Below are 904,944 nucleotides of genomic sequence, written 5' to 3'. Positions count from 1 at the left end.
CGGCAGGGCGAAGGTCACTGGCCAATGGTTGCCCAGCACGCGGTGTTCCTGCGGGGTGTCCTCGAACTCCTCGCGGTACTCGTGGTTGCCCGGCGCCGGCGCGATCGCCGTGCCCTGCAGCATCCAGTTGCCCGCTTCGAACCACTCGGCCCACTCGCTGTCGTCCTGGCCATCGCCACCGCTGACCAGGTCACCGGCAAACAACGCAAGACGCGCATCGGGCGTGGTGCGCCAGGCCTGGCGGATCACGCGCGAAACCAGGCTCAAGTTCTTGTTCTGCGTATCGCCGAAGTACAGCAGGGTCAGCGGCGTATCGGCACTGGCGGCGGTGCGGAAGTGATTCCACGCCCCCCAGGTGTCCTTGCCCTGCACGCGGTAGGCATACAACGTATCGGGCTTGAGGCCATCGACGTCCACGCGATGGTGGTGCGAGACACCGTTTTCGCTCTGCAACGGCGTGGTCGTCGCACGCAGCACGCGCGGCGTGCCGACATCGGGCGAATCGCCGGCCAACACCAGCTCCAGCACCGGCTGCGAGACGCTGGCGTCGGTGCGCCAGGCCACGGCGAACGCCGTCGCCGCATCCTGCCCCGGCGAAGCGACGATGCGGTCCGGAAATCCGGTGGCCGCATAGTGCGTGCTACCCATCGGCACCTGGGTGTTGGGCTCTGCTTTGCCTGCCTTGTCCTTGGCTGACGCGATGCCCGCGCCGGCAAAGCCGGCGACGAGCATCAGGGTGAGGGCTGTCGTCCGTGACCGTGCGGCCGCGATCAACGTTTGCACTCCGGCAGCTTCAGCGCGCTGGCGATGTCGCGCCAGTCGAACGCCGCCACGGCCTGGTCATCATGCAGCGCGTAGAACACGCCCTGCGGGAAACGCGCGTCGCCGTGCGCATCCATCCACACGCCATCGGTGTTGGCTGTGACCTTGCCGGCGAACGCGCCGACCGGCTGCAGCGTCTTGCGGTCGAACACCTGGAACACGCTGCGGTCCTTGAACTGGTCCGTGCCGATCCAGTAGCCGCTGCCATCGGTGCAGGCCAGCAGCGCGATGCCTTCGGCCTGGGCCTTGTACAGGTCCGCGCCAACATCGCGGCCGCGGTATTGACCATCGGCCAGGCCGTACTCGCGCAAACGCGTGCCGGTGGCCATGTCTTCCTCGGCCAGCATCAGGCGATCGTTGTCGGCATCGCCGTACACCGATTCGGCGATGCGGATCGCACCGGCTTCGCTGGTGTCGCCGAAGGTCTGGGCCAGCGTGGCGGTCCAGGCATCGCCCGCCTTGGTCAGCTGGTAGCGGCGGAAACGCTGGTTCAAGTCGGCCAGCGGCGGCACGGTTTCCTCATCCGCACCCAGCATGTAGTTGTCGCTGACGATGACCTCGATGCCGCCGTCCTTTTCATGCGCCCACAGGCCGTAGGGCTTCTTCAGGTCGTCGGCGCCGAACACGGCCGCGGACTTGAAGTCCGGCAGCGAGAATGCCTGCACGCGATGGTTGTCGCGCTCGACCACCAACGCGAGATTGCCCACCACCGCGATGCCATTGGGACGATCCATCTGCCCCGGCGCGGCGCCCTTGCCGCCGACCGTGCGCAGGCGCTGGCCGGTGTCGCCGTCGAACACCACCAGCTCGCCGGACTTCTTGGCGGTGGTGATGACCCAGCGCTGGCCATCGGGCGTGATCCAGCTGGCCGGCGAATCCAGGTTGTCTTCCGGCGTGGACGCGGTGACAAAGGTTTCCGCCACCACCTGATGGGCCACGTTGGACGTGGCCAGCATCGGATCGCCCTTGCCCGCCTCGTCCGGCTCGCGGTCCGCATTGGTGGCTACGGCGGCAGGTGCGGAAGGCGCAGGCGCCGGTTCGGCCGGCTTGTTGCAGCCAGCCAGGACCAGGCATGCCAACCCGAGCGCGGCGGCGCCGCGCGTCATCGGAGCGGCGCGCATTACAGCTTCACCTTGATGCCGGCGGCGTAGGTGCGGCCGTATTCCTCGTACTGCTGGGTGTGCGCGCTGTCGCCCTGGTAACGCTCCAGCGGCTTGTCCAGCAGGTTGGACGCGTCGAAGTACAGCTCGACGTTGTTGGTGATCTGGTAGCTCAGGCCGAAGTCCAGCTGGGTGTTGGGCGCCACGTAGATGTCGTAGGCCTTGCCGTCACCCAGCTCGTCCAGGTACTCGCTGCGATACACCGCCGACACGCGCACCGACAGGCCAGCCTTCTCATAGCCCAGGTAGCCGCTGTAGACGTGCTTAGAAGCACGCGGCAGGTCGAAGCTGTCGCTGGCGCGATCTTCAATGCCCGGATCGAAATCGGTATCCAGCCAGGTGCCGCTGGCGCCGACCAGCAGGCCGTTCCAGCCCGCGGGCAGGAAGTCCAGGTTCTGCTGGTAGTTGAACTCCGCGCCCATCACCTTGGCCTTGTCGCCGTTGATGGCACTGGTCACGTCGTAACCGGCGTAGTCCGGATTGTTGTTGCTCACCGTGTCGACGATGTAGCCATCGATCCACTTGCGGAACACGCCCAGCGAGACGATGCCGCTCTCACCCAGGTACTTCTCGAACGAGAAGTCCAGGTTGGTCGACTCGTAGGGATCCAGGTTCGGATTGCCCAGTTCGACTTCTTCGTCGTCATTGTTGATCGTCGCGTGCGGCGCGATCTGGCCGAAGCCCGGACGCGAGACGGTCTTGTTCAGCGCGGCGCGCAGCGCCCAGCCATCGCCGCCATCCCAGCGCACGTGCAGGCCCGGCAGGACGTTGGTGTAGCTGCTGTGCGCCTTGATCTGGGTGACGCTGAAGGTCTCGTCGTCTTCGACGTCGATGCTGTTGCCGGTGGCGGAGAAGCTGGTGTTTTCCGCACGCACGCCGGCGATCACGCGCAGCGCACCGATATCCCAGGTGCCCATCATGTACGCGGCCAGGATGTCTTCCTTGGCGGCGTAGTCCTCGGCCAGCGCGGCGATGGCATTGGTCGCGGTGTCGCCTTCATCGGCGCTGTACTCGCTGCCGAACTGGTTCCAGTAATCGCGCATGGCCGAGGAGCTCAGCGCCTGGCCCAGGCTGTTGTGGCGATGCGAAGGCGGCGACACGGTCCAGTCGGCCAGGTCGATGTCCGGGCCTTCGGACAGCTCGGTCTCGTTCTTGTCGACGTTGCGGTCGCGGAAGCGGCCCAGCAGGCCCATCTTGTAGCTGGAGTTCTCGCCGTCGAAGCGCACGTTGACCTTGGCGCTGAATTCCTTGTCGTCGGTCTTGCCCGGCGACAGCACGAACTTGTTGAACGCGTAGTTGTCGTTGGCTTCCCAGCTGTCGTTGGAGAAGTCGATGTCCGGCATGCCGGTGTTCTGGTCGATGGTCGCGGTCAGGCCGCGGCGCACGCTGCTGGCCAGCTTGAAGCGCGCTTCCATCTCGTCATTCACGCGCTCCTCGGTCTTGCTGTAGCCGACCTGGTAGTCGAGGACCGTATCGGGCAGGCGGTTCTCGCCGCCGAAGCTCACCGCCTCGGCGTTCTGCTTCTTGGTGCGATAGCGCACGCGCTTGCCCAGATCATCCACCGGCGCCGAGTAGGTGCCGTCGCCATTGGCAACCACGTCGCCGGCGTCGAAATCGATGACGGTGTTCTGCCGGGTTTCGGCGTCCTGGTAGTCGCTGTACAGCGTGCGCAGGTAGTACTTGCTGTCTTCGTTGGGATGCCAGTCGAGGTTGAGGTTGGCACCGATGCGCTTGCGCTCGACGTAATACTTGCGGCGCTGCTGCTGGATCATGAACATGTCGCCGTTGTCGAGTTCGTCGTACTCGCCTTCGGTGTTGTCCGACTCGAACTTGCGGTCCTGGTAGTTGATGCCGAAGGCCACGCCGAAGGTGTTGTCGGCGAACAGGTCGCTGTAGTTGAACGAGCCCTTCGGGCTGGTGTTGCCGCTCAGGTCCTGGTGGTTGGCTTCGACCTTGGCGCGGATGCTGCGGCCGTCGCGATCGAAGGCCGAAGCCGATTCGATCTCGATCGCGCCGCCGATGGAATCGCCCGGCATGTCCGGGGTCGGCGACTTCACGACCTTCAGACGCTCGGTCGATTCGGACGGGATCAGGTCCAGCGGCGTGGAACGGTTGTCGCTTTCCGGCGTGCCGATCGACAGGCCATCGACGGTGACGCTGTTGAGCGCCGCGTCCAGGCCGCGCACGACCACGTAGCGGCCTTCGCCCTGGTCGCGGGTGACGCTCACGCCCGGCAGGCGCGAGACCGACTCGGCCACGTTCTGGTCCGGATAGTCGCCCACGTCATCGGCGGCGACCGCATCGAGGATCGCGTTGGAATCGCGCTTCAGGTCGATCGCGCGCACCTGCGCTTCCAGCTGCGGGCGCACCACCAGCCGATCCAGCGTGGTCGCATCCGGCGCTGCCGCGGCAGCCGCTGTGGATCCTTCCGCGATGCTGACGTTGTTGGCCGCGACGTCGATGTCGGCAGCAAAGGCAGGCGAGGCAACCATCACGGCCAGTGTCATGGACACGGCAGTGGCAAGGCGGTGGCGATTCAACACGGTGCAGCTTCCCCAGACATGTAAAGAATGGGTCGGCACGGTATTTCCGGAAGGTTTCTTCCCCGTTACACATCGCTCAAACTGACAGTGCGGTCATTTTTTCGTTGCGATCCTGCGGCCAGGCTGGCGAGGACGCGTCAGATCTGCGGTTTGCGCCGCCGCCGCCCGCAGCACATCCTTGTCGATCCCCACCCGTAGATCGCACCCCCATGAAGACCGTCGAAGTCCGCCATCCCCTGGTCCGTCACAAGATCGGCCTGCTGCGCGATGCATCCCTGAGCACCAAGGGCTTCCGCGAGCTGGTGACCGAGCTGGGCACGCTGCTGGCCTACGAGGCCACCGCCGACCTGCACACCGAAACCGAGACCATGCAGGGCTGGGCCGGCCCGGTGGAGGTGCAGAAGATCGCCGGCGCCAAAATCACCCTGGTGCCGATCCTGCGCGCGGGCCTGGGCATGCTGCCCGGCGTGCTGGCGCTGATCCCGGCTGCGCGCGTGAGCGTGGTCGGCCTGCAGCGCGACGAGGAAACCCTGCAGCCGGTGCCCTACTTCGAGCGCCTGACCGGCCGCCTGGAGGAGCGCGACGCGCTGATCCTGGACCCGATGCTGGCCACCGGCGGCACCCTGATCGCCACCATCGACATGCTCAAGCGCGCCGGCGCGCGGCGAATCAAGGGCATCTTCCTGGTCGCCGCGCCCGAAGGGCTCAAGGCGCTCGAAGCCGCGCACCCGGATGTCGAGGTCTACACCGCCGCCATCGACGAGCGCCTCAACGAGAAGGGCTACATCCTGCCCGGCCTGGGCGATGCCGGCGACCGGATCTTCGGCACGCGCGTGGGCTGAAGCACTGCAGCGTTTGGCAGTGGCTGCTACCTGTGGGAGCTGTTGAATGTGGGAGCTGCTTCAGCAGCGATGAGGCCTTCCCTGTAAAGCCTCATCGCCACTGAGGGGGCTTCCCAACGGCCTCCGACGGGCGATGGGCCCCATGTCGCATCGCTGCCATGCAACGGCACTGGGCGCAGGCGTAGGATCCGCCCTGCCCCCACCCATCCGTTACGGAGCGTCCTGCCATGACCCGTTCGATCCTGATCGTCTGCCTGGTGCTGGCCAGCGTCACCAGCTTCAGCGCCGCGGCCCAGTCCAGTTCGCAGACCCGCATGGCCGAGTGTTCGGCCAAGAACAAGGGCAAGACCGGCGACGACTACAAGGCCGCGCAGAAGGCCTGCCTGAGCGCCAAGCCGGCGGCCGCCACCGCCAGCACCCCGCAGGAACGCATGAAGACCTGCAACGCCGATGCGGCCACCAAGAAGCTCAGCGGCGACGCGCGCAAGACCTTCATGTCGAGCTGCCTCAAGAAGTCCTGAGGCTTAAAGCACTTTTCTGACATCCATGTGGGAGCTGCTTCAGCAGCGATGAGGCTTGATCGACAAAGCCTCATCGCCACTGAAGCGGCTCCCACAGTTTTCTAAGCGGCCAACGGCTGCGCGACCAGCACAGCGACTTCATCCGCCGTCCCGAAGCGCCCCTTCTCATCACGCGTCACCGTCGCCAGCGCGCAGTCGGTGTCGTGGGTGAAGAACAGCCGCACCTCGCGCGCCAGCGCGTCCTCCAGGAACGCGCGCTTCTCGTCGATCAGCAGCTCGGCATTGCGGTCGTAACCCATCGTGATCGGCACGTGCACCCAGAAGCGCCCGGGAATCAGGTCGGCACAGAACGCCACGCCACCCTGCGTGGCGCCATCAGCCACTTCGACCGGCCCGACGATCTCGGCCAGCATCAGCCCGGGCGTATGGCCATCGCTGAAGGTGAAGCGCACCGCCTCGCCCAGCGCCTGCGAATGTTCGCCCTCGACGATTTCAAGCCGGCCGCTGGCTTCCAGCAGGTCCGGCAATCCGGGAATGAAACTCGCCCGATCGCGCGGATGCGGCACCTTGGCACGCGCCCAATGCTGCGCGCCGACCACAAAGGTCGCGTTGGGAAACAGCAGGCGCGGCGACTGGCCTTCGGCCCACGGCGCCAGCAGCCCGCCGGCGTGATCGAAATGCAGGTGGCTCAGCACCACCACATCGATGTCCTCGTGCGAGAAGCCGGCCTGCGCCAGCGAGTCCAGCAGCACGTGGTCGGATTCGACCACGCCGTAGCGCTCGCGCAGCTTAGGTTCGAAGAACGCGCCGATGCCGGTTTCGAACAGCACCGTCTTGCCGTTGACCGGCGTGGCCAGCAGCGCGCGGCAGGCCAGGTCGATGCGGTTCTGCGCATCCGGCGGCGCCCAGCGCGCCCACAGCGCGCGCGGCGCATTGCCGAACATCGCTCCGCCATCGAGCTTCTGCGAATTGCCGGTGATGGACCAGAGTTGCATGCGTGGCCTCCTCCCAAAGGTCAGGCCGCCATGATGCGCGCCTGCGCCGCGCAAGCCCAGCCATGAAAAAGGCGACGCAGATGCGTCGCCTTTTTCGGTGTTGCGTGGCAGCCCTGCCTTACGGCGTGCTGGGCAGCACTTCGGCCGCGCCCACTTCGTTGCGCGGGTCGCTGCCACCACTGAGCGTGTTGGTCTTCTTGTCCCATTCCACGGTCTGCAGGTTGCCCCACACGTGGCTGGAACCACGACCGCCTTCGGCCGTGTTGCCCGGTAGCTTGAGCTTGTGACCCATCTCGGCCAGGCCGCGCGCGGTGGCGTCGTCGAAGGTGCCGCTTTCGGCTTCGATCAGGTCCGGCAGCCACTGGTGGTGATAGCGCGGCAGCGCGGCAACCTGCTGCGCGGTCAGGCCATCGTCGTAGCCCAGGATGCCCAGCAGCACCATGGTGATGATGCGGCTGCCGCCCGGCGTGCCCAGCACCACGGCCTTGTCGGCGCTGTCCATGAAGGTGGGCGACATCGAGCTGAGCGGACGCTTGCCCGGCTTGGGCGCGTTGGCCTCGTAGCCCATCACGCCGAAGGAGTTAGGCGTACCCGGCTTCAGCGCGAAGTCGTCCATCTCATCGTTGAGCAACACGCCGGTGCCCTTCGGGATGAGCCCCGAGCCGTACAGCAGGTTGACCGTCTGGGTGGCGCCGACCCGATTGCCTTCGGCATCGATGATCGAGAAGTGCGTGGTCTCGTCGTCTTCCAGCGGGGTCGGATTACCCGACAGCAGGTCGCTCGGCGTGGCCTTTTCCGGGTTGATGGTCGAGCGCAGGCCCAGCGCGTAATCCTTGCTCAGCAGCACCTTCTGCGGAATGGTGGTGAAGTCAGGATCGCCCAGGAAAAAGGTGCGGTCGCGGTAGGCGCGGCGCATGGCTTCCACCACAAGGTGCGTGCGGTGCACCGGATCCATGTTCTTGAGGTCGTAGCCTTCCAGGATCTGCAGCATCTCGGCCAGCGCGATGCCACCGGAAGACGGCGGCGGCACGGTGGTGATCTTCCAGCCTTTGTAGTCGAACTCGATCGGGGCGCGTTCCTTGACCTGGTAGTTGGCCAGCTCCTCGGCGGTCCACGCACCGCCGGCGGCCTTGACGCCAGCCAGCAGCTTCTTGGCGGTGGCACCCTTGTAGAAGCCGTCGCGGCCCTTCTCAGCCAGCAGGGTCAGGGTGTGGGCCAGCTCGGGCTGCTTGAACAGGTCGCCGGTCTGGATCGGCTTGCCGTTGCGCAGGTAGACCTCGCGCGTACCCGGGTACTTCTCCATCTCGCTCGCCCGCTGGGCGTAGCCCTTGGACATGCGGTCATAGACCGGGAAGCCCTCGGTGGCGATCTTGATCGCCGGGGCCAGCGACTGCTTGAGCGGCAGCTTGCCGTGCTTGGTCGCCAGCTCCACCAGCGCGGCCGGCAGGCCGGGAATGCCGGCCGACCACGGGCCGTTGATCGACTTGGCCGGGTCCAGCTTGCCGTCCTTGTCCAGGTATTTGTCGGGCGAGGCCGATTCGGGCGCGTACTCGCGCGCGTCCAGCATCACGTCCTTGCCGGTCTTGGCATCGTGCAGCAGGAAGAACCCGCCGCCGCCCAGGCCCGAGCTGATCGGCTCGACCACGCCCAGCGTGGAGGACACCGCGACCGCGGCGTCGAACGCATTGCCGCCTTCGCGGATGATCTGCAGGCCGGCCTCGGTGGCCAGCTTGTGCCCGGAGGCGATGGCCGCGCCGGGCGGATGCGCGGCCGGGGCCGCGGTGGACGCCTGCTGCGCACTGGCAGCGGCCGGTAGAACAACCGTCAGGGCGACGGCAATCACGCTAAAAAATTTCACGCACTCTCCAAGATAAGGGCCGGGCGGCTTCAACCGCCCTGCAGGCGCTGGAGCTTGGCCAGCAGGTCCTCCCGGCTCTCAGGATACGCCGGGTCCGGGTCGATGCACTCAACTGGACAGACGACCACACATTGCGCTTCGTCATAGTGGCCGACACATTCGGTGCAACGTGCCGGATCGATGACATAAATGTCTTCGCCCATCGAGATCGCCTGGTTGGGACAGGCCGGCTCGCAGACGTCGCAGTTGACGCACAGGGAGTTGATCTTCAGCGACATGGGAACGGGAACATCGGGAAAAGTACCTGGACAGGATGGGGAACGCCGCGCGCGCAGGCAAGCCGGGCCGGTGGAACGCAAAAACCCCAGCCGGGTGATGGCTGGGGTTTTGGCTTGGCGCTACTGGCAACCGCAACGGCGCTAGATCCCCGCTTTCGCGGGGATGACGTTGCGACAAAGGCGCAGCCGCGAAGCGGCTGCGCGTCGCAGCGTCACTTGGCTTCGACGAACACGTAGTCGGCGTTGGTCGGCTCGATCGCGGCCTTGATGCGGTCGTTGTCGGCAGCGGCGCCGACGAACAGCACGCGTGCGCCCTTGAACGAACCCGGTGCGGCCTTGGCGAACGAAGCGACGATCAGGTCACCCATCTTGGCGCTGGCCGGCGAACCGAAGGCCACCATGTTGCCGGAGGTCACACCGCGCTGGACGGCGTTGCCGACCTGCTCGGCCAGACGGTCGTACTTGCCCTGGAAGTCGGCATCGGTCTCGGCCGGCAGGTAGTACATGATCGGCGCGTTGGCGATCGTGCCCATGTTGCGCGGCACGACGTCGGAGAGGTACTTCTTCCACGCGGCGTCATCGGTGCCCGTCGGCGCGGTCATGGCGGCGGCTTCGGCCGGCTGCGCGGTGGCCTCTTCCTTCTTGCAGGCGGCCAGGGACACGATGGACATGCCCAGGCAGGCGGCCAGGAGCAGGCGGTTGGTGGACTTCATGGGTGCAGCCTCCGGTTGGATCTTTCAGGTCGTTGAGTGGTGGGGGAAAACGGGAGTCAGGTCGCCGCGTCGCGCGCTTCCTGCAGCGCCTTGGCCACCGAGGCCGGCACGAAGCCGGAGACGTCGCCGCCCAGGCGCGCGATCTCGCGCACCAGGGTCGAGGAGATGAAGCCGAACTGCTCGGCCGGGGTCATGAACAGCGTTTCCACGTCGGGAATCAGGTGCCGGTTCATGCTGGCCATCTGGAATTCGTACTCGAAGTCGGACACCGCGCGCAGGCCGCGCAGCAGCACCCGGCCGCCCACCTTGTGGACGAAATCGGCCAGCAGGCTGTCAAAGCCGGTGACTTCCACGTGCTTGTGGTGGGCGACGGCCTCGCGGGCCAGGGCCACGCGCTTCTCGATCGGCAGCGCCGGGCCTTTCTTCTGGCTGGCGGCCACGCCGATGACGATGCGCTCGAACAACGGCGCGGCGCGGTCGATCAGGTCCAGGTGACCGTTGGTGATCGGATCGAAGGTGCCCGGATAGACCGCGGTCCGGATGGGCGACACGCTCATTCAGGAAGTACCGTCGAAAGTTCGCCGTTCAGTGTAGCAGCGGGCGGTGGTTGGGACGCGCGGGCCAAGGCGTAGCGCACCTCGCGGGTGCTGCCCTCGCGGTGCAGGACGAATCCCGGCGGCAGCGCCGGCGCCTGGTCGTGCGGGGATTCAATGTAGAGCCACGCGCCCGGCGCCAGCAGCCGTGGAAGCCGCGCCAGCACGGCATCCCACAGGCCGGCGGCGAACGGCGGATCGACGAAGGCGATGTCGAACGCGGCGGCCGGCTGCTGCTCCAGCCAGGCCAGTGCATCGGCCTGGGCGACCTTGGCCTGGTCGGCGGCTTTCAACCTTGTCACCACCTCGCCCAGCTGGCGGGCCAGACCGGGATCGCGCTCGACCAGCACCGCGCTGGCCGCGCCGCGCGACAGCGCCTCCAGCCCCAGCGCGCCGGTGCCGGCGAACAGGTCCAGCACGCGCGCGCCGGCCAATTCGCCGGTCAGCCAGTTGAACAGGGTCTCGCGGACCCGGTCGCTGCTGGGACGCAGGCCGGGCAACGTGGGCACGGCCAAGCGCGTGTTGCGCCAGCGGCCGCCGACGATGCGGACCTGGCCGAGTGCTGGCGGCGCCTTGCCTTTCATGCGGCGCCGATCCGGCGTGCGGCCATGTAAATCAGGCTTCGGATCGGGGCAGGACGCTGGCGCAACGGGCATTCCGGGGCAGTTCGGCGGGCCGCGATGATAGCCCGCCGCGCCCGATGATCTGCGGCGCGCGCCTTGAAAATCGCTCCCACGGCCCGCACCCGTGCTGCCGTGGCGCCACGTGCGCCGACCTTTTTCGCCTTCGACGCAGGAGTAGCAACACGATGACGACCGAAACCCACAAGGAAACGCGGGGCTTCCAGACCGAGGTCAAGCAGCTGCTGCAGCTGATGATCCACTCGCTGTATTCCAACAAGGAGATCTTCCTGCGCGAGCTGGTGTCCAACGCCGCCGACGCCGCCGACAAGCTGCGCTTCGAGGCGCTGACCGACGCCAGCCTGCTGGAAGGCGACGGCAGCGACCTGCGCATCCGCATTTCCTTCGACACCGCCGCCAGAACCGTCACCATCGACGACAACGGCATCGGCATGAGCCGCGACGAGGCCATCGCCCACCTGGGCACGATCGCCAAGTCCGGCACGGCCGACTTCCTCAAGCACCTGTCCGGCGACCAGAAAAAGGACGCGAACCTCATTGGCCAGTTCGGCGTGGGCTTCTACAGCGCCTTCATCGTCGCCGACCAGGTGGACGTGTATTCGCGCCGCGCCGGCCTGCCGGCGTCCGAGGGCGTGCACTGGTCGTCCAAGGGCGAAGGCGACTTCGAAGTGGCCACCGTCGACAAGGCCCAGCGCGGCACCACGATCGTCCTGCACCTGAAAGAGGACGAAGCCAGCTTCGCCGACGGCTGGCGCCTGCGCGGCATCGTCAAGAAGTATTCCGACCACATCGCCCTGCCCGTCGAGCTGCTGAAAGATGTGCCCGCTCCGGCCGAAGGCGAAGCGCCGGCCGCGCCCGAGTGGGAAACCGTCAACCGCGCCAGCGCGCTGTGGACCCGTTCAAAATCCGAAGTGAAGGACGAGGAATACCAGGAGTTCTACAAGCACATCGCCCATGACCACGCCGATGCGCTGGCCTGGAGCCACAACAAGGTCGAAGGCAAGCTGGAGTACACCTCGCTGCTGTACGCGCCTGCGCGTGCGCCGTTCGACCTGTACCACCGCGATGCAGCCAAGGGCCTGAAGCTGTACGTGCAGCGCGTCTACATCATGGACCAGGCTGATCAGTTCCTGCCGCTGTACCTGCGTTTCATCAAAGGCGTGGTGGATTCCTCCGACCTGCCGCTCAACGTCTCGCGCGAGATCCTGCAGAAGGGCCCGGTCATCGATTCGATGAAGTCGGCGCTGAGCAAGCGTGCGCTGGACATGCTGGAGAAGCTGGCCAAGGACAAGCCCGCCGAATACGCCACGTTCTGGAAGGAATTCGGCCAGGTGCTCAAGGAAGGCCCGTCCGAGGACTACGCCAACCGCGAGAAGATCGCCGGCCTGCTGCGCTTTGCCTCCACCACATCCGGCAGCGACGCGCAGGACGTCGGCCTGGCCGATTACGTCGCGCGCATGATCGAAGGCCAGGACAAGCTGTACTACCTCACCGGCGAGAGCTACGCGCAGGTCAAGGACAGCCCGCATCTGGAGGTGTTCCGCAAGAAGGGCATCGAGGTGCTGCTGCTCACCGACCGCATCGATGAGTGGCTGATGCAGTACCTGACCGAGTTCGACGGCAAGTCCTTCGTCGATGTGGCCCGCGGCGACCTGGACCTGGGCGCACTGGAAACCGAGGACGACAAGAAGGCGCAGACCGAAGCGGCCAAGGACAAGGAAAAGCTGGTCGCGCGCCTGAAGGATGCGCTGGGCGAGGACGTCTCCGAGGTGCGCGTGTCGCACCGCCTGACCGATTCGCCGGCGATCCTGGCCATCGGCGAAGGCGACATGGGCCTGCAGATGCGCCAGCTGCTGGAAGCCAGCGGCCAGAAGGTGCCCGACGCCAAGCCGGTGTTCGAGTTCAACCCGGCCCATCCGCTGATCGAGCGCCTGGACGCCGAGGCCGACGAGGACCGTTTCGGCGACCTCTCGCACATCCTGTTCGACCAGGCCGCGCTGGCCGCTGGCGACAGCCTCAAGGACCCGGCCGGCTACGTGCGCCGCCTCAACAAGCTGCTGCTGGATCTGGCGCGCTGAGGCCCCAAGGCTCCCCACTTCAAGGAGGAGCTGCGCTGGTTTGAGCCCCTCTCCCCCGGGAGAGGGGTTGGGGTGAGGGTTCGGCGCAGACGCTGAAGTTCCCGCCCGCGCATTACCCCAGACCTTTTAGTCCACACCGGGCGTTCCAGACCCCGGTGTTAGCATTTCCGCTCTTTTCTGCCCCCATTCCAAGGCTGCACATGGTCAGTTTTTTCCGTCGCAAGAAGCCCGAGGACGCGTCGTCCAGCCAGGACGGCAGCACCCGGCGCTACAGCGTGGAGGAGCTGGCCGCGGCCTTCCCGGACGCACGTCCGGCCGCACCGCAGGCCGACGACGCCGCTGCTGCGATCGAGCAGGCCCGCCAGGCTCTGCCGGCCGAAACCGCACCGCCGCCGCAGACGCCGGACACCCAGACCTTCGCCCCGGCCAACGACAGCCAGCCTGACTTCGTGGTCCCGGCGCCCTCACCGCAACGCGCGGAGCCGGCGCCCGTGCCGGCCACGCCGGTGGCGACCGAACCGCAGCCTGTGCCGGTCGTATCCGCACCTGCACCAACACCGCAGCCGGCGGCGGTCGCACCTGTCGTGGCCGCACCTGTCGTGGCCGCGCCTGTGGTGGCGCCCCCCGTGCAGGCTCCGGTTCCCGCCCCGGTGATCGAATCGGCGCCCGCCCCCAGCTACGCCACCACCGAGAAGCCGGCCGCGCCGGCCGGCAAGCCGGGCTGGCGCGAGCGCCTGCGCGGCAGCGTGTTCGCCAAGAGTTTCGGCGGCCTGTTCTCGCGCAACCCCAAGCTCGATGACGACCTGCTGGACGAAATCGAAACCGCGTTGATCACCGCCGATGTCGGCGTCGGCGCGACCACCGCGCTGGTCGAGTCCCTGCGCAAGCGCATGAAGGCGCGCGAGTTCGCCGATGCGCAGGCCCTGCTACAGGCGTTGCGCGCCGAGCTGATCGCCATCCTCAAGCCGGTCGCCGTGCCGCTGGTCATCGACCGCGACGCCCAGCCCTTCGTGGTGCTGACCGTGGGCGTCAACGGCGTCGGCAAGACCACCACCATCGGCAAGCTGGCCAAGCGCTTCAAGGACGACGGCTACAGCCTGATGCTGGCCGCCGGCGACACCTTCCGCGCCGCCGCCGTGGCCCAGCTGCAGGCCTGGGGCGAGCGCAACGGCGTGACCGTCGTGGCCCAGGGGCAAAACGCCGATGCGGCCTCGGTCGCCTTCGACGCGTTGCAGGCCGGCAAGGCGCGCGGCACCCAGGTCCTGATCGCTGACACTGCCGGCCGCCTGCACACCCAGACCGGCCTGATGAACGAGCTGGGCAAGATCCGCCGCGTATTGGGCAAGGTCGATGCAAGCGCCCCGCACGAGGTGCTGATGGTCATCGACGGCACCACCGGCCAGAACGCGCTCTCACAGCTGCGCCAGTTCCATGCCGCGGTCGGCGTCACCGGCCTGGTGGTGACCAAGCTGGACGGCACCGCCAAGGGCGGCGTGGTGTTCGCGCTGGCGCGTGAGTTCGGCATTCCGATCCGCTACGCCGGCATCGGCGAGCGCCCGGAAGACCTGCGCGTGTTCGACGCCGAAGCCTTTGTCGACGCGCTGCTGCCGGAAGCGCTGGGCGCCGTTTGACGCCTGGCGCCTGAAGCCCCTCTCCCCGTGGGAGAGGGGTTGGGGTGAGGGTCCGAGGCGAAGCCTCTCGTAATTCCAACCTGCACAGGGCTTCGCCCGACCTCAGCCGCAGGTATGCGGCATCGATATCCGACGCTTCGCGCCACCTTCTCCCGATGGGAGAAGGGTCAAAAAGCCAGCACGAGCCAGCCAGCCCATCGACACCTTCGCCACCAAGCTTCTGACCTGGTTCGACCAGCACGGTCGTCACGACCTGCCCTGGCAGCATCCACGCACGCCGTACCGGGTGTGGCTGTCGGAGATCATGCTGCAGCAGACCCAGGTGCGCGTGGTCATCCCGTACTTCGAGCGCTTCCTGCATGCGTTCCCGACGCTGCCGGACCTGGCCTCCGCAAGCTCGGACGAGGTGATGGCGCAGTGGGCCGGTCTTGGCTACTACGCCCGCGCACGCAACCTGCATGCCGCAGCCAAGCGCTGCGTCGAACTGCATGAGGGCGACATGCCGCGCGACTTCGATGCGCTGCACGCGCTGCCCGGCATCGGCCGCAGCACCGCAGGCGCCATCCTCTCGCAGGCCTGGAACGACCGCGCCGCGATCATGGATGGCAACGTCAAGCGCGTGCTGTCGCGCGTACACGGCATCGCCGGCTGGCCCGGCCTGCCGGCGATCGAGAAACAGCTGTGGGCGCTGGCGATCGACCACGTGCAACACGTGCCCGAAGGCCGCCTGGCCGACTACACGCAGGCGCAGATGGATTTCGGCGCAACGCTATGCACGCGGGCCAATCCGTCCTGCCTGCTGTGCCCCATCTCGACCGACTGCGTCGCCTTCCGCGACGGCCTCACCGAAGCCCTGCCCACGCCGAAGCCCGGCAAGCCGCTGCCCGAGCGCAGCGCCGTGATGCTGATGGCCTTCGACGCGCAAGGCCGCGTGCTGCTGCAACGACGCCCGCCGACCGGCATCTGGTCGGGGCTGTGGTCGCTGCCGCAGGCGGACGACACCACGGCAGCGCGCGCGTGGTTCGAGGCGCATCTGACAGGCGACTTCGACGCTGCCGACGAACTGGCCGAAACGCCGCACACCTTCACCCATTACCGCCTGCACATGCAGCCGCTGCGCTGGCGCCGCCTGTCGCCGCGCGATGCGGTAGGTGACAATGCCGATCTTCGTTGGGTTACACCCGGCGAACTCACCACGCTGGGCCTGCCTGCGCCCATCCGCAAACTCCTGGATGCCTGACATGCCCCGCACCGTGTTCTGCCAGTACGAGAAAAAAGAAACCGAAGGCCTGGACTACGTCCCCTACCCCGGCGAACTGGGCCAGCAGATTTTCGCCAACGTCGGCAAGGCCGGCTGGGCCGCGTGGCTGGCGCAGCAGACCATGCTGATCAACGAAAACCGCCTTTCGCCGCGCACGCCCAAGGACCGCGCCTTCCTCGAAGCCGAACTGCGCAAATTCCTGTTCGGCGGCGAGACCGATAAGCCGGCCGGCTACGTCGCGCCCGGCGACGAGGCCTGATCCTCCTCAGTCCGCCGCCGGCACCGCATCGCGCTCGGCGACGCGCGCTTCGCGCAACGCCTTCTCCGAGGCGCGCAGCGCCTTGGTATCCAGCTTACGGATCGTCTGGATACGGCACGCCACGTTGAAGCCGGACGGACGATTCAATACCTGCACACGGTCCAGGCCTGCAGACACTTGGCCGAGAAGATTGGTGATCAGGATGGTCGAGGCCGCGTCCAGGTCCCTGCAGCCACCGCCGCCGAACTCGAGCAGGTAGGCCTCGTTGGGCTTGGTCCACACGGCCAGCCCGTCATCACCCAGCGCGGTCCAGCCAGTGAGTTGGCGTGCGTAGCTGAAATCGCGCTGCGGCTCGCCGGCATGTTCGCGATACAGCGCCAGGCGCTGCGCGTCGTTGAGGCCGGTACCGGTCGCGCAACCCGACAAAAGCGCGATGGCAAGCGTGCCCGCCAGCGCGGGCCGGGAAAACATATGCAGCATGACGAATCTCCGTACGCGTCGATGTGTGCGAGCGATCAGATGCCGGCAGCTCGGAAAGCGCCGTGACGATCCCGATCAGTGATTTGTCGGCGCCGCTGCGCCCGCCTGACGCTCGGCCGCCTTGGCCTCACGCAGCGACTTCTGCGCTTGTCGCAACGCCTTGACGTCCAGCGGACGGATCGTGTCGATCCGACAAGGCATGCGGAAGCTGTTGTGCAGCCCGCCCAGCACCAGCACGTCATCGAACTTCGCGTAGACCCGGCTGCCCTGGTTGGTCACGGTGATGGCGGGTGCGGTGTCCAGGTCCACGCAGCGTCCCGGCAGCTCCAGCAGGTAGGCCTCGCTGGGCTTGGTCCACACCGCCAGCGCGGTATCGCCCAGCGGCGCCCAGCCGTTGAGCTGGCCGAAGAAGGTAAAGCTCTTGACCGGCTCGCCGGCGTGGGCGCGGTACAGGTCCAACTCCTGCGCATCGGTCAGCCCGTTGGTGGCGCAACCGGCGCCGAGCAGCGCCAACGCGGCCGCGGCGGCAAGGGAAACGAATCGGGTCGTACGGGTCATGACGGCGACTTCCGGCAGCTGAAACAAGGGATACGCCGATGATGCCGCCCCGGTTGCACGCCGGGCGAAACCGGAAAAACAACATTCATCTCACAGGTGGCTTGCCGGAATCGATCTTCGTCCGTATCATGCCGCCCTCGCTTCGGCTCGGCCGCAAGTGCAGCAACGGCCGGGTAGCTCAGTCGGTAGAGCAAGGGATTGAAAATCCCTGTGTCGGGGGTTCGATTCCCTCCCCGGCCACCACTTTGGTGGCGTAGTTGAAAGCGGTACGCGGAAAAGGCTTGCAGCGATGCAGGCCTTTTTGCTGTCTGGCGGTCAGAGCAGCCGCGCGAAGGCGCACATCCGGCCTGACCCAAACCCATCGCGACACCGGCAACGCCCGCGCCGGCTTACCTCACATCACACCGGAAACGAGTGCACATGACTGTCGTGTCCGATGACACGCAATGTCGCATCGCCACGGCATACTGATGCCTTCTTCCGGTAGCCATCACGGGGCACCCTTGGAACGCAGGATCGGGGAGTTCGAGGTGGTCACGTCCTATCTGGTCGACGTGCCGAACAAGTGCATGCGCGGGGTGCTGATGGTCTACGGGCCTGACGGTGCGCTGCTGCGCACGATTCCCGCGACCGGCCCTTCCATGTCCAAGAGCGACATGGAGGAGCGGATGCGCCGCACGGTGGAGTCCATCGAACACATCGCGCCCGATGGCACACCCACTTACCGCTGACCGCGCAACTCGCGATCAGGCGCGCAGGCGATAGCCGCTGCCGGCACTGAGCCCGGCGCCCTTGCGTGACGCGCTGGCCCAGTCGTTGCAGTAGTCGACCAGGGCATCGGTGTTGACCCGGCGATTGCGCTGCTGGCAGAACGCCTTGAGGTCCGAGGTGCGCACCGGCACCTGCACCACGCTCATGCCCTGGCGCTCCAGTCGCGAGCGCGCCTCGGGCGCCGCCTGCTTCCACTCGCGGTAGTTGCGATGCCACTGCCGCTCGGGCAGCAGCGCGCGAAACGCATCGAAATCGTCCTCGTAGAACCATGGCAATGCGATGGCATGCAGTTCCTTGTCCATGACGCCGTCCTCCTCCAGAAGTGTGTGACTGTCACAGTTGCACCATCGACGCAGTGCATGGGTGCAAATGGCAGCCAGGACAGCGAGTCTGTGCAGCGGCCCTGAGCGAAACCGCGCTTTTTGCTGCATGACGGGGCGGATGCATGCAAAAGGCGCTCCACGACAGCGGGATGCCACTGCCCGTAAGCTGCGCTGGCCGACCGTTCCATGGAATCGAACATGCGCCCGATCCCCTTCCTCATAAGCCTGCTGATGCTGACCGGCCTGAGCATCCCGGCTTTCGCCGCCCAACCGGTAACCTCGGTGCCGGCGCTGGACATCTCGCGCTACGCCGGCCAATGGCACGAGATCGCCCACCTGCCCAACCGCTTCCAGGAAGACTGCGCCGGCGACATCACCGCCGGCTATACGCTGCGCGGCGATGGCCATGTCGGGGTGCGCAACGCCTGCACGGACAAGACCGGCGCCCAGATCGTGGCCGAGGGCGAGGCGCGCCCGGTCAAGGGCCATCCCGGCCAGCTGGAAGTGCGTTTCGCGCCCAAGTGGCTGGCCTGGCTGCCACTGGTGTGGGCCGACTACTGGGTGATCGACCTGGACCCGGACTACACCTGGGCCGTGGTCGGCGAACCGGGCCGGGAATACTTCTGGATCCTCTCGCGCGAGCCGAGCATGGACCGCACGCTGTTCGAGGCGATCAAGCTGCGCGCAGCCCAGCTGGGTTACGACCTGTCGGACCTGGCGGTGACCGGGACACTGCGCTGAAGGCGCGCAACGACCGCGTTGTATCCTCGCCCGCTCCTCGCCAACACCGGAACCCTGCGTATGCCGCGTCGCCTGTTGCTGCTCCTGTTGTGCACCGTGTTGCTGGTGGCCTGCAACCGCGGAAACATCAAGCGCGTGTCCGCGCCCGCCGTCAGCCTGCAGCAGGTGAGCGTCGGCACCGATGGCCACTGGAAGGTGGAGCTGCGCTTGCAGAACTACAGCACCATGTCGATGGTGTACGACACGGTCGACCTCCAGGTCACCGTCGATGGCCAGCCGGCCGGCACGCTGTCCAGCAAGCCCGCGTTCTCCATTGGCCCCAGCTTTGCCGACGTGGTGACCCTGGACCTGGCGCCCTCGCCCACCGCACGCATGGCCGTGGCCAATGCGCTGGCCGGCAACGGGATGCTGGCTTACACGCTCAAGGGCAAGATCGCGGTCACGCCGCTGGATGAAAGCCCGCGCAGCTTCGACGTGGACATGCACAGCACGCTCAGCCCGGCGCCCGGCCTGGCTGGCGTCCTGCGCTGAGTCACCTGTCGCCCTGAACCAGCACCTGACCCGGTGTGCGTCCGCCATTTGGCTCGGGCTGCCGGATTAAGCGACAGCTCCATACGCAATAGTATGCTTGTCACCTGGAGCGGGCCGGGAGGCGGCCTGCGCGTACAAAGAGCATCCGCATGAGCAGCTACCGCGCCCCGCTGAAAGACATCCGCTTTGCCCTGTACGACGTGTTGGACGTCGAGCCCCTGTTCGCCCGCCTGGGCTTTGCCGACGCCAGCCAGGAGCTGGTCGATGCGGTACTGGAAGAAGCCGGCCGCTTCACCACCACCGTGTTGGCCCCGCTCAACCGCGTCGGCGACGAGGTCGGCTGCACGCTGGACACCGCCACGGCCGAGGTCACCACACCGCCGGGCTTCAAGGAGGCCTACACCCAGTTTGCCGAAGGCGGCTGGACCGGCCTGACCGCCGCGCCCGAGTTCGGCGGCCAGGGCCTGCCGCACACCGTCGGCGTGCCGCTGGGCGAGATGATCAACGCCGCCAACCTGGCCTGGGGCAACTTCCCGCTGCTGTCGCATGGCGCCATCGAAGCGCTCAAATTCCACGGCCAGCCGTGGCAGCAGGAGGTCTTCCTCAAGCCGCTGGTCGAGGGCCGCTGGACCGGCACCATGTGCCTGACCGAACCGCACTGCGGCACCGACCTGGGCCTGCTGCGCACCCGCGCCGAACCCTTCGGCGAGGACACCTACGCCATCACCGGCACCAAGATCTTCATCACCGCCGGCGAGCACAACTTCACCGACAACATCGTGCATCTGGTGCTGGCCAAGCTGCCCGACGCACCGGCCGGGCCGAAGGGCATCTCGTTGTTCGTGGTGCCCAAGTTCCAGGTCGCGCGCGATGGCACTGTGGGCGCGCGCAACGCGCTGCGCTGCGGCTCGATCGAACACAAGATGGGCATCAAGGGTTCGGTCACCTGCGTGATGAACTTCGACGGCGCACTCGGCTATCTCGTCGGTGCGCCGCACAAGGGCCTGCAGGCGATGTTTACGATGATGAACACCGCGCGTCTGGGTGTGGGTCTGCAGGGCATCGGCCTGTCCGAGCGTGCCTACCAGAATGCGCTCGCCTATGCGCGCGAACGTCTGCAGACGCGTTCGCTGTCCGGCGCCAAATTCCCGGAAAAACCCGCCGATCCGATCCTCGTCCACCCCGACGTGCGCCGCATGCTGCTGTCGATCAAATCGCTGACCGAAGGCGCGCGCCTGCTCGCCTTGCACGCCGGCACCCTGATCGACATCGCCCATCACGCCGACGATGCCGCCGAGCGCGAGCAGGCCGACACGCTGGTCGGTTTCCTCACCCCAATCTCGAAGGCCTGCCAGACCGAGTGGAGCATCGAGAACACCTACAACGCGCTGCAGTGCTTCGGTGGTCACGGCTACATCCACGAACACGGCATGGAGCAGCTGGCCCGCGATGCCCGCATCACCACGCTTTACGAAGGCACCACCGGCATCCAGTCGCTGGACCTGATCGGCCGCAAGACCGCCGCCAGCGGTGCGGCCGGATTGAAGCTGTTCCTGGGCCTGATCGAGCAGTTCACCCGTGCGCATGAAGGTGATGCGGCCGCGGCCGAATTCATCGCGCCACTACGCGAAAAGGCCGCCGAATGGGGCGCGCTGACCCAGGACGTGCTGCAGCGCGCAGCCAGCAATCCGGAAGAACTCGGCGCGGCCAGCACCGATTACCTGTTCTATTCCGGCTACGTGGTGCTGGCCTACTGGTGGGCACGCAGCGTGGTCGCCGCGCAGGCGTCGAACCAGGATGCCGCGTTCAAGCAGGCCAAACTGGAGACCGCGCGGTTCTACTTCGCTCGCATCCTGCCGCGCACCCTGGCCCACGCCGCGGCGATCCGCGCGGGCGCCGAGTCCCTGATGGCGATGGACGACGCGCGCTTCGACGCCTGAACCGGCTCGGCGGCCCGGCGCGGTTGATCGCACCGGGCTGCGCGCATGGGAACCGAAACCCACGCGTTCCCGGCGTTTCTCGTAATCAAGAGGACGAAATCCACCTGCAGCCGCCGAAACACGGAACGCAGTACACAATTCGTCATCCATCAGGTATAACCTGTTTCCCCGATGGAAGCAGACAACGCTCAGCTTCATACGGATGACTCCGAGACCCCGGCACTGTTCGACAGTGCTTCGGCAGGCGACGGACTCGCGTCTCCCGCCATCGTCACTTCACTCTCTCCCCTGATCCGCGCCGCCAGCGTCCGCGTGCTGTCGCTCGATGCGCATGGCCGCGTGCTGGACTGGATCAACTGGCAGGACGCGACCTGCCTGTATGCCCGCGATGCCGTGGCCTGGACCCTGGGCGATCCCTGCCTGACCGTGCGCGGCGGGACCAACCGCCTGACCGGCCAGCAGAGCTTCATCGACCTGCACCCGATCGTGGCCTCGCGCGGCCATGCGCGCGCGGCCGGGCTATCGCCGACGCCGTCGCTGACCAACCAGGCGCTGTTCGCCCGCGACGACCACCTGTGCCTGTACTGCGGCCAGCAGTTCTCGCGCCAGCTGCTGACCCGCGACCACGTGCTGCCGGTGTCCAAGGGCGGCCGCGATATCTGGGAAAACGTGGTCAGCGCGTGCTTTCACTGCAACTCGCGCAAGGCCAACCGCACCCCGCAGCAGGCACATATGCCGCTGCTGGCCGTGCCGTACAGGCCCAGTTGGATCGAGCACCTGATCCTGTCCAACCGCAACATCCTGGCCGACCAGATGGCCTTCCTGAAGACCCATCTGCCCAAGCGATCGCGCCTGTCGGCCTGAGCCGGCGAGGCTGGGTTTCACGCCACCCCGACCGCGGGTGATCCCAGACTGAACCCCCTTGCTTGCCCCTCCCTGTCTACGGGGGGAAAATGCGCAGCTGCATTGCCGACCGCCACGATGATCGACGCTACCCGCTATCCCCGCCTTTCAAGGATCGAAACGCCAGCCGACCTGCGCCGCTTCGACGAGGCCGAACTGACCGCCATCGCCGATGAACTGCGGGCCTACCTGATCGAATCGGTCGGCCGCAGTGGCGGCCATTTCGCCGCTGGCCTAGGCGTGATCGAACTCACCGTGGCCCTGCACTACCTCTACGACACGCCCAACGACCGCCTGGTCTGGGACGTCGGCCACCAGACCTACCCGCACAAGATCCTCACCGGCCGCCGCGACGAGATCCATACCGTCAAGCAGGCCGACGGCGTGGCGCCGTTCCCCAAGCGCGAAGAGTCCGAATACGACACCTTCGGCGTCGGCCATTCTTCGACCTCGATTTCCGCGGCGCTGGGCATGGCGATCGCTAATGCGCAGCTGGGCAACGGCCGGCGCTCGGTCGCGGTGATCGGCGATGGCGCGATGACCGCCGGCATGGCGTTCGAAGCGCTAAACCACGCCGGCGGCATGGAAGACGAGCCCGATGTACTGGTTGTGCTCAACGACAACCAGATGTCGATCTCGGAGAACGTCGGCGCGTTGACCCAGCTGCTGGGCCGCATGAGCTCGTCCAAGACGCTCAACGCGTTGCGCGAAGGCGGCAAGAAGCTGTTGGGCGACAAGCGCAAGCCGCCGGCGCGTTTCATGCGCCGCTGGGAAGAACACTGGAAGGGCATGTTCGTGCCGTCCACGCTGTTCGAGCAGATGGGCTTCCACTACACCGGTCCGATCGACGGCCACGACGTGCCGGCGCTGGTTGGCGCACTGAAGACCATCAAGACCCTCAAGGGCCCGCAGCTGCTGCACGTCATCACGACCAAGGGCAAGGGCTACGAGCGCGCCGAAGGCGACCAGATCGGCTATCACGCCGTCGGTCCGTTCGACCCGCTCAAGGGCCTGCCGGCCAAGGCCGTCGCCACGGTCAAGAAGCCCACCTACACCGATGTCTTCAGCGATTGGCTGTGCGACATGGCCGCGGCCGATCCGTTGCTGCTGGGCATCACCCCGGCGATGCGCGAAGGTTCGGGCCTGGTGCGGTTCTCGCGCGAGTTCCCCAAGCGCTATTTCGACGTGGCCATCGCCGAGCAGCACGCAGTGACGCTCGCCGCGGGCATGGCCTGCGACGGCGCCAAGCCGGTCGTAGCGATCTACTCGACCTTCCTGCAGCGCGCCTACGACCAGCTGGTGCATGACGTGGCGATCCAGGACCTGGACGTGCTGTTAGCGATCGATCGCGGCGGCGTGGTCGGCCCGGATGGCGCCACGCACGCGGGCAACCTGGACCTGAGCTTCCTGCGCTGCGTGCCGAACATGGTGGTGATGGCGCCGGCCGATGAAAACGAATGTCGGCAGATGCTGTCCACCGGCTTCGGCCATACCGGCCCGGCCGCGGTGCGTTATCCGCGCGGCACCGGCCCCGGCGTGGCGGTCGATCCGTCGCTGGACACCTTGCCGATCGGCAAGGCGCAGCTGCGCCAGCGTGGCCAGCAGGTCGCCTTGCTTGCCTTCGGCGCGATCCTGCCTGCTGCCGAACAGGTCGCGCGCGAGCTTGGCCTGACCGTGGTCAACATGCGCTTCGTCAAACCGCTGGACCGCGAGCTGCTGCTGGAACTGGCCCGCAGCCACGCTGGCTTGGTGACGCTGGAAGACAACGTGGTCGCCGGCGGCGCGGGTTCGGGCGTGGCAGAACTGCTCAACGCCGAAGGCGCGCACCTGCCGATCCTGCACCTGGGCCTGCCCGATGCCTTCCAGCACCACGCCAGCCGCGAACAGCTGCTGACCGAGGCGGGCCTGGATGCCGCCGGTATCCGCAAGGCGGTGCTGGCGCGCTGGCCGCAGCTGGGCAGCGGTACGCCGCCACTGAGCGCGATCGGCTGAGTACGCCGTACCTGCGAATCGCACTGATGCGATTCGCAGGCGATGAGTTTCAGTATTCGCCCGGTGCTTCGACGGTGTAGCCGCGCGCCTTGAGGTCTTCCATCAGGTTGTCGCGACCGAGCACCAGCCCGATCGGCAGCAGGCCGACCGTGCTGACATTCGTGGACAGCGCCGCATCGGCTTTCTGCAGCCATAGGTCCAGTGACTGCTTGCGCAGGTTGCCGATGCCGAACTTGCGCGCAATCGCGCTCTCGCTGATCGCGGCCTGGCATGCAGCGTACTGGCTGGTCTGCGGACTGTTGCGCAGCACCTCGACATCGCCCACCGCCCAGGCGTTGGCCTGCTCGCGCATGGCGTCGATTTCGCGGTCGATCACTTCCAGCGTGCGCACGAAACAGGTCTGGTCCTGCAAGCCCGTGCGCTGGAATTCCTTGATCGCCGCCTTGGGGTCGTCCAGCTTGGCGGTGCTGGTGACGTCGGTGATCTTCAGTTTCTGGCGCTTGGCCAGCTTCTCCACTTCGCCGCGCACCACGTTGTCCATGGTCAGGCCGGAGCGCTTCATCGCGGCCATGTACAGCTCGGTTGCCGCGAAGATCGGGCGCCACTGCTCAACCCCGCGATCGCTGCCGATATAGCGCGCCTTGAGCGTGCTCCAGCGTGCGTACTGATCCGCCGGAAGCACCTCCTGCAAGGTCTGTCCGTCCGGATTCTTGCGCGCCTTCAGCAGCGCCGGGATCAGGAACAGGCTGCGGAACATCCCGCGACCGGTATCCAGCGACAGCGTCGGCGGCAACAGCAACTCCTGCGACTGGGCGATCGCTTGTTCCACCTCCTGCGAGCGCCACTCCATCCGCTTGGGCAGCGGCGACAAAGTGCCGAGCACCCACAGCGTGTGCGCGCCATGGCTCACCTTCCACAAACCCGGACCTGGCTGAACGCCAGAGACCGTCATCGGCGCCAGATCGGTGATCGATGCGTCTGCTTGCGACGGTGTCGGCGGTGCGCTGACGAGAGGCGTTGCGTGCTCCTGTGCCACTGCCATCAGGGGCAGCAGCATGAAAGCCAGCGCCGCGCGCCCTGCCCGTCTTTTCCATGGAATCTGTGTTGAAGCCTTTCGCACGTGCCGCGTCCTGCCGCTGTCTGCCAGCGGGCACTGTAACGACGGGGATCGCTGACCGCACGAGGCGATTTCAGAGCGCGTGGCGCGCCTTCAGCTTGGCGGCGATCTCGGGCGCGGCATCGATCAGGGCAAAGCCCTCCCACTCGAATCCGGGCGTGACCACGCAGCTCACCAGGCTCCATGGCGAGGCGGTCCAGGCCCGCTGCCACCAGCCCGCGGGCACGGCGTGGAACGCGACCAGCGCTGCGTCCTCCGGTTCTGGCGTTGCGAGCATATTGCCCAGGATGACCTCCTGCAGCTGCTCGGTCGCCGGCTCGAACACCTGCAATCGCAGCGGACCGCCCGCGCGCCAAAGCCAGGCCTCGTCAGCATCCACGCGATGCCACTCGCTGCACTGTCCGTCGCGCAGCAGGAAGTCGATGGCGGTCGACGCCGGCCGACGCCGCTGTCCGCATTGCACTTGCAGCGCGGACGCATGGATCCGTCGGTAGTAGCCGCCCTCGGGATGCGGCGCCAATTGCAGGCTCCGGATCAGGTCATCGGCAGTGACGTGGGGAGCTGGTTCGGTCATGTCCCAGCATGGCCGTCGCGCTGACCGCGTTCAAGCCATGCGGGTTTCACGCGCCCGGATGCAGACCCCGAAGAACGTAAACAGATCGATGGTGTAACGCTTGCACAAACGCCGTGGCTCCAGCAGCAGGCGGAACGCCCACTCCATGTGGATACGCTGCACCCATGCAGGCGCCCGCTTTGCATTGCCGGACAGGAAATCCAGCAACGCACCCACACCGAATGCGAGCGGCACTTCCAACTGCTCGCTGTGCTCCAGGATCCAGCACTCCTGGATCGGGTTGCCCAACGCCACTAGCAGCACGTCAGGCTGCGCGCGATTGATCGTGCGCACCAGCTCATCGCCCTGCTCGCGCATCTGGCCGTAACCGTCGCAGATGCCGACCACGTCCTGCCCGTACACGCCTTCCAGCGTGGCCGCAGCGGCCGCTGCGATGCCAGGCTTTGCACCCAGCAGGAAAAAACGTAGCGGACGCTTGCTCCGCGCACATAGGTTTGGGATCAGATCGGTGCCGTTGAGATTTTCCAGGAAGCGCTGACGATGGATCAGCATTGCGGCCAGATCCAAGCCAATTCCGTCGTTTACGATGACGGTCGATGGGCGCTGCAGCGCGGCGCGCTCACTGCGACATTCCACGATGAAGTTCGTGTTCGCGAAGAAAACCTGCCTACGACCGCCTTGTTCAATTTCTCTCAGCAGCGCCCCAACGAATGGCTCTAGGCGCGTCCTCAGGATCGGGTAACCACCCAACCAGACAACATCCTCTCGCACATCATCATCAACGAGTCCACCAGCGACTATCGACATAAAAGAAATCAATCCAGACTCAGGTTTTCGACACTTCAAAGAACGATAAAAGCAGCTATCAGGGACAGACGCTGCCTGAGGCCCTTCTTCCGCTAGCCTCTCATGAAACTAAATGGGTTTCCGGATACCGCTCCGGCTGCAGCAGGCGGTCGGTGGTTTCGCGCCAGTCCAGGCATTCCCGATAGCGCACATGCGGCGCTTCAAGGGCCAACTGGATGGCATCGCGAATGGAGTCGGCATCGCCCGGCGTATAGCCGAAGCGCGAGGCGTACGTACCCACCACGGCATGCGGACACACGGCCGGCAGACCGAAGAAGTCGTACTGCAGCAGTTTCATCGAGCTGTCGGCCAGGTAAGCCGGCACCTGCTCGGACGAATACGGCGCGATGCCGATATTGGCGTGCTTGATGTAGCGCACCACATCGGCGTGCTTCATCTCGCCATACACCACCACGTTGTCGCCATAACCCGGTATCGCACCGCGACCGGAACCGATCACGTGGAAAGTCACCTCGGGGAAGGCCTGGCTGGCCTGCACGAAGAACTCCGGGTCGAACAGCATCGAACCCACCGCCACCGCATGGATGCCGGTCTCGGGATAGGGACGCGGATCGCCCATCTCTTCCAGGCCCGGATCGACACCGTGTCCGACGTGATAGACGTTGTGCTGGCTGTTGATTTCATCCGCCATTACCGGCGAGACCAGCGCGATCGCATCGAGCGAAGCACACACATCATCGAACTCGCGCGCAATGAATTCGGCCACTTCGATCGTGCTCAATCCATCGGAAGCACGATAGACCAGGCGCGCCTTCGGATTCAGCTGCTGCGCCAAACGGATGAACGCCACCGCCGTGCCGCTCTCGAACACAATCACATCGGATTCGCGGATCCAGCGCTTGAGGATGTCGGGCGGGTTGCGCGCGTACATGCGGAACATCGTGTTCTCGACCGGCCGCAACCACTGCCGCCGTGTATTGAACGGATGCACGAGCGTGCGCCACAGATAGCACTCCACGCCCTTGTGCTTGACCACGGTGTTGGCGGTCTCGTCCAGCGGCAGGCGCATATCGTGCTTCATGCGCGAAAGCCGGCTATAGCGCAGAGAGAAGAACCGCGTCGTACCGCGCTTAGCCAATTCATCGGTGATGAAATGGATATTGGCGCGGCGCGGCGTGCGGTAATCGTGCGCCGACAACACTAGGTAGCGCGGCTTTTTCTTTTCGCCTGCAGGCTTGGGAGGCAATGCTGCGGGTGATTCGATTTCGGCGACTGTGGGGGAGTCAGGGGCCGACATGGGGCGTCCTCGTCAGGAGCGGGTCGCGACCATGCGACCCGGCACAACCGGAGTGAAATCCACCACCACAGGATGCAGTCACCGGCCCCAAAGGCAGGTGCATTTAAAGAGCAAGACGAACTGCAAAAGCCCGGGGGATGGCTGCAACGGCAGCCATCGATCACACTGATGACTACACGGTCCCAGAGTGCTTGTTTTCTCGGGAGCGGAGCGTGACCGGGCTCACCTAAATGACTGCACGCATGAACTTGGATCGGGCTCTATTCATGAACATGCCGATGATGTGTTCAGCCGCGGCGGCGCAATAACTCTTTGCTTTGCAGGATCGTGCGCACGTCGTTACGAAATGCAGGCCACACAAGGCACACGACGCCATAAGCCACCAGGATCGCTACCACGCCGATCACCAGCTCCATCACCGGGGTCTGCGCCCAGTGTGTTGCCGCGAACCACGACACCAGCGCGCAGACGCCATAACCCACGATCGCGCGCAGGCCGTTGTTGAACATCGCCCAGCCCGGTGCATTGCCGACGCGCGCCACCCAGATGGTGGACAGCGGCCACGTCAAGGCCAGTCCCAGCGAATACCCCGCTGCCACGCCGAGCGCACCCCAGTACGCACCTCCGAAGATGCACGCGATGATCAGCAGGCGCGCGATCACCGCATACACCAACTGCGAGCCCGCGAGCCCCTTCGACAGAAAGACCCAATACGAGGCGTAAGCGACCACCTGGAAGATGCCGCCGACCGCAAGCACTTGGAAGATGATCACCGCCGGCTGCCACTTCTCGCCCAGGAAAATCGTGATCAGCGGTGAGGCCTGCGCGCAGGCGAAGGCAAAGATCGCCACCACCACGTGCACCAGCACCGTCTGTCCGCGCAGCAAGAAAATATCGTAGCGGCCCGGTTCGTCCTGCAGCTTGGATAACACCGGCAGCGCCACCGTGGTCGCCGGCGCATTGATCTGGTTGAGCGGCATCATCAGCAGCTGGAACGCGCGGTTGTAGAGGCCCAGCGCCTCGGCGCCGGTGCGATAACCGATCACAACCTGGCCGATGTTCTGGCTCACATAGCCCAGCATCTGCGCGGCCATGAGGTTGGTGCCGTAAGTGAGGAAGTCGCGCATCGGCACGCCGCGATGCGGCCGTCCCGGCAACCAGCGCGAGGCAATGGCGGAAATGATCAGGCCCACGGCGCCTCCCACCACCTGCTGGATTGCCAGCGCCCAGTAACCCCAGCCCGCCAGTGCGGCCAACACGCCGGAGATTAGGCCCAGCGTCTGCCCGCCCACGTCGCTCATCGCGAGCCGGCCGAACTGCAGGCCACGGCTCAAGTGCGCGCGGTACTGCGTGTTCATGCCGCTCAGCAGGAAGGTCACCGACATGACCTGCGCCACGGCGACCAGGCGCGGCTCGTGATAGAAATCCGCGATCAGACCGGCGCCAGCGAAGACAGTCAGCCCCAATCCCAACCCGATCGCACTGTTGACCCAGAAGAGATTGTCGCGCTGCGCATTCGAGAGCGACTTGGCCTGGATCGCCGCCGAGGACAGGCCGAAGTCGCGCAGAATTTCGCAGATGCCCACCAGCGCGGTGACCATGGCCATCAGGCCGTAGTCTTCCGGGCTCAGCAGGCGCGCCAGCAGGATGATCCCGCCGAACTGCACCACCATGCGCGCGCCCTGCCCCGCCATGGTCTTGGCGGCGCCCGCAGCGGCGCGCGAGCCCAAGTTGGAAGTGGATCCGGGCGGTGTTGCAGGCGAACTCACGGACATGCCTTCATCGGCTCCTGCCAGTGGTGGCCTTCGCGCCCGAGGCGGCACGCGCGACGGAACGACGCCCCAGGCGCTGGCGGATCGCCGCCGCATAGCTGCGATAGTGGCGCTCGCCCGCGCGCGCCCAATCGCGTTGGGACAGATCGGAATGCCGGCGGCGCGGCAGGCTGCGTGCACGTCGCAGGCCGTCCTCCAGGACTTCCGCGGTCAACTCGCCGTCGTACATCAGCACCCAACCATCGCCGACCTCTTCGGCCACGGCGGCATTGTTCTCGGTGTGCGGCACGAGCACCGGACGATCCAGCGACAGGCTCAGCAGCAACGTGCCGGAGTTGTGCATCTCGCGATACGGCAGCACCACCAGCTCGGCTTCGGACACCTCGCGTGCCAGCGTGGGATCGTCGACGTACTGCAGCAGCGCGCTGATCCGCGCGTCTTCTTCGCAGGCATGCTCGACCACCGTGCGCATCGCGTCACTGGCCGGATTGCCGACGATCCGCAGCCTGCAGCCCGGCGTACGCAATCCGGACATCGCCGCCATCAGCACTTCCACGCCCTTGTACGGACGGATCAGGCCAAAATGCAGCAAGCGCCCAGCCTTGGACTGCGGCCGCTCCATCTGCGCGTACCAGTCACGGTAATGGCCGTGCAGCGCAGTATCGGTGCCAGGATCACGCAGCTCGGTGGTCGCATTGATGCGGATCCAGCGTGTGGTCAGACGATCCATCCAGCCCAGCAGCGCACGTTCGAAGCGGCCGCCGCCTTCATGTGGCGCCAGGTTGTGCAGCGTCCTCACCACCGGCGTCCGTAGCAGCGTCCAGCGCATCAGCAGCACCGCCACCGCACACTGGCGCAACAGGCGTCCTACAACCGAGTGGTGGCGCATCATGTATTCGGGCCAGTGCAGGTGCACCACGTCGTAACGGGACAGCAGCGCGGTGCGCAGCGACCAGTAGCGGATGTGCACCAGCGGCGTCAGCGCGCCGAATAGCTGCACGAGATAGGGATTGGTCTTGGGCGTGGGCGCGTTGACCTGCTGCAGCACGGTCAAGCTCGGCCGCAATCCCAGGCCTTCGGTGTGATCGTTCGATGTTGTGTGCTTCATGACGCACCCTCCATTCCAAGTGCAGCGTGGTACTCGGCGACATAGCGCCCGACGACGTGCTTCCAGTCATAGCGGGCCACGTAGGCCATGGCCCGCGTCCGGCGTGCGGTGTATTCCTGCTCGGACACCGTCGCCTGTTGCTCGGCCGCCTCGGCACCGGCAGCGGGATTGCGGGGATCCACGATGACGCCCAGGTCAGACTCTCGGTGCAACCGCATGAACGGCGGGATCTGGCTGAGTACGGGCACCAGCCCGGCGCTCATCGCCTCAACCGGCGCGATGCCAAATCCCTCGTGACGCGACAGGCAAACGAAGTACTGCGCCTTGCCCAGCAGCGTTCCCAGCTCGGTTTCGCTCGGCGACACGACGATCTCGACCGCGCCTTGCAGGCCACGTGCCGCGATCTCGCGCTCCAGGTCGGCGCGGGTCAGGTCGTACTCGCGGCCCGCGACGATCAGCTGCCAGGACGCATTGCGCTCACGCAGGGCGGCAAAGAGATCCAGTGTTTCCAGCAGGCCCTTGTTGACCGACCAGCGCCCGAAATAGATCAGCGTCCGTCCGTTAGTCGGGCTGCCCTTGTCCGCAAATTTGGTGACATCGACGCCGTTCTCGATCACGCGCAAGCGCTGCGGGGAAACAACCTGCGAGAACATGTCACCGTCGTTTTCGCTCGTTGCCACCACACGCTTGTATGCCAGCGCCGAGGCGCGCGTAAGCGTGTTGAACCACAACTTCTTCAGCTTGGACGCGTAGGCCGTATGAAAGAAGCCGCCGTGCGTGGACACGATCATCGGCTTGCGATGCAGCAGCGTCGTCAACGCAAGATAGTCGTAGAAGAAATCGATACCGTGCACGTGCACCACATCGGCGCTGGAGATCGCACGCAGCACGGCGGGCGTCAGCGGGTAACGCGATGAGCCACGCCACGACAGCCGGCGCACCGGCAGCGTTCCGTGCTGGGCCGTGGAGGCTAGCCGCAGTTCCGGCTGCGAGAACACCCGGTCGAGCGTGACCACTTCCACCTCGTCATTGCCGGCGGCCTGGTGGTGGCGCGCCACGTTGAGCACGACCTCCTCCATCCCACCGACGGAAGGATGGAACTGGCGCACGACATGCACCACTTTCATACGGACACCTTGTTGCAGAAAACGGGAGACATACGCATCACACCTTGCGCCGCAGTCCGATCGACCAGGGCGCCATGCGCGCCAAGATCCACCGCAACGGCACGGAGGCAGCAAGCGCGAAGATGGAAATGAAAACAGCCCATGCCGGGCCCGGCTGCGCGTCGCCGCGGAACATCCCGGCCAGCGACGCCACGCCAGACAGCACGAAGAAGATCAGGATGTGCGTGCACAGGATCACCAGCGTGTTCTGCCCGATCCAGCGCAGCGGCCCAATGCCTTCGAACAGACGCGCCAGGCACAGCACGATCAAGGTGCCCAGGCACGCATTGACGAAGAACAGCACAACACTGCCGCCGAACAGCATGGCGTTGATGTCCACGCGTCCGTTGTAAAACGCGAGGACCGCCCAAGGCGCGATCAGCATCAGCGCCATCAGCGCGTTGCCGCGCACCGATGCCGGGAGCACCTTGCGCTGCGCCAACCAGCCGCCCAGCGCATAGAACACCAGCGCGATCGGCAAGACGTCCAGCCCGAACGGAAGCCGCACGCTGAGCGAGGGAAAGACTGCTGTCCAGACCAAGCCCACCACCAGCGCGACCGATACCAAGATGCCGACCGGCACACGACGCAGCAGGAAGGCCGCGAGCGTGGTCACGAACAGCACCGGCAAGAACCAGAGCACCGGGTTGACGTACAGATCCGGGCCGATGCCCGTTACCAACCCCTGCACCGGATCCCACCAGGGCAAGCTGCCCCAGCGCGCCGCCTTTTCGCCCATGTGTCGGGTCAACAGCCAATACACATAGCCGGTGAAGAAGAAGAGCAGATACGGCAGCAGCAGGCTGCGCACCAATCGCACCAAGGTTTCGCCGAATCCGCGCTCGGTGCCGTGCGCGCGCGCGACCCATCCGGACAACAGGAAGAACAGTGGCACGTGGAAGCTGTAGACCAGGATGGTGAACGCGTGCGGGATGCCGCGCGCATGCCCCAGCACGACCAGGATGATCGCCAGCGCCTTGGCCGCGTCGATCCGAAAATCGCGCGCCTGTCCCACGGATGACACCGTTCAAGGTGCTCCCGTCGAGACGCCGTCCGGCTCGGCTGTCCGACGGTTGACGGCCCATGCTTCCAATGCGGGGACATGCGAGAACCACTGGCCTTTCGGCAACTGCCACATCACGCCCAGGACAAACCACCAAAGCGCGGCGGACTTCACCGAGAACAAGCTGTTGGACACCAGCAAGCCCAGTGCGAACGCCAACATGAAGAAATTCTTGAAAGCCTGGCCATCCTCGGTCGGCATCTCCAGCCCGAAGGCGAAAGCCAACAGGAAAGCGCCGACGATCATGATCGACTGTGAGGCGATGAAATACGCCACGCCGCTATCGGCGTACAGATACGGCACATCGAAATCCAGGCCCAGCCAGGCTTCGGCCGTCATTTCCTGCAGTGCATGCACCGTCAGGTAGACGCGTCCCATCGTGGTGTCTTCGTAGGCGTTGACCCGCATCAGCCACACCATCGCGGCCGCGCCTACGATCACCAACGGCAACATCAGGAAGGAGAACCGCTGGTCCAGCTTGCGCAGGAACGGCGCGCCGAGTATCAGCAGCAAACTCGTCCCAGCCGCGAGTCGGCCGTCGGATGCCACGATCAGGAACAGCAACAACCCGACCGAAAAGATGATCCGTTTTGGCCCCATCGAGCGCCAGAACACGAGCAGGATCGCGCAGAAGAACACCAGGTAGTTACCCGTGGTCACCGGCTCCACGAAGATCGAGGACGCGCGCGGTAGATTGCTTCCCGCGAGGAAGTTGCGTTCGCCCGGACGGGTCGCACTGACGAACAGATTGCTGTCTTGGTTCCAGAAGCCGCCAGCGTCGAGGCCGCGCGTGTTGACGTAATAGCTCTTCGGATTGACCACGTCACCGTAAAGATTCGGTGCGACCAGTTCGACGACCGCGACGAGCGCCACGATCACGGTCATGCGCAGGAACAACCGCGGCAGCGAGCCACCATAGGCCGCGCCCAGCACGAGAAAGGCGAACGGAATGATCGCGTCGCGGATGAACTTCGCATCCACGCGCCACTCCAGGACATAGCGAAGCAGCATGATCGCGCCGATCAAGCCGATGCCCACGAGCAGCGCGACGATCTTTTCGCGTTGCAGGGTCCAGATGCCCAGGCCGAAGCAGCCCGCATAGATCACCAGCTCCGCGACGTAGGTCAGGGCCGGGGACACCGTGAAGAACTGCGCATTCACGATCGCAAGCAGGAAGTTGTAGCCCACCGCGAAGAGCAGCAGCAGCTCGATCAGCAGATCGCGCCCACGATGGTCAGCCTGGGCTTGTTCAACATCCGCAGCGCGTGGCAGCAAAGACGGGTCTGTTACAGCGGACATGGGATCAGTACGCAGTCTTCTGGCCAAGCACGCGGAACGCGGTCAGCACGATGATCTTGCAGTCCAGCCACAGCGACCAGCGACGGATGTAGTCCAGATCGTATTGCACGCGCTTTTTCATCGTCCGCAGCTCTGGCGTCTCACCGCGGAAACCGTTGACCTGCGCCCAGCCGGTGATGCCCGGCTTGACGTAGTGGCGCTGCATATAGTGATTGATCAGCTTCTCGTAGTGGCTGTTGTGCTGGGCGGCATGAGGACGCGGCCCGACGATCGACATGCTGCCGCCTAGGACATTCAGGATCTGCGGCAATTCATCCATGCTGGTACGACGCAGGAAACCACCGAAGCGGGTAATGCGCGAATCTCCGCGGGTGGCCTGCTTCACTTCCGCGCGACCTTCCTGATGCACGACCATCGAGCGGAACTTGAGCATGTAGAACTCGCGCCCGCCCAAGCCATGGCGCTTCTGGCGGAAGAACACCGGACCCGGCGAGCTGAGCTTCACGCCCGCCGCGATGGCCAGCAGCAGCGGCCACAGCACCAGCAGCGCGCCCACCGCCACAATTTTGTCCTGGACCGCCTTGGCCACGACAAAGTAGTTGTCGCGATCCACGCCGCCCTGGCGCAGGTTGATCACCGGAACGCTGCCGATCTGCTCGCCCTGCTGATTGAGCATGCCGAAGTCGAATAGGTCCGGCACCAGCTTGACCGTGATCGGGAAGCGATCCAGCACCTGCAGCAGTGCCTTGATGCGATCACGATCGCCCAGCGGCATGGAAATCCAAACCTGCTCGATCGTGTTTTCCTGCAGATACCGCTCAAGCTCTTCCGGCGCCGAAATGCCCAGGCACGGCAGCTGACTCGACGCGGCGCTGGGCACCATGTCGTAACGGCTCTGGAAATAGCCGACCATCTGCAGGCCGACCCAACTGTTGCGCGACAGATACTTCTGCAGCTTGAACACGGGGGTCCGCAAGCCGATCACCACGACGCGCTGGACGTCCAAACCTGTGCTACGCAGCGCGTTCAAGCCGTTCCGCAGCAGGGTGCGCGAGACCACCAATGCCGCAAAACCGGTGACATACCAGGTTCCCAGCCAGGCCCGCGAGACGAACTGGCCCATCTGTACGACCAGCGCATGCACGGCGAACAGCGCGAAGACGCCGCTCCATGCCATGCCCAGGACCATCACCTCGCGCCCAAGGCCGCGGCCGCGCCAACTGCGATACAGCGGGAACGCGGTGAAGCAGATCACCGCATAGAGCAGCGTGGTCCCGATCACGGCGCGATAGCCGACTGCTGGCAACCAGGTGTCGAACCGCAGGCGATAGGCGATCAGCGCTGCGGCAATCACCACGGCGATATCGGAAACTCGCAGGATGACGTCGGCCGCCGCCGAATATTTGGACAATAGGCGCGGCGACGAGGTGGTCGAAGCACCGCCACTTAGATCAGCCAACAGCATGGCTTTCTCCGAATCAGACCCGGGATGGATAAAGCGCGGGGGATCGCCTTATCGGATCGGGCCAGAAAATCATCCGCGACTCGACCGCTGCAATGCTCTCCTCGGCATTGGCCCCATGGTCGGAAGCGGTGCATTTTGAATGTCACGCATTGCATTGCATCGAATCATTCCTTGCCCGAATGGAACTCGAACAAGCCACCTGTTGCAGCGCAACACTCTCACGAAAAACGGTGGGATTCTGTGCACCAACGCACGTTCGCAATCCGGGTTCACGCCCTGGTAGAGGGCGTGAACCTTTGAATCACGCCCGCTGCGCGCGACGGATGGAGCCGACCAGATGCAGCATCAGTGCAAGCACTAAGCCCAGGAAGAACCCAAACACGACACCGAGCGCGAGATTGACCGGCAGGCGTGGCGAGTAAGGGGAACCCGGAATTTCCGCAGCATCGATCACCGACACGTTGTTCGCACCGACATTGCCCGCGACACCAATTTCCTTGAAGCGCTGCAACAACGCGTCGTACAGCTGGCGATTGGTATCCACGTCACGCTTGAGCATGTTGTAACGGATGCTTCGCTCTTCCAGATCCAGCTGGTCGTGCTTGAGCGAGCCGATACGCTGCTCGGTCAGCTGTTCCTGCTGTGCGGCGGCATCGTATTGCGACTTCAGTGACGCCCTGATGACCCCGACCTCGCGCTGGATCTGGGCGTTGCCAGCATCAATGCGGCTCTTGAGACGCATCATTTCCGGATAGTCGGGCTTGTAGGTCGCGAGTTTCTGGTTGTACTCGGCTTCCATCTGCGACTGTGCTTCGCGCAGGTTCTGCACCAGCGGGCTCGACACCACCTGCGGCAGATTCAGTCCATTGCCCCCACGTGCCTCGTTCCAGGCTGCTTCCGCCGTGATCTTGGCGCTTTGTGCCGTGGCCAGCAGGCCGTTGAGCTCGGTCAGGTTCTGGGCAGGCAGCGAGGGCGCGTTCTCACCCACCGACACGATCTGCTGATCGCCGGAATAGTCGACCAGGGCCCGCTCCGATTCTTCGACCTTGGCACGAAGCTGTTCGAGACGTTCGGACAGATACTTCACCGCAAAAGTGGAGGCATCCAGTTGACGCTGCAGGTTGTCCGAAATGAAGGTGCTGGCATACGCATTGGCGACTTGCGCCGACAACGCAGGATCGGGCGAGCTGAAATGCACCTTGGCCAGACGCGAATTACGCACGGGCTCGATCTCCAGCCCCGCGATCACATCCGCCGTCAATGCGCGTTCTACCGCGTCCTGCTGGCGCTTCTGCACGGCGACCTTGTCACCCTCGGCGCCCGCTTCGGCCTGCGAAGCCGCCTTTTCGGCAATGTCTTTGTAGGCGGGATGCTCGGCCAGATGGGTCTTGCGGATTACTTCCTGCGCCAGCGAACGGCTGCGAAGCAGCTCGTACTGGGTTTCGTAGAAGTCGCGATCCATCGGCGACTCTGCAGGCATCAGGTTCTCGATGTTGACGACGTTCATCGCATCGCGATTGATCTGCAGAGTCGTCGTCGCGCGGAACTGTGGCGTGGTCAGCAAGGTGCCAACCAGCACGATGGCCGTCACCAGGATGGTGATGCCGGCAATCATCCAGCGGCGCGAGGTAAGGGCCTGCCAGTATTCGAGCAGGCTCACGTCCTGCAGCCTGGTGTGCGCGTGCCCTGGGCGGTGATCGACCGTACTCATCGGTAAGCCCTGAAGACCATGACGAAGGGAGTCAGCTCCAACACTGTCTTGAGGAGCAGGCGTGCGTCAGAGCGATAAACCACAACGATGTCGCCTCCGTAGATTTCCGGATCGGGCGCCGAGCCCGTCTCGATTTGGGTCAGGTCAAAGCGCGCGATCATCTTCTGCCCGCCGATGGTGCGGAAGACGACCACATTCTTGCGGCTGGCCAGATCGCTCACGCCCTGCGCTTCGGCCAAGGCCTGCTGCAGCGTGAGCTGGGTGGCGCCTTCCAGGGGGTAGTTGCCCGGCTTGGACACCGCCCCAGAGACCGTGATGCGCTGGCTGGTGAATTCCTGGATCAGCACCGACACCTGCGGGTCCTGCAGGAACTTGCTCCCGTAGGCCTGCGTGATGCTGTTCTCAAGCTCGGTGCGGGTCAGGCCAGCGGCCTTGAAATTGCCGATCAACGGCAGCGAGATCATGCCTTCGTTGTCCACGCGCACCTGACGCTCGAGGTCTTCGATCTGAAAGACCTGGATCTGGATCAGGTCGCCAGCACCGATGCGGTACTCGGGCGTTTCTTTCAGCTCGCCCAGCGGATCGGGTGCAGGCAGCGAGGAGGCCATGTCGCGGGTGGAACTGCAGCTGGAGAGAAATACCAGGCAGGCCAGTGCGAACAGCAGGAATGGACTTCGAGGGGACGGGGCGGTCGGTGCCATGAACGGTGGTATTACCTTTGGGTTGGGGGAAAAGCCCGCGGGTGCCAATCCAGTAGACCCGGATCGACGATCACTTTTGTTTGGATTAATGCGGATAAACAAGAGGAGCGATCCTTGCCCACAAGCCGAATGTGAATACGACTTGCGATCGACTATGGCACAGCGGCCTGCCAATCGGCATACCCAAGCACGAGACCGGAAAAGAGACCAAGTTCACACATGAATGGGCGATTCCGAGAAGTGAATACAAGGTGTTTCATGCGCAAAGCCTTGCCAGATGCTGCTTCGCACAACATTGAGAACGCGAGCAGGAGTCCAACCCGGACACCAATCTGTGACGGAGGATTCTTTTTCGTTCAACGCTGCCGGTTACGTATCGGTCAGCTAACTCAAAGTCACCTTCACGGGAAAGGACGCGCCAGGTAAAAACGGCGTCAATTTCATTCCCGATCCCGGAAACGAAAAACGCCCGGAAGACCGGGCGTTTTCAATAACAACATTTCATGATTGGTCGGGACGGCCGGATTTGAACCGACGACCCTCTGCCCCCCAGGCAGATGCGCTACCAGGCTGCGCTACGCCCCGACTACATAAAAACTCCCGCCTCTCAGCGGGCCGCGCATCATACCGGATTCATGCGCGGGCTGGCACCCCGCGTTGGCTCAGACGATGCGATTGCTGCGCGCGCAGGCCTCAGCGGCGCAGCAGCTGCAGGACTTCTTCCAGCTCCAGGCGCACCTGACGGACGATCTGGTTGCTCAGGGCCGATTCCTGCTTGGCGCCTTCGCCTTCCAGGCGCAGGCGCGCGCCGCCGATGGTGTAGCCCTGCTCGTAAAGCAGGCCGCGGATCTGGCGAACCATCAGCACGTCGTGGCGCTGGTAGTAGCGGCGGTTGCCGCGACGCTTGACCGGCTCCAGGCTCGGAAACTCCGTCTCCCAGTAACGCAACACATGCGGCTTGACGTCGCACAGCTCGCTGACTTCACCGATGGTGAAGTAGCGCTTGGCCGGGATCGGCGGGAGTTCCTTGTTGCTGCCGGGATCAAGCATTCGGGTTGCCTCCTGCGTAGGCCTCGACACGTTCCTTCAGCTTCTGACCGGGGCGGAAGGTCACCACGGTCCGGGCGGAGATCGGAATCTCTTCCCCGGTCTTCGGATTGCGACCGGGCCGCTGGTTCTTGCGGCGCAGATCGAAATTGCCGAAGCCGGACAGCTTGACCTGGCGCCCCTGTTCCAGGGCGTCACGCAGCACGTCGAAATACGCGTCGACGAATTCCTTGGCCTCGCGCTTGTTCAGACCCACTTCGTCGAACAGGCGCTCGGCCATCTCTGCTTTGGTCAATGCCATCGATGTCCCCTGAGACTCAACCGCGGATGCGGGCGCCGTGATCGCGCGCCAGTGCAGCGACCGTTTCGGCCACCACCGTTTCCACATCGCGGTCGTTCAATGTGCGCGTGTTGTCCTGCAAAATCAAGCCCATAGCGAGGCTCTTTTGCCCTGTTTCGACCCCTGCGCCGACGTAGCGATCGAACAGCAGCACCTGCCGCAGGAGCGGGCCGGCGGTGTCGCGCACGGTCTGCTCGATCGCGGCGAACGGCACCGATTCGGCCAGGGTGAAGGCCAGATCTCGGCGCACCGAGGGGAAGCGCGACAGCTCGCTCGCTCTGGGCAGTGCCCGCTCGACCAGCGCCGCCAGATCGACTTCGAAGCCGATGACCGGGGCGTCCAGGTCCAGCGCACGCTGCAGGCGCGGATGCAGCTGGCCGATCCAGCCGATGCACTGGCCGTCGCGGAACACATCCGCCGAGCGACCCGGGTGACCGAAACCACGCGTGGACGGCTGGAACACCAGTTGCGCGCCCGAGGCGGCGGCCAGGCTCTGCAGGTCGCCCTTCAGGTCATGGAAATCGACCGGACGCGCCGGCACGCCCCACTGTTCGGCCGCGGCATCGCCACTGACCGCGGCGGCCACGCGCAGGGTTTCCACCGGCGCCGCGCCCTGCTCGCCCGCAGCAGCGAACACGTTGCCGAGCTCGAACAGGCGGATGCGCCCAGCCTGGCGCGCGGCGTTGCGCTGCAGGGTGGCGATCAGGCCGGGCAGCAAGCCGGTGCGCATCACGCCCAACTCGCTGCTGAGCGGATTGGCCAGCGGCACCGCGCCTTCGGTCAAGCCCCAGCTGTCCAGCAGCTGCGCATCGACGAAGGCGAAGTTGACCGTCTCCAGCAGTTCGCGCGCGGCGAGCTGGCGGCGCACGGTGGCCGCATCCAGGCGGGTTTCAGTGCCTGCGGCAATCCGGCTCGCGCCGCCCGGCAGCGTCGTCGGGATGCGGTCGTAGCCGTGGATGCGGGCCAGCTCTTCGATCAGGTCTTCTTCGATGGCGATATCGAAGCGGCGGCTCGGCGCGACCACCGACCAACCTTCGGCCGTCTTGGTCACATCCATGCCCAGCGCGCGCAGGATGCGGGCGATGTCGGCATCGGCGATGTCCATCCCGAGCACGCGGGTGACGCGGGCGCGGCGCAGCGCGATCGGTGCCGGCGCAGACAGGTATTCGGCCAAGGCAGTTTCCACCACCGGGCCGGGACTGCCGCCGGCCAGCTCGATGACCAGGCGCGTGGCGACTTCGATCGCCTGCGGGGCCAGCGCCGGGTCCACGCCACGCTCGTAACGATGCGAGGCATCGGTGTGCAGGCCGAGGCGACGGCCGCGACCGATGATCACCGACGGTGCGAAGAACGCCGACTCCAGGAAGATGTTGCGGGTGGCGTCGGTCACCTTGGTGTCCTGGCCGCCCATGATGCCGGCCAGCGCGACCGGACGATCGGCATCGGTGATCACCAGGAAGCCGTCATCCAGCGCCGCGGTGCGGCCGTCGAGCAGCTGCACTGATTCACCGGCGCGGCCCTTGCGCACGCCGATCGGGCCGGCGAGCAGGGCGCGATCGAACGCATGCATCGGCTGGCCCAGCTCCAGCATCACGTACTGGGTGATATCCACCAGCAGCGACACCGGACGCACGCCGCTGCGGCGCAGGCGCTCGGCCAACCAGGCCGGCGTCTTGGCCGTAGCATCGACGCCTTCGATGATGCGGCCGCAATAGCGCGGCGCATCGGCGCCGGCATCAAGCGTCACCTCGAGCGCGCGGTCATGCTGGGCAGCAATCGGGGTGGCGTCGAACGGCACCACTTCGCTGCCGAACGCAGCAGCCACGTCGAAGGCGATGCCGCGCACGCTGAAGCAATCGGCGCGATTGGGCGTCAGCTTGATCTCGATGCTGGCATCGGGCAGGCCCAGGTAATCGGCGATCGGCGTGCCGACCGGCGCGTCGTCGGGCAGTTCCAGCAAGCCCGAGGCATCGGCATCCACGCCGAGTTCCTTGGCCGAGCACAGCATGCCGTTGGACTCGACGCCGCGCAGCTTGGCGGCCTTGATCGAGATCCCACCGACGTTGGCGCCGACCATCGCCAACGGCGCGACCAGGCCCGGACGCGCGTTGGGCGCGCCGCACACGATCTGCAGGCGCTCGCCGCTGCCGGCCTCGACCTGGCAGACCTGCAGGCGGTCGGCTTCCGGGTGCTTGGCGCATTCGACGATGCGCGCAACCACAACCTTGTCCAGGCCTTCGCCCAGCGCGGTGACGTCCTCCACTTCCAGGCCGATCGCGGTCAGCGTGGCCGAGAGCTCATCGCGCGTGGCGCTGGTGGGGACGTGGCTGCGCAGCCAGTTTTCAGAGAATTTCATCGTGGTTGTTCTTCCGTAGCGCGGGCCGCACGCGGCACCGCCATCAACGCGGGAATCGAGTGGTCAGCGATCAGGCGAACTGGCGCAGGAAGCGCACGTCGTTCTCGAAGAACGCACGCAGATCGCTCACGCCGTAGCGGAGCATCGCGAAACGCTCCACGCCCATGCCGAAGGCAAAGCCGGTGTAGCGCTCGGGATCGATGCCCACGCTGCGCAGCACGTTCGGATGGACCATGCCGCAGCCCAGCACTTCCAGCCAGCGCGTACTGCCGTCGGGCTGCTGCCAGGCGATGTCCACTTCCGCGCCGGGTTCGACGAAGGGGAAGTAGCTGGGACGGAAGCGCATCTCGAAATCGCGCTCGAAGAACGCGCGTACGAATTCGGCCAGCGTGCCCTTCAGGTCGGCGAAGGTGGAATGCTCGTCGACCAGCAGGCCTTCGACCTGATGGAACATCGGCGAATGGGTCTGGTCGCTGTCGGAGCGATACACCTTGCCCGCGGCGATCATGCGCAGCGGCGGCTGATGCTCGCCCATGTAGCGCACCTGCACACCGGAGGTGTGCGTGCGCAGCAGGCGGCCATCGCCGAAATAGAAGGTGTCGTGCATCGCGCGCGCCGGATGGTGCGGCGGGAAGTTCAGCGCTTCGAAGTTGTGCCAGTCGTCCTCGATCTCCGGGCCATCGGACAGCTCGTAGCCCAGGCGACCGAAGATATCGGCGATGCGCTCCAGCGTCCGGGTGATCGGATGCAGGCCACCGCGCGCACCATCGCGGCCGGGCAGCGTCACATCGATGGATTCACCGGCCAGGCGCGCGTCGAGCGCGGCGTCTTCCAGCACGGCCTTGCGCTCGGCCAAGGCCTGCGAAATCGCATCGCGCGCGCGGTTGATGGATTCGCCAGCGGCCTTGCGCTGGTCGTGCGGCAACGCGCCGAGCGCCTTGAGCTGGGCGGTGACCTGGCCACTCTTGCCCAGCAGCGACACGCGCAGGGCTTCAACCGTGTCAGGGGCCTGCGCGGCGGCGATGTCAGCCAGCGCCTGCGCGGTAAGGGATTCGATTTCGCTCATCGGTCCTTGGATCCGTGGAGTCCCAATGCGCCGACCGGAAAATCCGGGGACGCAGAAAACAAAATGGGGAAGGACTCGCGCCCTTCCCCATGCATTCAATGTTGTCTCCGCCGAAGCGCCGCCCTGCTGGGCGACGACTTCGATGGATCGACACTTATGCCGCGAGCGCGCTCTTCGCCTTTTCGGCAAGCGCCGTAAAGCCAGCGGCATCGTGCACGGCGATATCAGCCAGCACCTTGCGGTCCAGGGTGATGTTCGCCTTCAGCAGGCCGTTCATGAAGCGGCTGTAGCTCAGGCCGTTCAGACGGGCAGCGGCGTTGATGCGGGTGATCCACAGCGAGCGGAAGTTACGCTTCTTCTGCTTGCGGCCGATGTACGCGTACTGGCCAGCCTTGATGACGGCCTGCTTGGCAACGCGGTAAACCTTGCGACGGGCGTTGTAATAACCCTTCGCGCGGCTCAGAACTTTCTTGTGACGACGACGTGCGGTCACGCCACGCTTGACTCGTGCCATGATCTATATCCTCAGAGGTAGGGCAGCATGCGGTTCAGACGGCCGGAATCTTCGGCACGAATGATGTTGGTTGCGCGAAGGCCGCGCTTCCGCTTGGTCGACTTCTTCGTGAGGATGTGGCTACGGTTGGCGTGGCCAGCCTTGAACTTGCCGGATGCGGTCTTGCGAAAACGCTTCGCAGCCGCCCGGTGGGTCTTGATCTTGGGCATTGCTAGATCCTTGTGGAGTTTCGATAACTGGTGTGGGCGGTGGCGATTGCCACGCTTTCCGTCCTGCCCCATCCGGCTTGTAAGTCGTTGATCCAAAAGGATCAAGACGGGTTCCATATGGCCTTGCGGCCGTCCCGGTACAGGACCGGGCCGCGCATCATACATGGGCCTGGTTTCCCTTGCAAATCAGCAGCTTTGCGCGGAGCCCTGAACGCACGAAGCCGGGCGTGGCCCGGCTTGCGTGTCCAACCGTCGCGCCGCGAGGGCGCAGACGGACGGGGTTACTGCTTCTTCTTCGGCGCGATCATCATGACCATCTGACGCCCTTCCAGGCGCGGACGGGACTCAATGATGATGTCGTCGCCCAGGTCGTTCTCGATGCGCGTGGCCATCTCGCGACCCAGTTCCTGGTGGCTCATCTCGCGGCCACGGAAACGGATGTTGACCTTGACCTTGTCGCCCTCTTCCAGGAAGCGGCGCATGTTGCGCAGCTTGATCTGGTAGTCGCCTTCGTCGGTGACCGGGCGGAACTTGAGTTCCTTGATCTCGACCTGCTTGGTCTTCTTCTTGGCCTCGTTGGCCTTTTTCTGGGCTTCGAACTTGAACTTGCCGAAGTCCATGATCTTGCACACCGGCGGGTCGGCCTGCGGCTGGATCTCGACCAGGTCCAGGCCTTCATCCTCGGCCTTGGCCAGCGCTTCGTCACGCGAAAGCACGCCGATCATCTCGCCGTCGCTGCCGATCACACGGACACGCGGAACGCGGATTTCCTGGTTCTTGCGGTTTTGCTTGTTGTCAGGGGTGCTGATGTTGCAGTCTCCGTTATTGGATGGGCCGGCGCCCCTCCGGCGCCGGTTCCGTAATCAGGCCGCTTGCTCAGCGCGAAGGCGCTCGGCGAAAGCCTGGATGCTCATTGTGCCCAAATCTTCGCCCGAGCGTGTGCGCACGGCGATGGCGCCATTTTCCTTCTCGCGATCGCCGATCACCAGCAGGTACGGCACCCGTTGCAGGGTGTGCTCGCGGATCTTATAGCCGATCTTCTCGTTCCGCAAATCCGAAACCACGCGGAAGCCTTGATTCGAAAGGGTTTTCTGGACCTGTTCGACATAATCGGCCTGGGCGTCGGTGATGTTGGCCACCACCACCTGGACCGGTGCCAGCCAGGCCGGATAGGCGCCGGCATGGTGCTCGATCAGGATGCCGATGAAGCGCTCCATCGAGCCGACGATGGCCCGGTGCAGCATGACCGGGTGCTTTTTCTGGCTGTTTTCGTCCACGTACTCGGCACCGAGGCGGCCGGGCATCATGAAATCGACCTGCATCGTGCCCAGCTGCCAGGTGCGGCCGATGGCGTCCTTGAGGTGGTACTCGATCTTGGGACCGTAGAAGGCACCCTCGCCCGGCAGCTCCTGCCATTTCACGCCCGAAGCGCGCAGGGCCGAACGCAGCGCGTCCTCGGCCTTGTCCCAGGTGGCGTCGTCGCCGAGGCGGTTTTCCGGGCGCAGCGCGATCTTGATCTGGATATCGTCGAAGCCGAAATCGCCGTAGACCTTCAGCGCCTGCTCGTGGAAGTCACGGACCTCGGCCTCGATCTGGCTCTCGGTGCAGAACACGTGGCCGTCGTCCTGGGTGAAGCCGCGCACGCGCAGGATGCCGTGCAGCGCGCCGGAGGCTTCGTTGCGATGGCAGGAACCGAATTCGCCATAGCGGATCGGCAGGTCGCGGTAGCTGTGCAGGCCCTGCTTGAAGATCTGAATGTGGCCCGGGCAGTTCATCGGCTTGACCGCGTACGTGCGCTTCTCCGACTCGGTGAAGAACATGTTGTCCTGGTAGTTGTCCCAGTGGCCGGACTGCTTCCACAGCGACACGTCCAGGATCTGCGGGCAGCGCACTTCGCCGTAGCCGGTGTCGCGGTAGACGCGGCGCATGTACTGCTCGACCACCTGCCAGATCGCCCAGCCCTTGGGATGCCAGAACACCAGGCCCGGCGCCTCTTCCTGCAGGTGGAACAGGTTCTGCTGCTTGCCGATCTTGCGATGGTCGCGCTTGTCGGCTTCCTCCATGCGCAGGATGTAGGCGTCGAGCTGCTTCTTGTCCGCCCAGGCGGTGCCGTAGATGCGCTGCAGCTGCTCGTTCTTGGCATCGCCGCGCCAGTAGGCGCCGGAAATACGCGTGAGCTTGAACGCCTTGAGGAAGCGCGTGTTGGGCACGTGCGGGCCTCGGCACATGTCCACGTATTCCTGGTGGTAATACAGGCCCATCGCCTGGATGTCGTCGGACATGTCCTCGATCAGGCGCAGCTTGTACTCCTCGCCACGGGCCTTGAACGTCTCGATCACCTCCGCGCGCGGGGTCACCTTCTTGATCACGTCGTAGTCCTGCGCGATCAGCTCCTGCATGCGCGCCTGGATGGCATCCATGTCCTCGGGCGTGAACGGGCGATCGGACTGGATGTCGTAATAGAAGCCTTCGGCGATCACCGGGCCGATCACCATCTTCACGTCCGGGTACAGCTGCTTGACCGCGTGGCCAACCAGGTGCGCGCAGGAGTGACGGATGATCTCCACGCCCTCCTCGTCCTTGGGCGTGATGATGCGCAGGGAGGCGTCATGGTCGATGACGTCGCTGGCATCGACCAGCACGCCATCGACCGCACCGGCGACGGTGGCCTTGGCCAGGCCGGCGCCGATCGACTGGGCGACCTGCAGGACGGAAACGGGGGCTTCGAATTCGCGGCGGCTGCCGTCGGGGAGCGTGATCGTGATCATGGGTCTTGGAAGGTCTTGGGCCGCAACGGCCACGGGCCGGTCGGCGGGAAAAGCGGAAGGCGGATCGCCAGAAACACAAAAGGCGCCACATGGGCGCCCTTGCAGGTGGCCATGGGGAACGTCAGCGCTGGGCGGTGGTAGTGCTCATGTCGCACGCTCGGCCGGCGCGAAGGCGCGGGCCACCTGTTTCCTGATCGAAAATGCAGGCCCGCATGGTAGCGCAAAGCCTGCACCGGCATGCAACGGCGCCGGCCGCCACGACCGGGCCGGCCGGGCCGCCACCGCTATACTCGGCGGCCTGTCCGCTGCCGCCATCGCCCGCCCGTGCCTGCCGAACCCGTCGTCGCCGAACTCATCGATCTGCTCGCCCTGGAGCGGCTGGAAGAGAACCTTTTCCGTGGCCAGAGTCGCGACATCGGCACCAAGTACGTGTTCGGCGGCCAGGTCCTGGGCCAGGCGCTGTCGGCCGCGCAGGCCACGGTCGATCCGGCCGCCCAGCGCCGCGCACATTCGCTGCATGCCTATTTCCTGCGTGCCGGCGACGTGGAAGCGCCGATCGTCTATGACGTGGACCGCACCCGCGACGGCGGCAGTTTCTCGGTACGTCGGGTCACGGCGATCCAGCACGGCAAGGTGATCTTCTTCTGCGCGGCGTCCTTCCAGGGCGACGAGGCCGGGGTCGAACACCAGCCGCAGATGCCCGAGGTGCCGGCGCCGGAAGCCATCGCCGAACAACCGGCGGTCTCGCCCGAGGTGATGGCCACCCTGCCGCCCAAGGTGCAGCGCTGGCTCAACCGGCTGGGGCCGTTCGAGTTCCGCCACGTGCAGAGCCGCAGCGAGCTGGAACCGCAGCGCCTGCCGCCGCAGCAGCAGTTCTGGTTCCGCCTGACCCAGAAGGTCGGCGACTCGCCCGAGCTGCATCGCACGCTGCTGGCTTACGCCTCGGACTACCAGCTGCTGGGCACGGCCAACTTCCCGCATGGCATCAGCTACTACCAGCCGAACGTGCAGATGGCCTCGCTGGATCACGCGATCTGGTTCCACCGCCCGTTCCGCGCCGACGACTGGCTGCTGTACGCGATCGACAGTCCGACCGCGCAGAATTCGCGCGGCATGGCGCGCGGGCTGATCTTCGACCGCGCCGGCCGCCTGGTGGCCAGCACCGCGCAGGAGGGCCTGATCCGCGTGGTCCCCACCGCCGGTGACGCGGCCCACGTGCCGGCCAAGGAGTAAGCGATGCGCCAGATCTTCACCAGCCAGCGCGTCGAGACCGTCGAGGGCGTGGCCCAGCTGCTCGAACAGGCCGGCATCGACACCTACATCAGCAACGGCCGCTCTTACCAAGGCAAGCGCGGCAGCCAGTTCAGCTACTCCGATCCGATCGCCAAGGCCAAGCAGCCGGCGGTATGGGTGCGCCGTGCCGACGACCAGCCCAAGGCCCGCGAAATCCTGCGCGAGCACGGGCTGCTGGAAAGCACCCGCCCCGACCTCCCGCGCCCGCTGATATCCGGCGCAGCCGATGAAGACGCCGGCACGCGTCCGCGTTGGGCGCTGCGGCTCCGGCTGGTGCTGCTGTCGCTGATCGTGGCCGCGGCGGCCTTTACCTTCCTGCGCCATCGCGCGATGCAGGACGAAGCCAAGCGTGCCGCAGCAGCAGCCGCTGCGGCCGCCCAGCAGCAGGCGGCACCGCCGGACACGGGCCTGAAGGACGACGAGGAGCGGGTGCGCATCCCGACCCTGCCGCCAGCCGCGCCGCCGCGCTGATCGGCCGGTCACATCGGTCCGCGCCGCGCGTCATGGAAGGCAACTTTCGCAAGGAATCGCCGCGATGCACGCCCCGACCCTCGACGCGCTGCTGCACCAGGAACTGCCTGCCGCCCGACGCGGCGACACCGCCGCCTACGGCCGGATCGTCACCGGCTGCCAGAACACGGTCACCGCGATCGCGCTGGCCATCACCCGCGACGTGGCCGCCAGCGAGGACATCGCCCAGGACGCCTTCCTGCGCGCCTGGCAGCAGCTGGACCGGCTGAAAAACCACGACAGCTTCCTGCCGTGGCTGCGCCAGATCACCCGCAACCTGGCCCGCGATCACCTGCGCGCGCGACGCCATGGCGCGATGACCGGCCAGGATGCCGAACTGGCCATCGCGATCGCCGCAGATCCCGCGCCGGAGCCGGGCGAGCGCCTGCTGATCACCGAGCAGGAAACCGTCGCCACCGAGATCATCGCCGCCCTGCCCGAGGACAGCCGCGAGACGCTGCTGCTGTATTACCGCGAAGGCCAAAGTTCGCAGCAGGTCGCCGCGCTGCTGGGCCTGTCCGATGCGGCCGTGCGCAAGCGCCTGTCGCGCGCCCGCGAAACGGTGCGGGGCGAGCTGCTGGCGCGCTTCGGCGAGTTCGCGCGGGGGACCGCGCCGTCGGCTGGCTTTGCATTGGTGGTGACCAGCGCCCTGACCCTGGCCAGCCCACCCGCCACGGCAGCCGCCCTGGTTGGGCTGGGCGGCGCGGCGGCAGGCAAAAGCGCATTGCAGGTGTTGGTGGGCGCGCTGGGCAGCGCCGGCTTCGGCATGGCCGGCGCTGCAGCCGGCATCTGGTGGGGCTTGCGCCGCAACCTGCGTGGCGCGCTGGACGCACGTGAACGCGCCGAACTCAAACGCAGCGCAGCCATCAACGCCTGCGCCAGCCTGGCCTTCGTGCTGGTGGTCAGTCTGTGCGCCGTGCTGCACATCGGCTGGGTGCCGCTGGTGGCGCTGACTGCCGTGTTCTTCGGTGTGATCTTCTGGCAGTCGGCTGTTGTCGAGCCGCGCATCAAGGCACGACGCCACGCGCATGAAGCGCTCCAAGATCCGGCCGGCGCCGCGCGCCAACGCAAGCGCGAACGCAGGCTGTGCTGGCTCGGCATCATCGTCGGCCTGGGCTGTGGCGGCGGCGGACTGGCCTATGCCGTGATCCGCACCGGGTTGCCGGCGTTCTGAGCGCTGCGCATCGCGCGTACACGCTACGGATACGAAAAAGCCCGCGCCAATCCGGCGCGGGCTTTTCCTTTCAACATTCGCCAATCGACGATGGCTCAGCTCTTGGCCGGCGCCTCGCCATCCTGCGGCGGCGGCATGCCCGGGCCGCCACGGCGGTCGTGCTTGCCATCCCAGCCACCGGGGCCGTGCATCGGACGATCCGGCTTGGCCGCATCAAACTCGGCCTTGCTCAGCTGGCCGTCCTTGTTGGTGTCGGCCTTGGTAAACCACTCATCCCGATGCTGCTTCATCTTCAGGGCGAAATCGGCCTTGTCGACGAAGCCATCCTTGTTGACGTCCAGCTGGGCAAAGCGCGCGGCAAATTTCGGATCGGCCTTGGCTTCCTCTGCGCTGATCTTGCCATCCTTGTTGGTGTCCAGCTTGGCCATGTGGTCATCGCGACCCGGGCCGTGGCGACGGTCACCGTGCGGCGGGCGCGGCAGTTCGTCGCGCGACAGGACGCCGTCCTTGTTCTTGTCCAGCGTGTCGAACTGCTTGGCCAGTTCGGGCGAGGCCGCGGCCTCTTTCTTGTCGATCTTGCCGTCGCCATTGACGTCCAGCTTCTTCGGCGGCGGGGGCGGTGTGGTGGCGTCCTGCGGGGCGGCGAACGCCGCACCTGCGGCCAGCGCAGCGACGATGGAGAACGCGATCAGGGTCTTGCGCATCATGGAAGTTCCTTCAGGTCTGTGGCGGTTGCCACTGACAGGGAAAACGCCGCGCCACGCGCGCCGTTGACCTGCCCGCCGGCCGCGTTAAGACAGCGGTTAGCGGCGTCAAGAAATCGCGCCAAAGCATGTCAATGCGGTCATGCGGACGCCGCACCGGCGCACGCCCCGATGACGCAAGTCACCGCCGGCCATGCGCCCGCGCGCGGCGCGTCTCATGCAGCAAGACCGCGGTCGCGCAGTATGCTGCGGACATGGCCGCCTGCCCGCCCCTGCTGCACGCCCGTTCCGCGCCCTGCCGCGGCGCGGCGTGGCGCCTGGCATGGCGCTATACGGGATATCGCTGAATGGGGACCGACGCCATCGCGCCGCGCGAGGACGTCCGCCTGTTCCACACCGGCGAACATCCTTGCGGCTACTGGCCCGAACGCACCGCGCGCGACCTGGTGCTGGACCCACGCGACCCGCGCCTGCCGATGTTCTATCCCACCGCGCTGTCCTGGGGCTTCCGCCGCTCCGGCGACCTGGTCTATCGCCCGCATTGCCAGGGCTGCCGCGCCTGCGTGCCGGTGCGCATCCCGGCGAGCCGGTTCGTGCCCGATCGCAGCCAGCGCCGCTGCGCCGCGCGCAATGCACAGGTGGAAGCGCGCGTGGTCCGCGCCGAACGCAGCGAGGAGCATCTGGCGCTCTACCAGCGCTATCTCACCAGTCGCCACATCGGCGGCGGCATGGACGATCACGGCGCCAACGAATTCGAGCAGTTCCTGATCGGGCGCTGGTCGGAGAGCCGCTTCCTGGAGTTGCGCGAAGACGGCCGGCTGATCGCGGTAGCCGTGACCGACCTGGTGCCCAACGCGCTCTCGGCCGTGTACACCTTCTTCGACCCGGACATGGCCGCGCGCAGCCTGGGCACGCTGGCGATCCTGCGCCAGCTGGAATGGGCCCAGCGCGACCGCCGCCAGTACCTGTACCTGGGCTACTGGATCAACGGCCACCGCAAGATGGACTACAAGCGCCGTTTCATGCCGCTGGAAGCGTTCGACGGGCGCAGCTGGGACGACATCGAGGACGTCGTGGGCTAAGCGCGCGCGGGCCTGTCATTGGCGCGCTTTAGAATCACGCCATGCGCTCACTCCTTGCCCCCTTGTGCCTGATGGCCGCCATCGCGACTTCGTCCTGCAGCACCACGCCTGCACCCACCGCTATCGCGCCGCTGCGCGTGGCCACCTACAACACCTCGCTGTATTCGGACCGGGCCGGCGGCCTGATTGCCGAGCTGGAAGGCGACAGCGCGCACGCGCGCAAGATTGCCGCCGTGCTGCAGGACGCGCGCCCGGACCTGGTGCTGCTCAACGAGTTCGACTTCGATCCGGCGCATCGCGCGGCCGACCTGTTCCAGCACAAGTACCTGGAAACGCCGCAGCCTGGCGGTGGTGAAGCGCTGCGCTACCCGTATCGCTATCTGGCCGAGGTCAACACCGGCGTGCCCAGCGGCCTGGACCTGGACAACAACGGCCGCATCGGCGGCGCGGCGCGCGACTACGGCAACGATGCGTGGGGTTACGGCCTGCACCCGGGGCAGTACGGCATGCTGGTGCTGTCGAAGTATCCGATCGACGACGCGGCGGTGCGCGCGTTCCGCTTGCTGAAATGGTCGACCGTGCCGGGCGCGGTGAATCCGATCGATCCGCGCACCCGCAAGCCCTGGTATTCGCCCGAGGCGTGGGCGCAGCTGCGGCTGTCGTCCAAATCGCATTGGGACGTGCCGGTGCGCACACCTGGCGGCGTGGTGCATTTCCTCGTGTCGCATCCGACGCCACCGGTGTTCGACGGCCCGGAGGACCGCAACGGCCACCGCAACGCGCAGGAAATCGGTCTGTGGCGCCACTACCTGGACAACACGCCCGATGCGGCGTGGCTGTGCGATGACGCCGGCCGCTGCGGCGGGCTGGAGGCTGGCGCGCGTTTCGTCATCGCCGGCGACCTCAACAACGATCCCATCGACGGCGACGGCCACCACGACGCCATCGTCGAACTGATGGAGCACGCCCGCGTGCTGCGGCATCCCACGCCCACCAGCGCCGGCGGCGCCGAGACCGCACGCGCCTATGCCGCCAAGGGCCTGCTGCGCAAGGGCGCGCCCGAGCAGGTCACCGGCGACTTCGGCCCGAAATCCGGCGCGATGCGCCTGGATTACGTGATGCCTTCAGTGGGTTTTTCCTATCTGGGCGGCGGCGTGTTCTGGCCAGCCAAGACCGACCCGCGCGCCGCGATCGCCGATGGCAGCGACCACCACCTGGTGTGGGCGGATTTGCAGTTCTAAGTTCCGCACGGGCTTGGCCAGCATGAATCATTGTGGGAGCCGATTCAGCGGCGATTGGGCTTTCCTGGGAAGGCCGCATCGCCACTGAAGTGGCTCCCACAAAAGCAGGTCGCCCGCGCTACCGACTTATTCCAGCGTGACCTGGATCACTGCCGCCGCGTCGCGCGCCGTGGCGCGGGCTTCGTCGACATCGGCACCGCGTGCGAGGGTGACGCCGACGCGGCGCTGGCCTTCCACGCGCGGCTTGCCGAACAGGCGCAGCGCGGTGGTTGGTGCGACCAGGGCGGCTTCGACGTTCGCGAACGTCGGCACACCATGGCCCTGCGCCAGCATCGCGCAGGAGGCGGAAGGGGCGATGGCGGCGATCAGTTCGCCATCGGCCGCGCCGACCGGCAGGCCGAGGATGGCGCGCGCGTGCAGCGCGAATTCGCTCAGGTCCTGCGAGACCAGGGTCACCAGGCCGGTGTCGTGCGGGCGCGGCGAGACTTCCGAAAACCACACGTCGTCGCCCTTCACGAACAGCTCCACGCCGAACAGGCCGCGCCCGCCCAGGTCGTGGGTCACGGCCTTGGCGATTTGCTTGGCACGTTCCAGCGCAGTGTCGCTCATCGGCTGCGGCTGCCAGCTTTCGCGGTAGTCGCCGTCCTTCTGCCAGTGGCCGATGGGCGCGCAGAAGCTGGTGCCGCTGGCGTGGCGCACGGTCAGCAGGGTGATCTCGTAATCGAAGTCGATGAAGCCTTCGACGATACAGCGGCCGGCGCCGGCGCGGCCGCCGGTCTGGGCGTAATCCCAGGCCGGACCGATGTCGGCCTCGCTGCGCAGCGTGCTCTGGCCCTTGCCCGAGGAGGACATCAACGGCTTGACCACGCACGGCAGGCCGACGGCCTTGACCGCGGCTTCGTACTCGTCGCGGTTGTCGACGAAGCGATACGGCGAGGTCGGCAGGCCCAGCGTCTCGGCGGCCAGGCGGCGGATGCCTTCGCGGTCCATGGTCAGGCGCGCGGCGCGCGCGGTCGGGATGACCTGCAGGCCGTCGGCCTCCAGTTCGACCAGGGTCGGGGTGTGGATGGCCTCGATCTCCGGCACCACCAAGTGCGGCTGCTCGGCGGCGATCAGCGCGCGCAGGGCGGCTGGATCGAGCATGTCCAGCACGTGGCTGCGGTGGGCGACCTGCATGGCCGGGGCGTCGGCGTAACGGTCGGCCGCGATGACTTCCACGCCGAAGCGCTGCAGTTCGATGGCCACTTCCTTGCCCAATTCGCCTGAGCCGAGCAGCAGGACACGAAGGGCGGAAGGCGAGCGCGGCGTGCCGAGCGTGGTCATGGGGGGGAGGTTCCAGCAGGCGAAAGGGGCGCCAATTCTAGCGAGACCGGGTTCCCCGGCTGCCAGACGAACGGCACTTGCCACCTGATATCAATTTGATATCTTAATTTCCAACATCTCAAGGACGCCTGCCATGAAAGAGAAAACCCTCGGTTCCGTCGCCGGCATTCCGGTCGTGCTGGCTGTCATCGTGGCGTTCCTGCTGGCCACCTGGGGGATCGTCGGCCCGGTGATCGGCCAGCTCCCCGGCTGGACCCTGGTGCCAGCCATCGTGGTGATCGCCGTCGGCATCTTCGTGTTGTGCGGCGTGTACATGGTCGAGCCCAACCAGGCCGCGGTGCTGAGCCTGTTCGGCAAGTACGCCGGCACGGTCAAGGACAACGGCCTGCGCTGGAACAACCCCTTCTACGCCAAGAAGAAGATCTCGCTACGCGTGCGCAACTTCGAAAGCGGCCGGCTGAAGGTCAACGAGCTGGATGGCTCGCCGATCGAGATCGCCGCGGTGATAGTCTGGCAGGTCAACGATGCGTCCGAGGCGGTCTACAACGTCGACGACTACGAGAGCTTCGTCCACATCCAGTCCGAGGCCGCGCTGCGCGCCATGGCCACCAGCCATCCCTACGACCAGCACGAGGACGACCAGATCTCGCTGCGCAGCCATCCGGCCGAAATCAGCGAGCAGCTCAAGCGTCACCTCGACGAACGCCTCACCCAGGCTGGCGTGGACGTGATCGAAGCACGCATCAGTCACCTGGCCTATGCACCGGAAATCGCCCAGGCGATGCTGCAGCGCCAGCAGGCCAACGCGGTGATCGCCGCACGCACGCGCATCGTCTCCGGCGCGGTGGGCATGGTCGAGATGGCGCTGACCGAGCTGGAAAAGAACGGCACGGTCAAGCTGGACGAAGAGCGTCGCGCGGCGATGGTCAGCAATCTGCTGGTGGTGCTGTGCGGCGATCGCGGCACCCAGCCGATCGTCAACGCCGGCAGCCTGTACTGAGGCACGCGCGATGTTCACGCCCCTCTTCTGCGGCCTGTTCGTCCTGCTGGTCATCGTGATCGGCGCGGCGCGGCGCACGCGCAAGCCGCGTAAGGACGACTGAGCGCGCATGGCAGACAAGAAGGCCTACCCGCTGCGCATCAGCGCCGAAGTCCTCAATGCCGCCCAGAAGTGGGCGGACGACGACCTGCGCTCACTCAACGCGCAGATCGAATACCTGCTGCGCGACGCGCTACGCAAGGCGGGACGCCTGCCCAAACCTGCATCCCCCGACATCAAGGAAGAGGACCCATGAAAAGCAAACTGCTCAAGGTCGTCGTCGCGCAGCTTGCCCTGGCCATCGCACTGTCAACGCCACCTGTCTTTGCTGCCGAACATCAGGACCCGAAGGCAGCGGCAAACACGCTACTGGATGATCTGCAGGCAAACCGCTTCGAGGCCGTCAGCGATACGTTCACTCCGGAGATGGCGCGCGCAGTGCCCACCGACAAGCTCGCCGCGCTCTGGAGCGCCCTGCCTGGCCAGATCGGCGCTTTGAAAAATCGCGGCGAGCCGGTGCAGTCCACCGCCGGCGCGCACACGCTGGTGACGGTCCCGCTGCACTTCGAGCGGGGCGAACTTGTCGCACTGATCAGCGTGGACGCAGAGGGCCGCGTCGCGGGACTGCTACTGAAGCCCGCGTCGGCACCGGCCGCGCCACCACCGCCAGCCGATGCCGCCTTCAGCGAGCGCACGATGGAAGTCGCCGGGCTGCCTGCCCTGCTGGCGCTTCCCAAGGGCAAGGGCCCGTTCCCCGCCGTCGTCCTGGTGCCCGGCTCCGGCCCGCAGGACCTCAACGAAACCATCGGCCCCAACCGCCCGTTCCTGGATGTCGCCCGCGGACTGGCGGCTCAGGGCATCGCGGTGCTGCGCTACGACGAGCGCACCCATGCACGCCCGCAGGACTTCACGAAGGGCGACTACGGCGTCGACGCCGAAACCACGGACGACGCCATCGCTGCGCTCACCTTGCTTGCAAGCACGCCGGGGATCGACACGCGTCACCGCTATGTCATGGGCCACAGCCAGGGCGGGCAGCTCGCACCGCGTATCGCCGCGCGCGCCGGCAAGGACATCGGCGTGATCCTGTGGGCGGCGCCGGCACGTCCGCTGCTGGACCTGTTGCCGGAGCAGAACCGCTACCTGCTCGGCCTGGATGGCACCTCCGCAGACGACAACCACAAGGTCGCCGAGCTTGAACGCCAGATCCGCGCGATCCGCACCCAACAGGCACCTGATCCTCGACTGATGGGCGTCCCCGCGACCTACTGGCGCGACACCGACAAGGTCGATGCAATCGCTGACCTGTCCGCGCTTTCTTCGCGCGTGTTGTGGCTGCAGGGCGGTCGGGATTTCCAGGTCACCGCACCAGACTGGGCGCTGTGGAAGAAAGCGCTGGCTAGCAACAAACAGGCCGAGCAGCACTTCTATCCCACGCTCAATCATCTGGGCATGGCCGCAGACGCCGACGCACGCGGCCTGGCCGAGTACCAGCAGCCTGGCCATGTCGATGCGCAGCTGATCGACGATGTCGCGGAGTGGATCAAGCAGCAATGACCATGCCCAATAAGCCTCAAGCACCCGAAGGAGACCCGACATGAGCACCGATCGCCGCTGGAGTTACCAGACCGTGGAAGTGAAGCCGACCCTGATGGGCGGACTGAAGACCGAACTCATCCAGGAGGAGCTGACCAGGCACGGCAACCTTGGCTGGGAGCTGGTCAACGTGATCGCAGCGGCGCCGATGACGCCCGTGGTCCTGATCTTCAAGCGTCCGCAGTGAGCGTCATGCGGCAGCGGCTTTCGCCACGCCATCCGACCGCTGCGCACCCGCTGACGCCACCATCGGCTAGCGCGCGGCGGTGGCTACTGGTGCTGGTCGTGGGATTGCCACTGGTGATCAGCGCGCTGTCGGTCGGACTGGCGCCGCTGAGCCACGATGCGCAACCGCTGGTGGGCGGCAGCGCGGCTTCGACGGCGGCAGTGACGCTGGCTTCGGTCGCGGCGCTGACGTTGCTGCTGTGGGCGGCGCTCGGCTTCTGCCTGCGGCGGCAGTCGCTGCAGATCGATGCGCAGGGCCTCCGTGTGCAGAGCACCTTCTTCAGCACGCAGGTGGCGATCGCCCAGCTGCAACTGGACCAGGCGCGCGTCGTCGACCTGGAAGAACACACCGAGCTGCGCCCCTTCCTGAAGACGCGCGGCTACGGGCTGCCGGGCTTCCGCAGCGGCTGGTACCGACTGCGCAACAAGCGCAAGGCCTTCGTCGCCACCGCCGATAGTCGCTTCGTGCTGTGGCTGCCCAGCACCGCCGGCCACGGCCTGCTGCTGGACGTGCGCGACCCCAACGGCCTGCTGCGCCAGTTGCGTGAACTGGCCGCACACACCCGCCCTCGGTAGCATGCAGGCGATGCCTGCGCGCCTGTCCCTGCCCGTTACCAACACCCTGCTCAACACCGACCACATCGAACTGTGGCCGGCCCCGCTGCTGCGCGCACGCAGCAACACTGATGCCCGGGTGATGGCACGCGCCAGCCGCGTCCTGCGGCGCAAGGACGATGGCCGCTACCTGGCCGCGGTGGTGCCCGAAGGCCTGGTCGGCCTGCTCTCGGGCTGGAGCCGCACGCCCGGCATCGACGAGGCGCTGGATCGGTTGGAAGACGCCGAGACCCGCACCGTCCACGGCGACGCGGACCTGGCCGGCGCCCTGCCCCTCAACGGCCTGCGCCGTCGCCTGAATGTGCTTGGCCTGGATGCCGACGAGTACGCCACGCGCACCGGCCTGGCGCTGGTGGCCGAACCGGCGGCACTGACCCTGGCCGGCTTCGATCGTTATCGCCGCCCGCTGTGGCTGACCGGCGCTGCCGGCCGCGCCTGGCAGGCGATGCGCGTCGCGGCCGCCGCAGACCACATCGCGCTGGAGGCGGTGTCCGGCTATCGCAGCCACGCCTACCAGCTCGGGATCTTCGAACGGAAACGGGCCCGCGGCCAGAGCGTGGCGCAGATCCTCACCGTCAATGCCGCGCCCGGCTACAGCGAGCACCACGGCGGCACCGCGCTGGATATCGGCACGCCTGGCGAACCGCCCGCCGAAGAATCTTTCGAAGCGACCGAGGCCTTCGCCTGGCTCAGCGCCAACGCCGCGCGGTTCGGCTTCCACATGAGCTATCCGCGCGACAACCCGCACGGCATCGTCTACGAACCCTGGCACTGGCGGCATGCGCCCCTGCTGGCTGGCTGAACCCGCCAGCGCGGTTTCCTGCTAAATGCCCGCGGCAGGCGTACCATCTGCGCCCCGCCGACGCACCCCTTGCGCCGGCTCGCCACGCCGAGACGCTTTTGGAACCGACACAACCCCTGCTCGACGCCCTGCACGGCATCACCTGGCTGCTGGTCTTCATCAGCGCCTGCGGTCTGGTGCTGTCGGTGTGCTTCGTGATCCTGGTCGTCAACGTGGTCAGCGTGATGAAGGAAAACCGCAACAGCCGCCGCGGCGACCTGAAGGAAGTCGAGCTGGAAGACCTGCTGGCCTCGGGCCAGAGCAAGGCGGCCAAGTTCGCCGCGACCGAGTGGATCTCGCTGGAGCCACGCCGCCCCGAGGCGCACTGGGCGCTGGCCAAGGCGCATTACCAGCTCGGTGAGCTGGCGGAGGCCAAGCAGGTGCTCAACGGTCTGATGAAGATCGCGCCGGAAGAGGATTACCGGGTCGATGCCTGGCTGGAACTGGTGGAAACCGAGTTCACAGAACGCCGCCCCAAGCCGGTCAACTAAGCGACTGCTTCAATCCTGCGAGCGGTTGGTCGGCACGGTCGCCGCGCTGTCGAAATCGGCGATCCGCCACAGGTACAGGCTGGCATAGGTGCGATACGGGCCCCAGCGCTCGCCGCGTTCGGCCAGCGCTTTCGGCGTCGGCATGAGGGCCTGCTTGTCGACCAGGCCCGCGCCCTTGCGGATGCCCAAGTCGTCGATCGGGAGGATGTCGGGCCGGCCCAGGCGGAACATCAGCATCATCTCCACCGTCCAGCGGCCGATGCCGCGGATCGGCACCAGCGCCTCGACGATCTGGTCGTGGTGCATGTGCTGCATCTGCCGCAGCGTGGGGATTTCGCCGCGCTGTTCACGCGCGGCCAAGTCGCGCAGCGCCAGGCCCTTGTTGCCCGACACGCCACAGGCCCGCAGCGCGACATCGTCGATGCGACCCAGCGTGTCGTAATGCAGGCGCGTGCTGCCGATGGCCGCTTCGACCCGGCCGACGATCGTCGCCGCGGCCTTGCCCGAGAGCTGCTGGAACAGGATCGCGCGGGCCAGCGCATCGACCGGATCGAAGGACTTGCGCCAGCGCGGCTCGGCCTCGATCACGCCGATGCGCTTCATCCAGGTGCCGAGCTTGCGGTCGCGTTTGGTCAGGTGATCCCAGGCGGCCTGGGTATCGAAGCCACGAGGGTGCCTGGGCATCGAACGTCCCTCCTCAGCGACGCAGGGCGCTGACCGCCCATAGCAGCCAGGCGAGCATCATCGTCACGCCCCCGGCCGGCGCCACGCCGGTCGCGATTCCCGCCAGGTGATGCAGCGCGATGCTGCCCGAAAACAGCAGCGTGCCGAGCAGCAGCAACCGCAGCGCCCACAGCGCCAGCGCCTGGCGTGCGCGTGGCGCCAAGGCCGCCAGCGCGATGCCGTGCCCGAACGCATACAGACAGGCGTTCTGCAGCGCAGCCTGGGCCTTGGGATCGCTCACGCCATGCGCGGCATAGGCGGCCAGCCCGATCGACACCGCACACAGCACCGCGCCGACCGCGGCCAGGGGAGAAACGGGAGGATGGCGTCCTTCAAGCATCGCAGGCGACCTGTCGCAAACGGCCCACGCGAAGTTGCGCCGGCCACAAATGAAAACGCCGCGCCTTCGATGATGCGAAGGCGCGGCGCGGAAACATCAACTGCTCGCCCGGTGGGCGTGGCGGATCAGTACTTGATCGCCCAGTAGACGTTGTAGGTGGAGCTTTCGTCGGCGAAGGACTTGTCCACGCCGCTGTTCCAAGACTCGTACGGACGGTCGTTCATGGCGTGGCCGTTGGTCATCGCCCAGGCGCGCAGGCCGTTGCGGGCCACTTCCAGCTCGGACATGTAACCGGCGTACTTGGCGGTGGCCGCCTGGTGCGCTTCGGTGTGCACGTAGGTCACCGGGGTACCTGCGACCTTGACCTGCAGCTCGGCGGCGTCGCCGACCGGTGCAGCTTCCGGCGCCGGTGCCGGCTCAGCCGCAGCAGTGGCGTCGGCCTTGTCGTCGGTCTTCTTGGCGTCGTCAGCCTTCGGCGCATCGGTCTTCGGACCGGTGCCCTTCTTGCGGACCGGCTGGGCCACGTCGAAGGTGTAGGTCTGGGTGGCCAGTTCGGTGGTGATGATGCGGAACGGACCAGCCGGCTCCAGATCGTTGGAATCCATCACGCGCTTGATCCACTCCAAGTCGGAGTTGATCGCCTTCTTGATCGCGTCGTTGCTGCGCTCGATGCTGCCGGCATTGACGGTCAGCAGGTTCTCGGCCGGCACGTCGGAGATCTTCAGGTCGGTCAGCTTGCTGCCTTCGATGCGGTAGTCGAAGTTCGGGATGGTGGCCAGGTTGGTGCCCAGCTTGGCCAGGCCCGCGTCCATGCCGTCGCCGATCTGGCTCTTGACGTACATGCCCAGGAAGCGGCCGTAGATGTTCCAGCCGTAGTCGACGTCATAGGTCTGGGTGACGCGCACGTTGCGGCCGCCCTTGCCGGTCGGGGCCAGCGAGATCTCGCTGACCTTGTTCTTGCCGGGCGCGCCGTCGGTGATCGCGTAGGTCACCTTGCCGCCGTTGCCGGACGCGTCAGGCGCCTGGGCGTCGGTGATTTCCCAGCTGCCCTGCTTCCACGCGGTCACGACCGGCGAGGTGAAGTCGACCTTGGCGCCCTTGCCGGTGTTGCCGTCGGCACCGCCGGAATAGGTCAGCAGCGCCGGATCGCCCGGCAGCATCACGCTCCAGTCCTTCAGGCGACGCACGTTGCTCACCGTGTCGTACACGATGGTCATCTTGCGGTTGCTTTCCACGCTTCCTTCGAGGTGCCGATGCGACGGCAGGACCACGCCGATGATCAGAAACAGCGCCAATACCAGCGCCAGGGCGATCAGGAACTCGAGCAAACGGGTCATTCAGCGGTCTCCGGGGGCCGGTGATAGGCCAAGGTTAAGGATGAGCAAGTTCCCAATCGTAGCAGGCTTGGAACAGCAAGGTCAGCCGAAAACTGCGCTCGAATGTTTGCATTCCACGTCATCAAACGAAGTCTTAACAGACCAATGCAACGCCAGTCCCGCCAGCGCGCGGCCTGCCCTGTTCATCCGGGCAATCGAAAGCCGGCCACCTCCCGCTGGCGTTACACCAGCTGCAGCTCAAAGGCCTTGAGCACGGCGCGGGTCCGGTCACGCACGCCCAGCTTGGACAGGATGTTGGAGACGTGGTTCTTGATGGTGCCTTCGGCCACGCCCAGGGAATTGGCGATTTCCTTGTTGGAAAAGCCGCTGGCCATCAACCGCAGGATCTCGGTCTCGCGGTCGGTCAGCGGATCAGGGCGATCCAGGCTGACGAACTCATTGCGCATGTGCTCCAGCCCGGACAGCAGGCGCTGGGTTACTGCCGGCTGCACCAGCGACCCCCCCTCGGCCACAGCGCGGATCGCGCCGACCAGTTGCTCCAGCGACACGTCCTTGAGCAGGTAACCCTTGGCGCCGGCCTTGAGTCCGGCCAGCACCAGCTGGTCGTCGTCGAAGGTGGTCAGGATGATGCTCGGCGGCAGCTGGCCGGCGCGGGCCAACGCCTGCAGCGCCTCCAGCCCGGACATCACCGGCATGCGCATGTCCATCAGCACCACGTCGGGCTTGAGCTGTGGGATCAGCTCCACGGCCTGGCGGCCGTCGGCGGCCTCGCCCACCACTTCGATGCCATCGTCCAGGGCCAGCAGCGAGCGGATGCCCTGGCGGACAAGGTTCTGGTCGTCGACCAGGCAGACGCGGATCATGCGGGTTCTCCGGGAGATGGGGTCACTGCCGCCGAGACGACAGTGCTGGACAGCAGGGGGTCGTCGCTGGCCGCGGGCAGGCGCAGATGCAGGTGGAAGCCACTGCCTTCTGCCGTTTCAAGCTGCATCTGGCCGCCGTACTGGCGCAGGCGCTCGCGCATGCCGCGCAGGCCGTTGCCGGCGACCAGTTCGCCGGCGCCGCGGCCATCGTCGCGCGCGTCCATCAGCAGGTCCGCCCCTTCGCGCCGGCAGCTGATCCACAGGTTGCGCGCGCCGGCGTGGCGCACGGCATTGGTGATGATTTCCTGGGCGCAGCGCAGCAGCACGTGGGCGCGCTCGGGGTCTTCCAGGGTCAGCGGCTCGTGCAGGTCCAGGTGGATGTCCAACGATGGCACGTGTTCGGCCAGCGGCCACAACGCCGCGGCAAGATCGATGGAGCCGGACTCGCGCAGCTGGCTGACGGCTTCGCGCACGTCGGTCAGCAGCAGACGCGCAAGGGTATGCGCCTGGCGCACGTGTTCCTGCGCGCGACCTTCGGTGACGTGGCCGGCCACTTCCAGGTTGAGGCTCAGCGCGGTGAGGTGATGGCCGAGCAGGTCGTGCAGCTCGCGCGAGATGCGCGTGCGCTCGTTGACCCGGGCGCTTTCGGTCAGCAGCACGCGGGTGGCGCGCAGTTCGGCATTGAGGCGGCGCTGTTCCTCGCGCGCCTGCGCCTGCTGCCGCGCCACGTACGCGGTGACCAGCACGAAGGCGGCAAAGCCCACGTAGAAGGACGACTGGAACACCGACTCCCAGAAGTTGAAGTCGTCGCGCGCCATGAACGAGGGCACCAGCGGCACGTGGGCGAACATCAGCCACAGCACCGCCCAGCGCAGCTCCAGCATCCACGGCAGCACGCCGGCCACCACCACCAGCAGCAGCGCGCCCAGGCCAGTCTGGGTATAGAAGCCCACCGCCACCGCCGAGGAGATCATCACCAGCAGCAACGCCACGCTGCCCAGGCTGGGATGGCGCGGCGGACGCTCGTGCAGCGTGCGCGTGGCCAGCCAATAGCAGATGCCGAAGGCCAGGTAGGCACCGAGCGACATCGGCACGTTCAGGCCAGCGCCTTCTGCCCCGCGCGAAGGCGGCAGGAACCACACGTTCAGGACGATGGGAATGCCCACCAGCGCCCACGTGTAGAGCCCGGCGGCACGCAACAGGCGGGTATGGGCGATTCGTCCGAGCATGGCCGCATCTTACGTGGCGCCGCAGCAGCGCGGCCTGAGCCTGAAGTCATGCCTGCACGGCCTGCCTTGGGCCGCGCGGCACCCGCAGGCGGGGCGGCCCATGCGATAATCGGGCAGGCCCCGGCGTTGTTGGGGCGCGGTTTTATGGAGCAGCCCCCGATGTCGATCGTCATCCGCGATGTGCGCGAGCACGAGCTGGATTCCGTCCTGGCCCTGAACAACAACGCCGGCCTGGCGATCCTGCCGCTGGACAGCGCCCGCGTGCACGACTTTTTTGAACGTGCCGAGTATTTCCGTGTCGCCGAGCGCGACGGCAACCTGGCCGGCTTCCTGGTCGGCTTCGGCTCCGGCGTGGGCCACGACAGCAGCAACTACGCCTGGTTCCAGGAGCGTTACCCGCAGTTCTTCTATATCGACCGCATCGTGGTGGCCAGCCGCCGCCGCGGCGGTGGCGTGGGCCGCGCGTTCTACGCCGATGTGCAGAGTTACGCCGAGTTGCGTTACCCGCAGCTGGCCTGCGAAGTGTTCCTGGACCACGGCGCCGACCCGGCGCTGCTGTTCCATGGCAGCTTCGGCTTCCGCGAGATCGGCCAGCACGTCATGCCCGACGTGCAGGTCCGCGCCAGCATGCTGATGAAGGAACTCTGCAGCTACCCGTGGGTGCTGGAAACCTACGGCGGCAAGCTGCCCGAGGCCCCCTGGACGCGCACGCGCCCGTACACTCCGGCCGGCATCCAGAGGCCGACCGGAACATGAGCACCCCTTCCCCGACCCCCAGCTACGAGCAGGCAGGCGAACTCAAGATCGGCCAGGTGGGCGTGGCCAACCTGCGCGTGCGCACCTTGGACGTCGACGCCCTGGTGCGCGAGATGCGCGAGCGCGTCGAGCGCGCGCCCAAGCTGTTCGGCCGCGCCGCGGTGATCATCGATTTCGGCGGTCTGATCCGCACGCCAGATGTGGACACCGCCCGCGCCCTGGTTGATGGCCTGCGCGATGCCGGCGTGTTGCCGGTGGCGCTGGCCTACGGCACCTCCGAGATCGAAGCCTTGTCCGAGCAGCTCGGCCTGCCGTTGCTGGCCAAGTTCCGCGCCCAGTACGAGCGCAGCGAATCGGCGCCTGCACCGGCCCCGCCGCCGCCCGCCCCGGTTGCCGCGCCCGAGCCGGCCAAGCCCAAGGCTGCGCCCTCGCAGCCGGGCATGGTGCTCAAGGCCACCGTGCGCTCGGGCCAGCAGATCTACGCCGAACAGCGCGACCTCACCGTGCTGACCTCGGTCGGCGCCGGCGCGGAAGTGATTTCCGATGGCTCCATCCACATCTACGGCCCGTTGCGCGGACGCGCATTGGCCGGTGCCCAGGGCAACGAGGACGCGCGTATCTTCTGCAGCGCCTTCCACGCCGAGCTGGTCGCCATCGCGGGGCATTACAAGGTCTTGGACGATGTCCCCCGTGCGCTGCACGGCAAGGCCGTCCAGGTCTGGCTGGAAGATGGACAACTGAACATCGCCGCGCAGGATTGAGCGCACGGCACACCGCGATGACTCCCCCGGCATCGCACCGCAAGACCGCAACCCAACGCATCCCTTTTTTGGAGAACACCATTGGCTGAGATCATCGTCGTCACGTCCGGCAAGGGCGGCGTAGGCAAGACCACCACCAGCGCCAGCATCGCCTGCGGCCTGGCACGTCGCGGCAAGAAGGTCGCCGTCATCGACTTCGACGTCGGCCTGCGCAACCTCGACCTGATCATGGGCTGCGAGCGCCGCGTGGTGTACGACTTCATCAACGTCACCCAGGGCGAAGCCACGCTCAAGCAGGCGCTGATCAAGGACAAGCGCTTCGACACGCTGTTCGTGCTGGCCGCCTCGCAGACCCGCGACAAGGACGCGCTGACCAAGGAAGGCGTTGAAAAGGTCCTCAAGGACCTGGACGCCGATGGCTTCGACTTCATCGTCTGCGACTCGCCGGCCGGCATTGAGAAGGGCGCCTTCCTGGCCATGTACTACGCCGACAAGGCGATCGTGGTGGTCAATCCGGAAGTGTCCTCGGTGCGCGACTCCGACCGCATCCTGGGCCTGCTCGACTCCAAGACCCGCCGCGCCGAGGAAGGCAAGACGCTGGTCCCCAACCTGCTGCTGACCCGCTACAACCCCGGTCGCGTGGAAACCGGCGAGATGCTGTCGATCAAGGACGTCGAGGAAGTGCTGGGCCTGAAGACGCTCGGCATCATTCCCGAGTCCGGCGACGTGCTCAACGCGTCGAACAAGGGCGAACCGGTGATCCTGGATCTGGAATCGCCGGCCGGCCAGGCCTATGACGACGCCGTGGCGCGCCTGTTGGGCGAAGACCGTCCGATGCGCTTCACTTCGATCGAAAAGAAAGGCTTCTTCAGCAAGCTATTCGGAGGTTGAGCATGGGTATGTTCGATTTCCTCAAGGCGAAGAAGAACACCGCCGAGACCGCCAAGAACCGCCTGCAGATCATCATCGCGCAGGAGCGCAACCAGCGCGGTGCGCCCGATTACCTGCCGCTGCTGCAGCGCGAGCTGCTGGAAGTGATCAAGAAGTACGTCAACATCGACGCCGATGCGGTGAAGGTGGACCTGCTCAAGGAAGGCGACCACGACGTGCTGGATATCTCCGTGGCCCTGCCCGACGGCAAGGCCTGATCCACCGGCGCGGGCCCCACGCCCGCGCCTGACCGTCTTTCGCATCGCGCATCGCCATGTCTACGCAGACCGCCCTGTCCTTCGCCACTCCCATCCCGCCGCCGGTCCCCGGCAGCGACGCCGCCGAGCAGACGGTGCTGCGCGTGCGCGACCTGGACTTCGGCGTGATGGCCGCGCTGCTGGCGCGCTTCGACCTGGTGCTGCACACGGTGCCCGATGGCGTGCCGATCCCCGGCAGCTTCTGGGGCGATCCGGAGGCCGGCGTGATTGCGCACAACGTCTACGTGCGCAGCGATACGCCGGTGCATTCGATGCTGCACGAAGCCTGCCACCTGATCGTGCTCACGCCCGAGGCACGCGCCCTGGTGCACACCGACGCGACCGACTCGGACATCGAGGAAGACGCCACCTGCTACCTGCAGGTCGTGTTGTCCGATGAGCTGCCCGGCGTGGGCCGCGCGCGGCTGATGGCCGACATGGATGCCTGGGGCTATTCGTTCCGTATGGGGACGACCGAGGCCTGGATGACGCACGATGCGCAGGACGCGCGCGACTGGCTGGCCCAGCGCGGCCTGCCGCACTGACGCGCCGCGGCTTCGACACTGACATCCGCGTGAGGGGACGCGCATGACCACCATTCCCGGACCACGGCCTGGCGAAGACTGGAACCACATGACTGTGATCGGCCGTGGTGCCAATCGCGTCTGCGTGGTCGATCGTCGCGATACGCGCCAGTGCCTGAAATTCATGCTGCCAGCCAGCCAGCGCACGCGCGTGGGCCTGCGCCAGCGGATGCAGCGCTGGCGGGCCACGCGCAAGCCTGCGCGTGATGAAAACCACGCCGAGCTGCGCGCCTGGCTGCAGCTGTCCGCGCGCCTGCCGGCCGAAGACCTCAAGGATCACCTGGCCACGGTGCTGGGCATCTTCCGCACGATCTACGGGCAGGCGCTGTGCTGCGAGCGCGTGACCCTGGCCGACGGCGCGGCCGCGCCCAGCCTGTACGCCCTGCTGTTCGACCAGCCGCAGTACCCGGCACCGATGCTGTGCGCAGCGGTCACCGAGTTCGAACAGTGGCTGCTGCGCCACCGCATTCCGCTGTTCGACCTCAACGCCGGCAACCTGCTGGTGCTGCCCCATGGCGATGGCGTGCGCCTGGTCTGCGTGGATGCCAAGTCGGTGGTGTCGGGCAAGGAACTGGTGCCGCTGTCGCGCTGGTTCAACGTACTGGCACGGCGCAAGATCCGGCGCCGCGCCCAGCGCCTGCGCGAGCGCATCCGCGCCGCCCTGCCCGCTTCGAGCTGATCCACGCCGCAACCCTTGCGGGGCGCAGGCTGCACCTCTAGCCTGCGGGCTGCACACCAGCCAGGGAAGCGTTCGTGAAGCCACGTCATCTTGTGTTCGCCATTGCCGCGGGCCTGTCGCTTGCGGCGCTTTCCGGTTGCGGCAGCGATGACGAGGCGCCCAAGGACGGCATCGCCCAGGCACCGAAGGACGAGACGGCGGACGCCTTCGTCAAGCGCGTCAACGACGAACTGCGCGAGCAGTCGCCCGAGGTCAATGCCGCGCAGTGGCTGTCCTCGACCTACATCAACGACGACAGCCAGCGCATCGCCGCCAAGGCCAACGAGCGCGCACTGACCCAGCTCAACGCCTGGATCACCCAGTCGCGGCGGTTCGAAGGCAAGCAGATGGCGCCTGAAACGGCACGCGCGATCCACCTGCTCAAGCTGATGACCGCGATGCCGGCGCCGCAGGACCCGAAGAAGCTCGCCGAGCTGACCCGCATCGCCACCCAGCTCGAAGGCATGTACGGCGCCGGCAGCTACTGCACGGGCGAAGGCGAGGCCCGCACCTGCCGCCAGCTGGGCGCGCTGGAAGACGTGCTCGCCCACAGCCGCGATTACGACGCGCAGCTCGACGCCTGGCAGGGCTGGCATTCCATCGCCCCGCCGATGCGCGCCGGCTATACGCGCTTCGCCACGCTGGTGAACGAAGGCGCGCACGACATGGGCTTTGCCGATGCCGGCGAGCTGTGGCGCAGTGGCTACGACATGGCGCCGGGCGAAATCGCCGCCGAGACCGATCGTCTCTGGGGCCAGGTCAAACCGCTCTACGAACAACTGCACTGCTACACGCGCACCAAGCTGGAAGCGCGCTACGGCATGCGCGGCCAGGTCGATGGCGGCCTGCTGCCGGCGCACCTGCTGGGCAACATGTGGCAGCAGGACTGGAGCAACCTGTGGGATCTGCTGAAGCCGTATCCGCAGGCCGGCGGCCTGGACATCACCGCCGCGCTGCAGGCGCAGGACGACGCCCAGTTCGAAAAGACGCTCAAGGACGCCAGCCTGGACGTGGACGATCCGTTCGAAGGCGCGCGCGATGCCAACTACGCCGCCCAGTTGCAGGCGCTGGGCCACGCGCCGGATGATGACGAACGCGCCCGCATGAATCGCCGCGCCTACGACGAAGCCATCGCCCGCGTCGCCGACCTGCGCCATGCCGCGGACCTCGCCAGCGCCAAGGCGATGGCCGCGCGCGCGCAGGATTTCTACACCTCGCTGGGCATGCCGCCGCTGCCCAAGAGCTATTGGCAGAAGGCGCAGTTCATCAAGCCACGCGACCGCGACGTGGTCTGCCACGCCAGCGCCTGGGACCTGGACATGGCCGGCGACGTGCGCACCAAGATGTGCATCAAGCCCGACGAGGAAAACTTCATCACGATCTACCACGAGCTGGGCCATCTCTATTACGACCTGGCCTACAACGCTCAGCCGCCGGTGTTCCAGGGCGGCGCCAACGACGGTTTCCACGAAGCCATCGGCGACACCATCGTGCTCGCGATGACGCCCAAGTACCTGGCCTCGATCGGCCTGGTGAAGGCGCAGGCCGAGAGCGAAGAAGCGGTGGTCAACGCGCAGATGCGCATGGCGTTGGCCAAGGTCGCGTTCCTGCCGTTCGGCCTGATGATCGACCGCTGGCGCTGGGGCGTGTTCGACGGCTCGATCAAGCCCGACCACTACAACCAGGCGTGGTGGCAGCTGAAGGCGCAGTACCAGGGCGTGGCCCCTGCCTCGCCGCGCGGCGAGGAATACTTCGACGCCGGCGCGAAGTACCACGTGCCGGCCAACACGCCGTACACGCGCTACTTCATGGCGCACATCCTGCAGTTCCAGTTCTACAAGGCGCTGTGCGATGCCTCCGGCTACACCGGTCCGCTCAACCAGTGCAGCTTCTACGGCAACAAGGTCGCCGGCCAAAAATTCTGGGCGATGCTGGGCGAAGGCAGCAGCCAGCCGTGGCAACAAACGCTCAAGACCCTCACCGGCAGCGACAAGATGGACGCCGCCCCGATGCTCGAATACTTCCAGCCACTGCAAACCTGGTTGAAGCAGCAGAACGAAGGCAAATCCTGCGGCTGGACCGTGCCCGCCGCGAAAGACGTCACGGCGTCGCGCTAAAGCCCACTTCATCGGCCAACAGCGCCCAGCGTTCGTGGTCACGCCACTGGCCGTTGATCTTCAGGTAGCGCGGTGAATAGCCTTCCAAGCGGAAACCTGCGCCGCGCGCCAAGGCGATCGAGGGCGCGTTGTCCGGCTGGATGTTGGCTTCGATGCGATGCAAGCCGACCACGCCGAACAGGTGCGCCAGCACCTGCGGCAGCGCGGCGCGCATCAGGCCGTGGCCGGCGCATGGCTGGCAGGCGTAGTAGCCCAAGCAGGCATTGAGAAAGTTGCCGCGGCTGATCTGGCTGGCGTTGAACACGCCGGCCACCTGCCCGCTACCGCGTTCGAAGGCGATCAGGCTGACATAGTCCGCCGCATGGGTGCGGGCGAACCATGCTTCGAAGCCGGCCGGGTCCAGGCACGGCGAGACCCACGGACGATGCAGCGCGACGCTGGCCTGGTGCGCGACGATCAGTGCCGCGGCGTCCTCGCGACGCAGCGGCCGCACGTCCACGCGGACGGACGCGTCGGCATCACCCATCACGTCAATGCGGTTCGGCGGTGCCGGCCAGCGAATCGACCAGCTGCGCGCGGAACTGGTCGAAGGTCAGGCCCTGTTCGGCCGCCTCGGCTTGGGCGGCGTGCTTGAGGTCGTCCGAATAAACCAGCTTCACGTTGGTGCCGGCGCGATCGTGCAGTTCGGCGGCACGCAGGATCAGCGCCAGCACGCGGGCGGCGCTGTCCGACTCACCCGCGATGCGCCCGTCCAGGCCCAGCACCCACTGGCCGTCGCGGCGCACGATGCCGGCCAGCAGCTGCTTCTGCGCATCGCGCAGCTCGGCATGGGGCTCGATCGGCGATGGCGCGACGGCGTTGGCTTCGGCCTGGTTGCGGGCGCGTTCTTCGCGGCGTTTGCGCGCGTCGCGGCGCGACTTGGAGGTGATCGACATGGGGAAAACCGGAACCGACTGCGTGAGGCGTTAGGTTAACCGCTTCGCCGCTGCCGGTCCCGCGCCCGGTTCAGGCAGCGCGCGCGCCGGCCATGGCCTCGGCGGCGATCCGGTAGGACTTCACCCGCGCGGCATGGTCGTAGATGTTGGCCGCGATCATGATCTCGTCCGGGCGATGGCGGTCGATGAACGCATCGATCCCCGCGCGCACCGTCTCCGGCGAACCGACCACGCTGCAGGCTAGCGCGTTCTGCACGCCGATCTTCTCGTGTGGCTGCCAGAAGGCCTCGATGTCGTCGATCGGCGCCGGGATCAGCCCGGGCCGGCCGCGGCGCAGGTTGACGAAGCTCTGCTGGGCGGTGGTGAACAGGCGCTTGGCTTCTTCGTCCGTGTCGGCAGCGATCACATTCAGGGCCAGGATCGCGTAGGGGTTCTGCAGGTGGCGCGAGGCGCGGAAATCGCGGTGATAGACCGCCAGCGCCTGGTCCATCGCATCGGGCGCGAAATGCGAGGCGAAGGCGAACGGCAAGCCCAGCTGCGCGGCCAGGGTCGCGCTGAACAGGCTGGAGCCCAGCAGCCACACCGGCACGTCGATGCCGGCGCCGGGCACGGCCTGGACCAGCTGGCCCGGTTCGGCCGGGGCGAAGTAGCGCAGCAGCTCGGTCACATCGGCCGGGAACTGGTCGGCACTGTCGAAATAGCGGCGCAGCGCGCGGGCGGTGGGTTGGTCGGTGCCGGGCGCACGGCCCAGCCCCAGGTCGATGCGGCCCGGATACAGCGAAGCCAGCGTGCCGAACTGTTCGGCCACCTGCAGCGGTGCGTGGTTGGGCAGCATCACCCCGCCCGACCCGACCCGGATGGTCGAGGTGCCACCGGCCACGTGGCCGATCAGCACCGCCGTGGCGGCGCTGGCGATGCCCGGCATGTTGTGGTGTTCGGCCAGCCAGAAGCGGTTGTAGCCGAAGCTTTCCGCGTTGCGGGCCAGGTCCAGCGCGTTGGCGAAGGCCTGGGCCGGCGTGCTGCCTTCGCAGACGGGCGCCAGGTCCAGCACGGAATAGGGAATGCGGGAGTTCGATGTGCTCATGGCTTGAACATGCGGCCATCGGGGCCGCGCTTCCACCCCTGCCGGTGCGACGCTGTATTCAGCTCATCAGGTCGTACGGGCCGCCCTGCGCCAGCGCCCGCTGGTAGGCCGGCCGCGCGTGGATGCGTTCGATGAACCGCGCCAGCAGCGGATACCCCTCGAATCCGTAGCGCGCCTGCGCCGCCTCCAGCGGGAAACTCATCTGGATGTCGGCGGCCGTGAAATCCTGCCCGGCGAACCACTGGCTGCGGCCCAGCTCGGCCTCCAGGTAATCCAGGTGCAGCTTGACCTGCGGCCGCGCAAATCCTGCCAGCGCCTTGTCGGCGATGCCGCGGGCAATGGGCTTGGCGAAGAATGGCATCGGCGCGCTGCGGATCCGGTTGAACACCAGCGTGATCAGCAGCGGCGGCATCAGCGAGCCTTCGGCGTAATGCAGCCAGTAGCGATAGCGCAGGTGGACGTCGGTGCCGGGCGTGGGCGCCAGGCTGCGCGCGGCATCGTAGGTGTCCACCAAGTACTCGATGATCGCGCCGGACTCGGCGAGCAGGCGGCCGTCGTCCTCCACCACCGGCGACTTGCCCAGCGGATGGATCTTCTTCAGTTCCGGCGGCGCGAGCATGGTGCGCGGATCGCGCTGGTAGCGCAGCACGGTGTAATCCAGGCCCAGCTCCTCCAGCAGCCACAGCACCCGCTGCGAGCGGGAATTGTTGAGGTGGTGGACGGTGATCATGTCGGGCTCCGGACGAAAAAACGGCTGGCCGATCATAGCGATGTCTTCCGTGGCAACGCGTCGTCGAGATTTTTGGCTATCGTGGGCGGGTCGAATCAGGGGCGACAAGGATGCGTTGGTTGAATGGCCGGGTCGATGACCTGGCGCCGGAGCAGCGGCAGGAGCTGATTGCCCAGCAGCGTGAGCAGTCGCGTCGCTATGTCGTGGTGCTGTTCCTGTCGATGCCGATGCTGTTCCTGATCGGCGGCCTGCGCGAGCTCGTGCAGGAGCTGCCGCTGGCGTCCAAGAGCCTGCCGCTGCGCCTGGCCCTGTCGGCCCTGATGGTCGCGCTGGGCCTGGCGATCCAACGCCGCCTGCTGGGCGAGAACGTCGCCACGCTGCTGGCAATCCTGGGCATCGCCGCGATCAGCGTCGGCACGGTCTTCACCGTGCAGATCGAACCGGCGCGCATGAGCCTGGTCCACGTGGTGCTGATGCTGGTGGCGCTGCAGGTGCTGCCGCTGACCATCCGCATCCGCGACACCTTCCTGATGGCCGCAGTGCTGATCGTGCCGCTGGTCGGCCTGATGGCCTGGCACCAGGTGCCGATGGGGATCTGGGGCACTTCGCTCGGCGCGGTGACGCTGGGCGTGATCGCCGGCCTGTTCATGCGCCGCCAGCGGCTGGAGATCGCGCTGGAGCTGTTCGAACTACGCCACCAGCTGGAGATGCGCGCCGACGTGGACATGCTGACCGGCCTGCTCAATCGCGAAGGCTGGTTCCGCAATGCGCGCGAGCTGTTTACGCTGACCCGCGACACCCGCAAGCCGATGGCCGTGGCGTATCTGGACCTGGATTACTTCAAGCGCATCAACGACGAACTGGGCCACGCCGCCGGCGACCGCGCGCTTTCCCTGGTGGCCGACGTGATGCGGCGCCACACCCGGCGCCAGGACATCGTCGGCCGGCTTGGCGGCGAGGAATTCGTGCTGCTGATGCCTGGCCTGCTAGAGCAGCCTGCGCTGCGGATCGTGCAGGACCTGTGCGATGCGGTCCGCGCGATCTCGTTCCAGCGACCGATCACCTTCAGCGCCGGCCTGAGCCAGGTCCGCACCACCGAACACCTCGAAGACGCCATGCGCCGCGCTGACCAGGCCCTGCTGCAGGCCAAGCGCGACGGCCGCGACCGGATCCTGCGCGCCAGCTAAGGCTCAGGCCTCGGGTGCGATCGGCGACAGATCAGGCTTGAGCGCCACGCGCTGGTCGAAGACGAAGCAGGCACCGTCGTAGTGACGGCCGCCGACCTGTTCGAAGTAGCCCAGGATGCCGCCTTCGAGCTGCAGCACGTTGGTCATGCCGGTGTCGTGCATCCATAGCGCGGCCTTTTCGCAGCGCACGCCGCCGGTGCAGAAGCTCACCACCGTGGCGTCGGCCAGCGCGGGGCGATGTGGCGCCAGCGCGTCGGGCAGCTCGGTGAAGTCGGTGATCGGCAAGGTCAGCGCGCCGGCGAAGCTGCCGTGGCCGAATTCTTCCTCGTTGCGGGTATCCAGCAGCACGACCGGCTTGCCGGCATCGTCGTGGCCCTGGTCCAGCCAGCGCGCCAGCTCGGCCGGTGTCACCGCGGGCGCGCGTTCGCGGCCGACCGGCGCGGTGCCGTCGTGGCGGAAGGTGATGATTTCCGGCTTCATCTTGGCCTTGAGCCGGGCAAAGGGCACGGTGTCGCTGTGGCTTTCCTTGACCAGCAACGTGGCGAAGCGCGGATCGTCCTTCACCGTCGCCAGGAAGGCGTTCAAAGCGGCCGGCTCGCCAGCGAGGAACAGGTTCAGCCCTTCCGGCGCCACCAGGATGGTGCCCAGCAGCGCCGCGGCTTCGGCGCGCGCGTACAGCGCATCGGCCAGGGCGCGGGGATCGTCGATGGCGACGAAGTGGTAGGCGGCGATATTCAGGACCATGCCGCGCATTTTAGCCGTTTGCCCTGCCGGCGGCCGGGCGCCGGGCCTGTGCCGGTTGCGCGCGTGTCGACATCGGGGCAGCCTGCGCGTCACCGCTTTCCCTGGCTCCCGGCACGTCCGCCCCATGTCCGACACCTCCGCGCCGCTGCAGATCACCCTCACCCGCCATTTCGCCGCCACGCCCGAGCGCGTGTTCGACGCCTGGCTGACGCCGCGCACGCTGGGCATGTGGATGTTCGGCCACGTCGCCGGCGAGCGCGTGCTGGGGCTGGACCTGGATCCGCGCGTGGGCGGGCGGTTCTCGCTGCGGGTGGATCGCGGCGGCACCGTCATCCACCACATCGGCCAGTACCGCAGCCTCGACCGCCCGACCTTGCTGGCTTTCAGCTGGGGCGTGCAAGGCCACGGCGAGGATGCGCTGAGCGAGGTCAGCCTGGCCTTTGCCGACGATGGCGCGGGGTGTCACCTCGCCCTGACCCATGTGATCGATCCGCAGTGGGCGGCCTACCTGGAGCGCACGCGCAACGGCTGGCGCACGATGCTCGATGCGCTGGCCGAGCTGTTCCCGGGATCGCCACCGCACTGAACTCGCGTGAGATCCCGGCCTAGTGCAGCAACCACCACGGCAGCGCCAGGGTCACCACGACGATCACCACGATCACCACCAGCACGCCGCCCACATACAGCGGCCGCGCGCGCAGCTGGCTGGCGAAGGTTTCCGCCTGGCCGTCCTGACGCGCCTGCTCGGCTGAAGCGCGCGCGGCGGCACTGCGCGCAGCCTGGTAATCGGCCATCAGCGCCTTGGCGCGCGGCAGCTGCGCGTCGTCTTCCAGCCAGATGCCGCCGTGGGAAATGCCCCAGCTGCTGGGCGTGGTTTCGTAGAACGCGATCTTCTCGCGCGCCAGCCACGTACGGACCTCGTCGGCCTCGTCGTCGGGGACATTGCGCAGATTGAGCAGGAGCTTGGCCATGTGCACAGGATACCGGCCTGGACGCGTGCCATCCCTGCTAGGGTGTCGCGCTTTCAACCCGAACGAAGGAGCGCGCGATGCGCCTGTGGACTCCCCTTGCGTTGGCGCTTGCGCTGGCCGCCTGCACCCCCGCCAAGCCGCCGGTCGAACTGCACGGCAGCGTCGCCACGCTGCAGCGCAACGACACCGCCCCGGGCACCGGCGCGGTCGCCACCGCCGGCAGCAACGTGACGGTGCACTACACCGGCTGGATCTATGACGACACCAAGCCGGACAAGCACGGCGAGAAGTTCGACAGCTCGGTCGATCGCGGCGAACCCTTCACCTTCCCGCTCGGTGGCGGCACGGTCATCAAGGGCTGGGACCAGGGTGTGGAAGGCATGAAAGTCGGCGGCAAGCGCACCCTGCTGATCCCGGCCGACATGGGCTACGGCGATGCCGGCGCCGGCGGCGTGATCCCGCCGGGCGCGTCGCTGGTGTTCGACGTCGAGTTGCTGGACGTCAAGCCGCAGTAAGCGACTGTGTGTGGGAGCTGCTTCAGCAGCGATGTGGCTTTCTCGGCAAAGCTCCATCGCCACTGAAGTGGCTCCCACATGGGTTTTCAGTCTTCTTTCACCGGCTTCAACACCAGATCCTGGAAGTCGAAGCTGAAGTCGGTCAGCGGCGAGATCGGCTTGATATCGGCGCCGGTGATCTTGCCGTCGGCATCCAGATCAAACGTCAGGAACGCATCGGCGTTGAGCCAGCGCTCGCGCCAGCGCACCACGAAGGTATCGTGCTGCCACGGGGTCAGGTCGCCGACCAGCTGCGGGGTCTTGGAGAAGCGGATCACCAGCTTGCCGGCTTCCTGCGCAATCACGATGTCGCCGTACCACGCATCACGATAGGTCTGCGCGTAACGCGCCAGCGGCAGCGAAGGCTTGGACTTGGCATCGCGCGCGGCCTGGTGCTTCTTCCAGCCTTCGTCCGCATCGCCCTGCGACTTGGCCACGGCCTTGGCATAGGCGGCATTCCAGTCAGTCTTGGGGGCTTCCAGATAGGCGTCCAGCGCGCGCATTGTGACCGCATTGAACGCAGCGCCCACTTCCTGGTTGGTCAGCACGATGATGCCGAGCTTCTCCTGCGGTACCAGGGTGATGCGCGAGACCATGCCCGGCCAGCCGCCGGTGTGCCACACCAGCTTGCGGCCGCGGTAGTCGGACAGCATCCAGCCTTCGCCGTAGCCGAAGTAGTTGGGCTTGGTCGCGGCCAGTTCCGGCAACGACGGTTCGTTGACCGGGATCGGCGTGAGCATGGTCCACATGTCGGCCTGGCGCTTGGCGCTGAAGAGCCGCTTGGCGTCATCGCCCTCGCCCGAGATCACCCCGCCATTGAGCTGGGCGGCCACCCACTTGGACAGGTCGTGCACGCTGGAATAGATGCCGCCAGCGCCGCCGACATTCGACCAGGTCATGCGCGGCGCGGGCTGCAGATCCTTGAAGTCGGCCTTGGCGTGTCCCATCGCCACGTCATCGCCGGGCTTGAGGTCATCGCTGTTGTAGACGGTGTCGTCCATGCCCAGCGGCTTGAAGAAGCGCTGCTGCAGGAACTGCTTGTACGGCATCCCTGCGGCCTGTTCGATCACCAGCTGGGCCACGCCGAACAGGATGTTGTCGTAGGCGTACTGGTAGCGGAATCCGCCCTTGAGCGGCACATCCTTTAGGCGCTCGGCCACTTCCTTGTTGGTGTAGGTCGTGGTCGGCCAGTACAGCAGGTCGCCCGCGCCCAGCGACAGGCCGCTGCGATGCGCCAGCAGGTCGCGGATACGCATCTCATGGGTGACGGTCGGATCGGACATGCGGAACCACGGCAGGTGGTCGATGACGCGATCGTCCAGGCTCAGCTTGCCCTCGTCGGCCAGCATCGCGATCGAAGCCGAGGTGAACGCCTTGGTGTTCGACGCGATGGCGAACAGGGTCTTGGCATCGACCTTTTCCGGCTTGCCCAGCTCGCGCAGGCCGTAGCCGCGCTCCAGCACCACCCGCCCGTCCTTGACGATGGCCACCGCGATGCCGGGCACGTCGAAGGTCTCGCGGGTCTTGTCGACATAGGCGTCGAAGTCCTGCAGCTGCGCCGGCATCGGCGCGGCGTCCTGCGCCAGCACCGCGGGCACGGGCGCCAGCAGACCGGCCGTCAACAACGCGCCGGCAAGGGTCGGCATCACACGCATCGGATTCCCCTGTTTCAATGGAAGAAGGACAGGCTCGCACGATACCGGCGCGGCCGCGTGCCCGGGTCTGCCATCGGTCATGCGCGGCAGCGGCGTGCAGGCCCGATGCCATAATGGCGCGATGTCCGCAGCACCTCTCCACGCCCGTACCCTGGCCATCATCGGCGGTGGCCCGGCCGGCCTGATGGCCGCCGAAACCGCCCGCGCCGCCGGCCTTTCCGTCGATCTGTATGAAGCCAAAGGCTCGGTCGGGCGCAAGTTCCTGATCGCCGGCAAGGGCGGCATGAACCTCACCCACTCCGAGACGCGCCCCGGCTTCGACGCGCGCTACCGCGAACGTGCGGGCGAGGTCGGTGCATGGCTGGACGATTTCGATGCAGAGGCGCTGCGCGCGTGGGCCGCGGGCCTGGGCGTGGAGACCTTCGTCGGCAGCTCCGGGCGCGTGTTCCCCACCGACCTGAAGGCCGCGCCGCTGCTGCGCGGCTGGGTGCGTCGGCTGAAGGAACAAGGCGTGCGCTTTCACGTGCAGCATCGCTGGACCGGCTGGGCCGACGATGGCGCGCTGCGCTTCGACACCCCCGATGGCGCGCTGCACATCGAGCCTGACGCGACCGTGCTGGCCCTGGGCGGCGCGAGCTGGCCGCAGCTGGGCTCCGATGGCGCGTGGCAACCGTGGCTGGCCGCGCGCGGCGTAGAGGTCGCTCCATTGAAGCCAGCCAACTGCGGCTTCGATATCGCCTTCAGCGCGCACATGGCCAAGCACGCTGGCGCGCCGCTCAAGCCCGTTGTTGCGCATTGGCGCGATGCGCAAGGCAATGCCCATGCGCAACAGGGCGAATGCGTGCTGACTGAAACCGGGATCGAAGGCAGCGTGATCTACGCGATCGCGCCGGACCTGCGCGAGGCCATCGAACGCGACGGCAGTGCACGGCTGGAACTGGACCTGGCACCCGGCCGCGATCTGGACCGGCTGATGACCGAGCTGTCACGCCCACGCAAGGGGCGTTCGATCGGCGACCACCTGCGTCGCGCCGCCGGCATCGAAGGGCCCAAGGCTGCGCTGGTGTTCGAAGTCACCGATGCCGCAGCGCGCAACGATCCTGCGCAGCTGGCCGCAGCCATCCATCGCCTGCCGCTGACCCTGCAACGCGCACGCCCGGTGGCCGAAACCATCAGCAGCGCTGGCGGCGTACGGCTTGAAGCGCTGGACGCTGTGTTGATGCTTGCGGGCCTGCCAGGCACGTTCTGCGCTGGCGAGATGCTGGACTGGGAGGCCCCGACCGGCGGCTATCTGCTGACCGCGTGTTTTGCGAGCGGCCGCCGCGCCGCGAAGGGCGCGACGGCCTGGCTGCAAGGCCTGTAAACCAGCTGTTTCAAGGCCGAATTGGTCGTCCGCACGGGCCGGTCAGGAGCTGGACTCCAACCCCGGCGGGAGCGGACGTGGGCGCATCTTGGAGATGCCGATGTTCAAGCCGGGTGAGGCGCCGGCTTAACCTGGATGACAGCGTTCAGAAAAACCAGGGCAACCCCAGCAACGACGAGGCAAACCAGTAAATGCCGACGATCACCAGCACCCAGAACACGCCCTTCAGCAGCACCGCAGCCACCTTGAAGGCCAGGTAGCCGAACACCACCACCATCACCAGGCCCAGCCAGCTCACTGGCCACCGTCCTTGGCCTGGCGCGCCACGTACATGTTGTCGACCAGGTTGGGATAACGACGCCCGGCTGCTTCGGCGCGGGCCTTGGCCTGCGCCTTCTGCGCGTCGGTCAGGGTCACGCGCGCGGCCGGCTTGACCGGATTTTTCTTCTTCCACGGGGGCGATGCGGACGAACTGGCCATGGCGGCCTCCTGTGCGTTGACGGCGCCGATGCTTGCGCGATGACGGTCAATACGGCGCGAAATGCCCACTTCAGCTCGCTATAGTGCGGCCAGGGCGGGACACGCAGTACGACGTGCACAAGGATGCAGGACAACGATGCCGAACACCCCGAGGTTGACCGCTGACGGACACCGTCGCCGCCGGCAGAGCCAACGCCTGCTGGCCTGCCTGCTGGTCGCCCTGGCCAGCTGCATCGGCTTGATCCTCGGCGGCCTGATCGGCTGGTCGATCGTGCTGGGCGTGGCCAAGCAGCAGCTCTCCGCCGATACCGCGCGCCTGCTCGGTGCCAGCGAAGTACTGGAGCAGGAGTCGAAAGAAGTCCTGACCACCTTCGATGCCTCACCCGCCACGTTCTGCACCGACGACGAACTGGACCGGATGCGTGAGCTGGTCTTCCGCACCCGCTATATCAAGGACATCGGCCGGCTGCGCGACGGCCGGCTGCAGTGCAGCGCGGCGCTATGGCGCATCGCCCAACCGCCGCCGGTGCCCGCACCGGACATGGTGACCAGCGATGGCGTCGGGGTGATCGCGTCCACGCCGCTGCTGCTGGCCAAATCCGTGCAGGCGCCGCTGGTCAGTACGGCCCAGACAAACGTGGTGCTGGATCGCGAGGCCTTCCCCAGCGACGCCGCCGGTGGCATGCGTTACATGGTCGCCGCCAGCGACGGCCGCCGCCTGCTACGCATCTACGGCGACCCGCTGCAGGCCGATGCGACGCGCGTCCTCGCAGGCCAGCCTTTCCATCAGGACGGCAGCCTGATCGTGCCCCGATGCAGCGCCAGCACCCGCGTCTGCGTGGCCACCAGCGAAACCCTCAGCGCGCTGTGGAAAGTGCAGTGGCCGCTGCTCGCACTGTGCGCCGCGCTGGGCGCGATTGCCGGCTGCAGCCTGTCGCTGGCGATCCTGCTGGCGCGCAGCCAGCGCCAGACCTTCGTCGCGCGGCTGCGCACGGCGATCGAAACCGGCGCGCTGCACGTGGATTACCAGCCTATCGTCGACCTGGCCGATGGCCGCACCGTCGGCGCCGAAGCGCTGGTGCGCTGGCGCGACCGCGACGGCAGCCTGGTCTCGCCGGTGCGCTTCATCCCCGTCGCCGAACAGCGCGGCTGGGTCACCCAGATCACCGCGCTGGTGCTGCGCCAGATCGTCGAGGACTTCGGCGACCTGCTGGCCGGCGAAGGTGATTTTTCCATCAACCTCAACATCTCCGCCAAGGACCTGGACGACAGCCGCTTTCTGGCCGAGATGGACGCGCTGCTGCGCCAGCACGGCATCGCGCCGCTGCGCATCGGCATCGAGCTGACCGAGCATTCCACCGCCGCGCGCGAGGTCGCCATCGCCGGCACCCAGCGCTTCTCGCTGGCCGGCCATCGCGTGTACGTGGACGACTTCGGCACCGGCTATTCCAGCCTGGCTTACCTCAACGAACTGCCGGTCTATGCGATCAAGGTGGACCGCTCGTTCACCGCGCGCGTGGACACCGAGTCGGTGACCTCCTCGGTGGTGCCGCAAATCCTGGACATGGCCCGCGCCCTGCACCTGTCGGTGGTGGTCGAAGGCGTGGAAACCCAGGCCCAGGCCGACTGGTTCCGCGCAGCCGGCGCCGAGCGCGCGCAGGGCTGGCTGTTCGGCCGACCAAGTACGCCCGAGGCCTTGCGCCAGCGCCTGGCCGAAGAACAAGGCCGGCGCGCATCCTGATCGCGCGGCGCGTGATCGCCGCCCTCGCCTAGAACGGCCACCAGCGATTGCGCGTGACGCGACGCAGGTTTTCGCGCGCGGCCAGGTCCAGGCGTTCGTGGAAGAAATCGCTCAGGTAGATCCGTTCGCGCGCGAGCAGACCGCGCAGGAACTGCCGACGCTTGCGGCGGAAGATCCAGCCGGGCACGACGGCGCGGTATTCCTGCGCGATACCGCGGTCGTAGGCGTCGAATACTTCCGGCGGCGCCGCAAGGATCGCCATGTCGCAGTCCAGGAACAGGGCCGCCTCGGCATCGACCTGCTCCGGCGACAGGCCGCCGTGACGCGCGGTGAGATCGATCAGCTGCATCACACGGGCCACATCGATGGCGGCGTCCGGCTGCCAGCGGGCGATCTGTTCGCGCGCCAGCTGCGCGGACTGCGCTTCGTTGTCGCTGCGCCCGGCCACGTAGATCGCATCGTGGTAGAGCGCGGCCAGCTGCACTTCGCGCGGCTGCTGCCAACCGGGGCCTTCGGCCACGGTGTCGACATGCCGCAGCACTTCCAGCACGTGCTGGAAGTTGTGGTAGGGGCGCGGCGGCGTGGCATAGGCCGCCTCCAGTGCGGCGCGCTGGGCCTCGGGCAGGGACTGGATGGCGGCGTGCATGGCGGGCTCCTGGGCGTGCGCGCGCAGCCTACAACGCCACGCTGATCGGCGGGCCGCATGCCTGTTTAGCTGGCCTTGTGCGATGTAATCGTTTCCCAGCCGAAACGCCTGAAATCATGGGCTTCCAGGCCATTTCCTCTCATGTGGCATTCATCCTGAAATGCAATAAATGGACACATTCCCACTGGGTCGACAGTCGACCAGGACGACGACGATGTCCCCGCTCCGCTCACTGGCGCCGCGTGCGCTCACCACCACCCTTGCCGGCGTGCTGCTGTTGACCAGCGTCGCGCCGCTGCAAGCCCAGGACAAACCGGAAGGACGTGGCGCGATGATGCGCGCCGCGGCCGAACAGGCGCGCCAGAAGCAGGATGACAACCGCGCCCAGCATCAGGAACAGCGGCAACAGCAGCAAGAGCGCCAGAACGAACAGCGGGCCCAGGCCCAGCAGCAGGCCGAGCAGCGCAACCAGCAGCGTGCCGAGGCGATGCGTGCCCAGCAGGACCAGCGCCAGCAGCAACAGGAGCGCCAGAACGAACAACGCGCCCAGGCGCAGCAGCGCGCGGACCAGATGCGCCAGCAGGCCGAGCAGCGCGACCAGCAACGTGGCGACCAGATGCGTCAACTGCGCGAGCGCAACGAACAACAGCAGGCCCAGCGCCAGCAACTGGCCGACCAGGATCGGCGACGCCAGGCCGACCAGCGCAACCAGCTCCTTCAGCAGCGCCGCGACCAGCAGCAACAAGAGCAACAGGAGCAACAACAGCGCGACGCCAACCGTGAGCAGTCACAGCGTCAGCAGCGGTTCGCCGATCAGCAGCGTCGCCAGCAGCAGCGCGATGGCACCGATCAACGCGTGCGCGACCTGCAGGTGCGCAACGAGAACGACGCGCTGCGCCAGCGCCTGGACCAGCAGCGCCAGGCCAACCAGCGACAGGACCAAGACCGCCGCGACCGCGGACGCAACGAAGGCCCGCTGCCGCTCGGCATGGGCGATCCGGTGCCGCGCGACGGTGGCCGTCCGCCGATCGCCGACCGCGGCGACCGCACGGGCCGCGACGATCGCCAGCCGCTGCCGCCGGATCGTCGCGGCGGCCCGGCGATTCCGCCGCGCGATCGCGGAGACCGTGGCGATGACCGCGATGGTCGCCGCAACGACGAGCTGCAGCGCCTGAGCCGCGAGCAACAGGAACGTCGCATCCGCGACGAGCGCCAGCGCGCCGAGCAGTACCGCCGCAATCAGGACGAACGCCGCCGCCTGGCCGAGCAGCGCACCCGCGACCTGGAGCGCCAGCGCCGCTACGCCCAGTACCGCTACCAGCAGGACTATTACCGTCGCCTCTACGCACAGCAGGCGCGCTGGCAGGCACGCGGCTACGACTACAACCGCGATCCCTACTACTACACGCCGGCAAGCTATCGCTATGGCTGGGGCGGCGTGTCGTACGAGACCAACCGCTACGGCGCCGACCTGCTGCGCCAGGCGGTGAACTACGGCTACAGCGAGGGCTTCGAAGCCGGCCGGGCCGACCGCCAGGATGGCTGGGGCTTCAGCTACGACACGCCTTACGCCTACCAGGACGCCAACTACGGCTACTACGGCTATTACGTCAGCCAGGGCACGTACAACCACTACTTCCGCGAAGGCTTCCGCCGCGGCTATGAGGACGGCTACTACAGCCGCTACCGCTACGGCACGCGTGAAAGCAACGGCAGCTACGTGGTGCTGGGTGCCGTGCTGGGGACGATCCTGGGGCTGAGCCTGCTCAACAACTGACGCGCTTCAGCCGACGATCCGGCTCAGGCCGGATCGTCTTTCGAAGGTGATTCAACGGGGTTGGCATCGCCGCGCGGCACACCGGCGGTGGCGCTGATGAGGCGCACGTCCTGCGGCGTGGCCAGCGCGATGTGCTCATCGGCCAATGCCTTGAGCAGGCGGAAGAACAGGTCGCTGCGCGTGCCATAGGACGCACGCGGGCTCTGCACGTAGGCGAAGCTGTTGATCGCGACCATGCCGTTGCTGATCGAGTCGATGAACACCGACGGCGCTGGCTCGGCGAGCACGCTCTCGTGCGCGGCATACAGGCCCAGCAGCAGTTCGCGCACGCGTGCCACGTCGGTGCCCAGCGGCACCGAAAACTGCATCTGCAGCCGGCCCAGCGGGCTGGCCATGGTCATGTTGCGGATGGTCTTGGTGATCAGTTCCGAGTTCGGCACGATCAGGGTCGACTTGTCGGCCACCTGGATCTCGGTCGAGCGCACGTTGATCCGCCGCACGTCGCCTTCGGCATCACCGATCCGCACCCAGTCGCCGATCTTCACCGGGCGCTCGGCCATCAGGATCAGCCCGGAGATGAAGTTCTGGGTGATCGCCTGCAAACCAAAGCCGATGCCGACCGACAGCGCGCTGGCCACGATCGCCAGCTTGGTCAGGTCCAGGCCCAGCGTCACCAGGACCCACAGCCCGACCACCAGGATGCCCAGATAGCGCATCACCGCGGCGACGGACGAGCGCGTGCTGATGTCCAGTTCGGTGCGCGGCAGGTAGGTGCGCACCAGCCAGCGCTGCGACGCCTTGACCAGCGCCATGCCCAGCACAACCACCACGATAGCCTTGAAGATCCGTAGCGGCTCCAGCGGGAAACCGCCGATCTCCCAACCCTGGCGCGCCTGGTCCAGCCAATCGGTAAGGCTGGTGAAGTTGGCGCCATAAGGCACCAGCAACGCCCCGATCACCACCATCGCCAGCCACAGCCGCAGCACGGCCGACAGCAACACCGCCGCCTGCTCCATGTGGCTGGGCCGCAACCCGATGGCGATATTGGCGGCCTTGCCGAAGCGACTGTCGGTCTTGAACAGCCAGTGCGAGATGTCGTCGGCGAACATCATCAACACCCCGCCCGCCCCGCAGACCACGACCGCCCAGATGATCTGCCCGATCGCCGCACGCGCGAAGTTGACGTAACCCAGCAACGCGCCGATCAACGCCGCGGCGACCACCAGTTGGGACAGCAGCGAAATCAGCACCACGATGCCCGAGCGGCGCGGCGCCTCGGCAGGTGCCGCTGCGGGCACGGCCGACCCGGCTTCGGGATCGTCAACGGTCTTTCCTTCGACGGACCCCCGATGAATGCGCAGCAAGCTGACCAGCATCGCGATCACCAGCGCCACGAACACCAGCGCGATCACCCCGTCCACGGCCGTGGTCGTGACAGCCGCGGTCCGGGCAGCCTTGTTGATCTCCACCAGCAGCCCGCTCAACCACACCGCGACCGAGGTCAGCCACGCGTAGCGTCCAAGCTTGACCGCCGTGGCGTCGTCGAACGGCAGCAAGCGCCACGACGGCTGGCGCGGCAACAGCAGCGCAGCACTTACCGCGCCGACAAAGGCCGAGAAGAACGTCACCCGCACCACGGCGCTGGCCAGTCCATCCAGGCCGGCAGGAATCGCATCGATCCCGCGCAGCGACTGGATCAGCACCCAGGCGGCCAGCGTCGGCATGATCGTGCCCACGGAGAGGATCCAGACGGCCAGTGCCGAACGGCGCAGTCGGCTGCCCGGCGCCCGCTGGATCACATACCGTTGGCCAAACCAGCGCAGCGCCAGTGCGCCCGGCAACAGGATCAGAAACGCGATGACCGCGCTCACCAGCGGCGCGGTACGGCCATGCTCGGCCACGCCGGCGCGCACGCCGTCGCGCAGGTCCTGGCCGACCCCGCGCAGGCGCTGCAGGTCGTCAGGCAAGGCCTCGCCCATCTGCTGCCACAGCGTCACCGACAGCGGCGACTCGACCCGGGAAAATAATTCCTCCGCCTGCAGCCGCGCGCGGGTCTTTTCCACCGCCGTGCCAAGCTGCTGGGCCTCGACCGACAGGAGCTTGGCGCGCTTGATCGCGCCATCGAGGCGGTCATGCGTGGCCTGCAGCTGCTTGCGCTCGGCGGCGATGTCGCTGGCTTCACGGGTCCCCGGCGCGACCTCGCCCAGCTGGGTGAGGCGCTCGTTGATCTCGTCCAGCTGCGGCTGCAGCGCAACCGTCTGCGCATCGGCCTGCCGTTGTGTCTCGACGATCCTGTCGCCCAGCGCGCGTAGTGGCTCGGGCTGCTGCGCGTCCTCGGCCTGCTTCTGCAGTTTCGAAAGGGCATCGTCGATCTGGTCGATCGCCGCATCTGAGCCGGGCTCGGGCGTGGCCGGCGTCTGCGCCAGCGCCTGGCCCAGGGAGAAGACCAGCAGTGCGATCAGCAGCCAGGGCCGGCGGGCAGCACGCGAGAACGGATTCAGGGACACGGTCACGACACAGGCAACGCGTGGAGTCCACGCCAGGGCGCGGATGATAAATCAGCGCCCGCAGCGGTCCGTTCAGGCCGCCGCGGGCGCTTTCACGGCCGGCTCAGGCGCCGGCCACCACGTGCGCAACCAGGGCGTCGTATTCCGGCGCGATCGGCTCGGCGTGGGCCGGGCGCTGCAGCAGGTCGTTCAGCGCCGGCGGCACGGCCACCGCGCCAACCAGCGGCTCGACCACGCTTTCGAACTTGGCCGGATGCGCGGTGGCCGCCACCGCCCAGTCGCCTTGCTCGCCGGCGTTGCGCAGGTCTTCCAGCACCTTGAGCGCGGTGGCGGTGTGCGGACAGAACACCTCGCCGAAGTGGCGATACCGGCGCGCGATCAGCAGGCGGATCGCATCGTCATCCACGCTGGCCGAGGTGAACGCCGCACGCAGCGCCGTGTCGTCGCCCTGGTACAGCCAGCGCAGGCGCTCGAAATTGCTCGGCGCGCCCACGTCCATCGCATTGGCAATCGTGGCCACGCTCGCCTGCGGCGCGTACTCACCACCATCGAAGTAATCGGGCAGCACGCGGTTGGCATTGGTCGCCAGCACGATGCGGCCGACCGGCACGCCCAGCGCACGCGCCAGGATCGCGGCCATCGCGTTACCCAGGTTGCCGGTGGGGATGACGAAGTTCAGCGCGTTGCCGGTCTGCGCCTGGTGGCGCAGCGCGGCGTGGGCGTAATAGCTCATCTGCGGCAACAGCCTCCCTAAGCTGATGCTGTTGGCCGAACTCAGCGGCGCACGCGCCTGCAGCGTCTCGTCATTGAGCGCGCGCTTGACCAGCGCCTGGCAATCGTCGAACGAGCCGGCCACGCGCAACGCGGTGATGTTGTCGCCGAAGCAACCCAGCTGGTGCGCCTGGCGCGGCGACACGCGACCGTCTGGATACAGCACGATCACGCGCAGGTTCGGCTGCTGGTGGAACGCCGCAGCCACGGCCGCGCCGGTGTCGCCGGAGGTGGCGACCAGGATCGTCAGCGGCTTGGCGTCGGCGCCGCGCAGTCGCGTCAGGCACTGCGCCAGGAAGCGCGCGCCGAAATCCTTGAACGCCGCGGTCGGGCCGTGGAACAGCTCCAGCACGTGATCGCCTGGCGTGGCCAGCGGCAGCAGCGGCGCGGGGAAATCGAACGCGGCTTCGCAGATCGCGGCGAGTTCGCCTTCCAGGCCGTCGCCGGCGAAGAACGGCTGTAGCAGCGTGGTCGCGGTCTGGGCGATGGTGTCGCCGGCGACCAGCGCGCGCGCGGCCGGCATGGTCTGCGGCACGTACAAGCCGCCGTCGGGAGCAAGGCCGGCGGCGATGGCCGCGCTCAACGATGCGGCGGGGGAAGCATTGCGGGTGGAAACGAAGTTCATGGATGGATTCCGAAAGGACTCAATGATCTCGATGAAGACTTTTGTGGGAGCCACTTCAGTGGCGATGGGGCATCACCAAGCAAGCTCCATCGCCGCTGATGGCCCGAGGTCACGTCGAGCGGCTCCCACAAACTCAAAGAACGTGCGCGCCCGGCGCGGCGATGCGCGACACCCAGGCCTGCGACGTGAACCCAGCGTCGGCAAACGCCGCCTGCACCGCCGGTGCCGCGGCTTCGGCCGAGGCGCGATCCTCGAACCAGCCGAAGATGCTTGGGCCCGCACCAGAAATGCTCGCACCCATCGCACCGCCGGCGAGCATCGCAGCCTTGGCCGCGTCGAAGCCGACGATCAGCGGCGCGCGACGCGGTTCAACCAATGCATCCTTCAGGCCCGCGCGCACCAGCGTGGCATCGCTGGCGTAGCAACCGGCCAGCACCAGGGCGAGGTTGGCGCTCTGGTGGACGAACTCTTTCAACTCGTACGCGCCCTGCAGCGCGGCGCGCGCGCGGCGGGTTTCCAGGATCGCATCGGGGTGCACCAGCAGGCTGTGCCAGCCCTCCGGGACCGGCACGCTGGCCAGGTGTTCGGCCGTGGCCAGCACCAGGCCGCCGAGCAGCATCGGCCCCAGGTTGTCGCCGTGCTTGCCGCCGCTGGCGACCGCTTCGCCGACCAGGGTGAACGGATACAGCGCCTGGACGTTGAGCGGCGCGTCGAGCAGCGCGTTGGCGGCCACGACTGCAGCCACGCACGAAGCGGCCGACCCGCCCATGCCCGAGCCGAGCGGAATGCCCTTGTCGATTTCCACCTCGAAGCCGAACGGCAGCGTCAGCGCATCGCGCATCGCGATCAGCGCCGCGCCGGCAGTGTTGGACGGCGCATCCAGCGGCAGGTCCACCGTGGTGCCGCGGATCGCGACGATGCGCACCGTGGGTTCATCGATGCGACGCACGGTGACGGTGTCGCCCGGGCCTTCGATCACATGGCCCAGGATGTCGAAGCCGACGCCGACGTTGCCGACCGAGGCCGGCGAAAATGCACGTGCTTCCCGCCTCACAGACGCGCCCCCTGCCCGGCCGCCACGCGCAGCAGGTCGGCGAACACGCCGGCGGCGGTGACTTCCGGACCGGCGCCCGGGCCCTGCACGATCATCGGGTTGTCGCTGTAGCGACGCGTGTTGAACTGCACGATGTTGTCGGTCAGGCGCAGGTTGGCGAAGGCGTGGTTGGACGGCAGCTCGACCAGGCCGACGCTGGCGCCGCCTTCGTGCAGGCGCGCGACATAACGCAGCACGTTGCCCGAGGCCTTGGCATCGGCCAGGCGCTTGGCGAACGCGGCGTCCACCTCATGCAGGCGCGCCATGAAATCCTCGACGCTGGCCTGTCGCAGGGCTTCGGGCACCAGGCTTTCCACCTGCACGTCTTCCAGCGACATCGCGCGACCGGCATCGCGCGCCAGGATCACCAGCTTGCGGGCGACATCGGTGCCGGACAGGTCATCGCGCGGATCGGGCTCGGTATAGCCCATGCCACGCGCCTGCGTGACCAGCTCGGAGAACGGCACGCTGCCGTCGAACTTGTTGAACAGCCATGCCAGCGTGCCGGAGAAGATACCCTCGATGCTGTTGACCACATCGCCGGTATCGACGATGTCGCGCAGCGTGGTGATCACCGGCAAGCCTGCGCCAACGGTGGCCTCGTAGCGGAAGCGCGCGCCGCTGGCGGCTGCCGCCTCGGTGATGGCCTGGTAGCGCGCCAGCGGGCCGGCGCCGGCCTGCTTGTTCGGCGTGACCACGTGGATGCCGGCGGCCAGCCACTGCGCGTAGCGATCGGCCACGGCCGGGCTGGCCGAACAGTCGACGATCACCGTATGCGGCAGGTGCGAGGCCAGCAGGTGCTCGGTGAAGCGATCCAGGTCGAGCGACTGGCTGGACTGTTCGAATGACTGCTTCCAGTCGCCCTCGATGCTGCGATCGGCCAGCAGCATGCGCTTGCTCGATGCCACCGCGCGCAGGCGCAGATCGACGTTGGCCTTGCCCAGCAGCTGCGGCTGTGCGGCGTGGAGTTGCTCCAGCAGCGCGCGGCCGACGTTGCCCGGCCCGATCACGCCGACCGCGAAAGTTTGCGGCGACAGCCAGAAGCCCGCGTGCGCAGCGCGCAGCGCCTTGGTCGCATCGCTGCTGGAAATGGCCACCGAGATGTTGCGCTCCGACGAACCCTGCGCGATGGCCAGGATGTTGACCTGGGCGCGGCCCAGCGACTCGAACAGGCGCGCGGCCACGCCCGGCATGCCGGCCATGCCGTCGCCGACCGCCGCCAACACGCTAACGCCATCGGTGAGCTGCACGCGCTGGATCTGACCGATCGCCAGCTCATGGGCGAAGGCGCCCAGCAGCGCGTTGCGCGCACGGTTGGCGTCGGCGGATTTCACCACGCAGCAGATCGAGTGTTCCGACGAGCCCTGCGAGATCATCACCACCGACACGCGCTCGGCGCGCAGCGCGGAGAACACGCGCTCCGCCGTGCCCGGCACGCCGATCAGGCCAGTGCCTTCCAGGTTGATCACGGCAAGATCCGGCGACAGGGTCAAGCCTTTGACCGGGCCGGCTGCGTCCTTGCGCGCGGTGATGCGCGTGCCCGGATGCTCGGGCTGGAAGGTGTTGCGGATGATGATCGGCAGGCCGCGCTCGATCGCCGGCGACATGGTCTGCGGATGCACGACCTTGGCGCCGAAGTAGGCCAGTTCGCAGGCTTCGTCGTAGCTCAGCGATTCCAGCTGCACGGCCTCGGGCACCACGCGCGGATCGGCCGAGAGCACGCCGTCCACGTCGGTCCAGATGTGCAGTTCCACCGCATTGAACAGCGCGGCAAAAATCGCGCCGGAGTAATCGCTGCCGTTGCGGCCCAGGGTGGTGATGCGGTTGGCGCGATCGCGCGCGACGAAACCGGTGACCACCACGCGCTTGGCCGGGTGGGCGGCGCGCCACTGCGCCAGGCGCTGCGCGCTGGTGTCCCAGTCCACGTCCACGCCCAGGTCGCCGCGATCCACCACCAGCACGTCGCGCGCGTCCAGCACTGCGCAGTCTTCGCCGCGGCTGCGCAGGTGATCGCCGAGCAGCTTGGCCGAATACACCTCGCCCAGGCCCTGCACGCGCTCCAGCACTTCGGCCGGCAGACCGCCGATCACCGACAGCGCCTGCATCATCTCGGCCAGCGCATCGAACTGGCCATCCAGCCATTCCACGGTCGCACCGGAATCCTCGCCCAGCAGCGCCACGGCCGCGCCGCGATGGCGCGCGCGCAGCTCGTGCCAGCGTTCGCGCCAGTCACTCTGGTTGTCGGCCGCGCGCGTGGCCAGGTCGATCAGGCCATCGGTGACGCCCTTCATCGCCGAGACCACGGTGATCTGCTCGTCCTCGTCGCGGGCCAGCAGCAGATCGGCCACGTGGCGGTAACGGGTGGCATCGGCCACGGAGGTACCGCCGAACTTGTGCGCGACGGTTTTCAGCGAGGGGGACTGTGCAGATGCAACGGGCGACGACATGGGGACCTCAGGGTTGAAGGAGGCCTCGCGCGCATCAGGATGTGGGGCTCCCGCATCCTGATCCGGGTGCGGGGCGGTGGTAGCGGAAAACTTACGCTTGCACGGCCATCCACACCCGGAAGCCCCGGGTGGTGGTAATGGTCGTGGTGCCGGTCACGCACGCGCCAGGCGCCGCAAGGCATGCGGTCGAGGCGTTGGCGGTGGTGGGCAGGTGCGTCATGGGCGGCTATGGAAACCCATGCGTGAAAGTCCTGTCAAGCGTTGTGGAACAAGCCGCGCAGCGCTTGTCAAGATCGTTTCACGAGCAACTTCAAATCACTACTCCAGACGGGAGAAATTTCGCCACAGGCATGCCGAGACGTCTCTCGCTAAAGGAGCAATCCCATTCGTCAAAGACTCAGGATTTCGATAGAAGGATGCGCTCGCGCACAACCATCAGTGCAAATCCCAGCAGGTTGAGACCCTGCCAAGTGTGCGGTGACGAAGCCTCCGGTGCGTCTGCAGCCAACCCGATCCCCCAGATCGCATCGACGGGGCTCGCCTCGACCAGCACCTTGTTGCCCGTCACGCGCAGGAACTCCGCGAGGCGAGGGTCCTGACTGAACTTGGCGAAGTTACCTCGGACCACGATGTCGAATCTGGCGTCGTTCCAGGCCACATCGTCGAATCCCGTGACCTCGCGGCCAAACGCCTTGGCCGCCCCTGGATTTCTGGCGACCAGGATGCGCTCGCGCGTTGCTTCATCGCTGAACAATCGGGCCTTCTCGGCCATCATGAAGTGCTCGGCCGTCGGGTAAATGATGCCGTCGAGTTCGAATGGCGCTGCATACCACTGGCTGAAGCAGCTATTGGAAGGCGCGCCATCTGGGCGTGGACGATGCCCCCAGAAATACAGGTAGGAGAACGCCTCGCCTGCTTCGACACGCGCGCATAGATCCTGCAAGGAGCTTGGTATGGACATGTCGACGGGCCTGCTAGCTAGAGCGTCGGCTCATTAAGCCCGCGGCTGCGCGGACTGGTGACCCCGGCCCGATTCGAACGGGCGACCTTCCCCTTAGGAGGGGGACGCTCTATCCAGCTGAGCTACGGGGCCATGCAGGGCGCGATTGTAGCCGCTGCGGTGCTTGCACGGCAGTGACAGCCACGCGCCGGCGGCCCGAGGACGCACCGGTATCTCAGCGTTACGGGGCGTCCCCCTGCCAAGGGGACGTCCCCCTGCGCAGCGCGTGCTACCTTGGCTGCCGTCGGGCCTGGGCCCGGCATCGGGGGTTGGATCGGGGGAAATCGCGGCACCGGGCAACACCGTCCGATGACCGCGTCGCGGCGGAGCTTTCCGCGTCAACTCAACCCGTTTCCCGCAGGAGTCAGAAAGCAGTCATGTGTCCGAGCAAGGTCGCCGAAGGTGGCGAAAGAGGCTGGATCGTTCCCATCGGCGGCGCCGAGAACAAGGGCGAGAGCCCGCGCATCCTCAAGCGTTTCCTCTCCGTCGGCGGCGGCAGCGATGCCGAGATCGTCGTCATCCCCACCGCCAGCCAGCTGCGCGATACCGGGCCGCGCTATGAGCGCCTGTTCGGCGATCTGGGCGCCAAACGCGTGGATGTGCTGGATTTCGATACGCGCAAGGATTGCCAGGAAACCAGCCGCCTGGACCGCATCGAACGCGCCAGCGCGATCTTCTTTACCGGCGGCAACCAGCTGCGCCTGTCTACCATCCTGGGCGGTACGCCTGCCGCGCAGATGATCCGTGCGCGCAACGCCGCCGGCGTCACCGTGGGCGGCACCAGCGCCGGCGCCAGCATCCTGTCTGAACACATGATCGCCTTCGGCAAGGAAGGCTCTTCGCCGCAGGCCGACTCAGTGCGCCTGGCGCCCGGCCTGGGCCTGACCAACCGCTTCGTGATCGACCAGCATTTCCGCCAGCGCGATCGCCTGGGCCGGCTGATCGCGGCCCTGGCCTACAACCCGTTCGCCATCGGCATTGGCCTGGACGAGGACACCGCGGCCTTCATTGGCCCGGACAACACGCTGGAAGTCGAGGGCTCCGGTTCGGTCACCGTCGTCGATGCCGGCGACCTCACGTTCTCCTCGATGGCCGATGCCAGCGAGAACCAGCCGGTGTGCATGCTGGGCATGACGATGCACATCCTGCTGGCCGGTGCCACCTTCAACCTGGCCACGCGCAAGGCGTCGGCGGGCTCGCTCTCCCCTTCCAAGACATGAGGTAATGCATGCGCATCCTTGAGCGTTCGGTTTACGTCGGTCCTTCGCTGTACGCGCACTTCCCGGTCATCAAGCTGGAGCTTGACCTGGAGGCACTGGAAGACTGGCCCACCGGAAAGCTGGGGAGCGCATTCGTCGATGGCCTGGTCGCGGCCCTGCCCGGCCTGGCCGAGCACGGCTGCTCGTACCGCGAGCCCGGCGGCTTCATCCGCCGCATGCGCGAAGGCGAAGGCACCTGGCTGGGCCACGTGCTGGAGCACGTGGCGATCGAGCTGCAGAACATCGCCGGCGAAGACGTCACCTTCGGCAAGACCCGCAGCGTCAGCGACGCACGGCGTGGCGTCTACACCGTGGTCTACGAATACGTGCAGCGCGAGGAAGGCATCGCCGCAGGCGAGCTGGCCTTGCGCCTGCTGACCTCGCTGGTGCCGGCCGACCTGCGCGGCAGCGAGAAGCTGTCCGAAGACTGGGACTGGGACACCGCGCGGGTGGAGTTCATCCGCTACGCGCAGCGGCGTGCGCTGGGCCCGTCCACCGCCTCGCTGGTCAAGGCGGCCGAGGATCGCGGGATTCCGTGGTTCCGCCTCAACAACCAGTCGCTGGTGCAGTTCGGCCACGGCAAGTACCAGCAGCGCATCCAGGCCACGGTGACCGGCAAGACGCCGCATATCGCCGTCGAGCTGGCCAGCGACAAGGAAGAAACCAACAACATCCTCGGCGGACTCGGCCTGCCGGTGCCGCGCCAGATGCTGGTCAGTGATTCGGCCGGTGCGGTACGCGCGGCCAAGCGTCTGGGCGGCACGGTGGTCACCAAGCCGTACAACGGCAACCACGGCCGCGGCATCACCATCAACATTTCCACCGACGACGAGGTGCGCGGCGGGTTCGAATCCGCGCGCGAGCATTCGCGCTCGGTGATCGTGGAAACCTACATCGCCGGCGACGACCATCGCCTGCTGGTGGTCAACGGCGAACTCATTGCCGCCACCCGGCGCACGCCCGGCCATGTGGTCGGCGACGGCATCGCCGACATCGCCGAGCTGGTCGATCGCGTCAACGCCGATCCACGCCGCGGCATCGGCCACGAGAAAGTCCTGACCCAACTGGAACTGGACGAACAGGCCGACCTGATGCTCGGCCGCGTCGGCTACGACCATTTCTCGGTGCCGGCGCAAGGTGAGATCGTGTTCCTGCGCTCCACCGCCAACCTGTCCACCGGCGGCACCGCGACCGATGTCACCGACATCATCCATCCGGACAACCGCGATATGGCCGTGCGCGCCGTGCGCGCGATCGGCCTGGACGTGGGCGGCGTGGACTTCATCAGTCCCAACATCGCCGAAAGCTACAAGACCATCGGCGGCGCGATCTGCGAGGTCAACGCCGCGCCGGGCTTCCGCATGCACGTGGCGCCCAGTGAAGGCACGCCGCGCGACGCCGCCGGCCCGGTGATCGACATGCTGTTCCCGCCGGGCACGCCGGCGCGCGTGCCGATCGCCGCCATCACCGGCACCAACGGCAAGACCACCACCTCGCGCATGCTGGCGCACATCACCAAGATGGCCGGCTACACGCCGGGCCTGACCACCACCGACGGCGTCTACATCGACGGCCAGCGCACGGTGGAGGGCGACATGACCGGGCCGGTCTCGGCGCGCATGGTGCTGGGCGATCCGCAGATCGACATCGCGATCCTGGAAACTGCACGCGGCGGCCTGCTGCGCGCCGGCATGGGCGTGCCCGAGGTCAACGTCGGCGCGGTGCTCAACGTCGCCTCCGACCACCTGGGATTGAAGGGCATCGACACGCTCGAGCAGCTGGCCGAGGTCAAGCGCATCGTGGTGGAAGTGGCGCGCGACTGCGCCGTGCTCAACGCCGACGACGCCAACGTGATGAAGATGTCCGCGTACACCGACGCGCGCACGATCTGCTACGTCACCACCAATCCCTCGCATCCGCTGGTGCGCGAGCACATTCGCGCCGGTGGCCGCGCCTGCGCGCTGGAAGGCGGCGTCAACGGCCAGATGATCACGCTCTACGACAAGGGCAGCCACATCCCGCTGATGTGGACGCACCTGATCCCCGCGACGCTGGAAGGCCGCGCCCTGCACAACGTGCAGAACGCGATGTTCGCCGCATCGATGGCGTTCTCGCTGGGGCTCAAGCTGGAAGCGATCCGCCAGGGCCTGCGCACCTTCGACACCACCTTCTACCAGGCGCCGGGGCGGATGAACCTGTTCGCCGAGCATCCGTTCAAGGTGCTGATGGACTACGCCCACAACGCGCACGCGGTGGGCGTGATGGCCGACCTGGCCCAGCGCATGGACGTGCCCGGTCGACGCATCGTGGTGGTGACCGGCCCGGGCGATCGTCGTGACGAAGACCTGGTCGAAATCGCGCACGCGGTGGCCGGGCGCTTCGATCACTACGTGGTGCGCCGCGACGACGGTCTGCGCGGCCGCGATGGCGACGAAGTGCCACGCATCATCGCCACCGCGCTGCGTGCGGCCGGCGTCGCTGACGAGGCGATCACCGTGATCCCCGACGAACAGCAAGCGGTCGATGCCGCGCTGCACCTGGGCCAGCAAGGCGACCTGCTGCTGGTGTTCGCCGATGCGCTGGCGCGCACCTGGAAGCAGATCACCAAGTTCAAGCCGGCCGGCGACACCGCGCGCGCCGCGGCACCCGTGGTCGAAACACCGGCCGCGCAGGACGACACGCCCGACGAAGCGCTGACCGCGATGCTCGAAGGCATGGTCCGCGACGAGCGCGGTTTGGTGTTCGAACGCGTGGACGAGCAGAGCGATTGATGCAACAGCGCGCGCCCCACCAGACCACCGTCATTTCCGCGAACGCGGGAACCCAGGGACTTTCGCTTCTGGACGGAACGACGCTGGATCCCCGCCTCCGCGGGGATGACGCCGGAGTGTTCATACGCGCAGCATCGGAAGCAGGCCGCTGCCTTGGTGCGCAAAAGGATTTGCATGCTTGCTGAGCCGTTCCAGGATTCGCGCCGGCTGACCGGCTGCAATGTGTATTTCGCCGGCACCGGCGCGGCGCTGGAATCGGCCGAAGGCCAGTCCTTCGATGCGATCGCGCCCAAGCGCTGGCGCGGACTGGTGCGGCAGATGCGCCGTGCGCTGGGCTGGCCCGATGACGCCGTCCACCAGCGCGTGCATGCCAGCGGCGTGAGCCTGGCGTTCGAGGCGCCGCTGGACCAGCTCTACACCGCCACCGAGGTCAACGAATGGGCCTGGTGGCAGGCCTCGGGCAGCGCTGCCGAGCGTTACCACGCGCCCGGCTTTGCCGCGGTGTGGGATGCCGAATCGGCGCTGCGCACATTGCGCGCGGTGGCCGCGGCCGAAGCGCTGCCGCCACTGGCCACGTTGCAGGCCGAGGCCGACGCGCATGACCTGCCGTTCCTGCTGGACGAGGACGAACTGACCCTGGGCAGCGGCACCGGCGCGCGCAGCTGGTTCCTCGATGAACTGCCCGATGTCGCCGACGTGCCGTGGGCGCGCCTGCATGGCATCCCCACCGCACTGGTCACCGGCTCCAACGGCAAGACCACCACCGTGCGCCTGCTGGCTGCGCTGTGCGCCGCGCATGGCTGGCGCACCGCGCATAGCTGCACCGATGGCGTGTTCTTCGACGGCCAGCCGCTGGAAACCGGCGATTTTTCCGGGCCTTCCGGCGCGCGCACCGCGCTGCGCCAGGGCCAGGCGCAGGCCGCCGTGCTGGAAACCGCGCGCGGCGGCATGTTGCGCCGCGGCCTGGCGATCGCCCACGCCAACGTGGCGGTGGTGACGAACGTGGCCGCCGACCATTTCGGCGAATACGGCGTGCACGGCCTGGACGATCTGGCCGCAGTGAAGCTCACCGTGGCCCGCGCGATCGGCGTGGGCGGTCGACTGGTGCTCAACGCCGACGATGCGCTGCTGCGCGCGCAGGCCACGGCGCTGTCGTGTCCGCTGGCCTGGCATTCACAGGATTTCCAGCATCCGCTGCTGGTGGCCCAGCGCACGGCCGGGCAACCGGTCTGCGGCGTGCGCGATGGCCATTTGTGGCTGTCGCTGGCCGGCGTCGACCACGATCTGGGCGCCACCCGCGACATGCCGCTGAGCCTGGGCGACCGCGCCGGCTACAACATCGAAAATCTCGCTGGCGCCGCACTGGCCGCCAGCGCGCTGGGCATCACCCCGGACACCATCGCGCAGGTGTTGGCCCGCTTCGGCCACGATCCACACGACAACCCGGGACGCCTGCAGCACTGGGCCTTCGGCGACGTGCACGTGTACCTGGATTACGCCCACAACCCCGATGGCCTGCGCGGCCTGCTCGATGCGGTCGGTGCCGGCGAACGCGCCGGACGCATGGCGATCGTGCTCGGCCACGCCGGCAATCGCGAGGATGCCGACCTGCGCGCGATCGCGGCCACGGCGGCGGCGTTCCGCCCCGAGCTGGTCGTGCTCAAGGACATCGCCGGCTACGAACGCGGCCGCGACAGCGGCGAGGTCGCCGGAATCATGCGCGCCCAGCTGCTGGCCGACGGCATCGCCCCGGCCACGATCGCGGTGCGCCTGGACGAAGTCGAAGCCGCGCGTGTGCCGCTGACCTGGGCCCGTGCCGGCGATCTGCTGGTGCTGCCCGTGCATGAACTCGACGCACGCGAGCGCGTGGTCGCCCTGCTCGATGCCATGCAGGCCGCTGGCTGGCGTGCCGGCCAGCCGGTGCCCGCGCCACCGCAGGCGCAGGACTGAAACACCTGCCCGCGCGCCGCCGGCCAGGCGGCAAGCCCTGTTAAAATCTCTGGTCATGCCGCGTCCCCCGTCTGCGGCATCCCGGTTGCCCCGCCCTGCCGCGCGCCTTCGCGCGCCACGGAGGCGCGCCGCGGGACGCAATACGAGGAGCCGGACATGGCGCTGAACTCCACCGAACGCTTCACTTCGCGCGTGGCCGATTACGTGCGCTATCGCCCGGACTATCCGGTCGCGCTGGTGGAATGGCTGCAGCGCGAGCTGCACGTGCCCGCCCACGCTACGGTGGCCGACATCGGCGCCGGAACCGGCATCTCCTGCAAATTATTTCTGGACGCCGGCCATCCGGTGATCGCGGTCGAACCCAACGCCGCCATGCGCACCGCCGCGGAAGACTGGCTGGGCGACGACGAGCGCTTCGCCGCCGTGGCTGGCACGGCCGAAGCCACCACCCTGCCCGACGCCAGCGTTGACCTGGTGACCTGCGCGCAGGCCTTCCACTGGTTCGACCAGCAGGCGATCAAGCCTGAGTGGCGCCGGGTCCTGCGCCCGGGCGGACTGGCGGTGGTGTTCTGGAATTCACGCCGGCTCACCGGCACGCCGTTCCTGGAAGGCTACGAACAGCTGCTGCTCGATTACGGCCTGGACTATTCCAGCGTGGCCGAGCGCTACAACGACGATGCCTCGATGGCGGCCTGGTTCGACGGCGGCCTGCGCGGCAGCGCGCGCTTCGACCACACCCAGCCGCTGGACTTCGATGCGCTGCGTGGTCGGCTGCTCTCGTCCTCCTATGCCCCGCAGGAAGGCCACCCGCAGCACGCGCCGATGCTGGCCGCGCTGCGCACGCTGTTCGACACCACCTCGGTCGACGGCACGGTCGGCTTCGACTACGACACCCGCGTCTTTGCCGGTACCCTTGGGACCGGGGACATCACAGGAACGCACGCATGAACGCCATCGCACGTCCTACCAGCAGCCTGGCCGTGGTGGCCTTGGTGTTCGGCATCCTCGGCTGGACTTTCCTGCCGGCCATCGGCGCGATCGTCGCGGTGATCACCGGCCACATGGCCCGCGCGGAAATCCGCCGCAGCGGCGGCCAGATGGAGGGCGACGGCATGGCGGTCGCCGGGCTGGTGTTGGGCTGGCTGGCGATCGGCCTGGCCATCGCCGGCATCGCGGCCTTCATCCTCTTCTTCGGCGGCATCGCCGCCATCGCTGCGCTGAGCCACTGATCGCATGTACGGACTCGCCCGCCCCTTTCTTTTCACCATGGATGCCGAGCGCGCCCACGGCGCCGGCCTGCGTGCGCTGGAGGCGGCCTATCGCACCGGCACCTCCGGCCTGCTGACCCGCAAGCCCAAGCCGATGCCAACCAAGGTCTTCGGCCTGGACTTCCCCAATCCGGTCGGCCTGGCCGCGGGCCTGGACAAGAACGGCGCCCACATTGATGCGCTGCTGGCGCTGGGCTTCGGCTTTGTCGAAGTGGGCACCATCACGCCACGCCCGCAGGCCGGCAACCCGCAGCCGCGCATGTTCCGCCTGCCGCAGCACAAGGCGGTGATCAACCGCCTGGGCTTCAACAACCAGGGCGTGGACGTGCTGGTGCGCAACGTGCAGCGCGCGCGCCGCAAGGGCGGCCTGCTGGGCATCAACATCGGCAAGAACAAGGACACGCCCAACGAGTCGGCGGCCGACGATTACCTGTTCTGCCTGGAGCGCGTGTATCCGCTGGCCGACTACATCACGGTCAACATCTCCTCGCCCAACACCGCCGGCCTGCGCGAGCTGCAGGAAGAACAAGCCCTGCGCCAGCTGATCGGCACCCTGCGCGAGGCGCAGGAAAAACTCGGCGCCCAGCACGGCAAGCGCGTGCCGATGCTGGTCAAGGTCGCGCCCGACCTGTCCGACGAGGACATCGATGCGGTCTGCCGGGTGCTGAGCGACCTGTCGGTCGATGGCGTGATCGCCACCAACACCACGGTGGATCGCAGCCTGGTCCATGCCCATCGCCATGCCGCGCAGGCCGGTGGCCTGTCCGGCGCGCCGCTGATGGCGCAATCGACCATGGTCCTGCGCCGGATGCGCGCGCGCCTGCCCGATGGCATCCCGATCATCGGCGTGGGCGGCATCACTTCCGGCGCCGATGCGGTGGCCAAGATGTCCGCTGGCGCGGCGCTGACCCAGATCTATTCCGGCCTGGTCTACCAGGGCCCGTCGCTGGTCTATGACTGCGTGGAAGCCATCCGCCGCCGCCGCGAGCAACCCAGCCGCGGCGCGGTCGCCCCGGTATGAGCGCCGCCTGGCGCCTGACGGAACACGCCCCGCTCCGCACCCGCAACACCCTCGGCGTTGACGCGTCCGCGCGTTGGCTGCTGGAACTCACCGACATCGCCGCACTGCCCGCCGCGCTCGCACTGCCGCAGCTGCGGGCGCTGCCGTGGCTGCCGCTGGGCGCGGGCAGCAACCTGCTGCTGGCCGGCGATCTTGAAGGCGTGGCGCTGTCCTTCGACGCGCGCGCCGTGGCTATCGTCGGCGAGGACGGCGACCGCGTCCTGGTCCGCGCCGAAGCCGGCCTAGCCTGGCATGAGCTGGTGCTGTGGACGCTCGATCAAGACCTGTGCGGGATGGAAAACCTCGCGCTGATCCCCGGCACCGCCGGCGCCTGCCCGATCCAGAACATCGGCGCGTACGGCGTGGAAGTGGGCGAGCTGATCGACAGCGTCGACGCTTTCGATACGCACACCGGCACGGCGGTGCGGCTGGACCGCGCGGCCTGCGGGTTCGGCTATCGCGACAGCGTGTTCAAGCAGCAGCCAGGGCGCTGGATCATCACCGCGGTGACCTTCGCCCTGTCGCGCACGCCGTCGCTGCGCCTGGACTACGCCGGCCTGCGCCACGAGCTGGCCGACATGGGCATCGAACACCCCGGCGCGCGCGACGTGGCCAATGCGGTGATCCGCGTGCGCAGCCGCAAGCTGCCCGACCCGGCCGTGCTGGGCAACGCCGGCAGTTTCTTCAAGAACCCGATCGTGGCCGCGTCGCTGGCCGATCGCCTGGAATCGGAACTCCCCGGACTGCCGGTCTTCAGTGGCGATGCCGCCGACACCCGCAAGCTCTCGGCCGCGTGGTTGATCGAACGCGCCGGCTGGAAGGGCCATCGCAACGGCGACGCCGGCGTGTCACCCGAGCACGCCCTGGTGCTGGTCAACCACGGCCACGCCAGCGGCGCGCAGGTGCTGGCGCTGGCGCGCGAGATCGCCGCTTCGGTGCAGGCGCGCTTTGGCGTGGCGATCGAGCCCGAGCCGCGCATCGTCGGAGACCACTGGTGATCGCAGCCCCGCCGGCCCCGCTGCGTGCGGCCCTGCTGATGCTGGCCAGCACCGTGTCCTTCGGCCTGATGGCGATCAACATCCGCCTGGCCAGCCAGTCGCTGGAAACCACCGAGGTCGCGTTCTTCCGCAATGCCTTCGGCCTGTTGGCGCTGCTGCCGCTGGTGCTGCGCCCGGGCAAGCCGCTGCCGCGCACCCAGCACCTGCCGCGCTACCTGATCCGCACGGTGATCGGGTTGGCCTCGATGCTGTGCGGCTTCTGGGCGATCGGCCACCTGCCGCTGTCGCAGGCGATCTCGCTGTCCTATTCCACGCCGCTGTTCGTCACCATCGCCGCCGTGTTCTGGCTGGGCGAGAAGGTCCACATGCGCCGCTGGCTGGCGGTGGCCGCCGGCTTCATCGGCGTGCTGGTGATCCTGCGGCCGGGCTCGTCGCAGTTCTCGCCCGGATTGCTGGTGGCGGTGGCGGCGGCGGTGATCAGCGCGATCGTGGCGATCCAGATCAAGCAGCTCTCGCGCCTGGATGCGCCGGACACGGTGGTGTTCTACACCTACCTGTTCTGGGTGCCGATGTCGCTGGTGCCGGCGCTGTTCCAGTGGCACTGGCCGCAGGGCATCACCTGGCTGTGGCTGGTCTGCACGGGCGTGTTCGGCACCGGCGGCCAGCTGCTGTGGACGCGCGCGCTCAAGCTGGGCGAAGTCTCGGCGCTGCAGCCGATCAGCTTCATGCAGCTGCCGCTGGTGATCGTGATGGGCTGGTGGCTGTTCGGCGAGCGCCTGGATGGCTGGACCGCGCTGGGCGCCGGCATCATCCTCGGTTCCACCGCCTACATTGCCCACCGCGAAGCCACCCTGGCCCGGCGCGCGGCCACCAATGCCCCCGTCGAAGGCGCCAAGCCCGGCGAATAACTGCGAGGACACGCGATGCAGACCATCGGCCTGATCGGCGGCATGAGCTGGGAATCCACCCTGCCCTACTACCGCATCCTCAACGAAACCGTGCGCGACGCCCTTGGCGGCCTGCACTCGGCCAAGGTGCTGCTGCACAGCGTGGACTTCCACGAGATCGAAACCCTGCAGCACGCCGGCGACTGGGACGCGGCCGGTGAGGCGATGGCCGCCGCGGCGCGCTCGCTGCACGCTGGCGGCGCCGACTTCATCGTGTTGTGCACCAACACCATGCACAAGGTCGCCGATGCGATCACCGCCGCTACGCCGCTGCCGCTGCTGCACATCGCCGACGGCACCGCCGACGCGCTGGCCGCCGCCGGCATCACTCGCGTCGGCCTGCTCGGCACCCGCTTCACGATGGAACAGGATTTCTACCGCAAGCGACTGGAGGCACGCGGTGTCGAGGTGGTGATTCCAGACGCGGACGACCGCGACCACGTGCACCGCATCATCTACGACGAACTCTGCCAGGGCGTGATCCGCGATCCGTCGCGCGATCTCTATCGCCACGTCATGGCACGCCTGGCCGAAGCCGGCGCGCACGGCATCATCCTGGGCTGCACCGAAATCTCGCTCCTGGTCGATCAATCCGATGCCAGCGTACCGCTGTTCGACACCACTGCCCTGCATGCGCGGGCGGCGGCATTGCGGTCAATCGAAGGTTGAATCAGCGCGCCGCGGGCTCGACCTGCAGCGTCTTCCACGGCCGCCGCGCACCGCGGAAGACCGCCGCGTAGATACCCACGACCCAGGCAATCGACGCGGCCCAGCCACCGAGGATGTCGGACGGATAATGCACGCCCAGGTAGATGCGTGAGACGCCGACCGCCAACGCGAAAGCGCCGGCCAGCAGCAGCACCGGCCAACGCCAGCGCGACCCCCACGCCAGCAGGACGAGCACCACGACGAAGGTCATCGAGCCCATCGCATGGCCGCTGGGGAAGCTGAAGGTGTCCTGCGGCGAGATCGATTCCCACAGCGTCGGGCGCGCGCGGGCAAACAGCTGCTTGGTGGTGAGGTTGAGCAGCGCCGAACCCAGTAGCGCGACACCGGCGAAGGTCGCCTCGCGCCAGCGGCGGCGCGCCAGCAGCACGCCCACCAGCACCACGTCGAGGATGATCACGCCCTGGTAGCCGGCCCAGCTGATCGCCAGGAAGGCGTGATCCAGCCACGGGCCGGAAGCGGCTTTGGCGCGCAGCAGGATCGGTTCGTCGAAGACGAAGCTCTCGGCTTCGTGAACCTCTTCACCCAGCTCGGCGAAGCCCCACAGCGGCAGCAGGATCGCCGCGAACAGCAGGCCCATGCGCCAGCCGATCCGCTCCAGGACGCGGCCGATGACGCCCGCGCCGGCGCGCGCCTCAGGCGGCACTGCGCGCGTAGTTTTTGTCGACGTATTCGTCGATCAGGGCGACGAATTCATAGGCGATGTTCTCGCCGCGCAGGGTGATCGCCTTTTCGCCATCGATGAATACCGGCGCCGAAGGCGCTTCGCCCGTGCCCGGCAGCGAGATGCCGATGTTGGCGTGGCGCGATTCGCCGGGGCCGTTGACCACGCAGCCCATCACCGCCAGCGTCATGTGCTCGGCGCCGGGGCGGGTGATCTTCCACTCCGGCATCTTGCCGCGCACATGTTCCTGCACGACCTTGGCCAGCTCCTGGAAGAACTCGCTGGTGGTGCGGCCACAGCCCGGACAGGCGGTGACCATCGGCGTGAACGCACGCAGGCCGGTGGTCTGCAGCAGCTCCTGGGCGACGATGACTTCCTGCGTGCGCGAGGTGCCGGGCTCGGGCGTGAGCGAGATGCGGATGGTGTCGCCGATGCCTTCCTGCAGCAGCACGGCCAGCGCCGCCGACGAGGCGACGATGCCTTTGCTGCCGATGCCGGCTTCGGTCAGGCCCAGGTGCAGGGCAAAGTCGCTGCGGCGGGCCAGGTCGCGATAGACCGCGATCAATTCCTGCACGCCGGAAACCTTGGCCGACAGCACGATGCGATCGGCCGGCAGGCCGATTTCCACCGCACGATGCGCCGAATCCAGCGCCGAGCGGATCAGCGCCTCGCGCAGCACCGCCGTGGCGTCCCACGGCTGGGCGCGCTGGGCGTTTTCGTCCATCAGCGCGGCGGCCAGCGACTGGTCCAGCGAGCCCCAGTTGGCGCCGATGCGCACCGGCTTGTTGTACTGGATCGCAAACTCGATCAGCTGCGCGAACTGTGTGTCCTTCTTCTTGCCGAAGCCGACGTTGCCCGGGTTGATGCGGTACTTGGCCAGCGCCTCGGCGCAAGCCGGTTCACCCGCCAGCAGCTGGTGGCCGTTGTAGTGGAAGTCGCCGATCAGCGGGACCTCGATCCCCATCATCGCCAGCTTGTCGACGATGCGCGGGATGGCCGCGGCAGACTCGGCGTTGTTGACGGTCAGGCGCACCATTTCCGAGCCGGCGCGCCACAGTTCGGCCACCTGCTTGACGCTGCTGGCGATGTCGGCGGTGTCGGTATTGGTCATCGACTGCACCACCACCGGCGCGCCGCCGCCCAGGATCACCTTACCGACCTGCACCCCGTGGGTGATGCGGCGTGGCTGGCCGCCAGCGGCGACGGGCGTGGAGTCGGGGAGCGGCAACGGCGTGGGAATGGCATTCATGTCGCCCATTTTACCGGGCACGGGTGACCGGGAGGCGACTGGCGCACGTGATCGCGTGGACCAATGTGTCCCCGTTCCAGGTTGCCCCCCGGCAAGGCTGGAACAGGGACGTGTTGCCGATCGGCGCCCTCGCCGCCAGCCCCCGTCTCCACGGGCGCCGCGGCGAACCAGGACGCAGGCCGGTCTGCGGCAGCCCCCTGTCATCAGCGCTGCCTGCGTCCTGCCTGGGGTTACGCGTTGTTCGCGCAGGCGGATGCAGCAGGAAAGCGCGCGACCGCCCGTGCCGACGAACGGTCATGCGGGCAGGCCGGGCTTGCAGCGTGCGGTAGGGTATTCGGATGGAAGCCCCCGCCCGCGACGTCCTCACCCCCACCCAGCTCAACACCCTGGCCCGCGACCTGCTGGAAGGCAGTTTCCCCGCGATCTGGGTCGAGGCCGAGCTGGGCAACGTGACCCGTCCGGCATCCGGGCACCTGTATTTCACGCTCAAGGACGCGCGCGCGCAGATCCGCTGCGCCATGTTCAAGCCCAAGAGCACCTGGCTGAAATTCGCCCCGCGCGAAGGCCTGCGCGTGCTGGCCCGCGGCCGCCTGACGCTGTATGAGGCGCGCGGCGACTACCAGCTGGTGCTGGACCACATGGAGGAAGCCGGCGAAGGCGCCCTGCGCCGGGCCTTCGAACAGCTCAAGGCGCGGCTGCAGGCCGAAGGGTTGTTCGACCCGGAGACCAAGCGGCCGCTGCCCGAATTCCCGCAGCGCCTGGCGGTGATTACCTCGCCCAGCGGCGCGGCGGTGCGCGATGTGATCAGCGTGCTGGGGCGGCGTTTTCCGCTGCTGCAGGTCGACGTGCTGCCCACGCAGGTCCAGGGCGCCACGGCCGCCGCGCAGATCGCCGCGCTGGTGCGCGCCGCAGGTGACAGCGGCCGCTACGACGCAGTGCTGGTAACGCGCGGCGGCGGTTCGATCGAAGACCTGTGGGCCTTCAACGAGGAAATCCTGGTCCGCGCGGTCGCCGAATGCGCCGTGCCGGTGGTCTCGGCGGTGGGCCACGAAACCGACTTCACCCTGTGCGACTTCGCCGCCGACCTGCGCGCGCCCACGCCGTCGGCCGCAGCCGAACTGCTGGTACCGTCGCTGACCGATCTGGCCACGCGCCTGCGCGGCCTGGGCCGGCGCCTGCACACGCTGCACGCCCATCGCATGGACCGCACGATGCAGCGCGTCGATCGCGCCTGGTTGCGCCTGCAGGCGCAAGGCCCGCAGGCCCGCGTCGAACTGATGCGCCGTCGCCACACCGACGCGCTGCGCAGGTTGCAGGCGCAGTGGCAGGTGCAGCTGGACGCGCGCCGCGCGCGCCTGCGCCATGCCGAGAGCGTGCTGCGCGCGCATTCGCCTCAGCGCCGGCTGGCCGTGCTGGCCGAACGCCTCGCCGCGCTCAAGCCACGCCCGCAGGCCGCCATCGCCCGCCAGCTACAGCGCGATGCATTGCGACTGCGCGGCCTGGTGCGCTCGCTGGAAGCGGTCAGCCCGCTGGCCACCGTCGCGCGTGGCTACGCACTGGTGACCCGCGAGGACGATGGCACGCTAGTGCGCTCGACCACCCAGGTCGCCGAAGGCGATCGCTTGAACGCGCGCTTGGCCGACGGCCAGCTCAGGGTGCAGGTGCTGCCGCCGCGGGACTGAGTTCGGACGCCGTCGCGGCGACCATCGCCGGCTGCCAGTGATCGGTGATCAGGCCGGTGAGTTCCTCGGAGGTGCCGAAATGGTGGCCGCCCGGCGTCATGCGCACTGCGATGCCACTGGCGCGCAGGGACGGGCACAGGCTGTCCTCTTCTTCCTCGCCGTAGACGCAGAGCAGCTTGTCCGTCGGGATCGCCTGCAGCTGCGGCGCCACCGGATGCGTGTCGCCCCCGCTCCAGCCCAGCCAGCCGCCGATGCGCACGGTGAACCCCGTGCCCGACGAAAGGCCCAGCAGCGACACGGTCCGGACCTGCGCCTGCTGATCTGCGGGCAGCCGCGCATAAAGGAACGGCATGACATCAGCGCCGAACGAATACCCCACCAGGTCCACGCGCGTCACGTGCCAGCGCTGCCGGTATTCGGCGATCACTGCCGATAGATCCGCAGCGGCGCGCTCGGGGGATTTTTCCGACCAGAAGTAGCGCAGGCTGTTCCAGCCCAGCACCGAATAGCCCTGCCGGTGCAGCTGCTCGGCCACGTCCTTGTCCAGCGCGGCCCAGCCGCCATCGCCGCTCATCAGGATCACCAAACGGTCCGAGCCTGCGTGCGGCAGCTCGATCAACGGCAGGCCACGGAACTGCGGCACCGCCGGCGGAAACCGCTGCACGGCCGTCGCCACCCAATCCTTGGCGGGCAACCGGGAGACAGTCGCCGCCTGCACCGGCTTGCCCTCGCACGTCGCGGCAGTCACCGCGTCTTCGCCGACGATCGTCGCGCCCGGCCATGCGGCGGCAGATGACGCCAGCGCCTGCCGGACCAGCGTGCCGCCGTTGCCCATGCCGACCAGCATCGGCGCCAGGTACTGATCCACGCCGGCGCCACGCAGCACGCGCAGGCCGAGCCATTTCAATTCGTTGGAAGCCGCTTCGCACTGGTCCGGATGGTGCGCGAGATAACGCGTGGCATCGACGATGCCCACCACCGCACCGTCCTTCGCCAGCGCTTGCGCAGCTTGATCGAGGTCAGGCGAGCGCGCCTGCCCGAGCAGCAATACCAGCGCGCGCGGCTCGCCGTGCGGACGCACCACCAGCACGTTGCCGAAGGCGCCGCCGACACGCCGCTGCTGCAGCCAGTGATTGCCCAGGAAGCCGGCCACGACCAGTCCCGCGACCACCACCAGCATCGTCATTCCCTGCTTGCCGGAAAGCCTCACCGCCATTGCGCCATCGCCCCTGTCACGCACGGCGGAAGCCCGCCCGTGCAGGCAGTAACGGGCGAAACGCGCTTGTTGGGCCAACGCGAAGTTCCAAGACCGCATCCGGGTCCTGCGCGCGTGCGTTGCGGATTAGGAAGACAGGCCAAGCCCGTCGCTTCGACGCCCCCTCGGCATTCGCCTAAAAAAAGACAGCGCGGCCAACCCCGCTGACACAACTGGCGCGTTTGCAGCTCCTGTCCATCAAGGGAGTCACCGCCATGTCGCACCTGCCTCGCCCTTACCTGACCCTGCTTGCCGTTGCCCTGCTTGCCGCCTGCTCCACCGCGCCCGCGCCGCAGGCGGTGGCGCCACCACCGCCGGAAGCTCCGCGCGTGCAGATGGCCGACGCCTCTCTGGCCAAAGCCAGCGCCAACTCCGCACACATGTCGCTCCGGGCCGAGCAGCGCGCGAAGACCTACACCCCACCGGCCCCGCCGGCGCCGCCCGCCCCGATGGCGGACGTGGCGGCTTTCGCCTTGGCCCCGCCCGGCATCATTCCAATGCCGTCGCAGATTCCCGCCCCCGCCAATACCGAGCGCTACGCCCACAACGACGACAACCCGGTCCAGCGCACCGCCGAGCAGCCGGTGTCGACCTTTTCCATCGACGTGGATACCGGCAGCTACAGCAACATGCGGCGCATGGTCAGCCAGGGCCAGCGGCCGCCGGCCGACGCGGTGCGCGCCGAGGAGTTCATCAACTACTTCGACTATCACCACCCGGCACCGGCCGATCAGCAGACGCCATTCCGCGTCACCACAGAGTTGGCGCCCGCACCGTGGAATGCCCAGCGCCAGCTGCTGATGATCGGCATCAAGGGTTACGAGCTGCCCAAGCGCGCACTGCCCGCCTCCAACCTGGTGTTCCTGCTGGATACCTCTGGCTCGATGAATTCGGCCGACAAGCTGCCGCTGCTCAAGCAGTCGCTGGCGATGCTGGTGCCGCAATTGCGCGCGCAGGATCGCGTGTCGATCGTGGTCTACGCCGGCTCGGCCGGACTGGTACTACCGCCGACGCCGGGCGATCAGCATCGCAAGATCCTCGCCGCGCTGGACCAGTTGGAAGCTGGCGGCAGCACCAACGGCGGCGACGGCATCCGCCTGGCCTATGCGATGGCGCGGCAGGCCTTCATCAAGGGCGGTAGCAACCGCGTGATCCTGGCCACAGATGGCGATTTCAACGTCGGCACGGTCAGCCAGGACGCGCTGGAAACCCTGGTCGGCGACGCGCGCAAGTCCGGCATCGCACTGACCACGCTGGGCTTCGGCCAGGGCAACTACAACGATGAACTTGCCGAGCGCCTGGCCGATGTCGGCGACGGCAACCATGCCTACATCGACTCGGACAAGGAAGCGCGCAAGGTGCTGGTCCAGCAGATGCAGGGCACGCTGCTGACCATCGCCCGCGACGTGAAGATCCAGGTCGAGTTCAACCCGGCCGCCGTGGCCGAGTACCGGCTGATCGGCTACGAGAACCGCGCCCTGCGCCGCGAGGACTTCGCCAACGACAAGGTCGATGCCGGCGACATCGGCGCCGGGCACGAAGTCACCGCTCTGTACGAACTGACCCCGACCGGTTCGGAGGCCGCGCGCCTGCAGGCCCTGCGCTACGGCGAAAAATCCTCAGGCAACGGCGATGCGCGCGAAGTGGCCGACCTGCGCCTGCGCTACAAGCGCCTGGACAGCGACACCAGCACCTTGATCGACACGCCGATCCTGGCCGCGTCCCTGCGCCCGCAGCCCAGCGACACGCTGCGCTTCGCCAGCGCGGTGGCCGGCTACGCCGACCTGCTGCGCGGTGGCAGCCGCTTCGACGGCTGGGGCTGGGAGCAGGTGCTGGCCACCGCGCGCGACGCCCGGGGCGAGGACCGCGACGGCCTGCGCGCGGAGTTCGCCACCCTGGTCGACCAGGCCCACCGCCTGGTCACGCCAGGCGATGAGGTCGCGGTCGCGCCCGCAAGCCGCTGATGGCTATGGACGCCCCCGGCGCGCTTAAGCCGCCGGGGGCGTCTTGCTGAATACGGGGTTCGTCCCGGCCGGCGGAACAGCCGGGGCCTTGCGACCAAAGAAACGACCGGACGTGAGGATCACTGTACATATGTGCGGATAACATACGCTCAGCACAGTTCGCCATCTTCTGACATGTCCCGCACCACCCCGCGCCTGCTCCTGATCGTTGCCCTCCTGCTTGCGGCCGTCGCCGCGCCTGCGATGGCTGATGAAGGCAACAGCCAGGCCGCCATGGCAGTGAGGCTGAAGGTGGTGCCGACCTGCACGATCACCCACGACACCGCGGTGAACGTCAGTTGCTCGCCCGAAACGCCGGCTCCGACGGCCGTGCATGCGACCAGCGCTCCGGCCGCCCTGTGGACGGCCACGTCGCAGGCCGACACGCAGGCCGATGTGGAACGGATCGATATCGTCTTCTGATCCAGCGGGCCGGATGGCCCGATCAGGCGCCGGTCACAGCACCCGTTCGCCCAGCACCGGGCCCGGACGCCCCAGGAAATACCCCTGCGCATAGCTGCAGCCCAGGCCCTGCAGGGCTTCCATCTGCGCCTGCGTTTCCACGCCTTCGGCGATCGTTTCGATGCCCAGCGTGCCGGCCAGCGCCAGGATCGCGCGGACCAGGCCGACGCTCTCCGGGCGGCTCGCGCTGGAGATGCCGGAAATGAAGCTGCGGTCGATCTTCAATGCCGAAATCGGGAACCGATGCAGGTAGGACAGCGCCGAGAAGCCTGTGCCGAAATCGTCCAGCTGGGCCAGCACGCCGTTCTCGCGCAGCAGCTGCAGCATGCGCAGCGTGCGCGGCGCATCGTCCAGCAGCGCCATCTCGGTCAGTTCGACGCGCAGCTGCGCCGGGTTGGCGCCTACGCCACGCAACAGCGCCAGCAGGCGTTCGGCGAAGTCCGGCGAGCGGAAATGCCGCGGCGACACGTTCACCGAGATGTAGCCGTCCACGCCGCTGGCGATGCGCTGGGCGACCTGCTCGTACAGCAGCCAGTCGACCTGTTCGATCAGGCCGCTGTCTTCGCCCAGGGCGATGAACTCGGCCGGCAGCAGCAGGCCGCGGCGCTCGTGGTGCCAGCGCAGGAGGGCTTCGTGGCCGATCGCCTGGCCGTCCTGCAGGCGCACGATCGGCTGGTAGAACGGGCTGAAATCGCGGCCGTTGATGGCACGACGCAGGTCGGCTTCCAGGTCCAGGCTGCGCATCGCGGCCTCGCGCATGGCCTCGTCGAACACCGCGCTGCGATCACGGCCCTGCGCCTTGGCGCGGTACATCGCGGCGTCGGCGTCGCGCAGGAGTTCTTCGCCACTCTGGTAGCGCGGATGCCAGGCCGCGATGCCGATGCTGGCCGCGGGGAACAGCTCGCGCCCGGCCACCCACATCGGCTGGTTGAGTGCCTCAAGCAGGCGCGAGGCGAAGTCGACCACTTCGCGCGCATCGGCGTGGTAGTGGATGACCATCGCGAACTCGTCGCCGCCCAGGCGCGCGACCAGGTCGCCATCGCGGACCTGCGCGGTGATCCGGCGGGCCACTTCGATCAGCAGCTCGTCGCCGGCCGCGTGGCCGATGGAATCGTTGACCAGTTTGAAGCGGTCCAGGTCCATGAACAGCACGGCGAAATCGCTGCCCTGCCCCAGCCGTGCCCGCGCAATCGCCGCGGCCAGGCTGTCCAGCAGGAACGCGCGGTTGGGCAGTCCCGTCAGCGCATCGTGCGTGGCCTGGTAGGTCAGGCGCTGCTCGGCGCGCAGGCGTTCGCCCATCTGCGCCATCAGCTTGGCATTGGCCTCGGCCAGCTCGAAAGTGCGCTCCTCGACCCGGCGCTCCAGCTCAAAGTGCGCGGTGCGGAGCGACTCGCGCGCACGCTGGCGCGACAGACCATTGCCGATGTGGTGGGCCACGAAACTCAGCAGGTTCTGGTCGTGTGCGGTGTAGCGCACTTCAGGCGAATAGCTCTGCACCACCACGCAGCCGCGCGTCTCGCCGCCCTGCAGCAGTGGCACGCCCAGCCAGCTGTGCGCCGGCGGGCCGTGCTGTACCAGCTGGCCTTCGTCGGTCAGCGTGGCCACCACATTGGGATCGGCCAGCAGCGGCTTGCTGGTGTCGATCACGAACTCGGTCAGGCCCTGGCTGACCCGGCGCGACTTGCGCACCGGATCGCGCTCATCGATCGAGTACGGGAAATGCAGCGATTGGCCATCTTCGCCCAGTAGCGCGATGTAGAAATTGCGCGCGACGATCAGCTCATCCACCACGCCGTGCACGGCCGAATAGAAATGCTCCAGCGTCGCCGAGGTGTTGGCCAGGTCCGTGATGCGGAACAGCGCGCCCTGCAGCTTCTCGGCACGCTTGCGTTCGATGATCTCGGCCTGCAGCTCGCGGTTGGCCAGCTGCAGTTCGCGGGTGCGCTCCTGGATGCGGCCTTCCAGCTCCTCATGCGCATGGCGACGATCCATCGCGGTGAGGATGTGCTGGGCCACGTAGGCCAGCAGCGCGCGGTCCTCGTCGGTGTAGCTGGCCGGAGTGTCGTAGCTCTGCACCACGATCGCGCCGCAGACACGGTCGTCGCGGCGCATCGGCACGCCCAGCCAGTCCAGACTGTCCGGGCCGTGGCTGACGTCGGGCACCACGCCCAGACGCTGGCGCACGACCGTCGATGGTCCACGCAGCGGCTGGCCATGCTGCAGCAGCCCCATGGTCATGCTGTTGTGCATTTCCTCCTCGCTGAACTCACGGTCCGGCTCGGCCACGTACGGGTCGATCAGATCGGCGAAATAGAGGAAGCGCACCGTGCGCCGGACATCGTCGTACAGCACGATGTAGCAGTTCTCCGCATACATCAGCGTGCCGATCACGACGTGGATCCGGCGCAGCATTTCGTGCATTTCGAGATCGGCGCTGGCCACGTCGGCGATCTCGTATAGCGCCTGCTGCAGGCGCTTGGATTTTTCCAGCGACACCACGCGGGCTTGGGCGCGCTCGGCTTCCAGCGTGGCGCCGATCAACGCCCGCGCCGCATCCTGCCAGGCCTGTGCCTGGGCCGCCGGCAGCGGCGCCGGCACGCTGGCGGCCACCGACATGCGCGCGTTGCCTTCCTGGTTGGACCAGGCCAGCAGCAGCATCGTCGGGTCCTGCGACGGCGCAGGCTGGCTGTCCCACAGGGCTTGTTCGGCCTGCCGCTTGAGGAAGCCCGGCACCTCGGCCGTGGCCGCGCCGCCCGCGCCGATCGCCCAGTCGCGCCAGCACGCCACCACATGCCCACCTACCGGCAGCAGGCCGCACAGCACCTGCGCCACGGCGTCAGTCGCCACAGCGTGGGCACCGGTCTGCACGTTGGCAGGAGCGGTCTGGCCAGACATTTGGTTTCCCCCTTTCAACAGGCACGCCCTTCGCGGCCGCAGATGTCGATGCGCGCCAGCTCTGAACGGCCCGGCTGCGGGATCGACCCCGGAGTGGGCAGGTGTGCGTTTCCATAGGCATGGCACACGTCACATCTCCCACGTTGCAAGTATACGCAACCGGTTATCACGGAAGCGCCACGGCGGCAACTCGTCATCGGGCTCGCTCCTGCTTTGAGACCGCGGCCACACAACGTAGGCTTGCGCCCGTGAACGACGCGGCAGAGCCCACCGATGACGTGCTGATGCTGGCCTACGCCGCCGGCGACGTGCGCGCGTTCGAGCAGCTCTATGGTCGCCATCGCGGACCGCTGTATCGGTTCCTGATGCGCCAGCTGCGCAACACCGCGCTGGCCGACGAGCTGTTCCAGGATGTCTGGCAGCGGGTGATCGCCGCGCGCGACAGCTGGCAGCCGGACGCGGCGTTTTCCACGTGGCTGTTCCGGATCGCCCACAACCGGCTGAACGACCATTGGCGTGCGCAGAAGCACCGCCCCGCCGCGCCCGAGGATGCCGATGCGCGCACCGCGCAGGTGCCCGACCCTGAAACCCCCGAGCGGCAGCTGTCCGAGTTCGAGCAGCGCCGCGACCTGCAGCGCGCCCTGGACGCGCTGCCGGAAGAACAACGCGAGGTCCTGATTTTGCGACTGGAGCAGGAACTGACCCTGGAGGAGATCGGGCAGATCACCGGTGTCGGCCGGGAAACCGTGAAATCACGGCTGCGATACGCCATGGACAAGCTGCGCGCGGGGATCGGCGCATGACCACGCCGCGCGAGCCCCTGAGCCCGGAAGAACGCGCCCTGGCCCAGCGCCTGGGTCGCGGTGCCGGCCCGGCCGAACCGGGTCCATCGCTGGACGCGCGCATCCTGGCGATGGCGCAAGCGGCCGTGGACGCCGATCGCACCAGTGAAACGCCCGTGTCATCAGCCCCCCCTTTGGTCGCTTCCGCACCGGCCACGGCTTCGACACCCGAAGCGGTTGCGGCGCCAACCCGGCCGGCCGTGATGCCGTCCCGCCGTCGCCCGGCTCAACGGCGCTGGACGCTCGGCCTGGGCGTGGCCGCCTCGGTCCTGCTGGCGGTGACGATCAGCTGGCAGCTGCGCCCGCAGCGCACGACCGAGCGCGTCTACGAGACCGGCGCGGCCAGCGATGCCGCGCCGGCCCCGCTGCTTCAAAACGAAAGCCCCGCGCCCGCCGCGCCGATGGCCAAGGTCGACGCCGCCGCCGAAGCTGCGGCACGTCCGCGCGCGTCGGTGCCACCGGCACCGAAGGCCATGCCGCTGCCGCCCCCGCCCGAAGCCCCCGAGATTCGCGAGGTTCCGCCGCCTGCCCCGGAACCACCGCCTGCACCGGCCCCGGCCGCGCCGGAAGCAGCGGCACCTGCGCCCGCGATGACTTACAGCCCGCCTGCGCCGCCCTCCCCGCCCGCACCACGGGCGTCGCGGGTCACTGATACGGAAGACGCTTTTGCTCCGCCACCGCCACCGCCACCGCCGGTTGTAGCCACCGAGTCCGATCAACTTGAGGCACGGGCCGCTGCCGCGACGCTCGCTCAGTCCGTGCAGCTCAAGCGCGAGCAGGCGCAGAAAAGTGCGCCAGGCGCCGTTGAGCAACTGCGCGCCGCCCAGCAGGCTGCTTCGGCAAATTACGCTCTCCCCGCCGTGCCCCCGCAGATCCCGAGACCGGCCGCCGATCGCGCGGTTGCCGTCAGTCCGGCAGCCAACGTGCGCCGGCAGGTCGCGGAGGACCGCCAACTCTCCGCCGACCAATGGCTGCAGGCCATCCGCCGGCACCGCTTCGAGGGCGACAGCGCGCTGGCACGGGCCAGCCTGCAGGCCTTCGTGCAGCAGCACCCGGACGTGGCGATCCCCGAGGACCTGCGTCCGCTGCTGCCATGAGCGACACGCTGGCCGGCCCGCTCCGGCAGGAAACCGGAATCAAGCACAGCCGCTTCATCGTCCACGCCGGGCCGGCCGCGTCGGCCGACGCGGCGATGGCCTTCATCGCCAGTGCGAGCGAAATCGGCGCCACCCACAACTGCTGGGCCTGGCGCGTGGGTGAGGCGTTCCGCTCCAGCGACGATGGCGAACCCGGCGGCAGCGCGGGCCGGCCGATCCTGGCCGCCATCGACGGCGCCGGCTTCGACCAGATCGCCGTGGTGGTCACGCGCTGGTACGGCGGCATCAAGCTGGGCGTCGGCGGCCTGGTCCGCGCCTACGGCGGCTGCACCGCCAGCGCCCTGCGCGAGGCACCGCGCCTGCCGCTGCTGCAACTGATCGAACTTGAGATCGCCTGCAGCTTCGACGACCTGGGCCACGTGCACGCTGCGCTGGCGGCCTTCGGCGCGGAGAAGCGCGACGAGGCCTTCGACGCGCAGGGCGCGCGCCTGACCCTGCGCCTGCCCGCCGACCAGGCCGACACCTTGAAAAACCACCTGCGCGACGCCACCCGTGATCGGGTGCGATGGCCTGGCCCGGCCGACGCCGTATCCACGGCCGCGGGCTGATGCTGGCCGCGCGGGTTCCCGCCTCGGGAACCTCCGTAGCGGGCGGCGGTCGATGGCTGCGCCGCATTGCACCTCCTTTTTTGCCGGAACCTCCATGACGTCTCCCCAGGCCTCCACGCTCCCCGCCGCCGGCACGACCGAACACAGCACCAAATCCAAGCCCAAGCTCGGCAGCCTGCGGGCGCTGTGGCCGTTCGTGCGCCAGCACCTGGGGCTGTTCATCGCGTGGCTGGTGGCGCTGGCGGTGGCCTCGGCGGCGACGCTGAGCCTGCCCAACGCGGTCAAGCAGATGATCGACCACGGCTTCAGCAGTGGCGCCAACATCGACAAGGCGTTCCTGGGGCTGTTCGGCGTGGCGGTGGTGCTGGCGCTGGCCAGTGCGGCGCGCTTCTACTTCGTGTCGCTGCTGGGCGAACGCGTGGTCGCCGACCTGCGCCGCCAGCTCTACGCACACTTGCTGGGCCTGGACGCGCAGTTCCACGACCGCAACCGCAGCGGCGAACTGGTCTCGCGGCTTTCAGCCGACAGCGAACTGCTGCGCAGCGTGGTCGGCAGTGCGATGTCGGTGGCGGTGCGCAGCTCGGTCACGGTGATCGGCTCGGTGGTGATGATGTTCATCGCCAGCCCGCGCCTGGCTGCGTTCGCGCTGGTCGGCATCCCGCTGGCGGTGGTGCCGATCATCCTGGGCGCGCGCAAGCTGGGCAAAATCTCCCGCGCCAGCCAGGACCGCGTCGCCGATGCCAACACCCTGGCCGGCGAATCGCTGGGCGCGGTGCGCACGGTGCAGGCGCACGCGCGCGAGCCTTACGAGCGCGGCCGCTTCGAATCGGCCGTGGCGATCTCGGTGGAAACCGCGCGCAAGCGCATCCGCGCCCAGTCCTACGTCACCGCCGGCGCGATCACGCTGGTGTTCGGCGCGATCGTGCTGGTGCTGTGGTCGGGCGCGCATGACGTGATCGCCGGCAACATGAGTGCCGGCACGCTCGGTCAGTTCGTGCTGTATGCGTTGATCGGTGGTGGCTCGGTCGGCTCGCTGGCCGAAGTGTGGAACGAGCTGCAGCGCGCGGCCGGCGGCATGGGCCGCATCGGCGAACTGCTCGACGAAACCCCGCAGGTGCAGGCGCCCGCGCAGACCTTGGCGCTGCCGCTGCCGGTGCGCGGGCAGATCCGGTTCGACCACGTGGCCTTCCGCTACCCCACGCGTCCGGACATGCCGGCGCTGGACGATTTCACTTTGACCATCGAGCCGGGCGAGACCGTCGCGCTAGTCGGCCCGTCGGGCGCCGGCAAGAGCACGGTGCTGTCGATGCTGCTGCGCTTCCACGATGTGCAGGCCGGCGCGATCCGCGTCGATGGGCTGGACCTGCGCCAGCTGGACATGGCCGCACTGCGCGAACAGATCGCGCTGGTGCCGCAGGCGCCCACGATCTTCGCCGCCAGCGCCGCCGAGAACATCCGCTACGGCAAGCTCGACGCCACCGAAGAGCAATTGCACCAGGCTGCGATCGCGGCTGAGGCCGACGGCTTCCTGCGCGAGCTGCCGGAAGGCTACGACAGCCAGCTGGGTGAACGCGGCGCGCGCCTGTCCGGTGGCCAGCAGCAGCGCATCGCCATCGCGCGTGCGCTGCTCAAGGATGCGCCGATCCTGCTGCTGGACGAAGCCACCAGCGCGCTGGACGCGCAAAGCGAGCGGGCGGTGCAAAGCGCGCTGGAACGCCTGATGGCCGGCCGCACCACGCTGGTCATCGCCCATCGCCTGGCCACCGTGCTCAAGGCCGATCGAATCGTGGTCATGGACCGCGGCCGCATCGTCGCCCAGGGCACGCATGAGGCGCTGATGACCGAGGGTGGCCTGTACGCGGAACTGGCGCGCCTGCAGTTCATCGACTGACGTTGCCGCCGCGCGTGCGGACGCGCATCGACGGCTCACGCGGCTTTACGCCAGGCTTTCGCAGGCTGGCCGCTCGCTTGAACGCACGAGGCCGCCATGAGCAACGCCAACGCATCCCGGATCCCGAAGGACATCGCCAAGGTCGAGCTGACCGAGGAGTGGGAGCTGGCCTACTGGACCCAGCACTTCAACACCAACGAGCAGGACCTGCGCGCGGCCTTGCAAGAAGCGGGCAACGCGACCGAACAGGTCAAGCGCCACCTGGAATCACGCCAGCAGGGATAAGTCGACGCGCTGCTTCACAGCGATGCGCATGATCGGCAACGTGTTCGTGCGGACACTGTTGGCAGGCGTTTGCCTGCTGTCGCTGGCGGGCTGTGCGTCGACTGGCTCGAAGACCACATCTGCGTCGGCAGGCACCCACTTTATTCTCGTTCCGCACGCGGAAGTCGAGCCCGGCGATTTGGACGATCCTCATTTGTCTGCTGCAGGCCAGCACCGCGCGCAAGCGTTGGCCACGCTGCTCGCCGACGTATCGCTCACTACCCTCTATCACGATGAATTCCGCCGCACGCGTGAGACCGCGACGCCAACACTGGCGATGCACCCGAGTGCGATGGCGAATCAATATTTCTCACGCGGCCCGCTGGACGAAACCGCACGCCAATGGCGGCAGCAGCCCACGGGCGGCACCGTGCTGGTGATTGGCGAAGCCGACACGCTGGCGCCGCTGGCGCGTGGCCTGTGCGCCTGCCCGGTGACGCCGCTGCGCGCCGGCGAGTCGGATCGCCTGATCCGCATCGACATTAACGCTGCCGGCCATGCAAGTCTGCGCGACAACCACGACGGCGCACCTTCGCCATGACGTTCGACGCTTTCGCCGGCTGGGATGGCAGCATCGCCGGCGCCCGCACGCTGCAATCGCAGCTGGCCACGCAGCTCCGCCTGGTCGATGAGGCGCCCGCTGCGCCGCGCACGATCGCCGGGTTCGACGTGGGATTCGAAGACGACGGCGCGACCACGCGCGCGGCCGCGGTGCTGCTGGATGGCCATACGCTGCAGCCGCTGGCCACCGTCGTCGAACGCCTGCCGACGGCGATGCCGTACGTGCCCGGCCTGCTGAGCTTCCGCGAACTGCCAGCGCTGCTGCGTGCGTTGGAGGCATTGCCGCAGATTCCCGAGCTGGTCATCGTCGACGGACAAGGCATCGCCCATCCGCGTCGGTTGGGCATTGCCGCGCATTTCGGCGTGGTGACCGGCCTGCCAACCATCGGCGTGGCCAAGCAGGTGCTGTGCGGCCGCTTCGAGCCACCCGGCCCGCTGCCCGGCGATCGCACGCCCCTGCTCCATCGCGGCGAACAGATCGCCTGGATGCTGCGCAGCAAGTTGCGCTGCAATCCGCTAATCGTCTCGCCGGGCCATCGCGTCTCGATGGACGGCGCAGTCGAACGCGTCGTCGGCCTGCTGCGCGGTTATCGCCTGCCCGAACCCACGCGTCTGGCCGACCGGCTGGCCTCGCGTCGTGGCCCGATGCCGCAGATGGGCGGCGACCTGCTGTCGCCCTGAGCCGCTGCAACGATCCGTTGTGCGAAGCGCAGGCGATCGCGCGCGGAGCCCGTGCGATCCTGCGCGCCTTCGTCACAGCAGGAGGTTGGCCATGACCACCGTGATCGCGCCGCGCGTGCATGACCTGGGCGGTTTCCAGGTGCGCCGCGCCGTGCCCAGCATCCAGGCCCGCAGCGTCGGGCCGTTCGTGTTCGTCGACCACATGGGACCGGCAGATTTCGCTGCCGGCCAGGGCGTGGACGTGCGTCCGCATCCGCATATCGGCCTGGCAACGGTGACCTTCCTGTGGGCCGGCGCGATCGGCCACCGCGATACGCTGGGCTCGGACACGATCATCCGCCCGGGCGACGTGAACTGGATGACCGCCGGCCGCGGCATCGCCCATTCCGAACGCACGCCGACCCTGGAACGCGTGGATCACGCGCCGCTGCACGGCATGCAGACCTGGGTCGCCCTGCCCAGGCCAGATGAGGAAACCGCGCCGGAGTTCCACCACCACGCCGCCGAGACCTTGCCGCACTGGCAACAGGGCGGCGCGACGCTGCGGGTGATCGCCGGCCGCGCCTGGGGCCACGAATCGCCGGTGCGGGTGTTCTCCGACACCTTCAACGTCGCGCTCGACCTGCAGCCCGAAGCCGAACTGGCCATCGACGATGGCGCGGTGGAGCGCGCGCTCTACATCCTGGAAGGCGAGGCCCAGCTGGACAGCGCCGACATTCCCAATCGCCACCTGATCGTGCTGGATCGCGGCACCCGCCCGGTGCTGCGCGCCAAGACGCCGCTCAAGGCGATGCTGCTGGGCGGCGAGCCGCTGGATGGCCCGCGCCACCTGTGGTGGAACTTCGTCTCCAGCTCCAAGGATCGGCTGGAGCAGGCCAAGCAGGACTGGCTGGAAGGGCGTTTCGGCACGATCGAGGGCGACCCGGAGTTCATTCCGCTGCCCGAACATTGAAGTAGCGCACAGTCTGAAAGATCGGGCTGTCGCGGAATTGTCACCCTTGTCTGGTTTGGCTTATGGTGCGGCGCGGGGCGATTGTGACGTGGTGACACATCACGGCGCCGCGCCCAAGCATCACGCGTCGACCGGAATGACGCGCAAGCGCCTGCAGGGGAACGGGGAAGCAGGCAATCCCGGTCGTTGCGTCCACATCACTTCGCCGCGCCGGCATGCCGGTGCTGCACGACTGGGGACCGTTCGATGAAAGCCTGCCTTGTTTCCGCCGCTGGCCTGCTGCTGTCACTGGCCGCGCCCCTTTGTGCGGCCCAGTCCGTCAGTGGCTGCCCAACCCTGCCGACCGGCACCGACCTGCACTGGGAACAGAGCGGCACGTCGAGCCTGGTGATCTGCAAGGCCTTCGACGCGCAGGGCACGCAGGCCTTCGGCGTGATGCTGACCAGCAAGGAACCGGACAAGCCCAGCGGCGCACGTGAGGAAAAGGGCAAGATCGATGGCCACAAGGTGCGCTGGTACCGCTCCTCGATCGCCAATCGCCCCGATGCCAAGACCCGCATGGCCGTGGTCGACCTGGACGACGACCGCTACGCGCAGATCTGGATCGATGCGCCCTCGGATGCGGCCCTGGAAGCCACCATCGCCGTCACCAGCAGCCTGCAGTTCGATGCCAACCGGCCGGTGGCCGACAACCGCAGCGCCAACTGATCGACGTAAAAAAGGCCGCTCGATGAGCGGCCTTTTCATTTGGTCGTATTGCCCGCAGGACCTAGAAGCGCCCTTCCTGGAAATCGGTGAAGGCCTGCATCAGCTCCTGCTTGGTGTTCATCACGAACGGCCCGTAGCGCATCACCGGCTCGCGCAGCGGACGGCCCGCGACCAGGATCATGCGCGTGCCGGCAGTGCCAGCCCGCAGCTGCAGCAGCTCACCGCCACCCAGCACCGCCAGGGTCTGGGTTTCCAGCGCACGCGCCTCATCGCCCTCGCCCACCGTCACCGCGCCTTCGTAGGCATAGGCGAACACGTTGTGGCCATCGGGCAACGCATAGTCCCAGCTGGCGCCGGCATCGAGTGCGATGTCCAGGTACAGCGGATCGGTGGCCGGCTGCACGATCGGGCCGACCACCTCGCCCACGGCGCCGGCGATCACCTTGACCGTCACCCCGCGCGCCGGCGTCGCGACCGGGATGTGGTCCGGCGCGAATTCCTGGTACTTCGGGTCGGTCATCTTGTCCTTGGCCGGCAGGTTCACCCACAGCTGGAAGCCGCGCATGCGGCCAGACTCCTGCTCGGGCATCTCCGAATGCACCAGGCCGCGGCCGGCGGTCATCCACTGCACGCTGCCCGGCGTGAGCAGGCCTTCGTTGCCGTGGTTGTCGCGATGGCGCATGCGCCCGTCGAGCATGTAGGTGACCGTTTCGAACCCGCGATGCGGATGATCCGGGAACCCGGCCAGGTAATCCTCGGCCTTGTCGGTGCCGAACTCATCGAGCATCAGGAACGGATCCAGGTCCGGCAGCTGCTGGGTGCCGATCACGCGCGTGAGTTTAACCCCGGCCCCATCGGAGGTCGGCTGGCCGCGCACAGTGCGCAGGATGCGGGCGGAAGTGGCTTGGGCGTTCATGGGCTTGCTCCTTCGGATGCCATCAAGGTGGCGTGCGCGGCCCCCGAACGGTAGCCCGGATCGCCGCAACCATCTGTTCCACCAGCATGCAGGCGTCCGAGAAAGCTGACTCACCCTCCGCGACGTCAGGTTTCGCCCGATGACGGTGTGCGGCTAGGAAACAAAAAAGGCCCCGGCAATGCCGGGGCCTGGATACTGCAGGTCGCGAAACGCTCCTGCTTCCGCAGGAGCGCGTTAATGCTGATCAGCTTCGATCAGAAGTCATACGACGCCGACAGGCGGACGTAGCGCGGCTGGGTGTAGTACGTGCCGATGCCGTAGGTGTTAGACACCGTGTAGGGATCGGTTTCGTACGTGGCGTCGATCTGCACCGGCTTGCGCTGGTTGAGGGCATTGAACACCTGCAGGCCGAAGGCCAGCTTGTGGTCGGCAAAGGCCGGACGGTAGGTCAGGCCCAGGTCGACGATCGTCGTCCACGGCAGGCGACCCGCGTCACCCGGACGCGACGGGCTGCCACCACAGTAGTGGTAGGACGAGCCGTAGCTGATCGGATCCGACTCATCGGTGCCGAAGTAGCCCAGGCAGGACTTCGGCATGCCCGAAGCGACCTTCAGCGTGGCCGAGGCCATCCACTCAGGCGTGAACTGGTACGCGCCGAACGCCTTCAGCTGATGGCGACGATCGTTGGCCAGGTCACCGCCCGCGTAGTACATCAGCGCGGCCGCATCCCAGTCCTGGGTCTTGGACACGTCGGTCTGGCCGATGTCCGACTTCACCTGACCTTCGGTGTTGCCGTAGCTGTGCGACCAGGTGTAATCGACGCGCGCATACCAGTTGTTGTCGAACGGATGCTCCAGGAACAGGTCCACGCCCACGTAGCTGCGCTTTGCACCGTCGCTGGAGAAACCCCAGTCAGCGGCCGACATCTTCACCGTGGTGTAGCCACTGCCATCCAGGTTAGCCAGGTTGTAGGTGTTGGTCTTGCCCGGGTTGAACATCACGCAGCCGGGGATGTCCACGTTCGACGAATCGCCGCCGTTCGCATCGATCTTGTCGGCCAGCTTGTCGGTATCGCAGACGTCGTCAATCGCCGACTGCAGCTTGCGGTAGGTGAACTTGGCACCCGAGTTCCATTTGTCGCCAATGGTCTTCTCGAAGCCGAAGATCAGCTCATCCTGATACTGCGACTGCAGGTCGGTCGGCGCGAACGAGTTCGGATCCGGCGCGGTGCCGTATTCGCCGTTGCTCGACACCGGGCCCGGGCCCAGTGCGGTCAGGCCGGTCGGCTCGCCGTTGGCGTCGATACCGGTGTAGGTGAAGTATTCACGGGTATAAGTGGAGGCCGAAGCACCGCGAATCGCCACGCTGTTGGGCAGCGCCAGGTAGTAACGACCCAGGTTGGCGAATACCTTGAACGACGAATCACCAAACACATCCCAACTGGCGCCCAGACGCGGAGCCCACTGGTCACCACTGTCGACATAGGCGACGTGATCGCTGTTGAAGTTGGTGAATTTGTCGTTGCGCAGACCGATGCTCAACAGCCAGTTGTCGCTGACCTGCCAGCGGTCTTCCAGATAGAACGCCTTCTGCTCGACCGCCATGCTGGTGGTGGTCTGGAAGATGTACTTCTGCACGTAGTAGCCGTCGCCGCCTGCCGCACCAACGCCCAAGTTGGGCGAGATCGCGGCGGTCGGATCGGACGCCTTGCTGTAGATCCAAAGGTAGCCCGGACCACTGGTGCTGACGCCCTCGTCGTAGGCGTTGTAGTACATGTTGTCGATGCCGGCGGTCAGGTCGTGGTCGCCGACGTGGTAGTTCAACTCGACGCGCAGGCCACGGGTCTTGCTGCTGGCGTTGGCATCCTTGATCTGGGTGCTGGTCTGATCGTTGGTGATCGAGGTGCCACCGGTGATCGACGGATCCTGGTTGGTCACGCCGCTGATGTACGGCAGGTCCGAAGCGAGCGGATTCTTTTGGTAGTCCTGCTCGGTGCTGCGTCCGTAGGTCGCGCTCAAGGTCAAGTCATCGGTGATGTAACCGGTGTACTTGAAGATGTCGTAGGTGTCCTTGAGCTTGTAGGTATCCGGATAGGTCCCGGTGCGATCGCCTTCGCTCTGCGTGTCGTAGTCGTACGAGGTGTAGTAACCGGCACGACGGTCCGTGTTCTGGATACGCGTGTATTCCAGCACGTTGTTGTCGTTGATGTTCCAGTCGATCTTGCCGTAGAACTTCGGCGAGCTGTAATCGTAGTGGTTCCGCGCCTGGACGCTGCTCTCGCTGGAGTTGGTCGATACGCCGTCGGTCTTGTCCGACTCACCCGCCAAGAAGATGAAGAGCTTGTCTTTGATCAGTGGACCACCCACGTACGCGCTGTAGGTGGTGTTGGTCTGGGTGTCGCCACTGCGGCTGCGATACATCGTGCCCGGCAGGCTCTCATTTTCGTAGCCGTAGCCATCTGCCAGCGAAGCGCTGGGGTACCAGATGTCGCCCGGCGAGCTCGCCAGCGAGTCCGGCGCCCAGGTGGTCTGGAAACCGTAATGCCATTCGTTGGTGCCGCTCTTGCCGACCTGGCTGATCACGCCGCCGGTGGAACGACCGTACTTGGCACTGTAGCCGCCCGTGTAGGTTTCCTGCTGGTCGATCGCGCCGTAGGGCAGGCTCACACCGCCCAGGTTGCTCAGCGGATTGCTCGCGTTGTAGCCGTTGATGTAGTAAGCGTTCTCGGTCACGCCGGAGCCGCCGAAGGACACGACCGAGCGCGAACCATTGCCAAATGCACCGCTACCGGCGACGGAGCCAGGCGCCAGCAGGGCGATGGATTCGGCGCTGCGGCCCAGCGGCAGCACATCCAGCTGCTCGGAGGTGATCACCGAACGCGAGCTGGTCGAGGTGACGTCGATGGACGGCACATTGGCCGCAGTCACGGTCACTGCGCCAAGATCGGTCGCATCGGAGGCACCGGCAGCGCCGAAGCTCACTTCGGTGCTGCTGCCCACGCGCAGCGCCACGTTCTCGCGCGTGTCGACGACCTTGTCGCCCTGTCGAAGTTCAACCTTGTACGTGCCGACCGGCAACGCAGCGAGCGAATAGCGGCCATTGGCATCGACCGACACGGTGCGGGTCAGGCCGGTCTGGCTGGTGACCACCACGGTCGTGCCAGCCGGTACGGTGCCGTAGACGGTACCGGTGGTGGACTGTGCGTAAAGCGTCGACGGGACCACTGCCGCACCCAGCAGGATGGACACGACTGCGCGGCTCAGCATCTTCTTGCGCAAGCTTTGTTTGTTCTTCATCAACTTATTCCCCGAATCGTTGCGTTCCCGCCTTGCGACAGGACGTGTATGAGATCGCCGCGGTTTAACGCCTCCCAACCAACGGCTTAACGGGAAATTAGCGAGCCCATATCTCCAGCGTTCAACGCAACGCGACGACATACGACACACGTCGACATCGCGACGCATCATTCGTTGCGGTTACATCGACTTCACTGCGAGACGACTCGTACCGGAGTTCGTTCGCCGGCAACTTCGAACTGCATACGCACCTCAAACGAAGCGACATTGCCCAGCAAAGCGACATGGCAGCACCAATCTTCTGGCGACCTAGCTCAAATCGCGCGCAATAAAAAACCCCGCCGAAGCGGGGTTCAAGAAAATCTGTTTCGTTCGGCTTGTTCAGGCGGCCGGGACGATGTTGGACGCCTGTGCGCCCTTCGGGCCCTGCGTCACTTCATAGCTCACGCGCTGACCTTCCTGCAGGGTGCGGAAGCCCTTGGCGTTGATGGCGGTGTGATGTGCAAAGACATCGGCGCTGCCATCTTCCGGCGCGATGAATCCGAAGCCCTTCGCATCGTTGAACCACTTGACGGTACCGTACGGCATAGCTCTTTGTTTCCCCAGATTGGATCGATTGGTGGTGGCACGGCTGGGCAGCCGTACTTCCCGAGTATGCAAAACATACGACCGCGTTGACAATCACCCGCGTGCGAGTTCGCCCACCAGCTCGGCCATGCCGGCCGAAGCGGCCTCCACATTGGCCAGCACTTCGGCCATGGTGATCTCCTCGCCGGTGCCGCAGCCGGCGGCCCAGTTGGCGACGATGGCCAGGCAGGCGTAGTCCAGGCCCAGCTCGCGGGCCAGGCCGGTTTCGGGCATGCCGGTCATGCCGACCAGGTCGCAGCCGTCGCGCTTCATGCGGGCGATTTCGGCCTTGGTTTCCAGGCGCGGGCCCTGGGTGGCGCCGTAGCAGCCGCCGTCCACGACGGTGACGCCGGTGACGCGCGCGGCGGCGAGGATCTTGTGGCGGAGCATCGGCGTGTAAGGATCGCCGAAGTCCACGTGCAGCACGTCGCCGCCTTCCTCGCACAGCGTGGAGATGCGGCCCCAGGTGTAGTCGATCACCTGGTCCGGGCAGGCCAGCGCGCGCGGGCCGTACGCTTCCGTGATGCCGCCGACGGTGTTGAGCGCCAGCACGCGGGTGGCGCCGAGCTGCTTGAGCGCGGCCAGGTTGGCGCGGTAGTTCACCTTGTGAGGGGGCAGCGAATGGCCTTCGCCATGGCGCGCCAGGAAGGCCACGCGCTTGCCCAGCACGGTGCCGACCCGGACCGGGCCGGACGGCGCGCCGTAGGGCGTCTCGACGTGGCGGGTCTCGACATCGTCCAGCGTGGCCAGCTTGTAGACGCCGGTCCCGCCGATGACAGCCAGGTCGATGTGCTGGCTCACTTGGGTTCCTTCATCGCATAGATCGCCGGCAGGTTGCGCAGGAGCTCGTGCACGTCCATGCCAAAGCCGAACACGTAGCGGTCCGGCACGGTCACGCCGACGTAGTCGGCCTTGATGCCCGGCACGCAGCGGTCGTGGTCCTTGACCGTCATCGCCGCGATGCGCACGTCGGTGGCGCCCTGCTCCAGGCACCACTGGCGCACGTTGAGCAGGGTGTGGCCCTCGTCAAGAATGTCATCGACCAGCAGCACGCGGCGGCCGTATAGCGCGGTGGCCGGGCGGTGCTTCCAGACCAGCTCGCCGCCTTCGGTCTCGCCGCGGTAGCGGGTGGCGTGCAGATAGTCGTACTGCAGATCCAGCGCGCGCGCGCCCAGCTCCAGCGAGAGCTGGCCGGCGAACGGCAGGCCGCCGTGCATGATGGTCAGGAACACCGGCACTTCGCCGGCGTAGTCGGCGGCGATGGCGTCGGCCATTTTGGCGATGGCCGCGTCCAGCGTGGGGCGGTCCACCAGCAGGTCGGCGTTGGCCAGGGCCTGGCGGATGGTGGGGGCGGTGTCGGACATCAGGCGGTTCCCTTGGAAGATGGCAGGCGCGAAAGCGCGGATTCGTAGCGCGTATCGGCCAGCAGGCCTTCCCACGCGCGGGGCCCGCGGCCGATCAGTCCGATCAGCGCGGCGGTATTGAGGGCGCGGCCTTCGACCGCACGCAAGGCGTCTTCGACCACGTCCGGCTGGCAGGCCAGCACGACATCGCAGCCGGCATCCAGGTGCAGCGCGACGCGCTGGGCGACGCCACCGGCCGAATGGGCGGCGGCCATCGAGATATCGTCGGAGAACACCACCCCGCGGAACCCCATTTCCTGCCGCAACAGCTCGATCCAGCGCGGCGAATAGCCCGCAGGCTCCGGCGCGACGGCCGGATACACCACGTGCGCCAGCATCACCGCATCGGCGCCGGCGTCGATGCCGGCGCCGAACGGCACCAGGTCCTCGGCCTGCAGCACGGCCAGCGGACGCGGGTCAGTGGCGTTGTCGAAATGCGTGTCTTCGGCAACCGTGCCGTGGCCGGGAAAGTGTTTGAGCGTGGCCGCCATGTCGGCGTCATGCATGCCGCGCACATAGGCGCGGGTGAATTCGGCCACCACGTGCGGATCGGCGTGGAAGGCGCGGCTGCCGATCGCCTTGTTGCCGCGACCCAGGTCCACCACCGGCGCGAAGCTCAGGTCCACGCCGCTGGCGCGCACCTCGCTGGCCATCAGCCAGGCGTGGTCGTGGGCCTGTTCGAGTGCACCTTTCGGGTCGGTGGCGTACTGCGCGCCGAACACCTCCAGCGGCGGCAGCGCGGCGTAACCGTCGCGGAAGCGCTGCACGCGGCCGCCTTCCTGGTCGACGCAGATCAGCAGCGGACGCGCCGTGGCGGCGCGGATCGCCGCGCACAGCTGGGTCACCTGCTGGCGCGAGGCGAAATTGCGCGCGAACAGCACCACCCCGGCCACGGCGTCGTGCTGCAGCCAGTGGTGCTCGTGGGTGGCCAGTTCGGTGCCGGCGATGCCGATTGCAAGCATGTAAAGCGGTCCTTATCCGACGTCGGCCGCGGTGCGCTCGTCCTCGCTCCACTGCGAAAACGGGCGATCGGCCAGGGCCAGATTGTAATAGCGCAGGCTGTCGGTCACCTGCCGGCCCAGCCAGGCCGGGCATTCGAAGGCCTCATCGGCGTGGTCCAGCTCGATCTCGGCCACCACCAGCCCGGCGTTGTCACCGGCGAATTCATCGATTTCCCACAGGTGCGCGCCGACCTGCACCAGGTGCCGGGTCTTCTCGACCAGACCGCCCACGCACAGCTTGAGCAGCGCCTGCGCGTCGGCGACGGGAATCGAATACTCGAATTCCTGGCGGGTGTGGCCGGTCTCGCGGGATTTGAGGTTGAGCGCGGCGGTCTCGCCTTCGATGCGCACGCGCACCGAGGCCTTCTGCGCGCCGCCGGCGACCACCGACAGATCGTTGAGATAGCCCTGCGCCATCGGGATCGCCCGGTGCGCCGCGGCGCGCCAGCCGTCGTCGGCCAACAGGAACTTGCGTTCGATTTCCAGACCCATGTGCGGCACCAGATGAAGAAAGGCCCGGCAACGCCGGGCCGATAGCCTAGACCAGCGCCCGTTACCGGAACGCTAGCCAAGCGGCGGGTTTCAGCGCTCGAACAGCGCGATCGATTCCACGTGCGCGGTATGCGGGAACATGTCCATCACCCCGGCGCTGACCAGCCGGAAGCCGCACTCGTTGACCAGGTAGCCGGCATCACGCGCAAGCGAGCCCGGATGGCAGCTGACGTAGACGATGCGGTTGAACTTTTTCAGCGGCAGCTGCTTGAGCACGTCGATCGCGCCCGAGCGCGGCGGGTCCAGCAGCAGCTTGTCGAAGCCCTGCTTCATCCACGGCGCGTTGCGCTGGTCCTGGGTCAGGTCGGCGGCGAAGAACTGCGCGTTGGCCAGGCCGTTGCGGGTGGCGTTTTCCTGCGCACGCGCGACCAGGCCGGCCTCGCCTTCCACGCCGACGACTTCGCCCACCAGCCGCGCCAGCGGCAGGGTGAAATTGCCCAGGCCGCAGAACAGGTCCAGCACGCGCTCGCCCGGCTGCGGATCCAGCAGGCTGAAGGCGTGGGCGATCATCTTCTCGTTGAGCTTGGCGTTGACCTGGATGAAGTCCAGCGGCCGGAACGCCAGTTCCACGTCCCACGGCGCCAGGCGAAACGACAGCGGCACCTCGTGCGGCCACAGCGGATGCACGGTGTGGTTGCCGCCGGGCTGCAGGAAGATCGCGAAGTTCTGTTCCTTCGCGAAGGCGGTGAGCTTGTCCAGGTCCGCGGCGTTGAGCGGATTGAGGTGGCGCACGACGAAGGCGATGGCGTCATCGCCGGCGATGAACTCGATCTGCGGGATGTCGGCGCGTCCGTCCAGGCTGTCGACCAGCTGGCCGAGCGCCTCGATCTTGAAGCCGATCTCTGGGATCACGGTGTGGCACTCGCGCAGGTCGGCGACGAAGCGCGGGTCCTGCTCGCGGAAGCCGACCAGCGTCTTGTCCTTCTTCTCGACCCGGCGCACCGAGAAGCGGCCCTTGCGGCGATAGCCCCAGCTGCCTTCGCACAGCGCCGGCAGCACCGATTCGGGCGTGACGTGGCCGATGCGCTCCAGGTTTTCCATCAGCGTGTGCTGCTTGGCGGCGATCTGCTTGGTCTCGTCCAGGTGCTGCAGCACGCAGCCGCCGCAGGTGCCGAAGTGCGGGCAACGCGGGGTGACGCGATCGGGCGAGGCCTCCAGCACCTCCAGCGTGCGCGCTTCGTCGAAGTGGCGGCTGCGGGCGGTCTGTTCGACCAGCACGCGCTCGCCTGGCAGGGCGCCGGCGACGAACACGGCCTTGCCGGATTCGCCTTCCACGGCCGAGGGGCGACGGGCCACGCCGCGGCCGTCGTGGCTCAGGTCGTGGATGGCGAGTTCAAACGGGGTCTTGTCGATGCGCGGGGAACGGGCCACGTGGCGGTCTGGCTGCGTGCAGGGAATCGCGTATTGTCGCAGATGCGCCGGGGGCGGCGACCGGCGTGGGCGCCCACTGGCCAGGCCGTGAGCTTTCAGGGAGGATTTTTCGGACATGACACCCCGCATCCTGCTGGTCGAGGACGACCCCACCACCACCGAATTCATGCGCGTGGCGCTGGAGGCCCTGCCCGCCACGGTCGCCTGCGCCCGCAGCCAAGCTGAAGCCCTGGGCCTGGCCGAGGCCTTCGACCTGTGCCTGATCGACGCCAACCTGCCAGACGGCCGCGGCGAAGACCTCCTGCAGCGCCTGCGCCAACGCCAGCCCACCCTGCCGGCGCTGGCCCATACCGCCGACCATTCGCCCGCGCTGCATGCCGCCCTGTGCGCGGCTGGGTTCGCCGCCGTGGTGGTCAAGCCGGTCACTGCCGCGGCGCTGCGCCAGGCGGTGCTGGGCGTGCTGGAGATCGACATCCCCCTGCCCGCCGCGGCCGTGCGCGCCTGCAGCAATGACTTACCCGTGTGGGACGACGCCACCGCGCTGAACGCGCTGGGCGGCAACGCCACCCATCTGCAGACGCTGCGCGGACTGTTCCTTCAGGAGCTGGACGCGCAGGCGACCGCGATCCATGCGGCGCTTTCCGAAGGCGACTGGGCCGCCGCGCACCAGCAGCTGCACCGGCTGCGCGCCAGCACCGGCTTCGTCGGGGCCGCGCGCCTGCAGGCGGCCGCGCAGGTACTGGATGCGAGCCTTCCCGATCTGGCGGGCCAGGCCGAATTCGACGATGCCTGGCAGCAGACGCGGCAGTAGGCCTGAACCCAATGTGGGAGCTGCTCTACGTGGCCTCGGGCCATCAGCAGCGGTGGGGCTTTGTCGCAGAACCTATCGCCGCTGAAGCGGCACCACAAAGATGCGGCGCTAGGTTTCGCTGGAACCGGAAGCAACCGGCTTGGGCGCACGCGGCAAGGTCGCCAGCATTTCCCAGGATTTCAGGCCGCGCGGCCCCAGGTAATGTGACAGCAGCTGGCGCATCGCGCGGCGCAGATCGGCCAGATCCGAGGGCGAGGGCAGCGTGTCGGCGGCCAGCGCCAGCAGCGCCTGTCCGGTCGGTGCGGACTGGCGCTCGCCGGCACGCTCGCTGAGCAACCGGCGTGCCCCGTATTCCGGATCGAAGCGATAGCGCGCGGCAGGATCGATCGGCATGCCGTCGCCATCCAGGTCCAGCGCGATGCCAAAGCCCAGCGCGTCCAGCAGATCGCGTTCGAACCGGCGCAGCGTCCAGGCCAGCGCATCGCCATGCGCCAGCCGCGCCCGCACCTTGGCGTAGGCCAGATAGAGATCGGGCAAGGGATCCTGGCGCGGCACCAGCCGCAGGATCAGCTCGTTGACGTAGAAGGCGGCCAACATCGCCTCGCCTTCCAGCCGCGGCGCCGCGTCCAGCGCCTCGGCCGACACCAGCCGACCCAGCTCACCGCGCAGCTGCGCCTCCAGACGGATGGACTGCAACGGCTGCAGGGCCGCACGCAGCACCTGCTTCTTCGGCCCCTGCACGCCGCGCGCGACCAGACCCATCCGTCCGTGCTCAGCCGTCAGCACCTCGACCAGCAGGCTGGTCTCGCGCCAAGGGCGCGTGTGCAGGACGAAGGCGGTGGTGTCGAATTGCATCGGAAGCCCGGCGGAAGCGCCCTTCGATGATGCCAGCAAGCAGCGGCGTTACAGCTTTCGCTGTGAAGCCTTTTGCGGGCAGCGCGCTGGACTTATTCGTAACCGAACGCCTTCAGCGCGGTCTCGTCGTCCGACCAGCCTTCGCGCACGCGCACCCAGGTTTCCAGGAACACCTTGCGGTCGAACAGGTGCTCCATCTGCTGGCGCGCCTTGCTGCCGATATCCTTGAGCCGCGCGCCGCCCTTGCCGATCACGATCGCCTTCTGGCTTTCGCGCTCGACCCAGATCACCGCGCCGATGCGCAGCATGTTGCCGTCGACGGTGAAGCTCTCGATCTCGGTGGTGGTCGCATACGGCAGTTCGGCACCGAGCTGGCGCATCAGCTGCTCGCGCACCAGTTCGCCGGCCAGGAAGCGCTCGCTGCGGTCGGTGATCTCGTCCTCGCCGAACATCGGCGGCGCTTCTGGCAGCTGCGCCAGCACGTCGCGCACCAGCGCGTCCAGGCCGTTCTTCTTCAGCGCCGAGATCGGATGCACGGCAGCGAAGGTGCGGCCCTCGCTGACCTGCGCCAGGAACGGCAGCAGCTCGGATTTTTCCTTGAGCCGGTCGACCTTGTTGATCACCAGGATCACCGGGATCCCGGTGTCGCTGAGCACGTTGTAGGCCAGGGTGTCGGTCTCGTCCCAGCGGCCGGCCTCGATCACCAGCAGGCCTGCATCGACGCCTTCCAGCGCGCCGCGCGCCGCGCGGTTCATGACCCGGCTCATGGCCGAGGCCGAATACTTGCCCTGCTGCTTGTGCAGCCCGGGCGTGTCAACCAGCGCAACCTGCCCGGCCGGGAAGGTCGCGATGCCCAGCAACCGGTGGCGCGTGGTCTGCGGACGGCTGGAGGTGATCGACACCTTGGCGCCGACCAGCGCGTTGGTCAGTGTGGACTTGCCGACGTTGGGACGGCCGATGACCGCAACGCTGCCGCTGCGGTGGGAGGTGGACTCATTCATGGGGACAACTTTACCTGCGTGGCAGCTGGCTGATGACACCGGCCGCAGCGGCCTGTTCAGCGACCCTGCGCGAATTGCCTTCGCCTTCGGCGGAGAGGATGGGGTCGCTGGTACTGCAGCGGACCTGGAAATGGCGGGCGTGTTCCTCGCCCGATTCGCAGACCAGCTCGTAGGTGGGCAGCGGCTTCTGCTTGCCTTGCAGCCACTCCTGGAGACGGGTCTTGGGGTCTTTCTCGGGCTTGCCGACCGGCAATGCGGCCAGCGCGGATTCGAACCACGGCAGCACGCGGCTGCGGCAGGTCTCGAAGCCAGCATCGAGATAGATCGCAGCCACGATGGCCTCAACGGCATCGGCCAGGATCGAATCGCGGCGATGGCCGCCGGACTTCATTTCGCCCGGACCCATGGTCAGGCGGGCGCCGAGGTCGAGCTCGCGTGCGATGGTGGCCAGTGAGGCTTCGCGGACCAGCTCGGCGCGGGCGCGGGTGAGCGCGCCCTCATCCGCCTTGGGCCAGCGCTGGAACAGCACTTCGGCAATCAGCAGGTTGACGATGCCGTCGCCGAGGAATTCCAGCCGCTCGTTATGCGGCGTGCCGGCGCTGCGATGGGTCAGCGCCTGCGCCAGCAGCTGCGGATCGGCGAAACGATGGCCGATCCGGTCACTGCCGGCGGTCGGTTCAGCCTTCGCCACCGCCGCCCTTCGTGATGTCCTGGGAGACTTCAAACTTGCCGACCACATCGAGGTTGCCCACCAGCGGCTTACGCACCTCGTACTGGACGTGCATGTTCCAACCGGCATCGATGCGCTTGAACTTCACGTCCTGCGGCTTGACGCTTTCCGAGTAGTTGATGTCCAGGCGACGGAACAGCAGATCCTGCAATTTGGCCGGATCCATGCTGGCCGAGCCGGGCTCGTCTGCCAGGCCCTTGGCCGCCATCTTCAGCGAGTAATACTCCTCATACATCGGGAACAGCTTCATCCCCACATACGCGGCAAATCCAACCACGGACAATACGATCAAGAACCCGATCAGCGTGATGCCACTCTGCTTGTGCTTCATGTTGTTCCCCATCCCCTTGTGGATCACCAGATCACTCGATGCCGTGCCCGATGCGGGACGGATCGAACCCGTTCTTGCAGAACCAGCCTTCGCAATTGAGCCAGATCAGGAACGCCTTGCCCCTGAGATTCTCTTCCGGCAGGAAGTGCGTGTCCGTCCACAGACGGCCGTCCTCGCTATTATCACGATTGTCGCCCATCACGAAATAGTGGCCGGCCGGCACCGTCCAGGTGCCCTCGCCGGTGTAACGACCCAGGTCTTCGTAGAGGGTGTGGGTGCGGCCGGGCAGGTCTTCCTGCAGCAGGGTCACCCGGTCACTGCCCGGCGGCAGGCCGCGGCCTTCGTAGGTGCCCAGCGGCTTGTAGGTCACCGGGGTGCCGTTCACCGACAAGGTGTTGCCGGTGAAGCTGATGGTGTCGCCCGGCAGGCCAACGATGCGCTTGACCCAGTTGTTTTCCGGGTCCATCGGCGGCTTGAACACCACCACGTCGCCGCGCTTGGGCTCGCCCAGCGGCACGAACTTGGTGTTGGTGATCGGCAGGCGCAGGCCGTAGGAGAACTTGTTGACCAGGATGAAATCGCCGATCAGCAGGTTGGGCATCATCGAGGCCGACGGAATCTTGTACGGCTCGGCGACGAAGCTGCGCAGGATCAGCACGATCGCCAGCACCGGGAAGAAGGCCTTGGAGTAGTCCACCAGCACCGGCTCCTCTTCCAGCAGCCCGGCCTTGGCAGCGCGGCGCTTGGCCAGGAACAGCTTGTCGGCCAGCCAGATCACACCGGTCAGCAGGGTGAGCACCACCAGGATTGTTTCAAACCAGACCATCGTTTTTCCTAGAACTGGAGAACCGGGACTGCCCGGCGATCACATTGCGAACCAGGCCAGCGCATCTCGCGCGGGCCGCTTCGCCTCGCTTACTTGCTGTCCACCTGCAGCACGGCCAGGAAGGCTTCCTGCGGAATCTCCACGCGGCCGACCTGCTTCATGCGCTTCTTGCCTTCCTTCTGCTTTTCCAAGAGTTTCTTCTTGCGGCTGATGTCGCCGCCGTAGCACTTGGCCAGCACGTTCTTGCGCATCGCCTTGACCGTCGAGCGGGCGATGATCTGCGCGCCGACCGCGGCCTGGATGGCCACGTCGAACATCTGCCGTGGGATCAGCTCGCGCATCTTCTCGGTCAGTTCGCGGCCGCGGCGGTCGGCGTGGCTGCGGTGCACGATCAGGCTCAACGCATCGACCTTGTCGCCGTTGATCAGCGTATCCAGGCGCACGAACGGACCCGCCTGGAAACGCAGGAACGAGTAATCCAGCGACGCATAACCGCGCGATACGGACTTGAGCTTGTCGAAGAAATCCAGCACCACTTCGGCCATCGGCAGCTCGTAGCTGATCTGCACCTGGCTGGCCAGGTACTGGATGCCGATCTGCACGCCGCGCTTTTCCTCGCACAGCTTGATGATCGCGCCGATGTAGGCCTCGGGCGTGAGGATGTTGGCGCGGATGATGGGCTCGCGCACTTCCTCGATCAGGTTGGACTGCGGCAGCTTGGACGGGTTATCCAACGAGAGGATGCTGCCATCGGTCTTGAGCACTTCGTAGACCACCGTCGGCGCAGTGCCGATCAGGTCCAGGTCGTACTCGCGCTCCAGGCGCTCCTGCACGATCTCCATGTGCAGCATGCCGAGGAAGCCGCAGCGGAAACCGAAGCCCATCGCCTCTGAGCTTTCCGGCTCGAAGCGCAGGGCCGCGTCGTTCAGGCGCAGCTTGTCCAGCGCCTCGCGCAGGGACGGATAGTCCTCGGCATTGACCGGGAACAGGCCGGAGAACACGCGTGGCTGCATCTCCTGGAAACCCGGCAGTGGCGCGGGCGCCGGATCGCTGGCCAGGGTCAGGGTGTCGCCGACCGGCGCGCCGTGCACGTCCTTGATCGAGGCGGTGATCCAGCCCACTTCGCCGGCACCGAGCTTGGGCAGCTCCTTGCGCTTGGGCGTGAACACGCCGACCTTGTCCACTTCATGCGTGCGGCCGGTGGACATCACCAGCAGCTTGGTGCGCGGGCCGATCTCGCCCTGCATCACGCGCACCAGCGAGACCACGCCCAGGTAGTTGTCGAACCACGAGTCGATGATCAGTGCCTGCAGCTTGTCGGTGTCGCGTGGCACCGGCGGCGGGATGCGCTGGACGATCGCCTCCAGCACCAGATCCACGTTCAGGCCGGTCTTGGCGCTGACGGGCACCGCGTCGTCAGCATCGATGCCGATCACCGCCTCGATCTCGGCCTTGGCCTTGTCGATGTCGGCGGTGGGCAGGTCGATCTTGTTGAGCACCGGCACCACTTCCAGGCCCTGCTCCACCGCGGTGTAGCAGTTGGCCACCGACTGGGCTTCCACGCCCTGGGCGGCATCGACCACCAGCAGCGCGCCTTCGCAGGCGGCCAGCGAGCGGCTGACTTCATAGGAGAAGTCGACGTGGCCGGGGGTGTCGATGAAATTCAGCTGGTAGGTCTGCCCGTCCTTGGCCGTATACGGCAGGGACACGGACTGGGCCTTGATGGTGATGCCGCGCTCGCGCTCGATCGGATTCGAGTCGAGCACCTGCGCCTCCATCTCACGGGCCTGCAGACCACCGCACAGCTGGATGATGCGGTCGGCCAGCGTGGACTTGCCGTGGTCGACATGGGCGATGATCGAGAAATTGCGGATGTTCCGCATCGAGGCGGGTGATTCAGGCGGCATGGGGGCGGCGGCTCGTGGCCGTCGTAGGACAAACGAGGATTATCGCATGGCCGCATCCGGGCCGCCCGTTTGGGCGACCCGGGCCTGCGCCGGACGTTGGCCCGGCGCCGGACGTCTCGGTCAGCCTTCGCCGCCGACGGTGATGGCCACGAACTGCTTGACGCCGCGCGGGCTCTGGATGAGCAGCATCAGCACCTCGCCCTTCTTGACCCCGGCCACGGCCTTGTTGAAGTCGGCCACGCTGGCGACCGCGCTGCGGTTGACCTGCAGCACCACCAACCCGGGCGCCAGGCCGGTGTCTTCGGCCACGCTGCGGCTGACGCCGGAAATCACCACGCCGCCCTCTGCCAGGCCCATGCGCTGGCGCTGGGCATCGGGCAGCGCCTGGACCGAGAAGCCCAGTTCCTTCGGCGTCGCGGCCGGCGACTTGCCGCCCGACTTGTCGGCATCTTGATCACCGCCCATGCCGCTGGCGGCTTCAAAGGCCTTCTGATCCAGCGCCGTCAGGGTCACGTCGACCTTGCGCGGCTTGCCGTCACGAATCACGGTCAGGGTGACCTTGGTGCCTGGCGGCAGCGGGGCCACGCGCGAGGGCAGATCCGAGTAGTCGCTGACCTTTTCGCCATTGAACTCGGTGATCACGTCCATCGGCTTGAGGCCCGCCTTGTCCGCGCCGCTGCCCGGCTGCACGGTGGTGACCATGACGCCGTTGGTGTCGGGCAGGCCGAGCTTCTTGGCCATGCCCTCGCTGATTTCCTGGTTCATCGACACGCCGAGCATCGCGCGACTGACCTTGCCGGTCTTCTTCAGCTGGTCGGCGGCGCTGATGGCCAGGTCGATCGGGATCGCGAAGCTGATGCCCATGTAGCCGCCGGACTGGGAAAAGATCTGCGAGTTGATGCCGACCACTTCACCGGAGGTATTGAGCAGCGGGCCACCGGAATTGCCCTGGTTGATCGCCACGTCGGTCTGGATGAAGCGCACGTAGTTGGTGCCGCCCATGCCAGCCTGGGTGCGGCCGGTGGCGCTGACCACGCCGGCAGTGACCGAGTGGTCCAGGCCGAACGGCGAGCCGATCGCCACCACCCACTGACCGGCCTTGAGGTTGTTGGACTCGCCCATACGCAGCGAGGGCAGGTTCTTGGCTTCGATCTTCAGCAGAGCCACGTCGTAGCCCTTGTCGGTGCCGACCACCTTGGCCTTGAACGAGCGACCGTCGGACAGCTTCACCTTGACGTTGCCCGAGCCATCGACCACGTGGTTGTTGGTCATGATGTAGCCGTCGGGCGAGATGATGAAGCCCGAGCCCATCGACTCACCGCGCGGACGCGCGTTGCCGCGACCGCCGCCCTGCCCCGGCATCTGCATGCCTGGGCCGAAGATCTGGCGGAAGATCTCGGGGATCTGCGACTGGTCCATGCCGTCCTGGCCATCGCCTTCGTCATCGGACTGCATGTCCTCGGCGCTGGCGTCATCGCTGGCACCGCCGATGGTGGCGTCGATGTTCACCACGCCTGGCGCGACCTGCTCCACCAGGCGGGTGAAGTCCGGCAGGCCGGTGACGATCTGCGGGGCGCTGCTCTGCGCGATGGTCGGCGCGATCGCGGCGGCGCTGCCGCTGTTGCTGCCCTGCTGGGCGCAGGCGGCCAGCGGCAGGGTGAGGGAAACCAGGCCGATCAGGCCAAGACGGACATGTGCATTCATCGACTGCTTGCCTCTGCGTCGGAAAAGGAAGGAAGCGACTGGCCGGCGGCATGCGTGGGCATGCCGCGCGGAGTCAGGGTTGCGGCGTGGAAGCCGGCGGCGTGGCGCTGGCCGGCGACTCGCTCAGGCGCGGCTGGAACGGGTAGTACGGCGCCTGCTCGCCCGGCGCGTAGCCGGCGCTGTAGGCCCCGCCCGCGCGGAACTGCGGCAGGTTCGCCCGCGGCCACGGCCGCGCGGCCGCCTGACCCAGGTGGGCACCGGCGAACGGATCCTGCGTGGCAGCCACTTCAGCAGAAGCTGCACGGGCCGGCGGCGCGTTGACCGCGGCCAGCGCCTGCTGGGTGATGCTGGCGGTGGCGCGCGCGGCCTGCTGGTTGCGCGTGGCGCTGCCGCGCCGGCTGTCGTCGGCCCGGCGCGGCAGGCTGGCCACGGCGACTGCGGTGCCGGCCAGTGCAGCGCCGGCATCGGCAGCGGGCGTTTGCACCGGCGCAACCGGGGTTGCCGGCGGCGTCCCACTGTTCAAAACAGGCGCCACGCTGGCCAGTTCGGAAGCCGGCGCGCTCGCCTGCGGCTTGGTCTGCTGGCCGGCCATGAACAAGGCCACCAGCGCCACGGATGCGGCAATCGCCCCACCGCCCCAACGCAACAGGCGGTTGCGCGGACGACGGAACTCCTGGTTGGCGGCCGGCTGTACGGACTGCGCGGCGATGGCCGCGGCGACGCGCTCGGCAAAGCCCTGCGGCGCCGGTGCCTGGGCGCGGCCGCGCAGCACGTCACCGCACAGCTGCCAGCGTTCCCAGGTGTCGTTGAGCTCCGAGTCCTCGGCCATGCGCCGCATCAGGAAGCGCGCCTGGTCCGGTGCCAGCTCGCCGTCCATCAACGCGGACATCTGCTGGCGGTAATGCTGCTGGAATTTATCGTCGATCATCGCGCGCGCTCCCGGGTGGCGCTGTCGGTGTCGAGCAGCGGCCGCAATTCCACGTCGATCGCATCGCGCGCACGGAAGATGCGCGAGCGCACCGTGCCGATCGGGCAGCCCATCCTGGCGGCGATCTCGTCGTAGCTCAGCCCTTCGACCTCGCGTAGGGTGATGGCCATGCGCAGTTCTTCGGGCAGCGCGGCGACGGCCTTCATCACGGTCTGTTCGAGCTGTTGGCGCATGAGCTCACGCTCGGGCGTGTCGGTGTCGCGCAGGCGCGCGCCAGAGTCGTATTGCTCGGCGTCGGACGCATCGACATCGTCGGTGGGCGGGCGGCGGTTGTGGGCAACCAGATGGTTCTTGGCAGTGTTCACGGCGATCCTGTGCAGCCAGGTATAGAACTGCGCGTCTCCACGGAAACTCCCGATGGCGCGGTAAGCGCGCATGAAAGTGTCCTGTGCCACGTCCTGGCATTCGCTCCAGTCATGTACGTAGCGGCCGATCAGCGCCAGGATCCGGTGCTGGTACTTGCGCACCAGCAGGTCGAACGCGGCGCTGTCCCCGCGCTGTACGCGCTTGACCAGCTCGAAATCCAGCTCGATCGGTGGATCAGCTTCAGCCATGCCGGGCCGCACACCTGTGGGCGCCGTCATGGTCCGCATCCTGTGACCGCGGCGGCGGCGGAAAGTTCACCGTCGGCATGAAGGTCCTGCTGCAAGGGGATTCGAACCGGAAAGTAGCGCATCGCGCGTGGACTGCCTGTCAGGTGCCTGCGTTTGAGGTGGGGATTTGACGCAGGCCAAACAACCTCACGATCATAACTGGCTCCCCGTACCGTAACGGATGGTCCACTCCATGACAGCCAGCTTCGATGGGCTCCGATTCAGTCACTGGCGCACGGAGACCCGTCCGGACGGCGTGGTCGTCGTGTCCTTCGACCGCGAGAACGCCTCGGTCAACGCCTTCTCCCAGGACGTGCTGATCGAACTGGGCACGTTGATCGAACGCCTGGCCATCGACCCGCCCAAGGGTGTGGTGATCGCCTCGGCCAAGAAGGCCTTCGCCGCCGGCGCGGACCTGAAGGAGTTCCAGGAGTTCGACCGCAAGGGCACGGTCAACGACGCGATCCGTCGCGGCCAGGCCACCTTCCAGAAGCTGGCCGAACTGCCCTGCCCGACCGTCGCGGCGATCCACGGCTTCTGCATGGGCGGCGGCACCGAGATCTCGCTGGCCTGCCGCTATCGCGTGGCGTCCAAGGACGCCTCGACCCGCATCGGCCTGCCGGAAACCAAGCTGGGCATCTTCCCCGGCTGGGGCGGCAGCGCACGCCTGCCGCGCCTGATCGGCGCGCCGGCGGCGATGGACCTGATGCTGACCGGCCGCACCGTCTCGGCCAGCGCCGCGCGCGCGATGGGCCTGGTCGACAAAGTCGTGGACCAGGCTGTCCTGATCGACACCGCGGCCACGCTGGCGCTGAAGGGCACCACGCGACCGTTCAAGCAGCGCGCGTTGGGCTGGGTCACCAATACGCTTCCCGCGCGCAAACTGCTGGCTCCGCAGATGGCCAAGCAGGTCGCGCGCAAGGCACGCAAGGACCAGTACCCGGCGCCGTATGCGCTGATCAACACGTGGGAGCGTTTCGGCGGCAAGGCCATCAACGCGCGCCTGGATGCCGAGCGTCGCGCGGTGGTCAAGCTGGCCAGCACGCCGACCGCGCGCAACCTGGTGCGGATCTTCTTCCTGACCGAACGCCTGAAGGGCCTGGGCGGCAAGGATCATGGGATCAAGCACGTGCACGTGATCGGCGCCGGCGTGATGGGCGGCGATATCGCCGCGTGGTCAGCCTACAAGGGCTTCGAGGTGACGCTGCAGGATCGCGAGCAGCGCTACATCGATCCGGCCATGACCCGGGCGCAGGCGCTGTTCGAGAAGAAGGTCAAGGACGAGAGCAAGCGTCCGGCCGTCGCCGCACGCCTGAAATCCGACCTGGTCGGCGCAGGCGTGGCCAGCGCCGATCTGGTGATCGAAGCCATCATCGAGAATCCCGAAGCCAAGCGCGCGCTCTACCAGAGCGTCGAGCCGCAGCTGAAAGCCGATGCGCTGCTGACAACCAACACTTCATCGATCCCGTTGGTGGAGTTGCGCGACCACATCGCCAGGCCCGCGCAGTTCGGCGGCCTGCACTACTTCAATCCGGTGTCGATGATGCCGCTGGTGGAAATCGTCCATCACGACGGCATGTCGGCCGAGACCGGGCAACGCCTGGCGGCGTTCTGCAAGGCGCTGGACAAGTTCCCGGTGCCGGTCGCGGGCACGCCGGGCTTCCTGGTCAACCGCGTGCTGTTCCCGTACATGCTCGAAGCGGCGACCGCCTACGCCGAAGGCATTCCCGGTGCGGTGATCGACAAGGCCGCGGTGAAATTCGGCATGCCGATGGGCCCGATCGAACTGATCGACACCGTGGGCCTGGATGTTGCCGCCGGCGTGGGCAAGGAGCTTTCACCCTTTCTCGGCCTGCAGGTGCCGGCGGCGCTGGCCACGGTCGAACCGGACAAGCGCGGCAAGAAGGACGGCCAGGGCCTGTACAAGTGGGAGAACGGACGCGCGGTCAAACCCGAGGTGCCCAAGGACTACCAGGCGCCGGACGACCTGGAAGACCGCCTGATCCTGCCGCTGCTCAACGAGGCCGTGGCCTGCCTGAATGACGACGTGGTAGCCGATGCGGATCTGCTCGATGCCGGCGTGATCTTCGGCACCGGCTTCGCGCCGTTCCGCGGCGGCCCGATCCAGCACATCCGCGCCACCGGCGCCGATGCCCTGGTCGAACGCCTGCGCACGCTGCAGGCGCGCCATGGCGACCGCTTTGCGCCGCGTCCGGGCTGGGATAACCCGGCCTTGCGCGAGCCGATCGCCTGATCGTCGATCCAACGCGCCGACCGCCGCCGGCTGCAAGCCGCGCGGCGGATCGGGCATCATGATCCGCCTTCGAACCACGACGACCTGACCTGCATGTTCAATCTGTCTGCGCCGAGTGCCGGCACCTATTTCCTGTCGCTGCTGCTCGGCGGCCTGGGCGTCGCCGCCAGGCTGCACTACATCCCGGCGCTGGTGCCATATGCGTTCTGGCTGCTCTGCGCCGGCCTGGTCGTGCTGCTGCTGGGCAACCTGCTCAAGAGCCTGTAAGCGCAAGCCACGACGCCGCGCGCGTCAGCACCCCATCTCGATCGACACATCGAACTGGGTGACTTCCACCCAGCGCAGGCCATCCCACCGCTCCAGCTTCATCCGCAGCAGGCTGGGCGCCACGTAGGACGCACCTTCGCCGGCGCGTGGCACGCCTTCGGCGATGCGCTCCCAAGACGGGTTGCTGCCTTCCTGCGCACGCACCGCGGCCAGCAGTTCGGCCTTGCTGAAGGCGGGAAAGCATTCCGCCTGTTCGGGCGTGGGTTCGGGAATCTGAAAGCGGCCGTCGCCCGGATCGGCGATGGTCTGCCAGGACGACGTGCAGTGCTTCCAGTCGATCAGATCCAGATGCGGACCTTCGCCACTGATCGCCAGGCTGGTCTGATGCTGGATACGCACCCGCAACGTGTCGCGCGGCCTGGCCGGATCCTGCTCGATCGTCATCAGGCGAACGCCATCACCCAGTCCCGGCTGCAGCGTGTAGTGCAACTGCAGCGGTGACGATTGCGACAGCAATGGCTGGGACTCCTGCCCGGCCCACACTTGCACGAGGCGGATGTCTGCGTGGCCCGGAAACGACATCGCCAGCGCCCCATACAGGACACTGGCGATCAGGAAGCGACGCGGCCGCATGTGCAGTGCGCCTGGTTACATCGTGTGCGTGGGCTTGTCGGCGTTGAGCGTGCCGGCCAGCAGGGTTTCGATGCGGTTGCGCACCGTGTCGCCCTCGCCGCCTTCGGTGAACTGCACGCCGATGCCGGCCGTGCGGGCACCCTGTGCGCCGACCGGCGTCACCCAGATGACCTTGCCGGCCACCGGCAGGCGCTCGCTGGATTCGGGCAGGGTCACCAGCACGAAGACCTCATCGCCCAGGAAGTAGCGCTTGGGCGTGGGCACGAAGATGCCGCCGTTCTTCACGAAGGGGATGTACGCGCTGTAGAGCTGCGCCTTGTCTTTCACTGTCAGCGACAGGATGCCGCCCTTTGTTGCATTCATCCCCGAGCTCCAAGAACCGGCCCGCGCGAGCCATCGCGCCAGGCCAGCAGCAGATCCACCATTGCCAAATCGGCGCGCACCGTCGTGCGCAAGAGGTCGCGCGTGCGGTTGGCCGCGTCGAACCATGTAGCCAGCTTGTTCAATCGTGCCGGATCGGTCAAGGCCGGATCGGCCGCCTGGGCCAGCACCAGATCCGCGGCGAAGCGCAGGCGCAACGCCGCGTGCTCGTCGTTGGCCCAGCGCTGGGCGGTTTCGACCACCGCCAGTTGGCCGCGTTCGAGCTTGCCCAGATCGCCGGCCACTTCACGCCGCAGCGCCATGCCGCCCTCGCTCATCCACGACAGCGCCAGGCCGGGGTGGCCCTGCGCGGCGTCCAGCGCTTCGGCACAGGCACCTGGCGGAAAGCCGTGCCCGGCCAGCCAGGCCATCGCCTCGGCGTGCGTGGGCAGGCGCACTTCCAGCTTCTGGCAGCGGCTGCGGATGGTCGCCGGCAGGCGCATCGGATTGGCGCTGAGCAGCCACAGGTAGCGACCGGGCTGCGGTTCTTCCAGGGTCTTGAGCAGCGCGTTCCAGGCGGCGTTGTTGACCGCATCGGCCGGATCGATCACCGCCACCTGTGCCCGCCCGTACTGCGGGGTCAGGTTGAGCTTCTGCGACAGTTCGCGGATCTGCTCGATGATGATCTCGGTGCGCAGTTTGGTGCCATCGCGCGTGGGAATGAACGACACCTGCTGCAGGTCCGGATGCGTGCCTGCATCGATCAGCTGCGTGTCGCGGTTGTTGCCATCGGGCGCCCCGCCGCTCAGCACGTGCCGCGCCAGGCGATCGGCGATGGCCCGCTTACCCAGCCCGGCCGGGCCGCACAGCAGCAGCGCATGGCCCAGGCGGCCGGCCTGCAAGGCATCGATGGCCTGGTCGTAGGCGCGCTGCTGCCAGGGCGCGAAGGCGGCGCTCATGCCTGCGCCTCCAGCCAGCCGCGCACCGCGGCGGCGACATCGCCGGCCACGGCCTGTGGCGACTGCGAGGCGTCGATCACGCGGAAGCGCTGCGGAAAGGCCTGCGCACGCCGGCGGTAGCCTTCGCGCACGCGTTCGAAGAAATCGTCCTGCTCGCTTTCAATCCGATCCGGCCACAGGTCGCGACCGGCGGTGCGGGCGCGCCCTTCACGCACGTCCAGATCCAGCAGCAGGGTCATCGCCGGGGCCACATGCACCACGCGGCGCTCGAGCTCCTCCACCAGGCTGCGGTCCAGGCCGCGGCCGTGCACCTGGTAGGCGTAGCTGGAATCGGTGAAGCGATCGCTCACCACGAACGCGCCACGCGCCAGGGCCGGCACGATCACGCGCTGCACGTGCTGCGCGCGCGAGGCGAACATCAGCAGCAGCTCGGCTTCCGGCGCCAGCGCTTCATCGCCTGGCTCCAACAGGATGCCGCGCATGCGCTCGGCCAGCGGCGTGCCGCCCGGCTCGCGCGTCAGCACGACCTCAAAGCCGGCGGCCTGCAGCGTGTCGCGGATCGCGCCCAGCGCGCTGGTCTTGCCCGCGCCTTCGCCGCCTTCCAGGCTGAGGAAGCGCGGATGTTCCACCGATTGCGGGCTCACGGCTGCTTGGCCTTGGCGTCGGGCGCCGGCGTGGCCTGCGCATCGGCCGGCGGCAACGCGGCTTCTTCTTCCGGCAGCGGCGGGCGGCGCATGCGATCCAGGTACTGACGTACGGCGGCGTTGTGCTGGGCCAGCGTGGCCGAGAACACGTGTCGGCCGCTGCCATCACCCAGTGCGACGAAATACAGCGCATCGCCCGCTGCCGGATGCGTGGCGGCCTGCAGCGCATCGCGCCCGGGCATGGCGATCGGCGTCGGCGTCAGGCCCACGCGCGTGTAGGTGTTGTACGGCGTGTCGGTGGTCAGGTCGCGGCGGCGGATGTTGCCGTCGTAGGCGCTGCCGATGCCGTAGATCACGGTCGGATCGGTCTGCAGCTTCATGCCCATCGCCAGGCGCCGTGCAAACACGCCGGCGATCTGCGCGCGCTCCTCGGCGATGCCGGTTTCCTTCTCCACGATCGAGGCCAGGATCAGCGCCTGGTCGGGCGTGGTCAGCGGCAGGTCCTCGGCGCGCTGCGCCCACGCGGCGGCCAGCGTCTTTTCCATGTCGTCATGGGCGCGCTTGAGCACGTCGATGTCGCGGTCGCCGCGCGAGTACACGTAGGTCTCGGGCAGGAAGCGGCCTTCCGGATGCTCGCCGGCGTGGCCGATCGCGGTCATCAGCGCGGCATCGTCGAGCGTGGCGGTCTCGTGCAGCAGCGGCATGGCGGCGTTGAGCGCGGCGCGCAACTGGCGGAAATTCCAGCCTTCCACGATCGTCACGCGGTATTGGATGATGTGGCCGGCGCGCATGTTCTGCAGCAGCGTGCGCGGCGTGGTGCCCGGCTCCAGCGCGTACTCGCCGACCTTGAGCTTGCCGGCGGCATCGAGCTGGCGGGCCAGCACCTGCCATTCCAGGTCGGTGCCTACGGTGATTCCCTGCCCGCGCAAGCGCGCCAGCACGCCACGGAAGGAATCGCCCTGCTTCACCTGCGCGATCTGACCGGCCTGCAGGCCCGGCAACGGCGCGGACTGGAAACTTTGATAGCGCTGCCAGCCCCACAGCGCGACGGCCGCAACCGCCAGCGCAAGCAGGACCACAACAAGGAGGATGGCGCGGAGGGCGCGCCTGCAACCTGATGCCACGGCGATCAGTCAGCGGTGAGAACGGTCGCGCAGGATACCAGCCGCCCGTGGTGAAGGCCGTTCAGGCGCCACCGACCGGGCTGAGCGCGGCCAGCATGCCGCGCGCCTTGGCACGGGTTTCTTCCAGCTCGGCGCCGGGCTGAGAATCGACCACGATGCCGGCGCCGGTGCGGAAGCGCAGCGTGCTGCCGCCCTCGGCGTCCACCAGCTGCGCGCTGCGGATCAGGATGTTCAGGTCCAGGTCGCCATCACGGCCGAGCCAGCCGAACGCGCCGGTGTAGGCACCGCGCGGGGTCTGCTCCAGCTCGGCGATGATCTGCATGCAGCGCACCTTGGGACAGCCGGTGATCGTGCCGCCGGGAAACGTCGCGGCGATCACCTGCCCCGGCGTGACCTCGGCGCGCAGCTGGCCGCGCACGTTGCTGACGATGTGGTGCACGTGCGCGTAACTCTCCACCGTCATCAGCTCGTCCACCTCGACGCTGCCCGGCGTGCACACGCGGCCCAGGTCGTTGCGCTCCAGGTCGATCAGCATCACGTGCTCGGCGCGCTCCTTGGGATGGCCGACCAGCTCGCGGATGCGCGCGGCATCGTCGTCGCCTTCGAACCGCGCGCGCGTGCCGGCGATCGGGCGCGTTTCGGCGATGCCGCCGCGCACCGACACCAGCCGCTCCGGCGAGGCACTGACTACGGCCACACCGTCATGCCGGAACAAGCCAGCAAACGGCGCCGGATTGCAGTCACGCAGTCGCGCATACAGCGCCGCCGGATCCAGCGGCGTATCGAACCGCGCCTGCCAGCCACGCGAGAGGTTCACCTGGAAGATGTCGCCTGCCGCAAGGTAATCGAGGATGCGGCCGACACCATCGAGGAACGCCTGCGGCGCATCTTCGACCAGCGCGGACGGCGGTTGCCAGTGCGGTGCATCCAGGCGCGAGGCGGCTTCAAGATCCACCGCAATCGTATCGAGCAAGGCAGCATGTTCGGGCTCGGCGACGGCGATGCATTCACCGGTCGCGCGATCGCGCAGCACCGCCGCTGGACAGCGCAATGCCAGCGCGGTCGCCATGCCGTCGTCATCAACAGGCAGCTGCAGCACCGGCTCAACCTGGCCGGCCAGCTCATACCCGAGCATCAAGGCCCAGCCGCCGTGGAACGGCCAGCGCGGCTCATCGCGCAAGGCGCGCAGTGGCTGCCATTGCGCGTCGAGCAGATCCAGAAACGCACCGTCCAACACTTCGCCCTGCAGCGTGCGCGTCACGCCTTGCGCATCCAGGCGCAGGCCTTGCCCGTTGCCGGCCAGCAGCAGATCCCAGCGCCCATGCGCCGTGCCCGAGGCCACCGACTCCATCAGCAGCGGATAGCGCGACGGCGCCACCCGCTGCAGCGACAGCAGGTCGAAGTGATCAGGCAGCGGGCGGGTCAGCAGCATGCAGTGTCCTTCTCAAACGCACATCGGGAGCGGATTGCGCCGCTCCCGATGGAGGTGTTACCGGTGCGATCGCGTGAATCAGAGGCGCTTGAACACCAGCGTGCCGTTGGTACCGCCGAAGCCGAAGCCATTGGACATGGCCACGTCGATCTTCTTGTCGCGCGCGACGTTGGGCACGTAGTCGAGGTCGCACCCTTCGCCCGGATTGTCCAGGTTGATGGTCGGCGGGATCACGTTGTCGTGCAGCGCCATCACGGTGAAGATCGCTTCCACGCCGCCCGCGGCACCCAGCAGGTGGCCGGTCATCGACTTGGTCGAGCTGACCATCATCTTGTAGGCGTGGTCGCCCATCGCACGCTTCATCGCCAGCGTCTCGGCCAGGTCGCCCAGCGGCGTGGAGGTGCCGTGCGCGTTGAGGTATTCGACCTGCTCCGGAGTAACGCCGGCGTCCTTCATGGCCATGGTCATGCAACGCGCCGGACCATCGCCGTTCTCGCTGGGCGCGGTCATGTGCCAGGCGTCCTGGCTGGCGCCGAAGCCGGCCAGCTCGCAGTAGATGCGCGCGCCGCGGGCCTTGGCGTGTTCGTATTCTTCGATCACCAGGATGCCGGCGCCATCGCCCATGACGAAGCCGTCGCGATCGGCGTCCCACGGGCGCGAGGCGCGCGTCGGATCGTCGTTGCGGGTGGACATGGCCTTCATCGAGCAGAAGCCGGCCATCGAGGTCGGCGACGAACCGCGCTCGGCGCCGCCGGCGACCATCACGTCGGCATCGCCGTACTGGATGGTGCGCATGGCCATGCCGATCGAGTGGTTGGCGGTCGCACACGCCGACACCGCGGAGAAACCCGGGCCCTTGAGGCCCTTCATGATGCTCAGGTGGCCCGGCAGCATGTTGATGATGGTGCTGGGGATATAGAACGGCGAGACCTTGCGGACGCCGCCCTCGACGAATTTTTCGGTCTGCTGCTCGATGCCCAGAATGCCGCCGATGCCAGAACCGACCATCGCGCCGATGCGCTCGGCATTGGCTTCGGTCACTTCGATGCCCGAATCGTCCAGCGCCATCAGCGAGGCGGCGACGCCGTAATGGATGAAGGCATCCATCTTCTTGGCATCCTTCGGGTTGATGAAGCGGGTGATCTCCAGATCACGCACTTCACCGCAGATGCGGGTGGGGAAAGTCGAGGCATCGAACGAGGTCAGCGGGCCGATGCCCGAACGACCATTCCTGATGCCGTCCCAACTGCTGGCCAGGTCATTGCCCAACGGCGAGACCATGCCCATGCCGGTAACGACGACGCGACGTCGGCTCATAACGTTCTACTCCGCAATGCTGCTGGCCGGCCGCTGCCGGCGTTGACTGGGAACTTACGGCGCCGTGGCGCCAGATGCGCGCGGGGCCGCAATCGCGGCCCCGGCGTGACTTGCTTCCATCAGGCCGGATCAGGCCTTGACGTGGGCCTTGACGTAGTCGATGGCCTGCTGGACGGAGGTGATCTTCTCGGCCTCTTCGTCCGGAATTTCGCACTCGAACTCTTCTTCCAGCGCCATGACCAGCTCGACGGTGTCCAGGGAGTCGGCGCCCAGATCGTCCACGAACGATGCGCTGGTGGTGACTTCTTCTTCTTTGACGCCAAGCTGTTCAACAACAATCTTCTTGACGCGTTCTTCAATGCTGCTCATGGATTCGCTCCAGCCGGAGATGGGTAAACACGGGATAGTGTAAGGGAAAGCAGGCGTTGCGGACACGATGCCGCAAGCCTCGGTGAATCAGCCACTTAGGGCCGAATTCTGTGTCACGGCATGTACATGCCGCCATTGACGTGCAAGGTTTCGCCAGTGATGTACTTGGCCGACGGGCTGGCCAGGAAGGCCACCGCGTTGGCGATATCGGCCGGCTCGCCCAGATGCCCCAGGGCAATCTGGCCCTGCAGCGCGGTCTTGGCGTCCTCGGGCAGCGACTTGGTCATGTCGGTATCGATGAAGCCCGGTGCCACCACATTGACGGTGACGCCGCGCGAACCGATTTCCTTGGCCAGCGACTTGGAGAAGGCAATGATGCCGGCCTTGGCGGCCGCGTAGTTGGTCTGGCCGGGGTTGCCGGTCACGCCGACCACCGAGGCGATGTTGATGATGCGGCCCTTGCGCGCCTTCATCATGCCGCGCATCACGGCCTTGGACGTGCGGAACACGCTGGACAGGTTGGTGTCCAGGATCGCGTTCCAGTCCTCGTCCTTCATTCGCATCAGCAGGTTGTCGCGGGTGATGCCGGCGTTGTTGACCAGGATCGAGATCGGGCCGAATTCCTTCGCCGTCGCCTCGATCAGGGCATCGACCGCTGCGGCGTCGGTGACGTCCAGCGTGCGGCCGTGGCCACCGATGCTTTCCATGCGCTGGGCGATGGCCTGCGCACCGTTGTCGGTGGTCGCCGTGCCGATCACGATCGCGCCCTGCGCGGCCAGCAGGTCGGCGATGGCCGCGCCGATGCCGCGGCTTGCGCCGGTGACCAGGGCGATCTCGCCTTCCAGGGGACGTGCTGCGTTCATGCGGTTTTCCATGTGTCGAGGGCGCCCTGGAAATCAGCCGGCGTAGACAGCGCGCGGCCGTCGATGGACTTGTCGATGCGCTTGATCAGGCCGGTCAGCACCTTGCCCGGGCCGCATTCGGCGATGCGGGTCGCGCCGGCGGCAGACAGCGCCTGCACGCATTCGGTCCAGCGCACCGGCAGGTACAGCTGGCGCACCAGCGCCTCGCCGATGGCCTCGATCGTGTCGTGCACCTGGGCGTCGACGTTCTGCACCACCGGCAGTGCCGGCAGGTGCCAGGCGGTGCCCTTGATGGTTTCGGCCAGGCGGTTGGCGACTTCGCGCATCAGCGGCGTATGCGAGGGCACGCTGACGGCCAGCTTCACCGTCTTGCGCACGCCGCGTGCATTGAGTTCGGCGATCGCCGCATCGACGGCCTCGGCGTCACCGCCGATCACAATCTGGCCGGGCGAGTTGTAGTTGGCCGGGACCACGACCTTGGTGCCGGAAACCTGCTCGCAGACTTCGACGACCATCGCGTCTTCGGCGCCAAGCACGGCCGCCATCGCGCCGACACCCGCCGGTGCGGCTTCCTGCATCAGTTGGCCGCGGATGCGCACCAGGTGCGCGCCATCGTGCAGCGACAGCGCGCCAGCAGCGACCAGCGCGGTGTACTCGCCGAGGCTGTGGCCGGACAGCAGCGCCGGCGTCGGGCCGCCTTCCTTGCGCCACAGGCGCCACACGGCGATGCCGGCGGCCAGCAGCGCAGGCTGGGTGTATTCGGTGCGGTTGAGCATTTCTTCCGGGCCGCCCTGCGAGAGCGCCCACAGGTCTGCGCCTGCGCCGTCGGAAGCTTCACTGAAGGTATCGCGCACCTGCGGGTGCAGCTCGGCCAGTTCGGCCAGCATGCCCAGCGATTGCGAGCCCTGACCCGGGAAAACGAAGGCGAGTGTGGAATCTGTCACGCGCGGGAATGCCCTGGTGCGAAAAAACGAGCGGGGATGATACGGGTGAAACCGCTCGCGCGTCTGTACTGGGGCGTATTGCCGCGCTCAGCCCACCAGCAGGCGCAGCACATCCAGGTCGCCATCGCTGAACCAGTCGATCGCCAGCGTGCCGATCACCAGCACGCTCAGCGTGGTGGCCGAATGCAGCACCAGCACCGCGTGCGACAGCCTGCGTGCCCGGCGCCCCAGTCGATTGCACACCGCGGCCAGGCGCTGCAGACGACCCGTCACCTGATGGGTCTGTGCGTTCACATCGCGCGTTTCACCCGACATCGCTTCCTGCATCAACGCCTGCAGCGCCTCGGGACGCTGTTCGTAATAACGGGCCACGCCGTAGCCGAACATCAGCCAGTCGCGCGCCTGCGCCTGCGCCAAATCCATCACCTCCAGCGGGTCCTCCTCGAAATCGATGAAGCCGATCCGGCGACCGTCGAAGGTCATGTTGCGCGGCAAGGGCTGGCCGAAATACGCACCGGTCGCATGCGCCTGCCCGATCGCCTGCAGCGCCAGGCGCACAAGGCGGTCGCAGCCTTCTTCGTCGCGCGCATCGCGCAACCAGCCCGCGAGCGAGCGTCCGTTGTCACTGAGCACCAGCGAATCCTTGCCGCGACCGAGCACCTGCGGCACGTGTACGTGCTGGGCGGCGAGTTCGCCCAGGCGACGCGCCTCGGTATCGAGTGCCTCGCCGCCCACGCGATGCGGCGGTGGCCGCAGCGGCCCCATGCCCATGCGTTGCGCAATGAAATCCAGTGCGCCCAGCGACAGCGCGCGGCTACCGCCGTCGCCGTAGCGCTTGAGCCAAGCCTGGCGGCCTTCCATCTGGATCAGTTCAACCATGGGGGGTCTCCGTCATTCCATGACAGCGCGTCATGTCGGAAACATGTTAAACGCCCGGCGTTAACGCAAATGAAACACGCGCGTCGCAACCCGCAACGCAGCGCTCGCGAACGCATGGAAGCCCGATGCGACGGCGCCGTACTTTTGCAGTGATCTATTCACATCGCACGCACAGCTGATGCGCGTGCTCGGCAGCGCGCATGGGACAAGGCCGCATCCGCTCATCAAGCGATGCCGAAAGTTTGAGCCGTCGAAGGCAGACACGCGCACAACCATCGCGCGCCGATGCATTGCGCATGCGCAGCGACGCGAATCAAGCAAAGGAATTACAACAGACCATCAAACGCCACGGCCAAGCCAGTGGCGCCAGCAAAGACTCAGTAGCGAATCAGCGCCGAGCCCCAGGTGAAACCGCCACCAAAGGCTTCCAGCAGCAGCAGCTGGCCACGCTGGATGCGGCCATCGCGCACGGCTTCGTCCAGGGCCAGCGGCACCGACGCAGACGACGTATTGCCGTGCTTGTCGACGGTCACCACGACCTGGTCCATCGACATATCCAGGCGCTTGGCCGTGGCTTCGATGATGCGTAGGTTGGCCTGGTGCGGGACCAGCCAGTTGAGGTCGCTCTTGTCGAGCTGGTTGGCGTGCAACGCCTCGTCCACGACCGAGTCCAGCGCCTTGACGGCGTACTTGAACACGTCGTTGCCCTTCATCAGGATCCGCGAGCCGTTGTTGACCTCGTCGGTGTTGAAGCCGGCCGAGATGCCGACCGGATTCCACAGCAGCTCCTTCTTGCTGCCATCGGCATGCAGATGGGTGCTGAGGATGCCGGTCTCGCCGTCGGCCTTGAGCACGACCGCGCCTGCGCCGTCGCCGAACAGCACGCAGGTGGTGCGGTCGGTCCAGTCGGTGATGCGGGTCAGCGTCTCGGCGCCGACCACCAGCACGGTCTTGGCATCGCCGGTGCGGATGAACTTGTCCGCCACCGTCAACGCATAGATGAAACCCGAACAGGCCGCGTTGACGTCCAGCGCCATGCAGCCTTCGGCACCCAGCCGTGCCTGGATCAGGCAGGCGGTGGAGGGAAACACGATGTCCGGCGTGGTGGTGCCCACCACGATCATGTCGATGTCCGACGGCGCGACACCCGCCGCTTCAAGCGCACGCAGCGAGGCCTGGTAACCCAGGTCGCTACTGTTCTCGCCTTCGGCGGCGATGTGACGCTCACGGATGCCAGTGCGGCTGCGGATCCACTCGTCGCTGGTCTCGACGATCTTGGACAGATCGTCGTTGGTCAGGACTTTTTCCGGCAGAAAGCTGCCGGTGCCTGCGATACGCGAGTAGATACGACCGTTCGTCACCGGCTGGCTCATCATGATTCCCGTTGCGCGACCCGCAAGACGGGCCTGAAGTATGAAACCGTCAGGCGCGCATCAACGCGCGCCGGCGGGGATCACTCTTCGCTGACAGCCGACGACTTGGTCGCGATGACCTTCTTGCCACGGTAGTAACCGTCAGCGGTCACGTGGTGACGGATGTGGGTCTCGCCCGTAGTCGGGTCGGTCGACAGCTGCTTGGCGGTGAGGGCGTCGTGCGAACGGCGCTGGCCGCGACGGGACGGGGTGACGCGGGATTTCTGAACTGCCATGGTCTTGCTCCAAACGAGTCTTTATTAAACCGCCAGGCGGCGGTCAGTTCTTCTTGAGCGAAGCCAGCGCCGCGAACGGGCTGGCCTTCGCCAGTTCTTCCTGCCGCGGGGAGACATCAAGCTCCACTGCGGGCAACTCCGGATTCATCGGTACTGCAGGCACGGCCAGCACCAGTTCGTCCTCGATCAGATCCAGCGTCCGCAGCATGCCGTCTTCGGGCACCAGCAGCGCTTCGACATCTTCCGGCAACGCCGCTTCGTCGGCCTCGTCCTTGATCAGGCCGAGTTTCTGCACCATCGACACCGGAAACAGGAACCGCTGCAGGCTGCGCTGGCATTCCAGCGGCAGCGCCGTCTCGATCTTCAGTTCCACGTAAGGCACCTGCAGCGCATCGCGATCGAACTGCAGCGCGAACGTCACCTCACCCTCGGCATCGGTCAGCAGACCTTCCAGCCGGCGCAATGCCGCCAGCGGCACCTTGCCTTCGAAGCTACGCCGTGCCGCGACCATGCGCCAAGCATCTAGGATTTCGGGCACGTGCGCGGACATAAGCCGCAAAATGGTAGAGAGCCGCCGCGGCCGTGTCAAATCGGGGTGATCCCGGCGTTGCAGCCCGGCGTTCGGCGAGGCCACACTGCCCGCCCCTCTCCCGCCGGGCTTTCCCGCATGTCGCTGATCCTGGCGTCCACCTCAGTGTACCGCCGCGAGTTGCTGGAACGCCTGCGCCTGCCGTTCCAGGCCGCCCGTCCGGACGTGGACGAGACGCCGCTGCCCGGCGAAACCCCGCGTGCCCTGGCCGAACGACTGGCCCAGGCCAAGGCCCAGGCCATCGCCCGACAGCTTCCGGAAAGCTGGGTGATCGGCTCGGACCAGGCCGCCGACCTGGACGGCCAGCCGCTGGGCAAGCCGGGCCAGCGCGACGCGGCGATCGCCCAGCTGACGGCGATGTCCGGGCGCCAGGTCCAGTTTCACACCGCGGTCTGCGTCAGTCATGGCGAGCGGAACCTGGCCGCCCTGGACACCACCACCGTCACCCTGCGCCGACTGACCCACGACGAGATCGCGCGCTATGTAGATGCCGAACAGCCTTTCGACTGCGCTGGCAGCTTCAAGTGCGAAGGCTTGGGCGTCACGCTGTTCGAGGCCATCGAAACGCGCGATCCGACCGCCCTGATCGGACTACCACTGATTGCGACGGCCACATTGCTGCGGCAGGCCGGCTTTACCCTGCCCTGATCACTGCTGGCCGGACAGCATCACCGGCTGCTCGGACCAGTCTTCGACCGAACCATCCGCGGCATGCAGCCGCAGGCCAAGCCAGTGCCGCCCGACCTTGAAGGCGCGCGCATCGACCCGGGCACGGAAGCCGACGTTCGGATGCTGGGGATCGTTGGAGATCTTCCAGTAGGCCGCCACGCCCGGATTGGGCAGGCCGTAGTCGGCCTTTGACACGACCTTGCCGTCGATCAACACCTCGACCGCCTTGAGGCCGACGCCATCCTTGAAGGCCCAGCCGCTGATCTCGAACTGGCCAGGCACGGTTGCACTGTCGACCGGCGTATCGATCCAGGCCAGCGCCGGTGCCGTGCAGGCCGCCGCATCGGGCAAAGGCGCATCTGCATCGCGCTTGGGCAGATAGAACAGCATGAAGCGCTGGCGCCCGTGATCGACGTTGATGACCCGCGGTGACGGCAGCGGCCCGACCCGCGCGCACAGCGCGTGGTACTGCACGAGCAATCCTTTGTACTGCACCTCGCTGGCACCGACGACCAGCAGCTGCGCGGTCGAACTGGCGCCATCACTCTGCAGGTTCCACAGGCGCAGCTGCGGTGCACGACCGTGCTTGACGTTGAGCGGGTGGTCGAGCACCGGGATCGCGTCATCGCCCAGCGCAAAGCCCAGTTCGGAGCCCAGCTTGAAGTTGTCGGCCAGCAGGCCGGTCTGACCCGGATGGCGCGCCAACTCCTCGCGCACTGCCCGCGCCAGCACATCCCAGCCGGCGAAGTTGTAGGGATAGAACTTGCTCGACGCCAGGTCGGCCCGCCAGCGTGGCACCGAGGCCACCAGGTAATAGCCCAGCACCACCGCCAGGCCAGCGCCACACATGGCCCAGGTCAGGCGCCGCAACCAGCGCGGCCAGGCGCGCAGCAACGCGGGTACCGCCAGCAGCAGCGGCAGGTAGCCAGGCAAGGTCCAGTGGAAGCTGACACGTTCGACATCGGCGAAGAAACCCAGCACGAAGAAGCCCAGCGTCGACAGCCCGCCCAGCAGGCCGAAGTAGCGCCACTGCGACGGCATCCCGCTGGCCTTGCCGAAGGCGCGCGTCAGCACCTGCAGCAAGGCATAGAACAGCAGCGGCGTAACCAGCGCGGCCTGGATCACCAGGAACAGCAATCCACCCCACTGGAAGGTCCACGGATGCCGATCAACCAGCTGGAAGCGCAGGCCTGCATCGGCGTTCTCGATGTTCCAAGCAATCAACGGCGCCCACGCCGCGATGCCCAATGCCAGTGCGACCCACACGCGCACGTCGCGCAGCACCTTGCGCCCCTCAGGCAACAACAGCAGCGCAATGCAGCCCACGCCGATCACGCCGACGAAGCGGTAATGACTCAATGCACCAATCACCAGGCCGAGTGCGAGTTCGGCGGCGGCCGCCGCATCGATCTCGCGCAGCAGGCGCGCGCCGGCATTCAGGCATAACACCGTGGCGAAGGCCATCGGCACATCGGGCACGGCCATGATGCCGAGGCTTCCTGACAACGGCATCAGCAACACCAGCATGCCCGCACGCCAGCCTGCGACGGCACCGAACCAGCGCGAGCCGATTCCCGCAAGAAACCACGGCAACAACGCCGACAACAGCAGGAACGGCATGCGGATCGCCAGCACGTGCTGACCGCCGATCGCCGTGCCCAATCGCGTCATCCACGCGGTCAATCCGGGCAGGTCCGAATACGCCGCAGCGAGGTGCCGACCTTCCTGCCAATAGAAGGCCTCATCGACAAACAAGGGCAAGCGCGCCGCGATCAGGATCTTGATCACAGTCAGGCACACCCACAGCGTCAGGAACGTGCGCTGTGCGCGCGCTTCTTCATTCATATTGCCGCTACACTCGATTGGAATCAGCGAAACCGGAAGTCCTATGCAGGCCAGTCCCGCAGCACCGACGATGCTAACCGATGACTTGTTCAAGGCATTGCAGCAGGCACAAGCCCAGGTAAACGCACTGGTACTCGGCAAGCCGCTGCAGGTACGACTGGCCTTCGTCGCCCTGCTTGCCGATGGTCATCTACTGATCGAAGACCTGCCCGGCCTGGGCAAAACCACGCTGGCCCACGCGCTGGCCGCGACCTTGGGCTTGGGCTTCCAGCGCGTGCAGTTCACCTCGGACCTGTTGCCGGGGGACGTGCTCGGTGTATCAATCTACGACGCACAGGCGCGACAGTTCCAGTTCCATCCTGGCCCGGTGTTCACCAACGTACTGCTGGCCGATGAGATCAATCGCGCGCCGCCGCGCACGCAGAGCGCGTTGCTGGAAGCCATGGCCGAACACCAGGTCACGCTCGACGGCACCACGCACGTGCTTGACGAGCCGTTCTTCGTGATCGCCACGCAGAATCCGGTGGATCTGTCGGGCACGTATCCGTTGCCTGATTCGCAGCTGGATCGCTTCCTGTTGCGCATGGGCCTGGGCTATCCGGATGCGAAAGACGAGCGCGCCCTGCTGGCCGGCAGTGACCGCCGCGAACTGATTGCCCAGGTCCATCCGCTGCTCGGCATCCAGGACATCCTGGCGCTGCGCAGCGCGGTGGCACGCGTGCATGCCAGCGATGCACTGATCGATTACGTGCAGGCGCTGCTCACGCGCAGCCGCCAGCATCCCGGTGTGCGCGTGGGCCTGTCGCCGCGTGCCGGCCTGGCGCTACTCAAGGGCGCACGCGCGCATGCGCTGTTGCTGGGCCGCGACCACGTGTTGCCCGAGGACGTCCAGGCACTGTTCTCGGCCGTGGCCTCGCATCGCCTGGTGCCGGATGCGGAAGGCGCCTCGGCCACTGAACTCTCCCACGCCATCCTGCGTGCGGTGGCGGTGGACTGAACCATGGCGGCGGCCTTCGTGCAGCGCTTGCGTGCGAGGTTGGCGCTGCTGGCACGGCCGCGTTCGCCGGAAAGCCTGCCGGTCACGCTTGATCGGCGTCGCGTGTACGTGCTGCCCACCGCGTTCGGCATGTTCGCCGGCGTGCTGGTTGCGACCATGCTGCTGGGCGCGCTGAACTACAACAACAATCCGGCCCTGCTGCTCGCGCTGCTGTTGGCGGCGACCTTCATGGCCAGCCTGATGGCTTCGCATTTGCAGTTGTCCGGCCTGCGCATGACGTCGGTGACCGCCGAGCCGGTCCATGCCGGCACGCCCCTGCAGTTACAGATCGCGCTGGCCGCGCACGACCGGCGCCCGCGCATCGGCTTGCGCCTGCGCGCGGGCACGCACGATGTGCTGGTGCCACCGATCACCGATGCCGCCGTCGTCGCAAGCGTCGCCTGCCCGACCACGCGCCGCGGCTGGCTCCAGCCCGAGCGACTGCGCCTGTCCACGACCCAGCCACTGGGCGTGGCGCTCGCCTGGTCGTGGCTGTGGCCCGAGACGCCGCTACTGGTTTATCCGGCGGTGGAGATCGACGGACCACCACTACCCGAACCGGCCGGCACCTCGCGCCAGACGCGCGTCGATGCCGCAGGCGAAGAACTGCACCACCTGCGCGCATATCGTCCCGGCGATCCGCAGCACACCATCGCCTGGAAGCCCAGCGCAAGGCGCGATGTGCTGCTGGTACGCGAGTACGAACAGCCCGTCGGCATCGAAGTCACCCTGGACTGGACGTTGCTTGCGCCGTTGACCCACGAAGCCCGCATCCGCCGCCTGACCCACTGGATCGAGCTGGCCGAGCGCCAGGCGCGGCGCTATCGCCTGCGCCTGCCCGGCCACGCACCGATCGGCCCTGCGCTGGGCCCGGCCCATCGTCACCAGTGCCTGCGTGCATTGGCGCTGCTGCCGCAGGGGCGCACGTGATCGGGACGCGGAGCATGTCGCGCTCACCCGCGCTGGATGCGCGCAGCCGGATGTGGGCACTGGCCTCGGCCGCGTTCGGCCTGCTGCCACTGTTGCTGCAGCTGCCGGGCACGACCGCCATGGCCGTCGGCCTGATCGGCGTGTTGAGCGCCTCGGTGTCGTGGCGACGACCGATCCCGCTGGTGCTGCGCATCCTGTTGGCGATCGCCGCGCTGGCCGCCGTGCTGTGGGCGGCGGGCCCGCGCTTCGGCCGCGATACCGGCTGCGCGTTGCTGGCGGCGATGCTGGCGATCAAGCCGACCGAAACGGTCTCGCTGCGCGATGGCCGCAGCCTGGTCGGGTTCGCGCTGTTCGCGCCGTTTGCCGCATTCCTGCTCGACCAGGGGCCGATGACGATGGCACTGGGCCTGCTGTCGGTGCTATGCGCGCTGGTGGCGATACTGCGCCTGGCGGCACTGGAATCGGGCCTGCTGGCGGCCGATGGCATCAGTGCCGGACGCACCAATCACTGGCAGATCGGCCGCCTGGTGCTGATGGGCCTGCCGCTGGTGCTGCTGACCTTCTGGCTGTTTCCGCGACTGGGCAGTCCGCTGTGGGGATTACCCGACCGCGCGGTCGGGCGCCCCGGCCTTTCAGACACGATGAGCCCCGGCGAATGGGTCGACCTGCTCGCCGATGACACCCCGGCCGCGCGCGTGACCTTCTTTGGCCCGACGCCGCGGCCGTCGCAGATGTACTGGCGCGGCCCGGTCATGAGCGAGTTCGACGGACGCACGTGGCGCCAGGGCTGGAGTGGCGGTCGGCCGCCGGCACCGACGACACGCCAGGGCACGCGTTACGACTACCAGCTCGACTACGAACCGACCGACCGCCGCCAGCTGGTCGCACTCGACCTGGCAACCGCTGCGCCGGATGGCACCCGCCTGTCCGGCGATTACGAACTCAGCGCGCAGCGACCGCTGTCTTCGCTGACCCGCTGGCGCCTGCAATCGCAGGCCGTCGCCACCTTCGATGCGCAGCGCGCGCCACAGCAGCTGCGCCAGGACTTGCAGCTCCCGGGCGGCTTCAATCCCCGCACGGTGGCGCTGGGCAGGCAGTGGCGGGCCGAAGCCGGTCCCAATGGCGATGCCGCCATCGTCGCGCGCGCGATGGCGATGATCCGCAAGGACTTCGCCTACACGCTGGACGTGCCGCTGCCGGGCCGCGACATCGCCGATGAGTTCCTGTTCCAGACCAAGCAGGGCTTCTGCGAACACTTCAGCTCGTCGTTCGTGATCCTGATGCGCGCCGCCGGCATCCCGGCACGGGTGGTCACCGGCTATGTCGGCGGCGTGCGCAATCCCATGGGCGGCGGTTACTGGATCCTGCGTCGCCAGGATGCCCACGCCTGGGCCGAAGTCTGGTTGCCGCAGCGCGGCTGGGTGCGCGTCGATCCCACCGCCGCGGTGGCGCCCGAGCGCATCTACGACACGCTGGACGATCGTGCACAGGCCGGCGGCGATGGCGGCCCCGACAGCCTGTTCAACATGAGCCGCTATGCCCAGGTCAGCGACTGGCTGCGCAGCAACTGGAACGACCTGGTCCTGGGTTTCAATGCCGAGCGCCAGAGCCAACTGCTCAAGCCCTTCGGCGTGGACCAGCTGGACGAAGGCAAGCTTGGCCTGCTGTTCGCGCTGGCCGGCGGCGCGACCTTGTTGGGCATGGCCTGGCTGCTCGCCCGCGGCGAACGCGAAGCCGATCCGCTGCTGCGCCAGTGGCATCGCCTTGGCCGGCGCTATCGGCGCCTGGGCCTGCAGCCCGAGCCATCCGAACCCGCCTTGGCCTGGGCCCAGCGCGTGCGCCTGGCGCGAAGTGACAAAGCCGCCACAAACGAGAACCTCATCTCACTCAGCCAGCGTTTCGCACAAGCGCGCTACGCTTCCACTCACGCGGACGTCCGGGCGCTGATACGCGATCTTCGCCGGCACCGTCCGTGACTACTGCGAGGCCTGTATGAACACCACGTCTTCCGTTCGCCTGCTGGCTGTTGGCGCCATGGCGATCCTCCTTGGCGCCTGCGCCACGGCTCCCAAGCCCCTGCAGGGCGAATTCCCCGGCGTGACGCCGCGCGACGCGGTGACTGGCGCCCAGGTTGGCGCGCAGGTTCGCTGGGGCGGCCGCATCGTCGAGACCCGTCCGGGTGCCGACAGCACCTGCTTCGAGATGATCTCCGCACCGCTGAGCGCCACGGGCCGTCCGCAGAGCAACTCGCCTGATGCCACCGATGGCCGCTTCATCGCCTGCCGCGCCGGCTTCTACGATCCGGCGATCTTCGCCAAGGATCGCGAAGTGACCTTCATCGGTCGCGTCGAAGGCACCGGCACCACCCGCATCGGCGACTACGACTATCGCCTACCGAAGGTCAACGCAGACGTGGTCTACCTGTGGCCGGAAGTGCGCGAGGTGCAGGTGCGCCCGTATCCGTCGCCGTACTTCTACGATCCGTTCTGGGGTCCGGGCTGGGGCCCGCGCTGGGGCTGGTGGTAATCCAGGCCTGAGGGCTTGAGATGGAAAGGGCCGGATTTTCCGGCCCTTTTTCTTTGCGCGATCCGCGGTGGAATCAGCCTGCGGCGCCGAAGTAACCCAGCGCAGCGCCGGCCAGCAGGTGCAGATGGATGTGGTAGACCGTCTGGCCCGCATCCTCGCGACAGTTCATCACCACCCGATAGCCGTTCTCGGCGAAGCCTTCCTGGCGCGCGTATTCGGCCGCGGCCAGCACCAGCTTGCCGACCAGCGCGGCCTGGTCCGGCTTGAGATCGTCCAGGGTCGGCACGTGCACCTGCTTGGGAATGAAGAGCACGTGCACCGGCGCCTGCGGCGCGATGTCCTTGAAGGCCAGCACGTCCTCGTCTTCGTAGACGATCTGGGCCGGAATCTCGCGACGGATGATCTTGCCGAAGATGGTGTCGTTCATGGACCTGCCGGAATGCGTTGCGGATGAAGCCGCAAGCTTAGCCTGCATGCGCCGGGCGCTTCAGCCCATCTCGCTGCGCGAGCCGAACGCATGCGACAGCGTGCCGCGATCCACGTACTCCAGCTCCCCGCCCAGCGGCACGCCGTGGGCCAGCCGCATCGGCCGCACGTTGGCTTGGCGCGCAAGCTGCGCCAGGTAGTGCGCGGTGGCTTCGCCTTCCACGGTGGGATTGGTGGCGATGATCAGCTCGCTGACTTCGCCTTCGGCCAGGCGCTTGGACAGGCGCTCCAGACCCAGCTCGCGCGGGCCGATGCCATCCAGCGGCGACAGTCGTCCCTGCAGGATGAAGTACAGGCCGCGATAGCCGGTGGCCTGCTCGATCGCCAGGCGATCGGCCGGCGACTCCACCGCGCACAGCTGGTGTCGATCACGACTTGGACTCGCACAGATCGCGCACAGCTCGCCCTCGGTGAAATCACGGCACTGCGCGCAGTGGCCGATGTGCTCCATCGCCTGCGCCAGGGCACCGGACAGGCGCCGACCGCCTTCGCGGTCGCGCTCCAGCAATTGATAGGCCATTCGCTGGGCGCTCTTGCTGCCCACGCCGGGCAGCACGCGCAGCGCATCGATGAGCTGTTCGAGCAGCGAAGCGCTCATGCAATGACAGTGCGCGCGATATGCACCGGCATTGGACCGGCGCGAAGCGAGGACAGGCTCAGAACGGCAGCTTCATGCCCGGCGGCAGCTGCATGCCGGCGGTGGCCGAACCCATGCGCGCCTTGGACTCGGCGTCGATCTTGTTGGAGGCATCGTTGAACGCCGCAGCGATCAAGTCTTCCAGCATCTCCGCATCGGAGAGCAGGGTCGGATCGATACGGACCTTGCGGCATTCCTTGCCGCCGGTAAGGGTGACGCTGACCATGTTGCCGCCGGCGTTGCCGGTGACTTCCAGCTTGGCCAGTTCTTCCTGCGCCTTCTGCAGGTTTTCCTGCATCTTCTGCGCCTGCTGCATCATCTGGGCGATATTTCCGCGCATCTTGGTTTACTCGTCGAAAGGTCGGATGGAATCGGGGACTACGCGCGCGCCCTGCTGCTGGATCAGGCGCTGCACGTCGGGATGGTTCATGAAGTTGTCTTCGGCCGAGGACTTGCGTTCGTCCCGTGCACGCAGGTCGCGCTGGGCCAGGGTCTCGCCGTGGTCGGCCACGGCCTCGAACACGATCTTCGGCGCATGTCCCAGCGCCGACGACAGCGCCTGGGCCAGATCGCCGATCGAGCGATCGGTGCGCAGGTAATCGAAGCCCGGCGCCAGCGACAGCCGCAGCACCGCATCGCCATAGCTGGCAAACGCCGCGTTGGCCGCCAGCTGCTTGGACGGGCCGGTCAGCTGCGCCGAGGCGACCAAGGCTAGCCAGTGATCGGCATCGGCGATGTGGGCACCGTCCGCGCCACGCGATGCATGCACCGGCGCGTGATCCAGCTCAGCGGCGTGCACGGGCGGCGTGCTGACCACGACCTGCTGCGCCGGGACCTCCCACGGCGGGACGTCGTCGACCATGGCTGCGACGGGCGCTGCGGAAGCAGGCGGTACAACTGCGGTCACAGCGGTGAATTCGGGTGCGGGCTGCACGCGTGCGGGTGTTGGCGCTGAAACGTCCCACGGCGGCGTGTTGTTTTCTTCTGGCGCCTGCACATGCGGCGCGCGTGCCACCGACGGTGCGTCAGGCGCGGCTCTGGGTTCAGCGAAGGCGCGCGGCGCAGTCGCAGCTTCCGGCGCCACCGGCGCTGCAACGACGGCTGGCGCGGCTGCCGCGACCTGGCCGCCGACGGCGCCCGCGTTGCCACTGGCAGAAGACGCACGGTTCGGCGCAGCGCCCGCCGGCGCCATATCACCGACCGACGCCGGGCGGAACGCCAGCATCCGCAGCACGCTCATCTCGAAACCCGCGCGCGGGCTCGGCGCCAGGTACAGATCACGGCGTCCATTGAGCGCCATCTGGTACCAGAGCTGCACCACTTCCGGTCGCAGCCGCTGGGCGAACACGGTCGCGTCGAAGCCATCGGCTTCCACCGCGACGCCCGGCACCAGCTGGCGGACCTGGATGCGATGCAGCGCCTCGGCGAACGCCTCCAGCACCCCGCTCCAGTCCGGCGAAAATTCCGCCACCGCGCTCACCGTGGCCATCAACCGCGCGCCATCGCCATCGGCCAGCGCCTCCAGCAGCGCACCAACCTGGGTGCGATCAACGCTGCCCAGCATGGTGCGCACGCCGGCATCGCCTAGCTCGCCGCCGGTATAGGCGATGGCCTGGTCCAGCAGGGAAAGGCCATCGCGCAGCGATCCATCGGCCGCCTTGGCGATCTGGCGCACCGCGCCGTCTTCGGAGGGGATTTCCTCGGCCGCCAGGATCTTGGTGATCTGGCCGCCGATCTGCTCCTCGTCCAGGCGCTTGAGGTTGAACTGCAGGCAGCGACTGAGCACGGTCACCGGCAGCTTCTGCGGATCGGTGGTGGCCAGCAGGAACTTCACGTGCTCCGGCGGCTCTTCCAGCGTCTTCAGCAGCGCGTTGAACGCCGCCTTGGAGAGCATGTGCACTTCGTCGATCAGGTAGACCTTGTACTTGCCGCGCGAGGGCATGTACTGGGCGTTCTCGATCACCTCGCGCACATCGTCCACGCCGGTATTGGACGCGGCGTCGATTTCCAGCAGGTCGATGTAGCGGCCAGCGTCGATATCCAGGCAGGCCGGGCACTTGCCGCACGGGTCGGCGCTGGTGCCGGTCTCGCAGTTCAGCGACTTGGCGAAGATGCGCGCGATCGTGGTCTTGCCCACGCCGCGGGTGCCGGTGAACAGGAAGGCGTGGTGGATGCGGCCGCTATCCAGGGCATTGGAGAGCGCGCGGACCACGTGTTCCTGGCCGACCAGTTCGGCGAAACGCTTCGGGCGCCACTTACGGGCCAGGACGAGATAGGACATGGCGTCATTGTGCCGCGCCGGGGCATGCGTTCCAAGGACGGCGTCCGGCCTGGCGCAACGGCGCCGGGCGGCGGTCGCGCGGAACGCGTCATTGGGGCTCGCTTTAAATCCCGGGCGCGGCTAGAATCTGCGCCCCTGAGTGCGGCCAGCGGTCGCATTCAGGATCCGGAGAGGTGTCCGAGCGGTTGAAGGAGCACGCCTGGAAAGTGTGTAAGCGTCTAAACCGCGCTTCGGGGGTTCGAATCCCCCTCTCTCCGCCAGTTTTGTCATTGCTTCCAACAATGATCGCAGCAAACCCGGGCCGCGCCTCATGCGCGGCCCGCGTCTATGGTGGCCCCGTCGGCCCCTCGCGACGCTAGGTCGAAAACTCCGCCAGGGCCGGAAGGCAGCAACGGTATCGACTGATGCGGGCGCCGAGGTCAGCCGGCGGGGCCGCCACCTTTTTGGGAATTTGGATTGGCTGGCGACGATCGTTGTTTCGTCCGCATACGCATTCATCTGCCTGTCATCGACTTATCTGGAAGCAAGAGCTTTCGCGGCACTTCGTGCCACGACCTCCTTTCTTTGCTTGTGCAAAGAAAGCTAGGCAAAGAAAGCGCACTCCGGGCGGCACGCTCGCTTCGCGAGTTCGCTACGGGGCGAGGGATTTTTCAAAGGGACATCCTGTCCCTGCGAAAAACGCCGCACATCCTTGTGCGGCGCCCCGCGGGGCTTATCCTCGCCCCTTCGCCGTGCCTGACGGAGGGTTTGAGAGCACAGGCAAGAGCAGAAGCGAAAAGCTGCCAAGCCAACAGCCTCGTAAGCCACAGAAATCTGCATGACCTAGAACCGAGCTTGCTCTAGCTCTGGCTTTGACTTCTGCTGTTGCTGTTGCTGTTGCTGTTGCTCAGATATTGATCTTCAGCGCCTTCAAAGCGAGCCGAGCACCGCAGGCGGAAACGGCCGAAGAGGCGCGGGTGTCTGAGCGCAGCGAGTTCCCGCGCCGTGCCGTTTCCGGCGAGGAGCACAGGGCACCGATGCAAAGCATCGGCGAGTGTCAGGCGATGGCGGTTTTGGCTACTTTTGCCAAGACAAAAGTGGCTCGCGCCGCGAAGCGGCGTGAAAGCTCTCGCTCTTCAACAAGGCAGCCTGAAATAGGGAAATCGCCAGCAACGCACACTCTTCAGCGGCAACAGAAGCAAACAAGTTGACTACTCAGCTGCAGCCACCGTCGGATGCAGCCAAGCCTCCACCCCACTCACATACCGCTCCTGCTTCCAGATCGGCACGCGCAGCTTCGTCTCGTCGATGATCCATCGGCACGCCGCAAACGCCGCATCGCGATGGCCGGCGGACACGCCGACCCACACCGCCATCTCGCCGATCGACAGTTCGCCCACGCGATGCACACAGCGCGCATCGACGATATCGAACAAGGCCAGCGCCTCGTCGAGGAGTTTCTCGCCTTCGGCGAGGGCCAGCTCGGCATAGGCCTGGTAATGCAGGCCCGAGACCGACTGACCTTCGTTGTGGTCGCGCACCCAGCCTTCGAAACTGGCGAACGCGCCAGCGCGCGCGTCGAGCAACTGACCGCGCAGTGGTGCGGTCTCGATCGCCTCGGCGGTAATGGAAAAACGCGACATCCTCAGCCTCCGCTGACCGGTGGAATGAAGGCGATCTGTGCGCCCTCGGCCGGCGCATCCTCCCAGCGCGCGAACGCGCCGTCCACCGCCACGCGCAGATGCGCGCTGTCCCAGGCGAATCCGTGGCGCGTGCGCAGCTCGGCGTACAGCCCGGCCAGGTCGCTCGCGGCGGTCTGCACCGCTTCGCCTTCCACGCCCGCGGCTTGGCGCAGGCTGGCGAAATACAACACCTGCACGCCCGTCATGCGCCCACTCCGAAATCGCGCTTGCCGCCCTGCTTGCCCAGCAGCTGCGCCGGGCCGAGCACGATGGCGTGCGAGAGCGCCTTGCACATGTCGTAGACCGTTAGCGCAGCCACGGTCGCACCGGTCATGGCTTCCATTTCCACGCCGGTGCGATGGGTGGTGCGCACCGTGCATTCGATGCGCAGCGCGTCGCCACCATGCCAGTCGATCGACAGCTTGCAGCCGTCGATCGGCAGTGGATGGCAGAACGGGATCAGCTCATGCGTGCGTTTGACGGCCATCGTGCCGGCGATCACCGCCGTATCGACGATGCCGCCCTTCGCGCTGCGCAGCGCATCGCGCCGCAGCTGCGCCGCGACTTCGGGCGGAAACACCACCAGGCATTCGGCCGTCGCCTGCCGCGCGGTCACGGCCTTGCCCGACACATCGACCATCGCCGGTTGCCCGGCGGCATCCAGATGCGTCAGTCCATCGACCAGGCGCGGTGTTTCGACGCTCAACTCAACCTCCAATCAGGAACATTTCCACGCGCTTGCGCGGTGGCTGCGCGGCATGGCCGCGGACTTCGCTGTAACGGTCGTCGCGTCGCGACCACAGGCCTGCGACACGTTCGGCCAGGCCGGTTTCGCCCTGCGCCAATGCAGGCCGCAAGTCGGCGCCACTTCCGGAAAACAGGCAGGTGTAGAGGTGCCCGTCGGCCGACACACGCGCACGATGGCAATCGCCGCAGAACGGCGCGGTCACCGACGACACGAAGCCGATTTCGCCAGCGCCATCGTTGAAGGCATGGCGCTCGGCGACTTCGCCGCGGTACTGCGCGTCCAGCGCGTGCAGCGGCCAGCGCGCATGGATGCGATCGTGCAGCGTGCGCGAGGGCACCACCTGGCCCGACTGCCAGTCGTTGCACGTGCCCACGTCCATGAATTCGATGAAGCGCAGCACATGGCCGCTGCCGCGGAAGTGCTCGACCAGCGGCAGCACCTGATCCTCGTTGACGCCGCGCTGGACCACGCAGTTGAGCTTGAGCGAGGAAAATCCCGCGCGCTCGGCCGCAGCAATCCCCTCCAGCACGCGCGCGATGTCGCCACGCCCGCCGGACATCGCATGGAAGCGCTCAGGCGCCAGCGCATCCAGGCTGACGGTGATCCGGCGCAGGCCTGCATCGCGCAGCGCCTGCGCATGGCGCGCCAAGAGCGAGCCGTTCGTGGTCATGGCCAGGTCGTCCAGCCCGGGAATCCGCGCCAGCCGCTCGACCAGCTGCGGCAGGCCCTTGCGCAACAAGGGCTCGCCACCGGTCAGGCGCAGCTTGTTCACCCCGACCCGCACGAAGCCACGCACCAGCGTCTCGATCTGGTCGAAAGACAGACGCGAGGACGCATCCAGCCCGTAATCGTCCGGCACCCGATCGGCCGGCATGCAGTAGCCGCAGCGAAAATTGCAGGCATCGATGACCGAAAGGCGCAGATCGCGCAGCGGCCGGCCGCGCTGATCCAGCGGCAGTTCGGGCGTGCGCAGGATGGCGTTCATGTCAGTCTGAAATGGGGACCGGCCTAGGATTGGACAAGGCTAGCACCTGCCCCGGCAACGCCACGTGGTGGCCGCGTGCGGCCAGTGCGCGCGCCTCGTCGGCGCTGGCGTGGTGGTAGAGCACGCAGCGCGCTAGCAGCGCGGGCGCGTATTCACGTTCCAGGTCCTCGATGCCGCTGTGCGAGGGATTGCCGTGCAGCGCGCAGTCGTGGGCGATGACCTCATCGTCATCGGCGTAGCGCGCCAGCATTTCCGGGATGGGCCGGGTGTCGCCGGTCCACACCACCGCCCCCGGCAGGCGCAGGCCGAAGGCGGTCTGCGGCCAGTGGTGGCGCACCGGGAAGACCTCCAGCCGCACCCCGTCGTGCCAGAACGCCTCGCCCACCGGCACCAGGCGGAAGGCATCCCAGAAGTTCGCCCCGCCCTCGGCCAGCACGTTGGGATACTCGGCCACGCGCTGGTGCAGCAGCGGCACGATCGGCGCCGGCACGTACAGCACCACCTGGCCGCGCCGCGCCGGATTGAAGTACGCCGTGCCGAACAGGCGCTCGAACCCGCCCACGTGATCAAGGTGCGTGTGGGTCACGAACAATGCCGACGGCGCATGCCCGTAATGGGCGATGAAAGCGTCCAACCCTTCGCTGCCGCAATCGATGGTCAGCCAGGGCGCACCCTCGCGTTCGAGCGTGGCCATGGCCGAGCCAAGTTCCACTGCCGAAGCGTTGCCCACGCCCTGGAACCGCAAGGCCCAGCCCATGCCTAGAAGCCCCGCTCCCAGGAACGGTCGTACGCCGCGCGCAGGCGGACGAAGTCGGCCTCCACCTGCTCGGGCGTGCGCGCACCACGCAGCTTCAGCAGCGAGCGCTTGAGCCGGGCCAGGTTGGCCTCGCGCCAGCGCGTGGCCGGAATGCGCAGCACGCCTCGATCGAAATCGATCAGCCAGCCCTCGCCCCGCGTGTTGAACAGGATGTTGTGCGCGTTGAGATCCGCGTGATCCAGGCCACCACGATGGAAGCGCGCGATCATCTGCCCGGCCGCTTCCAGCGGCGCCTCGCTGCCCGCTTCCAGATAGCGATCAGCCAGCGAACGGACATCAGGCAGGCGCTCCATGAGGATCGCCGCGCGATACGTCAGGCCTTCATGCACGTAGCTGGCCACCAGCGGCCGCGGCACCGGCAGGCCCTTGGCCAGCAGCACGCGGGTCAGGCGGAACTCGGCAAAGCTGCGGGTCCGGTTGGCACCGCGCCACAGATAACGATCGGTGCTGATGTTGGCGGCCATGCCGCCGCGCTTGTACTGGCGCAGCAGGCTTGGCCCGAACGGGGCATCGATGAACCAGGCGCCGCCGCGACCGCCGCTGTCGACCGGACGCGCGCGTTCGCCCCAGCTACTGGGGTCCATCCAGTGCGCCTCGGCTTGCCGAAGGCGCTCGCGGTCGAACAGAATCGCGCCGTAGCCGCGTCCTTCGCGGTACGGCACCAGTACTTCCGTCGCGTCAAAAGCGGCCATCGCGCGAGTCTAGCAACTTTGTCCAACGCTCCTGAGTCCTTGTGCCTACTGCGCCTCTCCGCGCTGGGCGATGTCACCCACGTCGTGCCGCTGGTGCGCACGCTGCAGCGCGCGTGGCCGCAGCTCACGCTGGACTGGATCATCGATGGCGGCGGCCACAAGTTGCTCGAAGGCCTGCCCGGCGTGCGCTTCCACACCTATGACAAGAAGACCGGCGTGGCCGGCATGCGCGCCCTGCGCCAGCGCCTGCCGACGCGCTTCGACGTGCTGCTGCAGATGCAGGTCGCCCTGCGCGCGAACGTGCTGTCGGCGTTCGTGCCCGCGCGGCGCCGGATCGGCTACGACCGCAGCCGCTCGAAGGACCTGCATGGGCTTTTCATCAATGCGCGCATCGCCGACCGGCCCGGCATCCACGTGCTCGATGCGATCGGCAGCTTCTGCGAACCGCTGGGCCTGAAACAGGACACCGTGACCTGGGATCTGCCGGTGCCGCAGGCAGCCTTCGACTGGGCCGCCGCGCAATGGCCCGACGATGGCCAGCCAGTGCTGATGATCTCGCCCTGCTCCAGCCACGTGCGCCGCAACTGGTATCCCGATCGCTACGCCGCCTTGGCCGACCATGCCACTGCGCAAGGCTGGCGCGTGGTGTTATGCGGCGGACGCAGCGCCCTGGAGCGCGAAACCGCCGATGCCATCGCCGCGCAGATGCGCGCGCCGGTGCTGGACCTAGTCGGCAAGGACACGCTCAAGCAACTGCCCGCACTGCTGGCGCGCGCCGATCTGGTAGTGACGCCGGATTCGGGCCCGATGCATATCGCCAACGCGATGGGCACCAAGGTGCTTGGCCTGCATGCCGCCAGCAATCCGCGCCGCAGCGGGCCATATTCGGACGTGCGCTATTGCGTGGACCGCTACGACGATGCGGCGCGCAAATTCCTGTCCAAGCCGGCCGACGCGCTCAAGTGGGGCACCAAGATCGAGTTCGATGACGTGATGCAGCTGGTCACCACCGACGACGCCATCGCCGCGTTCGAGCGCTATCGCAGCGATCATCCGCGCTGAGGGCGTTCGCCCCAACCTGCAGACACGAAAAGGGCCGCAATCGCGGCCCTTTCCTGTTGCGACATGGCGCAGCGCTTACGGCGCTGCCGCGCCGGAGCTGTAGTCCTCGTAGGACTTCTCTTCCACGTAGGCCGAACCCAGCGCCAGGTTGATGTCCTTCTTGATCCGCGCGCGGGTGTCGTTCTCGAAGTACACGCTGCGCGCCAGGCGGATGAATTCGGCGTCGAACGTTTGTGCCTTTTCCTGGATCCGGATGTCGTCCTCGATCACCCACAGGCGCTCGTTGACGGCTTTGAGGTCGGCGCGCAGCTTGGCGATGTCCTGGACCGCAGCCGGATGCGCCATCCAGGTCTGCTCCAGTGCGGACAGCTCCTTGCGCACGTTGGCCAGCTTGGCCTCGTCGTGCATGCGCTCGGACTTGATCTGCAGGATGGAAATCTTGTCCAGCAGCTCGCCAAAGGACACGGGAGTCAGGATTTCGGACATGGTGCGCACCGCCAATGAAGAGACGCCCAGTTTAACGGCCCGGGCATGACGCTCGCCCGACCCGTAGGCGCCGCGTTCGAAAGACGAACGCACAAAAACAGACGGCCCCTTGCGGGGCCGTCTGCGGAATTGGCGGAGAGGGTGGGATTCGAACCCACGGTACGCTTACACGTACGCCTGATTTCGAGTCAGGTACATTCGACCACTCTGCCACCTCTCCGGGTGTCGCACCGCCGTTGAAGGCGATCCCCGGTGGTCGTTCCGGGGCTGCGCATGATACGGGGCGGATCGATCGCCCACAAGCACCCTCGCATACGCGCCGTTTGCCGGGCCGCGCGTCTGCTGCCAAACACAAACCCGGTCACACCTTGCCGGGCCAGGCGATTCATGACGCAGCACGGCTTGTGACCTGTCCGCTTCGACGCGATCATGGCGTTCCTAGAAGACGAAAACAGGCTACGCAGGGTTGCCATGATCGAGTTTGGACACCTCAGCCATGTTGGTCTGCGGCGCGCCCTTAATGAAGACACCTATTACGGCGACAGCGACCTGGGCTTGTGGTTGGTCGCCGACGGCATGGGCGGTCACGCCTGCGGTGAAGTCGCCAGTGCGCTGGCGCGCGAAACCATCGTGCGCGAGATCCGCGACGGCAAGACCCTGGGCCAGGCCATCCGCGTGGCCGATGAGGAAATCATCCGCACTTCCCGACGCCGCAACGATTCGCTGCCGATGGGCACCACCGTGGTCGCGGCGCGCGTGCAGGGCAATCGCTTCGAAGTGGCGTGGGTCGGCGACAGCCGCGCCTATCTGTGGCGCGATGGCCAGCTGGCTCAGCTCAGCCAGGATCACAGCTACGTGCAGGAGCTGATCGCCCAGGGCGCACTGACCAGCGAGCAGGCGCGTTCGCATCCGCACCGCAACGTAGTGACCCAGGCGCTGGGCGTGACCGATCCGGCCCAGCTCAACGTGGAAACCCTCACCGGCGACCTGCGCCCGGGTATGCAGCTGCTGTTGTGCAGCGATGGCCTGACCGAGGAAGTGGACGACCGCGGCATCGCCGAAGCCCTGCGCCAGGATGATTGCAGCGCGCAGGAACTGGTCGATACGCTGATCGCCGCCGCACTGGATGGCGGCGGCTCGGACAACGTCACCGCGATCCTGGTCCGCTGCAGCTAGGTAGCGGATTCGCCCCCGCGACGCGTCAGGCGCTCGCGGTGGTGACTTCCATCGGTGCCGGCGGCGTCTCGATCAGATCCCACAGGCAACTCCCGCCGCCCTTGCTGCGCAGCTTGTCCAGGCGCTTGGCGTGGGCTTCCAGCTCGCCGGCGGTCGGGGCGACCTGCGCGCGCAGGCCGACGTTGCTGGCATCGAAGGCGTGGCGCACGACGGCCACCTGCCCGCCGTCTTCATCCAGCGAGCCGAAACCGATCTCCTCCTGGCCCGAGGTCAGGGCGATATAGACATCGGCCAGGATCTGCGCGTCGAGCAGGCCGCCGTGCAGGTGGCGATGGGTGTTGTCCACGCCCAGGCGCTTGCACAGCGCATCGAGCGAATTGCGCTGGCCCGGGAAGCGCGCGCGCGCCATCGCCAGGGTATCGACCACCGTGCAGTGATCGGCGAAACGGCCGAACCGATCGCCGAAGCGCGACAGCTCGCTATCCAGGAAGCCCACGTCGAAGGACGCGTTGTGGATGATGACCTCGGCGCCTTCGATGTACGCCAGGAACTCCTCGACGATCTCTTCGAACGCAGGCTTGTCGGCCAGGAATTCCAGGGTCAGGCCTGTGACTTCCTGCGCGCCCTGCTCGAACTCGCAATCGGGCTTGAGGTACTTGTGGAAATTGCGGCCGCTGGGACGGCGCTCGACCAATTCCACGCAGCCGATTTCGACGACGCGGTTGCCCTTCTTCCACTCAAGGCCGGTGGTTTCGGTGTCCAGGATGATCTGGCGCATGGCCTAGGGGTCCTTCTGCAAATCGATGGAATACAGCTGCAGGGCTTTGTCGGTGCCCGGCAGCTGCGTCATTGTCTCAAACCCGAAGCCGAGCTTGCCCAGCACCGCCTGCGACGGCGCATTGGCCGGGGACACGATCGCCAGCAGGCACGGCAACGCCAACACGCGGCGCGCGTAATCCAGCACCGCGCGCCCGGCCTCCACCGCGTAGCCCTGCCCGCGCCCCATCGGCAGGAAGCCGTAGCCCAGGTCCGCACCCGGAAGCCAATCGCGGGTGACGATGCCGATCTGGCCGAGGTCGCGATCGGTGCCGGTCTCGGTCACCCGGCACATCCCGAGGCCGTTGGCCTGGCGATAGACCATCGGCCCGGTGCGCACGGCAGCGCGGGCTTGTTCCAGATCGCGCACGCCGCTGTCGCGGACGTGGTGGACGAAATCGGGGTCGTTGAGTACGGCCAGCATCAGCGCCGCATCGCGATCGCTTTCTGTCAGCGGATGCAGTTCCAGTCGTGGCGTGCGCAGGACCAGCGCGTTCGGTTTCGGTGCGTGCTCGGCGTGACTCATGCGCTCGGCAGCGGCACGCCATCGCGGATGGCGATGGCTTGGTCGCGCGCCAGCGTGTCCACGCGTTCGTTGTCGGGATCGCCCGAATGTCCTTTCACCCAGCGCCAGTCGATCTTGTGGCGCAGCGTGGCCGCCTGCAGGCGCTCCCACAGCTCGCGGTTCTTGACCGCGCCGCCGCCGGCGGTCTTCCAGTTCTTGCGGATCCAGCCGGGCATCCATTCGGTGATGCCCTGGCGCACGTACTGCGAGTCGGTGACCAGGGTGACCTGGCAGGACTCGGTGAGGGCTTCCAGCGCCATGATGGCGGCCATCAGCTCCATCTGGTTGTTGGTGGTGTGGGCCTGGCCGCCGGAAAGCTCGCGCTCGATCGTGCCGAAGCGCAGCAGCGCAGCCCAGCCGCCGGGACCCGGATTGCCCAGGCAGGAGCCATCGGCGTTGATGGTGATCTGTTTCATGGAGTCTCGTGCGTCATGCAGGCACCGCCCCGCCCTGCCAGCGGGTCGGGCGTGCGGGGGTGAGGATGAGGTCGGCGCCGCGCTTGTCGGCCTGCAGCAGGCACACCGCGCGCATCAGCTCGGGCGAACGGGTGCCGTTGCGCCAGGCCGGGCCGAGCCACTGCGGCGTGTGCGCGCTGCAGTCCAGGCCGCTGGCCTGCAGGTAACGGCGCCAGCGCCCGGGGCCACGGATCGACAGCCCGGTGCGGCGCCAGCGCAGCCGGTACGGGCTGACCGGGTTGAGGGTGAACAGCCATAGCCGGCCGCCCGGTTCCAGCACGCGCGCGCATTCGTCCAACAGCGCACGGGCGCCGTTTTCCGGCACGTGCTGCAGGACCACCGCGCTGAAGCTGTCCGAGGCCAGCGGCAGCGCCGCGCCACAGCGCAGCGGGCCGTCGAAGCCGATGCCGCTGGCCCGCAGCGACAGCCCGGCCGGCACCACCGACACCCCGGCCGTGCTGCCTGGATGCAGCCAAAGCGTCGGCGTGGCGGCCTTGGCGGCCAGGATCGGCGCGATGGCCTGCTGCTCGGCCGCCAGCAGGCGCTGGCCGTCGGGCGTACCGAACCACGCCAGTGGCTCGGGTTGACGGTGGGAGGCAGCGGCAGGCATGGTCGGGGATTGTAGAGGACGCCCCCGCGTCTGCCGACCGAGCCCCATGCCAAGTCTTTCCGCGCTGACCGCCTTCGACGACAACTACATCTGGGTACTGACCAGCGACGAAGGAGGCGCGGTGATCGTGGATCCGGGCGATGCCGCCCCGGTCCTGGCCGCCGCGCAGCAGGGCTTGAAGCCCGCCGCAGTGCTGCTGACCCATCATCACGACGACCACATCGGCGGTGTCGCTGGCCTGCTCGAAAAGTGGCCGGACCTGCCGGTGATCGCCGCCGACGATGAACGCATCACCACCGCGACCCACAAGGTGGCCGATGGCGAAGTGTTCGAAGCGGCCGGCATGACCTTCAAGGCGATCTTCGTGCCGGGCCACACGCGCACCCATGTCGCGTTCCATCGGCAGGCGCCGGGCGGCGAGCTGTTTTCAGGCGACACCTTGTTCAGCCTGGGCTGCGGACGCCTGTTCGAAGGCACGCCGGCGCAGATGCTGGCCTCGCTGGAGACGCTGGCCGCCCTGCCCGACGACACCCCGATCTGCTGCGGCCACGAGTACACCCAGTCCAACGCGGCCTTCGCGCTGGCGGTGGAACCCGGCAACGCAGCCTTGCAAGCGCGTGCCGCAGAGGTGCGCACGCTGCGCGCCGGCGGCCACTCGACCCTGCCGGTCAGCCTGGCGACCGAGCGGGCAACCAACCCGTTCCTGCGCGTGGACGTACCCGAAGTCGCCCAGTCGGTGGATACCTGGCTGCAGGCCACTGCAGCCGATCGGATCGACACCTTTGCCGGCCTGCGCCGGTGGAAGGACGGCTTCCGCGCATGAGGCGCCTGCGCCGGGCCCTGTGCCTGCTGGCGTTGGCCGGCAGCACGCCCACCGCGTGGGCGCAGGCCGAGGTCGCCGGCGCCATCGCGCCCACGCCCGATGCGCCGCAAAGTACCGACGACAGCACTGCGGCATCGCCCAACGGGCTGCTCGCGCCGGTCTTGCCGCCGGACATGCTCGATGGCGCGCTGATCTACCGGCAGTTCCGCGACGGCCTGGCCGATCCCGACTGCCAGCCGCAATCGACCGACGCCAAGTGGCAGCGCCACTTCAGCCACGCGCCCGAGCGCCTGGCCGATCGCGAGGACGACATCCTGCCGCTGTTCGGCTACGTGGTCGGCGTGATGCGCGATGCCGACCTGCCGACCGAGTTCGCCCTGATCCCATTCGTCGAAAGCGGCTACCACCCTGGCGTCAGCAGCAGCGCCGGCCCGGCCGGGCTGTGGCAGTTCGTCTCGCTGACCGCGCGCAACCACGGCGTGCGCATGCGCCGCGGCTACGACGGCCGCCTGTCGCCTGTGGATTCCACCCAGGCGGCGGTGCGCTACCTCAAGACCTTGCACGGCATGTTCGGCGGCGACTGGCGCCTGGCGGTGATGGCCTACAACGCGGGCGAGAACCGCGTGCTGCAGGCGATGCAGCGCGCAGGCGTCAGCGCCGGCAACGCACACCCGACGCAGCTGCGCGGCCTGTCCAAGACCACGACCGCCTACGTGGAAAAACTCCACGCCTTGGCCTGCAGCCTGGAACAGGCCGGCGATCAGCCGTCCTGGCTCACCGCCCTGCAACGTCCGGTGCCGCGCCTGCAGCCGCTGGAACTGCCGTCGGACTTCGGCAGCCTTTCGGCCTGGGCGCAGCGCGAAGGCCACGATGCCGACCAGCTCGCCGGCCTCAATCCCGCGCTCTCGCGCATGCGCAGCGCACCGGCTGGCGGATCGCTGTGGGTGCTGGCGCCCGCGCCCAACGGCGCATCGCCGAGGATTTCCGCTTCGGACCTGATCGGTGGGCAGGACGACGGCCCCAACAACGGCGATGCCGACGCGCCCTTCCTTACCCGGCGCGCGGCCGACGACACCGATGCTTCACACAAAGTGGTGCGTGGCGACACGCTCTCCACCATCGCGCGGCGCTATGGCGTGCGCACCCAGCAATTACTGAAATGGAACAAGCTCAAGGCGCGCGCGATCATCAAACCCGGCATGGTCTTGATCGTGTCCGATCCATCGCGCTGAGACGGCGTGGCCACCCGCATCTGAAGGCGGATGGCACACTAGGGACCGTGTGTTCCTGCGAGTAGGTGCAATGGGTTTCCTGCAAGGCAAGCGCGTGCTGATCACCGGCATCGCCTCGGATCGGTCCATCGCCTGGGGCATCGCAGAAGCGATGTACCGCGAAGGCGCGGAGCTGGCATTCACTTATCAGAACGACAAGTTCAAGCCGCGCGTGGAGCAGGCCGCGGCGCGCTTCGCCAGCCAGATCGTGCTGCCGCTGGACGTGGCCGACGATGCGCAGATCAGCGCCTGCTTCGACGCGCTGGCCGAGCATTGGGATGGGCTGGATGTCCTGGTCCACGCGATTGCCTATGCCCAGCGCGAAGCCATCGCCGGCGAGTTCCTCGACGGGCTCACGCGCGAGAACTTCATCCAGGCCCACGACATCTCCGCTTATTCGCTGGCCGCGCTGTCCCAGGCCGCGCGACCGCTGATGCAGGACCAGCACGGCGCCATCCTCACGCTCAGCTATCTCGGCGCCACGCGCGCCCTGCGCAACTACAACGTAATGGGCGTGGCCAAGGCCAGCCTGGAAGCCACGGTGCGCTACCTGGCGCTCAACCTCGGCCCGGAAGGCACGCGCGTCAACGCGATCTCCGCCGGCCCGATCAAGACCCCGGCCGCCTCGGGCATTGCCGGCTTCCGCAAGACCTTGAGCTATGTCGAGGAACACGCGCCCCTGCGGCGCAATGTCTCGATCGAAGACGTCGGCAACACCGCGGCCTTCCTCTGCTCGGACCTGGCCGCCGGCATTACCGGCGAAGTCACCTACGTTGATGCCGGCTACAACATCCTTGGGATGAGTGGCATCGACGGCGATTGATCCGCGGCTGGCATGCGCACAAAGAAAAACCGCGCCGTTGAGGCGCGGTTTTTTGTTTCGCGAGGTGCGGGCTTACAGCCGGTCTTCGTGCACTTCGATCTTGAACTGCTTGCGCGTGGCGGTGACGAAATCCTGCACGTCGGCGCCGGCGTAGAGCTGGGTGATCTGCTGGAGCAGCTGGTCACGCTGCGCGTCCTGCATCTTGCTGGCGTCGCCCGGATTGACCTTGTCGATCGTGAAGACCACAAAGCTGCCGTTTTCCAGCTTCACCTTGCCGGCCGAGACCTTGCCTTCTGCCGGCGCAGGCGCGGCGAACAGCGCCTCGTTGCCCTTCTGCGAGGGAATCGGCGCGCCGCGCGGCATCGCCGGAATCTGGCCCGACTGGAACTTCTCCGCATCGGCGATCGCCTTGAGCGCCTCGCCCTTGTTGACGCGTGCCAGCACAGCATCGGCCTGCGCAGCGGCCGCCTTGCTGGCACGGTCGGCACGCACCGCGGCGATGACCTGTTCCTTGACCTTGTCCAGCGGCTGATCGGCAGCCGGGCTGTGATCGGTCACGCGCACGACCAGGCTGTGCGTGTCGTCGACCTTGATCAACTGGCTGGCGGTGCGATCGGCGATCTGCTGTTCGTCGAACACATTGCGCAGCACCGCGGCGTTGGACAGCAGGCCTGGCGCATCGGCGGCCGAGAACGGACCGGCCTTCTGCACTTGCAGGCCCGCAGCCTGCGCGCCGGCGTTGAGCGAATCGGGATTATCCAGCGTCGCGCTGACCAGTTTGCCGGCGATATCGTTGTAATGGCGGGTCGCCGCTTCCTTGTTGGCCTCGGTGGCCAGCTGGTCGCGCACTTCCTCGAACGGCTTGCCGGCTTCGCCCTTGACCTGCGCCAGCTTGATCACGTGATAGCCGAACTCGGTCTTGATCGGGCCGACCACATCGCCCGGCTTGGCGATGGCGAACAGCGCTTCTTCGAACGGCGCCACCATCATGCCGCGGCTCACCCAGCCCAGGTCACCGCCGTTTTCGGCCGAACCCGGATCCTGCGAATTGGCCTTGGCCAGTGCAGCGAAGTCGGCACCCGGCGCCTTGGCTTCGGCCGCCAGCTTGGTCGCCTTGTCCTCGGCCGCCTTCTGCGTGGCCGCATCGGCACCGGCCGGCACGGCGATCAGGATGTGCGAGGCCATGCGCTGCTCGCTGGAGAAGCGCGTCTTGTCCGCGTCGTAGCGCTTGCGCAGTTCGGCTTCGTCTACCGCCGGTGCGGGCGGCAGCTTGTCGGCGTCGACTTCGACGAACTCCACGCTCACCTGCTCGGGCTTGCGGAAAGAAGTGCGATGCGCGTCGTACCACTGCTTGGCCTGGTCATCGCTGACCGGCGCGGTGTCCGGCGCGGCGGGCGGCAGCGAAGCCAGCGTCACGTCGCGCGTTTCGCCCAGCATCGCGAACACCTGGTCCATCTGCTTGTCGGTGACGAAGCCCGACTGCGCCAGCGCCTGCGGCACCAGCGAGATCGTCATGTCGTCGCGCGCCTGCTGCTGGTAGGTCGTCGGCGTGAGGCCCTGCTGCGCCAGCAGCGCGGCATAGGTGGCGCTGTCGAACTTGCCGCTCACCTGGAAATTCGGATCGGCTGCAATCGCCTCGCGCAGCGCGGCATCGCTGATCGCCACACCGTTGCGCTTGGCGGACAGCTCCACCACCTTGCGATCAACCAGGCCGTCGAGAATCTTGCGCTTGTTGTCGACCGAATCGAACTCGCGCGCATCGAAGGCTTCGCCCTGCTGCGCCTGCTGACGCTGACGCTCGTTGCGCAGCGCCATCTGGAAATCCTGCACGCTGACATCGGCATGCTGCCAGGCCATCGACACCGGCCACCATGCCGGTGCGGACGACCACCACGACGGCGGCGCCTTGACCGTGGCCACGGCCGTATCCGGACCGCTGCCCATGTATTCGTTCACGCCGACGAAGGCGAACGGAATGATCAGCAAGCCCATCACCACGGTGGCGATCCAGCCTGAGGTCTTTTCGCGAAGTGTCTGCAGCATCGTGTCGTTACGTCTGGTGAGGCAAGCCGCGCAGTTTAGCGTGGTTCCACGCGCAGTTCGACGCCGCGGCCTGCGTATCGGTCATAACGGTCAGCCAAAAGAAAACGCCCGCCGGGATTACCGACGGGCGTTTTTTGTAACTGGCGGAGTGGACGGGACTCGAACCCGCGACCTCCGGCGTGACAGGCCAGCATTCTAACCAACTGAACTACCACTCCGCGCTTTGAAGCTTGGAGACAACACCCAGTTGTCACCCTGGGAAAACAAAGCCCCCAATCGCTCGGGGGCTTTTTGTAACTGGCGGAGTGGACGGGACTCGAACCCGCGACCTCCGGCGTGACAGGCCAGCATTCTAACCAACTGAACTACCACTCCGCACTTGAAATCTTGCTCTGGTGCTTGGTGGGTGCTGAGGGTTTCGAACCCCCGACCCTCTCCGTGTAAAGGAGACGCTCTACCGCTGAGCTAAGCACCCTGGCGAGCTGAGCGGATTAGTTTACCGCGTCCTTCAGAGCCTTACCAGCCTTGAATGCAGGATTTTTCGAAGCGGCGATTTCGATGTTCTCGCCGGTCTTCGGATTGCGGCCCGTACGGGCAGCGCGACCACGGACCTGGAAGGTGCCGAAGCCAACGATGGTGACCGAGTCGCCGCCCTTCAGGGCTTCGGTGATGCTGGCGACGACGGCGTCGACGGCGCGGGTGGAATCGGCCTTGCTCAGTTCGCAACGACCGGCAACGGCCTCGATCAATTCGGCTTTGTTCATTGATTACTCCATGTGCGGTAGGGAACCGCTGAATGAGTGACCGGCCCGGGGCTTGCGCCGCAGCGGGCCGGCTGGATCCCTGTCCGGAGGCCTTGGGCAGGCCCCCGCGGGGTGCGGCTTTTATACCAGCGACACCCCGGTATCGCAACCAAAAAACCCAATAACGGCGCGGGTTTCAGCGCGTTTTAGGGTACATGAACCGCATCAAGTCAATGCTTGACATCGGGTTGCGTGGTGGGCTTGGCGCCCTTGGGAACAGCTACTTTCTTGCCACCGTCGTTGCCACCGACAGGGCCGACCGGACGCTCCAGCGCCAGGTCGAGCACTTCGTCGATCCACTTCACCGGCACGATCTTCATGCCCTTGGTGACGGCTTCGGGGATGTCGGCCAGATCCTTGCGGTTCTCTTCGGGAATGATCACGGTGGTGATGCCACCGCGCATCGCGGCGAGCAGCTTTTCCTTCAGGCCGCCGATCGCCGAGACGCGACCACGCAGGGTGATCTCGCCGGTCATGGCCACTTCGGCCTTGACCGGGTTGCGCGTAAGCGTCGACACCAGCGCGGTGACCATCGCAATGCCGGCGCTTGGACCATCCTTCGGCGTGGCGCCATCGGGCACGTGCAGATGCACGTCCTGCTTCTGCAGGAAGTCGGTATCGATGCCCAGACTTTCGGCGCGCGCACGCACCACCGACAACGCAGCCGATGCGGATTCCTTCATCACGTCGCCGAGCTGGCCGGTCAGCGTCATGCCGCCCTTACCCGGCACCAGCTGGACTTCGATCTGCAGCAGGTCGCCGCCGACCTCGGTCCACGCAAGGCCCGTCACCAAACCGATCTCGTTGGCTTCCTCGGCGCGGCCGTAATCGAAGCGACGCACGCCCTGGTACTTCTCCAGATTCTTCTCGCTGACGGTGATGCGCGCCGCGCCCTTCTTGGTCTTCTTCTTTTCCGGCTGCGGGCCGGCCAGCGCGATTTCCTTGACCACCTTGCGGCAGATCTTGGCGATCTCACGCTCCAGGTTGCGCACGCCCGATTCGCGCGTGTAATAGCGCACGATGTCGCGCACCGCGCTTTCCTCGATCTTCAGCTCATCGGCCTTCAGGCCGTTGGCCTTGAGCTGCTTGGGCACCAGGTAACGCTGGGCGATGTTGAGCTTCTCTTCCTCGGTATAGCCGGGGATGCGGATCACTTCCATGCGGTCCAGCAGCGGACCGGGAATGTTGAGCGAGTTGGACGTCGCCACGAACATCACGTCCGACAGGTCCAGGTCCACTTCCAGGTAGTGATCGTTGAAGGTGTGGTTTTGCTCGGGGTCGAGCACTTCCAGCAGCGCCGAGGACGGATCGCCACGGAAGTCCATCGACATCTTGTCGATCTCGTCCAGCACGAACAGCGGGTTCTTGGTCCCGGTCTTGTTGAGGTTCTGCACGATGCGGCCCGGCATCGAACCGACATAAGTGCGGCGATGGCCACGGATCTCGGCCTCGTCGCGCACGCCGCCCAGCGCCATGCGCACGAACTTGCGATTGGTCGCCTTGGCGATCGACTGGCCGAGCGAGGTCTTGCCCACGCCGGGCGGACCAACCAGGCACAGGATCGGGCCCTTCATCTGCTTCACGCGCGACTGCACCGCCAGGTATTCAAGGATGCGTTCCTTGACCTTCTCCAGACCGTAGTGATCGGCGTCCAGGGTTTCCTGCGCGACCTTCAGATCCTTGCGGACCTTGCTGCGCTTCTTCCACGGCACGCCCAGGATCCAGTCCAGGTAGTTGCGCACCACGGCGGCTTCGGCCGACATCGGCGACATCTGCTTGAGCTTGTTGAGCTCGCTGCGCGCCTTGGTCTCCACCGGCTTGGGCATGCCCGCCTCGGCGATCTTGCGGGCCAGGTCTTCCAGCTCGTTGGGCGCGTCGTCCAGCTCGCCTAACTCCTTCTGGATCGCCTTCATCTGCTCGTTGAGGTAGTACTCGCGCTGGCTCTTTTCCATCTGCGACTTCACGCGGCCGCGGATGCGCTTTTCCAGCTGCTGCACATCGATCTCGCCATCGACGAAACCGACCAGCAGCTCCAGGCGCTCGCCCACGGCGATGGTCTCCAGCAGCTTCTGCTTGTCGCTCAGGCGCACACCCAGGTGCGCGGCGATGGTGTCGGCCAGGCGACCCGGCTCATCGATGCCGGCCAGCGTCTGCAGCAGCTCCGGCGGCAGCTTGCGATTGGTCTTGACGTACTGCTCGAACAGGCTCATCAGCGAGCGGGCCACGGCCTCGATCTCGCGCGACTCGGCGGCTTCGTCGACGTCGATCTCCTCGCCCTGGCCATACAGCGCGTTGTCGCGATCGACGATGTCGGTGACGTTGACGCGCGACACGCCTTCGACCAGCACCTTGATGGTGCCGTCGGGCAGCTTCAGCAGCTGCAGCACCTGGGCCAGCGTGCCGATCTGATACAGGTCTGCGGCGCCCGGGTCATCGGTCTCGGCCGACTTCTGCGCGACCAGCAGGATGCGCTTGTCGGCAGCCATCGCCTGTTCGAGCGCGTGCATGGATTTGTCGCGACCGACGAACAGCGGGATGACCATGTGCGGGAACACCACCACGTCGCGCAACGGCAGGACGGGCAGGTCCAGGATCTGGGGTTCGGAACGGGCCATGGGGGCTCCAGAAAGAGGTCAGGGGGCAATCGGCGACAACGAAAACCGGTACCGCAAATATGCCAATGGCCCCGTTATGGGGCCATTGTTGAAGCGTTGCAAGCGGGAATCTGAACCCCCTGCCCGATCAGGAACTTAGCCTTATTCGGCCGAGGCGACCTTGGGCGGTGCGGGCGGGTTCTGGTAGATCAGGTAGGGCTCGGATTTGTGCTCGATCACCGATTCGTCCACGACCACCTTGCCGACGTTTTCCAGCGACGGCAGGTCGTACATGGTGTCCAGCAGTACCGACTCGACAATGGTGCGCAGGCCACGGGCGCCGGTCTTGCGCTTGAGCGCCTTCTTGGCGATGGCCGACAGCGCGTCGGGACGGAACTCCAGTTCCACGCCTTCCATGTCGAACAGGCGCTTGAACTGCTTGGTGATGGCGTTCTTGGGCTCGGTCAGGATCTTGATCAGCGCCGGCTCGTCCAGCTCTTCCAGCGTGGCCACGACCGGCAGACGGCCGACGAACTCGGGGATCAGGCCGAACTTGATCAGGTCCTCCGGCTCGACTTCCGACAGCACCTTGCCCACTTCCGGCTTCTTCTCCGAGGACTTCACCTTGGCGCCGAAGCCGATGCCGCTGGCTTCGGTCGAACGCGCCTGGATGATCTTGTCCAGGCCGGCGAACGCGCCGCCGCAGATGAACAGGATGTTCTTGGTGTCCACCTGCAGGAATTCCTGCTGCGGGTGCTTGCGGCCGCCCTGCGGCGGGACGCTGGCCACGGTGCCTTCGATCAGCTTCAGCAGCGCCTGCTGCACGCCTTCGCCGGACACGTCGCGGGTGATCGACGGGTTCTCGCTCTTGCGCGAGATCTTGTCGATTTCGTCGATATAGACGATGCCCTGCTGTGCCTTGTCGACGTCGTAGTCGCACTTCTGCAGCAGCTTCTGGATGATGTTTTCCACGTCCTCGCCCACGTAACCGGCTTCGGTCAGCGTGGTGGCATCGGCAATGGTGAACGGCACGTTGAGCAGGCGCGCCAGCGTCTCGGCCAGCAGCGTCTTGCCCGAACCGGTCGGGCCGGCCAGCAGGATGTTGGACTTGGCCAGTTCGACCTCGTCGCTCTTCTGGCGGCTCTCGATGCGCTTGTAATGGTTGTAGACGGCCACGGCGAGCGTGCGCTTGGCGCGCTGCTGGCCGATCACGTACTGGTCGAGCACTTCGAGGATTTCGCGCGGCTTGGGCAGCGAGCTGCGGGCCGACTGGGCCTTTTCCTCAAGCTCCTCGCGGATGATGTCGTTGCACAGCTCCACGCATTCATCGCAGATGAACACGCTCGGGCCCGCGATCAGCTTGCGGACCTCGTGCTGGCTTTTGCCGCAGAACGAGCAGTACAGGATCTTGTTGCTGTCGCCGGAACGGCCTTGGCGGTCTTCGCTCATGCTTGTTTTACCCACTCACTGCGGCCCCCGCGGGGGCATTCGAATTCGAGAATAGCACCGGTTCGGCGCCGGTGGCGCCCGGTGTTCCCAGCCATGGAAGCTGCTTGCGGAACGCAGAAATCCGCATGCAATTCCCGGGCCGAAGAGGAAAAGCCGGCCTGCCAGCGCCGGAAACACCGCGCGCCGGCACGTTGCCGGCCGGCGCGCAGGTACCCGGTCAGGGCGCGGGAAGCAACCCTGTTCAGGCGGACTGGATCAGCTCGTCCGGGCGACGCTCCAGGACCTCATCGACCAGGCCATAGGCCTTGGCGTCGTAGGCACTCTTGAAGTTGTCGCGCTCGGTGTCGCGGGCCACGGTCTCCAGCGACTGGCCGGTGTGCTTGGCCATGATCTCGTTGAGCTTGTGGCGCAGGGTCAGGATTTCACGGGCATGGATGTCGATGTCCGTGGCCTGGCCCTGGAAGCCGCCCAGCGGCTGGTGGATCATCACGCGCGAGTTGGGCAGCGCATAGCGTTTGCCGGCGGCACCGGCAGTCAGCAGCAGCGCGCCCATGCTGGCGGCCTGGCCCAGGCAGATCGTGCTCACGTCCGGCTTGATGTACTGCATGGTGTCGTAGATGGCCATGCCGGCCGTCACCACGCCGCCGGGCGAGTTGATGTAGAGGCTGATGTCCTTCTCGGGGTTTTCCGCTTCGAGGAACAGCATCTGCGCCACGATGACGTTGGCCACATGGTCGTCCACGCCGCCCACCAGGAAGATCACCCGCTCCTTCAACAGGCGCGAATAGATGTCGTAGGCGCGTTCGCCGCGGCTGGTCTGCTCGACCACCATCGGCACGAGATTCAAGGCCTTGGTCAGGTTATCCATGGGGTGAGGCACCTTTCATTGTTGGATCTGCACCGAAGTGCGTGGAATGGCTCCGATCCCGCCTCATTGAACCGGCCCGGCCCTCCTTGCGGGGCCGGACCTTCGGCGAAACCAGGCGCCGTTACTGCCGGATGGCGTCCTGGAACGACAGTGCCTGCTCGGTGTGCTGGGCGCGCTCGGCGATCCAGTCGATCACCTGCTCTTCCATCACGCGGGACTGCAGCCCGGACATCATCTGGGGATCGTTGCGGTACAACTCAATGACCTGCTCGGGCTCTTCGTAGGTCGAGGCGATCAGGCGCATGGTTTCCTGCACGCGCTTGGGGTCCAGGCGCAGGTCGTTGCGGCGGGCGACTTCGCCGACCAGCAGGCCGACCAGCACGCGCTTGCGCGCCGCGTCCATGAACCCTTCGTGCGCGCCTTCCGGCGGCTGCACGTTCTGGCCCTGGCGGCGGGCCTGCTCGACCTGCTGGCCCAGCATGGCGCGGGCTTCGTTTTCGACCAGGCGCTCGGGCATCTCGACCGAGGCGTAGGCGGCGATCAGCTGCTCGCCCACTTCGCGACGCAGGCGGTTGGCCAGCGCGCCCTTGAGCTCGCGCTCCAGGTTGGTGCGGATGTCGGCGCGGAACTGGGTCTCGTCGCCGGCCTTGACGCCGAAGCTCTTGATGAACTCCTTGTCCACCGGCGGCAGCACCGATTCGGAGACGTCGGTGACCTTCAGGTGCACCTGGACGCTCTTGCCGGCCAGCTGCGGCACGCGCCAGGCGGCCGGGAAGTTGACCGTGATTTCCTTTTCGTCGCCCTTGGCCATGCCGACCAGGGCCTGCTCGATGTCGGCGAACATCACGCCCGAACCGATCAGGGTGGCACCGGTCTCGACGCCTTCGGTGGGCAGGCGCTCGTCACCGGCCTGCGACCAGGTTTCCAGGGCCACGCGATCGCCTTCGGCGGCGGCGCGCTCGACCGGCTGGAAGGTGCGGCGCTGCAGACGCAGGTTTTCGATCATCTGGTCGATATCGGCGTCGGTCACTTCCGAGGTGTGGCGGATGACGCTGAGCTTGGCCACGTCGATGTCGCCGAAGTCCGGCACCACTTCAAAGGTGGCGACCCACTCCAGCTCGCCCTCGCCCGCCGGCTCCAGGCGCGGGTTGCCGGCCAGCTGCAGCGACTGATCGCGCACGGCCGAATCAAAGGTCTCGCGCAGCAGGCCATCGAGGGCTTCGGCGCGGACCTGCTTGCCGAAACGCTGCTCGATCACCTTCGGCGGCACCTTGCCCGGGCGGAAACCCTTGATGCGCACGGTGCGGCTGAGCTCGCGCAGGCGGCCACCGATATGGGTGTCCAGGCGCTCGGCCGGCAGAGTGAAACTCATGCGGCGCCCAAGGCTGCCGGTCGATTCGACGGAAACGGTCATGTCACTGGCTCCTGCAACCGTAGCTTCGAAGGCCACGGGTCATCGTTGAGAAAGGGATTGGCTTGCGTGCGGAGTGCCCAATGAGCACTTTCACCCTTGCCGAACGCGCTAGTTTCGCTGATCAAACGCGGTTTGACCACTGAAGCTACGGTTTTCGTTGACAGGTGCGCTTTCGATCCAGACAATACGCGTCCTTTCCGGCGACCCGTCGCTGGCAAGGACCGGCAAGTTGCCGGCCCGCTTGAGTGTTTCCGGGGTATAGCGCAGCCTGGTAGCGCGCCTGCTTTGGGAGCAGGATGTCGAGAGTTCGAATCCCTCTACCCCGACCATCCAAGCCAGTGGGCCATGCAAAACAAGTCCGGGTGCAATTCCAGCCGGGCGCCCGTAGCTCAACTGGATAGAGCACCGGCCTTCTAAGCCGGCGGTTACAGGTTCGATTCCTGTCGGGCGCGCCATTCCATCGGCGACTGGACAGGCGTGGTAATGCGGTACATGTGGTGGCTGTAGCTCAGTTGGTTAGAGTACTGGATTGTGATTCCAGATGTCGGGGGTTCGAGTCCCCTCAGCCACCCCACTTCCGCAGGATTTCTCCCCGCAAGGGTGTTGCAGATCCGAATTCATCGCGTATACTGCGCGACCAGTTTTCGGGGCCGTTAGCTCAGTTGGTAGAGCAGTTGACTCTTAATCAATAGGTCCAAGGTTCGAATCCTTGACGGCCCACCAATAAGAAGAAAGAAGCACTTGGACGCACATCCAGGTGCTTTTTTCTTTGTGCGTTTATCGCTCCGCAATGCAATGCGAATCCGGGCTCAAAGCACTGCACCCTGCGTGCGCCCGTGCTGCGTCGATCGATCGTAATCGGCGTGCGCTCGCTTCAATGCATCCATCGCCTCATCGCGCAGCGACTTTGCGCGCGCCTCCAGCGCAGGACAACTTGGCGCGGACAGCCCCTCCACCTGCGTCCCCAGGCGATCAGCAGCCTGGCGGGCAATGCTGATATGCCCGTCTTCGTGCGTCTGCAGCGCAGACAGGTAGCGATCCCAGGTGGTCGCCAGCGCGGACGGTGCCTTCCATCGCTCCCGCCAGACAGGCGTCGTCAGCAACACCTGCAGCAGGACGCGGACATCGGCGACACCACAGCTCCCGGCCTGCTCGCGAAAGCGATAGGTGTAGCCCAGGCCAGTCGTCGCCGTGCCGTTGTAGAACTGACCCGCATCGTCGGTAACACCCTTGGCATCCAGGTCAGCGCGCAACTGCTCGATCGTGCCGCCCGTGACCGTGTATTGACGGTCGTTGCGCTCGATCTGAAGTTCGTGACCCAGGCCAGCCGGGACATACACCAGCACCATGCCGACCGCGACGCCGAGAAAACACTGCAGAACCCGCATGAAGGCAACCCGCAACGAGAATGACTCGGCACCTTATCCGACAGATGCCCGACGAGGTCCAGCGTAGATCCGCGAGTGTTTCCCTGCGGCCCGTCCCAACAAACTGCTCCTCAAACCGGCCGCAGCGACCTGTTGCGGGTTTCGCGCAGCAGCTGCGCCCACACCCGCCCGAACAGCACGCGGTGCTGGATGGCGATCTTGTCACTCTCGGCGACGGCGGCCGAGTCCAGGTACAGCGCCAGCGCCGTATCGGCAGTCAGCAGCGGCCAACGCAGGAACAATGCGTAGATCACCTGGATGCGCGGCCAGTAGGTATGTTCGAAATCATCCCCGGCCCGGCAGCACGGAAAGTCCCGATAGGCGTCGCGCCATGTCATCTCGGCGCGCGCGATCAGGCACTCAGCCACCATCGCCTCTGACGACGCAGATCCTTGCACGTTCATGCCTGCCTCCAAAGCCTGGGCCCACGCTCGCACAGTCACAGCATGCGCACTGTGTTCGACTGGCCGCCGCGCCCGCAGTTCCGCAGGGATGCACAATTTCGCAATGGACAGGCGCCGCGGGCCCGGCCCGCAGGTAGAATGCGCGCGACCTTGCGAAAGTGGCGGAATTGGTAGACGCACTGGATTTAGGTTCCAGCGGGTAACCCCCGTGGGGGTTCGAGTCCCCCCTTTCGCACCAAATCAACGATCCATGGATGGATGGCAGCCCAGGAGGCGCAATGATCCGTAGCGGCAACCCGGCTCTGAAAGAGTCCACGTTCCTCGACCTGGGCACCGGCGCGGTCGTCACCCGCGACGGCGGCGCGATGACCTTGAACGGCACGGTCAACAAGACCGGCTTCCTCCTGCTGCTCAGCCTGATCACCGCGGCGTTCGCGTGGAGCCAGTCCACCGTCACCCTGCCCAACGGCACGCTGGCGCCGTCGGCCGGCGTGATCGGCTACATGCTGGGCGGCGCAATCGGCGGCCTGATCCTGGCGCTGGTGACCGCCTTCAAAAAGGAATGGTCGCCAGTCACCGCGCCGCTGTACGCGCTGGTGGAAGGCTTCTTCCTGGGCTCGATTTCGGCGATGTACGAGCTGAAATTCCACGGTATCGTGTTCTAGGCCGTGCTGCTGACCTTCGGCACGCTGTTCGCGCTGCTGATGGCCTACCGCAGCGGCCTGATCAAGGCGACCGAGAACTTCAAGCTGGGCGTGTTCGCCGCCACCGGCGGCATCGCGCTGGTGTATCTGGTCACGATGGTCATGCAGCTGTTCGGCATGAATGTGTCCTACATCCACGGCTCGGGCGTGATCGGCATCGGCTTCAGCCTGTTCGTGGTGGTGATCGCCCCGCTGAACCTGGTCCTGGATTTCGACTTCATCGAGTCGGGCGTCGAACAGGGCGCGCCGAAATACATGGAGTGGTACGGCGCGTTCGGCCTGATGGTCACGCTGGTGTGGCTGTACGTCGAGTTCCTGCGCCTGCTGTCCAAGCTGCAGTCGCGCAACTGATCCACCACCTCCCGCCTCGCGCGGGAGCGGATATAAGAAAGGCGCCTTGCGGCGCCTTTCCTGTTTTCAGCTGATGCTTGCCTCGATCAGACGCGCGAGGCGATCGCCTTGGCAAAGCCCATCGTGTTGCCGGTGCCGCCCAGGTCCGGGGTGACCGAATCCTTGGCTTCCAGCGTGGCCACGATGGCCTTGCGCAGACGCGTGGCGTTCTCGGGCTGGCCGATGTGGTCGAGCATCTGCGCGGCGGCGAGCAGCAGCGCACACGGATTGGCCTTGCCCTGCCCGGCGATGTCCGGCGCCGAGCCGTGGACGGCCTCGAAGATCGCCGCTTCGGTGCCGATGTTCGCACCCGGGGCCAGGCCCAGGCCGCCGACCAGACCGGCACACAGGTCGGAGAGGATGTCGCCGAACAGGTTGGTGGTCACGATGATGTCGAACTGCTCCGGGCGCATCACCAGCTGCATGCAGGCGTTGTCCACGATCATCTCGTTGCACTCGATGTCCGGGTACTGCGCGGCCACTTCGCGGCCGACTTTGAGGAACAGGCCCGAGGTCGACTTGATGATGTTGGCCTTGTGGACCAGGGTGACCTTCTTGCGGCCGGTGGCGCGGGCCAGGTCGAAGGCGTAGCGCACGATGCGCTCGGAGCCCTTGCGGGTCACGCGGGTCATCGACACGGCGGTCTCGCCGTCGGCCGACACTTCCTGGCCTTCGCTCAGGTAGGCGCCTTCGGTATTCTCACGGACCGTGATCAGGTCGACGCCGCTGCCGAAGCGCGACTTGGTATTCGGGAAAGAGATCGCCGGACGCACGTTGGCGTACAGGTCGAAGTGGCGACGCATGGTCACGTTGATCGAGGTGAAGCCCTCTCCGACCGGCGTGGTCAGCGGGCTCTTCAGGGCGATCTTGTTCTTCTTGATCGATTCCAGGGTCTGCGCCGGCAGCAGCTCGCCGTGCTTTTCCAGCGCGACCAGGCCCGCGTCGGCGTCTTCGAAGGACAGGCCGGTCTTGAGGGCGTCCAGGACGAACAGCGTCGCGTCCATGATTTCCGGGCCGATGCCGTCGCCGCGGATGACCGTAATCGTTTGCGTCATGAGAGTTTCCGAACGTGAGGGCGCCACGCCGCGATGGCGGGCGCGAAGGAGATGTCGTGCGGCCAGTATGCCCGAACCGACGAGATCCCCCCAAATGACCTCAGCGACCAGAAAACGCTAAAAGCCGCGAAATCCAGTGAAAAATCAGGATTCCGCAGCCTTTTTGTTATCAAAATAAAGTACGCGCATTCAGGTATGTATTGCGAATGCATACCTGGCGCCCGGCCGATCTGCGCGGATCAGCCGTGGTCATGGGCCGCCGGAGCGGCTGCGCCGCCTTCCAGCTGATCCAGGAAATCCACCGCCCGGCGCAGGTGCGGGATCACGATCGAGCCGCCGACCACCAGGCCGACCGAAAAGGTCTCGAAGAACTCCTCGCGGGTCACGCCGACCTCCTTGCACTGGGCCACGTGGTAGCTGATGCAGTCGTCGCAGCGCAGCACCATCGAGGCAACCAGGCCCAGCAGTTCCTTGGTTTTCACGTCCAATGCGCCGGCCTGGTAGGTCTGCGTATCCAGTGCGAAGAAACGGCGCACGACCTGGTTGGGCTCGCCCAGGATCCGCTGGTTCATGCGCTGGCGGAATTCGGTGAAGGCCGCGACGCGGTCCTGCTCGGTTTCGCCGGCCTGGCTCATGCCGCGCCCCCGGCCAGCAGCGGTTCCAGCCCGCCGGCACGATGCAGGGCCATCATGTCGTCGTAGCCGCCGACGTGGGTCTCGCCGATGAAGATCTGCGGCACGCTGGTGCGGCGGGTCTTGGCCATCATCTTTTCGCGCTCGACCGGGTCGGTATCGATGCGCACTTCGGTCCAGGTCTGGCCCTTGGACTTGAGGAAGTTCTTGGCGGCCACGCAGTACGGGCACACCGCGGTGGAATAGATGGTGATCTCGGGGGCGCTCATGGGGAATTCTCCGCACGGTGAATGGTCTGAATGCATCATGGTGGCATGAGTGCCCCAAACCAGGCCTTAGGCATGCAACGCTGCGGATTAACCACGGATTCACCCGAACGGCGCCGGTGCCGGCCATCCTGCGCCGCGATGCACCCTGCCCCGGATGGAAGCCCTGCGTGCGCCTGACCCTACTGTCCGCCGCCTTGACCCTGCTGGTCGCCGCGCCCTTGGCCCGCGCCCAGGTCGATCGCCTGCCCGATATCGGTTCGTCGGCCGGCGAACTGCTCACGCCCGCGCGCCAGCAGATGTATGGCGCGATGACCCTGCGCGAGCTGCGCAACTACGGCTATCTGCTGGACGATCCACTGGTGGACGACTGGCTGGACAAGGTCGGCGAACGCCTGGCCGCCAACAGCGACCGGCCGAGCCAGCCGTTTACTTTCTTCATGCTGCGCGACCGCCAGATCAACGCTTTCGCCACGCTGGGCGGCTATATCGCGGTCAACTCTGGTCTGGTGCTGACCGCCGAGCGCGAGGATGAAGTGGCCGCGGTGCTGTCTCACGAGATCGCGCACGTCACCCAGCAGCACGTGTTGCGCGGAGTTGAGCGCGCCCAGCGCGACCAGATGCCGATCCTGCTCGGCATCCTGGGCGCGATCGTGGCGGCGCAGGCGGCCGGCGGCAGTTCCAGCGGCGATGCGACCCAGGCCGCGCTGGTCAGCGGCCTGGGGCTGATGCAGCAGCGCCAGATCGACTACACCCGCGCCAACGAGAGCGAAGCCGACCGGATCGGCATTTACACCCTGCAGCGCGCCGGCTACGACCCGGATGCGATGGCGGACTTCTTCAACCGCATGGACCAGGTGATGCGCGCCAACCGCGGCGGCGAACGCGAGCGCACGCCCGATTACCTGCAGACCCATCCGGTGACCACCTCGCGCATCAGCGAGGCGCACGACCGCGCCGAGCGGCTCAAGCGCGAGAAGAACGTCATCACCACCGTGACCACGCCCGGCGGCAAGGTCACCGAATCCAGCCCGCGCGAAGGCAACTACGCCGCCGGCGTACGCAGCACCAATCCGCTGCTGCCGTTCGCGGTGACGCTACCGGCCTCGGGCCTGGATAGCGGTGCGACCGGCTTGTTTCCGTGGGCGCGCGAACGCCTGCGCGTGCTCAGCGCCAACACGCCCGGCGAAGCTATCCGCGAGTACGAAAGCATCCGCCGCAGCACCGGAGAGATCACCGCGCCGCAGCGCTACGGCCTGGCCCTGGCCCAGCTGCGCAACAACCAGCCCGCCGCGGCCGCCACCGCCTTCGCCCAGCTGGTGCAGGAGCTGCCGGCCAATCCGTGGCTGGGCATCGCCCTGGCCGAAGCCCAGTCCAAGATCGGCGACATGGCCGATGCCAAGGCCCGCTTCCGCGACCTGCTCAAGACCACGCCCAACAGCCGGCCGATTGCGCTGAGCTACGCCCAGGTGCTCAACGGCCAGGGCGACAAATCCGGCGGCGAGCAAGCCCGCGCGGTGCTGCAGCCGTTATTGGATGCCAGCAGCGACGACCCGGTGTTCCAGGCCACCTTCGCCCGCGCCTGCGAGCTGGCTGGCGACACCATCAAGGCCGGCGAAGCCTACGCCCAGACCGCTTATCTGAACGGGCGGCCGGAACAGGCCCTGACCCAGCTCCAGAACCTGAAAAAGCGCGAGAACCTCGATTACTACGCCCGTGCCCGGGTCGAGGCACGGATCACCGCGATCACCCCGGAAGTGCTGGAACTGCGCGATGCCGGGGTGCGCGACCCGGACGTGGACGGCAATCGCTGAGGCGCTGGGCGCGCCTTTCGGCGAGTGTCACAATCAAGTCACAAAATTGTCGTCTACTGTCGCCGTTCCCATCTTCCGGCGCAAAACCCGTGCAGAAACGCATCCTCATCGTCGATGACGAGCCCGCCATTCGTGACATGGTTGCCTTCGCCCTGCGCAAGGGTGAATTCGAGCCGGTCCATGCCGGCGACGCGCGCGAGGCCCAGGGCGCCATCGCCGACAAGGTGCCCGACCTGATCCTGCTGGACTGGATGCTGCCCGGCACCAGCGGCCTGGAGCTGGCCCGCCGCTGGCGCAAGGACGCCCTGACCCGCGAAGTGCCGATCATCATGCTCACCGCCCGCGGCGAAGAGAACGACCGCGTCGGCGGCCTGGAAGCGGGCGTCGACGATTACGTGGTCAAGCCCTTTTCCTCGCGCGAACTGCTGGCCCGCATCCGCGCGGTCATGCGCCGCACCCGTGAAGACGAAGAAGACGGCAGCATCTCGCTGGGTGCGCTGCGCATCGACGGTGCTGCGCATCGCGTGTTCGCCGAAGACGCACCGGTGCCGATCGGCCCGACCGAATACCGCCTGCTGCATTTCTTCATGACCCACCCCGAGCGCGTCTACAGCCGCACCCAGCTGCTGGACCACGTATGGGGCGGCAGCGTGTACGTGGAAGAGCGCACGGTGGACGTGCATATCCGCCGCTTGCGCAAGACGCTGGAGCCGCACAACGTGGACAACATGGTCCAGACCGTGCGCGGCTCGGGTTACCGGTTCTCGGTGTCGACCTGAGCGTCATCAACCCCTCGCACCGCCTGCACGCGCTTCCGTCCCGCAGCACGCATGTCATGCGCGCGTCGCGGGACGGTCGTTTTTCCGCCGCCTGCCTGCCACGGCCCACGCCGTACGCTGGCCGGCAACAGCTCTGACACAATCGCCTCATGCCCAAGCACCTGCGCTCGGCCTGGAACCGCACCCTGTTCCGCCTCGCCACCCTGCTCGTCATCGCCGCGGTGGGCGGCTGGCTGGCAGGTGCGTTCTGGGAAGTGCTGGCGATCGGCTCGCTATGCGTAGTGGTGTGGCAATTCTGGCGCCTGCGCGCGGTCCTGCGCCGCCTGACCGCACGCGAGCGCCTGCAGCCGGCCGATGGCGACGGCGTCTGGAACGAGCTGGACCGCCTGCTGCATCGCGGCCAGATGGACATGCGCACCCGCAAGCGCCGGCTGCTGGCGATGCTGCGCGCCTATCGCGCCGCTGCGGCCGCCCTGCCCGACGCGGTGGTGGTGATCGATCGCAACACCCAGCGCGCGCAATGGTTCAACAAGGCCGCGACCTCGCTGCTGGGCCTGCGCCATCCGATCGACCTCAATGCGCCGGTGGGCGAACGCTTGCAGCCGCTGCCGATGTCGCACTGGCTCAGCGCCGGACGCAATGCCGAGCCGATGCTCGATGCGGTCTCGCCGATCAACCCGGACCTGCGCCTCAACCTGCGCCTGATTCCGTACTCGGACCAGTACTGGCTGCTGGTCGCGCGCGACGTGAGCAAGCTGCTGCGGCTGGAAGAGATGCGCCGCGATTTCGTCGCCAATGTCTCGCACGAACTGCGCACGCCGCTGACCGTGGTCCACGGCTACCTGGACATGCTGGACGCGGACGAATTCCCGGAGTGGAAGCCGATCCTGGACGAGATGCAGAAGCAGTCCGCGCGCATGACCCAGCTAGTCGAAGACCTGCTGACGCTCTCGCGTCTGGAGGTGCAGGACAGCCTCACCGACGAATCCATCGCGATGGGCTCGATGCTGGCCACGCTGCGCCGCGAGGCCGAAGCATTGAGCCGCCAGCGCCAGACCATCGTGATCGAGGACTGCGGCGACATCGACCTGTGGGGCTCCAACAAGGAGCTGCACAGCGCGTTCTCGAATCTGGTCAGCAACGCGGTGCGCTACACACCGGTTGGCGGCACGATCACCGTGAGCTTCGTGCGCGAAGGCGACGGCGCCATGCTCAGCGTGCGCGACACCGGCTACGGCATCCCTGCTGCCCATTTGCCGCGCATCACCGAGCGCTTCTATCGCGTCTCCACCAGCCGCTCGCGCGAGAGCGGTGGCACCGGGCTTGGCCTGTCCATCGTCAAGCACGTGCTCAACCTGCATCAGGCCCGACTTGAGATCGAAAGCGCCGTCGGCCACGGCAGCACCTTCTCGATCCACTTCGGCCCCGCGCGCGTCCATCCGCGCGAATCCGCCCTTCCGTATCCGCAGAGCCAGATCGCATGAACGCCGCCATTGACCTGACCCCCGACGCCGTCGATCCGTTGCGTGACAGCGGGCTGTACTTCAACCGCGAACTCTCGCAGCTGGATTTCAACTTCCGCGTGCTGGCCCAGGCGCAGGACCCGTCGGTGCCGCTACTGGAGCGCCTGCGCTTCCTGTGCATCAGCTGCACCAACCTCGACGAATTCTTCGAGATCCGCACCGCCACCGTGCGCCACGCGCAGGATTTCGGCCTGCCGCCCAGTCCCGATGGCATGACGCCTTCGCAGGTGCTCAACCGCATCCACGACCGCGCCGCCGAGCTGGTCGATGCGCAATACAAATGCTGGAACCAGGTGCTGCGCCCGGCGATGGATGCCGCCGGTGTCCGCGTGCTCAGCCAGACAGTGTGGAACGCGCGCCAGAAGCGCTGGCTGCGCGCCTACTTCCGCAACGAGATCATGCCGGTGCTCTCGCCGCTGGGCCTGGATCCGTCGCATCCGTTCCCCAAGATCCTCAACAAGTCGCTCAACATCGTGGTGGTGCTGAAGGGCAAGGATGCGTTCGGTCGCGCCGGCCACATGGCGATCGTGCGCGCGCCGCGTTCGCTGTCACGCATCATCCACCTGCCCCAGCGCGTGTCCGGCGGCGAGAACGACTTCGTGCTGCTGTCCAGCGTGCTGTCGGCCTTCGTCGATGATCTGTTCCCGGGCATGGAGGTCAAGGGCGCCTACCAGTTCCGCGTGACCCGCAACTCTGAGCTGGTGGTGGACGAGGAAGAAGTGGAAAACCTCGCCCTGGCGTTGCGCGACGAGCTGGCCGGCCGCGGCTATCGCCCGGCGGTGCGCCTGGAGATCGCGCAGGACTGTCCCAAGCCGATCGTTACCACGCTGCTGGAAAATTTCGACCTGCCCGACAATGCGGTGTATCGCATCGATGGCGCGGTCAACCTCAACCGCGTCAGCCAGGTCTATGACCTGGTCCAGCGCCCGGAGCTGAAGTACCCGCCGTTCACCCCGCGCGCCCTGCGCGATGGCGACACGATGTTCGAGACGGTGGCCGATGGCGACGTGCTGCTCAGCCATCCCTTCGACGCCTTCACCCCGGTGCTGGAACTGCTCAAGCAGGCCGCGACCGACCCCAACGTGCTGGCGATCAAGCAGACGCTGTACCGCACCGGCAAGGACTCGGCGATCGTCGATGCGCTGGTGCTGGCCGCGCGCAACGGCAAGGACGTCACCGTGGTGGTCGAACTGCGCGCGCGCTTCGACGAAGAAGCCAACCTGGGCCAGGCCGACCGCCTGCAGGCGGCCGGCGTGCAGGTGGTGTACGGCGTGGTGGGCTTCAAGACCCACGCCAAGATGCTGCTGATCGTGCGCCGCGAGGGCAAGAAGCTGCGCCGCTACGTGCACCTGGGCACCGGCAACTACCACGCCGGCACCGCCCGCGTGTACACCGACCTGGGCCTGATCACCGCCAACCAGGACATCGGCAACGACGTGCACCTGCTGTTCCAGCAGCTCTCCGGCCTAGCCCCGACCACCAAGCTCAAGTGCCTGCTGCAGTCGCCCTTCACCCTGCACCCGGGCGTGATCAAGAAGATCGAGCGCGAAGCGCGCTTCGCCCGTGCCGGCCGTCCGGCGCGGATCATCATCAAGGTCAACGCCATCAATGAGGCGCGCGTGATCCGGGCGCTGTACGCGGCCTCGCAGGATGGCGTGCAGATCGACCTGATCGTGCGCGGCGCCTGCACCGTGCGCCCGGGCGTGCCCGGCGTGTCGGAGAACATCCGCGTGCGCTCGATCGTCGGCCGCTTCCTGGAGCACAGCCGCGTGTACTGGTTCGGCAACGACGGCGACCCGGAGCTGTATTGCGCCAGCGCCGACTGGCTGGAGCGCAACCTGCTGCATCGCGTGGAAACCTGTTTCCCAGTGCTGGACGAAAAGCTGGCCGCCCGCGTGTTCCGCGACCACCTGCAGAACTACCTGGACGACAACGTCAATGCCTGGGAGCTGGATGCCGAAGGCGTGTACCACAAGCTCTCGCCCGGCCCGGAAGAGGCCGCGCATTCGGCCCAGGGCACACTGCTGGCCAAGGTCTGAGCTTGCCCACGCCTGGGTGCCGATGGCTGACATTCACTGAATGCGCCATCGGCTAACATTGCGCGCCATGTCATTCGCCCTCCCCCAGACCTACTCCCTGCCGCTGCGGGACAACGATCAACTGGCGGCCGTGGACCTGGGGTCCAACAGCTTCCACATGATCGTGGCCCGCTACACCATGGGCCAGCTGCGCGTGATCGATCGCCTGCGCGAAACCGTGCGCATGGCCGACGGCCTGGACGCCCGCGGCGGCCTCTCGGCCGAAGCGCATGCGCGCGCCATCGAATGCCTGTCGCGGTTCGGCCAGCGCATCCGCGACCTGCCCGATTCGCGGGTGCGTGCCCTGGCCACCAACACGGTGCGCCGGCTGGCCTTGCCGCAGAGCTTCCTGGTGCCGGCCGAAGCCGCGCTGGGCCACGGCATCGAAGTGGTTGCCGGCCGCGAGGAAGCGCGCCTGATCTATCTCGGCGTGGCCCATGCGCAGCCGCCCAAGGCCGGCACGCGCCGGCTGGTGATCGACATCGGCGGCGGCTCGACCGAATTCATCATCGGCAGCGGCATGCAGACGCTGGAGCGCGAGAGCATCCAGGTCGGCTGCATCGCCAGCACGCGGCGGTTCTTCCCCGGCGGCAAGCTGTCCAAGAAGCGCTGGAACTCGGCACTGACCGAAATCACCGCCGAGCTGCAGCAGTTCGCCCAGCAGTACCGGGCGCTGGGCTGGCAGGAGGCGATCGGCTCGTCCGGCACGGCCAAGGCCATCGGCGACATCTGCGCGGCGATGAAGCTCACCAAGGGCTCTGTCACCGCCGATGCACTGCCGCAGGTCCGCGAGCGCCTGCTGCAGGCCGAGAAGATCGAAGACATCGACCTGCCCGGATTGAGCAAGGATCGCCAGCCGATCATTGCCGGCGGCGTGCTGGTGATGGAGGCCGCCTTCCAGGCGCTGGGCATCGAACGACTGCTGGTGAGCAAAGCCGCCATGCGCGAAGGCATCCTCTACGACATGCTGGGCCGCCGTGGCGGCGACGATCCGCGCGAGCAGTCCGTCGCCAACATGATGCAGCGCTACGGCGTGGACCCGGCCCAGGCTGAACGCGTCGCGGCCACCGCGCAGCGGCTGTTCGACCAGGTCGCCGAGGCCTGGCATCTGGAGAGCGACGACGCGCACGTGCTGTCCTGGGCCGCGCGCCTGCACGAGATCGGCCTGACCGTCGCGCACAGCCAGTACCACGTGCACGGCGCCTACCTGCTGGAACACTCGGACATCGCCGGCTTCTCGCGCCAGGAGCAGCTGCTGCTGGCCGCGCTGGTGCGCACCCATCGCCGCGGCATTCCCAAGACCGCCTTCGATGCGCTGCCCGATCGCCGCATCCCGGCCGCCAAGCGCATCGCCGCGCTGCTGCGCCTGGCCGTGCTGCTGCATCGCGCCCACGATGTCGAGCCGATCCCCACGCTCGAACTCAGCGCCTCCGACGCCGAGCTGCGCCTGGTGCTGGACAAGGACTGGATCGATGCACGCCCGCTGCTGCGCGCCGACCTGATCGGCGAGGCGGACGACCTGCCGGGCCTTGGCATCGCGTTCAAGCCGTTCGTCACCTGACAGGGGCGCACTGCGTCACAGGTCATCGCGCGTTCGCCGGCCCGTGTACAGCAGAACTGACCACTGTGAAGCTGACCCGGCGAAGTCGTCCCTTCGCCGGTGCTAACGTCGTGAACAAATGAACAGGAGGAGCTGGCCTGTTGGTGCATGGCGAGGTCCTTGACGGAACAGGCGGCGCCGCAGGGGGGCATCCATGATCCGAAGAAATTCAGACGAACTCATCCAGCGGGTGATGACCCAGGTCGGTACCGCCTCGTCGGCGATCGACAAGAACATCGAGCAGATCCTGCGTGCGGTGCACGACCACCTGCAGATGGACGTGTCGTTTGTCAGCGAATTCGGCACGCGCGATCGCGTGTTCCGGCAGGTCATCAACGATGGTGGCCGCATCGCGCTCAAGGCCGGCGACACCATGCCGATGGACGCCGGCTACTGCCAGCGCGTGGTCCAGGGCCGCATTCCGCAGCTGATTCCCGATACCTCGCGCGTCCCGGCTGCGGCCGAGATCCCCGAGACGGCGTCGATTCCGATCGGCGCGCACCTGAGCGTGCCGATCGTGCTCACCGATGGCCGCGTGTACGGCACCTTCTGCTGCTTCAGCTTCGAGCCCAACCTGAGCCTGGACGAGCGCGACCTGCACATGATGCGCGCCTTCGCCCAGCTGCTCGCGCACCAGGTGGAAGGCAACTTGGAAGCCGTGCGCGACCACGGCGCCAAGGTCGAGCGCATCAGCAGCGTGCTGGAGATGGGCCAGCCGCGGATCGTCTACCAGCCGATCTATCGCCTGGCCGACCAGCGCATCATCGGCCTGGAGTGCCTGTCGCGCTTCGACATGGATCCGCGCCGCCCGCCCGATGCCTGGTTCAACGAAGCCAACGAGATTGGCCTGGGCATGCGCCTGGAACTCAATGCCATTTTGACCGCGCTGGATGGCCTGCGCGGCGTGCCGGGGGATTTCTACGTGTCGGTCAACGTCTCGCCGCAGACCCTGATCAACAGCGATGTCCTGGAATACCTGGACGTGGTGCAGGCCAACCGCATCGTCATGGAGATCACCGAACACGCGTTGGTGGACGACTACCTGCCGCTGCAGGAAACCGTGGAGCGCCTGCGCGCGGCCGGCGTGCGCTTTGCGGTGGACGATGCCGGCGCCGGCTACTCCAACATGCGCCACATCCTCACGCTGCATCCAGAGATCATCAAGATGGATATCAGCCTGACCCGCAACATCGACACCGACACGCCGCGCAAGGCGTTGGCGGCGGCGATGATCGGATTCAGCAGGCAGACCGGCAGCCACGTGGTGGCCGAGGGCGTGGAAACCCAGCGCGAGCTGGAAGCACTGGAAGCGCTCGGCGTGCAGGAAGCGCAGGGCTATCACCTCTCGCATCCGCTCTCGCGCGATGCACTACTGTCCGTGTTGCGCGACGGCCGCCGCCTGAACTGAACGCAGGCCCCGGACGCGGCCGCCTGCCCGTCCGGTTTCATCAAACTGCCATCGCAATGACATGTCGGCTGCATGGCCGGCGCCCACGCTATCGCAAACGTGGGAGAACGCCATGCGCTATGCCATCGTCACCGAGACCTATCCGCCTGAAATCAACGGCGTCGCCCTGACCGTCCAGGGCCTGGAAGAAGGCCTGCGCCAACGCGGCCATGAAGTCACGGTGGTGCGTCCGCGCCAGGCCAGCGACGACGAGGCTCCCGCACGACACGACACCCTGCTGGTGCGCGGCGCAGGCCTGCCGCGCTATCCGGGATTGCGCTTCGGCATGCCGGCACCGCTGGCGCTGCGCGAGCACTTCCGCCACTTCACGCCCGATGCGATCTACGTCGCCACCGAAGGCCCGCTGGGCTGGTCGGCGCTGCATGCGGCGCGGCGCATGGGCATCCCGGCGGCGACCGGTTTCCACACCCGCTTCGACCACTACATGAGTGACTACGGCATGCCGTGGCTGCAACCGGTGGCGCTGCGCTGGATGCGTCGCTTCCACAACGGTGGCGATGCCACCCTGGTGCCGACGCACGAGCTGGCGCAGTGGCTGGAGGACCAGCGCTTCGCCAAGGTCCAGCGCCTGGCGCGCGCGGTGGATACCAGCCAGTTCCATCCCGAGTTCCGCGATGCCGAACTGCGCGCGCAGTGGAACGCAGGCGAAGACACGCCGGTGCTGTTGTCGGTAGGCCGCATCGCCGCCGAGAAGAACCTTAGCCTGGCCGTGAATGCCTTCCGCACCCTGCAGCAGCGTTGCCCGCACGCACGCATGGTGTGGGTCGGCGATGGCCCGGAGCGCGCTGCACTGCAGGCGGCCAACCCGGACTTCATCTTCTGCGGCATGCAGCGCGGCCAAGACCTGACACGCCATTACGCCAGCGCCGATCTGTTCGTGTTCCCCAGCCGCAGCGAGACCTTCGGCAACGTGACGCTTGAGGCGATGGCCAGCGGCCTGGCCACGGTGGCGTTCGACTCCGGCGCTGCGCGCGAACACCTGCGCACCGGGCTGCATGGCGCCGCGGTCGAACACGACGATGCCTTCGTCGAAGCCGTGGTCGACCTGGGCTGCAACACGCTGCGCCGCCGCGCGATGGGCGCCGCCGCGCACGCGGCCGTGCAGGCCCTGCAGCCGGCACAGGTCGCGGCCGATTTCGATGTCCTGCTGTCCCGCCTGGCCCGTCAACGTAAGGAGCATGCCCATGCCGTCCCCGCGTGAGATGAACCTGCCCCGCGAATCGGGCGTCTGCCTGTTCGCCAACCGTTTCGGCCGTCGCCACGACGTGCGTCGCTTCTTCGCGGTGATCAGCCGCCTGGGCGATGGCGTGTTCTGGTACGTGCTGATGGCGGCGTTGATCGTGTTCGACGGCTGGCACGGCCTGGCCGCGGCTGCGCATCTGGCAGCGACCGGCGCGATCGCGCTGCTGCTCTACAAAGGGTTGAAGCGTTGGACGCGACGTCCGCGGCCCTTCGCCTCGGACGTGCGCATCCAGGCCTGGGTTGCGCCGCTGGACGAATTCTCCTTCCCCTCTGGCCACACGCTGCACGCGGTGGCTTTCACCCTGGTCGCGCTCGCGCACTATCCCGCGCTGGCGCCGCTGCTGCTGCCGTTCACCGCATGCGTGGCGACTTCGCGCGTGGTGCTGGGGCTGCACTATCCGAGTGATGTGCTGGCAGCGACGGCGATCGGGTGTGGGTTGGCGGCGTTGGCGATTTGGCCGGTGCCGGGGGTCAGTTTGTTGGGGTGATGCTTTCTGCTGGTTTGATCGCTGATCGGCTTGCAAGCAAAAGCAACGGCTTTCGTGCGGCTTCGCCGCCCGAGCTACTTTTGTCTTGGCAAAAGGTAGCCAAAACCGCCAGCGCCTGACACTCGCCGCCGCGTTGCGGCGGTGCCCTGTGCTCCTCGTCTGATCGGGCACGGCGCCCAAACTCGCTTCGCTCAAACAGGGCGCCTCTTCGGCCCGATCAGCCTGCGGTGCTCGGCTCGCTTTGAAGGCGCTGAAGATCAAGAGCAGAGCAAAAGCGGAACCGCGCGCGATCGCGCTCCTGCTCGCGCTTTCAGATCTCCGTGAGGCACGGCGAAGGGGCGAGGCAAAGACCCGCAGGGCGGCGCACAAGGATGTGCGGCGTTTTTGGAAGGGACAGGGATGTCCCTTCCAAAAATCCCTCGTCGCGTAGCGAACTCGCGAAGCGAGCGTGCCGCCCGGAGTGTGTTTCTTTGCCTAGCTTTCTTTGCACAAGCAAAGAAAGTAGGTCGGGTCGCGAAGCGACACGAAAGCTCTGCAATTGATCTTTAAGATGAATTGAAACCCAAACTAAGAAGGGCCGGCAAAGCCGGCCCTTTTCAGTCATACGACTCCTGCGTAGACGCAGGAAATCAATCCTGCAGCACATCCTTCCGCGGCAGCTTCTCTTCCCGCATGGCCGCCTGGTAGGCGAACGCCGCGATGATCGCCGCCGCCTGCTTCAAATCATCCGGCGACGCGTGGTCATAAGTATCCAGGTCGCTGTGATGCACCTGCGTGCCGTAGTCCAGGCGATCCTGCACGAACTGGAAGCCCGGCAGGCCCACGCGGTCGAACGGGATGTGGTCGGTGCTGCCGGTGTTGCGGCTGGTGACGATGGTCGCGCCCAGGTCGTTGAATGGCGCCAGCCAGGCCTTGAAGATCGGCATCGCCGCCTGGTTTTCCTGGGCGTAGATGCCGCGGATCTTGCCCGAGCCGTTGTCCAGGTTGAAGTACGCGGAGAACTTGCCGTAGTCCTTGGTTTTCTGCAGCGGACCGGTGGGATCGCGCAGCTCCGGTCGCAGTTCCTTCTGCGCCGGATCGGTCGGCTCGGGATAGCTGGCGAAGTGACGCGCAACGTAATCGGTCGAGCCGATCAGACCCTGCTCCTCGCCGCTCCACAGCGCCACGCGGATGGTGCGCTTGGGCTTGGCGCCGACGGCCTTGAGGATGCGCATGGCTTCCATCATCACCGCCACGCCCGCGCCGTTGTCCGAGGCGCCGGTGCCGGCGTGCCACGAGTCCATGTGCGCGCCCAGCATCACCACTTCATCGGCCTTGCTGCTGCCCTTGAGCTCGGCGATGGTGTTGTAGCCGGGGTCGTTGGTCTGGGTGGTGAAGCGTGCATCGGAGTTGAGGCGCAGGCGCACGGTTTCCTTGCGCTCCAGCGCGCGCAGCAGCGGGTTGTAGTGCTCGGCCGCCACGACCAGCTCGGGCACGCCGACCGATTCGCCGGCCTTGCGCGAACCGCCGCCGCCCACGCGCAGGATGCCGTCGTCCCAGCCGCTGATGCTCAGCGCTGCGGCGGCCCCTTCGCTGACCAGGAATTCGTTGGTCGCCTTCACCAGCTCGATGCGCTCGCGGTATTCCTTGATGCGCTTGGCCTTGGCCTCGGCGCCGCCGGCGGCGGGCATCGAGAAGTTGAGCAGGTCGTTGAGGCCGGCTTCGTCATAGCGCTTGGACGCCGGCTCGGTGCCGGGCTTGTATTCGCGCGCCTCGCTCAGCAGCACGATCTTGCCGCGCAGCTTGCCCTTGTACTTGTCCAGGTCGGCCTTGGTCTTGAGCGTGAGCGCGATGGCCTCGCCTTCGACCGGGCCGTTGGTGCCCGGCGTCCAGGCCTTGGGCACGGCGTGCAGTGGCGCGGTGCGCGGGGCCAGCAGCTCCAGGCTGGCGCTGCTGAATTCCCAGCCGCGGCCGAAGTCTGCGAAGGCCTCGTCGTGCACGTTGGCCAGGCCCCACTCGGTGAACTTGCCCTTGGTCCAGGCGTTGGCCTTGGCCATGTTGGGCGAATTGGTCAGGCGCGGACCGATCTGCTCGGTCAGGTGCTGCAGGGTGTCGGCCACCTGCGAACGGTGGAACGCTTCCTGGCGGATCTTGCCCACCATCTCCAGGTCGACCGATTCCTCCGCACCGGCCGACAGCGCCAATCCCAGGCACGCCGCCATGACACCCCACTTGATCACCTTCATTCCACGCATCCCCGGTTGGTTGGTCAAACCCCCGAGTCTAGCCAGACCAGCGCGGCCCATCGCCCCGCCATCGGTCATGGGTGCGGATGACAAATCCGTCAGGCGAAGGGCGCCAATCGAGCGCGGCGCAGCGCCGGCGCGTCCTGGCCGATCCAGTCGCGATCGTTGGCGACCTGCGCATGCTGGCGGCTGGCCTCCAGCGCCTCGAAGTCCAGCTCGCCAATCGCCCACACCTGCTGGCCGCTGGTCTGCGCGATCACGCCATCGGCCGGCAGCCCGACATCCATCGGTGCGTACAGCGCGGCCTCGCCGGTGTTCTTGTCCAGCGCCGGGCTCCAGCGCGCGATGCCGGCGGTGACCGACTGGGCGACGAAGATGCGGTTCTCCAGCGCGCGCGCCAGGCAGCCCACGCGCACGCGGGTGGCGCCGGCGTCGGTATCGGTGCAGCTGGGCACGGCCAGCAGCCGCGCGCCGGCCTGTTGCTGGGCGCGCACAGGCAGCGGGAACTCGGCGTCGTAGCAGATGCTGATGCCGGCGCGCAGGCCATCGGCGTCGAACACGCGCAGCGCGTCGCCGCCTTCGATCACCTGCGTGTGTTTCTCGAAGCCGGTCAACTGCAGCTTGTCCTGCCAGCCGCTGCGCCCATCCGGCGTGAACCAATGGCTGCGATTGCGATAGCGCCCGTTGCCCACCGCCGTGAGGAAGCTGCCGGCGACCACGTGCAGGCCCATGCGCTGGGCCAGCGTGGCGTAGAGATGCTGGAAGTCTTCGACGTAGGCCTGCGTCGCCTCCAGCGAGGCGATCAGGTCTGCGCTGATCGCGACGGGAAAGGTCGCCGCCAGTTCCAGCGACAGGTATTCGGGCAGCACCGCGATGCGCGCGCCGGCATCGGCCGCCTGCTGCAGCAGATGGGTCTGTTTTTCGGCGAACGCGTCGAAGTCACGCGGCTGGCCGACCGGATATTTGGCAACGGCGACTTTCATGTCGAAGGCTCCAGGGCGCGGGTCCAGAACGTGAGGGTATGCATGGCCTCGCCGCGGCCCGGCTCCTTCCACGGCAGCGTGACCGCCAGGCCGTCGCGGCGCGCGTAGCCGCGCTTGTGCCAGAACGCGTCGTTGTCGCGATGGCCGGCGGGACGACGCGGATCGTCCGCCTCGCGATCCACCGCGCAGAACGCCGTGGTCTCGAAGCCCCCCAACGCGCGCGCATGGGCTTCGCGCGCATCGAAGAACGCATGGCCGATGCCGCGTCCGCGCCAGGCGGGCAGCAGCACCGATTCGCCGAAATAGAACACCTTGCCGGCATCGATGCCCTGCGCCACCAAGGGGGCGGAGAACGCGTCGGTGTCGTCCAGCAGCGGCAGGCCGGTCGAAGCACCGACCACGGCCTCGCCATCGAATGCCAGCACGAACACGCTGCGCGGCGAACGCGCGTAGGCAGCCAGGTAGTCGCGCTCGTAACCGGCGCTGCCGTCATAGAGATACGGCCAGTCGGCGAATACCGCGATGCGCAGGCGCGCGACGTCGTCCAGGTACGGCGCGACATCGGCGCCGCGCAGTACGGCGATGCGATGCATGGCAGAAGCGGGATCAGGCGAAATCATGCCGCCAATTTACCGCACGCCGCCCGCGCCACAGGTAGACCGCCACGCCTTCGTCGGGCGCCACCACCAGCCAGGCGGATCGCTCCCGCTGCGCGCTGAGCCACAGCAGGCCGTAGCGGGCGGAGTGCAGCGCGCGCCACGGCCGATAGCCCGCGGCATCCTGCGCGCGCGGCGACGGCGCTTCGCCCAGCAGCTCGCGTGGCCGCTCGCGCAGGGCGCGCACGGTCGCCGCCGCCAGCTGGAACACCACCGCGCCCGAACATCCGCGTCGCAGCGGCAGCAGGAGCGGCAACAGGCCCGATCCCTCGCGCAGCCCTTCCACCGCCAGCCCCTGCGGCAATCGCCGCGCGGCATGGCGCACCGCGCGACCCTGCAGCAGCATCAGCGCAGCTCCGCCGACAGCGCGTACCAGTCCACGCGCCGGGTCACCCACATGATCACCGCCAGGATGCCGAACAGCAGCAGCGAGCCCATCAGCAGCGCGTTGTCCTCGGAGATCAGCAGGCCGTAGAGCGCGCCATACAGCGCGGTCAGTCCGGTGGCGAAGCCCGCCGCCCGCACCCAGCTGCGCAGCACGCCGGACAGGTACACGAACTGCACGCCGATGCACGCCAGCGCGGACACCACGTAGGCGATCCAGAACGCGACGTGCTCGCTCAGGCTGATCAGCAGCAGGAAGAACATTGCCAGCGCCAGCCCGACCAGCAGGTACTGCATCGGATGGATCGGCAGGCGCTTGATCAATTCGAACAGGCCGAAGCCGACGAAGGTCAGCACCACGAACAGGACCCCGTACTTGCTCGCACGATCGGCCAGCGTGTAGGCGTCCACCGGGTCGATCAGTTCGACCCGCAACGCATCCAAGTCGGTCTCAGTGGTCTTCAACAGCTGCAGCTGGGTCTGCGCCTGGCTGGCCAGCGACGACACCGCCCACTGCGCAGTGAAGCCGCTGGCCTGCACCGTGCGCTTCACCGGCAGGAAGTCGCCGGTGAAGGTCGGATGCGGCCAAGCCGAGCTGATCCGCACCTGGGTGTCGTCAGCCACCGGCACCACGTCCAATCCCTGCGTGCCGGCCAGGGTGAAGTTCAGACGCACCTCGCGGCCGGGCAGCGTGTTGCCGGTGATCGGCGCAAGCGAGGCGCTGACGCCCGCCAATCGCTCGTTGAAGGCGCGCGTACCCGGCCCGAAACGCAACGCAACGCCATCAACCGTCAGCTGCGGCGCACCGAGCAGGCCGCGCACGTCGGTCAGGCCCAGCACCAGGTACGGCGTGCCGTAGCTGCGGGTTTCGCCCGCGGGCACCGGCGGCAGCGCGGTGCCGAACTGCGCGGCCAGCCTGGCTTCCCACTTGTAAGTGGGCACTTCGAACAAGCCGACCTTTCGCGTCTCCGGGATCAGCTGGCCCTGCACGTCCAGGCTCAGCGGCGGCTGCAACAGCACGCCTTCATTGCGGACGACGCGGGTGCGGGACACGCCCTTGTCGTCGGTCCAAGTTTCCTGCCGCACATCGGTGTACGGCACCGCGCGCAGCGGGCCGACCAGGCGTTGCGCGCCGGCGGTGCTGCGCGAGATGCGCTGCACGGCCTGTTCGCGGAATTCGGTGCGCTCGGCGATCTTGCTGCGGATCATGGCCAGCGGAATCAGCAGCGCCAGCGCCAGCACGCCGACGATCGCAAAACGCAACAACAGCTTCAGGGATTTCATGCACGGCTCCAACGCAGGGTGATGGCGTGCAGCCTGCGCGGCCTGCGTGGACAGGGTTTGAGCGCTGTTTGAAGTCTGTGTGAAGTGGCCGATGCCGTGTGCGTGGCCGCCCCATGCCGGCGGCTTCGCAGGCCCCGCGTTAGGCTTGCGCGCATGACTGATCCCGCACCGCTGACTGGCACGCCCACCGATCCCCGCCGTTTGCGCCTGCGCCGCATGAAGCTGGGCGCGTTCGGCCTGTTGCTGCTGATGCTGGCCGGCTTCGCGCTGAGCCATGCAATGGGCCTGCGCGGCGGCTGGGCGTGGCTGGCGGCGTTCTGCGAAGCGGCAGCCGTGGGCGCGATGGCGGACTGGTTCGCGGTGGTGGCGCTGTTCCGCCGGCCGCTGGGCCTGCCGATCCCGCATACGGCGATCGTCCCGCGCAGCAAGGACCGGCTGGCCGACAGCCTGGCGGTGTTCGTGCGCGATCACTTCCTGGCGCCGGCATCGCTGCTGGAGAAGCTGCGCGTGTTCGACCCGGCCACGCGCCTGGGCCAGTGGCTGTCCGAGCCTTCGCAATCGAAGATGCTCGCCGGCATGGCGCGCGGCTGGGCGCTGCAGGCGCTGGACCTGCTGGACGAGGCCGCCGTGCGCGTGGCGATCCAGAAGTTCGTCGTCGGCCGCCTGCGCAGCTGGAACGCCGCCGGCACCGCCGGCGAAGTACTCGGCATCCTCACCGCCGATGGTCGCCACCAGGAGTTGCTGGACGAAGCGCTCAAGCGCATCGGCCGCTGGCTCGACGATCCAGCGCTCAAGGCCCGCGCCTCGGCCTTGATCGTCCGCTATGCACGGCGCGAGTGGCCCAAGCTGATGGGCACGGTCGACCTGATCAAGCCGGTGGAAGAGATCGGCGACTCGCTCGCCCAGCGCATGGCCGCCGCGGCGCTGGAAGAACTGCAGATGGTGCTGTCCACGCCCGGCCATCCGCTGCGCCAGGACTACGAGTCATGGCTTTCCGGCTACGTCGTGCGCCTGCGCAGCGATCCCGAACTGGCGCGGCGTGTCGAGGAGATCAAGCAGAACCTCATCGACCACCCGGCCGTGCAGGACTACGTGCGCGGACTGTGGGACCAGGTGCACGCCGCGCTGCGTGCGGACCTGGAGAAAGCCGACTCCACCCTCGGCCAGCACCTGGAGCGCTCGCTGCAGGCGCTTGGCGAATCGCTGGTGCGCGATCAGGCCCTGCGCGATGCGCTCAACACCCACCTGACCAGCGCCGCCGAAAGCCTCACCACGCGCCTGCGCAACGGCGTCACCGACCACATCGCCCAGACCATGAAGAGCTGGGACGAGCGCCAGCTGGTCGACGTGCTGGAACTGGCCGTCGGCCGCGACCTGCAGTACATCCGCTACAACGGCACCCTGGTCGGCGGCCTGATCGGACTGGTGCTGCACGCGATCGTGGTGTTTTCCGGGTTCTAGCCCCGCTGGCACGCCGCCGCCGGACCATGCCTTGTGGCACTGGCCCGGCGCGCGGCCGGGCAGGCACGGTGGCCGGTCTCTTTTCGCCACCCGGAGCTTCCCGATGCCCCGTCTTGCCCGTCCGCTGCTGACCCTGGCGCTGGCCGCCTGCTGCGCCAGCGCCTTTGCCGCCGAAGAAACCCCGACCGGTCGCCTGCCCACCTGGGCCCAGCCGCAGGATTACGCGCTGGACCTGAAGATCGACCCGTCGCAGGACAAGTTCAGCGGCACCACGACCATCCGGGTCAAGCTGACCCAGGCCAGCGACCACCTGTGGATCGACGGCAAGGAACTGAGCGTCGACAAGGTCACCGTGACCGCGGCCGGCGGCAAGCCCAAGCCGGCCAAGTACGTGCAGGCCGACGCGCAGACCGGCGTGGCGCGGATCGAGTTCGGCAGCACCCTGCAGCCGCAGGAGCTGACCCTGACCATCGCCTACACGGCGCCGTTCAATGGCGAGCTGGAAGGCCTGTACAAGGTCACCTACGAAGGCAAGCCGTATGCGATGACGCAGATGGAGCCGGTCAGCGCGCGCTTTGCCTTCCCCAGCTTCGACGAGCCGGCGTTCAAGACCCCCTACGACATCAAGCTGACCATTCCGTCGGACCTGCAGGGCGTGGCCAATACGGCCCAGGTCAAGGAAACCGCGGCCGGCAAGGGCTGGAAGACGCTGACCTTCTCGCGCACGCTGCCGCTGCCGACCTATCTGATCGCCTTCGCCGTGGGCCCGTGGGACGTGGTCGATGGCCCGGGCATCACCGCCACGCCGCAGCGCACAGGCACCTTGCCGCTGCGCGGCGTCGCCCCCCATGGCAAGGGGCCGCGCATGAAGATCGCGCTGGATTCCACGCCGGTGATCATCCACACGCTGGAGGATTACTACGGCTTCGGTTATCCGTGGGACAAGCTGGACCAGCTGGCCGCGCCGGACTTCTCGGCCGGTGCGATGGAAAACGCCGGCCTGGTGACCTATCGCGACTTCCTGCTGCTGCTGGATGAAAATTCGGCCACCCGCTACAAGCGCTCCTCGTTCAACGTCATCGCCCACGAGCTGGCCCACCAGTGGACCGGCGACACGGTGACCATGGCCTGGTGGAACGACCTGTGGCTCAACGAGTCCTTCGCCACCTGGATGCAGCAGAAGGTGACGATGAAGGTGCACCCGGAATACCGCGCCGACCTGGACCGCGTGCTGGGCGCGCAGGGCGCGATGTCCGGCGACGGCCTGGTCGCCACGCGCAAGATGCGCCAGGAGATCACCGGCAACGGCGACATCGAGAACGCCTTCGACGGCATCACCTACCAGAAGGGCGCCTCGGTGCTGGGCATGTTCGAGTCCTACGTGGGCGAAGACACCTTCCAGAAGGGCATGCGCCAGTACATCCAGACCCACAAGTTCGCCAATGCCACCGCCGATGACTTGGTCAGCGCAATCGCCACGGCGGCCGGCAAGGGCGCGGACTTCACCGCCGCGTTCAACAGCTTCCTCGACCAGCCCGGCGTGCCGTACGTGCACACCGAGGTGACCGATGCCAAGGGCCAGGTCGTGCTCAAGCTGACCCAGAAGCGCTACCTGCCGTTGGGCAGCACCGGCGATTCGGCCAAGACCTGGGGCGTGCCGGTGTGCGTGCGATACCAGACCGCCGGCGGCAGCGACAAAACCTGCACCCTGCTGTCGGCCGCCAGCGGCACGCTGGCCCTGCCGGGCGCCAAGAAGGGTGGCTGGGTGATGCCCAACGCCGGCGCTGCCGGCTACTACCGCATCGGCCTGGATGCCAAGGCGCTCAAGACCCTGACCGCCAGCGTGCCCCAGCTCAGCGACACCGAGCAGCTGGCCTACGGCGACGGCCTGGATGCGTCCTTCAGCCTGGGCGAGCTCAACCCCGCCCAGCTGCTGGCCGCGCTCAAGCCGCTGACCCTGTCCAAGGTGCCGGAAGTCTCCGGCGTGCCGACCGACAGCCTGAGCTGGCTCTACAGCCGCCTGGCCAAGACCGATGCCCAGCGCGCGGCCCTGACCACCTGGGCACAGGACGCCTACCTGCCGCGCCTGCAGCAGCTGGGCTACGTGCGCAAGACCGGCGAAGAAGGCACCGACACCTTGCAGCGCGCGCAGCTGGCCGGCTTCCTGGGCATGACGATGAAGGTCCCGGCCGCCCGTGCCGAGCTGCTCAAGCAGGGCGACGCGGTGCTGGCCGGTGGCAAGACGCTGGCCTTCGACCAGGCCAACCCGGACCTGTTGCAGACCGCGCTGAGCGTGAGCGTGCAGGAACACGGCGCCGCGGCTGTCGACCAGCTGATGGCCGCCCTGCCCGGCATCATCGACCCGGCCCACCGCAATGCCCTGCTGGGCGCGCTGGCCAGCACCGAGGACCCTACCCTGGCCTCCAAGGTGCGCAGCTTCGGCCTGAGCAAGGACGTCAAGGTCGGCGAGATGCGCATCGTGCTGACCGCCGGCAAGCACGCCACCGTCGCCGACCGCGATGCCCAGTGGACCTGGTTCACCCAGAACTACCAGGCCATTCACGACCGCGTCGGCGCCTTCGCCGGTGGCTCGCTGCCGCGCACCGCCTCGGCTGGCGCCTGCACCCCGGCCGAGTCCGACCGCCTGCAGGCGTTCTTCGAGCCGCGCCTGAAGGACCTGCCGGGCGCCATCCGTGGCCTGCAGCAAGCCCGCGAGAGCATCGGCCTGTGCAGCGCCATCACCGCCAAGCAGGACCCGGCCACGCTGGTGAAGTGATCCGCCTCGCCTGATGCGTGACCCGAACGCCGCCGCAGGTTTCTGCGGCGGCGTTTCTATTCCACTGGAAGCGATTCTCGGCCGGCAGGTTGTTACTCTGGATTAGGCGCAGATCATTCAGCCAAGACAAGCATCCAAGGATCGGACGACATGCACTGGAAACGAATCCCAAGGACTTCGGCCCTGCTGGCGATTTTTTTCATCGCCGCCGTCTTCACCATCCCGGCCGCTCACTGGATGAAGACCAAGCTCGATCTCTCAGCTGAGCGTCCTGATCCGATCACTGCCTCACCACGGGAGACGATCGCCATCCTGAGTACCGTACTTGAGCGAGAACAATTTTCCGGTCTCCCACCACCGCCTCCCGTTCCTGGCGAGCATTCACCCCCAACCGCAAACCAGCCGCTCATTCTTGTTGATCGCTCACTATGCCTTGGAGAAAAGCCAGACGGCGTATGCGGATCAGTTCGAACGGATAGCGTGCTGATCCCGGAATTTGACGCGTTTGCTTCCCGAAAGTTCAGAACAGAACTGATGCTCGCCAACCGCGCAGCTCAAAAACTCGATCTGCGTGGCATCCCCAATACGACCATCAGTTCACACAAAGTCATCGAGCGAATTTTCGACGGGTCGGCCTCCGGACCTGACGACGCTTGGTTAAGCTTTTATCGCACCTTTCCGCATAGCGCAGGATTCGCTGTGGTCAGCAATCCAGTCATTTCGGTTAATGGAAGACAAGCGCTGATTTATGTCATCCATTACTGTGGGCCGCTATGCGGCTCTGGAACACTTCATCTCTTGATCCGCTCGGGGACAAGTTGGCGCATAGAGAAGAAAGAAGTGTTGTGGGTGAGCTGATGCTCCGTCGTACCCGACCATCAGGCTGACGTTTTCCACACATTGGCCTCATCCGACGGGCTGCTGCGATGGGTTTGCCGGTGAGGTCCCGAAGCCTCAAATTGATCACCCTCTGGTCTCCAGCGAAATGTCGTGATCTCAAGGAACTGCCGGGCGCGATCCGCGGTCTGCAGCAGGCCCGCGAGAGCAAAAGGCCTCACCACCCAAGGAAATCCACATATCCGCCCCGACCGACGCCCAGATCGCGCTGCTGCGCGCCCCCTATGTGGCTTTCAATACCCGCAACATCGATGCGGCGCTGGCGCTGATGACGGCCGATGTCGCCTGGCCGCGTGCGTTCAAGGGCGGCTTCGTGCGCGGCCACGACGAAGTCCGCGCCTACTGGACCGAGCAGTGGAGCGAGATCGATCCGCACGTCGAGCCCGTCGCATTTGTGCTGGAGGACGGCGGCACGATCGAGGTGACCGTGCATCAGGTCGTGCGGGATCTGACCGGCACGGTGCTGGCCGATGACCAGGTCGGCCATCGCTTCACCCTAGAGCAGGACCTGATCCAGAAGATGGACGTGGTCTAGCGGGGCGATCCCGAGCGAGCGGTCGACCGGGCATCTCGACCACCGTTTTCACAACGCAACGCCGGCGCACGTCGACGGCTCCACGGCGAAGGAAGACAACGCCGCTGCTCGGTGCCGGCCGGCTGAACGCGCGCCGCCGCAGGCGCTCCCACCCGATCAACGCGGCCAGGACGGCCCGGATCGTGGGATTCCAGCGCAGGCGCCGCCTTGCTCGGCCTCTCCAAGGGGCGAATAATTCACCGTGCTGCGGTGCGGCATCCTGCGCGCACCTCCCCTGCTCGCGCCTGGCCCCCCGTTCGTGCCCCTGTCCCGGCACGCGGCCAGGGCAAGGACCCGAAACACCGTGACTGCTGCCCCACAGGCGCTGGCCGATCTCCCGGCCTCGCCCGCGCCGAAGAAAAAGATGCCGGACTACCGGCTGGTGTCGCTGATCATCGCCTGCGCGATCTTCATGGAGCAGCTGGATGCCACCGTGCTGGCGACCGCACTGCCGGCCATGGCCCGCGATTTCGGCGCCAGCGCGCCGGAGATGAGCATCGCCATGACCAGCTACCTGCTGGCGCTGGCGATCGGCATCCCGGCTTCGGGCGCGATGGCCGACCGCTACGGTGCACGCCGGGTGTTCAGCGCCTCGATCGTGGTGTTCATCGCCGGCTCGGTGCTGTGCTCACTGGCCAACAGCCTGCCGATGATGGTGTTCGCGCGGCTGCTGCAGGGCGCCGGTGGCTCGATGATGGCGCCGCTGGGCCGGCTGATCCTGCTGCGCGTGGTCGAGCGCAAGAACCTGGTCTCGGCCATGTCCTGGACCCTGGTGCCGGCCTTCCTGGGTCCGCTGTTGGGCCCGCCGCTGGGCGGCCTGCTGGTGACCTACTGGACCTGGCACTGGATCTTCTACATCAACATCCCGATCGGGCTGATGGGCTTCGTGCTGGTGCGCAGGTACATCCCCTACATCGAGGCGGCCGACCACCCGACCCCGTTCGACCTGCTGGGCTTCGTGCTGTGCGGGCTGTGCCTGGGGTGCGGGCTGTTCGGCCTGGAGATGGTCAGCCAGCACGACGGGCTGGCCACGGCGGTGGCGCTGATGGGCGTCAGCCTGGCGGCGGCGTTCGGCTATGTGTGGCATGCGCGCCGGCATCCGGCGCCGCTGCTGGACCTGAGCCTGATGAAGATCGATTCGTTCCGGCTGTCGGTGATGGGCGGCTCGGTGATGCGCGTCACCCAGGGCGCGCATCCGTTCCTGCTGCCGCTGCTGTTCCAGCTGGGCTTCGGCTACAGCGCCGCGCATGCCGGCCGGCTGGTATTGGCGACCGCGCTCGGCGCGCTGCTGATGCGCCTGATGACGCCGTTCCTGCTGCGCCGGGTCGGCTATCGCCGCGGGCTCATCGGCAACGGCGTGCTGGCCAGCCTGGGCTATGCGGTGTGCGCGTTCTTCCGGCCGGGCTGGCCGGACGCGCTGATGTTCGTGCTGCTGGTGTGCTGCGGGGCGTTCATGTCGTTCCAGTTCGCCGCCTACAACACGGTGGCCTACGAGGCCGTGCCGACCCGCCGCATGAGCAACGCCTCCAGCCTCTACACCACGCTGCAGCAGCTGATGCTGTCAGTGGGCGTGTGCGTGGGCGCGCTGGTGCTGAAGGCGGCGATCTCCTTCGGCGACGATCCGACGCCGCAGCTGGGCGACTTCTCTGTGGCCTTCATCGTGGTCACGCTGGTGTCGCTGTCCTCGACCTGGTGGCACCTGAAGTTCACCCACGACGTGGGCGCCGAACTCTCCGGGCATCGCCGGGTCAAGGCGGCCTGATTCACTCGGCCGCGGGGCGCTTCCACAGGTAGATCGCCAGGCCGACGTTGACCAGCGCCACCACCGCCACGTAATGCGCCGGCGCCATCGCGCCCACCCGCGCGGCCAGGTACGCGATCAGCGGCGGCGTCAGCGCACCGGCAATCGCATAGGCGGCGTTGTAACCCAGCGCCAGCCCGGTGAAGCGCACCGGCGCCGGAAACGCCGCGGTCATCACGCCCGGCGCCACGCCCGACACGCCAGCGGTGAACCCGGCCAGCGCGTAGAGCGGCAGGAAATACCGGCCGCCGTTGGCCAGGTCGAGGTACAGCAGGTAGACGCCGACCATCAGCGCCAGCGAAGACACCAGCAGCGCCGGCGCGCGGCCGATCCGGTCGGAGAGCATGCCGGTCCACAGGCAGCCGGCGATCAGGCAGATCGAGGCCAACACGCTACCTTCGCTGGCCAGCGCCGGCGCGATGCCGAACGAGGACTGCACCAGCGTCGGCGTCATCAGGATCACCACCACGATCGCCGCGGTCAGCGCCCAGGTGGCGCCCATCGACACCAGCACGCCGGCGCGGTGGTCGCGCAGCACATCGCGGATCGGCAGCGTCGCCAGCGCCTTGCGCTCGCGCATTTGGGCGAACACCGGCGTTTCGTCCAGCCAGCGGCGCAGCCACACCGAGATCAGGCCGAAGACGCCGCCGATCAGGAACGGCAGGCGCCACGCGTGATCCAGCAGCTGCGCCGGTGTGAACCAGTGCGCCATCGCCGAGGCCACCAGCGCGCCGAGCAGCAGGCCCAGGCTGAGGCCCGCCGACAGCGTGCCGATCGCAAAGCCCACCTTGTTGGCCGGCGCGTGTTCGGCCACGAACACCCAGGCGCCCGGCATCTCGCCGCCGATCGCCAGGCCCTGCGTCAGCCGCATCAGCAAGAGCAGCAGCGGCGCGGCGATGCCGATCTGCGCGTAGGTCGGCAACAGGCCGATGCACAGCGTCGGCACGGCCATCAGGAACACGCTGAAGGCGAACAGCCGCTTGCGGCCGATGCGATCGCCGAAATGCGCCATCAGCACGCCGCCGATCGGCCGCACCAGGTAACCCGCGGCGAAGATCGCAAAAGTCTGCAGCTGCTGCAGCCAGGCCGGCATGTCCGCCGGGAAGAACAGCGCGCCCAGGGTCTTGGCGAAAAACACGAAGACCACGAAGTCGTAGAACTCCAGCGCCCCGCCCAGCGCGGACAGCGACAGGACCTTGGCATCGTTGCGGAGCGGCGTTGCGGCGGTGGGCATGGCAGGAACGCGGTCAGGACAAAAGGCGGCACACGATAGCGGGCTGGCTGCCCGGATGCGCGTGCCGGTTCATTCGACTGCGGGGCGCTTCCACAGGTAGATCGCCAGGCCGGCGTTGACCAGCGCCACGGCGGCCACGTAGTGCGCCGGCGCCATTGCGCCCACGCGCGCGGCGAGATAACCGATCAGCGGCGGTGTCACCGCGCCGGCGATCGCATAGGCTAGGTTGTAGGACAGCGCCAGGCCGGTGTAGCGCACCGTCGCCGGGAACGAAGCCGTCATCACGGCCGGGGTCACGCCCGCCACGCCCGCGGTGAACCCCGCCAGCGCGTACAGCGGCAGGAAGTGGCGGCCGCCGTTGGCCAGGTCGAAGTACAGCAGGTACACGCCGACCAGCAGCGACAGCGAGGCCACCAGTAGTGCCGGCGCACGGCCGATACGATCGCTCAGGATTCCCGTCCACAGGCAGCCGATCACCAGGCACACCGCGGCCAGCACGTTGCCTTCGCTGGCCAGCGCCGGAGCGATGCCGAACGAGGTCTGGATCAGCGTCGGCGTCATCAGGATCACCACCACGATCCCGGCGGTCAGCACCCACGTCACGCACATCGACACCAGCACGCCGCCGCGGTAGTCGCGCAGGACGTCCTTGATCGGCAGGCGCGACAGCGTGCGGCGCTCGCGGATCTGGGCGAACACCGGCGTCTCGTCCAGCCAGCGCCGCAGCCACACCGAGATGAAACCGAACACCCCGCCGATCAAAAACGGAATGCGCCACGCATGGTCGACCAGCTCGGCCGGGGTGAAGAAGTGCGCCATCGCCGAGGCCATCAGCGAGCCCATCAGGGTGCCGACGTTGATGCCGGCCGACAGGCTGGCCACGGCGAAGCCGACCTTCCTGGGCGGCGCGTGCTCGGCCACGAACACCCAGGCGCCGGGCATCTCGCCACCGATCGCCAGCCCCTGCAGCAGGCGCAGGAACAGCAGCAGCAGCGGCGCCAGCACGCCGACGTGGGCGTAGGTCGGCAGCAGGCCGATGCACAGCGTCGGCAGCGCCATCAGGAACACGCTGAAGGCAAACAGGCGCTTGCGCCCGATGCGGTCGCCGAAGTGCGCCATCACCACTCCGCCGATCGGCCGTACCAGATAGCCGGCGGCGAAGATCCCGAACACCTGCAGCTGGGCCAGCCAGCCCGGGATGTCGGCCGGGAAGAACAGCGCCCCCAGGGTCTTGGCGAAGAAGACGAAGACCACGAAGTCGTAGAACTCCAGCGCACCGCCCAGCGCCGACAGGCCCAGGACCTTGGCATCGTTGCGGGTGGGGACGGCGTGGCTGGACATGGCGCGGGCAGGTTCGAAAAAACGGCCGGACACCATACCGGCCCCACCCCGCCTGTGCGCAGTCGCAGTGATGCGCCCGGCGGATGCTGTTTTCCGCCAGGGGCGGCGTCAGCGCTGCCGGGCCAGCCCGTCGGCCAGCACTTCGAAGATCCGCGGCGCACTGCACTGGGCCACGTTGAAGCGCAGGAAGTCGCCGCCCCGCTGCCCCGGGCTGAAGGCATTGCCCGGCGCCAGCACCACGCCGCGGGCCAGGCAATGCTGCGACAGCGGCGTGGCCTGCACGCCCTCGGGCAACCGGCACCAGACGAACATGCCCGCCGAAGGCACATGCCACGGCGTGATGCCCAGTGGCGCCAGCCGCTCGATCACACGGCGCATCTCGATCGCCAGTCGCGCGCGCAGGCCCTCGACATGGCGCCGATAGCCGCCATCGGTGAGCACGGCCAGCAGCACCTCCGAAGCCAGCCGTCCGCCGCCGAAGCTGGTGGCGATGCGCAGGTCGGTCAAGTCCTCGATCCAGTCGGCCCGCGCGGCGATGTAGCCGCAACGCATCGCCGCGGACAGCGTCTTGGAAAAGCTGCCGACGTGGATGACCTGCGACAGCCCGTCGAACGCGGCCAGCCGCGGCGCGGGCGTGGTCTCGAAGTCGGCGAAGATGTCGTCCTCCACGATCCGCATTCCCGCCTGCTCGGCCAACTTCAGCACCTGGTGCGCGACCCGCGGCGACAGCGTGGCGCCGGTCGGGTTGTGCAGGCCGGAATTGGTGATGTACAGCCGCGGCGCCTGGGCGCGCAGCACCTCGGCGAAGGCCTCCAGATCCGGCCCTTCCGGCGTGTATGGCACGCCGACCACCTTGACCCGATGCGCGCGCAGCAGCGCATGGAAATTGAAATAGCAGGGATCGTCGACCAGCACCGTGTCGCCCGGCTCCAGCAGGAAGCGGCAGACCAGGTCGACGGCCTGGGTGCCCGATTCGACCAGCAGCACCTGCTCGGGCTGGGCGGCAATCCCCGCGCCGGCCATGCGTCGCGCCAGCAGCACGCGCAGCGCCGACAGGCCCAGCGGACTGCCGTAATCGCACAGCGCGCTGGCATCGCCGCGCGCGATCTGGCGCAGCGCCCGGCGCATGCTGGCCTCGGGCATCCACGTCGGCGGCAGCCAGCCGCAGCCGGGCTTGAGCACCTCGGCGTCGGCTTCCAGCGATTGCCGCGACAGCCACAGCGGATCGACCTGTCGATCCAGCCGCGGCGCCAGCCCGGACAGCGCCAGAGGCGCCACCGCGCCCTGCACGTAGAAGCCCGAGCCCGCCCTCGGCTGCACCAGGCCTTCGGCCGCCAGACGTTCGTAAGCCTCAACCACCGTGGACACCGACACGCCCAGCCGACCGGCCTGCTGGCGGACTGAAGGCAACCGCGCGCCAGGCGGATGTGCGCGCGAGGCGATGCCCTGCCTCACGGCGTCGATCACCAGTTCGATCCGGGTTCCATTGCGCGTCATGCCGTCACCGTACTGGCCAATCAAGAAAACAGTTCAGCCAGATTGTATTGGGTTGTAACTAGGATGCGCAGCCCGGCGCAGGCCTACTGGCCTGCCCCTACCCAGGCAGAACAACACGATGGACAACAGCACACGCGGCTGGCTCAACGGCGGGATCGGCGTGGCGATCTTCGCCGGCTCGCTCCCGGCGACTCGCGTCGCGGTGACCGGTTTCAGCCCCGTGTTCCTGACCTGTGCCCGCGCCAGCATCGCCGCCGCGCTGGCCATCGCGCTGCTCATGCTGCTGCGCCAGCCCCGGCCAGAGCGCCGTCAGCTGGCCAGCCTGGCGGTGGTGGCGCTGGGCGTGGTGATCGGGTTTCCACTGCTGACCGCGCTGGCCCTGCAGCACGTGACCTCAGCCCATTCGACCGTGTTCGTCGGCATTCTGCCGCTGTGCACGGCCGTGTTCGGCGTCTTGCGCGGGGGCGAACGGCCGCGGCCGGGCTTCTGGGCGTGCTCGTTGCTGGGCAGCGCGCTGGTGATCGGCTACGCGGCGATGGGCGGCCTGCAGGCCTCGGCCACCGGCGACCTGCTGATGCTGGCCGCGGTGCTGGTCTGCGGGCTGGGCTATGCCGAAGGCGCGCGCCTGTCGCGCCAGCTCGGCGGCTGGCAGGTGATCAGCTGGGCGCTGGACCTGGCCCTGCCGTTGATGCTGCCCATCGCCTGGCTGTCGCGCCCGGACAGCTTCGCGCCGGTGCCTGCGGCAGCCTGGCTGGGCCTAGCCTACGTGTCGCTTTTCAGCATGCTGATCGGCTTCATCTTCTGGTACCGCGGCCTGGCCCAGGGCGGCATCGCCGCGGTCGGACAGATCCAGCTGCTGCAGCCCTTCCTCGGCCTGGCGCTGGCCGCCGGACTGCTGCACGAGCCGGTCAGCGCCACCATGCTGTGGGTCATGGCCGGCGCCGTGGCCTGCGTGGCGGGCGCGCGCAGGTTCGCGCGCTAGCCGACCATGCCCGGGTCAGCTCATGCCCGCCTAGATCACGCCCGGGTCAGGCGCCAGGCCTTGTGGATGCGCGCATTGCGTTCGAAATCCGGACCGATGGTCTGCGGGCTGATTTCCTCGCACACGGCGAATTCGGCCACGCCCTGCGCATCCAGCTTGAAGCGCCGGAAGTTGTTGGAGAAATACAGCACCCCGCCCTGCGACAGCCGCGCGATGCAGGAGCGCAGCAGGCGCACGTGGTCGCGCTGGATGTCGAAGTCGTCCGCGCGCGCCGAGTTGGAGAACGTCGGCGGGTCGCAGAAGATCAGGTCGTACTGGCCACGGTCGGCTTCCAGCCAGGCCAGCGTGTCGGCCTGCACCAGCTGGTGCTGCTGGCCGCCCAGGCCGTTCTCCTGCAGGTTGTCCTGGCACCACTGCAGATACGTGCCCGACAGATCGACGCTGGTGGTGCTGGCCGCACCGGCCACCGCCGCTTCCACGCTGGCCACGCCGGTGTAGCTGAAGAGATTGAGGAAACGCCGGCCGCGCGCCTGCGCCGCCATCTGCCCGCGTAGCGGACGATGGTCGAGGAACAGCCCGGTATCGAGGTAATCGAACAGGTTCACGCGCAAGCGCGCACCGTGCTCGCGCACCACGATCACTTCGCTGCCCGCGCCCATGCGGCCGTACTTGCTGCCGCCCTTGCCGCGCGCGCGCGACTTGATCGCCACCTGCTCGTGCGGCACGGCGAACACGCTGCGCACGGCAGCCAGCAGTTCGTTGAGACGACGCAGCGTATCGGCCTCGGGGATGCTGGCCGGCGCGGCGTATTCCTGCACGTGCAGGAAGGTGCGGCGCGCGCCTTCGGCTTCCTCGTACACATCGACTGCAGCGGCGTATTCGGGCAGGTCGGCGTCGTAGACGCGATAGCAGGCCACGTCCTCGCGCTGGCGCCAGGATTTGAACTTCTTGATGTTCTTGCGCAAACGGTTGGCCACCATCTGCGCGCCTTCGTTCAACTCGGCCGGCGCATCGGGCACCACGCGCTGCGGCGGCGCGATGGGATCGACGAAGATCAGCGCGCACTCGATCGCACCGTTGAACAGCTGGTACTTCTTCTGCGCGCGCAGGCCGGTGGCCATCGCCAGGTCCGCGCTGCCGCACAGCAGGCTGGCGCGCCAGTCCGGCACCGCGCCGCGCAGCCCATCGCCCAACGCGCGATACAGCGACGCGTCGGCGGCCAGGCGCTCGTCATACGGCGGGTTGCAGACCACCACGCCGCGACGGATCGGCGGCACCGGCAGCTTGGCGACATCGCAGACCTGCAGCGCGATCACGTGCTCGACGCCGGCTTCGCGCGCGCTCTCGCGGGCCGCTTCAATCGCACGCGGATCGATGTCGCTGCCGAAAGCGACCTGCGCCGGCAGTGCGGCACGACCCTTGGCTTCGCGCTCGCGTGCCTGCTCGCGTTGGCTGTCCCACTGCGCCGCGTCGAAGCCCAGCCAGCGTGTCGGTGGCAGGCTGCCGTGGCGCTGCAGGCCCGGCGCCACGTCGGCGGCCATCAGCACGCCCTCGATCAGCAGCGTGCCGCTGCCGCACATCGGGTCCAGCAGGCCACCGCCACCGGCGTAGGACTGGGTCCAGCCGGCGCGCATCAGCACGGCCGCGGCGAGGTTTTCCTTCAACGGCGCATCGTTGCGCACTCGGCGCCAGCCACGGCGATGCAGCGGACCGCCGCCCAGGTCGATCGAGATCGTCGCCCGTCCCTTGCGCAGGGAGAAGTTGATGCGCACGTCCGGATCGTCCACGTCCACCGACGGCCGCTCGAAGCCGGCCGTGCGCAGGTGATCGACCACCGCATCCTTGACCCGCTGCGCGGCAAAGCGCGCATGGGTGATCACCTCGCCCGAGACGTGTGCGTCCACGGCCAGGGTGTGCTCGGAGGTGAGGTGCTGCGTCCACGGCAGCGCGTAGACGCCGTCGTACAGCGCGTCCTGGTCCAGGCACTCGAACTCGCCGATCGGCCACAGCACGCGGCTGGCCAGGCGCGACCACAGCACGGCACGTTGGGCATCGTGCAGCGTGCCTTCGGCATTCACGCCCGAGACGGTGGCCGTGGCTTTCGCGGCGCCCAGCGCCAGCAGCTCATCGACCAGCAGGTACTCCAGGCCCTTGGCGCAGGAAACGTAGAACTTCACTTGAAACCTCTAGGAAATGCATCGCCTCCGCAGGTGCGGAAGCGGGAAAGACAGCGCGCGACGCCACGCGCCGCGCTGGAATTCAGAGCCCGGCCAGCAGCTGGGCAAATGCCTGGGCCGCGGCGTCGACGTGGTTGGACAGGCGATGGTCGTCGTCGACCAGCAGCAGCCGCGCGCGGCGGGCCTGCGCCCAGTCGGCCACGTTCTTGGCCGGGATCAGTTCGTCGTCCCAGCCGTGGATGATCGAGACCGGCACCTGCGCGGCGTCCAGCACCGGCATCGGCCCCAGCACCGTGGGCGGCGCCATCAGGAACAGTGCATGCACCGGCACCTGCAGCGACACCTGCGCCGAGGTGTAGGCACCCAGGCTGGAACCGACCAGCACCAGCGGGCCCTTCTTGGCCGCCGCTTCGGCCAGCGTGCGCAGGCGCACCAGGCGCGCGCCGACATCGCCCAGCTGGCCGAACTCGGTCATTGCGTCCAGGTCGGTGAAATCCGGGCGCTCGTGGGTCCAGCCGGCGGCCTCGGCGACTTCGGCCAGGGCGGTGACCTTGGTCGCGTCGGGTCCGCTTTCGAAGCCGTGCGAGAGGATGACGTGGCCGCGGATCACAGCGGCACCACCGCATCGCCGACGGCAAAGGTGCCGCCTTCGATGATCCGCGCACACAGCCCACCCATGCCACGCATGGCGTTGTAGCCACCCGGCCCCAGCGCGTCTTCCATGCGCGAGCACGGATCGCAGGGCTCGGTGCCTTCCAGCACCACGTCGCCGATGCGGAAGCGACGCTCCTTCAAGGCGATCAACGGAATGCCCGAGACCACCACGTTGCGGCGCAGGGTCGCGGCTGCGACCGCGTCCAGCCCAGCCAGCTGCGCGATCACCGGCAGGTGCTCGGCCTGGATCAGGGTCAGCCCGCGCTTGCCGCTGCCGCCCTTGTAGCGGTCGCCGGTCAGGCCGGCGCCGGCCTTGGCCTGGACCCGCTCGATCGACGTCATCGGCACGTCGCGCGCCGGGCGCACGCCGATCCATTCCACCGCACCGGCACGCGGCAGGGTGGCCATCAGCTTGGCCAGCGGGGAATCGGGATTGAAAGGCATGGGCGGCGCACACGACGACGGCGCGGGACGCCGGGGCGCGCAGTTTACCGCGCCCCGTCCGGGGGCTGCGGCGGGCACCTCGCCCGGGATGGGCGCGTGTAGCATCTGCGGCCATGTCGCATGCCCTGCCGATCACCGTGGACCCGCTGCCCTACGAGGGCCTGCTCGACACCCGCCCACTGGCGCAGGTCGACCTGGTGGTCATCCACTGCACCGAACTGCCCGACCTGGCCATGGCCCGGCGTTTCGGCGAGGAAGTGCGCTACGCCTCGGGTACCGGCAACAGCGGCCATTGGTACATCGATCGCGATGGCGCGACCGAACAATGGATCGCCCCCACCCGCACCGCCCACCACGTGCGCGGCTACAACCCGCGCAGCGTCGGCATCGAGCTGGTCAATATCGGCCGCTATCCGCACTGGCTGCACGCGGATCACCAGGCGATGTCGGTGCCGTATCCCGACGTGCAACTCGACGCGCTGGTGGCGTTGTTGTCGCACTTGCAGAAGACGCTGCCGGCGTTGCGCTGGATTGCGGGGCATGAGGACCTGGATCGTGACCAGATCGCCGCCGACGATGATCCCTCGGTGCTGGTGTCGCGGAAGCGGGATCCGGGGCCGTTGTTTCCATGGGATGTGGTGCTGGCGCGGGTTGGGTTGGAGCGGTTGGTGCCGTGATTGGGCTGATGCTCGGCTGAGTGCTTTGGCCTGAGCTTTTTTCTTGCAGCACTAATCGCCGTTTCGTCCCCGCGATTTTGGAGATGCTCTAAAGCAGAGCTTTCACGCCGCTTCGCGGCGCGCCTTCCTTTTGTCTTGGCAAAAGGAAGCAAAACCGCCAGCGCCTGACACTCGCCGGGCCTTCGGCCCGGTCCCCTGTGCTCCTCGTCTGATCGGGCACGGCGCCCAAACTCGCTTCGCTCAAACAGGGCGCCTCTTCGGCCCGATCAGCCTGCGGTGCTCGGCTCGCTTTAAAGGCGCTGAAGATCAGGAGCAGAGCAACAGCAACAGCAAAAGCGGCACCACGCGCGGTGCTGCTCTTGCCTGCGCTTTCAGGTCTCCGTGAGGCACGGCGAAGGGGCGAGGCAAAGACCCGCAGGGCGACGTGCATGGATGCACGTCGTTTTTGGACGGGACAGGATGTCCCATCCAAAAATCCTTCGTCCCCGTAGCGGACCTGCGCGTAGCGCAGGCGTGCCGTCCGGAGTGTGTTGACCAGACATGCGTCTGTGGAAAAACGCTTCTTTGCGTAGCTTTCTTTGCACACGCAAAGAAAGTAGGTCGAGCGGCGAAGCCGCACGAAAGCCTTTGCTTCAAAAGAGAAAACGAACTCTTCGCAAACGCAGCGCTCGCAATCCAGGCCACGCGAGCGAAGAAGAAGAAAAGAGCGAAAGGCTTATGCCTCCCAATGCTCCACTTCCACCGCCGGCAGCAATACCCGCAGCGCATCCCCGCCCGGCTGCGACAGCAGCTTCTCCGCGTCGGTGCGGGCCATGTCCAAGGTCAGGCGCCAGCCGGCTTCGTCAGGCTCCTCCCCCCGCACGGCGTCCAGGTCGAACAGGCGCGCGCGCAGGCGGCCCGCGGTCGGCGGCAGCAGCACCTCGCCGCGAATGCGCTGCAGGCCTAGGCGCTGGGCCAGGGCTTCCTGCAACAGGTCCAGGCCGACGCCATCACGGGCGGAAATCCACACGCGCTCGCGCGCCAGGCCCAGCGTGCCCGGCACGGTGTCGCCGTCCAGGTCGCCTTCGGGCGCGTCGTGGCGCGGTTGCGCGCCTTCGATGCGGTCGATCTTGTTGAACACCAGCAGCTGCGGGATGTCGCCGGCGTCGATCTCGTTGAGGACCAGGTCCACCTGCGCCATGCGCTCCTCGCGCAGCGGATCGGCCGCGTCGACCACGTGCAGCAGCAGGTCGGCCTCGCGCGCTTCGGACAGGGTCGAGCGGAAGGCGGCCACCAGTTCATGCGGTAGGTCGCGCACGAAGCCCACCGTATCGGCCAGCACCACGCTGCCGCCGGCCAGGTTCACCCGGCGCACGGTGGGATCGAGCGTGGCGAACAGCTGGTCGGCCGCGTAGGCCTCGGCGCCGGTGATCGCGTTGAACAGAGTCGATTTGCCGGCATTGGTGTAGCCGACCAGCGCCACGCGCGGCAGCTCGCTGCGCACGCGGGCGCGGCGCATCTGGGTGTGCTGCACCTCGACTTTTTCCAGCCGCTTCTGCAGCTGGTCCACGCGCTTCTGCAGCAGGCGGCGGTCGGTTTCCAGCTGGGTTTCACCCGGGCCGCGCAGGCCGATCGAACCACCGCGCTGGCGCTCCAGGTGGGTCCAGCCGCGGACCAGGCGCGTGGCCATGTGCCGCAGCTGGGCCAGCTCGACCTGCAGCTTGCCTTCGTGGCTGCGGGCGCGCTGGGCGAAGATGTCCAGGATCAGCCCGGTGCGGTCCAGCACGCGGCGCTCCAGGGCTTTTTCCAGGTTGCGTTCCTGGCCCGGGGTCAGCGAATGGTTGACCAGAATCAGGTCGGCGCCAGTGGCATCGGCCGCGGCCTTGACCTCTTCCAGCTTGCCGCTGCCGATGAAGGTCGACGGGCTGGGCTTGTCGGTGCGCGCGGTGACCAGCGCGGCGATGGTCGCACCGGCCGAACGCGCCAGCTCGGTGAACTCCTCGGCGGCATCCTCATCGCCGGCCACGGCGGCGCTGCCCCCGCGGACGGGCTGGATCAGCAGGGCGTGTTCGCCCTTGCGGGAACGTTCAAACAGCTCGGTCGGCATTGTTCACGGCATCAACAAGGAGGCCCCCAGCATGGTGACGGGAGGCGCCTCATTCAACCGTTACGCCTGAACCGGCCGACGTGCGGCAGGCACTGGCGGCACCGGATGACCGGTGCCACGTGCGGTTTATTCGTCGTCTTCGACGTCGTCAGGGTCGGCATCGGCACCATCGGCGCCAGGCTGCACGTAACCACCGCCCGGCCCCACGCGCACGTTGCGCGCCGGCACCACGGTGGAAATGGCGTGCTTGTAGACCATCTGGCTGACGGTATTGCGCAACAGCACCACGAACTGGTCGAACGACTCGATCGTGCCCTGCAGCTTGATGCCGTTGACCAGATAGACCGAGACCGGCACCCGCTCGCGCCGCAACGCGTTCAGGAAAGGGTCCTGCAAGGACTGCCCCTTGGACATGCGAAAAACTCCCGCCCATTCTTTGATGGGACTGTTCTTTTCTTTTAATGGGCCGGCGCAGCTACCGCATCCCCGAACCGCAACCGGTGACCGGATATTACACAAGCCCCGCCGATTGACCAGCCACGCGGTCGCGTTTCAGCGACCGAGGAACAACGCCAGCGCGTCTTCCAGCCGATCCTGCTGCGTGGCCGGGTCGAACCAGCGCAGGTCGTGCCGTCCACGCAGCCAGGTGAGCTGACGTTTGGCCAGCTGGCGGGTCGCGGCGATGGCGCGTTCGCGGAACGTCGCCGCGTCGCATTGCCCATCGAGGAATTGCCAGGCCTGGCGATAACCGACCGCGCGCACCGCCGGCAGGTCCAGCGGCGCCGGCGCGACCTGCATCTGCGGCAACGCGCGCAAGTCACGCACTTCATCGAGGAAGCCCTGGCCCAGCATCGCGTCGAAGCGGCGCTCGATGCGTCCATGCAGCACGCCACGATCGGCCGGCGCCAGCACCAGCTTGAGCATCCGCACCGGCAAGGGCGCACCGGTGGGATCACGCTGCCAGGCGCTGATGGGCCGGCCGCTGAGGCGGAACACTTCCAGCGCCCGCTGGATGCGCTGCGGATCGGTCGGCTTGATCTTCGCCGCGGCCTGCGGATCAACCTGGGCCAGGTCGGCATGCAGCGCCGGCCAGCCGCGCACCGCGGCGTCGGCAGTGATGACCGCGCGCAGCTCCGGGCTGGCTTCGGGCATGTCGGCCAGGCCTTCGGTCAGCGCTTGGAAGTACAAGCCGGTGCCGCCGGCCAGGATCGGAATGCGCCCCCGCGCGACGATCGCCTCGACCGCCGCACGCGCATCGGCGGCAAACTCGGCCGCCGAGTAGGTCTGCCACGGGTCGCGCACATCGATCAGGTGATGCGGCACCTGCGCCAATTCCGCGCGCGTCGGCTTGGCCGCACCGATGTCCAGGTGCCGGTAGACCAGCGCCGAGTCGATGCTGACGATCTCCCCGCCCAGACGCTGCGCCCAGTCCAGCGCCAGCGCGGACTTGCCCGAGGCGGTGGGACCCAGCAGGGCGATGGCAGGCGGCAGCAGCAGGTTCGACATCGCGCCAGTGTGACCGCCGCCGCCGCGGGCGCCAATCCGCAGGCAACGTCCGCGCCCTGCCCGGCCGCCGCACTCGACCATCGCAGGACATGGCCCATACGGGTCCGTCCAGTATCATGGCCGCCCTTTTGCCACGCCCCATCGCGGAGCCAGCCATGACCCCGGACGCGCTGCTGACCCAATACGGCCCACGCGAATCGATGGAGTACGACGTCGTCGTCGTTGGAGCCGGCCCGGGCGGCTTGTCCACGGCCATCCGCCTGAAGCAGCTGGCCGCTGAAGCCGGCCGCGAGCTCTCGGTCTGCGTGCTGGAAAAGGGCTCCGAGCCCGGCGCGCACATCCTCTCCGGCGCAATCATGGATCCGCGCGCGTTGACCGAGCTGTTTCCGGACTGGAAGGAAAAGGGCGCGCCGCTCAAGCAGCCGGTGACCCGCGACGAATTCCTGTTCCTCAACGAAACCGGCGCCAAGTCGACCCCGGCGTTCTTCCTGCCCGAGTGCTTCGACAACCACGGCAACTACATCATCAGCCTGGGCGCGTTCACGCGCTGGCTCAGCGCGCAGGCCGAAGGCCTGGGCGTGGAGATCTTCCCCGGTTTTGCCGCGGCCGAGATCCTCTACACCGAGGCCGGCGCGGTGCGCGGCGTCGCCACCGGCAACATGGGGCTGGGCAAGGACGGCGAGCCGACAGCCGAGTTCCAGCTGGGCATGGAGTTGCACGCCAAGTACACGATCTTCGCCGAGGGCTCGCGTGGCCAGCTGGGCCGCCAGCTGATCAGCAAGTTTTCGCTGGATGCCGGCAAGGACCCGCAGGCCTATGGCCTGGGCATCAAGGAGCTGTGGCAGATCGATCCGGCCAAGCACGAGCCCGGCCTGGTCGTGCACACCGCCGGCTGGCCGCTGGAGGACGACACCTACGGCGGCTCGTTCCTGTATCACGCCGAGGACGGCAAGGTCGCCATCGGCCTGGTCGTGGGCCTGGATTACAAGAATCCGTGGCTGAGCCCGTTCGAGGAATTCCAGCGCTTCAAGACCCATCCGGCCATCCGCAAATACCTGGAAGGCGGCAAGCGCATCGGTTACGGCGCACGATCGATCACTGCCGGTGGCCTGCTGTCACTGCCCAAGCTGGTGTTTCCGGGCGGCGCGCTGGTCGGCTGCGAAGCCGGCACGCTCAACGCCAGCCGCATCAAGGGCAGCCACGCCGCGATCAAGACCGGCATGCTCGCGGCCGAAGCCGCGTTCGCTGCACTGGGCGAAGGCCGCAGTGGCGATGAACTGAGCGCGTACCCGGCCGCGTTCGAGGCCAGCTGGCTGCACGCCGAGCTGCAGCAGTCCAAGAACTTCAAACAGTGGTTCAAGAAGGGCCGCAGCCTGGCCACGCTGATGACCGGCATCGAACAGTGGCTGCTGCCCAAGCTGGGCGTGCGCAATGCGCCGTGGACCATCCACCGCACCCAGCCCGATCATGCCTGCCTGCAGCCGGCCGACCAGCAGCCGAAGATCGCCTATCCCAAGCCCGATGGCACGCTGACCTTCGACCGGTTGAGCTCGGTGTTCCTGTCCAGTACCAATCACGACGAGGACCAGCCGGCGCACCTGACGCTGAAGGATCCTTCGGTGCCGGTGGACATCAACCTGGCCACCTACGGCGGGCCGGAGGCGCGTTACTGCCCGGCCGGCGTCTACGAATTCGTGGGCGAAGGTACTGACACGCGCCTGCAGATCAACGCGCAGAACTGCGTGCACTGCAAAACCTGCGATATCAAGGACCCGACCCAGAACATCGTCTGGGTCGCGCCGCAGGGCGGTGGTGGGCCGAACTACGCGGGAATGTAAGGCCGGGGTCGCCGCGCTGCCGGAGGCGGCGGTGGGGCGATGTCAGCACGTAAGCAATCCGGCCTCGGTATCCAGGCTCGAGACGCCAAACGCTGAAGCTTCGTCCCTGCATCGCTACAGCCCCTAACCAAATTCCGACATCGACGCCCGCCTAATGCGGGCGTTTTTTTTCCTACTCCGCCCGGTGCCCCATCCACGCCGAGCGGCCGGTTCCACACCTAGCCGCCGCTCAACCATCGCGGCCGAAACATCGGATAATGCGCGCCATGCAGAACCCAGCCCTGTCCGTCGTCGTCCCGGTCTTCAACGAGCGCGACAACGTCGCCCCTCTGATTGCCGAGATCGTGGCCGCCCTGCGCGGCGTGGTGCCCTTCGAGATCGTCTATGTCGACGACCATTCGCGCGACGACACCCTCACCATCCTGCAGTCGCTCAAGGCCAGTACGCCGGAACTGCGCGTCCTGCAGCACGTCACCCAGAGCGGCCAGAGCACGGCGGTTCGCACCGGCGTGAAAGCGGCGCGCGGCGCCTGGATCGCCACCCTGGATGGCGACGGCCAGAACGACCCGGCCGACCTGCCCAAGCTGCTCACCGCACGCGACGCGGCCGATCCGCTGGTCAAACTGTTCGCCGGCTGGCGCGTGGATCGCAAGGACAGCGGCAGCAAGCGCTGGGCGTCCAAGTACGCCAACGCCATCCGTGCCCGCATGCTCCAGGACGACACACCCGACACCGGCTGCGGCACCAAGCTGTTCGAGCGCGAGGCCTTCCTCGACCTGCCCTACTTCGACCACATGCACCGCTACCTGCCCGCGCTCATGCAGCGCGCCGGCTGGAAGACCATCAGCGTCCCGGTCAACCACCGCCCGCGCAGCACCGGCGTATCCAAGTACAACAACCTGCAGCGCGCCCTGGTCGGCATCCGCGACCTGCGCGGCGTCGCCTGGCTGATCGTGCGCAGCAAGCGCACGGCGGTGCGGGAACTCTGAGCCGTAAGCATCATTAACGCTGGATTCGCGATCTTGCTCGCAGTCGAATCTGGCGCCCGCCGTTCGCGGCCCGCATGCGCAATTCTATTCACGCAATTCTGGCGCTTGCCGCTCCGGTCTGCGCCACTCCGACCTTCGAATCGGATCGAAAGATGGTCAGCACCCGACCATGGTTGAAGCGGGAAGCCGCTATATTCATGACGCGCGTGGATCTATAAGAACGCGCGATGCCATAGCGAGCACAATCCAGCCGCAGCGCGCAGTAAGGCATGGATGTAGAACATCAAACGAAGCGCCATTCACGCGGCGCAGCAGCAAGCGCCAAGTCAATCATCAGCGAGCAGACTCGCTACGCCCTCTACTCCACATCACCTAGACACCACGCCGAATGGATATTCCCTTCCTCGACCAACCCATCACTTGGCTGTTCTGGACCGGAGTCCACATCACCGGCTGGAAACTGATCGGCTACACCGGCGCTCTGATGTTCGGCGGCCGCTGGCTCGTCCAGTTCGTCGCCTCCAAGCGCGCCGGAAAACCCGTCATCCCGCGCCTATTCTGGTACATGAGCGTCATCGGCAGCCTCATGACCCTCAGCTATTTCGTCTTCTCAGCCAAACAGGACTCCGTCGGCGTCCTGCAAAACCTCTTCCCCGCCTTCACCGCCGTTTACAGTCTCTGGCTGGACATCAAACACCGCGGCTGGAAACGTGACCTCGCAGAGCACTGAGAGCAATTTCCAAGCAAATGCCTTTCTTTCAACTCCTAAACTTCGATAAAAACCCACCTACTCATTGACACCCCTTTTCTATAAACGCTTTATCGATCCATTCAACCAACGATGACGCACGCCTCAAAATTTAATAAATATGGGCTCAGAACAGGCACTATAAAAAACCTTACACTCGCGCGCTCCACTTTCGCTGCATCCGTCGATGACGAGAGCTGATGAGGCTTCCACAGAAGATGACGCCTGAGTTACCACGCGATAATCATCAGGCGCCCTAAAACCGCCCGCCATCGCAACGCAACGATTTTCGTACGGATATATTAATTTGCATCCAACACCACCCTCTCTTTTACAATTTTCTACCGCAATCTTCCCAGCTTCTCTTTTGGTGCGCTGCCCCGTAGTTGCACCCATTACATCATTGGTCGCATTAGCGATCGCTCCCCAAGTCTTAATCCAAGTCCCTGTAGGCTGCGAAGCTCTTGCAGGCAACTCATCGTTCCCTCCAGGAACACACCCCATGACGGCGCCAAAGGCTCTGGGTGTCTGACCAGTCGGACATCCACCCTCTGCAAATGCATGAGGACACCAGAGCACGAGGAATAAAAAATTAATTCGGAATAAAATTTTAATCATTTCAATATCTCATACGGCTTTTCCAGCTCAAATCTTACCTCCCTCCACCTGGGACTGAAGGACCAATTTTTCTTTCTGCCCCCTGATGAGCAGCTTGTTTTACTGAACTAACATCCTGAGAATAGCCTCTAGAATTTAGCGCCACGTGCGGCTGCTGGCCCTTACCTACATTACTATCGGGCATAGTCCCTTGTTTCGTAGGCGAAGCGTATGTCCCTGGCGGTTGCCCACCTGCACTCGGCGTAGAAGACTGCAGGGAATTAAACGCCGAATAGTGCATGAATTGCCCAAGCGTGCCTTGGAAAAAAGCAGCTGCCATCGGCGGCGCTGAGATTAACAGCGTTGTCATTACCAGCCCGAGCCCAGCAATCTGCAACGCGGATTCTCGCAGACCAAAGGGGGTGGCAGTTGCGCCACCAAGAATGCCAGACAACACCCCTCCCAGTCCGCCTAGATCAATGCCGCCACTACCTAAAGCATCCAATCCCTTTGATGCCAAGATTGGGAGCCAGATCGCGACTCCAACGGCGGCCATAAGACGCATGACGATTCCAGACATCACATAAAGAACCGCCAACGCAAACATCGTGCCTATTCCATACAACAACCAGCGTTGAAATAACGATTTAGTCTGATCAAAAAGCAAGCAAAGTATGAAAAGTGGCCCCAAGCCCGTGAACAAAGCCATCGCGACTTCATACAGTAATATCATCGCACCGCCAGTAAGTGCGGGGCCACTAGAACCCGCCAACACCATGACCTCTAAGAACATAGAGTTGTTTTCAACCTGACCGTTACCACCCGTTCTGTGTGATGACACTTGATCCATGGCGATCATCGCGAGTGATGCGATCTGCATATTTGTTTCTATGGATTCATAAACGGAGTCTCCGCCCTCGCCTACACCTTCATGATCCAATCCATGCAATTCGTCAGTAGACACCAATCCATAGATCGCCGATTCAAGACCTTGAGTGAGAGTATTATAAACCGCATTTGCCTGCAGCCCCCAGCCCGAGGCAATCCCAACGATCAAAACGGCCTTTAAGGAATCACCAACAACTTCCATTGCTGAACCGCGCATCCGGCCAGAAACAATCTTCCAACCCTGAAAGAAAACCCACACAGTTAATACGACCAAACCAATTTTGATCATCAAACCAGTCAAGTTTCGCAACAACTGAGCCTGAAATCCGTTAATTTCATCCCGCAAAAATTCGAAGACACTGGTAAAAAATGAACCAGCACCTATAATTTCAGAAATTACATCCAAGGCATCAGCACGAATAAAATCCATCATTTCACACCCCTGATTTCGCGCAAAAATTTGCCAGCGAATAAATCAAAATTCCCGTATCTTAATCCGACCACTTGCGCGCCAGTTTAAGCGCATTTTCTACGATCAACTTATTCCGCGCGACGGAGCTCGCATACGCGACGGCATAATCCTTAATCCCAGCCTTCTCGGCACCGTTAAGGTTAACTCTCTGTATGTCTGCCAACTGCGCATTACGCGCATCAAAGTAGCGTTGGTAGCTGGACGCAGTTAAATCCATGTTCATTCGATCAATTTGCAGCTGCGTTTGCAATGCCAACAACTGATTGGTGTTGGACTCAAGCGCACCCGCTTGCCGTTTAGAGGCATCTGCGTTTTTAGTGATATCTCTACGCTCGTCAATAATTTCTTTGAGCTGAGATTGTCGATCCTTGATTAAGGCCAGCATATCAAGTAAATAATTATAGAGACGATTCTGGTGCTCGACTATATCTTTGCATACCGATTGCTCGGTTGGATCTTCACCCGCTGCAGCAGATGTACTCGATGATTTTCCACATCGGACAGAGACAAACTCATCAACAGAGAAGCTATCCAACTTGCCATCCTGCGTACCGCTAGAACCGTTACCGTACTGGAGTGATTTCGATTTATATTTATCAACATCAAAAATAGCACCATTAAGATTGTGCTGATCATAAATCTTATCCAACCTGGAATTAACATCCTCTCTGAGATTTTTAATTGCCTCCTGAGTCTTATCGTCATCCACTTGCCAGTCCGCCATCGCAGGACTAGCTACAAATGACAGGCAAACACCGATCAATACCGGAACAAATACACCATGTCGAGCTTTAGGAGTCCGCTGAAACACAGAGAAATACTTATTCATTTACTTACCCCTGAAGCCTGATCGCATGGACCAAGGTGGCCAAACTTTCAAAAAATATCGTTCATCCCGGAGAGGCACTATCATCGCAAGGAATGCATCTTCTTGCCTTCTCGCCTGCCGGACCCTTTACGGCTTTCGTAAAACAGTGCCAACCAGTCCTCTGGCGGGAGCAAATTTTGGGGGACCCCAAGTTCGATTGAACGTTGCGCCAGAACTTGATGCATGATCTCAATATTGTCCGTAGAGGCCGAGATGACGGAAAGCGCGTCATCTAGACCACGCAAATTGAGCTGACAGACAACCGAGCCATGCCCTTGCTTCACCAAGAAGCATCGTGAGCGCTCGTCTAGGCTAACGACAACCTGATACTCGGCATCTGTCAGCTTGAGCCCATCAATGTAGTCCTCACGGCTCGCATTAGGATTTGGCAGCAAAATGAGCGTCGCCGTCTGTTCTATCAGGGCTGCCGAGATATCGCTTGCCAACGCGTCTTCCGGGCTTTGTGTTGCAAATATACCGAGCCCGTTCTGCTTGCGGATCGTCTTTTGCTTGTTCTTTGCGAACTCTTTCAACCCGCCCTTGCCGTCCAGAATCTTCCAAAATTCGTCCATGACGTAAATTAGAGGACGGCCGTCGATTAGCTCCTCCAGTCTATGCAGTAGATAGTTGATGACGGGTGCGCGAACCTCCGGATTCTCGATAATATCTGTGTAATCAAAACCGATGATGTTCGCCTTCTGAAGATCAATCGTATCGACGGGGTTATCGAAGACCCAGCCCAGCGAGTTGCCTGACGTCCATTTACGTATGCGCGCGTAAAGCCCGTCATCCCCCATATTTGGGAGGCTCTTCTGGAAGTTAGTCATCGTGCGCAAACGCAGAGGCGTATCGAGAATATTCTCAACCGCGCGAAATATGTCCTCTTCTTCTCGCGCCGTATAGGCAACTTTACCTGCAAGCACTTTGATTAAATCGGCGAGGAACTGGACATTGGCTTCACTTCTCTCGCACTGGAACGGATTGAAGCCAGTGGGCTGGCCATTCTCCAACGCCAGATAGTTTCCGCCGCAAGCCCGCACGAAAATCTCTGCGCCGCGATCCTTGTCAAAGAAAAAAATGGTCGGAGACGGCTTATACTTTTGCACTTGGCTAAGAAGAAAATTTATGAGTGCCGTTTTACCAGTACCTGACTTTCCGATCACCATTGTATTAGCGATCGCTTTCTCACCGAAAGAATTCTCGGCCGGATGCGTCGCATGGAAGTTAAAGTAATAAGGCTGACCGTTAGTGGTCTGCAGCGTTGTGATGCACTCGCCCCAAGGGTTATTCTCTTTCTTGCCCGTGGCAAAATTATGCAATGGCGAAAGCCCCAGGAAATTGAGAGAACTAATATTCGCTGGACGAGTGCGAAACTTCCAGTTGGCAGGCAACTGTGAATAGAACGACGCAGTCACCGCCAAGTCTTCCTTCGCCGAAACAAAGCCTGCGTTGGAGAGCTCAGCACGAGCAGTGGCGACATTTTGCTGCAACTTCGCCTGACTGTCGGCATATAACGCCATGACGAAATGATACTCACCAAGGACGAAGTTACCTGAAGACAGTTGATCCATTGCATGGTCGAGCTCGATGATTTGACTCACAGCTTTATCACCGGAAGAAATCATCATCCCTTTCGTGCGGTCTAGCACCTTGAGCGCATCATGACGCCCCATCGGGCTGAAAGAATGACTAATCACGTACTCAAAATCGAGATACTTCAGGCCGTTAAGAATCCCGGGAAACGTACCATCCGGATACTCCTTGACGTTCAGGATGGCACCGTAATGCTTTTCACCACTCGGGGTAGCAACGATGTAATCGCCGGTTTTCGAAGAAAACAAGTGCTTACTGACCGGCAGGTATTCATTAACCGAAGCACCTAAAACTGGCACGGGCTCTGTCACTCGATTAAGGATGTAGCCAAGAAACTCGAGCGCCTCCGAAAATACAATCCCGTTCCGCGCCTCATACATCCCGAGACGGTAGGGTGAATAGTCTTTTAAGACCGCCTCAACATTACCAGCGAGTTCAAGCACCTTTTCAACCGCCTGCTCTTCCATCGCGCGCAGGCGTCCGACATTGTCGGTTTTTTCTACAAAACTTTTACCCGCCACCACAGGTCGATACAGCAAGGTCAGATACATCTCATTGCGCATGACTTTCTGACTAGAAAGGCTTTCAAAATAGTCATCAGAAAGTTGCTGATTGAAGCGATGAACGAAATTACTTCCCTGCTTGATCGTGCCGCGACGACGCACGTCGTGCACCCAAAAAGCGACGTTTACAAAGTCAGGCGCGCGCAAGGTCTGCAGCATGCGATTGAACGTGTTGTGGCGATGTTCGAGTTCCCACTCTTCTCTTCCAACAAAAGGAAGCCCTCCCAAATGCCAGGTCAACATGTAGTCACCACCCGTCGTTTTCACGACCGATTGGGACACATGGCTTGAGTAAGGTACGAACTCACTCATTGGAGAATCTGGGTTAAACATGCGGCCGTCCTTAGGTCCTGCGTTGTCCTTGCCTGCACAGAGGATGCGGGCTCGATCTTATTAGATTGCGCCTAAATTTTCTCTGCTGGCTTCTTGCGATATGGGTTCGGCGAGAAAACCCAGAGGCCGTCGTTATCCCGAACATTTCTGGTGCGCATACGGAACTGCAGCCTCAATCCGAGCAATCGAAAGATCATCTCGTCCCGCTTTGCCATCTGACGCATCACAAAAATCACGACCGGCAATGCAAGCAACCAAAACAAATTTCCGCTGTACATGGCGAAAAGGAGCGTGCCGCCTGCCCCGATAAAGAACGGAACATACGGCACGCCCATGAACATCGCCGGCCGCGTACAACCGCGGAACATGATGTTCTTATTCATAGTGATTCGATGAACTACTTGCCGAACGGTACGACAATTACGGTGGTGGGTGTACCGCCGCTAGTCGAGCATTTAGCGGAATCCTGCTCCGGCATGACCATCGATGCGATCTGACCCGCTGCACCGATGAGCAATCCGCCGATCAAAATCGGCGCGACATCGGAAATCCGCTTATGTGCGAAGGCAATCTGATATCCCGCAAAGATGACGGCAACAGTTACTACAGCAATCGAGGCCATCGTCAGCAGTCCTTGAATGCTGTCCAAGAAACCGCAAACCTTCTCATCTGCGCCACCATATTCCGTGGCAAATGCCGGCACTACCAGTAGCAGCGCGGTCATTGCTGCCGCAGTCAGAAAAAACTTACGTGTTACGTTGGCCTGCCTTTTTTTACGATTGGTTTGCATCTTCATTTCGTCTCTCCATGGCTCTAGGGTGGTGGGGGAGTGCCTCCCCGTGGATCCGTACCCGCGCCTACGCGGGCACAAAATGCTAAAAGACAAACGCGTTGTCGCCCGCCTGAGTAATTGCTGGGGCACTTCCCGAATCCGTGCCCTGTGAGATTTCTACCGAAGAAGACGGCCTGCTAATGTTTGGCCTAGTCTTTTTCTGCTCCGACGCCGATGAAGCAGGAAATATAGGCCCATTTCTCGTCAGGCGAACCACCCCCTCCGTTTCCGCCATCGATCCTAATTTCGAAGGCGCAGCATTTGCGACTTGTGGGAAAGCCACATTTTGCTCTGCATCGGAGGGCTCTGCCGCCGCAAAAATTTTCTCAGCTGCAGATACGGCAGAGATTGAAAGTTCATGCTGAGCGTTTGAACTCACGATGCGTCGAGAAGCCGAATTCAATTCGGGCGCAACAGGCGCCCGGCGGCTCGCCTGGACCGCAACACTTAGCGGGATGGCGCTGCTGGCCACGTAACTTGACTGCTGGCCTGCCATAGAAGAGAAAATCTTCTGAACATAGCCATGCTGGTAGCCAGTCGTAAAATTCCCCGAATAGTAGCAGCTGAATGCGCTTCCCCAGTCGCCTCTTGCGCGGGCATGGCACTCAGACAGAATCCGCGAGCCCGCACTCAAGTTAGTGCAGCCGTCGAAGGCTTGCGTATAAGTAGTCACGCCGTACTTACTTAAGTTGTATCGATTGACCTGAGCCAAACCGACGGAAAAATTGTATCCGCGGCTTTCAAGCATTTCCGCTGTCGCCACGGCTTCAGCCAAGCTACTGGGCTGGCGAACCAAGCGTCCCCCAACAACCCCGATCGCATAAGGATTAGCCGACGACTCAACCTGCACGATATGGTGCATGACGTCCATCGGAACCGCCAGATTTTGGCATTGCATCATGTCCACTAGGGGAAACATGAGCGCCTCCTTTGCCTACAGGTCGAAACGGAGTCGAATCCGGGATCGGCTTTGCGTCCATCAATGACGGCTTTCGCCCCATCATCAAGCAGGGTGGAAGCCGTGTCAATTCAATCAACGCCACGCTGCGCCAAGCGAAAAATTACGTAGCTCAATAATTGAAACGTGTGACGGAATCGAGTTTTAATCAGAGAAATCACGGTCAGGCGTGAAGTCGATCCCAGTAATGTAGCGCCCTCCAGCATGCGCTTTGATATGCACCACGATATCGATCGTCATCATCAGCAGGCGCTTGATCACGCCGAACTCCAGACCCGAACCTTCCGAAGAAGCCTTCACCATTAGGGCCAACTGATCCCATGTCTGGTTGATGCTACCGGCATGGCAGCTCGTGATCGAACCGGGATGTCCAGAAGCACAGTTCCGAATGAAATAGAACGATTCATCGCCACGTAGCTCGGCCAGGATGATGCGATCAGGCTTCATACGAAGACAGGCCTCCATGCAACTCTTGGCCGTGACATTACTCGTGCTCTGGCCACCCTTCGAGTACAAGAGGTGCACAACATTTGGCTGATCAATAAACAGCTCGCGCGCATCTTCAATGGTGACCAATCGTTCTTCGCGAGGAATGTGGTGAACCAACGCCTTCATGAACGTCGTTTTGCCGCTACCCGTTGCACCGGCGACCACAACGTTTTTCTTATAGAGCACGGCCTTGCGGAAAAATTCCGCATAATTGCGCTGGCGACGAAGTTCAAGCAGCTCCTCATCGTGCGCGCTGAGCGTGACAGCACCTTCTAATATCTGATCGAAAAAGCCTTCCTGCTGGTACTGATCTAACGTGCGTGTTTGATGCGAGGGCAGACGAATCGTGATCGAGACTTTTCCCGGATCACACGCAGGTGGAATAACAAACTGCGCTCGCTGCCCGGTTGGAAACGTCAGTGATACAACCGGATCGGCATCCGTGATGCGCTGACCCGTATTGCTCTCATTGACGACCGCCGTGCAGAACTGACGCGCACGCTCGAAGTTCAGTGATGGGACCTCAATGCGCTGCCAGCCTTCACGTCCTTCTAAATAAAGCTCACCTGGACGATTGATGCATATCTCTGTGACGTCATTCGACGACATGTATTCACGAATACCGAGCACCTCGTACTGATACTCAAGGAATTCATTGGATACCTGGGCCATTGGTCCATCGGTCACACTCGTGTCCATGTGGATCGCCTCAAGCATTACTGGTAGCTAGACAGTACACCGGAGAAGTCGACGTCTTTGGCGACATAAACATTGAGCACGGTACCTTGATTGATGGTGATGGTCGGAGAACGTGCCATCTGCTGACTGATCATCTGCTCAGACAGGCGCTGCATCGTCTTGGCCGTCTCACTCTCATAGGGCTCGATGTACGTCGTGCCGTTGTCGCTGATAGTCGTCCGCTGTGGCCCGTGCTTCTCGCCCTCATATTTGAAAGCATCAGCGATCAGACTAATCATCAGTGCTGAGGTAATCTTGCTAGCCCAGTGGTTATCAAGATCGCCGGGATGTCCAGCGCCACCTAGATTGTCTATCCCGGGGCTGGACATCAATACGTCAAGGCCATTCGGCGTTGTAATTCGATCCCAAATCACAGCGACACGATTCGTCCGCCCGCTGCCACCGGAGTAGCTGCCACTCACTTTCGATCCTTTTGGCAGCAGCAAGCTCTTGCCATTGACCGAGTAAACGGGCTCGGTCACGACACAGCTGGTAAATCCCGAAACATCGGTGACGATGTGAGTTTCCAGCACACATCGGATATAGGTGCCTCTCAGTAGCAGCGTATCCGGCTTCTGAAGATAGCTAGCGAACGATGTGTCTGCGAGCTGAGCCTGGATTGGCGGCTGCGCACCGGGCTCAGCCGTTCTCGCGATCTGGGCCCCGGCACCCTCGGGACCACCCATGCCGGGACCGCCCGCACCTGCGCCGAAAGTGCCACTTCCGCTATCTGAAATACGTCTATCGATCAGCGATGGACCTGTCGGACGTTGCTGTCGCCGCACATCCGCGAGACTTTCCCGGCCGTATTCTTGGGGCTCTTCCAATGGGAGCGGAGCCACTGGGACAGGCTCAGGCGCGGCGGCTGGTAACGCGGGTTCAACCTGCGGAGCATCGGGCACGATCGGCCGCTCAGCACGCGCCTGTCGCGTGTTGTTAGCCTGCTTGTCGCCAGAATTGAACATCTTGAGGAACAACGCTGCCATCACCAGGATCAACAGTAGAGTCGCTCCCAGAAACAACAGGGCACGGCGATTCAGTCTCTGGCCTTCCTCGGCACGAAGGCTCGGCGCCCCGGCATCAAGGTCATCAACCTCGGCATGCCTGGACGAAGCGAAATACGGATTGCCTCGCTCTTCTGGAATATCCCCGGAATCCGCGTTGTCCCGATGCTCTGGCGGGATCGTGTTCTGGCTCATTTCTGCTCGTTCCTCCGCAGCCCGACGACGTTCAATCCATGACGGATCACCAGATATGGATAGGTGCCGTGAACGACGATAGTGTTCTTGTCGACCGTGGTATTGACCACGAAGTCTTCGCTATGGGCTTCCTGCCTGCCATAAACGGTCGGGAAATTCCCGCTCGGAAAGCTCACGCCATCATTCATTTTGATATAGGTAAAGCGGCCGTCGTCGTACACGGTCATTGGAATCAGCCACTGCGCCTTGCTCCGCGTCGCGTAGGAGTAGTCGTAGTAGTAGCGACGCGCCTTGTCGATGCCCAAATCGAGCTGTGCCGGCGGATCACTCTTGGGAGATGAATCCGCAACTGCAGTCGTCGAGAATTGCGTGTCAGGAGAATAGATAAAGCTGATCTTGTACTGCACGCCGGCGGCCCGCGCCTGGTCCAGCGCTTTCCAGTCCGTCGCAACGACCTTTAGTTCGAAGATGTACGAATGCGTGGCCGTACGCACCATCATGTTCGTATCGACGTCCGTATTCTTCGGCTTTAGATAGAACACGTTTTCACGCCGTGACAGCTCCCATCCGCTGCTGAACCCCGTGCTGTAGTCGAGGATCTTCTCGTTAGGACTCAACTCGATCTGTGTCGTGATGCCGAGACCTGTGCGCACTTGATAAATAGCATCTGGCTTGTACTCGTAGCGATCAATCACCTGAGCAGCCACGGGAAGCGCCACTAGCAGGCTCAGCAGAAGAAGAATGGCCGGCAACACGCCGGTGGGACGCGGCGCACTCATTGCGAATTAACTCCGTTTGGTTCAATCGTTGATGGCTGTGGAGGCACGACTACCGAATCTGAGGGCAGGGCAGCAGGATCAGCGGCCTCTGCCTGAGGAGGTGATACTTGCGCCGTGCCCCCATCCGGCGGCGCGACCATGGTTTCCACAATCGGCAAACTCGCAGCATCGGCGTCGACGCGATAGGTCGTTACCTGAAATCCGAGCGGATTCAACACCCGATCCTGATCTTCAAATCTCAAATTACTCTTGTAGCCATAATCGATTGTCGCCAGCTTGTTGTCGATCGGGATGGTTGCGCCATTCTTCTTGTCATACTTGAGACGCTGGAATCGTACCGTTGCGCCGCGAAATCCTTTTCCATCGGGTGTTCTGACGAGAACCGTGCTGAGAATCCGCACGCGAACGGAGGCCAAGCGCCCAAATTGACTCAGTGGGCTGCTCGGGTTGTTTTTAGATACTTGGAGGCGATACGCAGCGGCAACATCGGGTGCAGATGTCACATGCGTTTGCCGCCAGCCACCGAGTGGCGTCCCGTGTAAATCAGGGTCGTAGGACTCCCGTGCCATTACGTAACGTTCGACGTTTGCGCGGTTGATGGCTTCGTTTGCAGTGATGGTCTTGTCCAGCACGTCAGACACCAGACGGCTAGCCTGCACGTTGCCGGTATAAGGATCCGCCATCACCAGAAAAGGCGTGCGCTCCTTGAGCGGAAGCAGCATGAAGTAGCCACCGGCGAGCACCAGCGACAACACGATGGCGCCTGTCGCGACCTGCCAAGCGCGTTTTTCGCTGCGCTTGGCCATGTCGGCGATGGTGAGCTCGTAGTTCACCGCCTTCTGGATCGCCGCTTTGACCTTGGGCGTCTCTTCTTTCTTTCTGGAAATCATGCAGGAACGCAGTGCCTGTCGAGAGTTGACGAGATCGGCGCGGATATCGGCACCGATGGCGGACGCATTACGGCGTTGAAGCTGGTGCAGATGCTGCGGCGGGCACAACCGTGATCTTGTTCCCCACCACACTCACCGCGACGCCACGCGGCGCGTACGCGCTGCTCAGCTGTGCAGCGGCGTCGTGGATATTGGTGGTGTCGATCTGAGAGACCGGGCCGAACAAAGTGAAGTCCGAGCCGAAGCGATAGTCCAGCTCCATGCCGCTGTCCTTGGCCCAGCGCGTCAGCATCGTCTTCAGCGTGCCGTCCATGGGCGAGGCCTGGAAGATGTAGGTGCTCGACAGCGGGATCTCGATCGGGGTTTCGGAGTAGTTATTGATCGGGCGCCATTTACCTCGAAAATCCGGCGCAGGCGTGGTGCCGCAGGCGGAAAGCACGAGGCTCAACAAGCCCAGCATCGAAGAGATTTTGACGACGTTCCGCTGCCTCACGCGCAACCACTCCTGAAATAGATGTCGAACAACTCGCAGGCGGGCAGCACGAAGGCCCACCATCGATATGACGGGACTTAATATTCGGGAAAGAAGCAATAAGCGCCGCGCCGGCAGGCGCGCGCATTCGAATATTTCAATTGGGCTGCGGCAGATCCTGACTCGGATACGCAACCGTTGGCACGCGGCTTATTCCGGCGTGTCTGACGAAGAAAATCCCCTGACCTCACTTGCATGCCTCCTTGCCTGCATCGACGGTTGGCGTCCTACGGCGCACAAGCCGTGATCTCCCCGGAAAGAACGCAATCCGGGCGCCCCTGTTGAGCAAAGCTAACGTGCCAGTCATGACACGGTCAAGTATTCAGCGTGGCGTCACGTAACCTTCACGTAAAAACTTGAATTACGGCGGCACAAATATGAATGCGGTCACGGTTATCACACCGAGATGCGACTGATCTCGACTTTGTCCAAGAGCCTGGCGGTGAAGTAGCGATCCTTGTAGTACTTGATCTTCTCGCACTTCACTGGATGCGCGATGCCTTCGTAGAGGAAGACTTCCTGGTCGAAGCCCATCGCCTTGAGCTCCTGCGGCAGCATCAGGGCGCGACGTTCCTCGGAGATGCTGCGGGTGACATCCCGGCCACGCGTGACATTGCGCTTCTTAAAGGTCGTATAGCCGAGCATCTCTGAGTAATCGTTAGCGTCCTGCTGCTCGCGCGGCGCGTAGATGATCTGCAGCGCGTGGTTGGTGATGATCGTGCGTGAGACATCCTTGCCGTAGGTCGCATCCAGCTGGGCCATCGACTGGATGATCGGCAGCAAGCGGATGTTGTAGCCGGCCATGTACGACACTGCTGAAGCGATGATGTCGACCTTGCCGATGGCGGTGAATTCGTCCATCAGCAGCAGACACTGGTACTTGAGTTCGGGATTGGTCTTGGGCAGCTCGCGCGTGTTGAGGTTGATGATCTGGCTGAAGAACAAGTTGATGATCAATCGGCTCTCGGCCAGCTTGTTGGGCTGGATTCCGATGTAGATGCTCATCTTCTTCTTGCGCAGATCGGTCAGCAGGAAGTCGTCCTCAGACGTGGCCGCATCCAGCACCGGATTGATCCAGGCGTTGAGCGGCTCCTTCAGCGTACCCATGATCGAGGCGAAGGTTTCATCGGCCTGCGAGAGCATGTTGGAAAAAGCCGAGCGCGCGTTGTCGCTGAGGAACTTGCGTGAGGCAAGGCCACGCAGATACGCCTTCAACTCGGTGCCATCGCCCGAGGACAGGCGATAGATGCGCCCCAGCGTCGGCGCCCCGGAGGAAAACGGAAAGCCGGTGGCGACTTCGTCATCCCGATTTTCGAACAGGAACAGGGCGAAGGCCATGAACGCATTGCGCGCCTGGCTGACCCAGAATTTCTGGTCGTCGGAGCCATCCGGATACAGCATCGCGGCAATGCTCATCAGATCCGACACGCGGAACGCGGGATCGGCCGAGACGTAAGTCAGCGGATTCCAGCGATGCGTGCGGCGGTCTTCGGCGAAGGGATTGAACAGGAAGACCTCCTGCCCCTGCGCCTTGCGCCAGCCGCTGGTGAGGTCGAAGTTTTCCTGCTTGATATCCAGCACCACGACCGATTCGGCGTACTCAAGCAGGTTGGGAATCACGATGCCCACGCCCTTGCCCGAGCGCGTCGGTGCGGCGAGGATCACGAACTGCTGGCCAGGCAACCTCACCAGCTTGCCGCCGAACTTGCCGACGATAATGCCGTTGTCGGCCGGCTTGAGCATGTTGTGCTTGTTAAGATCACCGGATGTCGCAAAGCGCGCATCGCCATGCAGTGATTTCTTCTTCGGCTTGAGCACCAGCGCCAGCAGCAGCACGTACACCACCAGCACCACGCCGAAGCCGATGTAGCCGGCCGCCTTGATCTTCTTCGCATACGGCTGGTAGCGCGGATCGCCCAGCGCCTGTACGTACTGAATGTAGGTATTCCAGTCCAGCGACGCCTTGACCTTGATCAGCGCCATCGTCGCGTATCCGGACAGGTAGAGTCCTGCCACCAGCGCTAACGCCGTCACCACGACGACGAACGCAATCTTCCCCTTGGTCAAGCGCATTCCTCCTTGAGGCCGCGCCCAGCCGGGCGCGACACGAATATCAGCGAATCAGTTTGGCGGCCTTGCGCCGCACGGACTTGCGGCGGCGCGGCCGGGCATCGTCATTGCGCGTGGGCTGCTCATCCTCCAGCAGCTGCTCCATATACAGGCGCGCCTCTTCGAGCGAAGGCTCATCGCGCAGCTTGGCACCGGAATCGGTCACCACCGCGTAGCCGATCACCTCATCCGGTGCATAGGCGGGATCGGAATCGCGGGTCAGGGCCACCACCTGGTAGCCGTGCTTCTGCAGAATCGTGTGGCGGTACTCCATACGGCGTTCCCTCACCGGTCAGACGGGCTGATCGTAAGCCAAACAGCCAACGACCGTCACCTTCAGGGATGACAGACCGACCCGCCATGCTGTTGATCAGTCAGTGCGCGCGTGCTCAAGGACGCAGCGGTGCCTCGACGCCGGAATAGGCCAGCACCTGATCGGGCAGACGCGCGCCACGCACGTCGATCGCCGCCACGCCTGCGTTCAGGGCTTGAAGCTCATCCGGCGTGAGGCGTAGGGTTGCGGCCGCCATGTTCTCCTGCAGATGCGCCATCTGCGTAGTACCGGGGATCGGCACGATCCAGGGGCGTTGGGCCAGCAACCAGGCCAGTGCGATCGCGGCCGGCGTGACCTGCTTGCGCAGTGCCCAGCCCTTCAACAACGCGACCAACGCGAGATTCGCCGGTAGATTGTCGGGGGCGAAGCGTGATTCCACCTTGCGGATATCGCCATCGGCGAAGCGCGTGTTGGCGTCAATCGCACCGGTGAGGAACCCCACACCCAGCGGGCTCCAGGGCACGAAGCCGATCTGCAGTTCCTCGCACAGCGCCAGCACCTCCTGCTCCGGTCCGCGCCACAGCATCGAATACTCGCTCTGCACCGCGCTCAACGGCAGTGCCGCATGTGCGCGTCGTAGCGTCTTGAGGCCCATTTCGCACAGCCCCCAGTGCAGCACCTTGCCCTGCGCCTTGAGATCCGCGACTGCGCCGGCGACGTCTTCGATCGGTACCTGCGGATCAACACGATGCTGGTACAGCAGGTCGATGCGATCGGTGCGCAAGCGCTTGAGCATGCCGTCCACCGCCTGTTTGATGTGCTCGGGACGACTGTTCAAGCCAGGACGGCGCGCGCCGGTTTCCAGGTCGATGTTCCAGCCAAACTTGCTGGCGATCACCATCTGGTCGCGGAACGGCGCGACGCCTTCGCCCAGGATGCGTTCGACCTCGTGCGGGCCGTAGGCTTCGGCTGCGTCGTAGAACGTGAGCCCCTGATCGAACGCGGCGCGGATGATCCTGTGCATCTCCGCACGATTGGGCACGGTGGTCTGGTAAGTGCGGCTCATGTTCTGCACGCCCAACCCCAGACTGGAGACTTCCAGCGTGCCGAGCTTGCGACGCTGGCCATCGAGCACGCGCGTGGCGTTGGCGACTTGGCCTTGCCTGCCTTCACCCATCGCACTGGGCATGAAAGGCGCCGCGGCGAGCGCGGCACCTGCCATCAGCAAGCGCCGCCGCTCGGGGTGGATCGGGGTCGTGGTTGCCGCTGGCAGGTCTTCGCGCGAGTCCGTGTCGCGCAGGTCGGGCGCCCTCATCGGCCGGTCATCTTCAAGGCGGCCTCGGGCAGACGTTCGCCTTGGATCTGGATGTTGGCGACGGCCTCAGCCATCTGGGCCAGCTCGTCCGCGTTGAGTTCCAGATCTACTGCGCCGAGGTTTTCTTCGAGGCGATACAGCTTGGTGGTGCCGGGGATCGGCACGATCCAGGACCGCTTGGTCAGCAACCAGGCAAGCGCCACCTGCGCCGGCGTGGCGCCCTTATGACTCGCCACGTCCTGAATCAGCGCAACCAATGCGGCATTGGCTTGGCGCGCCTCTACCGAAAAACGCGGCACCGCATTGCGGAAATCGCTCGGATCGAACTGCGTGCTCGCATCGATCTTACCGGTCAGAAAGCCAGCGCCCAGCGGGCTGAAAGGCACGAAGCCGATCTCCAACTCCTCCAAGACGCCCAGCAATTCGACCTCCGGCCCGCGCCAGAACAGCGAGTATTCGCTCTGCACCGCAGCCACCGGCAGCACCGCGTGCGCGCGTCGGATCGTGTGTACGCCCGCCTCGGACAGGCCGTAATGCAGCACCTTGCCAGCGTCGATCAAGTCCTTGATCGCGCCGGCCACGTCTTCAATCGGCACCGCCGGATCGACCCGATGCTGATAGAGCAAGTCGATGTGATCGGTGCGCAGACGGCGCAGGCTGCCTTCCACCGCCGCCTTGATGTGATCGGGATGGCTGTTGGTGCCACTGCCACGCTGGCCAGTTTTCGGATCGATGTCGAAGCCGAACTTGGTGGCGATGACCACCTGTTCGCGGATCGGCGCCAAGGCCTCGCCCAGCAGCGATTCGTTCTCGAATGGGCCGTAGGCTTCGGCCGTGTCGAAGAACGTTACGCCACGCTCGAACGCCGATCGCATCAGCGCGATCATCGCGTCCTTGTCTGCGGCCGGACCGTAGCCCGAACTCATGCTCATGCAGCCCAGGCCAAGGACGGAGACTTTCAGCTGGCGGCTTCCGAGGGTGCGGGACTTCATGACGTGGTGCTCCGTTGTGGGGTCAGCCAATCATTGACGCGCTCCATGGTCTGGCGCTCCTGATCGGCCTGCATCGAAAAAGGCGATCCGAACCTGGCTTGCGGGGCCAGCCTGCGTAGCACCGCCTGGCTGTCGCCCAAGCCGTAACCGCCATGGGTGATGAAGGGCACGACCTGCTTGCCGGCCAGGTCATGCGCCTTGAGGAAGCCCTTGATCACCGGCGGCGCGGTCGTGCCCCAGATCGGAAAGCCCAGGTACACCGTGTCGTAGGGGGCCAGATGGGCCACCGTCGCGCGCAACGGTCGTGCGGCATCACGATCGCGCTCCTGGCGCGCTTCCTCGACCGTGGCCAGATATTCGTCTGGATAAGCCGTGGCAGGCACGATCTCGAACAGATCGGCCTGGAACGCACGCTGCAGCAGTCCGGCGATCACCCGCGTATTGCCCGAGCGCGAGAAGTACGCGACCAGCACCTTGCTGCCTGGCGCAGCGACCGCCCGCGGCGCAGACGGACTCGCGGCGGCGCTGCCCAAGGGCAGGCTGGCCAGCGCAGCGATGACCGTACGGCGTGTCACGTCAGGGGGCATGGCGATCACCTGTTGGCGGAGGAAGGCCCGGCCCGCACCTTCGGGATCACCACGCTATCGCGCACTCGCTTATGACACTAGCTGCCATAATCGGAATTGCCTTATACCCTGGACGCATCAATGTCGGCCGAGTCGTATGACCAGCTCGCGCAGTTCTTCGTGGTGGCCAAGGAGCGTAGCTTCACCCGCGCCGCGGCCAAGCTCGGCATGTCGCAGCCGGCCCTGAGCCGCGCGATGCGCAACCTGGAGCAACGCCTGGGCGTACGCCTGCTCGCCCGTACCACGCGCAGCGTCTCGCCGACCGAAGCCGGCACGCGCCTGCTCAGCGTGGTGGCGCCCCGCTTCGAGGAGATCAATCACGAACTGGGCCTGCTCAGCGAGTTCCGCGAGCGCCCCGCCGGCAAACTGCGCATCACCGCTGGCGAGCACGCCGCCCTGACCGTGCTGCAGCCGGTGCTGGCCAAGCTGCTCCCGGATCACCCTGACCTCAGCATTGAGATCATCGTCGACTACGGCCTGACCGACATCGTCGCCGAAGGCTACGATGCCGGCATTCGCCTGGGCGAACAGGTGGCCAAGGACATGGTCGCGGTGCGCGTGGCGCCGGACATGCGCATGACCGTGGTCGCCTCGCCCGACTACTTCAAGCGCCACGGCAAGCCCACCACGCCACGCGCGCTGACCGGGCACAACTGCATCGCCGTGCGCCTACCCACTTACGGCGGTCTGTTCCCGTGGGAGTTCGAGAAGAACGGCGAGGAGCTGAAGGTCCGGGTCGAGGGTCAACTGGTCTTCAACAACATCGCCCTGCGGATGAACGCCGCGCTCAACGGCCTGGGTCTGGCCTACATGCCCGAGGATCTGGTGCGCGAGCACATCGCCGCGCGCCGCCTGGTCCGCGTGCTCGCCGACTGGTGCCCGCCCTTCGCCGGCTACCACCTCTATTACCCGAGCCGGCGGCACAGCTCGCCCGCGTTCGCCCTGCTGCGCGATGCGCTGCGGATGGATGCCTGAAGCGACGCGAACGCGAGTGGGCCCTCGGTAGAAGCGCCCCACTCCGCTGCTTGGGCTCGAACACGCAAAGGGAGCGACATCGCCATCTTGGCACGTGACCAGTGCTCGATACCCCACGCCGCAGGCCGCGCGCCCATTGATCAGAAACGCCCACAGCAAAACACCCCCGGTCAGGAGGGTGTCTTCCTCATGCTGTTCCGTGCGTTGATGTGGTCGTGGTCACGACCTGGCCTCTTTCGAAGGCCGGCCATCTGATCCTGCGAGGAACCAGATGGTGGGCGGTACAGGGTTCGAACCTGTGACCCCTACCATGTCAAGGTAGTGCTCTACCGCTGAGCTAACCGCCCGTAGCAACTTGCGTTGTCGACGCCCCGTTGCGGGGGCGCGCATCATAACACCCGGATTCGCCGACGGGAACCGATCGGCGCATCTTTTCTCACCCGTTCAGCGCCGCGCGCGCTCAGACCACCAAGCTGGCCGTCTTGAGCTTCTGGATTTCGTCGCGCAGGCGCGCGGCGTCCTCAAACTCCAGGTCGCGCGCGTGCTGGTACATCTTGGTCTCCAGCGCCTTGAGCTTGGCCGCGATCTGCGGCTGACTGAGCGCGCTGTAGTCCTCGGCCGGCTCGGCCACGCGGCGGCCCTTGCCGCGCTTGGGCGCCTCGTCATTGGCCGCATCGCGCGCGCCTTCCAGCACGTCCACGATCGGCCGCGCGACCGACTTGGGCACGATGCCGTGGGCGGTGTTGTATTCGACCTGCTTCTCGCGGCGGCGGTCGGTCTCGTCGATGGCCGCCTGCATGGAGCGGGTCATCCGATCCGCATACAGGATCGCCTTGCCGCGCAGGTTGCGCGCGGCGCGGCCGATGGTCTGGATCAGCGAGCCGGTCGAACGCAGGAAGCCTTCCTTGTCCGCGTCCAGGATCGCCACCAGCGACACCTCGGGCATGTCCAGGCCTTCGCGCAGCAGGTTGATGCCCACCAGCACGTCGAACTTGCCCAGGCGCAGGTCGCGGATGATCTCCACGCGCTCGACCGTGTCCACGTCCGAGTGCAGGTAGCGCACCTTGATGCCGTGCTCGCCCAGATATTCGGTCAGGTTCTCGGCCATGCGCTTGGTCAGCGTGGTGACCAGCACGCGGTCGCCCCAGCCGATCCGCTCGTTGATCTGCGACAGCAGGTCGTCGACCTGAGTGCCGACCGGACGGATTTCGACCACCGGATCGATCAGGCCGGTCGGGCGCACTACCAGCTCGGTGATCTCGCCATCGGACTCGCGCAGCTCGTAAGGACCGGGCGTGGCCGAGACATAGATGCTGCGCGGCGAGCGCGCTTCCCATTCCTCGAACCGCAGCGGCCGGTTGTCCAGCGCCGACGGCAGGCGGAAGCCGAATTCCACCAACGTTTCCTTGCGCGAACGGTCGCCCTTGTACATGGCGCCAATCTGCGGAATGGTCACGTGCGACTCGTCGATCACCAGCAGCGCGTCGGCCGGCAGGTAATCGAACAGGGTCGGCGGCGGCTCGCCAGCGGCCTTGCCGGTCAGATGCCGCGAGTAGTTCTCGATGCCGGAGCAGAAGCCCACCTCGGCCATCATCTCCAGGTCGAACTGGGTACGCTGCGCCAGGCGCTGCGCCTCGACCAGCTTGTTCTGCTGGTACAGCTGTTCCAGCCGCTCCTTCAGCTCGATCTTGATGGTGTCCACGGCCGAGAGCACGCGTTCGCGCGTGGTGGCGTAGTGGGTCTTGGGATAGATGGTGAAACGCGGCACCTTGCGGATGGTTTCGCCGGTCAGCGGATCGAACAGGGTCAGGTTCTCGACCTCGCCGTCGAACAGCTCGATGCGCAGGGCTTCCACGTCGTTTTCGGCCGGGTGCACGTCGATCACCTCGCCGCGCACGCGGAACGCGCCGCGCTGCAGCTCGTACTCGTTGCGCGTGTACTGCAGCTGGGTCAGGTGGCGGATCAGCTCGCGCTGGTCGATGTGCTCGCCGCGCGAGAGGATCAGGCGCAGCGACAGGTAATCCTCGGGTGCTCCCAGGCCGTAGATCGCCGAGACGGTAGCCACCACGATCGCATCGCGCCGCGACAGCAGGGTCTTGGTCGCCGCCAGGCGCATCTGCTCGATGTGCTCGTTGATCGAGCTGTCCTTCTCGATGAAGGTATCCGAAGCGGCCACGTAGGCCTCGGGCTGGTAGTAGTCGTAGTAGCTGACGAAGTACTCGACTGCGTTGTTCGGGAAGAACGACTTGAACTCGCCATACAGCTGCGCCGCAAGCGTCTTGTTGGGCGCCATGATCAGGGTCGGCTTCTGGATCCGCTCGATCACGTTGGCGATCGTGTAGGTCTTACCCGAACCGGTCACGCCCAGCAGGGTCTGCTTGGCCAGGCCGGACTCGAAATTCTCGGTCAGCTTTTCAATCGCGGCGGGCTGGTCGCCCGCGGGCGAATACGGGGAAACAAGCTGGAATTGGTCAGTCATGGGGCCTGCCTGGAGAGCGTCAAAAAGTATAGCGCCGCCTTGGATGACGGCCTGGTGCGGAGAATTCCTACAGCGCGCCGTGGCGCCTGGCGATGTTGGCGCGATCAGCAAATCTGGAAGCTGGTCACACCCCAACCGCACGGACAAAGGATTGCCCGATGGACGCCAAGCTCCCGCAGATCGCCTCGCCCGCCACGTCCCGCCGCAGGATCGCCGGTTTCAGCCTGATCGAGGCCACCGTGGTCATGGCCGTGGCCAGCATCGGGCTGGCGGTCGGCCTGCCTTCCTACAGCAGCGTGATCCAGCACCAGCGCGAGAGCGCTGCGACCAACCTGCTGAGCTCGTTCATGGCCTCCGCGCGCAGCACCGCGGTCACCTATCACATGCCCACCGTGGTGTGCCCGAACGACGGCAACAATCAATGTCGGGACGACAGTGACTGGACGCAAGGCTGGATCATGTTCTACGACGCCAACGGCAACCATCGCCCGGATGGCCCGGACGATCTGCTCCGGGTCGAAGCCGGCCCGCGCGATCCCGGCCTGCGCATCATCTCCACCAGCGGCCGGCCGCGCGTCACCTTCTTGCCCAGCGGCAGCGCCGGCGGCAGCAACCTCACCATCCGCCTGTGCCGCGATCAGCACGCCCGGGCGGCGGTGATCGTGAACCGCAGCGGCCGCACCCGCGTCGAGAAGCCGGACAATTCGGACGGCTGCCAGGCTTGAAGAGGCGCCAGCCATCTTCGCCCTTGCGGCCGGAAACGGAGAAAAGCAAAGGCCTGCATCGCTGCAGGCCTTTGCTTGTGTACTTTGGCGCCCGAAGTTGGACTCGAACCAACGACCCCCTGATTAACAGTCAAGTGCTCTAACCGGCTGAGCTATTCGGGCGGGGTGCGCATTCTAATCCGCCGCGCCTGCATTGATCAAGTGGTTTCCTGAGTCAAAAGCAATTTGGGTTGGAGGCGCCTCCAGCAGTGCGGACATTTGCTTGATTGATCGTCAAAGTACCGCAAGTGTCTCTGTTCTGGCCGCCCGCAGTCTGCGGCGTGGCAGTGATGGTGAATGTATTGGGTGTCGCTGCACTAGTGGTCAAGGTCAGGTTGTAGTAAGCGGTGGCACTGGTCTCCCTTGGCGATTTGGTAACCGGCAATGCGAAACCGAAATACGTGTTCTGCGTTGTATGAAAACGCTCAGCCAACTGCACGTACTCCACAAGATCTGCCTTGGCCTGGCCACGGCGCGATTTGCGCACCGCATCCTGATAGGACGGATAAGCGATGGCAGCTAGGATCGCCACGACCGCCACGACGATCATCAATTCGATCAAAGTGAAGCCGCCCACCTGATGCTTCAAAGAATTCATCCGCACTTCCCTTCTCCTATCGAATCTGTCGCCACGACTGCCGTCCACATGGACGTGGCAAATATAGCGGTGCAGCACCAACAGCTTTCAACACCAACGTGCACTGCTGCGCCGCCAACCCCGCATCCAGTGATGTGCCGAACACACATCCTGGGTCGCCCGATTTACACACAGTCGCGCCGCCGCTCTGTGGCACCAAGATACTTGTAGTACGCACAGGTGTACTGGACTGATCGCTCGCATTCAAGGCAATCGCACCGCAGTTAGCGGTACAGACCGAGGTACCTCCCGGTGTAAGTGTCAGTCCCGACATGTCCCCCCCGCCTGTCAACAAATCAAGACCGTAGAGCCAGTTGAACCCACCTCCACTCCCGCAATCCACCCCACCCGGAGCAAAAGTCGTGAAGAACACTTTGCCATTCTGGATACGTGGCGTACCAAAGAACCTTTCACCGTAATAATTAATCGCGGTGGCGCCCGATCCGGACACCGTTGGCAAGCTCAAGTCGACATACCATCCTCTTGCAGATGCATAGTTGACAGCGCCATTGCTCACATTGCGCGTAGTCACTCCGGTGCTGGTCGTTCCCGTAGACAGCACCTGGGCGACTAGCGAGGCACGCCCATTCGTCGCAGCTGCAGTACCGGTCGCGGTGCCGATCCGCGTGCCATCGAGCTTGTCCCAGACACCGTAAAGGCTTTGGACTGCACGACTCGCGGTATTGGCTTGCGCATTGTCGCCTTCCACAAAGTATCTTCCGGTACCGAAGTAAACACTCACGCCCCCACTGGGACCACTCGCGACTTCGATACCACCAGTGATTGGCTGGGGGATCGCGGGATTGCTTCCTGACGCTGGAATGACCGCGGTGAACAACGGCGCGCCACCGAAAGAAATCTGCCAGCTGCTTGGATTGGCGTTGGATAGGTCAAACTTCCACACGTTACCCTGCAGATCACCACCATAGACCGTATCTACCAGCCCGTTCGCGTTGACCGTCGCGATGCCCGTGGCATTCATCAGACCGTTCTGGATTGCATAAGATGCCGGCGTCGGCTTCAGCACCGCCAAACGCTGGCCGCTAGCGGCGTCGACCACGAACAGCGCCGGGAAACCACTGCTTGAGTTGGGGCCATTACCGAAGATCGCAACCCAACGTGGGCCATTGACTGCAACGCCCCCGATCGTGGCGGTCACATTGACAGGCACGATGAGCGGCTTGCCCATCACGTTACCTAGATCCGCGTTCTGCCCTGTCCCGGTGCCGCCCACCATCTCCCACAGCACGCTCGTGGCGGAAAAACCTCCCGGCTGAGTGACATCCAGCCCGAAGACCGACTTGGCACCACCACTGGACTGACCATTAGACGAACCAGCACCCGTGCTGCCGACCAAAACCGTGCGCCAAGTACCTGTCGCGGTGGTCGCGATATCCCCGACGGTCAACAGGCCGTCCACGTAGTACTCGTGACTGTAATTCGGGTCCGCCAGATCGTACATGTGCGAGCGCGAGGTTGAGGGAATAAATGCAAAACGCTCCGCACCTGTGCTGCCATTGAAGGCATGCAACATGCCATCGTTAGCTCCGACAAAAACAGTAGGCGTGGCGTAGTACGCACTCCCCTTTTTGGTATCAAGATAGGTCGAATAGCTGGCCGCCAGCGCTTGTTGGGCAGTTGAAGTTAGATTCGACCATCCACCGTAACCGTAGTCATCGCGGAATGTCACAATTTCCGGCGACGAGTTGACGATGTCACCAAGAATCGAGGTGCGGCTCCTGAGCGTGCCGCTATTGCGAATCTCGTTCGCAGCGTTTCCGCGAAGGTAAGCCACCAAGGCGTTGCCTAAAGAGCTGCCGTCGGCATCCAGATTGAGGAACGTGGCCAACTTGCTGACCCAGGTCGGAAGGCCCTGTGCACCAAAAATTATCCCACCCCAGGACGCGGTCGATGGCGCCCCAAGGTTCTGGATTCTTTCGGAAAAGTTACATGTTGATCCAGTCGTACAGAGATTTGCCCAAGAAAACTGCGCAGCAGCCGCAGCTGTGGTGACGGCGCCACCTGTTGCGTAAGCCGTCGGCGTCTTATTGAAATAAATCGAACGCGCTGCCTCGAGGGGCATCGCCGTAGTGGCATCCCACTGCTGGGCGCCTGTTGCCCCGGTAGCGGTCTGGACAGCAGACCCTCGCACTGCACCGATCCAGTCGTTGGAATTGTCCGGCACGCTGAAGGTAGTCTCGACCGACAAAGAGCTGCCTGTGATCCGCGCACCTGACGTCGCGCCCGCGGTAGGCGTCGCTGTTCCCAAAGCCCCCTGGAAGATCTGACCAAGCTGGGTCTGCAGATCGGCCGGATTGCGTGCCAAGAAATAGTTATCCGGCGTCGTACTGTCCCGCGAATTCCACTCACCATCGTCCGGAACGTTGGCAGTGCCACCATTCGCATCCACGAAGCCACCATACTTTGCCGCATACCAAAGCGGCGACTGGAGCAATCCGGTATCGCCCGCACCAGGTGTGAACTTGTACACAAGCGGACGAGTCCAGCTACCCGGGTTGCCTGTGGTCGGGTTACCAGTCGCAGTTAACACAGACCCGTCCGTGCCGCCCGGGCGCAGCGCTGCACGGTAAGTATCGTCCGTGGTCGAGCCGGTGATCGTAAAGCCGCCGAGCATGGCGTTGCCCGCGTAGGCAGACAGGGTCTCGATACGAACCAGGACCTCGCCGCTACCAACCTGGGGAGTGCCGGTTGCAGAACAGGCGGCTACAGGCGTGGAATTGCCAAGATTCGCATTCCAGCAGATGTTGTGACCACCAGTCTGATCGGAACAAGCGGCGCCGACGCAATACGTCACCATGCCCACCAGGTCGTTGTCGTGGTCATTGCCCCAGAGCGAGTCCTCCCACACAAGCGAGAAGCTGGCGGCCACCAGATTGGTACCGTTATACCTAAGATCGCGACCATAAATATTGTATGGCGAGACCTGGGAAGTCTTGGTGCCGACGCCAACCGCACCGAGCGAGCACGTACGCCAGCCCGTACCGGACGGCTGAGCGCTGCCACTGTTGTTGGCCTGGCACAACGGCGACAGGGTCATGGACGCAGCCCCAACCGGAATGCGGAAGCTCGGCAGCCCCTCAAACGCGACGCCATAGGTAGTGACGGTGTTTGTTCGACCTGAGGGCCGTCCTGTCGGCACGCTTGCGGCCCGAACATCAGACGTGTGTGCGCCGTAGGCGATACCGGCCATCAGATAACTGCCTTCTACAGACGGCGCATCCGGGCAGATACCACGCACCAGTCCTAGTTGGCTCACAGAAAAAGATTTGCAGGTGTCCTCGTGCGTATTGAGCGTGTAGTCGCCAGCAGGCGTCGCGGTCGTACGCCCGGCAAAGTAATTTGCGCCCGTTATACCCTCCAGACCTCCCACGGTATTGGTCAGCGTGGTTGGATTACCTGCCGCCGTGGTGCCAACTTCATCGCTATCGAAAGACACCGAGCCCGAGGAAAGCACGAGAATGCTGCACTTAGCGCAGTAGGAATTGCCGCCACTGGCCTTGACACGATAAGGATCCTGCCAAGCAGGCGAAGGCATCCCCAACAATTCACCAGTATTATTAAATGTCGCGCTACCGCCCGAGATATAGCGCACTGCCTCGGCATACATTTCGGCCAGCGGATTGCCCCAAGCCGAACACAATTGCCCGTTTGTAGGCGAGCCTGGATTGTTCAGGTGCTGATTGCTCTGACGATTGAGGATGCTGTAAGTATTGCAGTCAGACCAGACGCTGCCAGTCCATCCATTGATCTGGAAACGATCAATCGTATTGATGATGCCTTCGGTTCCAGAACCCTGATTACAAAGAGTGCCATTGTTGAGGTTGATCTCATCGCCTGTAGTACAAGCGGTGCCGGTGCTATTTCCTGCGATGCGACCGATGTTGCGCCTCAGGACGCCACCGCTGCGTGGACTGCTGTACGTGCCGCTCATCAGGCCAAATCGCAGCTGACCGCTCTCACCATACTGCTGAAGTAGACCAGCGGGGCGATAGTATGTATTGGTTCCGTCCGAATAACTGCGGCAAAAGCTCTCGCGATTATCTGCGCCAGTACTCGTACAAACGTTCACTCGCACGATGTAGTCGTTTGTGTTGCTGGCACTGGGCCTGTCACCACTACCCGTCGCGCACTGCGTGGTGCCGGTCGAAGCCCATTCGGTATAGGTTCCGGTTGCCACACGCATCAGAGGCGCACCGCCTACTGTTGTTGTTGCATTACAAAAGGACAGACTGGAACCTGAAGTACCTGCAAGATTGCCGATATCGCTGCCGCTGTAGGTCTTGACCCAGGCGTGCAAGTCGCTGGGAATTGTCGCGCGCTCAAGCGTGGTCGAACCATTGGCTTCTGCATATCGCTTGCCGCCATAGAGCACAAAGCGCAGCACATCCAGGCGCGACATGGTGATCCAGTTCAGGAAATTTCCGGACCATCGCGAACCGTTGCAGTAATGCTTATTGTCGCCAGTGGCGATCGCATTGTTGTTGCCTGGCATCGAAAACGTGCCGTTACTGTAGGTGTAACAACGGTTAGGATCGAAGTAACCCGAGTAGCTGAAGGCATCCTGATAGGTCGTGTCGAGCACCTGGTCGCCATTCAGGTCTGTGTAGTCGGCATACGCCTTATTGAATAGCTGCTCGTCACGCGACATCACCAGCATCATCAACGGCGGCTGAGACTGCCCCAAGTAAAGCGGCGTCTGCGCAATCGCATAATCGGCAGGCGCGCTCTTAATATTCAAGCTGGACACCACGGCCCAGATCAATATCGACAACACGGCGGAAATTTTCAGACCACGACTCAAGGACATGATGGAATCCTCCCTGGCTCAGGGAATGAAAACAGTATCAATGACGGCAGATGCGCCAGGATTGGCAGCATCGTCGATATCAAGCGAGGTAATCTCGTAGATGTTGCCTGTGTCCTCGCTCAGTTTTTCGCCGATCTTCAGGCTTGAAGCAGGGAAACAGCGATCAAGCCGGCGGGTATAGCTGGCGGTATCGGTCGCGATTCCGTCCGCCCAAGTGGCCGGATCAAAGGATGGCGAGCACACTTCCTGATTCGAGACATATGCGTTCCCAGCATTGACCGCGACCTGGATCAACGTCTCAACATTGCGGGCGCGAGCCTCTGCATTCTGGAATGCAAGATTGGTATTGCGATAGTTTCCGGACATCTTCTCCTGCAGGCTCGTGACCTGCATACCGGCGATGCCGATCATGGCAAGCAAAATCAACATAACCAGTGCCACATAGAGCACTGCACCGCGCTGTCGATCCATTGATTGCATGGTGTTCCGCATGATCAACCTCCAAACAGTCGATTGCGCAATGCAACGGTGGTCTGGTAAACAGAGCGATAGCGGCCATCCGCCGGGACCGTGACCTGAGTGCCCTGCACTACCGGCATCGCTGCCGGCGCAGCTGCGGCCGCACGATCTGGACTGACCATCAACAATCCAATCTGCACCGCGCCAACACGCTTCCAAGCGGCGGCGGCGGCAGGTGCCGCAGCATCGCTTGAAGACGGGTCTATCCCCGTACCGCCTGTCAGGCCTGCCGTCGCAACCTGATCGATGTATCCAGTCGGAGCAAGCGTTACCGTGACCTGACGATCCCTGGCAAACAGCAGCTGCATGTTCTCCACGCCATCGACAAGGTCCTCTACCGTGTAGGCCACAGCAGCACCGCCCGGCGCAACGTCGAACCGCACCCGTCGCAGAGCAGGGCGATTCGTCGCACTGCTCAAGCCTACGTAATAGATCACGCTTTCGGCACGGTAAATCATGGATTGTCCGGCCGTATAGACAGCAGGAAACGTCAGAGCATTCAGCGGTGCGCTTGCACTCGCGATAACGCCACCTGTCGTACTGTTCGCCTCGAACACCGTCGCATTCAAACAGTCCGCGACGCCGAACAAGCCTGGGTTAGTAACCCCAGTCCTCAATACGTCCCACCGGCTCGTATTGAAACTTAAAGATGGCGCGGTTCCATCTCCCGACACTGCAGTTACCGGGATGCCCTCTGGGCGCAGAAAGCGAAGCACAAGGATGTCGCTGCCTTGCACCCGATCCGCAATGGCCGTTGCAAGGGTTGTCGGCAAGCTCGGACTCCAGCCGGATCCACCAGTGGCTGGCGTTGCCGCAATGGTGATGCCGGATCCACCCGGCGCAGAGTTGGTAGCCTCATATCCTTGGATTGCGACATCAAATCGCAATGCGGGATGTACACCGGCGCCTGTTCCAAAAGCGGTTGTGTAGGTGTTGACGGAGGACAGCGCGTGCGCCTCGTCATTCACACAGCCAGAGTGTCCTGCCATGCGGATATCCCGCTGAAGGAAATCCACAGCAAAGCGGCCGTCTTCTTGCGTGCGCGCCAAACCTTCCGAAAGCTGGTACGCCGTACGTGAGGCAGAAAAGATCTGGATCAACCCCAACAGCAAAAGCAGGCCGATCGTAAGTGCAACCATGATCTCGATCAGCGTCAGGCCTTGCTGACGGCGCACATTCAAAAGCTTCCCGCGAGAGGTCATAGCCGTGTCGTCGCCTGGAATGCAGTGAGCGCACTAGGATCTGTCCAACGACTATCCCCCCATGACACCGAAACCGTCAGGATGCGGCTTGTCGTATCGAACGCAGCAACAGCGGTAGCGCCATCACCAAGTGCCGCACCAGCCCGGCACTGCCATGCACTCTTGAACGTCGTCGGGGTCAGAGTGCCTGTCAAGCCTGAGCCGTAAACGGCGGCGCACCCGCTGGTCGTCGCTGTATAGGTCCCGACATAAGACGACACGGAGACCTTGTTGGCGCGGACCTGATCCATGATCTCGTATCCCAGATTCGTTGCCTGAGTACGATAGTTAGCGCTTTCAACGAACCGGACATTCATCGCCTGTAGCATTGCAAATCCAAGCAAGCCAAAAGCGAGCACCACCAGTGCAATCAGCACTTCGATCAGCGTGAAGCCCTGTGAACTGCGTATCGTGATATTCACCGCGCGCTTCATGGACACGCTCCATTGATCTTGGTCAGTTGGCCAGTACTGTTGACCAACAGCGACCTCACAAGCTGCTGCCCACTCGGGCATGGCCTACTGGTCAGGGTGAGCGTTGCGGTACCACCAAAATTACCCCCACTACTGCCATAGGGCTGTAGACGACCGCGCGCGTCAAAAAGCAAACGAGCAGGCGTCCCTGCGCTGCCTGTTACGGCCGCGGTCATGTTGGCGGCAGTCAATGGCGAATAATTGAGTACAGCTTCGCCTGTGTTTTTGGCGCCATCACGGTTGGTGTCTTGCCACACCAGAAAGCCGCCCGTCCACGTTCCGTCTGCAGCGCAAGCAGCGCCATCAGTGCTCCCACAGATCCCTGTGGCACGCGTCGTCTTGATGGCATCGCTCCGCGCCAGCGCGATTGCAGCGATGAACTGGTTGGAGGTCGTCGCAAGCCGATTCGAACGCATCGTGGACTGGAAGCTTGGGAGCGCCAAACTCAGGAGGATGGCCGCGATTGCAATCGCGACCATCAGCTCCAGCAGCGTGAAGCCTTGCGTTGTCGAACGACGGTCCATCCCCTACCTCACCATCCCCATTGCGGCAGACGGAGCATAGGCCTGCGCCACATGCCGACACATGGCGGCACGATGGGCGGTCGGTTCAGGCGGACGAGCGCGCGATCCGGGGCTCGGAAGCAGCTTGGCCGGACGCCGCGAAGGGCGTCCGAGAGCAGCGAAGGGTCAGGTCACAACCCGATAGCAGGGCTTGTAGTCGCCGGCGATCTTCATGCGGCGCTGGGCGACGAAGGCCTGCAGCAGAGCGTCCAGGGCGGCCATGATGTCGGGGTCGCCATGGATTTCGAAGGGACCGAATTCCTCGATCCGGCGCATGCCGTCTTCCTTCACGTTGCCGGCGACGATGCCGGAGAACGCGCGGCGCAGGTCGGCGGCGATGGCGTGCGGGGCGCGGCCGTGGTGCAGGTCGAGCTGGGCCATCGCTTCGTGTGTGGGCACGAAGGGCTGCTGGAAGGCCAGCGGGATGTCGATCGACCAGTTGAAGTAATACGCATCCTTGGCTGCCTTGCGGTGCTCGCGCACCTTGGTGATGCCAGCCTTCATCGCCTGCGAGACCGCAACGGGATCGCCGATGATGATCTGGTAGCGCGAGGCGGCCGCCTCGCCCAGGGTCATGCGGATGAAGTGGTCGATCTGTTCGAAGTAAGGCGCCGCCACGACCGGACCGGTGAGGATCAGTGGGAACGGCAGTGCGGCATTCTCTTCGCGCAGCAGGATGCCGAGCAGGTAGAGGATCTCCTCGGCCGTGCCGACGCCGCCGGGGAATACGATGATGCCGTGGCCGATACGGACGAAGGCCTCCAGGCGCTTCTCGATGTCCGGCATGATCACCAGGTGGTTGACGATTGGATTGGGCGACTCGGCCGCGATGATGCCTGGCTCGGTCACGCCGATGTAGCGCACCTGCTTCTGGCGCTGCTTGGCATGCGCGATGGTCGCGCCCTTCATCGGCCCCTTCATCGCGCCCGGGCCACAGCCGGTGCAGATGTCCATGCCGCGCAGGCCCAGCTCGTAGCCGACTTCCTTGGTGTAGAGGTATTCCTCGCGCGAAATCGAATGCCCACCCCAGCACACCACCAGGTTCGGCTCTGACGGCTTGAGGATGCGCGCGTTACGCAGCTGGCCGAACACCGCATCGGTGATGCCCGGCGAGGTTTCAAGATCGGCGGCGTATTCCTCGCCCAGCTCAATAGCCATGTAAGCCAGGTCGCGGACCACGGCGAACAGCAGTTCGGCCACGCCGCGGATGATCTCGCCATCGACGAAGGCCATCGCCGGCGCATTGACCAGCTCGATGCGCACGCCGCGATCACGCTGCAGGACCTGGATGTCGAAATCGGGGTACAGGTCGCGCGCCGCGCGCGGGTCGTCCGAGGCGCTACCACTGGTCAGCACCGCCAGCGCGCAACGGCGCAGCAGATCGTGCATACCGCCAGCCGAAGCATCGCGCAGGCGCGCCACTTCAGTCCGCGACAACACGTCCAGTCCACCACGCGGGTAGATCCGCGTGCTCACCACCGGCAGCGCCCTGCTTGCCACTTCACTCATCACTTCTTTCCTGCTGATCCGTCTGTTTGACGGGTGACTGTAACGCAGCCCACGCGGCCGGGGTATGGCAGCGAACAGGCAAAAAAAAAACGGCCGGGTTGCCCCGGCCGTTTCCATATAACATCGCGCCGCTTTCAGAAATCAGAACTGGTAGCGGAAGCCCACCTGCAGCGACCACTGTGACACACCGACGTCAAAGCCATCTGCATCGGCATTGGCAACAGTCGGCTGGTCAGCCGAACGGAAGTTGTAAACGTACTTGCCGTCGTAAATACCCTGCAGCGTAGCCACACGGCTGTCGGCATAGAAGCCGTAGTCGTAGATGTGGCCCCAGTCCTTGTTGATCAGGTTGCCGACGTTCTGGATATCCAGCCAGATCTCCGATTTATGTCCCTTCATGAAGCCCGGCAGCTGCTGACTGACGCGCACGTCGAAGGTGTTGATCCAACCCGTACGGAAGCCATTGGCCGGCGCGGTCTTGCCCGCATACTTGGCCAAGTCCGGGTTCGCCTGCAGCCAGTCAAAGAACGCCTTCTCCATCTGCGGGCTCGCGGTGAACTCGCCGCCGGTGGTCAGCGTACCGAACAGCACGTCGCCCTGGCCCTTCGGCACGTAGAACAGGTCATTGGCGGTGCGGCTGTCGCCGTTGGCATCGTTGACGTAGACGTAGCTATACGGACGGCCGCTGCGGCCTTCATACACCAGACCGACGCTGGTTTCGTAGTCGCCGAAGAACTTGTGCTTCCAGTTCAAGGAGCCAGACAGGCGGTCCTTGATCTCGTAGCGCGCGGTGGTCTCGACTTCCTCGTTGGCGTTGAAGCCGTACTGGTAGCCCCAGCCCGAGCTGGCGGTGGAGCTGGTCAGCGGACCGACTTCGGTGGCGTGGGTGTAGGTGTAACCCAAGTCCCACGACCAGTCGCTGTTGGCGCTCCACGGCTTGGACAGCATCGCCGTGAACTGCTGGGTCTTGCCCTTATCGGTGTTGTCGATCAGGAAGACATTGTTGTAGTCGCGATTGCGGCCAGCACGCGCATTGCTCGACGCCCAGGCGTTGCCCTGCTTGGTCGAATCGTAGTACTGGTTGCGGCCGTAGTTGTCGACGAAGGTCGGCACCGGGCCTTCGCCCGGGACTTCGACATCACCGATGTTGAGACTCTGGTAGAAGAGGCCGTTCTTGACCTTGGTCACCAGCAATTCGGCCGATGCGACGATGCCGTACCACGGCAGCTCGTGATCGAACGCCAGGTTGGCCTTCCAGACCGACGGAAGCTCGAAGTCGTTGGCGACGAAGTTGACGTTCTGGGTGGCGGAACCGGCCACGGTCGGCACGGTCGGGTTCATGCCATCCGGATTGAAGCCGAAAGGCACGGTGCCGTTGTCGTCAACGTACTGAGTATACGAGGTGTAGTTGTACCCGGTGGTCGAGTAGCTGTTGCTGATCCACACCTGCGGGGCATCGCCCTGGAACAGGCCCACGCCACCACGCAACTGGGTCGGACGCTCGCTGTCGAAGGTGTAGTTGAAGCCAAAGCGCGGCTGAATCAGAAACTTGCTCTCGAACACCTTGCTGTTGTTGTAACCGAAGTAATCCGAGGCTGCCGCGTTATAGGCCGGCTTCGGGCTGACGCCCGGACGGTCGCCGCGCACGCCAAAGTTCAGCGTGAGGTTCGGGCTGACGTACCAGGTGTCCTGCACGAACAGGCCCAGGTTATCGTTCTTGTAGTCTGCGGCGATCGAGCCCGGAGTCACTTCCGCGCTTAAGTCGTACTGGCTCCAGATGCCTGCCTGGTAGTTATCCAGGCCGACGAAGCGATACACGCCCCATGAGTTAGCACCGTAGTAGTTATAGATGTCGTTGGTGCTGTAGTCGGCGCCGAACTTGAGGTCGTGGTCGCCGACCGTCCAGGTACCCGAAGCGGTGTAGTTCCAGGTCTTGGTCTTGAGGATGTTGTTCTGCGAGTTGGTCTCGGTGCCCAGGTACAGCACGTCGCCGGTCGGCGAGGTGATGTCGTCGCCGCCGAAGTAGATCGCCACGCTCGGCGCGGTCGTCGGGACCACGCGAATCGCCGAATAGTCGCGGAACGAAGCCTTCAACTCGGTGGAGAAGTTGTCCGACCAGTCGGAGAACAGCTGGCCGACGTAGCTTTCGACCGACTTCTCATGCTGGTACCAGTACGAGCTCAGCGAAGCCTGGCTGCTGGAGGACGCACCATTGATGCGCAGCTTGCTTTGGTCCAGCTTGCTATAGCGGACGCTGGCGCGGTGGGCATCGCTGATGTTCCAGTCCAGCTTCAGCGCGTACTCTTCCAGGTCGGTGTTGCCATTGCTGGCCAGACCGCCGGCATTGAATCCCCAGACGTCCTGCGAAATCTGCTGGGCGCGGGTCACGTCGTTCATGTCGAAATCGGCGGTCGGATCACCCAGCGCGGTGCTAGCCAGATCCACGCCCGGCGCCTGCTGCTCAAACTTCTCGTAGTTGGCGAAGAAGAACAGCTTGTCTTTGACGATCGGGCCACCGATGGTGGCGCCGTAGGTCTTTTCCTTGGTGAAGCCGTTGAACTTGTCGCCTTCCGGGTTATCACCGAACCAATCGCCGTCGCGGTAGGTGCCGTAGACCGAGCCGTGGAATTCGTTGGTACCGGACTTGGTCACCGCGTTGACGGTGGCACCGGTGGCGCCAGCGATGCTGACGTCGTAGTTGGACAGGTTGATGTCGATGGCTTCGATGGCTTCCATCGAGACCGGCTGGCGACGGGTCGCCATGTTGTTGCCTTCCAGGCCGAAGGTGTCGCTGGCCGAAATACCGTCGATGTTGATCGAGTTGAAGCGCGGGTTCTGGCCGCCGGCCGAGATCGTGCCCGAGGCGCGGTCGACGAAGGTCACGCGCGGATCCAGGCGCATGTAGTCCTGGATGTTGCCGTTGATCGACGGCAGCGCCTCGATCTTGGCCTGGTTGACGCTGGTGCCCGAGCCCATCTTGGTGGCGCTGAACACTTCCGAGCCGCCGCTGTAGCCGATGGCCTGCACCGAGCCCAGGTTGGTCACATCGCCGGTCAGGGCAGCATCGACGGTGTTGACCTTGTTGAGGTCCAGATACACGCCGTCTTCGGTCTTGGTACCTTCGCCCGGCTTGGTGACCGTGACGGTGTACGGACCGCCAACGCGCAGGCCGCGCGCGGTGTAGCGACCGGCGGCGTCGGTGGTGGCTCGGCTGACCGTTCCGGATTCCACGTGGGTGATGGTCACTTCAGCGCCAGCAACCGGCGCGCCACCAGCACCGATCACCTGACCGCCGACGCCGGCGGAGGTGGTCTGCGCCATCGCAGGCGCGGCGGCCAGGGCGGCCAGGAGCCCAAGGGCAAGTTTGGAAGTCCGGATACGGCGGTGCTGTGTCATTGCGTCTGCCTCTAAAAGGTTGGGCGGTCTAGAAAAAAATCGTGCTGTCGGCCGCGCTGTCCGGCGCGGCTCTGATGGACTTTTTGGTGTTTTTGCCCCTGGAACTCGTGCAGGCACGGCTGCTTCGAGTTAACGACAGGTTAACACGGTAAAAGTCACATGTGACCGCTTCGTGACGATTTTTTCGCAATGCAACACACTCACCACGATTCGGACAATTAATCCATGCGAATCATGGTCTTGTGGCGCATTATGACAAGCGCGAAATCGAAGGTTTCACTGACCGGAATGACGCTTTGAGGACAGCAATTGGCCGCCTCGCAGGACAGCCGCGCCATCATCGGGACAGCCCGGCAACACCGGGCAACAAAAAAGCCGCCTGGCGAACCAGGCGGCTTGGGCGAGCGAGACGGGCCGAGGCGGCCCGCGGATCAGGCGGTCAGAACGAGGCGCCGATCGTGAACATCACCGCACGCGGCTCCAGCACGTTGTAGTACGGCGTGCCGGTCCGGCTGAAGCCATCGGCGGCCACGGCCATGAGCGTGGTGCTGCTGGCCCAGGTGATGGCCTGCTTGTCGGTGAGGTTGCTGATGTTGAGCTTGAGGTACGGCTTCTTCAGTGCCCCCCAGTCGGCGAAGTTGTAGCCCGCATCCAGACCGACGGTAGTGTAGCTGCCGACCTTTTCGGTGTTCATGTAGTCACCGTAGCGGGCGCCGGAGTAGCGGCCCTTCAGGCCGGCCCAGAAGTCGCCCTGCTCGTAGTTCAGCGCCAGGGTGAACAGGTCCTTCGGCGTGTTCGGCAACTGCTTGCCATCGGTCGGATAGTCGACGCCGCCGTAGGTGTAGGGGTCCTTCATCTCCGCCTGGGTGTGGGTGTAGGAGCCGTACAGCTTGAGGCTGTCGCTGACCTTGTAGCTGGCCTCTCCATTGAAGCCGCGCATGCGCACGTTCGGAATGGTGATGTAGACGGAGTTGTCGTCTTCGTCGTAGCTGGAGATCGACTTGTTCTTGTAGTCGCTCTGGTAAACCATCAACGCAGCGCCCAGGCGATCCCCGTAGAAGCGCCAGCCAAGGTCGTAGGTCCAGGCCTCTTCGGGCTTCGGCTCCTCGGTGGTGGCGAACTGGTTGGTGTAGATCGAACTGGTCGCCGGCACACGGAAGCTCTTGGCCGCGCCGAAGAACAGCTGGTTCTGGTCGTCGACCTGATACTTCACGCCCAGCGCCGGCAGCGACTGGGTGTAGTTGCTGTCGAAGTACGCCGACTGGGTCGAGGACGTGGTACCGCCTGGATAGGCCAGATCCCAGCCCTTTCGGTTGGCCTTGAGCAGCGAAATGCCCAGGTTGACGGTCAACTGGTCGGTCGGGGTCCAGTTGTCCTGGATGAAGTACTTCTGCACCGTGGTCACGGTATAGGCGCGGTAGGTCTGCACCTGATCGTCGCCGTTGCTGTAGTACAGCTGGCAGTTGTCGTCATCGCCCCAGGTATCGCAGAGGTCACCGTTGCTCTGGTCGACGGTGACGAAGTTCTGGTGCTGGCTCTTGCGCGAGCGGTCGTACCACGCGCCGTAGACCAGGCTGTTGTTGTCGCCGATGTCCTGGAAGAACTTGGCGATCACGCCTGGCCGCACGGTCTTCGAGGCCGAATACTTGCCCGCGATGCCCGTATAGAGCGCGCCATCGGCGGTGTAGTAGCCGTTCCTGCTGGTGATGGTGGACGGGCTGCTGTTGCCGCCGCCGTCGCCCCACCACACGTAAGGCACCACCGACAGGCGCAGCGTATCGCTCAGGGTGAACTCACCATCAAGGCTGGCCAGCAAGCTGCGATACGGATTGCGGCGCAGGTTGTAGTAAGAGGTGGTGCCCGTGCCCCACGCGGTCGCGTAGTCCGCCTCGTAGTCCTGAGCGATGGCCGATTTGCTCTGCGTGTAATACGAGAAGTTGCTCTGCCGGTTGTACTGGAACGAAAAGCTCACCGAGTTGCCATCGTCGATCTGCCACAGCGACTTGCCGTCGATCTTGAGCACGTCGAAGTCGCCCAGGCCCTTCCACTTGTCGGCGGTGTTCTTGGAGATCGACACCCACGACCGCACCGGGCCGGTGTCGCCGGTGTTCACGCGCAGGAAGGTGCGCCGGTAGTCGTTGCTGCCGAAGCCCTGGTTGAAGTCCACACCGAAATCATGGGTGGGATCGACTGTCGACCAAGCGATCTGGCCGCCAGTGGCGCCCATCTCCGGCGCGTCGACATTCGGCGTGCCCTGCATCACCGTGATGTCGTTGTAGTTCTCCGCATCGCCGTACTCGGTGGCATAGATCGAGTAGCTGCCGCTGTCAGTGACCGGCGCGCCGTTGACCGTGATGCCGATCGCCGAGGAATCGAACCCGCGCAGGCTGTAGTTGCCATTGGCAAGGCCCGTCGCGTCGTCGCTGGCCGCATCCACGCCGGGGATCGAGGAGATCAGCTGGGTGAAATTGCTGCCGCCGGCGGCCTGCTGGATGGCCTCGCGGGTCACCGTGGAAATCGCCTTCGGCGCGGTCTGCACGACCATGTTGCCGCCGCCTAGGACGTAGGCGTCTTTGTTGCCGGTGACGCTGACCTTGTCGAGCTTCTGGACACGCTTGGTGTCGTAGGCTGCGGTGGTGTTGGAGGTGCTGGAAGCGGTCACGCGCTCGGACGCGGTGTCCTGCGTGGCGTCCTGTGCATGCGCGTTGAAGCTGAGGGCCGTGGCCAGCGCGAGACTGAGCACGGAGAAGCGAAGCGGATTGGGCTGCATGGTGCGTGTGGCTCTCTTCATAAAGGAAGGTCGCCGGGTCCGCCAGGCCACGCACGGGACAGCAAACCGTCCCTGGCGCAACCTCGTCTCCGCGGACACCCCGGGACTTGGCGCGCACCTTAAAAAGCGGGTTTTGCACGGCTTTGCCGTCAGGTTTTACGAAACCTTAAAGTGTTGACACCGTGCAGCAAAAAAAATGTCCGCCGCTGTCATGCAGTCGCAACATCGCGCACGCGGCGCATCACCTCGCAAGCGTTGTGGGCGCTCAGATCCCGTGCGGCGGCAGCGCACTGAGATAGGTGCCCACGCCATCGAGCAACATCTGCACCGAGATGGCCACCAGCAGCATGCCCATCAGGCGCTCGACCGCGGTCAGCGCGCGCATGCCCAGCCACTTGTAGACCAGCGTGGCCGAAAACAGGATCACCGCCGTGCCCAGCCACGCGATGCCCAGCGCCAGGCTCCAGCCGAACAGGCGCTCGGGCTCGTTGCTACCCATCAGCATCACCGCAGCCATGCCCGACGGGCCAGCGACCAACGGAATAGCCAACGGCACGATGAAAGGCTCGCCGCCGGGGATCTCGCCCATCAGGCCTTCGGGCTTGGGGAAGATCATGCGGATGCCGATCAGGAACAGCACGATGCCGCCGGCGATCTGCACCGATTCCTGGCGCAGGTGCATCCACTCCAGGAAATACTTGCCGCCCCACAGAAATGCCATCAGCACGGCCAGCGCGATGAGCAGTTCGCGCAGCAGCACGATGCGCTGGCGGCGAGGCGGCAGCGGCCGCAGCACCGACAGGAATACCGGGATGTTGCCCAGTGGATCCAGGATGAGGAACAGCAGCAGCGCTGCGGAGAGGATGGTCATGCGGTGGGATTCCAGACCTGGCCGCGCCGCGAGGTACCGGCTGGCGACAGCAGGGTGATGCAGTGCGCTGCGTAATCGCTGGCGTCGGCCAGCGTGGGATCATTGTCTTCGGCGTAGGCCCGCGCGCGCAGCGTGGTGCGCATCGGGCCCGGCTGCAGCGCGCTCACGCGCACCGGCGTGCTGGCCAGTTCGGCATGCAGCATGTGCACCAGCGCCTGCAGGCCATGCTGGGCCACGCCATAGCCGCCCCAGTACGGCGCACCGACGCGCTGCAGGTCGTCCAGCGCGAACACCAGGGCACCATCGTCGGCCGCCTTGAGCAGCGGCAGGCAGGCCTGGCTCAGCCACCACGCGGCAGTGAGGTTCACATGGATCGCGCGCGCGAACGCGGCCGGGTCGGTGTGCTCCAGCGGCGTCAGGCCGCGGAACTCGGCCGCGCAATGCAGCACGCCGTCCAGGCGCCCCAGTTCACTGCCAATGCGTTCGGCCAGCTCCGCGTAGTCGTCGGGCGCGGCACCTTCCAGGTCCAGCGGATACAGCAGCGGCTCGGGGCCGAGCTGCGCGCAGGCGTCGTAAACGCGATTGAGCTTGGCCGGACGCCGGCCCAGCAGCACGACGGTCGCACCGGCCTGCGCGCAGGCGCGTGCACTGGCTTCGCCCAGGCCGCCATGTGCACCGCTGACCAGGACCACGCGCCCGGCCAGTTCCTGTGCCCGACGCGTGGGAACCTGGAGCAGGCTCACCGCGGCAGCGCCTCGGCCACGATCCGGGCCAGCTCGCCCGATTCGTGCAGCTCCAGGGTGATGTCGCAACCGCCGATCAATTCACCATGGATGAACAACTGCGGAAACGTCGGCCAGTTGGAGAAGCGCGCCAGGTTGGCGCGGATCTCCGGCTCTTCGAGCACGTTGATCGCGCGCAGGCCGTGGGCGCCGGCATCGAGCAGCGCCTGCACCGCGCGGCTGGAGAAGCCACACATCGGATACTCCGGCGTGCCCTTCATGAAGAGCACCATCGGATGGCTGTCCAGTTCCGCCTGGATACGTTCCAGCACCGGCATGTTGCGTTCTCCTGCTTTGACGGCATGCAAACCGTCGTCGAGTAAACTTCCGGCGCTCTCCATCGCCGCCGGCAATGCGTAATTGTAAGCCTTCGCGCCTACCGCCGGCACCGCACACCACGCCAAGCCCTAAGGAATTGCCATGGCCATCGAACTGCCCGCCCTGCCCTACGACCGCACCGCCCTGGAACCGCACATTTCCGGCGAGACCATCGATTTCCACTACGGCAAGCATCACAAGACCTACGTGGACAACCTCAACAAGATGATCGAGGGCACCGAGTTCGCCGAGCTGTCGCTGGAAGAAATCATCAAGAAGTCCCAGGGCGGCATGTTCAACAACGCCGCCCAGGTGTGGAACCACACCTTCTACTGGAACTGCCTCTCGCCCAAGGGCGGCGGCGAGCCGACCGGCAAGCTGGCAGAGCTGATCAAGGCCGCCTTCGGCGACTTCGAGAAATTCAAGGAAGAGTTCACCAAGACCGCCGTTGGCACCTTCGGTGCTGGCTGGGGCTGGCTGGTGCAGAAGAAGGACGGCAGCCTGGGCCTGGTGAGCACCTCCAACGCCGCCACCCCGCTGACGGGCGAAGACACCCCGCTGCTGACCGTCGACGTGTGGGAACACGCCTATTACATCGACTACCGCAACGCCCGCCCGAAGTACGTCGAGTCCTTCTGGGCGCTGGTCAACTGGGACTTCGTGGCCAAGAACCTGGCCTGATCCATCCAGCACCAGATCCGCAGAAAAGCCGGGGAAACCCGGCTTTTTTGTTGCCTGCCAACGCCATCACCGGGCCGCGCGCAAGCAGCGACTGACAAATCGGTCATGTACCGATCAGCTAGGTGTCTGCCACCGGAACACGCCGGCACGCAGCGTCAACCGGCGACGCATCCAACCCGTTTCCGTCGGCGTGTCTTCCACACACCACGGAGTTGCGATGAACACGTTCACCCGCTGGGCCGCACCGGCCCTGCTGACTGTCCTGAGTGCCGGCGTCAGCGGCTGCGTCACCGCCAGTCCCCGCTATGTCCATGACAATCCGCCCGGCCCGGCCGGCGGCCCCGGCACCAACTGGGAGAATCCGCCCGGCTGGCGTGGCGGCCCCGGCGCATCGCCGGGATATCGCTACTGGCGACACGGCCGGGAGCGCTTCAAGTTCACCGTGGTCGAAGGCGGCTACTACTACAACGCCCGCTACGGCTACTGGCATCCGCGCTATGGCCTGTGGAACCAGGCGCGCCGCTGCTGGATGGACATCGACAACAACCCGCCGGGCCCGGCCGGTGGCCCCGGCACCAACTGGGAGAACCCGCCGGGCTGGCGTGGTGGCCCCGGCGCCTCGCCGGACCGCTTCGGCCGCTGTCGCTGAGCCTTTGGGCGTCCTGAAGTAAAAACGGAAACGGGGCCTTTCGGCCCCGTTTCTTCGCTGCGACTGAGATGCAGCCTGCAGCCTCAGCCTTCGGCCAAGCGCCCGATCACCGGCTGCACCTGCGCCTGGCGCGACAGCGCCTGGCCGGCCTTCGCGAGCGCGCCGGACAACGCAGCAGGCGTATCGGCACGCAGCGTGGCATGACCGACCTTGCGGCCCGCGCGCGGCGACTTGCCGTAGTCGTGCCAGTGACCGCCAGCCTGCGCCAGCACACCGTTGGCATCGGGCATGTCGCCCAGCCAGTTGAGCATGCAGGCGTGACCACGCATGGCCAGTGTGCCCAACGGCAGGCCGAGCACGGCACGCAGGTGCGCCTCGAACTGCGAGACCTCCGCACCTTCAATCGTCCAGTGGCCGGAGTTGTGCACGCGCGGCGCCATCTCGTTGGCCAGCAGCGTCTCGCCCTGGCAGAACAGCTCCAGCGCGAACACGCCAACGTACTCGGTCGCTTCCGCCACGAGGCGCGCGTAATCGATCGCCCGTGCCTGCATCGCTTCGGACACGCGCGTGGCCGGCGCCAGGCTGGCCGACAGCACGCCGTCGACATGCCAGTTTTCGGTCAGCGGAAACGCCTTGAATTCGCCATCGCGGCCGCGCACGGCGACCACCGAGACTTCGCGATCAAAAGCAACGAACCCTTCGACGATCAGCCCGACGGTTTGCGCCTGCGCGCCCAGTGCGTCCCACGCCGCATCGGCATCGGCCAGCGACTTGATCCGGAACTGGCCCTTGCCGTCGTAGCCGAAGCGGCGGGTCTTCATGATGCAAGGCGTGCCGACGACGGCCAGCGCGGCATCGAGTTCTGCGCGCGTGGAGACCGCCTCAAACGCCGGCACCGGAATGCCCAGCTCACGGAACAGCGACTTCTCGCTCATACGGTCCTGGGCGATGCCCAGCGCGCGCGGACCCGGATACACCGGCACGCGCTGCGCCAGCCACTGCGCGCTGGACGCCGGCACGTTCTCGAAATCGAACGTCACCACGTCCACCTTGGACGCGAATCCGGCCAGCGCGGCTTCGTCGTCGAATCCGCCGACCTGCAGCGGCGCGCACTGCCCCGCACAGGACTCGACCGAAGGATCCAGCACCAGGAAACGCAGCCCCAGCGGCACGCCCGCCAGCGCCAACATGCGGGCCAGCTGCCCGCCGCCGAGGATGCCGACCGTGGTCATACCCGCGGGTCGTCCTTGTCCATGACGTCCTGGGTCTGCCTGGCGCGGAACGCGTCCAGCGAGGCCGCGATCGCCGCATCTTCCGGACCCAGCATCGCGGCGGCGAACAGCGCGGCGTTGGCGGCGCCGGCGTTGCCGATGGCGAAGGTCGCCACCGGGATGCCGGCCGGCATCTGCACGATCGACAGCAGCGAATCCATGCCGTTGAGCGCCTTGGACTGCACCGGCACGCCCAGCACCGGCACGGCGGTCTTGGCCGCGATCATGCCCGGCAGGTGGGCCGCGCCGCCGGCGCCGGCGATGATCGCGCGCAGGCCGCGGCCCAGGGCTTCTTCGGCGTAGGAGAACAGCACGTCCGGCGTGCGATGGGCCGAGACGACTTTGACTTCGTAGGCGACGCCCAGGGCGTCAAGCTTCTGCGCGGCGTGCTGCATGGTCTCCCAATCCGAACGGGAGCCCATCACGATGCCGACGCGCGGCGCTGGGGAGTTGGCGGTCATTGGCCGTCCACGGCGACAAAACGATATTCTAGCGGTCTTGATCGCCAACGGACCTTTCATGGACCGCAAACTGCTCGACCTCCTGTGCTGCCCCGTCTCGCGCCAGCCGCTGGGACCTCTGGAGGCCCGCGGCCTGGAGTCGCTCAACCGCGCCATCGCAGCCGGCACCCTCAAGCATGTCGACGACACCGCCCAGGCGCAGCCGCTGAAGGAAGCACTGGTCACCCGCGACCGCAAGATCGTGTATCGCGTCGAGGACGGTATCCCGGTGCTGCTGCCCGAGGAAGGCATCGCCACCGTGCAGGTCGCCGACTTCCCGGCGTGAGCACGCTTTCGCCGCTGCCTGCACCGCCCGAGGCGGTGGTGCAGGACGATGTGCACCGCGCCCTGGCCGAGGACATCGGCACCGGCGATGTGAGTGCGGCCCTGCTGCCGGATGTGGCCGACAACGCCTATCTGCTGTGCAAACAGGACGCGGCGGTGTGCGGCCGGCCGTGGTTCGACGCCTGCCATCGGGCGCTTGACCCCGCAGTCGCCATCGACTGGCGCGTACACGAAGGCCAACGCGTCACCGCGGGCACCGTGCTGGCCACGCTGTCCGGCCGCGCCCGCACACTGGTCAGCGCCGAGCGCACCTCGCTCAATTTCATGCAAACCCTGAGCGGCACCGCCACGATCACCGCCGCGTTCGTGGACGCCGTGCGCGGCACCGGCACGCGCATCCTCGACACGCGCAAGACCATTCCCGGCCTGCGCCTGGCGCAGAAGTACGCGGTGCGCTGCGGCGGTGGCGACAACCATCGCATTGGCCTGTTCGACATGGTCATGCTGAAGGAAAACCACGTCCGCGCCGCCGGTGGCATCACCGCCGCGATGCAGGCCGCACGGGCGCTGCACCCTGAGCTGCCGCTGGTGGTGGAAGTGGAAACCCTGGACGAGCTACGCGATGCCCTGGCGATCGGCTGCACCCGCATCCTGATCGACGATTTCGACGCCGACATGCGCCGCGAGGCCGTGCGCATTGCCGCCGGCCAGGTACCACTGGAAGTTTCCGGCATGGTCGACCTGTCCACCGTGCGCGGCGTGGCCGAGGATGGCGTGGACTGCATTTCCATCGGCGCGCTGACCAAGCATGTGCAGGCGGTGGACCTGTCGCTGAAACTTGGCCCGCCGCCGGGCTGATTTCACGGTTCGTGGCCGCACGGGCTGCCAGGGTGCGTGTTGCCCCAAGGTCCCGACAGGAATCCCCGACCGATGCCCCACCGTTGGCTGTGCGCGCTTGCCTTGGTGCTGTCCTGCCTGGCCTCCCGGGCCCAGGCGATCGAGGTCTGCGATGCACCGCCGCGGTTTGGCCTGAGCCCGGCCGCCATCGCGATCACCCGCGCGGCCTGCGAGGAACACCGGCAGTGGATGCGGCCCTTCATCGACACACAAGGCCGCCTGGCCAGCCTGCGCGTGACCGAGGCCGAAAGCAGCTATCTGGCCGATCACGGCATCGTCGCCTGGCAGCGCGTGGCGATGTACTGGCGCGACAGCGGCACCCTGGCCCAGATCGGCGGCGAGCCCGGTGCCAGCAGTTGCCTGGTCCCGGCGGGCAACCGCGACACCGATAACGATTGCCGCGCCTTCATCGTCGATACGCCGTGGTCGGCCGCATTCGTGTCGTGGGTGATGACGCGCGCGGGCATCGCCGATTTCCGCCGTTCGCCGCGCCACATCGACTACATCCGCACAGCGTGGCGCGACGGCGCCAGCGGCGGTCCTTATCGCTACACCGACCCGGCGGTGGAAAAGCCCGCGCCGGGCGACCTACTGTGCTTCATCCGCAACCGCGACCAGGTCCTGGGCTATGCCGGCCTGACCGCCACGCTGGACCGCAAAGGCGCCGCACCCAATGAGTCGCATTGCGACATCGTGGTGGCGGCCAATGTCGGCGGCGATCGCACCCTGCACCTGATCGGCGGCAACGTGTTCAACGCTGTGACCATGCGCCAGCTGCCGCTGGACCGCAGCGGCCACGTCCTTCTGCCGGTGCCGCAGGCCGTGCCCGAGGACGGCAGCGGCGAGGCCAACGGCCCGGGCCGCGAATGCACGCCGTCGCAAGCGGACCAGTGCAACTTCAACCGCCAGGACTGGGCCGTGCTGCTGAAGCTGCAGGCGCAGACCGTGCAGCCGCCGCTACCCGCATCGCCGGCCGCGCCGATCACCGCCCCGGTGCCTGGCTTGCCGCCGGCCCCGGCGCCGGTCGCGCCCTTGCCGAACGACCCAACCCAGCCTGCGCCCGCTTTGCCCGCGACACCGTCGGCTCCCGACGCGCCCGCACCGGCCGAGCCCTTGAAATCCCCGCGTTGATCCACGCCTGCCCGCGCCGCGCGCGAGCCGCTACAGTCGCGCCATGACTCCGATCCTGCTCCTGATCTTCGGTGCCGCCGTGTTCTTCTGGTGGAATGCCGCCCGCGCCGCGGCCGAACGGGCGATCCAGGTGGGCCGCAATGCCTGCGCCGCCGCCGACGTGATCTGGCTGGACCAGAGCGTGCAGGCCACCGGCGTGCGGCTGCGTCGCAACGAGGATGGCCGCATGGCGCTGGAGCGTAGCTTCCGCTTCGACTATTCCTACGACGGCGTCGAGCGCCACACCGGCAAGCTGGTCATGCACGGCGACCGGCTGGTGTCCTTCGTCGGCCCGACCCGGCCGGACAACACGGCCGAGTTCCGCACGCTCAACTAAGTGATGGCGCCAGCGCGTTGCGCGCGCTGGCGATGCTGCATCACCCGCGCGGCGGCTCACCCTTGCGCCAGCACACCAAGATCAGCGCGAGGGTCGCCGCGGCGACCGTGCCGTAAAGCGCCAGCGCATGCAGCCGGGGCGGAAACGCTAATCCACTGACCGCCAACACTACGACGTAGAGCCCCAGCACCACCCAGCCCTGCCAGCCGCAGGGCAAGCCCCATCCCCAACCGACTTGTTTGGCGGGGAACCAGTATCGGGCTTGAGGCTTCACCATGGCGGCAGGCCTTGACTGCGTTGAAGGACTTACTTCACCACGCGCAGATGCGGGCGCTTGGACGGCGGCGGTGCCGGCTCGTCAGGCGTCGGATCATCCGGTGACGGCGGTTCGTGATCGTCCTGCGGGCCGGCGCCGGTGCCGATGTCTTCCGGCAGCGCCATGCCCTGCCCGGTTTCGCGGGCGTAGATGGCCAGAACCGCCGAGATCGGCACGTTGACCGGGTAGCTCACTCCGCCGAAACGGGCGGAAAAGCTGACCGTGAAATTGTCGATCACCAGATGCGCCACGGCGCGAGTGGCGATGTTGAGCACCACGCGGCCTTCTTTCACGGCGCTGGAAGGCACCTGCACACCGGCCTGCGTGGCATCGACCAGCAGGTGCGGGGTCATGTCGTTGTCTGCGATCCACTCGGCCAGCGCCCGCAACAGGTACGGGCGATGGCTGGTCATCTGTGCTGCATCTTCACTCATGGCGTCAGTCTAACCGGCCAGCGTGTTGGCCGGCCGTGCTTTTGCTGAAGATGCGTGCGGCCACGCGCCCTGTGCGGGCGCGATCCCGGTCAGGCGGGCAGGTCGCGGAGCTTCTTTTCCTGGTCGGTCAGGCTGCGCACGAAACCGGGATTGCGGAAGATCCGGTTGCCGTAGTCCTCGATCGACTTGCCGTCCTTGGGCAGGCCCACGTCCAGCGAGTTCAGGCGCCAGATGATCGGGGCCATGGCGCAGTCGGCCAGGCTCATTTCAGGATTCAGGAAGAATTTGCTGGCCTTGAACAACGGCACCGAGGCGGTCAGCAGTTCCTTCAGGCGCTTGCGACCCGCATCGGCCTGGGCCTTGTTGCCCAGCTGGATGGCCTGCACCTGCGGCACCCAGTCCACCTCGATCCGCAGCATCGCCAGGCGCAGGCGCGCACGCGAAAGCGGATCGACCGGCATCAGCGGCGGATGCGGGTAGCGCTCGTCCAGGTACTCACTGACCACCGAGGCGGCGTACAGCGTCAGGTCGCGCTCGACCAGGGTCGGCACGGAGTGATACGGGTTGAGGTCGATCAGGTCTTCCGGCGGGTTCTGCGGGTCAACCGGCACCAGGTCATAGCTGACGCCTTTGGCGGCGAGCACCAGCCGCACGCGGTGGCACAGCACATCGTCAACGGAAGAGAACAGCGTCAGGGTGTTTCGCATGCGGGCACTCGTCACCTTATCGGACCGATCCAGCAGCCGGGCTCCGCCGGCTGCGCCAACTAGCACAGGCGTCTTGCCTGGTCGCCGGTCCAGTCACTGAACACGGCGACGAGGATGAACATAGCAGTTGGCCGCCAATTTGCGCACCCCTGCTGGAGGTCACGTCCTTCAGTGGACGTCCTTCCAGAATTCCTTCTTCAACAGGAACGCCAGAAAGGTCAGAAACGCCAGGAACAGCACCACCCACACGCCCATGCTCTGGCGCTTCAGGGCTGCCGGCTCGCCGGCATATTCAAGGAAATTGGTGATGTCACGCACCGAGCGGTCGAACTCGGCCGGGCTCTCCGTGCCCGGCGTGACCAGCTTGAGCGCCTCGACCGGCTTTTCCTTGGTGGCCGGGTCCGGCGTGCCGTATTCGGCGTGCTGCAGGCCCTGCAATTCCCACAGCGGATTGGGCATGGACGCATTGGGGAACAGCTTGTTGTTCCAGCCCAGCGGCCGCGCCTCATCCAGGTAGAAGGACTTGAGGTAGGTATAGACCCAGTCCGGGCCGCGGACGCGCGCGATCAGGCTCAGGTCCGGCGGCATCTTGCCGAACCACTTGGTGGCCGGATCGTGCGGCATCGCCACCTGGATCTGCTCGCCGACAGCCGCACCGGTGAAGTTGAGGCTGGCCTGGACATCATCCTCGCTCAGCCCCAGATCCTCGGCCATGCGCGAATACCGCAGGTATTTGAGCGAGTGGCAGCCCGAGCAGTAACCCATGAACAACTTGGCACCACGTTGCAATGAGGCCTTGTCGCCCAGGTCGTTGCCGGCCTGCAGGGTGGCGCCACCTTCGGCCGCGCACACCGACACGCTCAGCATCAGGCCGAAGCCAAGTACCGCCAGGCGCGGGAACATCCGCTTGATCGAAGACAGGCGCTTAGTCATGCGTGCTCACCCGCTCCGGCACCGGCTTGGTGCGTTCGAATCCGAAGAACGTATAGACCCACAGGAAGATGAAGAACCCGAAGTAGCACAGCGTCAGCACGCGGCCGATGTAGGTTTCCATCTGGTCGGTGCCCGGGCCGGAGCCGATCTTGCCCAGGTAGACGAAGCTGAAGGCGAAGATGGCCAGCGCGATCTTGTAACCCAGCCCGCGGAACTTGATCGAGCGCACCTTGCCACGGTCCAGCCACGGCACCGCGAACAGGATCGCGATTGCCGAGAACATCACCAGCACGCCGCCGAGCTTGTCGGGCACCACGCGCAACATCGCGTAGTACGGCGTGTAGTACCAAACCGGCTTGATGTGCTCGGGCGTCACCAGGCGGTTGGCCTCGGTGAAGTTGTCGTGCTCCAGGAACAGGCCGCCGAAGGCCGGCGCGAAGAAGATGATGAAGGCACCGATCATCAGCAGGAAGCCGACGCCCACCAGGTCCTTGACCGTGTAGTACGGGTGGAACGGGATCGTGTCGGTCGGCGCGGTCTTGCTCCAGCGGTTGCCCTTGGGACCGTGCTTGGTGTCCACGCCTTCGGGATTGTTGGAGCCCACTTCGTGCAGCGCGCCCAGGTGCAGCACCACCAGCAGCAATAGCACCAGTGGCAGGGCGATCACGTGCAGCGCGAAGAAGCGGTTGAGCGTGGCGTCACTGGGCAGGTAGTCGCCCATGATCCATTCGGTCAGCCCCTGCCCGATCACCGGGATCGCACCGAACAACGAGATGATCACCTTGGCGCCCCAGAACGACATCTGGCCCCACGGCAGCACGTAGCCCATGAAGGCTTCGGCCATCAGCACCAGGTAGATCAGCATGCCCAGGATCCAGACCAGCTCGCGCGGCTTCTGGTAGCTGCCGTACATCAGTCCACGGAACATGTGCAGGTAGACCACGATGAAGAACAGCGAGGCGCCGGTGCTGTGCATGTATCGGATCAGCCAGCCCCACTCGACGTCGCGCATGATGTACTCGACCGAGGCGAAGGCCTCGGCCGCGCTGGTCTTGTAGTTCATCGTCAGGAAGATGCCGGTGACGATCTGGTTGACCAGAATCAACAGGGCCAGCGAGCCCATGTAGTACCAGAAGTTGAAATTCTTCGGCGCGTAGTACTCGCTCATGTGCTTGCGATACATGGGCATCAGCCCAGGCGCGCGCGCATTGAGCCAGTCGAAGGCGCCGTTGGCGGCCCGCGTGATCACGTTCGACATCAGGCAGCCCCTTCCGGATCAACGCCGATGATGATGGTGTTGTCGTCCTGGTAATGGTGCGGCGGCACCAGCAGGTTGATCGGCGCCGGCACGCCCTGGAACACGCGTCCGGACATGTCGAAGCGCGACTTGTGGCAGGGGCAGAAGTAGCCGCCCTTCCACTCCGGATCGAACGGCTCGGGTCGGATCTCGGCGATGATTTCCGGCGAGCAGCCCAGGTGGGTGCACAGGCCGACCAGCACTGAGATCTCGGGCTTGATCGCGCGCAGCTCGGGGTTGCCCTTGAGCACGTACGCCGGCTGCTGGTCCTTGTTCTCGCACTTGGGGTCGCGCAGGCGACCGTCCAGCGTGGGCAAGGCATCGAGCATCGCCTTGGAGCGCTTGACCACCCAGATGGGCTGGCCACGCCACTCGAGCACCATCCGTTGGCCTTCCTGTAATCCCGTGATATCCGCGGTCACCGGGGCACCGGCCAGTTTGGCGCGGGTGCTGGGATTCCAGGATTTGATGAACGGGACGGCCAGGAAGCCTGCACCCACGGCACCGACAACTGCGGTGGTGGCCGTCAGGAACCGGCGGCGCCCCGCATCCACGGGCATTGTGACCTCGTCATTGGCCATCCGTAACTCCGCGAGAACGACATTGGGTAGCTGTTTGGCTGCCGGATGAGGCCCGCGGACGGGCTTCATCTGTAGAGCGCGGCCGAGTCTAACTGAATAAAATTTTTCGCCACAACAAACCCTGTTCGATCAGTCACTTGCAGATCGATCATGCTGCATTTCGGGTATTGCACCGCAGCATCTGCTAGCGCGCGCCGACGGTTCCGACGTTGGCGCGGTAGCGCTCGGCCAGGACCCCGACCCGCTGCACGTAGCGCTGGGTTTCCGCGTACGGGGGCACGCCGCCATTGCGATCCACCGCCCCTTCGCCCGCGTTGTAGCCGGCCGCCGCCAGGGTCAGGTTGCCCTGGTAGCGCTTGAGCAGGAAGGCCAGGTACTGCACGCCGCCACGGATGTTCTGCGCGGCGTTGTAGGCGTCATCCACGCCGAACCGGCGCGCGGTGGCCGGCATCAGCTGCATCAGGCCCATCGCACCGGCGCGCGACAGCGCCAGCGGGTTGTACGAGGATTCGGCATGAATGATGGCGCGGACGATGGCTTCTTCTACCCCGAACTCGCGCGCGGCCGAGGCGATTTCGCTCTCGTAGGCCAGCGTGTTCAGGCGCACCGCGCCGAAGTTCATGTTGGGATTGCCGCAGGCGTAACAGGTCTCGATATAGCTGTACTTGATGGTGCGGACGCTGGCGACGTCGATGCCGCGCGGGCGGGCACTGGTGTAGTTGCGCACGCCATCCTTGATGAAGGAATAGACCTGTCCACTCACCACGCGGCGCGGCGGCGTGGCAGCGGTCGGCGCCGGCTTGGGCATGGGTGCGACAGCGGCGGGCGTGATCGCGCTGGACGGTGTCTTCTCGGCGACGGCCACGGTGGGTGCAGCCGCCGCAGGAGGCGTGATCACGGGGCGCACGGCGCGGCGCGCGGGTTCGGGCGTGTACTGGCTGACCACGCTGCAGGTGGCCCCGGCCAGGCGCTTGCTGACGTAGGCAGTGGCGCCATCGGGGCCGACGCACTTGTACAGGGTGCCCGCGCTGGCCGGCAGCGCGACCAGCGTTGCGGCGATCATCCCCAGTCGCAGCAGCCCCTTCATGCGGCGAAGTGTCCCAGCTTATCAATGACTTAACAAGACAATGACGCGGCCTTTGCAGGTCTGGAGACACCGGTCACGGAGTCCGCTCCGGCCACGCCTGCCACCCTGCCGTGAAACGGCGGTCTTCAGCATTGGAATGGCCAACGTGCGCCTCTTCGAAACGCGACAGCCCGATGGCGCCAAACGCTTGCCCTCCAAGAGGGCCGCACGCCGCACAGAGCCGGTAAACTAGCCGGCTTTCCCGCCCACCCGACTGGATTAAGCGCCATGACCGGGACGCCAGACGTCACCACGCCCGCCCCGGGCGACACCACCGTTGTGCCCCTGCCCTTCGTCGCCAAGAAGCCGACTGAAGTCCGCGGCAAGCTCTATATCAAGACCCACGGTTGCCAGATGAACGAGTACGACTCGGCCAAGATGGCCGACGTGCTGGCCGCGGCCGAAGGCCTTGAGCTGACCGACAACCCCGAAGAAGCCGACGTGGTGCTGGTCAACACCTGCTCCATCCGCGAAAAGGCGCAGGAGAAGGTCTTCAGTCAGCTCGGCCGCTGGAAGGCGCTCAAGGCCGACGGCAAGCCGGTGATCATCGGTGTCGGCGGCTGCGTGGCCTCACAGGAAGGCGAAGCCATCGTCAAGCGCGCGCCGTACGTGGACCTGGTGTTCGGCCCGCAGACCCTGCATCGCCTGCCCGAACTGATCCGCGCCCGGCGCGAATCGGGCAAGTCGCAGGTGGACATCAGCTTCCCGGAAATCGAGAAGTTCGACCGCCTGCCCGAGCCGCGCGCCGATGGCCCGTCGGCGTTCGTATCGATCATGGAAGGCTGCAGCAAGTACTGCAGCTTCTGCGTGGTGCCCTACACGCGTGGCACCGAGGTCAGCCGGCCGTTCGAGGACGTGCTGGTGGAAGTGGCCCAGCTGGCCGCGCAGGGCGTGCGCGAGATCAACCTGCTCGGCCAGAACGTCAATGCGTATCGCGGTCCGTATGGCGATGGCGAAATGGCGGACCTGGGCCTGCTGATCCGCACGATCGCGCAGATCGAGGGCGTGGGCCGGATCCGCTTCACCACCTCGCATCCGCTGGAGTTCAGCGATTCTCTGGTGGATGCCTACCGCGACGTGCCGCAGCTGGCCAACTACCTGCACCTGCCGGTGCAGGCCGGCAGCGACCGCATCCTGAGCGCGATGAAGCGCGGTTACACCGCGCTGGAATTCAAGTCCAAGATCCGCAAGCTGCGCGCGGTGCGGCCAGACATCTCGATCAGCTCGGACTTCATCGTCGGCTTCCCCGGCGAGACCGATGCGGACTTCGACAAGACGATGAAGCTGATCGAGGACGTGGGCTTCGACCAGAGCTTTTCCTTCATCTACTCGCGTCGTCCCGGCACGCCGGCGGCAGACTTGTCCGACGACACGCCCGATGCCACCAAGCACGCGCGGCTGGAGCGCCTGCAGGCGCACATCAACGCGTATTCGCAGGGCATTTCGCAGCGGATGATCGGCAGCGTGCAGACCGTGCTGGTCGAAGGCCCCTCGCGCAAGGATCCCAACGAGCTGACCGGCAAGACCGAGAACATGCGCTCGGTGAACTTCGCCGCGCCCAAGCGCCTGATCGGCCAGTTCGTCGACGTGGCGATCACCGAAGCATTCAGCAACTCGCTGCGTGGCCGCGTGGCCACCGACGCAGACAAGGCACACGCATGACCCTGCGCATCAACCGCGACACCCGCCTGTGCATGTCGCTCTCGGCACGCCCGGGCAACTTCGGCACGCGCTTCCAGAACTATCTCTACGAAGCGCTGGGCCTGGACTACGTCTACAAGGCCTTCAGCACCACCGACCTGGAAGGCGCCATCGCCGGAATCCGCGCGTTGAACATCCGCGGCTGCGCGGTCTCGATGCCGTTCAAGGAAGCCTGCATCCCGCTGCTCGATGGCCTGGAGCCGTCGGCGGCGGCGATCGCTTCGGTCAACACCATCGTCAACACCGACGGCGTGCTGCGCGGTTACAACACCGACTACAGCGCCGTGGCCAGCCTGATCGCCGCCAGCGGCCTGCCCACCGACACCCCGCTGGCCCTGCGCGGCAGCGGCGGCATGGGCAAGGCCACCGCCTGCGCGCTGCGCGACGCCGGCTTCGCCAACGGGCACGTGGTCGCGCGCAATGCCGTGGCCGGCCAGCGCCTGGCGCGCACCACGCGCTGGAACTGGTCACCGGACATGACCGGCGTGGAAGGCGGCCTGCTGGTCAACGTCACCCCGATCGGCATGGAAGGCGGCCCGGAAGCCGACACCCTGGCCTTCACCGAGGACGAAATCGCCGCGGCCAAGCTGGTCTTCGACGTGGTCGCCCTGCCGGTGGAGACGCCGCTGATCAAGCGCGCACGCGCCCTGGGCAAGCCGGTGATCACCGGTGGCCAGGTCGTGGTGCTGCAGGCGGTGGAGCAGTTCGTGCTCTACACCGGCGTGCGCCCGGAGCAGGCGCTGATCGACCAGGCCGCCGCGCACGCGCTGGGCTGAATCCGCGCTTGGCGCCAGCGCTGCCTGTGGCGGCCTGGCGCGCTACCCTAGGCGGTCTATGACGACGCCCACCCATCACGATTTCACCCTGGATCCCTACGACACCGAGCAGCTGGCCAACCTGGCCGGCCCGTTCGACGCGCACCTGCGCCAGATCGAACTCAAACTCGGCGTGGAGATCTCCAATCGCGGCAACATCTTCCGCGTCGAAGGCCCGGCGCGCGCCGCTGCGGCCACCGAACAGCTGCTGCGTGCGCTGTACGACGAAGCGGCGACCGAAGTGTTCGACGCCGATGCCATCCACCTGCGCCTCAACGAGGCCAACCTCGAGCATCTGGCCAGCGCTGGTTATACGGCGCAGGAAGTTGCGATCAAGGTCAAGCGCGGCACCGTGCGCGGCCGCGGCCCCAACCAGGCTGCGTACCTGCATGCCATCGCCACGCACGACATCAACTTCGGTATCGGCCCGGCCGGCACCGGCAAGACCTTCCTCGCCGTGGCCATGGCCGTGGAAGCCTTGAACGAGGCCCGCGTGCAGCGCCTGATCCTGGTGCGCCCGGCGGTGGAAGCCGGCGAGAAGCTGGGCTTCCTGCCCGGCGATCTGAGCCAGAAAGTCGATCCCTACCTGCGCCCGCTCTACGACGCGCTGTACGAAATGCTGGGCGTGGAAAAGGTCGCCAAGCTGCTGGAAAAGAACGTCATCGAGATCGCACCGCTGGCCTACATGCGCGGCCGCACGCTCAACGATGCGTTCGTGATCCTGGACGAGGCGCAGAACACCACCGTCGAGCAGATGAAGATGTTCCTGACCCGCATCGGCTTTGGTGCCACCGCGGTGGTCACCGGCGACATGAGCCAGACAGATCTTCCCAAGCACATCCGCTCTGGCCTGAAGGATGCGGTGGAAGTCCTGCGCGGCGTGGAAGGCGTGTCCTTCAGCTTCTTCGGCGCCCGCGACGTGGTCCGTCATCCGCTGGTGGCGCGCATCGTGCGGGCTTACGATGCGCGCGACAACACCGCCTCCGATGCCGAGCAGGCGTAGCGCGCGTGATGCACGTTGAGATGAGCTGCGTTGGCAGCCGGCGCTATAGCGCCGACCGCCAACCCGACGGGAAACGGCCCGGGACGCGCCGATCCTGCGTTGCGCGCCTCGCCCAGGCGACCTGCCTGGGCCGCGGCGCACGCCTTGTCTCGACACGTCCCAGGCCACTTCGCACTCATCGCAACGCGCACCACACGCTCTAACGAGGGCATATCGACATGACCAAAGGTCCCATCCATCTGCAGGTCGCGGTCAGCTATGCGATGCCGCGCGCCGGGCTTCCTGCGGCGGTGAGCTTCCGCAAGTGGGTCGCGGCGGCGCTCAAGGGCCGCATCCGCGAGGCCGACCTGGCCATCCGCATCGTCGATGCGAAGGAAGGCAAGGCCCTCAATCGCCATTACCGCGGCAAGGACTACGCCACCAACGTGCTGTCCTTTCCCGGCGAGCTGGACGAGACCATCAAGCTGCCCAAAGGCGTGACCATGCCGCTGCTGGGCGACCTGGTGATCTGCGCGCCGGTCGTCGCCCGTGAAGCCAAGGACCAGGACAAGGCGCTGGCCGCGCACTACGCGCACCTGACCGTGCACGGCACCTTGCACCTGCTGGGCTGGGACCACGAAGACGACAAGGAAGCCGAGGCGATGGAGCAGCTGGAACGCGAGATCCTGGCCGAACTGGGCATCGACGATCCCTACGCGGCGGAGCAGCAGGCGTGAGGCAAGTGTTGTTGCGTACGACGCTCGCACTCTCCGCACTCGCCTGCGCCACACACGCTACTGCGGCACCATCGCCGGCCGTGGACAAGGCGGCTGCCGAAGATGCATCCATCGCGCCACCGGACCTTGCCGCATTGATCGAATGCCGCAAGGAAGTCCCCGACTTCCTCGCCCTGGAGCCGGCCCTGCGCGATCCGCTCAAGGCCGTGGCGCTGGGCTGGAAGCCGTTGCCGCAGGTCAACCAGTTCATGACCGAGTTCGAGCTGGTCAAGCCGATCACCGTGTTCGGCCACGCGACCTCGCACATCGCCTTCGCCGGCGACAGCATCATGGCGATCCTGGACCTGCCCGACCCGCGTCCGCTGGCCCACCAGCTGGACCTGGAAACCGGCATCGACACACCGGAGAAAGCGATCTTCGGCAAACAGCTGCGCGAAACCGAGAAGACCGATCCGGCCAGCGGCCAGACCCTGATCCAGGCCATCATCCTCAACGTGTCCAACGTCGCCAGCCACCCGGGCAAGACCCTGGCCGGCTGCAGCTACAACCTGGACACCGAAGGCCCCGATCCGGCACCGGAAACCGCGGCACCGACGCCGCAGGCCAAGGCCGCGCCCTAGCCCCCGGGCGCCGCCACGGGAGCGCCGGAAACGTCTGCTAGACTGGCTTCCACGCCCGCATCAGCCGGGTGCCTGCACCCCCCAAATGTCAGAAGACGACAGTACAACCGCGTCAGAGCTCCCCGAAAAACGACGCAGCTGGCTAGAACGCCTGAGCCAGGCGTTCTCCGGCGAACCCGAATCCCGTGAAGACCTGGTCGCGCTGCTGCGCGACGCCCAGCACAACGGCGTGCTGGAGCCGGACACCCTCAAGATGATGGAAGGCGCCATGTCGGTCGCCGAACTCACCGTGGGCGATGTCATGGTCTCGCGCTCGCAGATGGTGTCGCTGGCGCTGGAAACGCCGTTCCTGGAGTTGATGAAGCAGGTGGTCGAATCGGGCCACTCGCGCTTCCCCGTGCACGGCGACAACAAGGACGAGATCCTCGGCATCCTGCTGGCCAAGGACCTGCTGCGCGGCGTGGTCGCCGATAACGGTCCGGGCACGGTGCGCGAGCTGCTGCGCCCGGCGGTGCTGATCCCCGAATCGAAGAAGCTCAACGTCCTGCTCAAGGAGTTCCGCCTGTCGCGCAACCACATGGCGCTGGTGGTGGACGAATACGGCGGCGTGGCCGGCCTGGTCACCATCGAGGACGTGCTGGAGCAGATCGTCGGCGAGATCGACGACGAGCACGACGATGCCGAGGACGAAGCCTCGCTGATCGCTGCGCAGGCCGATGGCCAGTACGTGGTCGATGCGCTGACCCCGATCGAGGATTTCAACGAGCGCTTTGGCGCCGACTTCCCCGACGACGAATACGACACCGTCGGCGGCCTGGTCACCGATGCGATCGGCCACCTGCCCGAGACCGGCGAGGAACTGACCCTGGGCCGCTTCGCCTTCCGCGTGGCGCGGGCCGATGGACGCCGCGTGCATGCCTTCCACGTCGGCGTGCTGTCCGACAGCTGATGCGGCGTTCTTCCGGCCTGCTGGCGCGCGCCGCGTGCGCGCTGCTGTTGCTGACGCTTGCGTGCATGGCTTCGGCCGCCCCGCGGATTGGCGTGATGACGATGCAGCCGGGAGAGGTGTTCTTCGAACGCTTCGGCCACGACGCACTGGTGGTGGCCGATGCCGACACCGGCCAGGCGACCTCGTACAACTTCGGCTTCTTCGATCCGGATGAGCCCGGTTTCATCGGCCGCTTCATCGACGGCAAGATGCTGTATTACCTGGTCGCCCTGCCCGTGCAGCAGGACCTGGAAAGCTATCGCGAGGAAGGCCGCGGCGTGTCGATCCAGTGGCTGGATCTGCCGGCCTCGCAGGCGCAGGCATTGGCCGATTCGCTGGCCTGGCGCGCGCAGCCGCAGAACGCGCGCTACCCCTACGATTACTTCAACAGCAACTGCGCCACCCAGGTGCGCGATGCACTCAACACGGTGATGGGCGGCGCGCTGAAGAAGCAGCTCGCCGGGCGCTCGCGCGGCAACACCTATCGCAGCGAGTCGGTGCGCCTGGCCTCGCCGGCCTGGTGGATGTGGATCGGCTTCGATCTCGGCTTCGGCCCGTATGCCGACCAGCAGCTTTCGCGCTGGGACGAGGCCTTCGTGCCGATGCGCCTGGCCGATGCGCTGGCGCAAGTGAAGAACACCGAAGGCCGCCCGCTGGTGCAGCAGACCCAGCAACTACTGCCGCACACCATCGCGCCGGAACCGCCGGAAGCCGCGCGTCCGTGGTGGCCGTGGCTGCTGGCCGGCGTGGCCATCGCTTTCGCCCTGGTCGCACTCGGCAAGCGCCATCCGCGCGGCGTGGCGGCACTCGCGCTGCCGTTCTGGTTGCTGTGCACGTTGGCCGGCGCGCTGATGCTGTTCATCTGGTTCGGCAGCGGCCACATCGCCGGCTGGGCCAACCGCAACCTGCTGCTGCTCAATCCGCTGTGCGTGCTGCTGCTGTGGCCGGCGATCAAGCTGCTGCGTGGCAAGCCGCTCTCGCGTTTCGCGGCCTGGGTGCTGCGCGGCGTGGCGGTGATGGCGGCGCTGGGCTGGATGCTGCACTGGTTCCCGTTCAACGTGCAGGCCAACGTCGCCTGGGTTGCGCTGCTGCTGCCGATCCATTTGGCGATTGCATACGTATTCACCGCGCAACGCGGCTTGTCGCGCTGATCCACGCGGGTGAGCATGCCGGTCCATTCCGGCCGGGCCACCCGTCATGCTGCGTCTGCTCACTGCCGTTTTCCTGATCGCCTCGCCCCTGGCCGCATGGGCTGCGCCCGTGCACATCGAGTCGCCCGGCAAGGTGTTGTCGGTGGACATCACCACCGATCCCGATGGCCGACCGAGCTACCAGGTCTCGCGCCACGGCACGCCGGTGATCGCGCCCTCGCGGCTGGGCTTCATCCTGGTCGATGCGCCCAAGTTCGAACGTAACCTGGTGCTGGGCACGCCGACCACGCGCAGCTTCGATGAGACCTGGAAACAACCCTGGGGCGAGCGTCGCGTCATCCGCAACCACTACAACGAACTGCGCGTCACCCTGACCGAAAAGATCGCGCCCAAGCGCAGCTTCGATGTGGTGTTCCGCGTGTACGACGACGGCGTCGGCTTCCGCTACGCCTTCCCGGACCAACCGCAGTTGAAGGAAGTGAAGATCAGCGAGGAACTCACCGAGTTCAACATCGCCGATGAAGCCACCGCGTGGTGGAACGACGGCTTCGGCTGGAACCGCGAGGAATACCTCTACCACCGCACGCCGATCGAGGAAGTCGGTGTCGCACAGACCCCGCTGACCCTGCGCACGCAGGCCGGGCTGCATCTCTCCATCCACGAAGCCGCGCTGATGGACTATGCGGGCATGAACCTGATGCGCACCGAAGGCCGCCGCCTGCGCGCCGCGCTGACGCCGGGCAGCGGCACCTTCGCCAAGGTCGAGCGCAGCGCGCCATTCAACACGCCGTGGCGCACGCTGCAGGTGGGCGAGCGCGCGGGCGATCTGGTCGAATCCAGCCTGATCCTCAACCTCAACGAACCCAACACGCTCGGCGATGTGTCCTGGTTCAAGCCGATGAAGTACGTCGGGGTGTGGTGGGAAATGCACCTGGACAAGAAGACCTGGGCGTCCGGCCCCAAGCACGGCGCCACCACCGCCAACGTGATGCGCCACATCGACTTCGCGGCGAAACACCATCTTGGTGGCGTGCTGGTGGAAGGCTGGAACATCGGCTGGGATGGCGACTGGTTCGGCAACGGCCAGGACTTCGATTTCACCAAGCCCTATCCCGACTATGACCTGGTCAAGCTGGCCGCCTACGCCAAGTCCAAGGGCGTGCATCTGATCGGCCATAACGAGACCTCGGCCAACGCGGCGCACTACGAAAGCCAGATGGACGCGGCATTCACGCTGTACGAAAAACTCGGTATCGATGCGATCAAGACCGGCTATGTCTCCGATGCCGGCCAAGCCAAGGTCATCAGCCGCGACGGCCAAGTTCACTACGGCTGGCACGAAGGCCAGGACATGGTGAACCACTCGCAGCGGGTGGTGGATGCCGCCGCCAAGCACCACATCGCGGTGGATGCGCACGAGCCGGTCAAGGACACGGGCTTGCGTCGCACCTATCCCAACTTCGTCTCGCGCGAAGGGTCGCGCGGCATGGAATACAACGCCTGGGGCAACCCGGGCAATCCGCCGGAGCACGAGGTCAACCTGGTGTTCACCCGCCTGCTCGCGGGGCCGATGGATTTCACCCCGGGCATCTTCAAAATGCAGACCAAGCCGGGTTCGCATGTGTCCACCACGCTGGCCAAGCAGCTGGCGCTGTACGTCACGCTCTACAGCCCGATCCAGATGGCTGCGGATTTGCTCGACCACTACGAGGCGAATCCGAAGCCGTTCAAGTTCATCGAAGACGTGGCCGTGGACTGGGAGGAAACGCACGTGCTCAACGGTGAGGTCGGCGACTTCGTGACCATCGCGCGCAAGCAGCGCGGCGCGGAAGACTGGTTCCTCGGCTCGATCACCGACGAACAGCCGCGCACGCTGGAAGCCAAGCTCGACTTCCTCACGCCCGGCAAGCGCTACACCGCGCAGATCTATCGCGATGCCGACGATGCGGACTGGGCGAAGAATCCCGAAGCCATCGCGATCGAATCGCGGGAGGTCACCAGCGCCGACACGCTGACCTTGAGGTTGGCGCCAGGTGGCGGCCAAGCGATTCGCTTCAAGGCGTTGTAAGCGGCTTCGAACGCTGGCGCGCGACGAATCGCCCGGTCAGAATCGGGCGATTCCTCTCATCCGTGAGTCGTCCATGCCTGCGCCATCCCGCCTGACTGCTGCCCGCCTGACTGCTGCCCGCCTGACCGCTGCCCTGCTGATCGCGCTGCTGCCCGCCGTGGTGGCCACCGCCGCCGATCCAGCGAAGAAGCCGTATCGCAGCGGCCAGCAGATCCTGGATGCCTCGCCGAAAGGCGATTGGCGCACGCTGGACCCGGACCGCACGCTGTACCTGGAACTGGCCACCGGCCGCGTGGTGATCGAACTCGCGCCGCAGTTCGCGCCCGCGCATGTGGGCAACATCAAGACCTTCGCCCACGAGCACTTCTGGGACGGCACCAGCATCTACCGCTCGCAGGATAATTTCGTGGTGCAGTTCGGCGATGCCGATGGCGAAGACCCGGCCAAGGCCAAGTCGCTGGGCAGCGCCAAGACGCATCTGCCGGCCGAGTTCCATCGCAGCGCGAAAGGCCTGGATTTCCAGAAGTTTCCCGACAGCGACGGCTGGGCGAAGGAGATCGGCTTCGTCGATGGCTTCCCGGCCGCGCGCGACAGCGCCAACGGCAAGGCCTGGCTGGCGCATTGCTACGGCACGCTGGGCGCGGGCCGCAACAACGCCGACGACAGCAGCATCGGCGCCGAGCTGTACGTGACCATCGGTCAATCACCGCGCCAGCTGGATGACAACATCACCGTGGTCGGCCGCGTGGTGAAGGGCATGGAGCTGCTCAGCGTGATCCCGCGCGGGCCGGACCCGATGGGCTTCTACGAAGACGCCAAGCTGCGCACGCCGATCAAGTCGATCCGCCTGGCCAGCGAAGTGCCTGCCGCCGAGCGCACGCCGCTGGAACTGTTGCGCACCGACAGCCAGACCTTCCGCGATGTGGCCGAAGCCAAGCGCAACCGCGTCGATGATTTCTACAAGCGTCCGGCCGGGCACATCGACCTGTGCAACGTGCCGCTGCCGGTGCGCACGCCCAAGGGCTGAGCGCGCCCGGATCAGCCCGCGTTGATCAACGCTTCGCGGCGCGCTGGCTGACCGCGACGCTGCCCAGGATCAGCGCGCCGGCGACCAGCATCGCACCGGTCACCGCTTCGCCCAGCAGCAGCCAGGCGAACACCGCGCCGAACAGCGGCACCAGGTAAGTCACCGTCGAGGCGGTGGCCGCGCCGACACGCTGGATCAGCCGGTAATACAACAGGAAGGCCAGGCCGGTGCAGACCACGCCCAGCGCCGTCACGCTGGCCCAGGCCGCGGCCGACACTGCATGCGTCGGCCAGTGGGTGGCCGCCCACGGCGCCAGCAGCAGCGCCGCGCTGCCCAGCGTGGCCGCGGCCGAGGCGGCCGGCGGCAGGCCCTGCATGTGCTTGCGCACCAGGTTCACGCCGACGCCGTAGAGCAGCGCGGCCGAGGCGCCGGCCAGTACCGCACCACCGACACTCGCGCCGCCGGCCTTGCCTGTGGCCAGGACGACCACACCGATGAAGCCGGTCAGCAGCGCCAGCGCGCGGCGCGTGCCGATCTTTTCGCCAAAAAAGAGGAACGCGATCAACGCGGCGAACAGCACCGTCATCGCGTTGCAGATCGCGCCGATCGCAGCCGGTGCGCGCTGCGCCGCCCAGGCGAACAACAGGAAAGGCACGGCAGAGTTGATCAGCCCGATCAAGGCCAACAGCGGCCAGCGCCGCGCCGGGAACTGCGCGCGTGCTTTCCAAAGAAACGGCGCCAGCACCAGCGCGCCCAAGGCCAGGCGCACCTCGACCAGCGCGGCCGCGCCGAACTCGCCCGCGGCGATCCGCATGAACAGGAACGAGCAACCCCAGATGGCGCCCAGCACGGTCAGTTCGACCGGCGTGCGCCAGTCGCGCGTGGCCACCAGCGGGGCGCAGGGAACGGAAGGCGAAGTCTGCATGGGGAATTCCTCGGACTGACCCGCCACAAACCAGATCGCCGGCTCACGCCCCGACGCGAAGACGCGGGGGCGGCAGGTGCAGGGGCGGTAGGCATAGCGTCGGCCTGCATGCTGCCCTGCACAAGCGCATAGTATCGACCCCTGCCACAAATCTGGCTTGTGCCTTGCCATGCAACTGCGCCCGACCCTGCTGCCTTCACTTGGCGTGTTCGCCGCTGCCGCGCGCCACCAGAACCTGGCCCACGCCGCCGAGGAGCTGCATCTCACCGCCAGCGCCGTCAGCCACCACGTGCGCAAGCTCGAAGGCCTGCTCGGCGTGAGCCTGTTCCAGCGCCATGCGCGCGGGGTCAAGCTCACGCCCGAAGGCCGCCAGCTGGCCGATGCCGCCACCGCGGCGCTGGCCGATGTCGCGGCCGTTGCTGGCGCATTACATCCGCAGGCCGATGTGGTGCCGCTGAAAGTGACCACGCTGCATTCGCTGGCCTATTGCTGGCTGCTGCCGCGGCTGCCGCGTTTCTGTGCTGCGCATCCGCAGGTGCGGGTGGAGTTCGACTCCAGCCCGGCGCTGGCGCGCTTCGACGACAACGGCCCGGACCTGGGCATCCGCTACGGCACCGGCCACTGGCCCGGCGTGACCTCGCACCACCTGATGGACGACGAGCTGTTTCCCGTCGCCTCGCCCGCGCTGGCCGGCGTGCGCGCGGTGACCACGCCGGCGCAGATCACCACCTTGCCAATGCTCGCCGACCTCGGCCCGCAGGGCTGGCGCGAATGGTTCCGCGATGCCGGCGTGCATGGCGCGCAGCTGCCGACCGCGCACGTCTTCAGCGACAGCACCGACGTCATGCGCGCCGCCGTTTACGGCCTGGGCGCCGCACTGGCGCGCAAGCACATCGCCACGCCCTACCTGCAGCGCTACGAACTGGTCCGCCTGCCCGGCCCCGCGATCCGCGCGCGCTTCGCCTACTACGCCGTGCACGCCACCCATCGCACCCTGTCGCCGGCCGGCAAGCTGTTCCTGGACTGGCTCAAGGACCAGGCCAAGGACGAACGCACGCCGATGCCGACCCTGCCCGATGAACTGCTCGGCCGCGCGCCGGCCTGAACCCACGCAGCGCGCCCGGACTGCAGCGCCTTCGGGCTGGCCTTGACTTAACGAATTAGTTAATTGCTTAATTGGATACATGGCGACCGACAAGATCTTCGAAGCACTGGCCTCACGTCCGCGACGGGAAATCCTCGCGTATCTGTCCGCCCAGGAACTCTCCGCCGGCGAGATCGCCCAACGCTTTTCTATGAGCGCACCGGCGATCTCGCGGCACCTGGCGCTGCTGCAGTCTGCCGGCCTGGTCTCCAGCGAACGCCGCGGCCAGTTTGTCGTCTACCGGCTCAACCCGGACAACCTGGTCAACACGCTGACCGGCTTCGCCTTCGAGCTCTGCCCCACCGCCGGCCCGCTGCGCCGCGAATCACGGAAGTTGGCCAAACCGTCCACCTGATCTGCCACAAGGAACCGCAGATATGCCACGCACGACGCAGACCCAAGGTTTTCCCGAGATCCGCTTGCCTTCGTCGCGCCCTGGCGGCCTTCCCGTTGAAGTCACGCTTGTGGCCCAGCTGGGTCACGGCGCCGGCGACCGCTTCCATGCCGACGCCAGTGCGCGGCAGCGCCAGCACCTCACCTTCAACGCCGATCTGGAGGAACCTTCCGCGCGGCTGGCCAGCCCGGATGTGGCAGCAGGCGAAGTGACCTCGCTGTTCTCTTTCACCGTGGGTCCGGGCGGGCATCCTTTTCACCGACACGCGGGGCATCGCATCTTTACTGCCATCGCCGGCAGCGGCGGCGCGCTGCTGCGCTTCTGCGACGTGGCCGACGCGGCGCTGGAGGCCGATCCCGCCAGCTTCATCCGCGGCCTGCGCCAGGTCGAGATTCCACCTGACGCCATGTTCACCGTGCGCTTCGGCGGTGGCATGTGGCACCAGTTCCTGCCGCTAAAAGGCGATGCGCACCCCGCGCTGTTCGCGCTGTCCTGCCATAGCAATGAACTCGGCGGTGCGCTGACGCCCGCGCTGCATCAGCAGGTCACCGAAGGTCAGGCCACGATCGCCAGCCTGACCGAACTGCTGCCCGAACCCGTGCGGACTGCACTCGAAGCGCACGCCGCGCGTGGCGCCCAGATCGAGACCGTCGCGCTGTCGCTGGGCGCGGCCGCGGGCACCTGGGCGCGCAAGCTGTGCGATGGTGTGCGGCATATGCTGGGCCGCCTGCGCGCACGCCTGGTGACCATGATCGCCATGCCGGGCTTTGTTGGCCAACGGCTGGAGCATCTGCAGGTCGAGATGCTGGATCCGGTCCACGCGCCTGCCCTGTTGGCCGGCGCATTACCGGCCGTGGATCACCGCGATCTCTATCGCGTGCGCCTGGAAGATCCAGTCCTAGCGCGCCAGGGTGCGCCAACCGTGCTCGCCAGCCTGCTGGACGCGTTCGTGACGCAACCCGCGCCTGGCGTCAGCGCGCTGATGTGGCTACGCAATGTGCTGGTGCGCCCGCTGCGCTTGCGCCGCTCACCTTTGGGCTGCCCGGTTTCGTCGCTGTTGTCGCAGGAGGCACCGGCGCGTTTCGCGGGGCGTTATCCGGTGTTCGCGCAGGCGAGCCTGCCGGGCCATCAGGACGTCGCCGTGCTGCTGGGCGCAGATGATCGGCACCTGCGCTTTCGCTCCTGCGTGGGCGTGCGCATCGTCGACCGGACCCAAGTCGAGGTGATCTTCGGCACCCAGGTGCAGTGCCTGAACCTGTTTGGCCACCTCTACCTGCGGACCATCGATGCGATGCATCGTCGCTATGTCGCGCCGACGATGCTGCGTGCTGCGGTGAACGCCGCGCGCACGCAACATGCCTTCACGGGCGACGCGAGGCTGCGGATGGTCTGAGCGCGCCAGCGCTGCGAAGCACTACTTCGACGCGCCGTCGTACGGCACCACCGTGAGCGTCGCCAGGTCCAGCGACGGCACGCAGCGCAGGTTGATGGCGACCATCGCGCTGCCGTCGGGCGCGATGCCTTCGCTGTAGGGCGCCACGCCGCAGGTGCCGCAGAAGTGGTGTTGCAGCTTGTGGGTGTGGAAGGTGTAGGTCTGCAGCGCCAGCGGGTTGAAATGCAAGGTCACGGCCGATTTCGGCGCGAACCACAGCAGGGTGCCGCGGCGGCGGCACAGCGAGCAATTGCAGTCGATGGCCTGGTCGATCTCGCCTTCGAAGGTGAAGGCGATGGCGCCGCAGTGGCAGCTGGCGGATTGGGTCATGGCGTTGTTCCTGACGATTTGGACAGCGGCGAGGCTAGGCCAACGGCACATTCGGCGATGTGACGGGATGGCCTATGCTCGGCGCCTTTCCACTGTCCGGATGTCTCCATGCGCCACAGCCTGCTTGCCGCTGCCCTGCTCGCCTCCCTGGCCGCCTGCCAACCTGCGCAGGCGCCCACCGACGCCGGCAAGGATGCGGCCGCGCCGACCATGACTGGCACCGCCAAGGCCGACGTGAAGTTCGCCGACCTGTCCAAGCGCGCGGTGGATGGCTGGATGCAGCTCTCGCCGGTGTGGGCCACCCAGGTCGGTGACCACCAGTACGACACCCAGCTGGACGACCTGTCGGCGGCTGGCCGCGAGCAGGCGCTCAAGTTCAACCAGAACCTGCTGGCCGAACTGGACACCCTCGACCCCAAGCAGCTGTCGCGCGAGAACCAGGTGGACGCGGCAATCCTGCGCAACCAGCTGCAGAGCGGCATCTGGAACGAGCAGACCCTGCAGTCCTGGGCCTGGGATCCGCAGCTCTATAACGACCTGGCCGGCGGCGCGCTGTACGGCCTGATGGTGCGCGAATTCGCGCCGCTGCCCGCACGCCTGCAGTCGGCGATCGCACGCATGGAGAAGATCCCGGCGCTGTACGCGCAGGAACGCGCCAACCTGGACGTGGCCCGAGTGCCGCTGATCCACGCGCAGACCGTGTCCAAGCAGAACAAGGGTCTGCTCGGCATCGTCGAACAGTTCATCACTCCGCACGCCAAGGAGCTGTCCGAGGCCGACCAGCAGCGCCTGGCCGCGGCCACCGACGCGCTCAAGCAGGCGATCGAACAGCAGCAGGCCTGGATCGACGGCACGCTGGTGCCGGGCGCCAAGGGCGACTTCCGCATCGGCGCGGAGATGTACGACCAGAAGCTGAAGTTCTCGCTGGTCTCGGCCCTGTCGCGCCAGGAGATCCGCCAGCGCGCCGAGACCGAAATCAAGCGCGTGCGCGCCGAGATGTACGGCATCGCCCGCACGGTGCTGAAGGACAAACCGGGTGCGCCCGCCCTGCCGGAAACGCCGAGCGACGACCAGCAGCAGGCCGGCATCGAAGCAGCGCTGGAGCTGACCTACGCCGACAAGCCGGCGCGCGACAAGGTCGTGGACACGGCCAAGGCCGCGCTGGCCGAATCGACCGAGTTCGTGCGCCAGAAGGACCTGGTCACCCTGCCCGACTCGCAGGTCAAGATCATCCTGATGCCCGAGTTCCAGCGCGGCGTGGCGGTGGCGTATTGCGATTCGCCCGGTCCGCTGGACAAGGGCCTGGACACCTTCTACGCCGTGTCGCCGATCCCGGACGACTGGAACGCCAAGCAGGTCGATTCATTCCTGCGCGAGTACAACAACCGCATGATCAAGCTGCTCTCCATCCACGAGGGCACGCCCGGCCATTACCTGGAAGGCTGGCACTCGGCCAAGTTCCCCTCCACGCTGCGCGCGGTGCTGCGCTCGGGCATGTTTGCCGAGGGCTGGGCGGTCTACACCGAGCACATGATGAGCGAGCAGGGCTACCAGGCCGACGATCCGCTGTACAAGCTCACCCAGCTCAAGTTCTACCTGCGCACCATCTCCAACGCGATCCTGGACCAGGGCGTGCACGTGGATGGCTGGAGCCACGAACAGGCCATGCACCTGATGGTCCACGACGCCTTCCAGCAGGAGCGCGAGGCCGAAGGCAAGTGGGTGCGCGTGCAGCTCACCAGCGCGCAGCTGCCGACCTACTTCGTCGGCATGCAGGAACAGCTGGATACGCGCAAGGCGGTGGAAGCCAAGCTGGGCGACACGTTCAACCTCAAGGCTTACCACGACCAGCTGCTGTCCTACGGCGCGCCGCCGGTGCGCTTCGCGCGTGAGCTGATGCTGGACCAGCCGATCGAGTGATCGGCTGGCAGGCGCCGCCTCAGGTGGCGCTGAACTGGGCCAGCGCCTCGTCTGCAGGCGCTGGCCGGCCGGGGTAATAGCCCTGGCCGATGTCGCAGCCCAGCTCGCGCAGCTTGTTCCACACGGCAGAGTCCTCGATGCCTTCGGCGACGGTCACCGCCTCCAGGCTGTGGGCCATGTTGATGATCGATTCGACCAGCCTGCACACGCGCGGGCTGTGCATCATGTCGCGCACGAAGCTGATGTCGATCTTCAGCTCATCCACGTGGAAGTGGCGGAAGTACGACAGCGACGAATAGCCGGTACCAAAGTCGTCCACGGCGATCTTCATGCCCATCTCGCGCAGGCGCGTCAGCGCTTGGCCGATCAGCTGCGGGTTGTCGACGAAGGCCGTCTCAGTCACTTCCAGCATCACCTGCTCGGGGCGCACGTCCCAGATCCGTAGCGCCGCACTCATCTGGTCGACGAACCCGGCCGCCGTCAGCGCGATCGGCGAGATGTTGATGCCGCAGTGCAGGTGCGGATGCGCCTTGAACACCGGCGCGCAGTGACGCAGCGTCGCATTGATGCTCCAGCGGGTCAGGCCATCGATCAGGCCGGTCTGCTCGGCCGCGGTGACGAACAGATCCGGCCGCACGAAGCCCAGGCGCGGATCGTGCCAGCGCGCGAGCGATTCGTAGCCGCATAACGTGCCGCTTTCCAGGGCGAACAACGGCTGCAGGTAGACCTGCAGGCGATTGCTGGTGATCGCGTGGTGCAGATCCTCGTAACCGATGCTGACCTGCGCCTGGCCATTGAAGACGGCGTGGCGCTCGGGCTGGCGCTGGGCCTGCGCGCAGGCAGCGTCGGCATTCAGGCACAGCGCCTCGGGGCTGACCTCCGCGCCGGACATGGCCACCCCGACCGAAACCACCACCCGCGAGGGCCTGCCGCCAGCATCCAGCGGCGACTGGAACGCGCGCGACACCTTGGCCGCGGCCAGCGTCGCGTGGTTGGCATCGCGCAACCCGGGCAGGACCACCGCGTAGTCGCACTCGCCGATGCGCACCGCTTCGTCCACGCCGCGCAGGCAGCCATGCAGGCGCTCGTCGAAGGCGCTGACCAGGGCATCACTGGCCTGGTAGCCAAAGACCGCCTCGAACTCGCGCATGCGCTGCATGCGCACCACCAGCAGCGCACCCTGCGGCTGCGCTGGCGGCATCAAGCGCGCGATGGCTTCAAATACGACGTCCCGATTGAGCATGGCCTGCCTCCTCCTGGGTGCGACCGTGCCACGCGCGGCGGCGTGGCGCCAGCGCGCTAGAGGTAGAGCTCCTTGGGGTCCAGACCGTAGGTACCCGGCTTGAGCCCCTTGCGGATGCTGATCTGGCGGCTGTCGTGCGTGCCCCAGGTATCGCGCAGGTCCAGTGCTTCGAAGCTGGCGCGCAACTGCTTGTCCGCGCCGGTCAGCAGCATGACCCGCGGGAACAGCCGGCGGATCGGGTTCTGCGCCAGCACGATGGCAACCTCGCCGCTGGACAGTTCCACCAGCGTGCCGGTCGGATACGCCCCCAGGCATTGCACGAACTGCTCGACCAGATCGGCCTGGTACAGCGTGCCGCGCTGCTTGTAGAGCACCTGCAGCGCCTCGTAGCGCGACAGCGGCTCACGGTATGGGCGCGCACTGGTGATCGCATCGTAGGAGTCGACGATGGCCGCGATGCGTCCGAACAGCGGGATTTCGTCGCCGACCAGATGCGCCGGATAACCCGAGCCATCTTCGCGCTCATGATGGGTCTGGATCATGTCGCGGACCTGGGGATTGGCCGCGCCGGATTCGTCGTAGAGCCGCACGCTGTGGCGCAGGTGGCTGCGCACCAGGGCGAGCTGCTCGGCATCCAGCGCCGCGCCGCTTTCCAGCAGCGGCTCGGGGATCGCGGTCTTGCCGATGTCCAGCAACAGGCCGGCGGTGGCCAGGTCGCGCAGGGCTTCATCCGGGAAACCGAGGTGGCGGCCGAACGTCGCCATGAACCCGCAGCAATTCACTGCGTGGCTGTAGGTATAGCTGTCGTGCTGGCGCAGGGTTTCCAGCCAGAAGAACGCATCGGGATTACGCACGATGCTGTCCACCACCGGCGTGACGGCTTCCTCAACCGATTCCTCGTCCAGGCGACCGCCGCCGCGCAGGGCCGACACGATCTCGTGAGCGGCGCGGTGGGCGTTTTCCAGCGCGGCACTGGCGCGCGGCACCTCGTCCTCAATCCGGGCCAGCACCGGGCGCGGGTTGGCGCCGATCGCCGACAGCTTGGGCACCGCGTACGTGGCCGCGCGCGGCGGCGCGGAAGGCTTGTGCAGGGTGCTGCGGACGAAGCTTTCGCTCTTGGCCACGTCCACCACCACCGTGGTGCAGTACTGGGCCAGCTGCTGGATGTCGTCCTGCGTCTGCACCAGGAACCCCTGCAGCAGATAGGGCGTGCCCACCCAATCGCGGTCCAGCCGGGTGACGTACATGCCCGGCCGCAATTCAGCGACCCGCAATTCGCGTTCCTCGATCAACATCAGCCCTTGGTGTCCTCTACTGCGCTTTCCGGCCCGCACGTCAGCGATGGGCCAGCCCCTTGGCGTGCATCATCCCGGAATCCGATGACGTTGCAAGGCGTGACACGTTGTTTGCTGTAACGGCAACTCCGGCCGCTTCTTGAGCGCCTCACGACACCGTATCGGCTGCAACGAAACCGCCGGTCTGGCGCTGCCACAGGCGCGCGTACAGGCCGTTGCGGGCGACTAGCTCGGTGTGCGTGCCGGTTTCCACGATCTGGCCGGCGTCCATCACCACCAAGCGGTCCATCCGGGCGATGGTGGAAAGCCGGTGGGCGATGGCGATCACCGTCTTGCCCTGCATCAGGGTGTCCAGGCTGTCCTGGATCGCCGCCTCGACTTCCGAATCCAGCGCCGAGGTCGCCTCGTCCAGCAGCAGGATCGGCGCGTCCTTCAGCAGCACCCGGGCGATGGCGATGCGCTGACGCTGGCCACCGGAAAGCTTGACCCCGCGCTCGCCGACGTGCGCGTCCAGGCCGGTGCGGCCGTCGCTGTCGACCAGGCTGTCGATGAAGCCGCCGGCCCTGGCCTGTTCGATCGCCGCGGCCACCTGCTCGACGCTGGCATCGGGCCGGCCGTAGCGGAGGTTGTCCAGGATCGAGCGGTGCAGCAGCGAGGTGTCCTGAGTGACCACGCCGATCTGGCCGCGCAGGCTGTCCTGGGTGACGCCGGCGATGTCCTGGCCATCGACCAGGATGCGCCCGGCCTCGAGGTCGTACAGGCGCAGCAGCACGTTGACCAGAGTCGACTTGCCGGCGCCGGACGGGCCGACCAGGCCGATCTTCTCGCCCGCCTGGACGGTCAGATCCAAACCCGAGATCACTCCGCCACGCTTGCCGTAATGGAAATGGATGTCCTCGAAGCGCACCTCGCCGCGGCTGACCTGCAGCGGCTTGGCATCGGGGCGATCGGTCACGGTGTGTTCGTGGGCGACGGTTTCCATGCCGTCCTGCACGGTGCCGATGTCCTCGAACAGCCCGTTGACCACCCACATGATCCAGCCGGACATGTTCTCGATGCGGATCACCAGTCCGGTGGACAGCGCGATGGCACCGACCGTGATCGAGCCGCGCTGCCACAGCCACAGGCCCAGCCCAGCGGTGCCGGCGATCATCAGGCCGTTGAGCACGGCGATGGTCACGTCCATCGCGGTGGTGGTGCGGGTCATGCGCCGCACCTTGTCCAGGTTCTCGTGCACCGCCTCGGAGACGTATTCGTCCTCGCGCTGCGGATGCGGGAACAGCTTGAGCGTGGCGATGTTGGTGTAGCCGTCGACGATGCGTCCCATCAGCCGCGACTTGGACTGCGAGGCCTGCCACGAGCGCTCGCGTACGCGCGGCACGAAGTACGCCAGCGCGGCGATGTAGCCCAGCAGCCACGCCGCCAGCGGAATCATCAGGCGCCAGTCAGCCTGCGCGAACAGGAACAGCGCGCTGCCGGTATAGACCGCCACGTACCAGAGCGCATCGACGATTTGCGTGGCCGATTCGCGCAGCGACGCGCCGGTCTGCATGATCCGGTTGGCGATGCGGCCGGCGTAATCGTTCTGGAAGAACGACAGGCTCTGCCGCACCACGTGGCGATGCTGCTGCCAGCGGATGCGCGCGGTCAGCGCCGGCGTCACCGACTGGTGCATCAACAGGTCACCCAGCGCCATCAGCAACGGGCGCAGCAAGACCGCGATCGCCGCCATACCCAGCAGCTGCGCGCCGTGGCGATCGAAGAAGCCCGCCGCATCCTCGGCCTTGGCCAGGTCCACCAGCTTGCCGAGGAAATCGAACAGCGCCACTTCCACCAGCGCCACCGCGAACCCGACCACGCACATCGCCGCCAGCACCCAGCCGCCGCGGCGCAGGTAATGCCAGTAGAACCGCGCAAGACCGTGCGGCGGCGCGCCCTGGTCGGGACGGTCGAAGACATCGATCAGGGTTTCGAACCAGCGGAAGATCATGCGGACACAACGCACAGCGGGAGCAGGCAGTATCTCATCCGGCCGTCGGCGCCATGTCCTTGGATCTTGTGGAAGCTGCTTCAGCAGCGCCAGGACTTTCCACGTTGAAACTTCGTCGCCGCCAATGGCCCCAGGCCGCGACAAGGAACTCCTACATCAAGCCGGTAGGATCAACTCGGCCTCGGCCACGATCACGCCGTTGGCATCGGCATACAGCCAGTGCCCGGGGACGAACGACACCCCCGCAAAGCGCACCGGCACGTCCACATCGCCCAGGCCGCGCTTGTCGGTCTTCATCGGCGTGGCGGCCAGCGCCTTGATGCCCAACGGCAGGTTGCCCAGCACTTCGACATCGCGCACGCCACCGTGGATCAGCACGCCGGCCCAGCCATTGGCCACGGCCTTCTCGGCCAGCATGTCGCCCAGCAGCGCATGGCGCAGCGAGCCGCCGCCGTCGACCACCAGCACCTTGCCGGTGCCCTCACCTTCGACCTGCTCGCGCACGCGCGAGTTGTCCTCCATGCAGCGGATCGTGACGATCTGGCCGCTGAAGGCGAGCTTGCCGCCGAAATCCCGGAACAGCGGCTCGGCCACGCCGACCTCGGGGAAGGCGTCGCACAGGTCCGGCGTGGTCCACTTGGTCTGCATGACGCGGCTCCCGGGAGACTTACAGGGCGTAGCTGATGGTGAAGCTGCCGAACACCGGCGGCTCGTCCTGGCCGTCGAATTCACGGGTGGAATAGTAGCGGGCCAGGGCGAACTTCCAGCGCCCCTTCATCATCGCCACGCCGAAGCCGGCATAAGCCACCACGTTGCGCTTGTCCACGCTGTGGCTGTCCTTCCAGGTGTTGCCGTCCAGGGTGATGTCGCGGCCCACCCAGCGCACGTCGGTGGTCAGGAAGCCGTGGATGCGGAACACGCTGCCCGGCTGCGATTCGCTGCGCGGCGCGGTGTTTTCGCCGGCCGGACGCAGCGGCGTGCTGCCGAAATCGTCCGGCAGGTAGCGACCGAAGCGCATTTCCGCGCCGCCGCTCAGGTAGGTCTGGTAGTTGCCCAGCGCACCGCCGTAATGGGTGATCGCGTCCCAGGTCCACTTGCCCTGGCCCCAGGCAAAGCGGTTCATGCGCTCGTGCTGCAGCATGAAGACCGGCTCGTCGCGCAGCTGGTTCTTCCAACCTTCGAACTCGTCATCGCCCAGCACCTTGTGCACGGCGTTCTGCACTTCCTCGCCACGCGCCGACGGTCCGACCCAGCCCAGCTTGAGCTGGGTGGTGCGCAGCGCATTGCCCTTGCGTGCGTTGTAGCCGAAGCCCACCAGCAGCGCCGCCGCATACGGCCGATCTTCTTCGATCAGGTCCTTGCGGCTGAAGTCCTTGGGCGTGTAGATCGCCTGGCTCAGGGTGAAGACCATGTTCTGCTGGTCGAACCCCTCCGGCTGGATCGCACCCAGGTAGCGGTTGATGAAGCGCGCCATCCGCGGCAGGCAGGGATCGTCGGTGTAGTCCTTGAGGTTGGGTGACACCAGCGAGAGCTGCACGCCGTTGGTATAGCCCTCGTCCTGGTCGGCGCCGCCGAACAGGTCGTTGTCGACGCGGAAATTAACCGTCGGCGGTAACTCGGTGCGTGTCGGGCACGCCTCGTCTTCTGCCGCTTGGGCGCTGCCGCACGCTGCGGCTGCCAGGAACAGCCATCCTGCTTTGGACATGGGATTTACCAGTGGGTGATGGTTCAGCGGAATCATGAACGCGCGAGTATTGAAATTCGCGTGAAGACAATCTTGTCGCGCTGTCGCATGGGTTGCGATCGGCCGCCCGTATCCTGACGGCCTCGCGATTGCATGGGCGCCAGGCCCGACTCGACCCGCATGGACAACACTCTGTTTCCCGAATCGGCCAAGCCCGATGGCATCCGCGTCGGCATCGGTGGCTGGGTCTACGCGCCCTGGCGCAACAACTTCTATCCGGCCGGGCTGGTCCAGCGACTGGAACTGGAACACGCCAGTCGCCACGTCACCGCGATCGAAATCAACGGCACCTATTACGGCACCCAGCAGCCGGCGACCTATGCCAAGTGGCGCGATGCCACGCCGAATGGGTTCGTGTTTTCGGCCAAGGCGCCCAAGCGCATTACCCAGTCGCGCAAGCTGGCCGGCACGCGCGCACAGGTGGAGGATTTCATCGGCGGCATCGCAGAACTGGGCGACAAGCTGGGGCCGCTGGTGTGGCAGTTCGAGTCCGGCCGCAAGCTCGAACGCGAGGACTTCACCAAGTTCCTGGAGATCCTGCCGAAGAAAGCCGGCCAGCGCGCCCTGCGCCACGTGCTGGACGTGCGCGACCCGGACTTCATCACGCCGGATTTCCTCGCCCTGGCCGCGCAGCACGGCATGGGCACGGTGTTTTCCGAATCAACCGAGTACCCCTCGTTCGCCGACCTCACCAGCGATTTCGTCTACGCCCGGCTGATGGGCAGCCGCAGCGGCGAACCCAACGGCTACCCCGATGCCGAGCTCGATGCCTGGGCGCGTCGCGCGCAGGCCCGGCGCGCTGGCGAAGATCCGGCCGAACTGCCGCATGTCGGCAAGACGCCCGCGCCGAAGCAGCCGCGCGAGGTGTTCGTGTTCTTCATTTCTGCTGCCAAGGAACGCAATCCGGCTGCGGCGATGGCCCTGCTCGAACGCCTGCAGCGCTAGTGCCGACGGCCTAGCAGCCGATCCGCGCCGACCAGCAGCGCGGCAAGCACCACGAACACCAGCGTCACCACCAGCGCGTTGCCGATGACGCCGGCAACCCCATGCAGCGCCAGGTCGAGAAACGGATACGGATACTCGTGCACCACCTGGCCGCGCGCGAACACCCACGCCACGTAGCCCAACGGAAACAGCAGCCACCACAACGCATCGCGCCAGCCCAGGCGCCCGTGCACCGCGCCCAGCCACCACCACGCCAGGTACAGCACCGGCACGACCCGATGCAGGGCATTGTCGACCCACCACTGCAGGCCCTGCGGCTGCCACAGCCCGGCCAGCACCGTGACATAGACCAGCCCGGTGACACCGATGGCCAGTGCGACGGCGCCTTGCGCCCGCGCGCTTTGCCACCACGCGCCGCGTCCTCGCGCGGCCGCCACGCAAACGGCGATCACGCCCAGGTTGCTGAGGATGGTGAAGTAGCTCAGGAAGCGCACCGTCGCCGCCAGCGCCCCTCCGTTCTCCGGTGCGATCAGGATCAGCGCGTACTGCAGGACCACGGCCAGCGCGGACAGCAGCGCCACGCCACCGGCGCCGATGCGCGCCAGGGTGGAGTCCTTTCCGCTCGTCTCGATCGGCATGCGTGCGTCTTCCCGAAGGTTCGCCGCATGGTACGTCGCGCCTGTGCCCGGCGATAATCCGCCGATGTCCACGCCCGTCCCGCTCAAAGCCCACCTGCAGGTCCACGTCTGCGTCCTGCTGTGGGGATTCACCGCCATCCTGGGCAAGCTGATCAGCCTGCCGGCACTGCCGCTGGTGTGGTGGCGCATGTTGCTGGTCGTGGTCGCGCTCGCGTTGCTGCCGCCGGTGTGGCGCGGCCTGCGCGCGATGCCGGTCCGGCATCGCTGGGCGTACGCCGGCATCGGCGCGCTGGTCGCGCTGCACTGGCTGACCTTCTACGGCGCGATCAAGCTGGCCAACGCCTCTGTGGCGGCGACCTGCATCGCGCTGGCGCCGGTGTTCACCGCGGTCATGGAGCCGTGGATCGCCAGGCGTCCGTTCGACCTGCGCGAGCTGCTGTTCGGCCTGGCCACGCTGCCCGGCGTGGCCTTGGTGGTGGGCGGCGTGCCGCACGAAATGCGCGCGGGCATCGCGGTGGGCGCGCTGTCGGCGCTGCTGGTGGCGGTGTTCGGCTCGCTCAACAAACGCATGGTCGAAGGCGGCGAGCCGCTCACCGTCACCGCGCTGGAACTCGGCGCCGGCACCTTGCTGCTGACCGCACTGGCACCGCTGATGGCGCTGGTGCCCGGCTTCGGCGGCGATCTGCTGATCGTGCCGAGCCTGCACGATGGCGCGCTGCTGCTGGTGCTGTCGCTGGCCTGCACGCTGTTGCCGTTCGCGATGGCGCTGGCCGCGCTGCGCCATGTCAGCGCCTACGGCATGCAGCTGGCGACCAATCTGGAGCCGGTCTACGCCATCGTGCTGGCGATCGCGCTGCTGGGCGAACAGCGCCAGCTCACGCCGCAGTTCTACGCGGGCGTGGCGATCATCCTGCTGGCCGTGTTCGCCCATCCGATCTTCAGCCGGCGCAAGCCGGTGGCGCACCCGGAACTGCTGGCCACCTCCGAAGCCAAGGGCATCGCCGACTGAGCCAGCGCGCGAGGCTTACGGCGCCAGCACCACCCGGTCGCGCCCGCCGCGCTTGGCTGCGTACAGCGCCTCGTCTGCGCGCTTGAAGGCCGCATCCGGCGTGTCGTCCTGGCGCCGGCATTCGGCCACGCCGATGCTCACCGTGATCGGCAGGTTGACCGGCAGCAGCGTGGCGGCGTTGCGCAAAAACTCACACTGCAGCCGCGCCTGCTCGGCAGTGCTGTCGGGAAACAGGATCACGAACTCCTCGCCGCCATAGCGCGCGGCCATGCCGCCGGCGCTGTGGCTGCGCAGCATGTCGGCCAGCGCCACCAGCACCAGGTCGCCGATCGCGTGGCCATGCACGTCGTTGATCACCTTGAAGTGGTCCACGTCCAGCAGCGCCACGCACACGCCCTCGCCGCGCCCGGCCATGTGCTTGTCCATCGCCATGCGCAGCGCCATCGCCAGCGCGCGCCGGTTGGGCAGGCCGGTCAGCGGATCGGTGCGGGTTTGGGCGGCGAGGTCGGCGTTCTGGACTTCCAGTTCTTCCTGGTAGCGCTGCAGCTGCAGTTCGTACCAATCGCGCTCGGCGATCTGTTCGGCCAGGCTGGCGCTGATCCGGCGCAGCTCCATCAGGTGCATGACCTGCCGCGACAGCGCGCGCAGCGCTTCAAGCTGGCTCTCTGACAGTTCGCGCGGCGCGTTGTCGAGTACGCACAGCGAACCCATCGCCTCGCCTTCGGGCGTCAGCAGCGGCGCGCCGGCGTAGAAGCGCACGCCCAGCTCGCCGGTCACCAGCGGGTTGTCATGGAAACGCACGTCGGCCGCCGCATCGGGCACCACGAAGGCCTGGTCCGGCTGCAGGATCGCGTGGCCGCAGAACGAGATATCGCGATGGGTCTGGTTCACCGGCAGGCCCACGCGCGCCTTGAACCACTGGCGGTCGCCATCGACCAGGCTGATCGCGGCGATGGGCGTGTTGCAGACGCCCGCGGCGATGGTCACCAGGTCGTCGTAGGCGCGCTCGTCCTCGCTATCCAGGATGCGATAGCGGGCCAGCAAAGCCTGGCGTTGCGACTCGTTGTCCGGTCGCGGCGGTCGGATCATGCGGATCTCCTTGACGCACCTTAATAGGCCGCCGCACCTTCGGGACCGCGGACGCGAAGGAGCGTGAAACCCGTCACGCGAAGTGACGGCATTCCGCTTACCAGTGCTGCATGTCCGGCAGCAGGCCGCGCAATTCGGTGTCGGTCAGGTTGCGCCAGCGGCCGGCCTTGAGCGGCCCCAGCTTGACGTTGTCGATCCGCACCCGGCGCAGCTGGGTCACGCGATAGCCGAACGCGGCCGACATCAGGCGGATCTGTCGGTTCAGGCCCTGCGTCAGCGTGATGCGGAAGCCGAACTTGGCGATGCGCGAAGCCCGGCACGGCAGCGTCATCTGGTCGTGGATGCGCACGCCCTTGGCCATGCCGCGCAGGAATTCCTCGGTGACCGGCTTGTTCACTTCGACCAGGTATTCCTTCTCGTGGCGATTCTCGGCGCGCAGGATCTGGTTGACGATGTCGCCGTTGCTGGTCAGCAGGATCAGGCCTTCTGACTCCTTGTCCAGGCGGCCGATCGGAAAGATCCGCTGCTCATGGCCGACGAAATCGACGATGTTGCCCTTGACCGTGCTCTCGGTCGTGCAGGTCACGCCGACCGGCTTGTTGAGCACGATGTACACATGGCGCCGGCCGCTGGTCTTGACCGTGGCGCGCGCGCGCAGCGGCTGGCCATCGACCAGGACCACGTCGCCCTCGCCCACCACCGCACCGGTGCCGGCGGCGTGGCCGTTGACGGTGACGCGGCGTTCGCCGATCAGGCGATCGGCCTCGCGGCGCGAACAGAAGCCGGTCTCGGCGATGTGCTTGTTGAGGCGGGTCGGGCCCGCGGTCGGTGCGTCGGTCATGGCGGCATTATCGGTGAGTCGGGTGCGGCGCGAACGAGGCGCGCTGATCGCTACCCAGGTGGCAGGCCTGCACAGGCGTGGCTGCCTTGCGCAAACGCTGCGTTGAAGACGAAACAGGCCCGCGATGCGGGCCTGTTTCTTCCGGATCGCCTACGGCGGATCAAGCCTTCGGCGGACCCTTGCGATGCGGCTTGGACGGGCCACCCCGCGGGCTGAACGGCTTGCCGCCGGCAGGACGCGGCTTGCCCGCACCCGGACGCGCGCCGGCCGGGCGATAGCCACGCGGCGCATCGTCGCCCGCCTCTTCGCCGACCTTGTGGATCCGAAGCTGCTGGCCGGAGACCCAGACCTTCTTCAGGTGGGTCAGCACGTCGCTGGGCATGCCTTCGGGCAGGTCCAGTACCGAGTAATCGTCCTGGATGTCGATGCGGCCGATGTAGCGGCTTTCCAGGCCGGCCTCGTTGGCGATGGCGCCGACGATATTGGCCGGCTTCACGCCGTGGGCGTGGCCCACTTCGATCCGGTAGCGCTCCATGCCGTGTTCGGCCTCGCCCGACGGCGGCGCCGAGCGACGCGGACGATCCGAAGGCGGCGCGAAATCGTCACCGGCATGGTCATGGCGCGGCGGACGCGGTGCGCGCTCCGGACGTGCACCGTCAGCTTCATAGCTGCGGGCCGGACGCTCGGCGCGCGGGCTGCGCTCGGGACGCTCGAAGCTCGCGCTGCGCGGCGCCGGGGCGCGATCGGCCGACAGCAGCAGCGGGGTTTTGCCCTGCAGCAGGCGCGCAAGCGCGGCGGCGATGTCGATCGCCGGCACGTTGTGCTCGCGCTCGTAGCCTTCGATCAGCGCGCGGTACTCGCCCGCTTCGCCGGTGGCCAGCGTGTCGGTGATGCGGCTGAGGAACTTGGCCACGCGCCGATCATTGACGTCGTCCACGCTGGGCAGCTGCATCTCGGTGATCGGCTGGCGCGTGGCGCGTTCGATCGCGCGCAGCATCGACTTCTCGCGCGGGGTCACGAACAGGATCGCGTCACCGGTACGGCCGGCACGGCCGGTGCGGCCGATGCGGTGCACGTAGCTTTCGGTGTCGTAGGGAATGTCATAGTTCAGCACGTGGCTGATGCGCTCCACGTCCAGGCCGCGCGCGGCCACGTCGGTGGCGACCAGGATGTCCAGCTTGCCGTCCTTGAGCTGGGCAATGGTCTTCTCGCGGGCCGCCTGCTGCATGTCGCCGTTGATGGCGGCCGCGGCCAGGCCACGGGCCTGCAGCTTCTGCGCGAGTTCTTCGGTGGCCGCCTTGGTGCGGGCGAAGATGATCATGCCGTCGAAGGGCTCGGCTTCCAGGATGCGGGTCAGCGCATCGAGCTTGTGCAGGCCCGAGACGAACCAATAGCGCTGGGTGATGTTGGCCGAGGTCGTGGTCTTGGCCGCGATGTTCACTTCGACCGGGTCTTTCAGGTAGGTCTGGGCGATGCGGCGGATGGCCGGCGGCATCGTCGCCGAGAACAGCGCCACCTGGCGCGTCTCGGGGGTCTTCTTCAGCACGGTCTCGACGTCGTCGATGAAGCCCATGCGCAGCATTTCGTCGGCTTCGTCCAGCACCAGCGTGGTCAGGCCGGACAGATCCAACGAGCCGCGCTCGAGATGGTCGATCACGCGACCCGGGGTGCCGACGACCACGTGCACGCCGCGCTTGAGCGCCTGCAGCTGCGGGTAGTAGCTCTGGCCGCCGTAGATCGGCAGGACGTGGAAGCCAGGAATCGAGGCAGCGTACTTCTGGAACGCCTCGGCGACCTGGATGGCCAGCTCGCGGGTCGGCGCCAGGACCAGCGCCTGCGGCTTGCCGGCGGTCATGTCCAGGTTGGAGAGCACCGGCAGCGCGAACGCTGCGGTCTTGCCGGTTCCGGTCTGCGCGGTGCCCAGCACGTCGCGTCCCCCGAGCAGGGCCGGGATGGTGGCGGCCTGGATGGGCGAAGGCGACTCGTAACCGACGGCGGCCAGGGCAGACTGGACCGGCGCGGACAGGCCGAGGGCGGAGAACGGCACCGCGGGTGCGGCGTTTTCGGAAGACATGATGGAGCTCTGACAGCGTAATGGCCGCCTATTGTGCGCCCAGACGGCCCTATGCGCCTTGAATGACAACCAATTCCGTCCCGAAACCCGGCATTGGCGACGCGTTTTCGTCTTCCGGCGTCGCAATCAGTGCTGCAGGTGCATCCGCAGGGCCTGTCGGAACGGCGGCACGGCCGCGGCCAGGCGCAGCGCGCCGCCTCGCAACAGGCGCGCCGCCGGGCGTTCGTTGGTGTAGAGCCGGGCCACGAGCTGGGTGGCCGCGTACAGCGGCCAGGTGGCGCGGCGATGGGCGCCGGCGAAAGCGCGCAGCGGGCCCTCCGCGCCCGGATCGGCCTGCCCGGCCAATGCCTCGACCAGCCGCTCGACGCCCGCCAGTCCGAAGTTGAACCCATGCGCGTTGACCGGATGCATGCCGATCGCCGCATCGCCGGCCAGGGCGAAGCGCGGCCCGGCCAGGCGCCGCGCATAGGTCGACAGCAGCGGATACAAGTGCCGGCTGCTGGCCGGCCGCATCGCGCCGAGCCGGCCTTCGCACAGGCGCGTGACCTCGGCAGCGAAGGCCACATCGTCCAACGCGCGCAGCGCCTCGGCCCGCTGCGGCGACAGGGTCAGCACCAGTGAAGACGTGTTGCCTACCAACGGCAGCAGCGCAACGGTCGCGCCATAGGCGAACCATTCCAGCGCAATGCCGTGGTGCGGCTTCGCATGCGCGACGTGGCAGACGAGCATGCTGCGGCCGAGATCGTGCAGTTCCGCGCCGACACCGAGTTGCCGGCGCAGCGCGGACAGGCGTCCGTCCGCTGCGATCAACAATTTCGCCTGCAGCCTGCGTCCGTCATCCAGCGTGGCCTCGACATGGTCGCGGCCGCGCTGCAGCGAAGCGATGCTGCTGCCGTCCAGCAGGGTGATGCCGGATTGCGCAGCGACCGCCTCGAACGCGGCCCGCCGGATCCGATGGTTGGCCACCAGCCAGCCCAGCGGTTCACCGTCCCTCTTGTCGGCTGCGATATTCAGGGCGAATGGCGACGCGCCGTCCTGCACGCGCGCCTGGCGCAGCGGCGACAGCGTCGCGGCGTCCAGCCTGGACCAGATGCCGAGTTGCTCCAGCAAGCGGCGCGAGGCGTGGGTCAGCGCGATCTCGCGACCGTCGAACGCCGGCTCGGCCAGTACCTGCCGCGGCTGGCGCTCGACCACGGCCACGCGGCGCCCCTGCGCGGCCAGCGCCTGCGCCAGGCACAGCCCGACCGGACCGCCGCCGCCAATCACCACGTCGAACTGCATCGCCTGCGCCTTCCAAGATGAGAACGACTCGCATCGTATCGCCGCGCCCGTGACGCGCATTGATCTGGCGCAACTGGCATCGCCATCGCGTGTGAGGAATGCCGCGCAGGCGCGAATCACCCTGGCATCGACGCACAATCGCTTTCGGACCTGTCCCATGGAAGACGCCGCAATGCCACCGGCCGCCACGCTGGATCACGATGCCCGAGCCCGCTTCCAGGCGCTGTTGGAGCGGCACCGCGGGATCGTGCTGAAGGTCGCGGCCAGCTACGCCTTCCATCCGGAAGACCGCGCCGAGCTGGCGCAGGAGATCGCCACGCAGCTGTGGCGGGCGTTTCCCGGTTTCGATGCAGGCCGCAGTTTTTCGACCTGGATGTACCGGATCGCACTGAACGTGGCGATCTCGCAGGTCCGCGGCCAGGCCCTGCGCCAGCGCCACGCCGTGCCGCTGGACGAAGACCTGCACGACCTGGCCGATCCCAATCCCGGCAACCCGGAAGCCGACCAGCAGCTGCGCCTGCTGCGACGCTTCATCGCCGCGCAGCCGCCGCTGGATCGCGCCCTGCTGGTGCTCTATCTGGAAGACCGCCCGTACCGCGAGATGGCCGAGATCCTGGGCCTGAGCGAGACCAACGTCGCCACCAAGATCAACCGCCTCAAGCAGCGCATCCGCAGCGCGCTCTGACCTCACAGGACCCAAGACCATGGAACTCGACGACATGAAGCTCGCCTGGCAGGCAATGGAAACCCGACTGGAGCGCCAGGGCGCGCTGAACCTGCAGCTGTTCACCGAGAGCCGCCTGGACAAGGCGCGCGCGCGGCTGTGGCCGCTGTTCGCCTGGCAGGTGGTGCAGGCGCTGCTGGGGATCGGCATGGCGGTGGTGTTCGCCCGGTTCTGGGTGCATCACATCGAGTCGTTGCCCGCCCTGATCAGCGGCCTGGCGCTGCACGTCTGGGGCGTGGCGCTGGTGGTGTGTTCGGCCGTGGACGTGCTGCTGCTCACCCGCCTGCACTACGCCAAGCCGGTGCTGACGGTGCAGAAGACCCTGGGCCAGCTGCGCTGGTGGCGGGTGAAGTGGCAGCCGCGCCTGGGCCTGGCCTGGTGCTTGCTGTGGCTGGCCCTGCTGGAAGTGGCGGCCAAGGCGATGACAGGCCAGGACCTGCCGACCGGCTTCCTGCTGTGGACCAGCGCGGTGAACCTGGTCCTGCTTGGCGGCAGCGTGCTGTTGCTGCGCCGGCGCCGCGACCTGTTCGACGCCGGCAGCATTGGCCGCAGCATTCCGCGGGCGCAGGCTATGCTGGACGAGATCGAGGCGTTCAAGCGCGAGGAAGGCGTGGCCAACGGCTAAACTGGCGCCATGCAGATCCTCGAATTCGATCTCGACGGCGAGTACGTCGAACTCCACATCCTGCTCAAGCTGTGCGGCCTGGTGGACAGCGGCGGCATGGGCAAGCAGGTCGTCGCCAGCGGCGTGGTGTTCGTCGATGGCGCGCAGGAATTGCGCAAGACCGCCAAGATCCGCGCCGGCCAGGTGGTGACGATCGAAGACGAGGTCGAGATCCGGGTGATGGAGCCGGCCGAAGGCTGAGTCCGGCGGCTCAGGCCAGCGGTAGATCGGAGCCCGCGCGCGTCATCGCATCGTGCAGCGCGCGCACCTGCTCGGCGCGCGGGTCCACTTTCGACACATCGCCCAGCGACTGCAGATAGTGGCAGGCCGCGAAATCGCGCGCCACGCGCTCGTAATCGGCGATCCAGGCCAGGCGTTCCGGGCGCTGCGCCTGCTCGCTGGACCACGCGGCCACGGTCGGCCGGATGCGGCGGGTGATGCCCATCCGCCACGGCTTGCCGGTCAGGCGCGCGCGGAAACAGTGCTGCACCTTGCACAGCGTCGCGTAGAGCTGGTCGGCACCCAGCGCGTGGAAGCAGTCGGCCACGGCCGCTTCATCCGGCGCGAAGGTGCGCTGCATCGCCAGCACCCGCAGCCCGGCCGGCGAGCGATACACGCGCAGGTGCCAGTCCGGATGCGCGTTCGAAAACGCTTCGATCCGCGCCAGCGCACGTGCCTGCGGCCCGCCGTCCTTGTCCCACTGCCGGCGCTTGCGCCGCAGCGCGATGAAGTTGGCGATCAGCAGCACGATGCAGGCCGCGGCGATCCCCGCCAGCCATTGCCGCTGCCAGGCGCCCAGCACGAAACCGGCCACTAGCATCACCGCACTGAAGCCCAGTGTCAGTCCGCAGCCACGCGGCGGCGTGTCGAAATCCACATCCGCGAACAGCACGTCCGGCGTGTTGAGGCATAGCGCGCCATAGCTGTTGCGCGTGATCACCACGCCGTCGTGGCGCTCGACGATCTGCTCGCGGATCGGCACCCCGTGGATGCCGTAATTGCTGCGCAGCTCACGCCGCGGCAGCTTCTCTCCGGACACGATCCGGTCGAACGCCTCCTGCACGCGCGCCTGCGCGTGGGCCTCGGCTTCCGCTTGGCCGGCATCGGACCAACCGAACCGGCGCACGGTCACGCTGCGTCCTTTATTGCGCGTGTGCAGGCGGGCCTCGGCCCAGTATTCGGGAACGATCATCGCGTCCTGCCTTCCCTGCCATGTGTCTGCGGTGGCGCGGATCATGTCACCGCGGCTGGCCTGCGTCAGCCCACCGAGACACGCCAATTCCAGGCGCACGGCCGTGCGCAAGGCCGACGATGTTGCGCCAAGCCCACCCGCGCCATGCAGGCGTCATGGCTTTCTGCCAAGCTCGGGTCACCTTGTTTGCTATCGATGTTCACCGCATGCGCCTGTCCAAGATCCGGGCGGCGTGGGGGCTCAGCCTGTTGCTGCTGACCGCCTGCGCCACCGATCACGTCGTTCCGTCCACCTCGTCCACCGTCCAGGCCCCGCCGGCGCCGGTCCTGCTGATTTCCATCGACGCGCTGCGCGCCAGCTACCTGGGACGCGGCGACACCCCGCGCCTGGATGCGCTGGCCCGCGACGGCGTGCGTGCGCAATGGATGAACCCGTCCTACCCGGCGCTGACCTTCCCCAACCACTACACGCTGGTCACCGGGTTGCGGCCGGACCACCACGGCGTGATCCACAACTCGATGCGCGACGAAGGCCTGGGCGACTTCAAGGTCTCCGACACCAGCGCCACCGGCGATGCGCGCTGGTGGAGCGAGGCGACGCCGATCTGGGTCACGGCCGAACAGCACGGCATGAAGACCGCGATCTGGGCCTGGCCGGGCAGCGCCGCGCCGATCGATGGCGTGCGCCCCGGCCAGTACCGCCTGTTCGACCCAAAGATTCCCGCTGCCGTCCGCGCCGATGAAGTCGCCGGCTGGCTCACCGGCCCGGCCGAGCAGCGCCCGCAGCTGGCCGCGCTGTACATGGAAGACGTCGACGAAGAAGGCCACAGCTACGGCCCGGATTCGCAGCAGGTGCGCGACGCGCTGCATCGCGTGGATGCCGCGGTCGGCAGCCTGCTCGACACGCTGGCCGCGCACGGCCAGCTGGACAAGATCAACATCGTGCTGGTCTCCGACCACGGCATGGCCCAGGTCACGCCCGATCGCGTGATCGCGGTCGAAGACATGGTCACGATGGAGGAAGCCACGGTGGTCTCGGTCGGCCAGGTGGTCGGCGTGGCGCCCAACGCCGGCTTCGCATCCACCGTCGCCAAGCGCCTGCTCGGCCGCCACGATCACTACACCTGCTGGCGCAAGGGCGAACTGCCCGCGCGTTGGCATTACGGCACCAATGCGCGCATCCCGCCGATCGTCTGCCAGATGGACGAAGGCTGGGACGCGCTGCCGGCCGAACAGGCCGCCAAGCGCCGGGCGCTGGGCCACGATCGCGGCTCGCATGGCTTCGATCCGGCACTGGCGTCGATGCATGCGATGTTCATCGCGCACGGCCCGGCGTTCCGCCGTGGCACGGTGCTGCCGGCGTTCGACAACGTGGATGTGTATCCGCTGCTCGCGCACCTGCTGCAGCTGCAGGCCGAGCCCAACGACGGTTCGCTCGCGCCGCTGGCGCCGGCACTGAAGGCAATTCCCACGCCCCAGCATTGATGTCCGAAAGCGGCGAGTGAGGGCGGTGGCGCGGTGCTAGCCTGCGCGGCATGTCCTCACCGTCCCTGCCCGACCACCGCACCTGCGAACAGGCCCGCCTGAGCCGCGACGCGCGCTTCGACGGCCTGTTCTTCACCGCGGTCTCCAGCACCGGCATCTATTGCCGGCCGGTGTGCCCGGCGCCGGCCCCCAAGGCCGAAAACGTCACCTACTACGCCGCGGCTTCCGCCGCCGAAGCCGCCGGCTTCCGCCCGTGCCTGCGCTGCCGTCCGGAGCTGGCCCCGGGCGATGGCGCCTGGCGGCGCGGCGATGACGTCGTGGCCCGCGCGCTGAAGCTGATCGACACCGGCCTGCTTGCCGACCAGCCGCTATCGGCGCTGGCCGCGCGCGTGGAGGTGGGCGAGCGCCAGCTGCGCCGGCTGTTCGCCGATCGCCTGGGCACCTCGCCGATCGGCGTGCATGCCACGCGCCGACTGTTGTTCGCCAAGCAGCTGCTCACCGAAACCCACCTGCCGGTCACCGACGTGGCCATGGCCGCGGGTTTCAACAGCCTGCGGCGCTTCAACACCGTGTTCAAGGACACCTACCGGATGGCGCCGCGCGACCTGCGCAAGCGCGAGCCGCGCGAAGCTGCTGGCGAAACGCTGGTGCTGCGCCTGGGCTACCGGCCGCCGTACGACTTCACCGCGATGCTCGACTTCCTGCGCGGACGTGCGCTGCCCGGCGTGGAGCATGTCGACGGGATCTCGTATGCGCGCGTGGTCGGCCCGGCTGCGACGCCGGGCTGGCTGCGCGTCAGCGCCTGGCCCAAGGGCGAACACGCGCTGCGCCTGGAGCTGCGCAACATCGCGCCCACCGGCATGCTGGCCGTGGTCGAACGCCTGCGCCGCATGTTCGACCTGGATGCCGATCCGCAGGTCATCGCAGCCGCCCTGCGCGACGATCCGCGCCTGCGCCCGCTGCTGCGCAAGCGCCCGGGGCTGCGCATCCCCAGCGGCTGGGACGGCTTCGAGATCGCGATCCGCGCGGTCATCGGCCAGCAGATCAGCGTCGCCGCGGCGCGCACCGTCACCGCGCGCCTGGCGCAGGCCTTTGGCGAAGCGATCGTCGGCCCGCTGCACAGCGCGGTGCACACGCACCTGTTCCCCACCCCGACTGCGCTGGCCGAAGCCGACCTCACCGCGATCGGCCTGACCAAGGCGCGCGCGGCCACGGTGCGCACCGTGGCCCAGGCGGTGCTGGACGGGCGCGTGGATTTCGACGCGGCCACCACGCTGGAACAGTTCGTCGAGCGCTGGACCGCACTGCCAGGCATCGGCCCGTGGACGGCGAATTACCTGGCGCTGCGCGGCCTCGGCCATCCCGATGCGTTTCCGGCCGACGACCTGGTCCTGCAGAAATCCCTGCCCAATGACGGCACCCGCCTGACCGCGAAACAGCTGTCGCTGCACGCGCAGGCCTGGCGCCCCTGGCGCGGCTACGCCGTGCTGCATCTGTGGAAGGACGCGATGCCACCTTCCAAGCCCATCGATCAAACCCCGGCGGAGCCGCGCACATGACCATCTTCCATCGCCACATCCCCAGCCCGGTCGGGCCGCTGCTGATCGCCGCCAGCGATGCGGGCCTGCATGCCGTCGAATTCCCCGAGAACCGCCATCCGGTCAAACACTGGTCGCCGTGGGAACCGGGCGACCACGCGGTGCTGCGCGAAACCCAATCGCAGCTTGACGCCTATTTCGCCGGCACGCTGAAAACCTTCGACCTGCCGCTGGCCCCGCAGGGCACCGCGTTCCAGGAACAGGTCTGGACCACGCTGGCGTCGATTCCCTATGGCAGCACGTGGAGCTACCTGGACCTGGCCAACGCACTGGGCAAGCCCAGCGCCACGCGCGCCGTCGGCGCCGCCAATGGCCGCAACCCCCTGCCGATCGTGCTGCCGTGCCACCGCGTGATCGGTGCCAACGGCGCCCTCACCGGCTTCGGCGGCGGCCTGCCGACCAAGGAATTCCTGCTGCGGCTGGAAGGCGCGTTGCCCGCGACATCCGCCGGCACACTGTTCGCCTGAAGCCGGCGCGCCGCCCGCGGCTGTCCCATCGAGGGGAACGTTGACCGCCTTCAACGGCAGGCCGCCCGGCCGCCGCATGAGACAATCGGGTCATGTTTGACAGAAATGAAGCCCGACAGGCGCTGGCACCCTTGTGGTCGCGCGATCTGTGGATGCGGCGCGTGGCGCTGTGGGGTGGCGCGGTCGCGGTGGCCGTCGTCGCGTTGATCTTCGCCAAGGCCAGCGATGCGGCCTTCGGCATCTTCCAGCGGATCATCCATCACTCGGTGTGGTGGGCGCTGCTGCTGACGCCAACGGTGTTCGCCGCGCTGGCCTGGCTGACCAATGGCGCGCTCAAGCCCACGCGCGGCTCGGGCATCCCGCAGGTGATCGCAGCGCTGCAGCTGCCGGATCGCAGCTTCCGCAAGACCAATCTGTCGCTGGGCGTGTCGGCCGGCAAGCTCACTCTGACCGTGCTGGCGCTGTTCGGTGGCGCCTCGGTCGGCCGCGAGGGGCCGACGGTCCACGTCGGCGCCAGCCTGATGTACGTGATCGGCCGGGCACTGGGCTTCAAGGACCCGCGCGAGGCCACGCACTTCCTGCTGGCCGGCGGCGCGGCCGGCATCGCCGCGGCCTTCAACACACCGCTGGCCGGTGTGGTGTTCGCCATCGAGGAGCTCTCCGGCCGCTTCGAACACAACTTCTCCGGCACGTTGCTGACCGCGGTGATCGTCGGCGGCGTGGTGTCGCTGGGCCTGCTCGGCAACTACACCTACTTCGGCACCGTCGATGCGGCGCTGCCGCTGGGCATGGGCTGGCTGGCGGTGCTTCTGTGCGGCGCGGTGGCCGGACTGCTGGGCGGCTTGTTCAGCCGCACGATCCTGGCGGCGATGGACGGCCGGCCGCGCTGGCTGGGCCGGATGCGCGGCGCCAACCCGGTGCTGTTCGCAGCCGGCTGCGGGCTGGCACTGGCGCTGCTGGGCATCATCTTCGGCGCGGGCGCATTCGGCACCGGCTACGAGCAGGCGCGCAGCCTGGTGCAGGGCCACGCGGTGGTCGGGCACGAGTTCGGCATCATGAAATTCGGCGCGAACCTGGTGTCGTACGTGGCCGGCATCCCGGGCGGCTTGTTCTCGCCGGCGTTGGCGGTCGGCGCCGGGCTTGGCCACAACCTGTCGGTGCTGCTGCCGGGCGTGGACCCATCGTCGGTCGTGCTGCTGGGCATGTGCGCCTATCTCACCGGCGTGACCCAGGCGCCGCTGACCTCGGCGGTGATTTCGCTGGAGCTGACCGACAACAGCGACATGATGCTGCCGATTCTGGCGACCGTGCTGCTGGCCCGCGCGGCGTCTGCACTGGTGTGCCGCAAGCCGGTCTACAAGGCGCTGGCCGATCGTTTGCTGGCGGCGATGCCCGCGCCCGCACCTTCGGAAACACCGGCGGATGCGCAGGAGACAGCGCAGGCGCCGTCAGTTCCCGTCGCTGGCGCCGGCGCGGAACCGGCCGATCCCCTGCCCCACGATGGCGATGTCACGCCCGCGTCAGACCCACCTCCCAGCGAACCGCCGCCGCGCCCCTAGCCCGGCGCACTGGAAGTAGCCACGCCAGGCCGTAAGATGCCGGCTCCATCGCGCGGACGCCGCTCCGCTACTGCGCGCATGCCAGTCCCCGGGCACCGCCCCGGCGCTGGCCGCTGCGTGATTCCGCTGGAGTTCCACCCATGTCCGCTGCTATTGCTCCGCTGCCGGCCGTCACATTCGGCCGGCTCGCACCGACCCTGCCGGTCACCGATATCGACCGCGCCCTGGCGTTCTATGTCGAGGTCCTGGGCTTCACCAAGACCTTCGAGAACGGCACGCCGGTCGGCTTCGTGATCCTGAAGAAAGACGCTGCCGAACTGCACCTGTCGCTGCACAAGACGCACAAGCCCAGCAACCAGAACCTCGCGCACCTGCTCGTCGACAACGCCACCGCGCTCTACGCGCACCTGGAGGCGGCCGGCATCCGCATCGTCAAGGCGCTACGCGATGCGAACTACGGGCTGCGCGGGTTTGTTTTCGCCGATCCCGATGGCAACCGCATCGATGTCGGCCAGCGGCTCTAGCCGCGATCCGCAAGACGAATCGCAGGCAATAAAAAAACGCGGCGCCTTGAAGGCGCCGCGTTTGTTCAGAGCATCGCAGTCGGCTGGATCAGCCGGCCTTGGCGACGGTCTTCTTGGCCACGGCCTTCTTGGCCGGCGCCTTGGCGACCGACTTGCTGGTCACCGGCGCGGTCACGACCGCGTTGTGCTTGCGCGAGTTGCCGTAGCTGGCGTTGTAGCGCTTGCCCTTGGCGGTCTTGCGGTCACCCTTGCCCATAACTTGACTCCTGAATGTTGGTGGCCCGCCGGTCGTGGCGGGTGCGCTGCTGGCAAGGCGCCAGCGCGCAGGGCCGGAGAGGCTATCACAGCCGCCCGGCACGTCTACAGGGAGGGCATGCCCTAGTGCGCGCAGCTGGCGTCGTGCACGTGGCCGTGGTTCAGGCGCAGGTTCAACACGTGCGCCAGGCCAACCAGCGTGCCGCCGAAGGTCATCGCCACCGCATGCGGGATCACGCTGTGGTGCAGCGGCGCGTACAGCACCGCGACCCACAGCACCGCCAATCCGGTCAGCAGCATGCCCAGCGCGCGCAGCACGCGATGGCGGCGGTAACCGCTGGCCAGGCTGAACACGCCCAGCAGTGAGGCGAACACCACGAACGCGCGTTCGAAGCCCTCGCCCAGCCAGCCCGACAGGCCCAGCGCCGGCAGCAGGGCGATCAATAGCGGCAGCACCGCGCAATGCACGGCGCAGACCAGGGAACCGGTGGCACCCAGGCGGTCCAGCCATGAACGGAAGGGAGAAGACATGGTGGAAGTATGACTTTCGGGAGGGGACTTGACGCGACTTGGATATATTATAACGTTTTGATGAACCCTGCCTCTCTCCTCCTCCCAGGATGCTCCAACCCATGAAGTCACCTGCTTTCCGCGCCGCCGGTGCGGCCGCCCTGTCCCGTGCCCCGCTTGCCGCCGCCCTCACCCTGGCGCTGTGCGCCTTCAACGTGCAGGCGCAGGAAGCGACCAGCAGCACCACCAACCCGTCCAGCGATTCGCGCCACACCACCGGCAGCGGCCTGCATGCCAAGGACCTGGATGCGGTGAAAGTGACCTCCAGCCCGTTCGGCAGCACCGCCGACCAGCTCAGCCGCCCGGTCGAAGTGCTCAGCGGCGAGAAGCTTGATGAAGTCCGCGCCGCCAGCCTGGGCGAAACCGTCGCCGGCCTGCCGGGCGTGCAGTCGTCCAACTTCGGCCCGGGCGTGGGCCGTCCGATCATCCGCGGCATGGATGGTCCGCGCGTGGCCGTGATGGCCGATGGCCTGTCCAGCGCCGACGTTTCCACCGTCAGCCAGGACCACTCGCCGGCGATCGAGCCGTTCCTGGCCGACCAGATCGAAGTGCTCAAGGGTCCCTCGACCCTGCTCTACGGCAGCGGCGCCATCGGCGGCGCGGTGAACGTGGTCGACGGCCGCATCGCCGAAACCCCGGTCCAGGGCGTCACCGGCCGCGCCGAAACGCGCGTGGATTTCGGCGACAAGGACGGCCAGACCAGCATGGCGCGCTTCGACGCCGGCAACGGCGGCCTGTCGATCCACGCCGATGGCGTGTATCGCAACGCCAAGGACTACGACACGCCCGAAGGCCGCCAGGCCAACACCTTCATCGACAACAAGTCCGGCGCGTTCGGCGCCTCGCTGGCCGGCGACTGGGGCTTCATCGGCGCCTCGGTATCGCGCTTCAACGACAGCTACGGCAATCCAGGCGAACCGGGCAACCTGGCTGAAGGCGAGCGCGGCGTGCACCTGGAAATGCACCAGGACCGCTTCGAGGTAAAGGGCGGCCTGAATGATCCGTGGGGCGAAGGCAGCGGCCTGCGCTACAGCTTCGGCCACACCACCTACGACCACACCGAGTTCGAAGGCGACGAGGTCGGCACCGTCTTCAAGAAGGACGCCAACGAAGGCCGCATCGAAGCCACCTTCGCCGCCGCCAACGGCTGGAAAACCGCCGTCGGCGTGCAGGGCAGCGACTCGACCTTCCAGGCAATCGGCGAAGAGGCCTTCGTGCCCAAGACCGATACCAAGGCGATCGGCGTGTTCGCCGTGGCGCAGAACACTTGGGGCCGGTTCTCCACCGACCTGGGCGCGCGCGTGGACCAGATCAAGTACCAGACCGAGACCGGCCTGTCGCCGAAGTTCAAGCCGCTGAGCCTGTCCTCCAGCTTCGGTTTCAAGCTCAACGACAACTGGCGCATCACCGCCAACCTGGACCACGCCGAGCGCGCGCCGGCCGAAGAGGAACTGTTCGCCGACGGCCCGCACATCGCCACGCTCGCTTACGAGATCGGCGGCACCGACCTGCAGAAGGAAAAGGCCAACCAGGCCGAGCTGGGCCTGACCTACCGCAACGACTGGATGGATGCCAAGGTCTCGGCGTACTACAACCGCTACAACAACTTCATCTACCTCACCGACACCGGCGAGCAGTGGTACCACGAGGAAGAGGATGAGTACCTGCCGATCCGCCAGTGGACGCAGGGCGATGCCACCTTCCACGGCTTCGAGGGCGAGGCCACCTTCCACCTGGCCAACAGCGCCAGCACCGGCGACTGGGACCTGCATGTGTTCGGCGATACGGTGCAGGCCAGCCTCAACGATGGCGGCAACCTGCCGCGCATCCCGCCGGGCCGCTTCGGTGCGGAGTTCCGCTGGGAAGCCAGCGCCTGGCGCGCCTCGATCGGCGCCACGCGCTACATGAAGCAGGACAAGGTCGCGGTCAACGAGACCGAGACCGCCGGCTACACGATGGTCGATGCGCACGTGGCGTACCACATCGATGCGGGTGCGACTTCGTGGGAAGTGTTCTTGGATGGCAGCAACCTGGCCGACCAGGATGCGCGCGTGCACACCTCGTTCCTCAAGGACGACGTGATGCTGCCGGGTCGTAGTGCTTCGTTCGGCGTGCGCATGTTCTTCTGATCCCGCCACGCGGGCGGGCCGCTCCCCTCGGCCCGCCTGCTGGACGCACCGGCGTGTGCGGCGGCGCGTGCGTTCAGCACCTGCCCCGCCACGCACGTGTTGCAACGGGATCGCGGGCCGGAAGACCTCCCCAGTCTTCCGGCCCGTTTTTTGTTGCGCGGCGCCTTGGCGATAGGCGCAGTTCGCGCGGTGCGATCACCGCTAAACCGTTGTGGGAGCTGCTTCAGCAGCGATGGCCTTACCGATAAAGCTCCGTCGCTGCTGAAGCCGCTCCCACCTCACGGCATGGCAGCGAATGGAATCCGGCGTTGCACGGACAGCCGGTTCCCAGATAGGTGCATATGCATGCATCATGCGACGCCCCCCCGCCTCCGTGTCGCCATGCCCGCCATCGCCACCGAATCGACCTGCACCTGCTTCCGCCTGCGCCGGGCCGCGCGCCAGGCCTCCCAGCTTTACGACCGCGAGCTGGCCGCGATCGGCCTGAGCCTCAACGAGTATTCGATCCTGCGCCGCGCCCAGAAAGGCACGCGCACGCTGGGCGAACTCGCAGACGCGGCCGGCATGGACCGCAGCACCCTCACCCGCAACCTCAAGCCGCTGCTGGCCGCCGGCTTGATCCGCGATGCGCGCGGCGACGACGCGCGCCAGCGCCTGATCCAGGTCACAGCCAAGGGCGAGAACGCCATCGCCAAGGCCATCCCGCTGTGGCAGCGCGCACAGAAACAGATGGCCGCGCTCTACGGCGCCGCGCAGATGCAGCGGCTCAACGACGACCTGGACGCGCTGCACGTGGCACTGCGTCCGCTGCGGGAGGCCGCATGAATGTGACCGCGCAACCCCGCACGCCGTGGCTGCTGCTGGCCGTCGCCTCGTCGATGCTGCTGCTGACGATGGGCGTGCGCCAGACGACTGGTTTGTTCGTCAAACCGATCAGCGCCAGCACCGGAATCGGCATCGCCTCGATCAGCTTTGCGCTGGCGATCGGCCAGCTGGTGTGGGGCGCGGTGCAGCCGGTATTTGGCGCAATCGCCGACCGCCACGGCCCCACGCGCGTGCTGGTCTTCGGCGGCCTGCTGATGGCGGCCGGCTGCGCGCTGACGCCGTTCATGACCAGCGAACTCGGGCTGATGCTGTCACTGGGCGTGATGGCCGCGGCCGGTGCGGGCGCGGGCAGTTTCTCGATCCTGATCGGCGCCACCGCGCAGCACATTGCGGCGGAGAAGCGCTCGTTCGCCTCGGGGCTGATCAACGCTGGCGGCTCGCTGGGGCAGTTCGTGTTCGCGCCGCTGGTGACGCTGGGCATCAGCGTGGGGAGCTGGTCGGCGGCGATGTTCGGCCTGGCCGTGGCCTCGCTACTGACGCTGCCGCTGATCGCACCGCTGGTGAAGCCGCGCCGCGGTGATCCCGCCGTCGCCATCGCGCACGCGGCCGAAGTCGTCCATCTCACCCTGCGCGCGCAGCTGCGCATCGCACTGCGCGACCGCAGCTACTGGCTGCTGCACCTGGGCTTTTTCACCTGCGGCGTGCACATCGCGTTCCTGGTGACGCATCTGCCCGGCGAGATCGCGCTGTGCGGGCTCTCGCCCGGCGTGGCCGGCACCTCGATCGCGCTGATCGGCCTGTTCAATGTCGCCGGTAGTCTCAGCGCCGGCTGGCTCGGCCAGCGCATGCCGATGAAGTACGTGCTGGCCGGCATGTATGCCAGCCGCGCGGTGCTGATCGCGCTGTATCTCATGGCACCACCGACGCCAACCACGTTCTACGTCTTCGCAGCGGCGCTGGGCTTCACCTGGCTGGCGACGGTGCCGCCGACGGCCGGGATCATCGGCAAGCGCTTCGGCCCGCGCTACATGGGCACGCTCTTCGGGCTCACATTGCTGTCGCACCAGATCGGCGGGTTCTTCGGCGCCTGGCTGGGCGGCGTGGCGCTGGAGCACAACGGCAGCTATCAATGGATGTGGTACGCGGACATGGCGCTGGCACTGGTCGCCGCGGTGGCGAACCTTCCGATCCGCGAGCGCGCATCGGAAGCACAGCTCGCACGCGCCTGACAGCCGAAACGCCTCAGCCCGCGGCGAGCCGCGCGCAGATCGCCCGCCATGCGGGCGACATCGCAATCGTCATGAAGCTGACCTGCTGCACGACCAGCACCGCGAGCAGCAGCGGATACGGCGGCAGGATTTTTCCTTCGCGCGCATCGCGCACGATCAGCACCAGCGTGGCGACCACGCTGATCAGCATGCCACCGTGGAAGGCGGCCTCGAAGGATTGGATGCCCGGCATGAAGGCGCCCAGCGCGCGTGCCGTCGCCGGCGGCAACACCAGCAGCGCCGTGCAGGCCATGTAGCGCGCATGCAGCGGCATGCGCCGGCGATGCCACAGCGCCATGCCGTAGCAGAACGCGAAGAACGCCAGCCCGATGAAATCCACCAGCGCCAGCGGCGGCGCGAAGGCCTGCTGGAACGGATTGGTGCCGGCCAGCGAGACCCGGATCAGCATCACCCCGGAAATCACGAACGCCGGCACGATTGCCAGCGAGGCCCAGCCCAGCACGCGATGCACCGCGTAAAGCCGCGTGCGGGCCAGCGAGCCCTGGATGATCAACAGCACCAGCCAGCTGGTGGCCAGTCCGCCATGCACGTGGCGCAGCAGATCGAGCTTGCCCAGCTGCGAGAAGAAACTCGGGTAGAACCCGACCACCGCCGCCAGCAGCGCCAGGCCAAAGTAGTACGGGCTGTTGTCGTGAGATCGCGGGGTTGCCAGGCGCATGGGCGTTCCAATCGAAAGGACACCCTGCGGACAACGCGTCGCCGGCCGTACGCCGGCCAGCGCTTCAACCGATGCGGATCAGACGGGCGCGGCGGCCGCGCAACGCGCGCACAGGCCGTGCACTTCCAGGGTCTGCGCCTGCGGCACGAAGCCCAGCGCCTTGGCGCGGGCTTCGAGCTGGTCGACCACGGCGCGGTCTTCCAGCTCCACCGCCGAATGGCAGCGGTCGCAGATCAGGAACGGCACCGAGTGCGCGGCGCTGTTGGGATGGTGGCAGGCGACGAAGGCGTTGACCGATTCGAGCTTGTGCACGAAGCCATTGGCCATCAGGAAATCCAGCGCGCGATACACCGTCGGCGGTGCGTCGGCGCCGACGCCCTTGGACGCGCGCACCAGGTCCAGCAGTTCGTAGGCCTTGATCGGCTTGCCGGCCTCGGCAATCAGCTGCAGCACGCGCGCGCGGATCGGCGTCAGCCGCAGGCCGCGCTCGGCACAGGCGTGCTCGACCGCGTGCACGAACGCATCGGCGCTGTGCACGTGGTGGTGGGGTTCGATGCAGGCGTGCTTGCTGGACATGAGGCTGCTCCTGGAATCAGGCCGCGTTGGCCACCTTGATGAGTGCCGCGTCGATGCGTTTCAAGGCTTCGTCGCGGCCGGCCAGGTAGACGGTCTGGGAAATGTCGGGGCTGACCTGGGTGCCGGTGATGGCCACGCGCAACGGCTGGGCGACCTTGCCCATGCCCAGCTCCAGCGCGGCGGCGGCATCGTGCAGCGCGGCCGAGACGCCTTCCACCGTCCAGTCGCTCGCCGCAGCCAGCAGCTCGCGCGACTTGGCCAGCGGCGCCTGCGCGGCGGCCTTGAGGTGCTTGGCGACGGCGGCCTCGTCGTAGTCGGTCAGCGGCTGGTACCAGACCACGGCCTTCTCGGCCATTTCCTTCAGGGTCTGCACGCGCTCGCGCAGGGCGATCACCACATCGGCCGGCGCCGGGCCCGCGGCCAGGTCCACGCCGAGCTTCTCCAGCTGATAGACCAGCTGCGGCGCGATGGTCTCCGGCGCGTCGGTCTTCAGGTAGTGCTGGTTGACCCAGCCGAGCTTGGCCATGTCGATGCGTGCGGCCTTGGAGTTGACGTTCTTCACGTCGAACAGCTCGATCAGCTCGGCCAGCGTGAACAGCTCCTGGTCGCCGTGCGACCAGCCCAGGCGCGCCAGGTAGTTGATCAAGGCATGCGGCAGGTAGCCGGCGTCCTTGTACTGCATGACATCGGCCGCACCGGTGCGCTTGGACAGCTTGGCGCCCTGCTCGTCCAGGATCATCGGCATGTGCGCGAACTTGGGCACGGTCGCCCCCAGCGCTTCATAGATGTTGATCTGGCGCGGGGTGTTGTTGATGTGGTCGTCGCCGCGGATGACCTCGGTGATGCCCATGTCCCAGTCGTCCACCACCACCGCGAAGTTGTAGGTGGGATAGCCGTCCGGGCGGAAGATCACCATGTCGTCCAGCTCAGCGTTGGCGATCTCGATCGGGCCCTTGATCAGGTCGTCGAACACCACCGTGCCGCCGATCGGATTCTTGAAGCGGATCACGCGGTTGGGATCGTCGCGATACGGCAGCTGCTGCTCGCGCGCGGCGCCGTTGTAGCGGGGCTTTTCCTGCTTGGCCATGGCGGCCTCGCGCATGGCGTCCAGCTCGGCGCGCGTTTCGTAGGCGTAATAGGCCTTGCCGTCGGCAACCAGCTGCTCGGCGACTTCCTTGTAGCGGGCCACGCGCTGGGTCTGGTAGATCGGGCCTTCGTTGTAGTCCAGGCCCAGCCAGTCCATCGCTTCGAGGATCGCGTCGATCGCGCCCTGGGTGCTGCGCTCGCGGTCGGTGTCCTCGATGCGCAGGACGAATTCGCCGCCGCGGTGACGCGCTTCCAGCCAGCAGTACAGCGCGGTGCGCGCGCCGCCGATGTGCAGGTAGCCGGTAGGACTGGGGGCGAAACGGGTACGGCAGGTCATGGAAGGCCCGGGAGCGACAGATGGAATCGGCCAATTTTACCCGCTGTCGGCTGATCAGGCCCGCGACGCCTGCCAGACGCCGGCCACGCCCGCGCCGGCTATCATTTGCACATGACCACGCTGTTCATCTCAGACCTGCACCTGGACGCCACGCGTCCGGCCATCACCACCCTGTTCCTGGACTTCCTCCAGCGCGAGGCCATGGGCGCCGACGCGCTCTACATCCTGGGCGACCTGTTCGAGGCCTGGGTGGGCGATGACGACCCGTCCGACCTGGCCACGGCCGTGGCCAAAGGCATCCGCGCGGTCAGCGATGCCGGCGTGCCGGTGTTCTTCATCCGCGGCAACCGTGATTTCCTGCTGGGCACCGATTACGCCCAGCGCTGCGGCATGCGGATCCTGCCCGACCCGGCGGTGGTGGTGCTGTACGGCACACCGACCCTGATCGGTCACGGCGATGCGCTGTGCACCTCCGATGCGGCCTACCAGGCCGTGCGCGCGCAGACCCGCGACCCGGCGTGGCAGGCCTACATGCTGTCCCAGCCGCTGGTCGCACGCCTCGCCTTTGCCGCGCAGGCGCGTGCCGCCAGCGCCGCGCACCAGGGCGGGATGAAGGGCGACAACGCCACCTTCGAGACCCTCACCGACGTGACCCCGGCCGAGGTCGAAGCGCTGTTCGTGCGCTACGGCATCGACCGCCTGATCCACGGCCACACCCATCGCCCCGCCGTGCACGAACTCACCGCAGGCGGCAAAGCCTGCACCCGCATCGTGCTGGGCGACTGGTATGAACAGGGCTCGGTGCTGCGCGTGACCCCGGAAGGCTTCGACCTGCAGTCGCTGCCGTTGGGCTGAAGCGGGGACCAGAATCGCGACTTTTGATGATCACAAGCATCAGCGCTCAATCGATGCGTTGAGGAGCAGGCAAAAATGAAGAAGCTCCCTTGGGCTCTTTTAGCCATTAGCGCTGCTTTCAATCTTTATTTGATCTACCTGCTATTGGATTCTTCGTTATCGCTTGATGACTCAAGGTCAAGCATCACGTTTCTCGAAGAACGTGGCGAACTTACGCGGGAGATTCTCAAGAAATACTGGGTCGGGAAGCCCGCAGATGAGGTTGGCCTGCTGGCGGAAGAAATGTCCCCAAAAGGTGTCGTCTGCAAGAAGACTGAGGAAGGCTCTTTTGAAATTGGAGAGCTGAAGTTCGTGATCAAAAATGGCGTTGTTGCCAAGGTCGAGTACTTCTGACTGCACAAGACAGTGCAAGCTCATGCCATTGCATCCTAGCGCTACCCGAGCAGCATTTAGATCTTTCACCTGCTCAGCCACCTACAGTTGCGAGCCTCTTCATCAGCGATGAAGCTTTGTCAGTTTTATGAGCCATCGCTGCTGAAGCAGCTTCTACGACAGCGGCTCAGCCTGCAGCCGGGCGCGGCGGTTCCAGCGCATGCAGCGCGTCGATTTCTTCCTGGTCAAAGCCGGCGAGCAGTCGCGCCTCGATGTTGAACGGGCCGCGCAGATAAGGGCCGGCGTACTCGCGCAGCAGCGCAAGGAACTTCGATCGCGGCTCCACACCTTCGCGCGCGCAATACCAGCGATACCAGCGCGAGCCGGCGGCGACGTGCGCCACTTCCTCGCGCAGGATCACCTCCAGCACGTCTACCGTCTCGGTATCGCCCAGCGCGGTGAGCTTGTCGATCATCGCCGGGGTCACGTCCAGGCCGCGCGCCTCCAGCACGCGCGGTACCAGCGCCATGCGCGCCAGGCCGTCGTGCGCGGTCTTCTCGCACATGTCCCACAGGCCGTTGTGCGCGTTGAAGTCACCGTAGTCGTAGCCCAACGCCTGCAGGCGCGTGCGCAGCAGGACGAAGTGGCGCGACTCATCGTGCGCGCAGCTGATCCAGTCGGTCTGGTACGGCGCCGGCGCATCACGGAAGCGATAGACCGCATCCCAGGCCAGGTCGATCGCGTTGAGTTCGATGTGCGCGATGGCGTGGATGAAGGCCGCGCGGCCTTCCACGCTGCCCAGGCCGCGCTTGCGCAGCTCGCGCTGGTGGACCAGGCGCGGCTGCTCCGGCCGGCCCGGCATCCGGATCGGTTCGGGTGGCGGCGCATCGGCAGGCAGGTCGAGTTCGCCGCGCGCGAACGCAGCGGCGTAGCGCTGGGTCAGCGCGACTTTCTCGGCGGTATCGGCGGCGGCCAGGCACTGGCGCGCGGCTTCGTATACGGACGTCATGGCGTCAATCGGCACCGCGCCCGCGCTCACTCGGTGGCGAAGGAGATGTCGCTGACCGCCTGACCCGGCGCCAGCGCGGCGACCTGCGCGTGCAGCTGGCCGGTCAGCGCGAAATGCGCGGCCAGCTCGGCCGGCTCCAGGTTGTCGGTTTCCAGCAGGCCGCCCAGCGGCAGCGGCACGCGCAGCGCCAGCACCTGGCCGGCCGCCGGCAGGCCGCCTTCCCGGATGCGCGGCGCGACCAGATCGAAACGGAACGCGTCGGCCACGAAATCGGCGTTGCCCAGCTGCGCGAGGAACTCGGGCACGTCGTCGGCGACTTTCTGCAGCAGCCCCTGCGCGCAGTCGAGCAGGTAGATGCCGTCATCGCCGACCAACTGCACGAAGGCATCGCCGGCCAGGGTCAGCATCAGCGGCTGCACGCCCTCGCCGGTCAGCCAGTGCCAGTCGGCCAGCAGTGTGTCGCGCCCGGCCTCGCCCAGCGCGACGGACAGCTCATCGAGCGTGATCGCCATGACGCGCGCGGATCAGACCGCGCGGCGCTTGAGCTTGGCCTGGTCCGAGCGCGACTGCTGGATGCGCTCGAAGTAGCCCGGATCGATGCCGGTCACGTAGTGGCCATCGAAGCAGGAGGAATCGAACTTCTCCAGGTTGCGATTGCCCTCGCGCACGGCCGCTTCCATGTCGGCGATGTCCTGGTAGACCAGCCAGTCCACGCCCAGGAACTTCTCGATCTCTTCCTCGCTGCGGGCGTTGGCGACCAGCTCCTCCACCGCCGGCATGTCGATGCCGTAGATGTTGGGATAGCGCACCGGCGGCGCGGCCGAGGCCAGGTACACCTTGCGCGCGCCGGCGTCGCGGGCCATCTGCACGATCTGCTGGCTGGTGGTGCCGCGCACGATCGAGTCGTCCACCAGCAGCACCACGCGGTTGCGGAATTCCAGGTTGATCGGGTTGAGCTTGCGGCGCACCGATTTCACGCGTTCGCCCTGGCCGGGCATGATGAAGGTGCGACCGACGTAGCGGTTCTTGATGAAGCCCTCGCGGTACTTCACGCCCAGCACGTTGGAGATTTCCAGCGCCGCGTCGCGTGAGGTATCCGGGATCGGGATGATCGTGTCGATGTCGTGGTCCGGGCGCAGGCGCAGGATCTTCTCGCCCAGCTTGATGCCCATGCGCATGCGCGCCTTGTGCACCGAGACGTTGTCGATCATCGAGTCGGGACGGGCGAAATACACGTATTCGAAGATGCACGGCGCGTGCTGCTGCGGCTCGGCGCACTGCTGGGCGAACAGCTCGCCGCGTGCGGTGATCACGATGCCCTCGCCCGGGGCCACGTCGCGGATGCGGGTGAAGCCCAGGATGTCCAGCGCGGCCGATTCGGAAGCGACGATGTATTCGGTGCCTTCGTTGTGCTCGCGCTTGCCCAGCACCAGCGGACGGATGCCATGCGGGTCGCGGAAGGCCACCAGGCCCAGGCCCAGCACCACGCTGACCACCGCATAGCCGCCCTTGCAGCGGCGGTGCACGCCGGCCACGGCGCGCAGGGCAGCCTCCGGCGAGAGCGTGCGCTGGGTGTCCAGCTCGTGGGCGAACACGTTCAGCAGCACTTCGCTGTCCGAGTCGGTGTTGATGTTGCGGCGATCCTGGGCGAACACGTCCTGGCGCAGCGCCTCGGTGTTGATCAGGTTGCCGTTGTGCGCCAGGGCGATGCCGTAGGGCGAGTTGACGTAGAACGGCTGGGCCTCGTCCATGCCTTCCGAACCGGCGGTCGGGTAGCGGCAATGGGCGATGCCCACGCGGCCTTCCAGCACGCTCATGGCCTTGGCGCTGAACACGTCGCGCACCAGGCCGTTGTCCTTGTGCACGCGCAGGCGCGTGCCATCGGCGGTGGCGATGCCCGCGGCATCCTGGCCCCGGTGCTGCAGCACCGTCAGGCCGTCATAGAGCTGACCGGCAACGTTCTGGTTGCCGACGATTCCGACGATGCCGCACATGGCGTTTCTCCGCTGTTTTCGCTGCGAGTGTTGCGTGGCTTAGAGCGGCCGTTCCTGGCCTGGTTGAGGTGCCACGACCCGTGCCGGGTCGCTTTCGTTGGGGCGCACTTTCGCCGGGTCGCCCTGTGGCGTGGCCGGGTCGTTCAGGGGCTTGGGCAGTCCGTTGGAGGAGGCTCCGCCGGCCTTGCCCAGTGCGTCGGACACCGTTTGCCCGAGTTGCGGCAGCTGTGCGGCTGCCTGCTGGAAGCTGTCGTTGAGGGCGCCATTATCGCCCGACACGGGCAGTTTGGTGACATCCATGTTGCGAAGCTGGTCCAGGTTCATGTCCCGCATGCCGGGCATCGACGGCATCTGCGGCATGGAAAAGTCCGGCAGCTGGGCGCGCATCCAGGCCGCGCCGGGTTCGATCACCGGCAGGATGTGGGACTGGCGCCAGCCGGCTTCGCCGGTCAGCGGGGTGAAGGACATCAGCAGGGTCAGCACGCAGGCGAAGAACGCGCCGCGCACCAGCCCCAGCCCGCCACCGGCCAGCCGGTCCACGCCGGACAGGCGCGTGTTGCGCACCGAGGCCTTGATGACCATGCCGATCAGGGCGACCACGATCATCACCCCGACGAAAGTCAGCGCGTAGCCGCCCAGGTAATCGGTCATGCCCGGGCGGGCGCCGCCGGCGAATCTGGTCGCTGCGTCGCCGCCGAACATGAAGGCGGCCCAGCCCGCCAGCAGCCAGGACAGGGTGCCGACGATGATCCCGACGAAGCCGCGCAGCAGCCCCAGCAGGGTGGACACCACGATCACGGTGCCCAGGACCAGGTCGATCATGCGCGGCGCGGCCGGGCGTGAATGAGGTTGGACGGGGGCATGGCGGTCATCGGTTCTCCTTCCCTGGACGAACGACGGGGCTTACGGATGCGGGCGCACGATCCCGGTCAGACCATTGCGCGCAGCCACCTGGGCCTTGAGCTGGTCGGCCTCGGCACGGGTGGAGACAGGCCCCACGCGCACCCGGAACAGGCGGCCGCTGTCGGTGGACACCGGCTCGACGAACGAGCTGAAGCCGTTGCCACGCAGCTTGTCGCGCAGCGCGTTGGCGTCGGTTTCCTTGCCGAACGCGCCGACCTGCAGGGCGAAGCCCACCCCGGTCGCGGCCGGCTTGGGCACCGCGGCCACCGGCGGCTTGGCCGGTTCGGCGGCCGGCTTGGGCGCGGCCGGGGTCGGCGCAGGCTTGGGCGCTTCGGGCTTGGGCGGCGCGGCGGCCGGCGGGGCCTGGGTGGCCAGCTGGGCGGCGTCGGGATTCGGCGCTGCCGCAGCCGGTGCGGCGGCAGCGGCGGCCGGCACGTCGGTGGTGGCGTCGAGCGAGATCACTTCAGCCTTCACGTCGCTGCGCACCTTGAGCGCGGCGATGCGGGCGATTTCGGCCTGCGACTGGTTGGCATACGGCCCCACGCGCACGCGCCAGGCCGGCTTGCCGCCGATGGTGGCGTCCTGGCGGAAGGCGTCCAGCCCGGACTGGCGCAGGCGGTCGATGACGATATCGGCATCGGCGGTGCTGGCGTAGGCGCCGAAGCTCACCGCGTAATCGCCGCCGGCCGTGACCAGGGGCAGGCCCTGGGCGTTGGTCGCCGCAGGCGCGGGCGGTGCATCGGCCGGGGCCAGGGTTTCGGTCGCCGGCTTGGGCTGGCCAGCTTGCGCGGGCATGCCGGTGGCGCCATTGGCGCCGGGCTGGCCCGGGGTCACCAGCGGCAGTTCGCGCGTCTCGAACTGGCCGTCCGGCGCGTTGGGCACATCGGTGGAGACATCGGCCACGCCGCTGTCGCTGGCCGGGCCCTTGACCAGCATGGGCAGGAAAATGACGGCCAGCGCCACGAGGACGATGGCGCCGATGATGCGGTTTCTCAAAGCGGTATCCATCGTCGTGGGCGACGGTGTCAGATGAAGAAGTTGCGAATTATAAGCGCGGTCCCCGTCCCGCTCCCCTCATCGGGCTGAATCCAGGATCGCCAGCGCTTCGGCCACGGTGTGGAAGGAGCCGAAGACCAGCACGCGCTCACCGGGTTTGGCCTGCGCGAGGGCAGCATCCAGCGCCTGCGCAACGGTCTCGAACTGCGAGCCTTGCGCGGCTTCAGTGTCCGCCAGCGCGCCCGCCAGCGCCGCGGCGGTCTGCCCGCGCGGCGTGCCCGGCTCCAGCCCGGCCAGCGACCAGTGTGTAATCTTCCCGGCCAGCGCATCGGCCACGCCGGCCACATCCTTGTCGGCCAGCGCGGCGAAGACCGCATGGGTCGGCATCGGCTGGCGATCCAGGAAGGCCGCCAGCTCGCGCGCGGCCTGCGGGTTGTGGGCCACGTCCACGCGGATCTCCACGCCGCCGCGCTCGAAGCGCTGCAGGCGCCCGGGCAGCTGCGCGCGCGCAATGCCGGCGGCGAAGACCGACGACGGCAGTTCATCCGGCAGCGCGCGCACGGCGGCCACGGCCGTGGCGGCATTGGCGCGCTGGGCCGGCGCGTCCAGCAGCGGGGCGGGCAGCAGAAGCTCGGTGCCGACCTCGCGCCAGCGCCACTGGCCGGCGCCGTCTTCGACCGGCTCATGGAAGAAATCGTTGCCCAGCTGGATCACCCCGGCGCCGATGGCATAGGCGTGGGCCAGCACGCTGGAGGGCGCGGTGACCTCGCCCAGCACCAGCGGCTTCCAGGCCCGCGCGATGCCGACCTTCTCCTTGCCGATGCTCTCGCGGTCCGGGCCGAGCCAGTCGGTGTGGTCGATGTCCACGGTGGTGATCACCGCCACGTCCGGATCGACCAGGTTGACCGCGTCCAGGCGCCCGCCCAGGCCCACTTCCAGGATCACCAGGTCCAGCCCGGCCCGCTGGAACAGCCACAGCGCAGCCAGCGTGCCGTATTCGAAATAGGTCAGCGGGATCTCGCCGCGCGCCGCGTCCACGGCCTCGAAACCGGCCATCAGCGCCGCGTCATCGGCCTCGACGCCGTCGATGCGCACGCGCTCGTTGTAGCGCAGCAGGTGCGGCGAGGTGTAGGCGCCGACCTTCCAGCCGCCGGCGCGGGCGATGGCCTCGATGAAGGCCACGGTCGAGCCCTTGCCGTTGGTGCCGCCGACGGTAACGACCTGGCGGGCCGAGCGCTCCAGTCCGAGCCGTTCGGCAACCGCGCGCACGCGGTCCAGCCCCAGTTCGATCGTGCTGGGGTGCTGGGCCTGGATGAAATCGAGCCAGGCGGACAGGGTCGTGGGACGGGACATCGGCGGGGACTGCACGAGCGAGGGGCACATATTGTGGACGCACCCCAGGCCGGGCGACATCCCGGGCGACGCGGAAGCGCCCGGGCGAATCCGTCAAATCGTTCAGGCCGTGCGCTGGCGCCCGATCGCCGGATCGCTGCGGCTGGGTTTGCCGGTTTCCAGGTGGCCGGCCAGGCGGCGCTTGAACGGAGTGCCGGGCTGCGAAACCTGCAGGTCGTACCAGTGGTCGCTGGCGGCCAGCGCGAACGTCAGTCGCTCGGTCTTGCCCGCGCCGAGGGCCACCGTGCGCGGCGTGGGATCGCCGTAGTCCAGCGCGCTGACCTGCAGCGTGGCCGGCTGCGCACCCGGATTGTGCAGGGCGAGCAGCAGCTGGTCGCCGCTGGCGGTGGCGACGACCTCGGGCACGCCCTGCCCCGCACCCGTGGCGCCTTCGAACTCGCGCAGGAAGCCGTTCGGCCCGTGCACCGCCAGCGCATAGGCGCCGGCCGGCAAGCCATGCGGCGCATCCTCGACCCGGCTGTGCGGCATCACCGTGTAGTACCAGGGGCCGGCCTCGCTGCCGTAGGCGTAGACGTTGAACACCGCCGCCGCATCGCCGTCGTTGACCAGGGTCAGGCGCAAGCCGTCAGCGCCGTGGTGCGCGTGCACCTGCAGCGCGTACGGCAACGCGCGCGCCGCGCGCTGGCCCGGCTCCTGTCTGGGCTGCTGCGGATGCGCCGGCACCACCGGCAGCGGCAGCTTGGCACTGGTGGCCATGCGTTCCAGGTAATCGGCCGTGGATGGCAACGCCATCAGCGCCGAGTCGTCCGGCGTGCGGAAGTCGAACACCGTGGTCAGGTCGCCGGTCACCGCACGACGCCACGGCGTGATGTTCGGCTCGGCCACGCCGAAGCGCTGCTCCAGCAGGCGCAGCACCGAGGTGTGGTCGAACACCTGCGAGTTCACCCAGCCGCCGCGCGTCCACGGCGACACCACCGTCAATGGCACGCGCACGCCCACGCCCACCGGCACGCCGCGATAGGACTCGCCGGCCACGTCCACCTGGCTCACGCCCATCGTCGCGTCCAGCGCCGGCAGCGGTGCGGGCATGTGGTCGAAGAAGCCGTCGTTCTCGTCGTAATTGATGATCACGCACGACTTGCCCCACACCTCGGGCTTGGCGGTCAGCGCATCGATCAGGCGCGACACCAGCGACTCGCCGTGCGCCGGCGTGGCTTCGGGATGCTCGCTGTACGGATACGGCGCGACGATCCATGACACCTGCGGCAAGGTGCCGGCCTGCACGTCAGCCGCGAACGCATCAACCAGATGCTGCGCGGTGCTCTGCTTGGCGTTGTCCGCGGTGGAACCTTCAACGATCGAACGCCCGCGCTTGTACAACTCACTGCTGGTGTCCATGTTGCGGAAGCGCGCGAACGAAGAAAGCGGGTTGTCGCCGTAGTTGTCGAACTCCTGATACACGCGCCAGTCGACGCCCGCGTCCTGCAGGCGTTCGGCATAGGTGGTCCATTCCATGCCGACGAAGCCCGGCTTGTCGCGCGTCATGTCCGCGGTCCAGTTGCCGTCGTCGGCGTTGTCGATCGACTGAGCGTTGAAGTTGCCCACCGTCATGCCGCTGGTGCCGCTGAAGAAGAACATGCGGTTCGGGTTGGTCGGCCCATGCAGCGAGCAGTAATAGCCATCGCACACGGTGAAGGCGTCGGCCAGCGCGTGGTAGTACGGAATGTCGACGCGACTGAAATGGCCCATCGCCATCTCGCTCTTGTACGGCACCCAGCTGTCGTATTCCTGCCAGCGCTTTGGGTCCTGCCCGTGACCGCCTTTCCACGAATGATCCAGGCTGGCGATCATCGGCGCGCGCGTGGTGTGTGTGTCCATCGCGAACGGCAGTCGCGTGCTGCCATCACCGGCCGGCTGCTTCCACACCGCATCGCCGTTGCGCAACTTGAGCGGGCGCGGATCGTCGAAGCCGCGCACGCCGCGCAGCGTGCCGAAGTAGTGATCGAACGAGCGGTTCTCCTGCATCACGATGATGAAATGCTCCACGTCCTGCAGCGTGCCGCTGCGCCCGGTGGCCGGCAGCGTGAGCGCGCGCGCGATGGACGCCGGCATCACGCCTGCAGCAGACAGCGCGGCCACGCGCGCAAGGAATTCTCGACGGGACAGCGTGGACATGCGCGATGGATCCTGGTGCGGGGATGAAAGACAACGCACCGGTATAAGACCGCCGCGCGTCAGATTGAAGACAGTGTGCGCGCAGTCGCGATGTCATCGGAACTTCATCTGACGTTGCCACGCTGCGCGCCGACGCGGCCCGTTGTTGCCGCCTCTTCCCTCCCCTTGCACCAGGTCACCCCCATGTTGAAATCCCTGCCCTGCCTGCGCCCGACGGCGCTTGCGATCGCGCTTGCCTGTGCGTTCCCGGATTTGGCCCATGCGGCCGACACGCCGGCCGTTGCGACCGTCGATGCCGATCCGGCCGTTGCCGAAGCCAGCGATGCCAAGCAGCTCGATTCGGTCTCCGTCGTCGCCCCGGGCGTGACCCGCCAGGTGCAGCGCGTCAGCCAGCAGGACATCGAGCGCCTCACGCCCGGCAGCAGCCCGCTGAAGGCCATCGACAAGCTGCCCGGCGTGCAGTTCCAGTCGGCCGACGCCACCGGCGCCTACGAATGGGCCACCGCGATCTACCTGCACGGTTTCGACCAGAGCCGCCTGGGCTTCACCCTGGATGGCGTGCCGCTGGGCAACATGAGCTACGGCGTCACCAACGGCCTGTCGATCACCCGCGCGATCCAGTCCGAGAACATTGGTTCGGTTGAACTGGCGCAGGGCGCCGGCGCCCTGGGCACCGCGTCCAACAGCAACCTCGGCGGCACGCTGCAGTTCTACTCGGCCGATCCGTCCAGCGAATTCGGCGCGCGCGTCAGCCAGACCTTCGGCTCGGACAGCGCCAAGCGCACCTTCGTGCGCGTGGATACCGGCGATTTCAACGGCTTCTCCGCCTATGCGTCTTACGCGTCCTCAGACATGGACAAGTGGAAGGGCGACGGCATCCAGAAGTACGAGCAGTTCAACACCAAGGCCGTCTACGCCTGGGGCGATGGCAACCGCATCAGTCTGTTCGTGGACAAGTCGCGCCGCAAGGAACAGGACTACATGGACCTGTCGCTGGTCAGCCAGAAGGCGCTGGGCTGGAACTGGGACTACCTGACCCCGGATTGGGCCACCGCCTCGCAGATGGCCAACGCCTACCAGACCACCGGCGCCTATGCCGGCGTGGCCAACGGCTATCCGACCTCGCTGGCGGCACTGCCCGACGATTACGACTGGCTGGACTCGACCTATTACTGGGGTGCGGGCCTGCGTGACGACACCCTGGCCTCGCTGGCCGGCAGCTTCAACCTGGGCGGCGCGGCCACGCTGGATGTGACCGGCTATTACCACGGCAATCGCGGCGAAGGTCAGTGGATCACCCCGTACGTGCCCTCGGTAACCGAGTCGCTGTCGATGCGCACCACCGACTACGGCCTGGATCGCTTCGGCGCGACCGGCGCGCTGAAGTTCACCGTCGGCATCCACGACATCGAGATCGGCGGCTGGGCCGAGAACAGCCAGAACACGCAGGAGCGCAACTACTTCCTGCTGGATGCGCCGCTCACCACGGTCTACAACTTCTATGACGTGGGCACGCCGTTCCTGCGCCAGTTCCTGCAGAAGTACCAGACCAACACGCGCATGGCCTACGTGCAGGACACGATGCACCTGATGGACGAGCGCCTGACGGTCAACTTCGGCGCCAAGGCGATCAGCACCGAAACCACCGCGCGCTCGCTGGTGGCCAGCAGCTCGTATGCGCAGGGCAGCATCAAGGCCGATGACAGCTTCCTGCCGCAGGTCGGCGCCAGCTACAAGCTGGACGAGGCGCAGGACGTGTACGCGTCCTACAGCAAGAACATGGCCGCGTTCGATTACAGCCCGTTCGCCACCGGCCAGGTCACCTTCGACAGCCTGCGCTCCACGCTCAAGCCCGAGGAATCGCAGACCCTGCAGCTGGGTTATCGCGTCCACGGCGACCAGATCGAAGCCTCGGCCGGCGTCTACTACACCCAGTTCAAGAACCGCCTGCTGACCACCTCACCGTGCAGCGCGATCCAGACCTGCTCGGCGATCCTGAGCAACGTCGGCGACGTGGAAAGCACCGGCGTGGACCTGGCCGTGATCTGGAAGCCGATCGACGGCCTGAGCTGGCTCAACACCGTCTCGCTGGACCGCTCCAAGTACCAGGACGACTACCTCAACAACGGCGTGGTCGAGACCAGCGGCAAGTACGTGGTCGGCATCCCGTCGGTGATGGTGTCCTCCAGCCTCAACTACCGCCTGGACGGCTGGAAGTTCGGCCTGGACGGTAAGTACACCGGCCGTCGCTACATCACCTACCTCAACGACTCGCGCGTGCCGGCTTACACGGTGTTCAACGTCAGCGCCGGGTATGACTTCGGCCAGGTAGGCTTCCTGTCCAACGTCGGTGTGTCGCTGAACATCACCAACCTGGCGGACAAGCGGTACTTCGCCACCACCGGCACCAACGGCTATGTCGCCGCCGACCCGGACGGCTACAACCAGACCCTGATGGCCGGCGCGCCGCGCCAGGCGTTCTTCACCCTCGACGCCAGCTTCTGATCCACCGGCCCGGCCGGCCCTCAAGGGCCGGCCGGCGCCCGGATCGTGTCAGGTGAAACGGTTTCGAACGCCCCGGCGCTTATAATCCGCGTCCTCTTCAGGTTTGGGTTCTCTCGCACCATGGCGGACACGATGAAGGCGCTGGTCAAGCGCGAAGCAGGCAAGGGCATCTGGATGGAACAGGTGGCCAAGCCGGTGCCAGGCCCGAACGAGGTGCTGGTCAAGCTGGAAAAGACCGCGATCTGCGGCACCGACCTGCACATCTACCTGTGGGACGAGTGGAGCCAGCGCACCATCAAGCCCGGCCTGACCATCGGCCATGAATTCGTCGGCCGCATCGCCGAGCTGGGCTCGGCCGTAACCGGCTACCAGGTCGGCCAACGCGTCTCGGCCGAAGGCCACATCGTCTGCGGCCATTGCCGTAATTGCCGTGGCGGCCGCCCGCACCTGTGCCCGAATACCGTCGGCATCGGCGTCAACGTCAACGGCGCCTTCGCCGAATACATGGTGATGCCGGCCAGCAACCTGTGGCCGATCCCCGACCAGATCCCGAGTGAGCTGGCCGCGTTCTTCGATCCCTACGGCAATGCAGCGCACTGCGCGCTGGAGTTCGACGTGATCGGCGAGGACGTGTTGATCACCGGCGCCGGCCCGATCGGCATCATCGCCGCAGGCATCTGCAAGCACATCGGCGCGCGCAACGTGGTGGTCACCGACGTCAACGATTTCCGCCTCAAGCTCGCCGCCGACATGGGCGCCACGCGCGTGGTCAACGTCGCCAACACCTCGCTCAAGGACGTGATGGCCGACCTGCACATGGAAGGCTTCGATGTGGGCCTGGAGATGAGCGGCAATCCGCGCGCCTTCAACGACATGCTCGACTGCATGTATCACGGCGGCAAGATCGCGATGCTCGGCATCATGCCGCGCGGCGCCGGCGCGGATTGGGACAAGATCATCTTCAAGGGCCTCACCGTGCAGGGCATCTACGGCCGCAAGATGTACGAGACCTGGTACAAGATGACGCAGCTTGTTCTAAGCGGTTTCCCGCTCGGCAAGGTGCTCACCCACCAGCTGCCGATCGACGAGTTCCAGAAGGGTTTCGACCTGATGGAAGAAGGCAAGGCCGGCAAGGTCGTGCTGAGCTGGAACTAAAAACTCCAGTGAGCTGACAACAAAGGCGCCGCGAGGCGCTTTTGCTATTTGCAGCGCCAGACAACGGCGTTGTTGCCGAGGGAAACGCGTAAGCGACCGCACCGAATCAGTGCGACGTTCCAAACCCCAAAAACACACAAGGCGCCTTGCGGCGCCCTGTGCTTGATTCACCCCACCTGCGCCTTAGTTGGCGACGGTGATGCTCACCACGAAGCGGCTGTCGGCGATGTCGCCGTAGGCATCGCGGCCGTCGCCGTCGGTGCCGATGTAGGCCGCCGTCAGCGTTGCCGGGCCGAACGACTTGGCCAGGCTCACCGAGAAATCCTTGTAGTCGCGACCGACGTTGCCATCGGCGAATTCGGTCACGCCACCGGTGGCGGCGATGGTGAAGTCGTTCGGCAGGCCCCAGCTCACGCCACCCTGGTAGTACCAGCTGTCGGTGTCGGACTTGAACACGTCGTTGGTGTAGGCCACCAGCGCGGTGAAGTGCTCGGCGAAGGTCGCCTTGCCGATGTATTCGTTGTAGTTGCCCGAGCCGGCGCCCGGATAGTTGTAGCGGTTGACCATGAAATCGAGGTTGAGCCACGAGGCCGCATCGATGTTGTAGCCGACGAAGGTATCCACTTCGTAATCCGGATCACCTGCGCCGAAGTCCACGTTCGACGCCCACACGCCGGCATAGATACCGATCGGGGTGGTGTAGGTCAGGCCGGGCTGGAAGGCCGGACCGATATCGGTCTGCGACAGGCCGCGGAAGCGGTAGTCGGTGGTCGCGGTCAGCGACCAGGCCCAGGGCGATTCGGCTTCTTCGGTGGCTTCCTGGGCGAAGGAGACCATCGGCAGACCGGCCAGGGCAACAATCAGGGCATAGTGCAACTTCGTGGACTTCATCGGACTCTCCTGCATGGGTGGGGTACGGAGACTTGCCTGCTTCAGCCACCGCGCGTCTTGCGACGCGCTGCGTGGTTTTACTAATTCTTAACCACCCCGATATTGCGTTGCGGCAACTCCTGCCGTCAACCCCACGCCAAAATTACATTTGCAACCGTCATTGCCCCTCGAAAACGCCAAAAAATGCCGGCTGCAACAACACCGGTTGGCCCGGCTGCGGCACCTGCGCACTGGCCGGCAATTCCAGTTCCAACGGCGTGCCATCGCCCAGCTGCACATGCAGGCGCAGCCGCGGCCCACTGCGCTGCACGCTGGACACCGTCGCCGACCAACCCGCCTGGCCCGCTTCGACCAGGCGTAGATCCTGCGGACGCACGAACAGCGACACCGGGCCGTCTGGCGCGCGGCTCCCCGCCGGCACCTCCAACTGTAAACCCTGCACCTGTAGCTGCCCGCCCGCCTTGGTGCCGGCCACGCGATTGGCTTCGCCAACGAAGCCGTACACGAACGGCGACGCCGGCTGGTCGTAGACCTGCGCGGGCGTGCCGACCTGCTCGATCCGGCCCTTGCTCAGGATCGCCACGCGGTCGGCCAGTTCCAGCGCTTCTTCCTGGTCGTGGGTGACGAACACGGTGGTGACGCCGGTGGCTTCATGCACCTGGCGCAACCAGCGGCGCAGATCGCGGCGCACCTGCGCATCGAGCGCGCCGAAGGGTTCGTCCAGCAGCAGCACCTTCGGCTCGATCGCCAGCGCGCGCGCCAGGGCGACACGCTGGCGCTGGCCGCCGGAAAGCTGAGCCGGATAGCGCTGGCCCAGCCCTTCCAGCTGCACCAGCGAGAGCAACTCCTGCACGCGCGCGTTGATCCTGGCTTTCGGCCAGCGCGCCTGGCCACGGCGCACCTTGAGGCCGAAGGCGATGTTCTCGTCCACGCGCATGTGCTTGAACAGCGCGTAGTGCTGGAACACGAAGCCCACCCCACGCTGCTGCACCGGCAGCGCGGTCGCATCGATGCCGTCGAACAGCACGCGGCCCCCGTCGGCATGTTCCAGCCCGGCGATCACGCGCAGCAGCGTGGTCTTGCCCGAGCCCGAAGGGCCCAGCAAGGCCAGCAGTTCGCCCGGACGGATATCCAGGCTGATGTCATCCAGCGCGGTGAAGGCGCCGAAGCGCTTGCCCAGATGTTCGACGGTGATGCCCATGCGAATCAGGAATCCTTGCAGCGTGTGGTCAGTGTCGGTGGCTGGCGGCGAGCGCCTCGCCGTGGCGCCATTCCAGCCAGGTCTTGAGCACCAGGGTGACCAGCGCGCTCAGCGCCAGCAGCGAGGCAGCGGCGAAAGCCGCACTGTAGGCGTATTCGTTGTAGAGGATTTCCACGTGCAGCGGCAACGTGTTGGTGCGCCCGCGGATATGGCCGGACACCACCGACACCGCGCCGAACTCGCCCATCGACCGCGCGCTGCACAACAGCACGCCGTACAGCAGCGCCCAGCGGATGTTGGGCACGGTCACGCGCCAGAAGGTCTGCCAGCCGTTGGCGCCCAGGCTCAGCGCGGCCAACTCCTCGTCGCTGCCCTGCTGCTCCATCAGCGGCATCAGTTCGCGGGCGATGAAGGGAAAGGTCACGAAGGTCGTGGCCAGCACGATGCCCGGCAGCGCGAACACGATCTTGGGCAGCTGGATCAGCGTGTCGCCCAGCAGCGGCAGGTCCACGCGCCAGCCGTGGTCGATCAGCGGCCAGGCCCAGCCCTGCGCGCCGAAGATCAGCACGAACACCAGCCCCGCCACCACTGGCGACACCGCGAACGGCAAGTCGACCAGGCTGACCAGAATGCGTTTGCCGCGGAACTCGTGCTTGCTCACCGCCCAGGCCGCGGCCACGCCGAAGATCAGGTTCAGCGGCACCACGATCGCGGTGACCACGAAAGTCAGGCGGATCGCGGCCAGCGCGTCCGGATCACGGATGGCTTTCAGGAAGGCGTCCAGGCCGCCGCGCAGCGCTTCGCTGAAAACCAGCACCAGCGGCAGCAGCAGGAACGACAGCAGGAACAGCAACGCCAGCACGACCAGCGTCCATTTCATCCACGCAGGTTCCGTGGTCGGTGCACGCGGATGGGACACGCGCGGCAGCGTCACGGCGGCCATCAGACCAGCGCCTTCATGCCGCGACGCTGCAGGCGCGCCTGCAGCGTGTTGATGATCAGCAAGAGCACGAAGGACAGCAGCAGCATCGCCGCGGCGATCGCGGTGGCGCCGGCGTAGTCGAATTCTTCCAGCTTGATCGTGATCAGCAGCGGCGCGATCTCCGACACGCCCGGCAGGTTGCCGGCGATGAAGATCACCGAGCCGTATTCGCCCACGCCACGCGCGAACGCCAACGCAAAGCCCGACAGCACCGCCGGCCATACCGACGGCAGCACCACCGAGACCACCGTGCGCAGGCGGCTGGCGCCCAGGCTGGCGGCGGCCTCTTCCAGCTCTTTTTCCGCCTCGGCCAGCACCGGCTGGACCACGCGCACCACGAACGGCAGGCCGATGAAGACCAGCGCCACGGTGATGCCCAGCGGCGTGTAGGCGACCTTGATGCCGGCGCCTTCCAGCCACTGCCCGATCCAGCCCGTCGGGCCGTAGAGCTGGGTCAATGCAATGCCGGCCACGGCCGTGGGCAGGGCGAACGGCAGGTCGATCATCGCGTCGAACAGGCGCTTGCCCGGGAAGTCATAACGCACGAACACCCACGCCACCAGCGTGCCCGCCACCGCGTTGAACGCGGCCGCTGCCAATGCAGTGCCGAAGCTGATGCGCAGCGCAGCCAGCACGCGCGGATCGGTCCACACCGCCCACAGTCCGTGCCAGCCCAGGCCCGCCGATTTGATGAAAACGCCGGCCAGCGGCAACAACACGATCAGCCCGAGCCACAACAACGTTGTGCCCAGGCTGAGGCCGAAGCCGGGGATCACCCGCCTTCGGCGCACACGCGGCGCGGTGACGCTGGCCGTGCTCAACGCTTCTTGCCTGCCAGCATCTTGTCGAACTCACCGCCATCGGCGAAGTGCGTGGCCTGCGCCTTGGCCCAGCCACCGAAGGCCTCATCGATCGTCACCAGCTTCACTTTCGGGAAGCGCGCGATGTCGGCCGGATCGGCGAACTCGGGATGACGCGGGCGGTAGTAGTTGTGCGCGATGATCTTCTGCGCCTCGGGTGTGTAGAGGAAATCCAGGAACGCCTGCGCCTCGGCACGCGTGCCGTGCTTGTCGACGTTCTTGTCCACCAGCGCCACCGGCGGCTCGGCCAGGATCGACAGCTTGGGCACGACGATGTCGAACTTGTCCGGGCCCAGTTCTTCCTGCGACAGGAAGGCCTCGTTCTCCCAGGCCAGCAGCACGTCACCGATGCCACGCTGGACGAAGGTGGTCGTGGCGCCGCGGGCGCCGGTGTCGAGCACCGGCACGTTGTTGTACAGCGCGGTCACCATGCGCCGGGTCTTGGCTTCATCGCCCTTGAAGATGTACTGGCCGTAGGCCCACGCCGCCAGGTAATTCCAGCGGGCGCCACCGGAGGTTTTGGGGTTCGGCGTGATCACCGCCACGCCCGGCTTGAGCAGGTCCGGCCAGTCCTTGATCTTCTTCGGATTGCCCTTGCGCACCAGGAACACGATCGTCGAGGTGTACGGCGTGCTGTTGTCGGGCAGGCGTTTCTGCCAGTCGGCCGGCAGCAGCTTGGCCTTGTCGGCGATGGAGTCGATGTCGTAAGCCAGCGCCAGGGTGACGATGTCCGCTTCGAGCCCGTCGATCACCGCGCGCGCCTGCTTGCCCGAGCCGCCGTGCGAGGACTCCACCTGGATCGGCGCGCCGTGCTTGGCCTGCCATTCCTTGGAGAACTCGGCGCTGAGGTTGCGGTACAGCTCGCGGGTGGGATCGTAGGAGACGTTGAGCAGCTGCTTCTGCTGCGCGGTCGCGCCGGCGGCGATGGTGAGCACGCAGGCCGCCATCGCAGCCGCGAAAACCTGGCGCAGACGGCGGAATCGAGTTGTCGACATGGCAAACCTCGTGGGCGGGGGCGGCAGGGCCGCGTTCAGGGAACGTCATGCTGCACAGGCATGAGTGTGCCGCGAAATGATGAAACCGTGCGACCTTATCGCCAACAGGAATCAGGCGGATGACCATAACGGCATCGCCGGAGCCGCCGCGTAAAATGGCGGCCCGTTCAGCTGCCCCAGGCCTTCGCCCGATGACCGACGCCCGCCCCGCCCTGACCCACCGCTACGCCGAGGAACTGGAGGGCATCCGCGATGCCGGGCTGTTCAAGTCCGAGCGCATCATCACCGGCCCGCAGTCGGCGGAAATCACGCTGGAAGACGGCCGCACGGTGCTGAATTTCTGCGCCAACAACTACCTGGGCCTGGCCGACCATCCGGACATCATCGCCTCGGCGAAGGCGGCGCTGGATACGCACGGCTTCGGCATGGCCTCGGTGCGCTTCATCTGCGGCACCCAGGACCTGCACAAGCAGCTGGAAGCCAAGATCGCGCAGTTCTTCGGCAAGCAGGACACGATCCTGTACGCGGCCTGCTTCGACGCCAACGGCGGCCTGTTCGAGCCGCTGCTGGGCGAGGACGACGCGATCATCTCCGACAGCCTCAACCACGCTTCGATCATCGACGGCGTGCGCCTGTGCAAGGCCAAGCGCTTCCGCTACGCCAACTGCGACATGGCCGATCTGGAAGCACAGCTGCAGGCGGCCGATGCGGCCGGCTGCAAGACCAAGTTGATCACCACCGATGGCGTGTTCTCGATGGACGGCTTCATCGCACCGCTGGATGAAATCACAGCGCTCGCGCAGAAGTACGGCGCGCTGGTGCACATCGACGAATGCCATGCCACCGGCTTCCTCGGCGACACCGGCCGCGGCTCGGCCGAGGTGAAGGGCGTGCTGGACAGGATCGACATCATCACCGGCACCCTGGGCAAGGCGATGGGCGGCGCGCTGGGCGGCTTCACCACCGCCAGCGCCGAGGTGATCGAGCTGCTGCGCCAGCGCTCGCGTCCGTACCTGTTCTCCAACTCGTTGCCGCCGCACGTGGTGGCCGCCGGCATCACCGCGTTCGACATGCTCGACGCCGCCGGCGACCTGCGCACGCAGCTCAAGGAGAACACCGCCTACTTTCGCGAAAAGATGACCGCCGCAGGTTTCGACGTGAAGCCCGGCGTGCACCCGATCAGCCCGGTAATGCTCTACGACGCGCCGCTGGCCCAACGCTTCGCCCAGCGCCTGCTGGAAGAAGGCATCTACGCGATCGGATTCTTCTTCCCGGTCGTGCCCAAGGGCCAGGCGCGCATCCGCACCCAGATCAGCGCCGCCCATACCCGTGCGCACTTGGACCAGGCCATCGATGCATTCACCCGCATCGGCCACGAGCTGGGCGTGTTGAAGGGCTAAGCCTTTCCGATGCGGACCGTCCTGCGTCGTCGCCTGTTGCTGGCCGCACAGACCGACGCGCAGGCGCAGCTCAAGGATGGGATCTGGACCACGCGCTGCCTGCATTGCCGGCGCGTGCTGCAGCTCCGCGCCGATGGCGAACCGCTGGGCCTTGTGACGCTGGAGCATGTGGTGCCGCAGAGCTGGTTTGGACTGATGCCAGCGCAGCTATTGACCTCGCGCGTGGGCGACGACGCGGACGATCCACGCAATCTGGCCCTGGCCTGCGCGGCGTGCAATCACGGCAAAGGCAGGCGCCATGACGCGCATGGGCCGCTCGACACGCGCGCCGTCGAAGTCGTCACGGCACTGCTGGCGACGCGTCTTTCGCGCTGGCGCGCGCCGCCTAGCCCGTAGCTGAAGGCGGCGCCAACGCGCGCACTTCGTCCGGCGTCAGGTCGCGCCACGTGCCTTTCGCCAACTCGCCCAACGGCAGCTCGCCGATCGCCACGCGCACCAGGCGTAGCGTGGCCAGGCTGTAAGCCTCCAGCAGCCGGCGGATCTGGCGGTTGCGGCCCTCGTCCAGGGTGATTTCCAGCCACGCATTGCGCGCACCACTGCGCAGCAGCGTCGCGCGTGCGGCGCGCAGGTGTTCGCCCTCGACCGAAGTGCCCTGCTCCAACTGCTGCAGCAGCGCCGGATCGGGGATCGCATCGACCTGGACGTGGTAGGTCTTCGAAGGACCCGTCGCGGGATCGGTGATGGTCGCGGCCCAGACCGGATCGTTGCTCATCAACAACAGGCCTTCGCTGGCCTTGTCCAGGCGCCCGACCGGCGCAAGCCAGGGCAAGCCGGCCCCATCGAAGCAGCGATAGATCGTGTCACGCCCCCGCTCGTCGGCCGCAGTCGTGACCAGGCCGCGCGGCTTGTTGAGCATCAGGTAGCGGCGCGGCGCGGCGGCATCGGCCAAGCCATCGACTTCGATACACGAGCGCCCGGCAATCGTCGGAAATTCGGGATCCAGCACCACGCGACCATCGACGCGGACGCGGCCGATCGCGATCCAGCGCGCGGCCTCCGTACGCGAGCACAGCCCCAGCTTGGACAGCGCACGCGCAAGCCCGTGCCGGGGCGCGCTCACGGGAGCCGGCTTACGGACCGTCATGTCGGATCGTCAGGACATCGGCCGACACGCAGGTCGGCCACGGATTACTTCTTCGGTGCCGGCTCGGCCACGGCCGGCGTTGCGGCCGGAGTGGTCGTCGCCTCACCCGGCGCGGCCGGTGCAGCAGCGGCGGGCTTGGCCTTGACCACGCGCACGCCACGCGACTTCATCCACGCGTCGAACTCGTCGGCGGTCATGCGCTTGCCGCCCTGGTTCATGTCGAACCGCCAGGGCGAATTGTCGAACTGGGTTTTGGGCTTGTAGCCGGCCGGATCATTGGCCTTCAGTGCCGGGGCCGCCATCGCCAGCTCGCGGCAACCATCGACCTTCAAGCGCAGCAGCACGCGGTCCACCGACTGCGCTTCGTCATACGACTGGGCCAGCACGCCGCTGGGCGCGCCCAAGCGCGTGGTGTTGGCGAACAACTCCACCGCAACCGGCGGCAGGATGGTGGCGCGCTGCGGGATCGGCTGCGGGCTGACGCCAGTGCAGTTCTGGGCCTGCTGGGCGTGTGCAAACGGAGCAACGGCGAGCAGGGACAGCACCGCAAGAGAGGTCGCGCGCATGGAAGAGGCATCGCCTGAAAAAGAGTTGCGCGAGTGTAGGCAAGCGACCCGCCCGCGATCAACCGTTACGCGATGTTTTTGGCGCAAATGACTGAAATAAAAGACTGAATACGCATCAAGTGCATTGTCGTGCCTGCGCGGACCGCTCAAAAGAAAAGCCCGGCGCGAGGCCGGGCTTTTCCTGAGTCCGAAGGAGGCTACGGCAAGCCGCAGCGTTCCCCGCGAACGGCCAGATTAGTTCTGGACGTTCAGCTCGGTGCGACGGTTCTTCGCACGGCCTTCGGCAGTCTCGTTGGTGTCGATCGGACGGCTCTCGCCGTAGCCAACCGGACCCTGCAGACGCGAAGCCGACACGCCGTTGCTGGTCAGGTAGTCGTACACGGCCTTGGCGCGACGCTCCGACAGCTTCTGGTTGTAGGCGTCGGTACCGACGGAGTCGGTGTGACCGGCGACTTCAACCTTCAGGTCGGGGTAACGGTTCAGGATCTGGGTGGCTTCAGACAGGATCGCCACGGCGTCCGGACGCAGGGTCGCCTTGTCGAAGTCGAAGTTCACACCCTTCAGGTCGATGGTGACCGGAGCCGGGCAGCCGTCCGGACCGATGGTCTGGCCAGCCTGCGAACCGGGGCACTTGTCGTCGCAGTTGTTGACGCCGTCACCGTCGTCATCCAGATCGGCGCAGGTCTGTGCCGGCGGCGGCGGCGGCGGCGGAGCAACCGGCGCAGCCTTGGTGCCCAGCGGGATCACGACGCCGACCGAGGCCAGCACGTCACCGAAGTACGACTCGTCCGGAGCGCGAACGCTCTGGTCGTTGAAGTCAGCGCGGTAGGCGACTTCGGCGCGCACGGCGACCTTGCTTTCGAAGGTGGTCTGCAGACCGACGCCGACCTTGGCGGCGAAGTTGCCGTCCTTGCTCTCACCCGGAGAGTTCGGGCTCGGGAACGCGTCGAACTCTTCTTCCGAGCGCTGGTAGCCCAGGCCCATCAGCACGTACGGGTTCCAGCCACGGCCTTCGGCGATGAAGTGGCGACGCAGGTCGAACGAGATGCCGTACTGCGACCAGTTCAGGCCGTCTTCCGGATCCATTTGCGGGTTCTGGTAGTTCAGTTCACCGTCGAGCGACCAGTTCGGGCTGATGAACTTGCCCAGGCCGATCGAGGCAAACGGCGCGTCGTCCGTGTTGCGATCGCTGTCCTGCATGTTGTAGCCAACAGCACCGGTGAGGTACCAACGGTCATCAAACTCCTGAGCCGAAGCGGCCTGCGCCACGCTCAGTCCGGCCAGCATTGCGGCACAGAGAAGTTTCTTGTTCATTTGCGACTCCTTGAGAATCAGGGTTTTGAAAACCGTTTGCGTGGGAGCGGGGACATCCCCGGCCTTAACTGCATTCAGTCGAATGTTTGATCAGCGGTCAGGCCGTCAACACCGGCGCAGATTATGCAGGGGGTCGTGAAGACCACGTTAACAGCAGCCTAACAACTTGGCCGGCGTTCCTGCTCTGTGCGGGGCACGTTATACGGGCGCGAAAGCGCACGCGGTGTGAAATCGGCGCGCGGGAGTTGTATCCAAATCGTTCATTGGCTGCCGTTCAGCGCATCGCAAACTGGCAGTAGCGCGCGTTGCGCTTGCTGCCCCGACGGCTTTACGGCAATGTGCGCGCACCTTCCGTACGCAAGCGTATTGAGATGCCCAGCTCCGATCTGCGCCAGGCCTCGACCGACCTCACCTCGCCCTACCCGCATCTGTTAAAGCCGCTCGATCTGGGCTTCACCACCCTGCGCAACCGGGTGTTGATGGGGTCCATGCACACCGGCCTGGAGGATCGCGCCGCGGACTTCCCCAAACTGGCGGCCTACGTGGCCGAGCGGGCCGAGGGCGAAGTCGGGTTGATCGTCACCGGCGGGTTCGCGCCCAACCTGGTCGGCTGGCTCAAGCCGTTCGGTGGCAAGTTGTCCTGGCCGTGGGAAGTGCGCCCGCACCGCGCGGTGACCGCCGCGGCGCATGCGCACGGGGCGAAGATCTGCGCCCAGCTGCTGCACGCCGGCCGCTACGCCTACCACTCGCTGTCAGTGGCGCCCTCGAAGCTGAAGGCGCCGATCAACCCCTTCACCCCGCGTGCCCTCAGTGCGCGCGGGGTCGAACGCCAGATCGATGCCTACGCCCACGCCGCACGCCTGGCGCGCGAGGCAGGCTACGACGGCGTCGAGGTGATGGGCTCGGAGGGTTACCTGATCAATCAATTCACCGCTGCGCGCACCAACCAGCGTAGCGATGCGTGGGGCGGCGATGCCGCGCGGCGGATGCGCTTTGCGGTGGAGATCGTGCGCCGCGTGCGTGAAGCCTGCGGGCCGGACTTCATCGTGATCTACCGCCTGTCGCTGGTGGATCTGGTCGAAGGCGGCAACGCGTGGCCGGAGATCGCTGCCCAGGCACGCGCGGTGGAAGCCGCCGGCGCCACGCTGATCAACTCGGGCATCGGCTGGCATGAAGCGCGCATTCCGACCATCGTCACCTCGGTGCCACGCGCCGCCTTTGCTGATGTCACCGCCAAGCTCAAGGGCGAAGTGCGCGTGCCGGTGATCGCGACCAACCGCATCAACATGCCGCAGGTGGCCGAGGACATCCTGGCCGGCGGCAAGGCCGACATGGTGTCGTTGGCGCGGCCGCTATTGGCCGATCCGCAGTGGGTGCGCAAGGCACGCACGAATCAGGCCACGCGCATCAATACCTGCATCGCCTGCAACCAGGCCTGCCTGGACCACGTGTTCCAGAACAAGCGCGCCAGCTGCCTGGTCAATCCGCGCGCCTGTGCGGAAACCGAACTGGTGTATCGCAAGACCGCGGCGCCACGTCGCATCGCCGTGGTCGGCGCAGGCCCGGCGGGCCTGGCCTGCGCCACGGTCGCCGCCGAGCGCGGCCATCAGGTGACGCTGTTCGAAGGCAGCGGCGAGATCGGCGGACAGTTCAACTACGCCAAGCGCATTCCCGGCAAGGAAGAATTCCACGAAACGCTGCGCTACTTCCGCCAGCGCATCGACGACACCGGCGTGACCCTGTGCCTCTCCACGCAGGTCGATGCGCAGGCGTTGCGGAATTTCGATGAGGTCGTGCTCGCCACCGGCATCACGCCGCGCCAGGTGGACTTCGCCGGCGCCGATCATTCCAAGGTTGTGAACTATGTCGACGTGCTCTCCGGCCGCGTGGTGCCGGGCAAGCGCGTCGCACTGATCGGTGCCGGCGGCATCGGCTTCGATGTCGCCGAATTCCTCGTGCAGGAAGGCGCTTCGCCCAGCCTCGATCCGCAGCGCTGGATGCGCGAATGGGGCGTCGACACAAGTTTCGAATCACCAGGCAGCCTCACCAAGCCGCAGCCCGAAGCGCCGGCACGCGAGGTCTGGTTGCTGCAGCGCTCGCCCGGCCGGCCCGGTGCAAAACTCGGCAAGACTTCGGGCTGGGTGCACCGCGCCACGCTCAAGGCCAAGCAGGTGCGCATGCTTGGCGGTGTCGAATATCTCGGCGTCGATGATGAAGGCCTGCACGTGCGCATCGAGGCGAGCACGCAGACCTTGCCCGTGGACACGATCGTGATCTGTGCGGGTCAGGAACCACGCCGCGAACTGTTCGATGCGCTCAAGAAAGCAGGCATCAATGCACATCTGATTGGCGGTGCCGATGTCGCGGCAGAACTCGATGCAAAGCGTGCGATCGATCAAGCCAGCAGGCTCGCCGCCACGCTGTGAAATCGCGCGATGCGTGCTGCAAAGCGGCATCGCGGATCGCCTGTCATGAGACGCTGGCTTGCCTAGTCAGCAGCGTGAATGCAAGCGTCGATATTCAGGTGACGTTTTGAATTCGGCCCGTACCTTGCGCCAACTTTCCGACCCGCCGCCCAGTTCAGGCGGGTTCTTCTGGCCGACCTTTGATTCAGGCCAGGACCGGGCAGCCCGAGAGACGGCTGCCTCCCCATGACGCTCAACTGCACTGTTCGGCCGTCTTCCCACGCACCTCGGGACGACTCGAAACATGCGGCCAAACGGAGCAAGGAGTCTTATGAAACTGGCCTGGATTTTATGGCTGTCGCACAACATGTTGCCGCAGCCGGCCGCCGATTCGCTGTGCCTGTCCACCACCGTCTACCTGGAAGCCCGCGACCAAAGCGTGCGCGGACAGGAAGCGGTCGCTGAAGTCGCCCTGCGTCGCCGTGATAGCGGCCTGTGGGGCGATTCGATCTGCGATGTGGTCACGGCACGTCATCAGTTTGCACCCGGCATCGTGCCCGCCTCCACGCGCCTGCAGAACGGCAACGCGTGGGCCAAGTCGGTCTCGGTCGCGCTGGATTCCGAGCGCAACTGGGCGCTGCCCAGCGGTTCACGCCGCGAGATCGTGCCGGGCGCGAGCCACTTCGCGGCGCACGAGCTGGTCACGCCGAGCTGGAGCAATGCTTACACCGTGGCGACCATCGGCGATCACACCTTCTATCGCGTGCAGTCGCTGAAGCCGCGCCTGTAATCGCGCGCGACATCGTCAGCAAAAAAGGCCGGCAATCGCCGGCCTTTTTACATCTGCAGGCAGGGCCTGCATCGCAGCACGTCACACGCGCTTTGCCAGTGGCACGAACGCCAGATCTTCCGGACCGGTGTAATTCGCACTCGGACGAATGATCTTGCCGTCGATGCGCTGCTCGATGACGTGCGCACTCCAGCCTGCAGTGCGCGCGATGACGAACAGCGGCGTGAACATCGCCGTCGGCACGCCCATCATGTGATAGCTCACTGCGCTGAACCAGTCGAGGTTGGGAAACATCTTCTTGATGTCCCACATCACCGTCTCCAGACGCTCGGCGATGTCGTACATCTTCAGGCTGCCCTGCGTCTTGGACAGGTCATGCGCAACCTGCTTGATCACCTTGTTGCGTGGATCGCTGACGGTGTAGACGGGATGGCCGAAGCCGATCACTACTTCCTTCTTCTCCACGCGCGCCTTGATATCGGCTTCGGCCTCGTCGGGCGAGTCGTAGCGCTTCTGCACTTCGAACGCGACTTCGTTGGCGCCGCCATGCTTGGGACCGCGCAGTGCGCCGATGCCGCCGCAGATCGCGCTGAACATGTCGCTGCCGGTGCCGGCGATCACGCGGCATGCAAACGTGGAGGCATTGAACTCATGCTCGGCATACAGCACCAGCGAAGTGTGCATCGCCTTGACCCACGCATCGCTGGGCTTCTCGCCGTGCAACAGATGCAGGAAGTGGCCGCCGATGGAATCGTCATCGGTCTCCACGTCGATCGCGCGACCGTTGTGGCTCCAGTGATACCAGTACAGCAGCATCGAACCAAGCGAAGCCATCAGCTTGTCGGCGATATCGCGCGCGCCGGGATGATTGTGATCGTCCTTTTCCGGCAGCGCGCAGCCCAGCACGGAGACGCCGGTGCGCATGACATCCATCGGATGCGCCGAGGGCGGCAGTTCTTCGAGCGCCGCCTTCACTGCGGCAGGCAGTCCGCGCAACGATTTCAGCTTGGCCTTGTACGCGCGCAGCTCGTCCGTGGTCGGCAGCTTGCCATGCACCAGCAAATACGCGATCTCCTCGAACTCGCTTTTCGCGAGATCCATGATGTCGTAGCCGCGATAGTGCAGGTCGTTGCCGGTCCGGCCGACGGTGCACAGCGCGGTGTTGCCGGCCGGCGTGCCAGATAGCGCGACGGATTTCTTCGGCTTGAAGCCGGGGGTGGCGGTGGCGGATTCGCTCATGGGATTACTCGCTCTTCTGCTCTGGAATATCGAATGACGCGGGGACTGCAGGCGCGGCGCCGCACAGGTCGGTGACCAGGCGCTGCAGCATCAGAATTTGTTGCTGTTGCAGTTCGACCAGATGCGTCCAGTCTTGGTCGCGCAGGCCGTTGAGCTTTTCCTGCAGTTGCATGATTTCAAGCTCGGCCTTGACGTTGACGGCGTAGTCGTTCTCCGCGCGCAGGCGGTCGATGGTGCCCTGCCGGTTCTGGCTCATCATGATGATCGGCGCCTGGATGGCAGCCACGCACGACAGGCACAGGTTGAGCAGGATGTAGGGATAGGGATCGAAGGCGTCGCGCGCCAGCACCAGCGAGTTGAGCACCATCCAGCCAATCAGGCAGCCCAGGAACACCAGGATGAAACTCCAGCTGCCGCCGATGGCCGCCACGCGATCGGCGATGCGCTCGCCCAGCGAGGAAGACTGGTCGTAGTCGCGCACGATGTTGCGCGACACCTGCTTGCGCTGGACGAAGCGCTCGACGATCGCGCGCTCGTCCTCGGGTAGTTTCTCGATCTCGCTCTGCAGCAGCGCGCGTGCGGTCTGCAGGCGATCCGGTGCCTTGTAGCGATGACGGGACAGCGGCATGGCGAACTCCAACGCAGGTGCGCGGCGATGTCCGGCTAGCGCGGGCGGGATGCAAACAATGCATCCAGCTTGTTTTCGAAGGCGTGATAGCCGATGCGCTCGTACAGCTCCTCGCGGGTCTGCATGGTGTCCAGCACCGCCTGCTGGTGGCCATCGCGGCGGATGGTGGTGTAGACGTTCTCGGCGGCCTTGTTCATCGCACGGAATGCGGACAGCGGATACAGCTGGATCGCTACGCCGACGCTGGCCAGTTCTTCACGGGTGAACAGCGGCGTGGCACCGAACTCGGTGATGTTGGCCAGCACCGGCACCTTCACCGCCTCGACGAAGCGCTGGTAGGTGCCCAGGTCGTACGAGGCTTCGGCGAAGATGCCATCGGCGCCGGCCTCGACGCAGGCGATGGCGCGTTCGATCGCCTTATCCACGCCTTCGACCTGGATCGCATCGGTGCGCGCGATCAGGAAGAAATCCGCATCGGTCTTGGCATCGGCCGCGGCTTTGACCCGATCGGCCATTTCGCTCTGCGAGACGATCTCCTTGCCCGGACGATGGCCGCAGCGCTTGGCGCCCACCTGGTCTTCGATATGGCACGCCGCCGCGCCGGCCTTGATTAGAGACTTGATCGTGCGCTCGATGTTGAACGCGCTGGCGCCGAAGCCGGTATCGATGTCCACCATCAGCGGCAGGTCGCACACATCGGTGATGCGGCGGGTGTCGATCAGCACGTCTTCCAGCGTGTTGATCCCCAGGTCCGGCATGCCCAGCGAGCCGGCCGCCACGCCGCCACCGGACAGGTACACGGCCTTGTAGCCGGCGCGCTTGGCCAGCAGGGCGTGGTTGGCGTTGATCGCACCGATCACCTGCAGCGGGGATTCGGCGGCCAGGGCGGCGCGGAAGCGGGCGCCGGCGGTCAGGGAGGTCATGGCCTTACTCCATCTATATGTGTGTGCGAACGAGCCGGCATGCGCGCCGCTCGCAGGGCGTGGCGCAATCTGGCACTCTCCAATGCATTGATCAATCTTGATTGCACCAATCAACCTTTCGATGGACGACGACCTCATCCCCGCCAGCCAGGCCTGCGAACTGCTCGGCATCACCACGGCCACGCTGTATGCCTACGTCAGCCGCGGTCTGCTGGAATCGCGCCCCGGCACCGACCATCGCAGCCGCATGTACCGGCGCCAGGAGGTCGAACGCCTGGCACAGAACAAGAAGGCCGGCCGCGGCGCCGCACGCGGGGCCGCGCAAAGCCTGGACCGCGGCCTGCCGGTGCTGGAAACCCGGATCTCGCTGATCCAGCCCGACGGCCCGTACTACCGCGGCCAGTCTGCCGTGGCCGCGGTCCGCGCTGGCGCCACGCTGGAAGACACCGCGCGCCTGCTCTGGGACTGCGGCCCGCATGACCCGTTCGCAGCAGTGCCCGCGCCCTGGCCGGCACTGCTGGCGCCGCTGGCCACGAATGCTGCCCTCCCCCCGCTGGAACGCACCCTGGCCTGCATGCCACTGCTGGCGCTGGACGTGCGGCATTCGTTCAACCTCGCCCTGCCCGTGCGCTTTGAGCTGGCCGCTTTGCTGCTACGCCAGAACGCCGCCCTGCTGATCGCCGCCGCGCCCGATGCCGCGCCGGTCCACCTGCAGTTGGCCGGGCACTGGGCGCCGGGCGACGACACCCTGGCCGAACTGGTCCGCGCCGCATTGGTGCTGTGCGCCGATCACGAACTCAATGTCTCGGCCTTCGCCGCGCGCGTGGTGGCCTCCACCGGCGCGCACCTGCACGCCACCGTCTGCAGCGGCCTGGCGGCGTTGTCCGGGCCGCGCCACGGCGGTGCCACCGCGCGCGCCTATGCGCTGCTGGAGGCTGGCGCTGATGAAGTCACAGCGCGCTGGGCGCGCGGCGACGACCTGCCCGGCTTCGGCCATGCGCTGTATCCGCACGGCGATCCGCGCGCAGCCGAGCTGCTGGCGATGCTGCGCGCCCATGCCGGCGATACGCCGCAGATGGAACAGGTTGAAGCGCTGATCGCCCGCGCGCACGAGGTCAGTGGCCTGCGTCCGAACGTGGACCTGATGCTGGCCACCATCTGCTATGCCTACGGCCTGCCCGCCGCGCCCGCGTTGATCCTGTTCGCGTGCGGACGCCTGGCCGGTTGGCTGGCGCACGTGCTGGAACAACAGACGCTAGGCAAGCTGATCCGCCCGCGCGCGCAATACACCGGGCTGGCGCCGAGCGCGGCGAATGCGCGCCCAAATGCGTGATGCCGCTTTTTGTGGGAACCGGTCTACGTGGCGCCGGGCCATCAGCGGCGATAGCGCTTTACAGGGAAAGCCGCATCGCCACTGATGGCCCGAGGCCACGCAGAGCGGCCCCCGCAACGACTCAGGCGCCCGAGTCGGGCCCGCGGCTCAACGCACGACGCACTTCTTCCAGCGCACCGGGATCGTCCAGCGTCGACAGATCACCCGGATCGCTGCCCTGCGCCAGCGCCTGGATCGAACGCCGCAGCAGCTTGCCCGAGCGCGTCTTGGGCAACGCGTTGACGATGTAGACCCGCGCCGGCCGCGCGACCGCGCCCAGGTCGGTCTCGACGATCTTGCGCATGCCGTCGGCGGCCTGGTTGCGCGCATCGGTTTCATCGGTGGCCTGGCGCAGCGTGGCGAACACCACCGGCACCTGCCCCTTCAATTCATCGATCACGCCCACCACGGCCGCTTCGGCCACGCCGCTGAAGCCGGACACCGATTCCTCGATCTCGCGCGTCCCCAGGCGATGGCCGGCCACGTTGATCACGTCATCGGTGCGGCCCTGGATGAAGGTGTAGCCATCGGCGTCCTTGATCGCCCAGTCCAGCGAGCTGTACAGCAGTTCCTTGAAGTGACTGAAGTAGCTGTCGATGAAACGCTGGTCATCGTTCCAGATGGTGGTCATGCAGCCCGGCGGCAGCGGCGGCTGCATCACCAGCACGCCCTTCTGATTGGGCGCGACTTCTTCGCCAGTGGCCTCGTCGATGATCTTCATCTTGTAGCCAAGATTCGGAAAGCCCGGCGAGCCGAAACGCAGTGGTTTCATGTCCAGTCCGGGCAACAGCGTCAGCGCCGGCCAGCCGGTTTCGGTCTGCCAGTAGTTGTCGATCACCGGCTTGCGCAGCGCATCGGTGATCCAGTGCGCCGTGGGTTCGTCCAGCGGCTCGCCGGCCAGGAACAGGTACTTGAGTTCGGATAGATCGTGGCGGCGGATGAAATCCACGTCGTGCTTCTTCAGCACGCGGATCGCGGTGGGCGAGGAGAACATCGTGCGCACGCCGTACTGCTCGCACAGCGCCCACCAGATGCCGGCATCGGGATTGATCGGCAGGCCTTCGTAAAGGATCGCGGTACAGCCACCGATCAGCGGCCCATACACGTTGTACGAATGGCCCACGGCCCAACCCACGTCCGAGGTGGAGAACATCACCTGGCCCGGGCCGCAGTCGAAAATGGTGCGCATCGATTGCGCCATCGCCACCGCATAACCGCCGACATCGCGCTGCACGCCCTTGGGCTTGCCGGTGGTACCGGAGGTATAGAGCAGATACGCCGGCTCGTTGGATTCCAGCCAAGCCACCGGTACCTGCGCACCTTCAACCTGCGCACGCAACGTGGCGTAATCCTCGTCGCGCCCGGCGACCTTCGGCTCGGCCGGATCCAGATCGCGCGAGACGATCAACACCTTCGGCGGCGGGAACTGCGCCTCGGCGCAGGCCGCATCGATGAGCGGCTTGTACGGAATCACCTTGCCACCGCGGCTGCCCGCATCGGCCGCGATCAGCAGCTTCGGCTTGGCGTCATCGATGCGCAGCGCCAGGTTGTGCGCGGCGAAGCCACCAAACACCACCGAGTGCACCGCGCCAATGCGCGCGCACGCCAGCATCGCGAACACGGCCTCGGCCATGTTGGGCATGTACACCACCACGCGATCGCCGCGCCCGACGCCCAGCTGCTGGATCACCGCCGCGAAGGCATTCACTTCCTCGTGCAGCTGCCGGTAGGTGATCTCACGCGTACCGTTGGTCTCGGTGGAGACCACCACCAACGCAAGCTGGTCCGGGCGTGCGTCGAGATGCCGGTCGATCGCGTTGTAGCAAAGATTGGTCTTCCCACCGACGAACCACTTGCGAAACGGCGGCTTGGAATAATCCAGGATCTGTTGCGGCGGCACGTGCCAGTGGATCGCCTTGGCTTCCTCTGCCCAGAAGGCCTCGGGCTGCTCGATGGATCGGCGATAAACCTCTTCGTACGACATTGCAGCGCCTCCCTGGACCGATGCCACGAGCATAGGGCCGCCCCGACAGCCTCACCTTTGGACGATGGTCGAAGCTGCAGCGCGTCACTCAGGCAGGTGGAAGCTCCTTGGCGCGCTCGCGCAGCAGGTACTTCTGCACCTTGCCGGTGGAGGTGCGCGGCAACTCGCCGAACACGAAGGCGCGCGGCACCTTGAAGCCGGCCAGATGGGTCTTGCAGTACTGCTGCAACGCATCGGAGGCCGGCGCGTCGCTGCCGGACTTCAGTTCGATGAAAGCGCACGGGGTTTCGCCCCACTTCTCGTCGGGGCGCGCGACCACGGCCGCGGCCATCACCGCTGGATGACGACACAGCGCATCTTCCACTTCGATCGAGGAGATGTTCTCGCCACCGGAGATGATCACGTCCTTGGAGCGATCGCGGATTTTGACGTAGCCATCGGGATACACCACCGCCAGATCGCCGGTATGAAACCAGCCGCCCTCGAACGCGGCTTGCGTCGCGCGTGGATTGCCCAGGTAGCCCTTCATGGTGATGTTGCCGCGATACATGATCTCGCCGATCGCCTGCCCGTCCCACGGCACCGGCTGCAGCGTCTGCGGATCGAGCACCTGCATGTCTTCCTGCAGCAGGCAGGCCACGCCCTGGCGACTGTTGAGGTCGGCACGTTCGGCGATGCCCAGCGCAGCCCACTCGTCCTTCGGCTGGCACAGCGACGCGGGGCCATAGACCTCGGTCAATCCATACACATGGGTGATATGGAAGCCCATGCGCTCCATGCCTTCGATCACCGCCGCCGGGGGTGCCGCACCGGCCACCTGCGCCTGCACGCCGCTCAAGCCCTGCTTCCATTCGGCAGGTGCGGCGACCAGCGCGCTATGCACGATCGGTGCGCCGCAATAGTGGGTGACGCCGTGTTCGCGCATCAGCTCGAACACGCGCTTGGGATCGAACCTGCGCAGGCACACCTGCGTGCCGGCGACGGCCGCCATCGTCCACGGGAAACACCAGCCGTTGCAGTGGAACATCGGCAGCGTCCACAGGTACACCGGATGCGGCGGCATCGACCAGTCGATGATGTTGGCCACCGCATTCAAATACGCGCCGCGATGGTGATAGACCACGCCCTTCGGATCGCCGGTGGTGCCGGAGGTGTAGTTGAGCGAGATCGCATCCCACTCGTCCTCGGGCAGCGCCATCTCGAATGCGGCATCGCCACCGGCGATGAAGGCTTCGTATTCGATTTCGCCGAGGAAATCGCCAGCGGTCACTTCCGCGTCGTCCACATCGATCACGCGTGGCGCTTGCTTGCACAACGCCAGCGCCTGCGCGACCACCGGTGCGAATTCGCGATCGGTGAACAAGACCTTCGCCTGCGCGTAGTCGAGCATGAAGGCGATCGTGGCCGCATCCAGACGCGTGTTGAGCGTGTTGACCACCGCGCCCAGCATCGCCGGCCCGTAGTGCAGCTCGAACATCGCCGGCGTGTTGGCCAGCATCGCCGCCACGGTATCGCCGCGCCCGATGCCCCAATCGTGCAGCGCCGAAGCCAGCCTTCGGCAACGCGCGTATTCCTCGCTCCAGGTCAGGCGACGCTCGCCGTGGATCAACGCCACGCGCTGCGGATGCACCTGCGCCGCCTTGCGCAGGAAACTCAGCGGCGACAGCGACGTGTAGTTGGCGCGATTGCGCTCCAGGCCCTGCGTATAGGCATCGTGCGACATCGAAACCCTCCCGGTTCCACGTCGTTGGTCTGCCTGGCAGCGTAGTCGGCGCGCGCCGCGATCGCGTTTCGACCTTGGTCTCACCCGACGCGCGCACAAACAAAAACGCCGGACCTTACGGCCCGGCGCTTCATGACACCTGTGTCAGCGCTGGATCAGCCGAGCAGGTGGGCCACGCCGGCGCGCTCTTCTTCCAGCTCGGCCAGGGTCTTGTCGATGTACTTCTGGCTGAAGTCGTCGATCGGCAGATCCTTGACGATGGTGTAGCTGCCGTTTTCGGTGGTCACCGGGAAGCCGAACATCACGCCTTCCGGAATGCCGTACGAACCGTCGGACGGCACGCCCATGGTCACCCACTTGCCATCCGTGCCCAGCACCCAGTCATGGATGTGGTCGATGGCGGCGTTGGCAGCCGAGGCGGCCGAGGACAGGCCGCGAGCTTCGATGATCGCTGCGCCGCGCTTGCCCACGGTCGGGATGAAGGTGTTGGCGTTCCATTCCTGGTCGTTGATCGCCTCGCCGATGGAGGCGCCGTCGGCGGTGGCGAAACGGTAGTCCGGGTACATGGTCGGGCTGTGGTTGCCCCACACGGCCAGCTTCTCGATGCTGGCGACCGGCTTGCCGAGCTTGGCCGACAGCTGGCTCAGCGCGCGGTTGTGGTCCAGGCGCAGCATGGCAGTGAAGTTCTTCGGATTCAGGTCCGGGGCGGACTTCATCGCGATGTAGGCATTGGTGTTGGCCGGGTTGCCGACCACCAGCACCTTCACGTCACGGCTGGCGACCTTGTTCAGCGCCGCGCCCTGGGCGGTGAAGATCTCCGCGTTGGCCAGCAGCAGATCCTTGCGCTCCATGCCCGGGCCGCGCGGACGCGAGCCGACCAGCAGGGCGACGTCGGCATCCTTGAAGGCCACTTCGGCGTTGTCGGTGCCGATCATGCCGGCCAGCAGCGGGAACGCGCAGTCTTCCAGCTCCATCATCACGCCCTTCAGGGCGGCCTGGGCCTTGTCGATCGGCAGCTCCAGCAGCTGCAGGATGACCGGCTGGTCCTTGCCCAGCATTTCGCCGGAGGCGATGCGGAACAGCAGGGCGTAACCGATCTGGCCGGCAGCGCCGGTGACGGCAACTCGGACGGGTTGTTTCATGGTGTGGATTCCTCGTGCATCGGACGGCGGGCCGATGCCCGCCTCAGGGGATAGGCGCTAGACGCGCCAGGCGGATGGAGGGCTCACGGGAAGCGCTGTCACAACCTCGCATGCATCCAGCGGATGACACGGCGCGATCGACATGGACAGCGGACTCCTGGTGGCGCCGCCTCAATTGTGCGGCGCGGAATTTTAGCACGCAGGCCCGGCGCGACCGTGTTCAACCAAAGGTCTACTTGCGGTCGCGCCGGCGCGTCGGAGCCGGATCAGGCGGCCAGGTGCTTGTTCCATTCGGCCACGCGGTCGGCCTTGGCGGCCAGCACGGCATCGGCGTCGCCTTCGATGACCAGGGTCTCGATCACGTCGCCCTGCTTCACTGCGTCAACGACTTCCAGGCCCGACAGGACCTTGCCGAACACGGTGTGCTTGCCGTCCAGCCACGGGGTGGACACGTGGGTGATGAAGAACTGGCTGCCGTTGGTGCTGGGACCGGCATTGGCCATGGACAGCACGCCGCGGTCATGGCCCAGGCCGTTGTTGGTCTCGTCCTCGAAACGGTAGCCCGGGCCGCCACGGCCGGAGCCTTCTGGGCAGCCGCCCTGGATCATGAAATCGGGGATGACGCGGTGGAAGATCAGCCCGTCGTAAAAGCCGTGCTTGGCCAGGTTCACGAAGTTGGCCACCGTCAGCGGCGCCTTGTCGGGGTACAGCTCCACCTGAATGGGGCCGCGGGAGGTGTTGAAAGTGGCGGTCAGGGACATCTTGGGGACTCCTTTGGAGCGAGCAGCCCGGTACTGGGCGGTAACCGGCTATAATACGCGCTTCCCTCCCTAGCCCTGCGTGCAGACCAGCGCGCCCGCCGACGCATGTCCATCGAAAATCTCCGCAATATCGCCATCGTCGCGCACGTCGACCACGGTAAAACCACCCTCGTCGACCAGCTGCTCAAGCAGTCCGGCACGTTGTCTGAGCGCACCGTGCTCGCAGAGCGCGTGATGGACAGCAACGACCAGGAAAAGGAACGTGGCATCACGATCCTGGCCAAGAACACCGCCATCACCTGGCAGGGCAACCGCATCAACATCGTCGACACCCCCGGCCACGCCGACTTCGGCGGTGAGGTCGAGCGCGTGCTGTCGATGGTCGACACCGTGCTGATCCTGGTTGACGCCATGGACGGCCCGATGCCGCAGACCCGCTTCGTGACCCAGAAGGCCTTCGCGATGGGCTTCAAGCCGATCGTGGTCATCAACAAGGTCGATCGCCCCGGTTCGCGCCCCGAGTGGGTCGTGGAGCAGGTGTGGGACCTGTTCGACCGCCTGGGCGCCACGCCCGAGCAGATGGACTTCCCGATCGTTTACGCCTCGGCCCTGAACGGCTACGCCGGCCTGGAAGACACCGTGCGCAGCGGCGACATGACCCCGCTGTACGAAGCGATCATGAAGCACGCGCCCAAGCCGGAAGTCGACCCGGACGGCGCCTTCCAGATGCGCATCAGCCAGCTGGACTACAACAACTTCGTGGGCGTGATCGGCATCGGCCGCATCCAGCGCGGCACCCTGAAGAAGAACATGCCCGTCTCGGTCATCAACCGCGAAGGCAAGAAGCGCCAGGGCAAGGTGCTGCAGGTGCTGGGCTTCCTGGGCCTGGAGCGCATCGAGCAGGACAGCGCCGAGGCCGGTGACATCGTCGCCATCTCGGGCATCCAGGAGCTGACGATCTCCGACACCATCTGCGCCCTGGACACCCCCGAAGCGCTGCCGGCCCTGACCGTCGACGAGCCGACCATCTCGATGACCTTCCAGGTGAACAACTCGCCGTTCGCCGGCAACAAGGACCTCTCGGGCGGCAAGTTCCTGACCAGCCGCCAGCTGAAGGACCGCCTGGAGCGCGAGACCGTGCACAACGTGGCGCTGAAGGTCGAGCAGCTGGAAGACGCGGACAAGTTCCTGGTCTCCGGCCGCGGCGAGCTGCACCTGTCGGTGCTGATCGAGAACATGCGTCGCGAAGGCTACGAGCTGGCCGTGTCGCGCCCGGAAGTGATCATCAAGGAGATCGACGGCCAGATGATGGAGCCGATCGAGCAGCTGGTGATCGACGTGGAAGAAATCCACCAGGGCGGCGTCATGGAAAAGCTCGGCACCCGCAAGGCCCAGCTCAAGAACATGGAGCCGGACGGCAAGGGTCGCGTGCGCCTGGACTATGAAATCCCGGCGCGTGGCCTGATCGGCTTCCAGAACGAGTTCAAGACCCTGACCCAGGGCGGCGGCCTGCTGTTCCACGTGTTCGACCATTACGGTCCGAAGGAACAGGGCGCGATCGCCAAGCGCCTGAACGGCGTGATGATCGCCAACGCCCCGGGCGCCACGCCGGCCTACTCGCTCGGACCGCTGCAGGAACGCGGCAAGCTGTTCGCCGCCGAAGGCGACAACGTGTACGAAGGCCAGCTGATCGGGATCCACTCCAAGGACAACGACCTGACCGTCAACGCGATCAAGACCAAGCCGCTGACCAACATGCGTGCTTCGGGTAAGGACGACGCGATCGCCCTGACCCCGGCGATCAAGTTCTCGCTGGAGCAGGCCCTGGACTTCATCGACGACGACGAGCTGGTCGAGATCACGCCGAAGGAAATCCGCCTGCGCAAGAAGTTCCTGACCGAAAGCGATCGCAAGCGCGCCTCGCGCGCCGCCTGATCGCCTCGCAACACGGCCCTTCGTCCGTTCGATGCACCCGCAACGCCCCTACGACCCGGATCCGCATGCGCATCCGGGATTGCACGCGCTGGCGCTGTTCGAACTGGCCAAGGGCCTGCTGGCCCTGATTGCAGGCGCCAGCCTGGAAGTGATGGGGCCCGACCCCATCCGGCGCTTCATCCACGAGATGATCGCCCGCTTCAATCTTGATCCCGAGCACGGCACCCTGCCCTCGCTGCTCAAAGCCATCAGTCCCGAAGCGGTCCACCTGGCGGTGGCCGTGGTCGCCATCTACGCCATCTGGCGCCTGGTGGAAGCCTGGGGTTTGTGGCGGGCCAAGGCCTGGGCCTCGTGGCTGGGCTGCGTCGGCACGGCCGTCTACCTGCCCTTCGATATGTACGCGCTGATCCGGCATCCGGGCTGGCACACCTGGGCGGTGGTCATCATCAACCTGCTGGTCGTGGCCATCCTGGCCTGCGACCTGCTGCGTCGGCGTCGCCACTGACGTTGCACGCCCGGCCCGCAAGCGTTTAGCCTGCGCCGATCCCTGTTCTGGAATATCCCCGATGCGTGCCTGGCCTGCGCTGTCCCTGTCATGCCCGCTGCTTCTCAGCCTGGCCCTGGCGGCGTGTTCGGTCCCGGCCACCGCCTCGCGCGAAGCCACGCCGGCACCGGCCAATTTCCTCTACGCCGAGCAGACCATCGCCCAGCTGCAGCAGCGCATGCAGGCCGGCGAACTGGACAGCCGCACCCTGACCCGCGCTTACCTGGACCGCATCGCCCAGGTTGACCGCGCCGGCCCCAAGCTCAACGCGGTGATCCAGCTCAATCCCGACGCGATGACCGAGGCCGCCCTGCGCGACCGTGAGCGCGAGAGCGGCACCGTGCGCGGGCCGCTGCAGGGCATCCCGATCCTGCTCAAGGACAACATCGACGCCACGCCGATGGCCACCACCGCGGGCTCGATGGCACTCAAGGATTTCCGCCCGAAGCAGGATGCCTTCCTGGTCAAGCGCCTGCGCGAGGCCGGCGCGGTGATCCTGGGCAAGACCAACCTCTCCGAGTGGGCGAATTTCCGCGCCAGCGATTCGATCTCGGGCTGGAGCGGCGTCGGCGGCCAGACCCACAATCCCTACGTGCTGGATCGCAATCCCTGCGGCTCCAGCGCCGGCAGCGGCGTGGCCGCGTCGGCCAACCTGGCCGCGGCCACGGTCGGTACCGAGACCGACGGCAGCATCATCTGCCCGGCCTCGGTCAGCGGCGTGGTCGGCTTGAAGCCCACCGTCGGCCTGGTCAGCCGCGACGGCATCGTGCCGATCTCGTGGAGCCAGGACACTGCCGGCCCGATCACCCGTACCGTCGCCGATGCCGCCACCCTGCTCTCGGTGATGGCCGGTCGCGATGCCGCCGACGCCACCACCGGCTACGCCACGCTCAACGCGCCACTGGATTACCAGGCGCGGCTGCGCCCGGGCGGCCTGAAGGGCGCGCGCATCGGCGTGGTCCGCAGCAGCTTCAACTTCAGCCCGGACGTGGCCAAGGCGATGGAAGGCGCGGTCGCCACCCTGCGCGCCGCCGGCGCCACCGTGGTCGACGCCGAGATCCCGACCGCCGGTCAGTGGGACGACGACGAGCTGCTGGTGCTCAAGACCGAGTTCAAGAACGGCCTGGCGCGCTACCTCACCAGTCGCGACGCGCCGCTCACTTCGCTGCAGCAGCTGATCGGCTTCAACCAGCAACACGCCCACGAAGAACTCGGGCTGTTCGGCCAGGATCTGTTCGAACAATCCGCGGCGATGGGCGGCCTGAATGATCCGGCCTACATCCAGGCCCGTTCGCGGATCAAGCGCCTGGCCGGCCCGGAAGGCATCGATGCGGCGCTGAAGGCGCAGAAGCTCGATGCCCTGATCGCCGCCTCGACCGGCCCGGCCTGGCGCACCGACCCGGCGTTCAAGGATCCCTTTCCCGGCGCCGGCTATGGCGCGGCCGCAGTGGCCGGCTACCCCAGCCTGAGCGTGCCAATGGGTCAGAGCCGCGGGCTGCCGCTGGGCCTGCTGTTCATCGGGACCGCGTGGAGCGAGGCCAAGCTGATCGCGTTCGGTTACGACTACGAGCAGCGCACCTTGGCCCGCACGCCGCCGCAATACCTGTCCACGCTGGAACCAGCCACAGCCAAGTAAGCGCGTTTGCGCTAGACCGCCGGCGGCGGCGCGTCATCCTGCTGGGTCACCGGCGGCGGGCCGTCTTCGGCACCGGGCGAATTGGTCTGGCGCAGGCTCGGCACCACTTGCGGCGTATCCGGCGGCGTCTGTTCGCGGGTGAGTTCGTTGCGCTGGCGCGGCAGCGCGTAGGGATATTCGCGCGCCAGGTAATCCAGCACGCGCTCGCGCACCACGCAACGCAGGTCGAAGGCATCGCCGGAGTTGCGCGCGCTCACCAGCAGGCGCACCTGCATCGCCGTCTCCGAGGTTTCGGTCACCTGGGCGATGCACACCCGCCCGTCCCAGCGCGGATCGCCCTTGCACACGCGCTCGGTTTCGGCGCGCACCTCGGCCATCGGCGTGCGGTAGTCCAGCCACAGGAACACCGTGCCCAGCATGTCGGCGTTGCGCCGGGTCCAGTTCTGGAACGGGTTCTCGATGAACCAGGTCAGCGGCACCACCATCCGGCGCTCGTCCCAGATGTGGACGACGACGAACGAACTGGTGATCTCCTCGATCCGGCCCCATTCGCCTTCGACGATCACCACGTCGTCCAGCCGGATCGGCTGCGACAGCGCGATCTGCAGCCCGGCGATCAGGTTGCCGAATACCGGCTTGGCCGCGATGCCGGCCACCAGCCCGAGGATGCCGGCCGAGGCCAACAGCGTCTTGCCGAGCTGGCGCACCTCGTCGAACTGCAGCAGCACCACCGAGGCACCCACCAGGATCACCAGGCCCGACGCCACGCGCCCGAGCACCCGCGCCTGGGTATGGACCTGGCGCGCGGCGAGGTTGTCGGCCACGTCGATGCGATGGTCGCGCAAGATTGCTGCGACGATGCCATTGACCACGCGCACAGCCAGCCAGGTCGCGCAGCCGACGATGCCCACGTGCAGGCCAAGCTTCACCAGCGCCAGTTGCGCGTCCTTGATCGGCGTGGCGTCCAGCCCGGCGCGGATGAAGATCAGCGGCAGCAGGAACGCCAGCGGCAGGCTCAGGATGCGGGTGATACGCGCGCGGCGGTAATCCTTCTCGCGCGACCGGCGTTCCAGCCAGGCGAACAGACTCCAGGCCAGCAGGCCCAGCAGCGCCGAAAGGCCCAGCGGAATCGCATACGGGCTGATGTCATTCCAGTGGAGGTCGGTCATCAATGACCGACCTTGCCAAAGCCGCTGTTCACTTCATGTCGGCGCACGATGTCGCGCCCGACATGCGCGGCGCTTACGCGGTGGCGATTTTGTTCTGGCGCTGCTTGCGCACGATCAGCATCGCGATCTCCAGCGACTGCTCGTAGTTCAGGCGCGGATCGACGGTGGAGCGATACGCACGCTCCAGATCCACGTCGGTCAGCTCGCGCGCGCCGCCGGTGCATTCGGTCACGTCTTCGCCGGTCAGCTCCAGGTGCACGCCACCCAGGCGCGTGCCGGCCGCGGCATGCAGGTCGAAGGACTGCTCCACTTCGCTGCGGATATTGTCGAAGCGCCTCGTCTTGAAGCCATTGGACGTGCTCTCGGTATTGCCATGCATCGCATCGCACACCCACAGCACGCGGCGGCCATCGCGCTTGACTGCTTCAAGCAGCGGCGGCAGCTTCTCCGCGATGTGGGCAGCGCCCATGCGATGGATGAAGCTCAGGCGGCCCGGCTCGTCGTCCGGGTTGAGCACGTCCATCAGGCGCAGCAGCTGGTCCGGCTGCACCGAAGGCCCGACCTTGATCGCGATCGGATTGCGCACGCCGCGCAGGTATTCCACATGCGCGCCATCGAGCGCCGCGGTGCGCATGCCGATCCACGGATAATGCGTGGACAGGTTGAACCAGCCCCACTGGCGCGGCACTTCGCGGGTCAGCGCTTCTTCGTAGGGCAGCAGCAGCGCTTCGTGCGAGGTGTAGAAATCGATGCGATTGAGGTTGTGCACCTCCGAACCGGCCAGCGTCTCCATGAAGCGCACCGCGCCGCCGATGTCCGACACCATCTGCTGGTATTCGTTGGCCAGCGGCGAATAGCCCACCCAGTTGAGGTTCCAGTACTCGGGATGGTGCAGGTCGGCGAAGCCGCCATCGATCAGCGCCCGCACGAAATTCATCGTCATGGCCGAGCGCGAATGCGCGCGGATCATGCGTTGTGGGTCGGGGATGCGCGCGGCCTCGCTGAATTCCGGCGCATTGACCAGGTCGCCGCGATAGCTGGGCAGGGTGACGTCGCCGCGCGTCTCCATGTCGGTCGAACGCGGCTTGGCGTACTGCCCGGCAAAACGGCCCACGCGCACCACCGGCAGCTGCAGCCCGTGCACCAGGACCAGGCTCATCTGCAGCAGCACCTTGAGACGGTTGGAGATCAGCCCGGACTCGCAGTCGGAAAAACTCTCCGCGCAATCGCCGCCCTGCAGCAGGAAGCGCTTGCCTTCCTGCGCCTCGGCCAGCTGCTTCTTCAGCGCGAAGATCTCCCACGAGGTCACCAACGGCGGCAGCCGGCCCAGTTCGTCCAACGCGGTCTTGAGCGTACCGGCATCGGGATAGGTCGGCATCTGCAGCGCAGGCCGATCGCGCCAGGTGGTCGGCGACCAGTCCTTGGGCAGGTTCACGGCGTGCAGCGAGCGGTCAGGGCTATTCATGGCAGGACATCCGCGACGCGAGGCGCCGCTTGAAAGGGAAAGTGCGCGTTTACGAGCGCAGGTCGCGCAGCAGGTCGGGCTTGCGGCTGCGGAAGGCGGCGACCAGCAGCCAGAGCGTCAGCGCGACGAACCAGATCAGGCTCCACTCCGGCATCGACAGGCCGAACAGGCGCCAGCTCACCTCGGCGCACTCGCCCGAACCGGTCAGCACTTGGCGCAACATCGCGCCCATCGGGAAGGCTTCCATCATGTAGGCCAGGTCCGGGCCGCAGGCCGGCACCTGGTCTGGCGGCAGGTGCTGCAGCCACACGTGTCGGCCTGCGATGCCCAGGCCGATCGCCGCCGGGATCAGCGCCAGCACCCCATACGTGGCGCGTCCACCGCGCCCCTTCGGCGCATGCAGGCCACCGATCAGGAACAGCAGTCCCAGCAGCGCGAACGCGCCACGCTGGAACGTGCACAGCGGGCACGGGATTTGGTTCTGGAAATACTGCGTGTATAGCGCAGCGCCAAGCAGCACCACGCAGACCACGAAACCGGACAGGAACTGCGCGCGGAACGACCAGCGAAAAGGATTCATGGGCACGTGCGTCGTAAAGGTGTCCGCATTATCGCCATCCACGCCGCGCACGGCCAATAACCGCTTGGCATGCTCCGTCGCATCGACGCCGCCCCAAAAGCAAAACCCCGGCATGTGCCGGGGTCTGCAGAGGTCTTACGTGGTGCGCGACCGATTACTCGGTGGCGGCGTCCGGACGGTCGACCAGTTCCACGTAGGCCATCGGCGCGTTGTCGCCAGCGCGGAAACCGCACTTGAGGATGCGCAGGTAGCCACCCGGGCGCGACACGTAGCGCGGGCCCAGCGTGGTGAACAGGGTGCCCACGGCTTCCTTGTCGCGCAGACGCGCGAACGCCAGGCGGCGGTTGGCCACGCCATCGACCTTGGCCAGGGTGATCAGCGGCTCGGCGACGCGACGCAGTTCCTTGGCCTTGGGCAGGGTGGTCTTGATCAGGCCGTGCTTGATCAGCGAGGCGGCCATGTTGGAGAACATCGCGGCGCGATGCGAGCTGGTGCGGTTGAACTTACGACCGGCTTTCTGGTGACGCATGAGTGTGCTTCCTGATGAATGTTGAGTCTGTTGAGGTTCGCTGTCGCCATCGTGGCGTTGTTGCTTGGACTGCGGTTGGTCCCTGTCCGGTCATCCTGTCCGGACGTCGCGCGGACCTTATTGGTCCGTCGTCGAGGTAATGCGGTGAAACCAGGTCCCCGCGCCTTGCGACGCGGGGACCTGCGTGTTGCTTGATCAGCCCATCATGCCGTGCTGGGAAACACCGGCCGGCGGCCAGTTTTCCAGCTTCATGCCCAGGGACAGGCCGCGCTGCGCCAGGACTTCCTTGATCTCGGTCAGCGACTTCTTGCCGAGGTTCGGGGTCTTGAGCAGTTCGACTTCGGTCTTCTGGATCAGGTCGCCGATGTAGTAGATGCTCTCGGCCTTGAGGCAGTTGGCCGAACGCACGGTCAGCTCCAGGTCGTCGATCGGGCGCAGCAGCACCGGATCCACGCCACCGGTCTGCTGCTTCGGCGCGCCGCGATCGCGGTGCGTGAAGTCGCCGAACACCGACAGCTGGTCGCTCAGGATGTCGGCGGCGGTGCGCACGGCTTCTTCGGCGTCGATCGTGCCGTTGGTCTCGATGTCCAGGACCAGCTTGTCCAGGTCGGTGCGCTGTTCGACGCGAGCGGACTCGACGGCGTAGGCGACGCGACGGACGGGCGAGAACGAGGCATCCAGCACCAGGCGGCCGATGGCACGGCTTTCTTCATCCGGACGGCGACGGGCAGCGGCCGGCTGATAGCCGAAGCCACGCTCGATCTTCAGGCGCAGGTTGACCGCGATGTCCTTGGTCAGGTGCGCGATCACGTGGTCGGGATTCAGGATCTCGACGTTGTGGTCGGTCTTGATGTCGCTGGCGGTCACCACGCCCGGACCCTGCTTGGTCAGGCTCAGGGTGGCGTTGTCACCGGTGTGGATGCGGATGGCCACATCCTTGAGGTTCAACAGGACTTCCAGCACGTCCTCCTGCAGACCCTCGATGGTGCTGTACTCGTGCAGCACGCCGTCGATCTCGACCTCGGTGATGGCGAAGCCGGGGATGGACGACAACAGCACGCGGCGCAACGCATTGCCCAGCGTATGACCATAACCACGCTCCAGCGGTTCGATGACCACCTTGGCGCGGTTGTCGGTCAGGCGCTCGATCTGCGGGCCGCGGGGGCGCAGCACTTGCTGAGTGATACCCGTCATGTTGCTTTGTCTCCTGCAAACACCCCTGCCATGGCAGGGGTGCGGTTGTGATTACTTCGAGTAAAGCTCGACGATCAGCGCTTCGTTGATGTCGGCGGGCAGATCCGAACGGACCGGCACGGCCTTGAACACGCCGGCAAACTTCTTCGAATCCACTTCCACCCACGACGGGCTCAGGTCCAGCTGCTCAGCGACGGTCAGGGACTCCTGGACGCGCAGCTGCTTCTGTGCCTTTTCCGACAGTTCGATGGCGTCGCCAGCCTTGACCTGGTACGACGGCAGGTTCACGGACTTGCCGTTGACCAGCACGCCACGGTGCGAGACCAGCTGACGGGCGGCCGGACGGGTGACCGCGAAACCCATGCGGTAGATCACGTTGTCCAGACGGGTTTCCAGCAGCTGCAGGAGGTTCTCGCCGGTGTTGCCTTTCTTGGTCGAGGCCTTCTTGTAGTAATTGCGGAACTGACGCTCCAGCAGGCCGTAGATACGCTTGACCTTCTGCTTTTCACGCAGCTGGGTGGCGTAGTCGGACAGCTTGCCCTTGCGGGCAGTGGCGCCGTGCTGGCCGGGCTTCTGCTCCAGCTTGCACTTGGAGTCCAGCGCGCGCGCCGGGCTCTTGAGGGACAGGTCTGCGCCTTCGCGACGAGCGAGTTTGCAGGTAGGACCGATGTAACGAGCCATTTCTTATCGCTCCCTTTAGACGCGACGCTTCTTCGGCGGACGGCACCCGTTGTGCGGGATAGGCGTCACGTCGATGATGTTGGTGATCTTGTAGCCGACGTTGTTGAGCGAACGTACGGCCGACTCACGGCCCGGACCCGGACCCTTGATGCGGACTTCCAGCGACTTCAGACCGTAGTCGAGTGCTGCACGGCCGGCCTTTTCGGCGGCGACCTGTGCGGCGAACGGGGTCGACTTACGCGAACCGCGGAAGCCTGCACCGCCCGACGTTGCCCACGAGAGCGCATTGCCCTGGCGGTCGGTGATGGTGACGATGGTGTTGTTGAACGAAGCGTGGACGTGGGCGACGCCATCAGTGATGACGCGCTTGATCTTCTTCTTCGGTGCCTTTGCAGCTGGCTTGGCCATGATGTGCGCCCCTTACTTCTTGATGGCTTTGCGCGGACCCTTACGGGTGCGAGCATTGGTACGGGTGCGCTGGCCGCGCAGCGGCAGACCGCGACGATGGCGCAGGCCGCGATAGCAGCCCAGGTCCATCAGGCGCTTGATCGCCATACCCACTTCGCGACGCAGGTCGCCTTCGACGATGTACTTGCCGATTTCGGCGCGCAGGCGCTCGACTTCCGGCTCGGACAGGTCACGGATCTTGGTGGTCACCGTCACGCCTGCGGCTTCGCAGACCTTCTTGGACCGGGTACGGCCAATGCCGTAGATGCTCTGCAGCCCCACCCAGACGTGCTTCTGGGCAGGCAGGTTGACACCTGCAATACGCGCCATGACGCGATTCTCCAAACTGTTTGATGGCCGGCGAACGCCCGCCCAGAAACGGACAGACGCACTTGTGGCGTAGTGAACTGGAAATGATAGCAAGGTCTCGGGTTACTTGGAAGCCCATGGAACCTTTCGGTTCCACGGACCCGGCATGGGGAGTGTGCCCATGCTCCGGCGCCGGAAGCGGCCTGGCCCGACGACCCGAGAGTCTTCGTGCCGCCCCGCGCTACTCTGGCGCAGGGACTGAACGCTTCACACCCGCGCGCGAGACCGCCGCACGAGCCGCCCATTTTGAAAGTCCGGCCGATGGCCGGGCTTGGTGGCGGAATGGGTCCGCCGCGATTTCGACTACAGGATCAGCCGCGGGACAAGCCGCGCGAACCGCCCTTCAGATTGGCCTTCTTCAACAGGCTTTCGTACTGGTGCGACATCAGGTGCGCCTGGATCTGCGCGATGAAGTCCATCACCACCACCACCACGATCAGCAGCGAAGTGCCGCCGAAGTAGAACGAGGTGCCCAGCTGGGTACGCATCACTTCCGGCAACAGGCACACCGCCACCAGATAAAGCGCGCCAGCGGCGGTCAGGCGGGTCAGTACCGCGTCGACGTAGTCGGCCGTGGCCTTGCCTGGACGGATGCCAGGAATCAGCGCGCCGGACTTCTTCAGGTTCTCGGCGGTTTCCTGCGAGTTGAACACCAGCGCCGTGTAGAAGAACGCGAAGCCGATGATCATCGCCGCGAACACGATCATGTGCAGCGGCTCACCCGGGGCCAGTGCCTGCGAGATGCGCTGCAGGGTCACGGCGGCCGGCGACTGGCCCGACCACATCGCCAGCGTCGCCGGGAAGGCCAGGATCGACGAGGCAAAGATCGGCGGAATCACGCCTGCCATGTTCAGCTTGAGCGGCAGGAACGAAGTCTGGTTCATGTAGGCGTTGCGGCCACCCTGACGACGGGCGTAGTTCACCGTGATGCGGCGCTGGCCGCGTTCGACGAACACCACGAACCAGGTGAAGGCAAACACCACCACAGCGACGATGATCAGCGCGATGGGGCTCATCGTGCCGTCGTTGACCGCGCTGAACGTGTGGATCACCGCAGCCGGCAGGCCGGCGACGATGCCAGAGAAGATGATCAGCGACACGCCGTTGCCGACGCCACGCTCGGTGACCTGCTCGCCCACCCACATCAGGAAGATGGTGCCCGCGGTCAGGGCGACGATCGCTGTGATCACGAAGCCCATGCCCGGCATGTAGACGACCGGCGCGCCACCCGGAGCAGTCTGGTGCTGCAGGGCCAGGGCAATACTGCCGCCCTGCACCACCGCCAGCAGGACCGCGCCGATGCGCGAGTACTGGGTGATCTTGCGCCGACCGGACTCGCCCTCCTTCTGCAGCGCCTTGAGCGCCGGGAAGATGTGCGCGCCCAGCTGGATCACGATCGATGCCGAGATGTACGGCATGACGTTCAGCGCGAAGATGCTGAAGCGATGCAGGGCGCCGCCCGAGAACATGTTGAACATGTCCACGATGCCGCCGCCCTGCTGCTGCATGAGCGCAATCATGGCATCCGGGTTCACACCCGGGACCGGAACGTAGCAACCGATCCGGTAAACGATCAGGGCCCCCAGGACGAACAGCAAACGCTGCCGCAACTCGGTGAATTTGCCCAGACCACCCGCCATGCCTTGCTGCGCCATGCTTCGCTTACTCCTGGATGCTGCCGCCGGCAGCTTCGATCGCGGCCTTGGCACCGGCCGTTGCGGCCACGCCCTTCAGCGTGAACGCCTTGGTCAGGCCACCCTTCAGCACGATCTTGGCGCGCTTGGCGGTGCTGGGCACCAGCTTGGCGGCGCGGAGCGCGGCGAAGTCGATCTCGCCTGCCTGCAACTTGTCCAGTTCATAGGACAGCACTTCGGCGACGTTCTTCTTCAGCTTGGAGCGGAAACCGACCTTCGGCAGACGCTTCACCAGCGGCATCTGGCCGCCTTCGAACTTCGCCTTGATCTTGCCCTTACCCGAACGGGCAAAGGAACCCTTGTGGCCGCGGCCGGCAGTCTTGCCCAGGCCCGAACCGATACCGCGACCGACGCGCTTGCGTGCGGTACGGGCGCCGTCGACGGGCGCGAGAGTGTTGAGACGCATGTTGATTACTCCTCGACGCGGACGAGGTAGTGAACCTTGGCGATCAGACCGCGCACCTGCGGGCTGTCCTTCAGTTCACGCACATCGTTGAGCTTGTTCAGGCCCAGGGCCTTCACCGACAGGCGGTGACGGGACTGGGAACCACGCAGGCCACGCACCAGGCGGACCTTCACAGTCTTGTTGGACTCATTAGCCATGGGTCAGCTCCTCCACCGACTTGCCGCGCTTGGCCGCGATGCGGGCCGGCGACTGCATGTCTTCCAGGCCGCGCAGGGTCGCACGCACCAGGTTGATCGGGTTACGCGAACCGACAGCCTTGGCCAGCACGTTCTTCACGCCGACCGCTTCCAGCACGGCGCGCATGGCGCCACCGGCGATGACGCCAGTACCTTCCGAGGCGGGCTGCATGAACACGCGGGCCGCGCCGTGGCCGGCCTTGACCGGGTGCCACAGGGTGCCGTTGTTGAGGTTCACGTTGAGCATGCCCTTGCGGGCATATTCCATCGACTTCTGGATCGCGACCGGCACTTCGCGCGCCTTGCCGTAACCAAAACCGATGCGACCGTTGCCGTCGCCCACCACCGTCAGTGCGGTGAAGGTGAACTGGCGACCGCCCTTGACCGTCTTGCTGACGCGGTTGACCGCGATCAGCTTCTCGATCATGCCGTCGTCGACTTTCTCTTCGCGGTTGCGATCGCGCCCGCGCGAGCGTTGTTCTTCTGCCATGTCTATATTCCTGTTGAAAGGGTCTGTACGGCTTGGCCGCTTATAGCTGTGGTCTGGAGCGGTGAAACGCAGCTGGATGCATAAGATCCAGGGCGCCCGGTGCAACCCGCACCGGCGGGAATAGCGTGGGGACTAGCCCCACGCCGTTCAAGCTTAGAACTGCAGGCCGCCTTCGCGAGCTGCGTCGGCCAGCGCCTTGACGCGGCCGTGGTAGCGGTAGCCCGAGCGGTCGAACGCGACCTTCTCGACGCCGGCGGCCTTGGCGCGCTCGGCGATCAGCTTGCCGACCTTGGCGGCGGCGTCGCTGTTCTTGCCATTCTTCAGGCCTTCCTTCACGTCGGCCTGCAGGGTGTTCGCCGAAGCGATCACCTTGGAGCCATCGGCAGTGAAGACCTGCGCGTACAGGTGCTGGCCGGTACGCAGGACGGTCAGGCGGTGCACACCGAGCACACGGATGTGCGAACGGGTGGACTTGGCGCGACGCAGACGGGCGGTATTCTTGATGCTCATGATCTTGATCCTCGGGAAGGAGAAAGGCCTTAGGCCTTCTTGGCTTCCTTGCGAATGATGGTTTCGTCGGAGTACTTCACGCCCTTGCCCTTATAGGGCTCCGGCGGACGGAAACCGCGGATCTTGGCCGCAACTTCACCGACGCGCTGCTTGTCTGCGCCCTGCACCAGGATTTCCGTCTGGGTCGGGACTGCCAGGGTGATGCCTTCCGGTGCCTTGAACAGGATCGGATGGGAGAAACCCAGCGCCAGGCTGAGGTCCGCACCCTGCATCGTGGCGCGGTAACCCACGCCCACCAGGTCCAGCTTGCGCTGGAAACCTTCCGACACGCCGTGGACCATGTTGGCCAGGATCGCGCGGATGGTGCCGGTGATGGCGTCGTCGCCCGGGGTCGCCGGCGACAGGTTCAACACGCCGTCTTCCAGCGCGATGTCGACACCGGCCGGCTTGGCCATCGACAGGGTGCCCTTCGGGCCCTTGACGGTCAGCGTGTCGTTCTCGTTCTTGTACTCAACACCCTTGGCCAGGGTGATCGGCTTCTTGGCTACGCGGGACATGGTCGCAAGCTCCTTCGCTTAGGCCACGAAGCACAGGACTTCACCGCCGACGCCATGCTGGCGCGCCTGCGAGTCGGTCATGATGCCCTTGGAGGTGGAGATGATGGCGATACCCAGGCCGTTGAGGACCTTCGGCAGTTCGTCCTTGCCACGGTAGTGGCGCAGGCCCGAACGCGACACGCGCTTGAGCGTATCGATGACCGGCTTGCCCTCGAAATACTTGAGGACGATTTCCAGCTCGGCCTTGTTGTTCTCGGTCTTGGTGACGCGCGAGTCGGCAATGTAGCCCTCGGCCTTCAGCACGCCGGCGATGGCGACCTTGATGGTGGAGGACGGCATTTTCACCGTCTGCTTGCCAACGGCGGCCGCATTCTTGATGCGGACCAGCATGTCGGCGATGGGATCAGTCATGCTCATGTGCGATTCCTATGAGTAGCACCGATATCCGCTTTCGCGAAGATCTTCAGATTGTGGTGGCGAGCCGCCGATGAGGCGCCCCGCCCTTTTTACGAACTTCTTTCAATGCGCAAGCCCGGCTGCGGTCTGCAACCAGGCTTGCGGATGGTGCGAAATCCGGGCCGCGGATTCTACACCATAAAACGCTGCAGTGTTACCAGCTCGCCTTGCGCAGGCCGGGAACGTCGCCACGCATGGTGGCTTCGCGCAGCTTGTTACGGGCCAGGCCGAACTTGCTGTACACGGCGCGCGGACGACCCGACAGCTCGCAACGGGTGCGGAAACGGCTCGGAGACGAGTCGCGCGGCAACTTCTGCAGCTTGGTGGCGGCGTCGATCTTTTCCTCGTACGAGGCGTCCGGGCTGGACACGATCTTCTTCAGTGCTTCGCGCTTGACCGCGTACTTCTTGGCCAGCTTCGCCCGCTTGATGTCGCGGTTGACCATGGAGGTCTTTGCCATGAGTGTCTCCTCGACTTAGTTGCGGAACGGGAACTTGAAGGCTTCGAGCAGCGCCTTGGCTTCGGCGTCGGTCTTGGCAGTGGTCGTGATGGCGATATCCATACCGCGGACGGCATCGACCTGGTCGAAGTCGATTTCCGGGAAGATGATCTGTTCCTTCACGCCCATGTTGTAGTTGCCACGGCCGTCGAACGAACGACCGGACACGCCACGAAAGTCGCGGACGCGCGGCAGCGAGATGCTGATCAAGCGATCCAGGAATTCGTACATGTGGGCACGGCGCAAGGTGACCTTGCAGCCGATCGGCCAGCCGTCACGGATCTTGAACGAAGCCACCGAAACGCGCGACTTGGTCGTGATCGGCTTCTGGCCGGTGATCTTGGCCAGATCAGCAACGGCGTTTTCCAGGATCTTCTTGTTGGTCGCCGCTTCACCCACACCCATGTTGATGGTGATCTTGGTGATCTTCGGGACTTCCATCGGATTGGTGTAGCCGAACTTCTTGGTCAAGTTCGGAACAACCTCTTCCTTGTAGATTTTTTCGAGACGAGTGGTCATTACCTCATTCCTCAGGCGTCAAGCGCCTCACCGCTGGAGCGGAACACACGCAGTTTGCGTCCATCCTCCAGCACCTTGAAGCCAATGCGTTCGCCCTTGCCGGTAGCGGCGTTGAACGGAGCAACATTGGAGATATGGATCGAGGCTTCGCGCTCGACGACGCCGCCAGCAACACCAGCCTGGGGGTTCGGCTTGGTGTGGCGCTTGACGATGTTCACGTTGGCCACGACCACACGGTCGCCTTCCACACGCAGCACGTCGCCCTGCTTGCCCTTGTCCTTGCCGGTCAGAACGACCACCTGGTCGCCTTTCTTGATTCGGTTAGCCATCTTGATTTCCTCCGCTCACAGCACTTCGGGTGCGAGCGAGACGATCTTCATGAACTTCTCGGAGCGCAGTTCACGGGTCACCGGTCCGAAGATACGGGTGCCGATCGGCTCCTGCTTGTTGTTGAGCAGCACGGCGGCGTTGCCGTCGAAGCGGATCAGCGAGCCGTCGGCGCGACGCACACCCTTGCGGGTCCGCACCACGACGGCGTCATACACTTCGCCCTTCTTGACCTTGCCGCGCGGAATTGCATCCTTCACGGTGACCTTGATGATGTCACCGATGCCGGCGTAACGACGCTTGGAGCCGCCGAGCACCTTGATGCACATCAGTTCCTTGGCACCGGAGTTGTCGGCCGCGTCGAGATAGCTCTGCATCTGGATCATGATTCAGACTCCTCTTATTCGGCCGCGCGGGCGACGATCTCGACCACGCGCCAGTTCTTGGTCTTGGACAGCGGCGCGATCTCCACGATGCGGACCAGGTCGCCTTCATTGCAGGCGTTGTCGGCGTCGTGGGCGTGCAGCTTGGTCGAGCGCTTGATGTACTTGCCGTACAGGGCGTGCTTGACCTGACGTTCCACCAGGATGGTGACCGTCTTGTCCATCTTGTTGCTCACGACACGGCCTTCGACCGTGCGCTGCGTTTTCTGTTCGTTGTCACTCATGTCGGCTGTCCTTACTTCTTGCTGCCGAGCAGGGTCTTGACGCGAGCAATCTCGCGACGGACCCGGCGGGTTTCGTGGGTCTTCGGCAGCTGACCGGTGGCCTTCTGCATACGCAGGGAGAACTGTTCCTTGCGCAGCTCGCCCAGGTGGGCGTTCAGCTCGTCAGCAGACTTCTCGCGGAGTTCTTTGATAGCCATTAGCGCACCGTCCGGGCAACAAAGGTGGTGGTGACCGAAAGCTTGGCGGCGGCCAGGCGGAACGCCTCGCGTGCCGTTGCTTCATCCACGCCTTCGATTTCATAGATCATGCGGCCCGGCTGGATCTGGGCCACCCAATATTCCACGTTGCCCTTACCGGAGCCCATGCGGACTTCGATCGGCTTCTTGGTGATGGGCTTGTCGGGGAACACGCGGATCCACATCTTGCCGCCGCGCTTGACGTAACGGCTGATGGAACGACGTGCTGCCTCGATCTGACGCGCGGTCAGCTGACCGTGCGCCGTGGCCTTCAGGCCGTACTCGCCGAACGAGACGAGGTTTCCGCTCCAGCTCAGGCCCGAGTTACGGCCCTTGTGCATCTTGCGGTATTTGGTTCGCTTGGGTTGCAACATTGCCGGTTACCTCGCGTCACGATCGCGGGACGGACGAGACGGGCGTTCGCTGCGCTCGGGGCGCGCGTCGTCCTGCTTTTCCTGACCCACCTGGCTGAAGTCGAACACTTCGCCCTTGTAGACCCACACCTTGATGCCGATGATTCCGTAGGTGGTCTTCGCTTCGGCAAAGCCGTAGTCGATGTCGGCGCGCAGGGTGTGCAGCGGCACACGACCTTCGCGGTACCACTCGGAACGGGCGATCTCGGCACCGTTCAGTCGGCCAGCGACGTTCACCTTGATGCCCAGGGCACCGAGGCGGATCGCGTTGCCGACCGCGCGCTTCATCGCGCGGCGGAACATGATGCGACGCTCAAGCTGCTGGGCGATGGACTCGGCCACCAGCTGGGCGTCCAGCTCCGGCTTGCGTACTTCGGTGACGTTGATGTGCGCCGGGACGCCCATCATTTCGCTCACTTCCTTACGCAGCTTCTCGATGTCCTCGCCGCGCTTGCCGATCACCACGCCCGGGCGGGCGGTGTGGATCGTCACGCGAGCGGTCTTTGCGGGACGCTCGATCAGGATCTTGCTGATACCGGCCTGGGCAAGCTTCTTGCGCAGCATCTCGCGGACCTTGAGGTCAGCAGCCAGATAGCTGGCGTAGTCGCCCTTGTTGGCGAACCACTTGGAATTCCAGTCCTTGGAGATACCAAGGCGAATGCCGATCGGATGTACTTTATGGCCCATAGTCTTATTTGCCCTTGCCTTCGCCAACCACCACGGTGATATGGCTGGTGCGCTTGAGGATGCGCGTGCCGCGGCCCTTGGCGCGGGCCATGAAACGCTTCAGCGTCGGGCCTTCGTCGACCATGATGGTCGTGACCTTCAGCTCGTCGACGTCGGCGCCCTGGTTGTTCTCGGCGTTCGCGATGGCCGATTCAACGACCTTCTTGATGAGGGCCGCAGCCTTCTTGTCCGAGAACTTCAGCAGGTTGACGGCGCGCTCGGCCGACAGGCCACGCACCTGGTCAGCGACCAGGCGGGCCTTCTGCGGGGAGATGCGCGCGGTGCGCAGGATGGCTTTCGCTTCCATTGTCATCTCTCCTTAGCGCTTGCCGGCCGACTTCTTGTCGCCACCGTGACCCTTGAAGGTCCGGGTGACGGCAAATTCGCCGAGCTTGTGGCCGACCATGTTCTCGTTGACCAGCACCGGAACGTGGTTCTTGCCGTTATGCACGGCGATGGTGAAACCCACCATCTCCGGCAGGATCATTGAACGACGCGACCAGGTCTTGATCGGACGCTTGCTACCGGCCGCAGCCTCCACCTTCTTGACGAGGTGGTGATCGACGAACGGGCCCTTCTTGAGTGAACGTGCCATGGTCGATTAGCCCCTACGATCGCGGACGATGAATTGCTGGGTGCGCTTGTTATGGCGCGTCTTGTAGCCCTTGGTCGGGACACCCCACGGGGTGACCGGATGCGGGTTGCCCTGGCCAGCCTTGGCTTCACCACCACCGTGCGGGTGATCGACCGGGTTCATGGCCGCGCCGCGGACGGTCGGCTTGATACCGCGCCAACGCTTGGCGCCGGCCTTGCCGAGCTTCTCCAGGCTGTGCTCGTCGTTGCCGACTTCGCCGACGGTGGCGCAGCACTCGGCCGGCACCTTGCGCATTTCGCCGGAGCGAAGACGCAGCGTGGCAAAGCCCTGCTCGCGAGCGACCAGCTGCACGGCGGCGCCAGCGGCACGGGCGATCTGCGCGCCCTTGCCAACCTTCAGCTCGATGCAGTGGACCGTCGTACCGACCGGGATGTTCAGCAGCGGCAGCGTGTTGCCAGCGCGGATCGGGGCGTCACGGCCCGCGATCACCTGGTCACCGGCCTTCAGGCCCTTGGGGGCGATGATGTAGCGACGCTCACCGTCCACGTAGCACAGCAGTGCGATGTGCGCGGTGCGGTTGGGATCGTATTCGATGCGCTCGACCCGGGCGGGAATACCGACCTTGTCGCGCTTGAAGTCGATGATGCGGTAGTGCTGCTTATGGCCACCACCGATATGACGGGTGGTGATGCGGCCATGGTGGTTGCGACCGCCAGACTTGCTCTGCTTCTCGAGCAGAGGTGCATGCGGGGCGCCCTTGTGCAGGTCCGGAGTCACCACGCGCACGGCCGAACGACGGCCGGGGGAAGTGGGTTTGAATTTCATCAATGGCATGTGGGTCTACCTCAGGCCGTGGCCGACACGTCGATGGCCTGGCCATCGGCCAGACGCACATACGCCTTTTTCCAGTCGCCGCGACGGCCATTGCGGTTACGGAAGGACTTGTTCTTGCCCTTGACGTTCACCACGTTGACAGCCTCGACCTTGACGTCGAACAACTGCTCGACCGCAGCCTTGATATCGGCCTTGGTGGAGTCGTTCGAGACTTCGAAGACGTACTGATTGGATACTTCCTGCAGGCGTGCAGTCTTTTCAGACACGCGCGGAGCGCGCAGCACGCTGAAGATTTTTTCGTTGCTGATCATGCCAGCCACTCCTCGATCTTCTTCACCGCGTCAGCGGTGATCACGACGGTGTCGGCGCCGACCAGCGAAGCCGGGTCCAGGCCCTGCACGTCACGCACTTCGACGTAAGGCAGGTTGCGGGCCGACAGATAGAGGTGCTCGGAAGCATCCTCGGTCACGATCAGCGGACGCTTACCGACGTTCAGGTCCTTGAGCTTGGAAATCAGGCCCTTGGTGTTGGTCGCTTCGACGTCGAACGCCTCCACGATGGTCAGACGGTCCTGACGAGCCAGCTCGCTCAGGATGGCCTTCATCGCGGCGCGGTACATCTTGCGGTTGACCTTCTGCTCGAAGCTGCGCGGCTTGGCCGCGAAGGTCACGCCGCCGCCGACGAAGATCGGAGCCGTCAGCGCGCCATGACGCGCACCGCCGCCCTTCTGCTTCTTCGACTTCTTGGTGGTGCCGTTGACTTCCGAACGGGTCTTCTGGGCCTTGGTGCCCGCGCGACCTGCGTTGCGGTAAGCCACGACGACCTGGTGGACCAGGTCCTGGCTGAATTCGCGACCAAACACTTCGTCGGAGACCGACAGTTTGTTGGCGCTGCCGTTAATGGCAAGTTCCATCATCGTTCTCCTTAGCCCTTGCTCGCCGGACGCACGATCACGTCACCACCCGGCGCACCCGGCACGGCACCGCGAATGGCGATCAGGCCACGCTCGGCGTCCACGCGGACGACTTCAAGGTTCTGCGTGCTCTGCTGCACGGCACCCATGTGACCGGACATCTTCTTGCCCGGGAACACACGACCCGGGGTCTGGCGCTGACCCAACGAACCCGGCGCGCGATGCGACAGCGAGTTACCGTGGGTAGCGTCGCCCATCCGGAAGTTGTAGCGCTTGATGGTGCCCTGGAAGCCCTTACCCTTGGTCACGCCTTCGACGTCGACCTTCTGGCCCACTTCGAAGATGTCGGCCTTGATCTCGCCGCCAATGCTGAAGTCACCGATCTTGTCGGCTTCAACGCGCAGCTCCCACAGGCCACGACCTGCTTCGACCTTGGCCTTGGCCAGGTGGCCGGCGATCGGCTTGTTGATCAGGGCAGCACGACGCGTACCAACGGCAACCTGCACGGCGCTGTAGCCGTCGGTTTCAGTGGTCTTGATCTGGGTGATGCGGTTCGGGGTGGCTTCGATCAGGGTGACCGGGATGGACTTGCCATCTTCGGTGAACACCCGGGTCATGCCGGCCTTACGGCCAACGATGCCCAACGAAAATTTCTTCGCAGTCATGGTCGTTTGCCTCAGGTCAACTTGATCTGAACGTCAACGCCAGCCGCCAGCTCGAGCTTCATCAGCGCGTCGACGGTCTTGTCGTTGGGATCAACGATATCCAGCACACGCTTGTGCGTGCGGGTCTCGTACTGATCGCGCGCGTCCTTATCGGCGTGCGGCGACACCAGGATGGTGTAGCGTTCGATCTTGGTGGGGAGCGGGATCGGGCCGCGCACTTGCGCGCCGGTCCGCTTAGCCGTTTCGACGATCTCGCTTGCCGAGCGGTCGATCAGGCGATGATCGTAGGCTTTGAGCCTGATACGGATCTTTTGGTCCGCCATGACGATTTCCTGTGTTGAAAGAGCGACGGGCGCGGCCTCTGGGATGCCTTGCCCCGGTAATGGTTCACGTGCTTTTGAAAGTCCCTGCGCCTGTGCCAGCTGATCCAGCCGACGCGCCGGGGCCTCAAAAGGCCCGGGAATCTTCCTGACAAACAAGGCAGACCGATGACCGGCCTGCCCAGACGAAAAAGTATAGAACGCATGATCACGCCCGTCAACAGCCCGGGCGCACAACCGCGCGAAAAGTTACCCTTTCGCGCGTCGGTTCACACGTCAACTTCCTGTCTGGCGAACACGAGGCGCTTCCTGCACCTCTTTTCGCGGTAGGCCGATCACTTCTCCCAGGGAGGGACCGGCAGGTCTTGCGCAAGAAACGGCCGCCGTCGCCGGCGACCGCCTTGGGATTACTTGATGATCTTGGCCACGACGCCGGCGCCGACGGTACGGCCGCCTTCGCGAATCGCGAAGCGCAGACCTTCGTCCATGGCGACCGGGTTGATCAGGGTCACGACCATCTTCACGTTGTCACCCGGCATCACCATCTCGGTGCCTTCCGGCAGCTCGACCGCACCGGTGATGTCGGTGGTACGGAAGTAGAACTGCGGACGGTAGCCCTTGAAGAACGGGGTGTGGCGACCGCCTTCGTCCTTCGACAGCACGTACACTTCCGATTCGAACTCGGTGTGCGGCTTGATCGAACCCGGCTTGGCCAGCACCTGGCCACGCTCGACGTCGTCACGCTTGGTGCCGCGCAGCAGCAGACCGGCGTTGTCACCTGCCTGGCCCTGGTCCAGCAGCTTGCGGAACATTTCCACGCCGGTCACGGTGGTCTTCTGCACCGGACGGATGCCGACGATTTCGATTTCGTCGCCAACCTTGATGATGCCGCGCTCGATACGACCGGTCACCACGGTGCCGCGGCCCGAAATCGAGAACACGTCTTCGACCGGCATCAGGAACGCCTTGTCGATGTCACGCTCCGGCTCCGGAATGAAGGTGTCGAGGGCTTCGACCAGCTTCAGGATCGCCGGCACGCCGATGTCGCTCTGGTCGCCTTCCAGCGCCAGACGGGCCGAGCCGTGGATGATCGGGGTGTCGTCGCCCGGGAAGTCATACTTGCTCAGCAGCTCACGAACTTCCATCTCGACCAGCTCGAGCAGCTCGGCGTCGTCGACCATGTCGGCCTTGTTCAGGAACACCACGATGTGCGGCACGCCGACCTGGCGCGACAGCAGGATGTGCTCGCGGGTCTGCGGCATCGGGCCGTCAGCGGCCGAGCACACCAGGATCGCGCCGTCCATCTGGGCAGCACCGGTGATCATGTTCTTGACGTAGTCGGCGTGGCCCGGGCAATCGACGTGCGCGTAGTGACGCGACGGCGATTCGTATTCCACGTGTGCGGTCGAGATCGTGATGCCGCGCGCCTTCTCTTCCGGCGCCGCGTCGATCGCGTCATAAGCCTTGAACTCGCCACCGAAACGCTCGGCGCCGACCTTGGTCAGTGCGGCGGTCAGCGTGGTCTTGCCATGGTCAACGTGACCGATGGTACCCACGTTCACGTGCGGCTTAGTGCGCTCGAACTTACCCTTTGCCATTGTCGTAATCCTTCAAAAGTTGTCTGTGTTTGATGCGTTGGGCGAAGCGGTCGATTACTTCTTGGTGACCGCTTCAGCAATGTTGGCCGGCGCTTCGGCGTAGTGGTCGAACTCCATCGAGAAGGTCGCGCGACCCTGCGACATCGAGCGCAGCGTGGTGGCGTAGCCGAACATTTCGCCCAGCGGCACCATCGCGTTGATGACCTTGCCCGACGGCGTGTCGTCCTGGCCCTGTAGGATGCCACGACGACGGCTCACGTCGCCCATCACGTCACCCAGGTAATCCTCGGGGGTGACGATCTCGACCTTCATCATCGGCTCCAGCAGGACCGGGCTGGCCTTGCTGAAAGCTTCCTTGAACGCCATCGAGCCGGCGACCTTGAACGCCATTTCGTTGGAGTCGACGTCATGGAACGAGCCGTCGACGGCCTTGATGGCCACGTCGACCACCGGGAAGCCGGCGAGCACACCGTTCTTCAGCGCGTCTTCGATGCCCTTACCGGCAGCAGCGACGTATTCCTTCGGCACCACGCCACCGACGATCGCGCTTTCGTAGGAGAAGCCCGCGCCACGCTCGGCCGGCTCCATCTCGATGACGATGTGGCCGTACTGGCCGCGACCACCGGACTGACGCACGAACTTGCCTTCCTGCTTGACAGCCTTGCGGATCGTCTCGCGGTAGGCCACCTGCGGCTTGCCGACGTTGGCTTCAACGTTGAACTCGCGCTTCATGCGGTCGACGATGATTTCCAGGTGCAGCTCGCCCATGCCGGCGATGATGGTCTGGCCGGATTCTTCGTCGGTACGGACGCGGAACGACGGATCTTCCTGCGCCAGGCGACCCAGGGCCAGACCCATCTTTTCCTGGTCCGACTTGGTCTTGGGCTCGACGGCCATCGAGATCACCGGCTCCGGGAACACCATGCGCTCCAGGGTGATGATCTTGTCCTGCGCGCACAGGGTGTCACCGGTGGTGACGTCCTTCAGGCCCACAGCAGCGGCGATGTCGCCTGCACGGACTTCCTTGATTTCTTCGCGGTTGTTGGAGTGCATCTGCAGGATGCGACCCACGCGCTCCTTCTTCGACTTGACCGGGTTGTACACGGCATCGCCGGAGTTCAGCACGCCCGAGTACACGCGGAAGAAGGTCAGCGAACCCACGAACGGGTCGGTCATGATCTTGAACGCCAGCGCCGAGAACGGCTCGTTGTCACCGGCCTTACGGGTGTCTTCCTTCTCGTCTTCGTCGATGCCCTGCACCGGCGGACGATCGGTCGGCGACGGCAGCAGCTGGATCACGCCGTCGAGCATGGCCTGCACGCCCTTGTTCTTGAACGCGGTACCGCAATAAACCGGCACCACTTCCACGCGCAGGGTGCGCTCACGCAGACCCGACAGGATCTCTTCCTCGGACAGCTCGCCCTCGTTGAGGTACTTGTCCATCAGGGTTTCACTGGCTTCGGCCGCGGCCTCGACCATGAAGCTGCGCGCAGCTTCGGACTCTTCCAGCAGGTTGGCCGGAATGTCGCGGTACTCGAACACGGTACCCTGCGAAGCGGTATCCCAGTGGATCGCCTTCATCTTGACCAGGTCGATCACGCCCTCGAAGCCGTCTTCGGCACCGATCGGCACCTGCATCGGCACGGCGTAGGCGCCCAGACGGGCCTTCAGCTGCTCGACAACCTTGTTGAAGTTGGCACCGGTGCGGTCCATCTTGTTGACGAACGCAAGGCGCGGCACGGCGTACTTGTTGGCCTGGCGCCACACGGTTTCCGACTGCGGCTGCACGCCACCGACGGCGCACAGCACGAACACCGCACCGTCGAGCACGCGCAGCGAGCGCTCCACTTCGATGGTGAAGTCCACGTGGCCGGGGGTGTCGATGATGTTGAAGCGGTGCTGCGGCATGGACTTGTCCATGCCCGACCAGAAGGCGGTGGTGGCAGCGGAGGTGATCGTGATGCCACGCTCCTGCTCCTGCTCCATCCAGTCCATCGTGGCTGCGCCATCGTGCACTTCACCGATCTTGTGGCTGACGCCGGTGTAGAACAGGATGCGCTCCGACGTGGTGGTCTTGCCCGCGTCGATGTGGGCCATGATGCCGAAGTTGCGGTAACGCTCGATGGGAGTGGTGCGAGCCACGAGGAGTCTCTCTCTATGTTGAAAGAATGCCGCGCCATGGGGCGCGGACAGGAGCAGTGATCACCGGATTCCTAAAGACCGAATGCCGCCCGTGGGCGGCTTTCGTGTCTTGGCGCGGCGATCCACCGCAGTGTGGCGCCGAGATGGCGCCTGGGGGCCGAAGTATCAAGCCCCCTGCATTGCCATTACCAGCGGTAGTGCGCGAAAGCCTTGTTGGCTTCGGCCATACGGTGGGTTTCTTCACGCTTCTTGATGGCGCCGCCACGGTTTTCCGAGGCGTCCAGCAGTTCGGCAGCCAGCTTCTTCGGCATGGTGTTCTCACCACGCTTGCGAGCCGACTCGATCAGCCAACGCATGGCCAGCGCCAGGCGGCGCGAGGAGCGCACTTCGACCGGCACCTGGTACGTGGCACCACCGACGCGGCGCGACTTCACTTCGACGGCCGGGGAGATGTTCTCCAGCGCCTTCTCGACCAGCTCGAGGGCGTTGGGATTCTTCTCACCGATGACATCCATGGCGCCGTAGACGATCTTTTCGGCGACGGACTTCTTGCCGCTCAGCATCACCATGTTGATGAAGCGGGCGATGGTCTGCGACCCATGCTTCGGATCAGGCAGAACGGTGCGCTGCGGCGCGGAACCTTTACGAGACATGATTTATTCCCTTAGCTCTTCGGGCGCTTGGCGCCGTACTTGGAACGGCCCTGGCGACGCTTGGCAACGCCAGCGGCGTCCAGCGAACCGCGCACGGTGTGGTAACGAACGCCCGGCAGGTCCTTGACGCGACCGCCGCGGATCAGCACCACCGAGTGCTCCTGCAGGTTGTGCCCTTCGCCACCGATGTAGCTGATGACTTCTTCCTGGTTGGTCAGACGCACCTTGGCCACCTTGCGCAGCGCCGAGTTCGGCTTCTTGGGCGTGGTGGTGTAGACACGGGTGCAGACGCCACGGCGCTGCGGGCAGTTGTCCAGTGCGGGCGACTGGCTCTTGTACGTGGGTGCCTGCCGCGGCTTGCGGACCAGCTGGTTGATCGTTGCCATCTTTGGATTCTTTGAATGAAGGCCGAAAACGCCGGGCCTTGTGCGTGAAAACGACGGCAGGCCGTAAAAGCGGCCTGCCGAGACAGGAGAGTATAGCTGGCTGTTGAATTTGTCGTCAACCGACGAAATCCGCACAGCCGTCTGGTCGATCCCCGACCGGGATACGGGGCGCATCCTGCGCCCCCTTCCACTTGGCTCGGCCGGCCCTCGCAAGGGCCGGCCGGTCTTGCTTACTGCTGCTCGGCGCCGCTTTCCGACTCGGCTTCGCCACCTTCGGCGACCGCTTCGGCGCTGGCCGGACCCGACAGGGCCGCCATTTCCGAATCGGTCAGACCCGAAGCGTTGCGACGGCGGCTGGCGTGGTACGTCAGGCCCGTGCCGGCCGGGATCAAGCGGCCGACGATCACGTTTTCCTTCAGGCCGCGCAGGCTGTCGCGGGTACCGCGCACGGCGGCCTCGGTCAGCACGCGGGTGGTTTCCTGGAAGGACGCTGCGGAGATGAACGACTCGGTCGCCAGCGAAGCCTTGGTGATGCCCAGCAGAACCGGATCGGCCTGAGCCGGCAGTTCGTTACGCTTCACCAGCTTGGCGTTCTCCTCGATCATGCGCTGCTTCTCGACCTGCTCGCCCGCCAGGAACTTGCTGTTGCCGGCGTCGGTGATTTCCACCTTGCGCAGCATCTGACGGGTGATCACTTCGATGTGCTTGTCGTTGATCTTCACGCCCTGCAGGCGATAGACGTCCTGGATTTCCTTGACCAGGTAGGCGGCCAGCGGCTCGACACCCAGCAGGCGCAGGATGTCCTGCGGCGAGGGCTCGCCGTCCACGATGGTTTCGCCCTTGGCCACGTGCTCGCCTTCGAACACGATGATCTGGCGGAACTTCGGAATCAGCTCCTCGTGTTCGGTGCCGTCGGTGTCCTTGATGATCAGGCGCTGCTTGCCCTTGGTGTCCTTGCCGAAGCTGATCACGCCCGAACGCTCGGCCAGGATCGCCGGATCCTTCGGCTTGCGCGCTTCGAACAGGTCGGCCACGCGCGGCAGACCACCGGTGATGTCGCGGGTCTTGGACGCTTCCTGCGGCACCTTGGTCACCACGTCGCCCACGCCGACGGCCGCGCCGTCCTGCAGGTTGACGACCGAGCGCGGCGGCAGCAGGTACTGCGCCGGCATGTCGGTGCCCGGGATGTTCAGGTCGTTGCCCTTGGCATCGACGATGCGGACCAGCGGACGCAGGTCCTTGCCCATCGAGCCGCGACGCTTCGGATCGGTGATCTCGCGCGAAGCCAGGCCGGTCAGGTCGTCGGTCTTCTCGATGACGGTGATGCCGTCGACGAAATCCACGAAGCGCACGAAACCGGCCACTTCCGACACGATCGGGTGGTTATGCGGGTCCCAGTTGGCCACGGTCTGGCCAGCCTTGACCGCATCGCCGTCCTTGACGTTGATGGTCGCGCCGTAGGTCAGCTTGTAACGCTCGCGCTCACGGCCGTGGGCGTCCAGCACCGACAGTTCACCCGAACGCGACACGGCGACCAGGTTGCCGCTGGCGTGCTCGACCGACTTCAGGTTGTTGAACTTCACCGAGCCGGTGGTCTTGACCGTGATGTTGTCCACGGCCGCCGCACGCGATGCCGCACCACCGATGTGGAACGTACGCATGGTCAGCTGGGTGCCGGGCTCACCGATCGACTGGGCGGCGATGACGCCGACCGCTTCGCCGATGTTGACGGTGTGGCCGCGGGCCAGGTCACGGCCGTAGCACAGGGCGCACACGCCGAAGTCCGAGGTGCAGGTGATGGTCGAACGGACCTTCACCGACTGCACGCTGGCGTCTTCGAGCTTCTGCACCCAGGCTTCGTCCAGCAGGGTGTTGCGGGTGACGATCGGATCCTCGTCGTTGCCCGGCAGGAACACGTCCTCGGCCACGATGCGGCCCAGCACGCGCTCGCGCAACGGCTCGACGACGTCGCCGCCTTCCACGATCGGGGTCATGGTCAGACCTTCCGAGGTGCCGCAATCGACTTCGGTGATCACCACGTCCTGGGCCACGTCGACCAGGCGACGGGTCAAGTAACCGGAGTTCGCCGTCTTCAGCGCGGTATCGGCCAGACCCTTACGGGCACCGTGGGTGGAGTTGAAGTACTCCTGCACGTTCAGGCCTTCGCGGAAGTTCGCCTTGATGGGCGTCTCGATGATCGAGCCGTCCGGACGCGCCATCAGGCCGCGCATACCGGCCAACTGACGGATCTGCGCCTGGCTACCACGGGCACCGGAGTCGGCCATGATGTACAGCGAGTTCATCGACTTTTCGTTGATGGTCTCGCCCTTGGCGTTGAGCACCTTGTCGGTACCGATGGTGTCCATCATCGCCTTGGCGATGCGCTCATTGGTACGCGACCAGATGTCCACGACCTTGTTGTAGCGCTCGCCGGCGGTGACCAGACCGGACTGATACTGCTCCTGGATTTCCAGCACTTCCTGCTCGGCTTCGCCCAGGATGCCCTTCTTCTCATCCGGGATGACCATGTCGTCGATACCGATCGACACGCCGGCGCGAGTGGCGTAGTGGAAGCCGGTGTACATCAGCTTGTCGGCGAACACGACCGTGTCCTTCAAGCCCAGCTGGCGATAGCTGGAGTTGATCAGGCGCGAGATGTTCTTCTTGGTCAGGTCGGTGTTGGCCAGCGCGAACGGCAGGCCTTCCGGCAGGATTTCGGCCAGCAGGGCGCGACCGATCGTGGTGTCCACGATCGAGGTCTTCTTTTCGCGGCTGCCGTCGTCGGCGATCACGGTCTCGGTGATGCGGACCTTGACCTTGGCGTGCAGTTCGACCACACGGTTGTCGTAGGCGCGCTTCACTTCGGCGATGTTGGCGAACACCATGCCCTCGCCTGCCTTGTTCTCCAGCGAGCGGGTCATGTAGTACAGGCCGAGCACCACGTCCTGCGACGGCACGATGATCGGCTCGCCGTTGGCCGGCGACAGGATGTTGTTGGAGGACATCATCAGCGCACGCGCTTCCAGCTGGGCTTCCAGCGAGAGCGGCACGTGGACAGCCATCTGGTCACCGTCGAAGTCGGCGTTGAACGCAGTACAGACCAGCGGATGCAGCTGGATGGCCTTGCCTTCGATCAGGACCGGCTCGAACGCCTGGATGCCCAGACGGTGCAGGGTCGGCGCACGGTTCAGCAGCACCGGATGCTCGCGGATGACTTCTTCCAGGATGTCCCAGACTTCGCCTTCTTCGCGCTCGACCAGCTTCTTGGCGGCCTTGATGGTGGTGGCCAGGCCGCGACGCTGCAGCTTGGCGAACACGAACGGCTTGAACAGCTCCAGCGCCATCTTCTTCGGCAGGCCGCACTGGTGCAGCTTGAGGTACGGACCGACCACGATGACCGAACGGCCGGAGTAGTCGACGCGCTTGCCGAGCAGGTTCTGGCGGAAGCGACCCTGCTTGCCCTTGATCATGTCGGCCAGCGACTTGAGCGGGCGCTTGTTGGTGCCGGTGATGGCGCGGCCGCGACGGCCGTTGTCCATCAGGGCGTCAACCGATTCCTGCAGCATGCGCTTTTCGTTGCGCACGATGATGTCCGGAGCGTTGAGCTCCAGCAGGCGGCGCAAGCGGTTGTTGCGGTTGATGACGCGGCGGTACAGGTCGTTCAGGTCCGAGGTCGCGAAGCGGCCGCCATCCAGCGGCACCAGCGGACGCAGGTCCGGCGGCAGCACGGGCAGCACGGTCATGACCATCCATTCCGGACGGTTGCCCGATTCCAGGAAAGCTTCGACCAGCTTGATGCGCTTGGTGAGGCGCTTGAGCTTGGTTTCCGAACCGGTGCTGGCGATTTCCTCGCGCAGCTTGACCATCTCGGCCTGCAGGTCGATGCCGCGCAGCAGGTCGAACACGGCCTCGGCGCCCATGGCGGCGTCAAAGTCGTCGCCGTGCTCCTGGCGCGCGGTCATGTACTGCTCTTCGTTGAGCAGCTGGCGGCTCTCGAGCGGGGTCAGGCCCGGCTCGGTGACCACATAGGCTTCGAAGTACAGCACGCGCTCGATGTCGCGCAGGGTCATGTCCAGCATCAGGCCGATGCGCGAGGGCAGCGACTTGAGGAACCAGATGTGCGCGACCGGCGAGGCCAGGTCGATGTGGCCCATGCGCTCGCGGCGCACCTTGGCCAGGGTCACTTCGGTGCCGCACTTCTCGCAGACCACGCCGCGGTGCTTCATGCGCTTGTACTTGCCGCACAGGCACTCGTAGTCCTTGATCGGTCCGAAGATGGCGGCGCAGAACAGGCCGTCACGCTCGGGCTTGAAGGTACGGTAGTTGATGGTTTCCGGCTTCTTCACTTCGCCGAAGGACCACGAACGGATCAGGTCCGGCGAGGCCAGCGCGATCTTGATCGCGTCGAAGTCCAGGGTCTGGCGCTGCTGGTTGAAGAGGTTGAGCAGGTCTTTCATTTTGGTTCTCCCTCAGGAGGAATGCTTGTCGATGGGCTGGTCGAAAGGGGACGTCCCGGCGCGGCGGCTAGGCCACCGCGCCGGCAGCGCGATCAGTTGTCTTCCAGCTCCATGTTGATGGCCAGCGAGCGGATTTCCTTCACCAACACGTTGAAGGATTCCGGCATGCCCGCGACCATCTCGTGTTCGCCATCGACGATGTTCTTGTACATCTGGTTGCGGCCCTGCACGTCGTCCGACTTGACCGTCAGCATTTCCTGCAGGGTGTGCGCCGCGCCGTAGGCTTCCAGCGCCCAGACTTCCATTTCGCCGAAGCGCTGGCCGCCGAACTGCGCCTTGCCGCCCAACGGCTGCTGGGTGACGAGCGAGTACGGACCGGTCGAACGGGCGTGCATCTTGTCGTCCACCAGGTGGTTCAGCTTCAGGTAGTGCATGTAGCCGACCGTGGTCTTGCGATCGAACGCTTCGCCAGTGCGGCCGTCATACAGCTGCATCTGGGTCTTGCTGGCGTTGAAGCCCAGCAGTTCGGTCTGCGCATCGCCGTCCGGATAGGCCAGGTTGAGCATCTCGCGCAGCTCGTCCTCGTGGGCACCGTCGAACACCGGGGTGGCCATCGGCACGCCGTCGGTCAGGTTCTTGGCCAGCGCGATCAGCTCGGCATCGCTGAACTGATCCAGCTCCACGCGGTCGCCCGACAGGGCGGTGTCGTGGTTGTAGATCTTGCTCAGGAACGCACGCAGCTCGGTCACCGCACGCTGCTCATCGAGCATCTTCTGGATGCGCTTGCCCAGGCCCTTCGCGGCCCAGCCAAGGTGCACTTCCAGAATCTGGCCGATGTTCATACGCGACGGCACGCCCAGCGGGTTCAGCGCGATGTCCACCGTCTGGCCATCGGCCATGTACGGCATGTCCTCGACCGGAACCACGTTGGAGACCACACCCTTGTTGCCGTGGCGGCCGGCCATCTTGTCGCCCGGCTGGATGCGGCGCTTCACGGCCAGGAACACCTTCACCATCTTCAGCACGCCCGGGGCGAGGTCGTCGCCCTGGGTGATCTTGCCGCGCTTGTCGGCGAAGCGACGCTCGAATTCCTTCTCGTGCGCCTGGATCTGCTTCTGGGCGCGCTCGATGGCGTCGGCGGCGTCGTCGTCCTTCATGCGGATGGCGAACCAGTCAGCCTTCTTCAGGCCGTCCAGGTACTCACCGGTGATGGTGTCGCCCTTCTTCAGGTTGGTGCCGCCGTTGGCGACCTTGCCCAGCAGCTGGCCACGCAGGCGCGAGTAGATCGCGCTTTCCAGGATGCGGAACTGGTCGTCGAAGTCCTTCTTGACGCGCTTGATCTCGGAATCCTCGATCTGGCGCGCGCGCTTGTCCTTCTCGATGCCGTCGCGGGTGAAGACCTGCACGTCGATGACCACGCCGTCCATGCCCGGGGGCACGCGCAGCGAGCTGTCCTTCACGTCCGAAGCCTTCTCGCCGAAGATCGCGCGCAGCAGCTTCTCTTCCGGGGTCAGCTGGCTTTCGCCCTTGGGCGTGACCTTGCCGACCAGGATGTCGCCGGCGCGCACTTCGGCGCCGATGTACACCACGCCGGACTCGTCGAGGCGGTTCAACGCGCTCTCCGAGACGTTCGGAATGTCGGCCGAGATTTCCTCCGGCCCCAGCTTGGTGTCACGCGCCTGGACGGTCAGTTCTTCGATGTGGATCGTGGTGTAGCGATCCTCTTCCACCACGCGCTCGGAGAGCAGGATGGAGTCTTCGAAGTTGTAGCCGTTCCACGGCATGAACGCGATCAGCATGTTCTGGCCCAGGGCCAGCTCGCCGATGTCGGTCGACGGACCGTCGGCCAGCACGTCGCCACGCGCGATCACGTCGCCCACGTTCACCAGCGGACGCTGGTTGATGCAGGTGTTCTGGTTGGAACGGGTGTACTTGATCAGCGAGTAGATATCGACGCCGGCGTCATGCTCGTCGTGGATCTCGTCCTCGTTGATCTTGACCACGATGCGGGCGGCGTCGATCTGCACGACTTCACCACCACGGCGGGCGTTGACGGTCACGCCGGAGTCGCGGGCCACGGCACGCTCGATGCCGGTACCGACCAGCGGCTTCTGCGAACGCAGCGTCGGCACGGCCTGGCGCTGCATGTTGGCGCCCATCAGTGCGCGGTTGGCGTCATCGTGCTCGAGGAACGGCACCAGCGCCGCGGCGATCGACACGGTCTGCATGGGCGAAACGTCCATGAAGTCCACGTCTGCCGGCGGCTTCAGCAGCGACTCGCCCTGGAAGCGGCAAGGCACGAACTGCTCGGTCAGGCGGCTCTTGGCATCGTGCAGGGCGTTGGCCTGCGCAATCACGTACTCGTTTTCTTCGATCGCCGACAGGTACTCGATCTCGTCGGTGATCTGGCCGTCCACGACCTTGCGGTACGGCGTCTCGAGGAAGCCATACGAGTTGGTGCGGGCGTACACGGCCAGCGAGTTGATCAGGCCGATGTTCGGGCCTTCCGGCGTTTCGATGGTGCAGACGCGGCCGTAATGGGTCGGATGCACGTCGCGCACTTCGAAGCCGGCGCGCTCACGGGTCAGGCCGCCCGGGCCCAGGGCCGAGACGCGACGCTTGTGGGTGACTTCCGACAGCGGGTTGTTCTGGTCCATGAACTGGGACAGCTGCGAGGAGCCGAAGAACTCCTTGATCGCGGCGGCCACCGGCTTGGCGTTGATCAGCTCCTGCGGGGTCAGGCCTTCGGACTCGGCCATCGACAGGCGCTCCTTGACCGCGCGCTCGACGCGGACCAGGCCGACGCGGAACACGTTCTCGGCCATTTCGCCGACCGAACGCACGCGACGGTTGCCCAGGTGGTCGATGTCGTCGACCACGCCGCGGCCGTTGCGGATCTCGGTCAGGGTCTGGATGACTTCCAGGATGTCCGAGGTTTCGCCGTTGGTGGCGACCAGGCGCTTGGATTCCTCGTCATTGCGGACGCTGAAGTACTTGTGGTCGAACAGGACCGACTCACCGGTGGTTTCCTTGCGGCCCACGCGGCGGTTGAACTTCATGCGGCCGACCGAGGACAGGTCGTAGCGCTCGAAGGTGAAGAACAGGTTGTGGAACAGGTTCTGCGCGGCATCCTTGGTCGGCGGCTCGCCGGGACGCATCATGCGGTAGATCTCGACCAGCGCTTCAAGCTGGGTCTTGGTCGGATCGATACGCAGGGTGTTGGACAGGTAGGCACCGCGGTCCAGGTCGTTCACCCACAGGGTGCCGACCGCATCCACGCCGGCCTTGCGGAACGCCGCCAGCTGGTCTTCGGTGATTTCGTCGTTGGCGTTGGCCAGCAGTTCGCCGGTCGAGGCATCGACCACGTCGTGCGACAGGATGCGGGTCAGCAGGTACTCGTCCGGCACGGCCAGGGCAGCAACGCCCGCAGCTTCGAGCTGCTTGACGTGGCGCGCGGTGATGCGCTTGCCGGCTTCCACGATGACCTTGTCGCCATCGGCCAGGTCGAAGTTCAGCGTTTCGCCGCGCAGGCGCTCGGGCACCAGCTCAAGCTGCACACCTTCCTTCGGGTCGATGTGGAAGGTGTTGATCTCGAAGAAATGGTTGAGCATTTCCTCGTTGTTGTAGCCCAGCGCACGCAGCAGGATCGACACCGGCAGCTTGCGGCGACGGTCGATACGGGTGAACAGTGCGTCCTTCGGGTCGAACTCGAAGTCCAGCCAGGAGCCGCGGTAAGGAATGATGCGGGCGCTGTACAGCAGCTTGCCCGAGCTGTGGGTCTTGCCACGGTCGTGGTCGAAGAACACACCCGGCGAACGGTGCAGCTGCGAGACGATCACGCGCTCGGTGCCGTTGACGATGAAGGTGCCGTTGTCGGTCATCAGCGGGATTTCGCCCAGATAGACCTCCTGCTCCTTCACGTACTTGATGGCCTTGGTCGACGACTCGCGGTCGTAGATCACCAGGCGCACGGTCACGCGCAGCGGCGCGCCGTAGCTCATGCCGCGCTGGCGGCACTCGCGCTCGTCGAACGCCGGCTCGCCCAGCTTGTAGCCGACGTATTCCAGGGCGGCGTTGCCGCTGTAGCTGGAGATCGGGAAGACCGACTTGAGGGCGGCGTGCAGGCCACGGTCGTCGCGCTTGGCGGCGTCAACGTGCTCCTGCAGGAACTCGCGGTAGGAATCGACCTGGATGGCGAGCAGGAACGGGACCTCGAGGATCGACCGCTGCTTGCCGAAGTCTTTGCGGATGCGCTTCTTTTCAGTAAACGAGTATGTCGTCGACATGGGGCATTGCCTCTGGCATCTGGGAACCGCGCGTCCGCGGCTCCGGGGGAAACATTCTTTCGAATGGGAAGAACTGTCAGTTGGAAGTCGCTGGTATTGCCGGCACCAGCACGCCATCTCCCGCTACTTCCAACTACCAACTCGTGGATTTTCTCGCCGCGGTGTGGCGGAACAACGACCTGCTAGTTGTGTCTTGCGTACTGCGATTTCAACAACGACCGAAGGCCAGGGGCTTTCGCCCCCGGCCTTTGGGTGTCGCCGATGGAGCCAGGCGACGAATTTCGATTACTTCACTTCGACGGTCGCACCAGCGGCCTCGAGGTCCTTCTTCATCTTCTCGGCGTCTTCCTTCGACACGGCTTCCTTCAGGACGCCGCCGGCCTCGGTGAGGTCCTTGGCTTCCTTCAGGCCCAGGCCGGTGATGGCGCGGACAGCCTTGATGACGTCGACCTTCTTGGCGCCGGCTTCCTTCAGAATGACGTTGAACTCGGTCTGCTCTTCGACAGCAGCAGCCGGGCCAGCGGCGGCGGCCACGGCCACCGGAGCGGCGGCGGAAACGCCAAACTTTTCTTCGATCGCCTTGACCAGCTCCATGACTTCCATGAGGGTCTTTTCAGCGATGGCGTCGACGATCTGTTCGTTGGACAGGGACATTGTGATTACCTTCGGTAAATATTCTGGAATGGGATACGAAAATTAAGCCGATTCAGCCGGCGCTTCAGCCGAGGCTTCTGCTTCGACCGGAGCCGCTTCGTCGCCACCGCCCTGCTGGTCGGCCACGGCCTTGACGGCGCGGGCGAACATCGTGGCGGGTTCGGCCAGGACGCGGGCCAGCATGGCCAGGGCCTGATCGAGCGTGGGCAGCGAAGCCAGGACATCGACGTGGCTGGCCGGGTACATCTGGCCACCGACGGCGACAACCTTGGGCTGCAGCTTGTCGTTGCTCTTGGCGAATTCCTTGATCAGGCGACCGGCAGCGCCGGGCTCCTCGGTCGAGAACGCGTACAGCAGCGGGCCGACCAACGAGTCCTTGGTGCACTCGTATTCGGTACCTTCCACTGCGCGGGCGGCCAAGGTGTTCTTGACGACCCGCAGGTACACGCCGGACTCACGCGCCTGCTTGCGCATCGCGGTCATCTGACTGACCGTGGTGCCTGCGTATTCGGCGGCGATCAAGGAGTGTGCCTTGGCAGCGACTTCTGCCAGCTCGGCGACAACTTCTTGCTTCTGGGACAGATTGAGAGCCATTAATCACTCCTCTTGTGAACTCCGCTCACGGCTCCTGCCGCTTGCGGTCCAGGGCAGCATCCATCCTGGACGCCGGGGATGCCGATGCATCCCATCTGGTGGCCTTATCAACTGGCACCCGAAACGGGAAACCAGAACAAACCGATGAAGGCGGCACCATCTGCGCGGGCTGGCCGTAAAGCCAATCAAGCAGTCCCGCTAGCGCCGACGCCGAATCCTTGCCAGGACCGAGCTTCCCTGCCCGTCGTCGGAGCGCGCTGACCGCACCTGCGGTCTTTGACGGCTTTCTTTCCGGATCGCTCCGGTCCGATCGCCCTCAAGCACAACACCGGCAGCAGGTTGCCCTGCTGCCGGTTACAGCAATTACTTCAGGCTCAGCGAGGACTGGTCCACGGTCACGCCGGGGCCCATCGTGGAGCTGAGCGAAATCTTCTGCAGGTACTGACCCTTGGCGGTCGACGGCTTGGCCTTGACCAGGTCAGCCAGCAGCGCCTGCAGGTTGTCCTTCAGCGCGCCGTCTTCGAAGGACGCCTTGCCGATGGTGCAGTGGATGATGCCGGCCTTGTCGGTGCGGTAACGCACCTGGCCCGACTTGGCGTTCTTCACCGCTTCAGCCGGATTGGCCGAGACGGTGCCGACCTTCGGGTTCGGCATCAGGCCACGCGGGCCCAGCAGCGTACCCAGCTTACCCACCACGCGCATCGCGTCCGGGGTGGCGATGACCACGTCGTAGTTCAGGTCACCGGCCTGCATCTTCTCGGCCAGGTCGTCCATGCCCACGGCCTCGGCGCCAGCGGCCAGGGCTTCGTCAGCCTTGGCACCGGCCGGTGCGAACACCGCCACGCGGACCGACTTGCCGGTACCGGCCGGCAGCACGGTGGAACCGCGCACCTGCTGGTCGGACTTCTTGGCATCGACGCCCAGACGCACGGCCACGTCGATCGACTCAACGAACTTGGCCTTGGTGGCGCTCTTGAGGATCTTCAGGGCCTCGTCAAAGCCATAGGCCTTGCCCGGGGTCACGGCGGCCAGGATGGCCTTCTGTCGCTTGTTCATTGCCATTGTCTCAGCCCTCGACCGTCAGACCCATGGAACGGGCCGAGCCCGCAATCGTGCGCACCGCTGCATCCAGGTCGGCTGCAGTCAGGTCGGCTTCCTTCGCCTTGGCGATCTCTTCGAGCTGCTTGCGCGTGACCTTGCCCACCTTCTCGGTGTTCGGGCGCTTGGAGCCGGACTGGATGCCGACGGCCTTCTTCAGCAGCACCGAAGCCGGGGTCGACTTGGTGATGAAGGTGAAGGTACGGTCGGAATAGGCCGTGATGATGACCGGGGTCGGCAGACCCGGCTCGAGCTTCTGCGTGGCGGCGTTGAACGCCTTGCAGAACTCCATGATGTTCAGGCCGCGCTGACCCAGCGCAGGACCGACCGGCGGCGAGGGATTGGCCTGACCGGCCTTCACCTGCAGCTTGATGTAACCGACAACTTTCTTTGCCATTTCAATGCTCTCCGGGTGCTAGCGCCTGGGATACAGGCTCCCCATCGGATCGGGAAAATCACGCGTCCCGACATCGCGTATCTCGTTCGTGACAAAGGCCGCCCTCGCAGGCGGCCATTGCACTTGCCCGGCTCTACTAGGCAGGGAGCCGCGCACTATAGCAGGTTTTTTGCATTCCGGCGCACGCGGCGCCGGACGCCGGGATCAGGCCTTCTCGACCTGGCCGAATTCCAGCTCCACCGGGGTGGAGCGGCCGAAGATGAGCACCGCGACGCGCAGGCGGCTCTTTTCGTAATTGACTTCCTCGACCACGCCGTTGAAGTCGTTGAACGGGCCATCGACCACGCGCACCATCTCGCCCGGCTCGAACAGCACCTTCGGACGCGGCTTCTCGACGCCTTCCTGAACACGATCCAGGATCGCGGCAGCCTCATCATCGCGGATCGGCAGCGGACGGTCGGCGGTGCCACCAATGAAGCCCAGCACCTTGCTGGTTTCCTTCACCATGTGCCACGACTCGTTGTCGATGCGCGGGATGCCCGCTTCTTCGTGGGTCTCGATCTGGACCAGCACGTAACCCGGGAAGAACTTGCGCTCGGAACGGCGCTTCTGGCCGGAGCGCATCTCGATCACTTCCTCGGTCGGAACCAGCACGTCACCGAAGCGCTCTTCCATGCCGTTGCGCACGATGCGATCGCGCAAGGCCTGCGCCACCGACTTCTCGAAGCCCGAATAGGCATGTACCACGTACCAACGCTTCACTGCGGAATTCTCCTCAACGACCCATCGTGAACAATTTCTCGACCATCCACTGGATGCCGAAATCGAAGCCAGCCAGGATCAGGCTGAGGATCAATACCACCACCATCACCACCCAGGTCATGCGCAACGATTCCTGGCGCGTCGGCCAGACCACCTTGCGCAACTCGAAGCGGGACTCAGCCAGGAACTCGACCGTGTCGCGCCCCTTGGCCGTGGCGATAAACACCGCCGCACCTGCAACCAGACCCACGACCACGACCAAGGCACGCAGCGGCGTGGCCCACTGGCCAGCAAACCACCACCACACCACCAGGCCGGCCACCACCAGCGCAGCGGCCAGCACGTATTTGGCGATATCAGCGCCGGACGTGCCTGCCACCTTGGATTGTTGGATCTTGCTGTTCATTCGGTCGGATGTGCCGCCTTGCACTGCACCGCCGCCAGCGGCGACGGGAGAAACGGGACAGTGGCACGCCAGGAGGGACTCGAACCCCCAACCTGCGGTTTTGGAGACCGCTGCTCTGCCAATTGAGCTACTGGCGTACGGAAACTGCCTGAAGGATGCCCTTAGACGGCGAAGGCGGACCGAGGTTCCCGGCCCGCCATCGCGTCACTCATCGGCGATGCGGGATCGCCGAATCGCAGGACCTTATTACTTGATGATCTTGGCCACGACGCCGGCGCCGACGGTACGGCCGCCTTCGCGAATCGCGAAGCGCAGACCTTCGTCCATGGCGACCGGGTTGATCAGGGTCACGACCATCTTCACGTTGTCACCCGGCATCACCATCTCGGTGCCTTCCGGCAGCTCGACCGCACCGGTGATGTCGGTGGTACGGAAGTAGAACTGCGGACGGTAGCCCTTGAAGAACGGGGTGTGGCGGCCGCCTTCGTCCTTCGACAGCACATACACTTCCGATTCGAACTCGGTGTGCGGCTTGATCGAACCCGGCTTGGCCAGCACCTGGCCACGCTCGACGTCGTCACGCTTGGTGCCGCGCAGCAGCAGACCGGCGTTGTCGCCTGCCTGACCCTGGTCCAGCAGCTTGCGGAACATTTCCACGCCGGTCACGGTGGTCTTCTGCACCGGACGGATGCCGACGATTTCGATTTCGTCGCCAACCTTGATGATGCCGCGCTCGATACGACCGGTCACCACGGTGCCGCGGCCCGAAATCGAGAACACGTCTTCGACCGGCATCAGGAACGCCTTGTCGATGTCACGCTCCGGCTCCGGAATGAAGGTGTCGAGGGCTTCGACCAGCTTCAGGATCGCCGGCACGCCGATGTCGCTCTGGTCGCCTTCCAGCGCCAGACGGGCCGAGCCGTGGATGATCGGGGTGTCGTCGCCCGGGAAGTCGTACTTGCTCAGCAGCTCACGGACTTCCATCTCGACCAGCTCGAGCAGCTCGGCGTCGTCGACCATGTCGGCCTTGTTCAGGAACACCACGATGTGCGGCACGCCGACCTGGCGCGACAGCAGGATGTGCTCGCGGGTCTGCGGCATCGGGCCGTCAGCGGCCGAGCACACCAGAATCGCGCCGTCCATCTGGGCAGCACCGGTGATCATGTTCTTGACGTAGTCGGCGTGGCCCGGGCAATCGACGTGCGCGTAGTGGCGGCTCGGCGATTCGTACTCCACGTGTGCGGTCGAGATCGTGATGCCGCGCGCCTTCTCTTCCGGCGCCGCGTCGATCGCGTCATAAGCCTTGAACTCGCCACCGAAACGCTCGGCGCCGACCTTGGTCAGTGCGGCGGTCAGCGTGGTCTTGCCATGGTCAACGTGACCGATGGTGCCCACGTTCACGTGCGGCTTGGTGCGCTCGAACTTACCCTTTGCCATGGCTGCTTATTCTCGGATCGTTAGATAAGAGGGTGAAACGTACTGCTTGGATGGTGCTCACGAAAGGAATCGAACCTTCGACCTCCTCCTTACCAAGGAGGTGCTCTACCGACTGAGCTACGTGAGCGTGAAACGATGTCGCTGCGGCGGATCTGGCGACAATGGAGCGGAAGTTCAATGGAGCGGGAGACGGGAATCGAACCCGCACCATCAGCTTGGAAGGCTGAGGTTCTACCGTTGAACTACTCCCGCGCCGGGGCACCGCAACAACAAAAACCTGGTTGAAACTTGGTGGAGGGAGGTGGATTCGAACCACCGAAGGCGTAAGCCAGCAGATTTACAGTCTGCCCCCGTTGGCCGCTTGGGTATCCCTCCGATCTTACTCGGACCCGGCCTGTTGGACCGGGGTGAAACAGCCGGTGATTCTGGCGTGAGATCGATGCGCTGTCAACGACTGTGCACCGGATTTCCTGCCGGCCCCACCTTGCGCACCCGAAAGTGCAGCACGCCATCGCTGGCGCCCCGTCGGCGGCCTGCCGCAGGGGCGCGCATTGTGGCAGGCAAGCGCCGTTACGGGAAGCACCGATTGCAAACAAATCGCACGATGCTGCCCTGCAGCGTGCCAGCGCGCCCTTCCATCGTCAGCCTGCCCCGCTTTTGCCGTGCCATTCTCCGGGTACGGACGACCCGCGATAAGGACACCTTGCGCCATGGATTTCAGCTTCGACCTCGGACAGGACATCGACCAGCTCCGTGATGCGGTCCACAGCTTCGCCCGCAGCGTGATTGCGCCGCTGGCCGAGCCGGCCGACCGCGACAACGCCTTCCCCAACGCGCTCTGGCCACAACTGGGCGACATGGGCCTGCTGGGCCTGACGGTCGAGGAGGAATACGGCGGCACCGCGATGGGCTACCTCGCGCACGTGGTGGCGATGGAAGAAATTTCCCGCGCCTGCTCGGCGATCGGGCTGTCCTACGGCGCGCATTCCAACCTGTGCGTGAACCAGCTGCGCAAGAACGGCAGCGCCGCGCAGAAAGCCCGCTACCTGCCCAAACTGATCAGCGGCGAGCACATCGGCGCGCTGGCGATGAGCGAGGTCGGCGCCGGCTCGGACGTGGTCTCCATGAAGCTGCGCGCGGACAAGCGCGGCGATCGCTACGTGCTCAACGGCAGCAAGATGTGGATCACCAACGGGCCCGACGCGCACACGCTGGTGGTCTACGCCAAGACCGAGCCGGAGGCCGGCCCGCGCGGCATCACCGCGTTCATCGTCGAGCGGGATTTCAAGGGGTTTTCGACCGCGCAGAAGCTGGACAAGCTCGGCATGCGCGGCTCCAACACCTGCGAGCTGGTGTTCCAGGATTGCGAAGTGCCGGAAGAGAACATCCTGGGCGGCCTCAACCAGGGCGTGAAAGTGCTGATGTCCGGCCTGGACTACGAACGCGTGGTGCTGTCCGGCGGGCCACTGGGGATCATGGCCGCGTGTATGGATGCCGTGCTGCCGTACGTGCGCGAACGCCGCCAGTTCGGCCGGCCGATCGGCGAATTCGAACTGATGCAGGGCAAGCTGGCCGACATGTACGTGGGCTTCAACGCCTGCCGCGCCTACGTGTACGCGGTGGCCAAGGCCTGCGATCGCGGCGAGACCACGCGCAAGGATGCGGCCGGCGCGATCCTCTACAGCGCCGAGAAAGCCACGTGGATGGCCGGCCAGGCGATCCAGTCGCTGGGCGGCAACGGCTACATCAACGACTACCCGACCGGGCGCCTGTGGCGCGACGCCAAGCTCTATGAAATCGGGGCAGGCACCTCGGAAATCCGGCGGATGCTGATCGGCCGCGAACTGGTCGGCCAGGGTTGAGGAGCGCCGCACGATGAGCGTCATCGTTTCGAAACTGCGCACCGACGACGAGGCCTTCCAGGCCAACCGCGCCGCCCTGCAGGCGCAGGTGGACACCTTGCGCGCCCGCACCGCGCAGGCCGCGCTGGGCGGTAGCGAAAGCGCACGGGCCAAACACACCGGCCGCGGCAAGCTGCTGGCGCGCGACCGGGTCGATGCGCTGATCGACCCCGGCACGCCCTTCCTGGAGCTGTCGCCGCTGGCCGCACACGGCATGTACGACGACCAGGTGCCGGCCGGCGGCGTGGTCGGCGGCATCGGCCGCGTGCATGGCCGCGAGTGCGTAATCGTCGCCAACGACGCCACGGTCAAGGGCGGCACCTATTACCCGATCACGGTGAAAAAGCACCTGCGCGCGCAGGAGATCGCCCGCGAGAACCACCTGCCCTGCCTGTACCTGGTTGATTCCGGCGGCGCGTTCCTGCCGATGCAGGACGAGGTCTTTCCGGACAAGGAGCACTTCGGCCGGATCTTCTACAACCAGGCGCAGCTCTCGGCCGCGGGCATCCCACAGATCGCCTGCGTCATGGGCTCCTGCACCGCCGGCGGCGCCTACGTGCCGGCGATGAGCGATGAAACCATCATCGTGCAGGGCCAGGGCACGATCTTCCTGGGCGGCCCACCGCTGGTGAAGGCCGCCACCGGCGAAGTCGTCAGCGCCGAGGACCTGGGCGGCGCCGACGTGCACACGCGCCTGTCCGGCGTGGCCGACCATTTGGCCGACAACGACCACCATGCGCTGTCGTTGCTGCGCCGGATCGTGGGTAACCTGGGCCCGCGCATCGCCCCGCAGGTGCAGCTGCAGAGTCCGGAAGAACCGCGTTACGACCCGGCCGAACTCTATGGCGTGATTCCCTCCGATACGCGCAAGCCTTACGACGTGCGCGAGGTCATCGCGCGCATCGTCGATGGTTCGCGCTTCGATGAATTCAAGGCGCGCTACGGCACCACGCTGGTCACCGGTTTCGCCCACATCCACGGCTATCCGGTGGGCATCGTCGCCAACAACGGCATCCTGTTTTCCGAGAGCGCGCTCAAGGGCGCGCACTTCGTCGAACTGTGCTCGCAGCGCGGGATTCCGTTGGTGTTTTTGCAGAACATCACCGGCTTCATGGTCGGCCGCGCTTACGAAAACGGCGGTATCGCCAAGGACGGCGCCAAGCTGGTGACCGCGGTGGCGACGACTTCGGTGCCGAAGTTCACCGTGTTGATCGGCGGCTCGTACGGCGCCGGCAATTACGGCATGTGCGGACGCGCGTACTCGCCGCGTTTTTTGTGGAGCTGGCCGAACTCGCGCATCTCGGTAATGGGCGGCGAACAGGCCTCGTCCGTGCTGGCCACCGTGCGGCGCGACGCCATGGAAGCACAGGGAAAGCCCTGGAGCGCGGAAGAAGAAGAAGCTTTCAAATCCCCGACCCGCGCGCAGTTCGAAGCGCAGTCCGATCCCTACTACGCCACCGCGCGCCTGTGGGACGACGGCATCGTCGATCCCGCGCAGACCCGACGCCTGCTTGGCCTGGGCCTGGCGGCGGCATTGAACGCCCCGATCGCACCGACGCGCTTCGGCGTGTTCCGCATGTGAGGCGACCGGCATGAGCGCATCGAACCTGCAACTCGAACACGACGGCCCGGTCGCCACGCTGTGGCTCAACCGGCCAGAAGTCCACAACGCATTCGACGAACACCTGATCGCCGCGCTGACCGAGACGCTGCGCACGCTGGAGGCCGATGCGGGCACGCGCGTGATCGTGCTGGCCGGACGCGGCAGGAGTTTCTGCGCCGGTGGCGACCTGGACTGGATGCGGCGCATGGCCGGCTTCAGTCATGACGAGAACCTGCGTGATGCCGGCGCGTTGGCGACGATGCTGTCCACGCTGGCCCATTGCGCCAAGCCGACGATCGCACGCGTGCACGGCGCGGCGCTGGCCGGCGGCACCGGGCTGGTCGCGGCCTGCGACATCGCGATTGCTTCGCCGGAGGCGTCCTTCGGCACGACCGAAGTGCGGCTGGGCCTGATCCCTGCCACGATCAGCCCGTACGTCCTGCGCGCGATTGGCGCGCGTGCGGCGCAGCGCTACTTCCTGACCGGTGAACGCTTCGACGCGGCGCAGGCCCTGCAGCTGGGGCTGGTGCACGAGGTCTGCGACGCAGCGGCGCTGGACGCGCGCGTCCGTGACATCACCGAGGCCCTGCTGGCTGGCGCGCCGCAGGCGCAGTCGGCGTGCAAGCGGCTGGTCCAGCACGTGGCCGCCCAGCCGATCGGCACCGCGCTGATCCATGACACCACCGCGCGCATCGCCGCCGCGCGCGACAGCGACGAGGCGCGCGAAGGCATCGCCGCCTTCTTCGCCAAGCGTCCGCCGGCCTGGAGATCCTGAGCGTGTTCGACAAGATCCTGATTGCCAACCGCGGCGAGATCGCCTGCCGCATCATCGCCACCTGCCGCTGCCTGGGCATCGCCACGGTGGCTGTCTATTCGCAGGCCGATGCCAACGCACGCCACGTCCGCCTGGCCGACGAGGCAATCTGCATTGGCCCGGCCGCCTCGCGCGAAAGCTACCTGCGCGCGGACAAGGTCATCGCCGCGGCGCTGGCCACCAGCGCACAGGCGGTGCATCCGGGCTATGGCTTCCTGTCGGAGAACGCGGACTTCGCTCGCGCGTGTGCGGATGCCGGGCTGACTTTCATCGGCCCGCCGGTGTCGGCGATCGAAGCGATGGGCTCCAAGTCCGCAGCCAAGGCGCTGATGCAGGCCGCCGGCGTGCCGCTGGTGCCCGGCTATCACGGCGATGACCAGTCGCCCGCCTTGTTGCGTAGCGAGGCCGCGCGCATCGGCTATCCGGTCTTGATCAAGGCCAGCGCTGGCGGCGGCGGCAAGGGCATGCGCGTGGTCGAACGGGACGCTGATTTCGAGGCGGCGCTGGCGTCCTGCCAGCGCGAGGCGCGCGCCAGCTTCGGCGACGACCGCGTGCTGGTCGAGAAATACCTGGTGCGCCCGCGCCATATCGAGGTGCAGGTGTTCGGCGATACGCATGGCCACGTCGTGCATCTTTACGAACGCGACTGTTCGGCGCAGCGCCGCCACCAGAAAGTCATCGAGGAAGCGCCGGCGCCGCACATCAGCGCGGCCTTCCGCAGCGCGATCGGCACCGCCGCGGTCGATGCGGCGCGCGCGGCGGGTTACGTCGGCGCGGGGACGGTGGAGTTCATCGTCGATGCCGATGGCGCGTTCTACTTCATGGAAATGAACACCCGGCTGCAGGTCGAACACCCGGTCACCGAGCTGGTCACCGGCCAGGACCTGGTCGAATGGCAGCTGCGCGTGGCCGATGGCCAGCCTTTACCGCTTGCCCAGGACGCGATTCCGCTGCAGGGCCACGCGATCGAGGTGCGACTCTACGCCGAGCAACCGGACACCGGCTTCCTGCCCTCCACCGGCACGCTCGAACACCTGCATTTCCCGACCGCGCTGCGCCACGTGCGCGTCGATACCGGCGTGGAGCGCGGCGATGTGATCGGGCCGGATTACGACCCGATGATCGCCAAGCTGATCGTCTGGGATGAAACCCGCGAGGCTGCGCTCTTGCGGATGCAGCAGGCGCTGGCCGGCACGCGGATCGTCGGGGTGGGCAACAACGTGGCGTTCCTGTCGCGCCTGATCGTCCATCCCGAGGTGCGCGCCGGCGGCTACGACACCGGCCTGATCGAACGCGCCCTGTCCCAGTTGCTCGGCACCGATGCACCGCTTCCGGCCGATGCGCTGGCCGTGGCCGCGCTGTGGACGCTGCAGGCCGACGCGCAGCGTGCCGCCACGCAGGCCAGCATCAGCACCGACGACCCCCACAGCCCGTGGGCGCAGAGCGACGGCTGGCGCATCAACGGCGCGGCCATGCGCACGCTCGACCTGCGCGATGCGGCCGGCGGCGCTCATCGCGTCAGCGTGCGCCATGACGGCCGTGGCGGCGCCGAACTCGACGGCACGCCTGCGCAGGTGTTGCACTGCGAAGACGCGGCGCTGCGCTATCGCCTGGGCACACGCCAGGGCCACGCGACCGTCATCGCGGCTGCCGACGGCGCGCTGCACGTGTTCACCGCCGCCGGCCATGCGGTGCTGGCGCCGATCGATCCGCTGGCTCATGTCGCGGGCCAGTCCGATGCGCACGGCGGCCTGAGCGCACCGATGCCCGGCCGCATCATCGCGGTGCTGGCTGCCGATGGCGCGCGCGTCGCCGCCGGTGCGCCGCTGCTGGTGATGGAAGCGATGAAGATGGAATACACCGTCAGCGCGCCCGCCGACGGCACCGTGACCCAGATGCTGTGCAAGGTCGGCGATCTGGTGGCCGACAAGGCACCGCTGGTCGATTTCGAGGCCGCGGCGTGAGCGCCCTGCCCGCGCGGGTGAAGCTGGTCGAGATGGGCGCGCGCGATGGCCTGCAGAACGAGCCGGGCAACGTCGCCACGCAGACCAAGCTGGACCTGATCGCGCGCCTGGCGCAGGCCGGCCTGCGCCATATCGAAGCCACCGCGTTCGTGTCGCCCAAATGGGTCCCGCAGATGGCCGATCACGACGCGGTGATGCGCGGCGTTCCGCGCCGCGCGGGCGTGGTGTATTCGGCGCTGACGCCCAATCTGAAAGGCTTCGAGGCGGCGCTGGCCGCCGGCGCCGATGAAGTAGCGGTGTTCGGCGCGGCGTCGGAGACGTTCTCGCAGAAGAACATCAACTGCTCGATCGCCGAAAGCCTGCAGCGCTTCGAAGCGGTGACGCGCGCGGCGCGCGAAGCGGGCATTCCGGTGCGCGGCTATGTGTCCTGCGTGCTCGGCTGCCCCTACGAGGGCGCGATCGCACCGCAGGCGGTGGCCGATGTCGCCGCCGCGCTGCTGGATCAGGGCTGCTTCGAGATCTCGCTGGGCGACACCATCGGCGTCGGCACGCCGGGCAAGACGCACGCGATGCTCGAAGCGGTGATGGCACGCGTGCCGGTCGCGCAGCTGGCCGGGCATTACCACGACACCTTCGGCCAGGCGCTGGCCAACGTCTACGCCTCGCTGGAGTTGGGCGTGGCGACCTTCGACAGCTCGGTGGCCGGCCTGGGCGGCTGCCCGTATGCGCCTGGCGCGGCCGGCAATGTCGCCAGCGAGGACCTGCTGTATCTGCTGGACGGATTGGGCATCGAAACGGGCGTGGACCTGCACAAGCTGGCGCAGGCCGGCGACTTCATCTGCCAGGCGCTGGGGCGCACCACGCGCAGCAAGGTGGCGCAGGCGCTTGCAGGGCGCGCAGTCGCCTGAGCTTGCGCGTTCGGCCCTTTCCCTTCGCTACGCGAAGGGAAGGAAGCAAAAACAACAGCGCGTCGCCACAGACCAAAAACAGACAGGCCGCGCAATGCGCGGCCTGTCTGCTGAAACGATGCGCCCGACGAATCAGACGTTGAAGCGGAAATGCAGGATGTCGCCTTCCTGCACTTTGTACTCCTTGCCTTCCAGACGCAGGCGCCCGGCTTCCTTGCAGCCGGCTTCGCCCTTGTACTTGATGAAATCGTCGTAGGCCATCGTCTCGGCGCGGATGAAGCCCTTCTCGAAATCGGTGTGGATCACCGCCGCTGCCTTGGGCGCGGTCGAGCCGGCCTTGACCGTCCACGCGCGCACTTCCTGTACGCCAGCGGTGAAGTAGGTCTGCAGACCCAGCAGCTGGTAGGCCGCGTAGATCACGCGGTTCAGGCCCGGCTCTTCCAGGCCCAGGTCGGCCAGGAAGGTGTCGCGATCCTCATCGTCCAGCTGCGAGAGCTCTTCCTCGATCGCGGCCGACACCGGCACCACGCGCGCGCCTTCCTTCTCGGCACGGGCGCGCACGGCGTCCAGGTGCGGGTTGTTCTCGAAGCCGTCCTCCAGCACGTTGGCGATGTACATCACCGGCTTGAGGGTCAGCAGGAACAGGTCACGCACCAGCGCCTTTTCCTCGTCGTCCAGGCCCGCGCCGCGGCCGGGGATGCCGTCGTTGAGCGCTGCCAGCAGCTTGGCCAGCACCGGCTTGCGCGCGGCCGCTTCTTTGTCGCCACCCTTGGCGCTGCGCTCGGCGCGGTTGAGCGCCTTTTCCACGCTGTCCAGGTCAGCCAGCGCCAGCTCGGTATCGATCGTGTCGATGTCCGAGATCGGGTCGACCTTGTTGTTGACGTGGATCACGTCGTCGTTCTCGAAGCAGCGCACCACGTGGGTGATCGCATCGACTTCGCGGATGTGCGACAGGAACTTGTTGCCCAGGCCTTCACCGCTGGCCGCACCGGCGACCAGGCCGGCAATGTCGACGAACTCGACCGCCGTCGGCACGACCTTCTGCGGCTTGACGATGTCGGCCAGCGCCTTCAGGCGCGGATCCGGCACCGGCACGATGCCGACGTTGGGTTCGATCGTGCAGAACGGGAAGTTGGCCGCGGCAATACCCGCCTTGGTCAGCGCGTTGAAGAGGGTCGACTTGCCGACGTTCGGCAGGCCCACGATGCCGCATTTGATGCCCATGAATTTCTCCGGTAACCGAAAGCCGGTAACCGTCAGCCCACGCATCAGCGCATCGGCTCACGGTTGAACGGCTCGCTATTTGGGGGTGTGCAGGCGCTTCATCGCCTCGTTGAAATCGCCGGCAACCGCCAGCGGCAGGACATCCAGCGCCTCATCGATGGCGCGCCCGATCAGGATCTCGTCGTCGGCATTGGGACGGCCCAACACCCAACCGGTGACCTTGTCCTTGTGGCCGGGATGGCCGATGCCGATGCGCAGGCGACCAAAGCGCCCGTGCCCCAGCAGTTGCATGGTGTCGCGCAGGCCGTTCTGGCCGCCGTGCCCACCATCGAATTTCAGTCGGGCCACGCCAGGCGGCATGTCCAGCTCGTCGTGCGCCAGCAGCGCCTGCTCGGGTTCGAGTTTCCAGAACCGCAGCGCGGCGGTGACCGACTTGCCCGAGAGGTTCATGTAGGTGGACGGCTTGAGCAGCCGCACCGTCTGGCCGTTGATGCTGACCTGCGCGGTCTCGCCAAACAGCTTGGCGTCCACGCTGAAACGCTGGCCTTGCGCTGCTGCCAGGGTGTCCACAAAACGGAACCCGGCGTTATGCCGGGTCCGCGCGTGTTCGGCACCGGGATTACCCAGGCCGACGATGAGGCGCACGCCTTCCATGCAAGCAGCACGATCCGCTTCCCCCGCGCCGGCACAGGCCGGCGCGAAGGAGATGGATCACTTCTCGCTGTCGTCCTTGGCCACCTTGGCGGCCGGGACTTCGGCCGAGGTTTCGTCGGCGTCTTCCGACTCTTCCTCGATCTTGGCGAACTTGGCGATGACCACCGCCACGTCGTGCTCCTTGCCCAGCTTCAGCTCGGGGATCTCGACGCCGGCCGGCAGCTTCAGCTCCGACAGGTGGATCACGTCGCCCTGGGCGATCTTGGCCAGGTCGATCTCGATGAACTCCGGCAGGTCCTTCGGCAGGCACTCGACCACGACTTCGTTCAGTTCGTGGGTGATGACCACTTCGGACGACTTGCCGGCCGGCGAGGTTTCCTGGTTCAGGAAGTGCAGCGGCACGGCGGTGCGGATGGCTTCCTTGTCGTTCACGCGCTGGAAGTCCAGGTGCATGATCTGCTGCTTGAACGGATGGCGCTGCATGTCACGCAGCAGCACCTTCTGCACGTCGCCGTTGAGGCTCAGGTCCAGGATCGACGAGTAGAACCAGTCGTGCTGGCTGGCGGTCCAGACTTCGTTGTGGTTCAGCTGGATGCTGACCGGCTTGAGGTCGCCACCGTAGACGATGGCGGGGACGCTACCGGCGTGACGCAGGCGGCGGCTCGCACCCTTACCTTCGTCTTCGCGGCGCTCCACCTTGATTTCGTGTGTATTAGCCATGGTTTTCACTTTTCTCTGATGTAAACCGCCTCGCGGCGGGGATGCGACTCTTCCGCGACCAGAAGAGTCGTGTTGGGCCGTCGCCGACAGGGCGACCGCCCGGAACTTGGATCAATCCACGTACAGCGAGCTGACCGATTCGCCGAAGGCGATACGGCGGATGGTCTCGGCCAGCATCCCGGCCACCGACAGCTGGCGGATCTTGGTGCAGGCCGCGGCGGCCGGCGACAGCGGGATCGTGTCGGTCACCACCAGCTCGTCCAGCGCGGACTTGTTGAGGTTGTCCACGGCCGGGCCGGACAGCACCGGGTGGGTGCAGTAGGCGGCGACCTTGGTCGCGCCACGGTCCTTCAGCGCCGCTGCGGCAGCGCACAGGGTGCCGGCGGTGTCGACGATGTCGTCGACCAGCACGCAGGCCTTGCCTTCCACGTCACCGATGATGTTCATCACCGTGGACACGTTGGCGCGCGGACGGCGCTTGTCGATGATCGCCAGGTCCGCATCGTCCAGGCGCTTGGCCACCGCGCGGGCGCGGACCACGCCGCCCACGTCCGGTGAGACCACCACCATGTTGTCGGTGCCGTAGGCGCGCCAGATGTCGGCCAGCAGCAGCGGCGAGGCGTACACGTTGTCGACCGGGATATCGAAGAACCCCTGGATCTGGTCGGCGTGCAGGTCGACCGTGAGCACGCGATCGGCGCTGACCGCGCTGAACATTTTGGCGGCGACCTTGGCCGTGATCGGCACGCGCGAGGAGCGCAGGCGACGATCCTGGCGCGAGTAGCCGAAATACGGCACCACGGCGGTGACGCTGGCGGCGCTGGCGCGCTTGAGCGCGTCGATCAGCACCAGCAATTCCATCAGGTTCTCCGCGCTGGGCGCGCAGGTCGGCTGGATGACGAAGACTTCCTGGCGGCGGACGTTCTCTTCGATCTCCACCTGGACTTCGCCGTCGGAGAAATGCGAGACCATCGCCTTGCCCGGACGCACGCCGAGTTCACGGCAGATGCTCTGGGCGAGGGGTTTGTTGGCGTTGCCGGAAAAGACCAGCAGGCTGCGTTCGTCTTGCACGTGGGAATCTCGATGACTACGGTGGGCGGAACGAGACGCGGGTCCTTTCGCGCACGGACGGAACTGGCTGGGGCGGTAGGATTCGAACCTACGAAATGCCGGGATCAAAACCCGGTGCCTTAGGCCTCTTGGCGACGCCCCAGTGGATTCAGTTGATGTCCTGCAGGTTTCCTTCCAGGGCATCCAGCAGGGGCGAACGCGCCGCACCTGCCACCACCCAGCCGCGTAGATCCGCAGGCAGCAAGGCCGATCCGGCCTGAGCGGCCTGAAGGCTTGCGAACTCCACGAAACAGCCGCTGCCCGTCCCCGTCAGCCGTGGCGTCCCGATGCGCGAGAGCGTGGCGAACACGGCCTCGATGGCAGGTTCACGACGCCGCAGCACCGGCTCGAACACGTTGTCGGGCACGGATCCGGAAAGGAAGTCCGATATTTTCACGGGTGCGGCAGTGCGCGTCAAATCCGGCGCTCCAAACAGCTTGGCCGTGGCCACGTGAATGCCCGGGTCGACCAGCACATACCAGGCCTGCGGCAGGTCCAGCGGCGTGAGCTGTTCGCCCACGCCTTCGGCCCAGGCGTTGCGGCCGCGGACGAAGACCGGCACGTCCGCGCCCAGCTGCAGACCAAGCCCGGCCAGCACGTCCTCGCCCAGATCGGTGGCCCAAAGCTGGTCCAGGACCCGCAGCACGGTCGCCGCGTCGGACGAGCCGCCGCCGAAGCCGCCACCGGCCGGAATATTCTTTTCGACGCAGATGTCGGCACCTGACGTGCCGTTGACGTGCTTTTGCAGCAACAGCGCCGCGCGAACCAGGAGGTCATCGGCCTCGGCCACGCCCGGTGCGGAGGCGCCGACGCGGGCCACGCGGCCGTCTTCGCGCAGCCGGATCCCGACCCGGTCGCCCCAGTCCAGGATGCGAAACGCGCTCTGCAGGTCGTGGTAGCCATCGGCGCGGCGGCCGGTGATGCGCAGGCAGAGGTTCAATTTGGCCGGCGCCGGCCACCACGACCAGCCGCCGGGGACGTGCGACGCGTTCAAGGGGCCGCCGCGCAGGGCTGCCAGCCGTCCACGATCAGGCGAACGCGCGAATCGCCGCGCTCGGCCTCGATTCGCGCCGGCAGCGCGGGCGTATCGCCGGCCGCCGGCTGCCAGGCGGTATACGCAATCCGCCAGCCGCCCTGGGTCAGTGCGGCAAGATGGCCGTCCGTGCCGTATTGCAGGTCAGCGGCCGGCAGCGCGGGCGCGGCCTGGCCGCGGATCCAGTACGCCAGCGCCTGGACCGGAATTTCCCAGCCGGTGGCTTCGACCAGCAGCTGGCCGGCATCGGCGCCGCGGCGCGGCCCGCCATCCAGGCCATCCAGCACCACGCCGGCGTCGTTGCCGGTCAGGCGCCAGCTCTGGCGGGTGACCGGGGCGCTGAGCGACACCTCGAAATCCTCGCCGCGCTGGCTCCAGTCGATACGACCGCTGCCCCCCTTATCGGCGCGGCGAATCGCCACGCGCCCTTCCAGCGACCAGTTGCGATGCACCTGTAGCCACTGCTCGCGCGCCAGCTGGGCCTGCGCGGCCTGGCCGGCATCGACCGCTGGTGGCAGCGGTTGTTTCGGCCTGGACAGGCCCGCGCAACCGGCCAGCAACGAAACCGCCAGCAGCATCGCCACGCCACGCATATAGAAGTTCATGCTCCGGTCTTTTCCAGCGCGCGCAGCAGCGAGCGGTTTTCGGGATCGAGCTTGCGTGCCTCGTCGAAATACTTGCGCGCCTCGTCCTTGTGGCCCTGCTCCCACAGCAGCTGGCCCAGGTGGGCGGCGATCTCCGGGTCCTTCATCAGGGTGAAGGCGCGGCGGATCTGCACCAACGCCTCGTCGCGCCGGCCCATGCGATAGAGCACCCAGCCGTAGCTGTCCAGGATCGCCGGCTCGTCCGGCTCGGCGGCGCGGGCGCGGTCGATCAATTCCAGCGCTTCCTTGTAGCGATCGGTGCGGTCGGCCAGGGTGTAGCCCAGCGCGTTGAGCGCGGCGGTATTGGTCGGATCGGTGACCAGCACCCGGCGCAGGTCAGCCTCGGCGCGGTCGATACGGTCGCGCCGCTCCCAGGCCAGGCCGCGCGCATACAGGATGTTGTTGTCGTCCGGATACGCAGCCAGGCCGCGCGCCAGCGCGTCCAGCTCGCCGGCATCGTCGTCGTTCTTCTGGCGCAGATCGGCTTCCAGCAGATAGGCGTCGCGGCGCGCGTCGTCGCTGACGCTGGCATCGGCCTGCATGGCGTGCATCGAGGCGAAGGCCTCGTCCTTGCGCGCCAGCTGGAACAGCACGTTGGCCGCGCGCAGGCGTGCTTCCACCTGATGGTCACCGGTGGCCACGCCCTGGTACCAGTCCAGCGCCTCTTGCGGACGCTTGAGGTATTCGGCGATCTGGCCCAGCAGCAGGCGCTGGGCGGGGTCCTGCGCATCGGTGCTGACGGCCTTGGCCTCGTCGTAGAGCGCGGTCAGGCCGGCCGTGTCATCCGACTTGGCCAGCAGCGAGGCGCGCAGGCCGTAGCTGCGGGTGTCCTGCGGGCCGCCGGCCAGCATGGCCGCCGCCTGTGACGGCAGGCCCAGCGCATCGAACTCGGCCGCCGCGCCCAGGCGCACGTTCGGATCGGCGTCGGCCTGCTGCTGCAGGCCTTCCAGCACCTTGCGGGCTTCTTCGGTCTTGCCGGCCTGGCGCAGCTGGCTGGCATGCAGCAGGGTGACGCGCGCATTGACCGGGAAACGCTGGATGACCTCGGCAACGATGCGTTCGGCCAGGGCCGGCTGTTCCAGCGACTGGGCCAGGCCGCCGAACGCCAGCCACACATTTAACTGGTTGGGCAGCGCCTTGCTGTCCAGCAGCTGGCCGAGCAGCTTGGCCGACAGCGCCGGATCGCGGCCGCCACTGCCCAGCGCGGTCAGCGCATAGCGCCAGGCCTGTGGATCGGGATCGCGCAGCAAGGACTCGAGCTCGCGCCGGGCCGGGCGCTCGCGCCCTTCGCGCAGGGCCAGCGTGGCCTGGGCAGCGCGCATGGCCAGCGATTCCGGGGCGCGCTTCTGCCAAAGTTTCAGCGCGCGCGCGGCACGATCGTCATCGTTGGCCAGCAGGGAAATACGGGTCGCCAGTTCGGCCAGGCCCACGTCCTGGCCGGCTTCAGCCGCCTGCAGGTATAGGCGCGCGGCATCGGGCAGCTTGCCGGCCTGCAGGGCGAATTCGCCGGCCATCACCGGCTCCAGCACGCCCGAGGTGGCGTCCGCGGTTTTCGCCGGCTGCCGGGCCTGGACCGCAGGAGATGACGCAAAACCGGCAAGAATCAGCAACAACGGCGGGACGAAACGCATCTTTGCAGGCATTAGGGGGAACCGGGCCGTAAAATGGCGGGCAACAGACTGCCAGCAGCTTAGCGCAAGCCCCGAAAAATGACGTTGTGGGTCCTCGGACTGAACCACCAGACCGCGCCGGTCAACCTGCGCGAACGGGTGGCTTTTGCCGGCGATGCGCTGCCGCAGGCGCTGGGCGCGCTGCGTGATTTGCCGCAGGTCAGCGAGGCGGCGCTGCTGTCCACCTGCAACCGCACCGAGCTGTATGCGGTGGCCGATGACGCCACCCCGCTGGTGCAATGGCTGGCCACGCATGGCGAAGGCCTGGACGCGTATCTGTATCGCCATCGCGATGCCGAGGCCGTGCGCCACCTGTTCCGCGTCGCCACCGGGCTGGACTCGATGGTGCTGGGCGAACCGCAAATCCTGGGCCAGGTGAAGGACGCGTGGGCGCTGGCGCGTGAGCATCAGGCGCTGGGCAGCGGCCTGGACCGGCTGTTCCAGCAGGCGTTCGCGGTAGCCAAGCGCGCCCGCACCGATACGCGCGTAGGGGCGAATCCGATTTCGGTGGCCTCCACCGCCGTGCGCCTGGCGCAGAACTCGTTCGCGCGCCTGAGCGATTCGACCGTGCTGCTGGTCGGCGCCGGCGAGACCATCGAGCTGGCCGCCAAGCACCTGAGCGAAGGCAAGGTCCGCCGCCTGTTGATCGCCAACCGCACCCTGGGCCACGCGCAGGAGCTGGCCAGCCGCCACGGCGGCGTCGCCCTGCCGCTGACCGAGCTGGACCGCCACCTGGCCGATGCGGACGTGGTGTTCTCGGCCACCGCCGCGCGCGAGCCGATCATCACCCGCATGCACGTGACCGACGCCCTGCGCCGCCGCAAGCACAAGCCGATGATGCTGTTCGACCTGGCCGTGCCGCGCGACATCGAGGCCAGCGTCGCCGAGCTGGACGACGCCTATCTCTACACCGTCGACGACCTGGAACGCGCGGTCGAAGACAACCGCCGCGGCCGCCGCGAAGCGGCCGACGAAGCCGAAGCGATCATCGACGTGCAGGTCGCGCGTTTCGTCGAAACCCTGCAGGCCGGCAGCCGCCAGGAGCCGCTCAAGCGCCTGCGTGCTTACGGCGACAGCACCCGCCAGGACGTGCTGGACAAGGCCCAGGCGCAGCTGGCCAACGGCCGCGACCCGGCCGAGGTGCTGGAATTCCTCGCCCACACGCTGACCAACCGCCTGCTGCATCCGCCAACCGCGGCCTTGCGCGAAGCGGCTTTGAGCGGCGATACCGAACTCACCCGCGCAGCCGATCGGATGTTCCCGGCCAAGGCGCCCTACTCGCACGCCAAGTTGCCCGATGACGCCGACCCTGCGCCGTAAGCTGGAGGCGCTGGCCGAGCGTCGCGAAGAACTCGAACGCCTGCTCGCCGATCCATCAGTGGTGGCCGACAACACGCGCTTTCGCGACATGTCGCGCGAGTTCGCCCAGCTCGAACCGATCGCCACGGCCATGGCCGAGGAAGCGCGCGCGCAGGACGATCTGGCCGCGGCGCTGGCGATGCGCGACGACCCGGAGCTGCGCGAACTGGCCGACGAAGAAGTCGCCGCTGCGCAGGCGCGGCTGGCCGAGCTGGACGAAGCGCTGTCGCTGCTGCTGATCCCGCGCGATGCGCGCGACGACGGCAACCTGTTCCTGGAAGTGCGCGCCGGCACCGGTGGTGACGAGGCCGCGATTTTCGCCGGCGACCTGTTCCGCATGTATGCGCGCTACGCCGAGCGCCAGGGCTGGAAGGTCGAGGTCGAATCCGATTCGCCCGGCGAGCATGGCGGCTACAAGGAAGTGGTTGCGCGCGTGGTCGGGCGCGGCGCGTTCTCGCGGCTGAAGTTCGAATCGGGGACCCATCGCGTGCAACGCGTGCCGGCGACCGAATCGCAGGGCCGCATCCACACCTCGGCCGCGACCGTGGCGATCATTCCCGAGGCCGACGAGGTCGAGGAGATCGCGATCAACCCGGCGGACCTGCGGGTCGACACGTTCCGCTCCTCGGGCGCGGGCGGCCAGCACGTCAACAAGACCGATTCGGCGATCCGCATCACCCATGTGCCCACCGGCACGGTGGTCGAGTGCCAGACCGAGCGCAGCCAGCACGCCAACCGCGACAAGGCGATGAAGCGGCTCAAGGCGCAGCTGCTCGACGCCGAGCGCAGCAAGCAGGCCGCGGCCGAAGCCGAAACCCGCAAGCTGCAGGTCGGCAGCGGCGACCGCAGCCAGCGCATCCGCACCTACAACTTCCCGCAGGGCCGGATCACCGACCACCGCGTCGAAGGCCTCACCCTGTACGACCTGCCCAACATCATCGAAGGCGGCATGGACGACCTGATCGGCCGACTCATGCACGAACACCAGGTCGACGAACTGGCGCGCCTGTCCGAAGGCTGAGCCGGCGTCAGCGCCAGCCGGCGGTGCGCGCGGCCTGTTCGCCGCCGGCATCGAGCGTATCGCCCGCGATGCGCGCATCCACGGCCTCCAGGACCGCCGCCGGCAATGGCGATGCGGCCTGGCGCAGTTCGCCCTGCGCACTTTCGCCGTCATGGGCGAGCACCGGCAGCGACCAGCCCTGCGCGTCGTGGCAAGCCAAGCCGGCGGTCTTCGCCGACGCCAGCCGGAAAGCGCGGCAGTACTGGCCGGCCTGGTCGCGGAAACTCAACGCCACCTGCACCTTGCCGGCCGGATCGGCCGCCAGCTGACCGTCCAGCGCCGCGGCCAGCGCGCCACGCGCCTGCAGGCCGTTCGCCCCCTGTTCCCAATCCGCACCGCCGGCGCCGCCACGCAACCACGGCAGCGTGAGCACGGCCAGCACGATGCCTGCCGCCAGCGCACTCAAATGCGTCACCACGGTACGCGCGCGCTTGTGGGGCGGAAGGGCGACGACGTTGCTCACCACGTTCGCCTGCGGTTCGGCCACCGGCGCCGATGCCTCCGCGATTGATTCGTTAGCAGACGCCGCCGCGCCCGTGCCCAGCACCAGCTGCATCAGCGCATCGGGCACGGCTTCTTCGGCCGCCTTGGCATGCGCACCGCGCAGCCGTGCATCCAGCCGCTGCTGACGCGCAATGCGCGCGGCCAGTTCCGGGTCGTTGGCCAGCGCGGCATCGACCTGCGCGACGCCCTCGGCATCCAGTTCGCCGTCCAGGTAGGCCATCAGGGTGGCGTCGTCGATGTTCATGTCGCTTCTCCAGGTTCGTCGCCCAGCAGCTGTTGCAGGGCGTCGCGGCCGCGCGCCAGGCGGCTGGTCAGGGTGCCGATCGGAATCTCCAGCACCTCGGCAGCCTCGCGGTAGGCCAGCCCTTCCACCAGCACCAGCGCGATGGCGCTGCGCTGTTCCTCGGGCAGGCGTGCCATGGCCGCCTCCACCGACATCCGCACCACCGTGGCCTCCATTGCCGCCACGCCGACCCGTTCGCCCAACTCGGCGTCGGCGAAGATTTCATGGCCGCGTCGCCGCGCGCGGACTTCATCGATCCAAGCGTTGCGCACGATCCGGTACAGCCACGGACCGATCGGCTGTTGCGGATCCCACTGCCCGGCCCGCGCCAGGGCGCGTTCGGCGGCCACCTGCAGCAGGTCGTCGGCATCGTGGGGCGTGCCGGTCAGGTTGCGGGCGTAACGGCGCAGTTGCGGCAGCCGCTCGCACAGCGCCTGGCGGAAGTCTGGTGTCGCCGCATCGTGCTTCATGAGGGATATACGTTCGGGAAGCCACATTGCTTCCATGGCGGGCACGACATCGTTGACACCAGCAAGGCATGGGAGCGGCGGCGCGATGCTAGCGCAGGCCGCCGCGCTTGCGTGCGCGCTGCTGTTGGGCGCCGCGCCGGCCCACGCGCAGCTGCGCCTGCCGGCCACCCAGCCGCTGACCCAGGCGCTGGGACAGACAGTCGACCCGCTCGTCCACGATACGACGGCCACGCTGGATCGCACCCTGACCCAGGCGCGCACGCTGGGCCTGCAGAAACAGCTGCGCGCGCACCGCGACGTGCTGGATACCGATGCCAATGACAACGTGGTGGTGCGTGGCGAAGTGGTCGCAGTGGCGCCCTCGGCCGAAGCGCTGCAGCATGCGCGCGATGCCGGCTTCAGCGCCGGGCCATCGCAGCCGCTGGAAGGACTGGGCCTGGAGACCGTAAGCCTGCGCGCGCCGGCTGGGCTGTCCACGCGCCAAGCCGTGGACAAGCTGCGCGCGCTCGATCCGGGCGGCAGCTACGACTATGACCATCTGTATTCGGGCGGCGGTGCGGGTGCGGCCACGCAGGCGACGTCTTCCAGCAAGACGAGCACGTCGACCGGCGGCTGGCGCGTCGGCCTGGTCGATAGCGGCGTCGATGCCAGCCATCCCGCGCTGCGCGGCGCGCGCGTGCAGCGTTGGGGCTGCGACGACGCGCCGCATCCGGACCTGCACGGCACCGCCGTGGCCTCGTTGCTGGTCGGCGATGGCCAGCACGCGCAATCCGGCACCCAGCTGTTGGCGGCCGATGTCTATTGCGGCGCGCCCACCGGCGGCAACGCGCTGGGCCTGGCCAAGGCACTGGCGTGGATGGCGCAACAGCAGGTGCAGGTGGTCAACGTGAGCCTTGTTGGGCCGGACAACGCCTTGCTCAAGCAGGCCATCGCCGCGGCCAGCGCGCGCGGCATGGTGATCGTGGCCGCGGTCGGCAACGACGGGCCGGCTGCGCCGCCGCTGTTCCCGGCCGCGTATCCGAACGTGATCGGCGTGACCGGCGTGGACCCGCGCGATCGCGTGTTGCCCGAAGCCGGCCGCGGTCCGCAGGTCGACCTGGCCGCACTGGGCATCGATGTCCAGGTGGCCGCGCCGGGCGGCAAATTCCAGAAGGTACGCGGCACCTCTTTCGCCGCGCCACGCGTGGCCGCGCTCGCCGCCCAAGCGTTCACTGACGGACAGGACACCGACGCGCTGCTGGCCAGCCTCTCGGCGCAGGCCGTGGATCTGGGCAAACCCGGCGTGGACATCATCTACGGGCGCGGCCTGGTGCCGGGCCGTGTCGATGAACGGCGCACAACAGCCTCCAGCGCTCGGGAAGAAACCCAAACGGCCACGCGTAGTCCTCTTTGAAGGCAGCGGATGTTCCGTGCCAACGAGGAGACACTCATGCGTCACACCACTCTGATGTGGGCCACCGCCGCCGTGATCGCCCTGGCCAGCACCGGCGCCAGCGCGCAGGCACTGAGCGGGCTGGGCGGCCAGGTCGGCGGTGCCATCGGCGGCACGGGCAATATCGGCGGCCAGCTGGGCGGCGTCGGCAACCCCACCAGCGGAATCGGCAGCACCATCGACAGCACCCGCAATATGGGCAGCCAGCGCCTGGAACAGGCCCGCGCGCGCACTGAGCGTGCCCGCCAGCGCGCCGCCAACAAGGCCGCCAGCACCACGGCCGCCGCGCAGTCGCAGGCCGGCACGCTGGGCAGCACGGTCGGCTCGACCGCTGACACCGCGCGTTCGGCCGCCTCGGTCACCGGCGATGCCAGCGGCACCGGTAATGCAACCGGCAGCACCAGCAACGGCGATGTGACCGGCGCGCTGAGCGGCGCCGGCCAGGGCGCGGGTTCGGCTAGTGTCGACACCACCGGCGTGACCGGCGCGGCCCAGTCCACCGCCAGCCAGGCGGATGATGCCGCCCGCTCGGGCGCCAGCAACGCCGTGACCGGTGCCCGCACCGCCGCCGGCCGCGTGCGTGATGGCGCGCAGAACGCCGCCACCCAGGCCCGCAGCGGCGCGAGCAATGCCGCAAGCCAGGCCGGCACGGCCGCCTCGAACGTGACCTCGCAGGCCCGTGATGCCGCCTCGGCCGCGTCGGCCAGCAACGGCAGCGGTTCGGCCTCGGGCACCGCGTCGGGCAACGGCGCGCTGGGCAACACCAGCGGCAATGGCGCGGCCACCGGCAATGCCAGTGCGGGCGCGTCGCGCAATGGCGTAAATGCCTCGGTCGGCGGTTCGGCCAACGGTTCGGCTGCCAGCTCCAGCACCCAGCCGTAAGCGCATCGTCGTGACCACCGGCGCCGGCGCCCTTCAAGGGTGTCGACGCCTTGTCGTGCGCGCCTTCGTTGAAGCGTCACGGCGCAGCGCTTAGGCTGGCCGCATGAGCCATGCCGATTCCCTGATCCCGCTGCGCCTGTGCGTGTTGACCGTCTCTGACACCCGCACCCTGGCCAATGACACCTCCGGCGACTACCTGGTGCAGGTCACCACCGACGCCGGCCACCTTCTGCACGACCGCACCCTGGTGAAGGACGACATCTACCGGATGCGCGCCATCGTCGCGGCGTGGATCGCCGATGACGAAGTGGACGGTGTGCTGATCACCGGCGGCACCGGCTTCACCGGCCGCGATTCCACACCCGAGGCCATCGCCCCGCTGCTGGACAAGCAGATGCCGGGCTTCGGCGAACTGTTCCGCGCGGTCAGCGTGGAGGAGATCGGCACCTCGTCGCTCCAATCGCGCGCCTTTGCCGGGCTGGCCAACCAGACCTTCGTGTTCTGCCTGCCGGGCTCGACCTCGGCCTGCACCACGGCCTGGGAAAAGATCATCAGCGCCCAGCTCGACGCCCGCACCCGCCCCTGCAACCTGGCCACGCTGCGGCCACGGCTGAAGGAATAAGCCGGCGTGGCGCTGGATTCCACGCTGCGCCTGCTGGCGCGCAGCAGTGGCCTGAGCGCCGCCGACCTGGCCGCCGCGATTCCACGCGTCGGCGCCGCCACCGTGCGGGCCTGGATGGCCGGGGAAAAACTCCCGGGCCGCGAACAGCTCATCGCGCTGGCCCGTACGCTGGGAATTCCCGCAGGCGCGCTGCTGTCCGAACTGGCCACCCAGCTCGACCCGGCCCGCACCCGCGGCGAATCGGACCTGCTCACCGCCTATCGCAGCCTCAGCCCGCGCCAGCAGGGCGCATTGATCGAAGTCGCCCGCGGCATGGCCGACACCCGCGCCCGCCGACGTCGCACCGCCAACAAGGAACTGCCGTGAGCAAACCCCTCAAGCGCAAGGATTACCAGGCCAGGCTGGAACCGCTGCAGCTGCAGCTGGTGTCGATGGCCCGCTGGCTGGCCAAGACCGGCCACCGCGTGGTGGTGATCTTCGAAGGCCGCGATACCGCCGGCAAGGGCGGCAGCATCGACGCGATCCGCGAGCACCTCAACCCGCGCCAGTGCAAGGTGCTTGCGCTGCCCAAGCCCAGCGATCGCGAAGCCACGCAGTGGTATTTCCAGCGCTATATCTCGCATCTACCCGCCGCCGGCGAGCTGCTGCTGATGGACCGCAGCTGGTACAACCGCGCCGGCGTGGAAAAGGTCATGGGCTATTGCACCGGCGACGAATACACCGCCTTCCTGCAGCAGGCGCCGATCTTTGAACAGCTGCTGGTCGATGACGGCATCCTGCTGTTCAAGTACTGGCTGACCGTGGACCAGAAGGAGCAGGAAGCGCGCTTCGCCGAGCGCCTGGACGACCCGCTCAAGCGCTGGAAGCTTTCGCCGGTAGACCTGCAGGCGCGCGCCAAGTACGACGATTACACCCAGGCCCGCGAGGCCATGCTGGCGGCGACCCACAGCCACCACGCGCCGTGGACGCTGGTGAATTTCAATGATCAGAAGCGCGGCCGCCTGACCCTGATCCGCGACCTGCTCTCGCGCCTGCCCGACACCTCAGTGCCGGAAACCCCGCTCAAACTGAAGAAGCTGGGCCACGGTCCGCTGCATGAGAGCTTCGACCTGCTGAAGCCGATTCCCGACAAGAGTGACACCGACTGAAACGTCAGTGAGACCGCGGTCCCGGCACTGAACACCTCATGACACCCCTCGGCATCGGGTGATGACGATTGAATGCCAACCTTGCATTATTCCCTTTTCACGGCACGCCCCCACCGTGCCAGACGTCATCATGGCCCTGCTCACCCCGCCTGTTTCCGCTTCAACGTCGCCGCTGCACGCACCTGGACGCGTCCGCCTGATCACCCGTGACAACGGCGTGGGGCTACGCCGTGACCTGGACATCGTGGCGCGCGCCTTGCGCGGCAACCAGATTCAGAGCGAGGCGCTGACTTTCGGCGGCACGCGCTTGGTGAACAACCTGGTCCAGGCCGGCACCCGCCTGAAGGCCGTCGCCAGCGGTCGCGTCGATACGCAGATTTTCCTAGAGCGCATCTACCGTGGCGTGCTGCCGGCGGCGCACCGCAACGTGCTGATCCCCAACCCCGAGTGGATGCTGGACAAGTGGCTGCCGCTGCTGCCGCAGTTCGAGCGCGTGCTGTGCAAGACCCGCAATGCCGAGCGCGTGTTTTCCGCGCTGGGCTGCAACACCCGTTATATCGGTTTCACCAGCGAGGACCGCTACACCGCCGGCGTGCCGCGCCAGCGCGCGTTCCTGCACGTGGCCGGCCGCAGCACCGCCAAGGGCACCGATGCGGTGATGCAAGCCTGGCTGCGCCATCCCGAGTGGCCGACGCTGACCGTGGTGCAGTCGCGCGACGTGCCGAAGGTCGAGGCGCCCAACATCGACCATCGCCTGGGTTACCTGGACGATGCGCAGCTGCGCCAGCTGCAGAACACCCATGCCTTCCACCTGTGCCCGTCCGAGGCCGAGGGCTTCGGCCATTACCTGGTCGAGGCGTTGAGCACGGGCGCGGTCGTGATCACCACCGACGGCGAGCCGATGAACGAGCTGGTCACGCCCGAGCGCGGGATCCTGCTGCAGCCGGCCGGCGAGCGCCCGATGGCGCTGGGCACGCGCTATCGCGTGGACGTGGCCGGGATCGAAGACGCAGTCGAACGCGCGTTGGCGCTGCCGCCAGAAACCTGTGCATCGATGGGCGCCGCCGCGCGCCAGTTCTTCGTCGATAACGATGCAGGCTTCCCTCTGCGCCTGTCGCAGGCCCTGCAGCCGGCGCTGGACACCGGCCGTCGCGTGCCGGCACCACGACGCTTGGCGCGGATGGCGGCCGCCCTGATGCCGGGCTCGTCGGTCGAATAAACGCGGCGCCACCGCGTCAGGCGGTCGTAAACCCCGTCGACACCTCGCCGTCCCACGCACTGCGCTGGACCGCTTCAACGTCGGCCATCGGCGGCCCGTGCTGCAGCCACTGCGCCAGCGTGTCGATCGCCGCGGCGTCACCGCCGACGATCACCTCGACGCGTCCGTCAGGCAGGTTGCGCGCACTGCCATGAAGGCCCAGCGCCAATGCCTCCTGTTTGGTCGAAGTGCGAAAGAACACACCCTGCACCCGCCCACTCACCAGGAAGCGCGCTGCGCTCATGGCATGCCGGCAGCCTTGCCGCCCGCGTCGACTGCCTGCTCGATCTCGGCCGGCGTGACCGGGCCGACGAAGCGCTTGGCGATCTTGCCCTGCGGATCCAGCAGGTAGGTCGTCGGCAGCCCGGTCGGCGCTTCGAACACCTTCGGCGGGTCGTACACGTCGACCTGCGCGATCGGGTAGCTGACCGGATGCGCTTCAACGAAGGTCTTCAGCGCGGCCGGCTCGATGTCGTCGTAGGCCAGGCCAACCACGTCGATGTCCTTGCGCCGGGTGGCCATGGCCGACAGCTCGGGCATTTCGGCCAGGCAGGGATGGCACCAGGTCGCCCAGAAGTTCACCACCAGCCATTTGCCGCGGTGCTCGGCGGTGTCGAAGCTGCCGCCGTCGACGGTGGCCAGCTTGAGCGCCACCGGCGCATCGGGCGCGGCCGGGGTCTGCGCCGGCTGCGACTGGGTGATGGCTGCGGCCGGCGTGGAGGCCGGCGGCGCGGAGATGGCTTCGTTCTCGTTCCCCTTGCAGGCAGTGAACAGCAGGCAGGCCAGCGCGACGCCGGCGACGGGCAACAGCGGACGAACGATCTTCAAGGCGGTGACTCCGGAAGCAGGTGATAGATGGTGCCGGCGCGCGGGCGCATCAGGTCGCGCACCGGCAGGCGGATGCGGTCCAGGGCTTCGCGCGCGGCGACGCCCAGCGCATCGTCCTGGCACGGCAAATGCGCCTCGGCGATGGGAATGCGCAGCTGGCAGGCTTCATACAGTTCGGACAGCGAGATGCTGTCCAGGTCGCGGGCCAGCATCCACTCGCCCGTGTCGGTACAGCGCAGCAGGCTAATGCGCGAGAGCTTGTCGAGGAATTCCTGCACCAGCGAGTCGGTCAGCATCGGCTCCAACTGCAGGATGCGGTCATCGCTGAGGCCGTGGCCTTGCTGGCGTGCCTCGTGGAACCGGCCCAGCAATCGCAACAGGCCATAGATCTCGAAGCCCGGCGGCAACCGCATCGATTCGGGCTGGTAGCGGAAGGCCGACATCGATGCGGCGAGCGACGCACCGAGCAGGATCGAAATCCAGCTCAGGTAGATCCACAACATCAGGATCGGCGCCACGGCCACCGCGCCGTACACGCGCGTGTACGAGTTGAAGCTGCTCAGGTACAGGCCCATGCCCCACTTCACCAGCTCCAGGCCGATCGTCGCCAGCAGCGCGCCGGCGAAAGCGTAGCGCCAGTGGATCGAGCGATGCGGCACCACGCGGTAGATCACCGCGATCGCGCACAGCTCGATGAACACCGGCGCCAGCGACAGCGCCACCGAGGCGACCTGGCGGCCCTCCTGGGTCTTGAACAGCGGCAACGCGAACACTTTGGCCGTGATCGCCAGCGACGCGGCCGACAGCAGCGCACCCAACGTCAACACCGTCCAGTACATCAGGAAGCGCCCCAACCGCGGCCGCGAGCCGGACACGCGCCAGATCTGGTTGAACGCCGACTCCACGCTGTTGAGCGTGATCAGTAGCGAGATCACCAGCGCGATCACGCCGGCCACCGTCAGGTCGCGTGCGCTGGCCGAGAACTCCTTCAGATAGCCTTCGGCCGCGCGCGCGGCGCTTGGCACGAAGTTGGAGAACACGTAGTCACTCAGCGAATCGCTCCACTGGCTGAAGCCGGGAAACGCCGACAGCACGCCGAATACCACCATCGCCAGCGGCACCAGCGCGAACATCGTGGTGTAGGCCAGCGACGCCGCGGTCTGGAACAGGCGGTCGTCCCAGAAGCGCTTGAGCAGGAACTGCGAGAACGCCGTCACCCGCGCACGGTCGCGTGCGTTCTGGTTCCAGCGCTGGAAGGTCGTGGCCAGGGACATCGCGGCCAAGGTTAACCCAAGCGCCCAGCGCCGCCCGTCATGCGCCCCGGCGCTGCACGCAGGCGACAGGCACGCGGCCAGCGTCGATACTGGCGCCCTTTTCAGCGTTGCCGGAGTGCGTGTCGATGCCCGAGATCCTGGTCCTGTACTACAGCCGCGGCGGCTCGGTGGCCAAGCTGGCGCGACAGATCGCGCGCGGCATCGGCGAGGTCGAGGGCATGTCCGCGCGCCTGCGCACGGTGCCGCCGGTGGCCGCAGTGACCGAGACCCGCGCCCCGCCAGTGCCCGAAGACGGCGCACCGTACGTGGACAAGCAGGATCTGGCCGACTGCATCGGCCTGGCCGTGGGCAGCCCGACCCGCTTCGGCAACATGGCCGCGCCGATGAAGTTCTTCATCGATTCGCTCGGCGCCGAGTGGGCCAGCGGCGCCCTGGTGGGCAAGCCCGCGTCGGTGTTCACCTCCACCGCCACCCAGCACGGCGGCCAGGAATCGACCCTGCTGTCGATGCAGGTGCCGCTGCTGCACCACGGCTGCGTGATCGTCGGCCTTCCGTATACCGAGCCCCTGCTCAGCACGACCAGGACCGGCGGCACGCCCTACGGCGCCAGCCATGTCGCCGGCGGCGAGGACGATCCACAGCCCAGCGAGGAAGAGGCCGTGCTCGCCCGCGCCCTGGGCCGGCGCCTGGCCGAGATCGCCCGTCGCCTGGACGCCCACCGATGAGCGCGCCGCGCACCCCGCGCCCGCTGCTGGCCATCGGCCTGTTGGCGCTGTCGGCGCTGTTCGGCTGGTGGTTCCGCGACGACCGCCATTACCTGGCCACGCTGCTGGTGTTCACCCTGCCACCGCTGGTGCTGGCCATCGGCGCACGCCTGGGCTCGCGGCTGGCGGCATTCTGGACTGGTGTGCTCGGGCTGGGCTGGTTCAGCCATGGGGTGATGACGGCCTGGACGCACCCGGAGGTGCGCCTGTACGGCTGGATCGAGCTGGTCTTGGCGCTGACGGTGATCTTCGCCGCCAACTGGACCGGGCTGCGCGCCAAGCTGGGCCGCAAGCGCCAGGCTGGGGCTGCGGCGCCGACACGCGTAAAATCAGCGCCCGACGATTCCGCGCAGTGATGGGCCATTCCCGTGAGCATTGAAACCAAGCCGATGGACGAACTGCTGGTGGTCACCACCGGCGGCACCATCGACAAGATCTATTTCGACGACAAGTCCGACTACCAGGTCGGCGAACCCCAGATCGGCAGCATCCTCAAGGCGCTGGGCGTGGCGTTCCGCTTCACGGTGATCCCGATCATCCGCAAGGATTCGCTGCACATCACCGACGCCGACCGCGAACTGCTGCGCGCCACCATCGCCGCCCAGCCCGCGCGCCACGTGCTGATCACCCACGGCACCGACTCGATGGTCGCCACCGCGCAGGCGCTGTCCTCGCTCGAAGACCGCACCATCGTGCTGACCGGCGCGCTCAACCCGGCCGGTTTCCGCGGCTCGGATGCGGAGTTCAACATCGGCTGTGCGGTCGGCGCGGTGCAGTCGGCGCCCAACGGCGTATGGATCGCCATGAACGGCCGCATCTGGGACCCGACCAAGGTGCGCAAGAACGTGGCGGCCAACCGTTTCGAAGCGGCCTGATCGCCCGCGCGATCTGGAGATGGAAAACCCCGGCCTGGCCGGGGTTTTTCTTTGTCCGCACGTCAAAACAAAACGACCCGCCAGGCTCCCTGCCCGGCGGGTCGTGACCTGCGTTCGTCCATGAGGCAAGGCGGGCGGTCCGTGCCCAGCGCATCCGCTGCGCGACCTTGCGAAACCGTGTTGCGGGATGGGCTTACGGCGTGTACTTGCCGGTCAGCGAGACGCCGGAGAAAGTGGAGTACGCCTTGACCCGCACGTAGTAGGTGCCGGCCGAGGGCGTGGCGAAGCTGCAGGTTTCGGCATTGCCCGACTTGTACGGACGGCAGGCGTAGCTGGTGTCGGTCGGCGCGCTGCCGAACTTCACGTACAGGTCCGCATCGCCGCTGCCGCCGGAGATGGCGAAGCTCAGGTTCTTGGCGCCGGCCGGGACGGTCATCGTGTAGCTGACCGAACTGCCGGTGCTGGCCGCAAGGCCCGTCTTGGCCACGTTGTTGGCCAGCGTGGTGCCGCCGGTATCGCCACCACCGCCGGTGCTGCCGCCGGCCTTGGCCGCGTCCACCGCCGCGCGTGCCTGCAGGATGCCGGCGCCGATCGACTGCGACGGCGTGGACGGGAATGCCCGCGCGGTGCTCTTGAGGATCGACTCCACCTGCGCCGGGGTCAGCGCCGGATTGGCCACCGACTGCATCAGCGCCACGACCGCGGCCACGTGCGGGGTGGCCATCGAGGTGCCGCTGTAGGAGGCGTAGGTTTCCGAACCCGGCGAGGTGGTGCCGGAGTTCAGCGTGGACAGGATGCCCGAGCCCGGCGCGGCGATATCCACCAGCGATCCGTAGTTGGAATAGCTGGCGCGCGCGCCGGTGCTGGTGGTGGCGCCCACGGCGATAACGTTGTTGCAGTTGGCGGGGCTGGCGTTGGAGACATTGGTGTTGTCGTTGCCCGCGGCGATCACCAGCGTGGTGCCGCGCGCGACCGCGCCGTTGATGGCCGCCTGCGTGGTGCTGCCGCATGCGCCGGCGCCGCCCAGGCTCAGGTTGATCGCTTCGGCCGGGTTGGCATTGGCCGGCACACCGCTGACGGTGCCGCCGGAGGCCCAGATGATGGCGTCGGCGATGTCCGAGTCGTAGCCGCCGCACTTGCCCAGCACGCGCACCGGCACGACCTTGGCGCCGTAGGCGATGCCCGCCACGCCCTTGCCGTTGTTGGTGACCGCGGCGATCGTGCCGGCCACGTGGGTGCCATGCCAGCTGGAGCTGGAGGCGGGGATGCCGCTGCCGCATTCGTTGGCCGCATACGCATCGCCCGGATCGGACGGATTGCTGTCACGGCCGTTGCCGTCGTTGGAGACGAAGGTATCGATGATGAAGTCGTAGCCCGGCAGCACGTTGGCGTTGAGGTCCGAGTGCGAGGTGATGCCGGTATCGAGCACCGCCACCACCGCGCCGGCGCCGTTGGTCACGTCCCACGCCGTGGTCGCGTACATGCCGCCCACGCCGGTGCCCAGGTCCCACTGCTGGGAGAAGTTGGTGTCGTTGGGCGTGAGGTAGGCGTGGTTGAGTTTGTCGACCTCGACGTAGTCCACGTTCGGGTCGGCGGCGATCTGGCGCATCAGGGTCTCGGCCTCGACGCGGTCCAGCTTGCGATTGGCCACCACCACATCCGAACCCACCGCCGTACGGCGCAGGCGCTGGATCCCCAGCGCACGGCCCTGCGCCTGCGGGACGGCGCGGGCGGCAGTGGACAGGGATTGGGTCAGCGCCGCGGTGCTGGTCTGCGGCGTGCTGTTGTCGAGGTACTTGACGATGAAACGGTCGAAGCTGTGCTGCTCGGGGGATTGCAGGCCACTCAGGTTCACCCGCCCCGCGGCCATGGCCGGGGCTGCGCTCAGTGCGGACAACGCGACCACCGTGGCGGCAGCCAGCGAATGCAGGCGCAAACGACGCTTGGAAACATCGGACATCGAACTTCCCTCTTCAGATGATGTGATCCCGCTTCTTGCGGGAATACCCGGCGATCGCCCACGACGGGTCGGGGGCTGTTGTGTATGTCTGGCGGCTGCGATCTCCGGGGGAATCCGGTCCGGCGTTGCACCGAACCTGACCGGAAACTAACCGAGCGCCGACGCGCCAGGCGCGGGTTTTGCGTCAATTTGTGACGCAATGTGTCAGAAGCATTCCGATTCGCGAAGTCTGTCACCGGTTGAACCGCTTCCAGCTACGCGTTTCAAGCGGCTGAACACGGTCTATTCGTTATTTATTCGTTATTTTTCGCAGCTGCAGCACCGAATTTGCGCATCCGTGACAGACGATGGCCGTAGCGTGTCGCGGCAAGCCACGCATCGGCCATGGCAGGCCTTCGATCGCCCAAAACGCAAGACGCCCGGCAATGGCCGGGCGTCGCGGGATCGAAATGTGGACGCCGGAGCGCCCGGCCTGGACTCAGGCGTCCAGGCGCACCAGCCAGCCGTGGCGGTCCGGCAGGCGACCGTACTGAATGTCGGTCAGCTCCTTGCGCAGGGACATGGTGACTTCGCCGGCCGGCGCGTCCGGGCTGCCGACGGCAAAGCCCTCGCCCTTCAGCTCACCGATCGGGGTGACCACCGCCGCGGTGCCGCAGGCGAACACCTCGGAAATCGTGCCATCGGCCACGCCCTGCTTCCATTCGTCGATGGAGACCTTGCGCTCCTCCACGACCATGCCGCGGTCGCGGGCCAGCTGCAGGATGCTCTCGCGGGTGATGCCTTCCAGGATGCTGCCCGACAGCGCCGGGGTGACCAGGCGGCCGTCGGCGTAGACCAGGAACACGTTCATGCCGCCCAGTTCCTCGATGTACTTGCCTTCCACCGGGTCCAGGAACAGCACCTGCGAGCAGCCCTTCTGCTGGGCGATGGTCTGCGGCAGCAGCGACGCGGCGTAGTTGCCGCCGCACTTGGCCGCACCGGTGCCGCCCTTGGCCGCACGCGCGTAGTCGGTGGACAGCCAGATCGACACCGGCGCCACGCCCTTGGTGAAGTACGGGCCGGCCGGGCTGGCGATCACGTAGTACGAGGCCTTCTGCGCCGCACGCACGCCCAGGAAGGCTTCGTCGGCAATCATGAAGGGACGGAAATACAGGCTGGTTTCCGGCGCCGACGGCACCCAGGCGCCGTCCACGGCGATCATCTGGCGCAGCGATTCGACGAACAGGTCCACCGGCAGTTCCGGCAGCGCCAGGCGCTTGGCCGAGCGCTGCAGGCGCGCGCCGTTGGATTCCGGGCGGAAGGTCCAGATCGAGCCGTCCTCATGACGGTAGGCCTTGATGCCCTCGAAGATCTCCTGACCGTAGTGCAGCACCGAGGCCGCTGGGTCCAGTTGCAGCGGACCGTAGGGGCGGACCTGGGCGTCGTGCCAGCCATCGGCGGCGCTCCAGCTCACCGCCACCATGTGGTCGGTAAAACGGGTGCCGAAACCGGGGGCGGCGAGGATCTGCTCGCGCTCGGCGGCGCTGCGGGCAGTGCTGGAGGTCAGGATGGCGAAGGCCGGCGACGGAGAAGACATGGACCACATACCTGCTGAGTGACAAAACCCCGCAAGGATAGCGCCGCGCGGCGCTTGCCGCTGAAACGAAAAGGCCCCGGCGCGATGCCGGGGCCTGCCATCCGTGGCGCGGTGGTCAGCCACCGCCCCTGTTCGGCCCGATCAGTAGGTGCCCTTGATGCTTACGCCAGAAAACGCCGAGTAGGCCTTCAGCCGCACGTAGTAGGTGCCGGCGGTCGGGCTGGAGATCGTGCAGGTCTCGGCGTTGCCGGACTTGTACGGCCGGCAGTCGTAGGAACTGTCGGTCGGCGCGCTGCCGGCCTTGACGTACAGGTCCGCATCGCCGGTGCCGCCGGACATCACGAAGCTCACGCTGCTGGTGCCCGAGGGAATCACCATCGTGTAGCTCAGCGCGCTGCCGGTGCTGGCCGACAGGCCGGTCTTGGCCACGCCATTGCTCAGCGTGGTGCCGGTGCCGCCGTCATCGCCACCGCCATCATCTCCGCCACCGTCGCCGGCGCAGCTCACGCCGACCGCGGCGAACGCAGCGGTGACATCGGCCGCGTCGAAGCCCAGGTCTTCGGCCGCGGTTTCCACGCCGCAGGCGCCGGTGTCGTAATCGGTGCTGGAAGTCCAGTAGTCCGAGTTGGCCTTGGCGAAGGTCTGGAACGCGGTCTTGGTGGTCCAGCCCGAGGTCTTGGCCAGCGTGTAGAACGCCTTGTTGTAGACGCCCGAGGAGTAGTGCACGTCCAGGCCGTCGTAGTAGTCGCTGGCGTCGTCGATCGAGCTGCCGTCGGCGGTCGGGTTGTCCATGTAGCGCAGCGCGCCGGTGCCCTTGAAGATCTGCGCACCCACGTCGAAATCGTTGCTGCCATTCATGAAGTACTCGGCCGCTTCGCCGGCCATGTCCGAGAACGCCTCGTTGATGCCGCCGGACTGGCCGTCGTAGGTCAGGTTGGAGTTCTGCTCGGTGTAGCCGTGGGCGATTTCATGCGAGGACACATCCAGCGCCACCAGCGGATAGAACGTGCTGCCGCCATCGCCGAAGGTCATGCCGGTGCCGTCCCAGAACGCATTCTCGTAGCTGCTGCTGTAGTGCACGCGCATTTCCAGCTGGAAGGTCAGCGGCGCCTGCCCGACATAGTCGTTGAACATGTCGAAGACCACGCTGCCGAAGTAATGCGCATCGTTGAGCGGCGAGTACGCGCCGTTGATGGTCTTCACCGTGTTGCGCGGGCAGGTGTATGAAAACGCGGTGCTGCCGCTGGTGCTGCCGTTGAGGTTGATCGTCTTGACGTTGGTGTTGTTGAACGTGCACGTCGTGCCGCTGGTGGCCACATCCAGATAGCCGAAGTCGGTGCCGTATTCGTACTGGCCGGTCTTGGCGTTGCCGCCGGGGCCGGTGCCGGTTTCGGCATGCGCCAGCGCATCCCATTGCTTGAGCACCTTGCCGGTCTGCGCATCGATGATCACCACCGGGCGCGTCGGGCTGCCGCCGGTCGGCGCATCGGCGAAGAAGCTCACCACGTAGGACACGTGCGCCTTGCCGGCACTGTCGACGTAGATCATCTGCTCGCTCTTCTCGCGCTGGATCTTCTTGGTCAGCGCCTGCTTGCCCAGCGTCGCGGTCTTGGCCGCCGAGAGCGCCTGCGGGCCGGTCACGCGGCTGGTGGCGGTGAGCGGAATCTCGCTGGCCAGGCCATCGATGCGACGGCCGAACAGCGTGCGCACCGCGCCGCTCTTGTCCTCGCTGACGATGACCTGTTCGCCGAACACGGGGATGCCGTTGTAGACCTGCTGGTAGCGGTAATGCTGCGCGCCGCGCTTGTCCTTGGTGGTCTTGATGAGCTTGAGCGTGGAGCGCGGATCCAGCCCGGCCAGCTCGGCATGACGCTCGGCGATCGCGGGCGTGGCGCCCAGTGATTGCACGGCCTGCGCGTACTGCGCGTTGAGCTGGGTGACATCCTGCTTGTGCAGGTCGGTGCGCGTGGCCGCCGATGCCGTGGCCGCGCAAAGCGCGATGGCGAGGGGGCTGAGCCAGAGGGCGATGGAACGTCCGTTGTTTGACATCACGTGTGCGGTTCTCCGTCGATGGGATGTTGGGTCTGCACCGGGCTACGGGGGTTGCCGGTGCATCCAGTTGCACGCTGGCCCTGCTGGCCAACGCGTCGTGCCGGCTGCTTTTGCAGGCCCGCACTCCTCCAACACGCAGGCGATCGCCCGCGCGCAGGACCGGGCGTCTGCACGCAACTCTCAAAGCGGCGTCTTCATGCGACCAAGCGGAGCAATCCGTACTGGCAACCGTGCCGGTGCGGCCGCGGGCCCAGGAATCTGCCTGGAATCGTCATCGCGCCGCGGGACTGGATGGCCGTCATGGCGATCCTTGCTGCCCTGGAGTACTGCGGCGGATGCGTTCGACTTCCTGTCTGGCCCATTGCGGATGGCGGCGGAGGCGTGTCGCATCGCGATTCCACCAGCCAATGAACATCGCCATCGAAGGCGTGTTCAAAAGTAACAATGCGAGGCGAGTCAAACACGGTTCATGGCCATGTTTGTCAGGAAGACGATTTCAGATTTCAAAGATGGGACTGCGTTTGCAGTCGTCGTTGCGAAGCTGTTCCAGCACCCGCGGTGCGATCACGCCGTGCAGGATGTTTTTGTCAGCCAATGGCATCGCCGATGGCGCAGGTTCATGCGCGCACGAGACACCCCATGGCGCATGCGTGTGGACAACGCGCTGCACGTGATACGCGCTGCATCGCTCGCTGCAGTGCGCGCGTACTGGCGGCCAAAACCGAAGTGTCGAGCGTGGTGGAATGCCAACCACGCTGGGATGGAGCGCACGCGCATCACTGCGCGCGGCACGCTTACATCATGCCCATCTCGAGACGCGCGGCCTCGGACATCATGTGGCGGCCCCACGGCGGGTCGAACACAAGGTTGACGTCGGCCTCGGCGATCGTGGGGATCATTTCCAGCTTGCTGCGCACGTCGTCGACCAGGATGTCGCCCATGCCGCAGCCCGGCGCCGTCAGCGTCATCTGCACGCCGACCTCGCGCTGGCCATCCTCGCGATGGCGCATGTCCACCTCGTACACCAGGCCCAGGTCCACGATGTTGAACGGGATCTCCGGGTCGAAGCAGGTGCGCAGCTGCTGCCACACCAGTTGTTCGACCTGTTCGTCGCTGGCGTCCTTTACCAGTTCCAGCGGCGCGGCCGGTTCCTTGCCCAGCGCATCGGCATCCTTGCCCGCGATGCGGAACAGGTTGCCTTCGACGAACACGGTGTAGCTGCCGCCGAGCGCCTGGGTGATGTAGCCGTAGGTGCCGGCCGGCAGGGTCACGGTTTCGCCCGCGGGCACCATGACGGCGGCGCAATCGCGCTCAAACTGGACCGGTTCGCTGCTGCTGGAGTACATGCGGGGAAAGATGGGGACGCGCGGAGGCAAGGCAAGCGCGCATTCTACCGGGCGCGCGGCGCCAGCCGGGCCCCATCGGCACCCCACAGCGTTGCAGGGCCGCCACGGCGACCTCGTCCGTCCCGGCGGACGGGCCTGGCGCAGTATCCTTGACCGATTGCCCTTCGCTTGCGCGCCGATGCCTGCCCCGACCCGGTTTCCCCCGCTCACCGCCCTGTCCCTGTTCGTGCTGCTGGCGCTGCTGCAATCGCTGATCTGGATGGGCCTGGCGTTCTACCTGGGCGCGCAGTGCAGCTGGATGGCGCTGGTGATCGCGCTGACGGCGACCCTGTCGCTGCGCATGGGCGGCATGGCCGCCGGACGCCTGCGCATGGCCTGGGCCGCCGGGCTGACCGCAGTCGGCGTGGCGTGGGCCAGCTGGGGGATCGTGGTGCTGCAGATGGGCGTCACGATGGGCGTGCGCCCGCAGGAATCGGCCGTGAAGCTGGGCTGGCACCTGGCCAGGACCCTGTTCCTGCTCGCCAATACGCCGTTGGACTATGCCCTGCTGGCGCTGGCGGTGATCGGCGCGGCCATCGCCTCGCGCTGAACCGCGAAGCGATGGCGTGGCCGCGGCGGCTCAGTGGCCGCCGTCGAGGGCTTTCAACTCGCTAACCAGCGCGCTGGCCGCTTCGGCACCGTCGCCGTACAGCATGCGGGTGTTGTCGGCGTAGAACAGGGCGTTTTCGATACCGGCAAAGCCGGTGCCCTTGCCGCGCTTGATCACGATGGTGTTCTTCGAATCGACTACGTCCAGGATCGGCATGCCGTAGATCGGGCTGCCCGGGTCGGTCTTGGCCACCGGATTGACCACGTCGTTGGCGCCGATCACCAGCGACACGTCGGTGTTGGCGAACTCGGGGTTGATGTCATCCATGTCGGCGATCAGGTCGTACGGCACGCCGGCCTCGGCCAACAGCACGTTCATGTGGCCCGGCATGCGCCCGGCGACCGGGTGGATGGCGAACTTCACCTTCACCCCGCGCTCGATCAGCCGCTGCGCCAGTTCCCAGATCTTGTGCTGGGCCTGGGCCACGGCCATGCCGTATCCGGGCACGATCACCACGCGCTCGGCGAAGGCCATCATCGCGGCCACGTCGCCGGCTTCGATGGGCTTCTGCGAGCCGCTGATCTCGGCCGCGGTGCCGCCACCGCCGAAGTTGGAGAACAGCACGCCGGTGACTGGGCGGTTCATCGCCTTGGCCATCAGGCGGGTCAGCAGGATGCCGGCCGCGCCGACCATCATGCCGGCGATGATCAGCGCCTCGTTGCCCAGCACATAGCCTTCGAACGCCACCGCCAGGCCGGTGAAGGCGTTGTACAGCGAGATCACCACCGGCATGTCTGCGCCGCCGATCGGCAGCGTCATCAGCACGCCCAGCGCAAGCGCGGTGACGAAGAACGCCACGATCGCCAGCGGACTCAGGCTCACCGCCGCCCAGAGGCCCAGCACCACCACCGCCACGGCGACGGCCAGGTTGAACACCTGCTGGCCCGGGAAGGTCACGCGCTTGTCCAGGCGGCCGTCCAGCTTGGCCCAGGCGATCACCGAGCCCGACAGCGACACCGCACCGATCGCCGAGCCGATCACCGCCAGGCCCAGCATCGTCGCGCTGGGCTGGCGCGCGGCCAGGTCGGCAATCGCCTGATCGCTCCAGTTGCTGGTGTCGCGATTGAGCAGGAACGACAGGCGCAGCAGTTCCACCGCGCCGATCGCCGCGGCCGACCCGCCGCCCATGCCGTTGTACAGCGCGACCATCTGCGGCATGTCGGTGATGGCGACCTTCTTGGCCGACACCCACGCCGCGCCCACGCCGATCACGATCGCCGCCAGGATCAGCGGGATGTTGTGCAGGTCGGGCAGGAAGAAGGTGGCGATGGTCGCCACCAGCATGCCGGTGCCGGCCCAGTGGATGCCGCTGCGCGCGGTCTTGGGCGAGGCCATGCGCTGCAGGCCCAGCAAAAACAGGGTTGCGGCGACCAGGTAACTGGCCTTGACCACCCAGTCCAGCAGCTCGACGGTGGTCAGGTTCACTTGCCTGCCTCCGGCTTCTTGCTGGACTTGAACATGTCCAGCATCCGCTCGGTCACCACGTAGCCGCCGGCGGCGTTGCCCGCGCCCAGCAGCACCGCCAGGAAGCCCAGCGCCTTTTCCAGCGTGGTGTCGGCGTGGCCCAGCACCACCATCGCGCCGATCAGCACGATCCCGTGGATGAAGTTGGAGCCGGACATCAGCGGCGTGTGCAGGATCACCGGCACGCGCGAGATGATGACGTGGCCGGCGATGGCCGCCAGCATGAAGATGTACAGCGCAACGAAGCCGTCGCTCATGGACTGATTTCCCCGTGGATGTCCGGCAAAAAGCCGGGGCGGCATCATAACCGTGGCCTGACTGGCTTGAGACCGGGGTCAACCCCTGCTCCGGTGACGCGTTCGCACCAGTCTCCCCCCTGCCATGGCTAAGCTGTGCTGGTGAGCCCCCTCATCCCTGATCCGCCGGACCCTGCCGACACCGCCGAGCAGGCCCTGCCTGCGTCGCTGGAAGCGTTCCTGGCCGGCATCTCCACGCGCGCCTTCCGCTTCGCCGAGGCCGGCCTGCGCAGCCGCGACGACGCCCTGGACGCGGTCCAGGACGCGATGATGAAGATGCTGGGCTACGCCGATCGCCCGGCCGCCGAGTGGACGCCGCTGTTCTGGAGCATCCTGCGCCGGCGCATCATCGATCTGCAGCGGCGCGGCAACTTCCGTCTGAAGTGGATGCTGCCGGCCAGCGAGCGCAGCGAGGACAGCCTGATCGACTGGGCCGACAACACGCCCGGCCCTTCCGGCAGCCACGACCAGCGCGAGGCGTACGGCAAACTGGTGCAGGCCCTGCGCGGGCTGCCCGCCCGCCAGCGCGAGGCGTTCACCCTGCGCGTGCTGGAAGAGCTGGACGTGGCCCAGACCGCCCGCGCCATGGGCTGTTCGGAAGGTTCGGTCAAAACCCATCTGTCGCGTGCGCGCGACGCGTTGCAGAAGCAGCTGGAGGATTTCCGGTGAATACCCCGTCCGACTTCGACCACGACCTGCGGCAGCTGCACGCCGCGTCGCTCGGTGCGGTCTCCCCACAGACCCTTGCCAGGCTGCGCAGCGCGCGCCATGCCGCCGTAACGCGTCCGCGCCGCGGCCGCACCTTCGCCTGGCTCGGCGCCACGGCCTGTACCGCACTGCTGGCGATGGTGGCCGCGACCCAGCTGATGCCGACGCAGACGCCCATGGCCCCGGCGCGCAGCCAACCGGCCACGGTCGCCGCCATGCAGGCCAGCAGCGACGCCGACAACTTCGTCAGCACCGCCGACGTGCTGGACCAGAATCCCGACCTCTACGTCTGGCTGGGCTCGGACGCCTCGCCGACCACGGAATGACCGCCATGCGCGCACCGCTTCGACTGATCCTGTTGTTCCTGCTGGCTGCCGCGGCCGCGCCGCTGTGGGCGCAGCAGGCCCGCCCGCCGGCACCACCTCCGCCGCCCGGCGCGCAGACGCAATGGCCGGCATGGGAACAGCTCACCCCGCAGCAGCGCGACGTGCTGGTGACCCAGCTGCGCGAACGCTGGAACGCCGATCCGAAGCAGCGCCCGAGAATGATGGAACACGCCCAGCGCTGGCACGACATGACCCCGGAGCAGCGCGAACAGGCGCGCCAGGGCGTGCGCCGCTACGAGGGCATGAATCCGCAGCAGCGCGAGGAAGCCCGCGCCCTGTTCGACCACATGCGCGACCTGCCGCCGTCGCAGCGCAAGCAGCTGCGCGATGCGTGGAAGAGCATGACCCCGCAGCAGCGCCAGGACTGGGTGCGCACGCACCCGCCGCAGCGCGACGACGATCCGGACTGAATCCGGATCGTCCGGCCCTGTGTCAGGCGGCCGCGTCGGCCTGCCAGCGGGTCTTGGCCAGCAGTTCGTCTTCCCAGTCGAAGGACAGCGTGCCGTCCTTCAGGAACAGCGCCACGAAGTTGTAGACGTTGCGCGCGTACATCTCGCTGGCGTGGACCGCGCCCATGCTGGCCAGGTTGAGCGGGCCGGCGACGGTCACGCCGTTATCGGACAGCACGTTGTGGCCCGGCTGGGTCAACTCGCAGTTGCCGCCGGTCTCCGCGGCCAGGTCGACGATCACGCTGCCCGGCTTCATCCCGGCGACCATGGCGGCGGTGATGATCTTGGGCGCCGGGCGGCCCGGCACGGCGGCGGTGCAGACGATGGTGTCCACGCCCTTGAGGTGCTCGGCCAGGCGACGCTGCTGTTCGGCGCGCTCCTCATCGGTGAGCTGGCGCGCGTAGCCGCCCTCGCCAGCCGCACTGACGCCCAGGTCCAGGAACTTGCCGCCCAGCGATTCGATCTGCTCGCGCGTTTCCGGGCGCACGTCGAAGCCTTCCACCTGCGCACCCAGGCGCTTGGCCGTAGCGACGGCCTGCAGGCCGGCTACGCCGGCGCCGACGATCAGCACCTTGGATGGGCGGATCGTGCCGGCCGCGGTGGTCAGCATCGGGAAGAAGCGCGGGGTCAGCTCCGCGGCGATCAGCACCGCCTTGTAACCGGCCATGCCGGCCTGCGAGCTCAGCACGTCCATGGCCTGTGCGCGCGTGGTGCGCGGCAGGCGTTCCAGCGGGAAGGCCACCACGCCGGCAGCGGTCAGCGCCTGCGCGCGGGCCGCATCGGCCTGCGGCTGCAGCGTGCCGACCAGCACGGTCCCTGCCGGCCAGCTCGACAGCACGGCGGCCTCCGGGCTTTGCACGCACAGCACCAGCCCGGCAGCCAAAGGCGCGGCGGGATCGATGAGCGTGGCGCCCGCGTCCAGATAGGTTTGGTCGGTGAAGCCGGCGGCGGCACCGGCGCCGGCTTCGACCTGCACGGCGGCGCCGGCGGCGATGAGCTTCTTCACGGTTTCCGGCACGGCGGCCACGCGTCGCTCGCCTGCCGCTGTTTCCCGCACCACCCGTACGTCGACCGTCATCCCCGTTCCGCCCATTGTTCAAAGAGCGGCGATGCTAGCAAAGGCATCCACCCGCCGGCGCCGCGAGGGGCACGTGCGACGGACGGGAAAATGACGAGAAACCTTCCTGCGGGCTGCGGCAACCACCCGCGCTGGTTGCGGCGGATCAGGCGTCGGCCGGCTGACGGCCGGCGCCATCCAGGCGGTCGATCACGCCTTGCATCGCGCTGTCGAAGGCATCTTCATGGCGATGCCGGCGCAGCCGGCCCAGGCGGACCATGACTGCCAACTCCTCCGGCGAGGCCACGCAGAAGCGCACGCCGCGGCGGTTGACGAACAGCAACCGCGAGGAGATCGGGCTCACCCACGACAGCTTGCCGGCCTGGACCTTGTTGTCCTTGTCGACGAAATCCAGCCACGTGCCGATCGGCAGCGCGCGGAAGTGATCGGCATCGGCGCTGTCGAAATCCAGCGCATCGGTGCCGCCGACCAGTTCCAGGTTCGGCGCCTGCGCGGCGGCGGCCTGCGCAGCGGGTTCGGCCACCGGCGGCAGGTCGGGCAGCGCGCGTTCCAGGTCCGGACGCGACACCGACACCGCCTGCAGCGTGTCGTGCAGCGCATCGATGGCCGAGCCGGCCGCTTCGCCGCCCATGCCGACGCTGCTGAAGACCTTGATCAAACCGTGGCGCCATTCCTGCAGCCACGGCTTGCCGACGATCTGCATCTGCGCCTCGGCCAGCTCCTGCAGCACGCCGTCGGCCAGGGCCAGTGCGCTGGCCGCCATCGAGCTGTCCTCGCCATCGCGCAGCAGCGCCATGGTCAGGTGATGCGCCCAGGGCTGGCGCAGGAAATCCTCGATCGTCTGCGGCACGCGCCGGCCTTCCAGGCGCTTGGCCAGCTCGGCGCTGGCGCGCGCACGGGCGGCTTCCAGGCGTTCCTGGCCGCGCTGCAGCTCGGTGGCGCGGCGTTCGGCGATCTCGATGCGGCGCTTGTGCTGGCCCAGGAAGTCGCGGAACTCCTCTTCCAGGGTGAGGAAGATCGCCAGGTTCTCGTTGAACTCGGCCACCAGCCGGTCGACGACTTCCTCGACCTTGGCCATCAGCACGCGCTCGGCCGCGCTTTCGCCGGTATTGCCCTCGCAGGCCTCGGCCAGCACGTTGAGCAGGCGACGCGCCGGGTGGGTCTTCTGCACGAACATGCGCCGGTCCAGCAGCGCGACCTTGACGAAGGGCACCACCAGCTTGCCCATCAGCTCGCGCGACTGCACTTCCAGGTCGCGCTCGTCCAGCATCACGTCGAACAGCATGCCGACCAGGTCGATCGCATCCTCGTCCACCGGCGACAGGCGCGTGCTGCCCGGCTCCATGCCCAGCTGGCCGGCGTTGTTGAGCACTTCGCTCTTCAGGCGCTGGGCCAGGGATTCGTTGGTGCCGCCAGCGGCCGCGCGTTGCAGCGTGGCGCTGGGCGTGGTCTGCAGCGAGGACAGGACCGACAGCATTTCGCGCTTGGACAGCGAGCGGGTGTCGCCTTCCAGGCCCCCACCGGCGTGGCCGCGGCCGGTGCCGTAATCGGCCGACGGCTCGCCGCGATGCCCGCGCGACTCCTGCAGCAGGTGATGCAGCGCCTCCAGCAGGACGCCCTGCGCGCCGACGCCCATCGAAGGATCGGCGGCGCCCGCGTAATTGGTGCCCGCATAGCCACCCGCCGCTTCTGCCCCGCTCTGCCACGGCTCGCTGCCGCGCAGGCGTTCGGTGAAGCGCGCCATCCAGGCCGGCAGTGCGTCGTCGTTGCCGGCGGGCATGCCCAGGTCGGCGACGTTGCGGCTTTCGACCGTGTCCAGGCCAGGAATCTGCGCCGGCGGTGTGACTGGGCGCGGCGGCGCAGGCTTGCGCGCGGCCGGCAGCTCACCGACCACGCCGGCCTGGACCAGCATCTGGTCGAGCACCTCGTAGATGCGCGCCAGGTGCGGGACCAGCTCGCGCTCGCCCAGCTTGATGACGGTCAGGCGCACGTCCAGCGTGAAATCGCAGCCGGAAAACGCCTCGTGCATGGCCACGCCGACATGCTCGGGGCCGATCGGGTTGTGGTCCGAATCCAGGTCGCCGACCGCGGCGATGATCCCCAGGCGGCGATCCAGGCGGGTCAGCACCTGGCGGCAGTCGCGACCGACCACGCTGGCCAGGTTGCGCGCGGCCAGGCGCGATTCGAGTTCGGTTTCCGACACCAGGCTCAGGCCGGTGACGTTGGGATCGGTCAGGGCGGTGTCGATCGACAGCGGCACGCCGTCTTCCAGCGCCTGCCAGGCCTTTTCCAGGTGCTGGCGGAAGCGCGAGATCGCCGGCTCGCGCTGGCGGCGCAACTCGCGCATGCCATCCAGGAACGCCATCTGCGCCGGACCGGCGCGCTCGGCGCGGTCGAACAGCGCATCGTCGAACTTGCCCAGCGCATCCCCGAACGCGGTCACCAGCGCGGGCAGCACGGTCACCCGCGCCTGTTCGAGCAGGCGTGCGTTCCGGCCTTGGCGGCTCTGGAGATCGGCGAATGGGGACATACGGGCGAGGGCGTCCGTGGGTGCTGAAACGTGGGGGAATGCGGCCCCTGGGTCCGCGAAGCGTGATCGTAGTGAATCGCCCGGCCTATGAACCGTGACGAAATTGGCAATCCCCTGCGACGCTAAAGCAAAAAGGTGTCGGCTCAGTGTTCCAGCTGGTCGATTGCGCCCTGCATGGCGCTGTAGAAGGCGTCTTCGTGGCGGTGGGTGCGGACCCGGTCCAGGTGCGCCAGCGCCGATAACTCATCCGGCGAGGCCACGCACAGGCGCCCGCCGCGCCGGTTCACGAACATCAGCCTGGCTGAAATCGGGCTGACCCAGCTCAGTTTGCCCGGGCGCACGCTGCCGTCGCGCGACACGAAATCCAGCCAGGTGCCCATCGGCATCTGGCGGAAGTAGTCGGCGGTGACCTCGTCGACCTCTTCGGGCGGAAGCGGCTCTTCCCAAGCGCTCGGCGCCGGCGCTTCGGGCTGGGCGGTGGGCAGCGGGCGCGGCAGCGGCGGCAGCTCGGCCTGCACGGCGTGGTCCTGCGGCGCCTGCACCGACAGCGCCTCGCGCAGCGCCTGGCGAGCAGCTTCGGCATCGCCGGCGCTCAGCCCCAGGTTGTCCAGCAACTTGGTCAGCGACGGCTGCAGCTGCTCCAGCCACGGTCGGGCCTGGCCGTTGACGCGGGCCAGGTCGAGTTCTTCCAGCAGCGCGTCGGCCAGGGCCAGCGCGTCGGCCAGGTCGGCCGCGCCGCTTTCGCCACGCAGCACGGTCATGCCCACGTACGGCGCCCAGTAGCGGTCGAGGAAATCCTGGATCGCCGGCGGCAGCGTGCGCCCCTGCGCGCGGGCCGCGACGGCGCTGTTGGCAAAACGCCGCGCTTCGTCACGACGCTCCTGCGCGCGATGCATCTCGGTGGCGCGACGTTCGGCGATTTCCACCCGGCGGCGATAGCTGGCGAAGGCGGTGCCGAAGGACTGCAGCAACACCGCGAACACCTCGGTGTGTTCGGCGAAATCAGCCGTGATGCGGTCCAGCGTGCGGTCGAACTCCACCCGCAGCTGCTTCTCAGCCACGTCGCCACCGGTCAGGTCCTCGGCTGCGTCGGCCAGCAGGTTGAGCAGGCGGCGCGGCGGATCGTTTTCGCGCAAAAATAGCTCGGGATTGAGCAGCGCGACCTTCGCATACGGCACCAGCAGGCGCAGCATCCCGGCGCGCTCGGCGCCGTGCAGGTGGCACTCGTCCATCATCACGTCGAACAGCATCGCCACCAGGTCGACGGTGTCTTCGTCTACAGGCGCCAGGCGCACCTGGGTGGCGTCGATGCCCAGCTTGCCGGCCGTGGCCAGCACGTCACGCTTGAGCAGTTGCGGCAGCGGACCGTCGCGCGGACCCGGCGCCTGCGCCTCGCCCGGCATGGACTGCATCAGCGACAGCACCGACAGCAGTTCGCGCTGGGACAGATGGCGACGGCGATCGACATCGCCGGCCTCTTCGTCGCGCGAACGCTGCAGCAAGGCGTGCAGTTCGCCCGGCAGGATTTCCTTGGCCACGCGCACGTGGTCGGCACCGGCCGCGACCGGGCCACTGGCCGACGGCGGCTGCCATTGCGCGAAGAAACGCGCGATCCAGTCCGGCGCTTCCTCGGGCGTGGCATCGTCATCGTTGAGATAACGGGCGCTTGGAATGCGCGTGCGGGCGCGCGGCTTGAGTAGCGCGCTCTCGGAGCTGCGCACCACCTGCACCAGCCGCCGCTCCAGGCCGGAATACAGCACGCCCAGGCGCTCCTGCAGTTCTTCCTCGCAGATGCGGATGATGGCCAGGCGCGCGGCCGGGGCAAGGGTCATTTCCTCGAACGCGTCGAACACGCCGGCGCCAATGTGATGCGGGCCGAACGGCAGCGTGTCGTCGCCCAGCCGGATGCCGCCGGCCAGCAGGCCGACGTAGCGATTCACGCGCATCAGTTCGGGGCGCCAGCGGTGGGCGATGGCATCGGCCATGCGCCGGATCGCCAGGCGCACTTCCATGTCCTGGTAGCTGAGCAGGCTCAGCTTCTTGGCGCCGTCTTCGTCCAGGTCGGTGTCGGCCAGCTTGTATTCGACCGACAGCGGCCGGCCCAGCTCCAACAATTGCCAGGCGTTGACCAGGTGGGAACGGAACCGCGACAGGCTGCGCTCGCGGCGGCGGCGGACCTCGTGCTTGGCCTCGATCAGGTCGATCTGCGAATCGCCGGCGCGGCCAGCGTATTCATCCAAGCGCGCGGGCAGCACATCGACGACGGCCTGGAAGATTTCGCCCACCGGCACGATCGCCAGCAACCGCACGTGCTCAAGCAGTGCGGTGTTGCGATCTCGCTTGGCTTCCTGGGTAAACGCACTTGCCATGCCGCGACACCAAGCCCCCTGAGTGCCCGAAAGATTCCGAAGCGTACGACGGCTGGTGTGTGATCCGCGTCCATGCCACCGGTCGATCTGCCTCTCACTCAAAAAGCGTGCCAAGCAGCTAAACTGAAGCGTATGCGTACCCCAGAACTGCTGCAAGCCCTCGACCAGCGTCGTTCAGTTCCGTCGAAACAGCTGCATGCGCCAGGCCCCGATTCGGCCACGCTGCTGCGGATCCTGGCCAGCGCCAGCCGCGTGCCCGATCACGGCAAGCTGGTGCCGTGGCGCTTCATCCGGATCGAAGGCGCGGCCCGCCAGGCGCTCGGCGACCTGCTCGCCGCGCGCACCATACAAAAAGATCCGGCCGCGCCAACCGCGGCGGTGGAGAAGGATCGCGGACGGTTTTCCAGCGCGCCGCTGATCATCACCGTGGTGGCCAGCCTCCAGCCCGGTCACAAAGTGCCACTGGAAGAGCAATGGCTGACCGCCGGCAGCGTGTGCTTCGCCCTGCTCCAGGCCGCGCAGGCCTACGGGTTTGGCGCGCAATGGCTGACCGGCTGGGCGGCGACCGATCCGGTGATCGCCACGGAACTGGGCCTGGGCCCGGACGAGCGCATCGCCGGCTTCATGCACATCGGCACCGCCGCGATGGAGGTCCCCGAGCGCGAGCGTCCCGACCCCGCCGCGCTGCTGACCGACTGGAACGGCCGTGACTGAACTGCCCACCCTCCAGGCGCCGCGGCCGCAGCCGCTGTACCTGGTGGATGCCAGCCTGTACGTGTTCCGCGCCTGGCACTCGATGCCGGACCAGTTCCAGGATGCCGAAGGCTGGCCGACCAACGCGGTGCATGGCTTCGCGCGCTTCCTGCTGGACCTGAGCGAACGCGAACGCCCGCAGCACATCGTGGTGGCGTTCGATGAAGCGCTGGATAGCTGCTTCCGCCACGCGCTCTACCCCGCCTACAAGGGCAACCGCGAGCCGGCCCCCGCCGAGCTGCGGCGCCAGTTCGCGCACTGCAAGGCGCTGTGCGCGGCGATGGGGCTGAACGTGCTGGCCCATACCGAATACGAAGCCGACGACCTGATCGGCAGCGCTTTGCACGCGGCGCGGCCGCTGGGCTTTCGCGGCGTGATCGTCTCGGCCGACAAGGACCTCTCGCAGCTGTTGTGGACCCACGACGAGCAGTGGGATTTCGCCCGCGGCCTGCGCTGGGGCATGGGCGGCGTCAAGGCGCGGCATGGCGTGGAAGCGCACCAGATCGCCGACTACCTGGCGCTGTGCGGCGATGCGATCGACAACATTCCCGGCGTCACCGGCATCGGCGCCAAGACCGCGGCGATCCTGCTGGCGCATTTCGGCAGCCTGGACGCGCTGCTGGCGCGCAGCGACGAAGTGGCCTTCCTGCGCATGCGCGGTGCCGCGCAAGCCGCCGCGCGCCTGCGCGAACAGCGCGAACACGCGCTGCTGTGGCGCCAGCTGACCACGATCGCCCTGGATGCCCCGCTGGAAGGCATCACGCCGGGATTCATCCGCGGGCCGGTCGATGGCGACATGCTCGACGCACTGGCCGATGCGGTGCGCTTCGGCCCGACCCTGCGCCGCCGCCTGCGTGCCGCGGCCGGGCTGGAGCAGCCGTGGACGCCACCGCCCAGCGACGACGCGCCGCATTTCCCTTCCTACGAACCGGCCTGATCCCATGAGCTCCAAGACCGAACCCGCTGAAGTCATGTACGACGGCAAGTACCTGCGCATGATCCGGCGCGGCACTTGGGAATACGCCGAGCGCGCGCACGCCGGCGGGCTGGCGGCGATCATCATCGCGGTCACGCCACAGGACAACATCGTCTTCGTCGAGCAGTTTCGCGTGCCGCTGCAGGCCAACACCATCGAGATGCCGGCCGGCCTGGTCGGCGACATCCATGCCGACGAATCCATCGAGCTGTCGGCGATCCGTGAGCTGGAAGAAGAAACCGGCTGGACTGCCGAACATGCCGAAGTGCTGCTGATCGGCCCGGTGTCGTCGGGTTCGACCAACGAGCGCATCGCCTTCGTCCGCGCCACCGGCCTGACCAAGGTCGGCGAAGGCGGCGGCGATGGCGACGAGAACATCACCGTGCACGAAGTGCCACGCACCCAGGCCGCGGCATGGCTGGTGCAGAAACTCGGCGAGGGCTACCAGCTCGACGCCAAGCTGTGGGCCGGGCTGTGGATGATCGAACACCACCTGGATGGTGCGCCGCGTGCTTGAGGCCACCACGCTGCTGGGACCGGACGATCCGTCCCCGTTCACCCTGATCGGCGACGGCGCGCCCTCGCCCTTCGTGCTGATCGCCGATCATGCTGGCCAGGTCGTACCGGCCGCGCTGGACCAGCTGGGCCTGCCGCAGGTCGAACTGGACCGCCACATCGGCTGGGACATCGGCATCGCTGGCACCACGCGCAAGCTGGCCGCGCTGCTGGAGGCCACGGCGGTGCTGCAGACCTATTCGCGCCTGGTGATCGACTGCAACCGGCCGCTGTCGGCGCCCGGCTCGATCCCGGCGATCAGCGACGGCACCGATATCGCCGCCAATGTCGCCGCCGGCGAAGCGCAGCGCACCCAGCGCGCCGAGGAAATCTTCGCGCCGTACCACGCGGCCATCCGCGACCAGCTCGATGCGCGCGCCGCGCGCGGCCAGCCGACGATCCTGATCGCGATGCACAGCTTCACGCCGGTGTTCGGCGGGATCATCCGGCCCTGGCACGCCGGCGTGCTCTACCTGCGCGACAACCGCTTGGCGATGGCGCTCAAGCCACTGCTGGAAGCCGATGGCCTGGTGGTGGGCGACAACCAGCCGTACGCGGTCAGCGACCAGACCGACTACGCGATTCCCGTGCATGGCGAAGCGCGCGGACTGGTGCATCTGGAGCTGGAAATCCGCCAGGACCTGATCGCCGACGACGCCGGCCAGGCCCAGTGGGCGCAGCGCCTTGCGAACATGTTGACGTCACTGGCGCCGGGCTTCACGCACGCGTAGGTTTCCGGGGTGCTATACCGGTACAACCTCCCCCGAGTTGTGCCGCCACCATGCTGATCCGCCTGGGTTACGAAATCGCGTTCCGCCTACCCCAGCCGACGCCGATGCTGGTGACGCTGAACATCCACGACTCGCGTCGCACCGACATCCTCATCGGCCAGGAACTGCGCGGCCTGCCACAGGTGCCGATGCGCCAGTACCACGACAGTTTCGGCAACACCTGCACGCGCCTGGTGGCGCCGCCCGGCCTGTTCACCCTGTACGCCGATGCGGTGGTACAGGACAGCGGCGTGCAGGATCTGACCATGCCGCAGCTGCGCGAAGTGCCGGTCGACGAGCTGCCTGACGAGGCGCTGCTCTATCTGCTGGGCAGCCGCTACTGCGAGACCGACCAGCTGGTCGGCATGGCCTGGGACCTGTTCGGCCACGCGCAGACCGGCTGGAACCGCGTGCAGGCGATCTGCGACTACGTACACGCGCAGATCGAATTCGGTTATCACCACGCCAACCCGACCAAGGGCGCCGCCCAAGCCCTGCGCGAAGGCCGCGGGGTCTGCCGCGACTTCGCGCATTCGGCCATTGCGCTGTGCCGCTGCATGAACATCCCCGCGCGCTATTGCACCGGCTACCTGGGCGACATCGGCATTCCGCCGGTGGATGCGCCGATGGATTTCTCGGCGTGGTTCGAGGCCTACCTGGACGGTCAGTGGTACACCTTCGATGCGCGCCACAACACGCCACGCATCGGCCGGGTGCTGATCGCGCGCGGCCGCGACGCCGCGGACGCGGCGATCAGCAACAGCTTCGGCGCCAACACGCTGGAGAAGTTCGTGGTGTGGACGGACGAGACCGATGACCCGACGCTGTCGCCACGGCTTCCAGTCAGCGCGACGCCACCGGCGTATGCGGTGACCTGAGCTTGATCGCCACCTGTCGCTTGCGCGCAGGTGGAAGGTCTTTCCAACGCCGGATCAGGCCGCGCGCCTCAGTGCGCCGGCTTGCCCAGCCGATACTGCCGCTCGACCTCGAACTGGCTGCCCGGGCGCGGGAACGGCCCTTGCGCATGTACATCGACCTTGAGCACGCCGCCTTCGCTGCGATAGTCGAAGCGTACGTGGATGTCGTTGCTGGTGACGATGTCCACGCGCAGCGCGCCGGCGCCGTCATGCAGCGAGGCCGTCACGCCTGGCGCGATTGTCACGCCTTCGCCGGACAGCGGCAGGATCACCACGTCCTGCGATTGCGTGCTGCCGAACACCACCGCCTCGCGGCTGCGATACAGCACCAGCGTGTCCTTCAGCGGCGCGGCGAAATCCATCTCCGGTCGCAGCATCGCATCGGCACCGGCCTGCGAACGCCCACCCTTCCCACCGCCAGGCGGGCCACCGTGACCACCGCCCGGAGGACCGCCTTCACCACCACCAGGCGCACCACCGCCGTCCATGCCACCACCCGGCGCACCGCCGCCACCGGGCGGGCCGCCTTCGCCACCGGGCGCGTTGCCGCCGCCCTTCATCTTCGGCATGCCCGCCTTGGCGGCTTTTTCAGCGGCCTTCTGCGCCTGCTTGTTGGCTTTGGCATCGGCCTGCCAGGCCTGCGGCGTGTCGGAGGCGATCTGCTGCGCGAACGACGCACGCGCCGCCAGCAAGGCCAAAGGCAGGAAGGCAACGGACAACCACGGACGAAAACCCGGCACGGCACGACCTCATCGAGAAGATCGGGCGATGCTAGGCAGCGTGTGCGCGGCGGATTTGCCGCACGCGCCATGCAGCACGACACAGGCGCGTGCCGTACAGCCGGCGGTGTGGAAGGCTGCGCGACGGCGCGGGCCGCCGCGCGGCGCGTTTAGGCGAAGGCGTCGGTCGCGCGGATCAGCGCGTCGATGTTTTCTTCCTCGAACGCCGAGTGGCCCGAGGTCGGGCTGATCTCCAGCGTCGCCTTCGGCCAAGCCTTGTGCAGGTCCCAGGCGTTGGCGATCGGGCAGACCACGTCGTAGCGGCCGTGCACGATCACGCCGGGGATGTCGGCGATCTTGTGCGCGTCGCGCAGCAGCTGGTCTTCCACCTCGAAGAAGCCGCCGTTGACGAAGTAATGGTTTTCGATGCGGGCAAAGGCCAGCGCGAACTCCGTATCTTCATGGCCGCTGACGAAATCATCGTCCACGCGCAGGAAGCTGGTCGCGCCCTCCCACACCGACCATGCGCGCGCCGCATCGAGCCGGGTCTGCGCGTCATCGCTGGTCAGGCGGCGATGGAAGGCCGAGATCAGGTCGGCGCGCTCCACTTCCGGGATGGCCTTGATGTAGTGCTCCCACGCATCGGGGAACAGGCGGCTGGCGCCTTCCTGGTAGAACCACTCCAGCTCCCAGCGGCGCAGCATGAAGATGCCGCGCAGGACCAGCTCGGTGACGTGCTTGGGATGAGTTTCGGCATAGGCCAGCGCCAGGGTCGACCCCCAGCTGCCACCAAACACCTGCCACGCCTCGATGCCCAGATGCGTGCGCAGTTTTTCGATATCGGCCACCAGGTCCCAGGTGGTGTTGTCGATCAGATCCGCGTGCGGGCGCGAGCGACCCGAGCCACGCTGGTCGAACAACACGATGCGGTACTTGGCCGGGTCGTGGAAGCAGCGCATCTTCGGGCTGCAACCGCCGCCAGGACCGCCATGCAGCAGCACCACCGGCTTGCCGTTCGGATTGCCACACTGCTCGTAATACAGCGCGTGGCGTTCGTCGACCTGCAGGCGGCCGGTGTCGAAGGGTTCGATGGCGGGATAGAGCTTGCGCATGAAGACAACGCTGACTGCGGGGGACGGGCCGGCAGTCTAACGCAGCCCTTCGTGCCGTCTCAGGCGCGACGTCCCAGGCTGACGCGATCGCGTGCTTCCAGGTCCTGCGCGGTCTGCACGTCGATAAAGCCGGCCTCGTGCAGCAGCGCACGCACGGCCTGGCCCTGGTCGAAACCGTGCTCCAGCAGCAGCCAGCCGCCGGGCAGCAGATAAGCGCCGGCGTGCGCGGCGAGGTGGCGGATGTCGTCCAGGCCGTCGGCACCGGAGGCCAGCGCGCTCGCAGGTTCGAAGCGCAGGTCGCCTTGGGCCAGGTGCTTGTCGCCGGCTTCGATATAGGGCGGATTGCTGGCGATCAGGTCGAAGCGTCGGCCCTGCAGCGGCGCGAACCAGTCACCGTGGGCGAAGTCCACGTTCACCAATGCGTGGGCCTTGGCATTGCCCTGCGCCACGTTCAACGCGTCGGCGCTGGCATCGGTGGCCAGCACCTGCGCCTGCGGCCGCTCGCTGGCGATGGCGAGTGCAATTGCGCCACTGCCGGTGCCGAGGTCGGCGACCTGCAGCGCGCGATCGGCTGGAAGGCGCTCCAGCGCCAGTTCGATCAGGCGCTCGGTATCGGCACGCGGGATCAGCGTGGCCGGCGTGACCGCTAAGTCCAGCGTCCAGAACCCCCGCGTACCGGTGATGTAGGCCACGGGCTCGCCGGCCAAACGACGTTCCAGCAGTGCCGCAAACGTGGCCTGCACAGCGGCTTCGGCAGGATCGGCGCCATGCGCGAACAACCAGGCGCGTTCGCGCCCCAGCGCGTGCAGCAGCAGGGCTTCGGCTTCGAAACGGGCTTCCGGCGCAGGCAAGCGTGCAGCGCCATCGCGCAGCAGCGCATCCAGACGCGGGGGTGACAACGTATCCATCCGTGCATGTTAGCCGCTGGCTTGCGCCCGCCCCTTCCCCAATCCGCCTGGAGTCATCGCCTCTTGAATCGTGCACGTGTGTTGTTCCGCCTGGCTGTGGCCAGCGTCGTGGCCCTGCTGCTGGGCGGCTGCCAGACCGTGGTCTTCGGCATCGCCAATCGCGGGGTTGCCCGGCCCGATGCCACCGCCGTCTACGATCAGCCGCATGCGCTGTCGCTGGATATCTTCCGGCCGCGCGATGCCAAGGCCGATGCGCCGGTGATCGTGTTCTTCTACGGCGGCAGCTGGCAGCGCGGCAATCGCGCGCAGTATCGCTTCGTCGGCCGGCGCCTGACCGAGACCGGCGCGGTGGTGATGGTCGCCGACTACCGGCTTGCACCCAAGACGCCTTTCCCCGGCTTCATGTACGACGGCGCGCGCGCCGTGGCCTGGGCGCGCCAGCATGCCGCCGACTACGGCGGCGACCCCAAGCGTCTGTTCATTGCCGGGCACTCGGCCGGCGCGCAGATCGCGGCGCTGCTGGGCACCGATGCGCGTTACCTGAAGACCGTGGGCCTGGAACCCAAGCAGCTGGCCGGCGTGATCGGTCTGTCCGGCCCGTACAACTTCACCATCGCCGGCGATCACGATCTCGAACGCGCTTTCGGCCCGTCTGCGCAGTGGCCCGATGCAATGGCCACGCGTTTCGTCGATGGCGATGAGCCGCCGTTCCTGCTGGCAGTGGGGACCAACGACAAGATCGTCTCGCCCGGGCAGACCTACGAACTGGACGCGCACCTGAAGGACGCCGGCGTGCCGGTGCAGACCTTGCGCCTGCCCGATGGCAGCCACTTCACCCCGTTGGTCGAGCTGTATTCGCCCAAGCGCGGACCGCAGTTGCTGGAGACGATCGGCGCGTTCGTGCGGCGTCCGTGATCTTCCTGCAACACCTGCGGCCCTAGGATGGGACGACGCGACGATCCATAGCCATTAGCTATCACCTCGATGCCGTTAATCGATTTGAGTAATCGAATCGACCTCCGTACGATGGCCCTCAGTCGCTTTCACCCATCCCCACCAACGAGGAATACCGATGCCCGTCATCAACACCGAAATCCTGCCGTTCAAGGCCACCGCCTACAAGAACGGCGAGTTCATCGAAGTCAGCGAAGCCGACCTGAAGGGCAAGTGGTCCGTGGTGGCCTTCTACCCGGCCGACTTCACCTTCGTGTGCCCGACCGAGCTGGAAGACCTGGCCGAGCATTACGCCGAGTTCCAGAAGCTGGGCGTCGAGGTCTACTCGGTGTCGACCGACACCCATTTCTCGCACAAGGCCTGGCACGACACCTCCGATGCGATCGGCAAGATCAAGTACGCCATGATCGGCGACCCGACCCACCAGATTTCGAAGAACTTCGAAGTCCTGCGTCCGGCCGGTCTGGCTGACCGTGGCACCTTCATCATCGACCCGCAGGGCGTGATCCAGGGTGTGGAAATCACCGCTGAAGGCATCGGCCGCGACGCGTCCGAGACCCTGCGCAAGGTGAAGGCTGCGCTGTACGTCGCCGCCCACCCGGGTGAAGTCTGCCCGGCCAAGTGGAAGGAAGGCGCCAAGACCCTCGCGCCGTCGCTGGACCTGGTCGGCAAGATCTAAGGTTTTGCCTGATCGCCTTCCCCGCCCTGCGCGGGGAAGGCACCGGCGGCAAACCGGAATCCGCTTCGCTCCCACGCCTGACGCGGCTTGCGGTTTGCCTCCCCCTGTTCGTGCTGCCCAACCGGGCAGGCCTGTCTGTTCCCGCAATTTAGGAGATGCCCCCATGTTGGATGACACCCTCAAGACCCAGCTCAAGGCGTACCTGGAGCGCGTCACCCGTCCGGTCGAGATCATCGCCTCGATCGACGATTCGGCCACCTCCAAGGAAATGCTGGAGCTACTGGGCGACATCGTGCTGCTGTCCGACCAGGTTTCGCTGGTCGAGCACCGCAACGCCGATGCGCATACCCCTTCCTTCGCGCTGAACTCGCCGGGCCAGGACATCCACCTGCGCTTCGCCGGCCTGCCGATGGGCCATGAGTTCACCTCGCTGGTGCTGGCGCTGCTGCAGGTGGGCGGTTATCCGTCCAAGGCCGCGCTGGACACGATCGAGCAGATCCAGGGCCTGGACGGCGACTACAAGTTCGAGACCTATTTTTCCCAGAGCTGCCAGAACTGCCCGGACGTGGTCCAGGCGTTGAACCTGATGGCGGTCCTGAACCCCCGTATCCAGCACGTGGCCATCGACGGCGCGGTGTTCCCCGAAGAAGTGGAACAGCGCCAGGTGATGTCGGTGCCGACGGTATACCTCAACGGCGAGACCTTCGGTCAGGGCCGCATGAACGTGGAAGAGATCGTCGGGCGTCTGGACGCTGGTGCGGCCAAGCGCGACGCCATGAAGATCTCGGCCAAGGCGCCGTTCGAGGTGCTCATCGTCGGCGGCGGTCCGGCCGGCTCGGCCGCGGCGATCTACGCCGCGCGCAAGGGCATCCGCACCGGCGTGGCCGCCGAGCGCTTCGGTGGCCAGGTGCTGGACACCATGGCGATCGAGAACTTCATTTCCGTGCAGGAGACCGAAGGTCCGAAGATGGCCGCCGCGCTGGAAGCCCACGTGCGCCAGTACGAGGTGGACATCATGAACCTGCAGCGCGCCGAGAAGCTGGTGCCGGCCGGGGCCGATGGCCTGATCTCGATCGAGCTGGCCAATGGCGCCGCGCTCAAGGGCAAGACGGTGATCCTGTCCACCGGTGCGCGCTGGCGGCAGATGAACGTGCCCGGCGAGAACGAATACAAGAACAAGGGCGTGGCCTACTGCCCGCATTGCGATGGCCCGCTGTTCAAGGGCAAGCGCGTGGCGGTGATCGGCGGCGGCAACTCCGGCGTGGAAGCGGCCATCGACCTGGCCGGCATCGTCAAGCACGTCACCCTGATCGAGTTCGACCACAAGCTGCGTGCCGATGAAGTCCTGCAGCGCAAGCTGCGCAGCCTGCCCAACGTCACCATCATCATGTCGGCGCTGAGCACCGAGGTGCATGGCGATGGCAGCAAGGTGACCGGGCTGTCCTACACCGACCGCACCAACGACGCGTCGCACAAGATCGAGCTGGAAGGCATCTTCGTGCAGATCGGCCTGCTGCCCAACACCGAGTGGCTCAAGGGCACGGTTGACCTGTCTCCGCGCGGCGAGATCATCGTCGACGACCGCGGCCAGACCAGCGTGCCGGGCGTGTTCGCCGCCGGCGATGCCACCACGGTGCCGTACAAGCAGATCGTGATCGCCATGGGCGAAGGCTCCAAGGCCGCGCTGAGCGCCTTCGACCACCTGATCCGCCACAGCGCCCCGGCCGAAACGCCGGTGACCGAGGCCGAGGCTGCCTGATCCACCGTTTCACCGACCTCCCCTACGATGTCGACGCACGCCCGCCGGTCCTCCCGGCGGGCGTTTTTTATGACCTGCAAGGCCCCGGCCGCGCGCCGTTTACCTGCCATCGATTGATCGGACGACGCAAAAAGCGTTGAATGCATCGACGGCTTCGATGGCCGCATAGCCCACAGGCGGATCTGCTCGCGTGAACCTGCGTGACCTCAAATACCTGGTCGCTTTGGCCGACCACATGCACTTCGGCCGTGCCGCGGCCGCCAGTTTCGTCAGCCAGCCCACTCTGTCGACCCAGATCAAGAAGCTGGAGGACGAGCTGGGCGTCTCGCTGGTTGAGCGCGCCCCGCGCAAGGTGATGCTCACGCCCGCCGGCCGCGACGCCGCCGAGCGCGCGCGCCGGATCGTGGCCGAAGTCGAACAGATGAAGGAAGCCGCCCGCCGCAGCCAGGACCCGGAAGCCGGCACGGTCAAGCTGGGCATCTTCCCCACGCTCGGGCCGTACCTGCTGCCGCACGTGGTGCCGGCCATCCGCGCGCGCTTCCCGCAGCTGGAACTGCTGCTGGTGGAGGAAAAGAGCGACGTGCTGGTCCAGCGCCTGCGCGAGGGCAAGCTCGACGCCGGCCTGCTCGCCCTGCCGGTCGACGAGGACCAGCTGCACGTGGAGTTCCTGTTCGAGGAGCCCTTCGTGCTGGCCGTGCCCGAGCATCACCCGCTGGCCGCGCGCCGCAGTCTGACCCTGGCCGAACTCAACGACCAGAAGCTGCTGCTGCTGGAAGACGGCCACTGCCTGCGCGAACAGGCGCTGGAAGTCTGCCGCCTGTCCGGCGCGAACGAAAAATCCGAATTCCGCGCCACCAGCCTGGAGACCCTGCGCCAGATGGTCGCCGCCGAAGTCGGCATGACCTTGCTGCCCACCCTGGCGGTCAAGCCGCCAGTGGCGCGCTCGGACAACATCCACCTGCTGGGCTTCAGCGATTCGCATCCCAGCCGCCGCATCGCGATGGTCTGGCGCAAGAGTTCGGCCATGAACGCCTTCCTGACCCAGCTGGCACAGGTGTTCCGCGAACTGCCCGCGGACCTGCTGGACCCGACCATCACCAGCGTGGCGCCGGCCGCGCGCAAGAAAACTTCCACGGCGTCGCAACGGCGCGCGTGAGAGCCTATCCCCCGAACCGACACGCACAACGACACGGATCCACACCATGACGTCCCCAAGCAAACTCGAACAACTGCGCGACCTCTCCGTGGTCGTGGCCGACACCGGCGATTTCGACGCGATCAAGCGGCTCAAGCCGGTCGACTGCACCACCAATCCCACCCTGGTGAAGAAGGCCCTGGACCTGCCGGTCTACGCCGAGCTGATCGACGAACAGATCTCCTGGGCCAAAAGCCAGGGCGAGGTGACCGAAACGCTGGTCCACGAAGTCGTCGACCGCCTCACCGTCGGCGTGGGCACCAAGCTCTCCGGCCTGATCAAGGGCCGTGTCTCGACCGAAGTCGACGCCGACCTGGCATTCGATACCGCCGCCACCGTGGCCAAGGCGAAGAAGTTCATCGCCATGTACGCCGAAGCCGGCGTGCCCAAGGACCGCATCCTGATCAAGGTCGCCTCCACCTGGGAAGGCGTGGAAGCCTGCCGCCAGCTTCAGGCCGAGGGCATCGACTGCAACTGCACCCTGATCTTCAACCCGACCCAGGCCATCGCCTGCGCCGAGGCTGGCGCATTCCTGATCTCGCCGTTCGTGGGCCGCATCCTGGACTGGTACAAGGCGCACGACCAGGCGCCGGCCACCATCGACGACGACCAGGGCGTGAAGTTCGTGCGCGGCGTCTACGGCACCTTCAAGCGCCGCGGCATCAAGACCGTGGTGATGGGCGCCTCGTTCCGCTCCACCGAGCAGATCGAAGCCCTGGCCGGCTGCGACCGACTGACCATCTCGCCGGACCTGCTGGACAAGCTCGACGCCGACCACGGCGACCTGCCGCGCAAGCTCTCGCCGGTGGCCGCGGAAAGCACCCAGCACACGCCGGTGGACGCAGCCAAGTTCAAGACAGACGTCGAAGCCGACCCGATGGCCAAGGAAAAACTGGCCGATGGCATCAAGGCTTTCGCCGATGACCTGAAGGCCGTGCGCAAGACGATCGCCGATCGCCTGGCCTGAAATCCTGACCGACAAAAAAGCCGCCGCGGGTCTGCACCTGCGGCGGCTTTTTTATTGGGCCGACGGCACGCCTTGCGAGCGTCAGCGCCTCAGGCAAACAGCTCCAGCAAGCGGTCCAGCCCACCTTCGTCGATGGACACATCGGCCACCTCGCGCACCTTCGGCTTGGCGTGATACGCCACTGACAGACCGGCGACCTGCATCATCGGGATGTCGTTCGACCCATCGCCGACCGCAATCGTCTGCGCCGGATCGATGCCCATCAGCGAGGCTACATCCAGCAGCGTCGCGCGTTTGACCGCGCCATCGCAGATATCGCCCCAGGCCTGCGGCAGCACCCGGCCGGTGAGCGTGCCATCGGCGGCTTCCAGCAGGTTGGCGCGCACGAAATCCAGCCCCAGCCGGTCGCGCAGGCGCTCGGCGAAAAACGTGAATCCGCCCGACACCAGCAGCACTTTCAGGCCCGCCGCCTTGCAGGCCGACACCAGTGTCTCGGCACCCGGCGTCAACCGCAGGCGCTCGTCGTACACCGCCTGCAGCGCCTGCTCCGGCACGCCCTTGAGCAACGCGACGCGCTGGATCAGGCTTTCACGGAAATCGGTGATTTCCCCGCGCATCGTCGCCTCGGTGATCGCGGCGACCTCTTCCTTCAGTCCGACCGCCGCAGCGATCTCATCGATGCACTCGATGGTGATCAGGGTGGAGTCCATGTCGAAGGCGATCAGGCGGTAGTCGCGCAACGCGCGCACCTGCACGCCTTCGCGCACGGACAGACCGGAAGAGACCGAAGGAGAATGGTTCATCGGCAGACCTTCGCACATGCTGATCGTGGAGATGAAAAAAGCGCCTTTCAGCGCTTTTCCAATGCATCCAGCAGATGGTGGGCCGTGATGGATTCGAACCATCGACCAAAAGATTAAAAGTCTTCTGCTCTACCGACTGAGCTAACGGCCCGGAACTGCTGGCCCGGCATTGCGCCGGGCCGGAGATTTTACCGCATCAGGTCGCCCCTGCGCGACCCGACGCCACGATCAGGCGTAATGGGTCGGATCGGCCACGCCGGCGTCGACAAAGCCTGCGGTCCGTAAACGGCATGCATCGCAATGGCCGCAGGCGTTGCCGGCCGCATCGGCGTTGTAGCAGGACACGGTGCTGGAAAAATCCACGCCCAGCGCCACACCCTCGCGCACGATGTCGGCCTTGCTCATGAACTGCAGCGGCGCGTGCACCTTGATGCCCGCCCCTTCCACGCCCGCCTTGGTGGCCAGGTTGGCCAGCGCCTGGAACGCGGCGATAAACTCGGGGCGGCAATCGGGATAGCCCGAGTAATCCACCGCGTTGACGCCACAGAAGATATCCGCCGCGCCCAGCACTTCGGCCCAGCCCAGCGCCACCGACAGCATGATGGTGTTGCGCGCCGGCACGTAGGTAACCGGGATGGCGTCGCCGCCCGGCTGCTGATCGGTATCGACGGGGACGTCGATGTCATCGGTCAGGGCCGAGCCGCCGATGCTGCGCAGGTCGACGTTGACGACCTTGTGCGCGGCCGCGCCCAGCTCCTTGGCCACGCGCGCGGCGGCATCGAGTTCAGAGGTATGGCGCTGGCCGTACTGCACGCTGAGCGCATAGGCGTTGAAGCCCTGCGCGCGGGCCATGGCCAGGACCACGGCGGAATCCATCCCGCCGGAAACGAGAACAACTGCATTTTTCATGGGGGTTTCTTCTTGCCGGCGAGACAGGCCGGGGAATGCATAGCCTAGCGCCAGCAGGCGCCGGCGGTCATGTCATCGGCCGGGTTCGTCGTTCCACAGCAGCTTGTGCAGCTGCATCTGGAAGCGCACCGGCAGGCGGTCTTCGACAATCCAGTCGGCCAGTTCGCGCGGGCTCACCTGGTCCTTGGACGGCGAGAACAGCACGCTGCAGCGCGCCGACAGCGCGTGCTCGCGCACCACCTCGCGCGCCCACTCGTAGTCACTGCGGCTGCACAGGACGAACTTGATCTGGTCGCGTGCGGTGAGCAGCGGCAGGTTCTCCCAGCGGTTGCGGTGCTCCTCGGCCGAGCCCGGCGTCTTGATGTCGACCACGCGCGATACGCGCGGATCGACCTGCGAGACATCGATCGCGCCGGAGGTCTCCAGCGACACGTCATAGCCGGCATCGCACAGACGCTTGAGCAGGCCGATGCAGCGCTTCTGCGACAGCGGCTCGCCACCAGTGACGCACACGTGCCGCACGCCCTGGCGCGCGACCTCGGCCAGGATGTCGTCGATCTCCCACCAGGTTCCGCCGTGGAAGGCGTAGGCCGTGTCGCAATAGCTGCAGCGCAGCGGGCAGCCGGTGAGGCGCACGAACACCGTCGGCCAGCCGGCCGCGTCAGCCTCGCCCTGCAGCGACAGGAAGATCTCGGTGATCTTCAGGCGGTCCTGCGGCGATTGTTCAATCTGGCTGGGAAGGGCGACGGCGGCGGCGTTCATCACGGACTCTCTGACACGGCATTCTAAAAACGGATGCGCCACCGCAGACCTCGCAGTGGCGTTCAAAACACTTCGTACAACCCACTTCCACGGCCCAACCGGGCCGCGCGCATCAGCGCATCTGGCCGACCTGGATCGAGTGCAGGCGGTCTTCGGCGGTGCGGGCGACATCGCTGTTGGGGTACTGCTGGATCACCGACTGCAGCGTGGTCTGCGCATCGTTGACCTTGCCCAGGCCGTACTGCGCCAGGCCCAGCTTCAGCAGCGCGCCGGAGGCCTTGTCGTGGGTCGGGTAACGCGAGAGCAGCGCGCGGAACTGGTCGGCGGCCATCTGGTAGTTCTGGGTGACGTAATAGCTCTCGCCCAGCCAATACAGCGCGTTGGGTGCGTACACGCCACTGGGATACAGCTGCAGGAAGCTGGTGAACAGGTTGGCAGCGTCGGCGTATTCGCCTTTCTTCAGCGCATCGAACGCCACGCCATAGGCGGTGCGCTCGTCACCGGCCTGGGCCATCGCACCAGGATCGCCGTGCACGGACGGCGCGGCTTCCACTCCGGCGCCGGCGGCGGGATTGGGCTGCGATGCCGCCGCGCTTCCGCCCTGCGGCGGCAAAGCCACAGGCGGCGTGGCGCCGGCGGCGGCAGGCGCTGCGCCACCACCGCCCGAGCCTTCGAGGCGGCCGATGCGGCCATCGAGGTCCAGGTATTGGTCGCGGGCACGCTGCTTGAGCTGCTCGTTTTCATTCTGCAGCTGCTCGACGGTGCCGCGCAGGCTGGTCAGCTCGCTACGCAGCTGGTTGACCTGGTTGAGCAGGTCGGTGTTGCCCTGGGTGTTGGTCGACTGCGCTTCGAGCGCGGCGACGCGGTCGGCCAGGCTCGCCCGCTGGGCGAAGGCACTGGGTGCCAGGCTCAGCGACAGCAGCAGGACCGGCAGGACGATGCGGAATTTGGTCGGACGCATGGGACTCACGTGATGTTGTTGCGGAATGCACACGGGAACGGACATTGAATCATGGCGTACCAATAAAAAGGGCCGGTGCCGTGCGGGGCAGACAGGTTGTGTCCTGTTGCCCCGCCCCGGTCACCGGCCCTGGTCGAGCCACCGCGGACGGTGGCTCAGGTCAGACGTCGATTACTTCGCGGTGTACACGATTTCGACGCGACGGTTCTTGGCCCAGCAGTCTTCGTTCGACTCGGTGCAGGTCGGACGCTCTTCGCCGTAGCTCACGACCGACAGCTGCGCGCCCGAACCACCGGCGGCCTGCAGGGCGGAGGAGACAGCGTTGCCGCGGCGCTCGCCCAGACCCAGGTTGTACTCACGCGAGCCGCGCTCGTCGGTGTTGCCTTCCAGGTTGATGCGCGAGGACGGACGGTCGCGCAGGTACTTGGCGTGGCAGGACATGATGGCCTGGAATTCCGGCTTCAGCGAATCCTGGTCCAGATCGAAGTAGACCACGCGCTGGCGCAGGCAAGCGTCGGTATCCAGATCGCTCGGGCCGTACAGGCCAGAGTTCTCGGTCGGCTGGGTCATCGCCGGCGGCGGCTCGACGGCCGGCGGCGGGACTTCCTTCGTGTTCTTCTTACAACCGGCCAGAACGGCCACGGACATCAGGGACAGAGCAACGACGCGAAAAGTGGTGTTCATTTGGGTTCCTTAAAGACACGCAATCCGGGGTGGTGGATACAAACGTGCGCTAGTTTAACGCAACATTAAGCCAATTGAATGGCGTCGTTGCATTATTTTTGCGCTGCAGCGGCGCTGCGGTACGGCGACCATGCCGGCTCGCGCACATCGCCCTGGGCCAGGACGAGGCGCTGACGCACGCGGCCATCGGCCGACACGGCGTACAGCACGCCACGGCCACCTTCGCGGGCCGCGTACAGGATCATCGAGGCGTTCGGCGCGAAGCTGGGCGACTCATCCAGCGAACCCGGCGACAGGGTCTGCCAGCGCGGCGAACCGGTGCTCGAATCCATCATCGCAATGCGATAGGTGCTGCCGCTGCCTTGGGCCACGGCGATCTTCTTGCCGTCGTAGGACACGCTCGGGGTGGCGTTGTAGTTGCCTTCGAAGGTCACGCGGGTCGCGCCGCCGCCGCTGGACGGGGCCTTGTAGACCTGCGGACGGCCGCCGCGATCGGACACGAAGTAGATCGAGCCGCCGTCGGCGCTCCAGGTCGGCTCGGTGTCGATGCCGTACTGATTTGTGATCTGGGTCAGGGCCTTGCTGCCCAGATCCATCACGTAGATCTCGGGATTGCCGCTGCGCGAGAGCGTCAGCGCCAGGCGACGGCCATCGGGCGAGAACGCCGGTGCACCGTTGATGCCACGGAAGCTGGCGACCAATTCGCGCGCACCAGTGGTGATGTCCTGGATGTAGATCGACGAGTTGCCGCGCTCGAAGCTGACGTAGGCCAGCTTGCGGCCATCCGGGCTCCACGACGGCGACAGCAGCGGCTCGGCCGAGCGCACGATCGTCTGCGGGTTGAAGCCGTCCGAGTCGGCGACCATCAGCGCATAGCGGGCGTTGGCGCCCAGGCCGGTCTGGGTCACGTAGGCGATGCGGGTCCAGAAGGCGCCGCGGATGCCAGTGATCTTCTCGTAGATGGCATCGGCCATCTGGTGGGCGACATCGCGCATGGCGTTGGCGCGGCCGGTCATGGCCAGGCCAAGCAGACGCTCCTGCTTGGCGACGTCGAACAGCTCGTACTCGACGCGGAAGGCGCCGTTGCCGCCGTCCATCACGCGACCGACGACGATGTAATCCTGCTTCAGCGCGCGCCAGGTCGGGTATTGGATCTCCGAGCCGCGGGTCGGCTTCTCGACGATGCTGGCTTCGGGCAGCGTGCGGAAGGCGCCGGAGCGCTCCAGGTCGGCGCGCACCACCTGCGAGACATCGGTAGTCGGCGCGGCGCCCGAGCCCTGGTAAGGCATCGGCACGATGGTGATCGGCAGTGCCGACGGATTGCCGCCGACGATGTTGATTTCCAGGCCCTGGCTCTGGGCGAAGGCCGCCGCAGGCAGGAACAGGAAGACCAGTAAGGCGAAATACCGCGTCAGTTTCTTCATGAATGCTGGGCTTTGGAAAAAATGGCCGGCTAGGGATACCAGCCAACGCGTGAACAATTTCGCAATTATGAACGCCAAGGCGGCGTGAACTCAGCGATCCTGCGCCTCGAAGGTGAAAATCAGGCGTCGGTTGAACACCGGCTCGAAGCCGCGATACGGCAGTGGCTGCGCGCGCAGCACGGCTGCTTCCAGCGAGCGCTGGCCTGCGGCGTCCATCGCGCAACCGCCCGTGACGTCGGCCGAGATGACCTCACCGCCCGGAAGCTGGGTGACTTCGACCTTGCAGCGCGTGCCGACCGGCACCGAGTCAGGACGGGTCCACTGGTTCATCACCGCGCTCTGGATCGCCGCGACGTACTTGGCCTGCAAGCCCTGGTCGGTGCCGTTCTGGCCGGCCTGCGGGGCAGTCTGCGCGGCCTGGGCCTGGCTTGACTGCGCCGCCTGCTGCTGCGATGCCTGCTTGGCGCGGGCATCGGCCAGCTGGCGCAGCTTCTGCTCGGCCAGCTTGGCCTGCTGGTCGTTCTGGGCGCGGGCGGCACGCAGGGCGGCGAGCTTCTTCTGCTTGTCGTCCTCCAGCTGCTGGGCGGCCAGGCGCTGCTTGCGCTCGGCTTCTTCCTGGCGCTTGCGCTCGGTCAGGTCGATCTGCTCCTGCTTGCGCTTGGCTTCCTGTTCCTTCTCGGCCTTCTCCTGGGCGATGGCCAGGCGACTGGCCTCTTCCTGGTTGACCTGGTCCGGATCGGGCACGCGCTCCTGCGCCTGCTGCTGCGGCGGCACGGGCGAATCCTGCGGCTTGGGCTCGGGGATCGGCTGCGGCGGCGGCGTGGTGTCCTGTTCGGCCACCGGCTCGGGCATCGGCGTGGGCGGGACCGGCTTGGGCTCGACCTTGGACGCCTCGCGGATCGCTTGCTGCGCGGCCTGCATGTCCGAAGCGGACATCTGCAGCGAGGCCTCGATCGCCGGCGAACCGGCCGCGGCTTCGGCCTGGTCCTCGTTCCAATGGAAATAGGACGAGGCGATGATCAGCAGCAGCAACAGGACATGCACGCCCACGGCCAGGCCCACGGCCAGGCCGGGCCGGTCGCGTGGATCACGCCGGTCGAAATGGGACGCCTCAGCGTGCATTGCCGCCCGTACCGCCCGGCTTGCTCATCAGGCCCACCTTGGTGACGCCGGACTTGGAGATGATGCCGGTGGCATCGATGACCTTCTGGTAGTTGGCGTCGCCGGGCGCAGCCAGGAACACCGGGATGTCCTTGTTCTCGCTGACGAAGGCGCTCAGGCGCGCCTGCAGTTCTTCCGGCGACAGCTCCTGGATTTCCGCATCCTTGAGCTTGAGGAAGAAGCGCCCGTCCCCGTCGACGGTGACGATCACCGGATCGGCCTTGCTGTCGACCGAACGCGCGGTCGACTTGGGGATGTCCACGTTGACCGCCAGGGTCAGCATGGGCGCGGTCACCATGAAGATGATCAGCAGCACGAGCATCACGTCGATGTACGGCACGACGTTGATCTCGGACTTGAGCTTGCGCCGCTTGCGATGGCGCGAAATGGCCGATTGCATGGGCGACTCCTCAGCCTTCGCCGGTCTGGCGCTGCAGGATGGAGCTGAATTCGTCGGCGAAGGTCTCGTAACGCACCGAGATGCGCTCGACACGGGTGGTGAAGCGGTTGTAGGCCCACACCGCCGGGATCGCCACGAACAGGCCGATCGCGGTGGCGAACAGTGCTTCGGAAATACCCGGGGCGACGGCCGCGATGCCGGCCTGCTCGCCGCTGTTGAGCATGTCGTGCATGGTCACCATGATGCCGAACACCGTGCCGACCAGGCCCACGTACGGCGCGGTCGAACCGATGTTGGCCAGCAGTTCCAGGTTGCGCTCCAGCGCATCGATCTCGCGCGCATAGGCGGTGCGCATGGCGCGCTGGGCGCCTTCCAGCTGCAGGCGGCCGTCGGCGACGCGCTTGTCGCGCAGGCGGGCGAATTCGCGGAAGCCGGCTTCGAAGATGGCTTCCAGGCCGGTCACCACGCGACCGCGATCGGTGGCCGAAGAATACAGCTTGTTGAGGTCCGCACCGGACCAGAAGCGGCTTTCGAAATCATCCGCATCACGGTTGGCGCGCTTGAACACGCCCGCCTTGCGGAAAATGATTACCCAGCTCACCAGCGAGCCGGTCAGCAGCAGCAGCACGATCACCTTGACCGGCAGGCTGGCTTTTAGCAGCAGCTCGAAGTAGTTGATGCTGCTGTGGGCGACCTGTGCGGTGGCCTGGGCAGCCGCATTCGCGGTCTCCGCCGGCAGCGCCTCAGTCACGGTGTCCTGCAGCGCCAGGAGCAATCCAATCATCCGTTGTTTCCTCGGGTTCTACGCTTAAAGGGTTGTGGGAACTTCCAACAACTTGAATTCTTCGTACAGCGCCTCGTCCAGCCCCACCGGGCGGAAGGCGGTGGCCGAGACCGCCGCCACCTTGACCTCGGCCGTCAGCAGCCGCTGGTCGTCGCGCCAGATCGACTGGGCGAACACGATGCTCGCCCGCTTCACCTGCTTGACCGCCACGCTGACCTTCAGCAGGTCATCCAGGCGCGCGGGCTTGAGGAAGTCCAGCTGCATGGCCCGCACGACGAAGACCAGGTCGTGCTCCAGGCGCAGCTGCTCCTGCATCTGGCCGCGGGCGCGCATCCATTCACTGCGCGCGCGTTCCAGAAAGGCCACGTACTGCGCGTGATAGACCACGCCACCGGCGTCGGTATCTTCCCAATAAACGCGTGTCGGCCAACTGAATGCGTCGGTAACAGGCGAGGTTGACGAGGGCGACTCGGACAAAACGGCGGGCTCCAGGCAGGTGCGGGATTCGAACGCGGCAACGGGACCGGCGGGGTCAGAACAGCGACTCGGTCAGCCCGGCCGGACCCGGATCGGGCTCCTTGCCGGGCAGGCCCAGGTGGCGATAGGCCTTGGCCGTGGCCATGCGCCCACGCGCGGTGCGCACCAGGAAGCCCTGCTGGATCAGGTAGGGCTCGATCACGTCTTCCAGCGTGCCGCGCTCCTCGCTCAGCGCCGCGGCCAGCGATTCGACGCCGACCGGGCCGCCGTCGAAGCTATCGACGATGGTGTGCAGCAGGCGGCGATCGATCTCGTCGAAGCCTTCCGGGTCGACCTTCAGCATTTCCATCGCGGCATTGGCCACGGCGCGGTCGATGTGGCCGGCGGCCTTGACCTGGGCGTAGTCGCGCACGCGGCGCAGCAGGCGGTTGGCGATACGCGGGGTGCCGCGCGAGCGTCGCGCGATCTCGGCCGCGCCGTCGGGTTCGCAGGTGATGGCCATGATCTGGGCCGAGCGGCGCACGATCCGGGTCAGCTCCTCGGCGCTGTAGAACTGCAGCCGCTGGACGATGCCGAAGCGATCGCGCAGCGGCGCGGTCAGCAGGCCGGCGCGCGTGGTCGCCCCGATCAGGGTGAAGGGCGGCAGGTCGATCTTGATCGAACGCGCGGCCGGGCCCTCGCCGATCATGATGTCCAGCTGGAAGTCTTCCATCGCCGGATACAGCACTTCTTCCACGACGGGCGAGAGGCGATGGATCTCGTCGATGAACAACACATCGTGCGGCTGCAGGTTGGTCAGCAGCGCGGCCAGGTCGCCGGCTTTCTCGATCACCGGGCCGGAGGTCACGCGCAGGGCAACGCCCAGCTCGTTGGCGATCACGTGGCTCAGCGTGGTCTTGCCCAGGCCGGGCGGCCCAAAGATCAGCACATGGTCCAGCGCTTCGCTGCGGCCCTTGGCCGCCTGGATGTAGATGTCCAGCTGCTCGCGGACCGGCTGCTGGCCGAGGTAATCGGCCAGGCGCTTGGGCCGGATCGATGCCTCCAGGGCGTCGTCCTCGCGGGTGGCGTCGGCGGCGATGATGCGGTCACTCATGCCGTCATGGTCTCACGCGCCGCGGGTGCGGCGCAGGCCGTACGCATCAGATCTCCACCTGCGCGCCCAGCTCGACCAGGCGATTGCCGGGGATGCGGAAGAAGCCGGTCGCCGGCGCCGCGTTGCGGTGCATGGCCGCGAACAGCTTGTCGCGCCAGATCGGCATGCCGCGGCGGGCGCTGGCGACGATGGTCTCGCGGCTGGCGAAGAAGGTGGTGTCCATCGGATCGAAATACGGCCCGCCGTGGTCGCAACTGCGCATCAGCGCCAGCGGCACGTCCGGGGTTTCCATGAAGCCGAACTTGACCACCACGCGGTAGAACTCGTCGCCGATCTCTTCCACACGCATGCGCTTGTCGGCCGGCGCGTACGGCAGCGGCAGCGTGTACACGGTCAGGAACACGTTGCGCTCGTGCAGCACCTTGTTGTGCTTGAGGTTGTGCAGCAGCGCGTGCGGGACCATACCGGTCTGCGCGGTCAGGAACACCGCCGTGCCCGGCACGCGCACCGGCGGGGCCAGCATCAGGCCCGGCAGGAAGCTGTCCAGCGCGATGCCATCCTTGCGGATTTCCGCGCCCAGCAGCTCGCGGCCGCGGCGCCAGGTGCGCAACAGGGTGAACACCACCAGGCCCAGCGCCAGCGGGAACCAGGCGCCGTCGAAGAACTTGGCGCCGTTGGCGATCACGAAGCCCACGTCGACGATGAAGAACACCACGCACAGCGGCAGCACCCAGGTGCGCCACTTCGGCCACAGCGCGCGCGCCACCAGCGCCAGCAGCAGGGTATCGATGAGCATGGTGGCCGACACCGAAATGCCGTACGCGGTGGCCAGCGCGGTCGAGCTACCGAAGGCCAGCACCACGGCCAGCACCGCCAGCATCATGATCCAGTTCACGCCGGGCACGTAGATCTGGCCGATGGTGTCGTGCGAGGTGTGCTTGACCTGCATGCGCGGGATATAGCCCAGCTGCATGGCCTGGCGCGCGACCGAGAACGCCCCGCTGATGACCGCTTGCGAGGCGATGATCGCGGCCATGGTGGCCAGCACGATCATCGGATACAGCGCCCAGTCCGGCACCGCTTCGTAGAAGGGATTGTTGACCGCGGCCGGGTCTTCGAGCACCAGCGCGCCCTGGCCGAGGTAATTCAGCATCAGGCACGGCAGCACCATGATGTACCAGCCGTAGCGGATGGGTCGGGCGCCGAAGTGGCCCATGTCAGCGTACAGCGCCTCGCCGCCGGTCACCGCCAGCACCACCGCGCCCAAGATCAGCACCGAGTGCCAGCCGTGGGTCACGAAGAACTGGAATCCCCACCAGGGGTTGAAGGCCTTGAGCACTTCCGGCGCGTCGACGATGTTGTAGATGCCGATCGCCGCCAGCGACAGGAACCACACCATCGTGATCGGGCCGAACACCTTGCCCACCTTCTCGGTGCCGAAGCGCTGGGCCATGAACACCAGGATCAGGATCACCACCGTGATCGGCACGATCCAGTGGTCCAGACCGGGGGCGGCCACTTCCAGCCCTTCCACCGCGCCCAGCACCGAGATCGCCGGGGTGATCACGCCATCGCCGAAGAACAGCGACGCGCCGAAGATGCCGAGGATGCCGACCACGTAGGCCGAGCGCGAATCCTTGGGCAGCGTGCGCTGGGCCAGGGTCATCAGCGCCATGATCCCGCCTTCGCCATCGTTGTCGGCGCGCATGATGATGGTCACGTACTTAACCGTCACCGTGATCACCAGCGCCCAGAACACAAGCGACAGGATGCCCAGGATGGTGTCGTGGTTGCCGACCAGGCCGAAGTGCGGCGAAAACGCCTCCTTCAGCGTGTACAGCGGGCTGGTGCCGATGTCGCCGAACACGACGCCGATGGCACCGAGCACCAGGCCGGGAAGGCCCTGGTTGCCGTGACCGTGATGGGACGGCGCGTTGCTGGCCGACGAAGTGGGAGTCGCGGTGGACATGGCGGACGCTAGCCTACTGCTGGAAAAGTGACGAAGGCCTGCACACTCAGCGAAGGGCTGAGCGCAGGGCCTTGCGGATGATGGCGGCGGCATCGTCGCCGGCGGCGGCGGCTTCGCGGGCCATCCGCTGGGCCTCGGCCGGCTTGTAGCCGAGCTGCTGCAGGGCGATGACGGCTTCGGACTGCGGATCGACCGGCGCGGCGGACAGCGTCACCGGATCGCTGCCGGTCAAAGCGGCGGCGCGATCGCGCAGCTCGACCACCATGCGCTCGGCGGTCTTCTTGCCGATACCGGGGATGCGGGTGAGCGCGGTGACATCGCCGGCCTGCACCATGCGCGCGAACTCATCGACGCTGACGCCGGACAGGATCGCCAGGGCGATCTTGGCGCCGATGCCGGTGACCTTCTGCACGTCGCGGAACAGGCGCCGCTCGCTCTCGCGCAGGAAGCCGTACAGCGAGACGCTGTCCTCCTTCTGCGCGTAGTGGGTGAACAGCGTCACTTCGCGACCGAGTTCGGGCAGGTCGTAGAAGGTACTCATCGGCGCTTCGAGCTCGTAGCCGATGCCGCCGCCCACTTCGATCATCAGCCAAGGTGGCGACTTGGTGATGAGGATGCCGCGCAGTCTTCCGATCATTTCCGGCTCCAGGCCAGGCGCGCGTCCACGCCCATGCGGGCGGCGGTGGCGCGCACGTGCGCGTGGGTGATGGCCACGGCCAGCGCGTCGGCCGCGTCGGCCTGCAGCTTGCCTTTGAGGTTGAGCATGAGTGCGACCATGTGCTGGATCTGTTCCTTGTCTGCGCCACCGCGGCCGACGACGGCCAGCTTGACCTCTTTGGGCGCGTATTCGTGCACCGGCAGGTCGCGCAGCACCACCGCGCTGATCGCCGCGCCGCGCGCCTGGCCGAGCTTGAGTGCCGAGTCGGCGCTCTTGCCGACGAACACCTGTTCGATCGCCACTTCGTCAGGCTGCCACTGCTCCAGCAGCTCGCCCAGCCCGACCAGCAGCCGCTTGAGCCGCTGCGGGAATCCACCCTCGCCCAGCAGCACCAGCGGCCCGTTATAGACATGCTTGGTCCGCCCACCGGCGTCGACATCGATGATGCCCACGCCAGTGCGCTGCGAACCCGGGTCGATGCCGAGGATGCGGGTCATGTAGGGAGCGGTCCTGCGAGGCGGTGGGACGTGGGGTCGATCACGCAGGAACCATGCCACCGGGACTGCGTGCCGCCTGTCCCGGAACCGGCATCAGGCGTACGCGTCCTGACCGAGGTCGGCGTTGGAATAGACGTTCTGCACGTCGTCCAGGTCCTCCAGCATGCCCAGCAGCTTGGTGACCTGCTGGGCCGTCTCGGCATCCACGGCCACGTCGTTGTCGGCGCGGAAGGTGATTTCGGCGAAGCCGGGGGTGAAGCCCGCCGCGGCCATCGCCTGCTTGACATCTTCAAAGGCCTCCGGCGCGGTGACCACGTCGATGGCGCCGTCTTCCGGATACACCACCACGTCGTCGGCGCCGGCTTCGATCGCCGCTTCGGTCACCGTGTCCTCGTCCAGGCCGCCGCCAAAGCTCAGCACGCCCAGCTTCTTGAACATGAAGGACACCGAGCCTTCGGTGCCCATGTTGCCGCCGCACTTGGCGAAGGCATGGCGCACGTCGGCCACTGTGCGCACGCGGTTGTCGGTCAGGCAGTCGACGATCACCGCCACGCCACCGGGCGCGTAGCCCTCGTAGCGGATGGTTTCGTACTCCACGCCTTCCAGTTCACCGGTGGCCTTCTTGATGGCGCGCTCCATGACGTCCTTGGTCATGTTGGCCGCCAGGCCCTTGTCCATCGCCGACCGCAGGGCCGGGTTGTTGGCCGGATCACCGCCGCCTGCGCCGCGCGCGGCCACGCTGATCTCGCGGATGATCTTGGTGAACACCTTGCCGCGCTTGGCGTCACTGGCGTTCTTGCGGGCTTCGATCGAAGGGCCTCGACCCATGACACACTTCCGTTGGGGACACGAACACGAAGCGGGAATTTTACCCCAATGCGCGCGCGCCGCCGCCCTGCCCGCTCAGGACAGGAAGTGCCCCTGCCGCAGGAAGGCCACCACCTGGCGCGCCGCCAGCGGCGAAAACGCCAGTCCGGTGTGGCTGGTGCGCACGCAGCAATGGTCGGCCAGGCCCGGCAGGCGGGTCTCGGCCAGGGCCACGGTGCCGTCCGAATCGTCGCCGATCCCGCCCAGCAGCCGGCCGATGCCCCGCGGCACATCGCCGGCGACCATGCCGACCTGGGTCGGCCCGCGCCAGGGCTGGCAGCCGCGATCCAGCAGCGGCCCGCTGCGCCCGAGGGTGCCGGTCCAGCCCCGCTGCAGCAGGGCATGGGCGGTGGCACTGCCTTTCAGCGGCGAGCCCAGGCAGACCAGGCGCGGCACCGGCAGGTCCGGATGGCGGCGCAGGGTTTCCAGGGCGATCAGCCCACCCAGGCTGTGCCCGACCAGATGCGTCGGCGGTGCATCGCGCAGGCGTTCGGCCAGGCGGGTGAACGCCACCTGCGGCGCACTGGCGATGCTCTGGTAGCCGAAGACCTGCGCGTCGAAGCCAGCCTGCGACAGCCGCCGGGCCAGCGGGCGCACCCACAGATCCGCGTTCCAGATGCCATGCAGGACCAGCACCGCCGGCTTCACGCCGGCAGCAGCAGCTTCGACATGGGAGCGACGCAGGCTCAGTCGCAGGTGACCGCGGTGACCAGGTTCTGCGCGTTGACGTGGACGGTGACCCGGTCCATGCCGAGATCCGAAGAGGTCTCGCCGTCGGTGAGCGTGCGGACCTGCTTGGCGCCGCTTTCGGCCTGGATGCGATCCAGGATGCCCTGGTCGGCGACGCGACCGATCGCCCAACTGCCGGAGGCGGACGTGCAGCGCATCATCTTCTCGCCGCAACCACTCAGCGCGGCGACCACCACCAGGCACAACACGGGACGCAGAACGGACATCGGCATTTCCTCCATGAAAAGTGCCCGCAGCATGCCCCAGGCGTGCCGGTCGCTCAACCGCGCGACGGGATCACCCCTGTGCGGGACGTCGCAGGATGAACTCGTCGTCGATCGTCTTGCCGACCGGGAACTTGTATTGCCCGACCCGCTCGAACCCGTGCCGCGCATAGAAGCGCTGCGCGCCGAAGTTCTCCGACCACACGCCGATCCACAGCGCGCGTGGCCCGTTGCGCTGCAACCAGGCCAGCGTGGTCTCGAACAGGCGCGAGCCGATGCCGCTGTTCTGGTGCGTGTTGACCAGGTACAGGCGCTTGAGCTCGCCGTCTTCCGGCTGCACGTCCGCATGCGGCAGGCCGCACGGACCGGCGGCGGAATGGCCGACGGCCACGCCATCGTCCTCGGCCAGGAAGATCGCGTAGTCGGGATGGCGCAGCACGATCTCCGCGCGATCCACCGCGTAGCTTTCCTCAAGAAAGCCCGTGAGGTCCTCGGCCGGATACAGATGGCCGAAGGTCTCGGTGAAGGTGCGCGCGGCCAGGTCGGAAATGACCTGCGCGTCGTCGGGCGTGGCTTGGCGGATCGTGACGGCCATGGATTCCTCGCGGCATCCCGGCACTTGGCCGGGCCGGGATGACGCCGGTGGGAACTCCCGACCGGCGCGCGTTGCTCAGCCCTTGGCCGGCTGCGGGCGGACCTGGATGTGCACTTCGGCCAGCTGCGCATCGGCGATCGGCGACGGCGCATCGGTCATCAGGCACTGCGCGCCGGTGGTCTTGGGGAACGGGATCACGTCGCGGATCGATTCGGTGCCCGCCATCAGCGCGGCGATGCGGTCGATGCCGAAAGCGATGCCGCCGTGCGGCGGGGCGCCGTAGTTCAGCGCATCCAGCAGGAAGCCGAACTTGGCCTGCGCTTCTTCAGCGCCGATGCCGAGCAGCTCGAACACCGCGCTCTGCATCTCCGGGCGATGGATACGGATCGAACCGCCGCCGATCTCATTGCCGTTGAGCACCATGTCGTAGCCGCGCGACACGGCGGTCTTGGCATGCGCGCGCAGCTCGGCGATGTCGTCCACGGCCGGCGCGGTGAAGGGGTGATGCAGGGCCACGTAGCGCTGGTCTTCCTCGTCCCATTCGAACATCGGAAAGTCGGTGACCCACAGCGGCGCCCAGCCTTCGCTGACCAGGCCGAAGTCCTTGCCGGCCTTCAAGCGCACGGCGCCCATGAAGTCGGAGACCTTGTTGTAGCCGCCGGCGCCGAAGAACACCAGGTCGCCGTTACCGGCCCCGACGTGCGCGATCAGCGCGGCGAACTTGTCCTCGGCGAAGAACTTGGCGATCGGCGAGGTGACTTCGCCGGTCTCGCTGATCTTGATGTAGGCCAGGCCCTTGCTGCCGTACTTGGCCGCGTGCGCGGCGTACTCGTCGATCTGCTTGCGCGACAACGTCGCACCGCCCGGAATGCGCAGCGCGGCCACGCGGCCGTCGGCGTCATTGGCCGGGCCGGTGAACACGGCGAACTCGCTGTCCTTGACCAGCTCGGCCACGTCGACCAGCTCCAGCGCGATGCGCAGGTCCGGCTTGTCCGAGCCGTAGCGACGCATCGCCTCGGCCCAGGTCATGCGCGGGAACTGCGTGGCCAGTTCGACGTCGACCACTTCCTTGAAGATCGCGCGGATCATCGTTTCAACGAAATCCTGCACGTCGCGTTCCTTGACGAACGCAAACTCCATGTCGAGCTGGGTGAATTCCAGCTGGCGGTCGGCCCGCAGCGCTTCGTCGCGGAAGCAGCGCGCGATCTGGTAGTAGCGGTCGAAGCCGGCCACCATCAGGATCTGCTTGAACAGCTGCGGGCTCTGCGGCAGGGCGTAGAACTCGCCCGGGTGCATGCGCGCCGGCACCAGGAAGTCGCGCGCACCTTCCGGCGTAGCCTTGGTCAGGATCGGCGTTTCGATGTCCTGGAAACCCTGGCCGTCCAGGTGACGGCGCAGCGCCTGGACCAGCTTGATGCGGGTGCGCTGCATGCGCTGCATCTCGGGGCGGCGCAGGTCCAGGTAGCGATACTTGAGGCGGGTTTCCTCGCCCGGGTTCTCGTGGGCGTGGAACGGCAGCGGCGCGGCCTTGTTGAGGAGGGTGATCTTGGTGGCGATCACTTCGAGCTTGCCGGTCTTGATCTTGTCGTTGACCGCATGGCGCGCGCGCACCACGCCCTCGACCTGCAGCACGTCCTCGTACCCCAGCGACGCGGCCACGGCAAACACCTCGGCGTTGTCCTGCTCCACGGTCACCTGCACGATGCCTTCGTGGTCGCGCAGGTCGATGAAGCACACGCCGCCCTGGTTGCGGGCCACGTCGGTCCAGCCGGCCAGGGTGACGGTCTGGCCGATCAGGGATTCATTGATCAGGCCGCAGAAGTGGGTACGCATTGCAGGCAACTCCAGGCGGGCCGCAGGCAAGCGGCCGGGAAAGCCGGCTATTTTGGGGCCGCCGCTGCGGCGCGGCAAATGGGCCGCATCCACCACGTGGACGCAGCAGCCCCGCGTGTATAGTCCGGCCACCTCAGATTCCGCCGGAGCCGTGCCATGTTGCGACTGTTTGCGGTCCTTGTTTTCGCCTTGGGGCTCTACGCCGCTGGGCCCGCCCACGCCCAGAACGCGGTGACTTGCGAAAGCCAGGACAACAAGTACCGGGAGTGCCGCGCCTTCAATGGTCGCGCCCGCCTGGACCGCGCCCTGTCCGACGCGCCCTGCATCGAAGGCCGCACCTGGGGCAACCGCAATGGCGTGATCTGGGTCGACCGCGGCTGCCGCGGCCGGTTCGTGCCCAGCTGGACAGGTGGCCCTGGCGGTGGCAACAGCGGCCGCACGATCCGCTGCGAGAGCACCGACAACCGCACCCGCGAATGCGCCGCCGGCTTCCGCGGCCGCGCCACGCTGGCGCGCCAGCTGTCCGACAGCCGCTGCGTCGAAGGCCGCAGCTGGGGCCAGCGCGGCAGCACCATCTGGGTCAGCCAGGGTTGCCGCGGTGAATTCGCCGAAGGCGGCGGTGGCTGGGGCGGTGGCGGCGGCCCGGGCTGGGGAGGCGGGGTCGATCCCAACTACACCGTGACCTGCTCCAGCGACGACAACCGCCGCCATACCTGCGACTGGAACGAACGCGCCGGCCGCCCGGTGGTGGTCAAGCAGCTGTCCAAGACGGCCTGCGTCGAAGGCCGCACCTGGGCCTACCGCAATGGCCAGCTCTGGGTGGACGACGGCTGCCGGGCCCGCTTCGGCGGTCGCTGACAGGGCTTTCGTTCGCTGGACATGAAAAAGCCGGGCAATGCCCGGCTTTTTTATTGCGCGAACCTGCGCGGCGTCAGTCGCTGCTGGAGCTGGAACCCGACGGCTTGCTGTCGCCGCCGGAGGACGTCCCGCCCGTTCCGCCGCCTTCGGCCAGATTGCGCTTCTTGTCGCCGCCCTTCTTGAAGTCGGTCTCGTACCAGCCGCCGCCGGCCAGGCGGAACGAGGGCGCGGTGATCTGGCGCTTGACCGTGGGCGCGCCGCAACTGGGGCAGGCCGCCGGATCGGCGTCGGACAGTTTCTGCAGCTTGTCGAAGCTGTGGCCGCAGGTGGTGCATTCAAAAGCGTAGATCGGCATGGCGATGGGGGTCAGTCGGACGTTTCAGGGCGCAACGGTGGGGGTTGGCGGCCGGCGAATCAAGCGGTGCGATCGCCGTGGCCGCGATCCTCGGGCAGCGGACCGTCGCTGTCGGCCACTTCCGCGGCGGGCAGGATCGGGGTTTCGCTGGCTGCGACGAAGGCCGCGCCGACCCGGTGCGCGTGCAGTTCCGAGGTGCCCGGCGCCATCAGCGTGGAGGCCGCGCCGCCGGCCGCGGGCGCGTGGTGGCCCGGCTCGTTCTCCACCGGATCGACGTCGAATGGGGTCTTGAACACCAGCGAGGGCAACAGCGTGGTCAGGATCGCGTACAGCAGCAGCCCGCCGAACAGCGCATCGGGAATCTGGAAGCGCTCGCGCAGCAGCCCGGCCAGCACCAGGGTGAAGATCAGGGTCGGCGCCAACGCGGTGCCGATCCGCAGCCCGGTCTTGAACGACTCGCCGAACACCAGCTTGCGCTGCAGGGCGACCACGCCCACACGCAGTGGCAGCGACACCGCGGTCAGCGCCAGGCCCACGCCCAGCGCGCTGAAGCTCAACGCCCCGGCTGGCACCGTGGTGCCCGAATAAAAGAAGTAGAACGGCACGAAGAAGCTGGCGAACAGCCGCACCGCGTGCAGGTTGTCGTGCGAGGCCAGGGTCGGCATGCGCTGGCGCAGCAGGCGCGCGACCAGGCCGGTGATGAAGGCACCGACCAGATCGTGCACGCCGATCAGATGGGTCACATAGGCGGCGATCACCCCGACCATCACCAGCAGCGAGAACTCCGCGCCCGGCGAATGCGGCAGCACCCAGCGGCCCAGCGCGACGAACAGCAGCGGCAGGCCGATCAGCATCGCCACCAGCGCCAGCGACGAGCCGACGATCTGCAGCGGCGGGCTGGCCGACTGCAGCACCACGAACAGCACCACCAGCGCCAGCAGTTCGCCAGCGATGGCCTTGTTGGTGACCCAGAACTGTTCTTTTTCGTCCAGGCCCAGCCGGCCGAGCGTGTCGATGATGAACCCGGTCGACGGGGTCAGCAGGGCCAGCGCCAGCAGCGCCGAGGCCTGCCAGGACAGGTGCGCGTAGCGCCACACAAGCCAGCCCACGCCCACCAGGAACGCCACCCGCACCAGCAGATGCGTGACCAGCGGCCACAGCCCGCGGCGCAGCGCCTTCAGGTCGACCTCCAGCCCGGCGAACAGGAACAGCGAGGCGATGCCCAGCGAGGCCAGCAGCGAGACCACGCCGTCCTCCACCCGCTTGCCCAGCACCAGCGCGGCGACGATGCCGAACACCAGGCAGGTCAGCGGCGCCGGCAGTTTGAACTGCTGCAGGAAACGCGGGATGACCAGCAGGCCAAAGATCAGCAGCAGGTAGACGAGTTCTTGGCTCACGACAGGGCTTTCATGGGGTCGGGTGCAGGATGGTCGTTGCTGCAATGCAGCACGGCAAGGCCTGCTCGAACGGGGCGGCATCTTCGCAGATGGCCGGTGAGCACCCTTTCCCTTGCAGACGCAGTCTCCGGCCGGCGCTCCGCCGTGCCTGAAACGCCCTCCATTTTCCCCATCTGAATCAATATGTTATGATTTCATTGGTGACCAGCTCCCCTTCCCCAAGAAGGTCGCGCTGATGCTACGGCTCACGACCCTCCTGCTTGGCGTTGCCCTCCTCCTGACGGGCAGCGGGCTGCTGGGCACCCTGCTGGCGGTGCGTGGCGCGCAGGCCGGATTCGACGACCGGACCCTGGGCCTGGTGATGTCCGGATACTTCGCCGGGTTCTTCTTCGGCACCTTCCTGGGCCCGCCGATGATCGGCCGGATCGGCCATATCCGCGCCTTTGCCTTCTTCGCCGCGCTGGCCGCGATCGCGATCCTGTTGCATCCGGTCTGGGTCAATCCCTGGGTCTGGGGCCTGCTGCGCCTGATCACCGGCGCGGCCCTGGTCGGCCTGTACACCACCATCGAGAGCTGGCTCAACGCCGAGCCCCACCCCGACACCCGGGCCAAGGTGTTCTCGGTCTACATGATGGTGAACCTGTCGGCGCTGGCCCTGGGCCAGGTCCTGCTGGGCTGGGGCGGGATGGAGATGGCGACGCTGTTCTCGCTGACCGCGATTCTGGTCTGCGCCTCGGTGATGCCGGTCTCGGCCACCCGCCTGACCCAGCCGGAGGTGCCGCCGCTGACCCGCTTCAGCCTCAAGCGCCTGTACGGGCTGGCCCCGGCGGCCACGGTGGGCGCCGCGCTGTCGGGCCTGGCGATGGGCGGGTTCTGGGGCCTGTCGCCGGTGTACGCCGGGCGCATCGGCCTGGACACGCAGGGCGTGGCCTTGTTTATGCTGGCCGCGATCGCCGGCGGTGCGCTGCTGCAGGTGCCGATCGGCAAGGTCAGCAATGGCCGTGACCGTCGCCTGGCCCTCGCCATCACCGCGCTGGCCGCAGCCGGCGTCGCCCTGGCGATGCTGTTGCCGGCGGTCCAGGCCGATCACCGGCTGTTGTTCGGCCTGTTCTTCCTGTTCGGCGGGCTGAGCTTTTCGCTGTACCCGTTCGCGGTGGCACACATGCTCGATTACCTGCCGCGCGAACACCTGCTGTCGGGCTGTTCCAGCCTGCTGCTGGTCAACGGCGTCGGCTCGGCGATCGGCCCGGCGCTGGCCGGCGGCGCGATGCAGCGCTTCGGCGCCGCGGCGCTGCCGGTGTACTTCGCCGTGATGCTGCTGGCGCTGGCCGGCTACCTGTTCGCGCGGTTGCGCTTCCGCCGCGACCGCACGTTCGAATCCCCCTTCCGCCCCATGCTGCGCACCACCCCGTCCGCGCTGGAGCTGATGCCTGAAACCGAAACCCCGTCTCAACCCTAAGAGGATCCCTTTTGACTGACCTGACCGCACCCACACGAAATACCTCACCCCGCTCCACCCAGGCCCGGCCCGATCCGCGCCTGATCCTGGCCACCGACCTGGACGGCACCTTCCTGGCCGGCAGCGCCGAGCAGCGCCAGCGCCTGTATCGCCTGGTGGACCAGCACCCCGAGATCTGCCTGATCTTCATCACCGGCCGCGGCCTGGAATCGGTGATGCCGCTGCTGACCGATCCTTCCATTCCCCGCCCCGATTACGTGGTCTGCGACGTGGGCGCGACCGTGGTCGATGGCCAGACCCTGCTGCCGCTGCAGCCCCTGCAGTCGCGCATCGATGCGCGCTGGCCGGGCGAAACCACCGTGGCCGAAGCCATGCGCGCCTTCCCCGGCCTGCAGCGCCAGGACGTGCCGCAGGAGCGCCGCTGCTCGTACTACTGCGACCCGGACACGCTGGCCCCGCTGCGCACCCAGATCGAGGACACCGCGCGCGAACTGGGCTGCTCGGTGCTGTACTCGGCCGACCGCTACCTGGACATCCTGCCGCCGGACACCGACAAAGGCCGCACCCTCAAGGCGCTGGCCAAGCAGCTCAAGCTCAAGCGCGAGAACGTGCTGGTCGCCGGCGACACGCTCAACGACCTGTCGATGTATGTCGCGGGTTTCCGCGGCGTGTGCGTGGGCGATTCGGAGCCGGCGCTGATCGAGGCCACCGGTTCGCTCAGCGACGTGCTGCATGCGCAGGCGCCCGGCTGCGGCGGCATCCTGGAAGCCATCGCCCACTACAAGCTGCTGGACAAGGACGACCCGTACGTGCCCGTCGCGCGCACTGCGCCGACCGGCAAGGCGCAGTTGCTGATGGTCTACCACCGCCTGCCCTACGAGGAGGTCATCGAGGACGACAAGATCGTCCGCCGCCAGCCCAAGTCGCCCAACGGGATCATTCCCTCGCTGCTGGGCTTCTTCCAGGGCGGGCAGACCGGCTCATGGGTGGCCTGGAGCATCGACGATCCCAAGCGCGGCCCGTTCGAAACCCACACCGCGGTCGATGAGAAGTACCCCAACCTCACCGCCGCGCGCGTGCCGCTGACCAAGACCGAGGTGGACATCTTCTACAAGCGCTTCAGCAAGGAAGCGTTCTGGCCGATGCTGCACGTGTTCTGGGAGCGCGCGCGCTTCCGCGAGGACGACTGGAAGGTGTTCCTCAAGGTCAACCGCAAGTTCGCCGAGGCCACGGCCGAGGAAGCCGCCGAAGGCGCCACCGTCTGGATCCACGACTACAACCTGTGGATGGTGCCGGCCTACCTGCGCGAGATGCGCCCGGACCTGAAGATCGCCTTCTTCCACCACACCTATTTCCCCTCGGCCGACGTGTTCAACGTAGTGCCGTGGCGCCGCGAGATCATCGGCAGCCTGCTGTCGTGCGATTACGTGGGCTTCCACATCCCGCGCCAGGTGGAGAACTTCGTCGACGTGGTCCGCGGCGTGGCGCCGGTGGAGCGCGTGCAGACCGAAAGCTGCGCGCCGCGCTTCCTCACTTACGGCTGCGCGGTAGGCCTGGACACGATGACCACGCGCCTGCGCGTGCCTGGTCGCGAGGTCGCCCTGGGCGCGCATCCGGTCGGCACCGACATGCGCCGGATCAAGAACGTCCTGACCAACCCGGAGGTGCGCAACAACATCTACAAGCTGCGGCGCGAGATCGGCGCGCGCAAGCTGGTGTTGTCGGTCGAGCGCCTGGACTACACCAAGGGCACGCTGGCCAAGCTGGAGGCCTTCGAGCGCCTGCTCGAATCCCAGCCCAGCCTGCACAACAAGGTGACGCTGCTGATGATCTGCGTGCCGGCGGCCAAGGAAATGACCGTCTACCGCCAGCTGCAAAATTCCATCGAACAGGCGGTGGGCCGCATCAACGGCCGCTTCGCGCGGATGGACTGGACGCCAGTGCGCTTCTTCGCCCAGGCCTTTCCGTTCGAGGACGTGGTGGCGCATTACGCCGCCGCCCAGGTCATGTGGATCACGCCGCTGCGTGACGGGCTGAACCTGGTGGGCAAAGAGTTCGTCGCCACCCAGGGCATCGAGGGCGGCAACGGCATCCTGGTGCTGAGCGAGTTCGCCGGCGCTGCGGCCGAACTGAAGGGCGCGGTGCTGACCAACCCGCATGACCAGGCCGACCTCACCGCCGCGCTGCTGCAGGCCCTGCAGATGCCCGAGGAAGAAGCCGGCGACCGCCTGCGCCAGCTCTACGACATCGTCGATTACTACGACGTGGATCGCTGGGGCCAGGAGTTCCTGGGCGCGGTGCGCAAGGCCGGCCAGCCGACCAAGCCGGCACCGAAGAAAAAGGGCCAGACCTTCGCCCAGCAGCGCGATCACGCTGCCTGATCGTCGTCACTTCGCAACACCGCAGAAAGCCGGCCGCGACGCCGGCTTTTTGCTGCCCGCGCGCCGTTGGCGTGGCTGGCGCCGGAACTGGATTACCATCGGCGCCCATGAGTCAGGATGACAATCGCCGGCCGATCGCCGCGCGCAACACCGGATGGGCGCAGCGCCTGAGCGCGGCGCTGGCGCAGTCGTCGATCACGCCCAACCAGATCTCCGTGCTGAGCATCTTCTTCGCCGCCATCGGCGCGGCGATGCTGGCCTGGGCACCGATCGCCGGCGGCCTGGTGATCGCGGCGGTCTGCATCCAGCTACGCCTGGTGTGCAACCTGCTGGATGGCATGGTCGCGATGGAAGGCGGCCGCAAGACCGCCACCGGCGCGCTCTACAACGAGTTCCCCGATCGCGTCGCCGACTCGCTGCTGATCGTCGGCCTGGGCTATGGCTGCGGCCTGTCGTGGCTGGGCTGGCTCGGCGCGCTGCTGGCCGCCTTGACCGCGTACGTGCGCCTGGCCGGCGGCAGCCTGGGCTTGGCGCAGGATTTCCGCGGACCGATGGCCAAGCAGCACCGCATGGCCGTGCTGACCGCCGCCTGCATCCTCGGCGCGGTCGAAGGCGCCCTGCACGGCACGCGCTGGGCACTGCTGGTGGCCGCCATCGTCATCGCCGCTGGCGCGCTGCTGACCTGCATCACCCGCAGCGTGGCGATCGCCCGCCAGCTCAACGACAGGGACGTCGCATGATCATCGACCGCCTGCTGGTGACCGCCAGCAAGGCCTTGTTCGGCGCCTACCCGCGCTGGCTGGGCAGCAAGCCAGAACCGACCCAGCGGATCTATTTCGCCAACCACTCCAGCCACCTGGACACCGTCGCGCTGTGGTCGGCCCTGCCGCCTGCCCTGCGCAAGAAGACGCGCCCGGTCGCCGCACGCGATTACTGGGGTGGCGGTGGATTGAAAGGGTTGATCGCCGGCCCCGGCTTGAACGTGGTCCTGATCGACCGCCATCGCGAACACGCTGACGTCGATCCGCTGCAGCCGCTGTACGACGCGCTGGACGCGGGTGATTCGCTGATCATCTTCCCGGAAGGCACGCGCAACCACGAGGCGACCTTGCTGCCATTCAAGTCCGGCCTGTACCACCTGGCCCAGCGCTATCCGCAGGTCGAACTGATCGCGGTCTATCTGGACAACGCCCGCCGCAGCATGCCCAAGGGCAGCCTGCTGCCGGTGCCGCTGATCTGCACGGTGCGCTTCGGCGCGGCCCTGCACGTCGATCCCGGCGAAGACAAACCCGCGTTCCTGGAACGTGCCCGCCACGCAGTGGAGGCGCTGGCCCCATGACCTTGATCGCAATGGGCACATCCCAGCTCAACGGCTTCGTGCGCGCGGCCATCGCGCAGGCCCCGGGCAAGTTCTGGTGGATGATCGGCGGCGTCATCGGCCTGCTGGTGCTGGCCTCGGCGATCGGCTGGGTGCTGGGCAAGCGCAAGCCCTCGGCGGTGGTGGACAACCTCAACGCGCGCATCAACGCGTGGTGGGTGATGGTCGCGATCCTGCTGGTGTGCTTCCTGATCGGCAAGGTCGCCACGCTGGTGCTGTACGCGCTGCTGTCGTTCTTCGCCCTGCGCGAATTCCTGACCCTGACGCCCACGCGCCGCGGCGACCACCTGGCGCTGTGTTTGTGCTTCTACATCGCGATCCCGCTGCAGTACTGGCTGATCGGGATCGGCTGGTACGGCCTGTTCGTCATGTGCATCCCGGTCTACGGCTTCCTGCTGCTGCCGGCGGTGACCGCGCTGTCGGGCGATACCGAGGACTTCCTGGCGCGCAACACCAAGGTGCAGTGGGGCCTGATGCTGACGGTGTTCTGCCTCAGCCACGCGCCGGCGCTGATGATGCTGCAGATCCCCGGCTACGAAGGCCAGAACCTGATGCTGCTGTTCTACCTGCTGCTGGTGGTGCAGCTGAGCGACGTGCTCCAGTACGTGTTCGGCAAGCTGTTCGGCAAGCATCTGCTGGCGCCGAAAGTAAGCCCGTCCAAGACGGTCGAAGGCCTCGTCGGCGGCGGCCTGTCGGCCGCGGCGATCGGCGCGGCGCTGTGGTGGGTCACGCCCTTCAGTCCGCTGCAGTCGGCGGCGCTGTCGCTGCTGATCGTGCTCTGCGGCTTCCTCGGCGGGCTGGCGCTGTCGGCGACCAAGCGCAGCCTGGGCGCCAAGGACTGGGGCGAAATGATCGAAGGCCACGGCGGTGCGCTGGACCGGCTGGACTCGGTGGTGTTCGCCGCGCCGGTGTTCTTCCATGTGGTGCGGTACGCCTTCCAGTGATCCGGAACTATCAGTCTTGCCCTACTTCAAATTCATACTTTCAGGCAGCGGAATCGATGCCCTTCTCGACGAGAACGATGCGTCGATTGGGTTTTTCACAACTAGGCTAGTACGAGAGACCGACCTGCTCTCCGCACGAATCCTTGCAGAAGAAATAGTGCTATCTGAGTGGCGCGAAGGCGGTGCCTATGCCGCATGCAACCGAGGTGGATTGCCATCCATCAAGATTGAGCAGAGCTACTCGGTTGGTTTCCTGCAGGGTTTCTTCGGAAGAAAGCCATCCGGCTACAGCTTTTATCGGCAAGAAGATTAGCTCGTACGCGCAGCGCGCTCAGGCCAGGCAGAGCGCCACGATCCGCCAGCTCGCCAGCAGCAGGGTGACCGCCACCAGCGCGCGCGACATCCCCGGCCCGTAGACCTGGGGCAGTCGCGCGAACAGGCGCGTGCCGACGATCACCAGCGCCATCGCGCACAGGAAGGCGATGCGCATGCTCGACAGGTAGGCCGTCGGTGAAAAACCCATCATCCCCAGCGACGCCAGGCCCAGCAGCAGCACGCCCAGCATCCGCAGCGCCTCGCTGGTGCTACGCCAGAAACAGCACGCGCAGGCGATCATCAGGCACCCCACCGAGAACAGCGTCCACGCCGTCACCGCATAGTTGCCGGCGAAGAACACCACGTCGCCATCCAGCCGCATCGGCAACCACGCACGCAGCGCATGGCCCGACAGCGGCGTCAGCACCAGCGCGACCTGCGCCAGCGACACCACCAGCACCGCGCCCAGCACGCCTTTCAGCCAGCGCGACAGCGGCGCGCGCCACAGCAGCACCAGCACCAGCACGCCGAGCAGTTCCACCAGGTAGTTGTAGGGATCGCTGAAGGCCCGCGCGATCAGGCCCAGGCCGATGCGCAGCTTTTCCAGCACGTCCAGGTCGGCGAAGTTGGGGAAGCGCATGCCCTGCTCTTCGTGGAAACGCTGTGCGTTGCCCGGTGCACTCAGGGCGAACGCCGCGTTGGCCACCAGCAGCAGCGCTTGCGCGATATCCCAGCGCGTGGCGCGACCCTGGCGCGCGCGCCAGATCAGCAGCCCCAGCGCGAGCGGGACCAGCGCCAGCGCGAGTTGGTCGCAGTACGCGGCCAGGCTGGCGGCCAGGCAGAATCCCAGCCGCTGCGGCCAGCCGTAAGCCTTGCCCTCCACCAGCGGCACCAGGCTCCACAGACCCAGCGCGGCCGGCCACAGGTAATTCAGCGAGCCGGTCAGCCAGCGGCTGGATTCGAACTGGATTTGCGGAGTAATCAGCATGAACAGCGCGAACACCAGCGCCATCGCCCCGCCCTGCGACAGCGCTGTGCCCACCCGCGCTAGCCGCGCCGTGGCCACGATCAGCAGCGCCATCAGCACCGCGTTGCAGGCCCGCCAGATCCAGGTGTGATGGACCAGCACCACCAGCAGGCCTTCGATCGGCAGGCGCCCGGTCCAGGTGTGGTAGCGGTGGATGAGGTAATCGCCCAGCGAATACTGCGACAGCATCTTCGCGAAGTAGGCATCGTCGGCAACCGGCGCATCGCTGATGCCGAACAGATGGATGCAGGCGATCCCGGCCAGCACCCAGCCCAGGCCGGCCAGCGACCACGGCGACATCAAGCGCTTCATGGCGCGTTCCCCACGCAATCCAGCGGCAGCAGCGCGCGCACCTGTCCCTCGTGCCAGTCCAGGAACAGCCGCGCGCCGCGCGCGTCCAGCCCGGCAACCCGGAGGTTGAGCGAGGCAACAAAGCGCGCCGCGTAATAGGTGCGCGTATCGTCGGTGGCCGCGTGGATCGTGTCGGCCATGTCCTTGCTGTCCAGCATCGCCGTGTCCAGCGCCACGCCGCGGCCATCGGCCAGGCGCATCACCACCCGGTTATGGGTCAGCGGCCAGCCCGTCCCTTTGCGCACTGCCCAGCCGCGCACCACCACCCGGTCGGCGGTGATCCGGCAGAACGTGGTGGCGTGGGCGAAGCGCCCATCCGGCGTCGTCGGCGCGGCCGGCAGGGCCACGGGCGGCGCGGCGTTGTCGCGCAGGAACAGCGCCAGATAGAGCCCGCCGAACCCCAGCGCGCACGCCAACATTCCAAAACCGGCCCAGCGCGACAGTCTGCGTGCAGTGTCCCCGCCTTGCGACATTCGATGTTCCGGCTTTGATGTGATGGCCCCGGCTACAATGGTCGCATGTCCCTACTGCAACTCCAGCGCCTCGACTACAGCGTCGGCGGCCCGCTGCTGCTCGAACAGGTCGAGCTTTCCATCGAATCCGGCGAACGCGTCTGCATCGTCGGCCGCAACGGTGCCGGCAAGTCCACCCTGATGAAGCTGATCGCCGGCGACATCACGCCTGACGACGGCGAAATCCGCCTGCGCTCAGGCGCGGTGGTCGCGCGCATGGCCCAGGAGGTCCCGCAGGACACCTCGGGCACCATCTTCGACGTGGTCGCCGAAGGGCTAGGCGCGCTCGGCAAGATGCTGGCCGACTACCACCACGCCCTGCACGAGGGCGACATGGACGCCATGGGCCGCGCCCAGACCCAGATCGAGGCCCACAACGCCTGGGATCTGGATACCCGCGTGCAGGCCACGCTGGACCGGCTGGAGCTGGACGGCGATGCCGATTTCGCCGCACTCTCCGGCGGCATGAAGCGCCGGGTGCTGCTGGCCCAGGCGCTGGTGCGCAAGCCGGACATCCTGCTGCTGGACGAGCCGACCAACCACCTGGACATCGAAGCCATCGACTGGCTCGAAGGCTTCCTCAAGTCGTTCGAAGGCAGCCTGATCTTCATCACCCACGACCGCAGCTTCCTGCGCAACCTGGCCACGCGCATCGTCGAGATCGACCGCGGCCAGGTCACCAGCTGGCCGGGCGACTACGACAACTACCTGCGCCGCCGCGAGGAACGCCTGCACGCCGAGGCGCAGGAAAACGCGCGCTTCGACAAGCTGCTGGCCCAGGAAGAAGTCTGGATCCGCCAGGGTATCAAGGCCCGCCGCACCCGCAACGAAGGCCGCGTCACTGCCCTGAAGGCGATGCGCCGCGAGCGTTCGGAGCGCCGCGACCTGACCGGCAACGTGCGCATGGAAACCTCCAATGCGCAGGCCTCCGGCAAGAAGGTCATCAGCGCCGAGCACATCACCCAGATCTACGCCGGCCGCACCCTGCTGGACGATGTCAGCGTCAACATCATGCGCGGCGACCGCGTGGGCATCATCGGTCCGAACGGTTCGGGCAAGTCGACCCTGCTCAAGATCCTGCTGGGCGAGCTGGCCCCGCAGATGGGCGAGGTGGAGACCGGCACCAACCTGCAGATCGCCTACTTCGACCAGCACCGCAGCCAGCTGGACGAGACCCGCAACGCGCTGGAAAACGTCGCCCAGGGCACCGACTTCGTCGAGGTCAACGGCAGCCGCAAGCACATCATCGGCTACCTGCAGGATTTCCTGTTCTCGCCCGAACGCGCACGCGCGCCGATCACCCGCCTGTCCGGCGGCGAGCGCAACCGTCTGCTGCTGGCCAAGCTGTTCTCGCAGCCGTCCAACCTGCTGGTGATGGACGAACCGACCAACGACCTGGACGTGGAAACCCTGGAGCTGCTGGAAGAGCTGCTGGCCGACTACAAGGGCACGCTGCTGCTGGTCAGCCATGACCGCGACTTCATCGATAACGTGGTCACCAGCACCCTTGTGCTGGAAGGTGGCGGGCGCGTCGGCGATTACATCGGCGGCTACAACGACTGGTTGCGCCAACGCCCGCGTGGCCGCGCTGGTTTCGACAGCGCCGGCGTCATCACCGACCGCACCCCGCAGGAACAGGTGATTGCCGCCAACGCCGCCGCAGCCTCCGCCCCGGCCGAACCCGCCGCACCAAAGAAGAAGCTCAGCTTCAAGGACCAGCGCGAGCTGGAGCAGCTGCCGGCCCGGATCGAACAGCTGGAAACCGACATCGCCGCGCGCACCGCAGCGATGGGCCAGCCGGCGTTCTTCCAGCAGGACAGCGCCACGATCGTGGCCGAGAACGAGGCCCTGGCCGCGCTCAACGCCCAGCTGGAAACTGCCTACGCCCGCTGGAGCGCGCTGGACGGCTGAGCCACCGGCCGCGCGGAAACACGCTGTTCTGCGCGGCGCACCACGCATTGGCATGACGCAAACAGGCCGCCGCCTACACTGGGCGGTCTGTTTTCCACGTTATCGCGAGGCCATGCCATGTCATCTGTTCCCTTCCTCGAAATGCTCGACGGCCGCACCATTCCGCAGTTCGGCCTGGGCGTGTGGCAGACCCCTGCCGATGAAACCGCCCGTGTCGTGGGCGAGGCCTTCAAGCTGGGCTACCGCCACATCGACGCCGCCGCCATCTACGGCAACGAGGAGGGCGTCGGCCAGGCGATCGCCGCGTCCGGCATTCCGCGCGACCAGCTGTTCATCACCACCAAGCTGTGGAACGCCGACCAGGGCTACGACAGCGCGCTCAAGGCGCTGGACACCAGCCTGGCCAAGCTCAAGCTCGATTACGTCGACCTGTACCTGATCCACTGGCCGTGCCCGGCCAACGGCAAGTTCATCGACAGCTGGAAGGCGCTGATCGCCGCGCGCGACGCCGGCAAGGTCAAGTCGATCGGCGTGTCCAACTTCCGCGTCGAGGACATCGAGCACATCGTCGCCGCCACAGGCGTCATGCCGGCGGTCAACCAGATCGAGCTGCATCCGCTGCTGCAGCAGCGCGCCCTGCGCGACTACCACCAGACCCACGGCATCCTGACCGAATCCTGGAGCCCGATCGCCCAGGGCGGCGAGCTGCTGGAAAACCCGATCCTCAAGGACATTGGCGCGCGCCACGGCAAGACCGCCGCCCAGGTGATCCTGCGCTGGCACATCCAGCTGGGCTGCGTGGTCTTCCCGAAGTCAGTCACGCCGGCGCGCATCAAGGAGAACATCGACGTGTTCGACTTCAAGCTCAGCAACGAGGACATGGCCGCCATCGCCAGCCTGGATGCCGGCAAGCGCCGCGGCCCGGATCCGTCCGAACTCAACTGATCCGCGCAGTTGGGCCAAAAAAGCCGCCTCCGGGCGGCTTTTTTATGGGCAAGCGGCGCATCTTGTGGGAGCCGATTCATCGGTGATCGGGCGTGTCCGGCAAGGCCTCATCGCCGCTGAAGCGGCTCCCACAACACCCGCCAGCGCAGGGAGTTACCAGCGCTTCCACCAGGGCTTGCGTGCAGGCAGCATTGCCTTGGGTGGGTCCAGCACCGGCGCAGCGTCACCAACGCTGATCTCGTAGAAGCCCACGTGATGCTGCGTGGCCAGGCCCTGCAATTGCGCGGACAGCGCACGCACGTCATCGGTCTCGAACACCAGCTGGATCTGGTCCCGGGCGACCTGGTGCTCGACCAGCACGTGCTGGCCGGAACGTAGTGCCGGGCGCACGCCCTCGTCCATCGGGAACTGCCGCTGCGCCTCGCGCAGATACGCGAGCAGCTCGAGCATCGTCGCGCCTGGATCGCTGGCGTTGTGTTCGGTCCAGGTCGGCACCCGCGTCCATGTCAGGAAACCCGCCGCCGTCCGCGGTGCGACCGCGGGATCGAACACCGTTACCCGGTAACGCATGGCGATCGGTCCTGTGCCATCAGCCGGTGTTCTGCACGCCTTGCGACACGCCGTTGACGCTGGCCACCAGCGCGCGCAGCAGCGCGTCGTCCTCGCGGCCGGCCGCGCGCCAGCGCTTGAGCAGGTCGACCTGCAGCAGGCTCATCGGATCGATGTAGGGATTGCGCAGGCGGATCGACAACGCCAGGCGCTGGTCGTGCTGCAGCAGCGAGTCGGCGCCATTCAAACGCAGCAGCCAGTGGCGGGTGAGTTCGTGTTCGGCTTCGATCTTCGGGAAGAACTGGCCGTGCAGCTCGCCCGAAAGCTGCGAGAACAGCGCCGCGATGCCCAGGTCGCCCTTGGCCAGCACCATCGCGATGTCGTCCAGGAAGGTGCGCACGAACGGCCAGTCGCGACCCATTTCGCGCACCGCTTCTTCGCCGAATTCTTCCACCGCCGCGGCCAGGCCGCTGCCCACGCCGTACCAGCCGGGAATCGTGGCGCGCGCCTGGCTCCAGCCGAACACCCACGGGATCGCGCGCAGGTTATCCAGCGCCGCGTCCTGGCCCAGCCGGCGCGACGGGCGCGACCCCAGCGTCATGCGCTCGATCACGTCGATCGGCGTGGCCGTGCGGAAGTAATCCATGAAGCCCTTGGCACCGACGAAGTCCAGGTAGGCGCGATTGCTGGCCCTGGAGACGGTGTCCATGATCTTGCGCCACTGCGCTTCGCGCGGTTCGGCGGCACGCGGGCGGATGCTGGAGACCATGACCGCGCCCAGTGACTGCTCCAGCGAACGCACCGCCAGCGCGCGGATGCCGTACTTGCGGTGGATCACTTCACCCTGCTCGGTCACGCGCAGGCGGCCATCGACGCTGCCGCGCGGCGACGCATCGACCGCACGCGTGGTCTTGCCGCCACCACGGCTGATCGAACCACCGCGGCCGTGGAAGAAGGTCAGCTTGATGCCGAGTTCCTGCGCGGCCTCCAGCAGTTCCACCTGGCCGCGCTGCAGGCCCCAGCGCGAAGCGGTGGTGCCGCCGTCCTTGCCGCTGTCCGAATAGCCCAGCATCACCATCTGGGTATCGCCGCGCGCGGCGAGGTGCTTGCGGTAGACCGGGTCGGCGGCCAGGTCGCGCAGGACCTCCGGGCCGTGGCGCAGGTCGTCGACGGTTTCAAACAAGGGCGCGATATCCAGCGGCACATCGCCGTGGTCGTCGACCAGGCCACCGCGACGCGCCAGCGCCAGCACGGTGAGCACGTCGGCGCGGCTGTGCGCCATCGAGATGATGTAGGCGCCCAGCGCATCGGCGCCATGCAGGCGGCGCGCTTCGCTCAATGCGGCGAACACCGCATCCAGGCGCGGATTGCCTTCGTCCTCGCTGGCCGGCAGCGTCTGTTCGCCCGAGGCATAAGGCTGCAGCAGCGTGGCGCGTGCGAGCGCGTCATGCGCGTCCCAGCCGCCATCGCCGAGCGCGGCGGCCACGGCGCGGCCGTGCACGCTGGATTCCTGGCGCACGTCCAACCGCGCCAGGTGGAAGCCGAAGGTGCGCACGCGCCACTGCAGGCGGCGCACCGCGAACCAGCCGGCATGCAGGCCCTTGTGCGCTTCCAGGCTGTCCAGGATCAGCTGCACGTCCTCGGCGAATTCGGCCGGCGAGGCGTAGCTGTCCGGGCCTTCCTCCAGGGTGGCGCGCAGGCGCGCGCGCATCAGGTCGTTGAGCAGGCGATACGGCATGTCGGCATGGCGCGGGCGCGAGCGCGCCGCGGCCTGCGGCATCGCCGCCTGGTACTGCGCCAAACGCGCCTGCAGCGCATCGCTGACCGGCACCAGCGTGGTCGACTGGCTCAACAGGCTGGCCAGCTGCCAGAGCTCCTTCAGATACCGCTCCAGCACCGCCTGGCGCTGCGCGCGCAGGGTCGCGGCGATGGTGGTGGCGTCCACGTTCGGGTTGCCGTCCATGTCGCCGCCGACCCAGGTGCCGAAGCGCAGCACGCGCGGCAGCTCCGGCGCACTGCCGTAGGTCTCGTCGAAGGCGTGTTCCAGCGATTCGTAGAACACCGGCACCACGCGATACAGCACCTCGGTCAGGTAGAAGCCGACGTGCTCGCGCTCATCGGCCACGGTCGGCCGCACCGGCGAGGAGTCGGCGGTCTGCCACGCCGCGGTCAGCGCCATGCGGAAGCGCGCGGCATCGGTGGCCGCCTCGCCCGGTGTGCGGCTGCCGTCCAGGCCGGCGACCAGGCTGGCGACCATCAGCTGTTCCTTTTCCAGCAGCGCCCGGCGCACCGCTTCGGTCGGGTGCGCGGTGAACACCGGCTCCAGGTCGATCTTTTCCAGCCAGCGCGTGGCTTCGGCCAGGTCGACGCCCTGCTCTTTGAGCTTGCGCAGGCTGGCGTGCAGGCCTTCGGGCTGCGGCGCATCGCCCTTGCGCTGGTAGTCGCGGCGGCGGCGGATGCGATGCACGCGTTCGGCGATGTTGACCACCTGGAAGTAGGCGCTGAACGCGCGGATCAGCGCCTCGGCTTCCTCTGCGTCCATGCCGGCCAGGGTGGATGCGAGTTGCTCGGTGGTTTCGCCTTTCTGGCGGCGGGCGATGGCCGCGGTGCGGATCGCCTCGACCTGCGCCAGGAAATCCGGCGAGACCTGCTCGGCCAGCATGTCGCCGACCAGCGCGCCCAGCCGGCGCACATCGTCGCGCAGCGGCAGGTCGGGCGTTGCAAATTCGGAGATCGAGGACGATGCCGACACAGTTGCAGATGAATTCATCGCGTAGACCACATTGACCGATCGCTGGGGGACGCCAAGCCTACTGCAAGGCGGACGTATTCATGCCTCGACTTTGGTGGCGGCGATATACTGCGCCGCTCGTCGAGGGGCGCTGCGACCCGGTCCGTGCCAAGGCACGCCACCAGGCCAGGCTCGGCGATTCCCACGTGCAACGGCGCCCGGCAACCGCGAGCTTTTCCCTCGCCCTTGACCGGAGCCATCTGCATGAATGCGCAACTGAAGACCTTTTCCACCGACGGCGATTACAAGGTCGCCGACATCTCCCTGGCCGATTGGGGCCGCAAGGAGCTGGACATCGCCGAGCACGAAATGCCCGGCCTGATGTCGATCCGCAAGAAGCACGCCACCACCAAGCCGCTGGCCGGCGTGCGCGTGACCGGCTCGCTGCACATGACCATCCAGACCGCGGTGTTGATCGAAACGCTGAAGGACATCGGCGCCGACGTGCGCTGGGCCTCGTGCAACATCTTCTCCACCCAGGACCACGCCGCCGCGGCGATCGCCGCGACCGGCACCCCGGTGTTCGCCTGGAAGGGCGAGACCCTGGAAGAGTATTGGGACTGCACCCTGGACGCGCTGACCTTCACCCTGGCCGACGGCACCCAGACCGGCCCGGAGCTGGTGGTGGACGACGGCGGCGACGTGACCCTGCTGATCCACAAGGGCTATGAGCTGGAGAACGGCTCCAAGTGGGTCGACGAGCCGGCGTCCTCGCACGAGGAAGGCGTGATCAAGGCCCTGCTCAAGCGCGTGGCCGTTGAGCGTCCGGGTTACTGGACCCGCGTGGTCGCCGACTGGAGGGGCGTCTCGGAAGAGACCACCACCGGCGTGCACCGCCTGTACCAGATCGCCGAGGCCGGCAAGCTGCTGGTGCCTGCGATCAACGTCAACGACTCGGTCACCAAGTCCAAGTTCGACAACCTCTACGGCTGCCGCGAGTCGCTGGCCGACGGCCTCAAGCGTGCGATGGACGTGATGCTGGCCGGCAAGGTCGCCGTGGTCTGCGGCTACGGCGACGTGGGCAAGGGTTCGGCGCACTCGCTGCGTGCCTACGGTGCCCGCGTGATCGTCACCGAAATCGACCCGATCTGCGCCCTGCAGGCAGCGATGGAAGGCTTCGAGGTCAACACCGTCGAAGACAGCCTGGGCCAGGCCGACATCTACGTCACCACCACCGGCAACAAGGACATCATCACCCTCGAGCACATGAAGGCGATGAAGGACCAGGCCATCGTCTGCAACATCGGCCACTTCGACAACGAGATCCAGGTCGACGCGCTGTACGCCTCCGGCGCTGAGCGCATCAACATCAAGCCGCAGGTGGACAAGTTCGTGTTCGCCAACGGCAACGCGATCTTCCTGCTGGCCGAAGGCCGCCTGGTCAACCTGGGTTGCGCGACGGGCCATCCGAGCTTCGTGATGTCCAACTCGTTCGCCAACCAGACCTTGGCGCAGATCGACCTGTGGGCCAACAAGGACGTGTACGAGAAGACCGTCTACCGCCTGCCCAAGCAGCTGGATGAGGAAGTCGCGCGCCTGCACCTGGAAAAGATCGGCGTGAAGCTGACCACGCTGAGCAAGGACCAGGCCGACTACCTGGGCGTGAACGTGGCCGGCCCGTACAAGCCGGATCACTACCGCTACTGATCGGCCTGCGTTGTATCGCAGCGAAATGAAAACGGGCGCCGCGAGGCGCCCGTTTTTCGTTCACGCCATGCGATGCGCCGAAGCTGCCTCGCAGGTATCCGCATTCGCTCAGGACGCCCGCAACGAAGGAAACGGCCGCGCCACGTACACGCGATCGCCGCCCTGGCGACGGGCCTGCTGCATCGCGCCTTCGGCGCCCTTGATCCAGTCGCCGGCGCCGCTCCAGCGGCCGGGCCAGATGGCCACGCCGACGCTGGCGGTGCAGTAGACCTGCGGGTGTTCTTCCAGCGTCACCTGGCGCACCTTCATCCGCACCAGCTCGCCGATCGAGGTGGCCAGATCGGCGTCGGTGCGCGGCAGCAGCAGGGCGAATTCGTCACCGGACCAGCGTGCCGGCACGCCGGCATTGCGCGCGGTCTCGCGCACGATGTCGGTCAGTGCCGCGCGGACGACGTCGCCGACCGCCGCGCCATAGCGACTGTCCACGCTCGCACCCTGATCCAGGCACACGACCATGAAGGCCGCGTGCTGGTTGTCCACCACCGGCGTGCGCACGAAGGCCGCGGCCTGTTCGCTCAGGCGCTGGCGCGTGGGCAGCTCGCCCTTGGCGCCGAGCAGGCCGAAGGAGGCGAGCTGGCGGTTCTGCTTGGCCACGCGCACCGCCAGGCGCCGACCCAGGATGCTCAGCGCCAGCGGGTAAATGCCCAGCAGCGGCAGGCAGGCGTAGATCACCCGTTCGCTCACCGAAAAATCCACCGCGCCGCCGCGCGCGACCAGCGTCACCAGCAAGGCGCTGCCCAGCGCCGCCGCAGCCCGGCGCACCAGCGGCCAGCCGCCGGCTGCATAGCGGTCGGACAACAGGATCGAGGCCATCAGCACGCACGGCAGCGCGCTGAGCTGCAGCATCGCCATCCAGAAGCCGCCAGCGGCACCGTCGAGGGTCAGGTTCCAGAGTTCGGCGCTGGCCGGACGCTTGGCGCGCCGCGCGAGCAGCCAGGCCACATGCGGCCAGGCCAGCACGTTGAGCGCGAGCGCAAACCAGATCGCGACGCTGGTCGGCGCCTGCGACAAGTGGGCGATGATCGGCAACGCGGTAAGGACCACGCCCAGCATGCGCATGCGATGCATGCGGCGGACGAAACGCTGGTCGCGCGTGGTCTGGTCGGTATCTGGCGCAGGAAGCAGACGTGGCATGACGAACCCAAAGCAGAATCTTCGGAGTTCGTGCCCCAATGCTAAAGCCCACCCTCGGCGACTAGCTCCCCCTGTCCCTATGGTGCACCAAGCGCGCCCTTCCCGTCGCGGCCGGCCGCTGCAACAGCCGTTTTATGGGCGCCAGTTGGCGTTGCGCTCCCAGAACGCCACGCTGCGCCGGTAGGCGTCGCGGTCCAGGGCCACGCCCGAGCCGCCTTCTTCCACGCCCAGCGCGTTGCGCAATATGGTGATCGGCGCCATCGGCACTTCTTCCGGCTGCGCGGTGTAGATGCAGCCGACGATGCCCCAGTCCGCCTCGATCGGTGCGCCTTCCTTGGCCAGCTGCTCGCGGCTGTAGAGGATCACCACGAAGTAGTCCGCTACCGGCGGCTCGACGCCTTCGAACCAGCGCACCAGCACCGGCAGTTCGGCCGAGTTGCGCGCCTCGTAGCCCGAGCGCAGCTGGTGCCGGTTGTCGTCGGTGATCGGCAAGGTCAGGCAGCGGGTCGAGGTCCAGTTGCGATGCACGTGCAGCTTGCAGAACGGCGCATAGCCATCGAGCACCTTCAGCGGCGGCTCGGCATTGAGGCGCTCCTCGAACTGCTGCGGCGTGCAGTCCTGGATGGCATTGCGGCGCTTGTCGCGGGGAAACAGGCGCGGACGGGCGAACTCGGTCAGGACGATCGACATGCAGGTCGGCAGGAACTGGGCGGGACAGGGTAACGGCGACCTTGGCGGTTTGCAGGTGCAGGGCCGAAAGCGACGCTTCGTGGGCGAGCTTTTGTGGGAGCCGCTTCAGCATCGATGGGGCTTCACAAGTAAAGCCATCGCTGCTGAAGCAGCTCCCACAACAAGCCAACGGCTCGGCCAGAGACAGAACCGGGAGTTTCGAAGTCGGTCCTCGGGAACCGGAAAAATCTCATCAGGTTCGTCGCGCACGCAACCAATCCATGCGTCCATCGCGATGAAGCGATATTATTCACCCTCCTTCCAGCAAGCCTGCCGCGATGACGCCCGTCAGCTTCGAGTTCTACCCGCCCAAGACCGACGACCAGCGCGCCCAGCTGGACCGCACCGCGGACAAGCTGAAGAAATACGCGCCGGACTATGTGTCGTGCACCTTCGGCGCGGGCGGCTCGACCCTGAGCTACACCTCTGAAACGGTGCGCCACCTCAAGCAGCACCACCGTTTCGACGCCGCGCCGCACCTGTCGTGCGTGGGCGGGAACCGCGAGGAAATCCGCGAGCTGCTCAAGCTTTACCGCGCGATCGGCTGCAAGCGCATCGTGGCGCTGCGCGGCGACCTGCCCTCGGGCATGGGCCACGCCGGCGACCTGCGCTACGCCTCGGACCTGATCGCCTTCATCCGCGCCGAGCACGGCGACGCGTTCCATCTGGAAGTGGGCGCGTATCCGGAAACCCATCCGCAGGCCAGCGACGCGCTGGCCGATCTGAAGCACTTCAAGGCCAAGGTCGATGCCGGCGCCGATGCGGCGATCACCCAGTACTTCTACAACGCCGATGCGTACTTCGGCTTCGTCGATGCGGTGCGCAAGCTGGGCGTGGAGATCCCGATCATTCCCGGGATCATGCCGATCTCCAACTTCAGCCAGCTGCGCCGGTTTTCCGAGCAGTGCGGCGCCGAGATCCCGCGCTGGATCGCCAAGCGCATGGCCGCCTATGGTGACGATGCCGATTCAATTCGCGACTTCGGCGCCGACGTGGTCGCGCAGCTGTGCGAGAAGCTGATCGCCGGCGGCGTGCCGGGCCTGCACTTCTACACGCTCAACCTGGCCAAGCCGAGCCAGCTGGTGCTCAAGCGCCTGGGCCGCGGCTGAGCGAGCAGGCGATACCGACGGCCAACCGTCGGTCAGCCACGCCGGGTTAGGCTGCGTGCTGCGATGCGCCCGACTGCCCTGCTCCCCTTGCTGATGATCGCCGCGGCTGTCGCGGTGTCGGCGCCTGCCTGGCTGCCGCAGGCCCACGCGCAGGCCGTGCATCGCTGCACCGATGCCAGTGGCGCGGCGGTGTTCACCGACCGGCGCTGCGAGGATGTGGGCGCGGCCAGTCGCGTGATCCGGCCGCGCCTCAATGCGCAAGGCCAACCGGCTGCGCCGCTGCACCTGGGCTGCCCGCGCAAACTCAGCGACCTGGTCCAGCAGATCACCGGCGCGATCGATGCCAACGATGCCAACCGGCTCGCCGCGCTATACCAGTGGAATGGCATCTCCGACGCCTCGGCCAACCGCCTGCTGGATCAGATGGAGACCATCGTGCGCCGGCCGCTGGTGGACATCGCGCCGATCTTCCCCGCGGTCGAACCGACACCGGTGCTGGATGCCAACGGCCAGGTGATCGACGCCAATGCCGACGGTTATTTCCCCACGCCCTCGCCGCCGCAGAAACCGCGCCCCGTCGGCCTGCGCCTGCAGCAGACGCTGGCTAACACCAGTACGCCGTCGAGCACCGTACTGGGCATTCGCCGTAGCTACGACTGCTTCTGGATCACGCTGTAAGGCGCCGCGTCCGGCTCAGTCGGCCGGGCGGAACCGCAGGGTCGCGATCACGCCGCGTTCGATGCCCGGGCGCACGTTGACCTGCCAGCCGTAGAGTTCGCACAGGCGGCTGACGATCGACAGGCCGATGCCGCCACCCTGCGAATGGCCCGCATGGGTGCCGCGATAGCCGCGGTTGAACAGCTTGGCTGCGTCTTCCTCGCTCAGGCCCGGGCCGGAATCGATCACTTCCACCGCGTCTTCCAGCACGCGCACGACCACGCTGCCTTCCTGAGTGTACTTGACCGCGTTACCGATCAGGTTGCCTAGCGCCACCGACAGCGCCGCATCGGGCGCGTCGATGACCAGGTCCTGGTTGCCTTCCTGGACCAGCTCGAGCGGCTTGCCGCCGATCTGCGCGCGATGCGAATCCAGCAGCTGGTCGGTCACCCGCGCCACATTGCAGTTGCCCTGCCCGCGCTCGTTGCGCGAGAGCAGCAGCAGCGAGCCGATCAGGTCGGTACAGGCCTGTTCGGCGCGCTGGATGCGCAGCAGGCGCGCCTGGATCTTGGGCTCCAGGTTCGGCCGGCCCAGCAGTAGCTCGGTCGCGCCGCGGATCACGGCCAGCGGCGTGCGCAGCTCGTGGCTGACGTCGGCATTGAACTCGCGGTCGCGCTGGACCACTTCGGTCAGGCGGTTGGAATAATCGTCCAGCGCACGCGCCAGCTCGCCCACCTCGTCCTCGGGGAACAGCGGCCCCAGCTGGGTCGGATTGCTGCTGCCGCGGTACGCGCGCAGGCGCGTGGCCAACTCGGACACCGGGCTCATCACCCGCGAGGCCGACCACCAGCCGATAATCAGCGACAGCAGGGTGAACAGCGCCACCGTGCCCCACAGCGTGCGCTTGAACTGCACTTCACCCAGTGCGACCTGGCCCATGTCGTAGGTCAGGTAGAACCACGCCGTCGGCGTCTTGCGCACGCCGATCCGGTAGGAAAACGGATTGCCGTTCTCGTCGGTACCGGAAAACGGGTGGATGCCGTCCTTGAGCTTGTACCAGTCGGGTTTTTCCTGGGCCAGGCGCGGCAGGATGTCGACCGGATACAGGTACCCCTTCATCTGCTGGACCGGCGCGGCGGTATTGGTGCCGCCACTGCTGACGAACCGCCGCCAGGATTCCTCCAGGTTGCGGTTCATCACGTCTTCGACCAGCTGGTTTTCCACGCGCTGGCGCGCCTGCACCGCCGCAAAGGCGAACAGCACCGTCAGGCAGAAGCCCAACAGCACGAACGACCAGACGATGCGGGTGCGAAGGCGCCGGCGGAACTTGCGTGCACGCGCGGCACCGGGCCGCGCGGCAGGACCGGACTCAGGCTTCGGGTGCGGCGATGCGGTAACCGATGCCATGGCGGGTCTGGATGTACTGGGTCTCGAACGGCTTGTCGACCACGGCGCGCAGGCCATGGATGTGCACGCGCAGCGAATCGGAATCGGGCAGCTCTTCGCCCCACACGCGGGTTTCCAGTTCCTGGCGCGTGACCACGGCCGGCGAGGCTTCCATCAGCGACTGCAGGATCTTCAGCGCGGTCGGGTTGAGCTGCAGCAGCTTGCCGCCGCGGCGCACTTCCAGCGTGTCCAGGTTGTATTCCAGGTCGCCCACGTCCAGCACGCGGGTCTGCACGCCCTTGCCGCGGCGCGAGAGCGCGTTGAGGCGCACTTCCACTTCCTGCAGCGCGAAGGGCTTGATCAGGTAATCGTCGGCGCCGGAATCAAAGCCGGCCAGCTTGTTGTCCAGGCTGTCGCGGGCGGTAAGCATCAGCACCGGCGTCTGCTTGCGCGCTTCGTTACGCAGCTTGCGGCAGACCTCCAGGCCATCCATGCCCGGCAGGTTGAGGTCGAGCACGATGGCGTCGAAATCATGGACCACGGCCAAGTGCAGGCCGGTCACGCCATCGGCGGCGAAATCCACGGTATGGCCGCGGTCTTCCAGGTAATCGCCCAGGTTGGCGGCGATATCGCTGTTGTCTTCAATCACGAGGATGCGCATGTCAGCAGGCCTCCTGCACACGGATGGCCTGGCGCGGGGAGCGGCGGCACATCGGAAAAATGAGGGTCATGGAAGTCCTTGGTTGTCTTCGCAAAGCAAGAAGCGGCGGGGCTTGGGGGCTGGCTGGCCGCGTTCAGGTGGCCGATTCTGTCACACCGCCGGTGAGCATCCCTGCATGCCCGTTCACGTTGACTGCGGGGGTGCCGCGCCACCGCGACGGCCGCCGGGTCTACCACTGACCACGCGCGACGCCACCAGTTCCACCACCGCGCCGGCGATATCCACGCCGGACACCTGCTCGATGCCTTCCAGGCCGGGGGTGGAGTTGACCTCCAGCACCAGTGGGCCGCGGGCGGAGCGGATCAGGTCGACGCCGGCCACGCCCAGGCCCAGGGTGGCAGCCGCGCGCACGGCGACGCTGACCTCCTCGGGCGTGGCGGTGGCCGGCGCGGCCTCGCCACCGCGATGCAGGTTGGAGCGGAAGTCGCCCTCCGGCGCCTGTCGGCGCATCGCCGCCACGACCCGGTCGCCGACCACGAAGCAGCGCAGGTCCGCGCCCTTGGCTTCCTCGACGAACTCCTGCACCACGAAGCTGGCGTAGAGCCCGCGCAGCGCTTCAATCACCGAGCGCGAGGCCGAAGGTTTCTCGGTGAGCATCACGCCCGCGCCCTGCGCACCTTCGTTGAGCTTGATCACGTGCGGCGGCGGCCCGAGCAGGGCCAGCAGGTCGGCGGTGTCGTCGGGGTTGTCACCGAACACGGTTGCCGGCAGGTCGATGCCGTGCGCGGCCAGCAGCTGGTGCGCGCGCAGCTTGTCGCGCGCGCGCAGGATGGCATCGGAGGGATTGGGCGTGTGGCAGCCCATCAGTTCGAACTGGCGCAGCACCGCGGTGCCATAGCGCGTCACCGAGGCGCCGATGCGCGGGATCACCGCGTCGAACCCAGACAGCGTCCGGCCCTTGTAACGCAGGTCGAAGCGTCCGGCATCGATGCGCATGTAGCAGCGCAGCGGATCCAGCACCCGCACCACGTGCCCGCGCTGGCGTGCGGCTTCGACCAGGCGCTTGGTCGAGTAGAGCCGAGTGTTGCGCGAGAGGATCGCCAGTTTCATGCGGCCGGTTCGTCAGGAAAAACGGCGCCTAGCATGACATGCAGGCGCTGCGTTCCAGGTGTCGCTTCCGGCCCGCATCGCGCGAGCGGCGTTGTCTCAGTTGACCGTGCAGTTGACGGTGAAGGTCAGGCTGCCGTTGACCGGGAAGGTCGCGATGGTGAGGCCGTTACTGGACTGCAAGGCGGTCATCATCGCCGTGTTGCTGGCGGTGGGACACACCGCACCGCCGGTCGCGCTGCCGCAGCTGGCCGTGGCGCAGGTCAGCCCGGTGCTGACCGGATCCTTGATCACCGCGCCATCGGCCACGACCGGGCCATTGTTGGTCGCCACGATCTGGTAGCTGGTCGCGGCGCCGCGGGTGACTGTGTCGTTGGCCTGGTCGCTGGCGCCAAGTGTTGGTGTGTTGGTCTTGGTCACGGTCAGTTCCGCACGCAGCGAATAGCACACGCGCACCGAACCATTGCGGCCGCTGCCACCGCCGTCCGCACCCGCGACAAGCGAAGTTGCAGTCGCCGTCGAATCGACGTAGGAGCCACCACCACCCGGATAGCTGCTTTCAGGGCCGCCACCGCCGCCGGAATACCCACCGCCGCCGCCGCTTTCACGCTGATCAGCGCCGCCACCGCCGCAGATACCCCAGCCGCCCGCCGCGCCAAAGTTGTCCAGGTCTCCCGAGATATTGCCTGGATCGCCGGTACCGCCCGCACCGCCTGCAGCGCCGTTAATGGAGCAACGTGCACCACCGCGCGGGCCTTGATGCGCGCCGGAAAACGTCACGCTCCCGCCGTCGCTTAAGAATCCGCCGCCGCCGCCGCCGCCATCGCCGGTCTGACAGGCCGTCGTACCATCGGCCGCGACTTCACCGAACTGGCCGCCAGCGCCACCGGTTCCCCCGAGGCCACCGGCCGGGCAATCACCACCAGCGGCGCTGCCACCGTTGCTCCCGTTGCGGGTGGCTTGGCCGCCGCGCCCGTTGCCGGTGTTGTCATCGCCGCCACCAGCACCTGCAATGACCGCAAGCGCGCTGTCGATGTAGGCACCAGATGCGCCGCCGCCGCCAGATTCCTGGTCATTCGCGCCCGGAGGCGCCTGGCCGGGAATGAGCGTGATCACTTGTCCGGGGTTCACCGCAAACGTGCCGGCGCTCTGTGCGCCCGAACCACCCGCGTATTGCGTGTTGGTCCGCTCACCGCCGTCCGCCCCGACCGCGATCAGGTGGACCGAGGTCACCCGCGCCGGCACGGTGAAGGTAGAGACCGTGTTGCTGGTGTACGGATAGTTGGTGGTCTGTTCCAGGCCCGAAGGACAGGTGGTGACCACCTGGGCCTGGACCGAAGAAAACGCCAGCAGCATGGCGCTGGCAAGCAGGGAGCGGGAACGCACGCGCGAGAACTTCATGGAACGGCAGACCTTCAAGAGAATGTCGGAGCAAATGGCGCGCCACCCAACCACGATGGCGCATCAGATTTAGTTGACCGTGCAGGTCACCGTCAAGGTGACGGTGCTCGCGTTCGGCAGCGCGGGAATCGCCGCGCCCGTGCCCTGCAGTGCGGTTAGCAGCGCCGCGCCATTGGCCTGGGTCGGGCAAGTCGCGCTGCCGGTGGTGCCGGTGCAGTCGGCCCGCGTGCAGGTCAGACCGGTCACTGCCGGATCGGTCACAATCGCGCCATTGGCCGCCTGCGGGCCATTGTTGGTGACCACGATTGTGTAGGTGGTAGGCAAACCGCGCGTCACCGTGTCATTCGCCAGATCGCTGGCGCCCGAAGTCGGTGTATTGGTCTTGGTCACCGCAAGTTGAGCGCGCGCCTGCGTATCGGTATCTGTCGCAGAATTGTTGCTGGTGTTGGTGTCCTTCACCGTAGCGGGCAAGGTCACGCTGGCGGTATTGACGAGATTCCCAGTCCTGTTGGCTGGTACTTGCATGACGATCGTGTAGGTCGCCGTCCCACCAGAAAGCAGCGTCACGGTGTCGGTCAGGCTGCCGCTGCCGCTGCCGCCACAGGTCGAACCATTGGATGCAGCACAAGTCCAGCTGGCACTTGTAATACCGGTCGGCATCGGATCGCTGACCGTGATCGACTGCGCCGTGAAAGGCCCAGCGTTGCTCACCACCACGGTGTAGGTCACCGGGTTGCCGGGCAAATAACTGGTGACGTTGGTGCCGTCGGTCTTGGTCACCGAAATCTCGGAACCGAGCGCCACCTCTGCATTGACGCAGTGCGCGCCGTCATTGAGCTGGGCACCGGGAGAAGAAGACAGCAGCGTCAACGTTCCGTTGCCCAAGTTCACGCGATAGAAGCCGCTGCCATCGTTGGCGTTGGCGTAAACGCCGGTCGGCGTACCGAACAATGCGCCGTAAGACACGTTGCCGCCGCCGCTCCCGATCGTCGTGACCTGACCGGAAGTGACATTGATCGAAAACAGCTGATCGTTCGCAGGCGTCAGCGAATACAACAGTCCGTTGCTCCACGCCAGATCGAGGCTGTCCACTGACTGGGTCAGTGTCCGCGTGGTCGCGTGGCGCGTGGCGATGTCGATGACATACAAGGTGTTCGAGTTACGCGCGATGACGTAATACGTGCCGTTGCTTGAGATTTCACCGGCTAGAAAATTGACACCGGTCGGCAGCTGATCGACAGCTCCCAGGCTGACCGCCTGGCCGTTGTCCCCGATCTGCAGCAGGACATTGCTGTTCTGCTGGATCGCATAGAGGTAGCTGTCGTTCGGATTGAAGCCGATCGCGTTGTAATTGACCGACGCGATGGTTCCCTGCGCAGGAAAAGTGAAGGGATTGGTGCTGGTGTTGACGTTATAAAGTGTAGTGTTGGAGTTTCCATTCGGCGCCTGGGACAAGAACATGTCCGTTGGACATGTCGCGAACGCCGCTGCTTGCGCAGTCCCCACCATCCCAGCACTCGCCAGCACAGCGATCGCCCCGCGGCGCAGCAGTGTCAGGCCGGAATGGAAATTGACGCGCATCAATAGCTCCCCACCAGGTTGATGAACCAGCCCTTGTGGTTGTTGTCGAAGTCGGTCAGGTCATCGCTGAACTTGGTGAAGTTATACCCCACGCCGATCCGCAGGTTCTTGCCGATGTCACGGTCCACGCCGACCAGGTAGCCGCTGCGCGTGCCGCCGTCATCGACCTTGAGCGTGCGGTGCTCGGCCAGGGCGTGCCACTGCTGGCCCAGGTCGTAGCGGATCTGGCCGGAGTAGAACGTGGTGGCCGAATCGAACCAGTCGCCGGTGCCGCGGCCGTAACGCGCCTTGCCTTCGCGACGGGCCGCCTTGGCGGCGAACTCCCAGCGCTGGTCCAGCTTGTACACGCCTTCCAGCGAGACCACCTGGGTCTTCTGGTCGTAGTTGTTGCCGCCGATCTGGGCCAGCGTGGACAGGTCGTACAGGTAGGTGTAACGGCCAAACACGCCCCAGCGCAGCGAGTTCCACGGACGCCAGGCAAAGCCCATGTTGCCTTCGATGAACTTGGCACCGGCGGCCGGATCCAGCTTGTCGTCGGTATCCGAATAGTTCACGCGGGCGGCGATGCGCCAGCTGTCGTTGAACTTGTGGGTCAGGCGGTTGGTGGACACCCACTGCTCGCGCTGCTCGGCGCCGGTGTCGCGACGCCACTCGACCTTGCTCTGCCAGTCGGTCATTGGCGAGGTGCGACCGGCGTTGACGCTGACCGCGCGGCGATCGACGTTGCCGCCTTCGCTGTTGACCAGGTCGCCGTGCTGCAGGGTGAAGCCGGTGGTCCAGCCCTGGGCCGGATAGAAATCCAGGCCGAAGGTGTGGGCCAGGCCGGATTCGCCGGTGGTGTCGGACTTCAGGAACTGGCTTTCGTTGAAGACGTTGATCTGGTTGGACAGGCGCCAGCGCTGGCCCAGGGTCCAGCCATCCTGCGAGGTGGTGCTGAACAGCGGATCGTAGGCATCGGTGTCGCTGGTCGCGGTGTAGGCGCCGTAGAAGCTGTGCTGAGCGGTCAGGCGGTACTCGGCATCGACGGTGGCCGCGTTGCCGCGGTCGCCGCTGGTGAGTTCGGCACCGACCGAGGACAGGTTGCCGAACAGGTACTTGCCGCCGACGGTGTAGGCGTCGTTGTCGGCGTATTTGCCGTGGTCGTCGTCCAGGGTCAGCTGGGCCTGGCCGTACAGGTCCAGGCTGGTGCCGAAGCGGTGGGTGTACTTCAGCGCGCCCAGGATGCCGGCGGCATCGCCGCTGGTGCGCTGCTCTTCGACGCGACGGATTTCAGCCGCCAGCGTGTCCCATTCGCCCAGACGCCACTCGCTGGTGACCTGGGCCTGGATCAGCGATTCGGCGCCGCTCTCGGCCTTGCTGTAACGCGCGTACAGGCTCAGGTCCGGGGTGAACTGGCCGGTGACTTCGGCGCCGTATTCGGTGACGTCCTCACCGGTGTCGTAGCGACTGACCGAATAGCCCGAACCCACCTCGCGCCACCATGCACCGGCGGCCCAGTCGTTCTGGGTCCAGCCCAGTTCCTTGAAGTTGGCGCGGGCCTCGACGGCCTTGGCGTCGCCTTCGCGCGGGGCGGTGGAATTGAGCTGGGTGAAGGTGAAGCCGCCGTTGTCCGAGAAGAACACCGGCGTGGAGTACGACTCGGTCTGGGTGTACTCGGCCTTCAGGTAGGTGCCCTTGCCAGCCTGCAGGGTCAGGTCGCCACCGGCCAGGGTGTAGTCCTCGCCTGCGCGGTTTTCCTCGACGTAGGTCGCGCCCACGGCGACGTGGTCGCCCAGCCACTGCTTGCCGCGGAAGCCGGCGCTGATGTCGTCGGTCTGGAAATCGGTGGGGACGAACTCGTAGTCCACCAGCAGGCGCTGCTCGTAGCCATCCAGCGGGGTGTCGCGGGTCAGCGTGGTCACGTTCTCGCGGGTGATCTGCGAGAGCGGACGGGTCAGCAGGATGCGGCCCTGGATCTGGTCGATCTCGTAGTCCACGCCGCGGGTCAGCGAGACGCGATCGACCACGCGGCCGGTGGTCTCGTCGCTCACTTCCAGGGTGACGATGTCCGAACCGGCCAGTACTTCGGTGTGCTTGAGGTAATACAGGCTGCCGCCGGTGCCGATGAACTCGCTGTGGCCCGGCGCGCTCTGCGCCTGCGAGCCGAACGCGCGCACTTCGGTCTTGGCATCGCCCCACGGGGTGATCGCGCGCGAGCGCCAGTCGAACGCCGCACCGTACAGCGAACGCACGTACTGGCCGTACTCGGTGTCGGTGAAGCCGGTGGCGAAATTGCCCCACAGGGCCTGGTTCTTGTCCCAATCGACGCGGACGTAGAAACGGCCTTGCGTATCGACATCGCGCACCGCCGACGAGTCATCGCCGTAGGTCGGGTAGTACAGGTCCGGGTCCAGGCTGCGGAACACGTCCGTCGCATAGGCTTGGGTGAAGTTGTCGAACAGGTGCTGCAGGTCCTGCTCGGTGGTGTCCGCCTGCGCGGTCACCAGGTACTTGCCCTTGAACTTGGCCTTGCCGTAGAAGGCCAGGCGGCCGTCGCTGATGATGTCGTCGTTGTAGCGCGCATCGGTCGCCGACAGTGTTTCGGTCGAGCCGGACACCTTGTTCTGCGCGATGGTCACATCGGCGATGCCAACGCCGAAGAAGTAGCGACCGGTGACATCCACGTCCAGGCGCTGGTGCGCCGCGGCCTGGCCGTCGCCAGCCGCCGCGCCGCCCAGGCCATCGGCACCGTCCTGCAGCTCCAGATCGAAGCTGTGGCGGCCCACCGGCACCAGGTATTCGGCGACGAACTTACGCTCCAGGTCGACCGGATAGCTTTCGCCGTTGATTTCCAGCTGGTAGCCGGCCGGCAGGTTGCGGCCCTGCACGCGCACGCGCGAGCCGTACAGCGGGATGTTCTGCAGGCGCAGACCATTCCCGGAGAACACGTCCGAGATCAGGCTCTGGGTCTGGGCCTGGTCGGACGTGAGCGCGGTGCCCAGCGACTGCTCGGTGCTTTCGCGCAGCAGGTCGCTGCCGCGCTCGGCCTCTTCGGGCTTCACCAGCTGCAGCGTCTTGGGATAGGTCTCGTCGTAGCTGCCGTCCTTGTCGTAGGCGCGCAGCACGTAGACCAGCTCATCGCCGGTGCGGTAGCGGTAGGTAGACGGCAGCGCGCCATCCCAGTCGGTCTGGCTGACGTTGCCGACGTTCATCGGCACGGTCACCAGCGGCGAGACCAGATCGGTATCGCTGGCGCGGTACAGGGTCAGCTCGTAGCGCTCGACGAAGGCCGAGTAGTTGCTGCGCACATAGAACTGCACCGGCTTGGTGATCTCCTGGCCGTCGAAGGCGACCATGCTGGGCGCGGAGACCGACAGTTCGGCGGTGCCGATGGCGGGGTCCTCGGTGGCCCAGATCACGCCGCCGTTGGCCAGGTTCAGCGCGAAGCGGCCGGTGGCCTTGGCCATGCCCGGCTGGGCTTGCGCCAGGTCCACGCGGCGGTCCGGCGCCAGCGCCGCGCCGGTGGTGGCATCGGCGCCGGTCAGCGGCTGGGTTTCGCCACGCGTGCGCACCTTGAACAACAGCCCGTCGGCGGCCTGGCAGCCACCGTCGTTGCAGTCCATGGTCGAGAGCGAGTCAGGCGGCGTGATGCCCGCTTCCTGGGCCATTGCCGCAGGCGCGACGCCGGCCATCAGGCTGACCAGGGTGTAGTCCAGCAGTTTCATCTTCATGTTCATCGTCCGCCCCCTCACTGCCCGGCCACGCCGGCGGGAGCCGTTGGATCGTTGCTGGATTCCACCCGCACCTTGGCACGCGCCTCAGGCGAGAGCCGCTTTGCAATGGCTTCGTAGACCGCCTTGGCACGACGCAGGCCGAGCTCGACGTTGTAGCTGGCCGGGCCGCGACGGTCGGCATGGCCGACCACCGAGATCACGCCACCGCCCTGCTGGTCGAGGTAGGCCGCAACCCGATCCAGCAACGCGTTGAACTGCGGCTTGATCGTGGCCTTGTCCGTATCGAACAGCAGCTCGCCCAGCAGCGGTCCCTTGCCGTCCAGGCCGGCGCTCATCGAGGCCGGGTCCTGCGCATCGCTGCGCACGCTGATGGTCACGGCACGGGCCGTTTCCGGGCTCAGCTTCTGCAGCAGGGCGACCTTGACCGCGTTGGCGCGATCGAAGGCCAGGCCTTCGTCCTCACCGGTGGCGCCGATGATCACTTCGCCACCGCGGTAGGCCTCGACCTGGGCCGCCATGCGATCCACGGCCGGCAGGTACTGCGGCTTCAACTCGGCGCTGCCCGGGGCGAACAGCACCTGGCCCAGCTCCAGCTCGACCGTGCGCGCCTGGCCCTTCAGCTCCTCGACCGGCAGCTTCACGCCGAAGTCGAAGCGCGTGGGCATGCCCGTGGTGATGCGACGGACCAGCGGGTTGGCGGTGGTGAAGGTGGCGCCGGCCGGCAGCGTGGACGGATCGACCTTGAAGATGAAGTTGCGGCCACGCGCCCAGTCGCCACTGCTGACGCCTTCCAGGTGGTAGCGGCCGAACTGGTCGGTCTCCAGCAACATGCCCTCGACCGAGGCCACGCGCACGCCGGGGATGCCGCGCTCGTCGACGCCTTCGTTGCGGATCACGTAGTCGACGATCGTGCCCTGCTCGCCCTGCGAGATGTGGCGCTCGACGACCGGCGCCGCTCCGTTGAGGCCCTTGGCCGCATCGCCGGACTTCTCCACGCGGGTCTGGCCGGCGGCGTCCATGTGCACGGTCACGCCCTGCTTGGTGGTCAGCACGAAGTCATCGGTGAAGCGCGGCGAGGTCAGCACCTGGCGGATCACCACCTGGTGCGCGCTGGCCGGATCGGCGCTGGACTGACGGGCGCTGATGCCGCCCACGGCGATGCCGTGCAGTAGCGGGGCGCTGGCGTCGGCCTGCGGCTGCCAGCCCTTGCCGGCATCCATCACGGTCGAGTTCGGCACGTACACCGACGGATCGAAGCCACCCTGCACGCGCAGGCCGGTGATCTCGGCGTTGTCCTGCCAGCCGTCGCCGTCGCGGTCGTCGAACACCGTGCCGAACAGCAGGCTTTCATCGACCAGCGCATCGGACTGCACCGTCACCGAGGCGGTGGCGATGTTGGAAACCGACGTGCCGCCGGCGGTGAATGCCTGGGCCTGGTTGACCTGGGTGCCCTGGCGCACGCCTGCACCGACGCGCATCAGGTAGATGAAGGTCGCGCTCTTGCCCGCGGCCACGTCCACGCCTTCGATGCGGATCGGGCTCTGGCCGCTGACCGTGGCGCTGTTGTCGCCATCCACCACCGACAGCGAGCCTTCCACGTAGGTGAAGCCGGCCGGCGGCGTATCCAGGACGTTGCCGCCCAGGAAGGCGCCATCGCCCACGTTCTCCACCGTCAGCGTGTAGCGCACCAGGTCACCGACCACCGCCGTGCTGGTGGCGACGGTCTTGGTGACACGGATGTCGTAGCTGGAGGCCACCACCACCGTCGCCGTCGAACTGGCGCAGTTGGTCGGGTCCGCACGCTCGCAGATCGTGTACGGATAGCTGTACGTGCCTGCCGGGGTGCCGGCCGAGATGGTGATGGTGCCATCCGGGTTCATCACGATGCTCGACGGCAGCGGCGAGAGGCCCGGGGTCAGGATCACGTTGCCCGGATTCACCGGCTGACCGCCCAGCGTGTCGTTCAACAGCACGCTCGGCGTGGTGCCGCCCTGCTCGCCGTTGATGGTCGGCGGGGTGTCGCTGACCGAGGCGATCGGCGTGAAGGTCACGGTCACCGTGGCAATCGCGCTGGCGCAATTGGTCGGGTTGGCGATCTCGCAGATCGTGTACGGGTAGCTGTAGGTGCCTTCCGGCGTGCCTGCCGCGACAGTGACGGTGCCATCCGGGTTCATCGTGATGCCGGCCTGGGGCGAGGTGCCCGGGGTCAGCGTCACGGTGGCGGTGGTCACCGGCTGGCCGTTCAACGTGTCGTTGGCCAGGACCGACACGGTACTGGTGCCGCTGTCGGTAATCGCCGGCAGGGAGTCGTTGGTGGCCACGATCGGCGGCGCCACGACCACGGTGGCGGTCGCGGTGTCACAGGTGCTGGTGCTGCCGGTGACGCAGATCGTGTACGGATAACTGTACGTGCCCGCCGGCGTACCGACCGCCACCGTGATGGTGCCGTCCGGATTCATCGTCAGGCCGGCCGGTGCGGTGCCCGGGGTCAGCGTGACGTTGGCCGGGGTTGCCGGCTGGCCGTTCAACGTGTCGTTGGCCAGGACCGACGCCGTGCTGCCACCGCCATTGACGGCCGGGAAGCTGTCGTTGACCGCGTCGATCGGCGGACTGATGGTGATCGAGGCCACCGCCGAGTCGCAGTTGGCGGCATTACCTGCCTGGCAGATCGTGTATGGATAGGCGTAGGTGCCCGCGGGCGTTCCAGCGGCCACGGTGATCGTGCCATCCGGGTTCATCGAGATCCCGGACTGCGGCGAGGTGCCAGGAATCAGCGTCACGCTCGTGGTGGTCGCCGACTGACCATTGATCAGGTCATTGCCCAACACGGACGTCGTCGTGCCACCGGCTGCCATGTCGATGCTTGGGAACGAATCGCTGACGGCATCAATCGGCAGAACAGGGTCGTTGATCGTGCCGATGCCGCTGACGCCACCGATCACCAGATTGGTGGTCTCGCCACTGTCAGCCACGTTGTCGGCCATCGTCGGATAGCTGACGGTAAAGGTCGTCACGCCGGCCGGCACGGTCAGCACGCCACCGGCCAAGGTCACCCCGTCGGAGAACGTCGGGCTGTTGGTGTAGTCCGCTGGCGCTGTAGCAGTGCCATCGGCCAAGGTGAACGGATAGGTCGTCGGGTTGCTGGTCGCACCGGACAGGGTCACGGTGTGCACCAGCGCACTGCCTTCGGTCGCCGTGGCATTACTCACGCTCTGTACCGTCGGTGCGGTCGGATCGTTGATCGTGCCGGTGCCAGTGACGCCACCGACCGTCAGCTGGGTCGTCTCGCTGCCTTCGGCCTGGTTGTCGGCGTTGGTCGCGTAGGTCACCGTGAAGCTGGTGACGCCGGCAGGTACCGTCAGCACGCCGTTGGCCAGGGTCACGCCGTTGCTGAAGCTGGCGCTGGTGGAGAAGTCGGTGCCGGCCGTGGCCGTGCCGCCCACCAGGGCATAGCTATAGGTCGTCGGGTTGCTGGTCGCCGCCGACAGGGTCACCGTCTGGACCAGGTTCTGGCCTTCGGTCACCGTGTCGTCGGACACCGTGCTCACCGTCGGCGCGGTCGGATCGTTGATCGTGCCGGTGCCAGTGACGCCACCGACCGTCAGCTGGGTCGTCTCGCTGCCTTCGGCCTGGTTGTCGGCGTTGGTCGCGTAGGTCACCGTGAAGCTGGTGACGCCGGCAGGTACCGTCAGCACGCCGTTGGCCAGGGTCACGCCGTTGCTGAAGCTGGCGCTGGTGGAGAAGTCGGTGCCGGCCGTGGCCGTGCCGCCCACCAGGGCATAGCTATAGGTCGTCGGGTTGCTGGTCGCCGCCGACAGGGTCACCGTCTGGACCAGGTTCTGGCCTTCGGTCACCGTGTCGTCGGACACCGTGCTTACCGTCGGCGCGGTCGGATCGTTGATCGTGCCGGTGCCATTGACGCCACCCACGGTCAGCGTCGTGGTCTCGCCGTTGTCGGACACGTTGTCGGCGATGGTCGGGTAGCTCACCGTAAAGGTGCTCACGCCCGACGGCACCGTGATCAGACCCGTGCCGCTGTTGTAGGTCACACCATTGGTGAAGGTCAGTGGCGAGGTGTTGAAGTCCGTCCCGGCCGTGGCCGTCACGCCCACCAAGTTCAGGGCATAGGTCGTCGAGGCTGTGGTCGCCGCGCTCAACGTCACCGTGTGCACCAGCGGGTTACCTTCCACCGCCGTCGCGCTGCCAACCGTGCTTACCGTCGGCGCAGGATCGCGGATCGTACCGGTGCCCGAGACACCGCCCACGGTCACCCGCGTAGTCTCGCCATCATCGGCCACGTTGTCCGTCGTGGTCGGGTAGCTCACCGTAAAGGTGCTCACACCCGACGGCACCGTGATACGACCAGTGCTGCTGTCGTAAGTCACACCGCCGGTGAAGGTCAACGGCGAGGTGTTGAAGTCCGTCCCGGCCGTGGCCGTCACGCCCACCAGGCTGAACGCATAGCTGGAGCTGGCCGTCGTCGTAGAGCCCAGCGTCACCGTATGAACCAGCGGACTGCCTTCCACGGCCGTGGCATCACCCACAGTGGAAACGGTCGGCGGATCGCTGATCGTGCCGGTGCCATTGACGCCACCCACGGTCAGCGTCGTGGTCTCGCCGTTGTCGGACACGTTGTCGGCGATGGTCGGGTAGCTCACCGTAAAGGTGCTCACGCCCGACGGCACCGTGATCAGACCCGTGCCGCTGTTGTAGGTCACACCATTGGTGAAGGTCAGTGGCGAGGTGTTGAAGTCCGTCCCGGCCGTGGCCGTCACGCCCACCAAGTTCAGGGCATAGGTCGTCGAGGCTGTGGTCGCCGCGCTCAACGTCACCGTGTGCACCAGCGGGTTACCTTCCACCGCCGTCGCGCTGCCAACCGTCTGTACACTCGGGTTGATTGTCGTCACGTCGGACGCGTTGCAGCGAGCCTGGGTCGTACCAGAAGCCAAACAGGTGGTGTCGCCACCGCCACTCGCGCGCGCGGTGTTGGTCACACTGCTGCCTGCATTGGCTGCAACGGACACTGTCAAGGTAATGGGATTGCCCGCCGCCCCGTTCGCGATGACGGTCGCGCTGGTGGTGTTGCAGGTCACGGTCTGGCCCGAAACGCCACAGGTCCAGCCGGTACCGTTGCCCGACACATAGGTCAGACCGGTCGGTAACGTGTCGACGACTGTAATGGTGCCGCTGGTGGAGGTCGTACCGGTGTTGCTGACGGTCAGCGTGTACGTACCGGTGCTGCCAGGACTGAAGTTACCGATATGCGTCTTGGTCAGCGACAGCTGCTGAGCGACGACCGTGTCGGTATCCGAGGCCGAGACGGCGCAGGTGCCGCCAGCCGTACACGTCGTGCCGGTTGGGTTGGTCACGGTGACGGTGTTCGTCACCGTCGACTGGGCGGCCGCGGGAAGGATCGTGGAATACGCCAGGAACGCTGCGACCGACAGGACGGCACGCAGGACGGCCGGCACTCGGCCATTCAGGTTTTGCACCACGAGTTGTTCCCCTATCCCAAAACCAGCTAACTCAATCGCGTTGCGCACGAAACGTGCCAGACGCTGTCCCCATGCCGACGCCATGCCGGCAAGCGATGCAAGTCCCCAAGCGTCGCCTTCTTCTGCTACGCGTGTTCGCGGAAAAAAGACGCAGACTTAACAATATGATAACTGAGTCACGGAAATTGACAATCAGACATGAAATTAAGAATGCAAGTCTCATTTGTAACGCCGGACGCCATTTTGGCCTTGGGCCGGCGCGGGATCGCTCCAAGTGAGCACCAATAACTGTGACAAACGTCAATTTGTGACCGAGAGCGGTAGCCATCACGTCAGGGAGTGCCGCGCAAGGCAACGCCGGCGCGCGAGGCGGCAAGAGGGCACAACGAGGGGATCGAAGCTTTAACAAGCGCCCGGCAAGACCACGGGGCCGAAACTGGAGCGGGTGAAGGGAATCGAACCCTCGTCAGTAGCTTGGGAAGCTACAGCTCTACCATTGAGCTACACCCGCATCGGGTGGGCGGCAGTCTATGCCGGGCCTCCTCGACCGCGCAACGGCGATCGCGCGGCGATGGCCAAAACGCCAGCGCCCGGCTTGGGCCGGGCGCTGGATTCAACACTGGAACGTTGCAGCAGGACGACTCAGAAGCTGCCGCCCAGGCTCAGGAACAGGCCCGCGTCATTCGCCGCGCTCTGGCCGATGGTGGTGCGGGCGCCCACGTCGGCGCTCAGGTCGCCGATCTGGGCGCGGGCGCCGACCACGAACACGCCGTAGTCGCGGTCGAATTCCACGCCCGGCACCGCATACGGCATCGCGCCCGGGATGGTCTGCAGCGAGGCCCAGGCCATGCCGGCGTTGTCTTCGAACTCGTGGTTGTACGTAGCCTGCGCGTACGGCGTCACCGTCGGCGAGATCTGGAAGCTCGCGCGCCAGCCGACGCTCCCAATCAGCGAGTCAAATTCCTGGTCCTGGTAGGACAGCGCGGTGGAGTTGAGCTCCTTCTCGTCGTAGCCGTCGACCTTGATGGTCTGCGAGACCAGGCCCAGCACCGGGCCGGTCTTCCAGCTGCCGCCGTTGCCGAAATCGAAGCCGGCGTTGACCGCGGCAGTCAGGTTGCTGCCGTCCGGCGAGCCGGTCTGCTTGCGGGTGGCCGCGCCCAGCTGGATCTCGCGGGTCACGTCGTACTTCAACCAGCTGTAGCTGACCTGGGCGTTGACCCAGGCGCCGCCGCCGGCCCACTGGGCGAACACGCCGGCCGTGGTGTCTTCCTGGTCGAACTCGCCCGAGGAATGGCCGAAGTCTTGGGTGCCCTTGCCGTAGCCGGCGAAGCCGCCCAGGGTCAGGCCGCCGTTCAACCAGTCAATGCCGAACAGGCCAGCCGGCGTGGTGCCGTCGTACAGGTCGCCGTCCTGCTGGCGCTGCATGTCGCCACGCACGTTGCCCCACCAGCGCAGGCCCTGGCCTTCCGCGGCGCCATCGGCATGCATGGCCACGCGCTCGGCGCGCGAGTAGCCGGTCACCGTGGCCGAATGGGTCAGCACCGACACCTGGCGCGGGCCTTCCAGCACCGACAGGGCGTACTGCGAGAGCACTTCGTGCGCGGCGGCGCTGGGGTGCACGCCGTCGGCGAAGATGTAGTCCGAGGCCGCGGTCGGGGTCGCGTAATTCAGCGGGCTGCAGGTCACCGACGACGCCACCGTGCAGGCGGTGCCGGTCGCGTTGGTGAAACCGTAGGTGGCCGGCGAGGCGGTGATTTCGTCGATCAGGGTGAAGGTGTCCAGCGGGATCACGCGCAGGCCGCTGGCGGCCAGGCCGTTGAACAGCGCGGTGTTGTAGCTGGTGGCCAGCTGGGTGCCGGCGGCCGAGGCCGCCGCGCCGCCCGCCAGGAACTGCGGGGTCTTGCCCAGGTCCGGGATCGTCGGCACCAGCACGTACTGCGCGCCGGCCGCCTGCAGCGTGCCGATCAGGCCGATCTGGGTGGTCACGGCCGAGCCGATGGTGGTCTGCGCCGGCGCGCCGGCGGCCACGGCAAACAGGTCGTTCGCCCCGCCCCACACCGAATACAGCGCCTTGGCATCGGCCACGCCGCCGGTGCTGGTCAGGTAGCTGGTCACCTGCGAGGAGATCGACGGCGCTACGCCCAGCGCCGTGGCGCTGTTCACGCCCACCCGCGCACCGCCGACGGCGTAGTTGGTGCCGCCCTGGTTGTCGCTGGTGGCGTTGGTGCCATAGAAATCGGCCAGGTACTCGCCCCAGACAAGGCCCGGGTTGGTGGTGAAGCGGCCGACGATGGCGGCCGACGGGCCGGCGATCTGGATCAGGGTCGGACGGAAGTGGCCCGAGTCGGACAGGCTGTCGCCAAAGAACACGGTCTGCGAATAGACCTGCTCGCCGTGAGCCTGCGGGGCGCCAGCAGCCAGGGCAACGACCACCGCGGCGGCCAGGGTGGACAGGGAACGGGGTGCGCGCATGTGAAGCTCCATCGTGTCGCGTGGGATGTCTGGGCGTGGCGCCGACCGTACGGCACCGCATTGGGTCGTTATGATTTCATTACGACACATGCCAACTCACGCTGCAGTGCGGCACATCGTGCGGCGGAGGTGGCGGGCACCACACAGCGCAGGCGTGCGCAGGAGCGCTACGAACCACGCCCGGCCTTGGCCCTGCGGATTGCTGCGCAAGGCGTCAGCGACCGCGACGATCCTTCCGCTGTTTTCGACCGCACGCCACGCAGCCCAAGCGCTCGCCATCGGCCACAGCCGCAACGCCCAACTTTGCGAGAACGCCACCACGCTGCGCCGCACGGTCGTGCGGATCACGCGACCGCGCCGACAAGTTGGGCGATAATCCGTGCATGTGTGCACCCCACCCCCATGCTTCGCAGGTCAGCGCGGGCCAGGCCCTCGCCTCGCGCCTGTCGACTTTCCTCCGCAACGCCCCACTGATCGCCCCGCGCCGCGCCCACCGCGCGCCGCTGTTTGCCGGGCGGCTCGGCTGACATGACCGATCCGTTTTCCAGCCCGGGCGCCAAGGCGCCGCCCAAGCCATTCACCGCGACCGAAGGCCACCGCCCGGTGCGCAGCTTCGTGCTGCGCCAGGGGCGCTTCACCGAAGCCCAGCAGCGCGCGTTCGACCAGGCCTGGCCACAGCTGGGCCTGGACTACACCGGCCAGCCGCGCGACTTCGACGCGATCTTCGGCCGCCAGGCCAAGCGCGTGCTGGAGATCGGCTTCGGCAACGGCGAGGCGCTGCGCTTCGCCTCGCAGCAGGACCCCAGCCGCGATTACATCGGCATCGAAGTCCATGCTCCCGGCGTGGGTCGCCTGCTCAACGCGCTGGAAGCCGATGGCGCCCAGCACGTGCGCCTGTACCACTACGACGCGGTGGAAGTGCTGCAGAACGAGGTGGCCGCCGGGTCGCTGGACGAGATCCGCATCTATTTCCCCGATCCGTGGCACAAGAAGCGCCACAACAAGCGCCGCCTGATCCAGCCTGAGTTCGCCAAGCTGCTGGTCTCGCGCCTGGCGCCCGATGGCCGCCTGCACGCGGCCACCGACTGGCAGGACTATGCCGAGCAGATGTGGGACGTCCTCGATGCCACGCCCGGCCTGCGCAACCGCGCTGGCGCGCGCGGCCATGTCGAACGCCCGGCCTGGCGCCCGCAGACCCATTTCGAAACGCGCGGCCAGAACCTCGGCCACGGCGTCTGGGACCTGGTCTATGACCGCTGCTGACGAACCGTTCCCAGCCGCTGGCGCGCAGGTCGCGCCAGGCTTTTCCAAGCGCGTGCGATAAGACCGGATGGATACCGCCCTCACGCTGACCAACGACATGCGCCTGGTGCTGGGGCTGGTCGGCTTCGTGATGGTGATGTTCCTGTTCGAGCGCATCCGCGCCGACGTGGTCGCGGTGGTCGTGCTGGTGGTGCTGGGCCTGACCGGGCTGGTCGCGCCTGAGGAAATCTTCGGCGGCTTTTCCGGTAACGCGGTGATGAGCATCATCTCCACCACGATTCTGGGTGCAGGGCTGGAGCGCACCGGCGCGCTCAACCGGCTCGCGTCCTGGCTGCTGCGGCGCGGACACGGCGTCGAACAGCGCCTGCTGCTGCTGACCACGGCGATCGCCGGGCTCAACTCGTCCTTCATGCAGAACCCGTCGGTGATGGCGCTGTACCTGCCGGTCACCGCGCGCCTGGCCTCGCGCACCACGCTCAACCTGCAGCGCCTGCTGCTGCCGATCTGCTCGGCGATCGTGATGGGCGGCGCGCTGACCATGGTCGGCAACTCGCCGCTGATCCTGCTCAACGACCTGATGGTCTCGGCCAACAACAACCTGCCCTCGGGCATGGCCACGCTGGAGCCGCTGCGTATGTTCGCGCCGCTGCCGATCGGCGTGGCACTGCTGCTGGCCTCGCTGGCGTACTTCCGCTTCTACGGCGATCGCAAGCTGAAGGAGGAAACCACCGGCACTGCCAGCGCCGCGCCGGCCCGCACCGAGAGCTACTTCGCCAGCACCTACGGCATCGAGGGCGAGGTGTTCGAGCTCACCGTCAGCGCCGACAGCCCGCTGGTCGGCATGACCCTGGGCGAAGCCGAAGCGCTGCACGGCGCGCCGCTGATGCTGGCCCTGCAGACCGGCAACGACACGCGCCTGGCACCGCCGGCGGACATGCGCATCTGGGTGGGCAGCGTGCTGGGCGCGATGGGCGCGCGCCAGGACGTGGCGGACTTTTCGCAGAACCAGTTCCTGCGCCTGTCTTCGCGCCTGCGCCACTTCGGCGATCTGTTCAATCCCAGCCGCGCCGGTATCTCCGAAGCCGTGGTGCCACCGACCTCGCACTTCATCGGCAAGAGCGCGGCCGAGCTGGCGCTGCGCAAGAAGTCCGGCATCAGCCTGCTGGCGATCAACCGCGACAAGAAGGTGGTGCGCGAGGACGTGCGCAAGGTGCCGCTGCGCGCGGGCGACATGCTGGTGCTGCACAGCATCTGGCAGGACCTGGCCGCCACGGCCAAGAACGGCGACTTCGTCGTGGTCACCGATTACCCCAAGGGCGAGCAGCGGCCGCACAAGTTCAAGATCGCGATGGCGATCTTCGCCCTCACGATCATCATCGCGCTGACCTCGCGCCTGCCGGTCGCGCTGACCCTGATGACCGGCGTGGCCGGCATGCTGCTGACCGGAGTGCTGCGCATGGACGAGGCCTACGCCTCGATCAACTGGAAGACCGTGTTCCTCATGGCCGGCCTGATTCCGCTGGGCTGGGCGATGGACAGCAGCGGCGCGGCGGCCTGGGTCGCCGGCCACACGGTTGAACGCCTGCCCGAAGGCTTGCCGGTGTGGGTGCTGGAGATCGCCATCGCGCTGCTGACCACAGCATTCTCGCTGGTGATCAGCCACGTCGGCGCGACCATCGTGATGGTGCCGATGGCGATCAGCCTGGCACTGGCCGCCGGCGGCAATCCGACCGCGTTCGCGCTGATCACCGCGTTGTCGGCGTCCAACAACCTGATGACCGCCTCCAACCCGGTGGTGTCGATGATCACCGGCCCGGCCAACTACAACGCGCGACAGATGTGGCGCGTGGGTGGGCCGATGTCGCTGATCTACACCGTGGTGGTGGTCGGCATGGTCAACCTGATGTTCTGGTGGAGCAGCCGCGTCTGAGCGGCAACGAAGGAATTCACACGCATGGCATTGACCCTCAAGCTGCTGCAAGGCCAATTCGCGGTGTGCCGACTGCCGGCCGGCTCGGCGCTGCCGGCCTGGTTCGTCCACGGCGCCCTCTCGCACGTGAGCTGGACCGACGAGGAACTGTCCATCGTCTGCGACGAGGCGCATGTGCCCGAGGACGTGCAATGCGAACGCGGCTGGCGCAGCCTGATGCTGCACGGTCCGTTCGCCTTCGACCTGACCGGCATCCTGGCCCAGGTGCTGCTGCCGTTGGCCGCGGCCAACGTGGGCATCTTCGCGGTCTCGACCTTCGATACCGACTACGTGATGGTCAAGCAATCACAGTTGGCGACCAGCCTGGACGCATTGCGCGCCGCCGGCCACACCGTCAACGAGCCGATCGCGCGCTAGCTAATTAACCAGCGCGACCACGCCATCGCGCACCTGCACCGCGATCGCGCGCAAGGCTTCGCCGCGACACGGTCCGGCCAGGCACTGTCCACCTTGTAATTCGAACGTCGCGCCGTGCGCGGCGCACACCAGCTGACCGCTCTTGCTGAGCAAAAACTTGCCCGGCGCCCAGTCCAGCCGACGCCCGGCATGCGGGCAGACGTTGAGCCAGGCACGCACCTGCGCGCCATCGCGCAGCAGGATGAGCGATTCGGCAATGCCATCGATGACCGCCTCGGCCTCGGCCGGCACGCCATCGACCAGCGATTCGAAATCGGTCACATCCATGGGATTAACAAAGGTTTCACACACTCTCCGGGGAGGTGACCATACTGCGCCGACGGTTCCCAACCATTGTGTCACGCGCCCAATGATCCGCACCTTCTCCTTCGATGCCTCACGCCTGCGTGCTGTATTCGCACCGCGCAAGCCCCGCCACCCGCTGCTGCGCCTGGCCGTCGGCCTGCTCGGCCTGGGCGTGCTGTGCGTGCTGGTGTTCTTTGGTGTGTTCGTCGGTGCGGCCATGCTGGCGGCCGGCATGGCCTATCGCCTGCTGCGTCCGCGCCAGCGCGCCAGCGCACAGCAGCGCGTGGTGGAAGGCGAATACGAAGTCGTGCGCAAGCCGGCGCTGCCGCTCTCGCACTGAGTTCGCGTCCGCGCGATTACACTCCGGCATTCCCTAGCGTCAGTCAGGAATGCCTCGATGTCCGATGTGATTTCCGCGCCCGTGCAGGCGCGTGTGCCGGTGCGCGGCGGCGGCACGTTCCCCGTGCGTCGCATCTACTGTGTCGGCCGCAACTTCGCCGACCACGCCCGTGAAATGGGCGCCACCGCGCCGGCGTCCAAAGCCGATCGCGGCAACCCGACCTTCTTCGCCAAGCCGGCCGATGCGATCGTCATCGACGGCGCCGACGTGCCCTATCCGACCGGCACGTCCGACCTGCACCATGAAGTGGAACTGGTGGTCGCGCTCGGTACCGACGCACCGGCCGGCGTGCTGCCGCTGGAGGCCACCGACGCACTGATCTACGGCTATGGCATCGGCCTGGATCTGACCCGCCGCGACCTGCAGGCCGCCGCGAAGAAGGCCGGCCTGCCCTGGGACACGGCCAAGGGCTTCGATCATTCCGCGCCGATCAGCGAACTGGTCCCCGCCGCGCAGGTCACTGACCTGATGGCGCTCGGCGTGACGCTGACCGTCAACGGCACCCAGCGCCAGCACGCACCGTTGACCGACATGATCTGGGACGTGCCGGACATCCTGCACGAACTGTCCAAGCTCTACGCGCTCAAGGCCGGCGACCTGGTCTTCATGGGCACGCCTTCCGGCGTGGCGGCACTGCAAGCCGGCGATACCTTCGTCGGCAGCCTCGATGGCGTGGTGGACGTGCGCGGCACGATCACGGGTTGAGGACGCACGGTTGACCGCATGGCAACATCGCCCTGCGTTAGGCTTACCGTGAACTTCCCCCACCTTTAAGGAGACAGCCCATGGGCATGATCAGCGAATTCAAGACCTTCGCCATGCGCGGCAACGTGATCGACCTGGCGGTCGGTGTGGTGATCGGCGCGGCCTTCGGCAAGATCGTCACCTCGTTGGTCAACGACATCATCATGCCGCCGATCGGACTATTGATTGGTGGCGTGGATTTCTCCGCCCTGGTGCTGACCTTGCGCGATGCCGCGGTGGACGCAGCCGGCAAGGAGATTCCGGCGGTGACGATCAACTACGGCACCTTCATCAACATCGTCATCCAGTTCGTCATCGTGGCCTTCGCCATCTTCATGGTCGTGCGCACCATCAACCGCTTCAAGCACAAGGAAGAGGCCAAGCCGGAAGCTCCGGCGCCGACGCCGGAAGACGTGCTGCTGCTGCGCGAGATCCGCGATTCGCTGAAAAAGCAGCCGTAACGCTACGGCGCGAACGCTGGAAAACACGGGGCCGCGGGCTGTTAAGCTCGCGGCTCTTTTCTTTTCCCCTTGGAGCGCCCCCGCATGCGTCGTTCGATCCTCGCCAGTGCCCTGCTGTTGTGCACCGCGCTTCCCCTGCAGGCCGCCACCCCGACGACGATCCCCGATGCCGCGCTCAAGACCGCCGACACGCTGCGTGCGCAGGCGCTGGCCGACGACACCGGCTGGAAGGTCACAGAATCGCTGACCACCGAAGTCGGCCCGCGCCTGGCCGGCAGCGAAGCCGATGCCCGCGCCGTGGCCTGGGCACAGGCCAAGTTCAAGGAACTGGGCTTCGACAAGGTGTGGACCGAGCCGGTGACTTTCCCCAAGTGGGAGCGCCGCAGCGAAAACGCGCAGGTCACCGGCGCGCATGCGCAGCCGCTGGTGGTGACCGCGTTGGGCGGCAGCGCCGGCGGCACGGTCGAAGCGCAGATCGTGCGTTTCCCAGACCTGGCTGCGCTGCAGGCCGCGCCGGAAGGCTCGCTGGCCGGCAAGATCGCCTTCGTCGATTTCCAGATGCAGAAGAAGCTCGATGGCGGTGACTACCGCTACGGCGGCGGCATCCGCGGCCGCGGCCCGTCAGAGGCGATCAAGAAGGGCGCGCTCGGCTTCCTGATGCGTTCGGCCGGCACCACGCCGCATCGCGTGGTCAACACCGGCATCACCCGCTACGAGGCTGGACTGACGCCGATTCCTGCCGCCGCCGTGTCGATCCCCGATGCCGACCAGCTCGCACGCCTGGTCAAGCTGGGCCCGGTCACCGTGAAGCTGGCCCTGGACTGCGGCTGGGATGGCGAGGCGACCAGCTACAACGTGATCGGCGAGATCACCGGGCGCAGCAAGCCCAAGGAAATCGTGCTGACCGGCGGGCATCTGGACTCGTGGGATCTGGGCACCGGCGCGATCGACGACGCGGCTGGCATCGGCATCTCGATGGCCGCCGCGCACCTGGTCGCCAAGCAGCGCCCGGCCCGCACGATCCGCGTGGTGGCCTTCGCCAATGAGGAACAGGGCCTCTACGGCGGCCAGGCCTACGCCAAGGCGCACGCCAAGGAGATCAAACAGCACGTGATCGCGGCCGAAAGCGACTTCGGTGCCGGCCACATCTATGCCTTCGACAGCAATGCCGCCGACCACGCCAAGGGCGCGATCGAGGCGATTGCCGGCGCGCTCAAGCCGCTGGACGTGGCCCACAAGCCCGGCACCGGCGACCCGGAATCGGACATCGGTCCGATGGCGCAGCTGGGCATGACCTGGGCGTTCCTGGGCCACGACGGCACCAATTACTTCGACCTGCACCACAACGCCGACGACACCCTGGACAAGATCGACCCGAAGGACCTGGCCCAGAATGTCGCCGCCTACGCGGTGTTCCTGTACCTGGCCTCGGAGGCCAAGGGTGATTTCGGCAGCACGCCCAAGGCCGCCCCGGCCAAGCCGGGCCACTGAACCGCCCACGCACACACGCACACACGCAGGCACCGGCGGCCGCGCGCATTGTCTTGCGGTCCGCCAGCGCCGAAAATGCCTCCCTCACTTGAAGAAGACCCGATCCTGATGACCTCGAAGAACACCCAGCACCTGGCCGACATCGCCGAGGCCAAGGCCAAGCTCGCCGAAGAACTGCGCAAGCTGGAAGAGCAGGAAGTGGCCCTGCGCGGCCAGCAGTCCGTCGAAGCGTTCGAGCAGATCACCGCGCTGCTGAAGGATTTCGCCGAGCACTTCAGCAGCAAGCAGAAGGCCGAGATCGCCGGTTTCGTGGTCTCCGGCGCCAAGCCGAAGAAGGCCACCGGCGGTTCGCGCCAGGAAGTGGCCGCCAAGTACTGGCTGCCGCACACCGGCGAGACCTGGACCGGCCGCGGCCGTCCGCCGCGCGCCTTCGCCGCATGGGAAGGCACCGCCGCCTACACCGAGTGGAAGAAGAACCACCCGGACGACAAGTTCCCGAAGTTTCCGGGATAAGCAAAAAGGCCGGGGATTCCCGGCCTTTTTCCTAGCGGTCTTGCGAAGTTGATCGATCTAATTGGACCGATATCCCTCCCGCCTTAGAGAAACAGATACTTCCACCGTGCGGGCATCAACGATGCCCATCAGGGGCCAGATCGCGGTTGATCAGTCCTTGTGGGAATCGTCGGATCCCAAGCGAACGTGACTGATGCTGATGAGAAAGCCATCGCTTTCGGCCTACTCAAGCGCGGCGACTGCATGCGCAAAATCTTCCCCAGCCGGCAATCGGTTAATCAGCCTTATGGGCAACCACTCGTGGGGTCCGTCCCATTCAATCTAAAGCCGCTCAGCTTCCCGAGATCCATCACTCAGTGCGGTGGATCGGTTGCGGGCACTTCAACGATCCTCGGCATGCCCGCCTGCAGCGGACCCATCATCCAGCCAACCCATTGATGTCGCCGGCCTGCGGGATCGGGCATGGCGATGCCCCTGACGACACCATCGGGATCCACCAGTAGCATTCGCCGCTGGTTCGAACGCAGCAGGAACGTCACCTTTCGTCCAGATGCGCCGATCAAATTCTGCACGGGCAACACGCTTTCAGCGTAAGCCTCCGAGCGACTTTCCGGACTGTCGAGCCAGGAATGACCTAGCCAGTGCGGCGCCTGGTCTGCAAACATTGCAGCATTCGCGCCTTTGAGCAGCGGAATAGCCTTGGCGATATCGCCGGGCGCGCTCTCGCCTTGACCCTCTTCAGCGTCCACGATGCCCATGGTCGCGGCCAGAGCGTTTCTGGTTGCCGTGGTCCGCAAGCCTTCGGCAAGACGCCACATCCACACCTCACTGGGAAGCAGTAACAGGGCGGTGGCCAGAACAAAAGCGGCGGATCGGGTCCATGCCAACGGCCGCCCGACCAACGCCAGCAGCAGGCCGGACCAGAACAAGCTGGACCAAACCACGTATCTCGGCGCAAGCAGCTGGTCAGGATGCGATTGAAGATAAGGGAATCTCACGACGGCGATCAAAGCCGCCACGGTCAATGCAAAACTGGAAAGCCCAAGGCCCAGGCTCGACACGCGCGATGGGGCCTTCCATGCCTTCCATAGCTCTAGGCAATACCAGCAACCACCTAGCAACCCCAGCAGGAAATGCGGCCATCGCGGCAACATCACAGAACCGAACATTTCCTGATACGCCGCTGCGATCAGGATCGCGATACCCCTCAGATGACCGGGAAGATTGTTAGCCACCTCTGAGTCCAGCATGGGCCAGCCAACATAGATGGCCGGGCCGCTCAGCCACGACACGAGTGAAAAGAGCTGATGCCCCGGGCGGAACAGGAGTGCGCCGGAAGAATCGCCAGTCAAATGCAACAACACCAGAGTCAGAAGGGCGCCTGTGATCAACACCAGCCATGGGGTCACCCCTGCGCGCCGGACCAGAAGGACCGCGGCAAATCCGCCAAACACGGCAATACCGCTCCCGAAGGAGAAGGCTGCCGCGAGGCCACAAGCACAGGCACCAACGACTTTTCCCGGACGCAGGTCAGCTGCGGTCAACAACGCGATGCCATAGACCAGGAACAGCACAACGCTGTAGGCGTGGACGGTTTCGTTGGCATGGCTGAGCGCGCGCTCATTACCAAGCCAAAACAAGCCAATGCACAACGACAGCAGCCCGGCGATCTGTGTCTCAGAAGCGGGAAGCTCTCGAATCATCTTCCAGCCAAACCACACTGACGCCAGCAAGAAAGCGATGCCACTGCCGACCTGCAGCCACTGATTGGCCTTGAAAAGGCGCAGTTCAATGACACGGACGATGTTGGGGATCAACTCGTGATGACCGTTATCCGGCGTCAGGATATCGGCGGGAAATCCCCGCTGAAGAAAGTGGGCCAAAAATCTCCAGGCATCGGCATAAGGTACGCCCGGAGATAGCACCATCAGATAAAGCCCGATACCTGCATATACCAGAATCAGTACCAGTGAGAACCGTTCAACGAGGCTTCGTTTCGACCAATACCCTGCAATCACTTAGCGCTTCCCAATCCAGAGCCAAATGCGGTGCTGCTCGCCCACTGCGCCAGCAGCACCGCCGTGGCCGAGGCCACGTTGAGGCTTTCCACGCGGCCGCTGCCGGGAATGGATAGCGACAGGTCGCACTGCGTGGCCAGGCCACGGTCCATGCCCTCGCCTTCTGCCCCCATCACGTAGACCAGGCGCTGCGGCAACGTGGTGGCGAACAGATTCTCGCCGCCGTCGACCAGCGTGGCCGCCAGATTGAAACCGGCCGCGCGCAGCTGGGCGAACGCCGTGGCGCTGTCGCCAGCCTGCACGAGTTGCACTGCTTCGGCGCCGCCTTCGGCCACGCGCGCGGCCGCGCCGGACAGCGCCAGCGGCGAATCCTGCGGCAGCAGCAGGCCGGCCACGCCGAAGTGCGCGGCCGAGCGCAGGATCGCGCCGAAGTTGTGTGGGTTGCCCACGCCATCCAGCCACAGCGCCAGCGCAGGGCCCGCCGGCTGCGCGGCGATCCAGTCGGCCAGCGATACCGGGGCGCGGCGCAGCACGTCGGCGACCACGCCTTCGTGGTGCGCGCTGGATGCCAGCTTGTGCAGGTCCGCCTCCTCGACCACGCGATAGCCGACGCGGTTGGCGACGCACCAGGCCAGGATCGGCTTGAGCGCGTGCACGCGCGCCTGGGTCAGGTACAGCTTGCGCAGCGCCTCGGGTCGCGCCTCGAACAGCGCGCGCACGGCGTTGAGGCCGTACAGGCGCACTTCCTCGCCACGGCGCGACGGGCGCGGCGCATGCTCGTCGGCAAGCTGTCCGCCAACAGGCGCGTGCTCACGCGGTGGCCGGGCGCCGGGTTCGCGCCGCGGGGGAAGTTTCTGCCAGGGTCCAGCCATTGCTCAGTTCGCCTTCTTCTCGTTCCACAGCTCGGCGTGCTTGATGCCGAGCTTGTCGGGGTCGAAGACCGGATCGAGGCCGGCCTTCTTCTGCTGTTCGTAATCGCGCAGGGCCAGCAGGGCCGGCTTCTGCAGGATCAGGATGGCAATGATATTCAGCCAGGCCATCAAACCGACACCGATATCGCCCAGGCCCCAGGCCAGCTCCGCGCTGCGCACCGAGCCGTAGGCCACCGCCGCCATCAGTGCGATGCGCAGGACCAGGGTCAGCCACGGCCGATGCACCTTGCGGTTGATGTAGGCGATGTTGGTTTCGGCCATGTAGTAGTAGGCGACGATGGTGGTGAAGGCGAAGAACAGCAGCGCGATCGCCACGAAGCCCGCACCCCAGCCCGGCAGCACCGTTTCCACCGCGGCCTGGGCGAAAGTCGGGCCCGCCGCGGCGCCGGGCAGGCCTTCATACAGGAATCCGCCGGCCGGATTGGCCACGTTGTACATGCCGGTGGAGATGATCAGGAACGCGGTGGCCGAGCACACCAGCAGCGTGTCCACATAGACCGAGAACGCCTGCACGTAGCCCTGCTTGGCCGGATGCGAGACCTCGGCGGCGGCGGCGGCGTGCGGGCCGGTGCCCTGCCCGGCTTCATTGGAATAGATGCCGCGCTTGACGCCCCACTGCACCGCCAGGCCCAGCACCGCGCCGAAGCCCGCTTCCATGTTGAACGCGCTGCGGAAGATCAGGCCGAACACCACCGGCACCTGGCCCAGGTTGGTGAACAGCACGTACAGCGCCATCAGCATGTAGCCGGCGGCCATGAACGGCACCACGAACTCGGCGAAGCGCGCGATGCGCTTGACCCCGCCGAAGATGATGAAGCCCAGCGCGACCACCACGCACAGCGCGGTGATCCAGGTGGGGATGCCCCAGGCGGTGTTCATGCCCTGGGCGATGCTGTTGGCCTGCACGCCCGGCAGCAGCAGGCCGGCGGCCACCACCATCACCACGGCAAAGGTCCAGGCATACCAGCGCTGGCCCATCGCCTTTTCGATGAAGTACGCCGGGCCACCGCGGTACTGGCCGGAAGGATCGCGCTCCTTGTAGATCTGGCCCAGCGTGGACTCGATATAGGCAGTGGACGCGCCCAGGAAGGCGACCATCCACATCCAGAACACCGCGCCCGGCCCGCCGGAGGCAATCGCCGTGGCCACGCCGGCGATGTTGCCGGTGCCGACGCGCCCGGACAGCGACATCGCCAGCGCCTGGAACGAGGACACGCCGGCGGCCGACGACTCGCCCTTGAACATCAGCCGGATCATCTCGAAGAAGCCACGCACCTGCATGAAGCGCGTGCGCAGCGAGAAATACAGGCCCGCGCCCAGGCATAGATAGACCAGCGCCGGGCTCCAGATGATGTCGTTGAGGGTCGAGACAAGCGTTTCCACCGGCAGTGGGCTCCGTGATCGTGGCGGCAAGGGGGACAGGCGCACGCGGCGCCTGCATCCACACCTTACCCGAAGCGCCTCGGCGTGCCGCTCAACCTGACGGCGGCGACACCTGCGCGAAGCTGCGCAGGTCGTGCACGCGCCCACGCTTGACCACCGCGCAGCGCAGCGTGCCTTCCTCGGTGAAACCGTTCTTCAGCAGCACGCGCGCCGAAGCCGGATTGGTGTCCAGCACGTGTGCGCCGAGCCGGTAGAGCCGCAGCTCGCGCATCGCCCACGGCACGTACAGCGCCACCGCACGCGTCATCAGGCCCTGGCCCCAGTGCGTGCGGCCGAGCCAGTACCCCAGCTCGGCGCTATGCGCGCGTTCGCCGCTGCCCGGACGCGCGGCAATGCTGCCGCAGGCCTGGCCGTCCACTTCGATGGCCAGCACCGGGTGGGCCAGGTCGACCACGCGACCGGAGAAGAAGCGCTCGGCGTCGGCGCGCGTATACGGCGAAGGAAAGCGGTCGCTGACCCGCGCGGCGACCTGTTCGTCATCGGCGTGGCGCAGCAGTGCGTCGAGATCGTCGGTGCGCCAGCGACGCAGGACGAAGCCTTCGCCCTCCAGCCGCAGGTCGCGCCAGCGAGCCGCACCGTAGTCGGAATGGTCGTGCGGGGCGGTGTGCATGGTCCACGCTCGCGTCGATACCGGACGAGGCCGCAGTGTGCCGCAAACCCACGGTGGGAGCCGCTTCAGCGGCGATGAGGCTTTATCCGGAAAGCCCTATCGCCGCTAAAGCGGCTCCCACGAGATTCATCGCCAGATCAATCCAGACCGAGCTCAATCAGGACGCGGGCGACCATCTGCTCGGTGGTTTCCTGGTCGGCCAGCAGGTGCAGCTCCGGCGATTCCGGCGCTTCGTAGGGCGAATCGATGCCGGTGAAGTTGGGAATCTTGCCGGCGCGCGCCTTGGCGTACAGGCCCTTGACGTCGCGCGCTTCGGCCACGGCCAGCGGCACGTCGACGAACACCTCGATGAACTCGCCCGGCGCGAAGCGCTCGCGTGCCATCTGGCGTTCGGCGCGGAACGGCGAGATGAAACTCACCAGCACGATCAGGCCGGCATCGGTCATCAGGCGCGCGACTTCGGCCACGCGGCGGATGTTCTCCACGCGATCCTCGTCGGTGAAGCCGAGGTCGCGATTCAAGCCGTGGCGCACGTTGTCGCCATCGAGGATGAAAGTGTGGTGGCCGAGCGCGTGCAGGCGCTTGTCGACCAGGTTGGCGACGGTGGATTTACCCGCACCGGACAGGCCGGTGAACCACAGCACCTTCGGTTCCTGCGCCTTGATCCGCGCACGCGCGGCCTTGTCCACGTCCAGGTGCTGCCAGTGCACATTGCCGGCGCGGCGCAGGGCGAAATCCAGCGTGCCGGCGGCGACGGTGGCGTTGGTCTGGCGATCGATCAGGATGAAGCCGCCCAGCGCGCGATTGCGTGCGTAAGGCTCGAACGCGATCGGCTCGTCCAGCGACAGGTTGCAGACGCCGACTTCGTTCAATTCCAGGCGCTTGGCGGCCAGTTCTTCCTGGCTGTTCACGTCGATGCGGTGCTTGATCTCGCTGACGCTGGCCGACACGGTGCGCGCGCCGATCTGCAGCCAATAAGGGCGACCGGGCAGCAGCGCGGCATCGTCCATCCACAGCACGTGCGCGGCGAACTGGTCGGAGACTTCCGGCGGATCCTCGGCGGCCGCGATCACATCGCCGCGGCTGATGTCGATCTCATCGGCGAGCGTCAGCGTCACCGCCCGCCCGGCGCGTGCGAACTGCACTTCGCCATTGGCATCGAAGACCTTGGCCACGGTCGAGCGCCGCGACGATGGCAGCACCACGACCGCATCGCCCGGCTGCACACGGCCGGCGGCGATCGTGCCGGCGAAGCCACGGAAATTCTGGTGCGGGCGATTCACGTACTGCACCGGCAGGCGCAGACCGCTATCGGCGCCATGCGCGTCCAGCTGCACCGTATCCAAGTGTTCGATCAGGCTCGGGCCGGTGTACCAGGGTGTGTTGGCCGAGCGACTGGAAAGGTTGTCGCCGGCCAGCGCCGACAGCGGGATGCACTGCACCTGGGCGATGCCCAGCTGCGCAGCCAGCGCGCGGTAGTCGCGGGTGATCGCGTCGAACACGGCGGGGTCGTAGCCGACCAGATCCATCTTGTTCACCGCCAGCACCACCTGCGAGATCCCCAGCAGCGAGACGATGTAGCTGTGCCGGCGGGTCTGGGTGAGCAAGCCCTTGCGCGCGTCCACCAGCACCACCGCGACATCGGCGGTCGAGGCGCCGGTGGCCATGTTGCGCGTGTACTGCTCGTGTCCGGGGCAGTCGGCGACGATGTACTTGCGCCGGTCGGTATCGAAGTAGCGGTAGGCCACGTCGATGGTGATGCCCTGCTCGCGCTCGGCGGCCAGGCCGTCCAGCAGCAGCGCGTAGTCGATGCCCGCGCCCTGAGTGCCGTGGCGGCGGCTGTCGTTTTCCAGCGCGGCCAATTGATCGTCGAACAAGCGCTTGCTGTCGTACAGCAGTCGACCGATCAGCGTGCTCTTGCCGTCGTCCACGCTGCCACAGGTAATGAAGCGCAGCAGCGGCTTGGCTTCGTGTTGCTTGAGGTAGGCGGCGATGTCGGTGTGGCTGGTCATCAGAAGTAGCCCTCCAGCTTCTTCTTCTCCATCGAGGCGGTGGGGTCGTGGTCGATCACCCGGCCCTGGCGTTCGGAGCTGGTGGCCACCAGCATCTCGGCGATGATCTTCTCCAGCGTGTCGGCATCCGATTCGACCGCGCCGGTCAGCGGATAGCAGCCCAGCGTGCGGAAGCGGACCGATTTGATCATCGGCACTTCGCCGTCCTTGAGCGGCAGGCGGTCATCGTCGACCAGAATCAGGGCGCCATCGCGCTCGACCACCGGGCGCTCCGCAGCCAGGTACAGCGACGGCACCGGGATCTGCTCGCGGAAGATGTAGAGCCAGATGTCCAGCTCGGTCCAGTTGGACAGCGGGAAGGCACGGACGCTCTCGCCGGTGTGGATGCGCGGGTTGTAGGCGTTCCACAGCTCCGGGCGCTGGTTCTTGGGGTCCCAGCGGTGCTTGTCGTTACGGAAGGAGAACACGCGCTCCTTGGCGCGGGATTTCTCCTCGTCGCGGCGGGCGCCGCCGATGGCCGCATCGAACTTGTAGTGATCCAGCGCCTGCTTCAGGCCCTGGGTCTTCATGATGTCGGTGTGGACGGTGGCACCGTGGCTGATCGGGCCCACGTTCTGGGCCACGCCGTCCGGGTTGATGTGCACGCGCAGGTCCACGCCCGTTTCTGCGGCCCGCTGGTCGCGGAAGGCGATCATCTCGCGGAACTTCCAGCGGGTGTCCACGTGCAGCAGCGGGATCGGCGGCCGAGCCGGGGCGAAGGCCTTGAGCAGCAGGTGCAGCAGCACCGAGCTGTCCTTGCCCACCGAATACAACAGCACCGGATTGCGGAACGCCGCGGCGACCTCACGCAGGATGTGGATGCTTTCGGCTTCCAGCCGGTCGAGGTGGGACAGGGGTTCAGCAGCGGTCATGTGCAGGCGCGCGAAGGGAAAGGCAGCCGGCGCAAGGGTATCAGCGCCGTGATGGCGGGCCTTGCCGGTGGCGCCGCAGTATCGGCACCGCTTATGCCCTGGCGAAATAAGCTGGGGGCATAAGCCCATAACCCTGCATCCTTTCAGGCCTGTGACACGCAGGCCTAGCATCGGCACTCCACGAAACCGCCTTTGGATCTGCGATGTCCGCTGCACCTCCCGCGTTGGCCGCCGGCCCCTTGCCCGATGACCGCAAGGCGCTGCTGGCGCGCGTGGTCGAAGGCCTGGACAGCGCCTCGCTGTGGTGGCTGTCCGGCTTCACCGCCGGCCTGGCCCAGGCCGCCCACCCGGCTCCGCACCTGGCCCTGCTGCAGGGTTCGGCCGCGGCGGTGGCCCCGGCGGCCAGCGCCGGCGAGCGCGCCACGGTCCTCTACGGCAGCCAGACCGGCAACGCCAAGCGCGCCGCCGAAGCGCTGGTCGCCGAGCTGGAAGGCGCCGGCCTGGCCGTCCGCCTGGCCCGCGCAGACACCTACGCTACCCGCGAGCTGGCTAGCGAACGCCTGCTGTACCTGGTCATCAGCACCCAGGGCGAAGGCGATCCGCCGGACGATTCCATCGGCTTCACCGAATTCCTTAACGGCCGCCGCGCGCCCAAGCTGCCGGACCTGAAGTTCGCCGTGCTGGGCCTGGGTGATTCGAGCTACGCCGATTTCTGCGGCATCTCCAAGCGCCTGGACGCGCGCCTGGCCGAGCTGGGCGCCACGCGCCTGTTCGACGCCGGCGAAGCCGACCTGGACATCGACACCGTCGCCCTGCCCTGGCGCGCCCTGGCGCTGGAGCAGGCGAAGAAGACGCTGAAGACCGCCGCGCCGGCCACCGGCGCCACGGTCACGCCGCTGCGTCCGGCCGCAGCGTCGGCGCCGGTGTACTCGCACAGCGCGCCGTTCTCGGCCGAAGTGCTGGCCAACCAGCCGATCAGCGGCCGCAACTTCAAGGGCCCGGCCTTCGGCCAGCACGGCGCCAGCGACAAGCAGGTGCGCCACATTGAGTTCTCGCTGGAAGGCAGCGGGCTGACCTACCTGCCGGGCGACGCGCTGGGCTTTGTCCATCGCAATCCCGACGCCGTGGTCGAGCCGGTGCTGGACGCCCTGTCGCTGGACGGCAACGCCAGCCTGCGCATCGACGGCACCGAGCGCAGCCTGCGCGACTGGCTGGCCGGCCATCGCGAACTCACCAAGCTTTCGCGCCCGTTCCTGGCCGCGCACGCCGCCCAGGCCAAGGCCAGCGAGCTCAACGACCTGCTGGCGCCGGGTCGCAACGCCGATTTCTCCGCGCTGCTGGGCAGCCACCAGCTGGTCGACGTGCTGCGTCGCTGGCCGGCCGAGTGGGAGGCCGAAAGCCTGCTGACCGCGCTGCGTCCGCTGGCACCGCGCCTGTATTCGATCGCCTCCAGCCGCGCCCGCGTCGGCGACGAGGTGCACCTGACCGTGGACGAGCTGCGCTACACCGCGCACGGCAGCGAGCACGTCGGCTCGGCCAGCGGCTTCCTCGCCAACCTGGCCGAAGGCGACCACGCGCCGGTCTACATCGAAACCAACGACCGCTTCCGCGTGCCGGCCGATGCCTCGCGCGACATCCTGATGGTCGGCCCGGGCACCGGCGTGGCGCCGTTCCGCGCCTTCGTGCAGGAGCGTGCCGAGACCGGCGCGACCGGGCGCAACTGGCTGTTCTTCGGCACCCAGCACTTCAACAGCGGTTTCCTCTATCAGAGCGAGTGGCAGGAAGCGCTCAAGCGCGGCGAACTCAACCGCCTGGACCTGGCGTTCTCGCGCGACCAGGCGCAGAAGCTTTACGTGCAGCATCGCCTGCGCGAGCGCGGCCGCGAGGTCTATGACTGGCTGCAGTCCGGCGCGCACTTCTACGTGTGCGGCTCGATCGCCATGGGCAAGGACGTGCACGCCGCGCTGCAGGACATCGTCATCGAACACGGCGCGCTGGATAGCGAAGCCGCCCACGACTACCTCACCACTTTGCAGACCGAAGGACGCTACAGCCGCGACGTCTACTAAGACCTCGTCAGCCAACGATCATGAGCAACCATTCCGTCGAAGACATCAAGGGCCAGAGCCGCCGCCTGCGTGGCAGCCTGCTGGAAAGCCTGGCCGACCAGGTCACCGGCGCGCTGCGCGAGGACGACCAGACGCTGATCAAGTACCACGGCAGCTACCAGCAGGACGACCGCGACATCCGCGATGAGCGCCGTCGCCAGAAGCTGGAGCCGGCCTACCAGTTCATGATCCGCACGCGCACGCCGGGCGGCGTCATCACGCCAGAGCAGTGGATCAAGCTGGATGCCATCGCTACCGAGTACGGCAACCACTCGCTGCGCGTCACCACGCGCCAGGCGTTCCAGTTCCACGGGGTCATCAAGCGCGAATTGAAATCGACGATGCAGGCGATCAACGCCGCGCTGATCGATACGCTGGCCGCCTGCGGCGACGTCAACCGCAACGTGCAGGTCGCGGCCAACCCGCTGCTGTCCGATGCGCACGCCACGCTCTACGCCGATGCGGCCGCGACTTCCGAGCACCTGCTGCCCAACACCCGCGCCTATTACGAGATCTGGCTGGACGAGGAAAAGGTCGCCGGCGCCGGCGAGGAGACCGAGCCGGTCTACGGCGACAAGTACCTGCCGCGCAAGTTCAAGATCGGCTTCGCGCTGCCGCCGATCAACGACGTGGACGTGTTCGCCAACGACCTGGGTTTCATCGGTATCACCGGTGACGATGGCCAGATCGCCGGCTATAACGTGAGCCTTGGCGGCGGCATGGGCGCTTCCCACGGCGATGCGGAAACCTACCCGCGCGTGGCCGATGTAGTCGGCTTCATCACCCGCGAACAGCTGCTGGATGTCGCTACCGCGGTGGTCACCACCCAGCGCGATTACGGCAACCGCGCCGTGCGCAAGCGCGCGCGCTTCAAGTACACGATCGACGACAAGGGCCTGGACTTCATCAAGGCGCAGATCGAGGAACGTGCCGGCGTGACCTTCCAGCCGGCGCGTGCATTTTCCTTCGATCACAACGGCGACCGCTATGGCTGGACCCAGGGCACCGATGGCCGCTGGCACCTGACCCTGTCGATCTCCGCCGGCCGCATCGCCGACGTGGGCGCGGCCACGCATCTGACCGGCCTGCGCGAAATCGCCGTGCTGCTGCAGGGCACCGATGCCAGCGGCGAGTTCCGCATGACGTCCAACCAGAACCTGGTGATCTCCAATATCAGCGAGCACCACAAGGTCGCCATCGATGCGCTGGTGCAGCAGCACGGCCTGGATGCCGGCAATGCGTTGCCGACCGCGCTGGCCCGCAAGGCAATGGCCTGCGTGGCGCTGCCGACCTGCGGCCTGGCCATGGCCGAAGCCGAGCGCTATCTGCCCGAGTTCAGCGACAAGCTGCAGCCGCTGCTGGAAAAACACGCATTGACCGAAGCACCGATCGTGCTGCGCATCTCCGGTTGCCCCAACGGCTGCTCGCGCCCGTACCTGGCCGAGATCGCCCTGGTGGGCAAGGCACCCGGCCGTTACAACCTGATGCTCGGCGGCGACCATCGCGGCCAGCGCCTCAACACGCTGTATCGCGAAAACATCACCGAAGACCAGATCCTCGGCGAACTGGACCCGCTGTTCGGCCGCTACGCGAGCGAGCGCATCGCCGACGAAGGCTTCGGCGATTTCCTGCATCGCGCCGGCGCGATCGACCTGCCGCCCTATCCCACCAACCGTTCGATCCCTGTGGAACTGCACGCATGACCGCGCTGCCCGCCAACGACGATCCCCACGAGACCACTGCGCCCGACAGTGTTGACCTGGACAAGGCCAACACCGCGCTCGAGACGATGAGCGCGCAGGCGCGCGTGGCCTGGGCCCTGGAACACGGACCCGCGCAGGCGGTGCTCTCGTCCAGCTTCGGCGCGCAGTCGGCGGTGACCCTGCACCTGGTCACCCAGCAGAAGCCGGATATCCCGGTGATCCTGATCGACACGGGCTACCTGTTCCCGGAGACGTACCGCTTCGCCGATGAGCTGATCGAGCGGCTCAAGCTCAACATCAAGATCTTCCGCCCGCTGGTCAGCCGCGCCTGGATGGAAGCGCGCCATGGCCGCCTGTGGGAACAGGGCGTGGTGGGCATCGAGCAGTACAACAGCCTGCGCAAGGTCGAGCCGATGCGCCGTGCCCTGGACGAGCTGGACGCCGGCACCTGGTTCACCGGCCTGCGCCGCCAGCAGGCCACCAGCCGCACCCACACGCCGATCGTGCAGCTGCGCGGGCAGCGCTGGAAGGTCAGCCCGATCGCCGACTGGACCGATCGCGACATCTGGCAGTACATGAAGGCCAACGACCTGCCCTATCACCCGCTGTGGGAAGAAGGCTACGTCTCGATCGGCGACTTCCACACCACCCGCCGCTGGGAGCCGGGCATGCGCGAGGAAGACACACGCTTCTTCGGCCTCAAGCGTGAATGCGGTATCCACGAGCAGCTATGACGCCACACGTTGCATCTCTCTCCCCTTAAGGGCCGGCAGGAGCGCCGGCCCTTTTTTTTGCGTGGCCAAAGCCGCTGCAACAGCGCGTCCCAGGCGCCATGGCGCGGGACAACATCCGCTGGCGTATTGATCGGGTTACTGTGCGGGCCTCGCTTCGGGACCCGCGCATGACCACACCACGCGACTATTTCGAACACGTCCGCCAACCGCCTTCCGCACCGCTGGAAGGACCGGTCAACGCCTGGACCACCTGCGTCGGCGCGCACCTGGGCCAGCAGCGCGAGGCGCTGTGCTGGGTGGACCTGCAGCGCCAGGTGCGGCGCTACACCTTCGAGGAACTGGATGGCTGGTCGGCGCAGTTCGCCCACCTGCTGGTCGCGCGCGGGCTCAAGCCCGGCGACGTGGTGGCCGGGCTGCTGCCGCGCCGGCTGGAACTGCTGATCGTGATCCTGGGCACCTGGCGCGCCGGTGGCGTCTACCAGCCGCTGTTTACCGCGTTCGGGCCCAAGTCGCTGGAGCATCGCCTGTCCACCAGCGGTGCCAGGCTGGTGGTCTCCGCGCGCGACCAGCGCGCCAAGCTGGACGAGATCGCCACCACCGCCCAGATCCTCACCTTGGACGCGGACGGCGAGGAGCATTTCTGGCGTGCGATGGACAGCCTGCCGACCGCGTTCGACCCGGTCCCGCTGACCCGCGAAGACCCGTGCATGATCATGTTCACCTCCGGCACCGTCGGTGCGCCCAAGGGGCTGATGGTGCCGCTGCACGGGCTGGACGTGATGGCCACGTACATGCGCGAGGCCGTGGACCTGCGCGCCGACGACACGCTCTGGAACATCGCCGACCCGGGCTGGGCCTACGGCCTGTACTACGGCATCGCCGGGCCGCTGGCGCTGGGCCATTCGACGACTTTCCACGAGGGCCCGTTCACCGTTGAGAGCTGCTACGCCACCATCGCCCAGCTGGGCGTGACCAACCTGATGGGCGCGCCCACCGCCTACCGCATGCTGATGGCCGCCGGCGACGCGCCTGCCGCGGCGGTCAAGGGCCAGCTGCGTGCGGTCAGCAGTGCCGGCGAGCCGCTCAACCCGGAAGTGATCCGCTGGTTCGACAAGGCGCTGGGCACGCTGATCCACGACCACTACGGCCAGACCGAGACCGGCATGACCCTGTGCAACCACCACGCGCTGGCCCATCCGGTGCAGGCCGGCAGCGCCGGCTATCCGCTGCCTGGGTATCGACTCGAAGTTTTAGGCGAAGACGGCAAGCCGCAGCCGGTCGGCACGCCGGGCATGCTGGCGGTGCACATCGCCGATTCGCCGGCGCTGTTCTTCCGCGGCTACTGGCAGGCGGACACGCAGCCGTTCAAGGACGGCTGGTACCTCACCGGCGATACGGTCGAGCGCAATGACGACGGCAGCATCGCCTTCGTCGGTCGCAGCGACGATGTGATCACCTCGGCTGGCTATCGCATCGGCCCGTTCGACGTGGAGAGTTGCCTGCTCGAACACCCCGACGTGGTCGAGGCCGGCGTGGTCGGCAAACCCGATCCCGAGCGCCTGGAGCTGGTGAAGGCCTACGTGGTGCTGCGCGCCGGTGCCGCGGGCAGCGACGCGCTGGCCACCGAATTAGCCCAGTACGTGAAGCAGCGCCTGTCCGCACACGCCTACCCGCGCGAGATCGCCTTCGTCAACGAATTGCCCAAGACCCCCAGCGGCAAGATACAGCGGTTTTTGCTGCGCAACCAGGCCAAAGCCGAGCTGGAACAGGCCAGCACCTCGCCGGCCTGAGCAACAGCGACGTCAGGTACCCGACGGTGCGTCGGGCATCGGCGGCGCCACCAGCGGCACCTTCTCGCCGCAGGCCAGGCATTTGCGATACGCCGGCCCATGGCCCTTGCGGCGCGGGCGCGACAGCAGGCCGCCGCAGTGGCAGCGGCCCTGTTCCATCCCGCGCAGCCACAGGTACAGGCGCCAGCTGGCCAGCATCGCCCAGACAAAGCCCAAGCCCGTGCCCAGCAAGGCCAGCAGCGAGCCGGCCTGGCGCGCGCCGTGCACGCCCAGCAGGCCGTCGGCGTGTTCGACCGCGAACGAGGCCAGCCAGCCGCCGATCACCAGTACTGGGGCCGGCGCGTAAAGGCGCGCCACCATCATCGACATCCGCTTCATTTCCACACCCCCTGTGCGTCGCGCGAGACCGGCCTGCAGAGCAGGCGAGGCTACATCTTCATGCCCGGCATGTCGTGGTCATGGGAAGACGGCATGGCACCCAGCGGCATGACCTTGAACTGCACCACCTGCGGCGCGGCATGGGCGAAGCGCAGCGTCGCGGTGACCACCTGCCCGGCCACCAGCGGCTTGCGCGGCGCGATGAACATCAGGTGGGTGCCCGACGGCGCCAGCGCGACGGTTCCCCCGGCAGGCAATGCGACGCCATAGTCGAGCTTGCGCATGCGCATCACGCCGCCCTGCATGTCGCTGCTGTGCAGCTCGACGCGTTCGGCCGCATCGCTGCTGATCGACAGCAGGCGGTCGGGCTGGGCGCCGTGGTTGATCACGGTCAGATAGCCCGCAGCGGTCGGCGCCTGCGGCGGCGTGGCACGCATCCAGGCGTTGCTGACCTGCACGCCTGCAGGCGTGGCGCCGTGGGCGAACGCGGACAGCAACAACAACGCCGCGGTGAAGACGGGTTTCAACATGAGCCTTGCCTCTCCTCAAGGAATGCGGCGCATACCGGCGCCGCGACGGTCCTACGATACAAAGCCACGCACGTGCTGTGCGTGGGCACGCGTTACGTCGATACCGCGCGGCGCTGGCGCCGCATCACCCAGCCGAGGTCCACTGCCAGCATCAGCAGCAGCGACAGCCCGACCAGCGGAAACAGCACGCCACCGATCACCAGCAGGCCGACCACCACCTTCAATGCCCGCGGTTGCGCGGGTAGCGGCGGCACGCCGAGCGATCCGCTTGGGCGACGCTTCCACCACATCACCGCCGCGCTCACGCACAGCAGCACGATGCAGGCGCAGGCCAGCACCAGCAGCAGCTGGTTGAGCCAGCCGAATTCCTGGCCCATGTGCACGTTGATGCTCCATTCCAGCGCCTTGGCCAGCGGACCGTAGTCGGCGTAATCCATGTCCAGCAGCACTTGGCCGCTGTACTGATCCAGATGCACCACGCGCTGGCGATGCAGGTCGTCCGGATAGACCGAGGCGGTATAGACCCCGCGCGCACCCTGCGGCAGCGACACGCTGTAGCCCGGCGCAAGTCCGCGCAAGTCGAACTGTTTCAGCGCTGCATCCAGCCCGATCGCGCCGGCCTGCGGTGCGCTGGCGCCCATCGCCATGCCGCCGTGGCCGGCGTGTTCCATGTTGGGCATGTCGGCCATCGCGTCCGGTGGCGTCGACTGCGGCAGTTGCGCCTGCTGCAGCGACCAGGCCGGCACCGTGCTGTGGGCCAGGCGCTGTTGCGACATCGGCACCTGCACGCGCACGCCGGCCGGATAGCCGTAGTCATGCCCGTTGGCCAGCGCATTGACCTGCGCGCCCCAGAACCACGACCACGGCATCCCGGTCAGCGCCAGGAACAGCAGCGCACCCCCAGCGGCGATGCCGGTCACCGCATGCAGGTCGCGCCAGAACAGGCGCTGCGCCGGCTTGCCACGTACGGTGACGACGCCGCCTTTCCTTCCACGCGGCCACCACAGGTAGACGCCGGTCAGCACCAGCAGGATCGCCCAGCCCGCGGAGATCTCGATCAAGGCGTTGGCCCAGGTGCCGAGCAGGTCCAGGCTGTGCAAGCGGCGCATGGTCCAGCCGAAGGTGCCGCGATCGGGCAGCGAACCCAACACGCGTGCATCGCCCGGATCGACATAGACCACGCGCCGTTCGCCACGCGCGGTGACAACGCCCACTTCGGCCGAGGCATCGGCGGTGACCGGCGTGGTATAGCGGAACACCTGCCCTGGCTGCGCTGCCAATGCGGCCTCAGCAATGCGTTGCGGCGATGCCTGTGGCGTCGACGAAGGCGTCACCACCAGCAGGTGGTGATGCACCAGCCGGTCCAGCGGCTTGTGATAGACGAACGCCGCGCCGGTCAACGCCAGCCACGCCAGGAACGGCAGCACCAGCAGGCCCGCGTAGAAATGCCAGCGCCACACCGCGCGATACAGCGCCTTGGCGGTGATGCCTTCGCCCTGCGGCCAAGTGGTCACGGCCATCAGAAATCCCAACCCAGCGAGGCGTACAGCGCGCGTCCGTCACCGGGCGAATAGCCATACGAGCCGGTGTCGTACCAGGCGTACACGTAGCGGCGATCGGTGACGTTCTTCAACTGCAACGACAGGCTCGTGTTGTGCGGCAAGGCCCACTCCGCGCCGAGATCCAGCAGCGTATAGCCGCCGTAGCGCCCGAGCGTGTTGGTGCGGTCGATGAAGTAATCGCCCTGCGCCGTCACCGAGGCCGAGAGCTTGAACGCCGACGTCGCCTGGAATTCCACACCGGCCGAGGCGAGGTAGTGCGGCACGTTCTCGATCTCGCGGCCACGCGTGTCAGGCGCGCTGGGATCGGGATCGACGATGGTCGCCTTCTGCCGCGCATACGACAGCCAGCCTTCCCACTGCTCGCCCGCGTGCAGGTTGAGCTGCGCATCCCAGCCGCGTCGCAGGGTGGACCCGACATTGGCCACCGCGCTCTGATCGGCGGTGCCGGTGACGCCCAGCACGGTGGCGACCTCGCCCGATGCACGCTGCTCCCAGTACGCCACGCGCGCATCCAGCCAGCTGCTTGGACGCAAGCGCAGGCCGGCTTCCCAGCCATCGTTGAGCGACGGCCGCAGGTTGGCCTCCGCCCGGCGATAGCTGCCATCTCCCACGCCCACCTGGAAGGTGCGGCCCCAGTTTCCGTACGCGGTGACCGCATCGCTGAGCGTGTAGGACGCGCTGAATTTCGGTTGGCGCACCAGGCCGTAGTCATAGGTGGGATAGGTCGCGCCGGTGAGACCGTCGTCCAGGTGCCCGCCAATGTGGTCGATGCGGTAGGCCGGCACCAGCTTGAGCCGCGCGGTCGGGCGGATCACGGCCTGCACGTACGCACCGCGGGTTTCCAGATCGAAATCCCAGTCGCGGATCTGGCTGGTGCGCACGCGCGCCAGCGTGCGATAGCGCTGCGCAGCGTTGTCCTGCCACTGCGCGTCGGCGCCGCCTTCCAGCACGAAGCGCTCATCCACCGGCCGCCAGGTCAGCGTCGCCAGTACGCCGCGATGGGTTTCGTCGTTGTCGCGCTCCTGCTGCACGCCGGCTTCGGAAAAGCGCACCCAGCGGCTGTTTTCGTAGTGGCTCTGGTGGAGCTTGGTGCTCCAGTCCAGGGTCGGCGTCAGCGTGCCTTCGGCCTGCAGCGCCAGCTGGGTGATGCGGCGCTGACTGCGGTCATCGCGCGCATAACCGGGCGAGCTGCGCGGCGCGTCCTGCACCTGCTGCGGCGTGCTGAAGTAACCCGCTTCCAGTGCGTCGTTGCGATACGTGCGTGCGGTCAGGCCGGCGCGCCAGCGCGCGTCGGGATCGGTGTAGAACCATTTGCCGGACAGCGCACGTTGGCGGCCGTCGCCATGATCGCGATAGCTGTCGGTGCTGCGCCAGGCGGCGGTGATGTTCTCGCTCCACGGGCCCTGTTCGAAACCCTTGGTCACCTGCACCTCCTGCGTGCCGTAGCTGCCCACGGTCACTCGCGCATGGCCGTCGGTGCCGCCCGTGCGCGTGACCACGTTGACGTCGCCGGCGATCGCGTTGAGGCCGTAGCGCGGATCGTTGGTGCCACGCACCACTTCCAGCGCGGCGATTTCGATCGGAAACACCCCATCCAGGTACGGCATGTTGCCGGTGTTGTCGTTGGACGGGATGCCATCGATCAACAGCTTGATCGCGCTGACCCGGCCCTCGGCATTGAAGCCGCGGAACGAAAAGCTCGTTCCCACCACGCCCATGTGGAAACGCGTGAGCTGCACGCCCGGTGCGCGTGCCAGCAGTTCGGCGCTGTGGTCGACGACCTGGTCCTGCAGGCGGTCGGCGCCGACGATATCGACGGAACTGAACACACCGCGCGTGGACAGCGCGCCCTGGGTCTGGCCGGCCACCTGGACGGTGCCCAGGGTCAGGGCCGTGTCGTCCGCACGACGTGCATCGGGAACGGAATCAGAAGTGCTGGGTGACACCTGGGCCAAAGCCGCAGGCGTGCACAGGCAGACGGCCAGCGCCGTCGCCAAACGCGACGGCACGACCGCCGCGGAAACGGGTCGAAACATGAGAGAACCACTCCGGGAAAGACCGGCCTGCAGACGGGAGGCCGCACAAGCCTTCACCGCACGCCGGGTTTCAGGCGCAAAGGTGCAGGCACGTCAGGACTTTCAGGCCAGGAGCGGCGGGCCGCGTGCGGCGTGGGCAGGCCAGGCGCCGCCGATCCGCGGACGGGCCAGCGACGGCAGGAAGGTGTGGATCGCCGGGGCCAGCAAGGCCAGCACCAGCAGCACCAGCACGAACGGCAGCAGGTTGGCAGCCAGCACGCAGTAATCGCAGGCGGCTTCGTCGTGGCCCGGCGGCATCGGCATGCCCGCGCCGTACTCCATCGCTAGCGGCATGGCCATCTGCATCGGCATGTCCATGTTCATCGCATGGCCGGCGTGCTGCATCCCGGCATGCGTCATGCCCGCGTGCTCCATACCAGCATGTTCGGGCATGGTCGCCACCGGCGCAGCCACGCCATGGCACATCGCCTGGATGGCCTGCGACGCGGCCGGCGCCTGCGACTGGACCCAGCGGCTGACCACCGGCGCCAGCGCCATCAGCAGCGCGCCCATCAGGGCGAGCCGGTGCATGGTCAGCAGGAAGCGGCGGTGGCGCAGCATCGGCCTAGTCTAGACCATGGTCCAAGGTCCGCCACCTGCGATGGATCCGGCATGAGAAACGCGCCGGCAGGCGGCGCGCTTTTCGGGGTCACGATGTGCGGCGATCAGGCTTCGGCCGTGGTCGGATCGATCACCGTACGCACCTGCGCCACCGAATTGGCCGGGAACCCACCCTTGGCCGCATGCTCGCGCACGCTGGCTTCGTCGGGCGCGATGTAGACGCAATAGATCTTGTCGTCGGTGACATAGCTCTGCACCCATTGGATCTGCGGCCCCATGCCATGCAGCACGCTGCAGGACTGCTGGGAAATGCCGTTGAGCTCGGCGGGCGTCAGCTTCCCTGCGCCGGGAATGTCACGTTCGATCACGTACTTGGGCACGATGGCCTCCTGATGGTTCGTTGCATGGACGCGGGGGAGGCGCAGCGTAGCGCTTGGAGGTGGAATGGGCTTGATGCGGCGCAGCAGCTTCCTGTGTTTTTTGCTTTGGGTAGAGCCTTCAAAGCAAAGGCTTTCGCGCGGCTTCGCCGCACGAGCTACTTTTGTCTTGGCAAAAGGTAGCCAAAACCGCCAGCGCCTGACACTCGCCGATGCTTTGCATCGGTGCCCTGTGCTCCGCGCCGGAAACGGCACGGCGCGGGAACTCGCTGCGCTCAGACACCCGCGCCTCTTCGGCCGTTTCCGCCTGCGGTGCTCGGCTCGCTTTGAAGGCACTGAAGATCAAGAGCAGTGCAACAGCAAAAGCAAAATCGGCACCGCGCGCGGTGCTGCTCTTACTTGCGCTTTCAGATCTCCGTGAGGCACGGCGAAGGGACGAGGATAAGACCCGCAGGGCGACGTGCATGGATGCACGTCGTTTTTGGAAGGGACAGGGATGTCCCTTCCAAAAATCCGTCGGCCCGTAGCGAACCTGCGAAGCAGGCGCGCCGCCCGGAGTGTGTTTCTTTGCCTAGCTTTCTTTGCACAAGCAAAGAAAGTAGGTCGGGCGGCGAAGCCGCACGAAAGCTCTTGCTCTAAAGCTTCAAAAGCCCGCCGAAGCGCAGTCCATCAACTCGTGATGGTCTGCGTCAACGCCTCCCACGTCGGTGGCGTCGGCCAATCCGGATCGCGGTTGCCATCCATCACCTGGCGCAGGTCGCGCTTGTCGATCTGCGGCGCCAGCACGTGCACCAGGTCCAGCGCGTAATCGCGCAGCACGCGCTCGCGCGGCAGCACCGCCCAGGCGATGCATTCCTTGATTTCCTTCGGCGCCGGCCACGAGCGCAGGTCCTCGTCGCCAACGCTGAGCGCCATCTCGGCCAGCAGGCCCACGCCCATGCCGGTGCGCACGTAGGTCTTGATCAGGTCCGCATCCAGCGCGGTCAGGGCGATGTTGGGTTCCAGCCCGGCCTCGCCGAAGGCGCGCTGCAGCGAAGAGCCTGGCCGGGTCGAGGATTCGTAACTGATCAGCGGCTGGCCGGCCAGCATCGCCAGGTCCGGTACCACGCCCTTGCGGTCCAGCGCGTGGCCGCGCGGCACCACCACCAGCCGGCGCCAGCGGTACAGCGGCACGGCCAGGCCCGATGGCGGGGTGTCGCCAGAGGTGCTGATCACCGCCATGTCGGCGTCGCCCTGGCCGAGCAGGTCCAGCGCGTCGCTCTCGGCGGCCTGCTGCAGGTGCACGCTGACCTGCGGATAGGCGCGCTTGATCTGCGCCACCGCGTGCGGCAGCACGAAGCGCGACTGGGTGTGCGTGGTCGCCAGCACCAGCTGGCCCTGGCTCTCGCGGCGCTGGTTGGCCGCGTAGGTGCGGATGTTGTTGGCCTCGGCCAGCAGCGCGCGGGCGCGCTGGATCACTTCGACACCGGCCGGGGTCACCGAGTCCAGGCTGCGCCCCTTGCGCACGAACAGCAGGAAGCCCAGCTCGTCCTCCAGCTGCTTGAGCTGCTTGGACAGGCCCGGCTGGGTCGCATGCACGCGGGCCGCGGCCAGGGTGATGTTGAAGTCGGCGTCGGCGATGGCGACCAGATAGCGCAGCTGGGTCAGGGTCATCGGAAATCGGCTCGAAAGGCCCGCTCATGCCGGCCGTGGGGGGTGAACGACTGTAAGCGCTCTCGATGCGCCCGCTTATAACGTAGGGTTATCTGAACGCAGCGGCAAGTCATTTCCGATGGTCATAAGCGGCGCGTAGCGTCGTGGCCCTTACCCGTTGGACCGTCCCGTGAGCGCTGCCTTGTTCCCCTTGTTTGCTGACCTGCGTGGCCGCGCCGTACGCGTGGTCGGCGGCGGCGCGGTCGCCGAACGCAAGGTCGAGGCCCTGCTGCACGCCGGCGCTTTGCCCCGCATCGGCGCCCCCGAGCTGACCCCGCGCCTGGCCCAATGGGCCGCCGAAGGCCGGGTGCAGTGGGACCTTGGCACCTTCATCCCTGACTGGCTGGAGCAGGTGTGGCTGGTGATCGCCGCGACCGACGATCACGCGGTCAACCGCGCTGTCGCCGATGAGGCCGAAGCGCGCCGCCTGCTGGCCAACGTGGTCGACGATGCCGAGCTGTCCAGCTTCCAGGTGCCGGCGATCGTCGAGCGCGGCGAGCTGCAGATCGCCATCTCCAGCGGCGGCCACGCGCCGATGGTCGCGCGCCACATCCGCCGCCAACTGGAAACGCTGCTGGACGCCTCGTGGGGCGAACTGGTCGCCCTGCTCGGCCGCCAGCGCGCCCGTATCCGCGCGCGTTTCCCCGAGATGGGCGAGCGCCGTCGCTTCTTCGAACAGCTGCTGGCAGGCGCCGTGCCGCGCCTGCTGCGCCAGCGCCAGAACGACGCCGCCGAGGCAGAACTGCAGCGCGCCCTCTCGCTGGCGCCCAACGCACCAAGCATCGGCACCGTCACCCTGGTCGGCGCAGGTCCCGGCGATGCCGGCCTGCTCACCCTCAACGCGCTGCGCGCGATGAACGAGGCGGACGTGATCCTGCACGACCGCCTGGTCAGCGCCGAGGTGCTGGCGATGGCCCGCCGCGATGCCACCCGGATCGAAGTCGGCAAGTCCGCCAAGGGCCACAGCACCCACCAGGACGACATTCACGCCCTGATGCTGGAACACGCCCGCGCCGGCAAGCGCGTGGTGCGGCTGAAGGGCGGCGATCCGTTCGTGTTCGGCCGCGGCGGCGAAGAGCTTGAGATCCTCAAGGCCCACGGCGTGCCGTTCGAAGTGGTGCCCGGCATCACCGCGGCGCTGGCGTGCGCGGCGTACTCGGGCATTCCGCTGACCCATCGCGACCATGCCCAGGCCGTGCGCCTGGTCACCGCGCACTGCAAGGACTCGCTGGACACCCTGGACTGGCAGGCGCTGGCGCAGGAACGCCAGACCCTGGCCGTCTACATGGGCGTGGCCGGGCTGGAAACCTTCCGCGACAAGCTCATCGCCCACGGCCGCGCGCCGACGATTCCCTTCGCGCTGGTCGAAAACGGCTCGCGTCGCGAGCAGCGCGTGGTCACCGGCACCCTGGCCGACCTGCCTGAAACCGCACGCGCCTTCGACGTGCGCTCGCCCGCCTTGCTGATCCTGGGCGAAGTCACTGCCCTGGCCCACACGCTGCACTGGTACGGCGCCGCGCCGCTGACCGCGCCTGCACACGCCTCCAACGCCGCGGCGCACACGCTGTCGCGCGCCGCCTGAGCCTTCCCCCTTTTCGTTACGGAGATCCGTCCCACATGGCCATCTACGACAACATTCTGGACACCATCGGCAACACGCCGGTGGTCAAGCTGCACCGCCTGGCGCCCGCGCACACCAGCGTCTACGTCAAGGTGGAATCGTTCAACCCGGGCGGCTCGGTCAAGGACCGCCTGGCGCTTGCGATCATCCTGGACGCCGAGGCTAAGGGCCTGCTCAAGCCCGGCGATACCGTGGTCGAGGCGACCTCCGGCAACACCGGCGTGGCGCTGGCGATGGTCTGCGCGGCGCGTGGCTACAAGTTCGTGGCAACCATGGTGGAAACCTTCTCCATCGAGCGCCGCAAGCTGATGCGCGCCTATGGCGCCAAGGTGATCCTGACCCCGGCCGCCGAGCGCGGCAGCGGCATGGTCCGCAAGGCGAAAGAGCTGGCCGAGCAACACGGCTGGTTCCTGGCCAGCCAGTTCGCCAATCCGGCGAACCCGGCCTACCACCGCAACACCACCGCGCCGGAAATTCTGCGCGACTTCGCCGGCAAGCGCCTGGACTTCTTCGTCACCGGCTGGGGCACCGGCGGCACGCTGACCGGCGTGGGCGAAGTGCTCAAGGTCGCCCGCCCGGAAACCAAGATCATCGCCACCGAACCGGCCGGCGCTGCGCTGCTGAAGGGCGACGAATGGAAGCCGCACAAGATCCAGGGCTGGACCCCGGACTTCGTGCCGGACGTGCTCAACCGCGAGGTCTTCGATGAGCTGTTCACCATCGACGACACGCGTGCGATCGAGACCTCGCGCAGGCTGGCGGCCGAAGAAGGCATCTTCGTCGGCATCTCCGCCGGCGCCACCGTCGCCACCGCGCTGGAAGTGGCCGAGAAGGCTGTGCCCGGCTCGGTGATCCTGGCGATGCTGCCCGACACCGGCGAGCGTTACTTCTCCACGCCGCTGTTCGCCGACATCAACGAGGGCAGCGACGACGACTGGCTGGCCGGCCTGCCGTAAGCCACGGCTGTTTCATCTGCCTCACAGCACACGGGCCGCTGGATGCGGCCCGTGTGCGTTCTGGCAGAAGTGAAACCTTCGCCTTACTTGATCGTCTCGGCCGCGCAGACCGGGTTGTTGGTCACCAGGACGTCGATGTGCTGCTCGTCGAGATAGTCGTGGTAGGCCTTGCAGCCCTTTTTCCCGACCTTGTCGGCCAGCGTGTCCACGCCAGCCAGCACGTCCTTGTTGACGTCGGTGACGACCACGGCGCTGGCCGCCTGGACCATGCCGTAGAGCTTGCTCTTGGCGGTGTTGGAGACGTACATCGCCAGTGGGCGTGGGCCGGCGATGCGGCGGTAGTAGTTGATGTCCGACTGGTTGGTCACCAGCACCGAGACCAGCACGTCCGGTGAAGCCTTCAGCGCCTCGGCCGCGCGACCGCGATCGAAGGTCAGCAGGATCGCGCGGTTGATCAGCTTGCGTTCGTTCAACAGCGGCACGACCTTGGCCGCCGGCGTGCCCTTGAGGTCCAGGATCAGCATCACTTCCGGCGTCTGCGTGGCCCAGTCCAGCACCTGGGTCAGGCGCGGCAGCGCCTCGCCGGTGGGCTGGCCCTTGCCGTCCTTGAGCCGCAGCTTGTCCAGCGCCTGGCTGTCCTGCGCGGCCAGCGGGCCGGTGCCGGTGGTGGTGCGGTCCAGGGTGTCGTCGTGCAGCAGGTAGAGCACGCCGTCCTTGCTGGTGGCCAGGTCCATCTCCACGCCGATCTGGCGGGTGGCCACGGCCTGCATCTGCTTGAGGCTGTTCTCGGCCTGGTCGGCCGAGGCGTGGCCGCGGTGAGCCACGATCAGCGGCCGCTGGGTCAGGCGCGCCTGCGGCAGTGTGTTGCCCTGGAGCATCTGGCCGAAGGCCGGCGCGGCCAGCAGCGCGCTGGCGAGCACGCCCAGCAGCAGGCGCTTGGTAAAGGTGGAAGCAACAACAGGCATGGCATCACTCAGTCTTTGGGCACGCCACTGGACCAGGCATCCCAGTGCTGCAGGATGTCGGCCGCCAGCGCATGTCCGACGCGGTAGGCGTTGTGGGTGGACGGCAGGAAACCGCCCGACTTGGTCGACAGCGAGGTGCCCACATCCTGGCCGGGCGCTTCGCGGTCGAAGTTGGAGGCCGTGCGCAGCAGGGCGATGCGGCCGAACTGCAGCAGGCCGGCATCGGCGCCCCGCTTGAGCGCGGTCAGGCTGGCATTGTCCTCCATCTGGGTCGTGCAGTAGTTGCCCCGGCCATCGGTAGTCAGGCTCACGTAAGCCTGCATCGCCTGGGCGATGCGCGTGCCATGCCAGTAGGTGTCGCTGGTCAGGGTGTCGCAGATGCTGACCTTGGGCGCGCCGTGACCGGCCGCCTGCGGGTACTGCAGCCGGTAGGCCTTGGCGGCGTCGCTGTCTTCCAGCGGCACGTTGGCGCTGAGCGCGTAGGCCTTCTGCAGCAGGGCCTCGTCGAGCTGGAACAGCTCGGTGCCGGTCTTCCAGGCGCTCTTTTCGCCCGGCGCCTTGGCGCCCAGCATCAGCAGGTTGGACGACCAGCCGGCCGGCTGCTGGCGCGGATCGATCATGTGCAGCAGCCCGCCGTCAATGGCATAGCGTGCCCAGTGGGCCGAGCCCAAGGTGCCGTCGTCCGGGTCCACGCCGCCGATGCCGGCGATCAGGAGGTACGTGTTTCGCAGGTCGAACCTGCCCGACTGCACCAACGCGCCAACCGAGCTGGCGGCATTGGCCAGGCCCATGTCGGTGGTCATCAGGCACAGCCCCGCCGCGGTACACGACACCTTGGGGTACTGCGGCGACAGTCCCGGCACCGCGATCTCGGTGGTGAAGTCTTCCGCCGCGCGCCAGGGCGCGGCCTCGGGCGCGAACATGGTGATCACCATGACCTTGGGCGCCAGCGGCGCCTGCGTGGCGGCAGGCAAGGCGATTGCGGCCACGGGCAGCGCCAGCGCGGCGGCGGCGATCAGCGAGGAACAGGAGATGGACATGGGCGGGCTCCGGGGTCTGGATCCTGGATAAAACAATGCCTGCAGACCACCACGCGCACGCGGCGGACTGCAGGCATCGACGAGAAAAGTGCGCCCTGCAGCGGCGAACCGATGCAGGGCGGGGCGCGGGGCGTGCAGCCGGTGAAGCGCTGCACGCGACCACGCGGTGTTGCGTGTTACAGATCGAACGAAGCGCCAACCGTCACCATGAAGGTGCGGTCCTGCAGCAGCTGGTACGAGTCGGTGCCGGACGAGCGGTAGGTCGTCACGCTGGAGGCCCAGGTGAATGCCTTGCGGTTGTCCAGGTTCCAGATGTTGAACTTCACGTACGGCTTCTTCAGCCAACCCGCATCGGCGAAGTTCCAGCCGCCGTTGAGGTTGATGGTGGTGTAACCGCCGGCATGGGCGGTGTTCTCCCAGTCGGCGTAGATGTCGCTCATCACGTTGGCACTGACGCTGGCCCAGGCCGGTCCCTGGTTGTAGTTCACGGCCACGTAGCCGACGTTCTTCGGCGCGTTGACCATGATCTTGCCGTCGGTGTCGTACGTGGTGGTGCCGATGGTCAGGTCATCCTTGATCTCCGACTTGTTGTACGCGTAGGAGGCGTAGGTGGACCAGTTGTCGTTGAACTTGTAGCTGATCTCGCCGTTGATGCCGTACACGTCCACCTTGTCCAGCACGGTGTAGACCGAGGCCTTGCTGACCGGGTCGGTGCCGCTGACCTGCTTGTTCTTGAACTTGCTGGAGTACAGGTCGACCATCGCGCTGACCTGGTCGCCGTAGAAGCGCCAGCCCAGGTCCGCCGTCCACGAGGATTCAGGCTTGGGCTTGATGGTGCTGCTGGCCAGGGCCAGTTCCTCGGCTGCGGCCTTGCTGTAGAAGTAATTCAGCGCCGCGGTGTTGATCGGCGCGCGATAGGCCTGGCCGATGCCGAAATAGAACTGGTTGCGGTCATCGAGCTGGAACTTGACGCCGCCGGTCGGGGTGAACTTGTTGTACTTGGCCTCGCCCGCGCCGGTGACTTCACCCAGGCTGGTGCCCACGGTGGCGATGCCCGAGTCCGGCAGGTTGGTGTACCAGCCCTTGCGGTTGACCCAGGTGTAGGCGCCGCCGAGCGTAACGGTCCACTGGTCATTGGGCGTCCAGGTGTTGGTTGCGAAGACACGCTTGGTATCGGTGATCGAATACGAGCGATAGGTCTGCAGCGCGCTGCCATTGGCGTAGGTCAGCATGTCGACGTTGTCCTGGCCCCAGAGGTTCGACGGGTCGCCATCGACGCTGGTCGGCATCAGGTTGCGGCTCTGCTGGTTGCGCGGACGCTCATACAGCGCACCGAACTCCAGGCTGTCATTCAGGCCGAAATCCTGCTTGAACTTGACCTGGATACCCGGGCGATAGGTGTCGGAGGTGAACATCTGGTAGACCGGCACGCTGCCGTCGGTGGTATCGCCGTCCTTGTTGGCATCGACGCCGCCGTAGGCGCTTTCGCTCTGCGTGGTCCCGCTGCCGCCGCCGCCTTCGCCGTAGACCATGTACGGCACCACCGACAGGTGCAGCGAGTCGGTCAGGGTGAACTCGCCATCCAGGCTGAGGATCCAGCTGCGGAAGGGGTTGGTCTGCATGTACGCATAGTTGCCCGGCGCCGAGGCGGTGTAATTGCCGTCGTAGCCGAAATGGTAGTTCTGCGCGGCCTGGGCCTTGGTGACGTTGCGGTAATTGTTCTTGAACTCGCGGTTGTACTGCAGCGAACCGGTGATCGAGTTGTCGTCATCGATGGTCCACACCGACTTGGCGTCGATCTTGGTGACCTTCGACTTGCCGCTGCCACGCCACAGGTTGGTCTCGTTGTTGGAGAAGGAGATCCACGAACGCAGCGGGCCGGTATCGCCGGTGTTGTAGCGCAGGAAGGTGCGGTGGTAGCCATTGCTGCCGGCGCTCTGGCTGAAATCCAGGCCCGCATCATGGGTCGGATCGACCGTCACCCAGGCGATGTTGCCGCCGGCCGCGCCGATCACCGGCGAGGTCACGCTGGGATAGCCCTGCTCGACGGTGATGTCGCCCATGTTCTCCGTATCGCCGTACTCGGTGGCGTACATCTTGTAGTTGCCCGAGTCGTTGATCGGCACGCCGTTGACGGTCACGCCCACCTCATCCGGTGGGTAGCCACGCACCGAGAAGTTGCCGTCATTCAGGCCGGTCACGTCGTTGGTGGCCGACACCGCGCCCGGGATGCTGCTCAGCATCTGGGTGAAGTTGGCGCCCGGCGCGGCCTTGAGGATCGCTTCACGGCCGATCGTGGACACGGCCTTGGGCGCGTCCTGGACCTGCATGTTGCCGCCGCCCAGCGAGAGCGTCTGGCCGGAGACCTTCACCGTATCCAGCTGGCGCGCACGCTGGGTGGCGTTGGAGTTGGTGGTGTTGGAAGTGGAGGTCACGCTGGTGCGTTGGGCGGTGTCGGTGCCCGTCGCGTCCTGCGCGAACGCAACGCCGGCGGACGCATATAGTGCGGCCGTCACGGCGAGGGTCAGGATGCCTTTGTTCATGTGGGGAGTGCCTGTGTGGGTAAGGTTGAGCGAAGGAAAACGCCAGCGACCGGTGTTCTGTGCATCCCGGCTGCCGTTTGGGCCGTTCCATCGACCCGACTGCCTGCAACGTCCTGCTTTACTGCGCCTGCTTGCCCGCACCGGGCAGTACGTGTTCGTACTGGTTCCAGTGCTGCAGGATCTGGTGGATCACCGGGACGCCGACCCGGTAATTGGCTTCGTATGCGGCGACTTGGCCCGGCGTTTCATCGCCGATGGTGGCCAGCGGGTCCTGGCCCGGCGGTGGCATGGACGGATTGCTCGCGGTGCGCAGCACCAGCACGCGCTGTGGATCGACGAAGCCCATCAGCCCGTAGCGCTTGATCATCTGCGCGGCGTTCTGGCTTTCCATGTTGGTCATGACGAAGCGGCCTTTGCCGCCGGTCCACAACTTCACCCAGTCCTCGGCCCACTGGTTGCGCATGGAGCCATGCCAGTAGCGCTTGCTGCCCAGGGTTTCGCCGAGGATCACCTGCGGGGCTTTAAGCGCATTGGGAAAGCCGATCCACGCCTTGCGGCGCGCGGCCAGCTCGGCGGTGTCGGGGATCTTGACGTCCTTGGTCAGGTCGAACGCCCACTGCACCAGCGACGGATTGAGCGTGTAGGCCATGCCCAGCTGCTCGGGGCTTTCCACGCTGCCGAAACCGTTGGGATCGGTCGGCAACGCGTTGGGCGTCATCGCACCGATCGCGAAGAGGCCATACGGCCAGTCCTTCGGAATCTGGCGATCGTCGAACTCGCGCAGCTGGTCGCCGTTGACCACCCAGCGCGCCCACGCGGCGCTGCCGACCGAGACTTCATTCGGATCGCCGCCGGAGATGCCGGTGAACAGCCAGTAGGTGTGCGTGAGATCGAAGCGCGGATCGATCACGAACGCGTCCATGTCCTTGAGCATCAGGCCGTATAGGCCATCGGCATTGCGCCGGATCGGGTGCTCGGCACCGCGCACGGCGATGGTCTGGTCCAGGTGTTCGCGTTCGACCCAGAACTGGTATTCGCCCGGCTTGTCACCGGTGTCCTGGCCGTTCTCGAAATTGGCAACTACCACCATCTTCACCGCGATGCGCGCGCTCGGCGTGGCCACCGCCGGCACCGCCGGTTCTGCGGCCTGCGCCAGCTGTGCAACCAGCGCCAGGCCGGTGATGGCCAGGCCGCGGCGGAACTTCATCAACGACATTGCAACTCCTGGGAACGGGAAAACGTCGACGCGCCGCGCGCGCCGTGCAAGGACAGGTTTCATGGCACCGGCGCACCGACGGCGCGCGGCTGCGGCCGGGTCAGCAGCTGCGACATCAGTGCTTCGAAGCGCGGCACGTCGATCTGGCGCACCACGGTTTCGCGCTGCTCGCCGACGCCCGGCGCATACGGCGGGCTCCAGGAGAGGATGTCGCCGTAGCCGGCGCCGTGATCGATGTTGGTATCGACCATCAGGTCATCCGCTTCGATGATCAGCGTCGGATCCAGCCACACCGCCACGGCCAGCTCGTCCCACAGCGGGAAACCGGTCTGGCGCTTGGCGATGGCCTTGGCGATCGGCGTCTGCGCGGCCGACATGCGCTTGAGCAGCGCCGGCGTCACTTCAGTGGCGGTGGAAGGATCGGCCGGCACCATCACGATCTTCTTCCACGGCGCGCGCATGACGATGCTGGCGGCCTCGGGATCGAAGCGGATGTTGAACTCGCGCCGCGGCGTGTTGACGAACTCGCGCGCGAACTGCTTCGCCGCATCGCTGTCCAGTACCTGGCGCGGCTCCAGGCTGCCGCCCATGTAGATCAGTTCTTTCGCCAGCGTGGCGAACTGGGGATCCAGCTTCTGCGCGAGCGCCAGGTTGGTCAGCGGGCCGGTGGCGATGATCGTCACCTGGCCCGGATGCGCGTGGACCATGCGCAGCATGAAGGTCGCGGCCAGCTCACTCGACGCCTTGACCACGCTCGGATTGCCGAGCTTGAGGTCGGGCACGATTTCAGGGCCGTGGTACTGCGGATCGGCCTGGAAGTTGTCTTCCACCCAGTGCTTCATCCACGCGCCTTTCCACACGAGCTTGCCGTACAGCGCTTCCCAGCGCTCGGTCTCGGCCTCGGTGTTGACCAGCGGATAGATCGCGCCCTGCACCGCCGGCACGTCGGGATGCCCGGTGATTTCCAGCATGCGGCGCGCATGCGCGGTGGCATCGGTGGCCCAGGCGTTGCCGCTGACCGTGGTGAAGCCCAGCACCTGCACGTCCGGCGCCTGCAGCGCCATCACCTGCGCAGGCGAAAAGCCATCCAGGTCATCGTCCAGGATCACCAGCTTCTTCTCGGCAGCGAGCGACGGCAGCGCGCAGGCCAGCGCCATGCACAACGCCGCGGCCTTCAACATCGGCTTGACCACGGGCGCGCGCATCAGTGCGTGCCCTTCAGGATCTGCGTTTCGAACGCAGCGAAATCGCGCTCCAGCTGCCACTGCATCCGGGCCTTTTCGCTCTGCTTGAGCAGCGCATCGCAGCGCGCGTCAGGCTTGCTGGCATTCGCACGCAGGCTGGCTGCGCAGGCCGCGCCGGGCGCGATGCCGTCGTCGTTCCACAGGCTGGCGCCGGGGATGAAAGCGTAGGTCAGGCCGTTGCGCGCGATCTGCTTGAGCGTGGCGTAGTCCACGCCCTGCTCCTGCACGGCGCGCTGGTATTCGTGGGTCATGTCGCTGCGCGAAACGCCTTCATCATCGGTGGACAGCACCACCGGCACGCCCGCCGCCAGGTACATCAGCAGCGGATGATCGCGGCCCTTCACCCCGAGGATGCCGTCGTTGCTGGAGAGGTTGATCTCCACCGCGACGTGCTGCGCCTTCATCTTGGCCAGCAGGCCGGCAGCATCGTCCTCATAACCGATGTCCACGCCGTGGCCGATGCGCCTGGCGCCGGCCTCGACCGCATCGCGGATGTGGAAACGCAGGTCCGCCGGCGGCACCAGGCCCAGCGCCAGCTCACCGGCATGCAGGGTCAACGGCACGGTCGGATAGCGCGTGGACAGGAAGCGGAACATGTCCATGTGCAGGCGGTAGTCGGACAGCGCGATCGGGTTGTCTTCCGGCGCGACGATGTTCACCGCGGCGAAGTGTTCCGGATCGGCCTGTACCAGCGCATAGCCCATCACCATCTGGCCGAACACCACCGGCGGCGGCAGGATGCGCAGCACGTAGGGCACGTAGCGATAGCGCACGTTGCAACCCGGGCTGGCGTCGGCCTGGCCGCAATGCATCAGGTCGCGCACCTGCGCATCGAGCGTGCCGAAATCCTCGCGCGCCGCAGCAACCAGTGCGGGCAGTTCGCCCTGCAGCGGCGCCAGGTCGGCAGCGAAGTCCTGTGTGTTCCAGTCCAGCTGCTGCGCGCGCTTGCCCAGCGCGGCGGCCTGCGGCGGATTGGCGATGAGTTCGACATACGGCACGCGATCGCGCGCGGCCTGCTCCAGGGTCACCACCACGGCCTCGGCGCGATGGCCGACGCCACCGAAACGGGAGAAGGTGCTGAAGAACTGGTCGTGCCCCGATGCGGCCGCGTTGCCCGGCACGAAGTTGCGCATCGACAGCGCATCGACCGTCGCCGAGTAGAACGCCGCATCGCGCTTGGCCAGTCCGCGCGCCGGCACCTGACCTTCGCCACACGGCGGCGGCGAGAGCTTGTGGTCGACCACGGCGATGCAGGCGTTTTCCGCATCGGCCCAGCGCAGGAAGTCCTCCGCGTAGACGCTGCCGCCCAGGTGGTTGTGCAGGTCGCCGCCCTTGGGCATGGCCTGGAGGAACGCGCGCAGCTTGGCGCCGTTGTCGCTCAGGCCCCGCATGACCTCGCCCACGCGCGCCTGGTCCGAGCGCGCCGCGCCCGCGCCATCGGCGGCCAGTGCCACGCCCGACAGCGCGCAACCCAACACCGCGCCCACCCACAACAGCCTGCTGACTACCACGTGCCTTGATCCCCTTGTGTCATTGAGTTCAGTGTCCCCACACCGTCTCGCGCTACAGCGCGTAGCGCAGGACGAAGAGCGCGGCGACCACCCAGGTGGCCACGTGCACGCCGCGCCAGCGGCCGGTGCCCAGCTTCAGCAGCGCATGGCTGACGAAACCCAGGGCCAGGCCGTTGGCGATGGAATAGGTGAAGGGCATGCCCAGCGCGGCCAGGCAGGCCGGCATGGCTTCGGTAACGTCGCTCCAGTCCAGGTGCACCAGCTCGCGCAGCATCAGCCCGGCCACGTAGATCAGCGCCGGCGCGGTCGCATACGCCGGGACCATGCCGGCCAGCGGCGAGAACAGCAGGGCGAGCAGGAACAGCGCGGCCACCGTCAGCGCGGTCAGGCCGGTGCGGCCGCCCGCCTGCACGCCCGCGGCGCTTTCAACAAACGCGGTGGTGCTGGAAGTCCCCAGCAGCGAGCCGGCCAGCACCGCGGTGCTATCGGCCAGCAGCGCGCGGTCGAACTGCACGCGCTGCTCCGGCTTGCCCAGCAGCCCGGCGCGCTGGGCAACGCCAGCCAGCGTGCCGGTCGCATCGAACATCTCCACCAGCAGGAACACCAGCAACACGTGCAGCAGCGCCATGGCGCCGCCGTGCTGGGTCAGCGCGCCGGCGATATCCAGCTTGAGGAAGGTCGGCGACAGGCTCGGCGGCAGCGCTATCAGGCCGGCGTAATGCACCTTGCCCAGCAGCAGGCCGGCGCCGGTCACGGCCAGGATCCCGATCAGGATCGCGCCGCGCACGCGCAGCGCATCCAGGATGCCGATCAGCACCAGCCCGCCCAGCGCCAGCAGCGGCTCGGCCGTGTGCAGGTCGCCCAGGGTCACCAGCGTGGCCGGGCTGTCGACCACCAGGCCGGCGCCCTGCAGGCCGATGAAGGCCAGGAACAAACCGATGCCCGCCGCGATGCCACTACGCAGCGACTGCGGAATGCCATCGACCAGCCAGCGTCGCGCCCCGGTCAGGGTCAGCAGCAGGAACATGCAGCCGGAGATGAAGACCAACCCCAGCGCCTGCGGCCACGGATAGCCCATCGCCCCGACCACGGAGAAGGCGAAGAACGCGTTCAGGCCCATGCCCGGCGCCAAGCCGATCGGCCAGTTCGCCAGCAGGCCCATCAGCAGCGAGCCCAGCGCAGCGGCCAGGCAGGTCGCGACGAACACCGCGCCCTTGTCCATGCCCGCGGCCGAGAGGATGTCCGGGTTGACGAAGACGATGTAGGCCATCGTCAGGAAGGTGGTGAACCCGGCCAGCAGCTCGGTGCGGACCGAGGTGCCATGCTCGGCCAGGCGGAAGCCGGACCAGCCCTTCATCGGGCAGCGCTCGCGCGATCCAGGCGGCGCGGCGCGCGCTGGGCCTGCAGCGGACGGCAGGCATCGAGGGATGCGGGTGATGCGACGGGCATGGCAGGTCCGGGGCAGGCAACAGCAACGAAGGGCGCCGGCACCTTCGTCAGCCTGCCCGGAGGCGGCGATCAGCCCAGGTGGAACTTGCCCCTGGCTTTCGCGCGTCGTCGGGTGACCGGCAATGCTGCACAGCAGCAACCGGTTTTCACATGGAAATTACGAATTTGCAAGATTCATTTCTTTTCGGAATGTGTCAACGGTGACAAAAAGCGTCGAACGCCGCCGAAATGCCCATGTTTAAGGCAGTAGCACCGTGTCGCCCTGCTCCGGGAACAGGAAGCGCACGCCCAGCCGGCTGCCGTCGGCCAGCTGCTGGCGGATCAGGCTGCGCGGATCGCGCCCCGCCACCAGGCTGGGTTTGATGTGCCCGACCACCACCGGCAGGCCCGCCAGCGGCTGGCGGCCGCCGGTCGTGGTCGCCAGCGCGTCCAGTTCCTTCAGCAGCCAGGCCGGGGTGAGATGGCCGAACAGCTGGGCATCGGCCACGTCGTTGGGCAGCGAGACCTCGATCTGCAGCCCCTTGAGCCGGTGCGCACGGACCAGCGGCGCCAGCACCTGCCAGATGTCGGCCAGCCGATGCTGGCCGCCGGACAGCGCATCGGGGCCGGTATCGCCGAAGTAGGCGTAGTAGGCCTGGCCGGTGCGCAGCAGCACCATCGAAGAGGTCAGCTTGTCGTGCGACAGCGGATACACGCTGGCCGACAGCGCCGTGCCTGGAATCTGGAACCACTGGCCCGGCACCGTTTCAGTCAGCCGATAGCGGCCCAGCGCCGGCGCCGCGCCGCGGTCGGCGAAGTTCGGCCAGGCCGTCCAGTTGAAGTAGTCGCGGCTCAATGAATCCAGGGTCGAGGCCAGTCCATAGATCGGCTTGTGCCCGGTGTCGTCGGTGGCGGCAATCAGCAGGCCTTCGACATGGTCCAGGTGCGCATGGCTGATGAAGTAGCCGGCGATCGCCTCGCGGAACACCTGGCCCTGTGGCGTGGCGTCCTGGCCAGGCGGCAGATCGGCGAAGGCGCCCTTGTCCAGCGCGCGTGCGATGCCGGGCAGCACCGTGCCCGCATCCAGGCCCAGGTAATGCGCGTCGCCGCGGGCGCGGACCAGGTAGGACGAGAGATTGCCGTCCTCCAGCCCGCCGGCCACGCCCAACGCGACCAGCTCGAAGTTTTCTGCCTGGCCTGTCGGTGTCTGCGCCTGTGCGGCCCATGCGCCAAGCAACAGCACGGGCGCGAACAGGCACGAGAGGAGGCGATGACGCAGGGAGGGCCGCATGGCATGGCTCGGAACTGGGGGCCTGCGAGTGTAAGCGCCGCGTTTGCCGGACACGTGGCCGCAGCGCCCACGCTAAGATGTCGCCATTGCATTCAATGGATGACCGCAGGGCGTGCTGGAAGAACGGATGACCGACCGGGTGGCTGCCGGACGCGCGCGTGCCCCCTGGCTGGTACGCACGACCTCGCCGCTGCATTTCCTGGCCGCCTTCGGCCTGGCGGCATGGCTGCAATATGCCCTCGCCCTGCCCTTGCCGCGCGACACGCCGCTGCTGGCCATGCAATGGGCCGGCTCGCTGCTGGCGGCCGCCGCCCTGCTGCTGGCGCTGACCTGCTTCGCCCTGTTCGCCATGCGTCGCACCACCATCCTGCCCAGCCAGCAGCCGTCCACGCTGGTGGTGCGCGGCCCATACCGGCTGAGCCGCAACCCGATGTATGTCAGCCTGGTGCTGAGCTACATCGGCCTGGCCGGCTACCTGATCGTGCCGTGGGCGCTGCTGCTGATGCCGCTGCCGTGGCTGGCCCTGCAGCGAGTGCTGATCCCGTTCGAGGAAGCGCGCCTGCGCCGCGAGTTCGGCGTCGCCTATGAGCTGTACTGCGCGCGCGTGCGACGCTGGCTGTAGCGACACCCGGCGCGGCGGATAATGCGGGCATGAGCCAGACCTTCATCGGCATGACTGGCGGCATCGCCTCGGGCAAGAGCGCGCTGGAAAGCGCGTTCACCGCGCTTGGCATCTTCGTCGCCGATGCCGACCGCATCTCGCGCGCCGTGGTCGAACCCGGTGAGCCGGCGCTGGCCGCGATCGTGGAAGCCTTCGGCGCGGACGTGCTCGATTCCGACGGCCAGCTCGACCGCGCGGCGATGCGCCGGCGCGTGTTCGACGACGTCGAGGCACGCCAGGAGCTGGAAGCCATCGTCCACCCCGCCGTGCGCGCCGCGCTGGAACAGCAATGCCGCATGGCCGCCAGTCCCTATGCCGTGGCGATGATTCCGCTGCTGGCCGAAGGCGGCGGGCGCGAACGCTATCCGTGGCTGCAGCGCATCGCCGTGGTCACCGCGCCGATGGAGGTGCGCATGGCGCGGCTGTTGCGCCGTGACGGCATCGACCAGGCGCTGGCCCAGCGCATGATCGACGCGCAGGCCAGCGATGCGCAGCGCATTGCCATCGCCGACGACATCGTGCGCAACGATGGCACGCTGGACGACATCGCCCAGGCCGTGGCCGAACTGGACCGGCGTTATCGGCTGCTGGCGACGGCCTGAGCCGCGCCCACCTTCAACAGGATCAGCTGGTCGGCCACAGGCCGCGAATCGCGGCGACGCCCTGTGCGCCGTGCTGGCGCGCTTCGGCGATGTCGGCCACACCCAGCCCGCCGATCGCGTAAATCGGCAACGACACGCCTTCGCGCAGGCGGGCGAACGCATCCCAGCCCATCGCGGGATGTTCCGGCTGGCCGGGCGTGTCGCGCACGTTGCCCAGCACCGCGAAATCGCAGCCTAGGTCTTCGGCCATGCGCAGCTCGTCCAGCGAATGGCAGGACGCGGCCAGCAGCGTGCCGCTGGCGACCGGGCGCGCATCCAGGCGGGCGAGCTGCTCGCCGCGCAGATGCAGGCCCACGCCCAGGTCGCGCGCCAGCTTGGCCGCGCCGTTGAGCAGCACCTGAGCCCCGGCCTTTTTGCACAGCGCGACCGCGGCAGCGGCCAGCTGCGGCCAGGCCGGATCGGCTTCCAGGCTGCGGCCGCGCAGCTGCACGCGGCGCACGCCGTCGGCCAGTGCCTTCGACAAGGCATCCAGCCATGCCTGGTGGTCGTCGCCCGGCTCGGGCGTGACCAGGTAACGGTCCGGCTGCTGCAGCACCGCCACCACCGGCTTGTCGGCGGCCGGCATCGGGTAACGGCTCAGCTTGTCCTGTTCGACCCAGGCCAGCGCCTGGCCTTCGACGCCGCGCGGCACGCCCTTCCACGCGGTGACGCGGCGGATGTCCAGCAGCAGCTGCTTGTCCGGGTACATGTGCGGCACGCGCATGATCGGCGCGCCGACCTGCACGGTGATGCCCAGTTCTTCCTGCAGCTCGCGGATCAAGGTGTCTTCGGTCGACTCGCCCGGCTCGCGCTTGCCGCCGGGGAATTCCCACAGCCCGGCCAGGTCGCGCCCATCGCCACGGCGGGCCAGCAGGATGCGCCCGCGCGCATCGGTGATGACGGCGGCAACGACGTGGATGGAGCGGAGTGGAGCGGATTCCATGGCGGGACTTTGCGCAGAAGTGGGGGAATGGCCCGCCGTCATCCGATGCCGGGTCCGCGGCAACAGGCGCGGGGACGGCGTCAAGACAACGGGAGACGACAACATGGTAGCCGACGCCGACGTGTGGCCGGCGCGTGGCACGAAGCTTCAGCGCTTGGCCGGATCGCCTTCGTAGTTGGACAGCGCCAGTTCCAGCAGCGCCTTGGCCTGCTCGCGCAGCACCGGCGGACCGACGATCTCGGCGTCCGAGCCGTAGTGCAGCACGTCCATCAGCAGCTCGCGCGAGGCGCTGTAGGGCACCTTCAATTCATAGCGGCCATCAGGCAGGAAGCGCCCTTCCTGGCGCGCGTGCCACTGCTCGTCGGCGACCCAGCGCGCAGCCTTGGGACTGAAGACGATCGTCGCCCAGCCCTTGGGTTCGCCGGAAAAAATCCCGTAGCTCGACGCCAGGTGCTGGCTCAGCTCGTCCTTGCCCATTTCCGCCGCGACGTCGTCCAGCGCGCGCGCATTGCTGATGCGGTCCACCGCGAAACTGCGCAGCGCCTCGCGGCCGTGGTCCCACGCATCCAGGTACCAGTTATCGCGGTAGTGGGTGATGCGCTGGGGCGAGACAGTGCGCTTGGTGCGCTCGTCGGTGGAGCGCGCGCGGTATTCGAAACTCAGTTGCTTGCGCTCCAGCACGGTGCTGGCCACGCAGCGGAAGGCCGCCTCGTCCAGCTTGCGGCCGCGATGCGGGATGACCCGCACGCGTTCGACCGGCCAGCGCTCGGCGCCGGCGTGGTCGGCCAGCAGGCCTTCCAAGCGCTTCTGCAGCGGTGCCAGCGCGCCGGCCAGCACGCCGCCGCCAGTGCGCAGCAGCAGCTCCTGCGAGGCCACCAGCGCGTACAGCTCGTCCGAGCTGAGCCACAGGCCCGGCAGCTCGAAGCGGTCGGTCTCGCCGGCGGCGTAGCGGAAGCCCGCCTCGCCATCGCCTTCCACCGGCGCCATCAGCGCATCGCGCAGATACGCCAGGTCGCGGTAAACAGTGGCGCGCGAGCAGCCCAGTTCGTCCTGGAGGCGCTTGACCGTGACCGGATAGCGCGCACCCTTCAGAATGCGGTGCAGGGCGGTGATGCGTTCGATCTTGTCCATGCGCCCGATTATGGCCGAGCCGCGCGTCAATGCATCGGGTGGCATTCACCGCCGGTGTCGCACCCTTGTCACCTGCCCGTCCTTTACCGCTTTCTCCGGAGTTGTCGTCATGCGTCGCGCCCTTCCCGTCCTGGCCTGCTTGCTGCTGGCCGCCTGCCAGGGCCATCCCGATCCCGCCGCCGGCCCTGCTACCCCGGCCGGGACTGCCGCGCGCACGCCGACCGAACAGGTGACCGCCTCGATGGAGGCCTTCCAGGAGGCGCGCAGCTTCCACGCGGTGATGTCGCTGGAAGGCGCGCGCGAGACCACGAACGAACTCGATTTCGTCGCGCCCGACCGCTACCGCATGCAGATGCCGATCGGCACCCAGGTGATCATCGGCGACGTGCTGTACCTGCAGTCGCAGGGCCGCACCCAGAAGATGCAGCTGCCCGAAGGCACCGTGGCCCAGTGGCGCGATCCGATGCAGCTCAAGGCCGGCCACGCCAACCTGCAGGTGCAGGAACAGGGCAGCAGCCAGATCGACGGCATCACCGCGCGCCAGTTCCTGGTGCGTAACGGCCCGGCCGAACAGCCGGTGCAGTTCTTCTACTGGATCGGCCCCGACGGCCTGCCGGTGCAGCTGCGCCATCAGGGCGTCTCGCAGGGCCAGCCGTACACGATGACCGTGCGCTACAGCCGCTTCAACGATCCGGGCATCGTGATCGATACGCCGGCGGCATCGGGCTGATCCGCCGCGACTTGTGGCAGTCCTTACAAGGGCGGTAACGCCATCGATAAGGTCGCCTCGCCGCTGGAGCGGGCCCCACATCCAAGCGTATCGATGCGTGTGTAGAACGCGTCAAAGATGTCAGCGCCGTGCCGCATTTCACGCCGATTCAAGTTAACGAAACGAAGATGGACCCCAAGAAGCCGGCTGAACACCGGCTTTTTTTGTACCCCAATCCCCCAAAAGGACTCATGACCATGCCCCACCGCCTCGCGCCTGTGCTGCTGTTGGCCCTGATCGCCCCCCTGCCCGCCCTCGCCCAGAACGGCGGCGCCGTTCCCTCCGCCGGCACCACCGATGACAAGGGCTGGAGTGGCACCGGCGAACTCGGCCTGGCCATTTCCAGCGGCAACACCGATACGCAGAACTTCGTCGGCAAGTTCCAGATGGATTACTCCGACCCGAAGTGGAAGCACCAGTTCGGCGGCAATTACCAGTACGGCAAGGATGAGGACGAAGAAAACGCCAACCGCTACGAGCTGTTCGGCACCAGCGGCTATCGCTTCGGCGAGCGCACCTACACCTACGGCTCGGTGCGTAACGAGCGCGATCACTTCACCGACGACGAGTACCAGTGGACCGTCGGTGTTGGTCTGGGCTGGGAAGCAGTCAAGACCGATCGCCAGCACCTGACGCTGGAAGCTGGTCCGGGTTACCGCTGGTCCAAGGACCAGGGCGTGCAGATCCACCACAACGAAGTCATCGGCCGTGGCTATGCCGACTACGGCGTCAAGCTGACCGATACCACCTCGTTCTACGACACGCTGCTGGTGGAATCGGGCGCGGACAACACCTTCGCCAAGAACCAGATCGGCGTGCAGGTGAAGATGACTGACGCGCTGGCCCTGAAGGCCGGCCTGGAAACCCGCCACAACACCGACGTCGAGCCGGGCCTGAAGAAGACCGACAACCTGACCACCGTCAACGTGGTCTACGGCTTCAAGTAAGCCAATGCGCCTGCGCTGAAGCGCAGCGCGTGGACACCGCCCCTCCAGCGGCAACGCGGAGGGGCTTTCTTTTTCTGGGACACCGAAAGCGAAAGCGCTACAGCCAGCGCCGGACCTGTGCGCAATAGGCGCGATAGACGTCGCCGAACCGTTGGTCCAGCGCACGTTCCTCAGGACCGATCTGCAGCGCGCGCAGCCACGCCAGCTGCAGAAGCACCGCAGGCAATACCCAAGCGGTCTGCAGCCACAGGCCCCAGCCGATCAGCACCAGCACGTGGCCCAGGTACATCGGATTGCGGCTGTACCGATAGACGCCGGTCGTGACCAATTGCGTGCTGGCCGCGGGGCGCATCGGATTGACCGTGGTGCCGACGCGCCGGAAGCCGCGCTTGGGCAGCAGGTTCAAGGCCACGCCGGCGAGCATCAACACGACCCCCATCCAATGCAGCGCTGGCGATGGGAACTGCAGCGGCATCCCGCGCGCCAACCACCAGACCGCGAGACCGAGCAGCGCCAGCAACACCGGCGGCGGCACGCGGGTTTCCAGTCGGCGCAGCGCGCGCATCGATGCTGCGGGTTAGAGGTCCAGATCGGCCAGCAGCGCGTCGGCGCCATTGGCCAGCAGCGCCTGGGCGACCTGATGTCCGAGGTTTTCCGGCGTCAGGTTGGATGAGGCGGCTTCGGCATGGACCAGGGTGCCCAGCTCAGCCGAGCCGACCAGGCCTTTCAGGGTCATGCCGTTCGCATCTTCCTGCGCGAACGCGCCGACCGGCACGTGGCAGCTGCCGTGCAGGGCGCGATTCATCGCCCGCTCGGCCTCGACGCAGCGACGCGTAGGCAGGTGATCCAGCGCGGCGAACAAGGCCAGCACCTGGGCCGCATCGCTGCGGCATTCCACCGCGATCGCGCCCTGCGCAGGCGCGGGCAGCCACTGCGGCGATTCCAGTCGCGCGGTGATGCGGTCCTGCAGGCCCAGGCGCTGCAGCCCGGCGCAAGCCAGGATGATGGCGTCGTACTCGCCGGCATCAAGCTTGGCTAGGCGCGTATTGACGTTACCGCGCAGGTCGGCCAGCTGCAGGTCCGGGCGCAACGCGCGAAGCTGCGACTGGCGGCGCAGCGAGGAGGTGCCGACCTTCGCCCCGTGCGGCAGCGCGTCCAGGCGCTGATAAGCGTTGGAGATGAAGGCATCGGCCGGATCGGCGCGCTCCAGGATGGCCGGCAGCACGAATGGCCCTTCCAGCTCCATCGGCACGTCCTTGAGCGAGTGCACCGCGCAGTCTGCGCGGTCGTCCAGCATCGCCAGCTCCAGCTCCTTCAGGAACAGGCCCTTGCCGCCGATGGCGGCCAGCGAGCGATCCAGCACCTCGTCGCCCCTGGTGCTCATCGGCACCAGTTCGACAGCCAGCCCGGGATGGGCGGCGCGCAACAGGTTGGCGACGTGTTCGCTCTGCCATAAGGCGAGCGCGCTCTTGCGGGTGGCGATGCGCAGCGATCTCATGCCGGCATTATCGCCGCAACCGGCCACCGGGCGGCGATGCGCGATGTCCGAATGAGAATTGCCCTGGTCGGCACGCCCTTGTGGGAGCCGCTTCAGCGGCGAAGGGCTTTGCTTAGATATCCATCATCGCCGCTGAAGCGGCTCCCACGGAAATCCTCGACGCACCGCGGTTCTCCGACGCCCGCTGCTTTACAGCGCCTTGACCGTATCCCGCAGCGCGGGCACGCAACGCCGGCTGACTTCCAAGGGCGCCGGCGCATGGCGCAGCACCGCCTGCACGCGGCCATCATCCACGCGCCGCAGTTCCATCAGCTCGTGGCGGGCGACCAGGCAGTTGCGATGGATTCGCACGAAGCGGCTGGCGAACTCCTCTTCCAGCGACTTCAGCGATTCCTCGATCAGGTCCTCGCCACGGGCGTGGTGGACCACGACGTATTTTTCTTCGGCCTGCAGGTAGTGCACGTCGTCCAGCGGAATCAGGCGCAGGCTGCCACGCAGGCGGGCACACAGGTGCGTGCGCGGCTGGCGGCTCGACGGCGCCGGCGCGGTGGCGCGACCGGCGATGAAGGTGCGCGCGCGCTCCAGCGCAGAAACCAGCCGCTCCACGCGCACCGGCTTCATCAGGTAATCGATCGCCGCCGCCTCGAACGCCGACAGCGCGTGCGCGTCATACGCGGTGCAGAACACCACCGCCGGACGCGGATCGAACGCGGCCAGATGGCGCGCGGCCTCCAGTCCGTCGACGCCGGGCATGGAGATATCCAGCAGCACCAGGTCCGGCCGATGCTCGGCGCAGGCCTGCAGCGCGGCCAGGCCATCGCCGGCTTCAGCCACGACCTGCACGTCAGGCTGCTCGGCCAGCAGGCTGCGCAGGCGTTCGCGGGCAAGGGGTTCGTCGTCTACAACCACCACGGTCAGGGGCATGCGCACCTCAGGCCAGGGGAATGGCGAGTTCACAGGCATAGTAGCCCTGCTCCCAGAAGCCCGTCACCCGCGCGCTCGCGCCAAAGCGATACGACAGCCGGTGCGCGATGCTGCGCTGGGCGTGTCCGGCCCCGCGCCCCACCAGCGGCACCGGCACGCTGCCGGGCTCGGGCGCGGGATTGCGCACGCGGATATGCAACAAGCGGCCTTCCACGTGCAGATCAATCTCGATGGTGCCGCCTTCAGACAGGCGCGAGATGCCATGCAGTACCGCGTTCTCCACCATCGGCTGCAGCACCAGGCGCGGCAGCACCAGATCCCAGGGCAGCGGCTCGATGCGGTTCCACTGCACCTGCAGGCGCTCGCCCAGGCGCAGCGATTCGATCGAAAGATAGCGCTCGGCCAGCTCCACTTCCTGGGCCAGCGAGGAGTTGTCTTCGCCCGCACCCAGTGCAGCGCGGAACAGATCCGACAGATCCAGCACCGCGCGCTCGGCCACCTGCGGCGCGCTGTGCAGCAGGCTGGCGATGAGATTCATGCTGTTGAACAGGAAATGCGGGCGAATGCGCGCCTGCAGGGCGTCGGCCTCCGCGCGCGCACTGGCCGAGACCTGCGCGGCCCAGCGATCGCTGACGTAGAAGTAGCGCAGCGCCAACGCGCTGATCAGCATCACCACCGCCGCGCTGCCCAGCACGAACCGCCAGAACCCTACGCCACCTGCGCCGATTTCCAGGCCGGTGGCGGTGTACAGCGTGTACAGGGCGCCGGCCGAAAACATCGCCACCGCGCCGGCCACGCCGACCGCGCACAGCGCGCCCAACCGCTGCGGCAATCGCGACAGATGCGGGCGCATCACGCACAGCAGCGCGGTCACCGCGATCGCCTGCCACAGGCCAAACGCGCTGGCCGAGAGGAAATGCTCGACCGTCCAGTGCGGCGCCCCATCGGGCGACAGCGACAGCACGATCACCACCAGTTCGGCCAGGCCCAGCATCACCAGCAACCGCGGCACCGTGCACAGCTCCGGCAACCAGTCCTGCGGTGCGGCGGGCGCCTCGCTCATGGGCTCAGGAGAAGCGCTGCGACATCCAGTCGCCCAGGTCGCGGATTTCCTCGGCGCAGACCGAATGGCCCATCGGATAGGTATGCCAATCGATGCTGAAGCCTTCGCCGGTCAGCGCCTGCGCGCTGCGCTGGCCGTATTCGGGCAGCACGACCGGATCGGCAGTGCCGTGGCCCATGAAGATCGGCTGCGTCCTGGCGGCTTCATGAGCGAACCCAGCCAGCGCGTCAGCGGCAGGCAGGTACGTCGACAGCGCGATCAGCCCGGCCAGCGGCACGCTGCGGCGCGCGCCTGCGGCGAGGGTAATCGCGCCGCCCTGCGAGAAGCCCGCCAGCAGGATGTGCGCGGCGTCGATGCCCCGCGCCGCTTCGCGCGTGATCAGGGCTTCGACCTGGACGATCGATTCGTCCACGCCGGCCGCGTCGGCGCGCGTGGCGAAATCGGTGCCGGCGATGTCGTACCAGGCCCGCATGCGCATGCCGTTGTTGATCGTCACTGCGCGCACCGGCGCGTGCGGGAACACGAAGCGCAGCGCCGGCCAGCCCGGGCGCACCAGCTCGGGCACGATCGGGGCGAAGTCATTGCCATCGGCGCCCAGGCCGTGCAGCCACAGCACGGTCCACTGCGGGGCGGCGCCGGTTTCCAGTTCAACGGTGTCGAGCAGGTCGCTCATGCAATCTCCAGGCAAGGATGGCGAGCGGTGATGGGGCCAGGCGCCGTCAATCCAGCTCGACCATCTCGAAATCGTCCTTGGTCACGCCGCAGTCGGGGCAGGTCCAGGTCTCGGGCACGTCTTCCCAGCGCGTGCCGGGCGCGATGCCTTCTTCGGGCAGGCCTTCGGCTTCACGGTAAATGAAGCCACAGACCACGCACATCCAGTTGCGGTAGGTGGTGTCGCCGGGGTTGCTCATCGGATCATCGCAGGCCTAGGGTGCCGCATTGTCACACACGCGCCCCGGCGCGCTGGAGCCGCCATGTCCCGCCTCACCTCGCACCGTGGCCTGTACCTGATTACCCAGGAGGACGCCGATGGCGCGCGCCTGCTGGCCCGCACGCAGGCCCTGCTGGAGGCCGGCGTGGTCACCTGGCTGCAGTACCGCAACCGCGCGGCCGACGCCGCAGCTCAGCGCGAACAAGCCACTACGCTGCAGGCGCTCTGCGCGCAGCACGGCGTGCCGCTGATCATCAACGACGACATCGCGCTGGCCTTGTCGATCGGCGCAGCGGGCGTGCATCTGGAAGACAACTCGATCGGCCTGGAAGCGGCCCGCGCTGCACTCGGCCCGCAGGCCCTGATCGGCGCGTCCTGCTACGACCAGGCGGCACTGGCGGCCCAGGCGGTGGCGCAGGGCGCCAGCTACGTCAGCTTCGGTGCGTTTTTCCCCAGCCGCAGCAAGCCGACCACGCATCGCGCCACACCGGCGGTGCTGCTGGAGACCGCAACGCTGGGCGTTCCGCGCGTCGCCATTGGTGGCCTGACCCCGGCCAATGCCCGGCCCGCCATCGACGCCGGCGCCGATCTGATCGCCGCCATTGGCGGGGTCTACGATGCGGCCGATCCGATTGCCACGGCGCGCGCGTTCAAAGCGTTGTTCGACTGAACGCCTGATCCACTAGAAGCAAAAAGGCCGCGGCAGATTGCCGCGGCCTTTCGTTTGGATCGACTTCCTGCTGTCCCGGCCTGCCAACGCAGGCCGGGGCGACGTACATCAGAAGTCGTAGCTTGCGGTAACGCGGGCGTAGCGCGGGGTCTGATACGCCACCGCCTGGCCGTACAGCGGGTTCACCGAGTTATCCGGCAGCTGCGAGAACGGGTAGTAGGTGATCGGCTTCTGCGCGTTGAGCACGTTGAAGATGTTGAGGTTGATCGCCAGCTTGCCTTCGGCGAAATCCGGCTTGAAGGTGAAGCCCAGGTCCAGCTGGTTGATCCACGGCATCCGACCATGCGAGCCCGGGGGCGATGCACTGCCGGTGCCGGTCGCCGGGTCGTAGCAGTAATGGTACGGGCCACCGGTTACGGCGCTGCCGCCGTAACCCGCCGGATCGCTGCCGGAATAGGTCGTGCCGTAGTAGTTGCCCAGGCAGTTCTTCGGCGCACCGGAGGCCATGCTCAAGTTGGCGGAGATGCCGAACTCACTGGTCAGCTGGTAGTAGCCGTACAGCTTGAGCTGGTGACGGTGATCGTTGGACTGGTCGCCGTTGGTGTTCTCCATCAGCGCGGCATGGTCCCAGCTCTGCGTGGTCGAGACCGCCGCCTGGCCCTGGTAGCTGCCCAGCGCGCCACCGGAACGGAACAGGTCCGAACGCAGCTGGCCCTCGGTCGTGCCGTAGCTATGCGACCACACGTAGTTCGCCTTGGCATACCACTTGCCATCGAACGGACGCTCGAAGTTGAACTCCAGGCCCGCGTAGTCACGCTTTAGCTCCGGGAAGCCAGCAGCCTCACGCGACACGCTGACCTGGCGCAGGTTGCCATCGGTGTCGTACACGTTCCAGATGTTGGTCTTGCCCGGATTGATCAGCTCAGCGCCGGCGGTCCGGGTGTAATCGATGTCGACACCCTGCGCGATGGCCGAGTTGACCAGGCCGACGTTGTCGGTATCGAAGTTCTGGTCATCGATCGCGTCGTTGAGGCGGCGATAGGTGCCGCGCACGCCGTAGACCCAGCCGTTCTCCATCTGCTTGCTGAAGCCGAGGATCAGCTCATCCTGGTTCTCGCCCTTGATGTCCTTGACCACGGCGGCGTTGGGATCGGAGGCTCGACCGAAGCGCGAGTTCGCCGAAACCGCCGGGCCCAACGACTGCGAGATGATCGGCGTGCCGTCGGCGTTGATGCCGCTATAGGTGAAGTACTCGCTCTTGGACACCGAGGAGGTGAACAGACCGACGGCCGACAGCGGCAGACCCAGGTAGTAGCGGCCGATGTTGCCGAACACCTTCAGGCTGGAATCGCCGTGCACGTCCCAGCTGAAGCCGATGCGCGGCGACCACGCATCCACGCTGATATAGGGCACGTGGCTGATCGGCACGTAGTTGGTGAACTCATCCTTGCGCAGGCCCAGGCTCAGCAGCAGGTTGTCGGTCACCTGCCACTTGTCTTCCAGGTAGTACGCCTTCTGGTCGGCGTCGTAGGAGTTCAGGCCGCTGGTGGTGTCCTTGGTCACGTAGTAACCGGAGGCACCGTAGACCGGGTCGACCAGGCCCGGACTGGCCGCGCCCTTGCCACCGGCCTCGTTGGCCGACTGGCTGATCAGGCCGTTGGCGCCTGCTGCGGTGCCGTACGGATCGCTGGTGCGGCCGTAAGTCCAGGCATAGCCAGGGCCTGAGGCCTGTGTACCGATGTTGGTGGCTTTCAGATCCTGGTTGTCCACGCCGGCCGTGATCGCGTGGTCGCCGAGGCGCCATTCCACGCTCAGGCGCAGGTTGCGCTTCTCGTACTCGCGGTCCGACGCGGTGATCGAGCTCTGCAGCTGCGAACCCTGGATCGGCGTGCCGCCCGTGTAGGCCGGATTCTGCAGTGCGACGCTGCCGATCACCGGGCCATTGGCCGCGCTGTAGTTGTAGTAGCTGATCTCATCCGGCGTGCGCATCTCGCCGTACAGCGCGCTGACGGTGATGTTGTCGCCAAAGTAGCCGGTGTACTTGGCCGAATTCAGGACCGGGCCGGCCTTGTTGGTGTTCTCGTTGTTGTAGTACGCACCCTTAGAACGGGTGAGGTAGTTGTACCGGTAGATCGTGCCGTTGGTTTCGTACTTGTCACCGGCGCTGGTGAGTTCCAGCAGGTGGTTATCGGTGATGTACCAGTCCAGCTTGCCGTACCAGCGATTCTGCTCGTATTCGTATTCGGTCAGACCACCGACCGCACCATTGTCGGCGTCACGATTGCTGGCGATGCGGGTGCCGTGCGAATTGACGCGTTCACCGGCCAGGAAGAAGAACAGCCGGTCCTTGAGGATCGGGCCGCCGACATAGGCGCTGTAGGTTTCAGAGGTTGCCTTGGTCTCGCTCAACGGCTGGTACAGGCCATTGGCCGAACGGGCATAGTTGTAGGCCGTGTTGGTGGTCGTCGAGGTCTGGCTGTCGGGACGCCAGTAGATGTCCTTCTGGCTGGCCTTCATCGCATCCGGCTCGAACACGACCGCCGCGCCAAACTTCCATTCATTGGTACCGCGCTTGCCGACCTGGTTGATCACGCCGCCGTTGGAACGGCCATACTGGGCGCCATAGCCGCCGGTGAAGATTTCCTGCTGGTCGATCGCGCCGTAGGGCAGCGTCAGGCCGCCGAGGTTGTTGGCGGTGGAAGTGGTGTTGAAACCGTTGAGGTAGTAGGCGTTTTCCGAAGCGGCCGAACCACCGAAGCTCGGCAGCGAGCCGCCTAGCGGACCGTTGTCGAAACCACCGCTGTTGACCACCACGCCCGGCGCCAGCAGCGCGATCGCTTCAGCGCTGCGACCCAGCGGCAGCTGCTGCAGCTGCTCGGAGGTCACCACGGTGCGGGTGTCGACGCTGGAGACGTCGATCGGGGAAATGGCGGTCGTGCCCTTGACCGAGACCGAGCCCAGGGTGGTGGCGCCACCGGCGGACAGCCCGACTTCGGTACCGGCGCCGACCAGGATCGAGACGTTCTCGCGGGAGTCGACGACCGCGCCGTCGTGCTTGAGGGTCACGGTGTAGCTGCCCAGCGGCACGCTGCTCAGCGAGTAGCGGCCGCCTTCGACCTTCACTTCGCGCGAGAAACCGCCGCTGCTCTGGACCAAGACCGTATCGGCATCGCCGGCCCCGCTGACGGTGCCGAAGATGCGGCCGGTGGTGGACTGGGCATAGGCCCCGTTGGCGGCAACCGCCAAGGCCAGCGCCAGGGCGCTCTTACGGATCAATCGATTCATGCTGCTTGTTTCCCCAAAAGTTGGAACGGCAAGGTGCCGAAGAGCGCGTCGCTTCACCCCTGAGAACGACGCTGCGGTGACACTTTGAAAACTTGAGTCACATGTGGCGAATGGCGTTTGTTTATGACGTCATGCATCCGCGTGTGCTCTGGATGCTAATCAGCGTCACGCTTTGGCGCCGCAACTGCGACGGGTAGGTCCCACCTGGGTGGGTAGGTAGCTCGGCCAAGCCCTTGCTGCGCTTGGCCGTTGTGGCCCGCAAGCCCGACAATAGGCGGCGTACTGGCCGTCTTTCGGCCCCGGCACGTCCCCGCGCGCGAGCTGCGTTCGCCGCGCGGGCACCGCCTGCCACCCTTCCCTCTGGGCGCCCGGCGCCCACCCGCACAGGATCCCAACCCATGCAGCACGACCGTTCGCACGCCTTGTTCACCCAGGCCCAGGCCCTGATCCCCGGCGGCGTCAACTCGCCGGTGCGCGCGTTCAAGTCCGTGGGCGGCGAGCCGTTCTTCGTCCAGCGCGCCGACGGCGCCTACCTGCATGACGTGGATGGCAATCGCTATATCGATTACGTGGGCTCGTGGGGCCCGATGATCGTCGGCCACAACCACCCGCACGTGCGCGAGGCCGTGGAGAAGGCGATCCGCGACGGGCTGTCCTTCGGCGCGCCCTGCCCGGCCGAAGTCACCATGGCGCAGACCATCACCCGCCTGGTGCCTTCCTGCGAGATGGTGCGCATGGTCAACTCCGGCACCGAGGCCACGCTGTCGGCAATCCGTCTGGCGCGCGGCGCCACCGGCCGCCAGCGCATCGTCAAGTTCGAAGGCTGCTACCACGGCCACGGCGATTCGTTCCTGGTCAAGGCCGGCAGCGGCATGCTGACCCTGGGCGTGCCCACCTCGCCGGGCGTGCCGGCGGGCCTGAGCGAACTGACCGCCACGTTGAGCTACAACGATTTCGAAGGCGCCACGGCGCTGTTCGAGGACATCGGCAGCGAAGTGGCCGCGGTGATCATCGAGCCGGTGGTGGGCAACGCCAACTGCATCCCGCCGCGCGAAGGCTACCTGCAGCACCTGCGCGACCTGTGCACCCGGCGCGGCGCGCTGCTGATCTTCGACGAAGTGATGACCGGCTTCCGCGTGGCCCTGGGCGGCGCGCAGGCGCATTACGGCATCACGCCGGACCTCACCACCTTCGGCAAGATCATCGGCGGCGGCATGCCGGTGGGTGCCTACGGCGGCCGTGCCGATTTGATGACGCAGATCGCCCCGTCCGGCCCGATCTATCAGGCCGGCACCCTGTCAGGGAACCCCGTCGCGATGGCCGCCGGCCTGGCGATGCTGGACCTGGTCCAAGCGCCGGGCTTCCACGCCGACCTGACCGCCACCACCGCCACCCTCTGCGCCGGACTCGAAGCAGCCGCGCGCGACGCCGGCGTGGCCGTGACCACCAACCAGGTCGGGGCGATGTTCGGCCTGTTCTTCACCGACCAGAAGGTGGAGACCTACGCCCAGGCCACGGCCTGCGACACCGCGGCCTTCAACCGGTTCTTCCACGCGATGCTGGAACGCGGCGTGTTCCTGGCGCCCTCGGCCTACGAGGCTGGCTTCACCTCCAGCGCGCATGACAGGATTGTCATCGAAGCCACTCTGCAGGCCGCAAAGGAAGCGTTTTCGGCCATCGCGTAGTCAACCTGCGGTTTTTCACGCTTGTCGGCATGACTTGGCAAATGACAGCGCCCTGACATAACGTGGCTGACAGATACCTAAGGACGGGTATGGGCGGGGGCCCTGTCACAGAATCGGTGCGGCTCAACGCGCTCATGGCGCGTGGCCCGATGCTGGGACGCACAGCGCCGATCTTTGGGGAGATCGGACACGTCGGAGACGCGCGTGCCCGTAGCAAAACCAGTTGCACTGATCGGCCCGCGCCCGTCCATTGCCCGTGACGGCATTGCTGCGGGCGACTGGATCCTGCCGGACAAGCTGGAACCCCCACGCCTGCACGTGGATGCGGTCCAGCGCGAACGCCTGATCGCCCAACTCGACCAGGGCATCGGCCTGCCCTTGACCCTGCTGCTTGCCCCGCCGGGCTTCGGCAAGACCACCTTGCTGGCGCAGTGGCATGCGCATGTCTTCGCCAGCGGCCGCGCCCAGGTGGCGTGGCTGTCGCTGGACGAGGACGACGCCGATCCGACCCGTCTGCTGGCCTATCTGGCGCTGGCGCTGGGGCTGGGCGGATTCGAGAACAACACCATGCCGCTGGGCGTGGCCCATTGGCGCGACCTGGATCCGGCCGCCACGCGCACCGCGCTGCTGCGCGCAGTGCGCTGCGCCCAGCAGCCGCTGGTGCTGGTGCTGGACGATTACGACCGCGCCGCCGGCCCGGCCGCAGATGAACTGATCACCCTGCTGGTCGAACATGGTGGCCCGCGCCTGCACGTGCTGCTGGCCACGCGTCGTGCGCCGGCCTTGCCGTTGGCGCGGCTCGCCGTGCGCGGCGCCCTGCTGCAGGTGGGCGCCGAACAGCTGGCGCTGAACCGCCAGGAGACCCGCGCCATGTTGGGCGAGCACTCCAGCGACGAAGACGCGCGCCGGCTGCGCCACAAGACCGAAGGCTGGCCAGTCGCCGTGCGCCTGGCCGCGCTGTGGATTTCCGGCGATGGCCGCCGCAGCGAGGATGTCGCCCGCTTCTCCGGCCGCACTGCCGGGCTGGCCGCGTACCTGGCCGAACAGGTCGTGCGCGACCTCGACCCGGAACTGCGCGATTTCCTGCTGGAAACCACCGTGCTGGAGCGCTTCAACGCCGCGCTAGCCGATACCGTGCGCGGCCGCCAGGACAGCGGCCAGCTGCTGGCGCGGCTCGGCCATTTCCAGGGCCTGCTGGTGCCGCTGGACGATGACCACGAGTGGTTCCGCTATCACCCGCTGTTCGCCGATTACCTGCACCAGCAGCTCGATCGCCAGTCGCCAGGCTTGGTCGTCCACCTGCATCGCCGCGCCGCGCAGTGGTGCGCCGCGCACGACCAGCTGCCCGAAGCCGTGCGCCATGCGCTGCGCGCCCACGACGTGCCGCTGGCCGCCGAATGCATCCGCCAGGCCGGCAGCTGGCAGATGCTGCTGCAGCACGGCACCGCCTCGGTCCGCGCGCTGCTTTGCCAGTTCGACCCGCGCGTGATCCGCGATACGCCGCCGCTCAACCTCACCCAGGCTTACCTGCACATGCGGCTGGGCGAGTTCAGCCACGCGCAGATGCTGCTGGAGCGTTTCCGCGATTTTCCCGAAGACCTTCGCGCGCCGCTGGAGCGCGACTACACGGTCGTGGTGGCGCTGCTGCGCGACCTGATGGACCTGGTCTGCGGCAATCCGCGCGGTATCGCACAATTGGCGGCGCAGGCCGACGCGCTGGATGAAGACGATCACCTGGGCCGCGGCACGCTGCTGTGCATCTGCGCCACCACGGCGCTGGGACGCAGCGAGTTCGGCGAGGCCCATCGGCTGTCGCAGGACGCGGTCGATGTGATGTCGCGCAGCGACACGCCCAACACCGCCGGCTACGCGCTGGTGCACCTGGGACAGAGCCATTTCTATCGCGGCGCGCTGGACCAGGCCGAAGTTTGCTACACCCACGCCCTGCAGCTGGCCCAGCCGCAGCATGGCGTGGACGCCACGCTGGTCGCGGCCTGTCGCTGCCTGCTGGCCCAGCTGCGGGCCGAGCGCGGCCGCTACGACGAAGCCGCCGACCTGCTCGAAGGCGCACTGGATGCGCTGGAGCAGGACGATGGCTGGGTCGATGTCTACGCCGCCGGCTTCAGCACCGCGCTCACCCTGGCGCGCCAGCGCGACCGCAGCGGCCGCGCCGCCCATGCGCTGCTAGACCGCATCGATGCGTTGGCCACGCGCCGGCATCTCACCCGCCTGACCGAACTGGCCGCCGCCTGGCGTCTGGACGTGTTGCTGGACCTGCCGGGCAACAGCGCGATCGACGCGGCGATGGCGCGCTCCGGGGGCGAAGCCGCCTTCCTGCACGCGCTCACCAGCGGCCACGGCTGGCGCCAGGGTCACGCCCTGGGCTTTGCCCTGGCGCGCTGGCATGCACTGTGCGGTCGCGCCGGCCAGGCTGTGGCGATCCTGCATCGCCAGCAGCAGGCGGCCGAAGCCGCAGGCGATCGCTATCACCTCGGCCGCATCCAGTTGCGTTTGGCCATGACCTTGCAGCAGCGCGGCCAGATCGAGGCGGCGCTGATTCCATTGGGCCTGGCGCTGGATCACATTGCCGGCGCGCGCGCCTGGCAGGTGGTGGTCGACGCCGGCTTGCCGGCCAAGGCCCTGCTGCGCAGCGCGCGCCAGCTGGACCCGCAGGCCGCGGCCGGCACCACGCGCGCGCTGACCATCCAGACGCTGTTGGACAAACTGTCCTTCGACGAAGCACAGGTCACCGAACTCTTCAGCGAGCGCGAACTGGAAGTGCTGGCCGAACTGGCCCAGGGCCATTCCAACAAGCACATCGCGCGGCGCCTGGCGGTGTCGGAAAACACGGTGAAGTTCCACCTCAAGAACCTCTACCGCAAGCTCGAAGCCACCACGCGCGAATCCGCACTGGGGATCGCGCTGCAGCGTGGCTTGATCGCCGCGACCGCACCGCCGGGCTGACCCAAACAGAACCCCTGCCGCGCGAGCGGCAGGGGTTAGGGATCACTCAAGCGATCTCGATTGCGCGATCAGGCGTAGGCGGTGTGGCTGCCGTCGCGGCGCTCGTCTTCCAGCAGGGCCATCTTCACCGGCACCGGGCCGCGCTTGCCGGCCATCACCTTGGCGAAGGCGTCCTTGAAGCGCGCCATTTCCTCCGGCGTGCCGATGGTGATGCGTGACCAGGTCGGCCACACCGGCCAGGCGCGACCAACGAACACACCGTAGGTCGCCATGGCCTCCATGAACTCCGGCGCCGGGCGCTTGACGTCAACCATGAAGCAGTTGCTCTCCGAGGTCGTGCAGGCATAACCCTCGCTGGTCAGCCAGTTGGTGATGCCATCGCGCAGCTTGGTGTTGGCATCGCGGCGCGTGGGCACCAGGTCCGGATCACGCAGGCTGGCCAGGCCGGCCGCCATCGCGGTCACCGACAGCGCATTGGTGCTGAAGTAGGTGATGCGCTCCATCAGGTCCGGACGCGCCACCACGTAGCCCAGGCGGATGCCGGCCATGCCGTAGAGCTTGGAGAAGGTGCGCAGGATCACCACGTCCTCGCCTGCCGCGACCATGTCCGCGCCGGTCACGGCGGTGGGCGACAGGTGGATGTAAGCCTCGTCCAGTACCAGGATGCTGCCCTTGGGCTTGTGCTTGAGCGCGTACTCGATGTCCTTGCGCGTGGTGATCGAGCCGGTCGGGTTGTTCGGGTTGCAGATGTAGATCATGCCGGCCTTGGGGTCGGCCGCGCACATGGCTTCCACGTCGTGACTGAAGTCCTTGCGCAGCGGGATCTTGTGCACCGGTGCCTTGACCCGGTCGGCGGTGCGCCAGCCCGATTCGAAGGTCGGATCGGCCGTCACCAGCGACGCCGTCGGCGAGGTAAACGCCATCACCGTCTGCTGCAGCGGCAGGCCCGAGCCGGCGTACGGCACGATGTATTCGGGCTTGACGTTGAGCTGGGCGGCCATCTCCTCGACCAGCTCCTTCTGCATGTTGAACAGATAGCGACCGCCTTCCGGCGCGATGGCGTCGATTGCCTTCAGCGCGGCAGCGCTGGGGCCGAGCGGGTTTTCGTTGGCGTTGATCATCACCGGGGCCAGGCCCAGGTCGGAGGCCTGCTTGACATCGACCTTGGGCGCGCGACGTGCGGCTTCCTGCGCAAACGCCGGACCGGCCAGGCCCAGCAGCGGCGCGGCCGTGGCCGCACCGGCGGCCAGGGCCGAGCCATGCAGGAAACGACGGCGGGAAATGGGGGCTTTCATGGGGCAACTCCTAGGCGGGGGAGGAATACGTCAGGGACGGACGGCGACCACTTCGATCTCGATGCGCATGCCGGGATTGCCCAGCGCGGCGATCTGGAAGGCAGAACGCGCCGGCAGGTTCATCTGCTTGGCGTCCTTGCCGAAGAACTGCGTGTAGCCCTCCATGAAGCCCTTGAAATCCATCTTGCCGCCGGTCTCCGGGCCGCCGACCAGGAAGGCCTGCATCTTGACCACGTCCTTCATGCCCAGGCCCATGCCTTCGAGCTGCTTCTGGATCTGGGTGAGCACGCTGATGGTCTGGGTCTTGGTATCGCCGAAGGCTTCCACCGAGTCCTTGGGCGCCGAGGCGTTGGCCACGGCCGGCACCTTGCCGCTGACGTAGATGGTGGCCTTGCCGGCCGGCACTTCCACCGCCGCGGCGATCGGGAAATCGCTGCCGGGAATCGGCACGCGCACCACATCGGCAGCCTGCGCGGCCAGCGGCAGGGCCAGGAAGCTCAGCATCAGGGGAAGACGGCGGGACAGGCGCATGGGAACTCCGTTTTGAAAGAAGGAAAAAGACATCGGCATCAATCGTCGCTGGCGCCGGACGGCGCAAGCGCGGCACGCAGCGCCTTGACGTCGGCATCGGTCACCGGCTCGTCGTACTGGTTGCCGAAGTGCGTGCGCACGTAGGCAGTGACTTCAGCCACCTGCTTGTCGCTGAGCATGCCCCGAAAACCCGGCATGGCGCCATTACCGGACAGCACCATCATCTCCACATAGGGCGCGGCGGCCAGCTTGGGATTGGAGGCCAAGGCCGGATATTCGCCGGCACCACGCGCGCCCTGCCCGGCGGGCATGTGGCAGCCCTGGCAGATGGTGGTGTAGACCTGCGCGCCGTTGGCGTGGCTGAAGTCGCGGGTGTTGACCAGGCCGGTCGCATCGGAGGTTTGCGCGCGTACCGGCGCGGCCAGCCACGCCGGCACCACCAGCAAGGCCGCCGCCAGCGCGGCGCAACTCAGGACTTTGACGCTCATGCCTTGCCTCCGGTCGCCAGTACCTTGGCGTGCAGGCGGCCGATGACATCGTGCGCGGACAGCACCGCGCCCTCCTGCCAGGCCGGGATGTAGGAGATGTGTTCGCCAGCCATGGCGATGCGGCCATCGATCTGGCAGGCCGCTTCGTAGTGCTGCGTACGCAGGTCCTCGTTCCACGCGCCGAAGCAACCGTGGTGGCTGGGCACGCGATGCCAGGCGACCGAGACGCCGTTGTCGAATTCCTTCGGATACTGCGGATGGATCTGGCTGCCATAGTCGACGGCGCGCTTCACGCGTTCGGCCGGGCTGTGAGAGGTGAAGTCGAACGCATCCAGGCCCCAGATGTAGGCGCCCAGCAGCACGCCCTTGCCCGGCGCTTGGAAGCCGGTGCTGGGATAGCTGATGTTGGTGATCGGCAGGTTGGTGTAGCTGATGCCGCCGTAGATGGCCTCGTCCTCTTCCCAGAAGCGACGCTTGAACTGCAGGCCGACCTTCACCGAGGAGGCATAGGGCAGCTTGGTGATCGCCTCGCTCATCGCCGGGCCGACCTTGACCGGGATGCGGCTCAGCACGGAAAACGGGATGGTGCAGATGCACCAGTCGGCCTTCTCGGTGCGCGTGGTGCCCGGCGCGGTGGTGTCCTCGTAGCTGACGGTGACGCCGTGATCGTCCTGGTCGATGTTGGTGACCTTGGCGTTGTACTGGATCACGCCCGGGCCCAGCTCGCGCGCGAACGCCTTGCCGACCATGTCCATGCCGCCCACGGGCTGGAACATGCTGGTCTGCATCTCGATGCCGTTGCCGGCCGCCAGCTGGCTCCATAGGCGCGAGCGCAGCACGTCCTCGGCCGCCATCGGCTTGGACAGCGCCGGCTTGCCGCTCAGGCCGCCGCCGGGATATTTGGCGTAGCCACGGCGCAGGTTGCTTTCCTCGGTCATGGCGTAGGCCATGTTCTTGTCCAGGCCGCCCCAGCTGCGCAGCGATTCCAGCAGCAGCTCCTGGTCTTCCTTGGTCACTGCTTTGTCCAGCGCGCCCTGCCGGGTGACCTTGGCCAACAGTTCGGAGACATGGCCCTTGTAGTCGGCATCGATTTCGCGGAAGCGCTGTGGCTTGCCGCCGAACGCCTCGGTGTTGTGCAGGAAGGCGTTGTAGTTGACCTGCACGAACGATTCCAGCGCCACGCCGAACTGCTTGCAGTACGCCAGCATCGCGCGGTGGTGGTGCGGGATGCGCCACGGGCCCGGGTTGATGTACAGGCCGTCATCGAAACCGCAGTGCTGGGTTTCGCCGCCCAGTTCGGTGTAGGTATCGCCGCCGCGCAGGGTCCAGTTACGACCGCCGGGACGCGCGTTGTATTCGAGGATCTTGACCTTGTAGCCAGCCTTGCGCATTTCGTAGGCGGCGGTCATGCCGGCCATGCCAGCGCCGAGGATGAGTACCGTGGCGCCCTTCGGATTACCCTGCAGGTGCACCGGGCCCTTGTAGCCGGATTCGGCGGCAAAACCCAGGCTGCTCATCGCCTGGTACATCATGGAACCGCCAGCGGCCAGCCCGATGCGGGCCAACAGCTGGCGGCGGCTCATTGCAGTGGTGACGCCCTTCATTGAGTTCATCCCGTGGGCGGCGACCGGCACATCCAACGCGTGGCCACCGAAGTGCTGAAAAAAGTCCGCCCACTGCATCTGCGGTGGGCGCCGCGGTCCCGGAAAGACCGCTGGAAGTCTTGGGTAGATCGAAGTCCTGCGATTCCCTCATGCGCGCCGTCCCACCTGCACGCGGCAGGCAGGACGGCGCGGTGTCGCGATCAGAAGCGATAGGTCAGCTTGGCGTAGTAACGCGCGCCGAAGTAACCGATCGGGCTGCCCGAGAAGCCGGCGTAGTTGCTGCTGGCGATGTACTCGTTATTGCCGTTCTGGTAGTTGGCCACGTCGTAGTTCCACACCGCCGACGGGATCTTGTCAGGGTATTCGTTGAACACGTTGTCGCCGCCGACACTGATGGTCCACTGGTCATCGGGCTTGAAGCTCAGGTCGAAGCCGGTGGTGAGCATCGTGCCCAGCTTGAGCTTGTAGTACTCGCCGCCGCCCAGGGTCACCACGTCCAGCTGGTCAGCCAGCTGCTCGTAACCGGCCAGGCTGTTGACCTGGGTCTGCGGGCCGTAGATTGACTCGCGCAGGGTCAGGGTGAACTTCTGCCAGTTGAAGGTCGCCGCCAGGTTGACGCGGAACTTCGGGCTGGCGTGCTCGATGTCGTAGATGTTGGCTTCGGTGAACAGCGGGATGCTTTCGAAGCCCGTGACGCGGCCGGCCTTGGTCACCTCGGTCTTGTTGTAGTTGGCCGCCAGCAACCAGTCGATCGAGCCCCAGCTGAACTCGCTCATGTAGTTGGTCACCCAGTCCACGCCGGTGGTCTTGGTGTCCAGCACGTTGCTGAGGAAGCTCAGGTTGATGTTGGCGCGCGCGGTCTGGTCGAAGCTGCCGCCCGGTGCCGACGGATCGTTGGCATCGCTGATGAAGCCGCCAGCGACCAGCGCATCGCCCAGGATCTGGTTGTAGGTGTCGTCCGGCACGCCGTCGCCGTCGGTGTCGGCCGGATCGGGCAGGTCGGCGTTCCAGCTGCCGGTGGTGCGGCCGGTGACCGTGGCGGCCGACTGCGCCACCGAGTAGGCGAACGAGCCCATGTAGGTCCGGTCGGCGATCTTGATCTGGTACGCATCAAGGGTGGAGGTCAGGTTCGGCAGCGGCTGCCACACCAGGCCCAGCGAGAAGTTCTTGCTGGTTTCCGGCTTCAGGCCGTTGCCCACCGACGAACCGGCCAGCGTAGCGGTCGCACCGGTCGGGCTGACCTGGATCGCGGTGTAGTACTGCTCGCCCATGTTCGGCGCGCGGAAGCCGGTGCTGGCCGTGCCGCGGATGGCGAAGGTGTCGGTGATGTCGTAGCGGGTGGTGAACTTGCCGATCGCCTTGCTGCCGAAGTCGCTGTACTTCTCGTAGCGACCGGCGATGTCCACCAGCCAGGCTTCGGTCGGATACAGGATCACGTCGGCGAACACGGCCTGGCTGTGGCGCGAGTAGTCACCCGCCGACAGCGGGTTGTAACCCGGGAAGGACGAGGCGCCGGCGCCGTAGTACGAGGTCGGGTCGCCAGCTTCGATGCCGTATTCGTCGCGACGGTATTCCACGCCGGCGTTCAAGGTCAGCGGGCCACCGGCCAGGCCGATGTCGAAGTCCTTGGTGACAGCCGCATTGGTGTCCCACTGGGTGCTGTAGAAGGAGCCGTCGTAGAAGTTCTCCGGCGAGGTGCCGAAGTCGTTCCACAGCGAGAAGTTCATCGAGTTGACCGTGTAGACGTCCATCTCGTTGCGGCCGTACTCGGTGGACACGTCCCACATCCAGCCGCTGCCGAACTCGCCCTTCAAGCCCAGGGTCAGGTCGTAGTCCTTCTCCTCCGAGCGCTCGGACGGATTGAAGCCATACGGATACTTGTGCTCGCCCACGTCGTTGACGTCGCCGTCGCCGTTGAAGTCGTAGCCACCGTCCTGCGAGGGACGACGATAGTTTTCTTCCGACTGCGCGGTCTTCTGGCCGTAGCTACCGAAGGCGTAGAACTCCAGGCCCTCGCCGAAGTCGTAGCCGGCGTTGAACATGGCGATCTTGCGGTGCACTTCCGGCGGGTTGAGCCAGGCGTTGAGGGCCGGGAAGCGGCCATTCATCAGCGCGCCCTGGTCGTTGGCCAGGCGGGCCAGCAGGTCACTGCGGCCGTTGGCGTTGGCATACGCCGCGCAAGCCACCTGGTCGGCCAGGCAGTTGGCGTAGCTGGGGTTGGACATGCGGTAGACGGTCTTGCGGTTTTCCACTTCGGCGCTGATGTTGACGAAGCCGCTCTCGCCGCCGAAGCCGATGTTGCCGCCCCACGAATCGGTGCCGCCACCGCCATCGGCGTAGCCGGCATACCCGGCGTTGAGTTCGCCGCCGGAGGCGCCCTTCTTGAGGATGATGTTGATCACGCCGGCGATGGCGTCCGAGCCGTACAGCGCGGCGGCGCCGTCGGTCAGCACTTCGACGTGGTCGATGGCCGACTGCGGGATGTAGGACAGGTCGGTGGCCATTTCGCCACTGCCGGCCACGCCGAAGTTGGAGGTCACGTGGCGGCGCTTGCCGTTGACCAGGACCAAGGTGTGGTTGGCGGTCAGGCCACGCATGGAGGCGGTCAGGGTCTGGCTCATCATGTCGCCGCCGACCTGGGAGGCGTTGTACGACGGCACCTGGTTGGCGATGGCGTTCATCAGGTCTGGCGCGGCGGTCTTGGTCAGCGCTTCGGCACTGACAAGCTGGATCGGCGCCGGGCTGTCGGTCACGGCCATGTTGGCCTTGCGGGTACCGGTGGAGATGACGCTGACCGAATCCAGGGTCTTGGCCTGGTCGGCAGGTGTATCGGCCAGCGGAGCATCGGCTGCATGGGCCTGGACGACGGCGGCCAGCAGCAGGGAGGCGGAGACGGCAACGGCGAGAGGACGGCGGGTGGGGCGACTGCGCATGACCTGGGGGCTCCTGAGCAAGGCGAAGGGAAGGACTGCGACGGAAGGACCTGGAGGCGGGCGACCGGATCCCCTTGAACCGGTGTCCTGTGCGGACGGCGCGCTCGCTTCACACAAACCTAACCTCGGAAATCCGCTCCACCGCTGCCCGCGACGGGTAGGTCCCCCCTCGCCGGGTAGGTGCCCGGCGTCACACTCCCGCCCCGCCTGCCCACCCGCCTGTCAGCTGGCGAAAACCCGTCTTCGCCACGCTCCGGGACGCGACCTGCGCAGGCGTTGTCGCTATCCTCGCGGGCTGGTTTCCCCCGACCCGCCATGACCCTGCCCTTCCCGCGCGCACTGCGCGCCCTGCCCGCATGAACCGGCTCGAACGCCCGCGCCTGCGCCCGCCCGCGCTGGTCCTGTTCGACCTGGACGACGTGCTGGCCCGTTACGAACGCCGGGTGCGCCTGGTCGAACTGGCCCACCGCAGCGGCACCAGCCCGGCGGCGGTGCAGGCGGCGTTGTTCGACTCCGGGCTGGAGCACGAGTCCGACATCGGCCTGTGGCGCCCGGAGGACTACGCCGACGAACTCTCGCGCCGCCTCGGCGCGCGCCTGACCCTGGCCGACTGCATCGCCGCGCGCACCGTGGCCGTGCAGGCCGATCCGGCGATGGTTGCCCTGGCCCGCGAGGTCGCGCGGCACGCGCAGGTGGCGATCTTCACCAACAACGGCCCGTTCCTGACCCTGCACCTGGAGCAGATCTGCCCGGCGCTGTTCCCGCTGTTTGCCGGGCGCGTGGTGGGCGCGGGCGATGTCGGCATCGCCAAGCCTTCGCCGCAGGCCTACCTGCGCGCCCTGGCGCTGCTGGATGCGGCGCCGGCCGATACCCTCTTCATCGACGACCGCGACGAGAACGTCAGCGGCGCGCGCGCGGCCGGGCTGGATGCAGTGGGCTTTTCCAGCGCCGATACGCTGGCTCGCGTCTTCGACTTCTATCACCTCACCGGGAACTGACCTGATGCGCCTTGAAACCCTCGCCATCCACGCCGGCGGCGAATATGACCCGGAAACCGGCGCGGTCGTCCCGCCGATCCACCTGGCCACCACCTTCCGCCACGGCCCGGCGGCCGAGCGCATCGCCGGCTACGAGTACCAGCGCGAAGGCAATCCCACCAACGACCGCCTGCGCGCAGCCGTGGCCGCGCTGGAAGGCGCCGCCCAGGCGATCACCTTCGCCTCGGGCATGGCCGCCATCACCACGCTGCTGGAAACCCTGCCGCCCGGCGCGCGGGTAATCGTTCCCGACGACTGCTACGCCGGCCTGCGCCTGTTGGCCACCGAATACCTGCCCGAACGCGGCATGCAGGTGCAGCGCCTGGACATGACCGACCTCGCCGCGGTCACCGCGGCCTGCGCCGACGGCATCGATGTGATCTGGGTGGAAACCCCGTCCAACCCGATGATGCAGGTCAGCGATATCGCCGCGCTGGCCGAACTCGCGCACGCACGCGGCGCGCTACTGGTGGCCGACAACACCTTCGCCTCGCCGGTGCTGCAGCAGCCGCTGGCGCTGGGCGCGGACATCGTCATGCACTCGACCACCAAGTATTTCGGCGGCCACAGCGACGTGCTGGGTGGCGCGTTGGCGTTCGCGCGCGAGGACGACCTGTACCGCGCGGTCGCCCATCGCCTGCACATCACCGGCGCGGTGATGGCGCCGTTCAACGCGTGGCTGACCCTGCGTGGTTGCCGCTCGCTGCCGGCGCGCATGGCACTGCATTGTTCCAACGCCAAGGCGCTGGCCGAATACCTGGAAGCGCAGCCGCAAGTAGACGCCGTGCACTATCCCGGCCTGCCCTCGCACCCCGCGCACGCGCTGGCCATGCGCCAGATGCGCCAGGGCGGCGGCATGCTCAGCGTGCAGATCAAGGGTGGTCGCGACGCGGCGCTGGCGGTGGCCGGCGCGCTGCAGATTTTCACCAACGCCACCTCGCTGGGCGGCTGCGAATCGCTGGTCGAGCATCGCGTCTCGGTCGAAGGCCCGGCGTCGGTCACGCCACAGAACCTGCTGCGCGTGTCGGTCGGCCTGGAACACATCGACGACCTGATCGGCGACTTCGCCCAGGCGCTGGCCAAGGCCTGAGCTGCGCAACATGAGCGAACTGCTGAGGTGGGAGCCGATTCATCGGCGATGGGCTTTCGAAGGAAAGCCTCATCACTGCTAAAGCAGCTCCCACAAACACACGCTGGATTACTCAAAACAACAACGCCGCCGGATTCGCACCCGGCGGCGTTGTTGTTTTACCGATGAAGCCGCTGCACGCAGCGCCCTCATCACGACATCACTTGGCCTTCGGCACGTCGGCTTCGGTGGTGATGTGCAGCTTCACTTCGTCGCTGACCATCGGCGCATACGCACCGACGCCGAAGTCCGAACGCTTGACCGTGGCGGTCGCGTCGAAACCGATCGACTGGGTCTTCTTCATCGGATGCTCGGCGGCTTTGTTCAAGGTGACATCCAGCACGACCGGCTTGGTGATGCCCTTGATGGTCAGGTCGCCGGTGACCTTCAGCTTGTCCTTGCCGGCGGCTTCGACCTTGGTGCTCTTGAAGGTGGCGGACGGGAACTTGGCCGAATCGAAGAAGTCGGCGCTGTTGAGGTGGGTGTTGAACTTGGCGGTGAAGGCCTGCAGGCCGCTCAGCGGCAGGGTCACTTCGACGCTGGACTTGGACACGTTGGCCGCGTCATAGGTCAGGCTGCCGTCGGCATCGCCGAAGTGCGCGCTGGGGTTGGAATACCCGAAGTGGTTCCAGGTGGCGATGACGTCGGTGTGGGCCGGGTCGAGCTTGTAGGTGACCGGCGTGGCGAACGCCGGGGCGACCAGGGCGGACAGGGCGGCGGCGAGCAGGAACTTGCGCATGGATGACTCCTAGAGTGGTGTGGCGGCTAAGGGAACAGCGGTGGCGTTGCCGCCAGGTGAATCGAATCGGATCGCTCAGACGATGCGCGCGGCTTCGTCGAAGGACAGGCGCGGCAGGCGATCGAACACGCCAGCCGGATCGCCATGGCCCAGGTTGACCAGGAAGTTGGACTTGATCGAGGTGTCGGCGAAAAACGCTTCGTCGACCTTGGCGTTGTCGAAGCCAGACATCGGGCCGGCATCCAGGCCCAGCGCGCGCGCGGCCAGGATCAGGTACGCGCCCTGCAGGCTGCCGTTGCGGAAGGCCGCTTCCACGCGTCCTTCCTGCGGGCCGTCGAACCAGGCCTTGGCATCGGTATGCGGAAACAGCTTGGGCAGCTGCTCGTGGAAGTCCAGGTCGTGCGCGATGATCACGGTCACCGGCGCTGACATCGTCTTGCCTTCGTTGTTGGCCGACAGCGCCGGCTTCAACTTGGCCTTGGCTTCGGGCGAGGTGACGAACACGAAACGCGCGGGCGTGCCGTTGGCCGCGGTCGGGCCCCATTTCAGCAGGTCGTACAGCGCGTGCAGTTGTTCGTCGCTGACCGGCGCATCGGTGAACGCGTTCTGGCTGCGCGCGGTGCGGAACAGCTGGTCGAGCGCTGCAGCATCAAGACTCTGGGACATCGAACCCCTCCGAACAGAATAGGAAAGCGACACGTGCTGCCTTGCGGCTTCACGCGAGGCCGGCCGGCAGTGTAGGGTGTGGCTGCAGATGCAACACCACGGCGATCCGCAACGGATTGTTTTGGCTTTCAGAACAAATGCACCTGCCTGGACCCTGTCTGTTTCGTCAGCACGACCGCCGATGACCTCGCTACCACGGACCTGGACCTTGACCGATGGGCATGCCGGCAACGTGCGCCAGGCCGCTGCGCTCGCCCATGCACTCGGTTTGCCCGCGCGCGAGTGGGTGCTGCAGGCACGCGCACCGTGGAAGCAGCTTGCCCCGCGCGTGTTGCCGGGCAGCGACGGCGCCTTCGGGCCGCAGTTCCAGACCGCGCTCGACCACGCACCTGCGCTAGCCATCGGCTGCGGACGCCAGGCCGCGCTGGCCACGCGCGTGTTGCGCGCCTACGGCAGTCGCGTGATCCAGATCCTCGATCCGCGCGTGCGTCCACAGCATTGGGATCTGGTGATCGCCCCCACGCATGACGGCCTGCGCGGTCCCAACGTGCTGACCCTGCTCGGCAGCCTGCATCCGGTGGACGATGCGTGGCTGGCCGATGCGCGCCAGCAGTTCTCGCGTCTCGGCGCCCTGCCCGGCCCGCGCACCGCGCTGCTGGTCGGCGGACCCAGCGCCCATGCCACGCTCGATGCCGGCGAGATCCAGCGCATCTGCCTGGCGATCAATCCGATCGTGCAGCGCGAAGGCGGCACGCTGATGATCGCCACCTCCCGGCGCACGCCAGCCGAGGTGGTCGCGGTGTTGCGCGAGCGCTACGGCAACACGCGCCACCTGCTGTGGTGCGATGACGGCGACGGCGCCAATCCGTATCCCGGGCTGCTCGGCTGGGCCGACCGCATCGTCTGCACGGCAGACTCGGTCAACATGCTGTCCGAAGCCTGCGCCACGCATGCGCCGGTCTTCGTGCCCACGCCCGAGCGCGTGCGGGGTCGACCGCAACGCTTCCTCCGCGCCCTGCTGGAACGCGGCCGCATCCACGCCCTGGACGACACGCTGGAGCATTTCGAGGTCACGCCCCTGCGCGAGACCGCGCGCGTGGCCAGGCAGGTCAAGCTGCGCTTGGGGCTGGGCTGAGGTCAGCCGCTGGAATCACGACCACCCGCAAAGACCAATCCACTTGCCTCGCACGCAGCCGTGACCACTTCACGCGCCTGCTGAAGCGCGGGCGTCGGTGCGGTCAGGCGCGGGCGTCGATCCAGGGTGCAGGACAGGCTGGCGGCGAGCAGCGTGGTGTGGGCGTCGATCAGGCTTGCGTCCGTGTCGGCCGGCAACAGCGACGCATCAGCCATCGCCTGCAGCAAGGCGCGCGTGTTTTCCGGATCGAGCAGTGCGGGCACGCGCGCGGCGTGCTGCAGCACCAGCGCCTGCAGCAGGAACTCCAGGTCCACCAGTCCGCCCGCACCCTGCTTGAGGTCGAACCGCTCGGCGCTGCTGCGGTCCAGTTCGGCGCGCATGCGGCTGCGCATGTGCAGGACGTCCTCGCGCAGCTTGTCTTGTTCGCGCGGCGTGGCCAGGGTCTGGTCGCGGATCTGGTCGAAGGCATCCAGCAGACCTCCATCACCGGCCACCGCTCGCGCGCGCACCAGCGCCTGGTGTTCCCAGGTCCACGCGCGATGGCGCTGGTAGTCGGCGTAGCTGTCGAGCGAGGTGACCAGCAACCCCTTGGCGCCATCGGGACGCAGGCGCACGTCCACCGCATACAGGCGGCCGGCACCGGTCATGGTTTCCAGCAGCGCCACGACCTTCTGCGCCAGGCGCAGGTACCAGCGCCCGGCGTCCAGCGCGCGCGCGCCATCGGATACGGCATCGGCCGGCGCGCGATACAGGAACACCAGGTCCAGGTCCGAGCCGAAGCCCATCTCCTCACCGCCCAGACTGCCGTAACCGATCAATGCGAACTCGCCGCCAGCCACCTGTCCGTGCGCGGCTTCCACCGCGGAGCGCGCCATACGCAGCACCACGCCGCAGACCGCATCGGCCAGCCACGCGAGCTGGCGCGCCGAGGCATCGGGCGGCTGGCGTACATCCAGCGCCGCCAGCGCGATGCGGAAACCGAATGCCAGGCGTGTCTCGTTGAGCCGGCGCAGCGCGAGTTCCGGATCAGGGTCGAGCAAGGCCGCGTTGCAGGCGGCCAGCATGTCCTCACGCCCCGGCATCGGCCCGGCCGCGCGCGCATCGAGCAGTTCGTCCAGCAGCAGCGGATACTGCGCGACGCGCTCGGCCAACCAGGCGCTGCGCGCAACGACATCGACCAGGCGCGCCAGCGCACGCGGCGCTTCATCCAGCAGCGCGAGATAACTTGCCCGACGCAGGATCGACTGCAGCAACGCCAGGCTGCGCTGCAGCGCGGCGTCGGGACGATCCGATTGCGACGCCGCCTGCAGCACCGCCGGCAGCACGCGATCCAGCCGCGTACGCGCGACATCGGACAAGGCCGCCACGCCCGGCGCCTTGAGGAAATCGCGCAGGCGCGTATCGGACTGCGCGGGATCTTCGAAGCCGGCTTGCCGCAGTGTTGTCTCGGCTTCATCGCGATGGGCGAGCAGGCGCTGGAACGGCGCGCGTTCGTCTGCGTCATGCGCCGCTTCCGGTGCGGCCATCAGCGGTGCGAACGCGGCCGACACCACCGCGCGTTGCACCTGCAGCGCCGCACGCAGTGCGGCGACGTCGGCGTAGCCCAGCGAAGCGGCAATGCGCGCGGCATCTTCGGCGTTGTCCGGCACGCGATGGGTCTGCGCATCGCGCAGCATCTGGATGCGGTTTTCCAGCACGCGCAGGAAGCGATACGCGCCACGCAGGCCATCGGCCACCGATGAAGACAGCAGCCGCGCATCCACCAGCGCCGCCAGCGCCGCACGCAGGCCGCGCTGGCGCAGGCGCGCATCGCGTCCCCCGTGCACAAGCTGCAGCGCCTGGGCGAGGAATTCGATCTCGCGGATGCCGCCGGCGCCGCGCTTGATGTCGTCGGCCATGTCGCGACGCGCGACCTCGGCGGTGATCATCGCCTTCATCGCGCGCAGGCCATCGAGCGCGGTGAAATCCAGGTAGCGGCGATAGACGAACGGCCGCAGCGTCTGCAGCCAGTCCTCGCCCGCATCGATATCGCCAGCGACCGCGCGCGCCTTCAACCAGGCGTAGCGCTCCCAGTCGCGGCCTTCGGTCTGGAAGTAGCGATCCATCCCGGCAAACGACAGCGCCACGCGCCCGGCGTTGCCGTACGGCCGCAGGCGCAGGTCGACGCGATGACTGAAACCTTCGCCCGTGACTTCATCCAGCAACCGCGCCAGGCGCTGACCCAGCCGCGCGAAGTACTCCTCGGCGGCCAGCGGACGCGGGCCATCGGATTCGCCCTGCGCGGCGAACGCGTAGACCAGGTCCACGTCGGAAGAAAAGTTCAATTCGCCGCCGCCCAGTTTGCCCAGGCCGAACACGACCGGCCGCACGACCGCGCCTTCGCGATCGCGCACCTGGCCGTGCTTGGCGATGAACTCGCCCTCCAGCGCCGCCAGCGCCAGCTGCAGGCAGGTTTCGGCCAGCCGCGTGCTGCCAGCGAGGATCTCGTCGACGTCGGCGCCTTCCACCACATCGCGCCAGATAAGGCGCGTGGACTCGGCGGTGCGATGGCGCCGCAACTGGGTCGGCCACTGCTCGGGCGATGCTGCCGCAAGCGTCGGCACTGGGAGCGCGCCGCTGGCGTCCTTCAACAGATGTGCGAGCAACGCGGGCTGGCGACACAGCGTGTCGATGGCGAAATCGCTGGCCTGCGCCAGGCGCGACAGCTGCGCTTCGATCTCGGGCGCGACAAGCGCCTGCGCGATGTCCGGCGACGCGTCGCGCAACCGACGCAACGCCTTGGCAATGGGGTCTGGCACACTGGTCATGGGCGGCAAGTGTGCATCAAGCATTACCGCGGATCATGTAATCCATCATGGAAGAACCATCGACATGCAAGATGAAACGTCCTCAAGCGCGTACATGCCACCCAGCGCCCTTATCCTCGGTCAACCGCCGCGCTCCGAGCGCACGACTCCAGCAAGAAGCCTGAAGCGGATCGCAGCCGATATCGTTATCGGTGCCCTGGTATTTCCACTGATTGGTTCGGTCGCCTACGGACTGGCTGCCACCGGTGCACTTTTTCTGCACCAGTGGAGCGTAAAGACCCTGACAGGACAAAACGCCGCAGGCCTGCAACCTTCACTCCTGGCGATTCTGCCTGCCGTCATCGTCTGCGGCTTCGCATCACTGTTCTTCTTGCCCATCTGGGGCGCGCTCGCTGGCTCGCTTCGCGCCCATCTAAGCAGTACCCGTTGGGGAAAGATGCTGTTTGCCCTGTCATCGGGACTCTGGCCGTTACTGCCAGGCTGGCATTTCGGACTCTTCATTCCCGGCAGCTGGACCGGCGTCTTACTCATCGCTTCGCTGCCCGCGGTCATCTGCGTGTATGGCTTGGCGTTGCTATTCGCCCGCCCGCAACGCGTCCGGCAGCCCGTCGATCCGACGTAGTTCCAGCTTGAACAGGTCTGCGATCTTCTCCAGCAGCACCGCCTTCACCGTCTCGATCGACGCCGGGCCGCCCAGGTCGGAGAGCGCGATGGTCTGCAGGCCCTGATAGCCGCAGGGATTGATGCGCCGGAACGGCTCCAAATCCATGGCGATGTTGAAGCTCAAGCCGTGGAAGGTGCAGCCACGACGCACGCGGATGCCGAGCGCGCCGATCTTGGCACCGGCCACGTATACGCCGGGCGCGCCGTCCTTGCGCGCGGCCACGATGTTCCACTCGGCGCAGGTGTCGATGATGGCCTGCTCGATCAGGCACACGTAATCGCGCACGCCGATCTTCAGGCGCTTGAGGTCCAGCAGCGGATAGACCACCAGCTGGCCGGGGCCGTGGTAAGTCACCTGCCCGCCGCGGTCGACATGGATGACCGGAATGTCGCCGGCCGCCAACACGTGCTCGGGTTTGCCGGCCTGGCCCAGGGTGAACACCGGGTCGTGCTCGACGATCCACAGCGCATCGGGCGTGGCCTCGTCGCGCGCGTCGGTGAAGGCCTGCATCGCGCGCCACACCGGTTCGTAGTGCTGGCGACCCAGGTCGAAGACCGTCGCCGGCAGCGGCGCACGCGCGACGCTCGCCTCGTCCACGCCCGCCACCGGGCAGGCGTCGGTCAGATCGTCCACTTCACTTCCGGATGCTCGCGCAGCGCTTCATGCGCGGCGTCGTACTGGGCACGATCCTGCGCGTGGAAGGCGATGCGCACCGAGACGTACTTGCCGTTGGAGGAGTGCTTCCAGCTGATGCGCTCTTCCACCACCTCGATGCCGGCGGCGGTGAGCAGGCGGGGAAGCTCGGTCTCCAGCGCGATGCCGGCCGTGCCCATGGCGCTGAGCTCGAAGGTGCCGGGGAACTGGAAGCCGTGGTCGGGGTTGTCAGAAGAGATATCCATGCCCGCGATTATCGGGTCGGCTCCGGCCAAACCCAAGTCGCCGCCGGCGCCGGCCGTGTTGCAGGCACGAAAAAGCCGGCATCTGCCGGCTTTTTCGGTCTATCAGGTCAGGCGTGATGCCTCAGACCGATTCCCACCACATCCAGAAGGCATCCCACAGGCGACGGAAGAAGCCCCCCTCCTCCACGCCTTCGATCGCCACCAGCGGCGCCTGGGCGATGGTCTTGCCGTCCAGGTTCACCTTGACCATGCCGATCTGCTGGCCGGCCTTGATCGGCGCCACCAGCTGCTTGGGCACGTCCATCGATGGCTTGAGCTGGTCGTACTTGCCGCGCGGCACGCCGACCAGCAGCGGGGCGGCCACGCCCAGCTGGACCTGCTGGGTTGCGCCCTTCCACACCTTCTGCGTGGCCAGGGCCTTGCCCGGCTCGTACAGGCGGTGGGTTTCGAAGAAGCGGAAGCCCCAGTTGAGCAGCGCCAGCGAATCGTCGGCGCGCTGCTTCTCGGACACGTCGCCCATGATCACGGTGATCAGGCGCTGGTCGCCGCGGATCGCCGAATTCATGATGCAGTAGCCGGCCTGCGAGGTATGGCCGGTCTTGATGCCGTCCACGCTCGGATCGCGCCACAACAGCAGGTTGCGGTTGGGCTGGGTAATGCCGCTGACGGTCATCTCCTTGATCTTGTTGTACGCGTAGGTGTCCGGGTAATCGCGGATCAGCGCGCGGCCCAGCAGCGCCATGTCGTAGGCGCTGGAGTAGTGACCATCGGCCGCCAGGCCGTGCACGTCGGCGAAGTGCGAATCCTTCATGCCGATGCGCTGGGCATAGGCGTTCATCAGCTGGACGAAGGCTTCCTCGCTGCCGGCGGTGTGCTCGGCCAGGGCGATGGCGGCGTCGTTGCCCGACTGCACCACCATGCCTTTTTCCATGTCTTCCAGGCGCGCGGTCTGGTTGACGGGGAAGCCGCTGTAGCTGCCGTCGGTGCCGGCGCCGCCTTCGCGCCAGGCGCGCTCGGTCATCATGACCTGGTCGTCGCGCTTGATCTTGCCGTTCTTCAGCTCCGACGCCAGCACGTAGGAGGTCATGACCTTGGTCATGCTGGCCGGGGCCAGATGCTCGTTGATGTTCTGGCCGGCCAGGACCTGGCCGCTGGCCGCGTCCATCACGATCCAGGCCTTGGACACGGCCGGAGCCGGCGCGTCGGGGATCTGGACCTCCGGCGGCGGCGCGGTGCTGACGTCCGGTGGCGGCGTCTGGGCAATGGCCGCGCCGAAGGCGGCGGTCGCCAGGGCGGCGAAGGCAAAACGGAACTTCATGGAGAACACACCCCTAGGGAATCTTGAAAGAGTTGGATGACACGGCTGCAGGCACCAGACCACGGCCTGCGGCGTTGGTTCACTCGCGCACGACCTGCGGGCGCGAAAACCCCAGGCCGGCGATGCGCGAAGCCAGCGCGTCGGCCCCGGCATTGTCCGCTGCACCGACCCGCACGCGCCACAGGGTGCGGCCACCGGCGATCACATCGCTGAGTGATGCGGTCGGAATCCCGGCCGCGACCAGGCGGGCAACGGCCTTCTCGGCGTTGTCGCGGCTGGCGAAGCTGGCGACCTGCAGCAGCACGTTCATCGCGGCCTGGCCGTAGCTGCCGGCGCTGGTCTCGGGCTTGGCCGCGACGGGCTTGGCAGGCGCTGCGACCGCAACCGGGCGCGCCGGCGCAGGCGTCGCGACCTTGGCTTCAGTGGCAACGGCAACCTGGCTGGCGCCGGCGACGGGCGTGCCCGGCTTGCCGGTGGCCACGTGCACGCCCTGGCTCTGCATCCAGGCTTCGAAGCGGTCGGCGCTGGCCGGCTCCTTGGTGTTGGGGATCACGTGGTAGCGCAGCGAGGGATCGCTGGGGCTGGCCTTGCTCGCGGCCGCAGGCACCGCCACGGGCTTGGTCGAGGCCACCGCCGCGCTGGTCGCTGCGCTTGGCGATGGCGTGGCCGGTTTGGCCGGCAGGCCAGCGACCATCTGGTCCATGCCCGAAGGCTTCACCGGCGCCGGCTTGCCGGTGGCGATGGTGGTCGGCACACCGGTGGCGATCGTGGTGGGCACGCGGCTGGCGGGCTGGCCGCGGCTGGCCAGCAAGGCCGGCAGCTTGGGATCGTCCGGATGCAGCGCCTTGACTTCGACCCGGCCAGTGCCGCGCGCGGTGATGCCCAGCTTGACCGCGGCGGCGTAGCTGAGATCGATCACGCGGCCATCGTGGAACGGCCCGCGGTCGTTGACGCGCACGATCACGTCCTTGCCGTTATCCAAGTTGGTCACCAGCGCGAAGCTCGGCAGCGGCAGCGTCTTGTGCGCGGCGGTGAACTGGTACATGTCGTAGACCTCGTGGTTGGAGGTCTTGCGGCCGTGGAATTTCTGCCCGTAATACGAGGCCAGGCCCTGCTCGTCGTAGTCGGCGGCGGTATCCAGGACCTTGTAGTCCTTGCCCAGCACCGAATAGGGCGATTTGTTGCCGTAGTCGGACATCGGCTCGGAGGAGATCTTCGGCTCGGCGATGCAGTCCACGTCGGGTACTTCGGTCGGCGTGCTGTCCGAGACGCCCGGCTTGTAGAGGCCGCCGGCGGTGTAATCGCCGCGGGTGGAGAGGTCTTCCTGCGCCGGTGCGTAACGGCCGTGGCAGCCGGCCGCGACCGCGGCGGGCGGCGTCGCGCCCTTGGGCACCGAGACCAGGGCCTCGCCCGGTTTGGACGCCTTGCGCGGCGCGCTGCTGCACGCGGCCAGCGTCACCACCACCAGCAGGAGCAGCCAGGTCCTCATGCCGGCGGCAACGGGCGGCCGGCGATCGCTTCGGAGAGTTGCCATACGGCCATCGCGTACATCTTGGAGTTGTTGTAGCGGGTGATCGCGTAGTAGTTGCGGAAGCCGAGCCAGTACTGCGGCCCGTTGCTCGCCGCCAGCGTCACCGGCGTGGCGGTCTCGCCGGGCGGTACCGGCGCCAGCGCGGTGTAGCCGCGCGCGGCCAGATCGGCCTGGGTCCAGGTCGGGGTCCAGTCCAGCGGATCGAACGCAGCCTTGCCCGGCGCCAGCGTGGCCTGCACCGCGACCGGACCGCCGCGCTCCCAGCCGTAGGCGCCGCCCTTCTTGACGAAGTAGTTGGCCACCGAGGAGAAGATGTCGTCGAAATCGGTCAGCAGGTTGATGCGGCCGTCGCCGTCGCCGTCCACGCCGAAGTCGCGGTAGCTGGACGGCATGAACTGGCCCAGCCCCATCGCGCCGGCGTAGCTGCCGGTGAGTGTGGTGAGGTCGAGGTTCTGTTCCTTGGACAGCGCGAACAGCTGCGCGAGTTCGTCGCGGAAGAACAGCTCGCGGCGCGCTTCGTACTGGGCACGCGCCGGATCGCCGGTGCGCGGATAACGGAATGCCAGCGTGTACAGCGCATCGACGATCGGGGTCTTGCCGGTGTAGCCGCCGTAGCTGGTTTCCACGCCCAGGATCGCAACGATGATTTCGGCCGGCACGCCGGTGCGTTCCTGCACGCGCATCAGTTCGGCGCGGTGCGTGGCGAGGAATTTCTGGCCGCCGCTGATGCGCGACTCGGTGATGAAGCGCGGGCGGTACTCGCTCCAGCCGATGGTGCGCTCGGCCGGCTTGGACATCAGCTTGATGGTGTCCTCGCGCCAGTTGGCATGGGCGAGCGTGGCTTCGATCCAGGCCGGGTCCAGCTGGAAGCGCGCGGCGGTATCGCGGATGAAGTTGGCGCGCGAGACCTCGAACGGCACAGGCGTCAGGTCCAGCAACTGCGCATCGGCGCGCTGCTCGACCGCGGTCTCGGCCGGTTTTCCACCAGGCACCGGGACCGGCGGCCGCGTGGGCGCGGGCTGCTGGACGGTCTGTTTCGGAGGAGTCGAGGGCTTGGGCTGGGTCGCACAGGCGACCAGGCCAAGCGTGAACAGGCAGGCAAGTGCACGTCGGATCATCGGGCGCGAGGTTAGCACGCACGCTGCGGAAATGAACCCTGACTTGTCAGTCACTTGCCGCGGTTTGTTCATGTGCAACCGGCGTTTCGCACGGCGCCACAACGCACTGCGTCAGCGATTCACCGGCCGGTGCGAGCGCACCGCCATCACCAATCCCAGCCCGGCCAGCAGCGAGACCGCCGAGGTGCCGCCGTAACTCATCAACGGCATCGGCACACCCACCACCGGCAGCAGGCCGGAGATCATGCCGCCGTTAACCAGCACGTAGACGAAGAACGCCAAGCCCAGCGAGCCGGCCAGCACGCGCGAATAGGTGTCGCGCGCTTCCATCGCGATCCACAGGCAGCGGCCGACGATCACCAGGTACAACGTCAGCACGGTGGCCACGCCGACCCAGCCGAATTCCTCGCTCAACACCGAGAACGCGAAATCGGTGGTCTGCTCGGGGATGAAGTTCAGGTGCGACTGGCTGCCCAGGCCCCAGCCCTTGCCGGTCAGCCCACCCGAGCCGATCGCGATCTTGGACTGGATGATGTTCCAGCCCGCGCCCAGCGCATCGTTCTCCGGATTGAGGAACATCATGATGCGGTCCTTCTGGTAGGGCCGCAGCAGGAAGAACCACGCCGCCGGCGCCGCACTGGCCACGCCAGCTACGCCGATGCCCACCCACCACCACGGCAGGCCGGCCAGCAGCAGCGCGAACGCGCCGGAGGCCGCGATCAGCACGCCGGTGCCGAAATCCGGCTGCAGCATGATCAGCCCGGTCGGGATGCCGATGATCACCGCCGCGACCAGCACCGTCGGGATCCTGGGCGGCAGCGGCATGCGGTGCAGGTACCAGGCCACCATCATCGGCATGCTGATCTTCAGCAGCTCGGCCGGCTGCAGGTAGAACACCTTCAGGTCCAGCCACTGGCGGCCGTATTTGCCGGTGCCCAGCACGAACACCGCCAGCAGCGGCAGCATCGACAGCGCATAGGTCATCGGCGTCCACGCGCGCAGGCGCGGCAGCGAGACCCGCGACAGCGCCCACATCGCGCCGGCGCCGATGGCAAAGCGGATGCCCTGCGCGATCACCAGATGGGTGCCGCCGGTCGCGCCGCCGGCGCTCTTGAGCACCGCCAGGCCGAAGCACATCACCCCGGCCAAGGCCAGGCACAGCACCCAGTCCAGGCTGCGCAGGAAGCGCCAGACCAGGTCGCCGAGATAGCGGATCAGATCGGTCATCGCGGCGCGTCGTCCGTCGATGGTTTGGCGGGCTCGGACGTCTCCGCACGGTTGGCGCCGGCCGGCGCTGCGGGTGCAGGCGGCGGTGCGCCCGGAGCGGGCGCGGGCGTGACTGGCCCGCTGCTGGCCGGCGGCGACTGGACCAGCGCCGGATCGACGTCGTCCACGCCCTGCTCGGCGTTGGCGTCGGCCTGCTCGCCTTCCATTTCGGTGGCCACGACCTCGGTGCCGTTCTCGTCGGTGCCCGGCATCTTGCCCAGCAGCCAGGCGTCGAAGATCTTGCGCGCGATCGGCGCGGCCGAGCTGGTGCCGAAGCCACCGGCCTCGACCGCCACGGCCACGGCGATGGTCGGGTTGTCGGCCGGCGCATAGCCTTCGAACAGGCCGCGATGGCGCAGGTGCATCGGCAGGCTGCGCGGGTCCACCGCCGCGGTGCCCTTGCGGCTGGCGACCTGCGCGGTGCCGGTCTTGCCCGCCATCTGGTACGGCGCCCCGCCGGTGATGGCAAAGCCGGTGCCGCCCGGGCGCATGGTGTCCTTCATGCCCTCGCGCACCCACTGCACGTTGGTCGGGTTGTCGCTGATCGGCTTGCTCGGGCCCGGCGCACGCGGCTGCCAGGGCTGGTCGAAGCCGTTGCGCTGGTCCATCACCAGGTGCGGCGTGCGCAGCTGGCCATCGGCGATGCCCGAGACTGCGCGCACCAGCTGCAGCGGCGTGACCTTCCAGTCGCCCTGGCCGATGGCGATGTTGACCGTATCGCCCGGATACCAGCCTTCCTTGCGGCTCTTCATCTTGAACGCCGGCGACGGCACGATGCCGCCGATCTCGCCGGTCAAATCGATGCCGGTGGGCGAGCCGAAGCCGTACTTGGTCATGTAGTCATCGACCTTGCCGATGCCCATGTCGATGGCGAGCTTGTAGTAGTAGGTGTTCACCGACTGGGCGATGGACTTGCGCAGGTCGGTCCAGCCGTGGCCGCCGCGGTGCGAATCGCCCCAGCCACGGCTGACGCCTGGCAGGTAGAACATGCCGGTGGAGAGGATCCGGTCTTCCGGCTTGCGCGCACCGCTGTCCAGGCCGGCCAGGCCCATCAGCGGCTTGATCGTCGAGCCCGGCGCCACGCCGCCCAGCACCAGCCGGTTGAACTGCGGCCGCGAGGGATTGTCGTTGAGTGCCTTGAAATCCTTCGACGAGATGCCGTTGACGAACAGGTTGGTGTCGAAGCTCGGCAGGCTGACCATCGCCAGGATCTCACCGGTGCGCGGGTCCATCGCCACGGCCGAACCCTCGTACTGGCCGAAGGCTTCGGTCATGGCCTGCTGCAGCTTGATGTCGATGGACAACTTCAGGTCGGTGCCGGCCTGCGCGGGCACGCGGCCGACCACGCCCAGCGCGCGGCCTTCCACGTTGGTCTCGACCTTCTCGTAACCGACCTTGCCGCGCAGCTGCTGCTCGTAATAGCGCTCCAGGCCGCTCTTGCCCATGTGGGTCAGCGCCGAATTGACCTCGCCCAGCTGCTGCAGGTCAGCCTCGTCCACGCGGCCAACGTAGCCGATGATGTGCGCCATCAGCGGCCCATACGGGTAATGGCGGGTCAGGTAAGGCACCACTTCCACGCCGGGAAAGCGCCAGCGGTTGACCGCCAGCACGGCGATCTCTTCTTCGCTCAGCTTGGGCTTGATGGTGATGCCGCGAAACCCGCGGCTGACCTTGCGCGTGGCCAGGAAGTGCTGCACTTCTTCCGGATCCAGCGCGATCACCTTACCCAGTTCGTCCAGCCAGGTGGCCGGATCGCCGGCCTGGTCGGGCACCACGTCCAGGCGGTAGGCGGGGATGTTTTCGGCCAGCAGCACGCCGTTGCGGTCGTAGATGCTGCCGCGCGCCGGCACCACCGGACGCAGCTTGATGCGGTTGGCCTCCGAGCGCGTGGCGTACTCGGCGTGGTCCACCACCTGCAGCTTGAAATACCAGCCGCCCAGGCCGGCCAGGCACAGGAACACGGCGACGAAGCCCAGCACCGCGCGGCGGCGAAACTGGTCGGCTTCAGCGTGCGCGTTCTTGAGCGGGCGGCGGCTGGAGATCATGGGCGCGGCTCAGCTGCGGCGCCCCAGGCGCAGGCCATCGAGCAGCACGAACAGCGGCGGCCACAGCAGCAGGCCGATCAGCGGCGCCCACCAGTACGTCCACGGCAGCATCGGCTCGCCGACCGCGAAATGGATCGCGCTGGCGACGATGCGATCGTTCAGCAGCAGGCCACCGATCGCCAGCGCCTGCTGGGACAGCGGGAAGAACCGCAGCCGCGCGCGGAAGCGCTGCAGGATGAAGGCCATCACCACCAGCCGCAGCGCCTGTTCGCCCAGCAGCCCGCCGAAACTGATATCGGCGATCAGGCCCATGATGAAGACAAAGCCCAGGCCGACGCGCTCGGGTTCTTCGATCACCCAGTAAGCCAGCACCAGCGCGAGCCAGTACGGGCGCAGCGCCTGCACCATCGGCGGCAGCGGCACCAGCGACAGCAGCAGTGCCAACACCACGCTGGTTGGCAGCACCCAGGCATTGCGGGTGCGGCTCATCGGCCCGGCTCCGTGCTGGCGGGCGTGGCGGTGGTCGCGGGCGGCATAGCCTGCGGGCGCGGCGTGGCGGGTGCGGTGGCTGGCGCGCTGGTTTGAGGGGAAGCACCGGCCGGCGTCGTGGACGGCTGGCGACCGGCAGCGGCGGCAGGCGTGCGCGGGGCAGTCGTCGCAGCGCCAGTGGCCGGTGGCGTCACGGGCGGCGCAGTCCCGCCAGCGGCCGGTTTCGCAGGCGTCACGGTCGAAGCCGGCTTGCCGGCCGCGTTGGCGGCCGGCGCGGGCACCTGCGCGGCCGGGCCGTTCGCACCCGGCGGTACCGGCAGCGGCGGCGCGATGTCGGAGGCCTTGAGCAGCAGCACGTTCCGGCCCCGGTCCAGGTGCGCGGCTGGGGTCAGTTCGCCCACCAGGAAGGTGCGACTGTCATCGGCATGCAGGTCGGCCACCGTGCCGACCGGGAAGCCCGCCGGGAAACGCCCGCCCAGGCCCGAGGTCACCACCACGTCGCCATCCTTGATGTCCGCGTTCAGCGGGACGTTGACCAGCTGCAGCTGGTCGCTGCGGCCGTTGCCGTAAGCCAGCAGGCGCACACCGTTGCGCTGCACCATCACCGGCACCGCGTGGTCCGGGTCGGTCAGCAGCAGCACGGTCGAATAGGTCGGCATCACCTGCACGATCTGGCCGAGCAGGCCGCCGGCATCGATCACCGGCTGGCCCACGTACACGCCATCGCGCGCGCCGGCATCCAGCACCAGGCGCTGGCGGGTCGGATCCAGGTCGATGTTGAGCACTGCGGCCAGCTGCACGTCCAGGCCGCGATTCCCGGCTGCGCCCAGCAGCGCACGCAGCTGGGCGTTGTCGGCCACCGCCGCGCTCAGCCGGGTCAGGCGGGCGTTGGAGACCAGCAGTTCGTCACGCAGGCGGCGGTTCTCGCTGGTCAGCTGGCCCAAGGTGGCCGCGTCATCCTGCAACCGCGTGCCCAGCTTGCCCGGCAGGCCGGCGACCAGCCACAGCGGTCCGGCCGCCAGGCTGACCTCCTGCTTGGCCCGCGCCAGCCAGCCGCCCTGGTGGTCCAGGATCACCAGGGCCACGCCCAGCGCCAGATAGGCCAGCAGCCGGAGGGAGCTGGCGATCTCGCCGGGACGAGGAGCAACGGGAGGGCCGGCGTAGGAAGGCACGTGGGCGGGGCGATGACCGGATGAGAAAGAAAGAGAGGCCTGGCGCATGCAGCACCCCGGCCTGCGGCGGAAGGGGCCCGCGTTCCCTGCCCCTTGCCGCGGCGTCCGGCGCCGTTACTCGGCGGCGAAGAACTCGTTGCCGTGCATGTCCACCAGTTCCAGCGCACGGCCGCCACCGCGGGCCACGCAGGTCAGCGGATCGTCGGCGACCTGCACGTGCAGGCCGGTTTCTTCGGAGATCAGCTTGTCCAGGTCGCGCAGCAGCGCGCCGCCGCCGGTGAGCACGATGCCGCGCTCGGCCACGTCGGCGCACAGCTCCGGCGGGGTCTGCTCCAGCGCCAGCTTGACCGCCGAGACGATGCCCGACAGCGGCTCGTGCAGGGCTTCGAGCACCTCGTTGGAGTTGATCTTGATCATCTTCGGCACGCCTTCGGCCAGGTTGCGGCCGGAGATTTCCATCTCCTCCACTTCCGGCTGGGCGTAGGCGCAGCCGATTTCCAGCTTGATGCGCTCGGCGGTGGCTTCACCGATCAGCATGCCGTGGTTGCGGCGCACGTAATTGGTGATGGATTCGTCGAAACGGTCGCCGCCCACGCGCACTGACTGCGAGTACACGATGCCGTTGAGCGAGATCACCGCGACCTCGGTGGTGCCGCCGCCGATGTCGATGACCATCGAGCCGCGCGCCTCGGTCACCGGCAGACCGGCGCCGATCGCCGCAGCCATCGGCTCCTCGATCAGGTAGACGTCGCGTGCACCGGCTTCTTCAGCCGATTCCTTGATGGCGCGGCGCTCGACCTGGGTCGAACCGGCCGGCACGCAGACCAGCACGCGCGGGCTGGGACGCAGCACGCGCGACTTGTGCACCTTCTTGATGAAGTGCTTGAGCATCGCCTCGGTGTAGGTGAAGTCGGCGATGACGCCGTCCTTCATCGGGCGGATGGTGGTGATGTGGCCCGGGGTGCGGCCGAGCATCTGCTTGGCCTCGGCGCCGACGGCCGCCACCGAGCGCGTGCCACCGATGGCGCGGTCCTGGCGCACGGCCACCACCGAGGGTTCGTTCAACACGATGCCCTGCCCGCGGACGTAGATCAGGGTGTTGGCCGTGCCCAGATCGATGGACAGGTCGTTGGAGAACATGCCGCGCAGCTTCTTGAACATCGGGGGATGGAATCCTTCGAAAGAGATGCAAATGCCCAGCGCCGATGGCGAAAAAATGGGCAAAAAAGAGGTCGGCTAGCCTAGCAACCCCCCTTGCGGCATACAAGGAAAATCGCAGCATGAACAAGCCTTTCAGCTGGGTCGCGACGGGGTTGGGACCGACTGCTCGGCTGGCCCTGTCCGGCATCAGCCGGTAACCTTGGCAACTCTTGCCGGCTTGCGTCGGCACTCCTTCAACGTCCCCTGGCGTGCGATCGGCACGCCGGAGGCTGCGCCACCCCTGCCAAGGCCGCCATGTCCGCACTGATCTGTGGTTCCCTCGCCTACGACACCATCATGGTGTTCCCGGACCAGTTCAAGAACCACATCCTGCCGGACAAGGTGCACATCCTGAATGTGTCGTTCCTGGTCCCGCGCATGCGCCGCGAGTTCGGCGGCTGCGCCGGCAACATCGCCTACAACCTGCATCTGCTGGGCGGCAACCCGATCCCGATGGGCACTGTGGGCCAGGATTTCGGCCCGTACCGCGAGCATTTCGAAACCCTGGGCATCGACCTGTCGCGCGTGAAGGTGATCGAGGAACTGTTCACCCCGCAGGCCTTCATCACCACCGACCACGACAACAACCAGATCACCGCCTTCCATCCCGGCGCGATGATGCGCAGCTACGAGAACCACGTGAAGGACGTGCCGGGCGTGACCCTGGGCCTGGTCGGCCCGGACGGGCGCGAAGGCATGATCCAGAACGCCGAGGAATTCGCCGCCGGCGGCGTGCCCTTCATCTTCGACCCGGGCCAGGCCATGCCGCTGTTCAACGGCCCGGAGCTGCGCACCTTCATCGAGCAGGCCGACTACGTGGTGGTCAACGACTACGAGTCCAACCTGCTGCAGGAGCGCACCGGATGGGACGAGAAAGCCATCGTCAGCCGGGTCAAGGCCTACATCACCACCCAGGGCCCCAAGGGCGCGCTGGTGCACACGCCGGGCAAGACCTACGACGTGCCGCCGGCCCACGAGCGCCGCGTGGTCGATCCGACCGGCTGCGGCGACGCGTTCCGCGCCGGCCTGATCTTCGGCATCGAAAAGGGCTGCGACTGGCTGACCATCGGCCGCATGGGCAACCTGATGGGCGCGCTCAAGGTCGAGCATCCGGGCACCCAGAACCAGCGCTTCGACTTCGACGAGTTCAACGACCAGTTCAAGCAGCAGTTCGGCTACGCGCTGTAAGGCGCGGCCCACTGCAGTCACGAGAGGCGGCCACGAGGCCGCCTTTTTGTTTGGCCGCCCCTGGGAGATCAAGCACCACCGGGGATCCCGGCGGCTGACCGGACCGTGTCAGTCCTGTCAGACAGGCGCATCCGCGCGCTTCCGGACGTCCTGAAACGGCCGGGCATGACGTTAGCCCTTTCGAACACAACGTGCAGGCATCCCCCGGCCGGACATGACCCATTCCCCCTCCGTGCGCTTGAACGCACTGGCCAATGTCCTTGGGCAAGGCGTGTCGACCCTGGTCGGCATCGTCTTCGTGCCGGTTTATCTCCAGTATCTCGGGGCCGAGGCGTACGGGCTGGTCGGTTTTTTCGTGGTCCTGCAGCTGTGGCTGGGACTGCTGGACGTGGGCCTGTCGCCGATGCTCAACCGCGAGGTCGCCCGGGCCCGGGCGCTTCCGGCCGGGTTCGACGACTTTCGCCGGGTCCTGCGCAGCGTCGAGCTGATCTTCGCCGGTATCGCCCTGGCCACCGGGCTGGCGATCACCCTGGCCAGCCCGCTGCTGGCCGCGCACTGGTTCAAGGTGCAGGCACTGGACCCGGCGCAGGTCAGCCAGTGCGTGATGCTGATGGGCTGGATGATCGGACTGAGGTTCTTCGCCTCGATCTACCGCACCGCGCTCAACGGGATGGAAGCACAGGTCTCGCTCAACGCGATCAACACGGTTTTGGCCTTGGCGAAAGCGCTGGGTTCGCTGGCGGTGCTGGTCTTCGTGAGTCCGACCCCACTGGCGTTCTTCCTGTTCCAGCTGGTGCTGGGCGTGCTGGAGCCGCTGATCCTGGCGCGACGCTGCTATCGCGTGTTCCCGCCGACGGCCACGCGCATCGGCCTGGCCTTTGCCCGGCAGGAACTGCGCGCCGCCCTGCCCTTTGGCCTGGGCGTGGCCTACACCTCGGTGTTGTGGATGCTGCTGTCGCAGCTGGACCGGCTGCTGCTGTCCGGGCTGTTGCCGCTGGCACAGTACGGATACTTCTCGCTGGTCACCGCCCTGTCCGGTGCGGTGATGCTGGCCGCTTCGCCGATCAGCAATGCGCTGATCCCGCGCCTGACCTACCTGCACTCGCGCGGCGAGACCGAACAGCTGCGGCGCCTGTTCCGCCATGCCACCCAGCTCACCGCCGTGGTGATGATCCCCCTGACCGGCATGGTCGCGGTGTTCGGCCGGGAGCTGATGTATGCCTGGACCGGCGACCTGGCCGCGGCCACCTGGGCAGCGTCGATCCTGTGCTGGTACATGGTCGGCAATACCTTCCTCACCTTCACCTCCTACCAGTACTACCTGCAATACGCCTACGGAGACCTGGCGCTGAACATCCGGGTGTCCACGCTGCAGGCGGTGATCGGCACGCCGCTCATCGTGCTGGCGGCGTACCGCTTCGGCGCGATGGGCACCGCGGTGGTGTGGTGCGTGCTGCAGGCGTTGACCTTCATCTCCTATCCGCCGCTGGTGCAGCGCCGGCTCACGCCCGGCCTGTATCGCCCGTGGCTGCAGCGCGATTTGTTGCCGGTGGCGGTGGGCGCGGCGCTGATGCTCGCGCTGGTAGTCGTGCTGTCGCGCGACGCCGTCATGCAGTTGAACCGTGTCGAGATCTTCCTGGCGCTGGGCGCGATGGGCCTGTGCGTCATGGCCGGCGCAGCGGCGGGCAGCTCGCTGCTGCGCAGTTACCTGGTTCGAAAACCCCTTCCGCACGCATAGGGAACCCCAGCACTTATGCCCCTCGTCTCGATCGTCATCCCTGCCTACAACGCGGCCGCCTTCATCCATCGCAGCGTCGCTTCGATCCAGCAGCAGACCCTGACCGATCTGGAGATCCTGGTGGTCGATGACGCGTCCACCGACGACACCATCGCCACGGTCGAAGCGCTGATCGCCGAAGGCGCCGAGATCCGCCTGCTCAGGCAGGAAAAAAACGGCGGCGTCGCCGTCGCCCGTAACACCGGCATCGACCAGGCCCGCGGACGCTACATCGCCTTCCTCGATGCCGATGACATCTTCCTGCCCGAGCGGCTCGAACACCTGGTCCAGCAGGCCGAAGCGCAGCAGCTCGATGTGGTGGGCGACAACCAGGTGCTGCTCGACCTGCACCTGGGTCGCCATGTCGGTGCAACGGCCTTCAACCCCACCGCGCAGCTCAAGGCCATGGATGCGCTGACCTTCCTCAAGCGCGCCAACAACATCCCGAGCCTGCGCGAAATCCTGTCTGGCCATCGCGGGACGTATTCCCCGCTGATCAAGCCGATGATCCGTCGCGATTTCCTCACCCAGCACGGGCTGCGCTACGACCCAGCCTGCAAGATCGGCGAGGACTTCGACCTGCACATCCGCTGCCTGCTGGAAGGCGCGCGTGCGGCGCTGGTGCCGCAGGCCTATTACGTCTACACGCTGGCCTACAGCGATTACTCCGCCACGCGCTCGCCGCACTCGCGCACCGTGCTCAACCTGAAGCCGGTGCTGCGCAACATCGACCAGCTACTGCAACGCTATGGCGGACGCCTGTCGCCGGTGGTCAGGCGCGAACTGGTGCGCTGCAAGTCCGGCGCGCGCGGCCTGGAGCGTTTCGAACAGCTCAAGACCGACCTGTACCGCGGGCGCGTGCATGCGCTACTGGGCCTGTTCGCGCTGCCGGTGGTGTGGCGCTACACCGCACGTTCGACCACCATCAAGCTGCGCCACCTGTCCACGCGCCTGCTCGATCGACGACGCGCGCGTCGCGCCATGGAACCCTCGCACTAAGCATCCGCACAATGAAAAAGGCAGGCCCCGCAGGGCCTGCCTTTTTGTGTTGCACGCGGCAATGCGTCAGATCAGAACATGACCTGCGCGCGCATCTCGACCGCGTCCGGCTCGATCGTCACCCCGGCACGGCGGCTGCTGGCCTTGATGTAGTTGGCCTGCACCTTGAAGTGCTTGCTGAAGTAGTAGTTCGCGCCCACGGTCCAGTCGTGCTGGTAGCCACCCTGGATGTTGCCGTCGTTGAGGTCCAGGTCGCTGTAGCGCAGCAGCAGTTCCAGTGCGCCGGCCGGGCCCTTCGGCGTCACGTTGCCCAGGGTGCCGGTGTAGGCACGCGATTCGCCGGTGACGACCCAGCTGCCGTACACGGTGTTGCCCTGCGCGTGGAAGTCGTCGAAACCGTCGCCGCGGGCGACGTTTTCTTCCAGGTGCTCGGCCAGCACGGTGAACGGGCCGGCGATGCGGATGAATTCCAGGCCACCGCGTTCGATATGGCTGGTGCCCGGCAGCGCGCCGCTGTCGATCAGGCGCGTATCGGTCAGGCCCGCTTCGATCTTGGCGCGCACGCGCTGGGAGGTCGTATCCGGATTTTCGACCGAGTAACCCACGCCCAGGTGGATCACGTCGCCTTCGGCCTTATGCGGCGTCCAGGTGAAGTGGCCGGCCATGGTGGTGCCGTGGTTGGTCCCTTCCGGGGTGCCGCCGGCAAAACCCTGCAGCTGCAGGTTCCAGGTCTTGCGGGTCAGCGCCCACTCCACGCCGGTGCGGCGACCCTCATAGATGGCCTGCGTGGCCAGTGGCGCTTCGAGGAAAGAGATCGAGCGTGAGGAGCCAACCGAATCAAGCCCGACCGGCGTCTTGATATAACCGACACGGATCGCGCCGTAGTCCTTGCCGAACCAGGCCTTGGTCTGGAAGCGCATGTAGATGTCCAGCCAGACCTCGGCCTGGAAATCGTAGTACGCCATTGCATCGAAGACGCCATCGAGCTTGTACGTCGCGCCGAACTCCTTGCGACGCATGTCATCCGCGTTCTCGAAGCGGGCATCGTCACCGCTGAAGTGGTTCTGGTCATAGGCAAAGTTGCCCGTGATGGCCAGCTGACCGCCATTATCGAATTTGTATGACGTCGGCCAATCGGCCGCCGCGGCGGTGCCTGCGATGCACAACAGACTTGCGCTGAGCAATGTCCGCTTCATGTTCTCTCCCGTTTTCAATTCAAATGCCGTGCCCGCGGTGGCTGCGGGCGCGGCATCTTTTAGTGACGGCTGTGTCAGCCATGTGATGAATGCAGGCGCGACTGTACGCGGGTGCGCCCGGATGCCCGTATAGCCAAATCGTCGGAGAACGCCCCGCGGCGGTACAGCAGCACCGCGCCTAGGACTGCCACCACGGCGGAGGCCGCCAGCCACGCGCCGGGCATGGCCTTGTTGCCGGTGGACTGGATCAGCCAGGTCGAAATCGCCGGGGTAAACCCGCCGAAGATCGCCTGGGCCAGGCTGTAAGCCAGCGAAAAGCCGGTCGCACGGACGTTGGCCGGCATGATCTCGGTCAGCGTCACCACCATCACCCCCTGGTAGCCGCCGTACAGGAACGAGAACCACATCAATGTCGCCAACAGACGGCCGAACGACGGCTCGGCCACCAGCCACAGCATCGCCGGATATGCGGTCAGCGCGATCAGCGCCGAGAACACCAGCAGCACCCGGAAGCGCCCGACCCGGTCGGACAGCGAGCCCATCAGCGGGATCCAGATGAAGTTGGCGATGCCCACGGCCACGGTGCAGACGAAGCTGTCCATGTCGGTCAGGCCCAGCTCGCGCTTGCCGAAGGTCGGCGTGTAGGCCGTGATCAGGTAGAACATCACGCTGGTCAGCGTCACCAGGAACACCGCCAGCAGCACGATGCGCCAGTCGCGCGCCAGTGCGCCGTAGACCTCGCGCAGCGACGGCCGCTTGGTCGTGGCCGCGCGCTGCTTGAAATCCTCGGTTTCCTGCAGCGAGCGGCGGATGAAGAACAGGAACGGCACGATCAGGCAGCCGATCAGGAACGGCACGCGCCAGCCCCAGGCCTGCATCTGGTCTTCGCTCAGGGTGAAGCGCAGGCCCACGCCGATGATCGCGGCGAATACCACCGCCACCTGCTGGCTGGCCGACTGCCAGCTCACGTAGAAACCGCGCTTGCCCGGCGTGGCGATCTCGGCCAGATAGACCGACACGCCGCCGGATTCGGCGCCGGCGGAGAAGCCCTGCAGCAGGCGGCCGACCACGATCAGGACCGGCGCGGCCAGGCCGATAGTGGCGTAGCTGGGCGTCAGCGCGATCAGCAGCACGCCGGCGGACATGATCCCTAAGCTCATCAGCAGGCCGGCGCGGCGGCCATGGCGATCGATGTAGCCGCCCAGCACGATCGCGCCCAGCGGACGCATCAGGAAGCCGACGCCGAAGGTCATCAGCGACAGCATCAGCGACACGAACTCGTTGTCGCTGGGGAACATGGCCTTGGCGATGGCCGAGGCATAGAAGCCGTAGACCATGAAGTCGAACATTTCGAGGAAGTTGCCGCTGACCACGCGGAACACCGAGCCTCGCTTGCTCACATTCGAGAGGGGTTGTGCAGACATTGCCTGGTTCTCCAAAGAAACCTGCCAGCGAAAGTGTTCTACATTTCGGAACGATGTTTTGTATCCTGAAACGACTAGATCAGACGCTTTCGAGGCCGGTCAACGTGCAGTGCAGCATGTTCTGACATGCGAAATGATGGCGTTTCGGCATGTGGAAAGTCGAAAAAGTGATCCTCGCCAGAGTGGGTTGACAGCTAAATTTCGTCAGGCGTAGCGTATTTCGAAACGCCATTCCGGTATTTGGAACGATGGACACCACCCTGCTGAAAGGCCTCAACGTGTTGGAGCTGCTCGCCCAGAGCGAGCAGCCCAAGGGCGTTTCCGATATCGCCCGCGCACTCAACCTGACCAAGAGCAACGTGCACCGCACGCTGCAGACCCTGGTGTCGGCTGGTTACGTGCACCAAGGCCTGCGTCAGGGCACCTACGCCTGCACGCTGAAACTGTTCGAACTGGCCAGCCCGCTGGTCGCCCGCCTGGACGTGCGCCAGCTGGCCGAACCGGCCATGCAGGCGTTGGCGGCCAAGACCCAGGAGAGCATCCACCTGGCCGTGCTCGACCGGCTGGAGGTGATTTATTTGCACAAGATCGAGAGCATCCAGCCGGTGCGCGCCTATTCCAGCGTCGGCGGCCGCGCGCCGGCCTACGCGGTGGCCACCGGCAAGGCAATGCTGGCCTGGCAGGACGAATCCACCTTGGCCCTGCTGCCGGAGACCTTCGAGCGCACCACCTCGCGCACGCTGGCCGGGCGCAAGGCCCTGCTCACCGAAACCCAGCAGGTGCGCGAACTGGGCTATGCGATCAACCGCGGCGAATGGCGCGAAGGCGTATGCGGCGCGGCCGCGGTGATCCTGGACGCGCAGCGCCAGGTGATCGCCGCGGTCGGCGTCTCCGGCCCGGCCGAACGCCTGCGCCCGGCCACGCTACGCAAGCACGCCGAGCGCGTGGTCGAAGCCGCCCGCGAGGTCTCGCGTGCGATGGGCTGCACCCGGTACGAACCCCTTCCCGCGGCCGGCGATCGCGCCGCGGCCTGAGCCTGACGATGCACAAGGAGTCCCCCATGCAACTTCCCCTTTCCGGCGTGCGCGTCGTGGAATTCTGCTCCGTGGCCGCCGGCCCGTTCTGCTCGATGCTGCTGGCCGACATGGGCGCGGACGTGATCAAGGTCGAGAACCCGGACGGCGGCGATTCCATGCGTGCCTGGCCGCCGCTGACCGAAGGCTTCAGCGAGAACTTCGCCTCGGTCAACCGCAACAAGCGCGCGATCACGCTGGACCTCAAGGATCCGACCGACAACGCCCGCGCCAAGGCGCTGATCGACAGCGCGCAGGTGGTGCTGGAGAACAATCGTCCTGGCGTGATGCAGCGCCTGGGCCTGGATTACGCCAGCGCTGTGCAGGCCAATCCGGCGCTGGTGTACTGCTCGATCTCGGCCTTCGGCCAGGAAGGCCCGCGCTCGCGCGAGGCCGGCTTCGACCTGACCCTGCAGGCGATGAGCGGGATCATGAGCGTGACCGGCGAAGAAGGCGGCGCGCCGGTGAAGTGCGGCGTGCCGCTCTCGGATTTCTGCACTGGCCTATACGCGGCCTACGCGATCGCCGCAGCGCTGATGCAGGCACGCGCCGGCGGCCAGGGCACGCACATCGACGCATCGATGTTCGGCGCCTCGCTGGCCGTGGCCGCGCTGCAGACCAGCGAGTACTTCGGCAGCGGCCGCGATCCGCGCAAGCTGGGTTCGGCCCATCCGCGCAACGCGCCGTACCAAGCGTTCCAGGCGCGCGACGGCTGGTTCGCGATGGCCGCCGGCAACAACGCGCTGTTCAAGGCCGCGTGCAAGGCGATCGACTGGCCGGAACTGGCCGATGACGTGCGCTTCGCCTCGACCTCATTGCGTGCCCAGCACCAGAGCGAACTGAAAGCGCTGCTGGACGAGCGCGTGTTCTCCAAGCTCGATGCGGCCGACCTGCTAGCGCGCTTCCGCGCGGCCGGCGTGCCGTGCTCGCCGATCAACACCTATTCCGAAGCGCTGGCCGATCCCCAGGTGGAACACATGGGCTGGATCTCGCAGATCGACCTGCCCGGCGGCGGCAGCGCGCGCACGTTCGGCTCGCCGCTGCGGTTCTCCGGCGAGGGCTTTCCGATCACGCGCAATCCGCCGTCGCTGGGCCAGCACAACGCCGAAGTCTTCGCCGAAGTCGATGCGTTGATCGCCGCACGCGATACAGACGATGCGCCGCTGCAGAAGGTGGCCCGTCATGCTTGATCAGGTGAAGGAGCTGCGCGTTGAGCGCGCCGGCACGACGCTGACGCTCACGCTGGATCGCGCCGACAAGCGCAATGCGCTGTCGCCGTCGCTGGTCGATGCGCTGCTGGGCGCCGTACAGGCGGCATATCACGACGGCACCGAGCTGCTGGTACTGCGCGGCGAAGGCAAGAATTTCTGCGCGGGCTTCGACCTGTCCGATTACGCCGAAGCCTCCGAGGGCGACCTGTTGCTGCGCTTCGTGCACATCGAGCAGCTGCTGCAGGCTGTGGCGCACGCACCGTTCGAAACCGTGGCGTTGGTGCATGGCCGCAACTTCGGCGCCGGCGTGGACCTGATCTGCAGCTGCGATCGTCGCATCGCCAGTGCCGATGCCAGCTTCATGATGCCGGGCCTGGGCTTCGGCCTGGTGCTGGGCACGCGCCGCTATGCCGCGCGCGTCGGCGCAGTGCGCGCACGCAGCGTGCTGGGCGATGGCATGACCTTCGATGCGGCCACCGCCGTGCACGACGGCTTCCTCACGCAGATTGCCGAGACCGACACTTGGCCTGCCCTGCTGGAACAACTGCAAACCACCACCTTGCCGCGCCTGAGCGGCGATGCCTGGCGTCGCCTGGACAGCGCCCTGCTGGCCGACACGCGCGACGCCGACATGGCCGCGCTGGTCGCTTCGGCCGCGGTGCCCGGCATCCACGAACGCATCCGCCGCTATCGCGAAGGAGCTCGCGCATGAGCACCACCACCTCAAAGAAGCAGTTGTCGATCAGTGATCTGGCCGCCCTCGTGCCCGATGGCGCCTCGCTGGCGCTGGGCGGCAGCTTCCTGCATCGCGGGCCGTTCGCGCTGGTGCGCGAGCTGATCCGCCAGGGCCGCAAGGATCTGGAAATTATCAAGCAGTCGCCCGGCTACGACATCGACCTGCTGTGCCGCGCCGGCGCGGTGCGTCGCACCCGCGCCGGGATCGTGGCGATGGAAGGCAACTTCGGCCTGGCGCCGTGGTATCGCAAGGCGGTCGAACAGCAACAGATCGAACTGGAAGAACACGCATGCGCCACGCTGACCGCTGGCCTGCGTGCCTCTGCGTTCGGCGTGCCGTTCCAGCCCGTCGGTGGCGTACACGGTTCTGCATTGGTGGAACTCAACGGCTGGAAGGCGCTCGACGATCCCTACGGCCAGGGCGAGCCGACCTACGTGATCCCCGCGATCAAGCCGGACTTCGCCGTGCTGCACGTCAATGAGGTCAGCCCCGACGGCGACGTGCGCGTCTATGGCACCTCGCACTGGGATCGCATCATGACCCGCGCCGCCGACAAGGTGATCGTGGTCGCCGAGCGTGTGGCCAGCGAGGAAAGTTTCCGCACCCAGCCCGAACTCACCCTGGTGCCGCACTTCATGACCACCGCCTACGCCATCGTGCCCGGTGGCGCGTGGCCGGGCTCGTGCTGGCCCGAGTACGAAGTGGATTACCCCGCGGTCACCGCGTACCTGGAGGACGCGCCCGGTGTGCTCGACGCACATCTGGATGCCGCGCCCGAAGCCCGCGAAACGGAGGCCGCCCATGTCTGAGTCCTGGTCCGGGTTCTCGTACATCGTCACCAACCTGGCGCGCTTCGTGCGCCCGCAGGAGGTGACCTTCAGCGGCGTCAACTCGACGCTGCCGATGCTGGCCTGCCTGATGGCCAAGCGCGCCTACGATTTCGAGTTCACCTTCATCAATGTGGCCGGCGGCGTCGATCCGCAGCCGTCGATGATCCCGATTTCCAGCTCCGATCCGGTGCTGGCCGAGCGCTCGACCGCGATCTTCGCCAACGAGGATTTCTATGACCTGTGCACGCGCGGGCGAATGGACCTGTGCTTCCTCGGCGCGGCGCAGATCGACGGACTGGGTCGCACCAACGTCTCGTCGATCGGCGACTGGCATGCACCGAAGGTGCGCCTGCCCGGCGGCGGTGGCGGCGCGGTGATGCTGCCGACCGCACGCCGCGCCTGCACCTGGCGCACCGAGCACTCCACGCGCACGCTGGTGGAGAAGCTGGACTTCGTCACTGCCGCCGGCGGACTGGCCGGCGTGGTCACGCCGATCGCAGTGTTCATCAAGCGCGACGACAAACTGGCGCTGGCGTCCTGGCATCCCGAGGTGACGCTGGAAGAAGTGAAGGCGCGCACCGGTTTCGACTTCGACGCGACCGGCGCCACGCCCACGCCACTGCCCACGCAGGAAGAAATCGATGCACTGCGTTCGCTCGACCCAACCGGTCAGTTCGAGCGCGATGCCAAGGTCAAGCTGCATTGAGTCAAGCGCCCGTGCCCGCACCTGCGGGCATGAGCACATGCCGGCGCGTCCTAAGCCGGCACCTTCCCTGACGGACCCCACGCCGCCATCTCGTCCTCCACGCTTCACGCTCAGGAGTCGCCGTGTCGACAGTCCAATCCATCAGCCATCGCCTGCGCAGCGCGCTGCAGGCCCACGCGGCCGCAGGCCACACCGCCTTGATCGGCCCGTTCGGCGAGGTGTCCTACGCGCAGCTTGCACGCGATATCGATGCCGCCGCGGCCGCCGCGCATGACCACGGCTTGCAGCGCGGCGAACTGGTCGGCCTGGTCACGCGCAAGACGCCCGAGGCCATCGCCGCGTTCTTCGGCCTGATGCAGGCCGGCGGCTGCCCCGGCTTCATGGAACCGGGCCTGGCCCTCGACGCCGCGGCCGAGCGCATGCTGGCCGTGGGCATGTTGCGCCTGGTGGTGGAAGACGCCGAGGCCGGCGCGCAGCTGCAGGCGCTGGTGCCGGGCCTGCAGGTGATCGCACTCGAGGCGCTTTCCGGCGACGGCAGCTGGATCGATGACGGCCTGAGCCCGGACGACCGCGCGCAGATCCTGTTCACCAGCGGCAGCACCGGAAAATCCAAGGGCGTGCTGCAGCCGCATCGCGGCCTGGACAGCAACGCCAGCGGCGTGATCGCGCACACGCAGATCACCCCGGACGATCGCCTGCTGCATGCCATGCCGGTCCACCACACCAACGGCGTCAACAACCAGTTGATCGCACCGTTCCTGTGCGGCGCGCAGGTGGTGCTGATCGAGCGCTTCCGCGCCGAAGACTGCGTGCAGCAGCTGCGCGATTACGCGCCGACCTACCTCACCGGCGTGCCGACGATGTATGCACGCATGCTGCCGTTTTTGAAGGAAGGCGAGCGCTTCCCCTCGTTGCGTTTCCTGCGCTGCGGTTCGGCGCCGATCACGCCCGCGTTGCAGGTACAGATCGAGGAAGCCTTCGGCGTGCAGCTGCTGGTGTCTTACGGCCTATCCGAAGCCACCTGCACCTCCACGATGAATCCGCCGGGTGCGCGCCGCATCGGCAGTATCGGCACCGTGCTGGAAGGCCAGGTGGTCAAGCTGTTCAAGCCCGGCACCGATGAGGTCGTTGATCGCGGCGAAGGCGAGATCCGCATCGGCGGCGAGGCGCTGATGCTGGGCTACATCGGCACCGATGCCGCCCAGCCGATCGAACGCGGCTGGCTGCTCACCGGCGACCTGGGCCGCTTCGATGAAGACGGTTATCTGTCGATCACCGGCCGCATCAAGGACGTGATCATCCGCGGTGGCGAGAACATCTCGCCCGCGCTGATCGAGGCCGAGTTGAGCCGCCATGCGTCGGTCGCCGAATGCTGCGTGGTCGGCCTGCCGCACCACGACCTGGGCGAAGTGCCGGTGGCGTTCGTGGTGCTGGACCCGTCCGCGCCTGCGGTCGATGCCGACGCGCTGCAGGGCCTGATCCGGCAGAAGCTGGCGCGGACGTATGTGCCGCAGGAGATCCATTTCCTGAAGACCTTGCCGGTCAATGGCGTGGGAAAGGTGGATCGGCGGGCGTTGCAGCGGAGGTTTGAGGTGGCGCCAAAGGCGGCCTAGCTTTTCCGCTTGCAGTGCGCTGCAAGTTCGCACTTTAGCTTTTGAAAGCAGAGCTTTCGTGCGGCTTCGCCGCCCGACCTACTTTCTTTGCTTGTGCAAAGAAAGCTAGGCAAAGAAGCGCTTTTCCACAGACGCATGTCTGGTCAACACACTCCGGGCGGCACGCCCGCTTCGCAGGTTCGCTACGGGGCGAGGGATTTTTGGAAGGGACATCCTTGTCCCTTCCAAAAACGACGTGCATCCATGCACGTCGCCCTACGGGTCTTTGCCTCGCCCCTTCGCCGCGCCTCACGGAGATTTCAAAGCGCAAGCAAGAGCAGCACCGCGCGCGGTGCCGATTTTGCTTTTGCTGTTGCTCCGCTCTTGATCTTCAGCGCCTTCAAAGCGAGCCGAGCACCGCAGGCTGATCGGGCCGAAGAGGCGCCCTGTTTGAGCGAAGCGAGTTTGGGCGCCGTGCCCGATCAGACGAGGAGCACAGGGCACCGATGCGAAGCATCGGCGAGTGTCAGGCGCTGGCGGTTTTGCTTCCTTTTGCCAAGACAAAAGGAAGGCGCGCTGCGAAGCAGCGTGAAAGCTTTGCTTTAAAGGCCTTTGATTCGAACGCCGCCTGGCAGCTCGCGTAGTCGAGCAATCAGAAGAGAAGCAAAACGATCACTTCCCTGCATCCCATCCCGGCATCTGCGCCACATCCAACCCACCGGTCTCGAACTCCGCCGTCTGCGTCCCACCGGACTTCACCGGAAATTCGATCTTCAAGGTCTTGGCATGCGCGGCCAACTTCCACAGGCCCTTGTAGTCGGTGATGAACATCGCGATGGCCTCATCGGTGTCCGGACGCCAGGCATCCATCGCCTTGGGCTTGCCGTCGTCGACGGTCACCTTGACCTTGCAGCCCTTCAGGCAGGGGAAATCGCCGGCCTTGAGCACCAGGTAGGAACTCTGCTTCCACTCGGGGTGGTCGCGGAAGACCAGCTGCACGTCCTGCTTCTTGCCGCTGCCGTCGGTGTCCAATGGCAGGTGGCTCATGATCGAGGCCGAGACCTGTGCGCCCTTGCCGATCATCACCTGGTTGTAGTTCCACAGGCCGGCCAGGCGGCGATCTTCGCGCGCGGTGTCGGATTTGACCTTGGCGTCGTCGTACTGCGGCTTGATCTTCTGCGCCGCCGGCGTGTCGGGGTACTGGTCGATCAGGGCGCTGCCGTGGGCGCGGGCCAGGTCCCAGTTCTGGGCGGTGTAGGCCTCGTCGAACTGGGCGGCGAGTTTTTCCGACGCCTGCTGCTGTTGGGCGGCCAGGGCGGCGGCCTGCTGACGTTGTTCGGCTTCGTGGTCGGTGCAGCCGGCCAGGGCGGCAGTGCACAGGACGGACAGCAGGAGGCGCTTCATCGAGGGACAACTCCGTGGGGCGAGGGTGTGCCTGGCCACCACGGATGGGTGTTACACGACGGCGAGGCTGCGCCCCTGTGCGCGCGTGCCGGCCAGGCCCGCAGCATTGTACGTGCCGGTCGATTCGACGCGGCCCAGATGGCGCAGCGCCCAGTCCACTTCGCGGCGACGACGCGCCAGCAGGATGCCGTTGGCCTGGTTGAGCTGGCGCAGGGCGTTGACGCGCTCGGCAGCCGAATGGTCCGGCGGGGCGGCTTCGGCCTGGCGCAGGGCGCGCACCTTGGCTTCGGTGGAGGCCAGCAGCGCCAGCACGTCGTTGTCCAGTAGGGCGCGGCGCTCTTCCTGCAGCGCCTGCTCCAGCGCGCCCAGCGGGCTTGCGTCGGTGTTGGAAAGGCTCATGTCAGCGTCCCAGTTCGCGGTCCAGGTCCAGCATGCGCGAGGCGATGGCCTGCGCGTCGATCTTGTAGCTGCCATCGGCGATGGCGGCCTTGAGCGCGTTTACACGGCCCATGTCGATCCCCGCCGGAGCGGCACCGAGTTCGCGTCCCATGGCTTTGAGTCCTTCGGCGTCGCCGGTCAGGCTGAGGCGGTCTGGCTCGGCCGCAGCCGAGATGGGTTCATTGCGGGCGCCACCGGTGCGGCTGGCGGCCACGGTCGCAGCGACATCCGCCGCACGCGTGGCAGGCGTCAGCCCGTCGATCTTGTAGCTCATGGGGCACTCCCAAAGTTCTTTTGTCGAACCCGGTAACGGCGGGTCCGCAGGGAACTTGAGGGGCAGGTGACATTTTTTGTCAGCCGGCCGTTCAGCTTCACTGGACGACCTCGACCACCCCCGGTTCGGCCGAGACCTTGCCGCGGATGACCTTGTTGGAGGAACTGTTCTGTACCGCCACGCGCTGGCCGACCTGGGCGTTGCCCAGGGCCACGCCGGGCATGCGGATCTCGGCCCCACCCACGCGCGAGACCAGCACCACCGGGTCGCCGCGCTTCAGGGGTTCGCCCTCCTGCAGGTCGGCGGCGGTGACCACGTCGCCCGCGCTCAGGGCGCGGCGGGTGACGCTGCCGGCCAGCTGGGCCGGATCGCTGAAGGTTGCGCCCTCGGTGGTGCCCAGATCGCGGCGCTGGACCAGCAGCTGGGCGTCGGACAGCGGCTGGCCCGGGCGCAGCGGCGCGCCGACCACGACCACGTCGGCCTCGCGACGCACGGTGACCGGGACGAAGATCTTCCAGCCCGGCGCGTCGTCGCAGCGGACCTGGGCCATGCGCGTGCCCGAAGCCACTGCCTGCAGCGGCTGGCCGCAGGCGGGCAGGCGCAGGCTGGAATCCAACCGGGCCTCGCCTTGCGCCTGGGGACCGCCGACGGCCTGGAGCGCGGCAGCGCGGACGCTGTCCAGCGGCTGCAGGCCGGTGGTGGCGGCCTGAGCCTTGCAGGTCGCCAGGGCCGCGAGCAATAGGACGCGTTGGAGGGTTGGGCGTTTCATGGTTGGGGTTTTGCAAGTCTTGTGCCCCAGCGCTCGCTTTGGCCTGCGTTGAAAGCAAAGGCTTCCGCGCCTTTGGCGCGTCCTACTTTTGCCTTGGCAAAAGTAGGCAAAACCGTCTTCGCCGGGACGCGAGCCGATGCGGTGAAGCCGCATCGGTGCCCTGTGCTCCTCGCCTGAAATGGCACGGCGCGGGAACTCGCTTCGCTCAGACACCCGCGCCTCTTCGGCCAATTCAGCCTGCGGTGCTCGGCTCGCTTTACGGCTCGGTGGATCAAATGCGAAGAGCCAAAGCCAAGCGAAGCCAGGCCAGGCCAGGCACAGCAGAGCCCAAACAGAAGCCAAGGCGAGCGTGTGCAACGGCAGCAAACGGGAAGCAACGCTTGAGCCCCTCTCCCCTCGGGAGAGGGGTTGGGGTGAGGGTCCGGCGCAGGGCGGTGAACGATTGCCGCTTTGCCGAAATGCTTCTTCTGGCAAACACCGGCGCCGGTTTTTTGGCGAAAGCCTTGCTGGATCACGCTTGCAGGCCGCTGGCGGCGATCTGATTTTGGCGCTGCAGCGGCCTGCCTATAGAAGCAGCGCGCGCGGGAACGGGTGCAGGCGGGCGCGGCAAGGGCTGTCGGGATGCCGGCGTGGGGCTGGCAACAGCAGGCGTGGCACGGCGCTTGCCTTGTCGGGGGTGAACCTTTTCCCCGGAGCGTCCCATGTCCGATTTCCTTGGTATCCACGGCACTGCGCTGGCCATCCGCGAGCAGCGGCTGCAGTTGCTGTCGGCCAACATCGCCAATGCCGACACCCCGGGCTACCAGGCCCAGGACCTGAACTTCAATGCGGCCCTGAGCGCGGCCCTGCAGGCGCCCGGCGCCGGCGGCAACGCGTTGGAGGGCGGCAATGCGATCGGCCAGGCCAGCGCGGCGGCGCACTTCTACCGCCCGTCCAGCCAGCCCAGCCTGGATGGCAACACCGTGGACGGCGACCGCGAGAACGCGGCGTTCGCCCAGGCGACGCTGGAATACAAGGCCTCGCTGTCCTTCGTCGAATCCAAGGTGCGGTCGATGCTGACCGCCATCACCGGCCAGTAAGGAACGCATCGCCATGAGCAACCTGCCCATCTTCGACGTCGCCGGTTCGGCGATGAACGCCCAGTCGGTGCGCCTGAGCACGGTGGCCTCCAACCTCGCCAACGCCGACTCGGTGTCCGGCGATCCCAATACCGTCTTCCGCGCCAAGCAGCCGGTCTTCACCACCGAACAGGTCGGCAACAACCCGGCCCTGGTCGGGGTGCGCACGGCCGCGGTGCAGGACTCCAACGCCGCGCCGATCAAGCGCTACGAGCCCGGCAATCCGCTGGCCGACGGCAATGGCTACGTGTACGCGCCGGACATCGATCCGGTGGCGCAGATGGTCGACCTGATCTCGGCCACGCGCAGCTACCAGGCCAACGTGGAGGTCTTCAACAGCGCCAAGGAAACGGCGACCGCCACCCTGAACATGGGCCGCTGATGGCCCGCCCCCTCGCCCGATTGACCGCACCGCCACCTGAGACCGCCTGACCATGGCCACCGTCGATACCACCAAGCTCGCCTCGCTGGGCCTGACCAGTTCCAGCACCACGACCAAGACCGCCTCCACCGGCGCGATCGGCCAGGCCGACTTCCTCAAGCTGATGACCGAGCAGCTGAAGAACCAGGACCCGCTCAAGCCGCTGGACAGCCAGCAGTTCCTGGGCCAGCTGGCGCAGTTCTCCACCGTGCAGGGCATCGAGGAGATGCAGACGGCGATGGGCTCGATGGCCAGCGTCATGGAATCGGACCAGACGCTGCGCGCGGCCTCGCTGGTCGGCCACGACGCGATGGTGACGGCCTCCTCCATCAGCCATACGGCCGGCGGCAGCCTGGACGGGGAGATCACCGCGGCCACCTCCGGCCCGGTGACCCTGCAGATCACCGACAGCAACGGCACCGTGGTGCGCACGCTGCAGGTCGATGCGACCAGCGCCGGCGCGACCAATTTCCACTGGGATGGCCTGACCGACAGCGGCACCGCCGCCGGTTCTGGCACCTATTCGCTCAAAGCGGTGACCGGTTCAGTCGCCGCCTCGGACGTGTCCAAGGCCACCTCCCTGGAGATCGGGGTGTTGGCGCACGTGGACAGCGTCTCGATCGAGTCCTCCGGACTCACCCTGAACCTTGCGGGCGTGGGCGGGTTCCCGTTGTCGTCCATCCGCCGCGTCAGCTAGGGCCTGACCCGCCCTTCCCTTCCACGAACCGCACGTCCCGCCACGTTTTCACGGAGACCTTCCCATGAGCTTCCGCATTTCCCTGAGCGGCATGAACGCCGCCTCGTCCGACCTGAACGTCGTTTCCAACAACATCGCCAACTCCAACACCACCGGCTTCAAGACCAGCCGCGCCGAGTTCGGCGACGTGTTCGCCGTGTCGGCCTACGGCCTGGCCAGCAACGCCACCGGCGCCGGCGCGCGCCTGCAGCGCGTGGCCCAGCAGTTCACCCAGGGCAACATCGATTTCACCGGCAACGCGCTGGACATGGCGGTCTCGGGCGAAGGCTTCTTCACCCTGTCCAACAACGGCAGCACGGTCTACTCGCGCGCCGGCAACTTCAGCACCGATTCGCAGGGCTATGTGGTCAATCCGTCGGGCCAGCGCCTGCAGGTGTTCCAGCCCAATGCCGATGGCACCACTTTCAACACCGGCAAGATGACCGACATCCAGCTGGCCACCGGCGATGCCGCGCCCAAGGTGTCCACCAGCGTCCAGGCCAGCGTGACCCTGCCGGGCAACGCGACGGTGCCGACCAACAGCCCGTTCAACGCGGCCGACCCGACCACCTACAACCACACCACCTCGCTGACGGTGTACGACTCGCTGGGCGCCTCGCACAGCCAGTCGCTGTACTTCACCAAGACCGCCAACGACAACGAGTGGACCGTCCAGACCCAGATCGACGGCAATGACGTGGGCACCCCGCAGACCCTGACCTATGACTCGGCCGGCGCGCTGGTGAGCCCGGTCGGTGGCGACATCGCCCTGCCGGCCTATACCCCGCCGGGCGGCGCCGGCCCGATGGCCCTCACTGTCGACCTGGGCACCTCCAGCCAGTACGGCCAGAAGTTCGCGGTGTCGGCCCTGAACCAGGACGGCTATGGCACCGGCAGCCTGTCCAGCATCTCGGTCTCGGCCGAAGGCGTGGTCCAGGCCAGCTATTCCAACGGCGTAACCAAGTCGATCGGCCAGGTCGCCATGACCATGTTCGCCAACCCACAGGGCCTGCAGCAGAACGGCGACAACTCGTTCTCCGAGACCTACGCCTCGGGCCAGGCGCTGCGCGGCGCACCGGGCACATCCAAGTTCGGCCTGATCCAGGGCGGCGCGCTGGAAGCCTCCAACGTCGACCAGACCGCCGAGCTGGTGAACATGATCAGCGCCCAGCGCAACTTCCAGGCCAACGCGCAGATGATCCAGACCCAGGACCAGATCACCCAGACGATCATCAACCTGCGGTAATCGCTGATGTAACTCCCTCCCTTGCGCGCGTAGCGCGGAGGAGAGGGTCGGGGTGGGGTGCTGTTCGCGGCAAAAGCGAAAAGCCAGCCCCTCCCCCTCAGTCGCTAGGACGCGACTTCGAGCTCCCCCTGCTTCGCAAGGGCGGGGGCAGAAGCAACCTGAAAGCGCCGGCCCCGTGCCGGCGCTTTCCTTTTGGGGCGCCGCGGCACGGCACTTGCAGGGTGTTGGGCATGGACAGAGCCCTCTACATCGCCATGACCGGCGCCAGCGCCACGCTGAAGGCGCAGGCCACCAATTCGCACAACCTGGCCAACGCCAACACGGTCGGCTTCCAGGCCACCTTGAGCGCGACCCAGGCCATGCCGGTGACCGGCAACGGGCTGGCCTCGCGCGTGGCCACGGCCGAACGCATGGTCGGCGTCTCCGACGCCAGCGGATCGCTCAGCACCACGGGCAACCCGCTGGACGTGGCCCTGAACCCAGGCAACTGGTTCGCCGTGCAGGACAAGAACGGCGGCACCGCCTACACCCGCGCCGGCGACCTCAAAATCACCCAGAACGGCCTGCTCACCACCTCGTCAGGCCTGCAGCTGCTGGATGCCGGCGGCGCACCGATGGTGATCCCGCCCAACGATGGCATGGACATCGGCGCCGACGGCACGATCTCGGTGATCCCGCAGGGCTCGCCGGCTTCATCCATGACCCAGATCGGCCGCCTGCAGGTGGTCCAGACCAGCACCGCCAACTTGGTGCGCGGCGAAGACAGCCTGATGCGCCAGGCGCCAGGCGCGCCGGCGCCGACGCCGGCCACCGGCGCGGCCCTGTCCACCGGCGTGCTGGAAAGCAGCAACGTCGATGCGACCGGCGCGCTGGTGTCGATGATCGAGCTGGCGCGCCAGTTCGAGATGCAGGTACGCGTCTTGCACAGCGGTGATGAAACCGCGCAGAGCTCCAACTCGTTGTTGTCCTCGCGTTGATTCCTTGACCTTTTCCTGACGGAGAACCGCCATGACCCAGGCGCTCTGGATTGCCAAGACCGGCCTCGACGCGCAGCAGACGCGCATGGCGGTCATTTCCAACAACCTCGCCAACATCAACACGACCGGCTTCAAGCGCGACCGTGCCAATTTCGAGGACCTGCTGTACCAGACCCAGCGCCAGCCCGGCGGTGCGACCTCCGAGCAGACGATGCTGCCCTCGGGCATGGAAACCGGCACCGGCGTGCGCGTGGCCACCACGGCCAAGTCGTTCGTGCAGGGCAACCTGAGCCAGACCGGCAACGCGCTGGACGTGGCGATCAACGGCCGCGGCTTCTTCGAAGTGCTGATGCCGGACGGCAGCAGCGCCTACACCCGCGACGGCGCCTTCCAGGTCAACGCCGAGAACGAGCTGGTCACCAACGAAGGCTATCCGGTGCAGCCGGGCCTGCAGATCCCCGAGGGCGCGCAGAGCATCACCATCGGCAGCGACGGCACCGTCAGCGTCCAGCTGCAGGGCCAGGCCGCGGCCACCCAGGTCGGCCAGCTGACCATCACCGATTTCGTCAATCCGCCGGGCCTGCATGCGATGGGCGGCAACCTGTACTCGGAAACCGGCGCCTCCGGCCCGGCCCAGACCGGCGCCCCGGGCGAAAGCGGCGCCGGCCTGCTGATCCAAGGCTCGCTGGAAAGCTCCAACGTCAACAGCGTCGAAGAGCTGGTCTCGATGATCGAAACCCAGCGCGCCTACGAAACCAACGCCAAGGCCATCAGCACCGTCGATTCGATGCTGGGCTTCCTCAACCAGAACCTGTGATCGCCATGCGCATCGTCCTTGCCACCGCTGTCATTGCCTGCCTCGGGGCGCTCTCCGGCTGCGCCACCGTCATGGGCGATGTGCGTCCCTTCGCCGAACAGCCGCCCGCGCCCAACGGCGTGGTGCCGCCGCAGCCGGTCCCGCCCGGCTACGCGCAGCCCGCTTCCAGCCAGGCCCAGCCCGGCGCGGTGGCGCAGGGTTACGCGCGGCCGGGCGTGGGCGACGGCGGCGGCTCGATCTTCGCCAGCGCCTCCGATGGCAGCGGCAATCGCGGCATCCGCCTGTTCCAGGACAACAAGGCACGCGAGGTCGGCGACCTGCTGACGATCGTTTTGGTGGAAAGCACCAGCGCCAAGTCCAACGCCAAGACGGGCATCAGCAAGGATTCGTCGATCGCCATGGGCGCGCCGACCGTCCTGGGCCAGAGCATCACCTATAACGGCAAGAACCTGCTGCAGGCCGAAGTGGACGCCAAGCGCGGCTTCAACGGCGCCGGCGACACCCAGCAGAGCAACTCGCTGGATGGCGATGTGACCGTGACCGTGGTCGAGCGCCTGGGCAACGGCAACATCCGCGTGTCCGGCCAGAAGCAGCTGCGCCTGAACCAGGGCGACGAGCTGGTGCAGGTGCAGGGCATCGTCCGCATCGCCGACATCGGCCCGGACAACCGCGTCACCTCCGATCGCGTGGGCAACGCGCAGATCGTCTATGGCGGCCGCGGCGCCGTGGCGCGTTCCAACGCCATGGGCTGGCTGGGCCGCTTCTTCAACTCCGCCGCTGCACCGTACTGAGCATCGCCATCATGCGCGCGACCTTCTTCCGTTCCCTCGTGGCCGCCTCGCTGGCCCTGGCCACGCTGGCTTCCGCACCGGCCCAGGCCGAACGCATCAAGGACCTGGCCCAGGTGGCCGGCGTCCGCGGCAACCAGCTCGTCGGCTACGGCCTGGTGGTCGGCCTGGATGGCAGCGGCGACCGCACCAGCCAGACGCCCTTCACGGTGCAGAGCCTGAAGACCATGCTCGACCAGCTGGGCGTGACCATCCCGCCGGGCACCAATCCGCAGCTGAAGAACGTCGCCGCGGTGGCCATCCAGGCCGAACTGCCGCCGTATTCCAAGCCCGGCCAGACCATTGACGTCACCGTGTCCTCGATCGGCAACGCCGGCTCGCTGCGCGGCGGTGCGCTGCTGATGGCGCCGCTGCGCGGTGCCGACGGCCAGATCTACGCGATCGCCCAGGGCACGCTGGTGGTCAGCGGCTTCGGCGCCTCGGGCAAGGACGGCTCCAAGATCTCGGTCAACGCGCCCAACGGCGGCAGCATCCCCAACGGCGCCACGGTCGAGCGCGCCGCGCCCGGCGGCGGCGCTGACAACGGCGTGGTCACCCTGAACCTGCACGAGGCCGACTTCACTACCGCCTCGCGGATCGTCGATGCGGTCAACCGCACCTTCGGCGAGGGCCGTGCCCAGGCCGTGGACCCGGTGACCATCCAGGTCGCCGCACCCGGCAACAACCGCATCGGCTTCATGGCCCAGCTGGAATCGCTGGACGTCAGCCCCGGCGCGGCCGCGGCCAAGGTGGTGGTCAATGCGCGCACCGGCACGGTGGTGATGGGCGGCAACATCTCGGTGCTGCCGGCGGCGGTGTCGCATGGCTCGCTCACCGTCTCGATCAGCGAGAACAACCTGGTCAGCCAGCCCGAGGCGTTCTCGCGCGGCGGCCAGACCGCGGTGGTGCCGCAGTCCACGATCAGCACGACCAGCGAGGGCGGCAAGATGTTCATGTTCCAGGGCGGCACCTCGCTGGAAGCCATCGTCCGCGCGGTCAACGCCGTCGGCGCCGCCCCAGGCGACCTGGTCGCGATCCTGGAAGCGCTCAAACGCGCCGGTGCCCTGCGGGCGGAGCTGGAAATCATCTAACCCTTCTGCGCCCAGTGCGTTCGACCCGCCCCGCCCTTTCGCATGAAACGGCGGGGCGTTGCGTTTCAAGGGCCGCCAACACCGCCGGTGACGGGAAATCGACAAGCCGCGGCACGGGACTTGCCTAGGAAGGACACACACCTTTCAACGCACCGCCACCCGGCCCTTCCGTCATGACCATGCAGCTGCCCGGCACCACTGCACTCTCGTTGAGCAAGTCGACTACGGCTTCGCCCGAGCAGATCAAGAAAGCCTCGAAAGAGCTGGAGACCCAGTTCGCCTCAATGCTGGTCAAGTCGATGCGTAGCACCACCGGCGGCGATCCGCTGGGTGGCAACGACACCACCTATCGCGACATGTACGACCAGCAGCTGGCCAAGGAACTGACCAAGGGCCGCGGCCTGGGTCTGTCCTCGGTCATCGAAAAGCAGCTGAGCCGCGACAACGGCGGTGCGCAGGACACGAAGGCGTTGGACACCACGCTGCCTTCGGCCCATTCGAATACCGGCGCGCCGATGCCGCTGCGCCCGCAGAGCACCTCGGGCACCGCGTTCCCGTTCACCACCAGCCAGCTGCCGCTGCGCGCGCCGACCAGCGCCAATGGCGCAGTGCCGGTGGCCACCGGCGGCAGCCTGTCGCTGGCCTCGTCCAGCGCCGGCGTGTCGCTGCAGGCGATGCCGGCGATGGCGATGCCGCAGGCGCCGCAGGAACTCGACCTGAGCGACTGTCAGCTGGACTGCAGCAGCCCGGAAGCCTTCGTCCAGTCGATCTGGCCGCACGCGCAGAAAGCCGCCGAAGCCCTGGGCGTGCCGGCCAAGGCGCTGGTCGCCCAGGCCGCGCTGGAAACCGGCTGGGGCCGTCGCCTGGCCGGCAAGCAGGGCGTGACCTCCAACAACCTGTTCGGCATCAAGGCCGGCAGCAGCTGGGACGGCGACAGCGTCAACGTCGCCACCACCGAATACACCAACGGCGTGCGCCATGCCGAACGTGCCAACTTCCGCGCCTATGGCTCGGCCGCCGACAGCTTCGCCGACTACACCCGGCTGCTGGGCAACGACCGCTACGCCGCCGCGCGCGGCACCGGCCAGGACACGCACCGCTTCGCCACCGCACTGCAGCGCGCCGGCTACGCCACCGATCCGCACTACGCCTCCAAGCTGACCGCGATCGCCAACGGCGCCACCATCAGCCGTGCCCTGGCCAACCTGCCGGGCAACAGCGCGCTGGGCAGCTACGGCAGCGATGCCCGCCTGGCCAGTGCCGCACCGGCCACCAACGCCGTCTCCGGCGCGAATGTCGACACCAGCGCGATGTTCGCCGCGCTGGGCAACCGCTACCGCGCCGTGGCGAGCTACTGAGGATTAGACGATGACCAGCCTGCTCTCCACGGGAAGTTCCGCGCTGCTGGCGTTCCAGCGCGCGCTCGGCACTGTCAGCAACAACGTCGCCAACGCCACCACCGAGGGCTACAGCCGCCAGCGCGTGGACCTGGCCGCGCGCATCGGCAGCAACATCGCCTCGGGTGTGGGCTACAACGGCCAGGGCGTGGACGTGGCCTCGCTGCAGCGCCTGGCCGATGGCCTGGTGTTCGCCCGTCAGGTGGACAGCAGCGGCGAAGTCGGCCGCCTGACCAGCCTGTCCTCGATGGCCGGGCGCGTAGATTCGCTGCTGTCCGATTCGGCCACCGGCCTGTCCACGCCGATGTCGGCCTTCTTCACCGCCGCGCGCGGCGTCTCCAGCGATCCGACCAGCACCAGTGCGCGCGATGCGCTGCTGGCCGCGGCCAAGTCGCTGGCCAGCCGTTTCAACTCGCTGGACAACCAGCTGTCCACGATCGACGACGAGACCAACGAGAACCTCAAGAACAAGATCGGCGACGTTAATCAGCTGTCCACGGAAATCGCCGACCTCAACAAGTCGATCTCCTCGGCCGGCGGCAACGCCTCGGCCGAGCTGCTGGACGCGCGCGACCTGCGCATCACCAAGCTGGCCACGCTGATCGGCGCGACCACGGTCGCCCAGAGCGACGGCTCGCTCAATGTGTTCACGATCGGCGGCCAGCCGTTGGTGGTGGGCGCCAAGGCCAACACGCTGACCGCGTTGCAGGACCCCGATCGCCCCGAGCGCTCGCAGGTGGGCCTGGACACCGGCAACGGCACGCCGGTGCGGCTGCCCGATTCGTCGATCTCCGGCGAACTGGGCGGCCTGCTGCAGTTCCGCACCAGCGTGCTGGATCCGGCCCGTGCCGAACTCGGCCGCCTGGCCACCAGCGTGGCGATGACCTTCAACCAGGCCCAGGCCAGCGGCGTGGACTACAACGGCGACGTGGGCACGGATCTGTTCAAGATCGCCGCCCCGGCCGTGGTCAGCAACAGCGGCAACACCGGCACGGCCGGCATCACCGCCTCAGCCAGCGATGTCTCCAAGCTCACCAACAGCGATGTCGTGCTGCGCTACAGCGCCAGCGGCTGGACCGCGCAGCGCGCCGACACCGGCGCGGTGGTGCCGATGAGCGGCGATGGCTCGGCGGCCAATCCCTTCCAGGTCGATGGCGTGTCCCTGGTGCTGTCCGGAAGCGCGGCGGTGGGCGACAAGTTCACCGTGCGCCCGACCACCGGCGCGGCCGGCAGCCTCTCGGTGCTGCTGACCGACCCGACCACGATTGCCGCAGCCGGCGCGATGAGCGCCAGCGCGACCACGACCAACCTGGGCAACGCGGCGGTGGCCTCCACCTCGGTGACCAATGCGACGGCGTTCGCGTCGTTCGCCGGCGCATCGATCGAGTTCATCGACGACAGCACCTACACCATCAACGGCGGCACGCCGCAGACCTACACCGCCGGCGGCGCGATCATCGATCCGGCGACCGGCTGGTCGATCACGCTCAGCGGCACGCCCAGCGCCGGCGACAGCTTCAGCCTGGGCAAGACCCCGGCGCGCTCGTCCAGCAATGCCAACGCGCAGCTGTTCTCCACGCTGGACAGCAAGCAGGTGCTCAGCGGCGGCACCCAGTCGCTGACGATGGCCATGAGCCAGCTCACCGCCAAGGCCGGCACCGAGGCCAGCCACGCTCAGTTGAGCCTGGAGGCGCAGCAGGCCATCGACGCGCAGGTCACCGCCGAGCGCGAGTCGGTCAGCGGCGTCAACCTCGATGAAGAAGCCGCCGACATGATGAAGTTCCAGCAGGCCTACCAGGCGGCCGCGCAGGTACTCAAGACCGCCGACACCCTGTTCCAGACCCTGCTCTCCGCCGTGGCACGCTGATAGGACCCGACCATGACCCTCCGTCTTTCCACCAACGGCATGCACCAGCAAAGCCTGGCGGCGATGCTGGCCCAGCAGGCGAATGTCTCGCGCTCTCAGCTGGAATTGACCACGCAGAAGAAGCTGATCACCGCCGCCGACGATCCGAGCGGCATGGCGCAGGCCCAACGCCTAGATCATGCGCTGGCGACGCTGGATCAGCAGGATAAGGATTCGGCGCTCCTGGAAAATCGATTGCGTTCTCAGGAGCAAGCGCTAGCGGACGTAGGTACGCAGTTGGACCGTGCGCGTGTACTGACCCTACAGGCCAGCAGCGACACACTATCCGATTCAGACCGAAAATCCATCGCAGACGAACTGCGCCAGATCCGCTCTGCGATTTTGTCCATCGCCAATCGTGACGACGGCACCGGACACCAGCTCTTCGCCGGCTCGCGCGATGCCGTGATTCCTTTCACACAGGATGCCAATGGCAATGTCACCTATGTGGGGGATGACGGCCAGAACCAGGTCGAGATCGCGCCAGCCCTGAAGGTGGCCGACACTGATCCCGGTAGCGATCTGTTCCTACGCATCCGCACCGGCGACGGCACCAGCGCAGCCTCGGCGGACAGTACCAATACCGGCACCGGCGTACTGACCGGCAGCGCCGTCACCGATAACAGCGCATGGAATGGGCAGTCGGTCACGGTGAAGTTCACCGCACCGGACACCTATCAAATCCTGGACAGCAGCGGCAATGCGCTTGCCGCGGGCACCTACACCCAGGGCAGCACCATCACGGGCGCCGGCGTGCAGATGACCATCAGCGGGGCGCCGGCCGCCGGCGATAGCTTCACCTTGGGCAAGGCGCCGAACCAGGACATCTTCAGCACGCTTGATGCCTTGGCCAGCGCACTCGAGGCACCAGCGACGACCGCGCAGGAGAAAGCCGTCCGCAGCAACGCGCTCAGCACGGCGCTGGGCAATATCAGCACGGCGCAGGATCACTTCCTGCTCAGTCGCTCGCAGACCGGCTCGCGTCTGGCAGCGATCGATGACGCCACCGACGCGCGCAGCGCCTATGGCGTCAATCTGGAAACCACCCTCTCCAACCTGCGCGATGTCGACCCGGCCGAAGCGGCGAGCAAACTGTCCCTGCAACAGATCGCCCTGGAAGCAGCGCAGAAAACGATGCTGGCCGTCCAGAGCAAATCCCTGTTCGACCTGCTGTAAACCCCAAGCACCTTGTGGGAGCTGCTTCAGCAGCGACGTGGCTTTAGCTCGGCCGTTCATCGCCGCTGAAGCGGCTCCCGCATCGAACCAGAAACATTTGCTGTCATTGCCTCTGCGGAGCGTTGCACCGCGCTCCAAAGAGGATGTTTGAACCGGCCTCAAGTTCCTGCGGACCCTGCCGTTACAACGGGGGAACGCATCTGTGTCGCAGCATGACACACCTGACACGGCCGGACGCGTTAGCAACTTTGCAAGGCCTTTGAAAGTGGCCCAGCGTCGAAAAGTCAAAATATTTTCGACACAGGGCTAAAGGCGGCGCACGAGGTGCCGTTAAACCTATCAGCAGCGGAGAGGGCCAATCCCGGCCACACCCTGCGGAACCCGGCCTAGCCCTCTCAGTCGCCGCCGGACCATCACACTCAGGAGACTTCTCATGTCGTCAGTCATCAACACCAACGTGATGTCGTTGAACGCCCAGCGCAACCTGACCGCGTCCGGCAACGACCTCGCCACCTCGCTGCAGCGCCTGTCCTCGGGCCTGCGCATCAACAGCGCCAAGGACGACGCCGCTGGCCTCGCCATCAGCCAGCGCATGACCACCCAGATCAAGGGCCTAGACCAGGCTGCCCGCAATGCCAACGACGGCATCTCGCTGGCCCAGACCGCCGAAGGCGCGCTGAGCACCATCGGTGACAACCTGCAGCGCATCCGCGAACTGACCGTGCAGGCCGCCAACGGTACGAACTCCGACGACGACCAGGCCGCAATCCAGAAGGAAATCACCGCCCTGGGTAGCGAAATCGGCCGCGTGCTGGCCAACACCCAGTTCAACGGCAAGACGTTGTTCGGCACCGACCCCAACACCATCTCGATCCAGGTTGGCTCGAATGCCACCGCGAACGACCAGATCGATATCGTCGTCCCCGGCCTCGACATTGACACAGACGCTTTTGACGTCACGGGCGTGACGGCCGGCACGGGCGTCGCGGACCAGCTGACCGCGATCGATGATGCATTGACGCTTGTCAGCGGCGCGCGCGCCGACCTTGGTGCCGTGCAGAACCGCTTCACCTCGGTCGTAGCCAATCTGTCGACCACATCGGAAAACCTGTCGGCTGCCCGTAGCCGTATCCAGGACACCGACTATGCCAAGGAATCGGCTGCGCTGACCCGCAACCAGATCCTGCAGCAGGCCGGTACCGCGATGCTGGCCCAGGCCAACCAGAGCAGCTCCGGCGTGCTGAAACTGATCTCGTAACCCAGCAATCTCAGGACGCGACCACATGGTCGCGTCCTGTTCCAAGCCCGCACTGTGCCTACAGTGCGGGCTTGGAACAGGACGCAAAACGCCCGACCGCGCTCAGCAAACAGCCGCTGGACGTCCGTTGCACCTCCTGTCTCCTTCGTTTTGCGAGGACCGCGCCATGCGCAACGCCAACACGCTGCCAGACGCCAAGTCCCTTCCTGGAGGACGCGCATGACCACCATCGGGACCACCAGTAGCAGTAGCATTGATCCGACCACGATGGCGGCTCAGCTGGTCGCTGCGGAGCGGGCGCCGACTGACACGCGTTACGCTGCCACCGAGACCAAGATCAAGTCCCAGGTCTCGGCGGTGGCCACCCTGCGCTCGGCGTTTTCCGCACTCAATTCAGCCATCACCACACTGACGAGCAAAACGACAACGAGCGCCCGCTTGGCCACGGTCGGCACCGGCGCAGGCTTTACCGCGACGGCTGCAGCTGGCGCTGCGACTGGCAGCTACTCGGTCGAAGTTCGCGCGCTCGCCACCGCTCAGAAGCTGTCCTCTGCTGGGTATGCCTCGCGCGATACTACGGTCGGCACAGGCACGTTGGGCATCAGCTTCGGCAGCACCAACCTGTCCGTCGATATCAACTCTTCCAACAACTCGCTGGTTGGAATCCGCGATGCCATCAACGCCGCCGCGGGTGGCAAGGGCGTGACGGCCAGCATTGTGACCGGCGACGATGGCGCACACCTCGTGCTGACCTCGCTTGACGGCGGGACGAGCAACGCGATCACGATAACGGCCAGCAATGACAACGGCAGCCTGGCCGGGCTTACATACAGTGCAGGTACCACCTCCGGCATGACCCAACTGGTCGCGGCCAGCGATTCCGAAGTAGTCGTGGATGGCGTCGTCCGAACGAGTTCCAGTAACACGATCACTAACCTGGTCGATGGCGTCACTTTCAATCTGACCAATGCTAGTCCTGGCACGACGGTCCAGATGACCATTACCAATGACGCTGCGTCCCAAGTCACTGCAGTGCAGGCGTTTGTCGACAAGTACAACGCCGCATTGGCCGCAATCGCGACCGCCACGAGCTACGACAGCACCACACAGACAGCCGCTGCACTGAACGGCGATTCGATGGTCCGCGGTACAACGCGGCAACTTCGCGACCTGGTCGGCAGTAGCGTGGTCGACCTGAAAGCCCTGGGTATCACCATCGCGAAAGACGGCAAGCTAACGCTGTCTCAGTCCGACTTCACCGCGGCCATGACCGCGGATTCCTCCACGCTGGCCAAGGTCTTCGGCAGTGGGACGGACACGATGGTCGGCAAGGTCTCGACTGTCCTGAAGGGCCTGACCGATAGCGGCGGTTTGCTTGACTCGCGTAGTGACACTTTGACTGCCCAGACCAAGAAACTGGACGCGCAGAAGGACGCCCTGGACGTCCGCATGGCCGCCGCCGAGGCGCGCTACAAGGCGCAGTTCACCGCGCTGGATACCCTGATGACCCAGCTCCAGAGCACCAGCGATTTTTTGACCCAGCAGCTCGCCAAGAGCAGCAGTGATGACTAACCGAGCCGTGATCCGATGAACGCCCGCAGCCTTGCCAACCAGTACAAGCAGACCGGCGCCAGCAGTGCCACGCTGGACGCCAGCCCGCACCAGCTGATCGCGATCATGCTGTCGACCGCGCGCGAGCGCATCCGGTTGGCCGTCGCCTCGCTGGAGCGCGGCGACGTGACCCGCAAGGCGCATGCGATCACCGACACCTGCGCGATCATCGGCGGCCTCAACAGCTCGCTGAACATGGAAGCCGGCGGCGAGATCGCCGATGGCCTGGCCGCGCTGTACGACTACTGCCAGCGTCGCCTGCTGGCGGCCAACCTCAACAACGACGTCGCCCCGCTGCACGAAATCGACAGCATCCTGGGCGATATCGAATCGGCCTGGCGCCAGATCGCGCCGCAGGTGCCGTGATGGACGGCACGCCGCATCCCATGCTGGCGCGCGTGCCCGAGCTGCCGATCGAGGCGATCCGCCACGCGATCCACGTGGAAGACTGGGAACAGGCCGAAGACCTGCTCTCCCACCACCAGCACCAACTGGTGCTGGCGCTGGCCAAGGTCGACCTGAAGACCGCCGATCGCGGCCCGTGGCTGGACCTGCTGTCCGAGCACCGCGGCCTGATGGACGAACTGCGCGAGGGCCGCGATGCCGCCAGTGCCGAACTCGCCCGCCTGGGCGCCGGGCGCCGCGGCGCTAATGCCTGGCTGCGCGCACTGAAGTAAGCCCAATGGCCTGGACCGGTGGCACACGCGCCACCGACGCGAAGCAGGCGATCCTGCGCGCCAGCACCCGAGGAAGGCCCGCATGACCCACGCCGCATCCATGACGCCCGAACAGGCCCACGCCGCGCTGTTCGACGAGATCCTCACCCTGGAAGAAACGCGCGCGGCCACCTTCCTGCCTGGCGCGCTGACGCCTTCGGCCCTGCACGATGCTGCCGCACAGGGCGAAGCGCTGCTGCGCTCGCTGGCGGTGATCGACGACGGCGCGGCACGCATCGATGACCCCGATCAGCAGGCCGATCCGGCGCTGCTGCGGATGGAAGCGAAACTGGACATCCTGACCCTGCTGGTCGCCGACCTGGCTGCGGCACACGATCGCAGCGATGCGCGTCAAGCCCTGGTCTGGTCGGCCCGTGGCGTTGAACTGACGCTGCCCAACGCGCCCGCGCCGGGACAGGAAGGCATGTTCCGCGTGCGCGCCTCGGACTGGCTGCCGACGCCGCTATTGCTGCCGTCGCGCGTGCTGGCCGTGCGGCAGGAAACCGGCGCATCCCGCGTGTGGCTGGGCTTCGAGCAGCTTTCCGCAGCGATGGAATCGGCGCTGGAACGCCACGTGTTCCGCATCCACCGCCGCGCCGTGGCACACAGTCGCAGGGAGCGCTAAGCGGCGGCACACCGTGACGACGGTCTTGTTGTCCCGGCAACCGGTTCGTTAAGGTTGCACGTGGCCAGGGGGCCGGAACAGGAGTTACACCGTGCTGCGTGTGCTGATTTGCGATGACCATGCCCTGGTCCGGGCCGGCGTGAAGCGCCTGCTGGAGACCATGGACGGCGTGGAGGTCGTGGGCGAAGCCGCCAACGCCGACGAAGTGGTGATCAAGGCCAAGCAGGTCCTGCCGGACATCATCGTGCTGGACCTGTCCCTCAAGGGCCGCAGTGGTTTCGATGCCCTGGCCGAACTGCGCCGCACCTATGCCGACGCCGCCGTGGTCGTGCTGTCCATGCACGACGACGTGCTGCACGTGCGCGAAGCCTTGTCGCGTGGCGCGCTCTGCTACGTCGTCAAGGACTCGTCGCCGGCCGAACTGGAAATCGCCCTGCGCGCCGCGGCCGCCGGCCGCAACTTCCTCAGCCCCCAGGTGTCGGCGCCGCAGCTGCGCGGCTACCGCACCGCACGCGAACCGGGCGATGTCGAAAGCCTGCCCCGCCGCCAGCGCGAAATCCTCGATGCACTGGGCGCCGGCCGCACCACCAAGCAGATCGCCGCCGACCTGGACATCAGCGTCAAGACGGTGGAAACCCATCGCGCCCGCATGATGGAAGCGCTGGGCTGCCGGAATGCCGGCGAACTGCTGCGCGTGGCCATGCGCCACCACGATCGTCCTTAACCCCCCCAATTCCTCGTCCAACGCCACGGAGCGAGCGCCAACAGCGCCTCGCCAGCCGCGGCATGCGCGTTGCATCTGCCGGCCGGATCGCGCTACTGAATGCAAACCCGCCAAATGTGGCGCTTCGGCCGACAAAATCCCGGCTTGTGACTTACGTCGCACGTGACGCACCGTGTCACCTTTCGTCATTCAGCCAGCTTTCACGTCATATTTACGACGCAAAGTCAGGGACCGCCTGACAAGGCGACAGGAATGCCCTGAATCCCTACAGGGTTCGCCCTGATTCGAGAGTCGTCGCGTCAACTTCACGATATCTCCACACCGGCACTTCGGCCGGATGCGACGGAGATCCGTAACGTGAAAGGCACCCTGACCGCCAAGATGGCGCAAGGCGTCAACCTGACGCCGCAACTGCTCCAGTCCATCCGCCTGCTGCAGCTGACCAGCCAGCAGCTGGAGCTCGAACTGGCCCAGACCCTGGACCGCAACCCGCTGCTGGAGACCGAGGACGCCGAGTCCGAGGACGCCAGCGTCGAGGTCATCGACGCCCAGATGGAAACGGCCGCATGGGACGAGCTGCCCGAAGCGGCCTTCATGTCCGGCCTGTCCGGCAACAGCGCCGGCGGCGGTGACCTGGAAGACGCCAGCGCCCGCATCGCCGAAGGCGAGTCCACCGACATGCGCCTGCGCCTGCTGGACCTGCTGGCCCTGCACTGGAACAAGACCGACCTGACCATGGCCGCCTGGTGGCTGGACCGTTGCGACGACAACGGCTACCTGGAGCAGCCGCTGGACGAACTGCTGGCCGAAGGCGCTGCCTCCTACGACGCCGACGACCTGCAGGTCGTGCGCCAGCGCCTGCTGCACGGCGAGTGGGCCGGCATGGCCGCCGCCAACCCGGCCGAGTGCCTGCGCGCCCAGCTGCGCGTCGCCCCGGAAGGCCCGGCCAACATGCTGGCCGCGCGCATCCTGGCCGATCACCTGGACCTGCTGGCCGCGCACGACGATGCCGCGCTGGCTGCCGCCACCGGCGCGTCGCTGGATGAAGTGAAGGCCGCCGTCGCCCTGGTGATGTCGCTGCGCGCCCATCCGGTCGAAGCCCCGGCCTCGGCCGAAGCCAGCCACATCCTGCCCGACGTGGTGGTGTGGTTTGCCGGTGGCGCCTGGCGCGTCGCGCTGGGCCGCCACACCACCCCGCGCGTGCGCATCTCGGCCCATTGCGAGCGTGCGCTGTCGGGCAACGGCGGCGACAACGCCGTGCTGCGCGGCCTGCTGGACGAAGCCCGCTGGCTGGTCCGCGGCCTGGCGATGCGCAACGACACCCTGATGCGCACCGCCCAGCTGCTGGTCGAGCGCCAGCGCGGGTTCCTGGAGCGCGGCGAAGAAGCCATCCTGCCGCTGACCCTGCGCGAAGTGGCCGATGCCATCGGCGTCCACGAATCCACCGTCTCGCGCATCGTCTCGGGCAAGTACATCCAGACCCCGCGCGGCACGATCGAACTCAAGCGCCTGTTCGCCGTGCGCCTGGAAGGCGCCGATGTCTCCGGCAGCGCCGTGCGCGCCATGGTCAAGCGCCTGATCGACGACGAACCCCGCACCGCCCCGCTGGCCGATGACGTCATCGCCGGCCTGCTCGCCCGCCAGGGCGTGCGCATCGCCCGCCGCACCGTTGCCAAGTACCGCGACCAGCTCTCCATCGGTCCGGCCAAGGCCCGCCAGATGTCCCGCCAGATCAACCACCAGGTCGCCGCCTAATGAACACCGCCCGCATTCTTGTCATCGACCAGGACATGGACCGCGCCGAGCGCGTGGCGACCCTGCTGGAGTTCATGGACTACACCCCGCGCATCGTTGCGGAAGTGGCCGACATCGACCTGTCGCGCGCCCGTCCCAACGACTGGATGGCGGTGATCGTCGGCGACGGGGCCGATGCCGAACTGGCCGCCTTCACCGCCTGGCTGGCTAAGCAGCCGCTGCACCCGCCGGTGCTGGAGCTGCCGGGCCACGCCCCGGACGCCCGCTGGCGCGCGCCGCTGCACCGCCAGACGGTGTGGCCGCTGGATTTCCCGGTGCGCCGCACCCAGCTGCAGGACGCGCTGGCCAAGGCCGCCGTCAAGCACGCCGAAGCCGAAGCCCGCGTCGGCCGCGCCCAGTCCGGCCCGACCGGCCGCAGCGCGCGCGCGGTCGAACTCAACCGCATGATCGACCAGGTCGCCCCGCACGACACCACCGTCCTGATCCTGGGCGAGTCGGGCACCGGCAAGGAAGTGGCCGCCCGCGCCCTGCACGAGCGCTCGGCCCGTCGCGAGAAGCCGTTCGTCGCCGTCAACTGCGGCGCGATCCCGGCCGACCTGCTGGAAAGCGAACTGTTCGGCCACGAGAAGGGTTCCTTCACCGGCGCGCTGACCCAGCGCAAGGGCCGTTTCGAGATGGCCGAAGGCGGCACCCTGCTGCTGGACGAAATCGGCGACATGTCCCTGACCATGCAGGTCAAGCTGCTGCGCGTGCTGCAGGAGCGCTGCTTCGAGCGCGTCGGCGGCACCCAGACCATCAAGTGCGACGTGCGCGTCATCGCCGCGACCCACCGCGACCTGGAAGCGCGCATCGGCACCGGCCAGTTCCGCGAGGACCTGTTCTACCGCCTCAACGTGTTCCCCATCGAGATGCCGGCCCTGCGCGAGCGCATCGAGGACCTGCCCGAGCTGGTCGATGCCATCACCCGCCAGCTGCGCGACAACGGCCGCGGCCACGTGACCCTGTCCGACGAAGCGGTCACCACGCTCAAGCGCCACGCCTGGCCGGGCAACGTGCGCGAGCTGTCCAACCTGATCGAGCGCCTGTCGGTGCTGCATCCGGCCGGCACCGTGCGCGCCAGCGACCTGCCGCCGCGCTACCGCGGCACGCTGCCGGGCGAAGGCCTGGAAGCGGCGCCGGTGATCTCCCAGATCGCCCAGCCGCAGATCTCCGACACCAGTCTGATGGCCGCCCTGGCCGAGCCGGTCGCCGTGGCGCCGGTGCAGGTGCCGGTGGTCAACGTCGCCCTGCCTGTCTCCGCGCCTGCCGCGGCCAGCGAGACCGTGCTGCCGGCCGATGGCATCGACCTGCGCAACCACATCGCCAACATCGAGCTGGACCTGATCCGCGCCGCGCTGGCCCAGGCCGGTGGCGTGGTCGCCCACGCCGCGCCGCTGCTCGGCCTGCGTCGCACCACCCTGGTGGAGAAGCTGCGCAAGTACGGCATCGATCGCGAAGCCAGCGACGCGATGCCGGCGGTCGCGGCAGGTTTCTGACCGGGTCGGTGGCACGGGACTTGCCTATTCACGTCAAGAACCCGTCCGCCGGATAAGCCGCCATGACCGACGCCATCTCATCGATCCTCTCCCAGATCCGCGCACACGAATCGCGTACCCGGGAAGGGGTCAGCAACGCCATCGACGTCGGTGGTTTCGGCAACGTCGGCAATGTCGGTCGCAGCAACGAAACCACCCCGTCCAACGGCGCCGGCTTCGGCCAATTGTTGTCCAAGGCGATCGACAACGTCAGCGAGACCCAGGCCAACGCCTCATCGCTGCAGACCGCCTTCGAACTGGGCGATCCGCGCGCCGACCTGGCCCGCACGATGGTCGCCATGCAGCAGTCCCAGATCGCGTTCCGCGCCACGGTCGAAGTCCGCAATCGACTGGTCCAGGCCTACCAGGACGTGATGAACATGCCGGTCTGACCGGCGCGCTTTCTCCGCTTCCGCAGTACCGCTGATCTCCTTCAACCGATCTTCTTCGCAGACCTGCCTCGATGAGCGCAACCGCCCTTCCCAAAGCTGCCAACGCCCTGCGCGACCTCGGTCGTTTCCAGGACATCCCGGTCGTGCGCCAGCTGGGCGTGTTCGTGCTGGCCGCAGCCGCCATCGCGCTGGGCCTGTGGCTGTTCTTCTGGACGCAGAAGCCGGACTACGTGACCGTGCAGGCCGGGCTGGACGCCAAGTCCACCGCCGAGGCCTCCGATGCGCTGCGCACCGCGCAGATCCCGTTCAAGCTGGACAACGCCACCGGCGCGCTGACCGTCCCGGCCGACCAGGCCGGCGCGGCGCGCATGACCATGGCCAGCGCCGGCATCACCGCCTCCAACCCGGCCGGGTATGAATCGCTGCAGGGCGACCAGGGCTTCGGCACCAGCCAGTTCGTCGAGAACGCGCGCTACCAGCACGCGATGGAAATCGAGCTGGCCCGCACCATCACCCAGCTGCGCCCGGTGCGCGAAGCCCGCGTGCACCTGGCCATGCCCAAGCCGTCGGCCTTCACCCGCCAGAACGAGCCGGCCAGCGCCTCGGTGGTGCTGCAGCTCAACGCCGGCCAGTCGCTGGAACAGAACCAGATCGATGCGATCGAGCGCCTGGTCGCTTCGTCGGTGTCGGACCTGAGCCCTGAGCGCGTGACCGTGGTCGACCAGTTCGGCCGCCTGCTGTCGCAGGACGATCCGACCAGCGACGAGGCCGTGAGCAACAAGCAGTTCGAACAGCAGCGCCGCCAGGAAGCGATGTACGTGCAGCGCATCGAGGAACTGCTGGCGCCGATGACCGGCCCGGGCCGCGTCAGCGCCAAGGTCAGCGTGGACATGGACTTCGCCCAGACCGAACAGGCCAGCGAAACCTACGGCCCGCAACCGGCGATCGTGCGCAGCGAACAGCTGAGCGAATCCGGCAACCTGTCGGCCTCCAATGCCAATGCGCAGGGCGTGCCCGGCAGCGCCAGCAACACGCCGAACGCCAACACCGCGCCTGCCGCGCCGGCCAACGGCGCCGCGCCGGCCGCCAATGCCACCGCGGCCAACACCAGCAGCGGCGGTCAGGGCACGCGCAGCTCGGTGCGCAACTACGAGATCGACCGCACCCTGACCCACACCCGCCAGGCCACCCCGCGCATCCGCCGCGTCACCGCCGCGGTGCTGGTGGACAACGTGCCCGGCGTCCCGGCCGCAGCCGGCAAGCCCGCCGCGACGCGTGCGCTCAACGATGCCGAACTCAAGCGCATCGAAACCCTGGTGCAGCAGGCGATCGGCTTCGACCAGCAGCGTGGCGACGTGGTCTCGGTGGTCAACGCACCGTTCGCGCCGGCCACGGTCGATGCGCCCGATACCGCGATCCCGCTGTGGCAGGACCCGCGCAACCTCAACATCGCGCGCCTGGCCCTGGGTGGGCTGGCGGTGCTGGGCCTGATCATCTTCGTGCTGCGCCCGGCCTTCAAATCCATGCTGTCCCCGCGTGGCGCCAATGGCACCGCGATGGTCATGGCCGGTGCCGGCGCCGGTGGCCCGCAGGTGATGCCGACGGTGACCGCCGAGATGGTGGATGACGACGAAGTCCCGGTGAAGCTCTCGCCCGCCTATTCGCCCAAGCCGGCACTGCCGCCGGCCCCGGGCTTCGACCAGAAACTACAGAGCGCCCGCGACGTGGCCAGCGCAGATCCCAAGCGCGTGGCCCAGGTCGTGCGCGAGATGGTGGCCTCCGATGGCTGATCAGGACGGAACCCTCTCCGGAACCCAGCGTGCAGCCGTCGTGCTGCTGTCGCTGGGCGAAGCCCAGGCCGCCGAAGTGCTCAAGCACATGGGCGCCAAGGAAGTGCAGAAGCTCGGCCTGGCCATGGCCAGCGTCGGCGACATCTCGCACAAGGTCGTCGAGCAGGTCATCGGCCAGTTCGTCGACACCCTGGAGCAGCCGGCCAAGATCGGCGACGGCGCCGACGAATACGTGCGCGCGGTGCTGATGCAGGCGCTGGGCGAAGAACGCGCCAGTGGCCTGATCGACCGCATCCTCACCGGCCGCAACACGCCGGGCCTGGAAGCGCTCAAATGGATGGAGCCCAAGGCCATCGCCCAGCTGGTGCGCAACGAGCACCCGCAGATCATTGCGATCGTCATGGCCCACCTGGAAGGCGACCAGGCCGCTGAAGTGCTCAAGCACATCCCGGCCGAAGTCCACGGCGACCTGCTGGTGCGCATCGCCACGCTGGACGGCATCCCGCCGCACGCGCTGGCCGAACTCAACGACGTGATGGCGCGCCAGTTCAGCGGCACCCAGTCCAAGCCGTCGGCCATCGGCGGCGCCAAGGTCGCAGCCAACATCCTCAACTTCGTCGAGGCCGGCCAGGACGAAACCCTGCTCAAGGCCATCGCCGAAGTCGACGATGGCCTGGGCACCGAGATCCGCGACCTGATGTTCGTGTTCGACAACCTGGCCGGCCTGGAAGACCGCACGATGCAGGCGATCCTGCGCGAGGTCTCCACCGATAAGCTCGCCCTGGCCATGCGCGGCGCCGATGCGCGCGTGCGCGACAAGATCACCAAGAACATGTCCCAGCGCGCGGCCGAAATCCTGCTCGACGACATGGAAGCGCGCGGCCCGGTGCGTCTGGCTGAAGTGGAAGCCGCGCAGAAGGACATCCTGGACCAGGTCCGCAAGATGGCCGAAGCCGGCGACATCTCCATCAGCACCCGCACTGAGGCCCTGGTCTGATGCACGGATTTTCCGCCGCCGCCGATGCCGTGCGCTGGAACGCCCCGGGCTTAGGCCCGCGTGCGGCCGACCCGGTCGTGCCCAAGCCGCCGACCGCCGCCGAGATCGACCAGATCACCAGCGCCGCGCAGTCCGAAGGCCACGCTGCCGGCTATGCCGCCGGTTACGCCGCCGGCCAGGCCGAAGTGCAGCGCCGCATCGCCCAGATCCAGAGCGTGCTGGACGGCTTCACCCGTCCGCTGGCACGCCTGGATGGCGAGGTGGCCGATGCGCTCTCCGATCTCTCCGTGCGTATCGCCGGCGTGCTGGTCGGCCATGCCTACGCGGCCGATCCGAGCCTGCTGGCCGACCTGGTGCGCGAAGCGCTGGATGCGGTCGGCAGTGGCAGCCGCGAGATCGAACTGCGCCTGCACGGCGATGACTTCAGCGTGCTCGCCCCGCACCTGGCGGGCCTGGATGGCGTGCGCCTGACGGCGGACGCATCGCTGGGCCGCGGCGAGCTGCGCCTGAACAGTGAGGGCGTGCGCATCGACGGCACGCTTCATGCACGGCTGCAGTCGGTCCTGGACGCCACCCTGGCGGCCAGCCACGACGCCGAAGCCATCGAATGAACACCACCGCGCATCGCGATGCCACCGTTGACGGCCTGCAGGGCGCACGCAACCTGCGCCTGGCCGAACGGCTGCGCGCGGCGATGCCCGATTCGCCCAACATGGGCCTGGTCCGCGAAGGCGTGCTGCGTCGCGCCGTCGGTTTGACGCTGGAGGCCTCCGGCTGCAGCGCGCCGATGGGCTCGCGCTGCCGCGTGGCGACCTCCGGCGGGCGCTGGGTGGATGCCGAAGTGGTCGGCTTCTCCGGCGACCGTACCTACCTGATGCCGACCGGCGACCTGCAGGGCCTGCTGCCCAACGCGCGCGTGGTCTCCACCCGCCGCAAGGGTGAAGTGGCCGTGGGCGAAGGCCTGCTCGGCCGCGTGATCGACAACGATGGCGCGCCGCTGGACGGCAAGGGCCCGATCCGCGCCGAAAGCTACGTGCCGCTGGCCGGCACGCCGATCAATCCGCTCTCGCGCCAGCCGATCGAGGAATCGCTCGATGTCGGCGTGCGCGCGATCAACGCGATGCTGCCGATCGGCCGCGGCCAGCGCGTGGGCCTGTTCGCTGGTTCGGGCGTGGGTAAGTCGACGCTGCTGGGCATGATGACCCGCTTCACCTCGGCCGATGTCATCGTGGTCGGGCTGATCGGTGAACGTGGCCGCGAAGTGCGCGATTTCGTCGAAGCCACGCTGGGCGAGGAAGGCCTGCGCCGCTCGGTCGTGGTCGCCGCACCGGCCGACCGTCCGCCGCTCGCGCGTTTGCATGGCGCGCTTCGGGCGACCGCGATCGCCGAGTGGTATCGCGACCAGGGCCTGGACGTGCTGCTGCTGATGGATTCGCTGACCCGCTTCGCCCAGGCGCAGCGCGAGATCGGCCTGTCGGTGGGCGAGCCGCCGACCACGCGCGGCTATCCGCCCAGCGTGTTCGCCAAGCTGCCGGCGCTGGTGGAGCGCGCCGGCATGGGCGCCGATGGGCGCGGTTCGATCACCGCGTTCTACACGGTGCTGACCGAAGGCGACGACCAGCAGGAACCCATCGCCGATGCGTCGCGCGCAATCCTCGATGGCCACATCGTGCTGACCCGCCGCATCGCAGATTCGGGCCAGTATCCGGCCATCGACATCGAGCAGTCCGTCAGCCGCGTGATGCAGGACATCACCGACGCGCCGTGGCGCGAACGCATCCGCAAGCTCAAGCGCCTGATGGCCGCGCACAGCGCGCAGCGCGACCTGATCGCCATCGGCGCCTACCAGCGCGGCAGCGATCCGAATGTCGACGAAGCGATGGCGCGTTGGCCGGCGATCCAGAACTTCCTTGGCCAGGACGTGCGCGAATCGTCCGATGTCCCCGCCAGCCGCGATGCGCTGTCGCGCCTGCTGGATGACAACAACGCGCAAGGCCAGCCATTTCCGCTCAAGCAATAGCCGCTCAAGCAACAACGCTTCAACACCCCACACGTAGCCCCCACGCAAGAGAACCACGCCCATGCGCTCCCAACGGCTCGATCCGCTGATCAAGGTGACCCAACAGCGCCAGGATGACGCCGCCCGCACCGTGGCCGAGCGCGAGCAGGTCGTGCGCGAGCAGCAGGAGCGCCTGGACGCGCTGCGCCGCTACGCCGAGGAATACGCCGCCTCGCCAGCCAACGCGACCATCTCGCCGGCATTGCTGGTCAATCGCATTGCCTTCCGCGAGCGGCTCAACGCCGCCGTCGTGCAGCAGGCCGGCATCGTCGACCAGAGCCGTCGCGTCAGCGATGTCGAGCGCGCGCGCCTGATGCTGGCCAGCCGCGAAACCCTGGTGCTGGAAAAACTGGCCGACAGCTATCGCGCCCAGGAAGCCCAGGTCGAACAGGCCAAGGCCCAGCGCGAGCTGGACGAGATCGGCAGCCGCCGTCGCACCAACACCGCCGCGCTCGCGGTCGGCGAAGGAGAGAGCGCATGATCGGCAACGGTGCCAGTGCCGTGCAGAACGGCTTCGCCTTGCTCGGCGCCAATGGCGCGAATGCGAGCACTGCTACCTCCTCCGCGACGCGCAGCGATGCCAGCGGCGATGGCGCCAGCTTCGCCGACTACGCCGCCACGGCCGCCGCGCAGGACAGCGCTACATCGGCGACCACGGCGCCTGCGCCTTCTGCGACGCCGACCACGACAACCGCCAGCGCCACCGCGACCGCGGCGACGCCACAGACCGCGCTGCCCATGCAGAACATCACCTCCCTGCAGCAGGCGACCACGACGGCCGCCGCGCAAGCCGCCGCGCTGTCGGCCAATGCCGCGCGCCTGGCCGCTGCCACGGCCGAACAGGCCGCCGCGGTGAGCGCCAACGCCGCCAAGCTCGCCGCGGCGACCGCCGTCCAGACCGATGCCGCCAAGACCGCTGCGCCAGCCGGTGCGTTGTCGATGGTGGCCGCGCTACAGCCGGCCGACACCGTCGATGCAACCGCGCCGACGACGCCCGCCGCGCCGGTGACCGTCGCCGCTTCGACCGACAGCGACAAGGACGCCACGGCACCGGCGCCGGCCAATCCCGCCGATGCCACGCTGTCGCAGCAGATGCTTGCGCTGCTCGCCGGCAGCCTGGCGATCACCGCGCCCACGCAGCCGGCGCAGGCGGCGGTAACGTTGCCGAGCGTCGATCCCAGCGCCACCGGCGCGGGCAATGGCGCAACTGCCGCGTTGATCGCCGGAAACGCCGCCACCCAGCTGCAGCAGTCGCCTGGCCTGGCCCAGACCGGCGCGCTCTCCGCGCTGCTAGATCCCAAGACGGCCGCCACCACCGACACGCCTGCCGACGCGCTCAAGCTGGCGATGAACGTCGCCCTGGATCGCGATGCCGGCAGCAGCTTCGCCCTGCCCGACACCAAGGACGACAAGACCTCGCTGTTCGGCCTGGGCGGCTTGACCGGCACCAGCCAGACGCTGGATCGCCCGCTGACCACCAATGCCGTGGCCGCCACCCCGCTGGCAATGCCCACGCACCTGGACGATGGCTTCGACGATGGACTGGGCACGCGCATCGCGTGGATGGCCGAACAGAAACTCGGCCATGCCGAGATCCGTTTGAATCCGGAACACGCCGGCCCGATCGACGTTCGCATCCAGCTGGATGGCACCCAGGTCAACGCCAGCTTCAACAGCGCCAACGCCGATGTGCGCCAGGCGCTGGAGGCCAGCCTGCCGCGCCTGCGCGAGATGCTCGGCCAGCAGGGCATGCAGCTGGGCAATGCCGATATCGGCCAGCGCCAGGCCCAGCAGCAGTCGCAGCAGGGGCAGTCCAGCGCGCGCGGCTCCGCGGGCAGCACCGCGGACGGCGGTGGGTCGGCCAGCACGGTTGTTTCCACGGTCGCGCCGATCGTGGTGCGCAGCCGGGGGCTGCTCGACGAGTACGCCTGATCAGCGTTGTTGGACCGCGCTGCACACGCATCGATCAACCTGCAAAGAGAAGGCCCGCGCAAGCGGGCCTTGTTCGTTCAAGGGCGATGCGTGGCATCAAGTCGGATGCGCGTCAGCCTGCAACGGCATCGCTTCGATCAACCGCGGGATCCATCTGCCAGGATCCTGACTTCGTAATGCTGGACGCGCTCATCGAAGCGCGCCAGCAACGCGCCGGCCTTCGACGGCACCCTGGCCGTTTCGTAATCCGAACCGGCATACCCCTTGACCGCTTCCATGTCGTCGAACCGCATGATGGTCACGAACTCCACCTCGCGATCATGCACCCGACGCAACATCTGCACATCGATGAAACCCGCGATGCCCCGCGCCCGGATGCCGGCAAATACGTCCTCGCGCAACAGATCCTCGTACGCATCGGCGCAATCGTGCGAGGTATACCCATGCCAGATCCGCGAAATCATTCTGTCCTCCCTGGACGCGACAGTCACGTTGATCCTAACGCGCCCGGCGTGCACATCAGGTCCAGCACCGCTAACCGATGTCATCCTTTGCGTGCTTCCGCGATCTCGCCGTTCGCGCGCCCGATACCGCGCCCTCCAGCCCGTTCCAGACCTTGCCGATCACCACGCCTACCAGCACCGCACATGCATGCGCCACCGTGGTGATGGCTGGAAATGTCATCGCGTAGAACACCAGGCCTGCCACTGCCAGCAGCAGTGCAACTACCAACCCGACACGTGCGGCGCCGCGCGTGCCACGGAACTGCGTGAGCCCATAACCGCACAGCGCGCACCACACCAGCGACACGCCCATCGCGCCGAACCACCACAGCATCACCTGCAGCGCCGAGACCAGCAGCAGGCAAACCAGCCAACCGGCATGCCTTCGACCGCTGGACGGTGTTTTCCAGGCCAATGCCACCGTCATCACCACGCACAAGCCGTGATTGATCACGCTGTGCAGCACGCAGCCGTCGTAGGTCAGCCCGCGAAGCGCTACTTCCCACATGTCATCGCAACGTTGTCAGGTGAGACGGGCGGCGCGTCAGGGTTCATCGATTCGATCCGGGCAAGGCGTTGCACGCTGCAACGATAAGCACCTCACCAGGCCAGGCGCTTTACAGCGCGTGGCCGCTCGAATGTTCAAGCCCGTCCCTGAAACCTTCCCAGGCCGGTGCAGCCGCGCCCGAGAGGAATAGCAGCAGCGCGGCCGTGGCCATCAGGTTTCGGGTGTTCCTGCGATAGCCGATGACCAGCAGCACGAGGCCGCCGATGAAGAGTGCGATCTCGGTGGCGTACATGACGGGGGTTCCGATGAAAGAAGAAAGGGAAAAAAGAAGGCGAGCGAGGCTCAGGCCAGCGGACGCGGGTTGAGGGCGTGGCCGAGCAGTTGGCCGCAGATACCGCCCCACAGCGCGCCGACCACCAGGCGCTGATCGAGGAGCACCGCACAAGTCGCACCGAGCACGACGCCGGCCAGGCTCAGCCAGGCCATGCGGCGCTGGCGCAACAGCTGCCGGGCTTCGCGTTCGCGGCGGAAGGCCACGTCGGCGCGGTGTTGTGGATCGGGGGTGAGCAGCGCGCGGATGATCGCGTCGGCCTGGATCTTGTCCATGTCGGTGAAGCTCCTTGAAAGTCGAATGGCGTGGCGCGATGCGTCCGGCATCGCGCGATCAGCTGGCGCGTGCCCCGAGCAGGCCGACGCGATACCCCGCCGCGCGCAGGCGCTTGGTCGCGCGACTGCTGAGCATGACCAGGATCAGCAGGCCGACCAGCGGGATCAGCATCAGCACCAGCAGCCCGATGCGCCACCACAGCGGGTAGCCCAGGCCGCGGCTCAATCGATAGATGCCAGCCCAGGACAGACCGACGCAGGCGAATACGATCAAGGTCGTGATCAGCAGGCTGGCGACCGGCGCGGTGATCGCGTTGGCGGCCAGCATCGCCACGAAGTACAGCAGGATCGCGTAGACCACCCAACGCTGCCCGGCAGCGACATCGTCCAGCACGGCGCTGGCAAGCGGGAGCGGCGCGACATTGGCGCGCGGGCCCTGGTATGGGTTATTCATCCTTGCCCCCTGTGTTCAACGACCTTGTTGCCCGGATGCCGCGTCCCTTCGCGGCGCCCGCCCCTGCACGCGTCGCGTGTGGCCGAATTGTTCGATCCGGCGTGACGGCCGTCAAGGGTCTGGCGGCGGGGTTTCAATCGCGCCGTCGCTCCGGGCTGCTGCGGTCGCCGCCGCGCTTTCGCCGAGCGCCCGCGCAAGGCGGACACCCTCGACGCGCCCCGAAGCCCGGCCGGCCGCGGCACGAAACCCGCATCGCACCCAGGGCCATCCCCGTCGGAATCCCGCCGCGCCCGCCGTCGGCGATCCGTCGGCCGCCAGTGCGACGCCGCCAGGATCGCGGCACGCGGCTTGCAGTACAGGGGCGAGTCCCCCTTTTTTGATACCGGAGTCTTCCCGTGGCCACCAAACCCGCAGCGGCCGATGCGCCCAAGAAGAAGAGCAAGCTGCCGCTGATCATCGGCGCGGTCGTATTGCTGGGCGGTGGCCTGGCCGGCGGCTGGTTCATGCAGCAGCGCGGCGCGGCCCATGCCGCCCCGGCCGAAGCCGAGCACGCCGCGGCGCCGACCAAGGCCGTGGCGACCTACTTCGCGCTGGAGCCGGCCTTCGTGGTCAACCTGGCCGATACCGACGCCAACCGCTACCTGCAGGGCGACGTGCAGGTGATGACCCGCGATCCGGACACGCTCAAGGCCATCGAGGCCCAGGCGCCGGCCATCCGCAACCGCCTGCTGCTGCTGTTCGGCCAGCAGACCTCGGTGCAGTTGGCCCAGCGCAGCGGCAAGGAGCGCCTGCAGGACGCCGCGCTTGAGGAAGTCAAGAAAGTGCTGGCCGCCGAAGGCGGTCCCAACAAGCCCGAAGCGGTCATCTTCACCAGCCTGGTCGTGCAGTGATGAGCAACGAGCTGCTGTCCCAGGATGAAATCGACGCCCTGTTGCATGGCGTGGACAGCGGTGCGGTCGGCATGGGGCCGTCCGCGGCGCCGGGCGAAGTGCGCATCTACGATTTCAAGAGCGCCGGGCGTGTGGTCCGTGGCCGCCTGCCGGGCCTGGACACGGTCAACGAGCGCTTCGTGCGCAACTTCAAGACCGGCCTGTTCAACCTGCTGCGACGCGCGCCGGAGCTGACCTACCGCGGCACCGACGTGGTCCGCTTCGACGAATACGCCAACTCGCTGCCGGTGCCGGCCAGCGTCAACCGCGTGCAGATGGGCCCGCTCAAGGGCACCGCACTGGTGGTGTACGAGCCGCGCCTGGTGTTCACCGTGGTGGAGAACTTCTTCGGCGGCACCGGGCGGATGCCGGCGCGTTTCGAGAACCGCGCCTTCACCCCGTCCGAGCAGCGCGTGATCCAGCTGATGCTCAAGCAGACCTTCACCGACCTGGCCGAGGCCTGGACGCCGCTGCTGGCGGTGACCTTCGAAGCGCTGCCGCACGATCCCAACACGCAGCTGGCCGAACTGATGGACGGCCGCGACCACATGGTGGTCAGCCGCTTCTCGGTGGCGCTGGACACCGGCGGCGGCGATTTCGCCATCGCCATGCCCTACAAGATGCTCGAACCGCTGCGCGAAGATTTGGAAGCCTCCAAGCGCCCGCGCGCCGAACCGGACACCAGCTGGGCCCGCGCCCTGCGCGCCGGCGTGCAGGAAGCTGACCTGGAGCTGAGCCTGTCCATCGCCCATCGCCAGATCAGCCTGCGCGACCTGTCGCGACTGAAGGTCGGCGACATCATCCCGATCGAGCTGGCACGCCCCGTGCATCTGGAAGTCGAGCGCACGCCGATGTTCGCCGGCGAGTTCGGCACCCATAACGGCTTCAACGCCTTCAAGGTCACGCAGGTGCAGTTCCCGCGCATGCCCTCCTCCAACGATTCCCAAGAGCTTGTCGCCCCATGAGCACCGAGAACGCCGCCCCCGCCGCCTTCGATCCGCTGACCGCCGAACCCGGCGCGTCCGTGGCCGGCGACCTGAACCTGGACGTCATCCTCGACGTGCCGGTGCAGCTGTCGCTGGAAGTGGGCCGCACCCGCATCCCGATCCGCAACCTGCTGCAACTCACCGCCGGCTCGGTGGTGGAACTGGAGCGGGCGGCCGGCGAACCGCTGGACGTGTACGTCAACGGCACCCTGATCGCCCAGGGAGAAGTGGTGGTGGTGAACGACCGCTTCGGCGTGCGCCTGACCGACGTGGTCAGCCCGGCCGAGCGCATCAAGAGGCTCAAGTGAGCATGGCGGCGTCCGCACCGGCGCCGGCCCTGCCCGCGCCGATCGCGGAGGCCGCCGCCCCGTTGATCGGCGTGCCGGCGATGGCGATGGCCACGACCGACGCCGCGCAGGCCGATGCGTCTGTGCCCAAGACCGCTGCGACGACGCAGGACGTCGGGAATCCGGCACCAGCGCTGGCGACTTCATCCACGCCCGCGCCGACGCAGGACACGGCGACCACACAGTCCGCGGCGCCCGCCACCACCGCGCAGGTGGAAAAGCAGTTCACCGTCCCCGGCCGCCCGGCCGCATCGACCACCACCACGCAGGTCGGCATGCCGCTCGGCGCGCCAGCGGCCAAGCCCGGCGGGGCGGGCAGCATCGGTGGCGCAGTCCTTGCACTGGTCCTGGTGGTCGGCTTGATCCTCGTTCTGGGATGGCTGGCCAAGCGCATGCCGGGCATCGGCGGCGCCAGCAATCCGGCGTTGAAAGTGATCGGATCGCTGTCCTTGAGCCCGCGCGAACGCGTGGTGGTCGTGGCCGTCGGAGACACCCAGCTGGTGCTGGGCACCGGCGCCGGCGGCACCCGCGTCCTGCATCAGCTCGACACGCCGTTGCCCGTCACCCCGACCAAAGCGCCGCCGGCCTTCGCGCAGGTGCTGGCGCAACACTTCGGTAAGAAGCAATGAGCCGTTCGCGTCTGTTGTCACGCTCCCGCCTGATCCGCCTGCTGGTCGTCCTGCTGCTGAGCATCGCCCTGCCGCTGGCTGGCGGTGCTTTCGCACAACAGGCCGCCGCCCCGGCCGCGCCGCAGGCCCAGGCACCCTCCCCGGCCGCCGCGCCGGCGCAGAACAACCTGCCCACGGTCAGCGACCTGGCCGGGCAGACGCTGCCGCAGTTGAACGTCGGCCAGGTCGGCGGCGAGAAGGTCAGCATGCCGCTGCAGGTGCTACTGCTGATGACCAGCATCACGCTGCTGCCGGCCGCGCTGCTGGGCATGACGGCCTTCACCCGCATCATCATCGTGCTGGGCCTGCTGCGGCAGGCGCTCGGCACCGGCCAGACCCCGTCCAACCAGGTGCTGCTGGCGCTGGCGCTGTTCCTGACCTTCATGGTGATGACGCCGGTGTTCGACGCCTCCTGGGCGCACGGCATTGCGCCGTACCTGGACAAGACGATGGACTTCAAGACCGCCTGGGCGGCGGCGATCGATCCGTTCCGCGGCTTCATGCTGGCCCAGGTACGCCAGAACGATCTGATGACCTTCGCCAGCCTGTCCCACACCGGGCCGTACGCCAATCCGCAGGACGTGCCGTTCGGCGTGTTGGCTGCGTCCTTCCTGACCAGCGAGCTGAAGACCGCGTTCGAGATCGCCTTCCTGATCTACATCCCGTTCGTGATCATCGACCTGGTGGTGGCCAGCGTGCTGATGTCGATGGGCATGATGATGCTCTCGCCGATGCTGATCTCCGCCCCGTTCAAGATCCTGCTGTTCGTGCTGGTCGACGGCTGGGTGCTGGTGGTGGGTTCGCTGGCGTCGAGCTTCAATCCGTTCTGACGGCAAAGGCCACCCCCTCCCCGGCCCTCCCCTCCGTGCTGCGCACGCAAGGGAGGGAGCAGAATTCGCGATCCGATGGTGCGCTGCTTTTGGCTCCCTCCCTTTCGCGCAGCGAAGGGGAGGGCCGGGGTGGGGTTAGCTTCTGCGCTTGGCACTTTCGCCCTAGTCCACCTTCCCCAACGCCCGCAGGATGTTCTCCAGCACCATCTCGGTTCGCTGAAGGACGTCGTGATTCCAGTAACGCACGACACGATAACCCGCTGCATTCAATGCAGCCGTCCGCCTCGCATCGGCTTCGATTTGTTCGCCATGCTGGCCGCCGTCCAGCTCCACGATCAACCGTGCGGAAGGCGCGGCGAAATCCGCAATGAAGCCGGCAATCGGCATCTGACGGCGGAACTTGACGCCTGCCAGCTGTCCGCCGCGCAAGCGTTGCCAGAGGCGATGCTCGGCGTCGGTGGGCGCGTTGCGCAGCGTGCGTGCGCGATGGCGTAAGGCATCCATGCCTGGCTCCCCTATGACTGATCGCCAGACTAGCGCTGGGCGGAAAGGCGGAAAAGCCAACCCCTCCCCAGCCCTCCCCTGCTTCGCAAGGGAGGGAGCGGATCCTGCGACCTGATGGTGCACCGTTTTGACCCCCTCCCTTTAGCCGCAGGCCAAGGGGAGGGCTGGGGAGAGGTTATGCCCTTGGTGTCGCATTTTTCCACGGCGGCACGCCGCTTGCAGCCGTTGCGGCACGCGCCGGGCTTCCGGCGCCTTCCCTTGCCTCCTGATGCGCCGACCGCCATGACCCCCGAAACCGCCATGACCGAAATTTCCCGTGGGCTGGAGATCGCCCTGGTCCTGGGCGCGCCGCCGTTGCTGGCGGTGCTGGTGATCGGCGTGGTGGTGGGCATCCTGCAGGCGGCCACCCAGATCAACGAGCCGACCATCGCTTTCGTGGTCAAGGCGCTGACCCTGGTGGCGACCTTGGCGGTGGCCGGCAACTTCCTGCTGGGGCGGCTGACCAGCTTCACCATCGACCTGTTCCAGCGCATCCCGCAGCTGATCGGCTGAGGCACGATGGATGCCGTCACCCTGACCACGTCCACGGGCGTGGACCTGTTCAGTCTGCTGGCCACGGTGCTGTGGCACGCGCTGCGCATCGGTGCGGCGGTGCAGGTGTTGCCGGTCATCGGCGGCCGCATGCTGCCGGCGCGGGTGCGGCTGATCCTGGTGCTGGCGCTGTCGGCCACGCTCTCCACGGTGCTGCCCGCTGCACCGCCGATGGCGATCGATTCGGCCACGGTGCTGGGCGTGCTGCGCGAGTTCACCGTCGGCATCGCCATCGGCCTGATGCTGCGGCTGGCGTTCGAAGCCGGGCAGCTGGCCGGCGAACTGGTCTCCCAAGGCATGGGCCTGTCGTTCGCGACGATGGCCGATCCGCTCTCCGGCGCGTCCTCGCCGGTGCTGTCGCAGTGGTTCTTCCTGGTGTTCTCGCTGCTGTTCTTCACCCTGGACGGGCACCTGGCGCTGATCAGCCTGCTGGCCGACAGCTACAGCAACCTGCCCATCGGCGCGGCCCTGCCCGATACCCACGCGGTGCTGTCGGCGGTGCCGGATTTCTTCGGCGCCTGCCTGCGCGCCGGCGTGCTGCTGGCGCTGCCGGTGATCATGGCGCTGCTGGCGGTGAACATCGCGTTCGGCGTGTTGGCCCGCGCGGCCCAGCAGCTCAATCCCATGCAGATCGGCCTGCCGGTCTCGCTGCTGGTCGGCCTGGTCCTGCTGATGCTGCTGGCACGCCAGCTGCAGGCACCGGTGCAGTCGCTGTTCGACCAGGCCTTTGCCGCCGCCCGCGCGATCACTGGCTGAACACGGCTGCCTGACAGGACCGGACCACGATGAGCAGCGAAGACCAGGAAGACCGCACAGAGGCCCCAACCGAAAAACGCCTGCGCGAAGCCAGGGAGAAAGGCAACGTCCCGCGCTCGCGCGAGCTGGCCAACGTGGCGGTGCTGGGCTGCGCGGTGCTGGCGCTGAAGGTCAGCGCCGGCCACATCGGCGCGGTCAGCCGTGACTGGATGCAGGGTGCGCTGCACTACGACCGTGCCCTGCTGGATGCGCCCGACCGGCTGCTGCCGCACGCGGCCGGCCTGCTCGGCTCGCTGGTGGTGCCGATGCTGCCGATGATCTTCGCCGCGCTGGCCGCCTGCCTGATCTCGCCGGCCATCATGGGCAGCCTACGCTTTGCCGGGCAGTCGCTGCAGCCGGATTTCAGCCGGCTCAACCCGATGTCCGGCATCGCCCGCATGTGGGGCAAGGAAAGCCTAGCCGAAGTGCTTCGCTCGCTGCTGCGCGTGGCGCTGATCGGCGGCGTGGGCACCTGGATGGTCTACCGCGCCTTCAAGGCCCTGCTGGGCATGCCGCAGGCCTCGCTGGAGCAGTCGGTCGCCGGCGGCGTGCAGATGGCCATGACTACGCTGCTGGCGATGGTCGGCGCGCTGGGCGCGCTGGCCCTGATCGACGTGCCGTGGCAGCACTTCCAGTACCGCTCCAAGCTGAAGATGACCAAGCAGGAGATCCGCGACGAGCACAAGGAAGCCGAGGGCAACCCGGAAATGAAGGCCCGCGTGCGCCAGGTGGCCATGCAGATGTCGCGGCGCCGGATGATGGAAGCGGTGCCCACCGCCGATGTGATCCTGATGAACCCGACCCACTACGCCGTGGCCCTGAAATATAAGGCCGACGGCGGCATGCGCGCGCCGGTGGTGGTGGCCAAGGGCGTGGACGAGATAGCCATGGCCATCCGCGACCTGGCCGAGCAGCACCGCATCGCCGTGGTCGAGGCGCCGCCGCTGGCACGGTCCTTGTACAGGCAGGCGCAGGTCGATCAGGAAATCCCGGTGAAGCTCTACGCTGCCGTTGCTCAAGTGCTCTCTTACGTCTACCAGCTGCGCGCCTGGGCGCCCGGCCGTGGCCCGATGCCGTCGCTGGCGAGCATCGACGCCGGCCCCGAGGGCGCGGTCGACTACGATCCGCACGGCGCCAAGGAGTCGTCGCCGTGAGCGCACAACCGGGACGGATCTCCGTCAATGGCGTGATGGGCGCAGTCAAGAGCGGCGCGGCGGCCCCGCTGGTGGTGGTGGCGATGTTGGCCATGGTGATCGTGCCGCTGGCGCCGATCGTCCTGGACGGCCTGTTCACCATCAACATCGCGCTGTCGCTGGTGGTGATGCTGGCGGTCGTGTACGTGAAGCGGCCGCTGGAATTCTCGATCTTCCCCAGCGTCCTGCTGATGGTCACCCTGCTGCGCCTGGCGCTGAACGTGGCTTCCACCCGCGTGGTGCTGCTGCACGGCCACAAGGGCCCGGGCGCGGCCGGCCATGTGATCGAATCCTTCGGCCAGTTCGTGATCGGCGGCAGCTTCGCCGTCGGCATCGTGGTCTTCGCGATCCTGACCATCGTCAACTTCGTGGTGGTCACCAAGGGCGCCGGGCGCATTTCGGAAGTGTCGGCGCGCTTCATCCTCGACGCCCTGCCCGGCAAGCAGATGGCGATCGACGCCGACCTCAACGCCGGCCTGCTGACCCGTGAGGAAGCCAAGGCCCGCCGCCAGGAAGTGCGCGAGGAAGCGGACTTCTACGGCTCGATGGACGGTGCGTCCAAGTTCGTCCGTGGCGACGCCATCGCCGGCATCCTGATCCTGGCGATCAACATCATCGGCGGCCTGCTGATCGGCGTGCTCCAGCACGACATGAGCTTCGGCGAGGCGCTGCGTACCTACACCCTGCTGGCCATCGGCGACGGCCTTGTCGCCCAGCTGCCGGCGCTGCTGATCGCCACCGCCGTGGCCATGCTGGTCACCCGCTCCACCGGCGAGCAGGACATGGGCGCCACGGTGTCCAAGCAGGTGTTCGGCCACCAGCGCGCGCTGACGGTCGCCGCCCTGCTGCTGGGCCTGATCGGGATCATCCCGGGCATGCCGAACGTGCCGTTCCTGCTGCTGGCCGGCATCCTGGGCTTTGCCGCCTTCAAGCTGCACAAGCGCAACCTGGCCGCGCCCCAGGCCGAAGCCGCTGCGGCGGCCACCGCCAGCGCTGCGACCGCACCCAACGCCGAGCTGAGCTGGGACGAGATCCGCCCGGTCGAGCCGCTGGCCCTGGAAGTGGGCTACAAGCTGATCGCGCTGGTGGACAAGAACCAGGGCGGTGAACTGCTGGCGCGCCTGAAGGGCGTGCGCCGCAAGCTGACCCAGGACCTGGGCTTCCTGATTCCCGCCGTGCACGTGCGCGACAACCTGGAACTGGCCCCGGGCCAGTACCGCGTGCTGGTCCACGGCGTGCCGCTGGCCGGCGGCGACATCCACCCCGATCGCGAACTGGCGCTGGACCCGGGCCGGGTGTTCGGCGCGCTGGACGGCATCCCCGGCAAGGACCCGGCCTTCGGCCTGGACTCGACCTGGATCCTGCCCAGCCAGCGCGCGCATGCCGAATCATTGGGCTACACCGTGGTCGATGCGGCCACCGTGGTCGCCACCCATCTGTCGCACCTGATCCGCGAGCGCGCCGCCGAGCTGCTGGGCCTGGAGGAAGTGCAGCAGCTGCTGGCCACCCTGGGCCGCGGCAACGCCAAGCTGGTCGAGGACCTCACGCCCAAGCTGCTGCCGCTGTCGGTGGTGGCCAAGGTGCTGCAGTCGCTGCTGGCCGACAAGGTGCCGGTGCGCCAGATCCGCCAGATCGTCGAGACCCTGATGGAGCACGCCGTCCACACCCAGGACCCGGCGCAGCTGACCGCCGCGGTCCGCGTGGCGCTGGGCCGGTTCATCGTGCAGGAGCTCAACGGCATGTCCGACGAACTGCCCGTCTACACCCTGGCCCCGCAGCTCGAACGCGTGCTGCAGGATTCGGTCAACGGCTCCGGCGCCGCGCTGGAACCGGGCCTGGCCGAGCGCATCCACCAGAACCTGAGCCAGTGCGTCACCCAGCAGGAAAGCAAGGGCGAGCCGGCCGTGCTGCTGGTCCCCGGCAACGTCCGCGCCTCGATCGCCCGCCTGGTCCGCCACAGCGTGCCCTCGCTGTCGGTGCTGGCGTATTCGGAAGTCCCCGAGGACAAGCGCCTGCGCCTGGTCGGCTCGGTGAGCTGAGGGTTGGGGTTGGGGTTGCGACTTGAGGCGCGAGATTCTCCGCTAGCCGCAAACCCGCTTTTGGCCCCCTCCCTTTCGCGAAGCGAAGGGGAGCTCGATGTCGCGTTCTAGCGACTGAGGGGGAGGGATCGCTTTAGCACTTCGCTCCACCGCTTTTCGGGCACGTGTCAAAAGCCAACCCCTCCCCGGCCCTCCCCTGCACGCTACGCGTGCAAGGGAGGGCAGAAGCAACACGCCTGCTCGCACTGAGGCCCCCGGCGCAGTTCCACGCTCCCGCCTCCGCGACCCTGACCCCACGCCCGAATGCCGTCGCCCGCGCCGCGGCACAGCTCATGCAGGGAAGTCTTCGAGCGTGATGCCGGGTGGCCGGCAGCGCAGAAGAGTCCACTCAGATGAACATCAAGAGTTTCGTTGCCAGCGACATGCGCACCGCCCTGCGGATGATCCGTGACGCGCAAGGTCCCGATGCGGTGATCCTGTCCAGCCGGCCGGTGGCCGGTGGCATCGAAGTGGTCTCGGCCACCGAATACGACGAAGCCGCCCTGGCCCGCGCCATGCGCGCAGCTGGCGCCGATCCGAGCGATTCGACCCCGGCCGCCCTGTCGGCGCTGGCCCAGGGCCAGGGCCACGCCGGAATCTCGGCAGCCGTCGGAATCCCGGCGCAGCCGGTCGCCGTGGCCCCGGTCGCCGCGCCGGTCCAGGCCGCCCTGGCCGCGCAGCCCGATCAGGCCGCCGCGTTCGCCGCCGCCTTCACCAAGACCCGCGCCGAGAGCGCCGCGTCCGATTCGCTACTGGCCCGTGCCCGCGCCCGCCTCCTCGGCCACCACCACGAGCAGACCCTGGCCGAACTGGCACCCGCCCCGGCCCCGACCCTGGCACGCGCCACCGCGACGGTCGAGGCTCGCGCCCCGCAGGTCGAAGCCGCCGAGTTCCAGGTCCCCGATTTCGCCGCCAACCTGCGCGCCCGCCTGGCTGCCAGCGAGGCCCAGGCCACCGTCACCCTCAACATGACCCAGGCCGCCCAGGCCCAGGTCGCCGCGCCGATCGCCGCCGCGGTGATCGAGGCCGTCGCCCCGGCCAGCGTCGAAGCGGCCTTCGCGCCCATCGAGGAGCAGCCCGTCGCCCCGGCGCGCCCGGCCCTGACCCTGATCACCACGCCCGAAGTGGACCCAGCCATCGTCGCCATGCGCGAGGAAATGGCCCGCATGCGCGCCCTGATGGAAACCCAGATGGAGCAGCTCTCGCTGGAGCGCCTGCGCGGTTCGCCGGCGCGTGCCGCCGCGTTCGATGCGCTGACCCGCTACGGCTGCGAGCAGCAGCTGGCCCAGACCGTTGCCCTGCGCATCGACCCGACCCTGCCGCTGTCGGAGATCAATACCGCCATGGTCGCCGAGCTGGCCCACAGCCTGCCGGTCACCACCGCCGAGCCGATCGACGAGGGCGGCATCATCGCCCTGGTCGGCCCGACCGGCGCCGGCAAGACCACCACCGCGGCCAAGCTGGCCGCGCGCTTCGCCGCCCGCCACCGCGCCCGCGACGTGGCCCTGATCACCACCGACTGCGAGCGCCCGGGCGCGCACGAGCAGCTGCAGGCCTACGGCCGCAAGCTGGGCATCACCGTGTGCGAGGCCCGCGGCATCGGCGGCCTGCAGCTGGCCCTGGAGCAGCTGGCCGACTACCCGCTGGTGCTGGTCGATACCACCGGCTACGCGCCGACCGACCGCGCCCTGTTCAACCAGATCCTGTGGCTGCGCTCCACCCGCAAGGTCCGCAGCCTGCTGGTGCTGCCGGCCAACGGCAATCCGCAGGACATGGGCGAAGTCATCCGCCGCTACCGCCCGGCCGAGCCGGAAGGCCTGGTCCTGACCAAGCTGGACGAAACCGGCTACCTGGGCAGCGCGCTGTCGGTCACCGCCCGTGCCGGCGTGCCGATCGCCTACACCACCAATGGCCAGCGCATCGACAGCGACATCGACGCGGCCGACGCCGAACGCATCGCCCTGGCGATGGAAAGCGCGCGCCACAGCAGCGACGTCGCCACCCAAGGTATCGAGGCCCGTCATGCCGTCGCCTGAGTCCGGCCCCATGCAGATGCCCCGCGTCATCGCCGTTGCCAGTGGCAAGGGCGGCGTCGGCAAGACCACCACCTCGATCAACCTGGCCGCGGCCATGGTCAACGCCGGCCAGCGCACGCTGCTGCTGGATACCGACCTGGGGCTGGCCAACGCCGACGTGATGCTGGGCCTGTCCCCGCGCTTCACCCTGTCCGATGTGTTCGCCGGCAAGTGCACGCTGGCCGATACCGTGCTGGAAGGTCCCAACGGCCTGATGGTGGTGCCGGCCGCGTCGGGCAAGCAGCACATGGCCCAGCTTTCGCCGCAGGAGCACGTCGGCCTGGTCCACGCGTTCTCCGAGCTGGACATCCCGCTGGACGTGATGGTGATCGACAACGCCGCCGGCATTGCCGATGGCGTGCTGACCTTCTGCCAGGCCGCGCACGACGTGGTGGTGGTGGTCTGCGACGAGCCCGCCTCGATGACCGACGCCTACGCGCTGATCAAGGTGCTCGGGCGCGATCGCGGCCTGACCCGCGTGCACGTGCTGGCCAACCAGGTCGCCGATGCGACCGAAGGCCCGGCCCTGTTCGCCAAGCTGGAGCGCGTCACCTCGCGCTTCCTGGACATCACCCTGAACTACCTGGGCGCGATCCCGCGCGACGAGTGGCTGCGCCGTGCGGTGCAGCGCCAGGAGGCCGTCGTCGACGCCTTCCCCTCGGCGCCGTCGGCGACCGCCTACCGCGACATCGCCCGTCGCGCGCGCCAGTGGCAGCTGCCCACCGGCCCGCGCGGGCACGTGGAATTCTTTCTTGAACGGATGGTCGGCCAGTCCGCCGCCCACGGGAGCCGTGCGCCATGAACGCCCTCGCCACGCGCAGTTACCGCGCCAACCAGAACGGCTCGGCCAGCGACATCGTCGAAAAACACGGTGAACTGGTCCGCCGCATCGCCCACCACCTGGCCGCGCGCCTGCCGGCCAGCGTCGAGATCGACGACCTGATCCAGGCCGGCATGCTGGGCCTGATCGACGCGGCCCGGAACTACCAGGCCGACCAGGGCGCGACCTTCGAGACCTATGCCTCGATCCGCATCCGTGGCGCGATGATCGACGAGATGCGCCGCGGCGACTGGACCCCGCGTTCGGTCCACCGCAACTACCGGCAGATGATCGCCGCGGTGCGCCAGATCGAGCAGTCCACCGGCCGCGCGGCGACGCCGGCGCAGGTGGCCGCGGCGCTGGAGATCCCGCTGGACGAGTACCACCAGATGGTCGAGGACGCCGCTCGCGGCCAGCTCTCGAGCCTGGACGCGCACATGGAAGAACACGACGGCGAGCCGCAGCTGGCCACCGCCGACCGTGCCACCCCGGCGCGTGCGTTCGAGGACGAAGCCTTCCGCGGTGCGCTGGCCGAGGCCATCGCCAGCCTGCCCGAGCGCGAAGGCCTGGTGCTGTCGCTGTACTACGAACAGGAACTCAACCTGCGCGAGATCGGCGCGGTGCTGTCGGTCAGCGAATCGCGGGTCTGCCAGATCCACGGCCAGGCCATGGTCCGCCTGCGCGCGCGCCTGGCCGAGTGGAAGCGCGAGCCGCAGGACGAGGAAGACTGAGGACACCCTGGCGGCGCCTAGCGCGCCGCTGCACCGCCCGCGCGCGGCGCTTCGAAGCAACCGGTCACAGTCGGCAAAAAGTCGGCACCTTTGCCTGCGTTTCGGCAGGCCACCGCAGCACCCGGCCGCCCCGCGCAACGCCGCGCGGCCTTCTCCCTCGGCACGCATCTTGCTGTGCCTGAGTGCAGCCGGTCGCCCTGACCGGACCTGCCCTGGCCAGGTCGCAGACCCGGCCCGGTCCGTGCCCGTTGCGACGGGCAAAAATTCCCCCTTCAGGATTCCGGCCCCCGGCCGTCAAAGTGACCATGGACAAGCTCAGCCTCATTGGTGGAATTCTCGCGCTGTGCGCACTGCTGCTTGGCAGCGTGCTCAAGGGTGCGGGCATCGAAGCCCTGTGGTCGCCGGCCGCGTTCGTCATCGTGGTGGTCGGCACCTTCGCCGCGATCATGATCCAGACCCACATGAGCACCTTCATGCTGGCGTGGAAGCTGGCCAAGTGGGTGTTCCTGCCACCCAGCCAGGACCGCGCCGGCACCCTGGCCAAGATCGTCGAGTGGTCCAACACCGCGCGCAAGCAGGGCCTGCTGGGCCTGGAAGCCCAGGTCAAGGAACAGGACAACCCCTTCATCAAGAAAGGCCTGCAGATGGTCGTGGACGGCATCGAGCCGGACTCGATCCGCAACGTGCTCGAAACCGAGATGCACCACCAGCAGACCCGCAACACCGCCGCGGCCAAGGTGTTCGAGGGCATGGGCATCTATGCACCGACCCTGGGCATCATCGGCGCGGTGCTGGGCTTGATCGCGGTGATGAAGAACCTGGCCGACCCGTCCAAGCTGGGCCACGGCATCGCCGCCGCGTTCACCGCGACCATCTACGGCATCGGCCTGGCCAACCTGCTGTTCCTGCCGATGGCCAGCAAGCTCAAGGCGCTGATCGCCGAGCAGAACGAATCCAGCGAGATGGTCCTGGAAGGCCTGATCGCCATCGCCCAGGGCGAGAACCCGCGCAACATCGAGTCGCGCCTGTCCGTCTACGTGCAGCACTAAGGGCACGACGATGGCGCGCAAGCATGTCCACGAAGAACACGCCAACCACGAAGCCTGGGCCATCCCCTATGGCGACCTGGTGACGCTGCTGCTGGCGCTGTTCGTGGTGATGTATGCGATCTCCTCGGTCAACGAGGGCAAGTTCCGCGCGGTGTCCGATGCGCTCAACGCCGAGTTCGGCGGCCCGCCGCGCTCGATCTCGCCGCTGCAGCTGGGCAAGCACCAGCTGCTGGGCTCTTCGTTCGATCGTCCCTCGCTGGCCACGGCCGCCGCGCGCAATGGGCCGGCGCCAGCCAGCCAACTGATGCAGTCCAAGCTGCGCCAGTCGCTGGACATGCCGCGCTATGGCAAGACCACGCCCGGCATGGTGCCCACCGCGCTGGACGGCAATGGCGCAGGTCCCGGCGCCGGCAAGGGCAATGGCACTTCCGAAGGCCAGCTGATGGCGCTGGGCGAAAACATCCAGGCCGTGCTGTCCGACCTGGTGCAGAAGAAGCTCGTCACCGTGCGCCGCGGCGCCAACTATCTGGAAGTGGAAATCCAGAGCGACATCCTGTTCGCCAGCGGTGTGGCCGCGCCCAATCCCGTCGCCGCCAAGACCGTGCGCGAAGTGGCCGACGTGCTGCGCGATGTGCCCAACGCCGTGCGCGTGGAGGGCTATACCGACAACCAGCCGATCGCGACCGCGCAGTACGCCTCCAACTGGGAACTGTCGGCCGCGCGCGCCGCCAGCGTGGTCCACGTGCTGGCCGACCAGGGCGTGCCGGCCTCGCGCCTGGCCGTGGTCGGCTACGGCGAATACCAGCCCATCGCCGACAACAGCACCGCCGAGGGCCGCAATGCCAACCGTCGCGTGATGCTGGTCATCCTGGCCGCACCGGAAGGCGCGCCGCAGGGTCCGGATGCGCTGGTCGCCACGCCCACCGTCGCCGCGCAGGTACCGGCCGCTGCGCCGTCGCCCGATGCCGCGACCCTAGCCGCCCCGCCGGTCGCCACCGCCGTGCCCGCGGCCATGACCGGCGTCAGCCCCGCCGCACAGGGAGGCAACTGACATGCAGATCTGGGCAATCGCCAACCAGAAGGGCGGCGTCGGCAAGACCACCAGCACCCTGTGCCTGGCCCGTGGCCTGGCCGAATCGGGCCAGCGCGTGCTGCTGATCGACCTGGACCCGCACGCCTCGATGACGCGCGCGTTCAACGTGCCGCGCCATCCGGTTCCCAGCGGCACCCATGAACTCTTTTCGGTCGGCGCGCCGGGCCTGGATACGCTGGCCCGCACCACGCCAATCGAGCGGCTGCGCCTGCTCGCCGCCCAGCCGGGCCTGGCCACGCTGGAACGCCGCAGCGCCACCCAGCCGGGCCTGGGGATGGCCCTGCAGCGCGCGCTGGCCGGCGTCACCCAGCTCTACGACTACACCCTGCTCGATTGCCCACCCACGCTGGGCCTGCTGATGGTCAACGCGCTGGCCGCCGCCGATTGCCTGGTGGTGCCGACCCAGACCGATCCGCTGGCCCTGCACGGCCTGGCCGACATGCTGCGCACCGCCGAAATGGTGGAGACCTCGCGCCGCCGGCCGCTGGCGCGCTTCGTCCTGCCGACGCTGTTCGACAAGCGCACCACCCTGGGCGCGCAAAGCCTGGAACTGCTGCACGGCCTGTACGCCGGCCGCGTGTGGCCCGACGCGGTGCCGATGGACGCGCGCCTGCGCGACGCGCGCGCGATCGCCGCCAACAGTCCGCTGTCCGGCGCCGGCGCCGACGCCTACCAGCAGGCGCTGGACTGGTTGCTCGCCCAGCCGCCGGCGACCACGCCGCAGAGCCGGGCTGCATGAACCATCCGCCCTCCGACGACCTGCTGGTGCATTACGTCGACGCGTTGCTGGACAGCGTGCCGCGCGAACCGACCCGTGCCGAGGAAGACCCGGTCACCGGCCTGCCCAACCGCAACGCGCTGCTGGCCACGCTGGACGCGCGGCGCATGTCCGGCGAACCCACCGCGGTCGCGCTGCTGGGCCTGGACAACTTCCGCTCGATCATCGTGACCCTGGGCCACGGCACCGCCGAGACCGTGCTGCAGGTGGTGGCCGCGCGCCTGCTCGCGCGCCTGCCCGACGATGTGTACCTGTCGCGCCTGGATGGCGACGAGTTCGCGATGGCCTTCCCCAGCGCGCGCCAGAAAACCATCGAAGCGATGCTCAATGCCTTGCTGCTGGACTTGGCCCAGCCCTGTGAAGTGGACCTGCATCGCGTGCACTTGGACGCCTGCATCGGCATGGCGCTGGACCACGACGAGGCCCCGGCCATCGCCGACGAGAGCGGCGACGAAATTGCCGCGGTCGATGTCTCGCCCGAGCGCCCCGACGCGCTGGAACTGGTGACGCGCGCGCAGCTGGCCATGCACCACGCCAAGCGCACGCGCGGCCGCTCGCTGCGCCGGTTCGAGCCAGGCATGCGCACCGAGGCGATCGACCGCCGCAAGCTCGACCTGGAGCTGCGCCGCGCCGAGCGCGACGGCGAGTTCGAGCTCCACTACCAGCCGCAGATCGAACTGAAATCCGGCCGTGTCGCCGGCGCCGAGGCGCTGCTGCGCTGGCGCCATCCCGAGCGCGGCCTGCTGATGCCGGCCGCGTTCCTGGACGCGCTGGCCATCAGCGGCATCGCCACCACCGTGGGCTGGTGGATCCTGGAGCAGGCCTGCAAGGACGCCACCACCTGGCCGTTGGTCGATGGCCGGCCGCTGGCGGTGAGCGTCAACCTGTTCCCGGCGCAGTTCGACCACGAGGATTTCCTGCACGAGGTGGACAACGCGCTGATCAACAGCAAGCTGGCCCCGGCGCGCCTGGAACTGGAACTCACCGAAACCATCGCCCTGCGCAACGACGAAGGCTGCGGCGCCACGCTGCAGGCGCTGCGTCGCCGCGGCGTGCGCGTGGCCTACGACGACTTCGGTACCGGCTATGCGTCGCTGTCGATGCTGCATCACCTGGCCGTGGACCGGGTCAAGATCGATCGCGGGTTCGTGCGCGATGTGATGCAGGACCGTGGCGACGCGGCGATCGTGCGTTCGATCCTGCTGATCGCGCGCAACTTCGACCTGCAGGTCACGGCCGAAGGCGTGGAGTCCAGCGTGCAGGCCGAATTCCTGCGCGCGCTGGGCTGCAACGAAGTCCAGGGCTACCTGTACTCGCCCGCGCTGCCAGCGCTGGAGTTTGACCAGTGGCTGGACAGCTACCAGAAGGCGCGCGAGCTGCCGGGCAGCCACCTCGCGTAATCTTGCGGGATGACCGCGTCCCGGCCGCCCGCGCCACCCGACTCGCTTCCCACCGGCGCCCTGCTCGATGCGCAGGAAGCCGAGCGGCGTGCACTGGCCCGAGACCTGCATGACGAGGTCGGCCAGCTGCTCACCGCGCTGCGCCTGAGCGCCAGCGCCCTGGCCGATACCTTGGAAGATCCAAGGCAACAGGACCTGGCCTGCGATGTGCTGGTGCTGGCCGACGACGCGCTGGCGCGCATTCGCAGCGTCGCGCGCGGCCTGCGCCCGCCACAGCTGGACAGCCTGGGCCTGGTCGCCGCGCTGCAGGATCTTGGCGATGCATTGGCGGCACGCGGGCACGCCACGCTGGACCTGATCGCCCCCTCGGATTTTCCCCGCGCCGCACCCGCGATCGAACTGGCCGCCTACCGCATCGCGCAGGAAGCGATCACCAACGCGCTGCGCCACGGCCACGCGACCCGGCTCACCGTCCAGCTCGCACACACCGACGATGGCCTGCGCCTGCAGGTGGACGACAACGGTCGCGGTTACGACACCACCCAGCCGCCGGGCTTCGGCCGGTTGGCCATGCGCGAGCGCGCCACGCTGCTCGGCGGCAGCCTGCAGGAAACCGCCACGGATGCTGGCAGCCGTGTCATCGCGCTCCTGCCCACACCCGCGCAACCGGCATAAAACACCTGAAAAACCGCGTTCTTGCGTGAACGCGTTGTTATCATCTCCGCTGGAACGTGCAACACGACACCTTGGAGAGACAGTGCACATCGTAGTGGCGGGCGAACACGGCGAAGACGCCGCAACCTTGCGGGCCGAACTGGCCAGCCAGGGACTGGACTGGGAGGTCACCTGGCTGCCGCTGGACGATGGCCCAACGCCGCTGGGCGCGATGGACGCGCTCGATGCGCTGGTGTGTTTTTCGGCCCACGGCTGGAACCGCTGCAACCTGCTGCTGCACCACGTGCGCGACCAGCACCCGCTGGCGGCGCGCATCGTGCTGATGGACGGCCATCGCGACGAGGAAGTGATGCATGCGCTGGACGTGGTCCATCGCGTGCTGCCGGTGCCGCTGGATGGCGTGGCCGTGATCGAAGCGATCGAAGGCATGGCGACCCTGCGCGGCCTGCTGGACGACGCCGGCCTCAAGCAGGCGATCGAACGCGCCGGCCCGCTGCCGGCCGCGCCGCGCCAGTACCTCACCCTGACCCGCATGCTGCGCGATCCTTCGACCCAGGCCGGCAACGTGGTCGACGTGGTGTCGCAGGACCCCGCACTGGTCGCGCGCGTGCTGCGCCTGAGCAATTCGGCCTATTACTCCGGTGGCCGCGAAATCAGCGACCTGCGTACCGCGGTGATCCGCCTGGGCCAGGACGCGTTGCGGCAGCTGGTGCTGGCCAGCGAAGTGTTTTCCTCCGGCCCCGGCGCCGACGTGGTGCGCGAGCGCGCGCTGCGCATCTCGCGCCTGAGCGCGCAGCTGCTGCCCGGCGCCAGCGTCGGCCTGGCCGGCACCGCGGGCCTGCTGTCGCAGGTCGGCATGCTGCTGCCGCCGATGCAGGTCGAGCGGGACGGCGAGCAGGTCAGCCTGTCGCACGGGATTGCCGGCGCCTACCTGTTGGGCCTGTGGGGCCTGCCCGCGCCGATCGTCGAGGCCGTCGCCCATCACCAGCAGCCGGCGCAGGCCGGCAATGTGTTCTGGGTGACCGGCGCGGTGCACGTGGCCGCCGCACTGGTCGAAGGCCACGAGCCGGACCTGGACTACCTGCGCCGGGTCGGCCGCCTGGACCAGCTGCCACGCTGGCGCGCGCTGGCCGATAGCGCATTCGAACCCGCCTGACCCAAGGAAAAGAGATGTGGGAGCTGCTCCAGCAGCGATGGGGCTTTATCGGTAAGGCTCCATCGCTGCTGGAGCAGCTCCCACAACAGCAATTCCCGACGTTCGCGCAATAAAAAAGCCGCCGTATCGATCCGCACTTAGCGGACGACACGGCGGCTTTTTCTTTGCACCCTTACTGCGCGGGCGGCGTGGACGGCTTCGGGGCTTCGGGCGCCGCCGGTGCGGCCGGCGCAGGTGCTGCCGCGGTCGGCGCAGCGCCGGCCAGCATCGCTTCGACCGAGCCTGTGGTGATCGGGTGATAGCCCGGCTTGGCCTTGGCAAAGACCTCCTTGGCGAAGGCCAGGCCTTCCGGCGTTTTCACCAGCTCGGCGTAGATCGGCATGATCAGCTTGCGACGGCCGACGCGCTCGATGAAGGCACCGGCTTGTTCCCATGCGGCCTTGTCGCCGCTGCGGATCGCCAGCGGATACCAGCGCATGGCGATCTCGCCGTTGGGCGTGCCGGTGAAGTGGTAGGCGTCATCGAGTTGCTTGAGCTGCTCAGGCTTGATGGTGTCGCCCAGGCCGTCGATGAAGCGCACCCACTGCTGGGTTTCCCAGTCATCGGTGGCCTGTTTGGCCGGCAGCGTGCCGCTGCCCAGCCAGGCGATGCGCGCGGTATCGACCAGGGCGAAGCCACGTGACTGCGCCTTGATCGCGAACGGCGGAATGCCCGGCTTGTTCAACCAGGTGTCCAGTTCCTCGGCGGTGACCGCGTTGGGATTCTTGGGCAGCAGGTTCTTCTTCAGGTAATCGACGAAGACATCGGTGGTCTCGCTCTTGAACGAGTGATCGTCGAACCATTTGCGCAGGAACGGATCGAAGGTCTCGCGGCCGAAGCGCTGCTCCAGGAACTGCAGGAACCACGCGCCCTTGACGTAGGCCACGCTGCTCAGCACGCCATCGGGGTCGTGGTCGCCCAGCGGCGGCAGCGCCAGCACCTGGTTGGCGGCCGGCATGTCCTTCATTTCCGCGGCCAGGTCGGCCTGGTCGATCTGGCGCTCCATCTCGGCCATCTCCTGGCCGTAGACGGCCTCGGTGATGCGCGCCTGGACGTAGGTGGTGAAGCCTTCGTTGAGCCAGATGTCCTTCCAGCTGGCGTTGGTCACCAGGTTGCCCGACCAGCTGTGCGCCAGCTCATGGGCCACCAGCGACACCAGCGACTTGTCGCCCACGATCACGGTGGGCGTGGCGAAGGTCAGCGTCGGGTTTTCCATGCCGCCGAACGGAAACGACGGCGGCAGCACCAGGATGTCGTAGCGACCCCAGCGATACGGGCCGTACAGCTGCTCGGTGGTGGTGATCATCTTCTCGGTGTCTTCGAACTCCTTGGCCGCCTTGTCGGCCATGGTCGGTTCGGCCCACACGCCGGCGCGGTCGGACAGCGGACGGAACACCAGGTCACCGGCGGCGATGGCCAGCAGGTAGGACGGGATCGGCTTGTTCATGACGAAGTTGTAGTCGCCATCGCGCACCGCGGCCGGGTCGTTGCCCGCGCTCATCAGCACCATCACATCCGCACGGCTGGTCACATGCGCGGTGTAGGTGAAGCGCACCGACGGCGTGTCCTGCAGCGGCACCCAGCTGCGCGCATGGATGGCCTGCGACTGGCTGAACATGAAGGGCAGCTGCTTGCCCTCGGTCATCGCCGGCTCCAGCCACTGCAGGCCCGAGGCATCGGACGCGCCGTGGTAGGTGATGCGCACGATCGGATTGCGCTGCGGCGCCTGGATCGTCAGCTTGCTGCCCAGCACCTTGTCGGCGTCGGCCAGCGTGTATTCCAGTGGAGCGAAGCTCTTGCCGGTCGCGTCGCCGCCTTCCACCTTCTCGATGGTCAGCGCGCGCGTATCCAGCAGCAGCGTGGCGGCCTTGGGGTCCTTCCAGTCCAGCCGGTAGGTGGCGGTGCCGCCGATCTGCTTGCTGTCGAAGTCGACCTTGATGTCCAGCGCCAGGTCCTTGATGACCACCTGGTCAGGCTGGGCGTAGGAGCTTTCGTCGTGGCTGCGGGAAGAAGAGGTCACGGCGGCGGCCTTGGGCGTGGTGGCGGAAGTGGCGTCGGGGGCGGAAGCCTCCTTCGAACACGCCGTCAGCAGCGCAGCCGCGCAGGAAAACAGCAGGAAAGCAGAACGCATCGAATGATCCGAGCAGCATCAACGGGACCTGCATTCTAGCCCCTGCCCTTCAGCCCGGCCCGGCACCGGCGTCTCAGGGTGGCGGCGAGGTCGCCGGGTCCAGGCGCAGGCGACGGCCACCGCCGAACTTGGCCCGGTACATCGCCGCATCGGCGCGGCGGTACAGCGTCTGGCTGTCTTCGCCATGGTGGTGCGCGGCCACGCCGGCACTGAGGAACACCGGCTGCTGGTCGTCCTCATCGCCCTGTTCCAGCGCCAGGCGCCAGGCCTCGACCCGCGCGCAGGCCTCGCCCACCTCCAGGTGCAGGCCGATCAGGAATTCGTCGCCGCCCCAGCGGCCGAACCAGTCGCCCGGCCCGAGCCAGCGCTGGGCCTGCCGGGTCAGCCGCGTGAGTACCGCATCGCCGGCGCTATGGCCGAGCTGGTCGTTGACCTGCTTGAGGTTGTCCAGGTCGACCACCACCAGCACGAACGGGCCGCGCTGCTGTTCGGCCCGCTGCACCGAATCGGCCAGCGCCTGCTCGCTACCGCGGCGATTGAGGGCCGAGGTCAGAGGATCGGTCTGCGCCTCGCGCGCGAGGTCGCGCATGCCGGCCTTGGCGCCCTGCAGGCTGCGGTTGAAGCTGCGCAGCAGGCGGCCCACTTCATCGTCGCCGGCTTCGGGCAGGCGCGGCGTCGGCGCGCCGGTGCCGGTCTCTGCCAGTTCCAGCATGCTGAAGGCATGGCGCAGCGGCGCCAGCATGCGATGCATCACCAGCAGGGTGATTGCCGTGCCCAGCAACGTGGCCGCCAGCACCACCAGTAGCACGACGATGGCCTCCTCGCGCGGCAGCTCGCTGCGGACGAACATCCACACCGCCAGCAGGATCAGCGGCGTATGGATCCCCACGAACGCCACGGCCAGCAGCCGCAGGCCCAACGACCGCGGGAAAACGCGTCCCAGCACCGTCTGGATCATCCAGTCCGTACCTCTCCGTAGATCAGCAGAGAAGTTTAGCGAGCCGCGCAGGCCCGGCCCGTGCCGGAGATCAGGATTGCGGACAGGGTCTCAACCCCGTCGCGCAATCGTCGCTGTCAAGCCTTGTAGCCGTCGTGGATGGCGACGATACCGGCCGACAGGTTCGTGTAACGGGCGCGGGCGAAGCCAGCCTCGGTCATCATCGCCTTGAGCTGTTCCTGCGGCGGATGCTTGCGGATCGACTCGGCCAGGTACTGGTAGCTGTCGGCGTCGCCGGCGAACAGCTTGCCCAGCTTGGGCAGGATCTTGAACGAGTGGAAGTCGTAGATCGGCTTGAACCACTCCGGCGTGACCTCGGAGAACTCCAGCACGCGCGCCTGGCCGCCGACCTTGAGCACGCGGTACATCTCGCGCAGGCCCGCTTCCTTGTCGGTCACGTTGCGCAGGCCGAAGGCAATGGTCACCAGGTCAAAACTGTTGTCCGGGAACGGCAGCGCCTCGGCATTGAGCTGCACGTAGTCCATGCCCGCGACCAGGCCGCGGTCGGTCATGCGGTCGCGGCCGACGGTGAGCATGCCGGCATTGATGTCGCCCAGCACGATGCTGCCGGTCTTGCCCACGCGGCCCTTCAGCAACGCGGCGATGTCGCCGGTGCCGCCAGCCAGGTCCAGCACGCGATCGCCAGGCTTCACCTGCGCGGTGGCGGTGAAGTAGCGCTTCCAGACCCGATGGATGCCCAGACTCATCAGGTCATTCATCAGATCGTACTTGCCGGCCACCGAGGTGAAGACCTGGCCGACCAGCTTCTGCTTGTCGCGCGCGGCGACGTCACGGAAGCCGAAATGGGTGGTGCCGGAGGTATAGGGGGATTCGCTCATGGCCGCGATTATCGCACTGCTGGCCGGAGGCGGGTGTCACTGGCCGGCCGCAGACGACAAGGGCGCGCCTTTCGGCGCGCCCTTGAGTCAGATCGTTGTGGGAGCTGCTTCAGCAGCGATGGACCTTGTCAGGAAAGCCCACCCTGACGGTATTAGCTCCCACGGGCGACGCGGTCTTCAGCGCTTTGCCGTCGACGCCACCACCGGCTCGCGAACTTTCGACCCGCTGATGCCGTAGTAGGCGATGTACAGATAGCAGACCAGCGGCAGCAGGAAAGAATGGTGCAGACCGATGTGATCGGCCAGGAAACCCATCAGCAGCGGAAGGACTGCGCCACCCACAATCGCCATGATCAGCAGCGAAGACGCCTTGCTGGTCAGCGGCCCCAGCTTGGCCATGCCCAAGGTGAAAATGGTCGGGAACATGATCGAATTGAACAGGCCGATCGCCACCACCGCGTACACCGCGGTCATGCCGCTGGTGGCCAGCGTGACCAGCAGCAGCAGCGATGCGATACCGGCAAACACCGCCAGGAGCTTGCCCGCGTCCACGCGCAGCAGCAGCCAAGAACCGACGAAGCGGCCCACCATCGCACCCGTCCAGTAAGCCGACACGTACTTGGTTGCGGTCTGCTCGCTCATGGCGCCGATGTCGGGCATCGACAGGTAATTGACCAGATAGCTGCCGATCGAGACTTCCGCACCGACGTAGAAGAACAGGCCCAGCACGCCCAGCAGCACATGACGGTGGCGCAGCGGCTCGAAGATGCCGTAGTGGTGGCTGTCGTTCTTTTCGTCCGCCTCGGTGATCGCCGGCAGGCGGAAAGCAAAGATGAAGACGGCCAGCGCAAACAGCGCGATGCCCAGGCCTAGGTACGGCATCTGCACCGAGTTGGCCTCGGCGGTGCGATAGGCCAGCGTTTCGGCCTGCGACATCGCGCTCAGCTGATCGGGCGTCTTGGGATCGGCAGCCAGAATCAGCAGGCCGCCGAACAGCGGCGCAATCGCGGTCCCCAGCGAGTTGAAAGCCTGCGACAGGTTGAGGCGGCTGGACGCGGTCTTTTCCGGCCCCAGTAGCGCGACATACGGATTGGCCGCCACCTGCAACACGGTGATGCCCGTCGCCAGCACGAACAGCGCGAACAGGAACAGCGGATAGCTATGCATGGCCGCGGCCGGCCAGAACAGCAGCGCGCCGACACCGGCCACGGCCAAGCCGCAGACGATGCCGTTCTTGTAGCCGAGTGCGGCGACCACGCGGCCCGCAGGCAGGCCCATGAGAAAGTACGCGCCAAAGAAGGTGAACTGCACCAGCGCCGCCTGGGTGAAGTTCAGCGTAAACACCGACTTCAGGTGCGGCACGAGGATGTCGTTGAGGCAGGTCAGGAAGCCCCACATGAAAAAGATCGTGGTGACCACGGCCATGGCCAGTTTCGGCGTCGAACGCGCGACCGAAGCCGTGGTGGAAGAAGGGCTCGCATGCATCATGGACAATCCTGCAGGTAAGAGGTGCGCGAAAGCGGGGTGCAAAGTATTCCATGCATCCTGTCGTGATCCTGTTGCGATGCAATATCCTTTGGTCTATGCCCGCACCACGCGCAGCACTTGCTGGAGACGCCCCATGATTGCCACACCGAACTACCAGGCCCTGCTGCAGACCGCCATCGACGAAGCCCGCACTGGCCTGGGCGAAGGCGGCATCCCGATCGGCGCGGCGCTGTATCACAACGACGGCCGGATGCTGGGCTGCGGCCATAACCGCCGCGTACAGGAAGGCGATCCTTCAGTGCACGGCGAGACCGATGCCTTCCGCAAGGCCGGCCGCCAGCGCCGCTACAAGGACACGATCATGGTCACCACCTTGGCGCCGTGCTGGTACTGCAGCGGCCTGGTGCGCCAGTTCAACATCGGCACCGTGGTGGTCGGCGAATCGCGCACCTTCACCGGCGGCATCGACTGGCTGCGCGAGGCCGGCGTCAACGTCATCGACCTGGACAGCCAGGAATGCGTCGACCTACTCGGCGGCTACATCGCCGCCAACCCCGACGTGTGGAACGAGGATATCGGCGAGGATTGACCGCACGGACGAGTGCCCTCGCCTCGCTGCGAATCCTTAAATACCCACATGACAACGGCGCGCCCTTGCCAGGCGCGCCGTTATCGTTTCAGTGAGCGGACGGCTTACAGCGGATCGATATGAAACGCGCCAAAGGCGATGCCGAGGTCCCAGCCCTTGCCGGTGCCGGCCAGCGACAGCGAGACCTCGCCCTTGGTCATGACCTGGGCCTTGCTGGATTTCTCGGCGCCGGCGTGCGCTTCGGCGGTGGCGTAGCTGCCCAGCACTTCGTTGATGTTGCGCACTTCGGTGAATTCGCCGGTGCCCTCGACCGTGGACTTGCCCACCGTCAGGCCGCCGCCCTTGGCGCTGACCTTGACCGGAATGGCCTGGCCGTTGTCGCAGGTGATCCGACCGGTGCCGCTGGAGGTCTTGTAGAACGCCGACCAGCCGGACATCTTGAAGTCCAGGTGGCAGGTGGTGCGGGCGTAGGACGGTGCAGCAAACGCGGCCAGCGCGAGCGCCGACACGAGCACGATGGGACGTAACATGGGCCACCCTCGGATCAAGATGAACAGGGCAGTGAGCATGCCCGGCGCTGGATGAAGGCCGCCTAAAATTGCTTGCACTGTCTTTGTGGGAGCCGCTTCAGCAGGGACAGCTCTACCGATGAAAGCCCATCGCCGCTGAAGCGGCTCCTGCACAAAAGCAAAGGCGCCCTGCTGGGCGCCTTTTCGGTCTCAGATGCAGCGCCGGGTCAGAGGATGTAGCGGCTCAGATCCGGGTCCTGCACCAGTTCACCCAGGTACTTGTCGACGTAGGCGCGGTCGATCGCCACCGCCTCGCCATCGCGATCGGGGGCTTCGAAGCTCAGGCTGTCCAGCAGGCGCTCGAGCACCGTGTGCAGGCGGCGCGCGCCGATGTTTTCCTGGCGCTCGTTGACCTGCGCTGCGATCTCAGCGAGGCGATCCACCGCTTCGGGCGCGAAGGTGACGGTGACGCCCTCGGTCTGCATCAGCTGCACGTACTGCTTGGTCAGCGCGGCCTTGGGCTCGGTGAGGATGCGGACGAAATCATCCTTGCTCAACGCGCCCAGTTCCACGCGGATCGGGAAACGGCCCTGCAGTTCGGGAATCAGATCCGATGGCTTGGCCAGATGAAACGCGCCCGAGGCGATGAACAGGATGTGGTCGGTCTTGACCGTGCCGTACTTGGTGGAGACGTTGCTGCCTTCGACCAGCGGCAGCAGGTCGCGCTGCACGCCTTCGCGCGAGACGTCGCCACCGCCGACGTTGTCACCGCGCTTGGCAACCTTGTCGATCTCGTCGATGAAGACGATGCCGTGCTGCTCGCAGGCTTCGATCGCCGCAGCGCGCACGTCGTCCTCGTTGACCAGCTTGGCGGCTTCTTCCTCGACCAGCTGCGGGCGCGCGGCCTTAATGGTCACGGTGCGCTTGTGGGTCTTGGCCTGGCCCAGGTTGGAGAACATCTGCTTGAGCTGCTGGCCCATTTCCTCCATGCCCGGCGGGGTCATGATGTCCACGCCGCCGGTGCCGAGCGAAAGCTCCAGCTCGATTTCCTTGTCGTCCAACTCACCCTTGCGCAGCATCTTGCGGAACTTGGCGCGCGTGTCCCCGTCCTGCGCCGATGCTTCGCTCGACACCACCGACGGATCGAAGCCGATGCCGGTGCTGCGCTTGGGCAACAGCGCATCGAGGATGCGGTCTTCCGCACGTTCTTCGGCCTGGGTGCGGACGCGGGTCTTGGCCTGCTCGCGATACAGCTTGACCGCCGTATCGGCCAGGTCGCGGATGATCTGCTCGACGTCCTTGCCGACATAGCCGACCTCGGTGAAGCGCGTGGCTTCGACCTTGACGAAGGGCGCATTGGCCAGCGTCGCCAGGCGGCGCGCAATCTCGGTCTTGCCCACGCCGGTCGGGCCGATCATCAGGATGTTCTTGGGCATCACTTCATTGCGTAGCTCCGGCTCCAGCTGCGCGCGACGCCAGCGGTTGCGCAGCGCAATGGCGACCGCGCGCTTGGCGGCGTGCTGGCCGACGATGTGGCGGTCCAGCTCCTGCACGATCTCGCGCGGGGTCATGGTGGAAGACGTATCGGGGATCATCGACATGGAAGGCAAACCGAATGAAAGGGAGAAGGTCTTGCGAAGGCGAGCGCGTAACGCTCAGAGCTCTTCGACCACGACGTTGCGATTGGTGTAGATGCAGATATCGCCCGCGATATTGAGCGACTCGACGGCGATGGTCTTGGCATCCAGCTCGGTGTGCTGGAGCAGCGCGCGCGCGGCGGACAGCGCGTAGGAGCCGCCCGAACCGATCGCGATGATGCCGTCCTCCGGCTCGATCACATCGCCGGTGCCACTGATGATCAGCGAGATGTCCTTGTCGGCCACGGCGAGCAGCGCTTCCAACTTGCCGTAGCGGCGCTCGGTGCGCCAGTCCTTGGCCATCTCTACCGCAGCGCGCTGCAGCTGGCCGTGCTTTTCCAGCTTGGCTTCGAACAACTCGAACAGGGTGAAGGCATCGGCAGCGGCGCCGGCGAACCCGGCCAACACCTGGCCTTCGCGGCCCAGGCGGCGCACCTTGCGCGCGTTGCCCTTCATCACGGTGTGGCCCAGCGTCACCTGGCCGTCGCCGGCAATGGCGACACGGCCGTTACGGCGCACCGACAGGATGGTGGTGGCGTGGAAGACGTTGGGGTTCTGGCTGGGGTCCATGGCAGGCTCCGGAATGCGTCCAGAGCAGATGGGGCGCCCGTAGCGGGTCTTCAACCCGCGCGCCGCGCCTGACGCCAGCGGTCAGGCGCGGTTGTGGAAGTTACTTCTTGGCTGCGGCCGCGCCCTGCTTTTGCAGTTCGTCCAGGCGCTCACAGGCCGCCTTGCCGTTGTCGGGCATGGCCTTGGCCTTGGCCAGACCCGCGTTGTAACTCGCGTCATACAATGCGTCGAATCCCGTCGAATCGCCGCCCTTGCCATAGATCGAGACCCGGGCTTTCTCTTTGCTTTCCTTGGCTTGGGCTTCGGTGATCTTGCCGCAATGCACGGCCACGCCATTGAGCTGGGCGCCGCCCTTGATGATGGCGTCGCGGGTGCTGGTCGCTGAGGGCGAGGTCTGCGCCATGGCCGGCGCTGCTACAACCAGCGACAACGCAAGCGCGGAAAGGATGTGCTTCATGCAACGACTCCTGGTCCATCGATGGGAGCCGCATCCTTGCCCGCCCAAGCTGAACCCTGACCAGATTGTCAGCTGTCGACGCGGCGCGCCAGGCAAGAGAAACAGCCCTGACGTGCGTTGTGCAGGTGGACGTAGGCCACGCCGGCATCGGCGAACAACACCTCCAACGCGGCCGCGACTTCATTGCCCGGATGCACGTCCGCGCACACCATCATGTCGTGCTCGTCGTAGGCACGCAGCGAGATCAGCCGGCTGCTGACGGACGTCGGAACGTGGCCGGGCGCTAGCGTTGCCTGCTTCGCATTCGCCCGCACGTAGATCGGCCCGGAACTGCGATAGGGCGAGTCGGTGGCCTGATGCAGGTACGGCAGCAACAGCACTGTTTCACCGAGCGCTGCGTCTTCCAGGCTGATGCGGCAGGGGTAGCCAGGCGCGTTGTCGACAATGCGACGGAGCGCCCCGCGTGCGGCAAGTGACGCGTCATTCAGTGCGAACAAGGGTTGGAACGGCGCGGGGTCAAGCCCGCAAAGCTGGAACGTGGAAGCCGACATGGTGCGCATCGCGATAGGAAAGAAACTGCAGCATCCGCCTGCGCAGGCGACGATGCTCGCCGCTTCCGGACATCACATCGCGCCGGTCAGGGCTTGCGCTTGGCCCGCGGATGCGCACCGTCGTACACCTTGGCCAGGTGCTGGAAATCCAAGTGCGTATAGATCTGCGTGGTGGCGATATCGGCGTGGCCGAGCAGTTCCTGCACGCCGCGCAGGTCGCCGGAGGATTCGAGAATATGGCTGGCGAAACTGTGCCGCAGCATGTGCGGATGCACGTGCTTGAACAGGCCCTGCCGCTGCGCCAACGCCTTGATCCGTAGCTGCACCGCGCGCTGCGAGATCGGCGCACCGCCACGCCCGGGAAATACCTGCGCGGTGTCGGCCACCGGCTTTTCCGCGCGCCATTCGAGCAAGGCCTTCTTCGCATGCGAACCGACCGGCACGATCCGCTCCTTGCGACCCTTGCCCAACACGGTGACCACACCAGCGGCCAGATCCAGATCGTTCCAGCGCAGCGCGCACAGCTCGCTCAGGCGCAGGCCTGAGGAATAGAACAGCTCCAGCAGCGCGCGATCGCGCAGGCCCAGCGGTGCGTCGGTCGGCACTTCGACCAGCTGCACCGCTTCATCGGCATCGAGCACCTGCGGTAGCTTGCGCGGCGCCTTGGGCGCGCGCAGGCCCGCGACCGGACTGGCGTCGATGCGCCCGTGCTTGAGCAACCACGTATAGAAACTGCGACACGCCGACAGCCGCCGCTGCAAGCTCTTGGGCGCCAGCCCGGCGCGATGGCCGCTGGCGATGAAGGCGCGCAGTTGGTCGACGTGCAGCTTGGTCAGTGCGGGCAACTGCTGGGCTTCGGCCCAGTGCTGCAGCGCGGTCAGGTCACGCCGATACGCATCGAGCGTATGCGCGGACATCTGCCGCTCGACGCGCAGGTGATCGAGGAAAGCTTCGATCTCCGGCGAGGCGCGCTCGCTGGGCGCCGCCGCAACGGACATCAGCCGTGCGGGCATGACCCACCCGCCGGCACGCGATCAGGCATCGAACCGCTTCAACGCCGCTGCTAGCGACTCGCCCATCATGCGCAGGAACAGCGTGCCCATACCCGGATAGAAGCGGTTGCCATCGCGACTGCCGACGGCGACCAAACCCACGCCCGGCAGCGGCAGCAGCGCGGAGGAACCGACCTCATCCGCACGCGAGGCGTACAGCAGCGCGTTCTTCTGCGGCTGCAGGCGGCCGCAGATGGGCTCGCCATCGGCCAGGCAATCGCGAAACGGCACCAGGTGCGAGCTGTCGGCCGACAGCGCCTGCAGCCACGGGGCATCGGCCAGCTCAGGCGGCATCGGGCCGAGCACCACGATGCGCACCAGATCGCCGTGGAAATCTTCTTCCAGCGAGGCGGCCATCGCCGCCAGCGTGCTCGCGCGGCTGTCCTGTCGCATCAGCGCCAGGGTCAGCTGGTGCACGCGCACAGCCAGGCGCTCGTTTTCCAGCGCGTTGGATGACAGTTCGCCCAAACGGCGGGAGAGCTCGCGGTTTTTGTCGCGCAGGACTTCCAGCTGGTAGCTGGCCAGCGAGGCAGTCGGCCCTTCCTCGCGCGGCACCACCAGGGTCGACGCCAGGTCGGGGAACTGCTGCAGGAAGGTGGGATGCCGGCGCAGCCAGGTGGCGACTTCGTGCGCGCCGAGTTTCTCGGTGACTTCGCTCATGGGGTCCACGCTCCTTCGAAAACAAAAGTAGCCGGGCCGGACATCACGACCTCGGCGCCGTCGTGCGGCCAGTCGATCTGCAGCGTGCCACCGGGCAACGCCACCGACACACTGCGCTCGACCAGGCCCGCCCGCATCAGCACGACCGCCGCGGCGCAGGCGCCACTGCCGCAGGCCAGGGTTTCGCCGACGCCGCGTTCGAACACGCGCAGCGCGATGCGCTGGCGCGAGATCACCTGGGCAAAGCCCACATTGACCGAATCGGGAAACGCCGCACTGGCCTGCAGTGCCGGCCCAAGCTGCAGCACCGGCGCGCTGGCGACTTCGACCACCTGCACCACCGCATGCGGATTGCCCATCGACACGACACCAAAGGTCACCGGCGCGCCATCGACCTCGACCGAATACGCAGGCTGCTCACCGTCGAACCCGGCCAGCGGAATCTGTGCCGGAGACCAGCGCGGCACGCCCATCGCCACCGCGAACCCGGCGGGCGTACGCCGCACCTGGTGGACGCCGGCGGGACTTTCCATCTGGAAGGCGTCGGGATCGGCCGCGCCATCGCGCACCAGCCACGCCGCCACGCAACGCGCGCCGTTGCCGCATTGGCCGGCGGCCGAGCCATCCGAGTTCCAGATGCGGTACGACGCCACCGAGGCCGCGTCATGTGGCGCTTCGATCGTCAGGATCTGGTCGCAGCCGACGCCGGTGTGGCGGTCGGCTAGTTGCGCGGCCAGCGCCGCATCGGGTGCCGGGCGGCCGTCGCGCAGGTCCAGCACGACGAAGTCGTTGCCCGCGCCGTGCATCTTGGAGAACCGCAGTGCGGCGGGCTCAGCCATTCCCGTCTGCGCCGCCTTCATCGACCGCCTTGTCGGCGGCGGCATCGTCGGAGGTGGGGGCCGTGGTGGTGTCCTGGGGCTTGATCTGCACCGGCGGGGTGGCGCCCTGCTCGCCCACGGCGGCCGGCTGGCTTGGATCGGTGGTGGCGGGCGTGGCCGGGGCGGGCGCGGCGACCGGCGCCGGCTTTTCCGGCAACACCAGCGGGCCCTTGTTGCCGCAGGCAGAGAGCGCCAGCAGTGCGGCGCACGAGAGCGCCAGTCGCGATACGGTCTTCATGGGGCGAGTATAGCGAGTGGCCGCGTGTCGCTGGCCACGCGCGCGGCGCGGTTCAGCCGCCGATCGGCGGATTATCGACCTGCGCAGGCGGCTCGGGCCGCTGCCACAGCCAGATCACCACCGCCGCCATGCATACGATCGGCAGGGCCGACATCCACCAATGGTGGCTGGCGAAGATCGCCATGACCGTGACGGTGAACACCGCGCTCGCCAGCATCGTCCAGGTGGCCAGCCACTTGGCCCGGCGCGGCACCGCGCCATGGGTCTGCCAATCCTGGATCAGGGGGCCGAAATGCTTATGCGACAGCAGCGCGCGGTGGAGTTTTTCCGAACCACGCGAGGCGGCGAAGGCCGCGATCAGGATGAAGACCGTCGTCGGCATCACCGGCAGGAACATCCCCACCACGCCCAGGATCAGGCTGGTCCAGGCCAGCAGCCACCACGCCCAGCGGAAACGACTGGGCGGCGGCGAAACCTCGGGAGGGAGTGGCGTGTCCACAGCCACATTGTCGCCCAGCCGATGTGCACGCGTCATCGCGACAACCGTACGCTGCGTTGCAAGTTGTGACATCGAACGCAGGTTTTACAGGCGATTGGCAGTCGGAAATTCATTCGAACACCCTAGGCTTGCGCAGGCAAAGCAAAACCCCGCGGATCATCGATCCGCGGGGTCTGTGGTCGCCCAGTTCAACCGCAGTGCTGCGTCAGAACTTCCATGCCCAGTTGAGCTGCGCCCCGAACTCGCGCAGGCCATCGCCGGCACGGCCCTGTGCGGACAGCGACAGGCGGCTGCGCGTCCCGGTGTTCACGCCCACGCCCAGCTCAGCGATCGCCACATTGCGCGCCAGCGGCGTGCCATAGACGGTGAAGCTGTCACCGCCCGCGGCAAACCTGGCCCGGCTGTCGGCCTTCAGCTCGCCCGAGGCGTTCTGCCAGGCCAGGCCCGCAGTCAGGACCGCGCCATCGCTCTGGCCACCGCTGATGTCCCAGGCCGCACGCACGCCGGCGGTGCTGGTCAGCAACTCGTCCTTGCTGTCGGCCACCACCAGCGCTGTGCTGCCGCCAACTTCGGTCGTGCCGTCGGTCTCCAGGCGCGTGTGGGCCACCGCCAGGTACGGCGTCAGCGAGAGCGTGTCCCAAACGAAGTCCCAGCCACCCTCGGCATAGAACGTGGTGGCGTGGGCCTTGTAACTGGCGTTGATGGCCTGATCGACCGTGGCACCCACCACCACCTGTCGACGCGTGTCGACGTCGTAGTCGGCGTAGTTCACGCCGCCACGCAGCGACAGCGCGCCCCAATGTGTCGCGGCGTACACGCCGGCCGCGTTCGCATCGATGTCCGCCGTGGACTGCCACTGCGGCACGCGCTGCTGGAGGTCCTCGTTGCCGGCGACGACGCCGATCACCGTGTCCTCGCCCAGCGTCCAGTCCACGCCGCCCATCAGGCCCTGTCGTTGGCCTTCGGTGCGGGCTGCGTTCTGGTCGCCGTCCAAGTGACCGGTGGCGCCGCTGCCCGCAACCCAGACGCCAAGCCCGTTGTCGTCCATGCCCACTGCCTGCCCCGCCAGCCGCTGACGCACGCCGTCCTGCAGAAAGCGGTCATCAAGCAGCGCCGAGCGTGTCGCGGTATGTACTTCGCCGGACAGATCGCCGAAGGCAGCGCGTGCTGAATCAGCGTCCTGCATCAACAGCTGGTTGTACAGCGCCAACGCCTCGCCCTGCTGCGGCAACGTATCCAGTGCCTGCGCGATGTTGTACTGGTTGCGGCTGTTGGCGACGGTTTCGAAGATCGGCGGTGGCAGGTCCGTGCCGGGCGTGCTGTTGTCGTCATCGTCGCCACCGGACTCGCCACTGCCAGCCGTCACCAGCTTGATGCCCAGCAGCACGTCGTTGGCCGTGTAAGACAGGTCGGTGGTCAGGAACGCGGATCGGCTCGCCGAGCCGGCAAAAGTTCCGCTGACACCACCATCGGCATGGAGGATCGAATAGACATGACCATCCTGGTAGCTCGCCTGTGGATCCAGCGCGGTGACCCGCACTGTACCGCCGTCCAGCGTGGCCTTGCCTGAGACATTGACCAGATCGTTGACGCTGGACACTGCGGCCGCCTTGAACGTCGTCCCGGACGCACTGGCTGTCGTGGTGGTCGCGCCCTTGATGTCGACGTCGTAGAACGCGCCGGCTGCGAAGGTCAGGTCGCCGTTGAACTGCATCGTGCCGATCGGCGATTCGGCGGTCCCCGGCGAGAGCGTGCCGCCGGAAAGGATGCGGGTGGTGCCCTGGTCCTGCACCCCTGCCAGCACCTGGCCGTTACCGATGTCCTGGATGGACAGCGCAAGATTCAAGAACACGTTATTGGCGTCATAGGTCAGCGTGGGACGCAAAAACGCCGATTGGCTGGTAACACCCGTGAACTGTCCGGTGATCCCACCTGTCGAAGTCAGGATGGTGTACTGCTGGCCATCCTGGTAGCTGGTCGCGTCATCGAGCGCCGTCACCCGCACGTCGGCGGTGAGCGCAGGCAACGTGCTGGTCGCTGCACTGCCGATCTGCGTGGCCCCGGTCACGACCAGCTTGTCGCTGGTGCCATCGGCCTTGATGTCGATGTCCAGATGCGCCGGATCCAGCGTATCGGACTTGCCGTACAAGCCAGAGGTGGCAAAACCAAGCGCAAGACCGCCGTCGATCGTGAGCGTTCCTACCCCGTCGTGACCAGGTGCGATCGTGCCGCCGTCGTAGACATAGACCGCGCCCGCGGCGCCCGAGGTGGATTTCGTGTCGATGAGTCCCGAACCGCCGAGGATGCCACCCGGCGCGCTGTTCGTGCCGTCATCCGAAATCCCGGTGACTACGCCATAGTGCGAGGTCACGATGCCCAGCCGGGTCTTGATCGACCCATCCACGACAAACGCACCGCCGTTCTCCACGATGAAGGCAGGCGTATTGGTCGAATTGCTGGAAGCCCCCGTGGCCATCGAAACGCTGTCGTCCAGCACCAGTGTGCCGCCCGACACACCAAAGTGTCCCGAGAAGGCCGTCAGGTCGCCAGTCAGTGTGGTATGCCCAGCCAGGTTGAAGATCTTGCCATCACCGGTGCGATCGCTGATCAGCGTGTTCGAGAACACGTAATCCGTCTCGGTATGGTTGAAGATCAAGCCGCTGTTGTTGAGCAGATCGCTGTCCATGAAGCGGATCTTTGCTTCCGGATTGACATACCCCGCCGCCGTGGCCGCAGAAACCTCGCCGATATCCGGGAAGGAGGAATCTTCCCACTTGGTCCTGCCACCGATTGTCAGCGCGCCGGCCGAATCGCTCTTGAAGAGCGTGGAGCGGGATGACAATCGGATCTCATTCGCGCCCAACTCCAGGCGTCCGCCGTCGGCCAGCGTCACCGTGCCCCATTCGACATTGACGTTACCTGCGCTGGTGAGCGAGGTGTCCTGCCCGGAAATCAAAACCTGCGGTTCGTGAATATCGTAGTTGGCGGTGGTGCGAGCATCGGACGTGATCGTGGCGGAGCCGACGCTCATCTTGGCGCCGTCTAGCAGATCCAGGCCGCCGCCCCATAGTTGGTTTTCGATGGTCCATGTTGTGCCGGCGCCGGTGACGGTTGCCGCGGCTGTATCGTCTAGTCCGTGCGAGTACAAATTCGCATAGCGCGACACCAGCGTCGCACCATCACGCGCGATCAGGAAGCCATTGAGATCCTCGCCCGGCGTGCCATAGACATTTCGATCACCCGCGGTCACCACGCCGGTGATCAGGCGCGAGCCGGGATTTTCCACGATGAGCTGGCCGTTGAGTCCGACGACCACATAGCTTTGCGTGGTGGAAGAAGAGGAAGGTGGATGATCGCCCGTTTGAACAAGGCCACCGTTCTGGACGATCAGGGTCCCTTGGGCATCGCTGTTCCCGATCGTGATTTCCTTCTCGGTATAGATGCTTGCATTGGGTCCATCGACGACCACCTTGGCTTTGGTGTTGTTAAACCAGCCGATGTAGAAGTGGCCGGTGTACCCGATTTGATCGGTCGTCACATCAATGCTGCCTTGATCTTTGACAAGCACCGTGACGTCATCACCGGCATTCGGACCTACGTACGCATCTCGCTCATCCAGCAGCAACGGTGTCGAAACCGTTCCGTCCTGCGTGAAGTAGTAGCGACTCTGAGCTTGTACCGAGCTTGCGCTGGCAAGCCCAAGAATTGCGACCAAAGCCACTGACAGGGCAGCGCGGGACATCCCCTTCGAGCTGAATGAAGCTGCGCCCTGAGCAGCACTTGTGAAGCTAGCCAGCTCCGAAGCCACCTGCATCACGCCAAGCTGGCGGTTGAAGACAAGGCGATAGATACGATTCATGAAAGGTCCTTTTTCATAGGGAAAAGCACGACATCGGACGCGATGGCGCGTCATGCGCCATCGAGTACGGGATGCAAGCGGTCAAACGGAAAGACGCAACGAACTGCAGGGCGCAGTCGGCGGGCAACAAATATCGGCAGCGTCTTCGGGACGCATCACTTCCTCCTTGAAGTCTTCCTGCACCTGCTCTCAGGCGCGTTGGGCAATCGAGTCTTCCTGACTCTGTGGCGATCCTAACATCGAACCCAATCGAATGGCGTGCCTTGCGACAACGCAACGCACACTTCATTGCGTTCGATACAAAAATCAGACTTGTCCTACACGCAAAGAGGGCGACGTTTCCGTCGCCCTCTTTTGGTTCACACGATGCTGGAAGTTCGCGTCAGTTGATCTTCGCCAGCCCCAGCTGGTCCAGCATGAAGGCGTAGTACTCGGACATTTCCTGGTAGCGGCGGAAGCGGCCGGACTTGCCGCCGTGGCCGGCTTCCATGTTCGTGCGGAACACCACCGGCTGCTTGCCGGTGTCCAGGTCGCGCAGGCGGGCGACGTACTTGGCCGGCTCCCAGTACTGCACCTGCGAATCCCACAGGCCGGTGCCGACGAACATCGCCGGATACGCGCGCGCCTTGAGGTTGTCGTACGGCGAATAGGCGACGATGTAGTCGTAGAAGGCTTTCTTCTCCGGGTTGCCCCACTCGTCGTACTCGTTGGTGGTCAGCGGGATGGTCGGGTCCAGCATGGTGGTGACCACGTCCACGAACGGCACCTGCGAGATGATCACGCGGTAGTCGTCCGGCGCCATGTTGGTGATGGCGCCCATCAGCAGGCCGCCGGCGCTGCCGCCCATCGCCGCGACGCGATCCTTCGCCGCGTAGCCCTGCTTGACCAGCGCCTCGGTGACGTCGATGAAGTCGGTGAAGGTGTTCTTCTTGTTGAGCAGTTTGCCGTTGTCATACCAGGCGCGACCCATCTCCTCGCCGCCGCGGATGTGGGCGATGGCGTAGACCATGCCGCGGTCCAGCAGGCTCACCACCGGGCCGGAGAAGCCCGGATCCATCGACGCGCCGTAGCTGCCGTAGCCGTACTGCAGCAGCGCGGCGGTGCCGTCCTTTTTGAAGCCATGCTTGTAAACCAGCGACACCGGCACTTTGGTGCCGTCGCGCGCGGTCACCCACAACCGCTCGGTGGTGTACTTGGACGGGTCGTAGCCCAGCACCGGCTGCTGCTTCATCAGACGGCGCTCGCCGGTGACAGTGTTGAGCTCGTAAGTGGTGGCCGGCGTGGTCAGCGAGGTGTAGCTATAGCGCAACCAAGGCGTGTCGTGCTCGGCATTGACGTCCAGGCCCATCGAATACGCGGGTTCATCGGCTTTGACGAACTCGGACTTGCCGTCCTTGTTCAGCAGGCGAATGCGCTCCAGCCCTTCCGAGCGCTCGCCGATCGCGGTAAAGCCATCGAACAGCTCGAAGCCATCGATGTAGACGCTTTCGCTGTGCGCGATCCAGTCCTTCCACTGCTTGCGCGTGGTGGCGTTGTCCGGCGCGGTGACGAGCTTGAAGTTGGTGGCGCCATCGGCATTGGTGCGGATGACCCAGCGGCCGTCGAAGTGGTCGGCGTCGTATTCCACATCGCGCGCGCGCGGCGCCAGCACCGTGAAGGTCTTCGGATCGGCGGCCGGCGCGTAACGCTCCTCGCTGGAGACCGTGCTGTGCACGCCGATGGTGATGTACTGGTCGTCGCGGGTGCGGCCCACGCCCATGTAGAAGCTGTCGTCGTGCTCTTCGTAGACCAGCGCGTCCTGCGCCGCCGGCGTGCCGAGCACGTGTTTTTTCACGCGCACGGTGAGCAGGGTTTCCGGATCGTTCTCGACGTAGAACAGGGTCTTGTTGTCATCGGCCCACACCACGTTGGGCGAGACGCCGGTAATCTCGTCGGGCAGCACCTTGCCGGTGGCCAGGTCCTTGAAGCGGATCGTGTACTGGCGGCGGCCCACCGCATCATCGACATAGGCGAGCAGCTGGTTGTCCTGGCTGACGTCCCAATCGCCGACGCTGTAATAGCCCTTGCCTTCGGCCAGCGCGTTGACGTCCAGCAGGACTTCTTCCGGCGCGTCCATGCTGCCCTTGCGGCGCGCGTGGATGGGGTAATCCTTGCCGGTCTCGTAGCGCGTGTAATACCAGTAGCCGCGCTCGCGATACGGCACGGAAGCATCGTCCTGCTTGATGCGCGCGACGATCTCCTTGTACAGCGTGTCCTGCAGCGGCTTGAGCGGCGCCAGCACCGCATCGGCGTAGGCGTTCTCGGCCTTGAGGTAGTCGAGCATCTGCGGATTCTTGCGATCGTCGTCGCGCAGCCAGTAGTACTCGTCCTGGCGCTCGGCACCGAACGGCGCCTTGACCACATGCGGCTTCTTGGCCACGTCCGGCGGCGTGGCGTCGGTGGCGGCGAAGGTGGTGGAGATCGAAGTGGTCATCAGCAGGGTCGCGGCCAGCAGAGCGGGAAGAGGCTTCATGGATAGGTCCGTCAGGGGCGGGTTGCAAGGGCACCGGTCGCTGCGCCCGTGCGTCCTGCAGCGGGCGAGCGGCCGGGCATCAGCGGTTTACTGGCTCAACTGCTGCCACAGGAAGCTGTAGGCCAGCGCGTTCATGTGCGCGGACTGGGCGTTGTTTGCCGCGCCGCCGTGGCCGCCTTCGATGTTTTCGTAGTAACGCACGTCCTTGCCGGCGTCGAGCATCTTGGCCGCCATCTTGCGTGCATGGCCCGGATGCACGCGGTCGTCGCGCGTGGAGGTCATGAACAAGGTCGGCGGATAGGTCTTGGACGCGTCGAACAGGTGATACGGCGAGAACGTCTTGATGTAGTCCCAGTCGGCCGTGTCGGGATTGCCGTACTCGGCCATCCACGAGGCGCCGGCCAGCAGGTGGCTGTAACGCTTCATGTCCAGCAGCGGGACCTGCACCACGATCGCGCCGAACAACTGCGGATACTGGGTGAGCATGTTGCCCATCAGCAGGCCGCCGTTGCTGCCGCCCTGCGCGCCAAGATGCGCAGGGGACGTGATCTTGCGCGTGGCCAGATCCTCCGCCACCGCGGCGAAGTCCTCGTAGGCCTTGTGGCGGTTGGCCTTGAGCGCGGCCTGGTGCCAGCGCGGGCCGTATTCGCCACCGCCGCGGATGTTGGCGACCGCGTACACGCCGCCCTTCTCCAACCAGCCCTTGCCGATGCCACCGGAATACCCCGGCGTCATCGAGATCTCAAAGCCACCGTAGCCATACAGCAGTGTCGGCGCGGTGCCGTCGAACTTCAGGTCCTTCGGCCGCACCAGGAAGTACGGCACCTTGGTGCCGTCCTTGGACACGGCGAAGTGCTGCTCAATCACATCGCGCGAGGCGTCGAAGAAGGTCGGCATGGTCTTCAGCGGCTCGATCTTCGCGTCCGGCTTGTCCGCGTCGGCCAGCATCAGTGTGGTCGGGGTCAGGTAGTCGGTGACGGTGAGCCACAGCGCGTCGGACTCCTCGCTGTCCACCGCGCTGGCGGCGATCGCGCCGAAGGCCGAATCGCCGACCTTCAGCGGCGCGGACACCCATTTGCCATCGGTGTGGGTCAGCACGCTCAGGCGATTCTTCACGTCCTGCATGACGTTGAGCACGATGTGGTGCTGGGTGAGCGTGGCACTGGCGAGCGAGGTCGTGTCGGTCGGCTCGAACAGCACGTCGAAGTCGCGCTTGCCCGCCATGAAGTCATCGAAGCGCGTGACCAGGAACGAGCCGGCCTTGTAGGTCTTGCCGCCCACGGTCCACGGCTCGCGCAGCTCCAGGCCCAGCCACTCGCGCTGCACCGACTTCTGCGCCGAGTTGGGCGCGTCGACCTTGGCCAGCGTGCCGTCCTTGCCGCGCAGGTACAGCTCGTCATTGTAGAAAGCGATGGTCCGGGTGACGAAGTCGCGCTCGAAGCCCTTGGTCGCATCGTGGCCGGCGGCGATGTACATGTCGTCCGCCTTGCCTTCATAGACGACCTTGGCCGAGGCCAGCGGCGTGCCGCGCTTCCATTCCTTGACGATGCGCGGATAGCCGGAACTGGTCAGGCTGCCCTCGCCGAAATCGGTGTAGACATAGACGGTGTCCGCGTCGATCCAGCCCAGCCCGCCCTTGGCCGCGGGACGATAGAAGCCGCCTTCGACCCAGGTCTTGGTGGTCAGGTCGAACTCGCGGGTGACGTCGGCATCGGAACCACCGCGCGAGAGCGCGATCAGGCAGCGGGTGTTGTCGGGCTTGCGGCATTCGGCGCCGTGCCAGACCCAGGTTTCCTTCTCGGCGGCGTTGAGCGCGTCGATGTCCAGCACCGTTTCCCAGGTGGGATTGGGCTTGCGGTACTCGGCCAGCGTGGTGCGGCGCCAGACGCCGCGCGCGTGGTTCTTGTCCTTCCACAGGTTGTAGTAGTGGTCGCCGATCTTCTCGACGTAGGGAATCTTGGCGTCCGAATCCAGGATGGTGCGGATGTCGCCTTCAAGCTGCTTGAACTGCGGCGTGCCGGCCAGCTCGGTTTCCGTCTTGGCGTTCTGGTCCTTCACCCAGGCCAGCGGCTTGGCGCCTTCGACCTCTTCCATCCACTGGTAAGGGTCGTTGGTCACGGCGGTCTCCTGGGCTTGGGCGCCGCTGGCGGCAATGCCGGCCACCAGGGCAAGGGCGAGTCGATTCAAGGCGGGTCTCCGTACGAGGCAGGATGCCGCCGCACGCTAGCACACGCCCTGCGGGCCCCAGCCCGTGCCGAAGGTCAGGCGGCGCGTGACATCTGCGCCAGCATCGGCCTGCGTCGACGGGCTTGCGCGCCCGGGCGACGGCGGCGCACCGGCACCTCCATCGCGGCCCGCACCGGTGCGGGCCAAGACGGCAGCCGGAAGCGATGCAGCGACCACCAGGCCACCGTCGGCAGCACGCCCAGCCACAACGGCGTCCAGCCCAGCAGTTCGGTGCTGCCGCGTCCGGCCGGCAGCAGGAGGACCAGGGCCAACCCGGTCAGGGCGATGACCCGCAGCACCAGCTCCAGGCGCGGATCGGCGTGGGAAGCGGTGCGGGCGGCGTGCGTTGGGTGAGCCATGGCGGTGCGTCCTGTCGGGTCTGGAGACGCAGGCTGCGCGCCGGCCTTCTCACCGGTTGCGACGCCCCGCCGCCGCCCGCCGGAACATCGCGTTGACATGCCCAGGCCTAGCCTCACGGCCATGCACGCTCCCAGCGCCACTGCCCCGCCCGTCCGCCGTCGGCGCCTGTTCGCGCTGGCCGCGCTGTCCCTGCTCGCCGCCTGCGGAACCTCGCCCATGCCCATCGCCTCAGCGCCTGCCACGCCGCCGATCGACTTGCCGCGCTTCATGGGTGCCTGGCACGTGATCGCGCATGTGCCGTACTTCGGCGAGCGTGGCCATGTGGCCAGCCGCGACGAATACACGCTGCGGCCCAACGGCAGCATCGGCGTGCATTACGTCTATCAGGAAGGCTTCGGCGAACCGATCAAGGACCTGAACTCACGCGCCACGGTCAAGGACGGCAGCGGCAACCGACGCTGGACCACCTGGTTCTTCAGTGTGATCCCGACCAAGTACCGCATCCTGGAAACCGCGCCGGATTATTCCTGGGCATTGGTCGACTACCCCGGCCGCGACTTGGCCTGGATCTTCTCGCGCAGCGCCGACCTACCCGATGCGCAGTACGCCGAGCTGGTCGCGAAGATGAAGGCACACGGCGTGGACACCACCAAGCTCGTGCGCGTGCCCCAACTGGCCGAGCAGGAGGGCCAGCCCGGCTTTGCCCCACCGAAGAAGCCGCGCCCACGCTGACGTCCTCGGCGGAGAAACGCGCCCAAGAAAAAAGCCCGGAAGCAGCGCCTCCGGGCTTTCGTTTTTCAGCGTGGCAAACCTGCGATCAGGTCAGCTGGCCGTGGCAGTGCTTGAACTTCTTGCCGCTGCCGCACGGGCACGGATCGTTGCGACCGACCTTGGGCTCGTCGCGCAGGATCGTGCCCTGGATGCCGGCGGCGGCGGCCTGGGCGGCCTGCGCCTGCGCAGCTTCCTCGTCGGCACCGTAGCCGCCGGTCTCGGCGTGCTGGAATTGCATGGCGCGCTGCTGGGCCTCGGCCACGCGACGCTCCTGCGCTTCCATCTCGGCCACTTCTTCCTCGCTGCGCACGCGCAGGCGCGCCAGGATGGTGACCACTTCGCGCTTGACGCTTTCCAGCATCTCCGAGAACAGCTCGAAGGCTTCCTTCTTGTACTCCTGCTTGGGCTGCTTCTGCGCGTAGCCGCGCAGGTGGATGCCCTGGCGCAGGTAATCCATGCGCGCCAGGTGTTCCTTCCAGCCCTTGTCCAGCACGGTCAGCATCACGTGCTTTTCCAGCGCGCGCATGGTCTCGCCGCCGATCTGGGCTTCCTTCTGCTCGAAGTGGGCGTTCATCGCCTCCTGCACGCGCGCCTCGATGCGCTCGGCATCCAGCTCTTCCACGTCCTGCGGCCACTGGGTGACCGGCAGGTCCACGCCGGCCTCGGACGCCAGCTCGGCCTGCAGCGCGGGCAGGTCCCACTGCTCGTCGATCGAGTTCGGCGGCACATGGCGGGCGACCAGGTCGGCGACCACGTCGCCACGGATGCCTTCGATGTTGTCCTTGACCGACTCGGCGTCCAGCAGCTCGTCGCGCTGGGCGTAGATCACCTTGCGCTGGTCGTTGTTGACGTCGTCGAAGTCCAGCAGGTTCTTGCGGATGTCGAAGTTGTGCGCCTCGACCTTGCGCTGGGCCTTCTCGATCTGGCGGCTGACGAGGCGATCTTCGATCACGTCGTCTTCCTTCATGCCGATCAGCTTCATCGCCTTCTGCACCCAGTCGCTGGCGAAGATGCGCATCAGGTTGTCTTCCAGCGACAGGTAGAAGCGGGACGAACCCGGGTCACCCTGGCGGCCGGAACGGCCACGCAGCTGGTTGTCGATACGACGCGATTCGTGGCGCTCGGTGCCCACGATGTGCAGGCCGCCGGCGGCCTTGACCTGCTCGTGGCGGGTCTTCCACTCGGACTTGACCCGGGCGATGTCCAGCTCCGGCGCGTCTTCGCCCAGCTCGTGCAACTCGGACTCCAGCGAACCGCCCAGCACGATGTCGGTACCGCGACCGGCCATGTTGGTGGCGATGGTCACCGCGGCCGGACGACCGGCGTTGGCCACGATCGAGGCTTCGCGCTCGTGCTGCTTGGCGTTGAGGACTTCGTGCGGAACCTTGTTCTTGGTCAGGTGCTCGGACAGCAGCTCGGAGGTCTCGATCGAGGTCGTGCCCACCAGCACCGGCTGGCCGCGCGCGTAGCAGTCCTGGATGTCCACCAGCACGGCGTTGAACTTGCCGTTGCGGTTGAGGAACACCTGGTCGGACGAATCCTTGCGGATGGTCGCGCGGTTGGTCGGGATCACGATCACTTCCAGGCCGTAGATGCTCTGGAATTCGTAAGCCTCGGTATCGGCCGTACCGGTCATGCCGGCCAGCTTGCCGTACATGCGGAACAGGTTCTGGAAGGTGATGCTGGCCAGGGTCTGGTTTTCGCGCTGGACCGGCACGCCTTCCTTCGCTTCCACGGCCTGGTGCAGGCCATCGGACCAGCGGCGGCCCACCAGCGTACGGCCGGTGAACTCATCGACGATCACCACTTCACCGTCGCGCACGATGTAGTCGACGTCGCGCTGGTAGATGGCGTGCGCGCGCATGGCGGCATTGAGGTGGTGGACCACGCCCAGGTTCTGCGGCGAATACAGGCCGTCGTCCTCGTCGTCCTTGAGGATGCCGGCCTGGCGCAGCAGGTCTTCGGCATGGGTCTGGCCGGCTTCGGACAGGTGGACCTGCTTGGACTTCTCGTCCACCCAATAATCGCCCTCGCCTTCCTCGCTTTCCTGCTTGATCAGCGAGGGCACGATGCGGTTGACGCGGATGTACAGCTCCGGGGAATCGTCAGCCGGGCCGGAGATGATCAGCGGGGTGCGGGCTTCGTCGATCAGGATCGAGTCGACTTCGTCGACGATCGCGTAATGCAGGCTGCGCTGGTGGCGGTCTTCGCGCGCCATCGCCATGTTGTCGCGCAGGTAGTCGAAGCCGAATTCGTTGTTGGTGCCGTAGGTGATGTCGGCGGCATACGCGGCGCGCTTGTCGCCGTGCGGCATGCCCGGGTAGACCACGCCCACGCTCAGGCCCAGCCAGTTGTAGAGCTTGCCCATCTGGGCCGAGTCGCGACGGGCCAGGTAGTCGTTGACCGTGACCACGTGGACGCCCTTGCCTTCCAGCGCGTTGAGATACACCGGCAGGGTAGCGACCAGGGTCTTGCCTTCGCCGGTGCGCATCTCGGCGATCTTGCCCAGGTGCAGGACCATGCCGCCGACCAGCTGCACGTCGTAGTGGCGCAGGCCCAGCACCCGGGTGGAGGCCTCGCGGCAGACGGCGAAGGCTTCGGGCAGCACTTTGTCCAGGGCTTCGCCGTCGGCGATGCGCTTCTGGAACTCGGGCGTCTTGGCCTTCAGCTCGTCGTCGCTGAGCTTCTGGATCTCAGGTTCCAGCGCATTGATGCGCGCCACCAGGCGGTCGAGCTGTTTGAGCAGACGTTCGTTGCGGCTGCCGAAGACGCGGGTGAGCAAGCTGTTGATCATGAAGAAGGAACCGGAATGGAAAGGAGCGTCGGCACCGCCTCGACCTCTTTCAATCCCCAAGGCCGGGTGCCGAAAAACGAAACAGGGCGCATGGCGCCCCGTTCCGGCAACACGACATTGTAGCTTGGGGCGCCGCCGGACGAATCAAGGCGTCCTGACGGGCCTTGCCTCAGCCGCGCCCGCGCACGCCCACCGGGGTGTTGGCGTTCTCGCCCAGGAACTTGCGCGGATTGACCACGCGCCCATCTTCCCACACTTCGAAATGCACGTGCGCACCGGTCGAACGCCCGGTCGAACCGGCCTTGGCCACCGTCTGCCCGGCGCGGACCAGGTCGCCCGGCTTCACCACCAGGCGCGAGTTGTGCGCGTAGCGGGTGACGTAGCCGTTGCCATGATCGACCTCGATCACGTTGCCGTAGCCGCTGCGCACGCCGGCGAAGGTGACCACGCCATCGGCCACCGACAGCACCGGATCGCCGACGTTGGCCTTGAAATCAATGCCCTTGTGGCGCTCGCCGCCACCGCCGAACGGATCGGCGCGGCCGCCGAAGCCCGAGGTGATGTAGGTGTTGGCCAGCGGCATGCGCGAGGGCGTGGCATTGCGGTCCAGCTGCCGGTTGAACAGCAACGACTCCAGCACCGAGAGCTGCTGGCCGGACGCATCGAACTTGGTCTGCAGCTCCTCCAGCCCCTGGCTCAGCTCGCGCGGCGGCATGTCGCTGGTCGCGCCTTCCGGGCCGCCGACGCCGACCGGCTCATCGAAATTGAACTCGCCGTCTTCCAGCTTGCCCATCTGGGTCAGGCGCTCGCCCAGCGCGTTGAGGCGGTTGGCCTGGGCCTGCAGTTCGCCAAGGCGCGCGGACATGGCGTTGACTTCCTGCTGCGCGCCGCGCTTGACCTGCTCCAGCTCGACCTGCTGCTTGGCGGTCTTGGCCTGCAGGTAGGAAACCTGGGCCATGCCGAAGGCACTGCGCCCGATCAGGCCGAACACCAAACCGCCTGCCACCAGGATGCCGGCGCTCAGCAGCGGCCGGGTATGGCTGAAACGCCGCACCTGCACGGTGCGCAGACTCAGGTGATGCCGCGCCCAGGAGCGCGTATTGTGAACAATGTTGTTGAAGCTCATGGATCTGCGATGTCCCATCCGAAGTCCCAGCCGCGTCGTCCGGCGATTCCGCTCCCGGCCTTGGAGGCCGCGATGGCGTCATCAGCCGCCGATCCGCTGCGTCATGCCATGAAGCTCGACGCACTGGAACAGCAACTTCGCCCCTGTCTTCCGCCTGCTCTGGCTGAGCATTGCCGGCTTGCCAACATCACAGGCGATCGTTTGGTTTTTGTCGTCGATTCGCCCGTGTGGAACGCCAAGCTGCGCCTGGCGGCCAACGAACTCATCGAAGTGGCCCGATCCGTCGGATTGGGGGTCAACTCCGTGACCTCCAAGGTGTCCATGCAACCGCTGTTCCCGTCCGCATCGGCCAACGCGCCGATCCAGCAGCAGTCGCCCGTGGCGCGCGAGGCGCTGAAGGCGGCGCTGGCCATGCTGGACGAATCCCCTGTCGCCAACACGGCTGCCGTGGAACGCGGCCCGCGCCCCGGTCAAAAACGTTAAGACCAGGTGGAAGGCCGGCAGGCATCGTACCGGCCTCGTCTGGGCCAGTCGTTAGCTTGAAGTTAGAAAAAAGTTAATCCTCGCCCGTTCAGGCGATGCGATTCACGCTTTGGAGGTGTTCGGCCAGTGTCGCTGGCCGAAGGCAGCACTCAGTGTGCCAGCGCCGGGGCGGCGTACAGCATCGGCGCCGGTTCCTTGGCGTCGGCGCCAAAGGACACTTCTTCCCAGGCATCGGTCTGCGCCATCAGCGCCCGCACCAGGGTGTTGTTGAGCGCGTGACCGGACTTGTAGCCCTCGTACGCGCCCAGGATCGCGTGGCCGGCCAGATACAGGTCGCCGATGGCGTCCAGGATCTTGTGGCGCACGAATTCGTCGGCATAGCGCAGGCCGTCGTCGTTGAGCACGCGGAACTCGTCCAGCACGATCGCGTTATCCATCGAGCCACCCAGGCCCAGGTTGCGCTCGCGCATGTATTCCAGATCGCGCATGAAGCCGAAGGTGCGCGCACGCGCCACTTCGCTCACATAACCACCGGTGGAGAAATCCACCTCGGCACGCGACTGCGAGGCCGGGATCATCGGATGGTCGAACTTGACCGTGAAGCCCAGCTTGAAACCTTCGTACGGCTCGAACCGCGCGACCTTGTCGCCGTCGCGCACTTCCACCGGCTTGATGATGCGGATGAAGCGCTTGGGCACGTTCTGCTCGGCGATGCCCGCCGACTGCAGCAGGAACACGAACGGACTGGCGGAGCCGTCCATGATCGGCAGCTCGGCCGAGGACAGTTCAACGTAGACGTTGTCCACGCCCAGGCCCGCCAGCGCGGACATCAGGTGCTCGACCGTCTGCACCTTGGCCGGGCCGCAGGTCAGGCCGGTGCACAGGGTGGTTTCGGTGACCAGGGCCGCGTCCGCGGGAATCTCCACTACCGGCTCAAGATCGACGCGACGGAACACCACGCCGGTATTCGGCGCGGCAGGACGCAAGGTCATGAAGACCTTTTCGCCGCTGTGCAGGCCGACGCCGGTGGCGCGGATCACGTTTTTGAGGGTGCGCTGGGGAATCATGGGTCGCAGCTGGAGGAATCAAACGTCAAGACCGCGTGAGAATACCACGCAGGCAGATGAATCTGAACGGAAGAGGACAGTAATCCCCTCGCCGCCGACATGGCGCCCTCGCCCTGCCTTTACAAGGAAAAACGCCGCCGGACCGGACGCACCGGCCCGGCGGAAAATGAAAGGACATGACACGGTGAAGCGTTACAGCAGCCGCCCTTCCGATTGAATGCCCCCGACTTAATCAGCGGCATCGATCATCCGGGCGGATGAATCAGTCAGCCTGGCGACGCAGGAACGCCGGGATATCCAGATAGTTGTCCGGCAGTTCGGCGGTCTGGTTGCCGGTCGCCGGGGCGCTGGCTTCGCCGGCGTTGCGGCGCAGGCCCAGGCCCTGGGTCGCCCCGATCACCGGATCGGCCTTGGAGGTGTTGGTGTTGGGCAGGGAGACCGCGTCGATCGGCATGCCGGTGGTGGCATCGCGGACCAGCTTGATCGGGGCGCGCACCGGCTCACGCTGGAAGCTGCCGCCCAGATCGGTCCGGACCGGCTGACGCACGGTGGCGCGGTTCAGGCCGGTGGCGACCACGGTCACGCGGACTTCGTCCTGCATGTTCGGGTCGAGCACGGTGCCCACGACCACGGTCGCGTCTTCCGAGGCGAAGCCTTCCACGGTGCGACCGACTTCGTCGAACTCGGCCATGGTGAAGTCCGGACCGGCGGTGATGTTGACCAGGATACCGTTGGCGCCGGCCAGGTTCACATCGTCCAGCAGCGGGTTCTGGATCGCGGCTTCGGCGGCGGCCTGGGCGCGGTCATCGCCACGTGCGGCGCCGGTGCCCATCATGGCCAGGCCCATTTCGCTCATCACGGTGCGCACGTCGGCGAAGTCGACGTTGATCAGGCCCGGACGCACGATCAGGTCGGCGATGCCCTGCACGGCGCCCAGCAGCACGTCGTTGGCGGCACGGAAGGCCTGGATCATGGTGGCGTTGCGGCCCAGCACGGTGATCAGCTTTTCGTTGGGGATGGTGATCAGCGAATCGCAATGCGCCGAGAGTTCCTCGATGCCCTTCAGCGCGACCTGCATGCGGCGACGGCCTTCGAACGGGAACGGCTTGGTGACCACGGCCACGGTCAGGATGCCCATTTCCTTGGCCAGCTGCGCCACGACCGGGGCGGCGCCCGTGCCGGTGCCACCGCCCATGCCGGCGGTGATGAACACCATGTCCGCGCCGGTCAGCGCTTCGATGATGCGGTCACGATCTTCCAGCGCGGCCTGGCGACCGACTTCCGGGTTGGCGCCTGCGCCCAGGCCCTTGGTGACGTTGCCGCCGAGCTGCAGCTGCTGCTTGGCGCCGCAGTTCTTGATGGCCTGCGAGTCGGTGTTGGCGGTGATGAATTCCACGCCGTCCACGCTGCTGCTGACCATGTGTGCCACCGCGTTGCCGCCGCCGCCGCCCACGCCGATGACCTTGATCACCGCGTTGGGAGCCATCGTTTCAACCAGTTCGAAATGTGCCATGTCCGTTGTCCTCATTCTTATGTGGGTATGTGTTTCTTTTGGATGTCGCTGGGTGGCGCTCAAATCCCGTTTTCCTCTCCCGCCTCACGTGCGGCGCGCCCTCGCGCTTCACGTCATGCCTCTCACCGCGTCGAATCTAAAATTCGCCGCGGTACCAGTTCTGCAATTTCTTGAACAGGCTGCCGGCCTTGCCCGTGGGCAGCGACGGGCGGCGCGGATGCTCGATCTGGCTGCCCATCAGCAGCAGGCCCACGCCGGTGGCGTGCACAGGGTTGCCGACCACTTCGCCCAGGCCGGTGACGTGCTGCGGGATGCCGATGCGCACCGGCATCTGCAGCATCTCTTCGGCCAGCTCGACCACGCCTTCCATCTTCGACGCGCCGCCGGTCAGCACCATGCCGGCGCGAACCAGTTCCTCGAAGCCCGAGCGGCGCAGTTCGGCCTGCACCATCTCGAAGATTTCCTCGTAACGGCCCTGCACCGCCTGCGCCAGCGAATGGCGCGGCATCCGGCGCGGCGGACGGTCGCCGACCGACGGCACCTGGATCGATTCCTCGGCCGTGGCCAGTTGCGCAAGCGCACAGGCGTAGCGGACCTTGATCTGCTCGGCTTCCGGCGTCGGCGTGCGCAGCATGTGCGCGATGTCGTTGGTGACGTGGTCGCCGGCGATCGGCAGGCTCGCGGTGTGGCAGATCGCGCCGTGCACGAACACGGCCAGATCGGTGGTGCCTGCGCCCATGTCGACCAGCACCACGCCCAGCTCGCGCTCGTCGGCGGTCAGCACCGCAACACTCGAGCCCAGCGAGGACAGGATCAGGTCATCGATCTGCAGGCCGCAGCGCTGCACGCACTTGGAGATGTTGGCCGCGGCCGACTGCGCGCACACGACCAGGTGCGCGTCCACTTCCAGGCGCACGCCAGTCATGCCGACGGGGTTGCGGATGCCTTCCTGCGAGCTGTCCAGCTTGTACTCGCGCGGGATGGCATGGAGGATCTTCTGATCGGCGGGGATGGCCACGGCCTTGGCCGCTTCCAGCACGCGATCCAGATCCGACCAGGTCACTTCGCCATCGCGGATCGGCACGATGCCGGGCGAGTTCTTGCACTGCACGTGCGCGCCGGAGATCGAGGCGTAGACCGAACGGATCTCGCAGCCGGCCATCAGCTCGGCTTCTTCCACGGCGCGCTGGATCGACTGCACGGTCGATTCGATATCCACCACCACGCCGCGCTTGAGGCCGCGCGATTCATGGCTGCCGATGCCGATCACTTCGATCGGATTGCCCGGGGAATATTCGCCGACCAGTGCGGTCACCTTGGAGGTGCCGATATCCAGTCCGACGATCAGGGATTTGTCGCCCTTGCGATTCATGCGTGGAGTGCCTGCTGTGATGCGTGCGTCGTCAACGCGGCCTGGCGGGCCGGCGCGGCGGCGCTGGAAGAAGTGGGGGATGCAGCGCCCTGGTTGGCGGCCGGCTTGGTCTCGCCCCAGGTCAGGGCGAAGCCATTGGTGTAGCGCAGGTCGACGCGGGCCAGCACGCGGGTGTCGCCGAGCAGACGCGGCAGCAGGCGGGCAAAGCGCAGCAGGCGCGGACGCGCGTCCGCCCGGCCGATCACCACGTCCAGGCCATTGCCCAGCTTCAGTGACCAGCTGCCGCGCGCATCCATCACCAGCGCATCGACCTTCAGGCCCATCGGCGCGAACAGCTGGGTGGATTCGTTGTAGAGCGCGACCACTTCCTTGACCTGGCCGTCGGGGCCGCCCAGCTGCGGCAATGCGCTGGCATCGACATTCCGCGGCACCGGGAACAGCGCGCCATCGACCGACAGCAGGCGATCCTGGCCCCAGCGCGCGAACGGCTTGTGTTCGACGATGGTCACTTCCAGCACGTCGGGCCAACGCTTGCGCACCTGCGCGCGTTCCACCCACGGCAGGCGCTCGACCGCGTCCTGCGCATCAATCAGCTTGACGGCGAAAAAGCCGCGTTGCGCGTACGGCACGATCACCGCGCGCAGCTGGGCCGGATCCACGCGGTGCATGTCGCCACCGACGCGCAGCTTGGTCAGCGGCCAGCGCTCGGCGCCGATCCAGCCGTTGAACACGGCCACGACCGGCAGCGCGACCAGCGCCAGCGCCAGGATCCAGGTCAGCACGCGCAGCACGTTGCTCATGCCGTGGGCGTCTCCAGGGTCGATTCCAGGATGTGCCAGCACAGGTCTTCAAAGCCGATGCCGGCCTGGCGCGCGGCCTTGGGCACCAGCGAGTGGCTGGTCATGCCCGGCGCGGTGTTCACTTCCAGCAGGAAGAACGCGCCGGTCTTGCCGTCGCGCATCACGTCCACGCGGCCCCAGCCGCGGCAGCCGGCGGCGTTGAACGCGGCCAGCGCAATGCGGCGGATCTCGGCTTCGGCCTCGCCGTCCAGGCCGGGGCACAGGTACTGGGTGTCTTCGGCGATGTACTTGGCGTTGTAGTCGTACCAGGCGCCCTTGGGCACGATGCGGATCGACGGCAGCGCGGTCTGGCCCAGGATGGCGACGGTGAGTTCGTCGCCGACAATGAGCTGCTCCATCAGCAGCTCGCCGTCGTAGCGGGCGGCCAGGGCCACCGCTTCGTCCAGCTGCGCGTCTTCGAACACGCGGGTGACGCCGACGCTGGAGCCTTCATTGGCCGGCTTGACGATCACCGGCAGGCCGAGCTTGGCGGCGGCCGCATGCACATCCGCTGCAGTGGCGGTCGAAGCCAGGCGCACATAGCGCGGCGTCGGCAGTTCCAGTGACAGCCACACCTGCTTGGTGCGCACCTTGTCCATGCTCAACGCCGAGCCCAGCACGTCCGAGCCGGTGTACGGCACGCCGAAAGCGTCCATCAGGCCCTGCACGATGCCGTCTTCGCCGCCGCCGTTGTGGCCGTGCAGGATGTTGAACACGCGATCGCAGCTGTCGCCGGCCAGCAACTGCGCCAGCGCCGGAACGCCGTCGACGGTGAACGCATCGACGCCGCGCGCGCGCAGCGCTTCGAGCACATTGGCGCCGGAGTTCAACGACACCTCGCGCTCGCTGGAAGTCCCGCCCATCAGCACGGCGACGCGGCCGAACACGGCCGGATCGGTGCTGCGCGGCGGCGGGAATGCGATCTGGCTCATGCGCCGGTGATCTCCGTGAAGCCCTTGCCGGCGATGTGCTGGGCGACATGGCCGATATCGCCCGCGCCCATCATCAGCAGCAGGTCACCGTCCTGCAGGACGTCCGGCAGGACGGTCGGCAGGTGGTTGACGGTGCTGACCACGACCGGCTCGTTGCGGCCGCGTGCGCGGATGGCGCGGGCCAGCGACTTGGCATCGGCCCCGGCGATCGGCGCTTCGCCGGCCGGGTAGACCTCGCTCAGGACCAGCGCGTCGACTTCACTCAGCACCGCGGCGAACGCATCGAACTGATCGCGCGTGCGGCTGTAGCGATGCGGCTGGAAGGCGACGACCAGGCGCTTGTCCGGCCAGCCACCGCGGGCCGCGGCAAACACTGCTGCCAGCTCGCGCGGGTGATGGCCGTAATCGTCGATCAGCTGCACGGTGGCGCCGCGACCGGTGGCGATCGCGCCCAGGTCGTTGAAGCGACGGCCGATGCCGGAGAAGTTGGCCAGCGCGCGGGCGATCGTGCCTGGCTGCACGCCCAGCTGCCAACCCACCGCCGCGGCGGCCAGCGCATTGAGCACGTTGTGCTTGCCCGGCAGCGCCAGGGTCACGTTGACCGAGACGTCCTCGGGCAGACACAGGGTGAAGCGCATGCGGCCGGCTTCCTGCACCACGTTCTCGGCGCGGATGTCGGCCCCGTCGGACAGGCCGTAGGTCATCACGTGGCGCGGGGTTTCCGCAGCCAGCGCGGCCACTTCCGGATCGTCGATGCACAGCACCGCCAGGCCGTAGAACGGCAGGCGCTGCAGGAACTCGGCGAACGCCGCCTGCACGCGGGCGAAATCGTTGCCGTAGTTCTCCAGGTGATCGGCATCGATATTGGTGATGATCGCGATCAGCGGGCTCAGGCGCAGGAAGCTGCCGTCGCTTTCATCGGCCTCGGCCACCAGCCACTGGCCATCGCCGAGTTTGGCGTTGGCGCCGGCCGAGAGCAGCTGGCCGCCGATGACGTAGGTCGGGTCCAGGCCGCCTTCGCTCAGTACCGCCGCTGTGAGGCTGGTGGTGGTGGTCTTGCCGTGCGTGCCGGCCACGGCGATGCCGCGGCGGAAGCGCATCAGCTCGGCCAGCATCATCGCGCGCGGCACGATCGGAATGCGTTGGCTGCGCGCCTCCATCAGCTCGGGGTTGTCGTGCTTGATCGCACTGGAGACGACCACGCAGTCGGTGCCCAGCACGTTGGATGCGTTGTGGCCGCGCATCACGCGCGCGCCCAGCGACACCAGCCGCTTGGTCGCTGCATTCTCCGACGCATCCGAGCCGGACACCTCGTAGCCGAGCGTGCACAGCACTTCGGCGATGCCACTCATGCCCGAGCCGCCGATGCCGACGAAATGCACGCGGCGGAAGGCCTGTGCCAGGTTGCCGGTGTTCTGCAGCCGGCGTTCACGCGCCGCGGAAATCATGCGGCCTCCTCCAAAATGATGTCTGCGATGCGTTCTGCGGCATCGGGGCGCGCCAGGCGACGCGCGGCGTTGGCCATGTCCAGGCGACGCGGCGCATCGGCCGACAACACCGCCAGGACGCGCTGCAAATGCACGTTCAAGGTGTCGTCCTGCTTGAGCAGCACCGCGGCGCCGTGTTCGACCAGGTAGTTGGCGTTCTTGGTCTGGTGGTCGTCGACCGCGGCGGCGAACGGCACCAGCACGCTACCGATGCCGGCCGCGCACAGCTCGGCCAGGGTCGAGGCGCCGGCGCGACACACCACCAGGTCGGCCCAGGCGTAGGCCTGCGCCATGTCGGCAATGAAGCTTTCGACGCTGGCGTCAACGCCCGCCTGTGCGTAGGCCGCATCGGCCTCCGCGCGGAGTTTTTCGCCGCACTGATGGCGCACCTGCGCCGGCAGCTTCAACGCGGCCAGCGCCTGCGGCACGGCGGTATTCAATGCCCGCGCGCCCTGGCTGCCGCCGAGTACCAGCAGGCGCAGCGGACCTTCGCGACCGGCCAGGCGCTCGGCGGGCGGCGCGATCGCGGCGATTTCGTCGCGCACTGGATTGCCGACGGCTTCTTCGCGCGTGGCGAAGCTGCCCGGGAAGCCGGTGAGCACGCGCTTGGCGAACTTCGACAAGGCCTTGTTGGTCATGCCCGGCGCGCGGTTCTGTTCGTGCACCAGCAGCGGACGGCCCTGCAGACGCGCTGCCAGGCCACCGGGGCCCGCGGCGTAGCCACCAAAGCTGATCACCGCGCGCGGCGCACGCTGGCGCAGCACGCCGGCGGCGGCCTTGACCGCGCCGAGGATGCGCAACGGCGCGCCGAGCAGCGCGAGCGCGCCCTTTCCGCGCAGGCCCTTGACCGCGATGGTGTCCAGCGGGATGTCGTGCTGTGGCACCAGGCGCGTTTCCATCTGCCCGTCCGCGCCCAGCCACACGACCGGCACGTTGCGCGCGCGCAACACCTTGGCCACGGCCAGCGCGGGGAAGATGTGGCCGCCGGTGCCGCCAGCCAGAATCATCACAGGGGCGCCCTGTTCCTTCATCCAATCCTCTCGAAGGTGGGCTCGATGCGCGAGGTCAGGCGGCTGGTGCCACGTGCCGGCGCCTTGGGCGCGGCCGGCGGCGGTGCCGGGCGCTGCGCCTTGGCTTCTGCCTTGGCGTCCGGGGTTGGTGCGATCACGGCTTCGCCGCGCAGCAGCGCGACCTGCTTCTCGGCGCGGCTCAATTCATAGGACACGCGCAGCAGCAGGCCCATCGCCGCCAGCGTCATCAGCACCGACGAACCGCCGGAGGAAATCAGCGGCAGGGTCAGGCCCTTGGTCGGCAGCATGCCCAAGTTCACGCCGACCGAGACGAAGGCCTGCATGCCGATCCACAGCGCGATGCCGAAGGCGATGTAGCCGGCGAAGTGGCGGCGCATTTCCACGCAGCGATAGCCGATGTAGCAGGCGCGACCGACCAGCAGCGCGTACAGGCCGATGATGGCGCACACCCCGACAAAGCCCAGCTCCTCGCCGATTACCGAGAAGATGAAGTCGGTATGCGCTTCGGGCAGGTAGTTGAGCTTCTGCACCGAGCTGCCCAGGCCCACGCCGGTCCACTCGCCGCGGCCGATGGCCATCAGCGCGTTGGACAGCTGGTAGCCCGAGCCCAGCTGGTCCTTCCACGGGTCCAGGAACGAGGTCACGCGGCGCATGCGGTACGGCTCGAAGATCACCAGCGCGACCAGCCCGACCAGGCCGAACAGCACCGGCGTGAACATGCGCGGCAGGTTGACGCCACCCAGCACCAGCATGCCGGCGGTGATGGCCAGCAACAGCGTGGATGAGCCGAAGTCCGGCTGGGCCAGCAGCAACACCACCAGCGCCGCGGCCACGCCCAGCGGCTTGAGCATCGCCGGCCAGGTCGCGTTGACCTCGTCACGGAAGCGGACCAGATAGCTGGCCAGCCACACGATGTAGAGCACCTTGACCGCTTCGACCGTCTGGAAGCGGATCACCAGCAGATTGAGCCAACGGCGCGCGCCGTTGACCTTGACGCCCAGCCCCGGCACGAACACCACCAGCAGCAACACCACGCAGCCCAGCAGCAGCAGCTGGTTGTACTTCTCGATGGTCTTGAGCTCCATCCGCATCAGGACCCAGGCCAGCCCCAGCCCCATCACCACGAACAGCACGTGGCGCACGAGGTAATAGAACGGCGTGGACGCCATCGCGATCGAGCTGGAGGCCACCATCACCACGCCGATCGAGATCAACGCCGCGGCGGCGGTGGCCAGCCAGAAATCGAAATGGCCACCAATGGATTCCAGGCGCGTGGCCTGATGTCGGGAGGAGTCGTTCATCAGCGCACCTTCAGTGTGGCCAAACCGACGAGCACGAGGATCACGGAGATGATCCAGAAGCGCACGATCACGCGCGGCTCCGGCCAGCCCTTGAGTTCAAAATGGTGGTGGATCGGCGCCATGCGGAACACGCGCTTGCCGGTCAACTTGAAGGACGCCACCTGGATCATCACCGAGAGCGTTTCGATGACGAAGATGCCGCCCATGATCACCAGCACCAGCTCCTGGCGCACGATCACCGCGATGGTGCCCAGCACCGCGCCCAGTGCCAGCGCGCCGATGTCGCCCATGAAGACCATGGCCGGATAGGTGTTGAACCAGAGGAAGCCCAGGCCCGCACCGGCGATCGCCGTGCAGATGATCACCAGCTCACCGGCGCCGGGCACCTGCGGGATCTGCAGGTAGTTGGAAAACACCACGTTGCCCGAGGCGTAGGCGAACACGCCCAGCGCGCAGGCCACCAGCACCGTCGGCATGATCGCCAGGCCATCCAGGCCGTCGGTCAGGTTGACCGCGTTGGAGAAGCCGACGATCCAGAAGTAGGCGATCGCCACGAAACCCACGCCGGCCAGCGGCAACGCCACCGCCTTGAACAGCGGAATGTAGAACGTGGTCGCTGCGGCCACGTCAGCGGTGTGCCACAGGAAGATGCCGGCGGCCAGGCCGAAGATCGACTGCAGCAGGTACTTCCAGCGTGACTTCAGCCCATTGGGATCGCGCTTGACGATCTTGATCCAGTCGTCGTACCAGCCGATCGCGCCGAAGGCGACCATCACCGCCAGCACCAGCCACACATAACGGTTGCGCAGGTCGCCCCACAGCATCACCGACAGGAACACCGTCATCAAGATCAGCGAGCCGCCCATGGTCGGCGTGCCGGCCTTGGAGAAATGGCTCTGCGGGCCATCGGTACGGATCGGCTGGCCGCCCTTGAACTGGGCCAAGCGACGGATCACCGCCGGGCCCAGCCACAGCGACAGGAACAACGACGTCAGCGCCGCCAGGATGCCGCGCAGCGTGAGGTAGTTGAACAGAGAGAACAGGCTCTCCAGCTGGGTGAGCCAGCGGGTGAGTTCAAGCAGCATGCGCGGTGCCTCCCGGAGATTGCGCGGGCGCAGCGGGAAGCAGCGCGGAAACGATGCGGTCCATGGCACTGCCACGGGAGCCCTTGACCAGCACGCGCACGTTGGCGGCCGGGTCGATGGTGTTCAGATCGGCGGCCAGCGTTTGCGCCAGCGCGGCATGGGTGTCGAACACCTGCGCACCGTCGCCGAAAGCCTTGGCCGCAGCAGCGCTGAGTTCGCCCAGCGCGTACAGGCGGGCGATGCCGGCCTGCTTGGCACGGGCACCGGCGGCGGCGTGCAGCGCAGCGCCTTCGGGTCCGAGTTCGCGCATGTCGCCCAGCACCAGCCAACCCTGCTTGGTCGACGCGGCCAGCGTGGTGATCGCCGCATCCAGCGACCCCGGATTGGCGTTGTAGCTGTCGTCCACCAGCACCGCGCCGCATGCCAGTGCATGGGCGACCTGGCGGCCGGCGACCGGGCGTGCCGCAGCCAGGCCTTCGGCGATCAGGGTCAGCGACACGCCGCAGCCCAGCGCCATGGCCGCGGCGGCCAGCGCGTTGCGCACGTTGTGGCGGCCCGGCAGCGCCAAGGTGATCTCGGCCTCGCCGTCGGGCGTGACCAGGGTGAAGCGCGAGCCTTCCGCGCCCGTCATCACCGCGCGGGCGCTGACTTCGGCACTGGATTCCAGGCCGAAGCGCAGCACGCGCCGGTCGCCAGCCAGGCCGACGAAGTATTCGGCGAAGGCGTCGTCGGCGTTGATCACCGCCACGCCATCGGCCGGCAGCGCGCGATAGATCGCGCCCTTGGTGTCGGCCACGCCCATCAGGCTGCCGAGGCGTTCCAGGTGCGCGGCGGCGATGTTGTTCACCAGCGACACGTCCGGGCGGGCGATGTCGGTCAGGTAGGCGATGTCGCCCGGCTTGCCGGCGCCCATCTCGTACACGGCGAACTCGGCCTGGTCCGGCGCCTCGATCACGGCCAGCGGCAGGCCGATCTCGTTGTTGCGATTGCCGGGGGTGAAATAGGTTTCGCCGGCGCGCTGCAGGATCGACAGCACCAGCGACTTGACGCTGGTCTTGCCGTTGCTGCCGGTGATGGCCACGACCTTGCCGCCGCGATCGCGCTGCAGGCCGGCGGCGATGTGCGCCAGGGCCAGTTGGGTGTCGGCGACGACGACCTGCGGCAGGTCGGAAGCGACCACGCGCTCGACCAGCAGCGCAGCTGCGCCGGCCTGGCTCGCCGCCTCGATGAAGTCATGGCCATCGAAACGCTCGCCGCGCAGCGCCACGTACAGGCTGCCGTTGCGCAACGCGCGCGTGTCGTTGGACACCGCTTCGACCGTGGTGTCTTCGCCATGCAGTTCGCCGCCGGCCAGATGTGCGATCAGCGAGAGCGGAAGCCGGTTCACCGCTTGGCCTCCAGTGCGATGCGCGCCTGCACGGTGTCATCGAAGGCGTGCTTGACGCCGCCGACATCCTGGTAAGGCTCGTGGCCCTTGCCGGCGATCAGGACGATGTCGCCGTCCTTCGCTTCACCGACCGCGCGGGCGATGGCCGCGGCGCGGTCGCGCTGCACGGCATAGACCGCATCGGCACTGAAGCCGGCGACGATGTCGGCCACGATCCTGTCGCCGTCTTCGGTGCGCGGGTTGTCATCGGTGACGATGACTGCATCGGCGTTCGCCTGCGCAATCGCGGCCATCTGCGGACGCTTGCCGGTGTCGCGATCGCCGCCGCAGCCGAACACGCAGATCAGGCGCCCGGCCACATGATCGCGCAGGCTGGTCAGCGCCTGCTCCAGCGCGTCCGGCGTGTGCGCGTAATCGATGACGACCAGCGGCTGGCCGTCGACGCCGCCGAGGCGGTTCATGCGGCCGTGGATCGGCTGCAGCTGTGACAGCGTCTGCGCGATCTGCGACGGGGCGTCGCCAGCGGCCTGCAGCACGCCGGCCACGGCCAGCAGGTTGTCGACGTTGAAGCGACCCAGCAGCGGCGAACGCACCGGATGGGTGGTCGCGCCGATCACCAGGTCGAAGCCGATGCCGGCGCCGTCGAGCACCACATCGCGCGCCTGCACGCTGGCACCCGCGGCGCCGTATGCGCTGACGCCCACCAGCTGCACGTCATCGGCCAGCGTGCCCGGCAACGTCGCGCCGAACGCGTCGTCCAGATTGACCACCGCGGCCTTCAGGCCCGGACGCTGGAACAGGCGCGCTTTCGCCGCGCCGTAGCTGACCATGTCGCCGTGGTAGTCCAGGTGATCGCGGGTGAGGTTGGTGAACACCGCCACGTCGAAGTGCACGCCGTCCACGCGGGTCTGCGCCAGTGCGTGCGAGCTGACTTCCATCGCCACGGCCTGTGCGCCGGCGTCGTGCAGCTGGGCCAGCAGCGCATGCAGCTGCAGCACCAGCGGCGTGGTGAAGCCGGTCGGCTGCACGTCGCCATACAGGCCCGCCCCGAGCGTGCCGATGCTGCCGCTGGTGGTGCCGCGCAGATGCCAGGCCTGGCTGAGCAGCTGCACGGTCGAGGTCTTGCCGTTGGTGCCGGTCACCCCGACCATCGTCATCTGCTGCGACGGGTGGCCGTAGAACGCATCGGCCATGTCGCCCAGGCGCTGGCGCAGGCCCGGCACGGCGATCGCATCGGCCGGTGCAGGCAGCGTCTCCGGTGCCGGCGGTTCAAACAGGATCGCGACCGCGCCCTGCGCGCGCGCCTGTTCGACGAAGCCCAGGCCGTGCCAGCTGGAGGCACTGTTGTCGACCGGACCGATCGCCACGAAGGCATCGCCGGCCCGCACGCTGCGGCTGTCCTGGGTCAGGCCGTGCACGACGACGCCCGCCGGGAGGGCGGGCACGTCAGGCAGCAGCGCGGACAGGGCCATCGCGCGGGTCATTCCAGACTCCTGGGCAGCGCCGGCTGCTCGGCCTTCGTCGGCACGGGCGCGGGCAGCGGCGTCGGCAGCGCGGCGACGGTTTTCGGCGCACGCTTGGGCGCTTGGGCGGCGCGCTTGGCTTCGTCGCGCGCCTGCGCGGCCATCCAGTTGTCCATGTCATCCGGCGGCACGTCCATCAGGCGCAGCGTGCCTTCCATGACGTTGTGGAACACCGGTGCCGACACCAGGCCGCCGTAATACTTGCCGGCCTGCGGATCCTTGATCACCGTCACCATGACGTAGCGCGGATGCGTGGCCGGCACCAGGCCGGCGAACAGCGCGTAGTAGTGGCCCGAGGCATAGCCGCCACCGGAGGCGACGCGCGCGGTACCGGTCTTGCCGGCGACGTGATAGCCCGGAATCGCAGCATCTTTCGCGCCGCCCTGGGTGACCACGGTTTCCATCATCGCGATGACCTGCTTGGTCACCGCGGCCGGCACGACCTGCACGGCATTCTCGTTGCGCATGCCCTTGACGAAAGTCGGCGTGACCAGCTCACCGCCGTTGCCGATGGTCGCGTAGGCCCGCGCGATCTGCAGCGGCGACACGCTCAGGCCGTAGCCGTAGGACATCGTGCTCTTGGTGCTGCCATACCAGCCCGGGCTGCCCGGCACCGGCAACGTGCCCGTCGCCTCGCCCGGGAAGCCGCTGTGCGGCTTGCTGCCGTAACCGAAGGCCTTGACCGTGTTGTAGAAGGTCTGGTCGGGCACCTTCGCCACGATCTTGGCCGCGCCCACATTGGAGCTGTGCGTGATCACACCGCCCACGGTCAGCACGCCGTTGTTGCGCGGCACATCGTGGATGGTGAAACCGCCCGGCAGCATCATCGAGCCCGGGTTGGTGTCGATCAGCGTCGCCGGCGTCACCACGCCTGCGGCCAGCGCCGTGGACACGGTCAGCGGCTTCATCGTCGAACCCGGCTCGACCAGGTCGGTCACCGCCCGGTTGCGATGCGCGTCCGGCTTGCCCAGGTCGGCGGCGTTGGGATTGAAGGTCGGCAGGTTGGCCATCGCCATGACTTCGCCGGTGGCCACGTCCAGGATCACCACCGAGCCGGCGGAGGCCTGATTCAGCTCCACGGCATTGCGCAACTCGCGCGTGGCCAGGTACTGGATGCGGCGATCGATGCTCAGGGTCAGGTCGTTGCCCGGCTGCGCGGGGCGCACCAGGTCGATGTTCTCGACGATGTGGCCGGCCTGGTCGCGGATGACCTTCTTCAGGCCCGGCTTGCCACGCAACCAGTCGTCGAAGGCCAGCTCCAGGCCTTCCTGGCCGCGGTCGTCGACGTTGGTGAAACCCAGGATGTGGGCCATCGCCTCACCCTGCGGGTAGAAGCGCTTGTACTCGCGCTGCGAATACACGCCCGGCACGTTGTGCGCGACGATCGCCTTGGCCGCATCGGGGTTGATGCGGCGCTTGAGGTACATGAATTCCTTGTCGGCCTTCTGGCTGACGCGGCGGGTCAGGCTTTCGACCGGCTCGCCCAGCGCCTGGGCCAGCTCGGGAAAGCGCTCCGGATTCTTCATCAGCTCTTTCGGATCGCACCACACCGACTCGACCGGCGAGGACACCGCCACCGGCTCGCCGTTGCGATCAGTGATCATGCCGCGCGAGGTGGGGATGGCGATCTCGCGCATGAAGCGCGCATCGCCTTCCTTCTGATAGAAGTCGCTGTTGATCAGCTGCACATACGCCGCGCGGCCGATCAGGCTGAACGAGCACAGCGCCAGCGTGCTGGTCACCAGCATCAGGCGATTGCGCAGGCTGAAGCGCGCGCGATTGCGGTTACGCGGCAGCGCGCCCTTGCGCTCGCCGTCGCGGCCCAGCACGCGATTGATGGCATCGCGCAGGTTCATGGCCGGATCACCACGACATCGGCCGACTCGGGCGACTTCATGCCCAGGCGATCGCGTGCGATCTGCTCGACGCGCGTGCTTTCTGCCACGGTCGCCTGCTCCAGCTGCAGGCGGCCGAATTCGATATTCAATTCGTCGCGCTCGCGGTCCAGCTTGTTGAGCTGGACGAACAGCACGCGATGCTGGTGGCGCGCGTACACCACGCCGATCGCGCTGGCGATGCTGGCCACGATCACGATCACCAGCAGGACGCGGGTCACGCCGCGTCCCTCAGCTTCTCGGCCACGCGCAGGACGGCGCTACGCGCGCGCGGATTGGTCGCGGTCTCGTCGGCGTCGGCGCGCGCGGCGTCGCTGATAATCTTCAGCGCAGGGGTGAAATCCTGCGCCACCGGCAAGCGACGGTTGCCGGCCGGCGCCTTGGCGTGACCGGCGATGAAGCGCTTGACGATGCGGTCTTCCAGCGAGTGGAAGCTGATCACCGCCAGGCGGCCGCCGACCTTGAGGCGCGACATCGCCGCTTCCAGGCCTGTTTCCAGGTCGGACAGCTCGCGATTGATGTGGATGCGGATGGCCTGGAAGCTGCGCGTGGCCGGATGGATCTTGTCCTTGCCGCGCGGCATCACGCTGGAAATCAGGTCAGCCAGCTGCGCGGTGCGCAGCAGCGGTGCCTCGGCACGCCGGGCGACGATGGTGCGCGCGATGCGACGGCTCATGCGCTCATCGCCGTAGTTGAACAGCACATCGGCGATCTCGGCCTCATCGGCGCGCGCCAGCCACTGCGCGGCGCTCTCGCCCGCGTCCGGATCCATGCGCATGTCCAGCGGACCGTCCTTGCCGAACGAGAAGCCGCGCTCGGCCACGTCCAGCTGCGGCGAAGACACACCCAGGTCCAGCAATACGCCATCCAGCCCATCGGCGGTGGCGTCCCACTGCGCCAGTTCGGCGAAGCTGCCGCGATACACCGACACGCGTGCATCACCGTCGAACACGGCGTGCGCATGGGCGATCGCTTCGGGGTCCTTGTCCATCAACAGCAGCCGGCCTCCCGGGCCGAGTTGTTCCAGCACGCCGCGCGCATGACCGCCGCGACCGAGCGTGCCGTCCAGATATGTGCCGTCCACCTTCACCTGCAGCCCTTCCATGCACTGCGCGAACATCACCGGGAGGTGGCCGGGCTGCGCGTCGGGGCGCATCCGGGCACCCACCGTCACAGCCTGAGTCCGAGCAGTTCCTCGCCCAGATCCTCGTCAGACAACGTCTGCTGGATCTGCGCGCGGTGCGCCTGCTCGCTCCAGAGTTCGAACTTGTCGTGCATGCCCAGCAGCACGGCCTTCTTCTCGATGCCGACCGCGCTGCGGTGGCTCGACGGAATGGTCACGCGGCCGTTGGCGTCGGGCTCCAGAAACTCGGCCGAACCCACCAGCTTCTGCTGCAGCATCCGCACGGTCTTCTTGACGTTGGGCATGGCCATGACTTCGTCACGGACCCGCTCCCACTCCGCCGGCGGATACAGCCACAGCGAACCGGCCTCGAACGGGTTGTAGGTCAGCACCAGGCGGTTGCCGCACTCACGCGCGACGAGGTCGCGGTAGACGGTGGGAACCGCCAACCTGCCCTTGTCATCAACCGTGATGGCGGTTTCGCCTTGGAACACGTCCCCTCGCCCTTCGAAATGCTGCACAACCAGCGATCATTGAACCACGAAAAACCACAGAAACCCCGGTTTTCCCTCTGGTGCCCACAGTAGCACCGGTCCAAAGGTTGTCAACAAGTGTCAGCAGGGGAAATCGCGTGCCGGATCAATAGCTTGCAGCGAACCTCACAGACTTGTTCAAACCTTATCCACAAGTTGCTGTTTCGTCTCAAATTTTGAGATTGGCCAGGGATTCAGTCGCGTGCAGGGGATGTGAAGTGACCCTTGTCACGGGACAGTCCGGGCCGGCGTCGCCACTGACGACTGCGCAAAAGCCCACGACAATGACGGCCATGTGCCTGGTCGCCCTTGCCTGGAAAACCCACCCGCGCTGGCGCCTGGTCCTGGCCGGCAACCGGGATGAATTTCATGCCCGTCCCACTGCCGCGCTGGCGGCCTGGCCGGAGGCGCCGGGCGTGCTGGCCGGCCGCGACCTGCAATCGGGCGGCAGCTGGATGGGCGCCGGCCCGGAGGGCCGGATCGCCGTGGTCACCAACGTGCGCGATCCGGGACTGGCCGCACCGCCGGGCGCGCCCTCGCGCGGCGCGCTGGTCGCCGGCTTCCTTGGCGATCAGGCGCCGGCAGCATCGGCGGCCACGCAGCAGGAGACGCAAGCCGGTCGTTTCGCCCCGTTCAACCTGCTGCTGGCCGACGCCGAGGACTGCCGATACATCGGCAACTGGCCGGCGCAGCTTCAGCGCGTGGTCCCGCCCGGTATCCACGGCATCTCCAATGGTCCGTTCGATGATCCCTGGCCCAAGACCCGCCGGCTCTGCACCGCGCTATCGGAGTGGCTGCAGGGCGACGCCGAGGATCCCGCGCCGCTCTGGCAGGCCCTGGCCAACGAACAGCTCGCCGTCGACGCAGACCTGCCCCACACCGGCGTGCCACTGGACCTGGAACGCCGGCTCTCGGCCACCTTCATCCGCGATGCCCGCTACGGCACGCGCGCCAGCACCGTGATTGCCATCGACCACGCCGGCCACGGCTGGATCGCTGAACGCCGCTTCGGCCCGGAGGGTCGATTCGACGGCGAGACGCGACTGGCGTTCTGAGCGGATCTGACCCAAGGACTCAACCGACTCACAAGATCGGCGGACTCGGTCTGCTCCGTGCCCAGCGCGAACACTCACATCGAGGATTGATCAGGTGCGGCAAAAACCGGCGCAGCAGAGCCCCCTTTGGTAAAGGGGGCGGCGAAGCCGCGGGGATTGGGCACGATGGCCTGGGGCCCACGTTTCGCATCGCGAAACGTGGGGCTTCATCGCGGATCGCGCGATGAAGCAGGTGGCGGAGCCGGCCTGTAAGCCGGGTTCTGTCGTGGACAGTCATTCCTCTAGGCGCATCGTCACCGATACGCTCAAGCAACCTACCCGGACCCGACGCGGGCAGCGCCATGAGGTCCCTATTCGGTCTTGCTCCCGGTGGGGTTTACCGTGCCGGTCTGTTACCAGACTCGCGGTGCGCTCTTACCGCACCATTTCACCCTTACCTGATCCCTTGCGGGCCATCGGCGGTATCTTTCTGTTGCACTGGCCGTCGGCTCGCGCCGCCCAGGCGTTACCTGGCACCGTGCCCTGTGGAGCCCGGACTTTCCTCGGCATTCTTTCGAATGACGCGACTGTCCGGCCGGCTCCGCCGATGCGAAGTCTACGCGATCCACACCGACGCAAACCGCACGGCAGTGCGCGCGCTAGCTTCCGTACAGCGCCTTGCGCGGCGCGCCAGTGATTTCGGCGGCGAGTTTTGCCGCAGTAGACGGCGGCAGGTGCTCCTTGAGCAGGGCGTGGACGCGGCGACCTTCGACCAGCTGCGCGTCGGCATCGGCGCCAGCGCCCTGCACCATCACCACGAACTCGCCCTTGCGCTGGTTCTCGTCGGCTTCCACCTGCACGAGCAGGCTGGCCAGATCCCCATCCAGCACGGTTTCGAACAGCTTGGTCAGCTCGCGCGCGATTGCTGCCGGACGCTGCGGGCCGAACGCGCCGACCAGGTCGGCCAGCGATTCGGCGATGCGATGCGAGGATTCGTAGAACACCAGGGTGCGCGGTTCGGCGGCCAGCGTGCGCAGCTGTTCGCGCCGGGCCGAGGCCTTGGCGGGAAGAAAGCCTTCAAACACGAAGCGGTCGCTCGGCAGCCCGGCCACGCTTAACGCGGCGATCGCCGCGCACGCACCCGGCACCGGACTGACCTTGATCCCGGCCGCACGCACCGCGCGCACCAGCCGATAGCCCGGATCGGAAACCAGCGGCGTGCCGGCGTCGGAGACCAGCGCCAGCGACTGGCCTTCCTGCAAGCGGCTGACGATGCGCGCGGCGATGGCATCCTCGTTGTGCTCGTGCAGCGCCACCAGCGGCGTGGACACGCCGAAGTGCGACAGCAGCTGGCCGGTGCGGCGGGTGTCCTCGGCGCAGATCGCGTCGACCCCGCGCAGGGTCTCCAGCGCCCGCGGCGTGAGATCGGACAGGTTGCCGATCGGCGTGGCGACGACGTGGAGTGTGGGGACGGCCATGGAAAGGGCACTCATGCGGCAAAGGGTAGAATCCTAGCCCGTTCCTCCAGACCGCCTTCGAACCGCCCATGGAAAAGCGCTCCGCCCCGCTGCTCGCCTCGGCCTGTTTGGCCCTGTTCCTGGCCGGTTGCGCCACCACCCAGGTTGGTGGCGGCAGCGCGACCGCCTCGCGCGCCGAGCAGAACGCCGCCTTCGCCCAGGCCAGCCAGCTGGCCGCGCAGCGCGCCGGGCTCACCGGCCAGGCGCTGAGCGAGAACACCCGCCAGATCCAGGCGCTGCTGGCCGGGCTGGACAACGCCACCCTGACCCGCGAGACCACCGGCCTGGCCGTGGGCGATCCGCTATATCCGCTGGCCGGCAACGTGATGCTGGAGCGCAACTTGCCGCTGCCGCGCCCGTTCGACCGCGGCAGCAAGTGGAATTTCGATGCCAACGGCCGCCCGCCGGCCGACCGCGACGGCTATCGCCCGCCGCTGAAACTGGCCGTGCTGTTGCCGCTGTCCGGGCCGATGGCCACCGCCGCCGGCCCGGTCCGCGACGGCCTGCTGGCCGGCTACTACGGCGAAACCCGCCGCCGCCCGGAAATCAAGTTCTACGACACCGCCAGCACCCCGGCCGATGCGACGAACGCCTACGCCCGCGCCGTCACCGATGGCGCCGAGATGGTGGTCGGCCCGCTCGGTCGTGAGCAGGTCGATGCGATCTTCCGCCAGGGCACCCTGAGCGTGCCGGTGCTGGCGCTCAACCGCGGCGAATCCGAAGTTCCCGACGGCGCGGCCAGCTTCTCGCTGGCGCCGGAGGCCGAAGGCGTCAGCGTCGCCGACTACCTGCTCAAGCTGGAGCGCAAGCGCGTGCTGGTGATCGGCGGCAGCGACGATAACGGGCGCCGGTCTTCCGATGCCTTCCGCAAGCGCTTCACTGAAGGCGGTGGCGCGGTGGCCGACGTGTTGACCGTCGGCGATGCGCCGGCCGATGTCTCGGCGCCGCTGATCGCCGCGGCGGCCAAGAACGTCGATGCGATCTTCCTGGCCGTGCGCGGCTCGACCGCGCGCGCCCTGACCCCGCAGCTGGCCCTGGCCGGGTTGGGCGGCAAGACCCGCGTCGGCACCTCGCTGCTGATCCAGGGCACCGGCAAGCCGGAAGAAGACAATGTGCTGGATGGCGTGATCTACCCGACCGAAGCCTGGTCAGCCAGCGGCGTCAAAGGCCTGCCGGCGCAGTCGATGGTCGCCGCCAACCTGCCTACCGCCCGCGGCGGCGCGGCGCGCCTGTTCGCCTTCGGCTACGACGCCTGGCTGCTCAGCGCCTACATGCAGAAGCTGACCGAAGGCACCACTGCCGACCTGCGCGGCGCCACCGGCACCTTGACCCTGGACGGCTTCGGCACGGTGCTGCGCGCGCCGGCCTGGGCCACCTTCAGCGGCGGCACGCCGGTGCCGATCTCCAGCGGCGGCTGAGCGCCTCCCTCCGTGGTGGAGCGGCAGACGCGCGGCGACGCGGCCGAAGCCGCGGCCCGCGCCATGCTGGAACGCGGCGGCCTGAGCTTCGTCGCCGCCAACGTCCGCTTCCGCGGCGGCGAACTCGATCTGGTGATGCGCGACCCGGCCGCGCGCGGCGGCGCCTGCCTAGTTTTCGTGGAAGTGCGCTATCGCGCCTCGCATGCCTTCGGCGGCGCCGCCGCCTCGGTCGATCACGGCAAGCGCCGCAAGCTGGTCCACGCCGCGCAGCTTTATCTCGCCCAGCATCCGCAATGGGCCAACCAGCCGTGCCGCTTCGACGTGGTCGAAGCGCAAGGTGATCCGGCGAAGCCGAAGACCAACTGGTTGCGCGATGCTTTTAGGGCTGACGAGGTGTGAGACTCATCCGGTCGAGCCATCCAGTCAATCGGCGCAACTGACGCCACAAGGCAGACCGGCTCGGAACTGCACGTCGATCATGGCGTCAGGCCAGCCTTGCACCGAAAATTCGACCACAAAGGTGCCTGGCTCATCCGTTACCGAGAAGCCATCAAGCTGCAGTGCGCCCTCGCTGGCGATGAACGCCTGTACCGAAGCATCGTCATCGGCATATTTCAGCGCCGAGGCGGCGATGGCCTCCACCTGCCCCAGCAGCGCCCTTGCCTCGCTCAAACCGGCCAGCGCCGGCGCCCGACGATCACCCGGCAAACCAATCAGCAGTTCGTTGCCCGCTCGATCACGACTTGCACAGACCCAGCGCCGGCCGCGAAAGACACAGCGCCCCAACTCCGGATCATCCACCTGCCTTGTCCTGCCGAACATGGCAATCCCCGCCCCCTTCAACCGAAATGATCGTACCCGGCGCGCGGCGGCAGCCACGGCGCGCCATCGGCATCCAGTGCCTGAACACCAGACCCGGCCACGACACGGCCGATGCGCGAACCTGCGACGCCGACGAAATCCAGTGCCTGCTGCACCTGGTCGGCACGCTGCGGCGAGGCGGTGAAGCACAGTTCGTAATCGTCGCCGCCGCTGGCCTGCCAGGCCCAGCGCACGTCGGGCTTGAAGCGCGCGAGTGCGCGCGAAACGGGCAGCTGGGAAAGCTGGATCTCGGCGCCAACACCGCTGCGCGTGCAGACATGGCCGAGATCGGCGAGCAGGCCATCGGACACATCGACGCAGGCCGAAGCCAGGCCCACCAGCGCGCGTCCGACCTCGACGCGCGGCGTCGGCCGATCCAAGCGCGCGCGCAGTGAGCGCTCGACCGCCGCACCGGAGAACATCGACTGCAAGGCCGCCGCCGCATCGCCCGGCGTGCCGGTGACCCAGACGTCGTCACCGACGCGCGCGCCATCGCGACGCAGCGCATGGCCGGCTTCGATATGGCCCATCGCGGTCACCGCGATCGACAGCGGACCGCGCGTGGTGTCGCCGCCGACCAGCGCGACGCCGTGCAGCGCGGCCAGTTCAAGAAATCCGTCGATAAAGCCATCGACCCAGCGCGGCTCCGCATTTGGCAGGGACAGCGACAGCGTGCACCAGGCCGGCTTGGCCCCCATCGCGGCGAGATCGGAGAGATTCACCGCCAGCGCCTTCCAGCCGATATCGGCCGGCGCGGTGTCCGCGGGGAAATGCACGCCCGCATTGAGCGTGTCGGCGGTGACCACCAGCTGCATGCAGGGCGGCACCGCCAGCAGCGCGGCGTCGTCGCCGATGCCCAGCGCCACGTCCTCGCGCAGCACCACGCGCGCACGGATGCGCGCGATCAGGTCGAACTCACCGGATGCGGACGCGCCGTTGGCCACGCCAGCAGACACCGCGCAGCGTCAGCGGCTGCGCGCGTTGGCCTCGGCCGGGCGCCATGCCAGCGCGGCGCGGTCCAGCACGCCGTTGACGTAGGTGTGGCCGTGCTCGGCGCCGAAGCGCTTGGCCGTCTCGATGGCCTCGTTGATGACCACGCGATACGGCACGTCCACGCGATTGCGCAGCTCGTAGGCGGCGATGCGCAGCACCGCACGCTCGATCTGGTCGACCTCGGCCACTTCACGGTCCAGGTGTGGCAGCAATGCTTCGTCCAGCTCCTTGCTGTGCGCCATCACACCGCGGACCAGATCCTCGAAATACTCCAGGTCGGCCACTTCGTGCGCCTGCTCGTGGGCGAACTGGGCGATCACGCCCTGGGTCGTGCCGCCGGCCATCTGCCAGGCGTAGACAGCCTGCAGCGCGCGGCGACGCGCCCGGGCACGCAGGACGGGATCGACGCCATCACCGCGACGCGGTCCGGGACGGTTCATGGCAGTTTCTCCAGCAGGTTGACCAGCTCGACCGCGGCCAGCGCGACCTCTTCGCCCTTGTTGCCGTGGCTGCCGCCAGCGCGGGCCTCGGCGTCCTCGGCCACTTCCACGGCCAGCACGCCGTTGAGCACCGGGATGCGCGAATCCAGCTGGACGCGCATCAGGCCCTCGGAACAGCCGTCGGCCACGTGCTCGTAATGGCGGGTGTCGCCGCGGATCACGCAACCCAGCGCCAGCACGGCGGCGTGGTGGCCGGCCTTGGCGATGCGCGCGGCCACCAGCGGGATCTCCCAGGCGCCGGGGACGCGGATCACGTCGACCTGGCTTTCGGCGATGCCGTTGCCGGCCAGTTCCTTGCGCGCGCCGGCCACGAGCGCATCGACGATGCGCGCGTTCCAGCGACTGGCGATGATCGCGAACCGTGCGCCGTCGGACACGCGCAGGTCGCCTTCGTAATGGGTCATCCGTCGGTACAGCCGAAAAAGGGTCGGTCAGTTTAGCGCGTGACGGCCGGATCGGCCGGCGGGAGGGTTTCCACCACTTCCAGGCCGAACCCGGACAGGCCCACTTGGCGGCGCGGCGTGCCCAGCACGCGCAGCTTGCCCAGGCCCAGATCCGAGAGGATCTGCGCCCCGGCGCCGTTGCGCCGCCACTGGCCCACGTCCTTGTCCTTGCCCGGCGGGCGCACCGGCGTCTCCTTGCGCAGGCGGGCCAGCAGGGCGTCGCCATCGCGCGGGGCCGACAGCACCACCATCACGCCCTGCCCTTCGGCGGCGATCGCCCGCAGGGCATCGGTGGAAGCCACGCCGAAATCGTCGCGGCGCCAGTGCAGCAGGTCGGCCAGCGGGTTTTCCACCTGCACGCGCACCAGGGTGGGCGTGGCGGCGTCCGGGGTGCCGCGGACCAGGGCGAAATGCAGGTCGTGGGCAATGCGGTCGCGGTAGGTCACCAGCTTGAACGGACCGAACTCGGTCTCGATCTCGCGCTCGTCCACGCGCTCGACCGTGTGCTCGGTGGCCAGGCGGTAGGCGATCAGATCGGCGATCGAGCCCATCTTCAGGCCGTGCTCGCGGGCGAAGACCTCCAGTTCCGGGCGACGCGCCATCGAGCCATCGGGGTTGAGGATCTCCACCAGCACGCCAGCCGGCTCCAGCCCGGCCAGCATCGCCAGGTCCACGCCCGCCTCGGTGTGGCCGGCGCGGGTCAGCACGCCGCCGGGCTGGGCGATCAGCGGAAAGATGTGGCCCGGCTGGTGCAGGTCAACCGGCTTGGCGTCGGGCTTGACCGCGGTGCGGATGGTATGGGCGCGGTCGTAGGCCGAAATGCCCGTGGTGACGCCTTCGGCCGCCTCGATGCTGACGGTGAAGTTGGTCTGGAACTGGGCCGTATTGGCCTGGACCATCGGCGCCAGGCCGAGCTGGCCGGCCCGCTCGCGGGTGAGCGGCAGGCACACCAGGCCGCGGCCGTGGGTGACCATGAAATTGATGTCCGACGGCTTGACCAGCTCGGCGGCCATGATCAGGTCGCCTTCGTTCTCGCGGTCCTCGTCATCGACGATGACGACCATGCGGCCCTGGCGGATGTCTTCCAGGAGTTCGGGGACGGGGGCGAAGTTCATGCCTGCGCTCCCTGTGCGCCCAGCAGGCGCTCGACGTAGCGCGCCACCAGGTCGATTTCCAGGTTCACCGCATCACCCACGTTGGTCTGGGCGAAGCGCGTGTTGGCGACGGTGTGCGGGATCAACGCGACTTCGAAGCCTTCGCCGTCGACCTCGTTGACGGTCAGGCTGGTGCCGTCGACGCAGATCGAGCCCTTCTTGGCGATGTACTTCAGCAGCGCGGCCGGCGCGGCGAAGCGCCAGCGCTGGGCGCGCGCATCATCGTGCACCGACAGCACGCGACCCAGGCCATCGACATGGCCGCTGACCAGATGGCCGCCGAGGCGATCGGTCGGGCGCATGGCGCGCTCCAGGTTCAGCGCGGCGCCGACCTGCAGGCCGCCCAGTGTGGTGAGCGAGAGCGTTTCGGTGGACGCATCGGCCTGGAAGCTGGTCGCGTCGAACGCGATCACGGTCAGGCAGACGCCGTTGACGGCAATGCTTTCGCCCAGCTGCACGGCCTCGAACGGCAGCGAGCCGACGTCGAAGGTGAAACGGGTATCGCCGCCGAGCGGCTGCGCGGCAGCCAGGCGGCCGACGCCTTCGATGATGCCGGTGAACATCAGCGCACCTCCGCGTGGGAGGCGGCACGTGCCGCGCGCGGCGCGGACGGGGACAACGGGAACAGCTGTGACATGGCTACGTTTCTCGCAAGGATCCAGAGCGAAAAACGCCACAAGGCAATGGCACGCGCACGACGCTACCGTCGTGGTGCGGGCCGTCTTCTTTCATCCGGACTTTCTGGCACCTGGTGAAAGGCACCAACCGTCGGCTCCGGCATCGGACCGGATCTGCTGACCTCCGGCGGGCATGACCACACCTGCCGGAGCGCTCGCGGGCTCGTGCGGACCTTGCAGCCTGCACCTACCGCCGGTGGGGAATCGCACCCCGCCCTGAAGACGTTTACGAATGCCGGCGAACCGACCCGCGCAGTCTACCAGCCACCACCAGCCCACTCGCAGACCGGAGCGTTGCGCGGCTGGCTTTCCGCGGAATTTTCATTAAGATTCCGGCCGCGATGGAGGAACCATCGCCAACAACGCCTGTCCGCAACGGACGGGTTCACAAGGACTCAGGGGAACATTTCCAATGCGCAAGACCTTTCTGGCCGCCGTTCTGGTCGCCATGCCCTTTGCCGCGTCCGCGGCAGACCTGCCGATGAGCTACACCTTTGTTGAAGCTGGCTACACCCAGGTCAAACTGGATGACGACTTTCTGGACGATCCGAGCCTCGACGGCGGTTACATCCGCGGATCGGTGGCGATCGCCGAATCGGCCTACGTCTTTGGCAGCTGGGCGCAGGCCAGCAAAACGTATCGCTACGACGGTCTCAAGCTGAAAGTCACGCTCGATCAGCCCGAGGCCGGCATCGGCTACCACATGCCGTTCACCGATCGCCTGGATTTCATCGCCGACCTGGCGTACGTCCGCTTGGGCGTCAAGGCGAAGGCGAGCTTGGATGGCGCGAGCGCCACCGAGAGCGATCACGTCAACGTTGGCCGCGTCAGCGCCGGCGTGCGCGGCAAGCCGTCGGCCCGGACCGAGCTGTGGCTGAAGGCCGGCTACTTCGACGGCAGCGATCTGGACGAAGGCAAGTTCGTCGGCACCTTCGGCGGCCAGGTCAGCTTCACCCAGACCTGGGGTCTGGTCGGCGAAGTGCAGGTCTACGACGGTGCGACGCAGGCGTCGGTCGGCGTGCGCGCCAGCTTCTAAGCAGGCATACGCAAGGCAATGAAAGAACGGGCCCGATGGGCCCGTTCTTTTTTGCGGACTTCAGCCCGCGGGCCGCAGCAGCAAGCGCAGGTCCTGGCCGATGCGGCGCTCGTCGACCACGCGCAGGTGCTGCTGTTCGGTCAGGGCGGCGATGTTGAGGTGCGACAGCAGCGGGCGGGCGCTGTCGCCGAGCAGGGTCGGGGCGACGTAGAGCAGCAGTTCGTCGACCAGGCCGGCGGCGACCAGTTCGCCGGACAGCGTGGCGCCAGCTTCAATCTGAATCTCGCAGATACGGTGCTGGGCCAGCGTCGCCAGCACGGCGCGCAGGTCCAGCCGGCCGCCGGCCAGCGGGACTTCCTGGTAGCGGACGTTGTCGTGGTCGGCGATGCGGGTCGGCATCGGGCCGTGCAGGTACAACGTCGGCGCCTCACCCTCCTGCACGCGGGTGTGGGCCAAGCTGGACAGCGTGGCATCCAGCACCACGCGCAACGGCGGCAGGAAAGGCTGGTCTTCTTCCGGCCGCGCGGTCAGCGAAGGATCATCGGCGATCACCGTGCGCGCGCCGGTGACGATGGCGCCGGCCCGCGCGCGCCAGCGCTGCACGTCCGCGCGCGCGGACGCGCCGGTGATCCACTTGGACTCGCCGCTGGCCATCGCAGTGCGCGCATCAAGGCTGGCGCCCAGCTTCACGCGCACCCACGGCCGGCCGCGGACCACGTGCGAGATGAAGCCGCGATTGAGCTCGCGCACCTGCGCTTCCAGCAGGCCGACCTGCACGGCGATGCCGGCGGCATGAAGCTTCTCGAAACCGGCACCATCGACCTGCGGGAACGGGTCGCGCATCGCCGCCACCACGCGGCTGACGCCTGCAGCGACCAGCGCCTCGGCGCACGGGCCGGTGCGCCCGGTATGTGCGCACGGCTCCAGGGTCACGTAGGCGGTGGCGCCGCGCGCACGTTCGCCAGCCTGGCGCAGGGCGAAGACTTCCGCGTGCGGCTGGCCGGCGTACTGATGGAAGCCCTCGCCCACCACCGCGTCGCCGTAGGCGATGACGCAGCCGACCATCGGGTTGGGCTTGGCGGTCCAGGCACCGCGCTCGGCCAGGCGCAGCGCGCGCGCCATGTGGACGTGATCGGTGGCGGAAAACTCAGACATGGGCAGATCCCGGTTCGATGGCCATCACCACCACGTGCAACAGGCCAAGCGGCAAACGGTCGATGGGCGTCCAGCCCAGACGCGCGTAGTACGGCACCAGCGCGTCCTGACAGTACAGGTGCAGGCGCGGCACGCCCAGCGCTGCAGCCGCTTCCACACAGCGCTGCACCAGCGCGGCGCCGGTGCCCGCGGCGCGCGCTTCAGGCCGCACATAGAGCGAGGCCAGCCATGGCGTGTACTGGTCGATGCGCGCGTCGTCGTTGGCCAGCAGGCTGACCGAGCCGCGCCAGGCGTCGCCGTCCAGTGCAATCCACGTGGTGGGAATGACATCCCCCGCATCGTGTGCAGCCAGTTCGGCCAAGGCCTGGTCCAGCGTCCAGTCCGGCAACAGCCCGCCGAAGGCCTGCAGGTGGGCCTGGGCCAGCGATGTCAGGTGCTGCGGATGCTCGCAGAGCGGCGCGATCTGCACGACGGCGCGGATCAGCGCTTCTTGGTCTTGTCGCCCGGCTTGCCGAACGGCAGCACTTCACCGCCGAGCAGCGGCAGCTGGTCCTCGCCGGGCAGGTCGCGCTCCAGGCGGTCCAGTTCCTCGCGGAAGTCGGCCACGTCCTCGAAGCTGCGATACACCGAGGCATAGCGCACGAAGGCCACATGGTCGAGCTTGCGCAGCTCGGCCATCACGAACTCACCCACGCGGCGCGACGGCAGCTCGCGCTCGGTGGTGCGGCGCAGCTGCTGCACCACCGCACGCACAGAGGCCTCGATCTGCTCTTCGGACACCGCGCGCTTGTGTAGGGCGCGGTCGAAACTCTGGCGAAGCTTGCGTGCGTCGAAGACATCGCGGCGGCCGTCGGACTTGATCACTGCCGGCAGCTTCAGCTCGATGGTTTCCAGCGTGCTGAAGCGCTCGCCACAGGCTTCGCATTCGCGACGCCGGCGGATGGTCGCCCCGTCTTCGGACACGCGCGAGTCGATCACGCGGGTGTCGCTGTTCTGACAGAAGGGGCAATGCATGTCAGTGGACCTGACTCAGCCGTAGACCGGGAACTTCTTGCACTGCGCGGTGACCTTCTCGCGCACCGCCGCCAGCACCGATTCATCGCTGGGGGCGTCGAGCACGTCGGCGATCCAGTTGGCCAGCTCGATCGTGTCGGCTTCCTGGTAGCCGCGCGTGGTGATCGCCGGCGTGCCCAGGCGCAGGCCCGAGGTCACGAACGGCGAGCGCGGATCGCCGGGCACCGAGTTCTTGTTGGTGGTGATGTGGGCCTTGCCCAGCGCGGCCTCCGCGTCCTTGCCGGACACGTCCTTGCCGATCATGTCCACCAGCATCAGGTGGTTCTGGGTGCCGCCGGAGACGATCTTGTAACCGCGCGCGATCAGGGTGTTGGCCATCGCCTGGGCGTTCTTCACTACCTGGGCCTGGTAGGCCTTGAAGCCCGGCTCCAGCGCTTCCTTGAAGGCCACGGCCTTGGCCGCGATGACGTGCATCAGCGGGCCGCCCTGGATGCCGGGGAACACGATCGACTGCAGCTTCTTCTCGATCTCTTCGCCGGCGCCCTTGGCGATGATGATGCCGCCGCGCGGGCCGCGCAGGGTCTTGTGGGTGGTCGAGGTGACCACGTGCGCGTGTTCCAGCGGGCTCGGATACACGCCGGCGGCGACCAGGCCGGCCACGTGCGCCATGTCCACGAACAGGTAGGCGCCAACCTTGTCGGCGATGGCGCGGAAGCGCGCCCAGTCCACCACCTGCGAATACGCGCTGAAGCCGGCCACGACCATCTTCGGCTTGTGTTCCAGCGCCAGGCGCTCGACTTCGTCGTAATCGATCAGGCCGGCCTCGTTCACGCCGTATTGGATGGCGTTGAACAGCTTGCCCGACGCGTTGACCTTGGCCCCGTGGGTCAAGTGGCCGCCGTGGGCCAGCGACATGCCCAGGATGGTGTCACCCGGCTGCAGCAGGGCGAAGTACACGGCCTGGTTGGCCTGCGAGCCGCTGTGCGGCTGCACGTTGGCGTAATCGGCGCCGAAGAGTTCCTTCAGGCGCTCGATCGCCAGCTTCTCGGCGATGTCCACGAACTCGCAGCCGCCGTAGTAGCGCTTGCCCGGATAGCCTTCGGCGTACTTGTTGGTCAGCTGGCTGCCCTGGGCCTCCATGACGGCCGGGCTGGTGTAGTTCTCGCTGGCGATCAGCTCGACGTGATCCTCTTGGCGCTGCGCTTCGGCGGCGATGGCCTTGGCCAGCTCGGGGTCATAGCTTTCGATACGGACGTCACGCGGGAACATGGGGTCTCCGGGAAATGCTGTGGGCAGGTCGGCAGGCCAGCGCGACGTGCAGCCGCGGGGCCAACGGGGTTGCGGATTGTAAGCCTTCCGGGCGTTCTTCCACCAAATTACCCCGGCCCAGGCACTAACCGAGGCGCGCGGGTCACACGGCCCGCCGGCAGGACAAAAGAAAAAAGCGCCTCCGGAGGAGGCGCCTTTTCAGACCTTCTATCCGCTGCGGCTTAATGGTTCAGCAGCAGGTCGGTGATGATGCCCGTGGCGATGGCGACCATGATCAGGTTGCCGCGGTCATCGCGCACCCAGTGGTAGCCGCGCGGCGGCTGGCGCACGTGGTAGCGACCATAGTCATTGATCACGACCGTACGACCACCGTAGTAGTTGTTGTAGCGGTAGCCGCGTTCATAGGCATACGGGCGATAGACCGGGCGCGGGGCCGGACGGTAGTAGTTGCGCTCCACCACCACCGGGCGGCGATAGCCGTCGCGGTACCCGTCGCGGTAGGCCTCGCGGCGATCGCGGCGGTCGTCCCGACGATCGTCGTGGCGATCATGGCGGTCGTCCCAACCATGGCGGCCGCGGTCGTGGTGATCACGGTCGTCTGCCATGGCCGGCGCTGCTGCCAGCGACATGGCGAGGACAGGAATGCTCAGCAGGGAAAGAATCGTGCGTTTCATGGCGTGGCGTCTCCGTAACGTGGTGTCACGATGCAGATGATGCGCTGCCGGGGTGAACGCAAACTGGCTGGAAACGGTTTACAAAAGTTCCGTTAATGCTGGGGAATGCCCCCTGTTCAGTTTCGCGGCCTCGTATCGGCGGACTTGGCGCCGCCGCTATAATGGGCGATCCCTTTTCACTGCCCTCCTCGCTGCGCTGCAGCCGCGGTCGGCAGGCTGCGCCCACGCCGGAGACCCCATGTCGCAATACATCTACACCATGAATCGCGTGTCCAAGGTGGTCCCGCCCAAGCGGCAGATCATCAAGGACATCTCGCTGAGCTTCTTCCCCGGCGCCAAGATCGGCCTGCTGGGCCTGAACGGCGCGGGCAAGTCGACGGTGCTGAAGATCATGGCCGGTGTGGACACCGATTTCGAGGGCGAGGCCCGCCCGCAGCCGGGCATCAAGGTCGGCTACCTGGCGCAGGAACCCGAGCTCAACCCCGAGCACACCGTGCGCGAGGCCGTGGAAGAAGGCGTGGGCGAGGTGCTGCAGGCCCAGGCCGCGCTGGACCGCGTGTATGACGCCTATGCCGAGGAAGGCGCCGATTTCGACGCGCTGGCCAAGGAACAGGAGCGCCTGGAGGCGATCCTGGCCGCCGGCGACGCCAGCACCCTGGAGCAGCAGCTGGACATCGCCGCCGACGCGCTGCGCCTGCCGCCGTGGGAGGCCATCGTCGGCAAACTGTCCGGTGGTGAGAAGCGCCGCGTCGCGCTGTGCCGCCTGCTGCTGCAGAAGCCGGACATGCTGCTGCTCGACGAACCGACCAACCACCTCGACGCCGAGTCGGTCGAGTGGCTGGAGCAGTTCCTGGCCCGCTACACCGGCACCGTGGTGGCCGTCACCCATGACCGCTACTTCCTGGACAACGCCGCCGAGTGGATCCTGGAACTGGACCGCGGCCGCGGCATTCCGTGGAAGGGCAACTACACCGACTGGCTGATGCAGAAGGAAGACCGCCTCAAGCAGGAAGACAACCAGGAAAAGGCCCGCCAGAAGGCGATCCAGAAGGAACTGGAGTGGTCGCGCCAGAACGCCAAGGGCGGCCGCACCAAGGGCAAGGCCCGTCTGGCCCGCCTGGAAGAGCTGCAGTCGGTGGACTACCAGAAGCGCAACGAGACCAATGAAATCTTCATCCCGCCGGGCGAGCGCCTGGGCAATGCGGTGATGGAGTTCAAGAACGTCTCCAAGAAGTTCGGCGACCGCCTGCTGTTCGACAACCTGAGTTTCTTGGTCCCGGGCGGCGCGATCGTCGGCATCATCGGCCCCAACGGCGCCGGCAAGTCGACCCTGTTCAAGATGATCACCGGCCAGGAAAAGCCCGACACCGGCGAAATCATTGTCGGCCCCAGCGTGCAGCTGTCCTACGTGGACCAGAGCCGCGACGCGCTGGAAGGCAACCACAACGTTTTCCAGGAAATCGCGGGCGGCCTGGACATCCTCAACATCAACGGCATCGAGATCCAGTCGCGTGCCTACATCGGCCGCTTCAACTTCAAGGGCCAGGACCAGCAGAAGCTGGTCGGTTCGCTGTCAGGTGGTGAACGCGGCCGCCTGCACATGGCCAAGACGCTGCTGCAGGGCGGCAACGTGCTGCTGCTCGACGAACCGTCCAACGACCTGGACATCGAAACCCTGCGCGCGCTGGAAGACGCGCTGCTGGAGTTCCCGGGCAACACCTTCGTCATCAGCCATGACCGCTGGTTCCTGGACCGCATCGCCACGCACATCCTGGCGTTCGAAGGTGACTCGCACGTGGAGTTCTTCCAGGGCAACTACCGCGAGTACGAGGAAGACAAGAAGCGCCGCCTGGGCGACGCCGCCGGTCCGACCCGCCTGCGCTTCAAGGCGTTGAAGTGATGACTTGGCGCGCCTGCTAAAGCAGGCGCCTTTGCCAAGCCCGGCGGAGGCATGCCTCCGCCATCCCCGCGCAGGCGGGGATCCAGGGACTTTGCCTTTCTGTTTTACGAAAACAAAAAGCCCCGCGAGAGCGGGGCTTTTTCATTCCACCAGCAGCGCCGTATCAAATCAGCTTGGTCGCATTGTCGAGCACGTAATCGCAGGCCTTGTCCTTGACCTTGCCCGACACCGATTCCAGGTTGAAGGACTTGCCGCCATCGCCCTTGAGCAGGCCCATCGCGCCGCTCTTGTAGTCCGGCGACTGCTCGGCCTGCTGCGGGCTGCCCAGGCCGTACTTGGACATCAGCTTGTCCTTGACCGAGGTCACCGCGTTGGCGCTGAGATATTTGCGCTGCACGCAGTACTGCAGCACGCCCGCGGCATTGCCGGCGGTGTTGCCGCTCATGGCCGGCATCGACAGGCCGCCGAGCGCACCCAGCGCGCTGCTGCCCTGCCCGCTGGATTGCGTGGACTGGCTGGACTGCTGGCTCTTGAGCATGTCCTTGAAGCTCTGCGCCTGCGCGGTGGCGCAGACGCCCAACGCGGCGATCAGCACGCTGGTCCGCAGGAGATTGGAAGTCATCATCACGGCGCCCACCTGTCACGAGGAAGATGCGCGCAGGCTAACAGCCCCGCATGACGCGAGCACGCCGCCCATCGCAGAACGCGGCGCTCACTTGCCCGCGCCAAGCTCCGGAAACAGCACATCGGTAAAGCCGAAGGTGCTGAAATCCTTGATCCGCGAGGGATACAGGATGCCGTCCAGGTGATCGACCTCGTGCTGCACCACGCGTGCGTGGAAGCCTTCAGCGATCTGGTCCACGCGCTGGCCTTCCGCATTCCAGCCGGTGTAGCGGATGCGCTTGAAACGCGGGATCACCGCGCGCAGGCCGGGAATGGAAAGACAACCCTCCCAGCCATCTTCCAGCTCATCGGAGAGCGGCTCGATCACCGGGTTGAACAGCGCTGTGCGCGGCACGGCCGGCGCATCGGGATAGCGCGGGTTCTGCTCGAAGCCGAACACGATCACCCGCTTGCTCACCGCCACCTGCGGCGCGGCCAGGCCGACGCCATTGGCCTGCACCATCGTCTGGAACATGTCATCGACCAGGTCGCGCAGTTCGCCGGTGGCGAAGTGTTCGACCGGCTCGGCCAGCTGCAGCAGCACGGGCTCGCCCATGCGCACGATGTCTCGGATCATGCCGCCATCTCCTCGGGTGGCAGGCCGAACACCTGCCGCAGGTAACGCACGTAGGCCGGATCGTCGCACATGCTCTTGCCCGGCGAGTCGGACAGCTTGGCCACGGGCTGGCCGTTGCAACGCGTCATCTTGATGACGATGTTCAGCGCCTTGGGGCCCAGGTCGTTGGTGAGGTTGGTGCCGATGCCGAAGGCCAGGCGGCAGCGTCCGTGGAAGTGCGCGTACAGCTGCGCCACCTTTTCCACATCCAGGCCATCGCTGAAGACCAGCGACTTGGCCGACGGATCGACGCGGTTGGCCACCAGGTGCGCCAGCATCCGCTCGCCCCAGGCGAAGGGATCGCCCGAGTCGTGGCGCATCCCGTCGAACAGCTTGCAGAAGTACATGTCGTAGTCACGCAGGAACGCATCGGTACCGACGACATCGCTGAGCGCGATGCCCAGGTCGCCGCGATACTCGCGCGCCCAGGCTTCCAGCGCAGCCGCCTGTGCATCGCGCAGGCGCGGGCCCAGCGCCTGGAAGGCCTGCAGCCACTCGTGCGCCATCGTGCCCAGCGGCGTCATGCCGTATTGGCGGGCGAAGTGCACATTGCTCGTCCCGACGAACTGCGCGCCCAGCCCGTCGCGCAGGCGCGGCAGCATCTGTGCGTGCCAGGCGCGCGAGTAGCGCCGGCGCGTGCCGTAATCGGCGATCGCGCAGCCAGCCGCGTCGGGGATTGCGCGCAGGCGTTCGATCTTGGCGTCGAGCCGGCGCGCGCCCTCTTCCAGATCGCCCTGCCCCAGCGCGTCGAAGTAGACCTCGTTGATGATCGCCAGCAATGGCACTTCGAACAGGATTGTGTGCAGCCACGGGCCTTCGATTTCCAGTTCGATCTCGCCCGGCACTTCGGTCGACGCCTTGAGCGAGACGTACTTGCGATCGAAGTGGAACAGGCCGAGGAAGTCGACGAAATCCGGCTTGATGAAACGCAGGCTGCGCAGGTAATCCAGCTCGCCCGGCGTGAAGCGCAGCGTGCACAGCGCATCGATCTCGTCGGAGATCCGGCCCAGGTGCGCAGCCAGGTCGATGCCCGGCGTGCGGCACTTGAACCGGTACTGCACCTGCGCGGCCGGGTACTGATGCAGCACCGCCTGCATCATCGTGAACTTGTACAGATCGGTGTCGAGCAGCGAGGGAATGATCATGGCCCGATTATGCGCGCCGCCCAGACGGCCGCGCATCACGGCCAGCGCTCAGCGCAGCAGACGCACCGTTGCGGCCATGACGAAGTGCGCCCAGATCACACCCCACACGCCGATGCGCGTGGGCAGCGCGCGATGCGACGCCTCGAACTTGCGGAAGTAGCGCCACAGGCCGCGATGCTTGTGCCATTCCACGAACAGCGGCCGGGAACGGCTGGACACGCCGCGGATGTGCAGCACGCACACATCGTTGGCCACCGCCACGCGCGTGCCGGCCACGCGCGCACGCCGGCACAGGTCCAGGTCCTCGGCGTGCAGGCGGTAACCGGTGTCGAAGCCGCCCAGCGCGTTGAACCGTTCGCGGGCGATGAACATCAATGCGCCGGACACCGCTTCGACTTCCTGCACGCGCTGCCCCGCTTCGCGCGGCACGCCCAGCTGGCCGCGCCCGGGCGCGCGCAGCATTGCGCCGAAGTCCGGATCGCGCCGCCGCGCGGCCGCATCGGACTGGCCTTCCTCGTCGACCAACTCCACGCCCAGCAGCACCGGCGCGTGGGCCTGCGCATGCGCGCGCAGACGCAGCAGCGTGTCGGCTTCGACCATCAGGTCCGGATTGACAAAGGCCAGCCACGGCGCCGACGAATCGGCCGCACCCTGGTTACAGCCCACCGAGAAGCCGGGGTTGTCCGGATTGCCGATGAAGTGCACGCGCGGGTCGCGCGCCGCATGGCGCTGGACCAGCTCCAGCGTGCCGTCGTCCGAGGCATTGTCGACCACGCGTATCTGCACGACGCCCTGCGCCGCGCGCAGCCGGGTCAGGCAGGCATCGATGGTCGAGGCACTCTGGTGGGTCACCACCACCGCGGCGATGCCGCCGCCTTCAGCCGAAGAGTTCACGCTGCAATTCCGTTCCAGCCTGCGCATGGCAGGCGTCAAGGCGGGCACGCACCTCGTGCAGGGGGTCGTCCATGAGGAAGCGCGCCAGGCGCGCGTTCCAGTCCGGCCAGCGCGTGGCCAGCGCATCCATGTCGCCATCGCCCGGGCCGCCTTCGCCACCGCGCGCGACAAAGGCGGTGTCGCACAGCACGTTGCGCCAGCCCAGTCCGGACAAGCGCAACGAAAGATCGATCAACGCCGCGTACCAGCTTTGGTAGCTGTGCGGGTCAAGCCCGCCAGCACGTGCACGCGCACGACCGCGCAGTGCCACCGCGTGGCTGACGGCGGCCGGCAGTTCGGGATAGGTCGCCGGCATCGCCGCGCAGGCCTGCGCGGTGCGCTGCGGATCGGCCGGCGGCGGCGAGACTTCGCCCAGGCGCGGCCACGCAGCCGACTCACCGGCGTTGCACCACGGCGTGGCGGTGGCAATGGACGCATCGCCGGCGAAGCACGCACTGAGCTGCGTCAGCCAGCCCGCCAGCGGCTGTGCATCGGGCGCCAGCACCACCACGTCGATGCCGGCGCAGGCAGCGAGCATTTCATCCAGGTGCGCGACCTCGCCCAACGGCACCGGCCGACGGGTGTAGTCGGCCTTGAGCTTTGTACTGGCCAGCCAGCGTTCGATCAGCGCGCGGCCACGCGGCCCGCTCTGCGCGTCATCGGCCAGCCAGACCTGGGTGCCGGCCGGCGTGCTGGCTTCCAGGGCAGCCAGGCACGCGTCCAGCGCCTCGTCGTCCACGCCGACGGGCAGCAGGACGACAGGCGATGCAGCGGAGGACGTTTGGCTCACTTGCCCTGCGATGGCTTCAACGGTTCCATCGCACGGAACCGCTGGCTGTATTCGTCGGTGAGGTTCCGCGCTTCCTGCGGATTGCGCACGATGGTGGGGGTGAGCAGGATGATGACTTCGTTGCGCCCTGTGTTCTGGGTCTTGCGGCCGAACAGCGCACCCACCCAGGGAATCCGGCTCAAGCCCGGCACACCCGACGAGCCGTTGCTTGTGGTGTCGCTGATCAGGCCCGCCAGCATCACGGTGTCGCCGGCCTGGACTGCTGCTTCTGTCTTCATGCGGCGACTATTGATGCGCACATTGCCGTTTTCATCCGGCTCGTCGCCCGGCGAGCTCACTTCCTGCACGATATCCATGAACACCATGCCGTCCCGCGTGACGCGGGGGCGCACCTTCAACGACACGCCGGTATCGATGTACTGCACCTGGCTGTAGGTGGCGGTGGTCGTGCCGGTATCGACGGAGACCGATGAAATCGGAATGCGGCTACCGACATTGAGCGTAGCTTCGGCGTTGTTGCGCACGAAGATCGAGGGCGTCTGCAGCAGGCGCACGTCGGTAACTTCATCCAAGGCCGAAATAACTGCTGCTGCGTTCTTCCCCAGGAAGGTCCAGCCCACGCCACCACTGCCGACCTGGCCAGCAATGTCGCCCCAGATCTGGCGCCCCACCGCGCTGGGAAGGCCCGCGCCATTGCCGATCACGCTTGTAGCGGTGCCGGAAAGCGGCGCGTTCACCGCCTGCTCGAAATACCAGTTAACGCCGTAGCTGAGCTCGCCAGTGAGGTTGACTTCGGCGACCTGCGCTTCGATATGCACCTGCATCGGCATGACATCGAGCCTGTCGATGACGTCCTTGATCGAGCGCCACGCATTACCGCTGGCACGCACCAGCAATGAATTGGTTTCTTCCACGGCCGCAACGCCGACCTTGCTGCCTTCCACCTCAAGCTGGACGGCGCCATTGCCGTTGCGCGCGCGATCCAACTGGAGCGAGGCGCCGCCGTTCCCTGTGCTGGACGACCCACCGAGGCTGCTGTCGCTCAAGCCACCCATTGACGAATCGTTGGACGAATTGTTACCGGATCCAAAACTGAAGCTGCTATCACGCCCATCCAGACCACTGTCACTCAGCGAGCCACCGGCGGCACCGGGTGCCAGCGACACGTTCGAGCCGCTGCTGTTGCTGTTACGTCCACCGCTGCCGAAGACCTCGGCCAAGCGGTCCGCCAGATCCCGCGCCTTGATGTATTTCAACTCGTACGAAAACAGGCGCGGCGTGTCGCCGGCGTTGTCGATGCGTTCCAGCCAGTCCTGGATCTGGTCCAGGTAGGACGCCTGCGGGGTGATGACCATCACCGCGTTGGAGCCTTCCAGCGGCATGAAGCGGAACATGCCGGCGCTGGGCGTCTTGCTGTTCTCGCCGAAGACTTTCTCAAGATCGGCCACGACCTTGGTGGCCTGCCCGGTCTCCAGCGGGAACACGCCCACCGACATGCCCGAGAGCCAATCCACGTCGAAGATCTGGATGGTGCGCAGGTAGTTTTCCAGCTCGCTGCGCGAGCCGCTGATGGTGATGATGTTGCGGGTGGGATCGGTGCCAATGACGGCGTTGCTGCGCGCGTATGGCTCCAGGATCTTCTTCATCTCGTTGGCGGCGATGAAGCGCAGCGGCACCACCCGCACCTCGTAACCACGCGCGTTGCCGGCATCGCCCGAACGCGGCGCGACCGTACCCTGCAGCGCCTGGTCGGCCGGGACGATGTTGTAGCGGCCGTCGGCGTAGACCATGCGCGCGTTGTTCCAGCTCAGCACCTGCTCCAGCAGCGACAGCGCCTGCGCCGGCGAGACCGCGTGCGGCGTGGCCAACGTCACCGTGCCCTGCACACCGGGCGCGATCACGTAGTTCTGGCCCAGCATGTCGCTCAGGATCGCCTTGACCACGGCCGGCAGCGACTCGCCCTCGAAGTTGAACGTCGCGCTGCCGTTGGTGCCGCCGGACAGCGCGGGCGGCGCGGCCGCGGCGGCGCTGCGGTTGATCACCTGGCCGCTGCCGCGCCGGATCTGCGCCTGCGGGCCGGCCTGCGGCGCCTCGGCCGATTCCAGCGGCGAAGTCTGCGCCGCGCCTGCGGCGGCTTCCGGATTGGCGGGATTGCCGCGGCGTTGCACTTCGGGCACCGGCGCGGTGGCGCAACCGGCCAACAGACCCAGCAGGACACTCAAAAGAAAGGCGTTGCGTGACGTCATGTCTTCACTCTACTTGGTGTTTCCCGGGGCGCCGGAATTCTGTTGTTCGCGCATCTGCCGGCGGCGCGCTTCGATGCGCTCACGGATCGCCTGCATCTGCTGCTCGGTCGTCTGTGGTGCCTGCGCGGGTGGCGCCGGATCGGCCGCGTCGGCCGAGGGCGGTGCACCGCGGCCCTGGGTGTCGGATGGCGACGGCCGCTCGCGCGGCGGCGTGTTGCCGCTGCGCGCCGGTGGCGGCGGGATCGGCGGCGTGGCCGCTTGCGCGGCGCCGTTCTGCTGCGAGGCCAACTGGGTCGGTGGTTCGCCACCCTGGCCGTCGAACACGCGCAACTCCAGCGTGCGCTGGCCTTCGGGGCCTTCGAAGATGGCGCGGCGCGGTTCCAGCTCGGCCAGGCGCCAACCCGGCGAGGCCGCCGGCGATTCGCCCACCTTCACCCGCACGGCCGAGGCCGGGCCGCCTTCGCCCGGCGACTGCAGGATCGCCAACCGCACGCGCGGGGTGATCAGCACGCTGGTCAGCACGTAATCGAAGCCCTTGCTGGCCTGCTCGCCGCCCTGGCCCTCCAGGTAGAACGGATGCGGCTGGCGGTCGGAGGCGAACACCGGCCGGCGGCTGATTTCCGAATACTGCTCCAGCGGCCCCAACCGCTCGGGCGCCGGCGCGGGCAGCGCGGGCAAGGCCTGGACCAGGCCGGGGTCATCGGGCAGCGGCACGATCCGGCGGCCCATCCCGGCCAGCGCCAGTACCGCGGTCAGCACCGCCCAGCCGGCCAGGGCCAGCAGTAGCCAGGTGCGCGGGCCGAGGGTTTCACTGCGCACGGGCACCCCCACGCGCGGGCGTCGGCGCGGCCGGCGACGGCTTGAGATAACCGGACAGGTCGAAGCTGACGTTCAACCCGCCGCTCTGGTCTTCGGCCTGTGGCGTGCGGAAGTTGAAGCTCTGCGCCAGGATGTTGAGGTTATCCACGAACAGCCGCGGGCTGCCCGATTCCAGCGCGTGCAGCACGGCGGCCGTCTCCGGCACGCCGCAACGCAGGGTCACCTGCACCACCACGCGCGGGAAGCGCTCGCCGCCGCCGGCCGGGAACGGCGAGCGGTTGGTGATGGCGCAGCTGCGGTTGCCGGGGCTGGCCTGGCCGACCACGGTTTCCAGGCGCTGGGTGAGCGCGGCGGTGGCCAGCTCGGCCGAGGGTTCGGTCAGGAAACCCGGCCGGTTGCCCAGCGCGGCCTGCGCGGCGGCAAGCTGGCGCTCGACCTGCGGGCGCTGCTGCAGCTGGGTGCGCACGCGCAGTTCGCGCGATTGCGATTCGGCGATGCGCGCGCCGACCTCGCGCATCGGCATGGTCCACCACGGATGCACCAGCACCAGGTAGGCCAGCGCCAGCGCGGCCAGCAGCAGGCCCAACGCCAGCCAGCGATCCTGTTGCGCGGTCCTAGCGGCCATTGGGCGTCCTGCCGGTTTTGGGCGCGGTGTTCGACGGCGGCTTGGGACCGGCCAGTTGCGCGGTCATGCTGAAGCGGTCCAGCCGGGTGCGGCGATCCATCTGCAGTGCACCGGTCAGCGCCGGCGAGGTCCACAGCTTGGACCCCTCCAGCACCTTGACCAAGCCGGGCGCCTCCGGGCTCAGGCCGATCAGCAGCAGGCGGTCGCCTTCGATCGAGACCTTCTCCAGATAGGTGTTGTCGGGCAGCAGGCGGGTGAGCTCGTCCAGCACCTCGACCGTGGTCGGGCGCGCGGCGCGCTGGGCCTGGAGGAACTTGGCGCCTTCGACCAGATCCACCAGCTGCTGGCGCTGCGCGGCCACGCCGCGGGCCTGGGCGGCACTGCGCTCGACCTGCGCGGCGAAGGCATCGGCGGCGGCCTCGCGATTGGCCAGTACCTGCCAGCCGGCGAAGGCCAGGGCCAGCACCGCCACCAGCGCGGCGATCAGGTTCCAGCTGCGGGCCGGGCTGGCCCGGCGCACGCGCAGGGCCGGCGGCAGCAGGTTGACGCCCAGCGGCTGGCCGCTGGCATCGGCCACGTCCAAGCCGGCCAGCCCCTGGGCGACCGGGCCGAGCGCTTCCAGCGCGCGATCCACGCCCTGGCGCCGGACCACGACCAGCTCGGCCTCGATCTGGCCGTCGGCACGGCGGCCGGTGATGCGCGCATCGAAATACACCGCGTCGGCGGTGAACGGGGTCTGCCGATCGATCTCGAAACCGACGACTTCGCGCAGGCGCTCGGCGGCGGCGGCCGGCAGCAGCAGCGGCCGGCGCAGCACCTGCACGGCTGGCAGCAGGCTCCAGCGCGGCAGGCCAGCCAGACGGGAGTCGAGCACGGCGTCGAGTTCGGCGCTGCTCACCGGCAGCGGCAGCGAGGCGAGTGTTTCCAGCCCGGCCGGGCCGGATTTGACCAGGGCCGCTTCAGCGGCCTGCGGCACCAGCAGCAGGCGCTCGGCGGCCAGGCCGAACAGCGTGCGCCAGCGGGCCGGCAGCCAGCTGGACAGCGCGTCGCGCCACCAGGAGAAAAAGCGGCTGGCAGCGCCCATCGAGCGCCCCAAGCCCGGCAGCACGGACGTGCCGGCGCGGGGTGTCGTCATCGGGGTTCCCAACCTTCCTCCCAGCGCAACGTCGTATACATGGCGCCCGGCGTCGGACCGCCCCCCGCGCGCACCACCGCCCGCAGCACCGCCTGGCGGCCATCGGGGCGTCGTGCGCGGCTCTCGATACTATACGTGCCGGTCCCCTGGCCCACGACCCCGGCCACCTGGCCGTTGGCGCCCTGGCGCTGGGCAAGCACCAGACTGGGATCCATGCCCAATGCGGTCAGCACCGGTCCCTGCGCGTAGGTCGGATCGGGTCGGCTGCGGCCGCTGTAGAGGGTGAGGTACGGTCGCACGCGGGCATAGATGTCCGGCGTCCAACCCAGCACCTGCTCGACCTCGCCCACGGTTTCGAACGGCGCGTCCTTGGCGCCATACGGCAGGCCGGCCTCGGCGTACTGCGGGTCCTCGGCACCGCTGGTGGGCTGGACCAGCGGATCGCTATCGCGCCAGTCGATGACCGCACCGGCCAGCTGCTGGGCCTGGCCGTCTTCCACCCCGACCGCGCGCAGCAGGTTGGCCAGGGTCTGGGCATCGGTCTGGTTAAGATCGACCTTGCCGGTCTCGTCCACCAGCTGCACCTCCAGCTGGCTGCCGGCGTAGGTCCAGGCGTAGGGACGGCCATCGGGCACCCAGCGGGTGCGCGCATCGGCGTCGGCCACGCGCTGCAGCGCGTATTCCACGCCGGCCCGGGCGATTTCCTGCGTCACGCTGCCCTGCGCCAGCACCCGGCCCTGCAGCGACTCGACCCGCGCAGTGATGGCGAAGGCGCCGATCAGCGCCGTCAGCAGCGCGATCAGCCACACCACCAGCAGCAGCGCGACGCCGCGCTGGGCATCGCGTCGAACGGGCATGCGCCGCTGGCTCACGGCGTCACCTCGTGGGCGGTGCCGTTGCCTTGGGCCAGGGTGACGATCATGTCCGGCCAGTGCGTGCCGTCGTCGGCTTCGATCTCGATGGAGACCTGCACCGGCAGGGTTTCGACCTGGCTCCAGCCGTCTTGCCAGTCGCCCAGGCCACCACCGTCGGGCAGCAGGCCGCGATAGCGGAAGCGCACCGACTTGAGGTGATCGGCCAGCAGCTCCGGCGGCCGCGCCGGGCCGGGTTCGACGATGGTCTGCCCGGATTGCACCATCGCCAGCCCCACCTGCAGGCGGGTGCCGTCTTCGACCACTTCGACATCGTGCAGGTACGGCCCGCCGCGGCCCAGGTAATCAGGGATGTCGGCCACGAAGCGCATCTGGCCCGCACTGCCGGCGAAGCGGCTGGCGATGCCTTTCTGCTCGTCCACGGCGTAGGCAATCGCCTGCGCCGAGGCCAGGTGACTGCGCAGGAAGCCCTGCACCGCGCGGATGCGCTCGTTGCGCGCCGCGGTGACTTCGCCGCGATGGACCATCGCCGTGGCCGCACGCAGCGTGGCAAAGCCCACCGCCAGGCCCGCGGCCAGCAGCAGCGTGGCCAGCAGGATTTCCATCAAGGTGAAGCCGGCCTGCGCGCGCTTCATTGCGTCGCTCCCAGCGTGCCTTCTGCTGGCGCCAGGCGCAGGCTGCGCCACTGCAGGCGCTCGCCGTCGCGCGCGCCCCAGCGCACGCTGAGCTGCACTTCCAGCAGGCGCGCGGCGCCGGGGCTCGCTAAGCCATCGGTGGGCAGGCGCGGATCGGTCCACGGCGCGATATCCAGGGTCCAGTGATAACGGCCCTGGTCCAGGTCGCCTTCGTCGTGGCCCGGTTCCAGCCCTCCACCGGCGCCCACCTGGGCCAATAAGGTCTGTGCGTGCAGCGCCGCGCGTCCGGACAGTGCCGCCTGGTGGATCTGCCGCGCCGCGCCGGACAGCGCGCCGAGCAGCAGCGTCAGCGCGAGCGCCAGCAGGCCGAAGGCCACCACCACTTCGATAAGGGTGAAGCCGGCCGCTTGGGCGGCACTGCCGCCCGGCCGACTGAACGCCTGAGGGCTGCGCCCGAGGGCCGGACTGAAGCCGCGTTGCCGGCGCACCACGCGTCGCATCACGGCGCTGCGCCCGGCGTTTCAAGGCGCACTTCACCCGTGAGCCAGGCCACGGTGATCCGGCGTGCGGCTTGTTTCGCCGACAGCTCGACGCTGCCACCGGTCGAGGCGCCATCGGGATAGAAGACGATCGCGCCTTCGCCCGCCTGTGCACTGGCCTGGCGCGCGCCGTAGAACGCGATGCCCAGCTCCTGCGGGATGCGCCCATCGCGCTTGCCTGGCGACGCATACAGATGCCCGGACGGATTGATCACGAAGCGCTGCGGCTGGCCGCTGGCGATCGCCTGCGCACGGGTGAAGCGCAGTTGCGAGGCGATCTCTTTCGACGCACTGCGCAGGCGCACGCCCTGCAGGCCACCGCTCATCGCCACCGCCGTCATCGTGCCGATCAGGGCGATCAGCGCGATCACCACCAGCACTTCGATCAGGGTGAAGCCCCGGGTGGAACGGCCGGGCGCGGGCGCGCGGCGGCGCACGTCAGGCAATCAGTTCTGGTACGGAATATCGGCGTTGACGCTGTCGCCGCCGGGCTGGCCATCCTTGCCCAGGCTGATCAGGTCGAACGGGCCGCTCTGGCCCGGCACGGCGTACTGGTACTGGTGGTTCCAGGGGTCCTTCAACTCGGTGTCCTTGGCGTACGGGCCGAGCCAGCCGGTGGCATCGCCCGGCGCGGTGACCAGCTCGGACAGCGCGCCGGGCAGGCGGCCGGTGTCCATCTCGAACTGCTGGATCTTCTCGGCCACCGTCTGCACCTGTGCCTTGGCCAGGTTGACCTTGGCGCGGTCGGCGTTGCCCAGGATGCGGGTCGCGGCGAAGGCGACGATGCCGCCGATCAGGATCACCACCACGATGATTTCCATCAGGGTGAAGCCCGCCTGTGCGGCGCGCGAGGGCAGCTTGGGGATCGAACGTCGGTTGTGCATGTGCGGTCTTCCGTTACGTGTTGCGAGTTCGGGGGAATGGCGATTGTGTCAGTTGATGGCACCGGCCAGATCGTACAGCGGCACCAGCACGGCGATGATGACCGCACCCACCACAGCGGCCAGCACCAGCGTCACCGCCGGCACCAGCGCGGCGAGCATGCGGTCCAGCGCCTGCGCGGTCTGTGTTTCGAAGGTGTCGGCGGTCTTGAGCAGCATCGTATCCAGCGCGCCGGATTCCTCGCCCACCTGCATCATCTGCAGGGCGAGCCGAGGAAAGCGCTTGCCGGCGCCCAGCGAGGTGGACAGCGCGCGGCCGTTCTTCACCGCATCGGCGGCGCTTTCCACATCGGCCGCCAGCGCGCGATTGCCCAGCACGTTGCGGGCGATGCCCAGCGCGCCCAACAGTGGCACGCCGTTGCGCAGCAGCGTGCCCAGCGTGCGGGCCAGGCGCGCGGTTTCCAGCCGTGCGATCAGCGGGCCGACCAGCTTTCGCTGCAGGATCCACGCATCGAAGCGATCGCGGAATGCGATGTCGCGCCGCTTGCGATCGACCCACAGCGCCAGCACCGCCGGGATCACGATCAACAGCAGCCACCAACCGGCGACGAACTGGCCGATCGCCAGCACGATGTTGGTGAACCACGGCAACGCCACATCCAGGCTTTCGTACATCTGCGAGAACTGCGGCACCACGTAGCCCAGCAGGAACAGCATTGCCAGCCCGACCACCACCAGCAGGATCGCCGGGTAGATCAGCGCGTTGACCACCCGGCCCTTGAGCGCGCGGCTGCGCTCAAGGTAATCGGCCAGCCGCTGCAGCGTGTCGTGCAGGTTGCCGCCCGCTTCGCCCGCACGGACCATGTTGATGTACAGCCGCGAGAACGTGCCGTGCTGGCGCTCCAGTGCGGTGGACAGCGGCGCACCGCCGCGCACGGCTTCACGGATGTCGGCCACGGTGTTGCGCGCCTTGTCCTCGTCCGGCAGCTCCAGCAGGATCGTCAGCGCGCGATCCAGTGGCTGGCCCGCGCCCAGCAACGTCGCCAGCTGCTGGGTGAACAACACCAAGCGCTGTCCACCAAACGCATTGGGCTGCAGCAGCAGCTTGAACGCGCCCAGCCCGCCGCCTTCGGACGCGAGCTTGGCCTCCATCGGCAAATGACCCTGCTCCTGCAGGCGCGCGACCACATCGGCCTCGCTGGCCGCTTCCATCTGCGCCTCCAGCACATCACCGCGCGCGTTGAGCGCTTTGTAGCGATAGAGAGGCATCAGCGGAGACTCACCATGCAGCGTTCGCTCAGCATCGATTCGTCATTCCCGCGAACGCGGGAATCCATGGACGTCCGCCTTCGGTACTTTCCCGACGATGTCCGGCCACAGATCCCTCCAGGAAGGATTGAACGCATCGATCAGCTCTACCTTCCAGGATCGCCGCCATTTCTTGATGCGTTTCTCGCGAAGAATGGCCGACTCCATCGTGTCGTGCATCTCGTACCAGACCAAACGCGTGACATCGTGTTGGTCGGTAAAGCCTTCGACGGAGTGCGTCCGGTGTTGCCAGGTGCGGCCGACAAGGTTGCTGGTCACCCCCACGTATAGCGTTCCGTTGCGACCGCTGGCCAGCAGATAGACACACGGCTGCTTCATCTTCGTTCGTCCTTGAACGTCCATGGATTCCCGCGTTCGCGGGAATGACGAAGGAAAATCTTCCGCGACCTGGTGCGATCAGCACAGCCTTACGCATCCTCCGTCACCCGCAGCACTTCCTCGATCGTGGTCAGGCCAGCCAGCGCCTTGGCGATGCCGTCTTCGTACATGGTGCGCATGCCGGCCTTGCGTGCGAGGTCCTCGATCTCACCCATGCCGGCGTGGCGCATCACCGCAGCACGCAGGGCGTCGTCCATGATCAGGAATTCGGTGATCGTGGTGCGGCCCAGGTAGCCGGTCGGTGCAACTGCTGAACCGCGCGGGCGATACAGCAGGATCTGGCCCTCGGGCTGGAAGCGACGCAGGTTGAACTTGGCGATTTCCTCCGGCGTGGCCGGATACGCTTCGGCGTGCGTGGGCTCCAGCCGGCGCACCAGGCGCTGGGCCAGGATGCCGTTGATGGTGGAGGTCAGCAGGTAATCCTCCACGCCCATGTCGAGCATGCGGGTGATGCCGCCGGCTGCGTTGTTGGTGTGCAGCGTGGACAGCACCAGGTGACCGGTGAGCGCGGACTGGATCGCGATGCGCGCGGTTTCCAGGTCGCGCATTTCGCCGATCATGATGATGTCCGGGTCCTGGCGCACGATGCTGCGCAGCGCGCTGGCGAAGTCCAGGCCGATCTGCGGCTTCACATGGATCTGGTTGAGGCCTTCGATCTGGTATTCGACCGGGTCCTCGACGGTGATGATCTTGACGTCGCTGGTGTTGAGCTGGCTCAGCGCGGTGTACAGCGTGGTGGTCTTGCCCGAACCGGTCGGACCGGTCACCAGCAGGATGCCGTGCGGCTGCTCCAGCACGCGCAGGAACTGCGGCAGGAACTCATCGGTGAAGCCAAGCCGCTGGAAATCGAACACCACCGTTTCGCGATCCAGCAGGCGCATCACCACGCTCTCGCCATGCGCGGTCGGCACGGTACTCACGCGCAGGTCCAGTTCCTTGCCCTGCACGCGCAGCTGGATGCGACCGTCCTGCGGCAGACGGCGCTCGGCGATGTTCAGCCGCGCCATGATCTTGATGCGGCTGATCACCGCCGCGGTGAGGTTGGCCGGTGGACTTTCGCCTTCTTCCAGCACGCCGTCGACGCGATACCGCACCTTGAGGCGGCTTTCGAACGGCTCGATGTGGATATCGGACGCACGCAGTTCCACTGCGCGCTGGATCACCAGGTTCACCAGGCGGATCACCGGCGCTTCGGAGGCCAGGTCGCGCAGGTGTTCGACATCGTCCAGGTCGCCGCTGGTATCGCCGTCGGCGTTCTCGACGATGGCGCCCATCGCGCTGCGGCCCTGGCCATGCCAGCGCTCGATGGTGTCGTCGATCTCCGAGCGCAACCCGACCAGTGCGCGCACCGGACGGCCGATCGCCATCTGCACCGCTTCGGTCGCATAAGGATCGCAGGGCTCGGCGACCCACAGCGCCAGCGCGCCTTCGGCGTCACCCAGCGGGCAGACATGGAATTGTTTGAGGAAGCGCAGCGACAGCGCGACGTCGTCCGGCAGCTCCGGTGCCACGTCCGGCAGCTGCTTGGCCGAGAGCAAGGTCAGACCCAGCACCTCGGCACTGGTTTCGGCGTGGTCGCGCTCGGACACCAGGCCCAGGCGCAGCAGCAGGGCCAGCACGCTGCCGCCGGTTTCTTCCTGCAGGCGACGCGCGCGCGCCAGGTCCACGTCCTTCAGCCGGCTTTTGGCCAGCAGCGCCGCGACCACGCGCTCATCGGCCGACAGCGTGAGAGAGGGCTCCAAAGCGGTGACTGGGACAGCATTCACATCGACGTTCCCTGCAGCATGTACCGCCACTGTAGCAGCGGCACATGGAGCCAAGGAATGCCCGAAAACTCACGCCCCGATGTCGGAACAACAACGGGCGTCACACGCCCGTCGAAGCGCTGCCGGAGTTACCAGCCGAAGCCCGCACCGACGCCCACCGAGCGCTCGTCGCCGCTGAACGCACCGCCGACAGTGATCGTGGCGCGGTCGCTGGCTGCGCGCTGGTAACCGACCGACAGCGCGTTCTCGCCGCCCTGGAAGCCGACACCGACACCGACGCGGTTCTCGGTTCGGATGCCCGCGGCACTGGTGGCCATGTTGAGCATGGCCGCGTTCATCGCGCCCTGGCGATCGATGCGGCGGTCCTGATTCTGGAAGCGACGATCGACATCGCGCTTGTAGCCGTCCAGGTCCTGGTTCCAGGCCGCGAACTTGCTGTCGGCGTAGGCATTGGCGCTGGTCAGCGTCTGCGTAGCGGTGGTATCGGTATAGGCCTTGGCCGTGGCCACCGACTGCGCATCGCCAGCCTGGACCTGCGCCACGTTGGCCGCATCGGTCGCTTCGGTGCCGGCGGCGACATTGGTCACCTGACGCGCATTGCCGGCCGCGCCGACGGACACGGTGTTGGCCCGGTCAGCGACCGAAGCCTGGCCCAGCGCGACCGCGTTGTCGGCGATGACGCTGCTGCCCTGCCCGATCGCAGTGCCCGATGCCGCGACGACGCTCGCGCCCTCGCCCACGGCTACGGCATTGGTGGCCTGCGCGCCGATGGACGCGTTTGCCCCAACCGCGGTGCTGCCATCGGCTTCGACGCGCGTATTGGCACCGATCGCGGTGTCGTCCGGGCCTGCCGCATAGGCGTTGGCACCGACGGCCGTGCCATTGTCGGCGCCGGTCTCGGCGCCCGAGCCGACCGCCACGCCATTGGTCCCGCCGGCCACGGCCGGCGCGGTGGTGCCGCCGACCTGGACCCCGTTGATGCCGGTGAACGCGGGCTGGGCTTCCAGCGTGGCCAGGCGGCTGGAAAGCCCGCTGTAAGCGGCGTCCAGCGCGGCGAAGGCGTCCCCTGCATTGCTGAAAGACGCGCCCTGGATCGTGTAGGTCGGCGCAACGAAGCTCCCGCTGCTGATCGATGCGCTACCGCCAAACGCCAAGGCCACCGCATCCAGCGCCGTGGCTGTGGCCTGGCTCGACAGGGTCACCGTCTCGGACAGCGCCGTGAGCTGGGCTAGGTTGACCGCATCGGTATCGGCGGTGCCGGCGGCGACGTTGATGATCTGGCGTTCGTTGCCGGCCGTGCCGATGGACACCGCGTTGTCGCGATCGGCGACCGAGCCCGCACCCAGCGCCACGCTGCCATCGCCCACGGCCATCGAACTCATGCCTAAGGCCAGGCTTTGTACGCCGTAGCCTTTCGCGCCCAGGCCATAAGCCGAGGAAAACGTGCCGGTGGCTTCGCTCGCGCAGCCCACCGCGATCGCCCCGAAATTACTGGCGATGGCGACCTGGTCGGACACCCCGGTGCAGGCATCGGAGATCGCGGTGCTGTCCGCGGCCGCCTGGCCACCACCGAGTGACTGTGCCCGCAGTGCCGGGCTGCTCAGGGCCAGCGCGGCGACAATGCCCAGCGCAAGCCAGTGCCGGCGCGCGATCCATGTCGCGGGCAAATCCCGCATTCGAACGGGCCAGCTGCATCTGCGTATTGGAAATCGGGTTCATCGTGCACTTCTCCTGAAATGACGGGCCAAACGCGCCCGTCGACGCAGGTTTGAGGCCCTGCGCCTGGTCTGATGATCTGGAGCCCCCTGTATGCCGGCCCCGCCTAGCCGCGTTGTCGTGCCTTGCGTGCCCGTGGATGCGCTGCATCCGCTGTGGACAACCTGACGCCAATGCCCGCTTTTAGTGACGGACCGCACTGTTCGACGTCAGAGAACACAAACGCGAGCTCCCCGGGAACCGGACAGCGCCGCGCCCGCCAACGCCTGACCGTTGCGTCATCACGGCCAAAAAAAGAAGGCCCCATGCAGTGCATGGAGCCTTGGTGCGGCCCTACCCGCAGGCAGGACCGGATCGACCGGAAACGGGCCGATCGTTACTGGCGCGCAGTCAGCGTCACCCGCGAATAACCCGTCGTCCCGACCAGCTTGATGTAGTACGTGCCGGCCTTGGGCGCGGTGAAGCGCACCGTCTCGTTGTTGCCCGCACGCGTGGACTTGGCGTCGAAGCTGGTGCTGGTCGGCTCCTTGTCGTAGCTCACGTACATCGACAGATTGCCGGTTCCGCCCAGGGTGATGAAGGACAGTGTCTTGCCAGCGACGGCTTCGAAGCTATAGAGCGTTTCCGAGCCTGCGGTGCCAGCGACGGTGACATTGGCCTTGTTGACCAGCGGCGTGGCGACGGGTCCGCAGGTTTCAGTCTCCGGATCGCAGGGCACGAAGGCGATCGCCGCCTGCACTGCCGCATTGGCGTCGACGATGCCTGCTCCGATTTCGCGGCCGCTGGTCGGTGCCACCACCGGCGTGTGGGCGCTGGACTGCAGCAAGGTCACCACTTCGGTCGGCGTCAGCAGTGCCAGGCCTGCATCCAGGCGCGCGCCCTGCATCAGCGCGACCACGCCGCTGACGTGCGGCGCGGCCTGCGAAGTGCCAGCGTAGCCGTTGTAGGTAGTGTCGTTGGCCACCGGCGTGGTCGCGCCGGAGTTCAGCCCCTGCCAGACAAAGCCGTCATCCACCGGCGTGCCCGACGAACCATCGTTGGCGTAGATGCCACCGCCCGGCGCGGCGATTTCCACCGAGATGCCGTAGTTGGAGTAGTACGCGCGCTTGCTGGTGATGCCGGTGGAAGCCACCGTGATCACACCCGGGCAGCTGGCCGGTGAGAAGTTGGCCGCGTTGGCATTGCTGTTGCCCGCCGAGACCACGACCGCCGCGCCCAGCGCGTTGGCCTGGGCCACGGCCTTGCCGGTTTCGTCGGCTGCGGTACAGACGCCGCTGCCGCCCAGGCTCAGGTTGATGACCTGCGCCGGATGGGTGTTGGCCGGCACGCCGTCCACGGCACCGCCGGCGGCCCAGATGATGGCATCGGCGATGTCGCTGTCGTAGCCACCGCAGTGGCCGAGCACGCGCACCGGCAGCACCTTGGCGTTGTAGGCAACGCCGGCCATGCCGCGCGCGTTGTTGGTCAGTTCAGCGCCAGCGGTGCCGGCGACATGGGTGCCATGCCACGAGCTTTCCGACGGCGGATTGCTGGCATCGGTACACGCGCTCAGCCACGGCTCTTCGGTCGTCCAGTCACCGGTGTCCCAGCCGCCTGCGACACGGCCATCGGTGGCGCGGCCGGAGACCAGGCTGTCGGTGATGAAGTCGTAGCCTGCATCGCCCAGCGAGGTGTCGACGTCGACGTGTGTGGTGATGCCAGTATCGAGCACCGCGATGGTGATGCCGCTGCCGTCGGCCAAATCCCACGCGTTGTTGACGTTGCTGCCGCCCACGTTGGACACGCCGTCCACGGTCGCGGTGCCGTCGGGCGCCTTGAGGTGCCACTGATAGGCGCTGTAGTAGGTGTCGCTGGGCGTGAAGGTGGCGGGTTTGAGCGAGGCCGGCGCCTGGATGTCACGTACCGGGCGGCGCAGCACGTCGGCCTGCACGCTGACCACGTTGGGATCGGCGGCGATCTGACGCATGAAGGCTTCGGCTTCGACGCGATCCAGCTTGCGCGAGGTCTTCACCAGCTGCGCGCCGGTGGCGAGTTTGCGCAGATAGCTGGCCGACGCCACTTTGCCGCTGGTCGACAGGCCGGCACGCGAGAGCGCGGTGGTCGCCCCGCGCGCCACCGTGGCCGCGTTGCTGGCCGCAGTGGTGCCGTCGCGATAGGTGATGATGAAGCGCCCGATCTTCTGGTCCTCGCCCTGCACATCGGCGGGCATCGGCCGGATCTTGGTCGCCAGGTCGGGCTTTGCAGCGCTGGCCATGGGGGCGATGGCGATCGCGAGAACGAGGGCCGAGACGGCCGCGCTGAGGTGTCTGGTTTTCATTGCTTGAAGTCCTTTGATAGCGAAATGAAGATGCTTGGCCTACCTGCCGCGGAGTCGCCCCGTCCTGTGTCCCCGGATGGCCGATCCGGGGCCTTGGCTTCCGCTGTTCTTCACGGGCGCGACGCTCGCCGCGCCCGTGTGTTTCGGGTTACCAGCCGAAGCCGGCACCGACGCCCACCGAGCGTTCGTCCCCGCTGAAAGCACCGCCGACGGTGATCGTGGCGCGGTCGCTGACTGCACGCTGGTAGCCGACCGACAGCGCGTTCTCACCGCCCTGGAAGCCGACGCCTACGCCCACGCGGTTGTCGGTGCGAATGCCCGCGGCGCTGGTGGCCATGTTGAGCATCGCCGCGTTCATCGCACCCTGGCGATCGATGCGGCGGTCCTGGTCGTGGAAGCGACGATCGACATCGCGCTTGTAACCATCCAGGTCCTGGTTCCAGGCCGCGAACTTGCTGTCGGTGTAGGCATTGGCGCTGGTCAGCGTCTGCGTGGCGGTGGTATCGGCATACGCCGTGGCCGATTGCAGCGTCTGCGCGTCGGCCGCCTGCACCTGCGCAACGTTGGCGGCGTCGGTGCCCTGCGTGCCGGCGGCGACGTTGGTGACCTGGCGCTCGTTGCCGGCACTGCCAACCGAAACCGTATCGGCCCGATCGGCGGTCGAACCCTGCCCCAGCGCGACCGCGTTATCGGCAGTGACGCTGCTGCCTTGTCCTACAGCCGTGCCCGAAGCATTGGCGACGTTGGTGCCTTCGCCCACAGCCACGGCATTGGTGGCACTCGCGGCGATGGTGGCGTTGGCGCCGACGGCGGTGCTGCCATCGGCGTTGACCTTCGCGTTGCTGCCGATCGCGGTGTCGTTGGGCCCTGCCGCATAGGCTGCGCCGCCCACCGCGGTGCCGCTGTCGGCAACGGCCTGCGCACCTTCGCCGGCGACGGTGCCGCCTGCGGCCGAGGCGTTCGTCGTTGTCGCCGGTGCATCGGCGGCGGCGACCGAGGCCGCTTCCTGCGTCGGCGCGTCCTGCACGCTCGCCGTGCTGGCCACCGCCTTGCGTGAAACAGATGTGGTCTTGCTCGCTTGCGTGGCGGTGCCGCCGCCACTGAGTTCGGTCACCTTGTTGTCCAGCGCGGTCAACGCATCGCCAACGCTGTAATAGCTGTCGCCCTGGATCACGTAGGTCGGCGCGCTGATCGCACCCAGCGGCCCCACCGCCGCGCCACCGCCGAGATAACGCGCGTAGTCCTGCAGTGATTTGTAGAGCTGGCCACCATTGATCGCATCCGTGCTGCCTTCGGCCAGCAGACCTTCACTGAGGTTGACGATACGACGCGTGGCCGGGCCGCCGCGGCCGTTGCCGCTGCCCAGCGACACGACGTTGGCTTCGGCCGTGCGCGAGCCCGAGCCCAACGCCACCGAGTTCGCCCCCGACACACCTGCATTGGCACCAAGCGCAACGCCGTTTTCGCCAGACTGCCGGACGAAGGCGTTGTAGCCGACCACGACACCATTGCTGCCGATGGTGTTGGACTGTGTGCCGACCGCAACGCTGTTGGTACCGCTGGCCGCACTGTTCGCGCCCAGGGCCACGGCCTTGGCCGCCACGGCCGCCGCATTGGCACCGACCGCCGTGGCATTGTTGGCCAGCGCGCCGGCGCCACTACCGAACGCCGATGCACTGGTGCCGTAGGCGTTGCTGGCTTCGCCCACGGCGACCGCACCATCGCCATCAGCGTAAGCACCCACATCGCTGCTGGCGCTGCCATTGGCCTGGAAGTATTTGCTGGTGCCTTCGGCGGTGGCCGACACCGCATCCAACTGCGCCTTGTTCACCGCGTCGGTGTCCTCGGTGCCGGCGGCGACGTTGGTGATCTGCCGCTCGCTGCCGACACCGCCAACCGACACGCTGTTGTCGCGCGCGGCGACCGCATCGGCGCCCAGCGCCACTGCATTGTCGGCCGACGCATAGGCATTGACGCCGACCGCCGTGCTGGCTTCGCCCGAGGCGTAGGTGTTGTGGCCCAGCGCCGTGGCGTATTCGCCGGTAGCCCAGGCGCCGTTACCGAACGCCGAACCGCCGGTCCCGGTGGCCCGCGTGTTGATCAAGCCGAAGAAGGTGCTGCCGCCCACCGCGGTGGATTCAGCACCGCTGGCCTGGCTGGATTCGCCCAGGGCCGTGGCGTTGCCACCCTCGGCCGTGGCGCCATAACCGAATGCCGAATCGAAATCGCCCGAAGCCACGCTGAAGCCACCGATCGCCGTCGACGCCAAGCCCGATGCGCTGCTGCTGAAGCCGGTCGCCGTGGCCTGCAGACCTTCGGCCATCGCACCGGCACCTGTGGCGGTGCTGAACACACCGGTGGCCTGCGCACCGGCGCCGAATGCACTGGCGCCGGCATCGCTGGCGATCGTGGTCTGGTCCAGCAGCACTTCGCCGCTATCGGGATCGGTGTAATACAGCGCACCGCCCACCGCTGTGGCCGAATCGCCCTGCGCCACCGCATTGAAGCCATTGGCCGTGGCGTTGATGCCCTGCGCCGTTGCGCCCGCGCCGTATGCGCTCGCCCCATCGCCGAGCGCATTGCTGGCTTCGCCCGCGGCGGTGGCGTTGCTACCTTCCACCAGCGCGCCGGCGTCGCTGTCTTCGCTGCCACTGGCCTGGAAGTACTTGCTGGTGTTCTCCGCCGTGGCGGCCACTTCATCAAGCTGTGCCTTGTTCACTGCATCGGTGTCTTCGGTGCCGGCGGCGACGTTGGTGATCTGGCGCTCGCTACCGACATCGCCGACCGAGACCGTGTTATCGCGATCAGCATAGGAATTGGCGCCCAGCGCAACGCTGTTTTCGCCCAACGCGGTGGAATAGAACCCCAGCGCGGTGCTGTTGGCACCACCGGCCCACGACTCAGCCCCCACTGCCGTTGAGAAATCAGTCCTGGCGTAGGAAAAATAGCCGAGCGCGGTGCTTTCCAGCCCATCGGCCTGGCTCAATGTGCCGCTGACCAAGCTGTAGTCGCCGTTGGCCAGCGCGCCCGCGCCGAAGGCTGCGGCGTACTCACCCGAGGCCTGCGTATTGATGAACAGTCCGAAGCCCGGCACCAAGTCGGCGAGTCCGCCGACGGCCACCGAGCTGGTCCCCACCGCCGCGCTGGAGGTGCCCAGCGCGGTCGCGTAATCGCCGATCGCATTGGCTACCGCGCCCACGGCAGTGGACTGCGCGCCACCGGCATAAGCGCCGACACCCACGGCCGAGGCAGCAAAACCCGACGCATCGGCGCTCGCACCGACCGCCGTGCCGCCAACGCTGGCGCTGGTGGCGCCGGTATCGACCGGCGCACCATCAACGGTGATCAGCGGATCGCCGTTTTCATCCACTGCCACGCCGCCCATCGCAACACTCGCCGGCCCGGTGGCTTGCGCGTTGTAGCCGAAGGCGGCGCTGTTCTGTCCCGATGCAACGGCGCTGCTGCCAACGGCGGTGGCGTTGTCGGCATAGGCCACAGCACCTGCGCCATACGCACTGGCGCCATTGCCGATTGCGTTGCTCGCCTCGCCCGCGGCGGTCGCATTCGCTCCCTCTACCAGCGCACCCGCGTCGCTGTCCTCGCTGCCGCTGGCTTGGAAATACTTGCTGGTGTTGTCCGCCGTTGCGGCCACTTCATCCAGCTGGGCCTTGTTCACCGCATCGGTGTCTTCGGTGCCGGCGGCTACGTTGGTGATCTGGCGCTCGCTGCCGACATCGCCGACCGAAACACTGTGATCACGCTCCGCCACGGCGCCAGCGCCCAGCGCGACAGCGTTGTTGCCTGTGGCCTCGCTACCGGCGCCGATGGCGATCGCGCTTTCGTTGTCGGCCAGCGAATTGGTGCCGATCGCGATGCTGTTGATGGTGTTGCCCAGCGCCTGATAGCCAAGGCCGATGCTGTAGTCCCCGTAAGCGAACGCGCCGCGACCGATCGCAGTGCTGCTCGCCCCGCTTGCCCAGCTGTTGTAGCCGACCGAAGTCGAGCCCGTCCCGTCGGCCCACGCCGCCACACCAAATGCAGACGCGTTGTTCGCCGTGGCCCAGGCGCCTTCCCCGAAGGAGGACGCGCCTTCACCCGTGGCCCAGGCATAGGCGCCAACCGCCGTTGCGTAGTCCTGGCTGGCCCAGGCGCCGTCACCGCTGGCAAGGCTGTAGGCACCGATCGCGCGCGACATGTAGCCGGTGGCGACGGCATGGTCCCCAGTGGCCTGCGCGCCGTAGCCGTATGCGGATGCCACCTCGCCGGTCGCCTGTGCGCCCGCGCCGACCGCCGTGGCATTCTGCGTGGCGCTGGTGCCGATCAGGACCGGGTTGCCGTCGGCGTCTTCAATCGGAAAATTGTACTGGTCGAAGGACTGGCCCATGCCGCCGACGGCGACACTGCCATCGCCCACCGCCGCGCTGTTGTTGCCCACCGCGGTGGCGTTGCTGCCCAGCGCGCCGGCACCGGCGCCGTACGCGCTGGCGCCATTGCCGAGCGCATTGCCTGCTTCGCCGGCAGCGGTGGCGTTGCTGCCCTCCGCCAGCGCACCTGCATCGCTGTCCTCGCTGCCGCTGGCCTGGAAGTACTTGCTGGTGTTTTCTGCAGTCGCAGCCACCTCGTCTAGCTGCGCCTTGTTCACTGCATCGGTGTCTTCCGTGCCGGCCGCAACATTGGCGATCTGGCGCTGGGTGCCGGCAGCGCCGACGGACACCGTGTTCTCGCGATCCGCCACCGCGCCTGCGCCAAGCGCGACGCTGTTGGCGGCGGCTGCATTCGCGCCGAAGCCCAGTGCGGTGGAATCTTCTTCTGCCGCCAGCGATCCGGCACCCAGCGCCGACGCGCCCTGCGCGTCGGCCGAACTCAGATAGCCCAGCGACGTGCTGTAGTTGCCGTTGGCCCAGGCACCGTTGCCGAAGGCCGCACCGCCGATTCCCTGCGCTTCGGTTTGGTAGAAGCCACCCAGCGCGCTGCCGCCGACGGCGGTGCTTTCTTCGCCGGTGGCCAGACTGAATTCACCGACCGCCGTGCTGCTGGCGCCGCTGGCCTGCGCGGCCAGGCCGAGCGCGGTGGCGTAATCGCCCGCGGCCGCGGATTCGGCACCGACCGAGGTCGCACCCAGTCCGGACGCTGTTGCAAGGAAGCCATTCGCCGTGGCTTCGATGCCGCTGGCAATGCTTTCCGCACCGGTCGTGGTCGCACCGTCGGCCGATGCGGTGCTGTAGTAGCCCGAGGCCGTGGCTTCGATGGCCGACGCTTCGCTCAGCGCGCCGGTCGCGCTGCTGCCATCGCCGCTAGCCAGTGCCGCCGCGCCCAACGCCGTGGACTGATCGCCGGTGGCGTTGCTTTGGAAACCAATAGCGGTCGAGGTGTCGCCGGACGACAGCGCGCCACAGCCGATGGCCACGGACAGATCGCCGGTGGCGCGCGCCACGCGTGTCGCAGCGTCGTTACATGCAGCAGCCTGCGGCGAAATCGCGGTGCTTGCCTCACCCGGCGATCGTCCGCCTCCGACCGATTGCGCCAGCACGTTCGGCATAGCCGCCACGGCGGTCAGGATGATCGCAGCCTGCAGTAATCGGGCGCCTTTGCCCTTGCCCTTCGCCTTGGCGAATTCAGAGGCGACAACGACGACGCTGCGATCAGCGTTCCACAGCTTGCAGAAGATGCGATTCATCCGTTCCTTTCCTTAGGCGTTGTATTTGAATTTTTCCGGGCAAAAGGCTCCCGCGACACGCAAATCGGATTTGCGCGCAGGGGTTCGCAAAGGAGCGCTTTTTTCGGTGCTTCGGGTAAGTCCGCGGCTTGCGGGGGGATTTAATGCGGACTTGGCACGTAGACGGGGGTCACGTGCGTGATTTGATAGTCATCTAAGCGATTTCATCGCGTCAAGTGTCGTTCATGCAATGTCTCGACATGCAAAAAACGCCTTGAAACAAGGGCTTTTCAAGCACTTGCGCGCGCTTTGACACCGCGCACGCACGCAATGGATGTTTCGTAACGGGACAGAAGTCTCATAACAAAAACGCCCATCGCCAGAAGCGATGGGCGTTGCGTTGCACTGCAATGTGCGAAGCGTTGTTGCTGAGTCAGCTGCACCACACGCGGGCGTTGCGGAACATGCGCAGCCACGGTGAATCGTCGGGCCACTCGGCGGGCGACCAGCTCAGGTTGACCGTGCGCGGGGTGCGTTCCGGGTGCGGCATCAGGATGGTGACGCGACCGTCGGCGGTGGTCAGGCCGGTGATGCCGTCGGGCGAGCCGTTCGGGTTGACCGGATAGCGCGTGGCGGCGTGGCCATCGCCATCGACGAAGCGCAGCGCGACGCGCGCGGTGGCCTGGTCGACCGGCGAATCGAATTCCGCGCGGCCTTCGCCGTGGGCAACGGCGACGGGAATGCGCGAGCCGGCCATGCCACGGAAGAACACCGACGGCGACTCCACCACTTCCAGCAGCGACGTGCGTGCTTCGAACTGCTCGCTGCGATTGCGCAGGAAGCGCGGCCAGTGCTCGGCACCGGGGATGATGTCCTTGAGCTGGCTCAGCATCTGGCAGCCGTTGCACACGCCCAGGCTGAAGGTCTCCGGCCGCGCGAAGAACGCGGCGAACTGCGCGCGAAGCGCACTGCGCTCCAGGATCGAGGTTGCCCAGCCGCGGCCCGCGCCCAGCACGTCGCCGTAGCTGAAGCCACCGCAGGCGGCCAGGCCGGTGAACCCGTCCAGCGTGATGCGGCCTTCGACCAGGTCGCTCATGTGCACGTCGAAGGCATCGAAGCCGGCACGTTCGAACGCGCTGGCCATTTCGATCTGGCCATTGACGCCCTGCTCGCGCAGGATCGCGACTTTGGGCCGCGCGCCGGTGGCGATGAACGGTGCGGCCACATCTTCAGCCGCGTCGAAGGCGAGCTTCGGCTTGAGGCCCGGATCGGCGAAGGTGCGCGCGGTGTGGCGCTCATCGTCGGCGCTTTCCGGGTTGTCGCGCAGGCGCTGCATGGCGTGGGTCACCGACCACCAGGCATCGAACAGCTGCTCCCAGCGCCATTCGGCCAGCGTGCGGCCTTCCAGCGTCACGCGCACGGCCGGCGCCGTGGTGGGCTTGGCGATGCGCTGCGCGCATTCGGTCAGCGCATGGCGCTCGACCAGGTCGGCGAAGGCGGCGCGGTCTTCGGAGGCGATCTGCACGACCGCGCCGAGTTCCTCGTTGAACAGCGCGCGGAAGGCGTCATCGCCCCACGCATCCAGCGTGATATCCAGGCCCAGGTGCGCGGAGAACGCCATCTCGCACAGCGCGGCGAACGCGCCGCCGTCGCTGCGATCGTGGTACGCCAGCAGCATGCCCGAGGCACGCGCATCGCGCATGAGTTCGAAGAAGCTGCGCAGCAGTTCGGGATCGTCCAGGTCCGGCACTTCGCCGCCGAACGCCGGCAGCGCTTCGTCGCCGGCATGGACCTGGGCCAGCACCGAACCGCCGAGGCGCTGCTTGCCGCCGCCCAGGCCGATCAGCCACAGCTCGGTGTCCGGCTCGCGCGACAGCACCGGCGTCAGCTGGGTGCGCGCGTCATCGACCGGCGCGAACGCGGTGATCACCAGCGATACCGGCGACACCGACTTGTGCGTGGCGCCATCGAGCTGCCACTGCGCCTGCATGGACAGCGAGTCCTTGCCGACCGGAATGCTCAGTTCGAGCTGCGGGCACAGCTCCATGCCGACCGCACGCACGGCGTCGTACAGCAGCGCGTCTTCGCCGTTGTGGTTGGCCGCAGCCATCCAGTTGGCCGACAGCTTGATGCCGTCCAGCGCCTGCACCGGCGCGGCGCAGAGGTTGGTGATCGCCTCGCCCACGGCCATGCGCGCCGAGGCCGCCGCATCGAGCAGCGCCAGCGGCGTGCGTTCGCCCAGCGACATCGCTTCACCGGCGAAGGTATCGAAGCCGGCCAGCGTGATCGCGCAATCGGCCAGCGGCAGCTGCCAGGGGCCGACCATCTGCTCGCGCGCGGTCAAGCCGCCGACACTGCGGTCGCCGATCGTGACCAGGAAGCTCTTGGACGCCACCGACGGATGCGCCAGCACGCGCAGGCCGGCTTCATGCAGGTCCAGCGCGGCGGTCTTCAGCTCCGGCCAGCGCGGCGCGGCCGGATGCACGGTGTCGCGGTGCATCTTGGGCGCCTTGCCGAACAGCACGTCCATCGGCAGGTTGATCGGCGCATCGTCCGGGATATTGCCCGGCGTGGCGCCATAGGCGACCACCAGGCGCTCCTCGGCCGTGGCCACACCGACCGCCGCGAAGGGGCAACGTTCGCGCGCGCACAGCGCGGCGAATTCGGCCAGGCGCGACTGCGGCACGCCGAGCACGTAACGCTCCTGCGACTCGTTGCACCACAGTTCCAACGGCGACAGCGAGGGATCGTCGCTGGGCACCTTGTCCAGGTCGATCACGCCGCCCACGCCGGAGTCGTGCAGCAGCTCGGGGATCGCGTTGGACAGACCGCCCGCGCCCACGTCATGGAACCAGCGGATCGGGTTGTCGGTGCCCAGTGCGACGCAGCGGTCGATCACTTCCTGGCAGCGGCGCTCCATTTCCGGGTTGTCGCGCTGGACGCTGGCGAAATCCAGCTCTTCGGCGCTGTCGCCCGAGGCGACCGAACTCGCCGCACCGCCGCCCAGCCCGATCAGCATCGCCGGGCCGCCGAGCACGATCACCGCATCGCCTGGCTGCAGGGTCTTCTTCTCGACCTGGTTACGGTCGATGGCGCCCAGGCCGCCGGCCAGCATGATCGGCTTGTCGTAGGCGCGGGTGAGTCCCTCGCCTTCGGGCAGCTCGAAGCTGCGGAAATAGCCGAGCAGGTTGGGCCGGCCGAATTCATTGTTGAACGCGGCGCCGCCCAGCGGGCCGTCCAGCATGATGTCCAGCGCCGGGGCCATGCGCGGGTTCAGCGCGCGCGGCGCTTCCCACGGCTGCGGCAGGGTCGGGATGCGCAGGTGCGAGACCGAGAACCCGGTCAGGCCCGCCTTGGGCTTGCCGCCGCGGCCGGTCGCGCCTTCGTCGCGGATCTCGCCGCCGGCACCGGTCGCCGCGCCGGGAAACGGCGCGATCGCGGTCGGATGGTTGTGGGTTTCCACCTTGATGGCGAAGGCCGAGTCCACCGCCGGCTCGCTGCGGTACTGGCCGCTGGTCGGGTCGGGGCGATAGCGCGAGGCGCTGTGACCTTCGACCACCGCGGCGTTGTCGCTGTAGGCGCTCAACGTGTGCTGCGGGGTCTGCTGGTGGGTGTGCTTGATCATCTTGAACAGCGAGCGGTCCTGCTCGCGGCCATCGATGGTCCAGCTGGCGTTGAAGATCTTGTGGCGGCAGTGCTCGGAGTTGGCCTGCGCGAACATCATCAGCTCGACGTCCGACGGATCGCGGCCCAGCTCGGTGTAGCGGCTGCGCAGGTAATCGATCTCGTCCTGGGCCAGGGCCAGGCCCAGGCGCGCGTTGGCCGCTTCCAGGTCGGCCAGGGCGACGCGTTCCAGTTCACCGCGTGCCGGGGCGCTGAACAGCGCCTGCGCCGCGTCGGTGGAATCGAGCAGCGACTGGGTCATCGGGTCGTGCAGCAGCTTGGCGACCGCGGCCAGCGCTTCGGCGTCAGCCGGCAGGCCGGCCAGGTCGATCCGCGAACCGCGCTCGACCCGGGCGATGGCCAGGCCAGCGCCGCGCACCAGCTCGGTGGCCTTGCTCGACCAGGGCGACAGCGTGCCCAGGCGCGGGACGACAAAGCGCGAAACCGCGCCCTCGCCCGGCTGCGACGGCGCGCCATCGGCCTGCAGGATGCGCCGCAGCGCGTCCAGGTCCGGGGCGGTCTCGCCCTGCGGATCGATGAAAAAGACCTGCCAGGTGTCCACGATGCGCAACGACGGCGCGACGGACTTCAGACGGGATTCAAGCCGCGCGCGGCGGAACTGCGACAAGGCCGGATGGCCTTCGAGGACGATCATGTCCGGGAACCGTGGCATGGAGGCCGTGGGAACGGGGCCGCCTATTGTAGCGAAGCCGGCGCAAGGCCGGCTTCGTGGAAACGCGATGGGGTGCGGCAATCGCCGTTACGGCATGCCGGCCGGCTTGGCCTGGGCCTTGGAAGCATCGGCCGCGGCCAGCTTGTCCAGCGCCGCGCGCATCTCGGCCGGCGGCAGGTAGCCGCCGATCTGGCTGCCGTCCGGGGCGAAGATCGCCGGGGTGCCGTTGACGCCCAGGCGCTGGCCGAGGTTGAACTCCATGGTCACCGGGTTGGTGCAGTCCTTGGCGGCCACCGTGCCGCTCTGCTTGGCCTCGGTCAGGGCCTTCTTGCGGTCGGCGGCGCACCAGACCGAGATCATGTCCTTGTGGTCCTGGCTGCCCAGTCCCATGCGCGGCCAGGCCATGTATTCCACCGCGATGCCCTGCTTGTTGTAGTCGGCGATCTGGCTGTGCAGCTTGCGGCAGTAGCCGCACTCGATGTCGGTGAAGACATTGACGGTGTACTTGGGGTTGGCCGGCGCGAACACGATCTTGTCGCTGGTCTTGATGGACTTGAGCAGGTTCTGGCGGTAAACGGCCAGCGCCTCGCTGCCCTGCATCAGGTCCTGGCGCTTGGCGATGTCCACCAGGCTGCCCTGCATCAGGTACTTGCCGTCCTCGCTGACATAGACCAGCTGGCCCGAAACGATGACTTCACGGAAGCCCGGCAGCGGCGCCTTGCCGATGTAGTCGACCTCGACCTGCGGGTTGAGCTGCTTGAGCGCGGCGCGCACCTTGGCATCGGCCGGATCGTTGCTGGCGGCGGTACCGGCATCGGGCTTGGCCGGGGCGGCCGGGGCGGCAGCGTTCTGCGGCTGCTGGGCGCAGGCGGTCAGGCTGAGACCAGCCAGCAGGAAGAAGGGGAGGAGACGGCGCATCGGGGATTCCTGTTTCGAAGCGACTGCCGGGAGGCCGTGGGGCGTGGCGGTCGGCGCGGGGCCCCGCACTGACGGGGCATCGGGCCGATTCTCGCACAGGCTGTCTGAAGGCCCTTTGCAGGGTTTGGTATGGCGTGTTGCAGGGTTGAGGCTGCTGCCGGGGCGACTGGAGCGATTGTGGGAGCCGCTTCAGCGGCGATGGGGCCTGACCGGCAATGCCGCATCGCCGCTGAAGCGGCTCCCACAAAACTCATCCACGTGGGTGGTGTTTGGCGTGCAGATTCTGCAGGTGCTGGCGGGCGACCAGGGTGTAGATCTGGGTGGTCGAGAGCGAGCTGTGGCCCAGCATCAGCTGTAGCGAGCGCAGGTCGGCGCCGCGGTTGAGCAGGTGCGTGGCGAAGCTGTGCCGCAGGCCGTGCGGGCTGACCTTGGCCGGATCGATCCCGGCGACCGCCGCATACCGCTTCACCAGGCCCCAGAACGCCTGCCGGGTCAGCGCCAGGCGCTTGGCATCGATGAACAGCGGGACTTGGCCGTCGGCCATGGCCACCACGGGCTTGTTCGAGGCCAGCTGCGGGCGGGCGTCATCCAGATAGGCCTGCAGCCAGTACTGGGATTCCTCGCCCAGCGGCACCAGCCGCTCCTTGCTGCCCTTGCCGGTCACCCGGACCACGCCCTGGCGCAGGTTCACCGCATTGGCCGGCAGCGTCACCAGCTCGCTCACGCGCAGGCCGCAGGCGTACATCAACTCCAGCATGGCGCGATCGCGCAGCCCCAGCGGCGTGGTGATGTCGGGCGCGGCCAGCAGCGCGTCGATCTGGCTTTCCGACAGCGCCTTGGGCAGCGAGCGCGGCAGCTTGGGCGGATCGAGCAACGCGGTCGGGTCGTCGCTGCGCACGCCGCGCCGCACCAGCTGCGCATGGAAGGCGCGCAGGCACGACAGCAGGCGCGCGTTGCTGCGCGGCGAATAGCCCTGCCGCGCACGCCAGGCGAGATAGTCGAATAGCGCCGGCCGGTCCAGCGTGGTCAGCGTGCCATCGCGATCGCGCCAACGTGCCAGGCCCTGCAGATCGCGCCGATAGCTCTCCAGTGTGGCCCGCGCCAGGCCACCTTCGGCCCAGATCGCGTCCAGGAACGATTCGATGCTGCGCGCATCGGCCGGCCCGCATTCGGGCAGTGCATTGACGAGCTGGCGGCGTTCGGCGGGCGAAGTCATCGCACCAGCTTAGCCGCAGCGCGCAACGGCGGCCGGACGATCGGCGACTATCCTTGGGGCCATGTCCGCCGAACCCGCCGCCGCCCCGCTCGCCCTGCCCCCACCGCGCCGCGCCCTGGTGGGCTGGCGGCTGCTGGCGCTGTTCTACGACCTATGGCCGGTGCTGGCGCTGTGGATGCTGGTCTCGACCGCGTTCACCCTGGGCTACACCTATCTGGGCCACCACGACAGCCACCAGAACATCGCGCCGTTCAGTGTGCTGCAGTGGCTCTTGTGGCTGGTCTGCTGGGCGATCGCAGGGCTGTACGCGACGATCAGCTGGCGCCGCGGCGGCCAGACGCTGGGCATGCGGCCGTGGCGAATTTCGGTGATCGGCCTGCACGAGGCACGGCCTTCATGGCGTGCGCTTTGGCTGCGCTACGCGGTCGGCACGGCCTCGCTGCTGTGCGCGGGACTGGGCTTCTGGTGGGCGTGGTTCGACCGCGATCGCCTGACCTGGCACGACCGCCTCAGCGGCACGCGCCTGCAGCGCCGGCCCAAGCCAGCGCGCTGAAGCGCACTAACTACTGCGCCGTTTGAACAGCCAGTACGAGATCACCATCATCAGGATCGGCGTAGCCGTGTAGGCCAGGCGGTAATCCAGGCGCAGCGCCGCGCCCATGCGGCCGAACAGCAGCTGCAGCAGCCAGAACGCCAGCGCGAACATGATGCCCAGGAACAACCGCTTGCCCATGCCGCCGCTGCGCAGACTGCCGAAGGCGAACGGGATCGCCGCCAGGCACAGCGCCAGCACGTTCAGCGGATAGAACCAGCGGCCCCAGTAGATCTCTTCGTAATCGCGCGCATCCAGGCCGTTGCGCTGGCGATAGTCGATGCTGCGCCCCAGGTCGGCGGCCGACATGTAGCGCGGCTGGCCCAGGGTGGCGGCGAGCGCGGCCGGGTCCAGCTTGGACGCCCAGGTTTCCTGCGGCGCTTTTTCCTGCTGCACCGCGCGGTCGCCGAAGGTTGTGCGCAGCACGTCCTTGAGGATCCAGCTGTCGGTGGCATGGGTCGCGGTCGCCGCATGGGTGATCGAGGCCAGCCGGCCCTCGGCGTCGAGCTTGTACAGGCGCACGTCCTGCAGGACCAGCTGCGCCTGGTCGTTGACCACCACCTGATCGCCGTTGGCGGCATTGAGGAACACGTCGCCCTCGCGCGCCCACAGGCTGGCATAGCGGCCGCGGGCCACGTCGCCGTACTTGGCGTTGGCCTTGAGGTTGTCGGCCTGGGTCTGGCCCCAGGCGCCGGCGGTTTCCATCACCACGACCATGCCGGCGGTGAGGATCGCCAGGGCCACGGCCACCGACAGGCTCAGCCGGCGCCGCGACAGGCCCAGCGCGCGCAACGCGGTCAGCTCTGAACTGGCGGCCAGTTGGCCCAGGCCCATCAGCGCGCCGATCACCGCCGCGGTGGGAAACAGCGTGTAGGCACGGCGCGGAATCGTATAGGCGACGAAGGCCACCGCATGGACGAAGGTGAAGTTGCCGCGGCCCACTTCGCGCAGCTGGCCGGAAATGCCGTTGGTGACATCCAGCCCCAGCAGTACTGCCCAGACCAGCAGCACCGTGCCCAGCACGATCTTGCCCACGTAGACATCGTGGATGCGCGGGGTGAAGCGGATCATGCGCGCGCTCCCTTGCGGCGCGGCAGGCGGCCGTCACGGCCGTAGGCCCACACGCCCAGCACCAGCAGCGGCAGGCTCAGCCACCACAGGCCGACCATCGGCGGCAGCTTGCCGTTGGTGAGCCACTGGGTGCCGTTGATCATCATCAAGGTGGCGACCAGGTAGCCCAGGAAGCCCAGCATCACCCGTCCATAGCGCGACTGGCGCGGCGCGCTGCGCGCCAGCGGCAGGGTCAGCAGGGCGAAAGCCAGGCACAGCAGCGGCGGGGTGATGCGCGAATGCAGCTGCGCATTGGCCTCGGGCCGGTGGTCGCCGAACAGCTGCGTCGTCGGCAGCAGTTCCGGATCGTCGTCGGCCTTCTTGTCCTCGCGGTCCGGCAGGGCGATTTCGTTGCTGGCGTAGCGCATCAGGCGGTAATCCTTGCCTTCGCCGGTCGGGCCCTCGACCCGGAACCCGTCGTTGAGCTGCAGGAAGCGCGAGACTTCGCCCTCGAAAAACATCTTGCCGGTCTTGGCCGTCACCACATCCAGCCGATCGTCCTGCTGGCGCTGCATGAACACCTTGCTCAGGTTGCGGCCGTCGGGCGACATGCCATCGACATAGACCACGCCGCCGTTACTGAGCACGGTGAAGCGGCCCGGCTCCAAGCCGGCCAGGATCAGCGAGCGGTTGGCCTGGTTGATCATGTTCTGGCTGATCCGCCCGGCCAGCGGACCAGCCCACAGCGAGATCACGCCCACCAGGATCACGATCGGCACCACCAGCATCAGCAGGGGGCGCAGCATGCGCTTGGGGCCAACGCCGATCGAGGTCAGCACCGGCATCTCCGAATCGCGGTACAGGCGGGCAATGGCCAGCATCAGGCCCAGCATCAGCGACAGCGACAGGATCAGCGGCAGGTAGGCGATGGCCAGCAGGCCCAGCTGGGACAGCAGCAGGCCCGCCGGCAGCTTGCCGTCGGCCACGTCGCCCAGCACATCCACCAGCAGACCACCCAGGCTGACCACCAGCAACACCATCAGTGCGGCCAGGAAACTCTGGGTGAATTCAGTGAACAGGTAGCGGTCCAGCTTCGGCATCGGGGAGGGGTTGCCTTACAATTGCAGGTTCGAGTGCCGGTGCGCGTACAGCGCGGACCGAGGCTGAGCCGGGACATCCAGCATCGCGGCGGCCGGGGATTGTACGTAACTGCTGGTGAAACCGACCCACACGGAATCTGCGCAATGGCCCTGGAATTCACCCTGAACCACGACACCCCCACCGCTGCGGCGGTCGACTGCCTGGTGGTGGGCGTCTACGCGGACAAGTCCCTCAGCGCCGCGGCCAAGGCCGTGGACGAGGCCAGCGGCGGCCGCCTGAGCGCGCTGGTCCAGCGCGGCGACGCCCCCGGCCGCAGCGGCCGCACCACCGCCCTGTACGACCTGCCGGGCGTCACCGCCCCGCGCGTGCTGGTGGTCGGGCTGGGCGACGCGGCCAAGTTCAACGTACCGACCTATCTCAAGGCCGTAGGCGAGACCGCCCGCGCCCTGAAGGACAGCGCCGCCACCAGCGCCCTGGTCACCCTGACCGAGCTGGACGTGCCCAGCCGCGACGCCGCCTGGGCGATCCGCCAGGCCGTGGCCGCCACCCAGCACGCCACCTACCGCTACACCGCGACCCTGGGCAAGAAGAAGCCGGAAAGCCAGGCCCTGGCCAAGGTCGCCTTCAGCGGCACCGATGAAGACGCCCTGTCGCAGGGCATCGCCATCGCCGCCGGCGTCACCTTCACCCGCGAGCTGGGCAACCTGCCGCCCAACGTCTGCACCCCGGCCTACCTGGCCCAGCAGGCGCAGGAATTCGTCGCTGCCCACGACGGCGCCGAGGCCGAGATCCTGGAAGACGCGCAGATGGAAGCCCTCGGCATGGGCTCGCTGCTGGCCGTCGCCCGCGGCTCGGCCAACCGCCCGCGCCTGATCGTGCTCAAGTGGAACGGCGCCGCCGATGCGGCCGCCAAGCCCTACGTGCTGGTCGGCAAGGGCATCACCTTCGATACCGGCGGCGTCAACCTGAAGACCCAGGGCGGCATCGAGGAAATGAAATACGACATGTGCGGTGGCGCCACGGTGCTGGGCACCTTCGTCGCGGCCGTCGGACTCAAATTACCGCTCAACCTGATCGTGGTCGTGCCGGCGGTGGAAAACGCCATCGACGGCAACGCCTATCGCCCGTCCGACGTGATCACCTCCATGTCCGGCCGCACCATCGAAGTCGGCAACACCGACGCCGAAGGCCGTCTGATCCTGTGCGATGCGCTGACCTACGCCGAGCGCTTCAAGCCGGCCGCGCTGGTCGACGTGGCGACACTCACCGGCGCCTGCATGGTCGCCCTGGGCCGCCACGCCGCGGGCCTGATGAGCAAGCACGACGACCTGAGCGACGAGCTGCTCTCAGCCGGCGAGCACGTCTACGACCGCGCCTGGCGCCTGCCGCTGTGGGACGAATACCAGGCCTCGCTGGAATCGACCTTCGCCGACGTCTACAACATCGGCGGCCGCTGGGGCGGCGCGATCACCGCCGGCTGCTTCCTGGCGCGCTTCACAGAAGGCCAGCGCTGGGCGCATCTGGACATCGCCGGCGTGGCCAACGATGAAGGCAAGCGCGGGATGGCCACCGGCCGCCCGGTGAACCTGCTGGCGCAGTGGCTGCTGGATCGCGCGGCCTGAGGCCGCGCGTCCAGACCGGCTCTCGCCGATGCGTGCCGATTTCTATCTGATCGCCAAGCCGCGCTTCCTCGAAGCGCCGCTCAACCTGGTCTGCGAGCTGACCAAGAAGTGCTACGGCACCGGCCAGTTCACCGTGATCCTCGCCCGCGACCTGGAACAGGCCGAGGAGATCGACGAGCTGCTGTGGGCGTTCGAGGACGATGCCTACATCCCGCACCAGATCGCCGGCACCGACGACGAGGACGAAGTCACGCCGGTGCTGATCGTCACCCCGGACGTGGAGACCCCGCAGCGTCCGCTCGCGATCAACCTGCGTGACGGCGCCTACGCCGGCACCTGCGAGCGAGTGCTGGAAGTGGTGCCGGCCGATCCGGCCGCGCGCGAACCGCTGCGCGAGCGCTGGCGCCAGTACCAGGCGCGCGGCTTTGCGGTGAACAAGCACGACATGTAAGCCCCAGCGTACCCGCCTGCGCGGGAACGCCCGCGATCCCCGCATGGGGATCGCATCGCACGCCCCCATCTCATTCACGCGCCCTGCCTTACGCAGCGACGACGAAGACGACACACCGCCATGACCGAACCGCTCGCCTCCAGCTACGACCCGAAAGCCTTCGAAACGCGCCTGTACGCGCAGTGGGAGGGCAGCGGCGCGTTCAAGCCGACCGGCACCGGCACGCCGTACACCATCCTGCTGCCGCCGCCGAACGTCACCGGCACGCTGCACATGGGCCACGCCTTCCAGCACACGCTGATGGACGCGCTGGTGCGCTACCACCGCATGCGCGGCTACGACACGCTGTGGCAGATGGGCACCGACCACGCCGGCATCGCCACCGAGATGGTGGTGACCCGCAACATGGCGGCCGAGGGCAAGGGCGAGACCCGCGATTCGCTGGGCCGCGAAGGCTTCATCAACAAGGTGTGGGAATGGAAGGCGCAATCCGGCGACACCATCGAGCGCCAGATGCGCCGGCTGGGCGCCTCGGGCGACTGGTCGCGCAGCACCTTCACCATGGACCCGCAGCCGTCCGAAGCGGTCAATGAAGCCTTCATCCGCTGGTTCGAGCAGGGCCTGATCTACCGCGGCCAGCGCCTGGTCAACTGGGATCCGGTGCTGAAGACGGCGATCTCCGACCTGGAAGTGGAGAACGTCGAGGAAGACGGTTTCCTGTGGTCGATCCGCTATCCGCTGGCCGATGGCGTGACCTACGAGCACGTCGAGCACGATGCCGACGGCAACGAGATCCTGCGCGAGGTGCGCGATTACCTGGTCGTGGCGACCACGCGCCCGGAGACCATGCTCGGCGACACCGCCGCGATGGTCCATCCGGAAGACCCGCGCTATGCGGCGCTGATCGGCAAATCGGTGGCGCTGCCGCTGAGCAGCCGCACGATTCCGGTGATCGCCGACGATTACGTGGACCGCGCGTTCGGCACCGGCGTGGTCAAGGTGACGCCGGCGCACGATTTCAACGACTACCAGGTGGGCGTGCGGCACGACCTGCCTATGATCAACCTGTTCACCACCACCGCCACGCTCAACGACAACGCCCCGCACAAATACCAGGGCCTGGATCGTTACGTGGCGCGCAAGGAAGTGCTGGCCGATCTGGAAGCGCTGGAGCTGCTGGTCGAAACCAAGCCGCACAAGCTGCAGGTGCCGCGTGGCGACCGCACCGGCCAGGTGATCGAGCCGTACCTGACCGACCAGTGGTTCGTGAAGATGGACGGCCTGGCCAAGCGCGGCCTGGAGCGCTTCGAGCAGGGCGACATCCAGTTCGTCCCGCCGAACTGGATCAACACCTACCGCCACTGGATGGAGAACATCCAGGACTGGTGCATCAGCCGCCAGCTGTGGTGGGGCCATCGCATCCCGGCGTGGTACGACGAGGCCGGCAAGTGCTATGTCGGCCGCGACGAAGCGCAGGTGCGCGTCGAACACGGCATCGCCGATGACGTGGTGCTGACCCAGGACAGCGACGTGCTGGAGACCTGGTTCTCCTCGCAGCTGTGGCCGTTCTCCACCCTGGGCTGGCCGAACGAGGCCGCGATGGAAGAGCGCGGCTTCGGCCGTTACCTGCCCTCGGACGTGCTGGTCACCGGCTTTGACATCATCTTCTTCTGGGTGGCGCGCATGGTCATGGCCACCGACAGCTTCACCGGGCAGGTGCCGTTCAAGGACGTCTACATCACCGGCCTGATCCGCGATGCGCAGGGCCAGAAGATGTCCAAGTCCAAGGGCAACGTGCTGGACCCGCTGGACATCATCGACGGCATCAGCCTGGACGACCTGGTCGCCAAGCGCACCGGCGGCCTGATGCAGCCCAAGATGGCCGAGAAGATCGAGCGCGCCACGCGCAAGGAATTCCCGGACGGCATCGCCGCGCATGGCGCCGACGCGCTGCGCTTCACCATCGCGGCGCTGGCCAGCCACGGCCGCGACATCAAGTTCGACCTCGCCCGTGCCGAGGGCTACAAGAATTTCTGCAACAAGCTGTGGAACGCCACCCGTTTCGTGCTGATGAACACCGATGGCGCGCGCTTCAGCGGCGCGCCGACGCCGGTGACCGACGCGGAGAAGTGGATCCTGGCCGGTCTGGCGCGCGTCAGCGAGGAAGCGGCGAACCACTTCGCCGCCTACCGCTTCGACCTGCTCTCGCAGGCGCTGTACGAATTCGCCTGGAACCAGTTCTGCGACTGGTTCGTCGAGCTGGCCAAGCCGGCGCTCAACGGCACCGATGCCGCGGCCGCCGACAGCACCCGCCACACTCTGCTTTACGTGCTGGAGCAGCTGCTGCGCCTGCTGCATCCGCTGACCCCGTTCGTCACCGAGGAACTGTGGCAGCAGGTCGCCCCGCGCGTGGGTGTGGATGCGGCCAGCATCTCGTTGCAGGCCTATCCGACCGCCGAGACGCTGGACGCCGGCGCCTACGCCCAGGCCGAAGCCGACGTGGAATGGCTCAAGTCCATGGTCAGCGCGCTGCGTCGCGTGCGCAGCGAACTGGGCGTATCGCCGGGCAAGTCGGTCGCGCTGCTGCTGCAGGGCGGCGGCGGCAACGACAAGCCGCGCGTGGCACGTTTCGCCTCGCAGCTGCAGTCGCTACTCAAGCTGGAATCGATCACCTGGCTCGATGGCAACGAGGCACCCGCCTCGGCCGCAGCCGTGGTCGGCGAGCTGCGCCTGCTGGTGCCGCTGGAAGGCCTGGTCGACCTGGACGCCGAGCGCGCGCGCCTGGACAAGGAGATCGCCAAGGTCGCCAGCGAACGCGAAAAGAGCGAGACCAAGCTGGCCAAGTTCAGCGACAAGGTGCCGCCGGCCGTGGTTGAGCAGGAACGGGCCCGACTGGTCGACTGGACCACGCAGCTGACCGCCCTGCAGGAACAGCGCGCCAAGCTGTAAGGCCTGTCCTGGCAGCGACGATCGCCATCGTCGCTGTCGCTGTTGTGGGAGCCACTTCAGTGGCGATGAAGCTTTCCCGATAAAGCGCCATCGCTGCTGAAGCCGCTCCCACACACGCATTCGCAGTCTTTCGTCCGCCGCCTCCGAACTCGCCCATGCCGCTCAGCATCTTCTGACTGGTCCTGTTCGCCGCGTTGATGCACGCGAGCTGGAACGCGATCGTCAAGGGCGCGCCGGACAAGCTGATGACCACGGTGCTGGTCAGCGGCTTCGCCGCGTTGATCGCCGCGTGCGTGCTGCCCTTTTTGCCGCCACCGGACGCGGCGAGCTGGCCGTTCCTGATCGTCTCGCCGCTGCTGCAGGCGCTGTACTTTGCCCTGGTGGCGCGCTGTTACCAGGTCGCGGACATGAGCCAGGCCTACCCCCTGATGCGCGGCGCGGCGCCATTGCTGGTCGCCGTCGTCGGCGCACTGTGGCTGGGCGAACATCTCGGCACGCTGGCCTGGATCGGCATCGCCGTGGTCTGCCTCGGCGTGCTGGCGATGGCACTGGGAAGCGGCCGCCTGCACCACGCCGCGCTGCCACTGTTCAACGCCGCGATCATCGCCAGCTACACCTTGCTGGATGCGGCCGGCGCGCGCCGCTCCGGCCACGCGCTGAGCTACACGCTGTGGCTGTTCGCGCTGACCGCACTGCCGCTGCTGGGCTGGGCCCTGATCGCCCAGCGCGCGCGTTTCGTTGCCCAGCTGCGGGCCAACGCCGGGCGCGGGATGGCTGGCGGCATCGGCACGCTGCTGTCCTACAGCCTGGCGCTGTGGGCGATGACCCAGGCGCCGGTCGCGCTAGTCGCGGCATTGCGCGAAAGCGCGATCCTGTTCGGCCTGGGGATCTCGGCATTGCTGCTGAAGGAACGTCCGCCGCGTCGCCGGCTCGCCGCCGCCGGCGTGATCGCGATAGGCGTAGTCGTCCTGCGGCTCGCTTGATGCCGGTGAAACAGGTGCGTCTGCCCGCCTGCGTCGTTCTCACTCCACCGGATAATGGCGGATCCGACAAGCCTTCGGATCTCCGTCGTTTTTGCAGGTGCCATCGAGATATTGGTAGCGCATCCGCACCTGTTGCCCAGGTTTTGGCCATCGATTTCGTGGCAATGTGCTCTGGTAGTCAGCACTCTCAGGGATGAAGTCAATCACCTGACCAACGGCTGGACATTCAGTCACAGCTGGCCCCGCATTGACCTGTAAAACCCGCGCTTTGAGCATTGGAGTAGGCTGTTCGCGAATTGCTTGGATCTGCACGTGCAAGCGGCAGATTTGCCAAGTCGCCGCGTAACCCGCTGACATCGGAACGAAAAAAACAGCCATCAAAAACACAAGCCGCGCAGGACCGTTCATTCATGCGTTCCTCGAATGATTTATTGGTTTACTCAACATGTAGCCCGGAACAAAAACCGCACTCTGACGCCGGCCTTTTTTACTGCGCTTACAGCGGCGGCATCCGGTCGATCTCGCCGTCGACCAATTCGATCGCCATCACGATCGCGTCCTCGCGGCCGTCGTGCGACGGGTAGTAACGCGGGCGCCGGCCGATCTCGTTGAAGCCTTCGCTGTGATACAGCGCGATGGCGTGCGGATTGGACGGCCGCACTTCCAGGAACACGCGCTCGGCTTTTCGGTCGCGGGCGCCCTGCACCAGCGCCCGCAGCAGGTAGCGGCCCAGGCCGCGGCCCTGGCGCTCGGGCGCCACGCAGACGTTGAGGATGTGGGCCTCGTCCACGGCCACGCTGACCACGCCGTAGCCGATCGGCAGGCCGCGCTCCAGCAGCAGCCAGGCCGGATATCCGGCGGTCAGGCAGTCGCGGAAGATCCCGCGCGTCCACGGGAACGGATAGGCGCGCAGTTCGATCGCCATGACCTCGTCCAGGTCCGCCTCGCGCATCGGGCGCAAGGTGGCGACGAAGCCGGCATCGGACTGCAGTGCGCTCATTGCGGCGCCTTGCGCAACGCGCGCAGGCGCGGCCACAGCGCGCGCTTGGCGGCCGGATTGCCGCGCAGCTCGGCCGCCGCCGGCCAGCTGGCGATGATCGCCGCGGCGTCGGGCGCATTCGGGTTCAGGCCCGAGGCGCGGATCACTTCGAAATGCAGGGTGTCGTGCAGACGCGCCCCGGCGCGACGTGGCGGTGCCGGACGACGCGGGGCCTCGGCCTGCGCTTCGACCGGCGCAGGCGGTGCGGGACGCCGGGCGACGGGCGGCGCCGATTCGCGCGGCAGCGGCAGGGGACGGGCGGGACGCGGCTCGGCCGCGCGCATCGGCGGCGCAGCGCTTTCAGCAACCGGCAGGCTGCCCGGCACCCAGACCGTGTGGCCCAGCGCCTGCAGCCAGCCGTGCTGTTCCTCGGTCCAGAGCGGGCCGCCGTCCAGACTCATGCCACCGCGCCCTTGCGGCTCCAGCGGTTCCACAGCGCCATGGCCGGCCCGGACAGCGCGTACAGCACGCCCACGACCAGCAGCGTGCGCGGGCGATCGATCACCAGGATCGCGATCACCACCGGCACCAGCACCACCAGCAGGAACGGCACGCGATCGGCCTTGGCCCCGCCCTTGCCGGTGCCCTTGAAGCTCCAGAAGCGGATCCGGCTGACCATCAGCAGCGCGGCCACGATGGTGACGCCCAGCGCCACGTAGCGCAGCTGCTCGCCGGTCCAGTCCAGCTTGCCGTCGGAGAACGCCCAGACGAAGGACATCATCAGCCCCGCCGCGGCCGGGCTGGCCAGGCCGATGAACCAGCGCTTGTCGACCACGCCCACCTGGGTGTTGAAGCGCGCCAGGCGCAGCGCCGCGCAGGCCGCATACAGGAAGGCCACCGCCCAGCCGACCCGGCCGACGGTCTCGCCATCGAGCTTCAGGGAGGACAGCGACCAGTAGTACATCACCAGCGCCGGGGCCAGGCCGAAGCTGACCAGGTCGGCCAGCGAGTCGTACTGCACGCCGAACTCGCTGCTGGTGCCGGTCAGGCGCGCCACGCGCCCATCCACGCCGTCCATCAGGCCGGCCACGAACACGGCAATCGCCGCGGACACGAATTCGCCATTGGACGCGGCGATGATCGCGTAGAAGCCGGAAAACAGCCCGGCGGTGGTGAACAGATTGGGCAGCAAATACATGCCGCGGGCCCGCTTGGGCTGGGGAAGCTCGCTCATTGCGTCAGTTTAGCCTCGCCAAGGGCCGAAGGCGGGGGGTGCAGGCGCGACAACGATTCCAGCTTGCCTCCAACCGGCCGGGGTGCTGCAATCGGCGCCGATGCGACATCTGATGCGGAGCCCGTCCATGCGCCTGTCCACCTGCTTGATCCTCTCGGCCCTGCTGGCCTCCCCGCTGGCCTGCGCCCAGAGCATGTACCAGTGGAAGGACGCCCAGGGCGTGACCCACTACTCGGACGTGCCACCGCCCAAGTCCAACCTGGAAGGCAAGCAGATCAACGCCGCCGACGCGATGGCCCGCGGCAGCGCCCCGGCGACCGCGCAGGCCGCCCCGGCCGAGAACGCGCAGTGCTCCAGCGCCCGGCTCAACCAGAAGATCCTCGCCAACTCCGCCCCGGTGCGGCAGATGGGCGCCGACGGCAAGCCCGGCGCGGTGCTGAGCGACAGCGAGCGCGCCGGCCAGCGCGACCTGGCCGATGCCGCGGTCAAGGCCTACTGCACCCCGGCGGCTCCGGCCGGCGCCGCGCCGCGCAACTAACACCATGCGCCTGGGCTGGGCGATCATGGCCGGCCTGCTGCTCGGCGGCGGGCTGTACTTCGCCATCGGCCGCGAGTCGCCCATCGCCCAACACGCCGGCAAACCCGCCACCGGTCAAGCACACAGCCCCCAAGGCCCGGCGCTGTATCGCTGGCACGACCAGGATGGCATCGTCCACATCACCGATGCCCCGCCGCCCAAGGGCCTGCCGTTTGAACGCATTCCGGTCGATCTGGGCCGCGAAAACCGCGTCGAAGTGAAGCGCTGACGCCACCGGATCACCACCCGATCCAACGCCCGGGCGCGGCAACTGGCAAAATGCCCGCTTTCCGCCAGCGATTTCCCACGATGCGCCTGTCGCAGTTCCACCTCCGCACCACCAAGGAAACCCCCGCCGACGCCGAGCTGGTCAGCCACCAGCTGATGCTGCGTGCCGGCATGATCCGCAAGCTCGCCTCGGGCCTGTACACCTGGGCGCCGCTGGGCCTGCGCGTGCTGCGCAAGGTCGAGGCCATCGTCCGCGAGGAAATGAACCGCGCCGGCGCGGTCGAGATGCTGATGCCGACGATCCAGCCGCGCGAGCTGTGGGAAGAAACCGGCCGCTGGGAGAAGTTCGGCCCGCAGCTGCTCAAGGTGAAGGATCGCAAGGAGCAGGAGTTCTGCTACTCGCCCACCGCCGAGGAAGTGGTCACCGATTTCGCCCGTAACGAGCTGTCCAGCTACAAGCAGCTGCCGGTGAACTTCTACCAGATCAACACCAAGTTCCGCGACGAGATCCGCCCGCGTTTCGGCGTGATGCGCGCGCGCGAGTTCCTGATGAAGGACGCCTACTCGTTCCACCTGGGCCATGACGACCTGGCGCGCGAATACCGCAACATGCATGCGGCCTACACGCGCATCTTCACCCGTCTGGGGCTGGAGTTCCGCTCGGTGCTGGCCGATACCGGCGCCATCGGCGGTGATGCCTCGCAGGAATTCCACGTGCTGGCCAAGTCGGGCGAGGACGCGCTGGCGTTCTCCACCGGCTCTGACTACGCGGCCAATGTCGAAGCGGCCGTGGCCGCCGATCCCGCGCCGCGCCCAGCCCCGGCCGAAGCGCTGCGCAAGATCGACACGCCCACGCAGAAGACCTGCGAAGCGGTGGCCGAGCTGATGGGCATCGCCCTGCAGCGCACGGTCAAGTCGGTGGCGACCATGACCCCGGCCGGTTTCGTGCTGGTGCTGGTGCGTGGCGACCACGCAGTCAACGAGATCAAGCTGGCCAAGGTCGCCGGCATGGCCGATTACCGCATGGCCACTGAAGCCGAGCTGGTCGATCACCTCGGCAGCCTGCCGGGTTTCCTCGGTCCGTTGAATGCGAAGAAGCCGATCCGCGTGGTCGCCGATCGCGACGTGGCGGCGATGGCCGATTTTGTCGTCGGCGCCAACGAGGCCGGTTTCCATATTGCCGGCGTCAACTGGGGCCGTGACCTGCCCGAAGCCGACGTGGCCGATATCCGCAATGTCATCGAGGGCGAGCGCGCCGCCGATGGTGGCGAAATCAAACTCGCCCGCGGCATCGAGGTCGGGCATATTTTCCAGCTCGGCCGCAAATATGCCGAAGCCCTCAAGGCCACCGTGCTGGATGAAAACGGCAAGGCGCAGGTCATGTCGATGGGCTGTTATGGCATCGGCGTGTCGCGCATCGTCGCGGCGGCCATCGAACAGAACCACGATGCCAACGGCATCATCTGGCCCGACGCGATGGCGCCGTGGCAGGTCGCGGTGTGCCTGATCAATCCCAAGCAGGACCCGGCGGTGATCGAAGCGGCGCAGTCGCTGCTGGCCGAACTGCAGGCGGCCGGTTTCGATGCGGCGCTGGACGACCGCGGCCTGCGCCCCGGCCAGATGTTTGCCGATATCGAGCTGATCGGCATCCCGCACCGGATCGTGGTCTCCGAGCGCGGCGTGGCCGCCGGCACGTTCGAATACCGCGCCCGTCGCGCCGAAGCGGCGGAAAACCTGGAGAAAGCCGAACTGTTCCAGCGCCTGCGCGCGGGCTGAAACCTTTCGGGAATCCATAGGGAAAAGGCCGGCATTGCCGGCCTTTTCTTTTGTCAGTTAATCCACAGGGTTTGTATCGGGTAACTAAACTAGATTAGGATCGGCCCACTCCGCCAGGGAATGGCCCCACTTTCTTCTTCCACATTCGGAGTTATTCGATGTCGATTGATCTTTCCGGCCTGTCTCCCAAAGAACTCGCCTCGCTCATCACCCAGGCGCAGAAACGACAGACGGTGATCTCCAAGCGCACGCCGATCACCAAGGTGCGCAGCCGCATCCTGAAGTTCGCCAAGTCCGAGGGTTACACCATCGAGGAGCTGTTCGGCGCTGCCGGCACCGCTGCCCCGACCCGTGGCAAGAAGGCCGCCGCCAAGAAGGCCAGCCCGACCGCCGGCCGCAAGCTGGGCAAGGTCGCGCCGAAATACCGCAACCCGGCCAACACCAAGGAAACCTGGACCGGCCGTGGCAAGCAACCGCGCTGGCTGGCCGCATACGTCGCCTCGGGCAAGAAGCCGGAGGAATTCCTGATCAAGCAGCCGAAGAAGTAATTCGCTTCGCACTTGAATCAGGAAAACAAGAACGCCGGCATTTGCCGGCGTTTTTTTTATTGCGCGCTTCAATGTGGTTTCGTTTCAAACTAACGGAACGATTCAAAGCGCCTTGCGCGCCGACACCAGCAGATTGCCGAACAACAAACCGGCCACCAGCGCCATCAGGATCTGCAGCACCACCAGCATCGTCGAATCGCTGCTGGGCGTTCCGCCCTGCACCAGCGCCATCAGCCCACGCAACGATGCGCTGCCGGGCACCAGCATGATGATGCCCGGCAGGCGGATCAGTGCACCGGGCCGGTTGAAACGCCGCGCGAAGAAATTGCCCAGCGCCGTCATCACCAGCGCCGACAGGAACAGGCCCACCGGGCTGCCCCAGGCCTTGCCCGCATAGCGCGAGATCAGATACCCGCAGATCGCCGCGCCCATCACCCACACATAATCGCGGCGATGCGCCTTGAACAGCACGGCGAAGGCATAACCGCTGACCACCAGCGCGCCCCACTCCACCCAGTCCGGCTGCGGCCGCAGCGCGCGCACTTCCGGATACAGGTCCAGCATCTGCGCCAGGGTCACCGCGATGATGCTGCCCACGGTGAGCTTGATCACCGTGGTCACCGCGCCTGCAAAGCGCGCCGTGCCCGAGACCCAGTGCTGGCTGGTCAGCTCGTTGAACGCATTGGTCAGCGTCATGCCCGGCAGCAGCACCACCAGCGAGGAAATGATCACCGTGTTGAGGTTGAGTGGCGCGATCAGGTTGGAGACCAGGATCGCCACCAGGCCAGCTACTAGCGAGGCGATCGCGTCGGAGGCCTCGCGCAGCTGCGGGCGACGGTCGCTGAGCTGGGACAACACGCCGATCAGCAGCCCGATCAACGCCGCGGTGGCGATATCCAGCCACGGAAGCCGCCACAGCCCGGCCACGCCGCCGGAAGCCAGGCCGAAGGCCAGGATCTGCTTGAGCCGGAAGCTGCGCGAAGGCAGCCGGTCCAGCGCGCGCAGGGCGACATGGCCTTCGGCCAGGGTCATCTCGCCGGCGGCCACCGATTCGGCAATGCGATCGGCCTCGCTGAGCTTGTGCAGGTCGTTCTCGCCCGGTGCCAGGCGGATCACGCGCGTGGTATCGCTGGCACCCAGCGCGCGCTTGGGATCGCTGAAGCTCAGGATCATCCCGGTCGGGTTGGACCAGGGCTCGCAATCCAAGCCCAGCCGCGCGGACAGGGCCAGGATGCTGCCCTCCAGGCGCTGGGCGGTGGTGCCGTAGCGATGCAGGCGCGCGGCGATCTCGCAGACGAAGGCGATGCGCTGGGCGTAGGTGGCGGGAGCGGGAGGACGGGGCATCGGCAGCCAACGAAAGTCAGCCGCTAGTGTAGGCGGCCGCGCGCGTTCTCCTACACTGGTGCGCTTGGCCTCCGTCCCAACCCGCGTGCAATGCCCATGTCGCTTGTCCTTTCCGCATGAACATCGGCCTGGGCGAAGCCATGGCGCTGGGCAGCGCCGCGACGTGGGCGTTCGGCGTGGTCCTGGCCCGCCAGCTGGGCAGCACCTTGCCGCCGGCGGCGCTGAACCTGTTCAAGAACGGCCTGGTGCTGATCGTGCTGACACCTCTGGCGCTGCTCAGCACGCACGGCCAACTGCCGACGCTGACCACCGCGCAGCTGGTGCTGTCGCTGGTCAGCGGCATCATGGGCATTGCGATTGCCGACACGCTGTACTTCCGCGCGCTCAACGAACTCGGCGCCGGGCGCATGGGCGTGGTCGGCAACCTCTACAGCCCGCTGGTGCTGGTGCTGGGCTTCGTGTTCCTCGGCGAACGGCTGGGCGCGTGGCAGTGGCTGGGCTTTGCCCTGGTCGCCGGCGGCGTGGTGCTGGTGGCGCGCCCACCCAAGCAGTGGCAGACCCATCCCAGCCACACCTTGCGCGGGGTGGTGATCGGGCTGGTCTCGATCGCGTTGATGGCCATTGCCATCGTCATGCTCAAGCGCGTGCTGGAAGCCCAGTCGCTGCTGTGGATCACCGTGCTGCGCCTGGCCGGTGCGGTGGGCGGGCTGTTGCTGCTGCGCGCCTGGCCGCGGATGCGGCGGCATTTCCATTTCGTCGCCGCGGCCGTGCCCTGGCCGCGCCTGGTGGTGGCCGCGCTGTGCGGGCAAGGCCTGTCGATGGTGCTGTGGTTGGGCGGCTACAAATACGCGCCGGCCGCGGTGGCGGCGATCCTCAATGAATCGGCCTCGGTGTTCCTGGTGATCCTGGGCGCGCTGTGGCTGCGCGAGCCGCTGGGACGGCGCGCCGTGGCCGGCGTTGCACTGACCTTCACCGGCATAGCCTGTATGCTCGCGGCCAGACCACTATGACGCCCGCCCAGACACAGCCCGAGGTCCGCATCGACCCGGCCGAGCCCACGCGGGCCCGGCTGCTGGGCAACTGGACCCTGTCCTGCGCGATGGACGTGGGCAAGCAGCTGCAGCGCATCCCCGAAGGAGCCCAGACCCTGGACGCCAGCGGCATCGGCCGGATCGATTCGGCCGGCGTGCTGGCCCTGCTGCGCCACGCCAACCGCCGCAACATCCCGCTGGAGAACCTGCTGTTCCGCCAGGACCACCAGGCGCTGGTCTCCAGCATCGAGGACGTGGTCGACGACCGGCCGAAGAAGAAGCGCGACCTCGGCTTCCTGGCCGCGCTCGGCCGCCTGGGCTACCAGGTGCAGGACAACGGCCGCGAAATCATGGCGCTGGTGAGCTTCACCGGCGAGAACCTCACCAAGCTGCTGCGGATCATCCACGAGCCCAAGCGCCTGCGCATCACCTCCACCGTGCACCACATGGAGCAGGTCGGGCTGGACGCACTGCCGCTGGTGGCCCTGCTCTCCTACCTGGTTGGCGCGGTGATCGCGTTCCTGGGTTCGACCATCCTGCGCGACTTCGGCGCGGAGATTTACGTGGTGGAGCTGGTGTCGATCGCGTTCCTGCGCGAGTTCGGCGTGCTGCTCACCGCGATCGTGCTGGCCGGACGCACCGCCAGCGCCTTCACTGCGCAGATCGGCGCGATGAAGAGCCGCGAGGAGGTCGACGCCATCCGCACCCTGGGCCTGGACCCGATCGACCTGCTGGTGATCCCGCGCCTGATCGCGCTGCTGGTGACCCTGCCGATGCTGACCTTCGTGGCCATGATGGCCGGCCTGGCCGGCGGCATCACCGTCGGCGCGTTCGACTTGGGGATTCCGCCGCAGCAGTACATCGCGCGCCTGCACGACACCATCCAACTCAAGCACATGCTGGTCGGCCTGGTGAAGGCGCCGGTGTTTGCCATGGTGATCGGCCTGATCGGCTGCCTGGAAGGCCTGCAGGTGGAAGGCACCGCGCAGTCGGTGGGCGAACGCACCACCTCCAGCGTCGTGCAGTGCATCTCGCTGGTGATCATCCTGGATGCCTTCGCCGCACTGTGGTTCATGCAGGTGGGTTGGTGAACGCCGCGCTCGATCCCGCGCCGCTGGACGGCGTGGACGAGGCGCACGATCCCGACGTGGTGATCCGCGTGCGCGGGCTGGTCAATCGCTTCGGCGAACAGACCGTGCACGACGGCCTGGACCTGACCGTCAAGCGCGGCGAGATCATCGGCGTGGTCGGCGGCTCGGGCACCGGCAAGTCGGTGCTGATGCGCACCATCCTGGGCCTGCAGACGCCCGAGGCCGGCCGCATCGAAGTGCTGGGCGAGGACGCTCGCGCCGGCAATCGCGCCGCGCGCCAGCACATCGAGCGCAACACCGGCGTGCTGTTCCAGGATGGCGCGCTGTTCTCCTCGCTCACCGTCGGCGAGAACGTGCAGCTGCCGCTCAAGGAAAACCATCCCGAGCTGCCCGACACCTTCCGCTACGAGCTGGCGCTGCTGAAGGTGAAACTGGCCGGGCTTCCCGCCGACACCATCAGCAAGCTGCCCTCGCAGCTCTCCGGCGGCATGCGCAAGCGCGCCGGCCTGGCCCGTGCGCTGGCGCTGGACCCGCCGCTGCTGTTCCTGGACGAACCCACCGCCGGCCTGGATCCGATCGGCGCGGCGGCGTTCGACCGCCTGATCAAGACCTTGCAGGAAGCGCTGGGCCTGACCGTGTTCCTCATCACCCACGATCTGGACACCCTGTACGCTATTTGCGACCGCGTGGCGGTGCTGGCCGACAAACAGGTCATCGCCACCGCACCCCTGCCTGAAATCGAACAGCTGGACCACCCGTGGGTCCAGGAATACTTCCACGGACCGCGCGCCCGGGCCGCGCGCGACGCGCGTTAACTGCGGAGAACCGGCATTTGGAAACCAAGGCCAATTACGTCCTGATCGGCGCCTTCACCATCGTGGTGGGCATCAGCCTGCTGCTGTTCGGCCTGTGGGCGGCCAAGTATTCCTCCGAGCGCAGCTACCAGCAGTACCAGGTGGTGTTCCGCGAGGCGGTCACCGGCCTGAGCATCGGCAGCCCGGTGCAATACAACGGCATCGCGGTGGGCTCGATCACCAAGCTGTCGCTGGCCCCCAACGATCCCAGCCAGGTCATCGCCCAGCTGCGCCTGGATTCCAACACCCCGGTCAAGACCGACACCACCGCCAAGCTGGCCATCACCAGCCTGACCGGCCCGTCGATCATCCAGCTCAGCGGCGGCTCGCCGGCCTCGCAGAAGCTCACCGACGTGGACCAGCGCGACGCGCCGGTGATCCGCACCAGCCCTTCGGCCCTGCAGAACATCACCGATACCGCCAACCGTATCGTCGAGAAGATGGACCAGGTGCTGAGCGACAAGAACGTCGCGGCCATTTCCTCCACGCTGGAAAACCTGCAGAGGATCAGCGGCGACATCTCCGACCGCGAAGCCGGCGTGCAGGCGCTGCTGGTGTCCGCGCGCGATGCGGCCAAGAGCCTGGATGTCACTCTCAACACCGCCAACGGCACGCTGACCGACCTGGACCAGAACGTGGTCAAGCAGCTCCCGCAGACCCTGGCCAAGCTGGATACCGCGCTGGCCAAGCTGGATTCGGCCGCCGGCAATGCCGACGCCATCATGGGCGAGAACCGCCAGGCGATTAACAGCTTCGCCAACGACGGCCTGGGCCAGCTCGGCCCGACCCTGAACGAACTGCGCGGCCTGATCCGCGACCTGCGCCGGGTCAGCGACCGGCTCGAAGGCAACCCCGCGCGCTACCTGCTGGGCCGCGACGCACCGAAGGAATTCGAACCGAAATGAAGACCTCCGCCTTCTTCCTCGTCCTGGGGACTTCATTGACGCTGGCCGGCTGCTCCTCGCTGCTGGGTGGCGGTGGTCGCGAACCGACCAGCATCTATTCGCCGCAGGTCCAGGTGACTGCCGACCCCAACTGGCCGTCGGTGCCGGCCTCGATCGTGGTCGCCAAGCCCAGCGCGGCGCGCGTGCTGGACAGCTCGCGCATCGCCGTGCGGCCGACCCCGGACGAGTTGCAGGTCTACCACGGCGCCGCCTGGGCGCAGAGCGCCACCGACATGCTGCAGGACGCGGTGACCCGCACGCTGGAGGACTCGGGCAAGACCGGCGGCACCGGCACGACCGATGCCGGCATCCGCGGCGTCTACAAGCTGGTGATGGACGTGCGCCGTTTCGAGGCCGACTACGCTGGCGGCGCCACGCCTTCGGCCGTGCTGGTGGTCAACGCCAAGCTGGTGCAGAACGCCGACCAGAGCGTGGCCGCCTCGCGCACCTTCAACGTCATCCAGCCGGCCAGCGGCACCGAAACCGGCGTGGTCGTGCAGGCTTTCGACCAGGCCCTGACCCAGCTGACCACCCAGATCGTCGGCTGGACCCTGACCAGCGTGCAGGCGCATCCGGCTGTGGAATACGGCGCGCCGAAGCCGGCTGCAGCCGCGCAATAACACCTGCACTGCCCTTGTTCGCGAGTTCGTGAACTCCGCGGAACGCCTGAAACGTCGCTGACGAAGTCGCTGCGCGCCTATCGGGGAACCGGAACCGCCCAGCCCAACGTGCGCAATCATCGTCGATCACGGTCGCGTCCGCGGCACGCTCGAACCTGGCGCTTTGCATCACATCGCGTCTACCAGGATCGGGCGTCATCACGGGAAAGCGGCACTGGCGCTCGCCGCTGCGGCCCAAGCTCGCCGCGCCCGGCGACCTCAGCATCGCGCGAGGGCAAGCCCCGTGCACAACTCGGCAGCATCACCACGACAGTCAGGCGGCGTCAGGCGGCGTCAGGCGGCGTCAGGCGGCACGATGATGCGGCGGAACGTCAGATTGATGCGCGGCCCAACCGGCCTGGCCGTCCGCGGCAGCGCATGCTGCCAGTCGCGCTGGCAGCTGCCCGACATCACCAGCAAGCTCCCTGGCTCCAGCAGAAATTCACGTTTGACGGCGGGATCGTCACGCCGCCGCATCACGAACCGCCGCGCCACCCCCAAGCTGACCGACGCAATCACCGGCTCAGGCCCCAGTTCCGGCTCATCATCGCTATGCCAGCCCATCGCATCGCGCCCGTCCCGGTACAGATTGGCCAGTACGCTGTTGAACCCCACCCCAAGCTCCTCCCGGAGCCGGTCCCGCACCGGCACCAGCGCCGCCGGCCAAGGATGTGGCGCAAACGTCTGCCCCGAATACCGATAACGCGCTTCCGGATCCCCGATCCAGCAACTCAACCGCGGCGAGTCGACCCACTTCCCAAACATGCGGATACGGTGGGTTTGCCATGAAATTGGCTCCAGCCTCCTGTAGAGCAAAGTAGGCTTCGAAAACCACTGCGGGCAATATTCAAAAATGCTGAGTTCGCAACTCAATGCCCTAATTACTCAAGTGGCACATCTCGAGAGCAGGACCTATCTGGCGACGAAAGCCCAAGAAGAATCGCCCCCAGAAATTGGGACGGTAGTGGCTGCATGCAGAAGATAGGCCTGAAACTTAGAGGATCCGCTCATAATATGCACTTCCGTCCTGCCAGTGGTCATAGCATTCTTCTTAATCACATATAGATCAGGCTTTCCGTCCAAATCGAAATCTGCCACCGAGAACTCCCACGCATTGTCCCTGCCGGTACTCGCCAGAACAGTCGCCTGATGCAGTAGAAACGTTGAATATTTCGCTGCACCGTCCATGACATGAACTTCAGTCCTTTCGGAACTTCCGTTCTTCTTGACTGCGTATAGATCTGGTACACCATCCCCGTTGTAATCCGCAAGGTCAAATGTCCATGAATAGTCCGCACCCGTCCCGGCCAATCCTGTCGCTGCGTGCAATAGAAACGTCTTAAAATTATCAGCCCCATTTAAGACGTGCACCTCAGTACGCCCCGAGCTAGTACTAGAACGCTTAATGGCATAAAGATCAAGCCGCCCATCTCGATTATAATCGGCGATGCGAAACATCCAGCGCCCATCTACACCAGTCTCAGGCAAAGCTGTTGCCGCATGAAGACTGAAAGATGAAAAGCCACTCGCACCGTCAAGAATATGCACTTCGGTCTTTCCCGAACTTGAAGTTCTTTTAACCGAGTACACATCAATAACACCATCCAAATTGTAATCACCAACCTGAAAAATCCAGCGCTCGTCTAAACCCACTCTAGCTAAATTTATATCCGCCTGAGTAACGAAGCTTGAATAGTTATTCGACCCCGCCATAATGTTCAGAACAACACTTGTCCGCGCGGGATCATTTTTGCTGATCGCATAAAGATACGGCACCGAGTCAGAGCCAACGATCGTGGGGCGAAACTTGGAAACAAGCGGAATCGTTAGATTCAGGCTGCGCGCGTTGTCAGTTTGGCCAGCAACGCCACAGGCACGACCACCGCAGATGGTGACATTCGGATTCGAGAACACGTTGTAGGAGGTCTGACCACTGTCACCGTAGGCCATCACGGTGTAGAAATTTCCGGCAGTGGAGGACGCCTTCAGGCCGTAGGAGTAAGGATAACGGCCTTGCATGCCGCCGGCGTTGTCGACGTCATGCTGCGAACCCATGTTGTGGGCCATTTCATGGGCCAGCGTATGGTCTTCGCAGTAATACGTCTTGCCATCGCTGCCGCGATCGGTGCCGTCGCTGACGACCGAGTAAGCGTAGGCCGCGTCGCTGCTAGTGATCGCAACACCGCCCGCACCGTTGAGCCACGCAACGCCACAGCCATCGTTTTCGGATTCATCGAACTTGCGGACCAACGAAACCAAATCCGCACCATAAGTCTCACGCGCGTCGCGTAGCGGTTTCAGCGCGGCGGGGATTGTGACAGGCGCGCCGCTGTCGGAGATACCGGTCAGCGCGTTGAGCGCCGCGCCGTTGTCGTTGCTGTCCGTATAAGTGACTTGCACCGTCCCAACCAGACGAACCTGAGCGGCCACATTGCTGTTGCTTAATGCCGCGTTGGCTGTCGCGATCAGGTTCTGCAAGCGCGTGACTGCGGCTGACTGCCCGCCCAGGCCTGCGGCATATCCATTGGTGTACCCAAGGACCACGTCGATCGTGTTGGTGGCCGAAGCCGTCGCGCCTGCGGTGACTTTCGCCTGACTCGCAGTGGTAGCCGTCGCGCTTGCGGCAAGTGATGTGGCCGACGCAGCAAAAGGATCTAGTGCCGCAGGCGCCGCCATGGCGTCAGGACCACCTTTGCGGCGGGTCGTCTTGAAATTCCTTGGATCGATGGTCATGGCATAGACTTGCCCTGCCTGAGTCGTCAGCCGTAGCGTGCTGCCGTCTGCCTGCGGAATGCTGCCGAAAACAGCCTGCTCGCCAAATGTAATGATGGCCTCGCGACCGGGATCACCGCCTTCTACTCGCCCAATCCAGCTCCAGTTGCCGTCTGGGTACTCTTCATGGCGGGCATAGCGAACGCGCAATGGCGTGCCGTCGGGTGCTTCCAGCGTCAACTCCCCGCTGAGCGTTGCGGCGACCGCATGCGCTTCGCTCATGCTGACCGGGAAGAGCATGTAGGCATCGGTGCGGGTCGTTGGTGCGTTGCGCTGATACGCCAGCAAGGAACCCCGATCAGGCGCGCCTGCAATCGAAGAAGCTGAAGGCCCATGTGCCATCAATGCCTTCGCTGTCAAAGGCTGCGCAGCAACCACAGCGTGATTACCACGTGCCGCATCGCCTGCCCAATCCTTGCTGCAGCCAGCCAGCGCTGCCAATCCCATCAACGCGAAGAAGTTCCACTTCATTTCCAAGCCCCCTGATTTGGGGCGCCATTGCCTGATCCGACACAGGCAAACAAATCGCGCCACATTTGCTTTGGCGGACTATATCCGAACACCGCGCCAAAACCGGACCTGCATCACGAAGTGTGATGCGATCCTTTATTCAGTTCGGAAGCCTGTAATCAATTCCTCAGCAGAACGACGCCGGTTATGGAGGCGAGCTGATCCAACGTGATGCCATCGGCCAGCTCCGCCACTTTCAAACCCTCCGGCGTGACATCAAACACTCCCAAGTCGGTAATGATTCGGTCGACCACGCCGAGGCCGGTCAGCGGCAGATCACACTCGGACAGGATCTTGTGGCTGCCGTCCTTGGCGACGTGTTCCATGATCACCACGACGCGCTTGACGCCGGCGACCAGATCCATCGCGCCGCCCATCCCCTTAACCATCTTGCCGGGCACCATCCAGTTGGCCAGGTCGCCTTTCTCGCTCACCTGCATCGCGCCGAGGATCGCCAGATCGATGTGGCCGCCGCGGATCATCGCGAACGAATCATGGCTGCCGAAGAAGCTGGCGCCCTTGCGTGCGGTGACGGTCTGCTTGCCGGCGTTAATGAGGTCGGCGTCGATCTCGTCCTCGGTCGGAAACGGGCCGATGCCGAGCAGTCCGTTTTCAGACTGCAGCCACACATCCACGCCATCGGGAATGTAGTTGGCCACCAGCGTGGGCAGGCCAATGCCCAGGTTCACGTAAGCGCCGTCGGTGAGTTCCTGCGCGGCGCGCGCGGCCATCTGTTCGCGGGTCCAGGCCATTACTTTGACTCCTCGCGCACGGTGCGCTGTTCGATGCGCTTCTCGGGCTTGGCATTCAACACGATGCGATCGACGTAAATGCCGGGCAGGTGAACCTGGTCCGGCGCGATCTCGCCAACCTCGACGATTTCTTCGACCTCCACCACGCAGGTCTTGCCGGCCATCGCGCAGGCCGGGTTGAAGTTGCGCGCGGTCATGCGGAACACCAGGTTGCCGGCCGTATCGGCCTTCCAGGCTTTGACCAGGGCGATATCGGCGTGCAGCGCGGTTTCCAGCACGTAATGCTTGCCGTCGAACTCGCGCGTCTCCTTGCCTTCGGCGATCACCGTGCCGTAGCCGGTGGCGGTGAAGAACGCAGGAATGCCCGCCCCGCCGGCGCGCAGGCGCTCGGCCAGCGTGCCCTGCGGGTTGAACTCCAGCTCCAGCTCGCCGGCCAGGTACTGGCGCTCGAACTCCTTGTTCTCGCCCACATAGGACGAAATCATCTTCTTGATCTGGCGCGTGGCCAGCAGCTGGCCCAGGCCGAAGCCATCGACGCCCGCGTTGTTGGAGATCACCGTCAGGTCCTTGACCCCGGTCTCGCGCAGCGCGCTGATCAGCACCTCGGGGATACCGCACAGGCCGAAACCGCCCACCGCCAGGGTCTGGCCATCGGCGGCGATATCCGCCAGCGCCGTCGCCGCATCCGGAAATACCTTGCCAGCGCGCGCGTCGCGGCCGGGAGTTGTCTGGGTCATCGCGTCGTATCCGTTGTTACAGGCGTCGCTTCGCATTCTAGCGGCGGCCCCGGCGACGGCCTGTTGGACTTTGGTCCTGCGCGCTAACGCCGGATTGTCATCTGCTTGGCTACACTCGCTGGCCCTGTTTCCCCCACAAAGGACTCCCTCCATGCCGCTTCCCGCATTCAAGGCCTACGACATCCGTGGCCGCGTCCCCGATGAACTGGACGAGGACCTGGCGCGCCGCATCGGCGTGGCGCTGGCCGACATGCTGGACGCCGGCCCGGTCGTGCTGGGCCACGACGTGCGCCTGACCAGCGCCGGCCTGCAGGACGCGCTCTCGGCCGGCCTGCGCGCCAAGGGCCGCGAGGTCATCGACATCGGCCTGTGCGGCACCGAGGAGGTCTATTTCCAGACCGATCACCTCAAGGCCGCCGGCGGCGTGATGGTCACCGCCAGCCACAACCCGATGGACTACAACGGCATGAAGCTGGTGCGCGAGCAGGCCCGGCCGATCAGCTCGGACACCGGCCTGTTCGACATCCGCGACCAGGCCGATGCCGACAAGGCGCCCGCCACTGCGCCCACCGCCAGCGAAGAAAGCCGCCCGGACAAATCCGCCTACATCCAGCACCTGCTGAGCTACATCAAGCCCGAGGCGCTCAAGCCGCTCAAGGTGGTGGTCAATGCCGGCAACGGCGGCGCGGGCGCGATTGTCGATCTACTGGCGCCGCACCTGCCGCTGGAATTCATCCGCGTGTTCCATGAGCCGGACGGCAATTTCCCTAACGGCATTCCCAACCCGCTGCTGCCGGAAAACCGCGCCGCCACCGCCGAAGCGGTGAAGGAACACGGCGCCGATTTCGGCATCGCCTGGGATGGTGACTTCGACCGCTGCTTCTTCTTCGACGAGCACGGCAACTTCATCGAAGGCTATTACCTGGTGGGCCTGCTGGCCCAGGCGATCCTGGCCAAGCAGCCCGGCGGCAAGGTCGTGCACGACCCGCGTCTGACCTGGAACACCATCGAGATGGTGGAAGCCGCCGGCGGTGTGCCGGTGCTGTGCAAGAGCGGCCACGCCTTCATCAAGGAGAAGATGCGCGCGGAAAACGCGGTGTACGGCGGCGAGATGAGCGCGCACCACTACTTCCGCGAGTTCGCCTTCGCCGACTCCGGCATGATCCCGTGGCTGCTGATCGCCGAACTGGTCTCGACCTCCGGCCGTTCGCTGGGCAACTGGGTGGAAGACCGCGTGGCCAAGTTCCCGTGCAGCGGCGAGATCAACTTCAAGGTCAGCGACGCCAAGGCCGCGGTCAAGCGCGTCATGGACACCTACGCCGACCTGAACCCGGAACTGGACTACACCGACGGCGTCAGCGCCGATTTCGGCCAGTGGCGCGTCAATATCCGCAGCTCCAACACCGAGCCGCTGCTGCGCCTGAACGTGGAAACCCGTGGCGACGCGGCGCTGCTGAAGCAGAAGACCGACGAGATCTCAGCGTTGCTGCAGGGCTGAGTTTCGCTGTTGACCGGAACGAAGAAGGGCGCCTCGCGGCGCCCTTCTTCTTTTGACTGACCTCGATCCGCAGGCGCAGTCAGTTGTCGCCGAACAGATCGCGCGTATAGACCTTGTCGGCGACGTCATCGAGCTGGTCGGTCATGCGGTTGCTGATGATCACGTCCGACTCGGCCTTGAATGCCGCCAGGTCGTTGACCACGCGCGAGCGGAAGAACTCGGCCTCGCTCAACGTGGGCTCGTACACGATCACTTCCACGCCCTTGGCCTTGAGGCGCTTCATCACGCCCTGGATGCTGGAGGCGCGGAAATTGTCCGAGCCGGCCTTCATGATCAGGCGATAAATGCCCACGATCTTCGGTTTGCGGCGCAGCACATCGGCGGCGATGAAGTCCTTGCGCGTGGTGTTGGAATCCACGATCGCGCGGATGATGTTCTGCGGCACGCTCTGGTAGTTGGCCAGCAGCTGCTTGGTGTCCTTGGGCAGGCAGTAGCCACCGTAGCCGAAGGACGGATTGTTGTAGTGCGAGCCGATGCGCGGGTCCAGGCAGATGCCTTCGATGATCTGGCGGCTGTCCAGGTCATTGGTGACCGCATAGGTGTCCAGCTCGTTGAAGTAGGACACGCGCATGGCCAGATAGGTATTGGCGAACAGCTTGATCGCCTCGGCCTCGGTCGGCTCGGTGAACAGCACCGGCACGTCCTGCTTGATCGCACCTTCCTGCAGCAGCCCGGCGAAGACCTTGGCCCGCTTCGAACGCTCGCCGACGATGATCCGCGACGGATGCAGGTTGTCGTACAGCGCCTTGCCTTCGCGCAGGAACTCGGGCGAAAACACGATGTTGTCGGTACCGAACTGCGCACGCGCCTTCTGCGTATAACCCACCGGCACGGTCGACTTGATCACCATCGTGGCCGACGGATTGACCTCCAGCACCTTGCCGATCACCGCCTCGATCGAACGGGTGTTGAAGTAGTTGGTCTCCGGGTCGTAATCGGTTGGCGTGGCGATGATCACAAACTCCGCGCCGGTGTAGGCATCGACCGGGTCCAGCGTCGCGCGGAAATTCAAACCGCCTTCGGCCAATGCGGCCTCCAGCTCCTTGTCGACGATGGGCGCACGGCCCTCGTTGAGCATCCTGACCTTGGCCTCGACGATATCCAGGGCCACCACCTCATGGTGCTTGGCCAACAGGACGCCGTTTGACAGGCCCACGTAGCCGGTACCGGCCACCGCAATCTTCATGTGTCGCAACCTCATGGGGGATGGAAGCCCCGCTACGATACGACACGCGCATGCAACGCGGTCTGGATGGCGTCGCAGGTTTCGCCGGGCGCCGGCGCCCTCGCTCCCCTGCCGGACAGATGCAGGTTTTCACGCGCCTCTGGAATGCCAAACCACCATACGGTGTCGCATGGCGGCGCCCGGCCCGTTAGAATCGGGAATCTGCCCCGCGCCAGCCGCCGCGGCCGGGCCACTCGTACAGGTTCCTCAAGGACTCGCAGCTCCGATGAAGATTCTCGTCGCCTACAAGCGCGTGGTGGACTACAACGTGCGCATCCAGGTCAAGCCGGACCACTCCGGCGTGGTCACCGAGGGCGTGAAGCTCTCGCCCAATCCTTTCGATGAAATCGCGCTGGAAGAAGCCCTGCGCCTGCGCGATAAAGGCATCGCCACTGAAGTGGTTGTGGCCACGATTGCTCCTGCCGATGCCGCCGCGCACCTGCGTAATGGTCTGGCGATGGGCGCCAACCGCGCTTTGCACGTGGTCGCCGACGGCCCGGTGTCGCCGCTGACCGCCGCTCGCACCCTGCTCAAGCTGATTGAGAAAGAGCAACCGGACATCGTGATCCTGGGCAAGCAGGCCATCGACGACGACGCCAGCCAGACGGGCCAGATGCTGGCCACGCTATGGGGCCGCCCGCAGGCGACGTTCGCCTCCAAGGTCGAGATCGCCGACGGCAAGGCCACGGTGACGCGCGAAGTCGACGCCGGCCTGGAAACGCTGGAAATCGACCTGCCGGCGGTGATCACCACCGATCTGCGCCTGAACGAGCCGCGCTTCATCAAGCTGCCCGACATCATGAAGGCCAAGTCCAAGCCGCTGGAGACGATCGCGTTCGCCGACCTGGCCGTGGAAGCCGGCGCCGAACTCAAGACCACCCACTACGCCGCGCCGCCCAAGCGCAGCCGCGGCGTGATGGTCAAGGACGCCGCCGAGCTGGTGGCCGCACTCAAGCAGAAGGGGTTGCTGTAATGGCCAAGGTCCTCGTCATCGCCGAACACCTGGACGGCGCGCTCAACGCTTCCACCGCCAAGACCGTCAGCGCCGCCGCCGCACTCAAGCCCGAAGCGCTCGACGTGGTCGTGCTGGCCGCCGATCCGGCCGCCGTCGCCGAAGCTGCCGCCAAGATCACCGGCGTCACCAAGGTGCTGACCGTGGCCAACGCCGCCAACGCCCACGCCATCGGCCAGGTTCTGGCCCCGCAGATCGTGGCGCTGGCGGCCGGCTACACGCATGTATTCGGCCCCTCGACCACCTTCGGCAAGGACCTGATGCCGTGCGTGGCCGCGCTGCTGGGCGTGGCGCAGGTCTCGGACCTGATCACGGTCGAAGGCGAACACACCTTCACCCGCCCGATCTATGCGGGCAACGCCATCATCACCGTCGAACCCGACGCCAGCCAGACCGTGGTCGCCACCGTGCGCACCGCCTCCTGGCCGGAAGCGCCCGCCGGCGGCAGTGCGCCAATCGAAGCGGCGAGCGTCGACGCTACGCTGCCCACGCACACCCGCTTCATCGGTCTGGCCGCCGGCAAGTCCGACCGCCCCGACCTGCAGAGCGCCAAGCGCGTGGTCTCCGGCGGTCGCGGCGTCGGTTCGAAGGAAAACTTCGACATCATCTACAAGCTGGCCGACAAACTCGGTGCCGCCGTCGGCGCTTCGCGTGCCGCGGTCGATGCTGGCTACGTGCCCAACGAACTCCAGGTCGGCCAGACCGGCAAGATCATCGCCCCCGAGCTGTACATGGCCATCGGCATCTCCGGCGCCATCCAGCACCTGACCGGAATCAAGGACGCCGGCACGATTGTGGCGATCAACAAGGACGCTGACGCGCCGATCTTCGAGATCGCCGATATCGGGCTGGTGGGGGATTTGTTTGCGATCCTGCCGGAGCTGCAAGCGACGATCTAATGGGGGATTTTTTTATTGAAAGAAGAGCCTGCTGCTGTGGATGCAGAGTAACAGCAGCAGGCTTGACGCCGGGCACAAGCAATGTGATTGCGCTTTCCGCGACTTAGATCGTCTACAGGAATGACTCTTTCGGCGTACCTACACGCAGCCCCCACTCTGAAAAGGGAGGCGATGCGATGCGCCAGGTACGTACGTCACATCAGCTCCTATGCAGAATTCGCGCGGGGCCAATTCAGTACCCAGAAGGAGCTGAAGTGGCACTTGGAAGAAATAGAATTTGCATCCCGGCGATTTTCTTACCCCCCTCCTCTGTGATGCAGTCCGATCCTTCATGCCGCAGAATTAATCCATCCAGGGACTGGAAGGAACCAATCATCAGCAGGTCGTATTTCCCGACCCAATCGCCAGCAAGGCGAACTGAAAAACCGCTCAAAGATTCATTCTTGCCGCGGGTGCCAGCATACCTATTGCCGCATACCCACTCCGTCCAATCACCTGATTGGAGCCGCACCCTATATTCGACCTTCTTCTCGTCATCCAGACCACATAGCAACCGAATCCCCTGGATAAATCGAGGATGCCTGCCATCGGTAACAACAGACGGAATATCTTCGTTTCTCACATCACCCACGCCGCCCACATGGGCTAGCAGCCCCATACGCGGAACACCGTGCCTGAGTGGAACAGCGATGAGTGGCTTCATGTAATCGACAACTTCGCGTCCCACGCGAGATGGAACTAAATTACTCTTCTCTACGTTCCTGTCTTTATCTATCACGATGAGATTGTGATAAAAATGCGCCCCCACCGTGTGTAAATCGTAGAAGCTCGGGTCCGAGGGCAATGGAACTTCTGCGTAATTTATCCAGTCCGGAAGGCTTTTGAAAAAACTAATGGTTGGATTCTCCGGGTTGTAGTAAGAGGCCCTACTTGCCCGCCCTCCTTCCCAATAGCTTGTTTGAGTATCTTCGACGATATAGATCCCCCCATCCCTTGTCCGCGGATACAGAAACTTGAAAGTTGTAATGACATGCTCCGGCAGATGACTTCCATCATCCAGCACGATATCAAAATCGCCATACAGATCATGAAGCTCTTCCAGAAAAGCAATATCGATCTGGCTACCCCGGTGAACCCTGACCCGGGGATCATCAAACTTCATTCTCTTCTCGTGAATGTCGACACCAACGATCACGGTCTCGGAATGCGTAAACCAGTCAGACCAGACCCTTAAACTGGCTCCGCCGCCGAATGGATCCGCATAACCACCAATTCCAATCTCAAGCATCACAACTTTTTTATCTCTGAAATGGGCAAGGTGGCGCTCATAATGCTTCGCATAATGATGCGCCCCCCATTTGTCGGTCTTATGCTTAACCGATAGATCCATAAGATTTTCACGAGTCAAAGCAGAGCCTCCTATATTCATGCCAATTACACAGAACTCGAGTAAGCAGTTCATTCGCCAACTGCCAGCTACACGATAGCACCCTATGCACAAATCGGAGGCCTCAATATGACACGCAGACAATCTATTGAGATGCACCTCAACAACGCATTTCCTTTCCACACTCGTTGTCTAGGTTTTCCAGCGAGGGCGGAGCAGATGGCCACTGACCACACGGCAATTGATAAAGATGGTCGCTGGCGATGCGACTGGGATTTGGTCTCTGAAAGCTGAACCCAAGAAGGGCTGCTAATACCAAGACCTGATGTTCGGAGTCACATCAGGTGCAGTCCTGCAACCTCCCGCAGCACTTAGGGCAGGTCATCGACCTGCATTAGGAGACCGGAATTCAGATCTGCTCGCTATAAGCGAGTGCATATCCACTCTAGCGAGTTGCTTAATACACTTCAAACAGCGCCAATAGTTCGAAGTACGGCCGCTCTACAGACGCGTATCAGCCAACCGACTAGTTTCATTTCCCAAAAATGAAGGGAAACGGTCCACTGCGCGCGCTGCACGCGACGTCATTTATTTGTCACGTTCCAAATCGGCAGGCATCTCCCGGCTTACTATCAGTTCGTCTAGCCTCGCCTCCACCTCAACGAGATCTACACTCCATCGACGATTGGCCTTGTCCTTTCTGAAATCGAGCGGCGAGCCAAAGCATACATCGAGGTGGTGGAAACGCACTGCGGCAAGGAGCAGATCATCTTTGAGGTAAAAATTCCGGGGAGCCAGCACCAGCACAGACGAGCCTGGCTGTTGAAAACCCGCCAGGTACATCTGGCTTCCTACCGGTCCCGCCAAGATCTCAGATTCCGATGCCATGCGGATCTGTTCAGGAATCGTCATGGTCTCGGAACACCTTATCTCGAAGCCACGCGAAAGCAATAAAGCTTCCAGCGCCTCTTCATTCTCCAAGGGGCGATTCCCGATCGCCTTTCGCGACAAATAGACCTTGCGGCGGGCGCTTCTATACCCCCCCGAAGCCTGCTTCAGCGAAATTCGCCCCCAAACCTCCCCCATCTCCGGGCTAATCGAGCGATGTGTCCGCATTGCGGTCGAGGGCACAAATAGGCGTTCGACCGATGTTGCCGGGGAAGCAGACACAATGCGATCCTCTGGCACGCCGGCCAACCTTAGAAGTTCAAGTGCGAAAGGCCTGACATCAGATTCGTAAACTAAAAATCGCAAGTCAGAAGTAACTTGTGATACTTGGCGCATGGCCCAGAGTCGGCTCAGACCTTCAAGCATCACATGACCGAAATGCCGATGAACATTACCTACGAGATAGTAGTCACCCTTTAACCTCGTAGCCTCGGAAGGACCTATATACGCCCAAGCTCCCGACGCCTCGTCATAGGAAAGAATATTTTCCGCCCACGTGACGTTTCCATCCATGATTCCAAACGAATCCTGAGTGACACCACCATTTCGCGTCAGCAGCGCCTGTCCTTGGGAGTGAGTGGCTTCAGCCCTTTGCGTAATCACGCCGCCAAATACCCAGGCTTCATGCATTACGCTAATCTGAAGAGGCGAGGGCATTTCAATGCCCTCACTCCACAGCTCGGGCAGCATCAGTGAATTTGCACCAAGGAAGTGATCACGATTCGGCCGACGCCAGCTGCTTCCGAGTATCTGATCAAGATCAGGATTAAGTATACGTACTGATTGGATATCCACCCTGAAATCTTTAGGTTCCGCCAGTCCTTCGAGCAGACTCGCGCGAACAGGAAGTTCTGTACGCTCACACCGCTTAAGTTCAACAGGGATCACGCCCAGCACTCCAATTTCACGAATCGAAGCATATGCGAAGCCTTGGTCTCACCGGCTTGCAATACGCTCAAGTAGATCCACCCACACTTCACCGACACCGCTCCTAGCGAGCGTCCGCTCACTGGCTGCCTTGCTGGCCTGCTCGGCGATGCGACTAGCAACATCAGGGCGATCAAGCAAGACCTCGATTCCTTCTTGCCACGAGTCGACATCATTCGTACGTAGCAGCCCACTGAAACCGTCATGGACGGTGCATCTATATGGACCAAAGTCGCTGAAGATTGCCGGAACGCCAGCAAGGCTGTAATCCAAGAACTTGATGTCCGACTTGGCTTCGTTGAAAGCATCAGCGCGCAGTGGCGCCAGGGCCAGCGTGCAATGGCTGCAGAGCGCCCTGAACCAGACCACGAATTCCGGGTAAGTCGGAAAGCGTGGCGGGCAGGTCACTTCCTTGGCAAAAGGAAGCGGGTGCCCGCCCCCGATCTGCAGAATCTGCACATCAGGATGCCGATCCAGCACGCGCTCGAGCGCCGGCACGATCATCTCGAGGTCCTTCGCATGGGAATTGGACCCCATATAAAGGATGTACCGCCGTTCAGCACTCAATCCAAGCGCCCCCGCAACCTCAGCACTGAGCCCTGCCGGCAGCGGGCTACACCATAGCGTCTCGTCCAGTGCGTTGGGGATGATTTCCACTCGTGCATTGGTCTCGGATAGGGCCGCCGCCAAAGGCGCGCTACTTGTGGTGAGGCAGGCGGCGCCTTGGGCGATTGCACGCATGCTGGCGATCGCCACATCGTCAATCGCATGGTCCAAGTGATCCTTGGGCAAGTCCCAGAGCATGTCGTCCATTTCGAAGATCCATGGCACGCCAGCAATGCGCAGGGCGTCCAACAGCAGCTCTGTCTGCGCGGGCGGTACTGCATCACGCTGTATGACCACGACATCAAACGCACTGGCTGCACCTGCGATGAGAGAACCCACCGAAATAGGCCGTGGATCCAGCCGTCCCGTCTGTGCCGCAGCCCGCATCGGCCTCAGCACTCGGATATGGGCGGTGGGGGGGCGATGCCTCAAGCCACGCAACTTCATGACTAGGCCAACACGCAGAGGCCGCCTCCCACCAAGCATCGACTCGCTGTAGAGCTGCCGGTAGCTGGACGCCATATGCGCCGTGTCATGGACAACAGCTTCGGCCGCCTGCCAGCGAGCGAGGTCTTCCTGCCTCGCCAAGACTTCCGTCGGATTGTTCGCCAGCTCCACCAGTTTCTGGAGGATATCGCTTGGCGTCGCATCTGCCGGCAAGAGCCAGCCGCCGCCCGTAGCACGGATGCGATCGCCCACTGCACCCGTATCCAAGCCCAGGACGGGAATCCCGGCCGCCCACATCTCGGTCAGGGTATGGCAGAAGGTTTCGGGCCAGATCGACAGCACGACGCCCACGCTCGGCGCGATGGCAGCGACCTTTGCCTGGAATTCTTCGCGCTTGTAAGCGCCGTGATGCACACCGACGCGCTTGACTTCCTGGATGGCATGCCCGAGGAAATGCAGTTCTACTCGTCCTTCCTCATCGAGCACACTGACATCACGCAGGAGGAGCGCCCCCTTGCTGACCGAGATATTCCCCGGCACCAGAACCTTCATTGGCCTGCCACGCTGGGGCGTCGTGGAATTCATCGCAAGCAGATCGAAATCCCGACCGTGCGGGATGACCCGCATCCGGCCCACATGTTCCGGATAGACCTCGCCAAACAACCGCTTGGCAGACGGCGAGGTGGTCACGAATGCCGAACAGTCGGCAAGGAACCGCCCCATCATCAATCGCCAGCGGCGCACGAATCCGTCAGGCACCACCTGCTGTGGCCATAGCGGATTCAATCTGGCTCCATCCTCCGACGTGCCCACGTAGCGATGCTCCGTGTCCAGCAGATTCACGGATGGGCAAAGCGCGTAGAAATCGTGGACGGAAAAGATCACGGGGATCTGCAGCGCCTTGGCGGCCGACGCGATCCCTAGGCTGTGCCAAGCCACGTGCCTGATATGCAGCACATCAATGGAGTGGCGATACAGAATGTCCAGAAGCAGGCGGTCGTATTCATCAGATGTGTGCGGAACGGCCCTGATCGGCGCATGCAGCGCGACGGTCTCCAAGGTCACCAGGTTGCCGTTCACGAGCTTGGAAAGCGTCAAGGTCAGCGAGTCGCATCGCAGCAGGAAACCTTCGTATCTTTCCGCCACTGCGCGCATCAGGTCCAAGTTGGTCTGAGGCGTTCCTCCCGTTGTCGTCGAGATGACGAACAGCACCCTCGGCTTCGGCAGCGCCGAAGAAGCGGCCAGCAAGGTCTTCCGCAGGCGATTGCGGCGCATCGCGAATTCGATGTCGTTGAATCGCGAGATCAGCGCGCGGTATTCCGGATAGTCGATGGCAAGCTGCCGCGCGCCGTCCTCGACCAGTGCCCGCTTCATATCCCCGAAACTCTGGGACCTTAGGTGGAACACATAAGCCTTGTCACAGATGACATTGCGCCAACCAGCATACATCAGGCGCATGCACAGGTCGTTTTCTTCGCCATACCCCCGGGGATACTTGGCTTCGTCGAAACCACCAACGACATCGAGCGCATGGCGCCTCAGATAAAGGCAGAAGCCGTTCCCAGTCGGGACATCGATGGGAATGCCTTCACCAGCCTGCGTGACGACTTTTGCGGTGCTGGCACTATCCAAGTAGGCCGGAGGAGAATTGGCAACACCAATCTCCGGAACCGAAAACGCGCCGGCGTTGTCCGACAGTGCTGTCACCGACCCGATGTCCGGCTGTGAATATGCGCAGTACCTGAGATTGTGCAGCCAGCGCGGTGTCACTGTGGTATCGCTGTTGAGCAGCACCACGTCCCGGCCAGCGGCCAGCTCCAGCGCTCGGTTCACTGTCCGCGTATAGCCGATGTTGCTCGGATTCATCTCCAGCCGGAAACCGGGCACCGTCGCGTAACGCCGCAAGAGTTCGGCAATGCGTGGATCGGTGCTGCCGTCGTCGATTATCAGCACTTCGCTGGAGTCGGGCATCGGATTTTCAGTGAGCGAAGCAAGGCATGCCGCTACTGCATCGGGCGAGTTGTAGACCGGCACCACTACCGTGACAGGAAGCATGGCCCCCGTTGAAAGTGTGGTTAGGTAGGTGGGCGCAGGCAGCCGGCTGCGGACTGCCGAAGCGCCGATCACCTTCACCCCCTCTCCAAGGCTACGAGCTCTGGTAACCTCGCGGACCTCGACGCTCTGGCCAGTCCGGAGAATCCCCTGCGCCAAATGCAACGAAAAACCTGCATTCGCACCGGGCAGCTTGTTGGCGGTGACGTCATGGCGCTCGCGTGACGTGGCGAAGTCCATGACCTTTTCGCCGTCCACGAAAAGCTGCAACCGGACCGGCGCGCCAGGCGCTGCCTCGTCTACTGCCCACCCTTCAATTAAGGTGGGGGTCGCACGATCGAGATGACCATAAAGTCTTGGCGCTCCGAGCGCCGCAATCTGGACGCCCTCTTCAGCGGCCTGGACCACGAGCGGTGCTTTGCCGGGCCGACCTTCCTGACGCCCGTATTGAAGGTAATGCAACAGCGGGCTCGAACCACCGGCCGCGACATCAGCGTTGCTCTGCGCATAGTAGCCAGGATCAAAGTCTGGTCCCGGGCTGCGCCCTAACTGGGCGCCGAATCTGACGAAATGCGGCAACGGCTCCATACCGATCAACGCCACATCCGGATAGCGAGCACGATACCAATCGGCATCGAACATTCCAGACTCGACGATCAAGCGCTCAAGCATTGCAAGTTCTACTCCATTAACCATTCCGAGTTGCCTCTTCCTTAGCCGCTGCAGATCCATCTAGGTAATGCAGGATGGGATTACCAAGCCGCGCTGTCGGATTCAATGCCAGATACGCCGTCATGTCGAAATTCGGCCCTACTCCCCGCCCCTCCCCGGCACCGAATTGCAGATAGTGCTCTAGCGGATCGATCCCAGACGCGGCAACATCTGGATACTTCGCGATATACCAAGATGGATCGAACAGGCCGGAAGCTTGGATGCGTGCGCGCACATGATTCGCCTGCCAACGGTCGCGGCATCGATTGAAGAATCTGACGATGCGTCCCAACGAGAGACGCACAGGCGGCGCCTTGACAACACTCGTCGCCACTGGTGCGGCCTGCTCTGCCTCTGCCAGCAAGAGCGTCAGCGTTGCAAGCTCGCGATAGCAGCCCGCCAGCTCCTGCTTCAGGCATTCGCCCTCGGCTTCGATGGCAGAGATCCGTTCTTTCAAACGGTCGATTTCATGGAATTCCGCATACGCCTGTCGCAATCGACGCTCAAGCTCATTGACCGCTGCAAGATGGATTTCCATCCCCACCGACTCGACTGGAGGGCTCCCCGCCCCCGTCAAGCATCCGCTCGGAACCTGTTGATTCAGCACCGCCATAGATCACCCCCTATTCTTTCCTTATCAAGTTTACGGTCCACGTGACACCGTGGTGGCATCATCCAGCAGTGCAAGCTCCCATCACCTTGGCATCGCTCCATGCACATCCCACCCTCTCGGCGGAAATGCCAGTTCACAGTTGGTGCCTTCTAGCGAGAGATTCGGATTGTAGGCAGGATCCTGCCGAAGGATGCCCGCCCAGCAATGGGTCATGTAAGCAACTTCACCTGCGAAACGGGCGCGTTTTGCATCCGTATTCTCGGCGCCACGGGACGCGGACTCATGGTGGTAGAGCTCGGCAAATGGCGTCCAGACATTGGCATAGCCAGCGCCCATCAACCGCAGGCAGAAGTCAACGTCGTTGAAAGCCACCGCAAGATTAGCCTCATCCAGCCCCCCGACCTCTAGGAAACGGGATCGCTGGATCACCAGGCATGCTGCGGTGACCGCGGACAGGTTCTGAACGACGCGCGCGCGGCCTCCATGCCCCGGGTATCCCTTGGGCTGGCCGGCATAGAAATGATTCGCCACGCCCCATACACCCAGCACGACCCCCGCATGCTGGATCGTATCGCCCGGATAGTAGAGCATCGCACCAACGGCGCCCACGGTGGGGCGCAACGCGTGGGCAACCATCTCCTCAAGCCAATCAGGGGTGATGACTTCGATGTCGTTGTTGACCAGCGCCACCACGTCGGCGTCACAGACCCGTACAGCGTAATTGTTTATCGCGGAATAGTTAAAAGGGGCGTCATAAGGCAGGACCCTGATCCTCGGGTCGCCGTCGATATGGGAGAGATACTCCAATGCGTCGGGAGACGTGGATTGGTTATCCACGATGATGATCTCGAAATTCGGATACGTCGTCTTCAGGAGAACGGATTCGACGCACATCTTAAGCAGTCCAACGCGGTCTCTCGTTGGAATGATCAGTGCCACCTTGGGCGGCGAATCCGGAAGCGGCCTGCGCACGCGATAGTGACCATGCAGGAGCGATTCCACTTGTCCTCCCGCCGTGAGGTCCAAGTGATCCTGTACTGCGCGTGCGCCAGCATCCGCCGCGTAATCCTTTGCGCCACGCTCGAGCGCCGTCGATCCTGGGATAGCACGCCAGTGGTACAAAATTTCCGCGAGATGGCCAATCTCCTTCGATTGCAGGCGCCGAGTACAACGCAGGAAGAGATCGTGATCCTGGCTTCCCTCGAAGCCCACTCTGAAGCCACCCACATCGCGAACAAGGTCGGCATCGATCACGGTGAAATGGCAAATATAATTCTGTGACAGCAGGAGATCAGGATTCCAGTCCGGCTTGAAATAAGGATCAAAGCGCAGGCCTGACGCGTCGATCTTGTCCTCATCCGAATAGATCATCCGCAGCGCAGGCTGTTCCTTCAGTCGTTGGACCATTCGCAACAAGGCTTGCGGCACAAGCTCGTCATCGTGATCCAGCAGGGCCACATACTGACCCTGCGCCATGACCAATGCAGTGTTGGAGGCTTCCGAGATGTGCCCATTTCGCGCCCGCACGATGAAGCGGATGCGTGGATCGCGTGCCGCGTACTCCTCGAGAACGCGCTTGATCCCGGGATCAGGTGACGCATCATCTGCAATGCACAACTCCCAACGCGGGTAAGCTTGGGCGATGACGCTTTCCAGGCATTTACGCAGCCAGCGGACAGGCGTCTGATAGGTCGGCACCAGCAACGAAATCAACGGACCTTCGACCGCCAGCGCCTGTCCCTGCGCCGCAAATTCCAAGAGATCAGCAGGTTGAGGCGTCGCGTAACGTGCAACCCAATCGGCGTAAGTCCGCGCACGTGTCCGAAGCCGCCGACTCTCCTGGAAACGATAGGACAGCGCGTGGAGCCCTTTTCTTGGCCGACCCAATGCGCAATGACGCAACAGCGACGCTCCTGCAGCGACTGAGGCGCGCGGGTCCCATTCGCCATTTTCGTGACGGAAACGCGCAAGCATCGCAATGATCCTGCGTGGCAACGGCAGAAACTGGCACCGTACCTCTCCCATGGAAAATTCCAACGGATCCTCCGAAGGAAAGAGCGAAATTTCCATCATGTCGTGCCGCAGGAGCACGACATCATCAATGCGCCCATCTAAACCTGGGCCCATGAGCGGAACACGCACACGATCGCCATTCCGATAAAGCAATTCCAGTGCAGTGGATATCCACTCCCCTTTGCGCGTTTCGGCTCGCGCTGTGATGCGATACCAGCCAGGCCTCATTTCAAGGCAGCGCGCAGGCGCGCGCAATGGCAAAGCCGGTTGGGACATCGGCGACCAGTGATATAGCTCACACCCGCCAAGTTCCGGCGGGCTTAAGTCGAGTCGCGCCACGGCAGCATCACGCTGCATCACTGTGATGCACGCACTTTAATGTTGCTTGCGTTGGTGGCCTGACCGTCAAAACTGACTTTGAGCTTGCGAACTACAGCGGACAGGTCAACATCTGCAGTGATGGGGATGGTTAACCGATATCCGACCAGCGCGTGAGGCAAGCCGAGCGCCTGCTGTACGTCCGGGCGCAGCTGCCGCTCCAGCCGATCTGCCTTGATGGTCTTGCGGCCAAGTTCAATGCTCACCTCGTCTGGCAGGCGCCCATCCGATCCCACTGCCCAGCCACGTAGCATCAAGCGCCCTCGCTCGATCCAGACCTCATCCACCACACCTGCATGCTTCCAGTCGATGGCTACTGCACCAGGCTGATCCGAAGGAAGCATCGCGAGATAGTAGGCATTGGCCTGGCGCTCCATCTCCTCCTCCATCAGCGGCGCCTCCCCGATGCGCCCCCAATCCAATACAACAGGGATTCGCCCGTGATCGGCGACGATCGCCCTCATGACTTCATGCTGCTCGTGCGGCACATAGACATCAATCGCCACGTCACCATCACCTGCGCGCGCCATCAAAAGCGCGATCAACTCATGCCCCAGTTGTTCCGCAAAGACCCGCTGAATCGCCTTGTCGATGCTGTAAGGCGAAAAGTCCCTGCGAATAGCCTCGACCAAGGCTGGCGATGCCCTAGATTCTCCGCGCGCTACTGCAGATACTTCTGCATCTCCTGAGATCAGGGGCACGCCGGCCTTTGGAAATAAGCCGCCTGCCACGCTGCTTTTCCCGTAACCAGGAGGCTGCATCAGCAAGTACGCCAGCGGACGGCGCCTGGAAACATGAATGACCTGGCGGGCCACCGGATCACCGTCCTGCCGGATACTTGGCCCCATCCATTTCCAGGCGTAGTCGCCAAGCACTTCCCTGAGCATCGGCATCGAGGGAAACAAGCGACGGTCGATGCCGCGTACCACGGCCTCCCAGATCGGCTCAGCACTGTGCGTCACACCGAGTTCGAGGACTAATACGCCGTTGGCCGTCAGCTTTCCTACTAGCGTACGAATGAGTGCAGCTTGGTCATCCGCGTAGTGAAGCGCTGATGCCAACAGGATCACATCAAACTGGCCGTCCGGCAGTTCGTCCCACCCCTGAGCGAAGAAATCCACCTGAGGAAACCTCGCTGCAGCACGCTCGACGAACAACTGCGAACGATCTATCCCCACGATTCGCGAAGCGCCCTGAAAAGCAGCAAAACCACAGAAGAAACCTTCGTTGCAGCCAACATCCAAGAAGGATTTGTCAGCGAGCACCGGAAGGTGGAGCGCCTTCAGCTTGTCCAGTGACCGTGAATCCCCCACTGCACCGGGGAAGGATTGGTATTGCGCCATGATCAGAACAAGCCCCGGTTGTGATGACCATCAAGGTCATTCGATTGAGTTTGATTCAAGCCTCTTGTCCCACTGCGTGCAGAACCACCTTCGCCAAACGCAGGGCAGCATCGCCAATGCCGGGCGCGACCCCACCAAGAACTCTCACGTCGCCACCAAGATCCGCAGGACCACTGGCTCCCGCGACAGTGAAGACCGCGTGGAAGCCGCACCGGCTGTTGATGAGCCCGAGGTGGTTTGCTACGTCTCGACGGTTGACCTGCTCGAAGGTGTCCGCAAGATGACGATGCCCGTGCACTTCAAGTGACAAGCTGCCTGGCACCCCGCCATCGGTATCCACCATCCAGCCTTTGACCAGGAAACGACCATCGCCAATGTGCTCTATGGCTTCGATTGTCCCGTATACCTGGGCGGTGACTTCTTCTTCCTCGCTGCCGGCAGCGACCTGCTCACGGGCATCGGCAACCAAGGTGTGATATCGGTGAAGCGCGGATGTAATGTCACCAGCAAAAAGCACGCGACCACGCTCGAGCACGATGCCCTTGTTGCAAATGTCCCGCAGGAGGCCGACGCTATGGCTTGCAAGCACGACGATCTTGCTTCCGCCAACCCGATCGCGCATTCGCTCCTTTGCCTTGGTCATGAACTCCTGATCGCCGGCTCCTACCCATTCGTCCATCAGCATAATGTCGTGCTGGACGGACGTAGAAATCGCAAAACCCAGCCGCATTCGTTGCCCGGACGACAGTGTCCGGAGTCGATGCGATGCCTTTTGCTCCAAACCGGCGAAACTCAGGATCGGGCCAATCTGCGTGCGCAGGAACGAGGACGGAAGGCCCATCGCCACCCCTCGCAGAAGAATGTTTTCGCGCACCGTCGCCTCGTTGTTAAGACCCAGCGATAGATTCAACAGCGCTTGGCAGGTGCCTGAAACCTCCAGACTGCCTCGTGTAGGACGGTAGACCCCATTGAGCACGCGCAGCAGCGTGCTCTTTCCCGCACCGTTCCGCCCGAGAATTGCCAGGCGATCCCCTTCCCTGATATCAAAAGAAACGTTGTCCAGCAGGCGAACCACCTGCCGCCTCGGAGGATCAAAGGCTGCGCCCAGGAACGTGGAAAGCCAGCCCGTCGAATCTCGGTCCCGCTGCATGAAGGCAGGCACTTCGAGTTGAAGATTCCGTACGCGGATGTGGGCGCTCATGGATTCAGATCCACAAAGGCACAAAGCGCGCATAGCGCCGGTACAGGAGCGTAGCGATAGCCAGCCCCATGACGGAAGAAATTCCTACATACCACCATGTTAAAGGCTCAATCGGCTCCACCAGGATTGGTGCACGAAATATCTGGATGAAGTGATAAAACGGATTGGCTCGCATTAGCTGGCCGCGCAGACTCTCAGCCGGCATGGTATCCGGGTACCAGATGATGGGCGTGAGCAAAAACAGAAAGATCGAGATGTTGCTGAGAAGCTGCCCGAAATCGGGGAAACGCGCCCCAAGCAAGCCAAAGACCACACTGATCCACAATGCATTGATATAGATCAGCAAGAGCGCCACAGGTGCGAAAGCAAGGCCTTTCAGAGCAACCGCAGGAAATATCCAGAGTGCAATACAGGTAATCGGCAAATACATACAGAGGTCAAAAAACGACTTTGCGATGGATTGCAGTAGATAGTCGGTTAATCGCGTCCGCCCATCCATGATGAACGATGCGCCGGAATGGAAGATACCCGCACTACTCATGACCGTAGACATGAGCGTACGAAACACAATGGATCCCAGCGCTACATGCGCTGCGAACAAGGGGATTGGCTTCCCGCCCATACCGGCGAAAAAGGCACCGAGGCCAAACACGTACACCAAAGCCGGCGTCATCAACCAGAGGATGCCCAAGCGGGATTTACGCGCCTTCACCAAAATATCCAGCCAACTGGAAAGCGCCCAGAACTCTGGATTACGCAAGCTTTTCGACAGGTGCCGCCAAAACACGAGCGCCCCCCTATCTTCCCTGGCATCGGAAAGCGAGATGTGCTGCCCGGCGCTCAAGGCAATGCCTCGCAAATGTCCCACTGCAGATCAGCGAGCGCCTCGACGCCGACACTCAATCGCACCAGTCCATCACTGATGCCCAACCGTGCACGGCGGTCAACGGGAATGGAGGCATGGGTCATTAGTGCTGGGACGTTGACTAGGCTTTCGACACCGCCGAGAGACTCGGCGAGGGTGAAGAGTTGGGTTTTCTCGCAAAACTGCTTGGCTGCTGCGGCCCCGCCCTTGAGCTCGAGGGAGATAATCCCGCCGAAGCCGGTCATCTGCTTCGCGGCGATGGCGTGCTGTGGGTGCGAAGGCAGGCCGGGGTAGATCACGTTTGATACCGCATCTTGTGTCTCCAGCCATTGCGCCAGCGCCAGAGCGTTGTCGCAGTGGGCTTTCATGCGCAGGTGCAGGGTCTTCAGACCACGCAGGGCGAGGAAGCTGTCGAACGGGCCCTGCACCGCGCCAGCGGAGTTCTGCAGGAAGGCGAGCTGTTCGGCCAGTTCGGTGTCGGCGCCGACCACGGCGATGCCGCCGACCATGTCCGAGTGACCGTTGAGGTACTTGGTGGCCGAATGCACGACGATGTCCGCGCCCAGCGCCAGTGGGCGCTGCAGCATCGGCGAGGCGAAGGTGTTGTCCACCACCACGCGCAGGCCGTGTTTGCGGGCGATGGTCGCGATCGCGGCGATGTCCACGATCTTGAGCATCGGGTTGGTCGGTGTCTCGATCCAGACCATTTTGGTCTTCGGCGTGATCGCCGCTTCGAAGGCCGCCGGATCGGTCAGGTCGACGAAGCTGAAATCCAGCCCCGCGCTGCGCTTGCGCACGCGCTCGAACAGGCGATAGCTGCCGCCGTACAGGTCATCCATCGCGATGACGTGGTCGCCGCTGTCCAGCAGCTCCAGCACGGTCGCGGTCGCGGCCATGCCCGAGGCAAAGGCGAACCCGCGGCTGCCGCCTTCCAGCGCGGCCACGCAGCGCTCGTAGGCGAACCGGGTCGGGTTCTGCGTGCGGCTGTATTCGAAGCCGGTGTGCTCGCCCGGGCTGGCCTGCGCGTAGGTCGAGGTGGCATAGATCGGCGGCATCACCGCCCCGGTGCTGGGATCGGGAGACTGCCCGCCGTGGATGGCGAGCGTCGCCAGAGCCAGGGTGCTGTCGCCGTCCTGGCTCCCGCGAGTGTGTTCGGACATGGGGGACTTCCGTAAGTGCGGTCGGGATTCTACCAGCGCTGTGACCGGCGCGACATGCGCAAGTGTCTGAATCTGAAACTGAACGCGCGCGCTATTGCACGCGTCGGCGCAGGTAATTGAGCAGGTCGATCCGGGTAATCAAGCCCAGGAACTTGTCGGTGCTTTTGTCGGTGACGATCGCGACCTGGCCACGGTCGAACACCGGCAACAGCGCCTCGATCGGCGACTTCACATCCAGCCGCTCCAGCTTGCTGACCATCGCGGTGGAGACCGGATCGCCAAAGCGCGCCTCGTCGCCGTACACGTGCAGCAGCACGTCGGACTCATCGATGATGCCGACCAGCTTCTCGCCTTCCATCACCGGCAGCTGCGAGACGTCGTAAAGCTTCATGCGCTGGTAGGCCGTGGTCAGCAGGTCGGTTGGCGCCACCACCACCGTGTCCTTCTGGCTGTACGGGCGCAGGATCAGGTCGCGCAGGTCGCCGTGCTGCGGGCGCTCGACGAAACCGTTGTCCAGCATCCAGTAGTCGTTGTACATCTTGGACAGGTACTTGTTGCCGGTATCGCAGACGAACACCAGCACCTTCTTCGGCGTGGTCTGCTCGCGGCAGTAGCGCAGCGCGGCGGCCAGCAACGTGCCGGTCGACGAGCCGCCCAGGATGCCCTCCTTGGCCAGCAGCTCGCGCGCGGTCAGGAAGCTTTCCTTGTCCGGGATCGCATAAGCCTTCTTGACCCGGCTGAAGTCGGAAATGGCCGGCAGGAAATCCTCGCCGATGCCTTCCACCAGCCAGCTGCCGGATTTTTCGCTCAGCGTGCCTTCGTTGATGTACTCGGTCAGGATCGAGCCAACCGGATCGGCCAGCACCAGCTCGGTGTTGGGCGAAGCCTTGGCGAAGGCGCGCGACAGGCCCGTCATCGTGCCCGAGCTGCCGCAGCCGAAGACGATCGCGTCCAGTTCGCCGCCCATCTGCTCCAGGATTTCAGGCCCGGTACCGAACTCGTGCGCGGCTGGATTGTCCGGATTGCCGAACTGGTTGATGAAGTACGCGCCGGGCGTCTCGCTGGCGATGCGCGCAGCCAGGTCCTGGTAGTACTCGGGATGGCCCTTGGCCACGTCCGAACGGGTCAGCACCACTTCGGCGCCCATCGCCTTGAGGTTGAAGATCTTCTCGCGGCTCATCTTGTCCGGCACCACCAGGATCAGGCGGTAGCCCTTCTGCTGGGCCACCAACGCCAGTCCCAGGCCGGTGTTGCCCGCCGTGCCTTCGACCAGCGTGGCGCCGGGCTTGAGGTCGCCGCGCGCTTCGGCCGCGCTGATCATCGACAGGCCGATGCGGTCCTTGATCGAGCCGCCGGGGTTGGCGCTCTCCAGCTTCAGGTACAGCTCGCACGGACCGGCGTCCAGGTGCTGCGCCTTGACGATGGGGGTCTTGCCGATCAGTTCGAGGACCGAGGAGTGGATCGCCATGCGGAAGGTCACGCTCGTCTTTGGGACCGCCGATTATGGCACTGCCGCCATCAAGACCGATTCAGGAATCCGGCCTTCGCCACCGAACCCCCGATACGCAAGCGGCGACCTGTCAAAGGTCGCCGCGATGCGGAAAGAAATTGCGCGGGTGCCGGTATCCCGACGAGGAAAGTACCGACACCCGCGACTGCGAACTTAGTGCGGTGCGGCCTCGTACTTGCGCAGCAGGCGCTGCTTGGCCAGGAGTTTTTCCCGCTTCATCTGCCCCAGGGTGGCTTCGCCGATGGGGAGCACGCCAAGCTCGGCGTCGGTGACCTTCTTGTCGAGCTTGCGATGACGCTCGTAGAGCTGCTTGAACTCGGGGTCGGTCTTGATCAATGCCTCGATTTCGGACTGTGGTTGCCCTTCGAACATGGGAGTCTCCTTCAGCTGAAATGCAAACGCCCCGGCCGGACATCGGCGCAGGGCGTGGCGTGGGGGAGCACCGGATCACCGAACCGACGCCCGGGATGGACGTTGACGGTTGGCTGGATTGGATCGGGCATCGGCTTCATTGGCGCGGCGTCTCCGTCAATCCAGGCGGTCGTTGGCGACCCGCCTGGGGATACGACCCTACTCCTGCCTCCCGGGACCGACAAGGGTCCGGCGCGGCATTCGTACAGCAATCTGTCGAGCCGCCAACCCAGTCCCGTGCAGACCGCGAAAGTCAGCACGGAAACCGAATAAATGACTGACTTTTAACAACAATTTAAAGCGTGACGACGACCACCGCCGCCTGCGTCTTGCTGCCCGTGCCCTTGCTGCCGCCGTCGCTGATCCTGGCTTTGGCCACGCCGGCGGCGATCAGGGCGGTGCGCAGGGCCGCCGAACGACGGGCGCCTGGGGTCTGCTTGTCGCCATAGCCGTCCACACGCATCTTGGCGCCCTTGGTGGCGTCCATGTAGGCGGCCAGCGCCTGCACCGTTGACTTGCCCGACGCCGAAAGCGTGGATTTGCCGGTCTCGAACACGCTTACCGCCAGCGGGAAGCTTTCGCTGCCATCGGCGTTGAAACTGGACTTGGGCAGCTTGGCGCCGGAGACCAGCTCGGCTTCCTGGCGGGCCAGCGAGGCATCCTTCTGGCGCGCGGCGCTCAGCTTGGCCTGCTGGGTGTCGGTGGCATTGGTCATGACCTGATCGGCCTGGGCCTGGGCCTCGATCTCGGCCTGCTGGCGCATGCGCTCGGCTTCCTCGGCCTGGATCTGCTGCTGCACCCGCAGGCGTTCGGCCTCCTGACGGGCACGCGCGGTCTCGCGACGGCTGGCTTCCAGCAGCAGGTCGTTGCGGGTGCGGTCCAGGTCGCCGATCTTGCGGTTGGTCGCGCCGTTCTGCGCGGCCAGTTCGGCGATCTCGACCCGGCGCTGGGCCACGTACAAGGTGGCATCGCGCTCGCTGCGCTTGGAATCGGCGTAGCGACTGATGGCCTGCACGGCCTGCAGGCGCTCGTAGGCGCCCTGCTCGCGCAGGTCCGGGTTGGCGTCCAGCGCGCTCAATCGCGCGTTCAATTGGGCGACCACGTCATCGTCAGCCGCCAGCGCCGAGGCGGACACACCCAGCATCAGCGCCAGAAGTACGGCACGGGAAAGCGACAGGTTCACAGCGTGGTCTCCGGCAAGGTGGTGGGCAGGGCCGGAAGCGTGTTCTGCGGCGGCAAAGCGACCGGCGGCGCGGGGGCCGGCGGCGGTGTGGCGAGCGCCTTCTGCAGGCGGTCAATTTCCGACTGCTCCTGCGAGAGCCGGGCCTGCGCGCTGGCCTGCTCGCTGCGCGCGCGCGCCAGGTCGGCATCGGCCAGCGCCTGCAGGGCGACCAGGGGCGCCTGCTTGCGGCCGCTGCGGGTTTCGGCCAGCGACTGGGCCTGCGAGACCTTGTCGCGCGCGGCCTGGATCAGGTCCGGCGCGTACTGGTCTGCGTCGGCATCGGTGGCGCGCTGCACGGCGGCTTGGGCCGAGGTGAGTTCGGCCACGGCCGCTTCCTGCGCGTGGGCCGCGGGCATGGCCGTGAAGGCCAGACAGGCCGCACACAGCAGCCCGGAGAATTGTGCGAAGCTACGAATCATCTGAGGTACGCGGCGTTCAAGGGGAATCCGCGGCCATTGTCGTCAAGCTCGCGCTGCACTTGCAAATGCACGCGAACGCATCAGCCAGCAGGGGCTCATCATGGACATCGGCTATTTCCTGAAGCTGATGACGGAAAAGAACGCGTCGGACATGTTCCTGACCACCGGCGCCCCCGTCTACATCAAGATCGAAGGCAAGCTCTATCCCCTGGGCAACACCGGCCTGCCGCCTGGCATGGTCAAGAAAATCGCCTATTCGCTGATGGACGAAGGCCAGGTGCCGCAGTTCGAGCGCGACCTGGAGCTGAACATGGCCGTGGCCCTGGCCGATGCCGGCCGCTTCCGTGTCAACGTGTTCAAGCAGCGCGGCGAAGTGGGCATGGTCATCCGCGCCATCCGCAGCAAGATTCCCTCGATCGAGGAGCTGCAGCTGCCCGAGGTGCTCAAGGACATCATCATGACCCCGCGCGGGCTGGTCCTGCTGGTCGGCTCGACCGGCTCGGGCAAGTCCACGTCGCTGGCCTCGATGATCGACTACCGCAACTCCAGCACCACCGGCCACATCCTCACCATCGAGGATCCGATCGAATACCTGCACAAGCACAAGCAGTCCATCGTCAACCAGCGCGAAGTCGGCCTGGACACCCACGCCTTCCACAACGCACTGAAGAACGCGATGCGCGAGGCCCCGGACGTGATCCTGATCGGCGAGATCCTGGATGCGACCACGATGGAAGCGGCGATCGCCTTCGCCGAAACCGGCCACCTGTGCCTGGCGACCCTGCACTCCAACAACGCCGACCAGACCATCGAGCGCATCCTCAACTTCTTCCCCGAGACCGCACACAAGAACGTGCTGATGAACCTGGCGCTGAACCTGCGCGCCGTGGTCTCCCAGCGCCTGGTCAAGGGCGTGGACGGCCGCCGCATCCCGGCCGCCGAGGTGTTGATCAACACGCCGGTGATCCGCGACCTGCTGCGCCGCGGCCAGGTCCACGAGATCAAGCAGGCGATGGAAGAATCGCTGGAAGAAGGCATGGAATCCTTTGACCAGTGCCTGTTCCGCATGGTCAAGGAAGGGCGAATCGCACAGGAAGAAGCGCTGCGCGCAGCCGATTCGCGCGACGGCCTGGCGCTGAAGTTCCGCCTGTCCGAAGGCTCGGCCGGCGAGCACGATCCCTACGGGGACCTGTACGAAAGCAGCGCGCCGCCGACCATCACCCACGGCTTCGGCTGAGGCGTCTCGGCAACAAAGAAAAAAGCCCCCGCATGCGGGGGCTTTTTCGTGGCGCCAGACGATCAGGCGCGGGCGGGCTCGGCCTGCGGCGCGTCCGGTTGTTGCTCGGGACTGGCCTGGCGGAAGGCCGGCAGCTGCAGGCAGGCCTGCTCGATCCGCGCGATGGTCGGATAGGCGCTCATGTCCACGCCGAAGCGGCGCGCGTTGTAGACCTGCGGCACCAGGCAGGCATCGGCCATGCCCGGCGCTTCGCCGTGGCAATAGGTGCCGGTGACCAGGTCGTCGGCCAGCAGCGTCTCCATCGCCCGGAACCCTTCGACGATCCAGTGCCGCACCCAGGCATCGCGCTCGACCGCCGGCACCATCCACTCCTCCTCGAAGAAGCGCAGCACGCGCAGGTTGTTGAGCGGATGGATGTCCGAACCCACCAGCTGCGACAGCGCGCGCACGCGGGCACGGTCACGCGCCGAAGCCGGCAGCAGCGGGCGTTCGGGCCAGCTCTCGTCCAGGTATTCCAGGATCGCCAGCGACTGGCGCATCACCCGGCCGCCGTGCATCAGCGTCGGCACCAGGTGCTGCGGGTTGAGCTGGGCGTACTCGTCGTGGTGCTGCTGCCCACCGTCGCGCACCAGGTGCACCGGGATCAGGTCGTAGCTCAGTCCCTTGAGGTTGAGCCCGATCCGGACCCGGTACGCGGCGCTGGAGCGCCAGTAGGAATACAACCGCAAAAGCTCCGCCATGCGCGGGACAACCTCGTTTCAAGCAGGCGCGGCCACGATGGCACCGCCCAGCGGCGCATTGTGGGACGTCGCAAGGTTATGGCAAAGGCTGCCGTTCGATCCGCTGCTCGATCGCACCGAAAATGGGACTTCCGTCGCGTGCCAGCATCTCGATGCGCACGGTATCGCCGAAGGACAGGAACGGCGTGGCCGGCTGGCCGTCGCGCAGGGTTTCCACCACCCGCTGCTCGGCCAGGCAGGACGCGCCCTTGCCGGTGTCGTGATTGGCGATCGTGCCCGAGCCCACCAGCGTGCCGGCCACCAGCGGGCGGGTGCACGCGGCATGGGCGATGAGCTGGGCGAAGTCGAACTGCATGTCCACGCCTGCTTCCGGCTCACCAAACCAGGCGCCGTTGAGCTGGGTGCGCATGGCCAAGTGCAGCTTGTCGCCCTGCCAGGCCTGGCCCAGTTCATCCGGCGTCACCAGGACCGGCGACAGCGCCGAGCGCGGCTTGGACTGCAGGAAGCCGAACCCCTTGGCCAACTCGCCCGGGATCAGGTTACGCAAGGACACATCGTTGACCAAGCCCACCAGTTGGATGTGCGCGGCGGCCTGCGCGGCATCCACGGCCATCGGCACGTCGTCGGTGACGATCACGACCTCGGCCTCCAGGTCGATGCCATAGTCCTCGCTGACCACGCGGATCGGCTCGCGCGGCCCCAGGAACCCGGCGCTGGTGGCCTGGTACATCAGCGGATCGGTGTAGAAGGTCGCCGGCACCTCGGCGCCGCGCGCCTTGCGCACGCGCTCGACGTGGGCCAGGTAGGCGCTGCCATCGACGAACTCGTAGGCGCGCGGCAACGGCGCGGCCAGTGCGGCCATGTCCAGGTCGAAGTCACCATCGGCCTGGCCGGCATTGAGCGAGTCGGACAGCGCCGCCAGGCGCGGCGCGATGCCGGCCCAGTCGTCCAGGGCGCGCTGCAACGTTGGTGCGATGCCAGTGGCGCGCACGGCGCGGGTGAGATCACGCGAGACCACGATCAGCGTGCCGTCGCGGCCGCCTTCCTTCAGGGAACCCAGTTTCATCGACGTCCTCCGCGCCCCTCCGGCGCTCGTTTCAATTGTAACGAGCGCCGCGAGCAACGGCTCAGTCTTCGCCCTGGAACGCCCCGGCGCGGTAGGTCAGCACCAGCGTGTCACGGTGGCCGGCGCCATCGGCCGGCTGGATCGGGGTGGATTCATGGATCACCCGCGCATCGTCCAGCAGCAGCGCCGACCACGGCTGACCCAAAGTGAAGCGCTGGCCGTGGGTGCCATCGGCTTCGAACACGCGCGTCTCGCCGCCCTTGATGTCGACCCGGTCGATCAGCAGCACCACGACGAAATCCACACCGTCGCGGTGCGCGCCTTCCGGCGTCGGCCGGCCGATGCCGTTGGCGGTGTCGATGCGGAACTGGTGCGCTTCGACGAACCACTGCGATTGCCCGCGCAGCTGCGCGAACAGCTTGCCGAAGCCGGCGATCAATCCCGACCACGCCGGCTGCGCCAGGGTCGCCTCGGCCACCGGTTCGAACCAGCGATGCATGCCGCCGTGCAGCGCGTTGTAGTCCTCCGACTGCCAGTGCGCGCGGCGCGGCGACAGCTGCAGCGCATCGCCGTCCTGCACGAAGCAGGCGTGGCGGCGACGGCGATAACGTCCGCCATCGCGCAGATAGGTATCGACGGCCAGGTCGTTCCAGTCCGGGGTCAGCGCGTCCAGCGCATCGGCACTGCAATCGGCCAGCGCACAAACGGCGTCACGGTCGATCACTGCATACCCTTCCAGGCGCATGCGGCCAACGACCTCCGCAACCGGAGTCAGGGGAGGAGGCGGGGAAACACTCATGGCGACGGCCGTATCCGGAAAAAGCGGCAGCGATGGCAGCCGCGGAACAGCCGGCGATTCTACACCTCGCCCCGCGCGCGCCCGTTCCGTGTGCGCAACGCATGACCACGCGCATGAGGCGTGCACCAAGACCTTCAGCAACCGCGGAACACCGCCATCGCATCGCGGCTGCGCAGTAAATGACGGGCAAAAAAAAGACCCGCCGAAGCGAGTCTCTTTTCTTGAAGATGGCAGCCCCGGAAGGATTCGAACCTCCGAATGCCTGAGTCAGAGTCAGGTGCCTTACCGCTTGGCGACGGGGCTGTGGAACAGCTGGGCGGCGAAGTATACGGACGCCGCCGTCCAGCGTAAAGCAGAAGCGGATTAGCGCTTCGAGAACTGCGTGGCGCGACGTGCCTTGTGCAGGCCGACCTTCTTACGCTCGACTTCGCGGGCGTCGCGGGTCATGAAGCCCGCCTTGCGCAGCTCGGACTTCAGGGTTTCGTCGTACTCGACCAGCGCGCGGGCGATGCCCAGGCGGATGGCGCCGGCCTGGCCGGTGGTGCCGCCGCCAGCGGCGGTCACGAGGATGTCGAAGCTCTCGGTGTTGTTGGTCAGCTCCAGCGGCTGGCGCACGATCATGCGCGCGGTCTCACGGCCGAAGAACTCGTCCAGCGGACGGTCGTTGACGGTGATCTTGCCGGTGCCCTTGCGCAGGAACACGCGGGCGGTGGAGGACTTGCGACGGCCGGTGCCGTAGTTCTGAGTGATAGCCATGATTAGATGTCCAGGACCTGCGGCTGCTGTGCGGCGTGCGGATGGGTAGTACCGGCGTAGACCTTCAGCTTGCGGTACATGGCGCGGCCCAGCGGGCCCTTCGGCAGCATGCCCTTCACGGCGGTCTCGATCACGCGCTCCGGATGACGCTCAAGGGCCTGCTGCAGGCTCTCGGTCTTCAGGTTACCGATGTAACCGGTGAAGCGGTGATACTTCTTGTCGGTGAGCTTCTTGCCGGTGACGGCAATCTTCTCGGCGTTGATGACGATCAGGTAGTCGCCAGTATCAACGTGCGGGGTATAGACCGGTTTGTGCTTGCCACGCAGGCGGCGGGCCAGCTCGGTGGACAGACGGCCCAGGGTCTTGCCCGAGGCGTCAACGATGAACCAGTCTCGCTGGACGGTCTCGTTCTTTGCGGTGAACGTGCTCATGAAAAAGCTCTTTTGTTTGGTCGGGCGGATTGCGCTCGGGGCGTTGGCCCCACGCGGAACTTTGCCACGCGTTGTGAAGGGTGAAACGAAGGGGCGGGATTGTACGGGGCCGCCCCGGCGCTTGCAAGTCCCGGCAACCTCTTGCTAAACGCGCCCGGGCGCCTCGGCTTGGCATCCCCAGCCGCGCGAGGGAACATGGCCGCATCGGCTGCCTCACCGCAGCGCCACGGCCCCCACTGCCGCCATGACCGCGACCCGCACGCATTCCACCTTCGACCTGCTGTTGGCCGAAGCCCAGCACGCCCTGGAAACCACCGTCGGCAACCCGCCCGCGCGGCGCCCCTACCCCGCCGCGGCCACGCCGGATATCGCGCTTGACGAGAACGAGCGCCGCCACGCCGCCGGCCTGATGCGCATTAACCACGTCGGCGAGGTCTGCGCTCAGGCGCTGTATTCGGGCCAGGCCGCGGTCGCCCGTGATATGCAGACCCGCGCCCATCTGCACGAGGCGGCCCAGGAAGAAACCGACCATCTGGCCTGGTGCGCCCAGCGCCTGCGCGAACTGGACAGCCGCCCCAGCCTGTTCAACCCGCTCTGGTACGGCGGCAGCTATGCGATCGGCCTGCTGGCCGGCCTGCGCGGCGACGGCTGGAATCTGGGGTTCGTGGTCGAGACCGAGCGCCAGGTCGAAGCCCACCTGGACGAACACCTGGACATCCTGCCGCCAGCCGACCTGCGCAGCCGCGACGTGCTGCGCGTGATGAAGGCCGACGAAGCCCGCCATGCCGATCACGCCGAACATGCCGGCGCGCGCCGGTTGCCTCAGCCGATCCCCGGCGTAATGAAGCTGGCCTCGCGCTTCATGAAGACCGTGGCGTATCGGCTCTGAGCAAATGCTCGCTAGCGAACATGATGGAGTAGAGCCCCTTTTGTTAAGGGGGCGCGCCAACGGCGCGGGGATAGGAAAGCGATGCGTGGGGCCCAAGGTTTGCGCAGCCAACTTGGGAGGCGCGCTTGGTCCGCAGGCGGGACTAACTAGCGAGCTTCAACCCGATGACACCGGCCACGATCAGGCCGATGCATGCCAGTCGCGCCGGTGAAGCCGGTTCGGCGAACAACGCCATGCCCACCACCGCCACGCCGGTGGCGCCGATCCCGGTCCACACCGCGTAGGCCGTGCCGACTGGAATGCCCTTCATCGCCTGGGTCATCAGCCACAGGCTGGCACCGGCCGCCGCCATCGTGCCCACGCTCGGCCACAGCCGCGTAAAGCCCTCGGTGTACTTGAGTCCCATCGCGAAGCCGATCTCGAACACCCCGGCCACCAGCAGATAGATCCACGCCATCGTCGTTCTCCTTACTTGTTTTGCCCGGCCGCAAAAACGAAACGGCCCGGACGTGAGCCCGGGCCGTCGTCGGCCATCTTCGTGCGCGGCATTGGCTGCCACGGGCGGGTCGTCCCGCCGTTGATGCCACAACCTTAAGTCAGTGCCGTGTAACCGCGGCTGACCCTCAGCTAGGGATTACTCGGCCAGGTTGCGGCCGTGGAAAAGCTCCTCGATCTCCCGGCGCACCAGGTTCTCGATCTTCATCCGCTCCTTGAACGACAGGTTGCGGGCCTTTTCCTCGAACAGGTACTGGTCCAGGTCGAAGTCGGTCAGGTGCATCTTCGTGTGGAAGATATTTTCCTGGTAGACGTTGACGTCGATCATCTCGTAGCGCGACTTGATGTTCTTGGCCATGAAGTCCTGGATCGAGTTGATCTTGTGATCGATGTAGTGCTTCTTGCCCTTGATGTCGCGGGTGAAGCCACGGACGCGGTAGTCCATGATCACGATGTCCGACTCGAACGACTCGATCAGGTAGTTCAGCGCCTTCAGCGGCGAGATCACGCCGCAGGTAGCCACGTCGATGTCCGCACGGAAGGTCGCGATGCCGGCCTGCGGATGCGTCTCCGGATAGGTGTGGACGGTGATGTGACTCTTGTCCATGTGCGCGACCACGGCGTCGGAGATCACGCCCTTGGCGGCCGACTTGTCGATCACCGGCTCCTCGGAGATGAGGATGGTCACCGAGGCGCCCTGCGGGTCGTAGTCCTGGCGGGCCACGTTGAGGATATTGGCGCCGATGATCTCCGCCACATCCGTGAGGATCTGGGTCAGGCGATCGGCGTTGTATTCCTCATCGATGTACTCGATGTAGCGCTGGCGCTCGTCTTCCGAGACTGCATAGCAGACGTCGTAAATGTTGAAGCTGAGTGCCTTGGTGAGGTTGTTGAAGCCCTGCAACCTCAGGCGCGGCAGTGGTTTGACCACGGCAATGGACCTTCGCAAAGAAACGGGTGAAGGGCGGAATTATGCGGCAAATGGTCTGACGGCGAAATGACAGTGCAACGCACATTGCCGCAGCCGCCCCATTCAGACTAAGCTCGGGACAATTCGTTTCACTATATGAGCTGCCATGAAAGCAGGTCTTCCCCCGAGTTTGACGCGATCCCCCGCCAGCGCGCTGATTCCTGACCTGACGACGATCGAGTCGTTCCTGTCCAACAGCCACCGCCGTCGCTACCCGGCACGCGCCGACGTTTTCCGCCCGGGCGACCCGGCTGGAACCCTTTATTACGTGGTCAGCGGCTCGGTGAGCATCCTGGCCGAGGAAGAAGAAGACCGCGAGCTGGTCCTGGGCTATTTCGGCCCGGGCGAGTTCGTCGGTGAGATGGGCTTGTTCATCGAATCGGACCGCCGTGAGGTCGTCCTGCGTACCCGCACCCAGTGCGAGCTGGCCGAAATCAGCTACGAGCGCCTGCACCAGCTGTTCGGCGGTCAGTTGGCCTCGGACGCGGCCAAGCTGCTGTTCGCCATCGGCACCCAGCTCTCGCGTCGCCTGCTGGACACCAGTCGCAAGGCCAGCCGCCTGGCGTTCCTGGACGTGACCGACCGCATCATCCGTACCCTGCATGACCTGGCCCACGAGCCGGAGGCCATGAGCCACCCGCAGGGCACCCAGATGCGCGTCTCTCGCCAGGAGCTGGCCCGCCTGGTGGGCTGCTCGCGCGAGATGGCCGGGCGCGTCCTGAAGAAGCTCCAGGCCGACGGCCTGCTCCACGCACGCGGCAAGACCGTCGTGCTGTACGGCACGCGCTGACCCGGCGCCACGCCGAAAACCGGCCCATCAGGGGGTGGGCCGCACCGTTCAACCACCGCTTGGGCGCCCGGACTGGCTGCCCGGCGGCACATGCCTGCAGATGGGACTGTGCCGATGGAACTGGGCAACGATTTCTACTGGTTCATCCTGATCGGACTGGCCGCGCAGCTGGTCGATGGCGCGCTGGGCATGGCGTTCGGGTTGGTCTCGACCTCGGTGCTACTGGCGATGGGCCTGCCACCCGCATCGGTTAGTGCAGCTGTACATACCGCCAAGGTCTTCACCACCGGCGCGTCCGGCGGCAGCCACGCGCTGATGGGCAATGTCGACCGCACCCTGCTGCTGCGCCTGGCCATTCCCGGCGTGGTCGGCGGGGTGATCGGCGCCTACGTGCTGACCCGGGTGCCGGGCAACCTGTTCCGGCCGGTGACCTGCCTCTACCTGCTGGTGCTGGCGGTGCTGATTCTGCGCCGGGTCATCCGCCATCGCGCGGCCAAGGCCGAAGCAGCCGGCCAGCGCAAGGTGCCGGCGGTGGGTTTTCTGGCGGGGCTGCTGGATGCAATTGGCGGGGGCGGCTGGGGCTCGCTGTCGACCTCGACCTTGCTGGCCTCGGGCAGCGCGACCCGGGCAACCATCGGCACGGTCAACCTGGCCGAATTCGCCGTGACCCTGGCCATCTCGCTGACCTTCGTCTTCACCATCGGCATGGAATACGCCCACGTTGTGGCCGGCCTGGTGATCGGCGGCGTGCTGGCTTCGCCGCTGGCCGCCATCATGGTCAAGCGCCTGCCGGAGCGGGTCATCCTGGGCAGCGTCGGAGTGCTGGCGCTGGTGGTCAGCGCCTACCAGCTGGTGCTGTTCAACCGCTGATCAATGCCGCACTTCACGCCGCGGGCGCGCCGCCGCGGCTGGCGCAGCCCCAGTTGAGGATCGGCGTCCCGGCCGGCAGCACGCGCTGGAACAGCGCCTCTTTATCCGCCTTCGGATTGACCACCACCGGGCGGGCCGCCGCTTTGAGCAGCGGCAAATCGGCGGTGCTGTCACTGTAGGCCACGGCGATGTCGCCATAGCCCTGCTCGCGCAGCATCCGCATCTTCTCCTCATGATGGCAGTGGCGGCGCGCGGCCACCGCGCCGAACTTCGGCCCGACCAGGGTGCCGATCACCGGCACGTCCTGGTGGGCGACGAAAGACAGGATCTCCCGCGCCAGTTCCGGCGGCGCGCCGGTGGCCACCACCACGCGATCGCCCGCCGCGCGGTGCGCGGTGAACACATCCAGCGCCAGCGGCAGCAGCCGCGTGCGCATCTCGTCCTTGTTGGCGGCCACGTACTGATCGATCAGCGCGTCCAGGTCACGACGACGGTGCAGGCCGAAGGTCGCGATCCACACGTAGCCGGAAATCCCGCGCCGGCGCGTGGGCAGCATCGCCACCAGCGGCCCCAGCAGTGGCGTCAGCAGCACGGCGGCGGCGGTGCGTATCCAACTGCGCTTGATCAGCCAGGCGAACAGATGGCTGCCCGAGTCGCCGTCGTAGAGCGTGTGGTCGAAATCGAACACCACCACCGGCGCATCGGCCGCGGGCGTCGGATACGGTCCGGGCACGGTCATGCGAAGAACAGCTGCCGCAGCGCCTCGCCCGGCTCGTCGGCGCGCATGAAGGCCTCGCCGACCAGGAAGCCATGCACGCCCTGCCCGCGCATCGTCGCCACGTCGTCCGGCGTGACGATGCCGCTCTCGGTAATCAGGATGCGGTCGCGCGGCACGGCGCCCTTCATCTCCAGCGTGTTCTGCAGCGAGACCTCGAAGGTGCGCAGGTTGCGGTTGTTGATGCCCAGCAGCGGCGCCGGCACCTGCAGCGCACGCTCCAGCTCGTCGATGTCGTGCACTTCCACCAGCACGTCCATGCCCAGCTGCATGGCTAGGTCGGCCAGTTCGACCAGCTGCTGGTCGTCCAGCGCCGCCACGATCAGCAGGATGCAGTCGGCGCCCAGCACGCGCGCCTCATACACCTGGTAAGCGTCGATGGTGAAATCCTTGCGCAGCACCGGCAGCGTGCAGGCCTCGCGTGCCTGCTGCAGGTATTCGTCGGCGCCTTGGAAGAAGTCCACGTCGGTCAGCACCGACAGGCACGCGGCACCGCCGAATTCGTAGCTCACCGCGATCTCCGCCGGATTGAAATCGGGCCGGATCACGCCCTTGGACGGGCTGGCTTTTTTCACTTCGGCAATCACGCCGGCATCGCCGGCGGCGATGGTCCGGCGCAGTGCGTCGGCGAAGCCGCGCACCGGCGGCGCGGCGTCGACACGCGCAATCAGGTCGGCCAGCGGCACGACGGCGCTGCGTGCGGCGATTTCTTCGCGCTTGCGGGCGAGGATGGTGTCGAGGATGTCGCTCATGGTGTCCGTTGCGCGCCGCGTCGACCGCGGCTGATGCGCCATTGTCGCATTGTCGTCATCGGCGGTCCTTGACCGGCCCGTCAGGCCGCGTGGCCGCCGCCGTAGGCGCGTTCCACCTTGGCCACGCGCAGCTCGAAGTGGGTGTACCAGTCGCGGCGGCCGGTGGCGCGCACCGCGGCGTGCTCGGCATGCGCGCGCCAGGCGGCAATGGCCGCCTCGGTTTCCCAGTAGGACACGGTGATGCCGAAGCCATCCTCGCCACGCGCAGATTCCACGCCTAGGAAACCCGGCTGCTGCTGCGCCAGCTCGACCATGCACCTTGCGGCTTCGCCGTAGCCGATGTCGTCACCGGCGCTGCGGCGCGAAGAGAACACCACCGCCCAGTACGGCGGCGCCGGCAGCTCGGCAAAGCCCGCTGCGCCCAGGCTCACGGCAGCACGCGGGTGAAGTCGACGTACTGGCGCAGCTTGGCCGCGGCGCTGCCATCGGCAATCGCCGCGCGCGCGCATTCGATGCCCGTGGCGATCGAGTCGCTGACGCCGGCGACGTACAGCGCCGCGCCGGCGTTGAACACCACGATGTCGAGCGCAGGACCGGGCTCGCCGGCCAGCACCGCATGCAGGATCGCGATCGACTCCTCCGGGCTTTCCACCTTGAGGTTGCGACTGGCCGACATGGCGATGCCGAAATCCTCCGGATGCAGTTCGTACTCGCGCACCTGGCCATCGCGCAGCTCGCCGACCAGCGTTCCCGCACCGAGCGAGAGCTCGTCCATGCCATCGCGGCCCCACACCACCAATGCACGCTCGGCGCCGAGTTCCTGCAGCACGCGCGCCTGGATGCCGACCAGATCGGGATGGAACACGCCCATCAGGATGTTCGGCGAGCCAGCCGGGTTGGTCAGGGGCCCCAGGATGTTGAAGATCGTGCGCACGCCCATCTCGCGTCGCACCGGCGCGACGACCTTCATCGCCGGATGATGGATCGGCGCGAACATGAAGCCGATGCCGGTGGCCTCGATGGCCGCGGCGACCTGCTCGGGCTGCAGCTCGATCTTCGCGCCCAGCGCTTCGATCGCATCGGCGCTGCCCGACTTGGACGAGACGCTGCGGTTGCCGTGCTTGGCGACCTTCGCGCCGGCGGCCGCGGCAACGAACATCGCGCAGGTCGAGATGTTGAAGGTGTGCGAGCCGTCGCCGCCGGTGCCGACGATATCGACCATGTGAGTGCGATCGGCCACATCCACCGTGCGCGAGAATTCGCGCATCACCGTGGCTGCGCCCGCGATCTCGCCGACGGTTTCCTTCTTCACCCGCAAGCCGGTGAGGATGGCAGCGGTCATCATCGGCGAGAGCTCGCCGCGCATGACCTGGCGCATCAGATCCACCATCTCGTCGTGGAAGATCTCGCGGTGTTCGATGGTGCGTTGCAGGGCTTCCTGCGCGGTGATGCTCATAAGATCAAAGGCTCGCGTATTCGAGGATTTCCTGGCCCATCAAGGTGCAACTTCCATCTTTGTCCGGCCAGTATTCAAAGCGCATCCGGTAGTTACCTTTATAGATCGTGCCCCAGACTTCGAGCACATCGAAGCGCTGTCGCGCGTTGCGCGGATTCACGATCGAGGGCAGCGGCTCGACGTTTGGACTGATGTCGATCCGATCGTCGTCGCTGCCGAAATGGAAAACGAGCAACTTTCGAGCCTGAACCGTTGCCTCGTCCTTGCACGTGGCGCCTGAAGGCACCGTCGCGGCGTGAGCACTCATGGCACACCCCAACCACGCGATCAGTAGGACGAGCAGATTTCGGCTCATGCTCAGCGCTCCAGGAAATTCTTCAGCAGCGCGTGACCGTGCTGGGTGAGGATGGATTCGGGGTGGAACTGCACGCCTTCGACCGGGAACTCGCGATGGCGCAGGCCCATGATTTCTTCCATCGAGCCGTCGTCGTTCTCGGTCCAGGCCGTGACTTCAAGCGCAGGCGGCAACGTGGCCTTGTCCACCACCAGTGAGTGATAGCGCGTGGCCTCGTAGCGATCCGGCAGGCCGGCAAATACGCCGCGGCCTTCGTGGCGGATCGGCGAGACCTTGCCGTGCATGATGCGGCCGGCGCGGATCACATCGCCGCCGTAAACCTGGCCGATGCTCTGGTGGCCCAGGCACACGCCCAGGATCGGCGTGGTCGCGCCCAGGCGCTCGATCAGTTCCAGCGACACGCCCGCCTCGTTGGGCGTGCACGGACCGGGCGAGATCACGATGCGTTGCGGCGCCTTTTTTGCGATGTCATCAACGCTCAGCGCGTCGTTGCGCACCACCTCGACCTCGGCGCCCAGCGCCTGCAGGTACTGCACGAGGTTGTAGGTAAAGCTGTCGTAGTTGTCGAGCATCAGCAGCATGACGGTGTACTCATTGCGCGATCAGGAAGACCGCATAGACGTTTTCGGAGAGGGTGAGACTGCCGGCTTCCAGCGCTTCGCCATCCACCCGCGCGGAGATGTCAGCCAATGGCGCGGGCGGCGCGGGGGGCGCAGGCGGCACAGACGTGTGTGTGCCAGGCCACGTCCCCGCCTGGATGCCATAGCTGAAAGCCGGGGCGACATCAGAGATGGTGTAAAGGCCGGCCAGCTTGACGCCATACGCCTTGGCCAAGCCTTCGGCCGCCTCGCGCGACTGCCGGGCCGCGTCGGCCTTCAAGGTCTTTCGAAGGCTGGCCTCGTCGCTGTAGCTGGGCGTGATGCCGGACAGCTGCAGCGATGGACTGGTCCTCAGCTCCGCCAGAAAGGCACGCGTATCGGCCAGCGTCTTGAAGGTCGCAGCCAGCCGGCGCGTCACCTCGCTACCCTTGAACACTTCGCGCCCATCGATGTATTCGGTCTTCGGCTGGATCGTCAGCGTGGCCGCATCGATCGAGTCGGGCAGCACATGATGTCCGCGAAAGGCCGACAGCACGGTCGCCGCATCGGCCTGCACCTGCATGCGTGCCAGCTCAGGCGACGGATCGACGCGCTGCAGGGTCACCAGCACACCAAAGCGATCCGGCATGACCTCACGGTGCGCCTCGCCCTTGACCAGCAGATGCGGCTGCGACGGCAGGCTGTTGACCTGCGCGGAGGCCACGACCGGAAGCAGCAACGACCACAACATCCATGCACGTTTCATTTCAACACGCCTTGTCGAAAGACCAGCGCTGCTGGTCGGATGGGAGGGGAAGGCAACCCGCACATGCTCAGCGGACGAGGTGGCCGATCGCAGCCAGCAGCGCATCCACCGCGTCCTCGCGCGTAGCCCACGAACACACCAGGCGGATCACCGCGTGAGTGTCGCTGTGCGGCGACCAGCGCTCGAAGCTGGTGACGCCTGCCAGCGCCTCGATCTGGGCGTGGGTGAGGATCGGGAAGACCTGGTTGCTGGGCGAATGGATCAGCAGCGCGATCCCGGCGGCCTTCAGGCCGGCCTGGAGGCGCTGGGCCATGGCGTTGGCGTGTGCGCCGAGTTCGAAGAACAGCGCGTCTTCGAACAGCGCTTCGAACTGCGCGCCCAACACCATGCCCTTGGCCAGCATCGCGCCGCGTTGCTTGATCAGGTAACGCAGGTCGGCCTGCAGCGCCGGTTCGACGACGACCAGCGCCTCGCCGACCAGCGCGCCGTTCTTGGTGCCGCCGATGTAGAAGGCGTGGGTGAGCGCGGCGATGTCGGCCAGGCTCAGGTCGTTGCCTTCCGCGGTCAGCGCACTGCCCAGGCGCGCGCCGTCGAGATAGAACAGCAGGCCGCACTCATCGCACAGCGCGCGCAGCGCCTGCAGCTCGGCCTTGGTGTAGATGGTGCCCAGCTCGGTGGTGTTGGAGACATACACCAGGCGCGGCTTGACCATGTGCTCGCTGGTGTTTTCGGCCAGCAGCGCGCGCACGCCATCGGGCGTGAGCTTGCCGTCCACGTGCGGGGTGATGAGCACCTTGTGGCCGGTGGCTTCGATGGCGCCGGTCTCGTGGGTGGCGACATGGCCGCTGGCCACGGCGATCACCGCCTCGTGCGGACGCAGGAACGCGGAGATCGCCAGCAGGTTGGTCTGGGTGCCGCCGACCAGGAAATGCACCTGCGCCTGCGGCTGGCCGAGGCGCGCGACGATCAGCTGCGCGGCGCGCGTGCTGTGCGCGTCCAAGCCATAGCCGGCGTTCTGCTCGGCGCTGGCCTGGGCCAATGCCTGCAGCAGGCGCGGATGCGCGCCTTCGCTGTAGTCGTTGCGAAAAGAGGCTTTCGGGGTCATCGCGTTGCCGTCCATCACAAGCCCTGCGCGGCCTGGGCCACGGCGCGGAACAGCGCACGGCCCTTGTTCATGGTTTCGTCCCACTCTTTCTGCGGATCCGAGTCGTAGACGATGCCGGCGCCGGCCTGCACGTGCAGGCGGCCGTCCTTGATCACCGCGGTGCGGATGGCGATGGCGGTATCGGCATCGCCGTGCCAGCCGATGTAGCCGATGCTGCCGGCGTACACGTTGCGCTTAATCGGCTCCAGCTCGCGGATCACTTCCAGCGCGCGGATCTTCGGTGCACCACTGACCGTGCCGGCCGGGAAGGTCGCGCGCAGCACGTCGGTATAGCTCAGGCCCAGCTTCAACTGGCCGGTGACCTCGCTGACGATATGCATCACGTGGCTGTAGCGCTCGATGCCGAAGCGCTCGCCCACTTCCACGGTGCCAGCCTGCGAGACGCGACCGGCATCGTTGCGGCCCAGGTCGATCAGCATCACGTGCTCGGCCAGTTCCTTCGGGTCGGCCAGCAGCTCGACTTCCAGCGCCTTGTCTTCTTCCGGCGTGGCGCCGCGCGGACGGGTGCCGGCGATCGGGCGCACGGTGACCTTGCCATCCTGCAGGCGCACCAGGATTTCCGGCGAGGAGCCCACCACCTGCACGTCGCCCACATCGAGGAAGTACATGTACGGTGACGGATTCAGCGCACGCAGCGCGCGGTACACGTCCACCGGGCGCGCGCTGAAGGGCACGCTCAGGCGCTGACTCAGCACCACCTGGAAAATGTCGCCGGCGCGGATGTATTCCTTGGACTGCTCGACCGCGTCGATGAAACCTTCGCGGGTGAAGCCGGAGACGAAGTGGCTCTCGTCCATCACCTCGCGGGTGATCGGCTTCGGATAGCCGGCGCCGGGCTGGCGCAGCTTCTCCTGCAGCGCATCCAGGCGCGCCTGCGCCGCATCCCAGGCGCCTTCCACACGCGGGTCGGCATGCACGATCAGGTACAGGCGGCCCTTGAGGCTGTCGAACACCGCCACTTCCTCGGACACCATCAGCAGGATATCGGGCGTGTCCAGCTCGTCGCGGGCCTTGCCGCCGGCCAGGCGCGGCTCGATGTAGCCGATGCACTCGAAGCCGAACCAGCCCACCAGACCACCGGTGAAGCCCGGCAGGCCTTCCAGCTTGGGCACGGCATGGGCGGCACGCAGTGATTCGATTTCGGCGAAGGGATCGGCGACCTCACGCGTCTCCACCACCTGCCCATCCTGGCGCACTTCCAGCGTGTGGCCGCGGAAGGTCAGCACGCGACGCGCCGGCAGGCCGATGATGGAATAGCGACCGAAGCGCTCACCGCCTTCGACCGATTCGAACAGGTAGGTGTACGGGCCGTCGGCGAGTTTCAGGTAGACCGAAAGCGGCGTGTCCAGATCGGACAGCACTTCGCGGACAACGGGGACAAGAGGGTTCGACCCGGGGGTCTGGACGTCAGCGGCGTGGCGCTGGAACTGCTCGGCGGTGATCAAGGAGGCTTTCCTTCACGAACTCGGTGGCGGCGGGACGGACGACGGCAACAGGCCACCATCGCCACGCGCGGCGAGCGGAAAAGGAGGAAAGCTTGGTCGTCAGGGCGGGCACGGGCCGTACTGTACCGCAATGCGGCAATCGTGCAACGGCCCGCGGACGCGTGCCGGCGCTATGGAACAATGCCGCGCACACGGCCGTGACACGGCCATGACCGCGACGCGCCCCATGCCCCATCCAGGAATGCCATGAGCCCACAAGAATCCGGCCGGACCAAGGGATCGGCGATCTCGCGCGTGCTGGAAATCATCGAAGCGGTGTCCGAGGCACAGCGCCCGCCTTCGCCGGCCGACCTGGCCTTCCTGCTCGACATCCCCAAGCCCAGCATCCATCGCCTGCTGCAGCAGCTGCAGGCCGAAGGCTACGTGCAGGTCAACATGCGCGGGCTGGTGGTGCCAGGCGAACGCATGGTCACCATCGCGCGCGGCGTGCTGTACACCAGCCGCCACAAGGCGTTGCGCCAGGCGATCCTGCGCCGGCTTTCGGCCGAGGTCGACGAGACCTGCGGCATCTCGATTCCCGATGGCCTGGACATGGTCTATTACGACCGCGTCCAGAGCCATTGGCCGCTGCAGATCCACCTGCCCAACGGCAGCCTGGCGCCAGTGTGGTGCACGGCCAGCGGCAAGCTTTACCTGAGCAGCATGAGCAAGGCGCGCCGCAGCCGCATCATCGGCAGCCTGCCGCTGGAGCGCATGACCCGGCGCACGCTCACCGATCCGGCGACGCTGGAACACGCGCTGCAGGACATCGCGCGCACCGAGCTGGGCGTGGACGATGAGGAATTCATCGCCGGCATGGTCGCTGTCTCTGTGCCGATCAAGGACGCGCAGGGCCGCAGCTTCGCCTACCTGTACGTGCACGCGCCGACGCTGCGCAAATCAATCGAAGACCTGCGCGCCTGCGAGCCGGCGATGCGCCGCGCCGCGCAGGACCTGGCGGTGCTGATTGAGGCCCCGGAAGGCGAAGACGAAGGCGCGTAGCCGCTTCGCTTCACGCAAAAACGGCGGCCATCGCGGGCCGCCGCCACCGCACTAACCCGGGAGGGTGGATCAGTTCATCGTCGGCATCGAGAACACCGCGCCTTCGCGCACGCCGGCCGAGGGCCAACGCTGGGTGATGGTCTTGCGCCGCGTGTAGAAGCGCACGCCATCCGGGCCGTAGGCCGACAGATCGCCGAACAGCGAGCGCTTCCACCCGCCGAAACTGTGGAAGGCGACCGGCACGGGCAGCGGCACGTTAATGCCGACCATGCCGACCTGCACGTGATCGCTGAACCAGCGCGCGGCCTCGCCATCGCGCGTGTAGATGCAGGTGCCGTTGCCGTATTCGTGGTCGTTGATGAGTTGCATCGCTTCATCCATCGTCTTGACCCGCACCACCTGCAGGACAGGCCCGAAGATCTCCTGCTTGTAGCTGTCCATGTCGGCGGTGACGCCGTCGATCAGCGTGCCGCCGACGTAGAAGCCCTGCTCGTAGCCGGGCACGGTGGGCATGCGGCCATCGACGACCACGCGCGCGCCCTGCGATTCGGCGCTGTCGACGAAGCCCACCACCTTGTCGCGATGCTGGGCGGTGATCAGCGGGCCGAAATCGTTGTTGGCATCGCTGAAGGCACCGACCTTCAGCGCCTGCATCGCCTGGCTCATCTTGGCGATCAGCGCATCGGCGATCTCATCGCCCACCGCTACTGCGACCGACAGCGCCATGCAGCGCTCGCCCGACGATCCGAAGGCCGCGCCCAGCAGCGAGCTGACCGCGTTGTCCAGGTCGGCATCGGGCATGACGATGGCGTGGTTCTTCGCCCCGCCCAGCGCCTGGCAGCGCTTGCCGTTGGCCGTGGCGGTCGAATAGATGTACTCGGCGATCGGCGTGGAGCCGACGAAGCTCACCGCCTGCACGCGCTTGTCGGTGAGCAGGGCATCCACCGCCTCTTTATCGCCGTTGACCACGTTGAGCACGCCCGGCGGCAGGCCCGCCTCGTGCAGCAGCTGGGCGATGAACAGCGTCGGGCCGGGATCGCGTTCGGATGGCTTGAGCACGAAGGTGTTGCCGCACACCAGCGCCATCGGATACATCCACAGCGGCACCATCACCGGGAAGTTGAACGGCGTGATGCCGGCCACCACGCCCATCGGCTGGAACTCGCTCCACGAATCGATGCCCGGGCCGACGTTACGCGTGTACTCGCCCTTGAGCAGTTCCGGCGCGGCGCAGGCGTACTCCACGTTCTCGATGCCGCGCTGCAGTTCGCCGGCGGCGTCGTGCGCAATCTTGCCGTGCTCGCGGCCGATCAGTTCGCAGATGCGCGCGGCGTTGTCTTCCAGCAGCTGCTTGAACTTGAACATGATCCGCGCGCGCTTGGCCGGCGGCGTATCGCGCCACGCCGGGAACGCGGCCTGCGCGGCGGCGATGGCTTCCTCCACCGTGGCCTTGGACGCCAGCGCGACCTGGCTGCCGACCTCACCGGTCGACGGGTTGTAGACGTCCTGCAGGCGCGCCGCGTCCAGGCGCTCCTGGCCGTTGATGAGATGGCCTGTAATGGTGGTGTTCGCCGCCGGTTGCAGCGGTTCCTTGAGGATCGAATTCATGCGCGCAACGCCTCTTGTTGGGGTTCGACCCACAGGGTCTTGTAGATGTCGATGATCTCGTCCGCGCTGGGCACGCGCGGATTGTTGCCGGGTGAGCCGGACGCCAGCGCCTGTTCGGCCATAGTCGGCAGCAGCTCGAAGAAGCGCGCATGCTGCGCGCCGAACTCGGCTAGCGTGGGCACCTGCAGTTCGGCGTTGATCGCGTAGAGGAAGTCGATGAGCTTGGCGTTGGCCGTGGCATCGTCATCGCGCAATTCGGCCGCGCCGAGGAAGCGCGCGCAGTCGGCGTAACGCGCCGATGCAGCAGGAATCGACCACGCGGTCACGCTGGGCAGCAGCATCGCGTTGGACAGGCCGTGCGGCACGTGGAAAAACGCGCCGATCGGCCGGCTCATGCCGTGCACCAGCGCCACCGACGCATTGGAGAACGCGATCCCCGCCAGCGTGGCGCCGAGCATCATCGCCTCGCGCGCGGGTTGATCGTTGCCATCGTGATAGACGGTGCGCAGGTTCGGTCCGATCAGGCGCATCGCGGCGATGGCCTGGCTGTCGCTGTAGGCGCTGGCCTTGCGGCTGACGTAGGCCTCCATCGCGTGGGTCATCGCATCGATGCCGGTATCGGCGGTGGTGCGCGCCGGCACGCTGACGGTGAGCTTGTAGTCCACCAGCGCGGCGATCGGCATGAAGCCCAGGCCAACGCACAGCAGTTTTTCGTCGTTGGCCTCGTCGGTGATGATGGTGAAGCGCGTGCATTCCGAGCCGGTGCCGGCGGTGGTCGGGATCGCGATGATCGGCAGGCCGGCTTCGTTGACCTGGCGCGGGAATTTGTAGTCGCGGATCACGCCGCCGTGCTTGCCCAGGATCGCGATGGCCTTGGCGCTGTCGATCGGGCTGCCACCGCCCAGCGCGATGATGGCGTCGTAGCTGCCGTGGCGGACCTGCTCCACGCCGGCCACGATCGAGCTTTCGGTCGGCTCGGGCACGGTGTCGGCAAACACGTCCGAAGCGATGCCGGCCGCAGCCAGCGCGTCCTGTACGGTGGCAGCGTAGCCAAGCTTGACCATCATCGGATCGGTGACGATCAGCGGGCGTGAACAGCCCAGCACGACCAGCACCTCGCCGGCCTTGAGGCTGGCATCGGCACCGACATGCATGACGCGGGGCAGGATGACCTGGGCGGACATGAAACCTCCAAGCGGAACCGGCATGGACGCAAGGCGGTGCCCGAGCCTTCGGCTGGCGCACCAATGCGGACTGGAATCAAATAACGAGACGCATCGTATCGTTATGAAGATCATGAGCCATTAGACCAAAGCCCAACCGGTTCAGCGCGGGCACACGACCGCGCGCCGGTGCCGTCGGCGCCCGCCTTGGGATTCAACGAGTGATAGAGCGAGCGCCGCCGCTTAGGGCTGTGCAGTGAGACTCAGCCCAGCAGCGGGCAGGCAGCCGGCAGGTGCATGCGCAGCCGGCCCGGCACGCATTCGATACGGAAGTGGCGCGAGGTTTCCGGCTCGCCATCGAGGTTGAGCGTGATCGGCTGGTCCACGTCGATCTCCACCCACGGCAGCTGCCGGCGCACGGCAACCTGCTCAAGCGCGGCGCGTTTGCCACCGGTGATCAGCGTGCCCAGCGTGGCGGCGAAGGTGCCGGTGAGCTCGGGGATGATGGTCAGGTCCAGCAGGCCATCGTCGATCAGCGCCTCCGGGCAGAGCGCCTGGCCGCCCCCGGCCTGGCGGCCATTGCCCAGGCCCAGCGCGATGAACGCGCCTTCCCAGCGGAAATCCGGTCCGGTGAAGCGCGCCCGCAGCGGCTCGACCCGGCCCAGCCGCGCCAGCCCGGTGACCACGTAGGCCAGCCCGCCCAGCACGCGCTTCATCGCCTCGTCGGTCTCCACCGTCACCTGCGTGCCGAAGCCGCCGGTGGCCACGTTGGCGCACCAGTGCGGGCCGTGGTCGGCCGTGACGCGCAGCAGGTCGATGGCGTTTAGCGGGCCGTCGGCGGCGAGCTGCAGGGCCTGCAACGGCTCGGCCGGGATCAGCGCGGCGGTGGCGAAGTCGTTCGCCGTGCCCAGCGGCAACAGCGCGAGCGCAGGCAGCGCGTCGGCCGGTTCGTCGCGATGGGCCAGCGTGGTGGCGACCTCGCTCAAGGTGCCGTCGCCGCCGCCGGCGATCACCGTGTCCACGCCATCGGCGATGGCCTCGGCGACGTAACGTTCGGCATCGCCGCCTTCCCAGGTCACGCGCACGTCCAGGTGCACGTCGCGGCGGCGCATCGCCATGACCGCAGCCCGCACTGCGTCGTTGCCGGCGGACTTGCCGTTGAGGATCAGACGCCAGCGGGGCTGCGACATGGGAACGACACAAGGTGGGGTGCCGCAGGCTAGCAGCCGCATCGACCGACCATGCATTACAGAGCTGACCGGACGGTCAGCAGGACGCGCCGCGTGAACAGCGTGCGCGGGACTGGCGCCTGGAAAGCCGCGCGATGGATTTGTCGCCCGCCTGTCACGATTCGGTCAAACATCGCGCGCAACATCGAAGGCCATAGCAGGGACGACGGAGGGAGGCAGGATCAGCCTCCAGCATTCACCGGAACCGCGTTGGGGCGACTCGACGCGGTTTCTTTTTTGGGCGTCGTTCGGCGGCGGTGGTTGTGCTGGGGGAGCCACACTGCTGCTGAAGCAGCTCCCACAACGTCTGTGCTGGTGTGGGAGCCGCTTCAGCGGCGATCGCGCGTGCTCAGGGCTTCAGGAACTTCAGATCCGACGGCGCCGCCACCTCGACCGTCTGCAAGGTCTTGCCGAGCTTGCCGGTCCTGGGATCGCGCGCGATCACGACGATGCGGTTGTCGCCCTGCGCAGCCACCAGCAGGAAATGGCCTGACGGATCGATCGAGAACTCACGCGGCTGGCGGCCTTCGGTCGCGCGGCGCTGGACCAGCGACAAGTCGCTATCGGCGGCGACCGCGAACACCGCGATCTGGTTGTCGGTGCCGCGATTGACCGCGTAGAGGAACTTGCCGTCGGCCGAGAGATGAATCGCGCCGGCGCCGTTGTCGCCCTTGAAACCCGCCTCGAACAGGTCATGCACCTGGCGCAGCGACAGCGCGCCATCGGCCGCGACGTCCAGCGTCGCGACCTGGCCGGTCATTTCCAACGTCAGGTACGCGTGCTGGCCGTCGGCATCGAATACCAGGTGGCGCGGGCCACTGCCCGGCGGCAGCGCGAGGAACGGCATGGCCGCCGGCTGCAGCGGACGCTCGGCGTTGTCGCCCGGCGCGTAGCGATAGGCGTAGACGCGATCGCCGCCCAGGTCAGCGACATACGCGGTCTTGCCGTCGGGCGCGAAGTTGACCGAGTGGATGTGCGCCGACAGCTGCCGGTCCTTGTCGACGTGGCTGGCCTGGTAGCTCGACAGCTGGGTCACCGGCTGCAGCTGGCCGCGCGCATCGATCGGCAACACGGCCAGCGTGCCGCCCGGATCGGCGTTGACCGAGTAGTTGGCCACTAGCAGATAGCGACCGTCGGGCGTGAGGCTGGCGTGGGTCGGGTGATCGCCTAGCGTGGACACCTGGTTGTCCAGGGTCAGCACGTGTTTGGCATCGAGCGTCAGCGCGCTGGCGCGGCCGACCGCATCGCGCGCGCCGGGGCCGTTTTCGTTGACCGCATACACGCGCGATTGATCGGGCGAGACCACCAGCCACGACGGGTTATCCAGTCGCAGCTGCTGCCAGGGCTTGGGATCGAGCTTGCCGCTGGCGGTGTCGAACTTGTACGCGTACAGGCCGGGCGCATCGCCTTCGGTATAGGAGCCGACCAGCAGGTCGACCGACGCGGCACTGGCCGCCAGCGGCAGTGCGGTCATGGCCAGGGCGGTGAGCCGGAACAAAGGCAGCATATGAGGTCTCCTGCGTCAGGCGCGCAGCACGCGCGCCGGGTCCGCGGCACGATCAGCCGCGGGCGAAATCGGCCAGCGCCTGGCCGTCCATGCGATAGACGGTCCACTCGTCCATCGGCCTGGCGCCGGCGGCGCGATAGAAATCGATCGCCGGCTGGTTCCAGTCCAGTACCGACCATTCGAAGCGACCGCAGCCCTTGTCCACGGCCAGCTTGGCCAGGTGCCGCAGCAGGGCCAGTCCCGCGCCCTGCCCGCGCGCTTCCGGGCGCACGAACAGGTCTTCCAGATAAATGCCGTTGCGGCCCAGCCAGGTCGAGTAGTTGAAGAAATACACGGCAAAGCCCACGGCCACGCCGTCCTGCTCGCAGATCACGCTGTGCGCGGTCGCGCCCTCGTCGAACAGCGTGCGTGCGATGTCCGCCGGCGTCGCCTTGACGGCATCGGGCTCGCGTTCGTAATCGGCCAGCGCCTGGATCAGCTCGCAGATCAGCGGCACATCTGCGCGCGTGGCGCTACGGATCTGGACGCTCAACGTGCACCTGCCACGGCGGCGCGCATCTTGGCGATCACCTCGCTGTAGTCCGGCGCGTTGAAGATGGCCGAACCGGCGACGAAGGTATCGGCGCCGGCGGCGGCGATCTCGGCGATGTTGTCGACTTTCACGCCGCCGTCGATTTCCAGGTGGATGTCGCGGCCCGACGCATCGATTTTCTGGCGCACCACGCGCAGCTTGTCCAGCGCCGAAGGAATGAACGCCTGGCCGCCGAAACCCGGGTTGACCGACATCAGCAGCACCAGGTCCACTTCATCCAGCACCCAGTCCAGGATGTCCACCGGCGTGGCCGGGTTGAGCACCACGCCGGCCTTGCAGCCGTGCGACTTGATCAGTTGCACGGTGCGATGCACGTGACGGCTGGCTTCGGGATGGAAGCTGATGACACTGGCGCCGGCCTTGGCGAAGTCCGGGATGATCCGGTCCACGGGCTCGACCATCAGGTGCACGTCGATCGGCGCGGTCACGCCGTACTTGCGCAGCGCCTCGCAGACCATCGGGCCGATGGTCAGGTTGGGCACGTAGTGGTTGTCCATCACGTCGAAATGGATCCAGTCCGCGCCGGCGGCCAGCACGGCGTCCACCTCGGCGCCGAGCCGGGCGAAATCGGCCGACAGGATGGACGGGGAGATGATGCAGTTCGACATGACGACCCTTGGCGATGGCGGTGCGGCACGGGCCGCATGGGAGCGCAATTCTAGGCGCCGTGCCAGGGCATTTCACCCTTGGCGGGCGCGGCCTGCTGTCGGCGCGGTGACCGGATCGTCAGCATCCGCGGCTGCATCCGGCCCGTAGGTGCCTGCGCGGGGCCCATCCGGTGCCTCGTGCCGGGGTGCGTGGGAGGACGTCTTTCAAAGGCGTGCTGCGCATCCCGGCAATGGACGACCCCCTTGAGGACCACCACATGCTGTCACCCCTGACTTCGACCCGCCTGCTCACCCTTGGCCTGCTGGCCGCCGCTCCGTTCGCCGTCCAGGCCCAGGACGCCTGGAATGGCGCCCACGTCGGCCTGTACGCCGGCAGCGTGCTCAAACCCGACGACGGCGGCGACCGCTTCCTGTTCGACACCAACCTGGACGGCCAGTACGACGACACCGTGCGCACCGCCGCCGGCGCCAACGCGTTCTCGCCCGGCTCCTGCAACGGCGTCGCCCTGGGCAATACGCCGGCCGCCGGCTGCGCCAAGAATTCCGGCGGCGCCGACTACGGCCTGCGCGGCGGCTACGACTGGCGCGCCAACGACTGGGTGTTCGGCCTGGTGGGCGAGGTGTCGCGCAACGACGTGCGCGATGCGGTGACGTCCTTCAGCACCACGCCCGCTTCGTACACGATGCTGCGCAAGGTCGATGGCATGGCCTCGCTGCGGATGCGCATGGGCCACGTGTTCGGCGAATCGAATCTGGTCTACATCACCGGCGGCGTGGCGCGTGCGGACATCGCCAACACTTACATCACCAGCAACGGCGTCAACACCTTCACCAACAACGGCGACACCAAGGCCACCGGCGCGCAGTGGGGCGCGGGCTACGAGCGGATGATCGGCGAGCGCTTCACCGTGGGCCTGGAATACATCCAGACCCAGCTGACCGACAACGACTACCGGGTGCGCTCGGCCGGGCCGGCGCCGGCAACCAATCCCTTCATCCTGGTCAACCCGAACGGCACCGACTTCCGCCGCAGCGACCGCGATTTCGACCTGGAAAGCGTGCGCGTGACCGCCAGCTACCGCTTCTAAGTCCGGCCCTCCCTGCGTCCGCCGGTGACGGCGGGCGCAACCGGCCTCAGCGCGCCTTGCGCTGGGTCTTGATCCGGTCGTAGGCGGCGTTGAGCTCGGCCGCGCGGGCCGCGGCACGGGCGCGCAGCTCGGGCGCGGCGCCGTTCATGCGATCGGGGTGGTACTGCGAGATCAAGCGGCGATAGGCCTGGTCCACTTCGGCATCGCTGGCGTCGCTGGTCAGGTCGAAGGCCCGGTACGGATTGTCCTTGGCCAGCTTGAACCAGTCGCGGTCGAAGGCGTGGCCCAGCAGGACGCCGGCCAGCACGCCAAACACGGGATTGGGGCGGAACAACAGGGCGCCGGCAATGCCACCCAGGAGTTTTCCGTACCAGCGGTTCATCGATCGTGCCTGCCTGCGGGGTCCAAAGCTCCATGGTACGGCACCGCCCATCGCCTACCGGAAGGCCCCTGTGACGGGGGTCTGGCCTTGCCCGCGCAGGCGCGTACACTACGCGACCCGCCGCCGCCAGACCGGCGTGCCGGTGTGCCATGCGTGCGGGGTCATTCGCGAAGGACGCGTCACGTCAGGAGTGCCTGTGCCCACCACGCTGTTGCAAGCTGATCTTCCCGGTCTGAACCTGCGCCACCGCGGCAAGGTCCGCGACGTCTTCGACATCCCGCGCGAGCGCCTGCCGGCCGATGCGCCGCCCGGCGAATACCTGCTGATCGTCGCCACCGACCGCCTGAGTGCGTTCGACGTGGTGCTGCCCGACCCGATCCCGGGCAAGGGCGAGATGCTGTGCCAGATCTCGAACTTCTGGTTCGAGAAGACCGCCCACCTGATGCCCAACCACCTGACCGGCATCGACGTGGCCAGCGTCCTGCCCGAGGGCGTGGACCCGGCCCTGTACGCCAAGCGCGCGGTGGTCACCAAGAAGCTCAAGCCGGTGCCGGTCGAGGCGATCGCCCGCGGCTACCTGATCGGCAGCGGCTGGAAGGATTACCAGCGCACCGGCAAGGTCAGCGGCATCGAACTGCCCGACGGCCTGCTGCAGGCGCAGAAGCTGCCCGAGCCGATCTTCACCCCGTCGACCAAGGCGGCGGTGGGCGACCACGACGAGAACATCGACTTCGACGCGATGGTCCGTGCTGTCGGTGGCGACCTGGCCGAGCGCGTGCGCGATGCGACCCTGCGCATCTATGCGTTCGCCGCCGAATACGCGGCCCAGCGCGGCATCCTGCTGGCCGATACCAAGTTCGAGTTCGGTACCGACGCCGACGGCCGCCTGTACATCATGGACGAGATGCTGACGCCGGATTCCTCGCGCTACTGGCCGGCCGCCGAGTACCAGGTCGGCACCAGCCCGCCGAGCTACGACAAGCAGATCGTGCGCGACCACCTGGAGACCACCGACTGGGGCAAGACCGCGCCCGGCCCGGTGCTGCCGGCCGAAGTGATCGAGCGCACCCGCGCCCGCTACGCCGAAGCCCTGCAGAAGCTGGCCGACATCACCGTCGACTGAGTGGCATCGGTGCCCGTGGGAGTCACTTCAGTGGCGATGGCTTTTCAGTTAAAGCCGCATCGCCGCCAAGGCGGCTTCCACCAGCAACACGACCTGCTCCATCGCGCACGCATCCTCGGGAGGGATTGATGAACGCGCCTGCCGCCCGGCCGATCGACGACTGGTTTGCCAGTTATTCGCGCGACCACCGCGACCCCGTCAACCAGGCCATCCACGTGGTCGCCGTGCCGGCGATCCTGTGGTCGGTGATCGCGCTGCTGTGGTGCATCCCGGTGCAGGTGGACTGGCTACGCGGCGGCGTGTGGGCGGTGCTGCCGATGTTCGCCGCGTGGTCGTTCTACAACCGGCTGTCGCGTTCGATCGGGCTGGGGATGTTCGTGGTGTTTTTCTTCATGGGCTGCGTGTGTCGGCTGGTGACCCAGCGCGCCGGCCTGGACGCGCTGCTGTGGAGCGCGGTGACGGTGTTCGTGCTGGCGTGGATCGCGCAGTTCATCGGCCACAGGATCGAAGGCCGCAAGCCGAGTTTCCTCACCGACCTGGTGTACCTGCTGATCGGCCCGATCTGGGTCCTGGCCAAGGTCTATCGCAAGATGGGCTGGCGTTACTGAAGCAGTATCACTGACCCAGCATCGCCGCGGTCGGCGCAAAGCCACGTGGCGCGTAACCAAAGTCGCGTCGTGCAGGCGCCAGGTCGAACACCAGGTCATCGCGCATGCGCGCCACCGCGGCGGCATTGAGCGAACGCGCGATGCCGATGCGTTGCGCGGCGCCCACGGCCAGCCGGAACACCGGCGCAGGCAGTTCCAGCAATCGCGCTGGCGGTGACATCGCCGCCAAGGTGCGCGCGACCATCGCGCGATACGGCAGCGTCTCGCCGCCACCCAACGCATACGCCTTGCCGAACGTGGCATCGACATCAACTACGGCCAGCGCTGCATCGGCCAGATCGTCCACATGCACCGGCTGGCGCAGGCCATCGGCACCGTGTGGCAACGGGAAGCAACGCAATCGGCGCGCCAGCGCGGCGATCTGCGTGAGCGTGGCATCGCGCCCCACGCCATAGACCAGCGTCGGCCGCAGCAGCGTGGCCTGTGCGCCCAGTGCCACCGCCCGCTGGAACACCGCGTCCTCGCCGCCACGCAGGCGTGCCGCAAGATCGCGTTCATAGGCGTCAGCCGAATCCTGCTTCACGCCCAGACTGGTGGAGCCGAAGGCCACCACGCGCGGACACACCAGCGTGGCCTCGGCATACCAGCGCGCGAACGCATCCAGTGGCCCGGCGCTGAAGATCGCATCGACTGACGCCGGCAACGGCGGCATCTGCTGCAGCTCACCGGACAACCACTGCACGCCATCCTGCGCCGGTTGCGCGCTGCGCGACACGGCCAGGACCGACCAGCCCTGCGCGCGCAGTCGCGCCAACAAGGCCTGGCCGATCTGGCCACTGCCGCCCAGCAGCAGCGCAGTGCGCGCGGGAGTCGAAGGCACTGACGTCATGGGGTCTGCAAGATCGGGCATCGCATCAGCATAGGGCAGCCCGCGCGCAGCGCCAGCCATGACCCCACGGTCAGGGACCCGAATGCGCCGCGACTGGTATCCTCCAACGTTGCTCGCAGACTGCTGCATTTCCTGCATGCCCCAAACCCTCGACCTGCTGCTGGCGCTGCCGTTCGTGATGGCCGCGGCCGTCGCCGCTGCGCATCGCCTGCCGCGCACGGCCATCGCCTGGGTCGCCGCGCTCGCCCCCGTGCTGGGACTGGTGCTGCTGGGCGCGATGGCCCCGGCGATCCTCGACGGCCAGGTGCTGCACAGCCGTCATGTCTGGCTGCCGCGCATCGGCCTGGAGTTCACCCTGCGGGTGGATGGCTTCGCGTGGATGTTCGCGATGCTGGTGCTGGCCATCGGCGCGCTGGTGATCATGTATGCGCGCTATTACCTGAGCCGCAACGATTCGGCCTCGCGCTTCCTGGCGTTCCTGTTGCTGTTCATGGGCGCAATGCTGGGCGTGGTGATCTCCGGCAACTTGCTGCTACTGAGCATCTTCTGGGAACTGACCAGCCTGACGTCATTCCTGCTGATCGGTTTCTGGTCGCATCGCCAGGACGCCCGTGAAGGCGCGCGCATGGCGCTGGTCATTACCGGCGGCGGCGGCCTGGCGCTGCTCGGCGGCGTGCTGCTGATCGGGCGCATCGCCGGCAGCTATGACCTGGACGTGGTGCTGTCCGCCGGCGACACGCTGCGCGCCAGCCCGCTGTATCCGTGGGCGCTGTACCTGGTGCTGGGCGGCATCTTCACCAAGAGCGCGCAGTTCCCGTTCCACTTCTGGTTGCCACAGGCGATGGCCGCGCCGACGCCGGTGTCGGCCTACCTGCATTCGGCGACGATGGTGAAGGCCGGCGTCTTCCTGTTGGCTCGCCTGCACCCGGCCCTGGCCGGCACCGACCTGTTCTTCTACACGGTGTGCACCATCGGTGCGGCAACCCTACTGATCGGCGCGTGGAATGCGATCTTCGAACAGGACCTCAAGGGCCTGCTGGCGTATTCGACCATCTCGCACCTGGGCCTGATCACGATGCTGTTCGGCCTGTCCACGCCGGTGGCGGTGGTGGCCGGCGTGTTCCACATCCTCAACCACGCGATCTTCAAGGCCTCGCTGTTCATGGCCGCCGGCATCATCGACCACGAAACCCACACCCGCGACATCCGCAAGCTCGGCGGCCTGCGCAGGCTCATGCCCTTCACCAGCGCGCTGGCGATCATCGCCTCGCTGTCGATGGCCGGGATCCCGCTGCTCAACGGCTTCCTGTCCAAGGAAATGTTCTTCGCCGCGGCCATCGAGACCGACGCACCGTTGCCGATGCGCATCTTCACCGGCACCGCCGCGCTGCTGGCCGGCGTGCTGGGCGTGGCCTACAGCCTGCGCTTCGTCTACGAGACCTTCTTCGGCAAGGGCCCACGCGACCTGGACACCACGCCGCACGAGCCGCCGAGGTGGATGAAGATCCCGGTCGAGGTGCTGGTGGTGCTGTGCGTGGCCGTCGGCATCTTCCCTGCGCTGACCATCGCACCGGTGCTGCATGCGGGCGCGTCGGCGATCCTGGGCGCGGCGACGCCCGAGTACAGCCTGGCGGTCTGGCATGGCCTGAACTGGCCGCTGGCGATGAGCCTGGCCGGCGTGGTCGGCGGCATCGCGCTGTACTTCGGCCTGGCCAGGCTGCTCGACCTGCACGCGGTGGTCAGCCGGGCGATCGGTCGCGACATCTTCAAGCGCAATCTGGAGCTGCTGTTCGTCGCCGGCAACCGCATCACCGCCGCGCTGGCCAACGGCAGCCTGCAGCGCACGCTGCTGTGGCTGGTGGTCAGCGCGCTGGTGGCGATGGCACTGCCGCTGCTGCGCGATCCCGGGCACGCATTGGCCTGGAACGGTGGCTGGCACACGCCGATGCAGTGGCCGGGCTGGGTGCTGTGGCTGCTGATGCTGGTGCCGGCCGTGGCAACGCTGCGCCTGTACCGGCACCGATTGCTGGCCGTGGCCTGCATCGGCGGCACCGGCCTGGCGGTGAGCCTGAGCTTCGTGTTCCTGTCCGCGCCGGACCTGGCCCTGACCCAGCTGATGGTGGAGATGGTCACCCTGGTTCTGCTGCTGCTGGCGATGAACTACCTGCCCGAACAGTCCCCGCATGAAACCACCTTGCCGCGCCGCCAGCGCGATGGCGCCATCGCGCTGGTCACCGGCACCGTGGTCGGCGCGCTGGCCTGGGCGATGATGCTGCGCCCACACGACACCGTCGCGGTGGAGATGCTGGAACGCTCGCTGCCGCAGGCCTGGGGCCACAACGTGGTCAACGTGATCCTGGTGGACTTCCGCGGCTTCGATACCTTTGGCGAAATCACCGTGTTCGCCATCGCTGGCCTGGTCGTGCACGCGCTGCTGCGGCGCGCGCGGATGGCGCCGGAACGGCATTTCGATGGGCGCCCGGTGGACCTGTCGATGCCGGCCAACCTGATGCAGGTGCTGGCGCCGATGGTCGTGGCCGTCTCGATCTACCTGTACCTGCGCGGCCACAACGCGCCCGGCGGCGGCTTCATCGCCGGCCTGGTGCTGGCGGTGCCGCTGCTGATCCAGTACGTGCTGCAAGGCGCGCGCTCGGTCGAATCGCGCTTTGGCTTTGACTTCATCCGCACGATCGGCATCGGCGTGGTCCTGGCGCTGGTCAGCGGCGTGGCGTCGATGGCGTTCGGCGTGCCGTTCCTGACCAGCGGGCATCTCAACCTGCACCTGCCGCTGATCGGCGAACTGGAGCTGGCCAGCGCGATGGCTTTCGACACCGGCGTGTACCTGGTGGTGTTCGGCGCGGCCATGCTGATGCTCTCGATGATGGGCACCATCAAGGCCTCGCGCACCCGCAAGACCCAGCGCGGCGTGGTCGATCCACTGCGTCGCTCCGACTTCACCGGCGAGGAGCACACCTGATGGAACTGGCCCTGGCCGTTGCCATCGGCGTCCTGACCGCGGTCGCGGTCTACCTGATGCTGCGCGCGCGCAGCTTCGACGTGATCCTGGGGCTGACCTTCCTGAGCTATGCGACCAACCTGCTGATCTTCGCCGGCGGTCGTCCGGTCGCGGGCAAGGCGCCGATCATCGTCGATGGCGTACCGACCGACCTGGCCCACTACACCGATCCGCTACCGCAGGCGCTGGTGCTGACCGCCATCGTGATCTCGTTCGCGATGACCGCCGTGAGCATCGTGCTGGCCATGCGCAGCCGCGCCGACAACGGCGGGGATCACGTGGACGCGCATGACACCGCGCCCGAACCCGAAGCCCGCACCGATCCACGCGGGAGCGGCAAGTGAATCATCTACCGATCCTGCCGGTGCTGATCCCGATGGCCGGCGCCGCCGCATCGCTGATCGTCGAACACAACCGCTTCGGCTTCACCGTGCGCCGCACCGTGGCCTGGCTGGCGATGGCCGCGCTGGTGGTGGTGGTGGCGATGCTGGTGATCGGCGCGTCCAGCGGCCATGTCGATGCCTACCTGCTGGGCGACTGGCCGGCGCGCCTGGGCATCACCCTGGTCGCCGACCGGTTGTCGGTGTGGATGGTGGCGGTGACCACGCTGCTGGCCTGCGCCTGCCTGCTGCATGCCTGCGCCGGCTGGGATGCGCGCGCGCCGCATTTCCACGCGCTGTTCCAGTTCCAGCTGATGGGGCTCAACGGCGCGTTCCTGACCGGCGACATCTTTAACTTGTTCGTGTTCTTCGAAGTGATGCTGATCGCCAGCTACGGCCTGCTGCTGTCGGGTGGACGCGGGCTGGGGATGCGCAACGGCTTCCATTACGTGGTGTTCAACGTCACTGCGTCGTCGCTGTTCCTGATCGCGCTGGGCCTGATCTACGGCCTGCTGGGCACGCTCAACATGGCCGAGCTGGCGGTGCGCATCGCGCAGGTGCCGCCCGCCAACCTGGCGCTGGTCAAGGCCGCGATTGGCCTGTTGCTGGTGGTGTTCTGCGCCAAGGCCGCGCTGCTGCCGCTGTACCTGTGGCTGCCGGAAACCTACGCACGCGCACCGGCCGCGGTATCGGCGCTGTTCGCGGTGATGACCAAGGTCGGCCTGTATGCGGTGCTGCGCGTGTCCACCGTGCTGTTGGGCGCCGGTGCCGGGGCGATGGCGGGTTACGGGCAGTCTTGGCTGCTGGTCCTGGGTGCCGCAACCCTCATCGTCGCCGCGCTCGGCGTGCTGGGATCGGCGCGCCTGCGGGTGATGATCGGCTATCTGGTCGTGTGGTCGGCGGCGACGCTGTTCGTGGCCTTCTCGCTGGGTGGCGCCGGCACGATGGCCGCCGGCCTGTACTACCTGGCGCATAGCTGCTTCACCGCGGCAGCGCTGTTCCTGATCGCCGACCTGATCCGCCGCCGTCGCGGCGCGGCCGGTGACGACAAATCCATTCCCGCGCCGCTGCCCGGGCGCACCGTGCCGGGCGTGCTGTTCCTGATCGCGGCGGTGGCCGTGGCCGGCCTGCCGCCACTGTCGGGCTTCCTGGGCAAGGTCGCGCTGCTGGCGTCCACGCCGGTCGCGCACACCGGGCTGGTGTGGTCCACGGTGCTGCTCAGCAGTCTGATGGTCATCATCGGCGTCAGCCGCGCCGGTGTGCGCCTGTTCTGGCGCGTGCCGGCCCAGATCCACGAGGCCGGCCCGGTCAATCCGGCGCCCGCGCGCCCGGCCGAAACCGCCGCTGCCATCGTCCTGCTCACCTGCGTGGTCGGCATGAGCGTGTTCGCCGAACCGCTGCTGACCTACGCCGATGCCACCGCGCAACAGCTGCTGGACACCGCCGGCTATGTCGACCATATCCGCGGCCTGGTCCCGGCCATGAGGGAGCCCTGATGCGCCGCTGGCTGCCCTCATGGTCCTTGAGCCTGGCCCTGCTGGTGTTCTGGCTGCTGCTCAACAACAGCGTCTCGCCGGGCAACATCGTGCTGGGCGCGGCGCTGGCGATCGGCATTCCGCTGCTGTCGCGGCGCATGGACCACGAACACTGCCCGACCGGCTCGCTGCGCGGCGTGCCGAAGCTGGCGGCGCTGTTTGCCTGGGACATCGTCAAATCCAACCTGACCGTGGCCGCGCAGGTGCTGGGGCGCGAGTCGAAGATCGAGCCGGGCTTCGTGTGGATTCCGCTGGATATCACCAACCTGCGCGGCATCACCGTGCTGGCCAGCATGATCACGCTCACCCCCGGCACGCTGTCGGCGGTGCTGACCGACGACCGTCGCCATCTCCTGGTCCACGCCCTGCATATTGACGATGCCGCCGCGCTGGTGCGCGAGATCAAGACCCGCTACGAAACCCCGCTGATGGAGGTCTTCCCATGAACACCGCCGTCCTGCTCGACCTGACCGTGATCGGCGCGCTGTGGGTCACTGGCCTGGCCCTGTTGCTGTGCCTGTGGCGGCTGGTGCGCGGGCCCACCGTCACCGACCGCATCCTGGCGCTGGACACGCTGTCGGTGACCGCGATCGCCGGGCTGATGCTGCTCGGCATGCACCTGGATTCGACCGTGTATTTCGAAGCGGCGCTGGTGATCGCCATGCTCGGCTTCGGCAGTACGGTGGTGCTGAGCAAGTTCGTGCTGCGCCGGGACATCGTCGAATGAGCGCGTTCTTCGACCTCGCGCTGATCGTGCTGCTGGTGGCCGGCAGCGTCTTCATCCTGGTCGGCGCGCTGGGACTGGTGAAGCTTTCGGACGTGTTCCGCCGCCTGCATGCGCCCACCAAGTCCAGCACGCTCGGCGTGGGCTGCGTCCTGCTGGCGTCAATGGGCTACCACCTGCTGCGCGGCGAAGGGCTGCAGCTGCGCGAACTGCTGATCACGGTATTCCTGTTCATCACCGCGCCGATCAGTGCACACCTGATCGCCAAGGCGGCGCTGGCGCTGTTGCCACGGCAGCGGCCCGAGCCGCCGGCCAAGCGCGACTGATCGCCCTTCAGAAAAAGCCGGCCAGTTCCAGCATGACCCAGCCGATGAAGGCCGCCAGCAGCACGACTGCTTCGACCCGGCTGACGCGTGCATCGCCGCGCAGCATCGGAATCAGCACCACCGCCAGCGCGATGGCGGCCGGCAGCTCCAGGCGCACGAACGAGGCCGGCAGCGCCAGCGGCGCGATCGCGGCCATGCCGCCAATCACCAGCAGCAGGTTGCACACGCTCGAGCCGATCACGTGGCCCAGGACCATGTCGCCCTGCCCGCGCCGCGCCGCGACGATGGCGGCCGCGACTTCCGGCAGCGCGGTGCCGATCGCCAGCGGCAGCAGGCCCGCCATCAGCGGCGACAGGCCCAGCGCCGGTGCCAGGCCCTGCATCGCCTGCACGACATCGCGCGCGCCGTAGCCGACCAGCACCACGCCGATCACCAGCCGGATCAGATTGAGCCACAGCACGGTGCGGGTGAAGGCATAGGTTTCCACGCCTTCGCGCACGGCCGGGGCTTCGCTGCGACCGAGCACGATCAGGCGCACGACCACCACGACGAAGGCCACCAGCAGAATCGCGCCCTCCAGCCGGTTGATGCGGCCATCCAGGCCGAACACCATCACCAGCGCGCTGGCCGCGACCAGCACCCACAGCAGCGGCGACAGCAGCCGCATGCGCACCAGGACGGTGCCGCACAGCGCGGCGATCGGCAGGGTCAGGCCCAGGTTGACCAGGTTGCTGCCGACCGCATTGCCCAGCGCCAGCGCGGGTTCGCCATGGAGCAGCGCGGCGCCGTTGACGAACAGCTCCGGCAGCGAAGTGCCGAAGGCTACCAGCAGCAAACCGGCGGTGAACGGCGACAGGCCGGCCTTCTGCGCCAGGCCCGACGCGCCCTTGACCAGGGTGTCGCCGCCCAGCGCCAGCAGCACCAGTCCCAGCGCGAACAATCCCCAGGCCTCGGCCATCACGTTTCCCCGCGTCGACGATGGGGCGATTCTAGGCGCAAACGCCCACGCATCGGCTCAGCCGGCGCCGGCCATCGCGCGCAGGCCGATCCCGACCAGATAGGCGGCGACCGTGCCGGTCGCATAGCCCAGCGTGCCCAGCAGCGCGCCCACCGGCGCCAGCGCGGGATGGAACACCGCCGCCACCACCGGCGCCGAGGCCGGCCCGCCGATGTTGCTCTGCGAACCGATCGCGAAATAGAAGAACGGCACCTTCAGCAGCTTGCCCAGGCCCCACAGCAGCACGATGTGGACCAGGATCCAGATGATCCCCAGCGCGAACAGCCACGGCCGATCCAACAGCGCGGCGATATCCATCTGCATGCCGATGCAGGCGATCAGCACGTACAGCAGCAGCGTGCCGATCTTCGAGGCGCCGGCACCATCGAGCTTGCGCGCACCGGTGAAGCTCAGCCCCAGGCCGATCACCGTGGACAGCAGCACCACCCACACGTAGGGCGAATCCAGGCTGGCCGAATGCGCCCACGGATACGGCGCGAACCACGCCGCCAGCGGCGGCGACACCGCGTGCGCCAGACCAACCACGCCGAAGGCTACGCCGATGATCAGCATGTAGTCGGACAGGCTCGGGATGCGCGCGTGCTGGGCGCTGTAGTCGGCCAGGCGCTGCTGCAGATCTTCCAGCGCGCGCGTATCGGCGCCCGAGCGCGCATCGATCGCCTTGGCGCGGCCGGCCAGGAAGATCAGGATCGCCATCCACACATAGCCCACGCCCACGTCCAGCACCACGAACTGGCCGAAGGTGGTTTCGTTGACCTCGAAGATCTCCTTCATCGCGACCATGTTGGCGCCGCCGCCGATCCAGCTGCCGGCCAGCGCGGCCATGCCGCCCCAGGTATCGCCGGCCACCGTCGCAGGATGCAGCTGGCCCATGAGCCAGAACGCCACGAAGGCGCCCAGCATGATGCTCAGCGATGAGCCGAAGTACATCGCCAGCAGCTTCCAGCCCAGGCCCATCACCGCCTTCAGATCGATGGTCAGGGTCAGCAGCACCAGCGCGGCCGGCAGCAGCACACGGCTGGCGACCGGGTTGTAGAGCTGGCTGTTGGCGCCATCGATCACGCCGAGGGAATTGAAGATGCCGGGAATGAAATAGCACAGCAGCAGCGGTGGCACGACGCCATAGAACTTCTGCCAGGCGCCTTTCAGCGAAGCGGTCCAGAACACGAAGGCGAGCGTGGCGGCGATCAATCCGAACAACACGATGTCGTTCTGGATCAGGGCGGGAGATGGGGTCGTCATGGCGCGGTCATGGTACGTGCTGCACACGGGAAGAAGCCCGCACACGCGGCCGCGCGCACGGTGACAAAGGCGACATCAGGCCGCCTGCGGCAAGGCGTCGCGGAAACGCCCGATGCGGTACGGCACCAGATCGATGGAAGGCGTTTCGCCGCTCATCGCCTGCGCCACCAACTGCCCGGTGACCGGGCCCTGGGTCAGGCCCATGTGGCCGTGGCCGGTGGCGATCCAGAGTTGTTCGCCGGGCAGCTGGCCGATCAGCGGCAGCGAATCGGGCGTGCATGGCCGGTCGCCGGACCAGCGTCCCTGCGCGGCGCCCTTCAACGTGGGGAACAGCAAGCGCGCCTGGCCATCGAGGCGCTCGATCAGCTCGAAGCGCGGCGGCCGCTCCAGCGCGGTGAGTTCCTTGATGCTGGTCATGCGCAGGCCGGCCTGCATCGGTGAGATCACCATGTAGCGCTCCACCCACAGCGTGGGCCGATAGACCACGTCGGGCTGCTGCGGATACATCAGGTGATAGCCGCGCGCCGGAATCATCGGCAACTGCACGCCGAACGGCGCCAGCAGCGCATTGCTGAAGGCCCCGGCCGCGACGACTACGCGTCCGACATGGACCGCGCCGCGCGCGGTCTCCACGCGATAGGCCTTGCCCTGGCGCACGATGCCTTCGACCTGTGCGATCAGCGGCTGCGCGCCGCCGGCGACCAGGTGATCGAACAGCCGCCCGCAGAACGCGCCCGGATCGCGCATCGACAGCGACTCGCGCTGGAACACGCCATGCGCAAAGCCCTCGCCCAGCTTCGGCTCCAGCGCGCGGACCTGCTTGGCATCGAGTTCGTCGAAGGCGACCTCGCGCTCGCGCATCAGTGCGCGTGCCCACGCCGCGCCGGCGAAGGTCGCCGGATCGCTGTAGACATGCAGGTAGCCGGTATGGCCGATCAGCGACTGCGCGCCGATCGCCTCGGCCAGCTGCAGCCACGGCGCGCGTGCACCGCTGTTGAGCGCGGTGATCGCATCGACCACCGGCGCCATGTTCGACGCGCGCCCGTCATGCACGAACTGCAGCAACCAGCGCAGCCAGGTCGGCGTGGCGGCCCAATCCAGGCTGAAAGGTCCCGTCGGATCGACCAGCATCTTCAATGCCTTCATCGTGATGCCGGGCGTGGACTGCGGCAGCACGTTGCCGATCGAGATCGCCCCGGCATTGCCGAACGACACTTGCCCCGCCGGGCCTTTCGCATCGATCAGCACGCACGACAGGCCGCGCTGGCGCAGCTGCCAGGCGATGGACAACCCGACGATGCCGCAGCCGATCACCGCCACGTCGGCAGTCTGGGTCTTGCCGTTCCCGGTCACCGGATCGGCACGTCGTAAGCGCGGGTCGGCGTGGGCTCGGGCTGGAAGGTGTAGTGCCACCATTCCATCGGATAGTTGGCAAAGCCGCGCCGCTGCATGGCATCGAGCAACCGCTGGCGGTTGTCGCGCTGGGCGGCCGTGAGGCCGGCATGCGCCGTATTGGCGCGGCGATCGAAGAAATCGAACGGGGTGCCCATGTCCAGATCTTCGCAACCGGTGGCGCCACACCGCGTGAGCGTGAGATCGATCGTGGCACCGCGGCTATGGCCGGAGACTTCGGCGACGTAGCCGTCGGGGATGATCCGCGCCTTGTCCAGCGACGGATAGAACTCGGCCTTCATGCGCTGGTCCGGCAGGTCCCTCGCCCAGCGCATGAAGGCCTGCACCGCGCGCACCGGCCGGTAGCAGTCGAACACTTTCAGCGACAGGCCCTGCTGATGGAGATCTTCTTGCACTTGGGCCAGCGCCTTGGCCACCGGCGCCAGCAGCAGGCATTTTGGCGCGCCGTAGCCGTCGACCCGCACGCCGGTGAAATTGTGCGCGCTGGCGTAGCGAATCTCGCGCTGCACGTCCGGTGCCAGCGTGGCGATGTCGACCAGATTCGCCTGCGCGGCGGTGGTGGCCGGCGACACCTGCACCGACGTCGCCGCGTGCGCTGCACTGGCGGCACACAGGGCCAGCGCGAAGGTCAGCGCACGTCTCACATGCCGTCCTCTTCGCCGGCCACGGCCGGCGGCGGCAGGGTGAGGTCATGCAGGATGCGCAGGTCTTCGGCATCGAAGGTGCGCCCTTCCATGCCGCGGAAGTGATGGCGGAACGATTGCACCGCGTCGCCGCGGTTGGTCAGCGGATAGCCCAGCGTGGCCATCGCCAGCCACGGATCGAAATCGGCCGGCGCCGGCGGCGCGTCCGCGCGCGGCCAGCGGCCGAAGCCTGCATCGGCCAGCTGCTTCCACGGGAACAGCGGACCCGGATCGACCTTGCGACCCGGCGCCATGTCCTCGTGGCCGATGATCGCCGTGCGCGGCATGCGATGGCGCTTGCACAGGTCATCCAGCAGCAGGATCAGGCTGTCGATCTGCGCCTGCGAGAACGGCGTGTGGCCATCGTTGTCCAGCTCGATGCCGATCGAGGCCGAGTTGACGTCGGTGATCGTGCCCCAGCGGCCAGCGCCGGCATGCCAGGCGCGGCGGTCGTCGCTGACCAGCTGGTAGCGCTTGCCGTCTTCACCGATCAGGTAATGCGCACTGACCGGCCCCTTGCTGTTGGCGGTCTTGAGCGTCTTGAGGCTTTCCTCGGCCGAATGCTGGTCGGTGTAGTGCAGCACGATCAGCACCGGGCCACGTTTGTTCTGGTTGGGCGATTTTTCCCACTGCGCCAGCGGATTCTTGGCCGGCAGCCCGGCGCAGGCGGACAACGCCAGCACGCCCAGCAACAGGAGCGCGGCACGAGGACGGAGTGGCAATCGGAACGTCATAAACAGGCCTTGCTTGCAACGGAAGGGGTCACGCTGGAATGGAGCACGCGCATCACTTCACCGGACACGCGGCAACGCGCTGGAACTCCAGGTCGCGATAGTCGTAACTGAAATCGGCCTCGGGATCGATCGCCGCCAAAGTCAGCGTCGCCTGCTTGCCGGCACCGGACACGGTCAGCCAGGGCTCGGCATCGACGCTGGGATCTTCCCAGTCGACCAGCAGGCGCTGGCCCACGCGCATTACCGGGCCGTGCAGGCGCGGCGACTTGGCCGCGCGGAACTCCACCCGATCGCCCACCGGGCACAGGCTGACCTGGCCGAACCACGCATCGCGATAGACGCCCTGCCAGGCCTTGGCCTCGACGGGCGCAACGACGGTACGCGTGGAGGTGTCGGGCACCAGCTCCGGCGTCGCGGCCTTGGCTTTGGCCTTGCCGGCATCGAGTAACGCCGCGTAGTGATCGACGTCCAGCGGCTTGCCCGGCTGGGTGTAGTGCTTGGTCAGCGCCTCGGTGAGCGTGGTGCGTGCGGCCTCGCCTTCGCCGTTGATCAGCACGACGAAGCCGACGTGCCGGTCCGGCAGCAGCGTCACCGACGAATACATGCCCATCAGCGTGCCGGTATGGGCCACGCGCCACTGGCCATCCACGTCCGACAGGCGCCAGCCATAGCCATAGCCGTAGAGATGCGTGCCATCCCAGGCGCGCAGCTGCGGGCCGATCGGCATCGGTGTGTGCAAGGTCCACAGCGCCTTGCGCTGTTCGGCGGACACCCAGGGCTTTGCCGCGCCATCGTCCAGCCACATGCGCACCCAGGTGGCCATGTCGCGCACGCTGCAGCGGATGCCGCCGGCGGACATCGAGGGATTGTCCGGCACCTGCGCCGCGTCCTCGCGCACCACCACGTTGCGGCCGTCCTGGACCATGTGCGGCTGGGCGACATTGCCGACCGCATCACGATCGAATGCGCCCACCTGGCAGCGGCTCATGCCCAGCGGGCCGAACAGCTGCTCGCGCACCAGCTGATCGTAGGGTTTGCCGCCGGCCTTGGCCGCCACTTCACCGGCGACCACGTACATCAGGTTGTCGTAGGCGTAGTGCGCGCGAAAGCTGTGCGTGGGCTTGAGATGCGCCAGGCCGGCGATGATGTCGGTGCGGGTGAAGTCGTTCGGCTCCGGCCACAGCATCAGGTCGCCCGCACCCAGCCCCAGCCCGCTGTTGTGGATCAGCAGGTCGCGCACCTGGATGTTGCGCGTGACCCACGGGTCGTACATGCGGAAGTCCGGCAGGTATTTCGTCACCGGGTCGTCCCACTTGAGCTTGCCCTGGTCCACCAGCCGCGCCAGCACGCCGGTGGTCATCGCCTTGGTGTTGGAGGCGATCTTGAACAGCGTGTCGGCATTGACCGCTTCACCGCTGCCGGCGCGCGTTTCGCCAGCGGTGCGCAGGTAGACGACTTGGCCGTCTTCGACTACGCCCACCGCCAGCCCAGGGAGCTTGTAGCGCGCCATCGCCTGGTCGAACAGCGCATCGAACGATGGCTGCGCCTGCGATTCGCGCGCGGATGCACCAAACGCCCCGGCCAGCAGCAGCGCCGCAGCCAGGCCGCGCAGGGGGAAATGAAGGCGTTGAAGTGTCACGGGCATATCAGGACAACCAAGCGTCGAAGCCAGTCGCCATCGTGCCGCACAAGCGCGGCACGTGGGCGAGCGCGATCAGCGGAACTTGTACGACACCTGCAGCGTGTAGGCGCGACCGCGCGGGTCGGCCACGCGCGGCTCCCAGCCGGCGCCGGCCGCGTAGTCGTTCATGTGCGCGGTGAACGGCGGATCGGTGTTGAACAGGTTCTTGATCCCGAAGGTCAGCCCGAGCTTGTCGAAGCCCTTGTAGGTCAGGCTGTAGTTGTAGGTCGTGTCGCTGTCGACATCCGGATCCCAGTTGGACGGGATGTAGGTGCCGTTGCGTACGCTGACCGGCTCTTCGTCCTTGTAGCCGGCGCGATAGATCTGGGTGAGCGTGTGCGACCAGTCGCCGCGCAGGTAACTCAGGCTCAGGGTGTGCTTCCAGCGGATCGGCAGGCTGTAGTAGCGCACGTAGTCGCCGACCAGGTTGTCGGTGTAGGGCAGCGTGTCCAGGTCCTTGGTGCGATAGGTATCTAGGTAACTGCCGTTGAGGTGCACGCGCCAGTCGCCACCCAGCACGTCATCGAAGGCGACGTTGATGTCGGTCTCGATGCCGCGCATCAGGCTGCCGCCGGAGTTGACGTAACGCTGGTCGATGGCGGTGATGTTGCCGGCGTCGTCGCGGATGAAATTGGCGGCGAAGGTGTCGTAGTTGGCCACCAGCGTGTCGATGTCCACGCCGGCGCGGATGGTCTTCTCGCGCTTGATCTCCCACCAGTCCACGCTCATGTTGAACCAGTCCACCGGCGCGATGACCACGCCCAGCGACTTCTGCCGAGACTCTTCCGGATCCAGGTCCTTCTTGCCGCCGGTGAGCAGGTTGGGCTGGATCGCTTCGCAGCCGGCCACGTTCGGCGTGGCCACGCCGCCGGGGCAGGTCGCAGGATCGGCCAGGTCCAGGCCGGTGTACGGGCTCTCGGAGGTGCCGTAGTACATCTGGTTGAAGGTCGGTACCTTGAAGCCGGTGCTGTAGGCGCCGCGGAAGGCCAGCATGTCGATCGGCTGCCACTTGAAGGAGATCTTCGGGTTGGCGGTGCCGCCGAAGCCCTCGTAATGGTCGTAGCGTTCGGCCAGGGTCAGGTCCAGCGTGTCCAGCAGCGGCAGGTACAGCTCGGCGTAGACGGCCTTGGTGTCGCGGCTGACGTTCTGCAGGATGTTGCCGTTGTCGAACGGCGCCAGGTAGATGCCGTCATAGAGGTCATCGACCGTGCCTTCGGCCGCGACGTTGCCGCCGAACTTGTACTCCTCGCGGCGCAGGTCGATACCGGTGGCCAGCTGCACTTCGCCGCCAGGCAGGCTGAAGCCCAGGCCGCCGGAGACGCTGGCATCGAGGCTGGTCATGATCGACTCGCCACCGTACAGATCGGTGCCGGCCGCCGACGCGTCGGCCAGAGCCGCCATCGCTTCAGGAGTCTGCGATTCGCCGGGCAGGAGGAACGGATTGAGCAGGCCGCTGCCCAGCACTTCGCGCAGCTGCTCGGTGTAGTAGTAGCCGCTGCCCAGCCGGGAGGTAGACTTGCTGGACGCACGCGACAGGCCGGCGTTGTAGTCCCAGCTGCCGATCTCGCCTTCGAAGCCCAGCAGCACGCGATAGGACTTGGTGTTGGTGGAGATCTGGCGCGGGCCGCAGGCCACGCAGCGCCAGCGGTAGGCGATCGGCGCGCCGTAGGTCAGCTGGCCGGCGCCGAAGTACGACGCCAGTGCGTTGTACACGCCATCGTAGGCCGCGCCGGTGCTGGGGTAGAACGTGCTCGCATCGAAGGTGGTGCCCGGCGAGATCTGGTAAGGCTCGAAGCTCTTTTCCACGTCCACTTCCGAACCGGTGAACTCGACGAACATCCGGTGCTGGTCGGAGATCTTGAACGTGGCCCGGCCGATGATGTCCTTGCTCTCCACCGGCTGCTGGATCACCGCTGCGGCCGGGTAGTCGTACGAGCACGCATAGCGCGCCGAACTCACGCCCCACAGCACGTTGTCGTACGGGCCCATCAGGCCGTTGCCGCTGCCGGTCTCGCAGCCGGCCGCGCCCGGCAGGTCGAGTGGATTGATGTACTGCTGGGTCGAGCCATCGGATGGATCGACCACGCCGTTGCCGATCAGCGTGCCGGCGCGGTTGGCCACCGTCGCGTACGGCGTGCCGCGCGTATCCGGCGACAGGCCGCGATCGGGCTTGAACGCATTGGAGAAATCGCGATCGGTGCCGCGCAGGATCTCGCTCTTCTTGTAGCTGACGCTGGCGAAGGCATTCCAGCCGTCGGTATCCAGGTCACCACCGCCGACCAGCAGGTTGCCGCGATAGATGTTGCCGCCGCCGTCCTCGGTGGTGTCGGTGAAACCGGACACTTCCACGCCCTGGTAATCGGACTTGGTGATGAAGTTGATGACGCCGCCGATGGCGTCGGTGCCGTAGATCGCCGAGGCGCCGTCGCGCAGCACTTCCACGCGCTCGATCGCGGCGAAGGGAATCGAGTTGAGGTCGACCACGCGGCCCTTGAGGCCATGCGCGGCCACGCGCCGGCCGTTGAGCAGCACCAGGGTCGCATCGGCGCCCTGCCCGCGCAGGTCCGCGCCGGACACACCGTTGTTGCCGCGCTGGTCCACGCCCGAGACGATGCCGACGTTGCTGGCCAGGTTGTCCGAGCCGTTGCCGGAGATGTTGAGGTAGCTCATCAGCTGCTCGGCCGAGCTGATGCCCTGCGCATCGATCTCCTGCCGCTTGATCACCGTGATCGGCAGCGCGGTCTCGATGTCGGTGCGCTTGATGCGCGAGCCGGTGACGCTGACCTTGTCCAGCTGCTTGGTCGTGGTGTCGGCATCGGGCGCGGCCTGTTCGACCGATTGCGCCGCGGCGGCCAGCGGCACGCACAGCGAGGCGAGCAGCGCGAGCGACAAGGTGGTGCGCTTGGGGAAGAAGGACGTTTGAACGGGCATGGCTGCGCTCCTGGCGGGTGGATTCCTGACTGCACCTGTCGCGTGCCACGCGCGTCGCCGGCTCCCCTCCGGCATGACACGCAGCACGCGTACCACGGCCCGCACCGGGTCCTTCCGGTGTGTGGCGCGCCGTGGGTCCATCGACTGCCCAGCGGCGTTTGCCCCTTCGCCAGCGCCGGCGTGCCTGCGCTCGTCCGGACCGTCGCAAAGACGCGATGCGACATGCGGTCAACGGGAGCACCTGCCGGACATCGAATGCCGATGCGAAGGTGGATGTTGCTTGCCGCGTGGCGCATCCCCCGCCACGCTTGGCGGATGCATGACATGCCCCGCAACATCGGTGTAACACGGGCTCACAATGTGGGTCAATAATTTATTCTTGATTTTGCGATTCAATGGAATAACTATTCCTCCCATGCCCAGCTTTCCCGGACTTCGCCCTGTGCGCCGCATGGCGCCCACGCAGCGCCATCGCCATGCGCCGCGCCTCTTGGCCACGACCATGCTCGCGCTGTGGCTGGCCTTCGCTGCGGGCCACGTCGCCGCACGCGTAGTCGCGCCACAGGTCCCGATCGATCCGGTCACCGGCGTGGTCGGCGTCGATCCGCCCAAGCTCACCGCCGCCTACTGGACGCGCCAGCAGGCGCATCCCGACCGCGTGCTGCTGGACCGCGCCGGTATCGCCGCGCAGAACGCGCGGATGCGCGCGCAGGACCCGGCGATACACGACCTGCGCGCCCTGCCCGCGCAGCTGCCGCGCGCGGCAATCGACAAGGACATCCAGGCGTTGTCCTCCACGCCCAAGCGCACGCTGTACGCCCTCGATGGGCAGATGCTCGACGCGAAGGCGCTGGACGCCTTGCACGACAGCCTGGCGCTGGACGCCATCGCCGATAGCACGCCGGTGCGCTACGGCCTGGTGACCCATCGCGCCGACCTGCGCACCTTCCCCACCGCGCAGCGGGTCTTCAGCACCACCGACGACCACGACATCGACCGCTTCCAGGAAAGCGCGCTGTTCCCCGGCGATGCGGTCGCGGTGCTGCACGAAAGCCGCGACGGCCAATGGCTATTCGTCACCAGCGAGCGCTACAGCGCCTGGATCGAAAAACGCCATGTCGGCATCGGCAGCGCGCAACAGGTCTTCGACTACGGCGCACGCGGCCCGTATCGCGTCGTCATCGGCGCGACCGCGACCACGGTGTTCACGCCCGAACAGCCGCAGGTCTCGCAGCTGCAGCTGGACATGGGCGTGCGCGTGCCGGTGCTGGCCGACTGGACGCCCAGCGCGCCGGTCAACGGCCAGATGCCCTACACGTCCTGGGTGATCCAGCTGCCGGTCCGCGATGCCAGTGGCGCGCTGCAACTGGTGCCGGCGCTGCTGCCGCGCACCGCCGATACGGCCGCCGATTACCTGCCGCTGACGCCGCGCAATTTCCTCAGCCAGGCGTTCAAGTTCCTGGGCGAACGCTATGGCTGGGGCCATTCCTACGATGCGCGCGACTGCAGCGGCTTCACCTCCGAGATCTACCGCAGCTTCGGTGTGCTGCTGCCGCGCAACACCTCGCAGCAGGCGGTCAGCCCGGCGCTGGATCGCATTGCTTTCGCCGAAAGCGACGCCGACAGCAAGCGCACGAATGCGGTCAAGCAGCTGGCGCTGGGCGACATGGTCTACATCCCCGGCCACGTGATGGTGGTGATCGGCAAGGCCAACGGCCTGACTTACGTCATCCACGACACCGCCGGTGGCGGCTGGGCCGATGCCGATGGCAAGCGCGTGGCCGGGCACCTCAATGGCGTGTCGGTTACCCCGCTCGAACCGATGCTGGCCAGCGACACCGTCAGCTACATCGATCGCATCACCAACATCCAGCGCGTGCGTCCGCCGCGCGCGACCCACAAACAGGCCAAATGAAGATCACCGATATCCAGCTGGGCATGCTGCGTGTCCCGCTGAAGACGCCGTTCAAGACCGCGCTGCGCACCGTCGATACGGTCGAGGACGTGGTGGTACTGATCCGCACCGACACCGGCCACACCGGCTACGGCGAAGCGGCCGCCACCGCGGTGATCACCGGCGACACGCTCGGCTCGATCATCGCGGCCATCGACACCTTCATCAAACCGCGCCTGATCGGCCAGGACATCGCCAACCTCAACCATCTCACCGGGCTGGTGCAGTCGTCGATGGAGCGCAACACCAGTGCCAAGGCCGCGGTGGAGATCGCCCTGTACGACCTGTGGGCGCAGCTGTACGGCGCGCCGCTGTACCAGCTGCTCGGTGGCGGCGATCCGGTGATCACCACCGATATCACCATCAGCGTGGACTACATCGACAAGATGGTGTCCGACTCGCTCTCGGCGCTGGACCGCGGCTTCGAATCGCTCAAGATCAAGGTCGGCAAGGACCTGGGGCTGGACATCGAGCGGGTCAAGGCGATCCACGCCGCGGTCGAAGGCCGTGCCCTGCTGCGCCTGGACGCCAACCAGGGCTGGACCGCCAAGCAAGCTGTCTATGCGATGCAGAAGCTCGAAGACGCCGGCGTGGTACTGGAACTGCTGGAACAGCCGGTCAAAGCGGCCGACATCGAGGGTCTCAAGTACGTCACCGACCGGGTCAACACCCCGGTGATGGCCGACGAAAGCGTGTTCGCCCCGCAACAGGTATTCGACCTGATCAAGCTGCGCGCGGCCGACATCATCAACATCAAACTGATGAAGACCGGCGGCATTTCCAACGCGATCCGCATCGCCGACATCGCCGCGCTGTACGGCGTGGACTGCATGATCGGCTGCATGATCGAATCCTCGATCAGCGTCGCCGCCGCGGTGCACGTGGCTGTGGCCAAGTCGAACGTCATCACCAAGATCGACCTGGACGGTCCGTCGCTGGGCCAGTTCAATCCGGTCGTGGGCGGGGTGCTGTTCAACGAGTCGGAGATCAGCATCCCGGATGCACCCGGGTTGGGCATCCAGGAGATTCGTGGGCTGGAGATGTTGTCGCCGTGATGGCGTATCGGGCTGGCATGGCGATGCATGACGCAGCCGCGCGGCCTTTTGTTGCTGTTGCTCCAGCTTTTGCTCGCGCTTCGGATTTTCTCGGGTCCCTTCCGCAGCGGCGTGCCGGACGGGCCAAACCCCGCAGGGGCGGCGCGCAGGGATTCGCGACGTTTTCCGACGGCACAGGATGTGCCATCGGAAAATTCCCGTCTGGTGCGCGGACCTTGCGCGCGCAGCGCGCAAGGCGCGGAGGCAGGGCGTGCTTTCTTTTGGTTATCTTTTCTTTGCACGAGCAAAGAAAAGTGACTCGCGCCCGACAGGGCGTGAAACGCTTTCGCTTCCTCTCCCCCGACGGCAACTCGCGCGTGCCGCGCGCAAATGATCAGGTAAAGGCTTTCGCGCCCCTCCGGGGCACGACCCACCTTTCTTTGCTTGTGCAAAGAAACGTGGGCCAAAGAAAGCACACCCCAGGCCTCGCGCCCTGCGCTGCGCTCCGGGTTCGCGCCACCGATAGGAATTTTTCGAAAGCACATCCTGTGCCGTCGAAAAACGGCGTGCATCCATGCACGCCGCCCTTGCAGGGTTTGACCCATCGGCGGCGCCGCTGCGGATGGGGACCCGGTGAAGCCAACAGCAAAAGCTGCAGCACCTGCAGGCATCCCGCCTGATGCCTCGCGGAGATCACGACCCCATGCCGCCCCTGGTCAAGATCCGCTCCGAGCGTGAGGCGATGTCCGCGATCGAGCGCCGCATCGCGGACTACATCCTGGAAAACGCGCATCTGCTGCGCGACTACTCCTCGCAGCAGCTCGCCAGTGCGCTGGGCATCAGCCAGTCGTCGGTGGTGAAGTTCAGCCAGAAGCTCGGCTTCAAGGGCTATCCCGACCTGAAATATTCCGTCGGCCAGGCGTTGGCGCGTGGGGGTGGACCGCAACCGGCCTCGCCCGACGCGCCCCAGGCCATAGGCGATGCTTACGCGCAGCTGCAGGACAGCGTGCGCCGCAGCAAGGCCGCAGCCGAAGAAGAAACCCGCCTGCTCAATCCACGTTCCCTGATCGAGCAGATCGTGGCGCGCATTGACCAGGCGCAGAAGGTGTTCGTGTGCGGGTTGGGCGATGACGGGCTGTTTGCGCGCGAGTTCGCGATGCGGCTGTCGCTGCTGGGCGTACTCACCGTGCATCACGCCGACTCGATCCTGATGATGACCAACGTCTCGGCCGCGCGGCCGGGCGATGTGCTGATCGTGTTTTCCGAGTTCGGCAAGCTGCCGCAGCTGTCGCAGATCTCACGGCAGTTCCAGGATGCCGGCGGCTGGACCGTGTCGATCACCCGCCATACCGCCAACCCGCTGCGGGCGCATGCCGATGCGGCGCTGGTGGTGTCCGCGCACGACCCGGCGCCGCATATCGCGCAACTGCTGTATCGCGCATCGCTGCAATCCCTGCTGGATTTCGTGTTTGTATTGCTGTGCCAGACCAACCCGGATCGCGAGCGCCAGCTGGCGGTGAACCTGGAGCGGGTCCAGCACCTGCTCGATTCCTGACCTTTCCCGTGGAGTGACCATGTTCCTGCCTGCACGACCAGCCTCACTTCACCCGACGCGCTGGCTGCTGCTGGCCGCGGTGCTGGCGGCCACGCCGGCCCTGGCAAAAAAGGCGCCTGCCGCGCTGGCGCCGATGCAGCAGGCGCAGCAGCTGGTCGTGGTCACCACCAGCGGTTGGGACGACACCCAGGGCCGCCTGCAGACCTACGTGCGCCAGGGCAAGGACTGGAAGCCGGCCGGCGACGCCTTCGCCGTGGCAATCGGCAAAAGCGGCAGCGCCTGGGGTGAGGGCCTGTTCCCCGCGCAGAAAGCCGGCCCGCAGAAGCGCGAAGGCGACGGTCGCAGCCCGGCCGGCATCTACGGCATCGGCGAGGCCTTCGGTTATGCGCCATCGGTCAGCACCAAGCTCAAGTACCAGCAAATGCAGGCCTCGAACTGGTGCATCGACGTACCCAATTCGCCGTTCTACAACCAGATCGTGGACGAGAAGGACGTCGGTGCGCTCGGCGTGGAAGGCGTCAGCGAGCACATGCGCCTGGACCTGCACAACGACGGCGACGTGCGGTATCGCCAAGGCTTCGTGATCCAGCACAACGCCAGCGCCACGCCCGGACGCGGCAGCTGCATCTTCGCCCACCTGTGGCGCACGCCAGGGGAGGCGACCGCCGGCTGCACGGCGATGGCACCGGCCAATATGGAAGCGCTGCAGGCCTGGCTGGATCCGAAAAAGCAGCCGCTGTTCGTGCTGTTGCCCAAGACCGAATACATCCGCCTGCAGCACGCCTGGTCGCTGCCGCTGCTGACCGCCGGAACGCTGCGTTGAGCGCCGCGCCGCAGGACGGCCAGCTCGTGCGCGCGGTCAGCCGCTGGCAGATCGTCGGCCTGTCGATCAACGACGTCATCGGCAGCGGCATCTACCTGCTGCCGGCGGCGACCGTCGCGTTGATGGGCCCGCTGAGTTTGTGGGCGGTGCTGCTGGCCGGCGTGGCGGTGGCCCTGCTGGTGCTGTGCTACGCGCAGGCGGCCAGCTATTTCGACCAGCCCGGCGGTAGCTATCTGTATGCGCGCGAGGCGTTCGGCCGCTACGCGGGCTTCCAGGTCGGCTGGATGATCTGGCTGACGCGCATCAGCTCGGCCGCCGCGTTGGGCAATGGCTTGGCCGATGCGGTGTCGCGGTTCTGGCCGTATGCGGCGACCGGCGCGGGCCGGCTGTTGGTGGTGGTCGGCTCGCTCACGCTGCTGACGGCGATCAACGTCATCGGCGTGCGCTCGGCCGCGCGCACCGGCGTGGCGCTGGTGATCGGCAAGCTGGTGCCGCTGCTGTTGTTCGTCGTGATCGGCCTGTGCTTCATGGACTGGCACCTGGCCTTCGCCGGCACCGCGCCCAACCTGACCGACCTGCCCAACCTGGGCCAGGCCGCGCTGCTGTTGCTGTTCGCTTACGCCGGCTTCGAGAACATCCCGGCCGCCGCCGGCGAATTCCGCAATCCGCGCCGCGACGTGCCGTTCGCGTTGATCACGATGATCACGCTGGTGACGTTGATCTACGCCGCGGTGCAGGTGGTGGCGATGGGCACCCTGCCCGGCCTGGCGGATTCGGCGACGCCGTTGGCCGATGCCGCCAGCCGTTTCGGCGGCGAAGGCCTGGCGCTGATCCTCACCGTCGGCGCGGTGATCTCGATCCTGGGCACCACCAGCAACACGGTGATGCTGGGGCCGCGCTTCCTGTTCGCGTTGGCGCAGGACGGCTTCGGGCCGAAGTTCATCGCGCGCGTGCATCCGCGCTTCCACACGCCGGCCGCAGCGATCATCGTCCAGGGCGTGCTCTCGGTGGCGCTGGCGCTGTCGGGCTCGTTCGAGAACCTGGCGCTGCTGTCGATGGTCACCCGCTTGCTCGCTTACATCGGCACCGCAGCGGCAGTGCTGGTGCTGGCGCGACGCCATCGCGACAACCCCAACGCCCTGCGCCTGCCCGGCGGTCCGCTGATCCCGATCCTGGCCCTGCTGCTGACTCTGGGCCTGCTATGCAGCGCCAGCGTGGACAACCTGCTGGCGGTGGGCGCGGCGATCGTGGTGGGCACGGTGATCTACAAGTTCCCGCGCAAGGTTTGAGGATGGATCCCGCAGATGAAGAAGGCGCCGTTTGGCGCCTTCTTCTTTCCTGCATCGCCCGGATAGGCGATCAAGCGCAGCCTTCCACGTAATCGATCTGCGGCGGCAGGCCGACGCGCCAGCTGGTGACCTTGCCTTCGGCATCGGTCTCGAACACCAGCTTGGTGCCGCCCGGGGCTTCCACGCTCAGGTACTTGCCGCCTTCCACGTACTTGTGCGGAATGGCCTGCAGCTTGGCGCCGTACAACGCGCGCAACTCGGCTTCGGTCATGCCGACCTTGCCGCCGTCGGGCGCGGTTTCCTTGGACGTGGTCACGTCGTAGCGGACGAAATGATCGCCCTCGATCATGAAGGCCACATCGGCCTTGTCGGTGGCCCACTTGGGCGTCAGCTGGTAGCAGGCGCCGGCTTCGGAGGGCGTGCTGCTGTTGAGCTCGCCGCCCCAGGCCTGCCTGGCGGCGTCGGCCGTGCTGCCCAACTTGAGGTCGCCGTAGCCGGTGAAGCTGGCCAGCTGCGTGGAAGCGGCCGGGCCGGACGCTTCGCCCGGCTCGGGCAGCGAGGCCGGTTCGGACGTCGCGGGCGTACTCGCGGCGGGCGCGCTTGCGGTCGGCGGCGTGCTGTCGGCGGGCGCCGGCGGCGCATCGGCGGGTTTGCAGGCCGACAACGCGACCAGCAGCGCGGCCGTCAGGGGCAGCAGGACTTTGCTCATGGTGGAACCTCCAGCAATTCAAGACCGCCAGCCTAGCCGGCGTGCGTGAATCCAGCGAAAACCTGCGCCAGTGCACGGCTTGCGCCGAAAGGCATCGCTGTGTCACGGCCGTTTCACAGTCAGCGGTAACGCTGGCGCGAGCCTCCCCGATCCGCCGCCATGCAACCGCGCAAGACCGCCCTGGCCCACACGGCCCTGCAGACCCATCGTGCGGGCTTGGACATGCGCCAGCGCCGGGTGTTGATCATGGCCGACGGCCAGCGCTCGCTGGCCGAACTCAGCCAGATGCTGGGGCCGGAAACCGCCGCCCACGTCACCACGCTGATCCGCGACGGCTACCTGACCCTGGATGCCGAGCGCACCCTGCACGAAGCGCTGGCCACGCCCGCACCTGCGCCCGTCGTTCCTGCACCGGCGCCTGCCGCACGCGCGCCTTCACATCGGCGCTCGCTGGTCGCGGCGCGACTCTATCTGCTCGGCATGCTGGAACTGCAGCGTGACCCGGCCGCCCAGCGCCTGCACCAGCAGCTGCATCGCACCACCGAGGAACACGCCGCGGTCGAGGTCATGCTCGAAGCGCTCGCGCTGCTGCCGCAGCTCACCTCGCCCGGCTACGCCCAACGCGTGCAGACCCGCCTCAGTGAAGTGCTGCCCGAGGAACACTTGCCAGCGCTCGCGCGCCTGGGCCAGGCGCTGGAAGCCTGAGCTTCAGCGCGGCGGCTGGAAGTTGCGCTTCAAGCCCGCCCAGCACTGCTGATAATCGCGCTGACGCCACGGCGCATCCATCGCCTGCCGGGTCGGCCGCAGCACCGCACGCGTTTCGAACATGAAGGCCATCGTGTCGGTGATGACGTCCGGCTTGGACAGATCGGCGTGCGAGGCTTTCTCGAACGTCGCCGCATCCGGCCCGTGCCCGCTCATGCCGTTGTGCAGCGATGCGCCGCCGGGCGCGAAGCCTTCGGCCTTGGCGTCGTAGGCGCCGTGCACCAGGCCCATGAATTCGCTGGCCACGTTGCGATGGAACCACGGCGGCCGGAACGTGTCCTGCGCCACCAGCCAGCGCGGCGGGAAGATCACGAAATCCAGGTTGGCCGTGCCCGGCGTGTCGCTGGGCGAGGTCAGCACGGTGAAGATCGACGGATCGGGATGATCGAAGCTGATCGAACCGATCACGTTGAAGCGGCGCAGGTCGTAGCGGCACGGCGCGTCGTTGCCATGCCAGGCCACCACGTCCAGTGGACTGTGTCCGATCGCGGCGCGCCACAGATGGCCCTGGAACTTGGCGATCAACTCGAAGTCGCCCTCGGTGTCTTCATACGCGGCGACTGGCGTTTCAAAATCGCGCGGATTGGCCAGGCCGTTCGCACCGATCGGCCCCAGCTCCGGCAGGCGCAGCAGCGCGCCGAAGTTCTCGCACACATAGCCACGCGCCTGGTCATCGGGCAGCGTCACCGCAAAGCGCACGCCGCGCGGAATCACCGCAACCTGCTGTGGCTCGAGCTCGATCACCCCAAACTCGGTGGCGATCCGCAGCCGCCCCAGCTGCGGCACGATCAATAGCTCGGCATCGGCGTCGTAGAACCAGCGGCCGGCCATGTCGCGATTGGCCGCATACAGATGCACGCCGACGCCATGCTGGCCTTCGGCCGAGCCATTGCCGGCCATCGTCACCAGGCCTTCGATGAAGTCGGTCGGCGTTTCGGGCAACGGCAGCGGTGACCAGCGCAGCTGGTCCGGGCTTACCGGCCCATCGCCGAACACGTTATGGAACCCCTTCGCACCCTCAAAGGGCGCGAACGTGCCATGCATCGCCGCCGGACGAATGCGATACAGCCAGCTCCGCCGGTTCTCACCACGCGGCGCGGTAAACGCCGTGCCCGACAGCTGCTCTGCATACAGCCCGAACGCGACCTGCTGCGGCGCATTGCGCCCGATCGGCAACGCACTCGCGATCGCCTCGCTGGCGAAGTGATTGCCGAAGCCGGTCATGTAGCTGGCTTGTGTCGTCATCTCGATGGCTCTTTTTCTACAAGCGCGCCCAATCCACGCCCTTGGTCGCTGGATCCCAGTAGACCCAAATCGGGTCCGTTTCGGAAAGCGGGATCATGACGGCGTGTGAGCCGCTCCGGCTAGAAAGATGTGTCGTCTCGATCTCAAACATGGATGCAAAATCTCTGCGGAATTCCGCGTCGATTTTCGCAACTGTCATCCTGACCTGCTTGCCGGCACAATCCTCACTCCATTTGACAGGCGAGCAACCAAATTCCTGTTCCGGGAATGCGTAAGTCGACGTTTTTTTCCCTGCCATCGCAACGTCGAGGATGACTTGATGCTTCACGACTTCCAACGAGACGCGATCAACCTTCCCATCGCCGTCCAGATCTGCAGCAATGGATGCCTTGAGAGGCTTGGACGAATCACTCGTCGATCCCGCAATCGCCTGCAGGCTTAAGCCCGCAAGCGCAAGCAAAAGAAGCCGCCTGCGATAAGGCACTACAGCACACCACGCCGCATCTGGTCGCGTTCGATGCTTTCGAACAGGGCCTTGAAGTTGCCCTCGCCGAAGCCCTCATTGCCCTTGCGCTGGATGATCTCGAAGAAGATCGGGCCGATCGCGTTCTGGGTGAAGATCTGCAGCAGCTTGCGCTGGCCCGTCTCCACGTCCGCATCGATCAGGATCTTGTTGCGGGTCAGGCGCGGCACGTCTTCGCCATGGTCGGGGATGCGCTGGTCGATCACCTCGAAATACGTGTCCGGCGTATCCAGGAAATCCACCCCCGCCGCGCGCATCGCCTCGACCGTGGTGTAGATGTCATCGGTGAAGCAGGCAATGTGCTGGATGCCCTCGCCCTTGTACGCGTCCAGGTATTCGTTGATCTGCGACTTGGGATCGTGCGATTCGTTGAGCGGGATGCGGACCATGCCGTCCGGCGCGGTCATCGCCTTGGACAGCAGGCCGGTCTTGGCGCCCTTGATGTCGAAGTAGCGGATCTCGCGGAAGTTGAACAGGCGCTCGTAGTAATCGGCCCACTGCGCCATGTTCCCCGGATAGAGGTTGTGGGTGAGGTGGTCGATGAAGGTCAGGCCGAAGCCCTTGGGCATGCGCTCCACGCCGTCCAGGAATTCGTAATCCGGGTCATGGATGGTGCCGGAGCTGTCGTAGCGGTCGACGATGTAGAGCATGCAGCCGCCGATGCCCTTGATCACCGGCGCGGCCACGGCCTTGGTCAGCTCGCGCTCGCCGATCTGCTCGGCGCCGTTCTTGAGCGCCTGCACGCGCGCCCATTCGGCCAGCTTGTTGACCCGGATCGCAAAGCCACAGGCACTCGGCCCGTGCTGGGCCGCGAAGTCGGCCGCGAACGAGTCCGGGTCCTCGTTGATCAGGAAGGTGCAGTCGTTCTGCCGGTAGGTGCTGATCGCCCGGGTCTTGTGCCGGGCCACCTGGGTGAAGCCGAGCCGGCGGAAATAGTCGTGCAGCTGGCCGCCCTGGCCGGCCGGCGCGGCAAACTCGACAAATTCGAAGCCATCGATGCCCATCGGGTTGTCGAACGTGGCATCTTTCACGTCCATTCCGGGGGCCTGCATGGAGGGCTGGGCACTCATGGAAACCTCTCCCATCTTGCAAAGGAACTGGCGGCAGCATAGTTTCACCTGAAACCAGCACACAAGCCGCAGCGCACCATGAAGCAGCCCGACCCCTTGCCGCCCGCCCAGCCGCTCACCTTGGAGCTGGAAACCTTCGTCCCCTACCAGCTGAGCGTGCTGTCCAATCGCGTCAGCCAGGCGATCTCGGCCGAGTATTACCGCCGCTTCGGCCTGGTCATGACCGAGTGGCGCACGATGGCCGTGCTCGGGCGCTTCCCGGGCCTGTCGGCGGGCGAAGTGGCCGAGCAGACCGCGATGGACAAGGTCGCCGTCAGTCGCGCGGTCGCGCGCCTGCTGGAACGCGAGCTGGTCAGCCGCGACATCCACGGCGACGATCGCCGACGCTCGGTATTGGCGCTGTCGGCCAAGGGCCAGGCGCTGCACGACACCGTCGCCCCGCTGGTGCTGGAGTGCGAGCGCCGCCTGCTCTCGGTGCTGGAAGCCGATGAACTGGCCCAGCTGCACCGCCTGATGGAGCGCCTGGGCGGCGAAGGCATGCATCGCCTGATCTCCGGCCTGAAGGACGCACCGGTCAGCCCGGTGTCCTCGGCCCAGGTCGAGCCATCCGAAGACTGACGCCCGCGCCCATCGCGCACAGCAAAACGCCGCGGAGATCCGCGGCGTTTTTTGTGGGCCAATGCCCGGCGCTTACTTCACGCCGTGCATCAGCTTGTTGACCAGCGGCGAAACCAGGAACAGTACCGCACCGGCGATCATCAGGATCCAGAAGCCCTGGCTGTAGGCACCGTAGGCACTGGCCACGGTCATGCCGCCTTCGCCGCTGGCTTCGCCCGCGAACAGGCCGGCCAGGTTGTTGCCGATAGCCACCGACAGGAACCAGGCGCCCATCGCGAAGCCGGTCAGGCGCGCCGGCGCCAGCTTGGTCGTCATCGACAAACCGATCGGCGACAGGCACAGCTCGCCGATCGACTGGATCCAGTACACCGCGAACAGCGTCCAGAACGGGATCTTGCCGGTCACCGGCTCGACCAGCTTGGCCAGCGCGAACATCAGCAGCAGGAACGCCAGGCCGTTGAACATCAGGCCGAGGCTGAACTTGCGCGGGATGCTCGGGTTGTTCTTGCCCATGCGCACCCAGATCCACGCAATGATCGGCGCCAGCACGATGATCGCCACCGAGTTGACCGACTGGAACCAGGCATTGGGGAATTCCATGAAGCCCAGGTCGCGGTTGACCACCTTGTCGGCCAGGAACGTGAAGCTGCTGCCGGCCTGCTCGAAGAAGCACCAGAAGAACACGTTGAAGCCCAGGATGATCAGCATCGCGAAGACCTTGTCGCGCGCCATGCTGCCTTCGCGGATGCCTTCGACCACCAGCATGATCGCCGGCACGATGAAGCACGCCATCAGGATCCAGTTGAGGATCTGCGCGTCGATGCTCAGCAGCGCGTAATACATCGGGATGCCGATCAGCAGGTTCAGCGCGATCACGCCGGCCAAGCGCGTATTGCTGGCCTGCTTGCCCTCCGCTTCGCCGATGCCCTGCAGCGCCGCGCGGCCGAACAGGAACCAGATGAAGCTCAGCACCATGCCGATGGCCGAGGTGATGAACACCACCTTGTAGGCCGGCATGCCATCGCTGCCGAACACGTACTGCGCCAGCGCCTGGGTCAGGATCGGCGAGACCATCGCGCCGAGGTTGATGCCCATGTAGAAGATGGTGAAGCCGGAATCGCGCCGCTCGTCGCCCTGCCGGTAGATCTTGCCGACCAGGGTGGAGATGATCGGCTTGAACAGGCCATTGCCCACGATCACCGTGGCCAGGCCCAGCTTGAACAGCGGCTCGGTCGGCGCGGCCAGCATGAACAGGCCCACCGCCATGATCACCGCGCCGGTGAGGATGGCGCGCTGGTACCCGATCAGCTTGTCGGCGATATAGCCACCGAAGATCGCCGCCGCGTAGACCAGCGCCAGATAGGCGCCATAGAGATGGCTGGCGTCTTTTTCGCCAGCGGGGTCGCCGCCTTTGAACTGCGCCACGATGTACAGGACCATCGCCCAGCGGATGCCGTAGAAGGCAAAACGCTCCCAGAACTCGGTCATGAACAGCATCCACAAGGGACGCGGATGGCCCATCAGGTTGCCGAAATTCGGCGGGTCCCCGGAAAACGGCGGGATGGGTTCAAGCGTGGGCGACTTGGCCTCGACGGTCATGCGTCAGATTCCCCTATGGATCGTGCGTAGACAAAAAAATGTCCCGCCAGGGGGACGCCGAAGGATCGCCGCAGCCGGCCCTTTGCGTCAAATGAAACCATTTGCCCCCGGATTCAGGCTGACGATGTTGTCAGGCCCACCACCGTGCGCACCTGGAACAGCTCGGGGAAGAACTCCAGCTCCAGCGCCTGCTTGAGGAACCCCACGCCGGACGAGCCGCCGGTGCCGCGCTTGAAGCCGATCACCCGCATCACCGTGCGCATGTGGCGGAAGCGCCACAGCTGGAACTGCGTTTCCAGATCGACGAAATCCTCGGCCAGCGAATACTCGCGCCAGTAGCGATCGGTGTCCTGATAGATGCGTTCGAACACCGGCAGCAGCGCCTCGTCGCGCACATGCGCATGGCTGAAATCGCGCTCCAGGTGTTCGCCCGGCACCGCGTGGCCGAAGCGTGCCAGGTAACGCAAGAATTCCTCGTACAGGCTGGGTGCGTTGAGCGCGCCGCGCAGGGCTTCCTGGCCGAAGGGATCATGCGAGAACACTTTCAGCATCGCCGCGTTCTTGTTGCCCAGCATGAATTCCAGCTGCCGGTACTGCAGCGACTGGAAGCCCGACGAGGGCCCCAGCACATCGCGGAAGCCCATGTATTCCGAGGGCGTCAGCGTTTCCAGCACCGACCATTGCTCGGTCAGCTGGCGTAGCACCTGCTTGGCCCGCGCCAGCACCTTGCGCGTCTGCCAGACCTCATCGCGCTGCAGGTGGCCGATGGCCGCGCTCAGCTCGTGGATCATCAGCTTCATCCACAGCTCGGACACCTGGTGCTGGACGATGAACAGCATCTCGTCGTGGTGGGCAGGGCTCGACAGCGGCTGCTGCGCCGACAGCAGGCGGTCCAGATGCAGATAGCCGCCATAGGTCGTGCGACCTGCCAGGTCGGTGTGGATGCCGTCTTCCAGCGGCCGCTGGTTGTCCTGGATCTGCATGAAACACGCCAAGCCATCGAGGGAGCGGCATGGTAGCCGGTCGTGCCGATGCGGGCCCGGAATCGCCCTCGGCGACACGCGATGACCTGTCATGCAATTTACTCAGGATTCGTTCATAGTCGAAATTCGCGCTCGGGATCCGGCGCGCATCCCCCGAAACAAAGCTATGGAGAAGCAGTCGATGACGACGCGGTTGTCGCGCCTGGTGGCGCTTGCATTATTGGGATTGGGGAGCGCGGCATCCGCGCAGGCCCAGGTGGTCATCAGCCAGGTCTATGGCGGCGGCGGCAACAGCGGCGCGACCTTCACCAACGACTTCATCGAGCTGCACAACACCGGCACCGCGTCGGTGGATCTGTCCAGCTACAGCGTGCAATACGCCAGCGCCACCGGTAGTTCGTGGCAGATCACCGCGCTGAGCGGCAGCATCGCGCCGGGCGGCTATTACCTGGTGCAGGAAGGCAAGGGCTCCGGCGGCACCACGGCGCTGCCCACGCCCGATGCCAGCGGCGGCATCGCCATGTCCGGCACGGCCGGCAAGGTCGCGCTGTCGGCCTCGCAGACCGCGCTGTCTGGCACCTGCCCGACGGGGATGGTCGACCTGGTCGGCTTCGGCTCGACCGCCAGCTGTTTCGAAGGCAGCGGCGCCACGCCCGCGCCGAGCAACACCCTGGCCGTGCTGCGCGCTGGCGATGGCTGCACCGACACCAACAACAACGCCAGCGACTTCGCCACAGGCGCACCGAACCCGCGCAACAGCGCCACCGCCGGCTCGATCTGCGGCGCGGCCGGCACGCCGCTGCTGTCCATCGCCGATGCCTCGGGCGATGAAGGCGCCGGCCCGCTGACCTTCACCATCACCCTGACCCAGCCGGCGCCCGCCGGTGGCATCACGGTGGACTGGGCCACGGCCGATGGCACCGCCAACGCCGGCAGCGATTACGTCGCCGCCAACGGCACCGCCACGATTGCCGAGGGCGCGACCAGCACCACGGTCACCGTGACCCTGATCGACGATGCGCTGACCGAAGCCGACGAGACCTTCACCGTCACCCTGACCAACCTGGTCGGCGAGGCGCTGCTGGGCTCGGCCAAGGCCACCGGCACGATCGTCAACGACGACATCTCGCTGACTGCGATCCACGATATCCAGGGCGCAGGCATCAGCTCGCCGATGGCCGGCGCGCTGGTGTTCACCACCGGCGTGGTGACCGGGGTGAAGGGCGCCGGCTTCTGGCTACAGACGCCCGATGCGGAGGTGGACAACAACCCGGCCACCTCCGAAGGCATTTACGTCTACACCGGCTCGGCGCCGTCGGCCGCGGTGGCCGTGGGCAACCTGGTGCGCGTCTCGGGCACGGTGCAGGAATACATCCCCAGCGCCGATCCCTACCAGCGTCCGCTGACCGAACTCAGCGGCGGCGTCACCGTGGCCCTGCTGTCCAGCGGCCAGGCCGTGCCGGCGGCGATCCCGCTGGATGCCTCGATGCTCACCGCCAATGGCGGGCTGGACCAGCTGGAGCGCTTCGAAGGCATGCGCGTTACCGTGCCGAGCCTGCGCGTGGTCGCCCCCACCGGCGGCTATACCACCGAGACCAGCGCCACCGGCGCGACCGATGGCCAGTTCTATGCGGTCATCGGCGACACCGCGCGGCCGTTCCGCGAAGCCGGCGTCGAAGCCCCGACCCCGGTCAGCGGCGAGATCCCGCAGTGGGACGGCAACCCGGAAGTGCTGACCATCGACAGCGATTCGATCGGTGGCAGCAGCACCGCGCTGGATGTCACCACCGGCGCGGTCATCACCGGCCTGACCGGCCCGCTGGACTACAGCTACCGCCACTACGTGATCGTGCGCGATCCGAGCGTGGCCATCGGCACCATCGCCGGCATGTCGCCGACCCCGGCGCGCGCCGCCAACAGCGATGAGTTCACCGTCGCCGGCTACAACATGGAGCGCTTCTTCGACACCACGGCCGATGGCAACAGCGCGCCGACGCTGACCCAGGCCGCGTTCGCGATGCGTCTGTCCAAGGCCTCGGTGGCGATCCGCGATTACCTCAACCTGCCCGACATCCTGGCCGTGGTGGAGATGGAGAACCTCTCCACCCTGCAGCAGGTCGCCAACAAGGTGAACGCCGATGCGGTCGCCGCCGGCGTGGCCGATCCGCAGTACGTGCCATACCTGCAGGAAGGCAACGACGTCGGCGGCATCGACGTGGGCTTCCTGGTCAAGACCGCCACGGTCGGCGCCAGCGTGGCGCGCGTGGACGTCTCGGCCGTCACCCAGCATGGCAAGGACACGCTGTGGACCGAGCCGTCGGGCAGCACCAGCCTGCTCAACGACCGCCCGCCGCTGGCGCTGGATGCGATCGTCCACTGGGCCGATGGCCGCAGCTTCCCGATCACCGTGATCGCCGTGCACCAGCGCTCGCTCAACGGCGCCGACACGCTCGACGCCGCCGGTGACCGCGTGCGCGCCAAGCGCCAGGCGCAGGCCGTGTTCCTGGCCAACCTGATCCAGGGCATGCAAACGGAGAACCCAGACCGCCGCATCACCGTGCTGGGCGATTTCAACGCCTACGCGTTCAACGACGGCTACGCCGATGCGATGAACACCGTCATGGGCACGCCTACGCCGGATGCGCAGACCCTCGTCACCGAGGACGGCGCCGACCTGGTCAACCCGGACCTGACCAACCTGGGCGAACTGCTGCCCGCCGGCCAGAACTATTCCTACACCTACGACGGCAGCGCGCAGACGTTGGACCACGTGCTGGTCAACGATGCGCTGGTGCTAGCCACCACCGCATTCGGCATGGACCACGCGCGCATCAACGCGGACTTCCCGGAAGTGGCCCGCAACGATGCGACCTCGCCGGCGCGCCTGTCCGACCATGACCCGGTGGTGGCCTACTTCGAACTGGCGCCCAAGGCCGACCTGGCCGTGACCGCGTCGGCCAGCACCGGCAGCGTCACCGCCGGCCAGGCCCTGGTCTACACCGCCACCGTGCGCAACAACGGTCCGGACACCGCCGCCGCCCCGGGCGTGGGCTTCTCCATCGCCGGCGAACTGCCGGACATGGCCGTCACCGCGGCCAACGGCTGGAGCTGCGACACCGCCCAGGTCGCCGATGGCATGACCTCGGTGGCGTGCAACACTGCCACGCTGGACAACGGCGGCAGCGCCAGCTTCACGATCCGCGCCACTTCGGTCGCCACACAGTCCGGCACCCAGGCCACGCTGGCCGCGGCCGCCACGGCGCAGACCTTCGATCCTGATGCGGCCAACAACCAGGCCGTGACCAGCATCGCGATCACCGTCCCGCCGACCGCCGACATCGCCGCGTCCATCGACGGCCCGACCAGCATCAAGGCCTACCAGTTGCTGACCCGTTACGTGGTCACCGTGACCAATGCCGGCCAGCCGGCGAAGAAGCCGGTGGTGGTGATCTCCGGCAACACGATGAACATCCTGTCGCTGATCAACCCGGCCTCGGGCTGGAGCTGCAGCCGCCAGGGCACGTTGCGCGACATGCAGTTCCGCTGCACCGGCAGCAAGGCGATGGCCAACGGCGCCAAGGCCAACTTCCCGGTGTGGATCAGCACCGGTTCGGCACGCCGCGGCAGCACGGTGAGCGTGCAGGCGGTTGTGTCGACCGCGTCAAGCGAAGCCAACACCGGCAACAACACCGCGCGTTTCAACACCGCAGTGAAGTAATTACGCGACAAATCGCCTGGCGAAATCCCGGCACTCCACGACGCGGCCCTTGATGGGCCGCGTTTTTTTGTGTGAACGCCAGAGCAAGGAATCGCTTGCTGCTGCGCTGCAGGAAGGCAATCCGGGGTTCGGTCATTACCATTGCGCGGCTATGATGAAGTCCACATTCCGCAAGACCGACGATGCCATGACCCTGGCAGCCAGTTTCCAGATCGAATACCTGCAGTACCTCAACCCGGACGGCACTTCCAACGGACGCGCGCTGCCGGAGCTGGCCAAGGACACGGCCCGCCTGGTCGAACTGTTCAAGCAGATGCTGTTCGTCCGCGTCTTCGACACCAAGGCCATCGCCCTGCAGCGCACCGGCAAGCTGGGCACCTACGCCAGCTGCCTGGGCCACGAGGCCACACACGTGGGCATCGGCGCGTCGATGCGACCGGAAGACGTGTTCGCCCCCAGCTATCGCGAGTACGGCGCGCAGTTCATGCGCGGCGTGCGCCCGCGCGACGTGCTGCTGTACTGGGGCGGCGATGAGCGCGGCAATGATTTCCCCGGCGCGCGCCACGATTTCGCCTGGTCGGTGCCGATTTCCACCCAGTGCCTGCATGCCTCCGGCGCGGCGCTGGCGTTCAAGCTGCGTGGCGAAGACCGCGTGGCGGTGAGCACCTGCGGCGATGGCGGTTCGTCCAAGACTGACTTCTACGCGGCGCTCAATTCGGCCGGCGCCTACCAGCTGCCGTTGGTGCTGGGCGTGGTCAACAACGGCTGGGCGATCTCGGTGCCGCGTTCGGCCCAGACCGGCGCGCAGACGCTGGCGCAGAAAGGCCTGGCCGGCGGGCTGTTCTGCCTGCAGGTGGACGGCAACGACCTGATCGCCGTACTCGATGCGATGGAACAGGCGATGCAGCGCGCGCGCAGCGGTGGCGGCGGCACGGTGCTGGAGTTCGTCACCTATCGCCTGTCCGACCACACCACCGCCGACGATGCGCGCCGTTATCGCGACGAGGCCGAAGTGAAGGCCGCCTGGGACCGCGATCCGATCCCGCGCATACGCGCGTGGCTGACCGCGCAGGGCCTGTGGAGCGAGCAGCAGGAAGCTGCGTGGAAGGAAGAATGCGGCCATCGCGTCGACGAGGAGGTCAACGCCTACCTGTCCACGCCGGTGCAGCCGGTGGAGGCGATGTTCGATTACCTCTACGCCGATCCGCCGCCGGAGCTGCTCAAGCAGCGCGCCGAGGCGATCGCCCGCGACCAGGAGCAGCGCCATGGATGACCACAAGCCCACTGCCGGCCATGACGCCGCGTCGGAGTCCGCGCCGATGACTGTCAATGAAACCCCGACCGCCACGCCGATCACCCTGATCGAAGCCATCACCCAGGCGCTGGCCTGGGAGATCTCGCACGATCCGTCTGTGGTCGTGCTGGGCGAGGACGTGGGCGTCAACGGCGGCGTGTTCCGCGCCACTGCCGGCCTGCAGAAGCGCTTCGGTTCGCAGCGCATCCTGGATACGCCGCTGGACGAAACCACCATCGCCGGCCTGACCGTCGGCCTGGCCGCGCAGGGCATGAAGCCGGTGGCCGAGGCGCAGTTCGACGGCTTCGTCTATCCGATGATCGATCACCTGATCTGCCACGCCGCACGCATGCGCTATCGCACCCGTGGCCGCCTGCACTGCCCGATGGTGCTGCGCGTGCCGTGGGGCGGCGGCATCCGTGCGCCGGAGCACCACTCCGAAGCCAACGAATCGATGTTCACCAACGTGCCCGGCCTGCGCGTGGTGCTGCCGTCCTCGCCGCAGCGCGCCTACGGCTTGCTGCTGGCGGCGATCCGCGAGCCGGACCCGGTGATCTATTACGAGCCCAAGCGCATCTATCGCCAGTACAAGGAACTGGTGCCCGATGACGGCGAGGCGCTGCCGCTGGATGTGTGCTTCGTCCTGCGCGACGGCACCGACGTGACCCTGGTCAGCTGGGGCGCGCAGGTCAAGGAAACGCTGGAAGCGGCCGATGCGCTGGCCGCCGAAGGCATCAGCGCCGAAGTCATCGACGTGGCCACGCTGACCCCGCTGGACTTCGACACCATCGCCGAATCGGTGGCCAAGACCGGCCGTTGCGTGATCGTGCACGAAGCGCCGCGCACCGCGGGTTTCGGCGCGGAGATCGCCGCGCGCCTGGCCGAGGAATGCATGTACGACCTGCTGGCGCCGGTGGAACGCGTCACCGGCCCGGACACGCACATGCCGCTGTTCCGGCTGGAGATGAAGTACCTGCCCAGCGCCGAGCGCGTGGTCGCCGCGGCCAAGCGCACCCTCGCCCGCGGCTGAGGCGCCGCCATGCCGCGCGCCCGCGTCATCAGCGCCCATCGCGCGCCGGATCGCGAAGCAGTCCGCATTGCGCGCGGCGAAGGCGCGGTGCTGGGCGAAGCCGATACCGAGTGGCCCAACTTCGTCTGGGCCACGCTGGCGCAGGGCTTGGGCGGTTGGATGCCGGCCGACATCTTCCATCTGGACGATCTGGGCGCGGCCACCGCGCAACAGGAATACGACACCCGTGAACTGGACGCCGATCCCGGCGACGTGTTGACGGTGGAACGCGAACACGCCGGCTGGTGGTGGGCGCACGATGCACACGGACGCAGCGGCTGGATTCCCGCCCGCGCACTTGAATTGATTCAGGAAAATTGACCATGAGCGAAAGCAAGACCTTCCACCTTCCCGACCTGGGCGAAGGCCTGCCCGATGCGACCATCGTGGAGTGGTTCGTGAAAGAAGGCGATGTGGTGCGCCTGGACGAGCCGCTGGTGTCGATGGAGACGGCCAAGGCCGTGGTGGAAGTGCCCTCGCCGGTCTCGGGCAAGGTGCTCAAGCTGGCCGGTGCGCCGGGCGATATCGTCGATACCGGCGCGATGCTGGCCCAGTTCGAACCCGACCCCAACCTGCCGCAGCGCGCCGATGGCCAGGACACCGGCCATGCGCACGGCGCACCGAAGGCCCCGCCTGCCGCGACCAAGCCTGCTGCAGCAGTAGCAGAACCAGCAGTGCCGACGCCGGCGGTGGAAAGCTTCGACCACGAACGCGACGACGCCGGCACCGTGGTCGGCGCGATGCAGTCTTCCAATGCCGTGCAGGCCGAGGCCGCTATCGCCGTCGGCGGCGTCAAGGCGATGCCGGCGGTGCGTGCGATGGCGCGCAAGCTCGGCGTGGACCTGGCCCGCGTGCGCGCCACCGGCGCCGAAGGCGTGGTGACGATGGCCGATGTGAAGCAGGCCGCGGCCGAGGGTTCGGCCAAGATCGGCGCGGCACCCGCACCGGCCGCACGCGCGGCCACACCGGCGCCCGCCGGCGCCCCGGCGATCGATCCCAACCGCGCGCGCACCGCGCTGTCGGCCAGCGGCAAGCCGATGCGCACCTCGCCGCCGGGCGTGAGCGCCAGCGGCCAGCCCGAGCCACTCAAGGGCGTGCGCCGCAACATGGCGCGCGTGATGGCCGACGCGCACGCGCAGGTGGTGGCCACCACCATCAGCGACGACGCCGACGTGCAGGCCTGGCTACCCGGCAGCGATGTCACCGCGCGCCTGGTGCGCGGCATCGTCGCCGCCTGCAAGGCGGTGCCGGCGATGAATGCCTGGTTCGATGGCCAGGCGCTGACCCGCACCCTGCATCCGCACGTGGACGTCGGCATCGCCGTCGATACCGACGATGGCCTGTTCGTGCCCGCGCTGCGCAATGCCGACATCCTGGATGCGCGCGGCGTGCGCGAAGGCGTCAACCGCCTGCGCGCGCAGGTGCTGGAGCGCAGCCTGCCGGCCAGCGAGCTGACCGGCTACACGATCTCGCTGAGCAACTTCGGCATGTTCGCCGGCCGCTATGCCACGCCGATCGTGGTGCCACCGTGCGTGAGCATCGTCGCCGCCGGCCGCGCGCGCTTCCAGATGACGCCGGTGATGGGCGGTTTCGAATCGCACAAGGTCATCCCGCTGTCGGTGACCTTCGACCACCGCGCCTGCACCGGCGGCGAAGCGGCGCGTTTCCTGCGTGCGCTGATCGACGACCTGGCGCTGGCCGACTGACGCGACGCGTGACGCGGGATCCGAAGACGCCGGCACATTGCCGGCGTTTTCATGTCACGCGGCGCTTTTCGGCCCGATGGGCGCACTGGCGTAGCATGCCGGCCTTGCGCGAGTGGTTTTAGTGCTCCGCTTTCTTCCTTTTGCACACCGCTGCCGACCTGTCCGCATGTCCTTCGATTCGCTTGGTTTCGCCCCCGATCTGCTGCCGCTGCTGGCCCGTGCGCTGGGCCAGGCCGGCATCGACGCGCCGTCGCCGGTGCAGCGCGAGGCGATTCCGCCACTGCTGGCTGGTGACGACGTCCTGATCCGCGCGCCCACCGGCAGTGGCAAGACCGCCGCGTTCGCGCTGCCGCTGCTGCAGCGCTGCGCGCAGGCTGGGCGTTGCAGCGCGCAGCAGCTGCATGCGCTGGTGCTGGTGCCCACGCGCGAACTGGCGCTGCAGGTCGCAGACACGCTGATCCAGCTCGGCAGCCAGCTGTCGCAGCGTCCGCGCGTGGTAACTGCCATCGGCGGGGTCTCGATCAATCCGCAACTGATGGCGTTGCGCGGCGGCGCCGAGATCGTGGTCGCCACGCCGGGGCGCCTGCTCGACTTGGTCCAGCACAACGCGCTGCGCCTGGAGACGCTGTCCGCGCTGGTGCTCGACGAAGCCGACCAGCTGCTCGCCCTGGGCTTCGGCGATGAACTGGCCGCGATCGAAGCGCTGCTGCCGGCGCGCCGCCAGACCGTGCTGGTCTCTGCCACGCTGCCTGACCGCATCGCCGCGCTCGCACGTCGCCTGCTGCGCGCGCCGCATCTGGTCGAAGCCGACACGGATGCGCACGCCGCACCGGACATCACCCAGCGCGCGATCGAGGTCGATCCATCGCAGCGCACCGCGCTATTGCGGCATCTGCTGCAGCTGGAGGGCTGGACCCAGGCACTGGTCTTCGTCGCCAGCCACCACACCGCCGACACCGTGGCCGACAAGCTCGCCCGCAACGGCATCGGCGCGCAGGCGCTGCACGGCACGCTCACCCAGGGCCGGCGTGTGCAGGTGCTGCGTGCATTCCAGGGCAGTGGCGTGCAGGTGCTGGTGGCCACCGACGTGGCCGGCCGCGGATTGGATATCCCGGCGCTGCCGCTGGTGGTCAATTACGACCTGCCACGTGCCGCCGCCGATTACACCCACCGCATCGGCCGCACCGGCCGGGCCGGCGCCCGTGGCACGGCGATCAGCTTCTTCAATGCGGCAAGCGAGGCGCAGCTGCGCCTGATCGAGAAACGCCAGCAGGTCCGTCTCACGCGCGAACGCATTGCCGGTTTCGAACCGTCAGAAGCGGCGCCGGCACCGAGCGTGATCGGCGATCACAACGGCGGCATCAAGGGCCGCCGTCCAAGCAAGAAAGACAAGCTGCGCGCCGCGCAGGCCGCCGCCAAGCCGGACTGACCGACAGGTTGTGGCCGCACGTCAGCGGCCACATGGATCAATCTTCGTCGTCGAAATCCAGCTCGTCCGATGGCGCCGCCTTGTCGGCCGGCGGCGCGTTGCGCTTGCCCGGCTTGGCGACGACTTCGACGTAGAACTGGGTCCCGCCGTCAGCGACCAGCGCGTCGATCGCGCGGATCAGCTCGCCGGAGGAAATCGTCCTGGCACTGGCTTCCTCGGTGCCCAGGCGCGCATCGAAGCGCCAGGTATCGGCGTCGGCCGGCAGCGCCTTGCGCTGTTCGCGCGCGATGTACTTGCGGATGTCGTGCTTGGCGGCCTCCAGCAGACGATCGGGGTTCTTGCCTTCAATCTGAAGCGGGTAGGTCTTTCTCATGGCACATCGATCCGAAACGGCCGCCTATTGTGAGGCCCAGCGCCGCCGGCGCGCGAATCGCGGCCCTTCATCTCGATGGAACACCGAAAGCCGTCCGCCTCACAGCGTTCTACCAATAGTCACGATGAAGGCTTGAAGGCCCACCCGCGCAGGCACAGAATGCGCGCCTCCCACCCCGTTTGCCGTCCCGCCGCCATGACCCGCCAGCCGCTGCTGATATTGCCGATAACCCCACGCGCAAGCGCGGGCCGGGTGTGCCTGCGCTGGGCGATGGACGATTAGGATCACCTGATCCGCGCGCCATCCGCTGGACCGACAAAGCACCCGCCCGGGTGCTTTTTTTATGCCTTTTCACCGACCCACACCCTCCCAAGGAGCACGTGCCATGCACCTCGATCCGGAAACCAAACCCTAGCCGTCCGCGTCGAAGCCAACCGATGCGGACGGTCACTTTCGTTGGCACCGCATTGGAGTTTCCCCGTATGAACACCACCACCCTGTCCCGCCGCCGCAACCTGGGCATCATTGCCCACATCGACGCGGGCAAGACCACGCTTACCGAACGCCTGCTGTGGAGAACCGGCGCGATCCATCGCATCGGCGAAGTCCACGATGGCGCGGCGACGACCGACTTCTCGGCGATCGAACGCGAGCGCGGCATCACCATCGGCGCGGCCGCCGTGCAGGCGCAATGGGCGCCACGCGACCAGCCGGCCCACCAGCTCACGCTGATCGACACCCCGGGCCACATCGATTTCGCGATCGAGGTGGAACGCTCGCTGCGCGTGCTCGATGGTGCGGTCGCGGTGTTTTCCGCGGTCGATGGCGTGCAGCCGCAGTCGGAGACCGTGTGGCGCCAGGCGCGCCGGCACGGCGTGCCGCTGCTGGCCTTCGTCAACAAGATGGATCGCCCCGGCGCGTCGCTGGACGGCGTCGTCGCCCAGCTGCGCGACAAGCTCGATGCCACGCCGTGGCCGCTGGGTCTTGTCCTGGGAAGTGATGGCGACTTCGATGGCTGGATCGACCTGGTCGAACGCCGCGTGGTCAGCTGGCAGCACCCGCAGCCGGCGTTGCAGCGCCCGTGGACGGACGACGAACACGCGCGTTACGAGCCTGCACGCCAGCAGCTGGTGGAAGCGGTCGCCAACCATGACGAGGCCCTGGCCACGGCGTGGCTGGAAGGCGTGGACATCGATGCGTCAGCGCTGCGCGCGGCCCTGCGCCGCGGCACGCTGGCGGGACTGGGCGTGCCGGTGATCGCCGGCTCGGCGTTCAAGCACAAGGGCGTGGAGCTGCTGCTCGATGCCATCGTCGACTACCTGCCCTCGCCGCTGGATCGTCCGGCGGTGCGCGCGCGGGGTGCCGAAGGCGAGGTGCGGCTGCCGGCCGATCCCAACGGGGCGCTCGCGGCGCTGGTGTTCAAGATCACCCATCAGGAACACACGGCGCTGGCTTTCGTGCGCGTCTATTCGGGCACGTTGCGCGTGGGCGATGCGGTGGCCTCCAGCCATGCCGAACGTCCGCGCCGCATCGGCCGCCTGGCCGTGGTGCAGGCCGACCGCGTGCACGACATCGCCCAGGCACAGGCCGGCGAGATCGTGGCCGTGCTGGGCTGGAAGGACGTCGCTACCGGCGAAACCCTGAGCGCGATTGCGCAGCCGCTGCAGCTGGAGCGCATCCAGGCGCAGCCGGCCGTGCTGTCGTGGCGCTTGAGCGCGGCCAACGCCAACGACCTGATCCGGTTGGGCCAGGGCCTGGCCCAGCTGGCGCAGGAGGACCCGTCCTTCCGCGTCGGCAGCGATCCCGAGACCGGCGAAACCCTGGTCTGGGGCATGGGCGAGCTGCACCTGGAGGTGATGGTCGAACGCCTGCGCAGCGAGTGGAAGGTGGATGTGCGCACCGGTTCGCCACGCGTGGCCTACCAGGAAACCCCGCAGGAGATTTCGCGCGGCGTGGAAGGCCGGCTGTCCAAGCAGACCGGTGGCCACGGCCAGTTCGCCCGCGTGGTGCTGGATCTCTTCCCGCGCGCCGACGGCCAGGTGGTGTTCGTCGATCGCACGACCGGCGGCGTGGTGCCGCGCGCGTTCATCGCCGCCACGGAAAAGGGCGTGCGCGCGGCGCTTGCGCAGGGCCCGCGCGGATATCCTGTGGTCGGCGTCGAGGTGGCGCTGGTCGATGGGCAGGCGCACACGGTGGATTCGTCGGACATGGCGTTCCAGCGCGCGGCCGCTGAAGCCGTGCGCACGGCGCTGCAGCAAGGCGGCACCACGCTGCTGGAGCCGGTGATGGCGATGGCGATCGACACGCCGGCCAGCCATGTCGGCGATGTGGTCGGCGACCTGCAGCGACGCGAAGGCCGCGTGCTGACGATCGAAGACCACGGCACGCGCGCTCAGGTGCAGGCCCTGGCCCCGCTGGCGCAGCTGCAGGCCTACACCACCACGCTGCGTTCGCTGACCCAGGGACGCGCGTCGGCCAGCCTGCAGTTTGAAGGTTATGCACCGGCACGCGCTGCGTGACACTTCGCATCACGCAACACCATGAAGAAAAGGAACAGGGAGCCGGTCGTCCGGCTCCCTTTTTTGTGCGCGCATGGCAGCTGGCTTAACTGTGGGAGCCGCTTCAGCAGCGAGGTGGCTCTCGCGGGAAAGCGCCATCGCTGCAGAAGCAGCGCCTACGCCCGCGCACTCGTCGATAATCGACGCCTCTCCAACATCGAGCTCCGCCATGACCGACTCCCTGCACGATCTGCGCATTCTCGTCGCCGGTGGCAGCCGCGGCATCGGCCTGGCGATGGCCGACGCGTTCGCGCGCGAAGGCGCACAGGTGTCGATCTGCGCGCGCAGCGAAGGCGGCTTGAACGACGCCGTCGCCGCTTTGTCACGCCACGGCCGCGCAGTCCACGCACTGCCTTGCGACCTGTCCGACGCGGCCCAGATCGAGGCGTGGGTCACCGCCGCCGCAGCCGCGCTCGGTGGCATCGACGTGGTGGTCAACAACGCCTCTGGCTATGGCAACGGCAGCGATGATGCGAGCTGGCTGGCCGGCTTCAACGTCGACCTGATGGCGGCGGTCCGCACCAACCGCATTGCCTTGCCGCACCTGCGCCGCAGCGCATCGCCAGCGATCATCAACATCAGCTCGATCAACGGCAGCGTGCCCACGCCGCGTGCTGCCGCGTACTCCACCGCCAAGGCCGCGTTGAACTATTACACCGTGACCCTGGCGACCGAGCTGGCACGCGAGAAAATCCGCGTCAATGCGATCGCGCCAGGCTCGATCGAATTCGCCGATGGCCTGTGGGACAAGCGCAAGACCACCGAACCCGCGCTGTACGCGCGCATTCGCGACAGCATTCCGTTCGGTCGATTCGGCGCGGTCGAAGACGTGGCCGAGGCCGCCGTTTTCCTGGCCTCTGCGCGCGCCCGCTGGATCACCGGCCAGGTGCTGGCGGTCGATGGTGGCCAGGCACTCGGTGCCTGACAGCTGCGCGGCGTAAGCTCGCGCGAACGCATTCGCCGGAGCACGCCATGGCCCATCGCAGTCGCCTTGCCGGTTTCATCATCGACTGCCAGGACGGCAGCCTGACCGATCACGCCACCTTCTGGAGCCAGGCGCTGGGCCTGGCCGTCGCCGATGCAGATGAAGGCGGCGAAGACCGCTACGCCGTCCTGCAGGAGGGCCCTGGCGGCCTGCATATCGAAGTGCAGAAGGTCGAGCACCCTTCGCGCGTGCACCTGGATATCGAGACCGACGACATCGCCGCCGAAGTCGCGCGCCTGGAAGCCCTCGGCGCCCGGCGCGTGCAGCAGGTCCGCGAGCGCTGGTGGGTGATGGAGGCCCCTACCGGCCATCGCTTCTGCGTGGTGCCGATGCGCGAGACCGAGACGGGCACCCCGCCCAATCGATGGGAGTGAAGCTGTCGCGCCTCAGTCGGTGCGTGCGTCCGCGCTGGCCGCGCGTGCGCCGCTGAATTCCGAATCGGCCTGCCACACCGGCCACGCATCGCCGTTGGCAATGTCGCGTCCCAGGTCGTACAGGATCGTCACGTCCTGCGCCTGCCCGCTCGCATCCCAACGCGCGGTGACCTTGTCGCAGGGCTGGTGGTAGCAGCGCGCGAAGTAGGCATCGCGCAAGGCCTTGCCCTTGGCCACGCCGCCATCGACGCGATCCAGCCCGGCGCCGACGGTGATCGCCGGCACGCCCTTCTGCGCGAACGCGAAATGGTCTGCGCGATAGAAGAAGCCGGCTTCGAGATTCGGGTCGGGCGAATAGGCCTTGCCGCGCGCTTTCGCGGCCATCGCCAGATCATGTTCCAGCGACACGCGTCCGCGGCCCCACGAAGCGATGTCGCGGGTCGGGCCATCCGGGCTGAGCATCTCGATGTTGATCACCGCCGCGGTCCTGGCCAGCGGCATCAAGGGGTGGGCCGCGTAGTACGTCGCGCCGAGCAGGCCTTTTTCTTCCGCGGTGAGCGCCATGAACAGCGTGGTGCGTGCCGGCCGCGGCCCGGCGGCAAACACGCGCGCCAGCTCCAGCACCGCGGCCACGCCGGTGGCGTTATCGACCGCCCCGTGGCGGACCGCATCGCCCGCCTCATCAGGCGCACCGATGCCGTACGCATCCCAGTGCGCGGAATAGATCACCGACTCCGACGGTCGTTGCGCACCGGGCAGCTTGGCGATCACGTTGTGACTGGTGACCTGCTCGCGCTTGACCTCGAATACGGTGCTCAGCCGCGCATCACCCAGCTCCACCGGCTTGAAGTCCGCCCGCTGCGCCTTGGCCTTCAAGGCCTCGAAATCCAAGCCGGCGTGCTTGAACAATGCCACCGCGGCATCGCGCTGCAGCCAGCCGCGCAAGCGCGTGTGGTACTGCGCGGCGTTGTCGCGCGGGATGTCGAACAACGGCGAGGTGCCTGAGCTTTTCACCGTGGCCCAGCCATACGCGGCTGGCGCGGTCTCGTGCACGATCAGCACGCCCGCTGCGCCCTTGCGCGCCAGCTCCTCGTACTTGTAGGTCCAGCGCCCGTAGTACGTCATGCCCTTGCCGTCGAAGGCGCCGGGCTGCGGCGTTTCAAAGTCCGGATCGTTGATCAGCACCACCGCGACCTTGCCCGCCAGGTCCACGCCCTTGTAGTCGTCCCAGTGCCGCTCCGGCGCATTCACGCCATAGCCGACGAACACCAGCGGCGCGTCCTGCAACGCGATGTGCGTGGCTGGATAAAGCGACTGCAGGGTCACGTCCTCGCCATTGCGCCAGGTGCTCGCCTGCCCGCCGACCCGCACGGTCGCCACCGGCTGCCCCTGCACTTCGGCCCGCACCAGGGTCACGTCCTGGGTCCAGCCGCCACGCTCGCCACCGGGCTGCAGGCCATCGCGCTTGAACTGCGCCACCAGGTAATCGACCGTGCGGCGCTCGCCGTCCGTTGCCGGTGCGCGGCCCGCGTAGGCATCGGAGGACAACTCGGCGACATGGCGCGAGAGCGCCTCGGCGCCGATGCCGCCACCGGGCACCTCCTGCGCGGCGACGGGCAAGCCCAAGACCAGCAGACACGACACGGCCAGGCATCCACGCATCTTCGAGCTTCCATCGCAACAAAGTGATGGCCAGTCTAGGCGATGGCACGCGGGCCATCGTCGCCCTCAACGCCGTTCGCGATCCAGCCAGCAGGCCAGGCCCTGCGCGTTGAGTTCGATATCTAGCGCGAGCGCGGCTTCGACCTGCGTATCGTCCAGCGGCACCTGCGCCTCGCGGGCGCGCTGCAGATACAGCGCCGTCAGCGCTTCGAGCAGTTTGGCGTGGCGCTCGGGTTTGCCGTTGGCGTCGTGACCGAGCTTTTCCATCGCGTTGATCTGTTCGTACAGATCCTGCGCGAGCTTCTCCACCTCGGCATAAGACTGGCCGACGCGGTCGTAATGGGTGAGATACATGCCCTGCGGCTGGTAAGCCAGCATGCGCGCGATCGACTGCTTGAGCGCGTCGGGCTCGAACTGCACCGGCGAACTGGTCGGCAGGATGAAAGGCCCCTGCGGCCCATCGAATTCGCGATACGAGAGGCCGAACGTGTCGCCGGTAAACCAGCACGCGCTGCGCGCATCCCACACGCAGTAGTGATGCTTGGCATGGCCTGGCGTATCCAGACACAGCAACGGCCGGCCGTTGTGATCGACCACGTGGCCGTCCTCCGCCACGACGACACGTTCGGCGGGCACCGGCTGCACCTGGCCGTAGCTGCGCGCGATTTCTTCAGCGCCATAGACCGCGGTGGCGCCGGCGATGATCCGGCTGGGATCGATCAGGTGCGGCGCAGCGCGCGGATGCGCGACCACCTTCGCATTGGGCAGGTGCTGCAGCAGCAGGCCAGTGCCGCCGGCATGATCCAGATGGATATGCGTCACCAGCACCCAGTCGATGTCGGCCGGCGTCAGTCCGGCGCGTGCGATCGCCGCCAGCAGCAGCGGCACCGAATGATTGGTGCCGCAATCGACGAACGCGCCGCGTCCGCCTTCCACGATCAGATAGCAGGCATCGAAGTGCTCGCGCTGGAACGCGGTGTCGACCGTGTGGATGCCGTGCTGGCTCATGGCGCGCGGGGCTTCTTGAGGAGGAAGCCCGATTCTAGGCAGCGCACCGTGAGCGCACGATGCACCCTTGGTCGCAAGGCTCAGGCCTGTGCGGCGGCTTCGCGCAGTGAGGCCAGTGCAGCCAAGACCTCGTCGGCCGCGACTTTCAGTTCGATCTCGGTGGACTGCAGCTGGTCGGCGACTTCGGCGTTCTTCAACGCCGCCACCAGCTGGCCGGCATCGCGCGGCGAATCGAAGCCCTGGCTCTGCACCAGCACGTTGCCCTGCGCATCGGAGAGCTTGAAATAGAAGCGTCCGTCGGCCTCGCGATACTGCTTGAACACCGGCAATGCGGCCTTCGCTGTGGCCTGCTTGGCGACGCTTGGCGCCAGCGACAGATCGCGCAGGCCCACCGCGTCGCGCAACTCGCGCAGCAGCGGCGTGGCGTACTGCGCACGCAGGCGCTGCGCACCATCGCGCAGGATCGCCTCGATCTCGGCCGGCTTGGCCACCAGCGCTTCGTAGCGCTCGCGCAGCGGCGCGATATCGCGCTCGACGCGCTCGAACAGCTGCTGCTTGGCATCGCCCCATGCGATGCCGTCGGCATAGGCCTGCGCGAACGCGGCCGTTTCTTCCGGCGTGGCGAACGCCTGGTAGAGCTGGAACAGCGGCGAGCCTTCGGTGTCCTTGGGCTCGCCCGGCGCGCGCGAATCGGTGAGGATCGAGAAGATCAGTTTCTTCAGCTCGGCGGGCGAGGCCGAGAGCGGAATCGTGTTGTCGTAGCTCTTGCTCATCTTGCGGCCGTCCAGGCCCGGCAAGGTCGCCACCTGCTCGTCGATCGCCGCCTCGGGCAGGGTGAAGAACTCGCGCCCGTACACATGGTTGAAGCGCTGGCCGAAGTCGCGCGCCATCTCGATGTGCTGGACCTGGTCGCGACCGACCGGCACTTGGTGCGCGTTAAAGATCAGGATATCGGCCGCCATCAGCACCGGATACATGAAGAGGCCGGCGGTGATGCCCGCATCAGCGTCCTGGTGGTCGGCGGTGTTCTTGTCCACCGCCGCCTTGTAGGCATGGGCGCGATTGAGGATGCCCTTGCCGGCCACGCAGGTCAGCAGCCAGGTCAGCTCGGAGATCTCGGGGATGTCGCTCTGCCGGTAGAACCACACCTTGTCCGGCTCCAGCCCGGCGGCCAACCAGCTGGCGGCGATCTCCAGCGTCGAGCGGCGCACGCGCTCCGGGTCCTGGGTGTTGATCAGGCTGTGCAGGTCGGCGAGGAAGAAGAAGCTTTCCACGCCCGGGGTGCGGCTGGCCACGACCGCCGGACGGATCGCGCCGACGAAATTGCCGATGTGGGGGACGCCGGAAGGCTTGATGCCGGTCAGGACACGGGTGGTCATGCGCGTTGGATGCAGGGGAACCAGGCCGTCCAGTTTACCTGCCCGCGACGGTGCAACCCCGTTGGCGTGGCTGGGCCGTTGGATCGATCACCTTCCACCACTGCCGGTGACCGCCATGTTCCGCCGCCTGTTCCGCGTCACGCTCGTCCTGTTCGCGCTGGGCTGCGCGCCCGTGCTGCACGCCCAATCCCTGGTCCAGCTGAGCGTGGTGGACCGCGACAGCGGCCGCACCCTGCCCGAATGGCCGCACCGCGGCGAGCGCTGGATCGAGGGTGATCCCGGCCATCGCTACGCGCTGCGCCTGACCAACCTCACGGGCGCGCGCGTGCTGGTCGTGGTGTCGGTGGACGGCGTCAACGCGGTTTCCGGCCAGGACGCGTGCGTCGACCAGGGCGGCTACGTGCTCGCGCCGTGGCAAACGACTGAAATCAGCGGCTGGCGCAAATCGTTGCAGGAGGTGGCCGCGTTCGTGTTCACCGATCTGCCCGACAGTTACGCGGCGCGCACCGGGCGGCCGGACAACGTCGGCGTGATCGGCCTGGCGGCGTTCCGCGAACGCGCGCCGGCGCCGGTTTCCGTTCTGCCCGACCCGGCCGCGCCCGAGCGCCGCAACGACGCCGCACGGGCTGCCGCACCGGCCGCCGAGGCAAGCAAGCAGACGCTGGGCACCGGGCATGGCGAGCGCCAATGGGCGCCGGTCGGCCGCACCACCTTCGTCCGCGACAGCGCGCGTCCGCAGCAGCGCACGCAGCTGCGCTACGACACCCGATCGCGCCTGATCGCGCTCGGCGTCTTGCCTGTGCGCAGGCCATTGGCGGTTGATCGTCCTCAAGCATTCGCCGACGGGTTCGTCCCGGACCCGTAACGTCCATCGCCACACACGACAACGGGCCCGAAGGCCCGTTGTCGCTTTACGGGATGTGCGCTGGCTCAGTGATGCTTGTCGAAGTCGCGCTGGAAGGCGCTGACTTCCTTTTCGGCGCGGTCGCGATCCCAGCCGTAGCGTTCCTGCAGCTTGCCGGCCAGGTATTCGGCGTTGCCTTCGGCGACGTCGAAGACGTCATCGGTCAGGTCGCCCCATTTGGCCTGGGCCTTGCCTTTGAGCTGCTTCCAGTTGCCGGCAATGATGTCCTTGTTCATGCGTCACCTCGTTGGTTGGTGTGGTGTTGCGGGACGCCCCCACCTTGGCCAACGGCGCGTTGCCTGCGCGTGCGCCGCGCGTGCAGGCCGCGTTATGCATTCAGCCCCGCAGATCGCCGCCGCACACCCTGCCGCACAAAAAGAAAGGCCGGCTTGCGCCGGCCTTTCCTTCGCGCTGGGCCGCAGGGCCCGCGCAGGACTTACTTGGTACCCGTGCCGCCGGTCTTGTCGGCGGAATCTTCCATCTTGGTGCCGACCTTCTGCACGTCCTGACCTGCACCCTTGACGGTGTTGCAGGCAGCCAGCGAACCGGCAAAGAAGACCGACAACACCAGCATCGCGATCATGCGCTTCATGGGAATTCTCCAGTTTGGTTTCCCGGTTTTCCCCTTCGGAAAACCTTGCCATGCAGGCTGACGAGATCGCCGTGGAAACCGCGTGAACCCGCTGAATGAAAGGCGATCGAAGGATCGGACCGCGACGCCGCGCACATCGGCAGCAGGTCGCATGAAGAGAAGAAAATGGTGCCGCTTATCCGAATCGAACGGATGACCTACCGCTTACAAGGCGGTTGCTCTACCAGCTGAGCTAAAGCGGCACGGGCCGGCGCGTGGCCGGGCCCGCATTCTAGCCGCTCGTGCGCGTGCAGTCTTGCGCCACCGCGCGCGCGGCGCCGGCCTGGGTCTGCAGGATCGAGATCGGCTGGTTGGCGCGCACGTCCATCCACCACTGGTTGGGCCCTTCGGCGCCGACCGGTTCCATGCGCGCGTCGAAGCCGGCCGCTTCCAGATCGCGCTGGCGGCGCTGGGCCGCTTCGCGCGTGCTGTAGCGACCCAACGCCACGCCGGTGTTGGGACCGCTGGAGATCACCATCAGGTCATCGAAACCGGCGGCGGAGATCCGCATCGCCATGTCCTGCGCGGCAGCGCGATCGGCGAACGGCGCCATCACCGAGTAGGCACGCGCCGGCTGGGCCTGGCTGCGCAGGCGCACGCCGCCGGGCAGCTTCAGGCGTGCCTGCGCGGCCTGGGCGTCCGCCTCGGTTTCGAACGGCCCCAGCGAGGCGCAGGCCAACGGCGAAGTGACCGGCTTGGCGGGTTCGGGCTTGGGCGGCTCGACCTTGGCCGGCGCAGGCTTGAGCGGTTCCGGCTTGGGTTTGGGTTTGGCGGCTTCGGGTTGTGGCGCGGGCACCACCGAGGTGGTCGGCTTGACCTCGACCAGCTGCGGCGGCGGGGGCGCATCGACCGCCACCGGTCGCGCGGCGGCGACGCGGCGCGCCTCGGCCAGCTGCTGGGCGGTCGGGTAGTCAAGCACTGGCGCCTGACCAACCTGCGCGGCGACGGACACGGGCTTGGGCGGCGGCGCCATCAACCACCAGGCGGCCACGCCCAGGTTGAGGAACACCAGCAGGAGGATGAGGGCGCGGGTCAGCATGACGCGGGATTCTAGCGGGCGGCCGCGACGACGCCAGCCTGCGCGCCGGACCAGACAGCCAGGCCTTCCAGCACCAGGCCATCGACACGGCGCGCCTGCGGCAACAGCGGCAGCAGCGTTTCGATGCCGCCGCCGTGCAGCAGCAGGCCCGGCGTTGCGCCCAGCGCCGCAGTGGCCTGGACCAGGCTGCGTTCGATCAGGGCGACGGCCGCGCCTTCGCAGCCCGAGGCCAACGCGTCGGGCGTGTCGCAGGCGAATTCGTCGAACAGTCCGCCGTCGGCTGGCAACTGCGCTGCGGCGCGATGCAGCGCCTGCCGCATCAGCTGCGGCGAGGGCGCAATGCGCCCGCCCAGGTGGCGCCCGTCTTCAGCGATCGCATCGATGGTCAGCGCGGTACCGACCCCGGCCACCAGCCACGGCCCCGTGCCATGCGTGCGCGCACCGAGCATGGCCAGGAAACGGTCCACGCCAAGCCGCGCAGGCTCCGCATACGCCACCTGCAACCCGGCCAGCGAGGCCTGCGTGCGCGCCAGCGACACCACGCGGAAGCGCGCCTGCAGCACCTCCAGCACGCCCGCGGTCAGCGCCGGCGCGGCCACGCTGGCCAGGCAGGCCGACAGGCCCGACGGCGGTAGCTGCGCGGCCAGTCCCTGCAGCAGATCGCCCTGCCCGTTGCCGAAGGCGATCACCGGCCCAGGCCGACCATCGGCCTGCACGCGTGCGCACTTCAGCCGCGTGTTGCCCAGGTCGAACAGCCAGCGCTCGGGTTCGGCCGTCATGCTCAGACCGCCCGCACGCTGACTTCGCCGGCGTGGAAATCGCGCAGGCCCTGCGGCGTGCGCAGGCGCAGCGCGCCATCGTCGGCGATGCCCTCGGCGGTGCCGAACACATCGCCGCTATCCAGCTTCACCACCACGCGCTGCCCGTGCAGCGCATCCAGCGCGGCGTACCGAGGACGGAACGGCGCCAGCCCTTCTGCATCGAACAGCGCCAGCGCCGGCAGCAGCCGCGCCAGCACCGCGCCGGCCACCGCGTTGCGCGAGGTCAGCCCCGGCAGCGCTTCGGCTAGGTCCAGCCACGGCTGGTCGATCAGCCCGGCTTGCGCGGCCGGCATGCGCACGTTGAGGCCGATGCCGATCACCGCGCGCACCGGACCACCGGCTTCGCCGCCGCCTTCGACCAGCAGGCCGCCGAGCTTGCGGCCGTTGATCACCAGGTCATTGGGCCATTTCAGCCCGATCTGGGACACGCCCAGGTCGCGCAGGCCTTCGGCCACCGCCACGCCCGCGACCAGGCTCAAACCGCCCAGCCGGGCCAAGCCGCCGCCGAACCGGCGCGCGATCGACAGATAAATGTGCGCGGCCAGCGGCGAGGTCCAGGACCGTCCGCGCCGGCCGCGGCCGCCGGTCTGGCGCTCGGCCAGCAGCACCGCGCAGCCGGCGGCCGGGGTGTCCCGGCGCAGCAGTTCGGAATTGGTCGAATCCAGGCTCCAGGCCACGTCCAGCCCAGCAATCTCTGCACGCGCGGCCGCGTCCAGTCCAGCGGCAATGGCGCCGGCCTCGAGCAGGTCCAGCGGCTGTTCCAGCGTGTAGCCATGCCCGGCGCTGCCGGCAACGGCGATCCCGGCCTCGCGCAGCGCCTGCACCCGCTTCCAGATCGCAGCCCGGGTCAGGCCGGTTTCCTGGGCCAGCAGGTCGCCCGACACCGGGCCCTGCGCCAGGCGCAGCAGCAGCTGGCGTTCGCGTTCGGCGGGCGCGGCAGACTGAACAGGGGAAGCATTCATCCGGTCCATTATGCGGCACCCGCCGGGCGCCCCAAACCACGCTATGATGCGGGTCCGCTGCTGTGTGCCCGCCCCGGAGTCTTCCGATGCTTCGCGCCTGCCTTGCTGTTCTGCTGTTGACCTGTGCCGTCTCGCCCGTGCTCGCGCAGAACGGGCGCGCCGACGTGTCCGCGCCTGGCGCACCCGATGCGGCCAATCGCAATTCCGGCAGCGGCTCGACCACTCCGCAGGAAAAGCCGGCGACCTCCGGCAGCTACACGCGGCCGGCCACCCCGGCGACCAGCCAGGGCGGCGGCGGCGACGAAGACGCCGTGATGCGCATGCGCGTGCCGAAGTGGAACAGCTTCCTGCCCGGGATGTTCCGCTGATCCAGCCGTTGTTGCGCTGGCTGCGCGGCCAGCCACTTTCGATCGAAGACGCACCCTGGCAGCACGCTTGCGAGACCTTGCCGTGGGTCCGTGGCCTGACGCCTGCGCAGCAGCTGACGCTGCGCGCGCTGGCCGCGCGCTTCCTCCACCAGAAAACGATCACACCGCTGGGCGACCTGACGCTGGATGAGGCCGCGCGCGTGCAGCTGGCCGCGCTGTGCTGCCTGCCGCTGCTGGAATTCGGCATCGGCGGCCTGCGGGGCTGGTCGCAGCTGATCATCTATCCCGAAGCGTTCCGCGTGCAGCGCAGCCATGTCGATGCGGCCGGCGTGCTGCACGAATGGGAAGACGAACTGGCCGGCGAGGCCTGGGACAGCGGCCCGTTGATCCTGTCTTGGGCTGACGTGCAGGCCGACATCGCCGATCCGGCGTCGGGCTTCTGCGTGGCGGTGCACGAGATGGCGCACAAACTCGATGCGCTCAATGGCCAGGCCGATGGCAGTCCGCCGCTGCCGGGTGCGTGGCAGCGCGCATGGACGCGGGATTTCCAGCAGCACTACGACGCGTTGTGTGCCCGCGTGGACGCCGGCAAACGCACGCGCATCGACGACTACGCGGCCGAATCCCCCGAAGAATTCTTCGCCGTGGTGAGCGAGTACCACTTCTCCGCGCCACAGGTATTGCGTGAGGCCATGCCGGAAGTGGCTGAGCATCTGACCAAGCTCTACGGCGCGCCGCCGACGCTGTTCTAATGCGCGCGTTGCGGGCGCGCACGATGCTTACAGGCCGGGCGGCAGCTGCACTTCGAAACGGGCACCGCCCAGTTCCTGCGAACGACTGACGGTAAGCTCGCCACGATAGCCGCGCACCAGGTCCTGCACGATCGCCAGGCCGATGCCGTGCCCCTGCACGCGCTCGTCGCCACGCACGCCCCGCTGCAGCACCTTGGCCACGTCTTCCTCGGCGATGCCGGGACCATCGTCGTCCACCGCCATCAGCAGGCCGGCACGGCGATTTCCGACGCTGGAAATCGGCGCCACGGTCAGCAGCACGCGCGAACGCGCCCACTTGAAGGCGTTCTCCAGCAGGTTGCCCATCAGCTCCTGCAGGTCGCCAGGCTCGCCGTGGAAACGCGCTTCCTCATCGATCTCGAACTCGCAGATCACGCCCTTGTGTGCATAGACCTTCTCCAGCCCGCGCACGATCACATCGGCGTACGGCTCGATCGCCACCGGCGCGGAGAACAGCGCATGCCCGGTCGAGGCGGCACGTGCCAGCTGGTAGGACACCAGGTCATTCATGCGCTTGAGCTGCACATCCAGCTCCTCGCGCAGCGCCATTGCATGCACGCCGTCATCCAGCTGCGCACGCAGCACCGCCAGCGGCGTCTTCAGACTGTGGGCCAGGTCGGCCAGCGTGTTGCGCTGGCGGTCCAGGTTCTCGCGCTCGGATTCGATGAAGGCGTTGATGCTTTCGGTCAGGGGTTCGAGCTCGCGCGGGTGGTGCTCGGTCATGCCCTGCGCTTGGCCGCGCTGGACGCGCTTGAGTTCGGCAATCACGCGCTGCAGCGGACGCAGGCTCCAGTTGAGGATCAGCCCCTGCAGCAATAGCAGCACCACGCCGGCGCTGCCCAGGTACACCCAGAGCGCATGGCGGAAGGTCTGTAGCTGCGAGTTGAGGACTTCGGTGTCCTCCAGCACGTAGATCGAATACGAGAACTCGCTCTGCGGCCCGCGCGCGCCCCAGATCGTGCCCAGGCCGAAGCGATAGACATTGCCCTGGCTGCCATCGAGCTGGGTCATTTCCAGCGGGCCTTCAAACTTCTTCTGGCCCGGCTTGAGCATCTCGCTGGGCGGAAGGTACGGGCCGAGCGTGGAGTCCGAGCCCCAGCGCCCGGCCGGCAGCACGATCATGGCATACAGGCCGCTGCCCGGCTGCGCAAAGCGCGGATCGATCTGGCTGTCCGACGGCGGCAGCAACTCCCCGTTACGGGCGAAATCGACCTTGTTCGCGTATGAGTACGCGTAACCTTCCAACCGCCGCTCGAGGTTGTCCTCGGCGGTGGTGACGAAGGCGCGATCCAGCGCGTAACCGGCCAGTGCCAGGAACGCCAGCAAGCCCACACTGGCTACCAGCACCTGGCGCGCCCGCAGCGAACGCGGGCGCCATTTGACGATCGGTTCGCGCCCGCCGCCAACTGCCTGCGGTGGAGCCGATGCTTCGGGCATTAGCCCTCGTTGCGCGGGATGGCGAAGCGGTAGCCGCGACCACGCACGGTCTCGATGGGCTTGAGCGCGCCATCGGCATCGAGCTTCTTGCGCAGGCGGCCGATGAAGACCTCCAGCACGTTGGAGTCGCGGTCGAAGTCCTGCTGGTAGATGTGCTCGGTGAGGTCGGCCTTCGAGACCAGCTCGCCGGCGTGCATCATCAGGTATTCGAGCACCTTGTACTCGTAGCTGGTCAGGTCGACGTTGCTGCCGTTGACGCTGACCGTTTGCGCGGCCAGATCCAGCGCGACCGGGCCGCATTCCAGCGTGGGCTTGGACCAGCCGGCAGCGCGGCGCAGCAGCGCGTTGACGCGCGCCAGCAGCTCTTCGACATGGAACGGCTTGACCAGATAATCGTCGGCGCCCTGCTTGAGGCCCTCGACCTTGTCCTGCCAGCTCGAACGCGCAGTCAGGATCAGCACGGGGAATTTCTTGCCCTCATCGCGCAGCGCCTTGATCAGCTCCATGCCCGACATCTTCGGCAGGCCCAGGTCGATGATGCCGACGTCGAACGGCACCTCGCGACCCATGTACAGGCCTTCCTCGCCATCCTGGGCGGCGTCGACCGCGAAACCTTCGCGCTTCAGGCGCGCGGCAAGGGTTTCACGCAGGGGTGCTTCGTCTTCGACCAGCAGAATGCGCATGGGCTCTCCCTAAAAATAGATGGCGGTGTCTTGAAGGAAGGCGGCGGATGAACCGGGCGCCATTCCGTTCAGATTACGGTCTCGGGGGGTTAGGCCCGCGTAGACGCTGCGAAGGCATGTCGTTTCGTTCAGCTCCGCCACCGCGTCGCTGGCGGCTCCGGTTGGACGGATCGTCGTCCATGTAGCGGACGCGGCCGCTCTCATCCATCACCTTGACCCGCATGATGTCGCGCCCGTCAAACTGAACGCGCTCGGCGCCCAGGACGCGCCCTCCGCTCGCGGCCTGCGCACGACGGACCGCATCGGCGGCCGCGTTGCGCGAACCCGCGGCATCGTCATCGAAGCCGCCGCGCGGCATCTGCCCGCTGTTCGGCGGCCACGCGCCCTGCGGGGAACCGCCGTCCGGCGGCCCCTGCTGCGCCCACGCCGAACCGGCGACGCAGCACGCGATCGCAAGGGTCAGACGACGAAACGGGAGAGACGCAATGGCCATAACGGAATCGTAACGGAACTTTCCAAAGCTGGATGAACCGCTGCCGACACTCCGGATCAAGGATGGACCGCCAGTCTTGGCGCCGCGCAGTGAATTGGCTCTGAACTTTCTGAACAGGTTGATGACGCGATTCAGGCCCGTGAATCGCTCAGAAAATCTCGCCCACGCAGCACCTCAGCGAGCCGCCTGCGGCCTCGGTCGCCGGCAGTGGCACGCCGTGCACCGTCAGGCCCGCGGCGGCCAGCGCGGCGTGGCTGCCCTGGCTCAGGCCGGCGGCGGCACCGCCGCTCATCCAGACCGCGTCAGGCGTCAGGCTGATCGCATTGCCGGCGAAAGCCCGCTTCTCGGCCGGCGAGAGCACGATCACGTGCGGGCCGTAGAGCGCCTGCAGCACGTCCAGGACCGGCTGTGGCGCGGCCAGGCCATCTGGGCAGACCAGCGCGGCGCGGCTGGCCAGCAGGGCCAGGACCACGTTGGTGTGGTATTCGCCCGGCGCCAGGTCGAACACGAAGGTCGCGCGCAGGCCGAAGGCGGCGTGCATCAACGCCGCGCCTTCCAGGTTGCAGCGTTCGGACAGCCCGCAGAAGCCGATCCCGCGGGCGCGATCGATCGCCAGCGATCCGGTCAGCTCGCAGGCGTGCGGCTGGATGGAGAGGTCATGTTCGGCGTAGCCCAGCACGCCGGTGAAGAACCCGCGGATGTCGGCGCGTTGCGCCTCGCGCTGGCGGACGGGATGGCGCATCCGGCCGACGATCACCCGCCCCGGCGCGGTGGCGAACACGTTGTTGGGGAACAACGCATCCGGCGTGGCCGCATCGCCGGCGAAGGTCACCACCGGCAGCTGCGCCGACAGCGCCTGGTGCAGCGCGCGGTGTTCGGCCAGGGCGGCGGCGGCATCGAAGCCGTCCTGCGCCATGTAGACGTTGTCGCGGGCCGATTCGGCCGCGCGGGCGAAGCCGTCGGGCGACACCAGGAACGCGCCGCGCGCCGTCGCCGGGCCGGCATCGGGCCGCAGCGTCTGGGCCAGGGCGAGGAAGGCCTGCGGATCGCGGGTGATCAAGCGGTCGGCTCCGGACGCATCAGGCCGCGCTGGCCAGGGCAGCGTCGGTGGCGTCCAGCGCGCGCTCGACCAGCGACCAGTCTGCGCCCGGCTTGTGCGCGCCTTCGCTCAGGATCTGACGGAACTGGCGGCCACCGGGCTGGCCGGCGAACAGGCCCAGCACGTGGCGCGTGATGTGCTTGAGCGCCACGCCGCGGGCCAGCGCCGCTTCGACGTACGGCTGCAGCGCGCGCAGCAGCTCGGCGCGCGGGCGCAACGCGGTGCCGGCCAGGTGCGCGTCGGCGCAATGCAGGAAGTATGGATCGTGATATGCGCTGCGCCCCAGCATCACCGCATCGACTGCACCCAGATGCGTGTCGATCGCCTCCAGCGTGGTGATGCCGCCGTTGAGCGAGATGTTGAGCTGCGGGCGCTCGCGCTTGAGCTGGTAGGCCCATTCGTAGCGCAGCGGCGGGATCTCGCGGTTTTCCTTCGGCGACAGGCCATCGAGCCAGGCCTTGCGCGCATGCACGATGAAGGTGTCGCAGCCGGTCGCGGCGATGGTGTCGATGAAGCCAGCGAAGTGGTCATAGTCCTCGAGCTCGTCCACGCCCAGCCGGCACTTCACCGTGACCGGGATCGCGACGGCTTCGCGCATGGCGGCGATGCATTCGGCCACCAGCGAAGGCTCCTTCATCAGGCAGGCGCCAAAGCGCCCGGCCTGCACGCGATCGGACGGGCAGCCGACGTTGAGGTTGACCTCGTCATAGCCGAATTCCTCGCCCACCCGCGTGGCTGCGGCCAGGCGTTCGGGATCGCTGCCACCCAATTGCAGGGCAACCGGATGCTCAACCGCATCGAAACCCAACAGCCGCTCGCGATCGCCCTGCAGTACCGCGTTGGCATGGACCATCTCGGTGTAGAGCAGCGCGTTGGGCGCCAGCACGCGGTGGAACGCCCGGCAATGCCGGTCGGTCCAGTCCATCATAGGAGCCACGGACAATTTTTTCCCGTTGTACATCAGTCACTTATCTCGTAAAATCAATAGCATGAACAGGCCGTGTGCACGCTCGTGTGCACGCTCGTGTGCACTGGTTTTCGCCCCAAAACGCCCTACTACGACGCCCCATTGCACACGGAGCGCACACGAAATGGCGACGATCACCCAGCTTCCATCCGGTAGATGGCGAGTCCAAGTCCGACGCAAGCAATCGTATGCGAGCGAGACTTTCCTGCGCCATGAAGATGCCCGCAAGTGGGCTACCGCGGCCGAGCGTGAGGTCGATCTGGGCCGGACGCCGCGCCGCCGAGGTCAGGCCACCCCGACCACTTTTGCGCACCTAGTGGATCTACACATCGAAGACATGCGCGAAGTGGGCAAGGTACTACGCCGCTCCAAGCGATTCACGCTGAACGCGCTCAAGGATCAACTCGGCGAGGTCAAGCTCAAGGGACTGACGCGCGAGTGCCTGATTCAGTTCGGAAAGGACCGGGCCCGGGAGGGGGCTGGGCCGGTCACCCTCAGCTCCGACATCGGGTACCTGAAGTTGGTACTGACGCACGCCGCAGCCGTGCACGGGATCGATGTCGACGTGCAACCGGTCGATCTGGCGCGCGTGGCGCTCAAGCGCCTGGGACTGATCGGCAAGTCGCGCGCGCGCGATCGCCGCCCAACCAAGCTGGAGCTAAAACGCCTCCTTGACTACCTGGATGCCAAACCCCAGTCCCTGATCCCCCTGGCGCGCATCGTGCGGTTCGCGATCGCCAGCGCGATGCGGCAGGAAGAGATCTGCAGGATCTGCTGGAGCAAGGTGGACACAGAACAGCGCGTCGTTCTGGTCCAGGACCGAAAAGACCCGCGGGAGAAGGACGGCAACGACCAATGGGTGCCGCTGCTCAACGTCGGGGGCCTGGACGCCCTGCGCCTGATCCGCATCCAGCGCAAATACGTCCCCCTCGGCGACCTGATCTTTCCTTACAACCCGCGCTCAGTGGGCGCCGCCTTCCGCCGCGCCTGCAAGGAACTCAAGATCGAGAACCTCCACTTCCACGATTTGAGACACGAGGCGACGAGCCGCCTATTTGAGTCTGGGCTGAGAATCGAGCAGGTCGCGCTGGTCACGGGCCATCGGGACTGGAAGATGCTCAAGCGCTATACCCACCTGCGCCCCCAGAACCTGTATCGAGACCGCCAGCGCGCCGCTTCGCCGCAGAACTTCGTCATGGAGGCACCCGTGCAATACGAGGTTCCGATGCCCGCCTCGGCTCTTCCCATTTGAAGGGCTCCAGCTCATCCAGGCCAAGGCGAGTAGCCAAATCCATGGCGAATCTCCTGCACCTTCGTCTCGCCTGCTCACCACTGACAAAAGCAATAGCCTTATAAAGGCCACCCTTAATTATAAGGCTATGGAGACATCCTTATTGATCGAGCGCAATAAATAAGGTTAGATGACTATCCTTATCAAAATCGAGCGCGTCTATAAGACTAACGCTCAAGGGACTGCTCATGCGTCGGAACCAGATTGCACCGGATCGCCAGCAATTCTTGGTGTCAGCTGCCAGCTACCCGAACGCCGCCGCTCTCGTGGCTCCCCCGACGCCGCGCTTGATACCGGACGGCGCCAGGTACCAGTCACTCTTTAGCGAAGCCGCGACAGCGCTAGGGCGACTGCAGGGCGTGGTCCAGCATCTGCCGAACTCGGACATGGTCACCAGGACCCTAGCCAGGCGAGAGGCAGTCACGAGCTCGCAGATCGAAGGAACACGTTCCAGTCTAAGTGACCTGCTGGCCTACGAGGCCACGCGTGGCGCTGATGGCCTGCCGGCAGACGTGAGGGTCACCGAGCGCTACGTCGCCGCGCTTGATTACGGGATGGGTCGGATTCGCACCAAGGGCCGGGCAGCGCTCGATCTGGCGATGGTCAATGAACTGCACCGTCAGCTTATGGCCGATGACGAAAGCCGCTTCCCGATCGGCGACTACCGGCAGGACCAGGTCTGGATCGGCCCGACAGCGCGGATCGAAGATGCAACGTTTGTCCCGGCGCCTCCGCAGCACATCCAGGGATGCATGGAGGAACTGGCCAGCAGCATGCTGCAGTACGAGCAGCGCGATGGCGAATATGGAGAGCTCTCTCTGCTCGGGCAGATCGCCATTACGCATGCCCAGTTCGAGACTATCCACCCCTACCACGACGGCAACGGCCGCGTGGGGCGCCTGCTCATGCCTTTGATGCTGGTTGCCAGCGGCCTTCCGCCGCTGTATCTCTCCGGAGCACTGCTGCGCGCGAAGCCGGCCTACTACGCCGCGCTGGCGGCGGTCCAGCTACGGGGTGAGTGGGATCAGTGGATCCGCCTGCTCACCCGGGCAGTGGTGGAGTCGTGCGACGAATCGATCTCCATTTCGCATGACTTGATCGCGCTGGCCGCGCGCTGGGAAGAGCAGCTTTCAGGTTTCCGGTCGGATTCGGCCGTGCGCAAGTTGCCGCGGCTTCTGATTGGACATCCGATACTGAGCGTGCGCTCCGCCAAGGAGCTGCTGCATGTGTCACAACCGGCGGCCAACGCCGCGCTCAATCACTTGGTCGATCACGGGATGGTTCAAGTAGTTGGCGTAGGAAAGTACAACCGGCTCTTCCGCGCCAGCGCTGTAGTTGAACGACTAGACCGCCCACCATCTACAGGCTAACGGGGTCGAATGCTGCCAAACATCTCCAGAGCGCCATCGTAATCAAACATCTCCTCATCCTCGCGCCTCACACATTTTTGAGCTATGTTGACACTGGGGTTGCAGGAAGATTTGGTTGTCGCGTTTCGCGGCATCAGAAACAATTGCAAGAAAGATTTGCCGGTTGGCGCTGAGTGCAGCTCGGCGCGCGCTGGGCGTGCGAAGGAGTTCCTGCAACCCCACCTTCATACAGGGACGTTGCATGAGCAATCTGAGTCGGCTTCACGCTTGTACGTCGGTAGTTGATCTTGCAAATCTGCTTGGATTTCAAGCAAAGGCCTTGGGATTTCTGGCATGGGGACTGCCACCCACTGCTCGATACAGCACCTTTGACATCCCCAAACGCTCTGGCGGCAAACGAACCATCAATGCGCCAATCCCACAGCTGAAGCTGGCTCAGCAGAAGCTCGCCGCGATACTCCAGTCATGCGAGGCGGAAATCGAGCTACTTCTGGGGGTCAAGCGGAGCGTTGCCCACGGCTTCAAACCCAATCATTCGATACTGACAAACGCCGCTGTCCATCGCCGTCAACGGTATATTTTGAACTTCGATCTTGAAGACTTCTTTGGCACGATCCATTTCGGCCGAGTTCGCGGATTCCTGATAACGAATCGATATTTCAAGCTTCATCCAGACGTAGCGACCTTGATCGCACAGCTCTGCTGCCACCAGAACCAGCTGCCCCAAGGCGCACCGACATCCCCAGTACTATCCAATCTCATCGGCAAGATTCTCGACGTCAGACTTTCCAAACTGGCCCGAATTCACGGATGTGCCTACACGAGGTATGCCGACGACATCACGATGTCCACATCGGCGCCTGAATTCCCTGCAGCGCTTGCGACCGAGTGCGCCAATTCTCTTACTTGGCAGCTAAGCGCTAGAGTCACGTCAGCTATCGCTGACTCCAGATTCAAGCTCAATCCAAGCAAGACACGGCTTCAGCACCGTCGGTCACGCCAAGATGTCACCGGCATAGTTGTCAATCAAACTCTAAACGCAAATTCTGACTTTCGTCGCAGCACTCGCGCGATGGTAGACAAGCTCTGTCGAACAGGCTGCTATCAATTAGTCAAACCGACACTACTGGCAGGAGATACAGTTTCGGAGCCTCGGGAAGGCACCAACGCTCAACTGCATGGCAAGATCGGATTCTTGCTCCAAGTAGAGAGATTTCGCAGGGCCGGCGACCCCGAGTCACCGCAACTTAGCGCCACTGAGAAGCTTCTCAAACGATTCCTATTCTATACAACACTGGCAAATGCAGAGCGGCCGGTAATTTTATTTGAGGGTAAAACCGACGAGATCTATCTTCGCTGTGCGATCAAGCGCCTTGCCTCGGCGTTTCCGCGCCTAGCGGCAGCGGCCACTGGAGAGGTTCTTGTCAATCTATTTAGCCACACACCCACGCGCCAAAGAATCTTCGGACTTACAGGTGGCGATCCGCCTCTTACAAACTTCGTCAATGAGTATCGCGAGCACTATCGCCCAATAAAAGGCCCAAAGGGCACTCACCCAGTGATCGTGCTCTATGACAATGACAATGGTGCGAATTCGATCTTCGCAGCGATGGATAAGATCTACAAAGTAAAGATGGCTGATGGCCTCCAGTTCATCCGCATCTACGACAACCTTTACATCGTCCTCAGCTCAGCCAAGTGCGCGCCCGGAACCGGACATTGCATTGAGCATCTTTTCGACAAAAGCGTCCTGACTACAACCTTGTCAGGCAAGACACTTAGCTTATCCAATAAACCTTTAAAACCAACCGAATACGGCAAGGCCTGGTTTGCCGAAAAAGTCATCAAGACCAACTACAAATCAATTGATTTTTCCGGCTTCCATCCTCTTCTCGAAGCGATATCGACAATCGTGACCACCCACAAAGCGTCTAGCTCTCCACTGCCATAGAAAAGCATGTTACTCCAACTGATATTTTGATCGCTGGCGCTCCATGACAATAAAGGCACTCTTGAGCTCGCCCGAGTTCTGGCCAACTCTGCATAAGAAGCGCTGCAGGACATGCGGTGTGAAACCCTGATTGACGCGGAGATAGGCATGTCACTGAAAGGCGGGAAAATCGTACAAAGCGGCCATATGGAACCACTACCAGCAAACTGGCTGAGTGAGGTTCGCACTGCGCAGGGCTGGGTAGAAGCGCACCCTGTGCTGCTTAGCATCATGGCAATCTTGCTACCTAGCATCAGTATCTACCATTACACCACGGCAGAAAATCTCCCGCTGTCCATCGCATCGCCAGACATCATTTCCTCACTTCCATCGGTGTTAGCGGCAATCGCATTTTTAGCGGTCACGTTGGTTGTGCTGATCCTGACACCTGCCCTTTTAATACTCGAGGGCGTACAGCGAGACGATAAGGGGCGCTTGCGCGTGATGTCGCGTGACCCGCAGCAGCGCAAGCAAGATCTCAGGCGATGGTTTATCGCCTATTGCATCCCCGGCGCATTGATTGCAGCGGCAGTTGCAACAAGAGCCCTCTGGCTTCGCGATGCGCAGTGGCTAGTCTTCGCCGCGATTTTATTCGCGTTTGTGCTGTTCACAGTGATGGTCCGTCGGATTAAGAAAAAGCCGCTTGGAAGCCTTGTTTCGGACGGGACGATTCTCACGCTGGCCTTCAGCTTAATCCAGATGCTGCTCGCAATTTCCGCCATGCAGATCGCGATTAAGCTCGTCGGCGATGCAGCCTCGGAACGACTTGTCATCGCCGCGGTGCTCTTGGCCATGTTGACTCTACCGGCAATACAGCTTGTTTCAGTGATCGCAATCGAGGTTACTAGCGATCGCTATGGCTTCGTGCTGCAAGCCTTCCTTGGAGCCCTTGGCGTCATTTTTGCGCTTTGCGTTGTACCGCCAACAGGTGCATACCTGGCTGGCCAAGTCATTGGCGGCAGCGCATCTGGACATGCAAATTGCGTCTATCTCAAGTTCCGCGAGAGTGAGAACAATTATGAAGAACTTGTAGACAAAAAGAGTAAGCAGACGGTTCAAGTCAAGATCTACGCAAATGCATCTTCTTCTTATCTTATTCGCAAAGTTGGCGACAAGGATGGGGCCGTCTACAGGATCCCTCAGGAGAGCATCGTTTCAATCTCACCGTGTCCGAACCTCAAGAAAAATTAGCTGAGCAAGCGACAGCGGATCCAGCAGATAATCGATGACAGTCACAATGATGCCCGTGCCGATTCCTTGCGATACATCAAGATTTTCCGCGACCCAAAACGGCGGCACAGTTCCAATCGACGCACCGACTGAGGGCAGCTGTTTGAAGTACTAAAGCATTTGCGACCGCTGGGCTTTCCCTTCAACTTACTGAATCCCCAGAACCGGCAAGCCAGTCAAAAGTCGCTGCATGTTCATCCACTTGCTGGCCAAGTCAATGCCAGCTCGTCTGGCTCAAGGCAAAGTAGATGGCGCAGGAGCCCGGTGAAGAAGGCGATTGTTGGCCGCTCGCATCAGGGCCTGACAATGATCGTCGAATAAGGCCTGCGCTTCGGCAAAACAGAAGCAGGAATGGTCTTCCTCATGCTCCACTGACCAGCCACTCCACAGGAACTAGCTTGGTCCCGTTACGCCACTCGGGCAGGCCGACAATTCCTTCGATTCCTCCCCACACCTCACCGGGGGCGTGATCAAGCACGATGAGCTGAAGACTGCCTTTCTCGGCAAGGACAACGCTCCCCATAACCTCAAACGCCTTGCGGATGGCCTCAACATCCTCATCCCGAAACGCGGGATCCTCCTCAACCTCATCACTCCTTGACCCTACCCGTTTGGGAAAATAGACCTGGCTAGGCTGATCAAGAACCAAAAAAGCCGGGACGGGACTGTGCTGTTGGCTCAGGTAAAACTGATGCAAGGCTAGTAGCGCTGCCAGATGGTAGGAAAGCCAATTCGAGCCACTACCGATCTCGGATAGATAGTCGTCGCGATCTGACCCATGGACTTTGATGGTCAGGTCATTGATTTCCAGCGAAATAGGGTCTCCGGGATTCTCGACATCCAAGTCCGGCAGGAGCTTCGCCGCATTGCCATTGATGATCCTCAAGGCGCGATTTTTTCTTGCTTCGACGTCCTGCTCTCGCAACGACCTCTCAAGGGCCTGCATCGCCTCCTTGAGTAAGCGCACCTCTTCTAGCAACTCGCTGTCGCTACCCAGCCGCCTGTGCAGTTTCAGCGAGGACTCGACATTTCCGATGAAGCGCTCAGTCTGCTTTGCAGAGAACTGCTGCTCTTTGGCCTCCTTGGATCGCCCAGTCAATGCGCGCTTGCGGACCTGAACCGACTTCAGGCGCTCGGTCATGGTGCCGACCTCCGCAGTCACGCGCTGCAGTTCGCGATCAAAAGCAGCGGGAACCTCGAGATTCTTCCCTCCACCCGCCATGACCTCCACCTCACCGAGGCGCTGGGAAAGCGCCCTAAGTTTTAGCTTGGCCGAATCAGTATGGCTGCCGCACATTGGACAATCGGCATCATGATCAGCGTGCGAGCCCAGCCAACTGGAGAGCTGGAGGCGCCCGCGCTGCAGGGAAAGTGCCTGATCGTACTGCTGGACCCCAACCCGCATCCGGTTCATTTCCTCCAGGCGATGCCTCAGCGTGGTGAGCTCTCGCGAGACCTCGCGCTCCTCACGTTCGAGGCTCTCCAGCTCCAACAACGCACTGGAGATCGTCGACATGCTGACCTTCAGACTCACATCCGTCCGAGTGACGATTTCTTCCAGATGCTCAATCATCTGCTCCCTGGACACTTCTTCCTCGAAGCTTGGAACAAGTCCAAGCTCCTGGGCCTCACTGAATTTGGCAGTAAGTTCGGCAATCCACTGCGCCGACACATTCTGGGCTTCCTTGAGCTCTCGCTCCTTGCGGCGCAAGATTTGTCGAGTGCGATTCAACTCGAACTGCGCGGCCATCAAGGCGGGAGTGACCGCGCCGAGTACATAAGGAAAGATCTTCCGAAGCTTCTCCCGGTGCTCGTATGTATTGGTCTTGAAAAACAGAACATCCGGATTGGCGACCACGTTCTGGGGCTGGAAGGTGAACGCTGCCAGGTCGCGAAAAGACGGGCGCCCCTCGAACCCCGCAGCTTCCTCGCCTCCCGAGAAATCCAGTTTTGAAAGATTCGCCAGGTCATCCAGCAACCTTCTCACCGCACCCGCAGTGGTGTTCTTGGTCAGACGACCGGGGATTTTATTGATGACATCGGCTTCGAGCAGGAACATTTCTTCAGTACTGCGCTGAGACCCAGGTTCCTTTCGGGCCAGCAACATCTCACCCCGCGGCGTCGCGACCACGATCCCGAACCACTCGCAATATTTCCGGATCGTGTTGACCGGGATTGAGCAGGTGCTGGATCCCAAACAGTAATCGATGATCGGAATGACAGCGGACTTGCCGGTGCGCGATGCGCCGCTGATGACATTGACCTTGCCCAGCTTGAATTTCAGTTTCCTCGGCTCGAAACGCTCATCGCGTGGCCACAGGACGATCCCTCGAATCTGAAAATACATTAGAGCTTTACCCTCAAGGTAGTTACGACCTCATGCACTGTCAGCTCGCCACACCAGAAGCCTAGTTTCTCTGCCAGATCCATCAGCTGTTTCACCTCATCAGCCATTCCCCTGGCCTTTGCACGAGACAACGGTAGTACCTCGCCACTTTCTTCCAGGCTGATCAGGCGACCGGCCGCGGCCAGTTCGACCGACTGAAGACTCAAGCCGCGCCAGCGAATGGTTCGATCATGGATCTGTAGCAGGAGATCCTGCTTGGATACCGCCGCATCACCGAACTTTGCAGCGAAAGCTCGCAACCCGGAGCTTTTGTAGGTCCGCCGCACGAACTCCGAAGTCGCCTGATGCAGCACGATCGGCAGGACGAGAAAAACAAGCGCGAGCGGTGGCGGTGCGCTGGCGCGGTGGCCTGCGACATATCCGCAGCAAAATCTCCAGACAAGCGCTGCCCCCAAGGCCGGGTTCTGGACGTTTTGGACCTCCCTGGCGAGTGCGTTCAAGCCACTTCCTTACGTTTCAATCTGGCCAGGTAGTTGGGATGCCAACCGACTTCGAGATCGTTGGACAGCAGGTGGAAGCATCCCGGAACGAAATGCGTAGGCGGAACCATGGCCTGGACCGATGCCGAGAACTGCATACAATCCGAGTACAACGCCTGGCCCTGGTCCTGCTCGGTGCTACCACGGAAATTGAGCGAGCAGGCTCGTTTCTTGTGCTGCCATGTTCGCTTGAGAAGATCATCGAGATCATCGAACGAACTAGGGTCGACCTCACCCCTGAATGCCCAATCGGTTCGATCGAAGGACGCCATGAAGAAGTCGCTCGTCGCTTCAAGCATCTCTTCATATGACAGCCCGATGATCTCGAGCTGGCGGATGAAGTGATCAGGCAGAAAGCCTTTAGAGACTTCTTCTGTAGGTGCCAAGGCACGACTCAGGAGCACCGTTTCCCGGTCAATCTTTCGGGCGTAGGCGGTGTACGCGCTGTGGAACATGTCGCGATCAATGACAGCAGGCTTACCGGCCTGCAGCAGTTCATCGATGCGACGCTTCACTACCCCGCACAGGTGGTCGGTAATATCGCCCACTTTGGACGGCGACACGGGATGGCTGGCCACCAGATCCTGCAGATCACGCGGCGGGTCGCCACTTCCCGTCGTCAACTGGAAGCGACAGATCAGCCTTTCCAGAAGCGCCTGATTGGCACTGAATACCTTTTCAAGGTATGGAGCAATGCCTGCAGCCACCGCCGGCTTCAGGTCGAACTCCGGGGCGCTCCCCCACAGGATGTCGCGCGCCCGGGCGAGGGCCGCTCGGGCCTCGCTTGGGGTCTTTGCGGCCGCAAAGCTATCGACGATAGAGCCCTGGACCGGGCGCGAAACGTACAGCTCAAAGATTGACTGATCCAGCTCGAAATCATTCTCTTCCGCGAAACTCACCCAATTGGAAAGCGTCTTCCAGAGCGCTTCAGCGCGATCTGCCGCCGGGTTCGCCGTGAGTGCGCTCTTGCTCTGTACGAGCTTGACCGCACCGGAACTCTCCTCCTGAGCCACGTCATCGAGCAGCTCCATACTGCACACGCTCCCCGGCGGAGCCTCCAGGAGCAAATGGGTGAGCCTTGTAAACTGCAGGCTGAAGCCCAGCAACTGTCCGGGAACCTCCGTCCTCCGTCTGCGCCTCGGTGAAGCCTTTCCTTCTGAAGATGCCATCCAGCCCCCTGTGGGATCCTCGACCACGTTTCACCTAGCTTACCTTCTGTCGAGGACTCCTACTGGCGCACATTAAGCCGCGCAAGGCCGACTTTTAGCCGAGCAGAGCTGTACGGAAATGGTTGCTCGGGGTGGTTACGCCTGCTCTTAGTCGAAACAACCGTGCATACGCGGTACTCAGACAACCTCTCACCCACAGAGAGCGTGTCGGCGCTTGGGTCATTCAGCGGTTGCGCCTCAAGCCGGGAAAGGAGCCGACGCGCCTCATCGGCGCGCTCGAAAATCTCATTACCTAGAGCAGGCAATGTTCCCGCCGTGAGTGCGCCAAGTCCACCGGCCGAGATCACATCGCCATGTGCCCTAATGGACGATATCAAGCCATTGAGCCTATCGATCTGATCTACTGTTGCGCCGAAAGCGAGGCTGCCCTCACAGGCGTATGCGGAGGGGCTGGACTGTGCGAACCCGGCCCCTGGAACTCTCGTCTGCTCAAGCTCATCCTCACCCAACACCTTGGCTTGCCGGGCAGGCCAAGACAAAGCCCCGAGAACGAGGTCCAGCTGCCCTGCCAGTTGGTCGAGGCAGAACATCAATTCGGCCGGCCCCACCACAGGCACCCACTCCTGTGATTCATCGGGAATGCGTGGTTGCGCTAGTCGCGCTAGGAACCTGATGTGCGCAACTAGCTGCTTCAACAGGAGCTGGCCATCCTCGGGCAGGAAGTACCCCAACATCGCCTTATCGTCGAACGTGTGCTCGGCCATCGCCGCCTCTCCTCATCACTATGAAGTGACCGCCCGCCATGTGGGCGGACGGGAAGTCGGGAGGCTAGAAACCGCAGACAGCCGGCGGGCGTATTTCCCTTGCGGGTGTTGTATTAGCCGCCCTCCCGACGCAGGCATCGCGTCGGCTTGCACCCACGAAGCGCAGGCACAAAAAACCCACCGGTTTGACGGAGGTGGGTACCGCTGTCTGAGGAGTTTCTAGGCTCCTTAGCCGCAGACTGCTACCGCGCCTAGCCATATGTCAATAGGAACTTCACCCGCTGGATGAGCCAGGACCTGGCCATACTCCTCATGTCACTAAAGTGCGGCAAACGCACCGCCTCGACCGAGCTTTGATCTGTCGCCGCCCGGCCGCTCGGGCTGCTTCGCCAACAACTGACAAATGACCCAACCGCGTGCTTATGCGCTGGCGATGACATCGTACGGAAGACTCGAATTGGCTCCCGGCTCGGTTGACGATTGACAAGGCTGGCCGAGTCAGCTGTCAGCCCTGCGAGACAGGCAACGAAGATCTGCGGCTCCTGATCATGTCCTTCCCAGAGCTCAGGCTGGTTCGCTTGACTGGCGTTAGCTACCACCCTTCGCACAAAATCCAGCAGGCCAAGCCAAGCAGGACAGAAGGCGACTCGGAGGCTTCTTGGAGCATAAAGCTAGTCACCACATCAGAGCGCTACAAGATAGCCAGCAGGGCCTCTCGCACGCGCTGTAGAGCCCCGACCACTACCCGCCACCCAAGAGCACCATCCAACGACCAGAGACGCCTGGTGGCGCCGGCCGTGTATGCCCTGCGCGACGACTCCAGCTAGTCGCGTCCGGTCAAGTTCAAGCGCAGGAAGCACCCTCAATCGCGAGCGCTGGCAGGGCTTTCGGCACTTAGACGGCACGAAAGCATGCGTAGCGACGTGCCGCGTCAACCCACGTGCAGACAACCTTTCGCGACACGACCGTGCCGCGACCTTTTATCTTGCCTGACTGTTTCGGGCTCATTTTGCAAGTGGGCTTTTCATTGCTCATCTCCTCAGTCCACGTCGATCGAGTGTCTGGTGACTG

At 66.6% G+C, this 904,944-nt stretch carries 840 protein-coding genes, 24 tRNA genes, 2 other RNA genes, 3 pseudogenes and 2 riboswitches (1 of these 871 only partly in view); of the genes and pseudogenes, 327 read left to right on the top strand and 542 right to left on the bottom strand.

Annotated features, from left to right (window positions below):
* The 3 genes in view from BMZ17_RS04325 to BMZ17_RS04315 are tightly spaced (at most 38 nt apart) and all read right to left on the bottom strand, a layout consistent with a single transcriptional unit that may run on beyond the window.
* On the bottom strand, positions 1 to 732 hold the 5' portion of the coding sequence (locus BMZ17_RS04325) for a purple acid phosphatase family protein (RefSeq protein WP_093136438.1). Its footprint begins 624 nt before the window's first position; the window shows 732 of its 1,356 coding nt (coding positions 1–732); its start codon is at positions 730 to 732; its stop codon lies off the left edge, out of view.
* Positions 733 to 770: 38 nt separating this feature from the next.
* Positions 771 to 1,943: a phytase gene (locus tag BMZ17_RS04320; protein WP_254775181.1), complete on the bottom strand. Its 1,173-nt coding sequence runs from the start codon at positions 1,941 to 1,943 to the stop codon at positions 771 to 773.
* Positions 1,943 to 4,525: a TonB-dependent receptor gene (locus BMZ17_RS04315; RefSeq protein WP_175485472.1), complete on the bottom strand. Its 2,583-nt coding sequence runs from the start codon at positions 4,523 to 4,525 to the stop codon at positions 1,943 to 1,945. Before BMZ17_RS04315 ends, BMZ17_RS04320 begins: the two co-directional genes overlap by 1 nt.
* A gap of 209 nt (positions 4,526 to 4,734) precedes the next feature.
* On the opposite strand from BMZ17_RS04315, the gene upp reads away from it, so the two are divergent.
* Positions 4,735 to 5,367, top strand: a complete 633-nt coding sequence (gene upp / locus BMZ17_RS04310; RefSeq protein WP_093136429.1) for a uracil phosphoribosyltransferase — start codon at positions 4,735 to 4,737, stop codon at positions 5,365 to 5,367.
* A 227-nt stretch (positions 5,368 to 5,594) separates the two neighbouring features.
* The gene (locus BMZ17_RS04305) at positions 5,595 to 5,888 is read left to right on the top strand and encodes a PsiF family protein (RefSeq protein WP_093136426.1); all 294 of its coding nucleotides are present in this window, start codon (positions 5,595 to 5,597) and stop codon (positions 5,886 to 5,888) included.
* Positions 5,889 to 5,989: 101 nt separating this feature from the next.
* Here BMZ17_RS04305 and BMZ17_RS04300 read toward each other — a convergent pair whose 3' ends face one another.
* The 6 genes from BMZ17_RS04300 to rsmD form a co-directional block, all read right to left on the bottom strand.
* Entirely contained in the window at positions 5,990 to 6,883 is an 894-nt protein-coding gene (locus BMZ17_RS04300; RefSeq protein ID WP_093136423.1) for an MBL fold metallo-hydrolase, read from the bottom strand.
* 118 nt (positions 6,884 to 7,001) lie between these two features.
* Positions 7,002 to 8,726: a gamma-glutamyltransferase gene (ggt, locus tag BMZ17_RS04295; protein WP_254775232.1), complete on the bottom strand. Its 1,725-nt coding sequence runs from the start codon at positions 8,724 to 8,726 to the stop codon at positions 7,002 to 7,004.
* A gap of 44 nt (positions 8,727 to 8,770) precedes the next feature.
* Positions 8,771 to 9,019, bottom strand: a complete 249-nt coding sequence (locus BMZ17_RS04290) for a YfhL family 4Fe-4S dicluster ferredoxin (protein ID WP_093136419.1) — start codon at positions 9,017 to 9,019, stop codon at positions 8,771 to 8,773.
* Between the two features lie 212 nt (positions 9,020 to 9,231).
* Complete coding sequence (locus BMZ17_RS04285) at positions 9,232 to 9,732, bottom strand: hypothetical protein (RefSeq protein WP_093136405.1); 501 nt, start codon at positions 9,730 to 9,732, stop codon at positions 9,232 to 9,234.
* Positions 9,733 to 9,788: 56 nt separating this feature from the next.
* Positions 9,789 to 10,289 (bottom strand): pantetheine-phosphate adenylyltransferase, encoded by a 501-nt coding sequence (coaD, locus tag BMZ17_RS04280; protein ID WP_093136401.1) that lies wholly within the window; start codon positions 10,287 to 10,289, stop codon positions 9,789 to 9,791.
* Positions 10,286 to 10,909: a 16S rRNA (guanine(966)-N(2))-methyltransferase RsmD gene (gene rsmD / locus BMZ17_RS04275; RefSeq protein ID WP_093136397.1), complete on the bottom strand. Its 624-nt coding sequence runs from the start codon at positions 10,907 to 10,909 to the stop codon at positions 10,286 to 10,288. The genes coaD and rsmD overlap by 4 nt, the downstream gene beginning before the upstream one ends.
* Before the next feature lie 224 nt (positions 10,910 to 11,133).
* Between rsmD and htpG the strand changes: the two genes are divergently transcribed.
* From htpG to BMZ17_RS04255, 4 genes are all read left to right on the top strand, one after another.
* The gene (gene htpG, locus BMZ17_RS04270; protein ID WP_093136394.1) at positions 11,134 to 13,044 is read left to right on the top strand and encodes a molecular chaperone HtpG; all 1,911 of its coding nucleotides are present in this window, start codon (positions 11,134 to 11,136) and stop codon (positions 13,042 to 13,044) included.
* A 200-nt stretch (positions 13,045 to 13,244) separates the two neighbouring features.
* Entirely contained in the window at positions 13,245 to 14,675 is a 1,431-nt protein-coding gene (gene ftsY / locus BMZ17_RS04265) for a signal recognition particle-docking protein FtsY (RefSeq protein ID WP_093136391.1), read from the top strand.
* 196 nt (positions 14,676 to 14,871) lie between these two features.
* Complete coding sequence (gene mutY, locus BMZ17_RS04260; RefSeq protein WP_093136386.1) at positions 14,872 to 15,915, top strand: A/G-specific adenine glycosylase; 1,044 nt, start codon at positions 14,872 to 14,874, stop codon at positions 15,913 to 15,915.
* Between the two features lies 1 nt (position 15,916).
* Positions 15,917 to 16,195 carry an oxidative damage protection protein gene (locus tag BMZ17_RS04255; RefSeq protein ID WP_093136382.1) on the top strand — a complete coding sequence of 93 codons (279 nt, stop codon included), beginning with the start codon at positions 15,917 to 15,919 and terminating at the stop codon, positions 16,193 to 16,195.
* Positions 16,196 to 16,201: 6 nt separating this feature from the next.
* Here the strand turns inward: BMZ17_RS04255 and BMZ17_RS04250 are convergent, their stop codons facing one another.
* The gene (locus BMZ17_RS04250) at positions 16,202 to 16,675 is read right to left on the bottom strand and encodes a DUF6491 family protein (protein ID WP_254775180.1); all 474 of its coding nucleotides are present in this window, start codon (positions 16,673 to 16,675) and stop codon (positions 16,202 to 16,204) included.
* 75 nt (positions 16,676 to 16,750) lie between these two features.
* Positions 16,751 to 17,233: a DUF6491 family protein gene (locus BMZ17_RS04245; protein ID WP_093138029.1), complete on the bottom strand. Its 483-nt coding sequence runs from the start codon at positions 17,231 to 17,233 to the stop codon at positions 16,751 to 16,753.
* A 167-nt stretch (positions 17,234 to 17,400) separates the two neighbouring features.
* Here BMZ17_RS04245 and BMZ17_RS04240 point away from each other — a divergent pair.
* Together BMZ17_RS04240 and BMZ17_RS04235 are read left to right on the top strand one after the other, a co-directional pair.
* Positions 17,401 to 17,476, top strand: a tRNA-Phe gene (locus BMZ17_RS04240).
* A gap of 260 nt (positions 17,477 to 17,736) precedes the next feature.
* A complete protein-coding gene (locus BMZ17_RS04235) occupies positions 17,737 to 17,964 on the top strand; it encodes a hypothetical protein (protein ID WP_093136379.1) in 228 nt (75 codons plus the stop codon).
* A 15-nt stretch (positions 17,965 to 17,979) separates the two neighbouring features.
* Here BMZ17_RS04235 and BMZ17_RS04230 read toward each other — a convergent pair whose 3' ends face one another.
* Positions 17,980 to 18,306 (bottom strand): hypothetical protein, encoded by a 327-nt coding sequence (locus tag BMZ17_RS04230; RefSeq protein ID WP_093136376.1) that lies wholly within the window; start codon positions 18,304 to 18,306, stop codon positions 17,980 to 17,982.
* A 219-nt stretch (positions 18,307 to 18,525) separates the two neighbouring features.
* Between BMZ17_RS04230 and BMZ17_RS04225 the strand changes: the two genes are divergently transcribed.
* From BMZ17_RS04225 to dxs, 5 genes are all read left to right on the top strand, one after another.
* Positions 18,526 to 19,068, top strand: coding sequence for a lipocalin family protein (locus BMZ17_RS04225; protein WP_093138028.1), 543 nt, complete (start codon positions 18,526 to 18,528; stop codon positions 19,066 to 19,068).
* Positions 19,069 to 19,128: 60 nt separating this feature from the next.
* Positions 19,129 to 19,599, top strand: coding sequence for an LEA/WHy family protein (locus BMZ17_RS04220; protein ID WP_093136373.1), 471 nt, complete (start codon positions 19,129 to 19,131; stop codon positions 19,597 to 19,599).
* A 149-nt stretch (positions 19,600 to 19,748) separates the two neighbouring features.
* Positions 19,749 to 21,539 carry an acyl-CoA dehydrogenase C-terminal domain-containing protein gene (locus BMZ17_RS04215; protein ID WP_093136369.1) on the top strand — a complete coding sequence of 597 codons (1,791 nt, stop codon included), beginning with the start codon at positions 19,749 to 19,751 and terminating at the stop codon, positions 21,537 to 21,539.
* Between the two features lie 267 nt (positions 21,540 to 21,806).
* The gene (locus tag BMZ17_RS04210) at positions 21,807 to 22,403 is read left to right on the top strand and encodes an HNH endonuclease (RefSeq protein WP_093138027.1); all 597 of its coding nucleotides are present in this window, start codon (positions 21,807 to 21,809) and stop codon (positions 22,401 to 22,403) included.
* Positions 22,404 to 22,520: 117 nt separating this feature from the next.
* The gene (gene dxs / locus BMZ17_RS04205; protein ID WP_093136366.1) at positions 22,521 to 24,434 is read left to right on the top strand and encodes a 1-deoxy-D-xylulose-5-phosphate synthase; all 1,914 of its coding nucleotides are present in this window, start codon (positions 22,521 to 22,523) and stop codon (positions 24,432 to 24,434) included.
* Positions 24,435 to 24,483: 49 nt separating this feature from the next.
* Here dxs and BMZ17_RS04200 read toward each other — a convergent pair whose 3' ends face one another.
* The 21 genes from BMZ17_RS04200 to thrS all read right to left on the bottom strand — a co-directional run bounded on the left by BMZ17_RS04200 (position 24,484) and on the right by thrS (position 46,814).
* The gene (locus BMZ17_RS04200; RefSeq protein WP_175485470.1) at positions 24,484 to 25,491 is read right to left on the bottom strand and encodes a TraB/GumN family protein; all 1,008 of its coding nucleotides are present in this window, start codon (positions 25,489 to 25,491) and stop codon (positions 24,484 to 24,486) included.
* A 133-nt stretch (positions 25,492 to 25,624) separates the two neighbouring features.
* Positions 25,625 to 26,125: a cupin domain-containing protein gene (locus BMZ17_RS04195; RefSeq protein WP_093136362.1), complete on the bottom strand. Its 501-nt coding sequence runs from the start codon at positions 26,123 to 26,125 to the stop codon at positions 25,625 to 25,627.
* 30 nt (positions 26,126 to 26,155) lie between these two features.
* Positions 26,156 to 26,932 carry a WecB/TagA/CpsF family glycosyltransferase gene (locus BMZ17_RS04190; RefSeq protein ID WP_093136358.1) on the bottom strand — a complete coding sequence of 259 codons (777 nt, stop codon included), beginning with the start codon at positions 26,930 to 26,932 and terminating at the stop codon, positions 26,156 to 26,158.
* A 100-nt stretch (positions 26,933 to 27,032) separates the two neighbouring features.
* On the bottom strand, positions 27,033 to 28,229 hold the full coding sequence (locus tag BMZ17_RS04185; RefSeq protein ID WP_254775178.1) for a GumK N-terminal domain-containing glycosyltransferase: 1,197 nt from the start codon (positions 28,227 to 28,229) through the stop codon (positions 27,033 to 27,035).
* Positions 28,230 to 28,516: 287 nt separating this feature from the next.
* Positions 28,517 to 30,004: a lipopolysaccharide biosynthesis protein gene (locus BMZ17_RS04180; protein WP_093136351.1), complete on the bottom strand. Its 1,488-nt coding sequence runs from the start codon at positions 30,002 to 30,004 to the stop codon at positions 28,517 to 28,519.
* 4 nt (positions 30,005 to 30,008) lie between these two features.
* On the bottom strand, positions 30,009 to 31,109 hold the full coding sequence (locus BMZ17_RS04175) for a glycosyltransferase (protein ID WP_093136346.1): 1,101 nt from the start codon (positions 31,107 to 31,109) through the stop codon (positions 30,009 to 30,011).
* Positions 31,106 to 32,236, bottom strand: a complete 1,131-nt coding sequence (locus BMZ17_RS04170) for a glycosyltransferase family 4 protein (RefSeq protein ID WP_093136343.1) — start codon at positions 32,234 to 32,236, stop codon at positions 31,106 to 31,108. Before BMZ17_RS04170 ends, BMZ17_RS04175 begins: the two co-directional genes overlap by 4 nt.
* Positions 32,237 to 32,273: 37 nt before the next feature.
* Positions 32,274 to 33,299, bottom strand: coding sequence for an acyltransferase family protein (locus BMZ17_RS04165; RefSeq protein ID WP_093136340.1), 1,026 nt, complete (start codon positions 33,297 to 33,299; stop codon positions 32,274 to 32,276).
* Between the two features lie 3 nt (positions 33,300 to 33,302).
* Positions 33,303 to 34,664, bottom strand: coding sequence for a polysaccharide biosynthesis protein GumE (locus tag BMZ17_RS04160; RefSeq protein ID WP_254775177.1), 1,362 nt, complete (start codon positions 34,662 to 34,664; stop codon positions 33,303 to 33,305).
* The gene (locus BMZ17_RS04155; protein ID WP_093136336.1) at positions 34,642 to 36,102 is read right to left on the bottom strand and encodes an undecaprenyl-phosphate glucose phosphotransferase; all 1,461 of its coding nucleotides are present in this window, start codon (positions 36,100 to 36,102) and stop codon (positions 34,642 to 34,644) included. The genes BMZ17_RS04160 and BMZ17_RS04155 overlap by 23 nt, the downstream gene beginning before the upstream one ends.
* A gap of 301 nt (positions 36,103 to 36,403) precedes the next feature.
* A complete protein-coding gene (locus BMZ17_RS04150) occupies positions 36,404 to 37,813 on the bottom strand; it encodes a GumC family protein (RefSeq protein ID WP_093136331.1) in 1,410 nt (469 codons plus the stop codon).
* On the bottom strand, positions 37,810 to 38,514 hold the full coding sequence (locus BMZ17_RS04145; protein ID WP_093136327.1) for a polysaccharide biosynthesis/export family protein: 705 nt from the start codon (positions 38,512 to 38,514) through the stop codon (positions 37,810 to 37,812). Before BMZ17_RS04145 ends, BMZ17_RS04150 begins: the two co-directional genes overlap by 4 nt.
* 508 nt (positions 38,515 to 39,022) lie before the next feature.
* Positions 39,023 to 39,099, bottom strand: a tRNA-Pro gene (locus BMZ17_RS04140).
* 108 nt (positions 39,100 to 39,207) lie between these two features.
* The gene (locus BMZ17_RS04135) at positions 39,208 to 39,564 is read right to left on the bottom strand and encodes a MerR family transcriptional regulator (RefSeq protein WP_093136322.1); all 357 of its coding nucleotides are present in this window, start codon (positions 39,562 to 39,564) and stop codon (positions 39,208 to 39,210) included.
* Positions 39,557 to 39,862 (bottom strand): integration host factor subunit alpha, encoded by a 306-nt coding sequence (locus tag BMZ17_RS04130; protein ID WP_093136318.1) that lies wholly within the window; start codon positions 39,860 to 39,862, stop codon positions 39,557 to 39,559. The genes BMZ17_RS04135 and BMZ17_RS04130 overlap by 8 nt, the downstream gene beginning before the upstream one ends.
* 16 nt (positions 39,863 to 39,878) lie before the next feature.
* The gene (gene pheT / locus BMZ17_RS04125) at positions 39,879 to 42,257 is read right to left on the bottom strand and encodes a phenylalanine--tRNA ligase subunit beta (protein WP_093136315.1); all 2,379 of its coding nucleotides are present in this window, start codon (positions 42,255 to 42,257) and stop codon (positions 39,879 to 39,881) included.
* A gap of 70 nt (positions 42,258 to 42,327) precedes the next feature.
* The gene (gene pheS / locus BMZ17_RS04120) at positions 42,328 to 43,323 is read right to left on the bottom strand and encodes a phenylalanine--tRNA ligase subunit alpha (RefSeq protein WP_093136312.1); all 996 of its coding nucleotides are present in this window, start codon (positions 43,321 to 43,323) and stop codon (positions 42,328 to 42,330) included.
* Positions 43,324 to 43,477: 154 nt separating this feature from the next.
* A complete protein-coding gene (gene rplT / locus BMZ17_RS04115; protein WP_093136309.1) occupies positions 43,478 to 43,837 on the bottom strand; it encodes a 50S ribosomal protein L20 in 360 nt (119 codons plus the stop codon).
* An 11-nt stretch (positions 43,838 to 43,848) separates the two neighbouring features.
* A complete protein-coding gene (gene rpmI / locus BMZ17_RS04110) occupies positions 43,849 to 44,046 on the bottom strand; it encodes a 50S ribosomal protein L35 (RefSeq protein ID WP_093136305.1) in 198 nt (65 codons plus the stop codon).
* 281 nt (positions 44,047 to 44,327) lie between these two features.
* The gene (gene infC / locus BMZ17_RS04105; RefSeq protein WP_093136300.1) at positions 44,328 to 44,855 is read right to left on the bottom strand and encodes a translation initiation factor IF-3; all 528 of its coding nucleotides are present in this window, start codon (positions 44,853 to 44,855) and stop codon (positions 44,328 to 44,330) included.
* Positions 44,856 to 44,909: 54 nt separating this feature from the next.
* Complete coding sequence (gene thrS / locus BMZ17_RS04100) at positions 44,910 to 46,814, bottom strand: threonine--tRNA ligase (RefSeq protein ID WP_093136295.1); 1,905 nt, start codon at positions 46,812 to 46,814, stop codon at positions 44,910 to 44,912.
* Positions 46,815 to 47,138: 324 nt separating this feature from the next.
* Here thrS and tesB point away from each other — a divergent pair, with 324 nt between their 5' ends.
* The 3 genes from tesB to BMZ17_RS04085 all read left to right on the top strand — a co-directional run bounded on the left by tesB (position 47,139) and on the right by BMZ17_RS04085 (position 49,791).
* Positions 47,139 to 48,047 (top strand): acyl-CoA thioesterase II, encoded by a 909-nt coding sequence (tesB, locus tag BMZ17_RS04095; protein WP_254775176.1) that lies wholly within the window; start codon positions 47,139 to 47,141, stop codon positions 48,045 to 48,047.
* A gap of 3 nt (positions 48,048 to 48,050) precedes the next feature.
* Positions 48,051 to 48,578 carry a putative signal transducing protein gene (locus BMZ17_RS04090; RefSeq protein ID WP_093136285.1) on the top strand — a complete coding sequence of 176 codons (528 nt, stop codon included), beginning with the start codon at positions 48,051 to 48,053 and terminating at the stop codon, positions 48,576 to 48,578.
* Positions 48,579 to 48,642: 64 nt separating this feature from the next.
* Positions 48,643 to 49,791, top strand: coding sequence for an RNA polymerase sigma factor (locus BMZ17_RS04085; protein ID WP_093136281.1), 1,149 nt, complete (start codon positions 48,643 to 48,645; stop codon positions 49,789 to 49,791).
* Between the two features lie 95 nt (positions 49,792 to 49,886).
* Here BMZ17_RS04085 and BMZ17_RS04080 read toward each other — a convergent pair whose 3' ends face one another.
* Entirely contained in the window at positions 49,887 to 50,495 is a 609-nt protein-coding gene (locus BMZ17_RS04080; RefSeq protein ID WP_254775175.1) for an EF-hand domain-containing protein, read from the bottom strand.
* A gap of 347 nt (positions 50,496 to 50,842) precedes the next feature.
* On the opposite strand from BMZ17_RS04080, the gene BMZ17_RS04075 reads away from it, so the two are divergent.
* Entirely contained in the window at positions 50,843 to 51,577 is a 735-nt protein-coding gene (locus BMZ17_RS04075; protein WP_093136271.1) for an arginyltransferase, read from the top strand.
* Between the two features lie 71 nt (positions 51,578 to 51,648).
* The gene (locus tag BMZ17_RS04070; protein WP_254775231.1) at positions 51,649 to 52,818 is read left to right on the top strand and encodes an endonuclease/exonuclease/phosphatase family protein; all 1,170 of its coding nucleotides are present in this window, start codon (positions 51,649 to 51,651) and stop codon (positions 52,816 to 52,818) included.
* 126 nt (positions 52,819 to 52,944) lie between these two features.
* Here BMZ17_RS04070 and purT read toward each other — a convergent pair whose 3' ends face one another.
* Entirely contained in the window at positions 52,945 to 54,141 is a 1,197-nt protein-coding gene (purT, locus tag BMZ17_RS04065) for a formate-dependent phosphoribosylglycinamide formyltransferase (protein ID WP_093136262.1), read from the bottom strand.
* A gap of 133 nt (positions 54,142 to 54,274) precedes the next feature.
* On the opposite strand from purT, the gene BMZ17_RS04060 reads away from it, so the two are divergent.
* The 7 genes from BMZ17_RS04060 to BMZ17_RS04030 all read left to right on the top strand — a co-directional run bounded on the left by BMZ17_RS04060 (position 54,275) and on the right by BMZ17_RS04030 (position 58,948).
* Positions 54,275 to 55,141 (top strand): SPFH domain-containing protein, encoded by an 867-nt coding sequence (locus BMZ17_RS04060; protein WP_093136258.1) that lies wholly within the window; start codon positions 54,275 to 54,277, stop codon positions 55,139 to 55,141.
* 109 nt (positions 55,142 to 55,250) lie between these two features.
* A complete protein-coding gene (locus BMZ17_RS04055; RefSeq protein ID WP_093136253.1) occupies positions 55,251 to 55,436 on the top strand; it encodes a type II toxin-antitoxin system antitoxin in 186 nt (61 codons plus the stop codon).
* Positions 55,433 to 56,737 (top strand): alpha/beta hydrolase, encoded by a 1,305-nt coding sequence (locus BMZ17_RS04050; RefSeq protein ID WP_093136249.1) that lies wholly within the window; start codon positions 55,433 to 55,435, stop codon positions 56,735 to 56,737. The genes BMZ17_RS04055 and BMZ17_RS04050 overlap by 4 nt, the downstream gene beginning before the upstream one ends.
* A 40-nt stretch (positions 56,738 to 56,777) precedes the next feature.
* Complete coding sequence (locus BMZ17_RS04045) at positions 56,778 to 56,963, top strand: DUF4177 domain-containing protein (protein ID WP_093136245.1); 186 nt, start codon at positions 56,778 to 56,780, stop codon at positions 56,961 to 56,963.
* Between the two features lie 98 nt (positions 56,964 to 57,061).
* Positions 57,062 to 57,577, top strand: coding sequence for a hypothetical protein (locus BMZ17_RS04040; protein ID WP_139202787.1), 516 nt, complete (start codon positions 57,062 to 57,064; stop codon positions 57,575 to 57,577).
* 10 nt (positions 57,578 to 57,587) lie between these two features.
* Positions 57,588 to 58,418, top strand: a complete 831-nt coding sequence (locus BMZ17_RS04035; protein WP_093138025.1) for a M15 family metallopeptidase — start codon at positions 57,588 to 57,590, stop codon at positions 58,416 to 58,418.
* Between the two features lie 98 nt (positions 58,419 to 58,516).
* On the top strand, positions 58,517 to 58,948 hold the full coding sequence (locus BMZ17_RS04030) for a tetratricopeptide repeat protein (RefSeq protein WP_093136237.1): 432 nt from the start codon (positions 58,517 to 58,519) through the stop codon (positions 58,946 to 58,948).
* 9 nt (positions 58,949 to 58,957) lie between these two features.
* On the opposite strand, the gene BMZ17_RS04025 is transcribed toward BMZ17_RS04030, so the two are convergent.
* The 5 genes from BMZ17_RS04025 to BMZ17_RS04005 all read right to left on the bottom strand — a co-directional run bounded on the left by BMZ17_RS04025 (position 58,958) and on the right by BMZ17_RS04005 (position 63,440).
* Positions 58,958 to 59,632, bottom strand: a complete 675-nt coding sequence (locus tag BMZ17_RS04025; RefSeq protein ID WP_093136233.1) for a DNA-3-methyladenine glycosylase family protein — start codon at positions 59,630 to 59,632, stop codon at positions 58,958 to 58,960.
* Between the two features lie 13 nt (positions 59,633 to 59,645).
* The gene (locus tag BMZ17_RS04020) at positions 59,646 to 60,011 is read right to left on the bottom strand and encodes a DUF423 domain-containing protein (protein WP_093136228.1); all 366 of its coding nucleotides are present in this window, start codon (positions 60,009 to 60,011) and stop codon (positions 59,646 to 59,648) included.
* A 125-nt stretch (positions 60,012 to 60,136) separates the two neighbouring features.
* On the bottom strand, positions 60,137 to 61,348 hold the full coding sequence (locus BMZ17_RS04015; protein ID WP_093136223.1) for a polyketide cyclase: 1,212 nt from the start codon (positions 61,346 to 61,348) through the stop codon (positions 60,137 to 60,139).
* Positions 61,349 to 61,569: 221 nt separating this feature from the next.
* Positions 61,570 to 62,211 carry a response regulator gene (locus BMZ17_RS04010; RefSeq protein WP_093136219.1) on the bottom strand — a complete coding sequence of 214 codons (642 nt, stop codon included), beginning with the start codon at positions 62,209 to 62,211 and terminating at the stop codon, positions 61,570 to 61,572.
* Entirely contained in the window at positions 62,208 to 63,440 is a 1,233-nt protein-coding gene (locus BMZ17_RS04005) for a sensor histidine kinase (protein WP_093136216.1), read from the bottom strand. The genes BMZ17_RS04010 and BMZ17_RS04005 overlap by 4 nt, the downstream gene beginning before the upstream one ends.
* A gap of 159 nt (positions 63,441 to 63,599) precedes the next feature.
* Between BMZ17_RS04005 and BMZ17_RS04000 the strand changes: the two genes are divergently transcribed.
* The 7 genes from BMZ17_RS04000 to BMZ17_RS03970 all read left to right on the top strand — a co-directional run bounded on the left by BMZ17_RS04000 (position 63,600) and on the right by BMZ17_RS03970 (position 69,563).
* A complete protein-coding gene (locus tag BMZ17_RS04000; RefSeq protein ID WP_093136213.1) occupies positions 63,600 to 64,196 on the top strand; it encodes a GNAT family N-acetyltransferase in 597 nt (198 codons plus the stop codon).
* Positions 64,193 to 64,957, top strand: a complete 765-nt coding sequence (gene minC / locus BMZ17_RS03995) for a septum site-determining protein MinC (RefSeq protein WP_093136210.1) — start codon at positions 64,193 to 64,195, stop codon at positions 64,955 to 64,957. Before BMZ17_RS04000 ends, minC begins: the two co-directional genes overlap by 4 nt.
* 81 nt (positions 64,958 to 65,038) lie before the next feature.
* Positions 65,039 to 65,848, top strand: coding sequence for a septum site-determining protein MinD (gene minD, locus BMZ17_RS03990; protein WP_093136207.1), 810 nt, complete (start codon positions 65,039 to 65,041; stop codon positions 65,846 to 65,848).
* Between the two features lie 2 nt (positions 65,849 to 65,850).
* Entirely contained in the window at positions 65,851 to 66,105 is a 255-nt protein-coding gene (minE, locus tag BMZ17_RS03985) for a cell division topological specificity factor MinE (RefSeq protein WP_093136204.1), read from the top strand.
* 167 nt (positions 66,106 to 66,272) lie between these two features.
* Positions 66,273 to 66,689 (top strand): hypothetical protein, encoded by a 417-nt coding sequence (locus BMZ17_RS03980; protein WP_254775230.1) that lies wholly within the window; start codon positions 66,273 to 66,275, stop codon positions 66,687 to 66,689.
* A gap of 43 nt (positions 66,690 to 66,732) precedes the next feature.
* The gene (locus tag BMZ17_RS03975; protein ID WP_093136197.1) at positions 66,733 to 67,407 is read left to right on the top strand and encodes a YrbL family protein; all 675 of its coding nucleotides are present in this window, start codon (positions 66,733 to 66,735) and stop codon (positions 67,405 to 67,407) included.
* A gap of 113 nt (positions 67,408 to 67,520) precedes the next feature.
* On the top strand, positions 67,521 to 69,563 hold the full coding sequence (locus BMZ17_RS03970) for a M2 family metallopeptidase (protein ID WP_254775229.1): 2,043 nt from the start codon (positions 67,521 to 67,523) through the stop codon (positions 69,561 to 69,563).
* On the opposite strand, the gene BMZ17_RS03965 is transcribed toward BMZ17_RS03970, so the two are convergent.
* The 4 genes from BMZ17_RS03965 to BMZ17_RS03950 all read right to left on the bottom strand — a co-directional run bounded on the left by BMZ17_RS03965 (position 69,547) and on the right by BMZ17_RS03950 (position 72,312).
* Complete coding sequence (locus BMZ17_RS03965) at positions 69,547 to 70,089, bottom strand: GNAT family N-acetyltransferase (protein ID WP_093136188.1); 543 nt, start codon at positions 70,087 to 70,089, stop codon at positions 69,547 to 69,549. The two genes, BMZ17_RS03970 and BMZ17_RS03965, sit on opposite strands and share 17 nt — an antisense overlap.
* 4 nt (positions 70,090 to 70,093) lie before the next feature.
* The gene (locus BMZ17_RS03960; protein ID WP_093136183.1) at positions 70,094 to 70,498 is read right to left on the bottom strand and encodes a hypothetical protein; all 405 of its coding nucleotides are present in this window, start codon (positions 70,496 to 70,498) and stop codon (positions 70,094 to 70,096) included.
* A 70-nt stretch (positions 70,499 to 70,568) separates the two neighbouring features.
* Entirely contained in the window at positions 70,569 to 71,582 is a 1,014-nt protein-coding gene (locus tag BMZ17_RS03955) for an LLM class flavin-dependent oxidoreductase (RefSeq protein ID WP_093136180.1), read from the bottom strand.
* 58 nt (positions 71,583 to 71,640) lie between these two features.
* Entirely contained in the window at positions 71,641 to 72,312 is a 672-nt protein-coding gene (locus BMZ17_RS03950; RefSeq protein WP_093138024.1) for a glutathione S-transferase, read from the bottom strand.
* Between the two features lie 110 nt (positions 72,313 to 72,422).
* Here BMZ17_RS03950 and BMZ17_RS03945 point away from each other — a divergent pair, with 110 nt between their 5' ends.
* On the top strand, positions 72,423 to 73,499 hold the full coding sequence (locus BMZ17_RS03945; protein WP_093136177.1) for a GGDEF domain-containing protein: 1,077 nt from the start codon (positions 72,423 to 72,425) through the stop codon (positions 73,497 to 73,499).
* 3 nt (positions 73,500 to 73,502) lie between these two features.
* On the opposite strand, the gene BMZ17_RS03940 is transcribed toward BMZ17_RS03945, so the two are convergent.
* On the bottom strand, positions 73,503 to 74,243 hold the full coding sequence (locus tag BMZ17_RS03940; protein WP_093136172.1) for a sulfurtransferase: 741 nt from the start codon (positions 74,241 to 74,243) through the stop codon (positions 73,503 to 73,505).
* 124 nt (positions 74,244 to 74,367) lie between these two features.
* Between BMZ17_RS03940 and BMZ17_RS03935 the strand changes: the two genes are divergently transcribed.
* Entirely contained in the window at positions 74,368 to 74,829 is a 462-nt protein-coding gene (locus BMZ17_RS03935; RefSeq protein ID WP_175485469.1) for an SRPBCC family protein, read from the top strand.
* Between the two features lie 19 nt (positions 74,830 to 74,848).
* Here BMZ17_RS03935 and BMZ17_RS03930 read toward each other — a convergent pair whose 3' ends face one another.
* Positions 74,849 to 75,214: a DUF6164 family protein gene (locus BMZ17_RS03930; RefSeq protein ID WP_093136166.1), complete on the bottom strand. Its 366-nt coding sequence runs from the start codon at positions 75,212 to 75,214 to the stop codon at positions 74,849 to 74,851.
* A gap of 77 nt (positions 75,215 to 75,291) precedes the next feature.
* Between BMZ17_RS03930 and BMZ17_RS03925 the strand changes: the two genes are divergently transcribed.
* On the top strand, positions 75,292 to 75,729 hold the full coding sequence (locus BMZ17_RS03925) for an FKBP-type peptidyl-prolyl cis-trans isomerase (protein WP_093136163.1): 438 nt from the start codon (positions 75,292 to 75,294) through the stop codon (positions 75,727 to 75,729).
* 86 nt (positions 75,730 to 75,815) lie between these two features.
* On the opposite strand, the gene BMZ17_RS03920 is transcribed toward BMZ17_RS03925, so the two are convergent.
* Positions 75,816 to 77,414 (bottom strand): serine hydrolase, encoded by a 1,599-nt coding sequence (locus BMZ17_RS03920; protein ID WP_254775174.1) that lies wholly within the window; start codon positions 77,412 to 77,414, stop codon positions 75,816 to 75,818.
* 130 nt (positions 77,415 to 77,544) lie between these two features.
* Between BMZ17_RS03920 and BMZ17_RS03915 the strand changes: the two genes are divergently transcribed.
* On the top strand, positions 77,545 to 78,786 hold the full coding sequence (locus BMZ17_RS03915; protein WP_093136155.1) for a TIGR03862 family flavoprotein: 1,242 nt from the start codon (positions 77,545 to 77,547) through the stop codon (positions 78,784 to 78,786).
* Positions 78,787 to 78,931: 145 nt separating this feature from the next.
* Here BMZ17_RS03915 and BMZ17_RS21115 read toward each other — a convergent pair whose 3' ends face one another.
* Both BMZ17_RS21115 and BMZ17_RS03910 read right to left on the bottom strand, forming a co-directional pair.
* Positions 78,932 to 79,084, bottom strand: a complete 153-nt coding sequence (locus BMZ17_RS21115) for a hypothetical protein (RefSeq protein ID WP_175485468.1) — start codon at positions 79,082 to 79,084, stop codon at positions 78,932 to 78,934.
* Positions 79,081 to 79,266, bottom strand: a complete 186-nt coding sequence (locus tag BMZ17_RS03910) for a hypothetical protein (RefSeq protein WP_093138023.1) — start codon at positions 79,264 to 79,266, stop codon at positions 79,081 to 79,083. The genes BMZ17_RS21115 and BMZ17_RS03910 overlap by 4 nt, the downstream gene beginning before the upstream one ends.
* A gap of 136 nt (positions 79,267 to 79,402) precedes the next feature.
* Here BMZ17_RS03910 and BMZ17_RS03905 point away from each other — a divergent pair, with 136 nt between their 5' ends.
* The gene (locus tag BMZ17_RS03905) at positions 79,403 to 81,007 is read left to right on the top strand and encodes an EAL domain-containing protein (RefSeq protein ID WP_175485467.1); all 1,605 of its coding nucleotides are present in this window, start codon (positions 79,403 to 79,405) and stop codon (positions 81,005 to 81,007) included.
* Positions 81,008 to 81,035: 28 nt separating this feature from the next.
* Here the strand turns inward: BMZ17_RS03905 and BMZ17_RS03900 are convergent, their stop codons facing one another.
* Positions 81,036 to 81,653, bottom strand: a complete 618-nt coding sequence (locus BMZ17_RS03900) for an HD domain-containing protein (RefSeq protein ID WP_093136149.1) — start codon at positions 81,651 to 81,653, stop codon at positions 81,036 to 81,038.
* A gap of 229 nt (positions 81,654 to 81,882) precedes the next feature.
* The gene (locus tag BMZ17_RS03895; RefSeq protein WP_139202786.1) at positions 81,883 to 82,320 is read right to left on the bottom strand and encodes a hypothetical protein; all 438 of its coding nucleotides are present in this window, start codon (positions 82,318 to 82,320) and stop codon (positions 81,883 to 81,885) included.
* On the opposite strand from BMZ17_RS03895, the gene BMZ17_RS03890 reads away from it, so the two are divergent.
* On the top strand, positions 82,270 to 83,430 hold the full coding sequence (locus BMZ17_RS03890; RefSeq protein WP_139202785.1) for a hypothetical protein: 1,161 nt from the start codon (positions 82,270 to 82,272) through the stop codon (positions 83,428 to 83,430). The genes BMZ17_RS03895 and BMZ17_RS03890 overlap by 51 nt on opposite strands.
* A gap of 23 nt (positions 83,431 to 83,453) precedes the next feature.
* Here the strand turns inward: BMZ17_RS03890 and BMZ17_RS03885 are convergent, their stop codons facing one another.
* From BMZ17_RS03885 to BMZ17_RS03860, 6 genes are all read right to left on the bottom strand, one after another.
* A complete protein-coding gene (locus BMZ17_RS03885; protein ID WP_254775173.1) occupies positions 83,454 to 85,943 on the bottom strand; it encodes a DUF3772 domain-containing protein in 2,490 nt (829 codons plus the stop codon).
* Between the two features lie 97 nt (positions 85,944 to 86,040).
* Positions 86,041 to 87,333 (bottom strand): threonine synthase, encoded by a 1,293-nt coding sequence (gene thrC, locus BMZ17_RS03880; protein WP_093136141.1) that lies wholly within the window; start codon positions 87,331 to 87,333, stop codon positions 86,041 to 86,043.
* Between the two features lie 133 nt (positions 87,334 to 87,466).
* Positions 87,467 to 88,387 carry a homoserine kinase gene (locus BMZ17_RS03875; RefSeq protein WP_093136137.1) on the bottom strand — a complete coding sequence of 307 codons (921 nt, stop codon included), beginning with the start codon at positions 88,385 to 88,387 and terminating at the stop codon, positions 87,467 to 87,469.
* Positions 88,384 to 90,873 (bottom strand): bifunctional aspartate kinase/homoserine dehydrogenase I, encoded by a 2,490-nt coding sequence (gene thrA, locus BMZ17_RS03870; protein ID WP_093136133.1) that lies wholly within the window; start codon positions 90,871 to 90,873, stop codon positions 88,384 to 88,386. Before thrA ends, BMZ17_RS03875 begins: the two co-directional genes overlap by 4 nt.
* Before the next feature lie 397 nt (positions 90,874 to 91,270).
* Positions 91,271 to 91,834: an NADAR family protein gene (locus BMZ17_RS03865; RefSeq protein WP_093136130.1), complete on the bottom strand. Its 564-nt coding sequence runs from the start codon at positions 91,832 to 91,834 to the stop codon at positions 91,271 to 91,273.
* Positions 91,835 to 91,889: 55 nt separating this feature from the next.
* Positions 91,890 to 91,966 (bottom strand) — tRNA-Arg (locus BMZ17_RS03860).
* A 284-nt stretch (positions 91,967 to 92,250) separates the two neighbouring features.
* Between BMZ17_RS03860 and BMZ17_RS03855 the strand changes: the two genes are divergently transcribed.
* The 9 genes from BMZ17_RS03855 to BMZ17_RS03815 all read left to right on the top strand — a co-directional run bounded on the left by BMZ17_RS03855 (position 92,251) and on the right by BMZ17_RS03815 (position 102,795).
* Positions 92,251 to 93,093 (top strand): cyanophycinase, encoded by an 843-nt coding sequence (locus tag BMZ17_RS03855; protein WP_093136126.1) that lies wholly within the window; start codon positions 92,251 to 92,253, stop codon positions 93,091 to 93,093.
* Between the two features lie 8 nt (positions 93,094 to 93,101).
* Positions 93,102 to 95,903, top strand: coding sequence for a cyanophycin synthetase (cphA, locus tag BMZ17_RS03850; protein ID WP_093136123.1), 2,802 nt, complete (start codon positions 93,102 to 93,104; stop codon positions 95,901 to 95,903).
* Between the two features lie 174 nt (positions 95,904 to 96,077).
* The gene (locus BMZ17_RS03845; protein ID WP_093136120.1) at positions 96,078 to 97,853 is read left to right on the top strand and encodes a Mur ligase family protein; all 1,776 of its coding nucleotides are present in this window, start codon (positions 96,078 to 96,080) and stop codon (positions 97,851 to 97,853) included.
* 156 nt (positions 97,854 to 98,009) lie between these two features.
* On the top strand, positions 98,010 to 98,801 hold the full coding sequence (locus tag BMZ17_RS03840; protein WP_093136116.1) for a class I SAM-dependent methyltransferase: 792 nt from the start codon (positions 98,010 to 98,012) through the stop codon (positions 98,799 to 98,801).
* Positions 98,798 to 99,082, top strand: a complete 285-nt coding sequence (locus tag BMZ17_RS03835) for a DUF4190 domain-containing protein (protein WP_093136110.1) — start codon at positions 98,798 to 98,800, stop codon at positions 99,080 to 99,082. The genes BMZ17_RS03840 and BMZ17_RS03835 overlap by 4 nt, the downstream gene beginning before the upstream one ends.
* A 4-nt stretch (positions 99,083 to 99,086) precedes the next feature.
* Entirely contained in the window at positions 99,087 to 100,142 is a 1,056-nt protein-coding gene (locus tag BMZ17_RS03830; protein ID WP_093136106.1) for a quinone-dependent dihydroorotate dehydrogenase, read from the top strand.
* The gene (murB, locus tag BMZ17_RS03825) at positions 100,139 to 101,179 is read left to right on the top strand and encodes a UDP-N-acetylmuramate dehydrogenase (RefSeq protein ID WP_093136102.1); all 1,041 of its coding nucleotides are present in this window, start codon (positions 100,139 to 100,141) and stop codon (positions 101,177 to 101,179) included. Before BMZ17_RS03830 ends, murB begins: the two co-directional genes overlap by 4 nt.
* Positions 101,179 to 102,087 carry a DMT family transporter gene (locus BMZ17_RS03820; RefSeq protein WP_256371051.1) on the top strand — a complete coding sequence of 303 codons (909 nt, stop codon included), beginning with the start codon at positions 101,179 to 101,181 and terminating at the stop codon, positions 102,085 to 102,087. Before murB ends, BMZ17_RS03820 begins: the two co-directional genes overlap by 1 nt.
* Positions 102,088 to 102,102: 15 nt before the next feature.
* Entirely contained in the window at positions 102,103 to 102,795 is a 693-nt protein-coding gene (locus tag BMZ17_RS03815) for an aspartate/glutamate racemase family protein (protein ID WP_093136096.1), read from the top strand.
* 1 nt (position 102,796) lies between these two features.
* Here BMZ17_RS03815 and BMZ17_RS03810 read toward each other — a convergent pair whose 3' ends face one another.
* Both BMZ17_RS03810 and ispG read right to left on the bottom strand, forming a co-directional pair.
* Entirely contained in the window at positions 102,797 to 103,432 is a 636-nt protein-coding gene (locus BMZ17_RS03810) for a phosphatase PAP2 family protein (protein ID WP_175485522.1), read from the bottom strand.
* Between the two features lie 55 nt (positions 103,433 to 103,487).
* Entirely contained in the window at positions 103,488 to 104,774 is a 1,287-nt protein-coding gene (gene ispG / locus BMZ17_RS03805) for a flavodoxin-dependent (E)-4-hydroxy-3-methylbut-2-enyl-diphosphate synthase (RefSeq protein ID WP_254775172.1), read from the bottom strand.
* 329 nt (positions 104,775 to 105,103) lie between these two features.
* Between ispG and xseA the strand changes: the two genes are divergently transcribed.
* The gene (gene xseA, locus BMZ17_RS03800; protein WP_093136090.1) at positions 105,104 to 106,447 is read left to right on the top strand and encodes an exodeoxyribonuclease VII large subunit; all 1,344 of its coding nucleotides are present in this window, start codon (positions 105,104 to 105,106) and stop codon (positions 106,445 to 106,447) included.
* On the opposite strand, the gene BMZ17_RS03795 is transcribed toward xseA, so the two are convergent.
* The gene (locus tag BMZ17_RS03795; protein WP_175485466.1) at positions 106,416 to 107,687 is read right to left on the bottom strand and encodes a virulence factor family protein; all 1,272 of its coding nucleotides are present in this window, start codon (positions 107,685 to 107,687) and stop codon (positions 106,416 to 106,418) included. The genes xseA and BMZ17_RS03795 overlap by 32 nt on opposite strands.
* 230 nt (positions 107,688 to 107,917) lie before the next feature.
* Here BMZ17_RS03795 and BMZ17_RS03790 point away from each other — a divergent pair, with 230 nt between their 5' ends.
* A complete protein-coding gene (locus BMZ17_RS03790) occupies positions 107,918 to 109,666 on the top strand; it encodes a vWA domain-containing protein (RefSeq protein WP_093136084.1) in 1,749 nt (582 codons plus the stop codon).
* A gap of 174 nt (positions 109,667 to 109,840) precedes the next feature.
* On the top strand, positions 109,841 to 110,128 hold the full coding sequence (locus tag BMZ17_RS03785) for a hypothetical protein (protein WP_093136081.1): 288 nt from the start codon (positions 109,841 to 109,843) through the stop codon (positions 110,126 to 110,128).
* A gap of 33 nt (positions 110,129 to 110,161) precedes the next feature.
* On the opposite strand, the gene BMZ17_RS03780 is transcribed toward BMZ17_RS03785, so the two are convergent.
* Positions 110,162 to 113,062 (bottom strand): EAL domain-containing protein, encoded by a 2,901-nt coding sequence (locus BMZ17_RS03780; protein ID WP_093136078.1) that lies wholly within the window; start codon positions 113,060 to 113,062, stop codon positions 110,162 to 110,164.
* Between the two features lie 248 nt (positions 113,063 to 113,310).
* Here BMZ17_RS03780 and BMZ17_RS03775 point away from each other — a divergent pair, with 248 nt between their 5' ends.
* The 9 genes from BMZ17_RS03775 (at position 113,311) to BMZ17_RS03735 (ending at position 120,726) form a co-directional block, all read left to right on the top strand.
* Entirely contained in the window at positions 113,311 to 113,865 is a 555-nt protein-coding gene (locus tag BMZ17_RS03775; protein ID WP_093136075.1) for an RNA polymerase sigma factor, read from the top strand.
* On the top strand, positions 113,862 to 115,001 hold the full coding sequence (locus BMZ17_RS03770) for a hypothetical protein (RefSeq protein ID WP_093136071.1): 1,140 nt from the start codon (positions 113,862 to 113,864) through the stop codon (positions 114,999 to 115,001). The genes BMZ17_RS03775 and BMZ17_RS03770 overlap by 4 nt, the downstream gene beginning before the upstream one ends.
* Entirely contained in the window at positions 114,998 to 115,609 is a 612-nt protein-coding gene (locus tag BMZ17_RS03765) for an IMPACT family protein (protein WP_093136068.1), read from the top strand. The genes BMZ17_RS03770 and BMZ17_RS03765 overlap by 4 nt, the downstream gene beginning before the upstream one ends.
* A gap of 94 nt (positions 115,610 to 115,703) precedes the next feature.
* A complete protein-coding gene (locus BMZ17_RS03760; protein WP_093136065.1) occupies positions 115,704 to 117,500 on the top strand; it encodes an ABC transporter transmembrane domain-containing protein in 1,797 nt (598 codons plus the stop codon).
* Positions 117,501 to 117,596: 96 nt separating this feature from the next.
* Complete coding sequence (locus BMZ17_RS03755) at positions 117,597 to 117,785, top strand: DUF3606 domain-containing protein (RefSeq protein ID WP_093136061.1); 189 nt, start codon at positions 117,597 to 117,599, stop codon at positions 117,783 to 117,785.
* Positions 117,786 to 117,813: 28 nt separating this feature from the next.
* The gene (locus BMZ17_RS03750) at positions 117,814 to 118,365 is read left to right on the top strand and encodes a histidine phosphatase family protein (RefSeq protein ID WP_175485465.1); all 552 of its coding nucleotides are present in this window, start codon (positions 117,814 to 117,816) and stop codon (positions 118,363 to 118,365) included.
* A complete protein-coding gene (nfi, locus tag BMZ17_RS03745; protein WP_093136056.1) occupies positions 118,362 to 119,066 on the top strand; it encodes a deoxyribonuclease V in 705 nt (234 codons plus the stop codon). The genes BMZ17_RS03750 and nfi overlap by 4 nt, the downstream gene beginning before the upstream one ends.
* A gap of 91 nt (positions 119,067 to 119,157) precedes the next feature.
* On the top strand, positions 119,158 to 120,018 hold the full coding sequence (locus BMZ17_RS03740; protein ID WP_093136053.1) for a pirin family protein: 861 nt from the start codon (positions 119,158 to 119,160) through the stop codon (positions 120,016 to 120,018).
* Positions 120,019 to 120,264: 246 nt separating this feature from the next.
* Entirely contained in the window at positions 120,265 to 120,726 is a 462-nt protein-coding gene (locus BMZ17_RS03735; protein ID WP_093136050.1) for a hypothetical protein, read from the top strand.
* A gap of 61 nt (positions 120,727 to 120,787) precedes the next feature.
* Here the strand turns inward: BMZ17_RS03735 and BMZ17_RS03730 are convergent, their stop codons facing one another.
* From BMZ17_RS03730 to rlmD, 8 genes are all read right to left on the bottom strand, one after another.
* Complete coding sequence (locus BMZ17_RS03730; RefSeq protein WP_093136047.1) at positions 120,788 to 121,642, bottom strand: pirin family protein; 855 nt, start codon at positions 121,640 to 121,642, stop codon at positions 120,788 to 120,790.
* Positions 121,643 to 121,896: 254 nt separating this feature from the next.
* Complete coding sequence (locus tag BMZ17_RS03725) at positions 121,897 to 124,938, bottom strand: TonB-dependent receptor (RefSeq protein ID WP_093136044.1); 3,042 nt, start codon at positions 124,936 to 124,938, stop codon at positions 121,897 to 121,899.
* Positions 124,939 to 125,319: 381 nt separating this feature from the next.
* Positions 125,320 to 125,526 (bottom strand): cold-shock protein, encoded by a 207-nt coding sequence (locus BMZ17_RS03720; protein WP_093136041.1) that lies wholly within the window; start codon positions 125,524 to 125,526, stop codon positions 125,320 to 125,322.
* Between the two features lie 93 nt (positions 125,527 to 125,619).
* Positions 125,620 to 126,366, bottom strand: coding sequence for an S-methyl-5'-thioinosine phosphorylase (locus tag BMZ17_RS03715; protein WP_093136038.1), 747 nt, complete (start codon positions 126,364 to 126,366; stop codon positions 125,620 to 125,622).
* Complete coding sequence (locus tag BMZ17_RS03710) at positions 126,363 to 126,929, bottom strand: hypoxanthine-guanine phosphoribosyltransferase (protein WP_093136034.1); 567 nt, start codon at positions 126,927 to 126,929, stop codon at positions 126,363 to 126,365. The genes BMZ17_RS03715 and BMZ17_RS03710 overlap by 4 nt, the downstream gene beginning before the upstream one ends.
* Positions 126,929 to 127,930: a beta-N-acetylhexosaminidase gene (nagZ, locus tag BMZ17_RS03705; protein WP_093136031.1), complete on the bottom strand. Its 1,002-nt coding sequence runs from the start codon at positions 127,928 to 127,930 to the stop codon at positions 126,929 to 126,931. Before nagZ ends, BMZ17_RS03710 begins: the two co-directional genes overlap by 1 nt.
* Before the next feature lie 12 nt (positions 127,931 to 127,942).
* Positions 127,943 to 128,461: a CYTH domain-containing protein gene (locus BMZ17_RS03700; RefSeq protein ID WP_093136028.1), complete on the bottom strand. Its 519-nt coding sequence runs from the start codon at positions 128,459 to 128,461 to the stop codon at positions 127,943 to 127,945.
* A 90-nt stretch (positions 128,462 to 128,551) separates the two neighbouring features.
* A complete protein-coding gene (rlmD, locus tag BMZ17_RS03695; RefSeq protein WP_093136025.1) occupies positions 128,552 to 129,892 on the bottom strand; it encodes a 23S rRNA (uracil(1939)-C(5))-methyltransferase RlmD in 1,341 nt (446 codons plus the stop codon).
* Positions 129,893 to 130,007: 115 nt separating this feature from the next.
* Between rlmD and BMZ17_RS03690 the strand changes: the two genes are divergently transcribed.
* A complete protein-coding gene (locus BMZ17_RS03690; RefSeq protein ID WP_093136022.1) occupies positions 130,008 to 130,703 on the top strand; it encodes a response regulator in 696 nt (231 codons plus the stop codon).
* Positions 130,704 to 130,811: 108 nt separating this feature from the next.
* Here BMZ17_RS03690 and recO read toward each other — a convergent pair whose 3' ends face one another.
* From recO to rpoE, 9 genes are all read right to left on the bottom strand, one after another.
* A complete protein-coding gene (gene recO / locus BMZ17_RS03685; protein WP_093136019.1) occupies positions 130,812 to 131,558 on the bottom strand; it encodes a DNA repair protein RecO in 747 nt (248 codons plus the stop codon).
* Positions 131,559 to 131,650: 92 nt separating this feature from the next.
* On the bottom strand, positions 131,651 to 132,559 hold the full coding sequence (gene era / locus BMZ17_RS03680) for a GTPase Era (protein ID WP_093136015.1): 909 nt from the start codon (positions 132,557 to 132,559) through the stop codon (positions 131,651 to 131,653).
* 10 nt (positions 132,560 to 132,569) lie between these two features.
* Positions 132,570 to 133,250, bottom strand: a complete 681-nt coding sequence (gene rnc, locus BMZ17_RS03675) for a ribonuclease III (RefSeq protein WP_093136012.1) — start codon at positions 133,248 to 133,250, stop codon at positions 132,570 to 132,572.
* Positions 133,237 to 133,620 (bottom strand): DUF4845 domain-containing protein, encoded by a 384-nt coding sequence (locus BMZ17_RS03670; RefSeq protein WP_093138020.1) that lies wholly within the window; start codon positions 133,618 to 133,620, stop codon positions 133,237 to 133,239. The genes rnc and BMZ17_RS03670 overlap by 14 nt, the downstream gene beginning before the upstream one ends.
* A gap of 31 nt (positions 133,621 to 133,651) precedes the next feature.
* A complete protein-coding gene (gene lepB, locus BMZ17_RS03665) occupies positions 133,652 to 134,446 on the bottom strand; it encodes a signal peptidase I (protein WP_093136009.1) in 795 nt (264 codons plus the stop codon).
* Between the two features lie 89 nt (positions 134,447 to 134,535).
* On the bottom strand, positions 134,536 to 136,329 hold the full coding sequence (lepA, locus tag BMZ17_RS03660; protein ID WP_093136006.1) for a translation elongation factor 4: 1,794 nt from the start codon (positions 136,327 to 136,329) through the stop codon (positions 134,536 to 134,538).
* A gap of 144 nt (positions 136,330 to 136,473) precedes the next feature.
* The gene (locus tag BMZ17_RS03655; RefSeq protein ID WP_093135927.1) at positions 136,474 to 138,057 is read right to left on the bottom strand and encodes a Do family serine endopeptidase; all 1,584 of its coding nucleotides are present in this window, start codon (positions 138,055 to 138,057) and stop codon (positions 136,474 to 136,476) included.
* Between the two features lie 73 nt (positions 138,058 to 138,130).
* A complete protein-coding gene (locus tag BMZ17_RS03650; protein ID WP_093135923.1) occupies positions 138,131 to 138,985 on the bottom strand; it encodes a sigma-E factor negative regulatory protein in 855 nt (284 codons plus the stop codon).
* On the bottom strand, positions 138,982 to 139,599 hold the full coding sequence (gene rpoE, locus BMZ17_RS03645; protein WP_093135919.1) for an RNA polymerase sigma factor RpoE: 618 nt from the start codon (positions 139,597 to 139,599) through the stop codon (positions 138,982 to 138,984). Before rpoE ends, BMZ17_RS03650 begins: the two co-directional genes overlap by 4 nt.
* 232 nt (positions 139,600 to 139,831) lie before the next feature.
* On the opposite strand from rpoE, the gene BMZ17_RS03640 reads away from it, so the two are divergent.
* Positions 139,832 to 141,892 carry a 3-hydroxyacyl-CoA dehydrogenase NAD-binding domain-containing protein gene (locus BMZ17_RS03640; RefSeq protein ID WP_093135914.1) on the top strand — a complete coding sequence of 687 codons (2,061 nt, stop codon included), beginning with the start codon at positions 139,832 to 139,834 and terminating at the stop codon, positions 141,890 to 141,892.
* Between the two features lie 93 nt (positions 141,893 to 141,985).
* Positions 141,986 to 142,159, top strand: a complete 174-nt coding sequence (locus BMZ17_RS21110; RefSeq protein ID WP_175485463.1) for a hypothetical protein — start codon at positions 141,986 to 141,988, stop codon at positions 142,157 to 142,159.
* 24 nt (positions 142,160 to 142,183) lie between these two features.
* Here the strand turns inward: BMZ17_RS21110 and BMZ17_RS03635 are convergent, their stop codons facing one another.
* From BMZ17_RS03635 to BMZ17_RS03570, 14 genes are all read right to left on the bottom strand, one after another.
* Positions 142,184 to 142,792: a hypothetical protein gene (locus BMZ17_RS03635; RefSeq protein ID WP_093135910.1), complete on the bottom strand. Its 609-nt coding sequence runs from the start codon at positions 142,790 to 142,792 to the stop codon at positions 142,184 to 142,186.
* Positions 142,793 to 142,807: 15 nt separating this feature from the next.
* Entirely contained in the window at positions 142,808 to 143,155 is a 348-nt protein-coding gene (locus tag BMZ17_RS03630) for a PilZ domain-containing protein (protein ID WP_093135905.1), read from the bottom strand.
* Positions 143,152 to 144,111: a DNA polymerase III subunit delta' gene (locus tag BMZ17_RS03625; protein WP_093135901.1), complete on the bottom strand. Its 960-nt coding sequence runs from the start codon at positions 144,109 to 144,111 to the stop codon at positions 143,152 to 143,154. The genes BMZ17_RS03630 and BMZ17_RS03625 overlap by 4 nt, the downstream gene beginning before the upstream one ends.
* Positions 144,108 to 144,755 (bottom strand): dTMP kinase, encoded by a 648-nt coding sequence (tmk, locus tag BMZ17_RS03620; protein ID WP_093135896.1) that lies wholly within the window; start codon positions 144,753 to 144,755, stop codon positions 144,108 to 144,110. Before tmk ends, BMZ17_RS03625 begins: the two co-directional genes overlap by 4 nt.
* Positions 144,752 to 145,879 (bottom strand): endolytic transglycosylase MltG, encoded by a 1,128-nt coding sequence (gene mltG / locus BMZ17_RS03615; protein ID WP_093135891.1) that lies wholly within the window; start codon positions 145,877 to 145,879, stop codon positions 144,752 to 144,754. Before mltG ends, tmk begins: the two co-directional genes overlap by 4 nt.
* A 61-nt stretch (positions 145,880 to 145,940) precedes the next feature.
* On the bottom strand, positions 145,941 to 147,311 hold the full coding sequence (locus BMZ17_RS03610; RefSeq protein ID WP_093135887.1) for an aminodeoxychorismate synthase component I: 1,371 nt from the start codon (positions 147,309 to 147,311) through the stop codon (positions 145,941 to 145,943).
* A gap of 78 nt (positions 147,312 to 147,389) precedes the next feature.
* On the bottom strand, positions 147,390 to 148,628 hold the full coding sequence (gene fabF, locus BMZ17_RS03605) for a beta-ketoacyl-ACP synthase II (protein ID WP_093135883.1): 1,239 nt from the start codon (positions 148,626 to 148,628) through the stop codon (positions 147,390 to 147,392).
* 129 nt (positions 148,629 to 148,757) lie between these two features.
* Positions 148,758 to 148,997 (bottom strand): acyl carrier protein, encoded by a 240-nt coding sequence (acpP, locus tag BMZ17_RS03600; protein WP_014161144.1) that lies wholly within the window; start codon positions 148,995 to 148,997, stop codon positions 148,758 to 148,760.
* Positions 148,998 to 149,110: 113 nt separating this feature from the next.
* Positions 149,111 to 149,860, bottom strand: coding sequence for a 3-oxoacyl-ACP reductase FabG (fabG, locus tag BMZ17_RS03595; protein ID WP_093138019.1), 750 nt, complete (start codon positions 149,858 to 149,860; stop codon positions 149,111 to 149,113).
* Positions 149,857 to 150,804 carry an ACP S-malonyltransferase gene (fabD, locus tag BMZ17_RS03590; RefSeq protein ID WP_093135878.1) on the bottom strand — a complete coding sequence of 316 codons (948 nt, stop codon included), beginning with the start codon at positions 150,802 to 150,804 and terminating at the stop codon, positions 149,857 to 149,859. The genes fabG and fabD overlap by 4 nt, the downstream gene beginning before the upstream one ends.
* An 87-nt stretch (positions 150,805 to 150,891) precedes the next feature.
* A complete protein-coding gene (locus BMZ17_RS03585) occupies positions 150,892 to 151,683 on the bottom strand; it encodes a BUD32 family EKC/KEOPS complex subunit (protein ID WP_093135874.1) in 792 nt (263 codons plus the stop codon).
* A gap of 377 nt (positions 151,684 to 152,060) precedes the next feature.
* Positions 152,061 to 153,056 carry a beta-ketoacyl-ACP synthase III gene (locus BMZ17_RS03580; protein WP_093135869.1) on the bottom strand — a complete coding sequence of 332 codons (996 nt, stop codon included), beginning with the start codon at positions 153,054 to 153,056 and terminating at the stop codon, positions 152,061 to 152,063.
* An 80-nt stretch (positions 153,057 to 153,136) separates the two neighbouring features.
* The gene (gene rpmF, locus BMZ17_RS03575) at positions 153,137 to 153,331 is read right to left on the bottom strand and encodes a 50S ribosomal protein L32 (protein WP_093135864.1); all 195 of its coding nucleotides are present in this window, start codon (positions 153,329 to 153,331) and stop codon (positions 153,137 to 153,139) included.
* Positions 153,332 to 153,374: 43 nt separating this feature from the next.
* On the bottom strand, positions 153,375 to 153,881 hold the full coding sequence (locus BMZ17_RS03570; protein WP_093135860.1) for a YceD family protein: 507 nt from the start codon (positions 153,879 to 153,881) through the stop codon (positions 153,375 to 153,377).
* Positions 153,882 to 153,998: 117 nt separating this feature from the next.
* Here BMZ17_RS03570 and BMZ17_RS03565 point away from each other — a divergent pair, with 117 nt between their 5' ends.
* The gene (locus BMZ17_RS03565) at positions 153,999 to 154,568 is read left to right on the top strand and encodes a Maf family protein (RefSeq protein WP_093135857.1); all 570 of its coding nucleotides are present in this window, start codon (positions 153,999 to 154,001) and stop codon (positions 154,566 to 154,568) included.
* Here BMZ17_RS03565 and BMZ17_RS03560 read toward each other — a convergent pair whose 3' ends face one another.
* The gene (locus tag BMZ17_RS03560) at positions 154,569 to 156,434 is read right to left on the bottom strand and encodes a glycosyltransferase family 39 protein (protein ID WP_093135852.1); all 1,866 of its coding nucleotides are present in this window, start codon (positions 156,432 to 156,434) and stop codon (positions 154,569 to 154,571) included.
* A 43-nt stretch (positions 156,435 to 156,477) separates the two neighbouring features.
* Between BMZ17_RS03560 and BMZ17_RS03555 the strand changes: the two genes are divergently transcribed.
* Genes BMZ17_RS03555 through BMZ17_RS03540 form a run of 4 tightly spaced genes read left to right on the top strand, consistent with a single transcriptional unit; the run spans position 156,478 to position 160,926 of the window.
* The gene (locus BMZ17_RS03555) at positions 156,478 to 157,431 is read left to right on the top strand and encodes an AAA family ATPase (RefSeq protein WP_175485462.1); all 954 of its coding nucleotides are present in this window, start codon (positions 156,478 to 156,480) and stop codon (positions 157,429 to 157,431) included.
* A 3-nt stretch (positions 157,432 to 157,434) separates the two neighbouring features.
* Positions 157,435 to 158,400, top strand: a complete 966-nt coding sequence (locus tag BMZ17_RS03550; RefSeq protein ID WP_093135849.1) for a DUF58 domain-containing protein — start codon at positions 157,435 to 157,437, stop codon at positions 158,398 to 158,400.
* A gap of 14 nt (positions 158,401 to 158,414) precedes the next feature.
* The gene (locus BMZ17_RS03545) at positions 158,415 to 160,376 is read left to right on the top strand and encodes a transglutaminase TgpA family protein (protein WP_093135846.1); all 1,962 of its coding nucleotides are present in this window, start codon (positions 158,415 to 158,417) and stop codon (positions 160,374 to 160,376) included.
* Positions 160,377 to 160,392: 16 nt separating this feature from the next.
* Positions 160,393 to 160,926 (top strand): Slp family lipoprotein, encoded by a 534-nt coding sequence (locus tag BMZ17_RS03540; protein WP_093135843.1) that lies wholly within the window; start codon positions 160,393 to 160,395, stop codon positions 160,924 to 160,926.
* 73 nt (positions 160,927 to 160,999) lie between these two features.
* Here BMZ17_RS03540 and BMZ17_RS03535 read toward each other — a convergent pair whose 3' ends face one another.
* From BMZ17_RS03535 to dnaX, 4 genes are read right to left on the bottom strand one after another with little or no spacing between them, the layout of a single operon-like run.
* Positions 161,000 to 161,353, bottom strand: a complete 354-nt coding sequence (locus BMZ17_RS03535; RefSeq protein WP_093135840.1) for a histidine triad nucleotide-binding protein — start codon at positions 161,351 to 161,353, stop codon at positions 161,000 to 161,002.
* Positions 161,354 to 161,413: 60 nt separating this feature from the next.
* Positions 161,414 to 162,010, bottom strand: coding sequence for a recombination mediator RecR (gene recR / locus BMZ17_RS03530; protein WP_093135836.1), 597 nt, complete (start codon positions 162,008 to 162,010; stop codon positions 161,414 to 161,416).
* A 58-nt stretch (positions 162,011 to 162,068) separates the two neighbouring features.
* Entirely contained in the window at positions 162,069 to 162,389 is a 321-nt protein-coding gene (locus BMZ17_RS03525) for a YbaB/EbfC family nucleoid-associated protein (RefSeq protein WP_093135831.1), read from the bottom strand.
* Between the two features lie 6 nt (positions 162,390 to 162,395).
* On the bottom strand, positions 162,396 to 164,330 hold the full coding sequence (gene dnaX / locus BMZ17_RS03520) for a DNA polymerase III subunit gamma/tau (protein WP_093135824.1): 1,935 nt from the start codon (positions 164,328 to 164,330) through the stop codon (positions 162,396 to 162,398).
* 167 nt (positions 164,331 to 164,497) lie between these two features.
* Here dnaX and BMZ17_RS03515 point away from each other — a divergent pair.
* The 3 genes from BMZ17_RS03515 to BMZ17_RS20820 all read left to right on the top strand — a co-directional run bounded on the left by BMZ17_RS03515 (position 164,498) and on the right by BMZ17_RS20820 (position 165,520).
* Positions 164,498 to 164,590, top strand: a tRNA-Ser gene (locus BMZ17_RS03515).
* Between the two features lie 76 nt (positions 164,591 to 164,666).
* An RNA gene (ffs, locus tag BMZ17_RS03510) (signal recognition particle sRNA small type) lies at positions 164,667 to 164,763 on the top strand.
* A 418-nt stretch (positions 164,764 to 165,181) separates the two neighbouring features.
* Positions 165,182 to 165,520, top strand: a complete 339-nt coding sequence (locus tag BMZ17_RS20820; protein WP_139202784.1) for a hypothetical protein — start codon at positions 165,182 to 165,184, stop codon at positions 165,518 to 165,520.
* Here the strand turns inward: BMZ17_RS20820 and BMZ17_RS03505 are convergent, their stop codons facing one another.
* Genes BMZ17_RS03505 through BMZ17_RS03480 form a run of 6 tightly spaced genes read right to left on the bottom strand, consistent with a single transcriptional unit; the run spans position 165,521 to position 169,233 of the window.
* Positions 165,521 to 165,952: a molybdenum cofactor biosynthesis protein MoaE gene (locus BMZ17_RS03505; protein ID WP_093135818.1), complete on the bottom strand. Its 432-nt coding sequence runs from the start codon at positions 165,950 to 165,952 to the stop codon at positions 165,521 to 165,523. It lies immediately after the preceding gene.
* Positions 165,953 to 165,954: 2 nt separating this feature from the next.
* Positions 165,955 to 166,197, bottom strand: a complete 243-nt coding sequence (locus tag BMZ17_RS03500) for a MoaD/ThiS family protein (RefSeq protein ID WP_093135814.1) — start codon at positions 166,195 to 166,197, stop codon at positions 165,955 to 165,957.
* Positions 166,194 to 166,697 carry a cyclic pyranopterin monophosphate synthase MoaC gene (moaC, locus tag BMZ17_RS03495; protein WP_175485461.1) on the bottom strand — a complete coding sequence of 168 codons (504 nt, stop codon included), beginning with the start codon at positions 166,695 to 166,697 and terminating at the stop codon, positions 166,194 to 166,196. Before moaC ends, BMZ17_RS03500 begins: the two co-directional genes overlap by 4 nt.
* 1 nt (position 166,698) lies before the next feature.
* Positions 166,699 to 167,724 carry a GTP 3',8-cyclase MoaA gene (moaA, locus tag BMZ17_RS03490; RefSeq protein WP_093135806.1) on the bottom strand — a complete coding sequence of 342 codons (1,026 nt, stop codon included), beginning with the start codon at positions 167,722 to 167,724 and terminating at the stop codon, positions 166,699 to 166,701.
* A 1-nt stretch (position 167,725) separates the two neighbouring features.
* Positions 167,726 to 168,481, bottom strand: a complete 756-nt coding sequence (locus tag BMZ17_RS03485; protein ID WP_093135801.1) for an MBL fold metallo-hydrolase — start codon at positions 168,479 to 168,481, stop codon at positions 167,726 to 167,728.
* Between the two features lie 2 nt (positions 168,482 to 168,483).
* Positions 168,484 to 169,233: a 3-deoxy-D-manno-octulosonic acid kinase gene (locus BMZ17_RS03480; RefSeq protein ID WP_093135797.1), complete on the bottom strand. Its 750-nt coding sequence runs from the start codon at positions 169,231 to 169,233 to the stop codon at positions 168,484 to 168,486.
* A gap of 18 nt (positions 169,234 to 169,251) precedes the next feature.
* Between BMZ17_RS03480 and BMZ17_RS03475 the strand changes: the two genes are divergently transcribed.
* Entirely contained in the window at positions 169,252 to 170,295 is a 1,044-nt protein-coding gene (locus tag BMZ17_RS03475; RefSeq protein ID WP_093135793.1) for a glycosyltransferase family 9 protein, read from the top strand.
* A gap of 75 nt (positions 170,296 to 170,370) precedes the next feature.
* On the opposite strand, the gene BMZ17_RS03470 is transcribed toward BMZ17_RS03475, so the two are convergent.
* Positions 170,371 to 170,781: a DUF6165 family protein gene (locus BMZ17_RS03470; RefSeq protein ID WP_093138017.1), complete on the bottom strand. Its 411-nt coding sequence runs from the start codon at positions 170,779 to 170,781 to the stop codon at positions 170,371 to 170,373.
* Between the two features lie 130 nt (positions 170,782 to 170,911).
* Positions 170,912 to 171,001 (bottom strand) — tRNA-Ser (locus BMZ17_RS03465).
* A gap of 251 nt (positions 171,002 to 171,252) precedes the next feature.
* On the opposite strand from BMZ17_RS03465, the gene BMZ17_RS03460 reads away from it, so the two are divergent.
* A complete protein-coding gene (locus BMZ17_RS03460; RefSeq protein ID WP_093135789.1) occupies positions 171,253 to 171,957 on the top strand; it encodes a PP2C family protein-serine/threonine phosphatase in 705 nt (234 codons plus the stop codon).
* Between the two features lie 25 nt (positions 171,958 to 171,982).
* Here BMZ17_RS03460 and dnaQ read toward each other — a convergent pair whose 3' ends face one another.
* From dnaQ to BMZ17_RS03440, 4 genes are read right to left on the bottom strand one after another with little or no spacing between them, the layout of a single operon-like run.
* Positions 171,983 to 172,735, bottom strand: coding sequence for a DNA polymerase III subunit epsilon (gene dnaQ, locus BMZ17_RS03455; RefSeq protein ID WP_093135785.1), 753 nt, complete (start codon positions 172,733 to 172,735; stop codon positions 171,983 to 171,985).
* Positions 172,736 to 172,738: 3 nt separating this feature from the next.
* Positions 172,739 to 173,299 carry a GNAT family N-acetyltransferase gene (locus BMZ17_RS03450; protein WP_093135781.1) on the bottom strand — a complete coding sequence of 187 codons (561 nt, stop codon included), beginning with the start codon at positions 173,297 to 173,299 and terminating at the stop codon, positions 172,739 to 172,741.
* The gene (rnhA, locus tag BMZ17_RS03445; RefSeq protein WP_093135778.1) at positions 173,296 to 173,754 is read right to left on the bottom strand and encodes a ribonuclease HI; all 459 of its coding nucleotides are present in this window, start codon (positions 173,752 to 173,754) and stop codon (positions 173,296 to 173,298) included. The genes BMZ17_RS03450 and rnhA overlap by 4 nt, the downstream gene beginning before the upstream one ends.
* 13 nt (positions 173,755 to 173,767) lie before the next feature.
* A complete protein-coding gene (locus BMZ17_RS03440; protein ID WP_093135774.1) occupies positions 173,768 to 174,403 on the bottom strand; it encodes a class I SAM-dependent methyltransferase in 636 nt (211 codons plus the stop codon).
* 46 nt (positions 174,404 to 174,449) lie between these two features.
* On the opposite strand from BMZ17_RS03440, the gene gloB reads away from it, so the two are divergent.
* From gloB to BMZ17_RS03425, 3 genes are all read left to right on the top strand, one after another.
* A complete protein-coding gene (gene gloB / locus BMZ17_RS03435; RefSeq protein ID WP_093135770.1) occupies positions 174,450 to 175,226 on the top strand; it encodes a hydroxyacylglutathione hydrolase in 777 nt (258 codons plus the stop codon).
* Entirely contained in the window at positions 175,223 to 176,458 is a 1,236-nt protein-coding gene (locus tag BMZ17_RS03430) for a lytic transglycosylase domain-containing protein (protein WP_093135766.1), read from the top strand. Before gloB ends, BMZ17_RS03430 begins: the two co-directional genes overlap by 4 nt.
* Positions 176,459 to 176,528: 70 nt before the next feature.
* Positions 176,529 to 177,320 (top strand): enoyl-ACP reductase FabI, encoded by a 792-nt coding sequence (locus tag BMZ17_RS03425; protein ID WP_093135762.1) that lies wholly within the window; start codon positions 176,529 to 176,531, stop codon positions 177,318 to 177,320.
* A 72-nt stretch (positions 177,321 to 177,392) separates the two neighbouring features.
* Here BMZ17_RS03425 and BMZ17_RS03420 read toward each other — a convergent pair whose 3' ends face one another.
* The 9 genes from BMZ17_RS03420 to tig all read right to left on the bottom strand — a co-directional run bounded on the left by BMZ17_RS03420 (position 177,393) and on the right by tig (position 186,491).
* Entirely contained in the window at positions 177,393 to 179,363 is a 1,971-nt protein-coding gene (locus BMZ17_RS03420) for a SurA N-terminal domain-containing protein (protein ID WP_093135758.1), read from the bottom strand.
* Positions 179,364 to 179,504: 141 nt separating this feature from the next.
* A tRNA-Asp gene (locus tag BMZ17_RS03415) sits at positions 179,505 to 179,581 on the bottom strand.
* An 80-nt stretch (positions 179,582 to 179,661) separates the two neighbouring features.
* Positions 179,662 to 179,738: transfer RNA gene (locus tag BMZ17_RS03410), tRNA-Asp, on the bottom strand.
* A gap of 25 nt (positions 179,739 to 179,763) precedes the next feature.
* Positions 179,764 to 179,838: transfer RNA gene (locus BMZ17_RS03405), tRNA-Val, on the bottom strand.
* Positions 179,839 to 179,854: 16 nt separating this feature from the next.
* The gene (locus tag BMZ17_RS03400) at positions 179,855 to 180,127 is read right to left on the bottom strand and encodes an HU family DNA-binding protein (protein ID WP_093135753.1); all 273 of its coding nucleotides are present in this window, start codon (positions 180,125 to 180,127) and stop codon (positions 179,855 to 179,857) included.
* A 209-nt stretch (positions 180,128 to 180,336) separates the two neighbouring features.
* Complete coding sequence (lon, locus tag BMZ17_RS03395) at positions 180,337 to 182,781, bottom strand: endopeptidase La (protein ID WP_093135749.1); 2,445 nt, start codon at positions 182,779 to 182,781, stop codon at positions 180,337 to 180,339.
* Positions 182,782 to 182,922: 141 nt separating this feature from the next.
* The gene (clpX, locus tag BMZ17_RS03390) at positions 182,923 to 184,209 is read right to left on the bottom strand and encodes an ATP-dependent Clp protease ATP-binding subunit ClpX (RefSeq protein ID WP_093135744.1); all 1,287 of its coding nucleotides are present in this window, start codon (positions 184,207 to 184,209) and stop codon (positions 182,923 to 182,925) included.
* 241 nt (positions 184,210 to 184,450) lie between these two features.
* A complete protein-coding gene (clpP, locus tag BMZ17_RS03385; protein ID WP_093135739.1) occupies positions 184,451 to 185,077 on the bottom strand; it encodes an ATP-dependent Clp endopeptidase proteolytic subunit ClpP in 627 nt (208 codons plus the stop codon).
* A 121-nt stretch (positions 185,078 to 185,198) separates the two neighbouring features.
* Entirely contained in the window at positions 185,199 to 186,491 is a 1,293-nt protein-coding gene (gene tig, locus BMZ17_RS03380; RefSeq protein WP_093135734.1) for a trigger factor, read from the bottom strand.
* A gap of 252 nt (positions 186,492 to 186,743) precedes the next feature.
* Between tig and BMZ17_RS03375 the strand changes: the two genes are divergently transcribed.
* The 4 genes from BMZ17_RS03375 to BMZ17_RS03360 all read left to right on the top strand — a co-directional run bounded on the left by BMZ17_RS03375 (position 186,744) and on the right by BMZ17_RS03360 (position 187,214).
* Positions 186,744 to 186,820: transfer RNA gene (locus tag BMZ17_RS03375), tRNA-Pro, on the top strand.
* A gap of 49 nt (positions 186,821 to 186,869) precedes the next feature.
* A tRNA-Arg gene (locus BMZ17_RS03370) sits at positions 186,870 to 186,946 on the top strand.
* Positions 186,947 to 186,988: 42 nt separating this feature from the next.
* Positions 186,989 to 187,065 (top strand) — tRNA-His (locus BMZ17_RS03365).
* Between the two features lie 73 nt (positions 187,066 to 187,138).
* Positions 187,139 to 187,214: transfer RNA gene (locus tag BMZ17_RS03360), tRNA-Lys, on the top strand.
* Positions 187,215 to 187,300: 86 nt separating this feature from the next.
* Here the strand turns inward: BMZ17_RS03360 and BMZ17_RS03355 are convergent.
* Positions 187,301 to 187,879 carry a DUF922 domain-containing protein gene (locus BMZ17_RS03355; protein ID WP_093135729.1) on the bottom strand — a complete coding sequence of 193 codons (579 nt, stop codon included), beginning with the start codon at positions 187,877 to 187,879 and terminating at the stop codon, positions 187,301 to 187,303.
* Positions 187,880 to 187,989: 110 nt separating this feature from the next.
* The gene (locus BMZ17_RS03350) at positions 187,990 to 188,322 is read right to left on the bottom strand and encodes a hypothetical protein (RefSeq protein WP_139202783.1); all 333 of its coding nucleotides are present in this window, start codon (positions 188,320 to 188,322) and stop codon (positions 187,990 to 187,992) included.
* Between the two features lie 152 nt (positions 188,323 to 188,474).
* Between BMZ17_RS03350 and BMZ17_RS03345 the strand changes: the two genes are divergently transcribed.
* Together BMZ17_RS03345 and BMZ17_RS03340 are read left to right on the top strand one after the other, a co-directional pair.
* Positions 188,475 to 188,560 (top strand) — tRNA-Leu (locus BMZ17_RS03345).
* A 43-nt stretch (positions 188,561 to 188,603) separates the two neighbouring features.
* Positions 188,604 to 189,377: pseudogene (locus BMZ17_RS03340) on the top strand (Bax inhibitor-1/YccA family protein).
* A gap of 86 nt (positions 189,378 to 189,463) precedes the next feature.
* On the opposite strand, the gene BMZ17_RS03335 reads toward BMZ17_RS03340, so the two are convergent.
* The 3 genes from BMZ17_RS03335 to grxC form a co-directional block, all read right to left on the bottom strand.
* Complete coding sequence (locus BMZ17_RS03335) at positions 189,464 to 190,471, bottom strand: isocitrate dehydrogenase (protein WP_093135718.1); 1,008 nt, start codon at positions 190,469 to 190,471, stop codon at positions 189,464 to 189,466.
* A gap of 239 nt (positions 190,472 to 190,710) precedes the next feature.
* Positions 190,711 to 191,106: a carboxymuconolactone decarboxylase family protein gene (locus tag BMZ17_RS03330; RefSeq protein ID WP_093135713.1), complete on the bottom strand. Its 396-nt coding sequence runs from the start codon at positions 191,104 to 191,106 to the stop codon at positions 190,711 to 190,713.
* Positions 191,103 to 191,408 carry a glutaredoxin 3 gene (gene grxC, locus BMZ17_RS03325; RefSeq protein WP_093138016.1) on the bottom strand — a complete coding sequence of 102 codons (306 nt, stop codon included), beginning with the start codon at positions 191,406 to 191,408 and terminating at the stop codon, positions 191,103 to 191,105. Before grxC ends, BMZ17_RS03330 begins: the two co-directional genes overlap by 4 nt.
* Before the next feature lie 131 nt (positions 191,409 to 191,539).
* Between grxC and BMZ17_RS03320 the strand changes: the two genes are divergently transcribed.
* The 8 genes from BMZ17_RS03320 to BMZ17_RS03285 all read left to right on the top strand — a co-directional run bounded on the left by BMZ17_RS03320 (position 191,540) and on the right by BMZ17_RS03285 (position 202,361).
* On the top strand, positions 191,540 to 193,183 hold the full coding sequence (locus BMZ17_RS03320) for a M48 family metalloprotease (protein ID WP_093135709.1): 1,644 nt from the start codon (positions 191,540 to 191,542) through the stop codon (positions 193,181 to 193,183).
* A gap of 89 nt (positions 193,184 to 193,272) precedes the next feature.
* Positions 193,273 to 193,962, top strand: a complete 690-nt coding sequence (gene phoB, locus BMZ17_RS03315) for a phosphate regulon transcriptional regulator PhoB (RefSeq protein WP_093135705.1) — start codon at positions 193,273 to 193,275, stop codon at positions 193,960 to 193,962.
* Positions 193,963 to 194,111: 149 nt separating this feature from the next.
* Positions 194,112 to 195,446 (top strand): phosphate regulon sensor histidine kinase PhoR, encoded by a 1,335-nt coding sequence (gene phoR / locus BMZ17_RS03310; RefSeq protein ID WP_093135701.1) that lies wholly within the window; start codon positions 194,112 to 194,114, stop codon positions 195,444 to 195,446.
* Positions 195,443 to 197,524, top strand: a complete 2,082-nt coding sequence (gene ppk1, locus BMZ17_RS03305; protein WP_093135697.1) for a polyphosphate kinase 1 — start codon at positions 195,443 to 195,445, stop codon at positions 197,522 to 197,524. The genes phoR and ppk1 overlap by 4 nt, the downstream gene beginning before the upstream one ends.
* Positions 197,525 to 197,591: 67 nt before the next feature.
* Positions 197,592 to 199,124 (top strand): exopolyphosphatase, encoded by a 1,533-nt coding sequence (gene ppx, locus BMZ17_RS03300; protein WP_093135693.1) that lies wholly within the window; start codon positions 197,592 to 197,594, stop codon positions 199,122 to 199,124.
* Between the two features lie 193 nt (positions 199,125 to 199,317).
* Positions 199,318 to 200,571, top strand: coding sequence for a sensor domain-containing phosphodiesterase (locus BMZ17_RS03295; RefSeq protein WP_093135688.1), 1,254 nt, complete (start codon positions 199,318 to 199,320; stop codon positions 200,569 to 200,571).
* A gap of 112 nt (positions 200,572 to 200,683) precedes the next feature.
* Entirely contained in the window at positions 200,684 to 201,832 is a 1,149-nt protein-coding gene (locus BMZ17_RS03290) for a glycosyltransferase family 4 protein (RefSeq protein WP_093135683.1), read from the top strand.
* Positions 201,816 to 202,361 (top strand): phosphatase PAP2 family protein, encoded by a 546-nt coding sequence (locus tag BMZ17_RS03285; protein ID WP_093135679.1) that lies wholly within the window; start codon positions 201,816 to 201,818, stop codon positions 202,359 to 202,361. The genes BMZ17_RS03290 and BMZ17_RS03285 overlap by 17 nt, the downstream gene beginning before the upstream one ends.
* 629 nt (positions 202,362 to 202,990) lie before the next feature.
* Here the strand turns inward: BMZ17_RS03285 and BMZ17_RS03280 are convergent.
* From BMZ17_RS03280 to creD, 5 genes are all read right to left on the bottom strand, one after another.
* Positions 202,991 to 204,586: a M20/M25/M40 family metallo-hydrolase gene (locus tag BMZ17_RS03280; protein ID WP_254775171.1), complete on the bottom strand. Its 1,596-nt coding sequence runs from the start codon at positions 204,584 to 204,586 to the stop codon at positions 202,991 to 202,993.
* A 98-nt stretch (positions 204,587 to 204,684) separates the two neighbouring features.
* A complete protein-coding gene (locus BMZ17_RS03275) occupies positions 204,685 to 205,569 on the bottom strand; it encodes a carbon-nitrogen hydrolase family protein (RefSeq protein ID WP_093135676.1) in 885 nt (294 codons plus the stop codon).
* Positions 205,566 to 206,162, bottom strand: coding sequence for a GNAT family N-acetyltransferase (locus BMZ17_RS03270; protein ID WP_093135665.1), 597 nt, complete (start codon positions 206,160 to 206,162; stop codon positions 205,566 to 205,568). The genes BMZ17_RS03275 and BMZ17_RS03270 overlap by 4 nt, the downstream gene beginning before the upstream one ends.
* 13 nt (positions 206,163 to 206,175) lie before the next feature.
* Positions 206,176 to 206,571 (bottom strand): hypothetical protein, encoded by a 396-nt coding sequence (locus tag BMZ17_RS03265; RefSeq protein ID WP_093135657.1) that lies wholly within the window; start codon positions 206,569 to 206,571, stop codon positions 206,176 to 206,178.
* The gene (creD, locus tag BMZ17_RS03260; protein WP_093135653.1) at positions 206,571 to 207,893 is read right to left on the bottom strand and encodes a cell envelope integrity protein CreD; all 1,323 of its coding nucleotides are present in this window, start codon (positions 207,891 to 207,893) and stop codon (positions 206,571 to 206,573) included. Before creD ends, BMZ17_RS03265 begins: the two co-directional genes overlap by 1 nt.
* A gap of 153 nt (positions 207,894 to 208,046) precedes the next feature.
* On the opposite strand from creD, the gene BMZ17_RS03255 reads away from it, so the two are divergent.
* From BMZ17_RS03255 to BMZ17_RS03240, 5 genes are all read left to right on the top strand, one after another.
* Positions 208,047 to 209,354, top strand: a complete 1,308-nt coding sequence (locus BMZ17_RS03255) for a DUF445 domain-containing protein (protein ID WP_093135648.1) — start codon at positions 208,047 to 208,049, stop codon at positions 209,352 to 209,354.
* 103 nt (positions 209,355 to 209,457) lie between these two features.
* Positions 209,458 to 212,130 carry a M1 family metallopeptidase gene (locus BMZ17_RS03250; RefSeq protein ID WP_093135644.1) on the top strand — a complete coding sequence of 891 codons (2,673 nt, stop codon included), beginning with the start codon at positions 209,458 to 209,460 and terminating at the stop codon, positions 212,128 to 212,130.
* A gap of 150 nt (positions 212,131 to 212,280) precedes the next feature.
* Positions 212,281 to 212,988: a hypothetical protein gene (locus BMZ17_RS20815; protein ID WP_139202782.1), complete on the top strand. Its 708-nt coding sequence runs from the start codon at positions 212,281 to 212,283 to the stop codon at positions 212,986 to 212,988.
* 265 nt (positions 212,989 to 213,253) lie between these two features.
* Positions 213,254 to 213,562 (top strand): nuclear transport factor 2 family protein, encoded by a 309-nt coding sequence (locus BMZ17_RS03245; protein ID WP_217645724.1) that lies wholly within the window; start codon positions 213,254 to 213,256, stop codon positions 213,560 to 213,562.
* A 403-nt stretch (positions 213,563 to 213,965) separates the two neighbouring features.
* Positions 213,966 to 215,363, top strand: a complete 1,398-nt coding sequence (locus BMZ17_RS03240; protein ID WP_093135635.1) for a DHA2 family efflux MFS transporter permease subunit — start codon at positions 213,966 to 213,968, stop codon at positions 215,361 to 215,363.
* Position 215,364: 1 nt separating this feature from the next.
* Here the strand turns inward: BMZ17_RS03240 and BMZ17_RS03235 are convergent, their stop codons facing one another.
* From BMZ17_RS03235 to BMZ17_RS03225, 3 genes are all read right to left on the bottom strand, one after another.
* Positions 215,365 to 216,636 carry an MFS transporter gene (locus tag BMZ17_RS03235; RefSeq protein ID WP_093135630.1) on the bottom strand — a complete coding sequence of 424 codons (1,272 nt, stop codon included), beginning with the start codon at positions 216,634 to 216,636 and terminating at the stop codon, positions 215,365 to 215,367.
* A gap of 69 nt (positions 216,637 to 216,705) precedes the next feature.
* Positions 216,706 to 217,977, bottom strand: a complete 1,272-nt coding sequence (locus tag BMZ17_RS03230) for an MFS transporter (protein WP_217645723.1) — start codon at positions 217,975 to 217,977, stop codon at positions 216,706 to 216,708.
* 108 nt (positions 217,978 to 218,085) lie between these two features.
* On the bottom strand, positions 218,086 to 219,474 hold the full coding sequence (locus tag BMZ17_RS03225) for an aminotransferase-like domain-containing protein (protein ID WP_093135622.1): 1,389 nt from the start codon (positions 219,472 to 219,474) through the stop codon (positions 218,086 to 218,088).
* A 118-nt stretch (positions 219,475 to 219,592) separates the two neighbouring features.
* Between BMZ17_RS03225 and BMZ17_RS03220 the strand changes: the two genes are divergently transcribed.
* Positions 219,593 to 220,456, top strand: coding sequence for a DMT family transporter (locus BMZ17_RS03220; protein WP_093135618.1), 864 nt, complete (start codon positions 219,593 to 219,595; stop codon positions 220,454 to 220,456).
* Between the two features lie 35 nt (positions 220,457 to 220,491).
* On the opposite strand, the gene rlmKL is transcribed toward BMZ17_RS03220, so the two are convergent.
* The 3 genes from rlmKL to BMZ17_RS03205 form a co-directional block, all read right to left on the bottom strand.
* Positions 220,492 to 222,633, bottom strand: a complete 2,142-nt coding sequence (rlmKL, locus tag BMZ17_RS03215; protein ID WP_093135613.1) for a bifunctional 23S rRNA (guanine(2069)-N(7))-methyltransferase RlmK/23S rRNA (guanine(2445)-N(2))-methyltransferase RlmL — start codon at positions 222,631 to 222,633, stop codon at positions 220,492 to 220,494.
* Positions 222,634 to 222,715: 82 nt separating this feature from the next.
* Positions 222,716 to 223,243, bottom strand: coding sequence for an alpha/beta hydrolase (locus tag BMZ17_RS03210; protein ID WP_093135608.1), 528 nt, complete (start codon positions 223,241 to 223,243; stop codon positions 222,716 to 222,718).
* A complete protein-coding gene (locus BMZ17_RS03205) occupies positions 223,240 to 223,731 on the bottom strand; it encodes an MOSC domain-containing protein (protein WP_093135604.1) in 492 nt (163 codons plus the stop codon). The genes BMZ17_RS03210 and BMZ17_RS03205 overlap by 4 nt, the downstream gene beginning before the upstream one ends.
* Before the next feature lie 113 nt (positions 223,732 to 223,844).
* Between BMZ17_RS03205 and BMZ17_RS03200 the strand changes: the two genes are divergently transcribed.
* A complete protein-coding gene (locus BMZ17_RS03200; RefSeq protein ID WP_093135600.1) occupies positions 223,845 to 224,408 on the top strand; it encodes an N-acetylmuramoyl-L-alanine amidase in 564 nt (187 codons plus the stop codon).
* Positions 224,409 to 225,123: 715 nt separating this feature from the next.
* Here the strand turns inward: BMZ17_RS03200 and hflX are convergent.
* From hflX to miaA, 3 genes are all read right to left on the bottom strand, one after another.
* A complete protein-coding gene (hflX, locus tag BMZ17_RS03195; protein ID WP_093138014.1) occupies positions 225,124 to 226,482 on the bottom strand; it encodes a ribosome rescue GTPase HflX in 1,359 nt (452 codons plus the stop codon).
* Positions 226,483 to 226,620: 138 nt separating this feature from the next.
* The gene (gene hfq / locus BMZ17_RS03190) at positions 226,621 to 226,908 is read right to left on the bottom strand and encodes an RNA chaperone Hfq (RefSeq protein WP_093135596.1); all 288 of its coding nucleotides are present in this window, start codon (positions 226,906 to 226,908) and stop codon (positions 226,621 to 226,623) included.
* Positions 226,909 to 227,046: 138 nt separating this feature from the next.
* Complete coding sequence (gene miaA, locus BMZ17_RS03185) at positions 227,047 to 228,000, bottom strand: tRNA (adenosine(37)-N6)-dimethylallyltransferase MiaA (RefSeq protein WP_093135592.1); 954 nt, start codon at positions 227,998 to 228,000, stop codon at positions 227,047 to 227,049.
* Positions 228,001 to 228,155: 155 nt separating this feature from the next.
* On the opposite strand from miaA, the gene BMZ17_RS03180 reads away from it, so the two are divergent.
* The 3 genes from BMZ17_RS03180 (at position 228,156) to BMZ17_RS03170 (ending at position 231,557) form a co-directional block, all read left to right on the top strand.
* Positions 228,156 to 229,838, top strand: a complete 1,683-nt coding sequence (locus tag BMZ17_RS03180; protein ID WP_093135587.1) for an electron transfer flavoprotein-ubiquinone oxidoreductase — start codon at positions 228,156 to 228,158, stop codon at positions 229,836 to 229,838.
* Positions 229,839 to 230,104: 266 nt separating this feature from the next.
* On the top strand, positions 230,105 to 230,827 hold the full coding sequence (locus tag BMZ17_RS03175) for a glycosyltransferase family 2 protein (protein WP_093138013.1): 723 nt from the start codon (positions 230,105 to 230,107) through the stop codon (positions 230,825 to 230,827).
* A 388-nt stretch (positions 230,828 to 231,215) separates the two neighbouring features.
* A complete protein-coding gene (locus tag BMZ17_RS03170; protein WP_093135584.1) occupies positions 231,216 to 231,557 on the top strand; it encodes a lipid-A-disaccharide synthase N-terminal domain-containing protein in 342 nt (113 codons plus the stop codon).
* Positions 231,558 to 232,227: 670 nt separating this feature from the next.
* On the opposite strand, the gene BMZ17_RS03160 is transcribed toward BMZ17_RS03170, so the two are convergent.
* From BMZ17_RS03160 to BMZ17_RS03085, 16 genes are all read right to left on the bottom strand, one after another.
* A complete protein-coding gene (locus BMZ17_RS03160; RefSeq protein WP_093135577.1) occupies positions 232,228 to 233,493 on the bottom strand; it encodes a TrbL/VirB6 family protein in 1,266 nt (421 codons plus the stop codon).
* Positions 233,494 to 233,551: 58 nt separating this feature from the next.
* Positions 233,552 to 234,361, bottom strand: coding sequence for a hypothetical protein (locus tag BMZ17_RS20810; protein ID WP_139202781.1), 810 nt, complete (start codon positions 234,359 to 234,361; stop codon positions 233,552 to 233,554).
* An 80-nt stretch (positions 234,362 to 234,441) separates the two neighbouring features.
* The gene (locus BMZ17_RS03150) at positions 234,442 to 236,889 is read right to left on the bottom strand and encodes a VirB4 family type IV secretion/conjugal transfer ATPase (RefSeq protein ID WP_093135569.1); all 2,448 of its coding nucleotides are present in this window, start codon (positions 236,887 to 236,889) and stop codon (positions 234,442 to 234,444) included.
* 71 nt (positions 236,890 to 236,960) lie between these two features.
* Complete coding sequence (locus BMZ17_RS03145; protein ID WP_093135565.1) at positions 236,961 to 237,272, bottom strand: VirB3 family type IV secretion system protein; 312 nt, start codon at positions 237,270 to 237,272, stop codon at positions 236,961 to 236,963.
* A gap of 14 nt (positions 237,273 to 237,286) precedes the next feature.
* Positions 237,287 to 237,685, bottom strand: coding sequence for a TrbC/VirB2 family protein (locus BMZ17_RS03140; RefSeq protein ID WP_254775170.1), 399 nt, complete (start codon positions 237,683 to 237,685; stop codon positions 237,287 to 237,289).
* 79 nt (positions 237,686 to 237,764) lie between these two features.
* Positions 237,765 to 238,628 carry a lytic transglycosylase domain-containing protein gene (locus BMZ17_RS03135; RefSeq protein ID WP_175485521.1) on the bottom strand — a complete coding sequence of 288 codons (864 nt, stop codon included), beginning with the start codon at positions 238,626 to 238,628 and terminating at the stop codon, positions 237,765 to 237,767.
* A 195-nt stretch (positions 238,629 to 238,823) separates the two neighbouring features.
* Positions 238,824 to 239,885 (bottom strand): P-type DNA transfer ATPase VirB11, encoded by a 1,062-nt coding sequence (virB11, locus tag BMZ17_RS03130; protein WP_093135556.1) that lies wholly within the window; start codon positions 239,883 to 239,885, stop codon positions 238,824 to 238,826.
* Positions 239,885 to 241,105: a TrbI/VirB10 family protein gene (locus tag BMZ17_RS03125; RefSeq protein WP_093135551.1), complete on the bottom strand. Its 1,221-nt coding sequence runs from the start codon at positions 241,103 to 241,105 to the stop codon at positions 239,885 to 239,887. The genes virB11 and BMZ17_RS03125 overlap by 1 nt, the downstream gene beginning before the upstream one ends.
* Positions 241,102 to 241,884 carry a TrbG/VirB9 family P-type conjugative transfer protein gene (locus tag BMZ17_RS03120; RefSeq protein WP_093135546.1) on the bottom strand — a complete coding sequence of 261 codons (783 nt, stop codon included), beginning with the start codon at positions 241,882 to 241,884 and terminating at the stop codon, positions 241,102 to 241,104. The genes BMZ17_RS03125 and BMZ17_RS03120 overlap by 4 nt, the downstream gene beginning before the upstream one ends.
* On the bottom strand, positions 241,881 to 242,882 hold the full coding sequence (locus BMZ17_RS03115) for a VirB8 family type IV secretion system protein (protein WP_139202780.1): 1,002 nt from the start codon (positions 242,880 to 242,882) through the stop codon (positions 241,881 to 241,883). The genes BMZ17_RS03120 and BMZ17_RS03115 overlap by 4 nt, the downstream gene beginning before the upstream one ends.
* Entirely contained in the window at positions 242,842 to 243,234 is a 393-nt protein-coding gene (locus BMZ17_RS03110) for a hypothetical protein (RefSeq protein WP_093135539.1), read from the bottom strand. Before BMZ17_RS03110 ends, BMZ17_RS03115 begins: the two co-directional genes overlap by 41 nt.
* A 468-nt stretch (positions 243,235 to 243,702) precedes the next feature.
* Positions 243,703 to 245,373, bottom strand: a complete 1,671-nt coding sequence (locus tag BMZ17_RS03105; RefSeq protein WP_175485459.1) for a type IV secretory system conjugative DNA transfer family protein — start codon at positions 245,371 to 245,373, stop codon at positions 243,703 to 243,705.
* A 46-nt stretch (positions 245,374 to 245,419) separates the two neighbouring features.
* Entirely contained in the window at positions 245,420 to 245,689 is a 270-nt protein-coding gene (locus BMZ17_RS03100) for a hypothetical protein (RefSeq protein WP_254775169.1), read from the bottom strand.
* A 115-nt stretch (positions 245,690 to 245,804) separates the two neighbouring features.
* A complete protein-coding gene (locus BMZ17_RS03095; protein ID WP_256371045.1) occupies positions 245,805 to 247,004 on the bottom strand; it encodes an aldo/keto reductase in 1,200 nt (399 codons plus the stop codon).
* Positions 247,001 to 247,996 carry an aldo/keto reductase gene (locus tag BMZ17_RS03090; RefSeq protein WP_093135525.1) on the bottom strand — a complete coding sequence of 332 codons (996 nt, stop codon included), beginning with the start codon at positions 247,994 to 247,996 and terminating at the stop codon, positions 247,001 to 247,003. The genes BMZ17_RS03095 and BMZ17_RS03090 overlap by 4 nt, the downstream gene beginning before the upstream one ends.
* Complete coding sequence (locus BMZ17_RS03085) at positions 247,993 to 248,583, bottom strand: flavodoxin (protein WP_175485458.1); 591 nt, start codon at positions 248,581 to 248,583, stop codon at positions 247,993 to 247,995. The genes BMZ17_RS03090 and BMZ17_RS03085 overlap by 4 nt, the downstream gene beginning before the upstream one ends.
* 120 nt (positions 248,584 to 248,703) lie before the next feature.
* Here BMZ17_RS03085 and BMZ17_RS03080 point away from each other — a divergent pair, with 120 nt between their 5' ends.
* Positions 248,704 to 249,597, top strand: a complete 894-nt coding sequence (locus BMZ17_RS03080; protein ID WP_093135522.1) for a LysR family transcriptional regulator — start codon at positions 248,704 to 248,706, stop codon at positions 249,595 to 249,597.
* A 272-nt stretch (positions 249,598 to 249,869) separates the two neighbouring features.
* Here BMZ17_RS03080 and BMZ17_RS03075 read toward each other — a convergent pair.
* Both BMZ17_RS03075 and uvrB read right to left on the bottom strand, forming a co-directional pair.
* Positions 249,870 to 249,944: transfer RNA gene (locus BMZ17_RS03075), tRNA-Val, on the bottom strand.
* A 113-nt stretch (positions 249,945 to 250,057) separates the two neighbouring features.
* Positions 250,058 to 252,076, bottom strand: coding sequence for an excinuclease ABC subunit UvrB (uvrB, locus tag BMZ17_RS03070; protein ID WP_093135519.1), 2,019 nt, complete (start codon positions 252,074 to 252,076; stop codon positions 250,058 to 250,060).
* A 158-nt stretch (positions 252,077 to 252,234) separates the two neighbouring features.
* Between uvrB and BMZ17_RS03065 the strand changes: the two genes are divergently transcribed.
* A complete protein-coding gene (locus tag BMZ17_RS03065) occupies positions 252,235 to 252,801 on the top strand; it encodes a GspH/FimT family pseudopilin (protein WP_175485520.1) in 567 nt (188 codons plus the stop codon).
* Between the two features lie 85 nt (positions 252,802 to 252,886).
* Here the strand turns inward: BMZ17_RS03065 and BMZ17_RS03060 are convergent.
* The 13 genes from BMZ17_RS03060 to grxD all read right to left on the bottom strand — a co-directional run bounded on the left by BMZ17_RS03060 (position 252,887) and on the right by grxD (position 270,707).
* Positions 252,887 to 252,963: transfer RNA gene (locus BMZ17_RS03060), tRNA-Asn, on the bottom strand.
* Between the two features lie 52 nt (positions 252,964 to 253,015).
* A complete protein-coding gene (locus BMZ17_RS03055) occupies positions 253,016 to 253,438 on the bottom strand; it encodes a type IV pilin protein (RefSeq protein WP_093135511.1) in 423 nt (140 codons plus the stop codon).
* Positions 253,439 to 253,454: 16 nt separating this feature from the next.
* The gene (locus BMZ17_RS03050; protein WP_093135508.1) at positions 253,455 to 258,305 is read right to left on the bottom strand and encodes a pilus assembly protein; all 4,851 of its coding nucleotides are present in this window, start codon (positions 258,303 to 258,305) and stop codon (positions 253,455 to 253,457) included.
* 18 nt (positions 258,306 to 258,323) lie between these two features.
* Complete coding sequence (locus BMZ17_RS03045) at positions 258,324 to 258,797, bottom strand: pilus assembly PilX family protein (protein ID WP_093135503.1); 474 nt, start codon at positions 258,795 to 258,797, stop codon at positions 258,324 to 258,326.
* 2 nt (positions 258,798 to 258,799) lie between these two features.
* Positions 258,800 to 260,026, bottom strand: coding sequence for a PilW family protein (locus tag BMZ17_RS03040; protein ID WP_093135499.1), 1,227 nt, complete (start codon positions 260,024 to 260,026; stop codon positions 258,800 to 258,802).
* On the bottom strand, positions 260,023 to 260,499 hold the full coding sequence (pilV, locus tag BMZ17_RS03035; RefSeq protein ID WP_093135496.1) for a type IV pilus modification protein PilV: 477 nt from the start codon (positions 260,497 to 260,499) through the stop codon (positions 260,023 to 260,025). The genes BMZ17_RS03040 and pilV overlap by 4 nt, the downstream gene beginning before the upstream one ends.
* Positions 260,496 to 261,062 (bottom strand): GspH/FimT family pseudopilin, encoded by a 567-nt coding sequence (locus tag BMZ17_RS03030; protein WP_093135492.1) that lies wholly within the window; start codon positions 261,060 to 261,062, stop codon positions 260,496 to 260,498. The genes pilV and BMZ17_RS03030 overlap by 4 nt, the downstream gene beginning before the upstream one ends.
* A 165-nt stretch (positions 261,063 to 261,227) precedes the next feature.
* The gene (ppnN, locus tag BMZ17_RS03025) at positions 261,228 to 262,610 is read right to left on the bottom strand and encodes a nucleotide 5'-monophosphate nucleosidase PpnN (protein ID WP_093135488.1); all 1,383 of its coding nucleotides are present in this window, start codon (positions 262,608 to 262,610) and stop codon (positions 261,228 to 261,230) included.
* Positions 262,611 to 262,751: 141 nt separating this feature from the next.
* Positions 262,752 to 266,006, bottom strand: coding sequence for a TonB-dependent receptor (locus BMZ17_RS03020; protein WP_093135485.1), 3,255 nt, complete (start codon positions 266,004 to 266,006; stop codon positions 262,752 to 262,754).
* Between the two features lie 439 nt (positions 266,007 to 266,445).
* On the bottom strand, positions 266,446 to 268,797 hold the full coding sequence (locus BMZ17_RS03015) for a TonB-dependent receptor (RefSeq protein ID WP_093135481.1): 2,352 nt from the start codon (positions 268,795 to 268,797) through the stop codon (positions 266,446 to 266,448).
* Positions 268,798 to 269,041: 244 nt separating this feature from the next.
* On the bottom strand, positions 269,042 to 269,647 hold the full coding sequence (locus BMZ17_RS03010; protein ID WP_093135475.1) for a MarC family protein: 606 nt from the start codon (positions 269,645 to 269,647) through the stop codon (positions 269,042 to 269,044).
* A complete protein-coding gene (locus BMZ17_RS03005) occupies positions 269,644 to 270,390 on the bottom strand; it encodes an SDR family NAD(P)-dependent oxidoreductase (RefSeq protein ID WP_093135470.1) in 747 nt (248 codons plus the stop codon). Before BMZ17_RS03005 ends, BMZ17_RS03010 begins: the two co-directional genes overlap by 4 nt.
* The gene (grxD, locus tag BMZ17_RS03000; RefSeq protein ID WP_093135466.1) at positions 270,387 to 270,707 is read right to left on the bottom strand and encodes a Grx4 family monothiol glutaredoxin; all 321 of its coding nucleotides are present in this window, start codon (positions 270,705 to 270,707) and stop codon (positions 270,387 to 270,389) included. Before grxD ends, BMZ17_RS03005 begins: the two co-directional genes overlap by 4 nt.
* Before the next feature lie 142 nt (positions 270,708 to 270,849).
* On the opposite strand from grxD, the gene sodB reads away from it, so the two are divergent.
* Together sodB and BMZ17_RS02990 are read left to right on the top strand one after the other, a co-directional pair.
* A complete protein-coding gene (gene sodB, locus BMZ17_RS02995) occupies positions 270,850 to 271,428 on the top strand; it encodes a superoxide dismutase [Fe] (protein ID WP_093135462.1) in 579 nt (192 codons plus the stop codon).
* A 217-nt stretch (positions 271,429 to 271,645) separates the two neighbouring features.
* The gene (locus tag BMZ17_RS02990) at positions 271,646 to 272,077 is read left to right on the top strand and encodes a hypothetical protein (RefSeq protein WP_093135458.1); all 432 of its coding nucleotides are present in this window, start codon (positions 271,646 to 271,648) and stop codon (positions 272,075 to 272,077) included.
* An 83-nt stretch (positions 272,078 to 272,160) separates the two neighbouring features.
* On the opposite strand, the gene BMZ17_RS02985 is transcribed toward BMZ17_RS02990, so the two are convergent.
* Positions 272,161 to 273,309, bottom strand: a complete 1,149-nt coding sequence (locus BMZ17_RS02985; protein ID WP_093135455.1) for a 5-(carboxyamino)imidazole ribonucleotide synthase — start codon at positions 273,307 to 273,309, stop codon at positions 272,161 to 272,163.
* Entirely contained in the window at positions 273,306 to 273,809 is a 504-nt protein-coding gene (purE, locus tag BMZ17_RS02980) for a 5-(carboxyamino)imidazole ribonucleotide mutase (protein ID WP_093135451.1), read from the bottom strand. The genes BMZ17_RS02985 and purE overlap by 4 nt, the downstream gene beginning before the upstream one ends.
* Positions 273,810 to 273,867: 58 nt before the next feature.
* Here purE and BMZ17_RS02975 point away from each other — a divergent pair, with 58 nt between their 5' ends.
* From BMZ17_RS02975 to BMZ17_RS02960, 4 genes are all read left to right on the top strand, one after another.
* Positions 273,868 to 274,134, top strand: coding sequence for a Trm112 family protein (locus BMZ17_RS02975; protein WP_093135447.1), 267 nt, complete (start codon positions 273,868 to 273,870; stop codon positions 274,132 to 274,134).
* Entirely contained in the window at positions 274,131 to 274,991 is an 861-nt protein-coding gene (gene nadC / locus BMZ17_RS02970; RefSeq protein WP_093135443.1) for a carboxylating nicotinate-nucleotide diphosphorylase, read from the top strand. The genes BMZ17_RS02975 and nadC overlap by 4 nt, the downstream gene beginning before the upstream one ends.
* Positions 274,992 to 275,063: 72 nt before the next feature.
* Positions 275,064 to 276,161 carry a DUF2272 domain-containing protein gene (locus BMZ17_RS02965; protein WP_093135438.1) on the top strand — a complete coding sequence of 366 codons (1,098 nt, stop codon included), beginning with the start codon at positions 275,064 to 275,066 and terminating at the stop codon, positions 276,159 to 276,161.
* Positions 276,162 to 276,204: 43 nt separating this feature from the next.
* Entirely contained in the window at positions 276,205 to 276,537 is a 333-nt protein-coding gene (locus BMZ17_RS02960; protein WP_093135434.1) for a DUF3301 domain-containing protein, read from the top strand.
* 40 nt (positions 276,538 to 276,577) lie between these two features.
* Here the strand turns inward: BMZ17_RS02960 and BMZ17_RS02955 are convergent, their stop codons facing one another.
* The 7 genes from BMZ17_RS02955 to BMZ17_RS02925 all read right to left on the bottom strand — a co-directional run bounded on the left by BMZ17_RS02955 (position 276,578) and on the right by BMZ17_RS02925 (position 281,892).
* Positions 276,578 to 276,814, bottom strand: a complete 237-nt coding sequence (locus BMZ17_RS02955; protein WP_093135429.1) for a hypothetical protein — start codon at positions 276,812 to 276,814, stop codon at positions 276,578 to 276,580.
* A 29-nt stretch (positions 276,815 to 276,843) separates the two neighbouring features.
* The gene (locus BMZ17_RS02950; protein ID WP_093135424.1) at positions 276,844 to 277,287 is read right to left on the bottom strand and encodes a ClpXP protease specificity-enhancing factor; all 444 of its coding nucleotides are present in this window, start codon (positions 277,285 to 277,287) and stop codon (positions 276,844 to 276,846) included.
* An 89-nt stretch (positions 277,288 to 277,376) separates the two neighbouring features.
* Positions 277,377 to 277,994 carry a glutathione S-transferase N-terminal domain-containing protein gene (locus BMZ17_RS02945; RefSeq protein WP_093135420.1) on the bottom strand — a complete coding sequence of 206 codons (618 nt, stop codon included), beginning with the start codon at positions 277,992 to 277,994 and terminating at the stop codon, positions 277,377 to 277,379.
* 168 nt (positions 277,995 to 278,162) lie between these two features.
* Positions 278,163 to 278,897 (bottom strand): cytochrome c1, encoded by a 735-nt coding sequence (locus tag BMZ17_RS02940; RefSeq protein WP_254775226.1) that lies wholly within the window; start codon positions 278,895 to 278,897, stop codon positions 278,163 to 278,165.
* A 22-nt stretch (positions 278,898 to 278,919) separates the two neighbouring features.
* Positions 278,920 to 280,185: a cytochrome b gene (locus tag BMZ17_RS02935; RefSeq protein WP_093135414.1), complete on the bottom strand. Its 1,266-nt coding sequence runs from the start codon at positions 280,183 to 280,185 to the stop codon at positions 278,920 to 278,922.
* Positions 280,185 to 280,805, bottom strand: coding sequence for a ubiquinol-cytochrome c reductase iron-sulfur subunit (petA, locus tag BMZ17_RS02930; RefSeq protein ID WP_093135411.1), 621 nt, complete (start codon positions 280,803 to 280,805; stop codon positions 280,185 to 280,187). Before petA ends, BMZ17_RS02935 begins: the two co-directional genes overlap by 1 nt.
* Before the next feature lie 184 nt (positions 280,806 to 280,989).
* Complete coding sequence (locus BMZ17_RS02925) at positions 280,990 to 281,892, bottom strand: lytic transglycosylase domain-containing protein (protein ID WP_093135407.1); 903 nt, start codon at positions 281,890 to 281,892, stop codon at positions 280,990 to 280,992.
* Between the two features lie 267 nt (positions 281,893 to 282,159).
* Here BMZ17_RS02925 and miaB point away from each other — a divergent pair, with 267 nt between their 5' ends.
* From miaB to BMZ17_RS02880, 9 genes are all read left to right on the top strand, one after another.
* Positions 282,160 to 283,593 (top strand): tRNA (N6-isopentenyl adenosine(37)-C2)-methylthiotransferase MiaB, encoded by a 1,434-nt coding sequence (gene miaB, locus BMZ17_RS02920; RefSeq protein ID WP_093135403.1) that lies wholly within the window; start codon positions 282,160 to 282,162, stop codon positions 283,591 to 283,593.
* On the top strand, positions 283,590 to 284,408 hold the full coding sequence (locus BMZ17_RS02915) for a shikimate 5-dehydrogenase (protein ID WP_093135398.1): 819 nt from the start codon (positions 283,590 to 283,592) through the stop codon (positions 284,406 to 284,408). The genes miaB and BMZ17_RS02915 overlap by 4 nt, the downstream gene beginning before the upstream one ends.
* A gap of 58 nt (positions 284,409 to 284,466) precedes the next feature.
* Positions 284,467 to 285,450 (top strand): PhoH family protein, encoded by a 984-nt coding sequence (locus BMZ17_RS02910; RefSeq protein ID WP_093135395.1) that lies wholly within the window; start codon positions 284,467 to 284,469, stop codon positions 285,448 to 285,450.
* A 218-nt stretch (positions 285,451 to 285,668) separates the two neighbouring features.
* Positions 285,669 to 286,166 carry an rRNA maturation RNase YbeY gene (ybeY, locus tag BMZ17_RS02905; RefSeq protein ID WP_093135390.1) on the top strand — a complete coding sequence of 166 codons (498 nt, stop codon included), beginning with the start codon at positions 285,669 to 285,671 and terminating at the stop codon, positions 286,164 to 286,166.
* 80 nt (positions 286,167 to 286,246) lie between these two features.
* Positions 286,247 to 286,786 carry a hypothetical protein gene (locus tag BMZ17_RS02900; protein ID WP_254775225.1) on the top strand — a complete coding sequence of 180 codons (540 nt, stop codon included), beginning with the start codon at positions 286,247 to 286,249 and terminating at the stop codon, positions 286,784 to 286,786.
* Between the two features lie 85 nt (positions 286,787 to 286,871).
* The gene (locus BMZ17_RS02895) at positions 286,872 to 287,735 is read left to right on the top strand and encodes an HlyC/CorC family transporter (RefSeq protein ID WP_093135386.1); all 864 of its coding nucleotides are present in this window, start codon (positions 286,872 to 286,874) and stop codon (positions 287,733 to 287,735) included.
* A gap of 65 nt (positions 287,736 to 287,800) precedes the next feature.
* Positions 287,801 to 288,925 carry a lipoprotein N-acyltransferase Lnb domain-containing protein gene (locus BMZ17_RS02890; RefSeq protein WP_254775224.1) on the top strand — a complete coding sequence of 375 codons (1,125 nt, stop codon included), beginning with the start codon at positions 287,801 to 287,803 and terminating at the stop codon, positions 288,923 to 288,925.
* Between the two features lie 46 nt (positions 288,926 to 288,971).
* Positions 288,972 to 290,993, top strand: a complete 2,022-nt coding sequence (locus BMZ17_RS02885) for a glycoside hydrolase family 97 protein (protein WP_093135377.1) — start codon at positions 288,972 to 288,974, stop codon at positions 290,991 to 290,993.
* 73 nt (positions 290,994 to 291,066) lie between these two features.
* Positions 291,067 to 292,020, top strand: a complete 954-nt coding sequence (locus BMZ17_RS02880) for a peptidylprolyl isomerase (RefSeq protein ID WP_093135372.1) — start codon at positions 291,067 to 291,069, stop codon at positions 292,018 to 292,020.
* A 25-nt stretch (positions 292,021 to 292,045) separates the two neighbouring features.
* On the opposite strand, the gene BMZ17_RS02875 is transcribed toward BMZ17_RS02880, so the two are convergent.
* Positions 292,046 to 292,945 carry a DMT family transporter gene (locus BMZ17_RS02875; protein WP_093135369.1) on the bottom strand — a complete coding sequence of 300 codons (900 nt, stop codon included), beginning with the start codon at positions 292,943 to 292,945 and terminating at the stop codon, positions 292,046 to 292,048.
* 169 nt (positions 292,946 to 293,114) lie between these two features.
* On the opposite strand from BMZ17_RS02875, the gene BMZ17_RS02870 reads away from it, so the two are divergent.
* From BMZ17_RS02870 to BMZ17_RS02860, 3 genes are all read left to right on the top strand, one after another.
* On the top strand, positions 293,115 to 294,050 hold the full coding sequence (locus tag BMZ17_RS02870) for a LysR substrate-binding domain-containing protein (protein ID WP_093135365.1): 936 nt from the start codon (positions 293,115 to 293,117) through the stop codon (positions 294,048 to 294,050).
* Positions 294,051 to 294,129: 79 nt separating this feature from the next.
* Positions 294,130 to 294,444: a metalloregulator ArsR/SmtB family transcription factor gene (locus BMZ17_RS02865; protein ID WP_093135361.1), complete on the top strand. Its 315-nt coding sequence runs from the start codon at positions 294,130 to 294,132 to the stop codon at positions 294,442 to 294,444.
* A 22-nt stretch (positions 294,445 to 294,466) separates the two neighbouring features.
* Positions 294,467 to 295,876: a DUF2867 domain-containing protein gene (locus BMZ17_RS02860; RefSeq protein ID WP_093135356.1), complete on the top strand. Its 1,410-nt coding sequence runs from the start codon at positions 294,467 to 294,469 to the stop codon at positions 295,874 to 295,876.
* 21 nt (positions 295,877 to 295,897) lie between these two features.
* On the opposite strand, the gene BMZ17_RS02855 is transcribed toward BMZ17_RS02860, so the two are convergent.
* Positions 295,898 to 296,245 (bottom strand): GFA family protein, encoded by a 348-nt coding sequence (locus BMZ17_RS02855; RefSeq protein WP_093135351.1) that lies wholly within the window; start codon positions 296,243 to 296,245, stop codon positions 295,898 to 295,900.
* Between the two features lie 108 nt (positions 296,246 to 296,353).
* Here BMZ17_RS02855 and BMZ17_RS02850 point away from each other — a divergent pair, with 108 nt between their 5' ends.
* On the top strand, positions 296,354 to 298,165 hold the full coding sequence (locus tag BMZ17_RS02850) for a DUF885 domain-containing protein (protein WP_093135346.1): 1,812 nt from the start codon (positions 296,354 to 296,356) through the stop codon (positions 298,163 to 298,165).
* A 19-nt stretch (positions 298,166 to 298,184) separates the two neighbouring features.
* On the opposite strand, the gene BMZ17_RS20805 is transcribed toward BMZ17_RS02850, so the two are convergent.
* From BMZ17_RS20805 to BMZ17_RS02820, 5 genes are all read right to left on the bottom strand, one after another.
* On the bottom strand, positions 298,185 to 299,408 hold the full coding sequence (locus BMZ17_RS20805) for a putative bifunctional diguanylate cyclase/phosphodiesterase (RefSeq protein WP_175485456.1): 1,224 nt from the start codon (positions 299,406 to 299,408) through the stop codon (positions 298,185 to 298,187).
* 56 nt (positions 299,409 to 299,464) lie between these two features.
* The gene (locus BMZ17_RS02835) at positions 299,465 to 300,703 is read right to left on the bottom strand and encodes an HD-GYP domain-containing protein (RefSeq protein WP_093135338.1); all 1,239 of its coding nucleotides are present in this window, start codon (positions 300,701 to 300,703) and stop codon (positions 299,465 to 299,467) included.
* Positions 300,704 to 300,851: 148 nt separating this feature from the next.
* Positions 300,852 to 302,690, bottom strand: coding sequence for an ABC transporter ATP-binding protein (locus tag BMZ17_RS02830; RefSeq protein WP_093138007.1), 1,839 nt, complete (start codon positions 302,688 to 302,690; stop codon positions 300,852 to 300,854).
* Positions 302,691 to 302,849: 159 nt separating this feature from the next.
* On the bottom strand, positions 302,850 to 303,341 hold the full coding sequence (gene rraA / locus BMZ17_RS02825; RefSeq protein ID WP_093135335.1) for a ribonuclease E activity regulator RraA: 492 nt from the start codon (positions 303,339 to 303,341) through the stop codon (positions 302,850 to 302,852).
* Between the two features lie 19 nt (positions 303,342 to 303,360).
* Complete coding sequence (locus tag BMZ17_RS02820) at positions 303,361 to 304,398, bottom strand: lipid A deacylase LpxR family protein (protein ID WP_093135332.1); 1,038 nt, start codon at positions 304,396 to 304,398, stop codon at positions 303,361 to 303,363.
* 159 nt (positions 304,399 to 304,557) lie between these two features.
* Between BMZ17_RS02820 and BMZ17_RS02815 the strand changes: the two genes are divergently transcribed.
* Entirely contained in the window at positions 304,558 to 305,382 is an 825-nt protein-coding gene (locus tag BMZ17_RS02815; protein WP_093135328.1) for a DUF72 domain-containing protein, read from the top strand.
* On the opposite strand, the gene BMZ17_RS02810 is transcribed toward BMZ17_RS02815, so the two are convergent.
* The gene (locus BMZ17_RS02810) at positions 305,379 to 306,020 is read right to left on the bottom strand and encodes a Pr6Pr family membrane protein (RefSeq protein ID WP_093135323.1); all 642 of its coding nucleotides are present in this window, start codon (positions 306,018 to 306,020) and stop codon (positions 305,379 to 305,381) included. The genes BMZ17_RS02815 and BMZ17_RS02810 overlap by 4 nt on opposite strands.
* Positions 306,021 to 306,084: 64 nt before the next feature.
* Between BMZ17_RS02810 and BMZ17_RS02805 the strand changes: the two genes are divergently transcribed.
* Positions 306,085 to 307,029, top strand: coding sequence for a DMT family transporter (locus BMZ17_RS02805; RefSeq protein ID WP_093138006.1), 945 nt, complete (start codon positions 306,085 to 306,087; stop codon positions 307,027 to 307,029).
* 15 nt (positions 307,030 to 307,044) lie between these two features.
* Here the strand turns inward: BMZ17_RS02805 and BMZ17_RS02800 are convergent, their stop codons facing one another.
* From BMZ17_RS02800 to ubiM, 4 genes are all read right to left on the bottom strand, one after another.
* Entirely contained in the window at positions 307,045 to 308,118 is a 1,074-nt protein-coding gene (locus tag BMZ17_RS02800) for a GGDEF domain-containing protein (protein ID WP_093135318.1), read from the bottom strand.
* 97 nt (positions 308,119 to 308,215) lie between these two features.
* A complete protein-coding gene (locus BMZ17_RS02795) occupies positions 308,216 to 308,959 on the bottom strand; it encodes a pseudouridine synthase (protein ID WP_093135313.1) in 744 nt (247 codons plus the stop codon).
* Positions 308,960 to 309,119: 160 nt separating this feature from the next.
* Complete coding sequence (locus tag BMZ17_RS02790) at positions 309,120 to 311,033, bottom strand: DEAD/DEAH box helicase (protein WP_093135308.1); 1,914 nt, start codon at positions 311,031 to 311,033, stop codon at positions 309,120 to 309,122.
* 126 nt (positions 311,034 to 311,159) lie between these two features.
* Positions 311,160 to 312,314, bottom strand: coding sequence for a 5-demethoxyubiquinol-8 5-hydroxylase UbiM (gene ubiM, locus BMZ17_RS02785; RefSeq protein ID WP_093135304.1), 1,155 nt, complete (start codon positions 312,312 to 312,314; stop codon positions 311,160 to 311,162).
* Between the two features lie 157 nt (positions 312,315 to 312,471).
* Here ubiM and BMZ17_RS02780 point away from each other — a divergent pair, with 157 nt between their 5' ends.
* The 3 genes from BMZ17_RS02780 to BMZ17_RS02770 are packed head-to-tail and all read left to right on the top strand — an operon-like array spanning position 312,472 to position 313,903.
* A complete protein-coding gene (locus BMZ17_RS02780) occupies positions 312,472 to 312,999 on the top strand; it encodes an RNA polymerase sigma factor (RefSeq protein ID WP_254775168.1) in 528 nt (175 codons plus the stop codon).
* A 19-nt stretch (positions 313,000 to 313,018) separates the two neighbouring features.
* Positions 313,019 to 313,663: a hypothetical protein gene (locus BMZ17_RS02775; protein WP_093135301.1), complete on the top strand. Its 645-nt coding sequence runs from the start codon at positions 313,019 to 313,021 to the stop codon at positions 313,661 to 313,663.
* Positions 313,664 to 313,672: 9 nt separating this feature from the next.
* Positions 313,673 to 313,903, top strand: a complete 231-nt coding sequence (locus BMZ17_RS02770; RefSeq protein ID WP_093135297.1) for an RNA-binding S4 domain-containing protein — start codon at positions 313,673 to 313,675, stop codon at positions 313,901 to 313,903.
* Positions 313,904 to 313,913: 10 nt separating this feature from the next.
* Here the strand turns inward: BMZ17_RS02770 and BMZ17_RS02765 are convergent, their stop codons facing one another.
* Entirely contained in the window at positions 313,914 to 314,894 is a 981-nt protein-coding gene (locus BMZ17_RS02765; protein WP_093135293.1) for a hypothetical protein, read from the bottom strand.
* Positions 314,895 to 315,100: 206 nt separating this feature from the next.
* Between BMZ17_RS02765 and BMZ17_RS02760 the strand changes: the two genes are divergently transcribed.
* The 5 genes from BMZ17_RS02760 to BMZ17_RS02740 all read left to right on the top strand — a co-directional run bounded on the left by BMZ17_RS02760 (position 315,101) and on the right by BMZ17_RS02740 (position 320,526).
* A complete protein-coding gene (locus BMZ17_RS02760; protein WP_093135290.1) occupies positions 315,101 to 316,378 on the top strand; it encodes an alkaline phosphatase family protein in 1,278 nt (425 codons plus the stop codon).
* 50 nt (positions 316,379 to 316,428) lie between these two features.
* Complete coding sequence (locus tag BMZ17_RS02755) at positions 316,429 to 317,937, top strand: DNA-3-methyladenine glycosylase 2 family protein (RefSeq protein WP_093135286.1); 1,509 nt, start codon at positions 316,429 to 316,431, stop codon at positions 317,935 to 317,937.
* Complete coding sequence (locus tag BMZ17_RS02750; RefSeq protein ID WP_093135282.1) at positions 317,934 to 318,443, top strand: methylated-DNA--[protein]-cysteine S-methyltransferase; 510 nt, start codon at positions 317,934 to 317,936, stop codon at positions 318,441 to 318,443. The genes BMZ17_RS02755 and BMZ17_RS02750 overlap by 4 nt, the downstream gene beginning before the upstream one ends.
* A gap of 92 nt (positions 318,444 to 318,535) precedes the next feature.
* On the top strand, positions 318,536 to 320,002 hold the full coding sequence (locus BMZ17_RS02745) for a chloride channel protein (protein WP_093135277.1): 1,467 nt from the start codon (positions 318,536 to 318,538) through the stop codon (positions 320,000 to 320,002).
* 140 nt (positions 320,003 to 320,142) lie between these two features.
* On the top strand, positions 320,143 to 320,526 hold the full coding sequence (locus tag BMZ17_RS02740) for a VOC family protein (RefSeq protein ID WP_093135274.1): 384 nt from the start codon (positions 320,143 to 320,145) through the stop codon (positions 320,524 to 320,526).
* Positions 320,527 to 320,614: 88 nt separating this feature from the next.
* Here the strand turns inward: BMZ17_RS02740 and BMZ17_RS02735 are convergent, their stop codons facing one another.
* On the bottom strand, positions 320,615 to 320,782 hold the full coding sequence (locus BMZ17_RS02735) for a 30S ribosomal protein THX (RefSeq protein WP_093135270.1): 168 nt from the start codon (positions 320,780 to 320,782) through the stop codon (positions 320,615 to 320,617).
* A 122-nt stretch (positions 320,783 to 320,904) separates the two neighbouring features.
* Entirely contained in the window at positions 320,905 to 321,312 is a 408-nt protein-coding gene (locus BMZ17_RS02730) for a MerC domain-containing protein (RefSeq protein ID WP_093135265.1), read from the bottom strand.
* A gap of 101 nt (positions 321,313 to 321,413) precedes the next feature.
* Between BMZ17_RS02730 and BMZ17_RS02725 the strand changes: the two genes are divergently transcribed.
* From BMZ17_RS02725 to BMZ17_RS02715, 3 genes are all read left to right on the top strand, one after another.
* On the top strand, positions 321,414 to 323,480 hold the full coding sequence (locus tag BMZ17_RS02725) for a TonB-dependent receptor (protein ID WP_093135261.1): 2,067 nt from the start codon (positions 321,414 to 321,416) through the stop codon (positions 323,478 to 323,480).
* A 381-nt stretch (positions 323,481 to 323,861) separates the two neighbouring features.
* Complete coding sequence (locus BMZ17_RS02720; protein ID WP_343124181.1) at positions 323,862 to 324,305, top strand: MarR family winged helix-turn-helix transcriptional regulator; 444 nt, start codon at positions 323,862 to 323,864, stop codon at positions 324,303 to 324,305.
* Positions 324,302 to 325,534 (top strand): MFS transporter, encoded by a 1,233-nt coding sequence (locus BMZ17_RS02715; protein WP_093135258.1) that lies wholly within the window; start codon positions 324,302 to 324,304, stop codon positions 325,532 to 325,534. The genes BMZ17_RS02720 and BMZ17_RS02715 overlap by 4 nt, the downstream gene beginning before the upstream one ends.
* A 13-nt stretch (positions 325,535 to 325,547) precedes the next feature.
* Here BMZ17_RS02715 and BMZ17_RS02710 read toward each other — a convergent pair whose 3' ends face one another.
* From BMZ17_RS02710 to gltX, 3 genes are all read right to left on the bottom strand, one after another.
* Positions 325,548 to 326,252 carry a hypothetical protein gene (locus BMZ17_RS02710; RefSeq protein WP_093135255.1) on the bottom strand — a complete coding sequence of 235 codons (705 nt, stop codon included), beginning with the start codon at positions 326,250 to 326,252 and terminating at the stop codon, positions 325,548 to 325,550.
* Between the two features lie 78 nt (positions 326,253 to 326,330).
* A complete protein-coding gene (locus BMZ17_RS02705; RefSeq protein WP_093135252.1) occupies positions 326,331 to 326,828 on the bottom strand; it encodes a transcriptional repressor in 498 nt (165 codons plus the stop codon).
* Positions 326,829 to 326,844: 16 nt separating this feature from the next.
* The gene (gltX, locus tag BMZ17_RS02700; RefSeq protein WP_093135249.1) at positions 326,845 to 328,251 is read right to left on the bottom strand and encodes a glutamate--tRNA ligase; all 1,407 of its coding nucleotides are present in this window, start codon (positions 328,249 to 328,251) and stop codon (positions 326,845 to 326,847) included.
* Positions 328,252 to 328,362: 111 nt separating this feature from the next.
* Between gltX and lpxH the strand changes: the two genes are divergently transcribed.
* Both lpxH and BMZ17_RS02690 read left to right on the top strand, forming a co-directional pair.
* Positions 328,363 to 329,106 carry a UDP-2,3-diacylglucosamine diphosphatase gene (gene lpxH / locus BMZ17_RS02695; protein ID WP_093135247.1) on the top strand — a complete coding sequence of 248 codons (744 nt, stop codon included), beginning with the start codon at positions 328,363 to 328,365 and terminating at the stop codon, positions 329,104 to 329,106.
* A 75-nt stretch (positions 329,107 to 329,181) separates the two neighbouring features.
* The gene (locus BMZ17_RS02690) at positions 329,182 to 329,499 is read left to right on the top strand and encodes a hypothetical protein (RefSeq protein WP_093135244.1); all 318 of its coding nucleotides are present in this window, start codon (positions 329,182 to 329,184) and stop codon (positions 329,497 to 329,499) included.
* A gap of 166 nt (positions 329,500 to 329,665) precedes the next feature.
* Here the strand turns inward: BMZ17_RS02690 and BMZ17_RS02685 are convergent, their stop codons facing one another.
* The 7 genes from BMZ17_RS02685 to BMZ17_RS02655 all read right to left on the bottom strand — a co-directional run bounded on the left by BMZ17_RS02685 (position 329,666) and on the right by BMZ17_RS02655 (position 337,908).
* The gene (locus BMZ17_RS02685; RefSeq protein ID WP_093138003.1) at positions 329,666 to 330,487 is read right to left on the bottom strand and encodes a ferritin-like domain-containing protein; all 822 of its coding nucleotides are present in this window, start codon (positions 330,485 to 330,487) and stop codon (positions 329,666 to 329,668) included.
* A 26-nt stretch (positions 330,488 to 330,513) separates the two neighbouring features.
* Positions 330,514 to 330,999: a T6SS immunity protein Tdi1 domain-containing protein gene (locus BMZ17_RS02680; protein WP_093135241.1), complete on the bottom strand. Its 486-nt coding sequence runs from the start codon at positions 330,997 to 330,999 to the stop codon at positions 330,514 to 330,516.
* Between the two features lie 12 nt (positions 331,000 to 331,011).
* The gene (gene purF / locus BMZ17_RS02675) at positions 331,012 to 332,481 is read right to left on the bottom strand and encodes an amidophosphoribosyltransferase (protein ID WP_093135236.1); all 1,470 of its coding nucleotides are present in this window, start codon (positions 332,479 to 332,481) and stop codon (positions 331,012 to 331,014) included.
* Positions 332,482 to 332,520: 39 nt separating this feature from the next.
* On the bottom strand, positions 332,521 to 333,303 hold the full coding sequence (locus BMZ17_RS02670) for a CvpA family protein (RefSeq protein WP_093135232.1): 783 nt from the start codon (positions 333,301 to 333,303) through the stop codon (positions 332,521 to 332,523).
* A gap of 81 nt (positions 333,304 to 333,384) precedes the next feature.
* Positions 333,385 to 334,392: an SPOR domain-containing protein gene (locus BMZ17_RS02665; protein ID WP_093135227.1), complete on the bottom strand. Its 1,008-nt coding sequence runs from the start codon at positions 334,390 to 334,392 to the stop codon at positions 333,385 to 333,387.
* Between the two features lie 66 nt (positions 334,393 to 334,458).
* Positions 334,459 to 335,733 (bottom strand): bifunctional tetrahydrofolate synthase/dihydrofolate synthase, encoded by a 1,275-nt coding sequence (gene folC, locus BMZ17_RS02660; protein WP_093135223.1) that lies wholly within the window; start codon positions 335,731 to 335,733, stop codon positions 334,459 to 334,461.
* Between the two features lie 102 nt (positions 335,734 to 335,835).
* Positions 335,836 to 337,908 (bottom strand): phosphocholine-specific phospholipase C, encoded by a 2,073-nt coding sequence (locus tag BMZ17_RS02655; RefSeq protein ID WP_093135219.1) that lies wholly within the window; start codon positions 337,906 to 337,908, stop codon positions 335,836 to 335,838.
* A gap of 183 nt (positions 337,909 to 338,091) precedes the next feature.
* On the opposite strand from BMZ17_RS02655, the gene BMZ17_RS02650 reads away from it, so the two are divergent.
* Positions 338,092 to 340,413, top strand: coding sequence for a TonB-dependent receptor family protein (locus BMZ17_RS02650; protein ID WP_093135215.1), 2,322 nt, complete (start codon positions 338,092 to 338,094; stop codon positions 340,411 to 340,413).
* 120 nt (positions 340,414 to 340,533) lie between these two features.
* A complete protein-coding gene (gene tdh, locus BMZ17_RS02645; RefSeq protein ID WP_175485455.1) occupies positions 340,534 to 341,568 on the top strand; it encodes an L-threonine 3-dehydrogenase in 1,035 nt (344 codons plus the stop codon).
* Between the two features lie 183 nt (positions 341,569 to 341,751).
* On the opposite strand, the gene BMZ17_RS02640 is transcribed toward tdh, so the two are convergent.
* From BMZ17_RS02640 to BMZ17_RS02620, 5 genes are all read right to left on the bottom strand, one after another.
* On the bottom strand, positions 341,752 to 342,459 hold the full coding sequence (locus BMZ17_RS02640; RefSeq protein WP_093135211.1) for a TorF family putative porin: 708 nt from the start codon (positions 342,457 to 342,459) through the stop codon (positions 341,752 to 341,754).
* 157 nt (positions 342,460 to 342,616) lie between these two features.
* Entirely contained in the window at positions 342,617 to 343,660 is a 1,044-nt protein-coding gene (locus BMZ17_RS02635) for a sulfate/molybdate ABC transporter ATP-binding protein (protein WP_093135207.1), read from the bottom strand.
* A gap of 28 nt (positions 343,661 to 343,688) precedes the next feature.
* The gene (gene cysW / locus BMZ17_RS02630) at positions 343,689 to 344,603 is read right to left on the bottom strand and encodes a sulfate ABC transporter permease subunit CysW (RefSeq protein ID WP_093135204.1); all 915 of its coding nucleotides are present in this window, start codon (positions 344,601 to 344,603) and stop codon (positions 343,689 to 343,691) included.
* Complete coding sequence (gene cysT / locus BMZ17_RS02625) at positions 344,603 to 345,463, bottom strand: sulfate ABC transporter permease subunit CysT (protein ID WP_093135199.1); 861 nt, start codon at positions 345,461 to 345,463, stop codon at positions 344,603 to 344,605. The genes cysW and cysT overlap by 1 nt, the downstream gene beginning before the upstream one ends.
* Positions 345,460 to 346,497 carry a sulfate ABC transporter substrate-binding protein gene (locus tag BMZ17_RS02620; protein ID WP_093135195.1) on the bottom strand — a complete coding sequence of 346 codons (1,038 nt, stop codon included), beginning with the start codon at positions 346,495 to 346,497 and terminating at the stop codon, positions 345,460 to 345,462. Before BMZ17_RS02620 ends, cysT begins: the two co-directional genes overlap by 4 nt.
* 191 nt (positions 346,498 to 346,688) lie before the next feature.
* On the opposite strand from BMZ17_RS02620, the gene kbl reads away from it, so the two are divergent.
* A complete protein-coding gene (gene kbl / locus BMZ17_RS02615) occupies positions 346,689 to 347,897 on the top strand; it encodes a glycine C-acetyltransferase (RefSeq protein ID WP_093135192.1) in 1,209 nt (402 codons plus the stop codon).
* 9 nt (positions 347,898 to 347,906) lie between these two features.
* Positions 347,907 to 348,293 carry an HNH endonuclease gene (locus BMZ17_RS02610; protein WP_093135188.1) on the top strand — a complete coding sequence of 129 codons (387 nt, stop codon included), beginning with the start codon at positions 347,907 to 347,909 and terminating at the stop codon, positions 348,291 to 348,293.
* Here BMZ17_RS02610 and BMZ17_RS02605 read toward each other — a convergent pair.
* The 3 genes from BMZ17_RS02605 to BMZ17_RS02595 form a co-directional block, all read right to left on the bottom strand.
* The gene (locus BMZ17_RS02605) at positions 348,283 to 349,041 is read right to left on the bottom strand and encodes a pseudouridine synthase (RefSeq protein WP_093135183.1); all 759 of its coding nucleotides are present in this window, start codon (positions 349,039 to 349,041) and stop codon (positions 348,283 to 348,285) included. The genes BMZ17_RS02610 and BMZ17_RS02605 overlap by 11 nt on opposite strands.
* 44 nt (positions 349,042 to 349,085) lie before the next feature.
* The gene (locus BMZ17_RS02600; protein WP_093135179.1) at positions 349,086 to 349,607 is read right to left on the bottom strand and encodes a hypothetical protein; all 522 of its coding nucleotides are present in this window, start codon (positions 349,605 to 349,607) and stop codon (positions 349,086 to 349,088) included.
* A gap of 234 nt (positions 349,608 to 349,841) precedes the next feature.
* On the bottom strand, positions 349,842 to 350,921 hold the full coding sequence (locus BMZ17_RS02595; RefSeq protein WP_093135175.1) for an OmpA family protein: 1,080 nt from the start codon (positions 350,919 to 350,921) through the stop codon (positions 349,842 to 349,844).
* A gap of 371 nt (positions 350,922 to 351,292) precedes the next feature.
* On the opposite strand from BMZ17_RS02595, the gene BMZ17_RS02590 reads away from it, so the two are divergent.
* Both BMZ17_RS02590 and BMZ17_RS02585 read left to right on the top strand, forming a co-directional pair.
* A complete protein-coding gene (locus BMZ17_RS02590; protein ID WP_093135172.1) occupies positions 351,293 to 353,347 on the top strand; it encodes an NADPH-dependent 2,4-dienoyl-CoA reductase in 2,055 nt (684 codons plus the stop codon).
* 310 nt (positions 353,348 to 353,657) lie between these two features.
* Complete coding sequence (locus tag BMZ17_RS02585; protein WP_093135167.1) at positions 353,658 to 354,116, top strand: cell wall hydrolase; 459 nt, start codon at positions 353,658 to 353,660, stop codon at positions 354,114 to 354,116.
* Between the two features lie 81 nt (positions 354,117 to 354,197).
* Here the strand turns inward: BMZ17_RS02585 and prpC are convergent, their stop codons facing one another.
* Genes prpC through prpB form a run of 3 tightly spaced genes read right to left on the bottom strand, consistent with a single transcriptional unit; the run spans position 354,198 to position 356,906 of the window.
* A complete protein-coding gene (gene prpC, locus BMZ17_RS02580) occupies positions 354,198 to 355,355 on the bottom strand; it encodes a bifunctional 2-methylcitrate synthase/citrate synthase (protein WP_093135162.1) in 1,158 nt (385 codons plus the stop codon).
* A gap of 4 nt (positions 355,356 to 355,359) precedes the next feature.
* Positions 355,360 to 355,983, bottom strand: a complete 624-nt coding sequence (locus BMZ17_RS02575; protein ID WP_093138001.1) for a DUF1003 domain-containing protein — start codon at positions 355,981 to 355,983, stop codon at positions 355,360 to 355,362.
* A 35-nt stretch (positions 355,984 to 356,018) separates the two neighbouring features.
* On the bottom strand, positions 356,019 to 356,906 hold the full coding sequence (gene prpB, locus BMZ17_RS02570) for a methylisocitrate lyase (RefSeq protein ID WP_093135158.1): 888 nt from the start codon (positions 356,904 to 356,906) through the stop codon (positions 356,019 to 356,021).
* Between the two features lie 121 nt (positions 356,907 to 357,027).
* Here prpB and BMZ17_RS02565 point away from each other — a divergent pair, with 121 nt between their 5' ends.
* Positions 357,028 to 358,239, top strand: coding sequence for a citrate synthase family protein (locus tag BMZ17_RS02565; protein ID WP_093135153.1), 1,212 nt, complete (start codon positions 357,028 to 357,030; stop codon positions 358,237 to 358,239).
* Between the two features lie 121 nt (positions 358,240 to 358,360).
* Here the strand turns inward: BMZ17_RS02565 and prpE are convergent, their stop codons facing one another.
* The 4 genes from prpE to BMZ17_RS02545 form a co-directional block, all read right to left on the bottom strand.
* Positions 358,361 to 360,262: a propionate--CoA ligase gene (prpE, locus tag BMZ17_RS02560; RefSeq protein ID WP_093135149.1), complete on the bottom strand. Its 1,902-nt coding sequence runs from the start codon at positions 360,260 to 360,262 to the stop codon at positions 358,361 to 358,363.
* 88 nt (positions 360,263 to 360,350) lie between these two features.
* Positions 360,351 to 361,985 (bottom strand): acyl-CoA synthetase, encoded by a 1,635-nt coding sequence (locus tag BMZ17_RS02555; RefSeq protein ID WP_093135144.1) that lies wholly within the window; start codon positions 361,983 to 361,985, stop codon positions 360,351 to 360,353.
* Positions 361,986 to 362,140: 155 nt separating this feature from the next.
* Positions 362,141 to 363,127, bottom strand: coding sequence for a malate dehydrogenase (locus tag BMZ17_RS02550; RefSeq protein WP_093135140.1), 987 nt, complete (start codon positions 363,125 to 363,127; stop codon positions 362,141 to 362,143).
* A gap of 266 nt (positions 363,128 to 363,393) precedes the next feature.
* On the bottom strand, positions 363,394 to 363,888 hold the full coding sequence (locus BMZ17_RS02545; protein ID WP_093135136.1) for a peptidylprolyl isomerase: 495 nt from the start codon (positions 363,886 to 363,888) through the stop codon (positions 363,394 to 363,396).
* A 105-nt stretch (positions 363,889 to 363,993) separates the two neighbouring features.
* Here BMZ17_RS02545 and typA point away from each other — a divergent pair, with 105 nt between their 5' ends.
* The 3 genes from typA to BMZ17_RS02530 all read left to right on the top strand — a co-directional run bounded on the left by typA (position 363,994) and on the right by BMZ17_RS02530 (position 368,003).
* Positions 363,994 to 365,823, top strand: coding sequence for a translational GTPase TypA (gene typA, locus BMZ17_RS02540; RefSeq protein WP_093135131.1), 1,830 nt, complete (start codon positions 363,994 to 363,996; stop codon positions 365,821 to 365,823).
* A 31-nt stretch (positions 365,824 to 365,854) separates the two neighbouring features.
* Positions 365,855 to 366,328 (top strand): DUF2127 domain-containing protein, encoded by a 474-nt coding sequence (locus BMZ17_RS02535; RefSeq protein ID WP_093135126.1) that lies wholly within the window; start codon positions 365,855 to 365,857, stop codon positions 366,326 to 366,328.
* A 61-nt stretch (positions 366,329 to 366,389) separates the two neighbouring features.
* A complete protein-coding gene (locus BMZ17_RS02530) occupies positions 366,390 to 368,003 on the top strand; it encodes an amidase (RefSeq protein ID WP_093135122.1) in 1,614 nt (537 codons plus the stop codon).
* 11 nt (positions 368,004 to 368,014) lie between these two features.
* On the opposite strand, the gene BMZ17_RS02525 is transcribed toward BMZ17_RS02530, so the two are convergent.
* The 47 genes from BMZ17_RS02525 to BMZ17_RS02295 form a co-directional block, all read right to left on the bottom strand.
* Positions 368,015 to 369,172 (bottom strand): mechanosensitive ion channel family protein, encoded by a 1,158-nt coding sequence (locus BMZ17_RS02525; protein ID WP_093135119.1) that lies wholly within the window; start codon positions 369,170 to 369,172, stop codon positions 368,015 to 368,017.
* A gap of 73 nt (positions 369,173 to 369,245) precedes the next feature.
* Complete coding sequence (locus BMZ17_RS02520) at positions 369,246 to 370,637, bottom strand: class II 3-deoxy-7-phosphoheptulonate synthase (protein WP_093135114.1); 1,392 nt, start codon at positions 370,635 to 370,637, stop codon at positions 369,246 to 369,248.
* 49 nt (positions 370,638 to 370,686) lie between these two features.
* Positions 370,687 to 371,217: a disulfide bond formation protein B gene (locus BMZ17_RS02515; protein ID WP_093138000.1), complete on the bottom strand. Its 531-nt coding sequence runs from the start codon at positions 371,215 to 371,217 to the stop codon at positions 370,687 to 370,689.
* Between the two features lie 154 nt (positions 371,218 to 371,371).
* Entirely contained in the window at positions 371,372 to 371,746 is a 375-nt protein-coding gene (gene rplQ, locus BMZ17_RS02510) for a 50S ribosomal protein L17 (RefSeq protein ID WP_093135110.1), read from the bottom strand.
* A gap of 195 nt (positions 371,747 to 371,941) precedes the next feature.
* Entirely contained in the window at positions 371,942 to 372,940 is a 999-nt protein-coding gene (gene rpoA, locus BMZ17_RS02505) for a DNA-directed RNA polymerase subunit alpha (protein WP_093135106.1), read from the bottom strand.
* Between the two features lie 51 nt (positions 372,941 to 372,991).
* Complete coding sequence (rpsD, locus tag BMZ17_RS02500; protein WP_014161359.1) at positions 372,992 to 373,621, bottom strand: 30S ribosomal protein S4; 630 nt, start codon at positions 373,619 to 373,621, stop codon at positions 372,992 to 372,994.
* 15 nt (positions 373,622 to 373,636) lie between these two features.
* Entirely contained in the window at positions 373,637 to 374,029 is a 393-nt protein-coding gene (rpsK, locus tag BMZ17_RS02495) for a 30S ribosomal protein S11 (protein WP_093135101.1), read from the bottom strand.
* Positions 374,030 to 374,041: 12 nt separating this feature from the next.
* Positions 374,042 to 374,398 carry a 30S ribosomal protein S13 gene (gene rpsM, locus BMZ17_RS02490; protein ID WP_014161361.1) on the bottom strand — a complete coding sequence of 119 codons (357 nt, stop codon included), beginning with the start codon at positions 374,396 to 374,398 and terminating at the stop codon, positions 374,042 to 374,044.
* Positions 374,399 to 374,748: 350 nt separating this feature from the next.
* Positions 374,749 to 376,092 carry a preprotein translocase subunit SecY gene (gene secY / locus BMZ17_RS02485; protein ID WP_093135098.1) on the bottom strand — a complete coding sequence of 448 codons (1,344 nt, stop codon included), beginning with the start codon at positions 376,090 to 376,092 and terminating at the stop codon, positions 374,749 to 374,751.
* Positions 376,093 to 376,099: 7 nt separating this feature from the next.
* Positions 376,100 to 376,543 carry a 50S ribosomal protein L15 gene (gene rplO, locus BMZ17_RS02480; RefSeq protein ID WP_175485517.1) on the bottom strand — a complete coding sequence of 148 codons (444 nt, stop codon included), beginning with the start codon at positions 376,541 to 376,543 and terminating at the stop codon, positions 376,100 to 376,102.
* Positions 376,543 to 376,734 (bottom strand): 50S ribosomal protein L30, encoded by a 192-nt coding sequence (rpmD, locus tag BMZ17_RS02475; RefSeq protein ID WP_014161364.1) that lies wholly within the window; start codon positions 376,732 to 376,734, stop codon positions 376,543 to 376,545. Before rpmD ends, rplO begins: the two co-directional genes overlap by 1 nt.
* A complete protein-coding gene (gene rpsE / locus BMZ17_RS02470) occupies positions 376,727 to 377,263 on the bottom strand; it encodes a 30S ribosomal protein S5 (RefSeq protein ID WP_093135088.1) in 537 nt (178 codons plus the stop codon). Before rpsE ends, rpmD begins: the two co-directional genes overlap by 8 nt.
* 153 nt (positions 377,264 to 377,416) lie before the next feature.
* A complete protein-coding gene (rplR, locus tag BMZ17_RS02465) occupies positions 377,417 to 377,773 on the bottom strand; it encodes a 50S ribosomal protein L18 (RefSeq protein ID WP_093135083.1) in 357 nt (118 codons plus the stop codon).
* Between the two features lie 29 nt (positions 377,774 to 377,802).
* On the bottom strand, positions 377,803 to 378,330 hold the full coding sequence (gene rplF / locus BMZ17_RS02460) for a 50S ribosomal protein L6 (RefSeq protein ID WP_093135079.1): 528 nt from the start codon (positions 378,328 to 378,330) through the stop codon (positions 377,803 to 377,805).
* Positions 378,331 to 378,348: 18 nt separating this feature from the next.
* Entirely contained in the window at positions 378,349 to 378,747 is a 399-nt protein-coding gene (rpsH, locus tag BMZ17_RS02455; RefSeq protein WP_093135076.1) for a 30S ribosomal protein S8, read from the bottom strand.
* Between the two features lie 193 nt (positions 378,748 to 378,940).
* A complete protein-coding gene (rpsN, locus tag BMZ17_RS02450) occupies positions 378,941 to 379,246 on the bottom strand; it encodes a 30S ribosomal protein S14 (protein ID WP_093135073.1) in 306 nt (101 codons plus the stop codon).
* 15 nt (positions 379,247 to 379,261) lie between these two features.
* Entirely contained in the window at positions 379,262 to 379,804 is a 543-nt protein-coding gene (rplE, locus tag BMZ17_RS02445) for a 50S ribosomal protein L5 (RefSeq protein ID WP_093135070.1), read from the bottom strand.
* An 11-nt stretch (positions 379,805 to 379,815) separates the two neighbouring features.
* Positions 379,816 to 380,133, bottom strand: a complete 318-nt coding sequence (gene rplX / locus BMZ17_RS02440) for a 50S ribosomal protein L24 (protein WP_093135066.1) — start codon at positions 380,131 to 380,133, stop codon at positions 379,816 to 379,818.
* A 15-nt stretch (positions 380,134 to 380,148) separates the two neighbouring features.
* Positions 380,149 to 380,517, bottom strand: coding sequence for a 50S ribosomal protein L14 (rplN, locus tag BMZ17_RS02435; protein WP_014161372.1), 369 nt, complete (start codon positions 380,515 to 380,517; stop codon positions 380,149 to 380,151).
* Positions 380,518 to 380,531: 14 nt separating this feature from the next.
* Positions 380,532 to 380,798 carry a 30S ribosomal protein S17 gene (rpsQ, locus tag BMZ17_RS02430; protein ID WP_014161373.1) on the bottom strand — a complete coding sequence of 89 codons (267 nt, stop codon included), beginning with the start codon at positions 380,796 to 380,798 and terminating at the stop codon, positions 380,532 to 380,534.
* 11 nt (positions 380,799 to 380,809) lie between these two features.
* Complete coding sequence (rpmC, locus tag BMZ17_RS02425; RefSeq protein ID WP_093135061.1) at positions 380,810 to 380,995, bottom strand: 50S ribosomal protein L29; 186 nt, start codon at positions 380,993 to 380,995, stop codon at positions 380,810 to 380,812.
* A complete protein-coding gene (rplP, locus tag BMZ17_RS02420) occupies positions 380,995 to 381,408 on the bottom strand; it encodes a 50S ribosomal protein L16 (protein WP_014161375.1) in 414 nt (137 codons plus the stop codon). The genes rpmC and rplP overlap by 1 nt, the downstream gene beginning before the upstream one ends.
* A 6-nt stretch (positions 381,409 to 381,414) precedes the next feature.
* On the bottom strand, positions 381,415 to 382,134 hold the full coding sequence (gene rpsC / locus BMZ17_RS02415; RefSeq protein WP_093135056.1) for a 30S ribosomal protein S3: 720 nt from the start codon (positions 382,132 to 382,134) through the stop codon (positions 381,415 to 381,417).
* Positions 382,135 to 382,138: 4 nt separating this feature from the next.
* Entirely contained in the window at positions 382,139 to 382,480 is a 342-nt protein-coding gene (rplV, locus tag BMZ17_RS02410; RefSeq protein ID WP_014161377.1) for a 50S ribosomal protein L22, read from the bottom strand.
* 12 nt (positions 382,481 to 382,492) lie between these two features.
* Positions 382,493 to 382,768: a 30S ribosomal protein S19 gene (rpsS, locus tag BMZ17_RS02405; RefSeq protein ID WP_093135052.1), complete on the bottom strand. Its 276-nt coding sequence runs from the start codon at positions 382,766 to 382,768 to the stop codon at positions 382,493 to 382,495.
* A 6-nt stretch (positions 382,769 to 382,774) separates the two neighbouring features.
* Complete coding sequence (gene rplB / locus BMZ17_RS02400; protein WP_093135047.1) at positions 382,775 to 383,602, bottom strand: 50S ribosomal protein L2; 828 nt, start codon at positions 383,600 to 383,602, stop codon at positions 382,775 to 382,777.
* 11 nt (positions 383,603 to 383,613) lie between these two features.
* Positions 383,614 to 383,913 (bottom strand): 50S ribosomal protein L23, encoded by a 300-nt coding sequence (gene rplW / locus BMZ17_RS02395; RefSeq protein WP_093135043.1) that lies wholly within the window; start codon positions 383,911 to 383,913, stop codon positions 383,614 to 383,616.
* A complete protein-coding gene (gene rplD / locus BMZ17_RS02390; RefSeq protein WP_093137999.1) occupies positions 383,910 to 384,515 on the bottom strand; it encodes a 50S ribosomal protein L4 in 606 nt (201 codons plus the stop codon). The genes rplW and rplD overlap by 4 nt, the downstream gene beginning before the upstream one ends.
* Positions 384,516 to 384,526: 11 nt before the next feature.
* Complete coding sequence (rplC, locus tag BMZ17_RS02385) at positions 384,527 to 385,180, bottom strand: 50S ribosomal protein L3 (protein WP_093135039.1); 654 nt, start codon at positions 385,178 to 385,180, stop codon at positions 384,527 to 384,529.
* 11 nt (positions 385,181 to 385,191) lie between these two features.
* Positions 385,192 to 385,503, bottom strand: coding sequence for a 30S ribosomal protein S10 (gene rpsJ / locus BMZ17_RS02380; protein ID WP_014161383.1), 312 nt, complete (start codon positions 385,501 to 385,503; stop codon positions 385,192 to 385,194).
* A gap of 404 nt (positions 385,504 to 385,907) precedes the next feature.
* Complete coding sequence (gene tuf, locus BMZ17_RS02375) at positions 385,908 to 387,098, bottom strand: elongation factor Tu (RefSeq protein ID WP_093134989.1); 1,191 nt, start codon at positions 387,096 to 387,098, stop codon at positions 385,908 to 385,910.
* 54 nt (positions 387,099 to 387,152) lie between these two features.
* On the bottom strand, positions 387,153 to 389,240 hold the full coding sequence (gene fusA / locus BMZ17_RS02370) for an elongation factor G (protein WP_093135034.1): 2,088 nt from the start codon (positions 389,238 to 389,240) through the stop codon (positions 387,153 to 387,155).
* Positions 389,241 to 389,425: 185 nt separating this feature from the next.
* A complete protein-coding gene (rpsG, locus tag BMZ17_RS02365; RefSeq protein ID WP_093135030.1) occupies positions 389,426 to 389,893 on the bottom strand; it encodes a 30S ribosomal protein S7 in 468 nt (155 codons plus the stop codon).
* Between the two features lie 11 nt (positions 389,894 to 389,904).
* Positions 389,905 to 390,279, bottom strand: a complete 375-nt coding sequence (rpsL, locus tag BMZ17_RS02360; protein ID WP_014161387.1) for a 30S ribosomal protein S12 — start codon at positions 390,277 to 390,279, stop codon at positions 389,905 to 389,907.
* A 230-nt stretch (positions 390,280 to 390,509) separates the two neighbouring features.
* The gene (gene rpoC / locus BMZ17_RS02355; RefSeq protein WP_093135026.1) at positions 390,510 to 394,736 is read right to left on the bottom strand and encodes a DNA-directed RNA polymerase subunit beta'; all 4,227 of its coding nucleotides are present in this window, start codon (positions 394,734 to 394,736) and stop codon (positions 390,510 to 390,512) included.
* Positions 394,737 to 394,828: 92 nt separating this feature from the next.
* On the bottom strand, positions 394,829 to 399,022 hold the full coding sequence (gene rpoB / locus BMZ17_RS02350; protein WP_093135021.1) for a DNA-directed RNA polymerase subunit beta: 4,194 nt from the start codon (positions 399,020 to 399,022) through the stop codon (positions 394,829 to 394,831).
* A 285-nt stretch (positions 399,023 to 399,307) separates the two neighbouring features.
* Complete coding sequence (gene rplL, locus BMZ17_RS02345) at positions 399,308 to 399,676, bottom strand: 50S ribosomal protein L7/L12 (protein WP_093135017.1); 369 nt, start codon at positions 399,674 to 399,676, stop codon at positions 399,308 to 399,310.
* Between the two features lie 42 nt (positions 399,677 to 399,718).
* Positions 399,719 to 400,270 carry a 50S ribosomal protein L10 gene (gene rplJ, locus BMZ17_RS02340; RefSeq protein WP_093135013.1) on the bottom strand — a complete coding sequence of 184 codons (552 nt, stop codon included), beginning with the start codon at positions 400,268 to 400,270 and terminating at the stop codon, positions 399,719 to 399,721.
* Between the two features lie 363 nt (positions 400,271 to 400,633).
* Positions 400,634 to 401,332, bottom strand: a complete 699-nt coding sequence (gene rplA / locus BMZ17_RS02335) for a 50S ribosomal protein L1 (protein WP_093135008.1) — start codon at positions 401,330 to 401,332, stop codon at positions 400,634 to 400,636.
* Between the two features lie 4 nt (positions 401,333 to 401,336).
* Positions 401,337 to 401,765 carry a 50S ribosomal protein L11 gene (gene rplK, locus BMZ17_RS02330; RefSeq protein WP_093135003.1) on the bottom strand — a complete coding sequence of 143 codons (429 nt, stop codon included), beginning with the start codon at positions 401,763 to 401,765 and terminating at the stop codon, positions 401,337 to 401,339.
* Between the two features lie 204 nt (positions 401,766 to 401,969).
* On the bottom strand, positions 401,970 to 402,527 hold the full coding sequence (gene nusG / locus BMZ17_RS02325) for a transcription termination/antitermination protein NusG (protein WP_093134998.1): 558 nt from the start codon (positions 402,525 to 402,527) through the stop codon (positions 401,970 to 401,972).
* A 13-nt stretch (positions 402,528 to 402,540) separates the two neighbouring features.
* Positions 402,541 to 402,933, bottom strand: a complete 393-nt coding sequence (gene secE / locus BMZ17_RS02320) for a preprotein translocase subunit SecE (RefSeq protein ID WP_093134994.1) — start codon at positions 402,931 to 402,933, stop codon at positions 402,541 to 402,543.
* A 61-nt stretch (positions 402,934 to 402,994) separates the two neighbouring features.
* Positions 402,995 to 403,070, bottom strand: a tRNA-Trp gene (locus tag BMZ17_RS02315).
* A 109-nt stretch (positions 403,071 to 403,179) separates the two neighbouring features.
* Complete coding sequence (gene tuf / locus BMZ17_RS02310) at positions 403,180 to 404,370, bottom strand: elongation factor Tu (RefSeq protein ID WP_093134989.1); 1,191 nt, start codon at positions 404,368 to 404,370, stop codon at positions 403,180 to 403,182.
* Positions 404,371 to 404,421: 51 nt separating this feature from the next.
* Positions 404,422 to 404,497 (bottom strand) — tRNA-Thr (locus BMZ17_RS02305).
* Positions 404,498 to 404,548: 51 nt separating this feature from the next.
* A tRNA-Gly gene (locus tag BMZ17_RS02300) sits at positions 404,549 to 404,622 on the bottom strand.
* 37 nt (positions 404,623 to 404,659) lie between these two features.
* A tRNA-Tyr gene (locus BMZ17_RS02295) sits at positions 404,660 to 404,745 on the bottom strand.
* 335 nt (positions 404,746 to 405,080) lie between these two features.
* Between BMZ17_RS02295 and BMZ17_RS02290 the strand changes: the two genes are divergently transcribed.
* From BMZ17_RS02290 to BMZ17_RS02270, 5 genes are read left to right on the top strand one after another with little or no spacing between them, the layout of a single operon-like run.
* Entirely contained in the window at positions 405,081 to 406,232 is a 1,152-nt protein-coding gene (locus BMZ17_RS02290; RefSeq protein ID WP_093134983.1) for an isovaleryl-CoA dehydrogenase, read from the top strand.
* A gap of 13 nt (positions 406,233 to 406,245) precedes the next feature.
* Positions 406,246 to 407,853 (top strand): carboxyl transferase domain-containing protein, encoded by a 1,608-nt coding sequence (locus tag BMZ17_RS02285; protein ID WP_093134979.1) that lies wholly within the window; start codon positions 406,246 to 406,248, stop codon positions 407,851 to 407,853.
* A gap of 10 nt (positions 407,854 to 407,863) precedes the next feature.
* Positions 407,864 to 408,649, top strand: a complete 786-nt coding sequence (locus BMZ17_RS02280) for an enoyl-CoA hydratase/isomerase family protein (RefSeq protein ID WP_093134974.1) — start codon at positions 407,864 to 407,866, stop codon at positions 408,647 to 408,649.
* A gap of 2 nt (positions 408,650 to 408,651) precedes the next feature.
* On the top strand, positions 408,652 to 410,652 hold the full coding sequence (locus BMZ17_RS02275) for an acetyl/propionyl/methylcrotonyl-CoA carboxylase subunit alpha (protein WP_093134969.1): 2,001 nt from the start codon (positions 408,652 to 408,654) through the stop codon (positions 410,650 to 410,652).
* A 5-nt stretch (positions 410,653 to 410,657) separates the two neighbouring features.
* Positions 410,658 to 411,560, top strand: a complete 903-nt coding sequence (locus tag BMZ17_RS02270; protein ID WP_217645753.1) for a hydroxymethylglutaryl-CoA lyase — start codon at positions 410,658 to 410,660, stop codon at positions 411,558 to 411,560.
* 132 nt (positions 411,561 to 411,692) lie between these two features.
* Here the strand turns inward: BMZ17_RS02270 and ychF are convergent, their stop codons facing one another.
* The 8 genes from ychF to BMZ17_RS02230 all read right to left on the bottom strand — a co-directional run bounded on the left by ychF (position 411,693) and on the right by BMZ17_RS02230 (position 418,588).
* A complete protein-coding gene (ychF, locus tag BMZ17_RS02265; protein ID WP_093134959.1) occupies positions 411,693 to 412,784 on the bottom strand; it encodes a redox-regulated ATPase YchF in 1,092 nt (363 codons plus the stop codon).
* Positions 412,785 to 412,859: 75 nt separating this feature from the next.
* Positions 412,860 to 413,438: an aminoacyl-tRNA hydrolase gene (pth, locus tag BMZ17_RS02260; protein ID WP_093134955.1), complete on the bottom strand. Its 579-nt coding sequence runs from the start codon at positions 413,436 to 413,438 to the stop codon at positions 412,860 to 412,862.
* A gap of 57 nt (positions 413,439 to 413,495) precedes the next feature.
* On the bottom strand, positions 413,496 to 414,158 hold the full coding sequence (locus BMZ17_RS02255) for a 50S ribosomal protein L25/general stress protein Ctc (protein WP_093134951.1): 663 nt from the start codon (positions 414,156 to 414,158) through the stop codon (positions 413,496 to 413,498).
* 111 nt (positions 414,159 to 414,269) lie between these two features.
* Positions 414,270 to 415,229, bottom strand: coding sequence for a ribose-phosphate diphosphokinase (locus BMZ17_RS02250; RefSeq protein ID WP_093134947.1), 960 nt, complete (start codon positions 415,227 to 415,229; stop codon positions 414,270 to 414,272).
* Between the two features lie 64 nt (positions 415,230 to 415,293).
* A tRNA-Gln gene (locus tag BMZ17_RS02245) sits at positions 415,294 to 415,371 on the bottom strand.
* Between the two features lie 6 nt (positions 415,372 to 415,377).
* Complete coding sequence (ispE, locus tag BMZ17_RS02240; protein ID WP_093134942.1) at positions 415,378 to 416,262, bottom strand: 4-(cytidine 5'-diphospho)-2-C-methyl-D-erythritol kinase; 885 nt, start codon at positions 416,260 to 416,262, stop codon at positions 415,378 to 415,380.
* Positions 416,259 to 416,906, bottom strand: coding sequence for a lipoprotein insertase outer membrane protein LolB (gene lolB / locus BMZ17_RS02235; RefSeq protein ID WP_093134938.1), 648 nt, complete (start codon positions 416,904 to 416,906; stop codon positions 416,259 to 416,261). The genes ispE and lolB overlap by 4 nt, the downstream gene beginning before the upstream one ends.
* Entirely contained in the window at positions 416,903 to 418,588 is a 1,686-nt protein-coding gene (locus tag BMZ17_RS02230) for a tetratricopeptide repeat protein (RefSeq protein WP_175485454.1), read from the bottom strand. Before BMZ17_RS02230 ends, lolB begins: the two co-directional genes overlap by 4 nt.
* A gap of 66 nt (positions 418,589 to 418,654) precedes the next feature.
* Here BMZ17_RS02230 and hemA point away from each other — a divergent pair, with 66 nt between their 5' ends.
* A complete protein-coding gene (gene hemA / locus BMZ17_RS02225; RefSeq protein ID WP_093134933.1) occupies positions 418,655 to 419,935 on the top strand; it encodes a glutamyl-tRNA reductase in 1,281 nt (426 codons plus the stop codon).
* Positions 419,913 to 420,995: a peptide chain release factor 1 gene (gene prfA, locus BMZ17_RS02220; RefSeq protein ID WP_093134928.1), complete on the top strand. Its 1,083-nt coding sequence runs from the start codon at positions 419,913 to 419,915 to the stop codon at positions 420,993 to 420,995. The genes hemA and prfA overlap by 23 nt, the downstream gene beginning before the upstream one ends.
* A 7-nt stretch (positions 420,996 to 421,002) precedes the next feature.
* Here prfA and BMZ17_RS02215 read toward each other — a convergent pair whose 3' ends face one another.
* Both BMZ17_RS02215 and BMZ17_RS02210 read right to left on the bottom strand, forming a co-directional pair.
* Positions 421,003 to 421,782, bottom strand: coding sequence for an anti-sigma factor family protein (locus tag BMZ17_RS02215; protein ID WP_093134923.1), 780 nt, complete (start codon positions 421,780 to 421,782; stop codon positions 421,003 to 421,005).
* A complete protein-coding gene (locus BMZ17_RS02210) occupies positions 421,779 to 422,291 on the bottom strand; it encodes an RNA polymerase sigma factor (RefSeq protein WP_175485453.1) in 513 nt (170 codons plus the stop codon). The genes BMZ17_RS02215 and BMZ17_RS02210 overlap by 4 nt, the downstream gene beginning before the upstream one ends.
* 85 nt (positions 422,292 to 422,376) lie before the next feature.
* Between BMZ17_RS02210 and BMZ17_RS02205 the strand changes: the two genes are divergently transcribed.
* From BMZ17_RS02205 to BMZ17_RS02180, 6 genes are all read left to right on the top strand, one after another.
* The gene (locus tag BMZ17_RS02205; protein WP_093134920.1) at positions 422,377 to 423,684 is read left to right on the top strand and encodes a S8 family serine peptidase; all 1,308 of its coding nucleotides are present in this window, start codon (positions 422,377 to 422,379) and stop codon (positions 423,682 to 423,684) included.
* A 36-nt stretch (positions 423,685 to 423,720) separates the two neighbouring features.
* A complete protein-coding gene (locus BMZ17_RS02200; RefSeq protein ID WP_139202778.1) occupies positions 423,721 to 424,605 on the top strand; it encodes a hypothetical protein in 885 nt (294 codons plus the stop codon).
* 103 nt (positions 424,606 to 424,708) lie between these two features.
* On the top strand, positions 424,709 to 425,227 hold the full coding sequence (gene moaB, locus BMZ17_RS02195) for a molybdenum cofactor biosynthesis protein B (protein WP_093134910.1): 519 nt from the start codon (positions 424,709 to 424,711) through the stop codon (positions 425,225 to 425,227).
* Between the two features lie 6 nt (positions 425,228 to 425,233).
* A complete protein-coding gene (locus BMZ17_RS02190; protein ID WP_093134905.1) occupies positions 425,234 to 425,593 on the top strand; it encodes a helix-turn-helix domain-containing protein in 360 nt (119 codons plus the stop codon).
* On the top strand, positions 425,590 to 426,375 hold the full coding sequence (gene ppk2 / locus BMZ17_RS02185) for a polyphosphate kinase 2 (RefSeq protein ID WP_093134901.1): 786 nt from the start codon (positions 425,590 to 425,592) through the stop codon (positions 426,373 to 426,375). The genes BMZ17_RS02190 and ppk2 overlap by 4 nt, the downstream gene beginning before the upstream one ends.
* Positions 426,376 to 426,505: 130 nt before the next feature.
* Positions 426,506 to 427,594, top strand: a complete 1,089-nt coding sequence (locus BMZ17_RS02180) for a glycosyltransferase (protein ID WP_093134896.1) — start codon at positions 426,506 to 426,508, stop codon at positions 427,592 to 427,594.
* A gap of 16 nt (positions 427,595 to 427,610) precedes the next feature.
* Here the strand turns inward: BMZ17_RS02180 and BMZ17_RS02175 are convergent, their stop codons facing one another.
* Genes BMZ17_RS02175 through BMZ17_RS02165 form a run of 3 tightly spaced genes read right to left on the bottom strand, consistent with a single transcriptional unit; the run spans position 427,611 to position 429,735 of the window.
* Entirely contained in the window at positions 427,611 to 427,877 is a 267-nt protein-coding gene (locus BMZ17_RS02175) for an acylphosphatase (RefSeq protein WP_093134891.1), read from the bottom strand.
* Positions 427,874 to 428,461 (bottom strand): TlpA family protein disulfide reductase, encoded by a 588-nt coding sequence (locus BMZ17_RS02170; RefSeq protein WP_175485452.1) that lies wholly within the window; start codon positions 428,459 to 428,461, stop codon positions 427,874 to 427,876. Before BMZ17_RS02170 ends, BMZ17_RS02175 begins: the two co-directional genes overlap by 4 nt.
* Positions 428,458 to 429,735: a YihY family inner membrane protein gene (locus tag BMZ17_RS02165; protein WP_093134887.1), complete on the bottom strand. Its 1,278-nt coding sequence runs from the start codon at positions 429,733 to 429,735 to the stop codon at positions 428,458 to 428,460. The genes BMZ17_RS02170 and BMZ17_RS02165 overlap by 4 nt, the downstream gene beginning before the upstream one ends.
* Before the next feature lie 125 nt (positions 429,736 to 429,860).
* Here BMZ17_RS02165 and wrbA point away from each other — a divergent pair, with 125 nt between their 5' ends.
* The 3 genes from wrbA to BMZ17_RS02150 are packed head-to-tail and all read left to right on the top strand — an operon-like array spanning position 429,861 to position 431,374.
* Positions 429,861 to 430,460 (top strand): NAD(P)H:quinone oxidoreductase, encoded by a 600-nt coding sequence (gene wrbA, locus BMZ17_RS02160; RefSeq protein ID WP_093134882.1) that lies wholly within the window; start codon positions 429,861 to 429,863, stop codon positions 430,458 to 430,460.
* A complete protein-coding gene (locus BMZ17_RS02155) occupies positions 430,457 to 430,855 on the top strand; it encodes a DUF2069 domain-containing protein (RefSeq protein ID WP_093134879.1) in 399 nt (132 codons plus the stop codon). The genes wrbA and BMZ17_RS02155 overlap by 4 nt, the downstream gene beginning before the upstream one ends.
* Positions 430,856 to 430,888: 33 nt before the next feature.
* Positions 430,889 to 431,374, top strand: a complete 486-nt coding sequence (locus BMZ17_RS02150; protein ID WP_093137995.1) for an asparaginase domain-containing protein — start codon at positions 430,889 to 430,891, stop codon at positions 431,372 to 431,374.
* A 193-nt stretch (positions 431,375 to 431,567) separates the two neighbouring features.
* On the opposite strand, the gene BMZ17_RS02145 is transcribed toward BMZ17_RS02150, so the two are convergent.
* The 4 genes from BMZ17_RS02145 to sufT form a co-directional block, all read right to left on the bottom strand.
* Positions 431,568 to 433,334, bottom strand: coding sequence for a S8 family peptidase (locus BMZ17_RS02145; RefSeq protein WP_093134874.1), 1,767 nt, complete (start codon positions 433,332 to 433,334; stop codon positions 431,568 to 431,570).
* A 478-nt stretch (positions 433,335 to 433,812) separates the two neighbouring features.
* Positions 433,813 to 434,910: a branched-chain amino acid aminotransferase gene (locus tag BMZ17_RS02140; RefSeq protein WP_093137994.1), complete on the bottom strand. Its 1,098-nt coding sequence runs from the start codon at positions 434,908 to 434,910 to the stop codon at positions 433,813 to 433,815.
* Between the two features lie 141 nt (positions 434,911 to 435,051).
* Positions 435,052 to 436,959, bottom strand: coding sequence for a M4 family metallopeptidase (locus BMZ17_RS02135; protein WP_093134870.1), 1,908 nt, complete (start codon positions 436,957 to 436,959; stop codon positions 435,052 to 435,054).
* 797 nt (positions 436,960 to 437,756) lie between these two features.
* Positions 437,757 to 438,308 carry a putative Fe-S cluster assembly protein SufT gene (gene sufT, locus BMZ17_RS02130; RefSeq protein ID WP_093134866.1) on the bottom strand — a complete coding sequence of 184 codons (552 nt, stop codon included), beginning with the start codon at positions 438,306 to 438,308 and terminating at the stop codon, positions 437,757 to 437,759.
* Between the two features lie 178 nt (positions 438,309 to 438,486).
* Here sufT and BMZ17_RS02125 point away from each other — a divergent pair, with 178 nt between their 5' ends.
* The gene (locus BMZ17_RS02125) at positions 438,487 to 438,897 is read left to right on the top strand and encodes a hypothetical protein (protein WP_093134863.1); all 411 of its coding nucleotides are present in this window, start codon (positions 438,487 to 438,489) and stop codon (positions 438,895 to 438,897) included.
* A 30-nt stretch (positions 438,898 to 438,927) separates the two neighbouring features.
* On the opposite strand, the gene BMZ17_RS02120 is transcribed toward BMZ17_RS02125, so the two are convergent.
* The gene (locus BMZ17_RS02120) at positions 438,928 to 440,382 is read right to left on the bottom strand and encodes an NAD(P)(+) transhydrogenase (Re/Si-specific) subunit beta (protein ID WP_093134858.1); all 1,455 of its coding nucleotides are present in this window, start codon (positions 440,380 to 440,382) and stop codon (positions 438,928 to 438,930) included.
* On the bottom strand, positions 440,379 to 440,678 hold the full coding sequence (locus BMZ17_RS02115) for an NAD(P) transhydrogenase subunit alpha part 2 (RefSeq protein WP_093134853.1): 300 nt from the start codon (positions 440,676 to 440,678) through the stop codon (positions 440,379 to 440,381). Before BMZ17_RS02115 ends, BMZ17_RS02120 begins: the two co-directional genes overlap by 4 nt.
* A 141-nt stretch (positions 440,679 to 440,819) precedes the next feature.
* Here BMZ17_RS02115 and BMZ17_RS02110 point away from each other — a divergent pair, with 141 nt between their 5' ends.
* Genes BMZ17_RS02110 through BMZ17_RS02100 form a run of 3 tightly spaced genes read left to right on the top strand, consistent with a single transcriptional unit; the run spans position 440,820 to position 442,221 of the window.
* A complete protein-coding gene (locus tag BMZ17_RS02110) occupies positions 440,820 to 441,386 on the top strand; it encodes an RNA polymerase sigma factor (RefSeq protein ID WP_254775167.1) in 567 nt (188 codons plus the stop codon).
* On the top strand, positions 441,383 to 441,751 hold the full coding sequence (locus tag BMZ17_RS02105; protein WP_093134848.1) for a hypothetical protein: 369 nt from the start codon (positions 441,383 to 441,385) through the stop codon (positions 441,749 to 441,751). The genes BMZ17_RS02110 and BMZ17_RS02105 overlap by 4 nt, the downstream gene beginning before the upstream one ends.
* A gap of 5 nt (positions 441,752 to 441,756) precedes the next feature.
* Positions 441,757 to 442,221 carry a DUF3106 domain-containing protein gene (locus BMZ17_RS02100; RefSeq protein WP_093137992.1) on the top strand — a complete coding sequence of 155 codons (465 nt, stop codon included), beginning with the start codon at positions 441,757 to 441,759 and terminating at the stop codon, positions 442,219 to 442,221.
* Between the two features lie 22 nt (positions 442,222 to 442,243).
* Here the strand turns inward: BMZ17_RS02100 and BMZ17_RS02095 are convergent, their stop codons facing one another.
* From BMZ17_RS02095 to BMZ17_RS02085, 3 genes are all read right to left on the bottom strand, one after another.
* The gene (locus BMZ17_RS02095) at positions 442,244 to 443,338 is read right to left on the bottom strand and encodes an NAD(P) transhydrogenase subunit alpha (RefSeq protein WP_093134843.1); all 1,095 of its coding nucleotides are present in this window, start codon (positions 443,336 to 443,338) and stop codon (positions 442,244 to 442,246) included.
* A gap of 145 nt (positions 443,339 to 443,483) precedes the next feature.
* Entirely contained in the window at positions 443,484 to 445,868 is a 2,385-nt protein-coding gene (locus BMZ17_RS02090) for a DUF1631 domain-containing protein (protein ID WP_093134839.1), read from the bottom strand.
* 143 nt (positions 445,869 to 446,011) lie between these two features.
* Positions 446,012 to 448,237, bottom strand: a complete 2,226-nt coding sequence (locus BMZ17_RS02085) for a DUF1631 family protein (RefSeq protein ID WP_093134836.1) — start codon at positions 448,235 to 448,237, stop codon at positions 446,012 to 446,014.
* 132 nt (positions 448,238 to 448,369) lie between these two features.
* Between BMZ17_RS02085 and BMZ17_RS02080 the strand changes: the two genes are divergently transcribed.
* From BMZ17_RS02080 to BMZ17_RS02060, 5 genes are all read left to right on the top strand, one after another.
* Positions 448,370 to 448,951: a nitroreductase family protein gene (locus BMZ17_RS02080; RefSeq protein ID WP_093134833.1), complete on the top strand. Its 582-nt coding sequence runs from the start codon at positions 448,370 to 448,372 to the stop codon at positions 448,949 to 448,951.
* Between the two features lie 82 nt (positions 448,952 to 449,033).
* Entirely contained in the window at positions 449,034 to 449,927 is an 894-nt protein-coding gene (locus BMZ17_RS02075; RefSeq protein ID WP_254775222.1) for a 5'-3' exonuclease, read from the top strand.
* Positions 449,928 to 449,931: 4 nt separating this feature from the next.
* Positions 449,932 to 450,483 (top strand): NUDIX hydrolase, encoded by a 552-nt coding sequence (locus BMZ17_RS02070; RefSeq protein WP_093134826.1) that lies wholly within the window; start codon positions 449,932 to 449,934, stop codon positions 450,481 to 450,483.
* Positions 450,464 to 451,252, top strand: a complete 789-nt coding sequence (locus BMZ17_RS02065) for an N-formylglutamate amidohydrolase (RefSeq protein ID WP_093134823.1) — start codon at positions 450,464 to 450,466, stop codon at positions 451,250 to 451,252. The genes BMZ17_RS02070 and BMZ17_RS02065 overlap by 20 nt, the downstream gene beginning before the upstream one ends.
* 50 nt (positions 451,253 to 451,302) lie before the next feature.
* Complete coding sequence (locus BMZ17_RS02060) at positions 451,303 to 452,169, top strand: transglutaminase-like domain-containing protein (protein ID WP_093134820.1); 867 nt, start codon at positions 451,303 to 451,305, stop codon at positions 452,167 to 452,169.
* A gap of 68 nt (positions 452,170 to 452,237) precedes the next feature.
* Here BMZ17_RS02060 and BMZ17_RS21105 read toward each other — a convergent pair whose 3' ends face one another.
* The 3 genes from BMZ17_RS21105 to prmC all read right to left on the bottom strand — a co-directional run bounded on the left by BMZ17_RS21105 (position 452,238) and on the right by prmC (position 454,947).
* Positions 452,238 to 452,927, bottom strand: a complete 690-nt coding sequence (locus tag BMZ17_RS21105) for a hypothetical protein (RefSeq protein WP_175485450.1) — start codon at positions 452,925 to 452,927, stop codon at positions 452,238 to 452,240.
* A gap of 170 nt (positions 452,928 to 453,097) precedes the next feature.
* The gene (gene pip / locus BMZ17_RS02050; protein WP_093134815.1) at positions 453,098 to 454,039 is read right to left on the bottom strand and encodes a prolyl aminopeptidase; all 942 of its coding nucleotides are present in this window, start codon (positions 454,037 to 454,039) and stop codon (positions 453,098 to 453,100) included.
* Between the two features lie 59 nt (positions 454,040 to 454,098).
* Positions 454,099 to 454,947 carry a peptide chain release factor N(5)-glutamine methyltransferase gene (gene prmC / locus BMZ17_RS02045; protein ID WP_175485449.1) on the bottom strand — a complete coding sequence of 283 codons (849 nt, stop codon included), beginning with the start codon at positions 454,945 to 454,947 and terminating at the stop codon, positions 454,099 to 454,101.
* Positions 454,948 to 455,010: 63 nt separating this feature from the next.
* On the opposite strand from prmC, the gene BMZ17_RS02040 reads away from it, so the two are divergent.
* From BMZ17_RS02040 to tal, 5 genes are all read left to right on the top strand, one after another.
* On the top strand, positions 455,011 to 455,862 hold the full coding sequence (locus tag BMZ17_RS02040) for an alpha/beta hydrolase (RefSeq protein ID WP_175485448.1): 852 nt from the start codon (positions 455,011 to 455,013) through the stop codon (positions 455,860 to 455,862).
* Between the two features lie 157 nt (positions 455,863 to 456,019).
* Positions 456,020 to 456,580: an alkyl hydroperoxide reductase subunit C gene (ahpC, locus tag BMZ17_RS02035; protein ID WP_093134808.1), complete on the top strand. Its 561-nt coding sequence runs from the start codon at positions 456,020 to 456,022 to the stop codon at positions 456,578 to 456,580.
* 163 nt (positions 456,581 to 456,743) lie between these two features.
* Positions 456,744 to 458,339, top strand: coding sequence for an alkyl hydroperoxide reductase subunit F (gene ahpF, locus BMZ17_RS02030; protein ID WP_093134804.1), 1,596 nt, complete (start codon positions 456,744 to 456,746; stop codon positions 458,337 to 458,339).
* A 190-nt stretch (positions 458,340 to 458,529) separates the two neighbouring features.
* Positions 458,530 to 459,495 carry a DNA-binding transcriptional regulator OxyR gene (gene oxyR / locus BMZ17_RS02025; protein ID WP_093134799.1) on the top strand — a complete coding sequence of 322 codons (966 nt, stop codon included), beginning with the start codon at positions 458,530 to 458,532 and terminating at the stop codon, positions 459,493 to 459,495.
* 46 nt (positions 459,496 to 459,541) lie between these two features.
* On the top strand, positions 459,542 to 460,501 hold the full coding sequence (tal, locus tag BMZ17_RS02020) for a transaldolase (protein WP_093134795.1): 960 nt from the start codon (positions 459,542 to 459,544) through the stop codon (positions 460,499 to 460,501).
* Between the two features lie 89 nt (positions 460,502 to 460,590).
* Here the strand turns inward: tal and serB are convergent, their stop codons facing one another.
* The 20 genes from serB to aspS form a co-directional block, all read right to left on the bottom strand.
* The gene (gene serB, locus BMZ17_RS02015; RefSeq protein WP_093137990.1) at positions 460,591 to 461,304 is read right to left on the bottom strand and encodes a phosphoserine phosphatase SerB; all 714 of its coding nucleotides are present in this window, start codon (positions 461,302 to 461,304) and stop codon (positions 460,591 to 460,593) included.
* A gap of 75 nt (positions 461,305 to 461,379) precedes the next feature.
* A tRNA-Lys gene (locus tag BMZ17_RS02010) sits at positions 461,380 to 461,455 on the bottom strand.
* Between the two features lie 77 nt (positions 461,456 to 461,532).
* Complete coding sequence (gene queC, locus BMZ17_RS02005) at positions 461,533 to 462,213, bottom strand: 7-cyano-7-deazaguanine synthase QueC (protein ID WP_093134791.1); 681 nt, start codon at positions 462,211 to 462,213, stop codon at positions 461,533 to 461,535.
* A 72-nt stretch (positions 462,214 to 462,285) separates the two neighbouring features.
* A complete protein-coding gene (gene queE / locus BMZ17_RS02000; RefSeq protein ID WP_093134786.1) occupies positions 462,286 to 462,975 on the bottom strand; it encodes a 7-carboxy-7-deazaguanine synthase QueE in 690 nt (229 codons plus the stop codon).
* Between the two features lie 112 nt (positions 462,976 to 463,087).
* Positions 463,088 to 463,936 (bottom strand): tol-pal system protein YbgF, encoded by an 849-nt coding sequence (ybgF, locus tag BMZ17_RS01995; RefSeq protein ID WP_093134782.1) that lies wholly within the window; start codon positions 463,934 to 463,936, stop codon positions 463,088 to 463,090.
* Between the two features lie 171 nt (positions 463,937 to 464,107).
* Entirely contained in the window at positions 464,108 to 464,620 is a 513-nt protein-coding gene (gene pal / locus BMZ17_RS01990) for a peptidoglycan-associated lipoprotein Pal (protein WP_093134778.1), read from the bottom strand.
* Between the two features lie 92 nt (positions 464,621 to 464,712).
* Positions 464,713 to 466,044, bottom strand: a complete 1,332-nt coding sequence (gene tolB, locus BMZ17_RS01985) for a Tol-Pal system beta propeller repeat protein TolB (protein WP_093134774.1) — start codon at positions 466,042 to 466,044, stop codon at positions 464,713 to 464,715.
* Positions 466,045 to 466,134: 90 nt separating this feature from the next.
* A complete protein-coding gene (tolA, locus tag BMZ17_RS01980) occupies positions 466,135 to 467,166 on the bottom strand; it encodes a cell envelope integrity protein TolA (RefSeq protein WP_093134770.1) in 1,032 nt (343 codons plus the stop codon).
* The gene (gene tolR / locus BMZ17_RS01975) at positions 467,156 to 467,605 is read right to left on the bottom strand and encodes a protein TolR (RefSeq protein WP_093134765.1); all 450 of its coding nucleotides are present in this window, start codon (positions 467,603 to 467,605) and stop codon (positions 467,156 to 467,158) included. The genes tolA and tolR overlap by 11 nt, the downstream gene beginning before the upstream one ends.
* A gap of 10 nt (positions 467,606 to 467,615) precedes the next feature.
* Positions 467,616 to 468,389, bottom strand: a complete 774-nt coding sequence (gene tolQ, locus BMZ17_RS01970; protein WP_093134762.1) for a protein TolQ — start codon at positions 468,387 to 468,389, stop codon at positions 467,616 to 467,618.
* A 24-nt stretch (positions 468,390 to 468,413) separates the two neighbouring features.
* Positions 468,414 to 468,866 carry a tol-pal system-associated acyl-CoA thioesterase gene (gene ybgC, locus BMZ17_RS01965; protein ID WP_093134759.1) on the bottom strand — a complete coding sequence of 151 codons (453 nt, stop codon included), beginning with the start codon at positions 468,864 to 468,866 and terminating at the stop codon, positions 468,414 to 468,416.
* Positions 468,867 to 468,921: 55 nt separating this feature from the next.
* Positions 468,922 to 469,959 carry a Holliday junction branch migration DNA helicase RuvB gene (gene ruvB / locus BMZ17_RS01960; RefSeq protein ID WP_093134755.1) on the bottom strand — a complete coding sequence of 346 codons (1,038 nt, stop codon included), beginning with the start codon at positions 469,957 to 469,959 and terminating at the stop codon, positions 468,922 to 468,924.
* A 46-nt stretch (positions 469,960 to 470,005) separates the two neighbouring features.
* Positions 470,006 to 471,928, bottom strand: a complete 1,923-nt coding sequence (locus BMZ17_RS01955; protein WP_093134751.1) for a potassium transporter Kup — start codon at positions 471,926 to 471,928, stop codon at positions 470,006 to 470,008.
* Positions 471,929 to 471,974: 46 nt separating this feature from the next.
* Positions 471,975 to 472,565 (bottom strand): Holliday junction branch migration protein RuvA, encoded by a 591-nt coding sequence (gene ruvA, locus BMZ17_RS01950; RefSeq protein ID WP_093134748.1) that lies wholly within the window; start codon positions 472,563 to 472,565, stop codon positions 471,975 to 471,977.
* On the bottom strand, positions 472,562 to 473,083 hold the full coding sequence (ruvC, locus tag BMZ17_RS01945) for a crossover junction endodeoxyribonuclease RuvC (RefSeq protein ID WP_093134744.1): 522 nt from the start codon (positions 473,081 to 473,083) through the stop codon (positions 472,562 to 472,564). The genes ruvA and ruvC overlap by 4 nt, the downstream gene beginning before the upstream one ends.
* Before the next feature lie 93 nt (positions 473,084 to 473,176).
* Positions 473,177 to 473,911, bottom strand: a complete 735-nt coding sequence (locus tag BMZ17_RS01940; RefSeq protein ID WP_093134739.1) for a YebC/PmpR family DNA-binding transcriptional regulator — start codon at positions 473,909 to 473,911, stop codon at positions 473,177 to 473,179.
* Between the two features lie 75 nt (positions 473,912 to 473,986).
* Positions 473,987 to 474,598 (bottom strand): esterase/lipase family protein, encoded by a 612-nt coding sequence (locus tag BMZ17_RS01935; protein WP_093134735.1) that lies wholly within the window; start codon positions 474,596 to 474,598, stop codon positions 473,987 to 473,989.
* Positions 474,599 to 474,636: 38 nt separating this feature from the next.
* A complete protein-coding gene (locus tag BMZ17_RS01930; protein WP_139202775.1) occupies positions 474,637 to 474,906 on the bottom strand; it encodes a hypothetical protein in 270 nt (89 codons plus the stop codon).
* 70 nt (positions 474,907 to 474,976) lie between these two features.
* Complete coding sequence (locus BMZ17_RS01925) at positions 474,977 to 475,498, bottom strand: GNAT family N-acetyltransferase (protein ID WP_093134728.1); 522 nt, start codon at positions 475,496 to 475,498, stop codon at positions 474,977 to 474,979.
* Positions 475,499 to 475,573: 75 nt separating this feature from the next.
* Positions 475,574 to 477,331, bottom strand: a complete 1,758-nt coding sequence (gene aspS, locus BMZ17_RS01920; protein WP_093134725.1) for an aspartate--tRNA ligase — start codon at positions 477,329 to 477,331, stop codon at positions 475,574 to 475,576.
* Between the two features lie 156 nt (positions 477,332 to 477,487).
* Between aspS and BMZ17_RS01915 the strand changes: the two genes are divergently transcribed.
* Entirely contained in the window at positions 477,488 to 478,189 is a 702-nt protein-coding gene (locus BMZ17_RS01915; RefSeq protein WP_093134720.1) for a DUF3011 domain-containing protein, read from the top strand.
* 73 nt (positions 478,190 to 478,262) lie between these two features.
* On the opposite strand, the gene BMZ17_RS01910 is transcribed toward BMZ17_RS01915, so the two are convergent.
* Positions 478,263 to 478,544 (bottom strand): FmdB family zinc ribbon protein, encoded by a 282-nt coding sequence (locus tag BMZ17_RS01910; RefSeq protein ID WP_093134715.1) that lies wholly within the window; start codon positions 478,542 to 478,544, stop codon positions 478,263 to 478,265.
* A gap of 59 nt (positions 478,545 to 478,603) precedes the next feature.
* The gene (locus BMZ17_RS01905; protein WP_093134712.1) at positions 478,604 to 479,941 is read right to left on the bottom strand and encodes a cation:proton antiporter; all 1,338 of its coding nucleotides are present in this window, start codon (positions 479,939 to 479,941) and stop codon (positions 478,604 to 478,606) included.
* Between the two features lie 235 nt (positions 479,942 to 480,176).
* Here BMZ17_RS01905 and BMZ17_RS01900 point away from each other — a divergent pair, with 235 nt between their 5' ends.
* The 6 genes from BMZ17_RS01900 (at position 480,177) to BMZ17_RS20795 (ending at position 486,416) form a co-directional block, all read left to right on the top strand.
* Positions 480,177 to 481,400 (top strand): MFS transporter, encoded by a 1,224-nt coding sequence (locus BMZ17_RS01900; protein WP_093134709.1) that lies wholly within the window; start codon positions 480,177 to 480,179, stop codon positions 481,398 to 481,400.
* An 80-nt stretch (positions 481,401 to 481,480) separates the two neighbouring features.
* A complete protein-coding gene (gene ggpS, locus BMZ17_RS01895; RefSeq protein ID WP_093137989.1) occupies positions 481,481 to 483,781 on the top strand; it encodes a glucosylglycerol-phosphate synthase in 2,301 nt (766 codons plus the stop codon).
* 107 nt (positions 483,782 to 483,888) lie between these two features.
* The gene (locus tag BMZ17_RS01890) at positions 483,889 to 484,521 is read left to right on the top strand and encodes a CDP-alcohol phosphatidyltransferase family protein (protein WP_093134705.1); all 633 of its coding nucleotides are present in this window, start codon (positions 483,889 to 483,891) and stop codon (positions 484,519 to 484,521) included.
* Positions 484,518 to 485,120, top strand: a complete 603-nt coding sequence (locus tag BMZ17_RS01885; protein ID WP_093134701.1) for a lysophospholipid acyltransferase family protein — start codon at positions 484,518 to 484,520, stop codon at positions 485,118 to 485,120. Before BMZ17_RS01890 ends, BMZ17_RS01885 begins: the two co-directional genes overlap by 4 nt.
* Positions 485,121 to 485,200: 80 nt before the next feature.
* Positions 485,201 to 486,103 carry a phosphatidate cytidylyltransferase gene (locus BMZ17_RS01880; RefSeq protein WP_254775221.1) on the top strand — a complete coding sequence of 301 codons (903 nt, stop codon included), beginning with the start codon at positions 485,201 to 485,203 and terminating at the stop codon, positions 486,101 to 486,103.
* A 16-nt stretch (positions 486,104 to 486,119) separates the two neighbouring features.
* Positions 486,120 to 486,416, top strand: a complete 297-nt coding sequence (locus tag BMZ17_RS20795; protein WP_139202774.1) for a hypothetical protein — start codon at positions 486,120 to 486,122, stop codon at positions 486,414 to 486,416.
* 18 nt (positions 486,417 to 486,434) lie between these two features.
* On the opposite strand, the gene BMZ17_RS01875 is transcribed toward BMZ17_RS20795, so the two are convergent.
* Positions 486,435 to 487,757 (bottom strand): DUF6056 family protein, encoded by a 1,323-nt coding sequence (locus BMZ17_RS01875; protein WP_093134692.1) that lies wholly within the window; start codon positions 487,755 to 487,757, stop codon positions 486,435 to 486,437.
* Positions 487,754 to 488,215 (bottom strand): hypothetical protein, encoded by a 462-nt coding sequence (locus tag BMZ17_RS01870; RefSeq protein WP_093134688.1) that lies wholly within the window; start codon positions 488,213 to 488,215, stop codon positions 487,754 to 487,756. The genes BMZ17_RS01875 and BMZ17_RS01870 overlap by 4 nt, the downstream gene beginning before the upstream one ends.
* A 99-nt stretch (positions 488,216 to 488,314) precedes the next feature.
* Between BMZ17_RS01870 and BMZ17_RS01865 the strand changes: the two genes are divergently transcribed.
* Together BMZ17_RS01865 and BMZ17_RS01860 are read left to right on the top strand one after the other, a co-directional pair.
* Entirely contained in the window at positions 488,315 to 490,219 is a 1,905-nt protein-coding gene (locus tag BMZ17_RS01865) for an ATP-binding cassette domain-containing protein (RefSeq protein WP_093134684.1), read from the top strand.
* 117 nt (positions 490,220 to 490,336) lie between these two features.
* Positions 490,337 to 491,164: an aldo/keto reductase gene (locus BMZ17_RS01860; RefSeq protein WP_093134681.1), complete on the top strand. Its 828-nt coding sequence runs from the start codon at positions 490,337 to 490,339 to the stop codon at positions 491,162 to 491,164.
* 153 nt (positions 491,165 to 491,317) lie between these two features.
* On the opposite strand, the gene BMZ17_RS01855 is transcribed toward BMZ17_RS01860, so the two are convergent.
* Together BMZ17_RS01855 and ppc are read right to left on the bottom strand one after the other, a co-directional pair.
* Positions 491,318 to 491,734, bottom strand: a complete 417-nt coding sequence (locus tag BMZ17_RS01855; protein ID WP_139202773.1) for a hypothetical protein — start codon at positions 491,732 to 491,734, stop codon at positions 491,318 to 491,320.
* 19 nt (positions 491,735 to 491,753) lie between these two features.
* Complete coding sequence (gene ppc, locus BMZ17_RS01850) at positions 491,754 to 494,483, bottom strand: phosphoenolpyruvate carboxylase (protein WP_093134675.1); 2,730 nt, start codon at positions 494,481 to 494,483, stop codon at positions 491,754 to 491,756.
* 98 nt (positions 494,484 to 494,581) lie between these two features.
* A riboswitch (S-adenosyl-L-homocysteine riboswitch) is annotated at positions 494,582 to 494,671 on the top strand.
* Between the two features lie 37 nt (positions 494,672 to 494,708).
* On the opposite strand from ppc, the gene ahcY reads away from it, so the two are divergent.
* Positions 494,709 to 496,151 (top strand): adenosylhomocysteinase, encoded by a 1,443-nt coding sequence (gene ahcY / locus BMZ17_RS01845; protein ID WP_093134670.1) that lies wholly within the window; start codon positions 494,709 to 494,711, stop codon positions 496,149 to 496,151.
* Positions 496,152 to 496,259: 108 nt separating this feature from the next.
* Here the strand turns inward: ahcY and BMZ17_RS01840 are convergent, their stop codons facing one another.
* Together BMZ17_RS01840 and BMZ17_RS01835 are read right to left on the bottom strand one after the other, a co-directional pair.
* Entirely contained in the window at positions 496,260 to 497,345 is a 1,086-nt protein-coding gene (locus BMZ17_RS01840; protein WP_093134665.1) for an MASE2 domain-containing protein, read from the bottom strand.
* A 132-nt stretch (positions 497,346 to 497,477) separates the two neighbouring features.
* Positions 497,478 to 498,035, bottom strand: coding sequence for a DUF3228 family protein (locus BMZ17_RS01835; RefSeq protein ID WP_093134660.1), 558 nt, complete (start codon positions 498,033 to 498,035; stop codon positions 497,478 to 497,480).
* Between the two features lie 317 nt (positions 498,036 to 498,352).
* On the opposite strand from BMZ17_RS01835, the gene metF reads away from it, so the two are divergent.
* Together metF and BMZ17_RS01825 are read left to right on the top strand one after the other, a co-directional pair.
* Positions 498,353 to 499,183, top strand: coding sequence for a methylenetetrahydrofolate reductase [NAD(P)H] (gene metF / locus BMZ17_RS01830; protein ID WP_093134656.1), 831 nt, complete (start codon positions 498,353 to 498,355; stop codon positions 499,181 to 499,183).
* A gap of 63 nt (positions 499,184 to 499,246) precedes the next feature.
* Positions 499,247 to 499,861: a DUF4124 domain-containing protein gene (locus tag BMZ17_RS01825; RefSeq protein WP_254775165.1), complete on the top strand. Its 615-nt coding sequence runs from the start codon at positions 499,247 to 499,249 to the stop codon at positions 499,859 to 499,861.
* Positions 499,862 to 499,876: 15 nt separating this feature from the next.
* Here the strand turns inward: BMZ17_RS01825 and BMZ17_RS01820 are convergent, their stop codons facing one another.
* From BMZ17_RS01820 to BMZ17_RS01780, 9 genes are all read right to left on the bottom strand, one after another.
* Positions 499,877 to 501,247, bottom strand: coding sequence for a sensor histidine kinase (locus BMZ17_RS01820; RefSeq protein WP_093134648.1), 1,371 nt, complete (start codon positions 501,245 to 501,247; stop codon positions 499,877 to 499,879).
* Positions 501,210 to 501,887 carry a response regulator transcription factor gene (locus BMZ17_RS01815; protein ID WP_093134644.1) on the bottom strand — a complete coding sequence of 226 codons (678 nt, stop codon included), beginning with the start codon at positions 501,885 to 501,887 and terminating at the stop codon, positions 501,210 to 501,212. Before BMZ17_RS01815 ends, BMZ17_RS01820 begins: the two co-directional genes overlap by 38 nt.
* Positions 501,888 to 502,070: 183 nt before the next feature.
* A complete protein-coding gene (gene rimK, locus BMZ17_RS01810) occupies positions 502,071 to 502,997 on the bottom strand; it encodes a 30S ribosomal protein S6--L-glutamate ligase (protein WP_093134639.1) in 927 nt (308 codons plus the stop codon).
* 96 nt (positions 502,998 to 503,093) lie between these two features.
* Positions 503,094 to 504,380, bottom strand: coding sequence for a DUF11 domain-containing protein (locus BMZ17_RS21365; RefSeq protein WP_139202772.1), 1,287 nt, complete (start codon positions 504,378 to 504,380; stop codon positions 503,094 to 503,096).
* Between the two features lie 84 nt (positions 504,381 to 504,464).
* Entirely contained in the window at positions 504,465 to 505,976 is a 1,512-nt protein-coding gene (locus BMZ17_RS01800) for a DUF11 domain-containing protein (RefSeq protein ID WP_093134630.1), read from the bottom strand.
* The gene (locus BMZ17_RS01795; RefSeq protein WP_217645722.1) at positions 505,976 to 509,686 is read right to left on the bottom strand and encodes a hypothetical protein; all 3,711 of its coding nucleotides are present in this window, start codon (positions 509,684 to 509,686) and stop codon (positions 505,976 to 505,978) included. The genes BMZ17_RS01800 and BMZ17_RS01795 overlap by 1 nt, the downstream gene beginning before the upstream one ends.
* Positions 509,687 to 509,703: 17 nt before the next feature.
* The gene (locus BMZ17_RS01790) at positions 509,704 to 515,160 is read right to left on the bottom strand and encodes an OmpA family protein (protein ID WP_175485447.1); all 5,457 of its coding nucleotides are present in this window, start codon (positions 515,158 to 515,160) and stop codon (positions 509,704 to 509,706) included.
* Positions 515,161 to 515,621: 461 nt separating this feature from the next.
* A tRNA-Gly gene (locus BMZ17_RS01785) sits at positions 515,622 to 515,695 on the bottom strand.
* Between the two features lie 131 nt (positions 515,696 to 515,826).
* Positions 515,827 to 517,668, bottom strand: coding sequence for an autotransporter domain-containing protein (locus tag BMZ17_RS01780; protein ID WP_093134620.1), 1,842 nt, complete (start codon positions 517,666 to 517,668; stop codon positions 515,827 to 515,829).
* 516 nt (positions 517,669 to 518,184) lie between these two features.
* On the opposite strand from BMZ17_RS01780, the gene trmB reads away from it, so the two are divergent.
* The 3 genes from trmB to BMZ17_RS01765 all read left to right on the top strand — a co-directional run bounded on the left by trmB (position 518,185) and on the right by BMZ17_RS01765 (position 521,266).
* On the top strand, positions 518,185 to 518,919 hold the full coding sequence (gene trmB, locus BMZ17_RS01775) for a tRNA (guanosine(46)-N7)-methyltransferase TrmB (RefSeq protein ID WP_093134615.1): 735 nt from the start codon (positions 518,185 to 518,187) through the stop codon (positions 518,917 to 518,919).
* Positions 518,920 to 518,986: 67 nt separating this feature from the next.
* Entirely contained in the window at positions 518,987 to 520,849 is a 1,863-nt protein-coding gene (locus BMZ17_RS01770) for an SLC13 family permease (RefSeq protein WP_093134611.1), read from the top strand.
* 24 nt (positions 520,850 to 520,873) lie between these two features.
* Complete coding sequence (locus tag BMZ17_RS01765) at positions 520,874 to 521,266, top strand: ACT domain-containing protein (RefSeq protein ID WP_093134608.1); 393 nt, start codon at positions 520,874 to 520,876, stop codon at positions 521,264 to 521,266.
* On the opposite strand, the gene BMZ17_RS01760 is transcribed toward BMZ17_RS01765, so the two are convergent.
* Positions 521,267 to 521,593, bottom strand: coding sequence for a Rieske (2Fe-2S) protein (locus tag BMZ17_RS01760; RefSeq protein ID WP_093134604.1), 327 nt, complete (start codon positions 521,591 to 521,593; stop codon positions 521,267 to 521,269). It abuts the gene before it with no gap.
* An 82-nt stretch (positions 521,594 to 521,675) separates the two neighbouring features.
* Between BMZ17_RS01760 and BMZ17_RS01755 the strand changes: the two genes are divergently transcribed.
* The 5 genes from BMZ17_RS01755 to BMZ17_RS01735 all read left to right on the top strand — a co-directional run bounded on the left by BMZ17_RS01755 (position 521,676) and on the right by BMZ17_RS01735 (position 525,220).
* Positions 521,676 to 521,951, top strand: a complete 276-nt coding sequence (locus tag BMZ17_RS01755) for a hypothetical protein (protein WP_093134599.1) — start codon at positions 521,676 to 521,678, stop codon at positions 521,949 to 521,951.
* 57 nt (positions 521,952 to 522,008) lie between these two features.
* Positions 522,009 to 522,716 carry a fumarylacetoacetate hydrolase family protein gene (locus tag BMZ17_RS01750; RefSeq protein ID WP_093134595.1) on the top strand — a complete coding sequence of 236 codons (708 nt, stop codon included), beginning with the start codon at positions 522,009 to 522,011 and terminating at the stop codon, positions 522,714 to 522,716.
* 80 nt (positions 522,717 to 522,796) lie between these two features.
* Entirely contained in the window at positions 522,797 to 523,216 is a 420-nt protein-coding gene (mscL, locus tag BMZ17_RS01745; RefSeq protein WP_093134591.1) for a large-conductance mechanosensitive channel protein MscL, read from the top strand.
* Between the two features lie 84 nt (positions 523,217 to 523,300).
* Positions 523,301 to 524,707 (top strand): M28 family peptidase, encoded by a 1,407-nt coding sequence (locus BMZ17_RS01740; RefSeq protein WP_093134588.1) that lies wholly within the window; start codon positions 523,301 to 523,303, stop codon positions 524,705 to 524,707.
* Between the two features lie 108 nt (positions 524,708 to 524,815).
* On the top strand, positions 524,816 to 525,220 hold the full coding sequence (locus BMZ17_RS01735; protein WP_093134584.1) for an H-NS histone family protein: 405 nt from the start codon (positions 524,816 to 524,818) through the stop codon (positions 525,218 to 525,220).
* Between the two features lie 353 nt (positions 525,221 to 525,573).
* Here BMZ17_RS01735 and BMZ17_RS01730 read toward each other — a convergent pair whose 3' ends face one another.
* The 6 genes from BMZ17_RS01730 to cysD form a co-directional block, all read right to left on the bottom strand.
* Complete coding sequence (locus tag BMZ17_RS01730; RefSeq protein WP_139202771.1) at positions 525,574 to 527,238, bottom strand: hypothetical protein; 1,665 nt, start codon at positions 527,236 to 527,238, stop codon at positions 525,574 to 525,576.
* Positions 527,235 to 528,110 carry a TrmH family RNA methyltransferase gene (locus BMZ17_RS01725; RefSeq protein ID WP_254775164.1) on the bottom strand — a complete coding sequence of 292 codons (876 nt, stop codon included), beginning with the start codon at positions 528,108 to 528,110 and terminating at the stop codon, positions 527,235 to 527,237. Before BMZ17_RS01725 ends, BMZ17_RS01730 begins: the two co-directional genes overlap by 4 nt.
* A 3-nt stretch (positions 528,111 to 528,113) precedes the next feature.
* Positions 528,114 to 529,553: an alanine/glycine:cation symporter family protein gene (locus tag BMZ17_RS01720; RefSeq protein ID WP_093134576.1), complete on the bottom strand. Its 1,440-nt coding sequence runs from the start codon at positions 529,551 to 529,553 to the stop codon at positions 528,114 to 528,116.
* Between the two features lie 91 nt (positions 529,554 to 529,644).
* Positions 529,645 to 530,223, bottom strand: a complete 579-nt coding sequence (locus BMZ17_RS01715; RefSeq protein ID WP_093134572.1) for a GNAT family N-acetyltransferase — start codon at positions 530,221 to 530,223, stop codon at positions 529,645 to 529,647.
* 137 nt (positions 530,224 to 530,360) lie between these two features.
* Positions 530,361 to 532,235 (bottom strand): sulfate adenylyltransferase subunit CysN, encoded by a 1,875-nt coding sequence (cysN, locus tag BMZ17_RS01710; protein ID WP_093134567.1) that lies wholly within the window; start codon positions 532,233 to 532,235, stop codon positions 530,361 to 530,363.
* Entirely contained in the window at positions 532,235 to 533,146 is a 912-nt protein-coding gene (gene cysD, locus BMZ17_RS01705; protein ID WP_093134562.1) for a sulfate adenylyltransferase subunit CysD, read from the bottom strand. Before cysD ends, cysN begins: the two co-directional genes overlap by 1 nt.
* A 203-nt stretch (positions 533,147 to 533,349) precedes the next feature.
* Between cysD and BMZ17_RS01700 the strand changes: the two genes are divergently transcribed.
* From BMZ17_RS01700 to BMZ17_RS01685, 4 genes are all read left to right on the top strand, one after another.
* On the top strand, positions 533,350 to 535,215 hold the full coding sequence (locus tag BMZ17_RS01700; RefSeq protein WP_093134558.1) for an assimilatory sulfite reductase (NADPH) flavoprotein subunit: 1,866 nt from the start codon (positions 533,350 to 533,352) through the stop codon (positions 535,213 to 535,215).
* A 20-nt stretch (positions 535,216 to 535,235) separates the two neighbouring features.
* Positions 535,236 to 536,957 carry an assimilatory sulfite reductase (NADPH) hemoprotein subunit gene (cysI, locus tag BMZ17_RS01695; protein ID WP_093134553.1) on the top strand — a complete coding sequence of 574 codons (1,722 nt, stop codon included), beginning with the start codon at positions 535,236 to 535,238 and terminating at the stop codon, positions 536,955 to 536,957.
* The gene (locus BMZ17_RS01690; RefSeq protein WP_093134548.1) at positions 536,954 to 537,691 is read left to right on the top strand and encodes a phosphoadenylyl-sulfate reductase; all 738 of its coding nucleotides are present in this window, start codon (positions 536,954 to 536,956) and stop codon (positions 537,689 to 537,691) included. The genes cysI and BMZ17_RS01690 overlap by 4 nt, the downstream gene beginning before the upstream one ends.
* 167 nt (positions 537,692 to 537,858) lie before the next feature.
* Positions 537,859 to 539,481, top strand: coding sequence for an AMP-binding protein (locus tag BMZ17_RS01685; RefSeq protein ID WP_093134545.1), 1,623 nt, complete (start codon positions 537,859 to 537,861; stop codon positions 539,479 to 539,481).
* 12 nt (positions 539,482 to 539,493) lie between these two features.
* Here BMZ17_RS01685 and BMZ17_RS01680 read toward each other — a convergent pair whose 3' ends face one another.
* The 8 genes from BMZ17_RS01680 to BMZ17_RS01650 form a co-directional block, all read right to left on the bottom strand.
* The gene (locus tag BMZ17_RS01680; protein ID WP_139202770.1) at positions 539,494 to 539,841 is read right to left on the bottom strand and encodes a hypothetical protein; all 348 of its coding nucleotides are present in this window, start codon (positions 539,839 to 539,841) and stop codon (positions 539,494 to 539,496) included.
* Positions 539,842 to 539,909: 68 nt separating this feature from the next.
* Positions 539,910 to 540,389 (bottom strand): copper chaperone PCu(A)C, encoded by a 480-nt coding sequence (locus BMZ17_RS01675; protein WP_093134537.1) that lies wholly within the window; start codon positions 540,387 to 540,389, stop codon positions 539,910 to 539,912.
* Between the two features lie 92 nt (positions 540,390 to 540,481).
* Positions 540,482 to 541,909: a PepSY-associated TM helix domain-containing protein gene (locus BMZ17_RS01670; protein WP_093134533.1), complete on the bottom strand. Its 1,428-nt coding sequence runs from the start codon at positions 541,907 to 541,909 to the stop codon at positions 540,482 to 540,484.
* Positions 541,909 to 543,987, bottom strand: coding sequence for a TonB-dependent receptor (locus tag BMZ17_RS01665; RefSeq protein ID WP_093134529.1), 2,079 nt, complete (start codon positions 543,985 to 543,987; stop codon positions 541,909 to 541,911). The genes BMZ17_RS01670 and BMZ17_RS01665 overlap by 1 nt, the downstream gene beginning before the upstream one ends.
* A 102-nt stretch (positions 543,988 to 544,089) precedes the next feature.
* Positions 544,090 to 544,587: a DUF2946 family protein gene (locus BMZ17_RS01660; protein WP_093134524.1), complete on the bottom strand. Its 498-nt coding sequence runs from the start codon at positions 544,585 to 544,587 to the stop codon at positions 544,090 to 544,092.
* Positions 544,588 to 544,691: 104 nt separating this feature from the next.
* Positions 544,692 to 544,967, bottom strand: coding sequence for a DUF4242 domain-containing protein (locus tag BMZ17_RS01655; RefSeq protein WP_093134521.1), 276 nt, complete (start codon positions 544,965 to 544,967; stop codon positions 544,692 to 544,694).
* Between the two features lie 118 nt (positions 544,968 to 545,085).
* Positions 545,086 to 545,430, bottom strand: coding sequence for a hypothetical protein (locus tag BMZ17_RS20790; RefSeq protein WP_139202769.1), 345 nt, complete (start codon positions 545,428 to 545,430; stop codon positions 545,086 to 545,088).
* A gap of 203 nt (positions 545,431 to 545,633) precedes the next feature.
* On the bottom strand, positions 545,634 to 546,617 hold the full coding sequence (locus tag BMZ17_RS01650) for a LysR family transcriptional regulator (RefSeq protein WP_093134516.1): 984 nt from the start codon (positions 546,615 to 546,617) through the stop codon (positions 545,634 to 545,636).
* Between the two features lie 169 nt (positions 546,618 to 546,786).
* On the opposite strand from BMZ17_RS01650, the gene cysG reads away from it, so the two are divergent.
* Both cysG and cysK read left to right on the top strand, forming a co-directional pair.
* A complete protein-coding gene (cysG, locus tag BMZ17_RS01645) occupies positions 546,787 to 548,238 on the top strand; it encodes a siroheme synthase CysG (RefSeq protein ID WP_093134511.1) in 1,452 nt (483 codons plus the stop codon).
* A gap of 35 nt (positions 548,239 to 548,273) precedes the next feature.
* Entirely contained in the window at positions 548,274 to 549,233 is a 960-nt protein-coding gene (cysK, locus tag BMZ17_RS01640) for a cysteine synthase A (RefSeq protein ID WP_093134506.1), read from the top strand.
* Positions 549,234 to 549,316: 83 nt separating this feature from the next.
* On the opposite strand, the gene BMZ17_RS01635 is transcribed toward cysK, so the two are convergent.
* The 8 genes from BMZ17_RS01635 to BMZ17_RS01600 all read right to left on the bottom strand — a co-directional run bounded on the left by BMZ17_RS01635 (position 549,317) and on the right by BMZ17_RS01600 (position 560,471).
* Positions 549,317 to 550,198 carry a glycerophosphodiester phosphodiesterase family protein gene (locus tag BMZ17_RS01635; protein WP_093134502.1) on the bottom strand — a complete coding sequence of 294 codons (882 nt, stop codon included), beginning with the start codon at positions 550,196 to 550,198 and terminating at the stop codon, positions 549,317 to 549,319.
* Positions 550,199 to 550,206: 8 nt separating this feature from the next.
* On the bottom strand, positions 550,207 to 551,238 hold the full coding sequence (locus tag BMZ17_RS01630; protein ID WP_093134498.1) for a purine-nucleoside phosphorylase: 1,032 nt from the start codon (positions 551,236 to 551,238) through the stop codon (positions 550,207 to 550,209).
* A gap of 176 nt (positions 551,239 to 551,414) precedes the next feature.
* Entirely contained in the window at positions 551,415 to 553,781 is a 2,367-nt protein-coding gene (locus BMZ17_RS01625; RefSeq protein ID WP_093134493.1) for a TonB-dependent receptor, read from the bottom strand.
* Between the two features lie 118 nt (positions 553,782 to 553,899).
* Positions 553,900 to 554,997, bottom strand: coding sequence for a purine-nucleoside phosphorylase (locus BMZ17_RS01620; RefSeq protein WP_254775163.1), 1,098 nt, complete (start codon positions 554,995 to 554,997; stop codon positions 553,900 to 553,902).
* A gap of 59 nt (positions 554,998 to 555,056) precedes the next feature.
* Positions 555,057 to 556,154, bottom strand: coding sequence for a nucleoside hydrolase (locus BMZ17_RS01615; RefSeq protein WP_093137985.1), 1,098 nt, complete (start codon positions 556,152 to 556,154; stop codon positions 555,057 to 555,059).
* 47 nt (positions 556,155 to 556,201) lie between these two features.
* Positions 556,202 to 557,632, bottom strand: a complete 1,431-nt coding sequence (locus tag BMZ17_RS01610; protein ID WP_093137986.1) for an adenosine deaminase family protein — start codon at positions 557,630 to 557,632, stop codon at positions 556,202 to 556,204.
* A 172-nt stretch (positions 557,633 to 557,804) separates the two neighbouring features.
* Positions 557,805 to 559,109, bottom strand: a complete 1,305-nt coding sequence (locus tag BMZ17_RS01605; protein ID WP_093134488.1) for an NCS2 family permease — start codon at positions 559,107 to 559,109, stop codon at positions 557,805 to 557,807.
* Between the two features lie 330 nt (positions 559,110 to 559,439).
* The gene (locus BMZ17_RS01600) at positions 559,440 to 560,471 is read right to left on the bottom strand and encodes an MBL fold metallo-hydrolase (protein WP_093134484.1); all 1,032 of its coding nucleotides are present in this window, start codon (positions 560,469 to 560,471) and stop codon (positions 559,440 to 559,442) included.
* 127 nt (positions 560,472 to 560,598) lie between these two features.
* Here BMZ17_RS01600 and BMZ17_RS01595 point away from each other — a divergent pair, with 127 nt between their 5' ends.
* Entirely contained in the window at positions 560,599 to 561,093 is a 495-nt protein-coding gene (locus BMZ17_RS01595; RefSeq protein WP_093137984.1) for a methyltransferase family protein, read from the top strand.
* Between the two features lie 29 nt (positions 561,094 to 561,122).
* Positions 561,123 to 561,734, top strand: coding sequence for a dephospho-CoA kinase (gene coaE / locus BMZ17_RS01590; RefSeq protein WP_093134480.1), 612 nt, complete (start codon positions 561,123 to 561,125; stop codon positions 561,732 to 561,734).
* A 22-nt stretch (positions 561,735 to 561,756) separates the two neighbouring features.
* Here the strand turns inward: coaE and BMZ17_RS01585 are convergent, their stop codons facing one another.
* A complete protein-coding gene (locus BMZ17_RS01585; RefSeq protein WP_093134476.1) occupies positions 561,757 to 562,716 on the bottom strand; it encodes a Nudix family hydrolase in 960 nt (319 codons plus the stop codon).
* Between the two features lie 147 nt (positions 562,717 to 562,863).
* Entirely contained in the window at positions 562,864 to 563,847 is a 984-nt protein-coding gene (locus BMZ17_RS01580) for a helix-turn-helix transcriptional regulator (RefSeq protein WP_093134471.1), read from the bottom strand.
* Positions 563,848 to 563,956: 109 nt separating this feature from the next.
* On the opposite strand from BMZ17_RS01580, the gene BMZ17_RS01575 reads away from it, so the two are divergent.
* Positions 563,957 to 564,577 carry a LolA family protein gene (locus tag BMZ17_RS01575; protein ID WP_093134467.1) on the top strand — a complete coding sequence of 207 codons (621 nt, stop codon included), beginning with the start codon at positions 563,957 to 563,959 and terminating at the stop codon, positions 564,575 to 564,577.
* Between the two features lie 236 nt (positions 564,578 to 564,813).
* Positions 564,814 to 565,563 carry a DUF481 domain-containing protein gene (locus tag BMZ17_RS01570; RefSeq protein WP_175485446.1) on the top strand — a complete coding sequence of 250 codons (750 nt, stop codon included), beginning with the start codon at positions 564,814 to 564,816 and terminating at the stop codon, positions 565,561 to 565,563.
* Between the two features lie 97 nt (positions 565,564 to 565,660).
* Here BMZ17_RS01570 and BMZ17_RS01565 read toward each other — a convergent pair whose 3' ends face one another.
* From BMZ17_RS01565 to BMZ17_RS01540, 6 genes are all read right to left on the bottom strand, one after another.
* Complete coding sequence (locus BMZ17_RS01565; protein ID WP_343124180.1) at positions 565,661 to 566,128, bottom strand: methyltransferase family protein; 468 nt, start codon at positions 566,126 to 566,128, stop codon at positions 565,661 to 565,663.
* A 12-nt stretch (positions 566,129 to 566,140) separates the two neighbouring features.
* Positions 566,141 to 567,061 carry a hydroxymethylbilane synthase gene (gene hemC / locus BMZ17_RS01560; protein WP_093134460.1) on the bottom strand — a complete coding sequence of 307 codons (921 nt, stop codon included), beginning with the start codon at positions 567,059 to 567,061 and terminating at the stop codon, positions 566,141 to 566,143.
* A gap of 189 nt (positions 567,062 to 567,250) precedes the next feature.
* On the bottom strand, positions 567,251 to 567,985 hold the full coding sequence (locus tag BMZ17_RS01555; protein ID WP_175485445.1) for a LytR/AlgR family response regulator transcription factor: 735 nt from the start codon (positions 567,983 to 567,985) through the stop codon (positions 567,251 to 567,253).
* A gap of 7 nt (positions 567,986 to 567,992) precedes the next feature.
* Positions 567,993 to 569,048, bottom strand: a complete 1,056-nt coding sequence (locus tag BMZ17_RS01550) for a sensor histidine kinase (protein WP_093134456.1) — start codon at positions 569,046 to 569,048, stop codon at positions 567,993 to 567,995.
* A gap of 4 nt (positions 569,049 to 569,052) precedes the next feature.
* Complete coding sequence (locus BMZ17_RS01545; RefSeq protein WP_093134452.1) at positions 569,053 to 569,721, bottom strand: alpha/beta hydrolase; 669 nt, start codon at positions 569,719 to 569,721, stop codon at positions 569,053 to 569,055.
* A 46-nt stretch (positions 569,722 to 569,767) separates the two neighbouring features.
* Entirely contained in the window at positions 569,768 to 569,959 is a 192-nt protein-coding gene (locus BMZ17_RS01540; RefSeq protein ID WP_093134448.1) for a rubredoxin, read from the bottom strand.
* A 63-nt stretch (positions 569,960 to 570,022) separates the two neighbouring features.
* Here BMZ17_RS01540 and thiE point away from each other — a divergent pair, with 63 nt between their 5' ends.
* On the top strand, positions 570,023 to 570,649 hold the full coding sequence (gene thiE / locus BMZ17_RS01535) for a thiamine phosphate synthase (RefSeq protein ID WP_093134443.1): 627 nt from the start codon (positions 570,023 to 570,025) through the stop codon (positions 570,647 to 570,649).
* A gap of 108 nt (positions 570,650 to 570,757) precedes the next feature.
* Here thiE and BMZ17_RS01530 read toward each other — a convergent pair whose 3' ends face one another.
* Complete coding sequence (locus BMZ17_RS01530) at positions 570,758 to 573,934, bottom strand: TonB-dependent receptor (protein ID WP_093134438.1); 3,177 nt, start codon at positions 573,932 to 573,934, stop codon at positions 570,758 to 570,760.
* A 398-nt stretch (positions 573,935 to 574,332) separates the two neighbouring features.
* On the opposite strand from BMZ17_RS01530, the gene hemL reads away from it, so the two are divergent.
* The gene (hemL, locus tag BMZ17_RS01525) at positions 574,333 to 575,619 is read left to right on the top strand and encodes a glutamate-1-semialdehyde 2,1-aminomutase (protein ID WP_093134434.1); all 1,287 of its coding nucleotides are present in this window, start codon (positions 574,333 to 574,335) and stop codon (positions 575,617 to 575,619) included.
* 204 nt (positions 575,620 to 575,823) lie between these two features.
* Positions 575,824 to 578,583, top strand: a complete 2,760-nt coding sequence (locus tag BMZ17_RS01520) for a winged helix-turn-helix domain-containing protein (protein WP_093134430.1) — start codon at positions 575,824 to 575,826, stop codon at positions 578,581 to 578,583.
* Positions 578,584 to 578,651: 68 nt separating this feature from the next.
* Here the strand turns inward: BMZ17_RS01520 and BMZ17_RS01515 are convergent, their stop codons facing one another.
* From BMZ17_RS01515 to BMZ17_RS01495, 5 genes are all read right to left on the bottom strand, one after another.
* Positions 578,652 to 579,878, bottom strand: coding sequence for a pyridoxal phosphate-dependent aminotransferase (locus BMZ17_RS01515; RefSeq protein ID WP_093134426.1), 1,227 nt, complete (start codon positions 579,876 to 579,878; stop codon positions 578,652 to 578,654).
* Between the two features lie 30 nt (positions 579,879 to 579,908).
* Positions 579,909 to 580,409 (bottom strand): RidA family protein, encoded by a 501-nt coding sequence (locus BMZ17_RS01510; protein ID WP_093134422.1) that lies wholly within the window; start codon positions 580,407 to 580,409, stop codon positions 579,909 to 579,911.
* Positions 580,410 to 580,447: 38 nt separating this feature from the next.
* Positions 580,448 to 580,897: a c-type cytochrome gene (locus tag BMZ17_RS01505; protein WP_093134418.1), complete on the bottom strand. Its 450-nt coding sequence runs from the start codon at positions 580,895 to 580,897 to the stop codon at positions 580,448 to 580,450.
* Positions 580,894 to 582,501 (bottom strand): flavin monoamine oxidase family protein, encoded by a 1,608-nt coding sequence (locus BMZ17_RS01500; RefSeq protein ID WP_093137981.1) that lies wholly within the window; start codon positions 582,499 to 582,501, stop codon positions 580,894 to 580,896. The genes BMZ17_RS01505 and BMZ17_RS01500 overlap by 4 nt, the downstream gene beginning before the upstream one ends.
* A gap of 200 nt (positions 582,502 to 582,701) precedes the next feature.
* Positions 582,702 to 585,434 (bottom strand): TonB-dependent receptor plug domain-containing protein, encoded by a 2,733-nt coding sequence (locus tag BMZ17_RS01495; RefSeq protein WP_093134414.1) that lies wholly within the window; start codon positions 585,432 to 585,434, stop codon positions 582,702 to 582,704.
* Positions 585,435 to 585,790: 356 nt separating this feature from the next.
* Here BMZ17_RS01495 and BMZ17_RS01490 point away from each other — a divergent pair, with 356 nt between their 5' ends.
* Together BMZ17_RS01490 and BMZ17_RS01485 are read left to right on the top strand one after the other, a co-directional pair.
* Positions 585,791 to 586,432 (top strand): HAD-IA family hydrolase, encoded by a 642-nt coding sequence (locus BMZ17_RS01490; protein ID WP_093134410.1) that lies wholly within the window; start codon positions 585,791 to 585,793, stop codon positions 586,430 to 586,432.
* Positions 586,433 to 586,436: 4 nt separating this feature from the next.
* Entirely contained in the window at positions 586,437 to 587,561 is a 1,125-nt protein-coding gene (locus BMZ17_RS01485) for a trans-sulfuration enzyme family protein (RefSeq protein WP_175485444.1), read from the top strand.
* 199 nt (positions 587,562 to 587,760) lie between these two features.
* Here BMZ17_RS01485 and BMZ17_RS01480 read toward each other — a convergent pair whose 3' ends face one another.
* Both BMZ17_RS01480 and BMZ17_RS01475 read right to left on the bottom strand, forming a co-directional pair.
* Positions 587,761 to 588,339 carry a YceI family protein gene (locus BMZ17_RS01480; protein ID WP_093134405.1) on the bottom strand — a complete coding sequence of 193 codons (579 nt, stop codon included), beginning with the start codon at positions 588,337 to 588,339 and terminating at the stop codon, positions 587,761 to 587,763.
* 75 nt (positions 588,340 to 588,414) lie between these two features.
* Positions 588,415 to 589,005 carry a malonic semialdehyde reductase gene (locus tag BMZ17_RS01475; RefSeq protein ID WP_093134402.1) on the bottom strand — a complete coding sequence of 197 codons (591 nt, stop codon included), beginning with the start codon at positions 589,003 to 589,005 and terminating at the stop codon, positions 588,415 to 588,417.
* A gap of 181 nt (positions 589,006 to 589,186) precedes the next feature.
* On the opposite strand from BMZ17_RS01475, the gene BMZ17_RS01470 reads away from it, so the two are divergent.
* On the top strand, positions 589,187 to 590,140 hold the full coding sequence (locus BMZ17_RS01470) for a mitochondrial fission ELM1 family protein (protein ID WP_093134399.1): 954 nt from the start codon (positions 589,187 to 589,189) through the stop codon (positions 590,138 to 590,140).
* Between the two features lie 2 nt (positions 590,141 to 590,142).
* Here BMZ17_RS01470 and glnE read toward each other — a convergent pair whose 3' ends face one another.
* A complete protein-coding gene (glnE, locus tag BMZ17_RS01465) occupies positions 590,143 to 592,947 on the bottom strand; it encodes a bifunctional [glutamate--ammonia ligase]-adenylyl-L-tyrosine phosphorylase/[glutamate--ammonia-ligase] adenylyltransferase (protein WP_093134395.1) in 2,805 nt (934 codons plus the stop codon).
* Between the two features lie 64 nt (positions 592,948 to 593,011).
* Between glnE and BMZ17_RS20785 the strand changes: the two genes are divergently transcribed.
* Positions 593,012 to 593,569, top strand: coding sequence for a hypothetical protein (locus tag BMZ17_RS20785; RefSeq protein WP_139202768.1), 558 nt, complete (start codon positions 593,012 to 593,014; stop codon positions 593,567 to 593,569).
* Here the strand turns inward: BMZ17_RS20785 and lipB are convergent.
* From lipB to BMZ17_RS01415, 10 genes are all read right to left on the bottom strand, one after another.
* On the bottom strand, positions 593,522 to 594,217 hold the full coding sequence (gene lipB / locus BMZ17_RS01460) for a lipoyl(octanoyl) transferase LipB (RefSeq protein ID WP_093137979.1): 696 nt from the start codon (positions 594,215 to 594,217) through the stop codon (positions 593,522 to 593,524). The two genes, BMZ17_RS20785 and lipB, sit on opposite strands and share 48 nt — an antisense overlap.
* A gap of 14 nt (positions 594,218 to 594,231) precedes the next feature.
* Positions 594,232 to 594,510 (bottom strand): DUF493 family protein, encoded by a 279-nt coding sequence (locus BMZ17_RS01455; protein ID WP_093134392.1) that lies wholly within the window; start codon positions 594,508 to 594,510, stop codon positions 594,232 to 594,234.
* A gap of 121 nt (positions 594,511 to 594,631) precedes the next feature.
* Positions 594,632 to 595,828 (bottom strand): D-alanyl-D-alanine carboxypeptidase family protein, encoded by a 1,197-nt coding sequence (locus BMZ17_RS01450; RefSeq protein WP_093134387.1) that lies wholly within the window; start codon positions 595,826 to 595,828, stop codon positions 594,632 to 594,634.
* Between the two features lie 79 nt (positions 595,829 to 595,907).
* Positions 595,908 to 597,317, bottom strand: a complete 1,410-nt coding sequence (locus tag BMZ17_RS01445; protein WP_217645721.1) for a septal ring lytic transglycosylase RlpA family protein — start codon at positions 597,315 to 597,317, stop codon at positions 595,908 to 595,910.
* A complete protein-coding gene (mltB, locus tag BMZ17_RS01440) occupies positions 597,314 to 598,477 on the bottom strand; it encodes a lytic murein transglycosylase B (RefSeq protein ID WP_093134377.1) in 1,164 nt (387 codons plus the stop codon). The genes BMZ17_RS01445 and mltB overlap by 4 nt, the downstream gene beginning before the upstream one ends.
* Positions 598,478 to 598,588: 111 nt before the next feature.
* Positions 598,589 to 599,704, bottom strand: coding sequence for a rod shape-determining protein RodA (gene rodA / locus BMZ17_RS01435; protein ID WP_093134372.1), 1,116 nt, complete (start codon positions 599,702 to 599,704; stop codon positions 598,589 to 598,591).
* Entirely contained in the window at positions 599,701 to 601,788 is a 2,088-nt protein-coding gene (gene mrdA, locus BMZ17_RS01430) for a penicillin-binding protein 2 (RefSeq protein WP_093134367.1), read from the bottom strand. The genes rodA and mrdA overlap by 4 nt, the downstream gene beginning before the upstream one ends.
* A gap of 9 nt (positions 601,789 to 601,797) precedes the next feature.
* Entirely contained in the window at positions 601,798 to 602,277 is a 480-nt protein-coding gene (gene mreD / locus BMZ17_RS01425; protein WP_093134362.1) for a rod shape-determining protein MreD, read from the bottom strand.
* Positions 602,274 to 603,449 carry a rod shape-determining protein MreC gene (gene mreC, locus BMZ17_RS01420; protein WP_093134357.1) on the bottom strand — a complete coding sequence of 392 codons (1,176 nt, stop codon included), beginning with the start codon at positions 603,447 to 603,449 and terminating at the stop codon, positions 602,274 to 602,276. The genes mreD and mreC overlap by 4 nt, the downstream gene beginning before the upstream one ends.
* 114 nt (positions 603,450 to 603,563) lie before the next feature.
* Entirely contained in the window at positions 603,564 to 604,610 is a 1,047-nt protein-coding gene (locus tag BMZ17_RS01415) for a rod shape-determining protein (RefSeq protein WP_093134352.1), read from the bottom strand.
* A 294-nt stretch (positions 604,611 to 604,904) separates the two neighbouring features.
* Between BMZ17_RS01415 and BMZ17_RS01410 the strand changes: the two genes are divergently transcribed.
* From BMZ17_RS01410 to BMZ17_RS01400, 3 genes are all read left to right on the top strand, one after another.
* Positions 604,905 to 605,837: a carbohydrate kinase family protein gene (locus BMZ17_RS01410; protein ID WP_093134349.1), complete on the top strand. Its 933-nt coding sequence runs from the start codon at positions 604,905 to 604,907 to the stop codon at positions 605,835 to 605,837.
* A gap of 214 nt (positions 605,838 to 606,051) precedes the next feature.
* Positions 606,052 to 607,575, top strand: a complete 1,524-nt coding sequence (locus tag BMZ17_RS01405; RefSeq protein ID WP_093134344.1) for a lipopolysaccharide biosynthesis protein — start codon at positions 606,052 to 606,054, stop codon at positions 607,573 to 607,575.
* A 15-nt stretch (positions 607,576 to 607,590) separates the two neighbouring features.
* The gene (locus BMZ17_RS01400; protein ID WP_093134339.1) at positions 607,591 to 608,613 is read left to right on the top strand and encodes a glycosyltransferase family 2 protein; all 1,023 of its coding nucleotides are present in this window, start codon (positions 607,591 to 607,593) and stop codon (positions 608,611 to 608,613) included.
* 71 nt (positions 608,614 to 608,684) lie between these two features.
* Here BMZ17_RS01400 and BMZ17_RS01395 read toward each other — a convergent pair whose 3' ends face one another.
* The gene (locus tag BMZ17_RS01395) at positions 608,685 to 609,809 is read right to left on the bottom strand and encodes an OprO/OprP family phosphate-selective porin (RefSeq protein WP_093134335.1); all 1,125 of its coding nucleotides are present in this window, start codon (positions 609,807 to 609,809) and stop codon (positions 608,685 to 608,687) included.
* A gap of 74 nt (positions 609,810 to 609,883) precedes the next feature.
* On the bottom strand, positions 609,884 to 611,233 hold the full coding sequence (locus BMZ17_RS01390; RefSeq protein WP_093134330.1) for an MFS transporter: 1,350 nt from the start codon (positions 611,231 to 611,233) through the stop codon (positions 609,884 to 609,886).
* A 248-nt stretch (positions 611,234 to 611,481) separates the two neighbouring features.
* On the opposite strand from BMZ17_RS01390, the gene BMZ17_RS01385 reads away from it, so the two are divergent.
* From BMZ17_RS01385 to BMZ17_RS01360, 6 genes are all read left to right on the top strand, one after another.
* The gene (locus tag BMZ17_RS01385) at positions 611,482 to 612,267 is read left to right on the top strand and encodes an IclR family transcriptional regulator (RefSeq protein ID WP_093134325.1); all 786 of its coding nucleotides are present in this window, start codon (positions 611,482 to 611,484) and stop codon (positions 612,265 to 612,267) included.
* A 26-nt stretch (positions 612,268 to 612,293) separates the two neighbouring features.
* Complete coding sequence (locus tag BMZ17_RS01380) at positions 612,294 to 613,496, top strand: CaiB/BaiF CoA transferase family protein (protein WP_093134320.1); 1,203 nt, start codon at positions 612,294 to 612,296, stop codon at positions 613,494 to 613,496.
* Positions 613,489 to 614,229 (top strand): enoyl-CoA hydratase/isomerase family protein, encoded by a 741-nt coding sequence (locus BMZ17_RS01375; protein ID WP_093134315.1) that lies wholly within the window; start codon positions 613,489 to 613,491, stop codon positions 614,227 to 614,229. Before BMZ17_RS01380 ends, BMZ17_RS01375 begins: the two co-directional genes overlap by 8 nt.
* Entirely contained in the window at positions 614,226 to 615,062 is an 837-nt protein-coding gene (locus tag BMZ17_RS01370) for a CoA transferase subunit A (protein ID WP_093134310.1), read from the top strand. Before BMZ17_RS01375 ends, BMZ17_RS01370 begins: the two co-directional genes overlap by 4 nt.
* Positions 615,055 to 615,789 (top strand): CoA-transferase subunit beta, encoded by a 735-nt coding sequence (locus BMZ17_RS01365; RefSeq protein WP_093134306.1) that lies wholly within the window; start codon positions 615,055 to 615,057, stop codon positions 615,787 to 615,789. Before BMZ17_RS01370 ends, BMZ17_RS01365 begins: the two co-directional genes overlap by 8 nt.
* Before the next feature lie 122 nt (positions 615,790 to 615,911).
* Positions 615,912 to 617,402: a class I adenylate-forming enzyme family protein gene (locus BMZ17_RS01360; RefSeq protein WP_093134301.1), complete on the top strand. Its 1,491-nt coding sequence runs from the start codon at positions 615,912 to 615,914 to the stop codon at positions 617,400 to 617,402.
* Positions 617,403 to 618,053: 651 nt separating this feature from the next.
* On the opposite strand, the gene BMZ17_RS01350 is transcribed toward BMZ17_RS01360, so the two are convergent.
* The 4 genes from BMZ17_RS01350 to flgA form a co-directional block, all read right to left on the bottom strand.
* Entirely contained in the window at positions 618,054 to 618,785 is a 732-nt protein-coding gene (locus BMZ17_RS01350; protein ID WP_093134296.1) for a hypothetical protein, read from the bottom strand.
* A gap of 51 nt (positions 618,786 to 618,836) precedes the next feature.
* Positions 618,837 to 619,184: a hypothetical protein gene (locus BMZ17_RS01345; protein ID WP_093134292.1), complete on the bottom strand. Its 348-nt coding sequence runs from the start codon at positions 619,182 to 619,184 to the stop codon at positions 618,837 to 618,839.
* Between the two features lies 1 nt (position 619,185).
* Positions 619,186 to 619,497, bottom strand: a complete 312-nt coding sequence (gene flgM / locus BMZ17_RS01340) for a flagellar biosynthesis anti-sigma factor FlgM (RefSeq protein WP_093134289.1) — start codon at positions 619,495 to 619,497, stop codon at positions 619,186 to 619,188.
* A gap of 97 nt (positions 619,498 to 619,594) precedes the next feature.
* Positions 619,595 to 620,266 carry a flagellar basal body P-ring formation chaperone FlgA gene (gene flgA, locus BMZ17_RS01335; protein ID WP_175485443.1) on the bottom strand — a complete coding sequence of 224 codons (672 nt, stop codon included), beginning with the start codon at positions 620,264 to 620,266 and terminating at the stop codon, positions 619,595 to 619,597.
* Positions 620,267 to 620,967: 701 nt separating this feature from the next.
* Between flgA and flgB the strand changes: the two genes are divergently transcribed.
* From flgB to BMZ17_RS01205, 26 genes are all read left to right on the top strand, one after another.
* Positions 620,968 to 621,345: a flagellar basal body rod protein FlgB gene (gene flgB, locus BMZ17_RS01330; protein WP_093134279.1), complete on the top strand. Its 378-nt coding sequence runs from the start codon at positions 620,968 to 620,970 to the stop codon at positions 621,343 to 621,345.
* 13 nt (positions 621,346 to 621,358) lie between these two features.
* Positions 621,359 to 621,766, top strand: a complete 408-nt coding sequence (flgC, locus tag BMZ17_RS01325; RefSeq protein ID WP_093134275.1) for a flagellar basal body rod protein FlgC — start codon at positions 621,359 to 621,361, stop codon at positions 621,764 to 621,766.
* A 52-nt stretch (positions 621,767 to 621,818) separates the two neighbouring features.
* A complete protein-coding gene (locus BMZ17_RS01320) occupies positions 621,819 to 622,502 on the top strand; it encodes a flagellar hook assembly protein FlgD (RefSeq protein ID WP_093134270.1) in 684 nt (227 codons plus the stop codon).
* A gap of 64 nt (positions 622,503 to 622,566) precedes the next feature.
* Positions 622,567 to 623,787, top strand: coding sequence for a flagellar hook protein FlgE (gene flgE, locus BMZ17_RS01315; RefSeq protein ID WP_093134266.1), 1,221 nt, complete (start codon positions 622,567 to 622,569; stop codon positions 623,785 to 623,787).
* A gap of 230 nt (positions 623,788 to 624,017) precedes the next feature.
* Complete coding sequence (locus tag BMZ17_RS01310) at positions 624,018 to 624,764, top strand: flagellar basal body rod protein FlgF (RefSeq protein ID WP_093134262.1); 747 nt, start codon at positions 624,018 to 624,020, stop codon at positions 624,762 to 624,764.
* A 31-nt stretch (positions 624,765 to 624,795) separates the two neighbouring features.
* Positions 624,796 to 625,581 (top strand): flagellar basal-body rod protein FlgG, encoded by a 786-nt coding sequence (gene flgG / locus BMZ17_RS01305; protein WP_093134259.1) that lies wholly within the window; start codon positions 624,796 to 624,798, stop codon positions 625,579 to 625,581.
* 5 nt (positions 625,582 to 625,586) lie between these two features.
* Positions 625,587 to 626,372 carry a flagellar basal body L-ring protein FlgH gene (locus tag BMZ17_RS01300; protein ID WP_093137978.1) on the top strand — a complete coding sequence of 262 codons (786 nt, stop codon included), beginning with the start codon at positions 625,587 to 625,589 and terminating at the stop codon, positions 626,370 to 626,372.
* Positions 626,373 to 626,383: 11 nt separating this feature from the next.
* Positions 626,384 to 627,499 (top strand): flagellar basal body P-ring protein FlgI, encoded by a 1,116-nt coding sequence (locus BMZ17_RS01295; RefSeq protein ID WP_093134256.1) that lies wholly within the window; start codon positions 626,384 to 626,386, stop codon positions 627,497 to 627,499.
* A gap of 173 nt (positions 627,500 to 627,672) precedes the next feature.
* Positions 627,673 to 628,857, top strand: a complete 1,185-nt coding sequence (flgJ, locus tag BMZ17_RS01290) for a flagellar assembly peptidoglycan hydrolase FlgJ (RefSeq protein ID WP_093134252.1) — start codon at positions 627,673 to 627,675, stop codon at positions 628,855 to 628,857.
* 10 nt (positions 628,858 to 628,867) lie between these two features.
* A complete protein-coding gene (flgK, locus tag BMZ17_RS01285; protein ID WP_093134248.1) occupies positions 628,868 to 630,763 on the top strand; it encodes a flagellar hook-associated protein FlgK in 1,896 nt (631 codons plus the stop codon).
* Positions 630,764 to 630,775: 12 nt separating this feature from the next.
* Positions 630,776 to 631,978: a flagellar hook-associated protein FlgL gene (gene flgL, locus BMZ17_RS01280; protein ID WP_093134243.1), complete on the top strand. Its 1,203-nt coding sequence runs from the start codon at positions 630,776 to 630,778 to the stop codon at positions 631,976 to 631,978.
* A gap of 433 nt (positions 631,979 to 632,411) precedes the next feature.
* Positions 632,412 to 633,236: a flagellin N-terminal helical domain-containing protein gene (locus BMZ17_RS01275; RefSeq protein ID WP_093134238.1), complete on the top strand. Its 825-nt coding sequence runs from the start codon at positions 632,412 to 632,414 to the stop codon at positions 633,234 to 633,236.
* 219 nt (positions 633,237 to 633,455) lie between these two features.
* Complete coding sequence (gene fliD, locus BMZ17_RS01270) at positions 633,456 to 634,808, top strand: flagellar filament capping protein FliD (protein WP_093134233.1); 1,353 nt, start codon at positions 633,456 to 633,458, stop codon at positions 634,806 to 634,808.
* A 15-nt stretch (positions 634,809 to 634,823) separates the two neighbouring features.
* A complete protein-coding gene (fliS, locus tag BMZ17_RS01265; protein WP_093134229.1) occupies positions 634,824 to 635,213 on the top strand; it encodes a flagellar export chaperone FliS in 390 nt (129 codons plus the stop codon).
* Positions 635,213 to 635,524 carry a hypothetical protein gene (locus BMZ17_RS01260; protein ID WP_093134225.1) on the top strand — a complete coding sequence of 104 codons (312 nt, stop codon included), beginning with the start codon at positions 635,213 to 635,215 and terminating at the stop codon, positions 635,522 to 635,524. The genes fliS and BMZ17_RS01260 overlap by 1 nt, the downstream gene beginning before the upstream one ends.
* An 82-nt stretch (positions 635,525 to 635,606) precedes the next feature.
* A complete protein-coding gene (locus tag BMZ17_RS01255; RefSeq protein WP_093134222.1) occupies positions 635,607 to 636,188 on the top strand; it encodes a PilZ domain-containing protein in 582 nt (193 codons plus the stop codon).
* A gap of 94 nt (positions 636,189 to 636,282) precedes the next feature.
* Positions 636,283 to 636,912 carry a response regulator gene (locus BMZ17_RS01250; protein ID WP_093137977.1) on the top strand — a complete coding sequence of 210 codons (630 nt, stop codon included), beginning with the start codon at positions 636,283 to 636,285 and terminating at the stop codon, positions 636,910 to 636,912.
* A gap of 357 nt (positions 636,913 to 637,269) precedes the next feature.
* On the top strand, positions 637,270 to 638,667 hold the full coding sequence (gene rpoN, locus BMZ17_RS01245; RefSeq protein WP_093134219.1) for an RNA polymerase factor sigma-54: 1,398 nt from the start codon (positions 637,270 to 637,272) through the stop codon (positions 638,665 to 638,667).
* Positions 638,667 to 640,202, top strand: a complete 1,536-nt coding sequence (locus tag BMZ17_RS01240; protein WP_093134215.1) for a sigma-54 dependent transcriptional regulator — start codon at positions 638,667 to 638,669, stop codon at positions 640,200 to 640,202. Before rpoN ends, BMZ17_RS01240 begins: the two co-directional genes overlap by 1 nt.
* 62 nt (positions 640,203 to 640,264) lie before the next feature.
* Entirely contained in the window at positions 640,265 to 640,633 is a 369-nt protein-coding gene (fliE, locus tag BMZ17_RS01235) for a flagellar hook-basal body complex protein FliE (RefSeq protein WP_093134211.1), read from the top strand.
* A 71-nt stretch (positions 640,634 to 640,704) separates the two neighbouring features.
* Positions 640,705 to 642,423, top strand: coding sequence for a flagellar basal-body MS-ring/collar protein FliF (gene fliF / locus BMZ17_RS01230; protein WP_093134209.1), 1,719 nt, complete (start codon positions 640,705 to 640,707; stop codon positions 642,421 to 642,423).
* Positions 642,416 to 643,420 carry a flagellar motor switch protein FliG gene (gene fliG, locus BMZ17_RS01225; RefSeq protein WP_093134206.1) on the top strand — a complete coding sequence of 335 codons (1,005 nt, stop codon included), beginning with the start codon at positions 642,416 to 642,418 and terminating at the stop codon, positions 643,418 to 643,420. The genes fliF and fliG overlap by 8 nt, the downstream gene beginning before the upstream one ends.
* A complete protein-coding gene (locus BMZ17_RS01220) occupies positions 643,420 to 644,031 on the top strand; it encodes a FliH/SctL family protein (protein ID WP_175485442.1) in 612 nt (203 codons plus the stop codon). Before fliG ends, BMZ17_RS01220 begins: the two co-directional genes overlap by 1 nt.
* Complete coding sequence (gene fliI / locus BMZ17_RS01215) at positions 644,028 to 645,440, top strand: flagellar protein export ATPase FliI (RefSeq protein WP_093134200.1); 1,413 nt, start codon at positions 644,028 to 644,030, stop codon at positions 645,438 to 645,440. Before BMZ17_RS01220 ends, fliI begins: the two co-directional genes overlap by 4 nt.
* A 61-nt stretch (positions 645,441 to 645,501) precedes the next feature.
* Positions 645,502 to 645,960, top strand: coding sequence for a flagellar export protein FliJ (gene fliJ, locus BMZ17_RS01210; RefSeq protein ID WP_093134197.1), 459 nt, complete (start codon positions 645,502 to 645,504; stop codon positions 645,958 to 645,960).
* Positions 645,957 to 647,411 (top strand): flagellar hook-length control protein FliK, encoded by a 1,455-nt coding sequence (locus BMZ17_RS01205; protein WP_254775162.1) that lies wholly within the window; start codon positions 645,957 to 645,959, stop codon positions 647,409 to 647,411. Before fliJ ends, BMZ17_RS01205 begins: the two co-directional genes overlap by 4 nt.
* Positions 647,412 to 647,548: 137 nt before the next feature.
* Here the strand turns inward: BMZ17_RS01205 and BMZ17_RS01200 are convergent, their stop codons facing one another.
* From BMZ17_RS01200 to BMZ17_RS01180, 5 genes are all read right to left on the bottom strand, one after another.
* Positions 647,549 to 647,875 (bottom strand): antibiotic biosynthesis monooxygenase family protein, encoded by a 327-nt coding sequence (locus BMZ17_RS01200; RefSeq protein ID WP_093134194.1) that lies wholly within the window; start codon positions 647,873 to 647,875, stop codon positions 647,549 to 647,551.
* Between the two features lie 70 nt (positions 647,876 to 647,945).
* Positions 647,946 to 648,422, bottom strand: a complete 477-nt coding sequence (locus BMZ17_RS01195) for a hypothetical protein (RefSeq protein WP_093134191.1) — start codon at positions 648,420 to 648,422, stop codon at positions 647,946 to 647,948.
* 109 nt (positions 648,423 to 648,531) lie between these two features.
* The gene (locus BMZ17_RS01190) at positions 648,532 to 648,714 is read right to left on the bottom strand and encodes a hypothetical protein (RefSeq protein ID WP_093134188.1); all 183 of its coding nucleotides are present in this window, start codon (positions 648,712 to 648,714) and stop codon (positions 648,532 to 648,534) included.
* A gap of 50 nt (positions 648,715 to 648,764) precedes the next feature.
* Complete coding sequence (locus tag BMZ17_RS01185) at positions 648,765 to 649,028, bottom strand: hypothetical protein (RefSeq protein ID WP_093134185.1); 264 nt, start codon at positions 649,026 to 649,028, stop codon at positions 648,765 to 648,767.
* A 58-nt stretch (positions 649,029 to 649,086) separates the two neighbouring features.
* Complete coding sequence (locus BMZ17_RS01180) at positions 649,087 to 649,482, bottom strand: hypothetical protein (protein ID WP_093134181.1); 396 nt, start codon at positions 649,480 to 649,482, stop codon at positions 649,087 to 649,089.
* 395 nt (positions 649,483 to 649,877) lie between these two features.
* Between BMZ17_RS01180 and BMZ17_RS01175 the strand changes: the two genes are divergently transcribed.
* The 5 genes from BMZ17_RS01175 to fliP are packed head-to-tail and all read left to right on the top strand — an operon-like array spanning position 649,878 to position 653,242.
* On the top strand, positions 649,878 to 650,372 hold the full coding sequence (locus BMZ17_RS01175; RefSeq protein ID WP_254775161.1) for a flagellar basal body-associated FliL family protein: 495 nt from the start codon (positions 649,878 to 649,880) through the stop codon (positions 650,370 to 650,372).
* Positions 650,372 to 651,376 (top strand): flagellar motor switch protein FliM, encoded by a 1,005-nt coding sequence (fliM, locus tag BMZ17_RS01170; protein WP_093134178.1) that lies wholly within the window; start codon positions 650,372 to 650,374, stop codon positions 651,374 to 651,376. Before BMZ17_RS01175 ends, fliM begins: the two co-directional genes overlap by 1 nt.
* Complete coding sequence (fliN, locus tag BMZ17_RS01165) at positions 651,373 to 651,705, top strand: flagellar motor switch protein FliN (RefSeq protein WP_093134175.1); 333 nt, start codon at positions 651,373 to 651,375, stop codon at positions 651,703 to 651,705. Before fliM ends, fliN begins: the two co-directional genes overlap by 4 nt.
* 2 nt (positions 651,706 to 651,707) lie before the next feature.
* The gene (gene fliO, locus BMZ17_RS01160) at positions 651,708 to 652,373 is read left to right on the top strand and encodes a flagellar biosynthetic protein FliO (protein WP_093134170.1); all 666 of its coding nucleotides are present in this window, start codon (positions 651,708 to 651,710) and stop codon (positions 652,371 to 652,373) included.
* On the top strand, positions 652,370 to 653,242 hold the full coding sequence (gene fliP / locus BMZ17_RS01155) for a flagellar type III secretion system pore protein FliP (protein WP_093134165.1): 873 nt from the start codon (positions 652,370 to 652,372) through the stop codon (positions 653,240 to 653,242). The genes fliO and fliP overlap by 4 nt, the downstream gene beginning before the upstream one ends.
* A 162-nt stretch (positions 653,243 to 653,404) precedes the next feature.
* Here the strand turns inward: fliP and BMZ17_RS01150 are convergent, their stop codons facing one another.
* Complete coding sequence (locus tag BMZ17_RS01150; RefSeq protein ID WP_093134162.1) at positions 653,405 to 653,746, bottom strand: endonuclease domain-containing protein; 342 nt, start codon at positions 653,744 to 653,746, stop codon at positions 653,405 to 653,407.
* A gap of 282 nt (positions 653,747 to 654,028) precedes the next feature.
* On the opposite strand from BMZ17_RS01150, the gene BMZ17_RS01145 reads away from it, so the two are divergent.
* From BMZ17_RS01145 to BMZ17_RS01085, 13 genes are all read left to right on the top strand, one after another.
* Positions 654,029 to 654,298 carry a flagellar biosynthetic protein FliQ gene (locus tag BMZ17_RS01145; protein ID WP_093134158.1) on the top strand — a complete coding sequence of 90 codons (270 nt, stop codon included), beginning with the start codon at positions 654,029 to 654,031 and terminating at the stop codon, positions 654,296 to 654,298.
* Positions 654,299 to 654,304: 6 nt separating this feature from the next.
* Positions 654,305 to 655,093, top strand: a complete 789-nt coding sequence (gene fliR, locus BMZ17_RS01140; RefSeq protein WP_093134154.1) for a flagellar biosynthetic protein FliR — start codon at positions 654,305 to 654,307, stop codon at positions 655,091 to 655,093.
* Positions 655,094 to 655,122: 29 nt separating this feature from the next.
* On the top strand, positions 655,123 to 656,286 hold the full coding sequence (gene flhB / locus BMZ17_RS01135; protein WP_093134151.1) for a flagellar biosynthesis protein FlhB: 1,164 nt from the start codon (positions 655,123 to 655,125) through the stop codon (positions 656,284 to 656,286).
* A gap of 17 nt (positions 656,287 to 656,303) precedes the next feature.
* Complete coding sequence (gene flhA, locus BMZ17_RS01130; RefSeq protein WP_175485516.1) at positions 656,304 to 658,364, top strand: flagellar biosynthesis protein FlhA; 2,061 nt, start codon at positions 656,304 to 656,306, stop codon at positions 658,362 to 658,364.
* Between the two features lie 392 nt (positions 658,365 to 658,756).
* Complete coding sequence (gene flhF / locus BMZ17_RS01125; RefSeq protein ID WP_093134143.1) at positions 658,757 to 660,439, top strand: flagellar biosynthesis protein FlhF; 1,683 nt, start codon at positions 658,757 to 658,759, stop codon at positions 660,437 to 660,439.
* Complete coding sequence (locus BMZ17_RS01120) at positions 660,426 to 661,280, top strand: MinD/ParA family protein (protein ID WP_093134139.1); 855 nt, start codon at positions 660,426 to 660,428, stop codon at positions 661,278 to 661,280. Before flhF ends, BMZ17_RS01120 begins: the two co-directional genes overlap by 14 nt.
* Positions 661,277 to 662,029 carry an RNA polymerase sigma factor FliA gene (locus tag BMZ17_RS01115; protein WP_093134135.1) on the top strand — a complete coding sequence of 251 codons (753 nt, stop codon included), beginning with the start codon at positions 661,277 to 661,279 and terminating at the stop codon, positions 662,027 to 662,029. The genes BMZ17_RS01120 and BMZ17_RS01115 overlap by 4 nt, the downstream gene beginning before the upstream one ends.
* Positions 662,030 to 662,334: 305 nt before the next feature.
* On the top strand, positions 662,335 to 663,078 hold the full coding sequence (locus BMZ17_RS01110) for a flagellar motor protein (protein ID WP_093134131.1): 744 nt from the start codon (positions 662,335 to 662,337) through the stop codon (positions 663,076 to 663,078).
* A 10-nt stretch (positions 663,079 to 663,088) separates the two neighbouring features.
* Positions 663,089 to 664,129, top strand: coding sequence for an OmpA family protein (locus tag BMZ17_RS01105; protein ID WP_093134127.1), 1,041 nt, complete (start codon positions 663,089 to 663,091; stop codon positions 664,127 to 664,129).
* Between the two features lies 1 nt (position 664,130).
* Positions 664,131 to 664,910: a ParA family protein gene (locus BMZ17_RS01100; protein ID WP_093134124.1), complete on the top strand. Its 780-nt coding sequence runs from the start codon at positions 664,131 to 664,133 to the stop codon at positions 664,908 to 664,910.
* Positions 664,907 to 666,349 (top strand): putative bifunctional diguanylate cyclase/phosphodiesterase, encoded by a 1,443-nt coding sequence (locus BMZ17_RS01095; protein ID WP_093134120.1) that lies wholly within the window; start codon positions 664,907 to 664,909, stop codon positions 666,347 to 666,349. The genes BMZ17_RS01100 and BMZ17_RS01095 overlap by 4 nt, the downstream gene beginning before the upstream one ends.
* 9 nt (positions 666,350 to 666,358) lie before the next feature.
* Positions 666,359 to 667,024, top strand: coding sequence for a sensor histidine kinase (locus BMZ17_RS01090; RefSeq protein WP_093134115.1), 666 nt, complete (start codon positions 666,359 to 666,361; stop codon positions 667,022 to 667,024).
* 82 nt (positions 667,025 to 667,106) lie between these two features.
* Positions 667,107 to 668,180, top strand: a complete 1,074-nt coding sequence (locus BMZ17_RS01085; RefSeq protein ID WP_139202766.1) for an HDOD domain-containing protein — start codon at positions 667,107 to 667,109, stop codon at positions 668,178 to 668,180.
* A gap of 172 nt (positions 668,181 to 668,352) precedes the next feature.
* On the opposite strand, the gene BMZ17_RS01080 is transcribed toward BMZ17_RS01085, so the two are convergent.
* From BMZ17_RS01080 to fucP, 4 genes are all read right to left on the bottom strand, one after another.
* Complete coding sequence (locus tag BMZ17_RS01080) at positions 668,353 to 670,350, bottom strand: M1 family metallopeptidase (RefSeq protein ID WP_093134107.1); 1,998 nt, start codon at positions 670,348 to 670,350, stop codon at positions 668,353 to 668,355.
* 73 nt (positions 670,351 to 670,423) lie between these two features.
* Positions 670,424 to 671,308, bottom strand: a complete 885-nt coding sequence (locus tag BMZ17_RS01075; protein ID WP_093134103.1) for a GGDEF domain-containing protein — start codon at positions 671,306 to 671,308, stop codon at positions 670,424 to 670,426.
* 116 nt (positions 671,309 to 671,424) lie between these two features.
* Positions 671,425 to 672,186 (bottom strand): bifunctional demethylmenaquinone methyltransferase/2-methoxy-6-polyprenyl-1,4-benzoquinol methylase UbiE, encoded by a 762-nt coding sequence (gene ubiE / locus BMZ17_RS01070; RefSeq protein WP_093134100.1) that lies wholly within the window; start codon positions 672,184 to 672,186, stop codon positions 671,425 to 671,427.
* 177 nt (positions 672,187 to 672,363) lie between these two features.
* On the bottom strand, positions 672,364 to 673,674 hold the full coding sequence (fucP, locus tag BMZ17_RS01065) for an L-fucose:H+ symporter permease (protein WP_093134097.1): 1,311 nt from the start codon (positions 673,672 to 673,674) through the stop codon (positions 672,364 to 672,366).
* A gap of 133 nt (positions 673,675 to 673,807) precedes the next feature.
* On the opposite strand from fucP, the gene BMZ17_RS01060 reads away from it, so the two are divergent.
* The gene (locus BMZ17_RS01060) at positions 673,808 to 674,263 is read left to right on the top strand and encodes a nucleoside deaminase (protein ID WP_093134093.1); all 456 of its coding nucleotides are present in this window, start codon (positions 673,808 to 673,810) and stop codon (positions 674,261 to 674,263) included.
* A gap of 104 nt (positions 674,264 to 674,367) precedes the next feature.
* On the opposite strand, the gene BMZ17_RS01055 is transcribed toward BMZ17_RS01060, so the two are convergent.
* The 14 genes from BMZ17_RS01055 to BMZ17_RS00990 all read right to left on the bottom strand — a co-directional run bounded on the left by BMZ17_RS01055 (position 674,368) and on the right by BMZ17_RS00990 (position 690,270).
* A complete protein-coding gene (locus BMZ17_RS01055) occupies positions 674,368 to 674,793 on the bottom strand; it encodes a hypothetical protein (RefSeq protein WP_093137974.1) in 426 nt (141 codons plus the stop codon).
* A 206-nt stretch (positions 674,794 to 674,999) separates the two neighbouring features.
* Positions 675,000 to 676,373 carry an ATP-dependent protease ATPase subunit HslU gene (gene hslU / locus BMZ17_RS01050; protein WP_093134089.1) on the bottom strand — a complete coding sequence of 458 codons (1,374 nt, stop codon included), beginning with the start codon at positions 676,371 to 676,373 and terminating at the stop codon, positions 675,000 to 675,002.
* A 54-nt stretch (positions 676,374 to 676,427) separates the two neighbouring features.
* Positions 676,428 to 676,979 carry an ATP-dependent protease subunit HslV gene (hslV, locus tag BMZ17_RS01045; protein WP_093134084.1) on the bottom strand — a complete coding sequence of 184 codons (552 nt, stop codon included), beginning with the start codon at positions 676,977 to 676,979 and terminating at the stop codon, positions 676,428 to 676,430.
* 100 nt (positions 676,980 to 677,079) lie between these two features.
* Complete coding sequence (locus BMZ17_RS01040; RefSeq protein ID WP_139202765.1) at positions 677,080 to 677,382, bottom strand: hypothetical protein; 303 nt, start codon at positions 677,380 to 677,382, stop codon at positions 677,080 to 677,082.
* Between the two features lie 122 nt (positions 677,383 to 677,504).
* Positions 677,505 to 677,987 carry a DUF1203 domain-containing protein gene (locus BMZ17_RS01035; protein WP_093137973.1) on the bottom strand — a complete coding sequence of 161 codons (483 nt, stop codon included), beginning with the start codon at positions 677,985 to 677,987 and terminating at the stop codon, positions 677,505 to 677,507.
* Positions 677,988 to 678,073: 86 nt separating this feature from the next.
* Complete coding sequence (xerC, locus tag BMZ17_RS01030; RefSeq protein WP_305775342.1) at positions 678,074 to 679,000, bottom strand: tyrosine recombinase XerC; 927 nt, start codon at positions 678,998 to 679,000, stop codon at positions 678,074 to 678,076.
* 21 nt (positions 679,001 to 679,021) lie between these two features.
* Entirely contained in the window at positions 679,022 to 679,699 is a 678-nt protein-coding gene (locus tag BMZ17_RS01025) for a DUF484 family protein (RefSeq protein WP_093134075.1), read from the bottom strand.
* Positions 679,696 to 680,538, bottom strand: coding sequence for a diaminopimelate epimerase (dapF, locus tag BMZ17_RS01020; RefSeq protein ID WP_093134071.1), 843 nt, complete (start codon positions 680,536 to 680,538; stop codon positions 679,696 to 679,698). The genes BMZ17_RS01025 and dapF overlap by 4 nt, the downstream gene beginning before the upstream one ends.
* The gene (locus BMZ17_RS01015) at positions 680,531 to 680,815 is read right to left on the bottom strand and encodes an LPS translocon maturation chaperone LptM (RefSeq protein WP_093134066.1); all 285 of its coding nucleotides are present in this window, start codon (positions 680,813 to 680,815) and stop codon (positions 680,531 to 680,533) included. Before BMZ17_RS01015 ends, dapF begins: the two co-directional genes overlap by 8 nt.
* Before the next feature lie 52 nt (positions 680,816 to 680,867).
* Complete coding sequence (locus BMZ17_RS01010) at positions 680,868 to 681,350, bottom strand: YbaN family protein (RefSeq protein ID WP_093134062.1); 483 nt, start codon at positions 681,348 to 681,350, stop codon at positions 680,868 to 680,870.
* Between the two features lie 169 nt (positions 681,351 to 681,519).
* The gene (locus BMZ17_RS01005; protein WP_175485441.1) at positions 681,520 to 685,173 is read right to left on the bottom strand and encodes an autotransporter domain-containing protein; all 3,654 of its coding nucleotides are present in this window, start codon (positions 685,171 to 685,173) and stop codon (positions 681,520 to 681,522) included.
* Between the two features lie 382 nt (positions 685,174 to 685,555).
* Positions 685,556 to 687,685 (bottom strand): S9 family peptidase, encoded by a 2,130-nt coding sequence (locus BMZ17_RS01000; protein WP_093134053.1) that lies wholly within the window; start codon positions 687,683 to 687,685, stop codon positions 685,556 to 685,558.
* 87 nt (positions 687,686 to 687,772) lie between these two features.
* On the bottom strand, positions 687,773 to 689,872 hold the full coding sequence (locus tag BMZ17_RS00995; protein ID WP_093134049.1) for a prolyl oligopeptidase family serine peptidase: 2,100 nt from the start codon (positions 689,870 to 689,872) through the stop codon (positions 687,773 to 687,775).
* A gap of 74 nt (positions 689,873 to 689,946) precedes the next feature.
* On the bottom strand, positions 689,947 to 690,270 hold the full coding sequence (locus BMZ17_RS00990) for a hypothetical protein (protein ID WP_175485440.1): 324 nt from the start codon (positions 690,268 to 690,270) through the stop codon (positions 689,947 to 689,949).
* A gap of 217 nt (positions 690,271 to 690,487) precedes the next feature.
* Between BMZ17_RS00990 and BMZ17_RS00985 the strand changes: the two genes are divergently transcribed.
* Positions 690,488 to 691,003 carry a lipocalin family protein gene (locus BMZ17_RS00985; protein WP_093137970.1) on the top strand — a complete coding sequence of 172 codons (516 nt, stop codon included), beginning with the start codon at positions 690,488 to 690,490 and terminating at the stop codon, positions 691,001 to 691,003.
* Positions 691,004 to 691,088: 85 nt separating this feature from the next.
* Here BMZ17_RS00985 and secA read toward each other — a convergent pair whose 3' ends face one another.
* Positions 691,089 to 693,836, bottom strand: coding sequence for a preprotein translocase subunit SecA (gene secA, locus BMZ17_RS00980; protein ID WP_093134046.1), 2,748 nt, complete (start codon positions 693,834 to 693,836; stop codon positions 691,089 to 691,091).
* 169 nt (positions 693,837 to 694,005) lie between these two features.
* Entirely contained in the window at positions 694,006 to 694,962 is a 957-nt protein-coding gene (locus BMZ17_RS00975) for a M23 family metallopeptidase (RefSeq protein WP_093134043.1), read from the bottom strand.
* 9 nt (positions 694,963 to 694,971) lie between these two features.
* Between BMZ17_RS00975 and BMZ17_RS00970 the strand changes: the two genes are divergently transcribed.
* The gene (locus BMZ17_RS00970) at positions 694,972 to 695,445 is read left to right on the top strand and encodes a DciA family protein (protein WP_093134040.1); all 474 of its coding nucleotides are present in this window, start codon (positions 694,972 to 694,974) and stop codon (positions 695,443 to 695,445) included.
* A gap of 149 nt (positions 695,446 to 695,594) precedes the next feature.
* Here BMZ17_RS00970 and lpxC read toward each other — a convergent pair whose 3' ends face one another.
* The 15 genes and pseudogenes from lpxC to mraZ form a co-directional block, all read right to left on the bottom strand.
* Positions 695,595 to 696,512, bottom strand: a complete 918-nt coding sequence (gene lpxC / locus BMZ17_RS00965; RefSeq protein ID WP_093134037.1) for a UDP-3-O-acyl-N-acetylglucosamine deacetylase — start codon at positions 696,510 to 696,512, stop codon at positions 695,595 to 695,597.
* Between the two features lie 262 nt (positions 696,513 to 696,774).
* Complete coding sequence (gene ftsZ, locus BMZ17_RS00960; RefSeq protein WP_093134034.1) at positions 696,775 to 698,025, bottom strand: cell division protein FtsZ; 1,251 nt, start codon at positions 698,023 to 698,025, stop codon at positions 696,775 to 696,777.
* Between the two features lie 136 nt (positions 698,026 to 698,161).
* Positions 698,162 to 699,397: a cell division protein FtsA gene (ftsA, locus tag BMZ17_RS00955; RefSeq protein WP_093134030.1), complete on the bottom strand. Its 1,236-nt coding sequence runs from the start codon at positions 699,395 to 699,397 to the stop codon at positions 698,162 to 698,164.
* Entirely contained in the window at positions 699,394 to 700,197 is an 804-nt protein-coding gene (locus BMZ17_RS00950; protein WP_093134027.1) for a cell division protein FtsQ/DivIB, read from the bottom strand. The genes ftsA and BMZ17_RS00950 overlap by 4 nt, the downstream gene beginning before the upstream one ends.
* Positions 700,194 to 701,168 carry a D-alanine--D-alanine ligase gene (locus BMZ17_RS00945; RefSeq protein WP_093134024.1) on the bottom strand — a complete coding sequence of 325 codons (975 nt, stop codon included), beginning with the start codon at positions 701,166 to 701,168 and terminating at the stop codon, positions 700,194 to 700,196. Before BMZ17_RS00945 ends, BMZ17_RS00950 begins: the two co-directional genes overlap by 4 nt.
* Positions 701,165 to 702,616 carry a UDP-N-acetylmuramate--L-alanine ligase gene (gene murC / locus BMZ17_RS00940; RefSeq protein WP_093134019.1) on the bottom strand — a complete coding sequence of 484 codons (1,452 nt, stop codon included), beginning with the start codon at positions 702,614 to 702,616 and terminating at the stop codon, positions 701,165 to 701,167. Before murC ends, BMZ17_RS00945 begins: the two co-directional genes overlap by 4 nt.
* Positions 702,613 to 703,686: an undecaprenyldiphospho-muramoylpentapeptide beta-N-acetylglucosaminyltransferase gene (gene murG / locus BMZ17_RS00935; RefSeq protein ID WP_343124179.1), complete on the bottom strand. Its 1,074-nt coding sequence runs from the start codon at positions 703,684 to 703,686 to the stop codon at positions 702,613 to 702,615. Before murG ends, murC begins: the two co-directional genes overlap by 4 nt.
* On the bottom strand, positions 703,683 to 704,987 hold the full coding sequence (ftsW, locus tag BMZ17_RS00930; protein WP_093134014.1) for a putative lipid II flippase FtsW: 1,305 nt from the start codon (positions 704,985 to 704,987) through the stop codon (positions 703,683 to 703,685). The genes murG and ftsW overlap by 4 nt, the downstream gene beginning before the upstream one ends.
* A complete protein-coding gene (gene mraY, locus BMZ17_RS00925; RefSeq protein WP_093134011.1) occupies positions 704,987 to 706,072 on the bottom strand; it encodes a phospho-N-acetylmuramoyl-pentapeptide-transferase in 1,086 nt (361 codons plus the stop codon). The genes ftsW and mraY overlap by 1 nt, the downstream gene beginning before the upstream one ends.
* Complete coding sequence (gene murF, locus BMZ17_RS00920; protein WP_093134008.1) at positions 706,062 to 707,459, bottom strand: UDP-N-acetylmuramoyl-tripeptide--D-alanyl-D-alanine ligase; 1,398 nt, start codon at positions 707,457 to 707,459, stop codon at positions 706,062 to 706,064. The genes mraY and murF overlap by 11 nt, the downstream gene beginning before the upstream one ends.
* Complete coding sequence (locus tag BMZ17_RS00915) at positions 707,456 to 708,943, bottom strand: UDP-N-acetylmuramoyl-L-alanyl-D-glutamate--2,6-diaminopimelate ligase (protein ID WP_093134005.1); 1,488 nt, start codon at positions 708,941 to 708,943, stop codon at positions 707,456 to 707,458. The genes murF and BMZ17_RS00915 overlap by 4 nt, the downstream gene beginning before the upstream one ends.
* A 128-nt stretch (positions 708,944 to 709,071) precedes the next feature.
* Positions 709,072 to 710,730 (bottom strand): annotated as a pseudogene (locus BMZ17_RS00910) (penicillin-binding transpeptidase domain-containing protein); the annotation flags it as partial.
* A gap of 104 nt (positions 710,731 to 710,834) precedes the next feature.
* Positions 710,835 to 711,098, bottom strand: a complete 264-nt coding sequence (gene ftsL, locus BMZ17_RS00905) for a cell division protein FtsL (RefSeq protein WP_093133996.1) — start codon at positions 711,096 to 711,098, stop codon at positions 710,835 to 710,837.
* Positions 711,095 to 712,033, bottom strand: coding sequence for a 16S rRNA (cytosine(1402)-N(4))-methyltransferase RsmH (gene rsmH / locus BMZ17_RS00900; RefSeq protein WP_093133993.1), 939 nt, complete (start codon positions 712,031 to 712,033; stop codon positions 711,095 to 711,097). Before rsmH ends, ftsL begins: the two co-directional genes overlap by 4 nt.
* 14 nt (positions 712,034 to 712,047) lie before the next feature.
* On the bottom strand, positions 712,048 to 712,494 hold the full coding sequence (gene mraZ, locus BMZ17_RS00895; RefSeq protein ID WP_093133990.1) for a division/cell wall cluster transcriptional repressor MraZ: 447 nt from the start codon (positions 712,492 to 712,494) through the stop codon (positions 712,048 to 712,050).
* Positions 712,495 to 712,826: 332 nt separating this feature from the next.
* Here mraZ and BMZ17_RS00890 point away from each other — a divergent pair, with 332 nt between their 5' ends.
* Positions 712,827 to 713,588, top strand: a complete 762-nt coding sequence (locus BMZ17_RS00890) for an NRDE family protein (protein WP_093133987.1) — start codon at positions 712,827 to 712,829, stop codon at positions 713,586 to 713,588.
* A 233-nt stretch (positions 713,589 to 713,821) separates the two neighbouring features.
* Here BMZ17_RS00890 and rnpB read toward each other — a convergent pair.
* Both rnpB and rsmI read right to left on the bottom strand, forming a co-directional pair.
* Positions 713,822 to 714,170: RNase P RNA component class A (gene rnpB / locus BMZ17_RS00885), an RNA gene on the bottom strand.
* 56 nt (positions 714,171 to 714,226) lie between these two features.
* Positions 714,227 to 715,045, bottom strand: a complete 819-nt coding sequence (rsmI, locus tag BMZ17_RS00880; RefSeq protein WP_093133984.1) for a 16S rRNA (cytidine(1402)-2'-O)-methyltransferase — start codon at positions 715,043 to 715,045, stop codon at positions 714,227 to 714,229.
* A gap of 218 nt (positions 715,046 to 715,263) precedes the next feature.
* Here rsmI and BMZ17_RS00875 point away from each other — a divergent pair.
* Positions 715,264 to 716,502, top strand: a pseudogene (locus tag BMZ17_RS00875) (penicillin-binding protein activator); the annotation flags it as partial.
* Positions 716,503 to 716,565: 63 nt separating this feature from the next.
* Positions 716,566 to 716,901, top strand: a complete 336-nt coding sequence (locus BMZ17_RS00870) for a YraN family protein (protein ID WP_175485514.1) — start codon at positions 716,566 to 716,568, stop codon at positions 716,899 to 716,901.
* A 24-nt stretch (positions 716,902 to 716,925) separates the two neighbouring features.
* On the opposite strand, the gene BMZ17_RS00865 is transcribed toward BMZ17_RS00870, so the two are convergent.
* From BMZ17_RS00865 to BMZ17_RS00840, 6 genes are read right to left on the bottom strand one after another with little or no spacing between them, the layout of a single operon-like run.
* The gene (locus tag BMZ17_RS00865) at positions 716,926 to 717,303 is read right to left on the bottom strand and encodes a hypothetical protein (RefSeq protein ID WP_139202764.1); all 378 of its coding nucleotides are present in this window, start codon (positions 717,301 to 717,303) and stop codon (positions 716,926 to 716,928) included.
* 38 nt (positions 717,304 to 717,341) lie between these two features.
* A complete protein-coding gene (thiL, locus tag BMZ17_RS00860; RefSeq protein WP_093133972.1) occupies positions 717,342 to 718,319 on the bottom strand; it encodes a thiamine-phosphate kinase in 978 nt (325 codons plus the stop codon).
* Positions 718,320 to 718,328: 9 nt separating this feature from the next.
* On the bottom strand, positions 718,329 to 718,796 hold the full coding sequence (gene nusB, locus BMZ17_RS00855; protein WP_093133969.1) for a transcription antitermination factor NusB: 468 nt from the start codon (positions 718,794 to 718,796) through the stop codon (positions 718,329 to 718,331).
* Positions 718,793 to 719,260: a 6,7-dimethyl-8-ribityllumazine synthase gene (ribH, locus tag BMZ17_RS00850; protein WP_093133966.1), complete on the bottom strand. Its 468-nt coding sequence runs from the start codon at positions 719,258 to 719,260 to the stop codon at positions 718,793 to 718,795. The genes nusB and ribH overlap by 4 nt, the downstream gene beginning before the upstream one ends.
* Positions 719,261 to 719,292: 32 nt before the next feature.
* On the bottom strand, positions 719,293 to 720,414 hold the full coding sequence (gene ribB / locus BMZ17_RS00845; RefSeq protein ID WP_093133963.1) for a 3,4-dihydroxy-2-butanone-4-phosphate synthase: 1,122 nt from the start codon (positions 720,412 to 720,414) through the stop codon (positions 719,293 to 719,295).
* Positions 720,411 to 721,016, bottom strand: coding sequence for a riboflavin synthase (locus BMZ17_RS00840; protein WP_093133960.1), 606 nt, complete (start codon positions 721,014 to 721,016; stop codon positions 720,411 to 720,413). Before BMZ17_RS00840 ends, ribB begins: the two co-directional genes overlap by 4 nt.
* Positions 721,017 to 721,169: 153 nt before the next feature.
* Positions 721,170 to 721,358, bottom strand: a riboswitch (FMN riboswitch).
* A gap of 184 nt (positions 721,359 to 721,542) precedes the next feature.
* Between BMZ17_RS00840 and BMZ17_RS00835 the strand changes: the two genes are divergently transcribed.
* Positions 721,543 to 722,166 (top strand): hypothetical protein, encoded by a 624-nt coding sequence (locus BMZ17_RS00835; protein ID WP_093133957.1) that lies wholly within the window; start codon positions 721,543 to 721,545, stop codon positions 722,164 to 722,166.
* 60 nt (positions 722,167 to 722,226) lie between these two features.
* On the opposite strand, the gene ribD is transcribed toward BMZ17_RS00835, so the two are convergent.
* The 5 genes from ribD to BMZ17_RS00810 all read right to left on the bottom strand — a co-directional run bounded on the left by ribD (position 722,227) and on the right by BMZ17_RS00810 (position 726,278).
* A complete protein-coding gene (gene ribD / locus BMZ17_RS00830) occupies positions 722,227 to 723,321 on the bottom strand; it encodes a bifunctional diaminohydroxyphosphoribosylaminopyrimidine deaminase/5-amino-6-(5-phosphoribosylamino)uracil reductase RibD (RefSeq protein ID WP_093133954.1) in 1,095 nt (364 codons plus the stop codon).
* On the bottom strand, positions 723,314 to 723,790 hold the full coding sequence (locus BMZ17_RS00825; RefSeq protein ID WP_093133951.1) for a GNAT family N-acetyltransferase: 477 nt from the start codon (positions 723,788 to 723,790) through the stop codon (positions 723,314 to 723,316). The genes ribD and BMZ17_RS00825 overlap by 8 nt, the downstream gene beginning before the upstream one ends.
* A gap of 11 nt (positions 723,791 to 723,801) precedes the next feature.
* Positions 723,802 to 724,335 (bottom strand): transcriptional regulator NrdR, encoded by a 534-nt coding sequence (nrdR, locus tag BMZ17_RS00820; protein WP_093133947.1) that lies wholly within the window; start codon positions 724,333 to 724,335, stop codon positions 723,802 to 723,804.
* A gap of 15 nt (positions 724,336 to 724,350) precedes the next feature.
* Complete coding sequence (glyA, locus tag BMZ17_RS00815; protein ID WP_093133944.1) at positions 724,351 to 725,604, bottom strand: serine hydroxymethyltransferase; 1,254 nt, start codon at positions 725,602 to 725,604, stop codon at positions 724,351 to 724,353.
* A 221-nt stretch (positions 725,605 to 725,825) separates the two neighbouring features.
* The gene (locus BMZ17_RS00810; RefSeq protein WP_093133941.1) at positions 725,826 to 726,278 is read right to left on the bottom strand and encodes an RcnB family protein; all 453 of its coding nucleotides are present in this window, start codon (positions 726,276 to 726,278) and stop codon (positions 725,826 to 725,828) included.
* Positions 726,279 to 726,516: 238 nt separating this feature from the next.
* Between BMZ17_RS00810 and ettA the strand changes: the two genes are divergently transcribed.
* Positions 726,517 to 728,178, top strand: coding sequence for an energy-dependent translational throttle protein EttA (ettA, locus tag BMZ17_RS00805; RefSeq protein WP_093133938.1), 1,662 nt, complete (start codon positions 726,517 to 726,519; stop codon positions 728,176 to 728,178).
* 163 nt (positions 728,179 to 728,341) lie between these two features.
* On the opposite strand, the gene BMZ17_RS00800 is transcribed toward ettA, so the two are convergent.
* The 23 genes from BMZ17_RS00800 to xerD form a co-directional block, all read right to left on the bottom strand.
* Positions 728,342 to 728,800 carry a DUF2501 domain-containing protein gene (locus tag BMZ17_RS00800; protein ID WP_175485439.1) on the bottom strand — a complete coding sequence of 153 codons (459 nt, stop codon included), beginning with the start codon at positions 728,798 to 728,800 and terminating at the stop codon, positions 728,342 to 728,344.
* Between the two features lie 90 nt (positions 728,801 to 728,890).
* Positions 728,891 to 729,418, bottom strand: a complete 528-nt coding sequence (gene def, locus BMZ17_RS00795) for a peptide deformylase (RefSeq protein ID WP_093133931.1) — start codon at positions 729,416 to 729,418, stop codon at positions 728,891 to 728,893.
* Positions 729,415 to 730,602, bottom strand: a complete 1,188-nt coding sequence (pncB, locus tag BMZ17_RS00790) for a nicotinate phosphoribosyltransferase (RefSeq protein ID WP_093133927.1) — start codon at positions 730,600 to 730,602, stop codon at positions 729,415 to 729,417. The genes def and pncB overlap by 4 nt, the downstream gene beginning before the upstream one ends.
* 48 nt (positions 730,603 to 730,650) lie before the next feature.
* Positions 730,651 to 731,523, bottom strand: a complete 873-nt coding sequence (locus tag BMZ17_RS00785; protein WP_093133922.1) for a glycosyltransferase family 2 protein — start codon at positions 731,521 to 731,523, stop codon at positions 730,651 to 730,653.
* Positions 731,480 to 732,325, bottom strand: a complete 846-nt coding sequence (locus tag BMZ17_RS00780; protein WP_093133918.1) for a glycosyltransferase family 2 protein — start codon at positions 732,323 to 732,325, stop codon at positions 731,480 to 731,482. The genes BMZ17_RS00785 and BMZ17_RS00780 overlap by 44 nt, the downstream gene beginning before the upstream one ends.
* On the bottom strand, positions 732,322 to 734,571 hold the full coding sequence (gspD, locus tag BMZ17_RS00775) for a type II secretion system secretin GspD (protein ID WP_093133914.1): 2,250 nt from the start codon (positions 734,569 to 734,571) through the stop codon (positions 732,322 to 732,324). The genes BMZ17_RS00780 and gspD overlap by 4 nt, the downstream gene beginning before the upstream one ends.
* Before the next feature lie 9 nt (positions 734,572 to 734,580).
* A complete protein-coding gene (locus BMZ17_RS00770) occupies positions 734,581 to 735,390 on the bottom strand; it encodes a hypothetical protein (RefSeq protein ID WP_093137968.1) in 810 nt (269 codons plus the stop codon).
* The gene (gene gspM, locus BMZ17_RS00765; RefSeq protein WP_093133911.1) at positions 735,380 to 736,015 is read right to left on the bottom strand and encodes a type II secretion system protein GspM; all 636 of its coding nucleotides are present in this window, start codon (positions 736,013 to 736,015) and stop codon (positions 735,380 to 735,382) included. The genes BMZ17_RS00770 and gspM overlap by 11 nt, the downstream gene beginning before the upstream one ends.
* Positions 736,005 to 737,150, bottom strand: a complete 1,146-nt coding sequence (locus tag BMZ17_RS00760; RefSeq protein WP_093133908.1) for a PilN domain-containing protein — start codon at positions 737,148 to 737,150, stop codon at positions 736,005 to 736,007. The genes gspM and BMZ17_RS00760 overlap by 11 nt, the downstream gene beginning before the upstream one ends.
* Positions 737,147 to 738,007, bottom strand: coding sequence for a type II secretion system minor pseudopilin (locus BMZ17_RS00755; protein WP_093137967.1), 861 nt, complete (start codon positions 738,005 to 738,007; stop codon positions 737,147 to 737,149). The genes BMZ17_RS00760 and BMZ17_RS00755 overlap by 4 nt, the downstream gene beginning before the upstream one ends.
* An 11-nt stretch (positions 738,008 to 738,018) precedes the next feature.
* Entirely contained in the window at positions 738,019 to 738,657 is a 639-nt protein-coding gene (locus BMZ17_RS00750; RefSeq protein ID WP_093133905.1) for a general secretion pathway protein GspJ, read from the bottom strand.
* Complete coding sequence (locus BMZ17_RS00745; protein WP_254775160.1) at positions 738,654 to 739,157, bottom strand: type II secretion system protein XpsI; 504 nt, start codon at positions 739,155 to 739,157, stop codon at positions 738,654 to 738,656. The genes BMZ17_RS00750 and BMZ17_RS00745 overlap by 4 nt, the downstream gene beginning before the upstream one ends.
* On the bottom strand, positions 739,157 to 739,633 hold the full coding sequence (locus BMZ17_RS00740; protein WP_254775159.1) for a type II secretion system protein XpsH: 477 nt from the start codon (positions 739,631 to 739,633) through the stop codon (positions 739,157 to 739,159). The genes BMZ17_RS00745 and BMZ17_RS00740 overlap by 1 nt, the downstream gene beginning before the upstream one ends.
* A gap of 9 nt (positions 739,634 to 739,642) precedes the next feature.
* The gene (gspG, locus tag BMZ17_RS00735) at positions 739,643 to 740,080 is read right to left on the bottom strand and encodes a type II secretion system major pseudopilin GspG (protein WP_093133899.1); all 438 of its coding nucleotides are present in this window, start codon (positions 740,078 to 740,080) and stop codon (positions 739,643 to 739,645) included.
* 48 nt (positions 740,081 to 740,128) lie between these two features.
* Entirely contained in the window at positions 740,129 to 741,346 is a 1,218-nt protein-coding gene (locus BMZ17_RS00730; protein ID WP_093133896.1) for a type II secretion system protein XpsF, read from the bottom strand.
* A gap of 42 nt (positions 741,347 to 741,388) precedes the next feature.
* Positions 741,389 to 741,724, bottom strand: a complete 336-nt coding sequence (locus tag BMZ17_RS00725) for a GIY-YIG nuclease family protein (RefSeq protein ID WP_093137965.1) — start codon at positions 741,722 to 741,724, stop codon at positions 741,389 to 741,391.
* Positions 741,725 to 741,813: 89 nt separating this feature from the next.
* On the bottom strand, positions 741,814 to 743,550 hold the full coding sequence (gspE, locus tag BMZ17_RS00720; RefSeq protein WP_093133893.1) for a type II secretion system ATPase GspE: 1,737 nt from the start codon (positions 743,548 to 743,550) through the stop codon (positions 741,814 to 741,816).
* Between the two features lie 128 nt (positions 743,551 to 743,678).
* On the bottom strand, positions 743,679 to 745,226 hold the full coding sequence (locus BMZ17_RS00715) for a YadA-like family protein (RefSeq protein ID WP_093133890.1): 1,548 nt from the start codon (positions 745,224 to 745,226) through the stop codon (positions 743,679 to 743,681).
* Between the two features lie 416 nt (positions 745,227 to 745,642).
* Positions 745,643 to 747,583: a S8 family serine peptidase gene (locus tag BMZ17_RS00710; RefSeq protein WP_093133887.1), complete on the bottom strand. Its 1,941-nt coding sequence runs from the start codon at positions 747,581 to 747,583 to the stop codon at positions 745,643 to 745,645.
* A 148-nt stretch (positions 747,584 to 747,731) separates the two neighbouring features.
* Positions 747,732 to 753,260, bottom strand: a complete 5,529-nt coding sequence (locus tag BMZ17_RS00705; protein WP_093133883.1) for a beta strand repeat-containing protein — start codon at positions 753,258 to 753,260, stop codon at positions 747,732 to 747,734.
* Positions 753,261 to 753,672: 412 nt separating this feature from the next.
* The gene (gene purL / locus BMZ17_RS00700) at positions 753,673 to 757,557 is read right to left on the bottom strand and encodes a phosphoribosylformylglycinamidine synthase (RefSeq protein ID WP_093133880.1); all 3,885 of its coding nucleotides are present in this window, start codon (positions 757,555 to 757,557) and stop codon (positions 753,673 to 753,675) included.
* 105 nt (positions 757,558 to 757,662) lie between these two features.
* On the bottom strand, positions 757,663 to 758,493 hold the full coding sequence (locus BMZ17_RS00695; protein WP_093133877.1) for a disulfide isomerase DsbC N-terminal domain-containing protein: 831 nt from the start codon (positions 758,491 to 758,493) through the stop codon (positions 757,663 to 757,665).
* 250 nt (positions 758,494 to 758,743) lie between these two features.
* On the bottom strand, positions 758,744 to 759,709 hold the full coding sequence (xerD, locus tag BMZ17_RS00690) for a site-specific tyrosine recombinase XerD (protein ID WP_093133874.1): 966 nt from the start codon (positions 759,707 to 759,709) through the stop codon (positions 758,744 to 758,746).
* A gap of 61 nt (positions 759,710 to 759,770) precedes the next feature.
* On the opposite strand from xerD, the gene BMZ17_RS00685 reads away from it, so the two are divergent.
* On the top strand, positions 759,771 to 760,262 hold the full coding sequence (locus BMZ17_RS00685) for an RDD family protein (protein ID WP_093133870.1): 492 nt from the start codon (positions 759,771 to 759,773) through the stop codon (positions 760,260 to 760,262).
* A gap of 6 nt (positions 760,263 to 760,268) precedes the next feature.
* On the opposite strand, the gene lptG is transcribed toward BMZ17_RS00685, so the two are convergent.
* Both lptG and lptF read right to left on the bottom strand, forming a co-directional pair.
* Complete coding sequence (lptG, locus tag BMZ17_RS00680; RefSeq protein WP_093133866.1) at positions 760,269 to 761,372, bottom strand: LPS export ABC transporter permease LptG; 1,104 nt, start codon at positions 761,370 to 761,372, stop codon at positions 760,269 to 760,271.
* Positions 761,369 to 762,451 carry an LPS export ABC transporter permease LptF gene (gene lptF / locus BMZ17_RS00675; RefSeq protein WP_093133863.1) on the bottom strand — a complete coding sequence of 361 codons (1,083 nt, stop codon included), beginning with the start codon at positions 762,449 to 762,451 and terminating at the stop codon, positions 761,369 to 761,371. The genes lptG and lptF overlap by 4 nt, the downstream gene beginning before the upstream one ends.
* Before the next feature lie 144 nt (positions 762,452 to 762,595).
* Here lptF and BMZ17_RS00670 point away from each other — a divergent pair, with 144 nt between their 5' ends.
* The 4 genes from BMZ17_RS00670 to BMZ17_RS00655 all read left to right on the top strand — a co-directional run bounded on the left by BMZ17_RS00670 (position 762,596) and on the right by BMZ17_RS00655 (position 768,457).
* Positions 762,596 to 764,074 carry a leucyl aminopeptidase gene (locus BMZ17_RS00670; protein ID WP_093133860.1) on the top strand — a complete coding sequence of 493 codons (1,479 nt, stop codon included), beginning with the start codon at positions 762,596 to 762,598 and terminating at the stop codon, positions 764,072 to 764,074.
* A 28-nt stretch (positions 764,075 to 764,102) separates the two neighbouring features.
* The gene (locus tag BMZ17_RS00665; protein ID WP_093133857.1) at positions 764,103 to 764,525 is read left to right on the top strand and encodes a DNA polymerase III subunit chi; all 423 of its coding nucleotides are present in this window, start codon (positions 764,103 to 764,105) and stop codon (positions 764,523 to 764,525) included.
* A gap of 120 nt (positions 764,526 to 764,645) precedes the next feature.
* Positions 764,646 to 767,474, top strand: coding sequence for a valine--tRNA ligase (locus tag BMZ17_RS00660; RefSeq protein ID WP_093133854.1), 2,829 nt, complete (start codon positions 764,646 to 764,648; stop codon positions 767,472 to 767,474).
* A gap of 197 nt (positions 767,475 to 767,671) precedes the next feature.
* Positions 767,672 to 768,457 (top strand): EamA family transporter, encoded by a 786-nt coding sequence (locus BMZ17_RS00655; protein WP_254775158.1) that lies wholly within the window; start codon positions 767,672 to 767,674, stop codon positions 768,455 to 768,457.
* A gap of 39 nt (positions 768,458 to 768,496) precedes the next feature.
* Here the strand turns inward: BMZ17_RS00655 and BMZ17_RS00650 are convergent, their stop codons facing one another.
* The 4 genes from BMZ17_RS00650 to pssA all read right to left on the bottom strand — a co-directional run bounded on the left by BMZ17_RS00650 (position 768,497) and on the right by pssA (position 770,670).
* Positions 768,497 to 768,865, bottom strand: a complete 369-nt coding sequence (locus BMZ17_RS00650; protein ID WP_217645719.1) for a hypothetical protein — start codon at positions 768,863 to 768,865, stop codon at positions 768,497 to 768,499.
* A gap of 88 nt (positions 768,866 to 768,953) precedes the next feature.
* Entirely contained in the window at positions 768,954 to 769,457 is a 504-nt protein-coding gene (rimI, locus tag BMZ17_RS00645) for a ribosomal protein S18-alanine N-acetyltransferase (RefSeq protein WP_093133852.1), read from the bottom strand.
* A complete protein-coding gene (locus BMZ17_RS00640; RefSeq protein ID WP_093137963.1) occupies positions 769,454 to 769,897 on the bottom strand; it encodes a hypothetical protein in 444 nt (147 codons plus the stop codon). Before BMZ17_RS00640 ends, rimI begins: the two co-directional genes overlap by 4 nt.
* Positions 769,894 to 770,670 carry a CDP-diacylglycerol--serine O-phosphatidyltransferase gene (pssA, locus tag BMZ17_RS00635; RefSeq protein WP_093133849.1) on the bottom strand — a complete coding sequence of 259 codons (777 nt, stop codon included), beginning with the start codon at positions 770,668 to 770,670 and terminating at the stop codon, positions 769,894 to 769,896. Before pssA ends, BMZ17_RS00640 begins: the two co-directional genes overlap by 4 nt.
* 127 nt (positions 770,671 to 770,797) lie before the next feature.
* On the opposite strand from pssA, the gene BMZ17_RS00630 reads away from it, so the two are divergent.
* The 4 genes from BMZ17_RS00630 to BMZ17_RS00615 all read left to right on the top strand — a co-directional run bounded on the left by BMZ17_RS00630 (position 770,798) and on the right by BMZ17_RS00615 (position 773,799).
* A complete protein-coding gene (locus BMZ17_RS00630) occupies positions 770,798 to 771,208 on the top strand; it encodes a DUF4124 domain-containing protein (RefSeq protein WP_093133846.1) in 411 nt (136 codons plus the stop codon).
* Between the two features lie 4 nt (positions 771,209 to 771,212).
* Entirely contained in the window at positions 771,213 to 771,476 is a 264-nt protein-coding gene (locus BMZ17_RS00625) for a DUF4124 domain-containing protein (protein WP_175485438.1), read from the top strand.
* Between the two features lie 80 nt (positions 771,477 to 771,556).
* The gene (locus tag BMZ17_RS00620) at positions 771,557 to 773,251 is read left to right on the top strand and encodes a proline--tRNA ligase (protein WP_093133840.1); all 1,695 of its coding nucleotides are present in this window, start codon (positions 771,557 to 771,559) and stop codon (positions 773,249 to 773,251) included.
* 158 nt (positions 773,252 to 773,409) lie between these two features.
* On the top strand, positions 773,410 to 773,799 hold the full coding sequence (locus BMZ17_RS00615) for an H-NS histone family protein (protein ID WP_093133837.1): 390 nt from the start codon (positions 773,410 to 773,412) through the stop codon (positions 773,797 to 773,799).
* Positions 773,800 to 773,901: 102 nt separating this feature from the next.
* Here BMZ17_RS00615 and BMZ17_RS00610 read toward each other — a convergent pair whose 3' ends face one another.
* Positions 773,902 to 775,143, bottom strand: coding sequence for a threonine/serine exporter family protein (locus BMZ17_RS00610; RefSeq protein ID WP_093133834.1), 1,242 nt, complete (start codon positions 775,141 to 775,143; stop codon positions 773,902 to 773,904).
* A gap of 116 nt (positions 775,144 to 775,259) precedes the next feature.
* Between BMZ17_RS00610 and BMZ17_RS00605 the strand changes: the two genes are divergently transcribed.
* The 5 genes from BMZ17_RS00605 to BMZ17_RS00585 are packed head-to-tail and all read left to right on the top strand — an operon-like array spanning position 775,260 to position 779,683.
* Positions 775,260 to 776,153: a DMT family transporter gene (locus BMZ17_RS00605; RefSeq protein WP_093133831.1), complete on the top strand. Its 894-nt coding sequence runs from the start codon at positions 775,260 to 775,262 to the stop codon at positions 776,151 to 776,153.
* Positions 776,150 to 777,265 carry an ABC transporter permease gene (locus BMZ17_RS00600; protein WP_093133828.1) on the top strand — a complete coding sequence of 372 codons (1,116 nt, stop codon included), beginning with the start codon at positions 776,150 to 776,152 and terminating at the stop codon, positions 777,263 to 777,265. Before BMZ17_RS00605 ends, BMZ17_RS00600 begins: the two co-directional genes overlap by 4 nt.
* Positions 777,266 to 777,288: 23 nt before the next feature.
* Positions 777,289 to 778,080 (top strand): ABC transporter ATP-binding protein, encoded by a 792-nt coding sequence (locus tag BMZ17_RS00595; RefSeq protein ID WP_093137962.1) that lies wholly within the window; start codon positions 777,289 to 777,291, stop codon positions 778,078 to 778,080.
* 17 nt (positions 778,081 to 778,097) lie between these two features.
* Positions 778,098 to 779,024, top strand: coding sequence for an MlaD family protein (locus BMZ17_RS00590; protein WP_093133824.1), 927 nt, complete (start codon positions 778,098 to 778,100; stop codon positions 779,022 to 779,024).
* Positions 779,021 to 779,683 carry an ABC-type transport auxiliary lipoprotein family protein gene (locus BMZ17_RS00585; protein WP_093133819.1) on the top strand — a complete coding sequence of 221 codons (663 nt, stop codon included), beginning with the start codon at positions 779,021 to 779,023 and terminating at the stop codon, positions 779,681 to 779,683. Before BMZ17_RS00590 ends, BMZ17_RS00585 begins: the two co-directional genes overlap by 4 nt.
* 333 nt (positions 779,684 to 780,016) lie before the next feature.
* On the opposite strand, the gene BMZ17_RS00580 is transcribed toward BMZ17_RS00585, so the two are convergent.
* The 4 genes from BMZ17_RS00580 to BMZ17_RS00565 form a co-directional block, all read right to left on the bottom strand.
* On the bottom strand, positions 780,017 to 780,538 hold the full coding sequence (locus BMZ17_RS00580; protein WP_254775219.1) for an alpha-ketoglutarate-dependent dioxygenase AlkB family protein: 522 nt from the start codon (positions 780,536 to 780,538) through the stop codon (positions 780,017 to 780,019).
* A 96-nt stretch (positions 780,539 to 780,634) separates the two neighbouring features.
* Complete coding sequence (locus BMZ17_RS00575) at positions 780,635 to 782,965, bottom strand: reprolysin-like metallopeptidase (RefSeq protein ID WP_093133811.1); 2,331 nt, start codon at positions 782,963 to 782,965, stop codon at positions 780,635 to 780,637.
* A gap of 158 nt (positions 782,966 to 783,123) precedes the next feature.
* Complete coding sequence (locus BMZ17_RS00570) at positions 783,124 to 783,756, bottom strand: CoA transferase subunit B (protein ID WP_093133806.1); 633 nt, start codon at positions 783,754 to 783,756, stop codon at positions 783,124 to 783,126.
* Positions 783,756 to 784,493, bottom strand: coding sequence for a CoA transferase subunit A (locus tag BMZ17_RS00565; RefSeq protein WP_093133803.1), 738 nt, complete (start codon positions 784,491 to 784,493; stop codon positions 783,756 to 783,758). Before BMZ17_RS00565 ends, BMZ17_RS00570 begins: the two co-directional genes overlap by 1 nt.
* 151 nt (positions 784,494 to 784,644) lie before the next feature.
* Here BMZ17_RS00565 and BMZ17_RS00560 point away from each other — a divergent pair, with 151 nt between their 5' ends.
* Positions 784,645 to 785,991, top strand: a complete 1,347-nt coding sequence (locus tag BMZ17_RS00560) for a phosphohexomutase domain-containing protein (protein WP_093133799.1) — start codon at positions 784,645 to 784,647, stop codon at positions 785,989 to 785,991.
* Between the two features lie 79 nt (positions 785,992 to 786,070).
* Here the strand turns inward: BMZ17_RS00560 and BMZ17_RS00555 are convergent, their stop codons facing one another.
* A complete protein-coding gene (locus tag BMZ17_RS00555) occupies positions 786,071 to 787,237 on the bottom strand; it encodes a nucleotide sugar dehydrogenase (protein ID WP_093133794.1) in 1,167 nt (388 codons plus the stop codon).
* 265 nt (positions 787,238 to 787,502) lie between these two features.
* Between BMZ17_RS00555 and BMZ17_RS00550 the strand changes: the two genes are divergently transcribed.
* Both BMZ17_RS00550 and BMZ17_RS00545 read left to right on the top strand, forming a co-directional pair.
* Positions 787,503 to 788,249 carry an electron transfer flavoprotein subunit beta/FixA family protein gene (locus tag BMZ17_RS00550; protein WP_093133789.1) on the top strand — a complete coding sequence of 249 codons (747 nt, stop codon included), beginning with the start codon at positions 787,503 to 787,505 and terminating at the stop codon, positions 788,247 to 788,249.
* On the top strand, positions 788,249 to 789,187 hold the full coding sequence (locus BMZ17_RS00545) for an electron transfer flavoprotein subunit alpha/FixB family protein (RefSeq protein WP_093133785.1): 939 nt from the start codon (positions 788,249 to 788,251) through the stop codon (positions 789,185 to 789,187). Before BMZ17_RS00550 ends, BMZ17_RS00545 begins: the two co-directional genes overlap by 1 nt.
* Positions 789,188 to 789,419: 232 nt before the next feature.
* On the opposite strand, the gene BMZ17_RS20780 is transcribed toward BMZ17_RS00545, so the two are convergent.
* From BMZ17_RS20780 to BMZ17_RS00480, 13 genes are all read right to left on the bottom strand, one after another.
* A complete protein-coding gene (locus tag BMZ17_RS20780) occupies positions 789,420 to 790,649 on the bottom strand; it encodes a class I SAM-dependent methyltransferase (RefSeq protein ID WP_139202762.1) in 1,230 nt (409 codons plus the stop codon).
* Between the two features lie 513 nt (positions 790,650 to 791,162).
* On the bottom strand, positions 791,163 to 792,410 hold the full coding sequence (locus tag BMZ17_RS00535) for a glycosyltransferase 61 family protein (protein WP_139202761.1): 1,248 nt from the start codon (positions 792,408 to 792,410) through the stop codon (positions 791,163 to 791,165).
* Positions 792,411 to 792,458: 48 nt separating this feature from the next.
* A complete protein-coding gene (locus BMZ17_RS00530; protein ID WP_175485437.1) occupies positions 792,459 to 796,226 on the bottom strand; it encodes a glycosyltransferase in 3,768 nt (1,255 codons plus the stop codon).
* A gap of 16 nt (positions 796,227 to 796,242) precedes the next feature.
* Positions 796,243 to 796,803 (bottom strand): hypothetical protein, encoded by a 561-nt coding sequence (locus BMZ17_RS21220; RefSeq protein ID WP_217645718.1) that lies wholly within the window; start codon positions 796,801 to 796,803, stop codon positions 796,243 to 796,245.
* A gap of 156 nt (positions 796,804 to 796,959) precedes the next feature.
* Positions 796,960 to 799,248 carry a glycosyltransferase family 2 protein gene (locus BMZ17_RS00520; RefSeq protein WP_093133769.1) on the bottom strand — a complete coding sequence of 763 codons (2,289 nt, stop codon included), beginning with the start codon at positions 799,246 to 799,248 and terminating at the stop codon, positions 796,960 to 796,962.
* A complete protein-coding gene (locus BMZ17_RS00515; protein WP_093133766.1) occupies positions 799,248 to 800,612 on the bottom strand; it encodes a class I SAM-dependent methyltransferase in 1,365 nt (454 codons plus the stop codon). Before BMZ17_RS00515 ends, BMZ17_RS00520 begins: the two co-directional genes overlap by 1 nt.
* Positions 800,613 to 800,667: 55 nt before the next feature.
* Positions 800,668 to 801,813, bottom strand: coding sequence for an ABC transporter ATP-binding protein (locus BMZ17_RS00510; protein ID WP_175485436.1), 1,146 nt, complete (start codon positions 801,811 to 801,813; stop codon positions 800,668 to 800,670).
* A gap of 4 nt (positions 801,814 to 801,817) precedes the next feature.
* Positions 801,818 to 802,657 (bottom strand): ABC transporter permease, encoded by an 840-nt coding sequence (locus tag BMZ17_RS00505; protein WP_175485435.1) that lies wholly within the window; start codon positions 802,655 to 802,657, stop codon positions 801,818 to 801,820.
* Positions 802,654 to 803,838, bottom strand: a complete 1,185-nt coding sequence (locus tag BMZ17_RS00500; protein WP_093133757.1) for a cystathionine gamma-synthase — start codon at positions 803,836 to 803,838, stop codon at positions 802,654 to 802,656. The genes BMZ17_RS00505 and BMZ17_RS00500 overlap by 4 nt, the downstream gene beginning before the upstream one ends.
* A 91-nt stretch (positions 803,839 to 803,929) precedes the next feature.
* Positions 803,930 to 805,306: a pyridoxal-phosphate dependent enzyme gene (locus BMZ17_RS00495; RefSeq protein ID WP_093133754.1), complete on the bottom strand. Its 1,377-nt coding sequence runs from the start codon at positions 805,304 to 805,306 to the stop codon at positions 803,930 to 803,932.
* 195 nt (positions 805,307 to 805,501) lie between these two features.
* A complete protein-coding gene (locus BMZ17_RS00490) occupies positions 805,502 to 805,720 on the bottom strand; it encodes a YdcH family protein (RefSeq protein WP_093133751.1) in 219 nt (72 codons plus the stop codon).
* Between the two features lie 334 nt (positions 805,721 to 806,054).
* Positions 806,055 to 806,942 carry an OmpA family protein gene (locus BMZ17_RS00485; RefSeq protein ID WP_254775157.1) on the bottom strand — a complete coding sequence of 296 codons (888 nt, stop codon included), beginning with the start codon at positions 806,940 to 806,942 and terminating at the stop codon, positions 806,055 to 806,057.
* Complete coding sequence (locus tag BMZ17_RS00480; RefSeq protein WP_093133748.1) at positions 806,939 to 807,400, bottom strand: DUF4398 domain-containing protein; 462 nt, start codon at positions 807,398 to 807,400, stop codon at positions 806,939 to 806,941. Before BMZ17_RS00480 ends, BMZ17_RS00485 begins: the two co-directional genes overlap by 4 nt.
* A gap of 100 nt (positions 807,401 to 807,500) precedes the next feature.
* Here BMZ17_RS00480 and BMZ17_RS00475 point away from each other — a divergent pair, with 100 nt between their 5' ends.
* Positions 807,501 to 808,637 (top strand): PilT/PilU family type 4a pilus ATPase, encoded by a 1,137-nt coding sequence (locus BMZ17_RS00475; RefSeq protein WP_093133743.1) that lies wholly within the window; start codon positions 807,501 to 807,503, stop codon positions 808,635 to 808,637.
* A 62-nt stretch (positions 808,638 to 808,699) separates the two neighbouring features.
* Here the strand turns inward: BMZ17_RS00475 and maiA are convergent, their stop codons facing one another.
* The 6 genes from maiA to rplM form a co-directional block, all read right to left on the bottom strand.
* Positions 808,700 to 809,377 (bottom strand): maleylacetoacetate isomerase, encoded by a 678-nt coding sequence (maiA, locus tag BMZ17_RS00470; protein WP_093133739.1) that lies wholly within the window; start codon positions 809,375 to 809,377, stop codon positions 808,700 to 808,702.
* A 76-nt stretch (positions 809,378 to 809,453) separates the two neighbouring features.
* Complete coding sequence (locus BMZ17_RS00465; RefSeq protein WP_093133735.1) at positions 809,454 to 810,443, bottom strand: fumarylacetoacetate hydrolase family protein; 990 nt, start codon at positions 810,441 to 810,443, stop codon at positions 809,454 to 809,456.
* A 61-nt stretch (positions 810,444 to 810,504) separates the two neighbouring features.
* On the bottom strand, positions 810,505 to 811,188 hold the full coding sequence (locus BMZ17_RS00460) for a 2OG-Fe dioxygenase family protein (RefSeq protein ID WP_175485434.1): 684 nt from the start codon (positions 811,186 to 811,188) through the stop codon (positions 810,505 to 810,507).
* A 282-nt stretch (positions 811,189 to 811,470) separates the two neighbouring features.
* Positions 811,471 to 811,545, bottom strand: a tRNA-Gln gene (locus BMZ17_RS00455).
* Positions 811,546 to 811,605: 60 nt separating this feature from the next.
* Positions 811,606 to 811,998 carry a 30S ribosomal protein S9 gene (rpsI, locus tag BMZ17_RS00450; RefSeq protein ID WP_093133728.1) on the bottom strand — a complete coding sequence of 131 codons (393 nt, stop codon included), beginning with the start codon at positions 811,996 to 811,998 and terminating at the stop codon, positions 811,606 to 811,608.
* Positions 811,999 to 812,000: 2 nt separating this feature from the next.
* Positions 812,001 to 812,429, bottom strand: a complete 429-nt coding sequence (gene rplM, locus BMZ17_RS00445; RefSeq protein WP_093133725.1) for a 50S ribosomal protein L13 — start codon at positions 812,427 to 812,429, stop codon at positions 812,001 to 812,003.
* Between the two features lie 244 nt (positions 812,430 to 812,673).
* Here rplM and coq7 point away from each other — a divergent pair, with 244 nt between their 5' ends.
* Positions 812,674 to 813,318, top strand: coding sequence for a 2-polyprenyl-3-methyl-6-methoxy-1,4-benzoquinone monooxygenase (gene coq7 / locus BMZ17_RS00440; RefSeq protein ID WP_093133721.1), 645 nt, complete (start codon positions 812,674 to 812,676; stop codon positions 813,316 to 813,318).
* Positions 813,319 to 813,460: 142 nt separating this feature from the next.
* Here the strand turns inward: coq7 and sugE are convergent, their stop codons facing one another.
* Both sugE and speD read right to left on the bottom strand, forming a co-directional pair.
* Positions 813,461 to 813,775 carry a quaternary ammonium compound efflux SMR transporter SugE gene (gene sugE, locus BMZ17_RS00435; RefSeq protein ID WP_093133718.1) on the bottom strand — a complete coding sequence of 105 codons (315 nt, stop codon included), beginning with the start codon at positions 813,773 to 813,775 and terminating at the stop codon, positions 813,461 to 813,463.
* Positions 813,776 to 813,952: 177 nt separating this feature from the next.
* A complete protein-coding gene (gene speD, locus BMZ17_RS00430; protein WP_093133715.1) occupies positions 813,953 to 814,744 on the bottom strand; it encodes an adenosylmethionine decarboxylase in 792 nt (263 codons plus the stop codon).
* Positions 814,745 to 814,913: 169 nt separating this feature from the next.
* Here speD and crp point away from each other — a divergent pair, with 169 nt between their 5' ends.
* Positions 814,914 to 815,573, top strand: a complete 660-nt coding sequence (gene crp / locus BMZ17_RS00425; RefSeq protein WP_254775156.1) for a cAMP-activated global transcriptional regulator CRP — start codon at positions 814,914 to 814,916, stop codon at positions 815,571 to 815,573.
* Between the two features lie 114 nt (positions 815,574 to 815,687).
* On the top strand, positions 815,688 to 816,443 hold the full coding sequence (locus BMZ17_RS00420) for a sulfite exporter TauE/SafE family protein (protein ID WP_093133709.1): 756 nt from the start codon (positions 815,688 to 815,690) through the stop codon (positions 816,441 to 816,443).
* Positions 816,444 to 816,456: 13 nt separating this feature from the next.
* Here the strand turns inward: BMZ17_RS00420 and BMZ17_RS00415 are convergent, their stop codons facing one another.
* The 9 genes from BMZ17_RS00415 to trpE form a co-directional block, all read right to left on the bottom strand.
* Positions 816,457 to 817,182 carry a haloacid dehalogenase-like hydrolase gene (locus tag BMZ17_RS00415; RefSeq protein ID WP_093133706.1) on the bottom strand — a complete coding sequence of 242 codons (726 nt, stop codon included), beginning with the start codon at positions 817,180 to 817,182 and terminating at the stop codon, positions 816,457 to 816,459.
* Positions 817,179 to 817,970 (bottom strand): indole-3-glycerol phosphate synthase TrpC, encoded by a 792-nt coding sequence (gene trpC / locus BMZ17_RS00410; RefSeq protein ID WP_093133701.1) that lies wholly within the window; start codon positions 817,968 to 817,970, stop codon positions 817,179 to 817,181. Before trpC ends, BMZ17_RS00415 begins: the two co-directional genes overlap by 4 nt.
* An 80-nt stretch (positions 817,971 to 818,050) precedes the next feature.
* On the bottom strand, positions 818,051 to 818,401 hold the full coding sequence (locus BMZ17_RS00405; protein WP_254775155.1) for an antibiotic biosynthesis monooxygenase family protein: 351 nt from the start codon (positions 818,399 to 818,401) through the stop codon (positions 818,051 to 818,053).
* Positions 818,398 to 819,426, bottom strand: a complete 1,029-nt coding sequence (gene trpD, locus BMZ17_RS00400; protein WP_093133693.1) for an anthranilate phosphoribosyltransferase — start codon at positions 819,424 to 819,426, stop codon at positions 818,398 to 818,400. Before trpD ends, BMZ17_RS00405 begins: the two co-directional genes overlap by 4 nt.
* A 4-nt stretch (positions 819,427 to 819,430) precedes the next feature.
* Positions 819,431 to 819,781 (bottom strand): hypothetical protein, encoded by a 351-nt coding sequence (locus tag BMZ17_RS00395; protein ID WP_093133690.1) that lies wholly within the window; start codon positions 819,779 to 819,781, stop codon positions 819,431 to 819,433.
* Between the two features lie 2 nt (positions 819,782 to 819,783).
* A complete protein-coding gene (locus tag BMZ17_RS00390) occupies positions 819,784 to 820,362 on the bottom strand; it encodes an anthranilate synthase component II (RefSeq protein WP_093133687.1) in 579 nt (192 codons plus the stop codon).
* A gap of 10 nt (positions 820,363 to 820,372) precedes the next feature.
* The gene (locus BMZ17_RS00385; protein WP_093133684.1) at positions 820,373 to 821,125 is read right to left on the bottom strand and encodes an SIMPL domain-containing protein; all 753 of its coding nucleotides are present in this window, start codon (positions 821,123 to 821,125) and stop codon (positions 820,373 to 820,375) included.
* 67 nt (positions 821,126 to 821,192) lie between these two features.
* Entirely contained in the window at positions 821,193 to 822,230 is a 1,038-nt protein-coding gene (locus BMZ17_RS00380) for a threonine aldolase family protein (RefSeq protein WP_254775154.1), read from the bottom strand.
* 14 nt (positions 822,231 to 822,244) lie between these two features.
* Positions 822,245 to 823,735 (bottom strand): anthranilate synthase component I, encoded by a 1,491-nt coding sequence (gene trpE, locus BMZ17_RS00375; protein ID WP_093133677.1) that lies wholly within the window; start codon positions 823,733 to 823,735, stop codon positions 822,245 to 822,247.
* Positions 823,736 to 823,981: 246 nt separating this feature from the next.
* On the opposite strand from trpE, the gene BMZ17_RS00370 reads away from it, so the two are divergent.
* Complete coding sequence (locus BMZ17_RS00370; RefSeq protein ID WP_093133674.1) at positions 823,982 to 824,776, top strand: IclR family transcriptional regulator; 795 nt, start codon at positions 823,982 to 823,984, stop codon at positions 824,774 to 824,776.
* Positions 824,777 to 824,845: 69 nt separating this feature from the next.
* Here the strand turns inward: BMZ17_RS00370 and BMZ17_RS00365 are convergent, their stop codons facing one another.
* From BMZ17_RS00365 to rpe, 6 genes are all read right to left on the bottom strand, one after another.
* Positions 824,846 to 826,384, bottom strand: a complete 1,539-nt coding sequence (locus BMZ17_RS00365; RefSeq protein WP_093133671.1) for a CoA-acylating methylmalonate-semialdehyde dehydrogenase — start codon at positions 826,382 to 826,384, stop codon at positions 824,846 to 824,848.
* Positions 826,381 to 827,568 (bottom strand): iron-containing alcohol dehydrogenase, encoded by a 1,188-nt coding sequence (locus BMZ17_RS00360; protein ID WP_093133668.1) that lies wholly within the window; start codon positions 827,566 to 827,568, stop codon positions 826,381 to 826,383. The genes BMZ17_RS00365 and BMZ17_RS00360 overlap by 4 nt, the downstream gene beginning before the upstream one ends.
* Positions 827,569 to 827,810: 242 nt before the next feature.
* Positions 827,811 to 828,737: a lipid kinase YegS gene (yegS, locus tag BMZ17_RS00355; RefSeq protein WP_093133663.1), complete on the bottom strand. Its 927-nt coding sequence runs from the start codon at positions 828,735 to 828,737 to the stop codon at positions 827,811 to 827,813.
* A 388-nt stretch (positions 828,738 to 829,125) separates the two neighbouring features.
* Positions 829,126 to 830,283: a lactonase family protein gene (locus tag BMZ17_RS00350; protein ID WP_093133659.1), complete on the bottom strand. Its 1,158-nt coding sequence runs from the start codon at positions 830,281 to 830,283 to the stop codon at positions 829,126 to 829,128.
* A 52-nt stretch (positions 830,284 to 830,335) separates the two neighbouring features.
* Complete coding sequence (locus BMZ17_RS00345) at positions 830,336 to 830,815, bottom strand: GNAT family N-acetyltransferase (RefSeq protein WP_093133654.1); 480 nt, start codon at positions 830,813 to 830,815, stop codon at positions 830,336 to 830,338.
* A complete protein-coding gene (gene rpe / locus BMZ17_RS00340) occupies positions 830,812 to 831,483 on the bottom strand; it encodes a ribulose-phosphate 3-epimerase (RefSeq protein ID WP_093133650.1) in 672 nt (223 codons plus the stop codon). Before rpe ends, BMZ17_RS00345 begins: the two co-directional genes overlap by 4 nt.
* A gap of 257 nt (positions 831,484 to 831,740) precedes the next feature.
* On the opposite strand from rpe, the gene BMZ17_RS00335 reads away from it, so the two are divergent.
* Positions 831,741 to 832,571 carry an outer membrane protein gene (locus BMZ17_RS00335; protein WP_093133646.1) on the top strand — a complete coding sequence of 277 codons (831 nt, stop codon included), beginning with the start codon at positions 831,741 to 831,743 and terminating at the stop codon, positions 832,569 to 832,571.
* Positions 832,572 to 832,617: 46 nt separating this feature from the next.
* Here the strand turns inward: BMZ17_RS00335 and BMZ17_RS00330 are convergent, their stop codons facing one another.
* Positions 832,618 to 832,953: a J domain-containing protein gene (locus BMZ17_RS00330; RefSeq protein WP_093133641.1), complete on the bottom strand. Its 336-nt coding sequence runs from the start codon at positions 832,951 to 832,953 to the stop codon at positions 832,618 to 832,620.
* A gap of 196 nt (positions 832,954 to 833,149) precedes the next feature.
* Here BMZ17_RS00330 and BMZ17_RS00325 point away from each other — a divergent pair, with 196 nt between their 5' ends.
* Both BMZ17_RS00325 and BMZ17_RS00320 read left to right on the top strand, forming a co-directional pair.
* Complete coding sequence (locus BMZ17_RS00325; RefSeq protein ID WP_175485433.1) at positions 833,150 to 834,076, top strand: phosphoribosylaminoimidazolesuccinocarboxamide synthase; 927 nt, start codon at positions 833,150 to 833,152, stop codon at positions 834,074 to 834,076.
* Positions 834,077 to 834,204: 128 nt separating this feature from the next.
* Positions 834,205 to 834,684, top strand: a complete 480-nt coding sequence (locus tag BMZ17_RS00320; RefSeq protein WP_093133632.1) for an Mpo1 family 2-hydroxy fatty acid dioxygenase — start codon at positions 834,205 to 834,207, stop codon at positions 834,682 to 834,684.
* A 7-nt stretch (positions 834,685 to 834,691) separates the two neighbouring features.
* On the opposite strand, the gene BMZ17_RS00315 is transcribed toward BMZ17_RS00320, so the two are convergent.
* Entirely contained in the window at positions 834,692 to 835,573 is an 882-nt protein-coding gene (locus BMZ17_RS00315) for an NAD-dependent epimerase/dehydratase family protein (RefSeq protein ID WP_175485432.1), read from the bottom strand.
* A 136-nt stretch (positions 835,574 to 835,709) separates the two neighbouring features.
* Here BMZ17_RS00315 and BMZ17_RS00310 point away from each other — a divergent pair, with 136 nt between their 5' ends.
* From BMZ17_RS00310 to BMZ17_RS00285, 6 genes are read left to right on the top strand one after another with little or no spacing between them, the layout of a single operon-like run.
* A complete protein-coding gene (locus BMZ17_RS00310) occupies positions 835,710 to 838,550 on the top strand; it encodes a monovalent cation/H+ antiporter subunit A (protein WP_093133622.1) in 2,841 nt (946 codons plus the stop codon).
* Positions 838,550 to 838,933 (top strand): Na+/H+ antiporter subunit C, encoded by a 384-nt coding sequence (locus BMZ17_RS00305; RefSeq protein ID WP_093133618.1) that lies wholly within the window; start codon positions 838,550 to 838,552, stop codon positions 838,931 to 838,933. Before BMZ17_RS00310 ends, BMZ17_RS00305 begins: the two co-directional genes overlap by 1 nt.
* A complete protein-coding gene (locus tag BMZ17_RS00300; RefSeq protein WP_093133613.1) occupies positions 838,930 to 840,465 on the top strand; it encodes a monovalent cation/H+ antiporter subunit D in 1,536 nt (511 codons plus the stop codon). Before BMZ17_RS00305 ends, BMZ17_RS00300 begins: the two co-directional genes overlap by 4 nt.
* Entirely contained in the window at positions 840,465 to 840,950 is a 486-nt protein-coding gene (locus BMZ17_RS00295) for a Na+/H+ antiporter subunit E (RefSeq protein ID WP_093133610.1), read from the top strand. The genes BMZ17_RS00300 and BMZ17_RS00295 overlap by 1 nt, the downstream gene beginning before the upstream one ends.
* Complete coding sequence (locus tag BMZ17_RS00290) at positions 840,947 to 841,231, top strand: K+/H+ antiporter subunit F (protein WP_093133607.1); 285 nt, start codon at positions 840,947 to 840,949, stop codon at positions 841,229 to 841,231. Before BMZ17_RS00295 ends, BMZ17_RS00290 begins: the two co-directional genes overlap by 4 nt.
* The gene (locus BMZ17_RS00285; RefSeq protein WP_093133602.1) at positions 841,228 to 841,554 is read left to right on the top strand and encodes a Na+/H+ antiporter subunit G; all 327 of its coding nucleotides are present in this window, start codon (positions 841,228 to 841,230) and stop codon (positions 841,552 to 841,554) included. Before BMZ17_RS00290 ends, BMZ17_RS00285 begins: the two co-directional genes overlap by 4 nt.
* A gap of 7 nt (positions 841,555 to 841,561) precedes the next feature.
* On the opposite strand, the gene BMZ17_RS00280 is transcribed toward BMZ17_RS00285, so the two are convergent.
* The 7 genes from BMZ17_RS00280 to BMZ17_RS00250 form a co-directional block, all read right to left on the bottom strand.
* Positions 841,562 to 842,512: a sodium:calcium antiporter gene (locus tag BMZ17_RS00280; protein ID WP_093133598.1), complete on the bottom strand. Its 951-nt coding sequence runs from the start codon at positions 842,510 to 842,512 to the stop codon at positions 841,562 to 841,564.
* Between the two features lie 57 nt (positions 842,513 to 842,569).
* Positions 842,570 to 843,814 (bottom strand): DUF819 family protein, encoded by a 1,245-nt coding sequence (locus BMZ17_RS00275; protein WP_093133594.1) that lies wholly within the window; start codon positions 843,812 to 843,814, stop codon positions 842,570 to 842,572.
* Positions 843,815 to 843,889: 75 nt separating this feature from the next.
* Positions 843,890 to 845,167 (bottom strand): NAD(P)/FAD-dependent oxidoreductase, encoded by a 1,278-nt coding sequence (locus BMZ17_RS00270; protein WP_175485431.1) that lies wholly within the window; start codon positions 845,165 to 845,167, stop codon positions 843,890 to 843,892.
* Positions 845,164 to 845,871, bottom strand: coding sequence for a M15 family metallopeptidase (locus BMZ17_RS00265; protein ID WP_254775153.1), 708 nt, complete (start codon positions 845,869 to 845,871; stop codon positions 845,164 to 845,166). Before BMZ17_RS00265 ends, BMZ17_RS00270 begins: the two co-directional genes overlap by 4 nt.
* Positions 845,868 to 846,644 carry an N-acetylmuramoyl-L-alanine amidase gene (locus BMZ17_RS00260; RefSeq protein WP_093133585.1) on the bottom strand — a complete coding sequence of 259 codons (777 nt, stop codon included), beginning with the start codon at positions 846,642 to 846,644 and terminating at the stop codon, positions 845,868 to 845,870. The genes BMZ17_RS00265 and BMZ17_RS00260 overlap by 4 nt, the downstream gene beginning before the upstream one ends.
* Positions 846,645 to 846,696: 52 nt before the next feature.
* Positions 846,697 to 848,169 carry a serine hydrolase domain-containing protein gene (locus BMZ17_RS00255; protein WP_254775218.1) on the bottom strand — a complete coding sequence of 491 codons (1,473 nt, stop codon included), beginning with the start codon at positions 848,167 to 848,169 and terminating at the stop codon, positions 846,697 to 846,699.
* A 189-nt stretch (positions 848,170 to 848,358) separates the two neighbouring features.
* On the bottom strand, positions 848,359 to 851,256 hold the full coding sequence (locus BMZ17_RS00250) for a TonB-dependent receptor domain-containing protein (protein WP_093133577.1): 2,898 nt from the start codon (positions 851,254 to 851,256) through the stop codon (positions 848,359 to 848,361).
* Positions 851,257 to 851,707: 451 nt separating this feature from the next.
* Between BMZ17_RS00250 and BMZ17_RS00245 the strand changes: the two genes are divergently transcribed.
* The 5 genes from BMZ17_RS00245 (at position 851,708) to BMZ17_RS00225 (ending at position 857,911) form a co-directional block, all read left to right on the top strand.
* Complete coding sequence (locus BMZ17_RS00245; RefSeq protein ID WP_254775152.1) at positions 851,708 to 853,171, top strand: C40 family peptidase; 1,464 nt, start codon at positions 851,708 to 851,710, stop codon at positions 853,169 to 853,171.
* The gene (locus BMZ17_RS00240; protein WP_093133572.1) at positions 853,168 to 854,265 is read left to right on the top strand and encodes a dipeptide epimerase; all 1,098 of its coding nucleotides are present in this window, start codon (positions 853,168 to 853,170) and stop codon (positions 854,263 to 854,265) included. Before BMZ17_RS00245 ends, BMZ17_RS00240 begins: the two co-directional genes overlap by 4 nt.
* A 682-nt stretch (positions 854,266 to 854,947) precedes the next feature.
* Positions 854,948 to 855,799 carry a MurR/RpiR family transcriptional regulator gene (locus BMZ17_RS00235; protein WP_093133568.1) on the top strand — a complete coding sequence of 284 codons (852 nt, stop codon included), beginning with the start codon at positions 854,948 to 854,950 and terminating at the stop codon, positions 855,797 to 855,799.
* A gap of 19 nt (positions 855,800 to 855,818) precedes the next feature.
* Entirely contained in the window at positions 855,819 to 856,622 is an 804-nt protein-coding gene (locus BMZ17_RS00230) for a L,D-transpeptidase family protein (RefSeq protein WP_093133564.1), read from the top strand.
* The gene (locus BMZ17_RS00225; RefSeq protein WP_093133559.1) at positions 856,619 to 857,911 is read left to right on the top strand and encodes an APC family permease; all 1,293 of its coding nucleotides are present in this window, start codon (positions 856,619 to 856,621) and stop codon (positions 857,909 to 857,911) included. Before BMZ17_RS00230 ends, BMZ17_RS00225 begins: the two co-directional genes overlap by 4 nt.
* A gap of 70 nt (positions 857,912 to 857,981) precedes the next feature.
* On the opposite strand, the gene BMZ17_RS00220 is transcribed toward BMZ17_RS00225, so the two are convergent.
* Positions 857,982 to 858,620, bottom strand: coding sequence for a hypothetical protein (locus tag BMZ17_RS00220; RefSeq protein WP_093133554.1), 639 nt, complete (start codon positions 858,618 to 858,620; stop codon positions 857,982 to 857,984).
* Between the two features lie 159 nt (positions 858,621 to 858,779).
* Between BMZ17_RS00220 and BMZ17_RS00215 the strand changes: the two genes are divergently transcribed.
* Positions 858,780 to 859,325 carry a hypothetical protein gene (locus BMZ17_RS00215; RefSeq protein ID WP_093133550.1) on the top strand — a complete coding sequence of 182 codons (546 nt, stop codon included), beginning with the start codon at positions 858,780 to 858,782 and terminating at the stop codon, positions 859,323 to 859,325.
* A 3-nt stretch (positions 859,326 to 859,328) separates the two neighbouring features.
* Here the strand turns inward: BMZ17_RS00215 and hmgA are convergent, their stop codons facing one another.
* From hmgA to hppD, 3 genes are read right to left on the bottom strand one after another with little or no spacing between them, the layout of a single operon-like run.
* Positions 859,329 to 860,630, bottom strand: coding sequence for a homogentisate 1,2-dioxygenase (gene hmgA, locus BMZ17_RS00210; protein WP_093133546.1), 1,302 nt, complete (start codon positions 860,628 to 860,630; stop codon positions 859,329 to 859,331).
* 16 nt (positions 860,631 to 860,646) lie between these two features.
* Positions 860,647 to 861,114 carry a hypothetical protein gene (locus BMZ17_RS00205; protein WP_093133542.1) on the bottom strand — a complete coding sequence of 156 codons (468 nt, stop codon included), beginning with the start codon at positions 861,112 to 861,114 and terminating at the stop codon, positions 860,647 to 860,649.
* Positions 861,114 to 862,223 (bottom strand): 4-hydroxyphenylpyruvate dioxygenase, encoded by a 1,110-nt coding sequence (gene hppD, locus BMZ17_RS00200; RefSeq protein ID WP_175485430.1) that lies wholly within the window; start codon positions 862,221 to 862,223, stop codon positions 861,114 to 861,116. Before hppD ends, BMZ17_RS00205 begins: the two co-directional genes overlap by 1 nt.
* A gap of 78 nt (positions 862,224 to 862,301) precedes the next feature.
* Between hppD and BMZ17_RS00195 the strand changes: the two genes are divergently transcribed.
* Complete coding sequence (locus BMZ17_RS00195) at positions 862,302 to 862,841, top strand: MarR family winged helix-turn-helix transcriptional regulator (protein ID WP_093133539.1); 540 nt, start codon at positions 862,302 to 862,304, stop codon at positions 862,839 to 862,841.
* Positions 862,842 to 862,913: 72 nt separating this feature from the next.
* Here BMZ17_RS00195 and BMZ17_RS00190 read toward each other — a convergent pair whose 3' ends face one another.
* Positions 862,914 to 864,440, bottom strand: a complete 1,527-nt coding sequence (locus BMZ17_RS00190) for a peptide MFS transporter (protein ID WP_093133535.1) — start codon at positions 864,438 to 864,440, stop codon at positions 862,914 to 862,916.
* A 113-nt stretch (positions 864,441 to 864,553) separates the two neighbouring features.
* Positions 864,554 to 865,423: a tryptophan 2,3-dioxygenase gene (locus BMZ17_RS00185; protein ID WP_093133531.1), complete on the bottom strand. Its 870-nt coding sequence runs from the start codon at positions 865,421 to 865,423 to the stop codon at positions 864,554 to 864,556.
* Positions 865,424 to 865,604: 181 nt separating this feature from the next.
* Here BMZ17_RS00185 and BMZ17_RS00180 point away from each other — a divergent pair, with 181 nt between their 5' ends.
* The 6 genes from BMZ17_RS00180 (at position 865,605) to BMZ17_RS00155 (ending at position 874,639) form a co-directional block, all read left to right on the top strand.
* Entirely contained in the window at positions 865,605 to 869,141 is a 3,537-nt protein-coding gene (locus tag BMZ17_RS00180) for a Calx-beta domain-containing protein (protein ID WP_093137956.1), read from the top strand.
* A 187-nt stretch (positions 869,142 to 869,328) separates the two neighbouring features.
* Positions 869,329 to 870,414: a pyruvate dehydrogenase (acetyl-transferring) E1 component subunit alpha gene (pdhA, locus tag BMZ17_RS00175; RefSeq protein WP_093137954.1), complete on the top strand. Its 1,086-nt coding sequence runs from the start codon at positions 869,329 to 869,331 to the stop codon at positions 870,412 to 870,414.
* 46 nt (positions 870,415 to 870,460) lie between these two features.
* Complete coding sequence (locus BMZ17_RS00170; RefSeq protein WP_093137955.1) at positions 870,461 to 871,465, top strand: alpha-ketoacid dehydrogenase subunit beta; 1,005 nt, start codon at positions 870,461 to 870,463, stop codon at positions 871,463 to 871,465.
* 9 nt (positions 871,466 to 871,474) lie between these two features.
* Entirely contained in the window at positions 871,475 to 871,825 is a 351-nt protein-coding gene (locus BMZ17_RS00165) for an SH3 domain-containing protein (protein WP_093133527.1), read from the top strand.
* Positions 871,826 to 871,827: 2 nt separating this feature from the next.
* Positions 871,828 to 873,210, top strand: a complete 1,383-nt coding sequence (locus BMZ17_RS00160; protein ID WP_093133524.1) for a dihydrolipoamide acetyltransferase family protein — start codon at positions 871,828 to 871,830, stop codon at positions 873,208 to 873,210.
* A 166-nt stretch (positions 873,211 to 873,376) separates the two neighbouring features.
* Positions 873,377 to 874,639 (top strand): DEAD/DEAH box helicase, encoded by a 1,263-nt coding sequence (locus tag BMZ17_RS00155; protein ID WP_093133521.1) that lies wholly within the window; start codon positions 873,377 to 873,379, stop codon positions 874,637 to 874,639.
* A 37-nt stretch (positions 874,640 to 874,676) separates the two neighbouring features.
* Here BMZ17_RS00155 and BMZ17_RS00150 read toward each other — a convergent pair whose 3' ends face one another.
* Entirely contained in the window at positions 874,677 to 875,012 is a 336-nt protein-coding gene (locus tag BMZ17_RS00150) for a DUF6172 family protein (RefSeq protein WP_093133517.1), read from the bottom strand.
* Between the two features lie 482 nt (positions 875,013 to 875,494).
* Between BMZ17_RS00150 and fusA (BMZ17_RS00145) the strand changes: the two genes are divergently transcribed.
* Positions 875,495 to 877,531, top strand: a complete 2,037-nt coding sequence (gene fusA, locus BMZ17_RS00145; RefSeq protein WP_093133512.1) for an elongation factor G — start codon at positions 875,495 to 875,497, stop codon at positions 877,529 to 877,531.
* Between the two features lie 9 nt (positions 877,532 to 877,540).
* Here the strand turns inward: fusA (BMZ17_RS00145) and BMZ17_RS20775 are convergent, their stop codons facing one another.
* Positions 877,541 to 877,741, bottom strand: coding sequence for a hypothetical protein (locus BMZ17_RS20775; RefSeq protein WP_139202760.1), 201 nt, complete (start codon positions 877,739 to 877,741; stop codon positions 877,541 to 877,543).
* Here BMZ17_RS20775 and BMZ17_RS00140 point away from each other — a divergent pair.
* Complete coding sequence (locus BMZ17_RS00140) at positions 877,740 to 878,495, top strand: SDR family NAD(P)-dependent oxidoreductase (RefSeq protein ID WP_093133507.1); 756 nt, start codon at positions 877,740 to 877,742, stop codon at positions 878,493 to 878,495. The genes BMZ17_RS20775 and BMZ17_RS00140 overlap by 2 nt on opposite strands.
* Positions 878,496 to 878,542: 47 nt before the next feature.
* Entirely contained in the window at positions 878,543 to 878,929 is a 387-nt protein-coding gene (locus BMZ17_RS00135) for a VOC family protein (RefSeq protein ID WP_093133502.1), read from the top strand.
* Positions 878,930 to 878,941: 12 nt separating this feature from the next.
* Here the strand turns inward: BMZ17_RS00135 and BMZ17_RS00130 are convergent, their stop codons facing one another.
* The 3 genes from BMZ17_RS00130 to BMZ17_RS00120 form a co-directional block, all read right to left on the bottom strand.
* Positions 878,942 to 880,591, bottom strand: a complete 1,650-nt coding sequence (locus tag BMZ17_RS00130; RefSeq protein ID WP_093133497.1) for a M28 family metallopeptidase — start codon at positions 880,589 to 880,591, stop codon at positions 878,942 to 878,944.
* Positions 880,592 to 880,657: 66 nt separating this feature from the next.
* A complete protein-coding gene (locus BMZ17_RS00125; protein ID WP_093133493.1) occupies positions 880,658 to 881,599 on the bottom strand; it encodes an MBL fold metallo-hydrolase in 942 nt (313 codons plus the stop codon).
* An 80-nt stretch (positions 881,600 to 881,679) separates the two neighbouring features.
* Positions 881,680 to 882,978, bottom strand: a complete 1,299-nt coding sequence (locus BMZ17_RS00120) for a tryptophan--tRNA ligase (protein WP_093133488.1) — start codon at positions 882,976 to 882,978, stop codon at positions 881,680 to 881,682.
* A 115-nt stretch (positions 882,979 to 883,093) separates the two neighbouring features.
* Between BMZ17_RS00120 and BMZ17_RS00115 the strand changes: the two genes are divergently transcribed.
* Complete coding sequence (locus BMZ17_RS00115) at positions 883,094 to 883,843, top strand: hypothetical protein (RefSeq protein WP_093133484.1); 750 nt, start codon at positions 883,094 to 883,096, stop codon at positions 883,841 to 883,843.
* A 65-nt stretch (positions 883,844 to 883,908) separates the two neighbouring features.
* On the opposite strand, the gene BMZ17_RS00110 is transcribed toward BMZ17_RS00115, so the two are convergent.
* The 6 genes from BMZ17_RS00110 to birA all read right to left on the bottom strand — a co-directional run bounded on the left by BMZ17_RS00110 (position 883,909) and on the right by birA (position 887,335).
* Positions 883,909 to 884,118, bottom strand: a complete 210-nt coding sequence (locus BMZ17_RS00110; protein WP_093133479.1) for a CsbD family protein — start codon at positions 884,116 to 884,118, stop codon at positions 883,909 to 883,911.
* 200 nt (positions 884,119 to 884,318) lie between these two features.
* On the bottom strand, positions 884,319 to 884,474 hold the full coding sequence (locus tag BMZ17_RS00105) for an entericidin A/B family lipoprotein (protein ID WP_093133474.1): 156 nt from the start codon (positions 884,472 to 884,474) through the stop codon (positions 884,319 to 884,321).
* A 166-nt stretch (positions 884,475 to 884,640) separates the two neighbouring features.
* Positions 884,641 to 884,716, bottom strand: a tRNA-Thr gene (locus BMZ17_RS00100).
* Positions 884,717 to 884,745: 29 nt separating this feature from the next.
* Positions 884,746 to 885,552 (bottom strand): SPOR domain-containing protein, encoded by an 807-nt coding sequence (locus tag BMZ17_RS00095; protein WP_093133470.1) that lies wholly within the window; start codon positions 885,550 to 885,552, stop codon positions 884,746 to 884,748.
* A gap of 11 nt (positions 885,553 to 885,563) precedes the next feature.
* A complete protein-coding gene (locus tag BMZ17_RS00090; protein ID WP_093133466.1) occupies positions 885,564 to 886,331 on the bottom strand; it encodes a type III pantothenate kinase in 768 nt (255 codons plus the stop codon).
* 2 nt (positions 886,332 to 886,333) lie between these two features.
* A complete protein-coding gene (gene birA / locus BMZ17_RS00085) occupies positions 886,334 to 887,335 on the bottom strand; it encodes a bifunctional biotin--[acetyl-CoA-carboxylase] ligase/biotin operon repressor BirA (RefSeq protein WP_254775151.1) in 1,002 nt (333 codons plus the stop codon).
* Positions 887,336 to 887,421: 86 nt separating this feature from the next.
* Here birA and BMZ17_RS00080 point away from each other — a divergent pair, with 86 nt between their 5' ends.
* Entirely contained in the window at positions 887,422 to 887,703 is a 282-nt protein-coding gene (locus BMZ17_RS00080) for a hypothetical protein (RefSeq protein ID WP_093133457.1), read from the top strand.
* Positions 887,670 to 888,455, top strand: a complete 786-nt coding sequence (locus BMZ17_RS00075) for a M90 family metallopeptidase (protein WP_093133454.1) — start codon at positions 887,670 to 887,672, stop codon at positions 888,453 to 888,455. Before BMZ17_RS00080 ends, BMZ17_RS00075 begins: the two co-directional genes overlap by 34 nt.
* Before the next feature lie 27 nt (positions 888,456 to 888,482).
* On the opposite strand, the gene BMZ17_RS00070 is transcribed toward BMZ17_RS00075, so the two are convergent.
* The 5 genes from BMZ17_RS00070 to dusA form a co-directional block, all read right to left on the bottom strand.
* Positions 888,483 to 889,931 (bottom strand): ATP-binding protein, encoded by a 1,449-nt coding sequence (locus tag BMZ17_RS00070; RefSeq protein ID WP_093133450.1) that lies wholly within the window; start codon positions 889,929 to 889,931, stop codon positions 888,483 to 888,485.
* Complete coding sequence (locus tag BMZ17_RS00065) at positions 889,931 to 890,614, bottom strand: response regulator transcription factor (RefSeq protein ID WP_093133446.1); 684 nt, start codon at positions 890,612 to 890,614, stop codon at positions 889,931 to 889,933. Before BMZ17_RS00065 ends, BMZ17_RS00070 begins: the two co-directional genes overlap by 1 nt.
* Before the next feature lie 73 nt (positions 890,615 to 890,687).
* A complete protein-coding gene (locus BMZ17_RS00060; protein ID WP_093137953.1) occupies positions 890,688 to 891,101 on the bottom strand; it encodes a hypothetical protein in 414 nt (137 codons plus the stop codon).
* Positions 891,102 to 891,255: 154 nt separating this feature from the next.
* On the bottom strand, positions 891,256 to 892,167 hold the full coding sequence (locus BMZ17_RS00055; RefSeq protein ID WP_093133442.1) for an arginine deiminase-related protein: 912 nt from the start codon (positions 892,165 to 892,167) through the stop codon (positions 891,256 to 891,258).
* 19 nt (positions 892,168 to 892,186) lie between these two features.
* Positions 892,187 to 893,167, bottom strand: a complete 981-nt coding sequence (gene dusA, locus BMZ17_RS00050) for a tRNA dihydrouridine(20/20a) synthase DusA (protein ID WP_093133438.1) — start codon at positions 893,165 to 893,167, stop codon at positions 892,187 to 892,189.
* Between the two features lie 130 nt (positions 893,168 to 893,297).
* Between dusA and BMZ17_RS00045 the strand changes: the two genes are divergently transcribed.
* From BMZ17_RS00045 to BMZ17_RS00030, 4 genes are all read left to right on the top strand, one after another.
* Positions 893,298 to 894,425 (top strand): site-specific integrase, encoded by a 1,128-nt coding sequence (locus BMZ17_RS00045; RefSeq protein WP_093133433.1) that lies wholly within the window; start codon positions 893,298 to 893,300, stop codon positions 894,423 to 894,425.
* 227 nt (positions 894,426 to 894,652) lie between these two features.
* Positions 894,653 to 895,834 carry a Fic family protein gene (locus BMZ17_RS00040; protein WP_093133429.1) on the top strand — a complete coding sequence of 394 codons (1,182 nt, stop codon included), beginning with the start codon at positions 894,653 to 894,655 and terminating at the stop codon, positions 895,832 to 895,834.
* Between the two features lie 241 nt (positions 895,835 to 896,075).
* Positions 896,076 to 897,785 carry a retron Ec67 family RNA-directed DNA polymerase/endonuclease gene (locus BMZ17_RS00035; protein WP_093133425.1) on the top strand — a complete coding sequence of 570 codons (1,710 nt, stop codon included), beginning with the start codon at positions 896,076 to 896,078 and terminating at the stop codon, positions 897,783 to 897,785.
* A gap of 147 nt (positions 897,786 to 897,932) precedes the next feature.
* The gene (locus BMZ17_RS00030) at positions 897,933 to 899,015 is read left to right on the top strand and encodes a hypothetical protein (protein ID WP_139202759.1); all 1,083 of its coding nucleotides are present in this window, start codon (positions 897,933 to 897,935) and stop codon (positions 899,013 to 899,015) included.
* Between the two features lie 400 nt (positions 899,016 to 899,415).
* On the opposite strand, the gene BMZ17_RS00025 is transcribed toward BMZ17_RS00030, so the two are convergent.
* From BMZ17_RS00025 to BMZ17_RS00010, 4 genes are all read right to left on the bottom strand, one after another.
* Positions 899,416 to 901,401 (bottom strand): DUF3732 domain-containing protein, encoded by a 1,986-nt coding sequence (locus BMZ17_RS00025; protein ID WP_093133415.1) that lies wholly within the window; start codon positions 901,399 to 901,401, stop codon positions 899,416 to 899,418.
* Positions 901,401 to 901,901 (bottom strand): three component ABC system middle component, encoded by a 501-nt coding sequence (locus tag BMZ17_RS00020; RefSeq protein WP_093133411.1) that lies wholly within the window; start codon positions 901,899 to 901,901, stop codon positions 901,401 to 901,403. Before BMZ17_RS00020 ends, BMZ17_RS00025 begins: the two co-directional genes overlap by 1 nt.
* The gene (locus BMZ17_RS00015) at positions 901,898 to 902,971 is read right to left on the bottom strand and encodes an ABC-three component system protein (protein ID WP_217645717.1); all 1,074 of its coding nucleotides are present in this window, start codon (positions 902,969 to 902,971) and stop codon (positions 901,898 to 901,900) included. The genes BMZ17_RS00020 and BMZ17_RS00015 overlap by 4 nt, the downstream gene beginning before the upstream one ends.
* Before the next feature lie 197 nt (positions 902,972 to 903,168).
* Positions 903,169 to 903,873: an XAC0095 family protein gene (locus BMZ17_RS00010; protein WP_093133401.1), complete on the bottom strand. Its 705-nt coding sequence runs from the start codon at positions 903,871 to 903,873 to the stop codon at positions 903,169 to 903,171.
* Positions 903,874 to 904,944: the final 1,071 nt, after the last annotated feature.

The organism is Pseudoxanthomonas sp. GM95 (assembly GCF_900109775.1).
Taxonomy (GTDB): domain Bacteria; phylum Pseudomonadota; class Gammaproteobacteria; order Xanthomonadales; family Xanthomonadaceae; genus Pseudoxanthomonas_A.
Note: the sequence above shows the minus strand (reverse complement) of the source record. Positions and strands in the feature narration are given on the sequence as shown.

Excerpts from the sequence above, each read along its gene's own strand:
- BMZ17_RS04320 (WP_254775181.1), bottom strand. The coding sequence starts at position 1,943 with ATGCGCGCCGCTCCGATGACGCGCGGCGCCGCCGCGCTCGGGTTGGCA.
- upp (WP_093136429.1), top strand. The coding sequence starts at position 4,735 with ATGAAGACCGTCGAAGTCCGCCATCCCCTGGTCCGTCACAAGATCGGC.
- BMZ17_RS04305 (WP_093136426.1), top strand. The coding sequence starts at position 5,595 with ATGACCCGTTCGATCCTGATCGTCTGCCTGGTGCTGGCCAGCGTCACC.
- BMZ17_RS04300 (WP_093136423.1), bottom strand. The coding sequence starts at position 6,883 with ATGCAACTCTGGTCCATCACCGGCAATTCGCAGAAGCTCGATGGCGGA.
- BMZ17_RS04290 (WP_093136419.1), bottom strand. The coding sequence starts at position 9,019 with ATGTCGCTGAAGATCAACTCCCTGTGCGTCAACTGCGACGTCTGCGAG.
- BMZ17_RS04285 (WP_093136405.1), bottom strand. The coding sequence starts at position 9,732 with ATGAAGTCCACCAACCGCCTGCTCCTGGCCGCCTGCCTGGGCATGTCC.
- coaD (WP_093136401.1), bottom strand. The coding sequence starts at position 10,289 with ATGAGCGTGTCGCCCATCCGGACCGCGGTCTATCCGGGCACCTTCGAT.
- rsmD (WP_093136397.1), bottom strand. The coding sequence starts at position 10,909 with ATGAAAGGCAAGGCGCCGCCAGCACTCGGCCAGGTCCGCATCGTCGGC.
- htpG (WP_093136394.1), top strand. The coding sequence starts at position 11,134 with ATGACGACCGAAACCCACAAGGAAACGCGGGGCTTCCAGACCGAGGTC.
- ftsY (WP_093136391.1), top strand. The coding sequence starts at position 13,245 with ATGGTCAGTTTTTTCCGTCGCAAGAAGCCCGAGGACGCGTCGTCCAGC.
- BMZ17_RS04255 (WP_093136382.1), top strand. The coding sequence starts at position 15,917 with ATGCCCCGCACCGTGTTCTGCCAGTACGAGAAAAAAGAAACCGAAGGC.
- BMZ17_RS04250 (WP_254775180.1), bottom strand. The coding sequence starts at position 16,675 with ATGCTGCATATGTTTTCCCGGCCCGCGCTGGCGGGCACGCTTGCCATC.
- BMZ17_RS04245 (WP_093138029.1), bottom strand. The coding sequence starts at position 17,233 with ATGACCCGTACGACCCGATTCGTTTCCCTTGCCGCCGCGGCCGCGTTG.
- BMZ17_RS04230 (WP_093136376.1), bottom strand. The coding sequence starts at position 18,306 with ATGGACAAGGAACTGCATGCCATCGCATTGCCATGGTTCTACGAGGAC.
- BMZ17_RS04225 (WP_093138028.1), top strand. The coding sequence starts at position 18,526 with ATGCGCCCGATCCCCTTCCTCATAAGCCTGCTGATGCTGACCGGCCTG.
- BMZ17_RS04220 (WP_093136373.1), top strand. The coding sequence starts at position 19,129 with ATGCCGCGTCGCCTGTTGCTGCTCCTGTTGTGCACCGTGTTGCTGGTG.
- BMZ17_RS04215 (WP_093136369.1), top strand. The coding sequence starts at position 19,749 with ATGAGCAGCTACCGCGCCCCGCTGAAAGACATCCGCTTTGCCCTGTAC.
- dxs (WP_093136366.1), top strand. The coding sequence starts at position 22,521 with ATGATCGACGCTACCCGCTATCCCCGCCTTTCAAGGATCGAAACGCCA.
- BMZ17_RS04200 (WP_175485470.1), bottom strand. The coding sequence starts at position 25,491 with ATGCTGCTGCCCCTGATGGCAGTGGCACAGGAGCACGCAACGCCTCTC.
- BMZ17_RS04195 (WP_093136362.1), bottom strand. The coding sequence starts at position 26,125 with ATGACCGAACCAGCTCCCCACGTCACTGCCGATGACCTGATCCGGAGC.
- BMZ17_RS04190 (WP_093136358.1), bottom strand. The coding sequence starts at position 26,932 with ATGTCGATAGTCGCTGGTGGACTCGTTGATGATGATGTGCGAGAGGAT.
- BMZ17_RS04185 (WP_254775178.1), bottom strand. The coding sequence starts at position 28,229 with ATGTCGGCCCCTGACTCCCCCACAGTCGCCGAAATCGAATCACCCGCA.
- BMZ17_RS04180 (WP_093136351.1), bottom strand. The coding sequence starts at position 30,004 with ATGTCCGTGAGTTCGCCTGCAACACCGCCCGGATCCACTTCCAACTTG.
- BMZ17_RS04175 (WP_093136346.1), bottom strand. The coding sequence starts at position 31,109 with ATGAAGCACACAACATCGAACGATCACACCGAAGGCCTGGGATTGCGG.
- BMZ17_RS04170 (WP_093136343.1), bottom strand. The coding sequence starts at position 32,236 with ATGAAAGTGGTGCATGTCGTGCGCCAGTTCCATCCTTCCGTCGGTGGG.
- BMZ17_RS04155 (WP_093136336.1), bottom strand. The coding sequence starts at position 36,102 with ATGCTGTTGGCTGATCTAAGTGGCGGTGCTTCGACCACCTCGTCGCCG.
- BMZ17_RS04150 (WP_093136331.1), bottom strand. The coding sequence starts at position 37,813 with ATGAGTACGGTCGATCACCGCCCAGGGCACGCGCACACCAGGCTGCAG.
- BMZ17_RS04145 (WP_093136327.1), bottom strand. The coding sequence starts at position 38,514 with ATGGCACCGACCGCCCCGTCCCCTCGAAGTCCATTCCTGCTGTTCGCA.
- BMZ17_RS04135 (WP_093136322.1), bottom strand. The coding sequence starts at position 39,564 with ATGCTTGATCCCGGCAGCAACAAGGAACTCCCGCCGATCCCGGCCAAG.
- BMZ17_RS04130 (WP_093136318.1), bottom strand. The coding sequence starts at position 39,862 with ATGGCATTGACCAAAGCAGAGATGGCCGAGCGCCTGTTCGACGAAGTG.
- pheT (WP_093136315.1), bottom strand. The coding sequence starts at position 42,257 with ATGAAATTCTCTGAAAACTGGCTGCGCAGCCACGTCCCCACCAGCGCC.
- pheS (WP_093136312.1), bottom strand. The coding sequence starts at position 43,323 with ATGAGCGAAATCGAATCCCTTACCGCGCAGGCGCTGGCTGACATCGCC.
- rplT (WP_093136309.1), bottom strand. The coding sequence starts at position 43,837 with ATGGCACGAGTCAAGCGTGGCGTGACCGCACGTCGTCGTCACAAGAAA.
- rpmI (WP_093136305.1), bottom strand. The coding sequence starts at position 44,046 with ATGCCCAAGATCAAGACCCACCGGGCGGCTGCGAAGCGTTTTCGCAAG.
- thrS (WP_093136295.1), bottom strand. The coding sequence starts at position 46,814 with ATGATCACGATCACGCTCCCCGACGGCAGCCGCCGCGAATTCGAAGCC.
- BMZ17_RS04090 (WP_093136285.1), top strand. The coding sequence starts at position 48,051 with ATGCGCCAGATCTTCACCAGCCAGCGCGTCGAGACCGTCGAGGGCGTG.
- BMZ17_RS04085 (WP_093136281.1), top strand. The coding sequence starts at position 48,643 with ATGCACGCCCCGACCCTCGACGCGCTGCTGCACCAGGAACTGCCTGCC.
- BMZ17_RS04080 (WP_254775175.1), bottom strand. The coding sequence starts at position 50,495 with ATGCGCAAGACCCTGATCGCGTTCTCCATCGTCGCTGCGCTGGCCGCA.
- BMZ17_RS04075 (WP_093136271.1), top strand. The coding sequence starts at position 50,843 with ATGGGGACCGACGCCATCGCGCCGCGCGAGGACGTCCGCCTGTTCCAC.
- BMZ17_RS04070 (WP_254775231.1), top strand. The coding sequence starts at position 51,649 with ATGGCCGCCATCGCGACTTCGTCCTGCAGCACCACGCCTGCACCCACC.
- purT (WP_093136262.1), bottom strand. The coding sequence starts at position 54,141 with ATGACCACGCTCGGCACGCCGCGCTCGCCTTCCGCCCTTCGTGTCCTG.
- BMZ17_RS04060 (WP_093136258.1), top strand. The coding sequence starts at position 54,275 with ATGAAAGAGAAAACCCTCGGTTCCGTCGCCGGCATTCCGGTCGTGCTG.
- BMZ17_RS04055 (WP_093136253.1), top strand. The coding sequence starts at position 55,251 with ATGGCAGACAAGAAGGCCTACCCGCTGCGCATCAGCGCCGAAGTCCTC.
- BMZ17_RS04050 (WP_093136249.1), top strand. The coding sequence starts at position 55,433 with ATGAAAAGCAAACTGCTCAAGGTCGTCGTCGCGCAGCTTGCCCTGGCC.
- BMZ17_RS04045 (WP_093136245.1), top strand. The coding sequence starts at position 56,778 with ATGAGCACCGATCGCCGCTGGAGTTACCAGACCGTGGAAGTGAAGCCG.
- BMZ17_RS04035 (WP_093138025.1), top strand. The coding sequence starts at position 57,588 with ATGCCTGCGCGCCTGTCCCTGCCCGTTACCAACACCCTGCTCAACACC.
- BMZ17_RS04025 (WP_093136233.1), bottom strand. The coding sequence starts at position 59,632 with ATGCCCAGGCACCCTCGTGGCTTCGATACCCAGGCCGCCTGGGATCAC.
- BMZ17_RS04020 (WP_093136228.1), bottom strand. The coding sequence starts at position 60,011 with ATGCTTGAAGGACGCCATCCTCCCGTTTCTCCCCTGGCCGCGGTCGGC.
- BMZ17_RS04015 (WP_093136223.1), bottom strand. The coding sequence starts at position 61,348 with ATGACCCGTTTGCTCGAGTTCCTGATCGCCCTGGCGCTGGTATTGGCG.
- BMZ17_RS04010 (WP_093136219.1), bottom strand. The coding sequence starts at position 62,211 with ATGATCCGCGTCTGCCTGGTCGACGACCAGAACCTTGTCCGCCAGGGC.
- BMZ17_RS04005 (WP_093136216.1), bottom strand. The coding sequence starts at position 63,440 with ATGCTCGGACGAATCGCCCATACCCGCCTGTTGCGTGCCGCCGGGCTC.
- BMZ17_RS04000 (WP_093136213.1), top strand. The coding sequence starts at position 63,600 with ATGTCGATCGTCATCCGCGATGTGCGCGAGCACGAGCTGGATTCCGTC.
- minC (WP_093136210.1), top strand. The coding sequence starts at position 64,193 with ATGAGCACCCCTTCCCCGACCCCCAGCTACGAGCAGGCAGGCGAACTC.
- minE (WP_093136204.1), top strand. The coding sequence starts at position 65,851 with ATGGGTATGTTCGATTTCCTCAAGGCGAAGAAGAACACCGCCGAGACC.
- BMZ17_RS03980 (WP_254775230.1), top strand. The coding sequence starts at position 66,273 with ATGGCCGCGCTGCTGGCGCGCTTCGACCTGGTGCTGCACACGGTGCCC.
- BMZ17_RS03975 (WP_093136197.1), top strand. The coding sequence starts at position 66,733 with ATGACCACCATTCCCGGACCACGGCCTGGCGAAGACTGGAACCACATG.
- BMZ17_RS03965 (WP_093136188.1), bottom strand. The coding sequence starts at position 70,089 with ATGGGTGATGCCGACGCGTCCGTCCGCGTGGACGTGCGGCCGCTGCGT.
- BMZ17_RS03960 (WP_093136183.1), bottom strand. The coding sequence starts at position 70,498 with ATGTCGATCACCTCCAAGTCGCGCCGCGACGCGCGCAAACGCCGCGAA.
- BMZ17_RS03955 (WP_093136180.1), bottom strand. The coding sequence starts at position 71,582 with ATGAGCACATCGAACTCCCGCATTCCCTATTCCGTGCTGGACCTGGCG.
- BMZ17_RS03950 (WP_093138024.1), bottom strand. The coding sequence starts at position 72,312 with ATGATCACCGTCCACCACCTCAACAATTCCCGCTCGCAGCGGGTGCTG.
- BMZ17_RS03945 (WP_093136177.1), top strand. The coding sequence starts at position 72,423 with ATGCGTTGGTTGAATGGCCGGGTCGATGACCTGGCGCCGGAGCAGCGG.
- BMZ17_RS03940 (WP_093136172.1), bottom strand. The coding sequence starts at position 74,243 with ATGGTCCTGAATATCGCCGCCTACCACTTCGTCGCCATCGACGATCCC.
- BMZ17_RS03935 (WP_175485469.1), top strand. The coding sequence starts at position 74,368 with ATGTCCGACACCTCCGCGCCGCTGCAGATCACCCTCACCCGCCATTTC.
- BMZ17_RS03930 (WP_093136166.1), bottom strand. The coding sequence starts at position 75,214 with ATGGCCAAGCTCCTGCTCAATCTGCGCAATGTCCCCGACGACGAGGCC.
- BMZ17_RS03925 (WP_093136163.1), top strand. The coding sequence starts at position 75,292 with ATGCGCCTGTGGACTCCCCTTGCGTTGGCGCTTGCGCTGGCCGCCTGC.
- BMZ17_RS03920 (WP_254775174.1), bottom strand. The coding sequence starts at position 77,414 with ATGCCGACCCTTGCCGGCGCGTTGTTGACGGCCGGTCTGCTGGCGCCC.
- BMZ17_RS03915 (WP_093136155.1), top strand. The coding sequence starts at position 77,545 with ATGTCCGCAGCACCTCTCCACGCCCGTACCCTGGCCATCATCGGCGGT.
- BMZ17_RS03910 (WP_093138023.1), bottom strand. The coding sequence starts at position 79,266 with ATGGCCAGTTCGTCCGCATCGCCCCCGTGGAAGAAGAAAAATCCGGTC.
- BMZ17_RS03905 (WP_175485467.1), top strand. The coding sequence starts at position 79,403 with ATGCCGAACACCCCGAGGTTGACCGCTGACGGACACCGTCGCCGCCGG.
- BMZ17_RS03900 (WP_093136149.1), bottom strand. The coding sequence starts at position 81,653 with ATGCACGCCGCCATCCAGTCCCTGCCCGAGGCCCAGCGCGCCGCACTG.
- BMZ17_RS03890 (WP_139202785.1), top strand. The coding sequence starts at position 82,270 with ATGCGTCAACTGCGCGAGCGCAACGAACAACAGCAGGCCCAGCGCCAG.
- thrC (WP_093136141.1), bottom strand. The coding sequence starts at position 87,333 with ATGAACTTCGTTTCCACCCGCAATGCTTCCCCCGCCGCATCGTTGAGC.
- thrA (WP_093136133.1), bottom strand. The coding sequence starts at position 90,873 with ATGTCGTCGCCCGTTGCATCTGCACAGTCCCCCTCGCTGAAAACCGTC.
- BMZ17_RS03865 (WP_093136130.1), bottom strand. The coding sequence starts at position 91,834 with ATGTCCATACCAAGCTCCTTGCAGGATCTATGCGCGCGTGTCGAAGCA.
- BMZ17_RS03855 (WP_093136126.1), top strand. The coding sequence starts at position 92,251 with ATGTGTCCGAGCAAGGTCGCCGAAGGTGGCGAAAGAGGCTGGATCGTT.
- cphA (WP_093136123.1), top strand. The coding sequence starts at position 93,102 with ATGCGCATCCTTGAGCGTTCGGTTTACGTCGGTCCTTCGCTGTACGCG.
- BMZ17_RS03845 (WP_093136120.1), top strand. The coding sequence starts at position 96,078 with ATGCTTGCTGAGCCGTTCCAGGATTCGCGCCGGCTGACCGGCTGCAAT.
- BMZ17_RS03840 (WP_093136116.1), top strand. The coding sequence starts at position 98,010 with ATGGCGCTGAACTCCACCGAACGCTTCACTTCGCGCGTGGCCGATTAC.
- BMZ17_RS03835 (WP_093136110.1), top strand. The coding sequence starts at position 98,798 with ATGAACGCCATCGCACGTCCTACCAGCAGCCTGGCCGTGGTGGCCTTG.
- BMZ17_RS03830 (WP_093136106.1), top strand. The coding sequence starts at position 99,087 with ATGTACGGACTCGCCCGCCCCTTTCTTTTCACCATGGATGCCGAGCGC.
- murB (WP_093136102.1), top strand. The coding sequence starts at position 100,139 with ATGAGCGCCGCCTGGCGCCTGACGGAACACGCCCCGCTCCGCACCCGC.
- BMZ17_RS03815 (WP_093136096.1), top strand. The coding sequence starts at position 102,103 with ATGCAGACCATCGGCCTGATCGGCGGCATGAGCTGGGAATCCACCCTG.
- BMZ17_RS03810 (WP_175485522.1), bottom strand. The coding sequence starts at position 103,432 with ATGGGCCTGCTGTTCGCGGCGATCCTGCTGCCGCTGTGGGGCTTCGCC.
- ispG (WP_254775172.1), bottom strand. The coding sequence starts at position 104,774 with ATGGGCGACATGAATGCCATTCCCACGCCGTTGCCGCTCCCCGACTCC.
- xseA (WP_093136090.1), top strand. The coding sequence starts at position 105,104 with ATGGAAGCCCCCGCCCGCGACGTCCTCACCCCCACCCAGCTCAACACC.
- BMZ17_RS03790 (WP_093136084.1), top strand. The coding sequence starts at position 107,918 with ATGTCGCACCTGCCTCGCCCTTACCTGACCCTGCTTGCCGTTGCCCTG.
- BMZ17_RS03785 (WP_093136081.1), top strand. The coding sequence starts at position 109,841 with ATGTCCCGCACCACCCCGCGCCTGCTCCTGATCGTTGCCCTCCTGCTT.
- BMZ17_RS03780 (WP_093136078.1), bottom strand. The coding sequence starts at position 113,062 with ATGTCTGGCCAGACCGCTCCTGCCAACGTGCAGACCGGTGCCCACGCT.
- BMZ17_RS03770 (WP_093136071.1), top strand. The coding sequence starts at position 113,862 with ATGACCACGCCGCGCGAGCCCCTGAGCCCGGAAGAACGCGCCCTGGCC.
- BMZ17_RS03765 (WP_093136068.1), top strand. The coding sequence starts at position 114,998 with ATGAGCGACACGCTGGCCGGCCCGCTCCGGCAGGAAACCGGAATCAAG.
- BMZ17_RS03760 (WP_093136065.1), top strand. The coding sequence starts at position 115,704 with ATGACGTCTCCCCAGGCCTCCACGCTCCCCGCCGCCGGCACGACCGAA.
- BMZ17_RS03755 (WP_093136061.1), top strand. The coding sequence starts at position 117,597 with ATGAGCAACGCCAACGCATCCCGGATCCCGAAGGACATCGCCAAGGTC.
- BMZ17_RS03750 (WP_175485465.1), top strand. The coding sequence starts at position 117,814 with ATGATCGGCAACGTGTTCGTGCGGACACTGTTGGCAGGCGTTTGCCTG.
- nfi (WP_093136056.1), top strand. The coding sequence starts at position 118,362 with ATGACGTTCGACGCTTTCGCCGGCTGGGATGGCAGCATCGCCGGCGCC.
- BMZ17_RS03740 (WP_093136053.1), top strand. The coding sequence starts at position 119,158 with ATGACCACCGTGATCGCGCCGCGCGTGCATGACCTGGGCGGTTTCCAG.
- BMZ17_RS03735 (WP_093136050.1), top strand. The coding sequence starts at position 120,265 with ATGAAAGCCTGCCTTGTTTCCGCCGCTGGCCTGCTGCTGTCACTGGCC.
- BMZ17_RS03730 (WP_093136047.1), bottom strand. The coding sequence starts at position 121,642 with ATGAACGCCCAAGCCACTTCCGCCCGCATCCTGCGCACTGTGCGCGGC.
- BMZ17_RS03725 (WP_093136044.1), bottom strand. The coding sequence starts at position 124,938 with ATGAAGAACAAACAAAGCTTGCGCAAGAAGATGCTGAGCCGCGCAGTC.
- BMZ17_RS03720 (WP_093136041.1), bottom strand. The coding sequence starts at position 125,526 with ATGCCGTACGGTACCGTCAAGTGGTTCAACGATGCGAAGGGCTTCGGA.
- BMZ17_RS03710 (WP_093136034.1), bottom strand. The coding sequence starts at position 126,929 with ATGTCCGACACCGCCCCCACCATCCGCCAGGCCCTGGCCAACGCCGAC.
- nagZ (WP_093136031.1), bottom strand. The coding sequence starts at position 127,930 with ATGCTTGCAATCGGCATCGCCGGCACCGAACTGGCCACCCACGAGCAC.
- BMZ17_RS03700 (WP_093136028.1), bottom strand. The coding sequence starts at position 128,461 with ATGGGTCTGGAAATCGAACGCAAGTTCCTGTTGGCCGACGACGGCTGG.
- BMZ17_RS03690 (WP_093136022.1), top strand. The coding sequence starts at position 130,008 with ATGACACCCCGCATCCTGCTGGTCGAGGACGACCCCACCACCACCGAA.
- recO (WP_093136019.1), bottom strand. The coding sequence starts at position 131,558 with ATGCAATTCGACACCACCGCCTTCGTCCTGCACACGCGCCCTTGGCGC.
- era (WP_093136015.1), bottom strand. The coding sequence starts at position 132,559 with ATGAATGAGTCCACCTCCCACCGCAGCGGCAGCGTTGCGGTCATCGGC.
- BMZ17_RS03670 (WP_093138020.1), bottom strand. The coding sequence starts at position 133,620 with ATGAAGCACAAGCAGAGTGGCATCACGCTGATCGGGTTCTTGATCGTA.
- lepB (WP_093136009.1), bottom strand. The coding sequence starts at position 134,446 with ATGGTCTGGTTTGAAACAATCCTGGTGGTGCTCACCCTGCTGACCGGT.
- lepA (WP_093136006.1), bottom strand. The coding sequence starts at position 136,329 with ATGCGGAACATCCGCAATTTCTCGATCATCGCCCATGTCGACCACGGC.
- BMZ17_RS03655 (WP_093135927.1), bottom strand. The coding sequence starts at position 138,057 with ATGAATGCACATGTCCGTCTTGGCCTGATCGGCCTGGTTTCCCTCACC.
- BMZ17_RS03650 (WP_093135923.1), bottom strand. The coding sequence starts at position 138,985 with ATGATCGACGATAAATTCCAGCAGCATTACCGCCAGCAGATGTCCGCG.
- rpoE (WP_093135919.1), bottom strand. The coding sequence starts at position 139,599 with ATGGCTGAAGCTGATCCACCGATCGAGCTGGATTTCGAGCTGGTCAAG.
- BMZ17_RS03640 (WP_093135914.1), top strand. The coding sequence starts at position 139,832 with ATGACAGCCAGCTTCGATGGGCTCCGATTCAGTCACTGGCGCACGGAG.
- BMZ17_RS21110 (WP_175485463.1), top strand. The coding sequence starts at position 141,986 with ATGTTCAATCTGTCTGCGCCGAGTGCCGGCACCTATTTCCTGTCGCTG.
- BMZ17_RS03635 (WP_093135910.1), bottom strand. The coding sequence starts at position 142,792 with ATGCGGCCGCGTCGCTTCCTGATCGCCAGTGTCCTGTATGGGGCGCTG.
- BMZ17_RS03630 (WP_093135905.1), bottom strand. The coding sequence starts at position 143,155 with ATGAATGCAACAAAGGGCGGCATCCTGTCGCTGACAGTGAAAGACAAG.
- BMZ17_RS03625 (WP_093135901.1), bottom strand. The coding sequence starts at position 144,111 with ATGAGCGCCGCCTTCGCGCCCTGGCAGCAGCGCGCCTACGACCAGGCC.
- BMZ17_RS03610 (WP_093135887.1), bottom strand. The coding sequence starts at position 147,311 with ATGCTGCTGACCCGCCCGCTGCCTGATCACTTCGACCTGCTGTCGCTG.
- fabF (WP_093135883.1), bottom strand. The coding sequence starts at position 148,628 with ATGAGCCGACGTCGCGTCGTCGTTACCGGCATGGGCATGGTCTCGCCG.
- acpP (WP_014161144.1), bottom strand. The coding sequence starts at position 148,997 with ATGAGCAGCATTGAAGAACGCGTCAAGAAGATTGTTGTTGAACAGCTT.
- fabG (WP_093138019.1), bottom strand. The coding sequence starts at position 149,860 with ATGAACGCAGCACGTCCCCTGGAAGGCGAGATCGCCCTGGTCACCGGC.
- BMZ17_RS03585 (WP_093135874.1), bottom strand. The coding sequence starts at position 151,683 with ATGGTTGAACTGATCCAGATGGAAGGCCGCCAGGCTTGGCTCAAGCGC.
- BMZ17_RS03580 (WP_093135869.1), bottom strand. The coding sequence starts at position 153,056 with ATGAGCCAGCCGGTGACGAACGGTCGTATCTACTCGCGTATCGCAGGC.
- rpmF (WP_093135864.1), bottom strand. The coding sequence starts at position 153,331 with ATGGCAGTTCAGAAATCCCGCGTCACCCCGTCCCGTCGCGGCCAGCGC.
- BMZ17_RS03570 (WP_093135860.1), bottom strand. The coding sequence starts at position 153,881 with ATGTCCGCGCACGTGCCCGAAATCCTAGATGCTTGGCGCATGGTCGCG.
- BMZ17_RS03565 (WP_093135857.1), top strand. The coding sequence starts at position 153,999 with ATGTCGCTGATCCTGGCGTCCACCTCAGTGTACCGCCGCGAGTTGCTG.
- BMZ17_RS03560 (WP_093135852.1), bottom strand. The coding sequence starts at position 156,434 with ATGAATGAAGAAGCGCGCGCACAGCGCACGTTCCTGACGCTGTGGGTG.
- BMZ17_RS03555 (WP_175485462.1), top strand. The coding sequence starts at position 156,478 with ATGCAGGCCAGTCCCGCAGCACCGACGATGCTAACCGATGACTTGTTC.
- BMZ17_RS03550 (WP_093135849.1), top strand. The coding sequence starts at position 157,435 with ATGGCGGCGGCCTTCGTGCAGCGCTTGCGTGCGAGGTTGGCGCTGCTG.
- BMZ17_RS03545 (WP_093135846.1), top strand. The coding sequence starts at position 158,415 with ATGTCGCGCTCACCCGCGCTGGATGCGCGCAGCCGGATGTGGGCACTG.
- BMZ17_RS03540 (WP_093135843.1), top strand. The coding sequence starts at position 160,393 with ATGAACACCACGTCTTCCGTTCGCCTGCTGGCTGTTGGCGCCATGGCG.
- BMZ17_RS03535 (WP_093135840.1), bottom strand. The coding sequence starts at position 161,353 with ATGAACGACACCATCTTCGGCAAGATCATCCGTCGCGAGATTCCGGCC.
- recR (WP_093135836.1), bottom strand. The coding sequence starts at position 162,010 with ATGAGCGCTTCGCTGCTCGAACAGCTCATCGATGCGCTGCGCGTGCTG.
- BMZ17_RS03525 (WP_093135831.1), bottom strand. The coding sequence starts at position 162,389 with ATGCGCGGAAATATCGCCCAGATGATGCAGCAGGCGCAGAAGATGCAG.
- dnaX (WP_093135824.1), bottom strand. The coding sequence starts at position 164,330 with ATGTCCTATCTCGTCCTGGCCCGTAAGTGGCGCCCGAAGCGTTTCGCC.
- BMZ17_RS03505 (WP_093135818.1), bottom strand. The coding sequence starts at position 165,952 with ATGTCGCGTTTTTCCATTACCGCCGAGGCGATCGAGACCGCACCACTG.
- BMZ17_RS03500 (WP_093135814.1), bottom strand. The coding sequence starts at position 166,197 with ATGACGGGCGTGCAGGTGTTGTATTTCGCCAGCCTGCGCCAAGCCGCG.
- moaA (WP_093135806.1), bottom strand. The coding sequence starts at position 167,724 with ATGAACGCCATCCTGCGCACGCCCGAACTGCCGCTGGATCAGCGCGGC.
- BMZ17_RS03485 (WP_093135801.1), bottom strand. The coding sequence starts at position 168,481 with ATGGGCTGGGCCTTGCGGTTCCAGGGCGTGGGCAACGCTTCGGCAGTG.
- BMZ17_RS03480 (WP_093135797.1), bottom strand. The coding sequence starts at position 169,233 with ATGGCCGCTTTTGACGCGACGGAAGTACTGGTGCCGTACCGCGAAGGA.
- BMZ17_RS03470 (WP_093138017.1), bottom strand. The coding sequence starts at position 170,781 with ATGTCCGAAATCCTGACTCCCGTGTCCTTTGGCGAGCTGCTGGACAAG.
- BMZ17_RS03460 (WP_093135789.1), top strand. The coding sequence starts at position 171,253 with ATGATCGAGTTTGGACACCTCAGCCATGTTGGTCTGCGGCGCGCCCTT.
- dnaQ (WP_093135785.1), bottom strand. The coding sequence starts at position 172,735 with ATGCGCCAGATCATCCTGGACACCGAAACCACCGGCCTTGAGTGGAAG.
- BMZ17_RS03450 (WP_093135781.1), bottom strand. The coding sequence starts at position 173,299 with ATGAGTCACGCCGAGCACGCACCGAAACCGAACGCGCTGGTCCTGCGC.
- rnhA (WP_093135778.1), bottom strand. The coding sequence starts at position 173,754 with ATGAAACAGATCACCATCAACGCCGATGGCTCCTGCCTGGGCAATCCG.
- BMZ17_RS03440 (WP_093135774.1), bottom strand. The coding sequence starts at position 174,403 with ATGCCTGCCGCTGCCTCCCACCGTCAACCCGAGCCACTGGCGTGGTTC.
- gloB (WP_093135770.1), top strand. The coding sequence starts at position 174,450 with ATGCCAAGTCTTTCCGCGCTGACCGCCTTCGACGACAACTACATCTGG.
- BMZ17_RS03430 (WP_093135766.1), top strand. The coding sequence starts at position 175,223 with ATGAGGCGCCTGCGCCGGGCCCTGTGCCTGCTGGCGTTGGCCGGCAGC.
- BMZ17_RS03425 (WP_093135762.1), top strand. The coding sequence starts at position 176,529 with ATGGGTTTCCTGCAAGGCAAGCGCGTGCTGATCACCGGCATCGCCTCG.
- BMZ17_RS03420 (WP_093135758.1), bottom strand. The coding sequence starts at position 179,363 with ATGCTGCAGACACTTCGCGAAAAGACCTCAGGCTGGATCGCCACCGTG.
- BMZ17_RS03400 (WP_093135753.1), bottom strand. The coding sequence starts at position 180,127 with ATGAACAAAGCCGAATTGATCGAGGCCGTTGCCGGTCGTTGCGAACTG.
- lon (WP_093135749.1), bottom strand. The coding sequence starts at position 182,781 with ATGGCCCGTTCCGAACCCCAGATCCTGGACCTGCCCGTCCTGCCGTTG.
- clpX (WP_093135744.1), bottom strand. The coding sequence starts at position 184,209 with ATGAGCGAAGACCGCCAAGGCCGTTCCGGCGACAGCAACAAGATCCTG.
- clpP (WP_093135739.1), bottom strand. The coding sequence starts at position 185,077 with ATGGATAACCTGACCAAGGCCTTGAATCTCGTGCCGATGGTGGTCGAG.
- tig (WP_093135734.1), bottom strand. The coding sequence starts at position 186,491 with ATGACCGTTTCCGTCGAATCGACCGGCAGCCTTGGGCGCCGCATGAGT.
- BMZ17_RS03355 (WP_093135729.1), bottom strand. The coding sequence starts at position 187,879 with ATGCGGGTTCTGCAGTGTTTTCTCGGCGTCGCGGTCGGCATGGTGCTG.
- BMZ17_RS03350 (WP_139202783.1), bottom strand. The coding sequence starts at position 188,322 with ATGAACGTGCAAGGATCTGCGTCGTCAGAGGCGATGGTGGCTGAGTGC.
- BMZ17_RS03335 (WP_093135718.1), bottom strand. The coding sequence starts at position 190,471 with ATGACGCAAACGATTACGGTCATCCGCGGCGACGGCATCGGCCCGGAA.
- BMZ17_RS03330 (WP_093135713.1), bottom strand. The coding sequence starts at position 191,106 with ATGAGCCAGGCCGGCGAAACCGAGCAGGACCGCGTCGCGGCCTTCACC.
- grxC (WP_093138016.1), bottom strand. The coding sequence starts at position 191,408 with ATGCATTCAGACCATTCACCGTGCGGAGAATTCCCCATGAGCGCCCCC.
- phoR (WP_093135701.1), top strand. The coding sequence starts at position 194,112 with ATGCCCAAGCACCTGCGCTCGGCCTGGAACCGCACCCTGTTCCGCCTC.
- ppk1 (WP_093135697.1), top strand. The coding sequence starts at position 195,443 with ATGAACGCCGCCATTGACCTGACCCCCGACGCCGTCGATCCGTTGCGT.
- ppx (WP_093135693.1), top strand. The coding sequence starts at position 197,592 with ATGTCATTCGCCCTCCCCCAGACCTACTCCCTGCCGCTGCGGGACAAC.
- BMZ17_RS03295 (WP_093135688.1), top strand. The coding sequence starts at position 199,318 with ATGATCCGAAGAAATTCAGACGAACTCATCCAGCGGGTGATGACCCAG.
- BMZ17_RS03290 (WP_093135683.1), top strand. The coding sequence starts at position 200,684 with ATGCGCTATGCCATCGTCACCGAGACCTATCCGCCTGAAATCAACGGC.
- BMZ17_RS03285 (WP_093135679.1), top strand. The coding sequence starts at position 201,816 with ATGCCGTCCCCGCGTGAGATGAACCTGCCCCGCGAATCGGGCGTCTGC.
- BMZ17_RS03280 (WP_254775171.1), bottom strand. The coding sequence starts at position 204,586 with ATGAAGGTGATCAAGTGGGGTGTCATGGCGGCGTGCCTGGGATTGGCG.
- BMZ17_RS03275 (WP_093135676.1), bottom strand. The coding sequence starts at position 205,569 with ATGAAAGTCGCCGTTGCCAAATATCCGGTCGGCCAGCCGCGTGACTTC.
- BMZ17_RS03270 (WP_093135665.1), bottom strand. The coding sequence starts at position 206,162 with ATGCATCGCATCGCCGTACTGCGCGGCGCCGATGTCGCGCCGTACCTG.
- BMZ17_RS03265 (WP_093135657.1), bottom strand. The coding sequence starts at position 206,571 with ATGCTGCTGCAGGGTCGCGCGGTGCGCCATGCCGCGCGGCGATTGCCG.
- creD (WP_093135653.1), bottom strand. The coding sequence starts at position 207,893 with ATGAAATCCCTGAAGCTGTTGTTGCGTTTTGCGATCGTCGGCGTGCTG.
- BMZ17_RS03255 (WP_093135648.1), top strand. The coding sequence starts at position 208,047 with ATGACTGATCCCGCACCGCTGACTGGCACGCCCACCGATCCCCGCCGT.
- BMZ17_RS03250 (WP_093135644.1), top strand. The coding sequence starts at position 209,458 with ATGCCCCGTCTTGCCCGTCCGCTGCTGACCCTGGCGCTGGCCGCCTGC.
- BMZ17_RS20815 (WP_139202782.1), top strand. The coding sequence starts at position 212,281 with ATGCACTGGAAACGAATCCCAAGGACTTCGGCCCTGCTGGCGATTTTT.
- BMZ17_RS03240 (WP_093135635.1), top strand. The coding sequence starts at position 213,966 with ATGCCGGACTACCGGCTGGTGTCGCTGATCATCGCCTGCGCGATCTTC.
- BMZ17_RS03235 (WP_093135630.1), bottom strand. The coding sequence starts at position 216,636 with ATGCCCACCGCCGCAACGCCGCTCCGCAACGATGCCAAGGTCCTGTCG.
- BMZ17_RS03230 (WP_217645723.1), bottom strand. The coding sequence starts at position 217,977 with ATGTCCAGCCACGCCGTCCCCACCCGCAACGATGCCAAGGTCCTGGGC.
- BMZ17_RS03225 (WP_093135622.1), bottom strand. The coding sequence starts at position 219,474 with ATGACGCGCAATGGAACCCGGATCGAACTGGTGATCGACGCCGTGAGG.
- BMZ17_RS03220 (WP_093135618.1), top strand. The coding sequence starts at position 219,593 with ATGGACAACAGCACACGCGGCTGGCTCAACGGCGGGATCGGCGTGGCG.
- BMZ17_RS03205 (WP_093135604.1), bottom strand. The coding sequence starts at position 223,731 with ATGCCTTTCAATCCCGATTCCCCGCTGGCCAAGCTGATGGCCACCCTG.
- BMZ17_RS03200 (WP_093135600.1), top strand. The coding sequence starts at position 223,845 with ATGTCGCATGCCCTGCCGATCACCGTGGACCCGCTGCCCTACGAGGGC.
- hfq (WP_093135596.1), bottom strand. The coding sequence starts at position 226,908 with ATGTCCAAGGGGCAGTCCTTGCAGGACCCTTTCCTGAACGCGTTGCGG.
- miaA (WP_093135592.1), bottom strand. The coding sequence starts at position 228,000 with ATGTCGAACCTGCTGCTGCCGCCTGCCATCGCCCTGCTGGGTCCCACC.
- BMZ17_RS03180 (WP_093135587.1), top strand. The coding sequence starts at position 228,156 with ATGACCCCGGACGCGCTGCTGACCCAATACGGCCCACGCGAATCGATG.
- BMZ17_RS03175 (WP_093138013.1), top strand. The coding sequence starts at position 230,105 with ATGCAGAACCCAGCCCTGTCCGTCGTCGTCCCGGTCTTCAACGAGCGC.
- BMZ17_RS03170 (WP_093135584.1), top strand. The coding sequence starts at position 231,216 with ATGGATATTCCCTTCCTCGACCAACCCATCACTTGGCTGTTCTGGACC.
- BMZ17_RS03160 (WP_093135577.1), bottom strand. The coding sequence starts at position 233,493 with ATGATGGATTTTATTCGTGCTGATGCCTTGGATGTAATTTCTGAAATT.
- BMZ17_RS20810 (WP_139202781.1), bottom strand. The coding sequence starts at position 234,361 with ATGAATAAGTATTTCTCTGTGTTTCAGCGGACTCCTAAAGCTCGACAT.
- BMZ17_RS03150 (WP_093135569.1), bottom strand. The coding sequence starts at position 236,889 with ATGTTTAACCCAGATTCTCCAATGAGTGAGTTCGTACCTTACTCAAGC.
- BMZ17_RS03145 (WP_093135565.1), bottom strand. The coding sequence starts at position 237,272 with ATGAATAAGAACATCATGTTCCGCGGTTGTACGCGGCCGGCGATGTTC.
- BMZ17_RS03140 (WP_254775170.1), bottom strand. The coding sequence starts at position 237,685 with ATGAAGATGCAAACCAATCGTAAAAAAAGGCAGGCCAACGTAACACGT.
- virB11 (WP_093135556.1), bottom strand. The coding sequence starts at position 239,885 with ATGCTTGAGGCGATCCACATGGACACGAGTGTGACCGATGGACCAATG.
- BMZ17_RS03125 (WP_093135551.1), bottom strand. The coding sequence starts at position 241,105 with ATGAGCCAGAACACGATCCCGCCAGAGCATCGGGACAACGCGGATTCC.
- BMZ17_RS03120 (WP_093135546.1), bottom strand. The coding sequence starts at position 241,884 with ATGAGTGCGCCGCGTCCCACCGGCGTGTTGCCGGCCATTCTTCTTCTG.
- BMZ17_RS03110 (WP_093135539.1), bottom strand. The coding sequence starts at position 243,234 with ATGCTGGGCTTGTTGAGCCTCGTGCTTTCCGCCTGCGGCACCACGCCT.
- BMZ17_RS03100 (WP_254775169.1), bottom strand. The coding sequence starts at position 245,689 with ATGGAGTACCGCCACACGATTCTGCAGAAGCACGGCTACCAGGTGGTG.
- BMZ17_RS03095 (WP_256371045.1), bottom strand. The coding sequence starts at position 247,004 with ATGAGGGCGCCCGACCTGCGCGACACGGACTCGCGCGAAGACCTGCCA.
- BMZ17_RS03090 (WP_093135525.1), bottom strand. The coding sequence starts at position 247,996 with ATGAAGTCCCGCACCCTCGGAAGCCGCCAGCTGAAAGTCTCCGTCCTT.
- BMZ17_RS03085 (WP_175485458.1), bottom strand. The coding sequence starts at position 248,583 with ATGCCCCCTGACGTGACACGCCGTACGGTCATCGCTGCGCTGGCCAGC.
- BMZ17_RS03080 (WP_093135522.1), top strand. The coding sequence starts at position 248,704 with ATGTCGGCCGAGTCGTATGACCAGCTCGCGCAGTTCTTCGTGGTGGCC.
- uvrB (WP_093135519.1), bottom strand. The coding sequence starts at position 252,076 with ATGACTGACCAATTCCAGCTTGTTTCCCCGTATTCGCCCGCGGGCGAC.
- BMZ17_RS03065 (WP_175485520.1), top strand. The coding sequence starts at position 252,235 with ATGGACGCCAAGCTCCCGCAGATCGCCTCGCCCGCCACGTCCCGCCGC.
- BMZ17_RS03055 (WP_093135511.1), bottom strand. The coding sequence starts at position 253,438 with ATGAATTCTTTGAAGCATCAGGTGGGCGGCTTCACTTTGATCGAATTG.
- BMZ17_RS03050 (WP_093135508.1), bottom strand. The coding sequence starts at position 258,305 with ATGTCCTTGAGTCGTGGTCTGAAAATTTCCGCCGTGTTGTCGATATTG.
- BMZ17_RS03045 (WP_093135503.1), bottom strand. The coding sequence starts at position 258,797 with ATGCGGAACACCATGCAATCAATGGATCGACAGCGCGGTGCAGTGCTC.
- BMZ17_RS03040 (WP_093135499.1), bottom strand. The coding sequence starts at position 260,026 with ATGACCTCTCGCGGGAAGCTTTTGAATGTGCGCCGTCAGCAAGGCCTG.
- pilV (WP_093135496.1), bottom strand. The coding sequence starts at position 260,499 with ATGAAGCGCGCGGTGAATATCACGATACGCAGTTCACAGGGCTTCACG.
- BMZ17_RS03030 (WP_093135492.1), bottom strand. The coding sequence starts at position 261,062 with ATGGACCGTCGTTCGACAACGCAAGGCTTCACGCTGCTGGAGCTGATG.
- ppnN (WP_093135488.1), bottom strand. The coding sequence starts at position 262,610 with ATGAGTGAAGTGGCAAGCAGGGCGCTGCCGGTGGTGAGCACGCGGATC.
- BMZ17_RS03020 (WP_093135485.1), bottom strand. The coding sequence starts at position 266,006 with ATGACACAGCACCGCCGTATCCGGACTTCCAAACTTGCCCTTGGGCTC.
- BMZ17_RS03015 (WP_093135481.1), bottom strand. The coding sequence starts at position 268,797 with ATGAAGAGAGCCACACGCACCATGCAGCCCAATCCGCTTCGCTTCTCC.
- BMZ17_RS03010 (WP_093135475.1), bottom strand. The coding sequence starts at position 269,647 with ATGACCATCCTCTCCGCAGCGCTGCTGCTGTTCCTCATCCTGGATCCA.
- grxD (WP_093135466.1), bottom strand. The coding sequence starts at position 270,707 with ATGCCGGTGCTGGAACGTATCCAGGCGGAACTGGACAGCCATCCGATG.
- sodB (WP_093135462.1), top strand. The coding sequence starts at position 270,850 with ATGGCCATCGAACTGCCCGCCCTGCCCTACGACCGCACCGCCCTGGAA.
- BMZ17_RS02990 (WP_093135458.1), top strand. The coding sequence starts at position 271,646 with ATGAACACGTTCACCCGCTGGGCCGCACCGGCCCTGCTGACTGTCCTG.
- BMZ17_RS02985 (WP_093135455.1), bottom strand. The coding sequence starts at position 273,309 with ATGACCACGGTCGGCATCCTCGGCGGCGGGCAGCTGGCCCGCATGTTG.
- purE (WP_093135451.1), bottom strand. The coding sequence starts at position 273,809 with ATGACCGCCAACTCCCCAGCGCCGCGCGTCGGCATCGTGATGGGCTCC.
- BMZ17_RS02975 (WP_093135447.1), top strand. The coding sequence starts at position 273,868 with ATGGACCGCAAACTGCTCGACCTCCTGTGCTGCCCCGTCTCGCGCCAG.
- BMZ17_RS02965 (WP_093135438.1), top strand. The coding sequence starts at position 275,064 with ATGCCCCACCGTTGGCTGTGCGCGCTTGCCTTGGTGCTGTCCTGCCTG.
- BMZ17_RS02960 (WP_093135434.1), top strand. The coding sequence starts at position 276,205 with ATGACTCCGATCCTGCTCCTGATCTTCGGTGCCGCCGTGTTCTTCTGG.
- BMZ17_RS02955 (WP_093135429.1), bottom strand. The coding sequence starts at position 276,814 with ATGGTGAAGCCTCAAGCCCGATACTGGTTCCCCGCCAAACAAGTCGGT.
- BMZ17_RS02950 (WP_093135424.1), bottom strand. The coding sequence starts at position 277,287 with ATGAGTGAAGATGCAGCACAGATGACCAGCCATCGCCCGTACCTGTTG.
- BMZ17_RS02945 (WP_093135420.1), bottom strand. The coding sequence starts at position 277,994 with ATGCGAAACACCCTGACGCTGTTCTCTTCCGTTGACGATGTGCTGTGC.
- BMZ17_RS02940 (WP_254775226.1), bottom strand. The coding sequence starts at position 278,897 with ATGTTCCCGCGCCTGGCGGTACTTGGCTTCGGCCTGATGCTGAGCGTG.
- BMZ17_RS02935 (WP_093135414.1), bottom strand. The coding sequence starts at position 280,185 with ATGTCGAACGTGATCACGCGGGCCGCCAACGGCGCCTTCGACTGGCTC.
- petA (WP_093135411.1), bottom strand. The coding sequence starts at position 280,805 with ATGGCCAATGACGAGGTCACAATGCCCGTGGATGCGGGGCGCCGCCGG.
- BMZ17_RS02925 (WP_093135407.1), bottom strand. The coding sequence starts at position 281,892 with ATGAAGGGGCTGCTGCGACTGGGGATGATCGCCGCAACGCTGGTCGCG.
- miaB (WP_093135403.1), top strand. The coding sequence starts at position 282,160 with ATGACCGGGACGCCAGACGTCACCACGCCCGCCCCGGGCGACACCACC.
- BMZ17_RS02915 (WP_093135398.1), top strand. The coding sequence starts at position 283,590 with ATGACCCTGCGCATCAACCGCGACACCCGCCTGTGCATGTCGCTCTCG.
- BMZ17_RS02910 (WP_093135395.1), top strand. The coding sequence starts at position 284,467 with ATGACGACGCCCACCCATCACGATTTCACCCTGGATCCCTACGACACC.
- ybeY (WP_093135390.1), top strand. The coding sequence starts at position 285,669 with ATGACCAAAGGTCCCATCCATCTGCAGGTCGCGGTCAGCTATGCGATG.
- BMZ17_RS02895 (WP_093135386.1), top strand. The coding sequence starts at position 286,872 with ATGTCAGAAGACGACAGTACAACCGCGTCAGAGCTCCCCGAAAAACGA.
- BMZ17_RS02890 (WP_254775224.1), top strand. The coding sequence starts at position 287,801 with ATGGCTTCGGCCGCCCCGCGGATTGGCGTGATGACGATGCAGCCGGGA.
- BMZ17_RS02885 (WP_093135377.1), top strand. The coding sequence starts at position 288,972 with ATGCTGCGTCTGCTCACTGCCGTTTTCCTGATCGCCTCGCCCCTGGCC.
- BMZ17_RS02880 (WP_093135372.1), top strand. The coding sequence starts at position 291,067 with ATGCCTGCGCCATCCCGCCTGACTGCTGCCCGCCTGACTGCTGCCCGC.
- BMZ17_RS02875 (WP_093135369.1), bottom strand. The coding sequence starts at position 292,945 with ATGCAGACTTCGCCTTCCGTTCCCTGCGCCCCGCTGGTGGCCACGCGC.
- BMZ17_RS02870 (WP_093135365.1), top strand. The coding sequence starts at position 293,115 with ATGCAACTGCGCCCGACCCTGCTGCCTTCACTTGGCGTGTTCGCCGCT.
- BMZ17_RS02865 (WP_093135361.1), top strand. The coding sequence starts at position 294,130 with ATGGCGACCGACAAGATCTTCGAAGCACTGGCCTCACGTCCGCGACGG.
- BMZ17_RS02860 (WP_093135356.1), top strand. The coding sequence starts at position 294,467 with ATGCCACGCACGACGCAGACCCAAGGTTTTCCCGAGATCCGCTTGCCT.
- BMZ17_RS02855 (WP_093135351.1), bottom strand. The coding sequence starts at position 296,245 with ATGACCCAATCCGCCAGCTGCCACTGCGGCGCCATCGCCTTCACCTTC.
- BMZ17_RS02850 (WP_093135346.1), top strand. The coding sequence starts at position 296,354 with ATGCGCCACAGCCTGCTTGCCGCTGCCCTGCTCGCCTCCCTGGCCGCC.
- BMZ17_RS20805 (WP_175485456.1), bottom strand. The coding sequence starts at position 299,408 with ATGCTCAATCGGGACGTCGTATTTGAAGCCATCGCGCGCTTGATGCCG.
- BMZ17_RS02835 (WP_093135338.1), bottom strand. The coding sequence starts at position 300,703 with ATGTTGATCGAGGAACGCGAATTGCGGGTCGCTGAATTGCGGCCGGGC.
- rraA (WP_093135335.1), bottom strand. The coding sequence starts at position 303,341 with ATGCAGACCAAGTGGACCACGCCGGACCTGTGCGACGCCTTCCCCGAG.
- BMZ17_RS02820 (WP_093135332.1), bottom strand. The coding sequence starts at position 304,398 with ATGTCCAAAGCAGGATGGCTGTTCCTGGCAGCCGCAGCGTGCGGCAGC.
- BMZ17_RS02815 (WP_093135328.1), top strand. The coding sequence starts at position 304,558 with ATGGACAACACTCTGTTTCCCGAATCGGCCAAGCCCGATGGCATCCGC.
- BMZ17_RS02810 (WP_093135323.1), bottom strand. The coding sequence starts at position 306,020 with ATGCCGATCGAGACGAGCGGAAAGGACTCCACCCTGGCGCGCATCGGC.
- BMZ17_RS02805 (WP_093138006.1), top strand. The coding sequence starts at position 306,085 with ATGTCCACGCCCGTCCCGCTCAAAGCCCACCTGCAGGTCCACGTCTGC.
- BMZ17_RS02800 (WP_093135318.1), bottom strand. The coding sequence starts at position 308,118 with ATGATCCGACCGCCGCGACCGGACAACGAGTCGCAACGCCAGGCTTTG.
- BMZ17_RS02795 (WP_093135313.1), bottom strand. The coding sequence starts at position 308,959 with ATGACCGACGCACCGACCGCGGGCCCGACCCGCCTCAACAAGCACATC.
- BMZ17_RS02790 (WP_093135308.1), bottom strand. The coding sequence starts at position 311,033 with ATGTCTTCCGAAAACGCCGCACCCGCGGTGCCGTTCTCCGCCCTCGGC.
- ubiM (WP_093135304.1), bottom strand. The coding sequence starts at position 312,314 with ATGCAGTTCGACGTGGTGATTGGCGGCGGCGGTCCGGTCGGGCTGTGC.
- BMZ17_RS02780 (WP_254775168.1), top strand. The coding sequence starts at position 312,472 with ATGGAAGACGCCGCAATGCCACCGGCCGCCACGCTGGATCACGATGCC.
- BMZ17_RS02775 (WP_093135301.1), top strand. The coding sequence starts at position 313,019 with ATGGAACTCGACGACATGAAGCTCGCCTGGCAGGCAATGGAAACCCGA.
- BMZ17_RS02770 (WP_093135297.1), top strand. The coding sequence starts at position 313,673 with ATGCAGATCCTCGAATTCGATCTCGACGGCGAGTACGTCGAACTCCAC.
- BMZ17_RS02765 (WP_093135293.1), bottom strand. The coding sequence starts at position 314,894 with ATGATCGTTCCCGAATACTGGGCCGAGGCCCGCCTGCACACGCGCAAT.
- BMZ17_RS02760 (WP_093135290.1), top strand. The coding sequence starts at position 315,101 with ATGCGCCTGTCCAAGATCCGGGCGGCGTGGGGGCTCAGCCTGTTGCTG.
- BMZ17_RS02755 (WP_093135286.1), top strand. The coding sequence starts at position 316,429 with ATGTCCTCACCGTCCCTGCCCGACCACCGCACCTGCGAACAGGCCCGC.
- BMZ17_RS02750 (WP_093135282.1), top strand. The coding sequence starts at position 317,934 with ATGACCATCTTCCATCGCCACATCCCCAGCCCGGTCGGGCCGCTGCTG.
- BMZ17_RS02745 (WP_093135277.1), top strand. The coding sequence starts at position 318,536 with ATGTTTGACAGAAATGAAGCCCGACAGGCGCTGGCACCCTTGTGGTCG.
- BMZ17_RS02740 (WP_093135274.1), top strand. The coding sequence starts at position 320,143 with ATGTCCGCTGCTATTGCTCCGCTGCCGGCCGTCACATTCGGCCGGCTC.
- BMZ17_RS02735 (WP_093135270.1), bottom strand. The coding sequence starts at position 320,782 with ATGGGCAAGGGTGACCGCAAGACCGCCAAGGGCAAGCGCTACAACGCC.
- BMZ17_RS02730 (WP_093135265.1), bottom strand. The coding sequence starts at position 321,312 with ATGTCTTCTCCCTTCCGTTCATGGCTGGACCGCCTGGGTGCCACCGGT.
- BMZ17_RS02725 (WP_093135261.1), top strand. The coding sequence starts at position 321,414 with ATGAAGTCACCTGCTTTCCGCGCCGCCGGTGCGGCCGCCCTGTCCCGT.
- BMZ17_RS02720 (WP_343124181.1), top strand. The coding sequence starts at position 323,862 with ATGCCCGCCATCGCCACCGAATCGACCTGCACCTGCTTCCGCCTGCGC.
- BMZ17_RS02715 (WP_093135258.1), top strand. The coding sequence starts at position 324,302 with ATGAATGTGACCGCGCAACCCCGCACGCCGTGGCTGCTGCTGGCCGTC.
- BMZ17_RS02710 (WP_093135255.1), bottom strand. The coding sequence starts at position 326,252 with ATGCGCCTGGCAACCCCGCGATCTCACGACAACAGCCCGTACTACTTT.
- BMZ17_RS02705 (WP_093135252.1), bottom strand. The coding sequence starts at position 326,828 with ATGTCCAGCAAGCACGCCTGCATCGAACCCCACCACCACGTGCACAGC.
- gltX (WP_093135249.1), bottom strand. The coding sequence starts at position 328,251 with ATGACCTGCCGTACCCGTTTCGCCCCCAGTCCTACCGGCTACCTGCAC.
- lpxH (WP_093135247.1), top strand. The coding sequence starts at position 328,363 with ATGACCACGCTGTTCATCTCAGACCTGCACCTGGACGCCACGCGTCCG.
- BMZ17_RS02690 (WP_093135244.1), top strand. The coding sequence starts at position 329,182 with ATGAAGAAGCTCCCTTGGGCTCTTTTAGCCATTAGCGCTGCTTTCAAT.
- BMZ17_RS02685 (WP_093138003.1), bottom strand. The coding sequence starts at position 330,487 with ATGACGTCCGTATACGAAGCCGCGCGCCAGTGCCTGGCCGCCGCCGAT.
- BMZ17_RS02680 (WP_093135241.1), bottom strand. The coding sequence starts at position 330,999 with ATGGCGATCACGCTCGATGAGCTGTCCGTCGCGCTGGGCGAGGCCGGG.
- purF (WP_093135236.1), bottom strand. The coding sequence starts at position 332,481 with ATGTGCGGCATCGTCGGAATCGTCGGCAACCAGAACGTTGCCGGTCAG.
- BMZ17_RS02670 (WP_093135232.1), bottom strand. The coding sequence starts at position 333,303 with ATGATCGACCTGGTCCTGGGCACCGTGATCGTGGTGTCCACCCTGCTG.
- BMZ17_RS02665 (WP_093135227.1), bottom strand. The coding sequence starts at position 334,392 with ATGGATACCGCTTTGAGAAACCGCATCATCGGCGCCATCGTCCTCGTG.
- folC (WP_093135223.1), bottom strand. The coding sequence starts at position 335,733 with ATGTCCCGTCCCACGACCCTGTCCGCCTGGCTCGATTTCATCCAGGCC.
- BMZ17_RS02655 (WP_093135219.1), bottom strand. The coding sequence starts at position 337,908 with ATGTCCACGCTGTCCCGTCGAGAATTCCTTGCGCGCGTGGCCGCGCTG.
- BMZ17_RS02650 (WP_093135215.1), top strand. The coding sequence starts at position 338,092 with ATGTTGAAATCCCTGCCCTGCCTGCGCCCGACGGCGCTTGCGATCGCG.
- tdh (WP_175485455.1), top strand. The coding sequence starts at position 340,534 with ATGGCGGACACGATGAAGGCGCTGGTCAAGCGCGAAGCAGGCAAGGGC.
- BMZ17_RS02640 (WP_093135211.1), bottom strand. The coding sequence starts at position 342,459 with ATGAAGTCCACGAAGTTGCACTATGCCCTGATTGTTGCCCTGGCCGGT.
- BMZ17_RS02635 (WP_093135207.1), bottom strand. The coding sequence starts at position 343,660 with ATGGGCATCACCGTCGAACATCTGGGCAAGCGCTTCGGCGCCTTCACC.
- cysW (WP_093135204.1), bottom strand. The coding sequence starts at position 344,603 with ATGGCCGCCGTGACGCTGCCGCGCGTGTCCCATCCGCGTGCACCGACC.
- BMZ17_RS02620 (WP_093135195.1), bottom strand. The coding sequence starts at position 346,497 with ATGTCGACAACTCGATTCCGCCGTCTGCGCCAGGTTTTCGCGGCTGCG.
- kbl (WP_093135192.1), top strand. The coding sequence starts at position 346,689 with ATGACCGACGCCCGCCCCGCCCTGACCCACCGCTACGCCGAGGAACTG.
- BMZ17_RS02610 (WP_093135188.1), top strand. The coding sequence starts at position 347,907 with ATGCGGACCGTCCTGCGTCGTCGCCTGTTGCTGGCCGCACAGACCGAC.
- BMZ17_RS02605 (WP_093135183.1), bottom strand. The coding sequence starts at position 349,041 with ATGACGGTCCGTAAGCCGGCTCCCGTGAGCGCGCCCCGGCACGGGCTT.
- BMZ17_RS02600 (WP_093135179.1), bottom strand. The coding sequence starts at position 349,607 with ATGCGCGCGACCTCTCTTGCGGTGCTGTCCCTGCTCGCCGTTGCTCCG.
- BMZ17_RS02595 (WP_093135175.1), bottom strand. The coding sequence starts at position 350,921 with ATGAACAAGAAACTTCTCTGTGCCGCAATGCTGGCCGGACTGAGCGTG.
- BMZ17_RS02590 (WP_093135172.1), top strand. The coding sequence starts at position 351,293 with ATGCCCAGCTCCGATCTGCGCCAGGCCTCGACCGACCTCACCTCGCCC.
- BMZ17_RS02585 (WP_093135167.1), top strand. The coding sequence starts at position 353,658 with ATGAAACTGGCCTGGATTTTATGGCTGTCGCACAACATGTTGCCGCAG.
- prpC (WP_093135162.1), bottom strand. The coding sequence starts at position 355,355 with ATGAGCGAATCCGCCACCGCCACCCCCGGCTTCAAGCCGAAGAAATCC.
- BMZ17_RS02575 (WP_093138001.1), bottom strand. The coding sequence starts at position 355,983 with ATGCCGCTGTCCCGTCATCGCTACAAGGCACCGGATCGCCTGCAGACC.
- prpB (WP_093135158.1), bottom strand. The coding sequence starts at position 356,906 with ATGACCTCCCTGACCGCCGGCGCCCGCTTCCGCGCCGCCCTGGCCGCC.
- BMZ17_RS02565 (WP_093135153.1), top strand. The coding sequence starts at position 357,028 with ATGGACGACGACCTCATCCCCGCCAGCCAGGCCTGCGAACTGCTCGGC.
- prpE (WP_093135149.1), bottom strand. The coding sequence starts at position 360,262 with ATGTCGTACGAAGAGGTTTATCGCCGATCCATCGAGCAGCCCGAGGCC.
- BMZ17_RS02555 (WP_093135144.1), bottom strand. The coding sequence starts at position 361,985 with ATGTCGCACGATGCCTATACGCAGGGCCTGGAGCGCAATCGCGCCAAC.
- BMZ17_RS02550 (WP_093135140.1), bottom strand. The coding sequence starts at position 363,127 with ATGAAACAACCCGTCCGAGTTGCCGTCACCGGCGCTGCCGGCCAGATC.
- BMZ17_RS02545 (WP_093135136.1), bottom strand. The coding sequence starts at position 363,888 with ATGTCCCTGACCGCCACTTTCAACACCTCCCGCGGCCCCATTCAGGTG.
- typA (WP_093135131.1), top strand. The coding sequence starts at position 363,994 with ATGTCCATCGAAAATCTCCGCAATATCGCCATCGTCGCGCACGTCGAC.
- BMZ17_RS02535 (WP_093135126.1), top strand. The coding sequence starts at position 365,855 with ATGCACCCGCAACGCCCCTACGACCCGGATCCGCATGCGCATCCGGGA.
- BMZ17_RS02530 (WP_093135122.1), top strand. The coding sequence starts at position 366,390 with ATGCGTGCCTGGCCTGCGCTGTCCCTGTCATGCCCGCTGCTTCTCAGC.
- BMZ17_RS02525 (WP_093135119.1), bottom strand. The coding sequence starts at position 369,172 with ATGACCGACCTCCACTGGAATGACATCAGCCCGTATGCGATTCCGCTG.
- BMZ17_RS02520 (WP_093135114.1), bottom strand. The coding sequence starts at position 370,637 with ATGAATAGCCCTGACCGCTCGCTGCACGCCGTGAACCTGCCCAAGGAC.
- BMZ17_RS02515 (WP_093138000.1), bottom strand. The coding sequence starts at position 371,217 with ATGAATCCTTTTCGCTGGTCGTTCCGCGCGCAGTTCCTGTCCGGTTTC.
- rplQ (WP_093135110.1), bottom strand. The coding sequence starts at position 371,746 with ATGCGTCACCAGAAAGCCGGTCGTAAGTTCAACCGCACCAGCTCGCAT.
- rpoA (WP_093135106.1), bottom strand. The coding sequence starts at position 372,940 with ATGACGGGTATCACTCAGCAAGTGCTGCGCCCCCGCGGCCCGCAGATC.
- rpsD (WP_014161359.1), bottom strand. The coding sequence starts at position 373,621 with ATGGCTCGTTACATCGGTCCTACCTGCAAACTCGCTCGTCGCGAAGGC.
- rpsK (WP_093135101.1), bottom strand. The coding sequence starts at position 374,029 with ATGGCCAAGCCAGCTGCAAAGGCACCGAAGAAGAAGATCAAGCGCGTC.
- rpsM (WP_014161361.1), bottom strand. The coding sequence starts at position 374,398 with ATGGCGCGTATTGCAGGTGTCAACCTGCCTGCCCAGAAGCACGTCTGG.
- secY (WP_093135098.1), bottom strand. The coding sequence starts at position 376,092 with ATGGCGCAGCAAGGCATGGCGGGTGGTCTGGGCAAATTCACCGAGTTG.
- rpmD (WP_014161364.1), bottom strand. The coding sequence starts at position 376,734 with ATGGCTAATGAGTCCAACAAGACTGTGAAGGTCCGCCTGGTGCGTGGC.
- rpsE (WP_093135088.1), bottom strand. The coding sequence starts at position 377,263 with ATGGCAGAAGAACAACGCTCGCGCGGGCGCGATCGCAACCGCGAAGAG.
- rplR (WP_093135083.1), bottom strand. The coding sequence starts at position 377,773 with ATGAGCATCAAGAATACCGCCCGTCTGCGTCGCGCCAAGTCCACCCGT.
- rplF (WP_093135079.1), bottom strand. The coding sequence starts at position 378,330 with ATGTCCCGCGTAGCCAAGAAGCCGATCACCCTGGCCAAGGGTGTTGAG.
- rpsH (WP_093135076.1), bottom strand. The coding sequence starts at position 378,747 with ATGAGCATGACTGATCCCATCGCCGACATGCTGGTCCGCATCAAGAAT.
- rpsN (WP_093135073.1), bottom strand. The coding sequence starts at position 379,246 with ATGGCAAAGACCTCCATGGTCAACCGCGACATCAAGCGGGCGAAGCTG.
- rplE (WP_093135070.1), bottom strand. The coding sequence starts at position 379,804 with ATGACCACTCGTCTCGAAAAAATCTACAAGGAAGAGGTTGTTCCGAAC.
- rplX (WP_093135066.1), bottom strand. The coding sequence starts at position 380,133 with ATGGCTAACCGAATCAAGAAAGGCGACCAGGTGGTCGTTCTGACCGGC.
- rplN (WP_014161372.1), bottom strand. The coding sequence starts at position 380,517 with ATGATCCAGATGCAGAGCTATCTCGACGCGGCCGACAACTCCGGTGCC.
- rpsQ (WP_014161373.1), bottom strand. The coding sequence starts at position 380,798 with ATGAGTGACAACGAACAGAAAACGCAGCGCACGGTCGAAGGCCGTGTC.
- rpmC (WP_093135061.1), bottom strand. The coding sequence starts at position 380,995 with ATGGCTATCAAAGAACTCCGCGAGAAGTCTGCTGACGAGCTGAACGCC.
- rplP (WP_014161375.1), bottom strand. The coding sequence starts at position 381,408 with ATGTTGCAACCCAAGCGAACCAAATACCGCAAGATGCACAAGGGCCGT.
- rpsC (WP_093135056.1), bottom strand. The coding sequence starts at position 382,134 with ATGGGCCATAAAGTACATCCGATCGGCATTCGCCTTGGTATCTCCAAG.
- rplV (WP_014161377.1), bottom strand. The coding sequence starts at position 382,480 with ATGGAAGCGAAAGCCATCCTGCGCACCGCGCGCATCTCCCCGCAGAAG.
- rpsS (WP_093135052.1), bottom strand. The coding sequence starts at position 382,768 with ATGGCACGTTCACTCAAGAAGGGCCCGTTCGTCGATCACCACCTCGTC.
- rplB (WP_093135047.1), bottom strand. The coding sequence starts at position 383,602 with ATGCCATTGATGAAATTCAAACCCACTTCCCCCGGCCGTCGTTCGGCC.
- rplW (WP_093135043.1), bottom strand. The coding sequence starts at position 383,913 with ATGATCAGCAACGAAAAAATCTTCAGCGTGCTGCGCGCTCCGCGCGTG.
- rplD (WP_093137999.1), bottom strand. The coding sequence starts at position 384,515 with ATGGAACTTGCCATTAACGGCAGCGCCAACAAACTGTCGGTCTCCGAC.
- rplC (WP_093135039.1), bottom strand. The coding sequence starts at position 385,180 with ATGACTGCGAAGAAATTTTCGTTGGGCATCGTTGGCCGTAAGGCCGGC.
- rpsJ (WP_014161383.1), bottom strand. The coding sequence starts at position 385,503 with ATGGCGGACCAAAAGATCCGTATCAGGCTCAAAGCCTACGATCATCGC.
- tuf (WP_093134989.1), bottom strand. The coding sequence starts at position 387,098 with ATGGCAAAGGGTAAGTTCGAGCGCACTAAGCCGCACGTGAACGTGGGT.
- rpsG (WP_093135030.1), bottom strand. The coding sequence starts at position 389,893 with ATGTCTCGTAAAGGTTCCGCGCCGCAGCGCACCGTTCTGCCTGATCCG.
- rpsL (WP_014161387.1), bottom strand. The coding sequence starts at position 390,279 with ATGGCAACGATCAACCAGCTGGTCCGCAAGCCGCGGCAGGCACCCACG.
- rpoC (WP_093135026.1), bottom strand. The coding sequence starts at position 394,736 with ATGAAAGACCTGCTCAACCTCTTCAACCAGCAGCGCCAGACCCTGGAC.
- rpoB (WP_093135021.1), bottom strand. The coding sequence starts at position 399,022 with ATGTCGACGACATACTCGTTTACTGAAAAGAAGCGCATCCGCAAAGAC.
- rplL (WP_093135017.1), bottom strand. The coding sequence starts at position 399,676 with ATGTCCCTGTCCAACGAACAGATCGTCGACGCCATCGCTGAAAAGACC.
- rplJ (WP_093135013.1), bottom strand. The coding sequence starts at position 400,270 with ATGGCTCTCAATCTGTCCCAGAAGCAAGAAGTTGTCGCCGAGCTGGCA.
- rplA (WP_093135008.1), bottom strand. The coding sequence starts at position 401,332 with ATGGCAATGAACAAGCGACAGAAGGCCATCCTGGCCGCCGTGACCCCG.
- rplK (WP_093135003.1), bottom strand. The coding sequence starts at position 401,765 with ATGGCAAAGAAAGTTGTCGGTTACATCAAGCTGCAGGTGAAGGCCGGT.
- secE (WP_093134994.1), bottom strand. The coding sequence starts at position 402,933 with ATGAACAGCAAGATCCAACAATCCAAGGTGGCAGGCACGTCCGGCGCT.
- tuf (WP_093134989.1), bottom strand. The coding sequence starts at position 404,370 with ATGGCAAAGGGTAAGTTCGAGCGCACCAAGCCGCACGTGAACGTGGGC.
- BMZ17_RS02290 (WP_093134983.1), top strand. The coding sequence starts at position 405,081 with ATGGATTTCAGCTTCGACCTCGGACAGGACATCGACCAGCTCCGTGAT.
- BMZ17_RS02285 (WP_093134979.1), top strand. The coding sequence starts at position 406,246 with ATGAGCGTCATCGTTTCGAAACTGCGCACCGACGACGAGGCCTTCCAG.
- BMZ17_RS02280 (WP_093134974.1), top strand. The coding sequence starts at position 407,864 with ATGAGCGCATCGAACCTGCAACTCGAACACGACGGCCCGGTCGCCACG.
- ychF (WP_093134959.1), bottom strand. The coding sequence starts at position 412,784 with ATGGGCATCAAATGCGGCATCGTGGGCCTGCCGAACGTCGGCAAGTCG.
- pth (WP_093134955.1), bottom strand. The coding sequence starts at position 413,438 with ATGGAAGGCGTGCGCCTCATCGTCGGCCTGGGTAATCCCGGTGCCGAA.
- BMZ17_RS02255 (WP_093134951.1), bottom strand. The coding sequence starts at position 414,158 with ATGGCTAATACACACGAAATCAAGGTGGAGCGCCGCGAAGACGAAGGT.
- lolB (WP_093134938.1), bottom strand. The coding sequence starts at position 416,906 with ATGAACTTCTATATGCGTGGCGTGGCGATGCTGCTGGCGGTTTCGTTG.
- BMZ17_RS02230 (WP_175485454.1), bottom strand. The coding sequence starts at position 418,588 with ATGCCTGCAAAGATGCGTTTCGTCCCGCCGTTGTTGCTGATTCTTGCC.
- hemA (WP_093134933.1), top strand. The coding sequence starts at position 418,655 with ATGACGTTGTGGGTCCTCGGACTGAACCACCAGACCGCGCCGGTCAAC.
- prfA (WP_093134928.1), top strand. The coding sequence starts at position 419,913 with ATGACGCCGACCCTGCGCCGTAAGCTGGAGGCGCTGGCCGAGCGTCGC.
- BMZ17_RS02215 (WP_093134923.1), bottom strand. The coding sequence starts at position 421,782 with ATGAACATCGACGACGCCACCCTGATGGCCTACCTGGACGGCGAACTG.
- BMZ17_RS02210 (WP_175485453.1), bottom strand. The coding sequence starts at position 422,291 with ATGAAGCACGATGCGGCGACACCAGACTTCCGCCAGGCGCTGTGCGAG.
- BMZ17_RS02205 (WP_093134920.1), top strand. The coding sequence starts at position 422,377 with ATGCTAGCGCAGGCCGCCGCGCTTGCGTGCGCGCTGCTGTTGGGCGCC.
- BMZ17_RS02200 (WP_139202778.1), top strand. The coding sequence starts at position 423,721 with ATGCGTCACACCACTCTGATGTGGGCCACCGCCGCCGTGATCGCCCTG.
- moaB (WP_093134910.1), top strand. The coding sequence starts at position 424,709 with ATGAGCCATGCCGATTCCCTGATCCCGCTGCGCCTGTGCGTGTTGACC.
- BMZ17_RS02180 (WP_093134896.1), top strand. The coding sequence starts at position 426,506 with ATGGCCCTGCTCACCCCGCCTGTTTCCGCTTCAACGTCGCCGCTGCAC.
- BMZ17_RS02175 (WP_093134891.1), bottom strand. The coding sequence starts at position 427,877 with ATGAGCGCAGCGCGCTTCCTGGTGAGTGGGCGGGTGCAGGGTGTGTTC.
- BMZ17_RS02165 (WP_093134887.1), bottom strand. The coding sequence starts at position 429,735 with ATGTCCCTGGCCACGACCTTCCAGCGCTGGAACCAGAACGCACGCGAC.
- wrbA (WP_093134882.1), top strand. The coding sequence starts at position 429,861 with ATGCCCGAGATCCTGGTCCTGTACTACAGCCGCGGCGGCTCGGTGGCC.
- BMZ17_RS02155 (WP_093134879.1), top strand. The coding sequence starts at position 430,457 with ATGAGCGCGCCGCGCACCCCGCGCCCGCTGCTGGCCATCGGCCTGTTG.
- BMZ17_RS02150 (WP_093137995.1), top strand. The coding sequence starts at position 430,889 with ATGGACGAACTGCTGGTGGTCACCACCGGCGGCACCATCGACAAGATC.
- BMZ17_RS02145 (WP_093134874.1), bottom strand. The coding sequence starts at position 433,334 with ATGTCCGATGTTTCCAAGCGTCGTTTGCGCCTGCATTCGCTGGCTGCC.
- BMZ17_RS02140 (WP_093137994.1), bottom strand. The coding sequence starts at position 434,910 with ATGTCTTCTCCGTCGCCGGCCTTCGCCATCCTGACCTCCAGCACTGCC.
- BMZ17_RS02135 (WP_093134870.1), bottom strand. The coding sequence starts at position 436,959 with ATGTCAAACAACGGACGTTCCATCGCCCTCTGGCTCAGCCCCCTCGCC.
- sufT (WP_093134866.1), bottom strand. The coding sequence starts at position 438,308 with ATGTACTCCAGCAGCAGCGAACCGGTCCAGTTTGAGCGCGATTGCGCC.
- BMZ17_RS02125 (WP_093134863.1), top strand. The coding sequence starts at position 438,487 with ATGCCTGCCCCGACCCGGTTTCCCCCGCTCACCGCCCTGTCCCTGTTC.
- BMZ17_RS02115 (WP_093134853.1), bottom strand. The coding sequence starts at position 440,678 with ATGAGCGACGGCTTCGTTGCGCTGTACATCTTCATGCTGGCGGCCATC.
- BMZ17_RS02100 (WP_093137992.1), top strand. The coding sequence starts at position 441,757 with ATGCGCGCACCGCTTCGACTGATCCTGTTGTTCCTGCTGGCTGCCGCG.
- BMZ17_RS02095 (WP_093134843.1), bottom strand. The coding sequence starts at position 443,338 with ATGACGGTCGACGTACGGGTGGTGCGGGAAACAGCGGCAGGCGAGCGA.
- BMZ17_RS02090 (WP_093134839.1), bottom strand. The coding sequence starts at position 445,868 with ATGTCCCCATTCGCCGATCTCCAGAGCCGCCAAGGCCGGAACGCACGC.
- BMZ17_RS02085 (WP_093134836.1), bottom strand. The coding sequence starts at position 448,237 with ATGGCAAGTGCGTTTACCCAGGAAGCCAAGCGAGATCGCAACACCGCA.
- BMZ17_RS02080 (WP_093134833.1), top strand. The coding sequence starts at position 448,370 with ATGCGTACCCCAGAACTGCTGCAAGCCCTCGACCAGCGTCGTTCAGTT.
- BMZ17_RS02075 (WP_254775222.1), top strand. The coding sequence starts at position 449,034 with ATGCCGGACCAGTTCCAGGATGCCGAAGGCTGGCCGACCAACGCGGTG.
- BMZ17_RS02070 (WP_093134826.1), top strand. The coding sequence starts at position 449,932 with ATGAGCTCCAAGACCGAACCCGCTGAAGTCATGTACGACGGCAAGTAC.
- BMZ17_RS02065 (WP_093134823.1), top strand. The coding sequence starts at position 450,464 with ATGGTGCGCCGCGTGCTTGAGGCCACCACGCTGCTGGGACCGGACGAT.
- BMZ17_RS02060 (WP_093134820.1), top strand. The coding sequence starts at position 451,303 with ATGCTGATCCGCCTGGGTTACGAAATCGCGTTCCGCCTACCCCAGCCG.
- pip (WP_093134815.1), bottom strand. The coding sequence starts at position 454,039 with ATGCGCAAGCTCTATCCCGCCATCGAACCCTTCGACACCGGCCGCCTG.
- prmC (WP_175485449.1), bottom strand. The coding sequence starts at position 454,947 with ATGGATACGTTGTCACCCCCGCGTCTGGATGCGCTGCTGCGCGATGGC.
- ahpC (WP_093134808.1), top strand. The coding sequence starts at position 456,020 with ATGCCCGTCATCAACACCGAAATCCTGCCGTTCAAGGCCACCGCCTAC.
- ahpF (WP_093134804.1), top strand. The coding sequence starts at position 456,744 with ATGTTGGATGACACCCTCAAGACCCAGCTCAAGGCGTACCTGGAGCGC.
- tal (WP_093134795.1), top strand. The coding sequence starts at position 459,542 with ATGACGTCCCCAAGCAAACTCGAACAACTGCGCGACCTCTCCGTGGTC.
- serB (WP_093137990.1), bottom strand. The coding sequence starts at position 461,304 with ATGAACCATTCTCCTTCGGTCTCTTCCGGTCTGTCCGTGCGCGAAGGC.
- queC (WP_093134791.1), bottom strand. The coding sequence starts at position 462,213 with ATGAAAAATGCAGTTGTTCTCGTTTCCGGCGGGATGGATTCCGCCGTG.
- queE (WP_093134786.1), bottom strand. The coding sequence starts at position 462,975 with ATGAACGCCGCCGCCGTCGCCCTTCCCAGCCAGATTGAACAATCGCCG.
- ybgF (WP_093134782.1), bottom strand. The coding sequence starts at position 463,936 with ATGCGTCCGACCAAATTCCGCATCGTCCTGCCGGTCCTGCTGCTGTCG.
- pal (WP_093134778.1), bottom strand. The coding sequence starts at position 464,620 with ATGAACACCACTTTTCGCGTCGTTGCTCTGTCCCTGATGTCCGTGGCC.
- tolB (WP_093134774.1), bottom strand. The coding sequence starts at position 466,044 with ATGAAGAAACTGACGCGGTATTTCGCCTTACTGGTCTTCCTGTTCCTG.
- tolA (WP_093134770.1), bottom strand. The coding sequence starts at position 467,166 with ATGCACGCTGAGGCGTCCCATTTCGACCGGCGTGATCCACGCGACCGG.
- tolR (WP_093134765.1), bottom strand. The coding sequence starts at position 467,605 with ATGCAATCGGCCATTTCGCGCCATCGCAAGCGGCGCAAGCTCAAGTCC.
- tolQ (WP_093134762.1), bottom strand. The coding sequence starts at position 468,389 with ATGATTGGATTGCTCCTGGCGCTGCAGGACACCGTGACTGAGGCGCTG.
- ruvB (WP_093134755.1), bottom strand. The coding sequence starts at position 469,959 with ATGAGTGACCGCATCATCGCCGCCGACGCCACCCGCGAGGACGACGCC.
- BMZ17_RS01955 (WP_093134751.1), bottom strand. The coding sequence starts at position 471,928 with ATGTCCACCGCGACTCCCACTTCGTCGGCCAGCAACGCGCCGTCCCAT.
- ruvA (WP_093134748.1), bottom strand. The coding sequence starts at position 472,565 with ATGATCGGAAGACTGCGCGGCATCCTCATCACCAAGTCGCCACCTTGG.
- ruvC (WP_093134744.1), bottom strand. The coding sequence starts at position 473,083 with ATGACCCGCATCCTCGGCATCGACCCGGGTTCGCAGCGCACTGGCGTG.
- BMZ17_RS01940 (WP_093134739.1), bottom strand. The coding sequence starts at position 473,911 with ATGGGTCGAGGCCCTTCGATCGAAGCCCGCAAGAACGCCAGTGACGCC.
- BMZ17_RS01930 (WP_139202775.1), bottom strand. The coding sequence starts at position 474,906 with ATGTCCGTTCTGCGTCCCGTGTTGTGCCTGGTGGTGGTCGCCGCGCTG.
- BMZ17_RS01925 (WP_093134728.1), bottom strand. The coding sequence starts at position 475,498 with ATGGCCGTCACGATCCGCCAAGCCACGCCCGACGACGCGCAGGTCATT.
- aspS (WP_093134725.1), bottom strand. The coding sequence starts at position 477,331 with ATGCGTACCCACTTCTGCGGCCTGATCAATGAATCCCTGATCGGCCAG.
- BMZ17_RS01915 (WP_093134720.1), top strand. The coding sequence starts at position 477,488 with ATGTTGCGACTGTTTGCGGTCCTTGTTTTCGCCTTGGGGCTCTACGCC.
- BMZ17_RS01910 (WP_093134715.1), bottom strand. The coding sequence starts at position 478,544 with ATGCCGATCTACGCTTTTGAATGCACCACCTGCGGCCACAGCTTCGAC.
- BMZ17_RS01900 (WP_093134709.1), top strand. The coding sequence starts at position 480,177 with ATGCTACGGCTCACGACCCTCCTGCTTGGCGTTGCCCTCCTCCTGACG.
- BMZ17_RS01890 (WP_093134705.1), top strand. The coding sequence starts at position 483,889 with ATGAGTCAGGATGACAATCGCCGGCCGATCGCCGCGCGCAACACCGGA.
- BMZ17_RS01885 (WP_093134701.1), top strand. The coding sequence starts at position 484,518 with ATGATCATCGACCGCCTGCTGGTGACCGCCAGCAAGGCCTTGTTCGGC.
- BMZ17_RS01880 (WP_254775221.1), top strand. The coding sequence starts at position 485,201 with ATGATCGGCGGCGTCATCGGCCTGCTGGTGCTGGCCTCGGCGATCGGC.
- BMZ17_RS01875 (WP_093134692.1), bottom strand. The coding sequence starts at position 487,757 with ATGAAGCGCTTGATGTCGCCGTGGTCGCTGGCCGGCCTGGGCTGGGTG.
- BMZ17_RS01870 (WP_093134688.1), bottom strand. The coding sequence starts at position 488,215 with ATGTTGGCGTGCGCGCTGGGGTTCGGCGGGCTCTATCTGGCGCTGTTC.
- BMZ17_RS01865 (WP_093134684.1), top strand. The coding sequence starts at position 488,315 with ATGTCCCTACTGCAACTCCAGCGCCTCGACTACAGCGTCGGCGGCCCG.
- BMZ17_RS01860 (WP_093134681.1), top strand. The coding sequence starts at position 490,337 with ATGTCATCTGTTCCCTTCCTCGAAATGCTCGACGGCCGCACCATTCCG.
- BMZ17_RS01855 (WP_139202773.1), bottom strand. The coding sequence starts at position 491,734 with ATGCGTTACCGGGTAACGGTGTTCGATCCCGCGGTCGCACCGCGGACG.
- ppc (WP_093134675.1), bottom strand. The coding sequence starts at position 494,483 with ATGAATTCATCTGCAACTGTGTCGGCATCGTCCTCGATCTCCGAATTT.
- ahcY (WP_093134670.1), top strand. The coding sequence starts at position 494,709 with ATGAATGCGCAACTGAAGACCTTTTCCACCGACGGCGATTACAAGGTC.
- BMZ17_RS01840 (WP_093134665.1), bottom strand. The coding sequence starts at position 497,345 with ATGCCACGTCTGCTTCCTGCGCCAGATACCGACCAGACCACGCGCGAC.
- BMZ17_RS01835 (WP_093134660.1), bottom strand. The coding sequence starts at position 498,035 with ATGTCGATCGTCCTGACCGAGTTCGCCCGTCCGCGCCTGTTTCCCCGC.
- metF (WP_093134656.1), top strand. The coding sequence starts at position 498,353 with ATGACGCCCGTCAGCTTCGAGTTCTACCCGCCCAAGACCGACGACCAG.
- BMZ17_RS01825 (WP_254775165.1), top strand. The coding sequence starts at position 499,247 with ATGCGCCCGACTGCCCTGCTCCCCTTGCTGATGATCGCCGCGGCTGTC.
- BMZ17_RS01820 (WP_093134648.1), bottom strand. The coding sequence starts at position 501,247 with ATGGCATCGGTTACCGCATCGCCGCACCCGAAGCCTGAGTCCGGTCCT.
- BMZ17_RS01815 (WP_093134644.1), bottom strand. The coding sequence starts at position 501,887 with ATGCGCATCCTCGTGATTGAAGACAACAGCGATATCGCCGCCAACCTG.
- rimK (WP_093134639.1), bottom strand. The coding sequence starts at position 502,997 with ATGAAACTGGCGATCCTCTCGCGCAACACTCGGCTCTACTCGACCAAG.
- BMZ17_RS01800 (WP_093134630.1), bottom strand. The coding sequence starts at position 505,976 with ATGCGCGTCAATTTCCATTCCGGCCTGACACTGCTGCGCCGCGGGGCG.
- BMZ17_RS01795 (WP_217645722.1), bottom strand. The coding sequence starts at position 509,686 with ATGAAGATGAAACTGCTGGACTACACCCTGGTCAGCCTGATGGCCGGC.
- BMZ17_RS01780 (WP_093134620.1), bottom strand. The coding sequence starts at position 517,668 with ATGGAGCTTCACATGCGCGCACCCCGTTCCCTGTCCACCCTGGCCGCC.
- trmB (WP_093134615.1), top strand. The coding sequence starts at position 518,185 with ATGACCGATCCGTTTTCCAGCCCGGGCGCCAAGGCGCCGCCCAAGCCA.
- BMZ17_RS01770 (WP_093134611.1), top strand. The coding sequence starts at position 518,987 with ATGGATACCGCCCTCACGCTGACCAACGACATGCGCCTGGTGCTGGGG.
- BMZ17_RS01765 (WP_093134608.1), top strand. The coding sequence starts at position 520,874 with ATGGCATTGACCCTCAAGCTGCTGCAAGGCCAATTCGCGGTGTGCCGA.
- BMZ17_RS01760 (WP_093134604.1), bottom strand. The coding sequence starts at position 521,593 with ATGGATGTGACCGATTTCGAATCGCTGGTCGATGGCGTGCCGGCCGAG.
- BMZ17_RS01755 (WP_093134599.1), top strand. The coding sequence starts at position 521,676 with ATGATCCGCACCTTCTCCTTCGATGCCTCACGCCTGCGTGCTGTATTC.
- BMZ17_RS01750 (WP_093134595.1), top strand. The coding sequence starts at position 522,009 with ATGTCCGATGTGATTTCCGCGCCCGTGCAGGCGCGTGTGCCGGTGCGC.
- mscL (WP_093134591.1), top strand. The coding sequence starts at position 522,797 with ATGGGCATGATCAGCGAATTCAAGACCTTCGCCATGCGCGGCAACGTG.
- BMZ17_RS01740 (WP_093134588.1), top strand. The coding sequence starts at position 523,301 with ATGCGTCGTTCGATCCTCGCCAGTGCCCTGCTGTTGTGCACCGCGCTT.
- BMZ17_RS01735 (WP_093134584.1), top strand. The coding sequence starts at position 524,816 with ATGACCTCGAAGAACACCCAGCACCTGGCCGACATCGCCGAGGCCAAG.
- BMZ17_RS01725 (WP_254775164.1), bottom strand. The coding sequence starts at position 528,110 with ATGGCTGGACCCTGGCAGAAACTTCCCCCGCGGCGCGAACCCGGCGCC.
- BMZ17_RS01715 (WP_093134572.1), bottom strand. The coding sequence starts at position 530,223 with ATGCACACCGCCCCGCACGACCATTCCGACTACGGTGCGGCTCGCTGG.
- cysN (WP_093134567.1), bottom strand. The coding sequence starts at position 532,235 with ATGACCAGCCACACCGACATCGCCGCCTACCTCAAGCAACACGAAGCC.
- cysD (WP_093134562.1), bottom strand. The coding sequence starts at position 533,146 with ATGACCGCTGCTGAACCCCTGTCCCACCTCGACCGGCTGGAAGCCGAA.
- BMZ17_RS01700 (WP_093134558.1), top strand. The coding sequence starts at position 533,350 with ATGTCCGCTGCACCTCCCGCGTTGGCCGCCGGCCCCTTGCCCGATGAC.
- cysI (WP_093134553.1), top strand. The coding sequence starts at position 535,236 with ATGAGCAACCATTCCGTCGAAGACATCAAGGGCCAGAGCCGCCGCCTG.
- BMZ17_RS01690 (WP_093134548.1), top strand. The coding sequence starts at position 536,954 with ATGACCGCGCTGCCCGCCAACGACGATCCCCACGAGACCACTGCGCCC.
- BMZ17_RS01685 (WP_093134545.1), top strand. The coding sequence starts at position 537,859 with ATGACCACACCACGCGACTATTTCGAACACGTCCGCCAACCGCCTTCC.
- BMZ17_RS01680 (WP_139202770.1), bottom strand. The coding sequence starts at position 539,841 with ATGGTGGCGCGCCTTTACGCGCCGGCCCCAGTACTGGTGATCGGCGGC.
- BMZ17_RS01675 (WP_093134537.1), bottom strand. The coding sequence starts at position 540,389 with ATGTTGAAACCCGTCTTCACCGCGGCGTTGTTGTTGCTGTCCGCGTTC.
- BMZ17_RS01670 (WP_093134533.1), bottom strand. The coding sequence starts at position 541,909 with ATGGCCGTGACCACTTGGCCGCAGGGCGAAGGCATCACCGCCAAGGCG.
- BMZ17_RS01665 (WP_093134529.1), bottom strand. The coding sequence starts at position 543,987 with ATGTTTCGACCCGTTTCCGCGGCGGTCGTGCCGTCGCGTTTGGCGACG.
- BMZ17_RS01660 (WP_093134524.1), bottom strand. The coding sequence starts at position 544,587 with ATGCTGCGCCACCGCCGCTTCCTGCTGACCATGCACCGGCTCGCCCTG.
- BMZ17_RS20790 (WP_139202769.1), bottom strand. The coding sequence starts at position 545,430 with ATGCACGTCGCCCTGCGGGTCTTATCCTCGTCCCTTCGCCGTGCCTCA.
- BMZ17_RS01650 (WP_093134516.1), bottom strand. The coding sequence starts at position 546,617 with ATGACCCTGACCCAGCTGCGCTATCTGGTCGCCATCGCCGACGCCGAC.
- cysK (WP_093134506.1), top strand. The coding sequence starts at position 548,274 with ATGGCCATCTACGACAACATTCTGGACACCATCGGCAACACGCCGGTG.
- BMZ17_RS01635 (WP_093134502.1), bottom strand. The coding sequence starts at position 550,198 with ATGCCTGTTGTTGCTTCCACCTTTACCAAGCGCCTGCTGCTGGGCGTG.
- BMZ17_RS01630 (WP_093134498.1), bottom strand. The coding sequence starts at position 551,238 with ATGTCCATCTCCTGTTCCTCGCTGATCGCCGCCGCCGCGCTGGCGCTG.
- BMZ17_RS01625 (WP_093134493.1), bottom strand. The coding sequence starts at position 553,781 with ATGAACAAAGGCATCCTGACCCTCGCCGTGACGGCCGCACTATATGCG.
- BMZ17_RS01620 (WP_254775163.1), bottom strand. The coding sequence starts at position 554,997 with ATGTCGTTGATGAAGTTCCGCCGCGGCCTGGCCATCACCGGCCTGGCG.
- BMZ17_RS01615 (WP_093137985.1), bottom strand. The coding sequence starts at position 556,154 with ATGGCGCTGGCCTGCGCGCTGCCGTCGCTCGCTGCCGAGAAGAAGCTG.
- BMZ17_RS01610 (WP_093137986.1), bottom strand. The coding sequence starts at position 557,632 with ATGCGGGGCCTGAGCGACAACGGCGCCAAGCTGCGCGCGTTCCTCCAG.
- BMZ17_RS01605 (WP_093134488.1), bottom strand. The coding sequence starts at position 559,109 with ATGAAGGGCTGGTCCGGCTTCCGCCTGGCCGAGCATGGCACCTCGGTC.
- BMZ17_RS01600 (WP_093134484.1), bottom strand. The coding sequence starts at position 560,471 with ATGCGGCCCTCCCTGCGTCATCGCCTCCTCTCGTGCCTGTTCGCGCCC.
- BMZ17_RS01595 (WP_093137984.1), top strand. The coding sequence starts at position 560,599 with ATGACCGACCGGGTGGCTGCCGGACGCGCGCGTGCCCCCTGGCTGGTA.
- coaE (WP_093134480.1), top strand. The coding sequence starts at position 561,123 with ATGAGCCAGACCTTCATCGGCATGACTGGCGGCATCGCCTCGGGCAAG.
- BMZ17_RS01585 (WP_093134476.1), bottom strand. The coding sequence starts at position 562,716 with ATGGAATCCGCTCCACTCCGCTCCATCCACGTCGTTGCCGCCGTCATC.
- BMZ17_RS01580 (WP_093134471.1), bottom strand. The coding sequence starts at position 563,847 with ATGGACAAGATCGAACGCATCACCGCCCTGCACCGCATTCTGAAGGGT.
- BMZ17_RS01575 (WP_093134467.1), top strand. The coding sequence starts at position 563,957 with ATGCGTCGCGCCCTTCCCGTCCTGGCCTGCTTGCTGCTGGCCGCCTGC.
- BMZ17_RS01570 (WP_175485446.1), top strand. The coding sequence starts at position 564,814 with ATGCCCCACCGCCTCGCGCCTGTGCTGCTGTTGGCCCTGATCGCCCCC.
- BMZ17_RS01565 (WP_343124180.1), bottom strand. The coding sequence starts at position 566,128 with ATGCGCGCGCTGCGCCGACTGGAAACCCGCGTGCCGCCGCCGGTGTTG.
- hemC (WP_093134460.1), bottom strand. The coding sequence starts at position 567,061 with ATGAGATCGCTGCGCATCGCCACCCGCAAGAGCGCGCTCGCCTTATGG.
- BMZ17_RS01555 (WP_175485445.1), bottom strand. The coding sequence starts at position 567,985 with ATGCCCCTGACCGTGGTGGTTGTAGACGACGAACCCCTTGCCCGCGAA.
- BMZ17_RS01550 (WP_093134456.1), bottom strand. The coding sequence starts at position 569,048 with ATGAGCGAGGCGCCCGCCGCACCGCAGGACTGGTTGCCGGAGCTGTGC.
- BMZ17_RS01545 (WP_093134452.1), bottom strand. The coding sequence starts at position 569,721 with ATGAGCGACCTGCTCGACACCGTTGAACTGGAAACCGGCGCCGCCCCG.
- BMZ17_RS01540 (WP_093134448.1), bottom strand. The coding sequence starts at position 569,959 with ATGAGCAACCCCGGCGACACCACCTACCGCAACTGGATGTGCGTGGTC.
- thiE (WP_093134443.1), top strand. The coding sequence starts at position 570,023 with ATGTCCCGCCTCACCTCGCACCGTGGCCTGTACCTGATTACCCAGGAG.
- BMZ17_RS01530 (WP_093134438.1), bottom strand. The coding sequence starts at position 573,934 with ATGAATCGATTGATCCGTAAGAGCGCCCTGGCGCTGGCCTTGGCGGTT.
- hemL (WP_093134434.1), top strand. The coding sequence starts at position 574,333 with ATGCAGCACGACCGTTCGCACGCCTTGTTCACCCAGGCCCAGGCCCTG.
- BMZ17_RS01515 (WP_093134426.1), bottom strand. The coding sequence starts at position 579,878 with ATGAAAGCCCCCATTTCCCGCCGTCGTTTCCTGCATGGCTCGGCCCTG.
- BMZ17_RS01510 (WP_093134422.1), bottom strand. The coding sequence starts at position 580,409 with ATGCGCCTGTCCCGCCGTCTTCCCCTGATGCTGAGCTTCCTGGCCCTG.
- BMZ17_RS01505 (WP_093134418.1), bottom strand. The coding sequence starts at position 580,897 with ATGAGCGTCAAAGTCCTGAGTTGCGCCGCGCTGGCGGCGGCCTTGCTG.
- BMZ17_RS01500 (WP_093137981.1), bottom strand. The coding sequence starts at position 582,501 with ATGAAGGGCGTCACCACTGCAATGAGCCGCCGCCAGCTGTTGGCCCGC.
- BMZ17_RS01495 (WP_093134414.1), bottom strand. The coding sequence starts at position 585,434 with ATGCGCAGTCGCCCCACCCGCCGTCCTCTCGCCGTTGCCGTCTCCGCC.
- BMZ17_RS01490 (WP_093134410.1), top strand. The coding sequence starts at position 585,791 with ATGAACCGGCTCGAACGCCCGCGCCTGCGCCCGCCCGCGCTGGTCCTG.
- BMZ17_RS01485 (WP_175485444.1), top strand. The coding sequence starts at position 586,437 with ATGCGCCTTGAAACCCTCGCCATCCACGCCGGCGGCGAATATGACCCG.
- BMZ17_RS01480 (WP_093134405.1), bottom strand. The coding sequence starts at position 588,339 with ATGCGCAAGTTCCTGCTCGCCGCCGCCCTGTCCGCCCTGGTCGCCCCG.
- BMZ17_RS01475 (WP_093134402.1), bottom strand. The coding sequence starts at position 589,005 with ATGTCCCAGAGTCTTGATGCTGCAGCGCTCGACCAGCTGTTCCGCACC.
- BMZ17_RS01470 (WP_093134399.1), top strand. The coding sequence starts at position 589,187 with ATGACCTCGCTACCACGGACCTGGACCTTGACCGATGGGCATGCCGGC.
- glnE (WP_093134395.1), bottom strand. The coding sequence starts at position 592,947 with ATGACCAGTGTGCCAGACCCCATTGCCAAGGCGTTGCGTCGGTTGCGC.
- BMZ17_RS20785 (WP_139202768.1), top strand. The coding sequence starts at position 593,012 with ATGCAAGATGAAACGTCCTCAAGCGCGTACATGCCACCCAGCGCCCTT.
- BMZ17_RS01455 (WP_093134392.1), bottom strand. The coding sequence starts at position 594,510 with ATGGATATCTCTTCTGACAACCCCGACCACGGCTTCCAGTTCCCCGGC.
- BMZ17_RS01450 (WP_093134387.1), bottom strand. The coding sequence starts at position 595,828 with ATGAAGTTCCGTTTTGCCTTCGCCGCCCTGGCGACCGCCGCCTTCGGC.
- BMZ17_RS01445 (WP_217645721.1), bottom strand. The coding sequence starts at position 597,317 with ATGAGGACCTGGCTGCTCCTGCTGGTGGTGGTGACGCTGGCCGCGTGC.
- mltB (WP_093134377.1), bottom strand. The coding sequence starts at position 598,477 with ATGATCCGACGTGCACTTGCCTGCCTGTTCACGCTTGGCCTGGTCGCC.
- rodA (WP_093134372.1), bottom strand. The coding sequence starts at position 599,704 with ATGACCGATCTGATCCGCTATCTCGGCGACCTGGTCTGGCGCTTCCTG.
- mrdA (WP_093134367.1), bottom strand. The coding sequence starts at position 601,788 with ATGATCTCCAGCCGCCGCCCGCTCAAGAACGCGCACGCTGAAGCCGAC.
- mreD (WP_093134362.1), bottom strand. The coding sequence starts at position 602,277 with ATGAGCCGCACCCGCAATGCCTGGGTGCTGCCAACCAGCGTGGTGTTG.
- BMZ17_RS01415 (WP_093134352.1), bottom strand. The coding sequence starts at position 604,610 with ATGTTCAAGAAGCTGCGCGGCATGTTCTCCAACGACCTGTCCATCGAT.
- BMZ17_RS01410 (WP_093134349.1), top strand. The coding sequence starts at position 604,905 with ATGTCCGCACTGATCTGTGGTTCCCTCGCCTACGACACCATCATGGTG.
- BMZ17_RS01405 (WP_093134344.1), top strand. The coding sequence starts at position 606,052 with ATGACCCATTCCCCCTCCGTGCGCTTGAACGCACTGGCCAATGTCCTT.
- BMZ17_RS01400 (WP_093134339.1), top strand. The coding sequence starts at position 607,591 with ATGCCCCTCGTCTCGATCGTCATCCCTGCCTACAACGCGGCCGCCTTC.
- BMZ17_RS01395 (WP_093134335.1), bottom strand. The coding sequence starts at position 609,809 with ATGAAGCGGACATTGCTCAGCGCAAGTCTGTTGTGCATCGCAGGCACC.
- BMZ17_RS01390 (WP_093134330.1), bottom strand. The coding sequence starts at position 611,233 with ATGTCTGCACAACCCCTCTCGAATGTGAGCAAGCGAGGCTCGGTGTTC.
- BMZ17_RS01385 (WP_093134325.1), top strand. The coding sequence starts at position 611,482 with ATGGACACCACCCTGCTGAAAGGCCTCAACGTGTTGGAGCTGCTCGCC.
- BMZ17_RS01380 (WP_093134320.1), top strand. The coding sequence starts at position 612,294 with ATGCAACTTCCCCTTTCCGGCGTGCGCGTCGTGGAATTCTGCTCCGTG.
- BMZ17_RS01375 (WP_093134315.1), top strand. The coding sequence starts at position 613,489 with ATGCTTGATCAGGTGAAGGAGCTGCGCGTTGAGCGCGCCGGCACGACG.
- BMZ17_RS01370 (WP_093134310.1), top strand. The coding sequence starts at position 614,226 with ATGAGCACCACCACCTCAAAGAAGCAGTTGTCGATCAGTGATCTGGCC.
- BMZ17_RS01365 (WP_093134306.1), top strand. The coding sequence starts at position 615,055 with ATGTCTGAGTCCTGGTCCGGGTTCTCGTACATCGTCACCAACCTGGCG.
- BMZ17_RS01350 (WP_093134296.1), bottom strand. The coding sequence starts at position 618,785 with ATGAAGCGCCTCCTGCTGTCCGTCCTGTGCACTGCCGCCCTGGCCGGC.
- BMZ17_RS01345 (WP_093134292.1), bottom strand. The coding sequence starts at position 619,184 with ATGAGCCTTTCCAACACCGACGCAAGCCCGCTGGGCGCGCTGGAGCAG.
- flgM (WP_093134289.1), bottom strand. The coding sequence starts at position 619,497 with ATGAGCTACAAGATCGACGGGCTGACGCCTGCCACGCGTGCGGCGGAT.
- flgA (WP_175485443.1), bottom strand. The coding sequence starts at position 620,266 with ATGAAACGCCCAACCCTCCAACGCGTCCTATTGCTCGCGGCCCTGGCG.
- flgB (WP_093134279.1), top strand. The coding sequence starts at position 620,968 with ATGTCCGATTTCCTTGGTATCCACGGCACTGCGCTGGCCATCCGCGAG.
- flgC (WP_093134275.1), top strand. The coding sequence starts at position 621,359 with ATGAGCAACCTGCCCATCTTCGACGTCGCCGGTTCGGCGATGAACGCC.
- BMZ17_RS01320 (WP_093134270.1), top strand. The coding sequence starts at position 621,819 with ATGGCCACCGTCGATACCACCAAGCTCGCCTCGCTGGGCCTGACCAGT.
- flgE (WP_093134266.1), top strand. The coding sequence starts at position 622,567 with ATGAGCTTCCGCATTTCCCTGAGCGGCATGAACGCCGCCTCGTCCGAC.
- BMZ17_RS01310 (WP_093134262.1), top strand. The coding sequence starts at position 624,018 with ATGGACAGAGCCCTCTACATCGCCATGACCGGCGCCAGCGCCACGCTG.
- flgG (WP_093134259.1), top strand. The coding sequence starts at position 624,796 with ATGACCCAGGCGCTCTGGATTGCCAAGACCGGCCTCGACGCGCAGCAG.
- BMZ17_RS01300 (WP_093137978.1), top strand. The coding sequence starts at position 625,587 with ATGCGCATCGTCCTTGCCACCGCTGTCATTGCCTGCCTCGGGGCGCTC.
- BMZ17_RS01295 (WP_093134256.1), top strand. The coding sequence starts at position 626,384 with ATGCGCGCGACCTTCTTCCGTTCCCTCGTGGCCGCCTCGCTGGCCCTG.
- flgJ (WP_093134252.1), top strand. The coding sequence starts at position 627,673 with ATGACCATGCAGCTGCCCGGCACCACTGCACTCTCGTTGAGCAAGTCG.
- flgK (WP_093134248.1), top strand. The coding sequence starts at position 628,868 with ATGACCAGCCTGCTCTCCACGGGAAGTTCCGCGCTGCTGGCGTTCCAG.
- flgL (WP_093134243.1), top strand. The coding sequence starts at position 630,776 with ATGACCCTCCGTCTTTCCACCAACGGCATGCACCAGCAAAGCCTGGCG.
- BMZ17_RS01275 (WP_093134238.1), top strand. The coding sequence starts at position 632,412 with ATGTCGTCAGTCATCAACACCAACGTGATGTCGTTGAACGCCCAGCGC.
- fliD (WP_093134233.1), top strand. The coding sequence starts at position 633,456 with ATGACCACCATCGGGACCACCAGTAGCAGTAGCATTGATCCGACCACG.
- fliS (WP_093134229.1), top strand. The coding sequence starts at position 634,824 with ATGAACGCCCGCAGCCTTGCCAACCAGTACAAGCAGACCGGCGCCAGC.
- BMZ17_RS01260 (WP_093134225.1), top strand. The coding sequence starts at position 635,213 with ATGGACGGCACGCCGCATCCCATGCTGGCGCGCGTGCCCGAGCTGCCG.
- BMZ17_RS01255 (WP_093134222.1), top strand. The coding sequence starts at position 635,607 with ATGACCCACGCCGCATCCATGACGCCCGAACAGGCCCACGCCGCGCTG.
- BMZ17_RS01240 (WP_093134215.1), top strand. The coding sequence starts at position 638,667 with ATGAACACCGCCCGCATTCTTGTCATCGACCAGGACATGGACCGCGCC.
- fliE (WP_093134211.1), top strand. The coding sequence starts at position 640,265 with ATGACCGACGCCATCTCATCGATCCTCTCCCAGATCCGCGCACACGAA.
- fliF (WP_093134209.1), top strand. The coding sequence starts at position 640,705 with ATGAGCGCAACCGCCCTTCCCAAAGCTGCCAACGCCCTGCGCGACCTC.
- fliG (WP_093134206.1), top strand. The coding sequence starts at position 642,416 with ATGGCTGATCAGGACGGAACCCTCTCCGGAACCCAGCGTGCAGCCGTC.
- BMZ17_RS01220 (WP_175485442.1), top strand. The coding sequence starts at position 643,420 with ATGCACGGATTTTCCGCCGCCGCCGATGCCGTGCGCTGGAACGCCCCG.
- fliI (WP_093134200.1), top strand. The coding sequence starts at position 644,028 with ATGAACACCACCGCGCATCGCGATGCCACCGTTGACGGCCTGCAGGGC.
- fliJ (WP_093134197.1), top strand. The coding sequence starts at position 645,502 with ATGCGCTCCCAACGGCTCGATCCGCTGATCAAGGTGACCCAACAGCGC.
- BMZ17_RS01205 (WP_254775162.1), top strand. The coding sequence starts at position 645,957 with ATGATCGGCAACGGTGCCAGTGCCGTGCAGAACGGCTTCGCCTTGCTC.
- BMZ17_RS01200 (WP_093134194.1), bottom strand. The coding sequence starts at position 647,875 with ATGATTTCGCGGATCTGGCATGGGTATACCTCGCACGATTGCGCCGAT.
- BMZ17_RS01195 (WP_093134191.1), bottom strand. The coding sequence starts at position 648,422 with ATGTGGGAAGTAGCGCTTCGCGGGCTGACCTACGACGGCTGCGTGCTG.
- BMZ17_RS01190 (WP_093134188.1), bottom strand. The coding sequence starts at position 648,714 with ATGTACGCCACCGAGATCGCACTCTTCATCGGCGGCCTCGTGCTGCTG.
- BMZ17_RS01185 (WP_093134185.1), bottom strand. The coding sequence starts at position 649,028 with ATGGACAAGATCCAGGCCGACGCGATCATCCGCGCGCTGCTCACCCCC.
- BMZ17_RS01180 (WP_093134181.1), bottom strand. The coding sequence starts at position 649,482 with ATGAATAACCCATACCAGGGCCCGCGCGCCAATGTCGCGCCGCTCCCG.
- fliM (WP_093134178.1), top strand. The coding sequence starts at position 650,372 with ATGAGCAACGAGCTGCTGTCCCAGGATGAAATCGACGCCCTGTTGCAT.
- fliN (WP_093134175.1), top strand. The coding sequence starts at position 651,373 with ATGAGCACCGAGAACGCCGCCCCCGCCGCCTTCGATCCGCTGACCGCC.
- fliO (WP_093134170.1), top strand. The coding sequence starts at position 651,708 with ATGGCGGCGTCCGCACCGGCGCCGGCCCTGCCCGCGCCGATCGCGGAG.
- fliP (WP_093134165.1), top strand. The coding sequence starts at position 652,370 with ATGAGCCGTTCGCGTCTGTTGTCACGCTCCCGCCTGATCCGCCTGCTG.
- BMZ17_RS01150 (WP_093134162.1), bottom strand. The coding sequence starts at position 653,746 with ATGGATGCCTTACGCCATCGCGCACGCACGCTGCGCAACGCGCCCACC.
- BMZ17_RS01145 (WP_093134158.1), top strand. The coding sequence starts at position 654,029 with ATGACCCCCGAAACCGCCATGACCGAAATTTCCCGTGGGCTGGAGATC.
- fliR (WP_093134154.1), top strand. The coding sequence starts at position 654,305 with ATGGATGCCGTCACCCTGACCACGTCCACGGGCGTGGACCTGTTCAGT.
- flhB (WP_093134151.1), top strand. The coding sequence starts at position 655,123 with ATGAGCAGCGAAGACCAGGAAGACCGCACAGAGGCCCCAACCGAAAAA.
- flhF (WP_093134143.1), top strand. The coding sequence starts at position 658,757 with ATGAACATCAAGAGTTTCGTTGCCAGCGACATGCGCACCGCCCTGCGG.
- BMZ17_RS01120 (WP_093134139.1), top strand. The coding sequence starts at position 660,426 with ATGCCGTCGCCTGAGTCCGGCCCCATGCAGATGCCCCGCGTCATCGCC.
- BMZ17_RS01115 (WP_093134135.1), top strand. The coding sequence starts at position 661,277 with ATGAACGCCCTCGCCACGCGCAGTTACCGCGCCAACCAGAACGGCTCG.
- BMZ17_RS01110 (WP_093134131.1), top strand. The coding sequence starts at position 662,335 with ATGGACAAGCTCAGCCTCATTGGTGGAATTCTCGCGCTGTGCGCACTG.
- BMZ17_RS01105 (WP_093134127.1), top strand. The coding sequence starts at position 663,089 with ATGGCGCGCAAGCATGTCCACGAAGAACACGCCAACCACGAAGCCTGG.
- BMZ17_RS01100 (WP_093134124.1), top strand. The coding sequence starts at position 664,131 with ATGCAGATCTGGGCAATCGCCAACCAGAAGGGCGGCGTCGGCAAGACC.
- BMZ17_RS01095 (WP_093134120.1), top strand. The coding sequence starts at position 664,907 with ATGAACCATCCGCCCTCCGACGACCTGCTGGTGCATTACGTCGACGCG.
- BMZ17_RS01090 (WP_093134115.1), top strand. The coding sequence starts at position 666,359 with ATGACCGCGTCCCGGCCGCCCGCGCCACCCGACTCGCTTCCCACCGGC.
- BMZ17_RS01080 (WP_093134107.1), bottom strand. The coding sequence starts at position 670,350 with ATGCGTTCTGCTTTCCTGCTGTTTTCCTGCGCGGCTGCGCTGCTGACG.
- BMZ17_RS01075 (WP_093134103.1), bottom strand. The coding sequence starts at position 671,308 with ATGATCCAGACGGTGCTGGGACGCGTTTTCCCGCGGTCGTTGGGCCTG.
- ubiE (WP_093134100.1), bottom strand. The coding sequence starts at position 672,186 with ATGAGCGAATCCCCCTATACCTCCGGCACCACCCATTTCGGCTTCCGT.
- fucP (WP_093134097.1), bottom strand. The coding sequence starts at position 673,674 with ATGATGCATGCGAGCCCTTCTTCCACCACGGCTTCGGTCGCGCGTTCG.
- BMZ17_RS01060 (WP_093134093.1), top strand. The coding sequence starts at position 673,808 with ATGATTGCCACACCGAACTACCAGGCCCTGCTGCAGACCGCCATCGAC.
- BMZ17_RS01055 (WP_093137974.1), bottom strand. The coding sequence starts at position 674,793 with ATGTTACGTCCCATCGTGCTCGTGTCGGCGCTCGCGCTGGCCGCGTTT.
- hslU (WP_093134089.1), bottom strand. The coding sequence starts at position 676,373 with ATGTCGATGATCCCCGATACGTCTTCCACCATGACCCCGCGCGAGATC.
- hslV (WP_093134084.1), bottom strand. The coding sequence starts at position 676,979 with ATGGACCCCAGCCAGAACCCCAACGTCTTCCACGCCACCACCATCCTG.
- BMZ17_RS01040 (WP_139202765.1), bottom strand. The coding sequence starts at position 677,382 with ATGGCGCAGACCTCGCCCTCAGCGACCAGCACCCGCGACGCCATCATC.
- BMZ17_RS01035 (WP_093137973.1), bottom strand. The coding sequence starts at position 677,987 with ATGTCGGCTTCCACGTTCCAGCTTTGCGGGCTTGACCCCGCGCCGTTC.
- xerC (WP_305775342.1), bottom strand. The coding sequence starts at position 679,000 with ATGCCCGCACGGCTGATGTCCGTTGCGGCGGCGCCCAGCGAGCGCGCC.
- BMZ17_RS01025 (WP_093134075.1), bottom strand. The coding sequence starts at position 679,699 with ATGAGCGAAGTCACCGAGAAACTCGGCGCGCACGAAGTCGCCACCTGG.
- dapF (WP_093134071.1), bottom strand. The coding sequence starts at position 680,538 with ATGGCTGAGCCCGCCGCACTGCGGTTCTCCAAGATGCACGGCGCGGGC.
- BMZ17_RS01015 (WP_093134066.1), bottom strand. The coding sequence starts at position 680,815 with ATGAAGACCGTATCGCGACTGGCGCTCTCGTGCGCCGCACTGCTGGCG.
- BMZ17_RS01010 (WP_093134062.1), bottom strand. The coding sequence starts at position 681,350 with ATGACGCGTGCACATCGGCTGGGCGACAATGTGGCTGTGGACACGCCA.
- BMZ17_RS01005 (WP_175485441.1), bottom strand. The coding sequence starts at position 685,173 with ATGAATCGTATCTATCGCCTTGTCTTCAACCGCCAGCTTGGCGTGATG.
- BMZ17_RS01000 (WP_093134053.1), bottom strand. The coding sequence starts at position 687,685 with ATGAAGCCTCTTCCCGCTCTGCTGGCCGCGACCCTGCTGATGACCACT.
- BMZ17_RS00990 (WP_175485440.1), bottom strand. The coding sequence starts at position 690,270 with ATGGCTCACCCAACGCACGCCGCCCGCACCGCTTCCCACGCCGATCCG.
- BMZ17_RS00985 (WP_093137970.1), top strand. The coding sequence starts at position 690,488 with ATGCCCATCGCCTCAGCGCCTGCCACGCCGCCGATCGACTTGCCGCGC.
- secA (WP_093134046.1), bottom strand. The coding sequence starts at position 693,836 with ATGATCAACAGCTTGCTCACCCGCGTCTTCGGCAGCCGCAACGAACGT.
- BMZ17_RS00975 (WP_093134043.1), bottom strand. The coding sequence starts at position 694,962 with ATGAGCTTCAACAACATTGTTCACAATACGCGCTCCTGGGCGCGGCAT.
- BMZ17_RS00970 (WP_093134040.1), top strand. The coding sequence starts at position 694,972 with ATGTCCCATCCGAAGTCCCAGCCGCGTCGTCCGGCGATTCCGCTCCCG.
- lpxC (WP_093134037.1), bottom strand. The coding sequence starts at position 696,512 with ATGATTCCCCAGCGCACCCTCAAAAACGTGATCCGCGCCACCGGCGTC.
- ftsZ (WP_093134034.1), bottom strand. The coding sequence starts at position 698,025 with ATGGCACATTTCGAACTGGTTGAAACGATGGCTCCCAACGCGGTGATC.
- ftsA (WP_093134030.1), bottom strand. The coding sequence starts at position 699,397 with ATGAATCGCAAGGGCGACAAATCCCTGATCGTCGGACTGGATATCGGC.
- BMZ17_RS00950 (WP_093134027.1), bottom strand. The coding sequence starts at position 700,197 with ATGAGCAACGTGCTGCGCGTGCTGACCTGGATCCTGGCGCTGGCGCTG.
- BMZ17_RS00945 (WP_093134024.1), bottom strand. The coding sequence starts at position 701,168 with ATGAGCCAGATCGCATTCCCGCCGCCGCGCAGCACCGATCCGGCCGTG.
- murC (WP_093134019.1), bottom strand. The coding sequence starts at position 702,616 with ATGATTTCCGCGGCGCGTGAACGCCGGCTGCAGAACACCGGCAACCTG.
- murG (WP_343124179.1), bottom strand. The coding sequence starts at position 703,686 with ATGAAGGAACAGGGCGCCCCTGTGATGATTCTGGCTGGCGGCACCGGC.
- ftsW (WP_093134014.1), bottom strand. The coding sequence starts at position 704,987 with ATGAACGACTCCTCCCGACATCAGGCCACGCGCCTGGAATCCATTGGT.
- mraY (WP_093134011.1), bottom strand. The coding sequence starts at position 706,072 with ATGCTGCTTGAACTCACCCGCTGGCTCACCCAGCTGGAGAGCCTGTTC.
- BMZ17_RS00915 (WP_093134005.1), bottom strand. The coding sequence starts at position 708,943 with ATGACCCGCGCGATGGCCCTGTCCGCGCTGCTGCCTGACGTGCCCGCC.
- rsmH (WP_093133993.1), bottom strand. The coding sequence starts at position 712,033 with ATGCGCCCCGACGCGCAGCCCGGCCACCTCCCGGTGATGTTCGCGCAG.
- BMZ17_RS00890 (WP_093133987.1), top strand. The coding sequence starts at position 712,827 with ATGTGCCTGGTCGCCCTTGCCTGGAAAACCCACCCGCGCTGGCGCCTG.
- rsmI (WP_093133984.1), bottom strand. The coding sequence starts at position 715,045 with ATGGCCGTCCCCACACTCCACGTCGTCGCCACGCCGATCGGCAACCTG.
- BMZ17_RS00870 (WP_175485514.1), top strand. The coding sequence starts at position 716,566 with ATGCTGGAACGCGGCGGCCTGAGCTTCGTCGCCGCCAACGTCCGCTTC.
- nusB (WP_093133969.1), bottom strand. The coding sequence starts at position 718,796 with ATGAACCGTCCCGGACCGCGTCGCGGTGATGGCGTCGATCCCGTCCTG.
- ribH (WP_093133966.1), bottom strand. The coding sequence starts at position 719,260 with ATGACCCATTACGAAGGCGACCTGCGCGTGTCCGACGGCGCACGGTTC.
- ribB (WP_093133963.1), bottom strand. The coding sequence starts at position 720,414 with ATGAACTTCGCCCCCGTCCCCGAACTCCTGGAAGACATCCGCCAGGGC.
- BMZ17_RS00840 (WP_093133960.1), bottom strand. The coding sequence starts at position 721,016 with ATGTTCACCGGCATCATCGAAGGCGTCGGCCGCCTGGCTGCCGCGCAG.
- BMZ17_RS00835 (WP_093133957.1), top strand. The coding sequence starts at position 721,543 with ATGCGCAAGACCTTTCTGGCCGCCGTTCTGGTCGCCATGCCCTTTGCC.
- ribD (WP_093133954.1), bottom strand. The coding sequence starts at position 723,321 with ATGTCTGAGTTTTCCGCCACCGATCACGTCCACATGGCGCGCGCGCTG.
- nrdR (WP_093133947.1), bottom strand. The coding sequence starts at position 724,335 with ATGCATTGCCCCTTCTGTCAGAACAGCGACACCCGCGTGATCGACTCG.
- glyA (WP_093133944.1), bottom strand. The coding sequence starts at position 725,604 with ATGTTCCCGCGTGACGTCCGTATCGAAAGCTATGACCCCGAGCTGGCC.
- BMZ17_RS00810 (WP_093133941.1), bottom strand. The coding sequence starts at position 726,278 with ATGAAACGCACGATTCTTTCCCTGCTGAGCATTCCTGTCCTCGCCATG.
- ettA (WP_093133938.1), top strand. The coding sequence starts at position 726,517 with ATGTCGCAATACATCTACACCATGAATCGCGTGTCCAAGGTGGTCCCG.
- BMZ17_RS00800 (WP_175485439.1), bottom strand. The coding sequence starts at position 728,800 with ATGACTTCCAATCTCCTGCGGACCAGCGTGCTGATCGCCGCGTTGGGC.
- def (WP_093133931.1), bottom strand. The coding sequence starts at position 729,418 with ATGATCCGAGACATCGTGCGCATGGGCGAGCCCGTGCTGCTGCAGCTG.
- pncB (WP_093133927.1), bottom strand. The coding sequence starts at position 730,602 with ATGATCATTCCCTCGCTGCTCGACACCGATCTGTACAAGTTCACGATG.
- BMZ17_RS00785 (WP_093133922.1), bottom strand. The coding sequence starts at position 731,523 with ATGCGCAGGCTGGAACGGAATTGCAGCGTGAACTCTTCGGCTGAAGGC.
- gspD (WP_093133914.1), bottom strand. The coding sequence starts at position 734,571 with ATGACGTCACGCAACGCCTTTCTTTTGAGTGTCCTGCTGGGTCTGTTG.
- gspM (WP_093133911.1), bottom strand. The coding sequence starts at position 736,015 with ATGGCCGCTAGGACCGCGCAACAGGATCGCTGGCTGGCGTTGGGCCTG.
- BMZ17_RS00760 (WP_093133908.1), bottom strand. The coding sequence starts at position 737,150 with ATGACGACACCCCGCGCCGGCACGTCCGTGCTGCCGGGCTTGGGGCGC.
- BMZ17_RS00755 (WP_093137967.1), bottom strand. The coding sequence starts at position 738,007 with ATGCCCGTTCGACGCGATGCCCAGCGCGGCGTCGCGCTGCTGCTGGTG.
- BMZ17_RS00750 (WP_093133905.1), bottom strand. The coding sequence starts at position 738,657 with ATGAAGCGCGCGCAGGCCGGCTTCACCTTGATGGAAATCCTGCTGGCC.
- BMZ17_RS00745 (WP_254775160.1), bottom strand. The coding sequence starts at position 739,157 with ATGCGACGCGTGGTGCGCCGGCAACGCGGCTTCAGTCCGGCCCTCGGG.
- gspG (WP_093133899.1), bottom strand. The coding sequence starts at position 740,080 with ATGCACAACCGACGTTCGATCCCCAAGCTGCCCTCGCGCGCCGCACAG.
- BMZ17_RS00730 (WP_093133896.1), bottom strand. The coding sequence starts at position 741,346 with ATGCCTCTCTATCGCTACAAAGCGCTCAACGCGCGCGGTGATGTGCTG.
- BMZ17_RS00725 (WP_093137965.1), bottom strand. The coding sequence starts at position 741,724 with ATGAAGCAGCCGTGTGTCTATCTGCTGGCCAGCGGTCGCAACGGAACG.
- BMZ17_RS00715 (WP_093133890.1), bottom strand. The coding sequence starts at position 745,226 with ATGCGGGATTTGCCCGCGACATGGATCGCGCGCCGGCACTGGCTTGCG.
- BMZ17_RS00710 (WP_093133887.1), bottom strand. The coding sequence starts at position 747,583 with ATGAAAACCAGACACCTCAGCGCGGCCGTCTCGGCCCTCGTTCTCGCG.
- BMZ17_RS00705 (WP_093133883.1), bottom strand. The coding sequence starts at position 753,260 with ATGAATCGCATCTTCTGCAAGCTGTGGAACGCTGATCGCAGCGTCGTC.
- purL (WP_093133880.1), bottom strand. The coding sequence starts at position 757,557 with ATGATCGTCCTCGAAGGCCATCCGGCCTTGTCGCAGTTCCGCCGCGCG.
- BMZ17_RS00695 (WP_093133877.1), bottom strand. The coding sequence starts at position 758,493 with ATGCGCCGTCTCCTCCCCTTCTTCCTGCTGGCTGGTCTCAGCCTGACC.
- xerD (WP_093133874.1), bottom strand. The coding sequence starts at position 759,709 with ATGACTTCGCCCGCCGAACGCCGCCAGCTCGTCAATGCACTGCCCGAA.
- BMZ17_RS00685 (WP_093133870.1), top strand. The coding sequence starts at position 759,771 with ATGTCCGCCGAACCCGCCGCCGCCCCGCTCGCCCTGCCCCCACCGCGC.
- lptG (WP_093133866.1), bottom strand. The coding sequence starts at position 761,372 with ATGATCCGCTTCACCCCGCGCATCCACGATGTCTACGTGGGCAAGATC.
- lptF (WP_093133863.1), bottom strand. The coding sequence starts at position 762,451 with ATGCCGAAGCTGGACCGCTACCTGTTCACTGAATTCACCCAGAGTTTC.
- BMZ17_RS00670 (WP_093133860.1), top strand. The coding sequence starts at position 762,596 with ATGGCCCTGGAATTCACCCTGAACCACGACACCCCCACCGCTGCGGCG.
- BMZ17_RS00665 (WP_093133857.1), top strand. The coding sequence starts at position 764,103 with ATGCGTGCCGATTTCTATCTGATCGCCAAGCCGCGCTTCCTCGAAGCG.
- BMZ17_RS00660 (WP_093133854.1), top strand. The coding sequence starts at position 764,646 with ATGACCGAACCGCTCGCCTCCAGCTACGACCCGAAAGCCTTCGAAACG.
- BMZ17_RS00655 (WP_254775158.1), top strand. The coding sequence starts at position 767,672 with ATGCACGCGAGCTGGAACGCGATCGTCAAGGGCGCGCCGGACAAGCTG.
- BMZ17_RS00650 (WP_217645719.1), bottom strand. The coding sequence starts at position 768,865 with ATGAACGGTCCTGCGCGGCTTGTGTTTTTGATGGCTGTTTTTTTCGTT.
- rimI (WP_093133852.1), bottom strand. The coding sequence starts at position 769,457 with ATGAGCGCACTGCAGTCCGATGCCGGCTTCGTCGCCACCTTGCGCCCG.
- BMZ17_RS00640 (WP_093137963.1), bottom strand. The coding sequence starts at position 769,897 with ATGAGTCTGGACGGCGGCCCGCTCTGGACCGAGGAACAGCACGGCTGG.
- pssA (WP_093133849.1), bottom strand. The coding sequence starts at position 770,670 with ATGAGCGAGCTTCCCCAGCCCAAGCGGGCCCGCGGCATGTATTTGCTG.
- BMZ17_RS00630 (WP_093133846.1), top strand. The coding sequence starts at position 770,798 with ATGCGCCTGTCCACCTGCTTGATCCTCTCGGCCCTGCTGGCCTCCCCG.
- BMZ17_RS00625 (WP_175485438.1), top strand. The coding sequence starts at position 771,213 with ATGCGCCTGGGCTGGGCGATCATGGCCGGCCTGCTGCTCGGCGGCGGG.
- BMZ17_RS00620 (WP_093133840.1), top strand. The coding sequence starts at position 771,557 with ATGCGCCTGTCGCAGTTCCACCTCCGCACCACCAAGGAAACCCCCGCC.
- BMZ17_RS00615 (WP_093133837.1), top strand. The coding sequence starts at position 773,410 with ATGTCGATTGATCTTTCCGGCCTGTCTCCCAAAGAACTCGCCTCGCTC.
- BMZ17_RS00610 (WP_093133834.1), bottom strand. The coding sequence starts at position 775,143 with ATGCCCCGTCCTCCCGCTCCCGCCACCTACGCCCAGCGCATCGCCTTC.
- BMZ17_RS00605 (WP_093133831.1), top strand. The coding sequence starts at position 775,260 with ATGAACATCGGCCTGGGCGAAGCCATGGCGCTGGGCAGCGCCGCGACG.
- BMZ17_RS00600 (WP_093133828.1), top strand. The coding sequence starts at position 776,150 with ATGACGCCCGCCCAGACACAGCCCGAGGTCCGCATCGACCCGGCCGAG.
- BMZ17_RS00585 (WP_093133819.1), top strand. The coding sequence starts at position 779,021 with ATGAAGACCTCCGCCTTCTTCCTCGTCCTGGGGACTTCATTGACGCTG.
- BMZ17_RS00575 (WP_093133811.1), bottom strand. The coding sequence starts at position 782,965 with ATGAAGTGGAACTTCTTCGCGTTGATGGGATTGGCAGCGCTGGCTGGC.
- BMZ17_RS00570 (WP_093133806.1), bottom strand. The coding sequence starts at position 783,756 with ATGGCCTGGACCCGCGAACAGATGGCCGCGCGCGCCGCGCAGGAACTC.
- BMZ17_RS00565 (WP_093133803.1), bottom strand. The coding sequence starts at position 784,493 with ATGACCCAGACAACTCCCGGCCGCGACGCGCGCGCTGGCAAGGTATTT.
- BMZ17_RS00560 (WP_093133799.1), top strand. The coding sequence starts at position 784,645 with ATGCCGCTTCCCGCATTCAAGGCCTACGACATCCGTGGCCGCGTCCCC.
- BMZ17_RS00555 (WP_093133794.1), bottom strand. The coding sequence starts at position 787,237 with ATGAAGATTGCGGTGGCCGGTACCGGCTACGTGGGCCTGTCAAACGGC.
- BMZ17_RS00550 (WP_093133789.1), top strand. The coding sequence starts at position 787,503 with ATGAAGATTCTCGTCGCCTACAAGCGCGTGGTGGACTACAACGTGCGC.
- BMZ17_RS00545 (WP_093133785.1), top strand. The coding sequence starts at position 788,249 with ATGGCCAAGGTCCTCGTCATCGCCGAACACCTGGACGGCGCGCTCAAC.
- BMZ17_RS20780 (WP_139202762.1), bottom strand. The coding sequence starts at position 790,649 with ATGAACTGCTTACTCGAGTTCTGTGTAATTGGCATGAATATAGGAGGC.
- BMZ17_RS00530 (WP_175485437.1), bottom strand. The coding sequence starts at position 796,226 with ATGCTTGAGCGCTTGATCGTCGAGTCTGGAATGTTCGATGCCGATTGG.
- BMZ17_RS21220 (WP_217645718.1), bottom strand. The coding sequence starts at position 796,803 with ATGGAAATCCATCTTGCAGCGGTCAATGAGCTTGAGCGTCGATTGCGA.
- BMZ17_RS00520 (WP_093133769.1), bottom strand. The coding sequence starts at position 799,248 with ATGCAGCGTGATGCTGCCGTGGCGCGACTCGACTTAAGCCCGCCGGAA.
- BMZ17_RS00515 (WP_093133766.1), bottom strand. The coding sequence starts at position 800,612 with ATGGCGCAATACCAATCCTTCCCCGGTGCAGTGGGGGATTCACGGTCA.
- BMZ17_RS00510 (WP_175485436.1), bottom strand. The coding sequence starts at position 801,813 with ATGAGCGCCCACATCCGCGTACGGAATCTTCAACTCGAAGTGCCTGCC.
- BMZ17_RS00500 (WP_093133757.1), bottom strand. The coding sequence starts at position 803,838 with ATGTCCGAACACACTCGCGGGAGCCAGGACGGCGACAGCACCCTGGCT.
- BMZ17_RS00495 (WP_093133754.1), bottom strand. The coding sequence starts at position 805,306 with ATGGCGATCCACTCCTCGGTCCTCGAACTGATCGGCAAGACCCCCATC.
- BMZ17_RS00490 (WP_093133751.1), bottom strand. The coding sequence starts at position 805,720 with ATGTTCGAAGGGCAACCACAGTCCGAAATCGAGGCATTGATCAAGACC.
- BMZ17_RS00480 (WP_093133748.1), bottom strand. The coding sequence starts at position 807,400 with ATGATTCGTAGCTTCGCACAATTCTCCGGGCTGCTGTGTGCGGCCTGT.
- BMZ17_RS00475 (WP_093133743.1), top strand. The coding sequence starts at position 807,501 with ATGGACATCGGCTATTTCCTGAAGCTGATGACGGAAAAGAACGCGTCG.
- maiA (WP_093133739.1), bottom strand. The coding sequence starts at position 809,377 with ATGGCGGAGCTTTTGCGGTTGTATTCCTACTGGCGCTCCAGCGCCGCG.
- BMZ17_RS00465 (WP_093133735.1), bottom strand. The coding sequence starts at position 810,443 with ATGAAACTGGGTTCCCTGAAGGAAGGCGGCCGCGACGGCACGCTGATC.
- BMZ17_RS00460 (WP_175485434.1), bottom strand. The coding sequence starts at position 811,188 with ATGCGCCTGGAAGGGTATGCAGTGATCGACCGTGACGCCGTTTGTGCG.
- rpsI (WP_093133728.1), bottom strand. The coding sequence starts at position 811,998 with ATGGCTATCACTCAGAACTACGGCACCGGCCGTCGCAAGTCCTCCACC.
- rplM (WP_093133725.1), bottom strand. The coding sequence starts at position 812,429 with ATGAGCACGTTCACCGCAAAGAACGAGACCGTCCAGCGAGACTGGTTC.
- coq7 (WP_093133721.1), top strand. The coding sequence starts at position 812,674 with ATGACCGCGACCCGCACGCATTCCACCTTCGACCTGCTGTTGGCCGAA.
- sugE (WP_093133718.1), bottom strand. The coding sequence starts at position 813,775 with ATGGCGTGGATCTATCTGCTGGTGGCCGGGGTGTTCGAGATCGGCTTC.
- BMZ17_RS00420 (WP_093133709.1), top strand. The coding sequence starts at position 815,688 with ATGGAACTGGGCAACGATTTCTACTGGTTCATCCTGATCGGACTGGCC.
- BMZ17_RS00415 (WP_093133706.1), bottom strand. The coding sequence starts at position 817,182 with ATGACCGTGCCCGGACCGTATCCGACGCCCGCGGCCGATGCGCCGGTG.
- trpC (WP_093133701.1), bottom strand. The coding sequence starts at position 817,970 with ATGAGCGACATCCTCGACACCATCCTCGCCCGCAAGCGCGAAGAAATC.
- trpD (WP_093133693.1), bottom strand. The coding sequence starts at position 819,426 with ATGAGCATCACCGCGCAGGAAGCCCTGCAACGCACCATCGAACACCGC.
- BMZ17_RS00395 (WP_093133690.1), bottom strand. The coding sequence starts at position 819,781 with ATGAGCCGAAATCTGCTCGTCCTACTGATCGCGTGGTTGGGGTGTGCC.
- BMZ17_RS00390 (WP_093133687.1), bottom strand. The coding sequence starts at position 820,362 with ATGCTGCTGATGCTCGACAACTACGACAGCTTTACCTACAACCTCGTG.
- BMZ17_RS00385 (WP_093133684.1), bottom strand. The coding sequence starts at position 821,125 with ATGAAACGTGCATGGATGTTGTGGTCGTTGCTGCTTCCGGTCGTGGCC.
- BMZ17_RS00380 (WP_254775154.1), bottom strand. The coding sequence starts at position 822,230 with ATGACCCCGAAAGCCTCTTTTCGCAACGACTACAGCGAAGGCGCGCAT.
- BMZ17_RS00370 (WP_093133674.1), top strand. The coding sequence starts at position 823,982 with ATGAGCCCACAAGAATCCGGCCGGACCAAGGGATCGGCGATCTCGCGC.
- BMZ17_RS00365 (WP_093133671.1), bottom strand. The coding sequence starts at position 826,384 with ATGAATTCGATCCTCAAGGAACCGCTGCAACCGGCGGCGAACACCACC.
- BMZ17_RS00360 (WP_093133668.1), bottom strand. The coding sequence starts at position 827,568 with ATGTCCGCCCAGGTCATCCTGCCCCGCGTCATGCATGTCGGTGCCGAT.
- yegS (WP_093133663.1), bottom strand. The coding sequence starts at position 828,737 with ATGTCGCAGCCCCGCTGGCGTCTGATCCTCAACGGCAAGTCCGCCGGC.
- BMZ17_RS00350 (WP_093133659.1), bottom strand. The coding sequence starts at position 830,283 with ATGCTGCCTTTGTTCCGGCTCACCGCCCTGGCCATGACCGCACTGCCG.
- rpe (WP_093133650.1), bottom strand. The coding sequence starts at position 831,483 with ATGTCGAACTGCATCATCTCCCCGTCCATCCTGTCGGCCGATTTCGCC.
- BMZ17_RS00335 (WP_093133646.1), top strand. The coding sequence starts at position 831,741 with ATGCTGTCACCCCTGACTTCGACCCGCCTGCTCACCCTTGGCCTGCTG.
- BMZ17_RS00330 (WP_093133641.1), bottom strand. The coding sequence starts at position 832,953 with ATGAACCGCTGGTACGGAAAACTCCTGGGTGGCATTGCCGGCGCCCTG.
- BMZ17_RS00320 (WP_093133632.1), top strand. The coding sequence starts at position 834,205 with ATGAACGCGCCTGCCGCCCGGCCGATCGACGACTGGTTTGCCAGTTAT.
- BMZ17_RS00315 (WP_175485432.1), bottom strand. The coding sequence starts at position 835,573 with ATGACGTCAGTGCCTTCGACTCCCGCGCGCACTGCGCTGCTGCTGGGC.
- BMZ17_RS00310 (WP_093133622.1), top strand. The coding sequence starts at position 835,710 with ATGCCCCAAACCCTCGACCTGCTGCTGGCGCTGCCGTTCGTGATGGCC.
- BMZ17_RS00305 (WP_093133618.1), top strand. The coding sequence starts at position 838,550 with ATGGAACTGGCCCTGGCCGTTGCCATCGGCGTCCTGACCGCGGTCGCG.
- BMZ17_RS00295 (WP_093133610.1), top strand. The coding sequence starts at position 840,465 with ATGCGCCGCTGGCTGCCCTCATGGTCCTTGAGCCTGGCCCTGCTGGTG.
- BMZ17_RS00290 (WP_093133607.1), top strand. The coding sequence starts at position 840,947 with ATGAACACCGCCGTCCTGCTCGACCTGACCGTGATCGGCGCGCTGTGG.
- BMZ17_RS00285 (WP_093133602.1), top strand. The coding sequence starts at position 841,228 with ATGAGCGCGTTCTTCGACCTCGCGCTGATCGTGCTGCTGGTGGCCGGC.
- BMZ17_RS00280 (WP_093133598.1), bottom strand. The coding sequence starts at position 842,512 with ATGGCCGAGGCCTGGGGATTGTTCGCGCTGGGACTGGTGCTGCTGGCG.
- BMZ17_RS00275 (WP_093133594.1), bottom strand. The coding sequence starts at position 843,814 with ATGACGACCCCATCTCCCGCCCTGATCCAGAACGACATCGTGTTGTTC.
- BMZ17_RS00260 (WP_093133585.1), bottom strand. The coding sequence starts at position 846,644 with ATGACGTTCCGATTGCCACTCCGTCCTCGTGCCGCGCTCCTGTTGCTG.
- BMZ17_RS00250 (WP_093133577.1), bottom strand. The coding sequence starts at position 851,256 with ATGCCCGTTCAAACGTCCTTCTTCCCCAAGCGCACCACCTTGTCGCTC.
- BMZ17_RS00245 (WP_254775152.1), top strand. The coding sequence starts at position 851,708 with ATGGCGCCCACGCAGCGCCATCGCCATGCGCCGCGCCTCTTGGCCACG.
- BMZ17_RS00240 (WP_093133572.1), top strand. The coding sequence starts at position 853,168 with ATGAAGATCACCGATATCCAGCTGGGCATGCTGCGTGTCCCGCTGAAG.
- BMZ17_RS00235 (WP_093133568.1), top strand. The coding sequence starts at position 854,948 with ATGCCGCCCCTGGTCAAGATCCGCTCCGAGCGTGAGGCGATGTCCGCG.
- BMZ17_RS00230 (WP_093133564.1), top strand. The coding sequence starts at position 855,819 with ATGTTCCTGCCTGCACGACCAGCCTCACTTCACCCGACGCGCTGGCTG.
- BMZ17_RS00220 (WP_093133554.1), bottom strand. The coding sequence starts at position 858,620 with ATGAGCAAAGTCCTGCTGCCCCTGACGGCCGCGCTGCTGGTCGCGTTG.
- BMZ17_RS00215 (WP_093133550.1), top strand. The coding sequence starts at position 858,780 with ATGCAACCGCGCAAGACCGCCCTGGCCCACACGGCCCTGCAGACCCAT.
- hmgA (WP_093133546.1), bottom strand. The coding sequence starts at position 860,630 with ATGACGACACAAGCCAGCTACATGACCGGCTTCGGCAATCACTTCGCC.
- hppD (WP_175485430.1), bottom strand. The coding sequence starts at position 862,223 with ATGAGTGCCCAGCCCTCCATGCAGGCCCCCGGAATGGACGTGAAAGAT.
- BMZ17_RS00195 (WP_093133539.1), top strand. The coding sequence starts at position 862,302 with ATGAAGCAGCCCGACCCCTTGCCGCCCGCCCAGCCGCTCACCTTGGAG.
- BMZ17_RS00190 (WP_093133535.1), bottom strand. The coding sequence starts at position 864,440 with ATGACCGTCGAGGCCAAGTCGCCCACGCTTGAACCCATCCCGCCGTTT.
- BMZ17_RS00185 (WP_093133531.1), bottom strand. The coding sequence starts at position 865,423 with ATGCAGATCCAGGACAACCAGCGGCCGCTGGAAGACGGCATCCACACC.
- BMZ17_RS00180 (WP_093137956.1), top strand. The coding sequence starts at position 865,605 with ATGACGACGCGGTTGTCGCGCCTGGTGGCGCTTGCATTATTGGGATTG.
- pdhA (WP_093137954.1), top strand. The coding sequence starts at position 869,329 with ATGACCCTGGCAGCCAGTTTCCAGATCGAATACCTGCAGTACCTCAAC.
- BMZ17_RS00170 (WP_093137955.1), top strand. The coding sequence starts at position 870,461 with ATGACTGTCAATGAAACCCCGACCGCCACGCCGATCACCCTGATCGAA.
- BMZ17_RS00165 (WP_093133527.1), top strand. The coding sequence starts at position 871,475 with ATGCCGCGCGCCCGCGTCATCAGCGCCCATCGCGCGCCGGATCGCGAA.
- BMZ17_RS00160 (WP_093133524.1), top strand. The coding sequence starts at position 871,828 with ATGAGCGAAAGCAAGACCTTCCACCTTCCCGACCTGGGCGAAGGCCTG.
- BMZ17_RS00155 (WP_093133521.1), top strand. The coding sequence starts at position 873,377 with ATGTCCTTCGATTCGCTTGGTTTCGCCCCCGATCTGCTGCCGCTGCTG.
- BMZ17_RS00150 (WP_093133517.1), bottom strand. The coding sequence starts at position 875,012 with ATGAGAAAGACCTACCCGCTTCAGATTGAAGGCAAGAACCCCGATCGT.
- fusA (WP_093133512.1), top strand. The coding sequence starts at position 875,495 with ATGAACACCACCACCCTGTCCCGCCGCCGCAACCTGGGCATCATTGCC.
- BMZ17_RS00140 (WP_093133507.1), top strand. The coding sequence starts at position 877,740 with ATGACCGACTCCCTGCACGATCTGCGCATTCTCGTCGCCGGTGGCAGC.
- BMZ17_RS20775 (WP_139202760.1), bottom strand. The coding sequence starts at position 877,741 with ATGGCGGAGCTCGATGTTGGAGAGGCGTCGATTATCGACGAGTGCGCG.
- BMZ17_RS00135 (WP_093133502.1), top strand. The coding sequence starts at position 878,543 with ATGGCCCATCGCAGTCGCCTTGCCGGTTTCATCATCGACTGCCAGGAC.
- BMZ17_RS00130 (WP_093133497.1), bottom strand. The coding sequence starts at position 880,591 with ATGCGTGGATGCCTGGCCGTGTCGTGTCTGCTGGTCTTGGGCTTGCCC.
- BMZ17_RS00125 (WP_093133493.1), bottom strand. The coding sequence starts at position 881,599 with ATGAGCCAGCACGGCATCCACACGGTCGACACCGCGTTCCAGCGCGAG.
- BMZ17_RS00120 (WP_093133488.1), bottom strand. The coding sequence starts at position 882,978 with ATGACCACCCGTGTCCTGACCGGCATCAAGCCTTCCGGCGTCCCCCAC.
- BMZ17_RS00115 (WP_093133484.1), top strand. The coding sequence starts at position 883,094 with ATGTTCCGCCGCCTGTTCCGCGTCACGCTCGTCCTGTTCGCGCTGGGC.
- BMZ17_RS00110 (WP_093133479.1), bottom strand. The coding sequence starts at position 884,118 with ATGAACAAGGACATCATTGCCGGCAACTGGAAGCAGCTCAAAGGCAAG.
- BMZ17_RS00105 (WP_093133474.1), bottom strand. The coding sequence starts at position 884,474 with ATGAAGCGCATGATCGCGATGCTGGTGTTGTCGGTCTTCTTTGCCGGT.
- BMZ17_RS00095 (WP_093133470.1), bottom strand. The coding sequence starts at position 885,552 with ATGCTGACCCGCGCCCTCATCCTCCTGCTGGTGTTCCTCAACCTGGGC.
- BMZ17_RS00090 (WP_093133466.1), bottom strand. The coding sequence starts at position 886,331 with ATGACGGCCGAACCCGAGCGCTGGCTGTTCGACCTGGGCAACACGCGG.
- birA (WP_254775151.1), bottom strand. The coding sequence starts at position 887,335 with ATGAATGCTTCCCCTGTTCAGTCTGCCGCGCCCGCCGAACGCGAACGC.
- BMZ17_RS00080 (WP_093133457.1), top strand. The coding sequence starts at position 887,422 with ATGCTTCGCGCCTGCCTTGCTGTTCTGCTGTTGACCTGTGCCGTCTCG.
- BMZ17_RS00070 (WP_093133450.1), bottom strand. The coding sequence starts at position 889,931 with ATGCCCGAAGCATCGGCTCCACCGCAGGCAGTTGGCGGCGGGCGCGAA.
- BMZ17_RS00065 (WP_093133446.1), bottom strand. The coding sequence starts at position 890,614 with ATGCGCATTCTGCTGGTCGAAGACGAAGCACCCCTGCGTGAAACCCTT.
- dusA (WP_093133438.1), bottom strand. The coding sequence starts at position 893,167 with ATGTACAACGGGAAAAAATTGTCCGTGGCTCCTATGATGGACTGGACC.
- BMZ17_RS00045 (WP_093133433.1), top strand. The coding sequence starts at position 893,298 with ATGGCGACGATCACCCAGCTTCCATCCGGTAGATGGCGAGTCCAAGTC.
- BMZ17_RS00040 (WP_093133429.1), top strand. The coding sequence starts at position 894,653 with ATGCGTCGGAACCAGATTGCACCGGATCGCCAGCAATTCTTGGTGTCA.
- BMZ17_RS00035 (WP_093133425.1), top strand. The coding sequence starts at position 896,076 with ATGAGCAATCTGAGTCGGCTTCACGCTTGTACGTCGGTAGTTGATCTT.
- BMZ17_RS00030 (WP_139202759.1), top strand. The coding sequence starts at position 897,933 with ATGTCACTGAAAGGCGGGAAAATCGTACAAAGCGGCCATATGGAACCA.
- BMZ17_RS00025 (WP_093133415.1), bottom strand. The coding sequence starts at position 901,401 with ATGTATTTTCAGATTCGAGGGATCGTCCTGTGGCCACGCGATGAGCGT.
- BMZ17_RS00015 (WP_217645717.1), bottom strand. The coding sequence starts at position 902,971 with ATGGAGCTGCTCGATGACGTGGCTCAGGAGGAGAGTTCCGGTGCGGTC.
- BMZ17_RS00010 (WP_093133401.1), bottom strand. The coding sequence starts at position 903,873 with ATGGCCGAGCACACGTTCGACGATAAGGCGATGTTGGGGTACTTCCTG.